Genomic DNA, 922,746 nt, shown 5'->3' on the forward strand with positions numbered 1-922,746 from the left:
GAGGTAAATCTGCTTGCGGCAGGTTGCCAGAAGGACCGGATGCTAACGCATGGCGGTTGATACCTCGATCTGAGAGCCGGATAGAGCTGCGGCTTTTTCATTGGGGGAGGCGTGCGTTGTAAAGCGCGGGGCGTTGCCCACGCGGTTAAACGATTTTTTTGGGGGGGGGAGCTAGGGATGCGTCAATTGCTGGATGGTGGGGCGGTGTCGGCTCGGGCGGCGAAGAAGACGCGGTCGAAACCGAGGCTGCGGGCGGTGTCGTAGACGCGGATCGCGTCGCCCATTGGGACCTCCGGATCGGGATCGACGATCACTGGCGGCAGGACTCCGACGTCGAGGATCGCTTGCAGTCGCTGTCGCAGGGCGTCCAACGATGGTAGCGGTTGATCGTTGAACAACAGCGTCGCCGCACCACTTGTCCACTGGATGCGGACGATGATTTCATCAAACGGTTCGCTGGCTGGTGGCGGTTGCAGCGTCGCTTCCGCGCCGGCGGCGAGAGGTGGATCGGCGATCGCTGAGGGCATCAGAAACTCGGGCTCTTCAAAACTGCTGGTCCAGAGAAAGAAGACCAGCAACAGGAAGACGACGTCGATCATCGGCGTCATCTTCAATTCCAACGGCTCGCGGCCATGACCACTGGGCAGACGCATCAGCGAGTCTCCTGGTAGACCGCAAACGAAGCGTTCCAGAGTCCGGCACCGCTGGCGGCGCGAAGCAGCGGTTCGACTTGACCGTACGCGACGCTGCGATCGGTGCGGATCCGAACCGCGGCGTCGGGGCCATGTTCACCGTGATGGGATTGCAGCAATCGGTCGAGCATCGCCCGATCGACCTCGGTGCCGCTGACCTGCCAAGCCCCGTCGGGGAGAACGTTGATCGTGAAGACATCGTTTAGCGGCGGTTGGTCGACGGAGGCATCGGCGACGGGAAGATCCAACGGAATCCGAGACTCCTGCCGCGCCAAGTGACTCGAGACGAGGAAGAAGATGATCAGCAGGAAGACGACGTCGATCATCGGCGTCATGTTGGCTGAGCCATCGGAGCGACCGGTTCGTGATGGAGTTCGCATCGCAGTTTATTGAACTGGAGGAATCGGCGTGCCGGGAACAGGGCGTTTGACGCTGCGTCGTTTCAGTCCACTCATCGCATGTTGCGCCAGGTAAGCGACTTCGGCCACCAGACCATCGACTCGATTTCGCAGCACGGCAAACGCGCCCAACGCGGGGATGGCGACGATCAGCCCACCGACGGTTGTCACAAGCGCTTGATAGATCCCTTCGGCCAAGTCGCCTGCACCCGCGCCGCCTTGCGAGATCGCGACGCGTTGGAAGGCGAAGATCATCCCGGTGACCGTTCCTAACAAGCCGACCATCGGGGCGATGTTGCCGATCACCGAAAGGTATTCGATCCGTCGCATCATCCGCGCCGACTGTTCGGCCAACGCTTCCTCCATCGCCTTTTCGACGCTCGGCCAACCAAAATCGACTTCCGCCAGACCGCTCATCATCACAAAGGTCAATAGACTTGGCTTCTGGCGGCAGATGGCGTCGGCTTCTTTGACGCGTCGCTCGGCGAGCAACTTTTGGATCGGTTCGACGACTCCTTCTGGGATCACCTCCGCCCGCCGTAGCGCCATGAATTGGTCGAAGATCAAAAACGCGGCGATCAGACTCAGCGAGAACAGCAGCAGGATGATCAGCAGGCCGACGATCCCGCCGCTGAACAGGATCTGCCAAAACGAACCACCGCCGGCGTCCGCATCGACGGTTTGAGCTAGCAGGCCGGCCATGGCGAGCGAACTGTTGAGCATTCGGATTCTCTTGGGCTGCGGACGCGGATCGAAGCGAAGGGGATAAGGGAACGAAGCGTAACAGTGTAGCGATTGTTGGGCGAGGCATTAAGAACCCCGCCAGATTCGGGGGAGGTGGGATGGTTGTTCCGGATGGGTAAGCTGTGCGGTTGATTTGCATTACTACAGGCATGCCTGCCATGATTGGCGGCGGCAAATGAACGTAAGCAAACTGTCAAATAAACCTTTGCCCCTTGCGACGGCCGTAAATAGACTCGAATTCCGTCATCCGATGACGCGTTACCTGAGTGGTGTGCCGTTTCCTTGAGAGGAACTGGTGCGTAGGATTCAGCGATCGCGACGGTGGCGATCCGGCATACCAGCTGTGGCCAATATAAAATGGCGTTAACGAAGGATAGAATAGAAACGTGTCTCAACCTGCTACCCGCACCTCCCGGATCGTCAACCAATACCGACGCTACCTCGATGCGTCGGATTCACTCGACTTTTTCCGCACGGTCAACGAGTCCTACACGGTCGACACGCTGCTGACGCTGCTGCGCCGCGGCGACAGCGAATCGCGTCGGGCATCGGCGCTGGCGTTGAGCATGGTCGGCGACGTCCGTGCGACCGAGGCGTTGGGGCATCGATTGAGCGACCGCGATCGCGGCGTCCGATTGATCGCCGACGATGCCTTTCGAGCGATCTTGGTCCGCGATGCGGCACCATCGCACCATCAGAACCTATTGCAGGTGATGCATCTGAACGACGGCGGCGAATTCGCCGCCGCCCTGACTCCCGCGATGATCCTTGTTCAGCAAGCCCCCCGCTATGCCGAAGCCCATCACCAACTGGCGATCGCTTATTTGGGACTGCAAGAATACGCGAGCGCCGATTGTGCCTTTAGGAATTGTTTGTGGCATTGCCGATTCCATTATTTGGCTTGGTCGGGACTGGCCGATTGTCGCCGCGCGATCGGCGATCAACGCGAAGCCTTAAAACATCTGCACCGCGCGATCGCAATCTGTCCCGATTTTGAATCGGCCCGAATTCAAGCCCGCGCGATCCGCCGCTCGCTGAATCGCAACCCGCCGACTCACTAGAGCCGTCGACGAGAGGGCGTTCTTACACGGTCGACGTCAACAGGCGTCGACGTCGCGTATCCACGACCGAAGCGCGTCGGGAATCTATCCCCACGTGTCTGTTAATATTCGGTAATTCTTGGTCCTGCTGGGCTGCTCCCGAAGAGCTTCGCGAAGGCACTCAAAAGCTTGCGTCTCAAACACGAACGCTTTGACGCCGCGGTAGGAAACAGCGATCGAAAGGCGAGGCGATCTGTCTTGCGGTCGCAAAAGTCATCGAAGCCGCCCGAGAAGACGTGCGGGTTGGTGACGTTGCCATCGTGGTCTTTGATCACCAAACCAACAGTTTCCCAAGTCTTGGGATCGTGGACGATCGCGTCTCCCCACTGATCGACCGGTTCAATTCGGAAGGAACACCAGAACATCTCTTCAACCCGCGGATCGGCCAGTGTCGCGACACATCGCGATTCGACAAAGAGGAAGTAGATCGGTGGCTTCATTTCATCGGCTGCAAAGAAATTTTGACCTTCGGGTGAGCCTGCTGAAATGCACCGGAACTCGCTTAGGATTAGGGGCTCGCAATTGCGAAGCTTCTTCTTGCATCGGTCTCTCCGAGTATTCGCAGGATCGAGAATCGGCAATCAAACCGCCAACTAGAAGTCCTAAAGCATACACGCATCTCTACGAAAAAAGAGCGATCCCGCGGTCATACCGTGGAATCGCCCATCTCGTTTGCTTTTCGATCGGACTGCTACGCAGCGAGCGAAGTTACGGGATCAACCAGAACCCGCCGGCGACAACCGCCGCTTGGCTCAACGTTCCGCGGAGGCTCAGAGGAATCGGTGGCAACATGTAAGGAGCACAGTTGCCCGGTCGGTAATAGCCCAGGGCATATTGGCATTCGTCCGGTGCGTGGATGCCCATCTTGTACGGCAACACGGCGATGTTGACGAAGAAGTGAGCTGTCGAGATCAAAGGTTGCTTCAGCGGTCCGGCACTGTGACCGTAACGTTCCAGTTGAACCTCTTCGAAGTACAACGGGTTGTGGCACAGGTTGGAGGCCTTCCAGGTCATCGTCGAAGGAACCCAGTTACGCGGTTGGTAAGCAACCTGAGCGATGCGGCATACGCGTGGCAAGCCCCATTCCTTCGACAGGAAGGCCAAATCGGCTTCGCTCAGTCGCGAGATGTCGATCTTTTGGGTGCCGCCCGATTCGGTGTGCAAGACAACATCTTGGTAGCTCAAATCGTACAGCGTTCCACGGCCCAACAACGATCCGTCGACGCCTCGCCAATCACGAGGCTTTTGATTCTTCTCGAAGTCCGAACGCAGCTCGGCAAATTTTTTGTCGTCCAACACGTCGGGGCGATAGGCTGGCGAAATGTCCAACGAAATCCGGCTGATCGTGCGGCTGGCAACTTCCTGACGAAGGTCTTCGCAGGAGAGGTTGGTTCGCGGTTGAGGAGGCGTGATGCCAAATCCACGACGCGGCACAAAATCGGGTTCGGATTCAGGTTCGGTCGGTTGGGAATCTTCCTGGCGGTCCGAAGGACTGTCAGTCTCGCCGGCAGGGCCCCGCTTGAACGGGTTGTTATCCAGCATATCGAGCTTCGATTCATCGAGGTTGTCGCGCTGATCATTGGTCGGCGGCAACAACGGACTCGGTTGTTCGGGCTGCGGCGCGGGAGCAACAGCGGGTGGCAATTCCGGCGCCGCTTCGTTTGGCTGGCTCAGCTCGGGCATCCGCAACGCATCGGGGGCGTTGCCGCCAGCGGGAGGCGAAACCGGAGCGGGAGTCGCCGCTGGTGGTGCCTGAAATGGATTGCCGAAGACATCGTTGTCGAACGGGTCGGCATCGCTGCCGGGAGCTTGCCGGTTGGAGCCGGGTTGCTCGCCGAACAGATCGTCCGGGACCGCCCCTTCCTGTTGATAGGCAACACGCATCACGGGACCGTTGTCGGCGGACAAGTTGGTCTTGCTGCCCGAAGCAAAGGTGCGTGGCGCGACGCGATCCGAAGAACGCCATTGCAGCTTGTTTGGCTGGCTCGATGCCGGCTGCGGTTGGCTGGGCCGGCGGGCGACAACCGAAGTGTCGGATGTCGCGTTAGAAAAACTGGCATCAAACCGCGAAGCGGTTGTGGTGCGTGGAGCGGCTTGCGTTTGGGCCGCTCGGGGCGTGTCCCAAGTTACTTGAGCCTGGGCCGGGAGCGTCTCTAGAGCTGCCAGCGGCATGGCTGCCGCCAACGACATCCATCGACTAATTCGAATCGCCCGAGTGATGAACTTCGGGGCTGTAATTCGGTGCTTCCTGCGTAATCGCGATATCATGCGGATGGTTCTCCCGGACGGTTGCAGCCGAGACTTTGATGAAGCGTGCGCGAGTCCGCAGCTCCTCAATCGTCTGTGTGCCGATGTAACCCATCCCTGCCCGCAAACCGCCAACCAATTGGAAGACGTATTCGCTAAGCGGTCCCTTAAACGGAACGCGGCCCTCGACTCCTTCGGGGACCAGCTTTCCACTCTCGGTCGCGCTCTGACGATATCGCTCGCTCGAACCCTGAGCCATTGCACCGATCGATCCCATGCCACGGTACGCTTTAAACGTCCGCCCTTGGTACAGGATCATCTTTCCGGGGCTTTCGGTCAGACCGGCAAACAAGCTGCCAATCATCACGACTTTTGCACCCGCTGCAATCGCCTTGGTTATGTCTCCGCTGAATCGAATACCGCCATCGGCAATGATGGGAATGTTTCTTTCATTTGCAACGCGAGCAGCTTCCATGATCGCTGTCACTTGAGGGACACCAACGCCACTGATCACGCGAGTCGTGCAGATCGAACCAGGTCCGATCCCCACCTTAATCGCGTCGACGCCAGCATCGATCAAATCGCGAGCTCCGTCGGCCGTAGCCACGTTGCCTGCGATCAAGTCGATCTGCCATTGTTGCTTAAGTTTCTTGACGGTCTCGATAACGTTCTTCGAATGTCCATGAGCACTATCAACCGTGAGGATGTCGACCCCTTGGTTGATCAGGCTTTCGGCACGCTCGTAATCGTGCACACCGATCGCCGCCCCGACCCGCAATCGGCCTTGGCCGTCTTTGCTGGCGCTGGGGAAACGCTGCATCATGTCGATGTCTTTGATCGTTATAAGTCCCGTCAGTATCCTTTCTTCGTCAACCAGCAAAAGCTTCTCTACTCTTTTTTCCGTTAATATCCGCTCAGCTTCCTCAAGCGTTACATTCCCTACAGCCGTCACTAAGTTCTCATGAGTCATGACTTCGCTGATTAGGCGGTCTGGCGACTCTAGGAAACGAAGATCTCGCCGGGTCAAGATCCCCGCCAGCTTGCCGTCGGCGTAGACGATCGGGATCCCCGAGACGTTTTTCTGGTCCATCAGCTCTTGTGCGCGGCTGACCTTTTCGTCGGGGTGGAGCGTGACGGGATCAAAAATGATTCCGTTGGCGCTCCGTTTCACCTTCAACACCTCTTCGGTCTGCGCTTCGATCGAGAGGTTCTTGTGGATAACTCCGAGCCCCCCAACCTTGGCCAATGCGATCGCCATCTCGCTCTCGGTGACCGTGTCCATCGGCGAACTGATAAGCGGAATTTGCAGCCGAATATTGGACGTAAGGTGTGTGCTGGTATCGACTTCCGACGGAACAACGGCGCTGTATTGGGGCGTCAGCAGCACGTCGTCGAACGTAAAGCCTTCTTGGATCAGTTTCTCTTGGGACATCGCATCAAAGATCGGTTTGGGGGGATCGGGCAACAATCATGGTCGATTATGGAGCCACCTGCCCAAAGTGGCAACGCCCAACAAACACAAACACGTTTGCTGCAAAGAGGAATCCGCAGCGTTCACCCGCCCCCGACGGGGAGGTCCGAATGCCGATCCAGACATTGCCAGCAGAGCCGTTTCCGGGCGATCGAACGACAGCCGCCGCATCAGCATCGCCCGCGAGACTCAGAAAGCCTGGGCCTTTCCCAAACCGGTCTCAGGCCGCTGGTGGCTGAAAACGCGACGCCGACTGACCACCAATTTCGGTGATCGCTATCCGCAAGGTTGCGGGTTGCGAGGCGGGTTTGCGCCTATTGTTTATGCCCCCCCTAACCGAATCAAGTATCCACACATGGGAATGACAAACGATGCAATTTTTACCGCTGATCATTCAGCTTGTGACCGGAGCGGTTGGTGGCAATCTAACCGGATCCCTCTTTAAAAAGCTTGATCTAGGCCTGATCGGCAATTCGATCGCCGGGATTCTCGGCGGCGGCTTGGGAGGCCAATTGTTGGGGATGCTTGGAATCGCAGCGGCGCCCGGCGGATCGCTCGATATCGGCACGGTCCTCGGCAGCATTGCCTCCGGCGGCGTTGGTGGGGGAGTGCTGATGGTGATCGTCGGCTTGATCAAATCGGTACTGCTGAAAGGCAAGTAGCTTTCCAACGCTGTTTTTCCGCGGCGTAATTGGAACCACGTTCCGGCGTCGATGATTACCTGGCGGTCCCTCGAGCCGGTTCAAAATCGCTGACACGATATTGGCTGACCTCTTCGGATTGCAACAGCGTGCCGGTGGCGCGATGTAGGTTTCCGATACTCAGATTGTAGGTCAGCTGACTCTGCAAATATTCGAACTCCGCTTGTGCAACGCGTTCCTGGGCATCGAGCAGATTTTCCAAGGCAAAGCTTCCAGTGACGGCATCGTTCATATTGCGTTGCCAGCGCTGCATGAGAGTCTCCAGTTGCCGCGTTCGCGCCTGTTGCGCCTCGAACTTTGCAGTCATCTCGCGCTGCGAGGTTTGCAATTCGCGGACCGCGATTTCGACTTCCAACTGAACCGTCGAAAGCGTCGATTTGTATTGGTACTGCAATTGGCTCAGCTCCAACATTCGGCGGCGGTTGCGAAATTTCGCGCCGCGATTTCCGACTGGTAATTCGTATTCGAATCCCACTCCATAGCTGCCCGCTCCGGTATCGAACTGGCGTGCCAGCGAAGCGGCGACGTCGCCATCGCCTTGCAAACCACTGACATACGCTTCGGTGACGAGGTTCAGCACCGGCAGCAGTTCGTGTTTGGACATATTCAATCGCACGCTGGCCGATTTGATCTGTTTGATCGCTTGCGAGATCTCGGGGCGGTTCTGAACCGCGAGTGCCCGCTGGAGTTCCATGTCGACCAGATAGGTTTCGATCGATGGTGGTTCGGCAGGGATCAGCTCGCAGGCGTCCGAAGTGTCGAGCGCCGGATCGTTGACCAAAGCGCGGATCTTGCTCTCCGCATTGACGACTGCCGATTGAGCCCGGAACAAATCCGAACGACGTTGCGCGAGCGTTGCTTGGGCCGAAACAAGTTGACTCTCCGATGCGTCCAGTTGAGCCCGCAATTCCAACTGTCGCGCGATCTCGGCGGCTCGCTGATACGATTGCAGCTTCTGAAGCAACACGCCTCGTTCCAGGTAGAGTTCCCAGTAGCTGCGCATAACTTCCAGAAGGTGTCCCTGCAGCTGGCGTTGAAATTCGTCGTCGGCTTGTCGGCGGTCGATCTGAGCCAACACGGTGATCGAGTTGTTGTAGACGGTGCCGCGGCCACGCATCAACGGCTGGCTCATCCGCAATGTCAACTGCGATGTTCCCTGCGGTGCGGGGACAAAAAAGTTGGAGTTGTTATCTTGCCAGCCGAGCCGCTGGGACATTTCAACTTGTGCACCGCTGTGAGTCTGACGGCGCAATCCGGCGGCTCCCGACAGATTATGGTCGTTGAATCGCGTGGCGTTACCGCCAACTGTTAGAGTGCTGCCAACGGGATCGCTGATGTCGTCCCAGCGGTTGCTGAGGAACGAATTCCAATCGAAGGCGGCATCAGCTTCGCCGACGGTTGTTGCACGAATCAACGGCAACTTTGAAAAGACCTTGATTTGATTCGAGTGATTCAACGCACCGACGATCAATTGTTCCAGCGTCACCGACAGCGGCGACGTATCGGGCCGCAGCGGTCGAGCCACAAGCGCTTCCCACCAAGGCGTATCGATGGGGACCAACAGCAGTTCATCGGTTGCAGCGGGGGCCGCCTCGGGATTCCCCGGGGGCAACGGCACTGCCGCTTGCTGCCCCTGGGGACTCACCGACCGTAACGGTGGCAGGAGCTCTGCCGGTAATTGAGGTTCGGTATTTTGTGGCGCCACGACCGGCGGGTGAAGCTGCGACCGGGGAGCCATCGAGACCTGAGTCGCCGTTGGCGCAGGTTGCACAGGCGACGCCGTCGGCGCCTGAAATGTGTGCAGCGAAGCGACTCGCGGTTCGGGAAACAGTCGCTCCGGAAGCGGTTCAGGTGTCGGTTCGGGTTTGATATTGCGCGACGCTACCCGATCAGGTTCGCGTTGAACCAGCACGATCACCGCCGTGTCGTCGTCTGGATTTTCAGGCTTCGGACATGGCGAAGAATCGGGATAAATGCGATGCCGCACTGGCGGGTAATCGGTGGGGAGATTCTTTACCGGTTCGATGGCGGGATCGCGGAACAGACTTGGATCGACCTTCTTCACATCGGGACGATCTGCCGACGCGGGCGAAGCGTTTTGTGCAACGGTGACAACATCGTTCTCGGGACGGTATTCCAACTGACGGCTGCGGGTCGATAACCCCTTGGGCGACCAGAGTTCTGAGGGCTGCGCGGTCGACTGTTGAATCGATTCACTTCCTTCGGAGGCGATCGGTTGCGTGGAGCGGTCGATACGTTGGGCGCATAGCTCTCCGCTGATTCCGATCGCGATCGCGATGGCGCTCAGAAGGCTACGGTACCGTTGCATTGGAGTGTCCGAAATATTGGGAGTGGCTAAGTGACCTTGGCAACATATCGGTTTACTAGGCAAGCAATCGCCAGCCCTAGCAAAACTCCCTGAACAACGGCTGCAGATGCGAAAACCGCTATAGACCGCAGCCTCACCCCGATTGGAGTGTTTGCCGCCGCCTGGCGTCCCATTTGCAAACCAGATCCCACAGCACTGCGGCGACAGTACCGCGGTGCGAGCGAAAGCCAACCCAACCGGTTGCCCCGAGCTGATTCTGCAGCATGCTTTGATCGACCCGCACAGTCGCTGCAAAGTAGGTCTCGGTCGCTTCAAAGCCGCGAGATTCGGGATCGTCCGACGCGTCGACCGCGATCCCTTTCTCGGATCGGCCGTCCCCTGGATCGTTGGTGGAGGTCGCGATCGCGCCCCCCGCCGCTGCGCTTAACGCGTCGTGGGATAGATGTGTGTCGCCGCGCGGATCGACGTGTTCCAAGCAACCTTCGCTCCCCGGGCTGCCATCGATTTGGACGCGGACATCCTGACCGACTCGCGAGACGAAATATTCGAGTTCTCGCTGCGGCACGAGCGCGCGAACTCGCCGCCGGCCCGCAGGCCCCAGCGTCATCAAGGATTCGCCGGTCGCAACGTAGGTTCCCTGCAACGATTCGATCGCGTCGCCGATCACAATTCCGGAATCGGACGCCCGGATCACCAGGTTCGCTAGCATCTGCCTGCGATCTTCCAGTTGAGCTTCGATCGCGGCAAGCTGTTGCAGTTCCACTTCGCATGCCGCCGTCCGATGCGATGCAGCATAGACGCGAGCGCGGACCTGTGATTGTTCGGCTTGCGCGGCCAGCTCGGCTGTCTTCCATTGCAGCGGCTGGTTTTCAAGTTCCACCAGCACCTGGCCGGCGCGAACGTATTGACCGCTGCGGACAGCGACACGTTTGACAAAGCCCTTTGTCGGGGCGCGAACTTGAACCATCGGTTCATAGTCGACAATCGCAGGGACTCGCGAGTGGCCGTACCACGGCAGCGACAGAATGCTAGCAACAAGAAGCGACACGATCGCAATCGCTTTGCCAAACTGTCGGCGGTCCGGCTGGCAACTGCTGGTGCCCCAAATCAGAAAATGGATCGCCTTGGCCAACGGCAAGACAAACCAAAGCACCGCGGCAAACATTGCCAACACCAGCCCCGCGCCCCACAGCATCCGTTCGGCAGCGATCAACAAAGCAACACACATCGCGATCCGCCAGATCAAAGCGGCAACGCCATAGCCGGCGACGAACCACGGCCAACGTAGCTGTCCGTGTGGCATGCTGCCATCGATTCCGAAAAAGAACTTCCGCGCCGCGGTACGCAACATCTGACTGGCGTGCGTGGCGAGGTTCGGCATTCCCAGCCAGTCGGTCAGGATGTAGTAGGCATCGAACCGCATCAATGGATTGGCGTTGAACAACAATGTGATCAAGCTGCCCGAAAGCATGACGTTAAACGCGTGTTGCGTCACCAGCGGCGAAGACGATCGGCTCCACAAAATCGCCGCCAACGCAGCTATCATCAATTCAGCCATCACGCCAGCGGCCGATGTCAGAATCCGGTGCAATCGCGAGCGGAATCGCCAAGCCGACGTAACGTCTACGTAGGGGAGCGGAATCAGCATGAATAAGATGATGCCAAACTCGCGAATCGATCCGCCAAACCGTTTGCAGGCCAACCCGTGCGCCGATTCGTGAACCAGTTTCAATAGAAACCAAGTCGCTGCGAGCCAGATCCAATTGTTCCGGTCGATCACAGTTTGGGCCGATTGGTCGATCCGATCCGCAGCACCCAACAGCGACATCAGGCCGAATCCAAGGACCAGCATCCAGACTAAAAATCCGAACGGCGAAAACCACCATCCTAACAGTGGAGCGATCGCCCCGATTGCCCGATCGGGATTGCCCAGCCGCAGTTTCGGACTGATCGGACTCAGACTGGCCAATCGTTTCCGCAACCGCTCCCGCCCTCCCTGCTGTGCCATTCGGCAGGAGGATAGTGATGCGGGAGTCGACGCCAATTGATTTTCGACTAACCACCGACACAGTCCCGCCATCTCGTGATCGGCGAGTGCTTCAGCAGCCAACGCCGAGGAGGCCAATCCATGGGCTTCGGCGATGGAAACGTAGCCATCGAGCAGCGAGATGAACGTGAACTCCGAGATTCCCACGCGATAGAACTTCGTCCGCACGGGATCTTCGATCAAATACGTATCGGCAGATCCATCGTGTTGCAACGTAAACCGCAGATCGTCGCGCAGCGTCAGCACGACGCCGCCCAGATCGACGCAACTGTGCTGCGCGTCAGGCGAGAGCGAATCGGATGTTGCCGTCAAGGATCCCATACCGGCGTCTACCTTCTTGTTTGTTATTTCGCTGAGCGTCTAAAAACGAAGCGTCTACGGGAGCGCTGGTCTATGCGAGAGCCAACGACCACCAAGCGACAAAACGCTGCCACGGTTTGTGGAACCAATTCCAAGCAAGCGTGTGGCGGGCGGTTACGATCCGAGCGTCTCCTTCCATTCCCGGACGCAGCTTGCCATCGGGATTGGGGACGCTGAGCTCCGCGATAAAGACATTGCGTTGCTGGCGGACGACCGCGCGCGGCCGAATCGATTCCAGTTTGCCAACGATCGGTTGCAGCCGTTCGGAGTGCAGGCGAATCTGCACCTGCATTCCGACCTTTACATGCGCAATGTCTTCGGCGGGGATTCCCACTTCGACCCGCAACGGCGAGATCTCGGCGATCTCATACAGTTTTTCGCCGATGCCGACGGGAAAGTGTTCGCGCCGCTGGTGACTGCCCGAAAGGACCAAGCCCGCGACGGGCGATCGAATCTCCATGTTGTCGCGTTGGTATTCGAGCAATTGGCGGCGAGCGGCCAGTTCGGCCAGTTCGGCTTCACTGATCATCGCCTTGGGCGTTTCGTGATTCGCCATGTGGCTATCGAGCGTCTTCCGGACACGCTCCTGCTGTGCGACGACACCGGCCAGTTCCCATTTGATCTCGCGTTGTTCCATCCTGGCCAAAACATCGCCGACCTCGACGCGGTCTCCCGGTCGCACGAACGTCGTTTCAAGCGTCCCATCGTACGGAGCGACTGCAAAACGTTTGGCTTCGGGTTCCAAACGACAGCGGCAAGCGATGCGATAGGGCCAGGGAAGACAGAGCGTGAAGAGGATCGCGGCAGCCAAGGCAAGCAACAGATTCCGCTGCGTCGCCATCGATTGGGCCGCCAATTGACTCAGGAATCGGCGGATGCCCGACGGTTGGGCGCGGCGGCTGATCGACAGCACCGATGCGATCGGCAGCGACAGCGCGGTCAATAGATTCTGCGTTCCGGGACTTCCGACCGAAAGCAACGCACCGGCCACGCTGAGGACGCCGACGACCTGACCGTCGTGGTTTCGCAGCGGAGTCGAAACGATCAGCTCCACGCCGACGGAGTCGACGATCTGGCGGTGAGCAATCGACAGCTCGCGACGGTTGGGAGCCAGTGGCGGCCAACTGGTCACGCTATCGCGCAAGCCGCATTCATCGTGAGCTGCTTCGATCGTCTGTGCCAAAGTCGAATTGGGATCGAAGTGCTCCAGACCGGAAATCGTCGCCAACCGCAGCGGTTTGGATCGTCCCTTCGCAGATTGACCCTTCCCCGGCAGCAGGCTGAGGGCGACGAACTTGCAATCCAAATGTCGCTTCAACTGGCCGACGACCGACCGACACGCCTCGTCCAACGTGGGACACGTTTGAACCGTTGCAACCAGATCGACGAGCGCGGCGGTGATGCGAAGATCATCGTGGGATGCAATCGCTTCGCGACAAAAGTGCCACGCGGTTGTAACGATCGGCAGCAACTGGATCGCCCGCCGGAGCTCTTCCACCGTGGAGGCGATTGCAAGCAATGTGACCACGTAACGCTGGTCCCCTAGAGTCGACTCAATACACGCGGCATGAAGGCCTTGGATTTGCGGCGATGCGAAGACTTGCGCTTCGGCATCGTTTTGCAGTGCCATCCGACATTCGTGCAACCACTGCTGCGTCGCTTCTTCCGCAAGAGCTTCATTGGGGATCTGCGAGGCAATCGGTTCGGCAACGGCGGCTGGATCTTCGGTGGGCGAATGGAGATGCCAGGTTCCGCCGATCGCGATCCCAGAACGACAGAGTTCAACCAGCGTCGCTTCGGCAAACTGATGCAAGTTCTTTGCGTCATGGACATGCCGAGTGAGCGCACGCAGTAGTTGATCGAGACGAAGCTCGCTGAGATCGGATACTCCCTGCGCTTCGGGCGACGATGCTTGCGCCGGCGGTCGGCTGGCGTCGCGGGCGACAACCGTGGCAGCGGACCATGAGGAAGCGGTTGCGGACTCGGCGGGCGATGAAATCGGAGGGCTGGTCATGGCGATGTATCAGTAGTCGTTGGGCGATTGAGCGAAGTTTAATTTGGCGTTGGAGAGACAGAGTGGTGCGATCCATCCAGTCGACATCGGAGGCCACTGCGGTACCGATTGTTGGGATTCGCGATGATCACCTCGACCCCGACGCGGCCGCTTTCGGCGTTGGTTACCGGATCGATATGGCGGATCGTAGACTTCACCGTCTCGTCCGAATCGGTGAACTGGAGCGTGAGTGTTTGATCGATCTGCATCTGCGTGGCGAGCGATGTTGGCAGATAGAAGACGGCTCGCAGTGCGCTGAGATCGACCACGCGAACGGTGGTCGGTTCGGAACCGGCGACGTATTCGCCGACATCCTGAACGACTTCGGTGACGATCCCGGCAATCGGGCTGCGAATCTCTTTCATTGCGATCCGAGCATCGATCTCGGCGATCTCCAGCTCGGCGATCCGCTGCCGGTCGCGAGCCGTCTGCACACGCAGCTGAGCGATCTTGGCGTCCGTTTCGGCGTGCAGCACTTCGTCCGGACTGCCAGCTCCCTGAGACCGCAATTCCAACAAACGTTGGTAGCGGTGTTCGAGCCGCTTGTGCTCGATCCGCAGCGAATCGACTTCCGCCGTCGTTTCCGCCTGCACGACAGCGATCGCTCGGGTCGCACGAAGCACCTGAGTATCGAGCGTCATCAACAGCGCGTCGGCTTCGACACGAGCCCCTGGCTTGACGAACACCTGGGCGATCCGGCCCGGTTCCGCCGCGGCGACATCGATGCTTTGAAGAGGTTCGGTAAACGCATCGTAGCCGCCGTTGGCAGCTTGGTTGGTCAGCGGATCGGCAGCCACCACGGGGGCGATCGCCAGGATCACCCCGGCCAGCGAGACGTTTACGATTCGCGAGGCGAACCATTTCCTGAGCTTCCACATATTAAACAGCCTCCTTGGCGACGGTTTCGAGGACGCGATCGAGCCATTGGTCGGCGCGGTTCAATTGCGCCCGCCGCTGATACGCTTGGTGTTCCAGATCGTTCTGCAGTCGCGTGATTTGGGAAGAGAAGTCGTGCTGGGCGTCGGGAGCCCCTTCGCATCGCGCGGCGATCGATTCGGCCAGCTGGGGTGTCTGATCAAACAATTCGTCTTCGGCGGAAACGAAAAACTGGTACGAACCGGGATCGCCTTGTCGCGCCCCGCGGCCGATCAATTGACGATCGACGCGGGAACAGGGATGGTGTTCGGTCGCGATCACATGCAGCCCGCCGCGGCGGCGCGAAGCATCGCTCAATCCGATATCGGTACCGCGGCCGGCCATGTTGGTAGCGATCGTGACAGATCCGGGCTGGCCGGCGAGAGCGATCAGATCGGCTTCGGATTCATCTTGAACGCCGTTGAGCGTGCGATGCGGAACGCCACAGGAGTGCAATGCCGCGGAGATCGATCGGCTTTCCGCGATCGTTCGCGTGCCAACCAGCATCGGTGCACCATGGGCATGCCGCGCCCGAATCTCCGCGACAATCGATGCCTGCTTCGATCGCAGGTTGGAAAAATAGCGACTCGGCAGTCCGATCCGGTGACAGGGTCGATGCGTCGGAATGCTGACGACACTTAAACGATAGAAGTCTTTCAATTCATCAGCGGCCGCTTGTGCGGTTCCCGTCAATCCGCAAATCGCATCGTATTGCGAGATAAATCGTTGTCGTGTGATCCGAGCTTGCGTTTGTTGTTCGGCCACAACCGCCACTCGCTCCTTCACCTGAACCGCTTGGTGCAAACCGTTTCGCCAACTGCGATCGGGATGGATGCGGCCCGTGTTCTGATCGACGATCTCCACGCTTCCGTTGCGGACGACATAGTCGACGTCGCGGCATAAGATCTGACGCGCACGCAGCGCGTTATCGACGTAACACGACCAAGCTCGAGCTAGCCGCAGCTGTGGTGATTGGGCGAAGTGTTGATGGATTCGGAACCAACCTGTGGGAGTCAGTTCGATGCTGCGATCGACCGACGCGACGCGGTAGTCTTCGCCCGATTGCAGTTGCTGCGCAATCCGGTCGGCGGCGAAATAGGCTTCGATTTGGGAACCGCCAACGCGTGGCGAAGTCTCTTGACCACTCAGGATCAGTGGAGTTGTCGCTTCGTCGATCAAGACGCTGTCGGCTTCGTCGATCACTGCAAAGGCGAGTCGGCGGCCGATCAAGGCGTTCTTTTGTTCGACCGACTCGCCGCGCAAATGAGCCAGATATTCCATTCCTAGTTTTCGACGCGGCGCCGACCGAAGAGCGATCTGATCGCGAAGGAAATCGAAACCAAATTCATAACCAGGACCATAGGTGATATCGCAACGATAGGCCTGCTGTTTTTCGACAACTCCCATCTTGGAGTTGATGTGTCCGACAGTCAGCCCCAACAGATCGAAGCTCGGTTGCAGCGTTTCGAAGTCGCGGCGAGCCAGGTATTCGTTGACGGTACTAACATGACAACCGCGTCCAGCCAAGGCCTGCCAAAAAACGGGAAGTCCGGTCGTCAGCGTCTTGCCTTCCCCCGTCTGCATTTCGGCGATCGAACCGGACGAAAGAATCCAGCCGGCTTGCAGCTGAACGTCGTAAAACAGCTTGCCCGTCGTCCGCCGCACGGCTTCTGCCATCAACCCGTGCGCTTCGATCATCGCATCGGATGCTGTCGGTTGCCACCAACGCTGCCAGAAACGCGAGTTCGCTGGCGGACGGGCGTGTCGTTGTTCCGATTTGATTTTGGTTCGCAGCTGTTCGGTCCGCGACTGCAACAAAGCATCGGGCCACCGCATGAAGCGCTGTTGCTGATCGCGCACTGCAGCGACGGTTCGATCGGGCGTGATCGGCAATGGTTTCATAACAAGACTCTGCGTCGCTGGTCCGAAATGGAGCGCCTGCACGCTCACCCAGACAAGCTTTGCATACAGAACGCGAAATGAGATTTCCGTCCCCGTTAAGAACCTCCCTATCGTCAAATTGCCAGCTTGCAACTTGTGCGATCGGTGCAATCGCTACAGCCCCGACTCAGGTTACCAAGGCATCCCGATGTCCCCGACGAATCCACTTACCTAGTTTAGCTGCGTCGTAGAGTTCAGTAGTGAAGCTGCCTTCTGTGCCAATCGCCGCGCGAATCCGATTCGATACCAAGCCGTTTCCCGGATCCTCTCCCCCGATCACCATCACATGAAAACCAACACGCCATCAACCTCGACGACTTCGGTTCGCAGTGCATTCAACCGCGACAGATCGCTTCGCAAACGGGAACGGTTGATGGAGGTGTTGGAGGATCGCGTGATGTTCGACGGTGTTCCGGACGGTACGCTCGACCCAGCGGCGATTTCGCAAGACGAGCCTCTGTTTGAAGCGACCGCCGACGGCCCGCAAACCGGCGACCAAAGTCCGGAAAGCCCGACCTCAGCCAAGCAGATCGTGTTTGTCGACAAACGTGTTGCCGGTTACGAGCCTTTGGTAGCCGACCTAACGAGCAACCGAGAGAGCGACGTCGTTTTCCTGAACAAGCAGATCGACACGTTGTCGCAGATCGCCGACGCGTTGGCCGATCGCAATCAAGTTGATGGGACGATCTACGACGCGGTGCACCTGATCGAAACCGCCGCTGAGGGAAATGCCGCCGCGGATGTCGTCACGATAGATCCAGCAACGATCACCGCAGCCGCGGCCGTTCACTCAGGGGAAACCAACGATCCGTCAGCCCCTAATCCAGCGAGCGGCGTATTGGTAGCAACTGTGCGAACCGAAGTCGTCGTGATCGACAGCGCCGTCCAAGATGCAGCGACGATGTTAGCGGGACTTCAGGGTTCGGCAGATCCGTCGACTAACTGGATCGTCGTCCGGATCGATCCGTCGACCGATGGGATCCAGCAGATCAGCGACACCTTGGCACGGCAGAGTTCAGTCGACGCGTTGCACTTGATCGGTCACGGTGATGGACGTGGGATCGATCTCGGCGACACCTTTCTGGACGTCGATTCGCTTTCCGGATATGCGAGCGACATCGCGCTGTGGGGCGACGCGTTATCCCACGATGCTGACATACTGATCTACGGTTGCGACCTCGCCAGCACCGCGGATGGACGAACGTTGGTCGAAGCGATCGCCGCGTTAACTGCTGCTGATGTAGCGGCTAGCGACGACGCGACCGGCCACGAATTGCTCGGCGGCGACTGGCAACTGGAATACGTGTTGGGAACAATCGACACGACAATCCTTGCCACCTCCTGGAGCTTCGACGTCAGCTGGTACGGCACCCTGGCAACAATTACCGGAACTGCCGGGGCCGATATTTTGGAAGGGACTGCGGCCGGCGATACAATCCACGGCAACGGCGGCAACGACATCTTATTGGGCGGAATCGACTTAATCGACGAAGGCAACTTCAACAGCTCCGCTACGACAACCCAGATGTCCGTCAGCGGATCCAACAGCGGTTGGACAATATCCGCCGGCAACGTCGATTTCCTCGCCTCCGATTCGGGGATCGCTCTACCAAACGATCCCAACGACGCAACATTACGAGCTGTCGATCTGAACGACGCAACGATCAGCAGAACCGTCGCGGGACTGACGATCGGCAAGACGTACAACCTTGCATTTTTCATGGCAGCCGATGGTGAAAGCTCTCAGACGCTCGAAGTGGGAGTGGTCGGACAAGCGATGGAAACGATGCAGGTTTCGATGCCGCCTGGCAACACGCTGGCCAACATCGATTGGCAAGTCAAGCTGCACACGTTCACAGCAACCGCCACGTCACACACGATTCAGTTCGCAGCGACCAGCGGCACCGTAACCGCTGGTGCGATCATCGCAGGAGTGCGAATGGTCGACAGCGCAGCGAGTGATGGAAACGACACGATTTACGGTGGCGACGGCGTCGACCTGATCCTAGCGGGTGGCGGCAGCGATTCGATCTATGCCGACGACGACAACCAGCAAGACCTGATCGATGGAGGTGACGGCGCGGACACGTACTACATCGAGAGCGACAACACAGCTGATCTCTATCGCGACTCGGGCAAAACTGGCGTCGACCAACTGCACCTCACCTCGAACGCAGACTCCACGTATCACATCACCGATGAATTCTCGCAAGCGCTGAGCGGAATCGACACAATCTACGACGCTTACACGACAAGCTATACGACAACCCTAGGCAGCAGCACTCACGCGAGTTCGGTGAACTGGGATTTCACCGGAATAACACTTCAATATGTCGAAGAGATCCACGGCGGAATGCAAGATGACACGATCACCTTTGATTACGCAGGCGTAGGTTCTCCGACCACTATCCATGGCAACGAAGGAAACGACACCATAACAACCGGCGATGGCAACGAAACCATTTACGGAGGATCTGGCCATGACATCATCGACGCAGGGAATGGTGACAACACAGTCAATGGAGACGACGGCAACGACCGCCTGACAACCGGCAGTGGGCGTGACACGATCTGCGGTGGCAATGGAGTCGACACAGTTTTGGCAGGTGCCGGCAATGACAACCTGTGCGTCGCGGACGACAGTGAAACCGACATCGTCGATGGCGGTGATGGAGCCGACATCTACTTTCTCTACAAGAACAACACTCCCGACATCTATTGCGACAGCGGGACCGATGGCGCTATCGACGCCCTGTATCTCTACAGCACCGGCGAATCTACCTATTATCTTCCCGATACATTTTCCTTGGAAAAAACAGGGATCGATTCCATCTACGACGTGTTTTCGTATTCCACCACCTACCTAGGAAGCGAACTGCACGCGACTGCACTCAACTGGGATTTCCGAGGCATACTGTTTTTTGGCGTCGAAAACATCCGCGGTGGTACTCAAGACGATACGATCCAAACCGATTATGCCGGCAGCGACGGACCGACCACGATCTATGGATATGGCGGCAACGACACAATCATGGACGGCAATGCCAGCACAACGATCTATGGCGGGGATGGCGATGATCTGATCGATGCAGGGGGTGGCACTGATACCGTATACGGTGAAGCTGGCAACGACATACTTTGGGGAGGTGATAACAACGATACAATTTGGGGTGGCGATGGTGACGATGCGATCTACGGTGGACGTGGCGGCGACACGATGTATGGCGATGCTGGCAATGACTACATCGAAGGTGGCACCAGCAACGACACGATGTATGGCGGGGATGGCGATGACACTTTTGATGGCGGAACGGGAACGGGAGTCGACATCACTCATGGCGAAGCTGGGATCGACACGGTTCGGTATAGCGATCCGGTGGCAAACTACACATTAGACTACGCGAATTACAACGGAACAGATCCAAGCGGTTACGTTCGAGTCAGCGACAACAGCGTGATTGGCCAAGATGAAGGTGACAACAACGATTATGGCACGGTTGAATTTGCGAGGTTTTACGATGGCACTGTCGCTTTTTTAGATGATTCGTTCTCGGCAGACTTGCTGACGACATTTGATTTACCCGTTACACAAACACTCTACGAAAACAGTTCCCTGCTGTTTAACGCAGCCAACGGTAATCTGATCGCTGTGGCGGATGATCCGGGCGAGCAACTTGCAATCACGCTGGCGGTCAGTCACGGCGTGTTGTCGCTGGGTGCGCGACCTCCCGGAATCAGTTTCACCGAAAACGACGGGATCTTGGACCAATCGATGACCTTCAGCGGCAGTTTGGAAGATATCAACATCGCTCTGGATGGTCTTCAATTTGTGCCAACTACCAACTTCAATGGCGACACGACGTTGACGCTGACGGCGGTTAACACGACGACGTCCGAACGCGAGACCAACCGCTTAACTCTGACGGTCCTCCCGGTCAACTCCGCGCCTGCTTTTGGCGATGGGACGACGGTATTTGACAACCACGTCGTCGCGTCCAACGCAGTGGGTGCTTCGACGGTCACAACCGCAGATGTCGACGGTGACGGTGACCTGGACATCATTTCCGGAGCGACGACGGCAAACGAAGTCGCTTGGTTTGAAAACGACGGACACGGTTCTTTTGTTGCCCATTCAATCTCAACGTCGGTCGCGGGTGTCCGATCGGTTGCGGCGGCTGATCTCGATAACGACGGCGATATCGATATCCTCGCCGCTGCGTATGATGACGGCGAGATCATCTGGTTCGAAAATGATGGGAACCAAAGCTTCTCACAAAGGACTGTCTCCACTCTCGCCAGCACAGCAACCTCTATTTTTGTAGTCGATCTCGATGCCGATGGAGATCTGGATGTGCTTTCCACCGCGGAGAGTCTCGATGAAGTCGCGTGGTACGAAAACGATGGGAACGAGAACTTCAGCAAGCATGTGATCGCAAACGATGCCGACGGCGCAGCGGCGGTCAGTTCCGTCGATCTCGACCAAGACGGCGACCTGGACATTCTTTCGGCAAGCGCCAACGACAACACGATCGCGTGGTACGAAAACGATGGCGGCCAATCTTTCACCAAGCGGATTGTTTCGACCGCGTCCGTTGCCGCTCGAGCGGTAGCGTTTGCCGACCTCGACGGTGACGGCGATATCGACCTGCTATCCACTTCGGCGGCATCTCAAGCGTTGGTTTGGCATGAAAATGATGGCGATGAAAATTTCATCGCGCATACGATCACAACCAACGTCGATGGGGCGGTTTCGGTTTCAACGGCGGATATCGACGGTGATGGTGACATCGACGTCTTCTCTGCGTCGTTAGCCGACAACAAGATCGCTTGGTTTCAGAACGATGGCAACCAGAACTTCACCGAGTTTTCGATCAGCGAGACGGCTTCGGCAGCAAAGGCGGTCACCGCAGCCGACATCGACGGCGATGGTGACATCGATATCGTCTCGGCAGCCTCTGGCAACGATACGATCGCATGGCATGAAAACCACATCCACAAAGGACTCGGACGCTCGGTCGGCTACATCGAAGGGGAACCAGCGGTACGCTTGGCCCCTGACCTCGAGGTCCGCGACCCCGAACTCGAAGAGACCGATTGTGGATGTGGGAACTTCAGCGGTGCGACGGTGACACTTGCCCGCGACATCGAACCTAAAAGCGAGGATCTGTTTTCGTTTGTCGATGGCAACGGTATCACGCGCGATGGCACAATGCTGCTCAAACGCGGACAATCGATCGCATCGTTTGATCTCACCACGCCCGGGCAACTTGTCATCACCTTCACCGATGCAAACGGAGAAGTCCCCAGTTTGAAAGATGTCAACTTTATCCTGTCTCAGATCGCGTACGAAATCACCGGCAACGAAATGCCCGAGCATGTCGACATGCGTTGGACGTTTGATGATGGGAACTCGGGAGGCCAGGGAGACGGTGGGTCATTGTTTACAACGGGACTGACCACCGTCGTATTCACAGAAGTCAACGACGAACAGATTTTGGCTGTCAAAACCGGAGCAACGATCGCCGAAGGTTCCATTGGTAACACGATCACCACGGCGATGTTGCAGACCACCGACCTCGACAACACGGCAGCGGAGATTGTCTACACCATCGATGGCGCTCCGACCAACGGAACACTCTTTCGCGACGGAGTTGCGCTGTCGGCAAACGATACGTTCACTCAGTCTGACATCGATGCAGGCCTGATTCGATTCGATCACAACGGCAGCGAAGACTTCTCCGACAGCTTTGACTTCACCGTTGACGATGGCGAGGGAGCCACAACATCGGCAGGATTCACATGGTTGGTAACAAGCGTTAACGATCCACCGGTTGCAGCGGACATCGAATCCGCTCCACTCAGCTACACCGAAAATCAAGGAGCCGTTGCGATCTCATCGACCCTGACGGTTGCGGATGTCGATGACACACAGCTCGAATCCGCAGTGGTAGCGATCACTGCGGGATACGATGCTGGCCAAGACCAATTGGACTTTGTCGACCAGAACGGAATCGTTGGTGCGTGGGATTCGGGGACCGGAACGCTGACGCTGACCGGAACGGCAACGGTCGCCCAATATCAATCCGCTTTGCGGAGCGTCACCTATACGAACACCAGCGAACAACCTTCGACGGCGAATCGAACGGTCAGCGTTCACGTTAACGATGGCGACCGTGATGGCAACCCGCAAAGCCGAGAGATTGCGATCACGGCTGTCAACGACCTGCCGACGTTTGTAGCTCCTGGCACGCCAATCTTCACCCGGCATAACATCACAACCAATGCCGACGGCGCAACCTCTGTCTCGACAGCTGACGTCGACGGGGACGGCGACATCGACGTCCTCACCACATCCCATGGCGACAACACGGTCGCTTGGTACGAAAACGACGGCAGCGGAAACTTCACCAGACATGCTGTCTCGACGACAGCCGGCGGTCCCACCTCCATCTCGACTGCCGACATCGATGGAGACGGTGATCTCGATATCCTCGCCTCCTCTCACCTCAGCGACAGGATCACATGGTATGAGAACAACGGTAGCCAAGGCTTTACAGCTCGCGTGATCACATCGTCGACCGATTTCGCAACCTCGGTGTCCACCGCTGACATCGATGGTGACGGCGACATCGACGTCCTCTCGTCATCGCGCAATGACGACAAGATCGCATGGTACGAAAACGACGGCAACGGAAACTTCACAACACATGTGATTACCAAAACCGCTGACGGCGTGCGATCTGCGACCACGGCAGACGTCGACGGCGATGGCGATATCGACATCGTCTACGGATCTCGGGACAACAACACGGTGGCTTGGCACGAAAACGACGGCAACCAAAACTTCACCAAGCACGTGATCACTACCGAAGCGATAGGAGTCTACAACATCGCGGTGGCGGACGTCGACAGCGATGGCGACATCGACGTCCTCTCGGCCTTGTTCAACGGCAAGGCAGTAGTATGGCACGAAAACGACGGCAGCGGAAATTTCACCACACACGTGATTACCACGACCACTGACTCAGCGTCATCGGTGACGGCGGCGGACCTCGACGGTGACGGTGACATCGACGTCCTTTCCACGTCGTATTTCGACAACACGGTGGCATGGTACGAAAACAACGGCACCGAAAACTTTACCAAGCACGCGATCACGACCAACGCCAGGGGAGCCATTTCTGTCACGACCGCCGACGTCAACGGCGACGGCGACATCGATATTCTTTACGCGTCGTCCATCGACAATACGATAGCGTGGTACGGGAGCGATCCAGGTCCGCTGGTCAACACGCTCGACGGCAACCCGACCTTCACCGAAGATGGCCCGCCCGTCGTGCTCGACGCGAATGTCAAAATCTTCGATGCGGAACTGACTGTGTTGAACGACTTCGGCGGCGCATCGCTGACACTCGCCAGCAACGGTGGTGCCAGTCCAGACGACCTGTTTAGTGCGACGGGCAATTTGGCTTTCGTCGGAACGACCACTGGCAACATCGAATTTTCCTCGGCCGTCATCGGCACCTACAGCAACACCGCTGGAACGCTGACGCTCACCTTCGCCGCGGGCGTCACTAACGCTCAGGTCAACGCGGCGATTCAGTCGATCGCCTACGCCAACAGCAGCGACACGCCGCCCGCAAGCGTTCAGATCGATTGGACCTTCGACGATGGCAACATGGGAGACCAGGGAACTGGCGGACCGCAGCAGGCAATCGGCAGCACGACCATCGATATCATCGCCACCAACGATGATCCAGCCAACACCGGATCGCTACCGAACCAGATTAGCGTCACCGAGGATCTCAGCGGCGAAGTCGATCTGTCGCTGATCGACTTAAGCGACTCCGATGCGGGCAGCAGCAGCCTGACGGTGACACTCACAACCAGTACCGGCGGCAACTTGTCAGCTGCCGCTGCTGCGGGCATTACAGTCGGCGGAACAAGCACTGTGAGAACGTTGACTGGCAGCCTGACAGATCTAAACAGCTATCTGAACACCTCAAGCAACATCACCTACCTGCACGGCACGCCCGACACAAATGGCGATGCTGCCGACACGATCCAGATCCACGTGACCGACAACGGCAATTCCGGATCAGGGGGCGGTGGGATCGTCGACCTCGGAACGTTTGACGTCGACATCACCGCGGTCAATGACGAACAAGTCCTGGCCGTCAACACAGGAACAACAGTCGCCGAGGGATCGACCGGCAACACGATCACCACGGCGATGTTGCAGACGACCGATGTCGACAACACCAACGTGCAACTCGTCTACACAGTCGATTCGATTGCCGTCAACGGAACACTCTATCGCAACGCCGTCGCCCTCTCGGCAAGTGATACGTTCTCGCAAGCCGACATCGCGGCGGGGCTAATCACTTATGATCACAACGGTAGCCAGACAGCATCGGACAGTTTTACGTTTACAGTTGACGACGGAACGGGAACCACGACTTCGGCATCGTTCAACTGGACGATCACCAACGTCAACGATGCCCCGGTGCTTGCGTCGATCGAAGGAACTTCGCTCGCCCACACAGAAAACGACGGTGCGGCGGCGATCACGTCGACGCTGACGCTCGCCGACGACGATGATACAAACATCGAATCGGCACTCGTCACAATTTCTGCTGGATATGTTAACGGCCAAGACCTACTTGCTTTTGTCGATCAGAATGGAATCAACGGCTCATGGAACGTGGGTACCGGAACGCTGACGATGACCGGAACGGCGACGCTGGCGCAATACCAATCGGCACTTCGCAGCATCACCTACTCCAATTCCAGCGAACTGCCCGACACGACATCGCGCACGGTTAGCTTCACTGTCAACGATGGCGATAACAACAGCAACACGGTCTCGCGGAACATCGCGGTCGCCAGCATCAACGACGATCCGACCAATGCGGGCAGTTTGCCTAGCGACGTCACGGTGACCGAAGACGTTTTGAGTTCGATCGATTTGTCAGCGATCGATCTTTCGGACGTCGATCACAATGGCGGCTACTTGACATTGACTCTGACAACATCCACCGGCGGCAAGCTAACGGCGACGACCTCGGGTGGCGTAACGGTTGCCGACAGCGGATCAATGACCCTATCGTTGACCGGTACACTCGCCAACCTAAACACGTACCTCAACACAACAACCGCGATCAAGTATCAGCACGCCACGACAGACCTGAACGGCAACGATGCCGATACAATCTCAGTGGCGATCACCGACAACGGCAACACTGGCAATGGCGGCGGTGGAACGATCGACTTAGGAACGTTTAACGTCGACATCACCGCGGTCAATGACGAACAAGTCCTGGCCGTCAACACAGGCGCGACCGTCGCCGAGGGATCGACCGGCAACACGATCACCACGGCGATGTTGCAGACGACCGATGTCGACAACACCAACGTGCAACTCGTCTACACAGTCGATTCGCTTCCAGTTTACGGAACACTCTATCGCAACGCCGTCGCGTTGTCGGCCAATGATACGTTTACGCAAGCTGACATCGCTGCGGGGCTAATCACTTATGATCACAACAGCAGCCAAACAGCATCCGATAGTTTTACGTTTACTGTCGACGACGGAACGGGAACCACGACTTCGGCATCGTTCAACTGGGCGATCACCAACGTCAACGATGCCCCGGTGCTTGCGTCGATCGAGTCCGCTGTAATCGCCTACACGGAAAACGACGGAGCGGTGGCGATCACGTCGACACTGACGCTGTCCGACGACGATCTCGAAAACCTTGAATCGGCAGTAGTCCAAGTCACTGCGGGCTATAATTCGGACCAAGACATCCTTAGTCTTGCCGATCAGAATGGAATCAGCAGCTCATGGAACGCGGGGACCGGCACGTTGACGTTGACCGGTTCGGCAACCATTGCTCAATACCAGGCCGCACTTCGCAGCGTCACCTACACCAATTCCAGCGAACGCCCCGACACGGCGACTCGGACCGTTAGCATTACCGTTAATGACGGCGAACATGAAAGCAACACGTTAACGCGGCACATCACGGTTGCCAGCGTCAACGATGATCCAAGCAACACTGGCAGCTTTCCGACTACCGGTACGGTGACGGAAGACGTTTCCAGTACTATCGACCTCTCGTCGATCGACCTCAGCGATCTCGACCACAACGGTGGCGATCTAGTGCTGACAATCAGCACATCCAACGGTGGAACGCTTACAGATGGCGGGACGCCGGGACTTGTGCGCGCCCCATTGGATCCCACAATTGCTTTGTTTCAGGGCTCTCTCAATGCGCTCAACGCGTTTTTGGACAACGTTGGCGCGCTCAAATACAAACACCCGACTCAACACATCAGCGGCACCACTGCCGACGCGATCACCGTGACAATCCGCGACCTTGGCAATACAGGCACCGGTGGTGGCGGGACGATCCTGCTTGGAACGTTTGACGTCGACATCACCACCGTCAATGACGAACAAATATTAGCGGTCAATACGGGAACAACGGTCGCTGAAGGTTCGACCGGCAACACGATCACCACAGCGATGTTGCAGACGACCGATGTCGACAACACCAATGCGCAACTGGTCTACACCGTCGACTCGATTCCCGTCAACGGAACGCTCTATCGCAACGCGGTCGCCCTTTCGGCAAGTGATACGTTTACGCAAGCCGACATCGCAGCGGGTTTGATCACTTATGATCACAACGATAGCCAAACAGCAACCGATGGCTTTGCGTTTACTGTCGACGACGGAACGGGAACCACGACTTCGGCAGCGTTCCACTGGACGGTCACCAACGTCAACGATGCACCCGTGGCGGTATCCGATCCAGTGGTTCCCACGAACCCTGCGTTTATCACCAACGAAACAACATCGCTCGCGCGCGTCGACATTTTGTCGAACGACATCGATGCCGATCACGATCCATTGACGATCGTTCGGATCAACGGGAACACGTTCTCCGTTGGCGTGCCGATCACGCTTCCCAGCGGAGCACTGGTCACCGTGAACGGTGATGGCACGATCGATTTTGATCCCAACGGCCGTTTCGACGACTTGGCAGTTGGTCAATCGGCGCTCGATGGGTTTGCCTACACGATCAGCGATGGCCAAGGAGGCACCGACACCGGACAGGTGATCGTGACGATCAACGGAGAAAACGAACCACCACAGATTGGCGACAGCAAGATCACGATCGATCCCAACACACCGACCGTGATTCCCGTGTTGGAAAACGCATACGACTCCAATGGAGATCCATTAAGCGTGATCGTGATTTCGCAGCCCGACAACGCCAGCGTGGTCGTCAACTCCGACGGCACGCTGACCTTTACGCCGCACAAGGATTATGTCGGAACGGTCAGCTTCCGCTATCTTGTCGAAGATCCCTACGGCGGCAGCGCAACCGCGACGCTGCAAGTCGAGGTGCGGGCACAGTTCGTTTTCGACAATCTACACCAACCGAAAAACGGGTTTGACCGCGACGACAGCGGCCGATTTGCAGCCGGCGGAATAAACCGCTACGGAAGCCAAGGTGGCGACAGCGTCTACGCCGGTGGCAGCGTCGATTTCCGGCAACCGTTAAGCCAGCAGATCTATACGTTGGCTCCCGAACCGATCCTTTCGGGACAAGCCCGCTACGGCAGTCATATCGTCGGTCGGATCTACGATTCCAGCGGGCGTTTGATCGCCGAGAGCTTCACGATCGCCGACATCAGCGGAACTTGGTTGCTCCAGTTCCAAGGCGTGCGAAGCTTTGACTATTATCGTGTCGAAATCGAACTGACAGACAATTACGGACACGATAGCTCACGCCTTAGCATCGGCCCGAGCAATTCGTCCTACCAGAGCTTGCAACCGCTGACGCAAACCAGCGAACCATTGACCGTGCAACGCGTAACCCGAGACACTCCGTCGCTTTCGTTGCAACAAGCGCATCGCGCGCTCAACAATCCGTTGGGTTTGGGGACCTAGCCGCAGCAAGAGCGTGCCGCGGGATTCAGGCGTTCGATCGCAAGCGATGAAACGTGGGTTCGCAGGGACGCGTTTTGTTCAGATTTTGCGAGTCGATCAACTGCAAGCGTCCATCGGGCCATTCGACGATCGCGCTGCAGTGCTCGATCCAATCGCCGGTGTTCAGATACGTGATCTCTTCGATCTGAGTGATCTCCGGCTTATGGATATGGCCGCAGACAACCCCTTCGCACTCTTGATCGCGAGCAAAGTCACACAACTGCTGATGGAAGCCGCTCTTTTTTTGGACACAGCTTTTCGCCCACAGCTTCAAACTGCGACTGATCAGAATCCCGCGGCCGCCAAACAAGCGAAGCACTGCATTGATGCTGCGATCGATCGCCAGCAACCCCTCGTAAGCAAACGATCCGACAAATGAAAGCCACTTCATTTGGCTCTCGACCATATCGAATTGATCGCCGTGCAAAACGGCCAACCGCTTTCCATCGGCGCACTGATGGATGAACGAGTCGCGGATTTGCACCAGTCGGTAATCTTCGACAAAACTACGCAAGAAGGTGTCGTGGTTACCCGGTGTGTAATAGATTTCGGTTCCCGATACGCCGAGATCGAATAATCGTGCGACCAAACGATTGTAAGCCGGTGTCCAACGGAGCTTGCGGCTCATGCGGCGATTGTCGACCACGTCGCCAACCAAATAAATCTTTTGGGGCCAGCAACGTTCGAGCAGCTGCAACAGCGGTTCGACCTGGCAGAACCGACTGCCCAGATGGATATCCGAAAGAAACAGCGTTCGCGCGTCGGACAATTCCCAAGTTGCGGACGACGCGTTTCGATTTGAAACGATCGTTTGTTCTGTGCTTGTCACGCAGTGCGACCTCTCTTATGCCCACGGATCGGGGTACAAAACGCCAGCTTTTGGAGACGTCTCGCGAATGTCGTTCCCTCGTATCAGCTGCCATCGTCCGTGAACATGCAGATCGGAAAGTGTGGCCGCAGTGTACCAAGAATGAAATAGGGGGCGAAGTACAAAAAATGGGAAACATGCCCAACCGGGGATGGTTCGAAACCGGATGAGCCAACCCTTTTTCTGGCATGGAGCCCGAGGCTCGCTCACGCATCCGGCCGGTTTGGGCTACAATTCCCCCTTTTGCCCCCCAACAACGTCCCTTCCAAATGAATTGGAATGCCATGCAATCTCGGAATTCAAGGATCGGCCTGATCCTTTTCTTTTGCTATCTGCTGCTTTACAGCGGATTCGTATTTATCAATGCTCTCTCCCCCGACTCGATGGATATGCAGCCGATCGAAGGCATCAACCTCGCTATCGTCTATGGGTTTGTTCTGATCGTCGGCGCGTTTGCGATGGCGCTGCTGTACGGTTTGCTTTGTAAAAATGAAGCTCCAAGCGACAACGATGGGGAGGCGAAATAATGATTTACGAACCCTCCACGATCGCCGTCGTGATCTTTTTGGCATTTGTTGGTCTGACGCTCGGCTTCAGCTTTTACCTTGGACGGCAAGCCAAATCGTCCGCCGGATTTTTTACCGCCCACGGACAGATCCCCTGGTTTGTCAACGGCGTCGCGTTTGCTGGCGATTATCTGTCAGCCGCTTCGTTCCTCGGAATCTGTGGGATGATCGCCTTTAGCGGTTACGATGGCTTTCTCTATTCGATCGGTTACCTAGCCGGTTGGATCGTCGCGCTGTTTGTCGTCGCCGAACCGATGAAGCGCCTGGGCAAATTTACCTTCGCCGATGCTCTTAATTCAACGTTCAACTCGCGCGGCATCAAACTGGTTGTCGGCATCAGTACGCTGGTCGTCAGCATCTTCTATCTGATCCCGCAGATGGTTGGTGCGGGCGTGTTGATTCAACCGCTGCTCGGCTTCCCGCACTGGGTTGGCGTCGTCTTGGTTGGTGCCACGGTGATCTGCATCGTCACCTCCGCTGGCATGTTGTCGACGACCTGGGTTCAGTTCCTAAAAGGTTCGCTGCTGGTGATTTTCAGCGGCGTCCTGACATACATGATCTTGCAACGTGGCTTCACCGCGCAAGAGGGCGGAATCGACGGGCACGTCTTTCAAACCGTGGGCCCGCTGAGCTTGGAGAACATGGAATCCGAACTGCTCGCCACGCCGATGTTGGCAGGCGGCAAGATCGTTCCCGCGACGGGCGATTGGGAAGGCAAAGACTTTATCCGTACCCGCGACAGCGAAGGTGCGATGATCGTTTGGCGCATCGAAGAGGCTGGCGATGACAAAGTCAAACTGCTTGAAGGGCAAATCCTTACCGAAACGGCCGATGGCGAGACCTTAGTCAACGGCTTGGTCAAGGGAACCGAAAAGGGCGGCGCCGAACTGCATCCGATCGGCTACATCAATAAGCTCAGCGGAGACCGCAAAGAGACCGGACCGCTCGGCTTTTTGTCGTTCTTCCGCGAACTGGGCGAAAGCGAAGTCACGCTATGGAGCGAGCAGAAGATCGCCGACAGCGACGGCGCCAAATCGACGGTCTATTATCCGACATCGGTCTCCGGGTCGGAAGTCCTTCGCCCAGGCCGCAAGTTCACGGGCATTCGCAGCGACAACCCGCTCGATCGCCTGAATTTCTTGTCGCTGATGTTGGCTCTGTTCTGCGGAACCGCATCGCTGCCCCATATTTTGATCCGCTACTACACGGTTAAAGATGAAGCGGCGGCGCGAAAGAGTACGATCGTTGGAATCGCGGCGATCGGATTCTTTTATGTCCTAACGCTCTACATGGGACTCGGTGCGATGGCCAGCGGTGCGTTGGACGTCACGACTAGCAACATGTCGGCACCATTGTTGGCGAAGAGCATCAACGAGTGGTTGTTTGCGATCATTTCGGCGATCGCGTTTACGACGGTTCTGGGAACGGTCAGCGGATTGATCATCGCATCGGCGGGTGCCGTCACCCACGATCTGCTCGTCTCGTCGCTCGGTTTCAAGTTGACGGGTGACGAAGAGGTTCGCGTCGCCAAACTAGCATCGATAACCGTCGGCGTGATCGCGATCGTGCTGGGGATTCTGTTCAAAGACCTGAACGTTAGCTTCTTGGTCGGGTGGGCATTCAGCATCGCAGCGTCGGCAAACCTGCCCGCGTTGATCATGTTGTTATTCTGGCGTGGCACGACGCATCAAGGAATCATCGCTGCGGTCACCGTGGGAATGGTTTCGTCGCTTGGCTGGATCCTGTTGAGTGGCGATACCTACGCGAAGGTCTACGGTCTCGATGCCGCCGACGCGATCGTTCCGTTCAGCCAACCGGGAATCGTCACGATCCCGCTGGGCTTCATTACGCTTGTCGTCGTCTCTTTGATGACGCGGCGCGATACGCCGAAATAAGCTTGCGTCGGCGATACGCTAATGCATCCGCGCGGCCTTGATTGGTTCAATCCCATCAAGGCCGCCGGCTTTCTGTGGCGAAGCGATTCGGCCGTGAGCGCGTCTCGTGGCTCGCGTCCCTCTTACACCGCATCCATCTGCCGCCGGTGCGCCCGCGGTGTCTCTACAACCAGCGGTTTACCGAGCGCCACCGCGGCATCTGTCACCGGGTATCTTGGGGTGGGATTGGACAATGCCACGGGAAAAAGCGGCGATCCCATCGTCCAGTCGCCTGCCCGACGCGCAGGCAATCCGTGATTGGTTTATAATCACGCAGACTGTTGTTCAAACAACCTCCAGAACGGACAGAGAACAATTTTAGAGGGAATTGTTGGTCCAAAGATCGATGTTTTTCGGGATTCAATCGATACCGCACGCGGCTCCGATTCAATTGGCACGTCAATTGCTATCGTTATCGCTGCAAGGCGAGCCATGCCGGGACTCAGCGCGAGCGATGGCGGTTGCTCGCGCACCCCACCGACTGAAAACGGAATCTGCTGCGAATCGGAGCCAAATACTTTGCGAGGGTTTGGATCTCAAGTGGCTTTGAAAATAAGGGCGGAAGCAAGCGATGACTGCAATCATTCAAACCGGACACGAATTTTCACTCTCAACAACGCATCAGGACGATATGAGTCTGCTCGAGAAAGAGAACAATCTAAAAGTAACTCTCATCAGCTTACATGGGCTGATCCGCGTCAAAGATCCCGAACTGGGCCGCGATGCGGACACCGGCGGACAAATTAAATACGTGTTGGAAATGGCCCGCGAACTGGCGGCACAGCCCCACGTTCGAGAGGTAGAACTTCTGACCCGCCAGATCCTCGACCCTAAGATCGATCCCTGCTACGGGCAGCTCGAAGAACAGATCTGCGAAAATGCAAAGCTGATCCGGATTCCGTTTGGCCCCAAACGCTATCTGCGGAAAGAAGGCCTGTGGCCCTACTTGGAACTGTTCATCGATCAGACGCTTGTCCACTTCCGGCGCCACGGATTGCCCGACATCATTCACGGCCACTACGCCGATGCCGGGATGGCCGGCGCCCAACTGGCTCGCTTGCTGCACGTCCCCTTTGTCTTCACGGGGCACTCCCTGGGACGGGTGAAGCGGCAGCGTTTGGCATTAGGCAAAGCGAGCGAAGAGACACTCGAACGCCGCTACAAATTTGGACTCCGCACCGAAGCGGAAGAGATGGCTCTCGAGACGGCGGCAATGGTTGTCACCAGCACCAGCCAAGAGGTGGAGCAGCAGTATTCGCTGTATCACCACTACGTTCCCGAACGGATGGAGGTGATTCCGCCGGGCGTTGATCTGGATCTCTTCACCCCAGCCACCGACGACTGGCAACCGCCTGCGATTGCCGACGAACTGGGGCGTTTTCTGCGCGATCCCGACAAACCGATGATCCTTACGTTGGCGCGGCCCGACGAACGCAAGAACCTCGAAAAATTGGTCGAGGTGTACGGCCAAAGCGAGGAACTGCAGAAGACAGCGAACCTCGTGCTGCTGATGGGCACCCGCGACGACCTGGGCGAATTGCCTCGCGGACAACGCCAGGTGATCGAAAACGTATTGCACCTGATCGACCACTACGATCTCTACGGCAAGGTGGCTTATCCCAAGACGCATGCACCGGGGGACGTCCCGGAACTGTATCGCCTGGCGACTGTCGGTAAGGGAGTCTTCATCAACCCCGCGCTGACTGAACCGTTTGGACTGACGCTGCTGGAAGCGGGAGCAACCGGACTGCCGATCGTGGCTACAAACGACGGTGGCCCACGCGACATCATCGCAAATTGTGAAAACGGCCTGCTGATCGATCCAATGGATGGCGATGCGATCGAAAAGGCGCTGCTGCGAGTTCTCACCGATCCCGAACAATGGCACGCTTGGTCGCAGGCGGGAATCGACGGAACGCGGAAACATTATTCCTGGAGCAATCACGCGCGACGCTACCTGCGCGACTTGAGCGACATCCTGGAACACTCAGCCAAGCCAGCTCTACTGTCTCGACCGCGAGCACGTCGAATCCCCGAGTTCGATCGACTGCTGATCACCGACCTCGACAACTCGTTGACCGGCGACGACGAATCGCTACGCGAACTGATCGACGTCATCCAGCAACACGAAAACATCGGCTTCGGAATCGCCACCGGGCGACACCTTAACAGCGCGATGGAGCTGATCGAGGAACTGGGGCTGCCGCGTCCCGACCTGATCGATACCGATGTCGGCACGCAGCTGCACTACGGCGCCGAACTGACCCCCGACCGAACTTGGCAAAAACAGATCGGATATGCCTGGCAGCCGCTGGAAATCCATAAAGCGTTGGATGATCTGCCCGGATTTTACCGGCAGACCGACGACCATCAATCGGAATACAAGGTTAGCTACGAGATCGATCCGGATACTTCTCCGTCGGTGACCGAAATCAAAAAGAAGCTTCGTGAAGCAGGCCTTCGTGCTAAGGTTGTGCTGTCGTTGGGAATGTATTTAGACATCATCCCAGTCCGCGGCGGCAGCGACCTTTCGATGCGTCACCTGCTTTGGAAGTGGGGATTTTCGCCCGAAAATGTACTGGTCGCCGGCGACTCGGGGAACGACGCGGGAATGCTGCTGGGCCGAACGCTTGGCGTTGTCGTGGGCAATCACGGCCCCGAACTGGAGCGTTTGCGAAACCGTCCGCGAATCTATTTCGCCGAGGGTGAACACGCTCGGGGAATCCTTGAAGGCATCGAATATTACAACTTCCTAGAGAACATCGTCATCCCGAATGATCGTATCGAATCCTAACGGAGTCAACTCGCGAGCCAGAGGTTCCGCCGCAGAGACCTATCAATTCGAAGCCGATCTGTCGCTGAAGCGTCTTCGCGACGTGCTGGATGCAACGTGGCAGCGTTTGGATGTCGAACCGGATGTCGTTCACGAGTTCGAGGTCCGACTGGAACAGCATTGGCGTCCGCTGTTCCGGTTGTTGATGCATCTGTACGGATCACGCTACGATTTCTTCTACCACCTGCAGCAGATCGTGATCACTGCGGCGGAGGCTTGGGCTGCGCGGTCTCCCATCTTGCGGGCCCAAGATTACCACCGGATCAACGAACCCGATTGGTTTACCTCGCAGAAGGTGGTCGGTGGCGCGTTGTATGTCGATCTGTTCAGCGAAAACCTGGGTAAGCTGCGGCAACACATTGGCTATTTCAAAGAGCTTGGCCTCACCTACCTGCACCTGATGCCGCTGTTTGCCGTTCGCCCGGGCGACAATGACGGTGGGTATGCGATCAGCAACTATCGCAGCGTCGACCCTCGCCTTGGAACTGTCGAGGACCTGCGTCTGCTAGCGGATGAACTGCGCGAAGCTGGCATCGTGCTGGTGCTCGACTTTGTCTTCAACCACACCTCCGAAGACCACGAATGGGCGCTGCAAGCGCAAGCCGGCGACGTCGAATACCAGAACTTCTACTACATCTTTCCCGATCGCGAGATCCCCGATCAATACGAACGGACGCTGCGGGAGATCTTCCCCACGGTCCGGCGTGGCAACTTCACGTGGCACGACGGGATGCAGCAGTGGGTCTGGACCACATTTAACAACTTCCAGTGGGACCTGAACTACAGTAACCCCGCGGTCTTCCGGGCGATGCTGGAGGAACTGTTCTTCATCGCCAATACCGGCGTCGATATCCTGCGGCTCGATGCGGTCGCGTTCATCTGGAAGCAGATGGGGACGGGGTGCGAGAACCTGCCCGAAGCCCACATGCTGATCCAGGCCTTCAATCGACTGTGCAGCATCGCGACGCCGGGGCTGCTGTTCAAATCCGAAGCGATCGTACACCCCGATGATGTCGTCAAATACATCGGCGAACGCGAGTGTCAAATCTCGTACAACCCGACTCTAATGGCGTTGCTTTGGGAATCGCTTGCGACGCGGCGCGTGAGCTTGCTTGCTCAATCGCTGAGCCATCGTCACCAACTGCCTCCACGGACCGCGTGGGTCAACTACCTGCGGTGCCACGACGACATCGGTTGGACATTCGACGACGCCGATGCCGCGGCGGTCGGCATCAATGGTTACGACCACCGAAATTTCCTGAACCGGTTCTACACCGGACAGTTCGAAGGCTCATTCGCACGTGGAGTTCCGTTCCAGGAAAACGTGCAGACAGGCGACATGCGGATCTCCGGCACGATGGCCTCACTGGCTGGACTGGAACAAGCGATCGAAGAGGACTCCGAGGAGCTGAAGGAACTCGCGATCCGGCGGATGCTTTTGCTGCAGGGCATCACGCTCAGCATCGGCGGGATCCCGCTGCTTTATCTCGGCGAAGAGTGGGGGATGCTGAACGATTACGACTTCGTCAAAGACCCCGCCAAAGCTGGCGACACGCGATGGATCCACCGACCGAAGATGCAGTGGCATTATCTCGATGAACTCGATGACCACATCGCTTCGGACAGCCAATCGATCCGGTCGCGGATCTTTTTGTCTCTGCAGCGATTGATCGCGTTGCGGGAATCACTGCCCGCCCTTGCGGGCCAGCAGATGCAGCTTGTCGATCTGGGGAATTCCCACGTATTGTGTTTCGTGCGAATGCACGAGGCGCACCGCCTGATCGTGATCGCCAACTTCTGCGAATCCCCGCAAACGATCGCTGGCAACCTGTTGCGGACGACCGGGCTGGGACGCTTTTTTGAAGACGCGATCTCCGGGGAAACAATTTCAACAAGCGAGCCGTTCGAACTGGATTCGTATCAGATCATGTGGCTGGAACGCTGCTAATTCGGCCCCGACATGGAAGCCGGCTGCCCTCTACGGAACAATGGAAATGCAGGAAACGAAACCACAGCTATCGTCCCCCAACGTCTTGGCAACCGACCTCGATGGCACGCTGATCCCGCTGAACAACGACGCCACCAATCGCCGCGACCTCGCTCGATTGCGATCGCACTTCGAATCGAGCGACCGCACGTTGGTCTTCGTAACGGGCCGCCATCTGCAATCGGCGCAACAAGCGATCGCTGATTTCGATCTCCCCGTCCCCGATTGGATCATCTGCGACGTCGGCACCACGATCTGCAAGTCCGATGGCAGCGGCGACTTCCTGTCGGTGAAAGGCTACGAAGCGCGACTGGCACAACTGACCGAAGGCTTGTCCCAGGAAGCGGTCCGCACAGCCCTAACACCGCTTACCGGATTGAGGCTGCAGGAACCGGAGAAACAGGGGCGGTTTAAGTTGAGCTATTACGCGGACCAATCCGAACTCGCGTCGCTAACGCAACAGGTAGCCGACCGAATCGCAACCCTTCCCTACTCGATGATCTCCAGCGTCGACCCATTCAACGGGGACGGGCTGATCGACTTGTTACCTCAAGGGGCGTCAAAGGCTTATGCGCTGCAGTGGTGGACGGCGGAAACCGGTCGCTCGGCGACTGATCTCGTCTTCGCAGGCGACTCGGGCAACGACTTGGCTGCCCTGACGGCGGGCTACCGCACGATCGTTGTCGGTAACGCCGACGCAAGTGTTGTCGACGCGGCGCGACTAGCGCACCACAAAGCAGGCTGGACAGATCGACTGCATCTAGCAAAAGCTTGCGCTACCAGCGGGGTACTCGAAGGGTGCCGTTTCCACGGCTTGATCGCCGACGCGTAACGAGCCGCGGTGCCAGAGAAAGAGCCTGGCAAGAAACGCTAAAACTTATGTCGGCGCATAAAAACGCCCGCTCAGGCGGGGCAGGTACCCGAGCGGGCCTAAATCCGGTGAGAACGGGGCAGTAATCTCACCGGAAAGCTTCAAAAGCTTGCGTTGTTTCGATGACCTCATTCTAAAGTCGATCCTTATAGTGTCAACGGCTCCGTCAGAAAAATCAGCAAGAAAATCGCCAGATCGTGCAGTTTCCTTCAAGAGTTTGCGCAGGCTTGTTATTCCCCCCACAACTGCTGGCGTTTCCCGCGTGACTCAGCGACGCCGCAGCGAATCGGCAGAGACGCCGATTAGTCGATAAAGGCTGGGAAAACGCCAAGTGCAGGTCGCTCGGACGATGCTATCCGGCGGTGGATAGAGATCGCGGAAACGCACGTTTGTCGAAATCCAAGGGCGTGTTATGATTGCCAAAATGAATGAGTCAGCAGCCACATCTCAAGAAGAATTTTCGGACCTGATCGACAATTTGTCGGTTTTGGTTGTCGACAACGATCGCGCCCATGCCAGAGCGATGACCGAGAGCCTGGAGAAAGTCGGATACCGATGCCAGGTCGCCGTCAGCGGCCCCGAGGGTTCGAAGCTGATCGAATCGGAACATTTTGACATCGTGATCACCGACATGGTGATGAATGATATCGATGGGATGGAAATCCTGCGTCTGACCCGCCAGCGGCTTCCCGATTGCGAAGTTGTCATGGTCACCGGGCACGCGACGGTCCCGACGGCTGTCGAAGCGATGCAGCATGGCGCGTTCAACTTCCTGGAAAAACCGATCACGCCCAATCGCTTGCGAGCGATCACGGCGAAGGCTGTCGAAGCGATCAGCCTGCGACGCAAGAACACCGAACTGCACCAGCGTCTGGACGAAAAGTTCGGCTTCGAAGGGATCGTCTTTGCCAGCGCCGAGATGCAGGCGGTGATCGATCGTTTAAAACGAATCGCCCCCACCGATGCAACCGTATTGATCACCGGCGAAAACGGAACCGGCAAGGAGCTTGTCGCACAAGCGATCCACCAAAACAGCCCACGCAAAGCGAAGCGGATCGTGGCGCTGAATACGGGAGCGATCGCCGAGAACCTTGTCGAGAGCGAACTGTTCGGGCACGTCAAAGGTTCGTTTACCGATGCGATCGGCGATCGCGTTGGAGCGTTCGAATATGCCAACGGAGGTTCGCTGTTCCTGGACGAAGTCGGCGACATGCCGATGAGCACGCAAATCAAGCTGCTGCGTGTTTTGGAGGAGCACCGAATCACGCGTGTCGGCGACAACAAACCGATCAAAGTGAATGTTCGCCTGGTCAGCGCGACAAACCGACCGCTGGACGAGATGGTCAATGCAGGAACCTTCCGCAGCGATCTCTATTTCCGATTGAAGGTCGTCACCGTCCGGATCCCGCCGCTTCGCGAGCGTCGCGACGATATCATTCCCTTGATGGATCATTTCCGCAAGCAATTCCTGAAGCGGCACGGCAAGCCGAGCGCCGCCTTCTCCCCGGCGGTTACGAAGCGGTTCTTTGCCTACGACTGGCCAGGCAACGTTCGCGAACTGCGAAACTTTGTCGACACGATGGTCGTCCTGGATACCGACGAAGTCCTCGACATCGACGACCTGCCGCCGGAACTCGCTGATGTCGATGACACTACCGTCGCCGGACAACTCGGCGGCGACATGAGCCTGCTCGGCAAACCGCTCGCCGAAATCGAGCGCTGGGCGATCGAAGAGACGCTGAAATTGACCGGCGGCAATCGCGAAGAGGCGGCGCGGATTCTAGAGATTGGTGCCCGCACTCTGTACCGTCGACTGGACCAATACCGGGGGAAAGAGGAGAACGCGTCGGAGTCGGAATGATTTAACCTTAAAATTTTACTCCTATCGCGTTTGTCCGACTTGCGGTAAACTGCCTGCCATCATCGAGCCTCAAAGAACTGCACGGCTTTGATGGGTCAAGCGAAAGTAGACGTTGACCCCCGCGAATCCTAGGCAATGACCCTAGAATTCCAATCGCGGCTCGATAGCGACGAGGTCTTCCATCATGTTGCCAACGCCACTCGATTGGCCACAGCAGCAATTGCGAACGACAGATTGTATGACGCGCCACGCACCGGCATGACGGGTATAACCCGCAATCCATTGGCGAATTTGAGTCAACTCTGTATCTATCGCACCATCAAGGTGAAGCAGTGTCGCTTGCGTCTAACCCGACTCCGTTGCGACAACTGATTCCTGCCTCATTCCACTCATATCCGGCAGGATCCGATCCCTTCATGGAATCCCTATGCCTGAATCTATGCAATCTAAAGACAACCAAGACCAAAATCTCCCATCGTACGACGAAGCGACCGCCGCACTGAACGACACTTACGTCTTCGAAGCTACCCCGCTGGATCCCGCCGTCGAATTGCTGCTCGCCCAATACTCGCAGCCCATCTCCGATTCGATCGGCGTCGAAGCGGTAGCTTACGACCAACAGCCCGCCACGATCGAACAACCCGAAGTTGCTCAAGAGATCGCTGAGCTGATCGCACCAGCTGAGCAAAACTCAGGCGAGGAAGCCGCTGCTCAAGAAGTCGCTGCACAAGAAGCCGCTGCTCAAGAAGCCGCTGCTCAAGAAGCTGCTGCTCAAGAAGCTGCTGCTCAAGAAGCTGCTGCTCAAGAAGCCGCTGCTAAAGAAGCTACCGCTAAAGAAGCTGCCGCTAAAGAAGCTGCCGCTAAAGAAGCCGCTGCACAAGAAGTCGCTGCACAAGAAGCTGCTGCTCAAGAAGCTGCTGCTCAAGAAGCTGCTGCTCAAGAAGCCGCTGCTAAAGAAGCTGCCGCTAAAGAAGCCGCTGCACAAGAAGTCGCTGCACAAGAAGTCGCTGCACAAGAAGTCGCTGCACAAGAAGCTGCTGCACAAGAAGCTGCTGCACAAGAAGCTGCTGCACAAGAAGCTGCTGCACAAGAAGCTGCTGCACAAGAAGCTGCTGCACAAGAAGCTGCTGCACAAGAAGCTGCTGCACAAGAAGCTGCTGCACAAGAAGCTGCTGCACAAGAAGCTGCTGCACAAGAAGCTGCTGCACAAGAAGCTGCTGCACAAGAAGCTGCTGCACAAGAAGCTGCTGCACAAGAAGCTGCTGCACAAGAAGCTGCTGCACAAGAAGCCGCTGCTAAAGAAGCTGCCGCACTAGAAGTCGCCACTCAAGAAGTCGCCACTCAAGAAGTTGCTACTCAAGAAGTTGCTACTCAAGAAGTCGCTACTCAAGAAGTCGCTACTCAAGAAGTCGCTACTCAAGAAGTCGCTACTCAAGAAGTCGCTACTCAAGAAGTCGCTACTCAAGAAGTCGCTACTCAAGAAGTCGCTACTCAAGAAGTCGCTACTCAAGAAGTTGCTACTCAAGAAGTTGCTACTCAAGAAGTTGCTGCCAAAGAAGTTGCCGCTCAAGAAGTTGCTGCCAAAGAAGTTGCCGCTCAAGCGACACCTGCAGCAACTGCAAAGAGCGATCCACAGCCTGCAGCAGAGCCAGCAAAACCGGCGAAGCCAGCCGATCCGCTGTTCTCCGAACTGGAGCTGAGCCAAGAGGTTCAGCAAGCGGTAGCCAAGTCTGGATACGACAAACCGACTCCGGTTCAGGCTCAAATCATCCCACACATGTTGCAGCGTCGCGACCTGCTGGCACAATCGCAGACCGGAACCGGCAAGACAGCCGCCTTTGCATTGCCGATCCTATCGCAGATCGATCTCCGCGCTCCGACACCACAGGTTCTTGTCCTGGCACCGACGCGCGAACTGGCGATCCAAGTCGCCAAATCGTTCTCGACTTACGGAGCGTTTATCCCCGGCTTTGGCGTCTGTGCAATCTACGGCGGACAAGACTACGAACCACAGTTGCGACAATTGCGACGCGGTGTCCAGGTTGTTGTCGGCACGCCCGGCCGCGTGATCGACCACATCAATCGCGGCACCCTGAAGCTCGACGGCATCCGTTGTTTGGTCCTGGACGAAGCCGACGAGATGCTGAACATGGGCTTTCTGGAAGATGTTGAGTTTGTACTCAAACATGCTCCCGACGAGCGACAGATTGCACTCTTCTCGGCAACCATGCCAACTCCGATCCGAATGATCGCCGACCGTTACTTGAACGATCCGGCAAAGATCACGATCAAGAAGCGGACGATGACCGCGGAATCGATTCGGCAGCGGGCCGTATTTGTTGCTCAACGCGACAAAGTCGATGCATTGACGCGGATCTTGGAAGTGGAAGAGACCGACGGCGTGATCGTCTTCACTAAGACTCGCGACGCGACGATCACGGTTGCCGAAGAACTGACACGCCAAGGCCTGGCAGCATCGCCGATCAACGGCGACATGCCACAGAAAGTCCGCGAACGAACGATCGAACAACTGAAGTCGGGGCAGCTCGACATCTTGGTAGCGACCGACGTTGCAGCTCGCGGACTGGATGTGCAACGCATCAGCCACGTCTTCAACTTCGACCTGCCTCACGACAGCGAATCGTACGTGCACCGAATCGGCCGCACCGGGCGAGCGGGCCGCAGCGGCGAAGCGATTATCTTCTTGTCGGGCAATCAGCGTGGCAAGTTGCGAATGATCGAACGCGCGACAAAGCAGCAGATCGAAGTCATCGATCTGCCAAGCACGGCCGACATCAACGCGGCGCGGGTCAAACGGTTCAAGGACCAAATCACGGCGATGACCGCTGATCACGACCTGACGATGTTCAAAGACCTGTTGACCGAATACGCCGAAGAGACCAACAAGTCGATGGACCAGATCGCAGCCGCTCTGGCGCAACTGGCACAACAAGGACGCCCCTTCCTTGTGAAGGATCGTCCTAGAAAAGAACGAGCCCCCCGAGGCGAAGAGCGCGGACGCGGCCGACGCGATCGTTTTGACGACGATTCGTTCGATCGCTCCGAACGACCACGACGCAGCGGCAAACCGGGCCGCCAACTTGGCGCTCCCGAGCCAGGCATGACACGTTACCGCATCCAAGTTGGATGGCAGGATGGCGTCAAACCAGGCAACATCGTCGGCGCGGTAGCCAATGAGGCTGGAATCGCTGGCGACTGCATCGGTGCGATCCAGATCAACGACCGCTTCAGCACGATCGACCTGCCCGAGGGAATGCCCAGCGATATCTACCACACGCTGTCGAACACTTGGGTCTCGGGAAAGCAGTTGCGTCTGCGTTTGGATAGCGATGGCGACTTCGAAGGTGGCGGCGGTCCACGCAAAGACTTTGGAAAAGGGAAGTTCAAAGGGAAACGCAACGGCCAAGGCTTCTCCGGCGGCGGCAAACCCGGCTTCTCCAAATCGCACTCGGGCAAACCGTTTGCTGGCGGCAAGAGCAAGAAGCGCAAAGCCAAAGCGTAAGCTGAATGCTGTGAATGAATAAACAAAAAGGATGCGTCGGCGATCGCCGACGCATCCTTTTTTCGTTTCGAGATAACCGATTGCCTAATCGGTTTCAAATCGCCAGCGGATCAAACGCCGCTAGGTTGTCGCTGCCGCTTCATCGGCCTCTTTTCTACGCGCAATCGCCACGCTGCAATGGGCGTAACGAAGCACGTAACGCGAGACGCTGCCCAATAGGATGCGATTCAAGATATTGCGGTGATGATCCCCAGCGATGATCAGATCGCATTGATGGCGATCCGCATATTTGACCAACGCTTCGCCGGTGTGCCCATCGACAAGAATGGCCGTCTGGATATTTTCGATCGTCCCTTCGGCAAGCTTAAGGATCTCGTCGGCGTGCTGCTGGCTAGTATCGCGTTCCTGCTGCCAGTGCTGGTCCATATGTTCGATCAGATCCTGCCGGTAGAGGGTCAGGTCTTCGATCACATGTACTAGATGCAACTCAGCGTCCGCGGGCCACTGGATCGCACGCAGAAGATCGATCAATTGCGTGTCGTCTTTTGAACCATCCAATGCCACCATGATGCGTCGCGGCGGTTGCTCGGCAGCCTCGGGCTTCGGAGGGCGAACAACCAACACACTGCTAGCGGTATGCGTTGCGACAAAGTCGGAAACGCTCCCCAACACGACGCGTTCCATCATCGATTTCCCGACCGCTCCCATCACGATCAGATCGGCGTTCCATTTGTCGGCTTCGCTACGAATTTCATAGCCCGGGGGCCCGACGACGAGATTGGAAACTGTCGAAGCGGTGCGATTTTCAAATCGACTGCAGACCGCATCGAGGTGCTTGCGAAGCGCGACCTCTTCTTCTTGCATCACCGACTGAACAACCGCCGGCAACCCTGAAAAACCGACCGATGCGGTGACCGGAACGCTGCTCAATACATTCAGTTCGATCGGCTCGGAAAATTGCAACTGATGCAAATAATCAGCGGCCGCATCAGACGATTCCGATCGGTCGCTTGCCAGTAAAACACGCATTGCTTCATGCCTCTATGCAGGTGGGAGACTCTAGGTTTCGTCATTGTCGCACGTTCTAAACTGCGCGGCTAGCGGCGCAGCCGATCGACGAGGCGATTCGTTCGCACACCGCTTCTCGCCTCGCAGCCCCGACGACTCACCCCAGTCGCGATGGTCGCACCACCGAACTGCCGCAGCTAGGATCGGTAAAGGCTCACGAACACGCTCGGCGGGTGTTGGTTTTCTGCTGGAAGCGGGGAACTCGATTGTTCACCCCCGGTTAAGTTCTGTTACAATCGGACAAGCGGCGGTGCGCTCATTCGACGCAGCACTGGCGAATGATCAGAACATCTTTCTGTGGCTTGAGAGACGAGGCATTTTTATATGAGTAACACCCAGCAGTTCGGCACGACGACGGTAGAAGACGACGCGGCCGAGAGCCTGCCAGTCGCGACGGGGTTTCGCGGCATGCTGCACGGCTTTGGAGCGACGGGTGTTTCGATGCTGATTCACATGCTGATCCTGCTATCGCTGGCGTTGATCACATTTGACAATCCGGTGCAGGTGATCTCTCAGATCTTGGTAGTCCCCACGCCCACAATCGAAGATCCGCCGGTGGAGATCGAACTCGAACCCGAAGTCGAAATCGTACAACCCGAAAACGTCGCCCTGTTTACCGCGGCACCGGCGATGGGGATGACCAGCAACACGCCCGAAGCGATCAGCAAACCCAAGCTAGACCAGACATTGGTTGCCAAGGCGAACACCTCCAAAATTTCGATCGATGCGCCCACCGTGGCGATGCCCAGCAGCATGTCGCTGATCGCTGCGGTCCCCGATGGCGAAGTAAAAGGGGAATCTCGAGACATCGTCGACAGCTACCAGCAAGCGATCGACCGGATGTCGCAAGAATTGATCTGGATGGTCGACAAGGGTCCCGTCTTGGCGATCTGGTGTTTCGATCAATCCGAAAGTATGAAAGACGATCAAAAGGAGATCCGCGATCGGATCGACAACGTCTATGAACAACTCGGGTTGGACGATCGCGTCGGATCGGGCAGCGATGCCCTGCTGACCGCGGTAACCAGCTACGGCGAACGGTTTATCGATCACACGCAGCACAAACCGACTCACGACCGCGCCAAGATCCGCGGCGCTATCGATGCGGTGCCGATCGACCGAAGCGGTAAAGAGATGATGTGCGCGGCTGTTGGAACCGCGATCACGACCTATCGCGATCTCACGCGTCGCGGTCGTCAGATGGCGCTGATTTTGGTCACCGACGAGAGTGGCGACACCGGGAACAACGACGTCTACATGGAAAAAGCGATCGAGGTCGCCAAGGCGGCGAAGTGCAAAATTTTTGTCCTCGGTCGCGAGTCGGTGTTTGGGTATCCCTATGCCTACATCCGCTGGAATCATCCGCAAACAAAACGAACTCACTGGTTGCAGGTCGATCGTGGCCCCGAGACCGCGTTTCCCGAACAACTGCAGACCGATGGGTTCCGACGCCGCCACGATGCGTTCAGCAGCGGATTCGGGCCGTACGAACAGTCTCGTATGGCGCGGGAGACGAACGGTATCTTCTTTATGTTGCCAAGCGTCGAAACGAACCTCGTCGGTGCGCACAAAGAAAAATACGAACTCGACGCCTTACGTCCCTATCGCCCCGATTTGCGAGCTCGCGTCGAAGCGTTTGCTGATCGCAAGCAGTTCCCACTGCGGACGCTGATTTGGCAGGTGATCCAAGACCTCAATCCGCACCAGAAAGGCGCGCAACAGGCTGTCGAATTGCGAGTGGAGTTCTCGACGAAACCGCCGGAATTTGTTCAACAGGTCCGGCAGGAACAGGCCAAAGCAAAGATGCATCTGCAGTACATGGCCAGAGCCGAGAAGACGATGCTTGAGGGGAAGAAACTTCGCGAACAGGAAGCCGATCCGCGTTGGCAGGCGAACTATGACCTGACGCTCGCCCAGTTGATCGCCTACCAAGCTCGAGTCTACGAATATGGCGTTGCGCTGGAAGAATTCCTTAAAAACCCCAAGACAGCCGCTCCAATGAAAGGCGGCAAGGTCTTTGTGCACTGGGATATCTACACCAACAACAAAGTCAGAACCGAAGACGCGAAGCCGTACATCGAGCGAGCCAAGACGTTATTTAACGAAGTCGTCTCCACACATCCCGGATCGCCTTGGGCGGCGCGGGCAAAATGGGAACTCGCACGCGGTTTTGGCGTCGATTTACGGGCGGACTACCACACGCCAGTCGTCGATGTGAAAAACCCAACCCCGATCCCCAAACTATAGATCGACGGTGGTCGTCAAGGTTGATTGCACAGGAAGCCTTGGTCGGGATATCATGGGCTGATCATTCCGCAGATTCGGTCGGTCGATGGATTCAGGAGACAGGTTAGATGCCGTTGTTCGAAATAGAAACCAATGCCCATATCATCATCACATGGGCAGCAGATGAAGATGCCGCCCACGCGGTGGTGGTCGACGCCTATCCGACCGATACGGTGATTCGGATGACCAAGCGTCCCCGCGACAGTTGGGTCATTTCCAAGGGCGCTCTGGGGCTGACGACGACCCCATCTCTGGATCCATGTGTCACGGCTCGCGATTGCCTGGCCAAATCCTCGGGAGACAAAGTCCACGCGATTCGACTGTATATGAACCAAACCGGCACCGATTTGGACGCCGCCCGGAAAGTCATCGAATCGAACATGGTCATGGGCTGGTAGATCGGCTGTTAAAAGCTAGTACACCGCATCTTCCGCTGCGATGAGGATTCCGAGTTGTCGATCATCTTATCGCGACAGCCATCTGGCCCGCCGAACTCGTCTCCACTCCGGTTGTTGCTGCTGTTATTGTGTTGCTTGCCGCTGGTTGGTTGCGATGGCTGCCGGCGAACAGACGATCCGGACGTTACCGACAAGCCTCCGGAGCCTGAAATCGCTGTTGGCATCTTGCGAACGATGCCCGCTCACGCCGAATCGCCAGTCAGTTACGTAAAGCCAGGGCATTGGGCCGCCGCTTACCAAGATCTCAAAGCGACACGCCAAGACCATCGCGGGGCGTTGCAAACCGAATCGCTCGCGACCGACGGCCGCAGACTGCCGGTCGGCAAAACCGAATACAGCTTTCTCTTCTCTCGCCCCGCGGCATTGGTCAAAGGCCAACAAAAGCGATTTGATCTGCAACTCTACGTGCCGCACCACAGCGAGCAAACGCAGCGGGGGACGCTGTTGCAAAGTTCCTTTGCGTCGCGTCAAGGAAGCCTCTTCGATGGCATCCAGTCGCGGCTCAACACGATGCCCGCCTACCAATACTACTTTGTTGTCCTCACCTCCAGGCCTGCCGACTTCGCCTATATCGGCGACGACGACTGGCAGCGAATGCGGTCGGATGAACTATCCGATAGCGAACAGAACATCCACTATCGGTTGGTTGCTCCAAGCACCGAAGGAGTCGTTCCAATCCCCAATAGCTTTCTGCAATGGACATCGATCGCTTACGTCTTGTGGGACGATTTAAGCCCCGAAACGTTAACCTCCGACCAACAGCAGGCGCTGCTCGACTGGGTCGCTTGGGGCGGGCGAGTGATCGTCAACGGCCCCGCATCAGCCGCCAGCTTCCGCGGAACTCCTCTGCAGACTCTGCTGCCGATCGAAGCAGCCGACAGCAGTGAATTGAGCGGTGAGCAGATCGCGCCGCTGCTGCAGGCTTGGCAAGTTCCCGACGACTCTGCAAACGCATCCAACGGCGATACGACAGCGACGGTTGTCAACCAATTGGCGTCCGTCGACTCGATGCCAGGAGCAGGTGGCGCGAAACGCGATGGCGCACGCGAAGTCGACGGGACCAACGACCTCGTGCTCGAAAGGAACACTGGTCGAGGCAACGTGGTGATCACGAGGTTCGATCTGACGGCCGGCTGGTTGCGGAAATGGCCAGCCGCGTCGGGGTTCTACAACGGCGCGTTGCTGCGGCGGCCGCCCCGCGATTTCGAACGGTTGAATTTTGGAGTGCAGACTGTTTTTGCCGACGGTTTGCAGAAACAGACGCGCAATCCACAGCTCGTCTCGGGGCTGCGAATCCTCAGCCGCGACATGTCGTTTGCTGGCGGGACCGCTGCCGCCATCGAAGACTCGCGTCCGACGAAGACGCAGGAATCTAGCTGGATCAGCAGCCGGTTCGATCCCGATGTCGCCGGAGGTGTCGCCGCCTGGAACGAAAAGAGCGGCGTGTCGTCGGTCGCCCGCAACGCCTTACAAAAAGCTGCGGGGATTTCGATCCCTCCCGCTCGCTTTGTCGCCCGCAGCCTAATCTGGTACCTCGCTATTCTGGTCCCCCTGAACTACATCATCTTCCGCCTGCTGGGGCGGCTCGAGTGGGCCTGGATCGCGGTCCCCGTAATCGCTGCTGGCGGAGCGATCTGGATCGCGAGGCAAGCGCAACTGGACATCGGCTTCGCCCGCAGCCGCAGCGAGCTCGCGCTGCTTGAAATCCAAGGCGGCCACGACCGCGGCCACCTGACCCGGTACATGGCTTTGTATAATTCATTGAGCACAACCTACGAAGCCGACTTCGACACCCGCGAAGCTCTGCTCGCGCCGGTCTCGATGAGCAGCAACCCAACCGAGGCTCAACAACAGATCCAATTCCGCACCGGATTCAGCTCCGGTGTCCAGGTCCAAGGGCTCAACGTCCCTTCGAACAAGACTCAGTTGCTGCATGCGGAACAGATGGTTTCGCTGGGCGGCGTGCTCTCGATTTCCGATGACGAAACCACGCTTCACAACGACACGGTGTTCGAATTCGATGACGTATCGGTGGTCCGTCGCAACGACGCCAACGAACTCGAATCCGCTCCGCTGGGGCCGCTGCAAGCTGGCGAATCGGTCCGACTGAACTTTCAATCAGCCGGTGCTGCGGTGGCCTTGGGAACCGACATCCCCGAGGACTCCGCCGACCTGATGCGGATCGTCTTATCTGAACACCAATTGCCGGCGGGTGAGATCCGCCTGATCGGCCGAATCGCAAGCGAACTGCCAGGCTGCCAAATTACGCCTCAGGCCTCCCAGACGCAGGCACAAACCGTCGTCCACGCAACGCTCCGCTATCCGCCCCTGCCGACCGCCCGCCCCGATCTGCGAATGCGGCCCGAGGTGCAGGTGGAAGGGGAAGATTTTGGCCTGCCAGCGGAACAGTAGCATTTGGGTTTTCGATCGATTATAAACGCCAGTGCTTCTCCCCCATTCCTGGAACCCTCTGACGCCTAGGCGGATGTGATGAATCGTGCTGCGTTTTCGATCTTCTCGCAATTTTGTTTGCTCTGCGGCCTCGCTTCGATCGCCGTCGCACAACCTGGCAGCGATGGCCGGATGTCCAAAGAGTTCATCCCTGGCGAAGCGATCGCGATGATCCAAATCCATCCGCGAGCGATCCTGCAAGATCCCGCGATGCGTTTGGCACCGATCGAAGTCGCATCGGCGGCTGGCATAAACTACGTCGGAATCGACCCGATCGATGTACAGTCGGTTCGTCTTGTATTTGGCATGCCGGGCCCTGGCGGTCCTGAGTTTGGTGTCGTGGCGACGCTCGACAAACCGATCGCGATCGAAAGCCTGAATCCCAATGTGATCGACCGCGAGAACAAACGCGACGTCGACGGAAAGACATTTTATGCGATCCCCAACTCGCCGCCCAACGCCGTCCTGCATCAAATCAGTCCAACGCAATTGATCTTTGGTACCGAATATTTCGTCACGCAGATGGTGTCGGATCGGATCACCGGCGGCCCGCTAGCTCACCTGGCCAGCCAGACCGTCGACAACGGACAGGCTCAGGCGCTGATCGTGGTCGAACCGATCCGCCCGATCTTGTCGGGATTCGTGAATCAGGCGTTGCTGCAAGCGCCCGAGGAGCTGCAAGATTTGAGCCGATTGCCCGAACTGCTCGATTCGATCGAACTGCGGTATGCGGCTAAAACCGGTTTCGCTGGCGACATGACACTCAACGCCAGCGACGATGTTTCAGCCGAAGAGATGGAATTGGTGATCGAGCGGACGCGTCTATACGGTCGCGATACGCTACTGCAATCGATTCCACAACTGTTGAATGAAGAAGGCCCCGTGGCCGATTCGATGCGAGCTTATGGCGTCCGCCTGACCAACACGCTGTTCGACATGATCCGCCCCAAAGCCAAGGGCCGCAGTATCGTGATCAACACCTCCGACATTCAGGTCGACGTCGCATCGGCTGGCATGCTGGTCGGGCTGCTGCTGCCCGCGGTCCAAGCGGCTCGCGAAGCGGCCCGGCGAATGTCCTGTTCAAACAATCTGAAGCAGCTTGCGTTAGCGGTTCACAACTATCACAGCGTGTATAAAAAGCTGCCTTCGAACATCGTCGACAAACAGGGAAAACCGCTGCTCAGCTGGCGCGTGGCGTTGCTGCCGTATCTGGAAGAGAACGAATTGTATTCGCTATTCCGGCTCGACGAGCCATGGAACAGTGCCCACAATCTCCCCTTGGCCGAGCGAATGCCCGCCTTGTTTGCTTGCCCTAGCGGTCCTCAGCTTCCGGGCAAAACAGCCTACCAAGTCCCGCTGGGCGAGAACCTTTCGATGTTGTCCGATACCCCACTCCTATTCCGCGACATCATCGATGGAACCAGTAACACCGTGATGATGGTCGAGACATCGCCGGAGTTGGCTGTCGATTGGACCGCTCCGGAGGATTGGACCTACGACGCCAACGATCCGCTGGGCGGTTTGGGAGGCCATCATCCCGGCGGCTTTCATGTTTCGATGCTCGATGGATCGGTACGGTTTGTGACTTTGGAAATCGATCCCGAACTGTGGTACAAACTGCTCACGCGGAACGGCCGGGAAGTTGTCGAGCCTTTCTAATTTGAACTCAATAGTGAACCGAACCAGCGCGGTTCGGATTTTTACGGCAAGCTCACCATGCTCATTCGCGATGCGGTCCAATCGGATTTGGATGCCATCTTCGAGATTTTGAATCACGAAATCCTTACCGGCGTCAACACCTTCAAATTGGATCCGCTGTCGCCCGCGCAACAGCAAGCGTGGTGGCAACTGCACACCGCCGATGCGTTTCCCGTCTTGGCAGCGGAAGACTCGGCGGCGGCGTTGATGGGCTGGGCGTCGCTCTCGCCCTGGTCGCTGACCGCCGGCGGATACCACCGGACCAGCGAAGTGTCGGTCTGGATCGGTGAACCTTTTCGCGGCCAGGGCGTCGGGAAAGCACTGTTTGCCGCGTTGATCGACCGAGCCCATCGGATCGGACACCGCGTGCTGCTGTCGAAAGTCGAAGCCTCCAATCAAGCCAGTCTCGCGTTGCATCACAGGTTTGGGTTCCGCGATGTTGGTATCATGCATGGTGTGGGAGACAAGTTCGACCGCGAATTGGACGTCGCTATTTTGGAACTCGACTTGCGACGCTCGAACTAACTTGTCTCTAAACTACGTCCCAACCTTCCCACCCGCCTACTCACAGGAACTCTAGCGCTCGTGACTTCAATCATCCCCACCCCGCTTACCGGAACGCCTCTGCCGCGTCGACTCTTCTCAACACTTGCCCTTGGACTCTGCTGTCTCCTGACGAGCGCGGCTCCTTCATTAGGCGAAGATCCCGCATCGGATAAGGCGACGCCCGCGGCTGTTGTCCCCAAAGATCCACAGCAGTTCCATCTGTTCCTGCTAGTCGGACAATCGAACATGGCCGGGCGAGGCAAGGTAACCGCTGAGGACCAAAAGACGGACCCGCGAGTTTTGATGTTCGACAAAGCCAACCAGTGGGTTCCGGCCAAAGACCCGCTGCATTTTGATAAGCCTGGAATCGCGGGCGTTGGGCTCGGGAAGACCTTTGCGTTGGACTACGCCGCCGATCACCCCGGCGTCACCGTCGGCCTGATCCCTTGCGCCGTCGGCGGATCGTCGATCAACGTCTGGAAACCGGGCGGCTTCCACAAACAGACAAAGTCGCATCCGTGGGACGATTGCCAAGCGCGAACGCAACTGGCGCTTCCAGCGGGAAGCTTAAAAGGAATTCTGTGGCACCAGGGAGAATCGGATGCGGGAAAATCATCCGCCCCCGGCTACCAAGAAAAACTTCACGATCTTGTCGCTCGGTTTCGCGCCGACCTGAAAGCTCCCGAGGTTCCCTTCCTGGTTGGCCAACTCGCCCAGTTTCCCAATCGGCCCTGGAGCGATTCAAAGCGGTTGGTCGACGCCGCGCATCGCAGTCTGCTCGAATCGGTCCCCTTCACTGCCTTTGTGCCCAGCGATGGCCTGACACCGAAAAGCGACAACGTCCACTTCGACGCCGCTTCGATGCGCGAATTCGGGCATCGTTATTACAAGGCGTACCAAGGGTTGCAAGTAAAATAGAAACCGCCGCGGCGCGAGATGCACTCCGATACGGCTGCCCGATCGAAACCGAACAATCGGTGATGATGGGCAAGCCGTATTGGGATACGTCCGATACCTGAAACTGAAAAAAAACGAACTGCCCCGAGGGGCGAAGATCGGCGAGCGGTGATCGTTCACAGCTTGCGTTACACTGAAAGATGGGATGCAAGCGCCGCCCCATCACATTTCCTTGAAGGATACAAACAACACGTGCGAGACGAGCAACGAATTGAAAGTTTAGCCAGCGAACGGAGTGTGCTGGTGCGTCTGCTGCTGCCAAGTCATAAATCGGAGGTCGACCCGCTGGCTGAGCTGACGGGATTGGCCACCACCGCGGGAACCGACGTGGTCGGAGGCCTCGTGCAGCGACGCGACAAACCCGACCAGAAGACGTTCATCGGAAAGGGAAAGGTCAACGAACTCAAAGGCCTGATCGATCAATTCGAAGCCGACGTGGTGATCTTCGACAACGATCTCTATCCCGGGCAGACACGCAATTTGGAGCAGGCGCTGCATACCAAAGTGATCGACCGAACCGAGTTGATCTTGGATATCTTCGCCTCCAATGCCCAGACCTATGAAGCTCGGCTGTCGGTCGAACTGGCTCAGCTGGAATATTCGCTGCCGCGGCTGAAACGGATGTGGACTCACCTGTCGCGTCAATCGATGGGCGTCGGCATGCGTGGCCCGGGTGAAACGCAGTTGGAAGTCGACCGCCGATTGGTCGAAACCCGGATCCATGAACTGCGGGAATCGCTGCAGAAGGTCGAACGCCGACGCGAGCGTCAGGTAGCCGCCCGCAGCGACAACGCCACGGTTTCGTTGGTCGGTTACACCAACGCCGGCAAGAGCACGTTGATGAATGCGTTGACGGGAGCGGATGTCGAAGCGGCCGACAAATTGTTTGCGACGCTCGACACGCGGACCCGACGCTGGCAATTGATCGGATGGGGCCCGGTTTTGTTGAGCGACACGGTAGGCTTCATCCGCGACCTGCCTCACCGCTTGATCGCCAGTTTTAAAGCGACGCTGGAAGAGGCCCGGCAGGCGGAGTTGTTGTTGCACGTGGCCGATGCCAGCAACCCAGCGGTGCTGGATCAAATCCACGCCGTTTACAAGGTGCTCGAAGAGATCGGCATCGAAGAAAAAGATACGCTGCTGGTCCTGAACAAGATCGATGCGATCGAATCGCGACAGCTGTTGGAACGGATCGTCGATCGGTATCCCAACGCCCTGACCTGTAGTGCCAAAGCGGGGATCGGTTTGAAAGAACTCTCGCTGGCCGTCGGCGACGCCCTCAGCCGCGAATTCTTGGATTTGCATGTCGACATCGATCCGGCCAACGGCAAACTGCAAGCTTATCTAAGCGCCAAGGGAGAGGTGTTGTCGCGCGAGATGACATCGGAGGTGATCACGGTTCATTGCCGCATGCCGCGGAAGACCTTGGGTGAGATTCGACGCACCGCGTTGCAGGTTCGCAGCGGCGACAGTCGCCCGCTGCCGCCGGAGCCTACCGAAGACGACTTTCGCCCGAGGAAAAAGAACGAGACAATCGAGTCTGAATAAAGCGATCGCTGCAGCGCTGGAGCAATTAAAATTGCCGCGCCGCTGCGTCACCCGCTCTCCCGATTCCATCCCAACCCTACAAATTGCTGATGAATTACCAAACAACCGCGCGGCAAGCCTGCCGAGTTCCCTTTTGTCTCACCGCTGCTCTGATGATCCTGACCTGCGTCGCTTGCGCCGGTCCGTCGTCGGGTCCGGGGCCGCGCGATCCCGATGCCCCCACCGATTTCACGAAAACCGAAAGCGGTCTGAGGTATCGGATCTTGCGCGCTGGCGACGGAGCGAAGCCGGTCACAACCGATGAAGTGACAGTCCACTACCGAGGCTGGTTGGACGACCAAACGATCTTCGACAGCTCCTACAAACGCGGCGCCCCGGCAACCTTCCGCTTGGATCAAGTTGTTCCCGGTTGGACCGAGGGGCTGCAGTTGGTCGACGAAGGAGGAATGATCGAATTGACAATTCCTTCGCACCTGGGCTACGGCGAAGCGGGAGCCGGCGGAACAATTCCCGGCGGTGCGACGCTGCACTTCATCGTCGAACTGATCAAAATCAATTGATCTAGCAAACGCGAAACAGCTCGCGGAGTCGTGATTCGGCGGAGATCGATTCGCCGCCATCGGCTTCGTGAGCCGCGAGCTTGTCCAACACGACGTCGAGAGCTTCGGCGGGCGAAAGCTCCGCAGCCTTGGCGGCCAACAATCCGGCAAAATCAGCGACGGTGCGGAGTTGTTCCAACTCGGGATCGTCGAATTCGACCATCCATTGCAGCTCCAATTCGACGGCGATGACAGCGATCTTGCTGCACGCGTGCGAAACGTTCAGCGTTTGCTGGATCGAACGGCCGAGCGATTTCAGGGAAAATCCGCAGGCGGAGCACTGAGAGTTCAGCGAGACCAGTTCGCTGATCGGGTAATGTCCTCGATGACCACACTGGCAATCGAAGGGCATCGGATCTTCAAAATACATCGCTCGACCAAGTTCCCAGGGTTTCAATTCGGGCGTTTCCGCGGCTGCTCGTTTCGTGAGCTCACGCTTCGCCGGTTTTCAGTTTTGCGGCCATCAACGTGTTTTGCAACAACATCGCGATCGTCAGCGGACCGACGCCACCGGGAACCGGAGTGATTGCGCTGGCGACGGCGCTCGCTTCTTCGAAGTGGACGTCACCGACTAAGCGATCGCCGACGCGATTGATGCCGACATCGATCACGACCGCGCCGGGCTTGAGCCACGATCCGCGAACCATTTCAGGTCGACCGACGGCAGCGACGATGATGTCGCCGCTGCGGACGATTCCTTCCAAATCATCGCTCTGCGAATGGGCGATCGTCACCGTTGCGTTGGCAGCTTCGGGGCCACAGCTTCCGTCGCGAGCGGCCAACAGCAGCGCCATCGGTTTGCCGACGATATCGCTGCGACCGATCACGACGACATGTTTGCCGGGAACCGGAATCTCGCAACGCTTCAGCAACTGCACGACGCCGTGCGGTGTGCAGGGCAAAAATCGAGGGCGTCCTTGGACCAGCAAACCGACATTTTCAGGACTGAAGGCGTCGACATCTTTCATCGGGGCGACGACGTCGAGAACCTCGCGCTCGTCCAACCCAGCTGGCAGCGGCAATTGGACAAGGATTCCATCGACGTGGGGATCGTTGTTCAAACGCTCGACCACCGCAATCAGTTCGGCTTGCGACGTCGACGCATCCAATCGATGCAATTGGCTGTCGATACCGGCTCGCTCACACGCCCGCTGCTTGTTCCGAACATAGACCTCGCTAGCGGGGTCTGATCCAACCAAGACGGCGGCCAGACAGGGCTGCTTCCCGCCCTTAGCGATCCAGTCTGCGGTCTGTTGAGCCGTCTCGCCGCGAATCTCCGCAGCGATTGCTTTGCCATCGAGAATTCTTGCTGTCACGGGAGTTTGCTCGCTCGAAAAAATGGATGATTGGAAGGGCTGCAGGCCCTCAGCGCCCAGCAAATCAAAGGGGCTGCGGGTACGCAGTGGCAGCTTAAAGGATGCAACGCACGATCGTCTACTACACTATCGAGATCCTTCTACGCCAACGGTGGGGCCACGAACCGGCGTGGTCAAAAAATGTCTAAATCGTTATAGTTGACTTAAGTGACACAGTGTCACTTTGAACTCAATCTGAAATCGCTGCCACTTTTGGCATGCAATGAACTGTTATTAAGGATCTCCGCTCAATGTCCACCGATGCTCCCAAGCTGAGCCCCGTCGAAGGTTTCAAGGACGAATCTCGTTATCTTCGCGGCACGATCCCAGACGAACTACAAGCGGACACCGACCACTTTGGCAAAGGCGATTTGCAGCTGTTGAAGTTCCACGGCACGTACCAACAGGACGATCGCGATTCCCGCAAATCGCCGGGCGGGAAAACCTATTCGTTCATGATTCGCACCCGCATCCCGTCGGGCGTGCTCACTTCGGACCAGTTCCTGGCTCACTTGGATCTCTGTGACGAATTCGGCAATTCGACGATGAAGCTGACCACGCGTCAGGCGATTCAGTTGCACGGCGTCCCGAAAACCGATCTGAAGACAACGATTGCGCGGATCAACGAGTGTGGTCTGTCGACTCTTGCTGCTTGCGGCGACGTCAATCGCAACGTGATGTGTTGCCCAGCCAAACGCAGCGACAGCATCCACGATCAGATCCAATCGGCCGCGATGGACCTGGCGATGCACTTGGCACCACGCACGATCTCTTACCGCCAATGCTGGTTGGTCGACGATGAGACGGGCGAGAAGCAGTTGCTGCAGGACGAGAAGTCGCCCGAAGAAGTCGAACCGATCTACGGCAAGACCTATCTGCCGCGGAAGTTCAAGATCGGGATCGCACTGCCCGAGGACAACTGTATCGACGTCTATACCCAGGACCTGGGGATGATCGCTGTCGTTCGCGATGGCAAGGTGATCGGATACAACTTCACCGTCGGTGGCGGCATGGGCACAACTCCATCGGCCGCGAAGACCTTCCCGGCGTTGGGAAAACGGATGGCATTTGTCAAAGCCGAAGATGTCCTGAAGGTCGCCGAAGCGGTTGTGATCGTCCAACGCGACAACGGCAACCGGGCCGACCGCAAGGTCGCTCGCCTGAAGTACTTGATCGCCGAGTGGGGAATCGAAAAATTCCGCGACGCTGTCGAGAAGCATCTTGGTGCTCCACTGGACGATTGCACCGAAGACGATGTTTACGGCTTCGACGATCACATCGGCTGGCAAGACCAAGGCGATGGCAAGTGGTCCTATGGATTGAACGTCGAAAACGGACGTCTGTCCGATGGCCCCGAACGCCAATGGAAGGCTTGCTTCCGCGAAATCTGCAGCGAACTGAAGCCCGAAATTCGATTGACTTCGCACCAGAGCGCGATCCTCTGCGACATCGCTCCCGAAGACAAACCGAAGCTGACCGAGATCCTCAAGAAGCACGGGATTCCGGTTTCCGAAGAGGTCAGCACGGTTCGCCGCTGGTCGATGGCCTGTGTCGGTCTGCCGACTTGTGGGTTGTCGATCACCGAAAGCGAACGAGCTTTGCCACAAATGATCGACGAACTCGAAGCTCCGTTGGCCAAACTGGGACTCGACAAAGACGCCTTCACGATCCGAATGACCGGATGCCCCAACGGATGTGCTCGCCCGTATAACGCCGACATCGGATTGGTCGGTAAAGCGAAAGGTAAGTACACCGTGTTTGTGGGAGGTGCGTTGTTGGGGAACCGATTGAACTTCATCTTCCGCGATTTGGTCCCTACCGAAGAAGTCCCATCGACTTTGGTCAGCGTCTTCACGGCGTACAAGAACTACCGACAAGAGAGCGAAACGCTCGGCGACTTCTGCGCCCGCGTCGGTAAAGACGAGCTCGAGAAGCTGTGCTCGACGCCCGCTTAAACGCGAGCGCCTTGCCCTCTCGATGAACCACATTGCCCAACGTGTCCGCCGCGGATACGTTGGGTTTTTCAATTCCGCAGCCCGATCATCCGATCTCGCTTTTGGCAGTCGGTAGCGCCAACGCCGGCATCGCACTCCCAGCATCTGTTTCTCCTTTTTCCGCCCCTGCTTCTGGACCGCCCAACCTATGGATCGCCCCGCAAACCAAATCCGCGAAGTTTCGATCGAACGCCATTACTTGAAGTCGTCCCCCGGGAGCGTCTTGTATCGCTGCGGAGAAACGGTGGTGCTGTGCACCGCGTCGGTCTCGACATCGCTGCCGAAGTGGCGCGAAGGATCGGGCAAGGGCTGGGTGACTGCCGAATACAACATGTTGCCTCACAGCACCTCGGCGCGCAAGCAACGCGATCGGGGTGGCAAAGTCGACGGGCGGACGACCGAGATCCAACGACTGATCGGGCGCAGCCTGCGAGCTGTCGTCGACCTCGAAGCGCTCGGCGAATTGGCGGTGAACATCGATTGTGATGTCTTGCAAGCCGATGGTGGAACGCGAACCGCGTCGATCACCGGCGGATTCATCGCGTTGGTCGATGCCGTCGAATCGGCTCTGCCGGGCTCTAAAATCGGCGACGGTCCGATCCGCGATTACGTCGCGGCGATCAGCTCCGGCGTGATCGACAACACGGTCTACCTGGACCTCGATTACCGCCTGGATTCCGCTGCCGATGTCGACATGAACATCGTGATGACAGGTGCCGGGCGATTTGTTGAACTGCAGGGGACCGGCGAAGAGGCGACCTTCGATAACGACCAACTGACACAGTTGCTGGGGTTGGGAAAACAAGGGATCGATCAGTTGATCGGTCTGCAAAAACAGGCTCTGCAGCGGTAACCCCGCGTCCCGGTTTGCGGTCACGCTAGGACCGCACCACTTCTTTGAATTGCCTTCGGTCGACGCAGCAGCCAGCTCTGCGTCGATCACTCCAGCTAGCTCTTCTCTCTCGCCCTCTGGCGAGCCGCCGCGATCGCGGACGATCCTCATAATCGGATCAATCCGCACCCCGGGCACATGTCCTTAAGTGACCGTCGACCGACGGGACCACGATTCCAAGAATCTTGCCGAAAAGCAAAGCTTACCTACGCGTAGGCGTCCTATGCTTTCGTGTAGCATCGAACGATTCGACGTTAACGGGGCAGATCGATGGAGACTTCTAGATCGGGTAATTGGTGACGGGTAAGCGATACAAAACTTGCCAACCGACAAATCCACAACGACACGATACATGTGAACACATTGAGGGGCAAACGATGCGAGTGATGTTTGTAGACGACGAACCGCAGATTCTGCGAGCGATCAGTCGGATGCTGGACTGCGCCGATATCGATTGGGATTTTGAGACCGCCAGCGGTGGACGCGAGGCGATCGGAGCGTTGCAACAGGAAGACGTCGACATCCTGGTGACCGACATGCGGATGCCGGGAATGGATGGCGCGGCCCTGCTGGATCACGTCAGCCACGAACATCCGGCGACATCGCGCATCATCCTGTCGGGCCAAGCCGATCGCGACACGATGTACCGGGCCGTATTGCCGATGCATCAATTCCTGTCGAAGCCCTGCGACGCGCAAACCCTCCGCGACGTGTTGACGCGGACGTATTCGATCCGCAGCCTGTTCGGGAACGATGAAACGCATCGAATCGTCTGTGGGATCTCCTCGTTACCAACGACGCCCGGGCTGCTGGAACGCGTGGTGGCAGAAGCGAATTCGCGCAACGGATCGATCCAAAAACTGGGCGGCTTGATCGCATGCGACCCCGGCCTGACGGCAAAGACATTGCAACTGGCCAACTCCGCGATGTTCGGATACAACGGCGGCGAATACAGCGCCACGCAGGCGGCTCGCGCCCTCGGCATCGAAGCGATGCAGGCGTTGGTCGCAATGCTGGAGCACTCCTCATCGATCGAATCCGCTCCCCTGCCCGACTTCTCTTTCGATAGCTACGTCGCTCATGCCCAGCGGGTGGCGCGAGTGGCTTGCAAAATCGCGATCAAAGAAGGCTGGTCGCTGCAGTTGCAGCGCGAGGTTTATACCGCGGGTCTGCTGCACGATATCGGTCGCTTGGTTTCCAGCAACCATGCCCACACCAAGTCTCCGCTGGTCGCGGCGGGCCCAGCATCGGGGAACGATCACTTCTGGGAATCCGAACCGGCGATCGACGAAATCAGCGATCAGAAACTGGGAGCGTACCTGCTGGGACTGTGGGGACTTCCCGAAGAGATCGTGCAAGCTGTCGCGCTGCACCGCCAACCGACCGCCTGCCCCTCCGACCGGACATCGGCTGCCGCCGTGGTGTGCGCGGCCGACTGCATCGCGCACGAAGAAACCGATCCTTGGGACGATGGCGAGATCCAAGATTGTGAAAACTTATTTTCGAAGTTAGGCCTTCCCGGAAGGCTGGAAACTTGGCGTACTGCCGTCACCGAAGAGGAATAATGCGATGACCTTGAGAGTTCTGTTTGTTGATGATAACCAGAAGGTGTTGAACAGTATCGCACGCCAATTCGAAGGAGTGCTCGACTACGAAACCGCCAATGGTCCCCACGAAGCGATCGAGCTGTTGGACCCTGAGAATCCGTTTGCAGTCGTCGTTTCGGACATGCGGATGCCCAAGATGAATGGTGCCGAACTGCTGACGCACGTCCGCAAGGTGAGCCCCGAAACGGTCCGGATCATGTTGTCGGGATATGCCGACCTGCAGGCGACGATCCAGGCAGTTAACGAAGGGAACATCGCCCGGTTTCTGTCAAAACCCTGCCCACGCGAACTGCTCGAACGCGCGATCCGCGAAGGCTTGGACCAATACCAATTAGTAACCGGGCAACGCGAACTGCTGGAAGGAACGCTGCAGGGGAGCGTCACGGTGCTGTGCGCGATCCTGTCGCTGGTCCATCCGTTGGCGTTTGGGCGAGTCAGCCAGGTGCAGCGGATCGCGCTGGCGATCGGCGACCAAATGCAGCTCGAGAGTATCTGGGATTTGAAGATCGCATCGATGCTGTTCCCGCTAGGCTGCGTTTCGCTCTCCGAACGGGCGCTCGAATGCATGCTCGAAGGAATCCCGGTGCCGAGCGAAGAGCGGTCCGCGTACGAACAGCACCCATCGGTCGCCCGAGCGATGTTGCAAGAGATCCCGCGGCTGGATAACGTCGCTGCGATCGTCGCCTATCAAGAGAAGGGATTCGACGGCAGCGGGCTGCCGATCGACGAGATCGCAGGGACCGACATCCCTATCGGTGCGCGAGTCCTCAAGGCGGCTCTCGATTTTGAAATCGCGATGAAACAGACTTCCGACGCGACGACAGCGCTGGAAAAGTTGCTGCAGAGTCCCGCAGGTTACGATCCGGAGGTTCTCGACGCGCTCCGCCTACAAATCGAAGCCGGCTTCTGCCAACGCTCGCAGCGAACCGTCCCCTTAGCTGAACTGCGGACGGGAATGGTCCTGGCCGCGGACGTCCGACTCGAAGGTGGTAAATTGGTCGCCGCGAGTGGGCAGGAGGTGACCGATTCGATCCGCCGCAACCTGGAGACATTCTGCGAGTTTGGCCAGATCGAGGGGAGCTTCGAAATCGAATCGGTCGGCGGAGCTGAAAACGCCGAATGCGAAGCTGTCTGCTAATCAGACCGCAGGGCAGAATCCTCGATGCGCTCGCGTCGAACGACTTTTGTTCCCCGGTCGCAGACGGCGCGAGCGCATTGTTTATCCGGCCCCAAACGGCCAAACGCCCGCGGTGAAGCATCGCTGCGGGTCCTCGTTGTCCGATTTCACTTGGCTTTCTATACTCAGTGGCTCAAACACTGAGTACTGAAATCGGAAGGGATTGCCATGCCCAGCTCGGCTCCGGCCACGACGCTCGACGACGCGACCAAGCCCCTGTTCTGGGGCATCGACATCGGCGGCACAAACATCAAGATAGGCTTGGTCGATGATGCGGGGAAAACTCTGCATTTTGATCATATTCCCACGCAGGAATCCGAAGGCCCCCAGTCGGCGGTCGACCGGACAGCCGCTTTTTGGGCTAAAATCGAGCAGGAATTGGGATTGAGCCACGAGGATGTCCCCGTGATCGGGCTGGGAAGTCCCGGTTCGATGGATATCCCCCGCGGCTACCTCTTGGACCCGCCAAACCTCCCCCACTGGTGGAACTTCCCGATCCGCGATGCCTTTGCCGAGGCGACGGGCCGCCCGGTCGCCTTTATCAACGACGCCAACGCTGCGGCATACGGCGAATTCTGGGTCGGCACCGGTCAGCGGCAAGACAACATGGTCCTGCTGACGCTGGGGACGGGCGTCGGAGGCGGCATCGTCGTTGCCGATGAATTGGTCGACGGCGAGAACAGCTTTGGTGGCGAATGCGGCCACATGATCGTCGATCCTTCGCCGACGGCAAGGTTATGCGTGTGGGGCGGTGGTCGAGGACAACTGGAAGCCTACGCGAGCGCCAGCGCGGTCGTCGATCGAACTCGCGAACGATTGACCGCCGGCGGTGAGAGCAGCCTTTCGGGATTGCTCGGCGGCAGCAATACTGAACTGTCGGCCAAAGCCGTTTATTTGGCGGCGGAAGAGGGAGACGCGTTGGCGTTGGAAATCGTCGACGAGACCGCGTTTTGGCTGGGAATTGGAATCACGACGATCATCCACATGATCGACCCGGGACTGGTCGTGTTGGGCGGAGCGATGGATTTCGGCGGCGAAGCTTCCCAGGTCGGGCAACGATTCCTGGAAGGCATCCGCAAGGAATTCCACGCTCGCACGTTTGCCCACGTCGCCAAAGGAACAAAAATTGGCTTCGCCTCACTCGGGGGCGACGCTGGTTATTTAGGAGCCGCAGGATACGCCCGGAAGGCCTATCGCAAGCGGATGCAGTAGCAGCGGATCCTCGCATCGCGATCATTTCGGTCGGCGAGCGTCAAACGAAATCATTGAGAACAAGCCACCCGTGGAAATCAGAAACTTTTGTATCATTGCGCACATCGATCACGGCAAAAGCACGCTGGCCGATCGGTTGTTGGAATTCACCGGCACGGTGACGCGTCGCGAGATGAAAGAACAATTGCTGGACGATCTCGCCCTGGAACGCCAGCGTGGGATCACCATCAAAGCGCGGTCGGTCTCGATGCGGTACGTCCATAAAGGGACCCCGTACGAGGTGAACTTGATCGATACGCCCGGGCACGTCGACTTCCAATATGAAGTCTCCCGGTCCTTGACCTGTTGCGAAGGGGCGCTGCTGCTGGTCGATGCCTTCCAAGGGGTCGAAGCCCAGACGGTCGCCAACGCCTACAACGCGATGGAGCACGATCTGAAGATCATTCCGGTGATCAATAAGATCGATCTGACGCACGCTCGCCCCGATGAAGTGACCGAGGAGATGGAGCAGTCGTTGGGGATCGATCCCGACGACGTCGTGCGGTGTAGCGCCAAAGCGGGCATCGGAATCGAAGAGCTGATGACGGCGATCGTCGAAAAAATCCCGGCGCCTACCGGCGACGTGGACGCACCGCTGCAGGCGATGGTTTTCGATTCGAACTACGACGATTTCCGCGGCGCGATCACCTACGTCCGGATGATGAACGGAACGGTCAAGAAAGGCCAGAAGATCAAATTCTTGCGAGCCGGCACGGTCCACGACGTCGTCGAATTGGGCCAGTTTGTACCGCAGCGTAAAGCGTGCGACCAGCTTTCCGCCGGCCAAGTTGGCTACCTGATTTGCAATATCAAATCTCTCGCCGACGTCCACATCGGCGACACGGTCAGCACCGCCGGGAACGAACCAGCCGAAGCGTTGGAAGGTTACGAGCGTCCCAAGCGGATGGTCTACTGTGGCTTGTACCCAAGCGATGGCCAGGAGTTCAGCGATCTCCGCGACGCGTTGGAACGATTGGCGATCAACGACCCCAGCTTCGAGTTCGAACCGGAAACCAGCGACGCCCTTGGGTTTGGTTTCCGCTGCGGCTTCCTGGGCCTGCTGCACATGGAGATCGTGCAACAGCGTCTGGAAAGCGAATCGGATATCGATCTCGTCCAGACCGCTCCCAACGTAACATATGAGATCGTCGACACCCGCGGCAACACGCGTGAGATCCACAAGCCGCAGGATGTTCCCGATCCCAACGATATCGCGGAGTTCCGCCAGCCGATCGTCCGCTGCAATATCGTCGTGCCGTCGGAGTGCATCGGCATCGTGATGAAGCTGTGCCAGGACCGCCGCGGTATCCTGCGAGGCAACGAATATCTCAGCCCCACGCGGTCGATGATCAGTTACGACATCCCGCTGGCCGAAGTGATTTACGACCTGCACGATAAGATCAAAAGTGGCACCCGAGGCTACGGAACGCTCGACTACGAATTGATCGGATACGAAGCTGCCAACCTGGTCCGGATGGACATCCTGGTCAACGGCAATCGCGTCGATGCGTTGAGCATCATCTGCGACCGAGGCGATGCCGATCGCCGCGGACGGGCAGTGGCAAAGAAGTTGAAAGCGGAGATCGAACGGCACATGTTCGAGGTCGCGGTGCAAGCCGCTGTCGGCAGCCGCGTGATTGCACGCGAGACCGTTCCGGCGATGCGGAAGAACGTCACCGCCAAGTGTTACGGCGGCGATATCTCGCGAAAGCGAAAGCTGTTGCAGAAACAGAAGGAAGGTAAAAAGCGGATGAAGGCGATCGGCAGCGTCGAGATCAGCCAGAAGGCCTTCATGAGTGTGCTCAGCAGCGGCGAAGAGCACTAGCTGCGGAATGCCATCGGCGCGGCGTGCGACCATCGCCGCCGCGTCCTATTGGAAACGGATCCGCTTCAGGACGCGATGCTCTCCCTGAGTTTCAATCCGATGCGTCTTGCCCCGATCGCCATCCCCGCCGGCGATCCGGTTCGCATCGACCAACGCCTTCAGCTGCATCGCAGCTTCCGCCGCGTCCAGTTCCGTAACCGGAGGTTGATCGACAGCCGCGATCTTTCCCTCACCATCCAACCGGACGTCGAACTGCACCGGAACATAGACGCTGACACCGTCGCAGTCCCCCAACGCAGGATCGTTGACCGGGTGCAAACGGTTCCCCGCAGCCGACACTCGATTCCCCGGCAACCGCTGCAGAATCGCCACGTCGGAAAGTTGTAGATCCTGCTCTAACGCAGCAGCCAGGATCGCGTCGCTATTTGTATCCCCTGTGGCTCCCAATCGCAGCGCGACGAGATCGGGAGCGTCGGACCAGTCGCTAAAGTCGACGCCAGCAGCGTCTGCCGAATCGCCAAACCGGAGCGTATCAATCCCCTGCGATTTGCAGGCGGCGATGCAGGAGGCAGCTTTCGCGATCATCAGACAGTCGCTCGGCGATGCTTCGATCTCCAATCGATCGATCGCATCGTGAAACCACCTCGCGTTGGGCTCAGAAAGTTCCTGGCGTGACACAAACACAACACGTTGTTCCACCGGCTCAAAAAATTGCCGCAGTCCTAGTTCGCCCAACCGTTCAAAAAAATCGGCTTCCGATTCGCCTGCATACTGCGGCGTCTCGGCAGGATCGGCGATCAAACAGATCTCCAACGGATCGCCATCGGCGGTGACAAACGACCGCAACGCGTTTAGCGCTGCCGGAACGTGCGGCAGCACATGGTCGTCGCGGACAAGCGTGCCAACAAAGTCGAGCATTACGATGCGGATCATCCAACCGTCCTCCAATGAACTGGAACACGGTCATTATACTGCTGGCCGGGGTCGATAAAGAGACTCGCCGATCCAGCAAGAAAACCGACGCGCCGAACTGCCGGTTTGCGGCGTTTTGATCCACAACCGTTGTCGGCGGACCGCGGGAGAGCCCCGTCCTACAACAAGCTTTCGAGTCGCGAGAGTGCAACCATCAACTGGTTCCATTCGCTGACCACATCGTAGGTGTTGATCACTTGGGCGTCGGAGCGGTCGAACCCAACCTCGCTGATCGAGATCTTTTGGTCCAGAACCATCATCCCCTCGCTAGTCGCCATCTCACACTTGTCGCTCGCGGTGACGTTTTGGTCGTCGTACATCGGCACGACTTGTTGCATCGCACGGTGGACAGCCCAGAGAGCCGCCTTGTGCGAATCGTCTGCCGAAACAACTGCCTTCATGGTTCCCGATTCAATGTAGTACTTGGCCATCGTTGATCTCTCCGTCGCAGGGGGTGCAAGGTTCCGGTCAGCGGTTCCTCCCGCCGACATCAGAACTATCGCACCCAGGACGGACAAGTTAGGTCAGACCTCTTCGTGCATCGCCTCACTGAACCGGTATCCAACGCCGCGAACGGTTTCAATCACGTCGGCGTAGGCCCCAAGTTTCTTCCGCAACGCACGGATGTGCACGTCGATCGTACGCTCCAAAACCATCGTATCCTCGCCCAAAGCCGCGTCGATCAGTTCGGCCCGATCGAAAACCCGGCCGGGTTGGCGAATCAAAGTGTCCAGCAAACGGAATTCGCTGCGGGTCAGATCCAACGGTTCTTCGCCGACCGCCGCTTTATAGCGTCGCCGGTCGACACTTACCGATTTGTAGCTGACGATATCCTGGTTCTTGATCGCCGCCGCCTGTTCGCGACGTCGCAGCAACGCCTTCACCCGCTGCAACAGCACCGCCACGCTGAACGGTTTGCAGACGTAGTCGTCCGCACCGATCGAAAACCCAGCGATCTGATCGGAGTCTTCCGATTTTGCCGTCAGCATCAGAATCGAGATATTCTTCGTATCTTCGCTAGCTCGCAAAGTCCGACAGACTTCCAGCCCGTTGAGCGATGGCAACATCACATCGAGGATCACCAGATCGGGCAGCTTCAGCCGAGCCTGGTTGAGCGCATCGCGGCCATCAAGCGCTCGCGAGACCTCAAAACCCTCTTTCTTCAGGTTGTAAACCAAAACCTCAGCGACGCTCAGATCGTCCTCGACAACGAGAACTTTGATATTCGGCATGCGTGTGAAGACCTTCGTATTGCCTGTTGAATAATTCTGCTTCTCGGAATGCGCGATCGGCAATTTCGCACAGGGCAGTCATTGCTGTTATCGTCGACGACAGCACCCGAATTGGCTACCCCGATCCGGTTAGTGTCAAATGAAGATCCCGTGAAGCTCACGTTAAGCCAACGCCGCGAAACATCCCACTAACGCCACGCAAGGGAAGATAATACCGCAAAGCCAATTCGCGACGCAAATCGGTTGGCACAAACCTCAGCCAATTCCCAGCCCGGCCCGAAACGGACAGCCCCAAACATTGCACGCCGATCAAGCATCTTGGTCCAGGCAATCCGCCGCGATCCAACCGCTCATCATCACCATCGGCATCCCCGGTCCCGGATGAGCCGCCCCGCCGGCGAGATACAGACCGCGAATGTCTTTGCGTCGATTCGCCGGTTTAAACGCTCCGGTGAACTTCCCGTGACTCGCCAATCCGTAGATCGCTCCATTGAGGACGCGGTAGCGATTGTGAATGTCTTGCGGCGTCAGCACCTGTTCGAATTTGATATGGCTCTCCAAGTCGTCCAACTCCGCCGTCTCCTGCAACTTCTCGATGATTCGCCGCCGGTAATCGGGCAGCATCACCGACCAATCCTGCCCGGGACGCAGGTACGGCGTATGGACCAGTACGTACAACGCTTCTCCACCTTCGGGAGCGACCTGAGGTTCGGTGACCGCCGGCGCACAGACGTAACAGGTCGGCTCGGGAGCCAGTTGGCCCCGGCGGTAGATGTAATCGAACTCCTCTTCGGGATCGCGAGAGAAGACGAAGTTATGATGCAGGAGTTGCTCGTAGCGGCGATCCAATCCCAGATACAACACGACGCCGCTGCAAGCCGGCTCCGGATCGCGGAGCTTCAGCCGCGCGTGAGGGCAATCCTTCAGCAGTTCGCGATAGGTCCGCACCGAATCGCAATTGCTGATCACAGCATCGGCCGGGATCACCTCGCCAGTTGTCGTTTGTACTCCCGTCGCTCGACGCGACTCGACATTGATTCTCGCCACGTCGACGCCGACGCGGATATCGACGCCCAGTTCGATCGCCAACCGCGATAGCCCTTCGACAACCGCGCGCGTTCCGCCGATCGGATACCAGATCCCCTCGTCGGTCTGCATATGAGCGATGCCACACAATACCGCCGGCGACGCTTCGGGAGACGACCCGACGTACTGAGTGAAGTGATCGATCATCTGCGCCGCGCGGTCGTCGGGGACATGCTGCCGAACCACCTTCGAAACGCTTTTCCCCATCCGCAAGCTCATCACATCCTTGAGCACCGACGGCGAAAACGCGCCGCTGGCATCCATCGTGTCGCGGATCGATCCGATGCTGCGCCAGAAGAAGAACTTTTCGGAGACCTCGTGCAGCTGCTTGGAGACTTCCATGAACCGGCCGTACCCCTCGCCACTCTCCGGGCCGCCGGTGAATTCATCCAGCCGCTGCTGCATCTGCTGAAGATCGCTCACCAGATCTAAGACACCGCCGCCATCGAAAAAGCAACGCCACTGAGGATCCAGCGGCACCAGTTCCATGTAGTCCCGCAGATCGCGCCCCGCTTCGCTGAAGATTCGCTTCAGCACCGATGGCAGCGTCAAGATCGTCGGCCCCATGTCGAATCGGAAGCCACCAGATTCGAGCACAGCCGCCTTGCCGCCGACCCATTCGTTCTTATCCAGAAGGATTACGCGGTGGCCGCGAGCCGCTGCGGTGCAAGCTGCGGCGAGGCCGGCCAGCCCGCCGCCGACCACGACCACGCGTTGAGACACTTCGGTTCCTTTGTGCATTGCTTCGTTCTGACTTTATCGTGAATCGTTGTTTCGGCTCTGGCGAATGCCCCGAACCATCTGCCCCAGGCCGCGCAAACGCAGACGCCAGCCGGCGGCAAATTTGAGTTGCAACAGCCCGGCGAGAATCGCTTCGTCGCCGGCCGTCGGCGCCGCCAAATGCTTCGGATGACGCAACCTCTGCGTGGCGATCACCCGCGGACAGGTCATCGCCAACAGCCCCTCGGCACCACGCGTCGTCCCGAACCCGCTCGCGCGACGCCCCCCAAAGGGTATCCGAGGATCGGCGGTTGGCACAATAAGGTCATTGATCGTGACCGTTCCGACATCCAACAGATCAGCCAGCTGCCGCGCCTCTTTTTGTGGCCCAAAGATCGACGCTGCCAACGCATAGGGAGCTCTCGCCACGAGATCGACTAAATCGTCGGGGGATGCATAATCGCAAACCGCCGCTAACGGAGCAAACAGATCGGCCGACATGATAGGCCAATCGGGCTGAGCACCAAACAGAACCAACGGCGGCGTGGCACCGGTCCTTTCGAAAGCTTCCCGATCCCATAAGCCGCCGACGACGCGAGCCCCACGCGCGATCGCATCTTCGACAGCCTCGATCATCCGCGTTTGAACCGCTGGATGGACAGGGATCGAAGGCATTTGAACCAGCCGCTGTTTCAACAGCTTGCGATAGTGATCCGATTGTCGCTGGCAGAGAAAGATACGGCGGGGGGCGATGCAGGTTGCTCCGCTGTTGAAGCTCAAACCGAACAGCAGCGATTCGACCACGCGGGCGCGATCCGCCTCGGGCAACACGACCATCGCATCGCATCCGCTCAGCTCCATCGTCGCGGGAGTCAACGCGTCGGCGGCCACCGAACCGACCCGCCGCCCGGTCGTCGACGATCCGGTCAACACCACCTTTTCGACTCCTGCCTGAATCAACCGCGTGGCGACTTCGGGGTCGCTGCCAACCTGCCGGATCAGATCGGTTCCGACAGCGGCTTGAAAACAATCGACAAGCGTCGCCGTGGCAGCTTCACAGCCCGGAGCCGGTTTCAATAGAACAGCATTCCCAGCCACCAACGCCTGCGCCGCTTGAACGCCCGCCAAAAAGAGCGGATAGTTCCAAGGAGCGATGATCAACACGCGGCCCAAAGCGACGCGTTGCACTTCGGCTCGCGTCCCCCATAACCACAGCGGTCGCCCGGACAACGGCAGCTTGCGCGTTGCCAACACCTTGGCGGCGTCGCGTTGCAGATACCGCAACGCCTCGCACAGCGGGATCAGCTCCGCCGAAAGCGTTTCGGTCTTCGACCTCCGCTGTGGCAGAGTGACCAAGTCGCACAAATCGTCGGCGACTTGAGCGATCCGAGTCTGCACGGCATGCATTCGCAAACCGCGCTGTCGCACGGACAGTCGAGCCCATTGCTTCTGAGCCGCAGCGGCACTGTCCAACGCCGCCCGACAATTCGATCCATCGACCAGCGTCACAGCGTCGACTTCAAGTAGGCTTCCGCCTCGTCCAACGTATTGGCGACCTCTGGCGGCACGCCGATGCCGTACCAATCACCGCCTAACAACCGGTAGTATCCATGTCCTAAGATCCGTGGATTCGCCGGATTGCGACTGCAAAACCGAATCAGAACTTGGTGCTGATCGTCGCTCGTCTCCAACAACGACGGCTCGGCGTGCTGCCGGTAATACTCGCGTGGCTCCATCGCAACGACCAACGGAATCCCAAAATAGAAGTACAACGCCTCCTGCAGCGAACAGGGAGCGTTGGTCCGTTTGTAGGCAAAGGTCCGCGGGGTTTTCTGCACGACTTCGGGAACCTTTTTCGCTGAATTGCGGAGGACTTGGTCGATCCCTCCCAAGGCATGGAAGGTGCCTAGCGTGTCGTTGCACAGCAGTTTAACGATCCGGCTGGGCGTCCCTTGGCCGTACAACACCCACCCCGAATCACCTTCGGATTCCAATGCAAATGCGGGGCTCTCTTTCATCGGCGTGATGCGTGCCAAAGGAATGGCAGTGCCACCGTAATCGAATTCGAGAAAGAAGTGCGAACCGCGTTGAGCAACAACGATCCCCAACTCGACCAACAACGGCGACAACGCAACACTCTCTTGCAGACGCCGCATCGCCAAGTTCCGCTGCGCACTCGTGATGCTTCGAGATTTCACCTTCTCAGGAACGATCGGTTTCTTTTTTGGCACTAAACGGACTCCCTTGCGCTGGCCCCTCGAACTGCCCCAAAAAAAAGAACGGAAGAGGCGGCGACTGACCGTGCATCCGCATCGCCGTCACACGCGTGGATTAGCCCTCTCTAACATTTCATCGTACCCACTTTCTTCCGGCTTGTCTGCCCAAGAAATAATGCATTTCGCAACGAGTTTCACTGGGCTCCGAGCAACGGCAACAGTCCATTGCAATAGACACGCATCAACCACCAAACTGGTGGAGCATGTAAATCTCGCTGCTACTGCGATTCGTCACCCAACAGTTGCTGTAGCAAAGGCCCCCAAGCCAGTTGCCCCACAGATCCCCTCTCGAGATTTACATCGATGGCGTGTGCGAGGCAGCGATCGGCTAAAGCTCGCCATCGCAGCCCCCCGTCATTCGATACGCTCTCCTGCGTCGAGAGCTCTTCCGCCGGCAACCGCCAGGCTGCCGCGAGGTCGACGAGCCCAAGATGATACGCGTTTGCCGCCCGATCCGGTTGCCCCAACTGCTGCTGCAATTGCCCCCAACGAATGAGGGTCCAGGCCCTGAGAGAAAGCCAATCGGAACGCCCGGGTGCGACCTGCAGCGCTTCGCTGATCCGATCATTCAGCTCTCCCAGCGTACCGGCAGCCTGGACGTCCTGGCCAGCCAGACGATAGGCGTCCGCCAAGGCAATCTGCAACTCGGCCATCAATTGCAGCGGAGTCGTTGGTTCCTGGCGAGCCAGCTGACTCGCCCACCTCACGCCATGTTGCAACGCCAGCACCGCGTTATCGGCGGCGGCGCGAGTCAGAGCACGGCCAAGTTCAAGCTGCCCGCGAGCCAGAGCATCGAGCGATTCCGATTCCACCACCGGATCAACCTCCGATTGGCTCGATGGTTCGGCTAACGAATCCAACGCAGCTTGCAGCGCCACAACGTTTTCATCCGCCGCAACGCCGGCCCCCTTCGCCGCATCATCGCGCAAATCAAATCGCACCAGCCCCGACGCAATCCGCACGCGTTCGCGTTGAATCCGCGGCTGCGAGGAATTGGCGACGGAAATCGCGGCGAGCGTATCGCGAGCCATCAGATAGTTCTGCTGAGCTGCGATCGGATCGTTCGACAGCCACTTCAAATTGGCGATTTGGATCAGGCAGCGGACAGCTTCGACCTGTTGCTGTGGTTGATCAGCCAGTTGATAGTAGAGCGATTGATAGTGGTGGATCGCTTGCCGCAGCAGGTCGCTACGAAGAGGCGAGGCGTCGGGATAATATTCCAATGCGACGTTCCATTGGTTCAACCAGATGTCTGCCGCCCCCTGCACTTGCCGCAGATGCTTGTGCGCCCAGCGACGTTCGCGCTCGGCGCGTTTACGCATACCAGATTCTTTTGCATGCGCCGCCCAAGCCTCTTCCTTGGCGAACCGTTCGGCGCGATGGGCACGCGTTACGACGACGCTGGTGACCGACGCAGAGATCGCCAAAATCGTCGCTCCCACAACCGTTGCGGCTACGAGTGCCGGGCGGCGGCGACTGGCGCGGCCGACCGATTCGATCAACGTTTCGCGGTGCGAACTGACTTTGTCGCCCGCCAGAAACCGACTGATATCATCGGAGATCTGTTGTGCCGTTACGTAGCGGTCCTCCGGACGCCGCGCTATCGCTTTGTTGCAGATCGAATCCAGCGGCCCAGGAATTCTGCGATCCAGAGTTCGCGGAGCCTTACAGTCTCCCGAGATTACTTTAGCGATCATCGTCTGTGCGTCGTCGGCTTGAAACGGCGTTCGCCCTGTCAGCAGTTCATACAACATGACTCCCAACGCATAGATATCGCTAGCCGGTCCGATTCTGTCGGTCTCGCCACGCGCCTGCTCGGGCGCCATGTAGGCGGGCGTTCCGATGATCGTCCCCATCCTGGTCTCGACGGGATCGAGCGACGCGGAATCGAGCGGTCCGGTCGCTGAAACCAGCGGCGTCCCCGCGGCGAGCGTCGCCATCGCACTGTCGCACTGCTGTTCTGAATCGTCGGCGTCGGTACCGATTCGCTTCGCCAATCCCCAATCGACGACTACCGTTTCACCGAACTGCCCCACGATCACGTTGGCTGGTTTCAAGTCGCGGTGGATGACCTGTTGTTGATGCGCATAAGCGATCGCATCGCAGATATCGACGAAACATCGCAGCAGCTTGTGCAACTGGACCTGCTTTTTCGGCCCCGGTGACATGCAATGGTAGTCGCGAATCTTGTGTTCCAGCGTGACGCCATCCAACAACTTCATCGCATAAAACGGCTGACCGTCCTCGCGACGAACGCCCCGCTCATAAACCGGCACGATCCCGGGGTGCTGCAGTTGCGCCGTGATCATCCCTTCGTGGATGAAACGCTGCACCAAGTTGTCGTCGCCGCTCGCGTGAGCTCCCAAGACTTTGACTGCGACATCGCGTTCCAACTGACGATCGCTGGCGCGGATCACAACGCCCCAACCACCGCGGCCCAGTTCTTGATCGCCGGCGTACCGGTCAGCCCCCAACGGCAAGGCCTCGTGCTGTAGTGCTTCGGCCAACGACGCACTCCCCGAAGCGATGGTGGTCGTATCGAAACCGCTGGAAGCATTCATGAACAAAAACTCAGTAGACGATCGAGTGGAGTGACGTCGGCAAATTCGCCGCGGCGTGTAAACATAGAATTCTCTGACCGACAAGCGTTGCTAAACCGAGCCGGCGACAGGCGGCCTACGCTCCGAGCAATCGGGACAGCCCGAACACCTGCTACAACGCGCCCGATGCCGCTGAGGATCGCTTCAAATTTTTCCGCATCGATCCCGATCGCGGGCCAGCGGCGAAAAACGTGGCTCACCATTTTCTGAAGAGGGACTGCAGTTCCTCTCGATCAAGTTGCCGCTCTTTCCTTCTCTTCTGCCGCTGGAAATGCCAGATGTCAATGCTCCAGGAACCTACTCTATTGGTCGATCCAGCAACCCAAGATGCTGTCGGATCGCAGCGATGGTTGGTGCAGATCCATCCGCTGGATCTGGATCGCGGGCCGATAGAGATCATGGAAACGATCCAGATTGGCCGCGATTCGCACTGCAGCCTGCGACTGCCCGACCATTCGGTGTCGCGGCGGCATGCGGAGATCGTCAAACAGGGGGACCACTACACAATCCGCGATCTCGACAGCACCAACGGCGTGATCATCAACGGCCAAGCGGTGCAGTCCCACGAACTGCAGACCGGCGACCGCATCCAATTGGGCAGCCGGATCTTTCGCTTTCTGGCCGACCACGACCTCGAGGCGCAGTACCACGAGACCGTTTATTCGATGATGACCCGCGACGGGCTGACCGGCGTTTTTAATAAACGCTACCTGCTGGAAAGCCTCGACCGCGAGGTCGCCCGGTGCCGTCGATACAAGCGGCCGATCGCGGTGATATTGTTAGACATCGACCACTTCAAATCGATCAACGACACCCACGGGCACCTGGCAGGTGACGAAGTCCTTCAGCAAATCTCGTCGCGGTTGGGCGATGTACTCCGCAGCGACGAAATCCTGGCGAGGTTTGGCGGCGAAGAGTTTGCGATCGTGATCGTCGAATCGAATCGCAAGAACGCTCTGGATGTCGCCGAGCGTTGCCGCAAGGCTTGCGCTAAAGAAGCCTTCAAAACATCGGCCGGCTTGCTCGAAGTAACGATCAGTCTCGGCGTAGCCGCTCCCGCGGTCGACGAAATCGAAACCCGAGCGGCACTGCTCGACGCGGCCGACAAGTACTTGTACCAAGCCAAGCACGCCGGCCGCAATCAAGTCGTCGGATAGAGTTCGTAGGCGGCGTCGAGCGTCGCCGACTGTCGATTTCACGGTAACTTAATGTCCCTAGATGTCACCTCGGATCGCCCGCGACGGGGATCGATCGGGCGTTAGCAGACGTTACCTACGCATGCTTGGCACGCAGAGAAATTCAATTGGCGCAGTTTGCGCAGTCGCTTACGCTATCGGTCCAGTGCCTGCGGGGGACACGTTTCCCCCGAAGGCGAATAGGTTCCAATAGAAGCGAGGTAGCGCCGTTATGCCGATCGAATTTCCCTGTGATGGGTGCCAACAGAAACTCCGAGTGCCCGACAACAGCGCTGGCAAGCAAGCCAAGTGCCCCAACTGCGCTCGGATTCTGACAATCCCTGCCTCACAAACGGAGGAGCCGGCACCCGCTGCGCCTACTCCCTCAAACGATCCCTTCGACTTCGGCGGGCCAACCGGTGATCAGCCCGCCGGTGACAATCTTGGCGCGGGCGGATTTGGCGGGGGCAACTTCGGCGGGGCCGCGGCGTCCCACCAAAATCCATACGCCTCGCCAGCTGCGGCTTCACAACCGATGGGATCTGGCGGCTCGGGAACGCTTTCGGTTCAGCCGATGGATCCTATCGGAGCGGTTTCGCTCGGATGGGAGTTATTCAAAAGGAATGCTGGCCTTCTGATTGGATCGGTGCTGGTTATCGTGGGTGTATCTGGTGGTCTGATGCTCGCAACCATGGCCTTAACAGTTGCCATGGTCAAGGTGACAGGAGATCCGAATTCTCCGGTGAATTCCGTTGTGAATATCGCGACGTCATTAATAAGCCAACTAATTCAGCTCTGGATTGGGATCGGAGCGATACGTCTTGGCATCGCAGTGGCGCGAGGGCAAGCGGTAGAGCTCGGGATGCTCTTCAGCGGAGGGCCATTTGTGCTGCGATATATAGGAGTATCGATTCTATTTACACTGGGAATGTATCTAGGACTTCTTCTGCTAATAGTCCCAGGAATCTACTTCAGCCTGACATACTGTTGGTGTTTCTACTTTTTGGTCGATCGTGATTGCGGAGTGATGGAAGCGTTCCGACTCTCGGGGCAACATGCGAAAGGAAATCGCCTCAACACTTTTGTTTTGGGGATTGTCTCGTCCGTACTGAATATCCTTGGCTTTCTGATGTGCATCGCTGGCGCGTTAGTCACGATTCCCGTGGGGATGCTGGCGATGTCCATCTGCTACTTAATGATGACTGGACAGCGGTACTGGCAACCGCATCCGTCAGGACAGTGAACTAACGGACGCCGACTACAGTCGCAACCACTCGCGGAATCCAGAGACGATCTCCTGGGGCTGCATCGCGATCTGCATCCCCACGAACCCGAGGATCACCAGCGCCAACAGCAACAGCCCCACTCCTCTGAACCGGGAAGCGTTTTCGACTTGGCCCAGTTCGCGACGCGTTGCTTGCACCAAGCGTCGCCAGAAAACAGGGGAGATCGTTTGCAAAGGGGGAACGATTTGAGGTGTGTCCTGCGGCGAAAAGACCTCCAACCGGACCGCTGTCCCGACGGCGGGGAACCAGATCTGCTGGCCTTCGAGACGAGCACCGGGATCGATCGACTGAGCCGCTCGCAACAACGGGCCACGCACGTCATCGGCGGTCGCACCGTAGATCACCATCCGGGGCCGCATCGTCAGAATAATCAACAGCAGCGAAAGCAAGAAAAACACCGCCAACATCATCCATACGATCCAGCCCAACATGCCGTAGGCCATCGTCGGAAAGAAGAGCACCAAGGGGCCGGCAAGCACAAACCCACCAACACCGATCGCCAATGCGATGGTGTCTTGCGCACCTGTCGTTACGGTCGGGCGACGAGCCGACTGAAGATAACCGATCACCATCAGGTAGATCGCCAAGGGGCCAAGCGCCAGCGCGATAGAGAATGAGTCAATCATAGCGTTTATCGTAGACCGGTCGTCGAGTGAATAACAGTCGCAAAACGCTGAGACAGAACTGCTCGGCGTCAGACGTCCTGCGTGACAGGCGTCCAAATCTGACGCTGCTGATCCAGGAAAGTTGAATAGGTACCCGCTTGAATATGAGCTCGTGCTTCCCGAACCAACCGCTGGTAGAACGTCAGGTTGTGGATCGACAACAGGATCGGCCCCAGCATCTCTCCGGCGACAAACAGGTGGCGAATGTAGGCGCGGCTGTGCCGGCAAGCCGGACAAGGGCAATCCTCCTCCAGCGGACGAGCGTCTTCACGAAACTTTGCGTTTCGCAACTTCATCGATCCGGTGGCGGTAAAGGCCAATGCATTGCGGCCGTTTCGCGTCGGCATCACACAATCAAACATATCGACACCGCGAGCGATCGCTTCGACAAGATCGATCGGTGTCCCGACGCCCATCAGATACCGCGGCTTGGCCTTCGGCAGATACGGAACCGTCGCCTCGATCGTCTTGTACATCTCCGCCGGCGGTTCGCCAACACTGAGGCCGCCGATCGCGAAGCCCTCGAAGTCCTCTTTGCTCATCTCCTGAGCACACTGCCGTCGCAGTTCGGGATCCAATCCACCTTGCACGATCGCAAACCGAGCTTGGTCTTCCCGCGAGGCATGTTCCAGGCAACGCTTCGCCCAACGGATCGATCGCTCCATGGCATCTTCGATCACGGCGGGTTCGTTTGGCAGCGCGATTACATGATCCAGAACCATCGCGACGTCGCTGCCGAGCGATTCTTGAATGTCGATAGACAGCTCGGGCGTCAGCTCGATCGCCCGGCCATCGATGTGCGACTTGAACGTCGCGCCGTGTTCGGTGATCTTCGTCAGCTGGGCGAGGCTGAAGATTTGGAAGCCGCCCGAATCGGTTAAGATCGGGCCGTCCCAGCCGCTGAAGCGATGCAGGCCTCCGAGCGAACGGATCAGTTCATGCCCGGGGCGAAGACCAAGATGGTAGGTATTGCCGAGGATCATCGAAGCACCCAACTGCTTCAATTGATCGACCGTCACCCCTTTAACCGTCGCCTGCGTTCCCACAGGCATGAAGGCTGGCGTGGGAACTTCGCCGTGAGGCGTCGTCAACAAACCAGCGCGGGCCTGAGTGTTTGGATCTTCGGCGATCAACTGGATCGTGACGGCAGGCAAAATCGACTACCTTACTCGCCGCGGAGCGTCAGGTTGTGCTGTTCGAGCTTCTCGCGAATCTCAACCAAGCTGGTCACGCCGAAGTTCTTGCATTCGAGCAGTTCGTCGGCGGTCTTGCGAAGCAGTTCGCCGATCGTGTTCAGTCCCAAGCGGACCATGCACTTACGAGCACGAACCGACAGGTTCAGATCGGAGATCGGACGGTCCAACAACGCTTGTTCCGCAGGCGACAGGTGCGAGGTGTCGACGGGCGGATCGGCGGTCTTCTTTTCGTGAGCGAACTGGCCGAGGGTCAGCCCCTTGCTGCTCAAGATCTCACGGATTTCGTAGAGGCTGGTTTCACCAAAGTTCTTACTGGCCAGCAGTTCCGCTTCGCTGGTGCGAGTCAAATCGCCGAGCGTATCGATGCCCATCTTGGTCAAGCAGTTGCGGCTGCGGACGGACAATTCGAAGTTCGAGACCGAGATGTTCAACACCTGGGCCAGGCGATCGTTGCGACGCTGTGTCTCTTCGTCGTACAAAACGTTGCCCGATGCCGACGCGTCCTTCATGTACAGGCGAGCCTGAGGATGGTCGGGATAGCAATCGAGAATCCGCTTGTAGCAAAGCTGAGCCTTGCCGAAATCGTTGCGGTCTTCGCTCATCAAGCCCAAGTTGATCAGAACACCGACGCCGGTCGGGAAGGCTTTCGAAGCGCGTTCGTAAAGTTCCAGAGCGGTATCGTCGTTACCGTGGCGATCGTTTTCGACAGCCAGACCAAACAGAGCTCCCGCGTGCTGCGGATTCGCTTGGATCGCTCGCTCGTACAACGCAACGGCTTCGGGCAGATTGCCACCCAACACTGCGACGGTTGCACCGCGCTGATAGAGGTATTCAGCCGATTGCTCGACGGGACCAAACATGTTGTCCAACGTTGCCAACGCTTGCTCGGCATTGCCCATGTAGCGGTGAACCGCTGCGATCGCCAGGTTGCATTCGTCGGCGTTGTAGCCAGCGGTCTTGGCGGCTTCGAACGAAGCCATCGCTTCGGCGTAATCGCAGTGCTCGAAGTGGCAGCGTCCGATGTAGAACTGCGCCAACGCACCACCGTCAGCCGACTGCAGCGTCTGCTTTGCGTCTTGGAAACGCCCCAGCAAAAACTGACCGATGCCCAATCGCGTTTGCGACGCGGGAGTCCGATCGGTGTCTTGCTCCAACAACCCAACGCCTTCCTTGAGCTCCGTGAAGTGCGTGAAATCGTCGGAAATAGCCTGACGGATCACATAGATTTCCTGTGGTCCAAAAGACGCGTTGGAAAGCAACGTCTCCTTCAGATCGAGCATGTGAGCTTCAGCCATGGAGTGGGGTTCCTACAGAAGGGCAAGCGGGCCTTGCGAAGGCGTGAAGAGCCGATGGTGGGACTTGAACCCGCAACCTATTCATTACGAATGAATCGCTCTGCCAGTTGAGCTACATCGGCCTGAGATTTGCACTGAGCTGAAGTAGTAAGATAAAAGAATTTCCCTTATTTCGTCAAGAGGACGGTTGGGGGAGAATTGATATACAATTAATAAATTGTGCCTTCTACGGAGATCGATCGCCATGATCCATACACGCGCCCAATCGCTTCTCCTTGAATTTGGGATTTCTGAAGAGCCAAAAGGACTTGCCATCGGCAGTCGCTGGTCGGCCGGACAGGGAGCCGACGTGAGCGTTCATTCGCCAATCGACGGCGCTCAACTCGCTTCTTTTGCGATGGCAACGCCGGAACAAGTCGGCCAGGCGACCTCGGCAGCTCGGACCGCTTTTGCTTCGTGGCGCGTTGTCCCCGCACCGGTCCGCGGCGAATTGGTCCGCCGAATCGGCGACCGACTGCGGCATCATAAATCGGATTTAGCCGAACTGGTCAGTTGGGAAACGGGCAAGATCACCCAGGAATCCTTGGGCGAAGTCCAAGAGATGATCGACGTCTGCGATTTTGCTGTAGGGCTCAGCCGCCAACTTTATGGCAAAACGATCGCCAGCGAGCGACCGCTCCACCGACTGACCGAGCAATGGCATCCGCTGGGCCCCATCGGCGTGATCAGCGCTTTCAACTTCCCCGTCGCCGTCTGGGCCTGGAATGCGATGGTCGCCCTGGTCTGCGGCGATCCCGTAGTCTGGAAACCCTCGGAAAAAGCTGCCTTGTGCGGGATCGCCTGCCACGCCATCGCCGCGGGAGTTGCCGCGGAGATGCCCGAAGCTCCTCCGGGCCTGCTGAGTCTGGTGATCGGGAATGCGGAGACTGGCAAAGCGATCGCCGATTCGCCCCAGCTCCCACTGGTTTCGGCGACCGGTTCGGTCCCGATGGGACGCGACGTCGCCGTACGTGTCGCCGGGCGACTGGGGCGTTCGCTGCTGGAACTCGGCGGAAACAACGGCATGATCGTCGCGCCGTCGGCCGACCTAGAACTGGCGACGCGTTCGATTCTGTTTGCCGCCGTCGGCACCTGCGGCCAGCGATGCACCTCGCTGCGACGGCTGTATGTGCACGAATCGATTGCCGATTCGCTCGCCGACCAACTGCGAAAACTGTACGCCCGCCTGCCGATCGGCGATCCGAAAAGCGACGCGACGCTGGTCGGACCGCTGATCGACGAGAATGCGATGATCGCGATGCAGACCGCCCTGGCAGCGGCTCGCCAACAGGGAGGGACTGTTTTTGCAGGCGAACAGGTTACCGAAGGGGTCCCCGCCGGCGGCTTTTACGTCCGCCCGGCGATCGTCGAGATCGCGGCCGACGCGGCGATCGTGCAGCAGGAGACCTTTGCTCCGATCCTGTATCTGATGCGATATCGCGACTTCGACGAAGCGATTGCGATGCACAACGGGGTGCCGCAGGGGCTGGCTTCGGCCATCCTGACCAACGATGTTCGCGAAGCGGAGCTGTTCTGCTCGCCAGCGGGATCGGATTGCGGAATCGTCAACGTCAACATCGGGACCAGCGGCGCCGAGATCGGCGGAGCATTTGGCGGCGAAAAAGAGACCGGCGGCGGACGCGAATCGGGGAGCGATTCATGGAAGGCGTACATGCGGCGGGCGACCAATACCGTCAACTACAGCCCCGAACTCCCTCTGGCTCAAGGGATTCGTTTCGACCTCGATTGAACCGAGCCGAAAAATTGACACAAAAAAACACCCGATCGAATTCGACCGAGTGTTTTTGTTGACCTATAGTTGGGGACCGCAGCGAGGCATCCCCTCCAATGGCAAACGGCTTATTCGCGTGGGCGGATCGCACCGGTCAGACCGCTGTAATCGACGCGGTCCGAACCGTGCCACAGAGGTTGCCCGAGTTCGACGCGTTTACGCAGGACTTCGATCTTTTCCGAAGAGCCAGCGGGAGCGTCGGTCTCTTTGAAGTCGTTCCAGTCTTGTGGAACGAAGTCTTCGTCGTGGCCGTAACGCAGGATGGCTTCAAACACGTTCTTGCAAACAGTCATTAAATAATGTCCTCTCACCGGATCCAGTTTGCTTCTCCGAAGTTGGATCGCGGCATGTGATGCCTTATCGCACCGTTCATCCGTGGGCGCGGTAGAAATCTGCCTCCCACAGGCAGATAAATGTGTCAATGGGAGTTGGGGGCTGACCGTTGATTATCGATCGAAGCTTGATGCATTATTCATAATTCAAATGCAGAGTCAAGTTTTTTGTTTGGGGGACTATCCGCCCCAAGGCCCATTTTCAGCCACTCCCCCTTGTATTCTGTTAAGCTCGGCAAATATTAAGTAAATCGCGTCGGAATCCGCTAGAAAAACGACGCAGCTGGGGGAGTTTCACCGCCATAGATGGGGTCAACTGTAGGGGCTGTTCCCCACCCGAAGCATCGCCACCAGGGGACCATCGCCCCCCTTGGGCGAAATCTATGCGTCAAGTGGGCTTGGCGCACGACAAACGGCCGGGGTTGGAATGCTTCCCTTGGGTAAAATGCTGCGGTTCTTCGACTTGCAGCGCGAGGCAAAGAAAATAGTCGAAAAATAGTTTCCGACAGTTGCCACTCCAAATACCCCACGCGTTTAAATCGCTGAAGCGGGCACATCTTCGCGCTGATGAACTTCCACCGCCGCGTGGGCGATCGAAAGATCGTCGGGAAGCATCTTTTTAAAGTCGCCAGGGGAGACGGGATTCGACGAGACGATGATGATCTCGGTCGCGTATAACCCCGGACCAATCGACCAGACATGCAGGTCGACGACGTCGTGGTCATCGTCTTCGATCGCGTCGCGAATTCGATCCAAAACCAGGTCGGTCGCCTGCCGATCCAACAGCACATCGCTCGTCGATCGAAGCAGTCCGACCGACCACTTCGCAACCACGATGGCACCGACGATACCGATGATCGGGTCGAGGATCGCCCACCCCCAAAACTTGCCCGCCAAAAGAGCAACGATCGCCAGCACGCTGGTCAACGCATCGGCTAACACATGCATGTAGGCAGCTTTTAAGTTGTGATCGTGCCCATGACTGCAACTCGATCCATCGCCGTGATCGTGCGTGTGACCGAGGACCGTGGCGCAGATCGCGTTGACGACCAGACCGATCGCGGCGACCAGGATCGCTTGATTAAAAGAAATTTCCGCCGGGTCGAGGATTCGATGGACACTTTCCCAAACCATCATCAGCGAAAAGATGCCCAACAGCAGAGCGCCGGCAAATCCGCCCAACGCGTTGACCTTCCCCGTCCCAAAGCTGTAGCAGGCGTCATGGGCATAGCGGCGGGCGTAGATGTAAGCGAAGACCGATATCGTGAGCGCCGCAGCGTGCGACGCCATGTGCAATCCGTCGGCCAACAGCGCCATCGACTCGTAGACTCGCCCGGCCACGATCTCGATCACCATCATCGCCACGGTGATCGCGATCACCACAATCGTCCGCGACTCCCCAGGTTTCTTCTGGTCCTGGCCAAAGGAGTGATCCTCGTGCCAGGCAGCCAATTCTCGATTGCTCATCGCTTTGCAGGCTTCCCCTGATTCTTGATTCGTCCACGATTAACGCCTGCCCCTATCATAGAACCTTCCCCGCAAGGGCGATGCAAAAGTGAAGCCGCCCCCCGCTGATCGCTGGCGTTTTTTCATCCGGCCTGCGTGCCCAAGTCCACTCCCCCGCAGAGACGACACTATTCAGGTCGTTTTTTGAGGAATTGATTGATTTTTCACCTCGCTTGAAATAGCCTCGACTGTAATGCCAAAACTCCGCAGACCACCCAAAGTATTGCACAACGAGTCGCAAGGGATCTCTATCGATGACTAACTCCAGACTATTCACTTGCTTGCTCGTGGTTGCGTGCACCTCGATCGCAAGCGCCCAGAACGATGCAGCCTCGCCATTTAGCGGCAGCGATTCGGCGATCGCACAGCAATGGGTGCAGGTCGATTCGGCGGGAACGCTGCACGGACGCGTCGACGTGCCCGTCGCCGGAGGCCTCCGCCGCGCAGACCTCGTCCGCATCGCGCTGCTTCCTTTAGGTGGCGGCGAAGCCGCGACGACCGTCTACGGCAAGACGACTCTCGAAGGCAGCTTTACGATCCCACAAGTCTCCAAGGGGACTTACGCGATGCTCGTCCACAGCACCGACGTCCTCGCCTGCTACACCGTGCATGTCCTTCCCGCCAACGGTTCGGAGACTCCAGACCACTTGCATGTGCTTGCCGCGCGAACCAATTCGGATTTCGTAATGCAACGCATCCGCAGCTACATCCCGATGCAGCCTTCGCTCCCTTACGCGATCAAACAGTTCGACACCGATCCGGTTAGCGATCGCAAGCCGAGCAGCGAAGGCCAAGTCTTCGCCGATTCGACCGGTGCGATCAACGGCCGGCTTTCGCTTCCCGCGGGCAGCGACGGCAAATCGCCTGCGATCCGAAACATGAACGTGATCGTGGTTCAAGGCGACAAGTCGGTCGCGATGGCAGCTGTCGACGGCGACGGCAACTTCTCGGTCCCCAAGCTGACTCCCGGATCGTACGGCCTGATCGCTGCGGGCGAGAGCGGTTTTGCGGCTGTCGGATTTGAGCTGACCGCTCCAACAACCACTTCGCATTCGACACGCACCACTCGCTTTGTATCGTTCAACGCGGCGGCCGCCGGCGAGACCGAATTGAACGTCGAAGTCGTCCCCGGCTTTGCCGTCGAATCGATTCAAAAAGAACTGCAACCCTCCGAAAATGGCGACCAGGAAGTGATCGGCGAAGGCGTTGCCTTGGACGAATTCGGTTGGCCCGTCGACCCTAACGCAGTCCCAAGAGGTCCGACGGCAAGCAGCATGGGATCGGCTCAAGCCGGTTCGAGCGGCGGTGGCGGCGGCGGTTCGGGTGGCGGCGGCGGCCTGGGTGGCCTCGGCGCGATCGGCCTGGCCGCAGCAGCATTGGCTGCTCAAGACAACAACAGCGTGGCGAGCCCCGCGAATCCTTAAGATCGCAGCACGCTCTCGCTCGCTGCGATGCAAAGCCGCCCCGCACATGGGGCGGCACAAATTGCCCGATCCGAACGTCTCCCACAGCGGCCACCATGTTGGCCGCTTTTTTTGTTTACCAGTCGTGCAATAATCCTTCGGAACTTGCGGGCGCCGGTCGGCTGAGTTAACTTCGGGGATCGCCCTCGCCAAGCAACCTTTTGCGCCAGCGATCCGTAGCCCCGCGGTTGAGCCTGCCCCGCATTCTTGCTCGCTCGCTACAGTTCATCTGCCAACTCCCGTTGCTTGCCCACCAGATCACACTTACGACCCTCTCTCACCTGTCCCTTCTTCACGGATTTGATCGAACATGAGTTTAGATACAGCCATTGCAGAGGCCAAAGCGACGCTGGACGCTCACACGCACGAGATCGTTCAGTGGCACTTCCACGAATCGACGGGAAGCCCTTTCTGGTTGCAGAAGAAAAGCGAACTGAAGTTCGATCCGTTGACCGAAGTCAAATGCTTCGACGACCTGAAGAAGTTCCCGCTGTTCGAAGACGATTGGTTGCGTGGCGGGCCGGTTCGCCGTTGGGTTCCCAAGGGCTACGAAAACGAACCGGTCTACGTCTTCGAGACCGGCGGAACGACCGGTGTCCCCAAGAGTCGTGTTGTGATGCGCGATCACTGGATCGATTACGAGATGTTCAGCGACACGCTGCCCGAGGAGCACTTTCCCAAGGGAGCGAACTGGTTGATGCTGGGCCCAAGCGGTCCGCGACGCTTGCGATTGGCTGTCGAACACCTGGCGCAACACCGCGGCGGGATCTGCTTCTGCGTCGATCTCGATCCACGCTGGGTTGTCAAGCTGATCAAAAAAGGCTGGATGGAGCACCTGGAAGAATACAAGAAGCACTGCATCGACCAAGCGATCACGATCCTGACCGCGGGTCACGACATCCAATGCATGTTCACGACGCCCAAGTTGTTGGAATCGTTAGGCGATGCCTTGGAAGAACGCGGCAGCAGCATCCAAGAGATGGGCATCAAGGGGATCTTCTCTGGCGGCACCGAGTTCACGCCTCAGTGGACGCGGTACGCGGTCGAGGAATTGTTAGGCGGTTCGCCCGAAGAGGGTGGCGTTTACATGACGCCAACCTACGGTAACACGCTGATGGGACTGGCGTGCAGCAAACCGATCACCGCCGCCGAACAGTACAAGATCAGCTACTACGCCCCGCAACCGCGAGCGGCGACCGAAGTGGTTGAGTTTGAAGATCACACGCAGGTCGTCAGCATGGGCGGCACCGGACGCGTGAAGTTGTATACATTGACGAAAGAGTTCTTTGTTCCCGGCTTCCTGGAACGCGATGAGGGAGAACGCGAAGCTCCGTTCGACAAGTTCCCATGGGACGGTGTCAGCGGCGTTCGACCGTTCCACGAACTGGCTTCGGCCACGACCGTCGGCGTCTACTAAACCTAGAACCCTTCCATCTCTTGATCGCCGAAGTGTCGCCGCCGAACTATCGATGCGACGACGGTCGGCGTCTTCATGAACCGAGAACCTTTCTATCTCCTTACGTCTCCGATTTGCGGAGGCGATCGAATCGGCAGCCCGCGAGAAAACCATGTTACAATTGCCCGCTCTGCGTTGGGGAAAACCTTACGAATCGCTCGAAAAGCAAGAAGTCGTCCACTTCAACACCGGCGAACCGATCGCGATGGTCAACCAGGTCGGTGGCGGAATCGTGCAACGCGATTTGCGAAAATCGCAGAACGCTCGCGACGCGCTGCGAAAAATCCCCACCGATGAATTGATGGGGATGTGCAAGAAAGCGGCTGAGTTGTTCGAGAACGCCGAGTTGCCGATGGGCGATTCGACGCAGACCGTCGACCAGTTCGTGCACCAGCAATCGGCATCGACCGGCCTGCCGGAGCACATGTGTCGCGCTAACCTGAAGAAAAATTCGTTCTGCTTGGCCAACATGGATAAGATCCTCGACGCGCTCACCCGCGGACTGGATCGCAACATCTTTACCCGCGGCTACGGCGAAGAAGGTCGCGGCGTGATCGTCAGCTACCAAGCAACAACTCCAATCCTCGGGGCCGTGTTGCCAAACAATTCGCCCGGCGTGCACACGTTGTGGTTGCCTGCGGTCGCGCTGCAGGTCGGATTGGCACTGAAACCGGGTTCGCAAGAACCGTGGACTCCGTACCGCATGGTCGCCGCATTTATCGAAGCGGGAATTCCAGCCGAAGCGTTTTCGCTGTACCCCGGCGGACACGACGCCGGCGGCGCGCTGTTGGCGAAATGCTCGCGATCGATGGTCTTCGGCAGCGCTCAAACGCTTGCTCAATACGCCGACAACCCTCGCGTCCAAGCTCACGGTCCAGGATTCTCAAAGATCATCCTGGGAGACGATGTCGTCGACCAATGGGAAGATTACCTGGACATGATGGTCGAAAGCGTCGCGATCAACTCCGGCCGCAGCTGCATCAACTGCTCGGGCATCTGGGCCAGTCGCCACACCCGCGAGATCGGCGAAGCGATCGCCAAGCGGATCGGCCCAATCGACGTCAAACCGCCGACCGACCCGACCGCCGAACTGGCTGCGTTCACGATGAAGCAGATGGCGCTGGGCACCTGGGGGATGGTCGAAACCGACCTGCAGGAAGAAGGTGTGACCGATTTGACAGCCGAATACGGCGACAAATTGATCGAAAAAGAGCGCTGTGCCTACCTGCGACCGATGGTCGTGCACGCCGATTCGCCCGATCGCGGCGTCGCGGCAAAGGAGTACATGTTCCCCTTCGTCAGCGTCGTCCAGTGCCCTCAAGCCGACATGCTGCGACGAATCGGCCCAACTCTGGTTGGCACCGTGATCACCAATAACGAGGAGCTGATTCGCCAAGCGGGTGACAGCACCGATATCGATCGCTTGAACATCGGCCCGATCGCCACAAACCGTCTGAATTGGCTGCAACCGCACGAAGGGAACATCATCGATTTCCTTTACCGATCGCGTGCGTACCAGGTCGCCGAGACGCCGGTTGCCGCTGCCGGGGGCTGATTTGGCCACCTGATGTAGCGTCTCGCTGCATCACAAATCAGGAAAGATTGTCGCAGGTCGGGTTCGATTTCGCCCGAACCTGCGACGCGTTTGCGCGTCCCATAGATTGCTGGGGCGTCCTCTCTACGTTCCCTTCGGGGAGCGAATCGGCTTAAAAAATCGCAACCGGCAACTCTTACCCATTTGCCGGAAACTGTGCGGCCAGCATAGAATATGACGGCTTTCCGCGGGCGACTGCTGGATCAAGTCGGCGATTTCTGAAATTTGCTTTACTTCGGCCCGCCCTTTTTTTCGATACAACCCCTACAGACCCACCTTTTGCATCCACGCAGGACGATAGGCTCACATGTCGGTACAACCTGAAGGTCAGCTGATTGCTGACAAGGAAATTTCCGAAGTCGATGGAATCACAGTCCGCTTGGCTGGCGATTCGGGTGACGGCATGCAGTTGCTGGGCACTCAATTGACCAACACCAGCGCGCTGCTTGGCAACGATGTCGCGACGTTCCCCGATTTCCCAGCGGAAATTCGCGCCCCGCGCGGTACACGTGCCGGCGTCAGCGGGTTCCAGGTGCAATTCGCCAACTCCGAAATCTTCACTCCCGGCGACACGCTCGATGCGTTGGTGGTGATGAACCCGGCGGCGATGGTCACCAACATCACCGACCTACGTCGCGGCGGGCTGTTGATCGTCAACGAGGACGGCTTCGACGCCAAAGCTTTGAAACTGGCGGCGCTCACCGAGGATCCGGTCACCGAAGAGATCGAAGATCGCTACCGCGTCTTCAAGGTCCCGATGACCAAGCTGACTCGCGATGCCGTCAAAGAACTTGGCCTGGGCATGAAGGAAGCCGATCGCTGCAAGAACTTCTTCGCAATGGGATTGGTCTACTGGTTGTTCGGTCGTTCGCTGGAACCAACCCTGCGTTTCATCGACAACAAGTTTGGCAAGAAGTTGCCCGACGTAGCGGCCGCCAATGAGAAGGCGCTTCGCGCTGGATGGGCGTTCGGTGAAACGACCGAAACCTTCGGGATCACCTACCGCGTCGCACCGGCCAAACTGAAGCCGGGCACCTACAAAAACATGATGGGCAACCAAGCTTTGGCTTGGGGTCTGCTGGCTGCTGCAAAGCGCAGCGGCAAAGAGGTCTTCTACAGCGGCTATCCGATCACGCCGGCTAGCGACATCTTGCACGAACTGAGCCGTTACAAACATTTTGGCACGCGAACGTTCCAAGCCGAAGATGAAATCTCCGCTTGCTGTGCAGCGATCGGTGCTGCCTTTGGCGGTGCGATGGCAGTCACCGCCAGCAGCGGACCGGGTATCGCGCTGAAGGCCGAAGCGATGGGCTTGGGCTTCATTTTGGAACTGCCGTTGATCGTGATCAACGTGCAACGCGGCGGCCCAAGCACCGGCCTGCCAACCAAGACCGAACAGAGCGATCTGTTGCAAGCGATGTTCAACCGCAACGGCGAAGCACCGCTGCCGATCATCGCCGCGCAAAGCCCCGGCGACTGCTTCGACGCCGCTCAAGAAGCTTGGCGGATCGCCGTCAAGTTCATGACGCCCGTGATCCTGTTGTCCGATGGATACATCGCCAACGGTAGCGAACCGTGGAAGGTTCCCGACGTTAACGAAATGGAACCGATCGTCGTCACCCATCCGCCCGACGCGGCTGAAGGCGATGCGCCCTTCATGCCATACGCTCGCGACGAAAACCTGGCCCGACCATGGGCAATCCCCGGCACCGCCGGGTTGATGCACCGCGTCGGCGGTCTGGAGAAAGCGGACGGCAGCGGCAACGTCAGCTACGATCCCGATAACCATCAATTGATGACCGACAAGCGTGCTGCGAAGATCGAAGGTATCGCCAACGACATTCCAGCTCAAGAAGTCTTCGGCGAGGAATCGGGCGACGTGTTGGTGATCAGCTGGGGCGGAACCTACGGTGCCTGCCACACCGCGATCGAACGCTGCCAACGCGAAGGGCTCAGCGTCTCGCACGCTCACATCCGCTACATGAATCCAATGCCAGCGAACCTTGGCGATCTGATGCGATCGTTCCGCAAGGTGCTGGTCCCCGAATTGAACTCGGGACAATTGCGAATGCTGCTGCGAGCGAAGTACCTGGTCGACTGCATCGGCTTCAACAAGGTCAAAGGCAAGCCGTTCAGCGTTTCGGAACTGATGGATCAAATCCATGAAATCGCTGATCAACCTACCCCCAATGACCAGCACTTCGGCTAACGGATTCGCTGTCCGACCGTGGTGGTGACACCCAACAATCTACGTCCTCGAACTCTATAGATCCCATGAACTTACCTGTTCTAAAAGCCGCCGATTTTGCCAGCGACCAAGACATCCGATGGTGCCCCGGATGTGGCGATTATTCGATCCTGGCCCAGATGAAGAAGGTCCTTCCCGAGCTGGGAATTCCCCGCGAGAAGACAGTCTTCGTCAGCGGCATCGGCTGCAGCAGCCGGTTTCCGTATTACATGAACACCTACGGCATGCACAGCATCCACGGCCGTGCACCAACGTTCGCAACGGGCCTGAAGGCGACTCGCCCCGACCTTTCGGTCTGGGTGATCACCGGCGACGGCGACGCGTTGTCGATCGGCGGTAACCACTTCATCCACGTGCTGCGGCGGAACTTGGACATCAACGTCGTCCTGTTCAACAACCGCATCTACGGTCTGACCAAGGGGCAATATTCGCCAACCAGCGAAGAGGGCCAGGTCACCAAGAGCACGCCGATGGGATCGATCGATCACCCATTGAACCCGTTGAGTGTAGCGATCGCCGCCGAAGCGACCTTCGTCGCCCGGTCGCTCGACGCGCACGTCAAACACTTGGCTGAGACCCTCAAGCGTGCCGCGGCACACAAGGGAACCTCGCTGGTCGAGGTTTATCAGAACTGCAACGTCTTCAACGACGGTGCGATGGCGTACGCTCAAGAGAAGAGCCAGCGTTTGGAGAACACGATCGAGCTGGAGCACGGCAAGCCGTTGATCTTCGGTACCAATCGCGACAAGGGAATCCGTCAGGTTGGCACTCAATTGGAAGTCGTCAACTTGAAGGATGTCGCGGAAGACGATCTGTTGTTCCACGACGAAAAGGCGATGGATCCGTCGCTGCACTTCCTGCTCAGCCGCATGCGTCACCCGGTGATGCCCGAACCGATCGGCGTCTTCCGCGACGTCGAAGGCGTGGCGACCTACGACGAACAGATCAACGACCAAGTCGCCGCGGCGAAAGCCAAACATGGCGAAGCGGATCTGAACGCTCTGTTCAATTCGGGCGACACCTGGGAAGTCGCGTCGTAGTCGAGACGCTTTTGGGCCGTTCATGATGCACCCGCCCGGCAAAGCCGGGAGGTTCGGAAAACCAGCGTTTAGCGAGTTTTTCGGAGAGGGCATTCGCCCAGATCAAGGCGGCCCCGATACCTCGTGACGCCCGCTCCCCGAACAACGCTTCGCTCGTTCGACCCTCCCCCGCAAACTTCGTTTGGGGAGGGTGAAGTATCTCCGAAAGCATCGACAAGACGACAATGCAATTCACCCGCCCGGCAGATGCCGGGAGGTCGGAAAACAAGTGTCAAGTGTGTTTTCAGGGAGGGGCTTTCCTCCGGATCAAGGCGTGCTCGATACCTTGTGACGTCCCTCCCCGAACAACGCTTCGCTCGTTCGACCCTCCCCCGCAAACTTCGTTTGGGGAGGGTGTATTCCGACGGGCTAACAGTCACAATTCGAACGAACGAGTTCTACCGGCCGTCCGCTCTGTCGAACAGGGACACCGGTGCTGGCGGAAATCGCAATCTACATACTCCAAGCAGGAAGATCTTTTGGACGCAGCGACCTCGACGCCAAGCCAACCGACGCGAATGATCCATCTGTTTACCGATGGCGCGTGCAGCGGTAATCCGGGACCGGGCGGATGGGCGTATGTTTTGCGTGACCTGCAGAGCGGCACGGAGAAGGAATGTTCGGGGGGCTTGGTTGAAACGACCAACAACCAGATGGAGATGTTGGCGGTGATCCGCGGTTTGGAGGCGCTCAAGCGTCCCTGTAAAGTGACGCTCTATTCGGACAGCAGTTACGTCGGGCAGGGACTCAGCAAATGGATGGCCGGTTGGAAACGCAACGGTTGGCGACGCAAGGTCGGCACCAAGTTTGCCGAGCTGAAAAACGCCGAGCTCTGGAAAGAACTCGACCGCCAATTGCAGATCCATGCCGTGACGTTTGAGCATGTCAAAGGTCACAGTGGGCACGAGGAGAACGAACGCTGCGATCAACTAGCTGTCGCCGCGTACCAACGATTCCTGTAATCGCCGCCGGCTCTAGTGCTTCGGCCGGATCGCTTCGACCTGGCGACGCAAACGACTCTGGCGTTGGCGGAACTTTTGCGTCAGCCAGCGAACTTCACTCTCCAGCCGCTGTTGAGCGACGGCGGACAACAGCGGTTGCGAATCGGCAACACCTTCGCTTTGAGATGGCTCTTTGCTACGCCGCGATAACGAGCGATGGACGCCCAATTTCCCGGTCACAAACGCCTCTTGCAATTTGCTGCGATCGGCGGGCCGTCCAACAGCGAGCGCCAACGGGCTGGACCACTGCAGTTGGCAGCGTTCCAGCAGCATATCGCCGGTTTGCGAACGGGCTCGATCGATCGCTACGATTCGCTGCTCCGCTTCGCCGATGTTGCTGTCAAACAACATCACCCACTGGTCCTCCTGCAGCTGGTAGACCAATTCGTGGATCTCGCAATGACTCTGCAGAAACCTGTCGAGATCTCGCATCGGTTCGGTGGGCAACAACTCCGAAACAGTCACCCCAACCATCGCGACGCTTCGGCGATATCGTGGTGGCGCCGTTTCGACTGGCAGCGTTTGCCGATTGGCGGCGAGGTCAACGCGTCGACGAACCGGCCGGATCCGCTCGCCTGCACAATGCGCCGCTGACGCTTCGCTTGCCGCTGCGGGCGAGATCGTTTCGCGCCAACGCGCAAAACTATCGACAACCGCCGCGGGGCCTCCGGTCGGCAGTTCGATGCTGAATCGAGCTCCCTTGCCCGGCTCGCTGCTGACTTCCAACTGGCCGAAATGGAGCGCCGCGATCTGTCGACAGATCGACAATCCCAGACCATGGCCGTCCAATTGGCTGACGCCTCGTTTGGCCAGCTGCGACCACTGTTGCGGTGCGATCCCGGCTCCGGTGTCTTCGACCGACAATCGGATCCGGTCGCCGGTGCGAGCCAATTCGGTGCGTACGGTGATCGTTCCCGATTCGGGAGTTACACGAATCGCGTTGTCGATCAGGTTGACCAACAGCCGCTTGATCTTGTCACCATCAGCAAACATCGGCGGCAGCTTGTTTTCAAAACCGATCCATTGCAGCCCGACCCCGCGGCTGCGGCGAGACGACTCGATCAACGGCTGAACTTGAGCTGGCAGCCCGCTGGCCGGCAACCAATTTTTGGCGATACGCGGGCTGCCGGTCCGAACGCACTCGAAGTGCAACATATCGTCGATCAACCGCTGCATGTCGTTACAACGCGCGACCACCGCCTGAAGATGCTCTTTCTGTTCCTCGGAGACCGGTCCTTCGACGCCATCGGCGACCAATTGCGTCAGCTCGCGAGCCGCGGCCAGGGGAGACCTTAGATCGTGCGCGGTGTCGGTTAACAGATGTCCAGCGAAATCCAACGCGACCCGCGGGTCCTCTTTTGGCGTGATGGAATTGTTGGTCAGGCCGGTCTGAAACATTGACAACTTCGGCATCGAATTCATCCCTGATCGATTTTTTAGGTGGGCTGGTCTGATATCAGCTTCGGCAAAACTTGGGGTCGGATTGCGGTCGAAAGTATGGAGAATTCAATCCATTCGATGGGTCTGTTGAAGCGTAGCGGATGTAGCGGTTATGCGACCGGCAATTGCGGCGCCCCGCAGCTAGCAACCGCGGAAATGAATGCGGGTTCCCTTGGTCGGGCGTTTCTGAGAAACTGTCGGTTTGCATTACCCTTCCTGACCGATCGAGTTGGAGGATGGCCGCGTGCCGCCGGAAATACGTCGAGCGTTCCCTTGGTTCCTGGTTGGTGTTTGTGGCTGCGCCGTCATCTGGGCGCTCTCCTTTACCACGCTGCCACCCGCCGATTTCGCCTTCCAAAACGGCGATGATGTCAAAACGCTCGACCCCGCGCGAGCCACTGGCGAACCCGAACACAAGATTCTGCAGGCGCTCTTTGAGGGCCTATTGCGATCGGTCCCCGACGGTCCGGTCGACGAAAACGGCCTGCAGGATGTGACGCTTGTCCCGGGGATGGCCGACTTACCAGAGATCTCCGAGGATGGCCGAACGTACACGTTCCGGATGCGTGACGGCATGAAGTGGTCCGATGGCACTCCCGTCACCTCGCGCGATTTCGCTTGGTCTTGGCAACGCGTGCTGCACCCCGAGACCGCGTCGGAGTATTCGTCTCAGCTGTATTACGTCGTCGGCGGCAAGGAATACAACACGGCGGAAGTCGCCGTGGGCGATCGCGTCGAAGCGGAACTCCGCGACCGACCGGGGAGTCCCGATCCGCTGCAACCCTTTCCTCGCGGAACCGTCCTGCACGGCATTCTCGAATCGATCGAGAAACCCGAGCGGCCCGAGATCGAAGACGAGACGAGCGACGAGGGGAAAAAGCTGCTGGCCGACTGGCAGAACGACTGGGTCTATGCGATCGACGTCAAACCACAGACCGACGCGGGGATCGACTGGGATGCCAAGGGGCAACTTCGATACTTCACCAAGCAGACCGAAGGCGGTGAATTTGACGGCAAGAAGCTTGAACCGGTCCATCAGGTCCTGATCGACTTTGCCCACTTCGGCGGTGTGGAAACGCCAGACGACCAAACTCTGATCGTCAAGCTAAACGAACCAACTCCGTTTTTCTCCTACCTGACGGGCTTCTACACGCTGTTCGCCGTGAACCGCGAGTGCGTGGAGAAATACGGAGCGCCGGCTTGGACCAAGTCGGAGAACATGGTTTGCAACGGTCCCTACGAACTGGAATTCCGCCGGATCCGCGATCGGATCCGGTTGCGAAAGAACCCGTATTATTGGAACACCGACGCCGTCGATCTCGACCGAATCGACGCCTACAGCGTCAAGTCGCAAACGACCGCGCTGAACATGTATCTGAAGGATCAATTGCACTGGGCTTCGGATGTTCCGCTGTCGGTGATCGAAGAGATTCAAGAGCGCGACGATGCGAAGGTCGGCGTTTCGCTGGCCGTCTATTTCTATCGACTCAATACGACTCGCAAACCGTTGGACGACGTGCGGGTCCGCCGCGCGTTGAATCTGGCGATCGACAAACAGCAGATCGTCAACGAGGTCACGCGGGCGGGGCAGATCCCGGCCGAAAGCATCGTCCCGCCCTATCTGAGCGAATACCAGAGCCCCAGCGGCGAGAGCTACGATCCCGAACTAGCGCGACAGTTGTTGGCCGATGCCGGATTCCCCGGCGGCCGCGGAATGCCAACGCTCTCCATTTTGTACAACACCAGCGAATCGCATCGCGCGATCGCCGAAGTCATCCAACAGCAGTGGCAGAACAATCTGAACGTCAAGGCATCGCTGGAGAACATGGAGTGGGGAACCTACCTCGACAAAGTCTTCACCATGGACTTCACGATCGCCCGCGGCGGTTGGAACGGCGATTACCCCGATCCAAACACGTTCTTGGAGATGTGGACGACGGGCAACTCGCATAACAGCACCGGATGGAGCAGTCCGGAATACGACAAATTGATCGCCCAATCGCAAGCCGCCAGCGGGCAGGAGCGGATGGATCTGCTGCGTCAGGCGGAGTCGATCTTCCTGAAGGATCTGCCCGTCATTCCGCTCTATTTTTACACGCGGACCAACCTGTTCAGCCCCGATTACGCCGGGTTTGAACCCAACGTGATGGACCAACATCCGTTGCACCTGATTCGTAGACGCGACAGCAACGATGAATGACAGCGTTCCCCATCCCTCGGACCGCGAAGACGGATTGTTAGCCAGTTACGCGATGCACAGCAATGATTCGCTGGGCCGCAAGCACCCCGAGTCGACACATGCCTATCGCGGCCCGTTCCAACGCGACCGCGATCGGATCTTGCACTGTTCGGCCTTCCGTCGATTGGCCGGTAAGATGCAGGTCTTCACCGGCGACATGGGCGATTACCATCGAACGCGTTTGACGCATACGTTCGAGGTCGCTTCGATCGCGCGAACGATCGGCCGGGTGTTACGATTGAACGAAGATCTGATCGAAGCCTTGGCGTTGATGCACGACATCGGTCACCCGCCCTACGGTCACTGCGGGGAAGACGTTCTACACGACTGCATGCGGCAGGCTGGCGGATTTTCACACAACCAGTTTGCCTTGACGATCGTCGAAGACCTCGAGCAACGCTTCAATCGCTTTAGCGGCTTAAATCTATCGGCCGAGGTTTTGGCGGGGCAGACCGCGCGAGCGAACAAGCACCAACCAGCCAACGTGACCGCGCCGCTGTTGGAAGTGCAAGTCGTCGACGCCGCCGATTCGATGGCTTACGACGCGCACGATATCGACGACGCGGTGCAGTTGGGACTGCTGACGATCGAGGAGCTCGCCCGAGTCCCGTTGGTCGAGCGGGCGCTGCGATCGATCGAAGCGAAGTATCGCAACCTGCCGCCGAAACAACTGCGACCGGCGTTGGTTCATGAGTTGGTCGATTTGCAGGTCAGCAATTTTCTCGAGTTCAACATCCCCCGGATTCACGCCGCCCAGGGGAAGACGGCGGCGGAGGTTCGCGAGGAAGGCTTGCGAGTCGAGGAGGATGAATCGTTCCGCAGCGAGCGGCGCGAGTTAGAGAAGTTCCTGTTCGACAACATCTATCGCCATTCGCGACTGCTGGAGATTCGTCGCTCCGCGGGGCAACGACTGGAACAACTCCATTCGCGACTTGTCGATCAACCCGATCGGCTGCCGCTGCGGTTCCGGCAACGCGCGTCGAGCGTGGGACCGATCCGAGCGGTGGGAGAATACATCGCCGGGATGACCGACCGGTTCTGCGACCTGCAGCACGAATACCTCTTCTCTGGCGCCGGCCCATTGGCCGACTGGTAACCCCCGCAGTAGCAGCGTTATTCGCTGTCGGCAGCTGGCCGTTTGTTCGTCCGCGATGAGTCCGCCGGAGCAATCCGAGCGAAAAATGAACAAAGTCGCCCAGCACACCCGTACAGTAGCTGTCGTGAATCTAATGCAAAAATCTTCTGTTTTGCATCGGACCCCAAGGATGTTTTGGGATCCATGATTTATGATTGGATGCGAAGATATCGCTTCCGATGAATCTTCAAATCGATTTGGTATCGGCCATTTTTTTGCTGGCCACGGGCAACTACCAATCCCCCACCCATGCGATCCGTCTGATCGCTTTACCGAATTTAAGGTTCCGGAAGCTGGCGAGCATTTTAGCGGTGGACTCGCCCCACCTCCAGAAACACTTATATAACAACAAGGTGAATACGCGATGGGCCTGCTCCTACTACGCGCGGTCTTCCTGCTGGTCGCAGGCGGAATCTCCGCACTAATCAATTACGCCGTGCAAGCGGCCAACTCATCGCTGCAAGTGACCACGCCCGCGTGGGTGCCATGGGCCAACTTGGCGATCGTGATGGGGCTGGCTCTGGCGGTGATCGCAATCGATGTCTTTGTTCCCAATAAACGGATCGACGCGATTTCATCGATCTACTTCGGCTTGCTGGTCGGCGTGCTGCTGACTTATGTGTTAACGATCGCGCTGGCGCCGCTGTTGGCTGAACACCTCCAGACTCCGGTTCGCTTGGTGACTGGAATGGTGCTCTGTTACATCTGCATCAGCCTCTTATTACAAACCAAAGACGACTTCCGATTCATCATCCCGTACGTCGAATTTGTCCGCGAGGTCAAAGGCTTTAAGCCGTTGATCTTGGACACCAGCGTCGTGATCGATGGCCGGATCGAAGACTTGGTCAGCACCGGGATCTTCGATAATCAATTGATCATGCCGCGGTTTGCGTTGAGCGAACTGCAAGGCATCGCCGACAGCAGCGACAAATTGCGCCGCGCCCGCGGCCGCCGAGGGCTGGACGTTCTCAACCGTCTGCGCGCCAACGATGCTGTCGATCTGCAGATCTTCGATCGCGACCTTCCCGAGTTCGCCGGGCAGGCTGTCGATCTGAAGTTGGTGCTGCTGGCGAAGCATCTCGAAGGCAAAGTTGTCACGGGCGACTTCAACTTGAACAAAGTCGCCAAGATTCACAACGTGCCGGTGATCAACCTAAACGAAATTGCGAACTCTCTGAAGCCGATGTATTTGCCCGGGGAGCAGTTCCAATTGAAAGTGATCAAGGCGGGCGAGGGACAGGATCAAGGGATCGGGTACCTGGAAGATGGCACGATGGTTGTCGTCGAAGGGGGCCGCGACAAAATATCCAAAGATCTGATGGTGACCGTCACCAGCACCTTGCAAACCAGCGCCGGGCGAATGATCTTCACCCGGCACGATGTCTGATCACGCCTTGATTCGCAGTCCTCGTATGGCAATCGTTGCGCCGTGCGAGGGGACGCGATCGGGCGGCGGCTGGATTGCCTGTTCGGCGTAAGCGGCCGAATTGCCCCCTTGGACTGGGAAGTTTGGATGCGAACTATTGGTTTTCGCTTAACCGAATTGTCGCGATGCTATCGCGCGGGTAAGATGCGAAGCGAATCGTTTGGAGTTATGTTTCGAAATATGGTGCCTGGAGACACCCCTTGATGAGTACGGCGACTAACGGCGAAGCAACAACAACCGGAACGGCTCGATTGAGCGTTGGCGATACTCAAATCGACATGCCAGTGATCGAAGGTACCGAACACGAGCGGGCTATCGATATCAGCAAGCTGCGTGCTGAGACCGGCCTGATCACGATCGACGAAGGCTTTGTAAATACCGGCAGCACGACCAGTTCGATCTGCTACCTTGACGGTGAGAACGGGATCCTGCGGTACCGCGGCTATCCGATCGAGACCTTGGCTGAGAACTGCGACTTTGTCGAGACCAGCTATCTGCTGATCTACGGCGAACTGCCAACCGCTGATCAATTGAACGAGTTCCGATCGTCGATCCGCAAGCACACGATGATCCACGAGGACATGCGTTCGTTCTACAACGGATTCCCTCGCGACGCCCATCCGATGGCGATCCTTTCGAGTGTTGTCGGCGCGCTATCGACCTTCTACCAAGATTCGTTGGACCCGCACGATGCGAAAGAGGTCGAAATTTCGATCCATCGCTTGCTGGCGAAACTGCCAACGATCGCAGCCTACAGCTACAAGAAATCGGTCGGCCAACCGTTCCCTTATCCGAACAACGCGTTGTCCTATTGCGAGAACTTCTTGGAGATGATGTTCGGCACCCCAGCCGAAGATTACCACCCCGATCCCGATTTCGTGAAAGCGCTCAACCTGTTGCTGATCGTTCACGCGGATCACGAACAAAACTGCAGTACGTCGACCGTCCGGATCGTCGGCAGCAGCAACGCCAACCTGTTTGCATCGATCTCCGCTGGCATCTGCGCCCTGTGGGGACCTCTGCACGGCGGTGCTAACGAAGCTTGCGTGAACATGTTGCAACAGATCGCCGACGATGGTGGCGACGTCGAGAAATACGTTCGGATGGCCAAAGACAAGCAAGACGGCTTCCGTCTGATGGGCTTTGGACACCGCGTTTACAAGAACCGCGATCCACGAGCGATCATCATCAAAGAAGCGTGCGACACGCTGTTGGCGAAGATGGACATCAAGGATCCGTTGTTCGACGTCGCCCAGCGTTTGGAAGAGGTTGCGTTGCAAGATCCTTATTTTGTTGAACGCAAGCTCTACCCGAACGTCGATTTCTATTCCGGCGTGATCTATCGTGCGATCGGCATTCCAGTGCAGATGTTTACCGTGTTGTTTGCGATGGGACGTCTGCCCGGTTGGATCGCTCACTGGGTCGAGATGCACAACTCGCCAGGCACCCGGATCGGGCGACCACGCCAGGTCTACACCGGTCCTACGAAGCGTGATTTCGTCCCAATCGAAAACCGCTAATCGCTAGCGACCGCGTTTGCTAGCGGGCAGAAGTTCGGCGAAATCGACACTTTTATAAACTTTGGCTAAAGTCGGCGTTGACGAGTGCGGGATTTTTTTCCCACACTCCCGTCCCTGATGTGATGTCGTCCCATTGCGAATCGATGCGATGGGTGCGGCGTCTGGCAGGTTCCGACTGAACCGTTTCCAAAGTTTTCGTGATCGCCCTCATGATTCCATACTTCGCCCCGCGTTGCCCAACGGTTTCGCCCGACACATGCACCGGCGAGCGGATGCGTGTCGGTTGGATCGTGTTTCTGGTCAGCTGTTGGTTCGGTGCCGCCGCGTTCGCTGAGCCGCCGACGTCAGCCGATAAAGCGGCTGAGATGTGGCGTCCCTATCGCAAACCGGGGACTGCGGTTCCCAATCGCGACAGCCAAACCGCGCCGCCGTCGAAGTCGCCTGCCTCTCAGCAAGCGACGCCGGATGAACTGCCCCGTCGCGCGGTGACCGATCCCTTTGCCGACGATCTCACCGACGAAGACTTTGGTCCCCCCGTCACCACCGGCGACAGCAACAACCCCGCTTCGCTCGACGATTCAAAGATCGCATTGGCTGGGCACGCCCAACCGCAAACGCCTCAAGAGCCGGCTCCGTTTCAGTTTCCACCCGGCCTGAATGTTCCCACGGTTCCCAGTCCCGCTGGCGATGCCCCATCGATCGCCCGCGCCAGTTTCGATCCGGTTCTGCTGGGACCGATCGAAGGGGAATACATTGAGGGCGAATATATCGAAGGGGAATACGTCGAAGGAGATTATGTCGGAGCCGAATATGGCGGCGAATACATCGAATCGGGTGGCGAACTTGTCGGCGGATGTCCCAACTGTGGCGGCAATTGCGGTGCCGCGGGAATCAATTTCTGCCAAGCGACATGGACGTTCAACGCGGAATACCTGCTGTGGTCGATCTCCGGGTTCGACGTTCCCGCGTTGGTCACCAACAGCCCCGCCGGAACGCCTCGCAGCCAGGCTGGCATTTTGGGAGAGCCCGAAACGCGCGTCCTGTTTGGCGACCAGACCTTGGTCGACGGTTCGCGATCGGGTGGACGATTCTCATTGAGCCGCGTGCTGGAACCGAGCGGCATGAAGACTGTCGAACTGAGCTACTTCTTCCTCGGACAAACGAACGATACATTCTCCGCCAGCAGCGATGGTTCGGGAATTTTGGCCCGTCCGTTTTTCAGCGTCGAACCGGGCGCAACGGGTCCGAACGCGGAACTTGTCGCATTTCCTGGCGTGCTGGAAGGCAACATTTCCGTCACCGCCAGTTCGGAGATGCAAGGTGGCGGAATCGTCGCCTACCAAGTGATCGACCGCAGCGATTGCCGCCAGATCCGATTGTTCGCCGGATACAACTACCACGAACTCGAGGAATCGCTCGAGATCCGCGACTTTAAACGGACCCTCGACTCCTCGCTGGGTCTCGCCGTTGGAACGACGATCGCCGAACAGGACCAATTCAGCACCGACAATCAATTGAACAGCTTTGTCCTAGGTGCCGACCTCAAAGCTCGACATCGCCGGGTGAGCGTCGGGTTGATGATGAAACTGGGACTGGGAAATACAAACACGACCGCGACCCTAGCAGGTCGCACGACAACGACGGTGCCGCTGGCTGGTGGCGACGATATCAATTCCGTCAACACCGGACTGCTGGTGCTGGACACCAACCGCGGGATCTACGAAGGGAACGAGTTTACGATGATGCCGCAGTTGGGCATCGATCTCGGCTTTCAAATCAACCGCGGATGGTCGGCCCACGTCGGATACGACTTTATTTATTGGAGCCGCGTGCTGCGTCCCGGCGATCAAGTCGACACAAATTTGAACCTCGGCCAACTGGCTGCCGGTGGGCTGAATGGCATTCCCGCCCCGGAAATGCCTTGGAAAGTCAGCGACCTGAGGATCCATGCAATCGATTTCGGATTGCAGCTGGCCTACTAAAAAAGAATTCGTCGTCATTCTATTGACCCCGCGGTCCCAATATCGCTAACGTCACCGCATGAAGTGGATCGCCCCCCCTATCGAATCGTCGCTCATTCTAAGTTTGGTGCTTAGTGCGGTTGCTGTCGTCGTATTGCCAGGCGATCTGCTGGCCGAGGACCAGGCACCCGAACAAGCCGCCGTGCTGTTGACCAACGACCAAGTTTTGTTTGGTAGCGCTCAACAGGAAGGCGATCGGATCGTGATCGAACAATCCGATGGTGCGATCATCCGGATGCCCGTCGAACGCGTCCTCTGTTGGGGCCCGGACCTCCAATCGCTCTACCAATTCCGACTCGACCAACGCGAGCGTCCAAGCGTTCGCACCCACTTGGCCGATGCGCGGTGGTGTCTCAACAACGGCTTGTACCGCGAGTCGGCAAACGAATTGCTTCAGGTGCATCAACTGGCGCCAGGCAATTCCGAGGCGAAGCGGCTGGAACATCAACTGCGGATGTTTACCGAAACCGTAAAAACCGTCAGTGCCGAGGAACCGCTGGATGTGGAACCGGTCGTCGATCACGTACATATCTCGCCACTTGCGACGCAACAGTTCACTCGCGTGATCCAACCGATTTTGATGAATCGCTGTGGAGCGTGCCACGGGCATTCGGACGACAGCAAGTTTTCGCTGCTCCGGCTACCCGGTGTCAGTCGCGTTTCAGCAACGATGACTCATCGCAACCTCCAACACGTTGTCACTTGGATCGATACCAACGATCCGATGAAGAGTCCGCTGCTGGATTATGCACAGCGTGGTCACGGCGGTTCGGAAACGGCGCCGCTGGGAAAATCGCAAGCTCAAGCGTTTGAGAACCTCGCCTATTGGTGCAGCCAGTTCGCCACCGCTCCGGTAACACCGCCAAACGCCGCGATGCCGATCCCAACCAGCGCGACGATCAGTCCATTTGAACAACAGTCGAGCGATTCGCTGGTGATTGCCGACAACGGATCTGCGGTTCAAGCTTCGCCACAGCAGCCGCTGCAACCCGAGGGCGAATCTCAGCCGAAGCGGTTGCCCACCGTGGTCGATCCTTTTGATCCGGAAGTCTTCAACCGCAAGCATCATGCACAGCTGAGACGCTAGTTTCCGCTTGCCTCACGCCGCAGCGAGGACTCACTCGACTGCGGACGGATCGGATGCGAGCGTCGGCTCGCCACTCAACTCTTTAGAACGCGATGTTCATACGAGCCCCGGCGACAAACGCGTCGTCGACATTTTCGCGGGCTTGCGACAGGTATTGCAGGTCCGGGGTGAGAGTGATCGCACGATTGAGAGCCACGTTGTAGAACATCTCGATTCCCTGGCCATCGCCGATCGGCCCGGCGACGGTTTCCAGCAGAGCCCCCACTTTGTCGCTGGTTCCCGAATAGTAGTAGCCGACACCAAACGAATCGGCTTTGCGGCACGCGATCGGGCTCGATCCACCGAGGCCCGCCGACAGGAAGTATCCGATCGGGTTGGCGCCCTGGTCAGCGATCCCTGCGCGAGCAAAATATCCCCAGCCGCGTTTTGGATTCTGCGAATCGGCGACGAGATATTGATCGCAGTTCCAATAGAGCGACCACGATCCGTCCTGCTTAGCCACAGGAATGTTGGGCAGAACGATACGCGGGTCTTGGCCAAACGAAACATATTTGCGACTGCTCCACGAGCCGCCGATCAACTGGTGCCCGGGCAGGCCGAAAAAGTTGGTCGGCAGACGCAGTTCGCTCGACAGCGTGACGCCGTTGGCAAACAGTTCGCTGAAGCCCGAAGAGTTTGCTGTGTCGGTCGCGTTAAGCACCAAGAAGGACAACAACGGACTCCCTTCGTGAAGGAAGGCGAATCCAGCACCCAGCGTCGAATAGGGAACCGTTCGCAGTGCGATCGCCGCACTGACAAACGCCATGTTCGAAAACTGGCGGATGCCGCGACCGTGGGCGAAGGCATTCATGTCGCCATCCAGCGTGTCCATCTTGCCAGCGAACATGATGAAGTTTTCGGACAACGCTTGGGTCAACAGAACGTTGGTCAGATAGACGTGTTCGCTATCGCTAACCGGCAGATCGGCGGCCACCGTCGCAGGCATAAGAGCACCGGTATTCTGCGAAACCGAATCGCCCATTCGATGTTCGGCGCGAAGCTTCAGGAACAGCCCTTCCTGAATTCCCATCTTGCCGAAATCGAAGTTCATCACATAGTCGCCGTGGCGAGCGTATCCCCAGTCATTGTTCAGGCCGCCGCTGGGCGTTCCCATGTAGAACTGAGTCACGTTGTTTTCCATCGTGATGCCGCAGTCGGCAAACGACTTGCGAATCCGAGCCAACGATTGGCAGAGTTCACATTTTTCGAGTCCCTCGCACGACAGGCACCCACACGACGTATCGCAGCCGCCGATCCCATTGCAGCCGCCGATTCCATCGCACCCCGAATCGCAACAACTGTCGCATCCGGCGGCCAAGTGGCAATCGCAGTCCGCGCACTCCGCGCCGGCTTGCGACGGTCCAACCACAAGTGCCGAAAACGACACAACCAGAAAGCCTAAGACAAAACGTGTGGTGGTCGATTTGAACGCGAACATCCATGTTCGTTTCTTCATTGCAGTCGCCTGTAAGGTTCTCGATAGGAGCGCATGATCGCGCCGCGAAGGAACACCAATCGATGCTGGGTATTGGCCTGGCCGCAGTTGGCAGCAGGCGAAGATCTCTATCGGAGCGACAAGGCGATGCGTTCCCCAAATGGTGTTTAGTTCGCGTGAATTAGTCCCAGCCGACTCGGGCCGAGATCGGGATCTGCCGGTTGTAGGAATCCTGAGACGATTACGCCGCATGCGCAAGCAAAACCAGGCATAGATAGCAATCGTTTCGATTGTGACGATTTCCCGCTTCACCTCCCCCATTCCAGTTGCAGTGGTGGTGCAGGTTCTGCCGGTTGCAGGGGGTTCAAGCACAGATGCCGACTATTTGTTCAGTTCGGCGATTTCGGAATTTGACTTCCGAAAAGGTCGTAAACAGACTCGGCATCAACGGCTCGGTTTCCTTCACTCGCGAGAGGCGGTTGCGATGGGGCGAAGAACGACCGTCCGTGGGAGGAAAACCGGCGTGGTTTCGCGATGCTCGATGCACTCGAAACGATCGCCAGCCCTCCATATTGAAACAACTTCGTCTACCCACAAATCAATTAATGACCACCCTGCTGCTTTCTCATACGGCAACCGCACAACGAACGCCCGAATTGCAACTGGACCGCGATGTCGCGGTCCATCTCGGCAAACGACTGCTGATGCAACGGCTTGCCACCTGCCTGCCATTATTAGTGGTCGATGCGGCGGTGATTGCTGGCCTGATCGCCACCGCGATCTTTCTTTGCGGTGCACCGGCGGCGATCTCAGCGAGTCCGCTGGGGATCGTGACCGCGGCCAGTCTCGGTTGGGTTCTCGTGCTGGTCTCGTACCAGTTGTACCCGGCGTTTGGATTGAACCCCGCTCTCGAGCTGAAACGTTTTACCAGCGCGTCGACGATTGCAACGTCTCTGTTGGCGATCGCGATCTTCGGTTTTACTCCCTTCGAATTCCGCAGTGTGTTGATGCTGGGAATGTTGTGGTTGGGGAGTGTCGTCCTTTTGCCATCGGCCCGTTATCTGGCCCGCCGGCAATTGGGCCGCAGCGCGTGGTGGGGCATCCGCTGTATCGTCGTTGGCGATTCGGCGATCGAATATTTCAACAGCCAAAGCCCGCGACAGTTGGCTCAATTGGGATGCCGCGTCATCGGATACGTCCGCTGTCCCAACCTTTATTGGGAAGAACACGAAGCCGACGACGAGGGTCTCGAATACCTGGGCCCCACATCGGAATTGCACGACATCTGCCGCGGCGTCGACGCTCCAAGCCTGTTGGTTGCAGACGACCAAAGCGAATTCTCCGAAGAGGCGATGGGGCAAATCGGATTGCACATCCCACGCATCGAGCGATTGGAATTCAGCAGCGCAGGGTACGGCCAAGACCGCTGCCCCGGTCTCGCTCCCGCATCGCACATCGAAAACGGATTGCTGCAACCGGGAAACATGTTGTTAAAGCGAGCCCTCGACGTGCTGGCCGTCGTCGCGATGTTCCCCGTGCTGTTGCCATTGATGGCGGCGATTGCCGCATCGATCAAACTGACATCAGCCGGTCCGGTCTTCTATCGACATCGACGGATCGGACGCTATGGCCGCGAAATCGCAGTCTGGAAGTTCCGCACGATGGTCCAGAATGCCGACGAGGTGCTGCAGGACTACCTGGCGGAAAATCCACAACTGCGTCACGAATGGGAACGCGATCACAAACTCAAGCGAGATCCACGTGTAACCCGTGTCGGCGTCTTCTTGCGGAAGACCAGCCTCGACGAACTGCCTCAACTGATCAACGTCCTCGTCGGCGACATGAGCTTGGTAGGCCCAAGGCCGATCGTGACCGCCGAAATCGAAAAATATGCCGAGGCCTATCCGCTGTACGTCGCCGTCCAACCGGGGCTGACCGGGCTGTGGCAGGTCAGCGGTCGCAACAACACGACCTACGAACGCCGCATCCAATTGGACCGTCGCTACGTCAGCACCTGGTCGGTCTGGCTGGACTGCTACATCCTGACGCGAACCATCAAAACCGTCGCGTTCTGCGAAGGGGCCTATTAGAGCGACCGGCAGCCGAGTGTTAGCTGGCGGTTTTCTGTGGCCCTTCGCACTCTTGCAAGACCATCTGTTAACTCCCCACTGGAAACACGGATTCCATCCCGGGGAGCGGCGGCGGCAACTGGAGTCCCGGCGTTTGAAACGCTAGGATGCTCGGTGCCACCGCAAATTTGCTGCCGAACCGATCTCCCGGCGGTAGCGGCCCATGAAATCCACCATCCCAAGTCAACGGAGCGACGCGGATCGATGTCCACACGTATTGAGAAACTGCGCAGCCTGCTAGCCGACGAAGCTGTCGATTGTTTGTTGGTGACCGGCGAGACCGACGTCCGCTACCTATCGGGGTTCACCGGCGACAGCAGCTATCTGCTGGTCTCCGCCGATCGTTGTGCGATCCTCACCGACCGCCGCTACGAGACGCAAATCGAAGCCGAATGCGGTGGGATCGAGTCGTTTGTTCGCGGCCCCGAACGGACGATGACTCAATTGGTCGCCGAAGCTGTCGACGACTTCTCCGCCGCCACGATCGGTCTGGATGCCAACGATGTCAGTTGGGCGCTGTTAGAAGGTCTACGATCCGCGCTGCCGCAACAGACCTTTGCCGCCACCAACGGGCTCGTTCTTAAGCTGCGTCAGATTAAAGACCCCGAAGAAATCGAAACGATCCGCCGGGCAGTCCGCATCGCCGAACAGACCTTTCAAGCGATCCGGGCAACGCTGCGGCGAGGGCAGACCGAGCTAGAGATCGCTCACGATGTCGAGAAATGGATCCGCTACTTCGGCGGCGAAGGCTGTGGATTTGCGACGATCGCTGCGATTGGCCCCAATGCAGCGCTGCCGCACGCCCAACCGGGCGAGCGACGCGTCGGCGACGATCCCGCACTACTACTCGACTGGGGGGCTCGTTACAACGGATACACCAGCGATTTAACGAGGATGACGGCTATCGGGGCCCCCTCGCCGGAAATGGCTGAAATTTATCCTGTCGTTCTGGAGGCTCAACTGGCGGCGATTGCGGCGATTCGGCCCGGCGCAGAACTGAAAGCTGTCGACGCAGCGGCTCGCAACGTGATCCGCGACGCCGGCTTTGGCGACTACTTCGGGCACGGTTTGGGGCACGGAATTGGTTTACAAGTGCACGAATCGCCACGAATGTCAGCAATTACCGAAGGGACGTTGCAGGCGGGGATGGTCGTCACGGTGGAACCTGGAATCTATCTGCCGGGTAAACTAGGTGTCCGGATCGAAGACGATGTGTTGGTGACCGAGAAGGGGCACGAAGTCTTGTCGAGTTTGCCAAAGGGTCTCGATGACTGCACCGTAATCCTGTAAAAAGTGACCCGGCGTAAAACGCTGGGCTTTTCCTAGCCGTGGCAACGACCACGCCCCTAAAAAAAGACAACGCAACGAAACGCGATGCCAATCGCGGCAACAAACGCTTTTAGAATCGTTGTACAACCAATTGCCGGAGTGAACATGTCAGGCGACGTTTTTGATATCGAACAGATCCGCAAGCTCGTCGAGCTGATGGAAGAACACAATCTTGCTGAAGTCGATTTGAAGCAGGACCAAAAGACGATCAAGTTGTGTCGCGGCGGGTTCGCTGCGGCTCCCGCACCAATGATGGTACCTCAAGCTGTCGCTCCGGCGGCCCCAGCAGCGGCTCCCGCTGCGGCGGCTCCCGCGGCTGACGGTGCAAACATCGCGATCATCAAGGCACCGATGGTTGGCACGTTTTATACCCGTGCAAATCCCGAAGCGTCTCCTTTCGTCAGCGTTGGCGATTCGGTCAACGCCGACACAACGATCTGCATCGTCGAAGCGATGAAGGTCTTCAACGAAATTCCTGCGGAAATTTCGGGGAAGGTCGTCGCGATCTTGGCTAAGGATGGCGAAGCTGTCGATTTCGGCAAACCGCTGTTCAAGATCGACACCTCGGCGTAACGCCTCGCCGATCCGACAACTTGCTAGCACCACAGCCGTCAGTTCGCCAGCGCCAGCCTACAAGCAGCTTTCGCTCGCTGGCGGCCGATTCCGCGATGAGCCGTCGCCGCTCACGCAATCGCTCCTCCTCTGACCTTGGAAACCATCAATCGGATGTATAACCGGATCCTTATTGCCAACCGTGGTGAAATCGCGCTGCGGATTATCCGCGCCTGTCGCGAAATGGGCATCGAATCGGTCGCTGTGTTCAGCGAAGCGGATCGCGAATCGGCACACGTTCGCCTAGCCGACGCGGCGTATTGCATCGGACCAGCTCGCAGCGCCGAAAGCTACCTGCGGATCGACCAAGTGATCAGCGCCGCCGAGGTGAGTGGTGCCGAAGCGATCCACCCGGGATACGGCTTCCTCGCCGAAAACGCCGACTTCAACGAAGTCTGCCGCAGCTGCAACATCGATTTCATCGGCCCGATGCCCGAATCGATGGAGATGCTTGGCGATAAAAACTCAGCCCGCGCGTTGGCTCAATCCGCTGGCGTCCCCGTCGTCCCCGGAAGCGACGGCTTGCTGACCGATACCGAGGAAGCGCTGGCTGTCGCCAAGACGATCGGATACCCCGTGCTGATCAAAGCGACAGCAGGTGGTGGCGGTAAGGGAATGCGTGTCGCCGAGACGCCCGAGGTTCTCGAGACCGCGCTGCAACAGGCTCGCCAAGAAGCGGAAGCCGCCTTCGGAAACGGCGGCGTCTACCTAGAGAAATTCATCGAACAACCGCGACACATCGAAGTCCAGATCATCGCCGATCAACAGGGCAACGTGGTCCACCTTCACGAACGCGACTGTTCGGTCCAACGCCGTCACCAAAAACTGATCGAAGAGGCTCCGTCGCCGCTGCTGCCCGCAGAACGACGCAAAGAGATCTGCGACGCGGCGGTCCGTTTGATCCAAAACGCCAACTATTACAACGCCGGTACTGTCGAATTTATCGTCGACAAAAACGACGACTTCTACTTTATCGAAGTGAATGCTCGCATTCAGGTCGAACACCCGGTAACCGAAATGGTGACCGGCGTCGATCTGATCAAGCAACAGATCTCGGTCGCCGCTGGACAACCGCTGCCGTTCACCCAAGCGGACATCAAGAGCCAAGGGTCGGCGATCGAATGCCGCATCAACGCCGAAAACCCCGATAAAAACTTCATGCCCAATCCGGGCAAGATCGAAACGCTGTTTTCACCAGGCGGACTTGGCGTTCGATTCGATTCGCACGTCTACGCCGGATACACCGTACCGCCGTATTACGATTCGATGATCGGCAAGTTGATCGTCCATCGTCCGACGCGTGAAGAAGCGATCGCTTGCATGTTGCGGGCTCTGTACGAACTCGAAGTCGGCGGGATCGCAACGACCGCATCGCTGCACCGCAAGATCCTGCAGCACCCCGAATTCATCGAAGGTCGCCACGATACGACCTTTATCGCCCGGGAATTCAGTAGCTGATCCCCAGGTTGAGGTTTACGCCAGTGCGCGGCGACGTCTATACTCCGCCGCCGCTGGTCCAGGATGGGTCCAGCGTTTCCCTCAGTCAACCTTGGGACGACGTATGTACCGCTGGGTTCTTTGCTTTCGCTATCTGCGAACTCGTTACATCGCACTCGCTTCGATCATTAGCGTCACCCTCGGGGTGGCAACGCTAATCGTCGTCAACAGCGTGATGGCAGGCTTTTCTGCCGAGATGCACAAACGGATGAACGAATTGCTGTCGGACGTCGTTATCGACTGTCACAGCAGCGGCGGAATGCCCGATCAAGAAAAGCACCTGGAGCGGATTCGCCGCATCACCGGTGACAAATTGGTCGGTGCGACGTGCAGCGTTCACGTCCCGGCGATGTTGGGAATCGAGCACAACGGTCAACTGATCACCAAACAGATCAATCTGATTGGCGTCGATCCGAAGACCTACGGCGACGTCAGCGATTTTGGCCGTTGCCTGCTGCACCCGGGCAATCGTGAAACCGCGTCGTTCGAACTCTACGACAACGGCTACGGCAGCGATCGCAAGAACTTTCCCGAATCGGGATGGGTCTACCGACGCGCCTGGGCCGCATATCAAAAGGCTTACCAAAACGAGATCCGCGAAGCCGAAGCGGCCCGCAAAGCTGCTGGCAATGCGACCGGTGCATCGGCTGGCCCAAGCATCGATTCGTTTGGATCCGACGGACTGTTTTCGCAAGTTGCCGAAGAGACACGGAGCCGCGAATTCGATCCGCAGGAAGAACAGCACTGCGGGATCATCCTCGGTATCACCACCTGCAGTTCACGTTTCCGCGACCCCGATGGCGACGTAGGCGATTACTTTTACTGCCGTCCGGGCGACGACGTTCGCGTCATCTTCCCCAACGCCGGCGAGGACACCAAAGCGCTCAACCAGCACTTCACCGTCGTCGATCTGTACGAGAGCGGGATGAGCGAGTACGACTCGACGTTTGCGTTTGTACCGTTGGACCGATTGCAAGAGTTCCGCGGGATGGTCGATCCGACAACAGGCGTTCGCAGCATCACAACGATCCAGTTGAAGCTTGCCGAAGGGACCAACCTCGGTGAGGTTCGCGATGCGTTGCGACGCGAATTCCCGCCAGACATCTACGCTTACAACATTCAAACATGGCGCGACATGCAAGGTCCTCTGCTGGCCGCGGTACGCCTGGAAACAACGATCCTAAACGTTTTGTTGTTCCTGATTATCGCCGTCGCCGGCTTCGGCATCCTGGCAACCTTCTTCATGATCGTCGTCGAAAAGACGCGCGACATCGGGATCCTCAAAGCACTTGGTGCCTCCAACGCCGGCGTGATGAGCATCTTCCTCAGCTACGGCTTGCTGTTAGGCATCGCCGGATCGGGAGTTGGCCTGCTGGGCGGGCTCGCTTTTGTGCATTACATCAACGACATCGCGGGGCTGATCGAAAAGATCACCGGGCAGGAAGTCTTTGATCCAACGGTCTATTACTTCAACACCATCCCAACGATCATTCATCCGATCACGATCGTGTGGGTGATGATCGGCGCTGTGGCGATCGCGGTGATGGCAAGTGTTCTTCCTGCATTGCGTGCGGCGCGAATGCATCCCGTAATGGCGCTACGTTATGAGTAATCCAATGATTAACCCAGCCGTCGATCCGACGCAAAGTGCTTCCAACCAATCCTCCGGGACGCAGCCGATCGCGGCTGCCGACGGGACGATCCTCGCGGTTCGTGGATTGGTCAAAAGCTACCACAAGAATCGTATCGAAGTCCCCGTGCTGCGTGGCGTCGACTTCGATATCGAAGTCGGCAGCATGACGTCACTGGTCGGTCGCAGCGGCAGCGGCAAGAGCACGCTGATGCACTTGATGGCGACGTTGGATCAACCCGACGCCGGCGAAGTCAGCTTCGAAGGCAGCCGTATCGATAACGCCTCGGCTCGCCAACGCGATTATTACCGGAACCATCAGATCGGGATGATCTTTCAGTTCTACCACCTGTTGCCCGAACTGACAGCGTTGGAAAACGTGATGGTCCCCACGATGATCTCGCGGCGATTGTTTTCGTTTTTGCGAGTCAAAAAGACAGCCAGACAGCGAGCCGAACAACTGCTGGAAATGGTTGGCCTAACCCACCGCACGCATCACCGCCCCAGTGAAATGAGTGGTGGTGAAATGCAGCGAGCGGCGATCGCTCGCGCCTTGATGAACAATCCAACGCTGTTGCTGGCCGACGAACCTACGGGCAACTTGGACAGCGAAACCGGGCACGGGATCCTCGAACTGCTGAGGAAACTGAACGACGAAAACAACTTGACGATCGTGATGATCACCCACGACGACGCGATCGCTCGACAAGCCGATCGCATGGTTCGCTTGGAAAACGGCTTGGTCGTCGACCAGGGCGAAGCCTTCCGCGTGATTCGTTAAAGAACCCTGTAGACGCTCTCTCAAAAGCCGGCGGTTCGCTGCCGAGCTGCAAACGACGCAGCCGCTCCGAGAGCAGACCGGCCGACAATAAAGCAATCGTATGAACCGGGCGACTCTCCAGCTGATAGCGCTGCTCTTGCTAGGGTCGCTGTCGGGCTGCGCCCAGTGGAAAGACGCCAACGATACAGTATCGGCCCTCGCGACACCGAAACCCTCGCCGTCGGCATCGGTAATCGATATCGGCTTTGTCCCGCTGCCGATCCGCGACGATCAGATCGATTGGCGGTTGTGGAACGATGTCGACGAACAGATCCTCTCGGACGATCTGCGGAAACAACTGGCCGCCAACGGTTTGCGAGCCGGTCGAATCGCTGGCCGGATGCCCAAACTGGTCGCCGATGAATTGGAAGTCGCCCCGCAGCAGGATTCGCTCCAGTTTCTCGAACAGGCGAATCTACTCTCGGAAGTCGCCCATGGTGGCCGCCGCGTCTTTTGCCGCAATGCGATGCGTTACGAATTGCCCGTCAGGTCGCAGATGCGGGGCGAGGTTTCAGTCCTGATCAAAAAAGGCGAAAGCCTGACTGGCCGCCGCTTGATCGACCCGCTGTTCCAGTTCTCGATGGAAACGCGACGCGGCGACAACGGCGAGATCATCTTGCGATTGGTTCCCGAAATCAAATCGGGCGACATGAAACAAGCCTGGATCAGCAACGAGCAAGCGCTGCGACTGGAATCGCGACGCGACGTGCAAGCGTTGGAACATCTAGCGATCGAGATCCCGCTGGAAGTTGGACATGCAGTGCTGATTTCACCAACCGCCACCCCGCGTGGCATCGGCGAAAAGATGCTGATGGGGCAACGCGTCGACGAACTGCAAGAGGTCGTCGCCGTCGTCCTCCGACTCTCCCAATCTCCATCGATCACGCCTCAGGGCAACTGATCGCTTCGTTTTGCAGCAAGCGATATCAGCACAGCCCGCTCGATCTGCGACCGCCATCGCGACAAAGCACTCGAACCGTTGCATGACGCGACGAAACGGTTCACGCAGCGGATCGCATTCTCTCTGCGCCACAGAGTTTAGATATCAGCCGCCACGTCCTGGCGTCAGGTTCCTACAAGCAGCATCGCTAGCGCGTGCCGACGATTCGCCCAATACAAATACGGTGATTTGGCCGGCCTGCAATGCAGACCGGTTTGCTTCGCCGAGGATCAGGAGACCGAACCGCCTCGCGACTTGAGAGCGTTTGCGTTTTGGCGTCCCGAGACGTGAGGATTGTCGATCCGCCCCGCACCGCCGCTGTGACCGGCCACCTGAGGCTCCGAATCGGTTGGCGTCTCCCCTTCGCCGGACAGCAAATCGGGATCGCGGTTGCCATCTTGATTGGCTTGCGCGATCAGATCTTCGTCGCGAGGTCGGAAGACCTTGCCCAACGGGCTGATCAAGATCGCCGGCAGGAAGATCAGATCGCCGACCAGGGCGGCAACCAGCAGCAGCAACATCATGATCCCGAAGCTCTGCGTCGGAGTAAACGAACTCAACGCAAAGACAAACAGCCCCAAACCGCCCAGAATCGTCGTCTGAGTCATCGCGGGGCCAACGCGGCGATAGGCTTCCAAAACAGCTCCGCGGCGTGTCATGCCTTGAGCCAAGCCCTGCCGGAACCATTCCAAAAAGTGAATCGTATCATCGACAGCGACGCCCATCGCGACGCTGGCGGTCATCATCTTGCCGAGATCGACGATCGAACCGGTATGCCCCAGGAATCCGAAGATCACGATCACGGGGAACAGGTTCGGCAGCATCGACACGGCTCCTGCAGCGACCCCATAAAAGATGTTCCGCGGTTTGAATTTGCCCAACATCGATCCCGGATTCAGCAAACCGGACATCACCAATCCGATCAACACGAAGGCCAGGAAGGTGCTTTCGATCAGACTGAACAACAACGTCCGCTGAGCCTTGTAGACCAGCGGGACAATTCCCGTATAAACCGCCTGCAACGGACCGGCGTTGGCGACATCGGGGACGCCTTCGCGAAGCACCGCCGCCGTGGCGACCCATTGATCGGGACGGGCATCGACAACCGCCGCGGCATGCTCGCGGATAAAGTCGACATCGAAGTCGTCTTGATCCTCGGCGATGATCACACAATCCGCTTTGGCAAAGTTCCGCGCCCAGACCTCCAACTTGTCCGGTTGATCCTTGATCTTCGCGGGCGGAATCCACATCACCGTTCGGATCTTGCTTTCGTTGTGCAGCAGATCGTCCAAGGTCGCTTCGAAGATCAGCCGCTGATTGACGTTGCTGGCACCGCTGTCGGTGCGATTGACGTCGACGCCCTCGTCGTTGGCCAGCACATCCTCCCAAGAGTTTTCATCGGGACGGTCGGCGCCGAGAACAAAGACGATTCCCTTCTCCTCGTCGGCCAGACTTTCAAGCACATCTTCGCGATAGCGATACGCCTGCAATACGGGTTCGACGGCATCGCGAAGATCGCCGACAAACTGTCCGTAATCGACGTCGCTGAGCGCGCCGACGCGGAGACTGATCCGCCACAGCTCGCTATCCTTCCACGGCCCAGTTCGCTCGTGCTGGACGTAATCGCTGCCCAACAACTGCGTCTGCGCCGAAGCCAACGCGCTGTTGAAAGCCAACCGCGTCGCATTGGTTGGCGAATTTGTCGGTTTGGGCAATTCGGGCATCAGCGTCACGGCTGACATCGCGTTTCCGACAACGCCCGTTCCATGTTCGCCAAACGCGCTCTCGACGGCTCGTTGGATGTGATCGACAGCCTGCAAACGCTCCAGCTGCGACAGCGCGGTCGGTTCGGGCGAATCGCTCGCCGCACTCAGTTCCCGCTGCATTCCTGGCGGAACGCGCAACACCAATTCCATCGGGACCAATTTGCCAAAATGGCTCTCGATCCAACCGTAGTCACGGATGATTCGCGATTCGCTGCCAAACAGCTTCAGCAGCTGCACCGAGGTCTCGATTTTCGAGAGCCCCATCGCCGCGGTGATCATCACCAAAACGCCGCAGATGCCGACGATCCGGTAGTGACCGGTCACCCACGTGCCGACAGCGATCCACTGGCGGGTGAGCCAATCGGGTTCGTCGTCGCCACGCCGTTTGGCAGCCGACGCTTTCGTTTCCGCTGGCGGTTCGGGACGGAAGACGTGTAGCGCCGCCGGCAGATAAGCGAACAACAGCGCCAGCGTCGCCACGACGCCAATCGCCGAATAGAAGCCGAACTTTTTGATCGGGATGATGTTGCTGGTGTTCAGGCTCAACAGCCCGATCGCCGTCGTGATCGCCGCCAGCGTACAAGGCATAAAGGCGTGCGAAACAGCTCGTTCCGCCGCTCCTTCGACACCCCGCGCGGCAGTCTCTTCACGGTAGTAGTTGATGATGTGGATCGCGCCGGAGAGCCCCAGGATGTAGACCAGCGATGGCATACTCATCAGGATCGCGTCGATCTGTTCGCCGGTCATCTGGACAAACGCAAGGCTGCTGACGGCAGCCAGCACGCCGACGACAAAGATCATCGACGTCAGCTTAAAGCTGCGGAACGCGAGCATCGACAGCGTCAGCCCGATCAGAACGCAATAACCGATCAAGCGGATCAGCGTGATCTGCCCCTCTTCGTCGATCGATACATTGTCGACTGGCGGTCCGCCCATTCGCATCGCCGGCTCGACCAGCGTCGCGTGCCGCTCTGCATAGTTGAACGGCGGCGGGACAGCCGATGGCGGAGCCGCAGCGTTGATGCCACTCTCCTCGGCCAGCTTCAACAATCGACCGCGTGGGCCGCCCAACAGACCGCGTCCGACGACGTAGGGCAAGTTATCCAGAGCGGTCGGCGTCAGCGTGACCAACACACAGCTCTGCCGCGGCGGCGGATCGACCCGCATCGCGTCAAAGATGTCGTACCAATGTTTGTCGCGGACATCGGTCGCCGCATGTTTCAGTCGATCCAGCTGGCCATCGAACTCTTCGTCGACAATCTTCTTAATCGACGCCGCGCAGATCAGCTGCCAATCCTCGGGCAGCGTCGCATCGGGAACCTGTTCGGCAAACGCTTCTGGTGTCCATGCAAAATCGATCGGTACCGCCGGAGCAAACAGCGTCCCGGTCAACCGCTTTTCAGCCAACCGCCGAGCGATGATCTTCTTGTCTTTTTTGTTGATCGCCGCGACCGGCCACAGCGGACCGTTCTCTTCAGCCAATTGCTGTGCGATCTCCGGACCGGTTTGAATCGTGCGGAACAACGCCGCGGTCAGCAGATGCGGATCGTTGTAGTAGGGGTTCAATTTGTCCGAATCGGGCTGGCCAGCCGTCTCGCCAAAGGATGCGATGAATTGGCCTTCGACCGTCCCGCCGCGGATGAACTTGCGGACCGATCGGATCAGCGCCGGCAGCGGTCCCTCTTTGCCAGCCCAGCGAAACAGGCGGCCATCGGGAGTGATGTAGTAGAGCGTCCCATCGGGGCTGTTGAGCCACTTTTCATTGCGACCGCCCCAGTTGGTGTTGAAGTCGCTGGGAGCCAACAACTGCAACTCTTCGGCCAACTTGCGTGCCCGCTCCCAATCGGCCAGCGGCTCCAACGGCTCTCCGCCGACAGCCTCGCTGCGCAGCTTCTCCGTCAACAGCTTCAGCTTCTGGTCCTCTTCGGTGCACCCGGGCCAGGTCGCGATGACAAACCGCTCTCCCGAAAAGTATTCGCCGAACCACTCCAGCTCCGTCGTCTCAGGGAAATCCGACGGCAACCAATCCTTGACGTTGTTGTTGTTGCTCTGCAGACTCTGCCGCGCACCGCGGATCCCGATCGGAGCCAAGAAGCAAACAACCAGCAGGATCAGAAGGGCATTGTTGATACCAAAAATCGAGCGGCGGGCGAGGAACGTTGGTTTCATGAACAGATATTCAGTAGAACCGGTGTGAGATCCTCATCGCGCCGTTGGATGCCCACGACGGGATCGTTGGTGTATGCGCAAAACGAGCGCTGTTAAATTAATTGCAATGCACGATTCGATCCATGGCAATTGCGATTGGACGTGTCGATCGCAACCGCCTACCGCCACGCTTTCGCTCCGGTTTTTCGGCCGCCATCGCACTCGATAGCATTGTACGCTGCCAAGCTGAAAAGCGTCAGGAGGGCGTACAGTCCCCCAAGACTACTCAGTTTATCCGTTGCTCTGGAACAGCCGCCGAACATTCAACCACCGGTTCCCCGCACGACGCCCATCGCCACGGCGATCAGGAGCCCGATTTTGCCTCGGGCTTCGCGTCGCTGCCCTGCTTTTCGCTCGCCTCGGCACCAGCCACTTCCGGCTTTTCAATGACGCCAAACATGTGGCCGCCATGTTCATCGTGCGACCACGTCCCCGCATAACGTCCCTTGGAGATCACGATCTTTGCAGAGAAGGTTCCCATCCCGGGGATCGTGAAATCGTCAAGCGAGATCATCGGCGTATCGCCAGCCCAGACGATCGGGATCGGCAGCGGCACCTCCACGTCTTTGTCGCCGTATTTGATCCGAGCGGTGATCAGAAACAGATCGCCCCCAGGAATCTTCTCAACCTTTTTGAGCGTGTACTCTTCGGTCGGCAACTTCTCCTCGGACTTGCCCAACACCGTAAACTGCCCGACAAACTTCGATCCGCTGAGATAGGCAGCCAGCTTTTGGTCCCGCTGGGAAACCTCTTCAGCAGTCGACAGGCTCGACAACATCAGACAAACGATCGCAACGGCGGATAACGTTCTCATCACTCGGGATCTCCTTCTCGACAAAAACAGAGAGGCTTGCACTTCGAAACCAGATAACATCAGCGCGGCGTCGACGTCGACCGGCGGCTTACAGATACATCCCCAGAAAGCCTTCGGCAGCATCGCTTTCCGCTTGGATCTGTTCCAGCCGCTGTTGGGTTTTGGAAAGATCGCCGGCTTGGATGTAGCGATCGAATTCGACGACCAGAGCATGCCGCACCGATTCAGCCAACCATCGCACGACAGCTTCGTTCAACCAATCGCAAGTCTCGCCGTCGGGCTGGACGTCCAAATGGCAGCTGATCGTCGAGGTGTCGGTCGAGTCGGTGAAGACGGTCCCTTCGAATTTGAATTGCACCATTCCACGATTGGGATCGTTGGTGAAGTGAAACGTGCAGCGAGCGTTGTGAAGATAGTAGGTGTTCATCACCCCATGTTCTTGGATCGCTTGTTTGACCCGCAACACAAACGCTTCGAATCGGGGCGACGCGTCCAACGGCACGTCCAGGCGTTGCACAGTTCGCAGCGGCAGACAATCGAATTCGATCTCGACCCACCGCTGGGCTGGCTGTTGATTTTCATCCATGGGGAAGCTCCGTAACCTGTGTTCCTATCGCATCCCCAGCGACAGCCAGCCCTGTTGAGCTGAGATCTCTTGGACGCGAATTCCGCTTTCGGGCAGTTGTTTGACGGGCACCCGGATCGGTTTGTCGAGCAGTTGCATTGGCAACGAGCGATCGAACACACGCTCCATCTTCTTTCGCGTGGCGATCTGCCCAATCGAAAGCCGCTGGGTGCCGGGAAAGTCGATCTCGACTTCCCCCTGTCTTTGTAACACAAAACCATGTCCCTGGACAAACGTCGGCAGATACTCCGCTCGCACGCGGAGCGGCATTTTCAGCGACTGGTCACCCTGCTGAAACCGCGTTCCCCGCAACCCGATCCAAACCTTGCCCTGCCGCGCTTCGAAGATGATCGGTCGGGTCCGCGAGAAGGTGATGATCGGTTCCTCCGCCTCATCGGATTGATCCGCCGCAAACTGCAGTTCCGGCAGCAGCGATTTCCCCAGCTGCCGCAACTGCGAACCGGTCATCGTCCGTCCGGCGAGGATCCGCGTCATCACGTTGTTGATCAACGATTCGTGAATTTGAACCGATAGGTCGTGCGATCCGGCGACCGACGGCGGTGGGACTGCCGCGGCGAGATCATCGTCGGTCCGTTGCCGCAGCGTCGTCAGAAGATAACGGGTTTCGGAGCTCCACACGCGACTCGGTTCGTCGACTCCCAAGCGTCCCAAGACATCGACGAGATCGCGCAACGGCGTCGATTTGCCATCGCCCAGCGGTGCGGTCTGATCGGTCTGGCGATCGAAGTTCTCCGCCACTCGGCGCTCCATCCGCCGGCTTCCCTCCGCATTTGTCGCCCCCTTCTGCTCCAGCGCCTTCTTCATCGCGATCCGCCGAACGATCTTCAACGGATGATTGACGCGTTGGATTTTCGAAGACAATTGCGCCGACGCGACCGCCGGTTCCGCGTGGATCCCCGCATCGTTTAGGTTCAAGACTTTGGTCGCGGTTACGTGCCCATAGCCCACCGCGTCGACGGTCACCGGTTTTCGATAGCCCCGGTTCTGGCTGGTCAGGTCGCCGCTGAGTATCAATTGAATCTTGGCCACGCCCTCCGAGGGGAGCAGGCAGGTCGTCACCGTTCCCGTCAGCGTCGCGCGGCCGCGGATGAAGGTCCCCAACAAGCATTCGTTGATCGCCGTGGGTTCCTGAAACGGCCGCGTGGCGATCCGCGAGATCAAGTTGCTGCCGACTCCGATCCGCAAATTCGAATTCACAAACCGGCCGCGGATGTCAGCGACCAGCAGCGGAGCCTGCCGAGTTTCGATCAACAGTCGTGTCAGTTCATCCAATTGATAGAAGACGTCCGCCGCAGTCGTCGTGTCTGCAGCCCGGAGCGTTTTTGATGCGTCAGCCATCTGCGTGGCGACGTATTCGATCGACCGCTGCGGATCGCGATGCCGCAACATCGCATCGAGCTGCCGGACGGCGGTTCGCAAACGCGGGATCTGGGCCCGTTCCAAACCGGGGTAATTGATCGTCAGCCGCAACCGCATGTCTCCAAGAACCTTGTCTAACTGGGCCAACGCCAGCATCTGAGTTCGCGCTTCGTCGCGAGACGTCGGATCGCTGGGAGCTTGTTGGACGGCAGCCAACGCGTCGGACAGTTCGTTCAACTTCAGATACCCCAACCACGCCGAGGTGTTGGCCGTATCGCCGGCGATTCGCAGCTCCTGCTGAACCGTTGCGATCGCTGCTTGCACCTGATCCACAAACTCATCCAGCGATGGCACCGTCGCCACATCCAACTGATCGGCGGCGGTGTCGATTCGATCGGCGAAATACTCGACGTCCGATTGCGACAATTGAGCGCAACAGCATGCCGCGTCCAATACGAGAACGGAAAACAGAGCGACGGCGGAAAAGCGACGCATCGCGGGGAGGGCAAGGTGAATGATCAAAGCTGTTCTTCGAAGTTTCTTGGTGTAGAACGATGCAAACGTTTGCTAGGGTAAGACAGTTCATTGGGGCATGCAATTCGGCCACCAGCAAGTTTGCCCCGCCGAAGCGTTGATACGCCGCGATCCGGCCGCTGGCGAGCGACCGTTCCGCTGGCATTCTGCCGCGCCGGAAGGGAGAGAAAAGCAGCAATTCGCGGACGCTGACGCCACAGAATCGGCGACGCCGAGTTCGCGACAACCGTCGACCGCAGGGGCTCTTCTCCAGGGAACGATTTTAGTCGCCCCAGCTTGCCAAAGTACCGGCCTTCTGCCACCCCAAAGCGAAATTTCGTATGCTTTTGAATCGATGTAGCCCGCCAATGGGGATTCGCTCTCCCGTGGCGGCGGAGGCCGCAAACAGTCCGCGGCCACTCTCCCAACCACCGTTGTCAGCTCAGGACGTCCGTTTTATGAAAGTCTTCGTTACCCGGCAGATCCCCGACGCGGGACTCGATCGCATCCGCACCACTTGCGATTGCGACGTCTGGCCCCAACCGTTGCCTCCATCCCGCGATCAACTGCTGGAAAAATCGGCCGGCTGCGATGGCGTGCTGACGCTGTTGAGCGACCGGATCGACGCGGAATTTTTCGATCGCGTTGGGCCACAACTGAAAGTCGTCAGCAATTTTGCAGTCGGTTACAACAACATCGACGTCGCCGAAGCCGCCCGCCGCGGGATCGCCGTCGGCAATACGCCCGGAGTTCTGACCGACGCGACAGCCGATATCGCCGTCGGCCTGCTGTTGGCCGCCGCTCGGCGAATGCGAGAGGGGATCGACAACGTGACCAACCAGCAGTGGAAAACCTGGGAACCGATGGGCTTCATCGGGCAGGATCTGGTTGGCAAAACGATCGGGATCGTTGGGATGGGCCGGATCGGCGCAGCGGTCGCTCGACGACTTCACTTCGGCTGGGGCATGTCGGTTGTCTATACGTCGCGCAGCGATAAACCGGAGATCGACAGCCAGTTGAACGCTCGCCGAGTCGAGTTTTCTCAGCTGCTCAGCGAAAGCGATTTCGTCTCGATCCACACCGACCTGAACCCCGCAACCGAAAAGCTGTTCAACGATTCGGCGTTTGCCCAAATGAAACCGACAAGCGTGCTGATCAATACAGCTCGCGGCGGGATCGTCGATCAAGACGCTCTCCACCGGGCGCTGCAAGCGGGAACCATCTTCTCCGCCGGGCTCGATGTGACCGAGCCCGAACCGCTGCCGGAATCGAGCCCGCTGCGATCGCTTGGCAATTGTGTGATCCTGCCCCATATCGGCAGCGGCACCGTCGCCAGCCGCGATGCGATGGCGACGATCGCTGCGGACAATCTGCTGGCCGGGCTCGCCGGCAAACCGCTCCCCCACCGCGTCGATCCCGCTTGATCTGCGACGCCGTCGCCGCGGCCGGCTGACCACTGCGGAAGCAGGCTGAAAAAGCTTGCTTTCGCTATCGTGACCGCTTAGAACTGCGATCGCTTTCTTCCACAACGCCCCTCGCTTTCGACGTGGTCCACCGATGAAACTGCTGCTGCGAACCGGTCTCGCCCTGTTGCTGATGCTCCCCTTGCACCAAGCTGACGGCGAACAGTGGCCCGGTTGGCGCGGACCTCGCGGCGATGGCAGCAGCCAGGAGACGGCACCGCCAACCGACTGGGACGGTGCGACGGGGAAGAACATTCTTTGGACAAAGGACTTGCCCGGCACGGGGCACGGATCGCCGATCGTCTGGAACGACAAACTCTTTCTTGTCACCTGCATCGAGGACCAACACGATCGCCAACTGTTGTGCATCAGCACCGCGACGGGCGAGACGCTTTGGAAGTCGACAGTCTTTAACGCACCGTTGGAGACCAAGCATTCACTGAACAGCTTCGCCAGCACCACTCCGGCGACCGACGGCGAGCAAGTCGTTGCGGTTTTCTTAGAGGTCGATGGCCGCAAGGCTCCAGCCAAAAACGTAGGCAAGGCGCGGAACCTCACCCCCGGCAAGATCGTCGTCGCGGCGTACGATCTGGAGGGCAGACAGCGTTGGTTGGCGCGGCCGGGAGTCTTCAGCAGCGTCCATGGATTCTGCAGCAATCCCGTTCTATTTGGCGATCTGGTGATCATCAACGGCGATCACGATGGCGATTCATTCCTCGTGGCGTTGGATCGCAACACGGGGAAAACGGCATGGAAGGTTCCGCGTCGGCATCAAACACGCAGTTATGCAACGCCGCTGATCCGCGAGGTCGACGGCGCGGACCAGCTTGTGTTGCCGGGAAGCATGGCGGTTACAAGTTTTAACCCGCGCGATGGTTCGACGCTTTGGACCGTCGAAGGGCCGACCGAACAGTTTGTCGCCTCACCGGTCTACGACGGCAAACACTTCTTCGTCACCGCCGGATACCCGACGCATCACGTCGTCGCAATCCGCCCCGACGGACACGATGATGTTAGCGATTCGCATGTCACCTGGCACAGCACCGACGTTCGCAGCTATGTCCCTTCGCCGATCCTGGCGGGTCAGTTTTTAGTGGTAGCCGACGACCGTGGCACAGCAAATTGTTACGACACCGCGACGGGAGAACGCTTCTGGAATGTGCGACTGGGACGCAAGTTCAGCGCCTCGCCAGTGCTGGCTGCTGGGAAGGTCTTCCTGTTAGCCGAAGATGGCACGATGCACATCGTGCAACCGGGGAAAGAGTTCCAACAGATCGCCGAACCGCAACTGGGCGAGCGAGCGTTTGCATCGCCTGCGATCGCCGACGGACGAATCTACATCCGCGGGGAACAGCGATTGTTTGCGATCGGAGCAAAGTAGCAGACGGCCCAACCATGCGACGCCACCAACGTCGCTCAACCGCAGCGGCAACGCCCCGCGCGTCTGCGACTCTACGCTCCAACACGCGGCCCGCTGGGCACGCGGTTAAACAAATGCGAACGCACCCCTGAAACGGCCCTCCATACCAGCACGAAGCGCAAGCGAGTGATTCAATTCGCGTGAGTGATTCGACTCGCGCAATCACTCGCTTGCGCGTCGTGCTAGTATGACCAATCGTTTAACCGCGGTGGCAACGCCCCGCGCGTCTACGACTCTACGCGTGAACGCGCGGCCCGATGGGCACGCGGTTAAACAAATGCGAACGCACCCCTGAAACGGCCCCCATACCAGCACGAAGCGCAAGCGAGTGATTCGCTTCGCGTGAGTGATTCGATTCGCGTGAGTGATTCGATTCGCGTGAGTGATTCGACTTGCGTGAGTGATTCGATTCGCACAATCACTCGCTTGCGCTTCGTGCTGGTATGACCAATCGTTTAACCGCGGTGGCAACGCCCCGCGCGTCCGAGGCTCTACGCGTGAACGCGCGGCCCGATGGGACGCGGTTAAACGAACTACACCGCCGACACTGACGACGGCCCTAGTGGTAACGTCCGCGGCCGAACTGTGGATGGACTTTCCGCAACACGCGTTTAGACCACTCTTTGCCGGGCAATGCCTTGAGCGTTTGCATCACGCCGCCGCGTAACCGCCGTGCGTGCCAAGCGGCGTGGGAGACGCAGATCGCGCCGTGCGGCACGCTATCGATCACATTGTTGAGCGTCCATTTATAGGGGAGCTCTCCGTAGCCGAAGTCGATCTTGTCGATCCGATTCGCCTCAGCTTGGCGAACGATCTCCAGGAACAATGCGGTCCCCGGCGATGCATATCCGAAAGCCTGATCGTAGACCGGGAACCAATAGTGCAACAGCTTCCCCTCCTGCATCCCCATGTGCATCGCAACTAATTTGTCGCCGGCGTAAAGCGCCGACAGACGTCCTTGTAGAGCGCCGTCGCGGGTGAGCATTAGATGCAGCAGGTTGCGGATCCAATCGACCGAGAAGATGTCGAAGATCCGAGTCCGTTGGTATTGCTCGCGTTTGAGTTGGATCAAACGATCGAGTACCGCCGGATCGGTCGACGCATACTCCAACCGCAGCGGGCCTTCGTCTCGGATCAGCTTCTTCGTCTTCCGACGCTGCTTAAAGATCGTTTTCCGATTCTGTTCCAACCACAGATCGTAGCGGAGATCCGACGCCGTCAGGTCGCACAAAAAAGCTTTGGTCCACCCAAACGCATGCTCCCCAGCGTCGTCGTTGGACGAAAAGAGAGCGTGGTATTCGTAACCGGTGGCATCCAATTGCTGCAGCAACCAGTGCCAATCGATTGTCGTATCGTGAGCGCAGATCAGGCCGTGAGCATCGTTGATCGTCCGCCCGATCGGAAACAGCGATCGCCCGCTGCGATGGAACGGCAAAAACGCGATTGGTTCGCCCGATCGTTCGACGATCGCGATCTGCCCGTCGTCGCGCACCTCGTCGACCGCCAGGGTGAACTCGGGCGAAAAGAAGGGACTGTAGAGTGCGGGATTGTCGGCTCGCAGGGCTTTCCAAGCGGCGACCAGCCCGTCGTCCAGTTCGCGAACGGGGATCGTCCGGCACGTCGATGGACGCTGCGAACCGCAACCGCCAGCACCCGACGCCGCTCCACCGCGATCGCCCCGTCGCGTCTCTGGCACCTCGGTTGGTTGGTTTGCAGAATCGGCCAGCGGCATAGGTTGAATCAACGGCAGGGTTGAGACCGGGAAAACATGCTCGTACGTACAGCCCAACTAGGTTAATTGAGAATCGGCAGTCTTCAAGTCCGCAGCTGCCAGCAAATCACCAGATTTCAGCGAACACACGACCGCTAAACTGAGGGGCCTGCGGTGCCGCGAGCGGTCCGAGACTCAAAAAGAAAGGGGCCGGATTCCCTTGGAAACCCCGCCCCTTTTTGCAGTTTAACTAGCGAATCGCCAGAGCTTAATTGCTGACCAAGCGGACAACCGGTGCGTTGATCGACTTGGCGATCTGGCCTACGTAGTCGGCGTCGACTGGGCTGAGCCGTCGCATTGGGACGGTGCAGGTGCGACCATTGGTCTTCATCAGCTTGACGAAATCGGTTCCGATCACGATCAAACGTCCCTTGGTTTCGAAGGTGCTGGTGTTGTCCTTCCAAACTCGCATGGAAAGATCGCCAAACGGATCGTCCGCCGCTTCCTTCTCCTCCTCTGCTGGCTTCGGTTCGCCAAACAGATCGTCGAAGTCTTCAGCCGGTTTTGCTTCGTCTGCAGGAGCCGCGTCGGCCGCGGGAGGTGTTCCGAACAAGTCGTCAGCTGCTGCGGGTTCGGCCGCGGGCGGCGTTCCAAACAAGTCGTCGGTAGCCGCTGGTTCGGCTGCAGGAGGCGTACCGAACAGATCGTCGGTAGCCGCTGGAGCGTCGGCAGGTGCGTCCGTGGCTGGAGCGCTAAACAGATCGTCGGCAGCCGCAGGAGCTGGTTCGGCTGGAGCGTCGAACAGATCGTCAGCGGGAGCGTCGGTCGCCGGTTCGGCGGGAGCCGCACCGAAAGGATCGTCAGCTGCAGGAGCAGGTTCAGCGGGACCACCAAACGGATCGTCGGCTGCTGGAGCTGGAGCGTCGAACAGGTCGTCCGCGGGAGCATCCGTCATCGGTTCAGCCGGAGCCGCACCAAAGGGATCGTCTGCAGGCGCGGGAGCTGGTTCAACAGGAGCACCAAACGGATCGTCGGCTGCTGGCTTCGGATCAGCTGCAGGAGCTGGAGCGTCGAACAGGTCGTCCGCGGGAGCATCCGTCATCGGTTCGGCGGGAGCCGCACCAAAGGGGTCGTCTGCTGGAGCGGGAGCTGGTTCAACTGGAGCACCAAACGGATCGTCGGCTGCTGGCTTCGGATCGGCTGCGGGAGCTGGAGCGTCGAACAGGTCGTCCGCAGGAGCATCCGTCATCGGTTCGGCGGGAGCCGCACCAAAGGGATCGTCTGCTGGCGCGGGAGCTGGTTCAACTGGAGCACCAAACGGATCGTCGGCTGCTGGCTTCGGATCGGCTGCGGGAGCCGGTTCGGCTGGAGCCGCACCAAAGGGATCGTCAGCAGGAGCGGGCGCTGGTTCAGCGGGAGCACCAAACGGATCGTCCGCTGCTGGCTTCGGATCGGCCGTGGGAGCTGGCTCGGCTGGAGCCGCACCAAAGGGATCGTCGGCAGGAGCCGGAGCTGGTTCTACTGGAGCGTCAAACGGATCATCCGCCGCAGGCTTCGGATCCGCAGGAGCTTCTTTCATCGGTTCGGCAGGAGCCGCACCGAAGGGATCATCTTCTGCAGGAGCTGGCTCGGCTGGTGTTGGTTCAGCTGGAGCTGGTGTCGGCTCGGCAGGAGTTGGTGTTGGCTCGGCAGGAGCGGGCTCAGCGGGAGTTGGTTCGGCTGGTGCTGGCTCAGCAGGTGCTGCTTCGGCCGGAGTCGGCTCTGCAGGTGCTGGTTCAGCAGGAGTCGGCTCCGCGGGAGCTGGCTCGGGTTCCTGTTCCTTAAAAGGATTCGGAGTTTCCGTCGGCATCGGCTCGGGATTGACGGGTTCCGGTGCAGGCATCGGTTCCGCTGGCATCGGTTCCAATGCAGTCGCGGGTTGGATCGACTGCTCTTCCTTCTCCTCAGCCGCCTCTGCTTCGACAACCGCTTCGGGAGCGGGAGGTGCGTCTTCGGCCTCGACTGCCGCAGGAGGAATGATCAGAACTTCTTGTTCTTCCGTCGCGGCGTGGCTGCCGTAAGATCCGGTCTTGCAGATCGGGCAGTTGTCAGCGGGGTAGGTCGGAAGTTCCGACGAACCAGCGGGTGCGGCGACGCTACCACCGCACGATGGCGACGAAACGATCGCTGGAGCACAGCTGACCGATCGCGATACGACCGGTGCCGGCTGGCAGCTCGGGGCGCAGTAGACGGGAGCACACGAGGCGGGGCACGGGCAGCAGCAATTGGCTGCCTTGGGTGCAAAGCAACCGGCAATCGCATACGGTGGCACGGCCATGATAACGGTCAGCGTCGTGACGATCATCACGCTCAACTGACGGCGAATTCGTCGGTTCATTATCTACAGTCTCCAGGGAAAGCGACTCTAACTTGTGGTGTTTGCGACGGTCGACCAGATGCCAGTCGGGGAGGTTGGGTCGGCTGCCGTGCCGCGCGCGGTGGCGGTGGGTTTGTGACCTTATGCTAGTTGTCGATTCGGGCAGCAGCAAGCAATCGGGGCCGATGGGAAGCAGAAAATCCGGTTGATTCCGATCATTGCAACCTCAGGGTAACTATGCTTGACGCGGACGATTCCGATTATTTGGTCACGGGGTCAGCCGGTCAGAAGCGACCGTGGGAACGCGAATTGGGATCCTCAGCAGTCGCGGTGGCTGCAATCCTCTATACAAAAAGCGGTTTCCAAACCTATCCTCTAAATATAGGACACAAACTGGGTGTGTCAGATTTTCGAGCCCACTTGATCGACAGCGACGATGAACACCACACCCAGTAAAACGACGTCTCTCAAGACGGTGCTGCTGACGGTCGCCAAGTTTGCTGTGCCCGTTGGGATCGTCTGGTACCTCGTTTCCCAGATCCAACCGCAGCAGTGGTTGGCGCTGCAGAATTCGCCAAAGCAATATTCTCTGCTCGCGATGGCGCTGCTGATCGGGCTCAGCGCAACGCTGCTCAGCTATGTTCGCTGGTGGATGTTGGTTCGCTCCCACAACATCCCGCTGACTCCGACCGAAGGGATCCGTTTGGCAGCGATCGGATTTCTGTTGAACTTTGTTTCGATCGGAGCCGTCGGGGGCGATCTCTTCAAAGCCTACTTTCTGGCCCGCCGCACGCCGGGCAAGAAGATCGAGGTCTTTGCAACGGCGCTGGTCGATCGCGTTGTTGGACTTTACGGTTTGCTAGTGGTCGCGTCGGTCGCTTTATGGATGATCGGAGACTCGTTAGCCGGAGACGACGTGACGATGATCCGCGCCGTCGTCTACACGCTAACCTTGGCGGGAGCTGCTTTTATGCTGGGCGTTGTCCTGGGCGGGTCCCTGATCGACCGAGCGCTTGACCGCATCTTAAACGTCCCGATGGTCGGCCCATTTGTGCACCGCATTGCCGATCCGCTGCGAGCGTTCCGCCATCACACCGCCGCCTTTATGGTGACGATCGGGATGTCGGTGGTCGTGCACATACTGTTAGGCGTGGCGATCTATTTCATCGCCGCGGGCCTCTACGAACATCCTCCCACGCTCGCCGAACATATGGTGATCGTACCGATCGCCAATGCAGTCGCCGGGCTGCCGATCTCGCTGGCTGGGATCGGAGTCTTCGAAGGCGCTTTGGACCACCTTTATGCCAAGCTGCCGACAACGCCGACCGACGCGTCGGGAACGATCGTCGGCCTGGTCTACGAAATCGTCAAGATCGCGATCGCGATGATCGGTATCGTTTTCTATTGGACCGGCCAACGGGAGGTTCGCGAATCGTTCCAAGCCGTCGCCGCTTCCGACGACGAAACCTAATCAGTCGCGGCGACAGACAGCCACAAATCCGCCGGCTCGCACGCGAGGCAACACCCGTCGCAGCGGAAGCACTCCACTGGCGGTCAGGTTCAGCGGAAAGATCTGTTCGACCTGAAACCCTGCCTGCCGCAAGTCGGCTTTCAGTTCACTCAAGCCGAAGTTGTGCAGGAACATGTTCGGCAGACCGCGATATTGATAGACCCGATCGCCAAATTCTTGATCGCCTCGCTTGCGGCCGGACCACCACGAACGGCACAACCACCGGAGGCCGGCGGGATCGTAAAGCGACGACCAGATATTGTGAACGTGCAGCACAAACTTGCCGCCCGGCTTGAGGATCCGCCGCGTGTGGCCAAGCGCCGCGATTCGGTTCGCCCGGCCGCGGATCATCCCCAACGTGCTAAACAAAGAAACCGCGTGCTCGACACAACTGTCAGCGATCCCGTTCAGGTCGACAAGATTCGCCCGGACCGAAGCGATCGGCAACGCCTGAGTTTGCGTTTTCTGCTGCACCACTTCCAACATGTGCTGACTCAGATCGATCGCCAGCCCGCGATAACCGCTCGCTGCCAATGCGACCAGCGCTCGCCCGGTGCCGCAGCCCAGGTCGGCAACGGTCGCTCGCCCCTGCGAATCGGGGGGAGGAAGATGCCGCAAAACCAACTGCTGATCTAGCGCGAACAGCGGATGATCGGCGAAGTATTGGTCATACTCTGTTGCGATCGCCGGTCGCGCGGCATAATCCCAGGTTCCTGGGCTCACGCCCGCAGGCAACTGCCACGAAGGAATCGATTCAATTTGCACGCACAGCTCAAACGGTTAGAGACAACAAGGGTTCCGGTTGACACACAACCGGCCTACTAGGGAACGATGAACATCTTTGGCCACAACAAGGCCTAGAGATTGCTTCGTTCAAGAGAGTCGATCTAACCGCAAAATGCTACTAGGGGACTGGCTGGGGGGCGTTTTCTACCGCTATAATCCGTGCGACATTGAGCTCACCCTTTGTTGGTCGCCCTCAACACGATTCAATTTTTACTTCTTACAGGAGCATTCTGTGGCAATTCGAGTAGCAATCAATGGCTTTGGCCGCATCGGACGTTTGACGTTTCGCAATCTGATGGAACGCAGCGACGAATTCGAAGTTGTGGCGATCAATGACCTGACCGACAACAAAACCCTGCGAACGCTGTTGAAGTATGACAGCATCCACGGTCGCTATCCAGGCGAGGTCACATACGACGACAAGTCGATCATCGTCGACGGCAAGCCGATCGCCGCATTGGCCGAACGCGACCCAGCCAAGTTGCCTTGGGGCGAAATGAACGTCGACGTAGTTATCGAGAGCACCGGTTTCTTCACCGCACGTGCTACCGACACCAAGCCAGGTTACGATTCGCACTTGGCCGCCGGAGCCAAGAAGGTCGTTTTGAGCGCACCAGCGAAAGATGGCGCCGACCTGACCTGCGTGATGGGCGTCAACGATGACAAACTGACCGCCGACATGAAGTGCGTTTCGAACGCCAGCTGCACCACCAACTGCTTGGCTCCTGTCGCCAAGGTCCTCAACGACACCTTCGGTATCGAATCGGGCCTGATGACAACCGTTCACGCTTACACCAACGACCAGAAGGTGCAAGATCAACCGCACGGCGACCTGTATCGTTCGCGTGCCGCTGGCCAGAACATCATCCCAACCAGCACCGGCGCCGCCAAGGCTGTCGGTTTGGTGATCCCAGAACTCAAGGGCAAGCTGACCGGTATCGCGATGCGAGTTCCTGTGCCAACCGGAAGCGTCGTCGACCTGACCTGCAACTTGAGCAAAGAAGCATCGGTTGAATCGATCAACGCCGCGATCAAGGAAGCTGCTGAAGGACCTCTGAAGGGCATCCTGATGTACACCGAAGACGCGATCGTCAGCAGCGACATCGTTCACGATCCACACAGCAGCGTTTTCGCTGCCGACTTCACTCAAGTCCTGGGCGACAACGGCAAGTTCGTTAAGGTAATCAGCTGGTACGACAACGAATGGGGCTACAGCAGCCGCACCGCCGACTTGATCGCCAAGTTCGGCCCTATGTAATCCAACCGATTACGTAGCCAAACGCAAATAGCGCAAAACTGCGAATTGCCAGAAAAACCCTCGTTCCCAAAGAACGAGGGTTTTTTATTTGCCCCAACAACAATCCCAACCGACCAACAAATCCACAGGCCCAACGGGTCGGCACCACGTCAGCCCAGGGCAACGCCCTGGGAAAACGCGGCCAAACAAACACCCACAAATTCCCAAGGCCCAACAGGGCCGCCCCCACGCCATCCCAGGGCAACGCCCAGGGAAAACGCCGCCAAACAAACACCCACAAATTCCCAAGGCCCAACGGGCCGGCACCACGTCAGCCCAGGGCAACGCCCTGGGTAAACCGCGGCCAAACAAACACCCACAAATTCCCAAGGCCCAACGGGCCGGCCCCACGCCAGCCCAGGGCAACGCCCTGGGTAAACGGCGGCCAAACAAACACCCACAAATTCCCAAGGCCCAACAGGGCCGGCCCCATGTCAGCCCAGGGCAACGCCCTGGGTAAACGGCGGCCAAACAAAAGATCCCAGCCCCAACGGGGCGGCCCCAACTCGATCGCGCCACACATTACCAAACGTCACGTAGATCCGCCCCGTTGGGGCTCCGCCGTGAATGGGCGCGTTCAAAAACCCAGGGCGTTGCCCTGGGCTGGCCTACCGCTGCCCACTTCGGGGCGTCAAACCGACCGATTCTCCCCGAACCACGCACACGTTTCATCACCGCACACGCCACGAAACAAAACACACGCCCATTCCTCGGACACAAACGGCATTCCCACTAATCCCAAACATAACGTTCGTCGATCTTCAGCCCATGGCGACGACACAACTCGCGAAACTCCTCCTTGAACGTCATCTTTCGATGGTGTTCCTGTTGGTTGGCGATATACCGCTTCACATCGTCGATGTTCGATTCGCTGACGGAGAATGCTCCGTAACCCGACTGCCACGAAAATGACTTCAGCCCCGTCGCTTGCTTCTTTAACCACTTGCTGGTTTCCGTCTTCATCTCCTGAGCGACATCTGCGAGCGCAAACTTTCGGCTCAGTAAAAGCAACGCATGAACATGGTCCTCGACCCCACCAATCTTTATGGCCGGGGAATCAACATTGTCGCGAAGGATTGTCGCCATATAGGCATACAACTGCTCGCGAAGTTCCAACGGATCCAACAACGGTTTACGGTGTTTCGTCGAAAACACGAAATGGATCGCAACCTTGGCTAGCGACTGAGACATTGATCAGCTCACGAATAGGAGTCCGCAGCGCGTGGGATCCAATCATTGTAGCCAACACCAACTGCCCGAACAAACAAATCGCAGAACAGGCACCACATTAAAACGTCACATAGAACCGCCCCGTTGGGGCTCCGCCGTGGATGGGTCCGCCCCGAAACCCAGGGCGTTGCCCTGGGCTGACATAGCGCTGCCCCCGTTGGGGCGTCAAACCGCCGATTCCCAACACCCATCATCAACACCCATCATCAACACCCATCATCAACACCCATCATCAACACCCATCATCAACACCCATCATCAACACCCATCATCAACACCCATCATCAACACCCATCATCAACACCCATCATCAACACCCATCATCAACGCCACGCATACACACCGCATCACGCGCGCGGTTTAATCACCCCACACACGGATCTCAATCACCGTACGCGAAACCGAACAACACACCCGCCCATTCTCCAGGCCCAACAGGGCCGGCCCCACGCCAGCCCAGGGCAACGCCCTGGGTAAACCACGGCCAAACAAACACCCACAAATTCCCCAGGCCCAACAGGGCCGGCACCACGTCAGCCCAGGGCAACGCCCTGGGTAAACGGCGGCCAAACAAAAGATCGCAGCCCCAACGGGGCGGCCCTAACACGATCGCGCCACACATTACCAAACGTCACGTAGAACCGCCCCGTTGGGGCTCCGCCGTGGATGGGCCCGCCCCGAAACCCAGGGCGTTGCCCTGGGCTGGCCTACCGCTGCCCACTTCGGGGCGTGAAACCGACCGATTCCCGACCGATTCCCGACCGATTCCCGACCGATTCCCGACCGATTCCCGACCGATTCCCGTCGGGACAACTTGCTTTGGAAAAACGGTACGCCCAAACAACAATCGCGTTCGACGGAACCGTTGGCAAAATCAGTCGCTGGCTTTTTCTTGCAACGCCTTGGTGCCGGCGTCCAAGGTGGCGATGATCTTTTCGACGTCGTAGACGCATCCGCTCCACGTCCCACCGCCGACTTGTTGCAGCGCGGCCCAGAGTCGTGAATCGTCGGGCATCTTGGCGTCGACAGCTAATTGCGGATGAGGAGACCGCGAGGCGAGCAGCGTTTCGGCTTCCACTGGTGTCAGCGATTTGTCGGCGGTCCCGACGAGATTAACGCTGCCATGCAATCCGATCCGATCGACGACGACTTCGATCTGATCGCCGTCTTGGACCCGGCCGATCGGTCCTCCCGCCAACGCCTCCGGTCCGACATGGCCGATGCACGCGCCGGTGCTGACGCCCGAGAACCGGGCGTCGGTGACGAGCGCTACATGTTTGCCCCAAGGCAAGAACTTCAAGGCCGACGTGATTTGATAGGTCTCCTCCATGCCGCTCCCCAGCGGTCCGCGGCCGATCAACACCACAACATCTCCCGCCTGAACCGGACGGGGATGGTTCCCCTTGATCGCTGCGATCGCATCGCGTTCGCTGACAAAGACCCGCGCCGGGCCAGCCTTGCGATAGACGCCATCCTCACCAACGACACTCGGGTCGATCGATGTCGATTTAATCACCGATCCCTCGGGACACAGATTCCCTTGCGGGAAGCAGACGGTGCTGGTCAGCCCACGTTTTTTGGCGGTCGCCGGAGGAATGATCACATCGTCGGGATCGACGCGATCCGACTCGATCAAACGCTGCCGCAACGCATCCCGACGAGCCGACTGCGGCCAGGCGTCGAGGATCTCGTTCCAGCTGGCGCCCGCGACAGTCATCGCATCACCACGCAACAGTCCCAACTCGCGGAGATGCCACATGATTTCCGGAACGCCACCAGCCAAGAACAATCGGACCGTCGGATGCCCGACAGGACCGTTGGGCAAGACGTCGACGAACCGAGCGACCAGTTTGTTGACTTGGTGCCAATCATCGACGGTCGGTGACCGCAGCCCCGCAGCCTGAGCGACCGCTGGAATGTGCAGCAACAGATTCGTCGAACCGCCACAGGCGGCATGAACCAACATCGCGTTGTAGATCGAATCGTCGGTAACGATATCGGCTAGCGTCAGTCCTCGCGCATCCAAGGCCATCAGACTGCGAGCGCTCTGCCGCGCGATGTCCAACCAAATCGGCTGGCCGCTGGGGGCAAGGGCCGCATGCGGTACGGTCAGCCCCATCGCCTCGGCGACAACTTGACTGGTCGCCGCGGTTCCCAGGAACTGGCAACCGCCCCCTGGCGATCCGCACGCCCGGCAACCTTCCAAACCAGCCTGTTCCAGCGAGATTTCGCCTTGCGAATACCGAGCCCCAATCGTTTGCACTTTGCCAGCATCCTCGCCGACCGTTGGGGGCAACGTCACGCCGCCGGGAACGATCACGCTGGGCAAATGCTTTGTTCCGCAGACCGCCAGCATCATCGCCGGCAGACCTTTATCGCAGGTCGCGACACCCAACACGCCGCGGCGGCGTGGCAACGAACGGATCAACCGACGCATCACGATCGCCGCATCGTTGCGATAGGGCAGACTGTCGAACATCCCGTTGGTTCCCTGCGATCGGCCATCGCAAGGGTCGCTGCAGAAAGCGGCAAACGGCACGCCGCCGGCCTCGGAAAACTGTTCGGCTGCCGCTTGAACCAACAGCCCAACTTCCCAGTGCCCGGTGTGATACCCCAGAGCGATCGGCGTTCCATCGTGATCGCGAACGCCCCCCTGCGTGCTGAGACACAGATACTGAGGTCCCATCATGCGAGCTGGATCCCAGCCCATGCCGGCGTTTTGCGTCAGCCCAAACAGATCACCGCTGCTCCACGAGCGAAGGATCTCGTCGGTCAACGGCAACTGACCACTTGGTCCCGACGCCGATGTGATCACCGACGCCGCGACGTCGCCGCCACCAAGATGTTGATCGAGCGAAAACAGACTGTCGTCGGGATAGTTAAAGGCAGGAGGCAATGGATCACTCGCAATAAAGGCAAAACGTCGTTGGGGAAACGGATCGTCTTATTTAATAGATGGGGCACAACGTATTCCGGCCGCCTGACCGACTACTCGTAAATCGGGCAAAACGTATTCCGTCCCACGCATCGACTACTCATAGATCGGGCAAAACGTATTCCGTCCTACGCATCGACTACTCATAGATCGGGCAAAACGTATTAAAGGCAGCTTGGCAGAAGACGCCGGGGTCATTGTAGCGTTGATTCCGATTCAGCCCGTCGATCGTCGCCATCTCTGCATCGCTGAGGCTGAAGTCGAAGAGGCTGAAGTTTTCGGCCAGCCGCTCCGTTTTTGTGGTTTTCGGAATCACCGCGGTGCCGCGTTGCACGCCCCAACGCAGTAGCACTTGAGCTGGCGAGCGGTCGTGGGCCGCGGCGATCGCCCGGATCGGTTCGATCTGCAACAGCGAATCGGATCCGTCGGCCATGCCGATCTCGTGATAGGAGAGCGCTCCCAGGGGCGAGAAAGCGGTGTAGGCGATCTGTTCTTCCCGGCAGAACTGGAACAGTTTTTCCTGCGTCAGGTAGGGATGCGTTTCGACTTGCAAGACCGCGGGCGGATCGTTGGCGTAGGCGAGCATGTCGCGGAGCAGGGCGATGTTGAAATTGCAGACGCCGATCTCTTTGACCAGACCGGATTGCTTCAGTTGTTCCATCGCGGCCCAGGTTTCGGCGACCGAAACGCGATCGATCTCCATCTTCGGCTCGGCCGCTTCGGGATCGAAGAACCAGCCCGGCGGATACCGCTGTTCGGGCGAGACGTATCGCAGCGGGATCGGGAAGTGGATCAGATAGAGATCGAGATAATCGAGCTGCAAATCGTCGAGCGTCTTGCGGCAGGCGGCTTCGACATGTTCGCTGCGATGGAACGTGTTCCACAGCTTCGACGTCACCCACAGATCCTCGCGGCGGCAGACTCCGCTGTCGATCACTCCTCGCAGCCCGTCGCCGACTTCGCGTTCGTTCCCATAATCGCAAGCGCTATCAAAATGGCGGTATCCCACTTCGGCCGCCGCTTGAACTAAAGAAGCACATTGGTCGTTGGGGATTTTCCACATTCCGAGACCAAGAACGGGCAACTGGGCTCCAGAGCGAAGCGATAGCGAGGGAATCATAACAAGCGATCCGTGGCGGGAAGGAAACGGGCAATATCGAATTGGCAGCTGGATAGCTTGGCAAATCGCTAGTCGATTGCAAGGCCTTCGCCGGCGCGGTCCTTATGACGGCTGAGTTTGCCCGCCCAGAGCGACGATTGGGCGAGGAAAACACATTGGCGAAGATGCGGTTGATTTTAGAGAAGTTCTTCACCTACTATCCGCAACGGATGCCAGACCGCTGGTAAGATAGAGAAAAGGGACCGCTACGGCTGCGTTGTCAGCCACAGGAGAGCTTACAAATGACGCTGCCCATCGATGTTGATGCGATTGTTCAATTACAGGCCGAAACCGTTGCTCAATGGCATTGCGGTCCGATCGTCAACCGATACTCCGATTTTATGCAGTTGGTCTGCCAGCAGCACGAACACAATTATCGTTTGTGGCACCAGGAAGATATCGCCCGCGCGAAAGACGTCTCCGATGCCGAGATCGCTCAAGTCAAGCGGAACATCGACGGACTGAACCAGAAACGGAACGACTGGATCGAAAAATTGGACGATTCGATCACCTTGTTGCTGGCTCAACAGGGTGTCGAAACCGCCGAAGATGCCCCGATCAACACCGAAACCTCCGGCAGCGCGATCGACCGACTGTCGATCATGTCGCTGCGGTTGTACCACTACGAAGAGCAACTCGAACGCGACGACGCATCCGATGCGCACCGCGAATTGGTCACCCAGCGGATCGCATTGTGCCAGCAACAACAAGCCGATCTTTCCAATTCGCTGAAAGAATTGTTGGTCGATCTGTTCGCCGGACGCAAGGCGCACCGAACCTATCGCCAGATGAAGATGTATAATGATCCTACGCTAAACCCGTATTTGTACGCCGCCAAACAGCTGCGTGCTGGTTGAACCGAAGTCCATTCCGCGGAGCCGCAACGGTAGGTCGATTTGTTATGAGGCTGAAACTCTACACGTGCTCCACGCTTTTATTTTCGATCGTCGCTGCGGTCTCGGTCTGCCGCGGCGACGAAGCCGACAGCGCGACTGTCGATCCTGCCGAAAGTTCACAGCCCGCCGCGGATAAAGACGCGGCGGAGCAGATGCAGCGGTGGGTCTCTCAACTCTCATCGCCCCAATACCGTCTGCGAGAACTCGCCACGACGCGTCTGCGACTGGCTGGTCTAGCCGCTGTGCCGGCGCTCGAAGCCGGATTGCAGGACGGCGATCTCGAGACGACTTCGCAGATCCTGTCGGTGTTGCGTCAGCTGTCGCTCCAGTTTGATCCCCAGCATCAAGACCGCGACCTCGCATGGGAATCGCTGCAACGAGTCGCCACCGCCGGTGCGTCGTCAGCTGCCACGCGAGCCCAGTTGGCGATGGACGAAGTTCGCGACGACCGCAAACGACGAGCGGTGGAAGTACTGACCGCCGCCGGAGTCTTTATCGGGTTTGGCGAGTTCCATCTGGCCTCGTCGGTTCGCAACGGATACCACATGCGAATCCCCAAAGACTGGCAGGGGAACGTCGCTGCATTCTCGTGGTTGAAGTGGCTGCACGGCGTCGAGACAGTCATTTTAAGTGGCGACAAAATCACCGCTGATGTGGTCCGGCAAGTTGCCAGCGTTCCCGACCTGAAAAACTTGGACATTCGCGACACCACCGTCGATGTCGAAGACCTTCAGGGCCTGACCGATCTGAAGCGACTGGACCTCTTCCAACTGGTCAACGTCCCGGCGGGAGACGAACTGATCGACACCCTTGCTCAACTTCCGTTGCGGCGAGAATTGATCCTGTTTGGCACCGACATCTCGCTCGAGGGATCCGAACGGCTGAAAACGCTCTTCCCAAATCTGAACATTCAATGCCGCGGTGGATTCCTCGGCGTCCGCTGCAGCCCGCTGAATCCGAACTGCGAGGTGGGAACTGTCGAACCAAACACAGCTGCCGCCGAGGCGGGCGTCCAATCGGGAGACGTGATCATCAAGTTCGGCCAATACGACGTCAAATCGTTTGCCGATCTGCAATCCGCGATCGCCAAGCATACCGCCGCCGAGAAATCGATCCCGATGCAGATCAACCGGATCGTGGAAGAACAGGTCGAAGTCGAACTGCCCCAAGAAGAAGGTGAACCGACGCCGAAGTTGATTCGCACCATCCGGCGTCAAAAAACCTTCACCTTAACGGTCAAACTGAAGCGTCAGTTTCCGTAGTTTCCGCCCCCGCAGTCGCTGCGGCGATCGGAATCGCTTCATCCGGAATCAGCGTCGGGATGTCGGCCCAAACCGGATAGATCAGCGTTCCGTCGGCGTTGACCAATCCCGAATCGAGCGGTCGCTGCACCGGGCGGTCGATCCGATTGCGAGCCTCTCCAGCAGCAACCCGCTGGTTGATCTGTTGGATCAAATCGTCGGCGGCTACCACCAGCGTCGACTGAGTGACGGGGCAGCGAATGTATTCGAACAGGCTTGGGTCGATCACGGTGGGATTTCCATAGAGGGATTCAAACGCTCCTCGTTTGGACAGATTATAGCTGAAGCACGCTCGGATGTCCCTAAGCCCTCTACCGTTGAACTGGGCAAAACCGGATTTCGACAGCCGCCCGCAGCGGCGAGTGCCAGCGATAGGCAATCCCAGCGACCGACGACGCCGATCGACCGAAACGGTCTACCGAGACGCGAAATCGGCGGCGTCAGAGCGGTTGCAAAGTCGAAATTTTTCTTTGCCAAGCGTCAAATCTGACCTAGAGTTTCCATTGGGCAAATCAACCGTTATCGGGGGATTTGTCTTCTGCGTTTGTGTTTCGGGACGACGCTTCGCCGACCTGCGATTGTGCGATCGCGGGCCGGCGAAGCCATTTTTCCCGCAGCCTCACTGCGCCCCCCTCCAACGACACACCGGCATCCCCAACCTCGTCGTTCGTTGGGGGTTCCCAGTCGCATCGGCGCTCCGATCTCCACGCTCGACTGAATTGACAAATCAGGCGCGACAGGGAATTATGAGTCGCACTGGATTGGGACGCTGCAGTGGCGACTCAGCCACTCGCCCTACAAAGCAAACGACGCGATCGTGAACCGAAACATCATGAGGAAGAGGATGGGAATTGCGATCGGAGCGATTGTTCTGCTGGTCACCGGGTGGATCTTTTGGCAAGTCGACGACTGGAGCCGCGATTTCACGACGAATCACGCTCAGCTCGATCCGGCGGCGGACGATCCGCTGCTGCGACCGGTTTTGGCAGCCGAATCGGTGGGCCAGCTGGCCGCCCGCGTTCTGTCGTTTGTTGAAACGACACCCCACTGGCAAGTGGAACGACAGCGTGGCGGCCCCGACGGAACCGAACTGCATCTGACGCGCACGACCTCGCTGTTCCGCTACGTCGATGACATTCAGGTCCGCATTTCTCCGATCGACGGCGGGGCGCAACTGGATGCCGAGAGCCAATCGAGGCTGGGCAAAGGGGACCTCGGCCAGAACCCGCGGAACCTGAAAGAGCTGGTTAGGGGCATCGACGGCTTTCCAAGTCTGCAGGAGCCGCGATAATCGGGGGATCATCAAACCGCACCAATGATTGAAAAGGATGTTCCATTGTCCCGCCTCGACCAACTCAATCCCGCTGCCGACGCTTTTCTGAAATCCGCCATCGAAACCCCCAGCCCCTCGGGTTACGAAGAACGGATCCAAGCCCTGGTCCGCGAATACATTCAGCCCGCTGCCGATGAAGTGCGCACCGACGTCCACGGCAACGTGATGGCGATCGTCAACCCGGACGCCGACACGCGGCTGATGTTCGCCGGGCACTGCGATCAGATCGGGATGCTTGTCACGTATATCGATGAGTTAGGTTTTCTGTACGCCCAGACGATCGGCGGCTGGGACCCGCAACAACTGATCGGCCAGCGGATGATCGTCTGGACGAAAACCGGCCCGATCCCCGGTTCGATCGCCCGGAAACCGATCCACCTGCTGAACGATGCCGAGCGGAAGAAGGTTGTGAACCTGAACGAGCTGTGGATCGATATCGGTGCCAAGGACCAACAATCGGCGTCGGAATTGGTTCGCATCGGCGATCCGGTCACACTGAAACTGGAAATGACTCAACTGCAGGAAGGGCTGATCTCGGGTCCAGGAATGGACAATAAGACCGGCATGTGGGTCGTCATCGAAGCGCTCCGCCGAGCCGCTGGAATGGCTCCCACCTGCGGCATCTACAGCGTCTCGACCGTTCAAGAAGAGATCGGTCTGCGTGGCGCGACGACAGCCGCCGCCAGCATCAAGCCGCACGTGGGGATCGCCGTCGACGTCACTCACGCGACCGATTGCCCCACGATCGACAAGACGCAGCAGGGAGACATCAAGCTTGGTGGCGGACCGGTAATTTTCCGCGGCCCCAACATGAATCCGAAAGTCGTGCAGCGGTTGGTGCAGATCGCCGACGAACTGCGGATCCCGTATCAGATGGCTGCGGCGGGGCGAGCGACGCCCAACGATGCCAACGCGTTGCAGATCAGCAGCGGCGGCGTGGCGACCGGCTTGGTTGCGATTCCCAACCGCTACATGCACAGCGCCGTCGAAACGGTTTCGATGAATGACCTCGACAGCGCGGCCGAACTGTTGGCCAACTTCGCAGCTCGCCTGACCGCCGAAGACGACTTCACCCCCAGCGTTTGATCTTTTCGCTTTTCATAAGACTGCCGGTCCAAGCGATCCCTTGGGCCGGCCAACCGCCTCCATCACAAACGCTCAACATGTCACAACAACACACGCTCACGATCCGCGTCAACTATCACGAGACCGATGGCCAGGGGCGTGTTCATCACGCCAACTATCTCAATTATTTCGAGCGTGGCCGCGTCGAACTGATGCGCAGTCTGGGCTCCAGCTACAAACAGTTCGAAGCCGATGGGCTGATGCTGGTCGTCGCCGAGATGAACGTCAAATATCACCAACTGGCCGAATTCGACGACCTGCTGACGCTGAAAACAACCGTCTTGGAAGCTCACGGTGCGAGGATCCGCCATCGGTACGAGATCTTCCGCGAGGACCAAATACTCGTATACGCCGAATCGGTGATCGCATGCGTTCGCCCCGATGGAAGGGCCACTCGCCTGCCGGTGGAACTTCAGCAGGGCCGACGCCGATCCTAGCCTCTCTCCTATAATGAAAGTAGGCCGTTGAGTAGGCTCAGCCGGTCGGCTCCTATCGGCTGTCCGGTCCAGTCAATAAACTGACAGTGGCGGGAACGGTCTCTCGCCGACCGCCCTTTGACCCCGCGGATCACTCGCCCAACCGAACCTCTACAGCCGCCACCATGTCGAATTCTTATGGAGCGATCGATCAGACGTTGATCGATCATTTTGAGGATCCCTACCACCGTGGCGATTGCGAAGCGGCGACGCACGTGGCCGAGGGAGAAAATTCGTTGTGCGGCGACACGATGCAGGTTCAACTGAGAATCAGCCCCAGCGATGGCCAGATCGAAGAGGCTTGGTTCGACGGTGACGGATGTGTGGTCAGCCAAGCCGCTGCATCGATGTTGATGGAAACGATCGAAGCGATGACGCCCGATGCGATCCGCGACTTCGACACCCGGGCGATGTTGGAACGGTTAGGTCCTTCGATCGCGGTCAGCCAACAAAAATGTGGCCTGTTGGCCTGGCGGGTGCTGCAATTGGCGCTGCAATCGCCGCTGGATGAATTCGGCGACGGACCGACCTTTGGCGGCCCACATCTCGGCGAGGAAAACTGACAACCATCATTGGAACCAAATTGAATACGACAGAACGCTCTCCGCTGGCGATCGATGCTGCGGCCTATCGCCAAGACTTTCCCATCCTTTCGCGCCAACTGCGCGAGGGCGTGCCGTTGGTCTATCTCGACAACGCCGCCAGCACCCAGCGGCCGCAAGCGGTCATCGATGCGATGGATGCCTGTTATGAGGGCTATTACGCAAACGTCCATCGCGGCATCCATACGCTCAGCGAAGAATCGACGCAGAAATACGAAGACGCTCGGCTGCGGATCGCCCAGTTTCTGTCGGTTGCAAACGAGTGCGAACTGATCTTCACCGCCGGCACGACCGCCGCGATCAATCTCGTCGCTCGCAGCTGGGGCGATGCCAACATCAAATCGGGCGATGTGATCCTGACGACGATGATGGAACACCACGCCAACATCGTCCCCTGGCAACAGCTTGCCCAGCGGACCGGTTGCCGCGTCGAATTCGCTCCGTTGACCGAAGACGGCCGGCTGTGCATCGAATCATTCGACAAACGGTTATCCGACCTGCAACCGAAGCTGGTCGCCCTGACAGCCGCCAGCAACGTGCTTGGGACGATCAATCCGGTCGCGGAATTAGTCACCAAAGCCCGCGATGCTGGCGCGGTGACGTTGGTCGATGCCGCCCAAGCCGTCCCGCATTCGCAAGTCGATGTGAATCAATGGAACGCCGATTTCGTGACGTTCAGTGGACACAAGGTCTGCGGTCCCACGGGCATCGGCGTCTTGCACGGCAAGCAACAACTGCTCGACGCGATGCCTCCTTTTCTCGGTGGCGGTGCGATGATCCACCGCGTGACCACCTCTGGTTTTGAACCGGCGGGCTTGCCCGAAAAGTTCGAAGCGGGAACGCCTGCGATTGCCGAAGCGATCGGTCTGGCCGCAGCGATCGATTACGTCGACTCCGTCGGGCTCGATCGAATCCACGCTTACGAGCTGCAACTGTGCACCCTCGCACACGAAGCACTCCAAGAAATCGAAGGGTTGCACATCTTGGGCCCCGACCCAAAACACAAAGCGGGCATCGTAAGCTTTACGATCGACGGTGTGCATCCGCACGACATTTCGCAATGGCTCGATCGACGCGGAATCGCCGTCCGCGCGGGGCACCACTGTGCCATGCCACTGCATGAACTGCTGCAGATCTCGGCTTCGACTCGGGCCAGTTTCTACTTCTATAACACTCCCGAAGAAGTGCTCCAGTTTGCCGACGCGGTGCGCAGTGCGCGGGACAAATTCAACCGTCCGCGAAAACGGACGTAGACTCGCGACGGGGATCGCCCCACGCGATTACCTCCACCACCGGCGCGGTACGCAGTGGAAAAACTGCGTTTTGCGCCAGGTAGAAGAGCGACGCCGATCAATACTTCAACGTCGCCGCCATCTTCGCTCGGACCGGCATATCGCTAGCCGGTGCTGCGTGGATCCGGCCGCCATGGATGATCGTCTGCACCATCGCCGATTCGATCAAATCGCGGCACTCCTCGCGCGGTCGACCCTGCGGTGGTTGACCACTTTCCTGCAACACATTCCGCTCGCGATGGAAACTTCCGTAGAGCGTCGCGTCGCGATCGAAAAAGAGTGTGTCAATTCGTCCCACCTGTGCGGCACACAAGATCTCGCGTGCATCGAGCGTGACCGGGCGTTGCCGCTCACGGAACTCCCGGGCGTCGGAATCTCGCTGTTGTTGCAATTGATCGACGGCCAGCGGCATCGCTTCTCGAAGCAGCTTTTCGGGGGAATATTGATCGATATTGCCAGTCAGCACCTTCCCAACACGTTGCGTACAGACACTGTGCTCGCGATACAGATCGGTCTCGGCTTCGGAACCGGCAAGGATCAAGAAACCGGAACGATCGTGCAAATATGCACACACCGCTTCATCGACTTGTTGGATATATTCGATAAACGCAGGTGCCAGCGGGTCGATCCCCTCTTCGATTTCATCGATATCCACAGCTGCGGTCCGCGTCAGATCCTCGAAACCTGTGTGCACAAGCATCGGTTCTCGAGCGGCGCTTCGGACCGCATTTTCGAAGCTCACGGGGAACCCAGCATTTTGAATCTGGGTAATTTCCGAAAGCGTGGCGCGGTAGAAAGCCAGCTTCTGTTTGCTGATCGTCAGCAGATAGAAATCGGCGAATTGGTTCTCGGTCAACAGCATCGGACGCAGGCAAAAAGTCCCCGCGACGATGGCTCGCGAATCGGATTCCTCATACCCCGGGACGATCTCAAAAACGTCTTCGGACAAGTAAATTGCTACTCCACCGCTACGCGCCGCCAGGAATTGCGGATCCTCTTGCAGGTCGAACAGCGGCCGTAAGAAGTCGTTTGCATCGGTCGATGACATCCAGAACTGCGCCAGCTGTTGATGCGACTTTTCGATCAACTGCCCCAGCCCGATGCTGCCGTCCGAAGCCAACGCGTGCTCCGGCGAGGCCGGCAAGAAAAGAGTAACGTGTGGTGTTCCCGGCAGGCCCGACAGACGCTTCACTTGGTCGCGATTGAATGATTGAATCATTTATTCCTCCATGAGTAAAAGACTTTCCATGACTTGGACATTGGGGGATGCTCCGCAAAGGTTGTTCCGAACAGCTAAAAATGTTTTGAATAAACACAAATTCGTTTCTTGCCAGCATCCGATGCGTTATGCTCATGGTGGTCGCGACCGACCGCGCCGCTGCAGCTTCTCTCCTTTACCGATCTCGATTGCGGTGAGCGGTCCACCGGCGGGATCGAAACGCTAAAATTGCGTCTTACGGCAACGCGAATTTAGGCAATGTGGTCCGCACACAACATCTGGATTAACAAGGTCCAAGCTCGCAGGGCCCTTCCGTTCCCAGCCACATCGATCAGGCCCACTCCCCGATGGCGACTCCCAAACCTATCGCTCCCGAACAACTCGGTCGCTGGCGTTTGATCCTCGGAGCAAGCTCGCAGGATCAGCTGAATGAATACGGCGGAGGCAACCTCTCCCTCGACGCCGATCAGCAATTGATGGACGAAGCCTTGGCGGCGATCTACGACCAGACGCAGGAAGGTTCCGATTCGAGCGGCAAGCGTTCAGCCGGTTCGGGCGGATCCTCACCTCGCTTGGCAAAATGGCTCGGCGACATCCGCACCTACTTTTCCGAAGACGTCGTCGCCGTGATCCAACAGGATGCGATCGACCGCAAAGGGATGCGGGAACTGCTGCTGGAACCGGAACTACTCAAAAACGTTCAGCCCAACGTGCAACTGGTCGGGACGTTGTTGAGTCTTGGCGGTCAGATTCCCGAGCGAACCAAAGAGACGGCGCGGATGGTCGTCCGAGCCGTCGCCGACAAGATCAAACTCACGCTGGAACAACGGATCCGACAAGCGGTCCAAGGGGCGCTCAATCGGAACGAACACTCTCCGATTCCGCACGCCAACAGCATCGATTGGAAGTGGACGATCGGGCGGAATCTGAAAAACTACAACGCCCAATTGGGACGCTTGATTCCCGAACGGGTCTATTTCTATTCGCGGGCCCAACGGACGAACAACTGGACCGTGATCGTCGATATGGATCAGAGCGGTTCAATGGCCGATTCGGTTGTCTACGGCGCGGTCACCGGTTCGATCTTCGCCAGCCTGCCCGCCCTGAAGACACACGTCGTCGCCTTTGACACCGAAGTCGTCGACCTGACCGAGACCTGCGGCGACGATCCGGTCGACATGTTGTTTGGCGTTCAATTGGGCGGCGGCACCGACATCAACAAATCGGTCGCCTACTGCGAACAATTTATCACCGAACCGAGCGAGACGCTGTTCATCCTGCTGGCCGATCTGTTTGAAGGAGGCAACCAAGCCCAATTGGTCCGCCGATTGGGCGAGATGGTCGAATCGGGCGTTCGCGTGTTGTGCTTGCTGGCCCTCTCCGACAGCGGAACTCCCTGTTTCGACGAAGCGCTTGCACGGCGACTGTCCGCCCTCGGAATCCCCTGTTTCGCCTGCACTCCCGATCGTTTGCCCGAGCTGGTCGAAGGAGCTCTCCGCGGTCAAGACTTGCAATCGCTGGCGACTCGAATTAAGTCTGATGACTCGCATTAACATGCCAGTCGACAACACCAATCCTTGCGACTGGCACCGGCAAACAGATTCAGGGCAGGTTTATCATGCAGGTCTTCATTGGTGAATACACGATCGGCGGCGGTCTCGCTTCGACTCCTTTAGCCTCGCTTCCGCAGAGCCTGCTGGCCGAAGGAACCGCCATGCATCACGCGATCTGCGACGACGCAAGCCGATGTGCCCGCGTGGTCACGACGATCGACTCCCGTTTGCCTCATCGTATGGATCCGGCGATCCAAACGATCCCCGTCGATGCCTCCGCCGAATTGATCCCTCAATGGCTCGCCGCTTCGGCAGGTTGCGACGCCGCGATACTGATCGCACCGGAATCCGATCGGCTGCTCTATAAATTAGTCGCCGCGTTTCGAGGCTTCGGCCGCAACGTGATCGCGGCGGATGCCAACTTCATCGATGCCACAACCGACAAACTGCAACTGAGCGAACGTTTGCTGGCTGCGAACGTTCCCCATCCGATCCCCTTCGGCCCGCGGCAGACGCCGCAAGAGTCCAGTGCAACGGAGTGGATTTTGAAACCGAACGACGGCTGCGGATCGATCGAAGTCCAACGCTTCGGCTCCTTCACCCAAGCCGACAACCAACGCCGACGCCGCACCGGCGACTGGATTATCCAAGCCTATCACCCCGGGCAAACGGTCAGCATCGCCGCGATCGTGACTGCCGGCGGGATCCATTGGTTGCCGGCGTGTTTGCAAAAAATGGAGCCGCCCCATTTCAGTTATCACGGCGGACAAAGCCCGCTGTCCGACGCGCTCGCCAATCGTGCCGAGCGGTTAGCTGCCGCGGCGCTTGATGCCGTGTTCGACAGATCGTCGCGGTTCAACGACTCTTCCAGCCAAGTCGGCTACGTTGGCGTCGATCTAGTTCTCGCCGACGACCCGCGCGATGATGTGGTGATCGAGATCAATCCTCGCTTGACGACCTCTTATGTCGGGGTTCGCCATTTGATGAAAAGCAATCTTGCTGCAACAATGCTCGGCCTCGACGCGGCGCCGCCGATCCTTGATCCCTCCGTTTCCGCAGTCCGCTGGGACGCGGCGGGGCGTGCCGACATATCGCCAGGCAACTCCGCCCCCTGCCACCGCACACAATCCGAAGTTTCGCGATCGCAATGAACGACCCCACGTTGGCTAACGATGCCGCCTCGCAATCCGAACCGCCCGAAACGCATTGGATTGGAATCGACGTCGGCGGCGCCAACATCAAAGCTGCCGATACCGCGGGCTGGACGTCCGCCGAACCGTTTGCGTTGTGGAAGCATCCCGAACGTTTAGCGGATCAATTGAAACAGCAACTGCCAGCACCAACCGCGGCGACGCGGTACGCCCTGACGATGACCGGCGAACTGGCCGACTGTTTCGCCGATCGCCCGCAAGGTGTCCGCCAGATCGTCGACGCCGTCGCTGAGGCCACGCAAACGGAGGCGTCCGCCGGCGTCGATCCACTGTGGGTTTACAGCTTGGATGGCCAGTGGCTGCGAGCCGATGAGGCGAAGTCGAATCCCGACGACGTTGCAGCGGCGAACTGGCACGCGATGGCCAGCTACGCCGCACGATATCTCGGCGACAACGAAACCGGATTGATGATCGACATCGGATCGACGACAACCGATCTGATCGCGATCGATTCCCACGGCGTGCAAACACGTTCGCGGACCGACGTCGACCGTCTGGAAGGTTCCGAATTACTCTACCTTGGCGTTGGTCGGACTCCGCTGTGCGGTCTGACTTCGTCCCTGCCGTTTCGCGGCCGCGAGGTTCCTGTGATGGCGGAGTTCTTCGCGACGACCGACGACTGTTTTTTGGTCCTCGGTCGAACCACGGCGATGCCCGAGGATTGCGATTCGGCCGATGGGAAACCGCGGACTGTCGAGAACAGCGTCAATCGGATCGCCCGCATGATCGCCCTGGATCACCGCAGCTTCACTCTCGACGACGCGGTCGCCGCGTCCGAACATATCGAAGCGATTTTGAAAGCTCGCATCGCCACCGGGATCGCGAAAGTTGCAAGCGATGCGTCCGCGTGGGTCATCGCCGGGCATGGCGAATGGTTGTTACCCACGACGGTGGCGCGACAGATTTCGCTGGCTCAAGAACTTGGGGCGGAACGGTCCCGCGTTGGTCCGGCTTACGCACTTGCCTGTCTCGCCGAAGCGAGGTTCGCATGACCGACAAGAGGCCTGCCATGCGAGTCGTCAAGTTTGGCGGCAGTCTATTGATCAACCCCGATCTCGCGGTGGCGGTCCGCCGCTGGCTAACAGCTCAGACGCAGCGGAAGACGGCGATCATCGTTGGCGGCGGCGAACTGGTCGATGTAATGCGAGCGATGGATCGACGCTTTGAACTCGATCTCACAGCGATGCACTGGCGGTGTATTCGATTGCTGCGGCACACATTCGAGATCGTTTCGGAGCTGATGCCCGAGCTTGTTCCGATCGGCGACGCGACAGCTTTGGAGCGCTGGTGCCACGACCGCGGAGACCGTTCGGCGGCGCTGGTTGCTGTCGATGCGTTCTACGCTGCGAACACTCGCGGCCCGATCAGCCTGCCCACCAACTGGGCGACGACGACCGATTCGATCGCGGCTCTGCTGGCTCGACAATTGGAAGCAACGGAGCTGGTGTTGTTGAAGAGCTGCTCCGTCGCGGAGACTATCGACTGGCAGGAAGCAGCGCGACGCGGGATCGTCGACGCCGCTTTCCCGCAATTCATCGAAGGCATCCCCGACGTGCGACTGGTGAATCTAAAGGATCACCTGCCGGGGACGACTCTGCAACAAGAGGACTAGCCCATCGACATCGCCGATTGCCCGGCATAAGCCTCGAAATTGCATTCGCTAACCTGTGCGTTAAGTGTCCACATATCGTACAGATATCCAAGCATGAACAGCCCGCCGGTACAGAGCCACAACAGGCCGGTCAGCCACTTGCCCATGTAGAAGCGGTGGATCCCAAACACCCCAAGAAACGTCAGCAGAATCCAAGCGACGTTAAAGTCAAATGGACCGCTGTTGTAACGCAGGTTCGCCGTGCGGCTCATGCTTGGGATCAGGAACAGGTCGATGATCCAACCGATGAAGAAGAAGCCAAGGGTAAACGCCCAGATCGTGCCACTGATCGGGCGACCGAAGTAGAATCGGTGGGCTCCAAAAAATCCGAAGATCCAACAGATGTAGCCGATCGTGGTCGAGTGCGTTTGCGGTTGATAGGTATTCATATTGGTTCACCTTGGCAGCTTGCGAGCGTTGAGTCGTAAAGGAATTCGTTCCAGGTTGTCGATCTTGGCGTAATTCGCCGCGTTGTTTTGCATTGTCGCAAAACTCATGCCAAAAATCGACATGCGTTTCGGCTGTACTCGGCTTCGGTTCCCATCGATAATAGCCGCTGGAGTAGAGGCTTCAGCCGATCGATGCTCCGATTCATCGCAGAAGAGTTCGCCTGAAGGCTCGACTCCAACGGCCAATCCGTCTTCAAATTCTCTCCGTCCTTTAGCCCCAGTTTTTTAAAGTTGCCGATGTCGCACGCAGGCTCGCAAACCGCAGTTTTCCGAGCTGTCGACGTCGCGAAGATCTATCGCATGGGAGAAGTCCAGGTGCACGCGCTGCGAGGCGTTTCGTTGGACCTGTTCGACGGTGAGTTCATCGTTTTGCTGGGGGCCTCCGGAAGCGGCAAGTCGACGCTATTAAACATCCTCGGCGGGCTCGATACGCCGACCTCCGGAACGGTTCATTATTTGGACCGCGAGCTGACTGCAAGCGACGATGCCGAACTCACCCAATACCGGCGGCAGAGCGTCGGATTTGTCTTCCAGTTCTACAATCTGATCCCCAGCCTGACGGCACGAGAAAATGTCGAACTGATCACCGAGATCGCCAGTTCGCCGATGGATCCGTTGGAAGCCTTGGAACTGGTGCAATTGCGTGACCGAGCGAATCACTTTCCAGCTCAATTGTCCGGCGGCGAACAACAGCGAGTGGCGATCGCGCGGGCGATCGCTAAGAAACCGAAGGTCTTGTTGTGCGATGAACCAACCGGCGCGTTAGACGTTCACACCGGGATCGTCGTCCTCGAAGCGATCGCCAGGATCAATCGCGAACTGGGAACCACGACCGCTGTGATCACGCACAATGCCGTGATCGCGCAGATGGCCGATCGTGTGATCTCGTTGTCCGATGGGCAGATCGCGGGGGTGCAGACCAACACCGACAAACGATCGGCTCAGGCGTTGCAATGGTGATCCCAAGCGACGCCCGACGACGCGAGTTCCCCGATACGAATCGGCGGCCCGCATGTTAAAGCTCGATCGCAAATTGATTCGCGACCTGATGCAGATGAAAGGTCAGGTGGTCGCGATCGTGCTGGTGATCGCTGCCGGAGTGGCGACGTTTGTGATGTCGATGTGTTCTTACGCTTCGCTGGCGACGAGCAAAGATTCGTTCTATCGCGAGTTCCGATTTGCGGATGTCTTTTCGTCGGCCCGTCGCGTCCCCGACACGATGCTGCCGCGGATCGCACAGATCTCGGGCGTCGCGTCGGTCGAAGCTCGGATCGTCGACGACGTGCTGCTGGACGTTCCGGAGATGGCCGATCCGGCAACCGCTCGGCTGATCTCGGTCCCCGAACGCGGCGACGCGGTGCTGAACAAGCTGTACATCGCACGCGGCCGGATGCTCGAAGCGGGCCGAACGGGAGAGGTCGTCGTTTCCGAAGTCTTCGCCGACGCCCACGGCTTCGTTGCCGGCGACACCGTCGATGCGATCATCAATGGTCGGCGGCAGACGCTGAAAATCGTCGGCGTCGCCCTCTCTCCCGAATACGTGATCCAGGTGCAACCGGGCAGCATCATGCCCGACAACAAGCGGTTTGGCGTTTTCTGGATCAACCAACGCGATCTCGAAGCGGCACTGGACATGACCGGTGCGTTTAACAGTGTCACGCTGAAGCTCGCCTACGACAGCAACGTCGACGAGGTGATCGACCAGTTAGATCGATTGCTCAAACCGTTTGGCAGCGTCGGCGCGTACGATCGCGATCAACAGATCTCGCATCAATTCCTGTCCGACGAAATGGCGCAATTGCGTTCGACGGCAATCATGGCTCCCGCAATCTTCCTCTCAGTCGCCGCGTTTCTGCTGAACATCGTGATCTCGCGGATCATCGCTCAACAGCGAGAACAGATCGCCGCGTTAAAGGCGTTTGGATACACGCACGTCGAAGTCGGCCTGCACTATCTGCACATGGTGTTGGTGATCTCGTTGACCGGCACGGTGATCGGGGCGGGGCTAGGCTTTTGGATGGCGGCGAACATCGTTCATCTGTACGAAGAGTTCTACAAATTCCCGCAGCTTGAATTCCAAGTCGATTGGTTAGCGATCGCACTTGCGTTTCTGTTGACGACCGCCGCGGCATTGATCGGCACTTGGTTGAGTGTTCGCGAAGTGATCGCGCTGCCGCCGGCCGAAGCGATGCGTCCGGCACCGCCGGCAAACTATCGTCCCACGCTGATCGAACGGATTGTCCCCTCCGGATCGCTGCCGTCGGAGGTTCGGATGGTGATTCGCAATGTGGCTCGAAAGCCTTTGAAGGCGAGCCTCTCAATTTTGGGGATCGCGATGGCCGTCGCGGTGATGATCGTCGGCAACTTTTCGCTCGATTCGATCAACTACATGATGGACTTCCAATTCCGCTTGGCGCAGCGACAGGACATCTCAGTCACTTTTGTCGAACCGGCCACAGCATCGGTCGTCTACGAAGTCTCTCGTTTGCCGGGTGTGCAAGAGAGTGAAACGATGCGCTCGGTCGCCGCGGAGGTGAAGTTTCAGAACCGCTCGCGACGCGTTGGGATCTTGGGACTACAACACCATCCTCAGCTGTATCGTTTGCTCGACAGCCGCGAACAAGTGGTCCAGGTTCCCGACTTTGGGATCATGCTCAACAGCAAGCTCGCCGATCTGCTGAGCGCCCGGCCAGGCAGTCTTGTCACGCTGGAGATCCTGGAAGACAAACGCCCCACGGTGGAGATCGAAGTCACCGCGATCGTCGAGGAATACACAGGCGTCAACGCATATATGAACAAACAACAACTGCACAAGTTGTTGAAAGAATCGGAGGTTGCATCGGGGGCTTATCTAAAAGTCGATTCGAGCCGCTTGCAGGATGTTTTTCGCGAGTTGGAGCAACGACCGGGCGTCGGCAGCGTGGCGATTAAGTTGGCGGTGTTGGAGAGTTTCAACGAGACGGTCGCCAAAAACATCCTGGTGATGCGTTCGTTTATCATTATGTTTGCCGCAGTGATCGCGATTGGCGTGGTCTACAATAGTGCAAGGATTTCGCTGTCCGAACGCAGCCGCGATCTGGCCACGATGCGCGTCGTCGGCTTCACCCGCCGAGAGGTCTCGATCGTGTTGTTGGGTGAGATCGGCCTGTTCACTGTGTGCGCGATTCCGATAGGCTGTTTGTTGGGCTACGGCCTGGCCGGCGTGATGGCGGCGGGACTCGATACCGACAACTACCGGATCCCATTGGTCGTCAGCCGCGAGACTTTCGCCCTGGCTGCGATGGTTGTTGTCGTCGCGACGTTCCTGTCGGGCTTGATCGTGCAACGGCGAATCAACGAACTGGATCTTGTCGCGGTGTTGAAGATGCGTGAGTAACTCCCTATAGATATTCCCCGGTCATGAAGTTCTCACTCAAAACATTCATCTGGTTGACGATGTTCGTTGCCCTGGCATTGGCCAGCGCGTTCACATTGATCCCCAAACCAATCGCCGTTGAATTTGCGACCGCCACGATCGGCCCGCTGCGCGTGACAGTGCAGGAGGACGGCAAGACGCGGATCCGCGAAAAGTACATCATTTCGGCTCCCGTCTCCGGACGAATCTCTCGGATCGAACTGGACGCGGGGGACTATTGCGATGAAAAAACACTGCTGGCAGTGATCCTGCCGAGCGATCCGGCGATCCTCGATTCGCGTGCGCGAGCCGAAGCAAATGCGAGAGTCTTGGCTTCCGAAGCCGCGCTGCAACGAGCCAACTCCAGCGCCGAACAGGCTCGGATCAACCATGAACTGAGCCAATCGAAACTGGAACGAGCCGAGACGCTGTTGGCCAGTCGAGCGATTTCGCAGGAACAGTACGACGTCGTGCGAGCCGAAAGTTTGGCAGCAGCTCAAGCGATCAAGACCGCCAGCTTCGATACCGAGATCGCCCGCTTTGAATTGGAGATGGCCGAAGCCGCCGTCGATCAGTTCTCCGATAAACAGAAGGAATCGTCGGCGGAGCCGTTTGAAATCTATGCGCCGATCTCAGGGCGCGTGTTGCGAGTTTTTGAAGAGAGTTCTACGGTCGTTGCCGTGGGGACGCCGCTGTTGGAATTGGGCGATCCCAGTAATCTGGAGATCGAAATCGATGTCCTCTCCACCGACGCGGTCCGGATCAAACCGGGAGCCGAATTGATGGTCGAACACTGGGGTGGCGACACGCCGCTGTCGGGCAACGTCCGCGTGATCGAACCGGGGGCGTTCACCAAGATCTCATCGCTGGGGGTCGAGGAGCAACGCGTCAACATTATCGCCGACTTCAACGAACCGGTGGAAAGGATCGCTTCGCTGGGGGACGGTTATCGGATCGAAGCTCGGATTACCGTCAAGGAACTCAGCAAAGCGCTGCAGATCCCCAACAGTGCGTTATTTCGTCACCAGCGGAAATGGCATGTGCTTTCGATCGTCGATGGGAAAGCCAACCTGCAACCGGTGCAAATCGGATTGCAGAGCGAATCAGAGACCGAGATCACCGACGGGTTGACCGGCGGCGATCGAGTGATCGTTTACCCCAGCGACGCGATCCGCCCCGGAACCGCAGTCAAACCGGTCCCACGCGTCCCGTGATCGCCCCAAGTCGTACGACGCGTGCTTTCGCGGAGCGAAAGACGACACTCGCAGCGTTGGTCGCCTTTCGCTCCGCGAAAGTGCGTTCGGCACGGTCTACTAGCACGACGCGCAAGTTTTGATGTTGCGCGTTGATGGGGTTGCTAGCGAAAATTGGTATTGCAGAAAGAGGTGAGACATCCTGAGTTTGTGAGTTACCACACAAACAAAGCCCAGGAGCTCACCGATGGCAATCATGGAAGATTCCCTCCCCGCGATCAAGTCGTTTCTGCCGAACACGCAGGGTTCTGCTCACTTTCGAAGCATGCTGCTGCGATTCTTGATCGCTATTCTTACGCGGCACGGTCGAAACTCGTGCATGTTTGCAGCCTCCGCCATCGAGGGAAAACCGCGGCATCGGGCACAACCCGGACGCTTCCTTAAACGGTACCGGCAGGCTATCGCCGATTTGCTCGCGGCGATCACCCTAAAGATGCTTCGTGATCAGGATTGGAACGGCCGCTATCTCCTGCTGCTCGATTCAACGCTCGTCGCCACTGCCGGCCAGACCATCGAAAACACCTTCAGCACCGGTAACTCCAAACGTCGACCGGCCAAGAATCGCCGCTACACCAAGTACAAATATCAACGAAAGAGTTGCCACTGTTTCGTGTTCGCATTGCTGCTGACTCCTGACGGATTGCGAGTACCGATGTGGCTGCCGTACTACACCAAGCCTTATGCGAAGGTCCACAAGATCAAACATCGGACGCAGGCGCAGCTTGCGGCGCAGTTGATTTGCGACGCGCAGGTACCGGCCGGCACCGAACTGATTGTTGTGCTCGGAGACACCGCATTTGACGCCAAATGCGTGCGTGCGGCTTGCCAGGAGCGAGGCTATTTCTGGATCGTTCCGGTCAACACCAATCGCGTCTTCTCTGCAAAGAAGCACGGCAAGCGGCCTCGTGTGAGTTTGCGAATCGAACAACTTCCTGCATCACGTTTCCAAACCATTCGTCTTTCGATCGGTGCGGGGCCTTACGCTGCTCAGCGTCGAGCCTCCTGCCATCGAACGGCACTCCGCCGCCGCGACGGGACGAAGTCAACTCGGACGTATCACGTCCACAGCGAGAGAAGCGAGGTCCACAATGTGGGCATGGTCATGCTCGTCTTTTCCTCGAGTAAGCCGATTGGCAAAAAGATTCAACGTGAAGGGACGAAGTTGTTGATGACCAATGCAAAGCACTTGTCGGCTCGGCAGGTTTGTGAGCTGTACAGTCTACGTTGGCAGATCGAGTTGTTCTTCAAAGAACTCAAGAGCACGCTGGGAATGAACCAGTACAGCTTCAAAGATTTCGAGGCGGTCGAGAGCTGGATGGGGATCGTCTTGATCACGTTCTGCTATCTGGAATGGACTCGTCGCCGCAAGCTGGCTGATCGCCGAATCGACGATCGGCAGCGCAAATGCTGGAAGCACGCTCGCAGCTACACCGTCCGCGAGGCGTTGTTGGTAGGCATTCGCTATCGCGAGCACCAGTGGCACCTGCGACGGCTAAAAACCAACCACGGACTCCGCACACTGAGGAAACGCTACACTGAGCTTTTATCCCAGGAATACCGGTGCGTCGCCTGACTAAAGCATCCAACGGCGCAACATCAAAACGCGCAAGCGAGTGCTCCCCAGACATTTGCGTCCTGCTTTGATTTCACTCGCTTGCGCTTCGTGCTAGGCACTGTTTATTAAAGCAGTTTGAGCACTCGCCGCATGGCGGCGAGTTGAACGAAAGCAAGGTACGAACAGGCAAGTTTATCGTATCGCGTCGCCACTCGGCGAGATTCTTTTAGCCAGCCGATCAGTCGTTCGATGATATTGCGGCGGCGGTAAGCTTCGCGATCAAAATTCGCATCCCGTGATTCGTTAGCCTTCGATCCGATGACCGGTTTGATCTGGCGGTCGCGGATGAACTGGCGAATCGCGTTACTGCTGTATCCCTTGTCTCCTGCGATCACTTCAGGACGACTGTCGTAGCGATGAAGACTTAGTTCACAGCTTGCGATGAGATTCTCAAGTTCCGTCGACTCGTGGCGTTGACCGCCAGTCGCCGTGATTCCGAGCAACGTTCCCTCGCCATCGCATAGCACATGAATTTTCGTCGAGTATCCGCCTCGAGAACGTCCCAGAGCCACTAATTCATCGTTCTTTTCGCTCTGCGGAATCATACCCGAAGCGCTGCGGTGAGCCCGAATGACGCTACCGTCAACGCACCAAAGCGACCGGTCAATCTTCTCCAGTGCGTCCAGTCGCTTCAGTAGTGTTTGATAAATTCTGGCCCAGAGCCCTTCCTTGGTCCATCGTCGAAATCTGGCGTAGACCGTTTGCCATTTCCCCAGTTGCTCAGGTAGATCTCGCCAGGGGCTTCCAGTCTTCGTGATCCAGAGTATCCCATCTATTACCGTGCGATGGTTGCTCCACTGTCGTCCCGGCTTACCGAGCCGCTGCTTGGGCAGCAGATGACGGATTGCATTGAACTCCCGATCTGTGAGACGATGGCGTGGCATTTGGCTTCCTCCTTGGAGCACTTTGGTAGGTACTCCGGGAGGTTGCCGAATGCGTTTCTGTTTGACCAGATCAGTTTGTTAAACAGTGCCTAGTATGGTTAAACGAAGCGTTACGTCCCGGCTTCCTGTTTCCGCGGGCCGAGGGCGGCGACGATTTCGTCGACTGCTGATTCGGGGAGCGTGGGCAAGATCGCTTCGATTTTTGGGATCTCTGCTGCGGGAAGGTCCCCCGCCAGCTGCGTTATCCAATACATGCCGTATCCGCTACTCTTGCTGCCAAGTTTTTCGATCGCCGCGATCCAGCTGTCGGTCGCTTCGGCGTGACCGATGCGGATCATTACCGCCACGACGTTGCGAAGCTCATAGACGCGGGCGCTTCGTTTCAAAAGAGCGGCAAACTTGGTCGACAGATATTCGTCCAGCGGCGGCGTCGAAACGGTCGCCAGTTCGGTCACCGCCTCCAGATCATCTTGAGCAATCGCCTCGTCGAGCCATGCGGGATCCCAGACCCGCGGTCGGGATGGGTCGGCTTCGTCGCCATCGCTGTCGCGGTGCGCCGCGGCGACGCGCGAGTGCATGTACCAGAGATCGCGATCGCCACCGTAGACGATGAAACGCTGGACCGCCTCGTGCCGCTGTTTCGCTTTTCCTCGCGACTTGCTGCCAACTTGATAGTAGGGGGAGAAGACCTTGTAGACTTCGTGCGGCGTCAACGACTCGACTCCCGCTCGCAAACAGTTCACGAAAATGTCATCGGGCAATTCATCGCGACTCTCGACAAGCAATTGATGCATCGATGCCGCGCCGGTGCTGAGCATCACCTGCGTCAACTGTTGGACCACGTCGGCACCGGAGACCGGCGTTCCCTTCAGCGCCGTCAACGCTGCGTGCTGCGAAAACAGCCACTGCAACAATTCCAACGTCGGCTCATCGCTGCGCTCCTGCAACGCCAACAACAAGGTGTGGAAGCGGACAAGCGCCGGGCCTAGCTTGGTACGCGTTTTCGATTCGAGCAAATCGGTCGCTTGTTGCCGGACCGTCTCCCGCGCGACTTCGGCCAACGTGGCGCTTGCGTTCTGACTGACCGGGATCGCGGCCAGTTCGAGATCCTTCGATTTCAACGCCGCGGAGTAGATCGCGATGGTTTTGTCGTCGTCGAATCGGGCCAGTCGTTCCAGCGCGACGCGGCGGACTTCTTTGGAACGCGCCTTGGCTTGGTCGTGAAGATGCGGCAGGTCGTCGTCGGAATCGCCAAGGCATCCGAGCGCCGCGATCTTCATCTCTTTCGAACCGTTTTCGAACGCTTCCAAGACCAGCGGGCGAGCGGCTTGCGGATCCAAGCGGTAGAGCGTTCGCAATCGCCGCACGTTCCCAGCCCGTCCCTTGATGTCGATCTCTTCGGCGATCAACGGCACGATCGCGCGGCCATAACCGGGCAGGAGCCGATCGGCGACAAAATCGGCCAGTTCGGGATAGGTATCGTCCAACGCGGCGACTGCCAAATTGATGATCCGCAAATCGGCAAACGCTCCCTGATCGTAGGCTTCGCGAATCGTTTCCATCCGCCCCGAACCGGTCGAGGTAAGGGCTTCGACTAACGGCTTCATCAACTTGGCCGAAACCTGCGTCGTCTGGGTGCCGAGGCTCGACGTCGCGATCGGTTCCAGATCGCCCTGGATCGTCGTTTGCCCCTGTGTATAAAGGATGGCCGAGACGAGAGAGCTGAGGTCCAACAGCGCCTGTGCCGATTCGTCGGCCGGCGCGTCAACAAGCCGTTGGATCGACGCGGCGACCTGTCCGAATACGGGAGCCTTGGCAGCCGACTTCTCCAACGGCTCCACTAATTTGGTCAAGCGAAAGTCCCCGGCGGCGAGATTACTGCCAGCGATCGCGAGCCGCCGCGTTTCGTCATAGACTTGATTTAAGACCGCTAGACTCATCGGGCGTTTCCTGGGAGCGATGGTTTCTCGAAAAGCGTGAGCTAAGTCACATAGGGTATCTGGCCGCAGCGGTACAATTGTAGGCCTGCCCGGTCGCGCCGAGCAACTGTTCTCATCTTCTCTTATCTCCGCTTGCCGGATCCTGCTCATGAGCAATCGCATGAAATCCTTCTTCGCCATCGCGATGGTTGGCGTCGCCGTTGCGACCGTCGCTCGCGCCGACGATTCCCCCACGGCGGCTGCCGACGATTTGGTGCCCCGCTATTTTTTGGCGATGGTACATGCTCCCGAGGTCCACACCGAACTGGAGCTCTCCGAAGCGCAGATCGCAGATTTGGAAAACGTCTTCCAGAGTGTCGATTCGACTTGGTTTCAATCGCGTCTGCTGCCCGCCGACCAACAGAACAAGATCATCGATCAGACCGAACTGCCGGTTCGCAAGTGGTTCGCCGACAACACGTCAGCGAAACAACAGCAACGACTGAAGCAACTGGAATGTTATTCGCAAGGCGTGCGGATGCTGTTGACCGATGAGATGGCGACGCAGTTGGATATCGATCGCGGCCAACAAACCAAACTGATCGCGTTGGCAAAGACCTGCCGCGATCTGGAGCAACGTCTTCAGAAGGCTGTCGCCGCCAAACAGCCGACCGACGACCTGACCGAGAAATTGCAAAAGGCAGTCGCTGCGGAACGCGAGGGCTACAAACAGGTGCTCAAGCCACAGCAGATCCAAAAACTGGGGCAGGTTTTGGGAGAGCCCTTCGATACCGGCAAGCTGAAGCGGACCTATCCAATGGCTCCCGAATTCGTCCCCGTCGAACACTGGCTCAATTCGCCGCCGCTGCAGATCCGCGAGCTGAAAGGGAAGGTGGTGCTGGTCCATTTTTATGCTTTCCAATGCCACAACTGCCACGCCAACTTTGCTCATTACCAACGCTGGCACCGCGAACTGCGCGACAAGGGCGTCGTCGTGGTCGGTATCCAGACGCCGGAGACCTCGCGGGAACGCGATCCCAAGGCGGTGCAGGCGGCGGCGGTCGACCGCCAGTTGGAGTTTCCGATCCTTGTCGACCTCGGCTCGCAAAACTGGCGTGCCTGGGGAAACACGATGTGGCCAACCGTTTACGTCGTCGACAAACAGGGGTACATCCGGCACTGGTGGCAAGGCGAATTGAATTGGCAGGGTGCGACGGGGGACAAGACGATCGAGGATCTGGTCGAACAACTGCTCCAAGAAGGCTAAGCCGCCCCGATCGGCTGGTGACTCTGCAGAAATCGGCTTCACCGACGGTTGCCGGTTGGTGCCCGCGGTCGCTTTGTGCGACAATATGACCTCGGATCTTTCGATTTGACGTCGGTCAGCGAGCCACAGTTTTGTCCCAATCCACCACTCAATTTCTGCTCGATCGGGCCCGCGAAGGGGACGCCGACGCCTTTGGCGAGCTGCTGGAACAGTATCGCAGCTATCTGTGGATTTTGGCTCACCGCTATCTCGACGATCGGTTGCGGCAACGGATCGATCCGGCCGATCTGGTTCAGATCACGTTCATGGAAGCCCAACGCGATCTGCCTGCGTTTCGCGGCCAGGAACCGGCGGCGTTTGTCGTTTGGATCCGCAACATCCTGCGGAACAACCTCGCCTCTGCGGTCGCTCGGCACGTGATCACTCAAAAGCGCTCGGTCGCTCACGAAGTTCGGCTGGCCAACGATTCATCGCGCGGTCCGGGACTGGCGGGACAATTGGCGGGCAGCACGACCAGCCCCAGCCAACAGATCATGCGGGCGGAGACTTCGCAGGCGCTGTTGGACGCGCTGGATCAATTGCCCGAGATGCAGGCGGCGGCGATCAAGCTGCGGTACATGGAGGGGCTGAACATGAAAGAGATCAGCGAAGCGGTCGGGAAGACGGAGATGGCTGTTGGCGGGCTGTTGAAGCGGGGGCTGAAGCGGCTGCGGGAAATTCTGTTGGACGAGAGCCAATAGTCTGGTCCACAATACGAACACTTAAATGAAGCAATTCGTGAATTGAGAGCGGTAAAACGGGGATGCCTGATCCAACAAGTTCCAATCAGCCGGAGGAGTCCGATCTTCCCGATCCGATCGACGAGGCGTTTGTCGCGTATTTAAAAGCGCGCGATGCGGGCGGGTCGGACAGTCGAGCCGACTTTATCGAGCGATTTCCCGATCTGAAATCGCAGCTCTCCGAACTGTTGGATGCCGCCGATCTGATCGAACAGTTGGCCGGATCGAATGTCGCCAGCGAAAACGCCGATCCAGCAGCCGACACGCGAGCGGGCGTGCGGATCGACAGCATCGGCGACGATCTCGAAGCCACGCTGGCGATCACGCCGGTCCCAGGGGAAGGTGCCGGTCCGCAATTGCCCTTCGAAATGGGGGACTACGTTCTCGAGAGCGTGCTCGGACGCGGCGGGATGGGAGTCGTCTACCTTGGTCATCAGAAGAATCTCGATCGTCCGGTCGCCGTGAAGATGATCCGGTCGGGCGTGTTGGCTGGCCGCGATGAGATCAAGCGTTTCTGCTCCGAAGCCAAAGCGGCGGCAAAGCTGAAGCATCCCAATATCGTTGCGGTGCATCATTTTGGGCTCGAAGGGGGACATTACTATTTTTCGATGGACTACGTCGAAGGCTTCGATCTGTCGAAGAAGGTCGACGACGGACCGCAGGACTGTCGCGAGGCGGCGCGGTATGTCCGCGATGTCGCCGCGGCGATTCACCATGCCCACCAACGCGGGCTGCTGCATCGCGATCTGAAGCCGGGCAACGTCTTGATCGATGCATGCGACCAAGTCCACGTGACCGATTTTGGATTGGCCAAACATGTCGATGCCGAGAGCAGTCTGACGAACAGCGGCGCGGCGATCGGGACGCCAAATTACATGGCTCCCGAACAGGCTAGCGGCGACCACGAAGCGACCTGCCCGCAATCGGACGTCTATTCTTTGGGGGCGATCCTGTTTGCATTGATCACCGGTCGGCCGCCGTTTGTCACCGATTCGGTGATGCAAACATTGATGCAGGTGATCCATCGACCGGCGCCGGAACTCCGCTCGCTGTGCGATGCGCCCGAAGATCTCGATACGATCGTCGAGAAGTGTTTGCAGAAAGAGCCCCAGCAGCGTTACGCGTCGGCCGAAGCGTTGGCGGAAGATCTCGACCGCTTCTTAAATGATCAACCGATCAAGGCCCGGGCTCGCACGTCGCTGCAACGCGGTCTCGATTGGCTGTCGGAAGTTCCGATCTTCGCCGCGTTGATCGGTCGCCGGTTGATGCATACGTCCGACAGCCATCGACGCTTTCAATCGATGATCTTGCTGCTGGTGTTGTCGATGCCGATGATCCTGGCCGCCGTTCTGTTTGGCGCTCGAATGCTGCACGATCGATTGCCGTCGGAGCCGAAGATCGCCGGCGGTCCGGCGGGAGACGTCTACGCGCAGGTCGCTGGTGAACTGGCGGATCGACTGCATCAAGCTGTCGATCGCCCGGTCGTTGCGATGCCAACGGAAGGATCGGTCGAAAATCTGGAACACCTGCTCGCCGGCGATGTCGACCTGGCGATCCTGCAGGCCAGCGCGGTCCGCGGCGAACAGGTTAGCGTGATCGCGCCGCTGTATTACGAAGCAGTCCATTTGCTCGCTCGCCGCGATGCCGGAATCGCTCGGTTCGCCGAAATTGCGGGACACCGCGTTGCGATCGGCGGGCAGGGGAGTGGATCACAACTGGCGGCGCACATGTTGTTCGATTCGCTGGGGCTAGCCGAAAGCGATATCGAGATCGTCTACCAACCGTTTCAGCAATCGCAAGGCGACGCGACGATTCCGTTGTCGATCGCTTGCGTCGCTCGCGGCAGTAAGATCATGGCCGCTGCACTGCAGAGCCAACAATTCCAGTTGCTTGCGGTCGAAGATCCTTTAAATATCTCGTTGGATCATCCGACACTGCGACCGCTACAGATCTTGCCGGCCGATTATCCAGCGGCCGATTTGCCAGCCGACGGGATCGCGACCGTTGGCACGACAGCGTTCCTGGCGACGCGTCGCAACGCACCGGCGGTGCTGGTGACCGCAACGCTCGAAGCACTCTACCGGAGTGAAATCTCCGTGCCGCGAATGATCACACGTCAACAAGCCGCAGAATGGCAAGGCTTGGCCCTACATCCTGCGGCTCGCGCGTTTTACGAATCCGAGTGAGATTCGTCTTAGATTCGGAAGATGGCGTCGATTCCCAGCATGAACTGGTTGTCGTCGTTGCCATCGTCAAACGGTTGGCTGGCGGCGGTGCCGTCGAACCAATCGGCTCGCAATTCGGGGCGGATCGTTAGGTTCTTGGAAACCGCCATATTGAATCCAGCCGACAGGCTGTAGAAGTCGCCAACAAATGGCGGATTGTTGGGATTGCTGGGTCGGTTCAGCCCGACGCGTGTTCCCTCTTCGTCGCGGAACCATTCAAACCGCACGGCTCCCTTCAATCGATCGGTGAAGCAGTAGGTCAGGTACTGATCGATGCCGTACCAATCGGCGCGACCGCCGTCGGGTGCACCTTCCTCCTGGAAGCCCAACCAGTGATGGAAGACGTAGTCCAAGCGTTTGGTTACTGGCAACGCCACCAACCAACTGTAGCGGGTGCGATTGGTGAAGTCGGGATTCAGTGCGACGCCCGCCAGGTCGTTGCTTGAATCGCCAGTCGTGATGGCAAACGAAGTCCATGCCTTGCTCGACTGCGAATCGTAGCGGACCTTCCCGATGAAGCCAGGTTTGTCGCTTTCGCGGTCCAACGAATCCCAGCCGTTGTGAATTCCCAGGTTAAAGCTCAACGCGTCGGTTGGGCGGACGTTCAACTGGGCGCCCCAGTGAGTGAACGGGCCGGCGAATTGGTAGCTGTAGGATTTGCTGTAGAAGAAGTTATCGGGGGCCATGACTCCTTCATAACCGACGACCGAATAGAAGTGACCGACCTGCAGCGAGACATCTTCGTTTCCCATCGAAACATAAGCTTGTGGCAATGCCAAGCCATAATATTCGCCGTTCCAGCGAGCCGCCCCATCGTCGCGGCGTTCCAAACCGTTGGACTGAGCCAACAAGTAATCTTCGCCGTAGAGAATATCGACGCGACCGCCGATGCCAGCGCCGTAACGGGGCAGGCGTTTCTCGACGATCATGTACAGCTGGTTCAACATCCCTTCGTTGCTACGATCGACAGCGTTGTAGGGACCGTTGAACTTACTGTTGGGGCTGGACGTGTTTCCGATGAAGCCGGCATCAACCCAGCCCGAAACGTTCCAACCGCTACTGGCCTGGCCCAATAGTCCGAGCCCAAACAGCCCACCGTCGCAACAACTGTCCATACCGGCGTCACAGCCAAATCCGCCGTGGTCGCAGCTTGCGCCGCAGAGGTCGCTGCAGCCTGCCGAGCAACCTCCGAGGCAACCATCATTGCACTCATCGCCGCAGATCATGCGAGCGTCGCAGTCGGAACCGCCGCGATAGTGTGCTGCGCTATCGCACAACATTCCGTCATCGCACCGAAGGCTCGACAGGCAAGACGGACTGCCCGCCAACAAGACACTCTGCTGTGTGGCGATCGCCAATGCGATCGACAACGCACCCAATATATTTTTCCGCATCGTAATAGTTTCCCATCCTTGGAAGAACTTACATGAAACACAGTACACCTTTGTTATCTACAAAAGCGTATGTCAGAGATCGTCTGGCTCCATCCAAGGGGAACAAGCAATACGCGTCGCGACGCTAATTAAAAAAAATCCCAATCGCGAATCGGGAGTATTCGGCAGGCATTGCCAAGAATGCCTATCCCAACATTACCCACGTGTACATACTACTGATCACCCAAAATGGCGACAGCACAGGAGCTCCCGATAGCGTTCTCTTTCCATGCTGAACAGGCTCGCCAACGGGGTCGCACACTGTTGGTAGAACTCCGATCCGAATCGCTGTGGCGCTGCGTTCGCACAACACGGACGCCAGGCCCGGCCCCTTCACGACAAAAGTATTGAGAATCAGTATCAACATGCTCTTGCGTTGCGCTTGTATTTTCACAACAATGGCAGTGAAAATGTTCAGCCTCTCCGCCACGTGCTCCCACGGCGTGAAAGCTATCAAAGCAATCAAGCCTCCCCGCCGCCGATCGGACCCACTGTTATGGACTCGCCCTCGGACCTCGCTCACCTCGGTGAGACCCCGATCCTCCCCAAGGTGTTTGAGTTTGCCGCGTTATCGGGCGACCGGCCGGAGGTTTGGATCGAGCTGGACGGGATCACGTACCGTTTACGCAAGACTCGCCAAGGCAAACTAATCCTTACGAAATGAGATCCGGTCGATGGCTAAAGAACTCTGCAAACTAAAAAAATCATTGCGTGGCGAGATCGGGATGTACGTTCGTTTGATCAGCGAACCGACGCATGTCTGTCTAAAATGCGGCCGCGCCGCGAACGATAAAAAGCTGCTGTGCAAACCGCAAAGCATCGCCTCGGCAATGCAGAAGGCCTAATCGGCGAGTGCTAGTCGCGCGCGGCCGATCGCTGGCCCGCGACGTCGAAATTTTCGTTCTCTCAACCGCAGCAAGCTCTCCTCCTGCCGCCGGTTTACGTTGGACAGGTGCCGCAAGTCGGCCTCAAGCGTTATAAACAAACCTCGCCGGACATCCGTCCGGCGGTCGCCCGGTTTGTTGCGCTCGCGACGATCGCCACCCGCGAACCGGCTCTCTACGCATACCTTTCAACCCAAACAAATGACAATGAAGTACGACGTATACGGCGTTGGAAACGCCTTGGTAGATATTCAAGCCCGCGTCAGCGACCAAGTCTTGGCCGCGACAGGATTTGACAAAGGGATCATGACGCTGGTCGACGACATCCAACAGCAAAGCGTGCTGTCGAGTTTGGGCGACGTTTCGTTGAACCGCTGTGCCGGCGGATCGGCAGCCAACACGATCGTCGGAATCGCCGACTTTGGCGGCAAGGTCGCCTACGCGGGGAAGGTCAGCGGCGATGAGGTCGGCGACTTCTTTTTGAAGGACATGCGCGATCTGGGCATCACGATCGAAGTTGCCCCCGCGGCATCGGGACCGACCGGAACCTGTGCGGTCTTGATCAGCGAAGACGCACAGCGAACGATGCTAACCAATCTCGGCGTCTCGATCACGCTCAGCGAAGCCGATATCGATGAAGCCGAAATCGCACAGGCCAAGTACCTGTACGTCGAAGGTTATCTATTGACCGGCGAATCGACCAAGGCGGCTGCTTACAAGGCGATCGATTGTGCCAAGCGGAACAACGTCAAAGTTGCCTTCACCGCATCGGATCCCTTTTTGGTGAACACGATGCGAGACGAGATCTGGAGCCTGATCGAAGGTCCCGTCGACCTGTTCTTCTGCAACGAAGAAGAAGCGAAGAGCCTGACCAAACTAACCGATCCAATCGCCTGTGCCGCAGAGATTCACAAGCACTGCGAAAACGTTGCGATGACCTTAGGGGCCAACGGATCGATCATCATGCACGGCGGTGAATCGTTCCCGATCGAAGGTGTCGCGACCGACGCGATCGACACCACGGGAGCTGGCGACATGTATGCCGGCGGCGTGTTGTACGGCATCACCAACGGCATGTCGTGGAAACAAGCCGGGCACTTGGGGTCGCATGCGGCCAGCCGAATCGTGTCGCAGTTGGGCGCCCGCATGGAAAAGAAGTTCAGCCCCGAAGAGATCAAGCAACTGATGGCCTAGTCGCCACGCTGTTGCTCGACCAATGCTCTGGCAGGCGAATCCCTGCCAGAGTCGTTGATGGCGTGTTTGCGGCCGCCTGATTCGGCGGGCCGACGGCCTTTCTTATTGGAAGCGTTCCAGCAGCTTCTTGGTCAATCGAATACCTTCGTATTCATCCGGCGTTCCGCCTTCCCATTCGATTCCGACCCAACCGTCGTAACCGGTGTCCAGGACGATCTTCATCAAGCGAGCGTAGTCCAGATTGGCTTCGTTCCCCTGGTCGTCGAACTTGTGTGCCTTGGCGCTGACAGCCTTTGCGAAAGGCATCAACTCCTCGGTCCCGAGGTAGTTGTCGTATTTTTCGCCGGTTCCGCGATTGATGTAGAAGTTGCCGAAGTCGGGCAGGGTGCCGCAGTTATCCAAGCCGACCATCTCGATCGTGCCCGCGAGCCATTTGCCGTTGGACGACAGGCCACCGTGGTTTTCCACGATCACGTTCAAGCCGTGCGGCTTGGCAAATTCGCTCAAACGGCGAAGACCATCGGATGCCAATTTCTGCTGTTCTTTGTATTCGCCCGAACTGCCGGCGTTGACGCGAACGCTGTGGCAGCCGAGTTCCTTGGCCGCTTCGACCCACTTGTAATGGTTCTCGACAGCTTGCGTTCGCTTCTTGTCGTCGGGATCGCCCAATCGGCCTTCGCCGTCGATCATGATCAACAGTTGCGTGACGCCATTGTCCGCCGCTCGCTTGTTCAATTCGGCAAGATACGCCGCGTCTTTCGCTTTGTCCTTGAAGAACTGGTTTACATATTCGATCCCCTCGATGCCAAATTCATTTTTGGCAGTCTCAGCGAATTGCAAGTTGTCCAGCTTGCCGCCGCGGATCGTGCGATGCAGCGACCATTCGGCCAGCGAGATCTTAAACTTAGGCTTCGTCGCCGCCTGGGCCAAAGCTGTCCGCCCGAGGCTGCCCAGCGATAGCGCCGCAGCGCCAGCGGCGATACCGGTGCGCAGAAATCCGCGTCGATCTTGTGCTTGAATCATGGAAGGATGGTTCCTTGAGAAAAAATGGGAATGGTCTGGTCCGCGTATTCTAGGGGCGCAGGTTCGATCGAAGATCAATTTTCTGCGCGTCCTGGGGTTTCAGGTAGTGTAGTCAAAAACGAGACGATCGTGTTGACCTTGCCAATACGAAGAAAGACAATGTAAGGCATCCCGCCCGCGACCTCTGTTCAGGAACTCCCCATGCCTTCGATCGTCGATCCAGGATTCTCGCGCGACACCCGCTCCCGCGCGACTAAATCGCAGCTGTGCACGCTGATATCTTGCAAGAGTCTGTTGGCCGCAGTGGCGATGCTGTGGGTAACGGCTTCGCTCGCCGCAGCCGATGCGCCAACGCCACCCAACGTTGTCTTTATCCTCGCCGACGACCTCGGCTATCGCGAACTAGGCAGCTTTGGGCAAGAATTGATCAAGACGCCGCACCTAGACAAACTCGCGAAACAAGGGATGCGACTGACTCAGCACTACTCGGGCAACGCCGTCTGCGCCCCGTCGCGATGCGTGTTGATGACCGGAAAACATCCCGGTCATGCCGAGGTGCGAAGCAACAAATCAACGCCGCCCGAAGGGCAATGGCCGATTCCCGACAGCGACATCACGCTCGCCGAATTGCTTTCGGGCGAAGGCTACGCCACCGGAGCGTTTGGGAAATGGGGACTCGGCGGTCCCGATTCCTCTGGAGAGCCGCTGCGTCAGGGAGTCCAACGCTTCTTCGGTTACAACTGCCAATCGCACGCCCACAGCTACTATCCGTCTTACCTTTGGGACGACAACCAACATGTCAAACTGAACAACGATCCTCCGGTCTCCGGCCACATCGGGTTTGCCGATGGCGACGACCCCAGCGATCCGGCCAGCTACGCTCGTTTCAAGGGACAGGATTACGCGCCCGACCGCATCAACGCGCAGGCACTACAATTCGTTAAGGACAACAAAAACAAACCGTTCTTCTTGTATTACCCGACAGTGATTCCGCACGTCGCGTTGCACGTTCCCGATGAAGAGCTGAAACAGTATCACGATTTGGGCTGGCAGGATCCGCCGTTTGTCCGCGATGGCGGATATGGGTACACGCCCCACTTCACGCCGCGAGCGGCTTATGCGGCGATGATCACTCGGATGGATCGCTACATCGGCAACATCTTGAACCTGTTGGACGAACTGCAGCTGAGCGACAACACGATCGTCGTCTTCAGCAGCGACAACGGCACGACTCATCTGGGCAAAGAGGTCGATTACACGTTCTTCCGCAGCGTTGGTGAACTGCGCGGCTTGAAGGGCTCGCTGTACGAAGGAGGCGTTCGCGTGCCGACGCTTGTCCGTTGGCCCGGTAAGATCGCGGCGGGATCGCAGAGCGATTATGTCAGCGGATTCGAAGACTGGATCCCAACGCTGATGGATCTGATCGGCAAATCGGAAGACGTTCCAGAGGGCTTGGATGGGATCAGCATCGCCCCGACGCTGCTGGGAAAATCGCAGGAAGAACGTCCCTATTTGTATCGCGAATTCCCTAGCTACGGCGGTCAGCAGACGATCCGCGTCGGCGACTTTAAAGCGGTTCGGCAGAACATGAGCAAAGGAAATTTGGAGATCGAGCTTTACAACATTCGCGAAGACATCGGCGAACAGAACAACATCGCCGCGGAGCATCCCGAATTGGTTGCCCAATTAGCACAGCAGATGGAAGCGGTCCGAACGCCTTCGAAGATCTTCCCTTTGATCCCGTTGGACGCCCCTGCACGGAAGGCGAAGAAGCGTTAGAATTCAGCCCCACTCGGGCTCCCAACGACTGCTTCGCCTCCACAATCAGCGTTCCATCACATGGTCACGATCCTTTCGTTTTTGTTCTTCACCGGACTTGTCGGTCTGATCACCTGGTGGATCACGCATCGCGACGACCACGCCTCCAGCAGCGGTTACTTTTTGGGTGGCCGCACGCTGACCTTCCCGCTGATCGCCGGATCGCTGCTGCTGACCAACCTGTCGACCGAACAGATGGTCGGACTCAACGGCGCTGCGTTTAACGACGGCCTCTGCGTGATGGTTTGGGAAGTCGTCTGCGTCGTGGCGTTGGTCTTCATGGCTTGGTTCTTCCTGCCGCGATTTTTGAAGAGCGGTGTCGCCACGGTCCCGCAGTACCTCGAGATCCGCTTCGATCACCAAACCCAAGTGATCACGAACCTGATCTTCTTGGTCGCCTATGTCGGCATCCTGCTGCCGATCATTTTGTACAGCGGAGCGACGGGGATGATCGGGATCCTGGACGTTCCGTCGATGTTAGGCGATCTGCCCGAACGGGTCGGGATGTCGACCGATTCGTTTGCGTTGTGGTTGATCGTTTGGGCAGTCGGAATCATCGGTTCGATCTACGCACTGTTCGGCGGTCTGCGAACCGTCGCGGTCTCCGACACGATCAACGGCATCGGATTGCTGATCGGCGGCTTTATGATCACCGGATACGCGTTGGCTCAGATCGGCGATGGCGACGGAGTCGCCAAAGGGGCTGAATTGCTGCTGGATCAACAGCGCGAGCGTTTCAACTCGGTCGGCGGCCCCGAATCCTCGGTCCCCTTTAGCACGATCTTCTCCGGGATCTTCCTGCTGAATCTGTTCTACTGGACCACCAACCAACAGATCATCCAGCGAACGTTTGGTGCCAGCAGCCTCGCCGAAGGACAAAAGGGGGTGCTGTTGACCGGTGCCCTGAAGTTGCTCGGCCCGCTCTATTTGGTCATCCCCGGCATGATCGCCTACCACATTTTCAGTGGCGAAGATATCAAAGCCGACCAAGCGTACGGGATGTTGGTCAACCGCGTCTTGCCGGCGCACCTGACTGGATTTTTTGCTGCCGCGATGATCGGCGCGATCTTGTCGAGCTTCAACTCTGCGCTCAACAGCTCTTGCACGCTGTTCAGTCTGGGACTGTACAAGAGCGTCCTTCGCAAGGATGCCACCGAAGCCCAAGTCGTTCGTTCGGGCAAGATCTTCGGCTGGATCGTGGCTGTGATTGCGATGGCGATCGCACCGCTGTTGGCTCAAACCGACAGCATCTTCGGCTTCCTGCAGAAGATGAACGGGATGTATTTCATTCCGATCTTTGCCGTCGTGTTGGTAGGGATGCTCTCCCGCCGCGTCCCCGCGTCAGCCGCGAAGCTCGCTCTGCTGGCGGGCTTCGGCATCATTGCGATCGGCTACTTTGTCGAACCGTTCGACAAGATCGTCGCGTCGATGCACGAGTTCCATTTCCTGGGATGCGTCTTCGCTTGGTTGGTGATCCTGATGCTGGTGATCGGCGAAATCTGGCCGCGTGAAACGGAGTTTGTGCAAGAGGATGTGGGTGCCGTCGACATGACCCCATGGCGTTTTGCGGTCCCCGCCGGCTTGGTGCTGATCGCGATCGTGCTGCTGATCTATCAACGCTTCGCCGACTTCTCGGTGCTTGTACCTTAGAAAGAGACCGGTGGAGCGACGATGGACGTTATCTGGGAAGACAATTACGCGCTGGTGGTGAACAAGCCCAATGGGCTGCTGACGACCGCCGCTCGAGGCGTCGAATCGCTGGAGATCCAGCTGCTGGAGTTTTTCAAGCAGCGGAGCGGCGAAGAGTCGCCGTACGTGGGGATGCCTCATCGCATCGACCGCCCGGTCAGCGGAGCGGTCCTGATCGGCAAGACGCGATCGGCAACGAAACAGTTCTGCGCTCAATTCCAATCGCGGAAGATCGAAAAGACTTACGTCGCGATCGTCTCTGGAACGCCCACCGAACCGACGGGGACGTGGCGCGATTGGATGCGGAAAATTTCGGACCGCGCCGAGGCGGAGATCGTCGACGCGGAGCATCCCGAAGCGAAACAAGCGATCTTGAATTATGAGCTGGTGGCCAGCGTGGGCGAACTCTCCTGCTTGCGGATCGGGCTGGAAACCGGTCGCACGCACCAGATCCGACTGCAGGCGGCGCACCGTGGATTTCCGATCGTCGGCGATAGCCTGTATGGCAGTCAAATCGATTTTGGGCCACAATCAACGGAGCCACGCAAACGCCCGATCGCTTTGCATGCCCGCCAAATCGTCTTCCGCCACCCCAAGAATGGCAAAGCCACGTCGGTGCTGGTCGACGTTCCCGAAGTCTGGCGGACGCTCGGCTTCCACGAAGTGTTAAAGGAAGGCGAGCTGTGCGGTTAATGTGATGTCGGGCTGGAGCATTGCAGCGGCTTGCGGCCGCGCGATCCGCCGTCGTCACGATCCCATCCCCACGCTTGCCTTACCCAAAACTGACGCTTCCATGGACAAACTTCGCATCGGTGCGGTCTCTTATCTGAACACCAAGCCGTTGGTCTATGGAATCCAGCAGCGGTTGCCGGGAGCGGAGGTTGTCTTCGATCTCCCCAGCCGCTTGGCCGATCAATTGCACGCCGGTCAGTTGGATGTCGCCCTGATTCCGTCGGTTGAATATTTCCGTCACGCCGACGATTACGAGATCGTTTCGGACGCCTGCATTGCTTGTCGCGGCCCCGTTTGGAGCGTGCGACTGTTGAGCCGCGTGCCGGTCCCCGAGATCAAGACGCTCGCTTTGGATGAAGGGAGTCGCACCAGCGCGGCTCTGGTCCAGGTGCTGCTGAAGCAACAGTATGGGCTGACCCCCGAACTGCATCCGCTGCCGATCGATGCCAGCCCCGATGCGCTTTCGACCGACGCCGTGTTATTGATCGGCGATCGAGCGATGCACCCGACGACGGGACTGTATCAAGAGATCTGGGACCTGGGCGATCGCTGGTGCAGTTGGAGCAAGTTGCCGTTTGTGTTTGCGATGTGGATCGGCCGCCGCGGCGCGGATCATCGCGAACTTGCCGACGCGTTGCAGCACTGCCGCGATGCCGGGATGGAGCACTTGCAACAACTGGCGACCGAACACGCGGGGACGCATGGGCTGACAGTCAGCGACTGTTTCGCGTATCTTTCCCGTTACCTCCACTTCACCCTCGGCGACGAAGAACGCCAAGGATTGGAGCTGTATCGCACCAAAGCGACCGAACTGGGGCTGATCGCTTCTTAGGCGAGAACTCAGCCGACGGCGCGGCCGCCGAATGAACGAATAACCCGATAAAATCCATTTCCTTCAACGCAACGACCAACGCAGAAGAAAGGTTCCCATGTCCAGCGGATCGACGACGCAACCTCAAACCAACACGCAAGCGATCCTCGACAAAGCGGTCGCGGGCGATCGGATTAGCTTCGAGGAAGGATTGCATCTGTTGCAGACCGACGACCTGTCGCTGGCCAAACTGGGTGCGGCTGCCGATGCGATCACTCGACGCCTGCATCCCGAGCCGTATCGAACCTACAACATCGATCGCAACATCAACTACACCAACGTCTGCACCGCGGTCTGCGATTTCTGCGCGTTCTACCGGGGCCCCAAGAGCGACGAAGGTTACGTGCTGCCCCGCGAGGAACTGCTGCAAAAAGTGGCCGAGACAGTGCAACTGGGGGGCAATCAGATCCTGATGCAAGGCGGCCTGCACCCGAAGTACAAACTGGATTGGTACGAGGAACTGCTGCAGGACATCGTCACGAACTACCCCAGCATCAACGTCCATGGATTTAGCCCTCCCGAGATCCATCACTTCACGAAGGTCAACAACCTATCGTTGCGAGAGGTCTTGAGTCGGTTGAAGGCAGCCGGACTGGGAAGCTTGCCCGGCGGCGGCGCCGAGATTTTGGTCGACCGCGTCCGGTCGGAGATCACGCGTGGCAAGGTGATGACCGACGACTGGTTGAACGTGATGCGAGTGTGGCACGAACTGGGGGGAATCAGTTCGGCCACAATGATGTTTGGGCATGTCGAAACGCTCGCCGAACGGATCGAACACCTCGACCGATTGCGGCAGGTTCAGGACGAAACGGGGGGATTCACCGCGTTCATCTGTTGGACCTTCCAACCCGAACATACCGAGATGGCTCACATCGCGCCGGCGGGATCGTTCGAATATCTGAAGATGCAAGCGGTGGCGCGGCTGTTCCTGGACAACATCCCCAACATTCAAAGCAGTTGGGTGACACAGGGTTCGAAGATCGGCCAGCTGGCGTTGCTGTACGGTGCAAACGACATGGGCAGCTTGATGATCGAAGAGAACGTCGTCGCCGAAGCGGGGACGGTTCACTACCAATCGCTGCGTCGGATTCGCGAATCGATTGAAGAGATTGGGTACCAGGCACGCCAACGCGATGTGCACTACAATCTGGTCGATCCAGAATTGGAACGCCGTGCTATCGAGGCAAACGGCGACCTTGGCCCGAAGGAACTGGTTCAATTGAGCGCATTGCAGTGAAGCGATGCGGAAACGTCGCCGCCAGCGATTTGACCGGCTGGCGCGCGACATCGGTCGATCGCAGCAAGACCGCTGCGATTGCGACCGCCGATTGATCGGGCGACATATACCTTATTCACCCCCGATCTCCCGATGATGTTCTCTTGCCCGAAATCGGCCATGCTGCCTGGCGGTGTGATTGTCGCTGCCTTGGTTGGTGCTGGCTGTTCTTCCGCTGGCCTCGAAGCCCCGGCATGCTGGTGTGCCGCGACGGCAACGCTGTGCGCGATGTGGTGGATCTTCGAAGTCCTGCCGATCGCCGCAACCGCTCTGCTGCCATTTATCGTCTTTCCCTTGACCGGCGTGCTGGATCATCGATCCGTCGCGACAGCGTATGGGCACACGATGATCCTGTTGCTGATGGGCGGTTTTCTGTTGTCGGCGGCGATGGAACGCAGCGGAGCTCACCGGCGACTGGCGATGATCATGGTCCGGGCGGTAGGAGGCCGCGGCGAGCGGCGGATCGTGCTCGGCTTCATGCTGGCCACGGCGATGCTGTCGATGTGGATCAGCAACACCGCCACGACGCTGATGATGCTGCCAATCGCGATGGCGGTGCTGGAACGTCACGCCTGCAACGGCTTGCGAGTTCCCCTGCTGTTGGGAATCGCTTATTCCGCATCGGTCGGCGGCATGGGAACGCCCGTCGGGACTCCGCCCAACGCGATGTTCATGGGCTTCTATGAAGAGAAGCTCGGCCGCTCGCTGGCCTTTGTCGACTGGATGGTCATCGCGGTGCCGATCGTCGCGATTTTGTTGCCGATCATCTGGCTGTGGCTGACCCGCAATCTGAAGTCCGACGCCATCTTCGAGATGCCCGACGTCGGCGCTTGGCGAAGTGCGGAGGTCCGTGTCCTGATCGTCTTCAGCCTGACCGCCTTGGCTTGGATCACGCGGACGACGCCGTTTGACGGTTGGTCGTATTGGATCGGAGCGACGACTCCCAACGACGCCGGTGGAATCACATCGCTGGTCGGTGATTCGACCGTCGCATTGGCGGCGACGCTGGCTCTGTTCATCATCCCTTCAGGCGGCGAGGCGAAGGGCCCGCTGTTGGACTGGGAGACGGCGGAGCGGATCCCGTGGGGCATCCTGCTGTTGTTCGGCGGCGGGCTTGCGTTGGCCAAAGGCTTCGACGCCTCGGGGCTCTCCACCGTGATCGGCGACTCGCTGGCCGGACTCGCCTCGCTGCCACCGATCCTCGTGATCGGCGGCGTCTGCTTGCTGGTCACCTTCCTGACCGAGATCACCAGCGGCACGGCGACGACAGCGCTGTTGCTGCCGATCCTGGCCAGCACGGCGATCGCCGCCGATGTGCCGGCGGAAATGATCATGATCCCGGGAACGATCAGTGCCAGTTGCGCCTTCATGCTGCCGGTCGCAACCGCTCCCAATACGATCGTCTACGGTGCCGGTGGGCTTTCGACTGGCGTGATGGCTCGCACGGGATTGGTGCTGAACCTGATCGCCGTCTGTGTCATTACAACCTTTTGTTGGTTGATGCTGTCGTAAGAGCGATCGGCGTCAGTGGCTGGGGTCGAAAATCCGCAAGACGGCTTCGCGGCTGAGCACCTGCACGCCGGGAAAGTTGCTCTCGCGCGGCCCGGCGATATTCAGCGACAGAGGTTGATACTGGTACAGCCAGCGGCGGACGCTTTCGAGCGACCAATCGACATCGATTGCGACCGCCAGCAGCGGCTTGCCCGCATCGATCGCGTAACGCTGCGTCAGCCGAGTGCCACCGCGCAGCGTGTCGCAGTAGAGGATCAGAGTGGCATCGCTGTCGAGGACGTTCTGCAGCGTGCGGTCTTTGTAACGCGGGGATGCGTGTTCGGTCAGATCGTAGCGAGCCGGGATCTGGCCGTCCTCTGACAACCGGCCGCGCGGACACCATCCGCCGTGCGGGATTCCGAGCGCGATCGCCGAATCCAACGCTCCGCGGTCCACTCCCGTTTGCCCGCCCGAAACGATGCGTTGCGGAACGTGGGAGAAGACGGCTTGGGTCATGCTTGGTACGCGGGGAAATCGAGGAAGACCTTCATCGCTCCCTCGCGTCGCGTAGCAAACATGTCGTACGCTTCTTGGATCTGATCGATTGGCATCCGATGCGATACCAACGGTTCGACATCGATCGTCCGCTCTGCAACCATCTTCATCGCCAGCGAGAAATCGATCTCAAAGCTGGGGCCGACGCTGGTGTACATCCGCAGATTCTTCCAGAACATCTCCTTCAGCTTGATCCCGTTCGCTTCGATCGGCGGCACGCCAAAAAACAGGATCTCGCCTTCGGGGCGGCATGCGGCGATGCATTCGTTGAGTACTTGTTGACGATGCCCAACCGCTTCGATCACTAGATCGGGACCGCCACCGGGCATCGAGGCCGCTTCGGCAGCCGCCTGGGCCGCGGTGCCATGGATCACCTGAGTCGCACCGCCGGCCAACGCGAGATCCAAGCGATCGCGTACCGGATCGACAACGATGATCTCCGCGGCACCAAACAACTTCAAAACGCGAACGAACAACTGTCCCATCGGTCCGGCGCCAAACAGCATCACGCGGCGGGCGAGCACCGACGGAATCCGGCGGAGCGCAAACAGAACCGTACCCAGCGGCTGAGCCAGCACGGCGGCGGCATCGCTGCAACGCGGATCGACGGCGACCGCACGGGCTTGATCGACCCAGTAGCGGCCATAGAAACCGTAGTGTTCGATCGGCACAGCGAGCACCCGATCGCCGACGGCAAACTTGTCGCCAGTCGTCTCGACGACGCGACCGATCATCTCGTGCAGCGATTGGCCGACGTGAGGCATGTAGCCGGGATTGTCGGCCTCGTAATACAGAAGGTCGCTGCCACACAGGCAGGCCAACTGAGGCTCAAACAGAATTTGACCCGCTGGGACATCCGAAGCTGTCGCGGCAGCGGGCACATCGATCAAACGAATCGAATTGGGTTGGTAGATTTCACCGGCGAGCATGCTGAGTTCCGATAGCGTTAGCGTTACCACGTTGGTAATTCAGAACGACCAGCTCGCGCGATCGAAAGCTGTCGCAATGAAAGCTCCAGCCGATCTACGGAACCAAGCGGTCAGACGGTGCTGACCACCCAACCCCAATCAAATATTGGAGCGTTGCCCAGGTACTAGGAGACCAGGCTCAAACGTTCGATCAAAATTTCGGCACCAGGGGTCAGGCGACGCAGTTTGCGAGCGATTTCCAGCTTTTCAGCGGGGCTCGCCTTTCCAGCCTTAACCGTCAGCTTGCCAACTTGCTTTCTGCGATGACGACGACGACGCAGTTCGCGTCTTCTTTCGGATCCTGACATTCTCGGAAGTCCTTGATACACATGACGTGGTTGGAGTTGCAAAAACAATGCCACAGCGTACAGGCAACAGCGTTTTAGGTCAAGAACGTCCCCTTCTCAACCTTAGCTTGAGCGGGTGAAGCTGCACCACTTCCCCCTCCGCCAAACGCAGTTTGAAGGGGAGGGTCGAACGAGCGAAGCAAAGTTCGGGGAGGTGCAGCGGTGCGAGACGCGAACCTGTCCGATACCTAGATAGTCCCTTGGATGTAGACGATGCGGGCGAAGTAGAGCAGCAGAATCGCACCGCAGAACAGCCAGATCGTTCGGCGTTGGCGACTGCGAAATTTCGCGTCGCGTGGGGACGTCGAGAAGAGCAGAGCAACCGACGTGTAAAACGGGTCGGAGCGTTTCGAGCCCGTTGCGTCGTCGAGCCGCTTGAGCGAATTGAGCGATCGCACGCCGGCGATGAACACTCCGACAGCGATCAAGGTAACGATGACTGAAATCACGATTCAACAAGTACCTGACTTTAAGAAGGTTCCGCCACCCGGGGACCGAAGCAAGCGAAGGTGGCTTGGCTGACGATTCTACACTCCCTTCGAGCGTTGCCAAACGGAACAACTTTCAAGGCGATCCCCAGCCTCCGCTCGGTTGCCTCCAACGCGCCGGGATCTATTCGGACTCCATCTCGCGGGCTTGGGCGAGTGCCGATGCGACTAATCCAGCGGGAACCGAAACCACGCCGAGGCCAATCAACAGAATGGCGAAGGTGAAGATTCGCCCGCCAGCCGTGATCGGGTAGACGTCTCCGTAGCCAACCGTTGTCAGCGTGACGACGGCCCACCAAAGGCAATGGAACACCGATGCAAAGGCCTCCGGTTGGGCAGCGTGTTCAAAGTGATAGATTCCCACCGATGCGAGATACAGCAAGATCACCGTCACGAAGAAGAACAGGATAATTTCCTCGCGCGAGATCAAGAACGCGCGGTGAAACCGTTGGATGGCTCGACTGTAGCGAACCAGTTTCAACATCCAGAACAGTCGCAGCAGCCGGAGCGCTCGAATCGAACGCAGGTCGACGCCAAACGAAAGGTAGAACGGTAAGATCGCAAGCAGGTCGACCACGCCAAAAAAGCTGGTCACGAAAGCGATCTTACGATCGGCAACCAGCAGCCGGACGAGGTATTCCACCGAAAAAACCGTGATCGATGCGATCTCGAAGAAGTGGAGCAAACGCGCCCATCCGGGGTCGAGCCCCGGCAGCGTTTCCACGCTAAAAGCAATCAGCGAGAGGATGATGAAGAACTGAATGGATAGATCGAACACGCGACCGATCGGCGTGTTGGAACGTTCGACGATGTCTTTAAGAGTGGGCACGGAAACGAGGGAGTCCTGTCGAGTGGCTTTAGTTCGAACGGAAGGTTTCGCCGACGACGTTCGTCAACATTGCCGTAAGCATGATAAGAGAAATTGATTCTACCGGCGGGACAAATCGTTGCCAGTCGAAGCAACCTTCCGAAGGGGCAAATTGCAACTTGTCGCGAACGACACGCCAGTGCTTGCAACTGATTCAGGACGTCCACAGAGGTAGGTCGCAGCCTTCACGCATGATGCGGAGCGGCGGCGACCTATATATCGGAATCACTTTTAGGGCGAGCGAAAGCCGCTCCGCATTGCATGCAGTTGGAGACCGACGCGCCGACAGTTCGAATCGCGTGACCACACTCGGGACAGACAAGTGTCTGCAGACTGAAGTACAGCGATGCGAGAAACAGCGGCCCACCAACGCCCATCGTCAGCCAAAGGTTCCCGGTGCTGATACCGTATCCTGCGACGGGAAGCCAAACGAGCCAGCCGCTGTACCACAGCAGGCGTCGCAACCACGGCGATCGACCGCTTGATCGACCCGATAATCGTTCGTCGGGGAAAGAATGGTTGGGCATTGCGGTAGTTGACGGAAAGTTATGTGGCGTTGCATCGACATCGCGAAGAGCAACCTTCTTTGTCCGTACACGGTTTAACGCGAACGCTGGTTGTACTTCTTGCGATATTTGTCAGCCAACGTTTTGTGTTTGCTCCCCAAATCAACTTTTGCACCACCGATGTAGGCGTCGGTGACATTGGATTCCGTCTGCAAGATGTCGCCGTCAACGACGATCAGCGTCGCGTCTTTGCCGACGGTGATCGAACCAACGCGATCGGCGACGCCCATGATTTCGGCGGGAGCCAAGGTGATCGCGTGGATCGCCTGATCCGCGGGCAGTCCGTAAGAGACTGCAACGGCTGCATGGTAGGGCAAATTGCGAGCGGCCGCGCCGCCGCCAGGACTTCCCGAACCAGGGCCACCGATTGCGAACCGGATCCCTGCTTTGCTGATTCGGCTGGGCAGAGTGTACGGATGATCGTAGGGATCATCGCGTCGCAGCGGCAGCCGATAGGTCGAGTGAACGATAACCGGAACGTCGTACTTCTTTAACAGCGGCGCACATTCGGGCGCATCGTAGCCACCGTAGATGATGGGGCGAATTCCACGCGCCACACAGAACGCAACGGCGGCTTCGATTTCACGGCGATCATCGGCGTCGATGATCATCGGCGACTCACCTTCCAGCACGGGAATCAGAGCTTCGAAGCGCAGATCGACAGGCGTCCAATCGGGTCTCGCAGCGCGAGCGATCGCATACCGCGCGGCGGTCTCCAAACGATCCGACAATCCTTTCAAACGCTCGTCGCGTTCTTTGGCGCGATCGGTCGAACTGCCTCTGCGGGAATCGTAGGAACGCCAGGAAACCAACATCCCCGTGTCGCCACGAAGCAACATGTCTTTGTAGGTCCATCCGTCCAACTGAATCACAGCCGATTGCCCTCGAATATTGCCTCGCTTCGGCGCGATCGACGCAAGTAGCACTCCGCCAGCCCTGGCGACAGGAATCAGCTCGCTGTCGGCGTTCACAGCAACCCACGGGCGAAGGTTCGGGTTTTCGTCACCCACTTCGTCGGTGTCGACAGTCGCTCTCACAGAACCAATTTCTGACAGCCCCACGTTCGACATCGACTCCATCAACCCCGGGTAGATGTGTTTTCCAGTGACATCGATCGATCGACACTTCGCAGGCAAAACGACTTTCTTCCCGACTTGGGTGATCTTCCCCTTCTCAAAGACCACCGTGGCATTGTTCAACGTCCCCGCGTCGACAGTATGGACCACGCCACCGACCAATGCGATCGGCGTCGTTTGAGCCGCTCCGGGAATCTGATCGTTTGCGTCGACGTTTGTCCCAGCAACCACCGCACAACCGAAGCAAGTCGCCAGCACGGATCGGATCAAAAATGAGCGTCGACAGTTATTGGACTGACTCGCACGCTCGCTGGCCTTCTTTTCAGAGTTCTTGGTCGCCGCAGGGAAGAGTGAACGGATAAGGTTTTGGTATTGCTTGCTCATCGTCGTGCCTCCGCGTGGCGGTGTACGGACTCGTTATGGTTGTGATTGTGGTGAGCGTGATCATGGTCGTCGTGACCATGACAATATTCGTCGTATCGCAACCAACGGTCTTCCTCCTCGATCTCCTTCTTGTCGGAACCGCCGCTGCCATAGTTTTTATCCAAGATCCTGGCGATCAACATCGACCGCCACTCGGCATCGCGCTTCCGAAGTCGTTGGTCGCTTTCGAGCGTAAACATCGGGCGTCCATCGACCCAGGTTTGTTCACAGCGAGATAGAGTCGACAGCGGCGGGCCGCTCCACAACACGAGATCCGCATCTTTTCCAGGCGTTATCGACCCCACGCGGTCATCGATGCGGAGCTGCTTGGCAGGATTAAGCGTGACGAATTTGAGTGCCTCTTCCTCCGAAACGCCACCATATTTGACCGCTTTGGCAGCTTCGGTATTGAGATGGCGAGCCAGCTCGCGATCGTCGCTGTTGAACGACACGACGATACCTTCATCGTGCATAATCGCTCCGTTGTAAGGAACCGCATCGTAGACCTCGAACTTGTAGGCCCACCAATCCGAAAACGCCGAAGCCATGGCGCCATGCTCACGCAATCGATCCGCAACCTTGTAGCCTTCCAGCACATGTTGCAACGTTCCGATCGTGATATCGAATTGATCCAGCAAGTCGAGGAATGCCACGATTTCATCTTGGCGATAACTGTGGCAATGAATCCACCGCTGACCGTTCAAGATTTCCACGATCGCTTCCAGCTCGAAATCGCGACGCAGAGGTAATCCGTCGCGTTGCCCGGCCTGCCACCGCCGCTGTTGTTCACTGTATTCCTTGGCAGCTTGGAATCGATCGCGGAACAACTGCTCCACCCCCATCCGGCTCGACGGGTATCGGGTTTGAGCCGCGGAGCGATTGCTCTGCTTGACGTTTTCACCCAATGCGAATTTGATCCCGGCAGGTGCGGAAGCCATCTTCATCGCCTGCATCGAATCGCCCCAACGCAGTTTGATGACTTGGTTTTGCCCGCCGATCGGATTCGCCGATCCGTGCAAGATGTTGCTGCTAGTCACTCCGCCAGCAAGCTGTCGATAGATATTGATGTCGGAATTGTCGATAAAGTCGGCGACTCGTACTTCGGCCGTCACCGCTTGTCCCGACTCGTTGATTCCACCATCGGTTCCCATGTGCGAGTGGCAATCGATCAAACCGGGCGACAGGTGCTTGCCCGTTGCATCGACCACGCGGCAACCCTCGGGGACCTCGAGAGCGTTCCCCACCGAATCGATTTTGCCATCGATGACCAACACGTCGGCATGGTTCAACACGCCTTGATCGCCACACGTCCAAACGGTCGCATTTCGAAACAGCACCATCGGTTCCACCGGGACCGCGCCCGTCACTCCAAAGCCGCCCAGCGGGTAATTGACAGTAATTGCGTCGAGAGGACTGGCGTCATCGGATACCGGTTCGGATCCGTTGTCGCTCTTCTCGCCATCATCTCCTTCGTCGTCGGCGGTCTTGGTGTCAGGCGTTGTTTTCTTTTGCTTGGCACGCTTCCACTTCAAGTCTTGCGTTTCGCCATCGGGCAGCGAAAGCGTGGAGAATACGGAAATCAAATCCTCCTCCTCAACGGTGATCATGGTGATTCGAGAAGGTCCCGCGGGCAGCTTGCTGTCCGCTTGAGAAAGGTCGACCCAGGCAGTCATCCGATCGACAGCGCGAGCGATTTTTTTGAGCTCCGCCGTCGCGTTCTCCTTCTTGGATTGGTCGGCCGCCGGTTTATCATCCGATTCTTCGACTTCCGCATCCGATGGTTTCGACTTGCTGCGATGTGAAATGTTCCCCGACCATTTGCCCTTCTTCCTCGCCAAGTGCAACTCGACAGGCACTCCCTTGCGGCCGATCTTAATCTTCGTCGTCCAATCTCCGATCAAAAGATCCGGTGTATTCGGTCCATTGGCGGAGAACTCGAAACGCTCCCCTGCGACCCACGTTTCAAGCACACGCGTTTCGTCTTCGAACAGTTCGCCATCGGTCACGATCAGATTGGCGAGTCCGCCGACTTGAATCGCTCCACACGTTTCGTCGATGCCCAGCCACTTGGCTGGCGTGGTTGTCAGCGACGCCAGCGCCACTTCGGGCGAAAGCCCGCGACGGACTGCCACGCGTATGTTCTTCAGAAACGACTTGGGATCGCTCAAACCATCGGACGTCAAACAAAACGTTGCACCGGCCTGTTCCAGACGCAGCGGATTCTCCGGTGCAAAGTGCCAGTGCAGCAGGTCACGCAGTTCGATGTCAGCAGCTTGGGCTTCGGAAGAGACATCGGGAGCAGTGGGGAAATTGACAGGAACCAGCAACATTCTTCCGCTGGCCGCTATCGCATCGAGATCGCGATATTCACGCCCCGAACCTCGCAGCGTCATATTTAATGCAAACTCGTTGGCCAACTCTTCAGCCCGCACCGCCATGCGTTCGTTGGGAGCGTCGACGATAAATCGGCCACCACGCATTTCATCAGCTAACGTTGCGAGTGCATCGTTGCGCTCCGGGCGGGGAAGCGTCGGTTTGGACCGATACGCTTCCCAAGCCTTGGTGTACCAATCGGCATCGGAAAACGTCTGTCGCAAAAGCGCGACGGCTCCCATCGGTGAATTTGGATAGCTGTCGCGACGGCGATCTCTTGGGACAGTTAGTTGCAGATGTTGTGCGACGGCGTCGTCGATCAGGGTCGCCCCCGATTTTTTGTCGAGCATCACCAAACTGCTGCGGCCTTTGACGATCGCTCCTCTGGGAGCGAGCAACCGCATCGCCACGCCTTGAGAACGGTACTCGGAGATATTGGAAATCTCATCGATCCCATCGGCCGCCGATCGACGCGGCAGGACGTAGCCATTCCAGTGGCCGGTGCCGTTGGATTGCGGCGGAGCGACAGCGATCTCGCCAAACGCGTCGATCAAACCGGCGTAGATCGATTTGTCGGAACAGTCGATCACATGCGCGCCGGGCGGCGGTTGGATGTCGCTTCCGACCGCAACGATCGACTTGCCACGGATCAAGATCGACGCCGAAGGAATCACCTGGCCTGGGCGGATTACAACACGGCCATCTTTCAGGAACACGGTGTCGGGCGGATTCTCGCGCAAACCGACAACCGGGCGTGTATCCGCCGGATCCTGTGCGAGGCATAGCGACTGACCGGCAAGCACCAGCAAGAAAACGACACATCGGGCGACGCGGAGCGTCCTCGTTTCGCAAAGCAACATGATTCTTTCAGCGTGGCGAATTTTGGTTGGACTACGAACCTAACAGAATACTTGATCGAGGACCGGACGTCAGAAAGAAGCTTGGGGTTTCCCGTGCCGAGACAACTTGCCACAACAAAACCTGCAGCAAGAGACGGGCACAATGAGAGAGTCGCCTTGGCTCAAATGAATGGGCTGGCGGCTAAGCAAACCCTTTTTGGGAAGCGCTAAATCCGCGGGATTTGCTGGCCGCAGGACGAATACCTTGCCGGAGGAACGAAACTTAGGACTCTAAGCGTGGTTCATAGATTGGCGAGCCAAAGGTTCCAGCTTCCAGAGTGCTTTTCAGGCGGGGGAGCAAGGAATCGGCGGCCAGGCGAGGCCGGAGGCATTCGAATTCCCACGGTACACAACCCAAAAGGCTTCCGCGATGAGATTCGCATTTGGATTAGGACTGATCCTGCTTACGACAATTTCTTCCGCATCGGGAGAAACGCGTTCCAGCAGAGACGAAAAAAAATAGCAAAGCCTTACGGAGTGTTTTCGTCGAAAGTCACTCCAAAGTCAGCAATTCATCCGTTGTGCAAAGGCCTGCTGCTCAGGACGTCGTGGAGCAAGCTGGAACCACAGCAGGGACGCTATGACTTTTCTGACATCGATCGCCAGATCGAAATGGCCACTCGAGGAAACAGGAATGCAGAGTCCTTAGCGTTCAGCCTTGCCATCTCTGCGGGGCTCGGTGGAAGCGCGCAAGGCCCCAATTATCCCGCCTGGCTGATCGACGAGGGGGTTGAAACGATGCCGATCCAGTTCCGCGGGAAAGAGGGGCTTGTTCCCAAAATGTGGGACCCTCGGTTTCAAAAGAGGCTAAAAGAACTGGCCGATGCGGTGAGCCAAAAATTTGCGAACGACAACCGGCTCCAACTTGTCTACGTCCCTCAAGCGACAGCCAACGGAGTGGAAGGGCATTTCAACGGCACCTCCTATGCCGTACTAACAAGAAGCGGTCTTACCGCCGATGTCTGGGTAGGTGCTGTGAAACAAGCGGCGATGGCATTTGCCGACGCGTTTGACACGTGTGCCATTGCGGTCGAGGTGCATGAAGTTCTGGGATCGCCCGAAATCCCCATGCGGATCTTAACCGAGCTAAACCAAGACCCAAGATATGGAGACCAAATCGGCGCCGGGATGTGGTGGATCTCGGGTGGAACAAGGTATCAGCCCGCTCTGGTTCGGGCGTTGAAGAACTATCCGGGAGATATCTACGGACAGATTATAGGCAACTCATCTCAACCCTATCGTTTTGGAGACAAATCGGGAGACTTCACCACCGTCTACCGCCAAGCAATCGAATTGGAGGTCAGGTATCTGGAGGCCTGGAACTTTGAGTTTGACTTCAATACTCAAGATCAAAACATCGAGAACTTCAACAAATACGCGCATGAAAAGTATGCCATGGGGATCGCCAATCCACGCACCCCGTCGTTCGTCAAGCCGAAGGTCACGACACAAGGATTCCGAAGGCTACGCCAACGACCGCAGCGATGAGCCTCGCGCGGAATCCTTTCCCTCACCGTCGTCGGAACAAGCCTAGCCGGCTATCGCGAAACAGTTTGCAACAAACCGCTCGACGCGCGAGCGTGGGCGGCCACACATTGTTGGCGGTCAATCGGTTTTCAATCGCTCCTTCCAAAATCCGGGCTTCCGCCTGCCGTGAGCAACGGCCAAGATTTCTATCCGATCCGTTGCCACACGATAGACAATGACGTACGGGAAGCGTTTCATCAGGTAGCGATGCATTCCCAGCAAATAGCTTTCCCAGCGATCGGGATTATCCTCAATCGCACGCCCCGCATTTTGGAGCTCATCGTGAAACGTGTGGGCGACCCGTTGGCTGCGCTCAGCGTACCAGTCGTATGCTTCCAGAGCTTCCAGACGAGCATCTGGATGAAATTCCAGTGGTAGTTTAGCCATGCCGCCGGTCACGCATTTCACGCATCACGTCATCCCAGGGGATGAGATTCACCTGACCATTGTCAATCGACTCGACACGGCGTTGTATCTCCGCAGCCCACGCGGCGTCGGCATCCTCGTCGCTTTCCGCATCAAGGCTGTGGATGAGTGACGCAGCGATTTCGGCGCGATCAGATTCCGGCAACGACAAAGCGGATTCCAAGAGCTGCTGAGATTGAGTGTTCATATCTAAAGTATCACAGAGAAGCGGGGAATCGACAAGCTTGAACCTCTAACGGCATGGTTGTGCGACACCGCCCTGAACTAAGCGAGCGATGTGTGAAAGTACGAGAGATTGTACCAATGCGATGGCCCATTGCCAAAGAGCCCTGGTGTGCCGAAGGCCCAGCGCAAAAAACATGTTGTCCGCTGATCTCACATCGACGCGGCTTTGACGTCGCGGAGAATTGCATCGCGTTGAGGCAGGCAGGCGATCAATGCCAAGACCAGCATGGCCACCGGGGCAATGACGATCCACGATCGGTGGTGATCCACAAATACGTGGGACAGCTCCACGGTAAATGACACGAAGCCGATCACGGAAAGGATGATGCCGAGCATGCCCGTGCGAATACGGCCTCTGCGAGATGCCATCGTAAAACCGATGCCCCCAAATGCAAACGCAATGAGGTAGGTTAGCGCTACGGCCGTCGAGTAGTCCGAAACATAGGGCGTTCCAAAACCGGAGCGAAACGAGTAGCTGTAGAATGACCACTGAAGAGAGTTGCCCCCAAGCGGTGCCGTGATAGCGGTGAAAGCAGTCGAAGCGAGCAGGATTAATGCGGCATGGATCGCGAGGACTATTCGCATCAAGAAGGTTCCAGTGGTTAGTTATTCAGGTGTAATTCGGACTATTGGTGCTGATCTAGGGAGGGTTCTTGTCGATAACGGAATGGTTTTGCGACACCGGCGCAACCGTAGCGAAGTTGGATTGATTTAGATTGCATTGTATAATGGCTGCGAGGTCAGCACCACGTCGAAGGTGTGCCCGAAGGGCCTCTGTGTAAAAAGCATGTTATGTGTCCCGGCCCATTGGAGTGAAGTCATGAATCTCAATCTGCCGAGCGAAGTCAACGATTTCGTGAAAGGTCTTGTCGCCGAAGGAAGATTCACCTCAGAGGAGGATGCCATTGTCGAGGGCGTAAAGCTGCTGATGGGACGCGAACAATTGCGCGGTGAGATTCAAAAGGGTATCAAGCAACTGGATGCCGGTGAATTCTACGATGAAGAAACCGTGTTCAATGAGGTCGAAGCGGAGATTGCTAAGGTAGAAGCCGAACAGCAAGGAAGCTGAAAACATGCCGAGACTTCGGTATTCTGCGGAATCGAAAGAAGACCTCAAGCTGATCGCTCGATTCATCGCACGCGACAAACCGGTAGCCGCCCGACAATGGGTGCAGAAGCTGCGCGAGAAATGTCGTTTGATAGCCAAACATCCTGATGTGGGCGACGCGCGTCCGGAATTCGGCGATGACATTCGATCCACGTACGTTGGCAGCTACGTGATAGTCTTTCGGCGAGTCGAAGGATTCTTGGAGATTGTCCGCGTCATTCGAGGCGATGTTGACGAACCGCAAATCTAGGGGCACACAACGGGAGGTTTGGGCGACGCCTTGTTTGCCGGATAAACACGCTTTGCGTCGAATCTAGATCAATGATACATCCGTATGGCATTGCACTACAAAGGCGTCCACCGATTGCGTGCTGGGCGGTCGATGCGGTTGACGACCGTGAGTGGCTTTGTGCGAATGCAAAGTATTCCAGTCAGGCGGCCCTTCGGAAAAAAACATGTTAGCCACCGCTACGCTGCGTTGATCCACCATTCCGCTGGATGAGATTCAGGCACTGAAGCAACGTTGTCCGCGTGGAATTCAGTTAGCGCGATCAAATAGTCGAGGTGAAAAGAAACCATCCGCTTCAGGCCACCATCTGGCTTGCCACGACCGATGTAGCTGACGCGGGCGTTGTGCTGGGATGGCGGATAGTGAGTGATGTTAACGTGTGGAGCGTATTGATGCGCATAGCCGCATCGAAGCCAACCGTAGATCAATGTAGCGTAGGAGCACGACTTGCAGTCGCGAATGGAAACATTCGGGTAGCTGGAACGGCACGCAGCCAAATCGAGGTCGATTTCGTCGCCGCGAAAGATGCGTGTGGACTGGCCTCCCGGGCCATATGGAGTGTCAGATTCGTCAACGTGCCCATTAACGATCAAGGCTGGAACGCAAATCCAGTCGGCATGCATGTCCACTGGAGAACACCGAACTAGAAGTTCGATGAAGCGAGCACGATCAATACCACGACCGGGCCACCGTTCTGCGGCGCAAGCGGAAAGGACAGAGCAAAGGATCAGGCCGATATCTGCGTGTGCAATTTCAATGTCAGATTGAAGAAGCTCTCGAACGAGCCGAATGCGATCGAGCAGAAATTCACGCATAGGTTCTACGGCGAGCGGCTAACGGTTGGCATGGCCGTCACTGACCGTGCCGAAGGAGAAAACGGTTGAACTACGATTGATTGTATTACGCCGCCGCCCGTTGCACTACGCCGAAGGTGACTCCGATCTGAGGTCGTGCCTTGTTGCGCGTGAACGTCATTGCAAGTAGCGCTCGATATCCATCGCGCCGTGGAAGATGCCGAGAATCTCGACGCGTTGTTCATTGACAATCAGGTAAGCAATGCGGTAGTGCCCGTAGAGTGTTTCGCGGACTTCCCGATCGACAATTGGCTCGTAGCGTTGCCCCCAAACGTGGATGGGCCCGCAGCAGTTGGATCTTCTCATAGATGCCGGACACGACCTTGTGGGCGGCAGTTGGATTGTCGGGCGCAATGTAGTCGTGGATGTCTTCAACGCAATTGGAGGCCTCGAGCGTCCAGACTATTTCTGCCACGAGTCAATTCTCCGCTTGATCTCATCGTCGGTTACGGTTCGCCCAGCATCTGAGTCGTCGAGGCCGCGCTGAACCATGCGAGCAAAGGCAAGTTCACGAAGGATCTCGTCGTAAGTGCTGTCTTCGGGCTGCCGTCCAATGATGTCAATCATGGCTTCTTTTGCAGAGGACATGGAAAGCTCCAGGGTCTTGTTCGCTCAACGGAAGGAGTTTACGACACCGCCCTAAACGAAGCGAACGATATCTGAACCACGAGAAATTGTACCAATGCCGGCTCGCGTGACCAACCAAGGAAGGTGTGCCGAAGGCCTAGCGTAAAAACCATGTTAGGAGGCGGTTTGCTGAGCCTACTGGCTAAACGCGAGCGACATCGCGGCTCCCATCCGATACTCAGTTGGGGCTTTGCCTGATTTGTTCTTCGAGTTTGGGTCAGCACCATGTGCTAACAACGACTGGACAATTGAAACAGCCACATCCGCTTTTCCTGCGGTCGCAGGCGCACCTGAGTTTGTGACGGCCCGATGGAGTGGCGTTGACTGAGACCTTCGGTCGGCTGCGTTGACATCCGCCCCCGCAGCTATGAGGAGTTCAACTGCGTTAAGGCTGCGAAACCGAACGGCACGATGCAGAGGTGTTACCCCATTCTTGTCGGTTTCGTTTACGGAAATGCCAGAAGCAATCAAGAACTGAATCACCGCAGTTTGCGTCTCCGGCGAAGGGTCATGGGCTGAGCAAGCAGCCAGCATGCACCCAGATAGATCGTGGTTTTTGGACGCGGATTTTCGCAAATCATCAAGCCGCAACTCAAACGCGTGTTTTTGCACATCATTCACTAGCGTCGCCGAACGGGTTTATGTGCGACGGACTGTCGCATATGCAGGTTGCATATGCGACAGGTTAGACGGCACGTTGGTGGGGTGCAAGGGTTTGAGGGGATGGCTCGGTGTGCGCTGCACTGGGACGCGCGAGATCGTTCGGCGGTTGCTGTCGATGACTACTCGGTCGCCGAGGACTTGGGCTGTCGAGGGTGCTGGATCAAAAAGTCCCAAACGAGTTCCGTTCCCTGAGCATCCTGATTGGGGCGTCCGATGACTTTGACAGGATAATACTGCCGGCTGCCGGGAAGCGTGTGTCCTCCACCGACCACTTTGTAGAGTCCGACCACGGTGCCACGCTCCCCGCCGGCCCACTGGTAGTACTCGATGTGCGATCCGTCTTCTTGATTCTCGTCAGCCAGTTTCTTCACGGTTGGTTCCGCTGCAGTCTTGTTTCGATCAACCCACAGTTCGACGGCGTTGTCGGTGCCGATCGCGCGACCTCGCGGGGCGATCGGGTTCCCTTCGACCCGATTGAGCCGAGGCCCTAGCCCCTTGCCGACAGGTCCGCCGTCGTAAGGGACCAAAGGGTCTTCGGTGCCGTTGAGATAGAGGACCGAAACCGGCAACGCGGGGTCGAATCGCTTGCTGATCGCTTCTCCCATCGTGGCGATGCAAACCGCGACGGCGGAGAAGGTCTCCGTTTTTTCCATCGCCAAGCGTTGAGTCATGAAACCGCCGTTGGATACCCCCGCAGCGAAAATTTGGTTGGCATCGATGGGATGTTTTTGGCAGACTCGATCGACGACCTGCATGATGAAGTCGACATCGTCCACCTTGTTGTCTTGGTCGGCGAACATCGGTGAATCGCGGCCGTCGTTCCAGTGCTTATCGATCGCGTTGGGGTAGACGACAATAAATTTTTCGCGATCGGCCAGCTTCGAAAATCCCATCACCGATGCGAGCCTCGCGTTCCCGCCTCCACCATGCAAGAAGACCAGCTGCGGCACCGGATCTCCCGACTCGAGCGACTCGGGAACGTGCAGCCGATACTCTCGCGTTTGCCCCTGGTGTTCGAACGTTACGTTGACGCCGGTCTGAGCGGCTAGCAGTCGAAACTGGGCATAGCTGGCAATTCCACCGATCGCCACGACGACCAGGGCAGCTCCGATGATTGCGAAGCGAAGCATGCGTTTCATTTCTTTCTCTAACGGTTATCGACGAGACGTAGGAACTTGGTGTGTCACGTGATTCGACGGGGGCAGAGAATTCTTGGCAACCGAATTTTTAATTCACGAGAACGGAACGCTTGCCCTCGGAGTGCGGAGTTATCCGGGCCGCGTTCCCTGGACGATGGCCTGGAATATGCAAGTCACCGGCCCTTCGGTCCTCGAACCATTGCGCGAATCGGCCGGATCGCGGTCCGGCGGGTCGTGCAGGACAAATCCAAGTTCCGGACGGGCCAAAGGTTCACCAATTTGCATAGCCCCGCCCGCAGGGCTGGGGAAGCCTATTTATTTGCGACGATGCTGTGTTGAACGCTGACTACGCTTCAACGTAGTCAGCGACACAGGATGGCGCCTGAATCGGTTCACCGTCTTCTTGCATGCCGTCGAGATGCATGCGGATCGCTTCACGCATCCGCACTTCGACTTCGGCCCGCGTAGCACCGGTAGCCACACACCCGGGAAGGTCTGGGCAGAACGCCGATAGATTGTTAGGCGTTTGCTCGATGACGATCAGGTACTTGGTCTGCATCGGGTTAATCCTTGAGGCCAGCTTGCCGGAGAATGCTGTTGAGAGTGCCGGGAGCGATGTCGTCCTTGGGGTGTCCGGCGACCGTGACACGTCCCGTCTTGGTTGGATGTTTGAATTGCCGGTGGCTGCCCTTCTGCGCGACCATTACCCAACCATCACCTTCTATTATATGCACGACTTCGCGAACCGTCATCGAACACCTTGGGATCAATTCGCCCAACGGAAGGTTTATGCACGACAACCTTTCGAAAACGCAGGTTGGTATACGAAAGGTTAGAAGCCCCATTGGCAGGATGCAAACGCGGGCGGGCAAAAGGCCCGGTGGGGCTGCGACAATTGGGCTGATGCGGGGCGTTGCGTTCGGCCTGGGCAGCTGGCCGAGTCTGGATAGAATGAAGCGGATGGATGCTGAAAAACGTAGAAAGATTGCCCTTGGCATCGCCTTGCTGGCGCTGCTGATTCTCCCAGGCTGCGGTACCGAGCCGCCCGATTTCCGCATGAATCGGGTCTTCGCGCACAAGATGGAGATCCACGGCGCGGAATTGGACACTGCGATCGACGATACCCAGATCGCGATCACTCAGTTGTTCGGAACGCCGGACGAGCCGCTGATGCCGGCCGTGCTGACCGAGAATCCCGATTTCCAATCGCTGATCCAGCTCGAAAATCTGCAACGGGCCGCCGGAGCGGTTGCCAGCGATCGCGACGGGACCGATCGTGGGCTGTACCGCAAACATTGTTCGCAGTGCCATGGGATCAGCGGCGATGGGAACGGACCGGCCTCCAATCTGTTGAATCCCTATCCTCGCGATTTCCGGATGGGCGTGTTCAAGTTCAAATCGACCCAGTACGGCGCCAAACCGACGGTCGATGATCTGGTTCGGACGCTGCGGCAGGGGATGCCCGGCACGTCGATGCCTTCCTTCCATCTCTATCCCGACGAAGATCTGACCGCGTTGGCTCAATACGTGATCTATTTAACGCTTCGTGGCGAAGTCGAACGGGCGATGTATCGCGACGCGGCCAACGAACTCGGCTACGGCGATCCCGACCAAACGCCGCAGGATCGGCTGCTGGCAATGGAGCTGAAGGAGAGCGATCCGGAAGCCTATCAGGAACAATGGGATGCGATCGAGGATTACGTCGTCGCGGCGGCGAGCCGATGGATCGATGCTCCCGAACAAGTTGTCGCGATCGCCCCGCCGCCTGAAAAGATTCCGGCCTGGCCGTTGGCAGCCGATGCGAGCGCCGACCAGAAAGCGGAGATGACCGCGTCGATCGCTCGCGGCAGAGCGTTGTTTGGCGGCAAAGTCGCCAACTGTGCCATCTGCCATGGAGCCGATGGACGGGGTGACGGTCAGGTTAACGACTACGACGATTGGACCAAAGAGTGGACGATGCGGAACGGGCTGGATCCCAAGGACCCTGAAAAGAAGCAGGTCGTTCGGGAATATTTGGCTCTAGGAGCTCACAAGCCGCGGAACATCTTGCCTCGCGATATGCATGCCGGAGCGTTTCGCGGCGGCGACCAGCCGCAGGACATCTATCGCCGCATCGTGCAGGGGATCGATGGAACGCCGATGCCCGCGATCAATCTGGTCGACCAACCGAGCGGCAGCGGGCTGACGACCGGCGACGTCTGGGATATCGTCCATTATGTGCTTTCGCTTTCGCAAACCGGGCGAGGCGAAGCACTATGAATCGCGAACAGGAACCGATCTTGGACGAACTGAAAAACGAAACACCCGCGACCGACGAAGCGGGTTCGCCGTGGCGATCCCCGTGGGTTCATCGCTGGGCAGTGCTGTTGGTCTGCCTGACCTGGCCGCTGATCTGGGTCGGCGGGCTGGTGACGACTTACGACGCTGGAATGGCGGTCCCCGATTGGCCGGCAACCTACGGATATAATATGTTCCTGTATCCGTGGACCACTTGGTTGTTGGGCCCCTTCGATTTGTTGATCGAACACGGCCACCGCCTGCTGGCGTCGCTGGTCGGCCTGATCACGATCGCGATGTTAGTCGCCGCCGTCTGGTCGCGGCAGCCTCGCTGGATCGTGCGGCTGTGCATCCTCGCTCTAGTCGGCGTGATCTTACAAGGCGCACTCGGCGGCGCTCGCGTCGTGATGGACGCGCGGACTGTGGCGATGATCCACGGCTGCTTTGGCCCCGCCTTTTTTGTCCTCTGCTGGATGATCGCCGGAGTCAGTTCGCGATGGTGGCAAGCGACCGACGCCCCAAGTGTTCCCAGGACGGCAGTCCGCTGGGGGGCGGCGTTGGCGATCAGCAGCTACGTTCAATTAATTCTGGGAGCTCAACTGCGGCACATGCCCGTCGACGCCGGTGACTCGTTTTTCCGGCATATCGTCTTTTCCCACCTTACCGGAGCCGCCCTGGTTGCGGTTTTGTCCGTCATTACCGCCTGGAAGTTGCGTCGCTGCGGCGATTTGACGCTATCCAGAATCGGGTTGGGGCTGATAGGATTGCTGATCTTGCAGTGGTCGTTGGGACTGGGGACGTGGTTTGTAAACTACGGATCGCCGTGGGCCCTGAGTCAATGGCCGTCGCTGGCGCGGTATGTGATCGTAGCCAAAGGATGGACCGAATCGATGATCGTGACAGGGCATATGGCGACGGGATCGTTGATCCTGGCGCTGGCCTGTTGGACTTGGTTGCGAGCATCGCGACGCTGCGAAAACTCCTCATTTGCGAAACCCGCGTTCGATTGAGAACGCTCACAATACAAAGGCTAACTTCATGAGTGGCGATCTTGTCGTATTGGATCGACCGGAACGACTTAGCACCGTCGTGCGACCAACTCGTGTGCCGATCGCATCGGAAGGCAATTCGATCGACGCCGCCGATTCGCCGCATCGCGGACGTCACGGCGGCACCGCCGCAGCGTCGCTCAAGGCGTCGATTCGTGGGCTGTACGATCTGACCAAGCCGCGGATCGTGATGATGATCCTGATCACGACCGGCATGTCGGCGATGTTCTTGGCTGGCACCGATCTTTCGATGTGGATGATGATGCATCTGATGATCGGCACCGCCGCGGTCGCCGGCAGCGCCAGCGTGATGAACCAGTTTATCGAGCGTGAAGCCGACGCGAAGATGATGCGGACGATGAAGCGTCCGTTGCCAAGCGGGCTCGTTTCCCCGGGAGCTGCGTTGATTTTCGGAATCACGATCGGCCTGCTGGGAACCGCTTACTTGGCGATCAACGTCGGCCAGAGCACCGCGTTTGTTGGTGTCGCGACTTGGGTCGGTTATGTAATGCTGTACACTCCGTTGAAACAGAAGACCGCCTGGAACACGACCGTCGGCGCGATCGCCGGCGCGTTGCCGATGATGATGGGCTTCGCAGCCGCTGGCGGCAGCCTGACCGATCCTCGCGGATGGTTGTTGGTCGCCGTGTTGTTCCTGTGGCAATACCCGCACTTCATGGCGATCGCTTGGATGTACCGCGGCCAATACGCCGATGCGGGCTTTAAGATGACGCCGGTTGTCGAACCGACGGGCAAGAGTGCCGGATGGCAAGCGATCGCCGGCGCGTTGGCTTTGCCAGCCGTTTTGATCACGCTGGTCCTTCCCTACAACTACGCTCCGCTGTTTGCGGTCCTCGCCGTGGCAGCCTCGTTCGGGATGATTCGCAGTTCGTTCCGCTTCTGCGGTAGCCCCAACGACGTCACCGCGCGACAACTGTTGATGTCGTCGCTGGTCCAATTGCCCGCCTCGCTGGCCGTTCTTATCGCCGCGCGACTGCTCGGTTAATCCGCCGCCGCTGCCCTATCCCTCCTCCGCTGGTTTCGCCCGCCGCCTCGCTTCGCTGGCGTGGCGGCCGACCGCCGCAGCCCAACGACCTTCCCATCGATCGCCGACTGAAACAGGTCGGAGCCGTGAAAATGACCTCCGCAGATCCCCACCATCCGACAACCCAATACGCTGTCGAAGCTGTCGATGTGCACCATCGCTACGATGACCACGTCGCTTTGGACGGCGTCAACCTGCAGATTCCGCAAGGCAAGATCTTCGCGCTGCTGGGCCCCAACGGCAGCGGGAAAACGACGCTGTTCCGTCTGCTGGCGACGCTGATGCCGCTGCAACGCGGGCAATTGAGCGTCTCGGGGGCGAGCGTCGAATCGGTGATGGAAGTCCGCCGCCGGATCGGGATCGTCTTTCAATCGCCTAGCTTGGACAAGAAGCTGACCGTTCAGGAGAACATCCGCTGCCAAGCCGCGTTGTACGGAATCCATGGCGCCGCACTGCGACAGCGGGAAGAAGAAGTCCTGCAGCGTTTGAGGCTCGCCGACCGCCGCAATGATTATTGCGAAAAGCTTTCCGGCGGCCTGAAGCGACGCGTCGAACTGGCCAAGGGAATGCTGCATCAACCTCAGGTGCTGCTGTTGGATGAACCGAGCACCGGCTTGGACCCAGGGGCTCGATTGGACCTGTGGGAAGCGCTCAAAGAGTTTTCGCAGCAGGGACTGTCGGTCGTGTTGACGACGCATCTGTTGGAAGAAGCCGAAAAAGCGGATCAGATCGCGATCCTGAGCGAAGGCAAAGTGATCGCCGAAGGAGCACCGGATCGCTTGCGATCGCAGATGGGTTCGGGCTTGATCACGATCACCACCGACCAACCCGAAGCGGTTTGCCAAAAGCTGCAACAGCAGATGGGAATCGAAGGGCAAGCGTTACACAATCAAGTTCGCATCCAGAGCGATCAGCCCGGTCCGATGGTGCCTGAGTTGCTGACGACGCTGGGCGACCAAGCGACTTCGATCTCGATCGGCCGGCCGAGTCTAGAAGATGTCTTTATCGCAAAGACCGGTTATCAATTCTGGTCGGGCGAATAACAGAAACTGAATTCATCATGAGTACACTTACCTCGGAATCCTCCGAATCGAAAACCCCAGTCGCATCTGGCGGCTCGCTTGGCGCAGGGGCGTCGCTCGACATCCGCCCCAGCGGAATCGCCGCGGCTTGGATGCTGGCTCGCCGCGAATGGACACGCTTCTTCCGGCAGAAGAACCGCGTCGTATCCGCTGTCGTTCAACCGCTGCTGTTCTGGTTGATGTTTGGCGCCGGAATGCGTGGTTCGTTCTCCTGGACGACCAGCGGACAAGAAGGCTTTTTCGAATACTTCCTCCCCGGCACGATCGGTTTGATCGTACTGTTCACCGCGATCTTCGCCACCATTTCAGTGATCGAAGATCGCCGCGAAGGGTTCATGCAAGGCGTGCTCGTTTCGCCGGTGGGACGCTGGCCGGTGTTGGTCGGCAAAGTTGTCGGTGGTGGCGGAATCGCCTGGGCTCAAGCCGTTATGTTCCTCGGCCTGGTGTTGCTGTTTGGCATGGCCAGCCCCGGGATCAACACGGTCTATGCGCTTGTGCTGTTGGCCGTGATGTCGATCACGTTGTGTTCGGTCGGCATGATCGTCGCCTGGCCGATGACCAGCACGCAAGGCTTTCACGCGGTGATGATGCTGTTCCTGATGCCGATGTGGCTGTTGAGCGGTGCGTTTTTCCCAATCCCCGCGATCAGCGATGCGACGTCGATCGGCCAGTCGATCCTGCACTGGATCATGCGCTGCAATCCGCTCAGCTATTCGATGGTCGAACTCCGTCGGCTGCTCTACCCCGAGGTTGTCTTGGCCGACAACGTCTGGGGCCCGTCGTCGCTGATCACCTGGACGGTCTCGCTGCTGTTCATGATCGGAGCGTTGGTCCTAGCGGGCTGGTTGATGCGAGGCAGCCGTCGCGCCGATCTGGTTTAGAGCGAACTGGCCAGCCCCCTTCCCTTTTGCTGGCGAATCCTTCATCCTGAGCCAGCTGGATAATCTCTGGAAGCGGCTCTGGGCGGCTTCCCCCAACACCCGACGAATCGTAAGAAGCTATGGCCGTTCCACGCGTTTTGATCCTTCGTGCTCCGGGAACTAATTGCGACGAAGAGACCGCGTTTGCGTTTGAAGCTGCCGGTGCGGTCACCGAACGCGTTCATGTGAACCGGTTGATCGAAAATCCCAAACTGGCCGAGGACTTCCAAGTTCTCTGCCTGCCGGGCGGATTCAGCTACGGCGACGACATCGCTGCCGGGCGGATTCTGGCCAGCCAATTGGACCGCCACCTGGGCGATATGGTCCGCCAGTTCTGCGACCAAGACCGCTTGGTCCTTGGCATCTGCAACGGCTTCCAAGTTCTGATGCGACTGGGCGTGTTGACCTCGGGCGTCCGCGAGACCCAGCCGGCGACGCTGACCTGGAACGATCACGGCCGTTTCGAAGACCGCTGGGTTCACTTGTCTGTCGACGAGACGCCATGCGTCTTCTTGAAGGGGATCGACAAGATGTATTTGCCGATCGCACATGCCGAGGGCAAGTTCGTGACCGCCGACGCCGAGGCGTTAAAAGCGTTCCGCGACGCGGGACGGTTGGCGCTGCGATACACAACCGCCGATGCGGGACAAACCAGCGACGAAGTCCTGCCGTTCCCATCGAACCCCAACGGGTCCGAAGCGAACGTGGCCGGAATCTGCGACGCGACCGGCCGTTTGTTTGGCCTGATGCCTCACCCCGAACGACACATCGATCCAACGCATCACCCACAATGGACCCGCCGCACCGAGCAGCCGCAGTGGGGCGAAGGGTTTGCCATCTTCAAAAACGCAGTCGATTACTTTGGTGAATAATAACGAGCCTTCGTTTGTCGGACGATTGAAGAAAATCGCAGGACCTGTCTTCGGGCTGATCCTGTTCTCCGTTGCCGCTTCGTTTCTGTACAAGAAGACGCAAGAGATCACCTGGGACGAATTCGCCGCGGGCGTCGCCAACATTCCTCTGGCGTATCATCTGCTGGCCTGCCTGTTGGTCGCACTCAACTATTTTGTCCTGACCGGCAACGACGTGTTGGCGGTTCAGTTTGTTGGGGCGGGCAGTTCGGGGGCCGAAGAGGGCCGCCCTAGGCTGAGCTATCGCAAAGTCGGCTTGGTCTCGTTCCTCGCCTACGCCTTCAGCAACAACATAGGCGCCGTGGCAGCCGGGATTCCGATCCGCGTTCGGTTCTATAGCGGTTGGGGACTGGGGACCGCTCAAATCGTGGCCCTGCTGGCCTTCACGAGCCTCTCGTTTTGGGTCGGTGTCTGCATGGTCGGCGGCGTGGTGCTGTCGATTGCGGAAATTCCGATGCCACCGAAGATCGATCTGCCGGTCAGTTCGCGGATCCTCGGTTTTACGCTGCTGGCGGCGATTGCTCTCTACGCGGCGCTCTGCACTTGGTGGCGTCGTCCGTTGCCGCTGGCGGGACTGAAGCTGTTGCCCCCTGGACCGGCATTGATGCGGAAGCAGATCGTTGTCGCTTCGATGGACCTGATTCTGGTGGCGACGACGCTGTACGTTTTGTTGCCGAGCGGGATTTCAGCCAGTTACCTGCAAGTGGTCGGCGTCTATCTGCTGGCACTCGCCGCCGCGATGCTGACTCAGGTCCCCGGCGGACTGGGCGTCTTGGAAGCGATCCTGCTGACGCTGTTGGCCAGCAGTGATGAAGCGGTCATCTTAGGCGCGCTGCTGATCTTCCGAATCTATTATTACGTCGTGCCACTGTTGGTCGCGTCCGTGGTGTTGGCGACCGTGGAGGTGCGATCGACGCGTGCCGCTCGCAAGCTATTGAGCGGCTGAGTCTTCTTCGTCGTCGGTGCTGGGCGCGGCGTCGAGGCTGGCTAGCGGAGCGGCTAGGCGGACTCGCAGGCTGACGATGCGGGGACCTTCGACGCGCAGGATCTCGATCTTCGCTCCGTCGATCTGAATCACGTCTCCCTGCTCGGCGACTCTTCCCAGTTGTTGCATCACAAATCCGCCCAGCGAGTCGGAATCGTGCGACTGCAGCGTCAGCCCCATCATTTTGTTGATGTCATCCAGCGGCGTCTGCCCGAGGACGCGGAAGGTTTGATCGTCTTCGCGAACGATGTCGCGGACCTGTTCGTCGAACTCGTCCTCCAGTTCGCCCACCAACTCTTCGAGCACATCTTCCAGCGTGACGACGCCGACGACGGTACCGTGTTCATCGACGACAAAAGCCAACAGCGATTGCGACGACTTAAAATGCTGCAGCAGCGTTTTGATCGGGATCGTTTCGGGAACGAAGTTTGGCGGCTGAAGCAGGGCGGCGCGGTCCAGCGGTTGCGAAAGATCGAGCCCCACCAGGTGCTGGATGTGCAGCACGCCAACGGCTTTCTCGAGCGATTGCTCGACGACCGGATAGCGACTGAAGCGGTATTTGCGGATCGTCGTGATCCAGTCTTCGATCGGCGCGTCCATCGACAGCGTGACCACATCGGTTCGCGGGGTCATGATTTGATGGGCCGATTGATCGTCGAACTCCAACACCGCGTTGATCAATTGGGCTTCGCTGCGAGTCAATTCGCCATGCACGTGCGATTGAGCGACAAGGTTCCGCAGCTCCTCTTCGGTGTGCGGCGTGCCGTGCTCGTCGACAGCATCGACACCGATCGATCGCAACAGCAGCGACGTGATCCAGTTCAGGGCGACCAGCAACGGATAGGCGACGTAATAGAAACCGGCCAGCGGCAGAGCGCACCAAACGGCCATCGGTTCGGGTTTGCGGATCGCAAAGATCTTGGGTGCCTGTTCTCCGATGACCAGGTGCAGTGCCGTGATCGTGGTGAAGGCGAAGACCAGGGAAACGACATGCAGCACGTCGGGGTTGGAGATCCCGATCCAGGCGAAGACCGGTTCGATCAGATGATGGAACGCCGGTTCGCCGACCCAACCCAAGGCGAGCGAGGCGAGCGTGATTCCAAGTTGGCAAGCCGATAGCGACGCATCCAACCGCCTGGCGAGCCAGCTGGCAACTTTGGCAAACAGATTGCCGCCGAGTGCCATCTGTTCCAGCCGGCTAGGCCGAGCCTTGACGAGAGCGAACTCCGCCGCAACAAAAAAGCCGTTGATCACCACCAGCAGCAGGGCGATTCCAAAGTTGATCCAATTTTCCATAGTATCGATAGCGGCCGGTGTTAAGATCCCAACAAACGAAACAATTCAAGCGAACTTGCGATCCCAGCAAGCGACACCAATGATAGACGCTATTGCAGCATGTGCCGAGGATAGCGATAGGTTCTGTTTTTCTGGTCGCCCCAAGATGCCGGCTCGGCGGTACTTGGGGAGGCATGGCGACGGACAATAAATCTTGTGGAAACGAACCGATCCGATAACAAATCGACGACGGAACCTGCCGATGACACGGCCGCGAAAAATCGTGAAACCGATGCCATCGAGGAGGCGTATCGCACGCACAGCCGCGCGGTGTTCGCCACGCTGGTCCGGTTGATCGGCGATTTTGATCTCGCCGAAGAAGCATTGCACGAAGCGTTTATCGCGGCGCTCGAAAAGTGGCAGCAACAGGGAATCCCGGCCGATCCGCGATCGTGGCTGGTGTCGTCTGGACGGTTTAAAGCGATCGATGTGATTCGCCGCCGCGCTCGATTCCATCGCGCGGCCGACGAACTGGCCCAACGCATCGAAGAGATCGCCGCGGCCAACGCAAGTGTCAGCGAGCGGGAGATCCAAGACGATCGCTTGCGGCTGATCTTCACTTGCTGCCACCCGGCGATCGATCCCAAGGTCCAGGTACCGCTGACGTTGCGGGAGGTCTGCGGGCTGACGACCGAAGAGATCGCAAGCGCCTTCCTCGCCTCGCCGTCGACGATGGCTCAACGGATTGTTCGCGGCAAAGCAAAGATTCGCGACGCCAAGATCCCGTTTGTCGTCCCCTCGCTGACCGAATTGCCCGAGCGACTCGACGCGGTGCTGTCGGTCGTCTATCTGGTCTTCAACGAAGGCTATTCGGCGTCGACTGGGGAGAGCCTCACGCGCCCCGATCTTTCGCAAGAGGCGATCCGACTGAGTCGGTTGATCGTGGAGTTGTTGCCCGATCCCGAGGCGATGGGGCTGCTGGCAATGATGCTGCTGCACGAATCGCGGCGGCAAGCTCGACTGACGCCCGACGGCGACTTGGTGCTGTTGGAAGATCAGGATCGCAGTTTATGGGATCGCGATTTGATCGACGAAGGAAAGCTGTGGGTGCAGCGTTCGTTGGAATCTCGCCGCGTGGGCGGTTACGCGATTCAAGCGGCGATCTCGGCGGTTCACGCCGACGCGGTGACTGCCGATGCCACCGATTGGCCTCAGATCGTCGCCCTGTATGGCGTTCTGATGCAAGCGACGCCATCGCCCGTGATCGAACTGAATCGAGCCGTTGCGGTGGCGATGGCCGATGGTCCCGCGGCGGGGCTGGAGATCATCGATGCGATCTTGCAGCGTGGCGAATTGCAGGGATATCGGCTGGCTCACGCCGCCCGCGGCGAACTGCTCCGCCGCCAGGGACAGATCGATGCGGCGCGAGCCGCATTCCGGCGGGCTCTCGAACTGGCGACCCAAGAACCCGAGCGGCGGTTCTTAACGCGAAAGCTCGACGCGCTCGATCAGGTCGAGTAGTCGGAGTTGAAGGTCACGTAGTCGGTCGTCAGGTCGCTGGTCCAGAAGACCGAAGTTCCCGGCCCGTCGCCGACGGTCACTTCCAGAACCACCGTCTTATCGGCCGCCATGCTTTCGCTGATCGCTTTTTCATCGAAGTCGATCGGCTGGCCTTTGTCGAAAACCATCGAACCGTTGATCTTCAGCTGGCACAGTTCGGGGCGAACCAAGACGCCCGCATATCCCGCGGCCGACATGATCCGTCCCCAATTGGGATCGTTCCCAGTCACCGCCGTTTTGACCAGCGGGCTGTCGGCGATCGATTTGGCGATCTGCTTGGCATCGGCATCGCAATCGGCACCACCGACACGGATCTCGATCACATGATGCGCCCCTTCGCCGTCGGCGGGGATCTGTTTGGCCAACTCGATACAGAAATCGGTCAGCACTTCGGTGAAGCGAGCCAAATGTTCTTCGGCCAGCGGCGTCGCCGACGCGGTGCCACTACACAACAGGTTGACCGTGTCGTTGGTGCTCGTGTGCCCATCGACGCTGATGCTGTTAAAGCTTGCATCGGCGGCGACACGCAGCGCCCGTTGCGCGTCGATCTTGCTAAGGTTCGCATCGCACAAAACCAGCCCCAGCATCGTCGCCATGTTCGGGCCGATCATGCCGGCTCCCTTGGCCATCGCGGCAAAGGTGATCTTCTGGTCGCCGATCTGTTCGCAGCGGAAGGCCAGCTTGCGACCTTGGTCGGTCGTTAGGATGCCATCGGCGGCGGCGAGGAAATTGTCGGAAGAATCGTTCAACTGCTCGGCAGCCGACTGGATCCCCTGCTCGATGCGATCCATCGGCAGCTTGTGTCCGATGATCCCGGTGCTCATCACCAGCACGCTGCTGGGATCGAGCTCGCACGCCTTGGCGACAAGGTTCGTCATCGCCAACGCGTCGCGGTCACCTTGCTGGCCGGTACAAGCGTTGGCGTTGCCGCTGTTGATCACGACGGCGCGAACTGCCGACGAAGGGGTGCGGCTGCGGCTGAGCACGACTGGGGCAGCGACGATCTTGTTTTGGGTGTAGACGCCCGCGGCGACGAGGTCGCGGTCACCGACAACCAGCGTCAGGTCCTTGCGGTCGGCTTTGGCTTTGATGCCGCAACGCACGCCGGCAAATCGAAATCCTTGAGGAAGCTGCATCGTTCCCTTTCATGGTCTGGCGAAAAAAAGTTGGGCGGCACAAAATAAATTATCGTATTGGGCGGATGCCGGGCGTTGATTTTATGCAGACGGAGGTTTGTTGAGTAGGCCGGTCGCCGTTGTTATCGGGACGACGCACGATCGGTTACAGCCTACACTACACGCTTCGATCGCCTCTCCGCTGCTCCCTCTCGCTCTCCGAATCCAAGCCTATGTCGATTGTTGAAACGCGCGCGTTGACGAAACGTTTTGGGGACTTTGTTGCCTTGGACCACTGCTCGTTGACTGTCCAACCGGGTGACGTGTTTGGGTTGCTGGGGCCCAATGGAGCGGGGAAGACGACGCTGCTGCGAACCCTGCTCGGTTTCCTGCGACCGACTTCGGGAACCGCGTCGATCTGCGGTCACGATGTGTTCACCGAAAGCCTGGCGGTTCGCCAAAACGTCGCCTACCTGCCGGGCGACGCACGATTGCCGCGGCATATGCGAGGCCGCAGCGTGCTGCGATTCTTCAGCGATCTGCATCCGTTGGGTTCCACCGAGCGCAGCTTGGCGCTTGCCGACCGCTTCGAATTGGACCTGCAACGCCGCGTTGGATTTATGTCGACAGGAATGCGACAGAAGTTGGCGCTCTGCGTCGTGCTGGCGACTCAATCGCCGATCGTGATCCTCGACGAACCGACAGCCAACCTGGACCCTTCGGTTCGCAAGGCGGTGTTAGAACAAGTCGAACAGATCCGCGACGCCGGCCGCACGGTGATCCTTTCATCGCATGTGCTCTCGGAAATCGAACAGGTCTGCAACCGAGTCGTCTTCTTGCGACGAGGCCAATTGGTGTTGGAGCAATCGATCGCGGCGCTCAAGGATCAGCACCGGATCGTGATCTGGATCGACGAAGACCTGTTCGACATCCCCGAGTCGCTGCAGCAGCGCGTGACGCAAACATCTCGCGACGGAGACCGGATCGTGCTGGAGACCGATGGCGATCTGGTCCCCTTGCTCAGCTGGTTGGCGACGCTCGCCCCGCGCGAACTGCGGTTGGAACCGTTGGGAATCGAAGCGATCTACGACCGCGTGCATCATGCCGAAACCGAGGCGGTTGGCACAATGAACGACGCGGCGCAGGAGGTGGCATGATGACACGTGTATTGATTCGAAAGTTTATCGGTGAAGCGATCCTATTGTGGGCGGCTTGCGCTCTGGCGTTGGTCGCGTTCAATGTCTTGCGAGTTTGGTTGGTTAGCCAAATGGAGATGGAACGCTTCAAGGCGATCATCGAACAGTTCCGCGACTACGAACGATTTTCGCCGATTCCGTTCGATCAACTGTTCAGCTACGTCGGCCGGATCGGGATGACGTTTGACGAACCGATCGTGATCTTATGTGTTGTCGTCTGGGTGATCGCTCGCGGGTCCGACGTGGTCAGCGGCGAACTGGGACGCGGCACGCTGGAGATGCTGCTGGCCCAACCGGTCACGCGAACTCAAGTGATGCGGGCGCATGGGATCGTCGCCGTGACCGGCTTGGCGGGGCTGACGCTGTGCGTTTGGCTGGGGATATGGATTGGGATCATGTGTTTCACTGTCAAACAGACTCCGCCGACGCCAACGTTCTACATCCCGCTGATCGGATTGCATCTACCGATCCTGACAGGCCCGATCGAACCGATCGACACGCCGATGCGCGAACTCGTGTCGGCACAGGTGTTTGGTGTCGGCGTTTTGAATCTGTTTGCGTTTGGATTTGCACTGCTGGGAATCAGCACTTGGATCAGCAGCATCGATCGTTATCGCTGGCGAGCGGTCGGCGTGACGATCGGCTTTTATGTGGTCAATGTGATCCTGATGATCGCCTCGCAAGCGACCGAGCGACTCGACTGGCTGAAATATTTCACTTATTTCACCGCCTACATGCCGCAGGAGATTATCCAGCACCAGATGAATCTCGAGACGGGATCGCCGTGGCAGATCCTGATCTCCGACGCCACAGGAGCGCGGCAACCGGGCCCATTTGCGGCGACTTTGTTCCTATTACTGATTGGCGTCGCCGGCTACTCGCTAGCATTTCGTCGATTTAATCGCCGCGATCTCCCCGCACCGGTCTAGCCTGCGGTCAACCCATCAGCGAAAATGCAGGCACCACACGAGTAATGCCATTTTGTTTAGCGTTGCTCGCATTGCCCGAATTCGATAACTTTATGCATTGTTACTAAGTTCCCTAACACTCTGCGTCGCGAGATTCCTCCATGCTTCGTTCCCTAATCACGCTAACACTCGTCATGTGCGGCGTTTTGCAGTTGTCGGCAGACGATGCAAACAAATCGCTTCGCGTGAAGACAGCAAGCACCACATCGCTCGCCGCAGCGAGCAACGCATTCCCTGAAGGCTTGATCGCCAACCTGGACCGCGACGGTCGCATCCAGGTTCAACTGCTGGATCTGACCGCTGGCAAAGCTGGCGCGGCGGGCAACCTTGCGGTTACGCTGGTAGGCGTCGACGGCGGCGTTGGTCATGCAGTTGCCGGAGCCAACGGAATCGCTTCGCTGCAAGCTCCTGGTGCTGGCTGGTATTCGTTGGTTGTTGCCGACGCCGACCAACAAAAGCATGGCGTGTTGTTCATCTACGCAAACGCCACCGGCGAAGCGAAGACAGCACCACTTGCTTTCCCAATCGTCTCGGTTGGCGAGGGAGCAGTGCTGCAGAACATCCGCGGTTACCTGGGTGACGTTTCGGGACCGTTTGCACCGCTGGCTGGCATCAACGCCTACCAAATCGCAAGCGGCGATTTCTACCGCGTCCAACTCGCCTCCAACGGAACCTTGAACGGACAGGTTATCGCTCCCCTGCGTGCTGATGGCCAAAGCATCGGTTCGCTGGAATCAACCAACATCACGATCATCCAAAATGGCGCAGCGCTTAAGCGTACGACCGTCAACTCTTCGGGAAGCTTCTCGGTCGCGGGACTGAAACCAGGTGCCTACGGCGTAATCGCTGCCGGACAACTCGGCTACACCGCGTTTTCGATCGAAGCCCTTGCGACTCCAACCGTTCAACCGGTCAGCACACGAGCCAACCTGCAAGGTGGCGGCCTGATCTGCTGCTTGGTTCCCGCTTCGATGATGGGCCCAACGATGGAAGCCGTTAGCGAATCGTTCGGAGAGAGCGGCGGATTTGCAAACGCAGGTCCTGGAGCTCCAGGCCCAGCGGCTGGTGGCGGTGGAATGACCGGCGGCGGTGGTGGTGGAGGTGGCGGTGGCGACATCGCAGCTCTGGCTGCTCTTGGAGCGGCCGCAGCCGTCTTGGCAGCCAACGACGATGACGACGACAACTTCGTCGCCAGCCCCGCAGCTCCCTAGTCGAGCCAAAGTGTCCCTCGCGGGGAACATTAAATTTAAGTGAAAATACGAACAGGCCTTCGATTATCGAAGGCCTGTTTTTTTATGCAGCCACCTTCGCTCCGACGCCCCAGCTGGACCGCAGCTGGGTCGCGGTAGCAATACAATCGATGCCCCTTGGCATCAAACCGGGGCTAGCGATGCCAAGAACTTGGAGCGCGGGCGAATGCTGCAGCCCAGCCCCGATGGCAACCTTCTTAAGAGAACCGCAAGGACTGCGGATTGAGAAGCACTCGGATCGCGGAACGATGATCCGCCAAGGTTCGCATGCCGCAACGCCCCACAGGCGCCCGGCACTGCACACCGCAGTGCTGCTGCGATGGCTTATCGATCGCGTGAGGGTTTAGAAGTCGATCGTAGAGTCGCTCGCTTGGCGACGATGCTGCTCGCGCAACTGTTCCATCGTTGCGATGATCGCTTCGGATTGGAAGTGAACAGCTTCGCGCGACTTACCACTCTGCTGAGCCTGTTTCGCCTTGAACTCCAACGCGTTGATCTCGCTCCAATCGACAGTCCACTTCTTTTCGTTCGACGCGTCGCGGAGAGCGTTAACGGTGCCGATCAAGTTCTTGATCAATGCACGACTGTCGGAGCAATCGTAGCGGCGATAGGGACTTGTGGTACTGCGCGGCGTGTTGGATGTCGTCGAGGCGAGCGGCGTCGACTTGCCGCCAACAATGATCGCCACACCAGCGGCGACCAAACTGACGGCTCCCGCCACCGCGGCGGCGACATGGCTGCCGAGCAACAGGAACACGATCGCGGCCAACAGACACGTTCCGGCAACCATCGCAAACGGCATCGACACCTGCGGCGGATTCCGCGGCAGATGTTGGCCAGCCACCGAAGCCGCTCCGCCAACGTCCGCATCGTCGACGCGAACGACAACGATCGTGATGTTGTCGGGACCGCCACGAAGATTGGCCAGATCGACCATCACGCGACAGGCATCTTTGGGCGGCAAGCAGTCCAACAGAACGCCGATCTCGACGTCGTCGACCTGCCCGGTCAACCCATCGCTGCAAAGCAGAAAGGTATCCCCGGACTGCAGCGGCCAAGGGCCTTCGACATCGACCATCACTTGTGCGTTGGGGCCCAATGAACGCGTGATCACGTTCTTCGGGATGTTGCGGCTGAGCTTCTTATCGATCGGCCCTGCGGCCTCCATCTCCCAGACCAAACTGTGGTCGAAGGTCAACTGCTCGAGCGACTGGTTGCGAAGTCTATAGACGCGGCTATCACCGACATGCCCCACCCAAGCCCCCTCGGGAGCAAGCACCAGCGAACTGCCGGTCGTTCCCATGTTGTGGAACTCGGGATTCTTCTGGCCTCGCTGATAGATCTCTTGATTGGCTTCTTGGATCGCTTTGCGAAGCGCTTCGGCGACCGGAGCGTCAGAAGGGCGGAAGTAGTGGTGCGGGATCTGTTCGACAGCTAATTTGCTAGCCAATTCCCCAGCCGCGTGAGCTCCCATGCCGTCGGCGACGACAAAGAGATGACCGCGACGCTGCCATCGGTCGGAGGAATCCGAAATCTGGACAACTGCAGAATCCTGGTTGTTCGCGCGACGCATGCCTACGTCGGACAAGATTGCGTGTTCGATGGGATCAGCCCTGTTTTCGGTGGGTTTCGATTGCTAGCCCCGCGTCGCGGACGAGATCTATTGTATTTAGTTCAGCGGTTCAGACCTACCCGGCAATCGGTCTGGCGACCAAGGCGGTCTTGTCATTACACTGCCACCGATTTCTGCGGAAACGGCGACGCAGGCAGTAATATGATAAGGCAAGCAATGAACGGTCTGGGGCCTCGATATTATCTTTCGATCAACCTTTTGGTGCTAGGCATCGTCCTGGCTTGCTCGGGGTGCGTCCGCCGCCGGCTGATGGTCCGCACCGACCCTCCGGGTGCGCTTGTATCGGTCGACAACCAAGTGATCGGAAATTCGCCCGCCGCGAGTCCGTTTGTCTATTACGGAACGCGCGAGATCCGCGTCGAACGCGATGGTTACGAAACGCAGACGCTGCGACATAAGATCAACGCTCCCTGGTACCAGTTGCCCGGAATCGATTTCATCGCCGAAACCCTCTGGCCGTTTGAGATCCGCGACGAACGAGTGATCGACACCAAACTGGTCCCGCGAGTCAGCGAGCCAGCCGATGTGATCGCCGGCCGAGCCGACCAATTGCGCGAACAATCGCGAACCGGTGTCGCGACACCGCTGCCGCCAACCGCGATGCCACCAACTGCCGTCCCGTTGCCGCCAAACTCCCAAACGCTTCCCTTCGGTGGCGTGCCGGCTCAAGTCTCGCAATAGCCGTTACGTTTTGTCGTTGTCGCCAAACGACCGCGTCTTGATTTCCGGCGGCTCGCTGCCGATCACCTGCCGCCATAACGCGGCTGCGTATTGCAGCGTCCGATGCTTGCCGTAGATCCCCTTGCCAACCGTGATCGGCTTGCGATTGCGCGCCTGAAAATAGACCTCGTGATACGTCTTCTCATTCACCCGGGTCGTCTGCCGGATCGACAAGCGATCGAAGTCATCCAAGGGGATGTTCTTCCAGCGAGCCAGCGGAATCATGCCGCTGCGAATCCGTACCATCCCCGATGCTGTCTCGATCCGGCATCGCCACAGCATCGTGTGGATGAAGCCGAGTGTCAGCGGGAATCCGATCAAACCCAAGATAACTCCGATGAACCACGGCCCCTCGTATCGGAAGACCAGGAAGGCGGCGAGGTCGAACCCGCCAGCAAAGACCAACAGTGTCAGGATCCCCGAAAGCGTCTTCTGTCCCGTGATCCACCATCGCTTTCGGACTCCACCATCGACCGCGCGAACCCCCAATTCCAACAGGATGTCGTCGGGCTGATCGGGTCCACTGAAATCGGCGACAAGACTCTCCGGACGCTTCAAATCTTCACTACTATCGACTGTCCTATAGACCGGCACCTCGCACGTGATGTCCAGCGGCGAACCGACCGCCAACCCTTTCGCCGTTAAGATCCAATCGACTTTTTCGTCCTCCAACGGCGCCGAATCGGGAAGGTCGAAGGGAGCCACGAAATCGAATGGCACCGCCGATTCATTGGCATCGGATTGCTTCAGGTCGATGAGGATCGTTTGCTCGTCCTGCCAGCAAGTTTCCGTGATAGCGATCGACCGTGTCTCGCTGGAATCTCGCGTCGCGCGATCGCAGCGGAGCGTAACGCGCACGCCGGCCGGCATGTTCAACTTCCGCGAACTGTGGATGATCCCGGTCACCGGACCGCCGATCACTCCCGGCACGGTCGCCAGCTGAATGCGGGTGACGCCTCGTCTGATCTGATGCCAGACCGCCGTGAACACTTTGACCGCCGTGATCGCAATCGCAAACGGGCCGATCAGCCCCAGGTAGGCCCACCGACTTTCACGCTGGAATTCTTGAGGCAGCAGCAGAATGGTCGGCAGCGCCAGGATGCTCAGCAGCACCAGGCAGGGCAATAAATATCGCAATCGCTTCAGCGGCGCGAGCCGGATCTCCCCCGCTTCCCAATCGCTGCGCACGCGCCACATCTGGCCGGAAGCTTGCGCCATCTGCAACCGCTTCTCCTGCCATCCCGGATTGCGATCGAGCGTCAGCATCGCGATCCCGGCGCCACCAAAGGCGAGCCCAAAGACCGACACTAGCAGCATCAGCGAAAATCGCGCCCCGCGTTCCAAGACTGCGTTTTCCGGCGCCGCGGGATCGACGAAACAGGGATACGGCGTCTTGTCGCTGGCGTGTTTCTTCAACCGCCGGACCATCGCGCGGTGCCAGTTGCGATCGCCATCGGAAGTGAAGGGGCTGAAACTGACCCGATCGCTGTGATACGTTTTTCCCTCAAAATCGTAACGATAGCGAGTCTCGACGCTGTAGGTCGTGCTGTCGCCGCCGCGGTGCGTCTTCACGCTGGCACTGAGAATCGTCGCGGGAACCTCCACCCACGACTGCGCTTGACAGGCCCGGTAGGTGCTCCAGTACAGGAACCCCGTCGCAGCCACCCCAACCAGCACAAACGGCATCGCAAAGCCGACCATACAGCCGCGAGGTAAACTGTTGTATGATTGACCAGCCATGATTTCCTTCCTCTTGTGTCGCGAGATCTACGCAGCCAGCGGGCACTGTCGCGCGAGCCCCTCCCGCTGCTTGCGGCAGTTTAATGAAACAATACGCCGCTTTACCCCCTTTGTCGTGCGAGAAATCGGCGACGTCCAATATCCCACCTCGACGAGAACTCACCAATGAAACCTTGGATCCCTCTGTTCCTGATCGCCCTTTCAGCCAACTCGCTGGCAGCTGAGGAGCGTCAGCCGCCAGCAAGCATCGCCCGCTACTTTACTCCGCCGACGCAGTGGCAGAACGATCTGGGCAGCTTCCGGTCGCCGCTAGAGTTTAACGACGGCACGCTGGTTGAAAACCAAACCGACTGGAAACGCCGCCGCGCGGAGATCTACCAGCAATGGCAAGACTTGATGGGGCAGTGGCCGGCGTTAATCGAAGACCAAGACCTCGAAGTCCTCGGTTCGGAACGGAGAGAGAATTTTGTGCAGCACAAGGTCCGCTTCCGCTGGTTGCCCGAAGAGTCGACCGAAGGCTACTTGCTGATTCCCGATGGCGAGGGAGAGCGGCCCGCGGTGATCACTGTCTTTTACGAACCCGAGACCGCGATCGGGAAGGGGAGGGAAGGCCGGGACTTTGCGCTACAGCTGGCGCGGCGAGGTTTCGTTGTCCTATCGATCGGAACAACCGACGCCACCGCGGCGAAGACATACGGCTTATATTACCCCAGTTTGGACGATGCGCAAGTCCAGCCGCTGTCGATGCTCGGCTACGCGGCGGCCAATGCGTGGCACGCGCTAGCGCGACGCCCCGAAGTCGACTCCGACCGGATCGGGATCGTCGGCCATTCGTTTGGCGGCAAGTGGGCGATGTTTGCGTCGTGCCTGTTCGATCGCTTCGCCTGTGCAGCCTGGTCCGATCCGGGGATCGTTTTCGATAACGCCCGGAACAGCGTGAACTACTGGGAACCGTGGTACCTCGGCTACCATCCGCGCCCCTGGCGGAAACGGGGACTGATCACCGACAGCAATCCCGCCTACGGCCTGTACCCGAAATTGATGCAGCAGGGACGCGACCTGCATGAACTGCACGCCTTGATGGCGCCGCGACCGTTCCTGGTTTCGGGCGGTTCAGAAGATCCACCCCAGCGATGGCAGGCGCTCAACCACACGATCGCCGTCAATCGTTTGTTGGGTTACGAGAACCGCGTGGCGATGACCAACCGCCCCGAGCATTCGCCCAACGCCGAATCGAACGCAGTGATCTACACGTTCTTCGAACACTTCCTCATGAACAAGTGAGCGATGCGAAATCGGCTAAAGCGGCCGACGCTACCACTTGAGATTCCACTGCTCGGCGGGCTGGTCGAGATCGAACCAGCCGCCGAAGTTTGAATCCTGATCGACGCGATTGGCTTCATCGATTTCGGCGGCCTGCATCCGGACCACGATCAGACCAACGTCATCGCTGGTCTGAATGTTCCATTGCTTCAGCACATTGGCCCCTTCGCCACCAAACTCATCGACCGCCAGTTCCAACAGGATCCGGCACAACCCCTCTCCGGAAACCTTGCCCGACTGCTGAGCCGCGGCGTCGCGGAGCGCATGCTTGATCGCGTGGTGAACAAAATGAACCGCGTCGATCGGATGCTTCCGCTCCGAATCGGGCGTTGGGGAATTTGGCGATGAGGAGATTGGTTCGGACATAGTGCTTGGGATGCGGGATACCTATCGGACGACGCGACCGCTGGCGCTTCCCTTGGCCAACGCGTCGATTTCCTCGCGGCTGGAAAAGTTCAAATCGCCGATGATCGAATGCGCCAAACAGGAAGCGGCGACTGCAAATTGTAACGCCGCTTGCGGAGTTGGGTAATCGTCGTTCAGCAGACCGAAGATCAGCCCAGCCGCAAACGAATCGCCGCCACCGACGCGGTCGACGATATTGCGGATCGAATAGGGTTCGTATTCTCCGTCGGACCGCGGCGCAAAGCTGGCCGATTCGGCAGCCGCATCGTACAGCATCGCGCCCCAGTTGTTGTGCGACGCCGAGATGCTCTCGCGCAATGTCGTTGCGACATAGCGAAGGTTGGGGAACTCTTGGACCACGCGACGGGCGACTTCGGGATAACGCTCGGCGCTCAATTTCCCAGAAGCCACGTCGGTCTCGGCGGCGCGGATCTGAAGCACGTCGCCACAGTCCTCCTCGTTGGCGATCAAGACGTCGACCAGCGGCAGCAGTTGTCGCATCGTCCGACCAGCCAGTTCGTGCGGCGAAGCGGACGAATCCCAGCGCCACAACTTGCCTCGGAAATTCAAGTCGCACGAGACGGTCAGCCCTCGCTGCTTGGCAGCCTTGGCCGCATGCAGAGTCGCTTCGGCGGCGACTTGCGAAACCGCAGGAGTGATCCCGGTGACATGAAACCAGTCGGCGCCGGCGAAGATTTTGTCCCAGTCGTACGCATCGGCGGGCGTTTGCCCGATCGTCGATCCGTCGCGATCGTAGATCACGCGGCTTGGACGTTGGTTAGCGCCGGTTTCCAGAAAGTAGAGGCCCAGCCGCCCGATGTCGCTGCGAAGGATCGACGACGTGTCGATCCCGATCGATCGCAACGAATTGACGCAGGCGTCGGCGATCGGATTATTCGGCAGCGCGGTGACAAAGTGGGCATCGAGCCCCAGGATCGACAGCGACGCGGCAACGTTCGCTTCGGCACCGGCAAAGGTGACATCCAGAGATCCCGGCATCGCTTGCGGCAGCCGCAGGAATCCCGGAGGGGCCAACCGGCCCATGATTTCACCAAACGTTACGACCTTGCTCATGCGATTTCCTTGTTTTGGGTAGCGGCGACGATGCGGCTCGCTTCGGTTGCGTTTTGGGTGATCTCGGCCCAGGCCTGCTGTTGAATCAATTTTCGCGGAGCGATCCACGATCCGCCGATCGCCGGAACCAACGGGCTACCTAAATAAGAAGCCATGTTGCCAGCATCCAATCCGCCCAGCGGAATGAACCGAAGGCCTAGGTGGGCATAGGGAGCGGCCATGCTTTTCAGATAGCTCATCCCGCCGCTCGGTTCGGCGGGGAAGAATTTCAGCTCGCGACACCCCAGTTCGACAGCCAGCTCGATATCCGAGGGCGTCACGATTCCGGGAGCAAACGGGAGGCCGCGACTTTGGCAGCGCTCGACCACTCGGCGGTTCAGACCGGGAGCCACGGCAAAGGCGGCTCCGGCATCGACCACCTCGTCGACCTGCTCGGGGGTCAACACGGTTCCGGCACCGACCAGGACTTCGGGGACCTCGGCGGCAATCGCTCGGATCGCCTCGATCGCGGCGGGGGTGCGGAGCGTCAGTTCGATTGCCTGGATGCCTCCAGCCAGGAGAGCCTGGGCCAGAGGAACGGCATCTTGCGGATTGTCGATCACGATCACCGCGACGACGCCGCAGGATTGGATCCGCTGCAACATCTCATCGGGAAATTGAGACTTCATAATAGGTGGAGGTGGGCTCGGCTGGAGAGTGTATGTGGGGGCGGCAGTTCTGCCGACCGCCGGATCGGAACTGCGGCACCAAACGCAACGCCAGGCAGGACCTGCAGCAGCGATGGCGCACCACAGATTAACCAGCCGACCGACCGAAGGGAAGCCGCACGACAGACCACAACAAGGGATCTCCCTCAGCAAGGGCAGGCCACCAACCTGCCCTTAAGGCGTTTTCGCCCAAGCCAAACGAAACCACTCTTAACCAAAGTGGGGGCGTTGTGGTGGCTGCTGATAAGAGTTCGGTTGCGGCGAGCGAAGCGGCTGCGAACTGTAAGGAGTTTGGCTGCCGTAAGGAGCGTGATTGCCGTAAGGAGTCTGGCTGCCATAGGGCTGTTGCGCCGGTTGCTGAGTCGCAACTTCCTCTTCCTTCTTCTTGCGAGGTCCCTGTGGACCGGGGCGGCGACCGCGGCGTCCACCACGCTCTTCGGGAACCATCTTTTCGTCGATCGTCTGCAGCAGCTTACTGATACACAGCTTGTTGATGCTCAGCTCCAACTCCTCGGCTTGGACCCGCAGGAACTCGTGCAAGCTTTTTGGCAAACGGACGGTAATCATCCGTTGCGGTTCCAGGGTATCTCCCTTGCCGGTGTCCTGGCTGCGGAGTGCGGTCAGCATTTCTTGGATCTGGCCATGCTCGTGCGACTCTTCGAAATATCGCATCTCGTCGACGGTTGGGAACAGCTTGCGAACGAAGCCTTCGACACCCAGAGTCTCGCGGAAGAACTCGATCCAGTTGGAGGTTTGGGTAAAGACCTCTTGAGCCAATCGCATCGCTTCGGCGGGACGCTCTTGAAGCGACAGGGCGTCATTCATAGGTGGCAGGGTCAAGCGGCTGTTGGTCGCAGGGGCCGGCGTCGACTCGTTGCCAGCAAAGCGATTCTCGTTGCTAGTGTTATTGATCGTTTGAGTCGGGTTACTGAAGTTTTCGTGGCTTACCATCAATCCGTCGCTCCGTGGCTGTAGACGGCGTCCTTTCAAGAAGGTCGCTCTGTTGTGGTCCTGCGTGGCCGGGCATCACCTTCGCCTCGACGCTCCCGCAGACTCGCCACCATATTCAGATGCAGTCAAACGCTATCACGTAAACCCTTTTGCATGCACGACTTAGGTGCTTGCATTGTTTCCGTGCACCAATTCCGTGCAGGGGTGCACAGAACTGGGCACCCGACCCCGTGCCTGTTTTTTAAGCACGACCTTTTTGTGCAAAACCCAAGTGTCCACCTGGGAGTCTTTTGGGGAATCAGCCAATTTCTGAATTTATCAGACTTTTTCAGAGCGGCCTTTGCAGACGGGAAAGCGACGCTTCCCTAGAAATGCCAGCGGTGAACCGCACCATGACCCCCAGACAAAGGGCGAACAAGAATTGGCCAAAAAACGAATTTCGCCATGCCAACGGTTCATCGCGGCGGAGAACCCGTCAAGCGATAAAGAGCTACGGCAAGATGTCGATCTGCAGAACCGAAACGGCCCCCTCTTCCGGCGAACCACTCACCGGCCCGGGAGTATCCATGGTCGCACGATTTGCGATCGTTTTCAAAATTTGCTCGGCCAACCGCTGAAGCGTCTCCGAGGAACCGGAGACTACCAATTGGATCGGCTGATTCGCGGTTTTCGCCAAATCGCGTAACGGGGCATAACTTTCCATTACGTCTTGCCGCTCCACGTCCTCCCCGGCAGCGGGCTGACGCGGCTGAGAGACGATCTTTTCAGCCGCTAGCAAATCGCGAATCTGAGCCAACTGAACAGCCAGCAAATCGGGAGACGATTGAATTCGAATCCGCCGGACGTCACGAGGCGGCCCGGCAGAGCCAGCTTCCAAAAGAGGGGAGCCTCCGCGATCGTCAAGGGCCAATCCAGGCGCGGCGGCTCGGTCGACGTCCTCCGATTCGGCTGCCATCGCACGCTTCGCTCCTCGCGCCGCCTGCTGGCTCGGAGCCGGCTCGACGCTTCCCAAAGCCGCCCCACCTCGACCAAGACCTTCCAAACGGGGGGCCTCTGCTAATGGCAACGAATCTTCCTTATCTGATTCCGCAGCTCGGAAGAAGTATCGCGTGGGCGACTGCACGGCAGCTCGCGATCGGTTCGCCATCGAACCGCCCATGCCACCTCCCATTCGGTTTGCTTGGTCTGCGGAGTCGGCCGGCCGCAGGGAAGGAGCCGCCCGAGAATAGGATTGCCCGTTGGAGCGAGTCGGCGCCTGCGGGGCCCTCCGGTTTTGTCGCACAGTGTTGTCGGCGAAAGGAGCCGCCGGTGGCTGAGCTTTCATCATCGGAACGGCTTGCACCTCGGCCTGCGACGAATAAACATCGCTCTGAATCTCGGGCAACGGGGAAGATTCATAGGCGAGACTCTCCCGCAATTCGACCGAATCGGCGGCGGGAGCATCGACGACCTGCGGATCCGATGGCGGCTTGCTGTCGGCGATCGATCCGGCGGTCGGCTGGCTTTCCGGCGCAAGCTCGGGCCGCAGAAGGTAGCTGCCAATCGCTAGCATCAGACAGGCAGCGGTGGCGAGCAGAGCCAACCGGCTCCAAGTTTGTGCCCGTTGCTCTCGCGCCAACGCCACGTCGGATTGGGCGGCGATCCGCTGCCGGACGGCGGCGACGGGATCGGCCGATGGATAGATCGGAGGCAACTGGGCGACAGCATCGCGGACCTCTCGCAACTCTTCCAGCAGCTTGGCGCACGACGGTTCGGCGTCGATCGTCTGTTGAACGATCGCCCGTTCGTCGCTGGACAATTCGTCGTCCAGGTAAGCGGTCAGCATTTCCTCGTTAAACTGCATGGTCATCTATCCGTTGCTCGTCGCGAGCTACTCTACTTCAATCTTCGTCGATCGTTTCGTCGCGCGATAGCAAATCCCGCAGGTCGAGCCGCGCTCGGTGCAAACGGCTGCGGACTGTTCCTTTTGGGATCGCCAATATCTCGGCGATCTCGCCGTAATCGAGGCCGTCGATGTCTCGCAACACCAAGACCGTCCGGCGGTTGGGTTCCAGCCGCTCGATCGCGGATCGCAGGCGAGCGATTTGTTCGGCGTCGGCCATCCGCTGATCGACCGCCACCGCAGGGTCTTCGGGCGTGGGAGCTGTTTCGATGTTCGTTCGGGTGTGAGTGCTTTCCAGCCTGCGTTTCCGCCGCTTGGTGATCGTTAAATTGAAGGCGATCCGGTACATCCAGGTGAAAAAGCTGCTTTTGCCAGCAAATGTGTCCAACTTAAAATATGCCTGAGCCAGCGTTTCCTGCATCAGATCCTCGGCATCGTCGCGGTTTCCCACCTGGGCGCGGATCATCGTCAACAACCGACCTGCATGCCGCCGGACCAATGAATCATAGGCAGCCGGCTCCCCCGCCAAGGCCCTGCCAATCAGGGCGTCGTCGGAAGCCTCCACTGCTTCATCCGCCGGTTTGCTATGATTCTGGACGTTCATCTGGGTGGGGCGGTTCCCGGAAATGCATCGATCGTTTGTCGATTTGGCATGTTTTACATCTTCTATTTTAAGCAGAGCGCGGTGCGGCGTCGCTGCTTTCCCGCTGCCGCGTCGCGTCCAGTGGCATGTTATACCGCCTGCCGCCGGCAAATGGCACCGTCGCTGCGCCGAACCGCAACTTCGCAGGGCGGGTGATGAACGGCCCCCCCCGATGCGCAGCCGCTCCCGCGACGCCACGCCATCGCAACAGCGAGTCCTTATATAGGACCACGCTGGCGAGACCGCAAGCAACCGCGCGCCGCGTTCCACTCGCTAGCAGAAGCCCGATACCTTAAACTGCCGATGCGGAGCTACTTCCAGCCACCGGGGTACCATCTTGGATGAATGAATCGAGTCTTGTGGCCGATGTCGCCGAACACGACGATGACCTCGGCGGCGACAACCGTCAGTTCAGAGCAGAGCAGTTGCGTTGCGCGGAACCTACCGGCAGAGTCCAGAAACTCAGGGCGATCTGTTTACGGCGGGGCTCCGAACCTGAAAAGCCGATGCTGTGAGCGCCCCGCTGCCGCGCGAGGAGGCGGAAAATTCGACGACAGTTCAGCAACAACTGCGACTGCGCACGTTGGCATGGATTGTGGTCGGGATGTTGGTGGCAACCTCGCCGGTGCTGCTGTACGCGATGTTGAATCTGCACAGCAACACCACGGACATGCACCAGTGGTTGCCCGAGGGACGCCCCGAGGTGCAGCGCTACCAAGAATTCATCCAAAGGTTCGGCGGCGACGAGATTGTTATTGTCAGCTGGCCCGGCTGCACCTTCAACGATCCGCGACTACCGCAACTGGCCGATGCCTTGCGCGATGCGATGGCGAAAGATCCGCAACCGATCTGGCACAGCGTGATCACGGGCCCCGACGCGATGCGCGAACTGATTCAAGGTCCCGCCAAGCTGCGGCCGGGGCAAGCGGCCGGGCGAATCGATAGGTTGTTGATCGGTCCCGACCGAAAGACGACAGCTGCGTTGATCGCGCTGACGCCCGCCGGCGGCGAACATCCACATCGAGTGATCGATTCGATCACTCAAATCGCCCGACAAACCTGCGATCTGTCGCGCGATCAATTGCGGATCACCGGCGGAGTCTACAAGGCATCGGTGATCGATCACGCCACCGATCGATCGGTCCAACGCTGCATCCTGCCATCGGCACTGCTGACACTGATCGTCGTTTCGCTCCTGTTGCGAAGCGTGCGGCTGACCCTCGTCGTGCTGGTTGCGGCGGTCTTCTGCGCGATGATTGGTATCGCGATGATCCATTTCACCAGCAATGGGATCAACGCGATCTTGGTCGCCGTCCCCACGCTGCTATATGTATTGACGGTCTCCGGCGCGGTTCACCTTGCGAACTACTACCGCGACGGACTGCACGAAGTCGGCCCCGACCAAGCTGGATTTCGCGCGGTCCAGGTTGGCTGGAGACCTTGCGCGCTCGCTTCGATTTCGACCGCGATCGGGATGGCCAGTCTCGTCGTCTCCGATCTATCGCCGATCCGGCACTTTGGCATCTATTCGGCGCTGGCCGTCGTGATCGGCTTCTTCGTATTGATGTCCGTCTTTGCGGCGACGCTTACGTTAAGCCCCTGCGTGAAGTCGCGACAACCAACAGCCAACATGGTCGAGGTGAATCCTTGGTTGGACCTCGTGATCGCCAAAGTCTTAAAGCATCACAACCTACTGTTAGCCTGTGGGTTGATCGGACTGGCAACCGCCGGGTGGGGATTGAGTCGGACGACGACAACGGTCGACCTATTAAAAAGCTTCCGGCCGCACAGCGAATTGGTCCGCAACTATCGCTGGATCAACGACAACTTAGGACCGCAGGGTTCGCTGGAAATCGTGTTGCACTATGCCCCCGAGTCGACGCAGCGGACGATCGATCGGTTGCGGCAAGTTCACGTCATCGAACAAGAAGCGATGAACGTCGATGGCGTCGCCGCGACAATCTCGGCACTCACCTTCGCACCGACGCTCCCCCGCCCCACCGGGATGCGTGGCATCGCAGCTCAAATTGCTTACGAATCGCAGTTCGTAGCGGCGAGGCAAAAAATCATTACCGAAGGCTGGTTGGCCGATTCCGCCGGCGGCGAATCTTGGCGAATCCACGCGAAGGTCTCCGACATCGATGGGCGGCCCTATGCGGAGGTGATCAACGATTTACGCCACCGAATCGAACCGCTGCTCCCACCCCAGCCCAACAATGTACGGCTGGAATTTACCGGCGGATCGCCACTGATCGACGAAGCGCAGGACGAACTGCTAGGCGACTTAACCAACAGCTTCCTGCTGGCCTTCGCAATTCTTGCCCCCGTGATGATGCTGATGCTACGCAGTTTCTGGGCCGGGCTGTTTGCGATGCTCCCCAACGTAGTCCCCGTCGTGACGGTGTTTGGCATGTTGGGATGGCTGCAGATCCCGATCGGGCTGGGGACGATGCTGACCGCCAGCGTCGCATTGGGAATCGCTGTCGACGACACATTACATTTCCTCACCTGGTATGGCCGCGCGATCCGCCAGGGCAGTTCGCGAAACGAAGCGATCCGCACCGCGTTCCATCGCTGCGCAACCGCGATGGTTCAAACGACGCTGATCTGTTGCGTTGGAATGCTGGTGCTCGTCCCCGCCGAATTTGTTCCGACCAGCATGTTTGCCGTGATGATGATCATCCTGCTGCCCACGGCATTGGTTGGCGATTTGATTCTCTTGCCAGCTCTACTGGCCAGCCGATTAGGCAGCGTCTTCTTCCGACCATCCTCCGCCTCGCCGGAAACCAGCTTGCCCGCCGCAGGAAAACGGACCGACGGAACCGTTAAACAAAATGTTGACTCCCCGCAAAAGTAACCTATGTTACATAGGGAACGGCCGTGCCGGCGCGTTCAACCAGTCGTACCGAAGGGGCAACCATGTGCAAAACGCTACCGATACTTCGCCGCACAAATTCAGCCGGTCGTTTGACCAGCTCTAACAAACGAATGCGTAGTTTTTTGCGGCAGAACTGCATTGCCGAGCATCCGGCAATCACGTGACAAGACTTCTGCTGACACCACTGTACTGCAGGTTACCAACGCGAGACGCGCGGCGCCGGGCAACGACAAGTTTCCCGTCAAAGCTTGCGATTCGCAGGCTCCAATCCAGCTGCCGTTGCGTCCGGTCTACAGGATCGTTACGTGTCGGCTCAACGGTTTACTATGCCGTCGGAAAGTCGCCTGATTCGATTCCCCAAAGTCCCGAAAAAGCAGTCCTTACCCATACGATTGTTCGCGGTGTTGTGATGACGTCGTTTTCCAGAAAGACCGAACTTTCGTTTCGCTAGATTCGTGCTAGGAATACCAAAAATGATTTCCGTGTTAGTTGTCGATGACAGTAAATTTATGGCCAAGGTGCTGCAGACGGTACTGACGGACATCGGCTTCGACGTCGTCGGCTTGGGAAGCGATGGCGACGAAGGTGTCAAGTTGTTCAAAGAACTCTCGCCCGACGTCACCTTGTTAGATGTCACCATGCCGAACATGGATGGACTGGAGTGCCTGACGGAAATCCGCGCGCACAGCCCCGAGGCGAATGTGATCATGCTGTCGGCATTGAAGGACGAAGAGATCGTTCGCAAATGCTTGGAAGCGGGAGCTGGTGCGTTTTTGGAGAAACCGATCCGCCGCCACTGCACCGAAGATCAGCAGCGTCTAATTTCCGCAGTCGAAAAAACTATGGGGCACACGGTGTGAACGACACAAAACATCTATCCGACCATGCGCAAACATATGAAGAGATTGCCGAACGCGTCTTCTTCGAGATGTTTGGTATTTCAACGCTCGACCGTTCCGACGTCATCGAATCCAACTCGCTAAAAACGACGAAGAACTTCATCGTTTCGATCTACTACACGGGGACCGTGTTTGGTGAATATGTCATCGCGATGGACGAATCGACGGCGCAGCGAGTTATCGGTTTGGAGGGGTCGCTGTTCGAACAGACGCAGGACGAAGTTCGCGAGATGATCTGCGATGCGATTTCGGAAACGTTGAACACGATCGTCGGCGAAGCGATTGTGCAACTGCAGGAAACGCATGCAAAACTGACCGTCACCGCACCTCGCGTCTACTTCGGTGAGATTCGTTACCCGCAGTTCCGTACGCGCAGCGTCACGATGCAGACTCAGGTGGGCGAAATCGAGTGCTACTTCTGCTTGGATTCGATGCGATTGGACCTCGCTACTTCCTACGATGAAGCGATGGAGAGCTTGGTCGAGATCAACAGCAAATTGAAAGCTGCCAATCGTCATCTGGCAGAACAACAAGCGCAGTTGGTCCATTCCGAGAAGATGGCGTCGATCGGAATCTTGGCCTCGGGCGTAGCCCACGAAATCAATAACCCCTTGTTTTTTGTCGACACCAATTTGAATGCGTTGTGTGAATATGTGCATGTCATCGAATCGACAATCTCCGATTACGAACGGTTGTGCGCAACGCTGTTGGATTGCAATGCGCCGGTGATTGGTTCGGATGGGAATGAGTTGAGTCTTCTCGATGGCAAAGCTCCCACCAGCAAGCAGCACCGCGACATCCGATACGTACTGAACGATACCAAGGTGTTGGTCAGCGAATCGCGTGACGGCGTGATTCGCATCAAAGACATTGTCAAAAGCCTAAAAGACTTTTCGAATCTCGATCGGGGTGGCATCGTCGATGCAGACCTCAACGCGATCGTGATGAACGCTGTCAAAATGCTTCAAACGACGTTGGGCGATACCGACAAGATCGAATTTCAGCTGGGTGAACTAGCAACGATGGCTTGCAACGTCGGCGAGATCGCTCAAGTTTGTTCGATCGTGATTCTCAACGCGGTACAAGCGACGCCCAACGACGGCAAGGTCTTTGTCTCGACCAACGGCGACGAGGACGAATCGTGCCTAATCGTCAACGACACCGGATCGGGCATCTCTGCGGAAGACTTGGCTCAGATCTTCGATCCATTCTTCACGACGAAGGCCGAGGGCGAGGGAACCGGATTGGGATTGTCGATCGCGTACGGCATCGTTCGCACCCACGGCGGTACGATCAACGTCGAAAGCGAACTCGGCGTGGGAACCAAGGTGATCGTCCGCTTGCCGAACGAAAGCGTTCAGGAAGAACTGGACGAAGCCGAATGCGATGCCTTCATCTGACATCGCCTTGACGTTTCGTGAGCGACCCGTGGTGCAATTCCGTTAGTGGCTGTGCCGCAGCGGTTCGTCGCCCAGGTTGCGGTAGGCGGTTGCGAAATCGAGGCACGCCCCGTCGGACAATTGCCCGGTGTAGGTTCGGGAAAGTTCCTCCCACGGCGATCCGTTGATCAATTCAGGCGGCTGGTAAGCGTCTCGCCGGGCATGCAGTTCGTGTTCGCTGATCAATAGCTCGACGCGGCTGTTGTTCAAATCGAACCGGATCATGTCGCCGGTTTCCAATAACGCCAGGTTTCCACCGGCCAAAGATTCCGGCGAAGCATTCAAGATCGATGGACTCGACGAAGTTCCGCTCTGGCGGCCATCGCCCATCGTTGGCAATTCGGAAATCCCCGCCGCGATCATCTCGTCCGGCGGCTGCATGTTGACGACTTCCGCCGATCCGGGATACCCGATCGGTCCGCATCCGCGGATCACCAGGATGCATGAGTCGTCGATCATCAGAGCAGCATCGTTGATCCGGTCGTGATAATCTTCGGGCCCTTCGAAAACGATCGCTCGCGCGTCGAAGCAGTTTTCATTACCGGGTTCGCACAGATAACGCTTGCGGAACTTGGCGCTGATACCACTGGTCTTCATCAATGCCGCGTCGAACAGATTCCCCGACAAGACCATGAACCCGGCCTGAGGCATCAACGGACTTTCGAACGGCATGATCACTTGGCGGTCCAGCGATTCACGCCCCGAAATGTTTTTGGCGACCGATTTTCCGGAGACTGTTTTGCAGTCGCCATGAATCCGGCCAGCCTGCAGCAGTTCATGCATCACGGCAGGAACGGCGCCGGCGCGATGAAAGCCTTCGCCCAAGAAGTCGCCTGTCGGTTGGCAGTTGACCAGCAGCGGGATCTCATATCCGATCTCTTGCCAGTCTTCGACGACCATCTCCACACCCATGTGCTTGGCGATCGCTTGGATGTGCGGCGGCGCATTGGTCGAACCGCCGATCGCCGAATTGACGACGACGACGTTCTCAAACGCTTCGCGCGTCATGATCTCGCTGGGCCGCAGATCTTCATGAACCATTTCGACGATTCTTCTGCCGGTCTGATACGCCATCTGGCCGCGCTGCCGAAACGGAGCGGGGATTCCCGCGCATCCGGGCAACGACATGCCAAGGGCTTCGGCGAGACAGTTCATCGTCAACGCGGTCCCCATCGTATTGCAGTGCCCCGGGCTGAGCGTGGTCGATTCGAGCATCATCATGAAGCCGTCGTAATCGATCTCGCCAGCGGCCAATCGCTTCCGCGCTTCCCAGATCACCGTGCCGGCGCCGGCCAGTCGACCGTCCAGATAGCTGTCGACCATCGGTCCGCCGGAGAGGACGATCGACGGAAGGTTGACGGTCGCAGCGGCCATCAATGCGGCGGGAGTCGTCTTGTCGCAACCGGTCGTCAAAACGATGCCGTCGAAGGGATAGCCGCGCATGATTTCAACCAAGCCGAGGTAGGCGAGGTTGCGATCGAGTCCCGACGTCGGACGTCGGCAACTCTCTTGAATCGGATGCATCGGAAAGACAAACGGGATTCCTCCGGCATCGCGGATTCCGTCGCGAGCGCGTTCGGCGGTCTGCAGATGGATCCGATTGCAGGGAGAGATGTCGCTGCCGGTTTGAGCGATTCCGATCAACGGACGACCGGATTGCAGTTCGTCGCGAGTCAGCCCGTAATTGAGATAACGCTCCAGATAAAGCGCCGTAATTTTGGGATCGCTGAGGTTGTTGAACCAGTCTTCGCTGCGCAAACGCTTCTTGTCGTCCATCGTCGGTCCGCCGTTGAGTTGTGGAACGCCGGCCCGAAATCACGAGGCCGACGCATCGGCCTCAATATACAAGAAATCGCCCCCGCTCGCTCCGTCCGAAATACCAGCACGAAGCGCAAGCGAGTGATTCCAGAAATGTCGGTGGATCACTCGCTTGCGCTTCGTGCTAGTAAGCCATGCCGAGCGCACTTTCGCGGAGCGAAAGGCGACCAACGCCGCGAGTGTCGTCTTTCGCTCCGCGAAAGAACGCTTCATAATTAGGGGCGAGAAATACCAGCACGAAGCGCACGCGAGTGATTCCAGAAATGTCGGGGGAATCACTCGCTTGCGCTTCGTGCTAGTAAATGACGAAGGGAACCGGGCTGCTAACCTACGCGGTTCAGGACAACTTCCAAGGTTTTGCGAAGCGCCGCACCGCTGGCTCGCAGACCTTGAACTTCCTTTGGCCACAGATCGATCTCGTGGCGATCGACCACGCCGCAACGGCCGACAACCGTCGGGACGCTCAGGGCGACGTCGCGGATTCCGTAACATCCCTCTTGGATGCTACTGACCGGCAGAACCTTTTGCGAGTTCAAGGCGATCGATTCGATCACGTCGCGAATCGCGATGCCGACGGCAAAGCCAGCTCCGCCCTTGCGCTTGATCACTTCGGCGCCGCTTCCCTTGGTTCGCGTGAACAATTGGTTCGCCAGGTTTGGATTCCAACCTGGGTATTTGTCCAATGGCAGGCCGGCGATCGTGGCACTCGACCAGATCGGCACCATGCTGTCGCCATGCTCTCCCAAAATCAACGCCTTCGTCTGCGTTGGCGGTGCTTTCAGTTCTGACGAGATCAGGCAGCAGAAACGGATCGTATCGAGCTGAGTTCCCAGACCGATCACTTTCTGCTTCGGCAAGCCCAAGCGATGAGCCGCGACGTAGGTCAGGATGTCGACGGGATTCGAGACGACGACGACGATCGCGCCCTCCTTCAATCCGGCCGCTTTGATCTGGTCCAAGATCGAAACAAACAGGTCGGTGTTGCGGTTGATCAAGTCCAACCGCGATTCGTCGGGCTTGCGACGCAGGCCGGCGGTGATGCAGATCACATCGCTCGACGGAATGTGTTCGTAGCCGCCACCAACGATCACTTGATCGGCGACGCTAGGAGCACCGTGAGCCATGTCAAGTGCTTGGCCAACGGCCAGTTCGGCGTTGACATCCAGCAAGGCGATCTCGCGGACGATGCCGCCGCACTGCAGCGCGTAGCCCGCACAGGATCCAACCAAACCGCCGCCGCCAATAATCGATACTTTCATAATTCTTTCACCGTTCTGCGGGACGCAAGGTTTGCGTCCGTTGGAGTTTCTGTTGTGTCGTTCTTGTCGTGTTAAGTGTCTCGGTTCGTCGCTGCGTCGCGATTAGGCTTTGCCCATCTGACGCATGACTTCGGCGGTGATCAGTTTCACCAATTGTTCTTCGTCGACGTTCTTGCCAGCGGCTGCCGCAGGGGCTGCACCACCGGCCATGCTGCCAGCTGCGGGTGGGGCGTCGAAGGCGCGACGCGCCACGCCGTTGGCTTCCCAGCTGTCGCGGAAGACATCGTTGGCGCAGATGTCACAGTTTTCGAACTCCTTGGTCAAACGCGGGTCGGTGAACCCCCATTTGTCTTTCAGTTCCAACAGTTCGCGCGACTTGTCGCCACTGAGGTATTGCACGTGTCCCAGCTGACGCGACAGCAACAGGATGCGGCAGTAGGCGTCCAAGATCTCGCTCCACCAGTAAGCGCGTTCGACGTTTTCGCCGAAGCTGACGGTGCCGTGGTTGGCCAGGATGATCACGTTACTTTTGTGGATGTACGGGATCACGGTATCGGCAAACGCTTGACCGCCGGGAGTCTCGTATTTGGTGATCGGCACGTCGCCCAAGAAGACTTCGACTTCGGGCAGCACGCATTGTGGGATCGGTTCGCGAGCGACGGCAAACGCGGTGGCGTGTGGCGGATGGCAATGCACCACGCTCTTCAGTTCGGGGCGTTGCTTGTAGATCTCCAAGTGCAACAGGGCCTCGCTGCTGCGCTTCTTGTTGCCGCTCAACTGCTTGCCGGTCATGTCGACAACGCTGATGTCCTCGGGCTTCAAATAACCTTTGCAATGCATGGTCGGCGTGCACAGGACTTCGTTTTCGCTGACGCGGACGGTGATGTTCCCGTCGTTTGCAGCGGCGAAACCCTTGGCGTAAATCCGCTTTCCAATTTCGCAGATGTCTTGTTTGATTTTGTGAATGTTTTGCATGCTGGTCTTTGAAGGTTGCAGGGTGTGAGTGCTTGGCTTCGGAGAAGTCACGCTATTGGAGGTCGATATGGTCTAGGATCGCCGCGTTGTAAGCGTCGATGCATTTGATTTGCGGTTGGAAGGGTTGAGCCGCTTCGGGGCCCTCGGCCAAAGCGATTAGATCGCCATTGCCCGCTCCCAATTCGTCCCAGGTCACCAACAGTTCGGAGCCGCTGAAGTCGTCGCTGTCGATCTGCGCGATGTCGTCGACTGGCAACACGCATCGCAGCCGCGAACCGGCCATGGCCGGATGACATCGGCTGAGCGTTACGCTTCCAATCACTTTGGCGATTCGCATCGGTCTTCCGTGGACGGGGTTTCTATTTTGTTAGTCGCGTGGCGAGGTTGGTCGCCGCGATCACGTTCAGTCGCGTCATGTCCAGTACCCAAACATCGGGCTGCATCGCAGCGGCGACCGCTTGGAATTCGCTGAGCGATCCGACTTGAACCGCTTCGGCGCCACTGCGACATAGGTCGCAGACCACGCGTTGCGGCAGATCGGCCAGGACAATTCGAGCTTCTTCGGCGACAACGATCTGCACTCCGCGGCGTGTTCGGATGCCCAGTTGCTTGGCAAACGCGGCACAGCGGTTGGAGCAATCGACGTCGGCGACCAGTATCGCCGCCGGGGCAGCGACTGGAGTTCGCATCGTGTTCTGTTTTTCTTCGCGAACGATCGCGATCGACTGCGCTCGCAGCAGATCTTTGACCGCCGGAGTGATCACGGCGCGAGGAGCAACGGCGATTTCGGACTTTCCGTCGAGCCGTTGTTCCACGTCGGCCAAAGCGATCACGGGGCGATCGATCAGGCACAGCCGCGTGTTGGCGCTGGCGACCGGTTGCGACTTTGGCGCCACGGCACCGGCGACCACTTCGCCGACAATGCGGCGAACGATGGCTTCCAGGTCGAGTGGCGTTGAAGTCATGTTGAGTTGTTGTCTTTTGTCGATCTATCGTTGGTCGATGATGCCCATCGTGGTCCAGCGGGCGGGCGTGTTTTTGTCTTTGCCGATCAGGTCTTCCATACAGCTGGAATCGCTAGTCAGCAGGACGGTATCGCCACGACTGGCACCCCAGCCGTCCAAGGTCAGCAACGGCGGGCCATCCGCCGAACCGTCGGCCATCAACGGTTGAACGATCAACAGCTTCTGCCCGACAAAGCTGGCGTGCTTGATCGTGGCGCGTGTCGTTCCGAGGACTTTGGCGGTTTGCAATGGACGAGCTTTGGAGTGTTTTCTTTTTCGATTTCGATCGGATTCAGTATCGCAGCCGTCGCTTAGACGTTTTTCGGGCTGCCGACGACGTACAAGTTTTCGATGATGCTGCAGCGGCGTTCGCGAGTGAACGTTTGCGGCGTGGTCACCCCTTCGCCGGTCGGTCCCGCGATCGAGAAGCTCAAATAGCCTTCGCCGCCAAGTCCCAAACCGGCCATGCTGGCACCATTCTTCACGTACAGCGTGGTGTCCATCGCGCGGCCCATCTTGGTCATGTTCCGGACGTCGCGGCTGTGGATCATGCTGGTGTGGCGGAAGCCGTGTTCGCTCTCCTTGGCCATCGCAATCGCGTGGTCGACATCGCGAGCGCGGACGAAAGGAATGAATGGCATCATCTGTTCGACGCCAACAAACGGATGCGAATAATCGGTTTCGCCAAACGCCAGTTCGACGTCGGCGGCAACGTTCTTGCCCGCCGCGGCACACAAGACGGCAGCGTCTTTGCCGATGAAGTCCTTGGCAGCGACTTTGTGTCGGTGTTCGCCTTCGCCAACAACTGCGATCGCTTGGGAGGTCAGTCGATCGATCTCGCTCGAATTCAGCCGCGCCGCGCCGGCGCGTTCCATGGCGGACATCATCGCGTCGAAGACCTGTTCGACGACGAAGACTTGCTTTTCTGCGATGCACAGCAGATTGTTGTCGAACGCTCCACCTTCGATGATGCAGCGAGCGGCACGATCCAAATCAGCGGTCTCGTCGACGACGACGGGAGGATTTCCAGGCCCCGCAACAACAGCTCGCTTGCCGCTTTTCAGGGCCGCTCGAGCGACAGCGGGTCCGCCGGTGACGCAGATCAGTCGGACATCGCGATGCGAGAAGATCGCGTCGGCGGTTTCGAGAGTCGGTTCGGCGATCACGCAGATCAGATTGTCGATCCCCAGGTCGTTGTAGATCGCTTCGTTGAAGCGGCGAACGCCTTCGGCAGCGACTCGCTTGCCGCTGGGGTGTGGGTTGACGACAACCGTGTTTCCGCCAGCGATCATGCTGACCGCGTTGCCGGTGATCGTGGGCAGCGAGTGGGTGACGGGGGTGATCGCACCGATCACACCGAAGGGGGCGCGTTCGATGATCGCCAGACCTTTGTCGCCGCTGAAGGCTTCGGTCTTGATCATCTCGATCCCGGGAGCGCGTTGGCCCAAGGTCAACAGCTTGGCGATCTTGTGTTCCAGGCGACCGATCTTGGTCTCGTTCATCTCCATCGTCCCCAGCTCTTCGCTCTGGTCGATCGAGATTCGACGGATGTGGTCGATGATCCGGCCACGCTCTTCGATGGTCCGTTCGGTCAGCTGCAGGAACGCCTCTTGCGCCGCGGCGACCGCTTCGTTGGCATCATGAAAAACGCCGTGCCGTCCGCTGTAGCCGCCGCTGCCATTGTGGATCGGCGGTGGCGAACCCACTTCGGCCAATACCTGGGAGACGACTGAGCGGATGAGGTTTTCGTCGTATTGCATAAGAGCGTCGTGGGATTGTGGGGTGTCGTTTCAAGTGGTTCGTTCGTCGGGAGAACGAAGCCTGTTGTATGTCGTGAGGCGCACATTCGCGGGGCGAAAGGCGACCTGCTATTCGTCTCGCTTGTAGACGTTTTGCTTTTCAATGTGGACCGAATCGACGATGCCGATGATCACGCAATCGATCGGCAAATGTTTCGTTTCGGGAGTCAATCGAGCGCTGCTGCCTTGGACAATCAGCACGTAATCCCCTTCACCCGCCCCCAAGGTATCGCAGGCGATGAAGGTCCGTCCGGTGGTCGACAACGACTTCCGCTGGTCGGGTTCCAATCGATAGGGTTCGACGATCAACAGCTTGTGTCCGGTCATCGAAGCGACCTTCTGCGTGCTGACGACGGAACCGGTAACTCGTGCGATAAACATGGGTAAACTTCGTTCGGGTCACAGGCGGGTGCCTGTGTTTTGCGTTGTGCCGGGATCGTTCGTTTAATTCTTGTCCGATGTTCGCTGCGTCGATTGCGGTTGCTTATTTGCCTAGCAATTCGACACACTTGCGAGCGACCACCAGTTCTTCGTTGGTTGGGATTCTCCAGATCTGCGTGCGGCTGGTTTCGCTGTGGACCGCCATTTCACCTTCGGCGACGCCGTTTTTGACGCGGTCGATGGCAATCCCCAGGTCTTCCAAACCTTCACAAACTTTGGCGCGGATCTCCGCTCCCTTCTCTCCAATTCCGCCGGTGAAGACGATCGCGTCGGCTCCTCCTAACAGAACCAACAGCCCGCCCATCATGCGGCGAACTTCCGAAACGTAAACATCCAACGCCAATTGGCAATCGGCATCTCCTTCGGCGGCACCCGCTTCCAGATCACGCATATCGCCACTCTTGCCGCTCAATCCCAACAGGCCGCCTTCGTTAGCCAGCTTGTTCAGGACTTCGGTCAGCGACAGCCCGGTCTTTTCCATGATCAAGGGGATCGCAAATGGGTCGAAATCGCCGACGCGGTTGTTCTGCGGTAAACCGGTCTGCGGGCTCATGCCCATCGTCGTCCCGATGCTCTTGCCATCGCGGATTGCACACAAACTGCTACTGCCACCCAAGTGACACGAGATCACGCGGCTAGCACCAGGAATCAATTCCGCCGTTCGCATGGCGATGTATCGATGACTGTTGCCGTGGAACCCAAAGCGACGGATGTGGAAATCATCCGACCATTGTTTTGGGATCGCGTAATAACGCTGGGCGTCGGGAGTCGTTTGGTGGAAATCGGTTTCAAAGGCCGCGATCAACGGAATGTTTCCGCCGGACGAAGCCAGTTGTCGCATGGCGGCAACGTAAGGCGGGTTGTGCGCCGGAGCGACGTCCCGCATCTCTTCCATCGCTGCCAATACTTCTTCGTCGATCCGATAGACGCCGCTGAACCGTCCGCCATGTACCGCTTTGAACCCAATCGCATCCACTTCGTCGGCCGATTTGATGCAGCCGTGTTCGGGATCGGTCAACTGTTGCAAGCAGGCTTCGACAGCGACTCCGTGGTGCGGAACCGACATCGTGCGTTGATCTTTCCAGTCGCCGATTTCGACCGTGCAGGACGATTCGGGCGAACCGATCCGATCGACCGCGCCGCGAGCGAGCGTGGTTTCATCGGACATTTCGATCAACTGATACTTGAAACTCGTAGATCCGAGATTTGCGACTAAAACCTTCATGGCAACAGGGTCGTCCGTGGTCGTGGGTACTGGTTGTTAGGAACGGGTGGGAGTCATCGGGTCGCGGCAGCGATCGCCGGTCGACTACTTGTTGATGAACGCTTCGACCAAGCCTTCGCTGGGACGAGCGATCACGTGGCTGCCGACCAATTCGCCGACTTGAGCTGCCGCGGCAGCACCCGCTTCGACGGCTGCGCGAACGCTGCCGACATCGCCGGTGACGACGGTCGTGCAGAACGCACCACCGATGTCGATGCGTTTGGTGATTTCGACGTTTGCCGCTTTGGCCATCGCGTCGGTAGCTTCGATCAGGGCCAACAAACCCTTTGTTTCAACAAGGCCAAGTGCTTGATTCATCTTATTTTCCAAGAAAGTTTTTTGTGAAGGAGCGGTTGCGGATGCAGTTTTGGTTACGGCGGTGCTTGTCGTTGCAGCCGTCGTTCGTCGAGCGGGCTGCTTGGCAGCAGTGCCGCCAGCCGGTTTGGATTCGGTCGCGGGAGTGCGAGTCGAAGTCGTTTTCTTTTTTGCCATGGGAAGCTTGTCCGGTGGTTAGCGTAGTTGTGCGGCAGACCTTAACGGTCGACGCAACGCTCGTCAGGCGAGGTCGCCCAAACGAACGGCTCAGCCACCAACCTTGAGAACCTTGCCCAAGTCGTCGTGTGGACGTGGGATCACCTGAACGGCAACCACTTCACCCACGCGACCGCCCGCTGCGGCACCCGCATCGGTTGCGGCTTTCACTGCGGCAACATCGCCGGTGACAAACGCGGTAACCAAGCCGCTGCCGACTTTGTCCCAACCGAGGAAAGTGACGTTGGCGGATTTCAACATCGCGTCGGTCGCTTCCATCATGGTGATAAAACCCTTCGTCTCGATCATACCGAGCGCTTCGTTAATCTTTGCCATCTAATTGGTCTCTGGAGGGAGGGAGGGAATTTGAAATCGAAAATTCGAAATTTGAAATCGGGTGTTGTCGGAACGGCGGTGCCGCCGAACCGGGTGGACGGAATTTAGTGAGCCTTGCAGCCACATCCGCCGCCGCTGGGGATCAATTCGATCTTGGTAGCGCTGTCGAGGTTGCAAGCGTTTCCTTCATCGGTGTCGATGTGAACTTCCAGCTTGCTGGTATCGTCGGCGCGAACCAACACGTCGCTCATCGTGACGGTGCACTGCGGGCTGGTGATCTTCAGATCCATGAAGTCACCCTTTTTGACGCCGTAGAATTGGGCGTCGCTTTGATTCATGTGAACGTGGCGGGCGGCGCGGATCACACCTTTGTCCAATTGGACTGTACCAGCGGGGCCGACCATGACGCATCCTGGAGTCCCTTCGATGTCGCCGCTGTGACGGATCGGAATATCCAGTCCCAACGAGATCGAATCGGTGAAGGCCAGTTCGACTTGGCTGTACGGGCGCGTCGGGCCCAGCACGCGGACACTTGGCAACATCCGCTTCTTGGGGCCGATGATCATGACCGTCTGTTCCGCGGCGAAGAAGCCGTCTTGGTACAGGTCCTTCATCGGCGTCAGCGTTGCGCCGGGGCCAAACAGCGTTTCGACGTGTTCATCCGACAGGTGGACGTGCCGCGCCGAGATGCTAACGCGAAGGTTCGGTTTGCCATCGACCCAACCGGGAGGTTGAGCAGCCGATGTCGAATCGTTGTTGACGATCGCGCGAACGGCGCGGCGAACCAAGGCTTCGATCTGTGCGTTGTCTAAAGATTGTGTCATGGGCAGTTAGGTTGCAGGTCGGTGGGGGCTGCGGATTGTGGGGGACGGTCGTCTTGATTTATGGATGAAGCGCCGGGGCGATGATCAATTGGACGCCGGCGTCGGTCAGTCGTTGTTGCCACTGGGGCGATAGTTCGTCGTCGGTCACGACCGTCGCGACATCGCCCAATTGGCAGGTTCGCGAAAGGCTCGCGTGGCCAAACTTGGTGCTGTCGGCGACGATGATCGTTTCGTCGGCGCTGCGCAACATCTCCTTCTCCGTTCCGACAAGAAGCATGTTGCTGTTGTAGTAACCTCGCTCATCCGCCCCGGCGATACTAATCACCGCGTGGCGGACATTCAAACTTTCTAACATCGTATTTGCGAACGGCCCCAACGTGACGCCGGTGCGGTTGTGAACGTAACCGCCGACGAGGACCAAATCCGACTTGTCGCTGCTGGCAAACAGGTTCGCGACGGGCAGCGAATTCGTCACGACTTGCAGTGGCCGTCTGACCAACAGACGGGCCAGTTCGTAAGTCGTGCTGCCACCGTCGAGGATGATCGTGTCGCTGTCGCCGATCAATTGGCTAGCGGCCTGGGCAATCGCTCGCTTCTGTTCCCAACGGTTGTCTCGGCGACCTTCGAACAGTCGCATGTTGGTCGGTGACCCGGTCCAAAACACGCCGCCGTGAGTTCGTCTCGCCTCGCCAAGTTCCTCCAAATAGTCCAAGTCGCGGCGAATCGTCGATTCGCTGACCTGCAGTTCCGCCGCCAATTCCAACAGCGACGCAAATCCGGTCGCTTGAATCTGCCGTCGCAGATTTTCACGCCGTGCTTCCGTGGGAGAGCCGTTGGACAAGATCGATTTCTTCCGGTATCTGCGAGAAAACTCGTTGCTCGTGATAGATTATTGTCACCACGTGAAAGAAATCAATCACCGCCGACCAGAGAATCCGCCTAATTTACCTGTTTTGCTATCATAGCGTACTATCGTTCTCGACTTCTTGCAGGCCCGAATCGCGAACGAAACGGGTTCCTCGCCAAGGTTTCACAATTTGCGACAGGCTGTGGCAAATTTGACGCCTATGAGAGAAGAAGCAGCCGACCTCGCCCCGTCGCGGACCTGAGTTAGCGGCCCCCGCAGCGGCTCCCGTCGAGAGTTTCGAGAGGTGAGGTATCCGCCGTAAATCGATAGTCTTGACGGCCTGTTGATTTAATCGCGTGCGAACTTCTTGAATTAGCCGTTTGGGCGTTAGCCCCGGTTTAGCGGTGCTTGAACCGGGGCTAACGCCCAAACGGCTGATCAAATCGACAGGCCGTTGACGACTTCCACTGCGAGTGGTGTGATGGGCTGCGCTATCTTCGACGCGTATATTAAGAGCGTCTCTTGCCGTTGCGCCTCAACGGCAACCTACTGGAATCCATCATTTGGCTGCAGGACGAAACCAATGGAACTTGAAGCGAAGTTGTTCACGATGATGCGCGGCGTGTTGACCGAGATGGTCGACGGAATCTCCGACGCCGACTTTCAGAGCCTGCCGGCCGGCGGTGGCAATTCGCCGAACTGGATCTTGGGACACTTGGCTCTTTGCAACGAGTTCGGGCTGATGACGATGGGGCTGCCCGTCGAGCGAGCCGAGCAGATGATGCCGATCTACGGCCCAGGCAGCCAACCGACCGAAGCGGCCGACAACTTGATGAGCAAAGCCGACTTGGTCACCTTCTTTAATGAATCGGCCGACCGCTTCTTGATGGCTGTCGCCAACGCGAGCGATGAAGATCTTGCCGCAGAGCGAAGCAGCCCGATCCTGAAAGCTCACCTGCCGACAGTCGGCGACATGGTGGGACACCTTCTGACGACTCACTTTGGAATGCACATCGGCCAACTAAGCGCCTGGCGTCGCAGCCGCGGCATGGGCTCCGTCTTGAAAATCTAGTCGCCTCGGGACAACCAGAATATCGAAAAACGGCAAGATCGGAGCGTTCCAACCCTAGCGATAGCCGGGGTCTGCGTTAGCCAGCGTCCCACCGACATCAACGTCCCCCGGTGGCAAGCAATTCGCGCTCGGTGAACTTTGCAGTGGTTTCCAACAAGTCGATAGGCAGGATGTCGATTGCGGCCCAGCCTCCCAGGCGCTGGAGTGTCAGACTTTCGCCGGACACTTTCTCCAGTCAATTTCTACCCGTGGTTTAGGCCGCTTTGTCTTCGGCGATCGGATCGGTCTGCGTTTCGTAGACACCGGCTTCGCTGGTGCCATCGCCGTCCCAGTCACCTGCAACGGGCTGGCCGTTGGGCGAATGCGGCTGATCGAAACGCTTATCGTCCGCAGTCAGCTGCCGATCGGAATTGCTGTCGATGATCCAAGTGTCGCCGCGGACGACGCCGATCTGATCGATCCCGTCGCCGTTCCAATCGCCAACAACTGGCAGATCGCCAGGTTCACCAAACTGAACGGTTTCGTCCCGCGTGGTCCAGCGGCCGTCGCCATCGCTGTCCAACATCCAACGCCCGGCGCGGAAGACAGCGATCGTATCGATGCCATCGCCATTCCAATCGCCCACCAGTGGCGTATCGGCGTTGTGCCCATATCGGAAGACGTGATCGATCAAGTCGCTGCGCAGTTGGCCCCGTTCGCGAAGCTGCAAGACGCGGATACCATCGGTCGCTTCGGGCTGCATCGGCGGTTGGTTCTTAGGACGCAGACGGCGAATGTTGTCGGGATCGGGCAAACCGGGATCGCGGACGATCGCTTCGGGATCGCGATCCCATTCGGGACCGAAGATTCCGATATCGTCTTTGCCGTCACCGTCCCAGTCGCCGACGACCGGACGATCCATCTCGGTTCCCAGTTTGACCCACAAGTCGTTACCGTCCCACTTGCCATTTCCGTTGACATCGATGAACCAATTTCCCTCGATGAAGAGAGCCAGTTCGTCGCGGCCGTCGCCGTTGAAGTCGCCAGCCAACGGGATGGCATCGGCATCGCCGAGCGTGATCGCCGACGATTCGGACAACACATTCCCATCGCGGTCCATCAGCAACCAGTTGCCTTTGTCGCGAAGATTGGTACTCCAAGCAGCCGTGTCCAACACGATGCCGGCGTTTTGGATCACCTTGCCACCGGAGCTTTCGAACGCAGTTTCGCCGCGTGGGAAGCCACCATCGATGACACTCAAGTGCCACGTCACGCCGGGATCATCGTTGGCCCAGATCGGATTATTGATCTCCACCGCGTCGGCAAAATTGATCAACAGCGGAGCGTTGATGAACGTTTCGATCGGCGGCGGAGTGAATTCGACGGGCGGCGGATCCCATTCGACTGGCGGAATCGGTGGCTGTTCGCGGATCAACACTTCGCTGAAGTTGTTCTCGACCGACGATCCACCGACGGGCAGGTCGATCAAAATGATTCCGTCGTTGTTTGGATTCGTCGCACTGTCCAACGTCAACGTTTGCAACTGGAACGTCGTCGTCGAGTCCTCGGGGACATCGGCGGCGTTGACGGCGAAACCGCCCAAGCTGCCCGCGGTGTCCAAGCCGTCGATGTAGCCATCGGGTTGAATCTGGTAGATGTGATAGGTACCAGATCGCAGACCGGTGAACTCGTAGAAGCCGTTGGCATCGGTAACGACGCGAATCGGCCCATCGGCGTAGGTCCCTGGGAGTGCGTTCTCGCCGAGGAAAGCTTGCCCCAAGACGTTGCGAAGTTCCAGCGTCACACCGGCCAAAGGCGTATCGTCGCCGGTCCGCAGACCGTCGGAGATCCCTCGCAAATCCTCCGGTTCGGGAACTTGCGAAAGCAGTCGCACGTCGCCGTCCTGGAAGACGTAACCGCTGATCATCGCCGGTGGCAGTTCGCAGAAGTCGTTGTTCAGCGAGTTCTGGTTGGCCAGCAGACCGATCGAAACGATGCTGTTCAGCCCCGAATCATCGCCGCCGGTTGTACCAGCGTGTTGATCGCCGTCAAAGTAACCGTTCGGTTGAACCTGGATCACCGAGTAGGAGCCCGGCGCGAGGTCGGTGAATTCGTAGAAGCCGTTGGTGTTGGTCAGCGTGGTTGCGATCAACGTGCCGTCGGCGTCGTACAACTGCATCTCGACGTTCGCAAGCAGTTCTTCCTCGGGATCGAGGACGCAATCGCCATCGCTGTCGACATGCACGCGGCCAGAGATCGTACCGGGTGGCAGTTCGCAGAAGTCGTTCGATTCGCTGGCCTGCCCCGCTGCCAACGGAATCTGCGAGATTCGATTGATCACCGAATCGTCGCCGCCGGTCGTGCCAGCGTGCTGATCGCCGTCGTAATAGCCGGTCGGTTGCAGTTCGACGACGGTGTAGTCGCCGGGAGCCAGGTCGGTGAATTCGTAGCGACCGTTGATATCGGTGGTCGTCGTCGTGATCAGCGTGCCATTATTGTCGTACAGTTCGATCGTGACGCCCGACAGAAGCAGTTCATCGGGATCGCGGACGCAGTCGCCATCGGTGTCGACGTGAACGTATCCGGAGATCGAACCGGGTGGCAGTTCGCAGAAGTCGTTTGCTTCGCTGTCCTGTCCCGCCGCCAATGGGATCCGCGAAATCCGATTGACTACCGAATCGTCGCCGCCAGTCGTACCGGCGTGTTGGTCGCCGTCAAAATATCCCGCCGGTTGCAGTTCGACGACGGTATATTCACCGGGAGCCAGATCGGTGAACTCGTAGCGTCCCAACGTGTCGGTTGTTGTCGTTGCGATCAGCGTACCGGATTCGTCGTACAGTTCGATCGTGACGCCCGACAGACGCAGTTCGTCGGGATCGCGAATGCAATCGCCGTCGGTATCGACGTGAACGTAACCGGAGATCGTGCCTGGTGGAAGTTCACAGAAATCGTTGAACTGCGAGTCCTGGCCCGAGCTGAGTGGGATCTGCGAGATTCGATCGGTCACCGAATCGTCGCCGCCGGTGGTGCCAGCGTGTTGGTCGCCGTTGTAATATCCGACGGGTTGGATTTCGACGACGGTGTAATTACCCGGCGCGAGGTTGATGAACTCGTATTCGCCTTGGCTGTTCGTCGTCGTCTGCATCAGGAAATTCCCGGCATCGTCGTACAGTTCGACGACAACGCCTTCCAGCCGCAGTTCATCGGGATCGATCTCGCAGTCGCCATCGGTGTCGACATGGATCCGCCCCGAGATCGTCCCCGGCTTCAGTTCGCCGAAGTTGTATTCGACACCGACCTGTCCCTGCCGCAGGTTGATCGCGAGGATTCGGTCGCCAGGATTGTCGGCGCGGCCGACGGTTGACCCCGCGACGGTTCCGGCGGTGTCGAGCCCGTCGAGGTAGCCGGCGGGAGTCGTTTCACGCAGGGTGTATTCGCCCGGCAGAAGGTTATCGAATTGGTAGAATCCGTTGGCGTCGGTCTGCCGCGAGGCGACGACAGCGCCGGTCGAATCGATTAGTTCGACAAGAGCTCCAGGGATCGCCTCTTCGCCCGAATCGCGGATTCCGTCGTTCGATTGATCGTGGTAGACGTAACCCGAAATTTTGGCGGGGGCGGCTTCGCAGAAATCGTAATGCGTTCCCTCGCCGCCAGCGCTGAGGGTGATCGTCGTGATCCGGCTGCCGCCGTCGATACTGCCGACCATTTGGCCGTCGATCATACCGACATGTGCGGCGCCTTCGAGCAGTCCCACAGGCGTGTATTCGATGATTCGGTAGTTGCCTTTGACCAAGCGATCGAATTCATATTCGCCCAGTGAATTGGTCCGCGTCTCGGCGATGAAGTTGCCTGCGGAGTCCTCTAAGACGATCCGAACATCTTCCAGTGGGACGTCGCCGCTTTCGTCGTGCGGGCCAAAGCAATCTTCGCCGGGAGCGACCAGGTAGACCGCTCCAGCCAATGAACCAAGCGGCAGTTCGCCGAAGTTGTAATCGATACCGACCGATCCGCCTTGCAGATCGATCGCGTTGATCTCATCGCCGGGATTGACCGCGATACCGACCAAGATCCCGTCGACGGTACCGGCGGTATCCAAACCGTCGGACAGATCGTGAGGCATCACGGTTTCGACGACTCGGTAGCGACCTGGGGCCAGGTCGGTGAAGCTGTACGAACCGTCGGCGGCGGTGGTCGTCTCGACGATCTCTTCGGGAGCGATCGTGTCGACGGGGATCAGACGGACGGTGACACCGCCCAGACCGATTTCGCCCGGATCTTTGATGCCGTCGTCGCTATCGTCGCGGTAGACATAACCGCTGATCTTGGCCGGATCGGCTTCAGCGAAATCGTAGTCGACCGCGTGCAGATCGCCCAATGGAATCTCGATGCCGGTCAAGACATCCGCATTGAGCACGGTTCCGCTGATGCTGTTGTCGACGGTACCGGGAACCGCGCCGACGCTGAACAATCCCGTCGGCTGCGTCTCTTCGATGTGGTAGGTGCCCGGCATCAGATCGAGATCGGTGCCGAAGTGGTAGTCGCCGTTGGCATCGGTCTGCGTCGAATGCCCGGTGTACTGGAACTGACCGCTCGCTTCATCCAGCATGTACAGCCGCAGTTCGACGCCGGGGATCCCCTTTTCCGACGCGCTTTGAACGAGGTTCAGATCGTTGTCCAGATAGACGGTACCGCCGATCGAGATCGGTTTGGGCGCTTGTTGCAGCGTCACCAAAGCGGCAGCGGTCCGGTCGGCGTGGCTGCGGACATCGTTGCCCGCATCGGGAGGCAGATCGATACCGTAAATCGCTTGAGGATCGCCGTAATCGTTTACGAAGATATCCGACGTGGTGACATCGAAATAGTGTGGCGCCTCGAAGCTTGCGGTGAGGATCGTATCGTGGAACTCCTGTCCCGATTTGATCACGTCCAAGCGACTATTGAAGATGGCGACATCATCGCTGACCTTCAAGATTTCGTCGACATCGAGGCTGAAGATCAGCTTGTCGCCCGCTTGGAAGTTGTTGAACTCCAGCTCCAACAGCATGCCGCCATCGGAAACGGTTGCCGACACCGATGCGGCGGGATTGGCCGACAACAGGCTGACGACTTTGAAGTCGTGGTAGCCGGCTTTGCCGAGGCCGCCAGCTTTGGTGTCGAAGATCGCGTCGCCAACGCTCAAGCCATCGCCATCTTTATCCAGATCGATCGACAACTTGGTCAACGACGTCCCATCGGCACCGCCGACAAACGACAGTTGGAATTGATCGGGATGCGAGTCATCCCCCTCGTCGACCTGATTGTCGCCGAAACTGGTTTCCAGGTAATCGGTTTCGATATAGACCAGACCGACGTGGATTGGCATCGCCGCGGCGTCCATCACGCATCGCGCTTCGAGTCGCTCGACCGAACGAATTCGTCGGACGGCGGCAACGGGCTGAGTCTTGGGTCGCAAAAATTTATTAAACGCTCGTTGAAACACCATTATCGCTCCGTTGCCAATGTCGAAGTTGTGTCTGTCGATTCCATGCCAGGGATCCCAGCGACCGTCTCGTGTTGTTGGATCTGCGACAGTCGCCAGAACCGAATCGACGTGTCGTAGCTGCCCGAGATCAAGTGCTCGACGTTTGCCTTAAGCACCGCGACGGTCCCTTGATGGCCGGTCAGCTTCTTCGTGACTTCACCGCTGTTGACGTTCAATACACGAATCAAGTTGTCCGAACCGCCGACGGCGACATGTTGCGAATCGATCGCTGCGACCGACAACAACTTGCAGCCCGGGATCGTGACCTCGCGAAGCATCTTCATTTGCACGGTATCGACGATCGCACAGCGGCCGTCTTCGCCGACCGACACGATCATGTTGGCACCGCGGACCAACGTGCTGTCTCGCAGACGCCCGACGTGCAAAGAGATCGCCGCCAACGTCTCACCGGTATCGGGATCGATGAAGTGCATCTCCCCCGATCGACCGCCGACGGCCAGGATGTCGTCGACGTCGGTGAACAATGCAGTCCGCAGATCGCGGCACTTGCAGGTCAGTTTTGCTGCGGGGATCGTCTTGGATTGCATCAAAAAGATCTGCGGGTCGAAGCCGACAGCTGCGATCCGCTTTCCGTCGTCGTTGAATCGAACGCAGGCCAGAGCCGGTCCGCCGCCGATATCGCGTGGGTTTTCCCAGTTGCTCTCGCGTAGCCAAACCTGAATTCGGCCGTCGTTGCCAGCCGACAGCAACATCGAACCATCGGGGGCAAAATCGAGCGAGCGAACCCAATCGGTGTGCTGACCAATGATCTGCTGTTTGGAGAAGTTCTCCCCGGAGAGAAGACGAATCGCGTGATCATCGCCCGCTGCGGCGAGCAGTTCGCCACCGGGGCTGATCGCCAAAGCTGTAACCACAGGGGGATAGTCCCGCCCCGCTACAGGCTCTAAACGAATCGAAAGGTTATTGGGGATCGTTTCGATAGCATGGCAATTTGCCAGTTCGAAGCAGGCCATCGCAAGCGACAGCAGAATAAAAGCAAAGCGAAATACCACCGTGAATCCCTCCTGGATTTGACAGGTCAACGCAGCTCAAGCAGCGATCGACGCGCAGAACTCCAGTAGGCGATATCGGCGTTCCCGACCGTCGGCAATGAACGTTTTGAAGTCCAAGTTGTCTTTTATCGCCGTCAAAGTCGAATGCTATCAACGCGCCGCTCCCTCGATGAATCGCCCCTCTTTGGCCGACTGAGGGGCGGCTGGCGGCGCGTTGCGGGACTGTCGAATCGCGCGGCCCTGTGTTTTGCGGGAGCGGCGGGCAGCGGGGCGAGAAAGCCTGCCGAATGTAGCGATTTTGACAGGAATGCCTAAAGAAATTCAGAGCCACCGCGACCGGTAGCGGCCCAAGTTGCTTGACCCCAAGTGGTCGGATTCCTACAAATAGATCGACGCCCAACGGTTGCTCGCTCCCCTGGAACGAGCGGCCTTCTTTCTCGCGGGATGCGTGTGAAGGAAGCGGATCAGTTTGGCTCGGAACAATTCCGAAACGCCCACGGGCGGGGATTGCCTGAGCCGTTCGACTGTTGCAATCGGATCAGCAAATTCAGCTGGTGACGATTGCGGCGGTTATTTCTCCCCAAAACTGATCCACTTTTTTTGACCGGGCACTAAGCGTGACCTATATTCTCGTGGTTGCTAGCTGCATGCCAGTTCCAGCGGCCACCAGTGGTGCCCTTCCCCACCGCTGCCTCCCGCGCTCCGATGGATTCTACATGTTACGAGAACAAACGGGCTGGCGACCCTCCCTCGCTTTCCTGGCTTGCTTGATCGCTGGCCCATCGATTGCATTAGCGCAGCCTGCGTCAAACCCGGCTGCCGTCGATCCGATATCCGCTCAATATGAAGCGGGCATAGCTCTGGAACGTGCCGGCAAATGGCCCGAAGCGATCCGGCACTACGAATCGGCTGTCCGGCAATATCCCGAACAACAAGCATTTAAAGATCGCTTGACGATCAGCCGGATGCACTTCGATGTCCGCCGTCGCTACCAGGACACAAGCTTTTTGCGTTCGGTCGATACGATGAGTTCGCCGCAGGTGTTGGACATGTACGACGAGATTCTCAAGAATCTCGAGCGGAACTATGTCGATTCCCCTGCCTGGACCGAAGTCATGCGTCACGGGACCGCATCATTAGAAGTCGCATTGATCGAACCTTCGTTTGTCCAACGGCATCTGCCCAACGTGCCAGCCGATAAGATCGAAGCCTTCCGCCAAACGGTGCGGTTCTATGTTCAGGACCGTCCGCAGGGAACTCGGTTCGATCTGCGAGCCAACGCGTCGTTTGTCGCGGGTGTCGCCAAGCAGCAACTGGGACTGTCGCCTGCCGCTACGGTTTGGGAATACGTTTGTGGTGCCGTCGCCACGCTGGATCCCTACTCGCGGTTCCTGACCGGCAATCAACTCGACGAAACCTTCGCCAACATCGAAGGCAACTTCGTCGGCTTGGGAGTCGAACTAAAAGCTGAAAGCGACCGTTTGCGGATCGTCAGCGTGATCGCTGGTGGCCCAGCCGAACAGGCGGGACTGAAAGCTGGCGATGCGATCGTTGCCGTCGAAGACAACTGGACCAACAAGGTAACTCCCGACTATGCCGCCGACCTGTTGCGTGGCAGCGAAGGAACCTATGTCAGCGTGGTTGTCGACAGCATCGGACAGGCTCAACGCACGATGCGAGTTCAACGCCGCCGCGTCGAAGTCCCGAGCGTTGAAAACGTTCACATTCAAGACAAGACCGACGGCATCGGTTACCTGCGGTTGACCAGCTTCCAAAAGACGACGATCCGCGATATCGACCAAGCCTTGTGGCAGTTGCACCGCGAAGGGATGCAGACGCTGATCCTGGATCTGCGTGGAAACCCGGGGGGACTGCTGACGGCGGGCGTCGACTTGGCCGATCGCTTCCTTAGCGACGGGCGGATCGTGCAGACTCGCGGTCGCAACAGCAACGAGAACTTCGACTACGTCGCTCACCGATCGGGCACCTGGAGCGTTCCGTTGGTCGTGCTGGTCGACGAAGACAGTGCCAGTGCCAGCGAGATTTTCGCCGCAGCGATCTACGATCACGGCCGCGGCACAATCGTCGGCAGCCGCACCTACGGCAAGGGGACCGTGCAGGGAATCTTCCGCATGAAGAGTGCTCACGCCGGACTGTGCCTGACGACCGCCAAGTTCTACTCGCCCAATGGTCGCCCGATCAGCGGTAGCGGAGTAACGCCTCACATTCCTGTCGAAGAACAAACGATCGCGATGCGACCGGTTGTCGATCAACAGGGTGTGGCGCGACAACCGGCTCCAAACGATATGGTCCTCGAAACCGCAGTCGAGTTTGTTCGCGGCAACGCACGCGTCAGCCTACGGCCTCAACCTTAACAGCTGGCAGAGATCGATCCGGCAGCGGCCGGATCGGTTGAGACAGTTCACGAACCCGCGGCGCGCGAAGGAGTCTCGCGACGCTTGCAAAAACCTTCGCTCGCGCCACGGGGGTTCGTGATCTTCAAGCGTTAAAGTTTGCCGACAGCTATCGCCCCAATCTCTGACAATGGGGCGATGCAGCAAGTCCAGAAGGCCAGCCCACAAATCGGCTCGCTCAGCCAATCGACTGACGCCAAGCGATCGGCTTGGAAGCGAGCGGGCAATCGACGCGATACGGGGAGAACCGTCGGCGGATCGCGGGAAACTGAAGAGCAGCGTTTCGATCACTCTAAAAAAAGGCGTGGCCCGCGCGGGGACCACGCCACTTCACTTTGTCAACGGATCGACGTGTTTCATCTTCCACGCCGATCTCTTTCTATCGGAAACGTCCGAGTCGAGAAAACTCAGTCGATCTGCAGGGCTTCGCCACCGTAAGTCGTGCTGCTGGCTCGCCATGCATTCAGATCGACAGTCTCGGCAACAAATCGAACCGAACCGTCACATTTCCCGACCTGAACACCACCGGGATGACGACTGCGCGATGCAAACATCGTTGGATTGGTTGTCGTCGACACGGCACAGGGAAGTCCGGCAACCTCGAGATTTTGGCAATAGCTCGAAGAGTAAATCCGATCGGGAAGTGCAGTGTTGGGCCCCAAAAACGTTGTGAATCCGGTTGCATCAGCCCACCATGTGAAGCCTCGCAGATCGCCCCCCTTGCCCTGCAGTACCTCGGCAATCATCAAGGTGTTGCTGAGCCCATCTAGTACGTCGCGAAACTTGTATTGTTTCAGGTTGGTCGAACTCGCTGTGCCGTACGGAGCGCCCTCGAACAAGACACCGTTAACTGTCTGTTGAGCGTTACCGGTGTTGCCGTAATTGGCAGCGTAGTTGTGGCTGGTGATCGTCGAGATCGGAGTGTTGGGCATATCGCTAGGACACGAATGCGCGTCCAAGCGGATGCTTGTTGCGGCGATGTTCTTCGCTCCCGAATAGCGAAAGCTGCTGTCGGGAATATCAAATTTGCCGTTTTGATTGTACATCTCGTAGATCGCGTCCTGTTCCATGAATGATTGGATCGCGATCTGCCACGTTCCCCAACAGCATCCATACGCCCCGACGGGCAATGCGTTGTAGGTGTCGTGATAGTTGTGGGTTGCCAACGTAATCTGCTTGACGTTGTTGCCACACTGCATCCGTCGAGCCGCCTCGCGAGCCGCTTGAACAGCGGGCAATAACAGGCCGACAAGAATACCGATGATCGCGATCACGACTAACAACTCAACAAGCGTGAACGCCTTCCTCAATGATTTCGCACGTAACATGAAAGTCTCCTTTTTCAGAACAAAAGTAAGCGGTGCGCAGCACGTAAGTGTTCGCATTGCGCACGCGATAACGAAGCAAATAACGAGTAGATATTTTTTGGGGCAGCAGAGATCGAAAGGCAGGCTTCGTCTGCAGGCCGCAAACGAAGGGCTTCTAAAGGTCGGGATAGGCTAAGGAATATCGAAGCTTAAAACGTTGTCGGAAGCTTCAATTTTTGCTGTCAGCGTACTCTCGACATTATACTCCGGCGGAATCCGCTCTTTGGAAACCGGCGCCGCACTGGAGTCGCCAGGAGCAGCTTCGACGGCAGCGACGGTCTCGTCGCCAGCAAAGATCTTGACGATGTAATCGCCCGGTTTCAGGCCTCTTTCGGCGGGGATCGAGAACTCACCGTTGGTGATCGTCGCTCCGGATTGACTGCTGCCATCCGCTGCCAGGATTTCGATAGTGCCACTCTCTAAAGGCGCTCCACCCAAGGTTACTTTGCCCGATACATCAACTCGGCCACCGGTGTCGCTGCCACAACCTAGCGTCGTGAGCGTCACAAGAAGGGCCATCATCCAAGTTACATTGGCGCAGCATCGCGCAGCGGTATTTCGCATCGGCTGGACTCGAGGGGGCTGGTGTACTGATCTCATGATTCGAGATCGGCATAAGGTGGTAGGAGTTGATAAGGCAGGGAGCAAGAAAGAGTTATATCGGTCTCCCCCGTTAAACACAAGAAAAATTTTAAACAAAGCACCAATTTTGAGTTGACGCCCCTCCACGAACTTTGACAAACCCGCCGGTTTAGCCAGCAACACCCCAATTGCCTATGCGACCAATGCTTCCGAATGGAAGACGGACGAACGGTCGCCTCAACTTTTAATGGTGCGGCATCGCAACAGCCTTCTCGCCCGGAGGACGATGCACCTGCGATGCAGCCCCTGCAACAGCGCTGCCGCCCCCGCCAATACTCGTTCCCACCGGCAGAGTATCGTCGCGACCAATCCCCAGGACTAAGCAGTGCTTCAATGTGATTTCTCAACCGGCACGTGCTGGCGTCCGGTCCCCTTGGCTGCCGCCGCGGTGGCTGATTCGCCGAAGCACAATCCTTCACTTGCCCTAGCGACCGAGAAGAGCATCAGCCAGTTATCTTCTTGCAGGGGACGGGTGTTAATCAATCAGGCCTGCTTCGGCACTACAGTACATCGCCGGTGCGGGCTTCTTGCCGCCCGGATCTTCCAAATCTGAAGCGTGATCCATCTGAACGCGCATGTGCAATATTTCACGAGCACACACCGCAAAAAACGTCGAAGAAATCCGAACGATTTAAAGTCTGTCTAGCAAGCGATTTGCGACCGAAAACCAGTCGCCAACATTGACCATTCCGCGGTCGATCCTACGATTAAGGCATCGGACCTAACGCAAACAGGGTTTGGTGGATTCATTGTTTTGTGATTCATTGCCTTGCCTTTATTCTCATCGACCCTCGCAACCGTCGGCCCGATCGCGGCCTCTTATCAGGCGTAGCGAATTCTTATATCCGGTCATTATGCCGTGTCGGCATTTATTAAAAGTTAAACCGACACACACAGGTTGATTGCATTGGTGCCGAGCGACGTCGCAAGACGTGTGTCCTAAGTTGGCGAACGATGTCCGTCGCGGAGATTCCTCCGTAGGCTGCCCGATGCGGGCGGTGGACGTCGACTTCGTATGCTGACTTAGGATCGCTTGGCCCGCATCAAGAGCCGTCGAGCTCACCAACAACACAACTGGAATCGCCGTCCCACTGGGGATCGCGACGCGGCAAGGAAGCAATCGACTTCTCGCTTGTGTTGAGGTGTACCATGGCTTCGGTCTCTTCAGATTTGCAACGCAACGAACGATCGACAACCTCCGATCCGCTCTTCGCGCTCCCTCCGCGCAAGCTTCAATACCCGACCTTCCCAGCTTGGGGTTTGTTGCACCGCGCGGCGGGGCTGATGCCCGATCGCGATGCGTGCATCTATTACGAGACCCGCTGGCAATACCGACAACTCAACCGCGATGCGATGCGGTTGGCGGCTGTCCTGCAAGACCTGGGAGTCCGCCCGGGGGACCGCGTTGGATTGCTGCTGCCCAACGTTCCCGAATACATCATCGCGGTCAACGGCATCTGGCGCGTCGGCGGTATCGCGGTTGCGATCAGCCCGTTGATGGTCTCCGAAGAGGTCGACAGCTTGTTGGCGGAAACCGATTGCCAGGTGGTGATCAGTTTAGACATGCTCTCGCATACACTCTGCGGATCGCACCGGCCCCGCAAAACATTGCTGGTGTCGGTGCGTCCGCAACTCGGACCGCTCGAACAGATCGGCTATCTATATATGCGGCACAGGCGGACGGGGCAGTGGTGGATGCCGGGCAACGACAGCGCCGCTTGGTTTTGGGATGAACTGAATCGCGCCGAACCTCTCTTCGATACCGCTCACTGCGATCCGGCGACCGACGCTGCCTATATCCTGCCAACGGGCGGGACAACCGGACAACCCAAAGCCGTCACGCTCAGCCACCGCAACTTGGTCGCCAACGCGTGGCAGCAATATTATTGGGCCGGTGCCCAAATCGGCCGTGAGCGGCTGACCGGCGTCCTCCCCTTCTTTCACAGCTACGGTTTGTCGACGACGGTGCTTGGCGGAGCGGCGATGATCGCCACGATCGTGTTGCACCATCGCTTCAACACGTATCGCACGATCGAGTTGATGCAGCGTCATCGCCCGACGGTCTTTCACGCGGTGCCAGCGATGCTGGTCGCGATGAACGAACAACTCCGCAAGCGCCCGGCGCGGCTGGATTCGATCAAGTGGGTGATCTCCGGCGGGGCGCCGCTGCCTCCAGAAGTCGCTAGCGAATTCGCCGAACACACCGGCGCGCTGGTTGTCGAGGGCTACGGATTGAGCGAGGCATCGCCGGTGACTCATGTCGGTCCGCTGAACGCCACCGCGAGGCACGGCACGATCGGGTTGCCGCTACCCGACACCGATGCCCGGATCGTCGATCCCGAGACTGGCACGATCGATTTGCCGCAGGGCGAGATCGGCGAATTGGTGGTCCGCGGACCGCAGGTGATGCTCGGCTATTGGAACGATCCGGTCGAGACTCAGCGAACGATCCGCGACGGGTGGCTGTTCACCGGCGATCTGGCTCGAATCCGCAACGATGGGCTGTTCGAAATCCAAGAGCGGAAAAAGGACCTGATCATCACGTCGGGATTTAACGTCTTTCCTCGCGAGGTGGAACGCAAGCTGCGCGGCTTCCCCGGCGTGCACGACGCCGCGGTCGTCGGTGTCCCCGACGCTCAGCGAGGCGAAACCGTCAAGGCGTTTCTCGTCATGGAGAAGGGAGCGCCGTGGGACGAAGCGGCGTTGGATGCGTATTGCAACGAACATCTTTCGGCGCACAAACGCCCCCGAATTTTTGAACGCTGCGAACACGACCTGCCTCGGAATTTCCTGGGCAAGGTGTTGCGTCGTCACTTGCGCGAAGGAGAGATGAAATGAACCAGTCGATGCAACCGATTGCGATCCTGGCCGGCCAACGCACACCGTTTGCCAAAGCCTACGGAGCGATGAACGATGTCTCGGCAGCGGCGTTGGGGCAAGCTGCTGTCACCGCTGCGTTGGCCAAAGCCAATCTGATCCCCGATCAGGTCGACGAGCTTGTGTTTGGCAACGTCGCTGGCCCCGCCGATTCGGCCAACATCGCTCGCGTCGTCTCATTAAAGGCGGGCATCCCCACCGATCGGATCGCCCACACCGTCAATCGCAACTGCGGATCGGGAATGGAATCGATTCTGTCGGGCTGGCAGATCGTTCGCGAAGCGAGAGCTCGCATCGTAGTCGCCGGCGGGACCGAGTCGATGTCGGGAATTCCGCTGTTGGTTCCTCCATCGGCTGCAAAGTTGTTGATGCAACTGAACCGCAGCAAGCGGATTGGGGCGAAACTGGCGATCCTTGCCAAACTGCGGCCAAAACATTTCAAACCGGTAGCGGGAGTCATGTTGGGGCTGACCGATCCGGTCAGCGGTCTGAATATGGGAGAGACCGCCGAGGTGTTGGCGAAAGAGTTTGCGATCAGCCGCGACGACCAAGACAGCTTCGCTTTGCAAAGTCATCAAAAAGCGGTGGCGGCGCGCGAGCAATGCTTCCTCTCCGGGGAGATCACGCCGATCGAAGTCGCGGGACGAACCGTCGAGAAAGACGATGGACCGCGAGCGAATCAATCGATTGAACAACTGCGAAAGCTGAAACCGATCTTCGATCCCGCCGGAACGGTGACCGCAGGAAACAGTTGCCCCTTAACCGACGGGGCGGCGGCGGTGGTCTTGGTCGACGCCGACGATGAACTGGCAAAATCGCAGCCTCCGCTGGGACGGATCACCGCCTACGCGATCGCCGGTTGCGATCCGCGGCGGATGGGGCTCGGTCCGGTTTACGCAACGGCAAAACTGTTAAACCAAACGGGGCTGACGCTCGCCGATTTCGATCTGTTCGAGATCAACGAAGCCTTCGCCGCTCAAGTGCTGGCCTGCTTGGCAGCGATGCAGTCGACCGCGTTTGCGCGGCAGGAACTCGGACTCAGCAGCCCGCTGGGCGAAATCCCGATCGACCGCTTAAACGTCCACGGTGGTGCGATCGCGTTGGGACATCCGGTCGGCACGACTGGCACGCGGATGGTGATCACTCTGTTGCGGTCGCTTCGCGAGCGGGGATTGCAACGTGGATTGGCGACGCTTTGTATCGGCGGCGGCCAAGGATTTGCAATGGTTGTGGAAACTTAGATCGTTCGCCGGGCGTTGCTTTCGACGCTTGCCGGACAAAGGGAGAAAACGCAATGAACACCGATTACAAAAACTTTCATGTGTACCGCGACGATCGCGATGTCGTCACCGTATGGATCCAGCACGCCACGCGATCGATCAACGTCTTCGACGACGACGTGATCTCCGAACTGTGGCAGATCGTCAGCGATCTCGAAGACGACAAAGTAGCCAAGCTGGTGATCTTTCGCAGCGCCCACGAGAGTGGCTTTATGGCGGGAGCGGACGTCGCAAAAATCGCCCAACTAACAGCCAGCGAGGTCGCCGAAGCGTTAGGGACCGGGCAAAGCTTGTTCACCCGAATCGCCAACTTGGAGATTCCTACCCTTGCCGTGATCGCGGGCCCATGCCTGGGCGGCGGCTTGGAATTTGCTCTCGCCTGTCGTTACCGAATTGCCCAGGACAGCGTCTCGACGCGACTGGGGTTGCCCGAGGTCCAGCTGGGCGTAATCCCCGGCTGGGGCGGAACGCAGCGGCTGCCGCAACGCGTCGGTTTGATCCAATCGCTGCCGATGATCCTGCAGGGCAAGAAACTGACGGCGAGCAAAGCGCTGCAGGTCGGGCTTGTCGACCGGATCGCCGACGAACCGAATTGGAAAAACTCTGTCGACCAGTTCGTCCGCGACCTGCTGCAGCGACCTCTACTCCTTCACCAACCAATTCACAAAAGCTTGCTCGCGCGGTTCCTGGATCACACCTCGATCGGCCGCCGGATCACACTGCACACCGCTCGCAATCGAACAGCGCGAGAAGCGGCTCACTATCCCGCGATCCCCGCAGCGATTCGCGCTATCGAAGCCGGGCTTCGACGCCGCGCCGACGGTTTCGCTACCGAGCGTCTGGAATTCAGCCGGCTGATCGAAACGCCCACCTGCCGCAATCTATTGGAACTGTTCTTCCGCCGCGAGCGAGCGCGGTCGCTCGCCACCTGGCGTTCCGCCAACAGTCATCCGTCGCCGGATCACCCGACCGCCGACCATTCGACGATTCACAAAGTAGGAATCGTCGGCGCGGGAGTGATGGGAGCCGGGATCGCCCAACTTGCGGCTTTAAAAAGGTATCACGTCGTGCTCAAAGAGGTCAGCGAAGAATTGGCAACGTCGGGGATGAAGCGGATCGAAGCACTGCTGACCGGCATGTCCGACAGTGGCCGCCTGCCCGCCGCCGACGCCCAAGCTGCGATGGGACGCGTGTCGGCGACCTGCGAATGGGGGCCGCTCGAGAGTGCCGATCTTGTGATCGAAGCTGTCGTCGAACGCGACGACGTCAAGGCGAAGGTATTTCGCGAGCTCAGCAAGGTCGTCGACCCGCACGGCTTGTTGACCTCCAATACCTCGTCGCTGTCGATCGCTCATATGGCCGACGCTTCGAATCGACCTCAACAGGTTGCCGGGCTGCACTTCTTCAATCCGGTTCATCGAATGGAATTGGTGGAAGTTGTTCGTGCGTCGGAGACCAGCGACGCGGTCATCGACGAACTGGTTCAGTTTGTCCGCTCGCTGGGCAAGACGCCGATCGTCACCACCGACACTCCCGGCTTTCTCGTCAATCGCATTCTGTTCCCCTACATCGGCGAAGCGATTCAGATGATTTGCGATGGCGTGGCGACCGAAACGATCGATCGCGAGGCGCGCAGATTTGGGATGCCGATGGGGCCGTTGGAGCTGTTGGACCAAGTTGGCCTCGACGTCGCCTACCATGTCTCCGGCGCGCTCGACTCGGTGCTCCGCGATAACGAACGCGTCGTCAAGCTGTTTGGCGAGATGGTGACGCGTGGTTGGATCGGCCGCAAAAGCGGACAAGGCTTCTATCGGTACGACGGCCAGCGACGCGCCGCTCCCACGCCGATGCAACCGATCATCGACGGCGTGCCAACGACGATGGTGCCTCACCTGGACATGGCACACGATGGCCTCAACGACGCGCAACGTCGGCTGATCTATCCGCTGATCAACGAATCGGTCAAGTGTTTGCAGCAACGTGTCGTTGCCGAGGCGTGGATGGTCGATCTGGCAATGGTCTTGGGAACCGGGTTTGCACCGTTTCGTGGCGGTCCGTTGAGCCTGGGCGAACAGATCGGATGGAAGACCGTCGCCCGAAACATGAAAGCCTTGGAGGTCATGTACGGAATTCGATTTGAACCTGCGACACGTTTGGACGAACTAGCCGCCACCGGCGGAACGTTGTTTGTCAACACGGAGGATCGTTCGGGATTTGGAACTCAGCGTCTGACACGGCACTGATTCCGCCCCCCCCTGTTTCTATTGTCGGCAGCGATCCAGATCGCCCTGCCGACAACCGAGTTTTGCTCGACTTGTTATTTGGAGGATCGATCGATGAGCCTTGGTATTCACAATAAAAGCTACGACGAACTGCTAGAAGAAATCGATCGCAAGGAGAACCTGTCGCGACTGGCGCAGGAGGTTCAATCCGATAACCACGCGGCACCTGCGGCGGAAACGGCAGCGGTATCCGATTCGCCAGAAAACGATCGCCCGCTGACTCAGCCGGACGCGGGATCTTCGTTTGCGGAAACCGCGCTCCGTTTGGGCGGCAAGAGCGACGACGAAGCCCGACGCACGGGAGTCCTCGATACGGCGGACGATCAGGTCGAAGCGCTCTTTGCACCGCAATACCAGACGTCCAACAGCCCGATCCATCAAAGCGTTTGGAAGCGGGATGTTCGCACCGATCTGTACTGCCTGCACGCAAGCGAGGTTCCAACGGCAGCCAGAAAGATCATGGATCGCTGCCTGGATGTCGTCCGATCCGCGATCGCCGATCGGACCATTTACGACGACCAGGGAAAAATCTCCGAAGCGACACTGGCGAGGCTCGGTGAGGCAGGATATTGGGGAATGCTTGTCGATCCGGCGTATGGCGGCAGCGGGTTGCGCTTCCAACACTTCGCCAAGTTCGTTACCAAGATGGCGACGATCGAACCGACGGTCGCAGGTCTCGCGTCGGTTCATGGTTGCATCGGTGCTGTCGATCCGCTGCGGACGTTTGGCGATCCAGCACAGAAGAAGCGGTTCCTGCCTGGGCTGGCCGATGGATCGCGATTGTCCGCGTTTGCTTTGACCGAACCGGGAGCGGGCAGCGACCTGACGGCGCTGCGAACGACGGCGGTTCTGGATGGCGACGCTTACGTCGTCAACGGCGAGAAGTTGTTCATCACCAACGCGATCCCTGGACGCACGATTGGACTGGTCTGCCGAATCGATGACCAACCGGCGGTGCTGATCGCGGAACTACCGCAACAGGAGGATGAACACTTTCAAATGAAGCGGTACGGTCTGTATGCACTCCGCCGTGCCCACAACAACGGCTTGGTCTTCCGCGACTTCCGCGTCCCCGCCGCGAACCTGCTGCGTCCCGCGACGGGCGACGGACTAACAATCGCTTACCACGGGCTGAACCTAGGCCGCGTTTCGTTGTGCGCCAACGCGGCTGGAACGATGCGGTCGATGTTGGCTAGCATGCTGCCATGGGCTGCCTACCGCTGCACCTACGGGCAATCGATCGACCGCCGCGAACTGGTTCAGCGACGAATTGGACACATGGCCGGGTTGATCGTCGGCTGCGACGCGCTTGTGCATTGGTGCAGTGGATTGATCGACATGGGCTATCGCGGCGAGATGGAGTGTATCGTCGCCAAGATCTTCGGCAGCGAAGCGTTGAAAGAGGCGGCGATCGAGTTGTACATGAAGACTCATGGCGGGCGATCGTTTCTGCATGGGCACACTTTCGGCGACAACGTCCACGAATTCCTAGCTCCCTGCATCTACGAAGGCGAGGGAGAGATGCTGGGGATGGCGTTCTTTAAATCGTTGGTCAAACAGCACGGCAAAGATTACTTCGAACCGATCGGGCGGGCCTTGCAAGCCGCCGGGATCAAACGCCCCAACCCTGCCAATCCGGTACACGCTTGGCAGTTGAAGGGCCCGTTGATGCGATACGCTCGCTGGTACATCGGACAGCGCCGGGCTGGACGAACTCTCGATACGCTCGACCAGATGCCACCGGAATTGCGACACCATGCCAGTTTCGCTCAGCAGTATCTTGCCGACGCATGTTTCGAAATCTCGGCAACGATGCGGACCTATCAACTGAAACTTGCGGACCGTCAGTGCGCGATGGCCGGACTTTCCCAACGGCTGCAGGACGCCGTCGTGATTCTGTGCACAAGCCTCTACGGATCGCAGCAGACCGATCCGATCAGCCACGCTGCCGCCGATGTGGTTTGCTGGCATTTGCGTCATCGCTTGCTGGGCACGCGGCCCGGTCCTGCCGACTTCCGCCGCGTGACCGAATTGGGCGAAGCGATAGCTGACGAGGGATGGTCGGAGATTTCGCAGATCGCCGAGGATCCGATCTTGATGCGGTACTAATCTGCAGCCCAATCCGCCGCGATAAAAGCTTGCCGCGGCAGGAAAAAACCTCTTCGCGGCGAGTTCCTGGGCACTCGACGAAAGCGATTCGGCGCTCTCGATCTGCGGCCCGCCGCGACCTGTTTGCTATCAAACCGTCACCGTCACGACCGGTTGGTTAGTGAAAATTCGGAAGGCGGAGATCCCTACCTACCGAAAAACATAATGGGAGTTACCCGTACAGAGCGAATAACCCAAGACAAGGAAAGACCATGCAGTTAAGAAATCGAACGGCGGTGTTGGCACTTGGCGGTGGCGGTGCTCGAGGTCTGGCTCATATCGGAGCGATCGAAGTCCTACGGTCGCTGGACCTGCGGATCGAACGCTACGTCGGTGTCAGCATCGGTTCGCTGGTCGGCGCGCTCTGTGCGATTGAACCCGACAGCGAAAAACTGCATGCGAAAGTAAACGACTACCTTCACAGCGAAGGCTTTCTGAAGATGCAGGCCAAGCTGTTTGCTGTCGCTCCTAAATCCGAAGCGAGTTCTAGTTCGGGAATCTTCTCTTGGTACGAGACGGTTAAGCAGTTCGTCGGCACCCGTCGGAAACTAATCCACATCCTCAGCCGCCCCTCGCTGCTGGCTCGCGACGTGATGCAGCACGTCGTTGAAGGGCTGTTGCCCGACGCGAATATCGAAGACTTGGATCAACCGCTGAACATCGTGACTGTCGACCTGCGAACGGGCAGTCCAGTCGTCCTCGACCGCGGCCCGCTTCGCGAAGCGGTAATCGCATCGACTGCGATCCCTGGAATTTTCCCCGCCGTCCCTTGGGACGACATGCTGTTGTGCGACATCGGCGTGCTCGATCCGGTTCCCTCGCGGATGGCGCAACGGTACGCCAGCGATCTCACGATCGCGATCGATGTCTGCGCGGGGATCAAACATAAACCGAAGGTCAAGAATGCCTTTGAGACTTTCATTCGGATGAACGAAATCGCGCAGGGCCTGATGCGTCAAACGGCGCACGAATCGGCCGACCTGATGATCCGCCCCGACGTCGCGCGGGTTCCGTGGTTCGATTTCACCGATTCGGAACTGTTGATCGGCGAGGGTCGCAAAGCGGCTCAGTCGATGATCCAGAAGATGTGGCAAAACGCAGCCTAGTGCCTCGGGTTCGGCTACGGTTCGGCGGCAGAAATTGAGCCGCCTTGCTGGATAGGGCAAATCGGCGAACAATGGTCGGAAAACCCAAAGACCGCTTCCATCGCATTGCTTTCAGGAATTCCGCCGGTGCCCCGTCAACAGCTTCGCACGCCCAGTACTTCAATCGATCTGTCGCAGCACTTTCGGATGGTCGATGCATTGCCGCAACAGGTAACCAGCCAGACGCTGTTCCAAAACGACGCGGGGCTGCAGATCGAAGTCGGTTCGGGCAAAGGGCTGTTCCTCTTAAACGCCTCGGGAGAGCAACCCGATCAAAATTTCTTAGGGATTGAGATCGCCCACAAGTACGCCAAACACGCGGCGACTAAACTGAAGAATGCCGGTCGCACCAACGCCATCATGGCTTCGGGAGACGCGTTGCCGATCTTCGAAAAACAGATCCCCGATGCTTCCTTGGCTGCGGTCCACGTCTATTTCCCCGATCCATGGTGGAAGAAGAAGCACAAGAAACGCCGAGTATTGAACGAACCTTTCCTGCGTAGTGCCAGTCGTACTTTGGCCCCGGGAGGACGGTTCTACTTCTGGACCGATGTGCTCGACTACTTCGAATCGACGCTCGAATTGATGGCGATGGTGGTGCCCGAACTTGGCCCGCCGCTGCCAGATGTCGTCTCTGAAGCGGAGCACGACCTCGATTACCGCACCCACTTTGAACGTCGCAGCCGAAAGAATGAAATACCGGTCTATCGGGTTCATTTTGACAAACCAGCGTAGCCCGATCGGCCCGATGACGGGTAAACACTGCAAAATTCAGTCCGTTTCGACTTGCCGCATTGCTTGCCAGGGGAATACAATGCAATCGCCTGACAAATTAACCACTTCCCTTTCCAACTAGAGGTTCTTGATGCCTATTCAATTATCCGAACGAGCTGCGGAGGAAGTAAAACGCTTTCGTACAGAGCATAACTTTGAAGACGCAATGTTTCTGCGAATCGGCGTTGCCGGGGGTGGATGCAGCGGATTTAACTATACCCTGAACTTTGACGACAATTTTGACGACAAAGCCGATTCGAAGTACGAATCGCACGGCGTTGCCGTGGTTGTCGACAAAAAGAGCGCTTTGTACCTGGACGGAACCACTGTCGATTGGTTCGAGAGCCTGGAAAAGCAAGGTTTTACTTTTGAGAACCCCAACGCGACCAAGTCCTGCGGTTGCGGTAGCTCCTTCCAAGCCTAGGTTCGTTCCGACGGCTGCTCGATCGGTGCGGGTGGCTGTCCAGATGCGATCTGAATGTTTATGATCCGCGTCCTGCATCGTTTGATGTGTGACGCGGTTTTTTCGTAGGTGGACAATGAACAAGATCCAGATTGTTGGTGTTGGTGACGACGGCGTCGAAGGTCTAACCAACCATGCCCGTGCCTTGATCGAAGCGGCGGACGTTTTAGTAGGTCCCGCCAACCTGCTTCCAAAGGTTGCGATCGGCCCTAGCGAGCGAATCGAATCGGGCAGCGACCTGCAGCGGCTCGGCGAAATGCTCAACGAGATGTCGTCGCGAAACGTTGTCCTGTTGGCCGGCGGCGATCCGCTTTTCTACGGAACCGCTCGCTTCCTTTGCGATTCGCTGGGCAAGGACCTATTCGAAGTCGTCCCGCACGTCAGCAGCATGCAACTGGCGTTCGCGCGAGTCAAAGAGAGCTGGGACGATGCCTATCTGACCAACCTCGCGACCCAGCCGTTGGACCGAGTGGTCGAGCGGATTCGCACGGCCGACCGCGTCGGCCTGTTCACGACCGAAGAGATCACTCCCGCGGCACTGGCCGCCGCTCTTTTGGATCGCCGCATCGACTACTTTAACGTCTACGTCTGCGAGAACCTCGGATCGCCCGACGAACGCGTCACCCAAGGCGATTTGAATTCGCTGCAAGGGCAGACCTTTGGACCGCTGAACGTGATGGTCTTGGTACGTCGGCAAGGCGTGGCCGATCGGCCGCAGCAGATGGAAGGCAAGCGGTTGTTCGGAAATCCGGACGACCAGTTCCTGCAATCGAAACCCAAACGCGGCCTGCTGACACCGATGGAGGTTCGTTGCATCGCGTTGGCGCTGATGGACCTTGGCCCCACCAGCATCGTCTGGGATGTCGGTGCGGGAAGCGGTTCGCTGGCGATCGAAGCGAGTCAGATTGTCACCGGCGGACAGGTCTACGCGATCGAAATGGACGCCGAAGACTTTGGCCTGATGACCGACAATGCCGAGCGATACGGGTGCAGCACGCTGATCCCAGTCCATGGTCAAGCGCCCGAAGCGCTCGCAGCACTCCCGGATCCCGACGTGATCTTTGTCGGCGGCACCGGCCGCGCGGTAGGCGAACTGGTCGACACGATCTTCGATCGACTGCGTCCAGGCGGGCGGTTTGTCGTGAACGTCGCCAGCCCCGACAACTTGGTCGGCGTCCAGGCGGCATTCCAACGTCGCAACATCGAACCGAGCGTTCGGATGGCGAACATCGCCCGCGGCAACTACCAATTGGATCGCCTACGATTCGAAGCGGTGAACCCATCGTTTCTGATCTGCGGCACCAAGCCGTAGCGAACCAGAGAAGAGATTGCGACGGTCAAGGTCGGCGGCATCGACAACAAGCGACAACTTTGTTGGCTTGTTGTAGGTTCTCGATGCAATCGTAACTTGCCCGATGCCAATATGCGCGTTAAAGTTTGACGTGTTGTTATTGCAACCTGTCAGCAATTCTCCTTCCCTGACGCTCGCATCTCTCGGAACGCCAAAGTATGGCAAGCCAACGGTTCACGAAACACTCCGGCGCCGTGCTTGGCGTAGCCGTTAACATGGCCGAAGTTTTGTCGGCCGATGCGATCTTAATTCTGCTGGATGGATCGACCGACTGGAAACGGTTGCGGTCGGAGACCAAAGAAACCAAAACACCAATTCTGGTTGCCGCCGACACCGCGGAAGACCTGGAAGGGGCGAGCGAATTTGGGCTCATCCCGTTGGTCCTGAACAAAGAAAAGGCGCCGTTGCTGGAACGCCTGCAGCACGCTTTGCTGGAAGCGGCGACCGACGAACTGATCCGCACCAACGGCGATGTGATCGCGATCTACAGCGGTTTCCAACAGGGACGGATGGATTCGATCAGCCACCTGCAGCTGGATGAACGGATGCGACGGCTGACCGTTCGCGATCTGCAACGGCTCGAAAGCAGCGTGCCACTGAAGACGATCAAGGCGGTTGTCGACCTGGCGGTTCAAATCGGCCGCGAGGGACGCGAAGGCAAAGCTGTCGGAACGCTGTTTGTCGTCGGACACTCCCGCCGCGTGATGGAACACTGCAACGACGGCGGACTGGATCCGTTTCGCGGTGCCAATCGCAAAGCCCGCAATCTGTACGATCGCCGCGTCCAAGAGGATGTCAAAGAGATCGCGCAGATGGACGGCGCTTTTGTCGTCAATTCCGACGGCAACATCGAACGCTCGCGACAGATGTTGGAAGTCGCTCACCAAGACCTGACGATGTCCAAAGGACTCGGCGCCAGGCACTGGGCTGCGGCGGCCATCTCCGCCAAAACCAAAGCCGTCGCCGTCGTGGTCAGCCAGTCGACCGGAACCGTTCGCTTGTACCAAAACGGCGAACTGGTGATGCGGATCGAACCGATGGACAAAGCGGTCAAGTGGCAGGAGTTCAATTACGAACCGCCCGCCCCGACCCCGGAAGCTTAGCCCTCGGCTGCGTTCCTGCAGCACTCTGTCCGGCCAGCCGCTCAGCCCAAGAGAAGCATGCCCACCGCCAACTCAAACCAACCGCTGGCGATCGTTTCGGCGTTTGGCAGCCGTGGCGACGTCAACCCGATGCTGGCTCTCGCCCGCGAACTCCACCGCCGCGGCTGGCGGATCCTGTTCCTGACGAGTGCGCCCTATCAAGCGCTCGCCGAAGCTGCCGGCTTCGATTCGCAATCGCTTGTCTCGCAAGAGGAGTTCGATGCGTTTATCACCAAGCCGGGATTGTGGCAACCGATTCAAGGGCTGCGCGTTGTCCTGGGCGAGACGGCGACGATGCTGCTGGAACCAACATTTGAGTTATTGCGGGACCGTGTCGAACCGGGCAACACGATCCTAGTGACTCATCCGTTGGACTTCGCGTCACGCATCTATCGCGATCTGCATCCGGACCTCCCGCTGATCGGAACCGTCCTGGCACCGATGGCGATTCGCACGCCGCGCGACCCGGCAAAACTGACAGGCTGGCCGTTTGAGATCAGCCGGCCGGCATGGCTTGTCGAAGCCTCCTACCATGCCGCCGACTGGTTATTCATTCGCAAGTGGTTGGGGCGACCGGTCAATCGCTTTCGCAAACATCAGGGTCTGCCGCCGATCGATCGCGTGTTGAAGTCGTGGTACCTATCGCCCGACCTCGTCTTGGGATTATTTCCCGACTGGTTTGCACCGCGTCCCGACCAACGGCCACCGCAGCTGCAATGCACGGGATTTCCATTGGAAGATGCCGCCGGAGAGATGGCGGCGGAGAACATCGCGGCGGTGCAAGCGATTCGCGATCAGCACGGCCAGCCACCGGTTGTCTTTGCTCCCGGAACGGCAAACCGCCAGGCAGCCGACTATTTCCAGATCGCGACCGATGTGTGCCAGGCGTTGGAGATTCCGGCGATCCTACAGACCGAGTTCCCCCAACAACTCCCTAAACGGTTACCACCTAACGTCGTCCATAAGTCCTACCTGCCGTTTCGCGCGTTGCTGCCGCACTGCCGCGCGATAGTTCACCACGGCGGGATCGGAACAACCTCCCAATCGCTGGCCGCTGGGACGCCGCAGTTGGTTGTCCCGATGGCGTTTGATCAGTTCGATAACGCTCGCCGCGTCGAGCGTTTGGGATGCGGCAAATCGTTGCTGCATCGCAAGTTATCGCAGCGGCGACTAACACAGCAACTGGCCGACCTGTTGGCCGATGATACGATCCGCACCCGATGCCGCGAACTTCGCGACCGCATGAAAACCAACGACACCGTCGGACAAAGCGTCGACGCGATCGAAAGACTAGCCATCGCCAAGGGCGTGTTGCCACATCCCACCGGTGACAATTAACAGGCCTGGACGCGCACCGAAACGACTTAGATTCGGCCTGTCTCTTCGGTCACCTGCCGCAACCAATCGCTGACGTGTTGGTCCAAACCATCGGGCGGACAACGCCAAGTCCAATTGCCCGCCGCTTGACCGGGGACGTTCATGCGGGCATCGCTACCAAGCCCCAAGACATCCTGCATCGGCAGGATTGCAGTGTCGGAGCGCGATGCCAAAACAGCCCGGATCAACGCATGGTGCGGATTGGGATCATCGCGGTGAACCACTTCGTCTAACAGCGGATCCTCGTGCCGCTCCTGCCGACGCTGGTGATACCACCCCATGACGGTATCGTTGTCGTGGGTCCCGGTATAAGCAACGCTCTGCTCGGGATAAGCGACCGGACGATGATAGGGATCGTCGTAGCTGTCGAAGCCAAACTGGAACACTCGCATCCCCGGAAACTCCAGCTGGTCGCGCAGCTGATGGACTTCGTCGGTGATCATGCCCAGGTCCTCCGCGATAATCGCAAGCGGCCCTAGCGCGGCGCGGGCGGCGCGGAACGGGCCATCCATTGGTCCAGGCATCCAGACACCATCGACCGCAGTCTCGGCATCGGCGGGAACTTCCCAATAGGCCTCGAAGGCGCGGAAGTGATCGATCCGTAACAAATCGAAATAACAGAACGCCGACTGCAAGCGATCGATCCACCATTCGTAGCCGTGATCTTTCATCGCGTCCCATCGGTACAGCGGATTGCCCCACAACTGTCCCGTAGCCGAGAAATAATCGGGCGGAACACCAGCGACGACGTAACGCTTGCCCGCTTCGTCCAAGTGGAATAGATCCTGGTGCGCCCAGACATCGGCGCTATCGTAGGCGACAAAAATCGGCATGTCGCCAAAAATGCGGACACCATGTTCGCCGGCGTAGCTCTTCAAAGCCTGCCACTGCAGCATGAACAAGAACTGCAGATACTTTGCAAATTCGATTGGCTGGGCCAGTTCGCGATCCCAGTGCTCCAACGCACCCTCGCGCCGCAGCACCAGATCTCGATCGGGCCATTGGCTCCAATCGCCGATCCCAAAATGATCGGTCAGCGCTTTGTAGCGAGCAAAATCGACCAACCAAGCTTGGTTCATCGCGCAGAACGAAGCGAAGCCATCGCGAAGCGAATCGCCGACCGGCGACTGGAAACGCTCGAACGAAGTCTTCAGCAATTCCATCCGTCGATTGTTCACCGCCCCGTAATCGATCGGACCTTTCGCAGCATGCAGCGATTGCACCTCTTCGGCTGTCAACAAACCGCGACGCTGCAGATCGGTTGGGCTGATCAACAGCGGATTGGCGGCGAAAGCGGAATAGCAGCTGTAGGGAGAGTTCTCGGCAGCCGACGGGCCCAACGGCAGCAACTGCCACAACGTCTGCCCCGATCGCTGCAGGAAATCGATGAAGCGATACGCCCCCTCGCCGAGATCGCCGATGCCAAATTCATTGTCCAGGCTGGTGATGTGCAGCAGGATTCCGGAAGAGCGAGGTAGTTGCATGAGAACTTAGGGGGCATGCGTATTATTGGCAAATATCAATCCATTGCGACTTGCAGTTGTCGCCGCCCGGCGAACTCAAAAGCTGGTGGTTTACAGCGTTCAAGTTTGCCGACAATCAGCAATGTAGCGATTAATCCTACCGAGAATCTTGCTCTTCCACTATGGGCGATCCGCTATCACTGAAAAAAGCCAATGGCAATTTCCACGCCCATGAACATAGGGGCTTTGGGTCGGGTTTGCGGGCCCCAAAGCGGCGACTTCGGCTCCCCGTTGCAGTGGATTTCAGCGGAGGGCGGCCACAGAAGAGCGTTCCCGGGGCGAGATTGGAAGCAAACCGTAACGCGATGAAAATCAGACAGCCGGCGTGACACAGCGGATCACAAAACCGACACCTCGCATCGCTTGGGTACTTAGAGTCCGCGGGCTTCGTTCCAAGCGTTCTTTTGATTTTCAACGTCCGCCGATTCGCTGATCTTCTGCCAATCCGCCTTGGTCTGGGCGAGCGCTTCCTCTGCGGTCATCGATCCATCGAGAGCCTTTAATACCGCAGCGTTCAGCGCCGCCAGATATTCATCGGCGTGGGGAATCCGCAGCGGCGGATGCGCCAAGGTGCTCGAGAGGCTTGTTTGCGCAAGCCGATCGTATTGACCGGTGGCTGCCGATTGCATCCCGCTGTTTTCGATCGAGCCCAGTTCATCCCGAGCGACCGAAACGTGTGGACTGACACGTCGCAGCACCGAATGCCCTTCGGTTGTCATCCAGGTCGCCAGGTTCCGCGCGGCCGATGATTGCCGGCAAGCCGAAGAGATGGCGACGACCAATCCCGATCCCGACAACAGCGACCGCGGCGGAATCGACCCGTCGTTGGGATGCCATTTTCCCAAGTAGACCTCCGCCGCGACCGGGGCATCGAAAATCCGCACCGACGCGTCGTCGCCAGCTTCTACCGATGCGATCGGCCAACCGATCGCTAGCTTCAAATCGCCAGCGACGATCTGCTGCCAAACCTCTTCTGCCGTCAACAGCTTCTCGGGATAGTGCTTTCGCGCGTCGACCAACTGTTGTAACGCGCGGACATACGGTGGCTGATCGATCACCGGTTCAAAGCTGTCCCCTTCGAACAACCATGGCGTCACCGCTGCCGCGGCGGCGCGTCGCAGAAAGGCGGTTGCCGCCGCGCCGTCGGCCAACGCTTCGGCCGCTTGCGGCTTGTCGCCACCAAGCGTCTCAACGAGCGCACCGTATTGTTCATAGGTCAGCGTCTGGTCCGATTCCACCTCCGCCACGTCATCGCGCACCAACGTCATGGCGACGGGAGATCCGAGCGACAATCCGTAGATCGAATCGCCCCAACGCGTTTGCGTTTCTCGCAACTGAGGCAGGAAGTGCTGGTACTGCAGCGATTCGTCGGTGAGATATTTCTCTGGCAACGAAGTGATCAAGCCGGCTTTGACCGCCGTCCCCAACATCCGCGCCGGCATCACGATCAAGTCGTTGTTGGCTGCCACGTCGGCGAGTTCCTGTTCGCCGACAACGGTCGCCTGCAGCGGTTGCTCGGAAACGCCCTGCCATCCGGTCTCGATCCGGCGGGCAAACTCTTCGGATTCGTAGATCGCCACCCGCAACGGGACTGTCGACGCCGCCTTAGGCTGGCTGTCGGATTCAACCTCCGCAGGCTTGGAATCACATCCCCACAACAACAGGGTCGGCAGCAGGCATAAAACGGAGCAAAGGAATCGCATGAGGACTGGTCTTGGGGTTCGTAAACGAAACGCAAAACGCGACGCGACCCCAGCGGGCCTGTCGCACGGGAAAACGGCAACCTGTCGTGGCAGGTACAACGTAACAAAGCTACGCATTATAGTATCGCTCGGTTCACTGCCGTCGATCGGGCATTACGGGAACCCCAGACAACCTTTCCTCACCCACAGCGGGACAATGTGATGGCTTATTATCTCGGGATCGATGTCGGCACCAGCGGGACAAAGTCTTTGTTAATCGATGCGGCGGGGAAGGTGCTGGCTGAAGCGGTCGCCGAATACCCGATGCATCAGCCCAAGCCGGGCTGGACCGAACAGGATCCCGAGGATTGGTGGCAGGCGACGGTGGCGACGGTTCGCAAAGTCGTTCGCAAAGCGAAGGCGAAACCGGCCGACGTGCGAGCGATCGGGCTGAGCGGCCAGATGCACGGATCGGTCTTCTTGGACGCAAAAAACAAAGTCGTCCGGCCGGCGCTGCTGTGGAACGATCAACGGACCGTCGCCGAATGCGATGAGATCACTCAACGTGCCGGCGGCCGCAAGGCGCTCATTAAGATGGTCGCCAATCCCGCGTTGACCGGCTTCACCGCTCCGAAGATTTTGTGGCTGCGAAATAACGAACCGCGGAAATTCGACAAGGTCCGCAAAGTCCTGTTGCCCAAGGACGAGATCCGCCGACGACTGACAGGCGAATTCGCCGGCGACATGAGCGATTCGAGCGGCACATTGTTGTTGGACGTTGTGAAACGCCAATGGAGCAAGAAGCTGCTCTCCAAACTGGAACTCGATCCCGATCTGTTGCCACCGGTTTTTGAATCCGAACAGGTCACCGGTCAACTGACCGCGGCGGTCGCCGAGGAATTGGGGCTGAGCACCGATTGCAAAGTTGTCGCCGGAGCGGGGGACTGCGCCGCCGGAGCGATCGGCAACGGGGTCGTCGAGCGCGGCGTCTTGAGCACGTCGATCGGAACCTCGGGCGTGATGTTCGTTCACAGCGACCAACCCGAATACGATGCCGATGGACGACTGCACACCTTCTGCCACGCCGTCCATGGCCAATGGCACATGATGGGCGTGAATCTGACCAGCGGCGGATCGCTGCAATGGTGGATCGACAACGTCGTCCAAGGACTGGCGGGAATTCCGAAAGGGAAACGCTACGAAGCGGCAACAGCCGAAGCGGCCGAGATCGCTGCGGGAAGCGGCGGCTTGAGTTTCTTGCCTTACCTGAACGGCGAGCGAACGCCGCACGCCGATCCCTCGGCGCGGGGCGCCTTCGTCGGACTGAACCTCACCCACACGCGAGCTCACATGACGCGCGCGGTCATGGAAGGGGTCGTCTTTGCGATGCGAGACAGTCTCGAAATCATCCGCTCGCTGAACGTTCCGGTCGATCAAATCCGAGTCAGCGGCGGCGGGTCGAAGAATCCGCTGTGGAAACAGATGCAGGCGGACATCTTCGGCCAGAACGTCGTCACGCTCAACGCGGAACAAGGGCCGGCCTACGGCGTCGCGCTGTTGGCCGCAGTCGGCGATGGGGCTTACGATTCGATCGGCGAAGCTTGCAAAGCGACGATCCAGGTGAAGGAGCAGACCAAGGTCGATCGCAAAGCAGCGGCGACGATGGACGCTCTGTTCCCGATCTACCAGGATCTCTACGTCGCATTAAAAGACTCCTTTCAGAAGATCGCATCGTTGCAGTAGATTGAACGTCGACGATCGACGGCGATCGTCAAACGCCCCAATCGCCAACGGATACGATCCGCCAATGCCCCCATCCAGCAGCCACTTTGACGACGCGGGCAACGCGAGGATGGTCGACATCACCGACAAAGCGATCACGGTTCGGACCGCGGTCGCGGAGGTCAGCGTGCGGATGCAGCCCGAAACGCTGCAACAAGTTCGCGAGCGAAGTTTGAAAAAGGGAGACGTGTTGGCCGTCGCCCGGTTGGCGGCGATTAGCGGCAGCAAGGTGACGTCGACGCTGATCCCTCTTTGCCATGCGATTCCGATCGAAGCTGTCGCTGTCGATTTTCAGTTTGAAGATTCGGCGACGCTCGTCTGCCGATCGACGGTCAAAACGACAGCTCGAACCGGCGTCGAGATGGAAGCGATGACCGCCTGTAGCGTGGCGGCGCTGACCGTCTACGACATGTGCAAATCGATCGACCGTGGGATCGAGATCGACGGCTTAAAGTTGCTTCATAAGTCGGGCGGAAAAAGCGGCGACTTCGATCGCGACACGCGCGAAGACAGCCGATAAGTCGATGTCTTGGATCTGGTTAAGCATCCTGTCGGCCCTCTTCTTGGGACTCTACGAGATCGCAAAAAAATCGGCGGTGCGCGGCAATGCCGTTCCGCCAGTGCTGCTGCTCAGCACATCGACCGCCGCGATTCTGTGGCTCCCTTGGATCGTGCTGTCGCAAGTTGCTCCCGACGCGATCCCTAACGAAGCGTTTCGCGTGACGACGCTTGGCCTGCACGAGCACCTGTATCTGTTTTGCAAATCGGTGCTGGCCGGCACCTCTTGGATCTTTGCCTTCTTTGCGCTGAAGCACCTCCCGTTGTCGATCGCGTCGCCGATCCGGGCGACCAGCCCGTTGTGGACGATTGCGATTGCGACGCTGTGGATGGGCGAAAGGCCCAGCGTGCAGCAGTGGGTTGGCGTGGCGATCGTGCTGGCCGCCTTCTACGCCTTCTCGTTCGTAGGCCTTCGCGAAGGGATCCGCTTCGATCGCAATCGCTGGGTCGGATGCATGATCGTGGCGACGCTGTTGGGTGCGTTGAGCGCGTTGTACGACAAATATCTGCTACAGCGCGTCGGATTCGATCCGTCGACGGTGCAGGCTTGGTTTTCGATCTACTTGGTCGCCGTGATGACGCCGCTGTGCCTGTATTGGTGGTTTCGGGAGCGAACGAAGTCGCCGTTCCATTGGCGGTGGCAGATCCCCGCAATCGCGATCGGTTTGCTGATCGCCGACTTCTTGTATTTCACCGCGATCGCCCAGCCGGACGCTCTGATTTCGGTGATCTCACCGCTCCGCCGATCCTCGATCTTGATCGCCTTTGCCGCCGGAATCTTGATGTTTGGCGAGGTGAATTGGCGCGCCAAAGCGGTTTGCATCGGCGGTCTGCTGGCGGGCGTCTTCCTACTCAGTTGGTGAACCGGCTGGCTCGAGCGAAGCTTTTCCGAGCAAAACGCCCCGAATGTCCAACAAGTTTCACAACGAATTCTTTGTTAGCCGTTTTACGATCTCCCCCGCCTTGCCTAGAATAGACCAACCTCCGCATCCTCGACGAAGGGGGGTTGCGCGAACGATTTCCCACCTCACCTCCCATTCAAATAACATCCTTTCGTGGCGGCGTAGCTTGTTTATGAAGACCCGATCCAATCGAACAAGTGCATCCGGGCGGCGGCGAAACCGGCGTTTGCTGATCGAAAGCTTGACGCAACGGCAACTGCTGGCCGTCGATCTGGCGCCCCTTGAATTGGAAACGCCACTGCACGACAACCAACTCGTCAGCCAGCCGCTGCATTCCGAAACATACGCCGAAGGAGAAGCGGCTCCCGATCTTGTCGCGTTTGCCAAAGCACTCTCCGACGACGGAGTCGAGTTCTTCGGAGCGGCATGGTGCGATCTCTGCACCGAGCAGAGGAATCTGTTCGAAGACGGGCAGAACTATCTGCCGTTCATCGAAGTGACCACCCCCGATCACAGCCTCAACGCGACCGGCACCGACGAAGAGATCTCCATTTTCCCGACTTGGCGATTCCAAGACGGCACCGAAGTCGAAGGCATGCTGTCGCTGGCCGACATCTCTCAACACAGTGGAATCGCAATTCCGCAGGGAGAAACTCCCAGCTTTGTTCCCGTTGGGAATCAAATTGTCGGCGTGGGATCACCGCTACATATCCCGATCGACGCTTACGATCCCGATGGGCAACCGCTTACCGTGACGGTGACCAGTTCGGATCCGAGCCTGTTGGAGGCGTCGGTGATCAGCGGCAACCGCAGCTTGCGGCTGCAGATCGCCGACTACGGCGAGATGGTCTTCGAGTTGTACCAGCAGCGGGCCGAGCGGCCGACGTCGCGGATCATCGAGTTGACCGAAGCCGGATTTTACGACGGGCTCACGTTCCATCGGATCTTGGACGATTTTGTCTTGCAGGCTGGTGATCCCACAGCGACGGGGATAGGCGGTTCGCACCTAGGCGCTTTCGACGATCAATTCCACGAGGAACTACAGCACAACGCGACGGGCGTGCTGTCCTACGCCAAGTCGAGCGATGACACCAACGACTCGCAGTTCTTTATCACCGAACGGGACTCGCGACACCTCGATTTCAACCACTCCGTCTTCGGTCAGTTGGTCGAAGGAGAAGCGGTTCGCGAAGCGATCAGTGAGGTGCCGACCGACGGCAACGGCCGCCTGACCACTGAGTTCGCCAACGCTTTTGGACAGATCACAATCGAAACGGCGTCGATCTTCACGGACGACGAAAACTCGGTGATCATGCTCAAGCCGACCGGCAGCGGCACCGGGCCTGTAGATGTCACGATCACGGTCACCGACAGCGACGGCAATCAAACGACGCAAGTGATCTCGACAACGGTTACTGCCGACAACCAATTGAACTCAAATGCGAAACCGTTTTTGGGCGAATTGAATGGCGTCGCGACAACCTCCGGGCAACCGGTGTCGATTCAATTGACCAGCAGCGATATCGAAGGGGATGCGGTCGCTTACAACGCGTTTAACATCGGCATTGTTGAATACGCGATGACGGTGAACCAATCGTCGGGCGAGGTCACGGTGACGCCACCCGCAGATTTTGTCGGTACGTTTGAAGTTCAAGTGGGCGTCAAAGCAGCCAGCAGCCCAGCGCTGTATGCCGATTCGACAGCCTTCGACCTGCAGCGAATCCTTGTGACCGTGTTGCCGCCTTACTTACAGGGGCTTGAGTTGGACGCGGCCAGCGACACCGGTGCCAGCAGCACCGACGACGTGACAGCCGCCACATCGGCATCATTCACCGTCACGGGAACCGAACCGGGCGCAACGGTCGAACTGATGATCGGCGAGGACGTGATCGGCAGCACCGTTGCCGAGGGAGCAAGCGTTTCATTTGCAGATGTCGATCTGTCGGGACAAGCCGACGGCGAGGTTTCGCTGCAAGTGCGTCAGACGTTTGATACCGTTGTCACGACACTCGAATCTCCGCTGGTGATCACTTTGGATCGCAGCGTTCCTTCGCAATCGAACCAGGTGCTCAGCGCGGGTGCTCTGGCCACGCGGCCGTTTGTGCTGGACATCGATCACGCCGAAGAAGGAAACGGTTTGGCGTACAGTCTGATCGCCGCGCCGGCAGGCACGACGCTCGATCCCACAACCGGCCGGCTTCAATGGACACCTGGCTCCACCGATGTCGGAACCCAAGCGGTCGACATCCGTTACACCGACTTGGCCGGGAACACGTTTGATGAAACGCTGTCGATCGATGTCGCAGGCACACCGCAAGCGATCTTCCATCTGGGTGTCACCGACATCGCAGGAACTCCGATCGACCAAGTCGTTGTGGGGGATGAATTCCTGATAACCGTTCACGTTGCCGACAATCGAGTGTTCACCTCACGGCACGTTTTCTCCGCTTATCTCGATCTGATTTTCGATTCGTCGCACGCGGTCCCGGTCGGTGGCGATGCGATCGCGTTTGGGCCGACGTTTAACTATTCGACCGACGGATCGATCAGTGGCAACTTGGTCGACGAACTCGGCGGTGTGGCGGACGTCTTCGATATTCGCAACGCTTTGGTGGCGACGATCCGGATGCAAGCTGTCACGCCCGGTTTGTTCACTGCCGTCGGAAGTGCCCCCGAGGGAATCGGTCACGAGCTGTTGATGGTCGATTCCCCCATCCCAGTCCCTGTCGAAGCTATCGATTTCGGGCGTGTGGAGATCGTGGTCGCCAAGCAGCCGCAACCGATGCAGGTCGACTTCTCCAGCAGCATCGTCGCCGATCCGGCGCGAGACAATGTATCGAACCTAACGATCACCACCGACACGACGGGACTTGTCGATATCTGGGCCGACTTCAACCGCAACGGCAGCTTCAACGATCCGGGCGAACTGATCGTCAGCGATTTCTCTATCGCCAATCGAACGGCGATGGTGCCATTCACGATCCCTGCGGGGACGCTCGGTGGCGATATCGATGTTGTTTACGGAATCTCCGCCGATGGAAACCTTTCGCTTTCCGATGGCGACCGATTGAGCGGCATTTCCGTTGTCGATGGCGCGACAGCCAGTCCGTTTGTCGTTCATCTGGACGGTCAAACAATCGCTGTCACCGCGACACCCGACGGCGAATTGTTAGTCGAACAGGATGGCGTTACGCTGTTCCGAGCTACGGGAGCATCGTCGCTGGCATTGGTTCACGGCGACGGGGACAGCCAATGGACGATCGGCGATCTCTCGTCGACGCTCCCCGGTGATGCGGCGCTGGCGATCTCAGCTGGCGGCGGCATCGATACGCTGACCACCGCAGGACTCGACCGCGCGCTCGACCTCTCCGGCAGCGAGCACCTGTTTTCGGGTATCGAAGCGATATCGATCGAGGATGCCAGCCAATTGACGCTCGATCTCGACGGCTTTACGAAACTTGGTCCCAGCGACGACCGATTGGATATCACGATTCCCGACCTCGATGCACTGCGTCTGCTGGGCCAATGGGAGATCGAATCGACCGAAACGCTTCCTGCCGGGCTGCTCCGCAATTTGATCTCCGGCGATGCCACGATCGGTTTAATGGGCGGTCACTTCTGGACCAACCCATCGGATCCGCTGGACGTCAACGGATCGGGAACTGTCGAACCGATCGACGCGTTAAATATTTTGAATGAGTTGACGCTGCGGCGATACATCGACGAAGAGACCAACATCTTGCCGGAACTAGCAGCGTTGACAGCCTTCCCAGGCCGATTCTACGACACCAATCGCGACGGGCGACTGACGCCGATCGACGCATTGCGAGTCATCAACCGGCTTTCGATCATCTCGCTGGCGGGCGAGCAATTCAGCCAACCGACCGATGCGGCTGCCTTTGCGATTCCACCGACGTTTGCAATTGATCACTCGGGGCACGACGACGAAGACGACGAACTGGAAGCTCAACAGGTCGACGCCTACTTCTCATGACAGTCTCCCCCAACATGCGATCGGTCGCTGTAACCGATCGAGCGATCGAAGCGGCATGTGAATTCCTAGCCGCAGGCGAACTCGTCGGCGTGCCGACGGAGACTGTCTATGGATTGGCGGCCAATGCGTTAGACGAATCGGCGGTTCGCAAGATCTTCGCCGCCAAAGGGCGTCCAGACAACAATCCGTTAATCGTCCATCTACCCGATGTCGCGGCGATGCGACAAGTCGTCCGCTGGCCGCTGGATCCGGTCGTGATGGATCAATTCGAAGCGATCGCCGATCTCTGGCCAGGGCCGCTGACGATTGTGCTGCCCCGATCCGAACGCTTGCCCGATGTGGTCACTGCGGGGCAATCGACGGTGGCGGTTCGGATTCCCAGCCATCCCGTGATGCAGCAATTGCTTCGGCGCAGCGGTCTGCCGCTGGCCGCTCCCAGTGCGAACCGATCGAAATACGTCAGCCCCACGACGGCGCAACACGTTGTCGACGGATTGGGCGATCGCGTCTCGATGGTCTTGGATGGCGGAGCTTGCACGATTGGATTGGAATCGACGATCGTGGCGTTGGGGGAACAACCGCGGTTGCTGCGACCGGGGGCGATCACAGCGGAGACGCTTGCCACGCGATGGCACGTTCCCGTCGAATCGCTACTGCCGGTCGACCAGCGTCCCGTCGTCCTGGAAGCGCCTGGCATGATGCTTCAGCACTATTCGCCTCGAACGCCGCTGTTGTTTGCCGATCCATCCGCCTCGGTTCCCGCTGGCCGCGTGGGCCGGATCGCCTTCGCGCCGTTAGCGCCCGACGAAAGTAAAATCTTTGCCATCGTCCGAGTACTCAGCGACACGGGGGATTTGAATCGCGTCGGCCAACACTTGTTTGCCGCGATGCGGGAACTCGACGCGATGGGGCTCGATGCGATCGTGACCGATACCTGTGCGGCTGAAGGAGTTGGCCGCGCGATCATGGATCGGCTGAAACGGGCCGCTTGTCGCGAATAACCTCCGCCACCGGTTTGCATTAGAATATCGGCGAGGTCTCTGCTTTTTATGGTTCAACGACGCGACAAGACGACGATCGATTACATCGTGATCGCACTCAACCCTGCGTTGATCGTGTCGATGATCGCCAGCCTCGTTTACTTCCTCACGCTGTGCATGTATCGCGGCGATTTTATCGCCCGGATCAACTACATCCTGTTCCTGTTTATCGTGGCAGCCGTCGGGATCGCGCGGATCGCGATCGAAGAGGGACGAGGCAGAGCGATGGCGTTTGCGTTGGGTCTGGGCGCCGCGACGCTGCTGTCGACGATGCGTTTCGTCGGCGAAGGGATGCTGATGGTCGTGGGCCTGCTGACCGTGATCTGGTACCTGGCCGATCGAATCACGATCGATTGCACGTTGATCGACGAACAATCCGATGCCAGCGGCGAGGGGCTGATGCAGGGCGGGCTGTTCGGCGGTGCCGCCAAACAGGAGAGCGACGTCTCGTTGGATGGCACGACACAAAGCCTGACCGAGCACCGCGATAACGATCAAGCCGCCACCGGCACCAACGATCCGCAGCGGCCCCGCGGCAAGAAGCGCGGCCACCGACCTGGGATGTGGATTTTGTACCTGGCGTTCGCGGCAATCCCGCTGTACGGACTTGGCCAAGTTCTGTTGCCCGGCGACACCGCAACGCGCGATTCGGCGCTGAGAAGCTTGGCGATCTATCTTGCCAGCTCGCTGTTGCTGTTGGTCACAACCAGCTTCTTGGGGATGCGTCGCTATCTGCGGCAGCGTGGAGTCGACATGCCGGCCGGGATCAGCATCCGCTGGCTAGGATTTGGAGCCGCCTTGGTCGCCGGCCTGCTGATGCTCTGCTTCCTACTGCCAAAACCCGGCCAACTGCTGGCATCCCTGGAACTCCCCTCCTCGGTCAGCTCGCCCGAAGGACTGCAATCGAACAAGCAGGGCTGGGGCGACGAAGGAGTCGAGAAGGGAAAGCCGGAAGATGCGAGAGGAGGCGAAGGAGAGCAGGGAAGCGGCGGTGAGAAGTCGGGCGGCGAGAAGTCCGGAGGTGAGAAGTCCGGAGGTGAGAAGTCCGGAGGCGAGAAGTCCGGAGGCGAGAAGTCCGGAGGCGAGAAGTCCGGAGGCGAGAAGTCTGGTGGCGAGAAGTCCGGTGGTGAAAAGTCTGGCGGTGAGAAGTCCGGTGGCGAGAAGTCAGACTCCGGCGGCGAGTCGGCCGACGATTCGCAGGCGGCTTCCGATGGCAGCGATCCGAAATCGGAATCGGACGCTGGCGAGCCTCGCGATCAGCAAGGGAACTCCGCTTCGGAACCTCCTCCCCCACCGCCAAGCGATGGTTGGAAGATGCCCAACTTTTTGTCGAAGCTCTCGGAACTGCTGCGGTTCCTCATCTTTGCCCTCCTCGCCGGGATCGTCGCCTTTTACGCAATGCGTCACTGGGACGAGATCGTCGGCTGGCTGCGGGAGCTATTTAACGGTTGGGGAGGAAACGATGCGACCGAACCACCACCGGAAACGGCAAAAGCGATTGCTCCTCCGGCTCCGCCGCGTCCCTTTTCGGCTTACGCCAACCCATTGGACGATGCCTCGATCTCGATGGAGCGAGCCGTTGTGGTCTCCTTCAATGCGTTAAACGCTTGGGCTCGAGAGCACGATTGTCCGCGGCCCGATCAGTTGACTCCGACCGAGTTCACGCAGTTGTTAGGAGGGCGTTTCCCGGAACAAGCCCGCAACATCATGCTGACGGCAGAGATGTACAACGTGGTCGTCTACGGGAATCGGAACGTCAACCCGGCGCATCGCAAGACGCTGCAATCGCTCTGGTCGTTTATGCAGCAACCAGCGTCACGCCCAGCGGCGCGGCCCGGGCCTCCAAAAGTTAATCGATAATTAACCTGCGATCCGACTCGAAAAAGCCCCGTCCCGCACGACGCCAGCCGCCAAACGGTTCCGAAAGCCCCAAGTGTTCCTCAGCGAACCGTTTGTCTACATTAGAAGGACAATAGGCCCGCCGCGGTCGCGTTGGCGGAAGCGGTGGGACTCATGGTGATTTTCAAGATCGCCGCCGGACCAACAGTCGTGGGAACGTGATGAATCAACAATCGAGAGCCGGAAGCAAGTAGGGTTGCAATCTTGGGTATGCTGCGTGCGCTGTGGAAGGCATTGTTGATTGCCGGGCTGATCGGTTTGCTGCTGGGCGGAATCACGATCGCATCGGTACCGCTGGAGTATCGCAGCCAGCTGGCGATCCGCTTTGCTGTCGCTTATGGCGTGATCGCTACCTTGGTTTCGATCTGGCTGGTTCAGCGGTCGACGCGTCACACGAAAGCCGAAAGCGATCTGATGTGGTGGGCCAACGATTTGGCCAACGGAGACCTAGCGTCGCGCGTGCGGACTCCCATGTTCAGCGGCGAACAAGCTCAACTGCTGCAACACCTCAATCGACTGCAAGAGTCGACGCGCGGCCAGATCGAACAATTGCAAGCCGATCGTCGCCGCAGTTTTATGGTGTTGGCTCACATGGTCGAAGGGATCGTCGCGATCGACGACGAACGCCGTGTCCTGCTGGTCAACGAAGCCGCCTGCCGTTTCTTGAAACTGAACAAAGAAACCACCGTCGGCCGCAAGTTGCTGGAAGTGATCCGGGTGCCGGAAGTCACCAATCTGGTCAACCAGACATTAAGCACCAACGAAGATTCCGAGGTCGAACTTCAATCGACCGACATGCGACAACTGTTGGTTAAATCGAGCACACTTCCATCGGAATCGCGGCGTGGCGTCCTGTTGACGATTCACGACCAAACCCAGCTGAAGCAGCTCGAAGCGATGCGGCGCGAGTTCGTCGCCAACGTATCGCATGAACTGAAGACTCCTTTGGCGGCGGTAAAAGGTTACGCCGAGACGTTGCAATTAGGTGCGATCGACGACAAAGAAATCGCGCCTCATTTCGTCGACCAAATCCTCTCGCAAGCCGATCGACTGGAACGCTTGATCGCCGACATGATGCACCTGGCCCGAGCTCAAGACCGCTCGCAACCCGCCGCCCCCGTCGACGTGCTGGTCTTCCCGGTGATCCAGGAATGCTGCGAAACCTACCAACCGGTTGCCGCTCAGAAGGAGATCGAACTGATTTTGGAACCGTTCGATGAAGCGTGCACGATCTTGGGCGAACGCGAAGCGCTGCTTACGGTCGTCAACAATTTGGTCGGCAACGCCCTGCGATACACTCAGGTTGGCGGGCACGTTCGCGTCAGCTGTCAGCCCGGCGAGGAACAGGTTTCGATCGCGGTGACCGATGATGGCCTGGGAATTCCCCACGAGGATCAGGAACGGATTTTCGAGCGGTTCTATCGCGTCGAAAAGGCTCGCGACCAGCAATACGGCGGCACCGGGCTCGGTTTGGCGATCGTCAAGAACATCGTTCAGTCGTTTGGCGGTTCGATGCGGCTGCAAAGCGAACCGGGAAAAGGTTCGACTTTCGAAGCCGTCCTCCCCTGCTCTCCCGCGACCGTCCCGTTGCAGACCGCGAAGTCCGTCTAAGCCTGCTCAATTCGCGACAAACGACTTCTATGTTGAATCGGGCGACGTTATCATCGTGTGAAGAGAGGGCCTCACGCCCCTTGTGAGGATCCAATTCAACGAAGATTATCTGCTTGGAGACTGTCGATGCGCTCGCGTTTTACTACCGGTGGCTTGTGCTTTCTATTGGGGCTGTGCTGTTCATTGTCGACAGCAAACGAGACGCCCGACCTGCCGGTGCTGGGCAAACGCGACGGTGCCAAACCTCGCAACGTCGTATTCATCCTGACCGACGACCATCGCTACGACGCGATGGGTTTCATGGGGCATCCGTTTCTCGAGACGCCGCATCTGGATTCGATTGCATCCCAAGGCGTCCATCTAAAAAATGCGTTTGTGACGACCTCGCTGTGCTCACCAAGCCGAGCTTCGATCCTGACCGGCTTGTACACGCACAAGCATCGCGTGATCGACAACAACCGAACCGTCCCGGCGGGAACGCGATTCTTCCCGCAATATCTACAGCAAGCCGATTATTCGACAGCCTTTGTCGGCAAGTGGCACATGGGTGGCGAACACGATGATCCGCGACCAGGTTTCGATCATTGGATCAGCTTTCGCGGTCAAGGAAACTACCTGTCCCCCAATCCCAAATACACGCTGAACGTCAACGGCAAACGGGTCAAACAGAAGGGCTACATCACCGACGAACTTACCGATTACGCGGTCGATTGGCTGAAGCAACAACAGGGTTCCGAAAAGCCCTTCTTTTTGTATCTGTCGCATAAAGCAGTCCATTCGAACTTCACGCCGGCGGAACGACATGCGGGGCGATATGCCGATGCAGACCTGAGTTTCCTGCCTCGTGGCAAGGAGATTTCGGCGGCGAACAACGCGCCGCGTTGGGTCCGCGATCAACGCAACAGCTGGCACGGAATCGACTTCTCCTACCACAGCGACAACGGATTGGATTACCTGTACCGACGCTATTGCGAATCGGTCCTGGCAGTCGACGACAGCGTCGGCCGCGTGATGGATCAACTGAAGGCGATGGGACTGTACGATTCAACGCTGGTGATCTACATGGGCGACAACGGTTTCATGTGGGGCGAACACGGTCTAATCGACAAACGCGTCGCCTATGAAGAATCGATCCGCGTCCCGATGGTGATGCAATGTCCCGATCTCTATGAAGGTGGGAAGGTCGTCGATTCGGTGATCGGCAACATCGATGTCGGGCCGACGATCCTGCATGCCGCCGGACTGGAGACGCCGGAATACATGGACGGCCAGAGTTTCCTCGAACTGCCGAACAAGCCCGAGATGGATTGGCGAAAGTACTTCTTGTACGTCTACTACTGGGAAAAGAACTTTCCCCAATCGCCGACTCAATTTGCGTTGCGGGGCGACCAATACAAATACATCACCTACTACGGACTGTGGGATGTCGACGAACTGTACGATCTGAAAGCCGATCCGGGGGAAACGAAGAACCTGATCAACGATCCCGCGCTAAAATCGGTTGCCAAGGCGATGGAGAATCGCCTGTATGAGATGCTGGGCGATGCTGGCGGGATGGACATCCCGATGAACCAGCCGCGTGGCCGCTCGCAAAACAAACGCTGGGCGGAACGGGGTGGTCACGAAGCTGCCGATTTCCCCGCGGCGATCGTCGTCGACCAGCCGCTCAATCGCGAAGCGAAGTGATCCGCGTGAAGCGTTAGCACGGGACACGTCCCAATGAAGTTAGTGCCGCGGCGCCGGATTACGGCGTCGCTTTCTTTTGCGCCGCACGCGTCGGCGCCACCGCCCATTCGCATGTTGCGTTTTTCCGACACACGTTCCGCAAAGACATCGTGCCGGGCTGCTCTTTGGCAACGCGGGCCCGCTTGCGAATCCAAGAAACCGAGGTTTGATGGGTGAAAACCGTGGTGTGGCCAACTTTGGCCCCCCTTTTGCTTACCGAGTGCAACACCGCTGAGGTCGTTCGATTGCGTCCTCACGCCACCACCACTTCGGACACAGGCTTAGCATCGTGATGCAAAAATCTCCAACCGCCACGGCGAAACAGCGTTCATGGATTAAGCGCGCCGCCGCGCTGCTCCCTCGATCCACCCGCCCCGGCAAACACGATAACCTCGCTCGCGACCGACACGACTTTTCTGTCGAGACGATGGAACCGTTGATCGTGCTTTCGGCCAGCAGCATCTGCGGAGCAGCGATTTCCGAATTAGTTCACCCCGCCGAACCGCAGGGCTACGAATGCCAACCGGTTGCAGATTTTGCGGATTGCAAACCAACCGCTGCCAGTTGCGACGTGGATCTTTCACCGCACAACCCGACTGACTTCACAGACAGTTGCGGCGACACACAAGACGATCTGTTCGATCCGCTGCCGCCGGACGCAAGCGAAGATCAAACGCCGCGTGAGGACCACGCCTCCGGCAGCCAGCTGGCAAGCCGGTTAGTGCAAGATATCGAAGCGTTGCTGCGAGATTTCAAACATGAGCTGAGCGACTCGGGGACCACAAACGACATCCAACTGGTGCTGGCGCCAACGATCAACATCAACGGCAACAACAACCACTTTACGCTCAACCTGACCGTTGATCTTTCGGGCGTGCAGATAACGCAAACCGACGGCCAGTATGGCAACCCGGCGATGCCAACAACTCCATCGGATCCGCCGATCGTCGATGATCCGATCGTCGAATTCAACGACGACTTCCGCACGATCGATGGGACTCAAAACAATCTGCAACACGACAGCGGCTTTGGAGCGACAGGCAGCCAACTGCTTCGGCTCGCCCCGGCCGATTACGGCGACGACTACAACACTCCCGCCGGATCGGATCGTCCCAGCGCACGAACGATCAGCAATCTGGTGAACGACCAGGTGACGGATCTGCCCAACGATCGTGACATCACCGACTTTCTGTGGGTTTGGGGCCAGTTCATCGATCACGACATCGACCTGAGCGAAGCGGACTCGGGGGAAACGCTCCCAATTGCGATCCCGCAAGGCGATCCGTTTTTTGATCCCGATGGCAGCGGAACGGCGATGATGCCTCTTGATCGTTCCGGATATCTACTGGATGCCGATGGCGTACGCCAACAATACAACGCGATCACATCGTACATCGACGCGTCGCAGATCTACGGTTCCGATGCGGAAACCGAAACGCGATTGCGATCCTTTGCCGGTGGCCAGTTGACCATGCCCGACCAGTTGTTGCAGATGGAAGCCGACGCGCATGGCCAGTTGGGGTTTTATTCGGGCGACGTTCGTGTCGGTGAGAACATCGCACTGACCTCGATGCATACGCTGTTCTCTCGCGAACACAACCGGATCGCAACGGAACTGGCGGCCAGCGAATACCAAGGTCACGACCTGAGCGATGCGGCGGTCGACGAGGAGATCTTCCAACGAGCCCGCGCGATCGTGGGGGCTGAACTGCAACACATCACGTATGACGAGTTCCTTCCCACGCTGCTTGGCGAAAACGCCTTAGACGCCTACGCGGGATACGACGCGATGGTCGATCCATCGATCGCCACCGAGTTCTCGACTGCCGCGTTCCGGTTTGGACACACGACACTATCCCCCGAACTGCTGCGTTTGGATCCGGACGGAAATGAGATCGCCGCCGGGAACGTCTCTCTGCGAGACGCTTTCTTCTCTGCCGACACGCTGCTGGAAAGCGGCATCGCCCCCATCCTGCAAGGCGCCGCGGCTCAGGTAAGCCAGACGATCGATCCGTATGTGATCGACGACGTCCGCAACTTCCTATTTAGCGCTCCAGGCCAAGGCGGCTTGGACTTGGCTTCGCTGAACATCCAACGCGGCCGCGATCATGGACTGTCCAGCTACAACGACACGCGGGAAGCGCTGGGGCTAGGACGGATCGACTGTTTCGAACAGATCAGCAGCGACGACGAAGTGATCGCTCGACTTCAATCGGCTTACGAAAGCGTCGACGACATCGATCTGTGGGTTGGTGGGCTGTCGGAAGATCACGTCGCCGACGGGAACCTCGGCGAGACCTTCCGCACCATCATCGTCGACCAATTCGAACGCTTACGTGACGGTGATCGCTATTGGTATGAAAACGCACTGTCGGCAACTGATCTGGCGATGGTGAAAGATACACAGTTGAGCGACATTATCCGCCGCAACACCACCGCCGACACGGTGCAGGACAACGTCTTTGTATTGCCCTCGAGCGGCACCACCTATGCGTAGCACCCACCGCCGGCGGTGCTAGCGAACAACAAAAAAAGCCAGGCGAACCGCACGGTTCGCCTGGCTTGCTGAATTTCAAAGTGTTCGAAATCGAACTCGTCGTCACGGGGTTACTTGTGAACCGAATGGCAGGCTTTGCAGTTTGCCGCCTTCTTCAACATACCCGCTGCGTTTGCATCGCCTTCGACAGCAGCCTTGGAAGCTTTGACCAACGCTTCGGTCTTGGTCTTCCAACTCTCGGCATCACCCTTCTTTGGTGTCGCCTTCGCCATCGCAACCATCATCTCGTGCAACTTGGCTTTCTCTTCGTCGGTTGCTTCACCGCCAGCAACCTTCTTGATCAAAGGACCTTTGAAGCAGGTCTTCATACATTCCTTGATCGAATGCTTGGGCTCGGCATCTTCGGCAACGGCCGACAACGACAAAGCCGCGCTGATTCCAACAAGTCCCAATACGGCAATCATTCGCATCTGTTTTTCTCCAAAGACGATCGTCAATTTGAAACGAGGAAGGGAGTATTCTAGTAGCGGCCAGAGCGCAACGGAATCGAGACCGCCACAAAATCCGCGAATCGCGAGAGCACCTCGCCACACCTCGCTTAACAACGTGTACCTACGACAAGCAGCGACGCGTTTCGCGCCAAGACATTATTGTCGCACCGCCACATCTACTAGCGAGTTTGGCACAAGAAACACCCATCTGACCTAGTACCGAGCAAAAAAACATGCAAGTTTTTTTAGCTACTGATGACGCACCATGCTAGCGGCGTGAGACTCCTCAAAAGCCTTACGCCCTGAGTTTTCGGCAGTTTTGGAGAAACCGACCCGGCGCAATATTTCGCCTCAGAGGTCGGGATGGACTCAATTCACTGAGCGGCATTACCGAAATGTTTGACAGTCTCGTGTCGGCTGTGTTACATTATTCGATTGTATAGCCAGAAGACCTAGACCTGCCGCTATCCCACCTAAAAATACCAACCGCAAGTTTGACAGATGTTAGGCGGTGGTATCACACCTTAAATCGGCAACGTGTTGGACCACATCCAGCGTGGAACTGGCCAACACTCAACGTAACCAAACTACTCGCTCGATATGGAATCAGCAGTGGTTTGTAATGCTCGATCGTACCAAATCGCCAGGAGTTTCTTGAGATGTTTAAGTGTCAAGGTAACGCAATCAGTCGACGTGGATTTGTTGCCGCTGGAGCCCTGGGTGGCTTAGGGCTTAGCCTTCCTCAACTGCTGTCGATGCAGCAAGCTCGCGCCGACATGAAGCACTACGACTTCATCGAAGCCAAAGCGCAAAGCGTGATCCACATCTTCTTGCCTGGTGGTATCGCCCAACAAGAGTCGTTCGATCCCAAGCCATACAGCCCGATCGAATTTCGCGGCGAGATGAAGACCGTGAAGACCAACACGGGCGAAGTCTTCTCCGAATCGATGAAGGAAGTCGCTGGCATCGCGGACAAGGTCTGCGTGATCCGATCGATGACTCACGGCGAAGCGGCTCACGAACGTGGCACGCACAACATGTTCACCGGATACAAGCCCAGCCCAGCGTTGGTCTTCCCAAGCTTCGGCAGCGTGGTCAGCCATGAATATGGCCCCCGCAACAACTTGCCACCCTACGTTTGCATTCCCAACCAACCGAACGAATTCGCTGGCAGCGGCTACCTGAGCAGCTCGTACGGCCCGTTTGCACTGGGTGCCGATCCTGCCAGCAAGAACTTCAAGGTTCGCGATCTGGATCTTTATAAGGGTGCTGATGGGGAACGCTTCGCACGTCGCCAATCGGCGTTGGAAGTTGTCAACCAGAAGTTCGGATCGCTAACCAGCGCCGACAACGTCGGAGCGATGAGCACCTTCTACGACCGTGCTTACAGCCTGCTGGGCAGCGAAGAAGCCAAGACTGCTTTTGACTTGGACAAAGAAGATGCCAAGATGAAAGCGGCCTACGGCGAGAACACCGCTGGCATGCGGATGCTGATGGCTCGTCGCCTGGTCGAAGCGGGTTGCCGCTTGGTCACGCTGACATACGGCGGTTGGGACATGCACTCCAACCTCACTGCCGGCATGAAACGATCGACACCGCCGTTGGATCACGCGTTGACACAATTGATCAAGGACCTGGAACAACGTGGCATGCTCGATTCGACGCTTGTCATGGTGACCACCGAATTCGGTCGTACGCCTAAGATCAACAAGGATGCTGGCCGCGATCACTATCCAAAGGTCTTCAGCGTGATGCTGGCCGGCGGTGGAATCAAGGGCGGCACGGTCTACGGAGCGTCCAACGCAACCGCGTCGGAACCTGAGTTTGATCCCGTGACTCCCGAAGACTTGGCGACCACGATGTATCACCAATTGGGAATCGTCGCTGACAAGGAATTGATGGCACCCGGCGACCGTCCGATGGAAATCGTCGATGGTGGCAAGGTCATCAAGGATATTTTGGCTTAGCCCAACGGCCCGCAGCGATTATGATTGAGAATCGCTGCTGCCAAGAACATTCGCTCGCCCGTCGGGGAAACCTGCGGGCGAGCCCTTCCAGCTCCGCGTAACTCTCCCTCCCACCTTTCGCCCGAGCAACCGATTGCCATGCATCGCACCCGCTATCAGACTGCTGCTGAACGTCGAATGAGCTCTTCCCTTTTGGCCCCGCGACGGCTCGCGCTGTCGACTCTGGTGCTGTTCCTCCTCGCCAGTGTTGCCACCGCCGCTCAACCCCGTCTGACCGGATCGATCCCGCGCGGTATCCAACGCGGCACAACACAAAAGGTCATCTTCACTGGCGCCCGGATCAAAGACGGTCGCCAGTTGTTGTTCGACATCCCCGGGATCAACGTCCTGTCGGTGACTCCGGTCGACAACAGCAAGGTCGAAGCGGAACTCGAGGTTCCAGCCGACACGCCTCCCGGCCTGTATCCCGTTCGCCTGGTGACCGAAACCGACGTCAGCGACATGATCATGTTTGCTGTTGGTGCGATGCCCAACGTCGATGAAGTCGAACCGAACAGCGAATTCGAAACGCCTCAGGTGATCGAAAAGAACGTCACCATCGAGGGCAAGATCGCCACCGAAGACGTCGACTACTTTGCCGTCGACCTGAAAAAGGGAGACCGCCTGACAGCCGAAGTCGAAGGGACTCGTCTGCGTCGGGGCCGTGGCGACCCCTTCTTCGATCCGTACGTTGCGATTCTCAACAGCGAACGATTTGAACTCGCCTTCAGCGACGATGCACCACTGTTGCAACAAGACAGCGTCTGTTCGATCACTGCTCCCGAAGACGGCCGCTACATCGTGATGGTCCGCGACAGCTCGTTCGGCGGACGCAACGATCCCTATCGCCTGCACATCGGCGGTTACCCAAGACCTATCGCCGTTGTACCGGCCGGTGGTGCTCCGGGTGAACTGATCGACGCGACCTTCATCGCGATCGACGGCCAACAATGGACCGAATCGATCCAATTGCCAAGCGAACCGATGGAGTCTTATCCATTGGTGGTTACCAACGAACACGGCACCAGCCCTTCGCCAAACTATGTCCGCGTCCAACCGCAGGGCAACGTTGTCGAACAAGAACCAAACAACTCGTTTAAAGAGTCGACGCCCGGTGCTTTGCCAGCTGCGTTTTGTGGCATCCTGGCAGAACCAGGCGACAACGATTACTTCAGCTTTGAAGCCAAGAAGGACCAAACCGTCAGCATTCGATTGTTCTCGCGCAACGTCTTGCGTTCGGAACTCGATGGCGTGATCAACATCTACAACGCCAAGGGCGGCCGTGTCGGTGGCAACGATGATTCCGGAGGCCCCGACAGTTTCTTGGAATACAAGATCCCAGCCGATGGCGTTTACCACGTTCGCGTCAGCGATCACCTAGGTGGCGGCGGCCCCGGTTATGCCTACCGTGTGGAAACACGTCTGGCTGCTGCCGAACTAACTTTGACGCTTCCCGATCGCAAGCGATACGAAGCGACGATGATCGCAGTACCGCAAGGCAACCGATCCGCAGTAATGCTGAACGCAACTCGCAAAGGCTTCGGCGGCGCGATCGACATCGAAGCGTTGAACCTGCCGGCCGGAGTCACCGCGACGCCAATTCAAATGCCAGCCAACCGGACCACCGTTCCGTTGCTGCTGACCGCCACCGCGGACGCCCCAATGGACGGCCGTTTGGTCAACTTGGTCGGCAAAGTTGACGGCCGCGATGACGTCGTGTCGCGGTTCGATCAACAACATCAAATCGTGGGTGGTCGAAACAACGCAGTCCCCTTCGAATACCGCTCCGATCGCGCGGCGATCGCCGTCACGAAAAAGTCGCCCTGCACGATCGCAATCGTCCAACCGCAGGTTCCCGTCGTTCGAAACGGATCGATGGAACTGACCGTCACGATCGACCGCGGCGGATACGACGCCGATGTCGCCGTACGCCTGCTGTACAACCCGCCGGGAATTGGATCCAGCGGAAGCATCAAGATCCCCAAGGGGAGCAACGAAGCCAAAATTCCGATCACTGCCAACTCATCGGCTGCGATCGGCGACTGGCCAGTCATCGCCTATGCAATCATCAGCGATGGAAACGGTTCGTACGAAATCGCTTCGGAACCGATCACGCTGACCATCGAAGACAAAATCTTCACCTTTGGGTTCCCCAAGACATCGGCTGAACTTGGCGCTGATGCCAACGTATTGGTCGACGTCGAAATCGGGCGTCCTTTCGAAGGCAAGTGCGAAGTCGAACTGGTCGGCATCCCCGCCGGTGTCAGCTGTGAAAAAACGAAACTTGAAATCACCAACGACACCGAACAAGTCGTCTACTCCGTGAAGGTCGACGAAAAGGCTCGCGTTGGCCAGCACAAGTCGCTTGTCGCTCGTGCGAGGATCGTCAGCGATAAGGGTGTGATCACGCAGACTCAAGGAACTGGGAGTCTGCAGGTCGACAAACCGCTGCCAGCACCGGTTGCCAAACCGGCGGCGAAAAAGGAAGCGGCTCCAGCCAAAAAACCGGCAGCACCGAAACCAGCGGCAGCCAAGCCACTGAGCCGTTTGGAACAATTGCGATTGATGCGTGAGGAAGCTCGAGCGGGCAACTAAGTTAACCCGTTTGCCAACCGATTCGCTTCGATTGGTTTATGGCAGATCAGGACGATCGCCACAGGAACAAACGAAGGGCTTGGATGCCCAGCGACCGTAAAAAGCAACGATAACGACCCTAAGGTAATGATGATGCGTCGACTATCTCTGACACTCTCGGCAGTATTGTTGTCCAGTGCGATTGCGTTGGCGGCTGAACCAGCGGCCCCCGCAGCAGCCACTTCCGGCGGCCCCGCGCCAACGGCAGAGGTCAACTTGTCGGTCTATCCCGAAGAGATCTCGCTGGATACCGCTCGCGATTACCAGAACTTCATCGCCGTCGTCCGCCGCGACGACGACGTCACCTTGGATGTCACCGAAACCGCCAAGTGGACGCTTGCCGACGACAAGGTGGCCAAGCTCGACGGCACCAAAGTCACGCCGCTGGCCGAAGGGGCAACCGAGCTGGTTTGCAACTACGGATCGAGCGAAATTCGCATTCCCGTCAAAGTCACCCGGCCGGGCGAGAAGCTGCCGATCAGCTTCGAAAAGGACATCGTTCCGATCATGACTCGCAGCGGTTGCAACACCGGCAGCTGCCACGGAGCGAAGATCGGTAAAGATGGATTCATGATCAGCCTGTTCGGGTACGATCCCGCTGGCGATTACAGCCGCATCACCCGCGAAATCGGAATGCGTCGGATCAACCTAGCCGTTCCCGCCGACAGCCTGTTCCTGACGAAAGCGACTGGCGCCGTAACTCACACCGGCGGCAAGCTGTTCGACAAAGACAGCGTCTATTACGCCACGATCTTAGAATGGTTGGAGAACGGAGCTCCCAACGATGCCACGCCGCCACCAGCGGTTTCGAAGTTGGAGATCTATCCTCCACAAGCGGTTATCGAAGGTGCTGGCAGCAAGCAGAAGTTCATCGCAGTGGCACACTACGACGACGGCACCACGCGTGACGTTTCGAATCTCGCTGCGTTCATGACGAACAATGAAACATCGGCTGCCATCGATAGCGAAGGCAACGTGACCGCGGGTGCTCGCGGCGAAGCCTTCATCATGGCCCGCTTCGAAACGAAAACCGAAGGTCGCCAAGTGATCGTCCTTCCGGAAAACCTGAAGTACGAAGCACCACAAATCACCGGCAACTACATCGATCAATCGGTTGGCAAGAAGTTGAACCAACTGCGAATCCTGCCGAGCGGTTTGTGCACCGACGAAGAGTTCTTGCGTCGCATCACGTTGGACATCACCGGCCAGATGCCAACCGAAGAAGAATACCAAACATTCATGAACGACACCGCTCCGCAAAAGCGTAGCGAACTGATCGATCGACTGCTGGAACGCAAAGAATTCAGCGAAATCTGGGCGATGAAATTCGCTCAACTGCTGATGATCAAGAGCTCCAATCAAGTCAGCTACAAGTCGGCGTTTCTATACAACCAATGGTTGACCGACAAATTCGCTCGCAATGTTCCGATCGACCAGATGGTCCGCGAACTGCTTGGTGCGACCGGCGGTACGTTCAGCAGCCCCGCAACGAACTACTACCAGATCGAAACCGATACGCTCAAACGTGCCGAGAACGTGGCCCAAGTCTTTATGGGAATTCGCACCCAGTGCGCCCAGTGCCACAACCATCCGTTTGATCGCTGGACCCAAAACGATTACTACAGCTTCGCTGCGTTCTTCTGCCAAGTGGGCAGCAAGGGAGCAGAGGACTATCGCGAACGCATCATCTACAACCGTGGCAGCGGCGAAGTCAAACACGTCGTCACCAATAAGGTCAGCCCACCCAAGTTCTTGGGCGGTGAATTCGCTGACACCAAGGGCAAAGACCGTCGCGTCGTATTGGCCGAATGGTTGACCAGCCCCGAGAACCCGTACTTCGCGACAAGCATCGCCAACCGCGTCTGGGCTCACTTCATGGGCGTCGGAATCGTCGAACCTGTCGATGACGTGCGAATCAGTAACCCCGCTTCGAACCAAGAACTCTTCGAGTTGCTCGGTACCAAGCTGGCCGAATACAAGTTCGACTTCCGCCAACTGGTTCGCGACATCTGCAACAGCGAAGCGTACCAACGCAGTGCAACGTCCAACGAGAGCAACAAGACCGACACTCGCAACTTTGCTTACGCAACCGTTCGACGTATCCCGGCCGAAATGCTGCTCGACTGCATCAGCCAGGTAACCAATACCAAAGAGAAGTTCCGCGGCTTGCCGCTGGGAGCTCGCGCGGTTCAGATCGCCGACGGCCGCACATCGACCTTCTTCCTGACAACCTTTGGTCGCGCTCCCCGCGATACGGTTTGCGATTGTGAAGCGTCGACCGATCCTTCGCTGTCGCAAGCGTTGCACCTGCTGAACAGCAACACCACCAACGGTAAGATCACGCAGGGCAAGGTTGTCGACGAATTGCTAGCGGGAGATGCGACTCCTGAACAAGCACTCGAACGACTCTACATCCGCTGCCTGGCTCGCAAACCGACCGATGCGGAGAAAACCGAACTGCTGGCGACAGTCGCAAAAGCGCCATCTCCCAAGGAAGGACTCGAAGATATTTTCTGGGCTTTGCTAAACAGCCGAGAATTTGTTTTCAACCACTGATATGCGTGTAGAATAGATCGATACAACGCTGCCGCTGGCGGCGTTTTCGTTTGCGTCGCATTCAGTTTGCTAAGCCGCGTTCCGAATATCGGATGATTCCTGCGGGTTGCGGGCAACTGCTGCGCCGCGAAAACAGATCGATATCACCGACCGCTCCCTCCCAGTGAACCGCGGTCTCGCTGGTGGAATCCGATCGGTAGAATCCCTCCCCCACCTCAATGCATTCGCTGCCATGAAACGTATCACCTTTCTCCTGTTGGTTGCCTCGTCGTTTGGTACTTTGCACGCGGCCGATGAAAAGCCGACCGACAAGCCAAAGTTGAACTACATCGATCACGTTCTGCCGATCTTCCGGCAAAACTGTTTGAAGTGTCACAACGCAAACGATGCCAAGGGTGGTCTGGCAATCGACAGCTACGCCGCATTGATGGAAGGTGGCGGTAGTGGCGAAGTCGTCTTCGAAGGCGATTCGGGCAGCAGTCGTCTGTACCAAGTGATGACGCACGAGGACACTCCGGTGATGCCTCCGAATTCGGAGCCGTTGCCCAAGGAACAGCTCGACATCATCAAGAACTGGATCGATGGCGGCGTGCTGGAAAACAGCGGCAGTAAGGTCAAGAAAAAGAAGGGCCCTTCGCTTTCGTTCACCGCGATGGATGCCGGCGGAAAACCCGAAGTCATCTCGATGCCCGAATCAGTGTGGCGAGTCCCCGTGATCACGACTCAACGCAACGCGGCATCGTCGGCGATTGCGACTAGCCCTTGGGCACCGCTGATGGCTGTTGGCGGACAACGTCAGGTATCGCTTTACAACACCGACACCGCTCAACTGGAAGGCATCCTACCATTCCCCGAAGGCGTTCCGCAAACCATCCGCTTCAGTGCCGATGGTGCCTACCTGTTGGTATCGGGCGGTACCCATGCCTCGTTGGGCGTCGCCGCTCTTTACGACGTGAAGACGGGAGAACGTATGTTCCGCGTCGGCGACGAACTGGACACCGCGTTTGGAGCCGACATGAACGACAATATGTCGCGCGTCGCGCTTGGCGGTCCAGAAAAGATGCTGCGGATCTTCGACACGTCGACTGGCGAAAAGCTGTTCGATCTCAAGAAACACACCGATTGGATCTACTGTGTCGACTACAGCCCCGATGGAATTTTGGTTGCATCGGGTGACCGCTCTGGCGGACTTCACGTTTGGGAAGCCGATACCGGGCGACTGTACATGGATCTGATCGGCCACACCGCCGCGGTTCGGGGAATCTCCTGGCGTGCCGACTCCAACGTATTGGCCAGCTGCAGCGAAGACGGCACCGTCAAATTGTGGGAGATGACCGAAGGGAAGCAATTGAAAAGCTTCCGCGCACATGGCGGCGGAGCTACCGGAATCATGATGGCCAAAGACGGCCGAATTGCGACCTGCGGCAAGGACCGAACGATCAAGTTGTGGGACGCCAATGGCGGTGCGATCGCTACGCTTCCTGCGTTTGGCGAACCAGCATTGGAAGTCGCACTCACGCACGATGGATCGAAGATTGTCGGCGGCGATTGGTCGGGACGCACCGTTTTGTGGAGCGTAGCCGATCCTAAACTGGCTCAGGAAATCGATCCCAATCCACCGACACTGGAAGAACAACAAGCCGCTCAAGCGAAACAAGTCGCCGAGTTGCAGAAGGCATTGGCAGCAGCCGACGCCGCTCAAGCAGCAGCTCAAAAGGCAGCCGACACATCCAAGGCAGCTCACGATGCCGCAGTCGCGAAACTGGCGGCAACTCAAGCTGCGATCAAGAAAGCCAACGAAGACAAGGCGGCTGCAGAGAAGTTGCTGGCCGACCTGACTGCACAGAAGGATGCCGAGACCAAACGGCTGAGCAAAGCGAAACAGAAAGTTGCGACGCTGACAAAGCAGAGCCAAGATGCCAGCACTCAAATGGCTGCGATGACCAAAGCCGCGACTGAAGCGTTGGCGCGACGCGACGCAGCTCGCAAGGAAAAGACGACCGTCGCAGCGGCGATCGCCAAACTTGCCACCGAGATGACCGCCCCTACCCAGGCGAAAGCGGCTGCCGAAGCCAAGCTGCAGGAACTGGCGAAGGTCCAAACGACAACCACCGCAAGCGAGAAGACAGCTGCCGAAGCGTTGACCGCCGCGGAAAATGTGCTCAAGGCTGCTCAAACCAAGCTGGCGACAGTCACCAAGCAATTGGCTGACCTCGAACCTGCATTGGCAACCGCGTCGCAGAAGATGACCGCAGCGACTGCCGAACAGAAGAAGGGCACCGACCGCATCGCCGAACTCGGTCCCATGATCGCCAGTGCCGAAGCGGCGCTCACCGAAAAGAACGCTGCGGTTGCTGCGTTGCAAAAGCAGGTCGACGAAGCGAGCGACGAAGCTCAAAAGAAGACCTTGACCGAACAATTGGCGGCGGCTCAAGCAGAAGCGAAAACTGCGACCGACGCCAAGGCAACTCTCGACCAACAGTTGGCCGAAGCGAACGCAGCCAAGGCGAAGGCCGACGAACAGCTGGCCTTCCTGACCGCCGCCAACGCGGCGATGGGCAAGCAGAAGACCGATGCATCCGCTTCACTGGCAGCGACGCAAAAAGAGGTTGCCGACCTGACTGCGAAACGCGATGCAGCCAAGAAGGCTCGCGAGGCGTTGGTCGCTCAACTGGCTACCTACGCAAGCGAGATCGCAGCGGTCACCAAGAGCCGCCAAGAAGCTGAAACGCAACTGGCGGCGATGGCGAAGCAGAACGCTGACCTGACGGCCAAGCAAACCGCGTTGACGGCGACCGACAGCAAAGAAGAAGCTGCCCGCGCGGCGGCCGAAGCGAAAGCTGCAGAGCTAAAGAAAACCGTCGACGCTGTCGCTCCGATGCTCGCCGCAGCAGAAGGCGAAGCCAAAACCGTCGCTGCGAAACTTGCCGAGGTCACCGCCAAGATGACCGCTCAACCAGCGGAGATCGCAAAACTGGCGACTGTGGTTGAAAAGACGACTGCTCAAATCCCTGTCGTCGAAAAACAGATCGCCGACGCCAAAGCGGGCTTGGACAAAGCTGTCGCCGGAGTCGCAAAAGCGAAAGCTGACGCCGATGCTTCGCGAGCCAACGTCGCCGCGGCTCAACAGCGTTTGGATGGCTTGAAAACCGAACTGGTTGCGTTCCAAGGGATGGCTGCCAAGTTGGCCCAGGAGCAAGCGGCTGCCGAAGCGGAAGCCGAAGCGAAACGCAAAGCGATGGAAGCCGAAGCGGCTGCCGCCGAAAAGGTCGCGGCATCGATGGCTGCTCGCGAAGCGCAACTGAAGCAGATCGAAGAGAACATGAAAAAGCTGCAAGCTCAGCTGGCTGAGATGCAAAAAGCTCAAGCGGCTGAACAGCAGAGCCTGTCGGGCATCCAAGCCAAGGTTGCCGAATTGGAAGCTGCGACCGACGACGCGTTGTCCGAAGCCGAGGCCAAGAAGGAGAAGGCTGAATTCTTCCAATCGGCCTACGGCACCTAAGTCGGTTCGTCCTACGTAGCGTCGCTGGCCCTTGGACCGGCGACGGTAGATCGTACCGTTGCGGAGATCGATCCGCGGATCAACCGCAACGGAGCAGCGATGAGCTCAAACGACGATTATGGGCTCAGCAAACCCAAGGCGGTTGTCGCGATCGATCCGCCAGCGATCGATTACCGCCCGCCGACGCCACGCAATTCCGATCGCAAGATCGCACTGATTGGTGCCGGCGGGATCAGCCAATCGCATCTAGCCGCCTACCGCCGGGCGGGTTTCAACGTCGCAGCGATTGTCGATCGCACGCTCTCCAAAGCGGAAGCGATGCGGGACCAATACTTCCCGGACGCCGAAACGCTTACCGATTATCGAGCGTTACTGACGCGCGACGATCTGGAAGTCTTCGACGTGACGCCGCATCCCGCCGACCGATTGCCGATCCTTGAAGATGCGATCGCCGCCGGCAAACATGTGCTGAGCCAAAAGCCGCTGGTGCTCGATCTCGACGACGGCCAGCGCTTAGCCTCGCTGGCAGCGCAGCATCGCGTGCAGCTTGCGGTCAACCAAAACGGCCGCTGGGCACCTCACTTCCGCTACATGTTGCAAGCGGTCCGATCGGGCTTGATCGGCGACGTCGTTTCGATCGACTTTGCGTTGCAGTGGGATCAGACCTGGATCGCGGGATTCGAAGCGTTGGAGCAGATCGACCATCTGATCCTGTTCGATTTTGGGATCCATTGGTTCGACATCACGACCTGCCTGATGGCGGGCCAGACACCGCGAAACGTCTGGGCCTTGGCGACTAAACAACGCGAGCAAAAGTACCGCCCTGCAGCATTGGCCACCGCGGTCGTCGAATACCCTGGCGCTCAAGTGCGGATCGCGTTTAACGGTCACGTCACGCGCGGGGAATCGGACGTCACGACGATCGTTGGCACCCATGGCACGCTGCGATCGCAGGGCCCTGGACTGAACGACCAACCTCGGATCGACGGTTTCCTGCCCGACGGGACGTTCCACGCAGCGCTCGAAGGCTGTTGGTTCGAACAAGGATTTCAAGGAGCGATGGCAGAGCTGTTGTGCGCAATCGAAGACGATCGAGTGCCGGAGCACAATGCCACGCAGAACCTCGAATCGTTAGCACTCTGTTTTGCCGCGGTCGAAAGCGCCAATTCGGGACGCGTGGTTCCCGTCGGTAGCGTCCGGCGAATCGAGAATCAACGCGGTTGATGCTTGGGCAGCGTCGGCTATCGGACCAACGCTTGGCGGATTCTCGCCGCGACCGCCGGATCCTGTTCGGTCGACAGCAACGACCGTAACTCTTTCGCCACGTTGGGGTCGCGCATCGTGCCCAATGCAGCCAAGGCTCTCAAACGCACGCTCCGCTCCGCGTCTTCGGCTAACCACAGCAACCACCGACGCGGATCGACATCGGATCGGTTCGTGATGTCATCGATCAAACTGTTGCGAACGTCAGCGTTGGTGGAAGCCAACCGGATCGCCAGACTAAGATCGACCGGCTGAAAACCGCGTTGAATCAATTCACTGCGTGCCGCTGAAGCCAACGGTTTGCGGATGCTCGACAACAGATCGATCACAGCCCGCGTCGAATAGGCTTCCAACGCGCCGTCGGTCGAATAACCCCCAGCCGACAGGATCGGTGCGGAACCACCCATCGGAAGCGTCACGGGAGCTTCGGTAGCCGCCGGCCCACTGGTCAACATCTCCGGTTCTAACGAACTCGTCTCCACCAACTCGGCAGCCGGCGTGGGCGGAGGTCGCCGCGTCGGATCGACCCACAGGTTTTCATCGAGCACGTTTTGCGAAGCTGGTGACTGCGTTGCAGGAGCGACCGCTAACGGCTGCAGATTGGGCAGGAACTCCGCCTCGTTGGTGAGATTCGTCGGCAGCGACTGAGGCGTTGCAGGGGCTGCGGTCGCCAAAAGCGGAGCGTTTGCACTCGCGTCGACTGGCAGAACTAATTGCGACAGCAGCGACGTGGCGGTGCGGTAGCTGGTCTTGGCGCGTTGCAGTTCGATATCCAAGGTATCGAGCAGCGTTTGATTCAAAAGTTCACCGACCCAGGGATGGCGATCCTGCGGGATCTGCGGCAGCTGGTCGGCCAGTTGGCGGGTCAGCTCGAAATGGCAAGCGGCTCCCTCGGCGTCCCCCTTCTGCATCATCTGGTCCTGCATCGACTTGAGCACCTGCAGCGAACTGCGGGCGACGCCGCGATCGCGATGGCCCAGCGATTTGACCAAGACCGGAATCCCCGGAACTCCCAAATGCCCGATCGCTTGCAATCTTTCGGTCTGGGTTCCCAATGGAAGATCTTCGATCCCTTGGGTAAGCTGGTTCAACAAAAACCAATTGCAGACGCGTGGCACGACAAACACCGTCAGCACGATCACCACGCCGATCGCCGCCCACCAGGGCCAACCGGCGAAACGCCGTTGACGCCGATAGGCGAACGGGTTGCTTGATTGGTCGTGGTTCATGCGATGATAGCTCCGGTGCGGTTGACGGGGTGAATTCTTCTGTGATGTGTTAAATAAGACAATAGCAGTATTGGGATTGGTTGCCGTTTGCGGCCGCTAGCACCTACAGATCGACAAGCGTTGACGGTACACAATCCAAGTTAGAAAAGTGGTAGAAGGGCTCGGTTAAGCAAATATGTTTGCGACTCAGGAAACGATCGCCGCGATAGCATCTCCGCCCGGCGGAGCGATCCGCGGCATCGTGCGGATCAGCGGCCCCGATACGACGCGTATTTTGCAGACGCTGTGCCCGGCCGACTGTTGTTTTCCCAAAACAGCCTCGCGGATCGGCACCTCGATCGACCTGGGCGATCCGCTGGGGAACGTCGATGCTAGCGTGCTGTTATGGCCCAACGAGCGCTGCTACACGGGAATGCCCAGCGCCGAGATCCACCTGCCGGGCGCCGCACCGATCTTGAATGCAGCCTTAGAGCGTTTGTTGCATCACGGGGCGCGGATGGCCGAACCGGGCGAGTTTACGATGCGCGCTTTCCTGGCTGGCCGTTTGGACCTGACCGAAGCCGAAGCGGTCTTGGGCGTGATCGATGCCGACGACAAGCGGACTCTCGATGCGGCGCTGCGGCAGCTGTCCGGCGGCCTCTCGGGACCGCTGAACCAATTGCGAACCGAGCTGCTGAATTTGCTAGCTCATCTCGAAGCGGGACTCGATTTTGTCGAAGAGGATATCGAGTTCATCACGCAGGCGGAACTTTCGTCGAACGTCCAACGGATCGCTGATCAGATCCAAGCGATCAACGACCAGATGACAACTCGCAGCGGAACCACGGGGCCGCCTCAGGTCGTGATGCGAGGCGATCCGAATGCTGGCAAAAGCAGCCTGATCAACGCGTTGGGAGGCGAGGAGGTAGCGATCGTTTCGGAGCTCGCTGGCACGACGCGCGATTGTGTCGAACGGACGCTCGATTGCGACGGGCTGACGGTTCGTTTGATCGATACCGCAGGAATCGAAGAGGTCGACGACGCGATCAATCAACAAGCCCAAGCGTTGGGAGACCAAGCGCACCGTGAAGCCGATCTGTTGCTGGTCTGCGTCGACCTGACACAACCCGCGCTGCGGCCGTGGCAATTAGAATTGCAATCCACCACCACGGAACAGCCGAAAAACGGGCAACACATTTTGTTTGTCGGGACCAAACGGGATCGCTGCGACGAGCTACCACCGTGGGCAGGCGACGACTGGGTGCTGACCAGCAGCTTGACCGATCAAGGGATCGACCAGCTGCGAACTCGGATCGGGCAACAGCTGCAAAGCGCCGACGCCGTCGAATCGACGACGGTATCCTCGACAGCGGTCCGCTGCCGCGAAACGCTCACCCAAGCGACCGAAGCGCTCACCAACGCCCTGCAGGTGATCGAGCACCAATTGGGCGAAGAACTTGTCGCCGCGGAACTCCGCTTTGCCCTCGATGCGATCGGTCGGGTGACGGGTGTCGTCTACACCGACGACATTTTGGATCGCATCTTCAGCGAATTCTGCATCGGCAAATAACAACTTGCTAGCAACATCGGCTACCCGGCCGCTAGGACTTCGATCAACCCGCGGCAGAAATCGGGCAGATCGTCGGGGCGGCGACTGGTGACATGATGGCGATCGATCACGACGGCAGCATCTTCCCAAATCGCACCGGCGTTGATCAGATCGTCTTTGATCCCGGGCGATCCGGTCACGCGGATCCCCTTGTAAACGCCGGCGGAAATCGGAATCCAACCGCCGTGGCAGATCGCGCCGATCGGTTTACCCGCCTCATGAAAATCGCGGACGATCTGCAGGACCTTCGGATCGCGGCGAAGCTTGTCGGGCATGAAGCCGCCGGGGACGACAAGGCCGGTGAAATCGGCAGCATCCATGTCATCGATCGCGGTATCGGAAACGCAGGGATAGCCGTTTTTACCAGCATAGTTCGTGTTGGCGGCGGGGCCGGCGACGACCACCTCGGCTCCCGCTTCGATCAGGCGGAGCTTGGGGTACCACAGTTCCAAGTCCTCGTAGATATCTCCGACAAAGACCAAGATTTTGTGGCCAGTTAATGAGGGCATGGGATTCCTTTCAAACGACGCCACCGCTAGAAAAACAAGGCGAAGGCTGCAAACGAGGCGAAAATTCTGAGCGTGGCATCGTACCAAGGCCCCGCGGTTGCCGCAAATTGACATTCCAACAACGGTAACGCTTCGTTTATGGTTCCCCAGAGTGGCCGTAATCGATCTTCGGAATCGCGGATCGATCTGCTAGTGTTCCGCTTTGATATCTGCACAAAACAAAATCCTTCCAACATTCAAAGGGCGTCACGGATGATGCGTTTGATTCGATCGATTGGCCTCTTGGGCCTCCTGTTTGCGGCAACGTGTCCGGCGCAACAGCCTGCCACGGGACAGCCAGCTCGTCCCGGTACCTCTAACGCAGCGGCCGGTGCTCCAGCAGCACAGCCCTTCCCCGCGCTGACTGCCGAGCAACAAAATCGATTGGACCAGCTGCTCAAAGCTTGGGAATCATCGAGCAATTCGACGAAGCGGTTGTCGGCTAGTTTTAAGCGATGGCAGTTCCGCCCGTTGCAAGCGCCCAAAGAAATCCATGCCAGCTGGGCTCGTGGCGAAGTCAAATACCAAGCTCCCGCGCAAGGCATGTACCGGGTCGAGGAGATGTTGTTCTTCACCGGCTTCGACGAACAAAAAGCACCGATTTACAAAAAACAAGCGAATCAACCGGGCGATTGGTGGGTTTGTACAGGCAAGGAGCTGCTGGAATTTGATCGCGCCAACAAGAAGTGCGAGATCTTAGAACTGCCCCCCGAAATGCAAGGGACTCAGATCGTTTCCAGCCCGCTGCCGTTTGTCTTCAACCTGAACGCTCAAGAGATGAAGGACCGGTATTGGCTCCAAGAATTGCCCCCAAAAGAACAGGGGGAGTATTGGTTGGAAGCGTGGCCCAAACATCAAAAGGACCGCGCTGAATTCTTGAAGGTGATGATCATTATCGATGCAAAACAATTCCTTCCCAAAGCCTTGGTGCTGTTCCCACCGAACTTTGACCAACGCAACAATCCCGAACGCGACGTCTATGAATTCACCGACGTGCAGCGAAACGGGAACCTGTTCTCCAAAGCGATGGAGGGCATTTTTGGCCAGAACTTCATCGATGTTACTCCTCCCTCGGATTGGAAGATCATTCGCAACAAGTTCAACCCTGGACCGCCGCCGAAGATGGCGCAAGAGCAGGGAAACATGCAGCCCGGGCAAGCTCCACAAAGCCGCTAGGACGCTGCGTTTCGAGAGCTTCCGCAAGGCGGCGGTCGTCGACTGCTGCCTTCGCAAAACCAATGCAAGCCGCTTGAATCGTTTCCCGACTACGCGACCTGAAACCAACTTCCGCCTACCTTCCCCTGCCTCGAATGCCTCGTTGATCCTACCTTCGATGTCAGCTCGCCTCGAATCTCGCTGTCGTGTCGCAACGCTGTTCTGGGCGTTGGCGATTTCGTTGTTAATTGGATGTGGAACCACCAAGTCGCGGACTGCGACCGATCAATTGTTGTTGTCCGACGCCGTCGACCGCAGCGTATCAGCAATCGACTTCCGCCCGCTGACGGGAAAAAAAGTCTATCTCGATACGACTTATCTCTCGGCGGTCAAGGGAACGTTGTTCGTCAACTCCGACTACATCATCAGTTCGTTGCGGCAGCAGATCATCGCCGCGGGCTGTCTGTTGGAAGAAGATCGCAAAACGGCGGAACTGATCATCGAAGCTCGAGTCGGGACGCTCGGTGCCGATGGACATATGGTCAGCTACGGGATCCCGGCCAGCAACGCGTTGGCGACCGCTGCGTCTTTGGTTGCCGAAGCGGCTCCGGTCCCCACGATTCCGGAGATCTCTTTTGCGAAGCGCGAATCGAACGAAGCCTCCGCAAAAATCGCCGCGTTCGCCTACGACCGCGAAACCCGTCAAGCCGTCTGGCAGTCGGGGATTTCGCGCAGCGAATCGAATTCCCGCGAAACATGGATCTTGGGTGCCGGTCCGTTTGAAAGCGGCAGCGTTCGCGAAAACACGCGTTTGGCCGGGCGTGAGCTGCCGTTCGACGGCACTGAAGACAGCCTCCAAAGCAGCGATTCCCAGCCTGTGCGTCCCCCGGTCGACCTCAACATGCAAGCTCGATTCGAAGACGGATATCCGATCGTCCCCGGTGCGCCACCGCAACCCGATCTGATGAACGAATCGAGCGAAGCGGTCGTTTTGGACGCATCCCAAGGGGGAGAACTGAAGACGGTCTCCTTTGAAGAGGCGGCCAAAGCCGCCGAATCCGCCAATGCTTCCGACGCGGCCAAGCCGGGCGATGGCCCCAAAGATAAACCAAAGAAGAAATAGCCAACTCCTCTCATCACGATCCACTTTTCCAGCAGGCAACTCCATGTCAGACAAACCCTACAATCTTTTGATCACGCGTTTGTCGGCGATCGGCGACTGCATCGCGACTCTGCCGATGGCCGCGGCGATCAAGGCGGCGATGCCTAACGCTAGGATCACGTGGGCGGTTTCCTGCGCGGCCCGGCAACTACTCGAGATCTGCCCCGATGTCGATCGCGTGGTCTCCGTCCCCAAACGCTATCTCCGCACCCCAAGCGATCTGATGGCGATGCGTCGACAGCTGCGCGAGCAACCGCTGGACTGCGTTCTCGATCCGCAAAGCCTTACCAAAAGCGCCGCCTTGGGCTGGATGAGCAATGCGCCGCTGCGGATCGGATTCGCAAAACCACGAGGCCGCGAACTGGCCCCTTGGATGAACACCGTCTCCGTCGACAGCGATCCCGAACTTCACGTGATCGACGCCCAAGCCGAACTGCTGCGACCGCTGGACATCGTGCCGGGCAAGCCGCAGTTCAACCTGAACATTCCCAACGACGTCAGCCAATGGGCCCAACAGCATGTAATGGAATCCGTCGGCGATCCCAATCCTGTAATCATGAATCCTGGAGCCGGATGGGACAGCAAGATGTGGCCGGCGGAACGGTTTGGCCAGGTCGCGGCGTGGCTCCGCAACGAACACAAAATTCCGACCCTGATCGTTTGGGCGGGCCAACGCGAACGCGAATTGGCCGAACAGATCCGCCAGGTTTCCGGTGACGCCGCGGTATTGGCAGCCGACACGTCGCTGGTCCAGTTGGCGGCGGTATTGAAACAGGCGAAGCTGTTTCTCAGCAGCGACACCGGGCCGATGCATCTTGCTGTCGCCGTCGGCACACGCTGTGTCACGCTGCACGGTCCGACGCGGCCGGAGTTGTCGGGACCTTACGGCCCCGAACATATTTCGATCCAAAAGGCTCGCTTCGACGGCACCAGTCGGCAACGGCGATCGGCCGACAACTGGTCGATGCGTGCGATCGAAGTCGTCGACGTCTGCGCCGGCTTGACGCAAATGCTCAGCCGCTCGTCCCGCGCGGCTGCATGAGACCTCCGTCGGCGGTGACCAATGCGTTGAAACCTCGCCTCTGCTAGGTTCCCGACCGCCCCATCGGACGTTACGCTGATCGTGGGCCACGCGTTGCGCGTCTGCTGGCTCACCGATCACCTATCACCGATCGTGTCATTCCTCCAATAGGCTCACCATCATGAACTGGAAAAACATCGAAGGCCTCGACGGCGTGGAATCTCCGGGGCTGCTTGTCGATTCCGAAAAGATCCAACAGAACATCGATCGGATGATCGAAATCGTCGGCGGGGCAGAGCACGTCGACCGTCTGTTTCCGCACGTCAAAACGCACAAGATGCCCGAAGTGACGCGGATGCAAGTCGACGCGGGGATCACGAAATTCAAAGCGGCCACGTTGTCCGAAGCCCAAATGGCCGCCGGCGCTGGTGCCAGCGAGGTCCTGATCGCTCATCAATTGGTCGGCCCCAAGCTCGATCGCTTGGCAACCTTGATCGAAGACTTCCCGAACACAAAGTTCGCGGTCCTCACCGACGATCCGCAAGCCGCCGACGCGATCAACGAAAAGTGTGGCGACGCCGATTCCCCTTTGGATGTCTATATCGATATCGATTGTGGAATGCATCGCACAGGGATCCCGTTGGGAGCTCGAAGCGATGCGTTGCGAGCGCACATCGATTCGCTGTCGGGACTGAATTTTGCCGGCCTGCACGTTTATGACGGCCATCTTCACGATCCCGACTTGCAACAGCGGACCGACAAAGTCAAAGAGATCCTCGGCAAAGTCGCCTTGCACGAGAATGAACATCCGTCGCCGCGGATCATCGTCGGCGGGTCGCCGACGTTTGGCATCTGGGCTGCGGAAACTCCCTGGCATCTCAGCCCCGGGACCACGCTGCTGTGGGATTTTGGATACGGAGACGCCCACCCCGATCTTCCGATGACCATCGCCGCTGCGTTGATCTCGCGCGTGATCAGCAAACCGGGTGAAGGCAAGATCTGCATCGATCTGGGACACAAATCGATCGCCGCTGAAATGCCGTTGGAAAAACGATTCCAGTTCCCCGACCTTCCCGATGCTCAACCGATCGGCCAAAGCGAGGAACACCTCGTCTTGCAAACAGCCAATGCCGCCTCGCTGCATGTCGGCGATATCGTGCTCGCCATCCCTCGACACATCTGCCCGACCGTCGCTTTGCATTCGCATGCTACCGTTGTCAGCGGAGGCCGAGTGACGGGCGAGCGGTGGCAAGTGACCGCTCGCGATCGGTAAACCTTCGACGAGACTGACCAGTGAAAAAGCAAACGCGTCCGGTCGAGGTGACGATCCCCGCCTGTGGCGTGTTTGTTTTGGAAAGCCATCACGCCGCCGACTTCCAGATGGAACCGTCGCGTCATCCCTTCCTGGAGATCTTCCATGTGATGCAGGGGCGTGGGACGATTCAAATCGGCAAACACCGGGTCGCCTGCCAAGCCGACGACACGGTGATCATCCCGCCCGGCGATGAACATTCGATCGTCGACGATCCCCAGGATCCGCTTTCGATCTACGGCGTCTGCATCGCGACGCAGCTTTACGCCTGGCACGACGCAGCGCCGCAGTGGTGCAAGCCGGGGCTGCGATCAGTCAATAAACTCGCCCTGCCGGGAATCCGCGACGACCTGCGACGGATGCTGTACGAACAATCGGTTCCGCGTCGCGGCAGCGAACTGACGATCGCGGGTCTTGCGATCCAACTGTTAGGCACCTTGGCGGGCGACCGCGGTCCGGGCTCGTTGTCAGCCCCTGAAAGCCCGTCGATGCAAGGGCATGCCCAAGCAGTCGCTCAATATATCGAACAACTGCGCGCCCACTTCTTCGACGCGTCGGATATCGATTCCGCCGCGCAACAACTTGGAATCAGCCGCCGCCGCTTTACGGAACTGTTTCGTCAAGCGACGGGCCAAACCTGGCTGCAATTCCTTACCGACCAACGCGTCCAACACGCTTGCCATCTGCTGAAACAGACCGATCGGACGGTCGTATCGATCGCATTTGAATGCGGATTCGAAGATCTGTCGAGCTTCTATCGCGCCTTCAACCGGCGGATGCACGTCGCGCCAAACAAATGGCGACAGAGCTGAAACTGCGCGCTTTGTAGGCAGGCATTGCCAGCGACACAGGCGATCCCAATAGCGGATATTGGCACACCAATTTGGCGACGTTGAGTTAAGACGCATTGCGGTGGCACAAGGGGACCGGAATCCCCCTCCCGCTGCAAATTTGCAGAATAGTCGATGTGGCACAGACATTGCGTTGTCATCGGTGCACAAGTCTCGTTCGCAGAGCACCGCAGCGTTGAACCTTTTCGTTATCGACTCGCGTCACTTCGCGTGGCCCCCGGGTCCCCGAATGGCAAGTTCTATCCGCTCACTCTCTCAATACCTGAACTTGTGACGTTGTTCATGTTTGCAGTCTGGATCATTTCAATGCACGTTCGTGTAGCCAGACCCGCATCGCAATAAGGATGGTTGGAATTATTTATTCGGGAGCCTTTGTACAGATGAGATCGCAAAGAAAAAAGACCGCGTTCACCTTAGTCGAATTGTTAGTCGTGATCGCCATTATCGGAATTCTGGTTGGACTGTTGCTACCCGCGGTACAAGCCGCTCGCGAAGCTGCCCGCCGCATGCAGTGCAGCAACAACCTGAAACAATTGGGACTCGCACTGCACAACTACCACGACACGTTCAAGACATTTCCACCGGCACTGTTGGGATCCGGACGCTACAATAACGCCAGCTACCACGCGTCGAACGGCGGGATCAAAAACACGACGGGATGGGCATTGCTGTTGCCCTTCTTCGAGCAATCGGCGATCGCTGACCAGTACGATTACAACGTCTGTTCCAGCAGCTCCAGCCCCTACGGCGGCGTTGTCGCTGGAGACGATACGATCAACGATGGACTGTACAACATCCCATTGGATGTGCTGGCATGTCCCTCGGATCCAAGCTCCGGCTTGGTCGTTAGCACCTCCGCTGGTAGCACCAGCATGTACTCGCGACGCGAAGCGATTCGCACCAGCTATGTGTTCTCGGTCGGCAGCTTTACCGACTACAGCGGGCCGTGGAGAAGTTACTCGGGCGACATTCGCCAAGGCGTCTTCGGAAACGACGGAGCCGCAAACTTTGCCGCCATGACCGACGGCACATCGACGACGATCGCAATCGGTGAAGCAACCGGCGGCGCGTTCAAGACCTCGGCCGACTACGGGCCTTGGGGTATGACCGGCACGCACACCTGCTGCCATGGCTACCTTCCTGGCGGCAGCACGACCGAGGTTTCTACAACCTACGCAGCGGCGTATACGCAAAACTACAGCATCAACGGTGCCTACAACAACGATGCGTTGGGTCGCACGTATGCGTGGGTCTTCAGTAGCAAGCATCCCGGCGGAGCCAACTTTGTCTTTGCCGACGGGTCGGTCCATCTGCTGACCGAAACGATGAACTATCTGACCCTGCAACAACTGGGCTACATCCACGATGGCCTGCCCGTTCCGTCGGACTACTAAACCCAATACCGTTCAACGAAAGAACCTCGGACCGTCGAAAGAGCCTCGGCCGTTCGAAAGAGTCTCGGACCGTCGAAGGAACTAGCGGCGGGATGTAGTGGACGAGGTTACGAGTCCCAGCGATTTGGTCTGATGCAAAAGGACTCGTACCCTCGTCCATTACGCTTCGTTGAACGGTATTGCTATTAAACCGATCGAGACTTCAACGTCTGATTTTGTGGGGGCCAGCCGGCAACGTCGACTGCCCCCACCTCGGGCAGCACTATTGAAAAAGGAATTCTATCCATGCGTTACAACGTCATTATGATGCTCGTCGCGGCCGCCTGTGCCGGCTGCGGTTCTCCGTCGACAGGTCCCTCGACCGTCAGTGTGCAGGGGACCGTGACTCTCGATGGCAAGCCCGTCGAGGGAGCGGATGTCTACTTTATCAGCGGACAGTTCAGCAGTTCGGCCAAAACCGACGCCGCCGGAGTCTATGACCTTACCGGCGGAGCGATCCCCGGGCCCAACACCGTCTACGTCAGCAAGCTGTCGATTCCCGCGGGAGCGATGGCGGGGATGGAGGGAGCGATCGACGAGGGGCAGATGATGGCGATGGCGGGCGATCCGGCACTCGCCCGATCAAAGTCGGGCCCTAAACAGCTGCTGCCGCCGCGCTACAGCGATCCCGGCAAGACGGAGTTAAACGTTTCGGTCCCCGATGAGGGGGGCGAAGCCATCGACTTTGCCTTGAAATCGAAATAAGAATCGCCTCGTTTCCGTACGATTCCGACGATTCTGCCGCCGCGAAACGCGAGGGACTCGCTTTTTCCTTGAATTCTCGTTTCGCAACGCCCCGCAGGCTGGCTACAATGAAGTCATTCGTTTACGCGATCTCCGGTCGCGCATGCGGGGTCAGCGGTTCGGCTGTGCGCGAACCTCCCCCGGCTGCGTTCGATCGCTTTTCTGCTCCCGAAGCTTCGTCCACTTCCCGATGCTCGAACCTTCTTCGAGGCTCTCCATGAACTTTTCGTATCGAAAACCGGCGCTGCCATGCCTGGCGTTTCTGCTGCTCACCTCGCTCGCCAGCGCGGCCGATCCCTCGATTTTGTCGCCGACCGAGGCGACTCACCTGGGACTCGAACAAGCCTGGGGCAAGACGCTGCAAGCGGGCTCGGGAATCGGCCGCTTGGTCGATATCGAACTGCACGTCGACGAGACCCGATCGCGGAAGTACATCGACATTTTCAATGGCGATAAACTCGTTTGGCGGAAAGCAACCGATCAACTCGATCCGGTCCGCGGGCTGCCGATGGGCGAAGAGGCGGTTCGCAAGGCAGCCGAACGCGAGCTGCTGTTTATGAAGGCGCGAGGAGCCAAGGGAGAGATCCGCGAAAAGATCGTTCCGCAGATTTGGTTGTACGCCTTGGGAGCCGATGGAACCGTTCAAGCAATCGACGCCGAGACCGGCGAAACCGCCTGGGTTCAACGCGCTGGAGACCCGCAACAACCGAAGTTCTCGATGGGAATCGACGACCGTTTTGTCAGCTTCCTGTGCGGCGCGACAATCGTTCAACTCGATGCGACCAACGGCAACATCGTCAACACCGAACCGTGCAAAACCGTTCCCATGGGAGGCGCGACGATCGTCGGCGACTACGTGATGAACCCTTCGACCTCGGGAATCGAAGGGCACTTCTTAGACGACATCACCGAACCGCCCTACCTCTCGATGACCGCCGGGCACGCGATCGGCAAACCGCGTCGGTTCCCTAAATCGCTGCGGATGGCTTGGCCGACCAGCCAGGAACTCGTCTACTGCATGGAAGTCACCGGATCGCCATCGGAACTGTTTCGGATTCAGACGACCGGAAACGTCAACGGACGGATCGAAACCGTCGGTGAAGATCTGATGTTCTTCAGTTCGGCTGGAGGCATGGTTTACGGATTTCAAGTTGCTCGGATCGCCACGCCGCTGTGGCAATACAGCACCGGTGAACCGATGGTTGGCGACGTCGTCGCACTCGATAAACAGGTCTATGCGACCAGTTCCTACGGCAATCTATACGCTTTCGATATGACCAACGGCCAACCGGCCTGGCAGGCTCCCGCATCGCGCGTCGAGGAAGTCCTCGGATCGATCGGCGACGCGTTGATCGTTCGCGACTCATCAAATCATCTGGCAGTCATCAATGCGTTGAACGGCTCGCGAGCTGCAACGGCGATGCAAAACATCTTGCACCGTGCCGTCGTCAACCGCGGAACCGATCGCATCTATCTCGTCAGCGACACGGGGTATGTTCAGTGTCTGCGACCGATCGGACGCGAACTGCCAGAGGTTAAGATCGCGATCGAATTCAAGCCGGAAACCGAAAGCACCGAGACGGACAAGTCGACTCAGCCGAAACCGAAGAGCGACGATCCGTTTGCCCCGGCCGCTCCTGGTGGTGCCGATCCGTTTGCGGCTCCCGCCGGCGGAGATCCGTTTGCGGCACCGGCTGGTGGCGACCCGTTTGGCGCTCCAGCGGGCGGAGCGATGGATAACGCCGATCCGTTTGGTGCGGCCAATCCGTTTTAGCAAAGCGGCAGTTAATCGCAAAACTGCCAGCCGAAGTGAAGTCTAATGCCGCTGCATTCGCAGTGGCACTGCCTCCATACGATTCAACGGCATCGCGCAAAGAACAACCGCCGCTGGCCAAAGGCCTGCGGCGGCGGAGCGTTGTTTTTCGGAAGCCTGGTTTCGTCGGCTACCGCTGATCGTCGCAGAGTTTCGGATTGTTGACGTGACGGTCCTTGTCGCGCACCGTCTTCTTAACCAGATTCCGTTCGAAGGCGTCGCTCAAGTCGATCCCCATTTGGTTTGCCAAACAGATGGTGACAAACAGGATATCGGCCAATTCATCTCCGGCATCCCCCGGGCTCTCGCCCGGTTTCGCCACTTGATCGCCAAACTGACGCGAGAGGATTCGAGCCAGTTCGCCCACTTCTTCGGTCAGCTGAGCGAGATTGGTCAGTTCGCTGAAGTAGCGAACTCCCAACGTTTGAATCCAATCGTCCACCAACTTCTGCGCATCGGCAATCGTGATTTCAGCCATCGTTGACCGTCGGTCCTTTACTTAGCAACATTCGTTAGCAGATGGGTTCCGCTTTTCCCGGCAACCGCGATGTCGTTGCGACCATCCTGGTTGAAGTCGGCGACAACGATTTGCAATCCGGTTCCAACCTGCCCTTCATCGATCGTGTGTCGCTGGAACTTAGCTTGTTTAGGATCGACGGTATAGTAGTACATGCATGGCACTTCTTGCCCTCCAGGATCGTTGCCGTTGTGGGCGTAGTAGCGTTTCCCGGTGATCAATTCGGGCTTCCCGTCGCCGGTCAGATCGGCCCACGCCAAGGAGTGCGGTTGGCTGAATTCGCGATCGATTAAGTGCTCTTTAAATTCGATCTCGCCATCGGCGTCGACGCCGGTGTTCTGCCACCACAGCAATCCGTAATCGTGCCCTTTGCCGAAGATGATGTCGTTGCGACCATCTTCGTCGACATCGACGATCAACATCGGCAGGCTCGCGTGCAGGTCCCAAACCTTGTGGAACTTCCACTCGCCCGACCAAGGATTCTCGGCTGGCTGTTCATACCAACCCTGGCCGACCAGGATATCGGTCTTGCCATCACCGTTGAGGTCTCCGACGCCAACACCGTGTCCGTTTCCCGACTTGCCGATCATGGTTGGCACCAGCGAAAAGGCGGCTTCCGATTTTTGATCCTTCTTCTCCGCCTGTTCCCCCGCCGCTTCCGATTTGGGTTTCAGCAGACCGACGTACATCGGCACATCTTTGGCCCAACTGTTAGCAATCCATTCGGGGCGACCGTCGCCGTCGAGATCCTCGAACAATACGCCTTCGTTTCGCGATTGCCCGGTATCGACCAGCAGATGTTTGTTCCACATCTTCCCAAGCTTCAGGCTCGGGTCGCCGGGATTCTCGAACCAAAAGACCTCGCTGGGGATGAACGATCCGGCGACCACATCGGGTCGACCATCTTGGTTGACGTCGAAGATATAGTCGCCGTTGCTCTGAACATAACCGTTCCAATCCTCGATCATCCGCAGCGGCCGCGGCGTCCACTCGGGATTCTTGTACCAGAATCGCCCGGCGACAAGATCCAACTTGCCATCGCCGTCGACGTCGGCTGTGGCGATCCCTTCGTTGGCATCGACCGCCAATTGCCGCACCTGGAACGATGCGGGAGATTCCGCCATCGCCATCTGGGGCACTGTCGCCACCACCGATCCGATGGAAGCAAAAAAGGCGATCATCCGACTTGTAATTCTCATGGGGGGTAAAACCTAAGGGTGTGAGGAAGATCATCAGGTGGGAGCTGCGGTTATGCGGCTGACGCAAGTATAACAAACGTCGTCGGGAACGGTTTAGCAACGAATTCCAATGAATTCGCCGCCGACATCGTTTTTGGCCTGCAGAACCGGCAGCATCGGACTATTGTTGAAATCCAGAGCGGGAAGTGTCGAAAACCTAGGCCTTGTCCTGATTTTCGGCGTTCCCAAAGCTGTGGCCGGTCGATCCACTACTTGGAAGGAGATACTCCGACGTGGAAACATCCCCTTCCTTTCGAGCCTTCGAGGCACTCGTGTACTGAGGGACATTTTGATCGAAAAACTTTATCTGGAAGATCTCTGCAAAGGGGATCATTGGGTCAGCCCCAGTCAAACGATCACGCGCGAGCATGTGATCCGGTTTGCCGACCTGACCGGTGACCACGATCCTCTGCACGTCGACGAAGAATTTGCCAGCAAGTCGGCCTTTCGCCAACCGATCGCCCACGGTCTGCTGGGGCTTTCGATCATGGCGGGGCTGTCATCGAAGCATCCTATGGTCCATACGATCGCTTTCACCGAACTCGACGACTGGCAGTTCAAGCATCCCATCTTCTTTGGCGATACGGTCCACGTGGAGACCGAAATCGTGGCGATTCAGCCTTACGGGCGTCGCGCCGGAAAGGTGACTTGGTTTCGCCAGCTGGTTAATCAGAGCGGACAAGTCGTCCAACAGGGGAGTCTCGACACGATCGTCGCCGCTCGCCAACCCCGCAAAACGAAACGCACCGATCGGACGACGACCAAGATTCAAGAATCGGTCTGATCCGACAGGGGGCGATTCACATCGATCGCGCGAACCGTCGCAGTCGGTTTTACCGGCACGGATGCGACCACTGGAATGTTGGTAATCTCGTCAACCTTGGTCTATCGTAGAACGGATAGATCTCGCGTCGCGGAACCCGCAGCCTCCAGAAACCGCCCCCATGTTTTCATTGCCGATCCGCCCGACGCCCTCCCGCCAACTGGCGCGGATCGATCGCCAATTGCGAACACTCTCGGGCGCTTCGGATCGACAGCTGCGTGAGCGCTCGGCGTCGCTGCGATATCGCGCCGCTGCGGGTGAATCGCTGCACCGCCTGTTGCCCGAGGCATACGCTCTGGTCGTCGAAGCGGCTGACCGCACCCTCGGTATTCGCCACTACGACGTGCAATTGCTGGGCGGAATTCATCTGGCCAACCGCTGCGTTATCGAGATGGAGACCGGGCAGGGGAAGACGTTGACTGCCACTCTGCCGCTGTTTCTGCATGCGTTGCGAGGCCAAGGCGTTCACTTGGCAACCAGCAACGACTATCTCGCCCAACGCGACGCCGACACGATGCGTCCCCTGTTCTCGATGTTAGGACTCACCTGTGGCGTAGTGGTCGATGGCATGGACGACTCGCAGCGGCGGCAGAGCTATCGATGCGACATCACCTACGCCACCGCTGCCGAATTGGGATTCGACTTCCTCCGCGATCGGTTGAAACGCCGCGCCGCAGCAGGAGCCTCCACGGCGGACCGATCGGAACTGCAGCCGGTCGGTCGCGAGCTCGATTTCCTGCTGGCCGATGAAGCCGATGCGTTGATGATCGACGAAGCGAATACGCCGATGATCATTGGGGCTCCGTCGCGGATCAGCGAGCAGAAACAAGCGCTCTACCAATGGGCGGCTCAAACGGCTCCTCACGCGATCGAAAAACAACACTATCGATACAACCTCCGCGAGCGTTCGGTGGAACTATTGCCCGCCGGCCGGCAATGGGCGCGACAGCAATTGAGTGCGGGCTTGATGGACGGAAACAGCATCTTGGATCTGTTCGAAAAGCTGGAGCGGGCGATCACCGTCGATCGTGACTTCCATCGCGACCAACACTACATTGTCCGCGACGGTGAGATCGTGCTGATCAATGAAGCGACGGGGCGACTGGGCGAAGGGCGACAATGGCAGGACGGAATCCAGCAAGCGATTCAAGCTGTCGAGCGGTTGCCGATCACCGCTCCAACAACCCACGCGGCGAAGCTGACGGTGCAGGGGCTGTTCCTTTCCTACCGTCACCTCGCGGGGATGACAGGCACGGCGGTCGCTGCGGCATCGGAACTGAGGAAAGTCTACAAAACGAACGTCGTCCGAATCCCGCCTCTGCACAAATCGCGGCGGCAAGCGCTCTCGACCCGCTACTTCGCCGATGATACCGAAAAGTATCAAGCGATCGTCGACGAGATCATCGCCATCGGGCATGCGGGCCGGCCGGTGCTGATTGGGACGCGGAGTGTCGAAAATTCGCAGCGTCTGAGCAAACTGTTGCGCGACGCCAACGTACCGCATCAAGTGCTCAACGCTCACCAGCACGCATCGGAAGCAAAAATCATCGCCCTCGCCGGCCGCGCGGGGCAAGTCACGGTGGCGACCAGCATGGCGGGCCGCGGAACCGATATCCGCGTCGAGGACGATGTCGTTGAACGCGGCGGGCTGCACGTGATCCTTTCCGAGCTGCACGATTCGCCCCGCCAAGACCAACAGTTGTGGGGACGCTGTGGTCGGCAGGGACAACCGGGAACCTACCGGCAATTCTTATCCTTGGACGATGCGATCTTGGACCAAGCCTATGGTGACCAGGCCGCTGCCGGTTATCGCACGCATCGCCGCGGCAACCAAGCCGCATTGTTGTCGACAGCCCAACAGACGCTGGAACAACGGCGACGGCAAAACCGCCTGACGGCCCTCTACTATGAAAAACGTCGGCTCCGCGCGGTCTGGGAAATGGGTCGCGATCCGCTGTTGGATGTCATGTAACACCAGACAAATTTGAACATCATGTACGCCACCGGCAGCCCCACCAATCCGATTCCACTGCGCATGCGAGACGATCTCCGCGTGGTCGAGCACGTCTACCGTGGGGAAGCGACGTTTGTGATCGGCGACATGTTGGCGCTCCAGTACTTCCGACTCAACCCACAGGAATACGCCCTACTGGCCGCGTTAAATGGACAGAACAGCGCCAGTGATATCAAGGAACAATTCGAAGCGAAGTTCGCGCCCCACCGGATCAGCTATCAAGAACTGCAAGCCTACCTGATCGACTTTCACAAAAAGGGCCTACTAGCCGGCGCGGTCTCCGATTCCGGAAGGCACCTGCACCGGCTGGGACGAACCCGCAAGATCAAGCAACGGTTCAGCGAATCGAAAAACGTCTTGGCCTTCCGTTGGCGAGGGATCAATCCCGACCGAGCGTTTCAAACCGCAACGGCCCTCTTCGGCTGGTTCTTCAGCAAACCGATGGTGCTCCTCAACGCCGCGCTGATGCTTTTTGCAGTCGCCTGGCTCGGGGCGCACGCCGATGAATTTGCCGCTCGCCTGCCCAGCATGCAGGCCTTCTTCTCGGGCAAGAACTGGCTGATGTTAGGCCTTGTGCTGGCCGGAATGAAAGTGCTGCACGAATTTGGCCATGGGATCGTGCTGACGAAATACGGCGGCCGCTGCCACGAACTGGGCGTGATGCTGTTGGTTTTCATGCCCACGCTCTACGTCAACACCTCCGATTCTTGGCGGATCAGCGACAAGTGGAAGCGAGCCGCGATCGCGGCAGCGGGCGTCTATGTCGAACTCTTTCTGGCGGCGCTGGCGACGTTTGGTTGGTGGCACAGCCGCCCTGGTGGATTTCAATACGTCTGTCTGAACGTGATGTTCCTAGGATCGGTCAGCGCGTTTTTGTTTAACGGCAATCCGCTGCTGAAGTTCGATGGCTATTACCTGTTGTGCGATCTGATCGAGATCCCCAACTTGCAGAAGCGTTCGCAAACACTTGTTCGCAATCTGTTCCTACGGCATGCGATGGGCGTTCGCGAGGGAGACGAAGATCTGCTGCCGACGCGAACCAAAATCTGGTTGGCCGGATATCTCGTCGCGTCGACGCTCTACCGTCTGTTCCTGATCTACGTGATCGCATTTCTGATCGTCCGTTTGTTCCAGCCTGCGGGCTTGCAGGAGTTCGCCAAAATGTTCAGCTTCCTTCTGATCGGCCTGATGTTCGTGGTCCCCATCTTCGCCCTGGCCCGATACTTTTGGGTTCCCGGTCGCGTTCACAAGGTGCACCCCACGCGTGCCATCATCACCACCGTTCTGTTTGCCGCGGCGGCTGGGTTTGTTGTCGCAGTCCCGTTGCCCGACCATATCGTCTGCGATTTTGTCGTCCAACCGCGCGATTCACAAACCGTCTATGTTCAGCACAACGCGGTGCTGCACGAGATCCACGTCGCGCCGAAACAACAGGTCCAACGAGGAGACAAGATCGCGACGATGCGGAACCTGGACATCGAATTGGAGATCGCGGAACTCTCCGGTCGACTGATCGAATTGGACAGCGAGCAACGGATGCTGCGGTTGGCTCGCTATCAGTCGCCCAGCGGCGCCGACGAATTGAGCAACATCCGCCAACAACGACTGACGATCGAACAACGGCTTGCCCAACTGCGGCAGATCCAACAGCAAATGGTTTTACGCGCCCCACAATCGGGAACGGTGCTCCCGATGTGGTTGGACCAAATGCCGCACGCCGATCCCGATACGCTCGACCGATGGGACGGTTGGACACTGCATTCCGAAAACGTGGGGACCTCGTATTCACGGGGCCAGCCGATTTGCAAGATCGGCGACCTGGGGACTCCCGACGCGCGGTTGACGATCGACCAAAGCGACATCGAATTTGTAGAGCGTGGCCAAACGGTTCAACTGCTGCTGGATTCCCAGTCGGGTCGCGCGCTGACCAGCCGCATCGAATCGATCTCCGAATCGGATACCGACAAGATTCGCGCCAACGTCACCCGGCAGTTCGGCGGCGCGGTGGAGACCAAGCAGGAGCAAGCGGCTTGGAACGGGGAGATCGAAGATCCGCAAAACGTCCGCGTCGCGGGAGCCGTCTATCAAGCGATCGCCCGGCTTCCGGAGACCGACCAGCCGCTGGAGGATGGGCTGCGTGGGACCGCTCGCATTGCTATCGGCAAGCGAACCCTGGCCGGCCGGCTGCAGCGGTTCGTCCAAAAAACATTCCGGATCGATCTCTAAATTTTTGATTTCGCGACGCTTCGATTGCCGCGAATCGCGAAATTTGTTGGAAATCCAGTTGGCAATCGCATGCGCCGAAGATCGGTCGGCTGCGGAGAACGATCTTGACCAATTTGCCGTGCTTGGCATATCGTCAGTATAGCGAGGGGTCTGGGACGACCCCGCTCAAAATATATGCAAGCCAAGGAAGGCAAATGCCATGGCCGATGAACCAAATGTGCCACTGCTGGATGTAGGACGAGGGAACGCCCCATTGCGTCAGGAGATGCTGGCGGCGATTGGAGACGTAATCGATAGCGGTCGTTTTCTCTACGGCCCCGACGTCTCGGCACTCGAAAACGAGATCGCCACGCTCAGCCAAGTGGATCACGCGATTGGATGTGCATCGGGAAGCGATGCGCTGTTGCTGGCACTGATGGCTCTCGAGATCGGCCCCGGGGACGAAGTGATCGTTCCCAGCTTCACCTTCTTCGCAAGCGTCAGCTGCATCGAACGACTCGGCGCGACGCCGGTCTTCGTCGACATTCTCCCCGACACCTTTAATATCGATCACACCGCAATCGAAGCGGCGATCACGCCTGCAACGCGTGCGATCATTCCGGTCCATCTGTTTGGCCAATGTGCGGCGATCGATAAGATCTGCCAGATCGGCGAAAAGCATGGCATCGCGATCATCGAAGACGCAGCTCAAGCGATCGCATCGGCTTACCACAGCCGCCCCGCTGGCAGCTGGGGACGGATCGGTTGCTTCAGCTTCTACCCAACCAAGAACCTTGGCGGGATGGGCGATGGCGGCATGATGACCACCAACGACCCGCAAGTCGCTGATCGTCTGCGATTGTTGTCCGCGCATGGTATGCGACCTCGCTACCACCATCGTGCCCTGGGCATCAACAGCCGCCTGGACACTTTCCAAGCCGCTGTGTTGCGAATCAAGCTGAAGCATTTGCCAGAAGCGACGGCCAGTCGTCAAAAGAACGCCACGCGTTACCGCGACATGTTGCAAGCCGCTGACCTGCACAAACAGTTCACGCTACCGACACTCGATCCAAACGCGTATCACGTTTGGAATCAGTATTCGATCCGTGTTCCCGATGGTCAACGCGACGCGCTCCGCGAACATTTGGCCAGCAACGGCGTGGGATCGGAAATCTATTACCCCGTGCCGATGCACCAACAGGAATGTTTCGCTCACGTCACGGTCGAACCTGGCTCGCTGCCCGAAACCGAACGAGCGGCGGCGGAGATCTTGAATCTGCCGATCTTCCCCGAACTGGAAGAATCCGAACAGGAACGCGTCGTCAGCGTCTTGCGTGGGTTCTACGAAGGCCGCCAAAAAGCGGCTGCGTAACGCATCGACAGATTGCAAACCGCGTGGACGCTCACACCACGCGGTGATCGAAAATGATCACGCGAACTCCGATTGAGCTTGCGACAACGCGAGACGGTTGTCGTGGTCGGTGAGACCACGGCATCGCGCTCGGCTTCTGCACCACAGCGGCGCCGCCAACTTTTCAACCGCCCGATGTCTCTTCTCCGCGGCACACTCGACGCACAACGTCCATCGCTGCGCGGTATCGATCTTCGCCATCGGATTGCCCGCGAATGTCGCAACGGAAGTTCCATTAAAGTACAAACACAAGCGTTCAAAACCCGATACGCGTCGATTTGCGGGATTCGGCTCCTCATCTCAGTCCCCGCAGGGGCGGAAGCGCGCGTGCCTCCCTTCTGCGTCAACGCTTGCAATGAGCCGGCAGGAGAATCATCACGCCGAACCGGTTTCGAAAAAGGACGTGTGCTCGCCGCACGTTCGAAACATCGGTACGACGAGGTTATGATAGCCGCTATGAAATACCTTCTCGCAATCATCGGCTTTCTACTGGCCTCACCCTTTGTAGCGGTGGCCGATCAACCGAACTTGGTCTTGATCTTGGCCGACGACTTGGGATTCGGCGACGTCGGATACCAGGGGGCACCGGATATCAAGACGCCCCACATCGACCGCTTGGCAGCGCAAGGGATCACGTTCACCAACATGCGAGCCAACTGCACCGTCTGTTCGCCAACGCGGGCGGCGTTGATGACGGGGCGATATGCAGATCGGGTAGGGGTTCCTGGAGTCATCCGAACCGAACCCGAAAACTCCTGGGGTTATTTCACTCCCGGCGTACCCACGATCGCCGATCGACTCAGCGCTGTGGGCTATCACACTGCGATCGTAGGCAAATGGCATCTGGGATTGCAGTCGCCCAACACGCCCAATGACCGCGGCTTTGATTTCTTTCACGGATTCTTGGGCGACATGATGGACGACTACTACCATCATCGCCGTGGAGGGATCAATTTCATGCGGCGCGATCGGGAAGTGATCGATCCCGAAGGGCATGCGACGGACTTATTCACCGATTGGGCGATCGATTACATCCGACAAAGTCAAGCCGATTCGAAGACTCCCTTCTTCCTTTACTTGCCCTACAACGCACCTCATTTCCCGATCCAACCTCCGGCGGAGTGGTTGGAACAGACGAAGACGCGGTTTCCCGAATTGGATGCGAAACGTGCCCAGAATGTGGCTTTTGTAGAGCATCTGGATCACAACGTGGGCCGTTTTTTGGACGCGCTCGATGAAGCCGGTTTTCGCGAGAAAACCGTGGTCGCCTTCTCATCGGACAATGGCGGTTCACTGCCGCATGGACAACGCAATCTTCCCTGGCGCGATGGAAAACAAAGTCACTACGACGGCGGCCTTCGAGTTCCCTTCCTGATCCGGCCAACCGATGCAGAACTTGCCGGAACGCAATGCGACTATTCGGGGCTGACCTTTGACCTGGCGGCCACATTTGTTGATCTGGCGGGAGCGGAGCCGGACTCCGAATCCGATGCGGTCAGTTTGAAACCGGTGCTAGACGGAAAGCCGATGCAAGAGGAGGCACGCGAGCTGTATTTTGTGCGTCGCGAAGGCAACAATCGCTATGCAGGATGCGCCTACCATGCTGTTATACGGGGACATTGGAAGTTGCTGCAAAACGATCCGTTTTCGCCGTTGGAACTGTATGATCTGCAATTGGATCCTCACGAAACGAACAACGTGATCGGCAAGCATCCCAAAATCGCAAACCAACTTAAGGCCTCCCTGCGGCGGCACATCCAACAAGGTGGTCGCGTCGCTTGGCAACCGTAGCCGGCTTGCGTCATTTCGTGGTGCCGTTGCACGGCGTCCTGTCGGGAGCAATTGGCAGGAAGCAATTGCGGACAGGCACAAAATGCAATCGAACGCCAACAAATCGCCGGACCGTTGGTCTTCGGTCGGGTCTCCCTTTTGGTGACAGCCAAACTCTTGGTCGCCACCCATGCAATTCTGGAAAACGCCCCTCCGATCGAGGCAATCTTTTCCGGGTGTCCCCTTCGGTATTTCTGCGATCCGCATCGGCAATGCGGTCTCTGATCGACTCTCCCGTCGACGGGTATTCGAATCGAGTCGTGGTACCGCGGAGTTAGCGACACTCGTCGCACCAAGCTGGCAATCGCCACCACCAAGCCGAACCGTTGCAACGCAGCCCCGCCTACCAGGCCGAAATGAAAAAGGTTCGGCAGGGACGCCCCCCAGAAAAATTTCGCTCGCATCGCACTGGCAAAGCCAGTGGCACCCAAAAACAAACCGGCCCTTTCGAGGCCCCCTTTGGGAACAGCTCCCCTTGGTTCCCGCCGATCCAACTCTAGAAAATACGCCTTTGATCGAGGCATGCATTATGCGGATGTCGCCTACGGATTCTCCCATGGGTTACTTTCTGGAGGGCCTACTGGAGAAACGGCGTCGCTTCGCGTACGCTATCAACAGCCTTGCCGCTCCCCCTAATGGTGCAGGTCCGCGTGGCGGCAGCGCGGTGCTCGTGCGACGCCCTCTATAACTAAGGCAATCCACGAAGCTTGCCACCCCAGTTTGCGATCAACCTGGTTCATGACCAACAACCTTCCAGCACCGGCGTCCGACGACGGAGGAGAGTTTCTGCTCTATCGGACCGATGACGGCTCCACCCGCATCGAGGTCCGGATGGCAGACGAGAACGTCTGGCTGTCCCAGAAAGACATGGCCGAGCTGTTTCGGACGACGCCACAAAACATAACTCAACACCTGTCAACGATTTACGAAGAAGGTGAACTGACCGAATCGGCAACATGTAAGGAATACTTACAAGTTCGATCCGAGGGCAAACGCCAGGTCCAACGGTCGCTCAAACACTACAATCTCGACGCCATCATCTCGGTCGGCTATCGCGTCCGCTCCCATCGTGGGACGCAGTTTCGCATCTGGGCCACCCAGCGGCTCCGCGAATACCTGATCAAAGGTTTTGCGATGGACGATCTGCGGCTGAAGCAGTCTGGTGGCGGCAACTACTTTGAAGAACTGCTCGCCCGGATTCGCGACATCCGTTCCAGCGAACGGGTCTTCTGGCGAAAGGTGCTCGACATCTACTCGACGAGCATCGACTACGATCCCAGCAACGAAACTTCGCTGCTATTCTTCAAGACGGTGCAGAACAAGATGCACTGGGCCGCGCACGGGCAGACCGCTGCCGAAGTGGTTCACTCTCGCGCCGATGCCTCGCTGCCCAACATGGGACTGTCAACGTTCGACGGCGACCGTCCCCGCAAGGCCGACGTCTCGATTGCTAAGAACTACCTCGAGGAAGAAGAGATCGAGGCACTCAACCGCATCGTCACCGCCTATCTCGAATTCGCCGAGTTGCAGGCCATGAATCGCAAGCCGATGCATATGGCCGACTGGATCAGCAAGCTGGACGACTTCTTACGATTGTCGGATCGTGAGATCCTGACTCACGCCGGAAAGATTTCGCACGACTCTGCCAAAGAGAAAGCGGTAGCGGAATTTGCCCAGTTCAAAGAACAGCAACGCAACCTGCCCCAGCCGGTCGACCGACACTTCGACGACTCATTGGCCGAACTCAAGAAAGTCGAAGGGGAAGCCAAACAGGTTCAGAAAAAGAAACCAACGAAGACGGCGGCTTCTAAGAAGAAGCCAAGCAAGAAGTCTCCCCGCAAGAAAAAGAGGAAGGGTGAATAACTTAAGTTTGGGGAACAGCCACGGCCTCGACTCCGCCCCACTCTGGTCTTGGCGTCGAAGCATCGCCTCGCCCCAACGATCGTCACCTCAGCCGCTTGCGTTTCACCGATCCACCGCGGATCCCGAAGGGATTCACAGCGATTAGCCGTAGGTAAGCGCAAGCGTCACCTACGGTCGATGCGTCGCTCGCCACGCTGACCGCGAAGCCGGTCGCAGAACCGCACGCAACTCCGCCGCGACGCACGAGCCAAGAATATGGCTGTCCCCAATTTGCCCCCCTTCAAGGCAACCTATTCAGCGTCATTAAACACGGAAATCATTGAATGAAGACAATTGAGGCTACGAAGCTTTGGAAAGCTGCGTTTGAAATGGATTACCCCAAAGGCACGCTTGAAGAAACATTTCAATCAAAACTCGAAAGTTCATTTCGTTCTTTTCGATATCTCACGTCGATGCTGCTTGGCGAGATCGACCGTTCGTTTCGCGATCTAACAGTCCACGACATAACGCACACGGATGCGCTTTGGCAAAGTGCAGACTTACTATGCGGAGGAGCACACGGCGTTACACTAAATCCGTCTGAGACCTTCGTGCTCGGAGGAGCGTTGCTGTTGCATGATGCCGGTTTGGCACTGTCAAGCTATGACGAGGATATTCTATCCATTCGCACGAACGCGGCCTGGCGTGACGCGGCTAGTTTTTTCTTTCGGCGCATTTTCGATCGTCGACCACGGGGCGATGAGATTGAGGCTTCGGACCCAGAATTTCTTCAAAAGATTGACGAGCATTTCCTGAGATCGCGGCACGCGAAGCAGGCAGAGGTTCTCACAAATCGCAGTTTCGGCGATAACTCCATCTTTCTGATCGAGGATCACGATCTTCGGGAATCGTTTGGATACTCTATCGGGCAAGTTGCTTACAGCCATTGGTGGCCGGCCGATAAAACTGCAGCGAAGCTGGATCGGCATTTGGGGGCTTGTCCGCTCGGTCCGGCTGAATGGACCGTCGATCTATTAAAGATTGCCTTCCTGGTTCGTTGTGCCGACTCTATTCAAATTGATTCACGGCGTGCGCCTGCGTTGCTGAGAGCGTTAAGAAAGCCTTCAGGTCTTTCCAGTCGTCACTGGAAAGTACAAGAGAAATTGCAACAACCGTACGTGAGGAACGGTGCGGTTGAGTTTTCCAGTAAGTCGCCGTTCCCGTTGAGCGATTCTGACTCTTGGTGGATAGGGCATGATTTGCTCTCGCTGGCAGATCGAGAATTGAAGTCCGCGGAAGTCCATTTGCTGGAACGACGGAGACGGCCACTCGCCGCGAATCGAGTCGCCGGCATCGGTGACGCAATCGGACTTCAACACTTCGTTCAAACAGATGCTTGGACCCCCGTCATGGCGCGCGTTCATGTTTCTGACGCCTCCAACCTTGCATCAACGCTTGGTGGTGAACGGCTTTACGGGCCAAAAAAGATCGTGGCTCTGCGCGAACTACTGCAAAACGCTCGAGACGCAACGGTTGCACGTCGCGCTTTGGAGGGTCGTGACCAGAAATGGGGCAACGTCGAGATTAGCCTCTCCCTCGAAGATCAAACGCACGTACTCCGTGTGAAGGATGAAGGGATCGGGATGTCAGGCGAAGTCCTGACCGGATCTCTAATCGATTTTGGCGGAAGCTATTGGCGATCGGACGATGTGCTTTCCGACCATCCATCACTGATGGCATCCGAGTTTGAACCAAATGGAAAATTTGGAATCGGCTTTTTCTCATGCTTCATGGTAGCCGACCATGTTCGAGTGATTTCACGCCCCTTAGATTCGGCTAAGAACGAAACGCAGGTGCTCGAATTTCGAGATGGACTTGGTGGGCGTATTCACATCAGGCCCGCAAACTCGGACGAGCAATTGATCGACTCGGGAACAACAGTTGAGCTGAGATTGCGTTCGAACCCAAGAAATCAAGAAGGAATGCTTGCACCCTGGCATTACCGAAGCCTTACGCTGCCTCGAGATGAGAGTCACAAAAGGTCAGATTATTGGACTCTCAATGAGTTGTGCCAATGGCTTGCACCGGCGATAGATGTCAATCTGAACGTCGCAGAGTATGGGCTGAAATCACAGGCTGTCATCGCAAACGACTGGGTTGACATTGCACCCGAGCATTTACTCGCTCGAGCCCTTATGTACAGAGACGCGGATGACCGACGAGAGATTCTTGAGTCCGAAAATGCCAAGGATCGAATGCGTCAAATGACCATTGTTCGAGACGATGAAGGCAAGGCGATCGGGAGAGCAGCCATATGCAAGACACTCCCGTTTAAAAGTGACCTCCCGATTGGGCAACTCTCCTTGTTTGCACCAAATGTCGTTACGGCAGGACGGTTTCGTTCCCATGAAACACTCTACATTTGCGGACTTTTTCTTGGCTGTCCGAGCATTGCATCAAGAAACGCCGGTAACCCACTTGCGCAAATTGACGGTGCTCTACTTGCAAATTGGGCATCTGGACAAGGTGACATGATCGCGGAACTTGAGTGCCACCATACCATCCAAGCTGATCTGGCTGGTTTTGTTCGAGTGCTAGGTGGAAATGCTCGGCATTTAGCATGTTTTCGTACAAAGGACGGGATGAAAACATTTGCCGAACTCTGTTCGATGCGTCTCCCTGATCAGGTCGATCTTCTTCAGGATTTCTGGGGAACGGGAGAAAGACAGGCAGAGTTGAAACCGAACCAAATCAGTGTCGTCTCTGGAAAGATGAAGTCAATCCATGACTGGGCGTTGGATAGCGACCCGTTTGCGAGGGCGGATCATAAAATCTGGAATCGTTTCTGGATGAGTCTTTGGGGCGCGGCGATTGAAGCGGTTTCTGAATCCTGGGGGTGCGATCTGCAAGATGTGCTACAGAATATGATCTCCCGAAAAAACGAAAGTTTGCCCAATGGTGGAATTCGGATGTCATACGATACGCTGATTCGCCCTTAAGCTTCAGGGCACCGATTTGGGGACAGTTGCATTTTGGGCTCCGCGTGCGGGGCGATGCGGCTGGCGCATCGCAATCCGCAATCGCGGTAGCGGCATACCAACCAGGGTGCTGCGTCCCTTGTGGGGTCGAGAAATCGTTTGACGCACCCTACCGGTGGTATCGCTTCCGCTCAACCACCGGCTAATCGCTGCCACGCCTTTGGCGTGGTAATAACCGGCGCAGGCCCCTCCATCTTTCGATTGCACTGCGGTGCGCTTAGATGTCCTGAGCTGCCTTCCAATGGGTGATTGCAATAGCCAATTTGCAATTTGCAATCGCCCCATTCGACACCGATTTGGGGACAGGCCAACGTTTAGGAATGATTTATGGAAAACCAAAAGCCAAACGGTAATCACTTCGAGCGCATCAGGGCTGTAAGCTCGACCGTTTGCCTAGCCCAGGCTGCAGGCCTGGGAAGCGACGACGGCCTCACATCTACTCAATCTCTCAGGGCCGCAGGCCCGACGGTTTGTAGCGACTAACAAATTGCCGGGCCTGCGGCCCTGACGCGATCGGCGGCTGGCTGGGTCCCAGGCCGATGGCCTGGGCTGGGCAAATTACCGTGCCTGCGGCCCTGATGCGCGAGGACTCCCGGTGGCGGTAACCTTTAATGGGTGTCCCCTTTCGGTATTCACGCGTGCCGGATTGTTTGCCTCGGCACACGCAGAGATCAGCCCTGAACGTCGGCCGCAACGCGACGATCTTCCGATTCGAAGTGTGATATCATCGTCGCCGATACGAATCCCCCCACATTTCGAAACATTTGACGATCACCGGAAACCACGATGAGCCGATTCAATAGCCGAATTGAAGATCAAGTCATCACGTCCACCAGCGCACGTACGATCTGCCAAGCATTGTTTGGGCTGTGGGTCGTGCTTGGCACACTGAATGCCACACCGCTGTTTGCCCAAACGGATCCGAACAACGCCACCACAACTTTTCTTGTCGTTCGGCACGCCGAGCGAGATGGCAACTTGGACAAGCTCACGAAGACTGGCCTGCAACGTTCACAAATTCTTGCTTCGCTAGGCATTGCACTGAATGTACAAGTGATTTACTCGACCGATACGCAACGGACGAAAGGTACAGTGCAACCGCTCGCAACAGCTGTCGGTACCGAGATCCGAATCTATGAAACACCGAGTGAAGATTGGATCGCTTCGCTTGCGCACAAGCATGCAGGGGAAGTCGTTTTGATTGTTGGCCACTCCAACACGGCGGGCGTGATCGCGGGCATGCTTGCGAAGGGAAAACACCTTGAGCTCGCCCACGACGAATACGACGCCCTGTTTGTCATTCGAGTATCCGCTTCCGAAACGCAATCCTTACGGCTGCGATACGGAAGTTCGTCTGACGGGGCTTCGTCAGCCGATCCAGACAAGATGGGAACGCTCGTACCAGCTCGCTGATCGACAATTAAGTCCGTAACAACGACAGATCGGTTGTTGTCGTCGTTTGAAGTCTTGCGTCGACCTCCGCTTTCGCGCTCCGCTGCGTCGCTGGCTTTTCAACCGCCAAGTTGTATTTCCCCGGCGGGACGCTGAATGCGTAGCTGCCATCGTCAGCGGTCTCGATCTTCGCTACCGGTTTTCCCTTGGCATCGGTCAGCGAGACGGTCAAACCGGGCTGGGCGATCGATCCTTCCAGAACACGCCCCGCAATCCGGCCGATCGGCTGGATTACTTGCACCGGCAACGCGACGACGCATTCATCGCTCTTCCCAGCATTGGTCAGAATCGTCAGTTCCAGCTGTTCGGGAACGGGCAACGCTTTGGGCCAATCCAACTGCCAAGCGGAATCGCCCGAATCGCTGCGCTGCGCCTGCATCGGTTTGACCTTCGCGTCGGTCGTCGCTGAGACGGGGACGACGCTCACGCTCGCCACGCCGCTCGGATTGGGCTGCATCTGAATCCTGACGGTCGTTTTGTCGGCGATCGATTCACCGCGTGCGTAGACCTCGTCGGGAACCGCATCGTCCAACAGGAACGGGTGCTCGCCGGTAACGCCTTGATTTCCGATCGTGTCGACGGTCACCACCCGCAAGCGATGCTCACCGGTCCCGAAATGAGTCGGGATGGCGAGTTCCCAATCGGCGCGTTTCGCGACCACTTGCAACGTCGCCTGTTTGCCACCCGATGCGAAGTCGGTTTCGATAGCTCGCGAAGTCGGCAGCATCGACTGCCACAAGACCTCTTCGTTCCGATGATCCCCCGCCAACACTTGCACCATCAATCGGTCGCGGTCGGCCAATCGCCGAGCTTTCACGACCGCAGACAGCGGCGTGCCGGGAACGATCGATGCCGCAGCGTCGATCTCGATCGAAGGTGCCTGTTGCCAGTCGAGCCTGACGCGGCTAGCTTGACGCGGGAATCGGCCGGACAAGACGAAGTAGCCGGGATCTCCGTTGACGCTGACGGGGATCTGCACATGTGGCGCACTCCCCTCTACGAATCGCAGATTCTTGGCGAACAACGGGCTTCGATCTTCGCCGTCGGCCAATTGAACCTGCAACCGGCTGACACCAAAATCGATCAACGGCTGGATCGATGCCGGATCGAGATCGAGCCGAAAGTTGACTTCCGGTGCAGCCGATTCGCTCGACTGCAGGCGGACTTCCGAGCGTTGCACTTGCAGCGAAAGTTCGTTGTTTCCATTGGGATGCACGACAAATTCAGCATTCCCGAGTTCGAAGACCTCGCGTGGATCGAGCACCTCGGCGGCGACTTGCCATCGCCCCAACGGCTTCCCCTTGCTCGCTTCGCTGACGGTGACGATCAACGTCGGATCGGCATCGGTCGGTTGTTTTCCCCCTGCTTTTCCTTTTCCATCGGCATTGGCCGGCTGTGGCTTGGGCGCTGGAAAGCGAATCGGCGCGGCGGTTCCCGGTCGACATGCGATCGGTGGCGAGGTCAGCGTCCCGAGACTGTCGGAGCTGACCGACACGACCACCGCGGCGATCGATGGATCGTTACACTTCAGGTTCCAGTCGAGCGTTTGAGGCTGGTTGTCGGGCCACATCGGCAACGTCACCTCGCGACCGATGGCGACCGCTGTGCTGCCAAAGTCGATATCGACGGCGGGACGTGTTGGTTGTTGTGGCATCGCCAAGGGGATCAATTCCGATTGGTCGCCGCGTTTCAAACGCAACCAGATCCCCCGCACAAACGACTCGGTCGATCCGCTTGCCTCGGCTGACAACGCGAACCGGATCTCGCTGGCTTGGTCCGGCTTCAATGTCCCGCGACGCGGCTGGACATCGATGCAGTTGGCCGACGATGCCAGAAACTCGAATTCGACGGGGACCGCGTCCATCAAGTCGACTTGATAGTGCAGGTTGATCTTTGCGTTGGGATCATCCCAATCGAGCGAGTTCAAATCGCCACCGAGTGCAACGGGCAACATCGCATCGCTGGGAGCGATCGATAGCTGTTGAGCGATCTTTCGATAGATAGGGATCGCGTTAACGGTGGCCGTTTGCGCAACATAGTCGTTCAACCAACTGCGGTATCGAACCGACGCGACCTGCGCGATCGCTTTGGCTTGTTGAGTCAGGTTTTGCAAACAGACAGTCGGTTCGGTGGCGTCCATCTGCTGTCCCGACATCGCGCCGGACATCATCATCGAATTCGAAACAAGCTTCTCGCTTGAATCGAGCGTTAACTCGGTCGGGTGACTGAGAATCCGAGACCGAACCGCGGCGGGGACCGTTGCCGAAATCAAACCGGCCGTCGCCGCTTGGCTGCTGGAGATCTTATCGCTGTGGTTTTGGATCATCTGTTGCAGTTGCAGTTCTAACGCTTCGGAGGCCTGTCGCAACAAAGCCAACTCTCCCGTTAAGATCCCGGAATTGGTGGCGGTTCCGAGCCGGATCTTGCTGATCGCGGCGATCAAATCGGCGGCGCGACGTTGGGCGATCAGATAGTCGCGATCGTGATCCCAGTGAATTCCTACCGCGGCGTCGGTGGAGATCGTCTGGCTTGCGACTTTCAATCGCCGGATCGCCAGACTCACCGATTCCTCGGCCGCCAGCGCGGCGGACGATTCCACCAACGAAGTCTCCAATTGGCGAGTGACCTCGGCATCGGATGTCATGCCGGGATTCCAAGCCAAGCGTTGAGCCAACACAAACTGTTCGGTCGCCGTGTCGATGCGTGGACTCAAGATCGCGATCGCCGATGGATCCGAACCCAGCCGACCGTGGATGCGGAACAACCGCACCGCTTCGGCGATCCGTTGATCGGAAGCGTCAGACGCCAACAACCTGTCGATCGCTTGTGTGATCGGAAACGTCGGCGGGTTCTTCCACGCTTTCCGAACCGCGACGATCAATTCCAGCGATTCGCGATCGACGCGAACGTTGCGATCGAATTGCCGGATCAGTGCCGCCAGCGACAGCGTGGCTTGGTCTTCCGAAAACGCGCCGACGTATTTTGCAACCGCCTTGCCGATCAATGCGGGTTGATCGCCAGGAGCCGACTTGGCCAGGATCTCTTGTTGCGCGGCCAACAACTCTTTCGCCAGTTGATCGACGTCGATGCCATCGTGGTCGCGGATCATCCGCGCCGCGGCCATCCGCAGCGAATCGCGACGTTGTTGAGCCCAGCGAGCCAGTTCGGCATCGATCTCTGCTAAACAGGTCGCTTCCAATTGAGCGACCGACGCTTCGACCGTGGCATCGGTGTCGCCGCGACGCCAGCCCGATTCGATCCGGCTGAGCCCTACCGCCCAACCGCTAGCGGTCTTGGGGAGCCAAGGGATCTGAGTGTCGGCGAGGTAGATTTCGCGTTGCCGCCAACCGGCGACAAGCGACGCGGGATAGGGGCGTTCCAGGTGCGTCGACGTTCGAGCGATGGGAGCAAAGAAGAGATTGGCGCCGCCACGAATCCATTGGATCCGCTGTTCGGGACCGATCTGCGACGAGACCTCTTCGATCCGCGGCGCCGCCCATGCGATCGCTTCCTTCATCGAAATCCGTCCGTCGTGATCGGCATCGGCCGCGGCATCGCACAGCCCTTGAGTCAGCCAATAACACATCAAACTCTGCGGCGTCGCTCGCATCCCGCGAGCCGGCCCCTTATCCGAAGCGGACAACAGCAGATCGATTCCAGCCGCCTCGTTCAGCTTGTATTGTTCTTTGATCGCAAGATTCAACTGCTTCAACCGCTCCGCCGAATCGCCATCGTCGGCGACGGTCGGCCAATGCACCTCCAAGACCAGCAGCTTGTTTTCCGCGGGAGCTTTGTTCAGTTGCCCGAGCAGATCGGCCAGAGAGATCGCCGTCTCGCGACGACTGGTCGGATCGTAGCCATAGAAATAGACCTGCCCCTGATCGATGCGAGCCATCGTGCTGACGTGCAACACAATCTGCTGTCGCGATGTGGTCTTAATCAGTGCATCGTGCCAAGACGGTGCGGGCGGCGTGGAGCTCGTTTCGACTTCCGCTTCGCTTTTTGCAGACGCCGCGTCGGGCGTCTTTCCTGCGGTGCCAGACTTCGTCGTCGCAGCAGCCTCCGGCTTCGCAGCGGGCTTCGATTCCGAAGGCGAGTCCTTTGTTTTCGATTTCGATTTTCCAGCGTCCGACTTGGTCTTGGATTCCGCAGCAGGTGTCGCAAGCTGCGGCTGAGTGTTCGCGGGGACCAGTCCCAAAAAAGGAGCGGCCAATGGCGGATGCGGCGCATCGACGCCGAAGGCTTCGTCGCCAGGCTGCAGGTACAGCGAGACCAGGACGGTGCGATGATTCGGCGACGGCAGCGAGGCAAACGCCAGAATCGTCCCTGCTAACGTCGCTAACAGACAGCTGCCGATGGCCAGTTTGCGATAGCGAGACGGCCCAGCTTGCGGCGGCCCGTTTCGCCAACGCGCGCTGCTCGCCGTCTGTTCGGTCGATGTCGGTTCGCTTGCTTCGGGTGACGTTTCGCTCATCGATCCACTCCAGAAAACGCAACGCGTGCGGCGCCCGGCGATCGGTGCTGGGTGACGCTGTTGGGCGTTGGTTTGTCGTCAAAGATCACCTTGCCGCCGGCCCGCTCGGCGTTGCTGTTCACGCGATCGACAAGAATCAATTCGACCGATTGCAGCGTTCGTTCGACATCCTCGCTGGTGACCGGCCACTGCCGCAGCGTGAATTCACCCAACTCGGTAAAGCACTGTTCGTCTTGTCCCTCGAACGCGAGGCCGCTGGTTCGCACTCGGAATGCCATTCGCCGCGGGCCGCTGCCTCGCAGCACCAAGCAGGGTTGCGGGTGAAGTGCCCCGCTGCGGTCGGCGACATCGTGCGTTTCGATCGTCGCCGATTTCAGTCGGACTTCCCCTTCGCTCAACTGCCAACTCGCGGGAGCCAAGTCTTTCAGATGCCAGAAGTCTTGGTTCCGCACCAACGCTCCCACGGAATTCGCTTTGCGATCGCTGGTCCAGACCTGGAACTGAGGCTTGCCGGCGCCGGTGGCTTGGACCGCGATGTCATAGCTGTCGCAAGAGAGATCGTGATTCTGCTGCCAGCGGATCGGCAGTTTTTTACCGCCGTCGCGAGCTTCGATCCATAGTTCGCTGGGCCGTTGGATCGCCAACTTGCCGTCGGATGCTGGAGCCCACAGCAGCAATCGACGCGCGGCGATTCCCGTCGCGGAGATCGGTTGCGGTGTCAGCGCGATCGTCCAGCGACCGCTCTGCCGCTGCGGCGTCCCAATAAATTGCTTATCGATCGTCGGCCATAAGTGAAGCGATCCGCTGGCGGTTCGATCCAACACCAATTGATCGCCATCGGTCAGTTCGATCATCGATCCGCTGCCAGAACGATCCGTCGACGCGGTGTATAGACCAGCGTCCAACTGAGGTGTCCAACTGGCGGCCGCATGTTCGGGGCTGATCGGCACCGTGGCCAGAGTCGCCTTGTCGGCGGAAGGCTCCGCGGCGGCGTGTCGAATCGAGATCGGCGTTTCGACAGTCAACATCTTCGACATCGCTGCGGCGAGCTCGGAGGCTTGGTCGGCGGTCACAAAACGGCCCGCCGGAAGCAGGTGTTCCACGGTGGCTAGTTGTTTTTCAGTCGCCGTTTTTTCGGCGTCGTCGACACGGAAACCAATCACGTTGACAGTGATTCCGGTCCCGTTGAACTGCTTGCGGATCCACTGTTCGGGCGTCAGTTTTAATGGATTGGCAACGGCATCGTTTGCGATCCGGTTGTCGGCTCCATCGGTGACCACGACCAAACTGCGAACCCCTTCGAGATCGCGAAGATCGTTCGACGCGGCGAGCATCGCGGCTAGCAGCGGCGATTCGTTCCAAGGTTCCACGTGCGGATAACTGATCGCGTCGATCAGGTTCTGCCGCAGCGAACGATCGTGCGGGTTCCAAACGACCGGTGCTTGGATCCGGCGGATCGAACGTTCGGCGGGGGTGACCGTTTTGGCTTCTCCCACCGCGGCTCCAAAAGTCCAGACGCTCAACTTGATTCCGCTGGGCAGATCATCCAACAGCGTTTCGACGGCGGTGACCGCGTGTGCGTATTTTGTGTTGGGACCAAACGCTTCGCCGCGAGCCGCTCCCATGCTGCCAGAGCAATCCAACACCAACGCGATCGCGCCGGCCGATGCATGATCGGCGTGCGTCGCCGATCGGATTGCGATTCGCCCGCCCAGAGGCTTCGGATTTTGGACGACATGGACGTCGGGAGTCGATGCGATCGTGGCGGCGAGAGTTTCCGTCAGCTGTCGGCCGCGGAAGTAGCCGTGGACCTGGATCTTAGCGCGGGGCTCTTTCGAACCTGGCACGCGTTCCAGGTGCACGATCAAGTTGTCCGTTGCGGTGGACTTCCCCGAACCGGTCGATTTAGTCGGCTGGATCAGCGGTCGGCAGACGCGACTTCCGGCGGTCGGTTGCGTCGCTTGCAAGCACCCCTCGGCTTCGACCCAGATCGTAACAAAGCCTTCGGCGCCCCGTTTCATCGTGCGAACGCCCGCGGTGAATTGATCCTGCCGCTGCGTCGTCCAGATCAATTCGCTGGGCAAGTGGATCGAGACGGCGGATTGCGGATTGTGGACCAGAGGTGAACTGGGAACCGTCACGCGTGGACTGAGCGAAGCGATGTCACCCGCCAACAGCTCGGCGACTCGCGCGAAATAGGCAGGTCCCTCGGCGCGTAACGACCAATAGCCGTCGGCGACAAAGCGGTTCGTCTGCCAAGCGAGGAAGTTTGCGAACAGGTACTTCTGTTGTACGGTGACAAACTGGCGACTGTCGAACGGCGCGATCGCGGCCATCCGATCCAACAACGCCAACCGGCGTTGCAGTTGTTCCTGTTCGTCGGCGGTCTGGCGTTTGATCGGCGTCGTGATCAGCCGCAGGGCTTCGGTTTCGCGGATCCCGATTTGATATCCGGCAATCGCCAACGCGTCCCACCACTTCGAATCGGTAGCGAAGACTTGCAAGCGATGATCGACTTCCGCCCAGGTTTCGAATTCCCCGGCGACCAGCGAATCAAACATTGGTGCGGACCAACCGCAGAGAGCCAAGTGGCCTCGACGTGCCGCAGCCGATTGGATCGAAGCCACGGCGATCGACAGATCCTCCGCGACCGGCGTGTGCATCGTCGCATCGGCACCGGCCGACAATCGGCACAAACTCTCCCACGCCGATCGCCGCGTGGCGGCATCGCTCCCCACGACGTCCAGCGCCGCAAGCATCGGGGGCATCGATTGCGCAGGTTGCGACAAGACGTTGGTTTGCCAAGCGTTGATCCGTTTTCCGAGCGTATCGAATCGGTCGTGATACTGTTGAGTCAACGATTGCAGTTTCGACAACGTTGCCGTCCGCTGCGTCGAGTTCGCCGGAACCTCTTTTTTCAGAATCGCATCGATTTGATCGACGGTTTGATACAGCGAGGCGACGTCGCGAAGATCGCGGCTGTTGTCGCTGTCGATGCTGGCGATCAATTCGCACAGTCGCGCCAGTTGTTGACCGCCCCGATGGACGATCGATTGAGCGGTGTTGACGACGCGACCGATTTGATCGACGCGAGCGTATCCCTTTTCGGCGGCGTCCAAAGATCGCTGGGCGCGTTGCCTCGCCTCCTGTTCACCAAACAACAGATCTCCAGCGAATCGGCGTTGTTGATCGCTCGACGCAATCTCCGCTTCGACCCAAGAAACCAATTCGGGCGACCACCACAAACCGTCGTTGGCGACACGATCACTGCGGGTGCTCAACTCCAGAAACCGAGCGATCCGCGTCGCGTCACTCGATCCAAGCGGTTCGGATGGCAGATCGCGAGCGAGAAACTGCAACACGCGTCCCAGTTGAGGAATCGGTTGCAACGGATCGGTGACCGCAGCGACGAGAGCCGATGCGGATTGTAAGCGTTTGCGATCGACCGATACCTCCGCGCGGAAGGCGGCTACGGTTTGTTCGGACAATCGTTGGATGACAGTTCGCCGCAGGAAGGCGACGTCGGCCGCACTCGACTGCGACGAAGCGATGCTCAACCAATGGTCGGTCGCGTCGTCCAGGGACATTCCCGACAAGACCGCGGCCAATTGATCGGCGTTCTGTTGCCGCTCGGACGTGACTTCGAAACCGATCATCTCGGGCGATAAGACACCGGCCCGACAGGCGATCGAATCGAACCGCGTTGGTTTTTGCAACGTTTTGGCGAGATCGCCCAGATGCTCGTTCAGCATCCCCGCCGCACTGCTGCATCCAGCGCGTTCGAAGTGCTCGTAACGCAACAGCGTCCGTTCGAACCGACGCCACGTCGCGGGCGATTTGGCAGCCGGATGCAATTGTTGCTTGACCATTTCATCGTAACGCGACCACCACTTATCGATCCGGTCGTTGTTCGTTGGAGAGACGAAAGCGGGGATGTCGATCGCTGGCGTCTTGTCGGGGAACAGACCAAGGTTACGCGTGCGGTTCTCTCCCTCTTTCCCCAGCGGCAGCAAAACGGGATGTTGTGGTTGTTGGCAGACTTTGGCGGACCAAGCAGTCGCTCGATCGGCGGCGCAACGATGAACTTCCAACAGATCGATCCAACCATCGCGATCGAGATCTTTCGCCAAACCGTTCAACGCATCGACCAGAGCGTCGCCCCAGTTCGTGATGCCGGCAGCAGGATTGATCCACGATTGTTGATGGATATCGCTGGACATCACGACAACTAGATTGGGAATCGCTTGGATCACAGAATCGAGGTCGCGCATCTGGCGAGCGAAGTCGTTCAACAGGATCCCCAACGACTCGTGCGATTGGAAGTGGACACAGTCCAACAGCAGCACTTTCTTTTGGCTCGCGGGAAACTTCGCAATCTGATCCAGCAGGTCTTTGACCGGATAGGCGTCATCAGACGATTGAGCGTCGGCGGCCAACAGCGCAGGCCCCTGCGGCGTATGGATCCCGTGGGCCGACAGATAGATCAGCGAAATGGCGGCATCGCGATCGGTGCTGATTCGATCGAAGGCGCTGCGATTAGAAAGTTCCAACGGCGGCCGAGCCAGTTGGATATCGCGGCGGAGCCCCACATCGCCTCCGGTCACCCAGGCGGACAGTCGCCCGATCGCGCGGTCTCCCATCGCATTGGGAGGCAGATCGAGATTGGCGTGATAATCGGTGCTGGCCAACATCACGCAGACCTGTGGCGCCCGACCGATACTAGTGGTCGCCCAGGTCAGCACCGCGGTCAGCGCGGTGGCCGCGAAGACACCGCCGATCAACAGATTCCAACGACTGGACCATTGCCAGCCGCGGCGACCGCTGCGACTGGAGTGCCATGATGCGATCGGATCGATCGGAGCCGTGCGTCGGGTTGGTGGCAACAACGGCGCATCGGATGATCCTTCGGCGCTAGACGACATACAGGGCCCCAAGAGTATTTAAGTTGGAAAGACAGGCGAGACGTATCGGTGGGATCGCAAACAGTCGTGCAGCCCGACTCCGTCGCAAAACCTGTTCGCGCATCGTGCGGCCACGTTTCATTGCCCACTGGCCATACGATGCCGCACAAACATAACCTCGAAAAACGTGCCATAAAAAATTCTTGCCTGATTCGGCAGCTTTTCCCAACCGCCGCGCGCCGCACAACCGGCAACCTTCGCGCAGCAGGAACGGTCGAGTCAAATTCCGCACACAACGACGAGATTGAGCTGACCCTGGCAAGCCCCAGCCGCCGATGCGCCCCATCGGGCAATGTATCGACACTGTCCACTTCGGCCTAAGGAGAGGCTGGATGTTTGTGGCAGGGATTGCCGATCGAGCACAACAATTCGATCTCAGGTAGCCCAGCAATGCCCTTCGATTCGCCGCTCACTCCAGTGCAGACTCGCATCCATCTGCACTCTAGCCTCGGAGTGGACCGATTTCGCTTGACCGAAATTCGCGGTCGCGAGCGGATCAGTGGGCTCTACAGTTTCCGGCTGAAACTGCGTACGCATCGCCACGACCCGGTGACGTTAGACCAATTCACCGGGCTGGCTGCGATGGCCAGTTTCCAGTTGCCCGATCCTCACTGGTTGTCGGTCGTCGCCGCCGACGGTGCCCCCGCAACACGCGACTTCTGCGGGATCCTGTCGCACGTCTCCTACGACCACAGCGACGATCGCGACCGCTACTTCACAGCGATCCTTCGTCCGCGACTGTGGCAACTGGGACTCAACCGTCGCTTCCGGATGTTCAGCCAACAGACGACTCGCACAATCGTCAGCACGGTCCTGGGCAGCATGAACGTTCAGTGGCGATTGGCGAACGACACCAAGCTGCACAATTACTGCGTGCAGTACGGCGAAAGCGATTTTGCTTTCGTCAGCCGCTTGCTCGAAGCGGACGGCTTGTTCTACTTCTTCGAACACCAATACAAAGGTCAAGCTGTCGATCCCAAAGAGCGTACCGAACGCCTGGTGATCACCGACAGCATCGACGCAGCCAATTCGCCGCCGCCTTCCTCCTCTGGCGATTCCGCGAGCGAAGCATCATCGGACACGTCGGCCCCGGCCACTCCCATCTACCGATTCGACAACGTCGGTGGAGGTGTTCGCGATTCGATGCGGGTGCGGCGTTGGGTCGCCACGCGTCAGTTGGTTCCCGAGACAAGCCGTTCGTTGGACCGACACTTCCAACGCCCCAGTTCGCTGGCCGACAGCTCTCATACGATCGACGGCGCGACGGCCTCGGACGCGAGCACTTGGATGTGTTATCCATCGGGCATCGCCCCTCGAGTCGACAACATCACTCCATCTGGTGACGACCGCGATCAATTAAAGGATCTCGACCCGTGGGCCGAATCGGATGCCAAGATTCGTGCGGCGCGACTGCACTACCAGGTCGATCGGTTCCGCGGCGCGGGCGATATCGCGACGATGAGCCCGGGCAAGAAGTTTCAACTGGTACGCGATCGAGTTCCCGATTCGAGCGAGTATTACTTGACGCAAGTCGAACATCTGGTGCGGTTGGCGACGGGACAACACAGTGGTCCCCACAGTGCCGAATTGACCTATAAGAACCGCTTCCGCTGCAGTTCGGTTGCGGTTCCCTACCGTCCGGCGCTGAAGACCGCTAAACCGAGGATCGACGGTGTGGTTCCGGCGACGGTTGTCGCTGACAATTCGCAAAAAGACGATCAGGTTTGCGTCGACAAATATGGCCGCGTGAAGGTTGTCTTCCCCTGGCAAACCGGCACATCGGATCCGAGTTGTTGGGTACGTGTCGGCCAATTTTGGGCCGGGCCGCGTTGGGGTGCATTTTTCTGGCCGCGAGTGGATCATGAAGTGATCGTCGCTTTTGAGCATGGCGATCCCGATCGGCCGATCATCGTAGGGAGCGTCTACAACGCCAACAACATGCCGCCGCTAACGCTCCCTTCGCTGAAGCTCTCGTGCGGCATTCACTCCTGTTCGCACAAGGGAAACCCGGTCAACAACACCAGCACCGTCGTATTCCATGACAAACAGGGAGCCGAATATTTGGAACTGCATTCGGAGACCTATCACAGCATCAGCAGCGAGACGACCGAAGTGAAATGGTCGGCGGGCAAGGAGATCCAATTCAAGGGACACCATTGGTTGTTCGACGCGATCGGCGGCAGCGGCGGCGGCGGCAACAACATGAGTGGCGATGACGACGGAGCCGATGCGGTATTTAAGGACAGTGGTGGAGATTCGGACTCGGGGTTCAGCGCTACCGAGATGCTCCAGAGCATTTTCATGGCCGACGATAAGGGCGAGATCGACTTTACCGTGGGCGATTCGTTTTCGAAGACCTTTGGCGGATCTTACGCGAGCAAATATGGTTGCAACATTTCGATGGTCTGCGACCCCATGGATTTCTTCGAGTTCCTGGCCGACAAGATTGGTGAGCGTGCTCCCACCGCTGGCATGCTTCTCAACCCTCTGCTCCCTCTGCTGTTTGGTGCTGGAGGACAGGGGCTGACGACATTTGGAGGCAAAAGCAATCTGCATTACGGTACGGCTGTCGAATCTCATCGCGGATACAAAATCACCAAGATGCTACCGACTCCGAAGGAACCTGCAGTGAGGTTTTCCAAAGGAAATGAAACACCCGTCGACGCTCCTGCAACGACAGCATGTGAAATCGCCGTAGCGTTGCTGTTGATCATGGACCTGTTGGTAATGTTGTTAACCAAAGCGGCTGTCTCCCACCAGGGAAGTCACTGGCAAGGGTTCGTCAAGTTCAGCGAGATCTGGACGTTTAATCTCCTGCCACGATTGCAGGGCCTGCTGATCTTTGTCGAATCGACCGAGGCGAAGGTGGACGATGCAAGTTCCTCCGTGCAGGATAGCGTCGACGATAGCCAACGGGCGGTGGAACGATCCGCGCGCGTTCTCGAAACGACTGATTCGTCGTCGACCGAAAGCAATGAGGCAGCGGGCGGTGAAATCGAAAACGCGGAATCGTCGGTGGTTAACAGCGAACGAAAACTCGAACGGGTTGTTTCCGATGACGAAGACGATGATGACGAAGAGGATGGCGGCGCATCCGATGGTGGCGAATCCGATGGCGGTTAATCCGATGGTGGCTCATGATCGGGTGCTGCTGCAACCTAGAAACATTCGAGTGCCAGCGAACCTACAGAAGATTCTGATTCAAATTACGCGGCAAAACACAAAGGGTTAACATTGGATAACGCAATTCATCTAATGGGCGAACACGCCACGACATGCGCCGACTTTTCGGTGCGAGCCCAGGTTCAAAGCACGCCGACCGACCCGACGGATCCCTTGATGGGGCGGGTAAGCCTGACGGCAGAAGGGCCCAACGACGACGGCAACGTCTGCCTCCAAGCCAATGGGCGAGTGACTTCGCAAGTCGATGAGTGCCGGATCGATGTCCTTTCCGACGGGATCGTCGTCGATTCGGGGAACACCGGAAACATCGGGTTGCGGGCTGGTGCCGCCCCTTGCATGCAGCAGGTGGACCTCGAAGGCAACGGCGGCAGCATCGTGCTTGAAAACGGTCAGATCGATGGCTCCCCCAAGATCGACATCGGCGAGGATTCGATCACGCTTTCGGTGGGGACCAACAAAATCACGATCAGCGCGACCGGGATCAAGGTCGAAGGACTCGAAATCACCATCGAAGGAACCACCTCCGCAGAGATGAAAGCGCCAAGCGTTTCGGTCGATGCCAGCGCCGACGCGACGATCAAGGGAGCTGCATCGACCGAGGTCAGTTCCTCGGGATCGATGGTGGTCAAAGGAACCGCGTCGACCGAAGTCAGCGCATCGGGAACGATGACACTCAAGGGTGCGATGGTGATGATCAATTAGGATCGCGCCACCGACACCTTGGATTCCAACCTTTAAAAAACGAAAGCTGAACGATGCCCTGTGCCGCCCGCGTTGCCGATCTCCACACCTGCCCGATGGTTACCGGATTGGTGCCTCATGTCGGTGGACCGATCTCCGGCCCTGGAGCCCCAACCGTCCTGATCGGCAGCCTGCCCGCATCGGTCGTCGGCGATATGTGCGTCTGTGTCGGACCGCCCGATTCGATTGTGATGGGAAGCGCAACCGTGATGATCGGCGGCAAACCGGCGGCGCGGATGGGCGACCTGACCGCGCATGGCGGCACCATCACCTTGGGCTGCCCGACCGTCATGATCGGCGGTTGAATTCCGTTGCCACCGTCGCCACGCTCCGCGAACCGTGTTCTATCAAAAGCATAAAGTCATGAATCTAAACCAGTTGGACGAATTCCTAGCCGCTCAAATCGAGGCACGCACGCCCAGCGAAGGGATCGATGCGATGTGCAAGCATGCACCGGCAAATCGCTTGGTCTGGTGGGGATGCCTGTCTGCTTGGTCGATCTGGCGGCCAACGCCTCCGCCGCATGAAGATGCAGCGCTGGCGATCGCAGCCCGTTGGGTCTTCCAACCGAGCGACGAGCTGCGCCGCGCCGCGGCGTTGCAAGCCAAAGCCGATACCGTCGGATTGTGCAAATGGCTGTTGCAAGCTGTCCAGTACAGCGGCGGCCAACTGAAGATCGACGACGCCGGAATCGACCTCCCGACGCCCGACGTATCGGGCGCCTACACCAAAGGTTTCATGCACCATCTGCTGGCGACCAGCCCACCAGTCGAACGAGCCACCGCATCTCAGAACTTCTTGCAACTGGCGCGTCAGGCGATCACTCGACCGATGCCGACCGCAGAGCCTACGCAACCAACACCGCAACTTGTTTAACGGGACCCGACGATGAAAACACCAGAAAATGTCGAAGCCCTGTGGGACGACCTGGATAATATGCAGAGCCAAATGCGTATCGGGATCACTGCCTTGCCACCGTCGAAGGCGAAGGACTTGATGAACCGGTTGATGGAAGTCGCCCAGCCGCTGGTTGGAAAAATGCGAACCAAGTATCCCGAAGCGATCGATGCGTTTGAGAAGCAGCACGCGGAACTCGAGGAGAAACTCGATCGCGCCCGCCAGAACATCGCCAAGGCGAAAGAGAACCTAGCGAACGTGCCGCCGGTCGAAGAGATTCGCAAGAATTTGGTTCCGCTTGCCGCCACGCTGCCGAGCGGACTGTCGCTGCAATTCGCCGATGAAATGCGCGACCGCTACGTTCCGCCAGCCCCCGATCCAACACTCGACGACGGCCCCGGCGCGGCTTGGCAAGATTGGTCGATCTCCTAACCATGGCGCCCACAACTCCATCGGCCCCGACAACTGCCGCCAAAAACAACGCGCTGCCGCGCACTTGCGGACCGATTTCGCTAGTCGCTGCGCTCCGCCGGTTTGGCATCGAGCAATCGGTCGATGCGATCTGGCCCGCCGTCACGCGAAAGGATCCATTTGGCACCCGCGCCGCCCGGTCCTACCTGTTGGCCGCCTTGGCCCGCACATGTCAGTTGGATGCAGCCGTTTTGCAGTGCCAGCCCGAACGAGCGTGGCAGGCGATTCGAACTTGCCACGACGCCGACCTCACGGTCGTCCTGAACCATCGCGCCTACCGCGCCCCCGACGAAGGACATTTCACATTATTGGCCGCGATCGACGATGCAACGATCACAGTCGACGATCCCTTCCTAGGGAAAAACAAACAGATCGACCGACAAAGCTTCTTGAAACTCTGGCAGCCCAATCGCGAGACGTCGGGACATATTCTGATCGCCATCGATACCCCCAAGACAGACCGAACCGAAGCAACTCCACAATCCATCACAACATGTCCACGCTGCGCTGCGCCGATCACACTGGCACCGAATCGTTTGTTTGAACCAACCGACTGGAATCCCAACGGACTCTGGCGGCGGTTCTTTTGCCTCGGCTGTGACGCGTCGTTTTCCTCGCGTTAGGCGACCGCCGTTGCAATGCGGAAGAGAGGTCTCTCCGTCAGACGCGCCTACGACGCCCGCGCCAAGGGTTTCAAACGTTCCAACGGAACGTAGAACCGTTTGTAGCGTTGCCCGTCGTCGAACATCTGCCCTTTGCCATCGGGGACCAAGACGGTCGCGCGTCGCGTGATTCGATTCACTTTACCTCGCAACACTTTTCCTTCGTGTTGGAATTCGACGGGGCTGCCGACACTGACCTGAAAGCGTTTGGCGGCGCGTTCGTCTTGGGTGATCAATTGGTGTTGGTAATCGGTGTGGCCAAAAAACCGACGGGTGATCCCGTGGAATTGCCGCTTGGCACAATTGCTGTCGTTGAAGCAGAGCATCTCGACGAGATGGACCAGTTCGTGTTCGCAGACACGTTGAGCGGCTTGCAGACGGTTATTGCAAACACATCCGCTGACGATCACTTGGCGATCGAGATCGTGAAACGTTTGGAACAACAGCGTCGTCGAAAGGATCACCTCAAACGTACGCTTCCTACCGCCGGGAACCTGCGGATCGCGGACTCTCGAATCGTAGGTGGTGACTGTTTTGCCAGCCGCCCGCGTCATCCGACTGGAGAGATTAAAATCGATCCCCTCGCGACGAGCCAACCACAACAAACGACCTTCAAAGAAGTGGTCGTCGTAGAGCATGCACATCCGTCGCAGATCGGCAGCTGCCATCCGCGTGAAGTTCACACCATCGAGCGTCGACGACAAAGCGAGCGTCGTCCGCAAGATTTCTTGTTGCTTGGTTGCGATTTGTTGGGACGTCCAGCGTCGCTCTAACGCATACCGCCCCAATCGTTTGAAGTCCGTCTCTTTCATGGACGATATTGTGACGACTTCGGGCAACCGCTGCCAGAGCGGAAAGAGCTGGCAGCGGGTTTGCTAGCAATGGAATCGCCGCTCACGCGGCGCTCCCTTACGGACGCGAAGCGACTCGCGTTTCGTTAGCAAAATACAACATCGGATCGTCGACGATCACACCGGTGCTCCACGTGCGGCCATCGTCGCGGCTCATCGTGTTGAAGAAAAAGCTCCGCAGCCGTTCGGTCTTGTAGCTGTAGGGGAACTGCGACGTGACGTAATCGTCTTGAGTCAGATCGTCGACACCTTCGGAAATGTAGTAGTGAACCATTCCGTCGGTCGTGCACGACATCCCCAAAGTCCACCACCCCGTGGTCGTGATCGCCGGTCCTTGGAAGTCTCGTCCGCGGGAGTCACAACGGATCCGCCAATAGGCGTAGTCGTAGTCCTGTTTTGTATTCTCTTTGCACTTCAGTTCGACAAACATCCCAGGCCAGTAGACCTCGTTCTCGGGGCCTTTGCTCTTGAACATCAAGAATCCTTCGGACTCTTTGACCGCTGTCGTTTCGAGAGCCAGGCGGAAGCCAAAATGGGGGCCGGTTCGGCGCTCCCAGTCTTTGACTTTTGGCAACCAGACTCGCGTCACCACGTTGGGCTGACTCTCGACCTGAACACGTCCGTTCAAGCGGTATTGGACGTTGCAGATGAAATCGTCCTGATTGTGCGGTTCGCTGCTGCCACGTCCGGGAACTCCCGTGTACATCGACTTCAACAGCAGAGAGCCTCCGCTTCCGGACAATCCGCCCGGGGGAGTCGGAACGCGGCGGACGATATCGGGATGGCCGCGTTTAATCCCTTCGTACCAGCGTCCATTGACCGACTTTCCCGTCGGCCCGCGTTGGTTCTCGTCGATGTCCTCGGTGCTCTTGGGATTCCGAGGAACGTATCGCCAATTGGGATCCTCGAAGTCGTCACCGACTGCCGTGATCAGCTTTCCGGTGCCGGGAACGATCGGTCGTGGCCGCTGAGCGGTGGCTGTGGTTACAACCAAAATGCCAGCAAACGCCATGACGTGGGCAAGCCGGATGCGCACGTTCATATTATTTTCCTTCCTATTACCTGCGAAGAACCCCTGGGACATACGTTCGCAACTTGCGTGCGAACCGCCACATTCGGATTTATCGGCATATCTTTCCAGCGACTTTGCCCTATCGCCGCCAGCTGGATTCTTTTTGCCGATGGTCAACGCCCAACCTGCATCGCAACACTTTGCTAGCCAAGGCTGATCTGGACAGCAATATGTTGCGGCGACTATCCTTGCTGAGCCGTTTTGGCCATTTCGTGGATTCCCAACGATCCCAGGGCAGGGAGCCCCATGCACCATCTTTCCTCCAAACACGACAGTGTGGTGATCACAGGCGTTGGCGTCTTGAGCCCGCTGGGCTCGGGGTTCGACTCGCTGCGGTCGGCTCTCGCCGATCCTCCCGCCTCGCCTCCATCTGCCCCTACGACCGGCTTGCTCGCCAGCTATTCCGGTTCGATCGACGATTTCGGCAAGCTGCCGCTCGACCGCAAACGCAGCCTTCGCAAATCGATGAAGCTGATGAATCGGGAAACCCAACTTGGCGTCGCCGCCGCCTTTCAAGCGATCCAGGATTCCGATCTCGATGCCGCGGCGTACGCTCCCGATCGCGTAGGCGTTTGTTTTGGGGCGGGCAATGTCGAAGTACGCCCCGAGGATTTTGTTGCCGGCGTGCAAGCCTGTGGCGAATCGTCCGCTGAAATGATCGAAGCCGCTTGGGGTTCGCTAGGCATCCCGCACGTCGATCCGCTGTGGGTGCTGCGAGTTTTGCCGAACATGCCAGCTTGCCATATCGCGATCAGTTACGATTACCGCGGCCCCAACAACACGATCACCCAAGCAGAAGCCTCAGCCAATCTCGCCATCCAGGAAGCCAAGTACCATCTGTTGGACGGCGAAGCCGATGCGATGATCGTCGGCAGCACGGGAACCACGATCCGCATCGACGGTACCGGTGAAACCGACGGTTCGGCAAGCGACCACGGTTCCGAAGGGGCTGCAGCGTTTGTGATCGAACGACTCGAAAGAGCTCAACAACGTGGAGCGACGATCTATGGTGAGGTGTTAGGGATCGGCAGCAGTTGTGTGATCGACGCGACGATGGTCCCCAAGCCAGACGAGGCGGCTAACAACGCGATTCGCGCGTCGTTGGCCCAGTCGCATCTGGCGGGCGATGACAACGTTCAATTCACAGTCATCAACGACCAATGTGATGCCCCCGCAATCAAGCGCCTGCTCAAATCGCAGCCGACCGATTTGCTGAACCTCTCCGATTGGATCGGCCATGTCGACGCCGGCAGCGGCGCGATCGGCCTCGCCGTTGCGCTGCAGCGATTGGCTGCCGCGGACACCTCCGCCACGCGGTCGGCGATCAACATTGGCATTACTCACAATGGTCTGGCAAGCTGCTTGACCGTCCGCAATCTTCAACCGTCGCGAGCCGCATGATGTACCGACGTGTAGTGATCACAGGACTGGGCGTCGTCACGCCGTTGGGCCATCAACTGGACAACTTCTGGCAAAACCTGACATCGGGCCGCTCGGGCGTCGGCCCGATTTCGACGTTTGATGCTTCCAACTTCCCCGTTCGCATCGCGGCGGAAGTTCCGTCGTCGTGGTCGTTGGAAAGTGTTGGCGAAAACCCGCGACAATGGGCTGGCGCCCCGCGTCAATCGAGCTTTGCGTTGGCGGCGGGCATTTCCGCAGTACGCGATTCGGGGATCGAACTCGACCGTTTCGATCCGCTACTGTCGGGAGTCTATCTCGGCTGCGGCGAGCCGTTTACGCCGTTCGCTCCACTTGTCGGTTCGATCTCGAAAGCGATGGCCGACCAAAAGTTCAACTCCGCTGCATTCACCGACACTGCACTGCGCCTGTTCGATCCCAAATCGCAGCGTCAATTCGATCCCAAGATGCCGGCGATCTCGCTCGCCGCACGATTCAATCTGCAAGGTCCCAGCGTTAACTGCATCGCGGCATGTGTCTCGTCATCGCAGGCGATCGGCCAAGCGGTTCGCATGATCCGCCGAGGCGAGGTCAACACGATGTTGTGCGGCGGAGCTCACAGCTGCGTCAACGAATTGGGCGTAACGGGGTTCAGCCGACTCTCCGCACTCAGCCAACAAAACGACTCTCCGACGCAAGCTTCTCGCCCCTTTGATCGCAACCGCGATGGGTTTGTGATCGGTGAAGGAGGCGCCGTGTTTGTCGCCGAAGAATACGAACAAGCTCGCCGCCGCGGAGCTAACATCTACGCCGAGGTCACCGGGTACGGATCGGCTCAAGATGCATTTCGTGTTACCGACACACATCCCCAAGGGCGTGGCAGCGTCCAAGCGATCAGCCGAGCGTTAAAAGATGCCGGCATCGACGGCGGGGACCTCAGCTATATCAACGCTCACGGTACCGGAACAGTTTTGAACGACAAGGTCGAAACTCATTCGATCAAGACCGCACTGGGGTCGGCTGCCTATGACGTACCGGTCTCCAGCAGCAAGAGCATGCTGGGCCATGCGACGACCGCGTGCGGGGCGATCGAATTAGCTGTCGCGCTGCTGGCGATGCAGTCCAACACGTTGCCGCCGACGATCAATTTCGACGATCCCGATCCAGCGTGCGATCTCGACTACGTCCCCAACGTGGCTCGCGACGTCCAATGTCAACATATCCTCAGCAACAACATCGGTTTTGGCGGCCAAAACGCCGCGTTGATCGTATCGCGGGTGAGCGAACCGCGAACGTGTTGCCAACACGCCGCCTGAAGGGATTGATGGCGGCAAACGGTGCGTTTATCCGACAGGTTCTACGCTCTGCCACGCTTCCCAAGCCTGTTCCAAGCGATTGGTGAACTTCTTCGACGAAGTGGCGTACAGTCGCTTGCCCAGTTTGCGAGCCTGTTTCTGCAACTTCGCACGACGACGATCGATCGACTGCATCAGCTTTCCAAACGCCTTCGCACCGCGCAGCTTTTCAAAATCGGGATGCTGCGTAAGCAATTGGTGCAACACGACCAAGTCGTGGTCGTCCCCCAACAAATCGGTCAAGCGTTTTAATTGTTTGGCCCGGATGCTCAACTTCGATTTGCTGAGATCGCGAAGCATCAGGACTTGATACCACTGATACTTGGCATGCTTCCGCCAATCGTGCAGATGCTCGTCGGTCGGCTCTCTGCGAGCCGCCTGCATCGCTCTCGCGCCACGTCGATAAGTCTTGGCGAATCCCGGTCCGATGGCTGCGAAACCCTCGTCCGCACAAGTCCATTGAGGTACTCGGTCGAGAGCAGCTTGCATTTCTTGAATCGCTTCGGTGAAGAACGGCTGCCAATCCAACGGCCCCGTGCTGGCGACTTCACTCCGTTTCGCTAACACCTTGTTTACGCGGTCCATGAACTTCCGCGGCAGCGAATGAGCGGAGTGCTGGCGGAGGAGATCGAACGCCTCGAGCGTCGCATCGGCATCGCGCAGGCCCGACAGTTTGCGCGACGCATCGCGAAACCAAACGTTCTCCAGATCGTAGGCGTCCCCGATCGCGGGCCTGACCATCCGCAGCATCCCGCGAATCATCTTGCACCGTTTGCGTACATCGTGAACGACTTCGGTTCGGTCGAGCCGCGGATCGGACAAGTCGTCGATCGATCGCTGAATATAAGTCTTGGCGATTCGCTGAATCCCCTCCTCCACCGACTCGTCGACACGCAACCGAATCTTCATGTTCCAAATCCTTGAGCGCGAACAGCGTTACGAGAAACTCTCGCAACCCTCTTGATTTCATAATACCAACGGTGAGCCACAAGTGCCGTCGGTCCAGCGACAAGCAAAGCTAGCTCATCTGTGGCCAGTAGCAATCAATGTGCCAACCGAAGCTAGCGTGAATCGGCGACGCAACGGATGCGAAACGTAATCCTGGCTCGCCGCTAGCGTCTGAAATGTGCTTGCAAATTCACTTTCGTGCAAATTTTGACAAGACATCGGCAAACTACCCACACCCCCAGTTTACACAGGCCGAATATCTGTACAATTGTCCCCGTCTTCGGGGTTGTCCGCTTGTTACGCGACACCCTGAGTGCGGGGCAACGTCAACCAACAGTTACGGAAATACTCTTGCCTGTGAATGGATTCGCCACCGCAGCACACTGGAACTCGTACCATTTCACCTCGGGATTTAAGAGGCATCTGTAGTCATGGAACAATTCTATTTCCACGAGAATTGTAAGGTTTGTGGGCGTCCAATGATCGTTTCGCTTGAGCTACTCAATGCGGCGATTCGTTGCGGGCACTGTGGAGCGATATGCGATGCCCCACGACTCGATCAACCAAAGTGGCATCCGCAGCGGCGCCCCCCCCCCGGCGTTGCTGCCGGGACGTCGAACCGTCCCGAGCAAGTCGGCCGCGTCGCCGCATTATTGCGGACGATCGCCCCGCCGCGCTCATGCGACACGCCGTTGATGCGTTGACGGGCATGACCTGCGGGCTTCTGCGACGCTCTGTTAATTCTTTGCGTATTCCTCAGCTCACGAGCCACGACGAGCGACCGTGGCGGTTCCTAAACACCGAACAGTTGTGCGGTTTGTAGCCGTTTCAGGGGGGGTTGCAGCAGCGTCTGGGCAGCTCCGAAGCGCTGGCGGAAAACCGACGTCGGTGTATAATGACCAATGCCCTCCGAAATCCCGTGAGCGTAAGAATGGACGCCTTCACAACCTGAGAAGGCAACTTACGCCCCCGCCAACTTGCTCGCCCAGCACTTCATGCATACACGCCCCCCAATACAGTTTCAGATCGCACTTTTGGTAGCGTTTTTGGCCACCAACGCAGCTCGTGGCGAGGATACTGCCGCCGCCGAGACCTTCTTCGAAAGTAAGGTCCGGCCGCTGTTGATCGAGCGCTGCTACGAGTGCCATTCGCGTGAGTTCGACGAGGCGCAGGGCGGCTTGCGCGTCGATTCGGCTGCGGCGTTGGCCAAGGGCGGTTCGCGAGGGGCTGCGATCGTTGCCGGCGATCCGGCGAAAGGCCTGTTAGTCAAAGCGGTTCTGTACGACGATGATTCGATGCAGATGCCTCCCGAAGGCAAGTTGAAGGACGAAGAAATCGAGATCCTTCGCAAATGGGTCGCCAACGGAGCTTACGATCCACGCGTCGACGACACGCCCGACGTAGAAGAACCTCAGATCGATTGGCGTCAGCACTGGGCATTCCAACCACCGCAACAAGCTGTCGCGGTCGACAAGATCGATCCTCGCAGCGACGATCCGATCGATGCAGTCGCCCTCGACAGGATGGCTCGCGAAGGAATCGAATCGAGCGGCCCGACCGATCGCGAAACCTGGCTGCGACGCGTCTATTTCGACTTGATCGGTCTGCCACCGACGCGCGACGAGATCGACAGTTTTCTTGCCTCGGAACGTCCCGACGCCGCGCGCCGCGTCGTCGATAACCTGTTGGCCCGCCCCGAATATGGCGAGCGATGGGGGCGGCATTGGATGGACGTCGCCCGTTATGCCGACACCGTTGGCTACGCGCCGGCGAAGCGGGAACCGCGGTTGTTGGAGAGCGAAAATTATCGCGACTGGCTGATCCGCGTTTACAACGACGATATGCCGTTCGATCGCCAGGTCACGTTGCAGCTGGCTGCCGATACGATCGACCCCAAAAACGAACAGGGCGATCTCGACGCGATGGGCTTCCTGACAATCGGTCGCCGCTTTTTGAGCAACGAAGACATCGTCGACGACCGCATCGATGTCGTCACCCGCGGCCTACTGGGCCTGACGGTTCAGTGCGCTCGTTGCCACGACCATAAATTCGATCCAATTCCAACGATGGACTACTACTCGTTGGTGGGCGTGATGAAAAGCAGCGAATATCGCGACGACCTGCCATCGAAACTGGCGTTGTTCGACAAAAAGAAGACGACCGACCATCCGGTCTGGGTTCGCGGCCAGCGTGGAAATCGCGGCCCGATCGCACCGCGGCGTTTCTTGACCGCGCTGCACGGCGACGAACCTCCCAAATTTACGCACGGCAGCGGCCGCTTGGATCTCGCCCAAGCGATCGTCGACCACAACAACCCGCTCACACGACGCGTGCTCGTCAACCGTGTCTGGATGCATCTGATGGGCAAACCGATCGTCGGCACGCCCAGCGATTACGGTGTGCGTACCGAACAGCCAGTGCAAGTTGCGGTCTTGGACGATCTGGCCGTCGATTTTGCTGAGCAGGGCGACAGCATCAAACACTTGGTCCGGCGGATTGCCAATTCCTATCTCTACCGACAATCGAGCCAGGTTGCTCCCGAGGTCGTCCAACGCGATCCCGACAACTGGTACTTCGCTCGCGGTATCGCGCGACGTCGCGACTTCGAATCGCTCCGCGACACAATCCTCGCCTCCGCCGGTCAACTTGATTTACAAAAGGGGGGCGCACCGGTCGTAATCAGCGATGGCTCACCTCAATCGCGACGAACGGTTTACGCCTTCATCGATCGACAGAAATTGCCCGCCTTGTTCCGCGTCTTCGATGTCGCCAGCCCCGATGCGCACGAACCACAGCGGTATTACACCACCGTGCCCCAACAATCGCTGTATCTGATGAACAGCCCGTTCATCCTGGATGCCAGCATCAAAGTCGCCGACGTGTCGACGCGTGGCCTGCCCGCCGATTCGCTCGACGAAAAAATCAACGCCTTGTTCCTGCGAGTGCTGAAACGCCAACCGACCGCCGAAGAGCTGCAGTTTGCAATAAAGTTCTGCCAATCTCCGATCGATCCAGCCACGGTTCCCGTCTCCCCCGCCTCGGCGTGGGACTACGGATACGGCAACTTTGACGAAACCCGAACGCACATCCCCGATTTCAAACGCCTGCCGCACTTCCAAAAGGGACGTTGGGCCGGCGGACCGAAAATCCCCGACGAGCACCTGCAATACACTTCGCTGACGCCAACCGGAGGCCATCCCGGCGACGTGATCGCTTCGGTCCGGCGGTGGACCGCGCCGCAAACCGGCGAGGTCACAATTTCATGTGAGATGAAGCATCCCAGCGACAAAGGGGATGGCGTGCGGATGTCGATCGCCTCCGCTGGCAAAGTGCTGTTCGAAGAGCTGTTGATGAATTCCGAACAATCGGTGCGGGAGCTTGTTATCCAAGTAAAGGAAGGCCAAGTGATCGACTTCGTCGCCGAAGACAACATCTCGACGGCGTTTGATTCGTATCAATGGACCATTCAAATCCGCTTCCAAAGCGATCGCGGCGTGATCGCCGATTTCGATTCGAAAACCGACTTCAGCGGCAATCCCGATGGCAAGCAGTCGCGACTGCTGACTCGATTCGAACAACTCGCCCACGCCTTGCTGATTAGCAACGAACTAACTTTTATTGACTGAGTGATCGCAACGATGAATGCATATAACAACTGTGGACTCTCGCGTCGCGAACTGCTTTGCCGCAGCGGAATGGGCTTCGCATCGTTGGCTCTTGCCGACCTGATGCATGGCGAAGCGGTCGCCGATTCGGTTGCCAATCCGCTGCTGCCCAAGCCGCCTCAGTTTCCGGCGAAGGCGAAACGGGTGATCCATCTGTTCATGAACGGTGGGCCCAGCCATGTCGATACGTTCGACCCGAAACCCGAGCTGCAAAAACGCTCCGGCCAACCATTGGACGGCGGCAACCTGAAGACCGAACGCCCGACCGGTGCCCTGATGGGATCACCCTTCAAATTCCAGCGGTATGGCGAGAGTGGGATCGAGGTCAGCGAGCTCTTCAAGGAGACGGCAAAGTCGATCGACGACATCGCCGTCATCCGTTCGATGCACGCCAATGTGCCGAACCATGAACCGTCGTTGATGCTGATGAACACAGGCGAATCGCGTTTGATTCGCCCCAGCGTCGGATCGTGGATGACCTACGGATTGGGCACGGAAAACCAGAACCTGCCAGCCTTTGTTTCGATGTGCCCCGGCGGCTATCCGATCAAAGGGGCCCAGAACTGGCAGTCGGGCTTCCTCCCCGGCATCTATCAAGGCACCTACGTCGATTCGAACAATACGCGGATCGAAAAACTGATCGAAAACATCAACAACTTCCGCGTCTCCCGCGATGACCAACGGCAACAGCTCGATCTGCTGAACCAACTCAACGGCATCCATCGATCGACACGGCCGGGCGAACCGAAGTTGGAAAGCCGTATCCAGTCGTTCGAACTCGCCTATCGGATGCAAGCCGATGCGGCCGAAGCGTTCGACATCAATCGCGAACCGCAACACATCCTGGACATGTACGGCAAGGGTGTCCACGCGCGGCAGACACTGATCGCCCGGCGACTTGTCGAACGCGGCGTTCGCTACGTTCAACTATGGCATGGTGCGGGACAACCGTGGGACAACCACGATGACTTGGAAACTCGCCACCGCGCATTGGCCGGCCAGTGCGACCAAGCCATCGGCGCACTGTTACGCGATCTGAAACAGCGTGACATGCTCAAGGACACTCTCGTCATCTGGGGCGGTGAATTCGGACGGACTCCCGTCGTGGAGATGCCCAAGGAAGGAACGAACCAAGGCAAGATGAACGGTCGCGACCACAACCACCACGGGTTTACCGTCTGGATGGCTGGCGGCGGCGTCAAAGGGGGCTACGTCCACGGCAGCACCGATGAATTTGGCTTCAAAGCCGTGGAAAACCGCGTTCACGTCCACGACCTGCACGCCACCATGTTGCACTTGTTAGGTTTCGATCACAAAAAACTGACCTATCGCTACGCTGGCCGCGACTTCCGGCTGACCGATGTCCACGGCCGCGTCGTCGACGAACTGATCGCATAACGACGGGTCTTGACGCCACCTTTGCTATCCAAGCGAAGATGGTTTGAAGCAACCTTTGATCGTATAATGTAGGCTCGGCCGGAACCACGCCGAAGTTGTCCCCGAAGGGACTTCGCGTAAAAACCATGTTGTCGGTCGTGAACCATCACTGAGAAAGCGAGAGCTGCGATGTCCAGCATCCCGGTTGAATTGCCAGAGCATTTAATGTCGTTTGTCTCCCGAGGAGCGGAGCAAGCCGGTTATTCTACGGGTGGTGAATACATCGCGGCGTTAGTTGCCGCAGCAAGTGAGAAGCAAGGCGAAACCGAACAAGCACTGATGGCAGGAATTTCGAGCGGCGATGCCAAACCATGGACCGACGCCGAGTGGAAGGCAATCAAAGAACGAGTGATCGCCAAAAGCGTCAAATAAGTGGCGAAGTTGAAACCTATCATCCGACGGCCCAAAGCCAGCGAGGATGTCGAATCGCACGCGATGTATATTGCCGATGGCAGCATGGATGCTGCGTTGCGATTTATTGAGAGAGCTGAGCAAACCATTAAAGGCTTGGCGTTGTTTCCCCAAATACGTCGAGCGAGAAGATTCCATCGAGATAGTTAGGGTTCTGCGCGGCGGGCAGGACATGAATACAGAAGCAACCAAAATCTAGCGATCGACAAGACGATAGGGTACGGAGACTCGATGAACGCATTGCCCCCTTGGCCGCAGCCCGTGACGCTTCGCGGCCCCCTCGCGACGTTGGAACCGCTGTCGCGCGAGCACCACGATCCGTTGGCCGCCGCAGTCGAGGATGGCCAGCTCTGGAAGCTGTGGTACACCAACGTTCCCACGCCCGAAGGGATGATGGCCGAGATCGAGCGACGGCTGAATCTGCAGGCCTCCGGTTCGATGTTGCCCTTCGTCGTCCGCGATGCCAACGACAACATCGTCGGCATGACGACGTATATGCACATCGACGCCGCAAACAAACGTCTCGAGATCGGATCGACCTGGTACGCACAGCGCGTGCAGCGGACGGGCCTCAACACGCAGTGCAAGCTGCTGCTGATGAGCCATGCGTTTGAGACGCTGCAGTGTATTGCTGTCGAGTATCGCACCTCCAGTCTGAACCTTGCCAGCCGTCGAGCGATCGAGCGGTTGGGAGCCAAACTCGACGGCGTTCTTCGCAGCCATCAACGCCACCGCGACGGCACGCTCCGCGATACCTGCGTCTATTCGATCCTGCAGCACGAATGGCCCGCGGTGAAGAGCCACTTGGCATTCAAGCTGCAAGCCGGCGGTTAACTCACCTCCGAGATACGCTCTATAATCTCGCCACCGCGATCGCCAATGCCACTTCTTTTCGCTCCCCACCGTCCGATGGATTCCGATGAAATCTCAGCCTCTGATGCTCCTGCTCGCTTGCAGCCTGTTCGCCTGCGATCTGGCAGGCGAAGAAGCACAAGAACCCAAACACTGGGATAAGGTCGTTGCGATTCAGACCAAACAGAAGACGACCAACAAGCATGCGACGGCCTTTTTCATTCGCAAAGGCGATGCATATTTCATGGTAACCGCCAATCATGCCGCGGACGAAACCAAAGGGGACACGCGTATCCTGTACGTCCGCGAGGATGGCGACTCGCGCTGGATGCAGCTGCGCGGGATCGTCCCCGCCGACACCAACCCTTGGACTCAGTTCAAGAACAACGATCTGGCGGTCGCGCGGCTTCAGTTCCCGCGGGCGTCGAAGTCCGACATCGCCGATTTCAACTACCTCGCCCTTCCCTACGAGGCGCTGCTGACCTCAACGCCGCCGCGAGCCAGCGAAATTGTCTTCGCCGGCTTTCCAATGGCCTATGGCACCACCCCACCGATCAGATCGCTGGTCGTTCGCGGGCACATCGCTTCGCGCGAGCTTAAATCCAAAGGTGACTGGGGCGTCGTTCCGATCATCTATGCCACTCCGACCGTCGCTTCGGGAACCAGCGGCAGCCCCGTCTTCAGCTTCATGCAGTCGCCCGACGAGATCGCGATCGTTGGTATGTACATCGCCGTTGCCGTCGATGAGACGGGAGCGAAGTTGGCGAAGCTGGTGCCGGCTCGGCTGATCCGCGAAGCGATCGATGCGGCGTCGGAAGCTCCAGCCGGGCAGGACGCTGAAAAAGAATCCGACGAAGAGTCGTCCGAAGCAGTCGAACCGCAGGAAGCAGCACTCCAAGCGGAATAGCCGCTAACCGACTGCGTGCCCAACGACCTGTCCGTCGGCGGACCGCGTTAACCGGACGGCTGGAGTGACCGGGTCGTGCGAAAACAACAGCAATCGATCGTGCTGGATGACGTTATCGAACAAGCTCGCTTTCAGTCGCCGAACCGTCAACGGAAACTGATCGTAGGAAAGCGTCCAGAAGGTCGGCAGATGCGCCGCCGTCGGACAGATATCCCCCGCAAAGATCGCCGACGCTTCTCCCGACTGCAGCGCGATCGATTGATGACCGCGCGTATGCCCTCCGGTCAACGTGACCGTCACGCCGGAGACGATCTCGGTCGTGCCGTCGACCTGTTCGACCAACCCCGCATCGGCTAAAGGCACAATATCGTCGGCAAAATACGAACCGACCAATTCGGGAATCTTTCCCGTCGCGTCGGCCCACTCGGTCTGCTGGATGATATGCCGAGCGCGGCGGAAGACCGGTTCCAACCGACCGCTGGCATTGCGGGCGACACAGCCGCCGACGTGATCGAAGTGCAGATGCGATAGGATCACCCAATCGATTTGGTCGGGAACGATCCCATGTTCGGCGAGATTTCGCACCAGCGGCATCCCATCCTCCATGCTCATCCGCTTGCGAACTTTTGGCCCCGCCTTGCCGCCATATCCGCTGTCGATGATTCCCAACGAAGTCGGCGTCCGCACGACGAAGCAGTTCGTTTCGACGAGCACCCGGTGCTGCGAATCGGGCTCGGCGAACCGTTGCCACATCATTCGCGGCACCATGCCAAACATGCTTCCACCGTCGATCCACAATTGCCCGCCGCTGACCGGTAGCAATTGCAGCTCTCCAACGGGAATCCACGAACGTTTCATTCAGATCACCTTGCTGGCGAACCATCCAACGGTTCGCTTGAAATCATTAAGTAGTTGCTCAAATTCAAATCTCTCGGTCGACAAGCAGCGCCACCGCGTTGCCCCCTCCCAAGCAGAGCGCCACAACGCCAAGTCGCTTCTCGTGACGCTGCAACGCATTCAGCAATGTCACCAGCACACGCGTGCCGCTTGCACCGATCGGATGCCCCAACGCGATCGCTCCGCCGTGAATGTTGACACGGCTGTGAGGAATGTCAAGTTGATCGATGCAGGCGATCATCTGAACGGCAAAAGCTTCATTGATCTCGAACAGATCGATCTCCTGTAGCGAATGTCCCGCCTTGCGAACGACCTCGCGAATCGCAGCAACCGGCGCGGTAAACAAATCTTCGGGAGCACTTCCGACAGTCGCCGTCGCCACGATCCGGAACAGCGGGCGAACAACGCTGCGCTCCGCGACCGACGCATCTACCACCACAACCGCCGCCGCGCCGTCGCTGATCATCGAAGCGTTCCCGGCGGTCACGCTTCCCTCCTTGCCAAACACCGGCCTCAGTTCCGCCAGCTGCTCCAAAGTCGTCTCCCGCCGCGGGCCAGAGTCGCTCGAAATTTCAATCGCTCCGTTTTTGTTGTTCACCGCAACGGGAACGATCTCCTCGGCGAAGGCCCCGGCATCGATCGCCTCGATCGCCCGACGATGACTCTCCAAAGCAAAGCGGTCTTGCGTCGGGCGAGAGATCTTCGCGCGAGCGGCCAACTGGTCGGCGATCGCTCCCATCGAATGCCCCGTCATCGCGCACGTCAACCCATCGTGCAACATCCAATCAGTCAACTGCTGATCACCCAACGTCCGCTGCCCGCGTTGCAACAGCCAACCGCAGCGACTCATGCTCTCCATCCCTCCGGCTACAACAAGCTTCGCATCGCCCGACCGGATCGCTTGGTCGGCCAGCATCACCGCCTTCAGTCCCGAACCGCATACCTTATTAACACTGCAAGCCGCAACGGTCGCGGGCAGCCCGGCTCGCAGCGCCGCCTGACGCGCTGGCGCTTGGCCAACGCCCGCCGACAAGACGTGGCCGAGAATCACTTCGTCGACCTCTGCGTCCAACAATCCCGTCCGCCGGATCGCTTCACGAATTGCGACAGCCGCCAGGTCGGGAGCCGCCACGGAGGCGAAATCGCCTTGAAAACGACCAATTGGCGTGCGACACGCCGACAAAATATAAGCTGTCGACATCGAATGACCTTTCGCAAGAACAGCCTTCGTTTAATTGCATTTTAGGCGATTCCGAGATCTCGCCGGCCGAATATTCCTGAAGCTTTTGATCGCCTCGCTCTCACCGAATTCCCTAGAATGAAGGAGTACACGCGGACGGGAGTTCACAAATGAGTACTGCTCAATTGCCAATTGCTCCGCCGACACCCTGGGTCGACGGGCTGACGATCGGACAAGTGTTGCGAGAGACCGCACGGCAATACCCGGATGACGACGCGTTTGTCTTCTGCGGTCCGGGCGTTCGGGTCAGTTGGTCCGAACTGGATCGCGAAGTCGATCTGGTCGCTCGCGGCCTGTTGGCGTTGGGCTTTGTCCCCGGCAACCACTTCGGCGTCTGGGCGACCAACGTTCCCGAGTGGGTTCTGCTGCAATTCGCCACCGCTCGGGTCGGGGTCGTGTTGGTCAACATCAACCCATCGTACCGGGCGGGCGAACTGAAGTTTGTCCTCAAACAAGCCGATGTCCGCGGATTGGCATTGATCGATCATTATAAGACGACTCACTTTCAGGAAACGCTGCTCGAAGCGGCTCCCGATCTCGCCACATCGACGCCCGGCCATCTGCACAGCCCAACGTTCCCACGGCTGCGGTGGATCGTCGAAATGCGTGGCCGTCAGCCGTCGTTTGGATTGTCGTGGTACGATCTGATGTCCGGCGCCGTCTCGGTTCCGCAAACCTGTGTCGACGAAGTTTCCGAACGCTTGGATCCAAACCGCGCGATCAATATCCAGTTCACTTCCGGTACGACCGGTCATCCCAAAGGGGCGACGCTGTCGCATCGAAACGTCCTGTTAAACGCTTTCTACGCCGGCCAATCGCAGCGGTTGGGGCCGCGAGACCGCGTCTGTCTGCCGGTGCCTCTCTACCATTGTTTTGGTTGCGTCTTGGGGACAATGTGCTGCATCGTGCACGGATCGGCAATGATCTTCCCGTCGGAGTGCTTTCATGCCGGGGAGACGTTGGCCGCGATCGATTCGCAGCGTTGCACTGCGATCTATGGCGTGCCGACGATGTTCATCGCTCAACTGGAAAATCCTGCGTTCTCCAAACACGATCTCTCTTCCTTGCGGACAGGGATCATGGCGGGCAGTCCCTGTCCGATCGAATTGATGCGGCGGGTCACGCAGGACATGGGAGCCAGCGAGATCACGATCGGATACGGTCAGACCGAAGCCTCGCCGTTGATCACGCAGACTCGTACCGACGACCCGATCGAATTGAGAGTCGGCACGGTCGGAAAACCACTGCCTGGATTTGAAGCCAAGATTGTCGATCCCGATACCGGCGCCGAACTTGGCGATGGTCAGCAGGGTGAATTCTGCGGCCGCGGCCACGGGGTGATGATCGGTTATTACCACCAACCCGATAAAACCGCCGCCGCAATCGATCGCGATGGCTGGCTGCACACCGGCGATCTCGGCATGCGACAACCCAATGGCTACTACCGAATCACCGGTCGATTGAACGACATGATCATTCGCGGCGGCGAAAACATCTATCCCCGCGAGATCGAAGAGCGGCTGTACGAACACCCGGCGGTGGAAGACGTGCAGATCGTTGGCGTTCCCGATCATCGCTTCGGCGAAGAGATCCTCGCCTGGATCAAATTCAAACGCGATCAACAGGCAACCGAAGCAGAGCTTCGCGAATTCTGTCGCCTCGGTTTGGCGCACTTCAAAGTCCCGCGGTACTGGAAGTTTGTCGACGCGTTCCCGACCACGGTCACCGGCAAGATCCAGAAGTTCAAGATCCGCGAACAAGCGATCGAGGAACTGGGCCTGCAAGTCGAAGCGAATATCGAAACCGCGTAGTCGCCCAGAAAATTCGCGTCGCAGGCGGTCGATAGTGGGCGTCCTAGAGATTCCGCATGTCGCGGCTTCCGTGAATCACGCGCGAGACCTCGATGCCACCCTCCCTCGCACGGAAGAACACAACATACTGCCCAACGCTATAAGACCGGCACCCCGTAACACCAAAACCATTGCGATCTTCCCCTACCCCCGGTTGGTTCGCAAGCATTTCACACGTCTTAAGAATTTCCAAAAGCCATTGGCGGGCGGCCATCGGCTTGTCCCGTGCAATGTAGTCAACGATTGCTTCGAGATCGTCATCCGCTTCCGGGGTGCGAAGACGACCTGGGCCACTATCGTTCTGAGCGTTCGATTTCCGCGATTCGTTGTTCAGCCCTTGCAAACACTTGATCCGCTGGCACCCCTTGCCCCGCGTCGAGGCTTGCAAACCCTTTGGCAACTTCGTCACGAAGGGTCTCGCGAGCCTGAAGCAAACGCAATCCTTCGGTAACCACATCTTGTTCACTCAAAAACCTACGCCCAGCGACCATTCGCTGAACGAATGGCTCCATGTCTTGTGGAATGCCCGTACCCATCTCGTTGTTCCTGCTCGATTCCGAATTGCCGTCGGTCGCTCAACATGGTTTTGCCGCTAGGCCGCAGGTTTCACAATGGAAACTCTACCCCAATATACTTTGCTTGCTTCCCCGGCGTCCACTGACAACTTTATCTCGTGGACGCCCAAGGCTAATTCGCTGCAAGCTTCAGCAGGTCGTCGTCATTGCAACGCATCGCTCGCTGCAATCCTTCGATGCGGCGATGTGAATCAGCCAAACACCATCGTGCGACGGCGTCGTGCGTGTGATCGTTGGCGACAAGATCGCTGTCCAATCGGCTCAGCGTCGACGCCGCGGCGAACAACTCCATCGCCATCCATGCGATCCGCTCCAACACCAACTGGCGTTCGAGCACCTCTTCGCGATGCGTGACCAATGTCTTTTGCACCGTCGCCCCAAAACGGCGGATCTGTTTTCCCAGCTGCTTTCCGTACCGTCGCAGTTCCGGCGATCGCAGCGAGACCGCGGGAGAACAGCACCGCAAGCGAGCTCCATCGGTTGCAAACCGGCACACCAACCCGGCGTCGCGCAACGGATGTTTCCACGCCGACGCGACAGCTTGCATCTGCAAGCCCGGACCTCGCATCCCCGTCAACGCGATGAACGACATCAGCACTTCATTGGCCCCTTCGCCGATTTGATTGATGCGGTGGTCGCGGAGCATCCGTTCCAGAGACAGGTCGGTGAAGTAGGCAGCGCCGCCGTGAATTTGAAACGCGTCGTTGACGATCGTCCACAACCGCTCGGTGCTCCAAACCTTCAACATCGCGGTCTCCAACATGTAGTCCTCCAAACCGCGATCGATCAGGCCGGCCGTGACCGTTGTCATCGCTTCCATCGCGTAGGTCCATGCCGCCATCCGCACCAGTTTCTGTTGCACCAGTTCGAACTCCGCCAACGAGCGGCCAAACTGCCGTCGACGATGCGCGTGGTCGGTCGCCAGTTGCACACATGTCTTCGCCGCTCCGGTGCAACAGGCTCCGAACGTGGTGCGGCCAAAATCGAGTACCGTCAGGGCGACCTTCAGTCCCTTGCCGATCGGCCCCAAGATGTTTTCTCGCGGCACGTGCATGTTGTCGAAGGCCAGCCGAGACGTCGCGGTCCCGCGAATCCCCAGCTTTTCCATCCGCGGCTCGGTCACCTGGAATCCCGGCATATCGGGCGTAACGAGAAACGCAGTGATCGCCGTCTTGTCGCTCTCGGCAACCGGAGTCCGCGCCATCACCGTCAAGACATCCGCGATCGCTCCATTGGTGATGTATCGCTTCTGTCCATTGAGTACAAAATGTTGGCCGTCCGCGGTCGGAACCGCCATCGTTTGCACGTTCGATGCATCCGAACCGGCTTCGGGTTCCGTCAACGCAAACGCAGCTAGCTTCTTTCCGCTGACCAGATCGGGCAGCCAATGCCGCCGCTGCGCATCGCTGCCGAACAGCAACAGCCCCCGCATCCCAATCGAATGATGCGCGTTGACGAAGATCGCCGTCGAACTACATCGGCTGCCGATCACTTCCAACAATTGACAATAGGCCATTTGGGAATACCCGCGGCCGCCAAACTCCTCGGGCGCTGTCATCCCCAGCAATCCAAACTGCCCCAATCCATCGATCAATTCGCGCGGGATGTCCGCTTCGCGATCGATCCGCACCGGATCGAGATTCCGATCACAGAACGCCTCCAATTCGGCAACCGCCGCGTCGGTGTCGGCTTTCTGATTGATCGACAGTTGCGGGTAGGGAAAGACCCAATCGGCGATCAATCGCCCGGCAAACAAACCCTTGGCCAATCCGATTGTTTGCGGCAGCGAGCCCAGCAGTTCTTCGGCTTGGCGGATCTGTTCGGCTCGCTGCTGCAGACGCTCCGCCGACGGTTCGGTTACGTGGCTTCCCATCTTGGATCTCGCTTTTCAATAAACGCGGCCAGCCCTTCATGCGCCTCGGCGCTGTGACGAGCTGCCAGATGTTTTTTGATGCTGTCTCCCGCATCATTCGTTTTAGGAACGGCAAAAGTCTCGTTGATCAACCGCTTCGTTTGGCGAATCGTCTGGGGACCGCCAGCGATCACGGCCTCAGCTGCTGCAACCGCAGCGACACGCAACTGATCTGCCGCAACAATCCGCTGCACCAGCCCAACCTGCTGCGCTCGCGCGGCGTCGACTGGTTCGCCCAACAGAAACAGTTCCCGCAGATCCCCTTCGCGTACTTTGTGACGCAGCACATCGCAGATCAATGCGGGCAACAGACCACGCCGCGCTTCGGGAAACCCAAACTTGGCATCCTCTGCTGCGATCACTAGATCGCAAGCCGCCATCAATCCCGCTCCGCCGGCAAATGCTCCGCCTTGAACCGCCGCGATCACGATCAACGATGTCTCGCGCAACTGTCGCAGCGCCCGTTCGACCGCCGCCGCCGATCGTTCGACCAACGCGTGATCGGCAGCTTCACGCAGATCGAGCCCCGCGGAGAAGACCGGCCCGGCGGCTCGCAAGATCACCACGCGATTGCCGCGATCCGATTCGATCCGTTTCAACGCGGCAGACAATTGATCCAACAGTTCGATGCTCAGCGCATTGCGGCGACCGGGGCGGTTCAGCACGATCGACTCGATTCCCGGTTGGATCGATTCGACAAGGATCCATTCTTCCATCACAGTTTTCACCTTTGTTCAGTTTCAATTGTACGCCCACGTTCGGTGGGCAACGGCATTTCCAACAGCAATTGCCCCAGTGTTTTCCCTTGTGCGTCGCTGCGCAATCGGTTCTGCAAGATACCGCGGATGACAAAATTCAGCGCGGCGAGATTCTTCAGTTCATAGCGTTCGACGGATTGGACACCTAGCGGCTGCAAAAACGCTGCCACGCGATCCGTGGTTAACCAAGCTTGCAGAAAATCCCAATCGTCATCGGATCGCAACAAGACTCCGATATTGGCCGATGTCCCCTTGTCGCCGCTACGTGCAAACGCGATCGCCCCCAATCGCGAAGCGTATGTTGTTAGTGCGTCCATGCCGGTTGTCATTCCCGATTCCGATTCCTCTTCGCAATACTGACTGGCGATTCCACCTTGTACCAAAAGCGTCTTCGTCTGCGTTTCGGAAGCACTCGGCGACCGGTCGTCCGATGAGGTGTCATCGGTTTGGATCGTGTCGACACGTGGCGTGACGCGATCTCGATCGATCAAACAGGGCCAATACCGGATCACCGGTCGCACGCGAGGCCGTCCCTCGGCGTAGCCCGTCGTCCCTTGTGGCCCCGCGGTGATCAAGGGCATCAATTCGCGAGCGAACCGCTCAGCCGCGGCTTGCGTTTCCGACTCGACAGCGATCCGCAGAACGACTTCGCCAAAGACATCCGGATCGCCATCGCTGTCTTGGCATAAAACGCTTCCGGAACAAGCACCGCTCCCCAGACATTCGATCAGGCTATCGCGAATTTGGAATCCCGCTTCGCAGACGCGTTGCAAAACCATCTCGCCACATCGATTCGCTTTGCGGACCACATCGCGGCCAACGATCACCAATGTTCCCGCCGACCGGTAGCCATCGCGGAGCGTTGCGCTGACCTTATAACGTTCGGGGCGTGGATGACCAACCGCACCGGAGACTCGCACCCGATTGGATCCCAAATCTTCGACCTGTAGCAAATCGAACGAAACACAAACATCGGGACTTCGGTAGTCGCGGGGATCGCCGATTTCGTAGACCAATTGCTCGCGAACCGTCGTCGCCGTCACGCGTCCTCCCGTGCCGTGCGGTTTGCTGACGATACAGTTTCCCGAGTCGGCGACCTCGACGATCGGGAATCCGATGTTGGCGGGGTCGGGAACATTTAGCCAATCGGTGCTGATCCCACCGGTCACTTGAGTTCCGCATTCGATCAGATGGCCCGCCACCGTCGCGCCGGCCAAGCGATCCAGTTCGCTCTCTTGCCAGCCGAAATGATGCAGACAAGCCGCCACGACCAGCGATGGGTCAGCGACGCGGCCCGTGATAACGATCTGGGCTCCATCGGCCAGCGCTTGGGCGATCGGACCGGCTCCCAGATACGCGTTGGCCGTCACGATGCGCTCGACGTTGCCGGCCAGCGATTCGCCGTCGTCCAAGTTCTTGAATTCCGCCGCGGCAGCGGACGACCGGAGTTCGTCCAAGACGTCGTCACCGCTGACGATCCCGATCCGCAGCGCAGGACACCCTGCTTGTTCCAATGCCCTGCGACACGCCTCGGCACACGCCGCCGGATTTAGTCCGCCTGCGTTGGCGAGCACTCGGCAGCTGCCTCCCGCCGCCCAATAGGGAGCCAACGAACGGATGACATCGACAAAATCGCGAGCGTATCCCAATTCTGGATTCAGTTGTCGCTGCATCGCCAAGATCGACATCGAGACCTCGGCCAGATAGTCCAGCGTGAGGTAATCCAGCTCGGGTTCCAGATTCAACATCTCCGCCGCCGCTGCGCTGCGATCCCCCCAAAAGGCTTGAGCATTTCCGATTCGAATCGAACGCGACATGATGGGTTATTGCCTCGTGGTTGTCTTCCGGTTTGCCTCTTGTCCTGGGGCCTGACGGCCCCGGCGGGTCTTGTGTCGGCCTGCCGGCCTTGTCGATCTGTTGCTCTTTCTTTCCGGGGCCTTACGACCCCGGCAGTTGTTGTGTCGGCCTACCGGCCTGGTGTGCAGTTGACTGATTTCCCCATCTCTCTTCAGCCCGATAGGGCGACAAATATAATGCCGGTGGTGTAAACCACCGGGAACTGGCAGTGCCCTATGCCCCAAAGCCCGGAGGGCGACATAGGGACCGAACCATGTGTCGGCCTACCGGCCTTTTCGATCTGTTGTTCTTTCTTTCCGGGGCCTTACGACCCCGGCAGTTGTTGTGTCGGCCTACCGGCCTGGTGTGCAGTTGACTGATTTCCCCACTCTCACCTGAGCCCGATAGGGCCGCATATCCAATGCCGGTGTTGTAAGCCACCGGAACCTGGCAATGCCCTAAGCCCGGAGGGCGGCATAGGGATCGAACCTTATGTCGGCCTATCGGCCTTGTCGATCTGTTGTTCTTTCTTTCCGGGGCCTTACGACCCCGGCAGTTGTTGTGTCGGCCTACCGGCCTGGTGTGCAGTTGACTGATTTCCCCACTCTCTTCAGCCCGATAGGGCGGCAAATCTAATGCCGGTGGTGTAAGCCACCGGGAACCGGCACAGCCGTAAACCATCAAGCCCGGAGGGCGACACACTTCTCATTGAGTCCAACAACATTCCTCCCCTAAACCTGCAACACTCCCGCTCTGAAATTTTGTTGCTCGGTGGCTGGCAACAGATCGAGCGCCGCCAGAAACCAGAGTCGCGTTTCGTGCGGCGGGATGATCGCGTCGACCCAACTGCGCGCTGCACCGTAGCGAATGTCGGTCTGTTCTTGATATCGCTGGCGGATCGAATCGCGCAGCGCATCGACTTCTCCATCGGCCAACGTGCGTCCGCTGCGTTGGGCTTCGCGCAACTGCAATTGCAACAGCGTGTCGGCCGCTTGGTTGCCGCCCATCACCGCGTACTTCGCCGAGGGCCAGGCGAGGATCAGCGCGGGGTCGTACGCTTTTCCGCACATCGCATAATGCCCCGCACCAAACGATCCGCCGATGATCACTGTCAACTTCGGCACGATCGAATTGCTGATTACATTGACTAACTTGGCTCCGGCGCGGATGATCCCCGCTTGCTCCGCCTGTTTGCCAACCATAAAGCCTTGCACGTCCTGAACGAAGACGATGGGAACCCGCATCTGATTACAGTCCATCACAAACCGAGCAGCTTTGTCGGCGGCGTCGGGATAGATCACGCCGCCGACTTGAAGCTCACCGTCGGCCGCCCGGCATCGCCGTTTTTGATTAGCGACGATTCCGATGGGATGTCGGCCGATCCGAGCGAATGCCGTTACAATCGTCTGCCCAAATTCCGCTTTGTATTCCTGCAACGAGTCTCCATCGACGATGCTTCGCAACACGTCGCGGATGTCGTACTCCTGCCGCCCGTCCGCCGAAACGATGTCGTAAACCGAATCGCAATCTCGCTCTGGCCCCACGTCACAAATGTCGCTCGACCGCGACCGATCGATCGGCAATAGATCGACCAGCGAACGCAAGCGGTTTAAACAAGCGGGATCGTCCGGTTCGTGAAAGTCGACGGTGCCGCTGATCGATGCGTGCATCGACGCCCCGCCGAGTTGTTCGGGATCGGCGGTTTGACCGATCGCCGCTTTCACAAGCGCCGGCCCCGCCAGGCACATCTGGCTGCCATCGGTCATCAGCAGCTTGTCGCACAAGACGGGAAGGTACGATCCGCCGGCGACGCAGTTTCCCATCACCGCCGCGTATTGGATCACTCCCGCAGCCGAGAGGACTGCGTTGTTGCGGAAGATTCGTCCGAAGTCGTCTTCGTCGGGAAAGATCTCGTCCTGCAGCGGCAAAAAGACGCCGGCTGAATCGACAAGGTAGATCACCGGCATCCGGAATTGGTAGGCGATCTTCTGTGCTCGCAGCAGCTTCTTGACCGATTGCGGAAACATCGCTCCCGCTTTGACCGTTGCATCGTTGGCGGCGATCAGACAACCGTGACCTTGAACAAAACCAATCCCCGTGACGATTCCAGCCGCCGGAACGCCGCCCCATTCTTGGTACATCCCATCCGCCGCCCAGAGCCCCAGTTCCAAGAAGGGACGTCCGTGGTCCAACAACAATTCCAACCGCTGACGCACCGGCAATCGGCCGTGCCGCAACTGTCGCTGCTGCCCCTCGGCACCGCCTCCTTCGCGGAGCGTCAGCTCTTGGCAAGTGATTTGTTCGGTGAGCTCTCTCAAGCTGGTCATCCGAGGTCTCTCACGAGGTTTCCACAAAACGATCGATGAATCGATCGATCGACATTGCATCCAATCCGTCATCGTCAAAACAGCGCTGCAATAACTCAACTCGCTGGGGACTGAAGCGCGTTGCCACGTTGCTTATAAACTTTTCCCGCAGCAGTGGTTTCGCTTCGTCGCGTCGACGCCGATGCCCTAGCGGGTATTCGATGGCAATCCGCTGGCTGGCCGAACCATCGTCATAAAACAACTGGACCGCATTGGCGATCGAACGCTTGTCGGGATTCAGATAGTCGCGCGAGTACTGCCGATCTTCGACGACTTCCATCAACGATCGCAGCCGATCGATCCGCGGATCGGAGGCGGCTTCGGCGCCGTAGTCCTCCGCCGTTAGGCGTCCTTTCAGCAGCGCGACCGCCACGATGTACTGCAAACAATGATCGCGATCGGCCGGATTGTGCAGCGGCCCCGTCTTGTCGATGATCCGGATCGCCGACTCCTGCGTCTCGATCCGAATCCGTTGAATGGAATCCGCCCGCGATCCAAGTTGTCGCGACAATGCGATTGCCGCTTCGGCAGCCGTCTGCGCATGGAACTCCGCCGGAAACGCGACTTTAAGCAACACGTTCTCGATCACGTAACATCCCAGCGGTCGCGGCAATGCGATCGATTGTCCGCCGAACAAGACGTCTTCAAATCCCCACTGCGGCGCCGACAATGCGCTGGCATAACCGCTCTCGCCGGCGACGCTCAAGAGGGCTAACTGTACGCCACGCCGCGTCGCATCCCCAGCCGCCCAACTCTTTCGCGAACCGGTATTCGGCGTGTGGCGGTAGCATCGCAGGGCGCCGCCGTCGACCCAAGCGTTGCTGACCGCATCGATCACCTGTTGCCGCGTGCCTCCCAACAGATGAGTCGCCACGGCGGCGGTCGCAATCCGGACCAACAGCACATGATCCAAGCCGACTCGATTGAAGGAGTTTTCCAGCGCCAAGATCCCCTGGATTTCATACGCCTTGATCGCAGCGGCCAAGACGTCGCGGACCGTCAGCGGATTGCCGTGACGCGTTCGATAGTCCGCGACCGCCAAGATGCCGCCAAAATTGTCGGACGGATGGCCCCATTCCGCCGCCAGCCAAGTGTCGTTGAAGTCGAGCCAACGGATCATACATCCGATGTTCCAAGCCGCCGCGACAGGATCCAAACGATAAGCCGTCCCCGGCACTCGCGCTCCGTTTTCCAATGTTGCTCCGGGAACAACGGGCCCCAACAACCGGGTGCACTGCGGATGGTTGAGTGCTAACAAACCGCAACCGAGGCTATCGAACAGGCACAGCCTGGCAGTGGCCCAGGCTTCGTCGCTGAAGTCCGCCGGGGCGCAGACATAATCGGCGATCTGTTGCAACAACGGATCGGTCTGACTTGCATCGCCCGCAGCGAGCGCACGCGGTTTCGCAGCGGGTGCGTACATTGATCGAACGTCGCGGCGCGATCGCAACGCGGTGTCGATCGCTGCGCAAAGCGTTTCGATCCCTGTGCGATCCGCGACCGACGTCTGCACGATCGCTACCGATTGTGATTCGGCGCTCGTCAATTGATGTCGCAGTTCGGCGACTGTCGCATCGGATCCAGGCAGGTCCGATTTATTGACGACCACTACGTCGGCGACTTCCAAGAGGCCGGCTTTCTCCCATTGCAAATCGTCACCGGTCTGCGGTTGCAGCGTCAGGACGACGACGTCGACCAGATCGCGGATCGCAACATCCCCTTGCCCGACGCCAACGGTCTCCACGAAGATCCGATCGAACCCGAAGGCCTTCATGATTCGCAGTGATAGCGCTACCGACGAGGCCACGCCTTGCTGCCCCGACATCGTGGACAGACTGCGAACGAACAACCGCTCGGTCGCCGATCCGGTCGCTATCCGGCAACGGTCTCCCAACACCGCCCCGCCGCTGATCGGACTCTCCGGATCACAAGCTAACACACCGACCGTGGCTCCACGATCGACATAATCGCTGACCAACAATCCCAACAGACTGCTCTTGCCCACACCGCCGCTGCCGGTCAACGCGATCACCTCCGCATCGCGCGGCGACGCGCTCGCATCCTGCCCGCGTATCGCCGCCGCAATGGTCGATCGATGCTCCTGTTTACAGGCCAAAGACAACAACCTCGCCAGTGCCACTCGATTGCCGCGGCCCAATCGTTGGGCAAGCGATGGAATCTGGTTACGAGAGCTATCGTGCGGCATGGGAGAATCTCAGCTGTTGCAAAACTCGACGATCGAAGGAAGAGGCGTCCCGGGGCCGAAACAGCCACGAACTCCGAGTTCGATCAGTTTCGCCTGGTCGGCTGGCGGAATGATCCCGCCGACGATCACGCCGATTTGGGAGAGCTCACGCTGGCGAAGCGATTCCAAAAGCGCGGGAACCAGAGTCATATGAGCACCATTGAGAATACTGACGCCCAGCCAGTCGACATCTTCGTCAGCCGCGGCTTGGACGACGGCATCGATCGATTGCCACAGGCCGCTGTAGATGACGTGGAACCCCGCGTCGCGCAAGCCTCGGGCGACGACCTTGATCCCGCGGTCGTGACCGTCGAGGCCAACTTTGGCTAACAAAATTCGTTGAGCAAGTGGAGGTTGGTTCATATCACCATGCCGCCGAAGGTCGGAAGCGGCCATAGACATCGGCCAAGGCGTCGACACATTCCTGCACCGTCGCCCGGTCGTCGGCCGCTTGCAGCAGACTGGACATCACGTTGTCACGATGTTCGGCAGCGTGCCGCAGCGCGTCGAGCGAACGCGTCACATCGGCACCGCTGCGGTTTTGTTTGACGGCGCGTAGGGTACCGATTTGGCCGGGTTCCGTCGCCGGGTCGATCTCCATCACTGCGATCGGATCGCGATCGGGCTGTTGAAATGCGTTGACGCCAACGACCAGCTTCTCGCTGCGATCAACAGCGGTTTGATATTCGAAAGCGGCATCGGCAATCTGGCGGCGGAAATAGCCATTCTCCACGGCGGCGATCATGCCGCCTTGATCGGCGATCGCCCGAAAGCAAGCGTCGGCGTCCTGCTTCATCTTGTGCGTGAAGCTTTCCACAAAATAGCTGCCACCCAACGGATCGACAGTATTGGTAACGCCGGTCTCGTGCGCCAGCACCTGCTGAGTTCGCAGTGCCAACGTGACCGCTTGTTCGCTGGGCAAGGCAAACGTTTCGTCCATCGAATTGGTATGCAACGACTGACAGCCGCCAAGCACTGCGGCCATCGCTTGATAGGCGACTCGCACAACATTCACTTCCGGCTGCGCCGCTTGCAGCGAACAACCAGCCGTCTGCGCATGGAACCGCAGCTTCCACGAAGCTTCCGATTTCGCACCATAATCATCGCGGATCATCTCTGCCCACAACGCTCGCGCCGCCCGATACTTGGCGACCTCTTCAAACAGATCGTTGTGCGCGTTGAAGAAGAAGCTGAGCCGCGGCGCGAACGCGTCGATACTGAGTCCCCGTTCGAGACACTTTTGCACATAATGCTGTCCATCGGCCAGCGTAAACGCCAGCTCCTGCTGCGCCGTCGAACCGGCTTCACGGATGTGGTATCCGCTGATCGATACCGGATTCCACTGCGGGACATAGCGGGTGCAAAACGCGATCAAATCGACCACCAACCGAACCGAAGGCTCCGGCGGAAAGACAAATTCGTTCTGCGCATGGAACTCTTTTAAGATGTCGTTCTGAATCGTCCCTCTCAGCTGACGCCAATCGCAGCCGCGCTGCCGAGCTGCTGCCAGATAGAAGGCCATCACTACGATCGCCGGAGCGTTGATCGTCATCGAGACGGAAACCTTCTGCAGATCGACGCCATCGAAAAGTGCCAAGATATCGTCGATGGTGTCGACGGCGACGCCCAAGCGGCCGACTTCGCCAACCGATCGCGGGTCGTCGCTGTCCAATCCCATCAACGTCGGCAGATCAAAGGCGGTGCTGAGGCCCGTCTGCCCCTGATCCAAGAGAAAGCGGAAGCGGCGATTTGTATCGCGAGGTCGCCCAAAGCCGGCGAACTGGCGGATCGTCCACAACCGTCCGCAATACATCGATTCGTGGATGCCACGGGTGTAGGGGAACTGTCCAGGCCGACCAATCTCCGCCTGCGCCGAAAAGTCCGCCAGGTCGGCGGGACCGTACAACGGCTTTATCGGAACGCCGCTGAGCGATGTTCGGAAAGCGGGTGATTCGGCGGCAACGAAATTCATCGCGACACTCCCTCGAGATGGGTACAATGCATTATATGCACCATCGGCCGCAACAAATCAAAACTGGCGTCGCCGCAATCCGCACCCGCCGTGAAGTTTCGCCACCAATGGCGGCAGGGTTTAGGTAATTTCGGCAACGCCCAACGGAATGCTAATCCGGGGCCAGTCGAATCGGACACTCTGTTGCGAATCGATCGTTGGGCATTTTTCGTTTCTCAGAAACAACCATGTCGCCTTCGCAACCTGTCACCGCCGGGGAACGTTTGTGGTCCGCCGTCGACCATGAGCGACCGTTGCAGATCGCTGGAGCTGTCAACGCGATCTCGGCAATGTTAGCCGAGCAAGCCGGTTTTCGAGCGATCTATTTGTCGGGGTCCGGTGTCGCCAGCGCGTCGCACGGGCTGCCCGATTTGGGCGTGACGACTTTGCACGATGTATTAGAGGATGCACGGCGCATCGCTTCGGCGACTGAATTGCCGCTGTTGGTCGATGCCGATACGGGCTGGGGCGATTCACGGATGATCGGCCGCGCGACACGTGAACTGATCCGCTCTGGTGCAGCCGGGCTGCACTTGGAAGATCAGATCGCGGAGAAACGCTGCGGCCATCGCCCCGGTAAACGACTGGTCTCGACAATCGAGATGCAGGATCGTTTGAAAGCCGCCTTGGACAGCCGAACCAATGACAGGTTCGCGATCATGGCTCGGACCGATGCCGTGGACGTCGAAGGGATCGATGCGGCGATCGATCGGGCGGCGCGATACGTCGAGACCGGGGCGGAGATGATCTTTGCCGAAGCGGTTGCGTTGCTGGACGATTACAAACGCTTCACCGCCGCGGTCGAAGTGCCTGTGTTGGCGAACATCACCGAATTCGGGAAGACGCCGATGTTCACGGTCGACGAATTGCGGTCGGCCGGAGTGCGGTTGATCTTATATCCGTTGACAGCGTTCCGCTGCATGAATGCCGCCGCTCGGAACGCCTACGAAACACTACGCCGCGACGGAACGCAGGCAGAATTGATTGCCGCGATGCAAACTCGCGAGGAATTGTACGACGTGTTGGATTATCACGCCCAAGAACCGGATTAAGGATAACGCACCGCAAATCAACCGCAGAGGACTGTCATGATTCTCACGAATTCAACGGGTTTGGCCGGCGTAGTCGCTGGCGAGACGGCGATCAGCACCGTGGGCAAGCAAGGCGTCGGTCTAACCTACCGCGGTTACACCATCGAAGACTTGGCGGAGCATTCGACGTTTGAAGAGGTGGCGTGGCTGCTGCTGCACGGCGAGCTGCCAACTCCCGCCCAGCGCGATCAATTCCTCGCCGACCGGATCGCCCAGCAACGGCTATCGGACGAGATGCTCACCTTTCTGGAGCAACTGCCCGAGACGTCGCATCCGATGGACGTGTTGCGCAGCGGGACGTCGCTGCTGGGATGTTGGGAGCCCGATCATTCGGTCGACCAACAGCAACGGATCGCCGCGCGGCTGCTGGCTGTCTACCCATCGATGATCTGTTATTGGTACCGGTTCGCAAACGATCGGTTCCGGATCGAAATCGAATCCGAACAGACGACCTTGGCGGGACACTTCCTGCAGCTGTTGCACAGCGGTGCGCCGTCGGAAGTCGATCGCCGGGCGTTGGATGTCGCATTGATCCTGTACGCCGAACATGAATTCAACGCGTCGACCTTCGCCGCGCGGGTGACCGCTTCGACCGGATCGGATCTCTATTCGGCGGTCTGCACCGGAATCGGAACGCTGCGAGGGCCGCTGCACGGCGGTGCCAACGAAGCGTCGATGCGGTTGATCTCCAGCTTCACCGAGCCCGACGAGGCGGAACAGGGCGTTCTACGCAAGCTCGCCCGGCGCGAGAAGATCATGGGATTTGGACACCGCGTTTACAAGTCGACCGATCCGAGGTCGGAGATCATGAAACGCTGGGCACTGACGCTGTGCAAACAGACACGTCAGTTGAAAACCTATGCGGTTGCCGAGCGGATCGAAACGGTGATGCAACGTGAGAAGGGGCTGTTCCCCAACCTCGACTTCTACAGCGCCGTGGCATTCCATTGTTTGGGAATCCCCACCGCGCTGTTTACGCCCTTGTTCGTGATGGCTCGAACCGCGGGCTGGTGCGCTCATATCTTTGAACAACGGGCCAACAACCGCTTGATCCGACCGACCGCAAACTACATCGGCCCCAGCCAACGGCCGCTGGTGCGGCCCGTCCAGAGAATGTGAGCGGATCTGACTCACTGTGCTTGCGTCCCTCTCCGGCGCCCATCCTACCAATTGTTGCAAGCGTCACAGGTTGCCTGTCGGCGCTAGAATCCCCGACAATTACGCCTGCCCCACACGCCAAGCTTGCCTAGAGGTGCAACGTTTCACATGTTCACCATTAGAAACTGGCGCATCGAGTAGCGACGCAGCCAAACCACAAAACAATCATGCACTTAACGGGGCAAAGCAATGGGGCGTTATTTCGGACTGAGCCGTCTTCGTCGATTCAAAACCAATCGCAAGCAATCCGCGAAAACAAATAGCCGCCGAAAACGGCGTCTACTATTACTTTCGTTGTTGTTTGGTTCTCTGTCGGGAGGCTCGATCTACGGCCAAATGCCCGAGGGAGGCAACATCACCGCAGGTGTCGGCACCATCGCGACCGAAGGTTTGACGACCAATATCACCACGGCTACCGATCGCGCCATCATCGACTGGAATAATTTCTCGGTCGGTCAGGGATCGACTGTCAATTTCAACCAGCCCGGCGTCGACTCGGCCGTCCTCAATCGCGTGCTCAGCAGCGGAACGCCGTCGTTGATCAACGGAGCGATCAACTCCAACGGCAACGTCTTTCTGGTCAACCCCAGCGGAATCGTTGTCGGTTCGACGGGTGTTATCAACACCAACGGCTTTGTTGGTTCGACGTTGGACATCTCCAACTCCAAATTCATGGAAGGTGAGGACCTGCAGTTCTCTGGCGATTCGACGGCGGCGATCATCAACCAAGGGACGATCGCGACGGGGTCTGGCGGCGCTCACCTGCTTGCCCACGAGATCCACAACTCGGGGACGATCACGTCCAATGGCGGATCGATCAATTTGGCGACCGGCGGCACGATTCAGCTGCCCAACGGCAACAGCTACATCCAAGCCGACATCCAATCGATCGCCAACGGGATCAGCGAAACGGCTTCGCTGATCAAGAACAGCGGCACGGTACGCGTGACCGGCGCGTTGCGTGTTGGTGGCGAGGTCTATTTGGTTAATCCCAACGGTAACGTCGTCAATGAAGGTACGATTGCCGCTCAGTTGACTCAATCCGATTCGCAACTGGCGGGCGGCAGCGTACGGATCGACGCGTCGGGCGGAAGTGCCGAGATCGGTGGCACGATCGACGTATCGGGGACCGAGGGCGGATTTGTCGCTGTGTCGGGTGATTCAGTTCACTTGGACGATGCCATGATCGACGCATCGGGAACTCAAGGCGGAGGTGAAGTCTTGGTTGGCGGCGGCCATCGTGGCGGCGACTCACGGATCGCTAACGCTGCCAACACATTCGTCTCTGCCGACACGGTGATCGACGTCAGCGCTACCGAAGCGGGCGATGCGGGAACCGCAATCGTCTGGTCGGACGTCGCGACGGAGTTCTGGGGAACGATCGTTGGTCGCGCCAACGGCGCCACGGGCAACGGCGGATTTGCAGAGGTTTCGGGAAGCGAATTGATATTCCGCGGCTTGGCGGACCTGTCCGCAGCAGCGGGCGAGTTTGGAACTCTGTTGTTAGACCCCGCGATCTTCACTGTCGATGGTGCCTCCGCACCCGCGCTGCGGCGGCAATGGGGGCTGAGCAATCTGATCATCGAAGCAAGCACTCGAATCGATGTCGTTGCGGATTTGTTTCCAACCGATTTGAGCGATGTTCCGCTTACGACAGGAACACCAACCTCGTTGACGATGCGCGACGAATTGGGAGGCGTTAACTCCATCGATATCGTTGTCGCGGCCGATATCACAGAAACGCGGACAGGTGATGACGCTGCGGTTACCTCGTCATTCCTCGCCAATAGCGGAACGTTTGCGATCGAGCCAGGCGGGTCGGTGTCGATGAAAGGCAAAACGGTCATCACCGCTGCCAACATCGACTTGGATGGAACGCTCTCGTCGGCACGCGGCTTGACCTTCAACGCATTCGACGACATCACGAAGACATACACTGAAAATGTCGGGATGGGAGATGGAGCAACTGGCACGTTCAGCCTGTCCGATTCCGATCTCGGAAACATTCGCAGCCGATTGACGATCCTAGGGGGCGATTTTGACCTCGACTTTGACGGGGCGGCTGGCTTCCAACAGCGGCTGGAGATCCAAGGAGAGGCATTAAACATCGACAGCTATTCTGGCAGCGGTCTGAAACTGACAGGAACAAGTCTCGATGTTAACGGTCCGATCACTGGCAGCACCGCCACCGGTTCGACATCAACATCAGTTGCCGACACGTTCGAGTACATTGGCCCGACGTTCCAAACGATCGGTCTGGGGTCGGGAGCTGGCGCGGTGACGCTGGACGCGGCGGATCTCGCGGGGATTACTGGTTTCAGCCAGTTCATCATCGGAAACACTCACACCGCGTCATCGGCCTTATCGGCGGTCGGTGCCGACCTGAGTGCGTTTGCCAATGTGGTCCTGAGAGGATCTCAAATCAGTTTCGACAACGTCTCGATTAAAGAAAATCTAGCTCTCCAGACGCAGAACCTGGTAATCACAAATCCCGTCACCAAAACTAACAACACGGGATCGCTGGAGATTACTCCGTTGAACACATCGATCTCGATTGGGATCGGCGATGGCACCAGCGGCGGCTTTCAGATCCGCACGGAGGAACTGGACTATCTGGGGCGATACGACGATCTTTCGGTTTCAACCAGCTTCGGCGATCTAGATATCAACGTTGATTTTCAGACGGCGTCACAGTATCCCAATTCGCTTTCGTTTTCGACGACCAGCGGAACAATCTACGTCGACAACTTGAAGACCGCATCGGATCACATCCGGCTCTCGTCGTCTGATTTGGTCATCGCCACCGATGCCGACGCGCTGCACCAGACCTTCAACAACGCGGGGGGCGGAACGCTGGAACTTGTCAAACCGACTGGCGGGTTCGGGGCGACGATGAAGATTGGTGCCGGCGCTTCTGGCAACTGGACCTTGACCAACGCGGAAATCGATGAGATCACCGGATTCACTGACATCGACTTCCACAACCAAGTCGCCGGCGGAACGATCTCGCTGCAAGACGCCGATCTGACGGGGATCACCGCGGTCGATGGCGCGACAACCTTCACAGCGGACAACTTTATCGTTTCCGGCACCGAAGGTCTCAAAATCGATGGATCGTTGGAGCTCAACATCGCTTCATCGTTTGGTGGCACAGGTCCTATCGAGACGCTATCGGCGCAGCCTCAGACCCTCGACATCAACGTCTCTTCATCCTTAGGCATCGGCAACGGTACCGCGGGAAGCGTCAACATCAATCAATCCGAACTGGATCGATTCATCGGATTTGACAAATTCGATTTCTCGGGTCAAGCGACTCACGTCAATGCAACCTTCGACAAAGACGTGTCGATCGATTCGGGAGCATTCAACACGACGATCACTCAGTTGACTCACACAGTATCTGGAAAGTCGACCGACATCACGGCAAACAACATCGTGGGTGGAACGATCACAAGCGATGGTGATGTAAATCTATCGGCGACCCAAGATATCGATGGAGCGCCGCGGTTGACGCTGAACCGCGGTGACATCGGCGGTTCCAATGCCGATGGCGACGTCAATTTTGAATCGGCCAACGGTGACATTGCAGTCGCCATCATCAATCCGAACGACGGTCTTGTCACGGGAGTTGCTCACGACGGGAGCATGGACATTCTCACCTCGGGAACCACTCGCTTTGGTACGCTGACGATTACCGACGATGACAATCCATTCAGCGGTCCTTCGACTTATGAAACGCTGAAGGTCCAGTCGTCTGCTGGCGATTTGATCTTCACCGACTCGGTTTATGCCGACGGCAAACTGGAAATCACAGCGGCGGGAAAACTCCAAACAACCGAAGACGGCATTCTGGAGACCGAATACGCACACCACGATGAGAATTCGAATATCAAGTTGGTCTTGTCGGCGGGAGATGGCATCGAGCACATCAACGGCCTGATGGAATCGAGCGGGCTGCGTGTCGCGGGCACGCAATATGTCGAAGCTTCGACCAGCAACCCCGACGCAGATATCTGGATCGACGCAACCGCGGGTGGCGGCACCCTCCGACTAGGCGACTTTAGTTCGAGCGGTGATATCGCTGTCGACGCCGACAATCTGATCGTTCTCGATTCGATGTCGACAACCGGCAACGACAACATCACGCTCCGCAGCTTGAACGACATGACGGTGAATGCCGATGTGAAAGCCAACGGCACCGGAGACGTCAATTTGGTCGCCGGTTGGGACGGAACGACTCAGAAACTGACGCCCTTCGACACGGAGACTTTCAAAGACGAAGCCTACGGCACGACGCTCTTCGGCACGGGAACGGGGGTTGTCCAGATCGGCGATGGAACTCAAGCCGCAAACGTTTCGGTCGGCAGCCGCTTGGGCGAAACCAATGTGTTCGCCAAAGACCTGAACATCACCGCCGATCCAATCAACCATCGCTCGGCACAGCTTGGCTACCGGTTGGACGCCACAACATCGGCAACAGGATCGATCGACACCTACCTGATGGGATCGGCGACGCTGACCGGTGGCACGCATCCACTGGACTATGCGACGATCGGCCATGGCGATTACCTGGGCAACACCGACTTAGGTAAAACAGTCGGGGGCGATATTTATGTTCGCGCTGCCGACCAGATCACGCTGAATGCGGGAACCATCGGTCATCAGATCGATTACTACGGCGTCTATGCTTCGGGCGACACCTACCTCGCTGTGACCGAAGACAGTTTAAGCGTGGGGCAGCCCCGAATCACGATCGGTAACAACAGTAAGTTGATCAGCGACAGCCGGGCGGATGGTGGCGAATTGCGACTGTACGTCCCCAGCGAGGAACGGGTTGTGATCGCCGATAACGCGAACTTGAATGGTGTATACGGATTAACCTTCAACAGCGCCGATCCCTATCCGAAGCAAACCTATGCGGATCTGTTTGAAGGAGACTACATCGGTAGCGCTTCGCAGAACTGGTCGATCTTCGTCGGGATCATCGATATCATCGTCCGGGCACTCGACGGCCAATCGATCTATGGCGACGTCCCTGTTAATCCGGGCATGCAACTGGTCGACGGTAACTTGGTTACCGTCGACCAGTTGTCGTCGATCGGTTTACAAACCACCTTTGCGATCACTCCGACAACCAACGCGGGGACCTACACGCTGTCGGTCGACGACAGCACATTGTCGCCGAAGTACCGTTTGCAGAATTCGTTCAACGGCACGTTTATCGTCGACAAAGCACCGCTGGCAATTCTTAGTGAAAACGTGTTGAAGGACTTCCGCGACACCGCCCACTTCGATTCCACAAGCTGGCGGGCCGACGGCCTCAAGAATGGCGAGACCGTTGGAACCGTCGAGTTTCAAAGCGATGGGGCACACGAAGACGCGTTGTCCGGCCCCTATCTGTTGAATGTCTCCGACGCTTCGGGCGGAACGTTCAACCCGGCGAACTACGACATCAGCTACCACAGCGGTAACCTGCTCGTCTCGCCAAACAGTGGATATTACAGCCACGATCTGTTTACGCGAGCTCAAGCGATGGCGACTTCGCTGTACCAGTTGTTCGACAAGAGCGAAGCGACGATCGACGTCAACGTTCCGAGTCGCTCGGGAGTTTCGCCGCTGATCGACGCGTCGAATCCGTAACAGGATTGTCATTCAGCGGGGAAGAGTCGGCCGCGCTTCGGCGCGGCCGACTCTACTGGTTGAAAGGGTAACGACGGGGTCGAGCGGTGAAATGCTAGCACGCGATCGAGCCCGCTTCCGCCGTTCCAGCAAGCACAATTCATACAAGAGGACGTTCTCACGCAGCGAAAACATACCAAGCTATCCTTTACGTAGCCCCGGCACACCAATGTAAACGATGTATCCATCGTGCAGGATGTCAACCAGGACGGTGCTCCCTGCAAAGCCCAACGAGGGTTCTCGAGGACGCATTGCATGTTTGCAAATGCAACTTCGCGAAAGCTACACACGATTTCTATAAGGCTGCGAAAGCATGGATGCACGTCATACGACGCTACGTTTTATCGTAGCGGCAACGCTACTATTTTCGATCGGAAAGGTCGGTACGGCGCAGAACTTTGAACGCTACAAACCTCTGTCGCTCGATGCACGGCCGCTGGATGCGAGGCTTCCCGAACCGAAGGATCTGCCGGAGAAAGGGAGCGACGAGGTGCTTGTCGCTTCGCTCGACGCGTTGATCGTTCTGGACGATCCTTCCAAAGTCGACACCCACAACGCCTTTCCCGATGCCACCGGTATCAGCATCGATTTCGAATCGCAACGCTCACTTGTCCACGACAGCGGGATCCGCTCGATTCTCGAATCGCATCTGCACCAACCAATCACTCTGCGAAAATTGAATCAACTGTCTCGGGAGATCATTCTCTTTTACCGTCGCTGCGGGCAACCGATCGTCGACGTTCAGATCCCCGAGCAAAAGATCACCGCCGGAACGGTTCAGATCGTGGTCATCGAAAGCCGGATCGGCAAGATCTGGGTCTCGGGTTCGAGATTCAGCGACGCACAGCGTCTGCGCGACCAGGTTCGATACAACCAAGTCGGTTCGAGGATCCACGAATCGCGACTCGAAGAGGATCTCTACTGGTTGAACCGCAGCCCGTTCCGTCACGTCGATCTCGCATTGGATGCGGGAGAGCAGGATGGCACGACGGATGTTCGCTTTCAAGTCACCGATGTTCTTCCGGTCCGCGCTTATGCAGGGTATGAGGACACCGGTGTGCGGACGCTTGGTCTGGAGCGATTGTATGCGGGTTTGATTCTTGGAAATCCGTTTGGCTACGACGGCACGCTCGGCTACCAGTACACCTCGGACTTAAATTTCTCAGCTCTACACGCCCACGCCGCAAGCTACAACGTCGACTTCAACCGCGACTATTCGCTGTTGACCTACGGCAGTTGGTCCTCGGTAGCACCTTCGTTGCCACCACCGTTGGATCAGTCGGGCGAAGGCTGGCAAACCGGAATTTACCTCTCGCGATTCTTCCAGCGGACATCGATGCGAGAGCAAGCCTTTTCGATCGGCCTCGACTTCAAAAGCACAAACAACAACCTGGAGTTCGGCGGAACCAACGTACAAAACAGCCTCGCCGATCTGGTCCAAATCAACGTCGGTTACGATCGTTTGTTGCGAGCTCGAAACGACAACTACTTAATCGTCAATCACGATCTCTACATCGGTCCCGGCAGCGGATTCACATCGCACAGTTCGGCCGTCGATTTCAACACGATTCGCGCCAACACCGATCCTTCTTACGTCTACTATCGCGGACATATCAACGGACGCTACGAATTGCCTCGCAACCTCGAGTTCCGCGGCGGGCTGACCGGCCAAATCTCCAGCGACCGTCTGCTGTTCAGCGAAACGCTTGGACTGGGTGGCTACGACACGATTCGCGGCTACGATCAACGCACGCTCAACGGCGACGGAGGCTGGATTGCGAATCTCGAACTCGGATTTCAACCATGGATCAAACGAACTAGCAGAGGCACCAGCGTCCTGCGTAGCTTTGTCTTCGCGGATCTCGGCGAAGCATATACCCGCAGCCCCGTACCGGGTGAGATAGGCGACCAGTTCATCTCCAGTGCCGGTGTTGGAATGCGTTATGCGATCTCCAACCGGGTCAACCTGCGACTCGATTACGGACACGGATTCAACGACGTGCCTGGGACACCGAAACAGGATCGGATCCACTTGGGATTGGTCTCCCTGTTTGGCCCCGTCCCACGTTAACGTCGGGTTGTCGAAAACCGTAGCTCTGCGGTTCAACCGGGGTGGTCATCGCCATCAGCCATGAGAATCGCAGAGCCTTGCAGGGAGTCGAAAATGCATACTGCAAATTCAGTGAAGTACCCGAACAACAGTGCGTGGCAGCAAGAGAAGCGTTGCGTCGTGCCTTACGTGCGTCGCTTCGATCGGCGCGACGCACGTGTTCCGAATCAGCAATCGGATCTAAAAGACAAACTCAAGCGATCCGTTGAAGATATAAGCGCTATCGGTCGCCAAAGTCGTCGGCGAGTTGCTGGGTCGTTGAGGGTGAACGATCTGAGCCATATCGTCGAAGTACTTGAACCCAATCGACGGTCGAACCCACCAACCGGCAATGCAGACATCGGTCCGAACCGCCAGGTCGACAGTGGTCGTCGTTTGTTTCAACCCCGCACTGACTTGCGATTCACTGAACAAGGCCCCCGTCCCGAGGTAAATCCTGCTGGTGCCGTGGTAGTCGGCATCCATTTCGTAGATGCCGTAACGGGCGTCGAAGTAGCAGACTTGGCCAAAGATCGACTGTCGCAGCGTGCCGCGAAACTCACCGCCGAGGTAGTTCGTGTCGAGATCTTCGATGTATTGCCCGCGAGGGCCAATCTCGAGCCGGGCGTCGGTTTGAAAGTCTTGATCGAACGACATCCAACTGAAACCGCAACCGATCGTAATGTCGCCCAAACCGATCCAATCGAGGCTAAAGTGATCGCGCAAACCGACATATTTATGCAGATGAAAAACATCGCTGTCGACATTGACCGCCATCGAGGTAGATGAACCGACAGCGATGGCACCGAGCCCATCGAGGCTAGGGAACCAGTAGTTTTCGCCCGGCACGGCGTCCGAGAATGTCTGACTCGAACCAATCGATCCGGCTCCCGCAATCTGCAAGTCGGATTCGAACATCGTTCGCGTTTCGCCGAAGCGGTAAAAGCCGCCGAGGGTCAACTGGGCTCCAACACCGGTCTGGTCATCGACAAAGACGTCGTTGACTGGCGTGGCAGAGGTTTTAGTAACCGCTTTGTAATCGGGCAGAACAGGAACCCAAGCACCTGTTGAAAGGAACCACTGGGCTTCGGCTTTGGCTTCTCGACTAGTCGAGGCGCTGGCCAATGCGATCGTTAAGGAAAATACCCAACATGTGTAGGAATGCCATCTACGCACAGGTAAGACCTCGCGGGTTGGAGAAACAGATTCGTGTACGTTTCTGTTTCGGGCCATATGCGAGAGCCTGGCTATCAATACCCCCCACAGTCACTGAGAACACGCGACCGATGTCCGCTTGGTTGCTCCAGCCAAACCTGCCCGGCTTGGCAAAGATTTCGGGTCGCATCGATTTTGCAGATTGGCAAACTTTGCAGCTGCGAAGCACATCAACATGAAGTTTTTCGTTTAACCGCGGGCCCCTCTGGACGGGCTGGCGCTAAAAACGCGGGGCGATGCCCACGCGGTTAAACGAAAAAGACGACTTGCTGATTGCTTGGCGACAAATCCACGGGCACGTTCAATGGAGATTGCCATCGGAAAGAAAAGACATCGGCCCGGGATGGGCCACGCGCGTCGAGATACTTTCAACACACGTGAGCCCTTGATTGCGGAGAGTTCTAGAAGGAGAACTCGATCGATCCGTTGAAGATATAGGCGTTGTCGGTCGTCAGCGACGTACCTACCCCACCCGGCGAACGCTCGATCTGAGCCATGTCGTCGAAGTACTTCACCCCGATCATTGGGCGAACCAGCCATCCGCCAACGCAAACGTCGGTTCGCAAGGCGAGTTCCGCCGTTGTCGTCGTCTGCTTCAGGCTCGTGCTGAGCTGCGATCGATCCATCAGCGCACCGACCGCATTATGGTAGGTGCTGGTACCATAGTAGTCGGCGTCCATCTCGTAGATGCCGTAGCGGGCGTCGAGGTAACAGATCTGACCGAAGATCGATTGCCGCAACGTGCCGCGAAATTCACCGCCGAGGTAGTTGGTGTCGAGGTCTTCGAGATATTGTCCGCGACGGCCATCGCCGAATCGGGCATCGGACTGGAAGTCTTGATCGAACAACATCCAGCTGAAACCGCAGCCGATCGTGATGTCACCCAAACCGATCCAATCGAGGCTAAAGCGATCGCGCAAACCGACATATTTGTGCAGATGGAAGATATCGCTGTCCACATTCATCGACAACGTTTCGCCAGCGCCCGTCACCCCCAAGGAACTACCACTGAGGCTGTCGAAACTACCTTCGCTCGCCGCCCCTGGGTCGGTGAACGTTCCGCTCGACCCCATCGATCCGATTCCGGCGATCTGCAGGTCGGATTCAATCATCGTTCGCGTAGGGGCGAAGTGGTAGAATCCGCCAAGGGTCAATTGGGCTCCGGCATCGGTCTGATCGTCGGAGAACAGATCGGTACTCGAGACGCCGTCCAAAATCGAACCGGCTTTATATTCGGGTAGGACGGGCACCCAAGCACCCGCCGAAAGGAAAAACTGTGGCTGCGCACAGGCATCTCGATCGATCAAAGCGCCAGCTAAAGCGATTGCCAATGAGAATGCCATACGCGCGGAGGAGTGCAGTTTACGCACGGGGAGGACCTCCCGGTTTGAGAAACAGAGTTGTGTAAAGAGTTCTTTCGACTCCGTTTCGGTGGCATCGCTAGCATTTTGATTTGGCGGCCGTGGAGATTCCCAAACCGCAGACCGCTTGAACGCTCCAGCCAAACCTGGACGGCTTGGCAAAGCTGACACGTTGGATTGATTCTGCCAGCGGCAATGTCTAGGCTGAGCGGCCGATGCGACTGGAATCTCAAGGATCTTGGTTCTAGGCTTAACCTATGTAATTTGTTCCCAATCCGTTCGCGCCGCGGTCGCGAACTTTGCTGGAGATATCCGATGCGTGGTTTTCCTTTATTTCAACGCCTGCTTTTGATCGCCGCGGTTTGCCCGGCGACGATCCAGAGCGTCAATGCAGTAGACAACGGAGTCGAACAACCGATGAGTGCGATGCTGGAACCATGGACTGGCCCTTTTGGCGGCGTCCCCCCTTGGAACTTGGTCCGCCAAGAAGAGTTTGTCGCCGCTTTCGATCGAGCGATCGACCAGGCGCAACAGGAGATCGATGCGATCGCCAACAATCCCGAACCGCCCACCTTCGAGAACACGATCGTGGCGTTGGAACAGGCGGGGCGCACGTTGGAGCGGCTCGATACTCTGTTCAGCGTTCACTCGTCGAATCTGAATCTCGGTCCGATCCCCGACATCGAACGAGCCGTCTCGCCCAAGCTGGCTGAACATGCCGATAAGATCACGCAAAACGAAAAGTTGTTCGCGCGGATCGAAGCCGTTTTCCAAAGCGATGAGAAATCGAAACTGACGCTCGCCCAACAGCGTCTACTCGACGACCGCTACCGCAACTTCGTTCGCAAGGGAGCCAAGCTGGACTCCGCCGCGAAGAAGAAGCTGTCGCAGATCAACATGCGGCTGGCCAGTCTGTTCACCGACTTCAGCCAAAACGTATTGCACGACGAACAGAGCTACGTCACCTGGATCGATGACGCCGCGCGACTCAAGGGCCTACCCGAATCCGTCGTCGCCGCGATGGCGTCAGCCGCGAAAGAACGAGGCAAGCCGGGGCAATGGGCGGTCACCAACACGCGTTCGTCGATGGATCCCGTCCTCACCTACGCCGACGATCGCCCACTGCGCGAAGAGGTTTGGCGTACCTATTACAACCGTGGCGACAACGGCGACGCACACGACAACAACACGCTGATCGCGGAGATCCTGAAGCTGCGTCGGACGCGAGCGAACATGTTGGGCTATCCAACGCACGCCGACTGGCGGCTGGAAGGAACGATGGCCAAGACGCCCCAAGCGACGATGGATCTGATGATGCAGGTCTGGCCCAAGGCGGTCGCTCGGGTTCAAGAAGAAGTTGCCGACATGCAAAAAATCGCCGACGAAGAAGGGGCGAAGATCAAGATCGAACCTTGGGATTATCGCTATTACGCCGAGAAGGTCCGCAAAGCGAAATACGATCTCGATTTCAACGAAGTCAAACCGTACCTGCAACTGGAGAAGCTGCGGGAAGGGATGATGTGGGCCGCGGGCGAACTGTTTGGCCTGCAGTTCAAAGAGACGACCGATCTGCCCGTCTTCCATCCCGACGTCCGCGTCTGGGAAGTGAACGATGCCGATGGCAACCACGTCGGTCTGTGGTACTTCGATCCGTATGCTCGCGAAGGGAAGCGCAGCGGAGCGTGGATGAGCGCCTATCGTGCTCAAGAGAATATCGATCAACCGATCACGACGATCGTTTCGAACAACTCCAACTTTGTCAAAGGTGCTCCCGGCGAACCGGTCCTGATTTCGTGGGACGATGCGGTCACGCTGTTCCACGAATTTGGACACGCACTGCACGGCTTGTGCAGCAACGTCCAATACCCTTCGCAATCGGGCACCTCCGTCGCCCGCGACTATGTCGAATTCCCCAGCCAATTGTTGGAACACTGGCTCGACACGCCCGAGGTGCTCAGCCGCTACTGTGTCCATCATCAGACCGGCCAACCGATGCCACAGGAACTGGCGGACAAGATCGCCAACGCGGCGACGTTCAACCAAGGCTTTGGAACCGTCGAATATTTGGCCAGTGCGTTGATCGACATGAAGCTGCACACGTCGGATCGCGACGAGATCGATCCCGATGCGTTCGAACGCGAAACGCTGAAGGAGATCGGAATGCCGGACGAACTGCCGATGCGACACCGCACGCCGCACTTCCAGCACATCTTTGCCAGCGACAGTTATTCGGCCGGCTACTACAGCTATCTGTGGAGCGACGCGTTGACTGCGGATGCGGCGGAGGTGTTCGACGAAGCAGGCAGCTACTACGACGAAGCGACAGCCAAACGGTTGTACGATTCGGTGCTGAGCGTTGGCGACACGATCGACCCAGCCGACGGATTCCGCGCCTTCCGCGGACGCGATGTCGACACCAGCGCCCTGCTCCGCAAGCGTGGCTTCCCAACGAAGTAGCAGCGGAGGCAGCAAGCCGCCATGTTCGATCGTCTCGCGGGACGATCTAGCTCGATCGTCTCGTTTAACCGCGTGGGCAACGCCCCGCGCGTTCCCACTGCGGCACAAACGAACAGGCACGCGCCAAACCACCTCGCTACGGAGCGCGGCCCGGTGGGCACGCGGTTAAACGACTGAGCCAACCGACCTCATTGTGCGCTCGCTCCAGCCCCTCTCGTTTAACCGCGTGGGCAACGCCCCGCGCGTTCCCACTGCGGCACAAACGAACAGGCACGCGCCCAACCACCTCGCTACGGAGCGCGGCCCGATGGGCACGCGGTTAAACGACTGAGCCAACCGACCTCCTCGCAAGCTCGCTCCAGCCCCTCTCGTTTAACCGTGCGGGCAACGCCCCGCGCGTTCTCCATGCGGCACAAGCTAACAGGCACGCGCCGAACCACTCCGGTGCGACGCGCGGCCCGATGGGCACGCGGTTAAACGACTGAGCCAACCGACCTCATTGTGCGCTCGCTCCAGCCCCTCTCGTATAACCGCGCGGGCAACGCCCCGCGCGTCCCCACTGCGGCACAAACGAACAGGCACGCGCCCAACCACCTCGCTACGGAGCGCAGCCCGATGGGCACGCGGTTAAACGACTGAGCCAACCGACCTCCTCGCAAGCTCGCTCCAGCCCCTCTCGTTTAACCGCGCGGGCAACGCCCCGCGCGTTCTCCATGCGGCACAAGCTAACAGGCACGCGCCGAACCACTCCGGTGCGACGCGCGGCCCGATGGGCACGCGGTTAAACGACTGAGCCAACCGACCTCATTGTGCGCTCGCTCCAGCCCCTCTCGTATAACCGCGCGGGCAACGCCCCGCGCGTCCTCAATGCGGCACAAGCGAACAGGCACGCGACAAACCACCTCACTACGGAGCGCGGACCGGTGGGCACGCGGTTAAACTACTGGGGCAACGCCGCTCGGGGCTTGGGAGATGATTGATCCCATCTGTCTGATCCGACCTGGCTCCGGGCAAATTCAGTTCTCCGAGGTGTTCCCAGCGGAATACTCCTCACCGAACTTCTCCTCCCAGGCGACAAATGCAGCGAAAAGAGTGGCTGCGTTTTTGCTTTCGCAAGGGGATATCCTACGTTTGAATCGCACAGAACCTCCCCTTCGATTCGAATTTAGGCAACCACCAACGATGACAACTGCGACCGCAACGACCAAGTTAAGCGAAGTTTTAACCGCCGCTCAACTGCCGGCGTTGCCGCAAAGTGCGATCACGTTGTTGCAACTTTCGCAAGATCCCAACAACGGTCCCGCGGAATTCGCTCGCCCGATCGAAGCCGATCCCGGGCTGCTGGGACAGGTTCTCAAGTTCGTCAACTCCGCCTACTTCGGCTTCTCCCGTGAGATCGCCAGCGTTCAACAAGCCCTAACGCTTGTCGGGGTCCGAGCGATCACCAACTTTGCACTTTGGAGTGCTGTCTTCAGCCTGGTCCCGAATCCAAAGTTTGGTGCTTTCGATCTAAAGGGGCTTTGGCAGGATTCGCTGCGTCGCGGGCTGTTCGCACGCCTGTTGGGACGCCAACTGAAACTGCGTGAAGCGGAGGATCTGTTTGCCGGAGCATTGCTGCAAGACATGGCGATCCCGTTGCTGTTGAAAGAATTACCCGAACAATACGCTCCGCTGCTGGAGCGTCGCATAAGCGAAAACGCTCGGCTCAGCAGCCTCGAGAAAGAATTCTTCGGCTGGGATCATGCCGAAGCCGCCGGCGTGTTGGCTCGCAAGTGGAACCTGCCCGAAGAGTTTGCCGGGCTGATGGAAAACCACACGCAATTGGATCAACTGCTCGCCGGCGGAGAAACACTCCGCGGCCGCGCGTGCGTCGCCTTGGCGTCGCTGTTGCCCAGCTGCAACGATCCGAACTGGAACGAAAAGGACTTGTTCGTCGCTGGCTACCGACAGCTCGTCGGATCGACCGACGACCTCAAATCGCTGCTGCAAGACGTCGATGAGAGCGCCGAAAAATTCGCGCCGCTGCTGAAGCTGCCCGTGCCGCAAGTCAAACTGACCAATCTGGTCTAGTTCGGCCAAACCGGACCGCGATCGATCAAGCACCTAGAAAATAGAGACTCGCTTGATAGGTGATCAACGCGCCGACGTAAGCGACCAGCGTCATATAGACCAACTGGAACGCGGGCCACTTCCAACCCTTCAGCTCGCGTTTCACGACGACCAACGTCGGGAAGCACTGCATCGCAAAGATGTAGAAGATCAACAAGCTCAGGCAGGTCGGCGTCGTAAAGACCAGACCGCCGCTGGCGTCGCGAGCCTGCCGCAGCGAACCGAGCAAGCCCTCCTCCTCGTCTCCCGCACCGTACAAAACGGCCAAGGTCGAGACCATCACTTCGCGGGCGGCAAACGAATTGATCACTCCCACGCTCAATCGCCAATCGTAGCCCAGCGGTGCAAACGCCGGCTGGATGAATTTGCCCATCCGACCCGCGATCGAATATTCGCTCTGCGCCTGAGCCAACATCGTGTCGTAAGCCTCGGTATCACCGCTCGCCTCGACTTGGCTCAATTGATTCTGCCAGCTGGTCGGCAGCATGTCAGGGGTCGCTTTCGGATAGGTGGCCAACACCCACAGGACCAACGAGAAGACTAAGATCGTCGTTCCCGCCTTGCGAACAAACAGACGCGATTGGTCCAGGCTGGTCGTCAACGCGTTCCGCAGCGACGGCAGGCGATAGGGTGGCAGTTCGATCACCAACGGTTTCGTTTTGCCCGGCAAAATCGTGCGTCGGAAGACGAAACTGATCGCCAACGCGCCGATGATGGCGATCGCATATGCCGCGGCAAACGTGAGCCCCGCCAAGACGGCGTTGTCGGGGAACATCAACGCCACGACCATCGCAAAGACGGGCAGACGAGCCGAACAGGTCATCAAAGGAATGATCAGGATCGTGTTCAATCGGTCGCGGCGATCGTCGATCACGCGGCTGGACATGATCGCGGGAATCGCACACGCGTGAGCGGCCAAGAAGGGGACAAACGCTTTGCCTGGCAGACCGACACGATGCATCAAGCGGTCCATCACAAACGCCGCTCGCGCCAGGTAACCCGAATCTTCCAACAGCGTGATCATAAAGAACAGGATGAAGATCTGCGGCAGGAAGACCAACATTCCCCCCACGCCACCGATCAATCCTTCGGTGATCAGATCGCGAAAATCGCCTTCGGGCAAAAAGCCGCCGACCAGTTCCGACGTGGAGGCGAACATGCCATCCAACCAATCCATCGGGAACGAGGCTAACCAAAAGATCAACATGAACACGACAGCCATCAACGTGGCAAAGCAGGCGAGCCCTACCCAGCGATGCGTGACGATCCGGTCGATCTTTTCATTAGTGTAGGTCCGCCCCGTCTGTTCCCCTTGTACGCTGCGGCGAGTCAGATCGGTTGCCCAGCGGAAGCGACTGGAATATTGGCATCCGCTGCATCCGGCGCACGCGGCCGAACTGCCGCACGTGCCGGTAACCGGTTGTTTCACCAACGCCGTCAATTTGTTCAACAGCTCGTCGAGGTTGCGACCATGCCGAGCCGCAATCGGGACGACTTCGCATCCCAGTTCTTCGCTCAATTGATCGACGCTAATCTCCAGCCCATTGGCTTCGGCTTCGTCGATCATATTGAGCGCGACGATCGTCGGTCGGCCCAGTTCCAGGATCTGGCTGCCGAAGACGAGGTTGCGAGTCAGCTGTGTTGCATCGAGGACCAACACGATCACATCGGGGATCGCTTTGTCCCCCAATTTTCCCATCAACGCGTCGCGCGTCACCTCTTCCTCGGGACTGATCCCTTCGAGACTGTAAGCTCCCGGCAGATCGACCAATTGGTGAACTTCGCCATCCAACACGATGGTCGCTTGGCGATGATCGACCGTCGTACCGGGGAAGTTCGCCGTCTTGGCGCGCAGCCCCGTCAGCGAATTAAAGAGCGTTGTCTTCCCGGCGTTGGGGTTTCCGACCAAAGCGATCGACATGGACGCTTGGGATGACTGCCCCAGGACGGGCAACGGAATCGAAGTCGCTTCAGACACGTGGCAGTCCAAATCGAAGGGTTTTGATGGTGGGGGCAAATACTGGAGCAAGCATCGCGATGGTCGCTAAGACGCGGCGCCTGCGGCGACCGGTTCGTCTTCGATCATCACTTGCGCAGCGATCCGCCGCGAGATACCGATCCGCGTTCCGGCGGAAGCCAAAATCAGCGGGTCGCCATTTTGGACGACTTCAACCGTCATCCCCGGGCAGATCCCCAGCGTCCGAATCCGAATCGAATCCTCATCCGATAGATTGAATCGCAGAACCATCCCCGATGAATTGGCTGGTAAATCAGCCAGCGAACGTGCATGCATTGCGTATCTCAACGAAAGAAGGAGTGCCAAGTCGGTGAACGGCTGCTCGCCGCGATGGCTTCTCGAAACTTAAGGTAGGTCGCCCAAACGACCGGCATCTATACCAGACGCCGCAGACAGAATGGGTATCGAACGCACTCGAGCAAGCCAGCCTCAACGCCGCCACGCTAGATGAGAATCGATATCAATATGCTATCCGCCTCGAGGCCGATGTTCAAGTCCTCGCGGGAGTGATCGCGGGCTTCGGATCTCCGGTGGTTGCGGATTTCCGGGCGATTGCGACAATGAAGGATCGTTGTTTTATCTGCCGAACTTGAACGCTGGAAGCTGTCTCTATGTCGTCTGCCGTCGGAAAAGGATCAAGCTTAATTGATCCGACCTTTCTTTTTGAGTTTTCCGTCGCACTCAAACGAGCGCCGTTGAAGTGGGGCAAGACCGGCGTTCGGCTGGATGAAAGCTATCGCATTCCCGCCTTTGGCACGCTTGCCGGCCGGCCGCACTATGCCGATCTCCGCATGGGATGGAACGAAAACGGGATCGGTTTTCGCGTCGAAGTTGTCGGCAAAGCCCAGATGCCTTGGTGCCGCGAAGCCCGCGTCGAAGAGAGCGATGGGCTGCATCTGTATATCGACACGCGCAACTCACCCGGCATCCACCGCGCCAATCGCTACTGCCACCAGTTCGCCTTTTTGCCGATTGGTGCGAGCGTGAAGCGGGACCAACCCGTCGCCCGAATGCTCAATATCCATCGAGCTCGCGAACTGCCCACGCCGGTCGATTCCGATGCGTTGCAGGTTCACAGCACGCTGAAAAAGCACGGCTACGAAATGAGCGGCTTGATCCCAGCCAAGGGACTCACCGGATACGACCCCAGCGAATACCCGCGGATCAGTTTGTGGTACGCGATCGTCGACCGCGAGATCGGCTGGCAAACGCTCTCTCTTGGCCCCGAATACCCCTGCCAAGAAGATCCCACCCTGTGGGCGACCGTCGAGCTGGCGAAAGACTAACAACGCGAGTCCGCCGAATCGGGCTTCAGCTCCGTCAACGATTTCCAAGATTGTCCGCAGTTCACCGGGTACGTACAATGTACTCACAGGGCAATGCGAACCGAGGGAGAGCGATGACAGACGTCAGCAATAACAAACCGACCCGTTTGAACATTCGTGTCAGCGAACACGAAAAAGATGTGATCACGCGGGCGGCCCAGTCGGTGAACGCAACGGTCAGCCGTTTCGTGCTCGAAAAAGCCTATGCGGAAGCCGAAGCGATTCTCGCCGACCAGAGTCAGTTCCGGTTGGACGAGAGGCAATGGAAGAGGTTCTGCCAAGCGCTCGACGCACCTCCCAAAACCATCCCCGCGCTGAATAAATTGCTTTCAGAACCGGGCGTGTTTGATGCTTGAACCACAGCTATCCGCCCCCGTACCGTTAGCGAAAAAGCACCAACTCGATAGTTTTTCCTGCGGCGACGCAGCGTTCGACGAATACCTAGTCCGATTTGCTTTTACCAACCATCGCTCCGGTGCTGCCAGAACCTATGTTGCGTGCCGCGGCCGAAAAGTTGTCGGCTTCCATTCGCTGGCCTTCGGCAGTGTCGACATCCAAACCGCTACGCCGCGAGTAGCCAAAGGGCTCCCGCAACATCCGATTCCAATCATGCTGCTGGCCCGCTTGGCAGTCGATCAATCCGAACAAGGGACCGGAATCGGCAAGGGCTTACTCAAAGACGCGATCATGCGGACCCTGCAAGCTGCCGAAATCGGTGGCCTACGAGCAATATTAGTTCATGCCAAAGAAAAGCAAGCTCAAGCGTTCTACAAGAAGTTCGGATTTGAACCCTGTCCAACCAACGAACTCCATCTGATGATGTTGCTGAAGGACATGCGGAAATCGGTTGGTGCGATTTGGTTTCCAATCGTTACCGCTCAAGGCACATCGAACGCATGTCGCTGAAACCTTCCAATCGGTAGCTCTTCAAGTCGCAACCTTGCTCAGTCACCGCGGCTACAGAATCGTCAGCGGGTTGCGGCGTTCTTCCAGGGTGCCGCGGGTGACGCCGACGCGGTTGCTGGCTCGCAATTGCGTCCAGACCTCTTTGCCCGTCACCTCGCCGCGCAACAGCTGTTGATACAGTTCGATCGTCCGCGCGATCTCGGGGCCGGTCTCTTCCAACAGCTCGATCCGCATCGCCGCCACGCCAGCGGAGATCAGTGACGGGACGATCTCTGCGGCACTCTGAGCCGCCGCATTGAAGAGCGTATTGCGACAAGCAACGTCGGCTTGCAGCGGATGTTCCATCCCTGCTCGATCGCGCAAGTGAACGACATGCCGGTCGCAGGGCCTGCCGCAGTTGGTTTTGTTGGTTCCGGGAGAAAGCACGCTGCAGAAGACACAATGCTCCATGTGGAACATCGGCATGTGTTGATGCACGACGATCTCCAGCCATCCGCTCGGAACCGCTTCGATCAGTTCGGTCAATTGCTGCCGATTCAGATCGTACGACGGAGTGATCCGCGTCGCTCCTTGTGCGATCAAATGATCGGCGGAGATTTCGTTGGTCGCGTTCAACGAAAAGTCGGCGATCACGGGGAAGCCTTCGTTGCGGTAGTATCGCAGGCCGGCCAAGTTGCGAACCAGGTAGCCGTCGGGCTGATGGCGTCGCATCGCGCGGAACAGCCCGTATTCGTCGGGCTTCTGAATCCGCGGCGTCGCCAGCACGATCCTGGCTTCGGCCTGCCGCGCCATCGCCACCGCACCGCGATACTCGCGGATGTCGTGGAAATCGGCATACAGATCCCGCATCCCGGCGTCGATCGCCGACTGCATTTGTTCCATCGTGCGACACAAAATGTGCAGCGTCGGCACGCGGCCAGCTTCGCTCGCTGCTGCGGCTTGCGTTTTCGAAACACTCTGCTGCAGATCCGCCAGCGCCGATTCGCAGTACCGCCGCGGCGGCCGCGCGATCGCTTGAGCTTCCAGCGCCGCGACCAGTTCGCGTCGCAACCGTCCCAACACGCTCAGCGGCAACATCGGACGGCCGACGATCTTGGCCGAGAGCGCCGCCAATTCAAACGCGGTCCCGCCCATCCGCCCCAGCTGGGCGTGAAGCGTTGCTTCGTCGATCGGGTGCTTGCGTGCTTCCTGCATCACTTGGTCCGATTCGATTTCGACAGCCGCCATGCCAGCCGCTTCGGCAACGACGCGCAGCGGTTGATCGACCGCGGCGGTCACGCGCATCCGCAGCGGACGGCGGCGGATCGGGTCGGTTTGCGAATAGCTTCGCTTCAGCTTCTGGTTCAGCTTCGGATCATCGGTCTTCCACATCCCTTGGCCCGGTTCCAGCAGATCAAAATCGATCGCCCCGGTTCCGAACTGCAGTTCAACTCGCGAAGGATCCTCGCGATCCAACGCGCGGACATCGAACAGCCGTCCGCCCTGTTCGGCTTGCTGATCCCGATCGCCATCGAAGACGACCCCATCGCCTCGATTCAGAGGGATCTCGGAATCGACGATTACGCCGCGGCGATTCGTTGCGATCACCGTTCCCGCCCGGACGCCACGCTTAGCGGAACTCTGCCCGGGGACCAAACGCTTGTGCTCGCAACCCTCCAGCCAGCCCGGCGAGAAGCCACGCGAAAAGGAAAGCTCCATCTCGCGGACTTCGGTCTCGGTCAGATGGACCGCGCGGCCGGCCATCGCGTCGTCGATCGCCTTGCGATAATGCCGAACGATGTTGGCGACATATTCGGGCGTCTTCAAACGCCCTTCGATCTTCAGCGAACAGACTCCAGCATCGATCAGATCGGGGATCAGCGCATATCCGGCCAGATCCTGAGGACTCAACAGATACTTCTGGTCGCCGAGATCGCGGTCCTGGCCATCGACGATCAGCTCGTACGGCAGACGACAGGCTTGCGCGCACTGGCCGCGATTGGCGCTGCGGCCCCCCAGCGATTCGCTGGTCAGACATTGGCCAGAATAGGCGACGCATAACGCGCCGTGAATGAAACACTCCAACGGCATCGTCGTCTTCTGCGCGATCGCTTTGATCTCGCGGACCGACAATTCGCGGCCGACGACCACGCGTTCGATCCCCAGCGATTCGATCTCGTCGATGCATTGGGCGCTGGTCATCGTCATCTGCGTCGACGCGTGGATCGGCAGATCGGGAACCAGTTGCCGGACCAAGCGAACCAAGCCGAGGTCTTGCACGAGGACGGCGTCGACGTTGGCGTCGGAGATCTGTCGCAACAGGTCGGCGATCGCCGGCAGCTCGCTAGGGAAAATCAGCGTGTTCAGGGTGACGTAGCCCGCCAGGCCACGGCTGTGCAGCAGATCCATCACCTCAGGCAAATCGGCGGGGCCGAAATTGTGAGCCCGAGCTCGGGCGTTGAATCCACAGTCGAGGCCGAAGTAGACAGCATCGGCGCCGTTTTCGATCGCCGCGCGAACGCAATCGATGTCGCCTGCCGGAGCAAGCAGTTCGGGAGGCAGGGGCGATGGGCGATCGAGCGATGAGGTGGACAAGGTAGATTTTTGCGGTTGGGGAACAGAGGCGTGGGAGGCTCGACAAACGCAGCCTCATCGCACTCTCGCATTGTAGCGTACGTTCAACTTTTTAGCCCGACCGCACTTCGCTCGTTTTGACACCGCCGGGCTGGAAACCTGCCTGCACGTGGTATCATCACTCGCACGAAAACGAATTGTTCCCCACCGGACCGCAACCGATGAAAACGGCCACTCGCCATCGACTGCTCTATTGGTACCTGCTGCTGTTTGGCGGCGTCGTCTTTTCCGCCTTTTTCGCTGCCGCGATGCCGAAAGCGTGGATGATCGCGACCGCGGAGTTCTTCGAAATCGACAGCTTCCCCGACCACCGGCTCACCTGGTACCTGGCTCGGCACCTGTCGGTGGTCTACGGAATGCTAGGCGTCGCGGTCCTGGAACTGGCCCGCGACTTGCCGCGATACCGAGCGTTGGTGCTGAAGCTCGGTTGGGGGATCGTTGTCCTGGGCGTTCTGCAATGGTGGGTCGATCTAGCGACCGGCATGCCCGCGATCTGGACTTATGGAGAAGCGATCAGCACCGCCGCCGGCGGCGCTGTCATTGTCTATCTGGCTCGCGGCTCCGAAGAGCCGCCCGCCGACGTCGACTACTGATTGACCAACTCGGAAACGTAGATCATCAGCCCTTTATAGGACAGGTCGATCGCTTGACCGCTGACCGGCACGGGACCGTCCAGATCGGGATAGATATCCGCTGGCGAAGGCGCCGTCGTGTCGACAAACAGATTCCACTTCATCCCACGGCCGTGCAATGGCATGTTGAAGGTCTTCCGCTCTCCGGTCGAATTGAAGAACATCACGACATCGCGTCCCATCCCGTCGGGATCGTCGGCTTTCAACGGTGCGGCCAAATAAGCCGACATCGCCAATTCGGGTTGATGCCAATCGAGCGCGTCGCCGTTGGCGTTGAACCACGAAACGTCAGGGATCTTGCGACCGTTTTCAGGCCGACCGGTGAGGAACTTCTTGCGGCGCATCGTCGGTTGGTCGCGGCGGAATTTGATCAGCCCCTGGACAAACCGAACCATCGATTCGTTCTTCTCGACCAATCGCCAATCGAACCAACTGATGTCGTTGTCTTGGCAGTAGGCGTTGTTGTTTCCCTTTTGCGTGCGTCGAGCTTCATCGCCCGAGACCAGCATCGGAACGCCTTGGCTGAGTAACAGCGTCGACAGCATGTTCTTGATCTGACGTTCACGAACCGATTGGATCCCGCGTCGCCGCGTCGGTCCTTCGATTCCGTAGTTGTCGCTGATGTTGTGGTTGTCGCCGTCGCGATTGTCTTCGCCGTTGGCCATGTTGTGCTTGTCACGATACGACACCAGGTCGTTCATCGTGAAGCCATCATGCGACGTGACAAAGTTGATGCTGCAGAACGGAGCCCGACCGGCGTGTTGGTACAGATCGCTGCTGCCCGCCAGGCGAGTTGCCACGGCGCCGAGCGTTCCGCCATCGCCACGCCAGAAACCGCGAACGTCATCGCGGAAGCGACCGTTCCATTCGGCCCAACGCAGGTCGCCAAACGAGCCGACTTGGTAAGCTCCCGCGGCGTCCCAGGCTTCGGCGATGATCTTGGTGTCAGCCAACATCGGATCTTCGGCGATCAATTCGACCATCGGCGGGTTGGGGACCAAGTTGCCGTGCCGATCGCGACTCAAGATGCTCGCCAGATCGAACCGGAAACCGTCGACGTGGTAGTTGTGCACCCAGTGTCGCAGGCAATGGAAGATCATCTCGCGGACAACCGGATGGTTTCCGTTGACCGTGTTTCCACAACCGCTGTAGTTCGTGTAGTGCTCTTGTTCGGAAAGGATGTAGTAGACCGAATTCTCGAGCCCCTTGAAGCTCAACGTCGGTCCCTGTTCGTTCCCTTCACAGGTGTGGTTGAAGACGACGTCCAGGATCACTTCGATCCCGGCGGCGTGCAACGCCTTGACCATCTCTTTGAATTCGTTGACCTGCGCCCCCGGCTGCTTGCCGGCCGCATAGCCCCGGTGCGGCGCGAAGAAGGCCATCGGGTCGTAGCCCCAATAGTTCGGCCGTTCCAGTTTTTCGCCGTTGGTCGCTTCGATCGGGAACTCGTGAACCGGCATCAACTCGACCGCCGTCACGCCCAACGCCTTCAGGTACGGAATCTTTTCGATCACGCCCAGGTAGGTGCCGGGATTTTTGATCTTCGCCGTCTTGCTTTTGGTAAAGCCGCGGACGTGCATCTCATAGATCACCGAATCGGAAAGATCGTGCCGCAAGTGGCGATCGCCTTCCCAATCGAAGCTGTCGTCGACGACAACGCACTTCGGCGGACGGGTGATCCCGTCTTCGTTCGATTGGAACTTCCCTGCCAATGCCTTGGCGTAGGGATCGATCAATCGCGCCGAGGCGTCAAACCGCTGGCCGCGTTCGGGATCGAAAGGTCCGCTGGCTTGGAAGTGATACAGCTGGCCCGGCTTGAGATTCGGAACCTGAATGCTCCAGATGTCCCCCCAGCGGTCGACGTCGCGATCGAACTCGATCACCTTCGACGGATCGCGGTCGTTGACATTCTTGTAAAGCAGCAAACGCATCGAGGTTGCAGAACGGCTGTAAACAGAGAACTGAACGCCATTGGGCTTCACGACCGCCCCGTAAGGCAGTTGGTAAGCGAATTGCAACTCGGGGTGCGGGTGACGCATGAGCATATTTCGGAGATCCTTCTGGAGCATGACTCAAGGGGTAGTTCATCGACAGGCTTCAAATTGCCTATGTAAAAACAATACCCCCCGGTCTCGACTTCGGCCGGATTCTTCATGCACCTTCGCCCATTTTTATTTGAGCGATGGCCGGACGAATCAGCTAGCAAGCCGCTACCAGAAGCACCTTCATTGTCGGTCAGCGAAGAAAGAACGGACATTCCGGTAGGGTTAGACGCACTTTCGCCTTAACACCTTCCAGACCCAGACCACAAGATACCTTGCAATCCCCCGCTTGACTGCCCCGGCACTCGTATTATCCCCTCGCCACCGACCGGTAGCGATCGCTCCCACGCACAGCCTACTGGGGAAGTTAACCCGCCTTCAACGCCACCAGAGACGCCCTAAGGACGAAATGATGGAAATAAACCGCGGAGTTTTCCGGTTGATCCGATCGTATGCCCAATACCGGGGGAGGAACATTGCCGACTATTTGCCAGCTGCCGACGCCGGATTGCCCCGGAGATAACGTCGGTAGACACGGAAGTCTACCGAACCGCTCTCCCGGCCACACCGATCACTCCGATGCAGCAAGCCCCTTGGACATTCCGTCCAGCTCCGCCAGCTTCAATCGCACGCTGAGGATGTAAGGGTCGAGCCCTTCGTCCCAGTGACCGTAAGAGGTGGCGACAAAAGTACCGTCACCCAGCAGTTCAACGCCCGAATAACCAGTGTCGTAACCCTTCGTATTTTCCTTCAGGCGGACGTTGTATTGGCCCTGCTTTCCGTTGGCGATATCGTCCCAGGTGCCAACCCAAGCGACCCAGCTGCCTTCGAAAGGACGAGTATTCGCGGAGCGATAAGGTGACCGGCAACGGAAACTGACCATCAAACGGCCGTCGGAGTCGTATCGAGCGACATGCCGCTCGCCGGTCAGTGCCAGCGGAAGCTCACGCGGCTGGGTCCACGTCTTCCCTTCGTCGTCGCTAAACATCACGTGCGAGTTCTTACGCAAGCGGCTCTCTTGCAACAAAACCGCCAACCGCTTGCCATCGGGCGATCGAATGCAGGCCGGTTCGGCAAGATGAATCTCGTCGGAACGGAAAACCGCTTCGGGACGCGACCAAGTCAAACCGCCATCGGTCGACAGGCTCTTGTAAACCGTCACCGTTTCGGTGCTCCCACCACGTTCGGTGAAGTAGCGGCCGTCGTCGTGGAACATCGCCAAATAATGCCCCTTGGTGTTCAAGGCTTCGACACACCCCATCACCATGCTGCCGCCCCAATCGCCGGCCGGCTTCAATTCGCTCCACTGCTTTCCTTCGTCTTCGGAAACCGCCGTTCGCGCCGGATACATCCCCGCCCACAACAAGTTGCGACGCTTCCCCTCGGCATCGATGACACGATGCAGATTGGGAACTCCTTTGGAAGTCGACCAGTTCTCGGGAGTATCCAGTCGCGGGCCCCAAGTCTTTCCGCCATCTTCGCTGCGTTTATAGAGAAGCGCCCCGCGGCCGCGTCCCTTGGCATAGATGCACAGCATCGATTGGCCATCGTCTAACAAAGCGGTCGTGGGATAGCCGAGATAGAGTCCCGTTTCGCGGTCGACCACGACTTGGCGACGCAGTTGGTCGGTCAGATCGATCGTTTCCAGAGTCACCGCGGTCAGCGGATCATCCGCTCCCACACGTGAAGCGGTCGCGGCAAAGGCAAGCAGAACGGCCAGCGGAAAGGCTACAACTTTCATTTGTCATCGGTCCTTGATGAACGATCGATCCGTACGGTGCAACGGCAGCGCCGTCCCGATCTATGCCGTGCATGGTCTCTGAAAACAAACCCTGCCTGCGAAAAAGCAAGTTCTGTCGCCCGGGCCACGCGAATTGAAAATGAACTGAAACGGGAGCTAAATACGTCTTCTCTTATAAGCCAAGCGAACGACTAAGCGAGCTGAAAAACTTGCGGGCCAAGGTGCTTCGTATGGACGGTGCCAATCAGCGTGTGGCACAACGCTTCGCGAACGACGATGTCCATCATCTGTCCCGCTTGACGGCGATTTCCATCGAACACAACGATCCGGTCGCAATGCGTCCGCCCGGTCATCTGCACCACGGGGCCATCGTCGCCGTTTTTGATCGCCTTCTTGCTCGGCCCTTCGACCAGCACCTGAACCGTCTCGCCGACAAAGCGTTGATTGTCTTCCAGACAGATCTCGTTCTGCAGGTTTAACAAATCGTTGTTGCGACGCTTCTTGACATCCAACGGGATGTCGTCCTCCAATCGCTGGTTGGCGACGGTTCCCTCGCGAACGCTGTATTGGAAGATGAAGCTGTTTTTGTAGCGGTACTCGCGAACCAGATCCATCGTCATCTGGAACTGCTCTTCGGTCTCGCCGCAGAAGCCGACGATAAAGTCGCTGCTAACCGACGCTTCGGGCAGGAACTTGTGGATCCGTTCCATCATCGCTCGGTAATCGGCGATCGTATAACCGCGCTTCATCCGCTTCAGGACCTCATCCGATCCGCTCTGCGCTGGAACGTGAAGATAGGGCGAACACTTCGGCAATTCGTGAACCGTTCGCAGCAGATCTTCGGTCATATCCTTGGGATAGTTTGTCACGAACTTCAACCGCTCGATGCCGTCGATCTCGTGCAGCGATCGCAGCAGATCGGCCAACCGCGTCGTCGTGCCATCTTCGCTGTACTTGTAACTGTTGACAGTCTGTCCCAACAGCGTGATCTCTTTGCAGCCCTGGTCGGCCAACGTTTGAGCTTCCAACAAGATGTCGGCCGGACGGCGTCCCTGTTCCGGACCGCGAGTCATCGGCACGACGCAATAGGTGCAGAATTTGTCGCAACCGATCTGGATTCGCAGATAGGCTTGAAACGGAGTCGGCCGCATCGACGGATCGCGCAACGGATCAAACGTCTCGTGGCTGCGGCGGATGTCGGCTTGCGAACCTTCTTTACGCCCGAGGCTGACCATCACCTGAGGCCCGGCGCCAGCGCGAACCTGTTGGATCAAGTCGGGAATCTGATGCAGCTGGCCCGGGCCGATCACCAGATCGACATGCGGGGCGCGATCAAAAATCTTCGCCTGATCCTTCTGAGCCATACAGCCCATGATGCCGACCACGCGATCCGGGTGCGCTTCCTTGATCCGTTTGACCTCGCCGACGGCACTGTAGATTTTCTCTTCAGCCATCTGGCGAACGCTGCAACTGTTGTACAGCAGCACGTCGGCATCTTCGGTCGATTGCACGACCTCGTAGCCGTGTTGCCGCAAATTGGCAACGACCATCTCGCTGTCCAAGACGTTCATCTGGCAGCCGACAGTTTCGATATAAAGTCGTTTCGTCATGTTTTACTTTTAGCTTCGCTCTTTGGCGATTTGTCGGTCGAACGCTCTCGCTCGACATGTTCCCGAAGTTCTTGGACCAATTGATCGCGCCGACGACGCATCAAGCCCATCAAGATCCCCACAGCCAGAATCGACCCGACCACCCAGAGGATCATATTTATGTAGTCAGCACCCACGCGGCATAAGCTTCCAGATAGCGATTCCCGATTCGTTACCGCGTCCGGGATCCCGAACACGCACCCCCACTTAAGCCCTGATGGGTGTAGATGTTACCAGCGGAAGTGCCTGAAAGGCTAGTGCTTTGTGACAGCAAGCCGCTGCGGATAGACTGGACCTTCCGCTGCAAGGGGCCCGCGTCTACCCAACCAGCCCCCCTTCTCGCCGCTCCACCCGACAAATCGCTATCAACCCCAGGATCGCTCGATGTCGATATCCGCTATCAAAACCCATTCACTGGCTAGTTTTTGCCTTCTCATCAGCCTCGCCGTCGGTCTCCCCGCCGCCGCAGTCGACCAGCCTCAGCAGCCCGCGACCGCCACGCCGGCGCAGCGGTACGCGGCGCGCAGCCTCTCCGGCTGGACGATCCAAATCCGCCGCGAACTGCTCGAACCGGAAAACCGCGCCGCGACCGATCAGGCTTTGGAACTGCTGACCGTTCAATTGAACGAGATCTGCCGCGCCGTTCCTTCGGCGGCGCTGAAACAGCTGCAACAGGTAACGCTTTGGTTTTCGCCGCAGTACCCTGGCATCCCGCCTCGCGCCGAATACCATCCCAGCGGCGATTGGTTGCGAGCCAACGGGCGCGATCCGGCGATGGCCCGCGGAATCGAATTCACCAACATCCGCATCTTCGCCGCCGAGACGCGTCGGATGCCAAACTTTGCGTTGCACGAACTCGCCCACGCCTACCACCATCGCGAACTTCCCGATGGCTTCCAAAACGAACCGCTGCGATCGGCTTTCGAAAAAGCCAAAGCGAGCGGCGGCTATGATCGCGTGGAGCGGCAAGATTCCGAAGGGAACAAACGCTTCGATCGCGCCTATGCGCTGACCAACCCGCAAGAATATTTCGCCGAGACAACCGAAGCCTTTTTCACGCGGAACGACTTCTTCCCCTTCGACCGCAAAGAACTGCAACAGCACGATCCCGAAGTCTGCCAGTTGTTGACCAAACTCTGGGGCGTGCAACCAACGCCGTAGCGTCGGGCACCAAACCACCGCCCCGCAACAGAAACGCATCCGCAACACCAGCAAGAACGATGTGGGTTGAGGCCGCAAAACGAGATTCGGTTCGTTGCCAATGCACTTTTCGAATACCCGTTAACGTTTCGCGTTCGCTTTTGCTTGACGTAATCGCTCGGTGTATGAGAGGGCTTCGGGAGCATCGTCGCTGCCGAGAGTTGGGGGCTTCTTTTGAACGGTTGGCGTTTCAGAAGCAGCGGGCGGTGCCGAGGGTTCGGGCTCCTGCATCGCGTTGCCAGCCGCTTGCTGTTTGATCGAGCGAAGCGTTTGCAGTCGCTGGAGCTTGCTCGCGTCGGCGTCCTGCAATTTCGTGGATCGCTTGGCAGCTAGACGTTTCACGCCGCTGAAGTCCCATCGAATGCGGCGGACCGCAATGTCGCCGACAAACAAACAGCAGCCGATCAGAACGAAGATCGGCCAAAAATCTTGGATCGAACGGATCGCATCCAAACCGCCACGAAACGGGTTCAAAGCCGCCGGATCTGCGTCGCCGCTCGCCATCGATGGAGCCAACGTTCCCGCCGCGCCGCCGCGTGGCTCCGCTGCGGCCAATTGTTCCAACAGCCCGCGATTCACTTCGCGGATCCGGTACTCGGCGCTAAACGGCACGCTGACGCCGGTGGTCAGCGGAGCGGAGCCTGCTTCAGGGACGACGTGAACAAAATAGTTCCCCGCGCGATCGACGGGAAACGAACCGACGTAACGTCCCGGCGCGGTCTGCCGCATCCGCAAGTCGATAGGTTCGAGATCGGGGTCGAGCACCGACGCTCCCATCTCCAGAAAGTTCAAATACTGATCGCTCTCATCCAACGCGTTCACAACAACTTGCACCTGTCCATCGTCAACGACGGTCGCCAACGTGAACTTCCCCGCGTCGCCAGCGGGCCGATTCAGCCATCGCATCAATTGAGCGATCAATTTCTTACGGTCGTCCCAGGTCCGCCAATCGCTCGCCCAACGCTGGCCGCCATCGGTCGTTAAGACAGCGGTTCGGCCCAGTCCATACTGCCAAACGGCCAGCACCGGTTGTTGGCTGTTCTGAGGTCCCGCCGCGGACAGCAAGACCTGAGCCAACGGGCTATCCTTGGCCGTCGTCATCACATAGCCGCGGATCGGTGGCGGACTGCCAACGCCTTGGATCAGCGGATGGTCTTGCGCGATCTGCGGCCGCACGCCTGCTGGCTGTTCGAAAATCAAGGGCCGCGAAACCCGACGCGTCTCCCGCATCACGATCCGCGGAATCCCACGCGGCGAATGGACGTGGTACATCTTTCCGCTGCCAATCGACGCGATCTCCCGCATCAAAGCGAGATCGGCATCTTTACCGATCGCTACCGATGAAACGGTGATCCCTTGCTGCTTCATCCGCCGCGTCAGCGGGCCAAAATCGTTGGGCGTCGTATGGCCATCGGTCAGCACGATCATATGTTTCACGGCAGCTTCGGTTTGCGACAGCCCGATAAACGCTCGCTCCATCGCCGGATACATCACCGTGCCGCCGCCAGCTGTGATCCGCGAGACCATCGGCAACATGTGCGTCCGCCCCGCAACCGGCTGCATCGGAATCACTTCGCGCGTCGCGCCGTCGAAGGTCCAGATTCCCAAGTGATCGCTCGGGCCAAGCATCTTAATCGCCTCGGACGCCGCGGCTTTGCACAGCTGCATTTTTTGGCCATCCATCGATCCGCTGCTGTCGATAACAAGTGCCAACGCCCCGACCGCGGCGACTTTCAAATTCTTGATTTCAAAGTCGACAGGCATCGCTTTTTCGAGAGCCGTCCCGGTCCAACCGCCGGCACCCAACGCATCGGGACCACCGATCATCAGCAAGCCCGCTCCCAGTTGTTGCGTGTTGCGCACCAAGATCTCGATCTGATCATCGTTGAACCATTGCAGCGAATCGGCAGCATCCCCGCCGACGCGCGGCACGTTGGCCAAGATCACTGAATCGTAAGCTTGCAGTTGAGCCAGCGAACTGAAAGTCGCATCGCTCGGCTCGACAACGACTTCGATATTCTCTTCCCGCAACCGATCGGCAAACTCGCCCCACGCCCCAGCTTCGGTCGCCGGTTCGATCAGCAGCACGCGACTCTGCCCCCGCACATTCGCAAACGCCACGGCGCGATTGTTCTGCGATCGCGCGTCGTCCGCCGGATCGTCCGGGACGAAGGTCGCCGTGTACGTATAAGGAGCGGCTCGATCGATCGTGTGTCGCAATGGAAAGACGTTTTTGCCGGGCGTCAGCTGGATCGGTTGATTCAAGATCATCTGGTCGTCGTGTCCGCTGCGCCGCGTGACCTGCAGTCGTCCCGAAACGGGAGCGTCCGCATTTTCGGCGGCAAAATTGGTCATCACGACGCGGGCTTCGATCGGTTGTCCGCGGCGAATCTGCGCCGGCATGTCGAGCTTTTCGACTAACACGTCGCTGCCCGACTGCGTCGGAACGGGAACGATATCGATTCCAATCCCATCGGCCGCGATCCGATCGGCGATCCGCGCAGCCTGTCCCAGCGTCTGATTCCCATCGGTGAGGATCACGATCCGGCGGCGGACATCGGTCGGCATCGCGGTCCGAGCCAACTGCAACGCCTGTTCGAGATTCGTGGCGTCGGTGCGAAGTGATCCGTCGCTGAACTGCGACCGCTGCGGGAGGTCGTCGCTGAATGGAGGGACTTCGATCGTCGCCTCTCTGCCAAACAGTATCACTCCCGCCAGATCGTCGCGCGACGCGTGGCGATGCTCGCGCACGTTGGCAGCGACGAAATCGAACATCTCCCGGCGCCGGGCGGCATCGATACTCTCGGATTGGTCCAACAGATACATCACCGCGACGCGGTCGCTGTGCCAACGAATCTGCACTCCCGCGATCGCCGCAACGATCGCCAACAGGACCAGCGAACGCAAACCGATCGCAACCGTCGCATGCACGACGCCCAATCCGCGACGCCGGTACGCGGCTACCCAGAACAGAGGCAACAGGCACAGCAGCCACAAAAATTCGGGGGCATCAAAACCGATTCGCATCCAAGATTCCTAGTCCTACGCATCCATCAATCGAACCAACGCTATAAGCTACATCGCTACATGCGAGAAGTAAAACTGGTCACCGAGACCCGCGGGAGCTATTGGTGCCCGGCTGATAGATCCAATTTGAAGCACGGCTTCGCCACAGAGAAACCTAGCCGCGATTCGTGGGCCTCGGTGAACTCGGAGATCTCTGTGGCTTCGACTGCATTGCTTCGATGCTATAAGGATAACATCGGGGCTTCGAATTAGACCACGCGACGGAGTGGTATAGCCACCAACTAATAGACGTCGCGGCGGTAGCGGCCGTCGGCGAGCATTTGGTCGACCAGCTTGTTGCCAAGCGTTTCGCGGATCACGGCATCGACTGCGGGAGCCATCCCGGCGAGGCTGCCGCAGACGTAGATCGCCGCGTCGCGTGCGACCCAGGCTTTCAATTCGTCAGCCGCTTCACTCAGTCGATCCTGAACGTAGGTCCGCTGTTCGCCGTCGCGGGAGAAGGCGAGGTCCAAACGTTTCAGCAGCCCTTGCTGTTGCAATTTCGAGAGTTCATCGCGAAAGAAGAAATCGCGATCGGCGGAGCGTTCGCCAAACAGCAGCCAGTTCTCGGCATGCCCCGCGGCAACGCGTTGCTTCAGATGGCCTCGCAGTCCCGCGATCCCGGTCCCGTTGCCGATCAAGATCATCGGCCGATCGACCGATTGGGGATGGAAGCTCGGGTTGCTGCGAATCCGCAACCGCACCGACTGCTGCAATTCCAAGTGTTCGCACAGCCAACCGCTACAAATTCCGAGCGTCCCATCGGTCCGCACGACGCGGCGGAGGACAAATTCCAGATTGCCATCGCTTGGCAACGACGCGATCGAATACTCGCGAGGCTTCAGCGGCTTCAATCCATCGGCCAGCGTTTGCGGATTCCGATCTTCGACGCCATCGAGATCCGGCAGCTCACACCGCGCCAACCGCTGGGCAAACGTCGTGCTCTCGTGACCGACTTCGATCGTCGTCTCGCCATCGCATCCCGCTTGCTGCAGCCAACGTTCAACCGAGGCTCGCGAATTCCGGGGCTCGACTTCGGCGATGTCTCCCGCCTGCCAAGCCACCGGGCTCGCCTCGTGGCTTGTTTGTTGCAATTTCAGATGATAGACGCCGCCACCGAGACTGCCTGGATTCAATTCCTGGCGTGCGACCAGTTGCCAGTCTTCCAGTTTCGGCGGTTGCCAAGGCGTTGCCGCAACCGTTTCAAAGGTCTCGGCAACTTTGGTTTGCCAAGTTTGCAGCGCCGCCGGATCGCCGTTGTCGACTTCGACGATATCGAACAGCGGCCGCGCCTTGTGCCGCCGCAACCATTGATCGACCTGCCGCCCAAACGCACAGAACTGGGTGTAGGTGCGATCGCCCAAGGCGAGCACCGCATATTCCAATGCCTGCAGATCAGCCGCCTGCCCCATCACCTCTTCGAGAAATCCATAGGCGTGATCGGGCGGATCGCCTTCTCCCGTCGTGCTGGCGACAAACAACAAACGTCCGCCACGGACCAATCGCTCGCGATCGATCTGTTCGATCCCCGCCAGGTGCGCTAACTTGCCCGCTTCGTTCAGCGACGCGGTTGTCTGTTGAGCCAGTTCGTAAGCGAAGCCCGTTTGGCTGGCGTAGACCACGGCGATCGAAGAGGGATCGACCGCGGCTTCCCCCGTCGCAGCAGCGGTTGCCGCACCGAGGGATTTGCTGGCTTGCAAATGTTTCGCCGGACGACGGAGCATCCGCAGGCAAAACAGCAGATAAAATGTCAACGCCCCACCGGCAATCCACCACCGCGATGAGGGTGGATTTGCGATCCACCAAACGCCGCGAGTGAGCCGCAGAAACAGCAACGCAACAATCACCAACAGCAGCATGACGACTGCGTTGCCGATCACTTCAGCGAATCTGCGGCGGGGTGGTTGGTTTGCCATGGGACCTAATCAATCAAAGGGATTTACTGGGGCAAAACTTCAAGCGTCGCGGCGTAGCTGAGACGACGGTTTTTCGCTTGCGCGGTCTTCCCTTTTTCGTCCTGCGAAGAAGTCGACAACCAATACATGCCGGGCTTCTCAAACGCGACAGTGAACTCTCCGTTCTCGTCGGTCGTTGCGATGATCTCTTCCTGCGAATCGCGATAACGCGTTCCGCCGCGGATGATCTCGATCTCCAATCCCGCCGCGGGCTTGCCTTCGACGAGCAATTGGAACTGACTCTTCTCTCCCGCATACAAATCGTTGGGATGCGTCGCGGCAACCAATTCGATTCCAACGCCCGTCAGCTTCAACGCTTCTTTGCTCGGAGCCCCATTGGTGACGAAGGTCTCGATCCGTCCAACGCTTTCGGTAACCTTCAGGTTTTCGGCATCGGTCGGCACCTCGGTCGCAAACGATGCAGCCGATCCACGCCAGCGTTTGCGTGCGCCATCTTCGACCCAACTGGCAAAAAAGCCTTGGTTCATCAACGCGATGCGGTAGGTTCCCTCTTGCTCCAACTGAACATCAAAGACGCTGCGATACTTGCCGGTCGCGGGATTCTGAGCTTCCGCCGAACCGCCATCGGGAGCGGTGATCACGAGGTTATCGAGACGCAGTGGAAAGTGGTTGAAGTAGAACAGGTCGTTCGACACCGCGGCGTCGACGGTGACCCAAGGATCGTTCCCCGAAAGGGACGTCTGCGATGGCAGCAACCACACCTTGTGAGCGGATGCAATCTGCGACAGCGTGAGAACGAGGGCAACAGCCAGGAAGGACGAAATTTTCATCGTGAGACTCTCTTGAGGTTAGCGAAGGGAAATGACAGGGAACCGAAATCGAACATGGAATCGTGTGATGGCTAGGGTTTGACCGACAGGGTCACCTCACCCAGTTCTTTTTTGCCTTTGGCGTCGAGCATCTGCGGCGACGTGGCAGGCCATGTGAACGGGATCTTCACCAATTCACGGCCTCCGACTTCGCGCGATGCTTCGACGATCAGGGTGTATTCCCCCGCCGGCAGATCGGCCAATTGAGGCTGCTTGTCGGTGAAGGTCAGCGAGTGCTTGCCGACCGGCCGGGTCGCTCCGGTGACGCCATCGACCGGCACGTCCAATGAACGGCCAGAGATCCGCCACCACTGCCGCAGGTCGGGCAACCATTTAGTGCCGTGCCCTTCGTTCGTGTCGCGCATCTGATACCAAACCGTCAGGTTGCGAATCTGTTTGCGGTCGGCGGTTTGAATCCAGGCGGCGACATACGGGCGGTGATATTCCGAAACGTTCAGTCGCGGAATTTCGATACTCAGTTCGATCTCCGCGGCCGTCGCCGGCGCGGCTGGCACGGCAAGCGCCAAGGCGAACGAAGCGGCAAGAAGGGGAAAGCGTTTCAACATGCGTCGACTCTTGTTGTTCAAGGAAACAGTCATGGAGAGGATGGTGAAAATTGGAAGCGTGGCGGTCAGTGGATCAACAGCAGCGCGAGCAAAAACGGAACGATCAGCCCCAGTCCGACCAGCGGCCACGTCATCCGCCGGTTTCTTGCGTGCAGGAACAATAGCCCCAAACCGGTAAAGCAAAACACGAGCGTTGCGATCGCAAAGATGTCGATGAACCAACTCCACGCCGGCCCCGTGTTGCGGCCTTTGTGCAGGTCGTTGAAATACGAGATCCAGCCGCGCTGCGTCCGTTCGAATTCGACTTCGCCAGCAAACCGATCGATGCTCACCCACGCATCGCTCCCCGGGCCCGGCATCGATAGATAGATCTCGTCCTCGCTCCATTCGGCGTCGCGCGATCCGATCGCGATCCCCGTTTGATCGCTCAACCAAGTCGCGACCGCTGGTGGCAGCGGAGCTTTCTCGGGAGGTGTCTGAGCGTCGATCGCGTCGGTTATCTCCTGCGGCAGCTCGATGATCTGGTGCTCGACGTCTGGAACCGTCTCGATCTGCGAAGCGTGATTCAGCGTGATCCCGGTGACCGAAAACAAGATCATCCCGATCAGACAGACGGCCGAGCTGATCCAGTGCCATTGGATCATCGTTCGCAACCAAAACCCGCGTCGCAGCGTCTGGCTGACCGACGGCAGATCCGATTCGATCGGTGGCGTGGTGGTGTCGGAAGGTCGATTGTTCAAACCGGACTCTCCATGGTGAGAGCGGGCAACATCGACGCACTTGGCCTGTCGAACAGTGCGGTAAGCGTTGGAGATTGCATATTGGTAGCCTTGAGTTTGCAGTACAAATCGGCGAGCACGACGCTGCCGTTGGATGCTGGCTACAAGGCAAAAATGCTTGGCGTCGATCGGTGCCCAGATGCGGCGGATGATCGTCGAAGCATTGCCATTTGCTGGCGGGAACAACCGGTTGCAAACAGTTTGCTGCCGGCTGAGACGACGCGTTATTGAGATCGCGTCGCAATAAGCGTAGTTGCCGCCGGCCTGGTTGGCAACCGGTGAAGTCGGAAATTCGTGGTCCTCTGCCAGAATTTCCCTAGCGTTTTCCTTGGCCAACGCCCGCCGGCGGTCGATTGATCGCCGGCGGTGAAACTTCCGCCACCGCCGCGGCAAGCCCCCCACTGTTGGGCGGCTCGTGCGGATCGGACGCAAATATTTGTTTCCAGGGCTTCGTTCGGGAGATTCGATCGGCTGACTCGGGAATCAGCTGACCGGAGTGGCAGGGAAGCGTCGGAACGAGCCGTGCGATCGCGCTTCGAAACGGAGACCGATCGACGGAGTTGGCATGCGGGTTGCTTGAGGGGAGGGGCAACGGAAATTGCGTTTGAAGTTGTTGCCGGCAGAGCGGCGTCACTAATGAAACGGCGTCACCACCTTTTTGATCCTTCATCCACAGAAAAGTTGCCAACCTATAAATGAGCCAAGAAAAGCTAGCCGCCCCGCTGTCGGTCCGAAACGCGACCAAAACGTTTCGCCAGGGAGAGCGTGCGATCGATGCGTTGAAGGATGTCGACCTGACTGTTGAGCACGGTTCGTTTGTCGCCGTGATGGGTGCCAGTGGATCGGGCAAAAGCACGCTGTTGCACTTGATGGCGGGACTGACGCGGCCGACCGATGGAGCCGTCTTCGTCGACGGCCAGGATCTTGCGACGCTTTCGGATCGCAAGCTGACCGAATATCGTCGCGACCATATCGGATTGGTCTTCCAATCGTTCAATTTAGTTCCAGCGCTCAGCGCCGCCGACAACATCCTGCTGCCGCTGTACGCCGCTGGGCTCAAACAGCCCCAGAAAAGTTCGTTGGACGCGTTGGCGGAACGCTTGGGAATCGCCGATCGCTTGACGCACCGCCCCGATGCGCTCAGCGGCGGCCAACAGCAACGCGTCGCGATCGCGCGGGCGTTGGCAACCGATCCGGCGATCGTGCTAGCCGACGAACCGACCGGAAGCCTCGATTCGGTCACCGGTCAATCGATCTGCAAACTGCTGCGTGAATTATGCGATCAACAGCAGCGGACGATCATCGTCGTGACGCATGAACCAAGCGTGGCGATCTGGTCGGATCGCGTGGTGATCCTGAAAGATGGTCAGATCGTTGAATCGCTATCGACCCATGAATACAACGACGCCCAAGCGCTGGCAGCCCACTACCAAGAGATCTTGGGAGCGGGTGAACCAGCGATGGCGTCATCCCATTAATCGCCTCGGCGAAAAAACTGTTTCCATTCGTCGTGAAGTCGATTCCGATTTCAATCGGCGTCTGGAAAGATGAGCTGCCAATTTTGGAAGTTCAGAAAAGCGAAAACCTACGCACGCAATGGCTTGTTCCGTTTGGCGATACCACGCCAGCTCCGATCGCACCGATCGGCGGGAACAACCGCGGCCAGCAAGCAACAGAGTCTCTATCTCTTAGCCAGCCAAACTCGGTTTTCCATGTCGCGGTCCGCGTTGGACCGCAAGCAACCGTTCCCGTTTGACTGCTTAACCAAGGAGATCTCTATGATGGCATCGAGCCAACTTCTGCTTCCCTCTTCCCAAACTCCCGCCACATGTTCGTCCAGTGATCCCAGCGAGAAACGACGACGCGGGTTCACGCTTGTCGAACTGTTAGTTGTGATCGCAATCATCGGGATCCTGGTCGGATTATTGTTGCCCGCCGTGCAAGCGGCTCGCGAAGCAGCGCGACGGATGCAATGCGGCAACAACATGAAGCAGCTCGGGTTGGCGCTTCACAACTACGCTTCGACCTATAACGAAGCCTTCCCCAACAACGGCTGGTCCTATCCCGGCGGATACCCCAACGACTTCTCACCCTTTGCGAAACTGCTCCCCTTCATTGAGCAGGAAAACCTGCAAGACCTGATCGATTTCGACCTCTACATGGGACACCCGGCACTGGCCGACTTGCCGTTGGCGCTGCAAGCCGCCGCGGGAACGCGGGTTCCGACGTTCGAATGCCCCAGCGATGTTGGAGCCGATGTGCACCCATTGACCATGCCCTCGGGAACAACGATCCAAATCGCGGGGACAAGTTATGCGATGAATCAAGGGAGTGGACTCGACGGCGTGTTCCATCCTGGCAACGGCACGCCGTCGGACGGGTTGTGCTGGATCGGTGCGAAGATTCGCTTTCGCGACATCGTCGATGGAACTAGCAACACGATCGTGTTTGCCGAGACGACGATCGGGACGGGGATCGACATCGCATCGCCTACGCCCGTGCAGGATCCGCGTGCCTATCGCGCCTCGGCAACGTCGGGCGTCAACGCTGCGATGGCAGATGCCGCCGATGCCGGAGGACTAGCGGGGGTTCAGTCATTTATCGCATCGTGGAAGGGAGATCGGAATCACTATTGGTTGCGTGGCAGCGTCCCCAATGGCCCGGTGATGAACGGACGCTTGACGCCGAACAGCGAAGTTCCCGACATGACCTACGGCTCTTCAAAAATGACAGCCGCCCGCAGCTACCATCCCGGCATCGCTGTGCTCAGCCTAGCCGATGGCAGCGTCCGCAATGCCAGCGATACGATCGATCGCGCCGTCTGGCACGCCAGCTGGACGCGTCACGGCGGCGAAGTGAAGACCGTTGCGTCGCAATAGAATCGCCCCACAGGTTCTTTTTATGATGCAACGTCTGCGAGGCTCCAAGCTGTGATTGCAACGGCTTGGAGTTTTCGTATCGCCTTCGTCCGTCTGCTGCTTCGAATCGCAGATCCACTCCATTCCACTCTTGCCGAAGATCTCCATTGTTCAACACAAGTTCAACGCTTACGTGCCGCTTGCTAATTGCCTTGGTCGTGGTCGCCTGCAACTCATCCGCAAAATTGCGGGCCTCAGAAAATGCTTCACCACCGGCAGCGGCAACGCTTACGCTCGGCGAACCGCTAAACGATTCGCTCGACGCTCAAGGCAATTCGCCAACGATCGTCATTCCCGCATCCGCTGGGGACTTCATTCGTGGCGCAATCGATGGCGAACAACTGGTCCTGTCGCTCGTCGGTTCCGCTGGAAACCACATCCGTCAACTCACCGCCGGCCACGGGAAAACCCAAACCTTCATGTTTGTCGTCGGCAGCGAAGGCCCCTACGCGTTTTCGATCTCCGGTCCCGCGAAGGGAGAGTTTTCGTTGACGCTACGCAGCAGCATCCCGCTGGCCAAACAAAAGGCTCCGCAACCTGAACTGCAGAGCCCTCGTCTGCGTCAGCTGCAGCAAGAACTTTTAAAGGATCTAAGCACCGAGCGATTCTGGAGCGAAATCGGGGCAGCCGGAGCGCCGTTGGTCGAATCCGAAGGGGTGATGCCACCGCTGCCGGAGTCCGACGCTTTAGTGACCTTTCTCTGGCGGGGCGATCATCACAACGTGCGGTTGTTTGGCGCGCCGTCGGGGGACCACGACGAACTGCATCGCCTCGGCGATTCCGATGTTTGGTATCGCAGCTACCGCGTCCCTCGCGACGCCCGGATCGACTACCGATTCGCTCCCGACGTGCCAGTCTTCGACGGAACGCCATGGGAGCGACGCCGAGCGATCCTCGCCACGGCACAGCGTGATCCCTTAAACAAGCTTTGCTTCCCCGCCGATCCGGTCGACAACTACGACGGCAGCTCGGTCGTCGAACTGCCCGACGCACCGCAACCGATCTGGATCGAATCCAACCCCGAAACACCCCGAGGCGTCGTCACGCGACATCAATTGACCAGCGAGACGCTTGGCAACACGCGCGACATCCATCTCTATCGACCCGATGGCTATCGACCAGGCGATCCAGAAAACGGATTGTTACTCGTCTTTGATGGCGACAAATATCTGCAACAGATCGACGCAGCAACGATTCTCGACAATCTGATCGCAGCAAAAGCGATCCGTAGCACCACAGCGATCTTCGTCAGCAATCCGAGTCCCGAGAGCCGTTCGCTCGAATTGCCATGCAATCCCGACTTCGCCAACTTCATCGCCGGCGAACTGATTCCTTGGGCGAGAACTCAAGAGATTACTGCCTCGCCAGCCAACAGCGTGATCGCCGGAGCAAGCTACGGCGGACTCGCCGCCGCATATATAGGTCACGCACACCCCGAGCTCTTCGGCAACGTCTACTGCCAATCGGGATCGTTCTGGTGGTCGTCGGGAAGTCGACCGACGCTACCGGCATCGGAACCCGAGTGGCTGGCACGCCAGATCGCCGACGCTCCGCGGCAACCGATCCGGTTCCATTTAGAGGCTGGCAAATTTGAAGTCGACATCCTCAATTCGACACGCCATCTGCGAGACGTGCTAACCGCCAAAGGCTACGCATTCACCTACCGCCAGTACGCCAGCAGCCACGGATATTTCTACTGGCGTTACACGTTTGCCAATGGATTGATCGACTTACTGCAGCCATAAAAGCTCAGCCGAAAAGAAACCTGGCCGAACTGAAGGCGAAGTGTCTAAGGAACAGTTTGCCGGCGGTCTATTCGCCTAGATTTTGCGGCTCGGGGACCAAAGCGCTGACCGAGTCGGCGAACTTCTGCAGGCTATCGGCAGGTTTCTCGCCGGCTTGCAGTTCCGACTGCAGCGTTTTGGCCGCGTCGCGCAGTTCAACCAACTTGCCGCCGGAAGCTGCTGCTTGGGCATCAAGCGATTCCAACATGATGCTCAACTTGCTTTGGATCACATCCGCTTTGCGTTCCTTCTTCGCTTCATCGATGAAGGTCCACACGACGCGGCCTGAATCCTGCAACATTTGGTCTTCCGTTGGAACGGGAGCTCCGCCGGTGCAACCAGCCAAAGTCAGCAAAGAGAGGCAGACACAAACAAGGGTTTTCGAAACAGACGACATCATCGGTACAAGATCCAGATTGCAATGGGAGGAACGTGAAGAGAGGCGAACCGTCGAAGCGACTAACGCAGCGAAGTCCAAGCGATCGCTTGGACTTCGGAATGCTTTGAGAGCCGGCAATTAACCTGCTCCGCAAGGCTTCTTCATTCTTAATACTGGCCGATCGGTTGGCCGTCCTGAATACGCAACAGGTTTTCGTAGATCGCTTCGTCGATCGTCTCACCGATGAAGGTCACGCTACCGTCACAGAAAACCGTTTGCACGCCGCCGGGATGATAACTGCGTAGCGCCATCCCCTGCGTCGTGGTGCAATCCGGGTTGTTGCGTTGGTTGAAGTTAACGTTGGTGTTGTCGTTGCTCGCGTAAGCGGTGCAGTCGGTTTGCCGCGAATCGTTTGGAGTCAGAAGACCATTGGCAAACGCCTGCGCTCGCAGACCGAAGAGCACACCGCTAGGCCAGCCCCATGCACCACGATCATCGCCGGTGTTGCCGGGCGTAGCGACGATGTCACCGGCAGCAATAACGTGCGATGTACCATCGGTCATGTCGCGAAACTTTGCACCGTACTGACCGGCCAACGAGAAGGGGCCCTTGTAGGTGCTGCTATTAAAGTTGGCGATGTCCTGGGTGTAATGCGTGCCGCCATTGGCTGCGTAGTTCCCCTTCGCAAAACCGTCATAGTCCTGGGTCAACCGAGACGCGACTCCGACATGCGAGGGGCAGATGTAAGCGTCCATCGGCTGGCCAGTGATGGCCGAGTTAACAGCGGAACGAGCCCGCTGGGTGAAATCCATCTGGTTGTATGCGGCTTGCTGTTCGATGAACGGCAAGATCATCACCATCCAAGTTGCACCCCAGTTTGCATCGCGGCCGTTGCAGCGGTTGCTGCCGTCCAAAGGCGGACTCTGCTTAGGTGCGGTGCCGGTGTAGATCGCCGCGCTCGGAAAACTCTTGAACGTGTCGTGGTAGTTGTGCAACGCCAAGCCGATCTGCTTCAGATTGTTGCTGCACTGCATCCGCCGAGCCGCTTCGCGAGCCGACTGGACCGCGGGCAACAACAGCCCAACCAAAATGCCGATGATCGCAATCACGACCAACAATTCAACCAGCGTAAAACCCCGTCTCGCGTTTCGGACCATGTTCAGTAAAACCTCAAAGTACTCGTAGACTATTCAATCGAAAAAAATGGGAACTCTGGGGGGGATTTTGCTGCCATTCTGAAACTTGTCAATGCGCCGCCGTGCAATTACCGGACCCTATAGACAACCAATGGCCCCCGCAGCCCCGTTAATGCACACATCCACCGCTGCTTGGTGGCAAACACGTCATTCATTTTCTTTGTTTTCGTCAGCGATTTACGGGGCCCTACCAGACACTTTTGCCGGAAAACGCTACCGCACTGCGCCACAAGCAACCATTACAGGCACGCAAACCAAGCCACCCAGGTGGCACAGAGAGAGTGTGGGGACTGGCTTGCCCAGCGGGCCGAGTCGGGGCAAGAATGGAGCCTTTCAGCGGAAAGCCCGCGAGAACCCATCAGCGCAAGAGGAAGCTTTGGCATGGAACCCAAGATTGTCAGCAGATTGGAACGGGAGATCGAAGCCGTTCTGGCGGAGCTCTTCGCCCGAACGGAAACTCAAGAATTTCCGCTGCAGCCGTCTCCCCAAACGCTCCACTTGATGGCCAAAGCTGCAACCACCGTCTACGAAACAGCTATCGAGAATCGCCAGCGCGAGAAAGACCAGCGTTCCAACTGATCTCTCTTCCACATCGCGTTTCGCGTGCAGCTAGAATGGCAACACCAAGTCCCCCAACATCAAGCGAGTTTGTCGATGTTCCGATCGATTCTATTTGCCGCGATCGCCGGCTTCTGTCTGTTCCGCTGCGAGATCAGCCCTGCCGCGACTCCCAACTTCGTAATCATTTTCGCCGACGACCAGGGTTACGGTGACCTCGGCTGCTTCGGCTCCGAAAAGATCAAAACGCCCAACATCGACCGGATGGCGAAGGAAGGGCGACGGATGACGAACTTCATGGTCGCTTCGCCCGTCTGCACTCCGTCGCGGGCCGCTTTGCTGACCGGATGTTATCCCAAGCGTGTCGGCCTTCACAGACACGTCCTCTTTCCGCAATCGACCAAGGGGCTGAATCCAGCCGAGCATACGCTCGCCGACCATTTGAAAGGGCTCGGATATGCGACGGCATGTTTTGGCAAGTGGCACCTCGGTCATCACCCCGAAACACTTCCCCGCCAGCACGGGTTTGACACCTACCTCGGGATCCCATACTCCAACGACATGAATCACCCGGACAACAAACGCAAGTCGCGAGTGGCTTCGGACGACCTGTGGCGAGATCCCGGCAGCGCGGTGAGTTACTGGAATACGCCGCTGGTCGAAAACGAAACGATCGTCGAACTGCCCGTCGACCAGCGGACTATCACGCGTCGCTACACCGACCGGGCAATCGAGTTCATCCGCGAGAATCGCGAAAAGCCATTCTTCGTCTACCTACCTCACAGCATGCCGCACATTCCGCTGTACGTTCCCGAGGATGCCTACGACGCCGATCCACAAAACGCCTACACCTGCGTGATCGAGCATATCGATGCGGAAGTCGGCCGGTTGATGGATACCATTCGCGATTTGGAGCTGTCGGAAAACACATACGTGATCTATACGTCGGACAACGGCCCTTGGCTGCAGTTCAAGAATCATGGCGGTTCGGCGGGGCCGCTTCGCGCCGGTAAAGGGACCACGTTCGAAGGAGGCCAACGTGTTCCGTGTGTCGTCTGGGGACCAGGCCGGATCCCCGCGGGGACCCAGTGCGACGAATTGATGGGAACGATCGACCTGTTGCCATCGATCGCCGCCCTGACCGACAGCGAATTGCCCAGCGATCGCAAGATCGACGGGATGAATCTCGCCCACCTGCTGACCGGAGAAGCCGGAGAAGCCTCACGCGACGAATTTGTCTATTACACGTCCCACGGCGTGCTGGAAGGGCTGCGTCAGGGGAAATGGAAGCTGTTGGTCAAAGCGCCGCCGCAAAAGAAACCGTCGGCGAAGCTGAAGACCGACTCTAAACGGCCGCAGCGGATGTTGTTCGATCTGCAGGCTGATGTTGGCGAGCAGACGAACCTGGCCGATGCCCATCCCGATCGAGTTGCGGCGATGGAAGCACGCATGAAAGCGCTGGACGCCGAGATCACGGCAAACGCTCGCCCTACGTGGAACAAGTAGCGTCGCGGAGCTCAACGAACGTAAAAGCTGCGGCAGTCCAAGCTAATCCAAAATGAGCGTCAGCGATCCGACGCACGCGACGACTGCCGCAGATCGAATCGACAGAACAACCGTAGCTTTCCGCAGCCGATGTCGATCAAAATTCCGATAAACGTTGAGCCGTGGCGACGCGTTTCACGGCCCACGCGGCATCGATTGGATCAGTCGAGCATGCGTCCATCGCGATAGCGAAACGCCCCATCGACCGGCAAGACGGATCCCGTGATGTAGTCGGCATTGGGCGACATCAAAAATGCGGCCGCACGACCGATATCCTGAGCTGATCCCAGCCTTCCCCAAGGCAGCTTGGGCGCTTCCTCCTCGAAGAACTTCGGCGTGAACGCCTCTCTCTCCCCGGGCGTATCGATCCAGCCAGGCTCGATCACATTGACATTAATGTGGCGACTGGCCAGTTCGACAGCAATTGTTTTAGCCAATTGATTCAGCCCCGCTTTGGCTGCGCAGTAGGCACTTTTCTGAGCCATAGGCCGCTGAGCGAGTACGCTTGAGATAAAAACAAGCTTCCCGGAAATCCCTTCGTCGACCATCTGGCGTGCCACCAATTGGCTCATGTGAAAACCGCTGAACAGTGTTCCCTGAATCACCCTTTCAAAGTCGTCCGGGCATAGGTCGAGAAACGGAGAGACCTTCTGATAAGCGGGACAACTGACAAGTCCATGCACCGGCCCCGATTGTTCGACGGCTTCGCGAAGCAAGTCTTCGCAGCCTGCCCGCGTGAACACATCGGCTTCGACACCTTTCACATTGGCCCCCTGGTCGCGAAGCTCCTGGACGGTCGGCTTCAGATCTTGGCTTCCGGGCCGATCATTAATGATCAGAGTTGCACCGGCGCGAGCTAGTTCGACGGCGCACCCCTTCCCGATCCCTCTGCCTGCTGCCGTGACAATAATCGTCTTGTCTTTGAGTTTCATAATCTTTGCTTGGGTTCGGTGGAACGGTCGTTGGGCGTGGGAAAATCCTCGTCGAATTTGTCAAACCATTCCTCCAGGCACCGTTCGGAAATGATCTCGTCGTTCGAGTATTGCAACATCTCACGCGAGTGAAGTGTTTCCTCCGTAGTGGACGAGATCACGAGTCCCGTCGTGCCTCGAAGGAGCCGGGACTCGTTGCCTCGTCCAATACCTTAGCAATCCGCAGGCAGCTCGGTCGCTTGAATTAACGCTCGGATATATCCAAAAGAAAAGTAGCGGGCCAGCATGGTATATCCGGGCTGGCCTTGTTCTTCGCCGGCCAACTGGGGCACGTGGTCGGGACGTATCGGCCCGGTGAATCCGATATCGCGGTAGGCTTTCATCGCAGCCACCATATCGGTCGGGCCGTTGTCGTGGAATGTCTCGATGAAGTCGTCGGCGGTCCCTTGGACGTCTCGAAAATGAACATAGCGAATCCGCTTTCCCCACCGCCGGATGGTGTCTGGAATGTCGACTCCCATTGCGGCGAAGTTGCCTTGGCAAAAGCAGATCCCGTTGCTGGGCGAGGCGGAAATCTCCAACAGCCGGTCGAAGTCCTCCAGCCGATTCATGATGCGAGCATGTTTGCCAAACGATGCCAGCGGAGGATCATCGGGATGCATCGCCAAGGCGACACCAGCCGCTTCGGCAGCAGGCAACAGCTCTTCCAGAAACCGCTGAAGGTTGCGCCACAATTGGTTGGAGGAAATCGGCGAAATCGAATCGCTCAGAGAGATGGAATGCAGCGAAGCGGCCGATTCCGCATCCGAACTGCGAAAGGCTGTCGTGAGCGATCCACCCCGTTCTCGAACCTTCGTGTCGGTTCGAGCCCAATCGGTTGCTGGCATAAAGTTGTAGCAACAGATCGGTACCTCGGCTTCTCCCATGATGGCAAACAACTGCTTCATGCGGCTGAAATCATCCGCCCGATTCGCGGTGCCTAAGATGGCATTTTGAATCGGCAGTTCTCCCTCGATCGCAGCGATCTTGAGGCCATGGCGGCTCAACCGCTCGCGGGTTTCCAAAAGGTCTCGAAGCTCCAGCCCCGGATAGCGGATGGCGACAGCGCTGACGCCCAACTGGGCGACGCGCGCCAGGTTCTCGTTATCAAAAGGAGTCACCACGGATGCCAACTGCATATCAGACTTTTCTTGAAAAGGTGGATCGAATTCAACGGTCGCTACGAAGAAATACACGCCAAGTTCCCAAGACCACAATGGCGATGTCGGCTTAACCTTCTACTGTGACGATCAGGAGAACAGTTGGCATCCTAGCAAGAATGCGGTCGACTGGTATGCCTCGTCAAAAATGGAGGTCCAAGAATCGGATATCGTCGACATTAGAAGACGGCCAACTGTTGCTGTTCGCTCGCACGAACAGCGAGCCCCGGTGAAAACCTATCTCGAAGACCGAGGCGAAACCTGGTTGACGCCCCTACCAACGACTTGGGATATCAGTGCATTGAATTCCTCAAAGATGGAACCGCGTTGATCGTCTATCACAGCAACGATGGCTTGCATATGTCTCGCCTGAACGTCGATTGGTTCTACGGCAAGTAGAACAATAGTGCGACTTCCTGCGAAGCTTTGCTTGAGACCTGGTTTCACCGTTAGTTAGACTCAACACAACGTTGGTTCAACGACCTTCGAGCTTGACGCTAAAGTTGTTGCAAGGCGACGCCTCCGGTCGCCTTAGCTAACTCGATTAGATCGTCGTTGACTTCTTCGACGATAAACGCATGCAGGATGATCCCGTTGAGCTCTTCTGGCTTGACGTTGATCCCGTGATCTCCATCGGTCACGATGATCAACTCTGGTCGTTCGGCCTGAGTGTCGGCGACAACGGCCTCGATCCGCGTTATCCCCTCGCGAATCGCGAGGTTGATGTCGGTATCATCGCCTAGGAAAAAGCTGGAGTGCAAATTTTGCATCGCCTGGCGGGCCTGAGACACTTCGTCGACAAGCACCTGTTCGTGAACGACCGAATCGAAAAAGCTGAATCCCAAAATAGCTTCGCGCCGTAGCACCGCTCGCAAACGGTTCATCAGGATGGCGATCAGCTTGTAGATCCGTTCTCCCTGCTGCATCGATTTCGAGCGATCCAACATCGCGTAGAACAGCTGCTTCTTGTCGCTCCTCTTAATCTTCTCGCGAACCATGAAGCTTTTTGTCGCCACGCGGTAGCGAAAATATTTGGGCGACGCGACTTTCAGCGCCCACGCTGCCGGCACCATCCGCGACAGTTCGTCGAACGATTGCATCATCCGCATCCGCGTCTGGTCCCCATCGGCCGCGGGCAACATTTTCTTTTCAAAGCGAGGCTGAAAGCCGACGTATTCGTTGGCGATCCGCGCGATCCGCACCAACGCTTCGAGCCCCGGTTCGCTGAGCATCCGCGACGCGATATCCAACCGCCGGACCGACAGTGGATGGATCTCCTTGTGCTCGGTCTCGCGACGGACGCCACCGAAACAGTCGCTCAGCAGCGACGCGATCTTATCGCGCGTCTCCAGGTTTTCGACCAATTGAATCTGGCTGATCCCACGATCCAAGGCCATCCGTTCCAGGTCGAGCGAATCGGTCGATTGCAGCGAGTCCTCGTCGGGCAGACACTCCAACAATTCGATCTCATCGGCTGTCAGCCCGCCCACTTCGCCGAGCGCCCAATTGACTTGCGCGGCGACCACGTCGGACGCCAGCCCGATCGCAAGGGCTTGTTTGACGGTCGATATCAAGGCGACGTTAGCGATCGCGCGATCGATGTCGGTGCGTCCCTCCAGCCGATCGAACTGGATCTCGCGAAGCGCAGATGCCAAGGCATGGTAGATCGCGGTGTCGCGCTGCGACCAAGAAAAGATGTCGTCGAGGAAACGTTTGATCCGCCCCATCCGCATCCGGTACGTCAGCCCGATCCGCCGCTCGATCTCCAACGATCCCGCCAAGCGCCCGTCGTCGACCAAGTGCACGCCGTCCCAGATCGTTGGAATCGGAATGTGCTGCATTCCGATCGCGTCGAGCCGCCGGATCACCTCGGCGGTGTTGATTTGCTGACGCCGCTCGCTCTCGTCCGGGTAGGTCACATGCGTGTGAAAGCGGATGAAATTTCGATAGCGTCGCGGCAGATCAGCGGCATCCATGATCGGCCCCTCGTGCGGCAATTGAGGTCAAGCGACTCACAAGCCAAACCGCTGCTTGGCGGCCTGTTCGATTTCCTGCCGCGTTAAAATCGAATCTCCGTCGCGATCGAACTTGCGAAATCCGTAGCGGCTGAAGGCCATCGGCGTCTCTTCGCGAGCGACCTTGCCGTCACCATCGGTGTCCATCTGCTGAAAGAAGTCGCTGACGAAATCGTTCACGCGTTGTGTCGCTGCGTCGGCGGCGACGCTATTGCCACTGGATGCCTTTGATTTCGCCTGCTTCTTCGCTCCGCCATCCAACGGTTGGCAGACTTCGAAGAACGCCAAGGCCATCTCCTCCCAAGTCTGATCGCCCCAGCTGACGTATTGCGATGGGTCGGGATTGACCAGATTGTCTTTAGAGTTGTCGAACCAAACGGTCCCCGTCAGATCATCGACCGTCGACAGATCGATCGGATTGGCGAAGGCGTAGGAGTGCTGCCAATTGAAGTCGTACGCTGGCACGTCCAACAACGTCTTCTGCTGGCCCGCGATGCGTCCCTCCAAACGGAACGCTTTACCGCGCAGATGCATGTGCGGCGCAACGGCTAACAATTGCCCGGTTTTCGGCAATCCGCCCGGCTTGATTTTGACGGGATGATTCGCCGCCCGCGGTGGGATCTCGAACTCTTGATCGATCGCCGCAACGGTGAAGACTTCATTGGTTACCGTTGCGGGATCGGCCAACTTGATGCCGACCTTCGTCAGATCGTCAACCTCCGAACCGTTGGGCGTGTAGTGCATCTGGAAGACAAACTTGGAACCGGCGGGAACGCGGCGGGCCAGCCCAGGCGGGTACTCCGCGATGCGTTGGCCCGGAACGTAGGCGGTCAACCAATTGACGCCGCGTTGGCGTTGGCCATCGGGCGGGCGGACAAAGATGATCGCGTGATGGACGACGCTGCGGTCGCCGGGGATCACCTCGGCCGCTTGAATCCACTGATCCTCGGTAAAGCCACTGTCGACGACAAAATACTGGTACTCCACCGTCCCCTCGGCCGGCACGCGATACGGCTTGTCGTTCATCGAGAAGACGAGATCGGGAGTTCCCAGCCCCCAATCGCCTCGCGGCGGCAGCGGCTCGGGAAGGTCGTTGGCATTGCCATAGGGCATCCCTTGATCGACCCAATCTCGCAAGATCTGCTTGTCCCCCGCCGGCATCTGCCGGGCTCCTAAGAAGTCGCCATATTCGGGGTTCGCGTGCCAGGGAGGCATCCGTCCCTGGTCGATCACTTCCAGCGACATATCGGCCCAACCGACGACTTCATCGTAATCGGTCAGGGCAAACGGTCCGATCTCGCCGGCGCGATGGCATTCGACGCAGTGCTGCTGCAAAACGCGTGAGACCTGTTTGCAGAAGGTGATCGAACCCTCATCGGCCAACGGTCGCGACTGGCCGATGATGCAACCGACCGCCGTGGTCCGTGGCATCGCCACGGGGCGATCGGCCAGCAGGTCGTCGATCGCTTCGCGCAGTTCACTGCGTGTGGCGACGGGACGCGAAATACCAGGGCGATACTGATCATCGATCCGGCCTTGGTAGCGAATCTTGCCAGATGAATCGAGCACAAAGACCTCGGGCGTTCGCGTCGCTCCCAACAGCGTCGCCGCAGCCCCGTCGTAGTCCTTCGCCATCGGGAACGAAATCGCATACCGGTCGACATACTCGCGGACCTCTTGCAGCGAATCCTGGCGGTTGCTGTTGACTCCCAAGACTCGCACCCCGCGATCGCGCAGTTCGGCATCCAACGCCGACAACCGCGGCCCATACAACCGGGCTAATGGACACTCAGTCCCCAGGAAGCAGATCACATGCAGCTTGCCCGCATCGGGATCTAACAAGCGAACCGATTGGTTCTCCACCGCCGAAGGCAACTGCAGCGACTGGACCGATTCGGCAGCCACAGCGGGCAACGCGCTGGCACAGCAAAGTAACAGACAACCGCAAAATCGCCACAGTTTCGCTAGCCCGCGGCGTCGAACGCAACACTCGGTCAAGTCGCGCGTGTTCATGCAAGACCTATTTGTCTGGTGTAGAAAAAGTGCGGATCCCATAAACCGACGTCACTGCAAACGGTGTTGCCAGCGAACAGATAGCGGCCCGGCGTGAGTTCCACACCGCGCCGACACGTGGCGGCAGGGATCAAAGGGCAGGATCGCTGGAATGGGAGAAACCAGCCGCCCACTTCGAAAGCTCGTCTGCCGAATAATATCCAGTCCGCTCGTCGATCCTCTGTCCATCGCGGAACATGATCATGTGCGGGATCCCCGAGATCCGGTAACGCGCACTCAGTTCGGGATTGTTGTCGACGTTGATCGATACGATCTCGACATCACCGGTGACGTTTGGCAATTCTTCGTCGAGCATCCGGCACGGACCGCACCACGGAGCCCCAAACTTGATCAAGGTCAGCGGCGACTTTGCGACTAATTCGTCGAACTGCTGTTCGCTGTAGTGCGGATCGTCGCTGGCTGAACCGCTGCTGGCGGGGAAGCGATCGCATCCGACGACCAACAAAGCAACGATCAGAATCGATCCCAACACCGCGGGTGTCCTGGTGAGCATCATATTTTCCAAAACAAAATCTTTTGATTATCCTGTCCGACCGGATTCCAAATTCCCTGTATAACAGATCGACCTGGATCCCGTCGGTTCCAATTCGGACTTCGCCCGCAAAAAGCGACGGAGAGCCGACACGATAGTGGAAAACCACCAACCACAGTAACTGCGGAGTTCGGAGGCATCCGACGCGTAGAGAGAGGGGGGTAACGCCCATTATCTTCTCAAGCAAGAACCGTCGACGTCGGCGGCTCCAGCGGGAGAACTCTCGTCTACCGAATTCATTTTATGTCGATGCCATTAATGGGCAACAACCTCGAAAACTTTGAACAGACAGTCCAGCGGGTCACCGAAGCGGTTCTCGGCTGCATACGGCAGCGCGAAGGGTTCAAAGAAGTCATCGTAAGCGAACCCGATTGCATCTACGTCAAGTCGGCCAATGGCGTCATCCAACAGGTCAACACAGCGTACCACGGCCGCTTTTCGGCGGGGGCCGACCCGGCGGGTAAATCGGGCGTCTCCTACCTGCATCCGTCGGTGGTCGACGCCTCGCACCGCAGCGACAAGATGATCCTTGGCGGCTGTTCGTCGGTGCTGTTCAACCATCAGGGAGAAGATCAGCAGGGGCGGTCGCTGCGATACCGCACCTACAAACGATCGCTGCAGGAGGCGGGCGATCCGCGCTACGCAATCCTCGGCATCACGCGGGTGATGGGGATCGTCGGCACCAAAGTCAACGCAGCGTCGATGCTTTCAGAAAAGTGGCAGCGTTTTGAACAACTGTCCCCGGAGGATCGCCAGATTGCGATCGCGATGGCCAGCAGCGATCCCGCCGCCGCGTTGGCAGAAAGAGGAGACGTGCCCCACGGGCGTCTGAAAAGCCGACGCGAGGCGATTCTAAAGACGCTGCAGATCGAGTCGGAGGTCGAACTGATCAAGCTGTTGGTCCGATTGCAGGACAACGGCTTTGGCAACCTAGGAATCTGACGTCGCTGCGTTAACTGAATTCGCCGCGAATGTACTGCTTGGTGTACTCTTCCTGCGGATCGGCGAACATCGCTTCGGTCTTGCTGTATTCGACCAGATAGCCGGTTCGCGCGCCTTGCGAGGTGTCGACATACATGAACGCCGTCATATCGGCGACACGCTGAGCTTGCTGCAGATTGTGCGTAACCACAGCGATGGTGTATTGCTTCTTCAGTTCAGTCATCAGTTCTTCGATCCGTCGCGTGGCGATCGGATCCAACGCCGAACAAGGTTCATCCATCAACAGCACCTCGGGTTCGGTTGCGATCGCCCGAGCGATACACAGTCGTTGCTGCTGTCCGCCGGACAGCGATAATCCGCTGTTCTTCAGTTTGTCCTTAACTTCATCCCACAGCGCCGCCCCACGCAGCGCCTTCTCGACACGCTCGGGCACATCCCCTTTGACGCGGTTCAAACGCAGTCCAAACGCAACGTTATTGTAGATGCTCATCGCAAACGGATTGGGCTGTTGAAAGACCATCCCGATGTAGCGACGGACCGCCACGGGATCGACGCTGCGATGGTAGATATCGCGGCCGCGAAAATGAACATGTCCTTCGAAGCGGAAGCCGCGGACCAGATCGTTCATCCGGTTCAGACATCGCAGCGCGGTGCTCTTGCCGCAGCCCGAGGGGCCGATAAAAGCGGTGATCTGCCCCTGCTGGACCGGAATGTGGCTATCGCGAACAGCGCGAAACTTGCCGTAATAAAGGTTGTCGATCTTGCAATCGATCACGACATTCTCGGCAGCCCCGTTGTCGCGACCGTTGACGGCACTTCCCGCCTTCGTATTTTTCGACGGTACCGCTGAAGTTGCTTGGACCATTGGAATACCTGCTCAGCTTGTGACTTTGTTGCGTGATAGGATTTGCCCACCGATGTTGATCACTAACACAATCATCACCAGCACGAGAGCGGCTGCCCAAGCGAGTTCGATTTGATTCTCGAAAGGAACGCCAGAGAAATTGAAGATCAGCACTGCCAGAGAAGCCGTCGGATCCATCAACGCCAACTCGCCATCTTGTACGATCCAGTAGTTGCTGTTGAGCGCCGTGAACAGCAGCGGAGCGGTTTCGCCAGCGGCACGCGCCACGGCCAACATCACTCCGGTTAACAGCCCCGGCAGCGCCGTGGGCAGAATCACTTTCCAAACGACTTGAGTTTGCGTCGCCCCCATCCCAATCGCCGCTTCTTTCATGCGGTGCGGGACCATCTTGATCGCCTCTTCCGCGGTCAGCATCACGATCGGCAGCATTAGAATCGAAAGGGCGATGCCGCCGGCGGGAGCCGAATAAGTCCCCGTGACCAAAACGACGGCCGCATAAGCGAACACGCCAGCCAAAATCGACGGGAATCCAGTCAACAACTTGGCACAGAACCGGACTGCCGATGCCGTCTTGCTGTCGCTGCCAAATTCCGCCAGGAACAGAGCGGCCAAAACGCCAAAGGGAACGCTGATCAGGACCGAGATCCCAACCATCAACAACGTCCCCACGATCGCGTTGCCAAACCCACCTCCGCTTTCAAAAGCCGAAGGAGGTGTTTCGGTCAGCAAGCTCAGACTCAACCGCTTCCCACCGCGCCAGATCAGCATGAACAGCACGGAGAACAAAGGGATGCAAGCGACAACCGTCACGACCCCGGTGAGGATGCTGAGAGCCGAACTGAAAAAGGTGCGCGGGTGACGCAGCGAGCGTTCCAAAGTTGGAAAGTCGATGCCTTCAAAGGCGTCGGTGATCTCTTGACTCACTTCGTCGCTCCCTTCATATGCGCCGAAGCTCGTCGCATGATCGCGGCACCAAAGATGTTGACGCCCAAAGTAATCGCCATCAGCAGCAGCGCGGCGTACATCAACACCTGCTCCTCCTGTTTGCCAGCTTCGGGAAAGTTATTCGCCAGCAGCGCCGCAAGCGTGTTGGCTGGTGAGAAGAGCGAAACCGTCAACTGGTTGGAGTTTCCAACAAGCATCGCAAGCGCCATCGTCTCTCCCAGAGCGCGACCAAAACCAAGCACCAGCGAACCGAAGATGCCAGTCGCCGAGGCGGGAATGATCACGCCAAAGATCGCTTCCCAGCGAGTCGCACCCAGGCCAAACGCAGCTTCTTTCAGCTTATGCGGGACCGAGCTGATCGCATCGCGGGAGATCGCCGAAACCGTCGGCAAGATCATGATCGCCAAGACCAGCGACGCGGGAAGCATCCCGGGACCGCTGAGCGATGTTTTGAAGAACGGAATCCATTCGAAGTGCTCGTGCACCCAATTAGCCGCCGGCCGAATCGCGGGGATCACGACATAGATTCCCCACAAACCGTAAACCACGCTGGGGATCGCAGCCAACAGTTCGACGATGTTCTTGAAGACGACTTCCAGGTACGCCGGCAGGAAGTCTTGGGTCAGGAAGATCGCGATCGAGACGCCGAAGAAGCCGGCGATCGCAAGGGCCAACAGCGAACTGTAAAGCGTCCCCCAGATTTCCGGCAGCACGCCGAACTCGCCTTTATTGGCATCCCAAGTGGTTCCCGTGATAAACGAGAAGCCAAATTCTTGAACCGCTGGAATCGCTTTTCCACCGATCTCATACAAGATGTACAACACCAACAGAATAGTCATCCAAGAGAAGACGTGAGTCATCGCTCGGAACGCCCGGTCCCACGCAACATCCCAGGTCGTGGGAGGCGATGCGACCGAATCAATCGACTCGTTTGGCTCGATAGATGTTGCCATATAGTTCGCTTACCATTTCGTAATCGTTAGGAAAGCCGGTAGATCGACCGGTTATTGGATCGCATCCAACGCAGCGGTTACCTTGGCGACCACGTCCTCGGGCAAAGGAACGTATCCCATCTCGTCGCTGATCTTCTGCCCGTCGGTCAAGCAATATTTGACGACAGCTTTGAGAGCTTCGGCCTGCTTGGGATCTTCGTATTTCTTGTAGCACAACAACCAGGTGTAGCTGACGATCGGGAAGGCTTGTTCGCCGGGAGGATCGGGCAACCAAGCTCGCAGATCGGCTGGCATTTCGACGTTCGACAACGCAGCTTGGCCACTCTCCAACGACGGCATGACGAAGTTGCCCGCCTTGTTTTCAAGACTCGCCATCGCCAACTTGGTCAGCTTGGCATATCCGTATTCGATGTATCCGATGGCACCAGGAGTTTGCGTGATCGTCGCGGTGACGCCGTCGTTCTTTGGCGAGGCGACGATCTTGTCGCTGTCGGGCCACACGACCGTCTTGCCGGTACCGGGGCCGTTTGCCCAAGCTTCGCTGATCGCACTCAAGTGCTGCGTGAAGACAAACGTCGTTCCGCTGCTGTCGGCGCGTCGCACGACGGTGATATCTTCATCGGGCAGCTTCGCGCCGGGGTTGGCGTCGGCGATCAGCGGATCGGTCCAGTTGGTGACTTTGCCCAAGAAGATTCCGGTGTACGCTTCGCGGGAAAGCTTCAGCCCTTCGACGCCGGGCAGATTGTAGGCCAGCACCACTTCGCCAGCGGTCATCGGCAGCAATTGAACGCCAGCGCCGACCGCCGCGATCTCTTCGTCGGACATCGCAGCATCGCTGGCGCCAAAGTCGACGGTGCCGTTGGTGAAGTCCTTGATACCGGCTCCACTCCCCTTGGCTTGGTAGTCGATTTGCACGCCGTAGTGGGCGCGGCTGTATTCCTTAAACCAGCGATCGTACAGCGGAAAAGGGAAGCTTGCTCCCGATCCGGTCAGTTTAACGTTATCCGCAGCATCGGCTCCGCCGCTCGAATCGGAGCTCCGCGACGAGCAACCGCTGAACAACAGGCAAGCGGTCAGTCCCGCCACGAAAAGGCTTGAGTTTCGCCAACGCACGATGATTTCCCAATGAGGAGGGGGTTAGATTGTTGAATCCGGAACCACGGTATTGGCCGCAGAAGGGACGCTCAAGTCGCAAAACGTGGCAGCCAGCCAATTTCACTGGCTCTTCACACTTCCTTAACTTCCCGCCGGAGCCGCCCGGCCGATCGATCGCGTTGTAACGGTTGCACCGGTTACAGCGAGGGGGATTGTTAAGATTCATCCGATTGAGACTGCTGCATCGGATGCACGGGGCAAACGGCGACGATGCTACCCCCAAGAACGGTCTGTCTAGGACGATATTGATTAATAGGAGAGCGATCCAACCAAGGATGGGCGGGTCACAACTCCTCTTAAACGCCCAGCCGTACCACATTGGCTATTGTTTGAAAACGAACTGGAAAGGACTCCAGATGTTCAAGGCTCAAAAACGAAGTTGGCTGCGTCGACTGCTAGGTTTGGCAGTTGCATGCCAATTTGGGGCGTCGATCGGTGTCGCTCAATTCCCGGCCGAAGATGCCGATTTGGAAGCCGCTGCATTCAGCCCCATTCTTTTGGGTAAGTCAGACGACGCGTCGATCGCTCCCGTTGTCTACAACGAACCGGCCGCAGCCTTTCACTTGGCAGCCCCCGCTGGGGATGACTTAGGCGACTCGGTCAAAGCGGCTGACGAATCGACAGACAAGTCAGACAACGCGGGACAGGAGAAGGATTCGCGAGACGAACTGATCGAAGATCTGACCAAACGTCTGGACGACATGGAAGAGTCGTGGGGCCAGTACCAAGGCAAGATCACCAAAGAAGCCGAAGCCAAGAAGAAGAAATCGTCCTACAAAATGGGCGGTCGTCTTCACATGGACTATTGGAACTTCATGGATAACTCTCCTGGGATCGGATATTTCGAGCACGACGACCCAGCCAACGCGAACTACGGAACCGACCCCGAAGATCGCTTCCTGTTCCGTCGCTTGCGACTGGAAATCGAGGGGAATGTTCCCCAGAACATGGTCTTCCGGATCCAAATGGATTTCAACAATCCTTCGACTCCGGAATACAAAGACGCCTACATCGGTTGGACGAATCTTCCGTACAACCAAGTCCTGTTGTTAGGAAACCAGAAGCGTCCGATGGGCTTGGACCACTTGAACAGCAGTCGCCACAACGTCTTCATGGAACGACCGTTTGCAGTCGAAGCGTTCAACGAAGACGCTCGGCGGATCGGTTTGGCAATGTACGGCCACAACGATGCCGAATCGACCTTCTGGGCCTACGGCATCTATAACCTTGAGAACACCAGCACGACCGGCCGTTTCATCGGCGACAGCATGCAAATGGGCGGTTACGGTCGCGTCGGCGGCAGCCCTTGGTACGACGAGGTCAGTGGTGGTCGCGGCTACTGGCACGTGGCGATGTCCGGTGCGGTCGCCAAACCCGATGGCGACGCCAGCGGTGCCGATTCCAACAACAACGAAGCTCGCTTCCGCACCCGCCCCGAAGCTCGCAGCGATTCGCGATGGCTCAACACCGGTCGAATCGTAGGTGCCGACTGGTTTGAAACGATCGGCTTGGAATCGATGCTGAACATCGGATCGCTGCAGATCACCAGCGAATATTTGTTCAACTGGGTCCAACGCGACGACCAGATCGCGGGATCGGGTCCCGATACCCACTTCCACGGCGGTTACATCTTCGCATCGTACTTCCTGACCGGGGAACACATTCCCTACAAACGAACCCATGGCACGATCGATCGCGTCAAGCCGTTTGAGAATTTCTTCCTGGTCGATCGCCTGTGCGGAAATCGCGGACGAAAGATGGGCATGGGAGCTCTCGCGTTGGCTCTGCGATACGACTATATCGACCTTACCGACGGCGACATCCAAGGCGGCGTGGGGCATTCGGTCACCGGTGGCCTGAACTGGTACTGGACTGCGTATTCGAAACTGCAGACCAACCTGATCTACGGCGAGATCGACGACCACAGCCCCGTTGGCCCCACGGGAACCGAATACACCTCGGGTGACTACGCGATCCTTGGTATGCGATTTATGCTCGATTTCTAATCGACGCTCACATCCCAACGATTCAGATCCGAAGACTCCATTCCCAAACTACATTCTCTAAATTGATTGCCACACGGACGTGGCGATTCGGAGCGATACGATGAAAAACATCCACAAACTGATTATCGGTGCGATGCTATTCGGTGGCCTGATTACGATCCAGTTCACCGGCACCGCGCGAGCTGCCAATTGCCAATGCGGGCTGTGCGCTGACGACTGTGCGTGCTGCACATTGAAGGTAGACAAAGTCGACGAAAAGAAGACAGCTTGGGAAGTCGAATGCAAACAAGTCTGCATTCCCAAAGTTGTCTTCCCTTGGCAAAAACGCTGTAACCCTTGTGCCAACAACGGTGCCCGCGTGCGGACCGTTCGCGTGCTGAAGAAGAAGGAATACACGTGCCCTAAACTTGAATTCACCTGGACGCCGAAGATGATCGGCGGCTGCGGATGCTGCCGCGGCGGAAACAACTGCTGCGACGATGGCAGTTGTGGCAGCTGCGACAACGGCGGATATCTGTTGGGTGCAAACGACCTGCAACCCGCACCAACGCCATCGATACCGACACCCGCGATCGACAACGGCGTACTGCAAACGACAGCGACCGATACGATGATCGAACGCCAAGTTCCAACGGTTCATGTCGCTCGCCCCGTTGGACTGAAGTCGCTTCAGTTGAACCGATAAACAGCGACAGATCGGGGACGACGCAGGCGAGAGATCCCAACGACGCGAGTTTAAGGCCGGCCTGGCATCAGGTCGGCCTTCGGTGTTTCTGCAGCCAGCGTCTTGTCGGACAACAGCTTCGACAACCAATCGCTCATCGAAAACCGCAGCGATTCCTCCTTCCGAGCGATCTGGCGATTCATCCGCTCCACCAGCTTGACCTGTTGCTTCGATATGATCTCGTCGCGCAAGATCCCTTCCAACGCGTCGCCGATCCCTTCAGCAAAATCGCCGCCGACATCGCTGATCCGGTTCACCTCGAACCGCGGCACCGCGATCTGTGCCGATTCGATCACCGGCTTCACCACGACATCCGGCGGGATGTTGACGTAATCCAACCCAACGCCGATGCTGCCGACAATGGTGATCTCGATGTCGGCATCCGCGTCGACGTTGAAGCTCCACAGTTGGACGCCGTAATTCCAGCGGCTGCGACGGGCGAAACAATTTAATCGCCCGGCAAGGGTCAACTGAAACGTCGCCGTTCCATCGGGCAACCAACGCAGATCGTGCAGATCGGCTTTCATATGTTGGTCGGGATCGATCAAGCGGATCTCGTACCGCGTCCACGCGCCGTGATTCACCTCGCGCCAGCGACGCTTGGTATCGATCTTCCATCCGTCGCGGCGGACCTTCACTCCCGCATAGATTCGTTTCTGATGCCCCCAGTCCTTTTCGTTCTGGTAGGTTTCGGGAATGCTGCTGCGGATCAGGTCGCCCACGATCTGACGCAGCCGCCCCGCCTCTGCATCGGGCATTCCGGCCAACGGATCGGCGTCGATTCCCGCGACAACCGCCGTCGGTTCGATCGGCTCGACAGCTTGCGCCGGAACAACCGCCAGCGAGAGCATGCAGATCAGCAAGGCTCGAAACTCTTTACGAGTTCCGCAACGTAGTTTTGGAGTAGCGGAGCTCCTCAAGAGTTTCGTGCCATCGATGCGTCGGCTATTCGGTTCGTTCATCCGCATCGGCTCGGTTGCGTGTCATATAAATGCGGCACAACGACTACCGCCTCTCTACGTCGATCCATAGGCCGATATACCGCGCCACGAGTTTTCAAGTCCATGGCGAATCGCCAGCTCCCGGGCCATCGACGCCACGGACGATTTCCCTGCAAATCAGCCGCCCCGTTAGCGTCCGGTTCTCCTGCCAACCGGACACTAACGCGTGGCAGCTGATACTCGCGTCGAAAAATTGATTTGCCCTGCGATCCACCGAGAGTAACCAGCAGCGGGACCGCGGGTCAGTTATGCTGACAATACTTCGAGCGCAGCGTATTCGCCGAACTCGACTCCCACCTTTACGAGCGAACCAAAGATGCCAACGATCCCAACTGTTGCTCGCCCCGAGCAACACAATCTCTCCTCCACTAATCCCCTTCGCAGTCTCTGCCAACCATTTGCATGCGGGCTGATTCCAATCCTCCTATTTGCGATCACCGCGATCGCGCCGAGCGAATCGATCGCCGAAAACAACCGGATCGTCGCTGAAAACCAGCGGACCGGAACGACCGATTGGCAACTGACCCGCGTCCGGCCCAACGCCGGTAGGTATCGAACTTCGCTTGTCGAAGGCTACTGTTCGGAGCAATCGCTTGCGGTGGGCGAGGAACTGAAAGTCTTCATCAGTTCCGATCCGGCGGTCCCCGTGAATTTGGACATCTATCGGATGGGCTACTACGGCGGCACCGGCGGCCGGCTGGTTAAAACGTTGTCCAACATCGACACGATCACGCAACCGGTTCCCGACGCGGGGAAGGACCGCGTGCGGCAGTGCAAGTGGGAACCGAGTGTCAGCTTCACGATTCCCGAGGATTGGGTCAGTGGAGTCTATCTGGGAAAACTGACCACGGTCCCCGAAGCCGACCAACCTTATTGGCAGAGCTACGTGATCTTCATTGTGAAAGACGATCGCCCCGCCGATTTTGTCTTCCAATGTTCTGACAACACTTGGCAAGCGTATAACCGCTGGCCCGTGAACGACTCGCTGTACACCCATCCCGACGGTCCGCAGAAGCCGGGCGTCGCGGTCAGCTTCGACCGCCCCTACGGCATGTATTGCCAGATCTTTGAACATCCGCTGTCGCTCGGTTCGGGTGAATTCCTGCTGTGGGAATTCCCGCTGTGCTTCTGGATGGAGCAACAGGGATACGACGTCACCTACGTCAGCAACAGCGACCTACTAAACCCCGGCGAGATCGACCGCTGCAAAACGTTCCTGAGCGTCGGGCACGACGAATACTGGGACACGCGGCAATACGATACCGTCGCGGCGGCGATCGATCGCGGCGTCAATGTGCTGTGGCTGAGTGCCAACAGCGTCTATATGGTCAGCCCGTTCAGCCCCAGCGAAAGCGGCCAGCCCAACCGAATCATCACTCGCACCGGCAGCTTCGGTCCGTTGCGGGAGGAGGAGACGCAGACCTACGGCAAGATCATGGGCCCGTTCGAAACGCATGGCCCCGACGAACGAAAGATCATCGGGGCGCGGACGGTCGTTCCATTTAACGGCGGCGGCGACTGGGTTTGCACTCAGCCCAAGCACTGGATTTACGAAGGAACTCAAATGCGCCGCGGCGACCGCATCGAAGGGCTGATCGGCTGGGAGCATCACGGCGATCCCGATCTGCAGCGACCGGGACTGCAGGTCGTCGCCGAGGGGACGACCTGGGCCGGCGGCACGAATCCGGGACACTGGACCGCGACGATCTTCCCCGGCCCGAAAGGTAACTTTGTCTTCAACGCAGCGACGATCTACTGGGCTCAAGGCCTTGCGACCCCGCCGGGACACATCATCCCCTGGTCGCATTACAGCCGTCCGCACGGTCCCGATCGCCGCGTTCAACAGATCACTAAAAATCTGTTTGAACGCTCGCTGCAGAAGACTCAGGACTGATCCGCCGTTCAGTGATCGGTCGCGCGGCGGACGACGTCTTGATCGAAATAATTGATCTCCATGCCGGCATCGACGATCAATTGCTGAGCGCAGATTCCCGACGACCGTGGGCTCAACAGGAACGCCGCGGTGTCGGCGACTTCGCTAGTCGATACCGCTTTGCCACGCGGGATCACCGATTCGGCGAATAGATACGAATCGACATAGCCCGGGATCCCCGCCGATGCGCTGGTCTTCAACAGTCCGGCCGCGACCGAATTGAATCGAACCTGCGAGAACTTGCTGAACGACTTCGTCAGAAACGCCAACGACGAAGCCAACGCAGCTTTGATCGGAGCCATGTATCCGTAGCTCTCGCTCGCCATCCGCGTCGTGCTGATTCCAATCGTGACGACGCTGGCGTCGTCGGAAAAACAGCCTCGGAGCGCGTTGCAGATCGCCACCAACGAAAAGCAGGAGATGTCGACAGCTTGCAGGAACTGAGCTCGCGTCGTTTCGTGAAACGGCTTGATCCCATCGCTGTAATCGGCGAAGGCGATCGAGTGCAGAAGGCCATCGATCGTCCAGCCGTTGTCGCTGATGTAGGCGGCCAAAGCATCGATCTCCACCTGCTGCGAGACGTCGCAGATCACGATCTCGCGGCCCGGCAACAACTTCGCCAACGAAGCGCGGCGCTGCTCGCTACGCACCGAATAGATCACGTTTGCCCCGACCTCTTCCAGCGTCTTGGCGACGTGATAGGCGACGCTCTTCTTGTTGGCAACGCCCATCACCAAGATGTTGCGGCCACTGAGTTTCAGAAAATCGGTCATTCCTAGCCCTCCTCAGGCGTCGCAACGCTGCATGCAAAGTCCAACCGAGCCGCCAGTTTGCCGTCCAACATCACCTTGCCCGTCATATAGAAGGCGTTGGAGAGTTGTTCGTTCAGCGTGACGTGGATCTCGACGGTGTCACCCGGACGAACCATCTTCTTGAATTTGACGTTGTCCATCCGCGTCGCCACGGGAACGACCGAACCGTCCTGCGGCGTCTGCTTGCTCAACAGGATCGCCCCGGCCTGCAAACAGCATTCGCATTGAATCACCCCCGGCACGATCGGGTAGCCGGGAAAATGCCCCTGCACGAAAAATTCGTCGCTGTGAAAACTCTTCTTGCAAACGATCGTCTGCTCGGTCTGTTCGACGATTTCGTCCAACAGACGCATCGGCAAGCGGTGAGGGATGGCGGCTTCAATCTTTTCAGCAGTCATTGGTGGGGACTAGGGTTCGAAGGTTGGGCTCATTGGCGAATCGATCGCAAACGGTTGAAAACGCTATGCTACCGGACTGCCCAAAGCTTGTCATGCCGCTTATCTTAAACACTACCGGCCCCGCCTGACGCGGTCTTTCGACTTCTCCGACTCCTACCCGACCATCCGCCCATGACCACCTACTTTGCCCGTGGCTCTGAAACCGCCGAACTCTCGACCGCCGATCTGCGAGAGGGCTTGGAAAAGCTGTTCACCGACCGCGGCCGCCCCAGCAAAGCCCTGGCGATTCCTCCCGACTACAGCCGCCTGCCCAGCCGCGCCGGCGAAATCACCTGCCTCTGCCACGAACTGCTCGGCGACGCGATGGTCGATGTGATGCCCGCCTTGGGAACACACAAACCGATGTCGCCGGAACAGTTGGCGCACATGTTCCCCAGCCTGCCAACCGATCTGATCCGCGAACACAATTGGCGAAACGATGTCGTCACCCTGGGCGATGTCGATGCCGATTTCGTCAGCCAAGCGACCGAGGGAATTTATTCGGAGCCGTGGCCGGCGCAGGTCAACCGCCTGCTGCTTGAAGGAGGCCACGACATGATCCTCTCGATCGGGCAAGTCGTTCCGCACGAAGTGATCGGAATGGCCAACTACAACAAGAACATCTTTGTTGGCACCGGCGGCGTGAAGGGAATCAACGAGAGCCACTTCCTGAGCGCAGCCTACGGCATGGAACGGACGATGGGACGTGCCGACACGCCGCTGCGCAAGATCCTCAATCGCGCTCAAGATCTGTTCTGCAAAGAGATGCCGCTGGTCTACATCCTGACCGTCATCGGCCAACAACCCGATGGATCGCTGGTCACTCGCGGGCTGTACATCGGCGACGATCACGACACGTTCTTTGAGGCGGCGGAGCTGGCCCTAAAAGTCAACTTCACCGTTTTGGAACGCGCCCCGAAAAAGATGGTCTGTTATCTCGACCCGTCCGAATTCCACAGCACCTGGATCGGCAACAAGTCGATCTACCGAACGCGACTGGCGATCGAAGACGAAGGAGAACTGATCGTCTTGGGTCCCGCCGTCCGGATGTTTGGCGAAGACGAAGCGATCGACGGGCTGATCCGCAAATACGGTTACCAACCGAGTGCCCGCGTGATGGAGTTGGTCCAACAGAACGAAGACCTTCGCAACAACCTCTCCGCCGCGGCTCACCTGATCCACGGCAGCAGCGAGAACCGCTTCAGTGTCACCTACGCTCCCGGCGAACTGTCGCAGCAGGAGATCGAAAGCGTCGGCTACAACTACGGCGACGTGAAAAGCCTGATGGAAAAGTACCCGCCGGAAAAACTGAACGACGGCTGGCACACCGACAGCGACGGCGAAGAGTTCTACTTCATCAAGAACCCAGCCCTCGGCCTCTGGGCCTCCCCCGGCCGCGTTTAAGACGTTGGAGTCAAAGGCGGCAGCCGATGGGATTTTTTGCAGTCGGTTGGCATAAAGACGTGTCGACCTATTGCCTTGTTGACTGGAGCGTCCACAGGCCTAGTGGCTTACACCACCGGCAATTCTTGTGTCGGCCTCCGGCCTTGGACGGTTTGAGCATGCGGGCATTAGGCCGGAGGCCGGCATATCCTCTGCCGGTGGTGTAAGCCACCGGAACCGAAACCGAGACGGAAACTAAAAGGCCGGAGGCCGACACAAGCCAAACTGCGATGTCAGGCCCCCAACCGAGCCCATCTCCAACGCCTCAAACCAGACGCAAGCAGCCACACCCCAAATCCCCAACCGAACAGCGAGATCGCTGACGCGGAGACTAGCCAGGTTGGGCGATAGCGGAATTCGACTTGCCAGTTGCCTGCAGGGAGCTCAAATCCTTGGCTGACAAAGTCGACGGGATGGCTGGTCGCTTGATGCCATATGGAGCCGCCGGTCGCGCGGTACCGGGCTGTCCAGTTCCCGTCTTGCATCTGAAAAAACTTCACGAGCATCGGACGAGAAGCCTCGACGTGGGCGAACGTTCGTTCGGGTTGGTGCGCTTCGATTTGACACTCGGAAGCCGCGGGAATCTGCTGCGAATCCGTGCGCAGCGAATCGCCCTCCGATTCAAGAATGCTCGCTTCCGTTGCCCCCGCCAGATAGTCGCGAACGTGCTCGGGCCAAACCGCGACGATCTCCGACGGAGCGACGACGCGCCAATCGTCGACCAATTGGATCGGCGCCGCACCGGGGTTGCGGATCCGCGCGTCCAAGCTGACCTGCATCGGAGCTTCGGTGCTCGCCGTCGGCCCTAACTCGCGCTGAGCGACTCGCGGCTGTAGCGTCGCATCGGATCCTAACAGTTGGCACAGCCGCCTCAGACGTTCCGATGTTTGTTCGGGTGGGCTGTCGGCTAAAACTGGTCGAACCGCGTCCCAGAAGATCGGCCCGCGCCAGTGACTGATCGACGCAGCTGAATTGAGCTTGGCGATCCCCGCATCCAAATGCCAGCGCATGAACAACGATAACTGTTGCCCATGTTCGACTTGTTCGATCCGTCGATTCTGCGGATCGGGAGTCACCGACGGACTCGCCGTTCCCCAACGCTCGGGCCAACGCAGCGCGGTCGCCAGCGAAACGACGCGCCGCAGCGGCGCTGTTGTCTGCTGCATCTCGGCAAGCTTTAATTCGGGCGGAGCTGATGCGGTTGCGATCAAGCCGCGACCATGAAGCGTCAAGTCGACCAAGGTCAACGCGAACAGTGCTATCGGCAGCAGGGAAGAGCCGGGTGTGCAGCGTCGACAAAGAACCAAGATGATCGCGGCAAATAGGCCTGCATGCACGGCGGCCCCGAACGCTTGAAGCTGCCACAACGAAAGGTTTAGTGGACCGAAGAATCGATCAGCTGCGGGGCGGAGATCGATGTCCAAGCTGCCGATCGGTAGAAGGCTTACCACCAGCGTTAGCGCAGAGATTCCGATCAGCACGGCCGATGCACGGATCGATCCGTCGCGCGATGTACGCGACCAGCGGTCGATCGTATGCGCTGTCAGCAGCGCGAGCCCGAGGCTGAAAAAGACGAGCCACTTCGCAGGAAAGCGGAAGTTGCTGTAGCCGGGAACAAAACTCACAAGGAACCAATACGGACCGCCCACCGCAGCGTTGCAGTCGTTCAAGATCATCGCGCCGCCGAACAGATAGGCTAGTTCGCGAACCGCCCAAACGAGCCCAAAGCCTCCTAAACTGAAGACCAGTCCGGCCAGGATCATTCCGTCCCAAATCCGCAGCGGATTTCCACCCCCTCGCTGCGATTGTCGGTTGACCAAACGACGCAGATAAATCGGCAGCCGGATCAACAGACAGATCGCCGGCAGCACGCCCAGGAACAGCGACGGCGTCCACGTCTTTCCCTCGCTGGGCAGCAATCGCGTGATCCGCGTGTTCTCGGGAAACATCTCTCCACACACGCCCGGCAACAGAGCCCCGATCCACTGCCACGGCCCAACGCTGAAATCGTAGACGTTGGCTTGATGGGTTCCGGCCGCCGGGGCTTGCCACCAAGCAGACGGCGCGGCGACATAAGGCTCAGCCGCGGTCAACTGCGCCACGCCCGGCGAAGGACAGTGCCGCCGCACACTCTGCTGCGACCACTGCCACGAAGGAATGATCTGCAGCGAAGCCGCTGCGCTGGCCAGACCGATCGCCAAACCGATCGTCATCAGACGTCGCGCCGTCCCGGTCATCAACATCGAATAGCCAAGCCGTAGGCTTCCGCTGCGCCGCGTTCGACGCCGGGCGATCCGAAGGCGACGGATCGCGCGAAACAAGACGTAGCCGACGAGGAAGACGATCACTTGAGCAGCCGACTGAACATCGCCACCAAGGATCATCATCGCCAGCGACAACGATCCGATCGCAAAGCTGGAGTGGTTCCAACGATGAACGGCTTCGATTAAGAAGCCGACCGCCATCGGCAACCATGCCGCACCGACCAGGAATGGCGGATTGGTGTACAAGAACAAGACGGGACCGCTGGCAGCGTAGACGATCCCGGCAAGTGCGCTGGCGGCAACCGAACCGTGATGCCGACGAGCGATCCAAAAGACGCTGATTCCCGCCAGGATCAGGTGCAGGTAAACGTAGATCGCCAGCGATTGCGGCGTATCGAAGCCGAGATGGAAGACCGCGCGAACGGGATAGAACAACGCCGTCGTCGTCTCTCCGGCAACCGGCAGACCAAACTGGTCCAAGGGATTCCAGAGCGGGAGATCACCAACGGAGATCCGCGCATCGATCGCTCGATAGAGCGGTTGGTAGAAATGGGAGACGTCGCGAAACGCGAGCCGTCGATCACCCGAGAGAGCTGGGTAGAGAATCGCCCCCAACGATAAGGTCAACAAGCCAAGCGGGATTAAAAACGCTTTCACATGGACCCTGTTGCCGGATGCGGCGTCGGCGGTTCAGCCACAGCCGCCCGCTTCCGCCTCGATTGCATACCAGGCACGTGGCCCGTCGCAAAGAAGCGACGGGCTCTAACCAAGCGATTTACTTGCGCGAGATACGCATCTGACCGCGTGCTCGCAGCGCCGACGCATCGCGGACCTGACGCTGCTCTTCGGTATTCGCAGGCAACTGCAACGCGGCTGCCAACTCTTTCTCCGCATCGGCGTAGACGATGTCGCTGACCGGCATCGCTCGACCGGTGAGGATCGAGACGACGTTGTTCTCGACTTGAGCAAACCCGCCGTCGACGAAATAGGTCTCGGTCGACGAACCATCGGTCAGTTCAAGCTGTCCAAACCCGAGGCGTCCGATCAACGGAGCGCGTCCGGGAAGTACGCCCATCGCACCGTCGTACAATGGCAGCACCAGACTGTCGACTTCGCGATCGATCTCGGTTTTCTCTGGCGTCACTACAACGCACTTTAACTTTGCCACGATCTATGCCTTTTTCCAGGTGCCGTTCTACTTCTTCGCCTTTTCTGCCATCTGCTTGGCTTGCTCTTCCGCCTGTTCGATCGAACCGACGTACATGAAGGCTTGCTCTGGCAGATGATCCCACTTGCCGTCGCAGATCTCTTCGAAGCTGCGAATGGTATCGCCGATCGAGGTGACTTCACCCGGCTTGCCGATGAACTTTTCGGCGACCAAAAACGGTTGCGACAAGAAGCGTTCGATACGACGAGCGCGGTGAACGATCATCTTGTCCGATTCGCTCAATTCGTCGACACCCAAAATCGCGATGATGTCTTGCAATTCGCGGTAGCGTTGCAGGATCGTTTGCACGCGACGAGCGATCGCATAGTGGCGTTCGCCGACGTATTGAGGATCGAGAATACGGCTGTTCGAAGCCAATGGATCGATCGCAGGGTAGATACCCTTTTCCGAGATCGAACGTTCCAGGTAGATGAACGCGTCCAACTGACCAAACGCCGTCGCGGGAGCCGGATCGGTCGGATCATCCGCAGGAACGTAAACCGCTTGTACCGATGTGATCGCACCCTTCTTGGTCGACGAAATTCGCTCTTGCAGAGCACCCATTTCGGTCGCCAGCGTAGGTTGGTAACCCACAGCCGAAGGCATACGTCCCAACAACGCCGATACTTCCGAACCGGCTTGCGAGAAGCGGAAGATGTTATCGACAAACAACAGCGTATCGACGCCGGTGGTGTCACGGAAATATTCCGCCATCGTCAGTGCCGACAACGCAACACGCAAACGAGCCCCTGGTGGTTCGTTCATCTGGCCGAAGACCATGCAGGTTTGCTCGATAACGTTACGACCGGTCGAACCGATCTCCGTCTCTTGCATTTCCAACCACAGGTCGGTTCCTTCACGAGTTCGTTCACCGACGCCCGCGAATACCGAATAACCACCGTGAGTCGAAGCGATACGAGCGATCAACTCGGTCAAGATAACGGTCTTGCCCAGTCCCGCACCACCAAACAGACCCGCTTTACCACCGCGAACAAACGGGGTCAGCAGATCGATTACCTTGATACCGGTCTCGAACAATTCGGTGTTCGTCGACAGCTCCGAAATCTGTGGAGCTTGACGATGGATCGGCCAACGTTCGTCCGATTCAACAGGACCGCGACCGTCGACGGGTTCACCCAAGACGTTAAAGACGCGAGCCAAAGCTCCCTTGCCCACAGGAACGGTGATCGGCGAACCGGTGTCGATGACTTCCATTCCGCGAATCATGCCGTCGGTGCTACCCAACGCGACGCAGCGGACGCGTCCGCCGCCGAGGTGCTGTTGCACTTCGCCGGTCAGATTGACTTTGACGCCCTTGTGCTCCGACGTGATCTTCAGCGCGTTGTAGATCTTCGGCAGAGCATCCTGCGGAAATTCAGCATCGAACGTCGATCCGATGATCTGGGTAACGCGGCCCGACTTGTTTTCAGTGACGGTTGACATTTTGATAGATCCCTCGCTTTAGCGTCGGGTTGATTGTTGATGAATGAATTGGATTAATTGGCCAAGGCTTCGACGCCACCGATGATTTCCATGATCTCGCCGGTAATCTGCGATTGGCGAGCACGGTTGTAGGTCATCGACAGTTGCTTGATGATCTCGCCGGCGTTTTCGGTCGCACTTTTCATTGCCACCATACGTGCCACCTGTTCGCTTACAGCAGCGTCCAGGAAGCATTTGAACAATCGAATCTTGAAGCTCGTCGGAACGACCTCTTCCAGAATGCTTTCCGCCGATGGCAGGAATTCATAATCGGCCGACAACCCAGTCGCTTCCTCGTCGTCGAGGTCGATCGCACCAAGTGGCAACAGCGTCTCAATCACCGCTTCCTGCTTAGCGACGCTGTGGAACTTGGTGTAAACAACGTCCAAACGATCGATCTCACCCGCAGCGTAAGCCGCCAGATATTTGTTGGCGATCTGTTCGACTTCGGCAAACTTCGGCTGGTCGTCGAACTGCTGGTAGGTGTCGTTCGTCTTGATCCCGCGGAACTTAAACGCACCGATTCCACGCTTGCCGCTGACATCGATGTTCAAGTGATCCATCGATTTGCGAAGCTCTTCGATCCGTGGCAATGCGCGACGGAAGATCGAGCTATTGTAGCCGCCGCACAGGCCGCGGTTGCTGGTCAGCACCAAACAGGAAGCCGCCCGTGGATCGGGACGTGCTTCGAGCAACGGGTGTTGAACTTCCAAACCGGCCGCCGCAAGGCTGGCGACGATCTGAGTAATACGTTCGGTGTAATCGGTCGCCGCAGCGGCTCGATCCATCGCTTTGCGAAACCGCGCCGTCGCGATCAATTCCATCGTCCGCGTGATCTTGCGGATGTTGCGAATCGATTTCCGGCGTTTATCAAGTGCTCTGGCGTTGGCCATGGATGATTCAGGTTGTTTTAGTTCAGAACGTTAAGCGGAACGCTGAATCCGCACGGATCGGATTCAGTAAACATCGGGATGTCTGATCGGTGCCGCTTGCGATCCGCCGCCGCGATCAGAAATCCGCTTACGCAGCGGGCTTCCAGCCTTGCTTGAAATCTTTGATCGCTGCTTCCAGCTTTTCAGTCACGTCGTCCGACATCTCGCCCGATTCCTTGATGCTCGATGCGATTCCGCTGTGCTTATCATTGATGAACTGCAACAACGCTTTCTCGAACTCTTGAACCTTGTCGACAGCAACATCATCCAGGAAGCCCTTGGTACCGGCGTACAAGCTGATCACCTGCAGCGATACATCCAACGGCGAGTACTGAGGCTGCTTCAGCAGTTCGACCATTCGGTAACCGCGATCCAACTCTTGTTGCGTTGCCGCATCGAGGTCGGTACCCAGTTGAGCGAACGCTTCGAGAGCACGGAAGGCTGCCAATTGCAGACGCAAACCACCGGCGACCTTCTTCATCGCTTTGATCTGAGCGGCACCACCCACGCGAGAAACCGAAATACCGGCGTTCATCGCGGGACGTACACCTGCGAAGAACAAGTCGGGTTGCAGGTAGATCTGGCCGTCGGTGATCGAAATCACGTTGGTTGGGATGTAAGCCGAAACTTCGCCTTCGAGCGTTTCGATGATCGGCAGGCTGGTCAACGATCCGCCACCAAGTTCATCGTTCAGCTTGCTGGATCGTTCCAACAAACGGCTGTGGCAATAGAAAACGTCACCGGGGAACGCTTCGCGGCCTGGAGGACGTCGCATCAGCAACGACATCTGGCGATAAGCGACAGCTTGCTTGCTGAGATCGTCATATACGATCAACGCGTGCTGGCCGTTGAACATGAAGTGTTCAGCCATCGCGGTACCGGCGTAAGGAGCGACATACTGCAGCGGTGCAGGAGCACTCGCACCGGCGACGATGATCGTGGTGTAGTCCATCGCGCCGTGTTTTTCCAACGCGTCGACGACGGTCGCAACCGCACTATCCTTCTGTCCGATCGCGACGTAGAAGCACTTAACGCCAGTTCCCTTTTGGTTGATGATCGCGTCGATCGCAACCGCGGTCTTACCGGTCTTACGGTCACCAATGATCAATTCGCGTTGTCCGCGACCGATCGGTGTCATCGCGTCGATCGCTTTGATACCGGTCTGCAGTGGCTCGTGAACCGGTTGACGTTCGGAAACGCCCGTCGCGATAACTTCGACGTCGCGGCGGATGTCCGATTGAACAGGCCCCTTGCCGTCCATTGGGTTGCCCAGCGGATCGAGCACGCGACCGGCAACGGCGTCGCCAGCGGGGACGCTCAACAGCTTGCCCAACGCCTTGACTTCGTCGCCTTCTTCGATGGTCAGGTAATCACCCAAGATGATCACACCGACGCTGCTTTCTTCCAAGTTAAAAGCCAACCCGATCGAACCGTTGGGAAATTCGACCATCTCGCCAGCCATTACGCCCGAAAGGCCGTAAACGCGAGCGATACCGTCGCCAACTTCCAAGACCGTTCCGACTTCGCGGACATCAACCTTGCTCTCGTACTGCTCGATCTCTTGTTGCAAGACCGAAGCAATCTCATCGGAGTTGAATTTCATCCGTATATTTCCTTGTTGTACCGTGCGGTGTTTGTGAACCGCTTGCGTCTAACTTTGTATTTGTAATCACAGCGACGGAGCGTCGCTTGGACGTTATCGTGCGGCGTTACGATCCGTTGGCGAACGAATCGGCATTGGCGATCAATTTACTTGCGAGACCATCGCGAGCCCGCTGCGACAGCGATTCCAATTGGCCCGCGACACTCGAATCGATCACGGTGTCGCCAATCCGAACGACCAAGCCGCCGATCAGCTGTGGGTCGACCGTTTCCTTCAAAACAACATCCTTGCCGAGCTTGTCTGCCAAGCGTTGCTGGACGCTCTGGCGCAGTTCGTCGGTCAACGGTAGCGCAGTTCGCACCTCCGCAACCACGCGTCCCATCATCTCGTTTTTCAGCTGATCCGCCGAATATCGGATCTCGTTCAGGTAGCCCAACCGACCGCGGCCAGCGACCACCTTCAAAAAGCGAAGCAACACGGGATGCACCTTGTCACCAAGCAGGCTGTCCAAGATCCGCGACTTCTCTTCTTGGCTAACCCGTGGCGAGGCGAAAACCGAGGCCAGCGTCGGATGCTGCGACAGAACATCGTCGACCAATTGGCCCAACTGCTCGATCGCGTCATCCGTCACGCCTTCTTTCATGGCCGCGCCGATTAACGCTTGAGCATAGACACGCCCAAGTTGCAAAGCTCCGGTGTCCAGCACCGTATCATGCTTGGCAGATTCGTTCATCGTTTCGCATCAATCCCGAAAGTTATGGTGACTTGTATCAGTGACGCCGCCGGATCGACGAAATCCGGCCGACGTTTCGGTGAGACCCAAAACGGATTGTTCTGAGTCTGCAATTTAACCTAATTCTCGATCGACAAGCGATCAGTTTTTGCTGGGCATATTGTCCAGCGACTTGCGAATCAAATCGGCGTGATCGCTTTCGTTCAACTCACGTCCAACCACTTGGCGGGCCAACTGCAGAGCAATCGCCGACGAGTGACTTGCCAATTCGCCGATCGCGACGGTCTTGGCGGATTGAATTTCAGCAACCGCACGATCGCGTTGGCGATCCGCTTCGGCTTTCGCTTCGTCGATGATGCCTTGCTTGGATTGCTCCGCATCGCGACGTGCTTCGGCCAACATCGATTGCACCTGAGTCTGCGCGTCGTCCAATTTCGTTTGATATTCGGACAACATCGCATTGGCGGTCGAACGAGCGCGTTCGGCGTCGGTCAGGTCGTCGTGAATCTTGGCTTCGCGAGCTTGCAGACCTTCGAGAATCGGAGGCCAGATAAACTTCGCCAACACCAAAAACACAACAGCAAAGATCGCCAAGTTCCAGAGCGCGGCCCCCGGATCGGCTTTCAACAAAAACGGCGTTTCCGCGTGTCCTTGTTCGTGACCGTCCGTTTCGTGATCCGACGCTGCTTCAGCCTTTGCCGCATGGTCGTCCGCCGCCTGGCAGGCAGCGGGCGCGACGATTGCCATCGCCAACGTTAGCCATAGTGCCGTCAGGCAACTCGAGCGAATTAACTTCATGAACATTCACCTTGGTGGGGAACCCTAGTTCAAGCGCGCGCCGCGAGGAATCACGATCGCACGCACAAAAAAGTTCGCCGAACTAATTGAGAATGTACTCAAGAATCAACGCGATCACGGTCACACCTTCGATCAGAGCACAAGCGATCAGCATGTTTGTACCGATCCGTCCGCCCGCTTCGGGTTGACGTGCGATCGCGTCGACAGCGTTGCCGCCGATGCGTCCGATGCCAAGGCTAGCGCCCAGGATCACAAGGCCCATGCCCAATCCAGCGCCCATCTTGCCCAATTCTGACGATTGTGCCAGCAACATCATGAAGTCCAACATCTTTGGATTACTCCTAACAATTCGTTAAGTGGAAACAGTTTCGTAATGCGAAATGCAATGGATGCCCTAAGCCGTCACTGGCCGAAGGTCTTGAGGTCGAATCATCTTATCTACATCCATCTGCGATTCGTCGCTCAGCGGATTCTCTTCGTGCTCCTCGTCGTGTTCGCCGACCGCACCAGCGGAGATGAACAAGACGGTCAAGAACGTGAAGATAAACGCCTGCAACGCACAGATGAATAATTCCAGCAACGTCAGCACCACACCGCCAAACAAGACGGCCAAGCCGACGCCATATCCCATCACCGCTCCGTTTGCAGCGGCGTCAAAGATCAAAGCAATAAACGCGGCGATCACCAAGTGACCTGCCATCATCGTCCCGAAAAGACGCATGGCAAGGACGGTGCACTTGATCATCAGCCCCATCCATTCGAGCACGAACATCATCAAGCCCATGCCGATCATCGGACTCTTCCAGTCCCAACCGACGGGGTTGAAGTGAGCCAGAAAGTGGACGACGCCCTGCTCGCGGATACCGATCACGATGATCGCGATAAACGATGCCATCGCAAGCACCAGGTTCAACCCCAAGTTACTGGTCGCCGTGCCGCCCCAATGTTCCCAACCGGGATCATTGGTCAACAATCGCAGGATCGGCCCAAATGGGATCAGCCCAAGGATGTTGGCAAACAGAATGAAGAAGAAGATCGTCCAGACATAGTAGATGTATTTGTCGGTCAGTCCCTTCAGGTTGGGACGGGCGACCTCATCGCGGATGAACGTGCACAGCAATTCAAACAGCTGAGCACCGCGACCGCGGGTCTGATATTTCGTCAATCCTGGTCCGACGGGGCGAACGCGTCGCGACACCCATGCGAACACCAAGATCACCAGCACAGCCGCGACGAGCGTCATCACCATATGATTGGTAATGTAAAACTCGTAGACGCCGTTCTGGATATTCAACCAGCGATTGTCGTAATCGGGGCCACCCACCTGCCACGTAAACAGCGGCTCGGAGTGCAGCGTGTGAGGGACGACATGATCAACAGGGCCGTGCCCCGCTGCGAGCATTGAAATATTTAGCATGATTGTGCCTCCTGTGTCGACGAGGTCGGGGACATCTGACGTACCAGCCAAACGACCTCTACGACCAAGAAGGTCAAGTACCAGTAAAGGATCCATCCGCCGACAACTTGCCGTTGGCCAAGCCCCGCGGAAACAAAAACAATCGCTCCGGCCATCGCCATCGCAACGCGAACCAACATTCCGGCGATGGCCCCCGCAACGATTCCATCAACGCTTGCCCGCGACATCGTCAGCGTGACAAACAGCGAGGCGATCGCGCCGGTAAAGCAGACCAATCCGCACGCGACGACAAGCGCCAGCGGCTGTTCGGTCAAGCGAGCCAAGATCACCGACGCGGCAAACGCGATCATGCCAGCACCGACCATGACTGGAATCCCAGTCCTCGCGGCGATCGGTTGGCGTGATGAGTACGTCATGTACGGGTCGTGATTCTTACGTTAGCCGACAGGGCTGATTTCCAAATCTTTCCAAACGCAATTCTATTGATTCAGCTTGTTCGCCAATCGGATGAAGTTGTACATCCCCGCGGAAAACCCGAGAATGCCCCCTATCAAAAAACCCCAAGGAGTTTGCCACATAAAATGGCTATCAATGAGGTAACCAATTGTCGCTGGAACGAACATCGCGCCGGCCAATTCGAGCCCCGCTCCTGCAAATCTCAAGTAGCTCGGCTTGTCATCGTCGGAGCCTGCCAATGTTTGCACCTCGGAGTGCCCAGCGGCACGATGTGATCCATTATTGATCAATGTGGGGCGAGTTTAGCCTGAAAATGATATCGCTCAACAGCAAGCGACCAAACGCCGCACCAAGCCTATCGCGAGGTCGAGTTTAGCGATTGCGCCAGATTGCCCACTTGGAGCGGAAAAAGGGAATGACTTTTTTCGGCACGCTATTCACCCTTTCAAAGCCAATTCGACGCAATAATGGCTATCACGCCCACATTGCCAATGTTCTGCGGAAACTCGAAAAGCTAGCCCCTAGAACAGGCTCGATTCCCTTGCAATAATGGTAGCGGGCCCCAACGTCCCCTTCACCACGTGACTCCAGACCGCACTCGATGGCAGCGAGGTTCGCCGCGCGCCGCCTTCAGTTGGATTCACTTGCGTGCTGCCCGCCATGTCCAAGCCCATTCAGATGCAATGCGATGAACCGTTGCAGCGACCAACACGGAGCTCTTAAATTGATCACAACCGCCGATTTGAAATCCCAGACGCGTCAAGACCTGGCAAATATGGCTCGTGAGTTAGGAGTTCAGGGTTGGCATGGAATGCGTAAAGACCAACTGATCGAAGAGCTGCGCAAGGTCCGCCGCCGCACCCAACAAAAGGCTGCGCGGGACAAAGCGAAAGGGAAGAGCGACACCAAGGTTGCTAGCAAACAAACCTCCGCCAAGAAGTCGGCGACTTCGAAAACTGCTAGCACCAGCAAGCGGCGTCAGCAGAAGTCGGCACCTACACCCGCGGCCCCTCGCGTGACCCGCGTCGGGCGAATGATCCAGAAACACCGCGCTGAACTCGAGAAACGCAAAGACCTCTCGGCGACAATGCTGGTCAAAGGCTCTAACGCCAAGAGCAGCAACGGGCAACCAGCGACCGACACCAAAGATCGCGTAGCCCTTTTGGTCCGCGACTCCTTCTGGTTGCAAGCGACTTGGGATGTCCAGCGCTCGAGTGTCGAACGAGCCCGCGCGGCGCTCGCCGAACAGTGGCATGCGGCGATTCCCGTCCTGCGTTTGATTCGCGTCGCCGACACGTCCAAGACAAACGCTTCGGAACAAACCGATCGCGATATCCCCGTCCACGGCGGCGTTAACAACTGGTATATCGACATCCTCGACCCACCGGGCCGCTATCAAGTCTTGTTGGGTTACCTGGTCGAATCGACCGACCGCTTCTTCGCGCTCTGCAAGAGCAACATCGTCGAACCGCCCGAACCTGGCGTGAGCGACCCGATCGATGCGCATTGGCAAGACATTGCCGAAGATTACGAGCGGATTTATTCGCTCAGCGGTGGCAAAGAAGACGGCGAGAACTCGGAACTCAAAGAGCTCTTCGAAGATCGGCTGCGTCGCCGAATCCGCGTCTCCAGCAGCGGAGGACTGACCAACGGAGCCGACCTTTCGCTCCGCCGTGAGCGTCGGTTCCCGTTTAAGGTCGACGCCGAACTGATTGTTTTTGGATCGACCTCTCCCGGCTCTTCGGTCACGATCGCTGGCGAACCCGTTCGCCTGCAACCCGACGGAACCTTTACCGTCCGGATGGAACTTCCCGATCGCCGACAAGTCCTTCCAGTCGTGGCCAGCTCGCCCGACGGAATGCAACAACGGACAACCGTTGTCGCCGTCGAACGCAACACCAAGGTGATGGAGCCGATCTCGCGCGATTCCGAATGCGAAGACTGATCCGTCTTCCTGTGACCAAACCGAAAACGGAACGCAGTATCGCGAACACGTCGATTCGCGAGAACGATTCCGACGAGCTCTCATTCATGCAACGGTCCTGCCAAATCGCGGGACCGTTTTTGCTAGAGGGGCGATCGCTTCTCTGACCACCAGATCGGCGGCGAGAACGACTGCCGCGATGAGACCGGCACCTGCACAGCCGCGGCGATCACAAGCTCAACAAAACCTAGCGAGCATCTTCGCGTTCGATCAATCCATCGCGGATATGAACCACGCGATCGGCTCGCTCGGCCACTTCGGGACTGTGCGTGATGATCACCAGCGTCTTGTTCTGCTGCTGATGCAAGCGATCGAACAGATCCAAGACATCGTTCCCCGTCTTCGAATCGAGATTCCCCGTCGGTTCATCCCCTAACAGCGCGACCGGATCGTTCGCCAGCGCGCGAGCCAGAGCGACGCGCTGCCGCTCGCCAACGGAGAGCTTCTGCGGAAAGTGATTCAGCCGATGCGACATGCCAACGGATTCCAACAGCTCGGTCGCCAGCGACGCCCGATGACTGGGCGACCAACCTTTGACGAACATCGGAATCTGCACGTTTTCCACCGCGGTCAGCGTCGGAATCAGATGGAACGATTGAAAGACAAACCCGATCTTGTCGGATCGCAATTTGTGCAGCGGATGGATCGAAGTGATCGGCTGGCCATCGAAGTAGATCTCGCCGGTCGTCGGCGTATCCAACGCGCCTAACAAGTTCAACAGCGTGCTCTTGCCGCTGCCACTGGGCCCCATGATCACGACATATTCGCCGCGGCGGATATCCAACGAAACGCCCCGCAGCGCCGGGACGTCGCCATCGGGATAGTTCTTCGTAACGTCTTCGGCTCGGATCAGAATCCCGCCGTCGGATGCTGCTTGCTGGTTCATGCTAAACCGCCACTCTTGGTCTCTACTGGATTGATTCGTTACTGCCGAAGTGCGACCGTCGGCGCCAAACGCGAAGCGCTGATCGCGGGTAACAGCCCACCCAGCAAACCGACGACGGCGGCGACGGCAAACGCCTGCATCAGGATCGCCGGGCTGATCTTCCCTTGGATCAAACCGTTGACCGCTGGCATTTGAGTCAGCAGTTTGACCAACAGCGTCGCTGCGATCGTGCCGACCACACCGCCCATCAAACTCAACAGGATCGATTCGCCCAGGATCATCGAAATGATTCGGTGCCGTTCCCAACCGATAGCTTTTAAGATCCCGATCTCGGGCGTCCTTTCTTGGATCGACATGAACATCGTGTTCAGTGTCCCCAGCGATCCGATCAAGATCGCCACGGTCGACGTCAGCCAGGCCATCGCCACAGCGACTTGGATCTCCGAGAGACTCTCGACATGATCGCGCGTCGTGCGAACGCTCAGCCCCGTATCCATCTTGTGAATCGCCTCGGTGATCGATTCTTTCTGCTGATCGGTCACGCCATCCTCCAACACGATGCTGACTCCAGAGATCTGCCCCTCGCGCCCCATGATTCGCTGCAATTGAGGCAGCGAAATGATCATCGAACCGTTTTCCAGGACGTTGTCCGATTCAAAGATCGCAACAATCTCAAACGGTTCCTCCTCGACCACCTCGAGCGACTCGCCGACCTTTTTCTCAAGCGTATCTGCCAGCGTGGTCCCTAGCATGACCTGCGGCTTTTCGCCGTTTTCGATCCGCTGGCCATCGAGCACATGGAAATGATCGAAGACCGTTGTATCGGTCGGCAGTCCCGAGACAGGGACGACATAAAGATTCACATCGGGGAATGAGACGACGTCGGCCAGTCCGCCGACAGCTTCTTTGACGCCTTGCAAAGCGGCGATCCGCTGTGCGAGCGATTCATCCAAGGTGCTTGTTAAGCGTCGTTGGCTGCCGCTGCGGACGACGACCATATCGATATCGACGCCCTGATAAAACTCCATGAACGTCTCTTTGAATCCGTTGGCGATACCAACCAACGAGACGACCGAACCGACGGCGATGGCGACCGCAAAGATCGTCAGACTGCTACGCAATTTCCGCCGCAAGACATTCCTGAAGATCAAAGAACCAAATCGCATCCGAATCTCCAGAGCGTCGTGTAATCCATTCTGAACCCCTGCCGTACCGCGCCCGACTGCCGAACGCGTCGCACTTGTTCTACGACAAGCAGCGCCGACCAGCAACAACCGAACAGATGGTTACCAACGGCAAGCCGCAGAGCTCGCTACAGCCACCCCTGTTCGGCATACCACTGGCGAGTCTGAGCGATCCGTTGCGACAGATCGAATGCGACGCGAAAGTCGAGTTCGTTCTCAGCTCGGCTGACATCACAAAACCAGGAACCGGCCCGTGCTTCGCGCATCTTATCGATGTTCAAATAGACCCGTTTACCCGTCACGCGGCTTGCCATATCGGAACAGAATGCCACACCCGAACAGATCGTGCTAGGCACCGTAAGATGAAAAGGTTTGCGCCGTTCCAACGAGTCCGCAATCAGATTGCCTAATGTCACAAACGAAACCGGATCGGGATCCGAGATGAAGTAGAACCCGTCGCGATCGCGATCCTCTGCGGATCTCACCCGCTTCCCCTTCTCGCTAACTCGCACCAATCCCTCGACAAGATCGTGAACATGCACGAACGAATACCGATAGTCACGGGAGATCCCAATCGCGTTGATCCCCCAACGAATCGATTCGTACATCGCCAGCAGGTTCCGATCCCAGGGACCGAAGATTCCTGGCGGTCGAACGATCGAGATCGGCAACCGATCGGCCAACTTCAACAACTCCGCTTCCGCCGCCAACTTGCTCTTGCCGTAGATCGAAACCGGATCGTCCGCATCGGTCTCGCGTCGCGGTTGATCGTTTTGACACGGCCCCGACGCCGACAGCGAAGAGACATAGATCAGTCGGCCCGGCGATTCCGCCGCGGCAATGCACTCGGCAAGCTGGCGCGTGCCGCCAACGTTCACCCGGTAGGCTCGCGACGCGTCCCGTGGTGCCACCACCGAAGCCAAGTGATAGACCTCGTCGGCCCGCTGCGCAACCGCGGCGTAGGTGTCGGTATCCAAGATATCGGAGACCAATACCTGAACGCCCGCATCGTGCAGATCGCTTTGGCTGCGCGGCGAATGGACCATCGCAACCACCTCGCGTCCGGTAGATCGCAGGGCCGCAACAAGATTGCGTCCCACAAAACCACCGGCTCCCGTAACCAAAGCAAGGGTCATTAGCCCCCTCCTAGCACTTTAACAATATCAACCATAAACCGAAGAACTTCAGCGGCAACCAACGATGGCATCGGATTTGTGGTTACGCCGCAACCCGCGTCCCTTTTCCACCTTTTTGGTAGGAAAAATCGACGTCACTACGGGAATTAGCGGTCATGCTTCACCGGACCTCCCCCAGCCCCTAGCCCTTATAACCACCATCCGAGCGTGGGGAGCGAATTGCCCAGCCGCAACGGCTTCGCTATCCTCACCAGATGAGCGAGTCTGATCGGCTTCGATTTCCATCAAAATTAACCTGACACAGTTTCCGTGCCTGCTGAAGTAAGTTGGCTTCCTTCGAGCTGTCCCCAGCGGAAACCGGAGACTGAGCAAAAGTTGGTTCCCCATTGATGAATGCTTCCCACCAAAGCCAAGCACGCACGTTTGCGGAGCTGTTGTCCGAACGAGCCGCGCGACATCCCGAGCGCCCAGCAATCAAGTTTCTTGCCGAGGGGACCGAGGTAACGCACCAGGTCTCTTATCAACAACTGCATGCCCGTGCTGCGGCGATTGGATCGTGGCTGTCGGATCGCGGTTTACGTGGCCGCCCGGTGCTGTTGGTCTTTCCACAAAGCATCGACTACGCCGCGGCCTTCTTCGGTTGCCTGTATGCCGGCGCAATTGCCGTTCCCGCCTATCCTCCGCGACGCAATCGCAATCTCGATCGGCTGCAAAGCATGGCCAGCGACAGCGGCGCCGATGTAATCCTGACCAACAATGAACTATTGGAATCCTTGAGCGCCTGGGTCGATGAAGACAATCCCCTTGGCCAGCGTTCTCTGCAATCGATCGATACCCTGGCCGACGACCCTCAGTTCAATCCGGCCTTCGGCGCCGATCCGCAAGCGGTTGCCTTCCTGCAATACACATCGGGATCGACCGGTGCCCCCAAGGGCGTGATCGTCACCAACCGGAATCTGATCGAAAACCAAATCATGATCACCGAGATCTTCGGGCAACGCGAAGATGAAGTGATCATGTGCGGTTGGCTGCCGATGTATCACGACATGGGGCTGATCGGCAACCTGCTGCATCCGCTCTACCTGGGCGGACATCTGGTATTAATGTCGCCCTTCACCTTCTTCCAAAAACCGCTCTGTTGGCTGCAAGCGATCTCCAATCATCGCGCCACGATCAGCGGCAGTCCGAACTTTGGCTACGACATGTGCGTCGAAGCACTCAGCCAACAAGAACGCGACAGCCTCGACCTCAGCAGTTGGAACCTGGCATTTAATGGCGCCGAACCGGTCCGCCACGCGACGCTGCAACGGTTTATCAAAACCTTCCAACCGCACGGTTTCTCCCCCGCCGCCTTCTCGCCCTGTTTTGGGATGGCGGAAACGACGCTGATTGTCAGCGGGACGCGGCGTCCCGATGAGGCCCAATCGATCGTTGTCGATGCAGAATCTTTGCATCAAGGAACCGTGGAACCTCCGTCCGAAAACCCCTCGGCACCACCGTTGACGATCGTTTCGTCGGGACGTCCCGGCAGCGATTTTGACGTCCGCATCGTCGATCCCGAAACGCGCGTTGAATTGCCTGAAAAACAAACGGGCGAGGTCTGGGTTCACGGCCCCAGCGTCACCGATGGTTACTGGAACAAGCCCACCGAAACCCAGCAGACGTTCCAGGGGATCATCGCCGCAGACGCCGCGCCAGCGAAACAGTTCCTTCGCACCGGCGACCTCGGATTCCTAAGCGATGGGGAACTGTACGTCACCGGACGACTGAAAGACACGATCATCGTTGCCGGTGCCAACCATTACCCTAGCGATATCGAAGAAACCGTCGTCGCCAGCCATTCGGCTTTGGCGATCGGTGGCGGCGTAGCCTTCTCGATCGACCGCGACGACCGCGAACAGGTCTTTGTCGCGCAGGAACTGAAGCGTTCCCAATGGCGTTCCTATGATAAAGACGAAGTCATCTCTGCGGTCTACGGTCGCGTCTTCCAAGACCATGGGCTCGCGCTCGCTGGCATCGTGCTGTTGCGTCCGGGGTCGATTCCCAAGACGACCAGCGGAAAACTACAGCGTCGCCTAACTGCCAAGATGTTTGTCGACGGCGACCTGAAGTCGTTGGTCGATTGGTCGCGCGACGATGCGATGACGCATCCGCACGCCAACGAATCGGAACCAGCACACGCCGAAGCGGCTCCGACGAACGAAGTTTCATCCGCCGCCCCCCCTTCGTCCGAATCGAGCGAACGACAAGACCAACTTGCCGAACTGCAAGCCTGGATGACGTCGCAACTGGCGACGCTGTTGCAGATCGCCCCTGGATCGATCTCCGCCAACGAACCGCTGGCATTATATGGACTCACTTCCGTTGCAGCCGTTCGCCTGGCCGGAATGCTGTCGCAACATGTCGGGCAACCGATCGACCCTACGTTGGCTTACAATTTCCCAACGATCGATTCGATCTGTCGGCACCTGGTGCTCGGCGAATCAGCCCGCAGTTTGCCAAGCCGCGATGTTTCGTCTGATCCTTCGGTTTCGAATGACGACCCCATTGCGATCATCGGCATGGCATGCCGTTTTCCCGGAGCGGCATCGATCGACGAATTCTGGGACCTGTTGACCTCCGGTGGCTGCGCGATCCAGTCGGCGCGTGACGGGCAACCGACGTCCCCCAGTGGTTCGGTCAACCCATCGGTGCCGACAGCGGCAGGTTACATCGATGCGGTCGACCAATTTGATCCCGCCTTCTTTTCGATCAGTCCGCGTGAAGCGGATGAGATGGACCCGCGGCAACGACTTGCGATGGAGGTCAGTTGGCGAGCGATCGAACACGCCAACATCGATCCACGCCGTCTGGCTGGTTCCAAGACCGGCGTCTTCTTCGGGGCCAGCGGGAACGATTACGAACGCCTGTGCAGCGCGGCGGGGCATCCGACCGGTGGGCATTCGGCGACCGGAGTCTCCCACGCGATCATCGCGAACCGAATTAGTTACTTCTTGGATCTCCAAGGGCCCAGTTTCTCGGTCGACACCGCCTGTTCGTCGTCGTTAGTCGCGGTGCATCAAGCGGCTGAAGCGATCCGCGGCGGGCAGTGCGACACGGCGATCGCCGGCGGAGTTAATCTGATTCTCGATCCGTCGGTCACCAACGCGTTCCACGAAGCGGGGATGCTGTCGCCGACCGGTCAATGCAAGACCTTTGCCGCCGGAGCCAATGGTTTTGTCCGCGGTGAAGGCTGCGGAGTCGTCGTATTAAAACGACTCTCCCAAGCGGTGGCCGACCGCGACAACGTGCTGTGTGTTCTGCGGGGATCGGCGATCAACCAAGACGGCCGTAGCAACGGCCTGACCGCTCCCAGCGGCCTTGCGCAACAGCAGGTCGTTCGCAGCGCATTGGCTAACGGCAACGTAGAGCCTGCGGAGGTTCAATACGTCGAAGCGCATGGCACCGGCACCGAGCTAGGCGATCCGATCGAGATCGGAGCTCTGACCGCTGTCTTTGGCGACCGCCCAAAGCCATTGTTGGTCGGGTCGGTCAAGACCAACATCGGTCACCTGGAAGCTGCCGCGGGAATCGCGGGCGTGATCAAAACCGCATTGGCGATCCGGCACCAAATCATCCCACCGCACCTTGGCTTCGATGCCCCAAGTCCTCATATCGATTGGACTCAGCCGATCGAAGTTGCCCCCTCCGGAGCGATCTGGAATTGTGACGAAGGCCAGTTGCACCGTGCGGGAGTCAGCAGTTTTGGGTTCGGTGGCACCAACGCTCACCTGATCCTCGAGGCACCCGCATCGTCGTCGCCCGCTGGATCCGAGGCCGACGACTCAACCGCGGAACGATCGAACTTCCATCTGGTTAAATTTTCCGCCAAGAGCGACGAAGCGCTCGACGCATTGGTCGCCACGTTTATGGAGAGCGCCCCAACCGCAGAGCTCTCCGCCATCGCGGCATCGGCCAACTTGGGCCGGACCGATTTCCCACATCGCTTGGTCGTGATTGCTTCGTCGACCGACGACCTCTGCCAGTGCCTTGGCAATCCCGACAACACATCGCGGGTTTTGCGAAGCCGCAGCGATTCACAGCGTCCTTCGGCCGAACAGGTGCGTCAATCGTTGCAGCAAGCGATTGCCAGCACGGCCACGCTCGACGACCTGCGGCAACTGGGGCAACACTACGTCGACGGCGCCGCGATCGATTGGCGTCAGGTCCACCCGAACGCCTCCCGACGGATCGACCTTCCCGGCCATCCGATGCTACGCCATCGCTGCTGGTTCCGAACGCAGCCGGCTGCTGACGCGGGGCATCCGCTTTCCGCCGACCTATCCTGCGAGCTTCCGTTGCTGGGGAACCGTTTCGATTTGGCGGGAGAGGCGATCGTTTTCGAGGCCGATCTTTCCACGGTCGATCTGTTGCACGATCATCGGCTGCGTGGTGAGATCATCTTCCCCACGACCGGTTACGTTGAACAAGCGCTCTCGGCGGCCCGAATCGCTAGCGGCAGCGCGGCTTGGGAAATCGAAGCTTTGCAAATCGCGCGACCGCTGGTGATTTCAGACGCGCGTCGCTGCCGAATTCAGATCCTTTTGGATCCGCAAGACAACGGGTACCATTGCCGCGTGCAACATCGCAGCGACAGCGGTTGGCAGCAGGTGGCGTCGTGTCAGATCGTCTCCAGCACGCCGCTGCTAACAACGCCACCGGCATGCGAACTCGCTTCGCCAGTACAGTGTTCCAGTGCGGATCACTACGCCCGCTGTGAAGCGTTAGGTTTGCAATACGGACCAGCGTTTCGTGGACTGATCGAAATTCAGTCCGATGCCGAGGTGGCGGTTGGTCGCGTCGCGTTGCCCCTTGGCACCGACGCTTTATCCTCCGCGGTGATCCATCCCGCCTTGTTGGACGCCTGCCTTCAAACCTTGGCGGTGCTGATCCCCGAAGAACTGGAGGGATTGTGGCTTCCCGTGGGTTTGCAGCGTTTTCGGTTCCTATCGGCAACGCCTTGCCGGGGCGAGCTCTCGGTCCGCAGCACACTCCGTTTCGACCAAGCGACCGCGTCGCTGATGGGCGATGTTTGGCTGTTGGATTCCCACGATCATGTGATTGCAGTTGTCGAAGGCTTGCGATTGGAAAACGGCCAGCCCGTCGCACCGGTCTCGCGATACGAAGAAGCTTGGCTGCCAAAGATTCGCCAGCACGAAGCGACGGCGCCGCCCGAGGTCACCGCCGTGGAGATCACTGCGGAGGTCTTGGCCAACCGCGGCGAACTGCTTGCCAAAACCGGATTTGTCGATTCGATAGAGGCCCGGCAAATGTTGGACGCGTCCTGCCAACGCTGGGTGATCCAATGCTTGGTCAGCCTGATGGGACCGCTTCCCGCGGGCAAGACGCTGGTGCGCGATGACCTCCTAGTGCAATTGGGTTTGCTGCCCGAGAAGCATCGATCGTTCGAACGAATGCTGGAGATGTTAGTCGAAGACGGTCTGTTGGCCCGCGTCGAAAGCGGCTGGCAAACACGCGTTGCCTTGGAACCGGCCGAGGGCATTCCCACTCTCGAGGTTCAAGCGACACCGTTGACTGCGGCAGTGGCGTCGGAATGGGCCCTGTTGCAGCGTTGCGGTAGCCAGTTGGCGGAAGTGCTTGTCGGCGAGGTCGACCCGTTGGATCTGTTGTTCCCCAGGCAAGGCGTGACGGCGGCAGATGTTTATAAGACGTCGCCGGGGGCTCGCACGATCAACGCGATGTTGGGGCAAGCGATCGAAGCCATCGTCGCCGAATTGCCCGACGGACGTGGGCTCCGCGTGTTAGAGATCGGTGGCGGGACCGGCGGCACCACTCACAATGTGATACGCAGTCTGCCGGCGGGTCGTTTCCATTACACGTTTACCGATATCGGTGCCAGTTTCCTTGCCGCGGCGCGGCAAACCTTTGCCAGTTGTGACGCGATCGATTTCAGAACGCTCGATATCGAACAGGCTCCCGAATCGCAGGGTTTCGATCCGGGCAGCTTTGATTTGGTGATCGCCGCCAACGTTTTGCACGCCACGCGCGATCTGAACCAGACCGTCGCCAACGCCCGTTCGTTGTTATCCGCCGGCGGCCAATTGCTGCTGCTGGAAGGTACTCGTCGCTGCCGCTGGATGGATCTGACGTTCGGATTAACCGATGGTTGGTGGCGGTTCGACGACACGATCCGCTGCGACTACCCAATGGCCAGCGAATCGGCTTGGCAAACCGTGTTGACGGAAAACCAATTCGACAGCACGACGATCGTCAGTCCGCTGCCGGACGATGATTCCCGCGCGGTCAACACCGCCGAAAACGTCCTGATCGTGGCGACCGCCGATCGCGTGAAATCGAATCCGACTCGTGACCATTGGACGATCGTTACCGACCGGATCTCGCGTTGCCAACGCCTCGGCAAGCGTTTGGTCAATGAAGGGTGTACGTTTGAATTGGTCGATGCGACCGCCGACGATTTCGCCGCTGACGTCCGCAGTGCGATGACCCATTATCCCGGCACGCAGCACATCGCGTTTGTCGCAAGTCGGTCCCATGGTGACACCAGCGAACATGCACGAACCGCGTCTTTGCGGTTTCTGCAAACGGTGCAAGAAATTTTGTCTAAGGCAACGGGGCCCATCGAATTGGCGTTGATCACGTCCGATGCCGCGACCGATCCGACCGCGTCGGCGCTGAAAGGAATGCTTCGCTCGATCGCGTTGGAACAGCCCGATTGGCGTGTTCGTTCGATCGATGCGGCCGGCAACAACGATAGATTCTCGCGACAGGTAGCCGCTGAAATGTTGAGCGGCGATGCCGAGCCTGAGGTCTCGCTTGCGACCGATCGCCGTGTCCGCCGACTGTTGCTGGCCCAAGCCGATCTGGTCGCCGACAGCGGACGCGTGTTGCGAGTCGCCGCGCGAGGCACGCTGGAAGGTGTTCGTTTGGAATCGGTCAAGCGGCGCGAACCGGGACGCCGCGAAGTCGAAATCGCCGTGCTGGCCAGCGGATTGAACTATCGGGACGTTTTGTTGGCGATGGGAATGTACCCTGGCGAAGCGCCGTTGGGAGCCGAATGCGTCGGACGCATTACGCGCCTGGGCCGCGACGTGCAATCGCATCAAGTGGGTGATCTGGTGATCGCCCTTGGCGAAGAGACGTTCGCCGACTATGTCACCGTTTCGGCGGCGCGGATCACCGAATTGCCCAAGGGGCTCGGATATGCAGAGGCCGCGACGGTTCCGGTCGCTTTCTTGACTGCGTCGTTCGCCTTGGAGACGCTCGGCAATTTGCAGCCTGGCCAACGCGTGCTGATCCATTCGGCCACGGGCGGCGTCGGTTTGGCGGCGATCCAAATCGCGAGAGCTTTGGGGGCGGAGATCTTTGCGACCGCAAGCACCAGCAAACACGCGGTCTTGCGTGAGCTGGGGATCTCACGTGTCTTCGATTCGCGATCGCCCGGCTTTGCCACCGCGATCGCCGCTGCGACTCAGGGGCACGGTGTCGATCTGATCCTCGATACGCTGCCCGAATCGATGTTCCAAGAGAATCTCGATTCGCTGGCCGATGGGGGCGTCTACATCGACATCACCAAACCGACCACCGACCGCGGCAGCAACTCACGTTTTGGCGCTCGGGAATCGACAACGACCTATCACTTGCTGGACCTGGTTCAAATCCTGCAGCAAGAACCAAGCACGGCGATCCGGCGGCTTCGCGCCGTCCTGGCTCGGTTTGCCGATGGCAGTTACCAGCCGCTGCCGATGGAAACGTTCCGATTGTCGCACGCCGTGGATGCGATGCGGCAGATGCAGCTGGCCCGTCAGATCGGCAAGCTGGTCGTCGTCGCCGACGATGCGCCGCGACTGGCGTCGCGCGGGGCACTCGATTTTCAAGAGCTCTCGATTCGCAAAGACGCCGCGTACGTGATCGCCGGTGGCCTGGGCGACTTGGGCCTGATGACTGCCGAATATTTGTCGCAGCGTGGGGCGGGCTTGATTGCCTTGGTCCAACGCAGTCGGCCGACCGCGGCGCAGCAGGCGGTGATCGGGCGGATCGAGAATGCGGGATCTCAAGTCCTAGTATGTGAGGCGGATGTCGCCGACGGCGATCAAGTGGCGTCGTCCCTGCGGCGCGTTCGCGGCGAAGGGTTTCCGATCGCCGGGGTCATCCATTCGGCGGGTATGTTGCGCGATGCATTTGTGGAAAATCAAAGCATTGAATCGTTTGCACAGGTATTCGATGTGAAAGCGGCGGGCGCGTGGCACCTGCACCAACTGACACTCGACGATCCAATAGATCTGTTTGTTGTCTATTCATCGCTGGCGTCGGTGATCGGCGCCCCCGGGCAAGCCAACCACGCTGCGGCCAACGCCTTTTTGGATGGCCTAGTTCGGCAGCGGATGGCTGCCGGATTGCCCGCGACCGACTTGAACTGGGGACCGTGGGGCACGATCGGCGAAGCGGCGCGCCGCGGTGCCGACACCCGCACCGACATGCAAGGCGTGGGCGTGATCCAACCGGCTGCCGGAGCGCTGACGATGCAGCGGATGTTGCAACGTAAATCAGCGATCGCTGCGATCGCGCAAATTAGTGGCGACGCGTTGCCGGATCGTTTGAAATCGCATCCTCTGTTGGAACAACTGCTGAACGAATCCGTGGCGGTTGCCGAGACGGAAGGTCGGATCGTCGACGAATTCCACAGGACCGAGGAATCCCAGCGGCCGGCGTTGATGTTGGATCATGTCCGGAAAACGCTGGCAGAAATCCTGGGAATGTCCGATTCGTCGCGAATTTCCGCATCGACAGTGATGACAGATATTGGGCTCGATTCGTTAACGGCGCTCGAATTGCGAGATTCCCTACAAACCGACTTGGCAGCCGCGCTACCTGCATCATTGGTCTATGACTATCCATCGGTGCGGGAGTTGTCCAATTTCTTGCTGTCGGCCATAACGACGTCGGGAAAATGTGCCGATGATAGCAAACAGGAAGCTATGGGTGCCGTTAATGATCGGGCAAACCTTGCGTCGGGCCGCGATACGCAATCCGAAGAAGCCGCTGAGACACAACGTTCCGCGTCGGTGGTCAGCGTCTCCAACTCCATCGAAGCTTCATTAGAACAATTGAACGCAGAACTGAATCACTGGGAATCATGACCGACTCGCTCCGCTTTTCGACCGAACAACAAGTTGTCGACGCCTTGACCAAGGCGTCCCAATTGTTGGCCGATGCGCGTCGCAAGCGGGACGAACCGATTGCGGTGATCGGAATGGGATGCCGGTTCCCCGGAGCGGTCGATCTGGACGCGTTCTGGAAATTGTTACACGACGGGGAGTGCGCGATCGGTCGTGTGCCTAGCGATCGTTGGGATGCCGCGGCGTTCACGTCGCCACAGCCCAAGGTGCCTGGCAAGATGATCACCGATCGGGCCGGTTTCATTGACGAGGTCGATCAATTTGATTCGCGATTTTTCGAGATCACCCGCCGCGAAGCGAGTTCGCTGGACCCGCAACAGCGACTGCTGTTAGAGACCGCTTGGCGAACGCTGGAACATGCCGGTGTTCCCCTCGAAAGTACCGCCGGCGGCCGACATGGGGTCTTTGTCGGGATCTGCAGCAGCGACTATTTGGCTTTGCTGAATAAGACTCACCAGTCGGCGATCGACGCCTATCGCGGAACGGGCAACGCCCACGGAACCGCCGCGGGCCGATTGAGCTACTTTATGAAGTGGCAGGGGCCCAGCGTCGCGATCGATACCGCCTGTTCATCATCGCTTGTCGCGTTGCACCACGCCATCGGCAGCCTCCGTGGCGAGGAGTGTGAGATGGCGTTGGTTGCGGGGGTGAATCTGATCCTGACGCCGGACTTGAGTATCAATCTGTCGCAAGCGGGCATGCTGTCGCCGCAAGGACTTTGCCAAGCGTTCGCCGCATCGGCCAACGGCTTTGTCCGTGGCGAAGGCTGTGGCGCGGTGCTGCTGAAACGACTCGGCGACGCGATCCGAGATGGCGATCGCATCGTTTGCTGCCTGAGCGGATCGGCCGTCAATCAAGACGGACGCAGCAATGGCCTGACCGCTCCCAACGGAATCGCCCAGCAGGACGTGATCCGCGCCGCGTTGCAACGCAGTCGCCTGAAGCCCGATGCGATCGACTACATCGAGGCCCATGGAACCGGCACACCGCTGGGAGACCCCATCGAAATGCGGGCGTTGGGCGAGGTCTTCGGCCAACGAACCCGCCCCTTGCTGGTCGGATCGGTGAAGACGAACATCGGCCACTTGGAAGGAGCCGCTGGCGTCGCCGGATTGATCAAGACCTGTCTGTCGCTGCAACACCAAACGTTGCCACGACACCTGCACTTTGATCAGCCGAGCGAGCACATCGATTGGTCGTTGCCGATCCAAGTCACCGATCAACGCCGCCCCTGGCAGCCGGCAGCGACGTCGAATGACGACAGTCCCCTGCGGCGGGCTGGGATCAGCAGCTTTGGGTTTGGCGGTACCAACGCGCATGTGATCGTCGAAGAGTATCTCGCGACCGAATCGATGCTCCCCGCCGCTTCACAGCAAGGTCCGACGATCATCAAACTGTCGGCGAAAACCGAAACCGCTTTGGAACGTTTGATCGATCTCTATGCGAGCGGGCTTCCCGATGCAGCCCTCTCGCAGATCGCGGCGACCGCCAACTTGGGACGCGACGACTTTCCGTTCCGCCGCTTCGTGGTCGCTCGCAACCGTGAAGAACTGCTCGCGGGCCTTCGCGGCCACGGATCGATCGCGGATCCCAACGATCCGTCTTTCGCCGACCTGATGCAGATCGGAAAGCGATACGTCGCGGGCGAAGCGATCGATTGGTCGGCGATCACCCCGGGCCGACGCGATCAAATGGTCGCGCTGCCAGGACATCCCTTCAATCGTCAACGCTGCTGGCTGCCGCAAAACAATGCAGTCGCTGCGGTCAATCCCATCGCCAGCGCGTCGCTCGCCAGCCGCCCCCGCGCCGAGCACCCGTTGCTGGGCAACCAATTGGACCTGGCGGGCAAGTCGATAATTTTTGAGAGCGATCTCGCTAAGGTCGATTACCTGGACGATCACCGCTTGCGGGGCGAAGCGATCTTCCCGGCGACTGGTTACGTCGAACAAGGGCTTGCCGCAGCCAAGCGTTTGGCTGGGCGAACGCTTAGCGTTCGCGAGCTGCAATTGCACCGCCCGCTCGTGATCGACAAGGACGCCTGCCGAGTGCAGATCGTGATGGAGCCCGACTTCAACGGCGGATACCGCTGCAGCATTCAACATCGCGGTGCCAGCCAGTGGCTTGAACACGCCTCGATGCACTTGCGCGAATCCGATCAAAACGAATTGCAGGTCGCCAGCTGGAACGAGATCGGTCCGAAGGAGAACTGCGAAGATCATATCGCCGTCGACGAACACTATGCAGCGATGGATGCGATGGGCATCCAATATGGTTCGGCGTTTCGTGGACTGCGTTGTCTGAGCACCCGCGGCGCGGCTGCCTATGGCCTGGTTCAACTGCCCGCCTCCGCGGGCGATCCGGCGCACTACTGCGTCCACCCGGCGCTGTTGGACTCTGCATTGCAGATCCTGGCAACCTTGGTCCCAACAGTTCAGCGGGCGATGTGGTTGCCGGTGTCGATCGATCGCGTTGATTTTGCCAATCTCGACGTCTCGCCCGATAACGTGTATGTCGGTGGGCGATTGTTGCGCGACCAAACGACCGATCAATGGATCGGCGATATCCAGATCTGCGATCAAACGCAAACCGTCATCGGAAATATCCGCGGCTTGCGACTGCAGCGACTGGCGGCTCCGCAGTCTCAATCGAGTCGAACCCCGTCGAGCAATTCAGCCTCGACGGCATCGATCGGCAAGCCGTCGGATTACGCCGACGGTGCCGCTTACGAAGCCAAGTTGTTGGATTTCGCGCAACAAAAGGTCGCCGAAATCGCGGAGATTGAATTGCATGAAGTTCTCCTAGATTCCCCGCTGACGTCGCTGGGACTCGATTCCATCATGGCGATCGAATTGCAGGACGTGCTTGAAAAAGAATTAGACATCCACGTCTCGATGGATCTGTTCTTGAAGGATCTGAGCCTGCGAGCCCTGCTGCACGAAGTGCTTTCCACGAGCCAATCAGGCGACGCACATCACGCGAGCTCGTCCTCCGACGACGCATGGGTTGAGGGGGCGTTATGATTTCGATTGATCCCGTTGTCGGCAACCTGGTCGCAGACCTGCGCCAGCGTGGCGTGAAGCTGTGGAATGACGGAGGCTTGCTCCGTTTCAGCGCCTCAAAAAGTGCGCTCTCGCCAGCGCTGATGCTGCAGATGCGAAAGCATAAAGCCGCAATTTTGGATTTGCTGCAGCAAGAATCTCCCGTCGAAGCCGACGACCAGCAAACCGGTCCGGTTTCCCTGGGGCAGGAATCGCTGTGGTTGCTGCACAAGCAATTCCCCGACAGTCCCGCCTATAACACGGCGGCTACGCTGCGATTTTTAGCCCCCGTCGATGTCGGCGCGCTCCGCGCCGCGTTTCAGAAACTGATCGCACGTCACGAACCGCTGCGAACCACCTTTGCCGCCGCAGGGCAGGATGTTCAGGCCATCGTGCATTCGAGCGCGACGCTTGATTTCCAGCAGGTTGGCGTCGCGAATATCGCCGACGACGCGGCACTGCATCAATGCGTACGATCCGAATACTTGCATCCGTTTCGCCTCGACCAAAGTCCGCTGATGCGAGTCCGATTGTTTACGCGATCGGCCAACGATCAGATCCTTTTAATCGTCGTCCACCATATCGTTTTCGACGCCTGGTCGTTGTGGGTGATGCAAGATGAACTGAAGCAGTTGTATGCCAGTGAAGTCGCTGGCACAGATTGTTTGTTGCCTACGTTGCCGGCCAAATACAGCGACTTTGTCCGCTGGCAACGCGAGTTTCCCGAGACCGCTGCGGGCAACAAACAATGGGATTACTGGAAACAGCAATTGGCGGGCGATCCGGTGCCTGCGGAACTGTTGTGGGACCGACCACGCCCGCGTCGCAGTGCAGCGCAGGGAGCGACGTTGCATTTCCCGATCGACAATCAATTATCGGCTGGCCTGCGACAGTTGGGGCGAGAGAACAACGCGACTCCACTGGCCACGGGGCTGGCGGTTTTTCAAACGCTGCTGTTTCGGCTGACTCACGTCGAGGACGCGGTCGTGGGGATGACAACCGCCGGGCGTTCCACACGTGAATACGGCAACGCGATCGGCTATTTCGTCAACACGCTGCCGATCCGCGGACGAATTCAGGGACAGCTGAAATTCGCGGAAGTTCTGGCGTCGGCGATGCAAACGACTGTCGAAGCGCGGCAATCGCAAGACTTTCCCTTTGCACTCCTTGTCCAGCGTCTGCAACCGGTCCGCGATTTGTCGGCACCGCCACTGTGCCGTGTCGTGTTTGGGCTGCAGAAGCCGATGGCCGGCGATGACGTGGCGGGCTTGTTGGCTGGTAGCGACCAGGCCGTCGAGTGGGGTGACACCCGCGTTGCCTGCTATCCGATGGATCAACAGGAAGGTCAGTTCGATCTGGTGCTGGAACTCTACCAGACACCCGACGGCTACACCGGCGTGTTGAAGTACGACGAAAACCTGCTGCAGCCGGCATCGGCGCAGCGATTCGCCAACCGCTTCGTCCATCTGTTGCGTCAGGTTGTCGCGGATCCCAATCGAGCGATCGATGATTATTCGATCGTTCCCAACGACGAACAATCGGAATTGATGCAGTTGTCGGTCGCACCCGCGATCGACGATCCACAACACCTTCGCTACGACCGCTGGTTTGAAGAACAAGCTGCCGCGACGCCGGGCAAGCTGGCCGCGGTCTTCGGCTCGACCCAGCTGACCTATGCCGAACTAGACGCCCAGGCGAATCGCGTCGCTCGGCTGCTGCAGCAACACGGCGCAACGGTCGACAGCCACGTGATCGTCGCTGGCAATCGCACGATTGAAGCCCCGATCATGATGTTGGCCTGTTTCAAAATCGGCGCCGCCTATGTGCCGATGGCGCCAGCGACACCCGAGGTCCGCGCTTGCCAAATCGTCAGCGACTGCAACCCAGCGATCGTCGTCGCCGAAGCCAAGTTAGCCGCATCGCTTGCCGAAGCCTTGCCGCAGCGGTGCGTGCTCGATGCGTCGACGCTGTTGGAATCAGCCAAAAATTTGGACGCTACACCGATCGACGTATCGTTTGACGAAGCGACAACGGCTTACATGATCTGCACCTCGGGATCGACCGGAACGCCCAAAGGGATCGCCGTCTCACATGCCGCTCTCTGTCGTCACACCGCCAGCATGCGTGAGGTCTTTGACACGACGGCCGACGATCGCATGTACCAGTTCAGCGACCTGACCTTTGATCCGTCGATCGAACAGATGGTTGTCCCATGGTCGGTTGGCGGAACCGTTGTTTTTCGCGACGACAACTTGCCGTCGGTCGAAGCGTTTTGGCAGACGATGCTGGATCAAAAGATCACGATCGCTAACCTGCCTCCCAAGTATTTCGAAGAGTGCAGTCGAGCGATCCCGTTTGGCGATGCCTGGCCGCGAAGCCTGCGGTTGATGATCGTTGGCGGCGACGTCTTCCCACGCGATGTGGCTAGCGACTGGATCGATCGCGGCGTCCGACTGCTCAACGCCTACGGTCCCACCGAGACCGTGATCACCGCGACGACCTGCGATGTGACAGCCGACTGGGCCCGCCAGAGATTACCGATTGGCAAACCGAAGCCCGGCTCGACAGCTTTCGTATTGGATCGGCAGCATAGACCAATGCCGATCGGTGTCGCGGGTGAACTCTTTTTGGGCGGGCCAATGCTGGCCGACGGATACGTCAATCTGCCCGAAGAGACGGCCCAGCGGTTTGTCGAAATCGAAGTCGCGGGGGTGTCTCGGCGGCTGTATCGATCGGGCGATCTGACGCGTTGGAACGCCGAGGGTCAGTTGGAGTTTTTGGGCCGCATCGATCGCCAAGTGAAGATCCGCGGTTTCCGGATCGAGCTGGGGGATATCGAAGCGGCGTTGGGATCCCATCCGGGCGTCAGCGCTGGGATCGTGAAGGCGTTTGAAGATGCTGGCGATACGTATCTGGCGGCGTTCCTGACAACCGAACCCACCGACGATGTGAGCGTCGAATCGATTACGTCACATCTTAAGGGGCGTCTGCCGATTTACATGGTTCCGCAGCGGGTCGTGATCCTGGATCAATTGCCCCTGTTGGCCAGTGGCAAGATCGATGTGAACCGACTGCACGCCGATCCTCCGTCGGCCGCCGCGATGCAGCGAGAATATGTCGCGCCGCGAACCGAGGTCGAAACTATCATGGCCGATGTTTGGGCGAGCGTCTTGAATTTGGAACGGGTTGGAATCGACGACGACTTCTACGACCTCGGCGGCGGATCGCTGCAAGCGCTTCGCATCGTATCGGAATTGGCAGCTCAAGACCTTGTTTCGCACAGCGACGACGACAGCGCTCCGTTAAGCCCACAGATGCTGTTTCAGTACACGACGATTTCAGAACTTTCACCCCACCTGGGGTTAGCGAGTAAAGAGACTGATGTTAATGAAGAATAACGATACCATGCTGCGTTCCGTCATTGAGAGCATTGGTGTTTACCTGCCTTCAAACGAAGTCACGACCGACGAGATTGTGAAGGGCTGCGAGCGGAAGGTTCGCGTGCCGTTAGCGAAATTGACCGGCATTCGCTCGCGCCGCCGCGCTGGAGTCGATGAATTTTCGATCGATCTGGCAGAGAAAGCTGTCGGCGATTGCCTGGACCATTCGTCGCTGGCGGCCGACCAAGTCGACGCGATCGTCTGCACCAACATCTCGCGCTGGGACGACAAAAATTCGGTCACCTTTGAACCGGCAACCAGCGTCCGACTGAAGTCGATGCTCGGGCTGGACAACGCCATCGCAATCGACATCTCCAACGCTTGCGCGGGGATGTGGACCGGCGTCTATATGGTCGACGCACTGATTCGCAGCGGTGCGATCCGCAGCGGGATGGTCGTCAGCGGCGAATACATCACACACCTGATCGATACCGCGCAGAAGGAGATCGTCGACTTCATGGATCCGCAACTGGCGTCGCTGACGTTGGGGGACGCGGGTGTCGCGTTGACCTTGACCGCCGCTGGTTCGGCGGGCAGCGGGTTTCACGATTTGGACATGTACACGCTCAGCAAATACAGCCAGTTTTGTGTCGCCAAGCCAACCGATAAGCCTCACGGCGGCGCGGCGATGTACACCGACGCGATCAAAGTTACCGAATCGGTGGTGCCTCACGCAGCGCGGCACGCCAAAGACATCCTGGATCGGAATGAATGGGGGTTTGATGCCGTTGGCCATGTAATCCCACATCAAACCAGTAAGCTCACGATGCAAGAAGGGATGCGGGAAATCAAGCGTCTGTTTGACTACGATCTTTCGCAATGCCTAATCAACAACTTGGAACAACGTGGCAACACGTCCAGCAACGCCCACTTCCTGGCTTTGCACGACGCGATGCGGCGGCGCGAGGTGAAAGGGGGCGATTCGATCATCTTCTGCATTTCGGGATCGGGGCAAACGACGGGGACCGCACTTTATGTGTGCGATGATTTGCCCGAACGGATCAACGCCGAAGACGCCAAAAGCGGCAAGCCACGGCGCGAGGTCGCGTCGAACGAATCAGCCTTGATGCCGATCCAATTGCAAGTCGAATCGATCGGCGTCGCGTATCCGCCAACGCGTGAGTCGGCTGATACGCTGACCATGCTGCAACAGGCCGGCGAGCAGTGCCTGGAACAATCCAGTTGTGAAAAACAGGACATCGATATCCTGATCGCCGCCTGCACCTACCGAACCGAATTTGTCATGGAACCGGCGATCGCGGCGCTGCTAGCTGGGCGGATGGAGATCAACTTCGATCGCGAACCCGATGCCGCCGACAAGACGTTTGCCTTCGATGTAATCAACGGTGAAGTGGGGATGATGAAGTCGCTATTCCTGGCTTCGGAGTTTATTCGCGCCGGACGTGGTCAGAAGGTGATGGTGGTCGGTTCGGAAGTCGACAACAACGCAGCGGATCGCCCCGAGCAATCGCTGGACGTTTCGCCGATGGCATCGGCGATGATCGTGCAAGAATCGGTCGATGCGACTAACGGATTCCTGTCGTTCCATTTCCAAGACTTCACGCAGTTCAAGGACCTCCGAAAAACAGAAGTCAACTGGAACGAACGAGGGCAAGCTTGTTTGCACTGCACCGACCAACCCGATGCGTTGCATGCGGCGTATCTGGAATGCATCGAGACAACGGTCGCGAATTTCTTAAAAAACAACGAGCTTTCGCTCGATGACATCGCCCGCATCGTTCCCTCCCCGATCTCCAGCGTCTTTGTCGCCGACGTTGCGGCGCGGTTGCAATTCCCCGCCGATAAAACGCTCGACATCTCCGACGCCAACGGTTCGCTGATGTCTTCAGCGATCCCGGTCGGGGTGAAGAACCTCGATGCCGCCCCCGGCGAGATGGTGCTCTTTATTAGCGTCAGCCCCGGTATCCAGATCGGATGTGCCCTCTACATTGCGTAGCGGACTACTCGATTTCGCACTCATTTGATCCGCATTTGGCGCAGACCGACGCCGGCTTGTTTCGCGCTTGAGTGATTTCGATCTGCAAGCGATTCCCATCGCCGGCCGACAACAGCCGCTGCTGCATCGCTTCGGCCGATTGCTGGTCGGGGCAAAACGCGAAAATCGTCGGTCCCCACGAACTCTGGCCGATGCCTTGGCATCCCGCATCGCGAAGCGTTGCGACAAGAGCTTCCAACTGCGGACCGTTGTAGGCTCCGCCCTGCACCGGAGCGAACAACATCCCCGAGGTGTGGTTGTATCGGGAGACCGATTCGCAAAACGCATCAAAATCGTGAGCGATGATCGCCGGCAGGATCTCGTCGTTCATGATCGCCAACAGCGCATCGCGTTCGGCTGGGGCGGCGGCGGCCAATTGAGCGAAGTGCGCCTGCTCCACGCCGCCATGAACGTGCGCTTTGAACTGGCGAGGCCGAACCAACAAGATCCGCCAGTGGCTCGGAAACGGCTGCGTCGCCGAGAGCCTTCCCAGCGTCTGTCCCTCGGGGATTCCCGATTCAACGACTAACCCGCCGTGCGCAAAACCATGCACTCCGATCGCCGAGCGTCTACCGCGAGCTGCGATCTCCGCCGCCAGTTGTTCCAACGAGATCGGCATTTGAAACAGCGTCGTCAACGCGGTGGCGACCGCTAGATTGATCTGAGTTCCCGAGCCCAAACCGGCGTGCGCGTCGGACGACTGCAGTAATTGCAGATCGCATGGTGGTAGGGCGGTCAAGCCAAAATGGTCGACAAACCGCTGGGCGACTTCTCGACACCGCGATTCGAACTCACCGGCAAATCGAAACCGATCCGAACGGACAGCGCGGACGTGAACGCTAGGTCGGCGAATCATCAGCCCGCAACCGCCATAACAAACGCGATCGACAGGCTGAGTCGATAACAGCCCAAAATGCAACCGGCTGCCCGTGACAACATCCACCCGCTGGCAAGCGACCGGATGGGTGGGCAGGTGCGACGCGCAAGTTGCTTCGGAGCTGGGATCATTGGCTGACATGCCCACAGTTTAAAGTCTCCGCATGTCCCAAAGCTACCCTAGCCAATGGCGAGAGGAACGATTCCCCCAGGTCTCTGCCGATCGATCTCACCACTGCACAGGAAACCGATGCGATCCCGATTCCAGCTGCGGCAATACGGTATGCCGGACGACAGCCTTCAACGGCAGCGGAGCGTACAGATGCGGGAAAAGATCGCCGCCGCGCGAGACCTCCCACCGCAACGCTTCGCCGAGCGAATCGGTGGCCACCTCGGCCAGGCTCAAGTCTCCCTGCCCGGCAAAATGCTTGGCGACCGTCTCTTCCACCTGATGCTCGGCGGAGAAGTGGATAAATCCATCGGCAAGATCGATCGGTGCCCCAAGAAACTGGCCGTCGTTTTGGAAGGCTTGCCACTGCGCCGGCGTCAGAATTTTGTAGATCAATGGATGTGGATCGTTCATCGCTTAAAGTTCTCCAAGAAGATTAGTTGGCTGTGCGTCCAGCAGCGTCTCCCACAGCGAAGCCTCTGTCCGCGCGGCAGTTTTTAATACGAATAATTGGCCATTGGATCCGGACTGCAAGCGACCATAGTTCGGCCGGCCCAACGCGTCAGCTCCCTGCAGCGTCGCCATCGCAACGACGTCACGCGGATCGAGATCCTGCCGATGCAGCAGGAGATGGCGGACCTCGTTCCACAGATCGAGATCGGGATTCGACGCTCGCGAATCGGTTCCCAGAGCGACTCGCACACCGGCGGCCATCAAGTCGGCTACGGGATGTGGTGCATGATCGAAGAAGGCGTGGGTGCGCGGGCAATAGACGACCGACAACCGCTGGCGATGGCTGGCGATCGATTGGATCTCGTCGGCCGAGAGGTAGTTCCCGTGGACCAGCAGCCCACGCGGAGCGGTTGCGACGCGTTGGATCATCTGGTCGATTGAGATCGCCAGCGGATACTGTTCCAGTCCGGGCAGCCCCAGCGATTCGAAGGTCTCCCGCAGCGGACCGTCTCCGCTTTCGATAAACCTTCGCTCTTCGAGCGATTCGGCCAGATGAATCGCCAACGGAATCGAGTGGTTTCGAGCCCTGTCAATGCACGATTCCAATAGCGCCGGTGGGACGGAATAAGGAGCGTGCGGGCTGATTCCAAATTCGATCCGGTCGTTCCCACCATCAGCGATTTGAGTGTCGGCCCAGTCGAGCATTTCCTTGGACCGGCCGGGCGAAAGCCCCAGCACTTCGCAGAAGCCGACGATCCGCAGGTCGCTGCCGCTGGCGAGGCTTTGCTGCGCAGCGACCGCTTCAAAAGGCCACGGCTTCGTTGCGATCTCTCCCAATAGCGCCGTGCCGCCACGGACGACTTCGTCGATCCCCTTGAGTATCGCCGCCGTCCGCTGGTCCTGCGTCAATTGCTGTTGCCGCCGCGCGCGGACGACTTCGGGCAACCAATCGGCGATCGACATCCCCGCGGTCCCGATCGGCGCTGCCAAGTCGGAGAACTCCAGGTGCGTGTGCGCGTTGACAAGTCCCGGCAGGATCGCGGCATCGCCGAGGTCGATCAAATCGGTTTGGCCTTGATAGGGTTCAACCGCCGCGACGCGCCCCTCGACGATCGAGATCACGCCATCGTGGACGACGGGAGAGCAGAGAGGTACGATCCAGCGAGCGCGATATTTTTTTGAGGTCGTGTGGCTTGATGTCATGGCAAGAAATGGGATTTGAAAAACAAACGACAAAGTGGCCGCGGCCGCTGGCCGAATCATTCTACCGCCGCCCGACCGCAATCGTCGCGAGGTCGTTGATCGGAAAGACGCTGTTGCATCGCAGCGACGATCGAATCGTTGGCGGTGTGATCGTGGAAACCGAAGCTTATCTGGCCGATGGCGATCCCGCCTGCCACGCAGCTCGCGGGATGACGCCACGCAACGCGACGATGTTTGGGCCGCCAGGGCGACTGTACGTCTACACGATCCACGCCAAGTATTGCCTGAATGCAGTGACACAGCGAGCGGGCGTCGGCAGCGCGGTTCTAATTCGAGCGATCCAACCGCGTTGGGGCGTGCCGCAGATGCAACAGCGGCGCGGCCAGCAAGCGACCGATCGACTGTGTCGCGGCCCGTCGATGTTGTGCCAAGCGTTGGCGATCGACTTGCAACACGATGGCGTCTGCCTGACCGAAGACTCTTCGATCTGGATCGGCCGCGCCGTGGAGCGGATCGCAACCGAGAGGATCATCGCCGTCCCGCGGATCGGGATCTCGCAAGCGAAGGACCTGCCGCTGCGTTTCCTGTTGCAAGACAGCCCGTTTGTCAGCGGCCCCAAATACTGGCACCGCACCGGCGCTCGATCCCAATCGCCAACAAAGGGTTAGCCATTCGCAACTCAGCAAATCTCAGCCCCCACGCATTTCGACGACGAGTTCCCCCCGAAGCCTGCGACAGGACAATTTGTACGGCATCTGCGCCGAGCAGCGTTGGTCGCCTTTCGCTCCGCGAAAGCGCGGGGCGCAACGCACTTTCGCGGAGCGAAAGGCGACAATCGGACTCATTCTAGCCCCCCAACCTCGTTTCGTTTATTTCGAACATTGCATTTACTGCGAATGCGATCTAAAGTGAACTAGAGGAACAATTTAAGAAGAACGAGGCTGCAACGCTTTGGGAGCCTAACATGAGTGTGCTTGATGAAACGTTTGTCCCATCGGAAACCGATATCGCAAACGCAAAAGAGTTTAGCCGTGCGGTGGCCCGCGACATCGACCCCACCTCGGTCATAACGATCCAATCAACCGGAGACGGCCGGTCGATCGAGGTGCCCAAAAACGTATTCGATGTTTTGGTGAAAACCCTTGCGATCATGGCGGAAGGAAAGGCGTTCTCCTTGATCCCGGTCGACAAGGAATTAACCACTCAACAGGCGGCGGATATCTTGAACGTTTCACGCCCCTTCCTGAGCAAGGTGCTCGACTTGGGCGAGATTCCGCATCGTAAGGTCGGTAGAAATCGCCGGGTCAAATTCTGCGATCTGATCGAATACAAAAAGAAGCAGGAACAGTCGAGCAAAGCGGCATTGCAGTCTCTGGCCGATGAAGCACAGGAACTTGGCATGGGGTACTAGATTTTGTCTGGATTCACTTCGGTGTTGGATGCCTGCGTCTTGTACCCGGCTCCACTTCGCGATTTGCTACTCAGCCTCGCAGCGTCGGGGATATATCGCGCGAAGTGGTCGCAGAAAATTCACGATGAATGGACGCACAATCTGCTGCTGAAACGCCCCGACCTGGATGCCGAAAGATTACGACGAACGTGCGTGCAAATGAATCTGGCAGTTCCCGACAGTTTGGTGACGGAATACGAAGCCTTAATCGATTCGCTCCACCTCAAAGATCCCGATGACCGGCATGTTCTTGCCGTTGCGATCCGCTGCAACGCCGATTCGATCGTCACCTTCAACCAGAAGGATTTTGATGAGGCGGAGCTAAAGAAATATGGTTTGTATACGGAGCACCCAGACGAATTCATTTCTAACATGCTCGAAGTCTACGCCCCCAACGTCCTTGCCGCAGTCCGCGAAATGCGCGCTCGCCTGAAGAACCCACCAGTCGAAGTGGCGGGATTTCTAGAAACACTCCGGCGCCAAGGCTTGCCACAAACCGTGCATATATTGTCTCGATACGCAAGCTCGCTTTAGCACAACGTTATCAAGTCACCACACACGTCCATCTCCTTCTGTCGACCTATGATGTCGAGGAACAGCAAGTTCACCAAAGCGTGTGACGGGATAATCCACGCAGGTCAGTGTTGGTCGCCTTTCGTTCCGCGAAAGTGCGGGGGCGCTACGCACTTTCGCGGAGCGAAAGGCGACCATCGGACAGTGCGGCTTGGCAGTGGCAGGGGGAACGGGGCGCTTATTTTGCGGCGATGCAATAGAGGCGGCGGTCGCTGCGGATCAGGAGCATTCCGGGAGCGGTGGTCGGTGAGGAGCGGAAGATCTCGTCGCTGCCCGAACCGACTCGATTGCGACTGACGATCTCCATCTTGCGGCCGATCTTCAAGACGTTCACCTCCCCCGTATCGCTGAGCATGTAGACCAATCCGCCAGCGAGAATCGGGGAACCCGAATAATTTCCTCCCAACCGTTGCTTGAACAATACGGTCCCATCGTGTGCGTCGTATCCGGTGACGACGCCCGCCATTCCAACTGCGACCAGCGTATCACCAACGAGAATCGGCGATGGGAGATCGCGTCCGCCGCGGCGAGGCGTATGCCACGCCATATGCGTTTCGGTGACATCCCCTCTGCCGCCCGAGCGGACTGCGTAAACGTCTCCCGCTTTTCCATTGACCACGTAAACCAGCCCGTTGCCCACGACAGGCATCGGCGTGCCGCGACCGTTGAACCCGCGACAGTTCCACAGTGGTTGGCCGGTTTGGGGATTGTAGGCATTGATTCCAAATTCACCGTTCAGCAGCAGTTCGGCCCCTTCGGGCGTGACCGACAGCAGCGGCGTACTCCAACCACCTCGAGGCGTATCGGCTCGCGGTTGCCGCCAGCGATCCTGCCCCGTCTGTTTGTCGACGGCTACAAGATAAGAGGCTCCCTGCGCATCGCAATTCTGAACGATGGTATCGCCGACAAAGATCGGCGAAGCACCAATTCCCCAAACGCCCGGAAAGCTGCCCAGTTCGCGCGACCAGAGCGGTTTGCCGTTCATGTCCAAGCAATGCAGACCGCCCGGACCAAAGAAGGCGGCGACGCAGGTGCCGTCGGTGGCACAACTAGGCGAGCCCCAGTTGTTCATCTTGTGAATCTGTTCCCCCGCACCAAGCGCGACGGGCGTGTCCCACAGCAGCTTCCCCGAACGGCGATCGACACACATCACATGTCGCTCGACCGCGCTGCCTTTCTGGACCGCACCGGTCAAGAAAATCTTGTCGTCCCACATCACGGGAGACGAATGGCCGAGAACGGGCAAATCGGTCTGCCACAGGATCGAACTGGCATCCCACTGGACCGGAACGTTGGCATCGGGACTGTGCCCGTCGCCGGTGGGGCCACGGAATTCGCTCCATTGGCGATCCGCAGACCGATCGGCAGCCGATCCAAGGGAGCTCAGGAACAGGCAACTGCTGAGAACCAGCAATGCAAGACAGCGGATATTTTTCATCGATGACTCCTGAATGGATGTCGGGCAGGCGTAGCAAAGGGCTTCCAGTATACAAATTTCAGGGCGAACGAAAGGGACGCCCGCCCCCATGGCCGGCCTCGCCCGTTGATCCGCGTCGGTCGATCCATCACAATACCTGCAAACCGACGGTTCAAATCGTTTGGCCCCCCAACTTATTAGTTAACAAGATTTCTTTCAGGAGCAGATGCATGGCCCGACCAGTCACTCTTTTCACAGGCCAATGGGCCGACCTTGGCATTCAAGACCTGGCTCGCATGTGCAGCGAGTTCGGATACGACGGCATCGAACTTGCCTGCTGGGGCGACCACTTCGAAGTCGACCGCGCCAACGCCGAGGACGACTACTGTGCGAAGAAACGCGAATTGCTGGACAGCCACGGCCTGCAATGCTTGGCGATCAGCGCTCACTTGGTCGGCCAAGCCGTTTGCGACATCATCGACCAACGCCACCAATTGATCCTGCCCAGCTATGTCTGGGGCGATGGCGATCCAGCCGGCGTCAACGAACGCGCGATCGAAGAACTGAAGCAGACCGCGCGGGCGGCGCAGAAGATGGGCGTCAGCGTCGTCAACGGATTCACCGGATCGAGCATCTGGCATCTGCTGTATTCGTTCCCTCCCGTGTCGGCTCAAATGATCGACGACGGTTTTAAGCTGTTCGCCGATCGCTTCAATCCGATCCTGGACGTCTTCGCCGAGTGTGGTGTTAAGTTTGCATTGGAGGTTCATCCGACCGAGATCGCATTCGACATCCACACCGCTCAGCGAGCCCTCGAAGCGTTGGATCACCGTCCCGAGTTCGGATTCAATTTCGATCCGAGCCACTTGATCTGGCAGGGCATGGATCCTGAAAAGTTCATCCGCGCGTTCCCCGACCGGATCTACCACGTTCACGTCAAAGACGCGATCGTCAAGCTGGACGGCACATCGGGCATCCTGTCGAGCCACATCAACTTTGGCGATCATCGTCGCGGTTGGGATTTCCGATCGCCAGGTCGCGGCGGCGTCAACTTCGAAGAGATCATCCGCGCGTTGAACGACATCGATTACCAAGGACCGCTGTCGATCGAATGGGAAGACAGCGGCATGGAACGCTGCTTCGGAGCGACCGAAGCTTGCAAGTTCACCAAAGAGTTGGACTTTGCTCCCAGCGGACGCGCGTTCGATCAAGCGTTTGAAGACGGCAACGCGTAGCCCTCGGGTAACACGCCCTCTTCACAGCGCTGTCCACCGGGGCAGCGCATCAGATAGCTGACCGATAACAACTGAACCCCCGCGATCAACGCGGGGTGCAGGCTGGCGACAAAGTCGACGCAGGCGGTCAGCGCCGGCAGCGACCGATTGTCCGGCGTCACCGCAGCGGTCTCGGCAAGCAGAGATCGATTCCAATAAGCGGTGTTCTCCCAGCCCCGATTCGTGCGACGCCAACCGTCGGCGACCACGCGATACGAATCTTCTCGCGCCATCGGCAACTGAGGTCCCGACGCTTCGGTCGGATGGCCGATCGCTAAGAGCAAGAAGATGAGGAAGGTCATTTCGGGATGCGAGGGTTGGAAGGGAGGGGAATGACGCATGGCTGAAGAAGCAGCCAGCGTGCCAACGCCGCCTCAACCTAATCCCCTTCGAAATGCAACCGGTTGCAGTGCAACGACTTACCGCATCCGGGCAGCTTGCCACGCCATCGCGGTCGTTGCATTCTGGCAACACTCTGCGGTCCACCTTGGTGCCGAAAAAGCAACGATGATGCGTTGGATCAACACCGCAAAGGTCGCCCGGCAATCGCGGTTCCATTGATTGGTGCGGGGGGCAAATTCTGGTAGGCTTGACGATCGCATTGCTGACAACTTCAACGAGGAATGAACGATTAAGACCTCTCATCCCGAACGCCGACCTCTGATCGTTGGCGAAGTGCTGTTTGATAACTTTCCCGATGGCCAGTCAATCTTGGGCGGGGCTCCGTTCAACGTGGCTTGGAATCTGCAAGGCTTTGGAATGGAGCCGGAGTTTGTCTCGGCGATCGGCGACGACGATGCGGGACGGCGGATTACCGAGCGGATGCAAGCGTGGCAGATGTCGACCACTGGGATGCAAACCAACGAGCACCCGACCGGCGAAGTTCAGGTGCAGTTTCAAGATGGCCAACCGTCGTATGAGATCGTCCCGGACCGGGCGTTCGATTTCTTGAAGATGCCCGAGTTTCCTGTCACCTCGTCCGGGTTTGCCCTGTTGTATCTCGGCAGCTTGGCCAGCCGGAATGCCGTCAGCCGCGACACGATCCGGCAGATCATCGCCGAAAGCGACCTGCCGCGGTTTGTCGACATCAACATCCGCCAGCCATGGTTCGAGAAGAAGTGGCTGCACACGCTGCTGCACGGAGCGCATTGGGTCAAGTTGAGCGATGAAGAGCTTTCGGAATTAACCGACACGCCCTGCAAGACCGCCGACGAAATCCGTGCGGGCGCGCAGCGTTTGGGTGTCGAATATGGCGGGGAGAACTTCTTTGTCACCTGCGGCTCGCGCGGCGCCTACGCTATCACCGGCGGTGAATTGATCGTCGCCGACGCCCCCACTCCCAATCCGATGCGTGACACCGTTGGTGCGGGAGACGCCTTTGCCGCGACGACCATTTACGGTCTATTGAGCGGATGGGATTTGCAACGCACAATCCGTACCGCAACGCGTTTCGCATCGCGTGTCTGTGGGCTCACTGGGGCAACCTCCGACGATGCGACCCTGTACCAATCGGTGAACGATGGACTGGCTACTTGAACCCGCCCGGATGCAGTTTTGTGAACGGACGCTCGACGGACCGATCAAACATCCGGCCGACACGTGGACCAACATCGGTCCGCTGGTCGCCGGCATCTTTATCCTGATCTACGCCAACCGCCCGTTGGAACGACTGCTGGGAGTCGCCGCGATCTGGACCGGCCTCGCGTCGGGCTACTTCCACGCATCCAACACGATCCTTGGCGAGACCTTGGATCTCAGCGGGATGTTCATGTTCATCTTGAGCATCGCCGCGCTGCAACAACACCGCAGCGATCCCAATCGGCCGGGGCAACGGCTGCTGATCGCGATCGTTCTGGTCGGCTCGCTTATCCTGACCGTTCTCTCTTCGTTTTCGACAGCCTTTGCCAGCCCGATGTTTGCCGTGATCGTGGTGATCGTGGTCGCTCGCGGCCTGTACGACAGCATGCTCACCCGCTGGGCCTACGCGATGGTGATCACGTTTCTGATCGCCTGGGGCTTCTGGTGGTTGGACTTTATGCACATCGTCTGCCATCCCGACAACCACATCCTGACCGGCCATGGACTCTGGCATCTGCTCAACGGTGTCGTCTTCTGGTGTGCCTTCCGACACTACCAAAGCACGATGCCAGATCCAGCGACCGAATTAGCGGAAGATCGGCAGCAAGGCGATTAGCTCATCAGTCGATTTCTGCAGCCAATTCGATCAGTGCCTGAGCCAACCGCGGGTCGGGCCCTAGTCGATCGACCGCAATCCAGCGTCGATCCCCATGCCGATCCGCAGCCGCATCGATCATCTGCACTACGCGTTGGTTCAGATCGCCCTGAAACAGCAGGTGCGGCTGGACCACGATCGTATCGATCTCGGGAAGCTGAGCGACTTCGTCCAACACCGAAGCGAGATCGGGCCGTGCCATCGCCACAAACCCTGTGCGAACAACTGCCGGCCGCAGCGATTGACCACGCAATTCGCTGAAGCGATACATCTCTGCCGTTGCGCCGTCGTCCAGACTGCCGCGGCCGACCATCACCAGCGCCGTCCGCGCCAGATCGACTCCGCCCGCTGCATCGATCGCCTGCTGAGCTCGGATCGCCGACAGCTCCAACAATTTGGGATGGCACTGCAACGGCGGCGTCTGCACAAACGGCAGCCCACGCCTCCCGCCGATTGCCGCATCGCAAGCCGCCTGCAACTCCTCGGGGATGTCCCGCTTGGCGTGCCCCGCAGCGAACAAGAGCAACGGCACCGCATAGATGCCGTCGACATTTGATGCGACCATCCGCTGCCACGCCTCGCCGATCGTCGGCTGCTGCAGCTCCAAGAAACAGGCTTCGACAGGTGCCGGAGCGAGCAGTTGCCCCAGCACCGCTCCCAGCTGTAAGAACTCCTTCGTCCCGTCGAGGTCCCGCGTTCCATGGCCTATCAACAGATACCCCGGCCGCGTGCAAGCTTGCATCGCGGCGGGTGAGGCATCATGAGAGACCTGTCGATGCGGGTCCGAGGATTCCGGCGTTTTCAATGTCTTGCCCTTTCGCGGCAATGCGGGGATGAAGAGCGAAAGGGCGGAAAACGAACCGACTATTCGCCCATCAGTTTGCTGACGCTCGGCTCGATCGATTCAGCCCAAATCGTGTAGCCCTGTTCGCTCAAGTGTAGCAGGTCGGGCATGATCTCCTTGGAAAGCGTACCGTCATCGGCGAGGAATTTGTCACCGATATCCAAGAAGAAAATGTTCTTGTTGTCAGCCAGCTTAGCGACGGTCGCGTTGCTGGTTTCGTTCGCTTGACGCTTCACATCGGCTGGCGTCGCACCGCGGGGGAAGGTCGCCAGCAACAGGATCTTCGTTTCGGGAGTCTTCTCACGCAATTGGTGAATGATCGCAGTGACGCCTTCGGCGATCTCTTCGGGCTTGTTGCGGCCGGAGTTGTTGGTGCCGATCATGACAACCGCCAACTTGGGCGAGATCCCTTCCAAGTTGCCATTGTCCAACCGCCACATGACGTGCTGCGTGCGATCGCCTCCGATGCCCAGATTGACAGCGTTTCGATCGCCGTAGAAGTCGGCCCAGACCTTCTTGCCGCGGCCTTCCCAGCCTTGAGTGATCGAGTCGCCGATGAAGACGAGGTCGACGTTCCCCTTGGCAACGCGAGCGTTCATCGATTCGTGACGCTTCACCCAATTCCCGCTGCGCGGCACGGGAGTGATCGCATCGTGCTTGGTTGCGGTGGCTTGAGCGCTCGCTACCGAAGTCAGCATCGCAGCGATCAGGAAACAGGAAACGGAGGTCATTCTTCGCAAGGACATGTTGGTTGGATCCGAGGTTTCGGGGGGAGGGGTAGGGGTCATAAAACGCCCATTTTAGTCGCTCGCGAGGGGCCGTGGAATCGAGTCCCCAAAAACGAACAGCTCACCGCCGCGACAACGTTCAGTTGCTATGCACGTCGTATCGATCCCCACGGCACAAGGAAGCTCGGCGGACGCAGCGCACCAATACAAACGCCATGCCGGACAGTATTGAGTTTGACCATTTGATGCGTTCCGTCTGCTAAGCACGTCCCAATGTATTATTCAGTGAAACCGCAAGCACTTCGGGCCGCGCAGGCATTAGAACGCGGGGCGATGCCCACGCGGTTAAACGCAATACCGTTCAACGAAGGAGCCTCGGACCGTGGAAAGAATTAGCGTCGGGACGTAGTGGACGAGGTTACGAGTCCCAGCGATTTGGTCTGATGCAAAAGGACTCGTAGCCTCGTCCACTACGCTTCGTTGAACGGTATTGCGGTTAAAAGAACAGACTCGTTGTTGGCTGCTTAGCGATACGAAGCATCCAGCTGTGTTGTCGACCAAGCAGCAGCCTTCTTTGCGAACGATGGAAAACTTGGGTAACTCCGAGGCGAGACGCCAGCCTGCCCGAGAGCACCTAAAAATCGGATAGAATGGGAGCCGAGTTTTCTGTTGAGAGTTCCTATGCGAAGGCGGATTATGAAGAGTTTTCAAACGGACTGCGGTGGGTGGACTTGGCTGGCGGTGGTGATGCTGGCAGCAATGTGCTCGCTTCCAGCCCGACATGCTCTGGCTGATACGCCTTTTCGTGTGCACACGCTCAGTTCTGACAGCGAGTTTAGTGCGGCCACGACGATTGACATCGATGGCGACGGCCGACTGGACGTGGTGTCGGGGGCATTTTGGTATCAAGCTCCCAATTGGGATAAGCACACGCTGCGTGACGTGGCGATGATCCGAGGCCGCTTTGACGACTATTCCAACTTGGCCATGGATGTCGACGGCGACGATGACTTGGATATCATCAGCGTCAATTACCGTAGCAAGAGCCTGTACTGGTGCCGCAATCCAGGTCCGGCGGCTATGCAAGAGAACCCGGATTTGCGTTGGGAACAGATTGAGATCGATCGACCAGGCAGTAGCGAGACGGGGCGGTTAGTCGATATCGACGGTGATGGGCACCTAGACATTTTGCCCAGCGGAACCACCTTTGCCGCTTGGTATCGCCTGCAGCCCGCCTCACAATCTGAATCGCAGACAGCCGCTGAAGATGTTAGGTGGCAGCGTTATGACTTGCCTACCGAGCTGATCGGGCACGGCGTGGGGGCGGGCGATATAAATGGTGACGGCCGCATCGACGTCGTGGGACCCGGCGGCTGGGCCCTGGCTCCGCCCGATCCGCTCACTGGCCGCTGGCGGTGGCAGCCCGAATTTAGCCTCGCCCAAGACTGCGGCTTGCCCATCTTAGTGCACGATGTCGATGCGGATGGCGACGCGGATCTGATCTGGTCCCGAGGGCACAATTACGGAGTCTACTGGACGGAGCAAGTTGGAGAGTCAGAATCTTCGTTGCAGGTTATGCCCGGGGTTGAACTGGCTGAACTGGAGCCGCTGATCAGTAGCCGCAAATGGATTACGCATGCAATTGATACGAGCTGGTCGTGTGCGCACACGCTGATACTGGCGGACATCGACGGCGATGGAAAAGATGACTTGGTGGCTGGCAAGCGGTTCCAAGGTCATGACGGGAAGGATCCAGGCGAGAATGATCCATTGCAAATCGCGTGGTATCGCTTTGATAGTAACTCCCGAACTTGGCAAAAACAGATTGCGAGCGTCGCCGCAGACGTTGGAATTGACTTGGATTCCGTCTGTGCGGATATCGACGGGGATGGTGACGTCGACATCCTGGCGCCCAGTCGCATTGGCCTGCATTGGTTAGAAAATTTGAGAGTTGGGCAGGGCTCGGCGGCCAAATTGCTGCAAGACAACGCGGCGCAAGTAGCCAATCCGCCGAGTGGCGAAATCTCGAAGCGGGATGCGAGCCCGACTGCGTTCAACGCAGCGAGCCAGACTCCGGAAGGGACGTTTGATTTGTTGCGGATCGATGCAGCCGATGGAGAAGTGAAGCGGGCTGAGACGCCTATCGCATTTGGGCCACGCCGTCAGCAGATTATTGCGGCGTTTGAATCGATCGCCGGACCGTTGCCCGGACCTCACCACCGCCGGGACTTGGATGTGCACATCTCCAGCGTGGAAAAGACGGATAAATACTGGAGGATCAAACTTTCATTCGCCAGCGACGATGTGAGTCGCGTACCGGCGTATCTCCTTGTTCCTATGCATATTAATGAGCGGATGCCAGCGATGCTCTGCCTGCATCCCACGCATGCGGAACTTGGCAAGTCACAGATCTGTGGCCAGGGAGGGCAGCCGAGTATGTTCTATGCGCATGAATTGGCCGAACGTGGGTTCGTGTGCCTGGCGCCGGATTATCCAAGTTTCGGCGAATACGAATTTGATTTCCAAGCCCATCGTGACTTGTATCCAAGCGGTACGATCAAAGCGGTGTGGGACAACGTGCGAGGTCTCGACTTTCTTGAGAGCTTGCCGTGCGTGGAACGCGATAAGATCGGCGTGATTGGGCATTCCCTGGGTGGACACAACGCATTATTCACGGCGGCTCTCGATGGCCGTGTGCGGGCGGTCGTAACCAGTTGTGGCTTCACCGCTTTGGAGGACTACCGTGGCGGCGATTTAAGTGGTTGGACGAGCGATCGATACATGCCAGCCATCGCAGGCTTTCAGAATGCTACTGAGCTACCCTTCGATTTCGCTGAGCTCCTGGCCACCATTGTGCCACGCCCATTGTTCGTTTCGGCCCCGTTGAGAGACGACAATTTTGATGTCGCAGGCGTACGCAAGTGCGAGGCGAGTTTAAAACCGGTCGTCGAACTGTATAGTCAAATTGAAAAGCCGGGCGATGTGCATTTCGTCTATCCGGAGGCCGGGCATGACTTTCCCCAAGCGGTGCGTGAAGAGGCGTATCAATGGCTCCGCGATGAGATGCGCGGCAAAGACTAAGTCAAGCAAAGCCGATCGCGACAGGGCACTCTTTGGATCTGCACTCGCCAGAGTGCAGTACCTGCTAAGGAGCAGCAGTGGTTGCGGGGGCAGCTCGGCTTGCCCCGTGCTGAACATCGAGTGATGTTACGGTCAGAACAACTCCACCAACACGGCAGGAACGACCTCTAGCCGGTCTTCATCGCCTCGGGTTGCGCTCGGCTCGCCAGCGCTCGATGCCGTACAACGGCGAACTCGCGGGCGATCAAGAAGAGCCTGTCCCCAAACTGCACTCCCACTTCTGCCCTGCAAATCGACGAACGGCATAAGCTTCGGCTTAGACCATGGCCTTTCTCTTCATGTGCCCCACAACCACGGGAAATACTGAAAAACACAATCCAATCGTGGGCATCCAGAACCCTGCAGCAGATTTGGTTTTGATTGACTTTCTGCCCCGAATAAGTCACTATGAAATCGGGCACATGGTGATTTAAGCAGAACCGTGCAGCCCGCTTCGGAGGAATAAGACATGACACTGAACATACCAAGCGAATACGCACACGTTCTCGACGAAGCCGTTGCCAGTGGTGCGTTTGCGTCTACCGACGAAGCCATTCGCCATGCGCTCAGCCTTCTCGCTGCGGAGCACCATATCGTTGACGGTGAACCGCCAACGGAAGACGATGAACAATGGGCGGCTCGATTTGAAGCATGGGCGGAGAGTCATACTCCGTCGAAACACTTTGTCGATTGCAGCCGCGATTCGATCTACGATGGTCGTGACAAGTGAGAAGCCTGATCGATACGAGTATTGTCGTTCGCACTTCTCAACCAACTTCAGACGCATTCCGGTTGGCCGTTGACGCAGTCAAACGGCTTCGCCCCAACGGTTTCCGGGGCTGCTTGGTTCCACAAGTCTTCTATGAGTATTGGGCCGTTGTCACGCGTCCCATCAACGTCAATGGCCTTGGATTCACTGCAGAGCAAGCGGCATTGGAACTGGCCCAGCTCACGTCCATGTTCGACTTCGTTCGTGACGAGAGAGCGATATTCGAACATTGGCAACGACTGGTTACGAGCTACAAGGTTTTAGGGAAGAACTCTCACGACGCGCGTTTAGTCGCCGCGATGTTACGGCATGGGATCACGCATATCCTGACGCTGAATCCAAAAGATTTCGCCCGATTCACGTCGATTAAGATCATGACACCTTCAGACCTTGTTACAAACAGCTAAGTCGAATTAGCCCGATGGTGTCTGGCGGAAGCTAAAACTCGAGTCTGCTCTCGATCGAACGACTCGCAACGGTCTCGAGTTGGACTTCACGATGAACCAACAAACTGAGACGCTGGTGCAAAGACTTCTCGCCAGGACCCCAGTGGTCTGGAAGTTGTTCAACGCAGTACACGGCAGCCGACGATGAAAGCTTGGATCACTGAAACCCTTCAGCCGATTGTGCACTGAATTATCAACACCGTTGGGGCTCGCTAACGCGGAGCATTCGACGGCAGAAGAGATTCGTTACAGGCATCCATCAAGAGCGCAAACTGCGATATCAATTCAGATTGAAGGGCAATTACATCGAGTCGCCATTTGACCTGCCTGTATAGCCATCCGAACCAAAAGTCGCCCCGCTCAGTACGCGGTGAGTTTCAATCCGATAATGGACACCATCAATAGGATGAGAAAAAAGATACGGCCGGCGTTCACGGGCTCGCCCAGAAAGGTCATGCCTAAGACAATTGCGCCGAAAGTGCCGATGCCAACCCAAACGGCGTAGGCTGTCCCAATCGGAAGGGTTCGAGCTGCAAGAGCAAGCAGATACATACTTGCCATGATGCCAGCGATGGTCAGAACGCTAGGAACGAGCTTGGTGAAGCCCTCGGTGTATTTCAGGCCAATCGCCCAGCCCGCTTCCAAGAGACCTGCAATAACGAGAATAACCCATGGCATGACAACGCTCCTTTTAGGGTGCGCGTCGTCTTATCTTAACCGGGTACGTCGCTCATCGTCCGGGCCTGAATGGCAATTACGATAGTAGATTGTTGGACCGACAGGTCCCATTGTCAAGGCAGATGCTCAGGACGTCGGCGCGTCTCGGCTTCCTGGGCTTCACCGCATTTGCGGCGATGTGCCTCTGCCGGCAACAACGTTTTGTTTTAGCGTGCCACCGGACTTACCAAAACTCTTTGGTTGCCGAGGCTAGGCTCAAACCACCGTACAGTTTCCAGAGCAACTTGCGATGTAGGATCTTCTTGCACAAGCGACTCGCGTTCTAGTCGCCCCATCGCAAGCATACCGATAGACTCCCCGAAAAAAGAACAGCTCGCCAACGCGAAGTGCGTTGGCGAGCTGTGACGTTATTCAATTCGAAGCGGCGGAGACCGCGAGAAAACCTACGCGGCGACCACTTGGTCGCGTTGGCCGGCCCAGGTGATCCAGTCGGTGACTTCGGCTAGGTCGGGAGCGGGAGCTCCGCGGAGGATGCGTTTTCCTTCGCTGCTGTGAGCGATCGGCGTGACTTCGTCCAACAACCATTTCGGATTGCATTGACTCAATTGCTTCGCGCTGGTGATCTCCGCAGCAACCAACAACTGGGCGTCGTGGCCACGTAGCATCGGCGAAGTGCACATCAGCTTCGATTGCAATTGCCATTGGCGAACCGTTTCGGCTGTGATCCGGCGGTGGTTCAATTTGTCCGCGACAAACGCGGGATCGGCATCCAACAGATCGGCAACCGTATAGACACCCGCTTTCTCCAATCGCTTCGCCATCGAAGGCCCGATCGAAGGAGCGTCGACGACATCGCTCTCGTTGCTCAAGTAATACCGCAGAGTCCGCGACTTGCTATCGCCATCGATCGGCACTGTCGAACGCTCCGATCGCTCGCCGCGACTGGTGCGTGTGACGCGTGTCCGCGTCGACCGTTGGCTTCGCCCGTTGGACGAACCTTCGCGGTCGCTCGATCCGTTGCTGGATCGGGATGACGAACGGCTGCTCGAACGAGAAGACGAATTGCTGCTTCCCGATCCGTTTCGCGAACTCGAACGCTTGGTGCTGCGGACGACACGATTGCCTTCGTGGTCGTATTCGTATTCGACTTCCAGATCGGCGATTCCATCGCCATCGTAGTCGTAGGTCTCGCGGTAGCTGTTCACCGAACCGGTACGCTGACGAACCGATTCGTGGTCGTACGGATTGGGGAACGAAGAGTGATCACTCGACAGTGGACGGCTGGTGCTTTCGCCGCTTTGCCCATCTCGCGACGAGGTGCGACGACGGCGAGTGACGCGAGTCGTGCGACCACCGCGCGACTCATCGGATCGTTCACCGCTGCGGCTGCGAGTCGATGTGCGCGTGGTTCGTGTCGATTGGCGATCGCCATCGCGATGACCTCGCAGAACAGCTCGGCTGGCCGAAGCGATCCAAGTCGTGATCCGCGACAATTCGTAACTGGTTCCGCTGCGGAGCGTCTCGCGTCCCAAGTCGGTCGCCAGGAAGCGTTCGACTTTGACCAACAGTTCGGTGGGATGCAGTTGAGCCAATTCCTTAGGCGTCGTGACGCCACAGCCGACGAGGATTCGTGCATCGAAGGGACGCAAGCCGGGAACGCGGCAGACCAGATCGGATTCGATCTGCCAGCGGCGGATCGTGCGATCACTGACGCCCGCCAATCCAATTCGCGAAGCGATGTTGGCGGCGTTGCTGGTCAACAGATCCCCCACCGATTCGACACCGATGCCACGCAAGCGGGCTGCGGCGACCGAATCGACCGACGGAGCCAAGTCGATGTGACTTTCCGGGGTCAAAAAGTGGCGACCGATCAGCGTTTCGCCGTCGATCGTTGTTCCGGTTCGCGATTCCTTGCGATGGTTCGGTTCGTATAAACCACGCATCGTGCGGCGTCGCGGATAGTTGTTCGCAGGACTCCAGCTGCGGCCGGGAGTGTGCGACGGATTGTCGTACAAACCGTTCGATTCCCGCCAAGCCATATCAAGGAAGCGGTTGACGTCGTACAGATCGCTGCCGGCCGCTCCGTTGTTCAAGTTGTTACGGGCAGGCAGTGCATCGGTCCATGCACCCTGTTCCGAGAGGTCGTCGACCAACGCTTGCGAACGTGTAAGCACAAGCACTTGGTTGCCGCCGGCGGCAAATTCAACCAACGTGCGAGCGACGCTACGGTGATCGTGATGATGCACGACGGGATCGTCGATGATCAACGGCATCCCAGTCCGATTTTCGTTCATCAGGCAACAAACCGCCATCCGCACGGCAAGCGCTGCGGTTCGGCGATCGTCCGACGAGATATCCGATTCGCGGCGACCATCGACACGAACTTGATCGGGGCCGACCAATTCGATCGTCCGCAATCGGCCCGCTGTCAAACGCGTCAACCAATGGTTTGCACAAGCGATCAACGGCGATTGCGTGGCATGACCGGCGGCTTCCATACGTCGCAGTTCGTCATCCAAACGGGCTCGTTCGCGACGCAATCCGTCCAACGAATCGAGCCATTCCAAACGACGTCGCACGTCGGCCAATTCATTTCGCAAGTGAGCCATGCGATCGGAATCGACAAACGGCCGTCGTTCGATCGGTTGGGACAACATGTCGCGTTGCAGGTTGTCGATGTCGCGAACAACTGTCGCCAATTGGTCGTCGGCGCGTTGCAGTTCGCTTCGCAATCCGGTCAATTCATCTTGCAACCGTTGGCGGCGGGCGGATGCGGCATCGCTCGATCCGACGCTTGGCGGGCAATGTTCGCTGACCAACCAATCGCGCAGATGAGGCGTATCGGTGTACGGATTCCAGTCGCCGTAAGCCGACGACAACTGATCCATTGGGATGCCATGTTCGCGAGATGCCAGTCGCATCAAGTCGCTGCGATCGGCGATCAAACGCTCGATCGCCGACATCAGTTCCTGTTCGCAGCGGCGCAGTTGCGCCAGTTCGTCATCGAACCGTGCGTGTGGTTGGTGCGCATCGCGGCGTCCCAATCCTTCGCGAATCGTATGCAATTCGTCACGCATCGCGTGCAGGTTGCGAGCCTGCGTCGAAGCGTCGTTGCCGTAGCGGTAGTAGCCGTCGGTATAACAACCGGCCAATGCATCGAGTTGGCGTTGAGCGTGATCGATGCGTCCTTCCAGACTGCTCAGATACTCATAAGGGTCGCTCGCCGCATCGGCACCGCTGCGATAAGCAGGCCGCGTGGCCGCGTCGCTGTAGTACGGTTTGTCGCTAGAATCCTGCAATCGCTCGCGCAGCGACCGGACCTCTTGCATCGTGCGACGCCAGCGAACCAATTGCGCGTCGAGTTCTTCCAACTGCAGACGATAGTCTTCGGCGATCGTCCAGCGTTGTGGTTCGTGTTGCGGCACGTGAGACAACCGATCCATTTCGTCTTGGATGTCGGTGATCGATTCACGCAGTTCGTCTTGGAAATGGCGCAGACGAGTCGCTTCCAGTTGAGCGGCTCGCAGACGCTGTTCGGCGTGGCTGCGGTCGGGGCGATCGAGCGACTTTTCGCTGACGACGCTTCCGCGTTCGAGCGTTTCCAGTTCCGTGGTCAAACGGCGGCGACGCATCTCCAGCTCATCGCGATTTTCGGTGCCGCGATAATCGCGTCCGATCTGAGCGTCGATGTCGACCAATCGCAACTTGATGCGTTCGATCTCTTCGGATGGACGATTGACCGCGCAAGCCAGCTCAAAGCCGACCGAAGCCGCAGCTTCGAAGACGCGAGCGATCGATGTCTCGTTGGTGTCGGGAGCGACAACCATATCGACAAGCGCCGGTGGAATCGCATCGGGACGCCGCGAGTGGTAGCCGTAATGTCGGTAGCGTTCGTCGGCGTAAGCTGCATCGCGAGGCGAGAAATCGATCAGCAAACGGCCGTCATGGGTGCCGTCGGATTCGCGTTGGCAATGATACAGCCCGCGATGGTCGGCCCAGGTGACGCGGCCAACGGTTGCACCGTGGCGGTCGTATTGGTTGCCCAGCATCACGCCGCGGATGAAATCGACGATCGCAGTCTTGCCCGAGCCCTCGGGGCCCCAGATCGCGTTGATTCCGTTTGAAAATGGCCCGATATTTTTCTTACCGAATGGGCCGTAGACGTCGATGTCTAAGCGTTCCAACAACATGGGTCTGGCTCCTCCTTGGCCACAATACAAACCGATTCCATCGATTTACGGGAACGATCAGAATAACGAGCGGTCGACAAGGGACAAAGAGCGGTTTGCCACAAAATCGACTTTCCCACCAGAATTGACTCAAGTTTCGCCCTGCCAATGCAGGGGAAATCGAAGAATCCGAATGCTATCAATCCGAATAGCCGTTACCGGGGGCCCCTGGAAGACGACTCGTGAGCCACGAATAGGATTGCGACCTCATTTACGCTGAATCGCCATTGGACAGACCTTGCGCGATCGCTAAGCTTTAACGTTGTTCGTTTTTTGTTCGACTTGTTGAAGGAATGTTATTGTGTTTGTGGCCGTCTCTTTGGAAAGCATGCCCGATTTGTCAATTGAAGACGCGGTGGAGATCGCGGACGATTTGGAATTTGCGGCCGTTGAAATCGACCTGCATGAGGATGGAGGCCACGTTCGTCCCAGCGAAGTCCTAACCAACCCCGATACCGCCTACCATCGCGTGCGTCTGTCGCATCGCTTGGATATCGCCAGCTTCAGCGTCCGCCTGCTCTCCACCGGCGATGAGCATTACGAGCAGTTTGCCGAGCTGTGCAAGTTCGCCAAGCTCTGCAAAGTCGTCACGCTGACGGTTCCATCCGCCGAACTCGGAACACCGTTTAACGAAGAGGTCGAACACCTGCAACGGTTGGTCGACATCGCCGAAACCGAAGGCTGCCGCGTCGCCGTGCGAACGCAGATCGGCCGATTGAGCGAAGATCCCGACACGTTGATGGTGCTGTGCGATAACGTTCACGGCCTGGGAATCACGCTCGACCCAAGCGTCTTCATGTGCGGTCCGTGCAGTAACAAGAGCCTCGACCGGATCATGAAGTACGTCTTCCACGTCCACCTGCGAGATTCGAAGCCCGATGCGTTTCAAGTCAGCGTCGGCCAGGGCGACCTCGATTACGCCAAGCTGATCGGCCAACTCTCGCACGAAAAATACGACCGCGCGTTCAGCATCCACATGTCCCCGATCGATGGCCTGGACCACCGCGTGGAACTGCGAAAGCTGCGCCGCTTGACCGAATCGCTGCTGTAATCGTTTCAGTCCTGCGACACTCGATCGAGCACCGGCCGCGAATCACTCAGCGGCCGACGAAGGTTCCTGAGGATCGGCAACCGAATCGATAAGTTCCCCCACGGCTGCATAAAACTCGGCCGTGGGAGAATCGAGATGCCCAAAGTTCTCCAGCTCCAGAAATTGCTTGTTCTGCGAGGGGCAAGCGTCGAACAACTGCTTGCCCGAGGTGAACGGTACGATCTCATCGACCGGCCCGTGGATCTGCAACAACGGGCCGCGATAGTTCTGGATCCTGTCGACCGATGGGTAGCGGTTTCGCATCAGCCAACGGATCGGCGCCCAAGGGTAGATCGACTGCGCCAGTTCGACGATCGAATGGAAGGTGCGATCGAGGATCAACGCCTTCGCACCTAGCTCCGACGCCAAGTGGACGGCGATACCGCCGCCTAGACTCAGCCCCCAAACGATGACTTCGTCGTCGGCAATCTCTGCCCGCTGGGCCAGCCACCGCTGCGCCGCCTCGCCATCCTGCAAAACTCCAGTCTCCGTCGGCTCCCCTTCGCTGCGACCGTAGCCGCGATAATCGAACACGAAGATCGAAATCTGGTAGAGATCGCGGAGCTCGGAAATCCAGTCCCCCAGATCGGCCACCTGTTGAGCATTACCGTGGCAAAACAGAAGCTGAGCCCTCGGCTGTGGATGCTCAAAATACCAACCGTGCAAAGCGGTTCCATCGGTCGACGTAAAGTTCACGTCTTCGAATTGCAGGTCGGGACGATTCCAATTGGCCGCCGCGACGGAGGGAGCGGGGTAGACCAACGAGGTTTCCAGCCAGGTCAACATCAGCAGCATCGCCAGGTAGAGTCCCACGACGACCGCAAGTGACATCCGGACACAGCGACGTGCCAGATTCCAATACGGCCGCCGGGCGGGAGCGGTTTCGTGTTGCGATTCGGATTCAAGTTGCGACGGGTTTACGATTTCTTCAGTTGGCATCTTGCACCACTCGGCGAACGTTTGCTTCATCGACCGGATCGATCACGCCGCGATCGGTGATGATCGCGGTGATCAGTTCCGCCGGCGCGACATCAAACGCCGGATTGTAGACCTCGACGCCTTCGGGCACCGTTCGTTTGCCAAACGCTTCGGCGATCTCGTAAGCGGCACGTTGTTCGATCGGAATCAAATCGCCGCTAGCCAGCGAGAGATCAAATGTGCTGCACGGTGCGGCAACGTAAAACGGAATGTTGTGATGTTTGGCGAGAACGGACAGTCCATAGGTCCCGATCTTGTTGCACGCATCGCCATTGGCAGCGATCCGATCGGCACCGACGATCACCGCGTCGACACGGCCTTCCTTCATCACACAAGCTGCCATCGAATCGCAGATCACCGTCACCGGAACGCCATGCTGCTGCAGCTCCCACGCCGTCAAACGCGCTCCCTGCAACAGAGGCCGGGTTTCATCGGCGAAGACGTGTAGCGTCTGCCCCGAATCGTGAGCGGAATAGATCACCGCCAAGGCCGTGCCGTATTCAGCGGTCGCAAGCGCACCGGCGTTGCAATGCGTTAGCACATTTTTTGCCGCAGCGATCAACGGAGCACCGTGCCGGCCGATCGCGTGACAAGTCTCGCGATCCTGTTGATGAATCGCGCGGGCTTCGGCCAACAGAGCTTCCAAGAACGCATCGGTCTTCCCGAAGCCGTCGCGGTCGATCACTTTCCGCATCCGGTCCAAGGCCCAGAATAAATTGACAGCTGTCGGCCGGCTGGTCGCCAAATAATCGGCCGCAGCGTGAGCCTGCTGCTTCGCTTGATCGACGCTCTGCCGCGTCGTTTCCGCAGCCCCAATGCAAACGCCATACGCCGCAGCGACTCCGATCGCGGGTGCTCCACGGACCGACAACCGCTTGATCGCCGTCCAAACCTGTTCGACCGACCGACAATCGATTTCGACAAGCTCGGTCGGCAAACGCGTTTGGTCGATCAAACGCAGATAGCCGCTGGTCTCCTGCTGCCAGGAAAGGGGTTCGATCTTGGCGGGGGTGCTCATCGTGCTGGTCTTCGAATTTCGAGTGACAAGAGGGGACGACCTGCCGAAACGTTTTATGCTCCGACTATTCCGAAAGGCTTCGCAATTGCAAAGCCTTCCCTGGCGCGGTCTTCGATCGTGGCATGATCGCCGCATTGGGGCCGCGATTCAAGCCTGCCCCCCGTCGTTTTACTTCTGATAGATCGGCAGGTAATGGTACTTCACCGACAGCGTCAGCATCGCCAGCGATGTCGAATAGACGTGGCCGATCCGCTTCTCATCGCCCCCTTCAGCCAACCACGATCCGTCTCCCTGCTGTCGTGGCAACAAGACTTTGGCCACCTGCTGCTCCGCCTCTTTCGCATGCTCGCCGCCGCGTTGATACATCCCTTGAGCGTAATAGTAGGTGCCGTAATGGAAGAAGCGGTCGTTGTGTTTGGGCGGATGCTGCATCAACCATTCGGAAGCTCCCGCGACCAGTGGCGAATCGTATTGACCGCAGACCTGCATCGCCAACAATCCGGCGGCGGTCATCGTGAAGCTGGCGTGGCGTTGTCCGGGAGTGTAGCTGAAGCCCGCCGGCTTCTGATCGTCGGGCAGGCCATTGCGATCCAGCTTGGCCGTATACGATCGCTTCAGATAGTCGACAGCATCGTCGATCGCGCTACCCGGGACCTTCAAGCCGTCGTTCTTCGCCGATCGCAGGGCCATCAATTGCCAAACCGAAACCGAAAGATCGGCATCGCTGGAGGTCGGGGTGTAGCGCCATCCGCCTTGATTCTCTTGGCTCTTCTGATGCCTCTGCGACTTCAAAATCAGATCGATCGCCGCCTGACAGCGGTCGTGAATCAATTGGTCTTGCGCCGGGTCGGTTCCCATCCCCAGCATCTCGGTCAGCATCAGCGTCGTGATCCCGTGACCATACATCCGCGATCCATCGTGCCGCCCGTAGTAGCCTTCATCGTCTTGGCGACCGTCAGCAAGAACGTAAGCCAGCCCCTTGGCTGCCGCTTCGCCAGCAGGAGTTGGATCGCCAGGCAGATGCCCGACCGAAGCCAACGCCATGATCGCCAAAGATGTCATCGTGGTGTCGTGGCTGCGATCGACGATCGCTCCATCGGCTCGCTGCTTGCCGACTAGAAACAGAACCGCCTTGTCGACAGCGCGGTCGATTTCGTCTCGCTCAAAACGGGACTCTTCCGCCAGCGATGGAGTTGCGATTGCAAACAGCAACGCCAACAGGGCAAGTGACGATCGACAACACATGCAACGGAACCGAGTTGTGAGGAAGTGAACGGAAGACCGGACCAATCATCCGCAACCGATTCGCGTTTTGACTTCGTTTCCGCCGGACGATTGACTAGTTCAAATCGTCCGCCTTGGCGTCGGCCAGGCTGCGGTCGTGTCGCAGAATGAAGCGTTGATCATCGCTTTCGAAAACCGCAAAGCGATCGGTCACTTCCACGATTGTACCCTCGATCGAACCGACTTTGAACGTATCGCCGACTTTCAGTTTCAGCAGCTTGTTCTGCGTCCGAACGCGAATCCACGCACTCCATTGACCGCGGCTTTGCACCAGCCCGGTCAGAACCGCTTGCTGCGATTCGTCGAACGGGGGCGGGCCTTCGGCGACGACAGGCTCCGGCGGCGGATCGCCGACCTTAAATACAAGCATCGTTTCGATCTCGCGACTCGGCAAACCGTTGTCCCAAGCCCGCACCTTGATGTCGAATTCGCCCTTCTCCTTCGGGCGGCCGATCAATTCGCCACGGCTGAACTGCATTCCCGCTGGAAGATCGCCGACGACTTCGTATTCGACACGGTGATCCTTGTCGGGATCATCGAACTTCAACCGCTTCGAGAAATCGGTATCGATCGATGCCGTCAACGTCTTTTCGCCACTGTAACGCGGTGGCTGGTTGGCGGGACTGAACATGTTGCGGTTGACGATCGCTTCGACCAACAGCGGCGCGACCCCGTCGACTCGCGGATCGGTCGTGTTAGGGGCGGGTTGATCTCGCGCCGCATCGGCAAGCGCGATCGCTTCAACATCGATGTTCATCAGCAGCTTGCCCTCTTCGCTAGAGGGCCGCAGGACCAACTTCTTGGCGCGTTGCAGATAGTTCTTCTCGTGGAAAGCCGTCAGGAATTCGCTGACCTTTTGAATGTTCCCCACGCCGCCGATTCGGAACGTGTAGACGCGATACAGTTTGTTCGAGCCCTGTTCGCCCACGTAATCGACAGCGCGATTCTGCAGTCCCGATTGGCTGACCAATTTCTCCAGCCATTCCTTGTATTCGGCCTGAGCCCGTTGAGGATCGCTGGGGAGCGAACGCCGGCGGTATTCGGCGATCTGAGTTTCTGCCTGCAGACCTGCAAACTCCTGCTCCTGCTGATCGATCAGCTTGTCTTCCAAATTACGCAGCTTGTTCGCACGCGTCTGCAGCCCCGATCGATACCCGCTGAGACTGAACTGCAGCCCCACAGCGACGACCAAACCGCCGACCAAATAGACAAGTAATTTTTCGCGTTGGTTCATGCGGACACCTCGTCGCTCTTGCTTTCGTCGCTCTCTGATGCGTCGCTATCGCTTGCGTCGGCTTTGGTTTCTTCAGTCTCCGATTCGTCGGCATTCGATTTGCCCGCGGCAGGATCTGCTTGCTCCGAATCGTTTGCCGGCATCGCGGCTTCGGTCGTGGTCGACTCTTCTTCGCCGGAACCCTCCGGCGTTGTATCCGCTTCGGCTGCCGAAGGCTCTTCGGTTTTCGCAGGCGTCTCTTTCACATCCGTCGGCGCGGCCTTGGGTTCAGCTGAATCAACAACTACTGGCGCCGCGAGTCGTTGCTCACGAACGCTTGCCGCTGGGATGCGGATCGTATCGTTGAACTGGAACTTAAAGGTCTCGTTCCGCGGATCGCTCTTCACCCCGTCGCCAGTCACCGCGTGGTCGGCGTCTCGCAATTGGCTCTCCATCGCAATCACCGCTGCCGGTTCGCGAGCGACGCCTTTGATCGCCATCGTCGCACCGCCGCGAGGATCGGCAGCAACCGTCAACTGCTCGATTCGCATCTGTTCAGCCGGCCCAAGGTTTTCACTCAGATAAGCCAGCTCGCCCAGCATGAAGACATCGCCGTCGAGGAACTGGTCGATGCGAGCCAGGTTCGCTTTGCTGATTTGCGCCGCGGCAACGGCATCGTTCAAATCGTTGCTGGCAACCAATGTCTGTTGGTACTTGGCATCCAAGCGACTCAACTGACTCCACGCCAACCAACCGATCAACAAAACCAACGCAGCGGCCAGACCGCCATACAACGCGTAGCGATCGCGATTCGATTTCGGTTCGGGCGGACGACGTGGGTTCAGGAAGTCGATCAGCCCTTGGCCTTTCAGCACATCCCCTTCCAACAATCCCAACAGCGGTGCAAACCGGCCGACATGTTGCGGCATCCCGTTGGGAAGCTCCGCTGGCGTTTCGACCAGACTGAACGGATCGACCGATTTCGCTTCGATCCCCAGCTGTTCAGTCAACTGCTGACGCAATTCAGTATGAAACGCGGGGTTGCCCCAAACGATGATCTGTCGCTGGCTGGAATTGCTGCCGTCGCGGCGAACCGCCATCAAACTGCGACGTGTTTCGTTGACGATCGTCCGCAGCCGAGCTTGTTCGTCCGTCGGAACGCGAACCGAACGCAAGAAGGCGGGCGTCTTGCCGCGCATCACGATCAGGTCGACCTCGTCGGCCAACGTATCGATCAGAATCGTCTCGCCCGAATCGGGCTGCTTCAGCAATTGGAACAGCGCCGCCGCTGCGGTCGGACGCAGCACGATCCGCTGCAACTGCAATTCCGATGGCGCACAGACCCGGCGAATCTCGTCGATATGTTCGGGAGCCAAAGCGGCCGCGGCCACTTCGACTGCGGTGTCGCTGCGAGCGATCGGCAGGTAATCGATCGCCGCTCGTTCGCCCGCGGCGGCGAACTGCCGGACCGCTTGGAACCGCACCACATCGGGAAGCTCTTCATCCGGAATCGCCGGCAGACTCAATTGACGCAGCTCCGCCCGGCCTCGACCGATCGCAACCAGCGTCGGCAATTTCTGCAGTCCACGCTCTGCCAATGCGTCGGCCAACTGCTTGCCAATCGCATCGGACTTCGCTCCGCTGATATCGACGGTGAAGACATCGGTCACGACAAACCGGTTGCCACGCGGCCGCGCCGCTACCACGCGGATCTCGTTGTCGTCCCATTCGATTGCTAACTGCTTTGCCATATTTCTTTGCCGTATGCTTCCGCGGAATTCTCTCGCTGCACTACTCTGCGATGCTTAATGTTTGCATCCCGTCCTCGCCTCGCACGCCCAACGTGCCGACGTCAAACCCGCGTCCCAAGTGACTCAGGCTTCGCCAATAAACGATATCGGGATTGATCGTCGTCGCGTCGATCACGACTTCCACCCGAGCCGATTGATTGGCTCCTTCGAAATAGCCGACAACTTGAGCCCGAAAGACATCGCCCCCGGCGGTGACCAACGGCAGCAGTTGTCGCATCTGTTCCAACGTCAGGATCCCTTCGACCAACGGCCAGGTCTCGAAGCGTCGGTTCTCGCTCTCGGACTGTTCGCCGCGAGCTTCGACCAACGCCAGCGCCGTCTCTTCCTCCAAGATGGGCAGACCGTAGATCAGTTCCGCCGGACACTCATTCAGATTAATCCGTCCCGGCATCGAATCGTAGTCTTTCGATGTCAACAAGCCCATTAAATAAGGCATGTAAGTCGCCATCGATAACGGTTCGTTGGCAAACGGCGACTGGTAGACCGTTTGGTCGTTCCCCTCGCCGACGACCACGGTCGCTCCGACCAAGTCCAACAGTTGCGAGACCTCGACTTTCCCTTCGGAAAGATCCAGAGTGCTCAAGACCGACGAAGACCACGCTTGCCCACCGCTCGCCTGCGACACCGCCTCGGCAGCATCCGAATCGCCACCTGTTGACGCCGTAGCACCCGATTGTCCGGCGACGCGGTAGGCGACGATAAAACTGGCCCAATCCTCGTTGCCCAACACGTCGGTCAGATCGGCTTGCAATTGTTCCAGATCTTCGGCGTTGACATCCACGCGGTCCGCTCCATCGGCGGTCTTGTTCCCTTCGCGGCTGTAGACCGTCAGAAATGCGGACCAGCCGAGCGAGGCCGTCGATTGATCGCCCGTCGTAATGTAGGTCTGTTCGATCGGATCGATGATGCCGTTGCGATTAGTGTCGGCGCCAAACAACAGTTCCGGCGTCACGCCGCGAACCAACAACAACTCCTCCACGCTATCTAACGGACCGTTCTTGGGACCGTACGGCGTCGGCAGGGCGTTGTAATAATCGTATTCTGCGCCGAAGTCGCGCTGCTCGTCGTCTTCATCCAACCAATCCAAGATCGAATCGGCAACGTCTTCGGTCATGTTGGGCAGCGACATCAGCAGTTCGCGAGCGATGTTGTCGCTGACCACCGCCTGATCGGTATCCGCCAACCCCAGATCGGCCGCCGCCTGCAACGCTTCGTCGCCGACGGTATAGTTCTCTTCGATCACCGTTAACACGTTTAGATTCAGCCGCGCCGATTCGTTCTGCAATCCATATCGGATTCCCGAAAACTCTCCCATCGCGTCGATCGACGGCGCGATCACCGTGACGTTGCCGCGACGCTGCGGATCGAGATCGGGGACGACGTTGATCGCCTGGAACATCGCCGGATTGTTGTCGACGCCTCCCATCTCCTCGCGGCCGGTCGGCGATTGAGCGAGCATCAACCGCGCCAACTCCGTCCCCGATTCAACGAGCATGTCGGCTTGCGTTTTGCGCCCGCTCAAGATCGTCGATTCGTCGTACGCCAACATCAAGTCGGTAAACGAATAAGCAGCCATCGTGCTCACCGCGATCACAACAAGTGCGATCAGCAGAAAGATCCCGCGACGGGCGCGACGAGGAACGCGTTGTTTTGTCGTCGTTGTTTCATCGCTAACCGCCACCAACGCGGGCTCGCGGTCGACAGGGCATCGCACGTTATTAGCTTGTGCCATCGGTTAGAGCCCCGCTGCGGAAAGGTCGGTCGCGGTCGCTTCCTCTTCGGACACCAGCTGTGCCATCGGCAGGCGGACCATCAAATCATAGACGTCTCCGGTTGCCGCATCGCCGGCGGTCGCGAGTCCTGCATTCATCGGATCCTCCACTGAACCGGGCGGCTTGCCGAGAGTCAGCCGAATCTGAACGGCGATCGGCAGTCCTTGCGATTCGTCGGAATTCCATTCGTAGATCCACTGCGTGCCATCAAAATAGGCGAACTCGATCTGCAGCACCTCGGGCGCCAACACGTCGCCGGTCTGATTCAACCGCATCACATCGCCCGATTCGGACGCGTAAGTTGTCAGTTCGCGGGAGAGCGCTCGTCGCACCAGACCGCTGCTCGATTGCAGGTTCGTTGCACCGCCGCTGCTCAACTGTCCGATGCTGTCGCCAACGCCCGACAGATTCGCTTGCTGGACAAAGTAGGCGACCGTCTTCACGTCGCTGGGCATGTCCTGAATTCCGACGTCGGTCGGATTGGTCAGCATCGGCAGATACTCTTCCATCCGCGGCAGCCGACTGACGTCGAACTGGATCTGATACTGATTGCCGATCAGACCGGGGCGAACCGTCGAAGCCAACGAATCGGAGATCGCTGTCGCTTCCATTTCTTCCCCCTCCTCCACGGTCACCGCATCGGATTCGGAACTCGACGACGAACCACTCGAACCGCCCGCGGCAGCTCCCGTCGCCGACGACGCCAGGACTTCGGCGAGCGCCCCGGCATCAAACTCTTGCGGATAGATACAGGCCTGCAGATCCTCGGCGATCATTCGCAGGATCGCTCGCGCCAGTTGAGTTCGGCGGGCTTCGGAATCGCGGTCGTTCAACTGTGCCGCGTAAAACTGCATCGCAAACCCGATCATCCCCATCAACACGACGCTCAAGCCCAACGCGACGACAACTTCAAACAGCGTGAAGCCGCGGCGAGTCGCTTCGCGGCGGCAAGCCCCTGTCGTGGATCGGTGGTGGAAGTTTCCGCGGATCATGCTCCAGCTCCCTCGCTTGTCGCCATCGCATCTGCTTCCGCCGCCAACGCCGCCGCTTCGTCCTCTAGCCCTTGCAGGTCCATCGCCGGATCGATGATCCATCGCGTTAACGTGAACTCGACAGGAACCACCGATGCATCCTGCGACACCGACTGAACTTTGACTTGAACGGCAACCATCCCCGACATCGGGGCCGGTTCGGTCAGCACCGAATACTCCCATTGCCGCAGCGTGTCATTCGATTCCAACGATACGTTGGAGATCGGTTGCGGTCCGGCAGTGTTCAACATGACTTCGGCCATCTTCGATTCGCACATGATCTGAGCGCGAGCCAGGTCGCGAGCTTCGATCGCAGCTTTTGCTCCGTTGGAAACGATGTTCCCCAACATCGCCATCGCGACGCCAAAAATCGCCAACGCCAGGATGATCTCAAACAGCGAGAACCCCGTGCGAAGGAACGCTTTCCGGGGCGTCGCCGATCGATCGATTTGAGTTTTGCGTGACCGGAAGGGATTAGCTTTCATCGCTCGTCACCTCCGAAACCATCGCTTCGCCAGTGAGTCCGCGCAACTGGACTTTGACGACGCTGCCATCTTCGGATTTCACTCGCAGCACGGCCGTGCTGGTCGTCCCATCGGCGTACAGCAGAATCGGTTGGGACCATCCCGCTTCGGCAGCCATCGCGGCTTGTTGCAGAATGAACATGCTGCGCTGCGACGATTCGACTTGTTCGTCGGCAAAGACGATGTTCTCGGGCAGTTCCAAGATATCCGCAGCCGTTGGTTCGGGCGGCGTGTAGCTGGCGACGGCGGCTTGAGTTCCCGCGGTTCCGGGCAACGTCTGACCCGACATGTCGGCAGCTTCGGTCATGTCGCTGGCATCGTTCCACGGCTGGACGCTGTACCGGCTGGTGCCGATCTCGCAGCGGAACATGTGCGTCCGTCCGGTTCGCATCGCTTTGAGCCGCGACTGGGCCAAGACGATGCGAATTTCATCGCCGGCCCGTTTGATCCGCCCATCGGCCATCAGCACGCTGATCGCCGGAACGGCCATCGCCGACAGCGCGGCGATCAGAACCAAGACCAACAGCAGTTCCAACAGCGTGAACCCTCGGCGATCTGCCTGCGGGCAGCGACGAAATCGTGTTGGAATCGAGGTTGGCTGCATGATGTTGTCCGTCAGACCTAAACGGTACCGCTGGTCACAACGACATCATCTTCGGATCCTTCCTGACCATCGGCGCCGGCGCTACGCAATTCAAAGCCGGTGCCGCTGGGAGCGTATTTGTAGTCATTCCCCCAAGGATCCGCGGGGATATCTTCGTCGAAGTACGGCCCCTTCCAGCGGGTGGGGTCGGCGATGTCGTTTGGCTTCTCGCGAAGGCCTTCCAAGCTGCTCGGCAGGGTGCCGACTTGCAACTGATACAACTTGATACCGCTCTTAATATTGTTCAGCTGGGTCCGAGCGGTGTCATCTTGGGCCCCCTTTTGGATGCCGACGAAATTCACTGTCACAATTCCACCGATGATCACCAGGATGATCAAAACCAGCAGAACTTCCAACAACGTAAACGCCGCGCGACGGCGCGATCGCTGCTTACGCATTCTTCATACTCCCTTGGACAAAACGGATCGAATCGCGTGGATTCATTCAGATTCAAGCGATTTGTTGCATCGCCCGACGCGTTGCACAATTTTTGACATTGTATTCAACCCTGGCGGGCAAACATAGTTCCGGCGAATTTCCCGACGGGTGCAACCGTCAGAAACAGTCGCCTAGAAATCGAGGCACGGAACTTGCGGAAGATCTGGAAAAACCAGCATTCACCGGGATTTTTCGCGATCGCCCAGCAAATCGCAGTCCCAGTGACGCTTGACGCCCGATCGATTCCGTGTTAATTTTCGCCAACCAAACGAGGCCCACGCGCCTCGAACCCAAATCCGGGGGATTAGCTCAGTTGGGAGAGCGCCTGCATGGCATGCAGGAGGTCATCGGTTCAAGTCCGTTATCCTCCACTTAAAACGATAGAAGCCGCTGATCAAATGCGATCGGCGGCTTTTTTCGTGCGATTTCCGGTGCAATCGCTGGTCCTTAAAAAGTTCAATCAGTTCGTGCAATTTGGGGCATGAACTAGTAAGTGGTTTTCAACCAACGACTTGCGGGGTTTCACTGTCCACTATCCTCGCCTCGTGAATAGCTTGGTTCGAGTACGCCTCGGGGAGCTATGAAAAACCGAATCACGATCCGAACCATAAACCCTCGATCGCAAGTCCTTTTGTGATCGAGGGTTTCGTCGTTCACGGGATCTGCATTGGCTGTGTGGTTCGAGTGCTCTGTCGGGGGGCCGTTGGCCGGTTATCCGAACCGGATTTCCGATGCCTTCAGTTAGCGAAGGCCCGCTGTGTAAAGCGACTGGATTTCCTTGGCTGTCAGCGCTTTGCTGAAGAGGGTTAGTTCGTCGATTTGGCCGTTGAAGTTTCGGATTTTCTGAGGACTGTATTCCATGGGAGTTCCCCAGTTCCCGATTTCCGTCTCGCCGAATCGGAGTTTGAAGTTGTCTGTGGTAATAGGCGACGCGCCGACATTCTCGCCGTTGATATAATGGGTGACTTGAGCGGACTTGCTGTCGTAGACCGTGGCCAAATGTGTCCAACGACCGAGATGCTTAATGTTTAACACGGGCTCGGAATCATAGGCGACGTGGCCGCTGGGAGTCTGGATTCCAAGCAATAGGCGGCCGTCGTCTCGCAATTGCCAGTGCGGTTCACCCACGTCGTAACCGTTGGTCAGCATCAGGGCGATGAAAGGTCGGTCAATTCCATCGATGCGCACCCAGGCAGACCAGGTCAGTGAGTCGAACTCGCCGGGGATTTGAAGCCGTACACGATCCCCCGGATGTTTGAATTCCAAGGCGTCTTTTCCAGACCATCGGCCCTCGGTCCACCGACATCCAACGATCGCTCCGTTGGATTGGTCATTGTTGGTTGATCGATTCCGCAGCAATCGACTGGAGGAGGCATCCTTCTCGAACGTATAAAGAAGCACGGCTTGTGGGTTGGCGGCCAGTGATTGCTGCTCCATTTTCCATTGCTCCAGCCGTGCCGTATTTCGCGTTGATGTTAATTGCAGCAACTGCGATGACGAGACAAATTCGACGGGTTTCGTACTGGACGGTGCAATCTTTCCGGCTGCGGAAACCGATGCACTTTCGCTTTCGTTGAATTCTTGACGCGTCTCCGCGGACCGATCCGTCCCGGACTCGTAAAGCTCCACTTTGCCATCGAACACATGCACCGATGCGCTACCGTCACCAGAGACATCCATCCCAAACTCGGTGCCAAGATCCACCAGTTCGACATTTGGGGAGACCACCACGAAACCTTCTGCTTGGGGAGGAACATGTGCTCGCAGGCGACCGCGATGACAGATCATGCGATCCGCATTCACGAACTCCAGCACTGCTGGGCCTTCAACGACCACAACCGCACCACGATAGAACTCCAGTTGGATAAGGCCGGACTGCAACTCGACCTTCCCCGGTGAAACGCTCGAACCAACATGCAGTCGAGTCTCGCCTGCCCATTGGGGGTCGTAGCTTTGTGTGACGACCGCAACACCTTCGTCGAACAGCTCAGCGAGCGATTCGTTCGGGACGCGTTGAGGTCTCGCCCACAGCAATGCGAAAAGAATCGTAGCGGAAGTTGCCAGCAAGATTGTCGCTTTTACTCGAAAGCGGCGTGTGCCAGCCGCAGTATCGCTCGTCGACTTTAGGCTTGCAGTCTTAGGCTCATGGGCCTGAACACCGTCGCTGAGCATAGCCGATAGGTGCATCGACTCAGCGAAGCGTCGACGCGCGCCGGGCTGGGCCTTCAGAATGTTCTGTAAATCGACCGATTGTTCGTCGGAGAGGCTGTCATCGCGCATTGCCGTGACAAGCTCGTCCAACCGTGTTTCCCAGATTTCTGATGACTGATTCATAAAACGCCCTCGCGTACTTTTTCGTTGATGCAATCCAACAGCAACGACTGAATCCGATTTAATCGCTTGTAGATCGCCACTCGACTGCGTCCCAGTTGCTCGGCGATCGACGCAACGCTTTGCCCCATCTCGAATCGCGACGCGAGCAGTTCTCGCCCCGACGCGTCGATCTTTTCGAGGCATTCGTTGAGCGCAACTCGCCGGGCTTCATGCTGGCAACTCACCGCGACCGCTTCGTCGGCCAGCAACGCAAACTGCTGGTCATCCAGTGGCAAGGGAACCTTCTTTTGCTTTCGGCGCCAGTTAAGAATCGTCAATCGAGAAACAGCCATCGCCCATGCGGCAAAGTCGGTTCCGATTTCGAATGTGTCGAATTTCTGCCACAGCACCGCGCTCACGTCCTGTTGAATGTCTTCGGCCGCGGTGCGGTCGTGGACCAGCGTCAGGATGAACCCGTAGATGCGGCGGTGATTGGCCACCAGCAGCGCCGAAAACCGCTGAACCTTTTCGTCGTTGTCGCTGGATTGTGTCACTAGTTCTCCACTGTCGCCGCGTTGAACGATATTGCAGTATCGGATGAGGCCGTGTGCTTCCGGCCCGTGGCGACGATACGCAAACGGTGGAAGTCAGGTTTCAGGTCACTCTTCGCAAACCCCGTTACGTCGAACCGATCCTGTGCGCTGTACAGATCGAACTCACCCATTGGTTTGCCGTCGAGCTCAATCCCTACAATGCCAAGGTCGTCGGACGTCACGCATTTGTACTCGATCGCGGTGCCGTAAAAACTAATCTCAACAGCAGATCCTTGCGGCATGCGAAACTTATAGTACGAAGCCAAATACGCCCGTGGATCCTTCACTTTCTGGACCGAACCTGGAATTGTCCGAAATATTTCCGAGCCGACTTCCTCGTCGTACATATTGTACCGTTTCATTTCCACAGGAACGTTGAATGTCAGTGGCACCTCATGGCCGGTGGGATCACGCAGGACCAACTGGGGTTCCTTTGGAAGGTACTCGGTTCGGTTCAGGATATTCTTCCACGTGGCACCGTCATCGGTTGAACGAAAGACGCCGTCGATTGCGGGAGCGAACAGCGTCTTGTCGTCTGTGTAGTTCGATGAAAACGTTGGCCCGCTGAAAAGGAGCTTTCCCTTCAGGCCAAGATTGCTCCATGACTTGCCAGCATCTTGCGATCGGAAAACGCCTTCGCCAAACGTGTTGACGTACAATGTCTGATCGTTCGCAAAGTCAGGCGAAAACGTCAAGTTGCCGATGTACTTACCGTCGAGATTCAGGTCGGCCGGTCGGAACGTCGCACCAAAATCGCTCGTGACGCGCAGACTGCCGCTTTTGTCCATCAGATACAGCAGGCCATCATTCTCGTAGTTGGGCGAGACAATGATCTTCTCCGCCCCGCGTCCGGGAGTCAAGTTTTTCCAGGACGGGCCTTCGTCGGCAGAAACAAACGCACCACGTGCTGTCGCGGCGAACACCTTTTTCTGCTGCGTCCCCTTGGGAGTGAACGAGAAACCATTGATGTAGTTTTTGTCTCCGCCGATCGACAGCAGCGTGAGTTCTTTGGTTTTGTCATTGAACTTCCACGAATGCTTCTCCGTCACTCCGAGAATCTTACGTGGCACAGAAAAGAAATAGATCAGCCCATCGTCTTTGAACTCCGGCGAGATGCCGAGCTTGCGATACAACACCGGCTTGCCAACGACCTTCGCCGTGTCGGTCTCCTTCACGTTCGCCCACGAGCGGCCTCCGTCGCTGGACCGGTACAGCCCGGTGGCGATGTCCAGCACAAAGATGGACTTGTCTTGCTCATAGTTGGGCGACAACAGCATGCCATTTGCGAAAGCAGACGTGATGCCGATGTTCGCACTATGCCAGGTATCTCCATGATCGCTGGAACGCGAAATGCCGCTATTGTACGTCGCGGTGAAAATGTCCTGCGAATCTGTGCCCGGAGCGGCGTACACGAAGTAACTCCACTTGGTGTTCCAAACGTTGATGTGTCGCCAGTACTTTCCGGAATCGGTAGTCTTGTAGAAGCCTGTTGTCTTGCCAAGAAAGATTGTCTTGTCGCTGGCGTAGCTGGGTGAGAACACGATCTTGTTGATAAGAATATTGACGTGATGAACCCATCGACTCAGCCCGTTTGATCGCGTCTCCCATTTCTGACCGCCGTCGCTGGACAGAAAAAAGTAGCCTTTGGCCGAACCGCAGGCGATCGTTTGATCTTCCCCGTAATTCGGAGAGAGTTTCACTTTGCAGAAGAAGTCGCCGTTGCGTTCGAAGGCTTCCTTCCAAGATTGCCCGCGGTCGTTGCTGAGATGAATGGAGCCACCTTTCAGCGACACAACCACGTTTTTTCCGTCCGTAGACGCATCGAAGTCTGCAATCACGCCCGAGTTGAATTGGCCAGCCAGAGTCGACCACGTGTTGGTCGCAAGATCCAGCACGTCGACTGTTCCCGCGGCGTAGTCGACCAATTCCATGCCGTTCTTCTTTTTCGGCGTGTCATAGAAAACACGATGAACGAACAGTCGATCGCCGGCAATTTGCAACTTGCCAAACGTGGTCTTGTCGAAGTCCTTTAGCGTCCTGGCGTTTGTTGCATCGCCAACTCGCTGAACCCCACTCTTCGTCAGCACATAGATCGTTCCAGTTTCCGAGTAGTCTGCGGCGCTGCAGATCGACAACACTTCTTCGTCCGCGAACAGCGATTGCTTCTTCCAGCTGCGACCTCGATCGGTTGACTTGTAGTAACCGGTCTGCGTCGCCATGAAGATCGTGCCGTCGCGATCGAAGTATGGCGAAAACGTGTGTCCGGTGACGAGAGTCCGATGCATACCCGCATGCGATTCTGAAAACGTCTCGCCATAATTCGACGAACGTAAATGAGCCGCACCGAACTGAGTTGACGAAGAAAACACCAAACCGTCGCTGGCAAACATCGGGCTAACGTCCAACGAATAGATGATGTCGTGAGGCACGTGTGCCCGGACATTGCCGACGGAAAGCAACACAATTGCTGAGCAGATTGCGATTGATCGGAGTTTTTTCATGGATCGAGTTGAGCCAATTCCTGAAGCATAAGACGAAGTTACGTATGGGAAATGTCGCAATCAGAGGTTGTGTAAACCCAGGGAACGGAGATGAGGCCAAAATGTTCACAATTCTCGCCGCCGTGGTTTACAAACGGTCCACATCTGACATTTCCAACTCATGCAGACAAAGATACGGCTTCACACTCAGAGTCACGATGCGATTGCACGACAATTCGTAGGCACTCTACTGATCGCTCTCAGCCCTGTGTCATTGGCAACAGCCGGTGACTCGCTCGAAAAGTCGGTCTCACCGCTGGTCAACTCGTCTTGCATTGCTTGCCACGATGCGGACACGGACACGCGATTGAACTTCGAGAACCTCAGCAATGACTTGACGGATCCGGCGGTCTTCCGGCAATGGGAACAAGTCTTTGATTACGTGACAACGGGAGAGATGCCTCCGAAATCTGAACCACGTCCAGATTCGGACCATTTGACGGAAGCGCTGGCGAAATTGAAAGACTCATTGAAAGCCGAAAGCCTTGCTCAGCAACAAGCGAATGGCCGAGTTCCATCGCGTCGGCTAACACGCCTTGAATACGCATACACTGTCCGCGATCTACTCGAAATCGACGAAGGTGGATTTGCGGACGACCTGGCAGAGATGTTGCCACCTGAAAGCGACAGCGGAGGCTTCGATACGGTTGGCACAACGCAACGGACATCGCCACTGCACATTGAATCGTGGTTGCGAGCCGCAGATTACGCGTTGAACACGGCGATCAATCTCGGGCCCCGTCCGGTGAGCACGCGCCGCGTCGTCGATTTCCGGAACGCTCCGTATTTGAGCACCTTCAACAAACGCTCGCTTACGAATGGCGGAAGCAATCTGAAAAAGCTGGACGATGCGGTCGCGATGTTTCTTGATCTCGACTATGTCCTGCGGTCGGACCATTGCGGCCTCACCATCGAGACAGCAGGCTACTACCGAATCACGTTTGACGCCTACGCCTACCAGGCGGATCGTCCGATGACCCTGAAGCTGGTTCAGGCAAACCCAAAAAAGGTCGGGCCAGACCTGCTTGGTGCATTCGACCTTGTACCCTACCAACCTCGGACGATCAAGGTGACCACCTTCATGCGACCCGGCGATTATCTTTATCCAACGGTTCACGTCGCGAACGGGAACACGTGGTCTGGTCTTTCTGCTGCTGGCGGCGCTGACAATTACAAGGGCGAAGGTATTGCAGTCAAGAAGATGTTTGTGGAAGGTCCATTGGTTGATCAGTGGCCTCCCGCCAGCACGGAGGTGTTGCTGTCTGAAGTAGACTCATCGCAGTCGCCGCTCAAACGTGTTACCGATGTCGTCACACGAATCGCCCCCCGAGCGTTTGGCCGCCCGTTGCATGCAAACGAGCTGGAATCGTTTGTTAATTTGGCTCGACCGGGAATTGATGAGGGACGTGAATTATCGGATGTGATCCGTTCCCCTATTCGGTCGGTACTCAGTTCTCCCCAATTCCTGTTCTTTGGCGGTGAGCCAGGCAAATTGGATGACTTTGCGTTGGCCAATCGATTGTCGTACTTCCTGTGGAAAAGCATGCCTGACGAAGAGCTTTTCCAACTCGCACAGGATGGCCAACTCTCTGACCAGCGAGTCATGGGGCAGCAAGTGGAACGAATGCTCGATGACCCGCAATCGACCCGATTCGTGCGAGACTTTGTTGGTCAGTGGCTGCGGCTCTACGACATCAACGCGACCACGCCGGACATGAAGCTCTACCCGGAATTTGATGGTCTGCTGAGCGATTCGATCTCCAAAGAAACGGAGCTGTTCTTTGCCGAACTGATTCAGGAGGACCTCAGTGCAGCCAACCTGATCGACTCCAACTTCACGTTCGCCAATCGTCGGTTGGCAGAACATTACAGGCTCCCGAGCGTTCAGGGGCAGGAAATGCGTAAAGTCAGCCTGCCACCGGGCAGTGTGCGGGGGGGCATCCTTGGGCAAGCCAGCATTCTGAAACTCACGTCCAATGGCACGTTTACCTCGCCGGTAAAACGCGGTGCATACGTCTTGACTCGTCTTCTCGGCGACGTTCCCAATCCTCCGCCGCCCAATGTCGGTTCCATCGAACCCGACACACGGGGAGCGACGACAATTCGCGAAACGCTGAGCAAACACAAGGACTTGGAAACCTGTGCACGGTGTCATCGCAAAATCGACCCGCCGGGTTTTGCGTTGGAGGGCTTTGATGCAATCGGAGGGTTTCGTACACATTACCGCGTTGCCAGCGACAAGCCATTCGCTCGTTACAAACAGGGACCGGTTGTTGACTCCAGCGGCGTGACCGCAGAGGGCGAAAACTTTCCCGGTATACGTGGATACAAACAAGTTTTGCTCAAACATACCGAGCAAGTCGCCCGGCAACTGACCGAGCAGTTGATTGTTTATGCAACAGGCGGCGAAATTCAGTTTGCCGACCACGACGAAATCTCTCGCATCGTTAATGAAACGCGAGCAAATGGATATCCGGTGCGGTCGATTATCCATCAGGTTGTTCAAAGCTCAATCATGAGGAATAAGTAATGAGCAATTTGAATCGACGGACCATGCTGAAGGCGTCTGGTATCTCGTTGGCATTGCCGCTCTTGGAGTCAATGACACAGGGGCACGCGAGTGAAGTTGCCGAACCACCATCGCGGATGGTCTTCGTCTGCACGGCACTAGGACTGCACGCACCTGCGTTGTGGCCGAAGACGGCAGGCTCCGGGTACGAGTCGACCGAATATCTCGATTTATTGCAGGATCATCGTGAGGATTTCACGTTGTTTTCAGGCTTGGCACATGAGTCTCAGTCGGGTAGGAATCCGCACAACTGTGAAATGACATGGCTGACCGCCGCGCAGGGGCCGGGACTGGACGGCTTCCGAAATTCAATCTCTGTAGACCAATTTGCAGCGAGTCAGATTGGCAACGCGACTCGCTTTCCTTCCATCACGCTCGGTAGCAGTAGTCCGCAGAGTCAATCCTACACCAGCAGCGGAGTGATGATTCCCGCCGAGACGAGTCCAGCGAACCTTTTCGCAAAGATGTTCTTGAAAGGAAACGCCTACGAAGTCGCAATGCAAAAGCGCAAGCTGAGCGAAGGCATCAGCATCCTCGACCAACTTGCGTCCCAGCGGAGTCGACTGCTTCGGTCATCCAGTTCGGCGGAGAATCGCCAAATCGAAGAATACTTTGAATCGATTCGCCAATCTGAAGTCAATCTCGCAGAGAGTAAGGCGTGGCTGGATCGACCGAAGCCGGATCCCGACGAACAACCGCCAACCGACATCGCAGATCGCGCCGACTTGGTTGGCCGAGTACAACTGCTGATGGATTTGATTCCGTTGATCATCCAAACCGATTCAACCCGAGTCATCACTGTCATGATTCAGGATCACAAGGTCGTGCCAAAACTGGATGGAGTCAGTGGCGAACATCACAACTTGTCGCACCATGGTCAGGAACCAGCGAAGATCGCACAGTTGAAGCGGATTGAGAGCGAGTTAGTGAAATGCTTTGGCAGCTTGCTGGCGAAACTGAAAAACAAAACAGAACGCGGCGGACAACTACTTGATCACACCTCGGTGTTGTTCGGGAGCAATCTTGGCAACGCAAACGCACACGACCCAAGCAATCTCCCAATTTTCCTTGCTGGCGGCGGCTTCAAACACGGGAGCTATGTCGCGACTGCAAAGCAGGACGTTAAGCCACTCAGTAATCTCTTTGTCACGATGTTGCAAAACGCAGCGGTCGAAACCGATCGCTTCGCGGCAAGCACAGGAACGCTGGATTGGTAAAAAGCGGAATTCTATCCCACCCACTGACAGCCCCTTCGACAATCAAATATGAAACCAGTGCAACACCTCGGGCTAATGCTCTTCGCGTTATCGCCGCTATTCGCTAAGGCGAATGAACAACGACCCAACGTCATTGTCGTCATGGCGGATGATATCAGTGCCCGCGATTTCCCTATCTACGAATCGACCAGTTGCTACGGCCAACGAGCTTCCACCCCGGTGATTGATCGTTTGGCCAGAGAAGGTTGCTACCTGTCGACGGTGTGGTCGTCGACCGTTTGCATGCCGACGCGAGCGATGGTGATGAGCGGCCGGTACGCACACCTGACAAAATGGTGGGACAACGGCGAATTTGGAAAAGCTCGGCACGGTATCTATGAAGTCGCCGTTAGCTCTCCGCTAACGATTGGGCATGTCGCCAAACAAGCGGGCTATCGCAACATCTGGGTCGGGAAGACTCACGTCACGACGGGTTCGAGCTACACAAAGTTTGCGTTCGATGAGGGCGTCTTTACACCCGGAGAACCCGATGTCCGCGGCACGAGTCCCTACGACCATTTCAAAAACGTCAAGAACAAAGAGTTCTGGAATTCAGATTCGTTTTTGTGGTGGCCGGAAATACAGGTCGCCAATCATCCCAGCCATCCGGACAAGCCACACGCTTGGCAGGAAACGGAAATCAGCGACTACGGCCCCGACATTGAGATGGAACGCATCTTCGATTTCATGGAACGATCGAAGAAGCAGGACAAACCATTCTTTGTTTACCACACCTCACACCTCGGTCACCAGGCCGTGGACATGGCAAGCCCTCGGCACAACATGACGTGGCCCGGCACTCCGAAGCTCACCTGGGATGCCGACTCGCAAACTTACACACGACACGAGCCGAAAATCACGCCGAATGGCCCAGTCAATACGCTTAGCACCACCTACGAAAAAGAGAACATCACGCCCGACGAATTGAAGTATCAAGTCGAATATCTCGACTATCACATGTGGCAGTACATCAACAAACTCAAGGAGATGGGAGAGTTGGAAAACACCGTCGTCATCTTCACCTCGGACAACGGGACCCATGGATGGAAGGCATCCGTCGAAAAACAGCGAGGTGTGCATGTCCCGTTTGTCGTCTACGCACCGGGGCAGCCAAAATTTGTTCAAGGCAAACAGAACATCATTTCCGACCTGTCTGATTTACTGCCAACTCTAGCCGACATCATGGGAACAGAGTTGCCTCAGCAGGATGAATACGAACTCAACGGCAAGAGCCTGTGGCCTTACCTGACGAAGCAAGCGGACAAGCATCGCAAATGGATTTACGGTTACAAAGGCAACCGCCAGATGGTCCGGGGGCGTCACCTGCTGCGAGACGGCAAAGGCGTGTGGTGGGACGCCAGCGAAACTCCGGCAGACATGGATTCATTCCCGCCGATCACGGACTTCACCTCTCTTTCCGCCGATCAACAGCAGGAAAAGGCGATGATCGAAGAAGTAATCAAACGCTTCGCCCGCGAAGATGTCGGCGGCCCGCATTCGTATCATGCGGATCCTTCACGAAAGCTCACCGAGCAGGAGATCGAGAAAATGCGACTGAAGAGACAGCGTCTGGAAGAACACCTGGAACAGTTCGAATAGGAAGATTCGCACCACATTCGGTGAAGAAGATGCAATGCAACACATCAATATCCATTTCCTCGGCTCGGCAGAGCGAACCACAACTATACCTCTCTGGAGATTCTTCATGCAGTCTTTCCGTTCCCCAGCCATCGGCGCATTGTTGATTGGCCTCGTGCTACCCCAATTCGCGGGCATGTCATCCGCTGCTGAACTGGACAAATACGGCGGTACCACGGCCGTCAAGGGCAAGGCGACAGGCTTCTTTCATGTGGAGGAGATCGACGGTCGCAACTGGTTCATCACTCCGGAGGGCAACGCGTTCTTTGCCGTTGGACTTAGCCACATGCTTTCGGGCGAAAGTGATCTGGCATGCCAAAACGTCTACGGCGGCGACGCAGATGCGTGGCTGAAAGGTTCGTTCGAGAAGGCCCGTGAGATGGGCTTCAACTGTGCGCTGGGTAGTGCGACTAGTCCAGAACGTAATCTGAACGGCTTTGTTGATGTGCAAGAAGCCGAGAAGCTATTTCGCGAGGCCAACTTCCCATTCGCAGTGGGAGTCATTTTGCTCAAACACCCGTGGGAGTTCGTGGATGGCGAAACGTTGCCGGATATTTTTCATCCCGACTATGAGCAACTCATCAGAGAGCGAGCAGCCTTAGTCTGCGATCAGTACAAAGACGATCCGCTGTGCATGGGTTACTACTATGGTTTCGGAGCGTTCAATCAATCCGACCAGTGGGTAAACCATCACTTCTCGTTGCCTGCTGGAAGTCCCGGTCGCGAGGTCTTGTCGGACTTGCTCATCAAGCGGTACAGCAACGACGTGAAGAGATTCAATTCGGTCTACGGCACAACATTGAAGGACATGTCTGAACTGAAGTCGACCTTTGAGCTGACTTATGAGAAGGAGTACGAACGCCGCAACTATCCTCGTGTTGGTGCGTCCCTGGACAAACAGAAGCTTGCCGACTTTGAGGCGATCGTCTCTCACATGTGCGTGACACTGTATCGGACCGGTCACGATTCAATTCGTCGCTGGGACAAGAACCACTTGATTCTCGGTTCGTTCATCAAGGAATGGGCGTTGTCGATTGATTCCTGGAAGAAAGTTGCGCCCTTCGTGGACATGATCGCGCCGCAGCATGTCAACGAGTTCATTTCGGTAAGCGACTTCGCGGACGCGACCAATCTGCCGATCATCTTTTCCGACGAATACTTTGGATTTCACTATCCGGGCAAGAAGGGCAGTCTGCACGCGGGGTTGATTTCACACGAGGCTCGTGGCGAGGTGTACCACGCGAACTTAATGCGGCACTTCAAAGATCCGCAAGTGATCGGCGTGACATATTGCGCCTGCATGTACGATCAGGGCGGCAACACGTTGGCGAAGAACAACCAAAACGGTTTCTATTCGCTCGACGGCGAGCCCCGTGAGGAGTTAATTGAAGTGGTGACGGAGCTGAACGGAGCGGTCTACCAGCACGCAAAGAAACCAGCATCCCCGGAGGAGTTGGAAGGGCTGCATACAGAGTTGTTTGGCAAGTGGAAAGAACACAGCGTTCGGCGCGGACGTTAGTGAGAGTCGTGGATCGCTCCGCCGATCCAACGTCCGCCAACTGATCAGTACTTGAGAGAAAACATGAATAGCGCCGTATATGAAACAAGCAACTGGAAATTGCCAGTCTGTAAAGCTGTGCGTTGGATCGCGGATCGATCCACGACATTTTTGTTCACCATCGCTTTGCTGGCTGGCACCGCGCAGGCTGAGGATGCAACGGGATTCATCCACGTTAAACAAATTGATGGCGTTTGGTGGTTCATAAACGCGGATGGCGAGAAGTTTGTCAGCATAGGTGTGAACCACATCGAGCCGCACCTGTGGCTGGCTCCGTACAACAAAGCGGCGACGCTCAAGAAGTACGGAAGCGATATGGTCGGCCCGGACGGGCACTTCAACACCAGCGGTGACGCTGCCAAAAAGTGGATCGAAGCGCAAGTCAAAACCACTCGTGAACTTGGCTTCAACACCTTCGGCAAGCACACGCACCCCGCAATTGATCCGGCGCTCTACCAGGAACAGATTTATTACATCGCGTCGCTCGACACTGCTCCGCTCGCTGGGTGGCAGGAACGACGTGGTCGTGGTCCAATGCCTGATGTATTTTCAGTTGACTTCGAGAATCATGTCGCAGCGCGAGTTCGCCAATTAGCCGACTTGCACAAGGATCAAAAGAACTTGATCGGCTATCTGTACACCGATGTGCCCAGTTGGGTGATGGGTCGCGCCGAACAGGCGGAGCGGAATGACACGACAATGATCTACCCGTGGATCAATGCGATCCTGCCGCTTGGCGAATCGTCACCGGGCAAGCTGCGATGGCTGGAGCACTTGAAGCAGCGTTATCCAAATGCGGAAGCAGCCGCCAAAGTGTGGGGCCTGCCGGTCAGCCCGACATACGGGATTTCGTGGACTGAGATGGCTCGGCAAACGGATTGGTCAAACGCGTCCGACATCGCCTCGGCGAAGAAAGACATGCTGGCGTTCATGCCAATCATTGCGGAACAGTGGTACTCGCTGAACGCAAGACTCATTCGGAAACATGACCCGAACCACCTGATTCTTGGCGACAAGAACATGGTGATGTGGCACTATGACTTCATGCTGCCAGCAATCAAGAAGCACGTTGACGTCGTCTGCGTTCAGGCATACGGCCCGTGGGAAAAGGACAAGAAGCTGTGCGACATGATCTACGAAGAAACCGGGAAACCAATCTTCAACGGTGATGGTTGCTTCGGTCTTGCGGGACCAAAGCAGCAGGAGTGGGGCGTGAAGGGATTCCGCACCGGCGCAAAGTCGCTCGAAGAAGTCGCCACGATGTACGAAGAGATGCTTCGCGGCATGATGTCAACACCGTACTACATCGGCTGGCATCACTGCGGCTACATGGAGCAATGGGACGAGGCAGAACGAGGCGACGCGCCCCGCAACGAAAACGGATTCCTTGACCCGCTGGAGAACCACCGGACGCAATGGACCGGTGTTCTGAGGGATATCAATCCCAAGGCCGCCATGCTGCACGATGGTGCGAAGTAAGACTGGTTGTAGTCGAGCTTGACGACGGTATATACAAGAGCACGGAAAATCTTGTGATAGCCTCGGGGGCCGGACGTTGTCGAAACTGGTCAGTCACTCTGTCCTCCCAACCCCTACCCGGCTTTCCAACGGCTCAATACTTGAGTTACGCGAGCCGGACTCACTCCAAGGTAATGGGCTAATGCCGCCCGCGATTCAAACTCCCCAGTATCCCAAAATGCTTGGTAATGACGGTCCAATCGCATCCGGTCACGCGTTGGTTTTGCTGACTCGGTTTCAGCACGAATTCGGCCCAAAAGGAGTTCCATTTGAATAATTCGATCTTGGGCAATCGACGTAACCTGTTGGTACGAAAGGCCCCTAGTTTGCCCCCCCTAGTTCGGATTGAGACCGCCTCAGGGAGCCTTTTACGAGCGAGACAAAAGCCTTGTCGGTTTACAAATCAGCTGGATAGAGACGCCGCTAAGCTTGCTGTTTCCAGATTCCATGTGGCGATCTCCACTGCATAAAGTTCAACTGGTGCCCTCGATCCTCCACTCGGAACCAAAAAGCCCGTTTTGACCAAGCGTCAAAGCGGGCTTTTTTCGTAGGCGATCCGATCGGATCCGCCAACTTGCCCAACGTTCCACCGGCCCGACATGGCGGTTGGACATCAGCCCCGGGCGCACGCCCTGAGGAGACTCTAAAGTCGCCCGCGCTTCGAATCAGGTCATCACTCTTCTTTACGATACACCATTTCGTAAACACCGTTGACTTAAAGATTGCGAGTATTAGAATCGGGATCTCGGTACATCTGGAAGAAAACATTCTCTAATGTAGCCAGGGCGATTCCATTGAGATGGCGAAAACTGCTGCTGGTGTTTGCAATTGCTCCATTTGCTTCCGGTCCGACCGCTGCAAACGAAGCGAATTTCGAAACGGAAGTTGCACCGTTGCTGATCAAACGGTGTGTCGAATGCCACCACGGACGCGATCCGTCGGGCAATCTACTGCTGACCACTGCCGAGGGCTTCCACCAAGGAGGCGATTCCGGCCCAGTGATCGATCTCGAGAATCTCGGCGCGAGTTATTTTCTGCACCGCGTTGCCGATGGAGAGATGCCGCCCGAATCGAAAGGCCAGTCGCAGAAGTTGCCCGACGAAGAGATCGAAGTCCTGCGGCGTTGGATCGTCGGTGGCGCGGAGTGGCCCGAGGGGCGAGTTCTCGATTTGTTCGAACGCACCAGCGACGTGCGTGGTGGTCGCGATCTCTGGTCATTGCAACCGGTTGAACGTCCCGCGGTTCCACAACTGGAATCGCTGCAGCAGCCAACGAACCCGATCGACGCTTTTATCCTCGCTCGCCTGGAACAGGAGCAGATGCAGCCCGCTCCCACAGCGAGCAAACGCGAACTGCTGCGGCGTCTGTACTTCGACTTGATTGGGCTGCCGCCGACACTGGCTCAAATCGAAGCCTTTGAGCAGGACGATTCCCCGCAGGCGTTCGATCAGGTCGTCGATCAACTGCTCGACATGCCGCAGTATGGCGAACGCTGGGGCCGCTATTGGCTGGACCTTGTTCGTTATGCCGACACCAGCGGTTACGAACGCGATCAAGAAAAACCGTTCGCCTGGAAGTATCGCGACTGGGTCGTTGCCGCTCTGAATGCCGACATACCGTACGATCGCTTTGTGATTGAACAACTGGCCGGCGACGAACTGCCCCAACGGACCGAAGCCTCCGTCATCGCCACCGGTTTTCTGAGGCTGGGAACTTGGAACGACGAACCCAACGATCCGCTGGATTACCAATACGATCGTCTGGAGGATTTGGTGCACACGACATCCTCCACCTTCTTGGCGATGACCGTCAAGTGCGCTCGCTGCCATGACCACAAGTTCGATGCCATCACCCACGAAGACTACTATCGCATGGCATCGGCGTTTTGGGCGGGCCCAATTGCGACTCGCACTCGAAGTTTGTTGGGGGGCCCAAAGCCGGACGAACTTGGCGTAACCGAAGTACTTGGGTGGACGGACCTTGGGCCAACGCCACCACCACTGCATGTGTTAAAGAATGGCGAGCGTGAAGTCCCGTTGGGCGAGGTCGTCCCCGCCTCGCTATCGATGATTCCTGCATTGGAAAAGACGTTTGATGCGGCCCCCGAAGGATCGAAAACTTCGCACCGGCGACTGCAACTGGCGAACTGGATCGCCACTGCGGAGAATCCTTTAACGGCCCGCGTGTTGGTGAATCGAATTTGGCAACATCACTTCGGCCAGGGAATCGTTCGCTCTCCAAACAACTTCGGCTTCCTCGCGGATCCTCCCACGCATCCGAGGTTGTTGGATTGGTTGGCGGATGAGTTTGTGCAAGGCGGATGGAAGATCAAACGCCTGCACAAGCTGATTTTGACATCGAAGACATGGCAACAAGCATCGACGCACCCGGCGGTCGCAGAATATTCCCAGAAGGATTCGACCAACCGATTGTGGTGGAAGAGCGAGCGGCGTCGCTTGGACGCCGAAGCGCTGCGAGATGCGATGCTTACTGTCTCGGGGGAATTGGATCTGCAAGTCGGTGGGCCCGGTTTCCGACCTACGATTGCCGCCGCTGCGTTGGAAGGACTTTCCAAGAAGTCAGCCGCCTGGAACCCATCGCCTGCCGACGCGCAAACGCGCCGCAGCCTGTATATGTTTTCGAAACGCGGCCTGCTGCCGCCCATGATGACAACGTTCAACTTCTCCGATGCAACTCAGTCGTGCGGCCAGCGAGACGTAACAACCGTTCCGACCCAGGCACTCGTCTTGATGAACAATCCGTTTGTGCATGACCGCAGCAGCAAGCTTGCAAAGTCGATCATCGCGAACGCGAAACATCCGCAGGATCAAGTCGCTCAATTGTGGTCGATAGTCTACGGACGAAAACCAACAGCCGCGGAAACTCAACTCGCGCAGCAACACCTTGAAACACAATGGAACCGTTTCGAAAAACTGGCCACGACGTCGTCGCAGGAAACGCCTGCACCTTCAGCGGAAACTCGGGCGATGGCCTCCTTGGCTCATGTCCTGCTGAATTCCAACGAGTTCATCTATATCGATTGAGGCACCTCATGTTGAAACCATCGTTGTACCCCTGCGGCAAGTCGCGTCGTGAATTTGTCTGGGAGATGGGTGCTGGCTTTGCCGGAGTGGCGTTGGCCAGTCTGCTTGGCCGGGATGGCATTTCGATGGGAACCGCGGCGGCGAAAGAGGGCCAACAACGTTCCCAGCCGCGCGCGAAGGCATGTATTTTCCTGATGATGAATGGAGCGCCGTCGCAGGTCGATACTTTCGACTTCAAACCGGAGCTGGAAAAGTACAGCGGAAAACAACTTCCGGCGGACAAGAAGTTCATCAATTCCGGCGGTCGAAAAATGGGGTTCCTGACGCCCGCCTGGCGGCCGTTCCGACCGGGAGGTGAATCCGGCCTGCTGGTTTCGGACTACTTCCCCAACGTTCGAAAGCACGCCGACAAACTGTGCGTGATCAAATCGTGCCACACCGACAGCCACGCCCATGGTTCTGCGTTGGTGGCGATGAATACCGGCAAGACATTGATCGGGCGACCTTCGTTGGGCAGCTGGTGCGTCTACGGGATGGGATCGGGAAACGAAAATCTGCCTGGCTATGTCGTGATGCTGGACAAGCGCGGCGGGCCGATCAGCGGACAACCAAACTGGTCCAGCGGTTTCATGCCGGCCACCTATGCAGGCACATTATTTCGTCCCACCGGCGAACCGATTCTCGACTTGAAGGGACCAGCTCATGTGTCCCAGGCGGTCCAGCGAGAACAACTCGATCTGTTGGCCCAGCTCAACCAACAGCATCTCGATCTTCGCCCGGGAAGTCAGGATTTAGCGGATCGAATTCGCAGTTATGAGCTCGCCTATCGAATGCAGTCGGCCACGCCCGAAGCGGTCGACCTGTCCGATGAAAGTCAGCAGACGCTGGATGCTTACGGCGTTGGCAAACAACCGACCGACGAATACGGTCGCAACTGTTTGATCGCTCGGCGATTGGTGGAACGCGGCGTACGGTTCATTCAACTCTATTCCGGCGGAGGTCACCTGGAAGAGACCTGGGATGCACATGAGAGTATTGAAAAGAACCATGGCCAACATGCCGCCGAAGTCGACCAACCGATCGCTGCATTGCTGGCCGATCTGGAACAACGGGGACTTCTGGATGACACACTGGTTGTCTGGGGCGGAGAATTCGGACGCATGCCGTTCAGTGAAGGGCAGGGGGCTCCCGGCCGCAATCACAACCCGTATGGATTCTGCATGTGGATGGCGGGCGGTGGCATCCGAGGTGGACAGTCTTATGGCGAGACCGATGAATTCGGATTTGAAGCGGTGCAAGACAAAGTCCATCTGCACGACCTGCACGCCACGATTCTTCATGCAATGGGGCAGGACCACGAACTGCTTTCATGGTTTCATCAGGGGCGTGAAGAAACACTGACCGATGTCGGCGGCCGGGTTGTTCACGAACTATTTGTCTAAGCGACGGAGCCTATCTGCGATCGATGAACGTATCCCATTCCACCCAACCCAAGCTTCTCAGCCAGTTGAATGAACGCGCTGTCTTGCGTGTGCTGCAGACCAACGGACCAAGCTCTCGTGCAGAAGTCACGCGACTTGCGGGCGTTACGCGTCCGACGGTATCGAAGGCGGTTTCGTCGCTGTTGAAGTCGGGGTTTCTCGAAGAATTCGACGCTCCCGAAAACAACCGCGGCCGTCCGGCAAAGCTGCTGCGATTGGGCGGTGCAACGTCGCAAGTCGTTGGGCTGGTCATCGACAGCCCAGTTTGTCGGATTGTTACCGCGGGATTGGATGGATCGCTGCGCAGCGATGTCTACCGTGAATTTAAAACTCCGGAAACCTACGACGAATTGATCGCCATCATCACCGATCAGATCGAAAGGCTCAGCTCCGCAAGAGATCTCCGCACGCTCGGCGTAGGGGTCAGCTTGCCTGGCCTGTACGACTACAAGGAAGGCTGTTCGATCCTGTCACCCAATGTGCCGCTGACAAATGGTCACTGCCTGGGCCGAGATCTTTCCCAGCGTTTGAATCTGGAAGTCACCGTGCTGCAGGAATCCGACGCGTTATGCCTGGCGGAACGACACTTCGGTCTCGCCAGCAGAATGACCGATTTTGCGATGCTCGACGCCAGCACCGGGATTGGACTGGGAATTCTGAACGACGGCCGACTGCTGAAGGGAAGCTGCGGGTTGGCCGGAGAACTTGGCCACCTGCCGATGGTCCGCGATGGGATCCAGTGCGGATGTGGCCGCACTGGATGTCTGGAAACCTTGGCTAGCGATACAGCGTTCACTCGCCGGGTGTCGCAAAAACAGAGCCGCGATCTCACGTTCACTCAAATCGCCGAACGAGTTGCCGCGGGCGAACTTTGCGTCGCGGAGGAATTAGAACAGGTTTTGGAACATCTAGTTTTTGCACTCGTGACCACGATCAATCTATTTAATCCTCAAACCCTTTTTGTTCACAGTCGCATGTTCGACCTCGACGATCGATTGCTCGAACGACTGATTCGACAGACCGAGTCGCGGGCGCTTCAGCCATCGTTTCGGCAATGTCGCATCCAGCGCGCCCGTGGCAGCAAACGCGAAGGCGCAGTGGCCGGGATCATCGAATACCTAACACACTCCCGCGTCTCGCCCCTGGCGCCGGTAGGAGTGTAGACACGATCCGCCTAGCCCAAGACAAAACTCATCCCAGCCCCAAAGATCGTAAGCGACACGGACCAGAGCGGTCGGCGACATCCCAAAAGTGATTGCCACAACGGGGCGGTTGCCCTGGAATTACCCAAAATACGGGGCGGCGAGAAACGCGGGCGCCAAGGTGTTTTCTTTTGCTTTCGGTTGACCGCCGAAAGGCTTTGCAACGGCTCGGAAATCGCGGGGTGAGGTGATCGATCCGGACCGAGTGGCTGGCCAGTACGACTCTTGCCTTCTACGGCGACGAGGCTGCGAGTAGTTGCCAGCAGGTGAGCTGCATGCGTGGCATGTGAAATGGACCTTTCCAGAGGCCCCCTTTTAATTGCGAGCTGATGCGGCCGTCGCGGTGTAGATACCCGAACCACTCTCCGAATTCGGGGTCGGGGAAATGGGAGTAGGTCCAGTCGTGGATGCTTTTGTGCCAGTCGGCGTATTTTGAATCTCCGGTGAATTCATGAGCCATCAGCGTTGCGATGATGGCTTCGTTTTGAGGCCACCAGAATTTCATGTCGTGCCAATATTCCTGAACCGGCCGACCGTCGACATCGACGAAGTACAAGATGCCGCCATGCTCCTGGTCCCAGCCTCGCTGCCACATCCAATCGAGCATCCGGCAACCGGTTTGGATCAGCGGCGCGTCGCCGCGAAGCTTCCCTTCGAGCATGATGAACCATGCCCCTTCGATCGCATGACCGGGGTTGAGCTGCCGGCCGTCGAAGTGGTCGATGATCTCGCCGCCGGGACTCACCGTCTCCATCACACACTGAATCTCTTCCTTGAGATGGAACCGGCGGATGTCGTCGATACTTCGATCGATCCAGTCGTCGGCGTCGGGCAATCCGATCGATTCGCGCAGCTCTTGCGCGGTCGCGATCGTGATCATCGGAAACCCGATGCCTCGCGACGGCCGCGTCGACGTGAACTTTGGTTCCACGCCCCGAGGGTTCAGATTGTGATCGATGAAGCGTTGGAACGTTTGTTTCGCTTTCTGTGCATACTGCTCGTCCCCCGTCGCCCTAAAAAGCTCTCCGTACGCGATCGCTGCAAAACTCTCCGAAAACGCGTAGCGGCGTTTGCGAATCGGCTGGCCCTCTCTTGTCACATGAAACCACATCCGACCGTCGGACGGATCGAAACAATGGGCATCGAGAAACCGAGCGCCATGCTTCGCCAGTTCCAGCCATTCTTCACGCGGTTCGACGTTGTTATAAAGCTCGCCCAACAGCCACGTGAAGCGACCCTGCTGCCAGACACCTTTGTCGGTATCGATGACGCTGCCATCGCGATCCAACGACATCATGAACCCACCGTGCTGGCGATCGACGCAATGCTCGATCCAAAACGGCAGCGTGTCGTTTAATAATCCGTCGCGATAGGTCGCGAGGAGTTCGTGTCGGCGAATGGCATCCATCAAGAACATCTACCTTAGTGCAGGCGGCCAAGCTGCTGAGGGAAGTGACGATTCACAGGTTGGCGGCCCGAGTTCAACAGTTTGACTGGTCTCTTCTACAATGTATAAAGGTTTGGTCCAGCGAGATCGCCAGCTGGATTTTGCACGGCGAGAGTTATGGTGCAACCGACGACAAAACAGGTTGCGACTCTACTTATCATCTACAACCAGCCGTTGCTTGCGGCGACCTTCCAGAACCAGCCCCACAGCGCCGCGCGACCAACGCACCGGACCTGGCCAAGTCCGTCAGCGAAGCCACAACCGCCATCCGCAGGCGATGGAACAGGACTAAGCCGACACCAACCCTCGACGCGAGACAGCCAAAGAAAACGGCGTAGTTAGCAAGTTCCAATCAGGGCTTCGCTCGCTTCACAGCGACGCGATACACCTTGGGCGTGCGTGTTCGCGGCCGGACTTCGCCCGTCGGAACGATGATATCATCGCCCCACTGGATTGCCGTGGTCGTGACTTGGTTGATTGCAGTCTCCCCGGCGGACGCCCAGGTATCGGTGGTTGTGTGATAAACGGTCGCCTGATTGCCAAATCCGGGATGGTTGTCCTTCAGGACGTCTCCCTGGAAGAACAGTTCCCCCGTCGCTCCGCCGAGCACAAGAATCTGACTCTTCCCATATTTGATACTGGTACCAGCCATCGAGCATCGCGGTGCGTCGCTCCGCTGCCGCCACTCTCCCTTGCTCGGATTGAACTCCCAAACATCGCGAAGAAACTCATAACTAGAGGGTTCATCGGCCGGTCCCACCTGACGCCGTCCGCTGATCACATACACACAATCGTTGTCGCCATTGTGCTGGCTGACCGTCAGGTTCAGCGCCCGCGAGGGACCTGGCCATGCGGGCAACTCCTTCCAAACAAATTCGTCGCGGCTCTCCTTCTTCGCTAAGTCCAGCGACCAGAAATTCGTCATCGCGGTCTCCAACGACGGACCGCTCTGGCCGCCGGCGAGATAGATCACATCGCCGATGATCGTTGCGGCAGTGAACGCGCACGGCTTCGGCAGCGAAGGGTAATCGGTCGTCGCAACACGTTTGGACTCAGCATCCCAGCTCAACAGAAACACGTCGTCAAAGGTCTCTTCGGAATCGTTCCCGCCGATACAGACGACACCATCTTCGGTCGAGACCGACGCACCATAGGCGACGGGTCGCTTCAGAGTGCCACTCTCTTTCCAATGGTATTTTTTCCCATCTCTCGTCATCACAAAGATGCCGTCATGCCAGACCTTATCGTTTTCCCAAACCGGCCTGGGGAAGTTTGCACCGCCGGCGACGATCACCACATCGTTGTGTACACCAGCAAACGGTCCCGCAAAACCGAGCGGATCCGGAATCGGCGGCAGTTCAGTCCAGGACAACAAATCTTTGTCCGCCGCGCGGGTGGAGGAGGCGAGCACCGCAAACAACAGCATCAGATACAGGAAGCGTTTCATCATTCATTGTCCCAATTGCGCGACATTGGCAAGCGTCGCCGGACGAACGAAACGACTTGCCTTGCATGTTATCCAACGTTATAACATATCGACACTAATCCCTCGTTGGAAGTCTTCAGCGAACGAAAAATGGAACAAACACTTGCCGAACGATCGTACGACTACATTCGCAACAAGCTTGCGTGTGGCGATCTAGCCCCCGGCATGCGGTTGGTCAATCGCGTTCTCGCCAGCGAAATCGGCGTCAGCGTGATTCCAGTTCGGGAGGCGATCCATCGCCTGGCGAGCGAGGGTCTCATCGAACATGTCCCCGGCTCCGGCGCGTTCGTTCGCAAGTCCGACCCGCAAGCGATCGACGATCTGTACGTGTTGCGCGATGCATTGGAGAGTTGTGCAGCGGGGGAAGCGGCGTTGCACATCACCGAATTTCAAATCGATGAACTGGTTTCGATCCTCGACGAGGCGTTGGAACTGGCCGAGCAAATCACGAAGAGCCGCAAACAACACGCCACTAAGACACAGATGATCGCATGGCTGGCAACCGAACAGCGATTCCATGAGCTTGTGTTTGAGGCGGCTCGCAATCAACTCCTAGCTAAGGTGGCGCAGGAGCATCGAGCGATCGGCCAGATCTTCGACGCCCAACGCGACAACCCTCAACTCCTCACATCGGATGTCGCCAACCAGACCTGCGTCGGAAAGTCGGAACTGATCAAAGCCTTCCGGCAACGCGACCAACGCAAAGCCCGGGAACTGATGAGCGAACAGATCCAACGCGGTCGCAAAGAAGTCATGCGACACATCCGCGCCGCAACAAAGCGATAGCGCCGAGGAACGGTTCCGCCATCGAAAAGGCCTGACCGCCGAAGGCTCGCCTTACTCATCGCCCGAGTTCGTTGTGCTGCCGATCGGCGAGACGATATCGCTCAACGGAATGCGTTGGAATGTCAGCTGAGCCTGGCTTCCCTCGTACAGGATGCCGACTGTCTTTTCGTCGATCATCGTCATACACGAATACCCTGCGCCATTCCCTTCATCGAGCAGAACCTGGTGCTGCTTGGGCCACGTCGATCCACGATCCGCGGAGGCTTTGATCGTGATGTGATTGCGGCCACGCAGACTATTGGGATTCGAGAACAGCAGCCAACCGCCGACATCTCTTCCCACTTCCCTGTCTGCATCGATCAGACTGGCCATGCACGCTTGGGGCTCGATCAACGCCAGTTCCGACGTTGGGTGCTTTTGCCACGTTTTCCCCATGTCGTGTGTCGTCATCACAACCCGCGCCGAATCGCGGTTGTAGCGGCAGTTCAGCATCAAGACTCCCGGTTCGACTTCGACAACTTGAGCCTCGGTCGTATCGTCGAACGCTCCCGTTCCCACGTGCCATGTCTCGCCGTGATCCTTGGAATAGATGATTGTTGAATGCGGAAGCCGTTGCTGTTCGGGAGGGTCCTGGTACTGAGCCGCAAAGACGATCGTTCCGTCTCGCATCGTGATCCCCTTGCCTGGCCCCTGCAGGATGAAGCACCACTGCGGGCGTTTGATCTGTTCGGTGATATTGATCGGCAGCGACCACGTGAGCCCGTCGTCGTCGCTGCGGACAAGCATCAATTGGCCCGTCTCTTCCGGAGCCAAACCTTGCCCCGATCCCCGCCATGCCCGATCGCCGTGGCTCCATGTCCCCGCCACCCAGATCGTGCCCGTGTTGCGATCGACCAGCACCGCCGGGTCGCCAACGCCATCGTACTTCCACTTCGGATCGTCCCCCATGTCGATGATCGTTTTCATCGGCTCCCACGTCCGTCCGCCATCGGTCGAACGCGACATCCCAACATCGATATCGCCTGGCAGATCCCGGCCACTGCGATGACGAATATCGTAGACGCCGATCAACGTTCCTCGATTGGTCGTTGCCAGCCCCGGAATGCGATAGGTGTGGACGTCGTCATCCCCGTGTTGCCGCATCGCAACTCCCATCCGCTGCCGCTGTATCGGCGAATCGAGCTCGACCGTTTCGCCGTTGGAAAATTTTACCTGTTCAATCGTGGCACCGACCTGTCGATCGATGTTGGCATCTTCCCGAAGTCGACAACGAAGCCAGACGATGTTCTCTCCCTGCTCCAACGGCTGAGACGTTTGCAGCGTCGTGGCGGCGTTGTCAGCCAGCTCGACCGGCTCGCCATCGCCGACCTGCAGCGACTCGATCTGCTGCACGCCAACCACCCTCGCCCGCAACTCCACAATCGAGATCGGGTCCAGGATCCCCGTCACTTCGACCTTCAGCTTGACCAGCGAACTGGACTGCGTACCGACAAGAGCGGGAAGCGAAAATGGCACCAATTCGACGTTGGTCACCTTCTGCGGTTCAGCCGGTCCGATAGTGAGATCGTCGATCAGAATCCCCGCGTCAGCCGGACTCGTACATGTGAACCGCAACTGCTCCACACTGTCGTCGTTGATCGGGACGATCACGTGACTCAAAAACGACCGTCCGACGCGGACGACATCATCACCGCGAAAGATCTCCGCCCAATCGTCCCCCGCTTTCTTCTCAACCCGAAACGTAAAGGGAGCTCTTTGAGTCCAGCGTTCGGCTCGGAACGAGAGCGTACCGGAGGTGTCGACGGCATCGGGCAGTCGAAGTCTGACGACGGTCTTTTCACCTCCCGCTAGATGCAACGCCTGGCGTCCCGAGTGAGCATGTCTCGCACTGACCGACGCGACTCCGGAATCGGATGTCCAATTCCCCAGGTTGGTATCGAGCTTTTCAAACCGCCCCGATTTCACTTCCTCGAAACTCGTTGTCCTCGATCCGGAATCCGCTCCCGAATCGCGAGCCGCTTCGTCGGCCGAAACGCTCCCAACCAGAGACAGGATGCAGAGGATGGCCCAAAACCATCGAGAGGGGAACGCACATGAAGTCGTCATTTTTACGGCTTTCTGAATCGAATGCGAAAGGGCGAGGCCTTACTCCAGCCCATTGTTATCTCACGTTATAACATAAAGATCCAACATGCGATCGGCAAGCAAAACTCGATAAAAACCGACGAAACACCAGCGGCGATCACCAGACCAGCGAAGCGCGAGGGAGGGATGCAGCCCAATACTCCGGCGTCCGAACGATGGGTGCGATGGTCTCCTCAAGCAATCAAAAGACGCGACATCAAGCTGATCGTTTGCAGAATGACGGCGATGGTCGAAGCGAGCGTTCACAGATGGTTCCAACGCGCCGATGATGCTTGTAGTGTTTCCATCGCTCTTGGCTGCCTGGGATTCTCCTATAGCGGTGGTAGCCTCAGCTTGCGCACGACTTGCATGGGCAGAAACAGATGAGAAGGATTATCTTGAAGAGGCGTAAACCCGTACTTGAGATAGAACTGTTTCGCTCGGTCATTGATCGCATCCACTTCGACCGCTTGGATACCAATTTTGGCTGCAAGATATTCGACTCGCCGCAGCGCATCGAGCAATAAGAATTCTCCAAGACCTTGCCCACGCACCGTGGTATCGACGGCGAGCCTCCCGATGAGCACCACTGGTAAGTCGATTTGAGGTAACCCTCTGGCTTGATCTTTGGCCAACGCTTCGTAGACAACCGTGTGATTCGATAGGGCGTAATATCCCTTGACCGCATTCCCCCCATCGCCAACAAGTACATACGTCCGGGCAAGATCGCGTTTTTCATACTGGCTAATCTTCGTGGCAAGCCAATCGTTCAGAACGGCGACGCCACAGTCGAATCCGGTACGGACATGCTTTTTCCGCTCAAACGGCTCGATGCCCCACACATTACCCATCTAACCAATTCGCTTCTTGTAACGGCGAGCCGCGGCTTTTAATGCATCATTCGGCTTTGCATCCGCCGCACGGAGGGCTCCGAGAAATGCATCCCGATCCCGAGTGGATAGCCTTGTAAACTGAGCTTCTTGAATGACCTGACGCGCTTCTCGCACAACGGTCGAAACAGTGAACTCGCTGACCGTCTGACCGAGCGCGGTGGCCGCCTCTTCGATAACCTGCTTCAACTCGCTCGCCAAGCGAACATTGATTCGCGCATCATTTTTTGTAGTCGCCATGTGTTCCCTCGAAGCTAACAATCACAAGTGGCAAATTGCCACCTCAACATAAACCACTCCCCGCCGTACGTCAATATGCCACACAGTGTTCAGGTTGTCTGTTCGAGCAAGGCTCGCTCACTCGTCAGTAGTGACGTCCATTGCAGGTTGCGTCTGCCGCGACACAGGGCAACGTCGATGCTGAAGCGCGGGACGTGCACCGGATCGAATCGCATGCGCCCCGCCTGGAACACGGATTCAACCGCGGCTCGGCCTGCTACAGCAGACTGATCACCAACATGACCACCGCCGAAGCGGAGGCGATCGTGCGGACGTGGTTCCATCGTGTCCAGAGGCTTTGGTAGGTGCGCCAATACTCGATCGCTCGCGGCGAAGGCTCCGAAAATTGCTCCAGCTGGTTGTTCATGGGCACGTTGCGTGTTGCCGTTACGACGAAACCGCCGACCAGATAGGTGCTTGCTCCCGCAATTGCCCACTGCCATCCCGGTTGACGCTGTCCAAGTGAGCAAACGATGAGCCCCAAGCAGACGATCGCGGTTCCGAAAAATACAGTCAGAAACACCGAGTTCAAAATGGTCCGGTTGATCGACTGCATCGCATTGAGGCCTTCGGCCGACGACAGCTGGGACAGCGCTTGCATCACCGCAACCGAAAAGACAAAAAACAATCCCGCCATCAGGCCACAGCCCGCGATGGCAAGGATCGTGAGCGATTCAAGAAACGAGAATGGCGACATGCGGGAGCCTGGGTTCGAGTCTCAAAAAACAATATCGCGATTATCCGTCGCGACTCTCGTACTGGGATAGTTTAGTTTCCAGTTCGCGGATGCGGTTTTCCAATCGCTCCATCACCGGAGACACGTCGCGCTAGAGGAAACCTTTTGTGAATATGTTAAGGGCAGTTCACGTCCCACGCCTCGACGGTGAACAAGATCGCTCGTTCGATTTGAAACGCTGCAGCCTGCGCCGCGGAGAGGCATCTGCTGTCCGGCGGCAAGTTCATCTACAATCCCAGATCTAACGATCCCCACTGCCATGGACAACTCCCATGCGATGCAACCGATGGCTCCAACGCAAAGTGCTCTCCAAGACGGAAGGAAGTCGCGATGTCCGCGGATAGTTCGCAAACCGACGCACCGCTCGACGAAGGCCAGCCGCCCGATGAAGCCAAGCGGCCGATGCGTTTCGGCAAGGTAGCGATGACGTTTTTTGTCTGCCTGGGTCTGCTGGCGGGTGTCGGGACGTTTACGTTTGGATACGGCAAAGGGGCCAGCTATCTGAGCAACAATCCGGAAACCTGCATCAATTGTCACGTAATGCAGGACCACATGGATTCCTGGCAACAGAGCAGCCATCATCACGTCGCCGTCTGCAACGACTGTCACTTGCCCCACGACTTCGTTGGCAAATGGGTCACCAAAGCCGACAATGGCTTCTTCCATTCGCTCGCCTTCACGATGGGAGGCTACAAAGATCCGATCCAGATCAAGCCGCGAAACCAACGCGTGACGCAGAGCACCTGCATATCGTGTCATAAGGATTTTGTTCATCCTCTGCTGCCAGCGACCGCCGGGCACGACATGTTATCGTGCGTCCATTGCCACGCCGATGTCGGCCATGCCGGTCGTTAGATCGATCGCCCGACGCGGGATCGATTTCCCCGCCAGGCCGCGACGCCCGATCCGACACGTCGACTTTACTCGCCACACAAACTTCCACTTCGATTCGCCTTCAACCGATCGCCTCTCATGACAACTTCAGACAACCGATCACGCAGCCTTGGCTGGTTGGCATTGCTAACCGGCACCGTCGCCGCAACCACTTTTGGTGTCGTCGCGATTCTGGTGAACATCTTCGAACGCAAGCAGGAAGCGCGGACGCCGTTTGTCCGCGTCGTGGAGGTCGATGAGGTCAGCACCGATCCCAAACCGTGGGGACTGAATTTCCCGCAGCAATACGAAGACTATCTGAAGACAGTCGACGACGAATACACCGACTACGGCGGCAACCACGCGCTCCCCCCCAGCAAACTGGAAGAGTATCCGTGGCTGAAACGATTGTTCGCGGGGTACGCGTTCAGCATCGAGTACCGCGAAGCGCGCGGGCACGCGCACATGCTGGCCGACCAAGAGGTGACCCGGCGCGTGACCGAGGTCCAGCAAGCGGGAGCCTGTTTGCACTGCCACGCATCGATCATCCCGACCTATCGCCGTATCGGCATGGAAGAACTGGGGCAGGAAGTCACCGCGGCGAAGCTGGCCGAGTCGTTCAACCAAGAGGCGGTAATGGCCGGCTTTAAAGCGGTCAGCCAGCGGACGTATGAAGAGGTGCACGCGGAACTGGAAAAGACTCCCGACGGCGTGGTCGAAGCGGCCGCGGGCGATCCGCATCTCGGCAACGCGCATCCCGTCTCCTGCATCGACTGCCACGATCCCAAAACGATGGCACTCCGCGTCACACGTCCGGGCTTTTTGATCGGCATCGACAAACTCGCCAAGAGCGACGATCCGGTGCCGCATCTGCCCAGCATCGCCAAGTGGCGCAAAGCGGGCTCCAAAGGGACGTACGATCCGAACACCGACGCGACGCGGCAGGAACTGCGGTCGTTTGTCTGCGGCCAGTGCCACGTCGAATACTACTGTGCCAACAAGATGACGTTGACCTTCCCATGGAGCCACGGGCTGAAAGTCGAAGACCTGGAAGCCGAATGGGACAGCACGACCTTTCCGAGCGAGGAAGCGGATGAGACGGGCGAGCCGTTCTATGACTACGTTCATAAAGAGACGGGGACCAAGGTCTACAAGGCCCAACATCCGGAGTTCGAATTGTGGAGCCAAGGGATTCACGCTCGTGCCGGCGTCAGCTGCGCCGATTGCCACATGCCTTACGAAAAAGTAGGAGCGACGAAGGTCAGCAGCCACTGGGTTCGCAGCCCGATGGCGAACATCAACAAGGCCTGCCAGACGTGCCACAAGGTTTCCGAACAGGAGATCAAAGACCGCGTCGACCTGATCCAACATCGCACGAGCGACCTGATCGACCGTGCGGCCGCGGCGGTGACGGAGATGTTCGACGCGATCATCGCAGCCCGCGAGGCGGGAGCCAGCGACGAACAACTGAAACCGATCCGCGACCTGCAACGCAAAGCGATGTGGCGACTCGACTTCATCGCCAGTGAAAACAGCAAGGGTTTCCACGCCAGCCAAGAGTCGGCTCGGATCCTCGCCGAATCGATCGATTACAGCCGCCAAGCGATCGCTGGCTGCTACCAACTGGAAAGCGAGCCGGCGGCAGAGCCGGCTGAGAGCGACGCGTCCTAAATAAGCGACGCCGACGCGCGTGCATTCCTTTCGATCGCCAAGGGCAATTCTGCGGCGATCGGAAGCGATTTGGATGGTCCGATCATGCGGATTCTGCCGCAATTCGCCTTCGTTTCCCCGCGACTCGCCCACAAAATGGGACCAGCCAACGGCAGCGTCTCAGCTTGCCCTGCGTTCTCGATTAAGATGGCACAGCGTCGCATTGGCTGCCGCAGTTTTGTCGCTGCCCCAGCAAATGCGACCGCAACTGATTTCATCGCCTGTTCAAATCGCATGGAAACCCACCTAATGACAAAGTCGTTCTATACGTCCCTTCTTTCGCTGGCCCTGCTGGCCGCCTCTACCACCGCAGCGCTGGGCCAGTCGTCGCCGAGCGCGTTGACTTTTAACGATCCCAACCCGCAGCGGTACCAATTCAAGGCGCGAGCCAGCGAGCTGGATCCGCGAGTCCAAGCGCATCCGGAGATCGGTTTCTTGATCGACAACAAGGATGGCAAACCGGCTGATTTCCAACAAGCAGCGGTCGACACCCGCGTCGCGCCCAAGGGAAAACTGGTGATTTGGTTGATGGGGCACAACCAAGGTCTGTTCGATCGCTGGAACAGCTACGGCTTGCACGCGATCCGTGTCCACTACGCCAACAAATGGTTTTCGATCTGCTGCCGCGAAAATCCGGTCGGCGAGGAATGCCGCGGCAACATCCGCTTGGAAGCGGCCACCGGCGAAGACTTCAGCAGCGATGTCGACATTCCCAAACCGGACGGCATGATGGAGCGGGCGCTCAAATTTGTGCAGTGGCTGGCGAAAGAGAATCCTCAAGGGGGCTGGGATTACTTCTTAACCGAAGATGGCAATGGCCTCCGCTGGGAGGACGTGATCATGTCGGGCAGCTCGCACGGTTCGACGACGGCGGCGCGGTTCGCCAAGCATCAGAAGGTCAGTCGAGTCGTCGCGTTGTGCGGACCTCGCGACAACTATCAAACCTGGCAATCGCTCCCGTCTGCAACTCCCGAGAACCGATACTTCGGCTTCTCTCACGTGCTCGACGGCGGTTGGACGGCAGATCACTATTGCCGCAGCTGGGAGATGCTGGGGATGAACAAATTTGGTCCGATCGTGAACGTCGACAAGATCGGACCGCCCTACCAAAACACCCGTCGATTGATCACCGACTTTGATGTCGACGGCAACGCTCGCCGAGCTCACAGCAGCGTTCAACCAGGCGGCAGCGCGGGCAAAGACGCCGATGGCAAATACATCCACGAAGCGGTCTGGAAATATTTGTATACCCATCCGGTCGACGTGGTTGGTGAAGCCACGCCGCCGGATGCAAGCTGTATCAAGAACCAACGCTAAAGTATCTTGCCCGCTTACAAATCGGGTGCATGCGCCCGATGGTCTAAGCACGAAATGCTTATCTGCTCCAACAATTGCGGGGAGCAAGGACATGCTGAATTGGTTTTATCCGTTCGGCGCCGTAGAATACGGTGAAACGGAACCAAGCTGGCATGAGTTCACCACCGCAACCGACCGTTTACGTTATTGCTGGGCCTAACGGAGCCGGTAAGACGACATTCGCAAGTCGCTATTTGCCGAATTTCGCGGGTTGCCAGGAATTTGTAAACGCTGATTTGATTGCCTCTGGGCTGTCACCGTTCAACCCCGAGTCACAATCGGTTGCTGCCGGTCGCTTGATGCTAAACCGTATCGAAAGTTTGACGAGAAAAGGAACATCGTTCGGATTTGAAACAACGCTTGCTGGTCGTGGACATGTTAAACGGCTGCGTATGATGAAAAAACTTGGGTACCGAGTGTCCTTGTTTTTTATCTGGCTTCCCTCCGTCGATCTCGCCGTAGCTCGAGTTGCAACGCGGGTCAGAGAAGGTGGGCACAATATTCCAGAACCGCATATCCGGCGTCGTTACCAACTTGGCATCAACAACTTTGCGTCGCTATATAAGCCAGTTCTCGACGAATGGGTTATCTACGACGGATCGAGCCGCCCCGGTGAGATCATTGTCGGAGAGCAGGACAACGTTCGCCGAGTCTATGACGATGCGCGGTTTGCTGAACTCAAACAATTGTCCCCGGAGCTAATGCGATGATTCGAGACAACACACCCGAGCTAGTACGTAAGGCGAACGCCGCAATGCAGCAAGCAGCCGATGACGTTCTTGTTCGCGCCCGCCAGCACAACACCCCGATCGTCCTTTGGCGTGATGGCAAGGTCGTTGAAGTCGATCCGTTTTCAGAGGAATTTGACCCGCCGTCGAAAGAGCCACCAGCAGCAGGAACGGAATAGACGACGCGTATCGACACGTGTATCGATTCGTTTCCGTAACAATCGGCCACCATCCGGTCGACGTGGGTGGTGAATCCACGCCGCCGGATGCAAGCTGTATCAAAAAACAACGCCAATAATCATCGCGTTGCCGCGGTGGTTATTGAACCTCCAACAGCAGACTCTCCGAATGACTGTTGAACTCCGGTGCGTACATGCACTGGATGTTGGCGAATCCCGATTGATACCTGCCTCGCAATTGAACGCGCGTCGAATATTCGAAGACGTACGTTCCCTTGGGCAGGTAATCGATGAAGAAGTGGCTGGCCGTATCGCGAGTCGATTCGTAGTAGGCCAGTCCATCTTGGTACTTGTAACGCGATAGCACATTCACCGGTTCGGTGCCGCTGCCGCGCTGATCCTTCAGATGCAGATACTCCATGTCGCGGTCGGTCTTCAAAACGATCCGTACGACCAATTCATCGCCGACCGCAATCGGCCCGTCGACAGGTTTCAGAACCGGTCCATCTTTGGTCGTCTCTTTCACGAACAGCTGCTTGGTTAGCGTCAGCGGCGTTCCATCGTGAGGCGTGATCTTGGCGATCTCCTCCATGTATTGCCACGTCACGCTTCCCCACGCAACGCCTTCGTCGACCTTAGTGACCGTGATCTTTCCTTGTTGCGGCGTCACCTCCGCACCGGAAAACCGCTGCTCATAAAAGCCGGTTCCCGCTTCGACATCTTTCGGCTCGACCGTCTGGCCGCCCAGATCGACGCGGACCAATTCGCTGGACGCCAACAGGTCGGTTCCTCGCAACAACAACGCATAGACCGCGTCGGCTGTCGCTTTACTCGTCTTCCAGTCCTGCGTTTGTTTTTGTTTCAGCAGCCAAACTTTGCAGTCTTCGACAGCCGCCGCATCGTCCATCACTTCGTCAAACGCTTCGATCATCATCGCTTGCGTTTCGATCGGAGCTCGGTACCACCACCACGATTCTTCGGTATCGCGCCAGAACATTCCCATTTCTTCGTCACTTACCGATCGCTCTTTGATCGACGCCATGATGCCGACCGGCGTCTTCAAATCGCCGAAGCGTTTCAAGGCCACGGCAAGATGGGCTTGCGACTGGCGGTTGTTCAATTTCAACCAATACTGCTTGGCTTGTTGCAACCAATACAGGACAGCGGTTCGATGTTCCGCGGCGACAGGTTGATCTTCCAGGAAGAAGCTGCGGCCATACAGATACAACGCGATCGTCGCGGTCAGATGATTATCGTCACGGTTGCTTTCCGCGATATTGGTGTACTGCTTGGTAACCCACGCATCCAATCGGGTCAGCGACTTCACCGCCGCCGAGGTATCAACGTCGACGCCCAAGTGACGCATTCGACCAAAACCAGTGGTGATGTAAAGCGTGATGTAATCGTTTGCAGGACCGCCGGGGAACCAAGGCCACGCGCCGTCGTCGAGCTGTTGATCGGCCAGCTTCTTCAGCAGCCGAGCGGTCTCGTCGTTCAAGCGGTTATCGTCGAACAAGATCCCCACGTTGCGTCGAGCTTCCGATTCGGATTCCGCTTGTCGCAGCCAAGGCGTCTCTTCGATCATCACCGCTTTGAGGTCCTGGTTCTTCATCAGCGGACTCTCCAGCGCCGGAGTCCCACGCCATTGTTCAAAGACGCGATGGATCTTCGGATCGCTGCCGGCGATGTGCCGCGCCAATGCGTTGGCATATAGTCGACTGAACGTCTGCTCGCTGCACTGGTGCGGGTATTCCATCAGATAGGGCAACGCCATCACAGCGTACCACGACGGGTTGGAAACCATTTGAACGTCCAACGATTGATGACGCAGCGAATCGGAGTCGCCCGATTTCAGCAGCTTTTCAAAATCGAACTCCACTGTTTGTGGACCGCGAATCGGCAGCGTTTGCGATTCGGTCACCAGCACACGTTGCGACAAGACGGGCAGATACCCTTCTTCTCCGTCGGACAATCGTCCCGTCGAACCGACCGCTTTGTAGGTCAAGAACCCGATTCCGTCGGGAATCTGAATCCGCCAAGCCAACGACTTCGATTGCCCCGCAGCGATCTCGAACGCTTGATCGCGTTGGTCGTTGCCGATCGCCGCGTCGACGCTGTCGCCGGTTCGCGCTTCGGCAAAGCTCAAGCGCACCGTACCGGTCTGACGCGTCGGCGATTGGTTGCTGACTTTGACAGTGAATTCCAACACGTCCCCCTCGCGAACGAATCGCGGCGGATTGGGTTGAACCATCAAGTCTTTTGCCGTCACCACGGTATCGGTCAACAGTCCGGATCGCAGTTCGTTGTCGTGAGCGAAGCCCATGAACCGCCACTTCGTTAATGCCTCGGGCATCGTGAACTCCATCCGCACCGTGCCGTCGTCGCCGGCGATCAAATGCGGAAAGAAGAAGGCGGTTTCGTTGAGGTTCTTCCGTGCCGAAACGTTTTCCAGATCGACCTCAGCCGCTGGCGGCTGGTCGTCGGCGGGTGCCCCTTCGGCAGCGGGAGCACTCGCGACCTGCGCGTTGGAATCCTTTGCCATTCCCTTGGCCATCGCCATCGGCGCTGGAGCGGCACCGGCAAACGAATCGGCTTCCATCATCCCGAGGCCACCAGCAATGCCTCCGCCTCTTCGACTACGGAACTGAACATTGCCCCGCATGCCGTAGATCGCGTTGATGATCTCGCCGGGGAACGATCGGTAGATGAGCGACGCATCGCGGGCATCGACGTTCCAATTGAAGAGCAGACCTTGCAGCTGCTTTTGTTGGTTTTCAAATTGCGAATAAACGTTGCTGCGGTTGTGCCGGAAGACATGGAATCCATCGGCCCAATGGTGCGGCAGATAAGCATCCAGCGACGCGTCGTACATCCCCGCGACCATCTCGGCGGCGGCTCGCTTTGCATCGGGAGCGTCGATCACCGCGGTCCAGGTTTGCTTTTCCGCCGGTTCCAGTTTGGAGACAAAGTGCTCCCAGCGAACCGTCAGTTGCTTGTTGGTCCAAGGGACTCTGATCTGCCACGATTCCAGATAGGCTCGGTTTTCGCGAACCATCGTCGTCCGCAGCGTCAGCCCGCCGCGCATCCCTTCTTCGATCGGTTGTTTGATCTGAACCTGAGTCACTCCGGGGGCGGTCCAGAAACTCTGCAACACCCCGCCCCGATGTTCGATCTCGACGAACGCGCGAGCGGTGTCGTATCCGCTTCCCCAGACGCCCTCGAATTCGCTGCCCGGTTGGACCGACCAAGCGGCGGAAGCCAACAGGTTGGGGATCTTGATCGACAATTGCTTTGCATTGGGATCGAGCACTTGGATTGGCAACAACGCGGTCACCGACTTGCTGAATCGATCCTTCGTTTCGAAGACCGCTCGATAGATGCCAGCTTTCAATTGAACCTCAGCTTCCGCTTGCCCGCTGGCGTCGATCTGAATCGCTTTCTCAAACGCGACCTCCCCTAGCGCCCACGAATTGGGATTGGCGGGATCGGGTTTCGGAGCGTCTGCCAAATCGATTGGGCTTCCCGCTCGGCCGTACATCGGCCGCGGTTGGTTCGACAATCTGCCGCGAGCTGGCCGTTCGGGCTGCTGCAGCGCATAGACCTTCAGCACGCCGTCGGCCGCGATCGCTTCGCCATCCAGAGTGGTAGTGCTTAGTTGGATTTTCGTCGGTGCGTCGGTCGTCTGCCAATCGTCGCTGGAAACCGACGCTCGCAAAGCGACAAAGCCGACGTTGACTTGGCGGCTGCCCGAACGCGTTTCGCCCGTCGTGTCGACGACATCGGCGTAGATCGTGAACTGGAATGAGGCTTCGCTTTCGGGCGATACCGACGGATCGGGACGGGCGTCGAAGCGGATGTCGAAGCTGCCGTCGGCGGCGGTTGTCGTCGTTCCGTGAGCGATCTCCTGCCCGGCATCGGGAACTTGCGGGATCCACCAACAACGCCACGACCACCAGATCGGATAGCGGACTTCACGGACGACGCGCCAGCGAACCTCGGCAGCATCGATCGCCGCGCCGGTATACGCCTTAGCCGATCCCTGCAGATTGACTTCACCGCCAAGCCGAGCGGCTTCCTTAGGTGCGTCCAGCGAAACCAGAAACTTGGGTCGCTTGTACTCTTCGACAGTGACTTGCGTTGCTCCATTCGGTTCGCCAGCGACATGGATCGACATTCGCCCCATCAAACGATCGCGCGGCGCGTTGAAGCTGCCGCTGAAACTTCCGTAATCGTTGGTGCGATGTTTCTGCCGCTGGATCTCTTTTCCATTGACGTCGTTGAAGACCACTGTCAATTCGCGACCGGCGATCGTCGCGTAATCGTCCTTCTGCTGGTCGACTCGCAAACAGATCCCCTTGTATTGGATCGTCTGCCCCGGGCGGTAGATCGATCGGTCGGTGAAGAACCGTGTCTGTTCATCGGGTCGAGGTTGTCGGTTGTTCTGGTAACTGTCGACGTTGTGTATCGAAGAGAGTGCGTTGTCGCCATCGACGACGTGAAAGACCATTCCTCGCAGTCGTTGGCCACGGAATTCAAACCGCCCGTTTTCGTCGGTCTTCGTCGACGGAAGCGGTTGGCGGCGGTTGCCGTGGTTCGTTCGCTGCCACGCTCGCACGTTGGCATTGGCCAGCGGATCGCCGCTGCGGGCATCCAAGACAAAGCCGTCGACGAATCCATCGCCGTTGTGATTTCGCAATACGAGAGCCAGATCGCTAACCCAAATCTCCGTGAACGACACTTGGTTGTCGGCGCGGACAAATTCGGGATGGTGGCTGGCGATCAGATAATAAGCTCCCGGTTTCAAATCGTCGGGCGTCGGCAATTCTTCGACGCGTTCTTGGTAATCGGTTGTCGCTGGCAGATCGGCATTCCAAGCGGTAACCGGCGTGCGAGCCAGTAGTTCCTGTTGCTGACGCTGATCCAATTGCTCTGAATTCCAGCGTTCGGATTGGACAAAGGCTTCGAAATCAAACGGGACCAAGCGGAAGTAGATCTTGGTGACGTTGCGGTATTGAACGTCGATCGTCGACAGTGGTTCGTTCCAGACTCGTTCGGTCGAAACCTGCGCCGAACGGGCTTCGATCTGCTGGATCAAGTTGAAACAGAGAGCTCCGCCAACGCTCTTGGGAAAATTCTCAAGCCCTTCGCTGGCGATCTTATGCGCCTCGACCAAGTCCCCTTCGTCGCGAATCGTTTGCGCCAGTTGCGCGTTGCCTCGAGCAGAGATCTCGTGCCCGGCGGTCGCTTCGATGAATCGTTTCAGCGACGCCTTAAATCGCGAACTCTTCTCTTCGCCAAACGCCTTGTTGTTGCCAAACACCAAACGGGACAGATCGGCATCGTAGAACGCCGACTTGTCATCATCGTCTTGATGGAAGACCAGCAGATCTTGGTACAGCGTGATCGCTCGCAGCGTTGGCGATTTCGCGTCGTCGGTCGGAGGTTCCCAAGCGATGAAGTCGGCAGCCGATGCGAAGATCGGGCTGTCGGCTTGCAGATCAAAAGCATCCTGCGAACGGGCACCGGCTTGCTCGCCCGCGGCATAGAAATCGATCGCGTCGAAAACCAGGAAATCGTAAAGCGTCGGGCGGTAGGCGTCCGGTGCGGTCCCCTTGTTTAATAGCGCATCGTATTGATCGATCGGCGTCTTTTGCAGCGCTTCGGGAGCGGCGAGGGCCAGCCGGAAATGCTTGTCGATTTCAGCCAGGATCTGCGGCAACGCCCAGGTGGTAAAGTCGTCGCTGGGGGAGGTGGCGGTTTCGGTGCGCTGCATGAACCGCCAGCGATTCTGCTGGAAATATTGCCAGTACCAATTCGCCAGGATCGCCTGCATCACAGGCCGCATCGGCTCGGGAGCCTTCTCGATCTCGGCGGTCATCCGAGTGACTTTTTCCTCGGGCTTATCCCCTTGGATCGCCCCTTCCAAAGCGATCCGTTGGCTTATCGCTTTGACAGCTTCGGCGTACGCCTTGTCTTGCAACGCGCCATCGATAATCGGCTGCAACGCCTCGATCGCGGTCTTGGGCAAACCTTTGTTCATCGCGTCTTCGACAGCCTTCCATTGAGTGTCTCGAGGTCCCACCGCCGAGGCGACCGCAAATGCGATCAGCATGGAAAGGCAGGGGGCGATTAGCCGTAAATGAGTCAAGAGTCTGATCCTTCCTACGTGTTGAATAGCTTCGGTGCAGAGCACGGAACGTGAAATCATAGGCATGGACGCCAAATCCGACCAATGCGCACCCGAGAAAGTCGACGAATTTTGAAATCTATTCGGCCTCCACTCCAACGATTTACGTTCATCCCCGCAGCAGGACCGCCCCGTTGGGGCTACGTCGTCGTTTGTGTCGCTCCCCAACCCCAGGGCGTTGCCCTGGGCTGGCATACCGCCGGCCACGTTGGGCCTGTCGAACAAGAACGATGTTGGGCGCGATCGTTTAAACGCGGCGGCAACGCCCCGCGCGTCCACACCCACCGCCGCGCTGGCGCACCGCCGCCCACACGCACCGTCGCCCACACGTACCGTCGCGTCGCCGTGACGTGACGGAACCGCGGCGCAGGGCCGCCGTCGTTTGTGCCGCTCCCAAACCCAGGGCGTTGCCCTGGGCTGACGTACCGCCGGCCACGTTGGGCCTGTCGAACGAGAACGATGTTGGGCGCGATCGTTTAACCGCGGCGGCAACGCCCCGCGCGTCCACACGCACCGCCGCGCTGGCGTACCGCCGCCCACACGTACCGCCGCCCACACGTACCGCCGCGTCGCCGTGACGTGACGGGACCGTGGCGTAGGGCCGCCGTCGTTTGTGTCGCTCCCCAAACCCAGGGCGTTGCCCTGGGCTGGCGTAGAGCTACCCCGTTGGGGCGGTGCACGAACGGTTACAACGCACCGAATCGGATGGCAAAGCGTTTGGCGTATGCGTCGGTTCATCGCCGCGGACATTCAGCCAACCTCCCACGGGACCAACGGACCGGACGTTCAGACAACGTCCCACACGCCCAACCGGGCCGACATGCAATCAACATGCGTCACGCTCTACGAGTCCGCCATCCAAGCAAAATCAGGCCCAACGGGGCCGGCCGTATGCCAGCCCAGGGCAACGCCCTGGGAAAACCGATGCCCACAAAACCGTTTCAGGCCCAACGGGCCGGCCGTACGACCATGCGAGCAGTAGCGGAAGTCGTCCCCGCAAAACCGAAGCCGCTGCAATTGCCCGCCTCGCACGACACCTTGAATTATTCTGCCATGTCCCATGTCGAACCACGGATCGATCGATGCGGATCGTTTGGCAGAATAATGGGGGCAGAATGATAAGAGGGAATAGCGAACAACCAACCTCATCTTCCGCCGGCACATCACACCAAAATTATTCTGCCTCCATCATTCTGCCACTTCCCATGCTGGACTACGGATCGATCGAGGCGACTCGTTTGGCAGAACAATCGGGTCAGAATGACAAGAGGGAATAGCAAACAACCAACGTCAACTCCCGCCGGCACACACAAAAATCATTCTGCCTCCATCATTCTGCCACTTCCCATGCCGGACTACAGATCGATCGATGCAGCTCACTTGGCAGAATAATGGGGGCAGAATGATAAGAGGGAATAGCGAACAACCAACCTCATCTTCCGCCGGCACATCACACCAAAATTATTCTGCCTGCATCATTCTGCCACCATCATTCTGCCACTTTCCATTCGGGGACCACGGACCCGTTAGCACACAGCCAAGTCTCGCTGCCGTCTGCCGCCCAAGATTCTTCGGCTAACAAGATCATTCCTGCGATGCAGTTGGCGTGATGAATCGATCGTCGAAGACGCGGGCGGCCGAGACCTTGTCGGCATCGACAAGTTCGATTTCGACCATTTGATCGATCAACGTCTGCCATCGCGCGGCGGTCATCTGGCCCAGCGGCGCGGCGGGATCTTCGCGATCGCATAACGGGCGAATCTGCTCTGCCCCAAAAGCGAGCGCGCCGGCATCCATGTCGGGATTGATCGAATCGATCACAGCGTTGGTTTCCGCCGGGTCGTCGAGATACTTCTGCCAACCGCGAGCGCTCGCCCGCACGATTCGCTGGGCCAGGTCGCTCTGCGTATCCAACGTCTTGCGGCTCGCAACCAGCACGCTGGCGTACGGGTTGTATCCGATCTCGGAGACCATCAGCGTGACCGGATCGGCTCCCTGCTGTTTGGCGACATAGGGCTCGCTGAAGATGTAAGCCTGTTGGGCGAACCGTTTGTTCGCCAAGAAGGGGCCGATGCTGCCGGGATAGGCGATCGTTTCGACGCCGGTCAGCGGCAGATGCTTCTGCATGTATTGAAAGAACGCCGGGCCAGTTCCGATCGCCAACGTGACGTCTCGCAAATCGGCCAGCTTCGAAATCCCCGATTCGCGATGGACCATGATGCATCGCGGCGTGTTCTGGATCGGTGCGAACAGCGCGACAACCTCCGCACCGGCTTGATGGCCAAACAGGACGCGATCGGCATTGGTCACAGCAAATGCGGCTCGCCCCGCCGCAACCGACTGGACGACCGGGACGTTTGGCCCGCCGGGCAACAACGTCACCTCGAGCCCTTCGTCGGCGAAGAAGCCATGCACGTCGGCCGCGTAATAGCCGCCATGTTCGGCTTCGGGGAACCAGTTCAATTGCAGCGACACCTGCTGCAATCCGGACGCTTCGGAGGTCGATCCGCCGGCCGAAGAATCGCTGCTGGACGAACAGCCCGACAACAGCAACGCGATGCAAATCATCAGCGACACGGATTTCAATCGCGCAGCGGTTATTGGCGACAACGTTCGATTCATACTCAAGATTCCAAGATGTGAACTATTGGCCAGCGGCGAGATTCCATGTCCCCTCGCCGATCAGAACCGCTTGATTTTGTAGGGTCAGCTGGGTCGGCGAATCGCGATGAACGGACGACTGCATCAACACGTCGCCGTCGATTTGCAGCGACAGCGGAGGCAAATCATCCGCGGGAGCGGAAAATCGCGAAACGACAAACTTCGGTCGGCCGGTGGGAGCTTGATATTGTAGCGCGAACAACGACCGCGTGGGATCGCAGAGGACCGACAGATTTTTCCAATCCAACAACGACTCCCGCTGCCATGTTTTCCGCAGCGCGATCAAGTCGCGATACCACTGCCAGATCGCGGCGTCTTTGATCTGAATCGACTTGGATTTCGCAAACGCATCGCCGTGGCTCGGCGCGATCGCACCTTTCCATTGGTGATGCGGGTATTCGTTGCGACGACCGCGGTCGACGGCGCGTCGCAATCGCGGATCGCCGAAGTCGACAAAAAACATGAAGGGTGCGTCGCACGCGTACTCCTCTCCCATGAAGATCATCGGGATCGATGGATAGAGCATCAGCAACGGGATCGCGGCGCGTTGGGTTTCGGTCGAGGTGAGTTGATGGAAGCGGGAGCCATGCGGATGGTTGCCAACACAATCGTGCGTCTGCAAACCGCAGATCAGCGATGGCAAAAACGAGAAGTCTCCCTCGGCGTGCATCTGACGGCGGACTTCGCTATCGATCCGCGTGACCTTGGGCCCGGTGTGCAGGTAGCCGTGCTGCAACGCTTCTTCGATGTCGCTCGCTCCAGCGTAATGGCGATGCGCGAGATTGATCTCCGGAACGGTGTGGGAATAAATCGCGTGCATGATATCGTCGGCCCAGATCGCATCGTAGGCGGTCCCGTCGGTCGGCGAGACGAGCGCGTGATCGTAGATGTTCGCTTCACCGATCAAATGAATCGGGCGATCGACGGTGCCAGCAAAATCGGTGACCGCGTGACGGATGCTGCGGAGGATCGGCTGGTCGCTGTCGTCGAACATGAAATGGACCGCATCCAAACGCAAACCGTCCAGATGGTATTCGCGCAGCCAATAGATGGCGTTCTCGATCACAAACCGCCGCGCCGCTTCGCTATTCTCGCCGTCGTAGTTAAACGCGTCGCCCCAAGGCGTGTGGTGTCGCTTGGAGAAATAGGGACCGAAGTCGTGCAGGTAGTTCCCCTCGGGCCCCAGATGGTTGTAGACGACGTCCAAGATCACCGCGATTCCGGCGGCGTGACAGGCGTCGACGAAGCGTTTGAAATCGTCGGGCGTCCCGTAATTTTCAGTGGCTGCGTACAGTTGGACTCCGTCGTAACCCCAGTTGCGCGAGCCCGCACACTGGGCCAACGGTAACACTTCGACAGCGGTAATCCCTAGCGAGACAAGCTCTTCGATCCGATCGATCGCCGCCAGATAAGATCCCTCGCTTGTAAAGGTTCCGAAGTGCATTTCGTAGATCACCAGGTCGCTTTTCGCGACGCCGCGATAGTCCGCATCGTGCCACGGATATTTGCGATGATCGACGACCATCGAAGGGCCGTGAACGCCTTGCGGCTGGAATCGCGAAGCGGGATCGGGCCGGCTGACACGATCGTCCAACGAGATCTGATACCGATCGCCGCCACCGATTCCGCGGACCGTGCGATGGAAGTATCCATCCTCGTCGGGCTGGATGCGGAAGCGTTGGACTTCGTCGCCGTTCTGCTTTTCGATCGCCAGTCGCCCCGCGTAGGGAGCCCAGATATTGAAGTGGGTCGCGTTGCAGGAGACCGGGACTGCGCCCAGCGGATCGCTGGAACGAGACTCTTGTTTTTCGGGCGGCACGAGTTCGAACCAACGACATCCTTCCAAGACACCCGACGTCGCTCGAGCCTCCGACAGATAGAATCGATCCAACGTATTGCCGGTGCGGTGCGCTGCATAAACTGTCGACGCGATCTCCGGTTCGGCATTGCCAACGACGATCGTGCGATATCCCGCGAGGAAGACCTCCAAATCGTTGCCACCGTCGCCAGCGAAGACAACTTGATCGCGATCATTGCCGCTGCGATCCAACCACCACTGCAAGGCGTAGGCTTTGGAAAGTCCTGCCGGCAGGATGTCGACCAGCCCTTCGCCCCAATGGAGATTGAAACCCGAGATCACATCGCAATCGATCCCCGAGTCGCGCAGACGGCTTTGAATCGTGGCAACCGTCGCTTGCAGCGTCTTTGCTTCGGCGAAGTAGCTGATCTTGAACTGGTTCTGTTTTTCGGTGGCGCGGAACCGCAGGTCGACGAGATCTCGCAACAGGTAGGAGACGTCGTCGGTCGCAAAGCTGGCGAAGTTCGCTTCCAGATGCGTTTGGAAGTCGGGCAGGTAGTCGAAGCCACCGTCGTCGTTGCGGACAACGATCGTCGTGCCGCCATCGCAGATCGCGACTTCGGGTGCCGGAATCTGAAACGCCTGCAACGCTTCGATCATCGCCGCTCGATCGCGCCCCGTGACGGGAATCACTTGCACGTCGTTGTCTCGCAGATTTTCGAGCAAGGTTTGCAGGTCGGCGATGTGAGTCGGATCGTCTTGCAGCGGCAGCAGCGTACCGTCCAGATCGGTCGCGAGGATCGAGCGGGGGCGAATGGGCATAGGTGGGAAAAATCAAATGCGAGTAGGGAGGAGCATGGTTTGCGAAGCGGTCTACCTGACCGTAGCATATTCCTCTCGCGGCGAGTAGCGCAGGGGAGCGTCGGATCATCGCAGCGGTTGGCAGCGACTTAGGCTCCGCGGTTGAGATGCTCCAACATCGCTTCGACCTCGTCCTGCAATTCGTCCAACAGCGCTCGGCACTCAGCCAATTTGTTGGCACGCGCGAGTTCTTCGAGTCGAATCGAAACCGCCACCACGCGACTGGCGGCAAAGACGTCGGCGGATCCTTTTAAGGTATGGGCTGCACGCGCCAACGATTTGCAGTCTCCCATCTGCAAGGCGTGATGGATCTGATCGATCAGGATCGGGCCTTCCTGACGCATCGCGCTGGTCAGCGGTTCCAACAGTTCCCAGCCGCCGTCGATTCGTTCGATCGCATGCCGCAGGTCGACGATCTGAGTCGGATTTGCCAGCTCCAATGGCGGCAGAAAGCGTTCGGGAGCCGCGGCGGCAGTGGGAGGTTCGCGGTCGAAAACCCCAGCGATCACAGCTTGCAATTGCGATGGATTGATCGGTTTGGAAATGTAATCGTCCATGCCGGCGTTGAGACAACGCTCGCGATCACCATCCATCGCCGCGGCGGTCATGGCGATGATCGGTGTATGAATTCCCAGATGGCGATCGCGGACTCGGATCTCCAGCGTCGCTTCGACGCCATCCATCTCCGGCATCTGCAGGTCCATCAGGACAAGGTCAAAGGGTTGGCGAGCGACCTCCATGACGGCTTCGATCCCGTTCCGGGCCAACGTGACATTGTGCCCCTCGCGGCTCAAGAACCCGATCGCCACGCGTTGGTTCACCAATCCATCTTCCGCCAACAGAATGTTCAATGGACGCTGATTGCCGCCGGGTTCTAGCGAAGGAGTCGACGCGGCGTGGTGGCTGCGAATGTCCATCGCGTCGAGAATCGAATCGAACAGATCCGACTGCAGCACCGGCTTGGTAAGATAACGCTGAATTCCCATTTCGCGGCACCGCTGCGAATCGTCGGCTCGCGCGGCCGAGGAGATCATGATAATCGGCAGCCCCTTCAACAGCGGCGACTGACGAATACACTCGGCTAACGCAAATCCATCCATGTGCGGCATCATGCAGTCGAGCAGCACCAATCGATAGGGATCCTCGGTCGACGCGGCCCGTTGCAGTTCGGCCAATGCCGCCGGAGCGCTGGCGACCAGCGTGGGGTTCAACTGCCAAGCATCCAGCATCTCGCCGAAGATCTGACGATTCGTGTTGTTGTCGTCGACGACGATCGTCGGGAGGCCACGTAGGCTGTCGAGATTTTCGGTCGGAGCCACGGCCGCATCGGCCAACAGGAACTCCGCCGTAAAATAGAAGGTCGTGCCGACGCCCACCTGACTGTCGAGCCAGATGTTGCCGTGCATCAGATCGACAAGGCGAGCGGAGATCGCCAATCCCAAACCGGTGCCGCCGAACTGCCGCGTGGTCGAGACGTCGGCCTGGGCAAACTCTTCGAAAACCGTCTGCACCTTTTCGCTGGGAATCCCGATCCCGGTATCGCGAACGGCAAACTGCAACCGAATCGCACCGGCGTCGAGGGCTTCGAGCGGCAGATGCGATTGACCGTTCGCCAGCGGATTGGTGATCGCGATCACTTTGGGATCGTCGGCGTTGGTGACTTCGACAACCACCTCGCCCTGCTGCGTAAACTTGATCGCGTTGCCGACCAGATTCACGACGATCTGTCGCAAGCGGACCGGATCGCCGGCGACTTGGTTGGGGAGATGGGGATCGATTCGGCAGGCGAGTTCCAAGCCTTTTTCGGCAGCTTTGACGGCAAGCGTTTGCACCGTGCGGCCGACGCAATCGCGAAGGTTGAACGAGGTCTCTTCGAGTTCGAGTTTGCCCGCTTCGATTTTGGAGAAGTCGAGGATGTCGTTGATGATCCGCAGCAGCGAATCGGCGGAATCCTTGATCGTCCGCAAGTAATCGCGCTGCTCGATCGAAAGGTTGGTGTGAGCCATCAGGTCGGCCATCCCGATGATCCCATTCATCGGCGTGCGAATTTCGTGGCTCATGTTCGCCAGGAAATCACTCTTCGCCTGGTTCGCCGCGTCGGCCGCCTCCTTGGCTGTTTTCAACTCCTGTTCGGTCCGTTTCAGATCGGTGACATCGCGAGTGATCCCGAAGGTCCCGACGATTCGGCCGGCATCGTCGCGGAGCGGCATCTTGGTCGACGAGCACCAACTGTCGGGGCGATCGGCCCAGGTTTCGCGTTCGATCTCGGCGACCATCGGCACGCCGGTCTCCATGATCTCCAGCTCGCTGGCCCGGGCGTTGGCCGCGTGTTCGCTGGTGAAGATATCGGCATCGGTCTTGCCGACGGCGATCTCCGCGTTTTTCCACTGAAACTTCTTCGCCATGCTGCGGCTGATCCGGATGAACCGACTGTCACGATCTTTGAAATAGATGCTGTCGGGGATATTGTTCAGCAGTGTATTCAGCAGATAGCGAGCTTTCTCCAGGTCTTGGTCCAAATGCTTCCGCTCGGTGACGTCCCAGAACAGCAACTGCACGCCGGTAATTTTTCCCTGTGCGTCGCGGACGGGAGCTTTGACCCGTTCGATCCAACACTCGTTCCCATCTTTCGCCAGATAGGGTTCGGTGTCGTGCAGAACGATCCCTTCGCGGATCACCTGTTGATCGTCCAGCTGGTACGCCTTGGCGAGATGTTCCGGGAAGATATCAAAGTCGGTCTTGCCGCGGAGTTCCTGCAACGTCATCTGATGCAGTTGAAGGTAGCGTTCGTTGGCGAACACTCGGCGGCCGTGCAAATCCTTTAAGACCAAATTGATCGGCAAGTTGTCGACCAGCGTGTGGTACAGAATCCGCGTCTCTCCCAGCGCCGAACTCGGATCTTGGGAGTCGATAAAAATTTCGCTCGGTTGCTGCGGCGGCAGCTGAGAAAACGTCGATTCAGCCGCTTCGGCGCGGCGAGCAATCTGATCCCAGGCTGCCAGCAATTCTTCTTCATCGGCAAAACCGTCGGTTTGTGCGACGAGTCGAGAGCGCACCTTTTGCAGTGCGGATTGCAGATCGAAAGGGCCGGTGGGATCGGTCATGGAAGATCTATCGCGCTGGCAGGATACTTCGCTTGGAATCTTTGCCGCAGTGTACCATCTGCGGTGCCGCTTGTACTCATCATCTGTATTACAAATCGGGGCGGAGCAGTGTTTCAATTTGAGCTATCAGCTGGCACGCGATAGCGTCCGGTTCTCTGGCCAACGCCGCGCTGCCGCGGGCTGGCGAATTCGCCCGAGCTGAAACACTAAATTGCCCTGCATTTCAAATATAGGACAGAGTCTCGCAGGTGACAGCAAAACCATCGGCGATCGGTTTGCGCCGCCGCGATCTCTCGCCCGCGGAAGTCGCCCAGCTCAGGTGCCCTTCTATTTGACTCCGCTTCGGGCGAATCGTTCACTCAAAAAGGCTTCTCGCCCTATTTACCATACCAGCCCCCGTCGCCGAGGGGGCCTGATTGTTATTGCCTCGCGATTCCCGTTCCTGCTACACTCCGCCCCCCAATTGTCTCGTCTATGCGGAGGGTCGCGCGTGCTCCGAAACTACAAAATCCGAACCAAACTGCTGATCGCCCTCGGATTGCTATGCGCGATTGTGTTGACAATTTCGCTCGGCGGTTTTCAGTCGATCTATGCCTATCGGCAACTCGCCAGCAGCATCAGCGATCGGGCGGCGGAGCTGCCGCTGACCAGTTCGCTGACTCGCGACGTCGAGCTGCTGCGGAACACCTACCACCGCATCCACGACCATTCGAGCAGCGAAAATCCGCTGGCTCGAATCTCGTTGACCAACGAACGCGATCAATTTCGGACCTGCGTTGCCGACGTTCGCTCTTCAGCCAACGCCTACCGTGGCGAACTGGACGCTGGAGACGATGAAGCGACAGTCCTTTCGGATCGGTCGCGCGAACGACACACCATCGATGCGATGTTGCGTGGGCTCGAACGCATCGACGACATCGTCCGCGCCGAAAACTGGGCGCTCAAAGAGATCGATTACGCCCGCTTGGAGATCGAGCTGGATAGCTTGGCCGATTCGGCGCAACAGCTGCCAACGTTTTTGCAGCAACACATGCTCAGCCTACGCGACGACGTTCGCGGCTTTTACCGCACGGCGATCGCCGTGATGTGGGGCAGTTCGCTGCTGGCGTTGGGAATGTTCGCCGCCTTGATCTTCCTGTTCCATCTCGTCGTCGTTAAACCGTTTGGGTCGCTGCTGCAGGGCAGCCGCACGATCAGCGAAGGAGTCTTCGCCCATCGGATCGAACTGGGGACCGGCGACGAACTGGCGGAACTGGCAAATTCGATGAACGACATGACCGCTCGGTTCTTGAGCACCGAATCGGAATTGAAGGATGTGATCGCGGGCAAAGAGGAAGAGATCCGCAATCGAACCAACGAAGCGATCCGCAACGAACAACTGGCCAGCGTCGGGTTCCTCGCCGCGGGGGTCGCTCACGAGATCAACAATCCGTTGGCGTCGATCGCGTGGAGTGCCGAAGCGCTCGAATCGCGACTGCACGATCAACTCTACGACACCGATTCCGACGGACCATCGCAACCGCTGAACAACGACCAATTGTCGACGCTGCGAACCAACCTGCGTCGAATTCAAGACGAGGCGTTCCGTTGCAAAGGAATCACCGAACACCTGCTGGACTTCAGCCGCTTGGGGAACGTCAAACGCGAACCGACCGACCTGAAGCACTTGGTCGAAGACGTTGTTGCGATGGTTGGCACGCTGGGCCAATACCGCTGCAAGACGATCCGTTTGGACTGTCCCGATGAAGTCAATGCGGCGATCAACGGCCAGGAGATCAAACAAGTTGTCCTGAACCTGCTGACCAACGCGTTGGAGAGCGTCGACACCGACGGAGCGATCGACGTCCGGCTGCGGCAACGCGGCGATGTCGCCGTGCTGACTGTCGAAGACGACGGCTGCGGGATGGATGAACACGTTCAGAACCATCTGTTCGAACCCTTTTTCACCAGCGGTAAAGAAGGGCAGGGAACCGGTTTGGGGCTGAGCATTTCCTATCGTATCGTCCAACAGCATGGCGGCCGGATGTCGGCGCAGAGCGAAGGACGGGGCCGGGGCGCCCGTTTAGATGTCACACTACCTCTTGAACACACCATGGAAGCCGATGTCCAAAAAAACGCAGCCTAACGCCGGTTTGTCGATCATGTTCGCCGACGATGAGCCCGGCCTGCAGGAGTTGATGGCAGCCGAATTGCCCCGCTTGGGACACACCGTCACCGTCTGCCCCGATGGGCTGACCGCGTTGGCGGCTGTCGAAAAGCAGGCTTACGATTGCATCATCGTCGATCTCGACATGCCTGGCATGAACGGGATCGAAGTCTTGCAGCGAACCAAAGAACTGCAACCGCTGTGCGAAGCGATCGTGCTGACCGGTAAATCGACTACCGAATCGGCGATCATCGCTGTGAAGTGCGGCGCCTTCGACTATCTGACTAAACCGTCGCGGCTGGCCGATCTCGCCACGCTCTTGGGACGCGTTGCCGAGCGCCGCCAGATCAGCAAGCAGATGTCGGCGCTTCAGTTGCGGCTGCGCCGCGCCGAGGGAGACCCTCAATTGATCGGCAAGCATCCGTCGATGGAGCGGGTTGCGAAATTGATCGCCAAGGTCGCGCCGACCGAAAGCACCGTCTTGATCCGCGGCGAAACCGGATGCGGTAAAGAGCTAGTCGCTCGCGCGGTCCACGACCAGAGCCGACGGGCGGCAGAATCGTTTGTCGCGATCAACTGTGGCGCACTTCCCGAAAACCTGATCGAAAGCGAACTGTTCGGTCACTGCCGCGGCGCCTTCACCGGCGCCGATGCGGCTCGCACCGGCATGTTCCAAGTTGCCGATGGCGGAACGATTTTCCTGGACGAGATCGGCGAGCTGCCGCTGTCGATGCAAGCCAAGTTGTTGCGCGTGCTCGAATCGCGCGAGATCCGCCGCGTCGGCGACAACCAAGTCGAAAAGATCGATGTTCGCGTCGTCTGTGCGACGCACCGAAATCTCGAACAGATGGTCGAACAGGGTGAATTCCGCGAGGACTTGATGTTCCGCATCAACACCTTTGAGATCGAAGTTCCGTCGCTCCGCGAGAGGGCGAGCGACATTCCGGAACTGGCCGCGCATCTACTGCGTCGCTTCAACAACGAACAACTGAGCGATGCGGAGCTGTTCACGCCCGAAACGATGAGCGCTCTGACGGCCCACGTCTGGCCGGGCAACGTTCGCGAACTGGCTAACGTGATCGAACACGCAGTCATTTTGTGCGACGCGTTGCCGATTCGCCCCGAACACCTGCCGCGTCACTTTGGCGATCGTCAGCTGCGAAAAGAGTTACGCAGCAGCGGCCCGATGAGTCTGCGAGAGATGGAGCACGTGGCGATCGAACAGGCGTTGGAACGGCACGACGGCAACAAATCAGCTGTCGCGGCGGAACTGGGCATTAGCCTTAAAACCCTGTATAACAAGCTGAACACGGTTGCTGCCGAAAAGCAATCGGCGTAATCCTCACCGTCGCCACTGCGCCGGTTTTCGCTTGTGCAGATCTTCTTTTATGAACACCGATTCCGCATCGCTTCGATCCAGCGACATCGAACTGGTGGAACCGACGCCGCAATTGCGGATCGTTTCCGATAGCGAAGCTGCGGAACTGGCTGCGGAGATTCCGACGGGATCTCCCTTCGCCCCCGGGACCGCGTTGCCGTTGGATCTGGTTGGACAACCGATCAGCTTCGAAGCGGGCGTATGGCGCGAGACGATGTTAGGCGGGCTGCTCGCCTCGCTCATCATGATCGCCTTCGGAATCGGATCGCTGCCGATCTTCCCCGTCGGATCGATGTTGATCGCCGGCGGCGGGTGCTTGTTGGGAGCGATGGCCTTAGTGACGCGGCGTCCGATGCTGGCGATGGCTGCGACGATCGGGAATCTTGCCGTGTTGGCGTTGGGTTTCGTGAGATCGTTCTGGTAACGGACCACGCTATCGCAACGGGATGAACCGCTGTTCATCCCCTTTCGCCCAAGCCGCTATTCGCTGTCGGTCAATTCACGGACAAACGTGACATCGGGTTTGGACCGCGCTTTGACTTTGCAGAACTCCGCGACGTACCGCTGCAACGCTTTTTGTTCGGGGACTTTGAAGCGATCCCCTTTCTGCAGGATCGGCTTGTATTCGTCCATCTCGCCAAATTGCCGCGTTCCCGCTGCTTGGCAGGGAAACCAATGCGGAACGCCTTCGGGATCGTGCAGCATAAATTCCGGGTAACAGTGACCGGGAATCCAGACCATCCGCGCCGGGATCTTTTTAGCGCGGCACAACGCGACAAACAGACTGGTGAGTTCCTCGCAGTCGCCGTGCCCGTCGTCGAGCGCTTCGACAGCCGATTTGATATCCCCTTCGCGATATTCGACGTGCTCGCGGACCCAATCATAGATCTGTTCGACCTGCTGCCAGGGCGTCTGGTCGGGAGTCGATTCGAATTCGGCAGCGATCTTGCGGATCTTCCCATGCCGCGGATCGATATAAGGGCTGCTGCCTAGGAAGACGCGTTCCTCGCGTTCGACCTTTTGCGGGACCACTAGATCGCTAGTCTCTCCGACACCTTGAATTCGCGTCTTGGTGACCTCAAAGGTGAACAGCGCGTCCGATGCGGTATTGGCCGGAACGTTGACCATCCGCACCCGCACTTGTTTGGCGCCGCCAAACAGATCGCGCGTATCCCATCGGTCGACGTAGCGGCTGATCTGCTGGTCGACAAGTTGAACGGTTTGTTCGGGCCAATCGGTTGGCACCGGAAACGTCGCGAAGATCTCTTCGCACGACGATCCGGCGGTCATGACTTTGACGCCCACTTGCCACAATTGTTTTTCGGGGCCGACATATTCCAGTCGCGTGTCGGCAACGGGACTTGAAGAGTCTTGAGCGAGAAGAGGCGAAGCGCAACATGCGGCACCGCTCAACAGCATCGTCCGCCGCGTGATCGAGAGCGGAGCGATTGGAAACGAGCGCCGATCGTCGCGCGCCATCGAGCGACGCGCGTCGGATTGGCGACGAGGATCGATAGAAGATTTCATCGGGCGTGGCCTGATTCGGGTAGGAACAAAACGTATCTCGGCGGCAGCGGTTGGTCGACGACCGCTACGCTCCGAACACGCAGCACAATCCATTTTGGTGGCACGGCCAAGCTGACCGGCTTTCTCTATAGTGATTTGAAGAGAGGCGGTTGTCGAGTCCGATGACAACCGTACTGCATTGCAGAAGCGTCGCGTGGATCGCGATTGCGGTCCGAGCAAGCTTTATTGATTGTTTGGCTGTGGCAATGTTGGTGCAGGAGCCATGTTGGTCCCGGGACCGTTGGGAACGACGTAACCACCATCGGAATACTGACCGGGTTGTGGAACCCCTTGAGACGATTGCCATCCACCTTGGTAGCTCGGCTCGGAATACGATCCCATTCCCTCGTAGTACCCACCTGTGCTGTACCCCGAATAGGCGTCGGTTCCGCATCCGCAGCCCGGCTCTGGTGTCGGAGCGTAGTCGTATGCGGGATTGACGGCAGCAGCGCATCCCGCACCACAAGGAGCACCGAGATTACCACCACAGAAACCATTACCAATACCGGTGCAGCCAGTCAAAGCGGCCAACGATACAGCGGCTACAAGCGTTACAAATCGTGCATTCATTGTTCTCACCTAATCCCATATTTTGAGTCAAAAACCGTGCAGCTTCTTTAAGCCGCACAACTCTAGGTTGTGGGATTGAGCGTGCAAGCAAGAATGAGGTTTTTTTGCAACATCATTGTTAGGTTTGATGCAACGGAGAAAGGTGCGGTGCGTTTTGTAAACATCCCGCGATCATCGAACGTTGTCGATGCAATGCATTCGATGAGTTCCCGATCGATCGCGACCCTTGGGGTCGTACTACTATTGACCGTGCTAAGTTCATCGGTCAGCCACGCCGCGCTGCTCCGCGAGGGGGACGAATATTGGGTCCTCAATTCGCGATGTATCAGCAGCGTTGCCTGCCGCGCGAACCTCGAAAATCCTAACCTCAAAGTCTATAGGTATCACCAAGGTCAAGGGCTGCAACACGACAGTGTGAATGGACTGTATACCCGCGTCGACGAAGATCACTCCTTCTTAAACGTGATCTACGTTCATGGAAATCGCTTCACATCGCAAGAGGCGATCGATCGATCGTTGAAGATCTACCGCAGCGTTAACCGGCGGTGCCACGATCAGACGAGAATCCGTTGGATTTTGTGGAGCTGGCCGAGCGATCCGATCTTTAATCCGTTGACCGATGTGCGGACCAAAGCGCAGCGAGCCGATACCCAAGCATTATATGTCGGCTGGCTGCTGCAGCACTTCCCCGCCCCCGACCGCTTGGAAATGATCGGCTACAGTTTTGGAGGCCGGATCGTCACCGGCGCACTCCACACCGCCGCCGGTGGCGAGATGAAGGGACGGACGTTATCGGGTCCTCCCCTCCGCGGCTCGCGAATCGGTATCCATCTGGTCGCCCCGGCGTTGGATCGGCATTGGCTGGCAAGCGGTTCCCGCCATGGATTGGCTGCGGAGAATATCGGCAGCATGAATCTATTCTACAACAGCCGGGATCGCGTCCTGAAACTGTATTCCATGGTCAGCAAATATTACAATCCGGTGGCGTTAGGATTTGCCGGATTAGGACAATTAGCGGCGAGATCGGATCACTTGCCGATCCAGATCCGCGCTCGAGATTGCGGCGGGGCGGTGGGACTGCTGCACGATGAACTGAAATATTTTGAACCTTGTTGCAACGTTGCCGAGACGATCGCAACAACACTTGATGCCAGCGACTCCGAAGTCATTCAACTGACGGCGGCGGATTAGTGGTACGTGGCTGCCGACACCAACTGTCGCGGCGGGCCGGTCACCGCGTTGGCCAGCCGTCTTGACGAACGCATCCCGGCAACCGATCCTGTTTATAAAGCCTTTCCCTTCGATCGACGGTTAATTTCTAATGTCTGATGCCCCGCATAAAATCTCGCACTCGACGATCAGCACGCTGCATCATATCCATAAGAAGTTGACCGAACTCAACAGCCAGATCGGCCGCGGGCCGCGACAATTGAAAGCTGGCATCGCCGCAATCGAATCTTTAAAGCAGGCGGAACTGCAGGCGCAAGAGACGCTGAAACAAGCCAAACTGGCGTGCGACAGCAAGCAGTTGCAGTTGAAAGAACGCGAGCAGCGCGTTGTCGATATACAAAATAAACTGAACACCGCGGCCAGCAATCGCGAATTCCAGACCTTCAAAGAACAGATCGCCGCCGACCAACAGGCCAACGGCGTACTGGCCGACGAGATTCTCGAAGCGATGGAAAAGATCGATCGTCTGGGCGAAGAACTTCGCCAGCGAACCGCCGAACTAAAACAGCGGTCCGACGATCACGCCAAGCTGCAGAGCGAAGTCGACGCCCGCGTCGCCACCGCAAGCAGCGAACGCGACCGGGTACTGGAGGAACTGGCGACCGCCGAAGAGCAGTTGCCCGAAGATGCTGTCGATATCTACCAGCGTTTGATCCGCAGCCAAGGCGAAGATGGCCTGGCGCCGGTCGAGGGACAATCGTGCGGCAACTGTGGCGCTACGTTTGCCCCACAGGTTCTCAATCGACTGATGCTGTCGCACTTCATCTGTTGCCCGACCTGCGGTGCGATTCTTTACATGACCGCCGATTCGGTTCCCGAATAACGCTTTCTCCAATCGCTAGACGGTCGATCTCATGAATTCCCAACTTGGAAACCGCCACAACACGCTTCCGTCGACGCTCAGCAAAGCCGTCCTTACGATGCAGATCATCTCGATCGCGTTGTTGTTTGGCGCGATCAACATCGCGGTGATCCTTGTCGTCATGACGATGATGCGCGACGACGCGGTCCTCAAAACCAATCTCGATCCGCTGGTGATCGTCGTCCTGGGCGTAGCGGTGATGAGTACCGTCGTCTCGGTCGTCCTACCGTCGATGTTGCGAAGGTCGGCGGAACAACACGCGTCGGAGGCCCGCAAATTACGCGACGACGCGAACCATCCGACGATCGATCCCTTGGCTCCGTTAACCGAACCCGAAGCGTTGATGTTGACCCGTTATCAAACCGCGCACATCGTTGGTGCGGCGTTGCTGGAAGGCCCCGCCATGCTGGCCGCTGTGGTCTTTTTCATAACATCCAACGCGATCTGCTTGGGGATCGCCGTCTTCATGATCCTGTTGTTAGCGACGCGAGTCGCGACGCAAAGCAAGGTGGTCACTTGGATGGAACACACGATTCGGCACGCCGCTTAATTCGATAGCAACGCGTCGCGCAAAATCTGCACCGGATGTTCCGCCTTGCGACCGGTGCCGTCGGCGATCTGATGACGACAACTGGTCCCCGGCGCGGCGATCAGGTTCTCCTCGGGCTCCTTGCGGACCGTCGGAAACAGCACCAGTTCCCCGATCTGCATCGATAGATCGTAGTGCTCGGTCTCGTAACCAAACGAGCCCGCCATCCCGCAGCACCCCGATGGGATCAATCGCACGGTGTAGTTCCGCGGCAATTGAAGCATCCGCACCGTCGGTGCCAGGGATGTCAACGCCTTTTGATGACAGTGACCGTGCAGACGAATCGTCCGCTTGTCGTCGCGGAAAGCATCCGATTTGATCCGCCCGGCATCCATCTGCTGAGCCAAAAACTCATCGATCATCAGACAGTGTTCGCTCATCTTTGCGGCGGCATCCCGCAATTCGCCGCGAACCAATTCGGGATATTCGTCGCGGAAGCTGAGCAGCGCCGACGGTTCGACCCCGACCAGCGGAAGGTCTGCGCTGACGCGATCTTTCAGCAGGCGAACGTTCTCTTCGGCGACGTCGCGAGCCTGCCGCAACAGTCCCTTCGACAACGCCGCGCGTCCGCTCTCGCGATGCTCGGGGATCTCGACAGCAAAACCGAGACGCTCCAGCAGTTCGATCGCCGCGATTCCGACAGGCGTATCGTTGTAGTTGGTGAATTCGTCGCAGAAAAACAGCACGCGACCGTTTTGTCCGGCGGATGGGTGCGGCGTGTGCGTGGCAAACCAGCGACTCAGGGTCGTGCGATGCATCGTCGGCAGCGAACGCTTGGGAGCAAAACCGGCGAAGCGTTTGAAGATCCGAGAGGTCACGCGGTTGCGAACGATGAAGTTGAACATCCACGGGGCGTAGGCTGCCAGTTGGCTGTTGCGAGCGAAGTTGGCGATCAGTTTCGCCCGTCGCGGAACCCCGTGAGCATCGTAATAGCCTTGCTGGAACTCCGCCTTCAGCTTCGCCACGTCGACGTTCGACGGACACTCTCGCTTGCAGCCCTTGCACGACAGACAAAGATCCATCACCTCGCGGACCTCTTCGCTGTCGAACGGGAACCGCTTGCCATCGGCTGCCGTCAGGACGTGCCGCAGCATGTTCGCCCGCGCCCGCGTCGTATCCTGTTCGTTGCGAGTCGCCATGTAGCTGGGGCACATCGTTCCGCCGGACAGCTGTGTCTTGCGGCAGTCTCCCGCACCATTGCACAGCTCCGCCGCTCGCAAGACACCCTCGACACCGCTGAAGTCCAACACGGTTGGAACGTCGGGAGTCGCTTGGCCCGGCTTGTATCGCAGGCTCGAATTCATCGGCGGCGTGTCGACGATCTTGTTCGGGTTGAAGATGTTCTGCGGATCCCACAACCGTTTGACCTGCCGGATCACTTCGTAGTTCTTCGGCCCGATCATCTGCTGCAGAAACTCGCCGCGGAGCCGGCCATCGCCATGCTCTCCACTGAGCGAACCGCGGTACTCTTTCACCAAATCGGCGATCTCTTGCGCGACGTCGCGGAACTGTTGGTTGCCGGCGTCGGTCTTCAAGTTGATGATCGGTCGCAGATGGATCTCGCCCGATCCGGCGTGCGCATAATGCACACACTCCAGACCATGTTTGGTTTTCAATCGTCGATTGAACTCGGCGATAAACTCTGGCAGATCCTCGATCGCAACCGCGGTATCTTCGATCACGGCCAGCGGTTTGGCATCGCCGACGACGTTGCTAAGGATTCCCAATCCCGCTTTCCGCAGATCCCAGACCTTGTTTGTGTCGTCGCCGGTCAAGATGGGAAAGTGGTATCCCAAACCGGCAGCTTTCATTTCAGCCACCAATTTATCAGCCGCCGCGACGGCTTGTTCGTCGGTCTCGGCGCGGAACTCGATCGCTAGAATCGCTCCCGGTGTTCCGTCGACAAAACTCATGTTGGCGCGTTGTTCTATATTCCGCGCCGCACCGCTCAACACAAAGTGATCGACGAGTTCGCACGCGAAGATCGAATGTTTGACGGCCAGCAACGTCGCCCGCAGCGATTCGTCGACCGTTTCGAAATGGGGGCACAACAGCGCCGATGCCGGTGGCGGCAACGGCGTGCAGCGAACCTTGATCTCGGTAGCGAAGAAGAGCGTCCCCTCGGAACCGGCCAACAGTTTGCAGAAGTCGAACTGTTTGTCGGACGCCGCATCGGCAGGGGCCAACGGGGCAGCATCCATCAACAGATCGACAGCGTATCCCGTGTTGCGTCGCGGAATCTGCGGCTTGGGAAATTCGCGTTGGATCTCTTCGCGCACCTCCGCTTGGCTCAACAGATCGCGAATCCCGCGATAGATCTGCGATTCCAACGAATCGTTTTCGGGGGCGCACTTCGCCTGGAACTCTTCGTCGCTGAGCGCGGTAAAGGTCGCTTCGCTGCCATCGCTCAAGAAGCCACGGACTTCCAACACATGTTCGCGGGTGCTGCCGTAGACGATCGAATTCGATCCACACGAATTGTTGCCAAACATCCCGCCCAACATCGCTCGATTCTGCGTCGATGTCTCGGGACCAAACAGCACGCCGTGCGGTCGCAGCGCCATGTTCAATTCGTTGCGAATCACTCCCGGTTGCACGCGAGCCCAGCCCGCATCCGCATCGATCTCCAGGATCTTCGTGAAGTGGCGGGAGATGTCGACGACGATTCCCGCCCCGACAACCTGGCCAGCCAGCGAGGTCCCGGCGGCGCGAGGGATCAGCCCGATCTTGTGTTTTCCGGCGAACAGGATCAAGCGACGGATGTCGGCTTCGGTCGTTGGGATCGCAACGGCCAGCGGCGTTTCCTGATACAGCGACGCGTCGGTCGAATAGACAGTCCGCGCGACCGCGTCGATCCGCAGCTCTCCGTCCATCTGCGACTGAAGTTCTACTAGCGATGACTGAAGATTATCGTGCATAGATTCTCGATCGTCTCTCGCAGGACATCTGCCGCCCTGCATAAATCAGAGGTGTTGTTCCAGTTGCCCTATCAAACAGTCGCGGCGACACAGATTTCGGTCCGACCGGTCGCCAATTGACGTGCCCGAACGTTGCTGTATCCCCAAGACCGGATCTGATCCAACCAAATCGGGATATCGGCAGCCCGTTCGTACGAACTCAGCTTAAGCGTCAGCAGCATGCCGACGATCGAAGTATCCCGATGCTGCACGATGTTCTCGACCGTCGTCAGCGTCTTTTCCGGCTTGACGTTCGAATCGACCAACAACCACCGCGCCTTGGAATAATGATGACGCTTGATGTCGCCGCCACGGGCGCGGAAGTGGCGGTAGTTTTTGTGTTCCATGATCGATTCGTCCATCTCGGCGGGATCGATTCCGGACACCTGCATACCAAGTTCCAACAGTCGTTGGACCGATCCGCCGGGAGCACTACCGATCTCGATCACCTGGTCGCCCTCATGCAACTGAAATCCGCTCCAGGCGATTGCTTCGGAGGTCTTGTAGTAGGCACGCGAGATGACTTCGCGGTCGCGATTCATCGGGAACGTTCCGCCGGGCCAGCGGTCGACGGCGCTGACGACCTCGTGCCAACCGATCCACCACTGGTTCGATTCGACCATCACCACGTCCAACACGCGATCGCCGGGACGAGCGATTTGATTCGCCATTGGCGAAGCGATCAGTTCCTGTTGGTGCAGATTGGCCGCCAGAAAATCGGCGACAGCTTCGGTCAACGGTTCGTTGCCCGGCATAAAACCACGCTCGCCAACGGGCAAGCGGTCGCGGCCCCACAGATGCAACAGATCGGGTTTGGGGAGATTCGACGAACGCAGCAGTTCGGATAACTGGCTGGCCAACTGATCGGATTCCTCGCCGGCGATCTTACCGATCGACCACGACGCGGTGCGGATGAAGATCCCCTCGGGAAGGGCATCGTCGGACGCGGCCGCCGAGTTGGCGGCGGGGACCTTTTTGAGCGTTACAAAACCGGGACGCGAAAACGCCAGCCGCCACTTTCGATCATCGAGTTCCGCTTTGAGAGCCGGTTCGGAACCTTGTTGGCAACAGAGAAAACAGAACGAATTGGGGGCGGGAGGCTGATTGGTCATTCATTTTGCGCAACCCGAGGGGTGCGGAATTGTTCGGCGGGTACATCTTGGAAACTTACAAGCATACCACCGATTTGCGATATCAGCGCCCGGTCTTGCACCGACAACATCGGACTAAATTGATGTTCCGACCGCAGCGTCTCCGTCTGATCGCCGACGGTCGCGCGAACCGTAATTTTGCTAGGCAAAACGTTGCTCTCCGACATCTGCTCGTTCAGAGCCAGTCGAGCGAAGGGGGCCCCGCGGGGATTTTGGTACATATTCAGCCGCGTCGCCCAGCCGGTGAACTCGTTGTAGATCTGCGAAAGCTGCGGCTGGACGGCGGGTTGCGTTTCCGCGGTGTACAAAAATCCTGGGAATCCGGCCTGAAAGACCCCCGACTGGGGATCGCCGATCGGCTGCGTGCTGACTCCAATCGCTGCGGCTTTCCCCGTCTCCTGCGCCTGCTGGCGGAGCGCCGTCATATAACGAACCAGTTCGTCGCAGTTGATCGTGGTCCGCCGCTGGGTCGTCGTATCGATCAGCACGATCTTCGATCGGGGGATATCGAAGACGGTGATCTGCGATTTTGCTGGCAATTGAACGTCGTAAGCGACCCCAGCGTCAAACAGGGTCAACGTTTCGCCAACCAACGACGGCTTGCGGCCATCCGAATATATTTGGGTTTCCGCACGCAGGGTCGGATGTTCGCTCGATTGGGCAGCTAGTGGACCAGCCAAAAGCAGGCCGCTCAAACAGGCGAACATCAACACCATCGCGGCGTTGCGATGCATGGGTTTTATGGCAAACATTGCAATCCCTTTGAAAAAAGTCCCAGTTTTGCCACTCCGCGCCACTCCCCCGATGGATCGAAGCAACATCGGCTGCGGAGCGTGTAGGCTAGCGGAGGCTAGCAGGAACGCTGGTCGGATACCAGATCGAAGTCGATTTGATCCTCGCGGGAGACTGGAAAAAACAGCCGGCTTGCGAGAGGGGAGCTGATGCAAAACAGGCAGCTTTCGTATTTAACATGACCTTGACCGACCGATAGACGAACGATAGAGGTTGAATTGCTCAGATGTTATTACAACATTGAGAGACCGCCCTGCCACCGAATATCTGAGCACCACGAAGGTTTGTTGCAACCGCAACTTGCTCACGGAGGAAATTCATGAGTGGCATGGCTCTACTATTGTTCGCCGGCGTCGTTGTCGCAGGCATCCCCGGCACTCAGTCGGCGGACGAACAAGTCGATCTGATCGAACTGAATCACTTTTTTGACGAGCACGGTCGGCACGTGTTCGACCAGGTGATCTTCTACGAGTGGTCGCAGACGCACCATCGCTTTCACGTCAAGGCTTGGCGTCTGGTCAAAGACCCGCAACAACTGCCCCAGAAATCGTGGAAGCCGATCGGTTACCGATGCGTCTGGCACGACGATGGCGTGCTGCGAAAGGTTCGCTCCCCCGCCTATCGCGAGACCTGGTCGCAGGTCGACCCCGAGCGGACCAACCGACAACTGCTGCCGCAGGATCAGCGAATTGGTCTGCTGAAACCGGTGATCGGCGAGCCGATTAAACGGCCTGCACCGACGGAGATTGCAATCGCCGAAGAGCGACCAACGCAGCCCTGAGCCGCACGAAGACGGCGGCGTTGGCGACGATGTTGGTGACGCGGAATGCGTTCGGAGGTTGCTGGCGAAGCGGAGGCTGAGGTACGATCCTTCACAGAATCGTACAGCCCCAACTTTCCGCAGCAGGCCCCGAACATGCAGCACGCGTCTATCCATCAATTGATCCGTCAGCGGCGAACCATCAAGCCCGCTCAGATGGACTCGCGACCGATCCAACGCGACGTGATCCAGACGCTGTTGGAAGATGCCAACTGGGCACCGACCCACGGCCTGACCGAACCGTGGCGATTCACTCTCTTTACGGGAGATTCACGCCAGCGATTGGCGAAACTGCTGTCGGAAACCTATCGCGAGATCACACCGCCGGCGGAGTTCAAGCAGAACAAATTCGATAAATTTGCCATCAACCCGACGCTCGCGCCGCTGGTCGTTGCGATCGGTATGAAGCGGCAACCGAGCAAGAAGATCTCCGAGATCGATGAGATCGCCGCTGTCGCCTGTGCGGTCCAGAACATCCATCTTTCGGCGACGGCGTTTGGGCTGGGCGGCTTCTGGTCATCCAACGCCGCCGCATGCAGCGATGCGCTCCGCGATTTTGTCGGCTTGGGCGACGAGGATCGCATGCTCGGTCTGTTTTATCTCGGTTATCCCGCCGCGGATTGGCCGGCGGGAACTCGCAATCCGATCGCCGACAAAGTCCGCTGGGAAACCGAATAACAGCTGCCGGATCTAGGCCGCGCGGTTCTCGAGAACGCGCGGTCCTCGAGAAACTCAGTGCCCGACGATCGCGACGTTGCCCAATCGAATCTTCTCGAGCGTTTAAAGAACGCACCGCTCGGTGCGGCGGGCTAGCTGGACAGCAAGCCGCCAAAGCGACGCTGGCGGCCCGAGAAATCGTGCAACGCTTGCATCAGATCCTCTTCGCGGAAGTCGGGCCAAGAGCGATCGGTCACCCAGAGTTCGGCGTAACTGATCTGCCACAACAGATAGTTGCTGATCCGCATGTCGCCGCCGGTGCGAATCAACAGATCGGGGTCGGGCAAACCAGCTGTATAGAGATGTTCGGAAACCATCGCTTCGTCGATCGCATCGGGCTGCAATTCACCCTGCCGCGCCTTGGCGGCCAGCTGGCGCACGGCTTCAACGATTTCAGCTCGCCCGCCGTAATCGACGGCCAGCACCAACTGCATCCCCGTATGCTCGGCACACAATTGTTGCGTGATTTCCAGTTCGCGTAGCACTCCGGCGGGCAGACGATCGCGGCGGCCGATCATTTTCAATCGCAGCCCGTTATCGATCAGCGTCCGCCGCTCCTCGACCAGATATTGCTCCAACAGATGCATTAAAAAATCGAGCTCGACCGGCGGCCGTTTCCAATTTTCGCTGCTGAAGCAATACAGCGTGAGCGCTTCGATTCCAAGCGCCGCACATTTTTCAGTCGTACGCCGAACCGTGTCGACCCCATGCCGATGCCCTTCGATCCGTGGCAGCCCACGCCGCTGCGCCCAACGACCATTGCCATCCATGATGATGGCGACGTGCCGTGGAAGCGAGCTGCCGGTTTCGGCATCGGCGTCGGGCGATGAGGAGGGTTCGGCCTGAGACATCACGGGTTAGGCGATCGCCAAGTCCAGCTTTGTTTGCTCTGTAAAGATCGTTTGCGCACGATCGGGACCGACCGAGATGATTCCGACGGGGAATCCGATCAGCTCTTCGACGCGACGGATATAACGATGTGCTCCCTCGGGGAGATCTTCCAACGACCGCGCGTCGTCGACAGGAATCTTCCAGCCGGGGATCGTTTCGTAAACCGGCTTGCAGCGGCGAACTTCTTCCGCGTGGCAAGGGAAGTGTTTGGTCTGCTTGCCATCGATCTCGTAAGCGACGCAGATCTTGATCTCGTCCAGATGGCTCAACACGTCCATCATCATCAACGACAATCGCGACACGCCGCTCAACCGCGCCGTGTAACGCAGCGCGACAGCGTCCAACCAACCGCAGCGTCGTGGTCGCCCGGTGGTCGTGCCGAACTCGTTCCCCAGCTTGCGAATTTTCTCACCGACCTCGTCGTGCAATTCGGTCGGGAATGGTCCGCCGCCGACGCGTGTGCTGTAGGCTTTGCAAACGCCGACAACTTCGTGAATCCAACGCGGCGGAACACCCGCACCGGCACAGACTCCAACGCCCGAAGCGTTGCTGCTGGTAACAAACGGATAGGTCCCGTGGTCGATGTCCAACAGCGCCCCCTGGGCTCCTTCGAACAAGACCTTGCGGTTGGCTTCGCAGGCAGCCAAGACAGGCTCGGTCGTGTCGCCAGTCAACTCGCGGAGCCGGTCGGCCCAACCGCCAGCGATCGCGGCAACTTTGCTTGGTTCGACGCTAGCCAGTTCATCAGCCGACGCGCCGAGGCCTTCCAACAGACGGTACTTCTGCGCGGCAACCGCGGCGATTCGCTCGTCGCGATCGGCTTGCATCAGATCGGTCATCCGAACCGCATGCGTCCGGCCGACCTTGTCGCGATAACAGGGCCCGATACCACGATTTGTGGTGCCGATCGATTCGTTGCCGACACCGCGATGTTCGTTGATGATCCGGTCTTCGATCATGTGCCATGGCATGACCAAGTGGGCTCGTTCGCTGATCCGCATATTGTCGGCACAACGGACGCCGCGACCGGCCAGTCCATCGATCTCTTCCAACAGCGTCGTTGGATTGATCACCACCCCGGGCGTGATCATGTTCTGGACCGCAGGATGCAGGATGCCGCTGGGAATATGATGCAGTTTGTACGTTTCATCGCCGCAAACGACGGTGTGGCCCGCATTGGCCCCGCCGGCGTACCGCACGACCATTTCGTAATCTTTGGCCAGCAGATCGACAAGCTTACCCTTGGCTTCATCGCCCCACTGCAGCCCTATTACACAAGTTCCTGGCACCGAATCGGTCCTTTCCAAAATACAAGTCACCCCGGCGGGCGACGTCAAAATTGCCAAAGCCCACTAGTGTATTGCCAGACCGACGCAATCACAACGGGCTGCGTCGTGGCGAACGCCAATTCCAGCATCTGCCCCCCATGGGACGCCCTCTAACCGCCAAGAAGCTCGCTACCGGCTCTTCTTACCCAAACTGGTGGGTCAGCCCCCAAGCGTTGGCGAGGCAGCCCCCCCCGAATCGCCTCCGATTGCGGAAGCCGAAATCTGGGCGCACGGGGACGTGTGCGCACGAGTTCATCCAATCGGTCGCTGCGGTCGCCAGTCGGCCGAGACGCGTCGGCTAGAGGATGAATTTGCTGAGGTCTTCGTCTTCGGCGATCTCGTTGAGTCGCTGTTCAACATAAGCAGCGTCGATCTTGACGGAGCTCTTCCCCAACTCGGGCGCTTCGAAGCTGAGTTCTTCCAGCAAGCGTTCCATGATCGTGTACAGCCGGCGAGCCCCGATGTTCTGCGTCGATTGGTTGACCTTAAACGCGTAACGAGCCAGTTGAGCCAGAGCGTCCTGCTGGAATTCGATCGTTACCTGTTCGGTCGCCAGGAGCGCTTCGTATTGCCGCGTCAGCGAATTCTTCGGCTCGGTCAAGATCTGCAGGAAATCGTGTTCGGTCAATTCATCCAGTTCGACACGGATCGGAAACCGGCCCTGCAGTTCGGGCATCAATTCGCTCGGCTTGCCGCGATGGAACGCTCCGGCGGCGATGAACAGGATGTGATCGGTGCGAACGTAACCGTATCGGGTCTGCACGCTGGTCCCTTCGACGATCGGCAACAGATCGCGCTGCACACCCTGCCGCGAGACGTCAGCGTTTTTGCCGTCGGTCGCGATCACTTTGTCGATCTCGTCGACAAAGATGATCCCCAGTTCTTCGGCCAACCGAATCGCTTCGGCATTCATCGCCTCGGGGTCCAACAGCGCTTCGGTCTCTTGCTCCATCAACACCTGACGGGCTTCGTTGACCTTCATCTCGCGACTCTGCGAGCCGCGTGGCATGATCTTTTCGAACATCCCCTGCAGGTCGATGTCCATGTTCTCCATGCCCATCCCGCCGACAACCATCGGCGCCGACTTGGACTGAGTCGTTACTTCGACCAAGCGTTCTTCCAGCTTTCCCGCTTGCAGCATCTTCCGCATCTTGTCGCGAGTTCGCTGCAGGCGTTGCTCGGCATCGTCGGCGGTTTCGGTTGCGGACTCCTCTAACGCCTGCGACAGGCTTGGCAGTTCAGTCGACCCCGGCACCAACAGATCGACCAACCGGTTCTCGACCCGCTGCTCCGCCTCTTCGCGGACCTGATCCTGGAACTTTTCGCGGACCAAGCCGAGGCCGTTTTCGACAAGCTCGCGAACCATGCTCTCGACATCGCGACCGTAATATCCGACCTCGGTATATTTCGTCGCTTCGACTTTGATAAACGGAGCGCCGGTCATCCGCGCCAAGCGGCGAGCGATCTCGGTCTTCCCGACTCCGGTCGGGCCGATCATCAAGATGTTCTTGGGAGCGATCTCGCCCTGCATCTCCTCGCTCAATTGCTGTCGTCGCCAGCGATTCCGCAGCGCCACCGCGACAGCTCGCTTGGCCTGCCGCTGGCCGACGATATAGCGATCCAATTGCTTGACGGTCTCCGCTGGCGTCAGCTTGCCCAAAGCATCGACTACGTTGTGCGAATCACTCACGATACGGCCTCCAGTTCTTCGACAACGATGTTGCGATTGGTATAGATATCGATATCCGCGGCGATCTCCATCGATCGGCGAACGATCTCTGCCGCCGACAGATCCGAATGAGCCAACAATGCGCGAGCGGCTGCGATTGCGTAGTGCCCTCCCGAACCGATCCCGATCACGCCGTCGGTCGGTTGGATCACGTCGCCGGTGCCGCTGATCAACAGCGAATGTTTTCCGTCGGCGACCGCCAACAAAGCCTCTAACCGACGCAGCGCCCGATCCATCCGCCAGTCCTTGGCCAGTTCGGTCGCCGCGCGTGGCACGTTGGCGGGATAGTCCCGCATCTTCTCTTCAAAGCGTTCCAACAGAGCAAAGGCATCCGCCGCACCGCCGGCGAAGCCACATAAGACGCGGCCTTCGTTCAACCGCCGCACCTTACAGGCATCCGACTTCATCACCGTCGTGCCTAAAGTTACTTGCCCATCGCCCCCCATCGCGACTTTGTTGCCTCGACGGACCGATAGGATCGTGGTTGCGTGGAGTTCCATGAGTGACGATTCGCTATCCGAGGGTGTTGTGATTTGCTTGCGACACGTATCCATTGTCGCAGTCGATGCCGTGGCTGGCCAGGCGCACTGTGCACCGCATCCTCGGTGCCAGCACTCGCCGTGCTGACACCATAAAAATCGCGTCGATCCGGCGGCTTACGCCAGAACTTTGAGGACTTCGTCGCCCATCGCTTCGGTGCCGATCGAAGCTTCGCCCGCGGCGATATCAGGAGTCCGATGCCCCGCAGCCAAAACCTTGCGAACCGCAGCTTCGATCGCCGCGGCTTCGTCTTCCAGTTTCAGCGAGTAACGCAGCAACATCGCACAGGCGAGGATCGTGGCCAATGGATTTGCGATTCCCTTGCCGGCGATGTCGGGAGCCGATCCGTGGATCGGTTCGTACAGGCCAGGTCCATCCGCACCGATCGATGCCGATGGCAACATGCCCAGCGATCCTGGCAGCATCGAAGCTTCGTCGGTCAAGATATCACCAAACATGTTGCTGGTGACGACAACGTCGAAGTCCTTCGGACGGCTGATCAAATGCATCGCCATCGCATCGACCAAAACGACATCGTACTTCACGTCGGGGAACTCTTCGCGGACAACGCGCTCGGCAACTTGACGCCACAGACGACTCGGCTCCAACACGTTGGCTTTGTCGACGCTTGTCAAACGACCATCGCGACCGCGAGCGGCTTCCGCAGCGAGGCGGACGACGCGTTCGACTTCAGGGACGCTGTAGACCATCGTCGCCATCGCATGTTCGACGCCATCGATCGTTTCGCGGCCGGAGGGGCCAAAGTAGATTCCGCCGGTCAGTTCGCGGAAGAACAGGATGTCGGTCCCTTCGACGATCTCGCGACGCAGCGGCGAAGCGCCAACCAATTCGGGAAACGTTTGGATCGGACGCAGGTTCGCGAACAACCCCAATTCTTTGCGGATCTTCAACAACCCAACCTCGGGCCGCGTCTTAGCCGATGGATCGTCCCACTTCGGTCCGCCGACGGCTCCCAACAAAACCGCGTCCGACGCGAGGCAGGCGTCGATCGTCGGCTGGGGCAGCGGGTCGCCGGTCTGATCGATAGCGATTCCGCCGATCAGGCAGGATTGATAGGTGAACTGGTGATTGAATTTTGTCGCGATCGCATCGAGAACGCGTTGGCCTTGCAGAACGATTTCGGGACCAATGCCGTCACCTGGCAACAGAACAATGTTGGCTTTCAAGACAATTCGCTTTCGGTTTGAAGGGGGCGGGGAGTTTTGATTCGGTTGGGCTAGCAATCTTAGCGTCTATCGCTGGAATTCCGAAGCCCCGCAGCCATCTGTTCAAGGGAAAGTCGGTTCATAGAGGTAGCGATTCCTCCCTACAATCCGAGACCCTCGAGCCGCTGGCGTCGCAAAAAGTGGAAACCTTTTAAATAAAGAACCGTTTGTTGGAACGAGCAGCTCGAATTTGGTAACATCAGCTACCCCATCCGGGTCGTTTTGGCACTGCCAACCACCTACCTGCCCCACGGAACGAATAGCCATGTTGTCGATCCACTCTGCGGCCAAGAAAGCGACTCAATTGTGCGACGGCATCTCGCGGCGAGAGGTCTTGAAAATCGGAGCCCTCGGGATGGGCGGGCTGACATTGCCGCAACTGCTGCAAGCCGAAGCTGCCGCGGGAATTCGCGGATCGCAAAAATCGATCATCATGATCTACATGGTCGGCGCGCCGCCGCACCAAGATATGTACGACCTGAAGATGGATGCGCCGTCGGAAATCCGAGGTGAATCGCGGCCGATGGCGACTAACGTGCCGGGGATCCAGATCAGCGAACTGATGCCGGGGATCGCCAAGATCATGGACAAGTGCGTTCCGCTGCGAAGCGTTTACGGTTCGCCCAACGGAGCTCACGATTCGTTCATCTGCTACACCGGCCGACCGACTCAGAATCAACCTCCCGGCGGCTGGCCCTCGATCGGATCGACGATCTCTCAACTGCAAGGCCCTGCAGATCCGTCGGTCCCGCCGTTTGTCGGCCTCTCCCCCGACGCGGGTCATCCTCCCTACGGATCGCCCGGCCTGCCCGGATTCCTAGGCGTCGGCAACGCAGCCTTCCGCCCCTCCGGACCAGCTGAGAAATCGATGGTCCTTTCGGATATCACGTTGGACCGGATGAACGACCGCAAGCAATTGCTGCAGTCGTTCGATCGCTTCCGCCGCGATGCCGATGCGTCGCGGACGATGGAAGGGATCGATCAAATGTACGGCCAAGCGATGGACATCTTGTCCTCGGGACGATTAGCCGATGCGTTGGATCTTTCGAAAGAAGATCCCGCGACGCGCGAGCGGTACGGCAAGGGAAGCCCTGCCAAATATGGCGACGGTGCGCCGCGGAACCTCGAACATTTCTTGATGGCTCGCCGTTTGGTCGAAGCGGGAGCCCGCGTGGTCACGCTGAACTTCGGCCGCTGGGATTTTCACAGCCGCAACTTCAGCGAGCTGCGCGACACCCATCTGCCATGGTTCGACCAAGGACTTTCCGCTCTGATCGAAGACCTGCACGATCGCGGCATGGCCGACGATGTCTCGGTCGTCGCTTGGGGCGAGTTCGGCCGGACGCCGAAGATCAACAAAGATGGCGGGCGCGATCACTGGCCGCGCGTCGGCGGTGGATTGTTAGCTGGCGGCGGCATGAAGACCGGGCAAGTGATCGGATCGACCGACCGCTTGGGAGGCGAGATCGATTCGCGACCGATCCACTTCGGCGAGGTTCACGCGACGCTGTATCAGAACATGGGGATCAACCCACACAGCACGATGGTTCGCGATTTCGCGGGCCGTCCGCACTTCCTGGTCGACAACCATCCGGCGATGCCCGAATTGATCGGTTAACCGCCACGCTGCCGCGATGGGCAGCGGAGACCGGACAGTTTATTGAGCCGCCTGCTGGTAGATCTCCAGCGTCTTGAGCATGTCCTCTTTGAACTTGCTGGGCATCTTAGTCGCTTTGACCTGCCACTCGATCGCCTCGGCCACATCTCCACGTTCGAAGTGGACCCGAGCGACTGTGTCCAGTGCGATCGGAGCCTTTTCATTTGTCAGTTCGACCGATCGGACAGCAGCTTTCAGCGCCAGATCGAGGTCGCGGTCATCCCCCTTGGTTTCCGCAGCGATCAACCAAGCCAGCTGAGCCAGCATGTTTGGATCGTCCCACTGACGCTGGACCAATTTGTCGATCACCGGATAGGTTTCCGAAAACATCTTGGCTTCGCGGAGTACTTCCAGCTTGATCATCAACGGTTCGTTTCGCTCGGGAAACTCAGTCGCCATCGCATCGAGAGCAGCGATCGCCGAGGCGTAGTCTTTGTCCTTGATCCATCCGCCCATGCGAGACCGCAGCGCCCCGAAAGCCAATTCGTAGCGTTTCGCCTTGTCTCGCGCGGTCCGCGCCGCAGCAACATCCCAATCACCTTCGAGGATCGCCGCCAGAGGGCGATCGATCTGAGCGGGATGCCCGATCCACTGAACGATTCCATCGCGGCCAACGATAAACGCACACGGAATCCCTCGCTCACCCGCGGCTTGCATGTAGCGCAGCTTAGTCGTTTTGTTACTGTCCGCGGCGATTGTGTATTGCAGAACGTCGCCCCAAGTTTTCCCCGGCGAAGCTTCGGCCTCGAAGAAGCTGGCGATCTTCGCTGCTGGTTCGTCGCTGACGCCGATGAACTGCACCTGGTCGCCCAACTGCTGCTGCAACTGGCTCAAGTGCGGCATGTTCACCTTGCAGGGACCACACCATGTCGCCCAAAACTCGACGACGTAGACTTTGGAATCCTCAAAGCTGCCAACTTCCGGGCCCTTGAACCAGGTATCGATCTCCAATTCCGGCGCGCGGTCGCCGATCGTTAACGAACCTGTATTGGCGGGAGCCGCAAACGACGGCGGCTCAGCAGCAGGCGGTTTAACAGCCACCGTCGGCTTCGCGACAGGTGCTGGCTTGGCAGCCGGCGCGGGCTTCGTCGCCGCCGGAGGCTTGATCGCAAGCGGCGGCTCAATGGTCGCGGGAGCCTGCGTCTCGGCAGGCGGAACGTTCAGTGCAGCTGGCTTGAGCGCGACGGTAGCTGCTGGAGCCGCCGGACTCAGAGCTGCCGGGGCGGGGCTGGAAGCCGGGCGGACCGATGCTGCGGGAGCGGGCGACTTGGGGCCCGATGCGGGACGCTGCGATTCGCGCGGTGCTAGCTGCACGTCGTAGGAATCGATCTGCCCCGGAGTCATCTCTCCGACAGCGACATCGGGAACAGCGATCTCCGCCAACTTGCTCGACGACGCCAAACCGTCGGTCTCATAGCTCGCCTTCTCCAACGCCGATCGACTCGGCCCACCGCAACCAACGGCTAAAAACGGGAGCACCATCAACAGCCGGCAATGACGGGGACGAAGAGTCAACATTTTCTGTAGCTCTCGAGTAGGCGAGGATCTGAAAGATTCTGAAATGCAAAAAGCGTGACCGATAACACCAATTTTCATCGGCAATCGGGTCACGCTTGGTCAGAAGTTGCAGCTCGGGCTGTGGCGATTTTAACAATCCGGCGACTTGGAAAGATCAAAGTCGCCCTAGCTTAACACACCATCTTCGCTAGCACATTAAAATTCGGGACGTCCTTTGCCCGCTTGCGCCGCCGCGCCGATGACTTGCAAAACGCCATCGTCGATCGAAAATCGCAAGCGTTGCCCGTTGGGTTCGATCGGCTGAACGATCCGAACCTTGTCGTGCTCGGGATTGTTTTGCATCGTCTTGAGCAGCATATCGGTGATCGAATTTTCGCTGACCCAATAAGCATATTGCAGTGCGGGCAGCAGCGAGATCGTTGCTTGCGAGAGAGCCTGCGATTGGTTCGCATCGGCATTGGCCGATCCGTCAATTGTCTCTTTCAGCAACCCATCGATATCTTTTCCAGCACCGATGTAGATCCGGTCTTCGCTGGTTGCGATCAACAACGGAATCGAAGAGCCGAACATTTTGCTCAGTTCATTGTTTCCCGCCGGCAGATCGACCGTGCCGTGATGCAATGTCAGGCCGGCGTAACTGCCGTCGTTGAATTTAAACTGCGGCGCGTCGGGGTTTCCATCGAATTCAGCCAGGATGTCCTTGGCCAGTTGTTCGATCTTCTTGCCTTCAGTCACCGCGCCGCCGACGAGCACGCGCAGTTCGTTCTGGTCGGTCATCACGACGGCACCGCCATTCAGCTTGCCCATCTTTACGTTTGCGGTCAGCAATTCTTTGGCGCGCGGCAGGTAGGCGTCGATCTTAGCATTGTCGCTATCGGACAACTCGACGTATTGGCCGATCACGGTCCGCAACTGCTTCAGCGATTGATCGATCGACTGCAGCGAGACCTCTTGTTCCTGAGATCCCATCGTGGCCGCGGCGTGCGTGTAAGCGGTTGCGGTCGGACGAATCAAACCGGCGAACTCCGTGGGAACCGACTTGCGATCGTTGTACATCTGTGCCAGCGAAGAACCTTCGAGCGCGGTTCCAGAGGCATCGACGGAGATTTGATTGCTTTCGGCATCGATCGAGATTCCGACCGTGATGTATTCCGAATCGCGCATCAACAGTTCCATCTGCTTGATGACAGCTTCGTTAGGTGGTGCGGGTTGGGCGTTCCCCTCTCCACGTTCCTGCATCCGTTTGACAGCGTCATCGAACGCTTGACGCATTTGAGCGACTAAGCCCATCCGCATCGGTTCGGGAATTTGTTGCAGGTTGGCACGGATTCCGATGTCGTGATCCAGGTGCATATCCTGCAGCAGCGACTTCGGATCAGCGGGCAAATCGGCGAGCGCGGCGCGGTCGTTAGCGACGTACGCCCAGTCACCTTGATCGCGGATGTAGATCAAGTTCGGGCCGGCTTGCATGACCATCGTGCCATCGTCCAACGAATCGGCGGGGCCAAACTGAGGCTCCAACCGCTTCAGAACGGCTTTGACGTCGGAGATCGCGAGGAACAACATCGGTGCAGGAACGCCATCGATCATTCGCACGATCACACCCAGCGGTTGGGACCGATCGATCCCCTGGCTGTAAGCGCCGACGTAGATGTTCAGCATCGCGCCAGCTTGTGGCATCCCCGAGATCGTCGAGAGATGGTTCACGTCGCGCAACAAGCCATCGAGACTGGCCAACGAGACGACGACAACCGGTTCCTCGCTGACTCCGCCTTGTCCCGGATCGGTTTGCGGAGCAACGGCGTCAGCCGACGCCACGGCGACTACCGACAACAGACCGACCAGGATCGTCCGGCGAGCGCACCCGATCCCGTGATTAAAGAGGCTGAACATCAATCTTATGTCCTTCACAAAATAAACTTCGAAGCAAGACTTCGGGGAACCTGCGCAGGCCAACCGTGGCCGCTTAGGGTGATATCCCCAGCAACGCAAATCGTCACACCACCCCCAAACGCCAGACGATCGGCAAACCGTGGCCGATTGCCAGTTGGCGTTTGGGGGAAGTGGGCGCAATCACAAACGACGGATGCGGATTTTCCAAGCGGTGGGCGGTGGGGAGGGGTTCGGGCGTCGCCTCCAGCGCCGCCGCGGAGGGGGGCCAGCGTTTAACGCTCGCGGTAGACGATTCTGCCCTTAGTCAGATCGTAAGGAGACAGCTCCACACGGACCTTGTCGCCCGGCACGATACGGATAAAGTGCTTTCGCATCCGTCCGGCGACGTGCGCAAGAACCTCGCTCCCAGTTTCCAGCTGAACGCGGAATCGCGTGTTTGCCAGGGCCTGAGTTACTGTACCTTCCACCTCAAATGCTTCTTCGTTCTTTGCCATAGACCTCTCAACAACCAAGCAGAACGTTTGCCTTGCAAGCCGCTCGCTCGTACTATTTCGATGATTCACAATGCGGCGGACGCCGCGGTATCGGATGGGTTTCTGCGTCGAGCTGATGATAAGCGCGACGCCAAATATTTGGTTTGTTCAGCATTTATATACCATCGACCCGGTTCCGGTCTACCGAAGCCGCCGTTTTGTTCGATATTGAATCCGACCAGCGGCCCGACTCAACGCCGCTGCAGCCAAAATCGCGGGGCTAGCATTCCCCTTGGCTACATTCACCCGATCGAATGGACGACAACTAACTTTATCGCCGCTGGGACATTCCCAAGGCCGTTTCGAAACCACCCTCGACGCCCTACATACGAGTTCTTCGCATGGCTGAACAACACAGCAGACATCAAGAAAAGATCATCAAAAATTATTACCGCAATCGCGACCAAATCGCGCTGCAGCGGTCTCAAGAACTTGTCACCGAACTCTATCTGACGACCGGAAAGAAACGCGAACAGGTTTGGAAGAACCTGGCGGGACACTTAGAGAAACTCGGTCTACCCGCCGCTCAGATCACGCACCTGCAGGAACAAGACGATCCCGCGGTGATCGCCGAAGTGATCCAGAAGTACGCCTAACGCGAACCGCCACGCTGATTCGGAACCAACCGAAACCGAGCGATCATCGAAGCGGCGAAGCACAACTGCGCCCCGTCGCTTCGCCCCTCATCAAAAGCAACTAAAACCGGGAAACGGCCCTCCGGCGAGTTTCCCGAGCAGCGACCGTACTGCGAATCCTCTCCATTGCGAGCTCCTTCGGCTCCTCCCTCCGCAGATTCCCACGCATCGTTGGAATCCGGTAGCGGCACTTGCTACGACAAAGGGGTTCGTTTGTATCCCTATTCGCCGTGAGGCAACGTCGATGTCAACTGCCACGTTCGACCGCGAAACGCTTGCCCATTGGTACGCGGCGGAGCATCTGCAAACCGATCCGGGCATCGCCAAAGTCATCTACCTTCCTCAAGGTGCCGGGCCGCGTGAGATCCGGTTTCTCGAAATCAACACCTCCATCGATGAAGGCCCATCGAATCGCCCGCTGTTGCCTATCGACTTTGGTGTCGACACGGGACAACAGAGCGCTCACAAACTCTACGTCGTCGACCTCACGCCTCAGCAATGGGACCAAGTGCTGAAGAAAGAAATAGCATTACCCGAGGGCTGGTCGTTGGATTCGAAAGAAGAGTTCCCATGTGAATGAGGCGCAGTCGCTTTGGTGGCAGCAGGCCAAGTCGGACCATGAAGTTTTCGAGCTTCTCCGCGGCGAAGGCGTACCTGCCTGCCACAGCCTGCACTATCTGCAAATGGCGACAGAGAAATTGGCGAAGGCATCGTTTTGGGCAAACAACGATCCCCCCGCAATGCGACACGTTGGCTTCGCACAGTTTCTCCGGCGATTCGGCAACACGCCTCGTCGTCATCGAAATCGAATCGCTCTGCTTTTTGGTTTCGGCCAATTCTCTGGCTTTCAAACATGGATTCGGTCGGCCATTCCACTCGCTCGCCAGATTGACCAGGTTTCGCCAGCAGTCATTCGCGACGGCCCAAACTCCGAATATCCCTGGCCACACGACGCTCCCATCGCTTGTCCTGCGCAATATCACTTTGCCGTTTGGGATGAATTAAAAAAGTCTCAGGGCCGCAAACTGATGCGTTTCACATCGACAGCAATCAAACGCTTCCCCGATTACGCGAGCGGCGGATAACTCTCTGCGGGCGATCGCGAGACAAGTATTCATTTGGCTATCAGCTTCCGTCATAATAGCGGCAAGCCCTGGGCTCTCTTCTTCAGGCAACGACCTCTATTTTCGCAAAGGCACCTCATGAATCGATCCCCATTGGCTGCGCCGCGGTTTCTTGCCATCGCCCTGATCCTATCGATCTTGCCAACGCTCGTCGTTGGAGCGGCGCGAGCCGACGATGCCAAGCATCCCAACATCGTCTTTATCCTGGCCGATGATATGGGCTGGAACCAACCGGGTTTTAACGGCGGCGATTCCGAACTGACGCCTCACCTGGACAGCTTGGCATCCCAGAGCGTTCGGCTGACGCAGTTCTACAGCCATTCGGTCTGCGCCCCAACACGCGGCGCACTGCTGACCGGTCGCTACGCGTTTCGCAACTGGATGGACTGGCGATCGGAAGATTTTGGCAAACCGAGCTATCTGAAAAAGCTTGGTTTGACGTTGGCTCACAACGATCGCGGCGAGCCGACACGGCGGATCCACGCGTTGGATACCAATGAGCGGACGGTGGCCGAAGCGTTGCAAGAAGCTGGCTATTTCACGGGGATCGTCGGCAAGTGGCACTGCGGCGAATGGCTCGACGAACACCTGCCGATGGCTCAAGGTTTCAACCACCAATACGGACACTACGCCTGGGGCGTCGATTACTACACCAAGACGATCGAGCACAACGCGCCGGCTCGGTTTGCCGTTTACGATTGGCATCGCAATCAGCAACCGATTCAAGAAGAGGGTTATACGACCGACTTGATCGCGGCCGAAGCACAGCGGGTGATCGCTAGCCAGTCGGCCGACAAGCCTTTCTTTTTGTACGTTCCGTTTAACGCGGTCCATGGTCCGCTGAACGATCCGCCGCGTTACACCGACAAACTCGACGTCCGCCAAGCGATGCTCAAGTGCCTCGACGACGCGGTTGGCAAGATTGTCGCAGCGGTCGATCAAAGCGACTTTGCCCAAAACACGCTTGTCGTTTTTGCGAACGACAACGGGCCGGTACTGGAAGAGATGAGCAAGCCGTACCGGGGCACGAAGAACACGACATTTGAAGGTGGCGTACGCGTTCCCTGCTTGGTCCGCTGGCCCGGGCATGGCGATGCCGGCAGCTCCAACGACGGCATGATGTTCATCGCCGATTGGTACACGACCTGTGTCGCGTTGGCCGGTGGATCGCACGAACAACCGTTGCCAGTCGATGGCCTCGACATGACCGGAATGCTCTTCGGCGGTGAACCAAGTCCTCGCGATGAGATCATCTTCGAGGTGACCGGCAGCGTTCGCCTGCCGACCATTCGCAGCGGCGATTGGAAGCTGATGGGAGATGTTCTTTACAACATCAAGACCGATCCGTACGAGACGACCGATGTGGCCGATCAGCATCCGCAGGTCGTCCGCCGACTCGCCGATCGTTTGGCGGAAGTTGGCCGCCAGCGTCCGCCGCTTGGGGACAAGCCGCTGCTGATGGATCCGCCGCTGCCCTACATCTACGGTCAGAAAGAGAGTCTCGCGCCGCCGGCTTGGCTCAAACAAGCTGTCGATGCGGTCCGCGCGAAACAGCCGCAGCAATGGGCTCCGGGAGAAACGCCCTGGCCGCAAGCTCCCGTCGGCGCCAACGCGGCCAAGCAATAGGGCGGCGCGGCTACAGCTGAACCCAACCCGGCCGCTGGGGCTTTTGCACATTCAAGTGATGGCCGCGAATCACATGGGGCACCCACAGCGATTGCTGAATCAGATCGATCAGCGTGTTGGGGTCCAGCGGCTTGAACAGGCAGCGAGCTGGCGAGATCGGGTCGAGCCGCGTCTCCAGCCCAGCCCAACAGCTTTCCGCGATCAGGATCACAGGGACGTCGGCCAACGATTCGGGATGCAGCTCGCGAAGCGCGTGGATTTGATCGATCGCAGCGGCCGCATCATCGGCGACATCCCACACAATCATATCGATCGGCCGTTGCTCGACCGCCTTGCAAGCCGCTTTGGCGTTGCGAGCGCAATAACATTCGTAACCTTGCGAATCGATCACCGCCGCAAGCGCGGTCAGGCTCACGGGGCGGGGGTCGACGACCAACAGGGTCGCGCCGCTGCGGTGCCGGTGGGTAATGTGAGACATGGCTTCGTTCCTCGTCATTTCAAAGACCGGGCGAACCACGTTGGCAACGGCAGGGGCATCCCGACGCTTGCCTTCGCGGGCCCATCTGGAACAAAATCGGCACTAAAATCGATCCGCTTGTAATCCGATTGGGTAATTCTTGACGATTTGTCAGGCAATGGCTCGGTTTGGTGCGGTTGCAGCAAATAACCGCAAGTCTACAATCGCCCCAGCGAGCCGATCGACTGCGGACGACCTGGGGCTGCGGATTCCGCCCCCCTCCGGTGTCAAAAGTCTGCAGCCGCCCTCGTTTTCTTCCCTCTTTCCGTTAACGCTTGATTCCACGATGAATAATTCTCCCGACGACGCTCTGAACGACGATGGCGATCACCAACGCGCGCGACGCGAAAAACTGGCGAAACTGAACGCCGCCGGAGTCGATCCGTGGGGCCAGCGATTCGACGACCGGTCGATGATCCACGAGGTGCGGCAACGGGCCGAAGAGGTCAAATTCAAGCTGGAAGATGGGACGCTGGTCGAACTGCCCGATTTCGATCAACCCGACCTTGAATACCGTCAATGGAAATCGGACCAGGGACCGGGGGCGGAGATCGGACCTCAGGTTCGCGTCGCCGGCCGGATCATCCTGATGCGACCGACGGGCAAGCTGGTCTTCCTGAACCTCCGCGACATGACCGGCGATATCCAGATCTTCATCGGCAAGAACCAGGTCGGCGAAGAGAACTTTGCGCTCTCCAAGCTGTTCGATCTGGGCGATCTGGTTGGCGTCGACGGGCGTCTGGGGCGAACCAATACCGGCGAACTGACTGTCTTTGCCGAACGCTTGCACTTCCATTGCAAGATGCTCGAGCCACCACCCGAGAAACATGCCGGCCTGGCCGACGTGGAACTGCGTCAACGGATGCGTTACCTCGACTTGGTTTACACCGATGGAGTCCGCGACACGTTCCTGAACCGCACTCGAATCGTGAAAAGCATTCGCGAGACGTTGGACCAAGAGAGCTTCTGGGAAGTCGAAGGGCCGACGCTGCACACGATCGCCGGTGGCGCCGCAGCTCGCCCTTTCACGACGCACCACAATGCGTTGAACATGGACCTGACGATGCGGATCGCGTTGGAATTGCATCTGAAGCGACTGTTGGTCGGCGGCATCGAACGCGTCTACGAACTGGGCCGCGTCTACCGTAACGAAGGGATCAGCCCACGGCACAATCCCGAGTTCACGATGCTGGAATGCTACCAAGCGTACGGCGATTACGAATCGATGATGGACCTGACCGAAAAGCTTGTCGTCAACGCGATCGACGCGATCGGCGGTGGTTACAAGCGAAAATTCGGCGACGTCGAAATCGATTTCACTCCGCCGTTTGCACGCCATAAATACGACGACCTCGTCGCCCAGCATACCGGGATCGATCCCCACGACGCCGAACAATTGACCGCGTATGCGAAAAGCGTCGGCCTCGATCCGACCGGCAAACACCCCGACGTGATCAAAAACGAAATCTTCGAAGAGAAGGTCGAAGACACGTTGGTCGGTCCCGTTTTTGTGATCGATTACCCCGCCAGCATCTGCCCGCTGACCAAACGCAAGACCGACAATCCCGCGATCGCTGAACGCTTTGAAATGTTCATCTGCGGGATGGAACTGGCCAACGCCTACACCGAACTAAACGACCCCGATCTTCAGGAACAACTGTTCAAGACTCAATTGGACGGTCAAGAGGAAGAGGATTCGATGGCCAAGATGGACAACGACTTCATCAAAGCCCTCCGTCACGGCATGCCTCCAGCAGGTGGTTTGGGCGTCGGAATCGATCGATTGGTGATGCTGTTGACCGATTCGAAGAGCATCCGCGACGTGATTTTGTTCCCGCTTTTGCGGCACATCGACTGATCGCTCGGCATATCGTTTGCACGCTAAAACTCCTGATTCTTTTTTGTGTCAGGAGGAGTGTGATGAACGACAAATTTGTAGCTCGAGAGTGGAACGATCTCTGCCACCGCGTAACGCGTACCGCCAGTCGACTTGGACGGCGGTTCGACCGAAGCGACCATTTCGGGCAGGAAGCTCACGATTTCTGTGCTCTCGCCCCGCCAGAGAGCTATCCCGAACTACTGCTACGGGTTCGGGAAGCGGCCGAGCTAGCTAAGGCTTGGCAGGCGCCGCTGCCATCTTGCGGCCGGTTGAGCGAAAATTCGATCGACGAGGCGTTGGACGAGTCGTTTCCAGCGAGCGATCCCCCCGCCTGGACCGCTTCGATGGTTTAGAACCCTCTGCAGCGCCGGACCTCTGGACGACTGGAAATCGCCCTCGCCAGCGATTAACCTACAGCTTACCCGAACGCCCGTAGATATACCTCTACGGGCGATCGCCCACCCTGTGCAACCATGCTTCGGTTGTCTCAATGATCGTCTACGGAAACCGACATCTCTGCCTTCCTCAAAACCCACGACAATATCTGATGGTTAACACTCGAATCACTGGCTGGCTTGCGATCACTTGCTTGATGCTTGGTACAACATTCGCCGACGACAAGGCCGCCGAACCGGCGAAGCCCGCTGCCGCGGCAGAAGCGAAACCCGAGGCGAAAAAGCCTGAAGAGAAGAAAGACGTAAAGCCGGAGGCGAAGAAAGAAGCGAAGCCTGAGGCGAAGGCCGAGCCTAAGAAAGAAGATAAACCGGAACCAAAGAAGGAAGCCAAGCCCGAGCCCAAAAAAGAAGCGAAGCCGGCGCCGAAAAAGGAAGCGAAGCCAGCGGCGAAGCCCAAGGAAATGAAGGCTGAAGCAAAGCCGGAAGAGAAAAAGCCGGAAGCCAAGCCAGCGCCGACCTTCCCCGACAAGGCGCTCGAAGCGGCTGTGCGAGCCGAGGTTTTCGCGAAGCGATACAACAACGAACCGATCACCGCCGAGGACGTAAAGAACATCTCGCGTGTTGTTGGCAAGGGAAAAGGGATCAAGAGTCTCGAAGGCCTGCAACACTGCAAAGCGATCATGCTGATCGATTTGGAAGACAACGAGATCTCCGACCTCGGGCCGATCAAGGACCTCACCCGCCTGCAATCGGTCACCTTGGCAGGGAACAAGATCAGCGACATCAAACCGCTGGCTGGATTGGTCAAGATGCAGCTGTTGGATCTGTCGCGGAACCAAGTCAGCGACCTGGCACCGCTGAAAGCGATGTCGAACCTGCGAACCTTGTACGTCGCCGACAACAAACTGGCGACGCTGGCACCGATCGCCGAACTGACCAAAATTTGGTCGCTTGACGCCGCGGGGAATCAGATCAGCGACCTCAGCCCGCTGTCGAACCTCGGTTGGCTGACGACGTTGGACATCCAACGCAACGCGGTTGCCGACCTCAGCCCGCTGAAGTCGCTGGACGATCTCGACTTCATGCTGCTTCAGGACAACAAGATCACCGACCTGAGCGTCTTGGTCGAGATGTGCAAGAAGGACTTCGAAGGGTCGAAGCGATTCGCCCCCTTCCTGAAGCTGTACGTGAAAGGGAATCCGCTTTCGGACGACGCGAAGAAGCAACAACTGGCCAAGCTGAAAGAGTTTGGAACACGCGTCCACGCAGAATAATCGCGGCCCTAAAATTTCGAGCGAGCGGGCCGATTTTGCCCGCCCGCTCGAACAGTTCTCTGCAGGCCGACTGCCCTTATTTCTCCGATCGCTTCCGCAGTTGCGGGGCCAAATATTTGGCCGTCTCATCAGCGATCACGTTGTACCCGGCAAGATTCGGATGCCGATCTCGCGTCCAGCCCGGCAGATGCCCCAGAATCGCATCCAATTCGTTCCCCATCACTTCGACGCTGGGGCCGTTCACAAACGGCTTGACCAGTTCGTGGTACTTGGCCGGAATCTTGGCGAGTGCATAGCGGCGATAGTTGAGCATGTTGTAGCCCTTCTCCAACTCCGCAGCGTAACGCGGATAGATGTCGAACACTTCCAACTGTTCCTCCTTGGCAACGCCGCGAATCAGATCGTTGATCTGCACGCTTGCCTCTTCTCCCGAAAACGGGATCACTGTCATCGGAATCAACACCGCGTCGGGATGGTCGACGCGAAGTCGAGCGATCAGTTTCTTAAAGTCGGCGGGAAAGTCGTCGACAAAATTGTCGAGCCGCGCCCGATCGTTGATGCCATAGCGGATGAAAATGTAATCGAGCCCCGGCAGCTTGGCGACGTCGCGGTCGTAGCGATTCGAATCGAACAGCCGGCGGATGTATTCGCCACTGAGACTCGAATTGATCACATCGCAAGCCGGCAGATCCCCTTCCGCCGCCAACAACTGTTCCAAGACCGTCTCCAGATGCGGTCCTTCGGGACGGATCCGTCGCGGCACGCTCCCTTCGGTCGTGCTGTCGCCGAGCAATAAGATCTGCACGCGACCTTCGTGTTCGGCGACGGCTTGGTTGGATGGGAACGGGTTGATCAGAAACGCGGTGAACAGAGCGATCGCGGCAAACGAGCGACTGAAACCACGACGGTCGATGGGAAGCATCATCGGTGGGAAGCCTTGCAGGTAGGAAAGTGGTGGGACGAGCAGGCCCCATGGTGGCTCAATCGAGAGCCGATTGCAAGTTTGCCGCGAGCGACGCGAAGACGAGTAAGTTACCGCGATCTAAGTGAATCAGCCGCCATGCGTTAGCGTCCGGTTGCCAGTAGAACCAGACGCTAACGCGTGGCGGTTTAGTCACAACCAGCTTCCTTGCATTAGCCGTTTGGGCGTTAGCCCCGGTTTAGTGGCAGCGGAACCGGGGCTAACGCCCAATCGGCTGATTAAACCGACAAGACGCTAACGCGTGGCGGCTGATACCTCTAACAGAAACGCTGATTTGACCTGTGGAAGCCTCACTGTGCAAACAAAAAAACGCCCTGTCGCGATGACAGGGCGTTTGGAGTTTTTACTAACCGCTTTCAAACAGTTGCCGATTAGGCGAATGGGTTGTACTTGCCGGGAACCGGATGTGGGTATTTGCCATCTTCGCCGGGCACGGTTGGTGGAACCGAATCGATCGTGTATTCATCGATGCCTGGGCAGATGTCCTTGCCTTCGGCCAGCAGTTGATCCCACTTGATCACCTTGCCCGAGTAGCAAGCTTCGCGGCCCAGGATCGCGGTGAAGGTGCTCTTCGCACCATATTCACCTTCGTTGTAGATCTCGCCCGCCATCAGAGCTTCGATCAAATCGTGTTGCTCTTGTTGATGACCGTTCAGGCGTTGTCCTTCGAACTTCCACGCGTTCGGACCGGTGATCGATCCCGATGGATCGGCGGTACCCTTGGAACCGTGAACCGCTTCGCCGACGTGAGTCCACGATCCGGCCAAATGGCGTCCTTGGCTGAACATCTTCGTGCCGTCGGCGAAGGTGTATTCGCAGAACGTGTGATCGAAGATCTGGCTCTTGGTGGCATCGCCTCCCATTCGCATCTCGCGACCGCCCATGCCGTTGCATTCGACAGGGTACGATCCCTTAACCCAGCAACCGACGTCGAGGTTGTGGATGTGTTGTTCGCAAATCTGATCGCCGCAAACCCAGTTGAAGTGGTACCAGTTGTTGCACTGGAACGCCATTTCCGACTGGCCTTCAGTCTTTGGGCGGTACCAGATTCCGCCGCCGTTCCAGTAGACGCGTTGTGCGATCACGTCGCCGATAGCGCCGTTGTGGATGCGGTCGATCGTTTCGATGTATTGTGGTTCGTGGCGGCGTTGCAGACCGATACCGACCATCAGGTTCTTCTTCTTCGATTCTTCGACCGACTTCAGCACGCGGCGAACGCCTGGTGCGTCGACGGCAACCGGCTTCTCCATGAAGATGTGGCGTCCCTTGTTAACCGCATATTCGAACTGTTGCGGCTTGAAACCAGGAGGAGTCGCGATCACAACCAGATCGCAATCGACGTCGATCGCTTGCTTGTAAGCGTCCAGACCGGTGAAGATCCGTTCCTTAGGAACGTCGACCTTGTCTTTGTGCTTGTTGGCCAAGCTCTTGATCGAACGTTCGGCCTTGTCGCCAAAAGCGTCAGCGACGGCAACCAGCTTGGTGTTCCCCTTGGTGTTCATGATCTGCATCGCGGCACCGGTACCACGACCACCACAACCGACGACAACAAATCGGATTTCGTCGCTGCCAGCAGCATGCGCGGTACGGGCGATCGAACTGGTCAAAGCCGCTCCCGTGGCGGCAATCGTCGACGTTTTCAAAAAGCCTCGACGTGTGGAGTCGTTCTGCATCATTGGGATCCTTGGTTCATTTATTAGGCGAAATTAAAGCTGCACGCGTTGCCCGATCCCGACCCTATTCTGGCAAAATAGGGGACGGCGACCAACTCACAGCGATCAGTGTCGTCTTCGCATTATATACGAATGATTTCCGCGAGGGGACGGCGATTACTCCCTTTTTCGCCGCCCAAGGGCTGCGAATCGCCCAACGATCGACTCGACCGTCGGAATCGTTCGCACAGCCCCTTTTTAGCGGGCCTGAACCTGCAACCGCGTCTCGTCGCCGACGCCATCGGGCGACTGGCGGCTGGTCGCTTCGGCCCGCACGGTCATCAATTGCGGCTGATTTCCCGTGATTAACACCGTGTAGCGAATCGCCTCACCCGCCCTCAACTGGCTGATCGGTTGCAGCCGGACGATCCCATCGGCGGAGATGTTTTCGACGGGATCCCCTTGGAACATCGTCGATTGCACCGCCTCCAGCCGCGTTCCGGCTGGCAACAGGATGCTCAGGATGACATCGTCCTCGGGAACGTTCCGATTGTTCGTCACGACCAAGTCGAGCGAGATTCGATCGCCGACGACAACCGGGTTGTCGCGAGATTCGATGTCGACCTGCAAGCCGCCGATTCCGCTGCCGACCGCACCGGGCGTTTGTGCCGGTGGCGTCGATGGACCCGGAATCGGAGTCGTGCTGCCGTTGATTGGCGGTGCACCAATCGGTGGCGGCTGGGGCGTCGGTTGTTGCGGCGGCTGAGCTGGCTGCGGCGTGACTGCCGGTCCCGTCGCAGGGGGCGGAGCCACAGTCCTTGCTAACACCTGCAACGTCGTATCGGCCGATGCGTTGGCACCTTGTTCCGACGAGACCGCTACATCCAATCGAGCCACGCCGGGGCGACCGTCGACGCGGAACTGTCCTTCGACCAACTGTTCTTCTCCAGGCTGAATGCTTGGCAGGATCCAGCTGACGGTGAAGATCCCAAGCTGGGACGACTCGTAACCGTTGGTGAATTGCAACGCAGTCAACGCGGGATCGTAGGTGGCCACGACGCGAACGTCGGTCAGCGGTACGGTCCCGTTGTTGTAGACGAAGTACTTCACCAACACTTCCTCACCCTGTTGCACCGACTGGCTGCCGGTCACGATGCGAGCCGAAACCATCGGGTTCGCGGGTGGCGGATTGACCGCGTTGACGCAGGCCGTTTCCGTCGCTCTCTGAGCGTTTCCGCCGGTTGCGGTCACTTGGACACACCGCTGCCCCGGTTCACGCACCTGGTAGGTCGCTTGAATCGTCCAAGGCTTATTAGGCAGCAAAGGCTCTTCCAAGACTTTCACCACATGCTGTTGCCACTGACCGGTGTCGGCGGCAAAGGCCAACAGCCCTTGATCCCCTTGAGCGTGCACTTGGACGCCCGAGATCGGTTGATCGCCGTTGTTGCGTACTTCAATATTGAACGTCGTCTCTTGCCCTACCTCGGCACGAGCGTTCGGATCGGCTGGCGTAATCGTCACGACCAGGTTCCGTTGGACGACGGTCACGTTAACGGTATCCTCGGCAAACGTGTTCTCCGCTCCACGAGCCTGCACCGGAATCTGGAAGCTCGCTTTGGCGCGAACGTTCAATTCGATGTCAAGTTGCGTCTGAGCGGGCAGGTTGTCGATGTCCCACAAAATCTGAGCTCCGACCAACGTATGTTGCGCGGGCACTCGGCTGCCATCAGCTTGGATCAACGAGGTGCTGACCAGTTCGACGCCAGGCGGCAGTTCGGTCAAAACGCGAACGTTTTCCGCAGTCAAATCGCCCGAGTTGGAGACGTTGATGCCGATCGCAAACTCTTCGTCGCGAGCGACAAACGGCGGGGCACCGGTTCGAACGACCAACCGTGGTGCCGACCAAGTGACCATCGTCTGACCAGCTCCCAACGTCATCCGCGGCAACGCTTCGTCGAGTCCCGCGGGACGGATCACTGTGGTTTGAATGAACGCGGTTCCGGCAACCGGTGCGATCGGACGCAGGATCGCGGTGGCATCACCATTTTCGTTGACGACCGCTTCGATCACCGCTTGCGGTTGCGATTGCCCATTGTCGAACAGTGCGACTTCAGGATTCATCACCTGATAGCGAACCTTCCAGCCCGATGCTGGCAGTTCACCCTCTTTGCGAGTCACATGTGTGGTCAGTTGAGCTTGTTCGCCAGCCCGCAGATTCAGCGGCGCAGGGAATTGCCAATGCGCATCGACCCAGTAGATCGTGGCGGTCGCTTTGCGTTGATCCCAGCAATCGCTTTCGGGGGCCATCACCGTGACGCGGCTGATCCCTTCGCTGGGCGAGCTGATCGACAACCAAGTCTCTCCCTTTTTCACGGGCACATCGTCGCCGCGGCGGAGGTTCCCACGCGTGATCAACGATGCGACGGTGCTGGTCCGCCCAAGCGCATAGCTGCCGGTTTTCTTTTCGACTGGGTTGCGAGCGACCAAGCGATGCAACGCTCCTTGTTTATCGTCGCCGACGTCGATGAAGGTGCCGACGCTATCGGGCGTCAACATCCATTCCAACGGTTCTCCGGTCATCAGGTAACCGTCGGTTCCACAAACACCGGAAAGCAAGACAACTTCGCCGCCGACCGGCGCGATGATCTTGCGATGGTTCAATAGGATCCGGCCGCGTTTGCCTCGATCGGGCAGATGCAACAACTTGCGCAGGTCGCAATGTTTGTCGAACAGAACCGCTTTGGGACCGTCGGCGCACTCGTCGACCACTTTGGCTGGTGGCGGGGGGGGAGCGGTCTGCGGAACGCCCGCACCTTGCAGGCAGGGGGGCGGCGGCGCGGGATCGGTGAATGCCGGTTCGGGCAGGCACCCAAACGGCCCACAGCCATTTTGCAATTTATCGGTGCAAGGCAGCGTGAGTGTCGTAGTATTCGGGCATGGCAGGAAAAAGCACTCGCCCGTCGGATCGATCGCCGGCAATTGCAATTGAGTGCAACCGGTGACGCATGGCATCAACAGAAAGCACGCCAAAAGCGCAGCGGTGAAGTGGTGGTGGGTCCTTGTAGCAAACATCGCTCTTGCAGTTTTTGCGGGTTCCACAAACGAATCCGTTCAGGCAGACCTTGCCCGCAGAAACCTAGCATTCACATGGCGCAATGATGCCTGGATGCAACATTTGGCGTTGATAATTCGCCACGTTTGCGTACCTTGCGCACGACCCTAACGACTGCAACGATTCTCGGGGCCCCAGCAGTGGCGGTAATCGTCGCGACATTCGGTCCAAAGGCCCGCCCGAAATTCGCGACGAGTCCTGTTATGTACCGCGTCGTAGGATCGCCCCGTTGGGGCTCCGCCGCCGTTTTTATCGCCCCCAAAACCCAGGGCGTTGCCCTGGGCTGGCGCAGCACCGGCCACGTTGGGCCTGTCGAACGAGAATATGTTGAGCGCTATCGTTTAACCGCGGCGGCAACGCCCCGCGCGTCCACACGCATCGCGACGCCGTCCCGTTGGAGCGCCGCCGTCGTTTGCGCCGCCACCAAACCCCAGGGCGATGCCCTGGGCTGGCGCGGCCCCGTTGGGCCTGCCGAACAAGAACATGCTTGAGCGCAATCGTTTAACCGCGGCGGCAACGCCCCGCGCGTCCAAACACATCGCCACGCCGTCCCATTGGGGCGCCGCCGTCGTTTGCGCCGCCAACAACCCCAGGGCGATGCCCTGGGCTGACATAGCGCCGGCCCCGTTGGGCCTGCCGCACAAGAACATTTTGAGCACAATCGTTTAACCGCGGCGGCAACGCCCCGCGCGTCCAAACACATCGCCACGCCGTCCCATTGGGGCGCTGCCGTCGTTTGCGCCGCCACCAAACCCAGGGCGATGCCCTGGGCTGACATAGCGCCGGCCCCGTTGGGCCTGCCGAACGAGAACATGTTGAGCGCAATCGTTTAACCGCGGCGGCAACGCCCCGCGCGTCCACACGCATCGCGACGCCGTCCCGTTGGAGCGCCGCCGTCGTTTGCGCCGCCACCAAACCCCAGGGCGATGCCCTGGGCTGGCGCGGCCCCGTTGGGCCTGCCGAACAAGAACATGCTTGAGCGCAATCGTTTAACCGCGGCGGCAACGCCCCTCGCGTCCAAACGCATCGCCACGCCGTCCCATTGGGGCGCCGCCGTCGTTTGCGCCGCCAACAACCCCAGGGCGATGCCCTGGGAAAACAATCGATCCACGCTCGCTGCACCGACTAATGCGCCAGCAGAAATTCGCTGCTGCTTAGAACACTCCAGACGAGATCCTCCAACGCTTGGCGTCGGTCCTCTTCTCCCTGCAGCGACGCGAGCAGCGCTTCCCGCTCTTGGGCGGTCGGTTGACGCGACAAGGCGGCTAGAAAGACTTGATCGATGATCGTGCCATCGTCCAGCCCGTCGGCGATCCAACGCGACAGGCGATTTTCTTTCGCGGCCAGTTTCTGATTGATCGTGTCTCCGTTGCTCAGATGCAACACTTGGACCACGCTCGGTTCGTCGCTGCGCTCGCATTCACACGTAATGTCGCGGGTGTTGCGACCAAACGTTTGCAGGAAATAACTGGCGACCGCGGAATCATATAACTGCAACGCCCGCGTCCCCTTGGGATACAGATCGGTCTGCTGCATGTCGGCACCGGGGAACGAGATCTGCGTAAATTCCGTCGGCGCATCGGTCACGTCGGAGATCGCATCCAACAACACCTCCGCCATCAAACGACGCGGGTAATAGTGCGAGTAGAACCGCTTTTCCGCAGCGTTTTCCGGCAGCGATTGACTGCTCCGCTGATAGGTCTCCGATTGCAGAATCGTTCGCATCAGCGACTTCAAATCGAATCCGCTGTCGATCAAATGCTTCGACGCTGCGGCCAACAAAGCTTCGTTCGACGCGGGGTTGCTGACACGCATGTCGTCGACCGATTCCACCAGCCCAACACCGAAGAAGTTGGCCCAGACGCGATTGGTGATCGAGCGGGCGAAGTAGGGGTTTTCGGGCGAGGTCAGCCAATCGGCTAGGTATTCGCGGCGGTCGGCCGGATCGTCGATCTCCATCGGCGGTGCGTCCAGCGGCGCCGGAGGTTGCGGTTTGCCGATTAATGGTTGGATCAGATCGCCCCGATCCAGCACGACCAGCGTTCGATTGCCGTCGCCGTTGCGGCTGTCTCCGCCCCAGCCTTTGGCACGCACGCGAGCGAACAGGTTCGCCATCGCATAATATTGATCGTTGGTCCACTTTTCCAACGGGTGATTGTGGCACTTGGCGCACGCGATCGACAAACCGAGGAACGCCTGACTGGCGTTTTCGGTCATCTCTTCAGGCGTCTGATGATTCGCAAAAAAGTTGGTCGCTCCGTTTTCAAACGACGACCCGCGGGAGGTCAAGATCTCGCGGACAAACACATCCCAAGGCGTTCCCGCTTCGACATGGCTGCGGATCCATTTGTAAAACGATTCGACAGCCTTGGGTCGCAATTTCGATCCGTTGACCAACAGGATGTCCGACCAACGGTAGCTCCAGTAATCGACGAATTCGGGCTGCACCAACAACTGCTCGATCAATTGATCTCGCTTGTCGGGCGAATCATCCGCCAGATACGACAGGGTCTCGTCGATCGACGGCAGCCGTCCGATCGTGTCCAAATAAGCGCGACGCAGAAATTCGCTCTCCCCCGCCCGATCGCTGGGCGGAATGTTCAACTGTTTCAGTTGTTTCAGCACCTCGCGATCAATGAAGTTCCGCGGCTGCAGCTTTGCAAACTGCGCGTCGCTCACCTCTTGAGCATACGGAACGGTCACGTTGGCGATCACGATCTGACTGGCAAACCAAGCGGTGATCGCTCCCACGCCCGGCCCCGTGACCGTGACCATGCCTTGGTCGTCGACGCGTGCCGCCGCGTCGTTGGTGCTCGACCAACGAACCCACTGCGTGACGTCTTTGATTCGACCGTTGCTGTAGTGCGCACGGACAACCAATTGCTGTGTGTCTCCTTTTGCCAACCGGACCGCTTTGGGCAGGACTTCGATCTTCGCAAGCGTGGGATCCTCGTCGGCTGGCCCCGGAGCTCCGGCAGAGATCCAATCGAGCAGCAGCTTGTAATCGGCGGACTCCTTCGGCAACCGGACGCCTCCCTTGTGCGGGATCATCCCGCTCGGCTTGGCAACGATTAGGCTGCGCGCGGGATCGGCTAGTTCGACCCGGCGACCGCGCAACTGCTGCGAGATATTGAAGTAGTCGCCTTGGCTGTCATACCCCAACAACGACAACCGAAAGCCACCTTTGCCCGCCAATGCGCCATGGCACGCGCCGCTGTTGCAAGACGCTTTGGCCAACACGGCTTGCACATCGCTGGCGAACCGAATCGTTTGCGGAACGTCGGCCAAGCGAACGATCACCATCGCCGTTGCCGTGTTGCCCGCCGCATCGGTCGCGATCAATTCGGTCTGCCCTTCCCCCACCGCGATGACTCGCCCATCGGCGACGCGGACGAGCCCATCGGTCTTCGGTTTCAGGTCGACTCCGCCAGTGATCTGCCCCGCGACGCGGCCGTCGACAACCTGTTGGACCAGGAAACGCTGCGATGCCTCCTGCCCGGTCAGTTCAATCTTTTCGGGCAGAATGCGAAGCGTGGTTTGAGCGAGAGCAGCCGGCGCGAACGCAAGTGCGGCGGTCAGCAGAAGAGCGATACGTTGCATGATGGTGAAGCGGAGCCGAAGGTGGGAAACGGAGAGGCGCTGTGGGCGTGGGGACGCAACGTTGGAAGGACGGGAGATCATGAAAACAGTTCGTGAATTTCTCGGGCCCCAAAATTCACCAGCGGGAAAGGCCGTCCCGCCGGACCGGGCAGTTCGGTATCCAAGTCCAACCCCAGGCTGTGGAAGATCGTCGCCACCACTTCGTCAGCCCCCGCGGGACGCTCCGCCGGCACCGCCCCATTGGGATCGCTGGCCCCGATCGCGCGGCCCCCTTGCACGCCGCCGCCGGCGAAATAGGTAGTGAAGCACTGCGGCCAGTGATCGCGGCCGCCGGCCGGATTCACTTTCGGTGTCCGTCCAAATTCGGCAAGGCACGCGACAAGGGTCGAATCGATCATCCCGCGGTCGGCCAGATCTTCGATCAACGCCGAATAACCTTGATCGTACATCGGGGCGACGATGTCGCGCATCCCTTCGATGCTCGTGAACGGCTTGCTGCCGTGGGTATCCCAAGTGATCTCGTTGAAGACGGTCAGGAAGGTGTTGATCGTGACAAACCGCACGCCCCCTTCGATCAATCGCCGCGCCAGCAGACAGCACTGGCCAAAGCGATTCATGCCGTACCGCTCGCGAACCTTCATCGGCTCTTTCGCCAGATCGAATGCGTTGCGAGCTTCGGGACTGGTCATCATCCGGTACGCCGATTCAAAGCTGCCGTCCAACAGCTGAGCCGTCTCGCTCGATTCGAAATTCGTCATCGTCTGTTCGACGATCTCGCGCATCTTGCGACGGCGATCGATCCGAGCTTGGCCGATCGAATCGGGAGGCAACAGGTCGGGAACCTGGAAGTTCGGCTGAGACGGATCGGCCATCAACGCAAACGGATCGTAGCGTTTGCCGAGAAAGCCGCCCGCTTGGCCGTTGGGCAGATTCCCACCGCCGCGGCCCATCGTTTCGGGCAGCACGACGTGAGCCGGCAGATCGCTGCGACGGCCGCGTAGATAATCGACGACGGCGCCGGCGTGCGGGTAGTTCACCCCGCCGGTGAACAATCGCCCGGTCTGCATCATCTGCCAACCGGCATCGTGCACCGCTGCGCCGCGGTGGAAACAGGAACGCACCAGCGAAAACTTGTCGGCGATCTTGGCGTGCTGCGGAAGGATCTCGGAGATCTGAAACTCGCCGCTCGCCGTCGAGATCGGCTTAAACGGACCGCGAACCTCCGCCGGCGCATCGGGCTTCATATCGAAGGTGTCCAATTGGCTGGGCGCTCCGAGGTTGAAGATCATGATGCAACTGTGATCATCTTTGGCGGGGTCGACTTTTCCCGCCTCGCGAGCCGCGACATAGCTGGGCAAGCCCAAGCCCAACATCCCGAGGGTGCCGACCTGCAGAAAATCTCGCCGTGTTGTTCCGTTGCAAGTCTGGGCTTTGCCCCGTCCGATCAGGTCTAACATCGTCGATGATTCCTCGTAAGCTCGCTGCCTGCGGTCGGCTGCTGCAAAAACTAGCCTAAGGCATACGGTCGCGCACAGCCTCGCTGGACTGGCAAATCAGCCCTAATATCTCGATGCATTTATGTTAGCCGATCCGCCAGAGCCCGCAAAGTTAATTGCCTCACACTTGCTCATTCGCGGCGAGATCCGCTTCGATCGCTCGCTTCAAAATCTGGCCGGTCGCCGATTCCGCAACCTCTTTGACCACCTCGGGTTCGCCCGCCGCGACCACGCGACCGCCATTGCCCGCCGCTCCGGGGCCCATATCGATGATATAGTCCGACGCCTTGATCAATCGCAGATTGTGTTCGACGACGATCAACGAATGCCCGTCGGCAAGCAGCGCGTCGAAGCAGCCCAACAGCTTGACGATGTCAGCCACATGCAGCCCCGTGGTCGGTTCGTCCATCAGGAACAGCGTCCGGCGGCGCTGAGCAGTACTCAAGAAGGCCGCCAGTTTCAGCCGCTGCGCCTCGCCGCTGCTGAGCGTATTGGCCGGCTGGCCCAACTGCAGATAATCGAGCCCCACATCGGTCAACCGCTTCAACTTCTCCTGCACCTTGTCGTAGCCGCGGAAGAACGAGACCGCTTGGCGAACCGTCATCTTCAACACGTCGGCGATGTTTCGATCGCGGTAGCGAATCTTCAAGATCTCGTCGCGATAACGCGTCCCTTTGCACTCGGGACACTGCATATAGATGTCGGCCAGGAACTGCATGTCGATCTGCAGCATCCCGTCCCCTTCGCACGCCTCGCAGCGGCCGGCGGCGGAATTAAAACTGAAGTGGCCGGCGCCAAAATTGCGAGTCCGCGCCTCCAACGTATCGGCGAACACTTTGCGAATCGAATCGAACGCTTTGACGTACGTCACCGGATTGCTGCGTGGGCTGCGGCTGATCGGCGATTGATCGACTAACAACACGTCTTCCAGCTGCCCATCGCCCACAAGATCCGTGTAAGGCAGACTGGTTGCGCCCGACTTCTTCTTGCGTCGGCAGATCGCTCCGTACAACGTATCGTGAACCAGACTACTCTTGCCGCTCCCCGACACGCCCGTCACCACGCACAGCACGCCCAGCGGGAAATCGACGTCGATCGATTGCAGATTGTTTCCGCTGGCCCCCGTCAGTTTCAGCCACCCGCGCGGCTGCAGCCGATCGCGTTGCAGCGACAACATCCCTCGGCGTCCCGACATATAATCGCCCGTCAGGCTTCCCTGCGTCTCGACCATCTCGTCGGCGGTCCCCTCGAAGACGATCTCGCCACCGGAAGCTCCCGCCCCTGGGCCGACTTCGATCAACCGATCCGCCGCCGTAAAGACCGCTTCATTATGTTCGACGACCGCCACCGTGTTGCCTCGATCGCGCAGCCGTAGGATCGATTCGATTAGGCTGGGAACGTCGGCCGGATGCAGGCCCGCTGTCGGTTCATCCAGAACATACAGCATGTTGACCAAGCTGGATCCGAGTGCGCTGGTCAACGCGACGCGTTGGGCTTCGCCGCCGGAGAGCGTTCGCAGCGTGCGATCCAGCTGCAGATAGCCCAGCCCGACCGATTGCAGATAGCCCAGCCGATTGCGGACCTGGTGCAAGACATCGTCCGCGATCTCCGCCTCCCGATCGGCAAGCTTCACGTCGGCGAAGAACTGCGCGATCGCATCGACTTCCATCGCGCAGACCTCGGCGATATTCTTGCCGCCGACGCGATAGGCGAGCACTTCATCCTTGAGCCGCTGACCGTTGCAAGTCGTGCACCGGCGATAGCTTCGCCAGCGGCTCAAGAAGACGCGGATATGCATCTTGTACTTTTTGCGTTCCAACCAGGCGAAGAAGCCGTTCAGCCCACCGAACTCCCGTTCGGGAACTCCTTCGTCGATCAGCCGCCGCTGTTTTTTGGTCAGCCGCGAAAAGGGAACGTCCACTGGCAGATCGTAATCATCGGCCAACGCCAACAACTCTTCCAACTCATGCTGATACGAAGGCGTGTTCCACGGTTGGATCGCCCCTTCGCGGAGCGTCTTGGACCGATCGGGAACGACCAAATCCATATCGACATCGACGATATCGCCGAACCCTTCGCACGCCGGACACGCTCCCAAAGGGTTATTGAAATTGAACAACCGCGGCTCGGGATCGGGATAGATGATCTGGCACGTTTCGCACTTCCGCTGGCGACTCCACTTCATCGCCCGCCACGACTTGCCGTCGACAACTGTCTCGCCCTCAGCGGATTCGATCAGCGCCACCGCTTGGCCCGCCCCTTCGGCAAACGCCGTCTCCATCGATTCGGTCAAACGCCCGGCGGCGTCCGCCGTTTTCAAGCGATCGACGATCACGATCGCTTCGGCTCCATCGCCGATCGCTTCGGCCAGTTCGCCGCGCGATTCATCGCCTAGATTGAACGTCCGATCGCCGACGATCAGTCGCAGGAAGCCCTGCTGCTGCAGATAGGAGAGCTCATCGACAGCATGCAGCTTCGACTCCAACAGCAATGGAAAACCGAGCATCGCACGGGCCGCCGGCTCGGTCGCTGCCAACTGGTTCGCCGCCGATTGCGGATCGTCGCTGCGAACCGGTTGGCCACAGTTCAGACACGTCAGATCGGCTACCTTAGCGAACAGCAACCGCAGGTAGTCGGCAGTTTCAGTAGCCGTTCCGATCGTGCTGCGGTTGGAACGCGAAGCCCCACCGCGAGTGACGGCGATCGCGGGAGGAATGCCTTCGATCGATTCGCAATCGGGTCGATCCAACCGCTGCAGGAACTGACGCGTATACGCCGAGAAGCTCTCGATGTAACGGCGCTGCCCCTCGGCATAAAGCGTATCGAGGGCCAAGCTGGTCTTGCCGCTGCCGCTGACGCCACAAAACACGACCAGCTGATGATGAGGCACGTCGACGTCGACATCGCGCAAGTTGTGAACGCGGACTCCGCGCAGCCGAATACTCCGTTGATTCAATTCCGCGTCCAGTGGTTCAAGATTCGAAGAGGCTTGTCAATTAGAGAGAGATGAACCTTCCACTGTAGCGTTCAACGAGCAGGATGAAAATCGCGGGGGTCGTGCAATTCCATCGCTGAATCGTTGGTTTCTAGCCGCGGTTACCGAGCAAAACACGATGCATGCGTGGAAACCGACTTACGCCCGCGCACGTCGACACACGCCCCAAAGCCACCCGCGTCAACGGAGCCAATGATTCCAACTTCACCCGCCCGGCAGCGCCGGGAAGGTCGGAAAACAAGCGTCGAGCGAGTTTTGCGGAGAGGGCCATCCGTGAGTCAAACTCGTAAAACCTACCTCACGCAAAGCCTCCCCGAACGTAGCTGCGCTCGTTCGACCCTCCATTCCAAACTGCGTTTGGTGGAGGGTGAAGAATGCCCAACTTCACCCGCCTGGCAACGCCGGGAGGGTCGAAAAACGAGCGTTTAGCGATGTTTTTCGGGGAGGGCCGTCCGCGAGTCAGTGCAACGCGGACCAAATAAAAGACTGCCGATTTACATCGATGCCAAGAGGGCGGGGTGCGGCAGGATGACTGGCTCCGAATCGTCGCTCGCTTCGACGCGTTCCAACGCCTGCTCAGCCAGTTTCGTGTCGGCATCGATCGCAGCTCGGATCGTTCGCGGCGAATCGGGACACCATCCGCCAAGGATCACGACCAGATCGTTTGGTGTCGCCTTGTTGATCGTCCACTGAATGGCAGCTTCACGATTGGCGATCAACTGAGGCTTCGCGGGGTCGACGACGCCGTCGAGCATCTCGTGCACGAGCGACAGAAATTCGTCGGTGCCCGACACGCCGGAGGTCAGCACCAAATGATCGCTGCATCGCTCGGTGATGTACCCCAAGTTGGCCGCATGGGTTGCGGTCCGACGATGATCGCAAGCGGCGATGCACCAGATCTTTCCGCGACGCGGCAGCTCTTTGCGAAGTGTGTTGATCGTCGCCATCACGCGTTCGGGACAATCGGCATCGTCCAACACGATTTGCGGACCGGTGTACGAAGCAACGCGTTGCATCCGGCCAGGAATTTTTTCCATCGCCGACAGTCCGGCGGCAACGGTCTCCAGCGGGAAATCCATCACCAGTGCCGTTGCGGCGGCAGCCAATTGATGATGGAACATCCAATCGCCCGTCATCCGCGATCGAACCGCAGCGGTGGTATCTCCGGCGGTGATCAAAAAAGTCGTTTCGCCAGCGTGTCGTTCCATGATCCGTCCGACCACATCGGCTTCTTGCGACGTGCCGTAGGTCAGGATCGAAAGGTCGGAAGATTCAGCCGCCTGAGCTGCGACGGCGTTGCTTTCATTAAGGATCACCAATCCCTTGGAGCGGACGTGGCTGATCGCTTCGTTGAACAGCGAACCGCCTTGAGCACTCTTCAGGTAGGCATGATCCGAATCGCCCGACAAGATCATGATGTCGAACGAAGTGCCATCGGCCGCATGGCTGCGAAGCATCGCTTCGGACAATTCGACAACGGCAACTTGGCATCCCGAATCGGACGCGTCGGCGTACCAGTCAGTCAGATCTTGGGCGTCGGACAGGGGGCGGCGGGGAACGTCTTGAACGATCCCGTCGCTGCGTCCCAAGTCGCAGTTGTAAGCAACTCGCAGCCCCGACTTCCGCAGCGCCGCGGCGACCATCAACGTCGTGCTGGTCTTGCCATCGATTCCGGCGACGCCGATCGAGAGCATTTGCTGGGAGGGTTTGCCGGCTAGTTCGGAAACTAAATGAGCGTAAGCCTCCCGTGCGTCGGCGACGATGCACTGCGGGACCGACACGGGCAACAATTGTTCGGTGATGATTCCGATCGCACCGCCGGCAACCGCTTCAGCCGCAGCTTCGTCGGCGGGGATATCGTCGATACCGACGACAAACACGTCGCCGGGAGAGCAGTCCGATGCGTCGGCCGAACACCGTCGCACGGTAATGTCTGGGGTCGAGATCATGCGTGCTGCGGGGAACAGCTGACGCAAACTGACATCTTGGGAACCGATTCGCTTCGCCACATCCATCGTCGGCCTCCTTGCCTAGATAAGTTGGACGTTTTGTGAAGATCGCGTTACCGGAAGTCAAACGATCCGTCGTTTGCGGGGCTTCCGATGTCCCGATCCAAAGTCCTGGGTCGAATTGATTCTTTACATCCGCACCGGTTCGTCAACCCGAATCGAGACGGTTCACTGGACAATAATTGTCGATCACACGACAATGCAACCCCAATCCCTCGACCGCGTAACGACTTACAGCGAAATGCTAGCAGATGTCTGAAGAAAATTTTGATGTAGCTGGACTGGCCGCTTACCTGCACCTGACGCCCGATCAAGTTAACAAGATGGCACAACGAGGCCGTCTACCGGGACGACGTGTGAGCGGAGGCTGGATCTTCTCCGAAGCCGAGGTCCATCATTGGCTCGAACAACAGATCGGGGCCAGCGATCTGGAACAATTGGACAAGGTCGACGCGGTGTTATCGCGGGCCGACAGTATCGATGAGGAGATCACGATCGCGAGCTTCTGTTCGCTGGATGTGATCGAAGTTCCCTTGCAGGCTCGCACCAAAGGCTCGGTAATCCGTTCGATGTCCGCCCTTGCAGCCCGCGGCGGAATGCTTTGGGATCCCGCCGCGATGGCCGAGGCTGTCAAAGCGCGTGAAGAGTTGCATCCGACGGCGCTCGACTGCGGCGTCGCGTTGTTGCACCCGCGGCGTCCGCAAACCTCGATCCTAGCCGATTCCGTCGTCGCCTTGGGCCGCACGTCGCAACCGCTTCCCTTCTCCGATACCGGCCAACTGACCGACGTCTTCTTCCTGCTGGCCTCCTACGACGATCGCGTCCACCTGCGAATCCTGTCTCGGATCAGTCGGATGATCACCGACGAGATCTTCCTCGGGCAATTGCGAGAAGCTCCCGATGCTGCTTCGGCGCGGCAAGCGATCCTCGACGTCGAAGAACGGATCGACGAAGTATGATGCTGTGGATCGGCGACAACCAACATCCCGAATTCCGAGATGCGTGGACCTGGGCCAGCCAGTCGGGCCAATGTCAACATCGCGATTCGATCGATGCTGCGGTAGAACAACCTGTTGCGCGATCGACACCGCGGATCGTGATCGCGCGACCCGACCGACAACCGCCTCCCGCCGCGGCGTTTAACGCCCTGCAACAACAATACCCGCTGGCCAGCTACGCCACGCTTCTGGGCAGTTTGTGCGAAGGGGAGCAACGGACCGGAACTCCCTGGCCCCATTGCCAACGCATCTACTGGCACCGCTGGAGTTTCCAATTGGTCGCGTGGAGCGGCCTGAATCCCCAAGCATCTACATCAGCACCGGCAACATCGGGTTGCATCGGGATCGTCAGCCGCAGCCGTTGGATTGGGTCGGGAGTTGTCGATTCGCTGCGTCACGCCAACATCCCCTGCGTCGCCGTCGCACCGCAGCAATTAGCGGTCGCAGGTCCGTACAGCGATCTGTTGTGGGACGATTCGGTGATCGCGACGCTCGACGACTGGCAAGCTCAAGCCGCCGCCGTTGCCGCTCACGCTGGAACCGCTCGACATCACTGGCTGGTCAGCAGCCCGCGCGTCGAGACGTGGCATGCGCTACAAGCGGCCGGCTTTGAATCGCTGCACAGCAAGCCATTGGATCTCGACAGCATCCTCGATAGCTTGAATCGCCGCACCGCAACGGCGTAAACACATTGAGGTCGCGAAGGGTGACGGCTTCGGTAGTCACGGACAACGAGAGTGGGGAGTCCAGTGCGGTCGCCGAGGAGGCGATGGGGAGTTATCATTTCGGCAGCAGCTGCGAAGCGCGGCCGCTCGACGACTCACCTCCATTCTTCAAGCAACGGACCGATCTGTTGGGAAACAATTCGCTGCAATTCGTAAAATCGTTCCTGCGTCAGCCGGGAGCGGTTGGCGCGATCGCCCCCAGTTCCGAACAACTCGCCCAAACCATGGTCGGCTGGTTCGATTGGGAATCGGCTCGCGGCGTCGTCGAATACGGACCGGGAACCGGCGTCTTCACGAAACATGTCGTCCAGAAACTGCATCCCGACGCCAAGTTCTTCGCGATCGAACGCGATCCCGAATTGGTCGCGATCGTCCAGCAGAAGTTGCCCGACGTGGACGTTGTCGAAGAGAGCGTGGCCAACGTCGTCGCGCTGTGCCAAGCTCGCGGCATCGAACAAGTCGATGCGATCGTCTGCGGACTGCCTTGGGCTTCGTTCCCCGATACGCTGCAGCGGGAATGCATCGACGCGATGATGCAGGTGCTGCGACCGGGTGGCCAATTCGCTACGTTCGCCTACTGGCAAGGTCTGCTGTTGCCCGCCGGCCAACGCTTCAAACGCCGCCTGGGCGATTATTTCTCGACAGTCGAATACAGCCCCACGGTCTGGCGCAACCTGCCTCCTGCGTTTGTCTATCGCTGCACGCGGTAGCGGATGGAAACGCGGCTGACACAGCAATTCATCCATGTGTCGACCTCCGGCCTGGGTTCCAGGGTGCCTTACTGGCCCCGGCGGCTTACACCGCCGGCAGTTCGTGTGTCGGCCTTCGGCCTGGGTTCCAGTGCGCCTTACTGGCCCCGGCGGTTTACACCGCCGGCAATTCGTGTGTCGGCCTTCGGCCTGGGGCGATTTGCGTCTTGGCAGCCCACCAGCGTCTGACATCGACCGCACTGCGTGACTGAATCGGCTGGGCTCAGGACGGCATTGGGATCAAGATTCCCCTCACGCCTACCTACGTTTTTTTTCAGGTCGGAGGCCGGCATACAACCTGCCGGAAGCGTACGCCTCCGGGCCGAATGCAGCGTCATCACCAAAAGGCCGGAGGCCGACACAGGCCGGTGGAAGTATGGAGGCTCCATCGCCATAATGCGGCCGTCAATTGAGTCGCAATTTTGAGACCATAACGTCGATCGAGAACCATGCCAGAACCGATGAGAGCGGCAGTACGCCACCGTTATGGACCGCCGGAGGTCTTGGAGATTTGTGCGATCGATCGCCCCGAGTGCGGGCCCGATCAAGTGCTGGTTCGCGTCCACGCGACAACGGTTAATCGCACCGATTGCGCCGTCTTGATGGCAAAGCCGTTTATCATGCGACCGATGACCGGATGGATCCATCCAAAGCGAGCGACAACCGGGACCGACTTTGCCGGCGAAGTCGTTGCCGTCGGAGCGGAGGTCGATGAATTTGAGATCGGCGACCGCGTCTGGGGTTTTCACGACGAAGGACTTAGTTCGCACGCGGAGTATCTGGTCGCCGGCCGACGCGAGAACGTCGCGAAGATGCCAGCGGGAGTTTCGTTCGTCGATGCGGCGGCGAGTCTCGAAGCGGCTCACTACGCAGCCAACTTCGTCAAACGCTTGCAGGTGCACCAAGGGGACCGCGTGCTGGTCAACGGAGCCTCCGGCGCGATCGGATCGGCGGTCGTCCAGCTGCTAAAGAACAAAGGCGTGATCGTCACCGCGGTCTGCGGCACCGCCAATATCCCGCGAGTCGAGACGCTCAATCCCGACGAGATCATCGATTATGAGCGCGAAGACTTCCGTCAAACCAGCACCCGATTTCACGCGGTCCTCGATGCGGTTGGCAAGAGTAGCTTCGGTCGCTGCCGACACCTACTGCTGCCCCGCGGCGTCTACATCTCTTCGGAACTCGGCTGGGGCTGCCAGAACCCGCTGCTCGCTCTGGTGACTCCGTGCCTGAGAGGCAAAGTCGTTCGCTTCCCATTGCCAACCAACATCGCTGCCAGCATGCAGCAGATGGGCGCATTGCTGACCGAGGGAAAGTTTGCCCCACTGATCGACCGCCAATATCCGCTGGAAGAAATCCGCGACGCCTTCGGTTACGTCCTGACCGGCGAAAAGTGCGGCAACGTCATGCTGACGTTTGATGTTGGAGTCGAGTCTTTAGCCGATTGAGTCCCCCGATTCAACGAAAAATCGGCTGAAGCCTTAACTCCAGCCGATCGCGTTATTAAACGAAAGCAAGTCGGCTGAAGCCTCGACTCCAGCCGCCTTTCCCACTGCGTCGGTTATTGTTCCAACTGACGCAGCGTTTCTTCCAACGTGTACTGCAACGCATCGTCGACGTCGTGGTTCAGTACTTCCAACGCCAGTTCGGCAGCTTCATCGCCGCTGAGGAAGCTGAGCGCTCGGACCGCTTCCAAGCGGACGCGTGGATGTTCGTCGTTGATCCGTGGGGTCAACAATTCGATCGGGCTGTCCAGATCGTCGGCCCAGAACGAAACGACGCGTGTCGCCGCGGCTCGCGCCCGGTGATCCTTGGCGTTCAAGACTTGGTCCAACAGTTCGGTCTGGATCGCGTGATGCGTTTGGCAAACCCACAACGCTTCGGTCAGATGGTGCTCATAATCGGCATCCGATGGATCCAAGTTTTCGGTCCATTGGTTCACCGCCGCAACAACTTCCGCGGGATCGCGCTCGGCCAGCTCGCGTCGCACGCGGTAGCGAGTTCGATCTTCGGGCAGCTTCAGCAGATCCAACAGCGCCGGAATCGGCTGACCCGCGATCTTCGCAGGCTCGACCAACGGACGCGTCTTGTGCGTGATACGCCAGATGCGGCCATGGCTGTGATCGCGGCTCGGATCGCGCAGATTGTGCTGCAGGTGTCCAATCAACGCGTTGTGCCAATCGACGACGTAAAGCGAGCCATCGGGGGCGATCTGCAAGTCGACGGGGCGGAAGTTGCCGTCTTTACCTTCGACGATTTTTTCGACTTCCACGCCAACGAAGCCCGAACCGTCTTCGGTGATCTTGTGATTCAAAACCGCCCGGTCGCCGATGCAGTTGGTAACCAGAAAGTTCCCTTGCCATTCATCGGGGAAGTGACGGCTGGAGATCATCGCGCATCCGCCCAACGGACGCGTTCGCTTTGGATACAGCGTCGGCAGCGCGAACTTGGGATCGCCACCGGCGGTTCCGCCACTGGTTTCCAGATTCGCCACGCGGCGATGCTGCGATCCGCCGGGGTGTTTCATCGGATATTGGATCTTGCCCGAAATCGGTGCAGCCCAGTAGCTGAAGCCGGGGGATGCATCGCCGATGAAGTTCTGGCCCCAGCGATCGAAGACGTGTCCCCAAGGGTTCGAGAAGGCAACGCTGACGTGCACGCCAAACCGTTCGGTCACGGGGTGATACTGCCAGATGCCCGCTTCGTGCAAGCGATTTAGGCCGTAGGGACTCTCGACCTGCGAGTACTTAAAGGTCCCCTCTTCGAAGTAGAGGTTCCCGCCGGGGCCCCATTCAAATGCGGAGATACCGTGGTGCGAGTCGGCGGAGCAGAAGCCAGCCAGCTTGCGGATCACGGTGTCAGCGGCGTCATCGCCATCGAGATCTTGAGCAAACAGAATGTCGGGCTGTTGGGCGATGAAAGCGCCTCCCTTGCCCAACTCGAACCCGGTCGGTTGGTGCAAGCCGCCGGCAAAGACCTTGCACTCGTCCGCCTTGCCATCGTTATCGACGTCTTCCAAGATCAGCAGCTTGTCGTCCAGTTTGCTCTTGGGTTGCCAGTGCGGATACGAAGCCATCGTCGAGACCCACAATCGCCCCTTGTTGTCGAACTGCAATGAGACGGGATTAGCAAGTTCGGGGAACTGTTCTTCGGACGCGAACAGTTCGATCTGCAGCCCATCAGCCAATTCGAACATCTTCTGCTGTTCGGCGGCGGTGTGGTAATCCAACGATCCCAACTTGCCCCGCTTCTTGTTTACATCGTCGGCGCCACCAACATTGGTCGTCACGTTGATAAACGGCAGCGTGTTGCTGTCGTCGACTTCCGCAGGCACGCTGCGGCCCTGAGCGATCGCCCAGATCCGAGCATCTCGGTTGGCGGTCATCTGATCCAGAATCGCCCGCTCGCGTTCCATAACGTCGCGATTGTTGTAGGTTCGCGTGCCGTCTTGGCCCGCCAAACCGCGGTCGCCGTAGATCGAAAAGCCGTTGACGGCGCGATAGCGGTGCCACCAATGAAAGTTCTTGTCGTCGACTTCCGCCTTCAGTTCGGGCTTGATCTCGGCGGCATCGCTGCCTCCCATCGCGCTGACAAACGCGGGAGCCAACGCTTGGTAGCCCTTTTCGTTCAGATGCGAACCGTTGAGCGTGAGCCTTTCGTCGTGCGATTCGAACAGCTTTTGCGACGGGTGAAACAGATCGACAAATCCCACCTCGGTCTGCTTCGCAACATCGGCAAGCGCCGCCGTGTACATCTCCAAGCGCGGATTGTGCTGGCTGCCGTCGGGAAGGTTCTTGTCGCCGGTCTTCTCGAACGCGATCGGCGAAACGAGGATGATCTTTGGCGCCCCGTTGCCGCTATAGTCCTTCGCCTTGGTTTCGTTCACTAATTGAGTCATCTGGTCGGTGAACTCCGCCAGTCCCTCTTCACCGGCAAACGATTCGTTGAAACCGAAGAACATCATCACGACCGACGCTTTGCTGTGGGTCAGATGCGAATCGGGATCGCCAAAGTTCTTCGAACGGATCCGATCCATCGGCTCATCGCCGGGGAAGCAGAGGTTGCGAACGGTCAGTTCGTGCTCGGGAAAGCTTTGGTGTAGCAGCGATTCCCAATAATTATGGTGCTGCATCCGCTCGCCCAACTCGTTACCGATCAGGCAGATGTGATCCCCCTTCTCCAGCTTGACCTCCGCCGCAGAGGCGGAGAGTGCGGACACCAAGACGATTATTAACAACGACAATCTCATGCGGGGGATCCTCTCGATCGACAGTACAGACAGGTGGGGGAAAGCTCACAGCGGTGAGGATTCCGGCAGAATCCACACATTTGCGAGCGGCTTATTATCCACAAACTTGTCGGCGACGTCTACGATCTGCCCGCCACTTGTCTACTAATTCATATAGGCTTTGACCAACTCCAATTCCCCTAACTGAGCCTTTTCGGACTGCGTCAGTTGTATGTCATCATACAGATGCACCTTCTGCAGCTTGTCCATCTCGGTCAACGCTTTGACGAGCGTTTTTCGCAGCTCGGCGCTGCGGTACATGCTGTCGGGGCTGATCGTTCGGTCGGGCCAACCGATCCACAACTCAACAACCGAATCCAACAAGTTCAACGACTCGACACCGTTTTTTGTCAGTGGGTTGTTCCCCAGACGCAGCCGCTTCAGGTCGACCATCGGTTGGATCACCGAAGCGTCCTGGATGCGGCAGTTGGAGAGGTCGAGGTATTCGACATTTTTGAAGTTCCGGTTGGCAAAACGCAAGACGTCGCCATCGGTAACCCCGGCGCCGACGCGGTTCACACCAAACGGTGCAAAGTGTAACTGCGTAATTCCCGGCAGCGTTCCGCCATACAAAATCGCCTGACGGACATCGCTGGCAGAGCGAATCGTGTAGAACCCCAGCCCTCGCAAAGCGGGCATCCCGACGGGGCTCAATTTGTCGCCGTCGCGTAGGACTTCACCTCCTAAAGAGACAAAACGATCGATCGCCCGCATCTCCATCTGTTGACGAATCGATTCATCACTCCGCGACACGGCAACTTTGGCAGATATGTAACCGCCCGCGAGCGCCCCCGCAAAACAAGCGACCACCATTTGGGCCCAAGCGGGCCAGGTGGGAATCGAAAAACGAGTGGGATTGTAAGCTTGAACCATTGGAAATCCTCGCATTCGTGGGGCGGAGACATCGCAGAATCATCTTCCGTTCGCGGCCCGCCCAGCTAACCTTAAGACGCAGAAAAAACAGGGATGAACGGGGGTGATACAGCTTTCCCCCGTTCGAAGTATCTAAATTAAGTCGACCGAAGATCGATGCGATGGAACACATAGCATTCCTTAGCAAAAAGAGAAGGTGCAACCAAATGTTGTACCAACGATCACGATTGTATTGCCTGTACCAAGAAAATCTCCCTGGACATCAAAACGCGTAACGCAAAGCCGATTCCCAATGTTTCTGCATTCCACAATTTTTCCGGTATTTCGCATGCATTGGGGCGGACTAACCGGTATGAATACAAGTCCCTAAAGGAGCACTACGCGCAGCAGAGAGCAACAGAAAGCGACTTCCCACGCCACAACAAGTCACAGCTTCTTCTGCCGCGCCCCTCTTCATCTCACGCAGGAGTCTTTGGCCATGAATTCAGCAACGATCGCCCCCCTGGCTGTCGCAGGTTTCCTGATCGCTTCGCTGCCGATCACGGGACTAGCTCAACCGGAATCTCCCACCCTAAACGCCAATCCGTTTGCGGCACGGCCGCCCCAGAATCAGGCCCCCTGTTCCAGGGACCATCCACGACAGAAGATCCAACACCGGGTGACCTTGAAAAATCGGCGAAGATGATCCAGCCAAAGAACTCGGCAAGCGACGTGGACCGCTTTTCGAGTGAGGCGATCGAAGAAGCGTTGCGACGCCCTGTCGAGGCAATGTTTAGCGACGAACCGCTTGAAAACATAATCGAGATACTTGCCGATAAAGCAGGGATCCCGATTCGAATCGATCGTCGAGGATTGGACGATCTGGGATTAACAACCGACATTCCGGTAACCACGGCGATCAAGCGGGCCAGCTTAGAAGCGGCCCTCTCGATCATTTTGAGCGAGCTCGACCTGACGCATACGATTGCAAACGAGCATCTTGTCATCACCAGCGTGGAGGCCGCCGAATCGCAGTTGATTACGCGGATCTATTGGTCGGGGGAGACCGGCCTGCAAGCGGATCGCAATGCGATCGATCTGATTACCGCGACCGTCACCCCCGACACATGGGAAGAACTCGGCGGCCCCAGCGTGATTCGGGGGATTGAAACCGAAAGCGGTTCGTCGAGTGGGTTAGTGGTCACAACAACGCATTTCACTCACCGAAAGCTGCAGCAACTGTTGGACATGATCGCCGCTGGCGCTAAGGAAAAAGTGATCGCGATGGAGATGAAATCTCCTGGACTGACACCCTAACTGACGAACTCCTCTTCCTCTTCGCCGGTGGGACGCGCGATCTCGCCGGCGTCTTCGAGCGTGCGGACCATGTCGACGATCCCCTGCTGAGCCGCTTCGACATCGGACAAACGAACCGCGCCGAGAAAGCCCATCTCTTCGCGAAGGTTGTCGGCCGCGCGAGAACTCATGTTCTTCATCACCTTGTTGACCAACGGCTCGCTGCAACCCTTCAACGCACAGGCCCACTTGCTCGCTTCGACATTCTTCAACAGCGACTGGATGTCCTTGTCGCCCATCTTGGCGATGTCTTCGAAGACGAACATCAGGTGCCGGATCTCGTCGACAAGTTCGGGTTCCTCTTCGGCCAGAGCTTCCATGATCGTCCGTTCGACCGAGCGTTCGGAGACGTTCAAGATTCCCGCCACATGTTCGACGCCGCCGACATGCAGGTTGGTTCCGTTGACCAAACTAGCCAACCGCATCTCCAAGCCGCGTTCCAGATCGGCCATCGCCAACGTGTCGGCGCTTCCAACAACAGCGATCCGTTGGATCACCTCCAACTGCTTCTCGGGATCCAACCCCGACAAGACTTCGGCGCAATAGCCTTCGGGCAGATGGCTCAGGATCAGCGCGATCGTCTGCGGATGTTCGTCTTGAACAAACTGGATCAGATTTCGCGGCTCGATCCGGCGGACAAAGGCGAACGGTTTCTGTTCGATCGATTGTTCGATCCGTTGGATTACCGGATCGGCGTCGGTCCCCATCGATTGGCGAATCAGTTCCTTGGCGAGATTCAAGCCGCCGCAGCTGACGTTCAGCGCGCTGGTCTTGGTTCCCATAAAGGCATGCATCACCTCCTCTTGCTCGGTCCCGCCGACCGATTCCATCCGCGCGATCTCCAGGCTGATCGCTTCGACCTGCGCGGTCGTCAACCGCGACATCACGATCGTAGCCGCCTTGGTCGACAGGCTCATCAACAACACAGCACAGCGTCGCAAACTGGTTTCGAACTTTGATTTTTCCAACGTCTTCCCCTTCGAAACAATCCGTTGCCCACGGGCGGTGAACCGATGCGTCTGGACGGCGATGAGCCTGGTCGACCGACCTCTCCGCTGCGCCTCAAATTTCGTGCAGCTACCGTACGCTCTATTATCGGATTGTTTTGTCGGAACAAATCAGAGAGGCTCGCAAGGTGAGGAACCTGTCGGTTCTGCAGGCAAGTCGGCTGGGAAACAATTCGGCAATCGTTAAGATCGGAACTTTTGCCATCCCCTGCCTACCGGCCTCTTGGGTCCCCGCGATGCTAGCCCCCGTCCAACCGAGCGATCGTCGACGTGCCATCGTCGCACTGGTGCTGGTCAACAGCATGTGGGGGCTTTCGTTTCCGATGATGAAGTGCTTGAACATGCAGGTCGATGAGCACTTCTCGGTAACACATCTGACCGCGTCGCCGATGCTGCGATCCTCTGCGGCCGCCTGGATGATCGGGATCCGGTTTACCGCCGCGATGCTTCTCTATTTGCTCTTCTTCCACCGCACGCTTCGCCAGGTGCAGATGCCGCATGTCCTGGCCGGCGCCGCGATCGGGGCGATGTTTGTGATGGGGCTGATCTTGCAAGTCATCGGACTCGGGACGATCCCCGCCTCGCGCAGCGGTTTCCTGACCAGCCTGGTGGTCGTGGTGACCCCGATCATTTCGGCGATCGCCCAGCGGCGGATGCCGCGGCCGACAGTGATCGCCGGAGCGATGTTGGCTCTGTTCGGGGTCGCCGTCCTGGCGGAAGTGATCCAATTGCGCGATGGGCGAATCGGTTTCGCTGCCGACATGCGGCAGACTTGGACCACCGGCGACTGGCTGACTCTGCTTTCAGTCTTCTTTTTCAGCGGCCAGATCCTGCTGTTGGATCAACTGGGCAAACGCTACCACTCGATCGCCTTTACCCCCAGCATGTTCGCCACCACGGCACTGCTCGCCTTTTGCACATTCGCGTGGCTGCAATTCCATGTTCCCGAATCAGCCGTCGGCGGTTGGACGTCGCTGGCCGTCAAACCCTCCTTCTATTTAATGCTGATCCTGCTCTGCTCGATCCCGTCGCTGATCGCTTTCGCTTGGATGAACAAGTACCAACCGATGATCTCGGCGGGGCAGGCCGCCGTGATCTACACCCTTGAGCCGGTCTTCGCCTCGTTGTGGGCGATGACGCTTCCCGCAGCGCTCAGCCTCTGCTGCACCGTCGCCTACGCTAACGAGACGTTCAGCACGCCCCTGGTAATCGGGGGGGCCCTGGTCCTAGCCGCCAACGCGTTGGCGCTGTGGCCCCAACGCCGGGCCGGCTCACGCTGATCGTCGCTGGCCACGAGCCGGATGCCCTCGCGACAACCCTGGTAATTTAGGGGCACTAGGCAGCACCATCCCTCAATAAAGTGCGATTAACTCACTTTAAGCTGCCATTTGTTTTCTTGACCCCCCCTTGGATCGGCGTACAATCCGTTCTTAGGTTTGCTGGCAACGCGCGGATAACTCCAGCTTGTATTCTCCTTATATCGGTCGCGCGTTGGTAACAGATCTCGGGCTTGCAACTGAACACCTTGTCCGCAGCCCCATCGTTATGTCGGTGGCATGAACATCATTGACGCTAGGTAGCAACTTGACATGCATGCGAACCAACCCCAAGCGGTTGAGATCAATACCCCCGCCAAGCTGAACCTGTTTCTCGAGCTGCTGGATCGCCGCGCCGACGGTTTCCATGAACTCGAAACGGTGATGGTTGCGATCAATCGCTTCGATCGCATCCGCGTAGCGTTATCCGATTCCGACGATGTGCGCGTCGAATGCGGTTGGCTGCCACATCAAGCCGCCGTTGTCGAGCGCTATCGAGGTTCCCAGGCTGTCGCCACGCTACCTCGCTCGCAAGACAATCTCGTGACCCGAGCTCTGGAACAATTCCGCCAGCGGTTTTCCATCGCCGACGGTTTTCGCGCGTCGATCGCCAAGACGATCCCGGCGGGAGCGGGGATGGGCGGTGCCAGCAGCGATGCAGCCGGCGCGTTGCGAGCCGCCGCTAAGTTGTGCCAGATCGACCAGCATGACCAACGCCTATTGCAGCTTGCGGGAGAACTGGGGAGCGACATTCCGTTCTTCTTTGGTTCGCCGCAGGGATCGATGTCTGCGGCGATCGCGACAGGACGTGGCGAACGGATCGATCCGGTTTCGATCGGCGGCAAGCTGCACTTTGTCGTCGTCCATCCGCCGGAAAGCGTTTCGACGGCGGAGGTCTATCGCCGCTGCCAAGTCCCCTCGCGGCCCAGCTCCGCCGCAGCGATGCTCGCCGCACTTGTCGGGGGCCGCGGCACTCAGATCGCATCCCAGTTATTGAATCGGTTGTCGGAGCCCGCTCGCGCGACCAGCGAGTGGATCGACCGCGTTCTTTCGGCGATCGCTCGAACGCCCGTATTGGGATATCAGGTGACCGGCAGCGGATCAGCATGTTTTGGCGTCTGCCCCAACGCAGCGGTCGCATCGAGAATCGCTCACAATCTACAAGCCGCCGGCATCGGCAGCGCATTTGCAGCGCATTCGGTTTGCATTGCCAGCCCCACGCGGGATATGGGATAATTTTAACAGCACTCGGTTAGGGAGGGTCGGACAGTGGATATCACCGAAGTACGCGTCAAGCTGATGGAAAACTCAGAGGATCGATTGCGAGCGTTTTGCTCGATCACCTTTGATTCCTGTTTCGTCATCCGCGACTTGAAAATCATCGACGGCACCAACGGGCCATTTGTCGCGATGCCCAGCCGTAAACTGACAGGTCACTGCAACCGATGTGGCCACAAGAATTATCTGCGCGCCCCGTTCTGCAATCAATGCGGAACCAAACAGCGTGGTGGCAATGGCGACAACGACGGGCCTCAGAAACTGTACGCCGACGTCGCTCATCCGATCAATTCGGAATGTCGCGAACAGATCCAACGACACGTGATCGAAGAGTTCGAACTGGAACTGCAACGCGCGCAACAGCCCGGTTACCGTTCACGTTACGACGACGATTTTGACAGCGAAGATGTCGCCGCGGCCGCCGCACCGCAAGCCTCTGAATTGCCCGCCAAGCTTCCGCCTCCGGCGCCGCATTTCCATCAACGTCCCAGCGGGGAAGCCAGCTCGCAGCGAGGCGGGAACGACAACGACGACAGCTTCGGCGCCGGCGTTTTCTAAAGCACGGCGCCCTACACCACAGGAACGCTCAACCACTAGTGCTTCATCCACTTTTGACTTTAGCGTGGTGGACGAGGTCACGAGTCCTTTCGCGCCAAAGATTATTGGGACTCGTAACCTCGTCCACCACCAACAGTCCTAAGATCGAAGTTTGACAAACCGCTAGTGTCGCGAGCGGCACTCATTGATCAAGATCACGAAGAAGTCGCGAATCGACTGCAGCGAAATCTCCGCATGTTTCATGTGGTCTTCCAGATGATCGATCTCCGAGTCCTGGGCAGCTTCCTCGCGATGGTGCAGCTCGGTTTTCAATTCATCGAGCGTTAATTCGGTTTTCGCAATCAGTTCGCGGAGACTCTTGATCGACATCCGAGGCAGGTCCGACATTTATAAATCCCTTCCTAAATGTGGGTTGGTAAATCGTTCGCCGCGCCCCCGGCGACCGCGGATAGAACAGGCCGCTCCCGACCATTGCAAAAGGCTACAGCATGCTGGTGACGCCCAAGAACATTCCTGGGATGACAAAGAAGACGCTTAAGATGTAAGCCAACGCGACCAGTTTGTTCTCCGACGCCGTTTCGCCCAGCCACTCCGCCGCCTTGACCGGTAGATACCGCAGCATCGGCACCCCAAAGATGAACAACACCCCGAGGACGTTGTAGGTTAAGTGAATGAAGGCGATCTGCAGCGCCGCCGCAGAGTTCCCATCGACCGCCGTAGCGGCTAACAGCGCAGTGATGCACGTTCCAATGTTGGCCCCCAGCGTAAACGGATAGATCTGCTTCAGCCCAAAGGCGCCCGATCCTGCCAGCGGCACCATCAGCGAAGTCGTCGTCGAGGAGGACTGCACCAGAACGGTCACCAGCGTCCCCGAACAGATTCCCGAAACCGGGCCCTTGCCGATCGCCGAATGCAACAGTTCCTTGGCCTTGCCAACCATCAACGTCTTCAAAAGCGTGCCGACAAAGTGAATCGAGAGAAAGATCAGCACGATCCCACATAGGATCAAGACGATCCCGCCCGCCGTCGTCCCCATCCCAGCGACGCCATCTTTAAAGAACACAACGACCGGCGTGGTCGCAGCTTTGACGAAGTTCAAGCCTCCCATCGAGGCGTCGCCAACGACGAAGATGCCAGCCAGCCCGCTGCCGATTTTCTCCAGGAACCCCGTCGCCATCTCGAGCGGCAGGAAGATCACCACGGCCAATAGATTGAAAAAATCGTGCACCGTCGCCGCTGAAAAGGCGCGGGCAAACTCCTTCTTCTCGCGGACATGCCCAAGCGACACGATCGTGTTGGTGATCGATGTTCCGATGTTCGCTCCCATCACCATCGGCACAGCGACCGATACGGGCAGGCCTCCGGCAACCAGACCAACGATGATCGAGGTCACCGTCGAGGAGGATTGGATCAACGCCGTGGCGACCGTACCGACCACCAAGCCCGCAAATGGGTTCGTGGCGAATTCGAACATCTGCTTCGCCTGGCTGCCCGTCGCGGTCTTAAACCCCGAGCCGATCAAGCCGACAGCGCAGATCAATAGATAGACAAGGCAAACGACCATCAGCCACTGACGCCAAACGCTTTGATTCGACGCCGCTTCGGCAGCTTCTTCCGGTACTGCAATGTCCATGCGATCCCGCATCTATATAAGAGGTATAGCGATACCAGGGGTGCGAGGCGGAGAGCCTTCAACCTCCCGCTGGGTGGCCGAGTTTAGTTCTTTTCCGAAAGCCAGCAATTACCCAAGACGGGGTACCTAACCACCTGAGCGTGTCCGCACGGAAAGAACCGCATCAACGATTCGCAAGGTTTCGCAAGAATCAGCCGCCCGAGAAACGCCTCTCACAGACCGATCCGTTTTGCCATTTATTCGCCAAAAACTTATCCAGTTCTCGCGGTCGGGAAGAGTTTGCATCCCCCCTCCAGCAGAGATACCGCCGCATAAGCTAGCATTTCGAGCAGGAATTTTCTTCCCTCGATTTCCGTTATGTCCCAAAACAGATATTGGTAAAGATTCCATATTTTCGTTAAACTCTGCGACTGATAATACCGACAGAGCGCGCCGCACGGCTGTGGCAGACGTGGTAGATTTGAAAACCGATCGGGCCAGGAGGGAACGATGACTGGCGAATCCTTTCGATTTATACATGCCAGCGACTTTCATCTGGAACGTCCTTTGGGCGACCTAGACGAAGTCCCGCAGCACTTGCGCGAAGCGATGGCGGGAGCGGCATGGAAGGCGGCAGCGACGGTCTTCGAAACCGCGGTTCTCGAAAACGTCGACTTTGTGTTGCTCTCGGGCGATCTGTTCCATCCGATCACCGCCGGGCCACGTGGGATGGCGATGCTGGTCGAACAGTTTGAACAGCTGCATCAACAGAACATTCAGGTCTTTTGGACGACAGGGCAAGTCGACGATCTCGCTAAGCTAGGCGATGGACTCGCGTTGCCTCCCAACGTGACTGTCTTCCCAAGAGACCGATCCGAACAAGCCTACGTCCGTCGCGCCGGCGATACGATCGCCGTTGTCGTCGGTCGCAGCAACGATGGGCGCAGCGGTCTGCACGTCCCTAGTTTCCGGCACGATCCCGTCGAAGAGTTCACGATCGCGTTGGGCTACGGCACCAGCGACGCAACCGCATTGGCGGAAGGCCGCTTCGATTATTGGGCACTCGGTGGCGAACATCAACGCCGCACCTTGGACGGTGCCGCGGGCGTCGGTGCAAGCTATTGTGGTTCGCCACAAGGGCGCAGCCTCAGCGAAACCGGAGCCCACGGGTTCCACTTGGTCGACATCGACGCCGATGGCAGCAGCCGCGTTCACTTCATCGAATCGGACAGCTTCCGTTACGTCAACGTCGAACTTGGCGGAGCCGACTTGGGCACCGCAAGCGATTTGCGCAGCCTGCTGTCGCAGCGAATCGCTCGCTTGCAACACGAACATGGCGACCGGCATCTGCTGGTCGGCTGGGAAATCCACTTGGGAGCCGATTCGCCGATGGGCGCTGGCGACCCGACAGAACTGCTGTCGTGGTTGCGTCGCGAATTCGGACACGGCAGCCCGGCAGCTTGGTCGGTGAAACTGGATGTGATTGCACCACCTCAGTTTCCCCAATCGTGGCTCGAAGAGGATACGATCTTAGGTGACTTTCTGCGTGCTGCGGGAACACACCGTAAAACAGGCGGGCGCGACCTACAATTGGCGTCATTGACCGAAGAACATCCGGGATTGGCACCCGCCATGGAAGCCGCGTTGGTCGAGGCAGATCCTGCCAGCCGCGCAGCGACTTTGGACCACGCAACGCTGTTGGGGGTGGAATTGCTGCGCGGCGGCAAACCACGGCTCGCGATGGTTGGTGACGGCAAAGAGTATCGATAGTTTCATCATGGCGAAATGATCGCGCCACCGGTCACAGGGAGGTCTACCGGTGAAGGTAAAAGATTTACAAATAGATGGTTTTGGCGTCTGGACGGGTTTAAGCGTCGACAGTCTGCCCGATGGCATGACGTTGTTCTACGGTCCCAACGAGGCTGGCAAGACAACGCTGATGCAGTTTCTGCGCGCGATGCTGTACGGCTTTACCAGCGAACGCCGCGAGCGTTACCTGCCACCGGTCTATGGTGGTTCGCCGGGTGGGGCGCTGCGCGTCACCGGTCCCGGCGGCGGTTACGAATTGCGGCGTCGCGCCCAATTGACCGATGCCGATGGCAACGGCAGCTTGACCGTCACCGGAACCGACGGGCTGGCCCAGGGAGAGCATCGTTTGAAGATGCTGCTGGGACAGATCGACGAACCGATCTTCAAAAACGTCTTTGCGATCGGGCTCCGCGAATTGCAGGAACTCGGCACGCTCGACGACACCTCCGCGGCCGACGAACTCTATAAACTGTCCAGCGGTCTGGACCGCGTTTCGTTGGTCGACGTCACGCGACAATTGCGCGATGCCCGCTCGCGAGTCCTCGGTAGCGAATCGTCCAATCGCAGCGGCCAGCAGCTGGCCGATCTGATCAGCCGTCGCGATCGACTTCGCGAAGAGGTCGATCAACTCACCCGCCGCGGTCGACGCTGGGCGGAACTCGCTACCCAACGACGCACGCAGATCCAAGAGATCGAACATCTGCGGAGCAAGCTGGGACAATGGGAACACGACGCTCGGGTTACCGAAGTCGGTTCGACAGCGCGGGAGACATGGGTCAAACGGCAGGAGCTGCGAGATCAGATCGAACGGACCGAACGCGGCCTCGATCTCCCCGAAGACGCTCCGATGCAATTGGTGCATATCGAAGCCCAGGTCGAAGAGCGAAAAGCGAAGTTGGAAGAGGTGAAACGCCAGCGTCGCGAGCTGCGCGACAAAGCCGCCGCGCTGCCGCTGAGCCAACGCTTGTTGGCCCTTCAATCGCGGATCGAAGCTGCATCGCAGCAAGCGACCTGGATCGAAGCCCTCCGCGACCAGATCGCCAAGCTCGACAAGCAGGTTGAAAAGGCGGAGCAACAACTCGATGCCGACGCGCACCGTTTGGGGCTGACCGACGAAGAACGCAAATCGTTGATCGAAGGCTCCAAATCGGAGATGCCCGATCTATCGCGAGCCACGTTGGCGACGCTGGGCGGCCCGGCGCGAACCGTCAAAGAATTCCTGTTCCAAGCCAAACAAGCTCGCGACGAGAGCTTGAAGGATCGCCAAGAGATCCAGGTCCAGGAGAAACAGCTGCGCGAGAAAATCGGCCACCTGCAGAGCGACGATCTGCACGAATCGATCAAACTGCAAGGCGCCGTGATCGCGCGGTTCCGCAAAGCGATCCAGACCGAGGAACACCTCGACAAGCTGCGTCGACACTACAAGGAACTCGAAAACGAAGCGATCAACCTAACCACCGCCGAAGCGCTTCCGGTCGATCGATCGATCTTCATGGCGGCACCGTTCCTGTTTGGTGGCGTCGGATTGATCTACGGCCTGGTTAAGACAACAGGCATCTGGAACGTCGCCGAACGCGACCCAACCTTCGGCATGTTCTCGATGCTGATCGGCATGGCCTGCTTGGCGATGTGGTACATGGGCCGGCAACTGTTCGACCGCGGTACCAGCAGCGACCTGCACGACACCGAACGTCAGATCGAAGTCGTTCGCAAACAGATCCGCGAAACCGAACGCGAGCACGAAGAGACTCAAAAGGATCTGCCCGCCGGATCCGGTCCGCTGGAATCGCGATTGCGTGAAGCGCTCGCGGAACTGCAAGCTCAAGAGGATGCACTGCCACTGTATCACGCCAACCAAGCGTTGGTGCAACGCTACAAGGCTGCCCGTAAGCGTGCCGAAGAAGCTGTCGAAGGACTGAAGCGAGCTCGTGCCGATTGGAAGCGCACGCTGTTGAAACTGGGGCTGTCCGAATCGCTCTCGCCAAAGAGCATTCGCGAGATGAGCGACGGTTACGAAACGCTGCAAGCTTCGCGTCGTCGCGTCGACGAATTGCGAGACGAGAAGGCGGAGCGGAAGCGAGAACTCGCGGCGCTCGGCAAACGCGTCGAATCGCTTTATCGCGAAGCGTTGGGCGAGGAAGAGCCTGAAAATGCGCTGGCCTCTGCGACGCAGCAGGACTTCAAAGATCCGATCCAAGCCGTCAAAGACTTCATCAACGATGAAGACGAGGCTGAAGATTACCGCCCCTCGCGGCGTGGCAACGATTCGCGTCGCCAATCCGATTCGGGACGATCCAGCGAACCGCGGGTCTCGCGACGCATTCCTAGCGATCCGTTGGAGCAATTGAATCAGATGATTCAAGAACTCGAACGCCAACAGCACTGGATCAAGAAGCGCCGCGAGCTCAAAGAGCACGACGCACAGTTCCGCAAGGCGAGCGCCAGCCACGCCCGAGCGATCGAACGCTACGAACAGAACCGTCGCTCGCTGTGGGCCCAATGTGGTGTCGCAACGCAGGAACAGTTCTACGCGTTGGTCGATCGCAAGACTTCGCTGCTGGAAATGCGGCAGAACTTGGAAGCGACGCAGACCAAGCTCGATTCGTTGATCGGCACCAAGATCGATTCCGGCGAAGTGATTCGTTTGCTGGAAGAGACCAAGGCGGAAGATCTCGATCGACGCTGGGAATCGTTGAACCAGAAGATCGAACAGACGAAGGAACGAATCGGCGGATTGCAAACTCGGCAGGGCGAATTGACCGCCGAGATGAAGCAATTGACCGAAGACCGCCGTCTGACCGAAGCCCAACTGGAACTCGGTTGCATCGAGCTGCAAATCCGCAAGTGCATCGAACAATGGCAAACGCTTGGCATGACCAGCAAGCTGTTGGACGAAGTCTGTGCAACGTTTGAAAAGGAACGCCAACCAGAAACGCTCCGCGAGGCGTCGTCGTTCCTCAAGCAGCTGACCGATGGTAAATACCTACGGATCTGGACTCCGCTTGGCACCAATCGCTTGAACGTCGACAATCGCGACGGCAAAGCGTTGCCGATCGAAGTTCTCAGCCGCGGTACTCGCGAAGCTGTCTTCATCGCGCTGCGATTGGCTCTAGCCGCCGCCTACGCTCGCCGTGGCGTGATGCTGCCGCTGGTCCTGGACGACGTGCTGGTGAACTTCGACCGTCGCCGCGCCGTGCACGCAGTCCGCACCCTGCAGCACTTCGCCGAACTCGGTCACCAAGTGATGATGTTCACCTGCCACGAACACATCGTCGAGATCTTCCACGAAGTTGCCGCCGAAGTGCGTCTGCTGCCGCCACAAGGTACGCCGGGAGTCGCCACAGTGCTGCTGCCCGAACCGCCAGAAGAGATCGTTGAAGAAGTGGTAGAAGAGGTCGTCGAAGAGACTCCTGAAGAGGAACCAGTCGCCGAAGTCGCTGAGGTGGTCGAAGAGACTGTCGAAGAGGAGACTTGGGAGGAACCCGAGGTCGAAGAGGTTGCCGAGGAAGAACCGGTCGAAGAGGAGATCGTGGAAGAAGTGATCGAAGAGATCATTTCGGAAACGCCCGAACCGGAGCCCGAGCCCGAGCCGGAAATCATCGACGAGATCGAGGAAGAGGTCGAAGAGTTCTACGAAGAACCCGAGCCGGTGATCGTGACCAAGGTGGAGCGTCATCGACGGCGTCCTACTCCCGTCATCGAAGACGATCTCGAACCTGTCGATCTCAATTGGGTCTGGTTCGACACCGATCCGCTTCCGCAAGACGATGACGAATCGGACGAAGAGCATTCCGGTCCACGGAACGCCTGGGAACACGAAGACGCATGGTGGGCCGGCAAACCGGCGGGCGTCGGGCAAGCCGACGACGAGGACCTGCGATAATCGATCCCCTTCGACCAGCGAACGCTCGCTGAGAACATGAAGTCCAAAACGCGAACAACCCGCGACATCCTCGATGGTGCCGCGGGTTGTTGCGTTGATTCAAGCGTCGGCTGATTCAAACATGCAGCTTCGATGGATAATCGAATCCGCCCGGCAACGCTTCACACGCGAAGCATGAAGCGTCGGCCGGTCGATGTTACTGCCTATTTCCGGTCGGCGGTAACACCCTTCCAATCGTCGGTGCGGAACGGAGTCAGTGGCAATCCGTTGCGAGCTGTTACGTTGGCAACCGGGTTGGTGGCCCAGGCGTAACGTACGGCAACCGGTTCGGAAACCTCATCGCTCCAGACAACAACTTTGTCCTTGCCAACCAGCTTCGCTTGGGCATCGACAAACTTTTGATCCTCGCCGGCGATCGTGAAGCCGATCGGATGCTTGACGTCGAAGGTATAAAGGCCTTGGGCGCCGACGTGATCAAACGTCAGCGTCATCTTGTTCCCTTCGGTTTCTACCGATTTGTAACGTGGACTTTGGTGTTCGATCTCCAGTCCGTAATCCTTCGCCAAAGCCCAGCGAGCCAACCGTTTGGCAACATCTTGTTTGTTGCGTGGATGGATGTCGCGGCCTTCGCCGATGTCGATGATCACCGCTTCGCCGGTGTTGGGCAAACGGTCCATCGTCATCGTTTGCGCTTCGCGCAATTCAGCCCAGTCGCTGTCGCCAGGCTCGCTGACTTCGTCGCGGAAGTCGGCCAATTGAACCCAGTAGAACGGGAAATCGCCCTGCTTCCATTCGTCCCGCCACGATTGAATCATCAACGGAAAGAGGTCGCGATATTGGTACGCGCGGCTAGCATTGGATTCGCCTTGGTACCAGATTGCACCGCGAATCCCGTATCCCAAGATCGGATGCAGCACGCCGCAGTAAAGGTTGCCGGGACGATGCTGCCCCGTCATCCGACTCTTAAGATTCGCCAACTGCTTCGCCTGTTTTTCGTCGTCCGAATCGGCGGCGCTCAATTCTTCAAACTTCGCTTCTTCGTTGCTCCAACGCTCCATCAAAGGCGCGTAAGCTTCGTCCGCCTCCAACAGATCGCGGTTCACCCAAGCTTCGCACGACGAACCGCCCCACGCGTTGTCGATCAGACCGATCGGCACACCCAGCGATTGGTGCAATTGACGGCCGAAGAAATACCCAACCGCCGAAAACGACCCGACGGTATCGGAGGTGCACTGCAGCCACTCGCCATTAAAGTTGTCCTGCGGTTCTTGCACGCCAACGCGTGGGACCGTGATCAGTCGAATGTGAGGGTAATTGGCCGTCATCTTCTCGAGGTCGGCGTCGTTCGACTGATCGACCGCCCACTGCATGTTCGATTGGCCGCTGCACAACCAAACTTCACCGATCAGGACATCGGTGAACTCCAGTCGGTTCTTGCCTTCGATGACCATCGTCTTGGCGTCGCCCAAAGTCAGCGGGTCCAACGTCACGCGCCATTTGCCTTGATCGTCGGCCTTCGTCTTTTTGGTTTGACCGGCAATCGTCACGACGACCTCTTCCCCCGGTTCAGCCCAGCCCCAGACGGGATTGGCTTGGTCGCGTTGCAACACCATGTTGCTGCCGAAGATCGCTGGCACGCGAACGTCAGCCATCGCGGAGGTGGCGATGGTTGCGGAAACGAGCAATCCGAAAATTGCCCGTCGAATACTCGGAAAGTCACTTGTCATTGTGGGTCCGTAGCTCTCTGAAGGTTGTGAAGGTGGGAAAAAACTGTCGCTGAAACGATAACGAATTCAAAACCGAAAAGAAACGGTCCCCCTGTTTTCGCGAGGCGTTTTTCGCAGTTCCCCCCCGTCGCGCCGGAACCTTGAAAACTGCCGTCCGGGCATCCGCAGATGTTATACTCAACCTAGCGTGCGCATCCGGCACGCCGACCTCGGCACAGGCTTTGTTTTTTCAGGCCGCGCGGGATATCGCACCATGAGTTCGCAGCACAGCCCCGGTTGCCCAGCGCGACTGGGGCGAGAGACGCGTTTGCTCAACGCTCCACGGCAACCGATGCTGATGATCGCCGTGGCCGGCTTGATCGGGATCCTGGCCGATCATCGCTTGGGGATTTCGTCGGACCATTGGCCGCTGCTGGTCGCCGTCGCGATCGCGGTGCTAACGATTGCTTGGGTCTGCCAGCCGCTCCGCATCGCAGCGATCCTGCTGGCAACCGCAGGCAGCTTCGGCTTCTATCACCATCAACAACTGTACCAATACGAACGCCAAACGTTGGCGGGTTTCTTGAGCGACGCTTGGCAACCGATCTGGGTCGAAGCGATCGTCCGCTCCCCGATCCAACGGCGGCCCGATGTGCTCGCCGAACAGCGATCCGAACATCCGGCGGAGGCGTGGCAATCGCTGATGAGGATCGAAGTGGTGGCCGTTCGCGATGGGGCCAGCTACCGCGCCGCCAGCGGCACAGCGCGAGTGATCGTCGATGGCGAGGTGACTGGCCTGCTGTACGGCGATCGAATTCGTTTTGCAGGCCACGCCCAACGCATTCCCGCCGCGTCTAATCCGGGCGAGGTCGATTTGCAACAGGCCTATCGTGCGCGTCGCCAACTGGTTCGCATGCACGTCGATTCGCCCGCGCAAATCGACGTCGTCGCTGCAGGCAATTGGTCGCTACGCCGCGCGATCGATGCGATTGGAAATCGTGGTCAACTGGCGCTTACGGCGAACCTGAAACCGGAGCAAGCTCCGCTCGCCGAGGCGCTGGTTTTAGGTCGCCGCGAAGCTGTCGACCGATCGATGCGAGATCGTTTACTGGAAACCGGCACGATCCATCTGTTGGCTGTCAGCGGTTTGCATGTCGGCATCGTGGCGATTGCAGCCTCCTGGCTGGCGATCTTTCTGGGCGGTTCGCGAACCACGAACCTGATGTTTGTGATCGGCGTCTGTTTGGCCTACATGCTTGTCACCGGAGCGCGACCGCCAGTCGTTCGGGCGGCGACGTTGATCAGCATCTTTCTGATCGGCCGCTTGATCGGCAAACGCTCCGATCCGTTGAACGCCTTGGCCAGCGCAGCGGTCTTGCTGATGTTGATCGATCCATTGTCGATCGGCCAGATCGGAACACACCTCTCGTTTCTCGCGGTCGCGACGATCGTATTGTGCAGCGGTCTGCCGGACCCGCGGCCTCAATTGGACCCGCTGGATGAACTGTTGCAAAGCCGCTGGGCGATGCTACTGGCCCTAGGGCAAACCGCGTGGCAGAGCATCCGCCAGCTGATCTCGATAAGTTTCTGGATTTGGATCATCGGACTGCCTATCGTCTGGCACCACTTCCACGTCATCACACCGATATCGGTCATCGCCAACGTTCTGTTGTGGATCCCGTTGACAGTGGCCCTCGTCTCGGGATTGGTGACCGCGGTGCTGGGCGGAATCTGGCTCCCACTGGGTGATGTGTCGGGAGAGATCTGCAGTAGGTCGCTGCAAATCATCGTTCGCCTGGTCGACGGATTGGCGAACATCGACGGCGCGTTCTTCTGGCTCCCCTCGCCACCGCACTGGATGTTGCCAGTCTTCTATCTTGCGATCGTCGCCACAGCGTTTCTGATCCCCCATCGATATAAGAGACCTGCAGTCATGGCCTGTGCCGCTCTCTGGTTTGCTGTCGCGATAGGGCTGGCAACTCGGCGAGCCGATCCCGACCGTATGATCGCGACCTTCATCGATGTCGGGCACGGAACAAGCGTCCTACTGGAGTTTCCCAACGGCGAAAACTGGTTGTACGACGCGGGCCGGTTAGGCGATCCGGCATTCGCTCGCTGGCCGATCGAAGCTGTCCTCTGGAGCGAAGGGATTCGGCATCTCGACGGCCTGATCGTCTCGCATGCCGATTCGGACCACTACAACGCGATCGCCGGATTAGCCGAACGATTTTCGATCGCACGCGTCGTGGGATCTCACGAATTGTTCGAGGACAAACAGCAAGGGATCGCAGAAGTCGGTCGGGTCTTAAAAGCCAAAGGGATCCCGATCGAAAGCCTAGCGGCCGGAGACCTGTTGTTGCAGCAACCTCATTGCCGTGTCACGGCGCTACATCCACCAGCCAAACATCTTCCGGGAAAGGACAACGCCAACAGCATCGTGCTGCGAATCGATTGTTTCGATCGCACGATCGTGCTGCCGGGCGATTTGGAACAACCGGGGACCGCGATGTTGTTGATCCAATCGCGACCGCGACCTGGCGGCGTGCTGATGGCACCGCATCACGGCAGCCTGTCGCAGGATATCTTTCCGATCCTGCAGTGGGCCGATCCCTCGGTCGTCATCGCCAGCGGCGGCAAGCGCGCCGCGGGACCGCGGGTGCGGAAGATACTGACCGAAACGGGAGCCCGCGGATTTGTGACTCACCGCGACGGAGCGATCCGGGTTAGCATCGCCCGAGATGGAATCGTGGTCCGCTCGTGGCGGCAGAACCCTTGGCCCAAGGGCGGATAAAACGAAGCGCCGACCGCCGCCAGTCGCAGCCTGCCATTAGCTTGCCGCTGGCCTGCGAGAACTTACTCCTCGCTGTCATCCGCGTCGGCTGGTTCTTTGACAAACCGATACCCAGCATCGCGGATCGTCAGCAGATGCCTTGGGTTCGACGGATCGACTTCAAACACTTTCCTCAACCGCACGATAAACTGATCGACGGCGCGGGTTTGCAGTTGCCCGGGCAGCTCCCAAACCTCGGTCAACAATTCCTGGCGGCTGATCACGCGGCCTTCGTTTTCGACGAAGTACTTCAGCAGGCGAAGCTCTTTGGGAGTCATCCGCGCCGGTTTGTCGTCAACTTCGACCTCGAAGGTTTCGAAGTTCACGAACGTCGTCGCAAAACGGACCTCTTTGACCGGCTCGGGTTTCGGTTTTCGCGGCGTTCGATTCGGCCGCGACAGCTGCAACAGGTTCTTCACGCGGCTGAGCAGTTCGTCCAGGTCAAACGGCTTCGCCAAATACTGATTCGCCCCGACATCGAAACCGCGGGTGCGATCTTCGGCCAAGGTGCGAGCCGACAGCATTAAGATCGGCAGAGTCAGCCCCCAGTCGCGGACGGTTTCGCAAACGGTGTAGCCACTCATTCCGGGCAGCATCAGATCCAGAACCATCAGGTCGATCGATTCGGGCATCTGTTCGATCAACTTCAGCGCCGTCGGCCCATCGGCGCACAGCGTCACACGATAACCTTCCTGTTCCAGGTTGTACTTGATGCCAACCCCCAGGTGTTCTTCGTCTTCGACGATCAATATATGAGTGGAACCTTTCATTGCCTTCTTTGTCTGCGCGGTTTCGGAGTCGCCATTGTGTTGGATTGAGTGCCGGGTCGATAGGGACCGTCGATGCGTTACAGCAGCGCCGTCGGTGCGACATGCGATTGTTCCGGCGGTTCGTTCTCGGGAGGTTCGATCCGCAGCCCCGGCAGGATCACTTCGAATTCGGTCCCCGTCGTCCCGCGACGATCTTCGACACGGATCGTGCCGCGCAGCGACTTCACCAACGTCCGGACCAGATACAGTCCCAGCCCAGTCCCCGGCTTGGCTCGTTCCAGTTCATTGCCGACGCGAATGAAGCGGCCAAAAATTCTCCGCCGCAGCTCCTTCGGAATCCCCGGCCCGTTGTCGGTGATCCGAATGCACAACTTGCCCGCGGACATCGGCCGCAAGCGAACGATCACCTCCGGCGGGGAACCGCTGTATTTGACCGCGTTGTCGATCAGATTCCGGAATAGAATTCCCAGATCGACCGGCGGGGCGGTGATCGTCGCCGGTTCGGCATGCACCGTCACCGTCTCCAACGGTTGCCGATATCGCAGACAGACCGCGTGTGCACATTGGTTCAGGATCTGATCGACGCGACAGTCCTCAGCCGGATTCGGTTCCGCTTCGCGATCCAACCGAGCCGCATCCAGCAGATGGTTGATCAGGTTATCCAAACGTTCGACATCCTCCATCATGAAACGATGGAAGTCCTGCCGCTGTTCTTCGGTCACCTGCCGTCGGCTGAGCGTCTGTAGATACAACTTCAAACTCGCGATCGGGCTCTTCAGCTCGTGCGTCACGCTATCAATGAAGTTCGATTGCCGTTGATTCAGTTTGATCGCTTTGACGGTTACCGTCAGGTAGACGATCACGCCGGCCAACATGCAGACCAACAGCACCGCCCCGATGCTCAAGCTGACCCAATAGATCGGCGCACTCTCAGGGTCTTTTAGTCCGCCGATAACTGTCAAAATCACCCAGCCAACGGTCAACGTGACCACCAACAGGATCATCACGACGCCCAGGATGACAGGCCATTTAATACTGCGACGCTCGAACATGCGGTGATTCGCGAGAGGGAAAGAGGCGGAAAACGGGACGATTTTTCAAAACCAAGCGTGACGTGAAAGAATCGCCTTCTCTATAATAGCGGGTCGGGGATCAGGTCTGGATCGACTCTCAGCATATTTCGTTGGCAGATCCTTGGAGGGACAGCCGATGCCATCACATGCCAGTAAACAACATTATTCCGAACAAACGCTTCGACAAGTAGCGGCGGATTGTCGCCGCTCGCTGCAGCGCGGGCAATTTGATGTGGAGCAGTCGCGTGTCGAGCGATTGCGTTGTGTTGACGACCAACTGGAGACGGAAGAGCAATTTGGTCGTCAATTGTGGTACTTCGAAGGACGAGCGTTTTCGAGCGACGATCGCCGCGTGCGAGTCTACGGCGTGATCGAATATTCGCTGCAATATGGGCTGCAAGAACTTGTCGAAGATGGTGTCTTCGATGCCCCCGATCAACGCGATCGTTTTCGCGAGATCTACCATCACACTCCCTCCCGTTTTTCCTGGCGTCACCCGTCGATCCGGATGCTGATCGCCGGAACCTTTGGCGTCGGAGCAGCCTACTTGGCATACGTCGCTTCGCGTTTGATCGGCTAGCTTCTCTCTCTCTTGATCTCACCGGGTATTAGGATGCAAACGTGAGCGAATCGCTCGGTGCATTTCTCAGAGCTTCGCAACACGCAGATATCGGCCGACCGTGCAATCGCATCACGCTATCGACATCCAAGACCTTCGCAAAACCTATCGCTCGGGGATCTTTCGCAGACGAGGGCAACAGGCGCTGCGCGGCGTTTCGTTAAACGTCCGCCCCGGCGAAGTCTTCGGTCTGCTGGGCCCCAACGGCGCGGGCAAGACGACACTGATCAAGATCCTGTTGGGAATCGTCCACAAGTCGGCGGGTTCCGCGACGATGCTGGGACACGCTGCCGGCAGCCAAGCCAGTCGCAGCCGAGTCGGTTACCTGCCCGAAAGCCTACGTGTCGCCAAGCATCACACCGCACGAACGGCGCTCAATTTCTACGGCCGGCTGAGTCGGATGTCCTCCCAACAGATCGCTCGCCGCAGCGATGAACTGTTGGATCTCGTCGGCCTGCGACAGCGCGATCGCGAATCGGTCCGCGGATTCAGCAAGGGGATGGGGCAGCGACTGGGACTCGCCCAAGCCCTGCTGCACGATCCCGACCTGTTGATCCTCGACGAACCGACCGATGGGCTCGACCCGCTGGGCCGTTCGCAGGTCCGCGACATCATTAATGAACTCAAAGGCCAGGGCAAAACGATCTTCCTGAACAGCCATATTTTGCAAGAGGTCGAAATGATCTGCGACCGGTTTGCGATCATGGCTCAGGGGGAACTCAAAGCGATCGGTTCGATCGATGATCTCCGCGGCACCAACGGCCGATCCTCGGCGACATTGATCGTCAGCCGCTTGTCTAGCGAAACGGTCGCGGCGCTGAACCAAGGCGAGGCCGCGGTCCGAACCGAAGCGATCGATCCCGATCTGCAACGCTTGCTTGTCGACGAATGCCCGCAAAGCGAACTGGATCGGATCGTCGACCTGTTGCGCGGCGCTGGTGCCAGCATCCATCAAATCCAACGCGGTTCATCGACGTTGGAACAAATCTTCCTCTCTCTGGTCCAGCCTCAACCGCTCGAGTCATTGTGAAACCGTACATCGCCGTTGTCACCGACGCGTTTCGCGAAGCGCTCGCCTCACGCGTTCTGTGGATCGTCTCGTTAGGCGTCTTCGTCTTCCTAGCCGTCCTTGCGCCGCTGGGACTTCGCGACGAAGTCACCACGCAATTCAAACGCTTCGACGTCACCAGCAGCCAGCGGCTGAAGTCGCTGCTGGAAAATTCGGCTCGCTCGACGCGTGATACGGCGGCATCGCAAGTCGTCAACGCGTTGGATCCCGACTTGCAAACGCGGCTCCGCGACGCTGGCAAACCGAATGTCAAACGCCTGCGAACGCATGAGGTTCTCGACGGGCTAAACAATCTTTTGGATGAACAGGATTGGTACGACGCGGAGCTTTGGAAATCGACGACACGGCTGAGCGAACTGCGAGAACTCGACCAAGCCGACGCGGAGAGTCTGAACGAGGTTCAACAGCGTCGGCGGAACCGCTTGCGATTGGAAGCGGCTCTGCCGGGAGCGTTCCATCCGCGATCGGGCGATTCGGTCCGACTGCGGTATGCGATGTTCGATTTCCCCGATGCGTTTGTGCTCACGCGAACTCAGTTCGTCGAAATCCTCAACAAGATCGCGCTCCCGTTGATCGTCAATCTGTTGCTTGGCGTGCTGGGTGTCTTTATCGCGATCCTGGTCACCGGATCGATCATCCCCGAAATGTTCCAAAGCGGTTCGCTGCAACTGCTGCTCAGCAAACCGATCGGCCGCTCGCTGTTGTTCCTCTCCAAATTCCTTGGCGGATGTTCGTTTGTATTCGTCAATATCACGTTGATGATCGTTGGACTTTGGTTGATCGTCGGCTTTCGCTTGCAGATCTGGAACCACAACCTGCTGCTCTGCATCCCGTTGTTCGTCTTTCTGTTTATCGTCTACTACAGCGTTTCCGCCGTGGCGGGATTGATCTGGCGAAACGCGATCGTATCGATCGCCGTGACAGTGATCTTCTGGATGGCCTGTTTTCTTGTCGAAGTCACCCACGAGATCTTCGACCAATTTGTCGCTCAACCCGCGACGATCCGACAGATCGCTGAGACCGACGGCGACCTGTTTGCCACGACGCAGAAGGGAGAAGTGATTCGGTACGGCCAATCCGATTCGCACTGGCAGACGGTTTTGGAAGCGGAGTTTGGCAGCGGTACGCGAGCGATGGGACCGCTGGTGATACCGCAAGCCCAGCAGGTTCTGGTCGCCCAGATCCGCGGCGGGCGATTCAATCCGTTTTCGGGAAGCAACGACACCTTGCAACTGTTGACCGAACAGGAGAACTGGAAACCGATCGACGGGATCTCACTGCCGCCGGGGACCCGCGAGATGTTCGCCGGTGCCGACGGATCGTTGATCGTGTACGGAACTCGAGGCATCTCCCGCGCCGGCAACACGCTCGAATCCGAATCGACCGAAGCTCCCGCCACCGGAATGCTCTCGGGTTTGTTGTCGATGCTGAAATCGGAAACCGCCGGCTTTACGGTGATCAGCCCGACCGATCTGAGTCTCGACACGCCGATGAGTGTCGCTGGTGTGCCGACGTCGCAGTCCTTTGTTGTCTACACTCGCGGCCGCCTGATCCGATTGGTCGCCGGCGACGATCAAAAACTGACGATCGATCGAGAGATCAACCTGTCTGGAGCGGCGAACCAACGCGCAGCGATCGCCGCAACCGCGCGGCAGCTTGTCATTGCAAGGGAGGACTCGGGCGTCGAGATCTACGATCTGCAATCGCTCGAAAAACTGCACGACGTTCCGCTCGACACCGTCGGAAAACCGACTCAACTGAATACGCCCGCCGACGGAGGCGATCGGGTTGCGATCCGATTTGCCGACAAGACAGTCCAATTGTTCGACACGTCGACCGGCAAACCACTGAGCGTCTCGGTTCCAAAGCAGGGATCGATCACCAGTCTCGATTGGATCGATTCGCAGCAGTTATTGATCGCATACGATCTCGACCGCGCACTGACGCTCGACGTCACCACCGGCGAGGTGATCCAGCAATGGCAACCCGGACGCGACGTCTGGCGGATCGTCCAGGACTGGATCGTACGACCGCTGCATGCTGTCTTCCCCAAGCCTGGCGAATTGGGAGAAACAGTCGAAGGGATCGTGATCGGCGAGCGTGAGATCGAAGCGGGGCCACCATCGGAAGTCGATTTGGCATACGACCGCCGGATATTAAAGATCTGGCAACCGCTGCTGAACTGCGGGGTCTTCACTCTGTTGATGCTCGGCTGTGGATGTTATTACGTCTCGCGACAAGACTTTTAGTGAGTTCCGAGGTCCCGGCGGAGCTTGATTTTTTGAAAGCCCACTTACGCGAATCAGCCGGCTCGAGCGATCGCGGTAGCGGCTGATAACTCAAATTGAAACACAGCTTAGCCCGTTTGAGGCGTCTCGATTCATCTGTTGTTTCCGCCGCGATGCGTTACGATAGATGAACGCCTACTCGGCACGCCAATTTCCCGAATCGTAACACTTGGTGATGTTTCCGATGATCCTGCGATTGCTGCACCCCAAACGAAGCTGGTTACCGGCCGCGGTTCTGATCCTGTGTTGGATGCCTGTAACGCCTGCGTTGGCTCAGTCGACGCGAGGTTCCGAGCCAGCCGAACCGCTGCAACAACAGCTATCCAGCGACGAATACTCCGACCGCCAGACAGCGATGCATCGGATGTGGGAAGAGGGGAATGAAGCCGCGGTCCAGGCGGCCGAACAGAGCGACGACCCCGAGGTAAGGTTGCGGGCGCGTTGGATTCAGGAGCAGTGGAAGCTGGGGATTCGTCAACAAACACCTGAGAGCTTGGCGAGCCTGCTGCGTGGAAACGGCTCCGACAACTCGCCCAGCTTGGCCGATCTGATCTCGGCGAAACAGTTGAGTCGCTTGAACGTTGCCCTTCGCGAATCGCAATCCAAAGCCTTCCAGCAACGCGTGCAGATCGATCTGTTAAAGAACTTCCCTGCGCTCTCCTACCAAGCTTTGCAGCACGGCCTGTCCGAAGCGTTCATCGAACTGTTAGGCGAGATGTCGCAGATGCCGATCGTGGCGCTTCGCCGCAGCCAAATGATGTTTCAAATGGGATACAGCCGCGACGAGTGCCTGGCGCTTCCCAGCACCGCCGACGCGATGCAACCCGCCACTCGTTTAAAGGTCGAAGTCTTTATTCACTGGACGATGGGCATGCACGCCGAAGCCATCCAGATTGCGGCGAAAGAGAATCCGGAACTGGCGGCGCGATTGCAATTGGCGGCGATGAATTGGAACGGCTTGGTCAAGTCGGCGCGGGTCTGGTCCGATACGATCGAACTGCCGGTGCCAACCGATCTGGACAACTCGCAAAACGCAGCGACCTACCTGCTTCAGTGTCGCAAAAAATCGGCAGCGTTGTCGTTGGAAGTGGTTGGACTGCATCGCAGCCAACAAGTCGAACAGTGCGACGCGGCGGTCAATCAGCTGATACAACTGGTTTCCTCGGCTGAATTTAATCGCGCGGTCGATACGCTGCAGCAGGAATCGCGGCGGTATCGCAGCGATCTGACGACGGCGGTGTTTGAAGCGGCGGAGATCTTGATTGCCGTCGACCGCTCCGACCGAGCGATCGAGATCCTGTCGCACCAATTGCCGTTGCAGGCAGCCGAACTGTTGGTGAATCAAACGCAATACGAGCGTGCCCTGAAAGTTCTCGGCGTCGATCCGGCGCGGCTCGAACCGGGCCTGTTGGAACTGGCTGACGAGGCGCGGCAACAGAGCGATTACGAACGGGACGACGATCTGCGGACGCCCGATACACAAGCCTTCGAACGCTGCCTGGCGGCGAGCTCACTGGCCTATCAATTGGGTTATGCCCCCGCCGCGCGACAAGCTCTGCGACGCGTTGCTGCTCTGACGCGTAACCAAGGGATTCAGCAGCGGTTGGAAGTGATTGAAACCGTGCTGCAACGCAACGATCCAAGGTTTGCGATCGAGCTTGCCGAGCCGCTGTTGATGATGCCATCGAGCGACGGGCGAGCGACCGCTACGCTGTTCGGGACGTCGGCCGGGAATGAACTTTGGCACGCCCTGGGCCAGCTGGAACCAAGCTGGACGGTACCACAGCGGGCTCGCGTTTTGATCGATCTGTCGCACGGAAAATTGCCGGCGGGCTGGAACCGCAGCATCGATCTGAATCGCTTGGCCACCTGGTTGTACGATCAACTGGACAGCGACGATGGTCAGTTCAACGCGGTGTTGTGCCGCGAGATTGCTCAGTTCTTCCAAACGTACGCTCGCGACGATTGGTCGACTACGTTTTTTGAACTCGCCGCGCAACATAACGACTACGATGCCGCGATCGCTCTCGCCTGGCGTCTGTTTCAACAGGGCAACGTCCGCGCCGCAGCCGACCTCTACCAAAACGTCTGGGAACGTTTCCCCAACCATCCCGAGACGCTTGTCGGTTTGTCGAAGTCGCGGCAACTGGTCGGCTGGGAGGATGAAGCTCAACAGATCGCCAAGAGGCTCGACATGCTGGCTCTCGATGCCGGCCAATACTTCGATATCGCGATCGCTTACAGCCAGTTCGACGACGTGGCCAATGCCAAGCGATTTGCCAACAAAGTCATTCGCGACACGCCAGAGAATTCTGCCGGTTCGTATCACTACCGCGCGATCCGATTCCTGTTGGGACTGGAAGACAACCAATCGCCTCAGGAGATCGCCAATCTCAACCTGCGTCTACTGGACCGTACGTTAAGCAACACGATGTTGCGTGACATGGGCTCCTACGAAGGGATCGTGTTCGATCACTACCAAGCTGCCGCCCGGCAAGCGATCCTGGATCAAGACATCGACAAAGCGAATCAACTGATGGATCAGGCGCTGCGAGCCAGCCCCGCGAACATCGATTTCGCCGAGCAACAGTTGCTGCAGCTGCGTGAACAAGGCCACATCCAATTCGCCGACCAAACCCTGGACAAGATTTTCACAAGAGCGGATGCTCATCTGACCCAATTCCCGCAGAACGCCAACATGGCGAACAACATCGCTTGGGTCGCGGCGATTCACAATCGCCACCTGGACCGCGCGTTGGAACTGTCGATGTCGGCGGTCTCCGAATTTCCAGAGTCTTATTCGTATCGCGACACGCTCGCCGAAGTCCTGTTTCGGATGGGCGAAGTCGAACAAGCGATCCAAATCGAAGAGAATTGCCTGATCGATGTGCCCGACGACTACCATCTGCACGAACAACTGAAACGTTTTCGCGGTGGCAATTAAGACAGCGGTGCACCCGTCGGACGAAACCAGCCAGGGTTGGAAGCTACGTTGAGCGAGCTTTCTGACGAGGGCACATCACAAGATCACACCGTCACAGTTTTACACCGTGGACTCTCCTCCCCGAACAACGCAGCGCTCGTTCGACCCTCCCCCGCAAACTGCGTTTGGGGAGGGTGAAGAACGCGCAACTTCACCCGCCCGGCAACGCCGCAAAGGTCGAAAAACGAGCGCCGAGCAAGTTTTTCGGGGAGGGCTGTCCGTGAGTCAAAGACGCAGAAGTCGATCTCACGCAAAGCCTCCCCGAACAACGCTGCGCTCGTCCGACCCTCTCCTTCAAACTGCGTTTGGGGAGGGTGAAGAACGCGCAACTTCACCCGTCCGGCAACGCCGGGAGGGTCGAAAAACGAGCGCCGAGCAAGTTTTTCGGGGAGGGCTGTCCGTGAGTCAAAGTCGCCGAAGTCGATCTCACGCAAAGCCTCCCCGATCAACGCTGCGCTCGTCCGACCCTCTCCTTCAAACTGCGTCTGGCGGAGGGTGAAGAACGCGCAACTTCACCCGCCTGGCAACGCCGGGAGGGTCGAAAAACGAGCGCCGAGCAAGTTTTTCGGGGAGGGCTGTCCGTGAGTCAAAGACGCCGAAGTCGATCCCACGCAAAGCCTCCCCGAACAACGCTGCGCTCGTTCGACCCTCTCCTTCAAACTGCGTCTGGCGGAGGGTGAAGAACGCGCAACTTCACCCGCCCGGCAACGCCGGGAGGGTCGAAAAACGAGCGCCGAGCAAGTTTTTCGGGGAGGGCTGTCCGTGAGTCAAAGACGCAGAAGTCGATCTCACGCAAAGCCTCCCCGAACAACGCTGCGCTCGTTCGACTCTCTCCTTCAAACTGCGTCTGGCGGAGGGTGAAGAACGACAAACTTCACTCGCCGGGCGCATCCACCGAGACGAAGTTCTTCAGCAACTTCATCCCGTTGCCTTGGCTCTTTTCCGGGTGGAACTGAGTCGCGTGCAGATTGTTACGCCAGATCGCTGCACAGAAGGGAGCCCCGTAGTCGGCTTCGATCGCAACGACGCTGCGATCGGTTGGTTTGACGTAATAGGAGTGAACGAAGTAGAAGTGCGTCCCTGGCTCGATCCCCTGCATCAGCGGCGTCGGTTGCGTGATCTGAACCTGGTTCCAGCCCATGTGCGGCACCTTCAACGCGGGGTCGGCGGGAAAGCGAACGACTTCTCCGGGAATGATTCCCAGCCCCTCGTGCTGTCCCCCTTCTTCGCTACTGTCGAACAGCATCTGCAGCCCCAGACAGATTCCGAGAAAGGGGCGTCCCGAATCGATGAAATCGCGGATCGGATTGGCTAGGTCGCGACGATTCAGTTCTGCGATCGCATCTTTAAAACCGCCGACGCCCGGCAGAATCAACTTCTCCGCCGACGCGATCTCGCCCGGGTCCGACGTGATCAGCGTCTCTTCCCCCACGCGTTGGATCGCCTTACTGACGCTGCGGAGGTTGCCCATTTGGTAATCGACAATCGTGATCATGATGACTTGGCCGGTGGAGTTTCGTTTGACGGATGCGTTGATTTCGGGCCTGTGCCGCGTTGCTCGGCGATTTTAACCCGATAGACGACATTCGCGAAGGGTTGGTTCGCGGTGGCCCAACGCTGCAAGCTCTCTCACCAACGGCACTGGTCGCTTTGCGATGGCGGCTGCGCTGTGGCGGGTATCCCATCCGACAGCGTCCAACAACGGACGAATTGTCACAGTTGACATCGTTCCCCAGAAGACCTACAAAAGCTGCACCAAACATGCATCTTTAGCGATCGATGCGAACCTTGCTCCCCTTTCTGCGAACAGGAGACTCTGGAATGAAACGAATCTCACTTAAAGTCCGTCTGGCGACACTGGCCGTCGCTGCGATTGGTAGTTTTCAGGTGATCACCTCCCCCACCGCACCGGCTCAGGACCCGGCACCCAACGCGAAAGCGGTTCAGCGGTCGCGGCAGACCGTGCAAACGCTCGACAACATCTTCAAGCAAACGATCGTTTTGGTGACCGACAAATACGTCAACGACGATGACGACTTTGCCGCCGGAAGCGCCGCAGTCCTGCTGTTCAAAAACATCTCCGAGGGGAGCGACAATACGATCCGCTTGATCGACGCCACCGGCGATCCCTACGATTCGGACAACGTCGCCAAAGACGACTTTGAAAAATCGGGTATCAAGAAATTGAAAGCGGGTGCGAAGACTGTCGATCAAGTGGTCGTCCGCGACGGCAAACATTATCTGCGCGCGTTGACTCCCGTCCCCGTGGTGATGCAAAAATGTGTAATGTGCCACGCGCATTACGCTGACGCCAAACCAGGCGAACCGATCGGAGCGATCAGCTACACCGTGCCGATCCAATAGTTCGGCAACCACTCAGGCAATGCCGCTTGCGATACCGCGACGCGGCAACAACCAGACGCTTCGTTTTCCCCGGAGCGTCTTTCCATCAACTCGACAACAACGAGACATTCCACCGCCACACCCACAACGAGGAACACGACACATGTCGGAACCGGAGCCAAAAAAATCAAAAGTCGAAGTGATCAAAGAGGCTAGTTGTGGGTTGCGTGGTTCGATCGCCGACGAATTGGCCGATGCCGCTACCGACCATGTTGCCGATGCCACAACCAAGCTGCTGAAATTTCACGGCACCTACCAACAGGACGACCGCGACCTGCGAACGCCTCGCCGAAAAGAAGGGCTTGGCAAAGCCTATTCCTTCATGGTTCGCAATCGCATCCCCGGCGGCAAGATCACCGCCGCACAGTTTCTCGGGGAACTGGACATCGCCGATGAACTGGGCAATGGAACGATCCGGATCACGACGCGACAGAGCATCCAGTTGCACGGGGTGGTGAAAGCCAATCTCTGGAGCACGATTCATCGCATCAATGAGATCAAGCTCTCCACGCAATCGGCTTGCGGCGACGTGACGCGCAACGTCTGCTGTTGCCCGGCACCGCTGCGCCACAACGGGCTCCGCGATCGCTTGCAGGAAATCGCCGACGAGATCGCTGTCCACGTGCGGCCAAAGACGCAAGCCTATCATGAAATCTGGATCAAGGATCCGCAGTCGGGTGAACGCCAGCAGGTCGTCGGCCCGCCGGATGAACCCGAACCCGATCCGATCTATGGCAAAGCCTATCTGCCGCGGAAATTTAAGATCGGCCTCGCCCTCAGCGATGACAACTGCATCGACGTCTACGACAACGACCTCGGCCTACTGGGCGTTACCAACGGGGACGAACTGGTGGGATTCAACGTTTTGGTTGGCGGCGGCATGGGGACGACTCCCAGCAAGAAGAACTGCTTCCCCGCGCTCGCGCATCGGTTGACTTTTGTCACGCCCGACCAATTGCTTCCGATCATCACCGCGATCATCCTGGTGCAACGCGACTTCGGCAACCGCGCCGACCGCAGCCAAGCCCGGATGAAATATCTGATCCACAACCTGGGTCTCGCGGCGTTTAAGGCGAAAGTCGAATCGTACCTTTCCACAGCCGAATCGATCTGCGGCGTCCCCGATGGCAGCTTGCCACGTCCGCTGCCCGCTCCCGATCCGGCCGACGTGACACGACACGATGATCACATGGGCTGGCACGCTCAAGGAGACGGTAAGTTCTTCTTGGGTCTGCCGATCGAAAACGGTCGAGTCAAAGACGATGGCCCGCTGCAACTGAAGACAGCTCTTCGCAAGCTGTTCACCGACCATGTCAGCAACGCTCGACTGACCGCTCAGCAAAACATCTTGTTGTGCGATCTCGAAGAAGATCAACGCGACACGATCCAACAACTGTTGGCCGAACACGGCGTTGTCACCGTCGATCAGATCAGCAACGCCCGGCGGTTTTCTTTCGCCTGTCCCGCGCTGCCAACCTGCGGCTTGGCGATTACCGAAAGCGAACGCGTGTTGCCGACTGTGATCGGCGCGGTCGAAGCCGAACTCAGCTCTCTTGGGTTGGCGGACGAACAGTTCACGATCCGGATGACCGGATGTCCCAACGGCTGTGCCCGACCTTATAACGCCGACATCGGTCTGGTTGGCCGTAGTGCCGACGGCAAGACGGGCGAAGGCCGCTACACGGTGTTCATCGGTGGCAACCTGCTGGGAACGCGAATGAACAAAGTCTTCAAGGATCAGGTTCCGATGAGCCGGATCGTCGACGAATTGCGTCCCGTGCTGGTTCATTTCAAACAGCACCGAACCGCGGGGGAGAGTCTTGGCGATTTCTGCAATCGCGTCGGCGTCGAAGCGTTGTTGCAGTTAGATCAAGAAACGTGAGCCCTCGAGAACTGAGTTAATGAAAACCGATTTGGACCTCGCCCAATTCGTTCAATGTGTTGGCGATGCCATCATCGCCGTCGATCGCCGCGGCGAGATCATCTTGTGGAATCCCGGAGCCGTTCGCTTGTTGGGGCACAGCGCCGACGAAGTCCTCGGCAAATCGATGGACTTCTTTATTCCCCACGCTTCGCGAAAACCACACTGGGACGGTTTTCATAGTGCGATCGCGTCGGGGCAGACGCATCTGGGGACCAACCTGATCCGCGTTCCAGCACTCCACAAGAACGGCCAGACGATCCGGATCGCGCTGACCGTTGGGATCTTGCGCGACGCGGAGGATCAAATCGAAGCGATCGGTGCGATCATCCGCGAAGACCTGCAAGCACCGAAACAAACGGATTAGTCCTGCCGGCTCTGGTCCCTCGCTACGCTTGATCATTCGCTGTGGGCGGAGGGGATTCGGCAGCATCGCCGGGAAAGATCGGATGCAACACGACCGGCAGCACCCGCAGGACAGGTTGCGGCGTGGGATCGATAGTGCTTGCCGCGGCATCCAATACATTCATGCTGTTCTGGCGCATCAACTGACACGAAAGCCCAAACTGCCACTCGCTGGAAAAGCTCCGATCGTCGGCAGCTTGCTGAAACAGCTCCGCCGCTCGCCGCGCGTGCCGGCGCACGCCAACCAGTTTCCCCTGCCGCGCTTTGACACCGGCCGCGGCGAGTTTGATCAGCCCCTTCAGAAACGTCGCCGCAGGGCCGACGCGGCCAGCAGCGATCCACAGCGACTCCCACGCTTCATGCGCTTCCCAGACGTAGCCGTGGTTAAACAGATCGACCGCCCAACAATAAACGTTGTGACATTCCGCCGCGTCGGCTGGATCGAGCGAATCGTCCGACGATCCCCAACTGTGCCCACGTGGATCCGAAATCGGATGAGGATGCATGCCGGGCACAAACGCATAACAAGGAAATGGCAGGGACGTTAACCGCGCTGGCAAGGGCGGCAACGCGGACGGTTCGGATTTGTTCATGTAGCTTTCTCGCGGTCAAAAAGCCCCACCGACCACACACCCCCACAACAGAAACAACCTGGCCGCCACTAGAGCGTAAACTCGTTGTTACTCGGATGCCTGAGTTCTAAGCAATACTCTGCTTACGGAGAAGGCAGAGGGCGACAACAGCTTGTTTTTTTACCTTTTGCGAATATAACTAATTAGTGAAGTGCAAACGATCAAACGGCTGACCGAACCACCCTAAACCGGCACACGGTAAACGATCGATCCAACGGCCAATTGCCAAGCACTCCCTCACCTCCCGCACGCTACAGTGCTCCCCTCCCCCACACGAACCAAACGCTGATTCTTTGGCATTCAACGTGCTTATTTCTTTTGGTTCCAGTCTACGCTTACTTCCCCCTATCCGTTAATCAGGAGCTGCCTTCATGAGAAAACTGTCTCATTCCCCCACCACCCCACGCCTGCAATCCCCCCACGCCCCTCGTCCCACCTTGGGTTTCACGCTTGTCGAACTTTTGGTCGTGATCGCGATCATCGGCATCTTGGTCGGACTGTTGCTGCCCGCCGTTCAAGCCGCTCGCGAAGCCGCCCGTCGGATGTCATGTTCCAATAACATGAAGCAGATCGGTCTGGCGCTGCACAACTATCACGACACGCATCAAGTCTTTCCCTACTCCACTTCGGGTGACGGTTCGGTCACCGCCGAAAGTGCCGCTCCCGCAGCAAACGGCGTTTTGAACCATCGCGGTTGGATGCTGTTGCTACCCTTTATCGAACTGCAAAACCTGCAGGATCAAATCGACATGAACCTCCCCACCGGCGGCTACGATCGTGGTGGCGTTGGATTCGCCGGCCCTAAACCAGGTGAAGCGGGCAACGCCAACGATGTCGTCGTCAGCACATCGGTCGAAGCCTTCTTGTGCCCATCGGATCCCAACCCAACCCACTACCCCTCCGACTCGTCGGCCTATTCGATTTCGGCCGGTACGACCAGCTTGTTGGGTGCCTACACGAACTACGACTTCAGCATGCGTCGGTTGTCCAGCACCGCCGAGAAGTGGAGCCGTGACACCGGGTTCACCAGCAAACGTCTGTTTGGACAAGATGAATCGTCGCGGTTTCGCGATATCACCGATGGAACCAGCAACACCGTTGCGGTAGCCGAAACGCTGCGTGCGGTCGTCGATGGATCGGTCCCAACTTGGGGCTATGCCAAATGGGCCGGCCAGGGAGCTGACCTGGGATGGTCCCGCGGTATCAACGACAACGAGTGCTGCAACTGGGATTCGCCTCCCAATTCGCGAACCCCTCGCTCTAGCCAATTGGGCGAATGGGGAACCGTTGGCAGCACGCATCCCGGTGGAGCCCAAGCGGTATTCGCCGATGGATCGGTCCATTTCTTGACCGAAACCACCGACCAAGTGATCCTAAACAACATCGCCGCTATCTCCGACGGAAACGTCGTGGGCGAATTTTAATCGCTTGCGATGCCCAATGACCTCGTCGAATTCCGCACCGGACTCGGCTTCTATTGTCATGAGCATATTTTTAACGTGCGTCGCCCCCAGTGATGCACTGGCATTGAGGATCGGCGGGAGCGCCGATCCTCACAGCACTTGGACCGCTAGACACACCTGCAACTAGCGGCCAAACCAATCCACTACATTTCTTCTTTGAACTTTGCCTTTAGGAGTCCCTATTCGATGGGCCTTGGTTGTAAAAATCGCTTCATGCGTGTCGCTTCTTTGTTTGTTATTGCTCTAGCAGTTGGATGTGGCGGCGAACCGCCGTTGCCTGACGCCTATCCCGCATCGGGCCGCGTTTTGCTTGATGGCAAGCCGATCGAAGGTGTCTCGGTCACACTGTTGCCTCAGGCAGGCGTCCCCGGACGCGGTGGTTATGGCGTTACCGATGCAAATGGCGCGTTCAGCATCACGTCGGTCGAAGGCCAAGACGGCGTCCAGCCTGGCAAATACAAAGTCGTCTTTCAAAAGCTGGCTCAACCCGATGGATCGCCGATTCCTCCGGGAGCTACCGCCGCCGATGTAGGCGCCGAAAACATCTTGCCCCCCGCTTACAACAGCCCGGAAATGTGCACGATGTTTGCCGACATCCAAGCCGGCACCAATCCCGAAATGGAATTTGATCTCGATTCCAAACGGAAGCGATAAGCCAACGCGATAGCGTTAAGCAAGCGGTCCCACGCCACGCGAATAGTCTGTCATCAGCCGGACTATCGACGTGGCTTTGGGGACCAGCGACGCGGTGTCGACCCATTCTTCGGGGTTGTGCAAATTGCCGCCGCGAGGGCCCAAAGTGTCCACGTTGGGCAGCCCATAAAAAGCGAGCTTGCTGCCGTCGCAAGCTCCGCCGGTCGACTGCCAACGGATCGCCGCTGCGGCAGGGTCCAACGAAGCCTCGACAGCGAGTTGAATCTTCCGCGTGCGATCGTCGACACTCTTTGGCGGCGCGTGAAAACCGCCGTGCAAGCGGACCTCAAATCCTTCGCGCTCATTGGCTTGGTCGACGATCTGCCCCAGCCGATTCTCAAAGTCCGCTAGGGCCGACGCATCCGAAACACGGACGTTCAAGCGACCGATCGCCAGGTCGGGAACACGGTTCAGCGGACCACCTCCTTCGATGCGGCCAACGTTGACCGTCGTGCCAGCTTGGGGATCGTTCAACCGATCGACCTCACCGATCACCTGCGACAACAACACGATCGCGTTGCGACCGTTTTCAGGATCGCGTCCGGAGTGTGCCGAGCGGCCGCGCACGACGATCGTAAAGTTGCCCGAGCCCTTTCGCTGTGAGACCATCGCGCCATCGGGCAGACAGGGTTCGAACAGCAGGCCAAAATCGTGCTGCCCCGCCTGTTGTTGGAACAGCGCCGCGCTGGCCGGAGAACCGATCTCTTCATCGGGATTCAGGATCGCAGTCCAACCGATCTCTGCCGCGAGATCAAACTTCTCGATCGCAGCCAAGGCCCACATCATCACCAACAGGCCTCCCTTGGCATCGACGACGCCCGGGCCGCGCAAGCGATCGGCATCGAGCCACTGGCACTTCCGGAAAGAGCTCTCCCGTTCATAGACGGTGTCGAAGTGGATCGCCAACAACACCCGACGGGCGGCTTCGGGACGCTGGCGAGCGACCAGCGCGTCGACTGTCTTCCAGCAGAGAATGTCGCCATGGGAATCGATCTCTTCGATCGACGGCAGCGAGGTCGGCTGCAAGATCAGCCCATGCTGTTGCCAATCGGATCGCAACCGATCGGCCATCTGCTGCAAGCCCTCGGTATCGTGCGACCCCGAAGCGATCTCGGCCCACTCGACCAATTGCTGCGTTATCACCGACTTCTGAGATTCCAACCAGCGACAGGCGTCGTTCAATCGATCGGCAGAACTGTTCACTGGCATGCCTCCGAACCGCTTGCCTTATCCGGCCGAGAAACTCCGCCGGTTGCAATTATCAAAAGAGGATCCGCGAGTCGCGGCCTGGGATCAACCGCTGTTGGATCCGCCTTGCGTACCGCTCTCACCGCCGGAACCAGTGTTGGCTGGCCGATCGCGACGGTTGCTGACCGTCCCGGGGACGACGCGTGGACCGGGCGAATGGGTTTCGATGATCTTCAGCAACTCGTCTCCATCCATCGACTCGATCTCCAGCAAACGCTGGGTGATCGCTTCGAGCGCGTCGCGGCGAATCGCCAAGATCTCGTTGGTCGCTCGCAACGCTTCGTTGATGATCCGCTTCACCTCTTCATCGATTTCCCGAGCCGTCTGCTCGCTGTGCATCCGGGCGTAGCTGCCTTCGCCGCCAGTCGCCAGAAACGCCGACTGATTGCTCTGCCGGAAATTGATCCGCCCCAACCGACTCATGCCATAATCCATGACCATCGATCGGGCGGTCTGGGTGGCGCGTTCGAGGTCGTTCTGAGCGCCGGTACTGATGTCCGAGAAGACCATCTCTTCGGTCAGCGTGCCTCCCAACAAGACCTTGATCTGACTCTCCAGTTCACCCTGCGTCATCAGATAGCGATCCCCTTCGGGCCGCTGCATCGTGTAGCCCAACGCAGCCAGACCGCGCGGGATGATCGAGACCTTATGCACGCGATGCGTGTTGGGCAGACTGCACGCGACCAACGCATGGCCGGCTTCGTGATAGGCGACGCGGACCTTTTCGTCCTGATCCATCACGCGGTTCTTCTTTTCCAAACCGGCGGTGACTCGTTCAACCCCTTCGTTGAATTCGAACATCCCGACCGATTTCTTCCCTGCTCGAGCGGCCAACAAGGCGGCTTCATTCACAAGGTTGGCGAGGTCCGCACCAACAAAACCGCTGGTGATCGAAGCGACGCCCTTCAGGTCGACGTCTTCGTCCAGCTTGACGTTTTTGACGTGAACCTTAAGGATCTCTTCGCGGCCACCGATGTCGGGACGGTCGACCAGCACGTGGCGATCGAATCGGCCCGGTCGCAACAACGCGGGGTCGAGCGTTTCGGGACGGTTGGTCGCTGCGATCACGATCACGCTGGTGTTGCTGTCGAAACCATCCATCTCGACCAGCAGAGCGTTCAGCGTTTGCTCACGCTCATCGTGTCCACCCATCATGTTGTTGCCGCGGCTTTTGCCTAACGCATCCATCTCATCGATAAAGATGATGCATGGAGCGCGACTGGCCGCTTGCTGGAACATATCGCGAACACGAGCCGCTCCGACACCGACAAACATCTCGACGAAATCGCTTCCCGAAAGCCCAAAAAACGGGACTCCCGCTTCGCCGGCGATCGCTTTGGCCAGCATCGTCTTGCCGGTACCCGGAGGCCCGACCAACAAAACTCCCTTGGGAATCCGGCCGCCCAATTTCTGATACTTGTCGCTGTGCTTTAAGAAGTCGACAACTTCGCTCACCTCTTCGACAGCTTCCTCGATCCCAGCGACGTCTTTAAACGTGATCGCGAGATCCTCTTGAGCGTACAACTTGCCTTTGCTGCGGCCGAACGACATCGGCGAACCGACGCCGCCGATCTTGCGGAACATAAAGACAGTCAAGGCGATGATCACGGCGATCATCAACAGCGGCGGGCCCCAATCGGAAACCAAGTCGGACCGCTCGCTGTGCCCCCAGGAGATGTTGGCATCGTTGAACATCGCCGTCAGCCGCTGTTCTTCGTCGGAATTCAGAGCCGATCGAATCGTCTTGAAGCTGACTTCTTTGGGTTCGCCAACCGGTTTGCCATCTTTCATCGGGCGATAGAAGACTTCGCCGGTGATCACGTTTTGGGCGAGACTGATATTGTGCGGTTTGCTGTATTCGCCACGCTCCTTCGGATCGCGGACCAACGCGACGACCAACCGACTCTGTTTGTCGGGGGCGTCGACGAGCGCCAACGAGTTCTTTTCGACGTATTGCGTCGATTGAACCAATTCGACGAAGTCGGAATAGCGGATCGCGTATTGGGTGCTGTTGACCAGATAGGCGCACGCGACGACCGTTGCCGTCACGGCAAGCAGCAACCACAGGACCGCTCCGCCACCGCGGTTTTCTTCGTCTTTGTTCTCTTTACGATTGTCGCTCATCGAATTTCTGATGCACCTTTGCGTGTGGTGGACGTATCTCGTTTCAAGGGTTTGGGTTGCGGCGGAACCGCTGCAATCCTAGAATCCCTTCGAAGCGGGCGTGTCTTCAATCAACGATTGATTGTTTGGCCCCAAGTGGCAATCGGCAACCCCTGTATCGTTCATACTACATAGGTAGGGAAGTTTCCTACCTCTCAGCGACATTTCTTTTCCCTATTGAACGCATTGATGGCCGTATCAACTCGGAATGTCGCTATCCTTGGCGCAACCGGCAGCATCGGGAGAGCGACCCTCGACGTGGTCGCTTCGCTTGGAGACTCTTGGAACGTCTGGGGCGTATCGGGACATTCGCGTTCCGAAGAGCTCAGCCAGATCGCGCGGCAGACGACTCCCGAGATGGCTGTCCTCACCGGCGATGCCGATCCCAAATCGCTCGACCTGCCTGGCAAAACTCGTTTATTGACCGGCGCCGATGCCTTGGTCGAACTGGCCACAGCCCCCGAAGTCGATGTCGTGATGGCGGCGATCGTCGGTCGCGCCGGGTTGGAAAGCACTCTGGCGGCGCTGCAAGCTGGCAAACGCGTGGCGCTAGCAAATAAAGAAGCTCTCGTCGTCGGCGGCCCTTTGGTTCACGCGATGCGGCAAAACGGCGGCGAACTGCTGCCTGTCGACAGCGAACATTCCGCGATCTTCCAATGCTTGACCAGCGGTGGCGGTTCACTCGCCGAAGGGAAGAAGAGCGTCCGCAAGTTAATTCTGACCAGCAGTGGCGGGCCGTTTCGAACCTGGACAACCGCTCAGATGCGCGACGCATCGATCGAGGATGCGCTGAAGCACCCGACTTGGAACATGGGGCGTAAAATCTCCATCGATTCGGCTACGATGATGAATAAGGGGCTGGAAGTCATCGAAGCCCGCTGGCTCTTCGACATCCCAGCCGATCGGATCGAGGTGGTTGTGCATCCGCAATCGATCATCCACTCGATGGTCGAATTCGAAGACGGATCGATCCTGGCTCAATTGAGTCCCCCCGATATGCGTTTGCCAATCCAATACGCGTTGACGTATCCTGAACGCTTGCCCTGCATCGCCCCGCCGTTGGATCGGTCGCGGGCTTGGGATCTCTCGCTGGAACCTGTCGATCACGACCGCTTCCCAGCACTAAATCTTGCGTTTGAGGTCGCCCGCGTCGGGGGAACCGCCGGAGCGGTCGTTAACGCAGCAAATGAACAAGCCGTTGCCCTGTTTCTCGACGGGCAGATCCGGTTTACTGATATTGTGCCAGCATGTCGTATGGCACTCGAAAATCATCAACATGAAAGTGAGCCTTCGCTACAGCGGCTGTTGCAGCTGGATCGATGGGCTCGCGCGGAGGTGCAGCGGTGGAGCTGTGGAATGCAGGCATAATCGAACTTCTGGCGGATACCGACCCGTCTTTGCTTATGGCCATCCTGACAAAGGTTGGTCTGTGGGCAAAGGTCGCCATCGGCATCGGCTTAGTCATTTTCGTCCACGAACTGGGGCACTTCGTTGCCGCCAAAAGTTGTGGCGTGAAGTGCGAGAAGTTCTACGTCGGATTTGACGTGCCTATCAACATTGGCCCGATCAAGCTGCCCCGGACGCTGGGGAAGTTCACCTGGGGGGAGACCGAATACGGACTCGGCATCATCCCGCTGGGGGGCTACGTCAAAATGCTCGGCCAGGACGACGATCCGCGCAAAGCGGCCGAGGAGAACGAGCGGATCAAGCTCGCCAATAAAGATGCGACTCCCGGCGACGAGACCGCCCCAACCTACACGTTGGATCCTCGCAGCTTCCAAGCCAAAAGCGTTTTGCAGCGGATGTTCATCATCAGCGCCGGTGTGATCGTCAACGTGATCACCGCAGTGATGTTCGCCGCGGCGGCATTCTGGTACGGCGTGCCGTATACGCCCGCGATCGTCGGATCGACTCAGCCAGGCGATCCCGCTTGGTTGGCTGGCATTCAGCCCGGTTCGCAAGTCGTTTCGGTAGGATCGATCGAAAATAACGATCAACTGCAGTTCCGCGACATGCGGTCGGAGATCCTCGAACACGGGCTCGACGACAAGACCAAACCGGTTTCCTTCACAGTCCGCAAGAACGGCGAAGACACCGCATACCAATTGATCCCCACGCTCCGTTACGACCCTAAAAAGGTAGCCGTTGCGATCGGCGTCGTTCCACAGCTCTCGACCACGCTCGATTCCGAAATTGCGGTTTATCCGAACAGCGCCGCCGCCGAAGTTGTCGACAGCAGCTTTCGCGGTGCTACAGCGATCGCGATGGACGGAACCGAGCTGCCCAAAAACGGCGACGAGATCTATCTGACTCCGATCACCCAACAGATGCGTCTGAAGGCTTCCGAGCCGATCGAGCTGACGTTTCTGCTGACCGATAAGTCGGAGAAGACGGTGAGCCTGCCGCCGCAGCAACTGAAATCGCTCGGAGGCACCTTTGCCGTCGGTCCGATCACCGGCTTGGTTCAGGGTGGCAACGCGGAAAAGGCGGGGCTGAAACCGGGCGACCAGATCATCCGCTTTGACGGCCAGGACCAACTGTCCGCCTTCGCGCTTCGCGACCTCGCGTATGAACGCGACAGCGAAGTCAAGATCGTCGTCCAGCGAGCCAAAGAGGATGGCGAATCGGAAGAACTCACCTTTACCGTCGCTCCCGACGCCGTCAGTTCGACGCCCGAAGCCAGCGGCATCGACCTAGCGCTTGATCGCTACGGGATCGCCTACACCGCTTCGAATCGCTTAGCCAGCGTTGACGAAGGGGGCCAGTTGGCCGCGGCGTTTGAACCGGGAGATCTGATCACCCGCGTGACAGTTTCCTGGGCCGACGACGCCCAAAAGAAGGAACTCAGCGGGTTCATTCCTCCCAAAATGCTGAACGATTCCTGGGACATCGACGACTTTTACACCGTCCCAATGTTGGTCGCGAACCTGCAGATGCTGCCGACTGGAACCGAGATCCGCGTGCTGGGCGCTAAAGGAGCCGCCGCCGATGGCAAAGTCATCGACACCGTAGTCAAACTGAAGGCCGAATCGGACCAGTACTGGCCCGAACGAGGGCTGCGGTTTGAAACGGTTAAGCGGATCCATCGCGCCGAATCGCTGGCCGCCGCCTTCAGCCTGGGCTACAACGAAGCGGTCCATCGCGGCAAAGGCGTGCTCCGGTTCTTGAAGATGTTAGTCACCGGACGACTGAAAGCCGATCTGCTGGGCGGCCCGGTAGCGATCTTCACCATCGCCGGCTCGCACGCCGCCGAAGGAATTCCTCGCCTGCTGATGTTCCTGACCTTCTTGAGCATCAACCTGGCGATCCTCAACTTCCTGCCGATTCCAGCTTTGGACGGTGGACACATGGTCTTTTTGATCGCTGAAGCTGTCCTCGGCCGCCCGGTCGACGAGGAATGGCAAGCCCGCCTGACAATGGTTGGCGTGCTGATGCTGCTGGGACTGATGGCGTTTGCGTTCTACAACGACATCGCCCGCCTGGTCGGCTGATCCCTCAGGCTTTTCTATCGATGTTCACGCGGCAACAGCCCCCACAGAGCGGCTGTTGCCACGGCGTAGGGCTCCACGAAATGGAGCCCCATCCCGCCGGAGTCCAACGCGACGTCGGCCCTCTCTTCCGCTTCGATCTTCTGCGTCGAAGGGCTCGCTTAGAAACAGCCAAATGCGCTCGGCGATGCGACTTCGCGCGGCGGCGACACCATTATGGGCGAAACCGCTCGCTCAAATCGGCTGGTTTTCTTCAGTCCTCAACTTTTTCGAAGCGTTAATTCTCGTTGAACTTTGCTAGCGGTAGCGTTTGCGCCGGATCGACCGAACGGGCATTTGAAGCACTGCTTCGGGGGACGTCTTCGCCGTCACAAGCTCCTAGGAGTTCAGGATTTGCGGATTGTCGCGGCGACCGTTGCGGGAGATCAGATGGCGAGGAATCAGCTTCCTCGACGGGGCCGCTGGCGGTGGTCAGAGCCTTGGACGCGAATAAATTTGCTGGCTCGATCCACTGAATTCCGGCCGACATACCGTCGCATCACGCATCTTAGTCCGATATGATGGCCGGTTGGCGGCAATTCACCGGGACGCTTTTGTTTCGGGATGTGCTGCAGACTTAAATACTTGGTACAGGAATCGACTGATGGCTGAAGGCACAATCAAACGCGTAACCGACAAAGGGTTCGGATTTATCGACACTGGAGGTGCAAAGGATTTGTTTTTCCATTCCTCCGCATTGGAAGGTGTAAGATTCGACGACCTACGCGAAGGCCAACGCGTTTCGTTTGAAGAAGGCCGCGGCCCTAAGGGTCCTTGCGCCGAGAACGTAAAGGTTCTCTAAATCGGATATCCGATTTGAGGTCTCACGGTGAATGACACCGCTGGCTGGATCGATCTCGTGCCACGAGATCTGCAAGGAGGACTCGCCAGCGGAAACCGGTTCACCGAGAAACCGGACAACCCGCGTTCAGGATCGATCATGACGAACGATCGATGAACGCCTCTTCTCGCCTGGCCGCGCCAAGCGATGTTGCAAAACGGTTCGGCGGCGGCGCTTCGCACCGCCGTCAAACCCTGCTCGGCGACACAGACTGCTTGCCCCGCAGATCCCTCCGCGACGGCACATCTTCCGGCTCGCCCACCGCAGCATCGGGTGCATCTTACCCAGGTTAGAAAGGCCGCTCATGCGGCGCTGTCGGGCTATCTTTCGGCAGCTTTATCTCGCGGCGATGACAGAATCGTTGTTGACAAGTTATCCACATCGCGATGATAGTGGTTCAGCCGCCGAAATGAGTTTTGCAAACGGGGAAAAGTCCGTTTCTGACTGGGTTTTGGCGGAGGATCGCGGAACGTTCGGAAAAGCAGTGCGTAAGACTTGAAGAGAATGCTAGCTATCCTACAATCGGCCCATCAAAGCGAAACCGATGGAAATCGCGTAGGCTCGCATCCAGCGGACGGATGCCATCAAGGATGGCGATCTGCCCAGGTTGTTCGACCTGTTAGGCTTACGCAAGGTGAAGCATCGGACAGGGTTGTTTATTTGGCTATCCATGATGGAGAGTAAGTCCTCGGAATGTCGGTAACGGAAACGGCAGGTGCGAAGGATCTCACCGGTGAATTACAGGATGCACTGATAAATCGTGTGGGACGAGATCGTTTCCGAATGTGGTTCGGCCAGATCACCCAATGCCACCGCGTCGGTCGTGACGTCGTGGTCGATGTCGCAGCGCAATTTGCGTTGGATCGGATCGGCTCGCGATACATGATCGATCTGCGGCAAGCGGTTGTGGATGTCTGTGGTGAAGGCGTAAGCGTCTCGCTGCAATTGGCACCCGACAAGCCTGCCCAGCCGGTCGAAGCAGACGATGCGCAAGCAGATTCGCAAACCGAATCGGCGGCGACGCTTCGCAGCGATAAACCAAGCGAAACAGCGACGCCCGCGGCGGCCGCTCCTTCGCGACGTCGATCTCGCGGCGAAGCACCTCGCGACAACGTACAACCGTTGCTGCAGGTCTCGTCGTTTCAATCCGCCAGCAGCGACGATCCGGTACCGCCACGGCGGCGGCGCGTCGCTTCTTGGGATCAGATTGTCGTCGGCAAATCGAACAAACTCGCTGCCACCGCGGCGCGAATGATCTGCGATACACCCGGATCCGCCTCGCCACTGTTCCTGTGGGGCACTCACGGAACCGGCAAGACGCAACTGATGGATGTCGTTGCGACCGAACTGCGCCGCCGCCATCGCTTGCGACGCGTGATCTCGATGACCGCCGAAGAATTCACCAACGACTTTATCGGATCGGTCACCGGCAGCGGCCTGCCCGGCTTCCGGCGACGTTATCGCGACGTCGATGCGTTGCTGATCGATGAGGTTCAATTCCTGCCGGGCAAGCGGGCGACGTCGCGTGAAATGTTGTACACGATCGATTCGATCGTGCGAGCTGGCAAGCAGTTGGTCTTCGCAGCCGACCGTCCGCCGATGGAGATCCCCGGTTTGGGGCAAGATCTCGCTGGCCGGATGGCTGGCGGAATGGTCTGTTCGCTGAGCCCGCTGGATCACGAGATGCGAACGCAGATGCTGCAGCAGTTGTGCGACGCCGAAGACCTGGGAATCGATCACCAAATGCTCGCGGATATCGCTGGCAACGTCTGTGGCGATGGCCGCGTCGTATCGGGAATCGCCTGTCGCTTAAAAGCGTTGGTGAGCATGCACGACGAACCTGTCACCTACGACCAGATCACGGAGATCCTGAGCGATCTGATCTCGATCGGCAGTTCGTCGTACGGATTTGCCGATATCCAAACCGCGGTCTGCAACACGATGGGGTTGCCCAAAGACGCGTTGCAGTCGAAGGGGCAAAGCCGCAATGTCAGCCAGGCGAGGATGTTGGCGATGTATTTGGCTCGCGAACACACCGGAGCGACTTACGGCGACATCGGCAAATATTTTGGCCAACGCAGCCACAGCGCGGTGATTGCGGCGACCCGTCGGATCGCTGGCGACGTACAGGATGGGAAGACCTTTGCGATCGGTAATCGCAGCATTCCAGCGAAGCAGGTACTAGAGTCGGTGCAAAATATGTTACGCTCGGGTTGAGTTTGAAGATCGAACCCCTAGGATCTCCTGCGTGGCAGAACAAGTTTGGCATCTGAAGTCGTGCGAGCTATTTGCCAATCTGGCCACCGACCAGATCCGTCGGCTGGAAATGCACAGCCGTGTTCGTTCGTTCACCGCACGCAGTCTGGTCTATCTGCCGTATCAAGCCGCCGACAGCGTCTTCCTGCTGACTCGCGGAATGGTCAAAGTCTGCCACTCGACGCCCGATGGGAAACAGTCGACGCTGGCATTTATCGAACCCGGTGAGCTCTTTGGCGAACTGGCGTTGTTCGATCCCTCCCAACGCGATGAATTTGTCGAAGTCGTCACCGCAGCGACCGTTGTGATGATTCCCGCCGACCAACTGATACAATTAATGTCCGAAGCCAACGCGTTTGCCGTTGGGATCACCAAGTTGGTTGGGCTCCGACGACAGCGGATCCAGCGACGATTGCGGAACCTGTTGTTCCAGTCCAATCGCGATCGCTTAACGCATCTGCTGTTGGAACTGGCCGAACAGTTTGGCGTCCCGGCGGAGCAGGGCGTGCGATTGCGGATCAAACTGTCACACCAAGAGCTAGCCAATTTGATCGGCAGCACGCGCGAATCGGTTACGATCGTACTAGGGCAATTAAAAGCGGAGGGCTTGATCGAATCGGGACGACGCCAGATCGTTCTGCTGCGCCCACAACAGATGGCCGAAGGTGTCGGTCAATCCTACCGTCAAACACCGCCACAAGGATTACCAACTCGATGAATACAATCATGCGATGGACAACATTGCTGGTATTTTGTTGCGTCCTCTCCTCCTGGGCAGTGGCTCAGCCGACTAACCGTTCGCGCGGCGGAGGCATGCAGCGGTTCTTTAACAGCGGGATCATGTCGCTGTTCCGGATCCCCGACGTACAAGCCGAACTGGCCCTGTCGCGCGACACCGCCGAACTGATCTTCGCGCTGCAAGCCGATCTGTTTTCAGAATATCGCAACGCCCGCCGCGACAAGTCGCCCAGCGAGGAATTGCCTTCGGCCGACGACGTCGCAGCCCAATCGGGACCGGTCGCCGAGCGGTTGCTTTCGACTATCCTGGATCCCAATCAATATAAACGGCTGCAGGAACTGTGGCTGCAACGCCGCGGGCTCCGCGCGATCGCGATGGACGACCTCGCCGACGCATTGCAGTTGGACGAATCGCAGCGGGAGACGACCGGAAAGTTGGTCCAACAGCTCAGCCGCAATTACGGCCGCGGTAAGATCAGCGACGAGGATGCCGAGATCGCAAAAGAGATCACCGCCACGCTGACTCCGGAACAGCAAAAGCAATGGGAAAAGATGCTCGGCCGGCCATTCAATTTCTAACCAGCCCTAGCTTTCCACTTCGCGTCCGACAACACCTTCTCAGGTTGTACAGTCTGCAAAGATTTGGAAAATGGAGCGGCAAGCACCCACTGCCCCGCTCCACAAATCGGTGACTCCGCCCAATGAAAGTCCTGCAACTCAATCACATCGCGCTGCATGTCGCCGACGTCGATACAAGCGTCGCGTTTTATCGAGACGTCTTGCAATTGGAACCGTTGCCGCGGCCGGCGTTCGATTTCCCAGGAGCTTGGTTTCGCCTGGGTATCGATCAGGAACTGCATCTGATCGGCAACCGCGACAGCGCCGTGCATTCGGCAAGCCGCGGGAATCACCTGGCGCTGAAGGTCGACGATCTCGACGCTTGGGAGAGTCACCTGCAACGACTGGGCGCTCGGCACAACCCGCGCCAGGTTCGCCCCGATGGTGGGCTGCAAGTCTTTTTACCCGATCCCGACGGACACTGGATCGAATTGTTAGGGACCAGCGACGGGGCGTAGATCGCCAATCGATAGTTTGCGTGCCAAACCGGTCCCGCTGGCAGCGATTTGCTATCGCCAACGCCACTCGGTGTAGGCCTGTTGATGCCCAAAGCTGCGGTAGGGATGCTGACGCGGCTTGGCTCCGAAATACCCATACGCATACGGCTCTTTCCAAACCGGAACGGCGGTTGCGCCCGGAATGATCGCCGAATTGTGGTGCAGGTGAGACGATTTTTGCGGCGATCGGATCACCAGGTGCGGCGCAGGAGGCGCGGCCCACATCCCGAGCCCCACGGGATCGATGGCATAATTGGAAGAGTAACCTGCCGCCGGGCCTTGCGCTACCGCGGGAACAGCCCAGCCGCAAAAGCCAATGCTAGCAAGTGGAAGCAATTTCAACCATTTCACGGGACGGTCCCTCTTCATTCCACAAGCCATTCAAAAAGCGAAGGGCTTGCGACGCGCCGGCGACTCGCTTCAGCCCACCTCTCTGGTATCGGGTGGGCAAGCCTATTAATCCAGGCCAAATTTAACGGTTGTAGGAATCGGGATAGGCGAGCGTCGGCAGGGACGTTAGGATCGGTGGGACATTGCGATCGACTGGCTACACGCTGCGCTGCTGCTTCGCTGAGGAATATGCAACGCAGCGCTAATCTAACGTCTATACTGGCTGTGCTTCGCCCAAAGAAGAAGATGGATCGGCGAGTATCGAAGGGCGATATTGATAGCACGTAAGCTAATCAACGGACGTCGGCCTAACACGGAGGATGGCCTTCCATGAATCATTCACGACGACAAATCTTATCGATGCTCGCCGCAGCTACTGCTGGCGCAACCAGTTCCGCGTTCGCACAAGCTCCGCAGAGCAAGTTTCAAGAGCCGGTCTTTCGGATCGCAGCCAACAACAGCTTGACGCCCGCGACTCATCCGTTGGATGAAGCGTTGCGGATCGCGCATGAAGGCCTGCAAGAGATCCGCACCAACATCAGCGACTACACCGCCACGCTGGTGAAACGCGAATTGGTTGGCAACACGGTCGGGGAATACGAATACATGTTCATCAAGGTCCGCAATCGCCGGGTCGAAGATGGACGCGTTGTCGTTCCCTTTAGCGTCTACCTGGCCTTCTTGAAGCCAGCGACCGTCAAAGGCCGCGAAGTCATCTATGTCGAGCAGCAGAACGACAACAAGATGGTCGCTCACGAAGGCGGCTTCAAAGGACGCTTCCTGCCGACGGTCTGGTTGAAGCCCGAAGGTGCGTTTGCGATGCGTGGCCAGAAGTATCCGCTGACCGAGATCGGAATCGAGAACCTGGTCTTGAAGTTGATCGAGCGCGGCGAGCAGGATCGGCAGCACAAAGACGTCAAAGTAGAGTTCCGCAAGAACGCCAAGATCAACGGCCGCGATTGCAGCGTGATCCAAGTCACGCATCCCGAGTACCGGCCCGAGTTCGATTTCAGTCTGGGACAGATCTTCATCGACGACCAGATGAATATCCCGGTCCGCTACGTCGCTTACGGCTGGCCCAAAACGCCGGGCCAAAAGCCTGAGATCAACGAGGAGTACACCTACCTTAACGTCAAGTTAAACGTGGGCCTAACCGACGCCGACTTCGATCCCAACAACCCGAACTACTCGTTCTATTCGAAGTAACCCCGCAGCGACACGTCGGATCAATGGAACTGATCCAACGGTCGTAGGACCAACGTCCTGGCAGTCGTCGCCAGGGCGTTTTGTGGCAGCCGAGCGAAATCCGTTCTGGCATGTCGCGAAACCTCGATCTGTTTTCCAGGAGTCTTTAAAAGACTTGGAACCTGTCGCGTCGAACGATTGCGACCATTCTAAATCAGGTCGCGAATGACGTGGCCGTGGACGTCGGTCAGGCGGCGGTCGACGCCGTCGTGGCGGACCGTTAGCCGTTTGTGATCGATCCCCAATTGGTGCAGGATCGTGGCGTGAATGTCGTAGACCTGTGTCGGATGCATCCGGTCCAGCGGCTTGTAGCCCCATTGATCCGATTCGCCGTAGCTGACGCCGCCGCGGATCCCGCCGCCACACATCCAGTTGGTGAAGACGTAGGGATTGTGGTCGCGTCCCTTGCTCCCTTGCGTGCTTGGCATCCGGCCAAATTCCGTGGTCCAAAGCACGATTGTGTCTTCTAGCATGCCGGTTCGTTTGAGGTCTTTCAGCAGCGCCGCCGTCCCGACCGCCATCCCGCGAGCCAGCGGACCGTGATCTCGCTCGATATCTTCATGGGAGTCCCAGTTGCGTCGAGGGAATCCGTTGTCGTTCCCCGACCAGATCTGCACGAAACGTACGCCCCGTTCCAACAATCGCCGGGCGATCAGGCACTTGCGACCAAAATACTCCGCCTCTTCCGCCGGATTGATCGCATCGGGATACGTCGCCCCAATCCGATCCAATCCGTACATCTTCATCGTCTCTGCCGTCTCGCCTGAGATGTCCAACGCTTCAGGAGCGCTCAACTGCATCGCAGCCGCCAATTCATAAGAACGTATTCGAGCTTCCAGTCGCGAATCGCCGGCGTGTTGCTGTAGATGGCGACGGTTCATGCGATCGAGTACCGCCAACCCGTCGCGGTCTCCTGCTGCGGTCACAAAATCAGCTTGAGCGGTCAGGTCATCGATCGGATTTTCGCGTTGCGGAAAGATCGTGGTCCCTTGAGCACTGGCGGGCAGGAATGCGGAGCCCCAGTTCTTCGGTCCGTTACTGGCAAATCCGCGGTGGTCGGGAAGAACGACAAAAGTCGGCAGGTTCTCGTTGATCGCCCCCAAGCCATAGCTGACCCAAGCTCCCATTCCTGGGAACCCGGGGCGTTGGAAACCTGTGGCCTGCAGATACGTCGCCTGTGAATGGACTCCCGTTTTGCCAACCATGTTGTGGACGAAGGCGATGTCATCGACGCATTCTCCAAGCGGCGCAACAACTTCGCTCAACTGCTTTCCCGATTTGCCATAACGGGCAAACTTGAAAGGGGATTTCATCCACGGCCCCAAGCCGTTTTGAAACGCTTCGACCGGTTCGCCGAAGTCCGATTCCTGACCGTGGAATTTTTCCAGCAGTGGTTTGTGATCAAACAGATCGATGTGACTGGCGGCACCGGCCATGAACAACTGCACCACGCGTTTGGCTTTGAGTGGATGGTGCAGCACTTCGACCGCGCCGCCGCTGGCCGATTGCGCATCGCGGTGCAGCATTGCCGCCATCGCCAACGCACCAAAATTTGTGCCTGCTTGGCGGACGAATTCTCTTCGGTTTTGCATTTTCACTTCAGTCCACAAACACGAATTCACTTAGGTTAAACAAAAACCGACACAAGTTTTCCAAGCCGTAAGCATTGGCGTAGGCGATCAGATCGTTCCGTTCCTCCACAGTCGCAGGCCGCTGGACCAGCAACTGGAGCGCCCGGTCGACCTGTTCTGGCAGCCCATCCCGTTCGTTTTGAAGCCGCCCCACAAATGCTTCCGCCATCACGAGATTGAACTTGTTATTCATCAAGGACAACGCTTGCAACGAGGTCAGCGTTTCGTTCCGCCGTGGAGTGCTCTGCGATGAATCGGCACAATCGAGCGTCGTCAGGAAGGGATTTGGCTGCGATCGAGCGATGAAACGGTAGATGCTGCGGCGATGCGATCGCTTGTCGGCCGGATCGAATTTGTGATATTGAAAGTGAGGCGAATGAGCTGTCTTTTCCAATTCGAACAGATAGTACCCGGGACCGCCCATCGTCGGATCCAGCGTGCCGCTGACCGCTAGGATCGAATCCCGCAGCTCTTCGGCCGACAGACGCCGCCGTTCGGAACGCCATCGATATTGGTTGCTGCCATCGATCGCCGCGTTTGCCGCGTTATCTGCCGAGGACTGTTTGTAGACATTGCTGTGGACGATCATTCGATGCAGCGATTTCATCGATTGCCCGCCGTCGCGAAACTCGACGGCTAACCAATCGAGCAATTCGGGATGCGTCGGTTCGGCTCCCATCCGACCGAAGTCGTTTGGCGTGGCAACAATTCCTTGGCCGAAGTGGTACTGCCAAACGCGATTGACGATCGACCGCCAGACCAAAGGGTGTTCGCGGTCGGTCAACCATGCGGCCAATTGAGCTCGTCGCTCCGATTCGTTTAACGTCGCGTCGAACTGCCACTGCGCATCACCGCTCAGCGGGATCACGCCTGGCACGGCGGGATCGCCCGGCAGCGAGACCTCTCCGCGATGCAGCACAAACACCTCGCGCGGCTTGCCGCCGGTCGGCTTAAAATTTCCTTGCCGGGTAAAGTTGGTCGCCGCTGCGTAAACGGTTTGCTGCGGTGGCAAGGCAGCGATCGCTGCCTCGGTCTCGGCGATCTTCCGTTTCGCTTCATCGCGACGCTGCGCCATATCGGGTGTGGTCACATTTGCGAGGATCGCATCTCGCTGCTCGGTTGCTTCGGCGATCTGCCGCTTCGTGTCGGGCTCTCCAATTTGCGGCCACTTATCATCGATCAGATTCTGGCGACGCCAGCGAGGTGCTGCTTCGATGGAATCGAGCGAATGGACGGTTGCCCCGAGCGCCACGTTTTGATCCGCCGCGAAGACTTGCAATTCAGCCAATGCAAAAATGAAGTCATCCTTCCGCTCCGCCAATCGTGTTGCGGTCACGCGAACGCGACGGACCAGATGATCGTCCAAGGCGATTTCGACGGGCATCAAGCCTGGATTGGCAAAGTCCTCCATCGTCGCATCGCGAACCGTCGTCCAGTTGCCCGCGTCGTCAGCGACAGCCACTTTGAATCGCATCGGGAATCCAAAGCCGGCGCCGATGTTGTTGTAGCTGTCTTTGCACGCATGCAAAACGATGCGAGATGCCGACACCTCCTCCTTCAACTCAACCTCGACCCACTTTTCAGTATCTTGGGCAGCGACGATCGCACTGTGGTATCCATACTCGGGAAACTCGACAGGTTTTAATTCTTTGTTCAGCTTCGCCAACAACGCCGTGAGCTCGGCCAGTCGTTTTCCGCCAGCGGTGGCGATCTGGTCGTCGATCGCTTTCAGGATGGCGCTGCCGTCTTCCAACCGATCGTTCAATTCGCTCCGCTTTTCGGCAACCTGGGGATCGAGGTCGAACTTTCGATCGGCTCGATCGACTGCCGCGAAGATCGCTTGCAAGCCGTAATACTGCCGTTGCGTGATCGGATCAAATTTGTGGTTGTGGCATCGCGCGCACTGTACCGTCACACTGCAGAATGTATTTAGTGCGCCGGAAACCATGTCGTCGCGATCGAGATTACGAGCGACTTTGCCATCCAGCTTCGCTTCAGAAACCTCGACGTGACCGATGAAGTCCCAGGGACCGGCGGCGATAAAACCTAAACCGAGTGTGCCGTCAGCCGTTCCGGGAAACAACACGTCTCCCGCGATCTGCTCCTGAACAAAGCGGGCGTACGGTTTGTCTTCATTGAACGATCGAATCACATAGTCGCGGTAGGGCCATGCGTTGGGACGCAATTTGTCTTTGTCGTAGCCGTTCGAATCGGCATACTTGGCGACGTCCAACCAGTGCCGCGCCCATCGCTCGCCGTAATGCTTCGATTCCAGCAAACGATCGACAAGTTTTTCGTAAGCCTTGGGATCGGGATCGGCGACAAAATCAGCGACCTCTGCTGGCGTTGGCGGCAGCCCGATCAGATCGTACGTCAGACGGCGGATCAGCGTCCTTCGATCGGCTGGCGGCGAATAGGTCAGCCCTTTCTGGTTCAACTTTTCCAAAACAAATCGGTCGATGGGATCCTTCGCCCACGGATCGTTCAGCTCGGGAACCGGCGGTCGCGACAGCGGCTGGAACGACCACCAATCGAAATCATCGACCAACGCTTCCTGCACAACAAACCCTTCGGGCCACCGGGCTCCGGCGTCGATCCAGCTTGCGATCGTTGCGATCTCCGCGGCCGATAGCGGGTCGGCATCCTTGGGCATCGCAGCTTTGCCGTCGACCGGAGTGATCAACTCGATCAAATGGCTCGCCGCCGAATCGCCCGGTTCGATGTATCCGTCGGCAAAAAAGGCTGCGGAGTCTTCAATCGAAAAGCCGCCTTCGGGCGAACCGCCCGCATGGCAGGAGAAACAGCGTTGGGCAAGCAGCGGCGCCACGTGAGCCTCGAACTGAGAATCGTCGGCCAATAGTTCGGCGACGCCAAGCGAAAGAGAGATCGCGCCCCAAAGAGCCAACCGAATCGCAAATCGTTCTGCTGCTGCCAACAACAATCTCTCAACCCTCGTTCGAGTCACAAATGCAAGTCTACTGTTATAGATCGAGTGACCCGGCGGATGCGGATTTGGTACCCGAACTTCGAAATTTTTGTTTTGCGGGAGGTACCAAATCGCCACGCCGCGCGCCATTCTTTGATACAGGCCACGTGCCCGGACATTAATTCCAACTGCTGCAACAGAGATCCTGCGGGATGGACGACAAACCAAGCGATCCCGACGACTACGAACTCTTTCTACGCTTGTTTGCGCGAGACCAATTGCGGGTTCTCGCTTATATACGGTCGTTGATCTATCAACCCTGCGCCGTCGACGATGTGTATCAGGAGACGTGTTTAGAGTTGTGGCGCAGCTTTTCCACGTTCCGCCGCGATCAAGATTTCGCCGCTTGGGCGTTGGGAGTGACTCGGCATCAAGTGCTCAAGCATTGGCGGACCCGCGACCGCGACCGGCACGTCTTCAGCGAAGCGTTGATCGATGAACTCTCGGCGACGGCACTAAAGCTTGGCCCGGAGATCAACGTCCGCCAGGAAGCGATCGACCAATGCGTGCAGTTGCTGAGCGAACGGCAGCGGGAATTGGTGCAACTGTTTTACGGCGAGAACCATTCGGCGGCGACGATCGCCCAACGATGGCAGCGGTCGGTGCACGCGGTCTACAAATCGCTGAAGGTGATGCGTCGCTCGCTAGCCGATTGTGTCGAATCGAAACTGCAGAACGAACCAGTCTAAAATCGCTTGCTCCAGAGAAACTACAAGCCCATGCAACCTGATGACGAAGCACCCGATCGGCAAGCTCTTTTGGACCTGGCCGACTTGCAGATCCAAGGGACGGCGACTGTCGACCAGACGGCTCAATTGGAAGCGATGCTGACCAACGATCCCGAAGCACAGCGGGAGTATCTGCGGTACACGTTGGTTCACGGTCAATTGGGGCTGACGGTCCCGGCGATGCCCGACATCTCGGCCTGTCTGCCACCGGCAACGCAAAGTGGTAAAGCAGTTTCCCTCAAGTCGACCGACGATCGTCGATCGACTTGGCCCGCGCTGGTTGCCTTTGCTGTAGCGGCTTCGGTGCTTGTTATCGTTGGAATCCGGTTGGCTCGCGAGCCGATCGAACCACGACAACCGATCGCGGCGACAGCGCCAAAGCTGCAGACGCAGCCGATGGCTTTCAGTTACGACCACCGCAAACCGCCACTGGGAATGGTTGGCACGATTGGAAATCGACGGGACGCCACCGGGCCGCTGACCTTGACCGTCGAGCAAGGAGCAACCGACTTTCAAACCCAAAGTGGTGCGAGCTTACGTGTTCAGGGGCCGGCATTATTTGGGATCAACGCAAGGGACAGCGGCGTGCTTTTCCGAGGTTTGGTGCATGCCAAGCTGAGTGACCCGGCGTCCCGATTTTCGGTGACGACAGCCAACTTGAGGATTCTCGACTTGGGAACCGAATTCGAAGTCGACGTGATCGATGATCAACATATCGCCGTCCATGTGATCGATGGTCAAGTCGACGTGCAGAGACGTATCCGATCACCGCTGTTCTATTGGAACTTCGATTCCCCCACGACGACGACGGCGGACCTCGCGAAGGCAGGTTCTCGCTTGTCGTATGGCAGTCGAGCGACGCGAACCGGCGGGATTGTGGGTGATGGCGCGGTCCAGTTCGACAACTCTCCCGACGCCTTTATCGATATCGACGACGGCTTGGGAAGCACTGCCGGAACGGGAGCGATGGCCTGCAGCAGCGGGATTTCGATCGAAGCAATGTTCATCTCCGCGTGGAGCGGAAACTTCAAAGACTACGACGAGATCTTTCGCAAAGAGGATGGCGAATATCGCTTTCTGTTGAGCTTTCAAAACGACGCCAACGTCGGCAACTATGCGATGCCGCCAGTTCCCGACGGGCCATGCCTCTCGTTTGGCCTACACCTGGAAGAATTTGGCTACAGCGAACTCGACATGCCGCTGGATGGCCGCGAGGGGCGGCCGTCTAAAGCCGATTTGACCGATGGCAAACCACACCATGTCGTGGCGACCTACGATAGCTTCAGTGGGAAGAAGAGCCTCTATATCGATGGCCGATTATGTTTTGAGCACCAGTTTCCCGTTGGCGTTCTGGCGATCAGCGGCGGGTCGGCTCAAGCTTGCATCGGCAACAACGGCTGGGTCAAGAGCGAAGCCTTCCAAGGCACGCTCGATGAAGTCGCCTTCTACGACTTTGCCTTGACCGCCGATGAAATCGCTGCTCACCATAGTCGCGCCGCTCGCGGCGAATCCTATTTCGCTCCGAGCACGACTCCACAATCGGACCAGCGATGGCGATCGATCACTCCCGTCAGCGCTGGCACCCGACAGGTGTTGAACGTTCAAACAGGGCTGCCGACCGATCAATGATCGCTCGACGTACTGGTTTCCGAAGCCATCCAACACCGATGCATCAAAGGCTGGTGATGCGATGTTGACCCTGGCCGCTTTGGAACAGTTCGGGTTGCCAAGCGGCTCCGATTCCAGCTCGCTCGGGAACGGTGATCCTTCCCTTTTCGATCGTGACTTCCGTATCGATCAACTTCGGATACAGCATTCGCACATGGGCTCGCACGCTTTCCTGCCAAGCCACGTTGTTCGATGTCGCGGCAACTTGTACGCCCGACAACAACGTCAGCGGCCCGGTGCAATCGTGCATCACGACCGGCACGTTGTAGAACTGGGCCAGGCGAGTGATGTTGCGCGTTTGCGAGATCCCACCAACCCAAGTCGGATCGATCATCACATAATCCGCGGCACGCTTTTCCAGCGTCAATCGGAAATCATCGGGGCCGCTGAACATCTCGCTCACGGCCAACGGGATTCCGGCTTTGTCGCGGAAGTCGGCTAAGGTGTCGATCGAATCGACACGCAACAGATCCTCGGCCCACAGCAGGTCGAATTCACGCAGGTGTTGGGCGAGTCGAAGCGCCATCGGCAGCTGGAAGAAACCATGCCCATCGAGAATCAGCTCGATCTTGTTTCCCAACGCTTCGCGAATCTTGCGGAACGGCTCGACAGCCTTCTCCACATCCATCAGCGAAACGTGCAGCGGACCGTTGGTTTTGTGAGCAGCGAAGTCGGTCGACCAGGTCTTCAGCGCCGTGTAACCTTCGCTGATCAACTCCTCCGCCAATTGAACCGGTTCATGAACGATCGACCAATAATCGTTCAGTGGCCCCTGGTTCCCCATCGGTCCATGGCCGGGCCAAATATGGCCGGAACTATCCTCTGTTTTGCCACCATACGAAGGACCGCCACAGCTGTTGTAAGTCGGGATCGAATCCTGGACACGGCCGCCCAACAGTTGCCAGACCGGCATTTTGGTGACTTGCCCAAGGATGTCCCAGAGGGCGAGATCGATCGCCGAGATGGCTCGCAGTTCGGCACCGCGCGATCCAAAGTTAGTCGTCCGTTCGTACAGAAACCGCCAGTGCCGTTCGATATCCAACGGGTTCTCGCCCAGCAGATGATGGTGCATCCAATCGTGCAACATGCTGGCGACCGATTCGGGAGCGTAATAGGTCTCGCCGCAACCGACGATCCCATCGCTGGTATGGATTCGCAACAACAGCAAGCCCGGCATGATCTGGTCGGGAATTGCGGTTTCGATTTTTGTTATCTGCATGTCGTTTCCATCGATTTGGATCGCGTCGTTGAATTGGATATTGAGAGCGCCAGCGGCGATCCCCAAGACTATGCGATGATGTTATGAACCACTTCACCATGCACATCGGTCAACCGGAAGTCTCGCCCGGAATAGTGATAGGTTAGCTTCTGATGGTCAATGCCCATCAGATGCATAATGGTTGCGTGCAGATCATGCACATGCACCTTATCTTGGACTGCACGGAAACCGAAATCATCGGTGGCTCCATGTATCGTCCCACCCTTGATTCCACCTCCGGCCATCCACATCGAAAATCCATACGGATTGTGATCGCGTCCGCTGCCACCCTCGACAGTCGGCGTGCGGCCAAATTCGCCACCCCATACGACCAGCGTTTCGTCTAACAAGTCGCGTTGCTTGAGATCGGTCAGCAGTTGTGCGATCGGTCCATCGATATCTTTGCACAGTTTGCCGTTGAGTTTCTGGTGGTTGGAATGCGTATCCCAAGGCTGACGGTTGCCATAATAAACCTGCACCATCCGCACACCATGTTCGCTGAGCCGTCGGGCGAGCAGGCACGATTCGGCAAATTCACTGCTTCCATAGGCATCCCGCGTCGCCTGAGTTTCCCGCGAGATATCGAAGGCTTCCATCGCTTCGAACTGCATCCGATAGGCCAGCTCCATCGAGGAGATCCGCGTCTCCAGATCGACCGCATCGGTTCGCTGTTCCATGTGTTGGCGATTGATCGCAGCCACCAAGTCCAATTGTTCCTTCTGTAACTTCGGCGACAGTTCGGTGTTCCGCAGATGAGGAATCATCGCTTCGGGCGACGTCTTTTTTGTATGGATGTAGGTGCCCTGAAACTCACCGGGAAGAAACGCATTTCCCCACAGCTTGGGACCGACGACGGGCAAGCCAGGACAAAGCGCAAGGTACCCAGGCAAGTCTTGGTTTTCGCTTCCCAATCCATACGTCAACCACGATCCGACGCTTGGCCGCGTCGGCGTCATCGCCCCCAGATTCATCAGACAAAGGGCGGGAGCGTGGTTTGGATTATCGGTGTACATCGACCGGATAATTGCCATCTCATCGGCATGTTTGGCCAACCGAGGAAAGTACTCGGGGAACGGGATCCCCGACTCACCCGCCGGCGTGAACTTGACGGGCGACGCCGACAGTCCCGATGTCGGTCGCTCTGTCCGGATATCGACAGCTGCCGGGCGCTGTCCTTCGTATTTGTGTAGATCCGGTTTGGGATCGAAGGTGTCCAACTGCGATGGTCCACCGCTCATGAACAAAAAGATCACGCGTTTAGCTTTAGCAGGAAAGTGCGGCAGCCCAAGCTTCTCCGCATTGCTGCTGGCACTCGCATCTTGGGACAACAAATCGGTTAGTCCCAACATTCCAAACCCGCCGCCGGCGGAGCGTAAAATGGAGCGTCGTGAGAGCAACGAAGTTGTTGGATCGAACGGGGAATTCATAATATGCTCAACTTGGCGTTCAAAAATCGGAACTCGACAATCGGGTCAGGGCCTCGATTAGTCCACGTACAGCAATTCGTTACTACACAACAACGCATGGCAATAATAGATCCAGCGATTCGGAACCGCATAAGCGTTTTTCGTCGCTGCTTCATAGGTTGCATCATGCATTCCGGTCGCAACATCGCGAATCACTTGCGGCAGTCGCTTTGATTCGTACAGCGGCCAATAAGCGGCGGGCTGGCCATCGAGGATGGCATGCGAATAATCCGCAAACCTGACGTCTTCGTTTTCAAACTCTGCCGCTTGAAAATGGTGCCCGATCTCCGCTCCCGAAAGCACGCGGTTGTAGACAGCAACGCTGGCGATCTGGCCTTGGAAATTTGCAAAGTTATCGGACCGACCTGCGATGAACATCTGCCCCACCGCAGCATCGAACACGGGACTAGCGTTTCCGACGAGTTCGGGTTCGGCGTTCCCATTCAAATAGACACGCACGTTGGCTCCCTCGCGAACCATCACAACATGATGCCACTGGTGCGGTGCCAGGACGCTCCGACCCAGGATCGAAACTCGAGCGCCGTTGCCATTAAAGAACAGCAACCGACCGGGGCTGTTGGGCGTGTTCGAGCCTCCGATTCCCAAATGGTCCCCGTCGACATACGGCGAATCGGCATTGCCACGCGAGAAAAAATAGCCTGTCACGGGGCGTTTATCGTTCGGCAATTCGTTTTTGATCCACATCTCCACCGAATAGGTCTCACCCAACTGCGGCATCTTCGCCGAAATCCGACGGCCGGCGAAGCGAGGTGGATGATGTAACTGTGGCGTGGAGTGGTCGGTGCCAGCGGCAAGATAAGCTTTCCCCAGTCGCAATTCCTCGGCTGTTGGATCGCGAGCAAACAGCAAACGATGAACTTCACGAACCCGCGTTTCGGGATCTTCCGAATCGATCCGCTGCGCAAGCCGAACCGCTTGAGCTTTGGCAAACTCGGAATTCATCACAAACAACTGTTGCAAGGCAGTCGTTGTTTCGCCGCGTCGTTCGGCGTGGATCGTCGGGTCGGGGAAATCAAAAACCTGCAGATACTGGCTGGGGCTTTGGCGAGAAATCTTGGCGTAGATCGCACGCCGAAGAAACTTGGCGCTATCGATCTCAGCGGACGGACCGCCCAGCTTGAGGTCGTACGAATCGCCAGCGAACAACAGCGTATCATGGAACGCTTCGGCATCGATCCGGAGACGATTGAACCGACTCAGCAATCGATTCTCGGGATCGACCTTATCGGCTTCCGCTATCGAGCTGACGCTGGAGGCCTGTTGGTAAGTCGCCGAAAGAACGATCTCTCGATGCAGCCACTTCAGCGACCAGCCCGCGTCCATAAAGCGGACAGCCAGATCGTCCAGCAGCTCGGGGTGACTTGGCAGCGAGCCCATCGATCCAAAGTTGCTCGGCGAATCGACGATCCCTTCTCCGAAGTGCCACAGCCAAACGCGGTTCACAATCACGCGAGCAGCCAGCGGATTATCGCGCGACACGATCGCATCGGCCAGTTCCAAACGTCCACTCCCTTGTTGGAACGCTTGCGAAGCGTCGGACGAAAGGACTTCCAAGAATCCTCGCGGCGCGGGATCCCCGGGCGTTGCAACATTGCCGCGGATGAATACCGGTAAGTCGCGTGGCTTCTCGGGATAGAAGACGATCTTCTGATGCGATTCGCTTAACGGTTCGATTCGCACCTGTTCCTCGGTCACGGCATCGGCGACAGGAACTTCGAAGTTGGGCGTCGTCGATTTAATCCGATCGATCGTCAATCGCTTTTGCGTGATTTGCTCGCGGAGCTTTTTAGCTTCCGCATCGAGAGTAGCTCGCTCGGACTGAGCAGCTTTCTTGATCTTCGCCTCGAGCGGCTTCAACTCCTTTTGAATCTTTTTGGTTTCCGCTTCGAGCGCAGCAACTTGGTCGCGGGCAGGTTGAGAAGCAGCGATCGCTTCATCGGAAATCAGAGGCCGAGTCGTTTGCCGAATCGAAGCAAAGACGCCAGCCAAAGCGTAGTAGTCTTTTGCCGAGATCGGATCGTATTTGTGGTCGTGACAGCGGGCACACGCAACCGTCAATCCCAGCAGACCGCGGCTGATTACATCGACGCGATCTTCCCATTCGTCGGCGTATTGTGATTCCAACGTCAGCTGGGACAGCTTCAACTCTTTGTGATACTGAGGCGACATTCCCAGCAGCCCCAGGGCTGGCAGATCTTCGCGACCGGTCTGCTCCAAGAAATCGGTCGCCAATTGACGCCGAATGAATTCGTCGTAGGGGACGTCGTCGTTGATCGCCGCGACCACCCAATCCCGATAGCGGTAAGCGTTTGGATAGGGACCGTTGTGTTCGCCCATGTTCACATTGTCTTCGGCGTAACGCACGACATCTAACCAATGTCGGCCCCAGCGTTCGCCGTAGTGCTGCGATGCCAAAAGATCATCGACCAGATTTTTGTACGCTTGCGGATCGGGATCGGCAACGAAGCGTTCAGTCTGTTCGTACGTCGGTGGGATGCCAGTCAGATCGAGACTAACGCGGCGAATCAGCGTGCGACGATCCGCTGGCGGAGCGGGTGTGAGCCCGGCCGCTTCGATCTTCGCCAAGATAAAGTGATCCAGCGTTTGCTGTGGCCAATCCGAATCCCTAATTTCGGGGAGCGCTGCTCGTTGGGGCACGACAAAAGACCAAAACTCGCGGCGCGAATCGATATCAAATTCTTTCCGCAGCTGCCCCATCTCTTCGGTGCGTGGGTCGGGTGCGCCCATCGCGACCCATTTCTCGAAATCAGCGATCACCGAATCGGCGAGCTTTCCCTTAGGAGGCATCTGATAAGTCGAGTCATCGTATCGCAGCGTCTCGATCAACAGACTCTCATCCGGTTTCCCCGGCACGATCGCTTCGCCGGAGTCACCGCCCAGCAGCAAGCCGGCTTTGGAGTCGACTTGCAGCCCCGCTTGCAGCGGATTGGAGTCGGCCGCGTGGCAGGAATAGCAGTGCTCGACAAGCACGGGACGGATCTTCTGTTCGAAGAATCGAATCCCCGCCTCCTCGTTCTCCTCGGCTGAAAGTTCTTGGATCGAAGCCGAACCAGCCAACAGAACAGCGGCCCAGACGGTCGACCAGAAGAAACAACAGGTGCTTGCTTTTCTCATTCAATACGTTTTCGGTAGGAGACGGATCGACGCGACGATTGGCCGCGTCGGATCGCTTGCGTGTCGAAGCAAAAGGCGGGATGTCGAATGGACGATATGAGAAACCGACCGCGATCGCAACTTCGATCGCGGCTCTCAAATATCACCGTTGATGAGTCTACATCTCTTGCAAACTGAATTGCAGCGTGTCGGTTCCGGGAACAACGATCTCGGTTGTGAGTTCCGACTCCGAGTTGTATTTCGCTGGAATATACGCCTCGGTCAACGGCACCTGTTCTCCCGAAGGCCCGACGCCAAACTTGCCCGGGACTTCGCGCATCGCAGTCACCTCGACTGTCTTTTTGCCGGGCTGAATCTTGACGACAAACTTCCCATCTGTGATCGGCGCGGCGACGTTCCGCTCACTTGGATCCGAACCGCGGAAGATGATCATACCATCCTGAACCGGTTCGCCATTCCAAGTCACTTCGCCTGGCAATTGGACAAACCCTTCGGCATCCGTTCCACCACTGCATCCCGAAAGCAACATCATCAAAACTACAGTTCCAGCGGCCAACTTACTATTCAACGTTTTACTCATGAAGAAAATGACAAAAAATCAGACAGGTACAATTCACATTCGGACCGGTGCCGCTTCATCGAACGAGAGGAAGCGACACATCGATTTCCCGGTTCGATCACCACTCGCCAATGACTTGCGAGTCGGCTTTATCGCCGAGGTTCTGATAGATCTGTTGGTCGATCGTCTCCGCTGCAAACCGCACCGAACCATCAGCCAACGTGACCTGGATACCACCGGGATGATAGCTGCGTGAGAAGTTGAACTGCTCGCCTCGCGTCGACGTCGTGCCCAAACAAGGCGCTTCCAGGACCGTCGTCGATTTGCAGCTGAGCGGTCGGTCGGGAAGCGAGGTGTTCGGCGGTTCCGCAGTCGTAAACCCAGCGGCTCCCCACGTTGCACCACCCCAGTACTGTCCTAAGTCGCCGTGTGCGCCGACGTTGTCCATCGGCCGTGCGATCCCTTCGCCCACCATGATCGTATTCGTCGTGCCGTCGAGGATGTCGCGGAACTTGGTCTTCGACGCGTTGTAGAACATTCCCTTGCCGTTGGTTGTGATCGTAATGCCTAGCGTCTCCGAACCGCTCATGCAGACACCGTAGGTTCCTTGGAAACCGTTGGCTTGATTGGCGGCACCGCCACCGTATCCAGGATTTGTTGGACAGACAAATGCGGGGACAACCGTTTCGATCAGCAATTTGAGATTCGCTTGATTGATAAACTGCGAATGATCCGCCTCGTAGGAATCGTAGAGCGCACGTTGTTCGACCATTGGCAGCAAGCGATGAAACCAAGTGTCACGGGCATGAGTACTTCCGGCGGGAACCCCCGTTGGGCCTGGTGGATTGTCAAACGTCCGATAGGCATACGGAAAACGCTGATGCGTATCGTGATAGTTGTGCATCGCCAATCCGATTTGTTTCAGATTGTTCGAGCAACTCATTCGACGCGCCGCTTCGCGAGCTGCTTGGACTGCGGGCAAAAGCAAGCCGACCAAAATTCCAATGATCGCGATCACGACTAACAACTCAACAAGCGTAAACCCGGCACGCAAGCGTTTCGAACGAACCGAACCTTTACAACAAAACATAACGACACCTATACGAGGCAAGAGGAAAGACAAAAACGAACGATAGAGGCAACGGCCAATTCGACGGTTGCTTCAAAGTCTCAACGGACCATGCCAAGGAGAGAGATCGGCCCCCGCAAAGGGCGATACAACAAACTTCATCAAAGACTTCATTGCGGAAGGCGACATTGCGGCTCTAAATGCCCAGTCTGGCAGTCAATATCTCACCAGACCGTTAGACGGCAGAGCACGTACAACTTGGGGTGGGTAGGGGATTTGGCAGGGACCACGTACAGTATTGCAAGACATAAGACATGTCAACAAACATCGCGGGGCACTTTCTGGGAATTATTAAGAATTGACGAAACTCTGACGGTTACGCCGAGATATCCCAAAATGCGAGAACGCCCTCCCCCCAAACAGATTCACCGTACCGTAGCAGAGGTCATCGAGACGTTCGATCGACGACTAAAACCGAAGCAAATCGTTTACCCGCGGCGGCAACGCCCCGCGCGTTTGAGGCGAGCGTTTGGGGGGCGCGAACACGTGGCCCGTTGGGCACGCGGTTAAACGACGCAGTAGATACACCTCACGTTGAAACTCTTGACGTGTTCCGCTGCGGAGGTTGGCGGTAGAGCGCAATGCTTTACGGACGCGGGAACTTGGGGATCTCGCGAGCCGATGAGACGGGAGTTCCGGCTGGTACGGAACAACGATCGGCACGATAAGGTTCCGCTCCGAGCGAGCGAACTAAGAAAAAAAAGAAGGGGTGGATAAGGGGACTTGAACCCCCGATCTCCGGAACCACAATCCGGCGCTTTAACCAACTAAGCTATATCCACCGTCATATCGCTTGGCGATCTCAATAATTTAGCGACGGGCTGCAGAGTGGTCAACGGGTTTTCCGCCATCGGCGAGATCGTTAAGCAATTGTAGGACCTGATCGGCCATACGATCGACAGTACGCTCACCAACTACCGATCGATAACCCCGCTCGGCCAGCTTTTCTCGGCTCGCCGCGTCGCCTGCCAGCGTCCGGATCGCTTCGGCAAGAGCCGCCGCGTCGCCGGGAGGAACCAAATGGACCGCTGAATTTTCTCCCGCCAACTCGGGAAAGACGCCGTGCCGCGGAAGGATCACGGGCAATCGCGTCGCCATCGCTTCGAGAGCGTACAGTCCCTTGGGCTCTTCATATTCTGTCGGAACGCAAAACAGATCCAAGCGACGCAGAAAATCCAACTTGCCGGCGTGATCGGGACTTCCGTGATAGGTGTACCGCCCGGCCAACCCGGCTCGATCGAGCCGCGCCCACTGCTCCGCCGCATACGCATGATGCTGTTCGCCCAACCAACCGGCGACATCCAGATGGATCGCCCGATCCGACGGCTGACGCGTCCTTTCGAATTCGATCATCGCGTCGACCAGACGATGCAATCCCTTGGCCGGATCGATTCGGGCCAGGTAACCGATCCGTAGCGGAGACGCCGCGTCCGCAACCGGGTATCGCGGCGCATCGGAGTCACCGGACAAGAAGCCGGTCGTATCGATCCCCAGCGGAATCACATGCATCTTCTCTTCGGGCAGCCCCAGCAGCGCCGCCATCTTCTCGCCATAAAAGCGGCTGTTGACGATAAAGCCATCGACGTCGGCCGCCAGGGCACGCATCCGATCGATCGCCATCGCTCGATACTTGGCTGGCAGGAAGTCGAGAAAGATATCGTCTCCCTGCAACGTAACAACCACCGGAACGCCGAGCCGCCGTTTGAGTTCGGTCACGCAGCCGCCGATCAAAAAATTACTGAGCACGATCGCATCGGGAGCTGCGTGCGTCTGCAACCAACGACACAGTCGATCGACTTCGGTTCGCTGACGTCCCTGCATCCCCTGCAACATCGAAACGGTAAGCGCTCCCAAAAGATGCGGGCTGGTCGAACCGGTCTTGCGCGTCGCCAACCGCAGCAGGCCGGGGCGGTCCAACCAAGCGGTCAGCCAATGGGGCAAGCGACCCCAGAGCGGAAGCTTCTGTTCCAGGAAGATATTGATTCCGCCAAAGAAGACGACATCGTCGCTGATGTCTTTTTCATCGGTCCGAATCGGCGTGTAGGTGGGGACCAACAGACAGTCCGCGCCGCGGGCGATCATCGCCCGGGCGAGGGTGTTGTCGTGCATGCAGCTGCCGCAGTACATGCCTGCGGCACCGGCCGTCAAATATGCGATTCGCATGGCGTCTGTTGCGTCCCAAAGAACGGTGAATCAACGCCGCGGATAACCGGCTGGCTACAGGGCCAACAGCAGGCGGCTTGGCGCTTCGAGGTAGCCGATCACGTCGTTCAGGAACCGAGCGGCGGTGCCACCATCGACCAAACGGTGATCGTAACTGAGGCTCAACGGCATCATCAGCCGCGGCTTGATCGAATCGTCGGGCATCACGCATGGCAACTTGCGGCTGCGTCCAACCAACAGAATCGCGACCTCGGGAATGTTGACGATCGGCGTGCTGTACTGACCACCGATCGCACCGAGGTTGCTGATCGTGAAGGTTCCGCCGCGAAGATCGCTAACGGCAAACTGACCGCTTCGCACCTTAGCCGCCATCTCGGCGAGCGAGCGGGCGATGTCGGGGATTCCCATCCGGTCGGCGTTTTTCATCACGGGGACAACCAAACCACGCTCGGTGTCGACAGCGATTCCGATGTTGACGTAATCCTTGTAGATCAGTTGGCCGTTGGCTTCGTCGATGACCGCGTTGACTTCCGGGTTGTGCTTGAGCGCCGTCGCGATCGCTTTGATCAAGAACGGCATCGTCGTCAGCTTCAGCCCTTGCGCGGCATAGTCGTCTTTGCTCGATTGACGCAGGTGTTCCAGATCGCTGATGTCGGCGTCGTCAAAGTTGGTCACGCGAGGAACCGTCGACCAGCTCTCGTGCATCTGCGACGCGATCGTCTTGCGGATCTTGCTCATTCGCTCGACGCGAATCGGGCCGTATTCATCCTGTTCTGCTCCCGCGTCGACAGGTGCCGCTGCAGTCTTGCTCGGTGCAGCCGCGGTTCCAGTCGCTGCGCCGCCGCGAGATTGACTCGCCGAGCGAACGATCGCCAATACGTCTTCTCGCGTGATCCGTCCACCTTCGCCCGTGCCTTGAACACCTTGCAAATCGACGCCGACTTCGCGAGCGAAGCGGCGGACAGCAGGCCCTGCGGCGACGATCGCGTCGCTGCTGGCCGGTGCCGGTGCGGGCGGTGCGGCAGGAGCAGGAGCCGCCGGTGCTGGTTTGGGAGCTTCCGCAGCAGCGGGTGCTGGTGCGGCAGGTGCTGGCTTTTCGGGAGCCGCTGCAGGAGCTGGCGTTTCAGGAGCTTTCGCCTCCGGTTCAGGAGCTTTCGCCTCCGGTTCGGGAGCCTTCGCGGGCGCTTCGGCTGCCGGTTCCGCTGGAGTGCTCGCGGCGGGCGTTTCCGCAGCGGCAGCGGCTTCGATCTCCAGGATCACTCCGCCAACGGCGACGGTGTCACCTTCGGCGACAAGGATCTTGGTGACGGTCCCGGCCGCGTTGCTGGAGACGGGAACGGTCGCCTTGTCGGTTTCCATTTCAACGACGTCTTGCCCAGCCGTGATAACGTCGCCGACGGATACAAAGATCTCCAGTACGTCGCCTGATTCGATGCCATCGCCGAGTTCAGGAAGTTTTACTTCGGTAGCCATAGAGTGTATCGGAGGTTCGATGAGGATGTGGTTGTTTTGTGATTGTCAGAAGTTCACGCGCGACATGGTTCGATCGGTCCGCCCGCCACCTGCGGCGGGCGGTCCCCACGCAACCTAAGCGAAATAAGGGTTCACTTTGTCGGCGTCGTAATCGAGGTCTTTGATCGCGTCGGCGACGTCTTGAGGCGTAACAACACCCGCTTTAGACAGTCGGCTGAGCGCGGCGATCGCGATCGATTCAGCATCGACTTCGAAGTGTCGACGAAGCGCTGGACGCGTCTCGCTGCGTCCCATGCCGTCGGTTCCCAGGACATAGTAGTCGCCTGGAATCCATGGCGTCAGTTGTTCGCCGAGTGCTTTGACGTAATCGCTGGACGAGATGAACGGCCCCTCGACGCCTTCGAGCACTTCTTCGACGTAGCTCTTCCGCGGCGTTTCGGTCGGGTGCAACATGTTCCAACGCTGACACGCGTCGGCGTCGCGGCGGAGTTGCGTGTAACTGGTAACGCTCCACACGTCGCTGGCGATGTTGAACTTCTCGGCCAACAGTTTTTGGGCGTCGAGAGCACAGTTCAGGATGGCACCGCTGCCGAACAACTGGACGCGAGCCTTTGCTCCTTCGACTTCGTTGCTGCGGAACTTGTACATCCCCTTGATGATTCCCTCGGCACAACCTTCGGGCATCGAAGGGTGATCGTAGGCATCGTTTTCGGCGGTGATGTAGTAGATGCATTCTTCGCCATCCTGGAACATCCGCTTCAGACCTTCCTGGATGATCACGATCACTTCGTAGGCGAACGCGGGGTCATAAGACCGCACGGTCGGGAAGGCGATCGCGTTGAGCAGGCTGTGACCGTCCTGGTGCTGCAGACCTTCGCCGTTAAGCGAAGTTCGGCCCGCGGTACCACCGACCAAGAAGCCTTTGGCTCGCATGTCGGCCGCGGCCCAGATCGAATCGCCGACCCGTTGGAAACCGAACATGCTGTAGTAGATGTAGAACGGAATCATGTTGACGCCGTGACAGCTGTACGCGGTACCGGCCGCGTTAAAGCTGCTCATCGAACCGCACTCGGTGATCCCTTCTTCAAGGATCTGGCCGTCTTGAGCTTCTTTGTACGAAGCGACGATCTCGGAATCCATCGGTTCGTACAACTGGCCCGCGTGGGCGTAGATGCCGAACTGCTTGAACATCCCTTCCATGCCGAAGGTTCGCGATTCATCGGGAACGATCGGGACCATGTATTTGCCGATCTTCTTGTCGCGGCAGAGCGCGATCAAGGTCTGCACGACGGCAAACGTGGTGCTGCAGTTTTTGCCATCGCCGAGCCGCTTGATCAGCTTGGAGAAGTCTTCCAGCGTGGGAACTTCCATCGTCGGATGTTCGGTCGGACGGCTTGGCAGCGAGCCTCCCAGAGCAGCCCGACGCTCTTTCATGTACTTGATTTCGACGCTGTTTTCCGACGGCTTGTAGAACGGAGCGCTACCGACTTCGGCGTCGCTGATCGGAATCCCGAACCGCGTACGGAACTCCAGCAGCTCCTCTTCGTTCATCTTCTTCTGGTTGTGAGCGATGTTGCGACCTTCGCCAGCTTCGCCCAGTCCGTAACCCTTGACGGTTTTCGCCAGGATGACGGTCGGTTTGCCGTTGGTCGACGAAGTCGCTTGCGCGTACGCAGCGTAGACCTTTTCCGGATCGTGCCCGCCGCGACGGATCTTCTCCAGCTTCTCGTCGCTCATGTTCTCGACAAGCTTCCGCGTCTCGGGGTACTTGCCGAAGAAGTGTTCGCGAATGTAGCTGCCCGGCATCGTGGTGTACTTCTGGTACTGACCGTCGACGACCTCGTTCATTCGTTGAGCCAGCATGCCGGAGGTGTCTTTGGCCAGCAGTTCATCCCACTCGCCGCCCCAGACGACCTTGATCACGTTCCAGCCGGCACCGTGGAAGATGCTTTCCAGTTCTTGGATGATCTTGCCGTTGCCGCGGACCGGACCATCGAGCCGCTGCAGGTTGCAGTTGACGACGAAGATCAGGTTGTCCAGTTTCTCGCGGCCAGCCAGTCCGATCGCGCCGAGAGTCTCGGGTTCGTCGCATTCGCCGTCACCCAAGAAGGCCCAAACGCGTTGGCCGGATGTGTCTTTGATTCCGCGATCGCGGAGGTATTCGTTGAACCGAGCTTGATAGATCGCCATGATCGGGCCCAGCCCCATCGAGACGGTTGGGTATTCCCAGAAGCTTGGCATCAACCAAGGGTGCGGATAGCTGGAAAGGCCGCCGCCGGGGGAGAGTTCGTGGCGGAAGTTCTCGAGGTTCTCTTCGGTCAGCCGACCTTCCAGGAACGCGCGGCTGTACATACCGGGCGACGCATGGCCTTGGAAATAGACCGAGTCGCCACCGTAGCCGTCTTCTCCGCGGCCGTGGAAGAAGTGGTTGAAAGCGATTTCGTACAGCGTCGCACTCGATGCGAATGTACTGATGTGACCACCGACACCACCGGGACGACGGTTGGCACGCACTACCATCGCCATCGCGTTCCAGCGAACGATCGATTTGATCCGGCGTTCCAGCTCGCGGTTGCCCGGAAACGGAGGCTGGTCCTTGGCAGGGATCGTGTTGATGTAGGGAGTGATCGTTTGCGAATCCAACGCGACGCCCTCTTGGGCCGCACGTTCGCGTAGCTTTTCCAACAGGAACCGAGCTCGCTCTGGTCCCTTGCTCTGCAGCACGTAATCCAGCGACCCCAACCACTCCGCAGTTTCCGCAGCGTCGACATCCGCCAAGACTTCGTTACGCAATTCGCCGTCGTTCATCGATTCTTCCATCGCTTGCCGAATGGCCACGGTCTCAGAATTATCCATGCCGGACGCATCCTATATAAGAGAAATATATTGTTATCTTAGGGGTGGTCTCGCGGACCGTTGTCGTGTTTGTTGCAGGTTATCGTTTCTATCGACCTTAATGGCAAACCCCACTGCTGGGCAAGATGGTGTCGCATTTGCCAGGTCAGCCGCGGTTCAAAACGAGCCCGGTAACAGTTTAGGTAACCTGGGGCTTTTTTTCCAGCGACTGCAATGGACATCTGCCCCTTGCAGCCCCCACATCTGCGGGAGAGCGAAGATCCCGCCCCTTAACCGCAACGTAACGCCGCCGACTACTTCTTTTTCGGCGGGTTGCGAGGACGATTCTTCTGCTTCGGAGCCGACTTCAGCGGCCCCGATGTCTCCAAACCGTCGTCGCCGCCCACACCTTCGAGCGCCAAGGATCCGCCCCCCGCAGCCGGCTTGATCGTCTTCTTAACCAAAATTCGTTCCGCCATGCCCCACAAGCTACTGGTGATAAAGTAGATGCACAGACCGGCAGCGACCTTGAAGAAGAAGATGCCCATGATGAACGTCATGAAGAACATCACCTTCTGCGTGATCTCTTGCTGTTCGTCGGTTGGCGGCGGCATGAACATCTTCTGCTGCGCCATGAACAGGACCATCACGATCAACGGAAGGATGTTGAAGTAAGGGCCAAACCATCCGGTGCCACGACCGGCGAAGTATTCGATCATCCAAGGCGACCAGTTATAGAACATGTCCGGTGCTGCCAGGTTGGAGCACCACTGGATGCCTGGAATAAAGGCGGCTTGCCGCAGTTCGATATCGCACGACAGGCTGCGATACAAACCGAGGAAGATCGGCAACTGGACAAACATCGGCAGGCAACCGCTGAGCGGATTGAAGCCGTGTTTCTTTTGAAGGTCTTGTTGGGCCTTGAGCCGCTTCTCCATGTCGTCTTTGTATTTTTCAGCGATCTTCTTGAACTCGGGTGCAAGCTCTTGCATCTTCTGAGCGTTCTGAGCCGCTTTCCGAGACAGCGGGAACATCGCACCGCGAACGCAGACGGTCAGCAGGATGATCGCCAAGCCGTAGTTGCCCAAGATCATATAGAAGAAGTGCAGGAAGCCCGACAACAGCTTGGAGACTGCGCCAAACAGACCGTATTCGATCAAGCGGCTGAGCCCACGTTCTTCCAGCATTTCGGGACGCTTGGGACCAGCAAACAGTCGCAGCGTATCGGTCAGGCTTTCGCCGGGAGCGATCTTGCGGGGCGTGCTGTCGACGTAAAAACTGACGTTGGCAGCTTGCGTTTGGTGTGGATTGAGCACCTTCAGATCGGCCAACAACATCGAACTGCCGCGGCTGAACACATCGGTTTGCGATTCGCCTTCGAGCGGAATGTAGCTGGCGGTGAAATATTGCCCGTCGATGCCGATGTAACGCAATTGATTCGTTTTCGGATCGCCCGACGAAGCAAACAACGTCTCGTTGACATCCTCGTCTTTGTCGACGCCATCCTCGGTCCGCTGCCGAACCTGTTTGACGATCTTCGGCAGCCCCATCAAGCGATGAAATTCAGAGGCGGTGTTGTAGACGACGTCGCGAGCACCCGCACCGCCGGTCCAGTTAGGACTGATCTTGGCGCTGTACCACCAACCTTCAAGGGTTAAGCCGTTGGGGCCTTCCAAGCGGTAGGCGATCTCTTGCTCGACATCGGATTTGTTGATGATTTCGGTCTGCAGGTCGATGTCGTATCCCGAACCGGCGGCCGGCACGGTGTAGCGGCGGACGATTTCCAAGCCGCCCGATCCCTTGGCGACCTGTTCGGCTTCGCTGGCGGAGATCGGGAACCGGAACTCAAAACCTGGGTTTTCGGAATCTTCGATCGGCGTGACGTTCCAAAGCCCGTCGAAGAGGCTAGGCAACTTCGTCAGCTCTTTCTGCCCGACGCGAAGGTTGGTGGTGTTCAGTTTCGCCAAAGTCAACAAGCAGGACAGGCGAGAGATGTTCCCCGGCACCTGGTCGGGACCGCCCGACTTGGCCAATCGGATCAAGTCCAACGGATGCTGCGTCAGCTTCGCTTCGACAGTTACCGTCTCGCGGTTCTCTCCTGTTCCACGCAGCACTTCCAACGTGATCGTTTGCCCTGGAGTGGTCTCTTCGAGCCAACGTTGAAAATCGCTTGGGGAGACGATCACGCCGGTGCCGTTGGCGACGATGATGTCGCCGACTTTCAGCCCAGCCAGATCGGCGGGCGTTCCCGGGCCGATCACGTTGATTTTGCAGCCGTCGATTTCGCTGGGAGCCGACGGAGCGAGATAGCCCAGGTAACCGCTGCGCGTATCGACGCGGCGATAGCGAAAGCGGCCATTGGGATTGCGTTCGATCAATTCGATCCGCTCGATCCCCGCCCCGCGATTGCTCAGCGTGATCAGGGCCTTATCGCCCAGCGTGGGATCTTCGGGATCGACAGTCAGCGATCCGATCGTGAACCATTTCGCCTCGCGAGGCCGATCGGCTGGCGCCGCGTCGTCGGCGGTTTTCGCGTCGCCATCGGCCGCCGAATCGGAATCCTCAGCCGGCTTGTCCGCGTCGACCGGCTCGTCAGCTTCGGCATCCTGTTGAGCGACCGCATCGGGCGCATTGGGATCCTCAACTGGCGGTTGCTTAGGCCGCATCGTCAACATGACGAACATGAAAAAGGCGGAGACGAATAGATAAGCGAGAACGCGTCGTTCCACGAGTGGCGGTATCCGTTGCGAATGAAAGATGGAGCGGGGTGATTCAATTCGCCCCATAAACGGTTCGTGCGATGCAGAGAGCGTCCGCGAGGAGACGCACAGGTTGTTGCGACACGAACCCGCTGCAATACCGCCTTATTCTGTCGCACCGAGCCGAGATTGGAAACCCGTAACGCTTTTGCCTGAAAAAACAAGCGTTTTGCGGGGCGAAGGCCGGAAAACCACAGCGATTGCAGCCCGCCAGAGGCGGAGAGCCGAGCAGCCGGACGGGAGAGCCCGGCATGTCTCGATGCCGTTGTGTCGGGCCCGCGAGCCCGACACACGTTGAGATCGCCAGGCGGATGAGCCTGGCCAGCGGCAAGGATTAAACCTTGTCGGCGGTTGGGCAAACGAAGGGAGCCCGATACTCGCGAGTACACATCGCCGTTGCGACTTCGTTCTCGGGGAAGATTTCCTTCTCGGGATCGAACTTCAACAACGGGCCCATCGCGATCGGGTACTTCTCCAGATCGACGCCGTTTTTCTCCAAGTGCTTGATCGTTCGTTGCAGCGTCGCATCGTTGTCGTCCAAGCTCTTGATCTTGCTCAAGTGTTCGGTCGCTTCTTTGACCGACATCTTCTTTTGTTCGCCGATCGCCAGCGAGATGTTGCCCAAGTGGCTCAGCGACGCCGACAAGTGACCTTCGCGAACGTCGGCGGTCAGATCCTTGTAGTTGCGGCTTTCGACAGCGTCCAAGAAGTTGGCGAAGTGATCCTTCGCTCCCTTGAACTCTTTGATCACGTTCATGTCGGCATCGTAGGCGATCGAATGGCCGTAGCTGACTTGCACGCAATAACCGTTGCTGCCGTAGAAGACGACGCCGATCTTGTTCCCCTTGGTGCTCTTGAACAGCTTGTTCAATTCGGCATCATCGGAATTGTCGACGCCCAGACCGCGGGTCTCGAAGACCATGCACTTGTCGCCGTAATCGTAGATCGAAACCTGCGTGTTCGGCGTGTCGCCCGCATCGACGTAGTTGTCGTCTTTGCGTTCTGCCTGATAACCCAATCGCCCGCCGTACGAGATCACGCTGATCGGATGGGTATCGATTCCCAAGCCCCAACGCGCGACGTCGGTTTGGTGAGGGCCCTGGTTGCCCGAATCGCCGTTGCCGTACAGACGTTGCCAGTGCCAATCGTAGTGGAAACGCGGACGCGTGACCTTCGGATCGGTGTAGGCGGCTGGACCGCTCCAGAGGTTGAAGTCGACGTTGTCGGGAACGGCGTAGTCGCCCAAAGCGCCGATCGATTTACGTCGCTTGTAGCACAAACCGCGAGCGAAGTTGACTTCGCCGATTCCGCCGGCTTGGATGAAATCGACCATCTCTTGTTGAGCGGTTGCCGAACGGCACTGCGTTCCGACTTGGCAGATGCGATCGTACTTGCGAGCCGCTGCGATCAGCGCGGTTCCCTCGTGGATGTTGTGCGAAACAGGCTTTTCGATATACGCGTCTTTGCCCGCTTGCATCGCCCAGATGCCGCACAAGGCATGCCAGTGGTTAGGCGTTGCGGTGCTGATCACGTCGATCGATTTGTCGTCGAAGACTTCCCGCATGTCGGTAACGATCTTAGGGCGGAAGCCTTGAGCCTTCTCTGCTGCGTCGGCGCGAGATGCCGCAGCCTTTTCGTCGACGTCGACGATCGTCAGCAGATCGGTTCGCTTGTCACCGAGCCACGCGTTGAGATGTGATCCACCACGTCCACCGGCACCGATCAGGGCAACGCCGATCTTTTCGTTCGATTGCACGGCGTGCGCAAGTCGTCCTGAAACAGCCAACCCCGCGCCCGCGGCGGCGGAGGTGTGAACAAATTGGCGTCGGGAGAGTTTCGACATATTTCAATCCTTGCTTAAATGTATAGATGCAAATGCAATTGGGGCCAAATGCAGATGCGGTTGGTGGGAATCACGGAGAACTCAAAGTCTACCTGATTTGCCCAATAAATGCGAATTCTTTCAACCATCGGCAAAGCCAACATGAATTACCGAATCGGAATTGTTGCCCTGCTTCATGAATCGAATACATTCATCACGCAAAATACGACTCTTGCGCATTTCCAGCAGGACACGCTCTTAACTGGCGAAGCGATTCGCGAGCGATTTGCCGACGCGCCGCACGAAGTGGGTGGGTTCTTCGCCGGCCTCGGCGCAGCGGATAATGTCGAAATCGTGCCGATCTTCGCCGCTCGCGCGATCCCCTACGGCCCCATTGAGGCCAGCACATTTGATCAGTTAATCGAAACGATGGTGCAGCAGTGCGAAGCCGCTGGCCCACTCGACGGGATCCTCGCCGCCCCCCACGGCGCGACCGTTGCCGAAGGCCGACCAGACGCCGACGGTTACATGTTGTCCCGATTGCGCGAATTGCTGGGGCCCGACAGGACGCTGATCGCGACGATCGATGCGCACGCAAATGTCTCCCCCGCGATGGCCGATGCGACCGACGCCTTGGTCTCCTACCGCACCAACCCCCACTTGGATCAGCGCCAGCGCGGCGTCGAAGCGGCTCAGCTGATGGTCAAAACCTTGACCAGCGGTCGACGACTGCATCAATTGGCCGCTTTCCCACCGGTGGCGATCAACATCCAAAACCAGAACACCTCGGCGCTGCCGCTGTGTCCGCGATGGGAAGCCGCCGACGCGCTGCGCGAACTTCCCGAAGTCGCCAGCCTGAGCCTGGTCCTCGGTTTCCCTTACTCCGACGTCGCCGAGATGGGATGTTCGGCGATCCTCGTATCTTATGAAGACGTTCCGGCGGCGCGGCGTCAAGAACTGTTGGACCAGCTGACGACGATCCTGACCGAGAACCCCGATTGCTTCGAGCCAGAGTTCACCTCACCCGCCGAAGCGGTCCAACAAGCGGGACAGCAGCCCGGACTGACCTGCATGTTGGACATGGGGGACAACGCCGGCGGAGGCTCGCCCGCCGACAGCACCATCCTGGCGCATGAACTGCACCGTCAGAAGATCGGCCCGTCGCTGGCTGTCATCTTCGATCCCGAAGCGGTTGCTCAAGTCACCGCGGCCGACTTCCAAAACGGCAGCGAGGTTTCGATCGGCGGAAAAACCGATTCTTTGCATGGCGAACCGCTGCAAGTCGCCGTCGAACTGCTGAGCACAGGGGATGGAAAGTTCCGCGAATCCGAAGCCCGACACGGCGGGTTCTCCAAGTTCGACCAAGGAGCCACGGCGATCGTCCGGACGCTCGATTCGGACCTGACGCTGATGCTAACCTCGCAGCGCGTGCCCCCCTTCAGCTTGAGCCAATTGACGACGTTCGGAATCGAGCCGAAAGAGTACCGTGCGATCGTGGCCAAAGGCGTGATCGCTCCGATGGCCGCCTACCAACCGGTCGCCGACCGGTTCATCCACGTGAACACACAAGGTTCCACCTGCGCCGATATGCTGCAAATGACTTACCATCATCGGCGCCAGCCGATGTTTCCATTTGAGCGATAGGCCAGGCGTTACGCAGGCTGCACTGCCGCCTCGGCGACCTTCTCCGCTTGAGTGCGGTGGTGTCGCGAGATCCAAACGCTGCAGTGAGCGTGACGCAGCACGTATTTAGTCGTGCTGCCCAGCAACAGCTCGCCGATCAGACCATGCCCGTTGTCGCCCAGGACGATCAACTGGCTTTGGTTTTCGTCAGCGGCCCGCACGATTGCGTCTCCGACATGGTCTCCCATGACGGTCTGCGAATCGACGTTTTTGATGCTACGCGAAAGCGAACTGATCACCTTCTCGCACAACGCTTGAACTCGCTGATGCTCCTCTTTGCCATGCGGTTCGACCATCAAACCGTACTCCTGGCCGTAGAAGTCGAACGTCGGGATCACACTTAAGATGCTCACCTCGGTCTCTGCCGGCCACTGGAACCGCATCAGTTCATTGACCGCCTCTTTCGAACTCGCCGAACCATCGTAGGCCAGTTCGATCTTGCGAACCGGAATCTCGTCGGCGGCGGGCTCAGGGCAGGGAGCGCTTCCAGCCGCCACACCGTGCAATTCCGGCGGCCGCACGATCAACACCGAACAATCGGCGTGAGTTGCCACGGAATCCGAGAGGCTGCCCAACAGCAACCGCTCCAACGTCGAGTGCCCACGGGCGCCCATCACGATCAAGTCGGTATCCAACTCGCGAGCCCGCTCCAAGATACACCGCGCCGCGTTCCCCTCGGCAAGTTCCATCGTCACCTTACCGTTGATCGACTTCAGCGTCTCCCGCAACTCCGCGTGATGCTGGTCGATCCGTTCATGCTCGCGGCGACGCCACTCCGGCAACCACGGCTGAACCGACGGGCTCGATGTATTTTCGGGAGTATAGCTGACCGTCAGGACCGTCAATTCCATCGGGTCTTTCGACTGCAAATGACGCACAAATCGAGCGGCACCGGCGGCGTAACACGACCCGTCGGTCGCAAACAAAATTTTCATGACCCTACCTCACTTCTGCGGTTCTCAGCATCCCAAAGCTCCAATGCCTTGCTCAGCCCGTATTGTAATGCAATCGCGGCCCGATCGGTTATGCCCTGGGCCGCAAAGTGTCGCCGCAATCAGCTGAAAATGCGGCCAATTCCCTGGCGATCCAGGCGACGCCCGAAACGCGATCCCAGCATCGGATGATCGGAATTATCACGAGCGGAAAACAGGCGTGACGCGTGCGGCGAAAGATCGCAGTGGAGGTGCCAAACGCACCACGGCCCCCACTGCAGGGCGACTGCGGCGGCCAATTCTCCGTTGCCACTGGCGGCCGATGGGGTATGATGATTTCCAGCGAAACGTTCCGCACACGCCCAACCGTTCCATTTCGAGGGAGACCCTCCGATGTCCGTTCTTACCGAAGCGTCAGTTGCTGCGAAAGTGAAGCACACCAAGTGTTTTATCGATGGGCAGTGGGTGCCGGCCGAGAGCGGAAGAACCTTCGCGACAGTGAACCCGGCGACCGAAGAAGTGATCGCACAAGTAGCCGAAGGGGACGCGGCGGACATCGACAAAGCGGCTTTGGCGGCGCGACGCGCGTTCGAGAGCGGCGACTGGCCCAAGATGGACGCTCGCGACCGCGGCAAGTTAATGATGCGGCTGGCCGATCTGATCGAAGAGGAGATCGATTCGCTGGCGGCGCTCGAATCGCTGGACAACGGCAAACCGATCTCCGAATCGCGGCACGCCGACTTGCCGCTGGTGATCGATTGCCTGCGCTACTACGCCGGGTTCGCTGATAAGATTCACGGCCAAACGATTCCGATCCGGGGCAACTATCTGTGTTACACGCGCCGCGAACCGGTCGGCGTCGCGGGACAGATCATCCCCTGGAACTTTCCGATGCTGATGACCGCATGGAAATGGGGCCCCGCACTGGCCGCCGGCTGCACGATCGTGATGAAGCCCGCCGAACAGACGCCGCTAACCTGCCTGCGGATGGCGCAACTGGCTGCCGAAGCCGGCTTCCCCAAAGGCGTGATCAATGTCGTCCCCGGATTTGGACCAACCGCCGGTTCCGCCGTCACCAAGAACCCCAACATCGACAAAGTCGCGTTCACCGGCGAGCACCGCACGGCGCAGATCATCATGCGAGAGGCGGCCGAATCGCTGAAGCGGCTGACCTTCGAGCTCGGCGGCAAGAGCCCCAACGTCGTCTTTGCCGATGCGGACATGGACGCCGCCGTACGCGGAGCTTATGTCGGGCTGTACCTGAACCAAGGGCAATGCTGCTGCGCCGGCAGCCGGCTGTTCGTCGAAGAACGGGCGCACGACGAGTTCCTGGAGAAGTTGACCGAACTGACGACCAATCGCCGCGTCGGCAACCCTCTGGACCCACAGACCGAACAGGGTCCGCAAGTCGATCGGGCTCAGTTCGACAAGATCATGGGCTTCATCGACAAGGGACAGGAAGAAGGGGCACGATGCATCTCCGGCGGCAAGCGAGTCGGCGAGAAAGGCTACTTCATCGAACCGACAGTCTTCGACGGCGTGACCGACGACATGGCGATCGCCCAGCACGAGATCTTCGGTCCGGTGCTGAGCGTGTTGAAGTTCAAGGACCGCGAAGAGATGATCCGACGAGCCAACAACACCTATTTTGGGCTTGCGGCAGCCGTCTGGACCAGCGATATCAAAAAGGCGCACGATTACGCGGCACGCGTCCGCGCGGGAACGATCTGGGTCAACTGCTACGACGTCTTCGACGCAGCGGCTCCGTTCGGCGGATTCAAGATGAGCGGTCACGGCCGCGAGCTAGGGGAGGAGGGTTTGCGAGCTTATCTCGAGAACAAAACGGTGACGATTGCACTTTAGACTCACCGAAACAGCCAGCTCGACAGAACTGGGCCGCACGCCCCCCAAACGGCAAGCTGCAGTTCCACAAACTCCACTGCGAGGCCGATTGCGACTTCTTTACCAGACTGTCGATCGAGCGGGAAACGTTGAATTTTAGGGAAATTCCGTCGAATTCTGGATTGGTGTAGCAATCGCTGCGCCAAATCTTCGGATGGGGTTACGCAGCAACTTCGATTTTGCTAAAACTTGACATCGTGGAATTCCCGTTTCGCTGCCGTTATCTCCCCCAACACCCGCTGCGCCCTCTGCCGTGCATTTCCATGTGCCAGCGTTCCAGACTCGCGCCTCCTCCGCCGCGAAGGCGTTGCGCGCCGAGATAGCGACCCCAGTGCAATCCGTTCAATCCCTTTCGATATTTGCTTGAAGGAGCGATCTCGCGTATGGCTACCACCACCGAGCGCCGATTGGAACCTGAGAATGTCCGTTATTTTGGCTCGGGCCGCGAAGCATTCGCGACTCCCGACCTGACGGCTCTGCAGACCGCTAGCTATGCGGCATTTTTGCAGGCCGACGCGGATTCCGATAAACGCAAGGTTCAAGGCCTTGAGGCTGTTCTGAAGGAAGTTTTCCCCGTCGAAAGCTACGATGGCAACATCTCGCTGGAATATCTTCGCTACGAACTTGGCAAGCCACGCTACACATCGGCCGAATGCCGCCAATTGCGACTCTCCTACGGTCGTCCTTTGCGAGTTTGGTTGCGTCTGAACCGCGACGAACCGATCGAAGAAGAGGTATTCCTGGGCGACCTGCCGATCATGATGGGCGGTGGTGAATTCATCATCAACGGTGCCGAGCGTGTTGTCGTCAGCCAGATGCACCGCTCCCCCGGTATCGACTTTGTGATGGAAGCCGAAGGGACCAGCGACCGCAAGCTGCCGAGCTGCCGCGTGATCCCCGAACGCGGAAGCTGGGTCGAAGTCAATATCACGAAGAAGGAAACGCTGAGCGTTCGGATCGATCAGAGCGGTAAGTTCAGCGCACTGACGCTGCTCCGCGCTATGACTCCCGAACTCTCCTCGGATTCGGACCTGCTGCGAGCGTTCTACAAAACCGAAACACTGAAGACCGCCGATGGTCGCTCGGCAGCCAAGCTTGTCGATAAGATCGCCGTCGACGACATCATCTACCCAAGTGGCACCGCCCGAGCTGGCGAGATCATCGTCGAAGCCGGTAACAAGATCAGCAAAGAAGCGGCAGAGACGATCAGCGCCAGCGGCTGCAAGTCGGTCGAACTGATGGACGCGCCGAAGGTCCCATTGATCGTCAACTCGCTCAGCGAAGACAACACCAGCAGTCACGAAGAAGCGTTGCTGCGAATCTACCAACGTCTGCGTCCGGGCAACCCGCCGCAGCTGGAGAAGGCTCGCACGCTGTTCGCCGAAAAGTTCTACGACTCCAACCGCTACCGTCTAGGCCGCGTCGGACGTTTCCGTATCAACCGCAAATTAAATCTGAACGTCTCCGAAGACGAGATGACGTTGCGTCCGGACGACGTGATCGCATCGATCTCGTACCTGATCGCATTGTTCGATCCAGACAGCGGAGCCGAGATCGACGATATCGATCACCTGGGCAACCGACGTCTGCGAACGATCGACGAATTGGCGTCGGAAGAACTCCGCAAGGGCTTCCTGAAGCTGCGTCGTACGGTTCAAGAGCGAATGAGCCTGAAGGACGCCGAGGACATGACGCCTCGCTCGTTGGTTAACCCCAAGAGCGTCAGCGCTGCGATCGATTACTTCTTCGGCCGCGGTGAACTCTCGCAGGTCGTCGATCAAACGAACCCGTTGAGCCAGTTGACGCACGAACGCCGTCTGTCCGCTCTGGGCCCCGGTGGTTTGAATCGTAAACGTGCGGGCTTTGAAGTTCGCGATGTTCACATTTCGCACTACGGCCGGATCTGCCCGATCGAGACTCCTGAAGGTACAAACATTGGTCTGATCAGCTCGTTGGCGATCTACGCCGGTGTGGATGACTACGGATTTTTGGTGACGCCGTACCGCAAGGTGAAAGACGGTAAGCTGACCGAAGATTTTGTCTGGCTGCGAGCCGACGAGGAGAACGAATCCTTTGTCGCTCCCGCCGATACCGAAGTCAAAGACTTGGCACTGGTTCCCGGTCCCAACTTGATCGCTCGTTTCCGCAGCGACTTTGAGATCGTCCAACCCGAGCAGGTCCACTACATGGACGTTGCACCGAGCCAGATGGTCGGTGTTTCGGCCGGTTTGATTCCGTTCCTCGAGCACGATGATGCGAACCGCGCGTTGATGGGTTCGAATATGCAGCGGCAAGCTGTGCCGCTGTTGGTCGCCGAACCGCCGATCGTCGGTACCGGCATGGAGCGCGAAGTTGCACAGAACAGTGCGATGTTGGTTCGCGCCCGCCGCTCGGGTAAGGTCACCTACGTCGACTCGATGCGAATCGAAATCGGCTCTGACCACTACGTATTAAAGAAGTACCAAGGTCTGAACGAACGAACCTGCTTGAACCAGCGACCGATCGTCAAGCTGGGCGAGCGTGTCGAGAAGGACCAGATCATCGCCGATGGTGCTGCGACCCATAAGGGTCAATTGGCTCTCGGACGTAACGTGTTGGTCGGCTTTATGTCGTTCGACGGGTTCAATTACGAAGATGCGATCATCATCTCCGAGAACTTGGTCAAAGCCGACACGTACACTTCGATCCACATCGAAGACTTCGACGTCGAGATTCGCGAGACCAAACTGGGACGCGAAGAATTCACTCGCGACATTCCCAACGTCTCCGAGAAGGCGTTGCGCAACTTGGACGAAAACGGGATCGTACAAGTCGGAACGTATGTCAAACCGGGCGACATCCTGGTCGGTAAAGTCTCGCCCAAGAGCAAGACCGAACTGACTCCGGAAGAAAAACTGTTGCACGCGATCTTCGGTCGTGCCGGTGAAGACGTGAAGAACGATTCGCTGGAAGTCTCCTCGGGCGTCGAAGGTATCGTGATCGATACCCAGAAGTTCAGCCGCCGGATGAGTCTGTCCGAAGACGAGCGAAAGCTTTTTGAACAAGAGCTCAAGCAGGTCGAAAGCGAAGGCAATGCGGAGATTTCGCACACCTTTACGCAGATGATCGAAGAGATGCAGGCCGCGATCAAGACGAAGTTCAAGGATACCGACGGTTCACCTTTGGTGGGCGATCAGGATCCGAAGTACATCGCCGAACGCGCCAGTTCGTTCAGCGTGATCCGCTTGCTGGAACAGGTCAAAGACCCGGAACAGCAAAACGAAATCCGTACGATCTACAAATCGCAATGGTCCAACGTGGAAGCCGCGATCGACGACCGCGACCGCAAGCTGAACAGCATGAAGCGTGGCGATGAACTTCGCAGCGGCGTGTTGCAGATGGTCAAGGTCTACGTCGCCACCAAGCGAGTGATCAGCGTCGGCGATAAGATGGCTGGTCGCCACGGTAACAAGGGTGTGATCTCCAAGATCTTGCCTCAAGAGGATATGCCGTTCCTGCCCGATGGAACTCCGATCCAGATCATGCTCAATCCGCTGGGTGTACCTAGCCGTATGAACGTGGGACAGATTTTGGAAACCCACCTCGGTTGGGCGGGTGCGAAGCTCGGCTTCCAAGCGATCACGCCCGTCTTCGACGGTGCGAGCGAAGAGGACATCAACGACTGCTTGGAAGAAGCGGGATTGCCACGGCACGGTAAGATTCGGCTTCGCGATGGACGTACCGGCGATCTGCTGTCGCAGGAAACGACTGTCGGTTACATCTACATGCTGAAACTGCACCACTTGGTCGACGACAAGGTCCACGCTCGCAGCACCGGTCCTTATTCGTTGATCACACAGCAACCGTTGGGTGGTAAAGCACGGTTCGGTGGCCAGCGTTTCGGAGAGATGGAAGTTTGGGCGTTGGAAGCTTATGGCGCCGCTTACATCCTGCAGGAATTGCTGACGGTTAAGAGCGACGATGTCGAAGGTCGAACCAAGATCTACGAATCGATGGTCAAGGGTGAAAACACCCTGGAAGCGGGCACGCCAGCCAGTTTCGACGTTTTGACCAACGAGATTCGCGGCTTGGCCCTCAACATGCAGCTTGAGAAGCGTCCGGTCTAATCACTTGTTCGTAACGCGACATGGGATTCCCCCGTCGCCGGTCTACCTGCAAATCTATCGCTGCGGCTGGGAAGCCACAGCGATTCAAATAACACCTCAGCCAATCACCAGCTCGTCAGTCGCGTCGGCCGCCATGCCGACGCCGCTGCGAGCGTGCTACCACTAGGAGCATCGTCCATGTCCAACGGCGAAAGCACCACTTACGACCGCATCAATGATTACGCCTCGGTCAAGATCAACCTGGCCCGCCCGCAAGACATCCGCGGCTGGTCGTTTGGTGAGGTCAAGAAGCCAGAGACGATCAACTACCGTACCTACCGTCCCGAGAAGGATGGTCTGTTTTGCGAGCGGATCTTTGGCCCTGAAAAGGACTGGGAGTGCGCATGCGGTAAATACCGCGGCATGAAATACAAGGGAATGATCTGCGATCGCTGCGGTGTGAAAGTCACGCACAGCCGCGTTCGTCGTAAGCGCATGGGCCACATCGAATTGGCTGCGCCGATCGTTCACATCTGGTTCTTCAAAGCGATGCCTAGCCGCTTGGGCAACCTCTTGAGCATGAAGACGACCAGCCTGGAAAAGGTGATCTACTTCCAGGACTACGTCGTTGTCGATCCAGGTCAAACCGACCTCGAACTGCAACAGATGCTGACCGAAGAAGAGTATCGCGCCGCCAAGGCTCAGTGGGGCGACAACGCCTTCGAAGCCGATATGGGCGCCGAAGCTGTCCGCAAGCTGTTGGGCAAACTCGATCTGGTCGCGCTGTCGGAAAAACTGCGCGTCGATCTCGAAGAGACCGGCAGCAAGCAGAAAGCCAAAGACCTGATCAACCGCTTGAAGATCGTCGAATCGATCCGCGACAGCGACAACCGTCCCGAATGGATGGTCCTGGACGTGATCCCCGTGATCCCGCCCGACCTGCGTCCTCTGGTTCTGTTGGACAGCGGCAACTTCGCGACCAGCGACTTGAACGACCTCTATCGCCGGATCATCAACCGCAACAACCGGTTGCGTAAGTTGGTCGATCTGAACGCGCCTGAAGTGATCATTCGCAACGAAAAGCGGATGTTGCAACAATCGGTCGACGCGCTGTTCGACAACAACCGTTGCAAGCGTCCAGTCCTGGGCAGCAGCAATCGTCCGCTGAAATCCTTGACCGACATGATCAAGGGTAAACAGGGTCGTTTCCGTGAAAACCTGCTGGGTAAACGCGTCGATTATTCCGCTCGTTCGGTAATCGTCGTCGGTCCTCGTCTGAAGTTGCACCAATGCGGACTTCCCAAGAAGATCGCGTTGGAACTGTACCAACCGTTCATCATTCGCAAGCTGAAAGAGCTGGGTCACGCCGACACGATCAAATCGGCGAAGAAGATGCTCGAGCGAAAAGACGAAGAGGTTTGGGATATCCTGGAAACCGTCATCCGCAACCACCCGGTGATGTTGAACCGGGCTCCTACGTTGCACCGGATGGGTATCCAGGCGTTCGAACCAACCTTGGTCGAAGGTAACGCGATCAACCTGCACCCGCTGGTTTGCAAAGGCTTCAACGCCGACTTCGACGGCGATCAGATGGCGGTCCACTTGCCGCTTTCGATCGAGGCACAAGTCGAAGCGCACACGTTGATGTTGAGCACAAACAACATTTTCGCGCCGTCCAATGGTAAGCCGATCATGAGTCCGTCGCAGGACATGGTCATGGGTTGCTACTTCATCACGGTCGAGCTGCCCGATCAAAAGGGCGAAGGCATGACCTTCAGCTGTGCCGAAGAAGCCGAGATGGCTTATCGCGAAGGCGTTATCGCGCTGCACGCGAAGATTCGCGTACGGTTGCCGAAGTATCGCAAGATCAAGACGGCTGACGATTCCGCCAAGGGTGGTCAGATCATCGACACCACCTACGGTCGCATCATGTTCAATGAGATGCTGCCGCTGGGCATGGACTACTACAACCAAGCCATGCGTTCGGGCGATCTCGCCTCGGCGATTAGCGATACCTACCAACGTCTGGGTCGTAAAGCGACGATCCAAGTGTTGGATGATATGATGCAGCTCGGCTTCCGTGAATCGACTCGTAGTGGTTTGTCGTTTGCGACCGATGATCTGGTAACTCCCGATTCGAAGGTCAAGTTCATCGCCGAAGCTGAAAAAGAGGTGATGAAGCAACGCAAGAACTACGATCGCGGTTTGATCACCGGCGACGAGCGGTACAAGAAGGTACTCGATACCTGGACCGGTGCTCGTGAAAAGATCACGACCGACATGATGCACGCGATGGAACACGATTTCCGTCCCGGCGGTTGGTATGTGAACCCTGTATATTTGATGGCCCACTCCGGTGCTCGTGGTGGTATTGAACAGATTCGTCAGCTGGGCGGTATGCGTGGTCTGATGGCGAAGCCGTCGGGTGAGATCATCGAGACGCCGATTAAGGCGAACTTCCGTGAAGGTCTGACGGTACTGGAATACTTCAGTTCGACGCACGGTGCTCGTAAGGGTCTGGCCGATACGGCGTTGAAGACAGCTGACTCGGGTTACCTGACACGTAAGCTGGCCGACGTCGCCCAAAACGTGGTCATCACGATGGAAGACTGCGGCACGACCCAAGGTATCACCAAAAACGTGATTTACCGTGGTGAAAAGGTCGAAGTACGCTTGGCCGACAGCATCAACGGTCGCGTCAGTCGCCAGAACATCGTCGATCCGATCACCGACGAAGTAATCGTCCGCGAAAGCGAAATGATCACTCCGGAGATCGCTCGCAAGATCGAAGAGATGGGTCTGGAGAAGATCCAAGTCCGCAGCCCGATGACCTGCGATGCACCGCTGGGTATCTGCCGCCGTTGTTACGGTATGGATATGGCGACCGGATCGTTGGTCGAAGAAGGCATGGCCGTCGGTATCATCGCTGCTCAATCGATCGGTGAACCTGGTACACAGTTGACGATGCGTACGTTCCACATCGGTGGTTCGGTCGACGTCGCGATGGAAGATAGCGACATCCGCGCTCAGAAGGGTGGATTCGTTCGCTTGACTCGCTTGCGTGCGGTCATCAACGAAGACGGCCAGTTGGTCGCGTTGACACGTAACGGTGAAATCGCGGTTGTCGATGATCGCGGTCGCGAGATCGAAAAGCACGAAGTACCAACCGGTGCAACGCTGCCTGTGAAGGATGGCGAAGAGGTCAAAGCCGGTGCGATCCTTTGCGAATGGAACCCGCACAGCGTGCCGATTCTCGCCGAGGTCGACGGTAAGGTTCGCTTCGACGATATCGTCGAAGGCGAAACGATGAAGCTGGAACGCGAAGCCAGCGGTAACATGCGTATGACGATCATGGAACACAAGGGTGAACTTCACCCGCAGATCGTGATCGAAGACGCCACCGGCGCGACGCTGAACGTTCAATATCTGCCCGAACGTGCTGTGATCAAGATCAAGGAAGGTACTCAGATCAAAACCGGTTCGGCTCTGGCGGAAATGCCGCGTGAGTCGGGCGGTGTATCGGACATCACCGGTGGTCTGCCTCGGATTACCGAGATCTTCGAAGCTCGTAAACCGAAGGAACCCGCGGTTATCGCCGAGGTCGACGGTACCGTCGAAATCCTGGCTGAGAAGAAACGCGGTAAGCGAACGATCGTCGTCCGCAGCGAAAGCGGTATCGAACGCGAGCACTTGGTGCCTCACGGTAAGCGATTCTTGGTCCACACCGGCGACATCGTCCGCGCTGGTCAGGCCCTGATCGACGGTCCGTTGGTTCCGCACGATATCCTTCGCGTCTCGGGTGAAGAAGCGGTTCAACAGTACCTGCTGCACGAAGTCCAACAGGTCTATCGTTCGCAGCGTGTGGAGATCAACGATAAGCACGTCGAGATCATCATCGCACGGATGTTGCGTAAGGTGAAAATCGAATCGTCCGGTAACACCAGCATCCTGCCTGGCTTGGTAATGGACCGCTTCGAATTCCGTCGCGCCAACCAATCGATGGCCAAGTGCGTCAAGATCAGCGATAAGGGCGATAGCGATTTCGCCGAATCGTCGATCATTCCGAAGGAGACGTTCGAACAGACCAACGCGGAAATCGAAGCTCTGGGCGGTTCGCCGGCCCGAGGCAAGAAGCCGCGTGGTGCAACCGCGAGTACTCAGTTGTTGGGTATCACGAAGGCATCGGTCCAATCGAGCAGCTTTATCTCGGCGGCGTCGTTCCAAGAAACGACCAAGGTTCTGACCGAAGCGGCTTTGGCCGGCAAGGTCGACCGCTTGGTTGGTTTGAAGGAAAACGTGATCCTGGGTCACTTGATCCCCGCTGGTACCGGTTTCCGCATTTTCCAAGATTCGGAAGTCAGTTACCGCCGCGAAGCGATGGAAGAACTGGCCGGAACCGCACCGCAACAATTGGAAGAGAGCTTCCCATTGTTGGCCGATGGAGCTCCGCCCGCCGACGACAGCGGATCCCAAGCGACCCCTCCAGCGAGCGTCCAAACCTTGGACAGCCTGTTGGGCGGCGGCAAAACGGACGAATAGTCCGCGAGTTCGTGGTTGGCTCGGCAATCTCGCCGAGCCGACTGTCGACAAGGTTAATGTCGAATTGCCGGAAGGCCTCGACATCATGGTCGTGGCGGTTGCCGGTTGGAATCTATCCCCATCCTGAAAACCGGCGCGGCCGCTCTGGGTCGCGTCACCAACACGCGTTACGCCCATGAGTACCACATCTGTTCCCGCTCAATCGATCTTAAACGTCGCGGCTTATAAGTTTGTCGCGCTTTCGGATCTCCCCGATTTGCGAGCCACGTTGCTGGCCGCTCTGAAATCGCTGGGCCTCAAAGGGACGATTCTGCTGAGCCCCGAAGGGATCAATCTATTCCTGGCGGGCGAACCCGACGCGGTCCGCGCGATGATCGATCGGCTGCACAGCTTCCCCGAATTCGCAGATCTGGAATTCAAAGAGAGCCTCAGCGACCACCAGCCGTTCAACCGAGCGCTCGTCCGCCTGAAACGCGAGATCATCGCGTTTGGTGTCGATGGGATCGACCCAGCCCATCGGACCAGTCCCAAGCTGCCGGCGCAGCAATTGCGTGAGTGGTTGGATCAGGGACGCGAGGTGACTCTGCTGGATGTTCGCAACGATTACGAAGTCGCTCTGGGAACGTTCGAGAACGCTACGCCGATCGGCGTCGATCACTTTCGCGATTTCCCCGACGCGGTAGCTAAGCTGCCCGAAGAGGCCAAGGACCGTCCGTTGGTGATGTTCTGCACCGGCGGAATTCGCTGCGAAAAAGCGGGTCCGCTGATGCAACGCGAGGGTTTCAAAGAGGTTTACCAATTGGAAGGTGGAATTCTTAAATACTTCGAAGAGGTCGGCGGAGCTCATTACCAAGGCGACTGTTTCGTCTTCGACCAACGCGTCGCCGTCGACCCCAACTTGGAAGAGACCGACACCGAACTCTGTTACGCCTGCCAAGCCACGCTGACTCTCGAAGAACAGCAATCGCCGCACTACGTCCCCAGTGTCTCGTGTCCGCATTGTTACAAGCCCGAAGATCAACAGATTGTCGACCAGTGCCAGAAACGCAATCGAGCGATCTTGGCCGCGACCGATCCGCTGCCAGGCAGCACGCCGCAAGATAACATCCGCCCGATCTGCGTTTCCGAAAAGTGTAACGGTCTGGCATTGATCGACCTGTTGGATCGAGCCCATCCGCACGTGGGACGCGATGTCTGGCAAGCGCGCTGCGACGCGGGACTGCTGCGTTTGGAAGGCGAACCTGTCGACGGACAACAGATCGTCGCCGCCGGTCAGCGGTACCAACACGTGATCCCGGCGGAAATCGAACCCGATGTGAACCCAGCGATCGAGATCTTGTACGAAGACGCAGCGATCGTCGTCGCCAACAAACCGGCTCCGCTGCCGATGCACCCATCGGGACGATTCAATCGCAACACGCTGACATCGATCTTGAAGACGGTCTACCATCCGGAGCAACTGCGGATCGCACACCGCTTGGACGCCAACACCAGTGGCGTCGTGGTTCTCTCGCGATCCAAAGCTGCCGCCCGGCAGATTCAACCTCAGTTCGAATCGGGGAAAGTCAAGAAGACCTACCTGGCTCGCGTGCACGGCCATCCCGCCGAAGATTCGTTCGAGTGCAACGCAGCGATCTCTGCAGTCCCAACGCAAGCTGGTCTGCGAACGATCGATGAAGCCGGCCAAGCCTCGGCGACGCGGTTCGAAGTCCTAAAGCGACTGGACGACGGCACGACACTGCTGCAAGTCACTCCGCTGACAGGCCGCACCAATCAGATCCGCGTTCACCTGTGGCACCTCGGATTCCCGATCGTCGGCGACCCGGCCTATCTCACCGACGGCAAACTAGGCGAGACGCAAACGCTCGCCGTCGACGCCCCCACGATGTGCCTGCACGCATGGAAGCTGCAGTTCTCGCCCGCCGGGAACGACGAAACCGTCGAAATGACAGCCCCCCAACCAGCCTGGGCAAACTAGATCCGAACCGCGTCAGTCTTCAAGGCCGGAGGCCGACATACGAACTTGTGCCGGCCTCCGGCCTTGTGTTTGTGAGGTCCTTGATTCCGGTGGCTCACACCACCGGCAAAGTATGTGCCGGCCTGCGGCCTAAACAGGTCCCAACTTTATGGTTGCCCTCAGCCCAAAACTCACCACAAGAACTGCCAGCGGCACAAGCCATCAACACTCGGCCCGAACAAGCTTCCAAGGCCGGAGGCCGACAAATCTAATGCCGGTGGTGTAAGCCACCGGTACGGCACAGCCGCCACCCCATCAAGGCCGGAGGCCGACACAACTTTGTGCCGGCCTCCGGCCTTGTGTTTTCATGATGGCCTTAGTTCCGGTGGCTCACACCACCGGCAGAGAATGTGCCGGCCTACGGCCTAAATAGGCCCCAACTTTTTGGTTGCCCTCAGCCCCAAACGCGCACGAAGAACTGCCGGTGGAGTAAGCCACCAGCACTCGGCCCGAACAACCTCCTCAGGCCGGAGGCCGACAAATCTAATGCCGGTGGTGTAAGCCACCGGTACGGCACAGCCGCCACCCCATCAAGGCCGGAGGCCGACACAACTTTGTGCCGGCCTCCGGCCTTGTGTTTTCATGAGGCCCTTAGTTCCGGTGGCTCACACCACCGGCAAAGTATGTGCCGGCCTACGGCCTAAATAGGTCCTAATTTTTTTAGTTGCCCTCAGCCTAAAACGCGTCAGAAGAAACGCCAGACCAGTACTCCTCCCGAACAACCTCCCAAGGCCGGAGGCCGACACATCTAATATCGGTGGTGTAAACCACCGGTACAACAGCCCGCCCCCCCCTCAGGCCGGAGGCCGACAAATCTAATGCCGGTGGTGTAAGCCACCGGTGCGGCACAGCCGCCAGTCTTTCAAGGCCGGAGGCCGACACAACTTTGTGCCGGCCTCCGGCCTTGTGTTTTCATGAGGCCCTTAGTTCCGGTGGCTCACACCGAGCCCTTCCAAGCTAGCATTTCGGGGCTCTTTGGTCGAGGATTCTAGCTGTCGATTCATGGTTACCACGATTTCCGCTTTTCCTTTTCGGTGGTGGCTTCTTGGGGCCTCGGTGACTCTTTCGGTATTGACTGAAATCGAGTTTCCGAGCGACGTCGACCAACTCCTTGGCGAGCTGTTTGAGGGTTAGGTTGCCATAGACTGAATCAAACTCCTTTTCAGTCACAGCCGTCATGAACCCCTTCCACGATTCAGAGACGTCGTTGGCTGCATAGTAACTGGAAACCTCGTCGGCTAAATCCGCGTCATCTGCTGCACAGCCAATCGATGTTTTCATCACGCTTATTAGGTTGTACATCATCATCGACATGCAAAAACTGAACAGGGCCGCTTGAGGATATCCAAGCGTATTTATCTCACTGTTCAGTGTCGTGGCAAGATGCTGGAATGCGGTTTCGATATTCCATCGCTTGCGATAAGCATTCGCCACGCTTTTCGCACTAACCCGTGAGGGAAGATTGGTCAAAACGTGAACAGCGGTGTCGCCTTTGCGGGTTGGTGTGTCGAGTTCGATCGTGACCCGCCGCGGGCAAATCGTACGCCCTTTATAGGTAAACGCAATCGTCTGTTCGTACAGTGTTCCGCCGTCACAACGCCCGATTTCCCGGCGTTCTCCTTGCGATTCCCAATTTGGTAACAAGCCCTTTGAATGACGAAAAACAAAGAAGGCTTTCTTGTCCAAGGCAATCGTGGTCATCATCTTCTGTGAAGCAAAATGACGGTCGCCGATCCAGACATCCCCCTTTTCAACAAGCTCAAGAATCTCCGGATGTAGCGTGGCTTCGTTGGCATGCCCATCGCGACTAAGAATCACATCGACAAGCAATTTCTTGTCGGGATCTAAGATAGGGATAGTGGTGCCAGGCAAGGCGGCTGCGCCGAGGGTCCGAAGCTCTTTGATTCGATGCTCGGTCCCAGCGAGATGGTTGCCGTCGATGATCCGTGTCTTGTAACCGCTCAACACAGGCGGTGGTTTGGGACCTTCGAGATGGTCCCACAACTGCGAAAGCTCGGCCGCCGTTTCACTTACCAAGGCGCGGCTCACTTGGGTCTCGATACCTTGCAGCTTGTTGTAAACGGATGTGACAGAGACTTTCAGTTTTTCTTTGTGCTTTTTGTAAGCCGCATTGACCGAAGGTTTGATGTTCAAGGCAACACAGGCCATGATGTCAGCGACCGATGAGAACAGGAGTTCACCGCATCTTTGAGAGCCTGCGTGAGTGGCAAATAGAGTGTCCATTCGCTCGTCGCTGAGCAGATGATTGAGCACCAGTCGAGTGCCCATCGCCACAGGGCACTCATTTTTGAAGCGATCAAGCAGTTCATCAACAGTCATCATTCCACCTCGTTTCGCGTAACTTCCGATACATAAGCTACTTAGATATCAGTGCAAAACGGATGCCGAAGCATGCCCATGCTAGCTTGAAAGGGCTCGGCTCACACCACCGGCAAAGTATGTGCCGGCCTACGGCCTAAACAGGTCCAACTTTATTAGTTGCTCTCAGCCCAAAACGCGCCAGAAGAAACGCCAGACCAGTACTCGTCCCGAACAACCTCCCAAGGCCGGAGGCCGACACATCTAATGCCGGTGGTGTAAACCACCGGTACGGCACAGCTACATGTATTTCAAGGCCGGAGGCCGGCACATCTAATGCCGGTGGTGTAAGCCACCGGTGCGGCACAGCTGCCATCCCATCAAGGCCGGAGGCCGACACAAACTTGTGCTGGCCTCCGGCCTTGTGTTTTTATGAGGCCCTAAGTTCCGGTGGCTCACACCACCGGCAAAGTATGTGCCGGCCTACGGCCTAAATTAGGTCCCAACTTTTTTAGTTGCCCTCAGCCCCAAACGCGTCACAAGAAACGCCAGCGGCACAAGCCACCAACACTCAGCCCGAACAACCTCCCAAGGCCGGAGGCCGACACAGGAACTGCCGGTGGTGTAAGCCACCGGTGCGGCACAGCTACATGTATTTCAAGGCCGGAGGCCGGCACATCTAATGCCGGTGGTGTAAGCCACCGGTACGGCACAGCCGCCACCCCATCAAGGCCGGAGGCCGGCACAAACTTGTGCCGGCCTCCGGCCTTGTGTTTTTATGAGGCCCTAAGTTCCGGTGGCTCACACCACCGGCAAAGTATGTGCCGGCCTGCGGCCTAAACAGGCCCCAACTTTTTGGTTGCCCTCAGCCCCAAACGCGTCACAATAAACGCCAACCGCACAAGCCACCAGCACTCGTCCCGAACAACCTCCCAAGGCCGGAGGCCGACACACGAACTGCCGGTGGTGTAAGCCACCGGTGCGGCACAGCCGCCAGTCTTTCAAGGCCGGAGGCCGGCACAAACTTGTGCCGGCCTCCGGCCTTGTGTTTTCATGAGGTCCTTGATTCCGGTGGCTCACACCACCGGCAAAGTATGTGCCGGCCTGCGGCCTAAATAGGTCCCAACTTTATTAGTTGCCCTCAGCCTAAAACGCGTCAGAAGAAACGCCAGCGGCAAAAGCCACCAGCACTCGGCCCGAACATTCTCCGCCTCAGGCCGGAGGCCGACACACGAACTGCCGGTGGTGTGAGCCACCGGAACACAGCCCAAACAACCTCCTCCTCAGCCCGGAGGGCGGCACAAGAACTGCCGGTGGTGTAAGCCACCGGTGCGGCACAGCGGCTATCCCATCAAGGCCGGAGGCCGGCACACGAACTGCCGGTGGTGTAAACCACCGGAACACAGCCCAAACAACCTCCTCCTCAGCCCGGAGGGCGGCACAAGAACTGCCGGTGGCATAAACCACCGGTGCGGCGCTCAAACGCAACGGGCTACTACGGCTTTTTCCGCTCGGCTTGCAACGCTTCGATCGCTGCTTCGACCTGTTCCAACTGTTCGTGAACCGACAGCGAAAGATCGACGAACAGGATTCGTTTGCCTCCCAGTTCGCACCATCCGGTGGCCGATCCGCCTAGCCATTCGCTGCGGACGACGAAGCCCAGTCGCTTAGCCGTCGCGATGGCTTTGCCTAACCGATCCAGGGCGAATTGAGTCGTCGATTGGGGCGACTGGTTCGTTGCGTTTGTCATCCGTGCTCTCGTTAAGCTATCCCGTCCTTGGAAGATGTAGGGATTGTAGACGTCGGTCGTACAGTTTTCCAAGAGAGTTTGACGATAAATCCAAACATGCCGTCGCCAGTACCCGCTTTTAAGCCAGTCGCGCCTGCCCAAAATTTGACCCACAAGGACGTTGATGTGACTTCGACTCAAACGGACCACGCACTCTCCGACCAAGAAAAAATCGCTTATCTAACGCACCAGTTGCAACAGTCGCAAGCACTTGCGTCGCTGGGTGAATTGACGGGCACCGCCACCCACGAATTCAACAACGTGCTGATGACGATCCTGAACTATGCCAAGTTGGGGATCCGGCACAAAGACGAAGCGACTCGCGACAAGGCGCTCACCAAGATCTTGGCCGCCGCCGAACGGGCTGCAAAAATCTCGCAGACCATCCTGGCGACCGCTCGCAACCGCAGCGACGATTTTGAACCGACCGATCTGGCCAGCATCATCGAAGATTCGCTGATGCTGCTGGAACGCGAACTGCGACAATACCGCGTCTCGGTCGAAACCGATCTGCAGGACGTGCCAGCCGCTCGAGCCAACGGCAACCAGATCCAACGCGTCCTGTTGAACCTGGTCATCAACGCCCGCCAGGCGATGCCCGAAGGGGGCACGGTCAGCATCGGGCTGAAGACCAACGCCGAAGCCAACGAGGTCCTGCTGACGGTGCGCGACAGCGGTTCAGGCATCCCGCAGGACCAGCTGCCAAATATCTTTGAGCCCTTCTTCTCGACCAAGTCGGGGCCCGATGCGTCGGGCAAGGGCGGGACCGGGCTGGGGCTGTCCGCATGCCGCGATATCATTCAAGAGCATGGTGGCCGGATTCGCGTCGAGAGTACCGTCGGCCGCGGCACCGCGTTTATCATCCGCTTGCCAGTCGCTAGCAAAAGCGAAAGCGCGGCGGCTTAACCGCGGCGAATTGCGGAATCACGCAGCCCGTGCGGCGGCAGGAGCCGATTCGGCCATCTGCCGCAGTTCTTCGGCAATCGGTCCGGCCAACATCGCTTCGATCTGTTGCAAGCAGATCCCGGCCCGATAGCCATCGATCACGCGATGGTCGCAGATCAGCGTGACAAGGCAGTTGCCGTCGTCGTCGATCGGGCCGTAGCTGAGGCTGCTGGAGAGGACCGTGGGATGGAACCGGTTGTAGGTGCCCAGCCCAGCCACCGACGACATCGAAAACGTGCCAACCTCTTTGGCTCGCGAGCGGCCGCTGAAATTCAGAGCCAACCCCCACACCAACCGCCGAATCGGCATCGGCATCCGCGACAAACGGTGTTGGGATCGGAAGGCGACCTCGATCGGCTGGCTCTTAAAATCGTCCAACTGTCTCTGGATCTCGGCCAGCGTCTGCTCTTCGACCCGGCGAATCCGAGCCCAGCACAGCCGATCCTCTTCGCCGTCGAAGCGGTGCATCGCGATCGAAGCGACCGAATGGTTGTGTTCGTATAGATGCGGCCAGGGGAGCCGATAATAGGTCTGCCGCAGCTGAGGCTGATCGGCAGCGGCCAGAGCAAACGCTTTGGTGAAGATCGCAGCCCAAGAGACCCGCGATGGCGATTCGCTGCGAGCCTGGGCGACTTGGGAAAGATCGACATTCCGTTCCGCCGGAAACAATGGCATCCGCCGCGAGATCGCGCAGACATCGAGAACCAACCGACGGTTTTTGCTCAAACTGCGCCAATGTCCCTTCTTCATCTTCGCCACCGACTTCCTTGCCCCATCGATCAGAATCATCCCGCAACCGGCGGCGATTCTGTCAAAACCGAGCGTTCAGAGCAAACCCGATCTGGCAATCTCGCAGGGTGAATCACTTTCCCAACTGGAACGCCAGAGGGAACAGTCCCCCGACGCCTCAGCGAGGAATTCACGCGGCCCCTCGCTTATGCGTCGGGTTACCATTAAGCCCCAGACTCTGGCAGTAAATTGCCCTGGAAAAATCTCGGCCGCCCCAGCTAACCTTTGCACGGCGGCGGATCGGCGATATTAGACGCCGTGATCGGGCTGGACCGACATCGCCCGCTCGACATCGACGGGGAATTTCAGCTGATTTTTCTGCTCTTCTTCGTTCAGCGACTCCCACAGCTGGCGGAGATTGGCATCGATCGGCGCCTGGTCGATCGTCTGCTCGTAGCTGCCTGGCGGGACCATCGGCCGCCCCTGCGGCGGGGTACGTTCCTCGGCGATCGCGGGCCAACCGGGGCGCAGCCCGATCGTGCGGTCGATCGCCAGAGAGATCAGCAGCGTCGCGGTCGCAAGCAGCATCGATGCGAGGGCGAGCGAAATAATACTGCGGGTCAATTCGCGGTTCATGGATATCTGCAAAATGATCGCCCGGGATCGGGGCGGTATCGGGTGGATGTTTCTCTCCACAGCATACCCCATCATTCCAGTCGACGCCTGGGGCGATCCCACAACCGACAGAGCGATCTACGCGTTTCCCTCCCTCTAACACCGCACACACCGACCAGCCGCCAGGGGAAGTCACTGTTTGAGTCCAGGCACGATCGGTCACCCAACGCGCCAGCGAGGCACCCCGTAAGTTCCTCGCTTACGCGTCGGGTTACCAATTTCCTCGGGCGCTCCCACTTGAAAAAACGATTCGCCCGGCGCGATCCGCGGTTTCCAGGTGGTGGAAACGGCGCAGCGACCTATAATGTGTCCGCCTTATTGGATCAGAGATTCTAGGACTGAACATTTCCCACTGCACGGAGTACCCCCTTGGTGTCGGACACGATTGAAAAAACCGTAATTATCGGCAGCGGCCCCGCTGGATGGTCAGCAGCAATTTACGCAGCCCGCGCCAATTTGAATCCTGTCGTTTACGAAGGAACCGTCCGTCCGGAAATGATTCCGTTGGGACAACTGGCCTTTACCACCGAAGTCGAAAATTTTGCAGGCTTCCCAGCCGGTAACATCCGCGCCTTTGTCGAATCAGCTGTCGACAAGTCGCGGCACTGGAACCTGCCACCAGCTCCCGAGGGGCACGAAAAAGATGGCCAACCGCACTACGCGGTCCAAGGCGTCGAATTGATGGAGCTGATGAAGCAGCAAGCCCTCAACTTCGGCACCCGCGTCGTCAGCGACGATATCGCCAGCGTCGATTTCTCCGGCGACGTCCACACCCTGACCGCTGGCAATGGCGACACCGTCAAAGCCCACACGGTAATCATCGCGACCGGTGCCCGAGCCAACTACATCGGCCTCGAATCCGAGGACGCTTACAAGAACAAGGGAGTCAGCGCGTGTGCGGTCTGCGACGGCGCTCTGCCGCTGTACCGCAGCAAACCACTGGCCGTTGTCGGCGGTGGCGATTCGGCTGTCGAAGAAGCGACCTATCTGGCCAACCTCAAAGGCGCCGACAAGATCTATCTGATCGTCCGCCGCGATGAGATGCGCGCGTCGAAGGTGATGCAAGAGCGTGCTCTGAATCATCCTAACATCGAGATGTGCTGGAACACCGTCGTCGACGAAGTCCTCGGCGACGGCAAACTCGTCAACGCCCTGCGACTGCGTAGCACCGTCGACGATTCGACGCGCGAGCTGAAGGTGGGCGGGATGTTTGTCGCGATTGGGCACACGCCCAACACCGCCTTCCTCGGCGGCGCGGTCACGATGAACGACAAGGGCTACATCCAGTGGACCAAGCCGTTCCGCACCAACACCAACGTCGAAGGTGTGTTTGCCGCCGGCGACGTCGCCGACGACTACTACCGCCAAGCGATCACCTCGGCCGGCACCGGCTGCATGGCCGCCCTGGACGCCGAGCGTTACCTGGCCGAAAAGTAGCCACCGCCCGCTTTCAAGCGAAACAAGAACAACTGCAAACCGGTCCGCGCAAGCGACCGGTTTTTTTATGCGCCCAACCACCAACCGCCCCCCTCGTTTCCCCCGCCCCGATCAGCCGCCACGCGTTAGCGTCCGGTTCTTTCCCATAACACCAACGCAACCGCGTCACCATTCTGCATCCCGCCCCAACGAAAAAACATCCGTGCCATCGCCGCTGCCACGCCATATAATGGGTCGAGAGAGGGAGGTACCAACGCGATGAAATCAAACCACGATCCTGGCCGTTCGTTTTTTCGTCACGAAAACATCTTCTGGATAGTCACGATATCCGTCGCCATCGCGATCGCCCTGCTAATCGTCCGCCGCGTGCTGTAGCCAATGGAACGACGCTTGCCCCACAGCGCGGACGTTCGCCACCGATCGTTGAAACACATCGCCCCACGCTGCGGGGCTCCCTTGCTGCAACTGCCCCCCTGTCACCGTGCTTGCATTACCACGAACGACGGGTAGAATTCCATCCAGCTGGTAACGAGAGGGAACACATTGCTCGGCGTCTGAAATATGGCCCCAAGCACCAAAGCCCGCCGCAGTCGATCGAATTGGCCAAAGGTAAGTCGTTCCACGCGAGTTCGTCGCAGAGATGCCTACACAGCATGCAAACTCCCGAGGACGATCCAAAGCCACCAATTCTCACTAGCAACACGGGTGAGAAACAGAGTTAGGGCTTCGAAACCGCATGAAGTACATTGCACCAAAAGCACTTGAAACGAAGTACACATGCCCTCATTGCAGTGCGATCGCTCAGCATCGATGGGCAACATGTTCGCCGAAGCTTGAAAACTACGTCGATCATCAATGCGCGATTCGCATCGGTCACTGCACGAACTGTGGTGAATACACAATTTGGCATTGGGAGGATTTGATTTACCCCAATCACGGCACCGCGCCACCACCGAACCCGGATATGCCAGAGCCCGTCACCAAATGCTATCAGGAGGCCGCAGGAATATGTTCTGTTTCACCGCGTGGTGCTGCGGCGTTGCTTCGTTTGGCACTTCAAGTACTTTGCGGCGAACTTGGAGAGAAGGGCAAAAACATCAACGACGACATTGCGGCGCTGGTAAAACGTGGCCTTCCCCCACAAGTGCAGCAATCGCTTGACATTGTTCGCGTTACCGGAAACAGCGCTGTCCATCCGGGCCAAATCGACACTGACTCACAAGATGCTGTCACGACACTATTCACTTTACTGAACGTAGTTGTTGACTACATGATTACACTCCCAAAGCAGATCAGCGATACGTACGGGAAACTACCCCAACCGGCAAGGGATGCAATTGCAAAACGCGACAAATAGGCCCTAACAATGGGATGAACGGGAGGGCTCAGCGCAGTCGGTTCTGAAGTCAAGTCTTCTCCTCGCCCCCCCGTTATCCCGAACGTTCTATTGCTCAATTCCCTAGATAATTGTGTATGCCCAAAGCCCCCATCACGGAACGAATCAATCGCCGCGGTGTCGCCGTTGCGATGGAAACATTCGAATCCCTCGGATTCGCATTTCGCGAGCAACAAGAGTGCGACTACGGCATTGACGCTCACGCAGAACTAATCGAATCCAGTACACCAACAGGCCGTTTACTCGGGATTCAACTCAAGACCGGCGAAAGCTACGCCGCCGAGTTGAAAGACGATTTCATCGTATTCCGTGTTGATGCAGAACACGTGGACTATTGGTTGGGCCATTCACTGCCGGCAATTGTTTGCATCTGTGATCTGGAATCACGCAAGATTCTCTGGCAAGCAATCACCGACGATACGGCGATTTCTACTGGGAAGCACTACAAGTTTCATATCCCTACCTCTCAGGTGGTTGAAACCAGGACCGTTCCAGCGTTTCGCGATCTGTTGACGCCGATCGTGTCCGCCGATCGCTATACCATCTTTAAAACGGACGATACTAGCCATGGCACGGCAAAACGGTATTCGTTCGACATTGTTATCAATGGTACGGCATCGAAATCGGAAATCGCCTCGATTGTTCGACGAGTTACAACCGATGGCGCCCAGCGGCGATATCATCGCAATCACCTTGTCGAGGGTCGTTGGGGGGACTCGGACGCACACGTAGTCTGGGCTTTCGTTTACCCCAGCGCTGAGGATCAGGCACGCCGCAATCATTTCTGTCGAAGCATCTGGATCAACGAATCGCTAGACCAGTCCGCACGTCCAATGGGGTTTGATGGGGAAAATGTTGGTGGCAACGTTGTTATAGATTGGAGCGCGAACTACGACCTCTTGGCGAAACATACATCAGAGAACACGCTGAACAAAGAAAACTATCTGAAGCAAGTGATGGGTCCGTTCGACAAGTTGAAACAGTTGCTCCCGCAGCTTGAATCCAGCCTACAGAAGCTGAAGGCCAAGACGATCTCCGAAGACGTATTCCTCACTACAACTGCTGACGCGCGCAAACGGACTAGTGAACTATGCACTGAGCTACTTGATGTTGCATTGGCTCCATTTGAATGCAAAGCATTCGACGAAAAGCTCGAATGTTTCGTTGTCAATATGGACAACATCGTTCTTCATTACTCAGATCGAGGACTGAAGACTTGGACGGAAGACAACCGCCTGTACCTCGCCTTAAAGCAATGCTCTTACGCAACGGAGCACTTGGGCGAAATGGCATACGAATTGAAAAAGATCACGTAGACCGCGACAGAACAATGGCATGAACACGGAGCCGCCGACAGCGAGTTTTCAAATGGAGCTTCAACCGCGATGGCCCGGTCATTCTTGACGTTATGTCACCAATCAAGCTGAGCGGCAGCCCACCGGACCAGAAAAGTTCCAGGACTCAAATTCGTGATTCGTTAAACCTTCTCTGCTTCAAGACCGTTTCTGTCCCCCGGCTAAAAACTCGCTCTGAACCTGGACAACTTCCATGGATATCAAAATCATTCCTTCGTTGCAGCTTCGGTTGCGCGACATACCGGCGGATGAAGCGGAGATGGTTGTTATCGAAGAGTTTGCGTTGACGTTCGACGGCTACGCGTTCTGGGATGAGCAGGGAGAATCGTGCTTCGATGAAGCCAAATCGGACTGCCAGTGCCTCGACCACCTCCGCACTCGATTGTTCTTCGCTCAACGCGCCGGCCGCCACAGCGCCGGGCTAGAACGCGAAAGAGCGGTCCCCATCCTCCGCGCCCTCCGAACCGAACTCTCCGCCCCCACTGCAACCATCTGCCGCCACGAAGCCAAACCTCACCAGCCACCTGCTGAGTAGGCTGATAGGCAAAGAAGACGGTGGTCCCTCGCCCATCTGCCCCCGTAGTGGACGAGGTCACGAGTCCCGCATGCCGTAGTGGACGAGGTCACGAGCTGTCGATTACCCACAAGTCATTGGTCTGGTCCGAAGGCTTGCCAGCAGAGGGCGAAGTCGAGCATTCGCCGCGTGCCTCGCCAGATCACTTCGGCTCCCGGCGGACCGTCGCCTTCGCGGTGATTGTAGCCGCCAAGGGTCGCAAGGACCGGGATGAATTGTGACAGCTCAGGAGCTTGCTTTGGGGGAGCCGTCTTTTCCACCACTTTCCAGACCGACTTCCATTCCGCTTCGCTGAAGACGACATCACAGGGAAGCTCTGGACACTCGCGGCCTAAGAAGGTCACAAACATGATCCGCCATGCGATCACTTTGTAAAACATCAACGCGCGGATCAGTCGGTCTCTCGCTTCGAGTTGAATCTCTTCGACCCGACAGCCAGTTTTGAAAACTCGAAAGAATACTTCGATTGGCCAACGAGCCACATACAAATCCACAATCCGCAGCGTCTGGGCAATCGTGTCGACCGGCAGAGAACTCAGTAACAGCCAGTCGACTTCGGTTCCGTCGCCTGGGCCATCGATCTCGCTCACCCAAACGACACTGATCTCGACCGGCGGCATCGAAGACTGCTTGTTGTGTGGCGCACGAAGAGTCATCCGTTTCGCTCGAATTTCTAACTTCGCAGTGCGTGCTTCACGGCCGGGGTGTTGTTTGTTTCCTGATCCTTTGGTTCGCTTGGGCGTTTGGGGAAGCTGGACTTCGCGGTAAGCGACCGGCTGGGCGGATGCGATTTCGGCACGCATTTTCTTATAAGCCGCAGGCCCGCCATCGGGGTCTTTCTCCGGCAACGAGCGTTTTCGCTGCGAGCGAATGACGAACTGAGCCGGTGTTTCATGCTGATCGGCTTCGACGAAAATGTCGTAGATGTCTCCTTCGCGATCGGCCAGCGAAACGATCTGAGTTTCAGGACATTTTCCGGCGATCTCGCAGGCCTTGCGATAACCATCGAGCCATCGTTGCCCTTCGCCGGTGTGTAGGGGTTGGCCTTCTCGCTTCTTGCTGGTGCCGAGCGTTTCTTTGTCGCGATCGTAGAACTTAACACCGACCACCCCGAGACAAAGTTTCTCCGGCGTGAAGGCGATGTGGGAATGATCGTAAAGTCCGCGGCGGCCTAAGCGATCGAGATTGCGGACGCCTTCGGGCGGATGCGCGGTGTAGTCCAGTTCGGTGGTATCTTGTGCGATGCAAACGGTGTCTTGGGCTTTGATTCGTTGGAGTGTCTTTTCAGCGTGAGCCCCGAGAATGGCTTCGGGATCGACGTTGGGGTTATCGAATAGACGGTAGGCGGCTTTGGTTTCGTCCCAGCCACTGCAAGCTTCGTTGATACTGGCCGAAGGGTTGGCCGCCAGCGAGGCGAGCAACGCTTCGGCTCGATCGTTGAGACGTTTGTCTCCAAGTTGAATATCTTGAAATTCGTATGCGATACTGGTCGGTTGCATGGTTTCACCTTGAGATTCCATTGTGCAAAATGAAATACTACAAGCGCAAATACCGTGCCAAAACGAGCTGTTTTTGCGGCGACTTGTGGGTAATCAACAGGAGGTCACGAGTCCCGCATGCCGTAGTGGACGAGGCTACGAGTCCCGCATGCCATCGCCCCAAACCCCGTGTCCGAAGGAATATTTCGCTCAAGGACTCGTTGCCTCGTCCACTACCGATCCGGCGGCAGCCTCAGAGGTCACAGAGTCTCGCCTGCATTTCTCGGTGATCTCGGTGGCTGATGCGTCGAACCGGATCGTTTAACCGCGGTGGCAACGCCCCGCGCGTCCATGAGGCTCGACGCGCGGCCCGTTGGGCACGCGGTTAAACGATTTGCGGTGGCTGCGGAATCACAAACATCCCGCAGGGATGCAAGATGGTAGCCGGAGGTCGTCGCGCAGCGGCGCACCTCCGGATCGCGAGCCCCGATCGCGCCGCGCAATCCCAACGGGATTGCAGACCGGTCTGCGCCCCCGTCGGGGGCGGCGATCCATTGCATTACCGTTTCCGGTGGCATTCGCTACGCTCAGACCACCGGCTACCTTCTGCGATCCCTGCGCGATCCGGTTTTGTGGCTAACGCGTCGAACCGGATCGTTTAACCGCGGTGGCAACGCCCCGCGCGTCCATGAGGCTCGACGCGCGGCCCGCTGGGCACGCGGTTAAACGATTTGCGGTGGCAGCGGATTCTCACGATCCCGCAGGGATGCTAGACGATAGCCGGTGGTCGTCGCGCAGCGGCGCACCTCCGGTATGCAAGCCCGATCGCGCAGCACAATCCCAACGGGATTGCAGACCGGTCTGCGCCCCCGCCGAGGACGACCAGCGATTGCGTTGTCGTTTCCGGTGGTATTCGCTACGCTTACACCACCGGCTACCTTCTGCGATCCCCTCTGCGGGGCCGGATTTGTTGCTGGCCCGGTAAGCTGCTCGTATTCGCCGCGATCGACTTCCTCTGGATGCTGTTTGGCAATACCGCCAACCACAACAAGGTCGCGGATGACGGCGTCCAAATAGTCGACGCCGGGTATGGAAGTGAGCAAAGAATTGGAATCGGTTGACGAACAACAGCGAGAGATCGCACGCGTTGGTTCGAAGGATAAGGGGGAGATCGAAATGATTAGTCGACGCAGGAGTGGGGCGTTTGTTTGTTGCGCCGCAATCATCGCCTATGGCTTGCTTGCCGCCTCACCGGCGTCGGCGATTGAAATCGATTTGCAGCCGCCGGGGGAGCGTGAATTTGTCCGCGACCTGGCGGGGATGCTCGACCCTGGCGCCAAGGAACAGATCCAAGAACTGTGCGACAGCCTGCTGACCGACAAAGCGACGCCGATCATCGTGATCACGATCGAATCGATGGCTCAATACGGCGGCGAAGGGCTGCGGATCGAGACGTTTGCCACCTTGTTGTTTGATCAGTGGGGAATCGGGCAGGCGACGTTGGGAGACCAGGAATGGAATACGGGGATCCTGTTGCTGGTTTCCCGCGACGATCGGAAAGCGAGAATCGAGCTAGGAGGCGGATGGGGTCGACGCGAAGATGCCCTCTGCCGGCAGATCATGGACGACTACATCGTTTCGGAATTTAAACAGGGGCGATTTTCGGAAGGGATCGTGGCCGGCGTCGAAGCACTCGACACGATGGCTCGCAAATTGCAACTCCCCACACGACCGCGTCCCTGGTGGCATTATGCGTTGGGAGTCGGCTTTGTCGGACTGGCGATCTTCACCATCGTCTCGCTGGTCCGCAACGGATCCAGCGGCTGGGCTTGGCTTTTCTGGGGTGCCATCTTTACCGTCCTCGGAGTGATCCTCTACCAGATGATGACAAGTCGTGGCAGTGGCGGTGGTGGCTTCAGCGGTGGGTCGTTTGGCGGCGGCTCTTCCGGTGGTGGCGGTGCAACGGGATCTTGGTAAACAGAGGCGATCATGAAAAGTGCAACGGAATTGATCAACGACGAACAACGCAAACGCGTCGAAGCGGCGGTCGTGGCAGCTGAAGCCAAGACGTCGTGCGAAATCGTGCCAGTCGTGGCGACATCGTCGGGCCGCTACGACCGACCGGAGGACATGATCGGACTCTGGCTGGCGATTATTGCCGCGATCACGGTTTGGGTGATGCTCCCACGGCAACTCGACGAAACGGGCAGCTGGAGTGGCCTGCCGATCTACGTCGGTCTGTTGACGATGGTTGCCAGCGTCGTGGTTGCATTCATCGCAGGTGCTTCGATTGGGAGTCGGATCGGATGGCTCCGGCGTTTGTTCACTCCTCGCCAGCAGATGCAGGAGGAGGTTTACGCGCGAGCTCGCCAGACCTTCTTCGACAAACGGATCCACCACACAACGGGTTCGACCGGTCTACTGATCTATGTCTCTCTGTTTGAACACATCGCCGTCGTCCTCGGCGACCAAGAGATCATCGATAAACTGGGGCAGAGCTTCCTCGATCAACTCTGCGAACAACTGACCGACGGCCTTCGCCAAGGCGACGCGAGCGAAGCGATCTGCAACGTGATTTCCGCGGCGGGAGAAAAGCTCGCCGGCCCGCTTCCTCGAGCCACCGACGACGTCAACGAACTGCACGACGCCCTGGTGTTGATCGATTGAATGGGATCGGAGCTGCGTCGTATCTCGAGATGTAACGATTAGCCACAGAGGACGCCGAGGTCACAGAGGCTCTTCAGAATTCCTCGGTGGCTAACGCGTCGTACCATTTCGTTTAACCGCGGCGGCAACGCCCCGCGCGTCCATGAGGCTCGGACGCGCGGCCCGTTGGGCACGCGGTTAAACGATTTGCAGCCGACTCGAGGCTTCCCGCAGGGATACAAGACGGTAGCCGGAGGTCGTCGCGCAGCGGCGCACCTCCGGTTCGCGAGCCCCGATCGCGCGACACAATCCCAACGGGATTGCAGACGGTTCTGCGCCCCCGTCGGGGGCGGCGATCGATTGCGTGATCGTTTCCGGTGGCATTCGCTCCGCTCCGGCCACCGGCTACCTTCTGCGAGCCCTGCGGGAACCGGTTTTGCGGCAAACGCGTCGAACCGCTTCGTTCAACCGCGGTGGCAACGCCCCGCGCGTCCATGAGGCTCGGAGCGCGGCCCGCTGGGCACGCGGTTAGACGATTCGGATTCGACACGATCCCGAACGGATACGGCTACGATGGGAAAACTTTCAGCTAAATTTCCATTTCGTCGCGCGAATTGGTAGGTTTCGGAAGAACTACTGATGAGGACCTAGGGGATCGCCAGTGACGAGATGCCATGAGAAAGAGGAATTTGCTCGCGTTTTTGCGCGGGTGGAGTGCAAGTTGCGGCGATACGTCCAGTCCATGGTGCCAACCGCCAGCGATGCCGACGACGTGATGCAAGAGACCGCTATTTCATTGATGCGTAAGTTTGACCAATACGATCCCGAACTCCCCTTCTTCAATTGGGCGTGCCGGTTCGCTCAATTTGCGGCAAAGAAACATCACAGTCGCACGCAGGCCAACCGCCGTCAATTTTCCGATGCCGCGATCGATGCGATCGCGGACGATTACCCTCGCCATCAGCAGCTAGCCGTCGAACGTCGCAAAGCACTCAGCGATTGCATCAAGCATCTGAGCGACGCAGACCGTCGACTTGTCGAACTGCGTTACTTCAGCGACGAAACCGTGGACACGTTATCTCAGCGGATCGAAGAACCTGTCGCCCGACTCTATCGATCGCTTTCGCGAATCCGTAAAGCGTTAGCAAATTGTGTTCTCAAGAAAATGGGGACGGAGGAAATTGTATGAATTCCGACCAAGCCCCGATCGACAACAACGCGGTTCGCCAACAGATCGACGCTCTGCTGGACGGGACGATCGATGACGAATCCTTTGCCCAACTGGACCATTTGATCGCGACGAACCCCGACGCGCGACAGCTGTATCTGGACTATCTGCAAATCCATCAAGAGCTTCCCGATCTGCTCCGCGATGCCGACACCGATCATCTGGATAGTGTCACATGCGTGCCGAGTCATCTGTGCGATGACCTGGGGTTCTCTCCACAAACGACAGCCGGATCGGGACGGATGCCAGCGGTTCTCGCTGCCGCGATCCTCGTTCCGATTTCGCTAGTGGTTGGAATCTACGTCGGCGCGTTTACATCGATGCCAGCGGCAACAAATGACGTCGCCTCCGCTCAAGCCCCAGTTGCCAGTGAAGCTCATTTCACGAGTCTCGCTCACGCTAAGTTCTTTGGAGAGCTACCGCCGCAGATCGGTGCCTCCCCCACGCTCAACCGCGACTATCTGTTGATTCAAGGGATGGTCGAACTTGGATTTCCCAACGGTGCCACAGCAGTCATCCAAAGCCCCGCTTCATTCCGCGTCGAGGGGAACGAACTGTTAGCGCTCGACATCGGACAATGCAGCGTGCATGCCCCGCCGGGAGCTGAAGGTTTTAAGGTAGAAACTCCTGGCCTGAGCATCGTCGACCGCGGGACTCGGTTTTCGGTAAATGTTTCCCAGGCTAGCGAAACCGATGTGCAGGTGCTGGAAGGAGCTGCAGACGTCTACCAAAAAGCCGACTCCACACGCATTCAAGAATCCGCCTCCTCATCGCCACTCCGTTTGCGAGAGAAACAGGCGATGCGTTTTGCTACATCGAAGCTAGAAGATTCCGCGGCCGTTCCCTTCGATCGCAATCGCTACCAATACGGACTTCCCGATCGCGTCGTCTCGTACCAGGCAACGACATCGGACACCGGGCTCGCGCGGGGATTGACCAGTATTACGGTACAGCGCGACCAGCAGATCGAAACGATTCCGATAGATCGATTGATCCCGTCCCACGTGACCTGGTTCCACGCTCTTCCCAACCACGGCTATTTGGCGGGGGACGCCAAGCTGCCCAATCAGCGTGCGACCTTTGCTTCGGATCGATTCCTTCACACGGGAGTCATCAACATTGGAGGAAGCAGGGAACCGCTGACCTCCGATCCGGTGATGACGATCGATGAAGATGCGGAAAACTTTGGGACTCCTGGGATGGCGATTCAGTTCGACCGCCCGGTGCACAACGGTCCCGGCCCCGATGTTGTCCTGTTCGAGTTACAATTGCTGATGAATCCGCTGGAAGGAGACGCGTTTCACGTTAGTCCGCTGAAGTTCGAACAAGGATTACATTCTCACACCATCACCGGATTTGATCTAACGATGGAATCTCCCGAAGCGTTGGTGTTGGACAAAGTTCACTTGTTCAAGTTCAAACAGGTTCCACGTTCATTAGAACAATTAGAAACGCTTCCCTGCACGTCGCTTTTCCAAGGATTCAGAACACAGGCGATCGCTGTTGGAATCGATCTCTCCGATCTGGGTTATCCCGAGGGAGCGACAGTCGACGGACTGTTCCTACAAGATGATCTCGCGGACGAATATTATCTCGACCCTGTCTTCATCGCCGGACTTCCCGAAAAGATCCCACGGCAAGCGAGTCTCAAAAAAACAGCCCCCGTGCAAATCGACGACTGATGCGAATCGCATGCCTCCGATGTGATCACCATTTCAATCGAAAAGTTGATCCGTTGATGTCGACTCGAACGCAACAGTTTCCCGCCAACGCCCACCACGCCATCCCTAAGACTTTCGACTATGAACTCCATCCATCATTGCTTGTGTGTAATTGCGATATCGGTAGCGAGTGGTAGCGTCGTGCCGGCGATTGTCCACGCAGACGACGGCCCGGCTGCCTTTTGGGAATTTGGCCCCGAAGAAGCGACTCCGATTCGTCCCTTCGGCGGCATCCACCGCGACGTTCCTGGGCCTCGGCCGCCGACGTTCCCCGACTTCCCCGTCAACAACTCGGCTGTCAACTTCGATGGCAAAGGCTCTCGATTTGTCTTCGACGATCCGGGCGACGACAGTCCGTTCGACTTCGACAACGGAGATGAGATCACGCTGGAAGCATGGATCAACATTCGCGATCTCTCCGAAGGGGACCACGCCTACATCATCGGGAAAGGGCGGACCGGCAACCCCGGATTCTCGCGCGACAACCAAAACTGGGCGCTGCGAATTCGCGGCCTGCAGGGTGAAGCGAGGGTCAGTTTTTTGTTTGCCACCGTCCCGGTTGAACCGCAGCAACGGAACTGGCATCGCTACACGAGCCTGCAGGGGTTTCGGCCGCAAACGGGCTGGCATCACATTGCCGTCACGTATCGCTTTGGCGAACCGAAAACGATGCAAACGTGGATCGATGGCAAACAGGTTCCCGGGGTGTGGGATGCGGGGGGCCCGACCCGCAAAACGCCAGCGATCGACAACGATCAAATCTGGATTGGTTCGGCGCTGTCAGGCGCTGCGGGCAACAGCTTCCGCGGGGGACTCGATTCGGTCGGCATCCACCGAGTGATGCTCGACGAAAAGACGATGCAATCGCGTTACCGTCGTGTTGGCAAAGCGCCCGAGATGGAGTCGATCTCGACGGAGATGCCCGAGCTTGGCGAGTTGGAATCGGGCAAAGTGACAGTCACCTTTCACGAGGGTCTCCCCACGCACGATCGCTGGCTGTATCCCGAAGAAACACTCCCCGCAGCCGCTTCGACTTGGTCGGGGCGTGCCTTTTTGCTCGACCAGATTCCACTGAAGTACGACGACTGGGGAATCCGCACCGGCTGGAAAGCTCCCGTTCTTGTTCGCATGGCGGCCGACGTCACTCTGCCGCCGGGAGAGCACACGATTCTGATGCGTGCTCGCGGCATGGCCCGCGCCTGGGTCGACGGTCAACTGGTCACGATGTCCAAACCGCTGGTCGGCGCACCTCACGGCGAAGAACCGATGACTCCTGTCTCGCCACCGCCAGCGCCGGGCCATCGTCCGGCGTGGCATCGCTGCCAGGAAGCGACGGGGCAGGTGGAGATCACCGCGTCGAAACCGGTCCGCGTCGTGTTCGATGCGATGGCTGGCGGCAAGCGTTTCCGGCCCGAACCGGGGGAACTGACTCTGGCGGTTCGGCTGGAAGGGGACGAATCGTTTTCCGTCTTGCGCCCCGCCGGCCTCTCTGAATTTACATTTCCACTCACCGACACTGCGATCGAAGACGAACGGCGTCGGATCGAGCGGACGATGACCGCGCTGAACGATACGACGCGGCGGCAAGCTGCCGGCAACCAAGACACTTATTGGACCAAGCGGCATCAGGCGGCTCGCGACTGGCTCGCTGCGAATCCATCTCCCCCGGTTCCTCCCACGGATCAACCGACGCCGAATCCGATCGATGCATTTCTACAAGCGTCGATGCAGCGGGGCGATTCGACTCAGCAGAGTCCCACGGCGACGAAGCAGCACGCATTCTTCACAACCGTCCTGCCGATCCTGAAGAGCGAATGTTTTCGCTGCCATGGCGAGAAAGATAAAGGAGGGCTGTCGCTGGGGTCGCGGGAGTTGGCCGTTCGGGGCGGTGACTCGGGAGAACCGGCGATCAAACCAGGAGATCCGCACGCGAGCGAGTTGATCGTTCGGCTGCGCAGCAACGATGACGACATGCGGATGCCGCCGTCGGGCAAACCGCTCTCCGAAGAGAAGATCAAGGTTCTGGAAAAATGGATCAGCGACGGCGCCAAGTGGCCCGAACTGCAACCCGATACGGTCGCCATGGAATCAGCCGCATTGATCGGCGACTCCGCGTTCATCCGCCGCGCGTTCCTGGACACGGTGGGAGTTGTTCCCAGCGAAAACGACGTGAAGCAATTTTTGTCCGATACGTCACCCGACAAGCGAGAACGATTGATCGATCGACTGCTGAACGATCCCCGTTGGGCCGACAACTGGATGGGATACTGGTTGGATGTGCTGGCGGAGAATCCCACGATGATCAACGCCAGTCTCAACAGCACGGGGCCGTTTCGCTGGTATCTGTACGATTCGCTGCGAGACAACAAACCGATCGACCGGATGGTCTCGGAACTGTTGATGATGCGTGGCGGAGCCCACGACGGGGGAAGTGCTGGGTTCGCGCTAGCCGCTCAAAACGATTCCCCCTTCGCCGCAAAAGGGCACATCGTTGGGAACGCGTTTCTGGGAATCGAGATGCAATGTGCCCGCTGTCACGATTCTCCCTATCACTCGACAACGCAGCGCGACCTCTATTCGTTAGCCGCCATGTTTGCTCGCAAGTCACTGAGCGTGCCCAAGTCGAGCACGGTTCCCGCCGGATTTTTTGAGAAGTCCGACCGCAACTCGTTGATCAAAGTTACGCTCAAGCCGGGTGAGAAGGTAACGCCCGCGTGGCCGTTCGCCGACGTCACGGGAGCCAAGGACGACGAATCGCTGCAAGCGTTGATGCAGCGATCCGATGATCCTCGCGAAAAATTGGCGACGCTGATCACCGCTCCACAAAACCAACGCTTCGCTCAAGTCATCGCCAATCGCATTTGGCGTCGCTACATCGGAGCTGGCATCGTGGAACCGCCGCAAGATTGGGAAGGCAATCCCGCCAGTCACCCCGAACTGCTGGAATGGCTCGGCAAGGAATTGGTCGGACAAAACTACGACATCAAACAATTGACGCGTACGATCATGACGTCCCAGTTGTATCAACGCGAAGCGATCGGGCAGAACCGAGATACTGCGCCGGAACAACGCAGATTCGCGGCGCCCGATCGGCGACGTTTGACCGCCGAACAAATTGCGGATTCATTTTTCGAAGCGACAGGTCGCGAGATGGATGTCGAACCGATGACGCTCGATCCCGATGGCCGCGCCGCCTCGAATACTCGCAATTCGTATGGCAAGCCGCACCGCTGTTGGATGTTCGTCAGCAATTCCAACGAACGCGATCGACCAAGCCTGACACTGCCCCGTGCGGAGGCGGTGATCGAAATGTTGACAGCCTTCGGTTGGACAGCCGACCGCCAGGCCCCCAAGACCGACCGCGAGACCGAGCCCAACGTTTTGCAACCCGCGGTGATGGCGAACAGCACTCTGACGATCTCGTTGACCAAAGCTGCTGATGCGAGCCCGCTGGCCGATCTGGCGGTCGAGGCGCAGTCGCCGCGTGAGCTGCTGGATTCGCTGTTCTTGCGTTTTGTCAGCCGCCGGCCGACCGCGGCGGAGACTGAAATCTTCCTGGCTCCGCTGCGTGAAGGCTTCGCCGATCGGCTGGTTCCTCAAGACGAGATCGTTCCGCCTGAAGCACCGCCGCGATTGCCGCAGGTCACGTGGTGGAATCACGTTCGCAACGATGCCAACACCATCCAACAAGAACTCGCCAGCCGCGTGCTGCAAGGTCCGCCCGCCGATCCGCGGCTGCAGACTGCGTGGCGGCAGCGGTATGAGGATGTCGTCTGGAGCATCGTGAATCTGCGTGAATTTGTCTGGATGCCCTAACACACGTCCGCCAACCTTTCCTCTGCATCAATTGTTACCGAACTTACGGAAATATGAACATGGCCAAATCACCGACTTCCCCGTTGGGACGCCGACAGTTCCTCGCGACGGGAGCGACAGTTGCTGGGCTCTCAGCAGCCCCCGCGCTCGCCGCCGCGGGCCAGCAGGATCGCTTGCAAGGACAAGCCGAACATGTGATTTCGATCTGGCTGGGAGGCGGGATGAGTCAGATCGATACGTTTGATCCGAAGAGGAAGGGAGATCCCAAAAAGCAGACGCCGGGATCCTATTACGACTCGATCCCCACAGCGGTTGACGACGTCAGCGTTTGCGAACATCTGCCCAAAGTCGCCGCGATCATGGATCGTGTTACCGCGGTTCGCACGGTGCACCATTCCGTGATCGACGAACATGCCGCCGCGACCAATTGGATGCACGTCGGGCGGCCCGTCAGTGGAACTGTTGTCTACCCATCGCTGGGATCGATCGTCTCGCACGAGCGTGGCGCCATCTCCGAATCCGCACCTCCTTACGTTCTTATCGGTTATCCCAACAGCTCGCGAGGCCCGGGGTTCCTCGGTGCTCAACACAGTTACTTATACCTGACCGACACCGGCCGCGGCCCCACCGGTCTGGCCCGGCACTTGACGGTTTCTCGCGAACGCCAACAGCGTCGAGAGCAGTTGCTAGTTCAAGCCCGTCGCGCGCAACCGGAACTGGCAGACAGAGCGTTGCGAGATTATGACGCCGCAGCCGAACTTGGGCTGCGACTCAGCGGCCCCGATTTCATGCGCAGCTTTCAACTGGAGAGTGAACCGGCGGCGCTTCGGGAAGATTATGGAGGCGAGTTTGGGCAACGCTGTCTGTTAGCGCGGCGGCTGGTCGAACGGGGAGTTCGATTCATCGAAGTCTCTCACAATTTGAACTTCCTCAACGGCGCCGGCTGGGACGTTCACAACCGTGGAATTCTCGACCAGCACAAATTGATCCATGAACTCGACGACGCCCTTGCGACGCTTGTTCTCGATCTGGAAAACCATGGTCTGCTGGACAAGACGCTTGTGATGGTGAGCACCGAATTCGGGCGGCCACCTCAATTCGATAGCGGCGGCGGCCGCGGACACCAAGGTTCTGCGTTCACGTGCGTGCTTGCCGGCGGCGGTTTGAAACACTGCGGTGCCTATGGACAGACGAATGAGCTGTCGCAGGCAATTGCTGCCGATCCGGTTTCAGTCCCCGACCTGTTCGCGACAGTCCATGCCGCGCTAGGGATCGATTACTCCAAATATCTCTACAATGGCGATCGCCCGGTCCCAATCACCGACCAAGGGAATCCAATCGCCAAATTGTTTGGTTGATACACCGCCCCCATCGATGAACCCTCCTTGAAACGTTGACCACCATCCCCGAACGGAATCTGACAGTGCCTAGCTCGCCCACCACACAACCGTCCTCCCGTTTTCAAGGGATCGTCCCACCGATCGTCACTCCTTTGGCAGACGATGATCGCCTCGACGACTCCGGTTGTGAACGGCTGCTGGAACATCAGATTGAAGGAGGCGTTGATGCCATCTTTCTACTCGGTTCGTCGGGTGAAATCGTCAGCCAGAGTCACCAGTTGCGGGCGGACTTTGTTCGCAAGGCGTGTCGAATCGTCAACCAACGCGTCCCGGTCTTGGTCGGCATCACCGACAACTCGGTCGTGGAGACGAAACGCTTGGCTCAAGTGGCGGCCGACGCGGGAGCTGATGCCGTCGTCCTCACGACTCCGTTCTACTATCCCGTCGATCAAGCGGAGCTGAAAACGTTTGTCCAATCCGTCCTGCAAGGGATCGATCTCCCGTTGTTGTTGTACAACATGCCCGCCATGACGAAGCTCTGGTTTGCTCCCGAGACAGTTGCCGAGCTCGCTCAGATCGATCAGATCGTGGGGATCAAGGATAGCAGTCAGAACCTCGATTATTTCCGCCAACTGACGAGCCTGAAGTCCATTCGCCCCGACTGGACATTTTTGATTGGTCACGAAACGCTGTTGGCCGATTCGCTCCGCGTCGGTGGAACCGGCGGTGTGAACTTGGGAACCAATCTATTCCCCAAACTGTTCTCAAGCCTGATGCAAGCGCATCGGAAGAACGACGACGCCGCAGTGCAAGGTTTCCAAACAAAGATCGACGCTTTGGCCCCCATTTATAAAGTCGCAAACAGCTCCGCGCCGCTTCTGCCACTGATCGGGATCACCAAGACAGCCCTCTCGATTTTGGGGATTTGCAACGATCACCTGGCGCCGCCACATCGTCCCTGCACGCCCGAACAGCGACAGCAGCTGACCGTGGTGCTCGAGCAACTGAAGTCAACGCTTGGCGTCTAGCATGCACGACTTAGGAAACAGAGATCACAGAGTCTCCTCTGCATTTCTCTGCGAACTCGGTGATCTCGGTGGCTAACACGTCGAATCGCTTCGTTTAACCGCGGCGGCAACGCCCCGCGCGTTGGTGACGCTCGAAGCGCGGCCCGTTGGGCACGCGGTTAAACGATTTGCAGCCGACTCGAGGCTTCCCGAAGGGATTCAAGACGGTAGCCGGAGGTCGTCGCGAAGCGGCGCACCTCCGGATCGCGAGCCTCATTACGCAACACAATCCCAACGGGATTGCAGACGGTTCTGCGCCCTCGTCGGGGGCGACCAGCGATTGCGTGATCGTTTCCGGTGGCATTCGCTACGCTCAGACCACCGGCTACCTTCTGCGAGCCCTGCGGGATCTGGTTTTGCGGCAAACGCGTCGAACCGTATCGTTTAACCGCGTGCCCAACGCCCCGCGCGTCCATGAGGTTCGAAGCGCGGCCCGTTGGGCACGCGGTTAAACGATGCGTTTTCTTCTCGCGAAGAGTTTCCGTGCACCGGGCTACCGACCTCGTTCGCTATCGATGCCGCTGCGTTGCTGACGCGGTTCGACGGCATGTCGCCGAGAGATGAAAAATCGATGAAGACGCGGGCTCCCCTGGTCGTTGCGACGAGGAGCTTCGGATATTTTCAGCCCCCACATCTCCTCCTGTTGCGGCCCACCAGATTCCTCTCACTCGAAGGCGACTGAAAATAGTGGTGCCGAAGATCCGAAGACGCTAAACTCACCTCCACCACCTCGGGCAGCTCCGTAATTCCGCCAGAGGGAGAGAGATAGAGTTAGTGACAAAAACCACCGGAGTTCCCTAATGGCAAGCACGTTTGATGATCCGATCAGCTCTCCCACCCGTTCACCCGGTACGTTTGCGGCGCCGCGAGTGAAACCGAAGGAGCACGTGGCACGTGGCACCGGTTTCCATGCGATGGTCGGTTGGATTTTGTTTGGAATCGTCGGCCCGATCCTCGTTCTGCTGACCATCGTGGGGACGTATGGAATCGCCCTGATCGCTTGGTTGATCGCGTTGGTCAAATACAACCAACGAGCGAAGAAGGCCGAGGCGGTGTTGATGGGGAACGGAGTCAAAGTTGCTCCCGATCAGTTTCCCGCGATTTACGAATCGGTGGCGCGGATGGCGGGCCAGTTGGAACTCAAAACACTCCCAGATGTGTACATCATCGAATCGAATCAACAGAACGCTTTTGCGCTGAAGATCGGATCGAAACAGAACATCGTCTTAATCGATGACATCGTTTACGGAGCGTTGGACAACAACAATCCGGAGATTTTGGACTTCATCATCGGCCACGAACTGGCGCACCACGCGCTCGGACACACCGGACTGTTCCGCGGCATGATCTCCTCGCATTACAAAACATTGTCGCGTCTGGACGAATTCTCCTGCGATGCGGTCTCGGTTGCGATGCAGCAAAACCCTCAACCGGGACTCGACGCGATGACTTTGTTAGCCGTTGGCCCACGACTATACCCTCGCGTCGACAAGGCGAGTTTCGCCAAACAGGCTCAGCAAGTGGTGAGCAACAAATACAGCAAAAAAGCGGAATCGGCGATGTCCCACCCGCTACTGTTGCGCCGCTACGGAGCGATCGAAGCCAAGAGCTAACGACAAGACAAGCCCTGCGTCTCACGGTCGGGAGCAACGACCGGAAACGGCATCGGCTCCGGTCGTGTTCAATGTGCGTACACCGGCGGCGTATTTTCGATTCGCGGGAACAGCCTGTACGAAACTCTCGACGACGCCCGATACGGCTTCGTTTAACCGCGGTGGCAACGCCCCGCGCGTCCATGAGGTTCGAAGCGCGGCCCGATGGGCACGCGGTTAAACGATTTGCAGTTCCAGGGAACAGCCTGTACGAAACTCTTGACGACGCCCGATACGGCTTCGTTTAACCGCGGTGGCAACGCCCCGCGCGTTGTTTACGATCGACCGACGACCGACTTACGCGCTGCCGCTCCACGATCGTTCGAACCTTTCGATCGATATCGCTTTGCCGGTCTCTGGATCGATCTCGATCACCGCGCCGCATAACCGGACGTCTTTGCTGGCGACGTGGAAGAAGGTCGGGTTGAATGAGAGTGTCGTCTGCATCACCGGGTCGATCTCGCGGCCGATGATACTCTCGTACGCGCCACTCATCCCCACGTCACACATAAACGCGGTGCCGCCGGGCAGGATGCGAGCGTCCGCGGTGGGGACATGCGTGTGCGTGCCGAGAGCTGCGCTGACGCGGCCGTCCAGATAACGACCGAGCAGTTGTTTGTCGCTGGTCGCTTCGGCGTGCAGGTCGACAAAACGGACTTTCACGTTCTCGGGAATCTCCGCCAACACGCGGTCCGCAGCGGCGAAGGGGCAATCGACAGGACGCATATAGACGCGGCCCATCAGCGAGACGATGGCGACTTGGATCCCCGACGCCGTCTCCACGATAGCGAAGGTTTTGCCGGGAGCGGAGGCGGGGTAGTTGGCCGGTTTGACGATCCGCGGATCTTTCTGCAGCACCGGAATGATCTCGCGTTTGCGATAGATATGGTCACCCATCGTAAACGCATCGATCCCGTGGGCAGCCAACTTTTGGAATTGCTTGGTCGTCAGCCCCGATCCGTCGGCGGAGTTTTCCGCGTTGACGATCACTAAATCGGTCTGCAATTCGTCGCGTAGACCTGGCACCATCGCAACGCAAGCCTGCACGCCAGGCTTGCCGACGATGTCTCCTAAAAACAATAAACGCAAGGAAAGATCCTTCTCAATTCAAAAATGCCGGTCATTGGTCCAAGGCGTGGCTTTTTAGTCGCCGCCGCCGATATCTTGCATCAGACCGTCGTGCATCAATTGCGTTTCGGCCGATTCGTGCTTCTGTAACTTATCGGCAAACCGGTCGAACGCGACAGGGATAATGGTCGTCAAAGCGGCCAAATCGCGAACACTCAACAATTGTTCCGCTCTTTCGGCGATCGAATCGATCTCCATGTACAGGTCGCGATGCTGTTGCAGCAATTCGCCTGACCGACGCGCAAACGTCGGGCAGCAGAAGGCGGGGTCATCGAAATAACCGTAAGCCTCTTCGACCGAAAACTGGAACGCCAGCTTGTCGCGCAAGTCGGACAATCGACCAATAAACTCGAAACACTTTCCTTCCAGCGAGATCGGCAGGGAACACATCTCCTGCAACGCATGCAGCCCGTCCCAGAGTTCTTGATGCAAATCCTTCACGTCGGCCAAAAATGCCGGGTTGATGGTGACAGTCTTTGCTTTGTTAGAAACGCTCATACTAGAAGCTCCTGCGATCGAGAAAAGAATGGTGTCGGGCTACACTTCGAAGGTCCTGCGTCCACTGAATATCGCGACCATACGACCGGTCGCTTTCCATATGAAGTCTACCGAATTTTCGACCGTGATGCGAAGCAAATCCGCACGCGAAGCGAGGTAAAACGTTCATCTCAAGCGGCTTAACCGACCTACCGCACAACTGCTCAAACCGTTGCAAAAGAAACCTAATGGCAAAGAAAAAGCCCGCATCGGTCAGATCGACCGTGCGGGCAGCGATTAATGGGGTTCGGAAAGCTCGTCCTGAAAACAGCTGAAGGGGCCAGCGCCCGCCGTTATTTGATATCAATCCGCTCGATGTCGGTGAATTTTCCGATCGACATGTTCGCTCCGCCGATAAGGATTAACGAGCGTTTGTCTAGCGGAAGCATGACGTGGAAGAAGCGGCCCGGATCGCACTTGCCGACGATCTCCCACTGCTTGCCGTCGCTGCGGAGTCGTTGGATCGAGCCGTCGATCGCGGTGACATACAGTTGTCCCGCCAGCGAATAGGCGGCGTTGCCGAATCCGGTCATCGGTTTTCCGATCAGACTTGGCCCCTCGGTCCAGGTGTCGGTCTTGGGATCGTAGATGTCGGTCCGGGTACTCGTTTTCCCCTCGTGCCCCATGCCGCCGATCACGTAGATCTTTCCATCGTGTGCACTGACGCTGACAGCCCGGCGCTGGAACGGCGGAGTCGCAATCGGTTGCCAAGTCGCGGGGGATTTGCTGAGATCCATTTTCCAGGCGGTCTGATGCCACACGTTCTCTTCGGCATCTCCCATCGCCCAACCACCAGCGACGTAGACGACGTCTCCCATGATCGCTGCGCCGAGCGACGACCGCGGCTCGGGCAACGGCGCCAGGTCGGTCCACTTGTTTGTCGCCGGATCGAACTGGCTGACAGTCGCTTGCGAATGCAGATCGTGATCCTCGCCTTCCGCATTCATCGCGGTGAAGCCGCCGACGCGGATCAGTTTGTCGCCGTGAGCAACCATCGCCAAGCCTTGCATCCGCGGTCCGGCGGACAATTTTTTCCACTCGCTCGGTTGTTGTAGATCCAACGCCCACAACCGGTTCGATTGTTCGGCTGTCGAATACGAGTGAGCCGTGCCGGTGTGGCCGCCGTAGACGTACAGCTTGCCGCCAGCGATCGCTCCGCCGAAACTCGTCAGCTCCTCGGGCAAGTCGGCCATCTTGGTTGGGCTTACTGAAACCTGATCCTTCGCGGAAGTCGCTTCGCCAGCCAGCTGCCATGGAAAGGCAACCGTCAGATAGTGGGCGGCCCCTTCGAAGGCTTCGTCCTTCCATTTGCCCGTCTCCTGCTTGTCGGTGAAGCCAATTCGCAAGGCGTTGTATCCCAATTCCAGCTGCTCACCGGCAAAGACGACAGCGCCTTGATCGTCGGTCGTCGCCGAACCCTCTTCATCGCCGTCGTCGCAATAAAGTTTTACGTCGACCTCGGGCAACGGCTTGCCTTTAAATGTGACCACGACGCGGATCCCGTCTTCGTTCGGAATCAGGCTGGCGGCGAGATCGATTCCGGCGGGCGCGGATTTTGACCACTTGGCAGGATCGGTGTCGAGTATTTGTTGTGTGTAGTAGACCAGCTTGCTGCCACGCATCAGACCGTAGGTTTGCGAACCGACGATGCTGCCGCTGGCAGGAACTGCCGCTTCGGCTCGCAGACCGATCAGATCGTCGTTCTCGATCGGCTGCATCGACAACGCGGTTCGCTTGCCGTCGGCATCGAGATGTGCCAGCGGATATTCGGCGAGCGATTCGGGCAGATGGTACTGGCGGTCGGTGACATCTTCACCGAAGAACAGGATCGGATGTCGATCGTCGTCGATGGCGAGCCAAGGAAAGTGGGCCATCGCTTGTCCGCTCAAGATCACAAGCGAGACGAAGCTCAATTGAAGCAAACGCGAGAGGTTGATGTTCATTCTCTTCTCTTTCTTCCACGGTAGAGAGGTATCGGTTGATGTGTGCGGGGCGACGCGGCGTCGACCACAGTTGCGCCGCGACGATGGCGTCGCGGCAGTTTACTTGCACACCAGAGGGGAATCTGTGCCGGCTCCTCCATTGGAGACCGGAATCGGACCGAGCGTGGCTGGCTAGGGAGCAGAGCCCGCCAGAAGGGGGCCTGTATCTATCGCTTGCTGCGTCGTCGGATAGCCAAACGCTATTGAGAATCAGTTTCAATTGAATATACTGAGCCTCTGATTTGCGATCAAGGATTGCTCGCGAACATTTTCAAATTAGCGCAACACAAGCACCTGACGGTGGTTACGACGATGACAAACGATTCCGCCCCGCAAGATGATGCCGCCGCCAAAGAACAAGAACTGGCGGCGGCAGCTCTGAATCTTCCCAAAGTCATTCAGTTCAACGATCTCCCTCGCTGTGGCGACGAAGTTTGGATCACCAGCGATGGGCAACTCTATCGGCTGCGAAAAACCCGCCAAGGTAAACTGATCCTAACGAAATGATCCGTTCCTCCCGCACCAACCGGCCCTCTGCGGCCTGGATTTTCCCGTTCGTGGTGGCAGTCGAACGAGCGGGCGATTAGCTTATATCAGTCCCCATGCGCGCTTGATTCGCAGCCGGATCGCGCGATCCTTCCGGAACTGAAATTCTGCTTCCTCGAGACTGCCCCCAATGCCTTCGACCGACCTTTCAACCGCCCTTCCCCGTCTGCTCCTTTTCCTCGGATTGAGCCTGTCGCTGATCGCGACCGCCACAGCTCAAGATGCCGCCGACAAACCAGCGGCAGCGGCTACCGAAGTGAAGGAAAAAGCGGAAGCGTCCAAACCGCCAGCCGAAGCTGCGGAAAAGGAATCCAAACCGGCGGATTCGAAGCCAGCCGAAGCGAAGCCTCAAGAAAAAACGGAAGCGAAACCGGAAGACAAGCCCGAGGCGAAGCAGGAGAAGAAGGCTGACGAAAAGCCAGCCAAGCCGAAGAAGGAAGCTGAGCCGGCCAAGCCTGCGGCGGAGGAACCCAAAGTCGAAGCGAAGCCCGAACCGAAAAAAATCACGTCGTTGGGCTACAGCAACACACCCTTTATTCGCGGCCAACGCTGGAAGGTTCACGACATGAACCGCCCCCGCCCGCGAGCGATTGTGCCGGGGAACGCTTCGACTTATGACAAGCCAGGTACCGCGCCAAGCGACGCGATCGTGCTGTTCGATGGCAACAATCTCGACAACTGGGGCCAACTGTTGCCCGAAGATCCCGGATCGATCTATCAACCTCTGTGGTCGGTCGCAGATGGTGCGGTGACCGTCGTCCCCGAAACCGGGCACCTGCGTACGCTCGATACGTTTGCCGATTGCCAACTGCACATCGAATGGGCGTCGCCCGAAGTCGTTCAAGGTGCCAGCCAAGAGCGTGGCGACAGCGGCGTGTTGTTGATGGGCAAATACGAAGTACAGATTCTCGATTCGTTCAACAATCGCACCTTCGCCGACGGACAAGCGGGCGCGATCTTTGGCCAGCACCCGCCGATGGTCAACGCCTCGCGTCCCAGCGGCCAATGGCAGGTCTACGACATCGTCTTCGAAGCACCGACCTTCAAGGATGGCAAACTGGAATCACCCGCTTATATGACGGTGATCCATAACGGCATCCTCCTGCACCACCGCCGCGAACTTGTCGGAAGCGTGAAAGATAAAGAGCTGCAGCCTTATAGCGAAGATCAACCGGCCGGGCCGATCGTGTTGCAGAACCACGGCACTCCCGTCCGCTACCGCAACATCTGGATTCGTCCGCTGAACTGATCGGCGTCGACGCCGCGAAGAACATCTGCGGTCATCGCCACGATGGATGACCGATGATTCCCTTCCGCCGCTGTTCCTCGTCGAAGACGCGTTGCGGCACGATCCGGCGGAAATCTTTGGCATCGCCGCGGATCCCGGCGTTGATCAACAGCAGGCCCAGGCGGACGCTGTCCTTGGGAATCAGCGGCAACTCGGCGACGCCTTGGCCCAGCGAACCGATCCGGCCGCGAATGAAGATCATCGCGTCCATCATCGCTTCGCCAAGATTCATCCCCGCATCGCCGCCGATCACCAGCGTCCCGTGCAGGGCTCCGTGAGCCGCGTTGTGGCCGACGTCGCCACGGACAAAGACCTCGCCGCCACGCAGTGCCGCGGCGCATCCGTCCCCCGCGTTCCCGTAAACAGCTAGCGTTCCGCCGGTCATCGCCACGCCGACTCCAACGCCTGCATTGCCGTGAACGCGAACCGCCCCAGAGACCATGCTCTCGCCCAAACCGTCGCCCACCGAACCGGTCACGCGGACATGAGCCAAGCGATTGAAAGCCAACGCATAATCGCCCAGCGTTCCGCGGACGTTGATCCGCCACGGTTTGTCCAACCCCATCAATAGATTGTCGCCACCACGGGCGCGGCGGAGTTCGATCGATGGCGTTTCGTGATCGATCGTTTCGGGCATTTCGACAGCACGCAACCGCTCGAGAACCTCGCCGGCGTCCAATTCAGAAATGTCGATCGTCGCCAACGATTCGCTCTTTGCCTCATCCGACACGACTGAATTCCTTTGAAGAGTTTGATTGCTCACCTATTGTTGCTGATCGGCAACCACAAGGGTATCCCAACTGCAAAGCCCCGCCGATTCAAACCGACAAACGGAATTGGCCCGGCCGCTGCAAAACGGCTACAATAAAGCTCCTTCCTGCCTTTACGAAAGCCAGCCGCTCGATCGGGGTTCGCCCGGCTGCCGGTTTTCGCCTGCCTCCCCCCCTCCGCACTGGTATCGAGATGCAAGCTTCCAAGCTCTTGCTGGCGCTGACGTTTGTCGCACTCTGCGGCCAACCTGCGGCTGCTGTCGATTATCTGACCGACATCAAACCGATGTTGGAAACCAAATGTTACTCCTGCCACGGAGTGCTGAAACAGGAAGCCGATCTGCGGCTGGAAACGCGGGCGTTGATGCTGGAAAGCGATTCGATCGTTCCCGGCAACGCGGCGGAAAGCCTGCTGTTTGAACGCGTCTGTTCGCCAGATGACGACCGCATGCCGCCGCCCGAAGATGGAGCGGCTTTGAAACCGGCAGAGCTTGCGTTGCTGAAAGCTTGGATCGATGCCGGGGCGATCGCACCGGACGAACCGACGCCGGTCGCTCCCGATCAACATTGGTCGTTCTTAACTGTCGAGAAGCCGCCGACTCCCAAACTCTCCGGCACCGTATCGGACATGGCGATCGCAAATCCAATCGACAGCTTCCTGCAAGCTCGTCGCGAGGCGTTGCAGTTGAAGGTTCAACCGCCGGCTGACCGTCCGCTGGCGCTGCGACGATTGTATCTGGACCTGATCGGTTTGCCGCCGACGAGCGAACAGCTGGCCGACGAGCGTCCCTGGGATCAGATCGTCGACGAATTGTTGGCTAGCCCCGAACACGCACAACGTTGGGCTCGGCACTGGATGGACATCTGGCGTTACAGCGATTGGTACGGGCTGGGAGTTCAGCTGCGCAACAGCCAAAAGCATATCTGGCACTGGCGCGACTGGATCGTTGAAGCGCTGCAAGCCGACAAGGGCTACGACCAGATGGTGATGGAGATGTTGGCCGGGGACGAACTGGCCCCGAGCGATCCCGACGTCCTTCGGGCCACAGGATTCCTGGCGCGGAATTATTATCTGTTCAATCGCACGACTTGGCTCGACAGCACGATCGAACATACCGGCAAAGCGTTCTTGGGGCTGACGCTCAATTGTGCCAAGTGCCACGACCATAAATACGATCCGATCACGCACGTCGATTATTACCGGATGCGAGCGATCTTCGAACCGCATCAAGTGCGGCTGGATCCCGTCCCAGGCGAAACCGATTTTGAAAAGGACGGTCTGCCGCGCGTCTTCGACGACCACCTGCAAGCCGAAACCTTCCTGCACCTGCGAGGCGACCCGACGAAGCCCGATCCCGATACCGAGATCACGCCGGGCGTGCCCGCGTTGTTGGCCAGTTTTGCGCCACCGGTCGAGCCCGTCGAACTGCCAGCCTGGGCTTACGCTCCCGGTTCCCGCGACTATGTCGCCCGCGATCAGCTAGCCGATGCGAAGCAGCGGATCGTTGCTGCCGAAGCCGAATTGCAGGCCGCTGAACAGAAAGCGGCTCAATTGCCCAAGACTCCCGAACCAACCAGCGAGGCCGACGACGAAACCGAAGTCGCGGCGATTGAAGAGTCGTTCGATGCGCTCGATCCCAAGCGATGGGAACTTGTCGGCGAGGGCTGGCGATTCGAAGAGGGGAAGCTGCTGCAGACGATCAGCGGCCGCGACAGCCACTTCCTGCATTTGCAGACGCCGCACCCGCGCGACTTTGATCTGACCTGCCAATACACAACCACCGGCGGCGACACCTACAAATCGGTGATGTTCCGATTCGATGATTCAGCCGACGGCAAGTTCAATAATTATGTCTACAGCAGCGCCCACGAACCGGGGCCGAAAGTCCAAGTCGCTTACGCGCGGGAGGGGAAGAGCAACTATCCCGGCGCGGGACGCGTGTCGCGACAGATCGCTGTCGGCAAAGAATACAAGCTGCGAATCGCCGTTCGCGATACGCTGATCAACGTCTGGCTGGACGATGAATTCCTGTTGGCGACTCATCTGCCCGAGCGGCGAGAGTCCGGCCGGTTTTCGATCTCGGGTTTTGATGCCACGCTGGCCCTGAATCACCTGACCCTGGCACCGTTGGCGGCCGACACAAAGCTTCAAGCAGCGAAGGGGAAAGCCCCCGCAACGCCTGCCACGATCAAGCAGGCTGTCGAAATCGCCGCCGCCAAATTGCAGGCCGCTCGCGCTGCCGAAGCTTCGCTGACCGCAACGATCGCCGCCGATCGACTGCGATTCGCCGAGGATGCCGACGAAGCCGCAACGACCGCGGCGGCGTCGATCGCAGCGCTGCGTCAGGCGCAGAATTTGCAAGCCACCGCGGAATACGAACTGCTGCTCGCTGGCGAGGATGCGAATAAACGCAAGGCCGCGGAAGCGAAGCGAACGAAGGCGGAAAAACAACGACTGGCGGCCGAAGCTGGCAAAGGAAAATACAAATCGGTCCGGGCGTCCAAGAAAGCTTTAGAGACTCCCGCGCACAACGATTCGTATTACGGGGCAACCTACCCTTCGCAAAGCACCGGCCGGCGGCTGGCACTTGCTCGCTGGATCACCGATCGCAAGAATCCGTTGACCGCGCGGGTGGCGGTCAATCATCTCTGGGCTCGGCATTTCGGGACGCCGCTGGTCGAATCGGTCTTCGATTTTGGTCTGCGTGCGAAACCGCCGGAGCATCTCGCGCTGCTCGATTACCTGGCGGCTGAACTGATGGAATCGGGCTGGAGCATGCGGCATCTGCATCGCATGATGGTGACGTCGCAGACTTACCAATTGTCGGCGTCGACAGTCGATGCCGATGCGACGACGCTGGCGGCCGATCCGACCAACGCCTTCTATTGGCGGATGAACACGCGGCGGATGCAATCGCAAACCGTTCGCGACAGCTTGCTGCATCTGGCGGGCGAATTGGACCTGACCGCGGGCGGGCCGTCAGTCGATCCGGGTCCGAAGAGTCGACGTCGCAGCCTGTATTTCAAACACTCGCGCGACCAGCAAGACAAATTCCTGTCGATGTTCGACGATGCCGATCTGCTGCAATGTTATCTCCGCAACGAGAGCATCGTGCCACAGCAGGCGTTGGCGATGGCCAACAGCGAACTGTCGCTGACGATGTCCGAAAAGATCGCTCAACGGATTGGTGATGCGACCTCCGATCCGTCGCTCGCCAGTTTCATCGATCAAGCGTTCCTGACGCTGCTGGCGCGGTTGCCGGCCGATTCGGAGCGACAGGCGTGCGCCGATTTCTGTCGCCAATTGGTCGATCGATCGACGCTCGAATCCGCGGCGGAGCGCGATGTCCGTGCGCGACAGCGATTGATCCACGCGCTGCTGAACCACAACGATTACATTTCGATTCGGTGAGAAAAATGGCTGCCAATAAATCGCAATTCGATTCACAAATGAACGATCCACACAACCGTCGCCGCTTCCTGTCCGGAGCCGGCTTGGGACTCGGGTCGATCGCCCTCTCATCGATGCTGGCCGACGAAAGGCGAGCCAACGCGGCGGGGCTGCATCTGCCCGACGGCCGTCCGCATTTCGCTCCCAAAGCCAAAAACGTGATCTGGTTGTTCATGCGTGGCGGTGTCAGCCACATGGAGAGCTTCGATCCCAAGCCGATGTTGAACAAGTTCGCCGGCAAGTCGATCGATGAAACGCCGTACGCCAACGTTAGCGATCCCGAATTGCTGAAACGGGTGCGGGTCGTTGTCGTCAACGATGCCAACGGCCAGCAACGCAAGCAACTCTATCCGTTGCAGGTCGGTTACAAGGCGTACGGGCAGAGCGGGATCGAGGTCAGCGATTGGTTCCCGCACATCGGTTCGTGCATCGACGATATCGCCGTCGTCCGTTCGATGTGGACGACCGACGATAATCATGGCGCTCAGGTTCAATTCCATTCCGGACGCCACATGCTCGACCCTCGCGTGCCGACGATTGGGGCCTGGATCAATTACGGCTTGGGAACGTTGAACCAGAACCTGCCGCAATTCATCAGCATGGGGCCGCGGTTCTTCGACCGTCGCGATGGGCATTACCTGGGGCCGGCTTACGATGCAGTCGAATTGAAGGTCGACCCGAGCAATCCGCTCGACTACGCCTCGCCGCAACGAGCGGTGACGCCGACGGAGCAGCAGATGGGGTTTGATCTCGTCAGCCAGCTAAATCGGCTGAGCGATTCTCGATACCCACGCGACGCGGCGATGGAAGCGCGAACCAAGTCGTATGAACTGGCGTTCCGGATGCAGACCGCGGTTCCCGATGTGATCCGTTTCGACCAAGAGACGCAAGCGACCAAGAACCTGTACGGCTTGGACCAACCCGAGACGCGGGCCTTTGGCGAGCAACTGCTTGCCGCCCGGCGATTCAGCGAACAGGGCGTCCGATTTATTCAGATCATGCACGGCGGCGGAGCGGCCGGCGCGTGGGATCAGCATTCGAATCTGAAGGCGAAGCACAGCCAGTTGTCGATGCAGGTCGATCGGCCGATCGCGGGACTGTTGAAGGATCTGAAGCAACGCGGAATGCTAGATGAAACGCTCGTTGTGTTTGCCACCGAATTCGGCCGCACTCCCGGTTCGCAAGGGAGCGACGGACGCGATCACCATCCCTACGGCTTCAGCGTTTGGATGGCGGGAGGCGGAATCAAGGGAGGCGTTGCCCACGGGGCGACCGACGAGATCGGATTCCATGCGACCGAAAACCCGCACTACGTGACCGACATCCACGCCACGATCATGCACCAATTGGGCTTGGATTCGCACCGCATGGAAGTCGCCGGGCACAAGCGGCTGGAGCAGGACTTTGGCCACGTGATACACGACATCTTGGCGTAACGCGTGCCACGCTTGACGGGCCTAGACCGGAAACGATTTGCCTTCGAGTTTTTCAACCGCTTCGCGAATCGCGTCGGGAACGGGGACCGGTTTTTGTTGAGCGAAGTTGTAGAGCACGACGTCGCAGGTCGCCTGAGCCGCCGGGACGCCGGTCGCTTCATCGACGATCAAACACTCCAGCGACACGCTGCCGATCGAAACGCGACAGACGCGGACGCCAACGGCCACGTCGCCGGGAAAGTTCAGCTGGCGAAGGTACTTGCACTGGACCGAGGCGACGATCGCTCCGGTGCCGCTATCGCGCGAGACGACCTCCACGCCAACCCGCTCGCCGTAGAGACAGCGAACGTGTTCGAACCACTTCATGTAGACCACGTTGTTGACATGCCCATAGGCATCCAGATCGCCCCATTGGATCGGAATCCGGACGACGATGGGAAAGTCTTGTAGCGCTGTCGGTCGTTGAAATTCGGTGGAGCTCAATCGTCTACTCTTCTTCCCGCGGCATCGGTTCGCCACATTGGTTGCAGTATCGCGCGTCGGACGGTTGATCATCGCGACCGCAGCGTTGGCATGTTTTCAGTTCGTCATCTTCATTTTCATCGGCGAGGGCTCGATTCCCCAATCGGTCGCGAGCATGCACCGTCTCGCTCAACCGAGCGGTGACGAAACCTGTCGGCACGATGATCAAACTGTACCCCAACAAAATCAAGACGGCACTGATAATCTTGCCCGCGGTCGTCTTGGGAACGACATCGCCATAACCGACGGTGGTCATCGTCACGATCGCCCAATACATCGATTGCGGGATCGAATCGAAACTGGAACTGGGGGCGCGATTGTTCAAGTGGTCGTCGAAGTTTTCGACTTGGTACATCAACGTTCCGCTGAGCGTGACGGCGATCACGACGGTGAACAGAAAGACGACGATCTTGCCGCGAGAGTCCCAGATGCTGCGGTACAAGACGTCCGCTTCGCTCATCAAACGCAGCAGCTTCAGAACCCGAAACACCCGCAGCAATCGGATCGATCGGACCATCGCAACCGAAGCGAAATGGCTGCCCGCCAGATAGAAGATGTAGGTCGGCAGGATCGAACAGAGATCGATCAGCCCCCAAAAACTGAACATGTAGCGTTGCGGTTTCCGCACGCAGCTCAGCCGGACCAAATACTCGGCGGTGAACAGGATCGTGAACGACCACTCCAACGCCTGGAAGTACCATGAGTATCGATCGGCCACGCTGCTGACCGTTTCCATGCTGACAACGGCCACGCTGACCAGAATCGCGATCAACAGCCCGATATCGAACAGCTTGCCCGTCGGCGTGTCCGATTCGAAGATGATGATGTAGAGTTCGCGTCGCCAGCCCGACGCCGGGCATTGCAAACGGCGTTCTTGGCGAGTGAAATGATCGTGAACGTTCATGCAGGCCAAAGCTTCTTCGGTTCGGCGCCTATGTTGGTTTTTCGATGCAACGGTTTCCGGTATCATCGAATCGCGGAACGACCACTTTACAAACTCCCGATGTCGCCTCAAACCACGTGATTGCGCGAATGGCCCGATTAAAGCTGATTCTTGTTGTTTCGTTCCTGCTGCTGCTGGTGATTATCGCCTACCTGAACCGCGGCAAAGTTGCCCTGAATCTGCTGTTTTCCGAGTTTGAAGTCCCCGTCACGATCCTGATCTGCGTCACGGCGCTGATCGGATTTGCGGTGGGAGTCGTGTTTGGGGCGAGAATCCCGCGAAAGTTGAAAGTCACCGGCGTGCCAGCCGATTCCAAAAACTCGGCCAAAGCGAAGTAGCAGCTCTCCCGACCGGCCAGCAGAGCCTCGATTCACGAACAATCGCGTTTCCCCAGAGATCGATCCGCCGGCGAGTTATCGGGCGTCGGCGGGGCTGACGACATAACAGCAGCTTGGCACCCAGCGCCGCGTCGATCGCTGAACCAGTTGGTATTTGCAATCTTCGATCACTTGCAAAACGACGTCGTCGGGGACAAACAGATTCTGCACGCCAAACACGACGCGGCCGTGAGGCGACAGAAAAGCGGGTGCCTGGTTCAAGAACTCGCGAAGTACCTGGGTCCCGTCGTGGCCGCCGTCCCAAACCTGATCGCCGTCGACTCCCAGACGCTTGGTCAATTGAAGGTCTTGCCCCTGCTGCGACGGAACGTAGGGAACGTTGAAGAAGATCACATCGTACCGACTCTCGGCATCGACACCCGAGAAGAGGTCGCTGACGACAAACCGCGTCGACACATCATTTGCTTCAGCCACCAGCTGCGATGATTCCACTCGCGCTGTCGAGCAATCGGCGCCATGCAATTCGACGTGACATTGTTTGGCGACCGACAGTCCGACCAATGCCGCTTGCCCGATCCCCATCTCAAAAACGGCGGTGTCATCGGGAGTGAGCGTGTCGCAAACGGCTTGCCGCAGCGCCACGGTCGTCGGATCGAAACTGACATCCACCTCGGCGGGAACCTTCACGCCAAACAACTGCTTGATCAGCCAGTGGTTCGAACGAACCATCGCCAAGATCGGATGGGTGACTTCGTAAACCATTGACTTCAAATCCATCGATCACCCTTTCCGCAGACGACACATCCCCAAGTGGGGACTAAAAACAGCTGATAATAGTCGGTTCGCACAACCAGCACAGCGCCTGACGCTATCGATCAGCAATGCAGCGCCTCGGGCCGTTTTAAGCACACGCAACGACACCAGATCCTCGCAGGCCAGGCAACGCCCTCTCGGGAACGAGATCTGCTTGATTCGAGTTCAACAATTTTGGAATTTTCTCGTTTCCAACTGGGGCTTAGCGTCGTCGCGAGCGTCACAGAACGGCTGCCTGGGGGCGTTATCTTCCACAGCGAAACCGGGATTGGCACGGCACCATCAGTTAACTTGATCTTCACCAAACGAAAGCCCGTTCCTCACAGTCGCAAGGTACTTTGCCCGTGCTTTTTGAAGTTGTACCCATCGAGATGCGGTACCCGCGTCGGCCGCTGTCGCCACGCAGACTTCGATCCATTTGATACAAAACCGGAGCAAACCCCAGTGTGCTGTTTACAACAGACTTCAACCCTCTCAGTTCGTTCGAACCGCCGTGGCTTCACGTTGGTCGAACTGTTGGTCGTGATCGCGATCATCGGAATCCTTGTCGGCTTGCTGCTGCCAGCGGTTCAAGCGGCGCGTGAAGCGGCAAGACGAATGCAGTGCCAGAACAACATGAAGCAACTCGGTTTGGCGTTGCACAATCACATGGACACCTACGGCTCGCTGCCACCGGGACACGTCAACTTCGACACGACCGACAATCGTTTTAAGACCGGTGGCTGGCAGCACGGACAACAACAACTGGGCTGGCACTGGCTAGCGCTGTTGTTACCCTATGTCGAACAACCCGCTCTGTGGGAACAAGTTAAGGTCTGCGACGAAGCGATGGCGAGCACGTCCAACCCGTGCGATCACTGCGAATACATGTCCAGCAACGCTCACTTCGGACGCGAGCAACTGCCTGCGTTCTCGCGCTGCCCATCGGCGGTCAAACTTTCGAAGCAATTCAGCGATGGTGGCTACGGACTCGAAGCTCTCGGCAAAGGGAGCAACTATGCCGCCAGTTGGGGCTCGGGGAACATGCTCTCCTGGGAATCTCCCAGCACTCGCGGTGCCTTTGGGACCGTTTACCTGCCACAAAGCAAAGTCTATTCCGCCAGTGGCACGTCGAACAAATTCCAACACAACAAGGGAATGGGCAGCCGCGACTTCACCGATGGAATGAGCAACACCGTTGCACTCAGCGAGATCATCGGCAGCGATGGGCTGAGCGGAACGTCGAGCCCCGACATTCGCGGCGTCTGGATGTCGCCAGCGATGGGAGCAACCGTCTTCTCCGCTTTTCTGAATCCCAACTCGCGTGAGCGGGATGTGATCGCAGCGTGCGACGAAGCGATTCCAGATAACAAGTTCCCGCTGTTGGCTTGCACCGAAGAACGCGATACCGAAAACGTTTACGCTGCGGCAAGAAGCTACCACGCGGGCGGCGTCAACACCGCGATGGCTGATGGATCGGTTCGCTTCTTCTCCGAAACGATCGACAACGTCGGCGTTTGGCGTCCGCTGAACACCGCTCAGAACGGCGAAGTCGTCAACCAATAAACGATCGACCGCGAACGTTAAACCAATCGATAAGCTCGCCTTTCCCGATCGAGGAGAGGCGAGCTTTTTTCGTGTTCCGGTTCGCCCGTATGTCGAGCCGCCGATTCAACCCGATCGACTCGCGCCGAATGATCGACGCGAGCAGAACTTCTCACAACGCGAACCGCGTCTACTGGCAAGCCTTCAGCGGTTCGGATTCGTTCACCGAACCATGGATGTCGAGGAACTCGATCCTTCCCGATTTGACATCGTACAAGGCGCCAACCAACTTGACAGTTCCTCCGTTGACAGCGTTGCGGATCACATCGCTGCGGCTCAGGATCTCTTCCCCCGTCCGTCGGACGTTCTGCTTGGCGACCTCATCGACATACGCCTCCAAGGCTTCCTCGCTCATCTGATCCAGAGCCTTGGGATCGGCTCCGTCGACGCTGTAAGCAATCTCATCGACGATCGACTGCAGATGCTGGCATCCTGTCACCGACATCGCGTCTTGCCCGTTGGCGACCAAATTGACCGCGGCAGTCACCGCACCACAGCGAGTGTGGCCCAGGACCGCAACCAACTTAACCCCCGCCACGCCCACGGCGTATTCGAGGCTGCCGAGCGATTTGGTACCAACAACATTTCCCGCCACGCGGACGCTGAAGATATCTCCCACGCCGAGATCGAAGACAAGTTCGGTGGGAACCCGCGAATCGATACAGGACAAAATCGCCGCCAGCGGGTTCTGGCCTCCCGAGGTCGCATTGACCTGTCGTCCCAAATCGCGATTCAACCGCGTGCCATCGACAAAGCGACGATTCCCTTCGCGGAGAAGTTCGATCACTTGATCCGATGCAACTCGGTCTTGCAATTCGCGGCTGGAATAATCGGCGAACTGAACCTCGTCCTGCAGTTGATACTTCGCCCGAAAGCCCTTCAAGCTGACCGTGATACCTCGCGCCGGACCGACGTTCTCTTTGAAGTCGCGGATCAAACTCAAGACATCCGGATCGATGTAATCCGAATCCGATGCGTCGATCAACAGATTGGTTCCACGTTTGGATTCGTTCAAGATCCGTTCGATCGCCGCGCGGTTCAAGAAGCTGACCTGGTTTGCCAATTCGATATGCGTGATATCGCCGGCCAGATGCGTTTCGACGATCCGGCGGATCGGGCTGCGAAGGTTACTGTTCAAAATAAACAGCACGCTGACCGCCAAGCCGATCAAGATTCCGACCAACAGATCGGTAAAGACGATCGCAACGACGGTGATGATAAACGGCAGGAACTGGTAGCGTCCCTCGTCCCACATCTGCTTGAACAGTTTAGGGCTGGCCAATTTAAAACCGGTCACCAACAGAATCGCAGCCAATGCCGACAGCGGAATCATGTTCATGTAACGCGGCAACAGTGCAACGCTCAACAACAGCAACACGCCATGGAAAATAGCGGAGAGTTTTGTCTTCGACCCTGCACCAACATTGACCGAACCGCGAACGACAACCGACGTGACCGGCAGACCACCGATCAAACCACAGGTCAAGTTACCGCAACCCTGCGCGATCAACTCGCGACTGGAGGGCGAATTGCGTTTTTCGGGATCCAGTTTGTCGACGGCTTCCAGATTCAAAAGCGTTTCCAACGAAGCCACCACGGCAATCGTGATCGCTGCGATATAAACCGCCGGGTTCACAACCTGGGTGAAATCGGGCAGTCGCAAAAAGCCAACGAACTCCGAAAAACTACCGGCGATCGGAATCTGAACCAAGTGGCTTGCGGTGATCGACCATTCCTCACCCATCCCCTGGAACCACATGCTCAAACCAACGCCCAGAAAGACGACGATCAGCGGGGCGGGAACAAGTGAGTTTTTCAGCTTGGGGATCCGGTCCCACACGACCAACAACGCAACAGACAATAGACCGACGACCATTGCGCCGATGTGGATCTCGCCAGCGACAAGCGTCAACAATTCGGAGAAGGTGTTCTCTTGATCGGGCTGTTGAAACGACATCTCCCCCTCGGGATCGGTGTCGTGACCAAAGACGTGAGGAATCTGTTTCAGGATCAGAATGATACCGATCGCAACCAACAGCCCCTTAATGACGCTGGAGGGGAAAAACGCCGACAGCGCGCCCCCTTTGGCGATACCAAATCCGATCTGGATCAAACCGGCGATCGCAACGGCCAACAGGAAAGCTTCGAACGAACCGAGGACCGCGATCTGAGCGGCAACAATCGCTGTCAAACCGGCGGCCGGTCCGCTGACACTGGTGTGAGAACCGCTGATCACAGCGACCACTATCCCACCCACGATTCCCGACAACAGACCTGAAAACAGATCGGCTCCCGAAGCCAACGCGATGCCCAAACACAATGGCAAGGCAACCAAAAAGACGACCAGCCCGGCGACGAGGTCACGGGCAACTGTAGAAGGTGAAAACAAGTTAGTATTCTGAGGCATCGACGTACCGTTTCTGTAATGAATTCTTTTAGCAACAATCGTTGCGGAGCCCGAGCGAGAGCCGAGCGCACCGCGATAAACAGTGCGCCCACGCTAGCGACAAGCGCAGCAATTCTTTGGACAAAGCCATCCCAACCATTCACCCGATACCTATCAACGGAACGGTAGCGTGAATCGATTATCGCGATTGCACGAAGGGGGTTCAGACGACGTGAGAACAAACAGAAAGCGGAGCTAACACCGCATCGGTGCTAAGAGGCCATTGGCAATTCGATGTCCGTCAATCGGCATAGGACGAGCGATTGCACGGAGCGTTGACCAGCGGGCGGGAATCGACAAAACCGCCGCTGTCACGCGTTGAAGCGGGCGCGACGCTCGCTCGCGACGCTGCGAAGAACAAGCGACTCGCTCTTCGACCTCTTCGGTTTCGACCGGCCGCTCTTTGCCAAACAGCGAACGCGACGTCGACATGGTCAGTCCCAAGCTTGGCAATGCAAGCAGGACCAACATGATGCACGGCATCATTCCGTCAAGTCGTCCGAGGCGGAAACGGTTTGGCATGGGAATCAAAATGCAGGTGCAGCAGACAGGTGACACGAAGAGGAACTTCGCGCTCTCCGCTCATTTTAGCGGGCCGGCAAGTGTTGACAAGTTCTCTTCCGGCGTCGCGGCAAGCGTCAGGCTTGGTATTTCGTCGACCACGACACTCCATTTCGTGAACTTTTCCTAAGCATTAAGCCCGATTGGACCGCCCTGTCGACGGCTGCAAGCAACAATCGTTTTCCCACCAGATTTCACCAAGACTTCACCATATAAACCAGCATCGCCCTGCCTCAGCTCCTTCCAATCTGAATATCCCGGCTGCGTCCTTCCATCGACAATCGATGCCATCTCTGAAATCCAACGAATCCGACCGAGCAAAACTACGGATACGTGGACTCCCTTAAATCAGGGTTACAGTTTCCGCAGGCCCCATCTAGAATTGGGGAGCACATTTCCCGGTCCCTTTGGTTGGACGATGTGCAACTCGATTTTGCTAGCTTGCCTACCCCTAAGCCCTCATACCGATCCGGCACCGTCCGCCGCTTGCGAGCACATCGCAACGCCGTAAACCGTGCCGGTCTCCCGCTACACAGTTGCCACCACACATGAAACCACACGACGCGCAACCCGATCGACGCAATTTCCTCCAGCATTCACTGTTAGGCACCGCGGGAGCCGGGATGGCGTTGGCATCGACCTCACACGTCACCGTCGCTGCCGAAACGCAAGGGGAAGAGAGCCCCGACGCCACGATCACCAACCGTGTCGATGTGCTTGTTGTTGGGGGCGGAACCGCTGGAACGATCGCAGCGATCCAAGCCGGCCGCGCCGGCGCGAAGACGATGCTTGTCGAACGTGGCAGCCAATTGGGCGGAACGATGACAACCGGCGGCGTCGCGTTTCCGGGACTGTTCGACGCCTGGGGCAAACAGGTGATCGCGGGGATCGGTTGGGAATTGGTCCGCGAGAGTGTCGAGCTCGACGGCGGCCAACTGCCTAATTTTGCCAAAGTGCCGCAGCGACACTGGCAGAACCAGGTCTACACCAATCAATTCCTGTACGCGATTCTTGCGGAAGAGAAGTGCCACGAGGCGGGCGTCGAACTGGCGTATTACGAATTCCCACAAGCCGCCAAACGCGTCGCCGATGGCTGGCAAGTCGATTGCGTCGGCTTCGGCACCCAACGCCGGATCCTCTGTAAACAGATCATCGATTGCACCGGCGGCGCCGAAGTTGTCGGCATGCTCGGATTCGACCGACTGCGGGAAGAGGTGCGGCAGCCCGGTTCGATGCTCTTTAAAATCGGCGAAGAACATCAACCCGGACGCGAACAAGTCCATCGCCTGTACGTCCACGGAGCCGATTCGAGCAACTCGCGGACCGTCACCCAAGCGAACCTAACGGGCCGCCGATCGGTCCTCGCCAAGGTCCGTGCCGAGAAGAAACGGCTGATGCATCTGCAGCCCGAGACCGGGTTCCGCGAGAGCTACCGGATCGTTGGCGAGACGATGGTCACCGTCAACGACTACACCTCCGGCCGCCAGTTCGACGACGCGATTTCGAACGCCTTTTATCCAGTCGATCTGCACACCAAGACGGGCGTCCGCCCTAAACCGCTGAAGCCGGGGACGGTGCCAACGATCCCGCTGGGTGCTCTGATTCCGAAGGGAAGTCGCGATCTGATCGTTGCTGGCCGCTGTCTGTGCAGCGATCAATTGGCCAACTCCGGCCTGCGAGTTCAAGCCTCTTGCATGGGGATGGGACAAGCCGCGGGTGTCGCCGCGTCGTTGGCCGCCCAAACCGGAACGACGCCGATGGAAGTTCCGCTGGCCGAGATCCACAAAGTGCTGCGCGAGCATGGTGCCATCATCCCCGGCAAGGCCTAACCGCGATGCGCCGCAGCTTTGTATCGTTGATGACCGCGATGACCTTCCTGGTGATTGCGGTGACCGGTGTGCTGGCGTTTGTGCGTCCCTTCTCGATGACGATCGTCGGGCTGCATGCGCTGATGGGTTTCGTGTTCATCGGCGTTGTCGGCTTTCATCTAGCGAACAACCTGCGGCCGCTGAAACGCTACCTGCGCAGCAAGTGGATGTGGATCAATCTGGCCGTCACCGCTGCGCTCACCACCGCGATCGCGCTGCAACCGCAACCGGTGAAGGCGCTCCTTGGGCTGAGCGGAAACCTGGGACCTGCACTGGACCGGTTCGAGCTTCACGACGAGGGGCTGACCTACCAATACACTCCCGCGCCGCACTACAAGCTGACGCTGTCGGTTCGAATGGGCGACGCGTTTGATCCAGCCGATCCGCCGGAGTTTGCGATCTGGATCGAAAACTCTTCGTTCTACCACATCAAAACACTCCACCGACCCGAGGCCGCCGACAACGAAGCATCGCTGCCGTACTGGTCCTTCAAAGTGAAGGAGTATGAAAAAGCGAAGCTTGCCGCCGCCGCAGGAGTCGACGTCGACGCGATCTCCGGCGCGACAAAAAACAGTTCCTTTGATCCAGCCGACTACATGCTGCCGGTCGATCCGGAAGAGCCGATGCCGTATCGGATCCTTGTCGAGATCAACCAACCGGGCGATGCCAGCGAAGCGGTCGACGACCAGCCTTCGCTGATCTACAGCGTCGAAGTCGACAACTCCGATCCGCACGCCTTCCAATTGCTCGACCTGATCGGCTACCCACAGCTTGAAGAGGACGAACAACCGCCGCAGTGGGCGATCTATTATGTCGACCAGCGGTTCGATTCCGCCCTGGAACTGATCGACAGCGCTCTGCTGACGATCGATCGCGACAAGCCCGCGGACTGATCGCAGAAGCGTCCGCTACCGAGATGGCTTCAGAGATTCGAGCGGCCAACCGGGCAGCTTGCCGCACGACTGAAGCGCCAGCACCGCCAACGCGGTTCCGGTGTTGGAGATCAGGTTTCCCGCGTCGTTGACCGGCGAACGGGTGAACCACTTTCCGCTCTCGCGTTGGTTCGTCAACAGCCACTGAATCCCTCGCTGCAATCGCGGATCGTCGGCGGGAACGCCCAACTCGCGGCTGATCACGATCACCAAGCCGGTGCCGTAAGAATCGCTCGTCTCGGTATCCAACGGCGGAGCGTCGGGGTGCAGCAGATCCTTCCAATCGGTCAGGAAACCGGAGGTCGACCAACCTCCGTCGGGCAATTGATTTCCTAACAATTGCTCCAGCGTAGTCGCTCGCTGCTCGTCGCTGACGATGCCGTCGATCCGCACCGAACACCAAGCCAACATGGCGCGGTGATGCAACGATTTTGGCGGGCTGTTTTCGAAATAGCCGCGCAGCTTTTCCAGCCCCGCCACCGCCTGTTCCGTCTGTGAGTATCCGTCGGGAGCGATCCCGATCGCTAGCGCCGCGACCGTCGCGCCATAGTGGTCGTCGATCTCCATCGGAGCGTAATCGCAATCGGGCCAGGCCCAACCACCGTCTTCACGCTGCACGGTCCACAAAATATCCAGCACGTCCCGCGCGACCGGACTCAAATGCCCCGTCGTCTGCAGATCGTTAAACGTAAGCCCCGCCGCGACGACGATCGGCCAGAAGCCGTTGTTCACGTTGGGCCCCTTCTCCTTCCAGCGGACCGTGCGGTACTCCTCAAAGAACTGACGCACTTCGCCCGAATCCTTCTGCACCGACGCAAGGGCCGGGCGAGCGAACATGTACGGCATGTTGGTGTGGCAGGTCACGCAGTTCTTTTCCTTCTGCCAAGTCAACGCGGCGCGATCCATATAGATCGCCGCTTGTTTTGCAGAGAACTCAGCAGCCATCGGCTCGTCGGCCGTGATCGGTTCGCGTTCCTCGGGAACCGATTCGAACGTGACCACCTCCTGAGCCGTCGCTCCATCGAACCAACAGCAGACCAAGATCCAGAGAACAACGTTGCCCAAGGGCCGAACAGCTTCGCGAACACGCATTTCAAATTCCCTGTCGGTGGGGAGGGAGGCGGGATGTTGGTTCGATTCTAGTCGCGCCGACAGGGCTTGTCAGCAATTGCCGCAGAGAGCGGTCTGCGGTTGGCTGACCGCTGCGCAGACTTAAGCTGGCACGTGGAGGCTAAAGGTCTCGTGAACCGTCGTGTCGATCGTGGCGCACAGCGACTCGAGATCCAGATCGTCCTCGTCGTACCCAAACGGCGTCTCCACATGTTCGGCGACGGTCTCCAGCCCCAGCATGAAGTAGGCGGTGATGATCGTGATAAACAGCGTCCAAATTCGGAAGTCGTGCACGATCGCCCAAGGCAACGAAACGAGAAAGATGCCGACGCACTGTCGCGCGAAAACGCGATAGGATTTGACGATCCGGGTTTTCAGAATCCGTTCGCATCCGCCGCAGATATCCATCAATCGCAGCAGTTCCGCATCGAGCACCCGCAGCTCGTCCCCATCGATTCGCCCGCTCCGCTTGGCATCCCACACGATCTGGTACAACTGAGCCGCGATCGCCTGAGGAATATGCTTCGCGCGACCCACCAACAGCTCCAGCGATTCCCGCGTCTCGTCGTCGATCTCTTCGCGCAGATGGCACCGCAGCGCGACCGGGAACGCGACGATCAACTGCAAGGCCCGCGATCGCGTCTCGTCGGTCAGCCCGTCGCTGCTTGTCAACTTGATCCCAAGATTGCGACATGCGTTGACCAACCCGCCCCACAAAATACGAGCTTCCCACCAGCGGCTGTAAGCGGTGTTGGTACGGAAGACCAACAGCAATCCGAGCACGAACGAGAGCACGCCATGAAACTGGGAAGGCGTGTTGATCGCGTCGTGGTAGCGAGAGTACTCCAGCCAGATCGGCAACAGCGAATAGCAGCCTACCAGCAGCGCGAGCCCGCCAACGTAGGCGAGTGTTTTGCTGGTCGCCAGCGGTCGAATCATTCCGGTAAACATAGAGCGGCTTGGGGAAGTTGGCGGAGCGGACGTTTGAACGCCATGTTAGATCAGCCTCCACCGCATTTGTAGGCAACTGAATCAGAAAACATCGCCCCAGCTGCCGCCGGTCGCCGCAAGGCCCGCCACCGACGCAGCGTATCGGATCAGCTCACTTCACGCGGACGCCGCGTTGGCTGCAGAAGACTTAGATATGCAGCGAACCAGCGAGCCCCCCGCCACAAGCCAGTCGTGAACTCTCGTCCCGGTCGGCGCATAAAAAAACCCAACGTTTCCGGCTGTGGACAGCTCAGAAACGCTGGGAAAATGCTTTTATTTCGCTAGGCGAATCAAACCGTTTTGCATCGAGCGAAACTCGATGATGGCGGTTGAAGCCAAGCGAAAAATAGTGCCCCCGCAAGGGCTCGAACCTTGGACCCGCTGATTAAGAGTCAGCTGCTCTACCGACTGAGCTACAGGGGCATTTTTTTCGTGTGGTGAGTTTACCAATTTGTCCCGGGTCTGCAAAGGCGTGTTTTGGCAATGTCAAAATGTTTGCTTCACGCCGATTTCGCAGCCGGTTATTCCATGTGTGGCAGCCGACGCCCCTGGCGATTGGCCAGCTCAAGCTGTTCGATCAACTCCTCCGCACTCGGGAAGGTGGCGGCGATCGAGATCAGTTTCCGATCGTCGACTTCATCCGATTCGCGTTGGGCGATCACGTTATCGACCTCCTCTTCCAACGAGGCCAACCAGACAGGCAGGTCGAGCCCCGAGCCGGCAGGATTGCGAGTCATCAGTTCGGCTTCCTGGTCCAACAGATCGAAGGCGTGCGAATATTGTTGCTTGTCGGCATCGTTCATCGCCAATTTGATCAACGCTCGCATCCGATCGATCGTCATCGGTTGGATAAAGCGTTCGCTGATCCGATCGGCAACCGTCGGCATCCGCATCGCATATTTGTTTTGCAGTTCCTGCAACTTCTGCAGATACAGTTCGGCTTCGGCACCGATCCGTTCGGCCAACGAGCGTCGCCAGGCGGCCGCCGCGGAATCGAAGCCGCTGCGGACAAGGATCTCATGCGCCCACATCACCGGTCGCAAATTCCAAGCGATCCGATCGTAACGGACTCGCAATCGCAGGAAGTCCAAGAACATATAGATCAGGTCGCCGCGATCGCTTTGCGTTGTCGTGCTGTTGTAATCGCGATATTCGCTGTGGTGATCGAGGATCGATTCGAAGACGATCTCCAGATGCTGTTCCGCTTTTTTCAGCGGCAACGTATCTCCCAACGCTTCGACCAGCGGAGTCCCCGCCAACGCATCGGGATCTTCCATCAACCGCTGCAACCAATTGTCGACGCCTTGATGCAAGATCGCCCGAATGTTCCCCAGTTTGAGAAACGATTGAGTGAAGATCGGGTCGCCGTAGGCGCGAATGAACTGCACGAGTTCCATCCACGATTTGCCGTCCGAGGCGGTTTCCAGAACCGACAACCGCAGCGTTCGGCTGTGCGCCAACCAACTGCCCAACAGCGTTTCGGTCAGTTTTTCCAACAGCGAGATCAATTCGCCCGAATCATCGTGCTCCGATTTTTCCCATGTGCGAACCGTGTCGACAAGCGACTGCACCATGCTGCGAAAACCAAAACCGAACAGCGAGTCGAACTCGGTGACCGCTCCGGGACCAACCGGATTGTGATGCTCCATCAACCGCGCCGTCTCGACCAATTGGCAAGCGAGCGCAAGGTGCCCCTGCCGCGGCAACCACTGCAGCAAATGAGTCAGCAAGCGGCGGCGCAAACGCGTCGTGAAAATCTTGACGGGGTCGCCACCACGAGCCAATGGAATGTACAGCAGGCTCTTGGTTTGGATCGCTCGCAGCACATCGGGGAACTGTTTTTTGACATCCTCACCGCGGCCATCGATCAGCGCGGAGAACATCTGGATCACCTGTTGATCGTCGTCGCTCATCGACTCCATCAACAGCGCCGCCACCGAAGCTCCGCCCGGTTCGGCGCCAAGCGATCCGGTTAAGACGCGTCGCGCATCGGAGGTTTCGACTGCGGTGCCGATGATCCGTTCGATCAACGAATCGCGGACCATCCGTCGGCGATCGTAAGTGCTCATCGAATCGTCGTCGGCTCCACCGGTCGGAATCCGGTAGTGCTGAACAGCTTCCAACAACTCCAACAACCCGGCTCGATTATGAGCCGCCTGTTGCGTCCATTGGGCCATCAAGTCGATCCGGCGACGGACCAGTTCACGATCCTTCTGCTCTTCGGCTTCGGCGTGTGCGATGCTGCGGAAATCGGCGGCGATCACCCACAAGCGTGCCAACGAGGTGAGGAAGCTGAGGTGTTCGACCAGGCGACGCGATTCGGCTTCGAGTTCATCTTGGCTGCCGTCTCCCTCATCGAAGACCGCCCCTTCAAATCCGTCGTTGGTGGTGTCTTGATAGGTGACGTTTTCGTACGCGGCATCAAAAAGATCTTCGCTCTCATCGTCATCCTCGCCCCCCTGCTCGACCGCTTCGAGTTCGCGATCCCAGTCGCGTTTGCGTGTCGAATGTTCGCCCAACGCAAAATGAGGTGGATGCCAAAACTCTTCGGCGTTCGCTTCCAAGAAGTCGAAAAATTTGTGGACCAGTTCCCAAGGACGCTCCGCTCCCGGCTTGGATCGATCGCCGCGGCGAGCTGTCTGCCGCAAACTAGCCAACCAGCGTTCGGCAATTCGAGGAAAGGAGCTGTTGCCGCGTTCGAGTCCAACTTCGGCGGCGTTGCCCAACCAATGCATCAACAGAGCCATCGAGGCGACGAAGTCCTCGCGTTCCAACAATGCACCGATCACCAACGCGTAAGCTCGCGGCGAATCAAACGCTTGCGCGTGGGGAGCCCAGAATTTGACATCCCCCGCCGACGCGCCACCGCGATGCCAGATCCGCAACGCTCCGGCGACAAGCTTTGCCGATTCGTAGGTCTCCAGCGGATCGGTCGCTTCCAAATCGGCGACTTCGTGAGCTGCGAACTGCCGCCACCACATCGCCGCTTCGCGGAACTGATGGTCCAAGATCGCAAAGCACTTCTCGTCGTCGACCGCTGCCGCTTCGCTCCAAACGCGAGCGGTGTAGCCGAACAATTGCTCCATCAACGCGATCAATTCGTCGACGCGATGATCGTGAACCGCGCTGTCGGGACCGTGGAACCGGGAAAAGTTCCCCGCGAATCCGATGATGTTCCAGGGGTCGACCATCGCACCACAGTCGATCCCGCGGTGGACCAGATCCATCACCTGGGCAGGGACTTCAGCCGCCGTTGCCAGATCGCCTTTGTGCAGCGCTCGCAAGCCTTCGGTCATCGCGCAATCGATCCGGCTCTGCATCCGCGCGTTCGTCACGTGGACGACATCGGTCTGCCGCTTGGCCGCATCGGGAAAGCCCATTCGTGCGTAGAGCTTCGCCAGGTGAACGTGTTGCAATTGCTTGGCTCGCTGCTGCGCAAGCGATGCGTTGAGATGCTGTCGCGCGGCGCCAAAGGCTTGATGTCGAACGAGTGCTTCGGCATGCAACCGCTCGCCATGCGGCCCGCTCATATTGTTCAACAGATAGTCGTAAAACTCGTCGCGAAACTGGGCGATCTCTGGACACAGTGTCGCCAGCGTGGTCGTCGATCCGTGGGCTGAAGGTCCCCAACCGCTGATCCCCGACGCCATCAAGATCGTGCCAGCCAAGACCGCGGCGGCTTCTTCGGCCAACTGGTCCGGCGGCACATCGCTCGCCTCGCTAACACGACTCTGCAACGCGTCGAGCGTGACCTGTTGAACCAGGAAGCGGCGGTAGCGTCCCTGGCTGTCGATCGCGTGCGGGTCCCAGGTGCCGAAGTGATAATTCGGTCGTCGATTGACCGGGTGATCGAAATCGTAGGCTCGCGGATCGTAAGCGAGTTCCGAGAGCAGGTCGACGTCAAAATGAGCCGCCCGCAGGATCGATTCATCGGTCCCGCGAAGGATCTCCAACGCGCGGACGACAACGTCGTGATAACGCCCCGACGCTACGCCAACCCCTTCGATATAAAGCGGGATCGGAGCGACCCATTCGTGCGGATAGGGATGGCAGCGGCGGTTTTCCAGCGTCGCTACGGGACGGTATCCGACACAATTGTTCAGACTGGCGATCGCACCGCTGACGATCCGATCGGTCTCCTCCCAAGGGCCGCCCTGCTGCAGGACAGCCTCGATGCAACGCCCTAGGAAAAAGCTGTTGATCAAGACTTCGGGAGGCTGATGAAACAGTAGATCGCGATGGAAATCGATGTACGCCGGCAGCAGATCGCTCCAGACCAAACGGACAACCATCCGCGCCTGTTCGACGCTGGCAAACGCACTGCTGGTCCCTTCCAACTCGCCCAATGCTGTCTTGATTCGATCGCCCAAGTTGATCCAAGCCGCCTGGCTGAACAACGGGTCGGTGACCAGCGACGGCTGACACAACAGGTCGATATTCGCCAGCGTGCGAGGATCGCTTGCGCCCGACGAAAAATTCAGGTATCCCGCGATCTGGCGGATCGCGTCGTCGGCATTCGATGGAGGCGGGTTCTGGAGGGGCATGAAGAACAGTCCGTTGGTCGTCGCAGCAAACATTGCACCAAGCAATGCCAGCAGCTAAGAAAACGCAGCGCGACCCCAATCCTAGGATAAAAGTGGGGTCGAGGTCTAGGCGGGGAGCGATCCGCCGTCCACCCACCTGCGGCACCAGCGGCCCCTTGACACGCTTAGAACGCGACACAACGGCAGAATAGACGCAGTTCGGGCTCGTTCGAGCTAGCCTCAGCTGCGGGGGACTTCGACCGAACGGATCAACGCCGTCAACTCTTCGTCGACCCGCCGCCCCTCGACCTCCGCCTCGGCTGTCAATTGAACGCGGTGCCGCAGCGCCGGCAGCACGACTTCGACGACGTCGTCGGGGGTCGCATAGTCGCGGCCGCCAAAAGCCGCCAGCGTGCGAGCCGACTGCATCAACGCGATCCCCGCCCGCGGCGAAGCTCCGATATGCAGCGACGGCCAATTGCGTGTCAGGCGGACGAGATTGTTGATGTAATCGACAAGCGAATCGTCGATCCGAACGGTGCCACACAGAGCTATCATTTCACGAATCTCCTGCGGCGACGTGACGGTCGCAACTTCGTCGTGCAGGCGCTGATTTAAATCGATCTGCAGGCTGTGCATGCGGAGGATCTCCGCTTCCTGCTGGCTGTCGGGGTAATCGATGATCAGTTTAAACATGAACCGATCCAATTGAGCTTCGGGAAGGTTGTAGGTCCCTTCGCTCTCCAGCGGATTCTGCGTCGCCATGACCAGAAAAGGGCGCGGCACTTCGTGGCTGACGCCGTCGATCGTGACGCGGTATTCCTGCATGATCTCCAACAACGCCGCATGGGTTTTGGCGGGCGAGCGGTTGATCTCGTCGGCCAGCAACAACTGTGTGAAGACCGGTCCCGGATGAAACCGGAATTCCGATTCCTTCATGTCGAAGACCGGTGCCCCGGTGATATCCGACGGCATCAGATCGGCGGTGAATTGAATCCGTCCGAATTGGCAACCGAGGACTTTGCCGAGCGTTCGCACGAACAGCGTCTTACCCAACCCGGGGACGCTCTCGATCAATACATGCCCATGGCTGAACAATGCCGTCAGCGTCCCCAACACCAATTCGTCCTGGCCGACATAAAGCTTGCCGATCTCTTGGGTCAGGCGTTGATAGATCTCGCGGGCGCGTTCAAAGCGTTCTGGCGACGGCGGAGTGGTCTCGATCAAGGTGCTTCTCCTCTTCCATTTGGTTTATCGTTTGCGGTGCTCGCTGAAGGCAACACCCAAGGGCCCGATTCCTCGCCGCGAACCTGCACGAAGTATTCGGAAATTCGTTGCCGCGCATAGTCGGTGTCTCCGCTGCGTTGCAGCAGTTCAGCAACCGCGGCGACATGTTCACCAAAGTCGCCCGTCGGCGGCGGTGGCAGACGGCGGGGCCGCCCAAAGATCGGCAACAGTGCCAGGATCGCGACAAATCCCAACAGCACGACGTGCATCGTCGTCATACTCAACGGCCACTGCGTCAGCAGTTCCATCCCTGCTGCCAGGTCGTCGTCGGAATCGCTGCCGACGCGAGCGCCCATCAGATCGGTCCGCAGAAAACCAATCTCTCCCGGCGAACCACTCAGCTGGACCAAATGATCCGCAAAAACGCGATTCACCGAATTGGACAACGGAAGGTTCATCAGACACTCGCCGCTGCACAGCACCAGGACTTGCGAATCGGGCCACATCTCGGATGTCAATCGCGCCGCCACGATATCGTCATCCGCCGATCGCAGCAGCGGTTCCAGTTCGACCGACGGCGGATCGTCTTCGTCGACGGTCTCGCTGCGAAACGTCCCCGTCGAAAACTGGCTGTCGGTATCGATATCGAAGGGACGAATCGTGGCCCGCGTCGTCAAACGCTGCGGCAGCGGATCGATCTGATCGGCCCAGGGACCGCTGAAATCCTTGGCTGTCGTGTAATGCGGATGGAAATCGGCAGTGAACCAACCATTGCTGTACGATGTCACCGCGGGCGCCGCAACGGTTCCAAACGTCGGTTCCGCAGCGGTAGTCAACGCTCGAACCTGCCGCCGCCGATACTCCAACCGCTGGTCGGGCGCGGCATCGGAAAGCGCTTGCTGCCAATACCTCGATTCGGTCGACTGCAATCCGCGGACGACATAGACCAGCGTTCGCGGAGCTTCAGCCAACCACTGGTCCAGCCAGCGGGTAGCTTCCATGCTGGGAACTTGATCGGCGTCGGGAAACCAGACGATTGCATCGAGCCGCCCCGCCGACCGCGACAAGCGTTTGAGCGTCCGCGATTCCCAACCGCGGAGATCGTACATCTTGCGGAACGCGGCAACGCCGTTGATGCTTTTGGTCCCTTGATGCGAATAGGAATAACCATAAGGCGTGGTCAGTTTGTGCGGGCTCGACAGCATCACATAGATCGCGTAAACGATCGCGACCAGCACCAGCAATCCCCAGGGTCCCCAAGAGCGTCTCATACCGAGGCTCCTTTACCGGCGGTTTGCTCCACGGCCGCGTGGAAGCGATCGAGCTGTTCCCAACAACTTTGAAAGCGCTGCCGCGTGAGCGTGTGATCGCCGAAAAAAGCGTCTTCGAAAGCGTGGATCGTGTTGTGCAGAATCTCTTGCAGATCGTACGACTGGCGGATCTCGCGGAGATACTGCCGGTTGGTCTTGCCGCGAGCCAACCGCAGCAATTGATGGCGGTCCAGTTGCACCAATTCGTGGCTGAACAGATAGACGATCGCTTCGTTGTAACGGCCGGCTTCCATCAACCGCCGGGCTTCGCTCAACAGATTCGATGCCGGTTGGTCGATCTGGACCGGCAGACGCTGCAACCGTTCGGCAGTTTCGCTCTCCCGGTCGCCACGCTCGGCCGTGGCGGCACGCCGCGGCGCGCGGTCGCGTTCATGCAACATAAACGCGTACGCAATCGCCGCCACGATCAACAGCACCAAGACCGCCAAGATCGACCATGAGATCACTTGGCCAATCATTTCGAGGATCGATTGATAGTTACCGGTCCCCTGCGTATTTGGCTTCTTCGCTGCCTCGTATCCCACCGTTCGCGCCGCCACATCGTCGTCGGCCGCGTCGGTCTCTTCGACCGGGACAGCTATGACACGATCCTCGTCGCGATCAAACCAGGGGACGTTCCCCAACGACTCGAGGGCACTGCGACCGATCGCGTCGGACGAATCGGATGCCTCCGCGGCCGCGGGCGAAGCTGGCGTATCGGCTAGCGTGGGCGATGGTAGAGCGATCAGCCACAGCAGCTGGCAAAGCAACATCAAGCTGCAACGGATTGCGGCGCGGCAATCTCCACGACGGTCTTCAAATTGCGTCGCTGCAAACCGGCAGCTCGCAGTGCGATCGATCACGGAGTCTCGATGACGCATCATGAGCCAACTCCCGGCGCAATCGCCTCCGACTCGGGAACGCCAAACTGTCGCTGCACCTCAGCTCGCAAGCCCAACTCAACATCCCAGCCTTCCAACCGGATGCGGTTATCCAAATAGCAGAGGAAGCGAAACAGCACGCTATACCCGGCCACGATCCACATCGCGACGGGGACGTAGACCAATTGCGCCACGAGATTAAAGGACCAACGCTGAGCAAAGACGCCCTGCAGAAAGATCATTGCAAAAAAGAGCGACACGGTCAGCAGGACCGACAACAACATCATCGTCACAAAACGGTTGACCGAATCGCCAACCACCGGGGTGTGAAACAGATGGCTGCGGCGAGCGAAGGTCACCGCCCCCGATTTCTCGCTGCGCAACGGACAGCGTTCCAACAACAGGATCTCTGGCGCGTGCGGCCGGAACGCGCGAAAACTGCCGACAAAGATCAGAATCAGCATCATAAAAAGTACAGCCAGGCCGTCGGCGTCGCCCAACCACCAACACCACATCAGGATCAGTAGGGCGGGGAGCGGGCCGCGGAGGATCCCCAAGATCCAAACCCATCGGCGGCAGGTGGCCCACGCATCTTGAGCGACCTGACGCCAAGTAGGCCGCTGTTCGAAGACAGCTTGGCCGATGTACAGCGTCGCAAAGATGCCCGCCAAAGGCGCCTCGAGAAAGATCAACGAAGCCATCAGGACGACGTACTCCGTTCGCCAAGCCAAGGTCTCGTCGTCGGCGAGCCCTTCGAATTCCGATTCGATCGGCAGCCAGCCGATCAAAAGTGCGTTGAGCAGAGCGAAGGGAAGCACGCCGACAAAAAACGCCACGCACAACGGAAAGAAGTACTGACGCATCAACAGCAGCGCCAGATCGCAAAGTTCGCTACTGGATCGAGGCCGAACGACGACGTGCGTGCGATCAAGTTGCATCGATGCCCGCCCTCGGAAATCCCAGTACCACGAAATAGAAAGTCATTGCGCCGCTGGACATGATCGCCCACATCGCCTTGAACGTATACGGTAGCGGACTGGGGGACAAAAAGCCTTCGGTGATCGCCGCTAGGAAAAACAAGACTGCTGCGGCGGCGATCACGGGGATCGCCCGGATCGCATTCACTTTTAAGGAATCGCCGCGACACAACCCCGTCGTCGATATCAGGCCCAGCCCCAATCGCAACCCCGCCGCGGCGGAGAGGACGATGGCGGTCAATTCAAACGGTCCGTGAGCGGTGACAAATTCGAAGAAGTTCTCGCCGCCGATCGTCGAATCGCGAGCCATATATCCAAAACTGGTCCCCAACGCGACGGCGTTATAGGCCAAGGTAAAAATACAGGGAATGATCAAGATCCCGTAAGCAAAACACTTCAATCCGATCCCGGTGTTATGCCGGATGTAGAAGCTGGCCATCATCACGTAATGTTCAAACCCGGCGTTGAGTTCGGCTTCGAAATTCGATTCCATCTGCTCCAACTGCGCCTGGCCAACCACTTGCGCCGGGAAATCGGGCAGTCGTTGTTCGGACATTCCCAACAACATCGAAAGCCAGAACAGCCCAAAAAACAACAGCGCACAAACATGCACGCAGGGATCGGCGAAGATCCGCTGCGGTGCTTGGCGGACAAGCATATCGACCGATCGGGCGAGCGAAAAATTGCGGCTGCGATACAGTTGGTTGTGCGCCCGGCCAACCAACCGATGCAGATACTCCACCGTCGCCGGCGGCAATTGGTAGGCTTCGGCCAACGCCAAGTCGGCGCAGGCCGATCGATACAGCGAAGCAAACCGGGCCGCCCCGGCAGCCTTCGCTCGCGTCCGACCGCGATTCTGCATCTGATTGCACAACAGCTCCAATTCCTCCCAGCCGTGGCGACGTTGTTCCAACAGGGAAACGATGTTCATGGCTTGGTTTCCGAAGAGGGATCGGTCGGGGAATCGGGCGGCGGTTGATCGCCGGCGACAACTGCGGTGACAAATTCGCTGGGCTCCGACGGAACCGCTTCGACCGCCACCAAGGCAGCGTCTTTCTGCAACGGACTGTATCCGTTTAAAGGCTGCAGATCGACATCCTGATCGCGGGCGTCGGCCAAATAAGTTCGCCAGTACAACGCATACAATAACAGATCGGGATCGAGGTCCTCGCGAAACTCGAACCGCTCCGAGAGCCCAGCGGCTAGATTTTTTGCCAGCTCGCGCCGCCGCGGCGGCGACAGAAACAACCGTCGTTCAGCGTATAACGCTAAGACTTTTGCTAACGAGGGACTGACGCGATAGTCGGGCGGAATATAGCTGGCCAGAGCGGGAATCCGCGCATCCTCGACCTGCGCCACCGGAAGCGTCCAGCCTCGTTCATCGATCACGACCATCGTCCCGGCCGCCAAATCGCCCAACCGCTGCATCCGCCGCGTGCACGTCATCACGACCAAGCCGGCGATGCCTGTTGGGATCAGATAGACCGGCGGCGCGTCGGCGGCAAAAAACTGCAGCGAGATGGGAGGAGCCAAATCGGCGATGCAAACCAAGTTCCTCAACATCGCCTGCACCCCGCCGATCGGATGTCCCGACACGGTGACGACTCGGATTCGCATCGCCATCTTGCCGAGCGTACGACCGTTGAACCAGGTCTCCATCGCAACGCCGTAAAACCACCAGACCAGAAACCAGCCGACGTTGATCGCAGCAAATCCGACCACGCCAGCCAACTGGCTGCCGGTCACGCCAGCAAACAATGCGACAGCAAGAACCGCGATCATGATGAGCACGGCCTTGACCACCAGGTCGATCAGAAAGGCGGGCAAGCGGCGAAAGGGACCAGCCAATTGATACTTAAACGCGATGTTTTCCGGCGTCACCACTTCGATCGTCGTATCAAGTGGGGCGGTCGGAAACATGGGCGATGCGATCAAGTGGTGCTCGGGAAGTCGACACAAAGGTGCCTCATTCTAGCAATTTTCACCCTGCCGCAACCAGCTTGCCAACGGACAAACTCAAACGCAAACCTGAACCAGCCGCCGGGCAATTCTGGTAACCCGACGCGTAAGAGAGAGTCAGAAGATAGATCGCTCGCTCACGCGCCGGGTTACCGTTTCCAGTGGACGGTTCGGTTTTGATTAGCGATTTGCCCTGCGGACAAACCAAGGACCAATCGATTGCCTTCTAAAAGGTTCCGACCGGCTCGCGCTCGCGGACCAATTGCACCAGCTTGGCCCGAGTGACTCGAGCGGGTTCGGACATCGCGGCGCGATGACGACGAGGGGACGCAGGCCTGCGGCCCGAAGCGACATGCAACGACCGGATCACCGAACGGCTCGACCGAAACTGAATCGATGGGACCGCGGGTTCGAAGACCTTCGGTGCCACGGGCAGGCACGGTGGCGGACAACTGCGCGGCTCGCCCAACCTGACGGGACGATTTAGATCCTGCCCCCAAACGCCGCCAAACTTTTCCACATCGAGATCGCCATGCACCAGAACTTTGCAGGCCAATCGCAAGCCGGCTTCAGCGGTATGAGGCGGCAAGCGCAAACGAGCAGCTTCGATCTTCGTTGGCCACGACGCGCTACCACGCAGCTTCACAGCGCAGGTACCACAAGCGCCAAGCCCTCGGCAATTCGTGACCCGCGCGACCGGATTGTACAGCGGCAGTTTGGCGTTTAAGAGAACACGGCGCAGATTGGCCCCTAGCTCACATTCGATTTGGACGCCGCCGAAAGTGACGATGGGCATTAGAAGAGGTTTCCTGACCGACAAGTTTCCTAGAGGGTGGTACTCTCTATTCTTGGTTGCGACGGCACGAATGCAAGCCGCGATTGCGATTGCTGCACGTTATGACGCCTTTAACGCGTGAGAAACCTAGAGGCACGAGGCTTACAAGCCCCCGAACCAACACCTATGGCCAATCGCCCTATTCCACAATAGCGTCAACTGTACTGCGGACCTTGCCGTCGGCGAGAACCGTCTGAATCGACTGCCCCACCTCCAACTGGTCGATCGACTGGACCAGTTTGCCCGAGTCGGCGGTTTGCGTGACGCTGTAGCCGCGGGCGAGGACCTTCAACGGACCAACAGCATCCAACAGTTCGGCAGCCGAAGCGAGTTGTTGCCGCATCTTGGTCACAACCTGTTGAATGCCGCGATTGAATCGCATTTCCGCCTCATCGAACCAGAGCGCCTGTTGCGTGATGCGATCGAAGGGGCGAGTGAAGGCAGGCCGACGCGACAGCTGTTCCAACTGGGCCTGTTGATTGGCGTGCTTTTGAAAGATCCGCACCCTCAGATCGTCGGCGAGTTTTGTTAATTCAGCGGAGAGGTCGTCGCGAGACCGGACGACCAATTCGCCAGCTTCCGAAGGAGTCAGCGCCCGCCGGTCGCTGGCCAAGTCGCTCAACGTGACATCGATTTCATGACCGATCGCCGAGACCAGCGGGATCTTCGACGCGACGATCGCGCGGACGACGCGTTCGTCGTTGAAGCACCACAAGTCTTCGACGCTGCCGCCGCCGCGAGCGACAACCAGGACATCCAACGGCGGATCGATCCGATGCGCGGCATCGATCCCGGCGACGATCTCCCCGGCCGCTTCGGCCCCCTGCACCTTGGTCGGAATAATCAGCACGTTCAGATCGGGCCAACGCCGCTGAGCGACCTCCAGAAAATCGTGCACCGCCGCGCTCGTCGGACTGGTCACCAAACCGATTCGCCGCGGGAAGCGTGGCAGCGGCCGCTTCCGCGCCGGATCGAACAGCCCTTCGGCTTGCAGCTTCTGCTGCAACTGGCGGAGCGCATATTGCAAGTCGCCGACGCCGCGCAGCTCGACTCGCCGGATCACCAACTGGTACGTCCCGCGAGCGCCGTACACATCGACATCGCCCTGGCACAGGACCGACTGGCCATCCTGCAGATCGAATCGCAACCGTTCGGCAGCGCTTCGCCAGATCACGCCACGCACCTGACTCTTCTGGTCCTTCAGCGTCAGATAGACGTGGCCACTGTGAGGCCGCGCGATATCGGTGATCTCGCCGGCGACCCAGATGTTGCGGAACTGCCCCTCCAGCGTCTGCTTGACCTGATTGTTCAACTGAGTCACCGACAGGGCAGTCGGCTTGGCGGTCGGCGTGCTCGAATTCGATGTGCTCAACGGTTCGCTCAAACGGGGAAATTGCTACTTTGCCTGGCTTTTGCCAAACTTCCGCCCGGCTTTCACCCAGCGAATGCCCGGGCCGGACCTGCCCGCAGGCTATGACAGCGACCGAAAAGAGTCAATCGCGACGGGCGGTTTCCGTGGGGAAGGGCGGTGCCGAGGGGTGAGCGAATAAGGAAATCTGCGATGCAGCGACGAACCGCCGACGGCCGAGCGTGTCTTGTTGAATTCCACGGCGGGGCCGCTGGCGCCGAATCGCGGCGACGGTCGGTCAGCCGCAGAAGGATCGATGCCCGCCTGGGGCCCCTTGGACGTCGCGGCTGGGTTGCTTTATCCTGCTGTGGTAGAAGACTGGACTTCTGAAGATTGCTCACCGCAACGAGATCGATACAAACACTCGGTTATAAGCTTAGGATTGACGCGCAAGATGACTCAACGCAAAGGTTCCGATTACGCAGGGCTATCGGTAGCGATCGTGACCCCGTTCCGCGACGGCGAGGTCGATTATTCGCTGCTGCGAAACCAGATCGAATTCCAGATCGATGCCGGCACCAACTGTATTGTCCCCGTCGGGACCACCGGTGAATCGCCGACGCTCACGCACGACGAGCACGAACGTGTGATCAGCGAAGTGATCCAAGCGGTCGCCGGTCGCTGCAAAGTGATGGCGGGAACGGGCAGCAACAGCACCGCCGAAGCCCTGCGATTGACTCAGCGAGCCGAACGCGAAGGTGCCGACGCGACGCTGCAAGTCGCTCCTTATTACAACAAGCCGATGCAGGAAGGTTTCTACCAGCACTTCAAGGCGGTTGCCGAAGCCGTCTCGATTCCGGTCTGCGTCTACAACATCCCCGGCCGCACCGGCAAGGTGATCGAAGCCGAAACGATCGCGCGACTGGGCGAACTGCCCGGAATCACGATGGTCAAGGAAGCCACCGGCTCCCTGGACATGTGCTCGCAAATTCTTAACCAGACCAACCTGACAGTCCTCAGCGGCGACGACAGCCTGACCCTGCCGATGCTGGCCGTGGGTGCCGAAGGCGTCGTTTCGGTCGCTGGAAATATCGTCCCCAAAGACATGCGAGCGATGGTCGAAGCGTTCGCCAACGGTTCGGCAGAAGAGGCGTTGCGGTTGCACCACCAATTGTTCCCACTCTGCAAGAACATGCTCGGACTGGCGACCAACCCGATTCCGTTGAAGGCGGCGATGCGGCTGTTGGGTCGCGATTCGGGCGAGATGCGGTTGCCGATGACCCCCTTGGATCCTGCGTCGGAATCCCAATTGGTGCAGACGCTGACCGCCTACGGACTCCTCTAAGGGTCCGCCGAGCGAGCTATTGGTGGTTTATGCCCCCCCTGTTTAACGCAGGGTGTTGCATCGGAGCATCATGTGTTGAGGTGTTGCGCCGCCGCGTCGACTAAAGCCTGTTTTTTGGTTGACACGCCGCCCGCCGAGTTTTCCCTATCGTAGGATTTTGCGTGGAACCTGGAGTCACATCAAACGATGCGACGTCGATCGGCTCCGCGGATCATGGGCGCACTCACTACTCAGCTCGGATTACAAGATGACTTGTCACGAATTGGCCAAACGGCTGCTCGCACTACAGCCGGAACTCACGCCTCAGAGCGTCGCGCAACTCGCCCTCCTGATCTTGAACGGGGTCAGCGATGCGGACGAACTGACTGACGACCAGACCCTGCTCCGCCATTGGCACAGCGCCAGCTTCCGCCTTCAAGCCGCCGCGGACCAACACGCTGCGATGACCGACGAACTCGAACAGTTGGCGGGCGATGGTCCCGTCAAGTTTGAACCCGACCAGATCTGGACGCTGTTGCGGGCAATCAAAGTGCAAAGCCAGTTGTTGGAACTGTACACCGACGAACCCGCCATGGTGTAGCGACGCCCTACGATTGAGTGGTCGACGCAGGCAAGCTACATTAATCGCCAATGAACCCAAGAAATGGTTCGCTGCGGCGAACTGTTGCTAGAGCCCTGGGCCCCACCATCGAAAAGGAAGATCCGCATGAGCGACGACCAGACGAACAGCGAGCAGCCTACCGAACCGAAGAAGGCGCAAAGGATCTACTTAATCCCGTTTCCGAAGTTCATCTTCATGTACCCCACGCTGCTGATCTCCCTGTTGGCCTGGGCGATCTTGGCAATCAAGGGCTACAGCACCGTCGAACCAGACGATTCGCTGCCGGTGATGATGACCGGCATCTTCCTTGGCGTGCTCGCTTTGAACACGTTTGTGATCGTCTTCGATTTCCCACGCGCAACCTCGCTGACGCTGATCTTTATCCTCACCACCGCGGCCCTCGGCGGCTGGATGGCGGTCAGCATGAAACCCGACCTGCTGCCGGCGGTTGAAAGCTGGGTGATGGCGCTGCGACCGGCAGCCAATTCGACCTTCTTCGGCTGCGTTAGCATCGGGATGTTGCTGATGTTTATCGCCGTCTTCGTCAGCGTGCGGATGAACTACTGGGAACTGTCCAACAACGAACTGCTGCACCACCACGGCATCTTGAGCGATCTAAAGCGATACCCAGCACCACAGTTGAGAGTCGACAAGGAGATCAACGATGTGTTCGAGTTCATCCTGTTGGGAGCCGGACGCCTGATCCTGCATCCCGCTGGCGAATCCCGCGCGATCGTGCTCGATAACGTCCTGTTTGTCGGCAACAAAGAACGGCTGCTGACCCAAGCCCTCGGATCGATCAAAGTTAAGATCGGCAACGACTCGCACTAATCGAAGTCGCACGGGGCGGCCGGCGAGCCGCCAGCGGCTCGAGCAAAAAAAGAGGCGACGGCACAAAGTGTCGTCGCCACAGCTGGCATTTCTTACTTGTTTTAAAATGACGCATCAGAGCGTCGTTGCCACAGCCACTGCCTGTTGTTCTTAATAGACGACGCCACGGCGTCTGTACGGTTGCCTGCTCTCGTGCTTGATAGACGACGCCACGAAAGTGTCGTCTCCACAGAGCGGCTTCTTCAGAGAAGTAACTTCGTTACAGAAGTGGTCGCCGCGAGCTTGCCGGCGAAGCGATTAGAACGGCACGTCGCCTTCGTCGTACGAGACTTCGGAGAAGGCATCGTTGGCCGATGCAGCATTTCCGCCGCCCGCTGGCGGAGCGCTACCAACCGCTTTGAAGCCCATCGCTTCGGCGCTCAGGAAGTACTTCACTTCGCTGTTGGCGTCCTTTTGCCACTTGCGACCGTTCAAACGATAATTGACTTCGATCTCGTCACCGACGTTCAGATCGTTGGCCAATTCGCAATTGTCGCGAGTGAACTCCAGAGGCACGTAGTTCGTAAAGCTGCCGAAATCTTGGCTCAGTACCACCATCCGCTTGCGGAACCCCTTGGCTCCGTACGTCTTGGTTTCCTCGACTAGGTGGACAATGCCTTTTACTTTTGCTTCACTCATAACACGGCTTCCATCACGGACGTTGCGAAATCTTCAACGCGCTCAGTAACACTGACGCTTCCTGTTATCGTAGCGATTTTCTCAGCCGATTTGAACCGGTTGCGGCCGCGTCCCCCGCCGAGAAGTCTCTTTACTTTGGCAAATGCGAGCCGCTAAGATCGATTAGGCGTTGCTTGCTCATTACACGGCTCAGGCAATGTTTACTCGCCCCCCGGCGAGCGAATCCCCCAACCGATAACTCTTCGATAAAGGCAAAACATGCTCTTGCGAACGCTCCTGGGACTGCTCGCGCTGACGCTTGTTTCGACCGCCACCGCCCGCGACGTCCTAGTCGTCTGCGCGACCGATCTCCGGCCGGCGATCGCGCCGTGGGTCGAATACCGGCAGAGCCAAGGGATTTCGGTCCACGTGCTCGACAGCAAACCGATGGCGGGCGATCTGGTCGCCGACCTGCAAGCCGCTGTCGCCACCAGCAATATCCGTCCCGAAGCGATCGTGATTTTTGGCGACTGCCGAATCCAAGGCCCTCGCTGGCCGGTCGATCCTCGCCAGCATGTTCCCACCCACCACCTGCCCAGCCCCGTCGCCGCCTCGCTCGGTTCGCTGCCGACCCTGGCAACCGACAGCCCCTACGGCGACCTCGACGGCGACGGCGCGATGGACGTCCCCGTCGGCAGGATCCCGGCAGCTCGCCCCGATCAGATCGCCGCGTTTGTCGATCGACTGAAACGCTATGAAGCGAGCCGACAATATGGTCCGTGGCGACATCAAGTCGACCTGTGTGCGGGGGTCGGCGGATTTGGCCTGCTGATCGATGCGGCGATGGAATCGGTTGTCCGCGGGATCCTGACGTCGCAACTGCCGGCCAGCATGCAAACACGCGTCACCTATGCGAGTCCGACCAGCCCGTTTTTTCCCGGCGCGAAGAATTTTTGCCGGACCGTGATCGACGGCTTTAATGGCGGCGGCCTGTTTTGGGTCTACGCCGGGCACGGCCACGTAACGCAGCTGGACCGCGTTCCGGCGACCGCTGCGGGGACGCCGATCTTAGACGCCACGACCGTTGGGCAATTGAAGCGCCCCGCGGAACGATCGCCGATCGCACTCCTGTTGGCCTGTTACACCGGCGCCTTCGACGCCAAAGACGATTGCTTGGCGGAGCAGATGTTGTTGGAACCGGGAGGCCCGATCGCGGTCTTTGCCGGATCGCGGATGACGCTCCCCTACGGCAACGCGATCATCGCGACCTCGATGATCCAGTCATGGTTTGAATCGCAGCCCGACACGCTGGGAGAGGTCTGGCTGGAAACGGTCCAACGCGCGACGCGCGATCCCGCCCAAGCCGACGCCGCCGCGCCAAGCATGCTCGACGCGATGGCGGCCATGATCAGCCCGACCTCGGATCGGCTGCCCCAGGAACGCAGCGAGCATACTCAACTGTACAACCTGCTTGGCGATCCTTTAATGCAGCTGGCTCACCCCGAGTCGGTGTCGCTTGAATGTCCCGTCAGCGCGTCACCGGGATCGCAGATCACCGTCAAGGGAACCGCGCCGCACGGCGGCAAACTGACGCTGGAACTGCATCGCCGAGGCGAACCGAGTCGCGACACACTGCGGGATCTAAGCGAAGCGGATCGGCACCGCGCGGCAAGCGATTCGCTGCTAGAACGGACAGTATGCGAAGTCGAACCGGGAGAATTTGCAGTCGAGTTGGCGCTGCCAGCCACGCTGACCAAAAGCTCTTTGGTATTGGCCCGAATCGAATCGGCCGATCGCTATTCGCTGGGGACCGATCGGATCTTGATCGATCTGCCAAAGCGTCAGACGCCCGCGGCCCAAGCCGCTGCGACGCGATAGGATCAGTCTGCCTTTTCGGCGACCTTTTCCAAGATCTCCAACAGCACGCGATCCGGCTCGATACCTTCGGCCTGCGCTTCGAAGTTCAACAACACGCGGTGTCGCATCGCCGGCAGATAGACTCGCCGCACATCTTCAAAGCTAACGTTAAACCGTCCTTCCAAGAGGGCTCTCACCTTGGCGGCCAATGCCAGCGTCTGCGCCCCACGCGGGCTGCTGCCCCAGCGAACGTATTGGTTCGTGATCGGCGTCGCCAGCGGGCCATCGGGATGTGTCGCCAGGACCAAGCGAACGATGTAATCCTGAACGTGCGACGCCAGGATCACCTCGCGAACCAGATGCTGCCAGCGAACGATCTCCGCTCCATCCATCACCTTGGTCGGTTGGACCGTTTCGCCGCTGGTCGTTCGCGCGATGATCGTCGCCAATTGCTCGCGGGAACTGTACCCGACGACTAACTTGAACATAAACCGGTCCAGCTGAGCTTCGGGCAGCGGATAGGTCCCTTCCTGTTCGATCGGGTTTTGCGTGGCCAGCACAAAATAAGGCTTGTCCATCGTGTACCGCGTCCCGCCGGCGGTCACGGTTCCCTCCTGCATCGTTTCCAACAACGCCGACTGAGTCTTCGGCGTGGCGCGGTTGATCTCGTCGGCCAGCAGGATCTGCGTGAAGATCGGCCCGCGTTGGAACTCGAAATTCTTCTGCCCGTCGCGTTCGACGATCATGTTGGTGCCCAGGATATCGGCGGGCATCAGGTCGGGAGTGAACTGGATTCGGCTGAACTGCAGGTCCAACGTTTCGGCAAGCGTTCGCACCAACATCGTCTTGCCCAACCCGGGGACGCCTTCCAACAAGCAGTGCCCGCCGATCAGCATCGACGTCAACACGCCGTGCACGATGTCGTCGTGTCCCACGATTACGCGGCCGATCTGTTCTCGCACCGCGGCGTACCGCTGTTGAAATTCTTCGGCCTGTTGTTGCATCGAATCTGCCAAAGTGCTCATGCGACATCGTTCCTGGTGACGGGGCGAAAAGAAGGGTTTCCGAGCCGGGCGGTCGAACGCCGCGTCGCTGGATGATTGATGCAGTGATCCACGCTCGGCGGGTTCAGTCCCAGCGATGCGTCGGGCGTTCGATGATCTCGCGAAGCAAAAACGCTTGCTGCACCCCGTTTGATGTTTGCAGCATGTCGATCAACGCCTTGGCGATTTCACCGTCGGCTAGCGCCTGCGATTGCGACGACACGTCGGCCGGTTCGCTCGCCAACTTGCTGACCTGATGGTCGAACACCTGTTGGATGTGAGCATCCATCTTGTCGTCGGCCTGGCCAACGCTACCGGCAAAATGCTCGGCCTGCAAATGGCGGCTCGACAACTGGCTGAACCCATCAGCCTCCTCGATGATCTCCGGCTCTACGATCTCTTCGACTTGCTGCTCTCGGATCTTCCGCTCGGCGCGACTGTCGGTGTACTGCGGACGCGGCTTGGCAGCCGGCGCTGCCTTGCGGGCCGCTTGTTCCTTGCGGCGTTGGGCGGCGCGGCGCAGAAACGCTTCGATGTCGTCGGACATGATTCAGCTCGGGGGTTCGCGTGACGTGGGTTAGCTCTGGGCCTGAGCTCGTTGCTGTTTCTGGATCGCCAATTCGCTGGCGTCGCGTGTCGATCGCGAGATCGCTTTCCGCATGTCGGTATCGGCGTTGATGTTCTGCAGTTTGTAGTAGTCGAGAATCCCCAGCTTGCCGCTGCGGAACGCTTCGGCCATCGCCAACGGCACCTCGGCTTGAGCGGCGACCAACATCGCTTGGCTGTTTTCGATCTCCGCCAACTTCTCCTGCTCTTCCGCCACCGCCATCGCACGGCGTCCTTCCGCCCGAGCGCGAGCGACTCGCGTGTCGGCTTCGGCTTGGTCAGCCTGCAAGCGAGCACCGACGTTGACTCCAACATCGATGTCGGCGATATCGATCGACACGATTTCAAATGCGGTTTGCGAATCCAATCGCTTCGACAAAACCCACTTGGAGATCAGGTCGGGATTCTCGAGCACATTCTTATGCCCGTCGGCGCTACCGATCGCGCTAACGATTCCTTCGCCGACGCGAGCGATGATCGTTTCTTCGGTCGCACCACCGATCAATTGCTGCAGATTTGCACGCACCGTGACGCGAGCTTTGACCTTCAACTGAATCCCGTCCTTGGCGACTGCGTCTAACGAAGGTTTAACCGATCCTCGCGGCGGGCAATCGATGACTTTTGGATAGACGCTCGTCTGCACCGATTCGAGCACATCGCGGCCGGCTAGATCGATCGCGGTCGCCTCGCGAAAAGTCAGACTGATCGTCTTCGCCTTTTTGGCGGCGATCAAGGCGCGGATCACTTGCGGCACGTTGCCACCAGCCAGGTAGTGGGCTTCCAAGGCTTTGCTGGTCAGTTCGGGATCTTCGATGCCAGCCTGCGTCGACATGATCTTGCCACGCACGATCGTCCGCGCGTTGACGTTACGAAACGTCATCCCCAAGAGGTCGCCTAACGTGACCTTCGCGCCAGTCAAAAGCGACTGAATCCACAGCCCAAAATAACTAAAGAAGACCATCGCAAAGACCATCATTCCGATGACCATTACAACGATGACCGCTAGCCAAAGGACGTTTGCGTCTTTGCCCTGAGCCAACAACATCAGTGAATTCAACGCCGCCATGGTGTGATCCTTACTTGAAGCAATTAATTCTATGGTTCAGGTGTTACCCCACGACCGCGGTAAAGTCAAGCGATCGCGGCGTTTGTGCCAATGGATGTTACGCCAATGGATCTTCTAAACTGTCGATTCCCAACTGTTCGATCGGTTGATCCAACGGCGACCCGGGCGGCTCGATCCGACCTCGGTTTTCTTCGACCGGTCGCGATGTCGCGCGGACGTGCAGTTTGCCCGAATCGACGCGAAAGACTTCGACATTCTGCCCGCGATCGATCACTCCGCCGGAACTGACCGCATCGAACTTCTCTCCATCGATTTTAATCGTTCCGTTGGGCAACATGTCGCTGGCAGCCACTCCCACGCGACCTTGCAGCGATTTAATCTTGCGATGGAAGTCGTCGTCGGGCAGCACATCGGGCAGAGGGTCTCCCGGCTGGCGAGCCATAATGCTGCGTCCCATCGGCGTCCGCGGCCATAACCGCACCGTCATCCCAAGGACGACTGGCACGATCACCGCAACCAAGACGACCATGATCATGCCCCATCGCGGGCTGACGGAAAATCCAACGACGATGCTACCGACCAGCGTCAGACCGCTGGCGATCGCCAGAACGCCACCGCTGGGAACAAAAAATTCGACGATGATCAACAACAATCCCGCCGCTAACAACGCGAAGGACCAAAACAAAGGGCCATCCATCAGATCCACTCAATTCGCAATAGATTTTCACCAAATGAGGGCAATCACACCAAGGCTCGCCCAGCCCCGCGGGAAGGTGCTTGGCGAACGGGTGCCGCCGGAGGCAACGCCTTAAGATTTTTTGGCAGTCGAACTGCACGCCGATGCGACGACACAGACCGCGCATCCGCCGGAGCAACCGCCTCCCTCTTTGGTCCCACAATCGGGACCGCAACCCTCGCGCAGCAGCTTGGCAAAATGGCGGCTGCGCACATGTTGTTCGTAAGCGTCGGCCAGTTCATTGGTGATCGCTTCGACATCGGAGTCGGTTTCGCCCAAAAAATGGAAGTACAGCGTACGGCCGTCAAACAACTGTTCGACTTCCAACAAAACGGCGTCGATTTTCGCCGCGACCAATTTATCGCGACACTCTTGGACCGCTTTCCGCTTGTATCGCTCTAATCGCTGTTGCAGCAATTCGTCCTGATCGGTCATCCGTCGCAGGATTCGGCCGCCACTGGCCTCGGCGTCGACATCGGCAACCACCTCGCCGATTTCCAAACCGCGCGAGGTTTCGCAGATCACGCGGTCGCCGCGTCGATAGCTGCCGCCATCGACGGGCCGATGCTGTGAAATGTCGCCCCAGGCACCTGTGCGAACCAGATAATGGCTGATCAAGTCGGATGAATCCGTTGGTGGAATTTGGAAAGCCCGTCGTCGACGGTCGCCGCAAGCGCAGCTCCATCGCTTCGCGCCCGCTTTGCTAGTCCATTTTCTCGGGATTCAGAGCCGAGTGCAACCCGCGGGGTGAACGGTTCTCGGTCGGGGCGAGGCGATCCGTCGCAGCCTCGCTGGCCGCAAGGCAACGACCGCGTCGCTGGAAACGCGTCGCGGCGAACCGCACAAACCAGGGTGGGCTTGCAGCGTCTGGTCCTGTACGATTTCAGCACGTCGCTGGCAGCGCCGCCGCGGCCAACGGGTTGTTGCCTCCATGAGAAAACTGTCGTGCAGGATCTGATCACCTTTCTGATACGTCGACTCGGCTGGATGCTGCTGACGCTGTGGATCGTATTTACGGTCTCGTTCTTCCTGATGCGGTTCGTGCCCGGTGGGCCGTTCAGCAGCGAGAAAAACGTTCCCGAGGCGATCAAACGCAACATCGAAGCGCGGTACGGATTAAACGATCCGCTGCCGACGCAGTACTTCCGCGAACTGGGCCGCGACCTGACCGGCGACTTTGGCCCCAGCTTCCGCCTGGAAGACTTTTCGGTCAACGAAGTCATCGCCCAAGGTTTTCCGATCTCCGCTTCGCTGGCGATCCTGGCGCTTTCCTTCGCGCTGCTGCTGGGTGTCACCGCGGGCGTCGTTAGCGCTCTGAAACCGGGATCGCTCGGCGACCTGACGCTGATGATCCTGGCGACGCTAGGAATTGCGATCCCCAACTTTGTCCTCGCCAGCATCCTGATCATCGTATTTGTGTTCGGATTAAATCTGTTCCCAACAGCCGGCTGGGGCAGCGCATGGCATCTGGTCTTGCCCGCGCTCTGCCTGGGTGCGCCGGTCGCCGCTTATATCGCTCGACTGACGCGAGCGGGTTTGCTGGAGACGATCGGGCAGGACTACATCCGCACAGCCAAAGCGAAGGGGCTGCCGATGTACAAGGTGATCGGCAAACATGCGTTGCGCGGAGCGTTGCTGCCGGTGGTCTCTTATTTAGGTCCCGCCGCAGCGCGCGTGCTGACCGGTTCGATTGTGCTGGAGCAGATTTTTGCGATCCCTGGAATGGGCAGCCACTTTGTCGAAGCGGCGTTGCAACGCGATTATTCGTTGGCGATGGGCTTGGTTTTGGTTTACACAGCGCTGCTGTTCTTGATGAATACGCTGGTCGACCTGTCGTATTCGATCATCGATCCACGTGTCAAGCTGGAGTAGGTTCACAGAAGATGGCTGATCCTGAGATCGCAACCGAACAGATGACCGACCAGCAGCGGGAGCATTACCGCCAGCTGTTGGCCGATGCGCAGCGGATCCAAGGGGTCTCGCTGTGGCAGGATGCTTGGCGACGCTTGCGTCGGCGACGCGCGTCGATGTTGTCGCTCTATTTCTTGATAGCGCTGGCGGTGCTCGCTTTCCTGACGCCCGCCCTGCCGCTGCAAAGTCCCCTCGATAAAGACCTCGACAATCGCCGCGGCATGGCTCCCAACCTGCAGTCCTATCGAATGGGACAGCGGCAGGATCTGCAATTCACCGACAACAGCTTGGCCGCCGAGGTCGCGCGGGTCAACGAATCGATCGCGACCTTGCAAGCCGAACGCGACAGCGCGACCGATCCGGAACAGCGCGAAGCGTTGACCGCCAAGCTGGAACAACTTAACACCACCGCCCATCCGTTCAGCCAGATGTGGAACCAATTGGATCCGCTGGCTTGGCAGCTGACGCGGCTGCGAGTCGCGATCTTCGGCGACTGGGCCGTCCCCAGCATCTGCGGCACCGACGACCTCGGCCGCGACATGTTGGCGCGACTGTTCTGGGGCGCTCGGGTGTCGTTGGTTGTCGGCGTGGTGGCCACGATTGTCAGCCTGGTGATCGGCGTCTCCTACGGTGCCACGTCGGGCTACTTTGGCGGCCGCGTCGATTCGATCATGATGCGGATCGTCGACGTTCTGTATTCGGTGCCGTTCATCTTCGTGGTGATCTTCCTGATGACCTTCCTGAGCGAAGAATCGATCGCCGCATCGCTGCAGTCGTTTGGCATCGACCAGATTACGATCTTCTACATCGTGATCGGAGCGATCTACTGGCTGACGATGTCACGGGTTGTTCGCGGCCAGGTGCTGTCGCTGAAACACGAACAATTTGTCGACGCAGCGCGAACCGTCGGCGCGTCGCAGCAACGGATTATCTTTCGCCATCTGGTCCCCAATGTGTTGGGCATCGTGATCGTCTACCTGACGCTCACGATCCCCGCGGTGATGTTGTTTGAAGCCTTCCTCTCATTCCTGGGACTAGGCGTTTCACCACCAGACGTTTCCTGGGGGCTGTTGGTCAACGATGGCGTCCAAGCGATCACGCCCCTGAAATCGCGATGGTGGTTGGTCGTCTTCCCCGGTAGTGCGTTGGCGGGAACCTTGTTTGCGTTGAACTTCCTGGGCGACGGACTCCGCGACGCGTTGGACCCAAGGATGAAGAACCAATCATGAACAAGCCGTTATTGTCTGTCGAAAATCTGGGCGTTGGTTTCGGAACCGACGACGGAATGTTGGATGCGGTTCGCGGCGTGTCGTTTGATGTCGCCGCGGGCGAGACCGTTGGGATCGTGGGCGAATCGGGCTCGGGCAAAAGCGTGACGAATCTGGCGATGATGGGATTGATCCCGATGCCGCCGGGGAAGATCACCAGTGGCCGGGCGATGTTCGACAACCAAGATCTGTTGGCGATGTCGCAGGAGCAATTGAGCGCAGTCCGCGGCCGTCGGATCGCGATGATCTTTCAAGATCCGATGACAGCCCTGAATCCGTTCCTGACGGTCGAAGATCAATTGACCGAAGTCACGCGATTGCACCTGGGTTTGAATCGCCGCCAAGCAACCGAACACGCGATCGAGATGTTGACCCAAGTTGGAATCAGCGCTCCCGAAAAGCGACTGCACGATTACCCGCACCAGTTCAGCGGCGGGATGCGGCAACGCGTGATGATCGCGATGGCGCTGTCGTGCAATCCCGAGATCTTGATCGCCGACGAACCGACCACGGCTCTCGACGTGACGATCCAAGCGCAGATTCTGGATCTGCTGAAAAAACTACAGCGTGAACACAACACCGCGATCGTGATGATCACGCACGATCTGGGAGTTGTCGCCAACATCTGCCACCGCGTGCTGGTGATGTACGCGGGCCGGATCGTCGAAAGGGCTCCCGTCGATCAGCTGTTCGCCAACCCGCAACATCCCTACACCCAAGGTCTACTGCATTCGATCCCACGCTGGGACCAACACGGCAGCGAACTGCTGAAAGCGATCGAAGGGCAGCCGCCTCACCTGGCCGAACTGCCCAGCGGATGCGCCTTCCATCCCCGCTGCCCTCACAAAATCGATCGCTGCTTGAGCGAGGATCCGCGCCTGGAGAACACTTCGGCAGAGCGGCAAAAGGCCTGTTTTGTCGACTTAAACCTCAGCTGACGCAGCCAGCGGCAGGGTGGTGAGGGGCGATGCAGCCGAGCGAAAAAGTCGTTTCGCCCCCCACAACGTGCTATCATGGGGCGAGATCGTTACACTAACGGTTTCGGAACGCGAGGGTCTCGTCTGCGGGACGTTGCGCGTTGGAGCAGATTTCATTCCCCATCCAGCAAGCACTTATCCTGATGAGCAATCAAAATCGTCGCGACTTCTTGCGCACCTCGGCCGTGGCCGGCGCCAGCGTTTCGGTCCCCTACTTCTTTTCGCGCAGCCAGACGTTGGCCGATGAAACAAAAGCCAAAAACGATCGGATTCCGATCGGCTTGATCGGCGCCGGCGGAATGGGGATGGGGAACATGCGAGCGGCGGCTGACTATCTCGACGTGGTCGCGATTGCTGATGCGGACAAGTCGCGGCAAGAGGCAGCCAACAAGAAGCTCAGCAACGGCAAGGCGGATGTCTACGACGACTATCGCAAAATCTTAGAGCGCGACGACATCAAGATCGTTCATGTCGCTACGCCCGATCATTGGCATACCAAACCAGTGATCGAAGCGATGCTGGCCGGCAAAGACATCTACTGTGAAAAGCCGCTGACGCTGACGATCGATGAGGGCAAACAGATCCGCAAGGTGCAACGCGAGACCGGGCGGATCGTGCAAGTCGGCACGCAACAGCGGAGCACGTTCCCGCTGTTCACCAAAGCGATCGCGATGGTCCAACAGGGGCGGTTGGGAAAGATCTTGCGAGTTCAAGCTGCGATCGGTGGCGCACCGACCAGCCCAGCGATCCCCGTTGCCGAAACACCTGCGGGACTCGATTGGGAACGTTGGCTCGGACCGGCTCCCAAAACCGACTACCGCTTTTTGGCCGATGACAAACGCGGAAAGACCAACGGCCACTATGAGTTCCGTTGGTGGTACGAATACTCCGGCGGCAAACTGACCGACTGGGGTGCTCATCACGTCGACATCGCGACCTGGGCGTTAAGCGTCAACGGGCAACCGACTTCCCCCGTATCGATCGGCGGCACCGCCAGCCATCCCGTCGAATATAAGGATGGCGTGCCACAGCAGAACGATCGCTACAACACCGCGACCGCTTTTAACTTTGTCGCCAAATACGCCGACGGCACCGAGATGGTGATCCGCAATGACACCGACAACGGCGTACTGATCGAAGGCGAGAAGGGGCGGATCTTTGTCAATCGTCGCAAACTGGTCGGCGCCCCGGTCGAAGAGCTCAAGGACAACCCGTTGCCCGAAGACGCGATCCAGAAGGCATACAAAGGTCTGCCGATGGAAGAGAACGAACGGAAAGCCCACTGGGCCAACTTCCTGAACTGCACGCAAACTCGCGACGAACCGATTTCCGACGTCCATTCGCACATGAAGATGCTGAACGTCTGCCACTTGGCAGGGATCTCGGCTCGACTGGGACGGACGTTGAACTGGGACGGAGAGAACGAGCAGATCACTGGCGACAGCGAAGCCAATGCGATGCTCGCGCGTCCGTATCGCGAAGGTTACGAAATCGAAATGTAATCGATCGAATAGCAGAAGCTTCGCACCACAAACAAAAACAGCACAGCCGATCGATCGGCTGTGCTGTTGTATTTTCATAAGCCTGACCGCCGTCGGGCGCGGTGCAAGCTTCGATGGAAGGTTGTTGCTTGGGCGTAAAGCTGCCGCTCTCTTAACGCGGCGGGAACTCTTTAAACGTCCCCATGAACTTCGCAACAAGGTCTTTCAGCGGAACCATCCCCTGCTTATGGCGGATGAACCAATCGTCGTAATAACGCGACTCATCCGGCGACATTTCAATCGGATCGGCTGGCAGATCGATGCCTTGCGAGGCGACCATGATCCAATCCCGTCGCGGTTCTGCGCCGAGAACGGGAACTTAAACTCTTTGCCCCACCGCTTTGCCAGCTTTGAGCAGCTCTGACCAGCTTCGATTAGTCCTCCGCATCGCCAGCGACGGACACCCAAATTGGGCGACAGCCTTCCTCTGGAACGAGGCCCCCGTGGGCTACTCACTCACCTGCGATCTGTTCTTGTCAGCGGATCGGTAACCGGCGATTCAGCACACCTTGTGAAGTCGACGCCTATTCACCGCGGAACGGATCAGTACCGCTCTCGCGACTGAGACAAAAGCAAATCCGCAAATCGGCGACTGCGATATCAATGCCAGCACCACACCGGAATCTCAGATTGTTCGCCTCGACTTCGCCTCGCCACAAACGAACAACCAACGGTCAACTGGGCCCGTGATACGTGGCCCGCAAGGCGTAACGAACCAATTAATTGATTTTGATTTGGAACTTCGCTGGTTTCGTTTAGCCCATTGTGGTCGTTAGCCCGATGACGAAGAGGTAGTGAAAAAAACATCTTGATTTTCTCAGCAATTCACACGAATTCGCTTCGGACAAAGCGGACTTCAGGTTATTGTTCCTGCTGATAAACCAACCAAGCTATCCATGCTCGAAGTGAAAGGCGATCCTGTGACCGAACCATTGGAAAACGAAGAGATGGAAGCATTGCGCAATCAAATCTGGGACTTCGTTTATCGTGCGGGGAATCCGCAAACGATCAATTCGATCGTCGACGATCTGCACCTGTCGGACGATTCGGTGCGTGAAGCCGTCCATCACGCTTGGTTTGTCTGTGAGGGCGACACCGTCGCTATCGCTTAATTCGCCTGCGATTACTGCCTGCCAGGGCTGGCTGATTTGCCAGCAAAGCACTAATCTTTTCCTCTAGCCACGACGGCATCTCACTGCGTGTGATGGAGGAACCTTCCCTTGTTGAATTCTGAAACTTCGCCGACCACCGATTGCGAATCGGATCCGGCAGTCAACGTTCAATCGACCCCGATCGGTAAAGGGGTCTTTGCCGATCGCGAGTTTCGAGCTCACGACGTCATCGGCTGGATCACGGGAAAGATCCACGACGATCCCGAGTACGGTTCGGAGTACTGCATCGACATTGGCGGAACTGCCACGCTCGAACCCGATGCTCCCTTCCGGTTCCTGAACCACTGCTGCGAACCAAACAGCCAGTTCACTTGGGACGAGCTCGAGGAAGACTCCGATGCGATCCCCGAAGTCTATCTGTTGGCGCTTCGCGATATCGAAGCGGGCGAACAGCTGACGATCGATTACAACTGGGCTGCCGATTGTGCGATCCCCTGCCACTGTGGCGCCGAGACCTGTCGCGGCTGGATCGTGACTCTCGATGAGATCGACCAATTGCCAGCGAAGAAACAGCAGGCTCGCTGATCCGATCGGCCGGAGCCCCGCTCACCAACGTTCAATCGCCGTTGGATGTGTCCATGTTATAAGCGCGCAACCGATCGCGGAGCGTGCCGCGATGGATCCCCAACATCTCCGCCGCCTTGGCGCGGTTGCCACCGGTATGCTCGATGGCGATCCTCAATAGCGCAGGTTCGCTGGCCGCCAAGAACCTTGCATGCAGATCGTGCAGCGGTTCGCTGGCGTCGGCGATCGCATCGGTCGCCCAAGCGGCAACGCTCTCCGCCATCGAACCGGCAAGCGATTGAGGCGGTTCCCCGCTGGCAGGTTTTGCCGGCGGAAAATCGGTAGCTTCCAACGATCGGCCGCGAGCGATAACCGCCGCGTGCTGAACCGCATTCTTCAACTCGCGAACGTTACCCGCCCACGGTCGCGACTGCAGTTCGGCCAGCAATTCGGCATCGATCGCTGCGTCGATCGCAGGATAGTCCATCGCTTTCAAAAAGTGCTGGCACAACAACAAGATATCCTCTGGCCGCTGGCGGAGCGGCGGAAGATGGATCTGCACGCCGGTCAAGCGATAATACAAATCCTCGCGGAACGTCCCCTGCCGAACGCCCTGGTGAAGATCGCAATTGGTCGCCGCGATGATCCGCACGTTGGCATGCCGCACGCGCAAGTCGCCGACGCGGCTGTATTCCCCCTGCTCCAGCACTCGCAACAGTTTGACCTGAGCGGCCAGTGGCAGGTCGCCGATTTCGTCCAACAGGATGGTCCCGCCCTGCGCTTGTTCAAACAGTCCCGCCCGATCCTCCGTCGCCCCGGTAAACGCTCCCTTGGCGTGACCAAACAATTCGCTTTCGATCAGGTCGGGATTCAGAGCCACCGGCGCGATCGGTATGTAGGGTTGGTCGGCACGTTGGCTGTTGCGGTGAATTGCGGCGGCGACAAGCTCCTTGCCGGTTCCCGTTTCCCCCGTGATCAGCACCGACAAATCGCTGGCGGCTACCAAGGCGATCTGCCGGAACGCCTGTTGCATCGCAGGCGACTGACCGACCAGCACCTGTTGCCCGCTGGGCATCGGTTGCGGAGTCGCGGGTTGATTGCGGCGGTCGGCCGCCGCTCGCAACGCCTGTCGGCAAGTCCGCTGCGCATCGGCCAAGCGAAACGGTTTGATCAGATAATCGCTCGCTCCGCGGCGAATCGCGCTGACGGCGGTATCCAAATCGCCAAACGCCGTCATCACGATCACCGGCGCATTGTCTGTCGCCGCCAAGAACTTCGGCAACGCCGAGATCCCATCCTCGTTGGGCAATCGGACGTCCAACAGCACCATCGCAGGCGAATGCTCTTCGGCCAATCGCAGGCCCTCTTCCGCCGACGACGCCGTCACGACGCGATGCCCCTGCTGAGTCAACATTTTTTCGAACGCCCAACAGATCGACGGTTCGTCATCGACAACCAGGACGACTGCACTGTTCGCGTCGGGCTGCCGTTTCGTCGCGGCATCGGTTTCGGTTTCTTTTTGCATGGTTCGTTTATGACACAATTCGGGCATAGAAGTCAAACACGGTCCGATCCCCGCGCCGCATCCAGACGACGCGGCCATCCAAATGCTCCGCCGCGCGGCTAACCACCGGCAGCCCCAGCCCAAGTCCTTCGGGCTTCGACGTCACAAACGGCTCGAACAACTGATCGATCATCTCCTCTGCAACGCCTGGCCCGTTGTCGCTTACCGAAACGTGCAGCCACTGCTGATTGCGGATCGTCGCCAGCACCTGAACATCGTCGGCGGTTTGCATCGCGTTGAGCACGAGGTTGGAGACCGCCGCCGATAACGTCGCGCCATCTTTGACACGATGGGTCGCGATCTGCGATTCCAAGTCCCAACCGACGTTCACGTTCAGATGCCGAGCGATCGGCGACAAGCTTGTGCGAACATCCTGCAGACAAGTCATCGCGTCGACGGGCTGATCCTTGTCCTGCCGCCCCGACGCAACCATCAACAATCGCCGCACATAGTCCTCGGCTTGTTCGATCTGACCGATCGCAACCTGCACTCCCTCGTCGTTCGATTGGCCACATTCGTCGGCGTGCAATTCGATAGCCATCCGAGCTCCGGTCAAACTGTTCCGCAATTGATGCGCCATCCCGCCGGCGATCTGATGCAGCAGCTTCTGTCCCTCCTGGCGATGGACTGTGGCCCACAACTGCTTCAGCTGCCGAGCCATGGTTTCGACGGCGGCTCCCAAGCGGCCCAGTTCGTCGCCGTTATTATCCGATACGCTCGATTCAAAGTCGCCCGCCGCAACCAGTTCGACTCGTCTCTGCAGCGCCGCGATCCGGCGCACCATCCGCTCGGTCACCACCAACGTGATCGACGCCAACGCAACGATCGTCGACAGTCCCGTCGCCAATGGCAGGATCGCCGCGCGGCGGCGAGCATCTCGCAGCAGCGACTCGTCGAACAGAATCAACACCGAACCGACGCGATCCGATCGCAGCGAAGGATTCCGCGTCTCAAACCGATAAGCCAAATAACGCCGATCGGGCAGCTTGAGCGTCTGCACAACAGCCGCTTCGCTGGCGCTATCGGATGCGGCCAGATCTTGCTGCAAATCAACAAGCGTCGCCGCCGGCGCGTCGATCGTCTGCTGCAGCACCTCGCCATCGGACGCAAAGGTCACCAATTCGGACTGCGTCAGTTCGGCCAGCAAGCGCAGAACCGCCGAGTTCAACGGGAAGTTCGACTGAGAAAGAGTCCGTTGAATTCCAACCCAGCGAGCCTGTAGGTCGCGAGTCGCCCAGCGTTCAGCCAATCCGTAGGAGGCCGCTGCGACGCCGACTGCAGCCAACAGCGAGCAGACGACCAACGGTGCTAACAATCGGATTCTTAGCGAACGGAAAGACACGACAGAACGAACCGCCAGAGCGAATGAGGATGAAAGTAAAATCAAGCCCGCGGCGCCGCGGGAACTCTTGCAACGGTAAACCCTCTTGTTACATGCACGAACTATTTCAACTGTGTTGCCAAGTGCTGGCAAACCATCGCGTAGAGCGTCATCGCGAGGGCGGGATCGTAGCGATGCCCTTCATCGCGCATAAACGCATGCTCGCCGTTGAATTCGTGCCAGGTAAATCGCGTCTCCGCAGCGGTCAGAGCATCGTAGATGATCCGCCGGCCTTCGAGTGGGATATGAGGATCCTGCCGTCCCCAGATCATCATCAATTCACCATGGATCTCGGGGATCCTTGCCAACGAATCGTCAGCCATTCCCTTCCCTAAGCTCCCCTTGTGGATATCGGTCGCGTAGAAACAGACGCCGGTCTCGACCTCGGGATTCATCGCCGCACGGAAGGCAAGATGGCCTCCTAAACAGATCCCAATCGCGCCGATGCGGCCGCTGCAGCCTGGATCGCTTTTCAAGAAATCGATCACCGCCCGGGTATCGGCGTCGTAGCTGGCCAGCTCCTTAGTCGTCTTTAGCGCGTTGCCACGATCGGTTCCCTCTTTGTCGTATGCAAACGCTTCGCCCAACTCGGTGTATTCGTGGTAGACGTCGGGGACCGCGACGACAAAGCCGTGCCCGGCGATCAGCGCCGCCGTCCGAGCGATCGGAGCGGTCATCTGATAGATCTCGGAATACAAGATCACAGCGGGGAATTTCCCCTCGGCGGCGGGACGAAACAAGTGGGTTCGCATCGCGCCGCTGGGCGTCTGCACGTCGACATGGCTGGTCGGTTCGATTCGCATGAGCTCCCTCTTTCCAGGACAATAGAATTGGTCCCCTGAAAGATACCAGAGTGCCAACGGTTTTACTCTGGGGAGCCCCGATCGATCCAGGCCTGTTAAGTGTTTGAGCTTAGGCAAATTAGCCGCCACGCGTTAGCGTCCGGTTCCATTGGACAACCGGACGCTAACGCGTGGCGGCTGATACCTCAGCTTGAAACAGTGATTTGCCGTGCCGATCGTTCTGCCGCTAGTTGATCGAACCCGCATGCGATGGAACCAACATTCCTTGATCGATCGGCAGTGGAGCGAGAGGAGCCGAGTTGATCGCAGCCCGTTTGGGCAGGTTGGCTTTGGGAGTGCGTCGACAACCGAAGAACCCACGCTGTTGGATCAGTTCCGCCACGGCGGGTGGAACGTGCTGAACCCATTCGGGATTGTTGTCCTGAATCTGCTGCAACACCTCTCGCGAGAACGTCGACAGATGAGCGGGGTCGAAGGTATCGAGCTGTTCGATGCAGCCTTTGTCGACGAGATATCGGTACAACGTCCGCAGTTCGCTGGCGACCTTCAAGTTGTCGATCGTCGTCAGCTCTCCCGAGGTACGATCCAACAGCGGATAGATGTACAGCTTGAGATCGTTCTTAAACAGCCGACCAAACGATTCGAGGATTCCACCTTCGAGCTTGGTGTAATACTTGTCGTCGAACAGCTCGATCAGACTGGCGGCTCCCATCGTGATCCCGATCTTCTTTTTGGTGTACCGAGCCAGATAGGCGGCCAGCCGGTAGTATTCGAAGTAATCGGATATCAGGACAGTCATCCCACAGGCTGCCAAGACGTCGACGCGGGCCAGGAAGTCGCGGAGATCGATGTTGCCGTTGGCTTGCAGGTTCCGCATCGTGATCTCTGCCAGCGTGACAACTTCGTCGGGATCGATATCCTCTTGAAGATGGAACTTCTGTTGTGCGGCTTGCAGCATGTCGACGTTGACGTTGGTCAGCGGTCGGAAGCTGCCGCGTTCGACCAGAATCGGCTTCTTGTAAAGCACTTCCGATGGCTGCAAGACTTCGCCGTCCGCGGAGAACATCGCGGCACTGCTGAGCCCCAGTTGCACCAACCGCAAACTCATCACGCGGTTGTCGACGTGCCGGAACGCGATCCCCGAGAACTCGATCATATCGATTTCGATCCGCCGGGTACTGAGATTATCCAGCAGCGATTCGATCAATTGATCCGGTTCGTGATTTAAGAAAAACGCACCATACAGCAGATTCACGCCGACGATCCCGAGCGCTTCTTGTTGCAGAGCGTTTTCGGTGTCGAGCATCCGGACGTGGATGATAATCTGGCTGTCTTGGTCGCGGGGATGGGCTTGGAATCGGATCCCCATCCAGCCGTGGCAATCGTTGGTGCCGTGAAAATTGCGAGCCGATACGGTGTCAGCAAAGGCAAAGAAAGCTGTCGTGTCGCCGCGACTCTCGCGCAACCGTTCCAGGTTCAGCGAGTGCTCGTGATCGAGCATATCTTCCAAACGCTTGCGGCAGACGTAGCGTTCGCACTGCCCGTAGATCGCGTCGCTAACCGACATGTCGTAGGCCGACATACTCTTGGCAATCGTGCCAGCCGCAGCTCCGACGCGGAAGAACCAGCGGACAACTTCTTGGCCGGCACCGATCTCCGCGAACGACCCGTAGCGGCGGGCATCGAGATTGACGTCGAGCGCTTTTCGTTCTGTGTTTGGTCGTTCCAGTCCCATGCCTGCCGTTCCTTATAATTTTGCGAAAGTATCAACTCACCGCAAAGCTTATAGAACACGCAGACAGGCCCCGCCCGACAAATCCGCTCGAATCGGGCGATCGATCGAGCCGTAAGCTGCTACGTTTGACGCAGTCGGAATAACGCTGCGCCAAACGTGCTTTCAGATTTCAGTCGGATTACAACTGGCCGCCGCCGCCAACGCCGCCGCCGCCAAACGCGTCGCCACCACCGCCGGTTCCAGTTCCTTCATCGCCGGTCACGAAGTTAAACGTGGTCACGTCGCCGATCTGCGAGAAGAACGGGCCGGGAGTGATCCGAACGTAACGTCGGTCGGCAGAGATGATTCCCAACACCTGCAGCGACGCACCTTCGGGCAACAGCGTGATGTCGGGTCGGAAACCGACAGCCCCGTTGCGCAGGAAGGGGTTACGACCGCGATTACCACCGCTGAGGGCGAGGTCGCGATAATAATCGGCAGCCGAACGCAGATCGACCGGTGCACCAGCCGACTGTTGAGCCAGGATGTTGCGGTTGATCTTGGCTTGTTGTTCGCGAAGATCGACAAGTTTCGCTTCGGCAACAGGTTGCTTGCGGCGTCCGTCTTGAACCTGGAACGTGATCAACGCGTTCTGTTCGGTCAACGGGATCTGACGACGGAAGTAATGTTGTTCGGGACGTCCGACGTCGGTGATCACGTCGACGGTCACGTGCCCGGTCGAAACGTTGCCCCAAACGCGACGCAACAAGATCCGGTATTCGCCGCTGAAGCCCTCGGGACAGACGTACGATTCGGAGTAGCCAGCGACCGAAGGTTCATCGCCACTGAAGCTGTCGCCCAACAGGACACCACCACCGGCCGAACGAGGCGATTGCAAAGAGCATACGGTTCCCGAAGGCTCTTCCACCAACAGATCGATGTCGGCTTGGCCGGTCCACGAAACGCGGACCACACAATCGCGGACGACCGAGTCGGAGACGCTGTTCTCGAATTGTTTGGCTTCCATCACACGTCCCTCTTCCAACAGGCGTTGGTAAGTCGAACGAGCCGTCAGCCGCGCTTTGTCTTCGATATGCTGCAGCGATTCGGGCCAAGCCTGACGAAGCACGCCAGCACAAGCCCAAGAGATCCCCGCCAGGTCGTCGGTCTGCCGAGCGATCCCGAGGCCCATCAAATACGCTTCACTCTTATAAGGATCCAACTGAGCGGCTTTCTTGCACAGCTCGATCGCACGAGCTTGCATGTCCATCTGATTCATGTGCCGCGCGACGTTCAGCAGGTCGTCGGTCGTTTCCGCAAAATCGGCTGCCGACAATACCGCCCGCTCGACTTCGCTTTGATCGGCACCGGTTCCCTGCAACGCAAGGGCCAGTCCGTGATACATCCACGACTGGGCATGTCCCTGACGCAGTGCGGCACCAACGATATCGCAGATCCGCTGGAATTCCAGCTTCGTCTTTTCAGCGTCACCCGCTTCGTCAGCCTTCTCGGCGCGACGCAAGCCTTGGCGGATCGTCATTCGCAGACGCGAATCATGGATCGCTCGCTGACGATCGTCGGCGAACGAAAGATCAGCAAAATACTGGTCCCACGCTTCCGCTTCGGTCTGCCCTTCGCTCGGTTCCACCTTGATCAACTGGTTCAATTCGACAACCAACGGAGTGTTTTCCGATTCGGTTTCGGCAGTCGCAGGAGTCGCAGCAGTTTGAGTCGACGTGGCCTTTTCGGACAGACGCACTTCGTCGGGAACAGCAAACATGCCGCCGCCGCCCATGCCGCCCATGCCGCCGCCCATGCCGCCGCCCATACCGCCGCCCATGCCGCCGCCCATACCGCCGCCCATGCCGCCACCGCCCATGCCGCCACCGAAGCCGCCGCCGCCGCCCATGCCGCCGCCCATACCGCCGCCACCGAGTTGGATCACGGGAACGACGAGGTCGCCCACGGGATACACCTTGGTCACGAGATTGGTTTCGGCTGCATCAGGAGTCGTGATCTGCAGCACTTCGTCTTTGATCATGTAGGTCAGGTCGAGGTCTTGCAGCAACAGCCGCAGGCCCGAACGCAACGAGACGCTCTCCAGGTTCTTGGTCACAGGAATATCGGGAGTCAGTCCCAGATCATCCAACGCCCGCAGATCGATAACGATCGGGATACTGTGTTTTTGCTTCAGGATGTCGACAACGTTTTCCAACGGCTCGTCGATGAACTTCAGCTCGGTATCGTCATTAAGCGCCTTGTAGATTCGTCGCTCCGCAGCATTGTTGCCTGTCAATTCGATCGCGCCGTAGCGATCCAAACGACGACGGCTCATACGCTGCCAAGTTTCCGCATCGGTGTATTGCAAGGGTGGATCATCGACAAACGGAACAAACGCTTCTTCGTTCAGCAACAACGAATCGACAAAGTTACGCTGACGCATCGACTGGGCTTTTTTCCAGCGACGATAATTGTGAACCATGTGGCCCTGAGTCTTCATCGCGTTGGAGATCACCGTGTCGGGCTCCAGTTCTTCCACTTGAGGTGCGACCTCGAAGACAGCTTCGGAGGTGCGGTTCTCTCGCATCAACGATGAAAACTGATCGACCAACGTCTTCACACGAGCTTCGTGCCGGAACGTCTCCTGCAACAATCGCTCGGTCGTTGCCGCTTGGGCTTTGATCTCTTGCTGACGCTCTTGCGTTTCCGAATATCGAACTTCCGATCGCCCGGCGACTTGGATCGCGCTGACGATCTGAGCGGCCAGTTCGTCGCGAACGCGAACGTCCAGATCGGGTTCGGCTTGCACCGAATCGAGTAGGATCTTCAGCGACGCAGCGACGCCGGTTGGATCTTGGGAGAGTCGTTGGCGAGCCGCCTTCAATTGGGCTCGCACCTCGGCTCGCGTGCGGCCAACCGCTTGAGCTCGCTCGGCCTCGACAACGTCCATCAAAACGCTGGGCGCTTCCAACGGGTCGGGCCTGATTCCTGGAGCTTGAGGATCCAGCAAACCGCTCCCTTCGGCATCAACAATCTGTGCTGTCAATTTAGTCTGGTCCGAGGCCAGGTTCGAAACCGTCAACGCTTGTGGGTTGTTGGGATCGATGCTGAGTGCCATCTCGGCTACCGCCGCGGCTCCCTTGAGTTCGCCACGCTTCAGCGCCAATGCTCCCGCTTTCGCCAACTGGTCGGCGTTTTCAGTCATCACGCGAGCTGTCTCACGCAGGTAGCCCGAACCGGCAGTCGCCAGGTACAGCCCATTGGTATCGTTGCTCTGCGTAACAAGCGAAGGCAGGAAGGCAAAGTCGGGGTTGCTCGGTTCGGCTTCCAGATCCCAAGTCAGATCGACCTGCTGGTCGCCAGCGACAGTGCGGACCACCAACGGTCCGGCGGTATCGCCTTCGAAGCGACCGATCAAAACCGAATCGCGATCGGTTCGCAGCGGCGGCAAGCGATCGCCATGAGCGCTGATAAAACCTTCGGGGAGCGTAGCCGATTGAATCCACAGCGGCGAATGGCTGGCAGCGTCTGCCAACATCGTCCCCATCTGTTGCGGCGTCGCTTTGGAATCGTCGGATTGGATCAACGTGACGCCACCGGTTTGGTTGGCGATCGAAGCGAGCAGTTGAACGTTTGTGGTCGGACCAATCGCCAGCGAATGTACCGCGATCTGATTGCTTCGCAGCGAGTCGGCGATCTTTCCAAACGCCTCGGCGTCGAGAACGTCGCCAATCGAACTGCCGTCGCCGACGTAGACCATCGAACGATGGCCGCTCTGCGGTGCCAGCATCGCATCAGCGGTTCGCAAGGCAGCCGCCAAATCGGTGTTGCCCAGAGGCAAGCGATTGGAAAGGTTCTTGATCGCCTTGGTCGTTGTTTCCGAACCCGGCTTGGCGAATCGATCGCTCAACGGAGTCGCTTTCACGTCGACGGCGACGATGCTGACGGCGACTTCCGGATCCAATCCAGCCAGGACCGAACGGACCGCGTCGAGCGTTTGGTTGCGATAATAGCCGGATTGGCTAGCCGAGGTGTCGACCACCACGACCACGCTGCGCGGCCCCTTAGTGACCGAGTCGAGCTGTTGCTGATTCAGTTGAGGAGTGACGCTGATCGCGAAATAACCGTCTCCGGCTGGAGTCTGGTAGGTCGCTAGACGACTGTTGGGCTCTGGCGATTCAGCCGAAGCGAGCCCGCTGGTCAACGTGATCGCCAGCATCAACATCCCCAGTCGCGCCAGCTTGGGGTGGCGAAGGATTCGTTGGATTGGGCAGAGGATTTCCATGCGCGGGGTCTCCCGATGACCTTGCAGAAGAGAGGTGGTGTCGAAGTGTTTTTTCGTGGCATCGCCGATCGGTGCTAATGCGACCAATCGGTTTAGATAAGCTTGAGGGGAGGCAGCGGATATCCGCGCCCCGTTCGATTCTATTCTGACCATTGCCACACTTCCAAGAAAAAAGCCAACTTGTCGCAATCTGTAGCGCTGCATTTCGCTGCAACAACGGTTGTTGCAAGTTGCAACAGTTGTAGCGGTGCAGCGGAAAAGTGGCCGCATTTTCGCTGCCGACTCTCCATAGAGTAGTTAAAGCAAATGGAATGCCAAACGGATTTCCGCCCGCGGTCATCCGCTGACGCCGCAGTTTGGGCCCGCGACAGGGGAAACCACACTCACGCCAGATAGTTGATAAAGCGATCGATTCCTCCGTTTTGTATCTGATATAATGTGCGACTCCACGCCTCCCCCCGCCGACTTGGGGACATCCCCACCGTCGGCTAGGTCGATCGAAATCCTCCGCCCTCAACAAAGGATGACTGATGCTGTCGATTAAAGGTGCCGCTGGCAAAGACCTCTGCGATCCCAGCTTGAAGCGATCGCGACGCGACGTCCTTCGGATCGGCGGATCGGGAATGCTGGGCCTCTCCCTCGGGTCGATGTTGAACCTGCAGGCGCAAGCTTCGGAAACGCCGCTCGGTGGCGGACCGGGGTGGGGCAAAGCGAAGTCGGTGATTCTGGTCTACCTGCAAGGAGGGCCCAGCCAACTGGACCTGTGGGACCCGAAAGAGAACGTTCCCGACAACGTTCGCAGCGTTTTTAAGCCGATCAGCACCAAGATTCCCGGGATCCAATTCACCGAGAACCTGCCGAGATTAGCTCAATTGAACGATCGTTTTACGATGATTCGTTCGATGAGCTACACGCCTAACGGTTTGTTCAACCATACCGCCGCGATCTATCAAATGATGACCGGCTACACGACCGATAAGGTCAGCCCGTCGGGGCAGCTGGAACCGCCGAGCCCGAAGGACTTCCCCAACTTTGGGTCGAATCTAATCCGCCTGCGGCCCGTCGACGAACCGATGCTGCCGTTTGTCATGTTGCCTCGCCCACTGCAGGAATCAAACGTCGTCGGCAAAGGCGGATCGGCCGGCTTCCTCGGCAAATCGTACGATCCCTACACGCTGTATCCATCGGGGGACGACATGGATATGGAGAAGATGAGCCGGATCAAAATCGACGACCTGATGTTGCGGCCGGAGGTCTTTAGCGTTCGCTTGCAGCGGCGAGCTCGATTGCGCGATCTGATCAATCAACAGATGCCAACGATCAACAAAGCTGTCGAGTCTTACGAATTGGACGAATATTACGATCGTGCCCTCTCGTTGATCGTGTCGGGGCGGGCTCGCGAGGCGTTCGATCTGGCCTCCGAACCCGTTGCCCTTCGAGAACGCTACGGCCAAAACACGTTTGGGCAGAGCTGCCTGCTGGCGCGGCGATTGGTCGAAGCGGGGACCCGCGTCGTGGAGGTCATCTGGCCCAAAGTCGCCAACAGCGACAACCACTCCTGGGATCAACACAGCGGACTTTCGAAACGCATGAAAGACCAGTCGGCACCGATGTTTGACGCCGGTTTTTCCTCGCTGATCGAAGATCTCGACGATCGCGGCCTGCTCGACGAAACGCTTGTCGTGGGCGTTGGCGAATTCGGCCGCAGCCCGCAGCGAGGCGTTAGCACCAGCGGCAACAACAACAGCGCCGACGGACGCGATCACTGGCCTTATTGCTACACCTGCGTCCTCGCTGGAGCGGGGATTCGCCGCGGCTACGTTCACGGCAAAAGCGACAAGACGGCGTCCGCTCCACTGGAAGATCCCGTCCATCCGGGCGAACTACTGGCGAGCATCTATCACAGCTTCGCCATCCACCCCGAAACGATGGTCTACAACCACCTGAATCAGCCCCGCGAACTGGTCAAAGCTCAAGCGGTAACCAAGCTGTATTCGTAGACCTCTTGGCGTCTGGTGGTGACGCGGTTCGGGCCGCGTCCTCATTAAGTTAAGCAACGGCACGTGGGCCGCGCCGCGTTGCCACCGCCATCAACACCACTGCCGGGCGGCTATTTGTCCGACCAGACCGCCAACTCATTCCCGCTCGGTTCGGTGAACTGGAAGCGGCGGCCTCCGGGGAAGCTGAAAATCGGCTTGACCACGGTCCCTCCCGCCTGCTCCACCTTCGCCTGCGTCGCCTCCAACGAATCGCTGTAAAACACGATCAAAGCCGAACCAAGCTCCGCATTCGCTGCCAACTCGGCTTGATAGAAGCCGCCATCGAGACCTTGATCGGAGAAGGCCGTATATTGGGGGCCGTAATCGACAAACGTCCACCCAAAGGCGGCGGTGAAAAACGCTTTTGTCGCCGCGAGATCGCGGGAGGGGAACTCTACGTAGTTGATTTTTTCGTGCCGGTTCATCGCAGTCCTTCGAAAACAGGGATTCATGAATCGGCTGAATTCTAAACCGAGCGGCGGGATTGCGAAGCTGCCGAGCGAACCTTCTGGGCAGCAGCCCCCCCTCTTTTGATTGCTGGCAAACGTTTTTCACTCGATGCCAACAAAAAAACGGGCCGTCAAAAATGACAACCCGTTTACGTTGTTTGATAATCTGCGCCGCGTCGATCGACTCGGCAGCAAACTGCGTCTGCGAAGACGCTTGCAGCAAAACTAGTTGCAGCAAACTGGTGCTGGGCAGCAAACTGGCTTGCAAGCCTTCTTAGCAGCGATCTTAGCACGGATGCGTGCGAACAGACCTGGCTTCTTGCAAGGATCGCAGCAAGGAGCTGGTTCGCAGCAAACTGGTGCTGGCTCGCAGCAAACTGGTGCTGGCTCGCAGCAAACTGGAGCTGGTTCGCAGCAAACTGGTGCTGGAGCGCAGCATACTGGAGCTGGTTCGCAGCAAACTGGTGCTGGTTCGCAGCAAACTGGAGCTGTTTCGCAGCAAACTGGTGCTGGAGCGCAGCACTTCTTAGCCTTCAGGCGGCCGAACAGGCCAGCTTCAGCTTCAGTAGCGGTGAACGAGATCAAAGTCGCAACAACACATACAGCAAGAATTGAACGCATCGTAAGTCTCTCCATGGAGTTTTTTAAAGGAAGGTGGGTTCACGCAGAGTTTACCGCTTGCAAACACAAGGTCAACTAGGTGGCATGCGTAGTTTTAGATAAATATGGACTTTAGGTTGGTCCTAAGCATTCAAACGATTCCAACCAATGCCCCGATTTTGCGACTTGCGGCGAACCATTACTATTAGAAAGCTGGCAGAATGCGTCATTGCCGGGGCCAGCGATCGCGGTTGACCCCAATTCTGCAAATCCGTAACTTTAGGATATGTCGATATTTACGGTCCACGTCTCCCTAAAAGACGTCGGGCACCCGTGGTGTCGTAATTCGTTGCAGCGGTGGTTTGCAGCCAGAGTCACGCTCGATCGGTAGCAACTCCACCGCCAAATGTACACGTTTGAGCGGACGCGTACGAATCAAACAAAAAAATTAATACTAGAGATAGTTGTAGTCGCTTCCTTGCGGTGAAATAGGTTCCGCGATTCCGTTGGATTGGGATGTCCATTAAGAAGTAGCGAGAGGAATCGCCTGCAACCGCCTGCCGCACGACGGCAAGCGCAGGGATGATTGACACGACTGGATTAGGAATACGATGGCAATATTGGAACGCATCTGGGAATTACTCGGCGTTATCTTCGGCGGCCTATTGGGCATGGTCGAGCGTGGTGCGACGGCGGTATTCGGATCGCAGAACGCCCGTCAGCTGAAAAAGCTGACTGCTCGCGTCGAACAGATAAATGCGTTGGAACCGAAATACCAGTCGATGAGCGACGAGGAGCTGCGCGAACAGACTCAACTGTTCCGCAACCGCTTGCGCGCTGGCGAAACTCTCGACGACATTCTGGAAGAAGCGTTTGCGGTCTGCCGCGAAGGGGGCAAGCGCTGGTTGAACATGCGTCACTACGACGTACAGATGATCGGTGGTATGGTGCTGCACTCCGGTGCGATCGCCGAAATGGTCACCGGTGAAGGAAAGACTCTCGTCGCCACGCTCCCGTGTTACCTCAACGCCTTGGAGGGCAAAGGGGTCCACGTGATCACAGTCAACGATTATCTGGCTCGCCGCGATATGGAGTGGATGGCTCCGCTGTACATGGGCTTGGGGCTGACGATCGGTACGATCCAAGGCGGGATGAGCACCAGCGCTCGCCAGGCAGCTTACGCGTGTGACATCACTTACGGCACGAACAACGAATTTGGCTTCGATTACCTCCGCGACAACATGCGTCCGGCGGCGCGCGGCGACGATCGCTTCCCGAAAGAGATGCAGCAGAGCCAGGGCCCACTGAACTATGCGATCATCGATGAGGTCGACAATATCTTGATCGACGAGGCGCGAACGCCGTTGATCATCTCCGGCCCAGCGCACACCGATCCGCAGAAATACGCCGAAGCGAATCGGATCGCCAAGCAATTGCAGAAGGAATTGCACTTCACGGTCAACGAGAAGGATCACTCCGTCACGCTCAGCGACGAAGGCGTTCGCGAAGCGGAGAAACTGGCTGGCGTGGAAAGCTTCTACACCGCTGGCAACATGGAATGGCCGCACTTGATCGACAATTCGCTCAAGGCGCTGCACCTCTATAAACGCGACGTCAACTACGTCGTCAAAGATGGTCAGATCGTGATCGTCGATGAATTCACCGGTCGTCTGATGGAAGGCCGTCAGTGGTCCGACGGATTGCACCAATCGGTCGAAGCCAAAGAGGGTGTGCGAATCAAAGAAGAAACGCAGACGATGGCGACCATCACGCTGCAAAACTTCTTCAAGCTGTACAACAAACTCTCGGGTATGACCGGTACGGCGATGACCGAAGCCAACGAGTTCTGGAAGATCTACCACTTGGACGTGGTCGAGATTCCAACAAACCGTGTGCTCAAGCGAATCGAAAATCCCGACGTGATCTACATGTCCGAACGCGAGAAGTACGAAGCGGTTGCCCAAGAGATCGAACGCGCCGCCAAGTGGGACATCCTTGAAATGAAGGATGGCTCGGAAGTTTGGGGCACGATCCAGTCTGAGAACGACTCCGAAATCAGCATCATCGTCAAGGGCGAGAAGAACAAACAGAGCGTGCCGCGCGAGAAGATCGAATCGATCGAACGCTCCGGCCGCCCCGTCCTGGTTGGCACCGTGTCGATCGAAAAGAGCGAGCGACTGGGCAGCCTGCTCGAACGCCGTGGCATCAAGCACGAAGTCTTGAACGCTAAACAGCACAAGCGCGAAGCTGAGATCGTCGCTCAAGCGGGTCGATTGGGAGCCGTCACGATCGCGACCAACATGGCGGGTCGTGGTACCGACATCATCCTCGGTGGTAACCCCGAGACGATGGCATGGGCTCAACTGCAAGACAAATACCCGACACGCCTGGAAGTCCCCAAAGAAGAATGGGATGCGTTGGTCGGTGAGATTCAAGAACGCGAGAAGATGAAGGAAGCGGCCGAAGAGGTGCGGACGCGTGGCGGACTGATGGTGATCGGTACCGAACGACACGAATCCCGCCGGATCGATCTCCAGTTGCGTGGTCGTTGCGGTCGTCAAGGCGACTTTGGCTCCAGCCGCTTCTTCCTGTCGCTTGAAGACGACCTGATGCGGATCTTCGCTGGCGATTGGGTCAAGAGCGTGATGGTCAAGCTTGGCATGACCGAAGGCGAAGCGATCGAAAGCGCGATGGTTTCCCGCCGGATCGCTTCGGCGCAGAAGAAGGTCGAAGAACGCAACTTTGAAATTCGTAAAAGCCTGCTCGAATACGACGAAGTCATGGATGAGCAGCGGAAGCGGGTCTACACCTACCGCCAACAAATCCTCGATGGCGTCAGCTGCAGTGAATTGATCCTCTCGCAGATCAAGGGACAGGTCGATCATTACGTCGACATCCTGGCGTCGGAGCACTACGGTGCGGAATCGTTTGCGGCCTGGAGCGGTAGCCAATTGGGATGTCAGCTGGAACCAAAAGACTTCCGCAACATGGACTACCAGGCAGCCGAGCAGTACGCCAAGGATCAGGCCGAACGAGCCGCCGAAGCGATGGTGCTCGAAGCGGTCGAAGAGAACCTGCCTTACGAAGAGGACGAAGCCGACTGGAACTGGAACGCGTTGGTCAATTGGTGCAACACCAAATACGGAACCAACTATCGCGACAAGGATCTCAAGCAACTTGAACGCCGCGAGCTGGAAGAACAGCTGACCGATGCTGGTTGCAAAGCGATCGCGAAGGTCGACCTGTCGCCGGGCGAAATGTTCCTGGCCGCCGACTTTGGCCTGCAAACGATTGCCAACTGGGTCCGCGATAAGTTTGGCATCGAGGTCACCGTCGACGAGATGCGAGACCTGGAATCCAAAGACATCAAAGCGTTATTGGTTCAACGCGCTCAACAAGCCTATTCGGTCAAAGAGGCTGAATACCCAATCCTGGCTGGGCTGTCGCGGTTCTGCGATAACTCCGGAGGCCAAAACCGAATCGATCGCGAAGGACTTGCGCTCTGGGCTCAAGACCGCTTTGGCGTCGAAGTGGCCGTCGAGGACCTGCGAAGCCTGCAGCGTGATGAACTGAAGCAATTGCTGGTCGATATCAGCAGCCGATCGAACGACCAAGCGGGATCGCTACATTCGGATGCTCGCAAACGAGTCGAGGATCTGTTTGCCGGAGCCGACGCGGGAACAACAGCCACGATCGCCGCTGGCAGCGACGAATCGCTCGATGCGTTGACGCAGTGGATGCACGAAGAACTGCGAGTGCGCCTGCCCAAGGACGAGATCGCACGGATGGACCGCGCAACGATGCTGCGGACCGTCGATGGCGCAGTCGACGAACGCTATCATCCCGAAATGCGACGGATGGAACGCCAGGTGTTGCTGAACATTGTCGACACCGCCTGGAAGGACCATCTGCTGGCGATGGATCATCTGCGCAGCAGCGTGTCGTTGAAAAGCTACGCCCAAATGGACCCCAAGGTCGAATACAAACGCGAAGGCATGCGATTGTTCGAAACCATGTGGACCTCGATTGGCGAACGAACAACCGACCTGATCTTCCGCATGGAGAGCCTGAACGAAGATTTTGTTCGCAGTACGTTCATGGGAGCCCAGGAACGCCACGACGATACGCCCAGCGGGATCGACGCGGGAGCCGACCAGGCAAACGAAGCGGCCAGCGCCAGCCAAGATGGCGACGCGAAGATCGAACCGGTTCGCAACCGTGGCGAAAAAATCCGCCCGAACGATAAGTGCCCCTGTGGCAGCGGCAAGAAATATAAGGCTTGCTGCAAGCGACATGGCACTTACGCCTAGGTTGGGTATTGCGTTGCCGCAGCATTCCGTGGTTGAATCGTAGCGTCTTGGGGAACGCAGGAAGCGTTCACAATCCCTCTGACGCATGGCGGAACCTCGCAAGGATGCTGAGATGACTTATCTTTTAAACATCGCCTACCTGTTGGCCGCCGTTGCCATCTCGCCGTTCCTGGTTTGGCGATCGTTGCGAACTGGCAAGTACCGAGCGGGCTGGTCAGCAAAATTGCTGGGCAACGTCCCGCATCGCGAGGGCAATCAGCCATGTGCTTGGCTGCACGCGGTCAGTGTGGGCGAAGTCAATCTGCTCTCCAACGTCGTCCAACGTCTGCAGCAATCGCGTCCCGACATGCAGATCGTGATCAGCACGACAACCGCGACGGGCATGCAGTTAGCTCGCACGCGATTCCCCGAACACACGGTCTTCTATTGCCCGCTGGACTTCAGTTGGGCCGTGCGGCGTGCCTTCCGGCGAATTCGCCCCGATGTCCTCGTCCTCAGCGAATTAGAACTCTGGCCGAACCTGATTGCGATCACGAGGCAAAAGGGAGCGGAAGTTGTTGTGATAAACGCCCGGCTCAGCGAACGGAGCTTCCGCGGTTACCGCCGCTTTGCCTCGCTGCTGCGGCCAACGTTTCGCCGCCTCTCGCTGGTCCTCGCTCAAGACGAAACCTACGCCCGCCGCTTCTTGCAATTAGGAGTTGATCCCAGCCGCGTCCGCGTGACGGGATCGATCAAGTTCGACGGCGCGCGGACCGATCGACATGCTCCCGAAGTCGTCGCGCTGCGAAAGTTATCGGCCGCCAGCAAGGAACAGATCGTTTGGATCGCTGGTAGCACCCAGGCGCCGGAGGAACGGATCGCACTCGACATCTATCGTCGCTTGGCAGATCGGTTCCCTCAACTGCGACTGATCCTCGTCCCGCGGCACCCCGAACGCTTTAAGGCCGTTGCCGACCAAGTGGTAGGTGCGGGGCTCAAGCTACGCCGTCGCAGCGAATTGCAGACGCCAGCCGAATCGTGGCCTGGCGATACCGTATTATTAGTCGACACCGTTGGCGAACTGGGATGTTGGTGGGGCCTTTCCGACATAGCCTTTGTCGGCGGCAGCATGGGCTCGCGCGGCGGCCAGAACATGCTCGAACCTGCCGGTTTTGGAGCGGCGGTTTCGTTTGGCCCCAACACCAGGAACTTTCGCGACATCGTCGCTCAATTGCTTGCTGCCGATGCTGCGACCGTCGTCCGCGATCGCGGTGCGTTGGAGCAGTTCGTCGTCAACTGTGTCGAAGACCCCGCTGCGCGTCGCCAGCAGGGTCGACGAGCGCAAGTTCTGGTCGTCGGTGGACAGGGAGCGATCGATCGCACGATCGCCGCCGTCGAACAGCTCCTGCCTGCAGCCTCGCCAAGCTCATCCCGCCAAGCCGCCTAACGCGACTTTCAAAAACTGACGTAGTAGCGGAAGTCGTCAAGACTTTCGATCCACCGTCAACACCTCCCACGAAACTCTTGACGAGTTCCGCTACGAAGCCCAGTCGCGACGAAAGTCGTCAAGACTTTTGCGGATATGCGTAGCGGAAGTCGTCAAGACTCTCGATCCGCTCCGCTCTCGGTTACACTGCATGAATGTGTTAGACATCGCATTCAGCTCGTGTTACAAAGGTTCTCATGGGCGGAGACGAATCGCTACCGAATCCGCACGATCGGTTCATCCGACACTTCTTGGCGGAGATCGATCATGTGCGTGAACTCATCACGTGGCAGTTGCCTGCAGCGGTGGTCGACGAGCTCGACTTAACGTCGATCCAACCAGCCAAGCAATCGTTTGTAAACAAGACGCTCCGCGAGAACTTGTCCGATCTCGTCTTCAACGTGCGGCTGGCTCACGATGCGGGGGAGGCGATGGTTGTGTTGCTGTTTGAACACAAATCCGCTCCCGATGAAATGACGCCCTTTCAGGTGTTGCGTTACATGGTCGAGATCAGCCAGGAACGGCATCGCAACGGACAACCGCTCTGCTGCGTAATCCCGATCATCGTGTACCACGGACCGCAACCGTGGCACGTTGCCCGATCGATTCAGGAATTGATCGATGTTCCCGCCCCCTTAAAACCGTACATTCCCCAGTTTTCACTGCCGTTGATCGACCTGAGTCAGTGCAGCGACGAAGAATTGCGAGGGAAATCGATCTTCCTCGCGACGATGACGCTGCTAAAATATATCAAGCGGGACGAGCTTGCCGAACAGCTTCCCGGCGTCCTCAGCCTGTACCGCCAGTTGCTCCCGCCAGCGACGGCTTTGGAGAGCCTGGAAGTCGTCCTGCGTTACCTGGTCAACGGAACTGATCGAATCACCCGGGAAGACCTAAGTACGCTGGTCGCCAAAACCCTTCAGCACCAAGGAACCTCACTAATGCCAACGATTGCCGAACAATGGCTCAAAGAAGGAATGGAGCAAGGAATCGAGCGTGGCCGAGAGCAGGGCGAGCTGATCGGGAAGATCCAAGCATTCCAAGCCGTTCTCGGCCGCGAGACATCGCAGCGCGATGAATTGACCAAACTATCAACCGCTGAACTCAAGCGGATCGTCGACGAATTGACCAGTGCGATCGAAGAAAATCGCTCCCGCTAAATCCTCTCAGCGGCGCGAATCAACGAAGATTCGCGGCCGCCTCTTCCGCCACCAAGCAACAGTCGTCGCCTACGATACCGGTAGCGTTTCGCCGATTGACCAGTTCGAAAAATCGTTGGGGTCGCGGATCACTTCTTGATAGATCGTGTTGCGTTCCACCGGCACTCGGCCCGCTTCGATGATCAGTTCTCGGATCCTGTCGACGCTCAGGAATTCGGGAGTCGTTGCTCCGGCATCGTGATAGATCAACTCGTGCCGCACGGTGCCGTCGATGTCATCGGCACCGTAGGAGAGGGCGGTTTGAGCGGTCCCGATTCCCAACATGATCCAGTACGCCTTGATGTGCTGGATGTTGTCCAACAGCAATCGGCTGACCGCAACGTTCCGCAGATCGTCCAATGCCGAAGGCTTCTTCAGATGGCTCAGCTTGGTGTTTTCAGGATGGAACGCCAGCGGGATGAAGACCTGAAATCCGCCGGTTTCATCCTGCAGTTCCCGCAGTCGCAACAGATGGTCGACGCGGTGATACGCTTTTTCGATGTGTCCATACAACATCGTGCAGTTCGATCGGATCCCCAGTTGATGAGCGGTCCGATGAGTGTGGAACCAAGCGTGCGTGTTCGCTTTGTGTTCGCAAATCTGGTCTCGAACCTCGGGATGGAAAATCTCAGCTCCCCCGCCGGGCAAGCTACCCAGTCCCGCTTCCCGCATGTCGTTCATGACCCACTCGGTCGAGTTCTTCGTCTGAAACTCAAACCAATTGATTTCGACGGGCGTCCAAGCCTTCAGATGCAGCTTGGGGAAATTCTCCGACAGCGTCGACAGCACGCCGCGATACCATTCGTAGGGACGCTGATGGTGCAGTCCGCCGACGATGTGCATCTCGGTGCAGCCGTTGTCGGTCGCTTCCTGCCCGCGAGCGATGACCTGTTCGTCGTCCATCGCGTAGCCTTTGGGGTCGCGGAGATCGGCGCGAAAGGCACAAAAGCGACAGCGGTAGACGCAGACATTGGTCGGATTTAGATGCGTGTTGATGTTGTAATACGCAACGTTCCCGTTCATCCGCTGGCGCACCAGATCGGCCAATTCGCCGACTTCGTGCAGCGGCACGTCGGGTTGATACAAGAACAATCCATCATCCATCGTCAATCGCTCTTGCGATTCAACCTTGTCGCGGATCGTTCGAAGCCGGGCGTTGATTTCCGTTGCAATCATCTGATTTGTGTTGGGGTTAACTTTGAATGTTATTGACTTGCGACCGTCCGATGGCGGCTCGTTCGTGTTGAGCACCGATTCCATCGACGGCAATCACAGGCCAGCGAGGATTGTACTTCGACTTCGCAATTGCGTGAACCTGAAGCAAACGCGGTTCGCCCGCCAGTTCATGTCCCACGGTAAGGCCGATCCTTCGGCCCTCTTCCTTCCCTCATCCCATCCAACAATCGATCCCCGCGGCGACCAATAGGCCTACGCTGACGATCGAGTTGACTTGGAAGAAGGCTTGGTTGATTCGGTCCAGGTCGTCGGGACGGACCAAACAGTGTTCGTAAATCAGCAGCGCGGCGATGCTTCCGACCGCGGCGTAATAGATCCAGCCAAGGCCTAGGGCGGGCACGACGCTTGGCAGCACCAACAGCACCAAAACCATTCCGGCATGGCAAGCGGCGGCGATCCGAAACGCTCCCTTGGCACCAAACCGAGCGGGCACGCTCTGCAGCCCCTCGCTGCGATCAAAGGCTTCGTCTTGGCAGGCATAAATAATGTCGAACCCCGTCACCCACAGCGCCACCGCCGCGGCTAGGATCACTGGCGGTAACAGGTCGCTCGGATCGGCAAGGACCGCCGAACCGCGAAGTGCCGCCCAAACGCAAATCGGTGCCAGGCTAAGAGCAACGCCCAGCCACAGGTGTGCCGCGGCAGTAAATCTTTTTGCCAAGCTGTAGCCGCACAGGAACATCAGCACCGGGATCGACGCAGCCAGCGGCAGCCAGTTGGGCAGGAATAACGCACACCCGACCAGGAATCCGACGGCACACAGGATCGCAAAAATCGTCACCTCATGCCGGCCCAGCAAGCCCGCCGGCAGATGCCGTCCTGCGGTTCGCGGGTTCCCCGCATCGATCGCTTGATCGGCCAAGCGGTTGAACGCCATCGCGACGCTGCGCGCGGCGACCATGCAGATCAAGATCGCGACCAGATCAAGTGGTCGAACGCGCACCGCGGCCCCATCGGGCAACGGCAATTTGATCGCCATCACCGTCGCCAAGGCGGCGAACGGCAACGCGAAGATCGTGTGGCTAAAGCGAATCATCTCCAGCATCATCCGCAGCTTGCTCGGCTGCGCCATGGTGTCGCTCATGCTTCACCCCAACGTTGCATCAAGTGGTTTTCGATTCCCAATTGGTCCAGGATCCGGGCGACGACAAAGTCGACCAGATCGTCCAGGCCACGCACCCCGTGGTACCAGCCAGGCATGGCGGGCAACAGCGTCGCACCCGCTTTTGCGGCCAGCGTCATGTTCTCCAGTGCGATCACCGACAGCGGAGTCTCTCGCGTCACCAAAACCAGCGATCGGCGTTCCTTCAAATGCACCTCGGCCGCCCGATGGACCAGATTGCTGCTCGCCGCCCGCGCGATGCTGCTCAACGTGCTGCCGCTGCAAGGACAGACGACCATCCCGTCGGTCAGGAACGATCCGCTGGCGATCGGCGAGAAATAATCGTCGATCGCTTCGTACGTCAATCGCTCGCGCCAGTCGTCGGGCAACTCGGGAACCGATTCGCTCCACGGCGATCGATACGTCACCAACGGTTCGGCATCAAAGCCGGCAACGGAAAGGTTTAGCTCCAGCTTCAATTCCTGCCGGATCACGTCGGCGCCGCTGCGGCTGAGCATCAGAAAGACCTCGCGCCCGCCGGCCAGCAAAACTTGCAACAACCGAACCGCGTAGACCGCTCCGCTGCCACCGGTGATCGCAACCACCAAGGGACGCGTCATTTGATCCCCTCGTAGATCGTGGCAACGCCAAACGTCAGCGGAGTGAACTTCACATCGTGCAGCCCGTTCTGCTGCATCCGGTTTGCCAACGCTTGGCCACAGGGAAAGCTGCCGACCGATTCGGGCAGGTACTGGTAGGCACTCTTGTCGTTGCGAGCCAGCATTTGGCCGATCCGCGGCAGGGCATGTTTGAAATAAAACTGATACGCCTGTTTCAGTCCCGGCGCGGTCGGCTGAGAGAATTCCAGCACAACAACTTGTCCACCCGGGCGGCAAACGCGAACCATCTCCTGCAGACCGCGATCGGTATCGGCGACATTCCGCAATCCAAAGGCGACCGTGACAACTTGGAATTGGTTGTCGTCGAAGGGGAGATGTTGCGCGTCGGCTTCCAGGAAATTAACGTTTGCCTCGGGCTGCTGCTTGCGTTTCTGATCGCCGATGGCGAGCATCGCGTGGCAAAAATCGGAACCGACGACGGGCGTCTCCGCTCCGGCGCGGCGGCTGATCGCCAGCGCCAGGTCTCCTGTTCCGGTGCAGACATCCAAAATCGGGGCGTTCCCTTCGATCCGCAGCCGGCTGACGGTCTGGTTGCGCCAACGCTTGTCGATATTCAACGACAGCAGATGGTTCATCAGATCGTAGCGAGGCGCAATCTGGCGAAACATCTCCCGCACCCGCGCGTTCGATTTGTCCAATTCCTTCGTGTTGGTTGCGTCCACAGTCGCCATCAGAGTTGTTTCACATAAAATAAAGGCAAGAATCTCGTACCTTTATGACCGCAAGGGAGCCCCCTGCACAACCGGGCTGTGAATAACCGGCGTATGGTATGTTACAAGCGGCCGCGAAATTGCGGTTTGTCTGCTGTCACGCCCTCGTTTTTACTGAGCTTTTCCCGTGTTTAAGTCGCCCGATCTCGCCGATCCCGATTCGCGACCCGATGCCGATGTGGTCATCTTCGATGGCCAGTGCAATTTTTGCCGCGGCGGGGTGGAGCGATTGAACTGGTTGGATCGGCGAAACCGACTAGCGTTCATCTCGCTGCACGACGAACGAGTCGCCGAGCGCTATCCCGATCTTTCGCACGACGACCTGATGCAGGAGATGTTTGTCGTCGACGGGCAGGGCAAACGGCATGGGGGCAGCGATGCGGTTCGTTATCTCAGCCGCCAACTCGCTTTACTTTGGCCGATCATGCCGGTGCTGCACCTTCCCGGATCGGCGGGCGTGTGGCGATGGATGTACAAGCAAGTCGCCAAGCGTCGCTATCGCCTGGCAGGAAAAAACTGTGATTCGGGCAGCTGTAAGATCCATCTGAATTCCTAGATCCCCGTCTGCCGCGTGCCGTCGGCGGCTATCCACTCGCCGAAGGTAGTGCCCAATTCCGCCAGCTGCCTGATCAGGGGGAATGCGAGTTCTGGGCAAACAATCGGCGGTCAAGAGTTCCTATAAAGAAACTGTCGGCGTACTTGACAAGCACAAGGTTGGCATATTAAGGATTTTGCCGAGGGTCTTATGCCATCAATCTTCCGATCGCAGACATTATTGCTGCCTGTCGCTTAGGTTGGGTCATATATAACGTAGACCGTTCGTAAACTCCGCCCCCGTCGAGATGTGACGAAACCGCATGGCTAAACGCTCCGCTAAGAAATACGCATTTGATCCGAAAGAGGTCACCGGGAAACACCTGGTGATTGTCGAATCGCCGACCAAGGCGAAGACGATCAATAAATACTTGGGCAACGATTATTTCGTGATGGCCTCGGTGGGCCATGTCCGCGATCTGCCCAAGAGTGCTCCCAAGGGAGCCAAGCGGAAGGACCATCCCGTTCCAGGGGTCGATCTGCAGAACAACTTCTCGCCGACCTACGAGGTGATGCCCGATAAAAAGCCGACGGTCACCAATCTGCAAAAAGCTGCCAAACAGGCCCAAGACGTCTGGTTCGCGACCGACCTCGACCGTGAGGGAGAGGCGATCGCTTGGCATCTTGCCGAAGCGTTAGGCGTCCCCACCGCGCAAGCTAAACGCGTTGTCTTCAACGCGATCACCAAGGGCGATATCGCCCGAGCGTTCCAGAACCCGCGAACGATCGCGACCAACGTCGTCAATGCGCAACAGGCCCGCCGGATCGTCGATCGGATCGTCGGCTACCAGGTCTCGCCGCTGCTGTGGCGGAAGGTCGCGGGCGGCCTGAGCGCCGGCCGCGTTCAATCGGTCGCCGTCCGTTTGGTCGTCGAACGCGAACGGGAGATCGAAGCTTTCATTCCGGACGAGTTCTGGAAGATCAACGCGCTGTTCGCCACCGACCTGGCGAAAACCGGGGAGATCGCTGGCAAATGGAGCAGCTGGAGCGGCGAGGAAGAGCGAACGCTGAAGCAGCAAAACGAATGGCTCAGCCAACAGAAGTGCCTCCGCGCCGAACTGGTCCGTTTCGGCGGAGCCAAGTTTGAACCAAGCGACCGCGCCGTCGCACTCGAGGCGGCTCAACAGCTTGGTTTCTCGCTCGACGAAGCGATCGAAACCGAAGATCCCAAAGGCAAGGGCCCGGCGAAGAACCGCGTCACTTTTGTCGGCAAAGTCGGCGATGCTCCCGAATACAAGATCACGTCGATCGAAACGCGGCGAACGACCAGCCGCCCGTCGCCGCCGTTTATCACTTCGACGATGCAGCAGGCTGCGGCCAACCGGCTCGGTTTCCAACTGCAGCGAACGATGCGTACGGCGCAACAGCTGTATGAAGGTATCGATCTGAAGGGGACTCGCGGTCAGACCGGTCTGATCACCTACATGCGTACCGATTCGACTCACTTGTCGGGCGAAGCGCTCGACATGTCGCGGACTTTCATCGAGCAGAACTACGGCAAGGACTACCTGCCCGAAAAACCGAACTTCTACAAATCGTCGAACAAAGACGCGCAGGAAGCTCACGAAGCGATCCGGCCGACCGACGCCACGCTGACTCCCGCGATCGTCAAATCGCACGTCAGCGACGAGCAATACAAACTGTACAAACTGATTTGGGAACGGTTCATCTCGTGCCAGATGTTGCCAGCTCAATGGGATTCGACATCGATCGAGATCCAACCGACCGGCGTCGATGCGACGCTTAAGGCGAGCGGCCGAACGCTTGTCTTCGACGGCTTCTACCGCGCGTCGGGCGTTCCAACCAGCGACGACATCGTGTTGCCAAAGTTGAACGAAGGGGAACAACTGGGGCCGATGGAAATCGATCCACAACAGAAGTTCACCAGCCCACCGCCACGGTTCACCGAAGCCAGCTTGCAGAAGCGACTGGAAGAGGAAGGGATCGGCCGGCCGTCGACTTACGCGGCGATCATCAGCACGATTCAGGACCGCAAATACGTCGAACCGGTCGCCCAACGCGATCGCCGTCTGAAGGCGACCGATATCGGCAAAGTTGTCACCGACAAGCTTGTCGAAGCGTTCCCCGAGATCATGGATGTCGGTTACACGCGGCGGATGGAAGCCGGACTCGACGAGATCGAAACCGGCCAGGAAGAGTGGCAGAAACTGCTGCACCGCTTCTACGATCCGTTCAAAGACGCCTTGGAACAGGCGATGGAGAACACCAGCCACGCGAAGGCGGAGTTTGAACCGGCACCGGATCATCTGAAGTGCCCCAAATGCGGAGCCCCAACCTGCTACCGATTTGGCCGCAACGGACGCTTCCTCGGCTGTACCAAGTTCATGGTCGAACCTGTCGAAGTGCAAGCCGAAGGGCACGACGGAACCTATCTGTTGCAGAAGGCCCGCGGAAAAGCGCGGCCACAATTGCTGCACAAGGAAACGTCGGCCAAGTTGGGTTGGATGAAGCTGACCAAAGACGACAAGGCGAAGTTTCAAAAGATCTCCGACGAGATGCCCGAGCGATGCGATTACGCCGCGCCGATCGACAGCGAAGGCAACCCGATGCTACCCGAGGAGACCGACGTGTTGTGCCCCGAAGATGGCACGCCGTTGATCAAACGGACCGGTCGTTTTGGGCCCTTCCTGGCTAGCCAAAACTACCCCGAGGTGAAGTTCATCTTGAAGCTGGACCCGAAGAAGGGAACCGTCGTCCTGCCGAAGACCGAACCGATGGTCAGCGAATTGACGTGCCCCAAATGCGAAGAGCATCCGCTGTACATCCGCGACAGCAAACGTGGGCTGTGGCTCTCCTGTTCCAGTTTTCCCAAGTGCCGTGGCCGCGTCGCCTATTCGTCGCTGGAAGAGGAACAACAGAAGAAGATCGAAGCCGATTGGGCCGCGTGGGTCGAAGCCCATCCGCTGCCGGTGATCAAGACGATCGAGGGCCAAGTTGTCGAAGATGGCTACGAGCCGAAGCTGCACACGATCGCACCAGCCTAAGCGAATCGCTGCATGCTCACGCACCGATTGGTTGTGGTACGATGTTGGCATGTCGCACGCACCTACCTCCCGATCGGTTGTCTTTCGCCCCTTCCCTGCCGCGATGTTTTGCATCGGGGTGCTGATCGCAATCGTCCTGCCGGGACGACCGGCCGGGGCCGATGAGCCGCCGGGCAAGCAGCATCCGCCAAATCGTTTAGCTGCCGAAACCAGTCCCTATCTGTTGCAGCACGCTCGCAATCCGGTCGACTGGTATCCGTGGGGCGACGAAGCGTTTGCCAAAGCCAAGGCGGAGAACAAACCGATCTTTCTGTCGGTCGGATACAGCAGCTGTCACTGGTGCCACGTGATGGAACGCGAATCGTTCGCCGATGCGGAGATTGCGAAATACCTGAACGAGCACTTCGTTTGCATCAAGGTCGATCGCGAGGAACGCCCCGACGTCGATGCGATCTACATGCAAGCGGTCCAGTTGTTGACGCAGCGGGGCGGATGGCCGATGTCGGTCTTCATGACGACCGACGCAAAACCGTTTTACGGCGGCAGCTACTTCCCCGCCCGCGATGGCGATCGCGAAGGAGCCCCCGGCTTTCTCTCGTTGATTCAAGCGATCCAAACCGCCTGGGAACGCGACCACGATCAGATCCTTGCCAGCGGCGACCAGATGACCGATGCGCTGCAGAAGCAGATGGACCTGGCATCGGTCCTTCCCGCAGCAGAACCTTCTTTAGGTCTGGTCACACGCGTCGGGCAGCGACTGGCCGAAGAATATGATGCCGAACACGGCGGCTTTGGATTTGTCGAAAACCAATCGAATCGCCCGAAGTTCCCCGAGCCATCAAATCTCTTCTACCTGCTGCACCGGGCAACCGACGAATCGCTCGACGAACCGGTTCGCGATCAAGCGCTTGCGATGCTCACCCGTACGCTCGACAAGATGGCTGCTGGCGGGATCCAGGATCATCTGGGCGGCGGTTTCCATCGCTACAGCGTCGATCGATTCTGGTATGTCCCACACTTTGAGAAGATGCTCTACGACAACGGCCAACTGGCCAGCGTCTACGCTCGGGCGTTCGCATTGACTGGAAATCCCGAATACCGCTGGGTGGTCGAAGATCTACTGGCTTGGTCGTCGCGCGAGATGCTGTCGCCCGAAGGTGGCTTCTATTCGGCGATCGATGCCGACAGTGAAGGGGAGGAGGGAGCGTTCTATCGTTGGACGAAAGACGATCTCAAAGCGTTTGCTGGCGATCCAAACTACGCCCGTTTTGCCGCGACCTATCACCTGGATGGCGAGCCAAATTTTGAAGGCGAATATTTTGTCCCGCGGACCGACGAACCATTGGCTGCGATTGCGGAACCTTTGAATAGCGATGCCGCCGCGTTGCGAGAGACGCTCGCGCCGCTGCGAGCTACGATGCTGGCGGCTCGTGCGAAACGAACCGCTCCGATCACCGACACCAAGATCTTGACATCATGGAACGGTTTGATGATCCGTGGCTACGCCGATGCCGGTCGTCTGCTGCAGCAGCCCGAATACGTGGAGGTCGCTAAACGAGCGGCCACGTTTGTTTTGAAATCGTTGCGGCAACCCGACGGCACGCTCTTCCGAACCTATTCGGCGGGCCAGGCCAAGCTGAACGGCTACGTCGATGATTACGCATTTTTCGTCGACGGATTGATCGCGATCCACGAAGCGACCGGCGAACCGCAGTGGCTCGACGCCGCGCGAACTCTGACCGACATTCAGATTGCCCAGTTCTGGGACGAAAAACGCGACGGATTCTATTTCACCTCACAGGATCATCAATCGTTGATCGCGCGGGCGAAAGATCCCGTCGACAGTGCGATCCCGTCGGGGAACAGCGTTGCCGCCGAGAACCTGTTGTATCTCGATGAACACATCGAATCGCCGACACAATACCGCGACTATGCTCAGCGAACGATTTCAAATGTCGCTGGTCTACTGAAACGCTCTCCCACATCGGCGCCTCGCGCGGCGGTCTCGATGGCCAAGATCCTTGCTGAAACCAAACCATGAATGATCCGATCCTGATCCTCGGCGGCGGCATCAACGGCGTCGCGATCGCGCGGCAACTGTTGATCAATGGCCAATCGGTCGTGCTGGTCGATTCGGCCGACATCGCCTCGGGGGCGACCGCCTATTCCAGTCGCCTGATCCACGGCGGGCTGCGATATTTGGAATACGCCGAAGTGAGCTTGGTCCGCGAATCGTTGGACGAACGCTCGCGGTTGCTGAAGCTGGCGCCGCAGTTTGTCAAACCGTTGGAGCTGTTTATTCCTAGCCAGTCGCGATTGGGCGGAGCGGTCGCGGCGACGCGGAACTTCTTTGGGATACCGGCCAAACGCTCCACTCCCAAACCGCGTGGCGCTTGGTTGGTCGGGGTCGGATTGACGATGTACGATCTGTTTGCGCGCGCCAGCACGTTGCCCAAACATCGCCGCCGCAAATTGACAGCTCCCGACGTGCCCCCTGTCGATCCGAAGCGTTACGGTTGGCTCAGCTCCTACTACGACGCTCAGATTCGTTTTCCCGAACGGTTTGTCGTCGGCATGATCGCCGATTGCGAAGCGTTGGCAAAACAACACGGCGTCACGTTTGAACTACTGACCTACCACATGACGCATCGCGATGACGCGACGCTGCGACTGGAGCCTCAACTCGCCTATCCTCCCGCCGCGGCGCGGACGCTTCGACCACGAGCTGTCGTGAACGCGACGGGATCCTATGTCGATCGCGCGTTGAAAAGGATCGACGTCGATTCGAAGCGATTGATGGGCGGGACTAAGGGAAGTCATCTGATCACGTTCCATCCACAACTGCGTGAGATGCTCGCTGGCGGCGGCGTTTATGCGGAAGCGGACGACGGCCGGCCCGTCTTTTTGCTCCCCTTCGGCGACTGCTGCTTGATCGGCACGACCGACATCTTCTTCGACGAAAACCCTGCCAAAGCGAAAGCTTCCGACGAGGAGCTCGACTACCTGGTCGCCGTCGTCAATTCGCTCTTTCCGCAAACGAATTTCAGTCGCCAAGACATCGAATGCTTTTACTGTGGCGTGCGACCGCTGCCGTATCGCGAGAGTGGCAAGTCGGCCGCTTCGGTGACGCGGAACCATATCCTTCACGATCATCCCGACCAACCGTGGCCGATGCTGTCGATCATCGGTGGGAAACTGACCACCTGCCGCAGCTTGGCCGAAGAGACGGCCGAGTGGTTGGCCGAGCGAGTCGGTTTTGAGGCGAAAGATCTTGGCCGCGATCGCCCCTTCCCCGGTCACGAGGATTGCCGTCAAGCGACGACAGCGGCTGATGATGGCGAAATGCTTGTCGGCACCCAAATCCCGCTGGCCGTGGTCGATGCGATCATCGCCGACGAACACGTTCGCCGATTGGGCGACTTGGTGGAGCGTCGGTTGATGTTGCTGTATCATCCACGGCTGTCGCGAGCCACGTTGGACCAACTGGCAGCGCGGATGGTGGCGGCTGGAATTCTGGAAGCCACAAGTGTGGGGCAGGAAGTTGCGGAGTGTGAGCAGCGGTTGTTAACGATGTTTGGAAAGCAGGTGGCGAGTTGAAGACGACAAAATTCATCCTGGCGTTGGACCAAGGAACGACCTCCAGTCGAGCGATTCTGTTCGATCATTCGGGACAGATTCGTGGCGTGGCGCAACAGGAATTCCGGCAGATCCTGCCGCAACCAGGGCACGTCGAACACGATCCCGAAGAGATCTGGAGCAGCCAACTGGCAGTCGCTCGCCAGGTGATGGAGGAAGCGAAGCTGACGCACGACGACATCGCTGCGATTGGGATCACCAACCAACGCGAAACGGTTGTCGTCTGGGACCGCGAGACGGGCAAACCGATTCAAAACGCAATCGTTTGGCAGTCCCGAATCACCGCCGACCTGTGCGACCAATTGACGCGCGACGGGATGGCGGACACCTTCCGCAACAAGACAGGACTTTTGATCGATCCCTATTTTTCGGGGACCAAAATAAAGTACATCCTCGATCGTCACCCCGGATTACGAGCGCGAGCCCAACGGGGCGAGGTCCTGTTTGGTACCGTCGATTCGTTTTTGTTGTGGCGGTTGACCGGCGGAAAACATGTAACCGATTACAGCAACGCCAGCCGAACGCTGCTGTACAACATCCACGATCTCGATTGGGACGACGAACTGCTGACGGCGCTCGACATTCCGCGAGCGATGTTGCCCGAAGTGCTCCCTTCGAGCGGCAGTTTTGGCGAAACGAAAGCGGAGTTTCTCGGCGGCGCGATCCCGATCGCAGGCGTTGCCGGCGACCAACAGGCGGCGACGTTTGGGCAGGGTTGTTTCGAAGAGGGGAGCGCCAAGAACACCTACGGCACCGGATGCTTCATGCTGATGAATATCGGCGAAACACCCAAGCTTTCCGAGAATCGATTGCTCACCACGATCGGATGGGGAATCGATGGCAAGGTGACCTATTGCTTGGAGGGTTCGGTTTTTGTCGCCGGAGCGATCGTGCAGTGGTTGCGCGATGGGCTGGGAATTATCGCGGAATCGAGCGACGTCGAATCGCTGGCGGCAAAGGTCGACGGTGCGGACGACGTGATCGTTGTGCCGGCCTTGGTTGGGCTGGGCGCCCCGCACTGGGACCCGCACGCCCGCGGAGCGATCATGGGAATCTCGCGCGGCACCACGGCGGCTCATATCGCTCGCGCGTCGATCGAATCGATGGCCTTTCAAACGCGCGATGTGCTCGACGCGATGCAGCAGGACGCCGGGACTAAGCTGAAAATCTTGAAGGTCGATGGCGGAGCTTGCTGCAACGATGCGTTGATGCAGTTCCAAGCCGACATCTTAGATACGGCGGTCCAACGTCCGAAGGTCAGCGAGACGACCGCTTTGGGAGCCGCGTATCTGGCGGGACTTGCCGTCGGCTATTGGAAAAATCTGAAAGCCGTCAAAGAGAACTGGGCGCTTGATCGCGAGTTCACGCCCGCGATGGATCCCGAAATTCGCGAATCGCGGTATCACAAGTGGCAGACGGCTGTCGAACGCTCCAAAGGTTGGGCGAACTCGTAAGCCGAATCAGCCCTGCTTGATCCCCAACATCCGGTCCAGCGAATCGGCCGTCTGGTAGACCAACGCTTCGGGGAAGTGTTGGTAGGGATGGAAGTATTCAAACGTGAGATAGCTGTCGTAGCCGATCTGGTCGAAGGCGGCCAGCACGGCGGGCCAGTTCGTGGTCCCATCCAACAGCGGGCGGAAGGCCTCCAGCGAATGGTCGCTTCCCTTTTTGGTGAACTCTTTCAGGTGAACGTTCTTGATCCGTTTGCCCAGGATCGGAATCCAGTGCTCGGGGAACTGGTACTCCATGATGTTGCCGGTGTCGAAATGAACTTTCACATGTTCGCTGGAGAAGCTGTCGACAAAGTCGGCCATCTCCATTGGCGACATCAGAAAACCATTGAAGAAGATGTTTTCCATGTTCAGCGAAACGTTGAGCTTTTCGGCTTGAGGCAGCAGTTCCCCGATCGCTTCGCGGGCCCGGCGATCGCAAACATCGTTGGGAGTCGGATCGTGATCGGCTCGCCACGGCATGTGGACCGCTCCGGGAACGACCAACAAATTCTCCGTCCCCAAATCGTGAGCGGCCTGCGTCATCTTGCCTGCCAGCTCCATCCCGCGGGTCCGCTCTGCAGGGTCGTTGCTGGTCAGCGGAAACGGCCAGAACAGGAACGAACAGACGCCGCTGATCTCAATCCCGATCTCATCGGCCATCCGGCGGATCGCATGGAATTCTTTGGTCCCCGATTTGGGCGATAGTTCGCTGTCGAGATCGTAATTCAGCTCGATGCCGTCGAAGCCAGCAGCCTTGGCGAGTTCCATGCACTGCCGCAGCGACATCTTGTCGGGGTAGGGGAAGGCCCACAAATTGATCGACTTCTTCATCGCATAACGAGGCCGCGGCGGAGCGGTCGATTCTCCCTGAACCGCTGTCGAGCCGGCTCCCTCGGCCTGACTGGCGACAGCCCAGGCGGCGCTGCCAAAAGCTGCGTAGGTCAACAGATCGCGTCGTTTCAGAGAGGATTCGGGTTGCATCGGCATCGCCTATCGAGATCGAGAATTCGGGGCCCCCAAAGCAGATCGGTTGCGATATGATACCACAACGGGAACCGCAGCGTCGCGACAAATGAGCGGTGCAGCACACGCTTGCTGCGCGATGGCCTTCCGCTTAGTCTATAGACTTACGGCAATCGACGCTCCGCAAAGGCTTCGCTGTGGTCTTCTACTCATCCTCATTTTCTGTCGCGAGAGAATCTACCGATGGCAGTCGAAACCAACGCAGGCCGCGCCTATCGCCATCTCCGCAGCAAGTTGCTGGCGGGCGAATTCGAACCGGGAACGCGGTTGTTGTACGGACCGATTGGCAAGGAATTAGGGATCAGCGCAACGCCGGTTCGCGAAGCGGTCGGCCAATTGGTGAACGAGGGTCTTGTCGATCTAGTGCCTCAGCTCGGCGCGATCGTCCGCAAGATCGACCGCGATGAATTGATCGAACTGTATGAGGTTCGCGAAGCGATCGAACCGTACGCTGCAGCTCGGGCGGCAGAGCGGGCGGCGACGAAGCAGTTGAATCAGATTAAAGCACAAGTCGACCGGATGCTCGCGCTGACCGATCAACTGGCAAATTCCAGTTCCGAATTCGCCAACAAACGGATGACCGCCCAGTTTGAGAAAGCCGACTTTGCCTTCCACATGTTGATCATCGAAGCGACGGGCAACCAAGCGCTCGCGCGAACGGCGGTCCGCTCGCATGTTCTGACTCGCGTGTTTGGAATCCGCCGCCACCGCTACGATGTCGCCACGATGCGCAGCACCTGCGACGACCATCTCCAGATCCTGACGGCAATCCAAGCGGGCGATGTCAAAAAATCACGCTCTGCCTCGGCGACGCATATCAGCCGCGGGCTCAAAGCCTCACTCAAAGCAATCGACGAAAGTTAAACCATGCAAGCGCAATTCACGATCATCGATTGGTCGGTACTAATCCTGTACTTTGTCGGCGTGATCGGCATCGGACTCTACTTCTCCGGAAACAGCCGTTCGTCGGACAACTTCACCACCGGCGGCCGTTCGCTTCCCGGATGGCTGTGCGGTCTGTCGATCTTCGCGACCTTTTTGAGCAGTATCAGCTATCTAGCGTTGCCGGGCAAATCGTTTGTCGACAACTGGAATCCGTTTGTCTTCTCGCTGGCCCTGCCGCTCGCCGCGCTGATCGCGGTGCGGTACTTCGTTCCGTTATACCGATCGACCGGCGAGGTCTCAGCGTATGCGCTGCTAGAGCGTCGCTTCGGTGCCTGGGCACGCGTCTATGCCAGCGCGTTCTATCTGCTGTATCAGATCGCTCGGATCGGGGTCGTCATGTATCTGATGGCGCTGCCGATGGCGGTGATCTTCGGTTGGGATATCCGTTGGATTATCGTTTGCACCGGAATCGTCGTGACCGTCTACGCGTTCATCGGCGGGATCGTGGCGGTGATCTGGGCCGATGCGATCCAGGCGATCGTTCTGTTGGCCGGTGCGTTGATCGCCGTGGCGGTGATCTTAGTCGGCTTGCCCGAAGGGCCTGGGCAGGTCTTTCAGATCGCAAACGATTCCGAAAAGTTCTCGCTCGGCAGCAGCGAGATCTGGACCGTTTCGCAGCCGACGATTTGGATCGTGCTGCTGTTTGGGCTGTTCGAAAACTTGAAGAACTTCGGTATCGATCAGAGCTACATCCAACGCTACATCGCGGCGAAGAGCGATCGCGATGCGGCTCGCAGTCTGTGGATCAGCGCCGGACTGTACGTTCCCGTCAGTGCATTGTTCTTCTTCATCGGAACCTCGCTGTTCGCTTGGTACTCCAGCTATCCCGAAGACCTCGACCAAGTCCGGCAGATCGTCGCTCGCCAGCGGTTGATGCAGCAAGGCGTCGACCCGGAGTTCACCCTGTCGGCCGACAACGTCGAAATCTACTCGCCCAGCTATCAGGAACAACTCGACACGACAGCGGCTTCGCTGACGCCGCGCGATCTGGGCGACCGCGTCTTCCCGCACTTCATCTCGGCTCACCTTCCACAGGGGCTCTCGGGACTGTTGATCGCCGCGGTCTTTGCCGCCGCGATGAGCACCGTTTCCACCTCGCTGAACTCTTCGGCCACGTTGGTGATGAGCGACTTCTACCAGCGATTTGTTCGCCCCGAAGCGACCGATCGGCAACGGATGCGGGTGCTGCACGTCGCGACCGTCGTCTGGGGCCTGCTGGGAACCGGGATGGCGATTGCGTTGGTCCGGTTAACCGAAAGTGCGCTGGACGTCTGGTGGACGCTGTCGAGCGTTTTAGGAAGCGGGATCGTGGGACTGTTCCTGCTGGGCTTGATCAGCCAGCGGGCGAACAGCCGAGCCGCGATCGCAGCGGTCGGCAGCGGTTCGCTTGTGATCGCTTGGATGGTGCTGTCGACAAGCGGTCTGTGGCCGGAAGAGCTGGCCGAATTGCAGAGCCCGTTTCACCAGTTCTTGGTGATCGTTGTGGGGACGGTAAGCATCGTCGTGATCGGATGCATTGCCGGGCTGGCGACGAGCGGCATGCGGCCGCCGGCGAAGGATGCTTAACGGCCTTCGCGGAGCCGATAGCCAAGAAAGTTATCGAGGTCGGCTTCGGCTTCGATCATCCGAACCGTCTTTTCGATATCGTATTCGACGCGGCGGAATTCCAGCCGGCGATCTTCAACGATCACGTAACAGCTGCGTGGGTCGCCGTCGCGCGGCTGCCCGACGCTGCCGACATTTACCATCGCCTTCTTCCCCGACAGTTCGTAGACGTGTCCGGTTTCATCGGGGCGAACGAACTGATTCTCGTGCGTGAAGACACCCGGGACGTGGGTGTGCCCTTGGAAACAGACCTCGGGAACCATCGAGAAGATTTTTTCCATCTTGCGAGGATTGTAGGTGTCCTCGGGAAAGACGTATTCGGTCGTTGGTCCCCGCGCCGAACCGTGGACATATAACATGCCGCCGCGGCGATAGGTTCGTGGCAGATTGCACAGCAAGTCCAAGCGTCGGCGGCTGGCTTCTTTGTCGGTGCCGTTTTCCAGCTGACGCCGGGTCCAGAAGATCGCTTGTTCGGCGGCGGCGTTGAAGCCTTCGGGGTCGAACAGAGCGCTGAGATCGTGATTGCCGAGGATCGTGAACTCGAATCCCGCCACGACGTCCAAGCACTCACACGGTTGCGGACCGTAGCCCACAACATCTCCAAGGCAGGCGATGGAGTCGACGTTTTGCTCGGCGATGTCGGCGAGCACGGCTTGAAGCGCGACAAGGTTTCCGTGGATGTCGCTAACGATCGCCTGACGCGGCATGGAGTATTCCTAGTTTCAATCAGCCGCGACGGCGGCTGGTGTTGCAGCAGGGGGCTAGCCCCGGCAGATTATTCAAATCGAGCATCGGCTGGAGTCTCGCAGTTCCAAGCCGTGTCGTCTTACCGCCCCAGTTTAATACGATCACCCAACATGTTGGCAAGATCGGGTTCGTCGTAAATTTTCTGAGCCGTTTTTTCGACGTCGTATTCGATCCGCCGAAACTCGATCTTCATCGATTCGTCGTCCAAGACGACGTAGCAGGAGCGGCGATCTTCATCGCGTGGCTGTCCAACGCTGCCCACGTTGACCATCATCTTCTCGGGGCCCAGCTGGTATTCGTAATTGCATTCCTCAGGCGTCAGGAACTCGCACTGCGTCGTGAAAACACCTGGAAGGTGAGTGTGGCCTTGGAAGCTGTAATGTTCGATACGAGCGAACAAGATTTCCATCTTCCGCTGATCGTAGACATATTCGGGGAAGACGTATTCGTTGGTTGGATCGCGGCTGCTGCCGTGCACGAACATAAAAGGTTCGGCTTTGTGCAAACGGGGCAGCGTGCCAAGAAAGTCCCAGCGGCGGTTCGATTCGCTGGCCGGGCCGCTGTCCAATTTGTCGCGAGTCCAATAGATCGCTTGCAGGGCGACGGGATTAAAACCGTCGGGATCAAACAGCGCCGCCTGATCGTGGTTGCCCAAGATCGTGATGGCACAGCGTTTCATCACGAGATCCAGGCATTCGCATGGATTGGGACCGTAGCCGATAATGTCCCCTAAACAGACAATTTCGCTGATGTCTTGCGAATCGATATCGGCAAGGACAGCGCGCAGCGCTTCCAGATTTCCATGGATATCGCTAATCAGAGCTCGCTTCACGCTAATGCACCTCGTGGCTGGAACGCTTGTTCAAGGGGAAACTATAGCCCGTCGTTGTAGAGAGTTCCACCACATGCTATTCCTCTTGTCCCTCGTTACGGGAAACAAGCTATTGTAAATTCTACGTTTTTCCGGGCACAATCCCACAATGATCTGGCATTTGGCAATTGAAACAAGCGGGCGTGAAGCCTCGATCGCCTTGTTACAAGGCAATCACCTGGTCCGCGAACTGAATTTGACGGTCGAGCAGCGTACAACGGCCAGCTTTGCCCCCGCGATCCAGACCTTACTGCAGTCGATTCCGGCCGGCGATCCGCCGCTGGGCCTGGTCAGCGTTTCGGTGGGACCGGGATCGTTCACCGGGCTGCGGATCGGAGTGACCGCGGCAAAAACGCTCTGTTTTGCCTTGAAAGCCGACCTTGTCGCCGTCGATTCGCTGGCGATCATCTGCCAGCAGCAGCGGGAAGCTTGGCTGGCGAACCCCGATCAATTCCCCGCGGCGGCGCGACGGATCGCCGTCTGCACCAACGCTTATCGTGGCCAGTTGTTCATCCGCACCGAGCACTTGGACGAAAAAATCGACCCGGCCGATGTCGCGACTGAAATTGTCGATCGAAGTCGATGGGATGATTTACAGGCGGCGATGGACATTTACGCGGTAGGACGCCGCGTTGCGGAACCGCTGCCGAATCGGGACGCTTCGGCAACGGAACCTTCCGCCGCCAGCGAGGTCGAATATGGGACGACCTTTGATGGCTGGCCGCGGCCGATGGCGGCGACGCTCGGACGCCTTGCTTGGAAGATGTATCAATCAGGCAAGCGGGACGATTACTGGTCGTTGGTGCCGCGTTACCTTCGTAAGAGTGCTGCCGAAGAAATGGCGGACGAAAAAGACAATCGCCAAAATTCGGCTGGCACGTATTCGCAAGCAAAGAAAATTTGACACAATTGATGCGGCTCGATTGTCCCCTTTCCACCCAAGGCCGATCCCTTGCTCGCATCCAGCTCCAGTTCTACCGCTCCCGACCACAGCCGCTTTGTCGACGGAACCGCCGTCACCACGCTCGCCTTTGATCGCAGTGGCGATCTCGCCGCGTACGCCGCCGCCGCGATCGCTGAATCGATTCAATCGCACAATCAAGCTGGCAAGCAGACCGTCTTGGGATTGGTGACCGGTTCGACCCCCACAGGCACGTACCGCGAATTGATCCGGTTGCACCGCGAGCAAAAGCTCGACTTCTCCAACGTCAAGATCTATCTGTTGGGCGAATACATCGGGCTGAATCCCGAGAGTCCGCAGAGCCATCTGACTTCGATTCGCCACCATCTGACCAACCACGTCAACATTCCCGCCGAAAACGTGTTGGTCCCCGACACGACCGTCAGCGTCGATCGGATCGAGGCGGTCTGCAACGCTTACGAAAAAGCGATCCAGGACGACGGCGGATTGGACATCGTCGTCTGCGGAATCGGTCGCAACGGCCACGTCGTGTTCAACGAACCGTTCAGCATTCGCAACAGCCATACGCGGATGTGTACGCTCGATCCGGTCACCCGCCGTGCCGCCGCGAGCGACTTCTTCGGCGAGGAGTACGTTCCGACGCACGCAGTCACCGCCGGCTTGGAAACGATCCTCAACGCTCGCAAGATCCTCTGCCTGGCGTTGGGTGAACACAAAGCCGGTCTGGTCCGCGAAGCATTCGAAGGAGGGATCACCGATCGCGTTCCCGCCAGTTTCCTGCAAGAACATGGCAACCTCGAATTGTTGCTCGACCAACCCGCCGCGGGGCTGCTGACCGGCATCGCGACCCCATGGTTGTTGGGCAACATGTCGTGGGACGAACCGATGATCAAGCGGGCGGTCCTGTGGCTCAGCGAAGTCGCTGGCAAGGCGCTGCTGAAACTGGACGACAACGATTTTCGCGTCAACGACCTGCACCAGTTGCTGCGTCATTACGGTCCCGCCGAACGATTGGCTCATCGCGTCTTTCGGATGATGATGGACACGATCGATTACCATCCGGCCGGTCGCGACGATCAGGTCTGCTTGTGCTTCAGTCCCCATCCGGACGACGACGTGATCAGCATGGGCGGCACTTTGATCCGCTTGGTCGAAGACGGCCATCAGACGCATGTCGCTTATATGACCAGCGGCAACATCGCCGTCTTCGATCACGACGCGCTCCGCGTCGCCGATCTGGTGACCGAATACAACCGGCTGTTCAACATCGATTTGGATCGGTCGGCGGAAGTTGAAAAACAGGTCCGCCGCGGTCTCGATTCCAAGCAACCGGGACAACCCGATTGCGAAGAGATCCAACGAATCAAAGGCCTGATCCGCTGGAGCGAAGCCCGCGCGGCAGCTGTCAAAGCAGGCTGCCAAGAAGAGAACTTGCACTTCTTGGACCTTCCCTTCTACCGCACCGGAACGGTCACAAAAAATCCGGTCGGCGAAGACGACGTGCAGATCATTTACGATCTGTTGCTGAAAGTGAAACCACACGTCGTCTTTGTCGCTGGCGATCTGGCTGACCCTCACGGCACGCACCGCGTCTGCGCCGAAGCGATCTTCCTGGCACTGGGACGATTGAAGGAAAAGAATCAACCGGTTCCCGAGGTGCTGCTGTACCGCGGGGCTTGGCAGGAATACGCGTTGCACGAGATCGAGATCGCGGTGCCGTTGAGTCCCGACGATTTGGAGCTGAAGCGCAAAGCGATCTTCATGCACGAGAGCCAGAAGGACGAAGCCTTGTTCCCCGGCAGCGATCCACGCGAATTTTGGCAGCGTGCCGAGGACCGCAACCGTGGCACCGCCGACGCTTACAACCAATGTGGGCTGCCAGAATATTACGCGTTGGAAGCCTTCACTCGCTGGAACGGCGAACCGATCTAACGCGTTGGCACCATCGCGCGGCGGGGCCAGCGAACCATCGACCGCTTGCGAAATGCAACCATCAGCAGCGCAGGCAACAGAATCAGATCGCCGATCAACGCGGCGATCATCGTGATGCAACAAAGCGCTGAGAACAACTTGATCGCGGGCATTGGATTCAACAGCATCGATCCAAATCCAGCGACCAAGATTCCAGTCGTCAGCAGCAGCGCTGGCCCGACGCGAAGCATCGTGATGCGAACCGATTCGGCGACCGATCGTGTCGGTCTGCGATCCTGTTGAAAGTGCGTGATCACATGGATCGTGTCGTCGACCGCCAGGCCAAGGCACAGCGAAAACGTCAGTGCCGAAGTGATCTGCAGCGGATAGCCCAAGATCGATAATCCGGCGGCGGTGATCAACAGCGGCAACATGTTGGGGATGAAGCTGATCAAGCCGATCAACAGCGATCGAAACTGAATCGACATCACCGCGAAGATCAAGACGCTGGCCACCGATAGGCTGCGAGCCAGATCGCCGATCACCGCTCGCATGTTCTGCGCCGCCGCAACGACGGTGCCGGTGACTTCGATTTCGAAATCGGGATGCGTCGCCACGATCGGTTCCAGCTTGGCGTCCAACCGCAACAGACGCTCCTCCAACGCGATCGCTCCGTCGTTGGGAACCCGCGTGCTGACAAGCATCTGCCGCTGATCGGGGTTGAAGATCCGATCGACAGCGCCACGGCGACCTTCGATCAATTGATACTTCTCCTCCCACGAACGCCCTGGGAATCCGGCCAACGTGTTGTAGATCGATGCTGGCGGAGCGAAGCCTGTCGTCTCTTTGACCGCTTTGGAAACCCGCCCGGCAACGACGTTGATCTCCGACGCCGGGAACGACAACGTCTCGGGCCAGCGGATGATGATCAGCACCGGCAGCGCGCCGCCAAGTTCCGCGTCGGCAAGCCGCAGCGCTTCGTTGGTCTCATCCGCCTCGGGGATCGCTTCGGTCCAGCGGATATCGACTTTCTGATCGATCGCAAAGGGCAACATCGCAAAAAAGGCAACGATTCCCAGCAGCGAAACGCGAATCGGAATCCGCAGCGGCATCTGTGAAACTGCCGCCATCATCCCTTCCATCCACGGGACGCTGCTGCCGCGGCGGCTGTGCAAATGCGATTCGGGCAGGAAGCGAATCGCCAATGGCAACACGCACAGATCAGCGATCAATGCCGCCGCCGCACCGATCCCGGCCCACAAACCAAACTCCGCGACCGCATCCAACCGCGACAATTGCAGCGAACCGAAGCCAATCATCGTCGTCAACGAAGTCAACAGACACGCCGGGCCGACTCGCAACAACGATGCATAGATCGCGCGGCGTCGCGTATGCCCGGCGGCCAAGCGGCGATTCGCTGCCAACAGCAGATGGATCGCATCGGTCAGGCCGATCACGAAGATCAGCGAAGGGAGCGAACTGGTCAGCCCGCCGACGGCCACTCCGCACCAGCCCATCAAGCCAAACGTCCAGATCGAACCGAGCGTCGGCCCCAACATGCAGACGCCAACCGGAGCCAGGCCGCGGAACAATAGCAACGATGCGGTCATGCCGGCGATCATGGCAAAGGCCGATCCGTAGAACAGCGATCCTTGGATCGAAGACAACACGCCGTCGCGAATCGCCGGATGGCCCGCTTTCCAAACGCGCAGACCGCTGTCGGTTTCAAAGCCTTCGATCACGGTGTCGATCGGTGCGATCGCCGATCCGATTTGCGACTGCGTTAGATCGCGTCCTTTTAACAGTACCCAGAAGACCATCAGTTCGCCGCTGTCGCTGATCAATTGCCCCGCGGCCGATGGATGCGATGTCAGGTCGTGGCGGATCTTTTCCGCATCCCAGCCCGGCGGGATCGCTTCGGGCAGCACGGGCAACATCGCCCCGCCGCGGCGCAAATCGAAGACGCTTGCGACGCCGGCGACATCGTCGAGCGATTGCAATTGATCGCGGAGAGCTCGCAAGCTATCGATCGATTGCGGGTCTAGAAGACGATCCCCTTCGATCATCAACAACAGATCGTTGTCATCGGGACCGAAGACCTCGTGCAGGTCGCTCAGCTGATGACTGGAGCGGTCGTTGCTCGAAAAGACGGCGTTGGGAGAGGTGTCGAAGCGAAGTCGCAGCAGGCCCATGCCACAGCCGACGGTCACCGCCAGCACGATGCACAAGAACAAGACCGGCCGGCCTACAGTCAATCGCGCCCAGATTCGCATCCGTCGTGTTCTCCCTAACCGACTTCAAGCTTCACCAAACGCGGGTGCTACAGGTCGGTTTGGTTGCGAGATTCGGGAGTCGAGACATCCAGAGAACCATCCGAACCGCGGTCGACTCGCACCCTCGGCGTGTCGACTTCGACGTCGCCATCGTGATTCGCTTTGACCTTCACGTTGGGCGTCTTCACATCGACGCCGCGTCCCGATTCGTGATTGACTTCGACGCCACCGGCTTTCACGTCGACACGCTGCCCCGGTTTCACATCGACATCGACGCCCGGTGCATCGACCTGGACGCCGTTCTCCGCATCGTAAGAGAAACCGCCTCCAGGCCATTTGATATCGATGCCATCGGATTTCTCCGACTTTTGCGACTGCTGGTCTTCGCAACCGGTTAGCAAAACAGCGAGACCGATCAACGCGACAGAGAAAGCTTTCATGGCAGTTGCCGTATGGGAGGTGAATGGGCGTAAACGCAAATTAGCCGACGAATTCAACGTACCGGATTGGGGTGCAGCTGAACAGATCGGATCAGCCCTGGATCGCGGCCCCAATCACCCCGCAACGCTCGCTCTATTCGCTCTTCAGCCCAAAGCTGGCCATGTGTAGACCGCTGGTATCGTCGTAGGCGAACGAACCGGCCGGGGCCATATATTGAGTGAAAACCGAAAGCGGCGGCAGGTCGTTGTCCTCCAACGCTTGGTGGAACATCTTGGCGACCGGATTGTTTTCGGCCAGTCGACGCAGCCCCTCACGCATCGGCGGTGCCTTCAGCATCTCGTAAACCGCCCGGAACGATTCATCGGGACGGGTGAAGGAGAACATGAATGGCGGGCGACCGTCCAATTGGCCCGACAGTTCCCCGGCGATCAAATCGTATTCGATCAGATTCGAGATCGAGCCCGGCCCGTTCCCCGTTTCAGTCTTGATCGCCTGTTCCAGGAACTGGCGACTGTCGGTGTAAACCAAATGGTCTCCCACGATCGCAATGTGCGGCTGCCCGCTGCGCATGTATTCTTGCATCGCCTCGGGAATCTTCGCCTCGCGTCCGGCGTACAGCGTCACGCCGGCGAACTTTTCCGCATTCCAGTCGGGCAGGTTTGCCATCGCTTTGCCGAGCGTCTCTTCCGCGGCAACGGGATCTTTTAATTGAGCGCCGAACAAGTTGACTTGGCTTCCAAATCGGGCTGGCGTTTCGAGCCAGTTCGACGTGGTAAATCGACCGGTCAGTTGCGAGATCAAGTCGGTCTGCAGATCGATTTTCAGCTGTCGGTTCGCTTTCCCGAAGATGTCTTCGTTAAAGCTGCCCGCGCCACGGATCTGATCGTAGACACGTCGCGCACCATCGAGTGACTTTTCGACTTCCCAGTTGAGCGCCATGAATCCAGTAGCATCGGCGGGGACAAAGCTAGGCGGTCCAACGGGGCCCTGTTGCGGTCGTACGACCGACAGCACACCGCCACGACGCGGATCCAGCAATAGATGCACGTGCGAGATCGTTTCGAAGCGTTTTCCCCCGGTGAAAATGCTGCCGCCGATTCCCTTGATTCCCTCGAGCCCCAGGTTCTGGATGATGAACAGGACCATACCCGCCCCGCCGCCGGCAGCCGTCGCTTTGTCGAGGATCCCGTAAGGATCGACGTAGAAAGTCAGCTGAGGACGCGTCTCTTCCGTTCCCACACAGTGGCTCATCACTGTCGTAAAGTTCGAGTTGGCCGACAGGCGGTCGTCGTTGAGCGAGCCCTTCCAACGCATCAGGATGTCGCGGACCGAATCGAGATCGCTGCCGATGACCAAAGTGTCCTCGTGGATTAAGTAGTGCATCGATTGCGGGCGATTACCGCGCTGCAGCGAAACGATCTCGACGTCCTGTTCGGTTGCCACGGTCCGGCGGAATCCATTTTTTGTCATCTGCCCTTCGGCGGTCTCCAACAATCGACGCAGCACGGGCGTTTGGTCTCCCGATTCGATGATCGCAACGACGCCAAAGGAGAGTCGCGTCGTCAGCCGCTGTTCCCGGCTTTTTTGTTGCAACCGCTCGCGGATCGCTTCGGGCGACTCATCGTCGGCCCCGGGCTTGGTTTCCGTCGCATCGCCATCGGCCGGCGTCTGTTTCATCCGCTGAATCCGCGCCTCGGCATCGCTCGGCACCAACGCAACCGAAAGCTCCCCCTGGGAGATCGCCAGCAATTCATCCAGCGTCACGCCAAGCTGCTCGCTCAGATTGGCGAACAAATCCTGAGCCCCTGTATAGACTTGGGATACCAACGGTCGGACCTGCGGATCGGCAGCCATTCGCCCGGCGGATGATTCTCGCAAGACCTGACGGTAACCGGCGGTATCGTCGATCCGGAAATAGGCCAGAGAATCGCTCGGCAGCAAACGCGGGGCGGTCGGCCGCGGATCGGATTGGCCCATCGAAACCGATACGGTCAACAGCGATAGCAGGCATGCGGAGATCCCGCAGCGGAAGGAGGAGAACATTCGTGGGCCACCTGTTGTAAGGATTGAGTTGTCGAGTGGCGCGGGCTCAATTTGGGGGGAGTGCTCGCGTGGATCCATTGTATTCGTGGGTTTATTGCCGCACTTGGCCGACATAAGAATAATTTTTGGCATCTTTGCGATAATCGATACAATCGGTTACTGAGGCCGTAAGTTTGTGCGGCATGTTCGTTACAGCCGAAATCATGAGTACGATGGTTGTATAAGTTTCAAACCGCATTTCGAGCCAACCCGATGAAGCATCTGATCACCATCAGCATCCTGCTGACAGCACCTGGATTGGTCGCGAACGTCCACGCTCAAGGGAACGCCGGCGGAAACGCGGGCACCACCGGGCAAACCGCCAATGGCGAACTGGCGACGATCGACGTCGATACGGCGTTTGCCGGGGGCGTGCAGCGCGATGGCACGATCGGTGCCTCCGGCAGCACCGTCCCAGCGTTCAGCACTCAGGGCCAAGCGGCTGCCGGCAGCACCGGGGCGCGATCGACCGCGTTGGGTGGCGGTGCGATGGGTGGAGCCTTTGGCGGAGCGTTCAATCAATTGTTTGGTGCCGGTGGTCAAGGCCAGTCGCAATCGAACCAGAAAACCTTCCGCACGCGTCTCCGCGGCGACATCGAAGTCGACCGTCCGAGTGTCGCTTCGCGGCAATCGGCGATTCAAAATCGCTTAGTCAATCTGCCCGTCGCTGCTCGCATGACGGGAGTCCGTTTGCAGATGAACGATCGCACCGCCGTGCTATCGGGAAGCGTCAAGACGGAGAAAGATCGTCGCATGGCCGAGATGCTGATGCGGCTGGAACCGGGCGTCTCGAAAGTCGACAACCGCTTGATCGTCGAAGGCATGGGCGAACTGATCCCACCCGGTTCGGCTGAGTAGGCGACGCTGCGATGATTTTTAGCTGGATTGCACAGCGGCGGCGCGACCGCATCCGTCGGCAACCGATGCGCAGCGATTGGTCGCAGATCATCGATCGCAACGTTGCATATGTGCATCGATTAAACCGCGACGAGCGAGCCAAGCTCGAATCGGACGCTCTCGTTTTCATCGCGGAAAAAAACTGGGAAGGCTGCCAGGGCCTTACCATGAACGATGAGATTCGGGTCACGATCGCAGCCCAGATCAGCCTGCTGTGCCTCGGTTTCACCGATCAATTCTTCGACATGGTTCAATCGATCCTTGTCTACCCCGACGTCTACACGGCGAAGAGTCACACGTCGATCGGATCGGGAGTCCTGATGGAAGGCGTCTCGCATCGCGAGGGAGAAGCCTGGTATCGCGGGCCGGTAATCCTTTCCTGGGCCGATGTTCTAGAAGATGGCGACCGCGACAATGATGGCAACAATCTGGTGCTGCATGAATTTGCACATCAATTGGATATGCTCAACGGACGCGTCGTCGATGGAACGCCGCCGATGGAAACGCAAGCTCAGTTCGACCGCTGGCAGACGCTCATCGAGCGCGAGTACGAGCAATTGGTATCCGATTGCCAATACGGACGCTCTCACGTGATCAACAGCTACGGCGCCGAACACATCAGCGAATTCTTCGCCGTCGCTACCGAAACCTTCTTCGAACGCCCGCTATCGTTCCGCGCCCGACATCCGGAACTGTACGAGATCTTCTCGCAGTACTATCGCCAAAATCCCGCCGCGCGTTTCGACGGCTAGCCCGCTCTCTCCGGCACCGAGTATTCCGTCGCCTTAATGGGAACAGGTTCGATCCGCAGGTTCGCACGGCTGGAATCGGCTCTTCAAGAATTCGCGTCGTCGCGTCACTGACCTGCTTGATTCGCGCTATCCGATTTGGGATCAGACGATTCAGGGATAGCCACACTTTGCCCATCAATTTGTGGCTGTCCCCTTCCGGATCTGCACCCGTTCCGGATCGGTCACCTCACCCCGCAATTGCCGAGCCATCACAAAGCCCTCCAGTGGTCAACCGAAAGCAAAAGAAGATACCGCGACGTAGGCGTTTCTCGCAGTGCCGTATTTACGTAATTCAGGGCATCCGCCCCTGCAACGGCAATCATTTTGTGGTTGTCCCCTTCGGGACTTCCCAAATTTGCCTGTCCCCAAAATCACAAATTTCAATTCAATCAATTTGTCTCTGCGACAAAGCTAGAACCGGGAAAGCTGATTGAAACACTCGTGTTCGTTGAGGTGTTCTTCGACAAAGAAACGCATGTCCTCATGTGTTGCTCTGCCAACGAACGATTTCAGGTGCGAAAAGGTCATAATCTCCAAGTGGCCGAATCGGAATTCGGGACCAGCGATCGAAATGCCGGATGGTGTGTAGTCGACGAAAAACGATGTTCGATCCACTGGCGCCGGAGGTTACGTCTGAACACCGCTGTCATCGAAGTCGACGACGAAGAGCCGATCGTCCGGAACTACCAAGATCGGGACGATCCAATTGATGACGATCGCTTTTTCATCGGAGTAGCCGTTCACTACTTCGGGCAGCATTGCGGTTGCGGACTGCAAAGCCTGTGTCCAACGCGGATAAATTTCCTTGTCTCCGCCTCTGATGTTTCCGTTGCGGTCCTTGGTAATGCACTCGGCCGACTTGCCCACAAATTCTCCAGACGAATACATGCTGCGGCTCGGCTGAAATTCCAACGTGCAAGCCTTAGGAAGGCTGACCTGTCTCGCTCGAGAGAATTGGCAATGGTTGTTCATGCTGGATTGCTTCCCGGACGGCGTTTCGATCGCCGCAAGTTCTAGCGACAACACAGTGTCCGGCTTCATACGCGGACCGTGGCGAACGGTAAACCAGCATGGGCGCGAACTCACTCAGGCACTTGCACTCAATCGCCATGCGAAGCCTGACAGGAAGGTAGCCATCGACAAGGTTAAGATCGGCGGTTAAGTCAAACTGACGTGGCTTGCGCTCGATTGGGTCGTCGTACGTTCCACCATGGCGGTAGCGAAGTCGTTTAGCGGCAAAGAGCTTACGTACTTGCATCTCGAAGGCAAACGAGGAATCCTTTTCAAGAAACTTGACGATGTCGGCCTGCGATGTCGGCGTGATTTCTCGTGTCATTTGGATTGCTGTTGGTCAAGTAGTTTTGAGAAGCGGAATCGGGCTTTGATTGCGAGAAGCCTGAACACGCCTATGCAATGTTGTTTTCATTTTTTCAAGAGCCCCAAGACCTGTTCGATATAGAAAACCATCGAATGGTCGGCGATGTAGGGTGAACTGCCTTGCAATAGCACTTCGCCGCGGTCGTTGACTTGCGGGGCGGGTTGCTGTTGATCCGTCAGCCATTGCTGTAGCTCGACGTCGCTCGCCGGAGTGATCTCCGCAATGTCGGCAGGCTCTTCGGTATCACTGGGGGCTCCGAACGCGACACGCTTTCGAGGCGATCGCTTCAATCCATCGGGCGTGAACCAAACCAAACGACCGCAGGGGCGGTAACTCGGTGGGATCCGTGCAACGAAGTCGTCGTTATTGACGAACCTCGCATATCGCCCAATCAGTTGATCGTCGATGTGGTCGGCTAGCGACTGGCGTGCGATCATCGGTTGCCCGAAAGTCATCACACCAGCAACTTGCCGACCATTGGCATCGAAATCATGGGCGCAGCAAAGGGCAAGAGCACCGCCGAGGCTGTGACCGGTCACCCACAAATGCTGCACGTCGTGACCTCTCAGTGCCGTCTCGATTTGCCGCTTCAGCGTTTGGTATCGCGACCAGAATCCGGAGTGGACGTCGCCATCGGCGATGCGTGTTGGTGCTCGCGAAATGTTGGTTAGCCAATCGCCGGTTTGGTTCTCGCTGCCACGAAATGCGATGACGGCAACATCGTCCTGAATGGCCACGTAGCCAAGCATCGTGTTCGACTCGACCGTCTCCACGGTATCGAAACCTAATCCACGCAGCGATCGACTCGCATCAACCGGCGTCTCGTAGGCGACGTCGCTGATCTCCGCCAGGACTTCGGAAGCTGGCCAATTGGCTGTCCCTTCGCTGTCCCACCACTGCCGCAGTTTCTCAACATCGGAGTCGGCGATGACGGGCGGCACGGGATCAATGTCCCACGGATCGTCGTCGATGACGTCGATCCCACCTGGTGTCGAGTTAGCGACGATCGCTCCTGCGACCAGCAACAGCCCACCCAAAAATGTAGCGAAAGCGAACCAATTACGGGGCGACTCGCCTTTCGTCAAACGGTAGAGCCCACCGCAACCGGCAATCGAAAACAAGACCCAGATGGGCCACAGGTTTGATGTCAGAAGATTCATAATGCAACTCGATGGCTAAAAACAGAAGGAAAAGGCTTCATCTTGGATACAGAGCACACGCCTTGCTTCGTGTGCGTTCGCATTCGGCCTCGTCCGGTTTGGGCGATCCATGGCCACCACCGCACCATTCACCGGTCCCAAGCCAAGTTTCGTAAAAGTAGAGCCATTCACTTGCCCACGGGATGATCGTGTCAGCCATGAGCATTCCACGGTCCCACTCACCGGTTCCTGGCAAGTAGAGGCACAACGAACCGTCGCCGTACCGGTGGGGAATTGGATCGTCGGCGGGTTGAATCAAATCAGGTGATCGTACAAATACCTTTGGAACTCGCTCCAGCGAGTAGAGCAATCGAATGTCGTAAACATCACTCAGTGTTGTCGGTTGAATTTGCATATCCCAACGAAGCCGGTTCCGCTTGACGCTGCCGACTCCATCAGGGAATTGACGCTTCAGCGCGCCCCACTGGGTCACTGCCGTGACGTTATTTGTTGCGTTTAGAGTCGCCATAGAACGTGTGTCCTCGAACGGGGGTCGTGTTCAGCATCGGTGCCGTGCCGGTGATGAGCGTTGCTGTGGAAGACGTCACCGCAAGTTTTCCGGACGACGAAGCCCGTTGAACGTCATAGCCGAGTGACTTCGCCGATGCTTCGACAACCTTTCGGCCCAAGGATTCCCCGAGAAGGTCGAGCACCCGATGAATCCCGCCGCCCTTGAGCGCTTCCTCCAACTCAACACCAACTTGCTTAAGCCAATCGCGAAAATAAGTTTCACGATCGGGGTAGTCTTCGGCCTGCCAGCGGTCGGCAAAGTTCTCTGACGGATTGATTGGGTTCTCGACCCAGGCGACGCGTTGGCCGTTGACCTTACGTTCTTTGATGTGGTCTGGCATCCGGTGAACCAAGCTGAGCAAGGCGTCAAGAAGGCTGGCTTCGTTGTCGTACGCTTTGGCGGCGAGGGTTGTAATCAAGATCGAGGCGGGGCGATTTTCAGGGTCACCTTCAAAACGACAGTCGCGATGGCGTTTCAGAATTTGGATCGCCCGCTGCAAAGGAGTCTTGACTTCATACTCGGGGATGCTTTCGGCGGCTTGTTTGATTCGCCGCTCGTTGACCACCAAACCATCTCGATGAAGTGACGCTTCAGCCATGCTCTTCTTGATTGCCTCAAGACGAACCTCCATCGTGGATCGAAACCAATCAGCGAACTGCCGCGGGTTGCTCGGTAACCAGCAACGGACCTTCTTGTCGGTGATTAAGATGTGCTTGGCTGCATCAGTTGCAACGATCTCGCGTTGTTCAGCGTCGGGAATCGCCGGCAAAACGTCCATGTGAAATTGATCGGGGAAGTTGAGGCACCAACATCGCGACCCTTCGCTTAGCTCTGGAACGGTTTGACCGGTCTGCCGTCTGTGCTCGACGTATTCCTTGAGGTTTTTGCCGGCTTCGTCCTTGAGTTGCTGCTGCGTCTTCCCTTCCTTTTTCAGCATCCGCTCGTAGACCAAGTCGACGTCGTATTCGTCATCGGATTTGACGGGCTGCGTTGCGGTTCCGAGCGCAAACGAACCTTGCGAATAAATCTCGGGTGGTCGCCTGCCGGCGGCTTCGTCAAGTTCTTCCAGGAAAAACGCAAGCTGCTCGTACTCAAGCACGGCGGCCTCGTGAAGTTCCTCGGGAACGTCGAGTGATTTCGCGACTTGTTCTAGCAGTGAGTTCAGGGTGTCTTGAGGGCGCAGAATCATGCGTGGGTTTCTCCTATCTGAAGTGCTTGAACAAAACCACCGAGTCGATTGTTTTGGTCATAGATGATCCAAGGCTGGTGGGCTTTGGGCATGCGGACTCGTCCAAGCTCAACGTTGCACGAGACTGATGCGACCGGGAACACATGTAGTGGCGTTCCCTGCCCGTAGATCATTTTCAGTTGGTCGATCAACGGACGAACGGTCGCTCGGAATGCCGATAGGTCGGCGGGCGACTTGATTAAGTCGTTGTGAGGCTGGTCGACGGTGATTTCCCAAAGATCCAAATCATCACCAATGACTGATGAGATGCGTTGGGCATCAATCGGGGCAGAGAGCGAGAGCAGCAGCACGGGAGTTCGGCTCGCGTCTGGCTTATCCGGGGATCGAACAACAAAGTCGACATTGTTTGCGGTGTCGGGCCAGGACCAGGACAGTGACGGTTCTCGGTGCCGCTGATAAACATCGACATCGACTAGATCGACCAACAATGATCCAAGCAAAATCAGCAGGGGTTGCGGGGCGATTGCGAAGACGGATAAGTGACCAATGTCGTTGTCTTCGATTCTCTCGGCGACCCGTTGCCGAAATCGTTTCTCAAGATGACCTCTGTGAACGGACCAGAAATTTGGTTCATGATCTCGGTCGGCGAAATTGATGTTGCCTAGCTCAAGAGGCTCACGCCGCGCTGGAAAACGACGGGGAAACAGTGCTGAAGCTGCTTCTTGGAAGTCGACCGAAGTCTCAACTTTACCAATTGCGGCACCGTACAAAAGCACATGACTGGTTTTGTCAGGCTTAATCCCGGTAACGAGCTCCACGCGGGACTCGTGTTCCCGCTTCCAGGACTGCAACAGCTCAATGCTGTAGCGAGTTTCCTTGGGGGTGTTGTCGATCGTTTTGTGGCACCGACGGCATGCCAGCAATAGGTTGTCAGCACTGTTGATCTTTTCCGCATCAATCCCCTCATTTCCGCGCGCGCCGCCAAAATTGAAGGAGTAGATATGGGCGGCTTCCGCCAGGTTGACGTCTTCCTGGGTAAGGTTCGACTTCCACACCGATTCGTTGCAGCCATCGAATTGACACCGGCCAGCGCTTCGGCCCCATAGCGTATAACGCACCGAGTCTTTGATGTTGCGATCCGCGACTTTGGTCAATTCCGACGTATTTTCCGCCGATTTTGCTATACTCACTGCCAGCTCCGTGACAAACGTTTTTCCGAGGATCGGCTACCAAAGCCGCTTGTTTCACTGTAGGATGACTGTTCGACTCTCGCAATTCTAGCGATGTTCGCTATCAATGCAACACTGAAAATAATTGGGTACCTAAATATGCCAAGAGGCATGTTCGACGCGGAAGGATTCTTCGCCGTTCTGGATGGACATCGCATTCAACGAAACGTGACTTGGCGACAGATCGCGAAGGAATCGGGGGTAAGCCCGTCGACGCTGACGCGGATGGCACAGGGCAAGCGGCCCGATGTTGATAGCTTGGTTTCGTTGTTGGCTTGGTCGGGGGAATCGGCAGATAGCTTCATGGTTGTCGACGGCGAGAAACCAGTTACCTCGGATGCACTTGCCAACGTGACCGCCCAGTTTCGAAAAGATCCAAGGCTTCCGCCTGAAGCAAAGGCGGCGATCGAGGCAACGGTGAAAGCGCTCTACGAACAGTTCACGAAAACACGGAAGGCGAAATAGCTATGGCGTTTCGGTTTAGGCGAGGCTTCAAAACCGAAGCCGAAAGCCATGCACTTGAGCTTCGAGAGGAACTCAAATTGGCAGATCACGCACCAATCTGCCCATGGAAGGTGGCCGAACATCTAGAGATTCCAGTTCACACGCTTCGCTCGATTCGTGATGTCGAACCCAAGGCATACGCTTATCTTTCTGGTGTTGGGCACGAGTACTTCTCGGCCGTGACTCTGTTCGGGGGAACTCATGGCTGCACTCGGATGATCTGCCACAACGATTCCCACGCTAAGACGCGGCAGCGAGCCAATCTTGCTCACGAGCTTGCACACGCGATCCTTCTTCATCCACCAACCGAGATGTTTGAGTGTGATCCTGATGCGGAAGAAGAAGCCAAATGGCTCGGCCCTGCGTTACTCGTTCCGCACCCTGCGGCGATCAAGATTGCATTCACGTCCGCCCCGATTGAGGTAGCGGCAGAAAGCTATGGCGTAAGTAAGGTGCTGATGCGAATGCGGCTCAACGTCACCGGCGCGAACAACATTGCTCGCCGAAGTCGGGCGAAAACTGGATCGCGAAAATAACTGTAGGCTGCACTTTGCTCGACACCAACAGCATATTCGTAATTTTTTATTGCCCCACTCAGCGACTTGCGACCACTCCAGTACTTCAACCGTCCAGATCAAACAATGGCTGTCCCCCAGTAACGTTTCCGATTGCCAATACGGACGCTCTCACGTGATCAACAGCTACGGCGCCGAACACATCAGCGAATTCTTCGCCGTCGCTACCGAAACCTTCTTCGAACGCCCGCTATCGTTCCGCGCCCGACATCCGGAACTGTACGAGATCTTCTCGCAGTACTATCGCCAAAATCCCGCCGCGCGTTTCGACGGCTAGATCGCTCTCTCCGGCACCGAGTATTCCGTCGCCTTAATGGGAACAGGTTCGATCCGCAGGTTCGCACGACGGGAATCGGCTCTTCAAGAATTCGCGTCGTCGCGTCACTGACCTGCTTGATTCGCGCTATCCGCTCCGGACACAATGCATCCTTTCGGTTATTGCGCTCAGCCTAAACGCTGTGGCCTGCAGTCCTGCAGTTGTCTCGAAGGATCGTCCCCATGATTTCAATCGACCAAGCGTTTGTAGATTCGGAGGCGCCCAACAGTAACGCGATCAGCAACGGACGCGGTCTGTTGGTCAAAGGAAAGTTCGTCGCGCTGCATAAAAGCGATGACGATACGATCCTGTTTGGCGAGTGTAGTGGCAGCGGACGGACGAACTATCACTGCTCGTGCGACTTCATCACGCCGGGCAAAGTCACCTACCGCTGCTCCTGTCCCAGCCGCCAGTTTCCCTGTAAGCATTGCATCGGGCTGATGTATGCCTTTACCGACGGCAAGCCATTCGCTGTCGCTTCGGTTCCCGAAGACCTTGCCGCCAAGCGAGAGAAGCTGGAACAGCGGGTGGAGAAAAAGAAGGCCGATGCGACCAAGCCTCGGAAAGTCAACAAGTCGGCTTTAAAAAAGAAGATCCAAGCCCAATTGGACGGCCTGACGCTGCTGGAACAATTGACTCACGAATTGATTCGCACGGGGATGGGGAACACCAACGCCAAGACCGCGAAGAACATCGAACAACAAGCCAAACAACTGGGGAACGCCTACCTACCGGGTGCCCAATCGGCGCTGCACGCTTACACGAAACTGTTCTCTGGCGACGACGGCGGCTTTGATTCCTCGGTCGCACCACAGCAGCGCGAAGCGATCTACAGCCAAGCGCTTGATCAATTGACTCAGTTGAACGCGTTGATCAAAAACGGCCGCAGCTATTTAAACGATCGACTGGCCGATCCCGAACTCGCCGCGGAGACGCAGTCGACGATTGCGGCTTGGCTGGGGCATGCGTGGCAGTTGCGTGAGTTAAAAGAGGCGGGGCTGGTTCAAGAAAATGCCGAACTGATTCAGCTCGCCTTCAACTCCTACGACGACATCGCGCGGCGGGAACTTGTCGACACCGGAATCTGGATGAATCTAGGGGACGGCCGGATCGGACTGACTCAAAATTTCCGGCCTTACAAAGCCTTAAAGTATGTCAAAGCCGAGGACAGCTTTTTTCGGATCGCTCAAGTTCCCGAACTCTGCCTTTATCCGGGGGACATCAATCCCCGAATCCGTTGGGACGCGCTCACGCCACGCCCCGTCGAGGCGTCCGATTTGCAAGCCGTCCGCCAGCACGCGCACAGCGATTTCGCCACCATCTTGAAGACGATCAAGACGCATCTGAAGTCGCCGTTGGCCGACCGGCGACCGATCGTGGCACTGAACTATGCTCAGATCGGCAAGGTCGACGACGATCTGGTCGTCGAAGATGCCGCCAAGACGCGGATCGTGTTCACCGAAACGGGACAGGCGGAAGAGCCGGCCAGTTGCCATTTGTTGCAGTTGCTGCCGCCGGAGATGTTCCAAAACCAGACCTTGATCGGCCGCTTCCATCACGACCTGCAAGCCCGCACGCTGCGAGTGAAACCACTGAGTATCGTGACCGACAGCCAAGTCTTCCGGCTGACGTTTTGAGAGGTATCAGCCGGTACGCGTTAGCAGCTTGTCGGTTTAATCAGCCGATTGGGCGTTAGCCCCGGTTCCACTGCCACTAAACCGGGGCTAACGCCCAAACGGCTAATGCAAGGAAGCTCGTTGTGACTAAACCGACAAGCCGTTAGCGTCCGGTTTGTCTGGACACCGCCGCACTAGCTTGTGCCGGCAATTCGCTCAAACACAAACGCTCAATGCCCTTCGCTGCCCGAGCGAATTCCAAGTAGAACCGAGCTTGGCGAGGCGTTATCATAGATCCTCCCCCTACGGTGCCTCCCCAACTCCATCCCGCCAGCGTTTCCATGATGCTTCGCCTGCCCATCGCTCTGTTGCTCATTGTTGCTGCCGGTTCGCTGCCTGCTCAGTCGCCAGAGTTTGCTGTCGATGTGATGTCGGTGTTGTCCAAAGCGGGCTGCAATCTGGGGACCTGCCACGGCAATCTCAATGGCAAAGGTGGCCTGAAGTTGTCGCTGCGGGGCCAGAGTCCACGCAATGATTTCCGCACCTTGGTCGAAGAAGCGCGCGGTCGGCGCGTCAACGTGTTGGCTCCCGATGCGAGTTTGATCCTGCAGAAGGCGACGGGGGCTGCGGCGCATCGCGGCGGGATTCGCTTCGACGCCGATTCGCAAGAGTACCGCGTAATCAAGGAGTGGTTGCAACAGGGAGCTCCGGCACCATCGCCCGATGCCGCTCATGTGGTCCAGTTGGATGTGACGCCACCGGAAGCTGTCGTCGCCGCGCCGCAGACCGATCTGCAATTGAAGGTTATCGCTCAGCTGTCCGACGGCACGTCGCGCGATGTCACCGATCGCGCCTGCTATGAATTGTCGAACTTGATCGCGGAGATCAGCCCCGGCGGCCGAGTCACTCGACTCGCCCAAGGCGAAACCACGTTGATCGTTCGCTATTTGAACATGCAAGTTCCGGTCTCGATCGCGTTCATCGATGCCCGTCCCGAATTCGTCTGGGACGCGCCGCCGATCAATAATTCGATCGATCGTTTCGTCTGGGACAAACTGAAACGTCTGCGGATCAATCCGTCGCCGCTGTGCGATGACAACGTCTTCATCCGCCGGGCGTTTTTGGATGCGATCGGACGAGCCCCCACGGCGACCGAGGCGCAACAGTTTGCAAGCGACACGCGGTTGGACAAACGTGAGCGTCTGATCGACGAGTTGTTGTCGCGGACTGAATTTGCAGACTACTGGGCACTCAAGTGGGCCGACGTTCTGCGGACCGAAGAAAAGGTTCTCGATGTAAACGGTGTCGAGATTTTTCACGGCTGGATTCGCGATGCGATCGCATCGGGACGTCCGTGGACTGAATTTGTCAGCGACCTGGTGACGGGAGTCGGCAGCACGTACGACCAGCCCGCAGCAAACTACTACCGGGCCAATCGCGATCCCGCGACGCGTGGCGAGACGACGGCACGGTTGTTCTTGGGAACGCGACTGCAGTGTGCCAAGTGCCACAACCATCCGTTTGATCATTGGACGCAGAGCGATTATTACCAGTGGTCGAGTCTGTTTTCGCAGCTCGATTACGAACTGGGCGATAACAAACGCAAAGACAGGTTGGACAAGAACGAGTTTGTCGGCGAACAGGTCGTGCTGGTCTCGAAGCAGGCGGAAGTCAAGAATCCCACGACCGGCAAGGTCGCTCCACCGAAGTTCTTGGGCGGGCCGACCTTGGATGAAAAGGCTCGCAAGGATCGCTTGCAATCGGTCGCGGATTGGTTGACGACGGAGGATAACGAACTGTTCGCCCAGTCGCAGGTCAACTTCATCTGGTATCACCTGATGGGGATCGGGCTTGTCGATCCGATCGACGATTTCCGACTGACCAATCCTGCCAGCAACCCGCCGTTGATGCGGTATCTTGCCGATCACTTCGTGCAACAGAACTTCGATCTCCGCGCGGTGGTCCGCGAGATCATGAACTCGCAGACATATCAGCTGTCGGCGCTTCCCAACGCCACCAACGCGCACGATCAAACCAGTTACTCCCACGCGATCGTGCGACGCTTGCCGGCGGAGGTGCTGCTCGATTTGCAGAGCGATGTGTTGGACGATCCCGCGGCGTTTGATGGGTACCCGAAAGGAATCCGCGCGACGCAGATTCCGGGTGTGCAGAAGCGGCGCAAACGCGACGCCCGGCTTCAGTTGGGGGATCGGTTCTTGAAAACGTTTGGCAAACCAGAGCGGATTCTGGCCTGCGATTGCGAGCGTTCCAACGAAACGACGCTTAAGCAAGTCTTCATGTTGATCGGCGAGGGATTAAATCAACGACTGGCGTCGCGCAGCAACCGGATCGCCCGGCTGGCGGCATCGGAACTTAGCGGAGCCGAGATCGCCGATGAACTCTACTGGACGGCGCTGACGCGTCCGCCGAGCGACGCCGAACGCAGGCGGGCGGCGAAGCTGATCGACAACGCTTCGGATCGTCGCACCGCCGTCGAAGATCTCGCCTGGGCTCTGCTGAACGCCAAAGAGTTTTTGTTCCGGCGATAGGGAACGAGGCGATTGTCGTTCGCATTGAGGAGTTTCTTCGCGACGACGATTACGCTTCGGTCAACGCTTTGATGGCGTCGATCACATGCTGATCGTGACCGTCGACTTTGACACGCTTCCAAACTTTGGCGACTTTGCCTTCGGCATCGATCACAAAAGTCGAGCGTTGGATTCCCATGCTCTTTTTGCCGTACATGTTCTTTTCTCGCCACGCTCCATACGCTTCGGCGACCTTGTGGTCGGGATCGGCTAACAGCGGGAAGTTCAGTTCGTATTTGCTGCGGAACTTTGCGTGCGACTCGGTATCATCGGGACTCACGCCCAACACGGTCGCTCCCAATGCTTTGATCTCTTCGCTGCGATCGCGGAAGGCGCAGGCTTCTTTGGTGCAACCGGGCGTGTCGTCTTTGGGATAGAAGTAGAGGACAACGGGGCTGCCCTTCAAGCTGGACAAACGGACCTTGCCCCCTTCGTCGCTAGCCAAGTTAAACGCGGGTGCCTTCTGACCTGCTTCGATCCAGTCTGACATGAGTGATGTTCCTGTGAGCTGTTAGTCGATGCAACGCGTGCTGACGATCTACGCGCAGGGCGAGCGATTGCATTCGAGTTAGTTTGAATGTTGACGGCGAGGCCTACCGGCTTCGCTGCACGCCCATATTAGGCGTGTTCGGGCGATCCGAAAAGCAGGAGGGCGACGAGCCCAGGCGATGGGCGTGTGCACAGAAAAGCAGAGCGGGCGTGAAAGCTTGGCTCGTCGATACGGCGTGGGCTACAGCGGAATGATTGGAACAATCGTTGCGACCGTTTGTCGAACCGCCGCGTGGCATCAGATCTTGGCGAGCGTGGCTTCGCTTTCTAGCAAATTTCCCTGCCTCTGGTTTGTTCCGACAACACCCGTAACGTAGGGTTCCTTGGCATTTCTGCCCATTCCATCGAATCCATTCATGACGTTGTAGCGGGAGTCGTTCGTGTTGTTTGCCAGTCTTTGCCACAAGCGTGTTGTGTTTGTTGGGGTGATCGTGTTGTCCGTTGTTGCCGGAGCTGTCTTTGGCACAACGCGTGGTGATCAGACCGGACATGTTCCACCAGCGATCACGCCGATGGATCCGAACCTGGTGCTCGGTTACTCCACGTGCGCGAAGTGCCATCCCAACGAGATCGAAGTTTGGAAGGGAACGCCTCACTACGCAACGTTCGAAGAACTGCATCGTCGTCCCGAAGCCAAACAGATCGCGCAGAAGCTGGGCGTTTCGTCGATCAAATACGACGGTCGTTGCATCTCATGTCACTACACGCAGAAAACGGAGAACGGCGAAGTCTCAGCGATCTCCGGGATCTCTTGCGAATCGTGCCACGGTCCGGCAAAGAACTGGATCGACCTGCATTACAACTATGGCGGTGCGGGGATCACTCGTGAAAGTGAATCCAAAGAGCACCGCGAGAAACGGATCGCCGACAGTATTGCCGCCGGGATGCGGAATCCACACAACATCTACACGATGGCGCAGAGCTGTATGAAGTGCCACACCGTTCCCGATGAGGAACTGGTCAACGTCGGCGGACACAGCAGCGGCAGCCTCGATTTCGAAATGGTTTCGTGGTCCGAGGGGATGGTCCGACATCGCTTCTTGGCCGGCGGCGGAACGCACAACGCCAAGCACACGGCCGAGGAATTGAACCTGTTGTTTGTTAGCGGGATGATCGCCGATCTCGAATTCAGTCTGCGAGCGACCAGCAATGCGACCTCCAAGAGCACCTACGGTTACACCGTTGCAAAGCGAGCCTCCGCAGTCGCCAAACGCCTCGCCTCGGTCTACAAAAAGACACAGATTCCTCTGTTGCGAGAGATCATCGAAACCTACATGGCGGTGCCACTGAGTATCAACAATGCCGACGCGCTGAACGATGCGGCTGACAAGATCGCGAAGCTTGGTTATCAGTTTGCCGAAGAACATACCGGCGCCGAACTAACAGCGATCCAGCCCTACGTACCGGGCGAAGAACGTTGGCTGCAGCAGCAATAGCGGCTAACCACCAACCAAGTGTCGAACAGAGCACGGCCGTCGTCCCACCAAGGACTCCGCCGTGCTTTTTTCGTTGGCTTCTGGGCTGAAGCAACTGAAAGAATTCGCGTAACAGCAAGGGTGTTTGCTAAATCGCATCGCGATGGGCTGGAGCATTTGCAAGGCAACAGTCGGTCAACGGCGAATTGACTTTGCAATCGGCCGCCCCATCCGTGTTACGATAGAGAGAGCAAGAATCTTTGGATCAAAGGCTGCGAAGAGGGAGTGAAGACGCCATGAGTGAAAGCCAAGAGAGCCACGCATCTCAACTGGATAAAGAGCCAAGCCAAACAAAAGCTCTCGTCGAAGGGGCGACGGACGAACCGAATTGGATCGTCAAAACGGCGGGTGCATTCCGCGGCGACCCCGTATTTGCAGAAGTCGTCAAGCTCGGGAAAGAGATTCGCAACGCGGAGCAACCTGAACTGGATAGCTAGATGTTGCTACTCGATTCGGATCATCTCTCGGTGCTCTGGTACAGCGACGGTGCCGAGTTTGAGAGATTATATAGCCGCCTGGCAACACACACTGCAGCCGACGTGTTCGTGTCGATCGTCACCATCGACGAACAACTTCGTGGCTGGTTGGCATTCGTGAAAAAGGCCTCCAGAATTGATGGCGTCGTAAAAGGTTACGCGATGTTCCAACAAGTGCTCGAACGTTTTGTTGAAACTCAAGTCGTTGGATTCGATGATGCGGCAGCCGATGTCTTCACCGACCTGAGGTCCCAAAAGATTCGCATTGGAACGATGGACCTGCGGATCGCATCGATCGCGATCGCCAACGATCTGACCCTGCTGACTCGCAACACCGTCGATTTTGTTCGGGTTCCGAGCCTGCGATTCGAAGATTGGACGGCTGCCTGAATTCGCTTATTGCCAATCACCCGACAGACGTAAGATGAAGTCGAGTGCTTGGCGATCGGCTTGGTCGCTTCCGCCGCTGGAGATCGCTTCGACAAACTCGTTCGCGATCGATTCGATCCGCAAGTTTGCCGTCTCCAAGATCGCTTGATCCGCCGCGGCGGAAAGTCGATCGTTGCCGGCGGTGTCGCGGAAGATCACGTCATCGTCCCCACCGCCCCCTTCGATCCGGATCACGCTGACATCGCTCGCGTTTATCGATTGCGTTGCTCCATTGATCGTCAGGATGTGCTGCCCCGATGCGCTCGACGCTGGCGTGACCTCGATGATGTCGCGATCGTCGCTTCCCAGAATGGTTAAGGTCGCACCGGATCGCTGCAACTGAACGCCCTGAACTTCCGATGTCGAGACGGTGTCGCGCTGGATCGGTCGCGAGAGGATACGTCCCGAGTTGACGTATTGGGCTTTCTTTCCCGCTTCCATGAAGCTGTTGTTTTGCGAAACGCCAGCCGGTTCCAGAACGATACCGGTGATTTGGTTCTCCAAAACCGTCCCGCCCGTGCTGCCAGCAACCGCGTTGCCGTCGTGGTAATCGGTCGGTTGCTGTTGCGTGACGATGTAGGTTCCCGCGGGCAGGTTGGTGAATTGGTAGCGCCCCAACGCGTCGGTTGCTGTCGCGGCGGTAATCGATTGTCCTTGGAGATCGGTTCCCGACAGTCGGACAGTGATCCCGCTGAGCATCATTTCGCCGGCATCGGCGGACGTGTTCTGGTTCGCATCGACCCACACGCTGCCGGAAATCACGGCGGTTCGTGGATCGTCTTGAATTTCGACGGTGTGCGTGCTCGGGGAACCAACGCTGACCGCCCCATCGACCGCATCTCCCGCGACGGCGACCTGGAAGACCGCGGTTTCAAAAGGCTCTTGTAGATTGTCGTCGGTCAATTGCAATTGCACCGGCAACGTCGTTCCCGTTGCGCTTCCGGCGGGGAAGGTGATCGAGGTCGTCGTCAGCGTGTAATCATCGCTCGATGCTGTCCCTGTTCCGGTGGCGGTGATATTCACCGTGACCGCTTCGCCGATCGATCCGCCAGCTCCCGCATCCAAGCGGACGTTAAACGAATGCGAACCGGCGGCTTCTTGGACTGTACTGTTGGCGGAGGTGAAAGCGAACTGGGCCGTATCGTCGTTGGTGATCGTCGCCGTGGCGGAATTGTCGGCAAGCGTCACGCGATCGCTGATTCCGGCCGGCAGCCCCGTCAGCGCCGCGAGTATCAACTGGAACGTTTCATTGCGTTCGACTTTGGCATCACTGCCGATTTGCACGACGACGCTGCGTTGGGTGACGCCATCAAACGTGAGCGTTCCGTTGGTGTTCACATAGTCGTTGTCGGCGAGGGTTGCGGCGCCATCGGACAGCGAATATCCGATCGAGAAGCCCCCCTGCACGATCGCACTGGCTGTCACATCGAAGGTCAACGCGCCGGCCGATTCGGAACCGCTGACATCGGCAACGGTGATCGTTGCGGTGTCGTCGTCGACGATCGACGCCGTGACCGAAGTAAAGTCGACGGTCACGCGATCAGCCAATTCGTTGGGAACGCCGATCAGATTGCCAAACGCAACCGAAAACGATTCGTTCGCTTCGACGATGTTGTCCGCCGCGACGACGATCCGGACGGTCTGCGTTTCACCAGCGGTGCCACCGAAGTCGAGCGTCGAATCGACCGCCATGAAGTCGCCGTCGGCCGCTCGCGCGGTGCCATCGACTGTTGCGTAAGGCAAGCTGAACGGCGTTTGTATCGGATTCGATAGCGTCACGGTGTAAAAGAATTCGGTGCCGGTGGCCGAGGTTCCTTCGTTCTGCGTGACACTCGTTTGATCGATCGACAGGGTGGTCGTATCGTCGTCGACGATCGTCACGATCGCGCGGCTGTCCGGAATGTCGACGCGTTGGCCCGAAGCGAGTTGCTGCAGCTGGCCCAGGTTCAGTTCAAACGTCTCGTCCCCTTCGACGCGGCTGTCCTTGACGATCGAGACGGTGATCACCCGTGTCTCACCCGCGTCGCCGTTAAACGTGAGCGTGCCATCGTTGTCGATGTAGTCGCTTCCCGCGAACGCCGTCCCATCATCGGTCGTGTAGGGCAACACAAAGCCGCCAGGAACGGCATCGGTCAACTGGACCATGAACGAGAGGACCGTCGCGTCGTCGCCGGTACCTTCGGTCTCGCTGGGGGCCAGAGGCGAAAGGATCAGCCGCGGGAAGTCATCGTTCTGAATCGTTGCTGTGGCGGGCGAGCCGTCGATGTTGAGTTCGGTGAGTATCGAAGCCGCAGGCCCCGTCGGCGTCCCCAGCGAAACGGAGAAGGTCTCCGACGCTTCGACGCGATCGTCCTGGTTCACATCGATCGTGATCACCTTGGGCGTCGTCGAGCCGTCGAAAAAGACGAGCGTTCCGGTTCGCGCGACGTAATCGTTGTCGGCGACGGTGGCGGTCCCATCGACTGTGCTAAACGGAATCCGCAACTCGCCTTGGACCGGCGCCGATAATTCGACACGGAAATCGAACGGCGTGGTTGTCTGCGCAGACCCTTCGTCGGTCGCGGCTGGCGGAATTAAACGCAGCATCGCCGAATCGTCGTTAACCAAGGTGGTCGTGATCGACGGATCGACCAGCGTCAACTGGCTCAAGATCTCGGCGGATACGTCGGTGATCGGACCGATCGCCAACTGGAAGGTCTCATCGGTTTCGACCTTATTGTCGCGTGTGATCTGCACGCTGATCGTTTTTGTCAGCTCGGTCTCGGAAAAAGTCAACGTTCCCGAATTGGCGACATAGTCATCCCCGGCGGTCGCGGTGCCGTTGGAAGTTGCGTAGTCGAGAGAGAGTCCATCTTGAACGGGGTTGGAGAGCGTGACGGTGTAGTCGATCGTATCGTTTCCACTGGCCGTTCCCTCGTCGCGACTTGTCTGACCCGTGAGCGTGATGGTTGCCGTGTCGTCGTTGACGATCGTCAGAGTGATCGGGCTGCCGTTGGTCGTGATCCGTTCGCGAATCGAATCGGTGGTGGCGGTCAACGCGCCCAACGCGAATTGAAACTGTTCGTTCAGTTCAACGATGTTGTCGTGATTGACCAACACGGTCACCTGATGCGTTTCTCCATCGGTGCCAACAAATGAGAGCGAACCGTCGTTGTCGACATAGTCGCCGCTGGCCGCGGTGGCTGTTCCATCGTTGGTGGTGTATTCGATATCGAAACCGCCGGTGACATTGCCGGTCAGGGCGAGATCAAACGTGAACGCGGTGGTCCCGCCCACGGTCCCTTCGTCCTGAGACGCCGAAACCGCGGTTACCCGCAACCTCGCCGTATCATTGTCGCGATTGATGATCGTCAGGTCGCGTGGGTTGAAGCCACTGAAGCGGACGTCGTCGCTGACAACGGGCGACGTGACGATCGTGGTCGCGATGTCGCCGTCGACACTTGCGTCGTCGACGCCGATGGCCGTCACTCGCTGCGGAACGTCCCAATTATCGGGCGTGAAGATCAGCTGGCTGTGCGAAATCGTGACTTCGCCGCTGTCGTTGGTTGCCAGGTCGAAGCGAACTTCACCCGTCGGTTGCTTGGTCAGGACGGCATCAAAAAAGGTAGGCGTCCCGTTTTCGGAGGTTTCCAGATCGCCGGCGGGCGTGAAGCGGACGCCTACCTCGTCGTCGATGTTCGATGCAGTGATCGCGGGAATCACAACGGCCGTATATTTCGCGTCGTCGCTGCTGATCGTTGCGTCGACGGTATAGTCGACTTGGTCATCTTCCAAGCTGTCATCGACGCCGCTGACCGTGACCGTTTGTGCGATGTTCCAATTGGCGGGAGTGAAGGTCAGCGTTTGCGGATCGACAGTTCCTTCGGTTGTGTCGGACGAGACAAGCGTCACCGTCACGTCGCTGGTCGGTTCGCTGTTCAAGACGACGACAAATTGATCGGAGGTCCCGTCCTCGCCGGTCGTTAGATTCCCAGGAGGCGTGACCGTGACACCGGCGGTATCGTCGTTGAGGTTTTGGAACGATTGAGCTGGCAGCGTGAGAGCTGCGTATTTTGCATCGTCGCTGCTGACACTGAACTGAATCTGGTAATCGATATCCCCGTCGTCGACGTCGTCGTTCACGCCGCTGACGGTGACGCTCTGAGCCACATTCCAATTGTCGGCGGTGAAAACCAACGAACTCGCGGAGACGGTCCCTTCGGTCGTGTCGGTCGATGTGATCGCGATCGTGACGTCCGATGTCGGTTGGCTGTCGAGAACGAATTGCATCGTCGCAGCCGTTCCGGTCCCCGCTTCGCTCGTCTGCGTAGTCGTCGATGGCGTGAGCGTGATCCCGGCGGTATCGCCATCGTCTTGGTTGGTCAGCAAAATGTCGCGGGGATCGAATCCGGAGAATAGCGGATCGTCGCTTTGCACGACCGACGTGGTCACTCGGAAATCGACATCGCCATCGTCAATGTCGTCGTCGACGCCGCGAACGGTGATCGTTTGCGGAACGTTCCAATTGTCCGAAGTGAAGAGGACTGAATCGATGTCGATCGTCGCTTCGGTTGTGTCGCTGGAGGATAGCCCGATGGTGACGTCGCTGCTGGGCTGTTCGTCCAAGACAATCGTAAACGTCACCTCGGTACCGGTCTCGCTGGTTGTGGCAGCCGACGGCGCTGAGATCGTGATCGGGACTTCGTCATCTTGATTAGTTACAGTAACCGATGCGATCGGGATCGCGTTGTAGACCGGATCGGTCGACGTGGCAGTCAGTTGAATCGAGTAGTCGACGTCGCCGTCCTTTTCCGCATCGTCGACGCCTGTGGCGGTGACCGTTTGCGGCACGTTCCAGTTCAACGTGGTGAAGGTTAACGTTTGCGGAGCGACAGTTCCCTCGGCGGTGTTGTCCGACGCAAGGGCGATCGTGACGTCGGCTGTCGGTTGCGAATCCAACTGCACCGTGAAGATCGCCACGCCTCCATCTTCGCTTGTCGACAACGGCCCATCGGATTCGATACGAACCCCGGCGACATCGTCGTCCAAATTCGAAACGACAAGGTCCGCGGTCTCGATCGCGTTGTATTTCGGATCGGCACTCAGGGCATTAAAACGGATCGAATAATCGACCGGACCGTCGTCGATGAAATCATCGACTCCCGTCAGCGTGACGGTCTGTGGCGTATCCCAGTTGGTGGCGTCGAAGATCAATTGAGTCGGAGCGACGGTTCCTTCGCCGGTATCGCTCGAGATCAGCTCGATAATCACCGACGCTGTCGGTTCAGAGTTCAGCGTGACGGTAACCTCGGTCGAACCGTCGGCCGCCGTTTCGCTGGTGGTAACGTCGACACGTGGGCTGACGTTGATCCCCGCGACGTCGCCGTTGTCGTTATTGGTCAGCAACACATCGGCCGGCTTGAGCCCTGAAAAATCGGGGTCGTTGCTGACGACAGGCGAAGTGATGATGCGGTAGTCGACGTTGCCATCGTCGATGAAATCATCGACTCCCGTGACCGTAACGGTTTGTGGTGTGTCCCAGTTTTGGCTGGTGAACGTTAACGAAGTCAGGTCGATCGTCGCTTCGCCAAGGTCGCTCGACGAGAGATCGATCCTGACATTGTCGGTCGGTTGCTGATCCAAGACGACGGTGAACGTAACGCTTGTTCCATCCTCGCTGGTCGCGCTCGACGACGGCGCGGAGATCGTGACCGGAATCTCGTTGTCTTCGTTCGTGATTTGGACGGTTCCGACTGCCAAGTCGTTGTATTTGGGATCGGTCGAGGTCAACGCGAAGCCAACGGTATAGTCGACGCTGCCATCTTTCACGTCGTCGTTCTGGCCGACCACGGTGACGGTTTGCGGTTGGTTCCAATTGGTCGATGTGAATGTCAACGGTTGCGAGCTGACGAGCCCTTCGCTGCCGTCGCCGGATTGCGGAGTGACGGTGACGTTTTGCAGCGGTTGAGAAGTCAATTGAACGGTGAACGTTGCCACCGCCGCGTCTTCGCTGGTGACAAGGCCCGTGGCAGGCGTTAGGGTCAGCCCGGCAACATCGTTGTTGGTGTTTCGTATCGCCTGATCGCTGACTGGCAGATCGTTGTACTTTCCGTCTGCGCTTAGCACGTCAAACCGGACCGAATACGATGCGTCGCCGTCGTCGACGAGATCATCGACTCCGGTCACCGTGACGGTCCGGGGCGTGTTCCAATTGCTCGTCGTAAACGTCAACTGGATTGGACTGACAGTTCCCTCGGAGGTGTTGCTGGACGTTAGATCGATCGTCACTGGCGCGACGGGCTGTGTCGCCAACGCGACGGTAAAGGTCGCGGTGCCTCCCGCTTCGGTCGTGGTTAAGTCGGGATCGGCGTTAACGACAACGGCGGCTTGATCGCCAACACTTTGGTTGACAACGGTCACGTCGGCAGGGTTGACGCCACTGTAGTTTGGATCGCTGCTTTGAATCGCCGACGTAATGATCGTGTAGCTGACGTCGCCATCGTCGATGTTGTCGTCGACGCCGGTCACCGTGAAGGTCTTCGGCTGGTTCCAGTTCTGTGGTGTGAAGACGACCGACGCGGGCGATACCGTTCCCTCGGTGAGATCGCTCGACGAGAGGGCGATCGTCACGTTAGAGGTCGGTTCTTTGTCGATGCTGACGCTGAAGGTCGCCTGTCGTCCGGTTTCGTCGGTGATCGCATCGCCGACCGGTTGAATCGTAACGTTGACTTCGTTATCAGCATTGGTTGCCGAGATCGATGGAGCTTGCAGGCCATCGTAAGCGAGATCGTTCGATGCGAGTGAGAGGCTGATCGTGTAACCGATATCGCCGTCCTGGACCGGATCGTCGACGCCGGTGAGCGTCACCGTCTGGGCGACATTCCAGTTGGTTGTCGAAAACGTAATCGGGCTCGGCGCGACGGTTCCCTCGGTGGTGTCGCTCGATGTGAAGCTGACGACCACATTGCCCGTCGGTTGCGAATCCAAACGGATATTAAAGCTGTCGGTCCCGCCTCCTTCGGTCGTTCGCAGCCCGGAGGTGCGGCTGATCGTAACCCCGGCCGGATCGTCATCGACATTCGTGACGGGAAGGCTCTGGTTCAGCACGTATTTGGGATCGGTCGATGTCGATGAAACCTGGACTGCGTAGTCGATGTTGCCATCGGAAAGCGCATCGTTGACGCCGCTGATCGTGATCGTTCGCGGCGAGTTCCAGTTACTGGTCGTAAAGGTCTGGCTCGCGGGTGATACCGTCCCTTCGCTCGAATCGGACGAAGCAAACGAGACGACAACCGTCGCTGTCGGCTGGCTGCTCAATCGGATCGTGAAGCTCGTATTTTGTTGGGCTCCACTCTCGGCAGTCGTCAGGCCCGTTGTTGGCGAAATCGTAAAACCTGCCGTGTCGGCATCGTCGGCGTTGGTGAGCGATACGTTGGGGACTTCGCTGGCACTCAGTTGATACTTCGGGTCGGCCGAAGACGTTGCCGTCGTGATCACGCTGTAAACGATGTCGCCATCGTCGACGTTGTCGTTCAGGCCGGCAACGGTCACGGTTTGGGGCGTGTTCCAATTGGTGACGTTGAAGCTGAGCGACGACGTCGACAACGTTCCTTCCGTCGTGTCGGACGACACCAAACCGACAGTCACATTGCCCAATGGACGCGATTGCAAGCGGACGGTAAAGGTTGCGGTGCTGCCATCCTCTCCCGTGACCAGACCACTGGTCGGCGTGACGACAACTCCCGCGGTGTCGTCATCGACGTTCGTCACCGTGACCTCATTGGCACTTAGCGCCGTGTAGGCGGCATCCGATCCGGTCGGCTTGGCCAAGACGATCTTGTACGATTGATCGCCATCGTCGATATCGTCGTTCTGTCCGGTCACCGTAACGGTTTGCGGGACGTTCCAGTTACTGGTCGTGAAGACCAACTGGCTCGGCGAAACAGTCCCTTCCAACGCGTTGTTGCTGGACAATGGGATCGTCACCGTCGCGGTCGGCTGGCTGTTCAGCACGACGCGGAACGTATCGGTTCGCGTTCCCGATTCACGCGTTGTCAAACCGGTGGCATCCAGGATCGTGATCCCCGCGGCGTCGCCATCGTCAAGATTGGTGACCGAGATGTCCGACGGATTGACGCCGTTGAACTTGCTGTCGGTGCTGGTGATCGCAGAGGTGATGATTTGAAACGGAACGTTTCCGTCGGCGATGCTGTCGTTGACGCCGGTCACCGTGACCGTTTGGGGCGTGTTCCAATTCGTCGATGTGAAGCTCAGACTGCTCTTGTCGATCGTCCCTTCGGTGGTGTCGCTCGACGATAGGTTAAACGACACGCTGCCGGTCGGCTGTTCGCCCAGGCGAACTGTAAAGCTGGAACTGCCGCCGGCTTCACTTGTCTGCAGACCGGTCGTTGGCGTGACGATGACGTTCGATGCGATTTCGATCGATGCCCCAACAACCGTCACTTCCGACGCAGGGATCTGACGTAGGTCCCACATTTGAATCGAACGCGTTGGGCCATCGGCGTCGTCGATCGAAAGGTTCAACGTGCCGGGAGCCGATGGGGTGATTGTCGTCGAGAACAGCAAATACTCAGCCGTCCGCTGAGTGTCGTTCGACGGTGGTGTCGCGTCGGAATCGCTACCGCCAACTTCATCGATCACCCCGACGGTGTTCAAGTCGCCACCGGTCGACATGCTGTAGCCGGGACCATGGGTGATCGAACCCGATGCGGTAGCCAAGCTGCTGTTGTAGTTCACATCGAGGTAGGCGCGGAAGATTCCGTCCGGTCCGGTGGTCTGGACGTCCTGGACATACGCGCGCAGCGTGTAGTCCTGCCCTACCGATAGCGACGTCACGGCACTATCCGCCGCATCGACGAACTCAAAACGCAACTGCACGTCGCCGGCAAGCAGTTGCCGCTGCTCGAGTCGTTCCGACTGCAGCACCCGCCGCCGCAGCGCACGACGCCGCGAAGATGTCGATTTTCGTAACAGTTTTCGCAGGGAAAGTGGGGTTCGCATCAAATCTGGCGAGGGTAAAAGAGACGGGACGGGGAAGCGATGGGGCACGCAGCGACAAACCGTTGGATACTACTTGGGCCCAAAAAATTCCGCAATTTATTCCATCGCGGGATCGGTTTGTATTACAGGCATGCTAACGATCCGCACGATTGTGCCGATTACATCCCCTGAATTGCAAACGGGGGGAGTCGCCAACGTTGGAACCTCGAATGCCTCGGGTGAGTTTGCCTGCCGATGTTTCACGCTTTTTTTGAGGCGATGGATTTTGTCGGCTACCAACAAAAAAGCGTGTGACGAGAACGCCACACGCTTTGCAGACCGTTTCAAGAAGCAACCGGTTGGTCGCTACGGAATGAAGATGTCGAAATTGATGAATGGGATCAACACGTTGTCGACATGATAGAAGTCGGCACCCGCACCGCCATCGACAAGGATGGTGCCGAGCAGACCGCCGGGGAAGTCGACATCGGTGCGTAGTTCCAGCGTATCGACGCCCGTCAAGAAGAGGACGCGGACCATCGATTTAACTTCGGCGTTCTCCATGAACAGCATGTCATCGCCGGCGCCGAAATCGATATCGAGCATGTCGATTTCGATCTGGCTGGTGGCACCCATGAACTGAACCGAGTCTTCGCCGTCGCCGAACGTCAGCATGACCATACCGTCAAAGGTCGATCCGCCCGCGGAATCGCTGACGTTAAACACATCGTCGCCGTCGTCGCCGATAAAGATGATCGACGCGTCGACGCCCAACGATCCGGTGTCGCGTCCGCCGATCTCGCTGTCCCGAATGTCGGTTTGGCTACCCCAACTGCCCGTTCCATTATTCAGGCTCAAACCATACTGCATGGTCGAATTCTGAGACAAGAAGAGATCGAATCCATCGCCATTGGCGATCTCGACAGCATCGCCATACCCACCGTTGACTGGAACAACGGTATCGCGGGCTTTGGTGTCGGTGCCAATATTGCTATCGACGATGACGGTTTCGGTGTGTCCATCGAAGTTCTCGATGTCCAGATGGCCCAAAACATCAGCCTGATTAAAGACAACGATGTCGACAGCCACGCTCAAACTAGTCGGCGTTGCGCCGCCAGCGGTCGGCGGAGCGACGATCAGCCCCGGTGGCAATTGATCGCCATTGACGATGTTAATGCCACCGAAGATCGTTGGCCGGGCGAGCGTTCCGGTCGGCAAGAACCCCGTGGTGTCGGGATCGTTCGCCGACGTGAACGATGTCAAACTGCTGCCGTCACCGTTGACGATGCTGACCACAGGATCCGCAGGCGATCCAGGACCGCCGGGACGGAAGAACTGTTCCGCACCGATCGATGTCGCATCGATGACAACGACATCATCGCCATTGCCATTGACAATAAACAGCGTCCCTTCGATCTCGCTGCCGCTGATATCCGTCTTCGTATCACCGTTGTTGTTGTCGATATCAACGTTATGACGGATGATCGAACCTTCGATCTGAAGTTCGCTGTACGCGATATCCGTACGCGAAATCAACAAGTCTTCCCCGATATCGACATTCAAGAGGATATTGGTGTCATCGTCGCGATTGGTGATGATCAGATTCTCACCGATCTCGGTCGGGTTGGAGTTGTCACCCAACGTGAAGATGTCATCGCCATTTCCGAGTTCGACGATGATATCGTCGGTGATCCCGTTGATCGTCAGCGATGCAAAGGTCTGAGCCCCGCCATCAAGCGTCAGCAGAGTGCCGTTTTCGCCCTGCACGACAAACTGCCCCGGAACCGCGGTCCCATGAACGGCGATCCGATTGCTCGAAACGTCGCCATCGAGCGTCAGATCGCCGACGACTGTCGTATCGACGTTGACAACACCGGCTAGCAGCCGGCGGTCTTCCAAACATTCAGCCCTCAGACGTCGACGTGCCTGCTGTTTTCGACGCAGCGATTGAGCAGGCTTTTTCGACTTTCGAAATAGCGACAACATTCAAGATCTCCCCGTAAGTAGCACTCGATGGCAACTTGGAAAATGAGAAAGAGACATGCCATCCCTGGCCGCACGCAATCAACTTAGATCGGGTGCCGCAACGACCGCGCCTAATTTTGGCGATTGAAAGGATTCTTCCAATGCCACCGTTTGACAGGTTCGTGCCACTTATCTCACTTATACTCACGGCGCCGATTACCGACAAGCAAATCGTTTTCGAATGCACAAATCTTTACCTAAGTATTTGATATCGAGGTGGCACAGATTAAGTGTCCGGTAAACTCGCGGTCATCGCGAGGCTCTCGCCAATCGGCAAAGTCTGCCGTTTCGTGCTCGCATCCGAACAATTCCTTCGGCGAACACAATTTTCCGATCTAGAACGGGCCGCAAGCGCGGAATATAGTAGATCCAACGATTGCACCGCATCTCCAGGCGGTAACACGTTGGGCCAACCGGGGCGTTGGCACGGTGCAATCATCACGGCAGGGAGCCCAGGCAAGGTCAGGAGCTTCAGGCGTGTTTGGTTCTCATCTTTTTCGTTCCCATTCCAAAAACGTTGCTGCGGGGCAGAGCGAACCGTCGCAGCGGAGTTCGCGTCTGGAACGCAAACGCGATACAAAGCGACGTCGACGCAACCGCTTGGGACGGCAGATCGAACGACTCGAAACGCGCCAATTGTTAGCTGCCGATATCGGCGTCGCCTACGGTGGAGTCGCCGACGCCTCGATCAGCGAAACCAACAGCGGGCTGATCCTCGCCCTGGACACGTCCGCACCGATCGCTGCACCGCTCCACAACGACAACCTGACTAACGACAGCGGTATCAATGGAGCCGCGTTTACCGCCGACGGACGCCTGTTTGTCGCGATCAACGATGCCGCCGGTGGCACTTCGGCGTTGCAACGGATCGATCCACGGTCGGGTACCGCGATCGGAGCGCCGATCGATCTGGCGATTCGCATCGACGACATGGCGACCGATCTGGCAAGCGACACGATTTATGCACTGGGCAGCAGCGGCGGAGCGATCGCCAGTCAGATGTCGCTGTACACGGTCGACATTTCCAACGGATCGATCACGCTTGCTGGACACGTGGATGCTTCGATGCCCGGTGGACTAGCGATCGACGCGTCGGGCAAAGCCTTTGTTACCGCACGAAACGCAACGACGGAAGCGGCTCTTCTGCTGGAGATCGATCCAGGCGACGGCAGCATTCTGACGTCGACAGCTCTCGGCGGTGCCGCTCAGTTTTCTGGTAACTTCGCCGGCCTGGGCTATCGCGACGATGGTGTTCTGGTCGGCAGTGATGCAGCCAATGGAAAGCTGTTCCAAATCGATTCGGCCAGTGGAGCGATGTCGCTTGTTCCCCTGCAAGATCCCATCCACGGCGTCTTGGGCGATCTCGCATTTTCGCCGCAGCAACGTGTAACCGATCAGATCTATAGTGAAAACTTTAGTCTCGGCGATGGTGATTTCACGATCGACAACACCGGCGGTACGATCAACGGACTGTGGCACCGTTCCCCCGGTCGACGCTTCGATGGATTGTTGAACCACACGCCGATCCAATCGTTCTACTATGGAGCGTTTGAAACCGCGTTCGGTGAGGGGCACTATGTTTTGACCGAGTCGCACCGCGGCACGATCACATCACCGTTGATCTCGCTTCCCGATAAAGGGACGACGATCGTCAGCTTCTCGTATCTGTTGGACACTCGTCCCGAATTGGACACCGATTTTGTTAGCGTTTCGATTCTCGTCGATGGTGTGGCGACGCAGATCCTGTCGCGACAAGATGGTTCGTTGCCGCAGACGACGGTCCATCAATGGTTGTCTGCAACCCATGACATCAGCCAGTTCAACGGCCAAGAGATTCAGATCCAGTTTCTATTCGACACGGGTGAAATTCCTCGGATCGATCCCGAGGGTTGGTACGTCGACGATATCGAGATCATCAACACGCCGCCTCCTGCGATCTCCGGCTACAAATGGAACGACCTGAACGCCGATGGCATCTGGGACGATGACGAACCGGGGCTCAACGGTTGGCAGATCTATCTCGATGCCAACGCCAACGGTCGCTACGACGTGGGCACGGAAAAGCTGTTCGAAACCCGCAACGACGGCACGCATGATGGCGCCTATTGGTTCGACGACTTGGATGCGGGAACCTACATCGTTCGTGAGCTTGTGCCCGAGGGATGGAAGCAGAGTTACGCAGGTGCCGCGGCAGACTTCCAGCACGTGGTGACAATCGATCCGGCGGCTGGAATTTGTGTCAACGGCATGTTTGGCGAAGAGCAGCTTCCCAACTTTGGCAACTACCAGGCCGACATCTCGGGCTACAAATGGCACGACGTCAATTTTGACGGTGTCTGGGACGCTGGCGAACTCGGGCTCAACGGTTGGGAAATCTATCTCGATCTCAATAACGACGGAGATTTTGATCAGGGCGTCGACCAAAAAACGACAACGGCGTTTGATGGAACCCATGATGGCGCGTACAGCTTCACCGGCTTGGCTGCGGGAACCTATACCGTTCGCGAAATTGTCCCCGAGGGTTGGAAGCAGAGCTACCCCGGTGCGGCATCCAATTTCCAACACGTCGTCACGATCGATCCGCCCAATGGACTGCGACACATTAGTCGTTTTGAAGTGACCGAGTCGGCGAACTTCGGAAATTGGCGACCACAGGTGATCGGATACAAGTGGGATGACATCGATGGCGATGGCGTCTGGGACGACAACGAACCAGGACTCAACGACTGGATCATCTACGTCGATCACAACAACGACGGTTTGCTGGACGCCGATGAACCACGGTTCACAACGCAGAACGATGGCGAACATGATGGCGCGTTCTGGTTCGATGGACTGGCGGTCGGCCAGCACACGTTGCGCGAGGTGCTGCCGCCCGATTCGTTGCAAACCTATCCCGGCGCCGCGACCGATTGGGGCCATGAGATTACGATCTCGTCGGATCCGAACGCACAGATCGTCGGCCGTTTTGGTGAAGAAGAAGTTCCCAATTTTGGCAATAGCCAGATCGACATCTTGGGGCATAAGTGGAACGACGTCGATGGCGATGGCGATTGGGACGATGATGAATCGGGACTCAACGGCTGGACGATTTATCTGGACCTCAATAACGACGGCGATTTCGATGCCGGCGGTCCGACCCCCGAACCAAGCTTTGTGACGACGAACTATCGCGGCCAGGATGGCGTCTATTATTTCAGCGGACTTGAGCCGGGCGAATACACGGTGCGCGAACTGGATCGCGACGGCTGGCAACAGACCTATCCCGAGCCAATCGATTCGGTAGCCCCAGGACATGTGGTCACGATCGATCCGCCCGCGGGCATCCGCGTGATCAGCGATGCGGGTGTTGCAGCGGTCGCCAATTTTGGCAACACCCAGGTCGCTGATCTAAAGATCACGAAAACCGCGTTGGAGACGATGGTCACCGAAGGGGACTTTGTGATCTTCGAAGTCACCGCGGAGAACGTGGTTCCCGAAGGGGCTAACCCCGACGATTACGCGACGGCGTCCGGAATTGTGGTGACCGATCGATTGCCCGATGGGCTCGAGCCAGTCCGCGATAGCACTGGCGCGATCGTTCAGCCATCGACAAGCATTGGCAACGCGGCGGTCTCTGCCGTTGCCGGAGTCGCGACGATCACCTGGAGCGGCTTCGAGCTCGCCCCTGGCGAATCCGCGACGATGCAATTTGCTGTTCGGGTGAAAAGCGACGTCGGATCGACACAAATCGAAAACATCGCCACGGGCACTTCGGATCAGCGCGATCCCGATCCAACAAACAACGACGACACCAACCCAGACGGCAAAGCAACGCTAGATGTCGCCGCACTGGTCCAGTTCATTTTGCCGATCGGAACGCTACGCGAGGGCAATTTTGAATTTATCGCCCCCCAAGCCACCACCGGTCCGATCATCAGTGGATTCAAATGGAACGACGTCGACGCGGATGGGATCTGGGACACTGCCGAACCCGCGTTGCCAGGGTTTGCGTTTCTACTTGAAAAAATCAGCAATGGAACCATCGATCCAAGTTTTGCCGTTGCAGTCGCGGTGACCGATTCCGAAGGAAAGTTCACGTTCACGCTCGATGGAGACGGAAACCCGTTGAGCGATGGAACTTATCGCATCCGGGAATCGTTGGCTGTTGGCGCCGCAACCATTGTTCACTACACCAACACGGTGATCGAGGGAAGTGATTTTCAAGAAGTCACCGTTGAGAATGGTGGTTCGGTTATCGGCATCGTATCTTCGGACGATGCTCCGAATTTTGGCAGCTACCAATATGTGCCTTACCTGCGTCCTTCCGATGACCTACCGGGGCATCTCGCGGTCTGGGAATCAGAGCTTCAACGGGACGCTGTCGACCAAGTTCTAGCACAAGCCGACTTGTTGGACACGACGATTGATACGCTTCGACCATGGCAAGCATTTACGGTGAAGAATACCTCTGCCGGTACAGTGACCATCGATGGTGTGCGGTTCGATGGAAATGGCAATGGGCAAGCCAGCGATTATGTCACGGTCATGTTGATCGATGATGCTGGAAACTTAACGACGCCAGACTTCGCGACAGGCGTTCCAATCCCTGCGGGCGACTCTGTCGCGTTCATGGCAATGTACGATCCGGCGGTTCGATCGACCAACGGAAGCCAAACGTTTTCACAAAGCCCCGAATGGAGTGGCGAGACCCACACAGCCGCGCACACGTTTTCTGCAACCGACACCTTGGTCTTAACGACAGCCGGTGACACGCCAGACTACCGCATTCGCTTGGTGGGCGGATCGACCTTCGATGGCGATATCTTCCATTCGGGATCCGTGAACTTTGATGACTATGAACGTTATCGCACGCTTGTCGGAGCGAATAACGAGGTAATATCGGCTGACGATGAACGTTTCGACTTTACAAGCGACATCAACACCCATTGCCCCAACGGTGCCGACGAAACCATCGGAACTTGCACTTGGGCTCTCAGACCTGATCCATCGAGGACGATCGGTATGGAGAATCCGCTGCGGGAAATTGGACTGGGTGATTTTGGGCCGCTCAATTGGGAGCAAAATTTTGTGCGTCCCGTCTGGATCGATTTAGATTCAGGTACATCCAGCGACAGCATGGGGACGGGGCACCAAAGCGTTTACACCGGCGGACAGCTATTGGTCGCTTCGTCTGAAGCGTTCATTGGCGCTGACGACAACCTGATTTTGGAGTCGATGAGGATCTCCCTCGAGGATGCTCTCTCCGCTGACGAAATCATGCTGAACGGCTCGTTGGATGTGGCGGGACGGGAACTGAAGGTGACAATCACCGACGGCAAGATCATCGAAATTGAATCTCTTGGAAACGATCAGAACTTCTTGGTGAGAGATGCCCTATCCGCCCTCCAAGCACTCGAATTTTCAACGAGCGGTTTGGCTGTCCTTCGAGACGTGCGCGTCCATGTGGAGATCGTAGTTGCCGAGGTAACGGCCGGAAATGTCAGTCAGCAGTTTGCCGTCACCAATCAAGCGGGCAGGACATCGTCGACCGATGCAACGATCCTCATCGTTCCCACCATCTGAGAACGCCAAACCGTCCATTGGTCATTGCAAGCATTCACGCGTTGCGTGCGGCAATCCGCATCGCAAATAGAAATGCACAATTTCCGAAGATTTGCTAAAGTCTCGGGATTGACCTGCACTCAAAGAATATCCGACAGTTCGCTGCGACGGGAGTTCTCGCGTGTTCGTTCCAAGGATGGAATCGATCTGGAACTCTTGAGGTGTCACAGGATGACGATCAGATGCGCAGACCGAACGGAATTCGAAAGCGACATAGCTCACTGACATTCGAGTCACTGGAAGCGCGGCGTCAGTTGGCGTTTGTTGCCTTTGAAATGCAGGTTCTCGAAGACATCGACGGAGTTCCTGGTGCTGTTTTGGAGCGTCCATTGGATGCGGGAGAAACCTTCTTTTTGGCAATTGATGCCATCGAAACCGCTCCTCACTACGATGGGTTTGCTGGCATCGCGTTGGATGTTCGCTGGGATTCGGAAAACATTAAAACTCTTGAAACGATGGACACGTTGACCGACACCGTGTCGGATGCTTTGACCTTGTTCCGAAACGGGTTTATCGAAGCGGAACGTGGCCGAATTACCAACCTCGCTGGTGCCAATCCAAATTACGGTGGATTCGGTGATGGTGAGCTGGCGAGATTTGCGACGATCCACTTTGAGGCGATTGCGGCAACGGAAGCAACGAGCTTTACTCTTGAGGAAGGCGTCTCGCAAACAGCTGCGTACCACGGTGCAGGGTTGCGGCACGAAGATTTTGATTTCGACGTGGAAACGTTGTCGATCGTAGCGTCTTCGGCAGACGTCGACCTGGACAACGGCGGCGAACCGGAATTGCCGCCAGCCGAAATTGTTCCACCATCGGAGCCGTCGCCTTCACTTCCGCCAACGATTGACCCTACCGACGAGATAACGTTCCCGACCACTGATGAGTCGAACACGACGGATGATGTTGCAGCGTCAACGGATGCCAACTCGGATGTCACGCTGTCGCTAGTCTCCGACGCGACCGGAGAGGTGCAGATTGGTGATTTGATCACGATCGACGTCCAGGTTTCGGAATCCGATCCCGATGCCCATGGCGTCGGTGGAATTTCGATCGATGTCGACTGGGATCCTAGTGAGTTGCAGTTGGTGAATTCGGGTTCGATTACCGACGCGATCACCGAAAACTTTCCTGGCTTTCAGGGCGGAAGCGTCGACACGGTGGCTGGGTTTATCGATGAACTGACCGGTGCGTCGTTTGAATCGGCGGGGATCGGGCGGGCGATCGGCGATGGAGTCGCCGAGACGTTTGTCACGTTGACTTTTGTAGCTCTTAAGCCCACCGACGGTTCTGCGGTTACTGTCTCCTTGGGAGATGGCGGCGTCGGTCTGGTCGGCGACACCTCGGGCGCACCGATCGATGTCGCAGATGCCGAAACAAATGTAGAAATCGCCACCGCCGCATTGCCTCCGTTGATTCAAATTTCCACTTCGGGAACCGATGGCGGTTTGGAGTTTGTTGCGCCGGCGAACAACGGCGTTCAATCGACGCTGCTGCGTCCTGGAAGCGTCGATTCCTTGCAGTACATCGAGATTGCCAACGTCGGTGAAACGATCCTGGAAGTCTATGAGCTCCAGTTTGGAGTCGCGGGACTATCGATCGCCGCAAGCGACTTGGCATTGGCAGATGGTTTCACTGTAGCACCGGGCCAGTCGCAACGGATCGCCGTCCAGTTCACCGCAACAGAGGCGGGAAGCGTTAACGAATCCGAAGGGATTGTTGTCGTTAGCAACGCCGGCAATCGCGGCCGGTATGCGATCAGCACAACCGCCGAAACCACTTTCGCAGCCGATTTGAATCTCGATGGCCGCGTGAATATCGCCGACGTCGTACTGCTGGACAGCGTGTTTGGACAAACCCGCGGCGACGGAATGTACAGTGAAAGCCACGACCCAAACCTCGATGGCAGCATCGACTTGGGAGACTTTGGGCTGTTGAACGCTCAGTTCGGAATGCAGCAGAGTAGCGAATCATTTGCCGTCGACTTCGACGACGAGGACGACGATCCATTCGATTCGACACTCGATCTTCTCGCCTTGGACGCGCTAGCCAACACGAATGGCGTCAGCTGAAACACCGCGTCCCTCGTGGCGACTTAGGGGCAGAGAACGCGTTGTTGGCGTGAACGGAATGCCAAACAAACGCTCCTGGCGTTCCGAAGTTGTCGAAATGTGACGCGACGAACCGTTGGTGATATTGTCAAAGCGGGGTTTCCAAGAGAGTATGGTGAACCGACGAATTGTCGTCTTTTCCCACCTCCCTTCCTCGCAAGAAAAAGTCCTTCCCGATGCGAACGATGATCGATGGCCACCTCGACTTGGCCTGGAACGCTACTTCTTTTGATCGCGATCTACGACTCTCCCTCGATGAGATCCGGACGCGTGAGCAGTCGATGACCGATCTGAAGTCGCGAACGCGCGGCACCACCTGCTTTCCCGAACTCCAAGCCAGCAAGATCCAAGTCTGTATCGCAACCCTGCTGGCTCGCAGCGGGCCCGCGACCGATCGGCAAACAGGATATGCGCGGACCGATCTCGATTTTGCGCATCACATCGGCGCCTATGCCGCCGCGCATGCGCAACTGGCTTGTTATCAATTGTGGGAACAACAGGGAGCGATCCGATGGATCCGGACGCTGACGGACCTGGAGGATCATTGGAGCAAGTGCAACGGTGAATCCGAACCGCCGCTGGGAATGATCTTATCGATGGAAGGTGCCGATCCGATTTCGGATCCCGATGAACTGCCCTACTGGTTTGGCGCTGGCCTGCGGGCGATCGGATTGTCTCACTATGGACACGGCCAATATGCGGCGGGAACTGCTGTCGAAGGTGGACTGACCGAAAAGGGAGAACAGCTGTTAGACGCGATGGCGAAACTCGGCATGGGGTTGGATGTAACACATCTGGCCGATCGTGCGATGGAACAAGCCTTCGATCGATTCACAGGAGTCCTGTGGGCGAGTCATCATAATTCGCGAACGTTGGTTCCCGGACAGCGTCAATTGTCGGATCAACAGATGAAAAGCGTCATCGAGCACGACGGAGTGGTCGGCGTGGCGTTTGATGCTTGGATGATGTACCCCGGTTGGGCGCGTGGTGAAACCGATCCCAACGTTGTGAGTATTGAAGCTGCGGCCGACCACATCGATTATGTATGTCAGATGGCAGGCAGTACAAAACATAGCGCGATCGGCAGCGATCTGGACGGCGGATTTGGAACCGAACAGACTCCTGGCGATTTGAATTCCATCGTCGACATGCAGCAGTTGGATGGAATCCTCTCGCGCCGTGGCTACAGCGATGATGATCTCAACGCAATTTTCCACGGCAATTGGATGCGAACCTTCCGGAAGTTGTTTGGCGGTTGCGCCCAATAGTGTCGGTGGCTCGATTCGCGATTAGCTTCCGTGAATCTCCACAGCGTGGCGACGCATCTTCATCATGTTGCTCCGGCCATCGATCGTTCGATCGGCCGGAGCTTTCTCTCTAACATGACGCATCTCTCATCGCCATCGCTCTGCAGAATGGCTCTCGCCGCGTGTCGGTTATCCGATTCGCGGTTCCTCGTGATTCGTAAACGGGGGGGATGCGACCGACTTAAGCTTCCTAACCGCCACTCGGCAGCCCCCCATGTTGGGACTTGACCGTTTTCTATACCCAGCAGTACCAAATGGTGGTGTATAAGTATAGAAACCGCATCGAGGTGGTAATCACCTCCATAGGTCGATGCGTTCTACAGTCAGCCCGATGACGGTGAGCGGATCCTACGGAGAAGAAAGTGTTCTGTAGTGGATCTTTTATCACACCCCAGGCTTTCTGAATTACGTAAACTGACTAGAATGTGGCCGGGCATTACATTAAAAAAAACGAGAGAGGAAATTAGCCGTGGCAAAACGAGCGAACTCGATGGCAAGCACCATCACCGAATACCTGAAAGAAAATCCAGAGATCACTTGGAAGGCAGCAGCGGAGACGTTGGAACCTAAAGGGATCAGCGAGAGCTACTTCAGCAACCAAAAATCGAAGCTCCGCAAAGAAGGCATTCTGCCAAGCTCCGGTCGCAAGAAGGCTGGCCGCAAGCCAGCGGCTGCGAAGTCGGCGACCGCTAAGAAGCCCGTTGCGAAGAAGTCGGCAGTTGTCGGTGGCGAACTGGCATCGGCCGCTGAATTCGCCCGGACTGCGGGTGGACTGGACGAAGCACGACGCCTGTTGGACCAACTGAGCGAAGTCCAAATCTAGAGCTGTTCCATCAGCCACAGCCCCGCCGAGGGCTGTCGATTGAAACGAAGCCCCCTGCTTCCTGCCGCGGGATCCCAGGGGCTTCGATCGATTATCACGCCCAACGATTCCTTAGAGATCGTTGGGTTGGGGGACGAAAAGGGGCTGTTTTCTGCGGCCCGTCGCCCAAATCGCTCTTCCCAATGCTCTGGGAACTTCGATACGCTAGGGGAATCGATTTCTATAGTTCGATTCACGCCCCTGGGACTTCGTAACGATGCACCGCCAGCTTCTGCTAATCGCGACCTGCATTTTGGGCTGGGCCGGAACCGCTGCGGCTCAGCAACCGACCACCGCTGCTTCGCTGAAGACAGCTTATTCGATCTCGAAGAACGCAACTTCCGAATCCGAATACACGCAGATCATCGACCAGATTCAACAGTCCGATCTGGCAGCTGCCGACGAAGAGGTTCGCAGTTATGGCAACCAGTTGCTCGCTTGGGCGCTTAATCGCCGCGGTGAACTTCGCTGGGATCAAATCCAAGCTCCCGACGATGAGTTTGCGACGGCGGCGATCGAAGACTTTCGCAACGCGCTGCGACTGGATCCCAATCGCTGGCGAGCGAAGCAGAACATGGCGTTTGTCTACGCCACGCGCGGTCAGATGAAAGAGGCCGAGGCGCTGTTCGACGATGTGATCCAAACCAAACCCGATCACGCCAACGCGTTTTTCAATCGCGGTGAGCTCCGCTACGAGATGGGAAAATTGCCGGCAGCGATCTCCGACTACGATCGCGCGATCGCGCTTCAGCCAGGCGAAGCCGACTTTTATACGGGCCGCGGCCATGCTCGGTTCCAACATGGCGATATCGGTCCCGCAATCGAAGACTATCGCCGCGCGTTCCAGCTAGATAAAGCAAACGCAACCCGCGCGATCGATCTCGCCGATGCATTGCAGAACGCCGGGCAATGGCGATCGGCGGCGGAAAGCTACCGAAACGCATTGCGGTTGGACTCTCAAAATCTTCGCACGCTGTTGAACCTCGCTTGGTTGTTGGCTACCTGTCCCGATGGCAGCCTTCGCGACGGGCAACAGGCGCTCGAGATCACTCAGGAACTGCGCGATATTCCCGCCAACGAAGAGTTCCGTTATATCGATACCTACGCTGCGGCGTTGGCCGAAACGGGGCAGTTCGAAAAAGCGACCCGTGTTGCCCAGACAGGGCTGAACTTGGTCCCCGCGTCGGAGCGGAGTGGATTCGAGGCGCGGGTGGCAAACTACAAATCGAATCAACGTTATCGCCAATCTCCGATCCGACAGGTCGGCGGGCAATAAAGACAAGACTTGCAGTGCTGCCAGGAAGGGAGTGCCGCATTACCAACCGAGCAAGGAAGCTCTCATGTCCGCCAATCGATCCCGCCCCACGCTGGCTCTCGCCGCAACCGCCGCATTGCTATTCTCGCTCAGCGGTTGCAATTCAAAGCCTCAGTTGTCGAATCTGATGGATTCGTTTGGCAAAGCCGAGGTGCAAGCCAGCCCTGAAGTCTGGGACGAACATACCGTTGGTCTGCCGTTCGTGTTCGGATACGACGAAGGCTTGGCAAAGGCCAAAGCGGAAGGGCGTCCGGCGATGGTTTTCTTGACGACGACATGGTGCAAATGGTGCAAGCGGATGTCGGCCACGTGCCTGCAAGATCCCGAGATCCGCACGCTTCTGGAACAGAACTTTGTTTTGGTCCTTGTCGATGGCGATCAAGAATCGGCGGTCAAACGGAAGCTGAAGAACACTGGATATCCACACATCGTTTTCATCTCGCCCGACGAACAGATCCTTGCTTCGCAGAACGGCTTTGCCGAACCGGATGCCTTCAAGCAGGTGATCGTTCAGGCGCTTAGCACTTCATAATTTCAAGTCTTTTGAGAGCGAACGTCGATGCGCAACTTCATTGCCAAATGGTTTCGAAAGCCCGATCAATCCGTTGCTCCGCAGCGAGCCGAGGCTGCACCGATCCAACGCTCCAAACCGCGGACCGCGCGGCAGCGCCGGATGGAGGCTTCGCTTGCGTCGCTCCGTTTGCTGCCGCCATCGCTGGTGCGGCAACTGGAATCCCAGGGCTTGGTCAGCGTCAAAGATCTACTGAACTTGAACCTGACTGAGTGGGCGTCGGAGCGAGGATTAAGCAAATCGCATCAGAGTCAATTACGGACCGTTCGGCGAGCAATTCGGATGGCGATGTCGCTGCGAGTGATGCATCCGCGCGACGCCTACCTGTTGATCGCGATCCATCGTCGCAGTCCCGAGGACGTTGCCTCCGATTCGCCCAGACACCTGTTTCGCGATCTCGAGCGGTTCGCATTGTCCAGTCGCGGCCGAGCGCTGATGCGACGGATCGAGTTCCCGTCGATCGATCGCGTGTCGACTTGGATCGCAGCGGCTCAAGACCACCAGTTCTCGCACTTGGCGACGTCCCAACCCAGCGGCTCTTCGGATCTGCAAACGACATCGCATTCGCGGTCAGCTCGGTAATCGCAAATTTGGCTCGCGCGGTGCGGCTGACGACGATCGTCGCCCAAGCACTTTGAGTGAGCACCAGACAACAAAACAACGGAGAGACGCATGTCGCAGATTATGACGATCCTGCGAGCTGCACACTGTCGTAGCACGCATCACTATTTCGCACTCGATGCATTGCGGTGCATCAACACCGAACGTGGCGGCCGCTTGGCCGACCTGCTGTTGAAGCACTACGACCAATATCTCAAAGGGGCCAAAGATCCCGACAGCAAGTTCCGCGACTTTCAGAATCACGTGCTGCACGTCGGCGATGGCAACTGGGGCGGTGCGCCGCGAGCATGCGAAAAGTGGTTGAAGACCGCCATCAATCATCTCGATAGCGAGGAATGGGAATACGCCGCGTACGACCTGGGCGTGCTGAGCCACTACTTCACCGATCCGATCATGCCGCTGCATACCGCGTCGAGCGATCCTGAAGGGATCGTGCACCGGCCGCTGGAATGGAGCGTCTGCCAGAGTTACGAAGAGATCTACGAACGCTGGGCCCGCGGCAAAGTGCGAGTCACGTTTCAGCTGCCCGATGGGAATAACTGGATCACGCAAGCGGTCACAGCCGGGGCCGAACGTTCCCACGCCTATTACCATCGGATCATCGAGATCTACGATCTGGAACGAGGTGTCAAGCGACCGCCCGAGGGACTCAACGGAGAGTCGCGGGATATCCTGGCCGAAATGTTTGGGATCGCGATCACCGGCTGGGCGCGGATCTTGGAACGGGTCGCCGAACAATCGATCTGCAAAATGCCCAACGCCGGTCTGACAGCGGCAACTCTGGTCGCGGCGATCGACATGCCGGTCGCATGGATCTTGAAAAAGATCTCCTCGGCAAAAGAGAAGTCGGCGGTCGCGGCGATCTTCAATGAATACAAAACGACCGGCACCGTGCGAGTCAATTTGCCGCCGGAGGTGCGCAGCGTGCGAACCGAGATGGCGATGACCGTCAATCGGAACACGCCGATCAATCCTCCCGTGTCGACCACGCCAGCACCGCGCCCGGTCACAAACACCACAACTGCGGCGCCGGCTTGGGCACCAACGTCAATTCAATCGCCGGCCCCCGCGTCGATCGCGACACCACAAGAAACGCAATCACAGCCCGACACACCAACACCGGCAAACGAACCGGCAACGCCATCTTGGTTGCCAGCGGCGGCGAGTGTCAGCGAACCGGTCGCACTAGAGCCTGTCGATTCATTTGAGCCAGCTGCAACGGCAGACCAGCAACCGGCGGTCGAATCGGTTCCGTTTACGAGCAACCGTGTCGCCGATTCGCGATATACAGAAAGGGAGCCAAGCGTTTCTGAGCAGAGCGATTTGGTCGACGCTCCATCGATCGGCCCCAAGACGGCTCAGCGATTTACCAAGATCGGGATCGATACGATCGGTCAATTCCTCGCGGCGCAGCCCGAAGTGCTGGCGGTCAAGCTGGAGACGCGTTGGATCAACGCCGATCTGCTGTCCGACTGGCAGGCACAGGCCCGACTGGTCTGCGGCGTCGCGTCGCTGTGCGGATACAAATCGCAATTGCTGGTCGCCGTCGATTGCCGATCGGTCGAACAACTGGCAGCTCAAGACGCAACGGCACTAACGAGCCGAATCGCCGACTACTGCGACACCAAAGCGGGAGAGCGGATTTTGCGAAGCAGCTCGCGTCCCGATGCCGAAGACGTCGCCCAGTGGATCGCCGACGCACAGCGCGGCGCAGCGAGTCGGGCAGCGTAAACGAAACCGATCAGATCGATCCGGCGTTTGCCGAGTGTTACTTTTCGATATCGAAGTCGGCGATCTTGCGATAGGCTGTCGCGCGGCTGATCCCCAACCGCTTCGCCGCTTCGGGAATGTTGCCGCCGCAGCGGTCCAACGCTTCACGGATCAGCTTCTCTTCCCAGACATCCAACCGCAGCGTATCGGTCACCTCGACACCGGCGTCGCGCAAACCGAGGTCATCCGCTTCGATCGTGTTGCCATCGAACATCACGATCGCGCTGTCGATCACGTTTCTCAGCTGCCGCACATTGCCCGGCCAAGCATACGAAAGCATCCGCTTCCTGGCCGCTTCGGAGAACTGGATGGATGGACGAGCATGCTGCCGGGAAAAGTGTTCCAGGAAGTGATCCATCAACAGTTCGATATCTTTGCCACGATCTCGCAGTGGCGGAACGTGCAATTCGAATACGCTCAGGCGGTAATAAAGATCTTCGCGGAAGCGTTTCTCGCGGACAAATTCGGCGAGATCGCGATTGGTCGCGGCGATGATCCGCACATCGACGCGGATTTCATCGACACCGCCGACCGGTAGGAAGGGATGTCCTTCCATGATCCGCAACAGCTTGGCTTGGCCTTCGAGTGTCAGTTCGCCGATCTCGTCTAGGAACAGCGTTCCGGTGTGGGCCTGTTGAAACCAACCGATGTGATCGCGATCGGCTCCGGTGAACGAGCCCTTCTTGTGACCAAACAACTGACTCTCGATCAGATCGCGGGGGATCGCCGCGCAGTTGACACTCAACAGCGGTCGTTCCCGCCGCCCGCTGTGGAAGTGGACATCGCGAGCGACCAGCTCTTTTCCGGCACCGCTCTCGCCACGGATCAGCACGCAACCATTTGCTCTGCCGACACGTTCGATCTTCGATTTCAAACGCATCATCGGTGGACTCTCACCGATCAGGTCGTTTGTCTCCGCATTCCTCGAGAACAATCGGTCGCGTTCGACTTGCAACGCCGCCGTTCGTCGGGCGCTCGCCAACGCGACGCCCAACAACTGCCCCGAGTTCAGAGCCAATTCGAAGTGTCGTTCGGTGAAGCGATGGTCGTTGCGATAAAGATGCAGCACGCCAGCCACGTCTTCGCCATGCTGCAACGGGACACAGATCGCATCGGTCCACTGGGTCTTCTGTCCCGGCGAGGTCGATTCCTCTTTGAACCAAAACGCTTCGCCATCGTTGGTGACGCGGCGGGTCAGGTCGGCGCTCAGCTTGATCTTTTCAGCAGCTTCGGACGGGAAGACGTATTCGGGTTGCAGCTTGCCATCTTCGCCCAACCACATGAAACCGATCACATCGGCTTGCGTGCGATCCTTCAATAGTTCGGTGGCGATCTGGATGATCGATTCGGGATCGCCGCTGCCGATCAACTGTAGACTCAATTGATAAAGATCGACCAGGTAGCCGACGTCGGCGATTTTGCGGAGCGGATCCAACGGGCCAAAGTTACTGGACGACAGGCCACCGGAAATCGGCCGATCCAGCACGATCGTCTGCTCGCGGTTGTTGGCATCCCCCGATTCGCCGTTGCCATCGAAGAACTGCAGCTCCGACGTTCCAACCAGAATCGTGTTGCTGTCTTGCAGAGTGGCATGGTCGGTCTTTTGCCCATTAACCAACAGACCGTTGCGGCTGTTGGTGTCGCGGACCTGCCAGTGCGAATCCTCGTGAAACAGCACCGCGTGATACCGCGAACTGACCGGATCGGTTAACATGATTTCGCAATTGGCATCGCGTCCGACGTGCAATGTATGCAGCGGATCGAGTCGAAATCGGCGTCCGGTATCGGGACCAGAACAAACTTTGAGATACGCCACCATAGAAATCGCGAATGGGTTCTGAACGGGGAAAACTGTCGTTAATTGTACCGCGATTGCCCGACGACGGGGACGCCATGTTTAAACTCATCCAAATACAAACCCCGCGGTGGGGTGCGTTATCTGCCCGAACGCCCCAACAAATCAGCATCCGCCAACAAGGCTTTGGTATCCTTCATGAATGAATCGTCCTCCAATCAACGTCCCGAAGTCGTCTGGCACGACCAATCGGTCAGCCGTGAAGATCGCGAACGCCAGCTGGCACAGCGTGGTTGTGTCGTCTGGTTTACGGGGTTGAGTGGTTGCGGCAAAAGCACGATCGCCAACGCCGTCGACCGCAAGTTAAGCGAACTGGGAGCGGTCACGACGCTGTTGGATGGCGATAACATCCGACATCATCTGTGCGCAGGACCGGATCGCTTGACCGCGGAACATGGCCCCGAGTTTGCCGAACGCTTCGGGCTGGGGTTTGGAGCGATCGATCGCGAAGAAAACATTCGCCGAATCGGCGCCGTTGCCGAGCTGTTCGCATCGACGGGAATCATCACGCTGACCGCGTTTGTCAGTCCCTACGCACGCGACCGGCAAAGGGTTCGTCAGCTGATCGAATCAGTCGGCCGCGGCGGCGACTTTGTCGAGGTCTTCGTCGATACGCCGCTGGAAACGTGTGAGCAACGCGACCCCAAGGGACTCTATAAAAAGGCCCGCGCCGGTGAGATCCAGAACTTCACCGGAATCAGCGATCCCTACGAAGCTCCTCCCTCGCCCGAAATCCATCTGCACACCGCCGACAAGTCTCCCGAAGCATTGGCCGACGAGATCGTGAACTATCTGAAGCAGAACGGGATGTTGATCCGTACCTAGTGCTTCATCCACATTTGACTTTAGGGTGGTGGACGAGGTCACGAGTCCAATCGCGCCAAAGATTAGGGGACTCGTAACCTCGTCCACTACCATCAGGCCTAAAATCAAAGTTTGACAAACCACTAGGAGAGCAAACGATGAAAATTGACAGCCACCACCATCTGTGGAACTACGATCCCGCACAATACGGTTGGATCAGCGAGCAGATGTCGGTCCTGCGACGCGATTTCACGCCCGCCGATTTGCAGACCGAGCTGACCGGGGCGGGGATCGATGCAGCCGTCGCCGTTCAAGCGCAGCAGACGGTTGCCGAAACGCAGTGGCTGATCGAACAAGCCGAACAGAATCGCTCGATCGTGGGAGTTGTCGGCTGGTTGCCGCTGGCCGACGACGGGGTCGATAGCGAACTGGATCGCTTGCATCAGCACGAGGTGCTCAAAGGAATCCGCCACGTCGTCCAAGACGAACCGCAGGACGATTTTATCCTCGGCGATGCCTTCAACCGTGGCGTGGCAAAGCTGCAGGGATTTGGGCTGGTCTACGACATCCTGATCTATGGCAAGCACCTGGGACCGACGATCGAGTTTGTCGACCGGCACCCGAGCCAGCCGTTTGTGCTGGACCATATCGCCAAGCCGACGATTCGCGGCGAGCAGTTCGATAAAGACTGGGCGACGCAGCTGCGCGAACTGGGGCGACGCCGGAACGTCGTCTGCAAGTTCTCCGGCGTCGCGACCGAAGTCCGCGACGAGGGAGCGGCGATCGAGACGATTCGCCCGTACTGGGATGCCGCGTTGGAAGCGTTTGGCCCCAATCGGCTGATGTTTGGCAGCGATTGGCCCGTCTGTCTGCTGAAACTCTCCTATCGCCAATGGGTCGAAATGGTCGCCGAATTAGCTAGCGGACTGACCGCCGCGGAGCAGAAGCAATTCTGGGGGCTGACCGCGGCCACAACGTATGGGTTGAGCTTTCCCAGCCGCCGATAGCATAAGCTGCGTAAACCAGGCGAGATATTCATCGGAGGAGTTCTCCGTCTTGGTTCGGTTTTGACGATTCTTTCAATGTCATCGCTAACGCGGGTCGATCCCTGAGAGCAAGGAATACGGTTTGCTGAATAACCGTCTGCGTTTGATCAGGGAAGGATTCGCGATGAAACAGCTATTGGTCGTTGCCGGTTTGTTATGCTTGTTGTCGAGTACCGGCGGATGCGCGAAAGCGTGGACTCGAGGTGGCTGCAGTTCCGCCTCCTGCCAATGTGGACAAGGACAATGCAACAATGACGGATGCCAAAGTTGCCAGGGCCAGGGACAATGCTCCAGTGGCCAATGTGGCAATGGAGCCCGCGGAATGGGATCTTGCTGCCGCGGCGGAGTCAGCACCGGCTGCCGTCCGGCACCTCTCTCTTGGCAGCAGGGTGGAACCGACTACGGTCACAACCTGACTTACCCCAATGTGAAGAATGGCCAGATGCAGCAGAATCCGGGACCTCCGGCTGCTTCGACTGCTTACCCGTACTACACGACTCGCGGCCCGCGTGACTTCCTGAACGCCAATCCGCCGTCGATCGGGTACTAGTTAAACGCAATACCGTTCAATGAAGCGTAGTGGACGAGGTTACGAGTCCTTTTGCATCAGCCCAAATCGCTGGGACTCGTAACCTCGTCCACTACATCCCGCCGCTAATTCTTTCGACGGTCCGAGGCTCCTTCGTAGAACGGTATTGTAATTAAACGCTCGGCCCTCACGCCGATCGCATGGAACAAAAGGGAGCCGTTTACTCAAACCTCTCCCTATGTTCCCTAAAAAGCCCGAACCCCGATACAATAAGGGTTCCGCTGTCATTGCCGCGAAACGCATCTCGCCGCAGGGCGGATGCCCCGAACGCGGATTTCGCAGTCCGCTGATCTGAACAGGAAGATCTCGATGGCTTCTGACTTTCGCCTCAAAGAACAACTGCCCGAACTGACCGATCAGATCGTCGCGACTTACACCGCCGACGACAAAATCAATCATCTGGGACACTGCCCGCTGCCCAGCTATGACGCGGTCCTCTCGATCGTCGAAGACATCAAAGAGATCATCTATCCGGGCTACCGTCGCCGCACCGGGCTACACCGCGGCAACATCGGGTATCACGTCGGCAGCCTTGTCGACCGCTTGCACGACACGATGACAACTCAGATCGGTCGCGCACTACAGCACGAAGATCGCGTACGGCACAACCACGGCGATTGCGAATCGCAAGTCGATTACGAAGCCAAGGGACAAGCGATGGCAGTGGAGATGCTGAAACGCATCCCCGACCTGCGAAGGATTCTCGCCACCGATGCCCAAGCCGCCTTCGATGGCGATCCGGCTTGCCAAACGACCGACGAGATCATCTTCTGCTATCCTGGCCTCGAAGCGGTGTCGGTCTTTCGCATTGCGAACCAGTTGCTGCAATTGGGCGTTCCATTCATCCCACGGATGATGACCGAACAGGCTCACATGAACACCGGTATCGACATCCATCCGGGTGCAACGATCGGCGATCACTTTTTCATCGACCACGGCACCGGCGTGGTGATTGGTGAGACCTGCAACATCGGCAATCATGTGAAGCTGTACCAGGGCGTAACGCTGGGTGCCTTGAGCTTCCCAACCGACAGCGATGGCCATCTGATTCGCGGCCAGAAACGGCACCCAACCATCGAGGATCGCGTTGTCGTTTATGCCAACGCGACGATCTTAGGTGGCAAGACGGTGATCGGTCACGATACCGTGATCGGTTCGAGCGTCTGGGTGACCAGCAGCGTTGCTCCTCGCAGCACGGTCGTGCTCGAAAAACCGAAGCTTCGGGTGCGAGCCGAGATGCCCGACGACATGGCTCCCGAACTGAACTACCAAATTTAGTCGTCCCGCTCGGAATCGAGACTTCGCGCCGACAACGGCTCGAAGCCGGCTGCCGCGACGCCGCGTGAGCTCACAGATTCAGTCGGCGAGAACATCGCTGCTGAAGCCATCGAGCGATATCGGTTGCTGACCGATCCGGCCCAGTTCATCTTGGGAGCGACGGCTGCCCATGCTCGGCCATCCAGTGACTTCGGTCAGCTCGGGCATCAGTTCCAGCATTTGCTCGCGGAGCATCGTGACCAGCCGCTGCGTCCGCTCGTCGCCGCCGTGCTCGCACAGTGTCAGAATCGTCTTCATCATCCGGACCAACTTGGCCCGATGAGCGATCGATTGACTGAGCCGCATATCGGGCTCGACCAGTAGCTCAGCTAGCGGCACCTCCAACGCGTCGCGCCAACACATCAGCACCGACATCGGCACATCGGTCGATGGCTTTTCCTGTTCGCGGAGATCGCGCATCGGAACTCCGCTGCGTCGCGAGACCGTCCGAATCGTGACGTTCTGCTGCTCCCGAACCTTTCGAATCCGGTGGAACGGCCCCTTCGGACGACTCGGCGTTGAACTCGATCCCGAGCCACAATAGCCATCGTCGTCGCTCCACGGAGCGCTACCCATGTTGATATGCCCGAGAGGGAGAATAGTAATCGCTCAACACCACGGGCAGATACCGACCATGCCACGTGCTGGCTAAAAGACGTTAGCCAGTCTTTGGATGATCGCTGAGGGGAAAGAGTTCCCCCCCGGCAGCAATTTTTTGCCAAGCCCAAGCATTCGCTTAGGCAGCATTCACGATTTGCTATCGCAGCGGCGGGCAGGATTGCCGCTTTGCTAAGCTTGCGGAGCGTGAGCCGGCTGAAGCAACTTGCCGCCGACAGCGACGTATTGCTTGGCCACTTCTTCGACCGTGTCGTGGATCTGTTGCTCGGTATGCTCCGACGTGATGAAGAATCGCAGCCGCGCCGCAGCTTCTTCGACCGCAGGATAGAGGATCGGTTGCACATTGATCCCCGCTTCGAACAACGCGTGCGACAGCTTGAGTGCCAACAGCGAATTGCCGGTGATCACGGGGACGACTGGCGTGCCACAGCTTTGACCGGTGTTCAATCCATGAGCCTGAGCCTCGCGGACGAACTGGTTGCTGCGTTCCTTCAGCCTTGCAACACGCTGCGGTTCGGCTTTCAGCACTCGCAGCGAAGCCAGCGCCGCCGCTGTCGATGCCGGTGGCAGACCGACGCTGTAGACAAAACCGGGAGCTGTGTACTGCAGGTATTCGACCAATTCAGCACAGCCGGCGATGTAGCCGCCGCAGCTGCCAAACGATTTGCTGAGCGTTCCCATCCAGATGTCGACCGATTTTGGATCGACACCAAAATGTTCAGCCATCCCGCGACCGGTCGCTCCCATCGTACCGATGCTGTGCGCTTCATCGACCATCAGCAGGCACTTATGTCGCTGTTTGATTTCGACAAACTTGGGCAGGTCGGGGAAGTCGCCGTCCATGCTGTAAACGCCCTCGATGACCACCAACACGCGGCGATATTGCCCGCGGACCTCGGTCAGTGCTCGATCGAGCGCTTCGAAATCGTTGTGCTCAAACGGACGCCGGCGGGCTCCCGACAGGAGCGCTCCCTGGATGATACTGTTGTGCGACAGAGCGTCGTGCAAAATCAGATCGCCCGGCCCGACCAGGTGTCCGATCGTCGTCTCGTTAGTGCTATGACCGCCGACAAAAACGACCGAAGCTTCGACGCCAACCCAGTCGGCAATTTCGCGTTCCAGTTCGCCGTGGATCGTCTTGTTTCCCGAAACCAGTCGGCTGGCGCTGACGCTGGTTCCGAACCGCTCCACCGCCTCAGTCGATGCCCGCGTGACCTCAGGATCGCCCGACATGCCCAGATAGTTGTAACTGGCGAAGCTGATCAGATCGCGGCCGTCGATTCGCGTCGTATCGCGAGTCAGCCCTTCGTGGACGGTGAAGTATGGGTTGGGCAACCCGGTGATCATCAACGTCTGCTCGGTCTGCTTCAACCGCTTGTATTCGGGGAACAGAGCAAACGTGTAGTCTTCGGGTTTGACCTCCCGCAACGGAAGATCGGCTTGTTCCGAAGCCGCCGCGAGGATGTCGATCGGATTGCAATCCAGGTGCTCGCGAATCGCAAGCGCCACCTCGGCAATCGTCTCCATTTCCTGGAGCGCTTCGTCGGGGAAACGCCCGCCAAAAATCTTCTCCAGCGAATGCGCAATCTCGAGCCGTTCGAGGCTATCGAGTCCCAGATCGATCGCGATGTTGGTATCCTCGGACAGCTCGCCCGCTCGCTCTCGCGCGATCGCTTTGACTTCGCGAATCACAACCGAGACGATCTCTGGCGAAACCTGTTCGCTAGCCAATCGTGGACGCTTCGGCTGAGCGTGGCTCGTGCTACCTTGCAGCGGTTCGTGCGATTCCCATCGCGACCAACTGCCGACGATCTTCAGTTCGTTCGCCCGGATCATGTCGAGACATGCGTGTCGCTGGATCTTGCCGCTACTGGTCTTGGGAACCGAACCGGCGCGGACCATATAGATCGCGTCCGGCGGCAACTCGTGTTCGGCCGTAACCGCTTTGCGAATGCGATCGATCTCGGCGTTCCAATCGTGGTTTCGGATCCGCACGGTTTCGGCAACGATCATCAACTGCTCGCGCCCCATGAAGTCCATCGCCATCGCCGCAACCGCACCGCTCTGCACGACATCCGATGCCTGCTCGCAGGTCAATTCGATATCTTGCGGGTAGCGATTGACGCCTCGCACGATGATCATGTCTTTCAGCCGGCCGGTGACATACAGTTGGCCTTCGTGCATGAAACCGAGATCGCCCGTTCGCAGGAAGGGCCCCTGCCCATCGGCGGTCGAGGCACCGAAGACGGCCCGCGTCTTAGCGTCGTCGTTCCAATAACCTTTGCCCACACTGGGGCTCTGCACCCAGACCTCGCCAATTTTCGCCGGTTCCAGAAGTTGGAAGGAATCGGGATCGACGATCTCGACGCGTTCCCCAGGGATCACTTCGCCACATCCGACCAACGCTCGCGCGTCGTCATCGTCGGCAGTGACCTGCTTGACTTGTAAGTTGTTCAATCCATCGGCGGAGAAATGGCTGACGACCGGCTGCCCCTTTGGACCACCGGTGACGATCAACGTCGTTTCGGCCATTCCATAACAGGGTAGAAACGCATCGCGGCGGAAGCCAGCGCTGGCAAACTTCTCTGCAAACGCATCGATCGTGGTCGGACGGACCGGTTCGGCACCGTTGAAGGCGACTTCCCAACCCGACAGATCCAAGGTGGCAATCTCTTCGGGCGTCACTTTTTCAACGCACAACTGATAGGCAAAGTTGGGGCCGCCCGAGATGGAGACCTTGTATTTGCTGATCATCTGCAACCAGCGAACTGGTTTTTGCAGGAACGCCATCGGGCTCATCAAGACGTTCGGGCGACCGTAGAACAGCGGCTTCAGCACGCCTCCGACCAAGCCCATGTCGTGATAGGTCGGCAGCCACGATGCACCCGATCCGGCGCGGGTTGGGGTGAAGGCGTGAACGATGTATTCGCAGTTGGCGATCAGATTGCCATGCGTCAGCATCACACCCTTGGGATCACCGGTCGACCCCGACGTGTATTGCAGCATCGCGATGTCGTTCGCCGCGATCGTCGGCATCTTCCAAGCATCGATGGCGGCATTGGAAGGGTCGTCGCTGGCAATCATCTCGATCGCCGAAAGGTCGGCGGCTTGATCTTTGTTGCTGTAGATCTGTTCGATCACCGAAGCGATCGATAGCGCAAACCCGGCTCCAGAATCTTTGGAGATCGAATGGATTCGCGTCGCCTTGCGGTTGCGACGCGGCGGATAGGCGGGAACCGCGGTCGCACCGGCTGCGTGGCAGGCGAAAAACCCGACGACAAACTCCAGCCCCGGAGGATACAGCAGCAGCACGCGGCCGCCCGTCGCACCTCGCTGTTGCAGGTGACCGGCCAGCGCGCGGACCCGCTCCCACAACTGGGCATAGGTCAACATCGCATCGTCATCTTCACCGTCGGTATAATAGAAGGCCGGCGCATCGGGTTGCTGCTCGGTCCAATAGCGAAGGATCTCGACAAAATTTGAACGGGGCGGATCGTAGGGGGCGAAAAAGCTTTCCAGATTCACAGTGCAGGATTCCGTTACGCTTTGATGTTCATTGGGAGCAGCCGCGTGCCGACCTCGAGGTCAACAAATTAACGTCTCAGACGCGTGGGGCTGTGCTGCGTAAAAAGGGGTCGTGTTTTGGGATAATGACAATTATGTCTCGCAATCCAAAACCACGGGAGGGCAGTGAATTCAATTCAACTCACGTGACAGCACGTTTGGGGGTATCAACGCACCGCAGTTGCCGTATAGGAGATTCGCTTGGTCGGGAAAACTCGACCGCTACGGACCATCTAAAGATACACCATTTATCGGCAGCGAGGAGCAGTTTCTGCGGGCTGCAGCCTGTTTACCCCCGCTGCAATGCGAAACCTAGGCCTGATAAATCGCCTCGACAGCCCACTTCATCGTCACGATAGCCGGCTTACTTTGCCTGTTTCAGCTTTTCGCGAATCTTCACCAACCGCTCAGCCAATTCCTGCTCAAATCCTCGCCCCGAGGGCTCATAAAATTCGCGGTCGATCCCCAAATAGTCCATCGCGGCAACACCATCAGCATGATTATGGGCGTACAAATAGCCCTCGCCATGCCCCAAATCTTTTGCTCCCTGGTAGTGCTTGTCCCGCAGCGCCACCGGGACGGGAACCAAGTCTCCCTGCCGGACCTCGGTTCGAGCGTTGCCGATCGCCGTGGTTGCCGAGTTACTCTTGGGAGCCAACGCGAGATAGATCACGGTTTGGCTGAGCGTTAGTTGACACTCGGGCAGCCCGATAAATTCGCAAGCCTGCATCGCAGCGACCGCCAGCGGCAGCGCCTGCGGATCGGCATTGCCGACGTCTTCGCTTGCCAAGATGACCAACCGACGACATAAAAAGCGAACGTCTTCGCCCCCTTCGAGCATCCGAGCCAACCAATACAGCGACGCATCGGGATCGCTGCCGCGGAGACTTTTGATCAGCGCGCTCGCCATATCGTAATGCTCGTCTCCGGTGCCATCGTACCGAATCGATTTCTGTTGCAGCGATTCGCTCGCCAACTTCAGATCGAATCGGACCGGCCGATCGGAACTGCTCAGCACCCCGATCTCCAAAGCCCCCAGCGCTTTCCGAGCGTCCCCTTCGACCATCGTGGCGATATATTGCAACGCCTCGTCGTCCGCCTCGATCGGAATATCCCCTAGGCCGCGCTGTGGCGTTCGGATCGCCCGCTGCAGCAGATCGACGATCTCCGCGTTGCTTAGCGGTTCGAACTGGAAGACTTGCGAACGGCTGATCAACGCCGCGTTGATCGCAAAATAGGGATTGCTGGTCGTCGCCCCAACAAGCGTCACAATCCCCGCTTCGACGTCGGGCAACAGCGCGTCCTGCTGCGATTTGTTGAAGCGATGGATCTCATCGATAAACAGAATCGGCCGCGGCGCACCTGCCGATACGTCGTCGCGAGCCTGCGCCAAGACCTCGCGGAGCTCTTTCACTCCCGACAGTACAGCGCTTAACGAATGGAAGCGACCACCGGTTTCGTGAGCCAACAGTTCGGCAAGCGTCGTCTTCCCCGTACCCGGCGGGCCAAAGAACAAGATCGAACCGAGCTGCCGCGCGTCGATCATCCGACGTAGCAACTTACCCTCTCCAAGCAACTGCTCCTGGCCGGCGAATTCGGTCAGCTGACGCGGACGCATCCGCGCCGCAAGCGGTTTGTTGGCTTCCAAATGGTCCGCTTCGGCTTCATCAAACAGCGACATCAGATCGTTTCATAGAGGGTTCGAGGAACGCGAACTCACCGCCGCCGGGGAACACGCTGGCCAGCAAGCAACTTGCACAGCAAACGCGCCGTGCCTGGGCGACGGATCGCACCCTCAAGTATCTCAGATGTCGGCGGGCAAAGTAACTGCACCCGACCGCGCAAATCGCGTTTACGTAGCGCCACATCCAAATCGATCCGACGCGCGGCCCGATGGGCACGCGGCTAAACGAAGCAACAGCTGCAGCCCACTCGTTTAACCGCGTGGGCAACGCCCCGCGCGTCTCGAGCACAAGTCAAACCAACCCGCCCGCCAGGCGTCACAGCGTCGCATCCACACAACAAACAACGCGCGGCCCGGTGGGCACGCGGCTAAACGAAGCAACAGCAGCAGCCCACCCGTTTAACCGCGCGGGCAACGCCTCGCGCGTCTCGAGCACAAATCAAACCAACCCGCCCGCCAGTCGTCGCAGCGTCGCATCCACACAACAAACAACGCGCGGCCCGATGGGCACGCGGTTATACGAAGCAACAGCTGCAGCACACTCGTTTAACCGCGTGGGCAACGCCCCGCGCGTCTCGAGCACGAGTCAAACCAAGCCGCAGGCCAGTCATCGCAGCGTCGCATCCACACAACAAACAACGCGCGGCCCGATGGGCACGCGGCTAAACGAAGCGCCAGCTGCAGCCCACTCGTTTAACCGCGTGGGCAACGCCCCGCGCGTCTCGAGCACGAGTCAAACCAAGCCGCAGGCCAGTCATCGCAGCGTCGCATCCACACAACAAACAACGCGCGGCCCGGTGGGCACGCGGTTAAACGACGATTGGAAATTAGAAGCTGAAGTTGGCTGCGTCTTCGGCGGGGGCGGCGTGGTAGCCGTGAGGTTCCATGCTGGCACCGGCGCGGCCTTGGCTCAGGCTGCGGATCGCCGACGAATAACCAAACAGTTCCTTCAGCGGTGCGTGAGCGATGATCGTTGTCATCATGCCTCGCGATTCGGTCTTGGCGATGATCGCCCGACGCTGTTGCAAGTCGCCGACGATGTCGCCCATGTAATCGTCCGGAGTGGTGATCTCCAGTCGCATCAACGGCTCCAACAATACCGGACCAGCCTGTTTCAGCCCCTGTTCAAAAGCATCGCTGGCAGCGATTCGGAACGCGACGTCGTCGCTCCCCTCCTCCGCAGCTTCGGCTCCCAAAACGCGAACTCGCAAACCGCTCAACGGGAAGCCGGCGATGTGCCCACCTCCTTCCAAACGGTTCTTCAGTTCGTCGATCACGATCGGGCGGAACTGATCGGGCAGCCCGCCGTCGGGCGGACAATTGTCCAACACGATCGCCGTCGCCGAGGGATCTTCCAGCGGTTCGATACTAACCTTCACCCGAGCAAACATCTGCGTAGCGCCGAGCTGACGATTGCAGACACCCACGACTTCGGCTTTGCCACCGATTGTCTCGCGGTAGTTGACGCGCGGCTTATAGAATTTGACCTTCAATCCAAAGTCGCGAGTCAGGCGGTGTTGAATGACTTCCAGATGCAGCTCGCCCATCCCGCTGATCAACGTCTGGCCGGTCTCTTCATTTTCCTTGGCGTCGAACGTTGGATCCTGACGTTTGAACATCTCCAACGTCTCGCTCAACTTCTTCTTTTCCGCCGTGTTCTCCGGCTCGATCGCCATCGAAATCACCGTGTCTGCAAATGTGATGCTCGGCAATTCGATGATCTCACGCGTGTCGCAGATCGTATCGCCGGTGATTGCAAACCGTGGCCCGATCACGCACACGATGTCCCCGGCGCCGACCGATTCGATCTGTCCGTCGCGTTCCTTTTTCGAAGCGTGCAACTGCCACAACTGGGCGATGTTCTCTTTCTTATCGCGGTTGGGAACGTAGCCGCGGGAGTTCTGTTTCAGCGAACCACTGTACAGGCGGATCCAGTAGTTATCGCCGGTCTTGGCAGGCAGGATTTTGAAGACCAGTCCGCACATCGGCTCGGAAACATCGGGCTTCCGCGAGATGATCACGTCCGGTTTCTTAGGATCGACGCCGGTGACCGGCGGACGATCCAAGGGACTTGGCAGGAAGTGCCCCACGGCATCCAAGACTGGCTGGACGCCGATCCCATGCAAAGCCGAACCGCACAACACCGGCTGGATCTCGCCACGGATACACGATTCCCGGATCGCCGCCCGGATCATGTCGGGCGTGATCTCCTGCTCGTTCATCGCCCGTTCCATCAGATCGTTGCTGAAGCCGTACAGCGTTTCGAGCATCTGTTCGCGATATACTTCCATATCGTCGACCATATCCTCGGGGACCTCTTGGACCTGAACCTGCTTCCCTTCGGATTGCGGATCGAACTGCAAGAACTTGCGTTCAACCAGATCGATGGTACCGCGAAACGGGTTGTTGGTATGAGCCGGTCCGATGCCGACGGGGATCTGAATCGCTACAGGCAGCGCATCCAAGCGCGGCCCGATGTCGTCGAGGACCGCGTAGAAATCGGCTCCCTCGCGATCGAGCTTGTTGATGAAGACGATCCGCGGCACGCCATATTTATTTGCTTGACGCCAAACGGTTTCGCTCTGAGCCTCCACTCCTTCGCGAGCGCTAAAAACAACCACCGCGCCGTCGAGCACCCGCAAGCAGCGTTCGACTTCGGCGGTGAAGTCGACGTGGCCGGGTGTATCCAGCAGGTTGATGTCGTAATTGCCCCACTTCAGCTTGACGCAAGCCGAATAGATCGTGATCCCACGCTCCTGCTCTTCGGCGTCGTCGTCGGTGTCGGTCGTCCCCGAATCGACGCGGCCCACGCGATGTTTCGTCCCACTGACATACAGCATCCGTTCGGTCACGGTCGTCTTGCCGGCATCGATGTGGGCGATGATGCCGATATTGCGAATTTGAGCAAGCTTGGACATGACGTGATCTGATCGGGGTTACTGGGGAGCGAGGAATGGTTCACACGAAAAAAGCCGCAGACCAACGAAGGCGTGCGGCTTTGTCGAATAGGTTTGCTGTAGCGAGACTACCAAGCAAAGTGAGCGAACGCCTTATTAGCGTCAGCCATACGGTGCGTGTTTTCACGCTTGGTGTAGGCGGTGCCTTCTTTGTTGTACGCTGCCAAGAATTCGTCGGCCAACTTCATGTGAGTCGGACGTCCCTTCTTGTCGCGAATCGCGCCCAAGATCCAACGGAACGCCAACGCTTGCTGACGCGAGCGGTTGACTTGCATTGGGACCTGATACGACGCACCACCAACCCGCTTGCTACGGACTTCGATGTGCGGCTTGACGTTTTCGATCGCCTGTTCGAAAACCTCGAAAGGCTCCAGGTCCGCCTTGCGTCGCTTGATCTCTTCGAGCGAGTTGTAGAACACGTTCAGAGCGACAGTCTTTTTGCCGTCATGCATCAGATTGTTGACGAACTTGCTGACAAGCACCGAGTTGAACCGGGGGTCAGGCTTTAACTGCGAACGGCTGGCGGTAATACGTCCCATGGAGGTCTCTAAACTGGATTCGGTGAACTGCGGTATAAAAATTAGGCACAAACGATTCGCTGCCCGAGCGAATCGCCGGGCAATCGCATCGTCTTCGCAAAACTAGCTCTTCTTCGCACCATAACGGCTGCGAGCTTGCTTTCGTCCGTCAACACCCAAAGTATCGCGTGCACCGCGAACAACTTGGTAGCGAACACCCGGAAGATCGCGTACACGACCGCCGCGAACCAGCACGATCGAGTGCTCTTGCAGGTTGTGGCCTTCGCCGGGGATGTAAACAGTGACTTCTTTGCCATTGCTCAAGCGAACACGGGTGATCTTACGAAGAGCCGAGTTTGGCTTCTTAGGCGTCATCGTACGCACTTGCAAGCAAACGCCCTGGCGTTGTGGACATTTTTCCAAAACGGGAGCCTTGCTGACTTTCTTCGCCAGCTTGCGACGCTTTCGTACTAATTGGTTGATCGTTGGCATTCGTTATATTTCCGCGAGCCGAGCGCAATAGCAATGAGTTAAATGGTGAATTTTGATCGCTTAGTATCCATCTTCGGGTCGGTTCGTCAAGGGCTTTCAGTGGCAAAAACATTGCCGAAGTCGACGAATCGAAATTTTTCGATCCCCCGCCCCCAAACGATCTCCGCCGCGCCAAACCGCAGAAAAGGAACTTTTCCGGTTAGCCCAGCCGATGCCCGCGCCGCGACCAGAAGCCTAAAAACGCTGCGAAGTCGCGTCCTAGTGGACTGCCGACGACGGCGATCTCGCAATTTCCGGCGAATAAACTAACGGTCCGATCGTGCGTGTTGCGCCACGCATTTCTGCAAATCGCCAGTCGCTGGCCGAAAGCAACGTTTTTCCGTTTTATCGAAGCCAGCATGTGCGTTAGGCTTAAACTATATCGTCGGTTGATCGCGATCCCCTTAATGATAAGGCGATGATCGCGAGATTAGAGGCTTTCGCGCTGATTTGCGACTGGCTGCGGTTTTGCCACAGGAGATTTTTGATGAATCGATGGACCATCCTATTAATGGTTGCCACGCTGGCGAACGCCTGCGACGCCGATGTCGTCTACCTTCGTGGCGGCGGCAGCCTCTCGGGATCCGTTAAATCGCTCGAAATGGGCAAGCAGAAGGTGATCGTCGTCGATACCGGCAACGGAATCCAAATCTCGCTGACGCAAGGCGAAGTCGCACGCGTCGACCGCGAGAACGATCTGATCGCACAATATCAGGCGCATCGTGCCACCGCCGGCGAAGACGCCGACGCCCACTGGGAACTCGCGCGATGGTGCAAAGCCAATTCATTGCTGCCGCAGTACGACCGGCAGGTTCGGCACGTGATCCGGCTGAACCCGCAGCACCCAACCGCTCGAGCCTCGCTCGGCTACACGTCGGTCAACGGCAAGTGGGTTCTGCACGACGAATTGCAACGCGCCCACGGTTTGGTCCGCCACCTGGGGAAATGGAAAGTTCCCGCCGACGTGGAGATGACGGAGGCTGAAGCCGAACTGGAGATCCAACAGAAACAGTGGATCCAAACGGTCAAGCGTCTCCGCGGTCGCGTGCTTAAAGGTGGCAAGGCGGCGGACGAATCGCTGGTCGAACTCACTGCGATCGAAGACCCGCTGGCCTCCGGTGCGATCGGCAAACTGTTGGTCCAACGCGAAGACCCCGATTCGCTGCGGATGCTGTGGGTCAAACTGCTCTCGAAATGGGAGACCGCCGAAGCTGCCGACGCCCTGATCATGGCCAGTCTGTTCGATCCCGAACCGATGATTCGCGAAGCCTGCTTGGATCGGCTGGAGCAATTCGCCAAGACGCGTGCGGTCAACACTTACATCGCGATGCTCCGCGACAACGACAACAAAAAGGTCCGCATCGCCGCCAATGCCTTGATGGCGATGAAAGATCCGCGATCGATCCTACCGCTGACCGACGCCTTAGTGACGACGCATAAGTCGAAAACCGGCGGCGGGCCGAGCATGAGTTCCAGCTTCGACCGCAATGGTGGCGGTGGAGGCGGTTTTTCGTTTGGCGGCGGGAAAGAGAAGATTATCGAACAGAAGGTTCGCAACCCGCCGGTGCTGTCGGCGCTGATGACGCTCGCCCCCGACGCCGATTACCAATACGACGCAGAGCGTTGGCGCCAGCACTTCTCGCGGCAGATGGCCGAGGTCTCCTACGACCTCCGCCGCGATCTCTGATTACCGATCCTGATCTCTGCACTCGGTAGCACCGCGACTAGGGAGTCTCTTGTTTCCAGTCGCGCCACAGCCAACGGAGCGATTCGGGCAGGATCGCGCCGCCATGTTTGCCGTTGTGTCCGCCGCTGCCGTATTCAAATTTGTAGTCATAGTTTTTGTAGGCCAGCGATTTCGCCAACTCCTGATTCGCCAACGGCCAGTTCCCGTGATCGTTATCGAGATCGCCCGAACCGTCTTGCAGGAAGACGCGAATCGGTTTGACGGGCGTCTTGCGAATCAACGCTTCACAGTTGTGACCGCCGCGAATGTTGACAAAGCTGCCGACGTGGCTCAGCACCTTGCCAAACGCATCGGGCCGCTCCCACGCCGCGGTGAAGGCGCAGATCCCGCCGGAGCTGATCCCGCCGATCGCTCGCAGTTTTGGGTTGTCGGTGATTTTGTATTGCTTGCCCACTTCCGGCAGGATCTCTTCCAACAGCAGCCGCGAATAATCGGCCGACAGCGTGTCGTATTCAAAGCTGCGATTCGAAGGAGTTGGTTTCCAACCACGCTTCTCGGGCAGCTCCTTCTTCGTCCCCGGATCGATCATCACAGCGATCGTGATCGGCATCGATCCGTCGTGAATCAAGTTGTCGAAAACCGTCGGCACTCGGAAATCGCCCTTCAATGATTCGTAGGCGTGACCGTCCTGAAAGACCATCAACGCCGCTGGCTGGCTGCCGTCGTATTGCGCTGGAACGTAAACGCTGTAGCGACGCTTCGTCCCTTCAAAAACCTTGCTCTTATCCCAGACGTGTTGAGTTACCTTGCCTTGGGGCACGCCCTCGCGAGGCTTCGAATCGGGGCCGTGCTTGTATTGCGAATCGTCGCCGCGGGCGGTCCCCACGATGCAAAGGCTGAACAACAGGAGAGCAAAGCTGCGGTACTTCATGATGGTGAAACCTGTAGAAGGGAGATCGGGAATGGGCCGACGCAAATCGGCCCCGCGAATCGAAACGTCCGCTGGGCGGATGGCAAATTATAGCTACTCCGATGCCAACATTTGCTCGACAAATGGGCGAACATCTTTGGCATAAGTGAACCCAGCGTCGTCCCCCGCGTCGACAAACCGCTTCGTCAGCGTCCCATCGGCAGCGTAGATAAAGACCGCCGGGATCGAATCGAGTTCCAGCGTTTCGTAGATATCGCTGTCAGCCGTCGTCGACAGGAAATTTGTCGTCGTCGCCTTCTGCGATTTCAAAAACGCAGCGACCGCGTCGCTATAGGTTTCCGGCGGCTTCGATTTGATCCCGATGTAATCGATGCAGACCGAGATGCAGCGAATCTTCTCGCCGTGTGCATCGTGCAGTTCGACCAAACCGTGGAACTCCTGCATGCAGGGCGCACAGGCGGTGCTCCAGATGTCGACCACGACCGGCTTGCCCGCCGCAGCGATCTCTTTCTCGATCGCCGGCCAATCGGCAAGCGTCAATTCGACGGCAGCTTCGCCAGCCGCAGCCGCTTCATCGCCGGCGGCCTGCGACGCCTGGTCCTGCGAAGTCGCCGCGGAATCGGTCCCATCCGACTTTCCCGCGATCTTCGAATCGCATCCCGACAGGATCAAGAGACTACAGCTAACAGCACACAACAGCATTCGCAAATTCATCGATCGATAGTTCCTGAAGGAGGGGCAAAACGGAAGGCGTGAACTCTGCAGGTGGCGTCCATCACCACCCGCTAGAGGTTCATCGATTGTCATCCTTTCCGCATCCGGCTGCAACAACGCAGAGCGGCAAGCCAACCGGCCTTACCATCCTCTCGAGGCTTGCCCGGCGGCTCAAGCCCCGCGACTGCAAACGAATAATCACCAGAATGATTCATTGACATGTCGCAACATTACGATATATATTAGTAGTAGCCACCGGGGAGATGAAATGACAGCAGCCAAAAAACAAACGAAGCCGCGCGGCAGCGTGCAAGATTTTTCTGCGGCAGCGGAATGCCTGAAGACCCTCGCCCATCCGGTTCGCCTGCGGATTGTGCAGATGTTATTGCATGGCCGTTATACCGTGGGCGAATTGGCCGCGGATTGCGAAATCCCCGACAACGTCGGTTCGGAACACCTGCGACTGCTGCAGCGGTGCGGCTTCCTAGACAGTCAACGCGAAGGACGCCGCGTCTACTACAGCGTCGCCGAACCGCACCTGTCACAATTGATGGCCTGTATCGAAGGGCGTTTCCTGAGCGAATAGCCAACGGAAGAAACGAGAATCGATACGCGTCTCTTATTTAGCTAAAAACATCGTCAACTTGCGACATCACGAACAATAGCCCAACTGTCCACCTCTCGGGAGATCTTGAAATGAAATCGATCGAAGTCACTCAACTGTCCGAACTGCAAAAGAACGGCGACGTCGAATTGATCGACGTCCGGATGCCCAGCGAATTCCGCAGCGTGCACGCGGCGGGAGCTCGCAACGTGCCACTGGATTCATTGGATCCAAGCTCCGTTTTCGCCGACCGCAACGGATCGAAAGACCAGCCGCTGTATGTGATCTGCCAAGGGGGCAATCGCTCGACGAAAGCCTGCCAGAAGTTCGTCGACGCCGGTTTCGAAAACATCGTCAATGTCGAAGGAGGGACCACGGCTTGGGACAAGGCGGGACTGCCCGTCGTCCGCGGCAAGCAGACGATGCCGTTGATGCAGCAGGTGCAACTGACCGCCGGTTCCCTGGTGCTTCTTGGGGCTGTGCTTGGCTACTTTGTGCATCCCTACTTCATCGGGCTTTCCGCCTTCGTCGGCGCAGGTTTGATGTTCGCCGGCGCGACAGGCACCTGTGGCATGGCGTCGATGCTCGGCAAGATGCCTTGGAATCAGTGCGCCGGTGGTGGTGGATCGTGTTCGGTATGATCACCGGCGCCCTGCGAGTGGCTTAAATGCAATACCGTTCAAGAAAGCGTAGTGGACGAGGCTACGAGTCCATTTGCATGCATCAGACCAAATCGCTGGGACTCGTAACCGCGTCCACTACATCCCGCCGCTAATTCTTGCGACGGTCCGAGGCTCCTTCGTTGAACGGTATTGGGTTTAAATGGACAGGCATCTGCTTTGGGCAGGTGCTTGAGGGCAGAGCATCGAATCGTTAAGGCTGTCGAAGCATTGGAGAAGTTGATGAAGATCGTGATCATTGGTGGTGTCGCCGGTGGCGCATCGGCTGCGGCCCGCGCCCGCCGACTGGATGAAAACGCAGAGATCGTCGTGCTGGAGCGCGGGGAGCATCCGTCGTTTGCAAACTGCGGCCTTCCCTATTACGTCGGCGGCAAGATTCAGTCGCGCGACAAACTGTTGGTCGCTCCGGTGAAGATGCTCCGCGATCGGCTGCGTCTGGACGTCCGCACTCGCAGCGAAGCGATCCGCATCGATCGCGAGGCGCACCAAGTTCAGGTTCGCAATCTCGACACCGGGCAGGAAACCAGCGAGTCGTACGACAAACTGATCATCGCCACGGGAGCTTCACCGTTCCGGCCGCCGATCCCAGGCGTCGATGGTTCGCGAGTCCTCGAATTGCGCGACTTGAAAGATGCCGATCGGATGCACGCGATGGCGACGTCGGGATCGAAGCGAGCGGTGATCCTCGGCGCGGGATTTATTGGCATCGAGATCGCAGAGAATTTGGTCCGTCGCGGGATCGCCGTCACGATCCTCGAACTGGCCGATCAAATCCTGCCTCCTTGGGATCGCGAGATGATCGGGCCGATCGACGCCCACATGCGGCAGCAAGGTGTCGACATCCGGCTGGGCCTTTCGGTGGAGAGCTTTGAAGAGACGCCAACCGGCCTGCGAGTGCAACTGACCTCGGGCGAAACCTTGGACGCCGACTTCGCCGCCGTTTGCATCGGCGTTCGTCCCGAGAGCAAACTGGCTGCCGAAGCGGGCATCGTCTGCGGAGCTCGCGGTGGAATCCAAACGTCAGCCCACATGCAGACCAACGATCCGGACATCTACGCCGTGGGAGACGTTGTCGAAGTCGAGTGCTTCGTTTCCAAGACGCCGGTGCAGATTCCGCTTGCCGGCCCGGCAAACCGGCAGGGTCGGATCGCTGCGGATCACATCTTCGGTCGTGATTCGAAGTACCGCGGAACGCAAGGGACAGCGATCGTCGGGGTCTTTGAAAAGACAGCGGCGATGACGGGACTGAGCGAAAAAGTTCTGCAGCGGATCGGGACGCCCTACGAAAAGGTCTACATTCACCCCGCCGATCACGCGGGCTATTATCCCGGTGCCGAAGGGATGACGTTAAAACTGATCTTCGATCCCAGCACGGGTAAGGTCTTAGGAGCTCAAGCCGTTGGCAGCAGCGGCGTCGACAAACGGATCGATATCGTCGCGATGGCGATTCAAGCCGGGATGACGGTCGACGATCTGGAAGAGGTCGAACTCTGTTACGCGCCGCAGTACGGACACGCCAAAGATCCGATCAACATGGCCGGCTTTGTCGCCGCCGGAGTCGTCCGTGGCGACCAACCGATCGTCCACGCCGACGCGTCGCTCGCCGAATCGCAGGCGAGTCACTTCCTGCTGGATGTTCGCAGCGAAGCCGAGTTTGCGTCGGGCCACATTCCGGCGGCGACCAATGTCCCGCTGGAATCGCTGCGCGAGCGAATCGCCGAACTGCCGCGCGAACGCCGGATCATCGCTTATTGCAAAGTTGGCCAACGAGGCTACTTGGCGACGCGGATCTTGATGCAACATGGATTCGACGTCGCCAACTTAAGCGGCGGGTATACTTCATGGTTGGCCGCGAATCCATCGCCAACGACCTGACCGTACACGCGATCGTGACATTTAATTTCGCACCCCCATCACGCCGTAAGATTCTCATGTATCGAAACTTCATGCCTCTTCTAATCGCCTCGCTGATGTTACTTGCGTTCGTCGCGCAACCGGCACCAGCTCAACTGGGCAGCCTGTTTGGGTTCGGCCCCAAGGTCCCGACGATCAGCACCGCCGACCTGAACAAACAATTGACGACACAACGCGACGCGGAAGCTCAGGCGAAAGCTGCCGGAACGGAGGCCCCGGTTGCTGATTTCGTATTGGTCGATGTCCGCACCGATGCCGAAGTGAAGGTCTCAGTGCTCCCTGGCGCGATCACCAAGGCCCAATACGAAAAGAACCAGCAACAATATCAAGGCCGAACCGTGATCGCCTACTGCACCGTCGGCGGCCGCAGCGGAAAATACGCGGCACAGCTGGCGAAGGATGGCGTCGACGTGAAGAACTACAAGGGTAGCATCCTGAAGTGGGTCGACGCCAAGCTGCCGCTGGTCACGTTGGAAGGTCTACCGACCAACCGCGTCCACACCTACAGCGACCGATACAGTGTCCCCGCGGAATACGAACAGGTGACCAAGTGAGCCCGAAGGTCGACGAAGCGTCAACTAAGAACATCGTGCTGCTGGGGATGGGGCATACGAATGCCGATATCGCCCATCGCTGGCAGGAGGATCCGATCCCGGGCTGCCGTTTGACCTGCATCAGCAAATTCCCGACGGCGACCTATTCGGGCATGCTGCCGGGAACGCTGGGCCAGCAATTCCGCGACGATGAGATGCGGATCGATCTTGCCAGCCTGGCCGATCGCGCCGGGGCCGACTTTATCCTGGCCGACACCAGCGGGCTCGATCTCAATGCCGGCCAGATCCACTTTCACGATCACCCGTCGATTCCTTTCGACCTGCTCTCGATCGGCGTCGGTTCGATGCCGGCCGGCTGGGCTGAATATTCCGATTCGCCCCTGATGGTCCCGATCAAACCGATGCAGACGTTCCTGCAGCGTCTCGACGCGCGACTGCAGACCGCCTCGCGATCCGCCGGCGGGCCGATGCGCGTTGCCATCGTGGGCGGCGGCGTCGCCAGCGTCGAGATCGCGTGCTGTCTGCAGGCGCGGGCTGGCAAGAGCGACAACAACCGCCCTTTGGCGATCGAGATCTTCACCAGCAGCGAACATGTCGCTGATGGGATGACGACGCGCAGCATCGACCGCATCGAGCGACTGTTGGAACGACGCGGGATCAACGTTCAACGGTCACGTCGCGTCGTCGAGGTCGGCGAGACCGATCTGGCGACCGACGACGGCCAACGCCACGTTGCCGATTGCGTGATCTGGGCGACCGGCGCTGCTGCCCCGCCGGTTTTGCAGCAGCTCGGCTTGCAGACCGACGACCGCGGCTTCATCGCCACCGCGGCGACCCTCCAGTCGTTAACCGATCCGCGAATCTTTGCCGTCGGCGACGCGGGGACGATCGTCGCTTCACCGTCTCCCAAAGCGGGAGTTTATGCGGTTCGGCAGTGCCCCGTGTTATGGGACAACTTAAATGCGTCGATCGCTGGTCAACCGCTGGATGAATTCGATCCACAATCCGATTTCCTGAAGATCCTCAATACCGGTGACGGCAAGGCGCTGTTGGAGTTCGGTCGCTGGACAGCCCACAGCCGTTGGTGTTGGTGGTTGAAGACATGGATCGATCGGCGGTTCGTGCAAAAATTCCAACGCCCCGATTAACGATTACGCGTGTTGGTTAGGAATCGCTTGGCGGCGTGGCCCTTTCAACTTCATGCGCGACGAATTCACAAGCTGCGAAGCCTTGGGTCCGCCCCGGCGATCGCATATGCTAAACCTATTGGCAATCCACAGACTTTTTCCCTTAATCTATCGCAACGAAGGTTACCCAAAATGACTCGAGTCGAAACGTTGAAGAATCTGCAGACAGCTCTTTCGATGGAACTGACGGCGACGCATCAGTACCAATTACACGCGGGCGTCCTGGACGACTGGGGCATGGATCGATTGGCGACGAAGATGCGTCAAGAGATGCAAGAAGAGATCGGGCATTCGGACGAATACCTGGCCCGAATCCTGTTCTTAAACGGGGAACCCGAACTGGCGCTGCAGAAGACACCCGTCGTTGCCCATTCGCTCAAAGAGATGTTTGAATTGGACCTGGCCGATGAGCGTGAGGCGATCGGTTTTTATTCGGCTGCGGCCCAGAAAGCTGCCGAAGAAGGAGACCTCGGATCGCGGATGCTGTTCGAACGGATCGCGATCGATGAAGAGGGGCACATCGGCTGGCTGGAACTGCAACTGAGCCTGCTGGACCGAATGGGCGAACCGGCTTACATCGCGAAGCACATGTCGGTCGAAGGCGAAGACGAAAACCACTGATCCCGCACGCCGCGTCGGCGGCAAGCGATGCAAATTGCCATCAGTGCTTGATTTGAAACGGGGCCAATTGCCCCGTGGCAGATTGCCAAGCGACCGACTTGTCGCGGATGTTTCCCGACATCGATTGATCGATTCGGCGAAGCAGTTCCTTTAAGTCGCCAATGCTTCCTTCGGCGACCATCTGCACTCGGCGGTCGGGCAAGTTTTGCACCCAACCGGTCACGGCCAGCCCATCGGCTTGCTCGCAGGCGTTGTAGCGAAAGCCAACGCCTTGGACGTGACCGCGGTAAAAGACTTCGATACGTTCCATCGTGGGACTCGATCCGGAGACCGGCTAGGCTCTACGTTTTGTTGCGTCCTAAGATCACGATACACATATCGTCGAACTGGGGCGCATTGCCAGCAAAATCGGAGATCTCCGACAGAATCCGCTCGCCGATCACCTCGGGCTTTCCGCCAGCAAGGACCGCCGCGCGGACGCGTTCCATCCCAAATTCCTCGTCGTTGATGTCCATCGCTTCGTTGATCCCGTCGGTATACATCACCGCCAGGTCGCCCGGTTGGATGGGAATCGTGATACGTTCGTATTCGAACCCGTCCATCACAGCAATTGGAACCCCCGACTCCTCTTCCCCCGGCTCGCTCAACTTGCCATCGGGAGACAACACGATCGGCGGCATGTGCCCCGCGTTAACGATCGTCATCGTGTGCGATTTCGGATCCAACACGACCAACAGGAACGTGACGAACTGCTCGACCGGCAGCGAGCACATTCGCTCGTTCAGTTTATCGATGGCTTTCGCGGGATCGGGTTCGCTAGCCAAACAGAACCGCGTTTCGGCTGACAGCTTGGCCATGTACATCGCCGCAGCGACGCCGTGGCCAACGACATCGGCAACGATGATCCCAACGCGTCCCTCGCCGAGGTCGACGTAATCGAAGTAGTCGCCGCCGATGTGATGCGCGGCGCGATAGAAGCTGTGAAATTCGTAGCCCTCGACATCGGGCGGCGACATCGGCAGGAAGGCGTGCTGGACATCGTTGGCCAACCGCAGATCCTGTTCTACAGCCTGCTGTTGGAGCGCGTTTTCATGCATCTTGGCATTATGGATCGCCACGCCGGCTTGGGTTGCGACCGACGAGAGCAGATCGATATCGATCGCGTTGAATCGATTCTTCTGATCCATCGTGTCGATCTGCAACGCGCCAAAGGCCTTGCCATTGCTGTCGATCAACGGAGCGCAGATCATCGATCGGATGCGGAAGTCGGCGATCGATTCGCTCATCTCAAAGCGTTCGTCGCTGGCGGCGTCCAAGGAGATCATCGGCGTCCCCTCGTTCATCACCTGGCGGATGATCGTGCGACTGATCCGCACGGTTCCCTCTTCTCCCTTGCTGCGATTTTGGGCCCACCGGGGCACCAATTTGCCATCGGGTGTTTCCAACACGATGAAGCCGCGGTCGGCTTGCGGGAAGATCCGGAACAAACTCTCCAGCGTTGCCGGCAGAACCTCGTCCAACACCAATTGCCCGCCCAAGGATCGCGAGATGTCGAGCAACGCGCGCAGCTTGGCATCGGTCCCTGCATCGAGCCGGACGACGCCGCTGCTGTCCTTCTGGACTTCGACCTGGCCGCTGGAAGATTCGAGATCAGCGTCGGCCCCGTCGTCGTCGACAAGGACCACGCCAAAACCGCTGCCGCTGGAATCGTTCAACAGGCCGGTCGACGATTCGGGCCCCATGAAGCCGGGCTGTTCGCCAGTATGAAAACTGAACTCCACCTCGCAGATCCGGATCTGATCTCCCTCGCGGAGCGTATGCAGGCCGCTGATCAGTTGTCCATTAACGAACGTCCCGTTGCGGCTCTTGAGATCCTCCAGCTGGATCAAATCGTCCGACCGCACGATCTTCGCGTGATGACGGCTGACCGCCCCGACTTCGACAACCACTTTGCATTCGGGATGGCGACCGATGATGATTTCGCCTGGCGGAATCTCGTGTCGTGCCCCTTTGGAGGGCCCCGAAATTGTACTTAAGAACGCCATGAATGCTCCGACGCTGATATGCGAACTAAAACGACAGCATTTTAGTCGTTGGCGTTACGCGACGCACCAGGGGAAAGAAGAATCGGCCGCCGCGGCTCAAGATTCTGCAGGCGTGCGGACCAGAGCGTTCAAAGCTTGGAACGAATGCTCCAACATCTGGTCGTAATCGAGATGCTCGATCGACTCGCCGATCAACTCAAGTTCGAAGCTGCCGTCGTAGCCGGCGTCTTCAAAGCATTCGACGATCGCAGCCAAATCCTGCTTGCCTTGGCCCAACAGCAGACGATCCTGTTCGCCCATCGGGACGTGAGCGGCATCGCCCAGTTGAACCAACCGCACCAAAGGCGCGACGTCGGGCAACCATTGGAACAAGTTGGGGTCGTGCCCCAGATGATACGAATCGAAGACCAATCCCAAACCGGGCCAGCTGATCTCGCCGATCGCATCGATCGTGTTTTGGATGTTGTTCAGGAAACAGCCCTGGGTTCCGGCACCGAGATGCATCGGTTCGAGAGCCACGTCCAAGTGCAACGCCGCGGCCGCTTCGCAGACTTCCGTCAGTGCTTGACGCAGCAGACGTCGCGAGTGTGATCCGGTGTGGTTGTTGCGATCGCCCGAGACGACGATCAAACATTCGGCACCCAATTGAGCCGCGAGATCGACGGCATCCAACGCGTCGTGGATGCTGTCGTTGAAACTTCGCCCGTCGCCGCCGGTGAAGCCGCCGGCCCAACCGACCGAAGAGACGCGGAGCCCGTTTTCTTGAATCAGCTCGGCCCCTTTTTCGGTGCCGTATTCAGCCAACTTGGCCCGCCAGATGCCGATCGAATCGAAGCCGTGCTTCGCATATGCGAAGACATCTTCTTCAAACGACCAACGGTAGGTCGACAACTCATTGACGGAAAGTTTAGGCATAATTTCGTCGTGTCGCTGAGGCGGCGTATGTGTTGTGAAGTTCCGAAGATCTTTACATTCGTGCGGCGGACAGTATGCCGGGGAATGAATATCTTGTAAAGAAACATCTGGCATTGAATCGGACAACGACGAAAAATAACGACTTCGTTGATTCGATGATATTGCAATTTGCAGGACGCCTTGAAATTGCTATCGCTCGAAAAACTTCGAGTTTGTTTTCCCGACGTCGGGGACGCGTTTGCAAGCTCTAAACCAACCTCGGAACCGAAAGTCAGATCGCCGATGAGACTCTTCGCAGGCACACAATTCGACATCCCGCCGACATGCGATCGCTGCGGCGCACTCGAACAAGATTGCAAGTGCCCACCGTTGCCGCCGCCCAAACTCGATCCGCAAAAACAGACAGCGCGGCTGATGACCGAAAAGCGAAAACGCGGCAAAGTGGTCACGTTGATCAAAGGTCTGCCCGCCGAAGGAAACGATCTTCCCGCGCTGCTAACAAAACTGAAGTCGCGGTGCGGCGCTGGCGGCACGATCAAAGAGGACCAGCTGGAAATCCAAGGCGATCACCTGGAGACCGCCCGCAGTGTGCTGAGCGAAATTGGCTTCCGCACCAAAGGCTAAACCAGCGAAGAATCCGCAAGGCGATCGAGCGACGGAAACCTTGTGCTAAGCGACACTCATCAACTTCGGTACGGGCAGCGTTCCAACCCTCCTCGCCAGCGCAGTAGACCAACAGGAAACATTGCCCCGCGACAGCGATTCCGAAACAGCCAACCGATCCACGCGGCTGATGACGTGGCAATGGAGACTTTGACAGTCGCATTCCGTGTCGCCACATCGTGCGGTTATGCGCAGTGACGGGAGGTAAACACTCCCCCGTTGTCCGAACCTGAGTTTGCGACGGCCGGATTTGCTTGAGAGCAGTAGCGTCTGCTGCATTGCTATCAATTCCGATCGGACGTCGCGGAGCGGAACGGCTGCAACTGAACCGGCTCGATCGCTTGGGAATCGGCCAAATCGATTGGCGAACAAATGCCGACATTGCCGGTTTCGCTGAATTCTTTGGTTTTGCAAGTCCGATTAATGACTGTTAAGCCGTGCGGCGGAGGTGCTGGACGCGGCTGCAATCCATTAATCTTCGGGACTTGAAATGAGTTTGCTGCCGGTTTCCACGCCACGAACAGCCGATGGGCTGACGCAGCAACGCTTGATTCGTCAGCTGAATACCGACAGCTTGGCGCTGGAAGACCTGTACACGCAGCTGAGCACCGGGCAGCGCGTCAATACGCTCAGCGACGATCCCGCCGCGGCGATCACGGCGATCTCTTTACAAGCATCGCAGGAATATTCGGCAACGATGCTGCGCAACGCGCAATCGGCCGAGGGATATCTGAACGTCACCGATACGGTTTCAGCGACGATCGACAACGCCCTGATCGAAGCTCAAGGGACGATCATCGCCGGTGCTCAGGAACCGCTTGGGGAAGAGGAGCGGGATGCGTATGCGGAGAGTCTGGCGCTAACCATCGATCGCTTGATCACCGCGGCAAATCAGAACTACCGCGGTCACTACGTCTTGGGTGGAGCGATCGACCAATCGCCCCCGCTGGCTCGCGAGGAAGACTTTGTCGTCTGGTCGGGAACTACCGCTTTGCAATCGACGCAAATCAGCAAGGATTGGCTGCTCGATACCGGTATCAACGCGCAAGAGTCGCTGGGAGTCGGGGCGACGATCGCATCGAGCAACGATCTTAATGCAGCGATCACGCGCGACACGCCACTGAGTACGCTGTATGGCGGTGGAGGTGTTACGCCGAGTGTGATCCGAGCCAGCGGCGGCGATGGCTGGACCGATATCGATCTCCGCGCGGCGAAGACGATTGGCGATCTACAAGACGCGCTCAACAACGTCGCCTTGGAGGGACGTCAGCTGGACGTAACGGTGACGTCGACGGGAATCTCGATCGACTATGCCGATGGGCTTGGCGGCACGCTTTCGATCGATGACGTCGGCGAAGGCAAGACGGCAGACCGACTGGGAATCCGGAATCCACTTGGCTTCAGCGGCCTACCGCTGGTTTCTCACAACCTGAATCCCGCGATAACCAAGTCGGTAAATCTGGCGGATACAAATGGTGGAGCGGGGATCGACGTTTCCGCCGGATTTAAGATCAGCCAAGGGAATCGCGAGTTCACCGTCGACCTCAGCCAAGCGGAGACGGTGGAAGACGTGGTTGTGGCGATCAATCTTTCGGGAGCCGACGTGAAGGCGTCGATCGATTCGAAGTCGGGGCAGATTGAAATCGCGGGCCTTGCCGACGGGGTCGATTATTCGATCGGTGAAAACGGCGGTAATGCAGCGGAACTGTTGGGGCTGCGAACCTCTAGCGCCGCGACGAAACTCAGCGAACTCAATCGCGGTCTGGGTTATCAAACCACCGGCGGCACCGACCTCACGATCCAGCGAACCGACGGCAGCATGCTGGAGATCGACGTCGATGGAGCGGAGACGATCGGCGATGTGGTCGATCGAATCAACAACCATGTCGACAACATTGGCCCCAACGCGGTGACCGCCAGTTTGCGAACCGACGGCAATGGGATTCAGTTGCAGAGTATCGCAGGCACTTCGACGTTGACGATTGGTCAGCCCTCGGGCAGCAGCGTCGGAGAGGCGTTGGGATTGATCGCCGCGGGAGATTCGCAAACCGAAGCGGTCGACGAAGCGGGTAACGCCGTGATCCGTGGCGACGACTACAAGCCGGTCGAGACCGGCAGTACGTTGGACACGTTGCTGCGGTTGCAGGTGGCGATTCGAGCTGGTGACATTCCGGAAATCACACGCCTTGCGCCGCAGATGGATCAACATCTTCAGCAATCGGTTCAGATGCGAGCCGATGTGGGTTCGCGGGTGCAGAACTTGAACAACGTCCGCCAGCAGACCGAAGAACTGTCGATCGAACTGTCTGCCCAGCTATCGAATCAGATCGACGCCGACTTTGCCTCGGTGATCAGCGAAATGACGGCGCGGCAACAGGCGATGCAAGCCAGTTTGCAAGTGATCGCGCAGATATCGCAGTTAACCGTATTGAACTTCCTTTAACAGAATTTCCAATGTTGGCGGCGGAAATTGCCGAAAACTAGAAACGGCGACCCTTGGGATTCAGCCGAAAACGAGACTGCGAACTTGCTCTTCGGAGCACGGAAGTGTTAGCCGCGCAGCGTTTACGGTTCAGGCAATTTTGCGAGTCGCTTCCCGCACACCACAAACCTCACGTTTTGGGAATCGCAGTCATGCGTATCAACACCAGCCGCTTCGGAACGCTCGACCTGGCAGAAAACGAACTGTTCAACTTCCCTCAAGGATTGATCGGTCTCGAATCGCTAAAGGTATGGTGCTTGGTTCCCGATCCGACCAGCCCCGCCGTCGCTTGGCTGCAATCGGTATCGCGAGCGACTCAAGCCGTGGCGGTGATCAGCCCACGAGCGTTTGTCGAAAACTATCGAGCCTGCGTCTCGTCGCGCGATCTGGGAACGCTGCAGATTCGCCCCCAAGATCGAACCTACATCGTGACAACTGTCGCCGGTCACGTCGGTCGCCTGACCACCAACTTGCAAGCTCCGATCGTGATCAACCTCGATCGCCAACTCGGTTGCCAAGTCGTCGCGACCGACGATCAACCGCTCCGATTTGCACTGCACATCGCGTTTGAACACCGCGCCGCGGCGTAACGCGTCTATTAAGGATACGGATGCGATCCGCCGAGGTCGCACTCTGACGGCGACAGCAAGGCATCGATCTGCTGTCGCCTTGCGTTCCAACGCTCCGCGGGCTCTCCAGCAAGTCTCGCACTCCTGGCATCGGACCGATCCGGTCCCTCTACCGTGCCACGAGGAAAGCATTCCCCACCAGGCAAACAACAGCCAGCGACGGAATGGGCTGCTGCGGAATGGATGCTTCTATCGGCTGTCGACACTCGATCGAACCAGAATCCCGAGAACCCTCCGCCAGCCTCTTCGGTGGCGCGAGCTGCATTGCCAATCCGCAAAGCAGCTCTCTTCTAATACTTCACTTGGTTGAGCTCTCACCGAGGACCGCATCAACGGCCGTCGGGTGCAGCAAGCACCTGCGGAATGTGCATCGCGAGTCGATTCTCCCGCCAGGCTAGCCCAAAATTCGTGCCAGCAGGACAGCTTCCCACCGCCCGCATCGACATCGCAGAAAATGGCAGCAGCCCCAAGCAAGGGATAAGAATGTTGCAATATGACCGGCATTCTGTGATAATTGAAGCCCCACCCGCACGACGCCCCCCACCGCTCCGATCGAGGCTGTCAAATTGTTTCGAATCCTTCCCTTGCTCTGCCTCAGCCTATTCGCAGTCATCGATCTGCAGTTCGCGGTTGCCCAGCCGGAGATCTCGGCGCAAGAGCGAAGGTTTTTCGAGACCAAGATCCGGCCGGTTTTGGTCGAGCATTGTTACGGTTGCCACAGCGTCGAAGCCGACGAAATTGGCGGTAAGCTGCTGCTCGATAGCCAGGCAGCGATGATGAAAGGGGGAGAGTCGGGACCAGCCTTGCTGCCCAGCGATCCCGAGAACAGCCTGATCATTCAAGCCTTGCGATACGACGAGGGCGCATCGGCGATGCCTCCCGATGCTCCGTTGCCCGAGACGGTCGTCGGCGATTTTGTCCGTTGGGTTTCCCGTGGCGCAGCCGATCCGCGGATCGAAGCGACGACACATCCCACCGATGATGAACTCGATCGCGAATCGCTGTGGTCGTTTCAACCACGCCGTTCACCTCTGCCGCCGCAGATTGCCGACGCCTCGTGGGCTCTCGATCCATTGGACCATTTTGTCGGTGCGCGGCTGGAATCCGAAGGGCTGCATCCGACGACAGATGCTCCACCCGAAACTCTCGTTCGGCGTCTGTATGTCGACTTGATTGGACTACCACCAACCAACGATCAAGCTGCTGCCTTTATCGCCGATTGCGAGCATGATCGCAGCGGTGCAATTCGTCGCTTGGTCGATCGCCTGCTCTCCTCGCCACAGTTCGGGATTCGCTGGGGACGCCATTGGTTGGACGTCGCGCGTTATGGAGAATCCAACGGCAACGATGGACTGGGACGCAACGCGAGCATGCCCAATGCGTGGCGTTACCGCGACTATGTCATCGACGCGATGAACCGCGACACGCCCTACGACCGCTTCTTAACCGAACAGATCGCCGGTGACCTGTTGCCCGCCGAGACGGCTGACCAGCGGAATCGGAATCTCATCGCGACCGGATTCCTCGCTATCGGTTCGAAGCCAGCCGTCGCGATGAACAAAAATTTCGCGATGGACATCGTCGACGATCAGATCAACGCGGTCTGCACGGCGACGATTGGATTGAGTGTCGCATGTGCGCGTTGCCACGATCACAAACACGATCCGATCCCCACCCGCGATTACTACGCCTTGGCGGGAATCTTCTCCAGCACCGAAACGCTCTACGGCTTAGCGGGGAATGAACCGCTGACCGCTCCGCCAACACCGCTCCATCCGCTCCGTGACCAATGGATGACGGAGAGCGAGGATCGGGATGCCCGCAGCACTTCGCCGATTTTCCCCGCCAGCTATCCGCAAGCGATCGAGAGCCTCGATCCGTTGATCTACAGCTCTTTGGAATCGGTTCCGGAGAAATTGAAAGCCGAAGATGTCGGAGGTTTTTCACCGAAGAACTTTGCCGCACTCAAGGGGAGTCGCTTGATTGGGAAACTGCCCACCGCGGACGTCTCCTACAGCGTCGCGTTTTGGTTCAAAAACGAATCACCCAACGGAAGTCGCCCGATCACGGCGTATCTGTTTTCCCGTGGCATGCTGAACGACAAAAACAACCCTGGCGATCATCTAGGAATTGGCGGTACCCACAAGAAGTCGCGGATGGGCAAGTTGTTCGTTTTCAATGGGAACGCTGGGAAGAAAAGTGTTGCCGGATCGACGGTGATTCAGCCGCAGACGTGGAACCATATTGCGATGGTCCGCCGAGACGCGGAGGTCCAAGTCTTCCTCAACGGACGATTGGAAATCGAAGCAACGATTCCAGCCACGTTTGGTGATTCGCTCGATTTCTGCTTCGCCGCTCGCAGCGAAAAGTTTGCTCCACTGAACGGCAACATGGCGCATCTCGCTCTGTTTCAAAGAGCTCTCTCAACTAAAGAAGCGAACGATTTATACCTCGCGGCGGACCAGCCCGAACCGCCACGAACCTTGGGTTGGGCGATGGGCGTGCGCGAACGCAAACCGGAAAAAATCGTCGACAGCAAAGTCCATATCGATGGGCAGACGGGCAAATATGGCCCGCAGGTCCCTCGAGGCACTCTGACCGCTTATCGCCAATTCGTCGACGCGGATGATCCGACCATTGGACTCAGTGCCAACATCGCAGAGGAATTGCAGATCGCTCCGGAGCGCAGCGGACGATTGGAGCTGGCGCGATGGCTGACCGATCCCTCCCATCCCCAAACCGCTCGCGTGATGGTGAATCGGATCTGGCTGCATTTGATGGGGCGCGGGATTGTGTCGACGCCCGACGATTTCGGTGTTTATGGCGGCCGACCATCGCACCCCGAATTACTCGACCACCTGGCGAACCGATTCGTCGATTCCGGTTGGTCGATCAAGCAACTGATCCGAGCAATCGTTCTCAGCCGGACCTACCAATTGCACAGCGCCTGCGAACCATCGCTGGCCGCCGCGGATCCCGAGAACCTTCTGTACGGGCGACACCTGTCGCGGCGGCTCGATGCCGAATCGATCCGAGACAGCATGTTATTGGCTAGCGGAGAACTCGATTTTGCTCAAGGACAAGGTTCCGCGATCGAGGAGACGGTTGCGTTGATCAATTGGCCGCTGGGCGCATCATCGAACCTCCATCGCCCCAGCAATCATCGCAGCGTCTATCTGTGCATGTTGCGACACGCGCCCCCCGCAGAACTGTCCGCCTTCGATCTGCCCGACGGGATTGGCGTGATGGGCCAGCGGAACGTGACGACGTTACCGACACAGTCGTTGTTCTTCATGAACAGCCCGTTTGTCGTGGCTCAGTCCGAACGACTTGCCGAACGATTGATGGCCAGTGGAGGAGACGACGACTCCAAAGTTCGGCTGCTATTCCAGACCACCCTCCAACGCCCACCTTCCCCACTTGAATTGAAACAAGCGGTGGCGTTGGTGCTGCAAACCGAGACCTCGTTCCCATCGGAAATCGATTTGCCGCACCGACAGCAGAAGGCGTGGGCCAGCCTCTGCCAAGCCTTGTTCACCTCCAACGAGTTTCGCTATGTCGACTAACAACAACTCCGTTGCCATCGCTACGCGGCGGCAGATGCTGCAAACCACATCCTTCGGCTTTGGGTTTCTGGCGTTGCAATCGCTGTGCCAGCAAGCCGTCGCTGCAGCTCCGGCAGCATCCGCCACAGCTGGCATCACCACTAGCGTCCCGCGGGCGCGTCGCGTGATCTTTTTGTGCATGAGCGGCGGGCCGGCGCAGATGGACACGTTCGACTACAAACCGCAAACGGGAAAGAAGAAACACGCCGGGTCGGTCTTCGATTTTAGCCAGCATGGCGAAAATGGAATCTGGGTCTCGGAGCTGTTGCCCGAAACGGCCCGGCATATCGATCGGATGTGTATCATCAACGGGATGCATGCCGATACGGGAAACCACGCCCAATCGTTTCTCCAACTGCACACCGGCGAACGACTCCGCAAACGTCCCAGCATGGGATCTTGGATCTCTTACGGGTTGGGGACCGAAAACGAAAACCTGCCAGGCTTTATCAGCCTCAACGCATCGAAGCCCTCGGTCTATTCCAGCAGCTTCCTGCCGACAGAGTTCGAAGGGACGCCGATCGGCACCAATGGCGAGGACATGTCCCAAGCGACGATCCGCGATATCGCCAGCCAGCACCTGCCCCACTCGGCCCGGCGGCAGCAGATCGATTTTGTCCAAGCGATGAACCGTCAGCATGCCACCGGGCGCGTCGATCAGTCCAATCTGAACGGCGTGATCGAATCGATGGAACTCGCTTTCCGGATGCAAAGTAGCGCTCCCGATCTGTTGGACCTTTCCAACGAAACCGAAGCGACGCTACAGCGTTACCGCGTTGGCAAAAAGTTGTCCGTCGGCACCTGTCGTCCCACCGACTTCGGGCGGCAGTGTCTGCTGGCCCGACGCTTTGCCGAAGCGGGAGTGCGATTCATCGAGGTGAATCATGGCGGCTGGGATCAACATAAGAATCATCGTCGCGACCTGAAAGCCAATTGTGAAACCATCGACGCGCCGATCGCTGCGTTGTTGGAAGATCTCGCCGCGCGAGGAATGTTGGAAGACACGCTGTTGGTTTGGGGAGGCGAATTTGGCCGGCCGGGTCTGGTTCCCGACAACGGTAAAGACGAAACCGGTCACAATCATCGTGGGTTCACATTTTGGTTGGCCGGCGGTGGCGTCAAGGCTGGATACGTTCACGGCCGAACCGACGACACCGGTTCCCGAGCCGTAGAAGGCAAGGTTCACTTCCGCGACCTACACGCAACGGTCCTGCACGCATTGGGGCTCGATGCCAATCAAATGACCTACCAACACGCCGGCCGCGCCCACCGACTGACCGGCCCCGAAGGTGGCCAAGTCATCCACGATCTGTTTGCTTGAAACGCGATGGCGTTCTAAACGCCAAACTTCCGGAGTTTGCCCCAGTCGAGCGCCCGGTCCGTCGAAGCATGGCCACAAGGGGCGGGCCCACTTTTATCGATCGACAACGGTATCATAATCCCTCCGCGTCTCACGGCGACCGATCGAGGGTCCTTTGCAACGCCGAATTCAGCCCGGGATCGTCGAGCTTCGCAAGGGCTGCTTGCAGAACGCTGTGTGTGGTGGAAGGCTGAAATACGGAGTGGGTCATATCTTTGTCCGTGGGAGCGCCCAAGGCGTAACGACCGATGAGCCGTCCATTCTCACGAAAGGTGAAACCACAGGGTGCAGGACGCGTCGGGCAGAGGACATCGAACAACTCCGGTCCGTTCATGTTGCTGCCATAGATTGAGCTACCAACACTCCGTACCGTTTGCGATTGCCAATCGATCGGCGACGCAAAGTTCGCGATCGGATGGCGCGAGCGATCGACCGTGAAACAGCCCGACAAGACTGGCTGGAAGATCTGTGGCCGATAGTCGACGGGAGCCAATTGAACAGCGACCAAGCCGCGAGCACCGCGAATGTGATAGATCGCAGAGCCGGTCTCATAGGCATCCAACGGCTCGGTCACCGACTTCGGGTAATCCGTCGATTCCAACGTGATCTCTCGCGTTTGACCGTCACCCAATGTGAGCGTCGCGCTGACCGCCGGCTTCGCCTTATTGTCCACCTGCCCGATCAATTTCACAGGACCGATCTGCAGGACATCCAGCGGCACCTGCTTCGACTTCCCCGATTCATCTCGCACCCTTGCCACACATGCATATCCTTTTTCGATGTACCCAGCAATGCTATCCGGTCCAAGCAGTAACGCCTGATCTTCGTGGACGGCAACAACCGCAGTCGTCAGCGGATAGATTCCACCATGTTGGCTGCCGATGTTGTCTTTGCCTGGATTGATGTAGCAGTCGATCCGCACCAACGAAGCCGGATCAACTCCTGTACTGTTCGGCGTGAGCCAAGTTTTCGCTAGCTCGACGAAGTCCGCAAGCCGCTTCTGTGTGAGCAAGCCCGTTCGCGCACCAATCAACTGGCGGTCCTTCATCAACACAAAATGTGTCGCGGCGGGCGCAGTAACCTTCCGCCACTTCCGCTGCGGTAGTTCGACAAACACCACCGATGCGGCTTCGGTCACCGATTTCGCGACGGGCAACATTTGAACGCTGATGTCGGAATCGTTGCTGAACATCACCAGCGCCGTGCCGACCTCGGGCAACTGTTCCAGGAAATCGTTCCAGTCTGGGAGTTTCTCCTCGGCAACAATCTGCGTTTTCTGTTCAGCCAGATGCCGTTTCGTTTCCCATTTGTCCGACAGCGTCGAAGTTTTGTCGGGCTGCACGCGACTGCATTCCAACAGCGTGACACGTTTGCCGGGGACAAACGTTTGAGGCCGAAAGTCTTTGTCGGCGATGGCAGAGCCGGAGTTCGCCATGCAGATTCTCAGGCTGGATTCGTCGACCTGTAGGAGACCGTGTTGCGTCTCTGCATCCCCGTTGGGGTCGACAACAAGTTCCACCTGCCAAACGGGACTTGCATCGTTTTTTATGCGAATTTGAATCGGACTGCCTACCTCCTCCGATCTCGAGACGCAACGCAATATTTGTCCATCGATCACCAGCTCAAGTTGAGGTTCGGTATCCGCCTGGTCTTCCCCGGCAATGTTATGAACATCGACGTGCCACCGTCCTTGAAGCATCCGCAGCGCCTGCTGATTACTTTCCGCAGGCGGGACCGAAGCATACGGCATCGATGGCAATCCGTTGCCGTTTGCCTGCGGGCTTGAAGGCAGGACGCTTGGACTGTTGCTGGGTGCGATGGGGGATGGTTGCGAAGGTTGGAGCGTTGTTGCACCAGCGAACTCCATCAGCTCCGCGTCGGATCCAATTTGCGAGATCTTCCACCGCCCATCCTCTAAGTGCAATTCAACTGATTCCGTTTTGCAAACCGTTTGAACGATGGGCGAAGATTTCTGAGTTGCTGTCGCACGAACTCCGTCGATCACAAGCTTCCATTCGGAGGCAACCGTTTGCTGGTTGTCATTTTCGTTGGCATCCATTGCACTCACGGCATCGAGTATTGCGGCACAGAACACTCTGGGATCGGCCAGCATCCCACTCGATTGGCGCAACACCTGAGCATACTCACCGGGTGCGAATTGAGGTGGTTTCACGGGCGTTCCATCCGGCCCGATCGCCCCCAATTGAAAAAGGACCGGATGCAACATACTGGCCAGCTTTCCCATTGCGGCAACCGATTCGGATGATGGATTGGAACGCATGAAGCCGTTGCAACTTTCAACGATCGATTTGATCTGTTGCGTCTCCTCGGGCGACTGCCCCGTGGCTTCCATTAATCCCAGCATGTTGCCCATTATTGTCACCGACTGCAGCAGCATTCCGGCCAGCAATTCCGCCCCCTCGTCAGAGAACAGCCCGACGTAGGCTTCGTAATCCTTCTCTTTCAAACAACGCTCCATTGCCTCCAGAACAGTCTGGGGAGTTCGAAATTGCTCGGGAACGTCCAGTAACATCTTGACGCGGTGCGCGATGATATCTTCTGAATTCGATTGCCGCATTTTGATCTGAGCGCGGCTTGCAGCAATCTTCGCCTCAGCTTCGGCCAGTTGCGCTTTGTGCAGTTTCTGTTGCAGATCAAACGATTCCTGAACCGCGTCGATCAATTGCTGCGTGAGTGCTTCGAATTCCGCAAGCTGTGTATCATCGGCCTGTCGTGCCACCACCAACTGTCCGGCAATTTGATTTGCCAGCGCGTTGGAGGCAGCAACTTGCGTTTGCAAAGCACCGATGGATCCAGGCTGCTTCGAGTCCTGAGGCGAATCCGATTGGGCAAAGCAAACTGTTGCACCGATCAATATCAGCAGAGAGGTTAATGTGATGTTTCGCATGTTCTACTCGTCCGTTTGATGGCTGAAGGTCGGTTCCATCGACTCGATGCGATCGGAGAGATCGTTCACTTGCATGAGAATCGCACTGGGCGCAAGTTCAACTGGAAATTCCCAGTCGACTTTGGCATCGATGATCGGCGAAGGTTGAATCGAAAAGTCATCGCCAGCGACATTTCCAGATTCATCCGGCGACTCGCCAGCTTCTGCGGCGTTGCCCCATGGTTCGTGCAGCAACCATGTATCGCCGAATCGCTTGAGTCCCATGCGGGTATTGTCTTCGATGTTCACCGACCATACGGAATCGCCTTCGTATTCGATGCGATACCGTCGTTTTTTCGGCGGCGTCTTGCTTTGCTCGTCTTCGTTTGTCTCCGACCACCGTGCAAAGTCTTTCACAAATTGACGTGGGTTCTTTAGCATCGTGGGAGACGTCGCGATCAGTGTCACTTGGTCGTTGGTCAACGCATCACGCTTCACGGGATCATTGTCGCTGTAGTATGACGCAGCAGCTTGTGACAACGCTGCCGATGCGATCGCAGGCGGATTGTCAATCGTTGCGGCTTGCAACATCGTCAGTAATTCATCCATCGATTGTTGCTGCTTAGGGTCTCGCATGAGTAGCTTTCCCTCCGGTTCGCCCGGAAAAATATCACCTTGCAACATCATGGCTGTCATCAGATAGGAGGCGGCTAATCCATTGATCACTTCGTCGGAATAGCAGTCGATGCAGCCCATCGAATCGCCGCGCAACTGACAGTCCGCAAAGTGTTGCATCAGGATTTCGGGCGTAGCGAACTTTGGACGTTCCGGCGCGATTGAACCGCCGGCCCCGGCTTCACTCTCTCTCGCTTCGTCAGCTCGAGACACATCGTTCGCCGCAGACGGGAAGAACTGCTGTGATACGCCATCCGTCGCGCGATCACGTTGGGCTGAAGCACTGCTTACCGAATCGTAGTCATCAAAAATGACGCCACGTAGGTTTTCGGATCTCTCGGTTCGGTGGATCATGACAGTTTCCGCCACGCCACGTTTCAGAGATACCGATTCCCTATCAATCTGAATCATCGGGAAGTCGCCATCCAATTGAACCACGTACTCGCCCGCCGCGATGCGAGTCGAAGTACCCGACCGGGAAACCGTCAACGAATCGACGATCTTGTCGCCTCGCATGACCCGAATGGGCACGTCGTCCGCATTCGATTCGATCGTCAGCGTCCCCTTGTTCATTTCCAGCACGATGAGCACGCCGGCAACGACCAGCGAAAATGCGGCGAATCCGATGAAGGCCAGTTTGCTCAGCGGAGTTCTGCCCTTGCCGCAGTTATGCGTTGACGGGCGCCGTCGTGAAAACTGCGCTACAATTTCTGGAAGCGGCGTTGTTGTAGGATGCTGGACATGTGCAAGACAGTCTTCGAGCAATCCTGCGACTTCCGCGGCGGAATCGAATCGATCTTCGCGCGACTTCGAAAGCAGCTTTAACACAAACTGATCCAACCACTCGGGAATGTTGGAATTGAGTTCGCGAATGGGGCGAGCTGTATCGTCGGTAATCCGGCGGAGGACCGCGTAGCTGGTTTCTGCGCGAAACGGCGGATGCCCGGTGCAGAGTGCGTAGAGCACACAGCCGAGACTGAACAAGTCGCTGCGACCATCGATCGCTTCGCCTCGCACTTGTTCGGGAGACATATAGTGCGGCGTGCCAGGATGAAAACCGCTGCGTGTCAAACAGGCATCGTCCTCGGCGCGGGCCAAACCAAAATCGGTCAACAGCGCTCGATCAACCCCTTCGTCGAGCAGGATGTTCGATGGTTTTACATCGCGATGAATCAAACCTTGAGCATGCGCGGCGGCGAGCCCCTTGGCGGTCTGCATGCCGATGCGAAGAACTTCGCAAACGTCCAGCGGGCCGTCGCGATCGAGTCGTTGTTGCAGCGAACCGCCCGCGATGTACTTCATCACGAGAAATGGCGGCTGTTGGGGAGTATCACCCGATTCAACATTATGAATTGCAACGACATGTTCATCCACGACCGCTGCCGCCGCACGCGATTCGCGAGCGAAGCGTTTCCTCGCCGATCCATTTTCCGCCAGATAAGGAGCCAGTAACTTGACCGCCACGGGGCGATTCAATTCGGTATCGTAAGCTTTGAAGACAACGCCCATCCCGCCGCTGCCAATCAAGCGTTCCACGTCGTAGCGGCCAATACGACCCAGCATTTCGGGATGCGATGGAGGCGAAAGGAGCGTCTTGAGCATCGATTCGTTCCAGGCGATCGGGCTGCGATCCCAAGGCATTCCAACTTGGACCATGTCGGCGCAATCATCGCTGTCCGCGAGAACCTCGCGAACCTCCTGCCACAATCCCGCTCCGGCTGCTGTCTGTTCCAGACGCGTCTGACAGGCCGGACAGGTTTCGACGTGTTGTAGCGCCGCCAGATATTCTCGACTGGATTCATGGCCTTTGATCAGGCACTCCAACCCAGCATCGCTGCACTGGTTTTCACTCAGCACCATTGCGTCACCTCGTGTTGCTTAACGACTTCTTTCAGTCGACTCATCACTCGCGATCGGCCGACATAGATGGTGCCAACGCTGACTTCCAGTCGCCTCGCCGTCTCTGCGACCGACATGCCTTCAACCTGAGTCATCCAAAACGCTGACCACGTCGTTTCCGCCACCTGACACTTGACTTGTGCGGCGGCCCAACGAAAGACCTCTCGGCGATACTCCTGATCAAACTGGCTTGAGACTTCCGATGCCGGTGCCGGAACCTCGGCCAACATCGCGGCTGCGTCTTCGTCACCGGTCGCCAATGTCCGTGTCCCCCGACGCGTTAAATAATTTACGGCTGCATTGCGAGCGATCGTCAGCAGCCAGGCACGAAATCCGCCGCGATCGCTTCGATCGAGCCACTGGGAGACCGACCGCGCGATCGCAGAGAAGACCTCCTGCACCAAGTCATCCGCGTCGGCCGGTTGCATTCCCTGGGCGAAGGCTAATCGCCGGATCAGCGGAGTGTAGATAGCAACCACTTCATCCCAAGCCGCCACGTCCGCCGCGTCGGGCAGACGCAGGATCAAGCTTGCGCGCGTTTCGGGTGGACTCGAATGCATGCAAAGTGACTCGCGAACTTTGGACTTTGTGCCAACTATTTAAAGCTGTTGTGGACCTCTCAACAGGTAGACACTGCCGATCGAAGAATCTTGCACGTTCGGCGTAAATTATCGCAACACGCGGTGTTGCGATGCGGCAAGTCTCTGTCTCAAACGGGCCTGTCACAGGAAATCGTAACACATCGCATGCAGATGGGATTCACGCTGCCCACCTCTCGCGGAAACGCCGCGTTAACCACAACGAAGTCTGAAATCGCGTCCCGCTTCGATCTCACATCGACTTCGTTTGGCGGGCATCGACGTTTTTGGGTAAACTGCTTGCCAACCGAGAGAGACGGAAGCGTTTACGGCGGAGATACAATTTCTGTGTTGCGCAATCGTGTAACGACGCGAACATGGTGAGTTGCTTGGGGTGCTGTTGCCAGCAACGTCTGCGTGTGGCTGCCAAGTTTGTTTGCGTCGCCTTCGGTGTTTGGTAGAGCATCTTTAAAGAGGACATCAAATCATGAAGCGTCGGACCTTCTTCGGACTCGGTACTGCGGCGGCGGGGCTACCGCTAATCAACGCAAGCGAAACGCGCGCTGCACAGCCCGTGGGCAAAAGCACTCGAGGCTCGTTCTCGGTCGACGGCAACTTGGTTCGTTTCTACTCAGCCGACATCCGCAAGCCGCTCCGCGTCCTTGTCGCTGCCGACACGCATCTGTTTCTAGACGACGAGCGTGGGAAACCGTTCCACGAATTCAGCGGCCGGATGGCTGGGGCTTACAACACAACGCGGCATTTCAAAACCGGTGAAGCAACCAACCCACAAAACAGCTTCACTCAGATTATCGAACGGGCACAGGAACGGAACGTCGATCTACTGGCATTGGTAGGCGACATCTTCAGTTTCCCATCCGAAGCTGCCATCGAATGGGTTGCAGATCAACTCGCCGCGTCAAAGCTCCGCTACTGTTACGTCGCCGGAAATCACGACTGGCACTACGAAGGCATGCCGGGATCAATCGATGAACTGCGTGCGACATGGATTGAGAGGCGATTGAAACCGCTCTATCAAGGAAACAATCCGTTGATGTCGGCTTACGATATCGGCGACGTCCGTTTTCTGGCGATCGACAATTCGACTTACGAGATTCTTCCGGAGCAGTTGGATTTCTTCCGCGCGCAGGCCGAAACAGGCAAACCATTGGTTCTAACGGTTCACATTCCGATGTTTGCCCCCGGTCGCCCGGTCGGATTTGGCTGTGGACATCCCGACTGGGGAGCGAACTCCGATCGAAATCACAAAATCGAACGGCGGCCTCAATGGCCAACGACGGGCCACACCCAAGCGACACTCGATTTCCACCGAGACGTCTTCGCGACACCCAATCTACTGGGGATCTTCGCGGGTCACACCCATCGCAGCTCCGTGGATGTCATCAACGGCATCCCGCAATTTGTCACCGATGACAATGCAAGTGGAGCTTTTATGGACGTCGAACTATTGCCTGCGTAAGCCGCGTCGGTCGGCAGTTAGAGAGTGCAGGCAAACGGGCAGAATGAAACCGCTGGCGACGCACTCAGCCAGTCGCAAGCAGCGAACCGAAGATCGAGTGTTTCAACGTTTACGCAAGCTTTTGCTGGGGCTTCCGCCAACCGCCCTATACCGCTTTGGTATGCTGGCTGCGGAACGAGATCGCCCCCCGAAGGCGCTGAGATATCAGCCGCCTATTCACCTCTTGGTGTTTACCCACACGAGCGTGGAACTAGCCTGCCATCCGACCGATGCGATTTCCCTTGGGAACCGACATCTCTTGTTGGCTAGGTTGGTACCGGTACTGCATGACGTATGCGTCTTCGCAGGTATCGTCGTAGAAATCGCGAAGCACTGAAACCGCTTTGAAGCCACTGTTGCGAAAGAACAGTTGAGCATCGAGATTGGTTTCGCGAACTTCCAACATGATCCGATTGCGACGATCGTGCGACAGCTTGCCAACCAACTTACCGATCATCGCTTGGCCAACGCCACGATGACGGACCTCCGGATTGACGGCAAAGTTGAGGATGTGCAAACGGTTCTTGTGCAGTTCGTAAATCATGAAGCCGACGACCTGGTCGTCTTCTTCCGCAACCATGCCGATGCAGTTCCGCTGACGCAGGCAGCGGATAAACTCATCTTCCGACCATGGGAATTCGAAGCTTGCCGCTTCGATGTCGAGCACCGACGGCATATCGCGACGAATCATCCAACGAATATGTACCGTGGTGGCTGAACTTTGAGAATGTTCCATTACCGACTCCTTCCTCGGGCGGAGGCTGTGACGCCTTAGTATACATCAACGTAAGACGCGAATCCTTCGACGTCTCAAGTCCCATTCGTTGACGGGGGGAGATTATCAGAAGGAGCCCAGAACGCCAAGAGAAATCAGGTCAGTTTTTACCCCTAGTTTTCAATACAATTTGTTCGTTTTTACTCGCATCTACAGCGATATTGCTGTTGCGTTGAAAGCCGCTTTCGGCATCACTCGCCGATCGGCACAAACGTTTCGCCCGCGGTTGCGTCACCGCGACCACCGACCCTATCGCTCCGCTTCGACTGGCGGATCCACAGGTGCTGTTTCGGCGATCTCCTCCGGAACGCTTCCCCCGCCGCGCTCGAGACTCGACAGAATAAGTCCGGCGACTAAGAGGATTGCACCGAGCACGCGGATGCCACTCGCCGACCGCTGGTGAAAGCCAGCCAAGCCGTAGTGATCCAACAGCAACGATGCAATCGCTTGGCCGGTCACGATCAACGCGATCCATTGCAACGCCCCGATCCGCGGTGCAAAGATCATCGACATCGTTACTAGGAACGCACCGATCGATCCTCCCAACCAAGCCCACCACGGGAGCGATGCGACCGAATCGGTGAAGCGAGGCGGAAAGCGACCGCTGAAGATCGCAATTACCACCAGCACCAACAGGCCGGTTCCGAAAGAGACGATGGCCGCATGCAACGGATGCCCCATCTTCCGCGACAGCGTTGAATTGACGCCCGGCTGTGCCGCCAAGCCCGCACCGCCGATCAGCGCCGTACATACGATCAACAAATACATCCAACGCGACAACGAAGACTCCGAGTTTTAGTAGGCTTAGCCAGCCCCGCCGTCAGCACACTCCGCCGCCCTCGCGTGGCCGCCTTATCATCGACCAGCCGCCGCGGCGGGTCAACGTGCCAGCAAACCCCGATCTGACAGCAAAACCAATCTGGCTTGACCTTGTCGACGCGACGGGGGTAATGTGCCGCTGGTAACTAGCATTTTGTCTCGCCATCTCGGCAGCGTTTGAATTCCTGGGTAAGGATGCCCGCCATGATTAATACCTGCATCGCCCGTATCGCACGACTTGGGCAATCCGCGTTTTGGGGATTGCTGATCGTCGCATGTTGTGGCTGTCTGAGCCCCTGGTTGGGAAGCAAGGACGACCAAAGCGAAAACGAAGTGGCGGCAGTTGAAGAGCTTTTCCAAAGCGAAGACCGCCCCAAATTGGTTCGCGACGCAACGGTGTCGATGGGCATGCATCCGGTGAAATTGGAAGCGATTGCGATCGTTAATGGTTTAGCCGGCACCGGCGGAATCCCCGAGCCTTCGCCGCAACGCGATGCGATCCTGTCGGAATTGAAGACCCGCAACGTCAACGATCCCAACCAGTTCCTCGATTCCAACCAATCGGCGATGGTTTCGGTCGAAGCCTTTTTGCCCGCGGGCGTCCAGAAAGACGACCCGATCGATCTGTACGTTCGGATCAGCACCCGATCGACCGCCACAAGTATTCGTGGCGGTTGGTTGATGCCCGCTCGTTTGCAAGAGGTTCGCCTGTTGAACAATCAATTGCGCAGCAGCGACATGTTGGCGATGGGGACCGGCCCAATTCTGATCCGCAGCGCCTACGAAGCGGGTGACGAAACGGCGTTGATTCGCGAAGGCGTGATCCCATCGGGCGGCCGCAGCACCAAATCGCGCAGCATCGGATTGATCATCCGCCCCGCGTTCCAGCACGCCTTCATCTCCGCACAGATCGCTAACGATATCAATCGCCGGTTCTTCTTTTTCGATGGCACCAGCCGCCGCGGCATCGCCAACGCCAAAGAAGACGATTTCATCGAACTCTCAATTCACCCAACCTACCGCCGCAACATCCCGCGTTTGATGTCGGTCGTCCAATCGATCGCTATCAAAGACACGATGGATGCCCGGCATGAGCGGATCAAAGATCTGACGGCGCGTTTGACCGAACCATCGACAGCGGCCGCCGCCGCGTTGCAACTCGAAGCGATCGGCGATGATGGAGCGGTACCACTGAAGGTCGCCGCCACCGTTGCCGATCCCGAAATCCGGTTTTATGCCGCCGAAGCACTCGCCTACTTAGACCAAGTCGATGCGATCGACCCGTTGGTCGAACTGGTTAAAACCGAGCCGGCGTTCCGGTACCGCGCCCTGTTGGCGTTGAGCATCCTGGAACATCGATTGGCCGCCGAAGGACTCCGCGAACTGATGGACGAATCGAGTGTCGAGACGCGTTACGGCGCGTTTCGCAACTTGCGTGAACGTCCCGATCGCGAACTGCTGGTGCCGGGAACCGAGATGGCCGAAGGCTACTCCTTTTTCCACGTCGCTTCGAAAGCCGAACCACTTGTCGTCGTCAGCACACTCCGCTTTGCCGAAATCGTCGTCTTTGGCGGCCCGGTGCCGATCCGACCGCCAAAATATCTGATGGCTGGTTCGGGAATCATGGTTCGCGGCGACGATCAGGGCAAGCTGCGGATCAGCCGATTCCAACCTGGCAAACCCGATACCCGCAGTGTTTCGCAGGCGACCGTCGGCGGTTTGATCAAGGGAATCGCCGACGTCGGCGGCAACTACAGCGACGTCGTCGAAGTGCTGCGACTCGCCAAAGAACAGGGAGACCTAGAGGCTCGTTTCGCCATCGATCCGCTCCCCAAAACCCTCCGCACCTACCACCGCGAGACGGAGTCGGAGAGCGAAGACGGCAACTTCGAAGAACTGGGCCCCAGCGACATCGATCCCCCTGTCGGAAGTGGCAAAAAGGAATCGTGGTGGAAGTTTTAGTGCGTCGCGGAGCTGAAAAACGCTACAAATCGCCCGAAAAATGGCCATTTGAGGCCGACAGACTCCACCCCGCGCTAACATAATAACTATGAACTGAGAGGTGCCTTACCCCTTTCCGCCCGACGCGCCAACGATACCCCCCGCATGCTCAAAGCCCTTGAACTGGCAGGCTTCAAAAGCTTTGCCGACCGAACCCGATTCGACTTCCCCGACGGCATTACTGTCGTCGTGGGTCCGAACGGTTCTGGCAAGTCGAACATCGTCGACGGCATCAAATGGGTGCTCGGGTCGCAATCGGCCAAAAGCCTACGCGGCAAGGACATGTCCGATGTGATCTTCAAAGGATCGCAAAGTCGCAAAGCTGCCGCGTCGGCCGAAGCGACAATCGTCTTCGACAACGCCGCCGGCACGCTGCCAGTCGACGCTCCCGAAGTTCACGTCACCCGCCGCGTCTTCCGCAGCGGCGAGGGAGAGTATCTGATCAACGGCGAACCGTGCCGCTTAAAGGATGTCAAAAATCTGGTCCGCGGTACCGGGATCGGAATCGATGCCTACAGTCTGATCGAACAGGGCAAAGTCGATCGGATGCTCAACGCCAGCGCTAAGGATCGTCGCGCGATCTTTGAAGAGGCGGCCGGTATCAGCCGCTTCAAAGCGAAAAAAGTCGAAGCCGCACGGCGGTTGGCTCGCGTCGATCAGAACTTGGTTCGATTGGGCGACATCGTCGACGAGGTCGCCGCGCGACTCAAAAGCATCAAGAGCCAAGCGACCAAAGCGGAACGCTATCGGATTCAAAGCACCCGGCTAAAAGAACTGCGGATGCAGGTCGCGTGGACCGATTGGCAAGAGTTCTCCAATTGTCTGGAGCAGACCGATTCGGAGCTGGCCGAAGCCGAGGCGACGCGTGAAGCGGTGCAAGCCGAACTGGCCGGCGTGAGCGAATCGCGTCAGCAGTTGGAGATGAGCCTGCAAGCCGTGGCGATGAAGGCTCAATCGGTCGAATCCAGCCGCACCGAAGCGTCGCGGCGGATCGCATCGCTTGTCGGTCGCCGCGATGCCGACACCACAGCTCGCCAAGACATCGAACAATCATCCGCTTCGCAGCGCCGGCGACTGCAGGTCCTGCAAGCCCAAGCGGGAACGGCGACGGCCGAACTGCGGCGTTTGGAATCGCGGCTCGCCGATGCGGTTGAAATGGGAGCCAAGGCGAAGGCGATCGCGGAGGCGGCTGAGGCGGAGAACACACGAGTCGGTCAGCATGTCGACCACGTCCGCCGCAGCAGCTTGGAAGCCGAGCAACAGCATCTCAACGCGCTCCGCGAAGCGAGCGAACTCGATGGCCAGATGCAGCGGCTGAATCAACAGATCTCCGAAGCTCAACGCAGCGAAAAGGTCCTCGAGCAACGGATCTCCGCTCAACAAGCCGTCGTTAAACGGTTGACCGATGATGCGGAGCGATGCCAAAAAGTCGTGGCCGATCTCGATACGCAGATCGAAGCGTATGCGGTCCAGATCGATACGATGGAAAACGAATTGGCCGACCGCCGCCGCGTCCTCAATCGCCGCCGCGAAGAGATCGCGGCGTTGCAGAGCCGTTTGCACGGGGTCAGCGAACGGCTGAACGTTCTGGAGGATTTGCAGCAGCGCCACGAAGGTGTCGAAAACGGTGTCCGCGATGTCTTGGACGCCGCCGCCCGCGACGACTCCGGACCGCTTGCCAGTTGCCACGGGATCGTCGCCGATCTGTTCGAAGCCGATGTCCATGTCGCTCCGCTGATCGATGTCGCTCTCGGTGGCAAGTCGCAGTTTCTAGTCGTCAGCGGCGATGAGATCCAGCGGGCTGTCGCTGCGGGAGCTGTCAAATTGAGCGGCCGCGTTGGTCTGATCCGAATGGATGAACTGCCCAGCGTCCGTCCCGGTGAACGGATCCGCTTGGATGGCCTCGCGGGAATCATCGGCCGCGCCGATCGGATGGTCAAAGCGGGCGAGAAGATCGAACCGTTGGTCCGGCATCTTTTGTGCACGACCTGGTTGGTCGAATCGCTAGAGATCGCGTTGGGACTGAGCCGGTTGAGCGGAGCGGGTTTGCGGTTTGTGACCCGCAACTGCGAACTGCTGGAACGCGACGGCAGCGTCGTGATCGGCCCGGCTCGAGCGGCCGCCGGTTTGGTCAGCCGCCGCAGCGAACTCGCCTCGGCTCGCAAAGAACAACAAACCTACCGCTACCAGCTGGAAGAATCGGACAAGGAAGCGTCGCGGTTGGCTGCCAACGTCGAACAGCGCGACGCCGAATTGCACCAGATCATCACCAAGCACCGCGACGCGGTCACCCAGCGAGCCGCTTCGGGCGCGACGCTGACCGCGGCGACCGATGCCTTGGACGCGCAAGTCCATGCGTTGCGATCGTTGACCGAAGAAGCCGAATCGATCCACCGGACTCACAACGAAAGCCAGGTCGAACTGGTCGAGGTGCGGCAGGCTCTGGCCGGGTGTCGCCAGCGTGCAGAGCGATACGAGAACCAACAGGAAGAGTTCAAGCAGACTCTACAGTTGGCTCAGGACGAAGAACGCCAGGCCTCCGATGCGTTGATGAAAGCCAACGTCGAACTGGCTCGCAGCGAACAACGCAGCGAGGCTTTGGAGACCGCGATCGAACAGGTCCGTCGCGATCAAGGCGAACGGCGAGAAGCTGTCGACGAAGTCCGTCAGCGGTTGAATACCGAACTGCAGCGTTTGCAAGATCTCGATCGCCGAATGCTCGACGCTTCCTCGGAACTGAACGAACTGTACCTTTCCGAACAGGCCGACGGCGACGCGTTGAAGGCGTTGGCGGCGGAGGTCAGCCGAGTGCGAGTCGACATTTCGGCGAAGCAAAAAGAGATCGACGCGGTTCAAAAGCGGGTCAACAAGGCTGCCGAACAGGTCCACGCGATCCAACGCCGACGCGACACCGCCGATGTCCAGCGGGCGAACCTCGCCCAACGGTTGCTGGACGACTACGAGATCAATCTTGCCGAAGTGCCGATTCCCGAAGACTTCGAACCGCCCGAAGATCGCCAAGCGGTGGAAAAAGAGATTACCGATCTGCGGCAACAGGTGCAGAAATCGGGATCGGTCAACATGGAAGCGCTCGAAGAACTGGAAGAGTTGCAAGAGCGTTACGACATGCTGCACGGTCAGTATCAAGACTTGACCGCCGCCAAGGCGTCGCTAGAACGGATCGTTAACAAGATCAACGCCGATTCGCGGCGGCTGTTCCTCGACACGTTGGAAGCGATTCGGACCAACTTCCAAACGCTCTACCGTCGCTCGTTTGGTGGCGGTAGCGCCGACCTGATCCTCGAAGAAGGTGCCGATCCGTTGGAAGCCGGTGTCGAGATCATCGCAACTCCGCCGGGTAAGCCGACGTTCAGCAACACGCTGCTGTCCGGTGGTGAAAAAGCGCTGACAGCCGTTGCGCTGCTGATGTCGATCTTCAAATATCGCCCCAGCCCGTTCTGCGTACTGGACGAAGTCGACGCACCGTTTGACGAAGCGAACATCGGCCGGTTTGTCAGCGTGTTGCAGGAGTTTCTCGAGCACAGCAAGTTTGTCGTCGTCACCCACTCCAAAAAAACGATGACCGCCGCCCACACGCTGTACGGCGTCACGATGCAGGAATCGGGCGTTTCGACACGCGTCTCGGTTCGCTTCGAAGATGTCAGCGAGGACGGGCACATCAGCGAAGAGGCGGTTAAGCGATCGAAAAACGACGAAGCTGCTTAACCGAGTTCGCAATCATGGTCCAACCTCACCACCCGATCCGCTAAGCTGGCACGGCATCGCAACCAACACGCCAGCAACACCGATTCACCAGTTCGGCCGAACATCGTCTTTATGGGATTCCTCAACGTCACGCTGTTGTTCGGACTCGCCGCAGCCGCGATTCCGATCGCCCTGCACCTGCTGGGACGACGCGAACCGCAGCGGCTGGAATTTCCCGCTCTCCGCTTTCTCACCCAGCGGATCGAAACCAATCGCCGCCGGATGCGGGTCCGCCATTGGTCGCTGCTGCTGCTTCGCGTGCTAGCTCTAGCCGGGCTCGCGTTGGCTCTCGCCCAACCGCACGTCCCCAGTGCTCGCGGCGGCACATGGCTTTCGGTCGGCATCATCGCCGTTTTGGGAATGGCCACCGCCGCGATGGCCGCTTGGGCATTTGCTCAGCAGAAATCGTTGCGATTTGTGCTCCCGCTAGCGGTCGCCGGCGGCCTGTTATTACTCGGAGCGACCGTCTGGGGCACTGCGGTCGCGGCGACTGAAAAGACTCCCATCGTCAACAGCCAGCGCCCCTCGGCGGTTGCGATCGTGGTCGACAATTCGGTGCGGATGACCTACCAAACCGATGACGGATCTCGGCTGGAAATCGCTCGCCAATGGGCCGGCTGGATCGTCGATCACTACACCGACACGAGCACCCTGGCGGTTCTCGACCGCAGCGTCAAACCAACGGTTGCTGCGATCGATCTCGCGGCGGCGCGGCGGTCGATCCGGCGGCTGGAACCGCTGCAAGTGGTACAGCCTTTGGAACAACAGATCGAAGCCGCCGCGGCGCTTGTCGCCAACAGCCCCTTCGAGCAGCGCGTCGTCTATGTGATCACCGACCGAACCGCCGCCAGCTGGAACCGATCGGCGACGCTCTCGCTGCCCGAAGGCGTCGACCTACAAGTGATCGATGTCGGTTCGGATGTCGTCCAAAATCGTACCCTCGGCGACGTGCAGGTCGCTTCGGAATCGGTAGCTCGCGGGATCCCGGTGCCGGTGCAAACCCAGGTCGCCAGCGTCGGTGATTTCCCGTCGGGCCAGGTCTCGGTCGAACTGCGGTTGTACGATCGCGATCCGACCCTCCCCGTCATGCGCGATGGAAAAACAGTTTTCCCCGAGGCGCAAGTGATCGATCGCCAGCGAGCCACGATCGCCGATCCGGCTCGCAGCGACATCACGCTGTCGCTGCCGCCGCTGGAACCGGGAGTCCATCATGCCGAGATCGCGCTCAGCGAAACCGATGCATTGCCGATCGACAACACGCGTTATCTGACGATCGCCGTGAATCAACCGCCGCGTGCCCTGCTGGTTTCCAACAATTCCAATGAGCGACGCGTCATCGAACAGGCGTTGGCGCTGCCGGGTGTCAGTGGCAGCGGCAGCGTCGACTACGACGTCGATGGAATCCCGATGTCCGAATTGCAGCAGACGACACTTTCCGATTACCGCGTGATCGGCCTGTTGGATCCTCCGCGGCTGTCGACAGCTCAACAAGACCTGCTGACGGCGTGGACTCAGCAAGGTGGCAAGCTGTGGATCAGCTTGGGCCCCGCTTGGGAAGAGCAGGAAGAACAAACCGATGACGATCCGTTGATCGGTCGCGTGGTCCGGCAGTGGCGAGTCCCCGAACCGGGACACTGGATCGATACGCAGCGGAGCGGCCATCCGGCGCTGCGACCGTTTGCCGCCGTCGCGGGCAACGTTCCCTGGCAACTGTACCCGATCTATCGCTACTGGCAGATCGATCGCCAAGAGAGTGACGTCGTGATCGCTCGATACACCGATACTCAGCACCCCGCGATGATCGATCGAGCCATCGGGGCGGGGCGGTTGTTGATGTTCACGACTCCGCTGCCCGGAATCGACGGCCCGGGGCGGCGTTGGAACGAACTGTTCAGCACCAGCGAAGAGTATTGGCCGGCGTTTCTGTTGGTTCGTGGCGCGTTTGACTATTTGGCCGATCGCGACCCGGGAACGCTCAACGTTCGCGTCGGCCAGCCCGTCGGACTGAAGACAGCCGATGGAGCGCCGCATCGGTATCAGTTGTTCGCTGGTTCCGCAGCCCCCGTCGTCGTCGAATCCAGTGGCAGCCAAGTTGCCCCCGGTCCGGCCGCCGTCGCCGGAAACTATTGGTTGCGCAGCAGCGGCGAGACGCTCGGCTACAGCGTCAATCTGGCTCCCGCCGAAACCGACCTGCAGCGGATCTCGACCGACGACCTGACCGCGATCCTCGGCGCCGACCGCTACAAATTGGTCACCGAGCGGGAACAGATCGATTGGTCGGCGACAACGGGATCCAACGCCCAACCCTTCTACGCCCAGATGATGTTGTTGGTCTGCGGCGTGTTTGTCTTGGAGCAGATTCTGGCCAACCGCTTCTACGCGGCCAAATAGCTAGAAAAACCGGACCTCTACACCACACCGGGGGGTTCTGCCAACTTTTTGCTTGGTCGATGCGAGGTTCGTGTTTAGCATGAATCGAATCCATCCGTTCTGGCAGGGGCAGCAATGAGACATCCACAACAACACAAGTTCAAACGCCGTCGTCGTCTGTTGGCTGAATCGCTCGAATCGCGAGCCCTGCTGGCGACATTGGGTTTGGGAGTGGAATTCTATGAACCGGGTAACCCTACGCCGGTTAGTTCGTTACAGGCTGGCGAAGTCTACGAAGCCAGAGTGGTCGTCGACGTCCCCGATTCGACCTCCGGCGTGATTTCATTGCCACTCAACTACTCATGGGATCCGGCTGTTTTAGAACTGGATGAACCTGCGTTCCAGCCGAACTCCGATGGTGACCTACCAAACTACCCATTGGTCAATGGCGATGTTCCCAACAACTTGGTCACGTCCAACTTCACCTTGCAACGGGCCATTGAAGGCTACAACGCGGGGGCTTTCAAATTTGACGCCAACGATCCGGCAAACTTCGATTCGTTCTACAATATTTCTGGAATTCGCGGTGGCGCGTTACCCAACGCAAACAATGGAGCGGCGATTGCAGCGGGAACCGCGACCGATCCCTTTACCACGGAGCTTAAATTTCGCGTCAAGTCGGATCTGAACGCCTTCGCTTCGACAACCTTCACGATCGCGCTGGATGGATCGATGGCGTTCGAAAATGGCGAGGCGCTAGATGCGGTGACAGGGATTTCGGGGGCCGTCGGTCTCGATCTTCCTTCCGCCACCCAAAATCAAATCGTTCAGGCGACGCTTCCGATTGCGATCGGTGGCAACAAGCAAGAGATCGATGCGGACAATGCCAGCGGTCCTCCCGCGTCGCCGGTCACGATGTTGCTCGACTTTGGCAACGACGGCATCTTCGACGGCCCCAACGACCAAACGGTCACGACCGAGGCCGACGGCAGCTATCAGTTTGTGCTTCCCCCCGAAACCGCGGTCGGCACCTATTCGCTCCAAGAGGTGTTGCAAGACGGCAGGATCCAGTTGGCACCTGCCAACGGCGCGTTTAACTTTTCCGTCGATGCCGATGGAGTGATCACCCCCACCGATTCGACTGACCCTCCACTGCCACCGTTCGACTTTGTGAACCAAGTGGTCGCGATCGGTGGCACCAAGTTCCAAGATCGCAACGACAGCGGAACGATCGGCGTCCGCGATGCCACCGATCCGCCGATGGCTGGCGTGACGATCACGCTGGACATCAATAACGACGGCCCCACGACGCCCGACCAATCGGTGGTAACCGCCGCCGACGGCAGCTACCAATTTGTCGAGGTCCCGGCCGGAACGCACCGCGTTTACGAACCCAACGACACCGACCAAACCTTTCCCGCCGCTGGCAGCTATCTGGTCACGATCGATGATACAAGCGTTGCCGTCGTCCCCAGCGTCCCCTTAGACGAACTCGATTTTGGCAATCGGGAACCTGTTGCCCCACCGCTCGTGTCGATCACAGGCATCAAACGGATCGACACCAATCAGAACGGCGCGATCGATCCCGGAGTCGACACGCCGCAAGCGGGAGTGACGTTCCATTTGGACATCGGCAACGACGGCTCGACAGCTAACGACACGCTCGACGATGCGGTTACCAATGCCGCCGGGGAATATCAGTTCGATGACGTGCCGGTCGGAACACATGCGCTCCGTGAAGTTGTACCTGTGGGATTCGAACAGGTTCTGCCGGTCACACCGCACGTCGTCACGGTCAATGCGGACGGCAGCGTCACGTCGCCAACGGGCCTCGATTTCTTGAACGCTGAACTCGAAGGACTCTCTAGCATCGCCGGATACGTCTACACCGATAACGACCGCGACGGGCTGCTGGATGCCAACGAGATCGGTCTGCCGGGCGTCACGGTTCGTCTGATCAGCAACACTCCCGGCGTGCCGACGGTGACGACGGTGACAGGTCCCGATGGATGGTACAACTTCGAAAACGTGCCATCGGGCACCTACAGTATCGAAGAGATCCAACCGGATCGTTTCGGAGACGCTTCGATTTCGCTGGGCCAGGTTCTGCCGGGGACCGCCGCCGTAGGTACGACATCGGGATTCAATCGCTTCGACGGCGTGACGGTTGGCAACGGCCAAAACGCCATCAACTTCAACTTCGGCGAAACGCTCAGCATCATCTCCAAACGGATGCTGTTGGCGCGATCGAGCGTGCGCGAGGAACTGTTCTCCAACCTGGGCGTCGATGCAACCACCGTTTCGGGAACCGCGGGAGACGACGTCGTCAGGATCGAACAGACCAACACTCAGTGGCGGATCACGATCAACGGGCAAACGACATTTGTTCCGCTTGCGGAGATGTTGATCGTCGATGCGTTGGGCGGAAACGATCGCGTCGAAGTGATCGGCACCAGCAACGACGAAGAGGCACATGTCGAGCAAAACCAATTGGCGCTGGTCACCGATCCAAGCAACGGCGATGGCCTGCTGGTCCTTGGCGCCGAAGAACTCACCGTCGACGGGCGACTTGGCGACGACTTGCTGGTCGTCGAGGGATCGACCGCCGCGGATCAACTGACCGGCAGCGGCGACGAGGTCTCGCTCACCTACGGCACCGGCTCGACGACCGCTACCGGGCTGAGCTTCGATCGCGTGCGGGCGATCAATCCCGTGGGTTCGCCGACGAACCAATCGACAGCCGCCGCAACCGACTACGTGTTGCAACTGGTCGGCGACTGGAACGCCTAACCGCCTCTTCTTTTATGACAGGCGATCCCCGCTGGCTCCCCTTCGATCTGCCTCGCCTCATATTTCCGCAGCGAGTGCCTACGCTGCAGGCACACCGCAAGCTTCCGAGGTCGATCTATGCCGGTGCTGACGATGGCGCCGCTTTTCTTCGGATTTTAAGCCCCCGAAACTCGCCACTCTCACGGGGAACCAGACAGCCCTAAAACGCAACAAACACCGGCAGATCCTGCCACAACGCAATCACCCCCTCATTACGGCCACCATCAACCGGCCCTCCAGACGCCACGCTTTGCTTTGCGATCTTTGCGATTTGGCATCCCCGTTGCTTTAGCTTCCCGTACTCCTCTTCTTGTCCGAGTTTTCTCTTGGGAGAGAGGACCCTTTTTCGTCACGGTTAGTGACTTGCATTTCTGCATCTCTTCAAAGGAATCGTTCGGTATGAATCTCTTGGTTCAAAAGAAGCGTGGACGCTCTGGCTTTACGTTGGTTGAATTGTTGGTCGTGATTGCGATCATCGGAATCTTGGTCGGCCTGTTGCTGCCAGCCGTTCAAGCCGCTCGCGAAGCCGCCCGGCGGATGTCATGTTCCAACAACATGAAACAGGTCGGTTTGGCGTTGCACAACTACCACGACACGCACCGTGTCTTCCCCTATTCGGTGTCGGGCAGTGGTGCAGTGACTTCGGGATCCGCGATCCCAGCGGCCAACGGCGTTTTAAACCACCGCGGTTGGATGCTGTTGTTGCCATTCATCGAACTGCAGAACCTGCAAGACCAGATCGACATGAACCTGCCCACCGGTTCGTATGATCGTGGCGGTGTCGGCCTTGCAGGTCCAGCACCGGGTGCCGCAGGAAATGCAAACGACATCGTTGTCAGCACGGCGATCGACGCGTTCCTTTGCCCATCGGATCCGAATCCGACCAACTACTCGACTGCTACTAGCACCTCCTACTCGATCTCCGCCGGTAACACCGACCTGCTGGGAGCCTTCACAAATTACGACTTCAGCGTTCGTCGCACCTCGTCGACCGTGGAGAAATGGAGCCGCGATTCGTTTGCGACCAAGCGGATGTTTGGTAACGACGAATCGTCGCGGATGCGTGACATCACCGATGGTACAAGCAACACCGCAGCGGTCTGCGAAACCTTGCGAGCCACGATCGATGGCGTCTCGCAAACCTGGGGGTACGTCAAATGGGTTGGCCACGGCGTCGATCTCGCCTACTCCCGCGGCATCAACGACAACGAATGCTGCGGTTGGGACTCGACTCCCTATGCACGTGCTTCGCGTCCGAGCCAGTTGGGCGAATGGTCGACTGTCGGCAGCACACATCCCGGCGGTGCTCAAGTCACCTTCGCCGATGGATCGGTCCACTTCCTCAGCGATACGACCAACCAAATCGTCTTGAACAACATCGCTTATGTCTCCGACGGAAACCCACTGGGTGAATATTGATCGGTAACTCAACAGTCGGCGCTCGACCGCGCTGCATTACTATCCGGGATGGGGCGTTTCGCCCCGTCCCACTTTCGATCATCCCGCATTAAAACCTCTTTACATTTCGGAGTTCTGAAAAGATGAAGTTTGGCCGTCTCCTTAGCGTCGTATTTGTTGCATCGATAGTCGCGACGTTCACCATCGGTTGCGATGGCGGAACACCTCTGGCCGATGTCTATCCCGCCTCGGGACGTGTCTTAGTCGATGGCAAGCCGGTCGAAGGTATCTCGGTCGCCTTGTTGCCCGAAGCGGGCGTGGCCGGCCGTGGTGGATTTGGAGTCACGGACGCCTCGGGCGCATTCAGCCTGACTTCGGTCGAAGGCCAAGAGGGCGTCCGCGAGGGAAAATACAAGGTTATCTTTACCAAGCTCGCCCTGCCCGATGGCTCCCCGATTCCCGAAGGTGCCAGTGCAGCCGATGTGGGAGCTGAAAACATATTGCCGCCCGCCTACGGCAATCCCGATATGAGCACGATGTACACGACCATCACCGCTGGGACCAATCCAGAGATGGAATTCGAATTGGACTCAAAACGCAAACGCTAAAGCGTTCTGAGATCCTTCAAATTTCCAAACAACCGGGACCGCCTGACACGGTTACCGGTTGTTTTGCAAAGATGCTGCAAGCTTTGCCCCCCCTTTCTCTCGTCGTCGATCGACGACGCCCCATTTTCGCATCGGCCATCCTGGCGGCGAGTTTCTAAGTGACCGGCACTCCACCAAGCGACTCTTCCGTCCGCCGCAACCTGGAAATCCTGGTTGCGTGCACCCCGACCGCCTGCCAGAGCCCTCCCAGAATAATGTTAGGGACCGCGGCAGCCTCCTCTCCGCCTTAGCCTGGAAAACGCAGCTATCCAGCCAGCGGCCGGTTGCCAAATTCTTCGAGCCCATCAGCGCCGAGACTTCGCTAAGTCCAATCGTCATCGGACGTTAGGCTCTCTCCTCCGGCGCGCGTCGCGTTCTCTCACGCGACCGCATGCTCGGTTTCCGGGGAAGGTGAGCGCGTACTGCCTGCCCCCTCCCACGAGGCATCGAATAGGCACCATAGGTTTCCCAAGATACCCAGACACACCTGCAGCGCACCGTCCCCCAACAAACTAGCGGAATTTTCTTTGACACAACCACCGTGATAGTGCTACAAACAACACCACTGAGCCAACGTCATGATGTCTGACAGGCGCCTGTCTAATTTCTTTTCCACTCTTATTGGAGTCCGCTGACATGAACAAAGTAAGGACTGGTTTTACCCTCGTCGAACTGCTGGTGGTCATTGCGATCATCGGTATTCTTGTTGGATTGTTGCTACCAGCTGTCCAGGCTGCGCGGGAGGCGGCGCGGCGTATGTCGTGCTCCAACAACATGAAGCAGATTGGTTTAGCGCTGCACAACTATCACGACACCCATTCGGCTTTCCCGTATTCTGTATCGGCGAGTGGTTCGGTCGAATCGGGTTCGGCTACGCCAGCGACCGGTGGCGTGCTGAACCACCGCGGTTGGATGCTGTTGCTCCCCTTCATCGAATTGCAAAACCTGCAAGACCAGATCGATATGAACCTGCCGACCGGCGGTTATGATCGCGCTTCGAAGGGGTTGGCTGGGCCGGCTCCGGGAGCTGCTGGGAATCCCAACGATGTAGCCGTCAGCACCGTTGTCGACGCCTTCCTATGCCCTTCGGATCCAAACCCGACGCAATATACGTCGACTTCCAGTGCCCATTATTCGATCGCCCCCGGCAGTACAAACTTGCTGGGAGCATACACCAATTACGATTTCAGCGTGCGTCGCGCTTCGAACTGGTCTAACAAATGGACTCGCGACACGTTTGAATCGCGTCGTATGTTCGGCTACGACGAATCGTCCAAGATGCGTGATTTGACCGATGGCACCAGCAACACCGCAGCGGTCTGTGAAACGCTGCGAGCCACCATCGATGGCGTCTCGCAAACGTGGGGTTATTCAAAGTGGGTTGGCCATGGCGTCGACCTGGCTTGGTCCCGCGGGATCAACGACAACGAATGCTGCGGCTGGGACTCCCCCCCCTACCAACGCGACACGCGCCGCAGCAAACTCGGTGAATGGGCAACCGTCGGCAGCACGCATCCAGGCGGTGCGCAAGTCACCTTTGGCGACGGTTCGGTCCATTTCCTCAGCGAAACGACCGACCAAGTTGTCCTGAATCGCATCTCGTACGTATCCGACGGTCAACCGGTCGGAGATTTCTAATCGATTGCCGGATCCGTTCGACAAACAAACAGCGGGATGAGCAGTAACTGCTCGTCCCGCTCCTTTTTTACTATCTCAATTGTTCTTGAATCTGTTGCTCCGTGGAGTTCTCTTCGATGAAACTTGTCCGTAACTGTGGCGCAGTCGTCGCTACATTGTGTGTTGGAATGTTGGTTGTTGGCTGCGGTAGCACCGAGCAATTGCTCGATGTCGTGCCAGCATCCGGGAAGGTGACGGTCGATGGCAAACCGGTCGAAGGCATTTCGGTATCTTTGCTGCCGCAAGATGGAGTTCCCGGGCGGGGAGGTTACGGCGTCACCGATGCAACGGGCGCGTTTACTGTTACATCGGTAGAAGGCCAAGACGGTGTCGCGGAAGGGAAATACAAGGTTGTCTTCCAAAAGCTAACTCAGCCAGATGGATCTCCGATTCCTCCGGGCTCCAATGCTGCCGATGTTGGCGCCGTGAATTCGTTGCCAGCCGCCTACAACGATCCCGATTTGTCGACGATGTTCGCCATCATCAAAGCCGATGGCACTTCGGAGATGGAATTCGACCTGAATTCAAAACGCAAACGCTAACCAAGCGTTGAGCATACTCGATTGAAACGAAAAGCTTCCTCGGCACGCTAACACCTGCCGGGGAAGCGCCCCCCAAAGCCCGCCCTCAATGGTCGATTGACCATTGCTCAGTCCCACCCCACCCCACACCTCTTTCCCGACGTCGCAAACAGCGCAACACATACCAACGGTTTGCTGGTTTGTTTCAGATCGTTGGCGATGCGCAAAAGTCCGAATCCCCACCGCCCGTTCGCTTTCCCATTCCACCTTTTAAAGGATGCGGTATGCGCCGTGGCGACCGTAACACAGGCAGGATCTTGCATCCGGCTTGAAGCTTCCGCAGTCTCGTCGTCTGGCATTGGGCTAGACGCGTTTTTTGTTCTTATTTGGAGATGGATGTTGTGAAACGAATACGTACAGGTTTTACCCTCGTCGAACTGTTGGTGGTCATTGCGATCATCGGAATCTTGGTTGGCCTGCTGCTGCCCGCAGTACAAGCCGCTCGCGAAGCGGCTCGCCGGATGTCGTGTTCCAATAACATGAAACAGATCGGTTTGGCATTACATAATTACCACGACACTCACCAAGCGTTCCCCTATTCCGTCTCGGCGAGTGGTGCAATTGCAACCGGATCCGCGACGCCTGCGGCCGGCGGAGTGTTGAACCATCGCGGATGGATGTTGTTGCTACCTTTTATCGAACTGCAAAACCTGCAGGATCAAATCGATATGAACCTGCCGACCGGTGGGCACAACAGCAACGGGAAGGGCCTCGCCGGACCGGCTCCCGGCGCTGCGGGGAATGCTAACGATGTGGCTGTCAGCACGGTCATTGATGCCTTCTTGTGCCCTTCGGACCCTAATCCCAACCAATACACAAACACTGGCAGCACTCACTATTCGATTTCGGTTGGTACGACCTCGCTGCTAGGAGCATTTACCAATTACGATTTCAATTCTGCGCGGACCTACTCCAGTGCCGAAAAATGGAGCCGCACCACCTTTGAAACTCGGCGGATGTTTGGCCACGACGAGTCCTCGAAGATGCGCGACGTGACCGACGGCACCAGCAACTCCGCTGCGGTCTGTGAAACCTTGCGTGCCACGATCGACGGCGAGTCGCAGACATGGGGCTTCACCAAGTGGGTCGGACACGGCGTCGACCTCGCTTATGGCCGCGGCATTAACGACAACGAGTGCTGTGGCTGGACCACGCCTCCGTACGCGCAAGTTCCTCGCAAGAGTCGGCTTGGTGCTTGGTCGACCGTTGGCAGCACGCACCCCGGCGGAGCGCAAGTCACTTTCGCCGATGGTTCGGTCCATTTCATCAGCGAAACGACCGACCAAATCGTACTGAATCGGATCTCCTACATTTCCGACGGCCAACCGATCGGCGACTACTAATCGCCCTGCGAATCGAACGACCAAACGCAAACAAACCGCAACCGGGTTTCCTGGTTGCGGTTTGTGTTTTTGGCGGCTTAGACCTCGAAGGTCTTGCCGTCCTCTTCGTAGGTCACTCGATAGAGATCCTTGCGGCGGTCGTTCCAGTTTTGCACGCTCCCCGATTCGCGGTGCTTCCGCAGAATTTCTAGATCGACGTCATCCATGACAACGGTTTCGATGTTCGGATTGCATTCCGCACCCACCGAATCGCGAGAGAAGCCGACGTCGGCGGGAGTCAGAATCGCCGATTGGGCATAGTGAATGTCGGCGTTTTCGACAAACGGCAGGTTCCCCGTACATCCTGCGATCGCAACGTAGACATGGTTCTCCACACACCGCGCTTGGGCGCAGTGTCGGATCCGCAGATACCCTTCGACCGTGTCGGTGTTAAACGGCACGAAGATGATCTGTGCACCTTTCGCCGCGGCGATCCGAACCAGTTCGGGGAATTCGATGTCGTAACAGATCAACATCGCGACGCGTCCCGAATCGGTATCGAAGACGTTGACATAATCACCGGGACTGACGCCCCACCACTTCCGTTCGCTGGGAGTGATGTGAATCTTATATTGCTTGTGGATCGTACCATCGCGACCAAAGCAGTAGGCGACGTTGTAGAGCTTTTCGTTTTCGACAACAAACTGCGATCCACCGATCACGTTCACATTATATTTGACGGCGCACTCGGTGAAAAACTCGAGGTACTGCGGCGTGAACTCGGCCAACCGACGCGCGGCGAGTCCGGGGCGAGCCGATTCGACACACGACAGCAATTGCGTCGTGAACAACTCGGGAAACATGATGAAGTCGCACTTATAATCCGCGGCGACGTCGACGAAGAACTCGCTCTGCTGCGTGAACTCACCGAAGTTGTTAATACGTCGCAGTTCATATTGCACGACCGCCAGGCGAACCGGTTCAAAAGCCGCGTGATACCGACGTGTCCGAGAGGCTTGATATTCCAGGTTCCTCCATTCCAGAAAGGTCGCGTAGCCGCGCGATGCCTGATCGCTGGGGAAGTAATTGGGGATCAAGCCTTGCAGCGCGAAGCCGTTGGCAATTTGAGCGGTCAACACGGGATCGTGGATCGCTTTGGCAACCACTCGCTCGACATATTCGCTGGCCGACATCTCCTCGGCTCGCTCGCCGTAGCCCGGAATCCGTCCGCCGATGATGATCCGTTCGATATTGCGTTCGCGGCACAGTTGCTTCCGCGCGTCGTACAGCCGCCGCGACAACTTCATCCCGCGATACTCTGGATCGACCATGATCTCGATCCCGTACAGCGTATCGCCTTCGGGAGAGTGATTGCGAATGTAACCGTTGTCGGCAACCTGGGTCCAATCGTGCCAGGCGGTCGTGCGATCGTAACGCAAAACTAAACTCGACGACGACGCCGCGACCTCGCCATCGATCTCGACCACCAACTGCCCTTCGGGAAAGACTTTGATTTGGCTTTCAATCTGGTCGCGGGTCCACGGCGACATGCCCGGAAAACAGCGCTGTTGCATTTTCACCAACGCACCGTAGTCGTCGATCGACAGCTGACGAACTTTGACTTTCCATTCAAATTCTTTGAGATCGAGTGGATCCATCAGAGACTACCCTATTATCCAATGTTAGCGTTTTCCGCTGCTGTTTCGCGGGCCGCGATCTCGGCAGACGAGCACCTGTATTCTCGCGTGCCGACCGCTCAGCCGGGAAGTGGGCGCCGGGCAATTCTGCACGCAATTGAGCTTAAACCGGCTTCGCCGTTCGGGCATACCTCCCGTCGCATTCTCTGTCTAACAATCCGACCCGATTCCAGGGAGCGATCGCCTGCCGCAACCAGTCTTCGAATCGCTCGCAAGCTTCCGGTCCGCGACCGGCATCGATCGCCCGCTGCAGCTCCCCGCGTGCTTCGCCCACAACCGTTCGAAACCGCGGGGCGTCAGCATGCAGAAATGCCGCAACGCCTCCCCCTGACGACTGTTCCATCGACGTCACCGCAGCGAAATAGAGCATGCACCAAGCCGACCATAAGCGAAAGCTGGGCAGCCCCGCATAACAACCTTCGACCAGTTGATCGACAAGACGCAGTTCATCGATCAACGTCGACGAGTAGTTTTCCAGTTCAGCAAGGAGCTGATTCGATGTGCCTGCCTGCAGCAGAATCTCCGCCAGCCGGCGAACGCCAAACATCGTATGTGCAAGGCCGGTGCTGTGCAGCGGATCGATGAAGCCCGCGGTGTTGGGCAGCGCCGCCCAGCCCGAACCAGCCGCCAGCGAGGTCAGCCGCTGCATTCGCGATGTCGTCTGCAAACCGCTGGCCGGCGCAACGATCTTTGCCGCGGCAAATTGCTGTCTCAGGAACGGAAAACGATCCAAACGCTGCCGCCAGATTGCATCCGCATTCGGCTTGGGCGCATCCGCCGGCTGGCCGATCGCGACCCCTGCGCTCACGCGGTCGTCGCAGAAACGCAGCTGCCACATCCACCCGTCGTCTAACACATGATGAACCGCAGCGGCATCGCAAGCGAAGGGATGGCGGCGTCGATCGATCTGCCGGCGGTCCAGCATCTCAGCGACCGACGCGACGTTTTCAAAGTGTCCGTAAACGGCCCAGCTGTTCGTTTTCAATCGGTGAGTTTGCGAGGCGATCTTCAGGTAACGCAACACTTCCCCCGACGCCCCCGTTGCGTCGACAATCATCGGCGATCGGATCGAGAATGCTGCACCGGAAGCCTCGCCAGCAACCAGCCACTGCGAATCCTCGCGGCTCAGCCGATAGCTTGCCCCTTCGAATTGCATCGAGCCCCGTTCGGCAGCTCGTTCGAACAACCAAGCGTCGACGTCGCTCCGCAGCCAGTGCGTGTCGGAGTGTTCGTCGTCGCTGCTGGCCGCGACAAGCAATTGATCAGCTGGCGAAAACTCCGCTCCGCTGGAGTGTCCGAAATAACTGAAGCCCCGTTTCAGGCCACACATCAAATCGGGATGCCTTCGTCGCCAGGGACCATACGCGGTCAGAGGTATCAGCTCGGGCAAATCGTACCGCTCCGCGAGTTCTTTCAGCGTCGCATCGGCCAGGGGCGTCGAAGACTCTCCGATCGTAAACCGGGGATGGACCGCGCGATCGATCACAGCGACGCGAAGTCCCTGGCGGGCCATCAGTAGACTCAACAGACTGCCACCAAAACCGGAGCCGAGGACCAACAGATCGACTTCTTCATTCAAAGCGGCCGCCTCCATCCGAATCGCAGGCCGGGCAGGTCACCGGCGGCGGAACCGTTTGCGTCATATTCATCCTCTGCAAGCGATCGATCCGCTGCCGGGCACAGACGGGGCATGATGCAAACTGTTCCGCGTCCCACAGATCAGCCAGGACGATGCCCGATTGCCAACGCAAGGTCTCGTCGAGGACGGTTTCCAACGAGGTTAACCGCGGCGGCGTGAAGAGTCCTTCGCGCTGCAACCGTTCCATGATGCCATTGCCCGAGCGAGTCGGAATGACCGCGCAACAATCGACTCCCGAATTAAAGGCGAACCGGACCGATTCGATCGCTCGCTCGATGCCTTCCCCTTCGGTCGTCCACGGCGGACGCAGCAGGATAAACGCGCGAACGCGGATTCCGTTGGAGGTCAGGAACTCCGCAGCGCGGGCAAAGTCGTCGCGGGTGATCTGTTTGTTCAATCGCTGCAGCGTCGGCGGATGCGAAGTTTCCAGCCCGATCGCGACTTCCAGATCGGTGCCACACTGATCTCGAAAACGCAACGCCCGGTCGTCGCACAGCTTGGGATGATTTTCGATGATCACCGATCGATGGCCGCCAACGATTTTTGCGATCCGCGGCAGGTCTTCGCGCGGGACCGCGGCGGCGTCAAAAAAATTGCCGCTGTTGTAGAGCTTGATCCGCGGCGCGGCGGGCAGCGACGCCAGCGCGTGCTCGATCTGCTGGACGATCGCGCCCGGCGGAACACGATCGTCGGTCGTGTTCTTCCACAGATCGCACATCAGACAGCGGAACGGACACTCGCGATTGGTCAGGAAGATCGTGGCGACATCTTCGACAATCCGGTCAACCGAAAATTCGGGCTCGACAAACGCTTGATACGCCCGCCGCGGATCGACTCGATTTTTGGGACCACGCGCGGCCAGGATCTGCCGATCGTTGATCGCTTCCGCCAACTCGCGCGGCGCCGGATCTTCGATTGGCCGATCGCGATCGATCATTCCAGCACCTGGCGAAACGCGTTGCGATAGCTCTGCTCATCGGCGGGGAACAAATTTGCAAAGACCTCTTCGGTCGAAGCCCCATGCTGAAAGCGGCATTTTTCAAACGTCGGCATCGTCAGCCCCGTCACCTGCTCCACTCCGCGGCGGACGATTTCGCCTTTCAAAGCGTACAGTTTGTCGTGCTGCCAATCGGTAAGCTCGATGAACGGGATCCCCTCGGCGACTTCAATCACGCGCGGCACGGCAAATGGGCTGAAACCTTTGAATCCAGTCTGACGAACCGGAGCAAACGATCGCACATGCCCTCGACTCTGCCCACCGCTGTAGGTCAGCGAATGTTTGATCGCGTCGACGCCCCAGCCCTCTTGATAGAGCATCAGATTATTCAGCACGCTGCGGATCGTCAGCTCGCGATTCTCTTCGATCGGATAGTCCTTCAGGTTCTCGTCCCCGCCGTCGCCATCCAACAGATACTTCCAATCGGGATAGCGGCGGCGAATTCCGCGGCACAGCGCCAAGCCCATCGTCGCCGCTTGAACGTCCAGCGGTTTGTAGTCTTCGATCACGCGGATCGCTTCGCGGTAGTCGACTTCCCCGACCGGACAATCGATGACTTCGAGGAACATTCCCAAATCGAGGTCGCTCAAAAAGCGATGAGCCTGATCGGCGTCGCGTCCCTGGCCGTCGATCGAGAGCGTAAACGCCTTCAACCGCGCCGGCGAATCACCTCGTTTCAACAGGCAATCGTACGTGGTGCAGAAGACAGCTCCACTGTCGATCCCGCCACTGAATAACACGCCGATCGGTTCGGCTGGGTCGATCTGGTCGATCCACTGAGCGATCGACGCTTGCAGTGCCCCGATATATTGACCGCCGATCTCATCCAGATTTGCGGGCAAGCGATTCCGCTGGGGCGTGAAGAACCGCGTGTATTGCGGATTCGGATCGGGACAGCCCAACAAAGCGATCTCGACGATATGGTGAGCGGGCACCATCCGCGTATAGGACGGATGGAACTGGCCATCGAGTCCCTCGGCGATCAACCAATCGCGAATCTCATCCATCCGCTCGGCGACGACTAGGCAGGGCCCATCGACCTGCTTGGCCAAGAAATATCGCATCGGACGCCCGATCGATCGCGCCATCCGCACGATGTGGCCGTTGCGATGGACGAGCGCGAATTGCCCCTCGATGTTTTTGAGCGCCTCGGCATCCCCGCTGCCCAGCAACTCAACCGCCTCGTCAACCGTGGCATTCAATAAGATGTTGGCATCGGGATCGAGAAGACTAACAAAACGTTCCACGTATTGATGATTGTGCACCGGTGACCGCCCTTCCAAGAAAAAATGCCTGAGTTGTTCGCAGTATACGCAATCCGATGCGTATTTGCAGAGGCACCGTTTCGAGAGTTTCAATCGGGCAATTCGCCCCCGAGTTCGCGACGCAGCCAGGCCCGCAACATCGTCCATTCGGCTTCGACGGTCCGTTTGGAAACGCCCAGTACGTTGGCGACCTCTTCGACCGTCAGGCCGCCATAAAACCTCAGCTCGACAATCTGAGCCTGGCGGGGATCGAGCGTCGCCAGTTTGGCCAAGGCGTCTTCGATGGCCAACACATCTTCGTCCTTTTGTTTGGTGACACGCATACCATCGGAAAGCGGAATACGTTGACTCTGGCCGCCACGTTTAT

Annotated in this window: 658 protein-coding genes, 4 tRNA genes, 1 pseudogene and 1 riboswitch (1 of these 664 only partly in view); of the genes and pseudogenes, 347 read left to right on the plus strand and 316 right to left on the minus strand. The window is 58.2% G+C overall.

Features of this window, described 5'->3' with window-relative positions:
* Nucleotides 1-182 precede the first annotated feature (182 nt).
* From CA51_RS16480 to CA51_RS16490, 3 genes are read right to left on the minus strand one after another with little or no spacing between them, the layout of a single operon-like run.
* Entirely contained in the window at nucleotides 183-653 is a 471-nt protein-coding gene (locus CA51_RS16480; RefSeq protein ID WP_145122331.1) for an ExbD/TolR family protein, read from the minus strand.
* Nucleotides 653-1,072 carry an ExbD/TolR family protein gene (locus CA51_RS16485; protein ID WP_145122332.1) on the minus strand — a complete coding sequence of 140 codons (420 nt, stop codon included), beginning with the start codon at nucleotides 1,070-1,072 and terminating at the stop codon, nucleotides 653-655. Before CA51_RS16485 ends, CA51_RS16480 begins: the two co-directional genes overlap by 1 nt.
* 6 nt (nucleotides 1,073-1,078) lie before the next feature.
* Nucleotides 1,079-1,813 (minus strand): MotA/TolQ/ExbB proton channel family protein, encoded by a 735-nt coding sequence (locus CA51_RS16490; RefSeq protein WP_145122333.1) that lies wholly within the window; start codon nucleotides 1,811-1,813, stop codon nucleotides 1,079-1,081.
* 407 nt (nucleotides 1,814-2,220) lie between these two features.
* Here CA51_RS16490 and CA51_RS16495 point away from each other — a divergent pair, with 407 nt between their 5' ends.
* Complete coding sequence (locus CA51_RS16495; protein WP_145122334.1) at nucleotides 2,221-2,895, plus strand: HEAT repeat domain-containing protein; 675 nt, start codon at nucleotides 2,221-2,223, stop codon at nucleotides 2,893-2,895.
* 101 nt (nucleotides 2,896-2,996) lie between these two features.
* On the opposite strand, the gene CA51_RS16500 is transcribed toward CA51_RS16495, so the two are convergent.
* The 3 genes from CA51_RS16500 to guaB form a co-directional block, all read right to left on the minus strand.
* A complete protein-coding gene (locus CA51_RS16500) occupies nucleotides 2,997-3,374 on the minus strand; it encodes a hypothetical protein (RefSeq protein WP_145122335.1) in 378 nt (125 codons plus the stop codon).
* Nucleotides 3,375-3,642: 268 nt separating this feature from the next.
* Complete coding sequence (locus CA51_RS16505; RefSeq protein WP_197451242.1) at nucleotides 3,643-5,106, minus strand: hypothetical protein; 1,464 nt, start codon at nucleotides 5,104-5,106, stop codon at nucleotides 3,643-3,645.
* Nucleotides 5,107-5,131: 25 nt separating this feature from the next.
* Complete coding sequence (gene guaB / locus CA51_RS16510) at nucleotides 5,132-6,613, minus strand: IMP dehydrogenase (protein ID WP_145124212.1); 1,482 nt, start codon at nucleotides 6,611-6,613, stop codon at nucleotides 5,132-5,134.
* Between the two features lie 410 nt (nucleotides 6,614-7,023).
* Here guaB and CA51_RS16515 point away from each other — a divergent pair, with 410 nt between their 5' ends.
* Nucleotides 7,024-7,314: a hypothetical protein gene (locus tag CA51_RS16515; RefSeq protein WP_145122337.1), complete on the plus strand. Its 291-nt coding sequence runs from the start codon at nucleotides 7,024-7,026 to the stop codon at nucleotides 7,312-7,314.
* 55 nt (nucleotides 7,315-7,369) lie between these two features.
* Here the strand turns inward: CA51_RS16515 and CA51_RS16520 are convergent, their stop codons facing one another.
* The 5 genes from CA51_RS16520 to CA51_RS16540 form a co-directional block, all read right to left on the minus strand.
* Nucleotides 7,370-9,682 carry a TolC family protein gene (locus tag CA51_RS16520; protein ID WP_145122338.1) on the minus strand — a complete coding sequence of 771 codons (2,313 nt, stop codon included), beginning with the start codon at nucleotides 9,680-9,682 and terminating at the stop codon, nucleotides 7,370-7,372.
* 133 nt (nucleotides 9,683-9,815) lie between these two features.
* Nucleotides 9,816-12,050 (minus strand): efflux RND transporter periplasmic adaptor subunit, encoded by a 2,235-nt coding sequence (locus tag CA51_RS16525; RefSeq protein ID WP_145122339.1) that lies wholly within the window; start codon nucleotides 12,048-12,050, stop codon nucleotides 9,816-9,818.
* A gap of 70 nt (nucleotides 12,051-12,120) precedes the next feature.
* Nucleotides 12,121-14,103 carry an efflux RND transporter periplasmic adaptor subunit gene (locus CA51_RS16530; protein ID WP_145122340.1) on the minus strand — a complete coding sequence of 661 codons (1,983 nt, stop codon included), beginning with the start codon at nucleotides 14,101-14,103 and terminating at the stop codon, nucleotides 12,121-12,123.
* A gap of 38 nt (nucleotides 14,104-14,141) precedes the next feature.
* Nucleotides 14,142-15,020: an efflux RND transporter periplasmic adaptor subunit gene (locus CA51_RS16535; RefSeq protein ID WP_145122341.1), complete on the minus strand. Its 879-nt coding sequence runs from the start codon at nucleotides 15,018-15,020 to the stop codon at nucleotides 14,142-14,144.
* 1 nt (nucleotide 15,021) lies between these two features.
* Nucleotides 15,022-16,959, minus strand: coding sequence for a preprotein translocase subunit SecA (locus CA51_RS16540; protein WP_145122342.1), 1,938 nt, complete (start codon nucleotides 16,957-16,959; stop codon nucleotides 15,022-15,024).
* Between the two features lie 325 nt (nucleotides 16,960-17,284).
* On the opposite strand from CA51_RS16540, the gene CA51_RS16545 reads away from it, so the two are divergent.
* Nucleotides 17,285-28,963 carry an FG-GAP-like repeat-containing protein gene (locus tag CA51_RS16545; RefSeq protein ID WP_145122343.1) on the plus strand — a complete coding sequence of 3,893 codons (11,679 nt, stop codon included), beginning with the start codon at nucleotides 17,285-17,287 and terminating at the stop codon, nucleotides 28,961-28,963.
* Between the two features lie 25 nt (nucleotides 28,964-28,988).
* Here the strand turns inward: CA51_RS16545 and CA51_RS16550 are convergent, their stop codons facing one another.
* Nucleotides 28,989-29,831: a UDP-2,3-diacylglucosamine diphosphatase gene (locus tag CA51_RS16550; protein WP_145122344.1), complete on the minus strand. Its 843-nt coding sequence runs from the start codon at nucleotides 29,829-29,831 to the stop codon at nucleotides 28,989-28,991.
* A gap of 308 nt (nucleotides 29,832-30,139) precedes the next feature.
* Here CA51_RS16550 and CA51_RS16555 point away from each other — a divergent pair, with 308 nt between their 5' ends.
* The 8 genes from CA51_RS16555 (at nucleotide 30,140) to CA51_RS16590 (ending at nucleotide 43,445) form a co-directional block, all read left to right on the plus strand.
* Nucleotides 30,140-30,397, plus strand: a complete 258-nt coding sequence (locus CA51_RS16555; RefSeq protein WP_145122345.1) for a DUF485 domain-containing protein — start codon at nucleotides 30,140-30,142, stop codon at nucleotides 30,395-30,397.
* Entirely contained in the window at nucleotides 30,397-32,331 is a 1,935-nt protein-coding gene (locus CA51_RS16560; protein WP_145122346.1) for a sodium/solute symporter, read from the plus strand. Before CA51_RS16555 ends, CA51_RS16560 begins: the two co-directional genes overlap by 1 nt.
* Before the next feature lie 610 nt (nucleotides 32,332-32,941).
* Entirely contained in the window at nucleotides 32,942-35,164 is a 2,223-nt protein-coding gene (locus tag CA51_RS16565; protein ID WP_231745741.1) for an HAD-IIB family hydrolase, read from the plus strand.
* Nucleotides 35,145-37,151 (plus strand): amylosucrase, encoded by a 2,007-nt coding sequence (locus CA51_RS16570; protein WP_145122347.1) that lies wholly within the window; start codon nucleotides 35,145-35,147, stop codon nucleotides 37,149-37,151. Before CA51_RS16565 ends, CA51_RS16570 begins: the two co-directional genes overlap by 20 nt.
* A gap of 46 nt (nucleotides 37,152-37,197) precedes the next feature.
* Nucleotides 37,198-38,022, plus strand: a complete 825-nt coding sequence (locus CA51_RS16575) for an HAD-IIB family hydrolase (protein WP_197451243.1) — start codon at nucleotides 37,198-37,200, stop codon at nucleotides 38,020-38,022.
* A 463-nt stretch (nucleotides 38,023-38,485) separates the two neighbouring features.
* The gene (locus CA51_RS16580; protein ID WP_231745742.1) at nucleotides 38,486-39,922 is read left to right on the plus strand and encodes a sigma-54-dependent transcriptional regulator; all 1,437 of its coding nucleotides are present in this window, start codon (nucleotides 38,486-38,488) and stop codon (nucleotides 39,920-39,922) included.
* Between the two features lie 737 nt (nucleotides 39,923-40,659).
* The gene (locus tag CA51_RS26525) at nucleotides 40,660-41,238 is read left to right on the plus strand and encodes a histone H1-like repetitive region-containing protein (RefSeq protein WP_420821483.1); all 579 of its coding nucleotides are present in this window, start codon (nucleotides 40,660-40,662) and stop codon (nucleotides 41,236-41,238) included.
* 380 nt (nucleotides 41,239-41,618) lie between these two features.
* Nucleotides 41,619-43,445, plus strand: a complete 1,827-nt coding sequence (locus tag CA51_RS16590; RefSeq protein ID WP_476705542.1) for a DEAD/DEAH box helicase — start codon at nucleotides 41,619-41,621, stop codon at nucleotides 43,443-43,445.
* 120 nt (nucleotides 43,446-43,565) lie between these two features.
* Here CA51_RS16590 and CA51_RS16595 read toward each other — a convergent pair whose 3' ends face one another.
* Nucleotides 43,566-44,474 (minus strand): universal stress protein, encoded by a 909-nt coding sequence (locus CA51_RS16595; RefSeq protein WP_145122350.1) that lies wholly within the window; start codon nucleotides 44,472-44,474, stop codon nucleotides 43,566-43,568.
* A gap of 363 nt (nucleotides 44,475-44,837) precedes the next feature.
* On the opposite strand from CA51_RS16595, the gene CA51_RS16600 reads away from it, so the two are divergent.
* From CA51_RS16600 to CA51_RS16635, 8 genes are all read left to right on the plus strand, one after another.
* Nucleotides 44,838-46,760, plus strand: coding sequence for a vWA domain-containing protein (locus tag CA51_RS16600; protein WP_145122351.1), 1,923 nt, complete (start codon nucleotides 44,838-44,840; stop codon nucleotides 46,758-46,760).
* A gap of 107 nt (nucleotides 46,761-46,867) precedes the next feature.
* The gene (locus CA51_RS16605; RefSeq protein ID WP_145122352.1) at nucleotides 46,868-47,197 is read left to right on the plus strand and encodes a DUF6793 family protein; all 330 of its coding nucleotides are present in this window, start codon (nucleotides 46,868-46,870) and stop codon (nucleotides 47,195-47,197) included.
* 234 nt (nucleotides 47,198-47,431) lie between these two features.
* Nucleotides 47,432-49,669, plus strand: coding sequence for a hypothetical protein (locus CA51_RS16610; RefSeq protein ID WP_145122353.1), 2,238 nt, complete (start codon nucleotides 47,432-47,434; stop codon nucleotides 49,667-49,669).
* Nucleotides 49,670-49,747: 78 nt separating this feature from the next.
* Entirely contained in the window at nucleotides 49,748-51,367 is a 1,620-nt protein-coding gene (locus tag CA51_RS16615) for a DUF1559 domain-containing protein (RefSeq protein WP_145122354.1), read from the plus strand.
* Nucleotides 51,368-51,424: 57 nt separating this feature from the next.
* The gene (locus tag CA51_RS16620; RefSeq protein WP_145122355.1) at nucleotides 51,425-51,931 is read left to right on the plus strand and encodes a GNAT family N-acetyltransferase; all 507 of its coding nucleotides are present in this window, start codon (nucleotides 51,425-51,427) and stop codon (nucleotides 51,929-51,931) included.
* Between the two features lie 60 nt (nucleotides 51,932-51,991).
* A complete protein-coding gene (locus tag CA51_RS16625; protein WP_231745744.1) occupies nucleotides 51,992-52,870 on the plus strand; it encodes a sialate O-acetylesterase in 879 nt (292 codons plus the stop codon).
* A gap of 231 nt (nucleotides 52,871-53,101) precedes the next feature.
* The gene (hflX, locus tag CA51_RS16630) at nucleotides 53,102-54,457 is read left to right on the plus strand and encodes a GTPase HflX (RefSeq protein WP_145122356.1); all 1,356 of its coding nucleotides are present in this window, start codon (nucleotides 53,102-53,104) and stop codon (nucleotides 54,455-54,457) included.
* Nucleotides 54,458-54,609: 152 nt separating this feature from the next.
* Complete coding sequence (locus CA51_RS16635; protein WP_231746200.1) at nucleotides 54,610-55,017, plus strand: FKBP-type peptidyl-prolyl cis-trans isomerase; 408 nt, start codon at nucleotides 54,610-54,612, stop codon at nucleotides 55,015-55,017.
* Between the two features lies 1 nt (nucleotide 55,018).
* On the opposite strand, the gene CA51_RS16640 is transcribed toward CA51_RS16635, so the two are convergent.
* Together CA51_RS16640 and folD are read right to left on the minus strand one after the other, a co-directional pair.
* A complete protein-coding gene (locus CA51_RS16640; protein WP_145122358.1) occupies nucleotides 55,019-55,426 on the minus strand; it encodes a hypothetical protein in 408 nt (135 codons plus the stop codon).
* Between the two features lie 61 nt (nucleotides 55,427-55,487).
* A complete protein-coding gene (gene folD / locus CA51_RS16645) occupies nucleotides 55,488-56,372 on the minus strand; it encodes a bifunctional methylenetetrahydrofolate dehydrogenase/methenyltetrahydrofolate cyclohydrolase FolD (RefSeq protein ID WP_145122359.1) in 885 nt (294 codons plus the stop codon).
* Nucleotides 56,373-56,662: 290 nt separating this feature from the next.
* Between folD and CA51_RS16650 the strand changes: the two genes are divergently transcribed.
* The 6 genes from CA51_RS16650 to lepA all read left to right on the plus strand — a co-directional run bounded on the left by CA51_RS16650 (nucleotide 56,663) and on the right by lepA (nucleotide 65,157).
* Complete coding sequence (locus CA51_RS16650) at nucleotides 56,663-58,366, plus strand: NADPH-dependent assimilatory sulfite reductase hemoprotein subunit (protein ID WP_145122360.1); 1,704 nt, start codon at nucleotides 56,663-56,665, stop codon at nucleotides 58,364-58,366.
* Nucleotides 58,367-58,553: 187 nt separating this feature from the next.
* The gene (gene rph, locus CA51_RS16655; protein WP_145122361.1) at nucleotides 58,554-59,258 is read left to right on the plus strand and encodes a ribonuclease PH; all 705 of its coding nucleotides are present in this window, start codon (nucleotides 58,554-58,556) and stop codon (nucleotides 59,256-59,258) included.
* A gap of 416 nt (nucleotides 59,259-59,674) precedes the next feature.
* Nucleotides 59,675-60,862, plus strand: a complete 1,188-nt coding sequence (locus CA51_RS16660; protein WP_145122362.1) for an HDOD domain-containing protein — start codon at nucleotides 59,675-59,677, stop codon at nucleotides 60,860-60,862.
* A 4-nt stretch (nucleotides 60,863-60,866) separates the two neighbouring features.
* A complete protein-coding gene (locus CA51_RS16665) occupies nucleotides 60,867-62,042 on the plus strand; it encodes an HD domain-containing phosphohydrolase (protein ID WP_145122363.1) in 1,176 nt (391 codons plus the stop codon).
* Between the two features lie 207 nt (nucleotides 62,043-62,249).
* Complete coding sequence (locus CA51_RS16670) at nucleotides 62,250-63,293, plus strand: ROK family protein (RefSeq protein WP_145122364.1); 1,044 nt, start codon at nucleotides 62,250-62,252, stop codon at nucleotides 63,291-63,293.
* Between the two features lie 49 nt (nucleotides 63,294-63,342).
* The gene (gene lepA, locus CA51_RS16675; protein WP_145122365.1) at nucleotides 63,343-65,157 is read left to right on the plus strand and encodes a translation elongation factor 4; all 1,815 of its coding nucleotides are present in this window, start codon (nucleotides 63,343-63,345) and stop codon (nucleotides 65,155-65,157) included.
* Nucleotides 65,158-65,202: 45 nt separating this feature from the next.
* On the opposite strand, the gene CA51_RS16680 is transcribed toward lepA, so the two are convergent.
* From CA51_RS16680 to CA51_RS16710, 7 genes are all read right to left on the minus strand, one after another.
* Nucleotides 65,203-66,090 carry an HAD family hydrolase gene (locus tag CA51_RS16680; protein WP_145122366.1) on the minus strand — a complete coding sequence of 296 codons (888 nt, stop codon included), beginning with the start codon at nucleotides 66,088-66,090 and terminating at the stop codon, nucleotides 65,203-65,205.
* A 158-nt stretch (nucleotides 66,091-66,248) separates the two neighbouring features.
* Nucleotides 66,249-66,560 (minus strand): hypothetical protein, encoded by a 312-nt coding sequence (locus CA51_RS16685; RefSeq protein WP_145122367.1) that lies wholly within the window; start codon nucleotides 66,558-66,560, stop codon nucleotides 66,249-66,251.
* Between the two features lie 93 nt (nucleotides 66,561-66,653).
* Nucleotides 66,654-67,361, minus strand: coding sequence for a response regulator (locus tag CA51_RS16690; protein WP_145122368.1), 708 nt, complete (start codon nucleotides 67,359-67,361; stop codon nucleotides 66,654-66,656).
* Nucleotides 67,362-67,670: 309 nt separating this feature from the next.
* Nucleotides 67,671-69,188, minus strand: coding sequence for a phytoene desaturase family protein (locus tag CA51_RS16695; protein ID WP_145122369.1), 1,518 nt, complete (start codon nucleotides 69,186-69,188; stop codon nucleotides 67,671-67,673).
* A gap of 15 nt (nucleotides 69,189-69,203) precedes the next feature.
* Nucleotides 69,204-70,676: an aldehyde dehydrogenase family protein gene (locus CA51_RS16700; RefSeq protein ID WP_197451244.1), complete on the minus strand. Its 1,473-nt coding sequence runs from the start codon at nucleotides 70,674-70,676 to the stop codon at nucleotides 69,204-69,206.
* On the minus strand, nucleotides 70,673-71,398 hold the full coding sequence (locus tag CA51_RS16705; RefSeq protein WP_145122371.1) for a hypothetical protein: 726 nt from the start codon (nucleotides 71,396-71,398) through the stop codon (nucleotides 70,673-70,675). The genes CA51_RS16700 and CA51_RS16705 overlap by 4 nt, the downstream gene beginning before the upstream one ends.
* Before the next feature lie 263 nt (nucleotides 71,399-71,661).
* The gene (locus tag CA51_RS16710) at nucleotides 71,662-74,004 is read right to left on the minus strand and encodes a protein kinase domain-containing protein (protein ID WP_145122372.1); all 2,343 of its coding nucleotides are present in this window, start codon (nucleotides 74,002-74,004) and stop codon (nucleotides 71,662-71,664) included.
* Between the two features lie 317 nt (nucleotides 74,005-74,321).
* Here CA51_RS16710 and CA51_RS16715 point away from each other — a divergent pair, with 317 nt between their 5' ends.
* Complete coding sequence (locus CA51_RS16715; RefSeq protein WP_145122373.1) at nucleotides 74,322-75,200, plus strand: diguanylate cyclase; 879 nt, start codon at nucleotides 74,322-74,324, stop codon at nucleotides 75,198-75,200.
* Between the two features lie 592 nt (nucleotides 75,201-75,792).
* Entirely contained in the window at nucleotides 75,793-76,461 is a 669-nt protein-coding gene (locus CA51_RS16720; protein ID WP_145122374.1) for a hypothetical protein, read from the plus strand.
* 15 nt (nucleotides 76,462-76,476) lie between these two features.
* Here the strand turns inward: CA51_RS16720 and CA51_RS16725 are convergent, their stop codons facing one another.
* The 4 genes from CA51_RS16725 to CA51_RS16740 form a co-directional block, all read right to left on the minus strand.
* The gene (locus CA51_RS16725) at nucleotides 76,477-77,130 is read right to left on the minus strand and encodes a hypothetical protein (protein ID WP_145122375.1); all 654 of its coding nucleotides are present in this window, start codon (nucleotides 77,128-77,130) and stop codon (nucleotides 76,477-76,479) included.
* Nucleotides 77,131-77,198: 68 nt separating this feature from the next.
* Nucleotides 77,199-78,326: a tRNA guanosine(34) transglycosylase Tgt gene (tgt, locus tag CA51_RS16730; protein ID WP_417729943.1), complete on the minus strand. Its 1,128-nt coding sequence runs from the start codon at nucleotides 78,324-78,326 to the stop codon at nucleotides 77,199-77,201.
* Between the two features lie 8 nt (nucleotides 78,327-78,334).
* Nucleotides 78,335-79,660, minus strand: coding sequence for a DNA-directed RNA polymerase subunit alpha C-terminal domain-containing protein (locus CA51_RS16735; protein ID WP_145122376.1), 1,326 nt, complete (start codon nucleotides 79,658-79,660; stop codon nucleotides 78,335-78,337).
* Nucleotides 79,661-79,709: 49 nt separating this feature from the next.
* A tRNA-Thr gene (locus tag CA51_RS16740) sits at nucleotides 79,710-79,782 on the minus strand.
* A 122-nt stretch (nucleotides 79,783-79,904) separates the two neighbouring features.
* Between CA51_RS16740 and amaB the strand changes: the two genes are divergently transcribed.
* A complete protein-coding gene (amaB, locus tag CA51_RS16745) occupies nucleotides 79,905-81,449 on the plus strand; it encodes an L-piperidine-6-carboxylate dehydrogenase (RefSeq protein ID WP_145122377.1) in 1,545 nt (514 codons plus the stop codon).
* Between the two features lie 110 nt (nucleotides 81,450-81,559).
* Here the strand turns inward: amaB and CA51_RS16750 are convergent, their stop codons facing one another.
* Together CA51_RS16750 and dmeF are read right to left on the minus strand one after the other, a co-directional pair.
* Nucleotides 81,560-81,784, minus strand: coding sequence for a hypothetical protein (locus CA51_RS16750; protein ID WP_145098045.1), 225 nt, complete (start codon nucleotides 81,782-81,784; stop codon nucleotides 81,560-81,562).
* A 573-nt stretch (nucleotides 81,785-82,357) separates the two neighbouring features.
* Entirely contained in the window at nucleotides 82,358-83,290 is a 933-nt protein-coding gene (dmeF, locus tag CA51_RS16755; RefSeq protein WP_145122378.1) for a CDF family Co(II)/Ni(II) efflux transporter DmeF, read from the minus strand.
* 293 nt (nucleotides 83,291-83,583) lie between these two features.
* Here dmeF and CA51_RS16760 point away from each other — a divergent pair, with 293 nt between their 5' ends.
* From CA51_RS16760 to rnhA, 6 genes are all read left to right on the plus strand, one after another.
* Nucleotides 83,584-84,753 (plus strand): hypothetical protein, encoded by a 1,170-nt coding sequence (locus tag CA51_RS16760; protein WP_145122379.1) that lies wholly within the window; start codon nucleotides 83,584-83,586, stop codon nucleotides 84,751-84,753.
* 349 nt (nucleotides 84,754-85,102) lie between these two features.
* Entirely contained in the window at nucleotides 85,103-86,209 is a 1,107-nt protein-coding gene (locus CA51_RS16765) for an acyl-CoA synthetase family protein (RefSeq protein WP_145122380.1), read from the plus strand.
* 151 nt (nucleotides 86,210-86,360) lie between these two features.
* Nucleotides 86,361-87,803, plus strand: a complete 1,443-nt coding sequence (locus CA51_RS16770; protein ID WP_145122381.1) for an aldehyde dehydrogenase family protein — start codon at nucleotides 86,361-86,363, stop codon at nucleotides 87,801-87,803.
* 346 nt (nucleotides 87,804-88,149) lie between these two features.
* Nucleotides 88,150-90,051: a 2-oxoacid:acceptor oxidoreductase subunit alpha gene (locus CA51_RS16775; protein WP_145122382.1), complete on the plus strand. Its 1,902-nt coding sequence runs from the start codon at nucleotides 88,150-88,152 to the stop codon at nucleotides 90,049-90,051.
* Nucleotides 90,052-90,116: 65 nt separating this feature from the next.
* Nucleotides 90,117-91,130 carry a 2-oxoacid:ferredoxin oxidoreductase subunit beta gene (locus tag CA51_RS16780; protein ID WP_145122383.1) on the plus strand — a complete coding sequence of 338 codons (1,014 nt, stop codon included), beginning with the start codon at nucleotides 90,117-90,119 and terminating at the stop codon, nucleotides 91,128-91,130.
* A 518-nt stretch (nucleotides 91,131-91,648) separates the two neighbouring features.
* A complete protein-coding gene (gene rnhA, locus CA51_RS16785; protein ID WP_231745748.1) occupies nucleotides 91,649-92,131 on the plus strand; it encodes a ribonuclease HI in 483 nt (160 codons plus the stop codon).
* A gap of 12 nt (nucleotides 92,132-92,143) precedes the next feature.
* Here rnhA and CA51_RS16790 read toward each other — a convergent pair whose 3' ends face one another.
* Complete coding sequence (locus CA51_RS16790; protein ID WP_197451245.1) at nucleotides 92,144-93,583, minus strand: sensor histidine kinase; 1,440 nt, start codon at nucleotides 93,581-93,583, stop codon at nucleotides 92,144-92,146.
* A 271-nt stretch (nucleotides 93,584-93,854) separates the two neighbouring features.
* On the opposite strand from CA51_RS16790, the gene CA51_RS16795 reads away from it, so the two are divergent.
* From CA51_RS16795 to CA51_RS16820, 6 genes are all read left to right on the plus strand, one after another.
* Nucleotides 93,855-95,810, plus strand: coding sequence for a peptide ABC transporter substrate-binding protein (locus tag CA51_RS16795; RefSeq protein ID WP_145122385.1), 1,956 nt, complete (start codon nucleotides 93,855-93,857; stop codon nucleotides 95,808-95,810).
* A complete protein-coding gene (dgt, locus tag CA51_RS16800) occupies nucleotides 95,803-96,945 on the plus strand; it encodes a dGTP triphosphohydrolase (RefSeq protein WP_145122386.1) in 1,143 nt (380 codons plus the stop codon). Before CA51_RS16795 ends, dgt begins: the two co-directional genes overlap by 8 nt.
* Before the next feature lie 403 nt (nucleotides 96,946-97,348).
* Nucleotides 97,349-98,371 (plus strand): PIN/TRAM domain-containing protein, encoded by a 1,023-nt coding sequence (locus tag CA51_RS16805; RefSeq protein ID WP_145122387.1) that lies wholly within the window; start codon nucleotides 97,349-97,351, stop codon nucleotides 98,369-98,371.
* A gap of 242 nt (nucleotides 98,372-98,613) precedes the next feature.
* Complete coding sequence (locus tag CA51_RS16810) at nucleotides 98,614-99,930, plus strand: citrate synthase (RefSeq protein WP_145122388.1); 1,317 nt, start codon at nucleotides 98,614-98,616, stop codon at nucleotides 99,928-99,930.
* A gap of 209 nt (nucleotides 99,931-100,139) precedes the next feature.
* The gene (locus CA51_RS16815) at nucleotides 100,140-101,912 is read left to right on the plus strand and encodes a BBP7 family outer membrane beta-barrel protein (protein WP_145122389.1); all 1,773 of its coding nucleotides are present in this window, start codon (nucleotides 100,140-100,142) and stop codon (nucleotides 101,910-101,912) included.
* A 58-nt stretch (nucleotides 101,913-101,970) separates the two neighbouring features.
* Complete coding sequence (locus tag CA51_RS16820; RefSeq protein ID WP_145122390.1) at nucleotides 101,971-103,038, plus strand: hypothetical protein; 1,068 nt, start codon at nucleotides 101,971-101,973, stop codon at nucleotides 103,036-103,038.
* A gap of 82 nt (nucleotides 103,039-103,120) precedes the next feature.
* On the opposite strand, the gene CA51_RS16825 is transcribed toward CA51_RS16820, so the two are convergent.
* Nucleotides 103,121-104,533 (minus strand): carbohydrate porin, encoded by a 1,413-nt coding sequence (locus CA51_RS16825; RefSeq protein ID WP_145122391.1) that lies wholly within the window; start codon nucleotides 104,531-104,533, stop codon nucleotides 103,121-103,123.
* Between the two features lie 584 nt (nucleotides 104,534-105,117).
* Here CA51_RS16825 and CA51_RS16830 point away from each other — a divergent pair.
* The 7 genes from CA51_RS16830 (at nucleotide 105,118) to CA51_RS16860 (ending at nucleotide 113,430) form a co-directional block, all read left to right on the plus strand.
* Nucleotides 105,118-106,602, plus strand: coding sequence for an exopolysaccharide biosynthesis polyprenyl glycosylphosphotransferase (locus tag CA51_RS16830; protein WP_197451246.1), 1,485 nt, complete (start codon nucleotides 105,118-105,120; stop codon nucleotides 106,600-106,602).
* Between the two features lie 243 nt (nucleotides 106,603-106,845).
* Complete coding sequence (locus CA51_RS16835) at nucleotides 106,846-107,931, plus strand: M24 family metallopeptidase (protein WP_145122393.1); 1,086 nt, start codon at nucleotides 106,846-106,848, stop codon at nucleotides 107,929-107,931.
* 144 nt (nucleotides 107,932-108,075) lie between these two features.
* Nucleotides 108,076-108,543: an acetyl-CoA carboxylase biotin carboxyl carrier protein gene (gene accB, locus CA51_RS16840; protein ID WP_145122394.1), complete on the plus strand. Its 468-nt coding sequence runs from the start codon at nucleotides 108,076-108,078 to the stop codon at nucleotides 108,541-108,543.
* 153 nt (nucleotides 108,544-108,696) lie between these two features.
* Nucleotides 108,697-110,040 (plus strand): acetyl-CoA carboxylase biotin carboxylase subunit, encoded by a 1,344-nt coding sequence (accC, locus tag CA51_RS16845; protein WP_145122395.1) that lies wholly within the window; start codon nucleotides 108,697-108,699, stop codon nucleotides 110,038-110,040.
* 103 nt (nucleotides 110,041-110,143) lie between these two features.
* On the plus strand, nucleotides 110,144-111,691 hold the full coding sequence (locus CA51_RS16850) for an ABC transporter permease (protein WP_145122396.1): 1,548 nt from the start codon (nucleotides 110,144-110,146) through the stop codon (nucleotides 111,689-111,691).
* Nucleotides 111,692-111,695: 4 nt separating this feature from the next.
* Nucleotides 111,696-112,490 (plus strand): ABC transporter ATP-binding protein, encoded by a 795-nt coding sequence (locus tag CA51_RS16855; protein ID WP_145122397.1) that lies wholly within the window; start codon nucleotides 111,696-111,698, stop codon nucleotides 112,488-112,490.
* 100 nt (nucleotides 112,491-112,590) lie between these two features.
* On the plus strand, nucleotides 112,591-113,430 hold the full coding sequence (locus CA51_RS16860) for a hypothetical protein (protein ID WP_145122398.1): 840 nt from the start codon (nucleotides 112,591-112,593) through the stop codon (nucleotides 113,428-113,430).
* A 269-nt stretch (nucleotides 113,431-113,699) separates the two neighbouring features.
* Here CA51_RS16860 and CA51_RS16865 read toward each other — a convergent pair whose 3' ends face one another.
* From CA51_RS16865 to CA51_RS16880, 4 genes are all read right to left on the minus strand, one after another.
* Nucleotides 113,700-117,404 carry an efflux RND transporter permease subunit gene (locus CA51_RS16865; protein ID WP_145122399.1) on the minus strand — a complete coding sequence of 1,235 codons (3,705 nt, stop codon included), beginning with the start codon at nucleotides 117,402-117,404 and terminating at the stop codon, nucleotides 113,700-113,702.
* A 343-nt stretch (nucleotides 117,405-117,747) separates the two neighbouring features.
* Complete coding sequence (locus tag CA51_RS16870) at nucleotides 117,748-118,257, minus strand: NADPH-dependent FMN reductase family protein (protein WP_145122400.1); 510 nt, start codon at nucleotides 118,255-118,257, stop codon at nucleotides 117,748-117,750.
* 88 nt (nucleotides 118,258-118,345) lie between these two features.
* Complete coding sequence (locus CA51_RS16875) at nucleotides 118,346-118,843, minus strand: hypothetical protein (RefSeq protein WP_145122401.1); 498 nt, start codon at nucleotides 118,841-118,843, stop codon at nucleotides 118,346-118,348.
* A 24-nt stretch (nucleotides 118,844-118,867) separates the two neighbouring features.
* Complete coding sequence (locus CA51_RS16880) at nucleotides 118,868-120,784, minus strand: hypothetical protein (protein ID WP_145122402.1); 1,917 nt, start codon at nucleotides 120,782-120,784, stop codon at nucleotides 118,868-118,870.
* Nucleotides 120,785-121,233: 449 nt separating this feature from the next.
* Between CA51_RS16880 and CA51_RS16885 the strand changes: the two genes are divergently transcribed.
* The gene (locus CA51_RS16885) at nucleotides 121,234-122,199 is read left to right on the plus strand and encodes a 2-hydroxyacid dehydrogenase (protein WP_145124217.1); all 966 of its coding nucleotides are present in this window, start codon (nucleotides 121,234-121,236) and stop codon (nucleotides 122,197-122,199) included.
* Nucleotides 122,200-122,332: 133 nt separating this feature from the next.
* Complete coding sequence (locus tag CA51_RS16890) at nucleotides 122,333-123,619, plus strand: outer membrane protein assembly factor BamB family protein (RefSeq protein WP_145122403.1); 1,287 nt, start codon at nucleotides 122,333-122,335, stop codon at nucleotides 123,617-123,619.
* Between the two features lie 598 nt (nucleotides 123,620-124,217).
* Here CA51_RS16890 and CA51_RS16895 read toward each other — a convergent pair.
* Both CA51_RS16895 and CA51_RS16900 read right to left on the minus strand, forming a co-directional pair.
* Complete coding sequence (locus CA51_RS16895; RefSeq protein ID WP_145122404.1) at nucleotides 124,218-125,402, minus strand: GNAT family N-acetyltransferase; 1,185 nt, start codon at nucleotides 125,400-125,402, stop codon at nucleotides 124,218-124,220.
* 235 nt (nucleotides 125,403-125,637) lie between these two features.
* Nucleotides 125,638-127,746 (minus strand): nucleoporin, encoded by a 2,109-nt coding sequence (locus tag CA51_RS16900; RefSeq protein WP_145122405.1) that lies wholly within the window; start codon nucleotides 127,744-127,746, stop codon nucleotides 125,638-125,640.
* Between the two features lie 415 nt (nucleotides 127,747-128,161).
* Between CA51_RS16900 and CA51_RS16905 the strand changes: the two genes are divergently transcribed.
* Entirely contained in the window at nucleotides 128,162-129,196 is a 1,035-nt protein-coding gene (locus CA51_RS16905; RefSeq protein ID WP_145122406.1) for a lysylphosphatidylglycerol synthase transmembrane domain-containing protein, read from the plus strand.
* Here CA51_RS16905 and CA51_RS16910 read toward each other — a convergent pair whose 3' ends face one another.
* Nucleotides 129,197-130,000 (minus strand): class I SAM-dependent methyltransferase, encoded by an 804-nt coding sequence (locus tag CA51_RS16910; protein ID WP_197451247.1) that lies wholly within the window; start codon nucleotides 129,998-130,000, stop codon nucleotides 129,197-129,199. It abuts the gene before it with no gap.
* A gap of 253 nt (nucleotides 130,001-130,253) precedes the next feature.
* Here CA51_RS16910 and gap point away from each other — a divergent pair, with 253 nt between their 5' ends.
* Complete coding sequence (gap, locus tag CA51_RS16915; RefSeq protein WP_145122408.1) at nucleotides 130,254-131,279, plus strand: type I glyceraldehyde-3-phosphate dehydrogenase; 1,026 nt, start codon at nucleotides 130,254-130,256, stop codon at nucleotides 131,277-131,279.
* Nucleotides 131,280-132,050: 771 nt separating this feature from the next.
* Here the strand turns inward: gap and tnpA are convergent.
* From tnpA to CA51_RS16935, 3 genes are all read right to left on the minus strand, one after another.
* Nucleotides 132,051-132,509, minus strand: a complete 459-nt coding sequence (gene tnpA, locus CA51_RS16920; protein ID WP_145122409.1) for an IS200/IS605 family transposase — start codon at nucleotides 132,507-132,509, stop codon at nucleotides 132,051-132,053.
* Between the two features lie 913 nt (nucleotides 132,510-133,422).
* On the minus strand, nucleotides 133,423-135,411 hold the full coding sequence (locus tag CA51_RS16930; RefSeq protein ID WP_197451848.1) for a YjhG/YagF family D-xylonate dehydratase: 1,989 nt from the start codon (nucleotides 135,409-135,411) through the stop codon (nucleotides 133,423-133,425).
* Between the two features lie 211 nt (nucleotides 135,412-135,622).
* The gene (locus CA51_RS16935) at nucleotides 135,623-136,546 is read right to left on the minus strand and encodes an aldo/keto reductase (protein WP_231745750.1); all 924 of its coding nucleotides are present in this window, start codon (nucleotides 136,544-136,546) and stop codon (nucleotides 135,623-135,625) included.
* Nucleotides 136,547-136,884: 338 nt separating this feature from the next.
* Here CA51_RS16935 and CA51_RS16940 point away from each other — a divergent pair, with 338 nt between their 5' ends.
* Nucleotides 136,885-137,499, plus strand: coding sequence for a DUF4254 domain-containing protein (locus CA51_RS16940; RefSeq protein WP_145122412.1), 615 nt, complete (start codon nucleotides 136,885-136,887; stop codon nucleotides 137,497-137,499).
* Nucleotides 137,500-137,543: 44 nt separating this feature from the next.
* On the plus strand, nucleotides 137,544-138,800 hold the full coding sequence (locus CA51_RS16945) for a PDZ domain-containing protein (protein ID WP_145122413.1): 1,257 nt from the start codon (nucleotides 137,544-137,546) through the stop codon (nucleotides 138,798-138,800).
* On the opposite strand, the gene CA51_RS16950 is transcribed toward CA51_RS16945, so the two are convergent.
* Nucleotides 138,775-139,068, minus strand: coding sequence for a Trm112 family protein (locus CA51_RS16950; RefSeq protein ID WP_145122414.1), 294 nt, complete (start codon nucleotides 139,066-139,068; stop codon nucleotides 138,775-138,777). The two genes, CA51_RS16945 and CA51_RS16950, sit on opposite strands and share 26 nt — an antisense overlap.
* Nucleotides 139,069-139,683: 615 nt before the next feature.
* On the opposite strand from CA51_RS16950, the gene CA51_RS16955 reads away from it, so the two are divergent.
* From CA51_RS16955 to CA51_RS16975, 5 genes are all read left to right on the plus strand, one after another.
* A complete protein-coding gene (locus CA51_RS16955; protein WP_145122415.1) occupies nucleotides 139,684-140,130 on the plus strand; it encodes a DUF1499 domain-containing protein in 447 nt (148 codons plus the stop codon).
* Between the two features lie 45 nt (nucleotides 140,131-140,175).
* Nucleotides 140,176-141,258: a M42 family metallopeptidase gene (locus CA51_RS16960; protein WP_231745751.1), complete on the plus strand. Its 1,083-nt coding sequence runs from the start codon at nucleotides 140,176-140,178 to the stop codon at nucleotides 141,256-141,258.
* 77 nt (nucleotides 141,259-141,335) lie between these two features.
* Entirely contained in the window at nucleotides 141,336-141,734 is a 399-nt protein-coding gene (locus CA51_RS16965) for an acyl-CoA thioesterase (protein WP_145122417.1), read from the plus strand.
* Between the two features lie 164 nt (nucleotides 141,735-141,898).
* Nucleotides 141,899-142,336, plus strand: coding sequence for an iron-sulfur cluster assembly scaffold protein (locus CA51_RS16970; RefSeq protein ID WP_145122418.1), 438 nt, complete (start codon nucleotides 141,899-141,901; stop codon nucleotides 142,334-142,336).
* Between the two features lie 20 nt (nucleotides 142,337-142,356).
* The gene (locus tag CA51_RS16975; protein ID WP_145122419.1) at nucleotides 142,357-143,628 is read left to right on the plus strand and encodes an aminotransferase class V-fold PLP-dependent enzyme; all 1,272 of its coding nucleotides are present in this window, start codon (nucleotides 142,357-142,359) and stop codon (nucleotides 143,626-143,628) included.
* A gap of 97 nt (nucleotides 143,629-143,725) precedes the next feature.
* Here the strand turns inward: CA51_RS16975 and CA51_RS16980 are convergent, their stop codons facing one another.
* A complete protein-coding gene (locus CA51_RS16980) occupies nucleotides 143,726-144,886 on the minus strand; it encodes a baeRF3 domain-containing protein (protein WP_145122420.1) in 1,161 nt (386 codons plus the stop codon).
* A gap of 347 nt (nucleotides 144,887-145,233) precedes the next feature.
* Between CA51_RS16980 and CA51_RS16985 the strand changes: the two genes are divergently transcribed.
* The 4 genes from CA51_RS16985 to CA51_RS17000 all read left to right on the plus strand — a co-directional run bounded on the left by CA51_RS16985 (nucleotide 145,234) and on the right by CA51_RS17000 (nucleotide 149,262).
* Nucleotides 145,234-146,439: a VWA domain-containing protein gene (locus CA51_RS16985; protein ID WP_145122421.1), complete on the plus strand. Its 1,206-nt coding sequence runs from the start codon at nucleotides 145,234-145,236 to the stop codon at nucleotides 146,437-146,439.
* 65 nt (nucleotides 146,440-146,504) lie between these two features.
* Nucleotides 146,505-147,590, plus strand: a complete 1,086-nt coding sequence (locus CA51_RS16990; protein ID WP_145122422.1) for an ATP-grasp domain-containing protein — start codon at nucleotides 146,505-146,507, stop codon at nucleotides 147,588-147,590.
* Nucleotides 147,587-148,642: a hydantoinase/oxoprolinase family protein gene (locus CA51_RS16995; protein ID WP_145122423.1), complete on the plus strand. Its 1,056-nt coding sequence runs from the start codon at nucleotides 147,587-147,589 to the stop codon at nucleotides 148,640-148,642. Before CA51_RS16990 ends, CA51_RS16995 begins: the two co-directional genes overlap by 4 nt.
* A gap of 17 nt (nucleotides 148,643-148,659) precedes the next feature.
* Nucleotides 148,660-149,262, plus strand: coding sequence for an amino acid kinase family protein (locus tag CA51_RS17000; protein ID WP_145122424.1), 603 nt, complete (start codon nucleotides 148,660-148,662; stop codon nucleotides 149,260-149,262).
* On the opposite strand, the gene CA51_RS17005 is transcribed toward CA51_RS17000, so the two are convergent.
* The gene (locus CA51_RS17005) at nucleotides 149,259-149,690 is read right to left on the minus strand and encodes a TM2 domain-containing protein (RefSeq protein WP_145122425.1); all 432 of its coding nucleotides are present in this window, start codon (nucleotides 149,688-149,690) and stop codon (nucleotides 149,259-149,261) included. The two genes, CA51_RS17000 and CA51_RS17005, sit on opposite strands and share 4 nt — an antisense overlap.
* A 297-nt stretch (nucleotides 149,691-149,987) precedes the next feature.
* Here CA51_RS17005 and CA51_RS17010 point away from each other — a divergent pair, with 297 nt between their 5' ends.
* The 4 genes from CA51_RS17010 (at nucleotide 149,988) to CA51_RS17025 (ending at nucleotide 155,970) form a co-directional block, all read left to right on the plus strand.
* On the plus strand, nucleotides 149,988-150,710 hold the full coding sequence (locus CA51_RS17010) for an ABC transporter ATP-binding protein (RefSeq protein WP_145099195.1): 723 nt from the start codon (nucleotides 149,988-149,990) through the stop codon (nucleotides 150,708-150,710).
* Between the two features lie 52 nt (nucleotides 150,711-150,762).
* Nucleotides 150,763-153,126, plus strand: coding sequence for an ABC transporter permease (locus CA51_RS17015; RefSeq protein WP_145122426.1), 2,364 nt, complete (start codon nucleotides 150,763-150,765; stop codon nucleotides 153,124-153,126).
* Nucleotides 153,127-153,149: 23 nt separating this feature from the next.
* The gene (locus tag CA51_RS17020) at nucleotides 153,150-154,358 is read left to right on the plus strand and encodes an efflux RND transporter periplasmic adaptor subunit (RefSeq protein WP_145122427.1); all 1,209 of its coding nucleotides are present in this window, start codon (nucleotides 153,150-153,152) and stop codon (nucleotides 154,356-154,358) included.
* A 472-nt stretch (nucleotides 154,359-154,830) separates the two neighbouring features.
* The gene (locus tag CA51_RS17025; RefSeq protein ID WP_197451248.1) at nucleotides 154,831-155,970 is read left to right on the plus strand and encodes a transposase; all 1,140 of its coding nucleotides are present in this window, start codon (nucleotides 154,831-154,833) and stop codon (nucleotides 155,968-155,970) included.
* A gap of 107 nt (nucleotides 155,971-156,077) precedes the next feature.
* On the opposite strand, the gene CA51_RS17030 is transcribed toward CA51_RS17025, so the two are convergent.
* A complete protein-coding gene (locus CA51_RS17030) occupies nucleotides 156,078-156,896 on the minus strand; it encodes an IS5 family transposase (protein ID WP_145122429.1) in 819 nt (272 codons plus the stop codon).
* Between the two features lie 110 nt (nucleotides 156,897-157,006).
* Nucleotides 157,007-158,836, minus strand: a complete 1,830-nt coding sequence (locus CA51_RS17035; RefSeq protein WP_145122430.1) for a hypothetical protein — start codon at nucleotides 158,834-158,836, stop codon at nucleotides 157,007-157,009.
* A gap of 160 nt (nucleotides 158,837-158,996) precedes the next feature.
* Here CA51_RS17035 and CA51_RS17040 point away from each other — a divergent pair, with 160 nt between their 5' ends.
* The 3 genes from CA51_RS17040 (at nucleotide 158,997) to CA51_RS17050 (ending at nucleotide 163,047) form a co-directional block, all read left to right on the plus strand.
* The gene (locus tag CA51_RS17040; protein ID WP_197451249.1) at nucleotides 158,997-160,082 is read left to right on the plus strand and encodes a redoxin domain-containing protein; all 1,086 of its coding nucleotides are present in this window, start codon (nucleotides 158,997-158,999) and stop codon (nucleotides 160,080-160,082) included.
* 131 nt (nucleotides 160,083-160,213) lie between these two features.
* Nucleotides 160,214-160,822 carry a sigma-70 family RNA polymerase sigma factor gene (locus CA51_RS17045; RefSeq protein ID WP_145099210.1) on the plus strand — a complete coding sequence of 203 codons (609 nt, stop codon included), beginning with the start codon at nucleotides 160,214-160,216 and terminating at the stop codon, nucleotides 160,820-160,822.
* A gap of 62 nt (nucleotides 160,823-160,884) precedes the next feature.
* Nucleotides 160,885-163,047 carry a serine/threonine-protein kinase gene (locus CA51_RS17050; protein ID WP_145122432.1) on the plus strand — a complete coding sequence of 721 codons (2,163 nt, stop codon included), beginning with the start codon at nucleotides 160,885-160,887 and terminating at the stop codon, nucleotides 163,045-163,047.
* Nucleotides 163,048-163,055: 8 nt separating this feature from the next.
* Here CA51_RS17050 and CA51_RS17055 read toward each other — a convergent pair whose 3' ends face one another.
* Nucleotides 163,056-164,480, minus strand: a complete 1,425-nt coding sequence (locus tag CA51_RS17055; protein WP_145122433.1) for an outer membrane beta-barrel protein — start codon at nucleotides 164,478-164,480, stop codon at nucleotides 163,056-163,058.
* 535 nt (nucleotides 164,481-165,015) lie between these two features.
* Here CA51_RS17055 and hemP (CA51_RS17060) point away from each other — a divergent pair.
* The 3 genes from hemP (CA51_RS17060) (at nucleotide 165,016) to CA51_RS17065 (ending at nucleotide 166,597) form a co-directional block, all read left to right on the plus strand.
* The gene (gene hemP / locus CA51_RS17060; RefSeq protein ID WP_145122434.1) at nucleotides 165,016-165,183 is read left to right on the plus strand and encodes a hemin uptake protein HemP; all 168 of its coding nucleotides are present in this window, start codon (nucleotides 165,016-165,018) and stop codon (nucleotides 165,181-165,183) included.
* A 10-nt stretch (nucleotides 165,184-165,193) separates the two neighbouring features.
* On the plus strand, nucleotides 165,194-165,364 hold the full coding sequence (locus tag CA51_RS25920; RefSeq protein ID WP_197451250.1) for a hypothetical protein: 171 nt from the start codon (nucleotides 165,194-165,196) through the stop codon (nucleotides 165,362-165,364).
* 246 nt (nucleotides 165,365-165,610) lie between these two features.
* Nucleotides 165,611-166,597, plus strand: coding sequence for an adenosine kinase (locus CA51_RS17065; protein ID WP_145122435.1), 987 nt, complete (start codon nucleotides 165,611-165,613; stop codon nucleotides 166,595-166,597).
* Nucleotides 166,598-166,699: 102 nt separating this feature from the next.
* Here the strand turns inward: CA51_RS17065 and CA51_RS17070 are convergent, their stop codons facing one another.
* Complete coding sequence (locus tag CA51_RS17070; RefSeq protein ID WP_145122436.1) at nucleotides 166,700-167,620, minus strand: sugar phosphate isomerase/epimerase family protein; 921 nt, start codon at nucleotides 167,618-167,620, stop codon at nucleotides 166,700-166,702.
* Nucleotides 167,621-167,821: 201 nt separating this feature from the next.
* Here CA51_RS17070 and CA51_RS17075 point away from each other — a divergent pair, with 201 nt between their 5' ends.
* The 6 genes from CA51_RS17075 (at nucleotide 167,822) to CA51_RS17100 (ending at nucleotide 175,518) form a co-directional block, all read left to right on the plus strand.
* Entirely contained in the window at nucleotides 167,822-169,399 is a 1,578-nt protein-coding gene (locus CA51_RS17075) for an arylsulfatase (protein ID WP_145122437.1), read from the plus strand.
* A gap of 60 nt (nucleotides 169,400-169,459) precedes the next feature.
* Nucleotides 169,460-171,088, plus strand: coding sequence for a solute:sodium symporter family transporter (locus tag CA51_RS17080; protein ID WP_145122438.1), 1,629 nt, complete (start codon nucleotides 169,460-169,462; stop codon nucleotides 171,086-171,088).
* A 21-nt stretch (nucleotides 171,089-171,109) separates the two neighbouring features.
* Nucleotides 171,110-171,820: an RluA family pseudouridine synthase gene (locus CA51_RS17085; RefSeq protein ID WP_145122439.1), complete on the plus strand. Its 711-nt coding sequence runs from the start codon at nucleotides 171,110-171,112 to the stop codon at nucleotides 171,818-171,820.
* A 100-nt stretch (nucleotides 171,821-171,920) separates the two neighbouring features.
* Nucleotides 171,921-172,691, plus strand: coding sequence for a menaquinone biosynthetic enzyme MqnA/MqnD family protein (locus CA51_RS17090; protein WP_145122440.1), 771 nt, complete (start codon nucleotides 171,921-171,923; stop codon nucleotides 172,689-172,691).
* A 97-nt stretch (nucleotides 172,692-172,788) separates the two neighbouring features.
* The gene (gene mqnC / locus CA51_RS17095) at nucleotides 172,789-173,967 is read left to right on the plus strand and encodes a cyclic dehypoxanthinyl futalosine synthase (protein ID WP_145122441.1); all 1,179 of its coding nucleotides are present in this window, start codon (nucleotides 172,789-172,791) and stop codon (nucleotides 173,965-173,967) included.
* A gap of 132 nt (nucleotides 173,968-174,099) precedes the next feature.
* Nucleotides 174,100-175,518, plus strand: a complete 1,419-nt coding sequence (locus CA51_RS17100; RefSeq protein ID WP_231745752.1) for an SLC13 family permease — start codon at nucleotides 174,100-174,102, stop codon at nucleotides 175,516-175,518.
* Nucleotides 175,519-175,530: 12 nt separating this feature from the next.
* Here CA51_RS17100 and CA51_RS17105 read toward each other — a convergent pair whose 3' ends face one another.
* From CA51_RS17105 to CA51_RS17140, 8 genes are all read right to left on the minus strand, one after another.
* Nucleotides 175,531-176,013 (minus strand): putative molybdenum carrier protein, encoded by a 483-nt coding sequence (locus tag CA51_RS17105; protein WP_145122442.1) that lies wholly within the window; start codon nucleotides 176,011-176,013, stop codon nucleotides 175,531-175,533.
* Complete coding sequence (locus tag CA51_RS17110; protein WP_145122443.1) at nucleotides 176,010-177,011, minus strand: zinc-dependent alcohol dehydrogenase; 1,002 nt, start codon at nucleotides 177,009-177,011, stop codon at nucleotides 176,010-176,012. Before CA51_RS17110 ends, CA51_RS17105 begins: the two co-directional genes overlap by 4 nt.
* Before the next feature lie 134 nt (nucleotides 177,012-177,145).
* The gene (locus tag CA51_RS17115; protein WP_145122444.1) at nucleotides 177,146-177,328 is read right to left on the minus strand and encodes a DUF6800 family protein; all 183 of its coding nucleotides are present in this window, start codon (nucleotides 177,326-177,328) and stop codon (nucleotides 177,146-177,148) included.
* A gap of 227 nt (nucleotides 177,329-177,555) precedes the next feature.
* Nucleotides 177,556-177,816, minus strand: coding sequence for a hypothetical protein (locus tag CA51_RS17120; RefSeq protein WP_145122445.1), 261 nt, complete (start codon nucleotides 177,814-177,816; stop codon nucleotides 177,556-177,558).
* Between the two features lie 163 nt (nucleotides 177,817-177,979).
* Entirely contained in the window at nucleotides 177,980-178,684 is a 705-nt protein-coding gene (locus CA51_RS17125) for an ion transporter (RefSeq protein ID WP_145122446.1), read from the minus strand.
* 251 nt (nucleotides 178,685-178,935) lie between these two features.
* Nucleotides 178,936-179,187: a hypothetical protein gene (locus CA51_RS17130; RefSeq protein WP_231745753.1), complete on the minus strand. Its 252-nt coding sequence runs from the start codon at nucleotides 179,185-179,187 to the stop codon at nucleotides 178,936-178,938.
* A gap of 137 nt (nucleotides 179,188-179,324) precedes the next feature.
* Nucleotides 179,325-180,749: an amidohydrolase family protein gene (locus CA51_RS17135; protein ID WP_145122448.1), complete on the minus strand. Its 1,425-nt coding sequence runs from the start codon at nucleotides 180,747-180,749 to the stop codon at nucleotides 179,325-179,327.
* Complete coding sequence (locus CA51_RS17140) at nucleotides 180,746-184,021, minus strand: amidohydrolase family protein (RefSeq protein ID WP_145122449.1); 3,276 nt, start codon at nucleotides 184,019-184,021, stop codon at nucleotides 180,746-180,748. Before CA51_RS17140 ends, CA51_RS17135 begins: the two co-directional genes overlap by 4 nt.
* Nucleotides 184,022-184,297: 276 nt before the next feature.
* Here CA51_RS17140 and CA51_RS17145 point away from each other — a divergent pair, with 276 nt between their 5' ends.
* Nucleotides 184,298-185,548 carry a beta-galactosidase gene (locus CA51_RS17145; RefSeq protein WP_197451251.1) on the plus strand — a complete coding sequence of 417 codons (1,251 nt, stop codon included), beginning with the start codon at nucleotides 184,298-184,300 and terminating at the stop codon, nucleotides 185,546-185,548.
* A 117-nt stretch (nucleotides 185,549-185,665) separates the two neighbouring features.
* Here CA51_RS17145 and CA51_RS17150 read toward each other — a convergent pair whose 3' ends face one another.
* The 3 genes from CA51_RS17150 to CA51_RS17160 all read right to left on the minus strand — a co-directional run bounded on the left by CA51_RS17150 (nucleotide 185,666) and on the right by CA51_RS17160 (nucleotide 186,823).
* Nucleotides 185,666-185,995, minus strand: a complete 330-nt coding sequence (locus CA51_RS17150; protein ID WP_197451252.1) for a type II toxin-antitoxin system RelE/ParE family toxin — start codon at nucleotides 185,993-185,995, stop codon at nucleotides 185,666-185,668.
* Complete coding sequence (locus CA51_RS17155) at nucleotides 185,967-186,200, minus strand: addiction module protein (protein ID WP_145122452.1); 234 nt, start codon at nucleotides 186,198-186,200, stop codon at nucleotides 185,967-185,969. The genes CA51_RS17150 and CA51_RS17155 overlap by 29 nt, the downstream gene beginning before the upstream one ends.
* A 188-nt stretch (nucleotides 186,201-186,388) precedes the next feature.
* Nucleotides 186,389-186,823 (minus strand): hypothetical protein, encoded by a 435-nt coding sequence (locus CA51_RS17160; protein ID WP_145122453.1) that lies wholly within the window; start codon nucleotides 186,821-186,823, stop codon nucleotides 186,389-186,391.
* Between the two features lie 235 nt (nucleotides 186,824-187,058).
* On the opposite strand from CA51_RS17160, the gene CA51_RS17165 reads away from it, so the two are divergent.
* Together CA51_RS17165 and CA51_RS17170 are read left to right on the plus strand one after the other, a co-directional pair.
* The gene (locus tag CA51_RS17165; RefSeq protein WP_145122454.1) at nucleotides 187,059-187,307 is read left to right on the plus strand and encodes a ribbon-helix-helix domain-containing protein; all 249 of its coding nucleotides are present in this window, start codon (nucleotides 187,059-187,061) and stop codon (nucleotides 187,305-187,307) included.
* A 4-nt stretch (nucleotides 187,308-187,311) separates the two neighbouring features.
* Nucleotides 187,312-187,596, plus strand: coding sequence for a type II toxin-antitoxin system RelE/ParE family toxin (locus CA51_RS17170; protein WP_145122455.1), 285 nt, complete (start codon nucleotides 187,312-187,314; stop codon nucleotides 187,594-187,596).
* A gap of 218 nt (nucleotides 187,597-187,814) precedes the next feature.
* Here CA51_RS17170 and CA51_RS17175 read toward each other — a convergent pair whose 3' ends face one another.
* The 8 genes and pseudogenes from CA51_RS17175 to CA51_RS17205 all read right to left on the minus strand — a co-directional run bounded on the left by CA51_RS17175 (nucleotide 187,815) and on the right by CA51_RS17205 (nucleotide 191,670).
* On the minus strand, nucleotides 187,815-188,450 hold the full coding sequence (locus CA51_RS17175; protein ID WP_145122456.1) for a hypothetical protein: 636 nt from the start codon (nucleotides 188,448-188,450) through the stop codon (nucleotides 187,815-187,817).
* Between the two features lie 156 nt (nucleotides 188,451-188,606).
* Nucleotides 188,607-188,795, minus strand: coding sequence for a type II toxin-antitoxin system RelE/ParE family toxin (locus tag CA51_RS17180; protein ID WP_231745754.1), 189 nt, complete (start codon nucleotides 188,793-188,795; stop codon nucleotides 188,607-188,609).
* A gap of 7 nt (nucleotides 188,796-188,802) precedes the next feature.
* Nucleotides 188,803-188,904, minus strand: a pseudogene (locus tag CA51_RS26530) (hypothetical protein); the annotation flags it as partial.
* Nucleotides 188,892-189,077 carry a hypothetical protein gene (locus tag CA51_RS17185; RefSeq protein ID WP_145122457.1) on the minus strand — a complete coding sequence of 62 codons (186 nt, stop codon included), beginning with the start codon at nucleotides 189,075-189,077 and terminating at the stop codon, nucleotides 188,892-188,894. The pseudogene CA51_RS26530 and the gene CA51_RS17185, both read right to left, overlap by 13 nt.
* A gap of 174 nt (nucleotides 189,078-189,251) precedes the next feature.
* Nucleotides 189,252-189,737 (minus strand): ankyrin repeat domain-containing protein, encoded by a 486-nt coding sequence (locus CA51_RS17190; protein WP_145122458.1) that lies wholly within the window; start codon nucleotides 189,735-189,737, stop codon nucleotides 189,252-189,254.
* A 161-nt stretch (nucleotides 189,738-189,898) separates the two neighbouring features.
* Nucleotides 189,899-190,918 carry a CE1 family esterase gene (locus tag CA51_RS17195; RefSeq protein ID WP_145122459.1) on the minus strand — a complete coding sequence of 340 codons (1,020 nt, stop codon included), beginning with the start codon at nucleotides 190,916-190,918 and terminating at the stop codon, nucleotides 189,899-189,901.
* A 346-nt stretch (nucleotides 190,919-191,264) separates the two neighbouring features.
* Nucleotides 191,265-191,477 carry a type II toxin-antitoxin system HicB family antitoxin gene (locus tag CA51_RS17200; protein ID WP_145122460.1) on the minus strand — a complete coding sequence of 71 codons (213 nt, stop codon included), beginning with the start codon at nucleotides 191,475-191,477 and terminating at the stop codon, nucleotides 191,265-191,267.
* A 4-nt stretch (nucleotides 191,478-191,481) separates the two neighbouring features.
* The gene (locus CA51_RS17205; RefSeq protein WP_145122461.1) at nucleotides 191,482-191,670 is read right to left on the minus strand and encodes a type II toxin-antitoxin system HicA family toxin; all 189 of its coding nucleotides are present in this window, start codon (nucleotides 191,668-191,670) and stop codon (nucleotides 191,482-191,484) included.
* A gap of 208 nt (nucleotides 191,671-191,878) precedes the next feature.
* Here CA51_RS17205 and CA51_RS17210 point away from each other — a divergent pair, with 208 nt between their 5' ends.
* The 7 genes from CA51_RS17210 to CA51_RS17240 all read left to right on the plus strand — a co-directional run bounded on the left by CA51_RS17210 (nucleotide 191,879) and on the right by CA51_RS17240 (nucleotide 199,148).
* Nucleotides 191,879-193,177: a c-type cytochrome gene (locus CA51_RS17210; RefSeq protein ID WP_197451255.1), complete on the plus strand. Its 1,299-nt coding sequence runs from the start codon at nucleotides 191,879-191,881 to the stop codon at nucleotides 193,175-193,177.
* Nucleotides 193,174-194,205: a COX15/CtaA family protein gene (locus CA51_RS17215; protein WP_145122463.1), complete on the plus strand. Its 1,032-nt coding sequence runs from the start codon at nucleotides 193,174-193,176 to the stop codon at nucleotides 194,203-194,205. Before CA51_RS17210 ends, CA51_RS17215 begins: the two co-directional genes overlap by 4 nt.
* A 28-nt stretch (nucleotides 194,206-194,233) precedes the next feature.
* Nucleotides 194,234-195,250 (plus strand): heme o synthase, encoded by a 1,017-nt coding sequence (gene cyoE, locus CA51_RS17220; protein ID WP_145122464.1) that lies wholly within the window; start codon nucleotides 194,234-194,236, stop codon nucleotides 195,248-195,250.
* A 131-nt stretch (nucleotides 195,251-195,381) separates the two neighbouring features.
* Nucleotides 195,382-196,332 carry an ABC transporter ATP-binding protein gene (locus tag CA51_RS17225; RefSeq protein ID WP_145122465.1) on the plus strand — a complete coding sequence of 317 codons (951 nt, stop codon included), beginning with the start codon at nucleotides 195,382-195,384 and terminating at the stop codon, nucleotides 196,330-196,332.
* 17 nt (nucleotides 196,333-196,349) lie between these two features.
* Nucleotides 196,350-197,252 (plus strand): ABC transporter permease, encoded by a 903-nt coding sequence (locus CA51_RS17230; RefSeq protein ID WP_145122466.1) that lies wholly within the window; start codon nucleotides 196,350-196,352, stop codon nucleotides 197,250-197,252.
* Between the two features lie 119 nt (nucleotides 197,253-197,371).
* Nucleotides 197,372-198,163: a phosphoribosylformylglycinamidine synthase I gene (gene purQ / locus CA51_RS17235; protein ID WP_145122467.1), complete on the plus strand. Its 792-nt coding sequence runs from the start codon at nucleotides 197,372-197,374 to the stop codon at nucleotides 198,161-198,163.
* Nucleotides 198,156-199,148, plus strand: a complete 993-nt coding sequence (locus tag CA51_RS17240) for a lysylphosphatidylglycerol synthase domain-containing protein (RefSeq protein WP_197451256.1) — start codon at nucleotides 198,156-198,158, stop codon at nucleotides 199,146-199,148. Before purQ ends, CA51_RS17240 begins: the two co-directional genes overlap by 8 nt.
* On the opposite strand, the gene CA51_RS17245 is transcribed toward CA51_RS17240, so the two are convergent.
* Nucleotides 199,134-200,483: a hemolysin family protein gene (locus tag CA51_RS17245; RefSeq protein WP_145122469.1), complete on the minus strand. Its 1,350-nt coding sequence runs from the start codon at nucleotides 200,481-200,483 to the stop codon at nucleotides 199,134-199,136. The genes CA51_RS17240 and CA51_RS17245 overlap by 15 nt on opposite strands.
* Nucleotides 200,484-200,759: 276 nt before the next feature.
* Between CA51_RS17245 and CA51_RS17250 the strand changes: the two genes are divergently transcribed.
* Nucleotides 200,760-201,983 carry an RNA polymerase sigma factor gene (locus CA51_RS17250; RefSeq protein ID WP_145124219.1) on the plus strand — a complete coding sequence of 408 codons (1,224 nt, stop codon included), beginning with the start codon at nucleotides 200,760-200,762 and terminating at the stop codon, nucleotides 201,981-201,983.
* On the opposite strand, the gene argJ is transcribed toward CA51_RS17250, so the two are convergent.
* Nucleotides 201,971-203,158: a bifunctional glutamate N-acetyltransferase/amino-acid acetyltransferase ArgJ gene (argJ, locus tag CA51_RS17255; protein ID WP_145122470.1), complete on the minus strand. Its 1,188-nt coding sequence runs from the start codon at nucleotides 203,156-203,158 to the stop codon at nucleotides 201,971-201,973. The genes CA51_RS17250 and argJ overlap by 13 nt on opposite strands.
* A gap of 212 nt (nucleotides 203,159-203,370) precedes the next feature.
* Here argJ and CA51_RS17260 point away from each other — a divergent pair, with 212 nt between their 5' ends.
* The 3 genes from CA51_RS17260 (at nucleotide 203,371) to CA51_RS17270 (ending at nucleotide 206,512) form a co-directional block, all read left to right on the plus strand.
* The gene (locus CA51_RS17260; protein WP_145122471.1) at nucleotides 203,371-204,294 is read left to right on the plus strand and encodes an ABC transporter ATP-binding protein; all 924 of its coding nucleotides are present in this window, start codon (nucleotides 203,371-203,373) and stop codon (nucleotides 204,292-204,294) included.
* Nucleotides 204,294-205,262, plus strand: a complete 969-nt coding sequence (locus tag CA51_RS17265) for an ABC transporter permease subunit (RefSeq protein WP_197451257.1) — start codon at nucleotides 204,294-204,296, stop codon at nucleotides 205,260-205,262. The genes CA51_RS17260 and CA51_RS17265 overlap by 1 nt, the downstream gene beginning before the upstream one ends.
* Nucleotides 205,263-205,402: 140 nt before the next feature.
* Nucleotides 205,403-206,512, plus strand: a complete 1,110-nt coding sequence (locus CA51_RS17270; protein WP_145122473.1) for a hypothetical protein — start codon at nucleotides 205,403-205,405, stop codon at nucleotides 206,510-206,512.
* Nucleotides 206,513-206,894: 382 nt separating this feature from the next.
* Here the strand turns inward: CA51_RS17270 and CA51_RS17275 are convergent, their stop codons facing one another.
* Nucleotides 206,895-208,139, minus strand: a complete 1,245-nt coding sequence (locus tag CA51_RS17275; protein ID WP_231745755.1) for a PP2C family protein-serine/threonine phosphatase — start codon at nucleotides 208,137-208,139, stop codon at nucleotides 206,895-206,897.
* 186 nt (nucleotides 208,140-208,325) lie between these two features.
* Between CA51_RS17275 and CA51_RS17280 the strand changes: the two genes are divergently transcribed.
* Complete coding sequence (locus CA51_RS17280; RefSeq protein ID WP_197451258.1) at nucleotides 208,326-208,865, plus strand: PEGA domain-containing protein; 540 nt, start codon at nucleotides 208,326-208,328, stop codon at nucleotides 208,863-208,865.
* Between the two features lie 3 nt (nucleotides 208,866-208,868).
* Here the strand turns inward: CA51_RS17280 and CA51_RS17285 are convergent, their stop codons facing one another.
* Nucleotides 208,869-210,644 carry a DUF3592 domain-containing protein gene (locus tag CA51_RS17285; RefSeq protein ID WP_145122474.1) on the minus strand — a complete coding sequence of 592 codons (1,776 nt, stop codon included), beginning with the start codon at nucleotides 210,642-210,644 and terminating at the stop codon, nucleotides 208,869-208,871.
* A gap of 165 nt (nucleotides 210,645-210,809) precedes the next feature.
* Here CA51_RS17285 and CA51_RS17290 point away from each other — a divergent pair, with 165 nt between their 5' ends.
* A complete protein-coding gene (locus CA51_RS17290; protein ID WP_145122475.1) occupies nucleotides 210,810-211,928 on the plus strand; it encodes a prolyl oligopeptidase family serine peptidase in 1,119 nt (372 codons plus the stop codon).
* A gap of 30 nt (nucleotides 211,929-211,958) precedes the next feature.
* On the opposite strand, the gene CA51_RS17295 is transcribed toward CA51_RS17290, so the two are convergent.
* From CA51_RS17295 to CA51_RS17320, 6 genes are all read right to left on the minus strand, one after another.
* A complete protein-coding gene (locus CA51_RS17295; RefSeq protein ID WP_145122476.1) occupies nucleotides 211,959-212,333 on the minus strand; it encodes a hypothetical protein in 375 nt (124 codons plus the stop codon).
* A 21-nt stretch (nucleotides 212,334-212,354) separates the two neighbouring features.
* Nucleotides 212,355-213,446 (minus strand): sugar kinase, encoded by a 1,092-nt coding sequence (locus CA51_RS17300; RefSeq protein ID WP_145122477.1) that lies wholly within the window; start codon nucleotides 213,444-213,446, stop codon nucleotides 212,355-212,357.
* A complete protein-coding gene (locus CA51_RS17305; RefSeq protein ID WP_145122478.1) occupies nucleotides 213,443-214,114 on the minus strand; it encodes a bifunctional 4-hydroxy-2-oxoglutarate aldolase/2-dehydro-3-deoxy-phosphogluconate aldolase in 672 nt (223 codons plus the stop codon). Before CA51_RS17305 ends, CA51_RS17300 begins: the two co-directional genes overlap by 4 nt.
* 249 nt (nucleotides 214,115-214,363) lie before the next feature.
* The gene (locus CA51_RS17310; protein ID WP_145122479.1) at nucleotides 214,364-214,978 is read right to left on the minus strand and encodes a toxin-antitoxin system HicB family antitoxin; all 615 of its coding nucleotides are present in this window, start codon (nucleotides 214,976-214,978) and stop codon (nucleotides 214,364-214,366) included.
* Nucleotides 214,979-215,594: 616 nt separating this feature from the next.
* Entirely contained in the window at nucleotides 215,595-216,947 is a 1,353-nt protein-coding gene (locus tag CA51_RS17315; protein WP_145122480.1) for a hypothetical protein, read from the minus strand.
* A gap of 37 nt (nucleotides 216,948-216,984) precedes the next feature.
* Complete coding sequence (locus tag CA51_RS17320; RefSeq protein WP_145122481.1) at nucleotides 216,985-217,590, minus strand: RNA polymerase sigma factor; 606 nt, start codon at nucleotides 217,588-217,590, stop codon at nucleotides 216,985-216,987.
* Between the two features lie 550 nt (nucleotides 217,591-218,140).
* Between CA51_RS17320 and CA51_RS17325 the strand changes: the two genes are divergently transcribed.
* The 3 genes from CA51_RS17325 (at nucleotide 218,141) to CA51_RS17335 (ending at nucleotide 222,806) form a co-directional block, all read left to right on the plus strand.
* Nucleotides 218,141-220,486 (plus strand): efflux RND transporter permease subunit, encoded by a 2,346-nt coding sequence (locus CA51_RS17325; protein WP_145122482.1) that lies wholly within the window; start codon nucleotides 218,141-218,143, stop codon nucleotides 220,484-220,486.
* 494 nt (nucleotides 220,487-220,980) lie between these two features.
* The gene (locus tag CA51_RS17330) at nucleotides 220,981-221,367 is read left to right on the plus strand and encodes a response regulator (RefSeq protein ID WP_145122483.1); all 387 of its coding nucleotides are present in this window, start codon (nucleotides 220,981-220,983) and stop codon (nucleotides 221,365-221,367) included.
* Nucleotides 221,364-222,806 (plus strand): sensor histidine kinase, encoded by a 1,443-nt coding sequence (locus CA51_RS17335; protein WP_197451259.1) that lies wholly within the window; start codon nucleotides 221,364-221,366, stop codon nucleotides 222,804-222,806. The genes CA51_RS17330 and CA51_RS17335 overlap by 4 nt, the downstream gene beginning before the upstream one ends.
* A gap of 42 nt (nucleotides 222,807-222,848) precedes the next feature.
* Here CA51_RS17335 and CA51_RS17340 read toward each other — a convergent pair whose 3' ends face one another.
* The 13 genes from CA51_RS17340 to CA51_RS17400 form a co-directional block, all read right to left on the minus strand.
* On the minus strand, nucleotides 222,849-224,621 hold the full coding sequence (locus CA51_RS17340) for an IlvD/Edd family dehydratase (RefSeq protein WP_145122485.1): 1,773 nt from the start codon (nucleotides 224,619-224,621) through the stop codon (nucleotides 222,849-222,851).
* A 365-nt stretch (nucleotides 224,622-224,986) separates the two neighbouring features.
* Nucleotides 224,987-225,922 carry a lactate/malate dehydrogenase family protein gene (locus tag CA51_RS17345; protein WP_145098594.1) on the minus strand — a complete coding sequence of 312 codons (936 nt, stop codon included), beginning with the start codon at nucleotides 225,920-225,922 and terminating at the stop codon, nucleotides 224,987-224,989.
* Between the two features lie 102 nt (nucleotides 225,923-226,024).
* A complete protein-coding gene (locus CA51_RS17350) occupies nucleotides 226,025-226,897 on the minus strand; it encodes a class II aldolase/adducin family protein (RefSeq protein ID WP_145122486.1) in 873 nt (290 codons plus the stop codon).
* Between the two features lie 52 nt (nucleotides 226,898-226,949).
* On the minus strand, nucleotides 226,950-227,234 hold the full coding sequence (locus CA51_RS17355; protein WP_145122487.1) for a EutN/CcmL family microcompartment protein: 285 nt from the start codon (nucleotides 227,232-227,234) through the stop codon (nucleotides 226,950-226,952).
* A 22-nt stretch (nucleotides 227,235-227,256) separates the two neighbouring features.
* Nucleotides 227,257-227,862, minus strand: a complete 606-nt coding sequence (locus tag CA51_RS17360; protein WP_145122488.1) for a hypothetical protein — start codon at nucleotides 227,860-227,862, stop codon at nucleotides 227,257-227,259.
* A 24-nt stretch (nucleotides 227,863-227,886) separates the two neighbouring features.
* Entirely contained in the window at nucleotides 227,887-228,150 is a 264-nt protein-coding gene (locus tag CA51_RS17365; protein ID WP_145098582.1) for a EutN/CcmL family microcompartment protein, read from the minus strand.
* A 62-nt stretch (nucleotides 228,151-228,212) separates the two neighbouring features.
* Nucleotides 228,213-229,661, minus strand: coding sequence for an aldehyde dehydrogenase family protein (locus tag CA51_RS17370; protein ID WP_145122489.1), 1,449 nt, complete (start codon nucleotides 229,659-229,661; stop codon nucleotides 228,213-228,215).
* 108 nt (nucleotides 229,662-229,769) lie between these two features.
* Entirely contained in the window at nucleotides 229,770-230,081 is a 312-nt protein-coding gene (locus tag CA51_RS17375) for a EutN/CcmL family microcompartment protein (protein WP_145122490.1), read from the minus strand.
* A 103-nt stretch (nucleotides 230,082-230,184) separates the two neighbouring features.
* Nucleotides 230,185-231,366 (minus strand): acetate/propionate family kinase, encoded by a 1,182-nt coding sequence (locus CA51_RS17380; RefSeq protein ID WP_145122491.1) that lies wholly within the window; start codon nucleotides 231,364-231,366, stop codon nucleotides 230,185-230,187.
* 84 nt (nucleotides 231,367-231,450) lie between these two features.
* On the minus strand, nucleotides 231,451-231,723 hold the full coding sequence (locus tag CA51_RS17385; protein WP_145098568.1) for a BMC domain-containing protein: 273 nt from the start codon (nucleotides 231,721-231,723) through the stop codon (nucleotides 231,451-231,453).
* A gap of 264 nt (nucleotides 231,724-231,987) precedes the next feature.
* Nucleotides 231,988-232,272, minus strand: coding sequence for a BMC domain-containing protein (locus CA51_RS17390; RefSeq protein ID WP_145122492.1), 285 nt, complete (start codon nucleotides 232,270-232,272; stop codon nucleotides 231,988-231,990).
* Between the two features lie 104 nt (nucleotides 232,273-232,376).
* On the minus strand, nucleotides 232,377-233,096 hold the full coding sequence (pduL, locus tag CA51_RS17395; RefSeq protein WP_145122493.1) for a phosphate propanoyltransferase: 720 nt from the start codon (nucleotides 233,094-233,096) through the stop codon (nucleotides 232,377-232,379).
* A 58-nt stretch (nucleotides 233,097-233,154) separates the two neighbouring features.
* The gene (locus CA51_RS17400) at nucleotides 233,155-233,937 is read right to left on the minus strand and encodes a DeoR/GlpR family DNA-binding transcription regulator (RefSeq protein WP_145122494.1); all 783 of its coding nucleotides are present in this window, start codon (nucleotides 233,935-233,937) and stop codon (nucleotides 233,155-233,157) included.
* A 589-nt stretch (nucleotides 233,938-234,526) separates the two neighbouring features.
* Here CA51_RS17400 and CA51_RS17405 point away from each other — a divergent pair.
* Nucleotides 234,527-235,015, plus strand: coding sequence for a DinB family protein (locus CA51_RS17405; protein ID WP_197451260.1), 489 nt, complete (start codon nucleotides 234,527-234,529; stop codon nucleotides 235,013-235,015).
* Nucleotides 235,016-235,268: 253 nt separating this feature from the next.
* Here CA51_RS17405 and CA51_RS17410 read toward each other — a convergent pair whose 3' ends face one another.
* Both CA51_RS17410 and CA51_RS17415 read right to left on the minus strand, forming a co-directional pair.
* Nucleotides 235,269-240,476 (minus strand): MSCRAMM family protein, encoded by a 5,208-nt coding sequence (locus CA51_RS17410; RefSeq protein ID WP_145122496.1) that lies wholly within the window; start codon nucleotides 240,474-240,476, stop codon nucleotides 235,269-235,271.
* Nucleotides 240,476-241,528 carry a WD40 repeat domain-containing protein gene (locus tag CA51_RS17415; RefSeq protein WP_145122497.1) on the minus strand — a complete coding sequence of 351 codons (1,053 nt, stop codon included), beginning with the start codon at nucleotides 241,526-241,528 and terminating at the stop codon, nucleotides 240,476-240,478. The genes CA51_RS17410 and CA51_RS17415 overlap by 1 nt, the downstream gene beginning before the upstream one ends.
* Before the next feature lie 716 nt (nucleotides 241,529-242,244).
* Here CA51_RS17415 and CA51_RS17420 point away from each other — a divergent pair.
* Complete coding sequence (locus CA51_RS17420; RefSeq protein ID WP_197451261.1) at nucleotides 242,245-243,903, plus strand: S41 family peptidase; 1,659 nt, start codon at nucleotides 242,245-242,247, stop codon at nucleotides 243,901-243,903.
* 446 nt (nucleotides 243,904-244,349) lie between these two features.
* Here CA51_RS17420 and CA51_RS17425 read toward each other — a convergent pair whose 3' ends face one another.
* Nucleotides 244,350-245,270 (minus strand): DUF1559 domain-containing protein, encoded by a 921-nt coding sequence (locus CA51_RS17425; protein WP_145122499.1) that lies wholly within the window; start codon nucleotides 245,268-245,270, stop codon nucleotides 244,350-244,352.
* A gap of 171 nt (nucleotides 245,271-245,441) precedes the next feature.
* Nucleotides 245,442-245,873: a hypothetical protein gene (locus tag CA51_RS17430; protein ID WP_145122500.1), complete on the minus strand. Its 432-nt coding sequence runs from the start codon at nucleotides 245,871-245,873 to the stop codon at nucleotides 245,442-245,444.
* Nucleotides 245,874-247,100: 1,227 nt separating this feature from the next.
* Here CA51_RS17430 and CA51_RS17435 point away from each other — a divergent pair.
* The 10 genes from CA51_RS17435 to CA51_RS17480 all read left to right on the plus strand — a co-directional run bounded on the left by CA51_RS17435 (nucleotide 247,101) and on the right by CA51_RS17480 (nucleotide 260,751).
* Entirely contained in the window at nucleotides 247,101-248,789 is a 1,689-nt protein-coding gene (locus CA51_RS17435) for an AMP-binding protein (RefSeq protein WP_145122501.1), read from the plus strand.
* The gene (locus CA51_RS17440; RefSeq protein ID WP_231745756.1) at nucleotides 248,786-250,069 is read left to right on the plus strand and encodes a thiolase family protein; all 1,284 of its coding nucleotides are present in this window, start codon (nucleotides 248,786-248,788) and stop codon (nucleotides 250,067-250,069) included. The genes CA51_RS17435 and CA51_RS17440 overlap by 4 nt, the downstream gene beginning before the upstream one ends.
* 53 nt (nucleotides 250,070-250,122) lie before the next feature.
* Nucleotides 250,123-252,351: a 3-hydroxyacyl-CoA dehydrogenase NAD-binding domain-containing protein gene (locus tag CA51_RS17445; protein ID WP_145122502.1), complete on the plus strand. Its 2,229-nt coding sequence runs from the start codon at nucleotides 250,123-250,125 to the stop codon at nucleotides 252,349-252,351.
* Between the two features lie 93 nt (nucleotides 252,352-252,444).
* On the plus strand, nucleotides 252,445-254,499 hold the full coding sequence (locus CA51_RS17450; RefSeq protein WP_145122503.1) for an acyl-CoA dehydrogenase family protein: 2,055 nt from the start codon (nucleotides 252,445-252,447) through the stop codon (nucleotides 254,497-254,499).
* A 251-nt stretch (nucleotides 254,500-254,750) separates the two neighbouring features.
* The gene (locus tag CA51_RS17455) at nucleotides 254,751-255,644 is read left to right on the plus strand and encodes a patatin-like phospholipase family protein (protein ID WP_145122504.1); all 894 of its coding nucleotides are present in this window, start codon (nucleotides 254,751-254,753) and stop codon (nucleotides 255,642-255,644) included.
* 126 nt (nucleotides 255,645-255,770) lie between these two features.
* Nucleotides 255,771-256,418, plus strand: coding sequence for a tRNA (guanosine(46)-N7)-methyltransferase TrmB (gene trmB / locus CA51_RS17460; RefSeq protein ID WP_145122505.1), 648 nt, complete (start codon nucleotides 255,771-255,773; stop codon nucleotides 256,416-256,418).
* A gap of 130 nt (nucleotides 256,419-256,548) precedes the next feature.
* Nucleotides 256,549-256,881 (plus strand): HesB/IscA family protein, encoded by a 333-nt coding sequence (locus CA51_RS17465; RefSeq protein ID WP_145122506.1) that lies wholly within the window; start codon nucleotides 256,549-256,551, stop codon nucleotides 256,879-256,881.
* A 115-nt stretch (nucleotides 256,882-256,996) separates the two neighbouring features.
* Nucleotides 256,997-258,232, plus strand: a complete 1,236-nt coding sequence (cbiE, locus tag CA51_RS17470; protein ID WP_145122507.1) for a precorrin-6y C5,15-methyltransferase (decarboxylating) subunit CbiE — start codon at nucleotides 256,997-256,999, stop codon at nucleotides 258,230-258,232.
* A gap of 197 nt (nucleotides 258,233-258,429) precedes the next feature.
* Nucleotides 258,430-259,374, plus strand: a complete 945-nt coding sequence (locus CA51_RS17475; RefSeq protein ID WP_145122508.1) for a DNA integrity scanning protein DisA nucleotide-binding domain protein — start codon at nucleotides 258,430-258,432, stop codon at nucleotides 259,372-259,374.
* Nucleotides 259,375-259,431: 57 nt separating this feature from the next.
* Entirely contained in the window at nucleotides 259,432-260,751 is a 1,320-nt protein-coding gene (locus CA51_RS17480; RefSeq protein ID WP_145122509.1) for a glycosyltransferase, read from the plus strand.
* Between the two features lie 26 nt (nucleotides 260,752-260,777).
* Here the strand turns inward: CA51_RS17480 and malQ are convergent, their stop codons facing one another.
* Together malQ and CA51_RS17490 are read right to left on the minus strand one after the other, a co-directional pair.
* Nucleotides 260,778-262,274, minus strand: coding sequence for a 4-alpha-glucanotransferase (gene malQ / locus CA51_RS17485; protein WP_145122510.1), 1,497 nt, complete (start codon nucleotides 262,272-262,274; stop codon nucleotides 260,778-260,780).
* A gap of 410 nt (nucleotides 262,275-262,684) precedes the next feature.
* Nucleotides 262,685-264,016 (minus strand): type 2 periplasmic-binding domain-containing protein, encoded by a 1,332-nt coding sequence (locus CA51_RS17490; protein WP_145122511.1) that lies wholly within the window; start codon nucleotides 264,014-264,016, stop codon nucleotides 262,685-262,687.
* 201 nt (nucleotides 264,017-264,217) lie between these two features.
* Between CA51_RS17490 and xylB the strand changes: the two genes are divergently transcribed.
* From xylB to CA51_RS17535, 9 genes are all read left to right on the plus strand, one after another.
* Nucleotides 264,218-265,738 carry a xylulokinase gene (xylB, locus tag CA51_RS17495; protein ID WP_145122512.1) on the plus strand — a complete coding sequence of 507 codons (1,521 nt, stop codon included), beginning with the start codon at nucleotides 264,218-264,220 and terminating at the stop codon, nucleotides 265,736-265,738.
* A 64-nt stretch (nucleotides 265,739-265,802) separates the two neighbouring features.
* On the plus strand, nucleotides 265,803-266,297 hold the full coding sequence (gene moaC, locus CA51_RS17500) for a cyclic pyranopterin monophosphate synthase MoaC (protein WP_145122513.1): 495 nt from the start codon (nucleotides 265,803-265,805) through the stop codon (nucleotides 266,295-266,297).
* A gap of 4 nt (nucleotides 266,298-266,301) precedes the next feature.
* On the plus strand, nucleotides 266,302-267,198 hold the full coding sequence (locus CA51_RS17505) for a DMT family transporter (protein ID WP_145122514.1): 897 nt from the start codon (nucleotides 266,302-266,304) through the stop codon (nucleotides 267,196-267,198).
* Nucleotides 267,199-267,478: 280 nt separating this feature from the next.
* Complete coding sequence (locus tag CA51_RS17510; protein WP_197451262.1) at nucleotides 267,479-271,231, plus strand: peptidylprolyl isomerase; 3,753 nt, start codon at nucleotides 267,479-267,481, stop codon at nucleotides 271,229-271,231.
* A complete protein-coding gene (locus CA51_RS17515) occupies nucleotides 271,228-272,232 on the plus strand; it encodes an L-threonylcarbamoyladenylate synthase (RefSeq protein WP_145122516.1) in 1,005 nt (334 codons plus the stop codon). The genes CA51_RS17510 and CA51_RS17515 overlap by 4 nt, the downstream gene beginning before the upstream one ends.
* A gap of 48 nt (nucleotides 272,233-272,280) precedes the next feature.
* Complete coding sequence (locus tag CA51_RS17520; RefSeq protein ID WP_145122517.1) at nucleotides 272,281-274,131, plus strand: DUF4129 domain-containing protein; 1,851 nt, start codon at nucleotides 272,281-272,283, stop codon at nucleotides 274,129-274,131.
* Nucleotides 274,132-274,380: 249 nt separating this feature from the next.
* Nucleotides 274,381-275,781: a sensor histidine kinase gene (locus CA51_RS17525; RefSeq protein WP_145122518.1), complete on the plus strand. Its 1,401-nt coding sequence runs from the start codon at nucleotides 274,381-274,383 to the stop codon at nucleotides 275,779-275,781.
* A 126-nt stretch (nucleotides 275,782-275,907) separates the two neighbouring features.
* The gene (locus CA51_RS17530) at nucleotides 275,908-277,467 is read left to right on the plus strand and encodes a sulfatase family protein (protein ID WP_145122519.1); all 1,560 of its coding nucleotides are present in this window, start codon (nucleotides 275,908-275,910) and stop codon (nucleotides 277,465-277,467) included.
* A 331-nt stretch (nucleotides 277,468-277,798) separates the two neighbouring features.
* Nucleotides 277,799-280,003 (plus strand): peroxidase family protein, encoded by a 2,205-nt coding sequence (locus CA51_RS17535; RefSeq protein WP_145122520.1) that lies wholly within the window; start codon nucleotides 277,799-277,801, stop codon nucleotides 280,001-280,003.
* A 110-nt stretch (nucleotides 280,004-280,113) separates the two neighbouring features.
* On the opposite strand, the gene CA51_RS17540 is transcribed toward CA51_RS17535, so the two are convergent.
* Nucleotides 280,114-280,473 (minus strand): hypothetical protein, encoded by a 360-nt coding sequence (locus CA51_RS17540; RefSeq protein WP_145122521.1) that lies wholly within the window; start codon nucleotides 280,471-280,473, stop codon nucleotides 280,114-280,116.
* Nucleotides 280,474-281,153: 680 nt separating this feature from the next.
* On the opposite strand from CA51_RS17540, the gene CA51_RS17545 reads away from it, so the two are divergent.
* From CA51_RS17545 to CA51_RS17565, 5 genes are all read left to right on the plus strand, one after another.
* Entirely contained in the window at nucleotides 281,154-282,461 is a 1,308-nt protein-coding gene (locus CA51_RS17545; protein WP_145122522.1) for a DUF1501 domain-containing protein, read from the plus strand.
* A 177-nt stretch (nucleotides 282,462-282,638) separates the two neighbouring features.
* A complete protein-coding gene (locus tag CA51_RS17550) occupies nucleotides 282,639-285,095 on the plus strand; it encodes a PPC domain-containing protein (protein WP_197451263.1) in 2,457 nt (818 codons plus the stop codon).
* Nucleotides 285,096-285,227: 132 nt separating this feature from the next.
* Nucleotides 285,228-287,690: a DUF1549 and DUF1553 domain-containing protein gene (locus CA51_RS17555; RefSeq protein ID WP_420821469.1), complete on the plus strand. Its 2,463-nt coding sequence runs from the start codon at nucleotides 285,228-285,230 to the stop codon at nucleotides 287,688-287,690.
* Nucleotides 287,691-287,922: 232 nt separating this feature from the next.
* Nucleotides 287,923-291,192 carry a c-type cytochrome domain-containing protein gene (locus tag CA51_RS17560; RefSeq protein WP_145122525.1) on the plus strand — a complete coding sequence of 1,090 codons (3,270 nt, stop codon included), beginning with the start codon at nucleotides 287,923-287,925 and terminating at the stop codon, nucleotides 291,190-291,192.
* A 99-nt stretch (nucleotides 291,193-291,291) separates the two neighbouring features.
* Entirely contained in the window at nucleotides 291,292-292,416 is a 1,125-nt protein-coding gene (locus CA51_RS17565; RefSeq protein ID WP_145122526.1) for a Gfo/Idh/MocA family protein, read from the plus strand.
* 17 nt (nucleotides 292,417-292,433) lie between these two features.
* On the opposite strand, the gene CA51_RS17570 is transcribed toward CA51_RS17565, so the two are convergent.
* Entirely contained in the window at nucleotides 292,434-293,684 is a 1,251-nt protein-coding gene (locus CA51_RS17570) for a HEAT repeat domain-containing protein (RefSeq protein WP_145122527.1), read from the minus strand.
* Between the two features lie 175 nt (nucleotides 293,685-293,859).
* On the opposite strand from CA51_RS17570, the gene mnmE reads away from it, so the two are divergent.
* Nucleotides 293,860-295,233 carry a tRNA uridine-5-carboxymethylaminomethyl(34) synthesis GTPase MnmE gene (gene mnmE / locus CA51_RS17575; RefSeq protein ID WP_145122528.1) on the plus strand — a complete coding sequence of 458 codons (1,374 nt, stop codon included), beginning with the start codon at nucleotides 293,860-293,862 and terminating at the stop codon, nucleotides 295,231-295,233.
* Between the two features lie 20 nt (nucleotides 295,234-295,253).
* Here mnmE and CA51_RS17580 read toward each other — a convergent pair whose 3' ends face one another.
* Nucleotides 295,254-295,781 carry a type 1 glutamine amidotransferase domain-containing protein gene (locus tag CA51_RS17580; RefSeq protein WP_145122529.1) on the minus strand — a complete coding sequence of 176 codons (528 nt, stop codon included), beginning with the start codon at nucleotides 295,779-295,781 and terminating at the stop codon, nucleotides 295,254-295,256.
* A gap of 252 nt (nucleotides 295,782-296,033) precedes the next feature.
* On the opposite strand from CA51_RS17580, the gene CA51_RS17585 reads away from it, so the two are divergent.
* The 8 genes from CA51_RS17585 to CA51_RS17620 all read left to right on the plus strand — a co-directional run bounded on the left by CA51_RS17585 (nucleotide 296,034) and on the right by CA51_RS17620 (nucleotide 305,272).
* Nucleotides 296,034-296,996, plus strand: coding sequence for a TIGR03009 domain-containing protein (locus CA51_RS17585; protein ID WP_197451264.1), 963 nt, complete (start codon nucleotides 296,034-296,036; stop codon nucleotides 296,994-296,996).
* 157 nt (nucleotides 296,997-297,153) lie between these two features.
* Complete coding sequence (locus tag CA51_RS17590; RefSeq protein WP_145122531.1) at nucleotides 297,154-298,098, plus strand: DUF6655 family protein; 945 nt, start codon at nucleotides 297,154-297,156, stop codon at nucleotides 298,096-298,098.
* 43 nt (nucleotides 298,099-298,141) lie between these two features.
* The gene (locus tag CA51_RS17595) at nucleotides 298,142-299,179 is read left to right on the plus strand and encodes a glycosyltransferase family 9 protein (RefSeq protein ID WP_197451265.1); all 1,038 of its coding nucleotides are present in this window, start codon (nucleotides 298,142-298,144) and stop codon (nucleotides 299,177-299,179) included.
* A gap of 160 nt (nucleotides 299,180-299,339) precedes the next feature.
* Nucleotides 299,340-300,431 carry a D-TA family PLP-dependent enzyme gene (locus CA51_RS17600; RefSeq protein WP_145122533.1) on the plus strand — a complete coding sequence of 364 codons (1,092 nt, stop codon included), beginning with the start codon at nucleotides 299,340-299,342 and terminating at the stop codon, nucleotides 300,429-300,431.
* Nucleotides 300,432-300,451: 20 nt separating this feature from the next.
* Nucleotides 300,452-301,282, plus strand: coding sequence for an AraC family transcriptional regulator (locus CA51_RS17605; RefSeq protein WP_145122534.1), 831 nt, complete (start codon nucleotides 300,452-300,454; stop codon nucleotides 301,280-301,282).
* A gap of 419 nt (nucleotides 301,283-301,701) precedes the next feature.
* Nucleotides 301,702-302,715 carry a DUF1559 domain-containing protein gene (locus CA51_RS17610; RefSeq protein ID WP_197451266.1) on the plus strand — a complete coding sequence of 338 codons (1,014 nt, stop codon included), beginning with the start codon at nucleotides 301,702-301,704 and terminating at the stop codon, nucleotides 302,713-302,715.
* Between the two features lie 285 nt (nucleotides 302,716-303,000).
* The gene (locus CA51_RS17615; RefSeq protein WP_145122536.1) at nucleotides 303,001-303,459 is read left to right on the plus strand and encodes a carboxypeptidase-like regulatory domain-containing protein; all 459 of its coding nucleotides are present in this window, start codon (nucleotides 303,001-303,003) and stop codon (nucleotides 303,457-303,459) included.
* 256 nt (nucleotides 303,460-303,715) lie between these two features.
* A complete protein-coding gene (locus CA51_RS17620) occupies nucleotides 303,716-305,272 on the plus strand; it encodes an outer membrane protein assembly factor BamB family protein (RefSeq protein WP_197451267.1) in 1,557 nt (518 codons plus the stop codon).
* 169 nt (nucleotides 305,273-305,441) lie between these two features.
* Here the strand turns inward: CA51_RS17620 and CA51_RS17625 are convergent, their stop codons facing one another.
* Both CA51_RS17625 and CA51_RS17630 read right to left on the minus strand, forming a co-directional pair.
* Nucleotides 305,442-305,789, minus strand: a complete 348-nt coding sequence (locus CA51_RS17625) for a nucleotide pyrophosphohydrolase (protein WP_197451268.1) — start codon at nucleotides 305,787-305,789, stop codon at nucleotides 305,442-305,444.
* Nucleotides 305,790-305,806: 17 nt separating this feature from the next.
* A complete protein-coding gene (locus tag CA51_RS17630) occupies nucleotides 305,807-306,952 on the minus strand; it encodes an FG-GAP repeat domain-containing protein (RefSeq protein ID WP_145124224.1) in 1,146 nt (381 codons plus the stop codon).
* Nucleotides 306,953-307,355: 403 nt separating this feature from the next.
* Here CA51_RS17630 and CA51_RS17635 point away from each other — a divergent pair, with 403 nt between their 5' ends.
* From CA51_RS17635 to CA51_RS17670, 8 genes are all read left to right on the plus strand, one after another.
* Nucleotides 307,356-307,850 carry a MaoC family dehydratase gene (locus CA51_RS17635; RefSeq protein ID WP_197451269.1) on the plus strand — a complete coding sequence of 165 codons (495 nt, stop codon included), beginning with the start codon at nucleotides 307,356-307,358 and terminating at the stop codon, nucleotides 307,848-307,850.
* 160 nt (nucleotides 307,851-308,010) lie between these two features.
* Entirely contained in the window at nucleotides 308,011-309,861 is a 1,851-nt protein-coding gene (locus CA51_RS17640) for a preprotein translocase subunit SecA (RefSeq protein ID WP_145122540.1), read from the plus strand.
* A 21-nt stretch (nucleotides 309,862-309,882) separates the two neighbouring features.
* Entirely contained in the window at nucleotides 309,883-312,129 is a 2,247-nt protein-coding gene (locus CA51_RS17645; protein WP_231745758.1) for an HlyD family efflux transporter periplasmic adaptor subunit, read from the plus strand.
* A 199-nt stretch (nucleotides 312,130-312,328) separates the two neighbouring features.
* The gene (locus CA51_RS17650; protein WP_145122542.1) at nucleotides 312,329-313,480 is read left to right on the plus strand and encodes a DegT/DnrJ/EryC1/StrS family aminotransferase; all 1,152 of its coding nucleotides are present in this window, start codon (nucleotides 312,329-312,331) and stop codon (nucleotides 313,478-313,480) included.
* Between the two features lie 495 nt (nucleotides 313,481-313,975).
* On the plus strand, nucleotides 313,976-315,310 hold the full coding sequence (locus CA51_RS17655) for a sulfatase family protein (RefSeq protein WP_145122543.1): 1,335 nt from the start codon (nucleotides 313,976-313,978) through the stop codon (nucleotides 315,308-315,310).
* Between the two features lie 777 nt (nucleotides 315,311-316,087).
* Entirely contained in the window at nucleotides 316,088-317,212 is a 1,125-nt protein-coding gene (locus CA51_RS17660) for a virulence RhuM family protein (RefSeq protein WP_145122545.1), read from the plus strand.
* Nucleotides 317,213-317,535: 323 nt separating this feature from the next.
* The gene (locus CA51_RS17665; RefSeq protein ID WP_145122546.1) at nucleotides 317,536-320,190 is read left to right on the plus strand and encodes an HD domain-containing protein; all 2,655 of its coding nucleotides are present in this window, start codon (nucleotides 317,536-317,538) and stop codon (nucleotides 320,188-320,190) included.
* 825 nt (nucleotides 320,191-321,015) lie between these two features.
* Nucleotides 321,016-321,642, plus strand: a complete 627-nt coding sequence (locus tag CA51_RS17670; RefSeq protein WP_145122548.1) for a phosphoglycerate mutase family protein — start codon at nucleotides 321,016-321,018, stop codon at nucleotides 321,640-321,642.
* Nucleotides 321,643-321,649: 7 nt separating this feature from the next.
* Here the strand turns inward: CA51_RS17670 and CA51_RS17675 are convergent, their stop codons facing one another.
* Nucleotides 321,650-326,155: a carboxypeptidase-like regulatory domain-containing protein gene (locus tag CA51_RS17675; protein WP_145122549.1), complete on the minus strand. Its 4,506-nt coding sequence runs from the start codon at nucleotides 326,153-326,155 to the stop codon at nucleotides 321,650-321,652.
* Nucleotides 326,152-331,077 carry a vWA domain-containing protein gene (locus tag CA51_RS17680; RefSeq protein WP_145122551.1) on the minus strand — a complete coding sequence of 1,642 codons (4,926 nt, stop codon included), beginning with the start codon at nucleotides 331,075-331,077 and terminating at the stop codon, nucleotides 326,152-326,154. The genes CA51_RS17675 and CA51_RS17680 overlap by 4 nt, the downstream gene beginning before the upstream one ends.
* Before the next feature lie 429 nt (nucleotides 331,078-331,506).
* Between CA51_RS17680 and CA51_RS17685 the strand changes: the two genes are divergently transcribed.
* The 6 genes from CA51_RS17685 (at nucleotide 331,507) to CA51_RS17710 (ending at nucleotide 337,031) form a co-directional block, all read left to right on the plus strand.
* Nucleotides 331,507-334,239 carry a type VI secretion system Vgr family protein gene (locus CA51_RS17685; protein ID WP_145122552.1) on the plus strand — a complete coding sequence of 911 codons (2,733 nt, stop codon included), beginning with the start codon at nucleotides 331,507-331,509 and terminating at the stop codon, nucleotides 334,237-334,239.
* Between the two features lie 111 nt (nucleotides 334,240-334,350).
* Nucleotides 334,351-335,001 carry a hypothetical protein gene (locus CA51_RS17690; RefSeq protein WP_145122553.1) on the plus strand — a complete coding sequence of 217 codons (651 nt, stop codon included), beginning with the start codon at nucleotides 334,351-334,353 and terminating at the stop codon, nucleotides 334,999-335,001.
* Between the two features lie 53 nt (nucleotides 335,002-335,054).
* Nucleotides 335,055-335,345: a PAAR domain-containing protein gene (locus tag CA51_RS17695; RefSeq protein ID WP_145122555.1), complete on the plus strand. Its 291-nt coding sequence runs from the start codon at nucleotides 335,055-335,057 to the stop codon at nucleotides 335,343-335,345.
* 58 nt (nucleotides 335,346-335,403) lie between these two features.
* The gene (locus tag CA51_RS17700) at nucleotides 335,404-335,916 is read left to right on the plus strand and encodes a DUF6931 family protein (RefSeq protein ID WP_145122557.1); all 513 of its coding nucleotides are present in this window, start codon (nucleotides 335,404-335,406) and stop codon (nucleotides 335,914-335,916) included.
* Between the two features lie 12 nt (nucleotides 335,917-335,928).
* Nucleotides 335,929-336,369, plus strand: a complete 441-nt coding sequence (locus tag CA51_RS17705) for a hypothetical protein (RefSeq protein WP_145122558.1) — start codon at nucleotides 335,929-335,931, stop codon at nucleotides 336,367-336,369.
* A 2-nt stretch (nucleotides 336,370-336,371) separates the two neighbouring features.
* Nucleotides 336,372-337,031 carry a cysteine peptidase family C39 domain-containing protein gene (locus tag CA51_RS17710; RefSeq protein WP_145122559.1) on the plus strand — a complete coding sequence of 220 codons (660 nt, stop codon included), beginning with the start codon at nucleotides 336,372-336,374 and terminating at the stop codon, nucleotides 337,029-337,031.
* A 47-nt stretch (nucleotides 337,032-337,078) separates the two neighbouring features.
* Here the strand turns inward: CA51_RS17710 and CA51_RS17715 are convergent, their stop codons facing one another.
* Together CA51_RS17715 and CA51_RS17720 are read right to left on the minus strand one after the other, a co-directional pair.
* Nucleotides 337,079-337,882, minus strand: a complete 804-nt coding sequence (locus tag CA51_RS17715; protein WP_231745759.1) for a hypothetical protein — start codon at nucleotides 337,880-337,882, stop codon at nucleotides 337,079-337,081.
* Nucleotides 337,883-337,979: 97 nt separating this feature from the next.
* A complete protein-coding gene (locus CA51_RS17720) occupies nucleotides 337,980-338,963 on the minus strand; it encodes a hypothetical protein (protein ID WP_231745760.1) in 984 nt (327 codons plus the stop codon).
* Between the two features lie 276 nt (nucleotides 338,964-339,239).
* Here CA51_RS17720 and CA51_RS17725 point away from each other — a divergent pair, with 276 nt between their 5' ends.
* Nucleotides 339,240-340,394 (plus strand): beta-ketoacyl synthase N-terminal-like domain-containing protein, encoded by a 1,155-nt coding sequence (locus CA51_RS17725; protein WP_145122560.1) that lies wholly within the window; start codon nucleotides 339,240-339,242, stop codon nucleotides 340,392-340,394.
* Nucleotides 340,391-341,707: a beta-ketoacyl-[acyl-carrier-protein] synthase family protein gene (locus tag CA51_RS17730; RefSeq protein ID WP_231745761.1), complete on the plus strand. Its 1,317-nt coding sequence runs from the start codon at nucleotides 340,391-340,393 to the stop codon at nucleotides 341,705-341,707. The genes CA51_RS17725 and CA51_RS17730 overlap by 4 nt, the downstream gene beginning before the upstream one ends.
* A gap of 27 nt (nucleotides 341,708-341,734) precedes the next feature.
* Here CA51_RS17730 and CA51_RS17735 read toward each other — a convergent pair whose 3' ends face one another.
* Nucleotides 341,735-342,655: a CHAD domain-containing protein gene (locus tag CA51_RS17735; protein WP_145122561.1), complete on the minus strand. Its 921-nt coding sequence runs from the start codon at nucleotides 342,653-342,655 to the stop codon at nucleotides 341,735-341,737.
* A 1,085-nt stretch (nucleotides 342,656-343,740) separates the two neighbouring features.
* On the opposite strand from CA51_RS17735, the gene CA51_RS17740 reads away from it, so the two are divergent.
* The 6 genes from CA51_RS17740 (at nucleotide 343,741) to CA51_RS17765 (ending at nucleotide 349,966) form a co-directional block, all read left to right on the plus strand.
* Nucleotides 343,741-346,320 carry a PSD1 and planctomycete cytochrome C domain-containing protein gene (locus tag CA51_RS17740; RefSeq protein WP_197451272.1) on the plus strand — a complete coding sequence of 860 codons (2,580 nt, stop codon included), beginning with the start codon at nucleotides 343,741-343,743 and terminating at the stop codon, nucleotides 346,318-346,320.
* A gap of 12 nt (nucleotides 346,321-346,332) precedes the next feature.
* Nucleotides 346,333-347,757, plus strand: coding sequence for a DUF1501 domain-containing protein (locus CA51_RS17745; RefSeq protein ID WP_145122563.1), 1,425 nt, complete (start codon nucleotides 346,333-346,335; stop codon nucleotides 347,755-347,757).
* 168 nt (nucleotides 347,758-347,925) lie between these two features.
* A complete protein-coding gene (locus tag CA51_RS17750) occupies nucleotides 347,926-348,168 on the plus strand; it encodes a ribbon-helix-helix domain-containing protein (protein ID WP_145122564.1) in 243 nt (80 codons plus the stop codon).
* On the plus strand, nucleotides 348,169-348,357 hold the full coding sequence (locus tag CA51_RS26535; protein ID WP_420821470.1) for a type II toxin-antitoxin system RelE/ParE family toxin: 189 nt from the start codon (nucleotides 348,169-348,171) through the stop codon (nucleotides 348,355-348,357). It begins immediately after the preceding gene.
* Nucleotides 348,358-348,438: 81 nt separating this feature from the next.
* A complete protein-coding gene (locus CA51_RS17760) occupies nucleotides 348,439-349,041 on the plus strand; it encodes a GNAT family N-acetyltransferase (RefSeq protein ID WP_145122566.1) in 603 nt (200 codons plus the stop codon).
* Between the two features lie 85 nt (nucleotides 349,042-349,126).
* Complete coding sequence (locus CA51_RS17765) at nucleotides 349,127-349,966, plus strand: S1 family peptidase (RefSeq protein WP_145122567.1); 840 nt, start codon at nucleotides 349,127-349,129, stop codon at nucleotides 349,964-349,966.
* Nucleotides 349,967-349,969: 3 nt separating this feature from the next.
* Here the strand turns inward: CA51_RS17765 and CA51_RS17770 are convergent, their stop codons facing one another.
* A complete protein-coding gene (locus tag CA51_RS17770) occupies nucleotides 349,970-350,824 on the minus strand; it encodes an MBL fold metallo-hydrolase (RefSeq protein ID WP_145122568.1) in 855 nt (284 codons plus the stop codon).
* Between the two features lie 64 nt (nucleotides 350,825-350,888).
* Nucleotides 350,889-352,064 (minus strand): thiolase family protein, encoded by a 1,176-nt coding sequence (locus CA51_RS17775; RefSeq protein WP_145122569.1) that lies wholly within the window; start codon nucleotides 352,062-352,064, stop codon nucleotides 350,889-350,891.
* A gap of 149 nt (nucleotides 352,065-352,213) precedes the next feature.
* On the opposite strand from CA51_RS17775, the gene CA51_RS17780 reads away from it, so the two are divergent.
* Nucleotides 352,214-353,914 (plus strand): AMP-binding protein, encoded by a 1,701-nt coding sequence (locus CA51_RS17780; RefSeq protein ID WP_145122570.1) that lies wholly within the window; start codon nucleotides 352,214-352,216, stop codon nucleotides 353,912-353,914.
* A 43-nt stretch (nucleotides 353,915-353,957) separates the two neighbouring features.
* Here CA51_RS17780 and CA51_RS26405 read toward each other — a convergent pair whose 3' ends face one another.
* From CA51_RS26405 to CA51_RS17825, 8 genes are all read right to left on the minus strand, one after another.
* Complete coding sequence (locus tag CA51_RS26405; RefSeq protein WP_145124227.1) at nucleotides 353,958-354,410, minus strand: type II toxin-antitoxin system RelE/ParE family toxin; 453 nt, start codon at nucleotides 354,408-354,410, stop codon at nucleotides 353,958-353,960.
* 230 nt (nucleotides 354,411-354,640) lie between these two features.
* Nucleotides 354,641-356,401 (minus strand): acyl-CoA dehydrogenase family protein, encoded by a 1,761-nt coding sequence (locus CA51_RS17795; protein ID WP_145122572.1) that lies wholly within the window; start codon nucleotides 356,399-356,401, stop codon nucleotides 354,641-354,643.
* On the minus strand, nucleotides 356,386-357,156 hold the full coding sequence (locus CA51_RS17800; protein ID WP_145122573.1) for an enoyl-CoA hydratase/isomerase family protein: 771 nt from the start codon (nucleotides 357,154-357,156) through the stop codon (nucleotides 356,386-356,388). The genes CA51_RS17795 and CA51_RS17800 overlap by 16 nt, the downstream gene beginning before the upstream one ends.
* Nucleotides 357,157-357,164: 8 nt before the next feature.
* Nucleotides 357,165-359,015 carry an acyclic terpene utilization AtuA family protein gene (locus CA51_RS17805; RefSeq protein ID WP_145122574.1) on the minus strand — a complete coding sequence of 617 codons (1,851 nt, stop codon included), beginning with the start codon at nucleotides 359,013-359,015 and terminating at the stop codon, nucleotides 357,165-357,167.
* Nucleotides 359,016-359,765: 750 nt separating this feature from the next.
* Entirely contained in the window at nucleotides 359,766-361,361 is a 1,596-nt protein-coding gene (locus tag CA51_RS17810) for an acyl-CoA carboxylase subunit beta (protein WP_145122575.1), read from the minus strand.
* Between the two features lie 10 nt (nucleotides 361,362-361,371).
* Nucleotides 361,372-363,606: a bifunctional 2-methylcitrate dehydratase/aconitate hydratase gene (locus CA51_RS17815; RefSeq protein ID WP_145122576.1), complete on the minus strand. Its 2,235-nt coding sequence runs from the start codon at nucleotides 363,604-363,606 to the stop codon at nucleotides 361,372-361,374.
* A gap of 9 nt (nucleotides 363,607-363,615) precedes the next feature.
* Entirely contained in the window at nucleotides 363,616-364,008 is a 393-nt protein-coding gene (locus tag CA51_RS17820) for a cobalamin B12-binding domain-containing protein (RefSeq protein WP_145122577.1), read from the minus strand.
* A gap of 1 nt (nucleotide 364,009) precedes the next feature.
* Nucleotides 364,010-365,617, minus strand: coding sequence for an acyl-CoA mutase large subunit family protein (locus CA51_RS17825; RefSeq protein WP_145122578.1), 1,608 nt, complete (start codon nucleotides 365,615-365,617; stop codon nucleotides 364,010-364,012).
* Nucleotides 365,618-365,844: 227 nt separating this feature from the next.
* Between CA51_RS17825 and prpB the strand changes: the two genes are divergently transcribed.
* The 4 genes from prpB to CA51_RS17845 all read left to right on the plus strand — a co-directional run bounded on the left by prpB (nucleotide 365,845) and on the right by CA51_RS17845 (nucleotide 375,655).
* Nucleotides 365,845-366,708, plus strand: a complete 864-nt coding sequence (gene prpB, locus CA51_RS17830) for a methylisocitrate lyase (RefSeq protein ID WP_145122579.1) — start codon at nucleotides 365,845-365,847, stop codon at nucleotides 366,706-366,708.
* 36 nt (nucleotides 366,709-366,744) lie between these two features.
* Nucleotides 366,745-367,866 (plus strand): citrate/2-methylcitrate synthase, encoded by a 1,122-nt coding sequence (locus tag CA51_RS17835; RefSeq protein WP_145122580.1) that lies wholly within the window; start codon nucleotides 366,745-366,747, stop codon nucleotides 367,864-367,866.
* 333 nt (nucleotides 367,867-368,199) lie between these two features.
* Entirely contained in the window at nucleotides 368,200-373,545 is a 5,346-nt protein-coding gene (locus tag CA51_RS17840) for a beta strand repeat-containing protein (protein ID WP_197451273.1), read from the plus strand.
* A gap of 352 nt (nucleotides 373,546-373,897) precedes the next feature.
* Nucleotides 373,898-375,655, plus strand: a complete 1,758-nt coding sequence (locus CA51_RS17845; protein ID WP_145122582.1) for a ShlB/FhaC/HecB family hemolysin secretion/activation protein — start codon at nucleotides 373,898-373,900, stop codon at nucleotides 375,653-375,655.
* Between the two features lie 219 nt (nucleotides 375,656-375,874).
* Here CA51_RS17845 and CA51_RS17850 read toward each other — a convergent pair whose 3' ends face one another.
* Together CA51_RS17850 and CA51_RS17855 are read right to left on the minus strand one after the other, a co-directional pair.
* On the minus strand, nucleotides 375,875-376,849 hold the full coding sequence (locus tag CA51_RS17850) for a hypothetical protein (RefSeq protein ID WP_145122583.1): 975 nt from the start codon (nucleotides 376,847-376,849) through the stop codon (nucleotides 375,875-375,877).
* 440 nt (nucleotides 376,850-377,289) lie between these two features.
* Nucleotides 377,290-378,138 (minus strand): hypothetical protein, encoded by an 849-nt coding sequence (locus CA51_RS17855; RefSeq protein WP_145122584.1) that lies wholly within the window; start codon nucleotides 378,136-378,138, stop codon nucleotides 377,290-377,292.
* Nucleotides 378,139-378,564: 426 nt separating this feature from the next.
* Between CA51_RS17855 and CA51_RS17860 the strand changes: the two genes are divergently transcribed.
* Both CA51_RS17860 and CA51_RS17865 read left to right on the plus strand, forming a co-directional pair.
* On the plus strand, nucleotides 378,565-380,706 hold the full coding sequence (locus tag CA51_RS17860; RefSeq protein WP_145122585.1) for a M3 family metallopeptidase: 2,142 nt from the start codon (nucleotides 378,565-378,567) through the stop codon (nucleotides 380,704-380,706).
* A gap of 1,182 nt (nucleotides 380,707-381,888) precedes the next feature.
* Nucleotides 381,889-382,776 carry an HDOD domain-containing protein gene (locus tag CA51_RS17865; RefSeq protein ID WP_145122586.1) on the plus strand — a complete coding sequence of 296 codons (888 nt, stop codon included), beginning with the start codon at nucleotides 381,889-381,891 and terminating at the stop codon, nucleotides 382,774-382,776.
* A gap of 25 nt (nucleotides 382,777-382,801) precedes the next feature.
* Here CA51_RS17865 and feoB read toward each other — a convergent pair whose 3' ends face one another.
* Both feoB and CA51_RS17875 read right to left on the minus strand, forming a co-directional pair.
* Nucleotides 382,802-384,793, minus strand: a complete 1,992-nt coding sequence (gene feoB, locus CA51_RS17870) for a ferrous iron transporter B (protein ID WP_145122587.1) — start codon at nucleotides 384,791-384,793, stop codon at nucleotides 382,802-382,804.
* A 66-nt stretch (nucleotides 384,794-384,859) separates the two neighbouring features.
* On the minus strand, nucleotides 384,860-385,108 hold the full coding sequence (locus CA51_RS17875) for a FeoA family protein (RefSeq protein ID WP_145122588.1): 249 nt from the start codon (nucleotides 385,106-385,108) through the stop codon (nucleotides 384,860-384,862).
* 335 nt (nucleotides 385,109-385,443) lie between these two features.
* On the opposite strand from CA51_RS17875, the gene CA51_RS17880 reads away from it, so the two are divergent.
* The 3 genes from CA51_RS17880 to CA51_RS17890 all read left to right on the plus strand — a co-directional run bounded on the left by CA51_RS17880 (nucleotide 385,444) and on the right by CA51_RS17890 (nucleotide 387,063).
* Nucleotides 385,444-386,118 carry a DOMON domain-containing protein gene (locus tag CA51_RS17880; protein WP_231745762.1) on the plus strand — a complete coding sequence of 225 codons (675 nt, stop codon included), beginning with the start codon at nucleotides 385,444-385,446 and terminating at the stop codon, nucleotides 386,116-386,118.
* A 113-nt stretch (nucleotides 386,119-386,231) separates the two neighbouring features.
* Nucleotides 386,232-386,513: a type II toxin-antitoxin system TacA family antitoxin gene (locus CA51_RS17885; protein ID WP_145122589.1), complete on the plus strand. Its 282-nt coding sequence runs from the start codon at nucleotides 386,232-386,234 to the stop codon at nucleotides 386,511-386,513.
* Complete coding sequence (locus tag CA51_RS17890) at nucleotides 386,506-387,063, plus strand: GNAT family N-acetyltransferase (protein WP_145122590.1); 558 nt, start codon at nucleotides 386,506-386,508, stop codon at nucleotides 387,061-387,063. Before CA51_RS17885 ends, CA51_RS17890 begins: the two co-directional genes overlap by 8 nt.
* Before the next feature lie 51 nt (nucleotides 387,064-387,114).
* Here the strand turns inward: CA51_RS17890 and CA51_RS17895 are convergent, their stop codons facing one another.
* Nucleotides 387,115-389,637, minus strand: a complete 2,523-nt coding sequence (locus CA51_RS17895) for a U32 family peptidase (protein ID WP_145122591.1) — start codon at nucleotides 389,635-389,637, stop codon at nucleotides 387,115-387,117.
* A 200-nt stretch (nucleotides 389,638-389,837) separates the two neighbouring features.
* Here CA51_RS17895 and CA51_RS17900 point away from each other — a divergent pair, with 200 nt between their 5' ends.
* A complete protein-coding gene (locus CA51_RS17900; RefSeq protein ID WP_145122592.1) occupies nucleotides 389,838-390,269 on the plus strand; it encodes a hypothetical protein in 432 nt (143 codons plus the stop codon).
* Here the strand turns inward: CA51_RS17900 and glgX are convergent.
* From glgX to miaB, 3 genes are all read right to left on the minus strand, one after another.
* Nucleotides 390,263-392,353, minus strand: a complete 2,091-nt coding sequence (glgX, locus tag CA51_RS17905; protein WP_145122593.1) for a glycogen debranching protein GlgX — start codon at nucleotides 392,351-392,353, stop codon at nucleotides 390,263-390,265. The two genes, CA51_RS17900 and glgX, sit on opposite strands and share 7 nt — an antisense overlap.
* Nucleotides 392,354-392,921: 568 nt before the next feature.
* On the minus strand, nucleotides 392,922-394,091 hold the full coding sequence (locus tag CA51_RS17910; protein ID WP_145122594.1) for a sialidase family protein: 1,170 nt from the start codon (nucleotides 394,089-394,091) through the stop codon (nucleotides 392,922-392,924).
* 191 nt (nucleotides 394,092-394,282) lie between these two features.
* On the minus strand, nucleotides 394,283-395,701 hold the full coding sequence (gene miaB / locus CA51_RS17915) for a tRNA (N6-isopentenyl adenosine(37)-C2)-methylthiotransferase MiaB (RefSeq protein WP_145122595.1): 1,419 nt from the start codon (nucleotides 395,699-395,701) through the stop codon (nucleotides 394,283-394,285).
* A gap of 423 nt (nucleotides 395,702-396,124) precedes the next feature.
* Between miaB and CA51_RS17920 the strand changes: the two genes are divergently transcribed.
* Nucleotides 396,125-396,901, plus strand: coding sequence for a zinc-dependent peptidase (locus CA51_RS17920; protein WP_145122596.1), 777 nt, complete (start codon nucleotides 396,125-396,127; stop codon nucleotides 396,899-396,901).
* 120 nt (nucleotides 396,902-397,021) lie between these two features.
* Here CA51_RS17920 and CA51_RS17925 read toward each other — a convergent pair whose 3' ends face one another.
* The 5 genes from CA51_RS17925 to CA51_RS17945 all read right to left on the minus strand — a co-directional run bounded on the left by CA51_RS17925 (nucleotide 397,022) and on the right by CA51_RS17945 (nucleotide 404,061).
* Nucleotides 397,022-399,967: a VWA domain-containing protein gene (locus CA51_RS17925; protein ID WP_231745763.1), complete on the minus strand. Its 2,946-nt coding sequence runs from the start codon at nucleotides 399,965-399,967 to the stop codon at nucleotides 397,022-397,024.
* 281 nt (nucleotides 399,968-400,248) lie between these two features.
* Nucleotides 400,249-401,922 (minus strand): sulfite reductase subunit alpha, encoded by a 1,674-nt coding sequence (locus CA51_RS17930; RefSeq protein ID WP_145122597.1) that lies wholly within the window; start codon nucleotides 401,920-401,922, stop codon nucleotides 400,249-400,251.
* A 23-nt stretch (nucleotides 401,923-401,945) separates the two neighbouring features.
* A complete protein-coding gene (locus tag CA51_RS17935; RefSeq protein ID WP_145122598.1) occupies nucleotides 401,946-402,752 on the minus strand; it encodes a DUF4198 domain-containing protein in 807 nt (268 codons plus the stop codon).
* Between the two features lie 71 nt (nucleotides 402,753-402,823).
* Nucleotides 402,824-403,357 carry a DUF2271 domain-containing protein gene (locus tag CA51_RS17940; protein ID WP_145124230.1) on the minus strand — a complete coding sequence of 178 codons (534 nt, stop codon included), beginning with the start codon at nucleotides 403,355-403,357 and terminating at the stop codon, nucleotides 402,824-402,826.
* Between the two features lie 65 nt (nucleotides 403,358-403,422).
* Nucleotides 403,423-404,061, minus strand: coding sequence for a PepSY-associated TM helix domain-containing protein (locus CA51_RS17945; RefSeq protein WP_145124231.1), 639 nt, complete (start codon nucleotides 404,059-404,061; stop codon nucleotides 403,423-403,425).
* Between the two features lie 770 nt (nucleotides 404,062-404,831).
* On the opposite strand from CA51_RS17945, the gene CA51_RS17950 reads away from it, so the two are divergent.
* From CA51_RS17950 to CA51_RS17960, 3 genes are all read left to right on the plus strand, one after another.
* On the plus strand, nucleotides 404,832-405,614 hold the full coding sequence (locus CA51_RS17950) for an ABC transporter ATP-binding protein (RefSeq protein WP_145122599.1): 783 nt from the start codon (nucleotides 404,832-404,834) through the stop codon (nucleotides 405,612-405,614).
* A gap of 300 nt (nucleotides 405,615-405,914) precedes the next feature.
* On the plus strand, nucleotides 405,915-407,015 hold the full coding sequence (locus tag CA51_RS17955) for a DUF1559 domain-containing protein (RefSeq protein WP_231745765.1): 1,101 nt from the start codon (nucleotides 405,915-405,917) through the stop codon (nucleotides 407,013-407,015).
* A 179-nt stretch (nucleotides 407,016-407,194) separates the two neighbouring features.
* Entirely contained in the window at nucleotides 407,195-408,799 is a 1,605-nt protein-coding gene (locus CA51_RS17960; RefSeq protein ID WP_231745766.1) for an enterochelin esterase domain-containing protein, read from the plus strand.
* A 67-nt stretch (nucleotides 408,800-408,866) separates the two neighbouring features.
* Here the strand turns inward: CA51_RS17960 and CA51_RS17965 are convergent, their stop codons facing one another.
* Both CA51_RS17965 and CA51_RS17970 read right to left on the minus strand, forming a co-directional pair.
* Nucleotides 408,867-409,139, minus strand: coding sequence for a hypothetical protein (locus CA51_RS17965; RefSeq protein WP_145122601.1), 273 nt, complete (start codon nucleotides 409,137-409,139; stop codon nucleotides 408,867-408,869).
* A 245-nt stretch (nucleotides 409,140-409,384) separates the two neighbouring features.
* Complete coding sequence (locus tag CA51_RS17970; RefSeq protein WP_145122602.1) at nucleotides 409,385-410,374, minus strand: DUF1559 domain-containing protein; 990 nt, start codon at nucleotides 410,372-410,374, stop codon at nucleotides 409,385-409,387.
* 420 nt (nucleotides 410,375-410,794) lie between these two features.
* On the opposite strand from CA51_RS17970, the gene CA51_RS17975 reads away from it, so the two are divergent.
* Together CA51_RS17975 and CA51_RS17980 are read left to right on the plus strand one after the other, a co-directional pair.
* The gene (locus CA51_RS17975; protein ID WP_145122603.1) at nucleotides 410,795-410,992 is read left to right on the plus strand and encodes a hypothetical protein; all 198 of its coding nucleotides are present in this window, start codon (nucleotides 410,795-410,797) and stop codon (nucleotides 410,990-410,992) included.
* A gap of 75 nt (nucleotides 410,993-411,067) precedes the next feature.
* Nucleotides 411,068-412,477 (plus strand): sulfatase family protein, encoded by a 1,410-nt coding sequence (locus tag CA51_RS17980; RefSeq protein ID WP_145122604.1) that lies wholly within the window; start codon nucleotides 411,068-411,070, stop codon nucleotides 412,475-412,477.
* A gap of 200 nt (nucleotides 412,478-412,677) precedes the next feature.
* On the opposite strand, the gene CA51_RS17985 is transcribed toward CA51_RS17980, so the two are convergent.
* From CA51_RS17985 to CA51_RS18005, 5 genes are all read right to left on the minus strand, one after another.
* Complete coding sequence (locus CA51_RS17985; protein ID WP_145122605.1) at nucleotides 412,678-413,448, minus strand: SDR family NAD(P)-dependent oxidoreductase; 771 nt, start codon at nucleotides 413,446-413,448, stop codon at nucleotides 412,678-412,680.
* 212 nt (nucleotides 413,449-413,660) lie between these two features.
* Nucleotides 413,661-414,626, minus strand: a complete 966-nt coding sequence (locus CA51_RS17990; RefSeq protein WP_145122606.1) for a mannonate dehydratase — start codon at nucleotides 414,624-414,626, stop codon at nucleotides 413,661-413,663.
* Between the two features lie 518 nt (nucleotides 414,627-415,144).
* Nucleotides 415,145-416,623, minus strand: a complete 1,479-nt coding sequence (locus CA51_RS17995) for a hypothetical protein (protein ID WP_145122607.1) — start codon at nucleotides 416,621-416,623, stop codon at nucleotides 415,145-415,147.
* A gap of 36 nt (nucleotides 416,624-416,659) precedes the next feature.
* The gene (locus CA51_RS18000; protein ID WP_197451275.1) at nucleotides 416,660-418,675 is read right to left on the minus strand and encodes a redoxin domain-containing protein; all 2,016 of its coding nucleotides are present in this window, start codon (nucleotides 418,673-418,675) and stop codon (nucleotides 416,660-416,662) included.
* Nucleotides 418,676-418,805: 130 nt separating this feature from the next.
* The gene (locus tag CA51_RS18005) at nucleotides 418,806-419,228 is read right to left on the minus strand and encodes a thioredoxin family protein (protein WP_197451276.1); all 423 of its coding nucleotides are present in this window, start codon (nucleotides 419,226-419,228) and stop codon (nucleotides 418,806-418,808) included.
* 282 nt (nucleotides 419,229-419,510) lie between these two features.
* On the opposite strand from CA51_RS18005, the gene CA51_RS18010 reads away from it, so the two are divergent.
* Entirely contained in the window at nucleotides 419,511-420,209 is a 699-nt protein-coding gene (locus tag CA51_RS18010) for a hypothetical protein (RefSeq protein WP_145122610.1), read from the plus strand.
* Between the two features lie 10 nt (nucleotides 420,210-420,219).
* Here CA51_RS18010 and pstB read toward each other — a convergent pair whose 3' ends face one another.
* Genes pstB through pstS form a run of 4 tightly spaced genes read right to left on the minus strand, consistent with a single transcriptional unit; the run spans nucleotide 420,220 to nucleotide 424,085 of the window.
* Nucleotides 420,220-421,074: a phosphate ABC transporter ATP-binding protein PstB gene (gene pstB, locus CA51_RS18015; protein ID WP_231745767.1), complete on the minus strand. Its 855-nt coding sequence runs from the start codon at nucleotides 421,072-421,074 to the stop codon at nucleotides 420,220-420,222.
* 12 nt (nucleotides 421,075-421,086) lie between these two features.
* Entirely contained in the window at nucleotides 421,087-421,998 is a 912-nt protein-coding gene (pstA, locus tag CA51_RS18020; RefSeq protein WP_197451277.1) for a phosphate ABC transporter permease PstA, read from the minus strand.
* A complete protein-coding gene (gene pstC / locus CA51_RS18025) occupies nucleotides 421,995-422,972 on the minus strand; it encodes a phosphate ABC transporter permease subunit PstC (protein WP_145122611.1) in 978 nt (325 codons plus the stop codon). The genes pstA and pstC overlap by 4 nt, the downstream gene beginning before the upstream one ends.
* A gap of 51 nt (nucleotides 422,973-423,023) precedes the next feature.
* On the minus strand, nucleotides 423,024-424,085 hold the full coding sequence (pstS, locus tag CA51_RS18030; RefSeq protein WP_197451278.1) for a phosphate ABC transporter substrate-binding protein PstS: 1,062 nt from the start codon (nucleotides 424,083-424,085) through the stop codon (nucleotides 423,024-423,026).
* A 398-nt stretch (nucleotides 424,086-424,483) separates the two neighbouring features.
* Between pstS and CA51_RS18035 the strand changes: the two genes are divergently transcribed.
* Together CA51_RS18035 and CA51_RS18040 are read left to right on the plus strand one after the other, a co-directional pair.
* Nucleotides 424,484-426,133 carry an OprO/OprP family phosphate-selective porin gene (locus CA51_RS18035; protein WP_145122612.1) on the plus strand — a complete coding sequence of 550 codons (1,650 nt, stop codon included), beginning with the start codon at nucleotides 424,484-424,486 and terminating at the stop codon, nucleotides 426,131-426,133.
* Between the two features lie 100 nt (nucleotides 426,134-426,233).
* The gene (locus CA51_RS18040; protein ID WP_145122613.1) at nucleotides 426,234-426,818 is read left to right on the plus strand and encodes a hypothetical protein; all 585 of its coding nucleotides are present in this window, start codon (nucleotides 426,234-426,236) and stop codon (nucleotides 426,816-426,818) included.
* 50 nt (nucleotides 426,819-426,868) lie between these two features.
* On the opposite strand, the gene CA51_RS18045 is transcribed toward CA51_RS18040, so the two are convergent.
* Complete coding sequence (locus tag CA51_RS18045; protein ID WP_145122614.1) at nucleotides 426,869-427,720, minus strand: hypothetical protein; 852 nt, start codon at nucleotides 427,718-427,720, stop codon at nucleotides 426,869-426,871.
* 454 nt (nucleotides 427,721-428,174) lie between these two features.
* Here CA51_RS18045 and CA51_RS18050 point away from each other — a divergent pair, with 454 nt between their 5' ends.
* The gene (locus CA51_RS18050) at nucleotides 428,175-429,752 is read left to right on the plus strand and encodes a N,N-dimethylformamidase beta subunit family domain-containing protein (protein ID WP_145122615.1); all 1,578 of its coding nucleotides are present in this window, start codon (nucleotides 428,175-428,177) and stop codon (nucleotides 429,750-429,752) included.
* Nucleotides 429,753-429,760: 8 nt separating this feature from the next.
* Here CA51_RS18050 and CA51_RS18055 read toward each other — a convergent pair whose 3' ends face one another.
* Together CA51_RS18055 and CA51_RS18060 are read right to left on the minus strand one after the other, a co-directional pair.
* Complete coding sequence (locus CA51_RS18055; RefSeq protein ID WP_145122616.1) at nucleotides 429,761-430,564, minus strand: enoyl-ACP reductase FabI; 804 nt, start codon at nucleotides 430,562-430,564, stop codon at nucleotides 429,761-429,763.
* 2 nt (nucleotides 430,565-430,566) lie between these two features.
* Nucleotides 430,567-431,001 carry a 3-hydroxyacyl-ACP dehydratase FabZ family protein gene (locus CA51_RS18060; RefSeq protein WP_145122617.1) on the minus strand — a complete coding sequence of 145 codons (435 nt, stop codon included), beginning with the start codon at nucleotides 430,999-431,001 and terminating at the stop codon, nucleotides 430,567-430,569.
* 171 nt (nucleotides 431,002-431,172) lie between these two features.
* Here CA51_RS18060 and CA51_RS18065 point away from each other — a divergent pair, with 171 nt between their 5' ends.
* On the plus strand, nucleotides 431,173-432,444 hold the full coding sequence (locus CA51_RS18065) for a nickel-dependent putative hexonate epimerase (protein WP_145122618.1): 1,272 nt from the start codon (nucleotides 431,173-431,175) through the stop codon (nucleotides 432,442-432,444).
* Nucleotides 432,445-432,716: 272 nt separating this feature from the next.
* On the opposite strand, the gene CA51_RS18070 is transcribed toward CA51_RS18065, so the two are convergent.
* The 11 genes from CA51_RS18070 to CA51_RS18120 all read right to left on the minus strand — a co-directional run bounded on the left by CA51_RS18070 (nucleotide 432,717) and on the right by CA51_RS18120 (nucleotide 443,614).
* The gene (locus CA51_RS18070; protein WP_231745768.1) at nucleotides 432,717-435,377 is read right to left on the minus strand and encodes a hypothetical protein; all 2,661 of its coding nucleotides are present in this window, start codon (nucleotides 435,375-435,377) and stop codon (nucleotides 432,717-432,719) included.
* Nucleotides 435,378-435,522: 145 nt separating this feature from the next.
* A complete protein-coding gene (atpC, locus tag CA51_RS18075; protein ID WP_145122620.1) occupies nucleotides 435,523-435,915 on the minus strand; it encodes an ATP synthase F1 subunit epsilon in 393 nt (130 codons plus the stop codon).
* Nucleotides 435,916-435,942: 27 nt separating this feature from the next.
* Nucleotides 435,943-437,397 (minus strand): F0F1 ATP synthase subunit beta, encoded by a 1,455-nt coding sequence (atpD, locus tag CA51_RS18080; RefSeq protein ID WP_145122621.1) that lies wholly within the window; start codon nucleotides 437,395-437,397, stop codon nucleotides 435,943-435,945.
* 53 nt (nucleotides 437,398-437,450) lie between these two features.
* A complete protein-coding gene (gene atpG, locus CA51_RS18085) occupies nucleotides 437,451-438,329 on the minus strand; it encodes an ATP synthase F1 subunit gamma (protein ID WP_145122622.1) in 879 nt (292 codons plus the stop codon).
* A 127-nt stretch (nucleotides 438,330-438,456) separates the two neighbouring features.
* Nucleotides 438,457-439,971 (minus strand): F0F1 ATP synthase subunit alpha, encoded by a 1,515-nt coding sequence (gene atpA / locus CA51_RS18090; RefSeq protein WP_145122623.1) that lies wholly within the window; start codon nucleotides 439,969-439,971, stop codon nucleotides 438,457-438,459.
* A 106-nt stretch (nucleotides 439,972-440,077) separates the two neighbouring features.
* Nucleotides 440,078-440,704 (minus strand): F0F1 ATP synthase subunit delta, encoded by a 627-nt coding sequence (locus CA51_RS18095; protein ID WP_145122624.1) that lies wholly within the window; start codon nucleotides 440,702-440,704, stop codon nucleotides 440,078-440,080.
* A 141-nt stretch (nucleotides 440,705-440,845) separates the two neighbouring features.
* Complete coding sequence (gene atpF, locus CA51_RS18100; protein WP_145122625.1) at nucleotides 440,846-441,502, minus strand: F0F1 ATP synthase subunit B; 657 nt, start codon at nucleotides 441,500-441,502, stop codon at nucleotides 440,846-440,848.
* Between the two features lie 82 nt (nucleotides 441,503-441,584).
* On the minus strand, nucleotides 441,585-441,830 hold the full coding sequence (gene atpE, locus CA51_RS18105; protein WP_145122626.1) for an ATP synthase F0 subunit C: 246 nt from the start codon (nucleotides 441,828-441,830) through the stop codon (nucleotides 441,585-441,587).
* A gap of 66 nt (nucleotides 441,831-441,896) precedes the next feature.
* Entirely contained in the window at nucleotides 441,897-442,919 is a 1,023-nt protein-coding gene (gene atpB / locus CA51_RS18110) for a F0F1 ATP synthase subunit A (protein ID WP_145122627.1), read from the minus strand.
* Nucleotides 442,913-443,335 carry a hypothetical protein gene (locus tag CA51_RS18115; RefSeq protein ID WP_145122628.1) on the minus strand — a complete coding sequence of 141 codons (423 nt, stop codon included), beginning with the start codon at nucleotides 443,333-443,335 and terminating at the stop codon, nucleotides 442,913-442,915. The genes atpB and CA51_RS18115 overlap by 7 nt, the downstream gene beginning before the upstream one ends.
* A 63-nt stretch (nucleotides 443,336-443,398) precedes the next feature.
* Complete coding sequence (locus tag CA51_RS18120; protein WP_145122629.1) at nucleotides 443,399-443,614, minus strand: AtpZ/AtpI family protein; 216 nt, start codon at nucleotides 443,612-443,614, stop codon at nucleotides 443,399-443,401.
* Nucleotides 443,615-444,063: 449 nt separating this feature from the next.
* Between CA51_RS18120 and CA51_RS18125 the strand changes: the two genes are divergently transcribed.
* Nucleotides 444,064-445,320, plus strand: coding sequence for a DUF4912 domain-containing protein (locus tag CA51_RS18125; RefSeq protein ID WP_232529738.1), 1,257 nt, complete (start codon nucleotides 444,064-444,066; stop codon nucleotides 445,318-445,320).
* Nucleotides 445,321-445,546: 226 nt separating this feature from the next.
* On the opposite strand, the gene CA51_RS18130 is transcribed toward CA51_RS18125, so the two are convergent.
* From CA51_RS18130 to CA51_RS18140, 3 genes are all read right to left on the minus strand, one after another.
* Entirely contained in the window at nucleotides 445,547-446,245 is a 699-nt protein-coding gene (locus tag CA51_RS18130) for an ABC transporter ATP-binding protein (protein ID WP_145122630.1), read from the minus strand.
* Nucleotides 446,246-446,283: 38 nt separating this feature from the next.
* The gene (locus CA51_RS18135; RefSeq protein WP_145122631.1) at nucleotides 446,284-447,411 is read right to left on the minus strand and encodes an ABC transporter permease; all 1,128 of its coding nucleotides are present in this window, start codon (nucleotides 447,409-447,411) and stop codon (nucleotides 446,284-446,286) included.
* Between the two features lie 146 nt (nucleotides 447,412-447,557).
* Nucleotides 447,558-448,565, minus strand: a complete 1,008-nt coding sequence (locus tag CA51_RS18140) for an NAD-dependent epimerase/dehydratase family protein (protein WP_145122632.1) — start codon at nucleotides 448,563-448,565, stop codon at nucleotides 447,558-447,560.
* A gap of 389 nt (nucleotides 448,566-448,954) precedes the next feature.
* On the opposite strand from CA51_RS18140, the gene CA51_RS18145 reads away from it, so the two are divergent.
* The 4 genes from CA51_RS18145 to CA51_RS18160 are packed head-to-tail and all read left to right on the plus strand — an operon-like array spanning nucleotide 448,955 to nucleotide 466,197.
* Complete coding sequence (locus tag CA51_RS18145) at nucleotides 448,955-457,723, plus strand: SDR family NAD(P)-dependent oxidoreductase (RefSeq protein WP_145122633.1); 8,769 nt, start codon at nucleotides 448,955-448,957, stop codon at nucleotides 457,721-457,723.
* Nucleotides 457,720-460,782 carry a beta-ketoacyl synthase N-terminal-like domain-containing protein gene (locus CA51_RS18150; RefSeq protein WP_145122634.1) on the plus strand — a complete coding sequence of 1,021 codons (3,063 nt, stop codon included), beginning with the start codon at nucleotides 457,720-457,722 and terminating at the stop codon, nucleotides 460,780-460,782. The genes CA51_RS18145 and CA51_RS18150 overlap by 4 nt, the downstream gene beginning before the upstream one ends.
* Entirely contained in the window at nucleotides 460,779-464,198 is a 3,420-nt protein-coding gene (locus CA51_RS18155) for a non-ribosomal peptide synthetase (RefSeq protein ID WP_145122635.1), read from the plus strand. The genes CA51_RS18150 and CA51_RS18155 overlap by 4 nt, the downstream gene beginning before the upstream one ends.
* Before the next feature lie 7 nt (nucleotides 464,199-464,205).
* Entirely contained in the window at nucleotides 464,206-466,197 is a 1,992-nt protein-coding gene (locus CA51_RS18160) for a 3-oxoacyl-[acyl-carrier-protein] synthase III C-terminal domain-containing protein (protein WP_197451279.1), read from the plus strand.
* Nucleotides 466,198-466,201: 4 nt separating this feature from the next.
* Here CA51_RS18160 and CA51_RS18165 read toward each other — a convergent pair whose 3' ends face one another.
* The 3 genes from CA51_RS18165 to CA51_RS18175 form a co-directional block, all read right to left on the minus strand.
* Entirely contained in the window at nucleotides 466,202-467,254 is a 1,053-nt protein-coding gene (locus tag CA51_RS18165; RefSeq protein ID WP_145122637.1) for a GHMP family kinase ATP-binding protein, read from the minus strand.
* Between the two features lie 87 nt (nucleotides 467,255-467,341).
* Complete coding sequence (locus CA51_RS18170; protein ID WP_145122638.1) at nucleotides 467,342-467,695, minus strand: DUF952 domain-containing protein; 354 nt, start codon at nucleotides 467,693-467,695, stop codon at nucleotides 467,342-467,344.
* A 3-nt stretch (nucleotides 467,696-467,698) separates the two neighbouring features.
* Entirely contained in the window at nucleotides 467,699-468,937 is a 1,239-nt protein-coding gene (locus tag CA51_RS18175) for an amidohydrolase family protein (RefSeq protein WP_197451280.1), read from the minus strand.
* Here CA51_RS18175 and CA51_RS18180 point away from each other — a divergent pair.
* The 3 genes from CA51_RS18180 to CA51_RS18190 all read left to right on the plus strand — a co-directional run bounded on the left by CA51_RS18180 (nucleotide 468,931) and on the right by CA51_RS18190 (nucleotide 470,921).
* The gene (locus CA51_RS18180; RefSeq protein WP_231745769.1) at nucleotides 468,931-469,605 is read left to right on the plus strand and encodes a DNA-3-methyladenine glycosylase; all 675 of its coding nucleotides are present in this window, start codon (nucleotides 468,931-468,933) and stop codon (nucleotides 469,603-469,605) included. The genes CA51_RS18175 and CA51_RS18180 overlap by 7 nt on opposite strands.
* A gap of 368 nt (nucleotides 469,606-469,973) precedes the next feature.
* Nucleotides 469,974-470,348, plus strand: coding sequence for an excisionase family DNA-binding protein (locus tag CA51_RS18185; RefSeq protein ID WP_197451281.1), 375 nt, complete (start codon nucleotides 469,974-469,976; stop codon nucleotides 470,346-470,348).
* A gap of 21 nt (nucleotides 470,349-470,369) precedes the next feature.
* Nucleotides 470,370-470,921 carry a PIN domain-containing protein gene (locus tag CA51_RS18190; protein WP_231746205.1) on the plus strand — a complete coding sequence of 184 codons (552 nt, stop codon included), beginning with the start codon at nucleotides 470,370-470,372 and terminating at the stop codon, nucleotides 470,919-470,921.
* Between the two features lie 217 nt (nucleotides 470,922-471,138).
* Here CA51_RS18190 and CA51_RS18195 read toward each other — a convergent pair whose 3' ends face one another.
* Nucleotides 471,139-472,398, minus strand: a complete 1,260-nt coding sequence (locus tag CA51_RS18195) for an outer membrane protein assembly factor BamB family protein (protein WP_197451282.1) — start codon at nucleotides 472,396-472,398, stop codon at nucleotides 471,139-471,141.
* Between the two features lie 209 nt (nucleotides 472,399-472,607).
* Between CA51_RS18195 and CA51_RS18200 the strand changes: the two genes are divergently transcribed.
* Nucleotides 472,608-473,612 carry a sugar phosphate isomerase/epimerase family protein gene (locus CA51_RS18200; RefSeq protein ID WP_145099078.1) on the plus strand — a complete coding sequence of 335 codons (1,005 nt, stop codon included), beginning with the start codon at nucleotides 472,608-472,610 and terminating at the stop codon, nucleotides 473,610-473,612.
* Here the strand turns inward: CA51_RS18200 and CA51_RS18205 are convergent.
* Nucleotides 473,585-473,992, minus strand: a complete 408-nt coding sequence (locus CA51_RS18205; RefSeq protein WP_145122641.1) for a hypothetical protein — start codon at nucleotides 473,990-473,992, stop codon at nucleotides 473,585-473,587. The two genes, CA51_RS18200 and CA51_RS18205, sit on opposite strands and share 28 nt — an antisense overlap.
* Here CA51_RS18205 and CA51_RS25930 point away from each other — a divergent pair.
* The 3 genes from CA51_RS25930 to CA51_RS18215 all read left to right on the plus strand — a co-directional run bounded on the left by CA51_RS25930 (nucleotide 473,991) and on the right by CA51_RS18215 (nucleotide 475,845).
* Nucleotides 473,991-474,212: a hypothetical protein gene (locus tag CA51_RS25930; protein WP_197451283.1), complete on the plus strand. Its 222-nt coding sequence runs from the start codon at nucleotides 473,991-473,993 to the stop codon at nucleotides 474,210-474,212. The two genes, CA51_RS18205 and CA51_RS25930, sit on opposite strands and share 2 nt — an antisense overlap.
* A 114-nt stretch (nucleotides 474,213-474,326) precedes the next feature.
* Complete coding sequence (locus CA51_RS18210) at nucleotides 474,327-475,187, plus strand: PfkB family carbohydrate kinase (protein ID WP_197451284.1); 861 nt, start codon at nucleotides 474,327-474,329, stop codon at nucleotides 475,185-475,187.
* Entirely contained in the window at nucleotides 475,171-475,845 is a 675-nt protein-coding gene (locus CA51_RS18215; RefSeq protein WP_145122643.1) for a ceramidase domain-containing protein, read from the plus strand. The genes CA51_RS18210 and CA51_RS18215 overlap by 17 nt, the downstream gene beginning before the upstream one ends.
* A 4-nt stretch (nucleotides 475,846-475,849) precedes the next feature.
* On the opposite strand, the gene CA51_RS18220 is transcribed toward CA51_RS18215, so the two are convergent.
* Both CA51_RS18220 and CA51_RS18225 read right to left on the minus strand, forming a co-directional pair.
* Nucleotides 475,850-476,626 carry a sirohydrochlorin chelatase gene (locus CA51_RS18220; RefSeq protein ID WP_197451285.1) on the minus strand — a complete coding sequence of 259 codons (777 nt, stop codon included), beginning with the start codon at nucleotides 476,624-476,626 and terminating at the stop codon, nucleotides 475,850-475,852.
* Between the two features lie 122 nt (nucleotides 476,627-476,748).
* Complete coding sequence (locus CA51_RS18225; protein ID WP_145122645.1) at nucleotides 476,749-477,474, minus strand: platelet-activating factor acetylhydrolase IB subunit; 726 nt, start codon at nucleotides 477,472-477,474, stop codon at nucleotides 476,749-476,751.
* 678 nt (nucleotides 477,475-478,152) lie between these two features.
* Here CA51_RS18225 and CA51_RS18230 point away from each other — a divergent pair.
* From CA51_RS18230 to CA51_RS18240, 3 genes are all read left to right on the plus strand, one after another.
* Nucleotides 478,153-480,537, plus strand: coding sequence for an alpha/beta fold hydrolase (locus CA51_RS18230; protein WP_197451286.1), 2,385 nt, complete (start codon nucleotides 478,153-478,155; stop codon nucleotides 480,535-480,537).
* A 508-nt stretch (nucleotides 480,538-481,045) separates the two neighbouring features.
* Nucleotides 481,046-481,306 carry a ribbon-helix-helix domain-containing protein gene (locus tag CA51_RS18235; protein WP_145122647.1) on the plus strand — a complete coding sequence of 87 codons (261 nt, stop codon included), beginning with the start codon at nucleotides 481,046-481,048 and terminating at the stop codon, nucleotides 481,304-481,306.
* Nucleotides 481,303-481,752: a type II toxin-antitoxin system VapC family toxin gene (locus CA51_RS18240; protein WP_145122648.1), complete on the plus strand. Its 450-nt coding sequence runs from the start codon at nucleotides 481,303-481,305 to the stop codon at nucleotides 481,750-481,752. The genes CA51_RS18235 and CA51_RS18240 overlap by 4 nt, the downstream gene beginning before the upstream one ends.
* 399 nt (nucleotides 481,753-482,151) lie before the next feature.
* Here the strand turns inward: CA51_RS18240 and CA51_RS18245 are convergent, their stop codons facing one another.
* Entirely contained in the window at nucleotides 482,152-482,469 is a 318-nt protein-coding gene (locus CA51_RS18245) for a DMT family transporter (protein ID WP_145122649.1), read from the minus strand.
* Nucleotides 482,470-482,488: 19 nt separating this feature from the next.
* Nucleotides 482,489-482,548: riboswitch (guanidine-III (ykkC-III) riboswitch) on the minus strand.
* A 364-nt stretch (nucleotides 482,549-482,912) separates the two neighbouring features.
* A complete protein-coding gene (locus CA51_RS18250; protein ID WP_145122650.1) occupies nucleotides 482,913-486,659 on the minus strand; it encodes a DUF4332 domain-containing protein in 3,747 nt (1,248 codons plus the stop codon).
* A 367-nt stretch (nucleotides 486,660-487,026) separates the two neighbouring features.
* On the opposite strand from CA51_RS18250, the gene CA51_RS18255 reads away from it, so the two are divergent.
* Entirely contained in the window at nucleotides 487,027-487,749 is a 723-nt protein-coding gene (locus CA51_RS18255; protein ID WP_338052302.1) for a sugar phosphate isomerase/epimerase family protein, read from the plus strand.
* Between the two features lie 42 nt (nucleotides 487,750-487,791).
* Here the strand turns inward: CA51_RS18255 and CA51_RS18260 are convergent, their stop codons facing one another.
* The 10 genes from CA51_RS18260 to gspG form a co-directional block, all read right to left on the minus strand.
* On the minus strand, nucleotides 487,792-488,727 hold the full coding sequence (locus tag CA51_RS18260) for an alpha/beta hydrolase (protein WP_197451287.1): 936 nt from the start codon (nucleotides 488,725-488,727) through the stop codon (nucleotides 487,792-487,794).
* Nucleotides 488,717-489,784, minus strand: coding sequence for an S-methyl-5-thioribose-1-phosphate isomerase (mtnA, locus tag CA51_RS18265; RefSeq protein ID WP_145122653.1), 1,068 nt, complete (start codon nucleotides 489,782-489,784; stop codon nucleotides 488,717-488,719). Before mtnA ends, CA51_RS18260 begins: the two co-directional genes overlap by 11 nt.
* Before the next feature lie 168 nt (nucleotides 489,785-489,952).
* Nucleotides 489,953-491,029, minus strand: coding sequence for a prenyltransferase/squalene oxidase repeat-containing protein (locus tag CA51_RS18270; RefSeq protein WP_145122654.1), 1,077 nt, complete (start codon nucleotides 491,027-491,029; stop codon nucleotides 489,953-489,955).
* 94 nt (nucleotides 491,030-491,123) lie between these two features.
* Nucleotides 491,124-492,302, minus strand: a complete 1,179-nt coding sequence (locus CA51_RS18275; protein WP_145122655.1) for a hypothetical protein — start codon at nucleotides 492,300-492,302, stop codon at nucleotides 491,124-491,126.
* Nucleotides 492,299-494,032: a hypothetical protein gene (locus tag CA51_RS18280; RefSeq protein ID WP_145122656.1), complete on the minus strand. Its 1,734-nt coding sequence runs from the start codon at nucleotides 494,030-494,032 to the stop codon at nucleotides 492,299-492,301. The genes CA51_RS18275 and CA51_RS18280 overlap by 4 nt, the downstream gene beginning before the upstream one ends.
* A gap of 40 nt (nucleotides 494,033-494,072) precedes the next feature.
* Nucleotides 494,073-495,824 (minus strand): type II secretion system minor pseudopilin, encoded by a 1,752-nt coding sequence (locus CA51_RS18285; RefSeq protein ID WP_145122657.1) that lies wholly within the window; start codon nucleotides 495,822-495,824, stop codon nucleotides 494,073-494,075.
* 3 nt (nucleotides 495,825-495,827) lie between these two features.
* Nucleotides 495,828-496,856 (minus strand): hypothetical protein, encoded by a 1,029-nt coding sequence (locus tag CA51_RS18290; RefSeq protein WP_145122658.1) that lies wholly within the window; start codon nucleotides 496,854-496,856, stop codon nucleotides 495,828-495,830.
* Nucleotides 496,853-497,380, minus strand: a complete 528-nt coding sequence (locus CA51_RS18295) for a type II secretion system protein (protein WP_145122659.1) — start codon at nucleotides 497,378-497,380, stop codon at nucleotides 496,853-496,855. Before CA51_RS18295 ends, CA51_RS18290 begins: the two co-directional genes overlap by 4 nt.
* Entirely contained in the window at nucleotides 497,370-498,023 is a 654-nt protein-coding gene (locus tag CA51_RS18300; protein ID WP_145122660.1) for a prepilin-type N-terminal cleavage/methylation domain-containing protein, read from the minus strand. Before CA51_RS18300 ends, CA51_RS18295 begins: the two co-directional genes overlap by 11 nt.
* 17 nt (nucleotides 498,024-498,040) lie before the next feature.
* Entirely contained in the window at nucleotides 498,041-498,460 is a 420-nt protein-coding gene (gene gspG, locus CA51_RS18305; RefSeq protein ID WP_145122661.1) for a type II secretion system major pseudopilin GspG, read from the minus strand.
* Nucleotides 498,461-498,798: 338 nt separating this feature from the next.
* On the opposite strand from gspG, the gene CA51_RS18310 reads away from it, so the two are divergent.
* A tRNA-Ala gene (locus tag CA51_RS18310) sits at nucleotides 498,799-498,871 on the plus strand.
* A gap of 370 nt (nucleotides 498,872-499,241) precedes the next feature.
* On the opposite strand, the gene CA51_RS18315 is transcribed toward CA51_RS18310, so the two are convergent.
* Genes CA51_RS18315 through CA51_RS18325 form a run of 3 tightly spaced genes read right to left on the minus strand, consistent with a single transcriptional unit; the run spans nucleotide 499,242 to nucleotide 503,796 of the window.
* A complete protein-coding gene (locus tag CA51_RS18315; RefSeq protein ID WP_145122662.1) occupies nucleotides 499,242-500,834 on the minus strand; it encodes a LamG-like jellyroll fold domain-containing protein in 1,593 nt (530 codons plus the stop codon).
* Nucleotides 500,831-501,367: a sigma-70 family RNA polymerase sigma factor gene (locus tag CA51_RS18320; protein ID WP_197451288.1), complete on the minus strand. Its 537-nt coding sequence runs from the start codon at nucleotides 501,365-501,367 to the stop codon at nucleotides 500,831-500,833. The genes CA51_RS18315 and CA51_RS18320 overlap by 4 nt, the downstream gene beginning before the upstream one ends.
* Nucleotides 501,367-503,796, minus strand: a complete 2,430-nt coding sequence (locus CA51_RS18325; protein ID WP_145122664.1) for a sialidase family protein — start codon at nucleotides 503,794-503,796, stop codon at nucleotides 501,367-501,369. The genes CA51_RS18320 and CA51_RS18325 overlap by 1 nt, the downstream gene beginning before the upstream one ends.
* Nucleotides 503,797-504,154: 358 nt before the next feature.
* On the opposite strand from CA51_RS18325, the gene CA51_RS18330 reads away from it, so the two are divergent.
* The 8 genes from CA51_RS18330 to CA51_RS18365 all read left to right on the plus strand — a co-directional run bounded on the left by CA51_RS18330 (nucleotide 504,155) and on the right by CA51_RS18365 (nucleotide 518,173).
* Nucleotides 504,155-506,476, plus strand: coding sequence for a DUF1592 domain-containing protein (locus CA51_RS18330; RefSeq protein WP_197451289.1), 2,322 nt, complete (start codon nucleotides 504,155-504,157; stop codon nucleotides 506,474-506,476).
* The gene (locus CA51_RS18335) at nucleotides 506,476-507,732 is read left to right on the plus strand and encodes a DUF1552 domain-containing protein (RefSeq protein WP_145122666.1); all 1,257 of its coding nucleotides are present in this window, start codon (nucleotides 506,476-506,478) and stop codon (nucleotides 507,730-507,732) included. Before CA51_RS18330 ends, CA51_RS18335 begins: the two co-directional genes overlap by 1 nt.
* Nucleotides 507,733-507,807: 75 nt before the next feature.
* The gene (locus CA51_RS18340; protein WP_261343088.1) at nucleotides 507,808-509,370 is read left to right on the plus strand and encodes a sulfatase-like hydrolase/transferase; all 1,563 of its coding nucleotides are present in this window, start codon (nucleotides 507,808-507,810) and stop codon (nucleotides 509,368-509,370) included.
* A 106-nt stretch (nucleotides 509,371-509,476) separates the two neighbouring features.
* The gene (locus tag CA51_RS18345) at nucleotides 509,477-510,928 is read left to right on the plus strand and encodes a hypothetical protein (protein ID WP_145122668.1); all 1,452 of its coding nucleotides are present in this window, start codon (nucleotides 509,477-509,479) and stop codon (nucleotides 510,926-510,928) included.
* A 63-nt stretch (nucleotides 510,929-510,991) separates the two neighbouring features.
* Nucleotides 510,992-512,446 carry a beta-agarase gene (locus tag CA51_RS18350; RefSeq protein ID WP_145122669.1) on the plus strand — a complete coding sequence of 485 codons (1,455 nt, stop codon included), beginning with the start codon at nucleotides 510,992-510,994 and terminating at the stop codon, nucleotides 512,444-512,446.
* A 932-nt stretch (nucleotides 512,447-513,378) separates the two neighbouring features.
* On the plus strand, nucleotides 513,379-515,529 hold the full coding sequence (locus CA51_RS18355) for a PSD1 and planctomycete cytochrome C domain-containing protein (protein WP_197451292.1): 2,151 nt from the start codon (nucleotides 513,379-513,381) through the stop codon (nucleotides 515,527-515,529).
* A gap of 8 nt (nucleotides 515,530-515,537) precedes the next feature.
* Nucleotides 515,538-516,971 carry a DUF1501 domain-containing protein gene (locus CA51_RS18360; RefSeq protein WP_145122670.1) on the plus strand — a complete coding sequence of 478 codons (1,434 nt, stop codon included), beginning with the start codon at nucleotides 515,538-515,540 and terminating at the stop codon, nucleotides 516,969-516,971.
* Between the two features lie 65 nt (nucleotides 516,972-517,036).
* Entirely contained in the window at nucleotides 517,037-518,173 is a 1,137-nt protein-coding gene (locus tag CA51_RS18365) for an ROK family transcriptional regulator (RefSeq protein WP_197451293.1), read from the plus strand.
* Nucleotides 518,174-518,444: 271 nt separating this feature from the next.
* On the opposite strand, the gene CA51_RS18370 is transcribed toward CA51_RS18365, so the two are convergent.
* Together CA51_RS18370 and CA51_RS18375 are read right to left on the minus strand one after the other, a co-directional pair.
* A complete protein-coding gene (locus tag CA51_RS18370; protein WP_145122672.1) occupies nucleotides 518,445-519,620 on the minus strand; it encodes an AGE family epimerase/isomerase in 1,176 nt (391 codons plus the stop codon).
* Nucleotides 519,621-520,011: 391 nt separating this feature from the next.
* Nucleotides 520,012-521,106: a galactose oxidase gene (locus tag CA51_RS18375; RefSeq protein ID WP_145122673.1), complete on the minus strand. Its 1,095-nt coding sequence runs from the start codon at nucleotides 521,104-521,106 to the stop codon at nucleotides 520,012-520,014.
* Nucleotides 521,107-521,235: 129 nt separating this feature from the next.
* Here CA51_RS18375 and CA51_RS18380 point away from each other — a divergent pair, with 129 nt between their 5' ends.
* A complete protein-coding gene (locus tag CA51_RS18380) occupies nucleotides 521,236-521,931 on the plus strand; it encodes a GntR family transcriptional regulator (RefSeq protein WP_145122674.1) in 696 nt (231 codons plus the stop codon).
* Nucleotides 521,932-521,982: 51 nt separating this feature from the next.
* Here the strand turns inward: CA51_RS18380 and CA51_RS18385 are convergent, their stop codons facing one another.
* From CA51_RS18385 to CA51_RS18400, 4 genes are all read right to left on the minus strand, one after another.
* The gene (locus CA51_RS18385) at nucleotides 521,983-524,037 is read right to left on the minus strand and encodes a sialidase family protein (RefSeq protein ID WP_145122675.1); all 2,055 of its coding nucleotides are present in this window, start codon (nucleotides 524,035-524,037) and stop codon (nucleotides 521,983-521,985) included.
* Between the two features lie 350 nt (nucleotides 524,038-524,387).
* Nucleotides 524,388-524,906: a GNAT family N-acetyltransferase gene (locus tag CA51_RS18390; protein WP_145122676.1), complete on the minus strand. Its 519-nt coding sequence runs from the start codon at nucleotides 524,904-524,906 to the stop codon at nucleotides 524,388-524,390.
* A complete protein-coding gene (locus CA51_RS18395) occupies nucleotides 524,907-525,185 on the minus strand; it encodes a type II toxin-antitoxin system TacA family antitoxin (protein WP_145122677.1) in 279 nt (92 codons plus the stop codon).
* A 256-nt stretch (nucleotides 525,186-525,441) separates the two neighbouring features.
* A complete protein-coding gene (locus CA51_RS18400; protein WP_145122678.1) occupies nucleotides 525,442-525,921 on the minus strand; it encodes an anthrone oxygenase family protein in 480 nt (159 codons plus the stop codon).
* Between the two features lie 441 nt (nucleotides 525,922-526,362).
* On the opposite strand from CA51_RS18400, the gene nrfH reads away from it, so the two are divergent.
* The 5 genes from nrfH (at nucleotide 526,363) to CA51_RS18425 (ending at nucleotide 530,806) form a co-directional block, all read left to right on the plus strand.
* Nucleotides 526,363-526,815, plus strand: a complete 453-nt coding sequence (nrfH, locus tag CA51_RS18405; protein ID WP_145124239.1) for a cytochrome c nitrite reductase small subunit — start codon at nucleotides 526,363-526,365, stop codon at nucleotides 526,813-526,815.
* 117 nt (nucleotides 526,816-526,932) lie between these two features.
* On the plus strand, nucleotides 526,933-528,504 hold the full coding sequence (locus tag CA51_RS18410; RefSeq protein ID WP_145122679.1) for an ammonia-forming cytochrome c nitrite reductase subunit c552: 1,572 nt from the start codon (nucleotides 526,933-526,935) through the stop codon (nucleotides 528,502-528,504).
* A 288-nt stretch (nucleotides 528,505-528,792) separates the two neighbouring features.
* Nucleotides 528,793-529,860, plus strand: coding sequence for a BPSS1187 family protein (locus tag CA51_RS18415; RefSeq protein WP_231745770.1), 1,068 nt, complete (start codon nucleotides 528,793-528,795; stop codon nucleotides 529,858-529,860).
* A gap of 131 nt (nucleotides 529,861-529,991) precedes the next feature.
* Complete coding sequence (locus tag CA51_RS18420; protein WP_338052303.1) at nucleotides 529,992-530,609, plus strand: ATPase; 618 nt, start codon at nucleotides 529,992-529,994, stop codon at nucleotides 530,607-530,609.
* On the plus strand, nucleotides 530,606-530,806 hold the full coding sequence (locus tag CA51_RS18425; RefSeq protein WP_145122681.1) for a hypothetical protein: 201 nt from the start codon (nucleotides 530,606-530,608) through the stop codon (nucleotides 530,804-530,806). Before CA51_RS18420 ends, CA51_RS18425 begins: the two co-directional genes overlap by 4 nt.
* Nucleotides 530,807-530,945: 139 nt before the next feature.
* Here CA51_RS18425 and CA51_RS18430 read toward each other — a convergent pair whose 3' ends face one another.
* The 4 genes from CA51_RS18430 to CA51_RS18445 form a co-directional block, all read right to left on the minus strand.
* Nucleotides 530,946-536,918, minus strand: coding sequence for an alpha-2-macroglobulin family protein (locus CA51_RS18430; RefSeq protein WP_231745771.1), 5,973 nt, complete (start codon nucleotides 536,916-536,918; stop codon nucleotides 530,946-530,948).
* 1,659 nt (nucleotides 536,919-538,577) lie between these two features.
* Nucleotides 538,578-539,561, minus strand: coding sequence for an ABC transporter substrate-binding protein (locus tag CA51_RS18435; RefSeq protein WP_231746206.1), 984 nt, complete (start codon nucleotides 539,559-539,561; stop codon nucleotides 538,578-538,580).
* A 76-nt stretch (nucleotides 539,562-539,637) separates the two neighbouring features.
* On the minus strand, nucleotides 539,638-542,274 hold the full coding sequence (gene treZ / locus CA51_RS18440; RefSeq protein WP_145122683.1) for a malto-oligosyltrehalose trehalohydrolase: 2,637 nt from the start codon (nucleotides 542,272-542,274) through the stop codon (nucleotides 539,638-539,640).
* Nucleotides 542,275-542,402: 128 nt separating this feature from the next.
* Nucleotides 542,403-545,417: a response regulator gene (locus CA51_RS18445; protein ID WP_145122684.1), complete on the minus strand. Its 3,015-nt coding sequence runs from the start codon at nucleotides 545,415-545,417 to the stop codon at nucleotides 542,403-542,405.
* Nucleotides 545,418-545,907: 490 nt separating this feature from the next.
* Between CA51_RS18445 and CA51_RS18450 the strand changes: the two genes are divergently transcribed.
* Genes CA51_RS18450 through CA51_RS18460 form a run of 3 tightly spaced genes read left to right on the plus strand, consistent with a single transcriptional unit; the run spans nucleotide 545,908 to nucleotide 549,365 of the window.
* Complete coding sequence (locus CA51_RS18450; protein ID WP_145122685.1) at nucleotides 545,908-547,542, plus strand: sensor histidine kinase; 1,635 nt, start codon at nucleotides 545,908-545,910, stop codon at nucleotides 547,540-547,542.
* Nucleotides 547,543-547,549: 7 nt separating this feature from the next.
* Nucleotides 547,550-548,902: a sigma-54-dependent transcriptional regulator gene (locus tag CA51_RS18455; protein WP_145124242.1), complete on the plus strand. Its 1,353-nt coding sequence runs from the start codon at nucleotides 547,550-547,552 to the stop codon at nucleotides 548,900-548,902.
* 49 nt (nucleotides 548,903-548,951) lie between these two features.
* Complete coding sequence (locus tag CA51_RS18460; protein ID WP_145122686.1) at nucleotides 548,952-549,365, plus strand: hypothetical protein; 414 nt, start codon at nucleotides 548,952-548,954, stop codon at nucleotides 549,363-549,365.
* Nucleotides 549,366-549,421: 56 nt separating this feature from the next.
* On the opposite strand, the gene CA51_RS18465 is transcribed toward CA51_RS18460, so the two are convergent.
* Together CA51_RS18465 and CA51_RS18470 are read right to left on the minus strand one after the other, a co-directional pair.
* Nucleotides 549,422-550,468 (minus strand): transglutaminase-like domain-containing protein, encoded by a 1,047-nt coding sequence (locus CA51_RS18465; RefSeq protein ID WP_197451296.1) that lies wholly within the window; start codon nucleotides 550,466-550,468, stop codon nucleotides 549,422-549,424.
* Nucleotides 550,469-550,690: 222 nt separating this feature from the next.
* Nucleotides 550,691-551,077, minus strand: a complete 387-nt coding sequence (locus tag CA51_RS18470; RefSeq protein WP_145122688.1) for a hypothetical protein — start codon at nucleotides 551,075-551,077, stop codon at nucleotides 550,691-550,693.
* A gap of 201 nt (nucleotides 551,078-551,278) precedes the next feature.
* On the opposite strand from CA51_RS18470, the gene CA51_RS18475 reads away from it, so the two are divergent.
* The 3 genes from CA51_RS18475 (at nucleotide 551,279) to CA51_RS18485 (ending at nucleotide 553,719) form a co-directional block, all read left to right on the plus strand.
* Nucleotides 551,279-552,268 carry an alpha/beta hydrolase gene (locus CA51_RS18475; RefSeq protein ID WP_197451297.1) on the plus strand — a complete coding sequence of 330 codons (990 nt, stop codon included), beginning with the start codon at nucleotides 551,279-551,281 and terminating at the stop codon, nucleotides 552,266-552,268.
* A gap of 130 nt (nucleotides 552,269-552,398) precedes the next feature.
* On the plus strand, nucleotides 552,399-553,130 hold the full coding sequence (locus tag CA51_RS18480) for a zinc ribbon domain-containing protein (RefSeq protein ID WP_145122690.1): 732 nt from the start codon (nucleotides 552,399-552,401) through the stop codon (nucleotides 553,128-553,130).
* Between the two features lie 31 nt (nucleotides 553,131-553,161).
* Nucleotides 553,162-553,719, plus strand: a complete 558-nt coding sequence (locus CA51_RS18485) for a hypothetical protein (protein ID WP_145122691.1) — start codon at nucleotides 553,162-553,164, stop codon at nucleotides 553,717-553,719.
* Here the strand turns inward: CA51_RS18485 and CA51_RS18490 are convergent.
* The 3 genes from CA51_RS18490 to CA51_RS18500 form a co-directional block, all read right to left on the minus strand.
* Nucleotides 553,716-556,676: an FAD-binding and (Fe-S)-binding domain-containing protein gene (locus tag CA51_RS18490; RefSeq protein WP_145122692.1), complete on the minus strand. Its 2,961-nt coding sequence runs from the start codon at nucleotides 556,674-556,676 to the stop codon at nucleotides 553,716-553,718. The genes CA51_RS18485 and CA51_RS18490 overlap by 4 nt on opposite strands.
* 71 nt (nucleotides 556,677-556,747) lie before the next feature.
* Nucleotides 556,748-557,827 (minus strand): SAM-dependent methyltransferase, encoded by a 1,080-nt coding sequence (locus CA51_RS18495; protein WP_197451298.1) that lies wholly within the window; start codon nucleotides 557,825-557,827, stop codon nucleotides 556,748-556,750.
* Nucleotides 557,824-558,618 (minus strand): hypothetical protein, encoded by a 795-nt coding sequence (locus CA51_RS18500; RefSeq protein ID WP_145122693.1) that lies wholly within the window; start codon nucleotides 558,616-558,618, stop codon nucleotides 557,824-557,826. The genes CA51_RS18495 and CA51_RS18500 overlap by 4 nt, the downstream gene beginning before the upstream one ends.
* 359 nt (nucleotides 558,619-558,977) lie before the next feature.
* Between CA51_RS18500 and CA51_RS18505 the strand changes: the two genes are divergently transcribed.
* Both CA51_RS18505 and CA51_RS18510 read left to right on the plus strand, forming a co-directional pair.
* Complete coding sequence (locus CA51_RS18505) at nucleotides 558,978-559,439, plus strand: hypothetical protein (protein WP_197451299.1); 462 nt, start codon at nucleotides 558,978-558,980, stop codon at nucleotides 559,437-559,439.
* Nucleotides 559,440-559,484: 45 nt separating this feature from the next.
* Nucleotides 559,485-560,156, plus strand: a complete 672-nt coding sequence (locus CA51_RS18510) for a nitroreductase family protein (RefSeq protein ID WP_231745772.1) — start codon at nucleotides 559,485-559,487, stop codon at nucleotides 560,154-560,156.
* Between the two features lie 131 nt (nucleotides 560,157-560,287).
* On the opposite strand, the gene CA51_RS18515 is transcribed toward CA51_RS18510, so the two are convergent.
* The 5 genes from CA51_RS18515 to leuB form a co-directional block, all read right to left on the minus strand.
* Nucleotides 560,288-561,046, minus strand: a complete 759-nt coding sequence (locus tag CA51_RS18515) for an isoprenyl transferase (protein ID WP_145122694.1) — start codon at nucleotides 561,044-561,046, stop codon at nucleotides 560,288-560,290.
* 6 nt (nucleotides 561,047-561,052) lie between these two features.
* Nucleotides 561,053-562,375: an adenylosuccinate synthase gene (locus CA51_RS18520; protein WP_197451300.1), complete on the minus strand. Its 1,323-nt coding sequence runs from the start codon at nucleotides 562,373-562,375 to the stop codon at nucleotides 561,053-561,055.
* A 337-nt stretch (nucleotides 562,376-562,712) separates the two neighbouring features.
* A complete protein-coding gene (gene hslU, locus CA51_RS18525; RefSeq protein WP_231745773.1) occupies nucleotides 562,713-564,104 on the minus strand; it encodes an ATP-dependent protease ATPase subunit HslU in 1,392 nt (463 codons plus the stop codon).
* The gene (gene hslV / locus CA51_RS18530) at nucleotides 564,101-564,643 is read right to left on the minus strand and encodes an ATP-dependent protease subunit HslV (RefSeq protein ID WP_145122695.1); all 543 of its coding nucleotides are present in this window, start codon (nucleotides 564,641-564,643) and stop codon (nucleotides 564,101-564,103) included. The genes hslU and hslV overlap by 4 nt, the downstream gene beginning before the upstream one ends.
* A gap of 156 nt (nucleotides 564,644-564,799) precedes the next feature.
* Nucleotides 564,800-565,870, minus strand: a complete 1,071-nt coding sequence (gene leuB / locus CA51_RS18535) for a 3-isopropylmalate dehydrogenase (protein WP_145122696.1) — start codon at nucleotides 565,868-565,870, stop codon at nucleotides 564,800-564,802.
* 304 nt (nucleotides 565,871-566,174) lie between these two features.
* Between leuB and CA51_RS18540 the strand changes: the two genes are divergently transcribed.
* Nucleotides 566,175-567,527: a DUF1501 domain-containing protein gene (locus tag CA51_RS18540; protein ID WP_145122697.1), complete on the plus strand. Its 1,353-nt coding sequence runs from the start codon at nucleotides 566,175-566,177 to the stop codon at nucleotides 567,525-567,527.
* Nucleotides 567,528-567,566: 39 nt separating this feature from the next.
* On the opposite strand, the gene CA51_RS18545 is transcribed toward CA51_RS18540, so the two are convergent.
* The 3 genes from CA51_RS18545 to infA form a co-directional block, all read right to left on the minus strand.
* Nucleotides 567,567-569,084, minus strand: a complete 1,518-nt coding sequence (locus CA51_RS18545) for a redoxin domain-containing protein (RefSeq protein WP_197451301.1) — start codon at nucleotides 569,082-569,084, stop codon at nucleotides 567,567-567,569.
* A gap of 195 nt (nucleotides 569,085-569,279) precedes the next feature.
* Nucleotides 569,280-570,977, minus strand: a complete 1,698-nt coding sequence (locus tag CA51_RS18550; protein ID WP_145122699.1) for a hypothetical protein — start codon at nucleotides 570,975-570,977, stop codon at nucleotides 569,280-569,282.
* A gap of 272 nt (nucleotides 570,978-571,249) precedes the next feature.
* Complete coding sequence (infA, locus tag CA51_RS18555; RefSeq protein ID WP_145098705.1) at nucleotides 571,250-571,471, minus strand: translation initiation factor IF-1; 222 nt, start codon at nucleotides 571,469-571,471, stop codon at nucleotides 571,250-571,252.
* A 380-nt stretch (nucleotides 571,472-571,851) separates the two neighbouring features.
* On the opposite strand from infA, the gene CA51_RS18560 reads away from it, so the two are divergent.
* From CA51_RS18560 to CA51_RS18570, 3 genes are all read left to right on the plus strand, one after another.
* On the plus strand, nucleotides 571,852-572,106 hold the full coding sequence (locus CA51_RS18560) for a hypothetical protein (protein ID WP_145122700.1): 255 nt from the start codon (nucleotides 571,852-571,854) through the stop codon (nucleotides 572,104-572,106).
* A gap of 283 nt (nucleotides 572,107-572,389) precedes the next feature.
* Nucleotides 572,390-572,725, plus strand: coding sequence for a hypothetical protein (locus tag CA51_RS18565; RefSeq protein ID WP_145122701.1), 336 nt, complete (start codon nucleotides 572,390-572,392; stop codon nucleotides 572,723-572,725).
* 622 nt (nucleotides 572,726-573,347) lie between these two features.
* The gene (locus CA51_RS18570; protein WP_145122702.1) at nucleotides 573,348-574,895 is read left to right on the plus strand and encodes an arylsulfatase B; all 1,548 of its coding nucleotides are present in this window, start codon (nucleotides 573,348-573,350) and stop codon (nucleotides 574,893-574,895) included.
* Between the two features lie 10 nt (nucleotides 574,896-574,905).
* Here CA51_RS18570 and CA51_RS18575 read toward each other — a convergent pair whose 3' ends face one another.
* Nucleotides 574,906-575,373, minus strand: a complete 468-nt coding sequence (locus CA51_RS18575) for a response regulator (RefSeq protein WP_197451302.1) — start codon at nucleotides 575,371-575,373, stop codon at nucleotides 574,906-574,908.
* A gap of 325 nt (nucleotides 575,374-575,698) precedes the next feature.
* Here CA51_RS18575 and lysS point away from each other — a divergent pair, with 325 nt between their 5' ends.
* The 3 genes from lysS to CA51_RS18595 all read left to right on the plus strand — a co-directional run bounded on the left by lysS (nucleotide 575,699) and on the right by CA51_RS18595 (nucleotide 578,960).
* Nucleotides 575,699-577,270, plus strand: a complete 1,572-nt coding sequence (gene lysS / locus CA51_RS18580) for a lysine--tRNA ligase (protein WP_145122704.1) — start codon at nucleotides 575,699-575,701, stop codon at nucleotides 577,268-577,270.
* 62 nt (nucleotides 577,271-577,332) lie between these two features.
* Nucleotides 577,333-577,644 (plus strand): hypothetical protein, encoded by a 312-nt coding sequence (locus tag CA51_RS18585; RefSeq protein ID WP_145122705.1) that lies wholly within the window; start codon nucleotides 577,333-577,335, stop codon nucleotides 577,642-577,644.
* A 194-nt stretch (nucleotides 577,645-577,838) separates the two neighbouring features.
* Nucleotides 577,839-578,960 carry a leucine-rich repeat domain-containing protein gene (locus CA51_RS18595; protein WP_197451303.1) on the plus strand — a complete coding sequence of 374 codons (1,122 nt, stop codon included), beginning with the start codon at nucleotides 577,839-577,841 and terminating at the stop codon, nucleotides 578,958-578,960.
* A 76-nt stretch (nucleotides 578,961-579,036) separates the two neighbouring features.
* Here CA51_RS18595 and CA51_RS18600 read toward each other — a convergent pair whose 3' ends face one another.
* The 7 genes from CA51_RS18600 to CA51_RS18630 form a co-directional block, all read right to left on the minus strand.
* The gene (locus CA51_RS18600) at nucleotides 579,037-579,885 is read right to left on the minus strand and encodes an SGNH/GDSL hydrolase family protein (protein ID WP_197451304.1); all 849 of its coding nucleotides are present in this window, start codon (nucleotides 579,883-579,885) and stop codon (nucleotides 579,037-579,039) included.
* A 428-nt stretch (nucleotides 579,886-580,313) separates the two neighbouring features.
* On the minus strand, nucleotides 580,314-581,615 hold the full coding sequence (locus CA51_RS18605; RefSeq protein ID WP_145122708.1) for a Gfo/Idh/MocA family oxidoreductase: 1,302 nt from the start codon (nucleotides 581,613-581,615) through the stop codon (nucleotides 580,314-580,316).
* Between the two features lie 237 nt (nucleotides 581,616-581,852).
* The gene (locus CA51_RS18610) at nucleotides 581,853-584,666 is read right to left on the minus strand and encodes a COG1361 family protein (protein ID WP_145122709.1); all 2,814 of its coding nucleotides are present in this window, start codon (nucleotides 584,664-584,666) and stop codon (nucleotides 581,853-581,855) included.
* 1,165 nt (nucleotides 584,667-585,831) lie between these two features.
* Nucleotides 585,832-588,306, minus strand: coding sequence for a DUF1553 domain-containing protein (locus CA51_RS18615; protein WP_145122710.1), 2,475 nt, complete (start codon nucleotides 588,304-588,306; stop codon nucleotides 585,832-585,834).
* Between the two features lie 77 nt (nucleotides 588,307-588,383).
* Entirely contained in the window at nucleotides 588,384-589,763 is a 1,380-nt protein-coding gene (locus tag CA51_RS18620) for a DUF1501 domain-containing protein (RefSeq protein WP_145122711.1), read from the minus strand.
* A 160-nt stretch (nucleotides 589,764-589,923) separates the two neighbouring features.
* Entirely contained in the window at nucleotides 589,924-592,758 is a 2,835-nt protein-coding gene (gene uvrA / locus CA51_RS18625) for an excinuclease ABC subunit UvrA (protein WP_145122712.1), read from the minus strand.
* Between the two features lie 533 nt (nucleotides 592,759-593,291).
* Nucleotides 593,292-594,812, minus strand: a complete 1,521-nt coding sequence (locus CA51_RS18630) for a glutamate ligase domain-containing protein (RefSeq protein WP_145122713.1) — start codon at nucleotides 594,810-594,812, stop codon at nucleotides 593,292-593,294.
* 245 nt (nucleotides 594,813-595,057) lie between these two features.
* Here CA51_RS18630 and CA51_RS18635 point away from each other — a divergent pair, with 245 nt between their 5' ends.
* The 4 genes from CA51_RS18635 (at nucleotide 595,058) to CA51_RS18650 (ending at nucleotide 598,726) form a co-directional block, all read left to right on the plus strand.
* The gene (locus tag CA51_RS18635) at nucleotides 595,058-595,765 is read left to right on the plus strand and encodes a PTS sugar transporter subunit IIA (RefSeq protein ID WP_145122714.1); all 708 of its coding nucleotides are present in this window, start codon (nucleotides 595,058-595,060) and stop codon (nucleotides 595,763-595,765) included.
* Nucleotides 595,762-596,490, plus strand: coding sequence for a hypothetical protein (locus CA51_RS18640; RefSeq protein ID WP_145122715.1), 729 nt, complete (start codon nucleotides 595,762-595,764; stop codon nucleotides 596,488-596,490). Before CA51_RS18635 ends, CA51_RS18640 begins: the two co-directional genes overlap by 4 nt.
* A gap of 20 nt (nucleotides 596,491-596,510) precedes the next feature.
* A complete protein-coding gene (locus CA51_RS18645; protein ID WP_231745774.1) occupies nucleotides 596,511-597,239 on the plus strand; it encodes a class I SAM-dependent methyltransferase in 729 nt (242 codons plus the stop codon).
* 500 nt (nucleotides 597,240-597,739) lie between these two features.
* A complete protein-coding gene (locus CA51_RS18650) occupies nucleotides 597,740-598,726 on the plus strand; it encodes an NAD(P)-dependent alcohol dehydrogenase (protein WP_145122716.1) in 987 nt (328 codons plus the stop codon).
* A 113-nt stretch (nucleotides 598,727-598,839) separates the two neighbouring features.
* Here CA51_RS18650 and CA51_RS18655 read toward each other — a convergent pair whose 3' ends face one another.
* Complete coding sequence (locus CA51_RS18655; RefSeq protein ID WP_145122717.1) at nucleotides 598,840-601,527, minus strand: PVC-type heme-binding CxxCH protein; 2,688 nt, start codon at nucleotides 601,525-601,527, stop codon at nucleotides 598,840-598,842.
* A 144-nt stretch (nucleotides 601,528-601,671) separates the two neighbouring features.
* Complete coding sequence (locus CA51_RS18660; protein ID WP_145122718.1) at nucleotides 601,672-602,439, minus strand: leucine-rich repeat domain-containing protein; 768 nt, start codon at nucleotides 602,437-602,439, stop codon at nucleotides 601,672-601,674.
* Nucleotides 602,440-602,772: 333 nt separating this feature from the next.
* On the opposite strand from CA51_RS18660, the gene CA51_RS18665 reads away from it, so the two are divergent.
* Nucleotides 602,773-603,735 carry a DUF4974 domain-containing protein gene (locus tag CA51_RS18665; protein ID WP_145122719.1) on the plus strand — a complete coding sequence of 321 codons (963 nt, stop codon included), beginning with the start codon at nucleotides 602,773-602,775 and terminating at the stop codon, nucleotides 603,733-603,735.
* On the opposite strand, the gene fliG is transcribed toward CA51_RS18665, so the two are convergent.
* Nucleotides 603,732-604,742 (minus strand): flagellar motor switch protein FliG, encoded by a 1,011-nt coding sequence (fliG, locus tag CA51_RS18670; protein WP_231745775.1) that lies wholly within the window; start codon nucleotides 604,740-604,742, stop codon nucleotides 603,732-603,734. The two genes, CA51_RS18665 and fliG, sit on opposite strands and share 4 nt — an antisense overlap.
* A 275-nt stretch (nucleotides 604,743-605,017) precedes the next feature.
* Between fliG and CA51_RS18675 the strand changes: the two genes are divergently transcribed.
* From CA51_RS18675 to CA51_RS18685, 3 genes are all read left to right on the plus strand, one after another.
* On the plus strand, nucleotides 605,018-606,061 hold the full coding sequence (locus CA51_RS18675) for a DMT family transporter (protein ID WP_145122720.1): 1,044 nt from the start codon (nucleotides 605,018-605,020) through the stop codon (nucleotides 606,059-606,061).
* Nucleotides 606,062-606,370: 309 nt separating this feature from the next.
* Complete coding sequence (ispE, locus tag CA51_RS18680) at nucleotides 606,371-607,333, plus strand: 4-(cytidine 5'-diphospho)-2-C-methyl-D-erythritol kinase (RefSeq protein ID WP_145122721.1); 963 nt, start codon at nucleotides 606,371-606,373, stop codon at nucleotides 607,331-607,333.
* A 33-nt stretch (nucleotides 607,334-607,366) separates the two neighbouring features.
* On the plus strand, nucleotides 607,367-607,933 hold the full coding sequence (locus tag CA51_RS18685) for a SpoVG family protein (protein WP_145122722.1): 567 nt from the start codon (nucleotides 607,367-607,369) through the stop codon (nucleotides 607,931-607,933).
* 162 nt (nucleotides 607,934-608,095) lie between these two features.
* On the opposite strand, the gene CA51_RS18690 is transcribed toward CA51_RS18685, so the two are convergent.
* Nucleotides 608,096-608,320: a hypothetical protein gene (locus tag CA51_RS18690; RefSeq protein WP_145122723.1), complete on the minus strand. Its 225-nt coding sequence runs from the start codon at nucleotides 608,318-608,320 to the stop codon at nucleotides 608,096-608,098.
* A gap of 94 nt (nucleotides 608,321-608,414) precedes the next feature.
* On the minus strand, nucleotides 608,415-609,566 hold the full coding sequence (locus CA51_RS18695; RefSeq protein WP_231745776.1) for a Na/Pi symporter: 1,152 nt from the start codon (nucleotides 609,564-609,566) through the stop codon (nucleotides 608,415-608,417).
* A gap of 489 nt (nucleotides 609,567-610,055) precedes the next feature.
* On the opposite strand from CA51_RS18695, the gene CA51_RS18700 reads away from it, so the two are divergent.
* A complete protein-coding gene (locus CA51_RS18700; protein WP_145122725.1) occupies nucleotides 610,056-611,315 on the plus strand; it encodes a metallophosphoesterase family protein in 1,260 nt (419 codons plus the stop codon).
* A 49-nt stretch (nucleotides 611,316-611,364) separates the two neighbouring features.
* The gene (locus CA51_RS18705) at nucleotides 611,365-615,237 is read left to right on the plus strand and encodes an ATP-binding protein (protein WP_145122726.1); all 3,873 of its coding nucleotides are present in this window, start codon (nucleotides 611,365-611,367) and stop codon (nucleotides 615,235-615,237) included.
* A gap of 203 nt (nucleotides 615,238-615,440) precedes the next feature.
* Here the strand turns inward: CA51_RS18705 and CA51_RS18710 are convergent, their stop codons facing one another.
* Nucleotides 615,441-616,889, minus strand: a complete 1,449-nt coding sequence (locus CA51_RS18710) for a sialate O-acetylesterase (protein WP_231745777.1) — start codon at nucleotides 616,887-616,889, stop codon at nucleotides 615,441-615,443.
* 328 nt (nucleotides 616,890-617,217) lie between these two features.
* Between CA51_RS18710 and CA51_RS18715 the strand changes: the two genes are divergently transcribed.
* The gene (locus CA51_RS18715; protein WP_145122728.1) at nucleotides 617,218-619,734 is read left to right on the plus strand and encodes a DNA internalization-related competence protein ComEC/Rec2; all 2,517 of its coding nucleotides are present in this window, start codon (nucleotides 617,218-617,220) and stop codon (nucleotides 619,732-619,734) included.
* A gap of 62 nt (nucleotides 619,735-619,796) precedes the next feature.
* On the opposite strand, the gene CA51_RS18720 is transcribed toward CA51_RS18715, so the two are convergent.
* Nucleotides 619,797-620,543, minus strand: a complete 747-nt coding sequence (locus tag CA51_RS18720; RefSeq protein ID WP_145122729.1) for a response regulator transcription factor — start codon at nucleotides 620,541-620,543, stop codon at nucleotides 619,797-619,799.
* Between the two features lie 77 nt (nucleotides 620,544-620,620).
* Nucleotides 620,621-621,595 carry a sensor histidine kinase gene (locus CA51_RS18725; RefSeq protein WP_197451305.1) on the minus strand — a complete coding sequence of 325 codons (975 nt, stop codon included), beginning with the start codon at nucleotides 621,593-621,595 and terminating at the stop codon, nucleotides 620,621-620,623.
* A 157-nt stretch (nucleotides 621,596-621,752) separates the two neighbouring features.
* Here CA51_RS18725 and CA51_RS18730 point away from each other — a divergent pair, with 157 nt between their 5' ends.
* The 4 genes from CA51_RS18730 (at nucleotide 621,753) to CA51_RS18745 (ending at nucleotide 628,536) form a co-directional block, all read left to right on the plus strand.
* Nucleotides 621,753-622,196, plus strand: coding sequence for a hypothetical protein (locus CA51_RS18730; RefSeq protein WP_231745778.1), 444 nt, complete (start codon nucleotides 621,753-621,755; stop codon nucleotides 622,194-622,196).
* Between the two features lie 100 nt (nucleotides 622,197-622,296).
* Nucleotides 622,297-623,265 (plus strand): ABC transporter ATP-binding protein, encoded by a 969-nt coding sequence (locus CA51_RS18735; RefSeq protein ID WP_145122730.1) that lies wholly within the window; start codon nucleotides 622,297-622,299, stop codon nucleotides 623,263-623,265.
* The gene (locus CA51_RS18740; RefSeq protein WP_197451306.1) at nucleotides 623,262-625,553 is read left to right on the plus strand and encodes an ABC transporter permease; all 2,292 of its coding nucleotides are present in this window, start codon (nucleotides 623,262-623,264) and stop codon (nucleotides 625,551-625,553) included. Before CA51_RS18735 ends, CA51_RS18740 begins: the two co-directional genes overlap by 4 nt.
* Before the next feature lie 223 nt (nucleotides 625,554-625,776).
* Complete coding sequence (locus tag CA51_RS18745) at nucleotides 625,777-628,536, plus strand: tetratricopeptide repeat protein (protein ID WP_145122732.1); 2,760 nt, start codon at nucleotides 625,777-625,779, stop codon at nucleotides 628,534-628,536.
* A gap of 913 nt (nucleotides 628,537-629,449) precedes the next feature.
* On the opposite strand, the gene hisH is transcribed toward CA51_RS18745, so the two are convergent.
* Nucleotides 629,450-630,070: an imidazole glycerol phosphate synthase subunit HisH gene (gene hisH / locus CA51_RS18750; RefSeq protein ID WP_145122733.1), complete on the minus strand. Its 621-nt coding sequence runs from the start codon at nucleotides 630,068-630,070 to the stop codon at nucleotides 629,450-629,452.
* 326 nt (nucleotides 630,071-630,396) lie between these two features.
* Here hisH and CA51_RS18755 point away from each other — a divergent pair, with 326 nt between their 5' ends.
* The 3 genes from CA51_RS18755 to CA51_RS18765 all read left to right on the plus strand — a co-directional run bounded on the left by CA51_RS18755 (nucleotide 630,397) and on the right by CA51_RS18765 (nucleotide 633,266).
* Complete coding sequence (locus CA51_RS18755) at nucleotides 630,397-630,939, plus strand: c-type heme family protein (protein WP_197451307.1); 543 nt, start codon at nucleotides 630,397-630,399, stop codon at nucleotides 630,937-630,939.
* Nucleotides 630,940-631,081: 142 nt separating this feature from the next.
* Entirely contained in the window at nucleotides 631,082-632,860 is a 1,779-nt protein-coding gene (locus CA51_RS18760) for an NADPH-dependent assimilatory sulfite reductase hemoprotein subunit (protein WP_145122735.1), read from the plus strand.
* Nucleotides 632,861-632,879: 19 nt separating this feature from the next.
* Nucleotides 632,880-633,266, plus strand: coding sequence for a PAS domain-containing protein (locus CA51_RS18765; protein ID WP_145122736.1), 387 nt, complete (start codon nucleotides 632,880-632,882; stop codon nucleotides 633,264-633,266).
* 22 nt (nucleotides 633,267-633,288) lie between these two features.
* Here the strand turns inward: CA51_RS18765 and CA51_RS18770 are convergent, their stop codons facing one another.
* The gene (locus tag CA51_RS18770) at nucleotides 633,289-633,810 is read right to left on the minus strand and encodes a DUF309 domain-containing protein (RefSeq protein ID WP_145122737.1); all 522 of its coding nucleotides are present in this window, start codon (nucleotides 633,808-633,810) and stop codon (nucleotides 633,289-633,291) included.
* A 497-nt stretch (nucleotides 633,811-634,307) separates the two neighbouring features.
* On the opposite strand from CA51_RS18770, the gene CA51_RS18775 reads away from it, so the two are divergent.
* Both CA51_RS18775 and CA51_RS18780 read left to right on the plus strand, forming a co-directional pair.
* Nucleotides 634,308-635,360: a DUF1559 domain-containing protein gene (locus CA51_RS18775; protein WP_145122738.1), complete on the plus strand. Its 1,053-nt coding sequence runs from the start codon at nucleotides 634,308-634,310 to the stop codon at nucleotides 635,358-635,360.
* A gap of 252 nt (nucleotides 635,361-635,612) precedes the next feature.
* Complete coding sequence (locus tag CA51_RS18780) at nucleotides 635,613-636,053, plus strand: carboxypeptidase-like regulatory domain-containing protein (protein ID WP_145122739.1); 441 nt, start codon at nucleotides 635,613-635,615, stop codon at nucleotides 636,051-636,053.
* A 15-nt stretch (nucleotides 636,054-636,068) separates the two neighbouring features.
* Here CA51_RS18780 and CA51_RS18785 read toward each other — a convergent pair whose 3' ends face one another.
* Complete coding sequence (locus CA51_RS18785; protein ID WP_197451308.1) at nucleotides 636,069-637,295, minus strand: hydrolase; 1,227 nt, start codon at nucleotides 637,293-637,295, stop codon at nucleotides 636,069-636,071.
* A 90-nt stretch (nucleotides 637,296-637,385) separates the two neighbouring features.
* Nucleotides 637,386-639,464: an ATP-dependent zinc metalloprotease FtsH gene (ftsH, locus tag CA51_RS18790; protein WP_145122741.1), complete on the minus strand. Its 2,079-nt coding sequence runs from the start codon at nucleotides 639,462-639,464 to the stop codon at nucleotides 637,386-637,388.
* Nucleotides 639,465-639,692: 228 nt separating this feature from the next.
* On the opposite strand from ftsH, the gene dxr reads away from it, so the two are divergent.
* The 8 genes from dxr (at nucleotide 639,693) to CA51_RS18825 (ending at nucleotide 647,941) form a co-directional block, all read left to right on the plus strand.
* Nucleotides 639,693-640,871 carry a 1-deoxy-D-xylulose-5-phosphate reductoisomerase gene (gene dxr, locus CA51_RS18795; RefSeq protein WP_145122742.1) on the plus strand — a complete coding sequence of 393 codons (1,179 nt, stop codon included), beginning with the start codon at nucleotides 639,693-639,695 and terminating at the stop codon, nucleotides 640,869-640,871.
* Between the two features lie 35 nt (nucleotides 640,872-640,906).
* Nucleotides 640,907-642,994, plus strand: a complete 2,088-nt coding sequence (locus CA51_RS18800; RefSeq protein WP_197451309.1) for a site-2 protease family protein — start codon at nucleotides 640,907-640,909, stop codon at nucleotides 642,992-642,994.
* Between the two features lie 640 nt (nucleotides 642,995-643,634).
* Nucleotides 643,635-643,832 (plus strand): cold-shock protein, encoded by a 198-nt coding sequence (locus tag CA51_RS18805; protein ID WP_145103140.1) that lies wholly within the window; start codon nucleotides 643,635-643,637, stop codon nucleotides 643,830-643,832.
* Nucleotides 643,833-643,859: 27 nt separating this feature from the next.
* Nucleotides 643,860-643,988, plus strand: a complete 129-nt coding sequence (locus CA51_RS26410) for a hypothetical protein (RefSeq protein ID WP_261342999.1) — start codon at nucleotides 643,860-643,862, stop codon at nucleotides 643,986-643,988.
* Between the two features lie 576 nt (nucleotides 643,989-644,564).
* Nucleotides 644,565-646,088: a DnaA/Hda family protein gene (locus tag CA51_RS18810; RefSeq protein ID WP_145122744.1), complete on the plus strand. Its 1,524-nt coding sequence runs from the start codon at nucleotides 644,565-644,567 to the stop codon at nucleotides 646,086-646,088.
* A 31-nt stretch (nucleotides 646,089-646,119) separates the two neighbouring features.
* Entirely contained in the window at nucleotides 646,120-646,845 is a 726-nt protein-coding gene (locus CA51_RS18815; RefSeq protein ID WP_145122745.1) for a Crp/Fnr family transcriptional regulator, read from the plus strand.
* Nucleotides 646,842-647,444 carry a hypothetical protein gene (locus CA51_RS18820; protein WP_145122746.1) on the plus strand — a complete coding sequence of 201 codons (603 nt, stop codon included), beginning with the start codon at nucleotides 646,842-646,844 and terminating at the stop codon, nucleotides 647,442-647,444. Before CA51_RS18815 ends, CA51_RS18820 begins: the two co-directional genes overlap by 4 nt.
* A gap of 122 nt (nucleotides 647,445-647,566) precedes the next feature.
* Nucleotides 647,567-647,941 carry a VOC family protein gene (locus CA51_RS18825; RefSeq protein ID WP_145122747.1) on the plus strand — a complete coding sequence of 125 codons (375 nt, stop codon included), beginning with the start codon at nucleotides 647,567-647,569 and terminating at the stop codon, nucleotides 647,939-647,941.
* A gap of 51 nt (nucleotides 647,942-647,992) precedes the next feature.
* Here the strand turns inward: CA51_RS18825 and CA51_RS18830 are convergent, their stop codons facing one another.
* Nucleotides 647,993-648,331, minus strand: coding sequence for a hypothetical protein (locus CA51_RS18830; protein ID WP_145122748.1), 339 nt, complete (start codon nucleotides 648,329-648,331; stop codon nucleotides 647,993-647,995).
* Nucleotides 648,332-648,700: 369 nt separating this feature from the next.
* Between CA51_RS18830 and CA51_RS18835 the strand changes: the two genes are divergently transcribed.
* A complete protein-coding gene (locus CA51_RS18835) occupies nucleotides 648,701-649,576 on the plus strand; it encodes a DUF1571 domain-containing protein (RefSeq protein WP_145122749.1) in 876 nt (291 codons plus the stop codon).
* A gap of 188 nt (nucleotides 649,577-649,764) precedes the next feature.
* On the opposite strand, the gene CA51_RS18840 is transcribed toward CA51_RS18835, so the two are convergent.
* Nucleotides 649,765-651,207: a DUF1501 domain-containing protein gene (locus CA51_RS18840; protein WP_145122750.1), complete on the minus strand. Its 1,443-nt coding sequence runs from the start codon at nucleotides 651,205-651,207 to the stop codon at nucleotides 649,765-649,767.
* 7 nt (nucleotides 651,208-651,214) lie between these two features.
* Nucleotides 651,215-654,181 (minus strand): DUF1553 domain-containing protein, encoded by a 2,967-nt coding sequence (locus tag CA51_RS18845; protein WP_231745779.1) that lies wholly within the window; start codon nucleotides 654,179-654,181, stop codon nucleotides 651,215-651,217.
* A gap of 203 nt (nucleotides 654,182-654,384) precedes the next feature.
* On the opposite strand from CA51_RS18845, the gene CA51_RS18850 reads away from it, so the two are divergent.
* Nucleotides 654,385-654,921 (plus strand): sigma-70 family RNA polymerase sigma factor, encoded by a 537-nt coding sequence (locus CA51_RS18850; RefSeq protein ID WP_145122752.1) that lies wholly within the window; start codon nucleotides 654,385-654,387, stop codon nucleotides 654,919-654,921.
* A 30-nt stretch (nucleotides 654,922-654,951) separates the two neighbouring features.
* A complete protein-coding gene (locus tag CA51_RS18855; RefSeq protein ID WP_145122753.1) occupies nucleotides 654,952-656,589 on the plus strand; it encodes a LamG-like jellyroll fold domain-containing protein in 1,638 nt (545 codons plus the stop codon).
* A gap of 43 nt (nucleotides 656,590-656,632) precedes the next feature.
* On the opposite strand, the gene CA51_RS18860 is transcribed toward CA51_RS18855, so the two are convergent.
* From CA51_RS18860 to CA51_RS18910, 11 genes are all read right to left on the minus strand, one after another.
* Entirely contained in the window at nucleotides 656,633-657,847 is a 1,215-nt protein-coding gene (locus CA51_RS18860; protein WP_145122754.1) for a mandelate racemase/muconate lactonizing enzyme family protein, read from the minus strand.
* Between the two features lie 68 nt (nucleotides 657,848-657,915).
* Nucleotides 657,916-659,313 (minus strand): DUF1501 domain-containing protein, encoded by a 1,398-nt coding sequence (locus CA51_RS18865; RefSeq protein WP_145122755.1) that lies wholly within the window; start codon nucleotides 659,311-659,313, stop codon nucleotides 657,916-657,918.
* A gap of 57 nt (nucleotides 659,314-659,370) precedes the next feature.
* Nucleotides 659,371-662,508 carry a DUF1553 domain-containing protein gene (locus CA51_RS18870; protein ID WP_145122756.1) on the minus strand — a complete coding sequence of 1,046 codons (3,138 nt, stop codon included), beginning with the start codon at nucleotides 662,506-662,508 and terminating at the stop codon, nucleotides 659,371-659,373.
* A gap of 157 nt (nucleotides 662,509-662,665) precedes the next feature.
* Nucleotides 662,666-663,076: a hypothetical protein gene (locus CA51_RS18875; protein WP_145122757.1), complete on the minus strand. Its 411-nt coding sequence runs from the start codon at nucleotides 663,074-663,076 to the stop codon at nucleotides 662,666-662,668.
* A 109-nt stretch (nucleotides 663,077-663,185) separates the two neighbouring features.
* Complete coding sequence (locus tag CA51_RS18880; RefSeq protein WP_145122758.1) at nucleotides 663,186-664,157, minus strand: DUF1559 domain-containing protein; 972 nt, start codon at nucleotides 664,155-664,157, stop codon at nucleotides 663,186-663,188.
* Between the two features lie 747 nt (nucleotides 664,158-664,904).
* Nucleotides 664,905-664,978, minus strand: a tRNA-His gene (locus CA51_RS18885).
* Nucleotides 664,979-665,006: 28 nt separating this feature from the next.
* Complete coding sequence (locus CA51_RS18890) at nucleotides 665,007-666,359, minus strand: glycosyltransferase family 4 protein (protein ID WP_145122759.1); 1,353 nt, start codon at nucleotides 666,357-666,359, stop codon at nucleotides 665,007-665,009.
* 54 nt (nucleotides 666,360-666,413) lie between these two features.
* Nucleotides 666,414-667,832: a 2-oxo acid dehydrogenase subunit E2 gene (locus CA51_RS18895; RefSeq protein WP_145122760.1), complete on the minus strand. Its 1,419-nt coding sequence runs from the start codon at nucleotides 667,830-667,832 to the stop codon at nucleotides 666,414-666,416.
* A 114-nt stretch (nucleotides 667,833-667,946) separates the two neighbouring features.
* Nucleotides 667,947-670,688: a pyruvate dehydrogenase (acetyl-transferring), homodimeric type gene (gene aceE / locus CA51_RS18900; protein ID WP_145122761.1), complete on the minus strand. Its 2,742-nt coding sequence runs from the start codon at nucleotides 670,686-670,688 to the stop codon at nucleotides 667,947-667,949.
* A 293-nt stretch (nucleotides 670,689-670,981) separates the two neighbouring features.
* The gene (locus CA51_RS18905) at nucleotides 670,982-673,396 is read right to left on the minus strand and encodes a YidC/Oxa1 family insertase periplasmic-domain containing protein (protein WP_145122762.1); all 2,415 of its coding nucleotides are present in this window, start codon (nucleotides 673,394-673,396) and stop codon (nucleotides 670,982-670,984) included.
* 364 nt (nucleotides 673,397-673,760) lie between these two features.
* On the minus strand, nucleotides 673,761-675,269 hold the full coding sequence (locus CA51_RS18910) for a Gfo/Idh/MocA family oxidoreductase (RefSeq protein WP_145122763.1): 1,509 nt from the start codon (nucleotides 675,267-675,269) through the stop codon (nucleotides 673,761-673,763).
* 141 nt (nucleotides 675,270-675,410) lie between these two features.
* Between CA51_RS18910 and CA51_RS18915 the strand changes: the two genes are divergently transcribed.
* Nucleotides 675,411-676,892 carry a M81 family metallopeptidase gene (locus CA51_RS18915; protein ID WP_197451310.1) on the plus strand — a complete coding sequence of 494 codons (1,482 nt, stop codon included), beginning with the start codon at nucleotides 675,411-675,413 and terminating at the stop codon, nucleotides 676,890-676,892.
* An 8-nt stretch (nucleotides 676,893-676,900) separates the two neighbouring features.
* Here the strand turns inward: CA51_RS18915 and CA51_RS18920 are convergent, their stop codons facing one another.
* A complete protein-coding gene (locus CA51_RS18920) occupies nucleotides 676,901-677,866 on the minus strand; it encodes a universal stress protein (RefSeq protein ID WP_145122765.1) in 966 nt (321 codons plus the stop codon).
* 390 nt (nucleotides 677,867-678,256) lie between these two features.
* Between CA51_RS18920 and CA51_RS18925 the strand changes: the two genes are divergently transcribed.
* From CA51_RS18925 to CA51_RS18940, 4 genes are all read left to right on the plus strand, one after another.
* Entirely contained in the window at nucleotides 678,257-679,726 is a 1,470-nt protein-coding gene (locus CA51_RS18925) for an aldehyde dehydrogenase family protein (RefSeq protein WP_145122766.1), read from the plus strand.
* A 422-nt stretch (nucleotides 679,727-680,148) separates the two neighbouring features.
* On the plus strand, nucleotides 680,149-683,871 hold the full coding sequence (rpoB, locus tag CA51_RS18930) for a DNA-directed RNA polymerase subunit beta (protein WP_145122767.1): 3,723 nt from the start codon (nucleotides 680,149-680,151) through the stop codon (nucleotides 683,869-683,871).
* Nucleotides 683,872-684,048: 177 nt separating this feature from the next.
* Nucleotides 684,049-688,389, plus strand: a complete 4,341-nt coding sequence (gene rpoC, locus CA51_RS18935) for a DNA-directed RNA polymerase subunit beta' (RefSeq protein ID WP_145122768.1) — start codon at nucleotides 684,049-684,051, stop codon at nucleotides 688,387-688,389.
* A gap of 175 nt (nucleotides 688,390-688,564) precedes the next feature.
* A complete protein-coding gene (locus tag CA51_RS18940) occupies nucleotides 688,565-690,367 on the plus strand; it encodes a sulfurtransferase (RefSeq protein WP_145122769.1) in 1,803 nt (600 codons plus the stop codon).
* A gap of 996 nt (nucleotides 690,368-691,363) precedes the next feature.
* Here CA51_RS18940 and CA51_RS18945 read toward each other — a convergent pair.
* Nucleotides 691,364-692,746 (minus strand): transposase, encoded by a 1,383-nt coding sequence (locus CA51_RS18945; protein ID WP_231745780.1) that lies wholly within the window; start codon nucleotides 692,744-692,746, stop codon nucleotides 691,364-691,366.
* Nucleotides 692,747-694,220: 1,474 nt separating this feature from the next.
* The gene (locus CA51_RS18950) at nucleotides 694,221-694,475 is read right to left on the minus strand and encodes a hypothetical protein (RefSeq protein WP_145122771.1); all 255 of its coding nucleotides are present in this window, start codon (nucleotides 694,473-694,475) and stop codon (nucleotides 694,221-694,223) included.
* Nucleotides 694,476-694,640: 165 nt separating this feature from the next.
* On the opposite strand from CA51_RS18950, the gene CA51_RS18955 reads away from it, so the two are divergent.
* Nucleotides 694,641-695,420 carry a sensor histidine kinase gene (locus tag CA51_RS18955; protein WP_420821471.1) on the plus strand — a complete coding sequence of 260 codons (780 nt, stop codon included), beginning with the start codon at nucleotides 694,641-694,643 and terminating at the stop codon, nucleotides 695,418-695,420.
* 18 nt (nucleotides 695,421-695,438) lie between these two features.
* Here CA51_RS18955 and CA51_RS18960 read toward each other — a convergent pair whose 3' ends face one another.
* The gene (locus tag CA51_RS18960; protein WP_145122773.1) at nucleotides 695,439-696,248 is read right to left on the minus strand and encodes a hypothetical protein; all 810 of its coding nucleotides are present in this window, start codon (nucleotides 696,246-696,248) and stop codon (nucleotides 695,439-695,441) included.
* A 249-nt stretch (nucleotides 696,249-696,497) separates the two neighbouring features.
* On the minus strand, nucleotides 696,498-696,824 hold the full coding sequence (locus CA51_RS18965; protein ID WP_145122774.1) for a hypothetical protein: 327 nt from the start codon (nucleotides 696,822-696,824) through the stop codon (nucleotides 696,498-696,500).
* A 411-nt stretch (nucleotides 696,825-697,235) separates the two neighbouring features.
* Here CA51_RS18965 and CA51_RS18970 point away from each other — a divergent pair, with 411 nt between their 5' ends.
* The 4 genes from CA51_RS18970 to CA51_RS18985 all read left to right on the plus strand — a co-directional run bounded on the left by CA51_RS18970 (nucleotide 697,236) and on the right by CA51_RS18985 (nucleotide 701,586).
* Nucleotides 697,236-698,300: an FAD-dependent oxidoreductase gene (locus tag CA51_RS18970; protein WP_145122775.1), complete on the plus strand. Its 1,065-nt coding sequence runs from the start codon at nucleotides 697,236-697,238 to the stop codon at nucleotides 698,298-698,300.
* Between the two features lie 736 nt (nucleotides 698,301-699,036).
* Nucleotides 699,037-699,657 (plus strand): DUF4145 domain-containing protein, encoded by a 621-nt coding sequence (locus CA51_RS18975; RefSeq protein WP_145122776.1) that lies wholly within the window; start codon nucleotides 699,037-699,039, stop codon nucleotides 699,655-699,657.
* A 116-nt stretch (nucleotides 699,658-699,773) separates the two neighbouring features.
* On the plus strand, nucleotides 699,774-701,012 hold the full coding sequence (locus CA51_RS18980; RefSeq protein ID WP_145122777.1) for a DUF4365 domain-containing protein: 1,239 nt from the start codon (nucleotides 699,774-699,776) through the stop codon (nucleotides 701,010-701,012).
* 232 nt (nucleotides 701,013-701,244) lie between these two features.
* The gene (locus CA51_RS18985; protein ID WP_145122778.1) at nucleotides 701,245-701,586 is read left to right on the plus strand and encodes a hypothetical protein; all 342 of its coding nucleotides are present in this window, start codon (nucleotides 701,245-701,247) and stop codon (nucleotides 701,584-701,586) included.
* A gap of 113 nt (nucleotides 701,587-701,699) precedes the next feature.
* On the opposite strand, the gene CA51_RS18990 is transcribed toward CA51_RS18985, so the two are convergent.
* Nucleotides 701,700-703,124 (minus strand): IS4 family transposase, encoded by a 1,425-nt coding sequence (locus tag CA51_RS18990; RefSeq protein ID WP_197451311.1) that lies wholly within the window; start codon nucleotides 703,122-703,124, stop codon nucleotides 701,700-701,702.
* A 1,155-nt stretch (nucleotides 703,125-704,279) separates the two neighbouring features.
* On the opposite strand from CA51_RS18990, the gene CA51_RS18995 reads away from it, so the two are divergent.
* The 8 genes from CA51_RS18995 (at nucleotide 704,280) to CA51_RS19030 (ending at nucleotide 716,534) form a co-directional block, all read left to right on the plus strand.
* On the plus strand, nucleotides 704,280-705,080 hold the full coding sequence (locus CA51_RS18995; RefSeq protein ID WP_197451312.1) for a TPM domain-containing protein: 801 nt from the start codon (nucleotides 704,280-704,282) through the stop codon (nucleotides 705,078-705,080).
* 12 nt (nucleotides 705,081-705,092) lie between these two features.
* Nucleotides 705,093-705,770 (plus strand): TPM domain-containing protein, encoded by a 678-nt coding sequence (locus CA51_RS19000; protein ID WP_145122781.1) that lies wholly within the window; start codon nucleotides 705,093-705,095, stop codon nucleotides 705,768-705,770.
* Between the two features lie 640 nt (nucleotides 705,771-706,410).
* Nucleotides 706,411-706,938, plus strand: a complete 528-nt coding sequence (locus tag CA51_RS19005; RefSeq protein ID WP_145122782.1) for a sigma-70 family RNA polymerase sigma factor — start codon at nucleotides 706,411-706,413, stop codon at nucleotides 706,936-706,938.
* Entirely contained in the window at nucleotides 706,935-708,659 is a 1,725-nt protein-coding gene (locus CA51_RS19010; RefSeq protein WP_145122783.1) for a FecR domain-containing protein, read from the plus strand. The genes CA51_RS19005 and CA51_RS19010 overlap by 4 nt, the downstream gene beginning before the upstream one ends.
* A 120-nt stretch (nucleotides 708,660-708,779) precedes the next feature.
* Nucleotides 708,780-712,514 (plus strand): DUF1553 domain-containing protein, encoded by a 3,735-nt coding sequence (locus tag CA51_RS19015; protein ID WP_145122784.1) that lies wholly within the window; start codon nucleotides 708,780-708,782, stop codon nucleotides 712,512-712,514.
* Nucleotides 712,515-712,573: 59 nt separating this feature from the next.
* Complete coding sequence (locus tag CA51_RS19020; RefSeq protein ID WP_145122785.1) at nucleotides 712,574-713,872, plus strand: DUF1501 domain-containing protein; 1,299 nt, start codon at nucleotides 712,574-712,576, stop codon at nucleotides 713,870-713,872.
* 65 nt (nucleotides 713,873-713,937) lie between these two features.
* Complete coding sequence (locus CA51_RS19025; protein WP_197451313.1) at nucleotides 713,938-714,882, plus strand: dihydrodipicolinate synthase family protein; 945 nt, start codon at nucleotides 713,938-713,940, stop codon at nucleotides 714,880-714,882.
* Between the two features lie 839 nt (nucleotides 714,883-715,721).
* Nucleotides 715,722-716,534, plus strand: a complete 813-nt coding sequence (locus CA51_RS19030) for a M48 family metallopeptidase (RefSeq protein ID WP_145122787.1) — start codon at nucleotides 715,722-715,724, stop codon at nucleotides 716,532-716,534.
* Nucleotides 716,535-716,870: 336 nt separating this feature from the next.
* On the opposite strand, the gene CA51_RS19035 is transcribed toward CA51_RS19030, so the two are convergent.
* From CA51_RS19035 to CA51_RS19045, 3 genes are all read right to left on the minus strand, one after another.
* The gene (locus tag CA51_RS19035; protein ID WP_145122788.1) at nucleotides 716,871-717,662 is read right to left on the minus strand and encodes a TIGR00282 family metallophosphoesterase; all 792 of its coding nucleotides are present in this window, start codon (nucleotides 717,660-717,662) and stop codon (nucleotides 716,871-716,873) included.
* A 54-nt stretch (nucleotides 717,663-717,716) separates the two neighbouring features.
* Nucleotides 717,717-718,199 (minus strand): hypothetical protein, encoded by a 483-nt coding sequence (locus CA51_RS19040; RefSeq protein WP_145122789.1) that lies wholly within the window; start codon nucleotides 718,197-718,199, stop codon nucleotides 717,717-717,719.
* A gap of 332 nt (nucleotides 718,200-718,531) precedes the next feature.
* A complete protein-coding gene (locus tag CA51_RS19045) occupies nucleotides 718,532-720,181 on the minus strand; it encodes a Kelch repeat-containing protein (RefSeq protein WP_145122790.1) in 1,650 nt (549 codons plus the stop codon).
* A gap of 351 nt (nucleotides 720,182-720,532) precedes the next feature.
* Between CA51_RS19045 and hemP (CA51_RS19050) the strand changes: the two genes are divergently transcribed.
* Together hemP (CA51_RS19050) and CA51_RS19055 are read left to right on the plus strand one after the other, a co-directional pair.
* Nucleotides 720,533-720,727, plus strand: a complete 195-nt coding sequence (gene hemP / locus CA51_RS19050; RefSeq protein ID WP_145122791.1) for a hemin uptake protein HemP — start codon at nucleotides 720,533-720,535, stop codon at nucleotides 720,725-720,727.
* Nucleotides 720,728-720,896: 169 nt separating this feature from the next.
* Nucleotides 720,897-722,015, plus strand: a complete 1,119-nt coding sequence (locus CA51_RS19055; RefSeq protein WP_145122792.1) for a 3-keto-disaccharide hydrolase — start codon at nucleotides 720,897-720,899, stop codon at nucleotides 722,013-722,015.
* Between the two features lie 31 nt (nucleotides 722,016-722,046).
* Here CA51_RS19055 and CA51_RS26225 read toward each other — a convergent pair whose 3' ends face one another.
* Nucleotides 722,047-722,784, minus strand: a complete 738-nt coding sequence (locus CA51_RS26225) for a tributyrin esterase (protein WP_145287424.1) — start codon at nucleotides 722,782-722,784, stop codon at nucleotides 722,047-722,049.
* Nucleotides 722,785-723,017: 233 nt separating this feature from the next.
* Between CA51_RS26225 and CA51_RS19065 the strand changes: the two genes are divergently transcribed.
* On the plus strand, nucleotides 723,018-726,236 hold the full coding sequence (locus tag CA51_RS19065; protein ID WP_197451314.1) for a PSD1 and planctomycete cytochrome C domain-containing protein: 3,219 nt from the start codon (nucleotides 723,018-723,020) through the stop codon (nucleotides 726,234-726,236).
* A 38-nt stretch (nucleotides 726,237-726,274) separates the two neighbouring features.
* Nucleotides 726,275-727,711, plus strand: coding sequence for a DUF1501 domain-containing protein (locus CA51_RS19070; RefSeq protein WP_145122795.1), 1,437 nt, complete (start codon nucleotides 726,275-726,277; stop codon nucleotides 727,709-727,711).
* 21 nt (nucleotides 727,712-727,732) lie between these two features.
* Here the strand turns inward: CA51_RS19070 and CA51_RS19075 are convergent, their stop codons facing one another.
* A complete protein-coding gene (locus CA51_RS19075; RefSeq protein WP_197451315.1) occupies nucleotides 727,733-728,194 on the minus strand; it encodes an acyl-CoA thioesterase in 462 nt (153 codons plus the stop codon).
* A 4-nt stretch (nucleotides 728,195-728,198) separates the two neighbouring features.
* On the minus strand, nucleotides 728,199-729,137 hold the full coding sequence (locus tag CA51_RS19080) for an ion transporter (protein WP_145122797.1): 939 nt from the start codon (nucleotides 729,135-729,137) through the stop codon (nucleotides 728,199-728,201).
* A gap of 128 nt (nucleotides 729,138-729,265) precedes the next feature.
* Here CA51_RS19080 and CA51_RS19085 point away from each other — a divergent pair, with 128 nt between their 5' ends.
* Nucleotides 729,266-729,514, plus strand: a complete 249-nt coding sequence (locus CA51_RS19085; protein ID WP_197451316.1) for a LapA family protein — start codon at nucleotides 729,266-729,268, stop codon at nucleotides 729,512-729,514.
* A gap of 75 nt (nucleotides 729,515-729,589) precedes the next feature.
* Here CA51_RS19085 and CA51_RS19090 read toward each other — a convergent pair whose 3' ends face one another.
* Nucleotides 729,590-730,291, minus strand: coding sequence for a methyltransferase (locus tag CA51_RS19090; protein ID WP_145122799.1), 702 nt, complete (start codon nucleotides 730,289-730,291; stop codon nucleotides 729,590-729,592).
* A 540-nt stretch (nucleotides 730,292-730,831) separates the two neighbouring features.
* Here CA51_RS19090 and CA51_RS19095 point away from each other — a divergent pair.
* On the plus strand, nucleotides 730,832-731,872 hold the full coding sequence (locus CA51_RS19095) for a DUF1559 family PulG-like putative transporter (RefSeq protein ID WP_231745782.1): 1,041 nt from the start codon (nucleotides 730,832-730,834) through the stop codon (nucleotides 731,870-731,872).
* A 169-nt stretch (nucleotides 731,873-732,041) separates the two neighbouring features.
* Here CA51_RS19095 and CA51_RS19100 read toward each other — a convergent pair whose 3' ends face one another.
* Together CA51_RS19100 and CA51_RS19105 are read right to left on the minus strand one after the other, a co-directional pair.
* A complete protein-coding gene (locus CA51_RS19100; protein WP_145122801.1) occupies nucleotides 732,042-734,318 on the minus strand; it encodes a SulP family inorganic anion transporter in 2,277 nt (758 codons plus the stop codon).
* A gap of 234 nt (nucleotides 734,319-734,552) precedes the next feature.
* Nucleotides 734,553-734,843 carry a hypothetical protein gene (locus CA51_RS19105; protein WP_145122802.1) on the minus strand — a complete coding sequence of 97 codons (291 nt, stop codon included), beginning with the start codon at nucleotides 734,841-734,843 and terminating at the stop codon, nucleotides 734,553-734,555.
* Nucleotides 734,844-735,466: 623 nt separating this feature from the next.
* Here CA51_RS19105 and CA51_RS19110 point away from each other — a divergent pair.
* Both CA51_RS19110 and CA51_RS19115 read left to right on the plus strand, forming a co-directional pair.
* Nucleotides 735,467-736,747, plus strand: coding sequence for an FAD-dependent oxidoreductase (locus CA51_RS19110; RefSeq protein ID WP_145122803.1), 1,281 nt, complete (start codon nucleotides 735,467-735,469; stop codon nucleotides 736,745-736,747).
* Between the two features lie 5 nt (nucleotides 736,748-736,752).
* Nucleotides 736,753-737,679: a DUF4405 domain-containing protein gene (locus tag CA51_RS19115; protein WP_145122804.1), complete on the plus strand. Its 927-nt coding sequence runs from the start codon at nucleotides 736,753-736,755 to the stop codon at nucleotides 737,677-737,679.
* A gap of 15 nt (nucleotides 737,680-737,694) precedes the next feature.
* Here CA51_RS19115 and CA51_RS19120 read toward each other — a convergent pair whose 3' ends face one another.
* The 12 genes from CA51_RS19120 to xseA form a co-directional block, all read right to left on the minus strand.
* Entirely contained in the window at nucleotides 737,695-738,810 is a 1,116-nt protein-coding gene (locus CA51_RS19120; RefSeq protein WP_231745783.1) for a prenyltransferase/squalene oxidase repeat-containing protein, read from the minus strand.
* Nucleotides 738,811-738,930: 120 nt separating this feature from the next.
* Nucleotides 738,931-739,767, minus strand: coding sequence for a bestrophin family protein (locus CA51_RS19125; protein WP_197451317.1), 837 nt, complete (start codon nucleotides 739,765-739,767; stop codon nucleotides 738,931-738,933).
* A gap of 401 nt (nucleotides 739,768-740,168) precedes the next feature.
* Nucleotides 740,169-740,241: transfer RNA gene (locus CA51_RS19130), tRNA-Lys, on the minus strand.
* A 98-nt stretch (nucleotides 740,242-740,339) separates the two neighbouring features.
* Entirely contained in the window at nucleotides 740,340-744,362 is a 4,023-nt protein-coding gene (locus CA51_RS19135; protein WP_145122806.1) for a hypothetical protein, read from the minus strand.
* A gap of 219 nt (nucleotides 744,363-744,581) precedes the next feature.
* Nucleotides 744,582-745,517, minus strand: coding sequence for an AAA family ATPase (locus CA51_RS19140; RefSeq protein WP_420821484.1), 936 nt, complete (start codon nucleotides 745,515-745,517; stop codon nucleotides 744,582-744,584).
* A 47-nt stretch (nucleotides 745,518-745,564) separates the two neighbouring features.
* The gene (locus CA51_RS19145) at nucleotides 745,565-746,839 is read right to left on the minus strand and encodes a hypothetical protein (RefSeq protein WP_145122808.1); all 1,275 of its coding nucleotides are present in this window, start codon (nucleotides 746,837-746,839) and stop codon (nucleotides 745,565-745,567) included.
* Nucleotides 746,836-747,762 carry a DUF4129 domain-containing protein gene (locus CA51_RS19150; RefSeq protein ID WP_145122809.1) on the minus strand — a complete coding sequence of 309 codons (927 nt, stop codon included), beginning with the start codon at nucleotides 747,760-747,762 and terminating at the stop codon, nucleotides 746,836-746,838. The genes CA51_RS19145 and CA51_RS19150 overlap by 4 nt, the downstream gene beginning before the upstream one ends.
* Complete coding sequence (locus CA51_RS19155; RefSeq protein WP_145122810.1) at nucleotides 747,759-748,697, minus strand: hypothetical protein; 939 nt, start codon at nucleotides 748,695-748,697, stop codon at nucleotides 747,759-747,761. Before CA51_RS19155 ends, CA51_RS19150 begins: the two co-directional genes overlap by 4 nt.
* On the minus strand, nucleotides 748,687-749,667 hold the full coding sequence (locus CA51_RS19160; RefSeq protein WP_145122811.1) for a stage II sporulation protein M: 981 nt from the start codon (nucleotides 749,665-749,667) through the stop codon (nucleotides 748,687-748,689). Before CA51_RS19160 ends, CA51_RS19155 begins: the two co-directional genes overlap by 11 nt.
* Nucleotides 749,664-750,656: an RDD family protein gene (locus CA51_RS19165; protein ID WP_145122812.1), complete on the minus strand. Its 993-nt coding sequence runs from the start codon at nucleotides 750,654-750,656 to the stop codon at nucleotides 749,664-749,666. The genes CA51_RS19160 and CA51_RS19165 overlap by 4 nt, the downstream gene beginning before the upstream one ends.
* A 265-nt stretch (nucleotides 750,657-750,921) precedes the next feature.
* Entirely contained in the window at nucleotides 750,922-751,491 is a 570-nt protein-coding gene (locus CA51_RS19170) for a 2Fe-2S iron-sulfur cluster-binding protein (RefSeq protein WP_145122813.1), read from the minus strand.
* Between the two features lie 178 nt (nucleotides 751,492-751,669).
* Nucleotides 751,670-752,902: an exodeoxyribonuclease VII large subunit gene (gene xseA, locus CA51_RS19175; protein WP_145122814.1), complete on the minus strand. Its 1,233-nt coding sequence runs from the start codon at nucleotides 752,900-752,902 to the stop codon at nucleotides 751,670-751,672.
* A gap of 430 nt (nucleotides 752,903-753,332) precedes the next feature.
* On the opposite strand from xseA, the gene dapA reads away from it, so the two are divergent.
* From dapA to CA51_RS19190, 3 genes are all read left to right on the plus strand, one after another.
* Nucleotides 753,333-754,223, plus strand: a complete 891-nt coding sequence (gene dapA, locus CA51_RS19180; protein WP_145122815.1) for a 4-hydroxy-tetrahydrodipicolinate synthase — start codon at nucleotides 753,333-753,335, stop codon at nucleotides 754,221-754,223.
* A gap of 247 nt (nucleotides 754,224-754,470) precedes the next feature.
* The gene (locus tag CA51_RS19185) at nucleotides 754,471-754,803 is read left to right on the plus strand and encodes a hypothetical protein (RefSeq protein ID WP_145122816.1); all 333 of its coding nucleotides are present in this window, start codon (nucleotides 754,471-754,473) and stop codon (nucleotides 754,801-754,803) included.
* 126 nt (nucleotides 754,804-754,929) lie between these two features.
* Nucleotides 754,930-755,655 (plus strand): hypothetical protein, encoded by a 726-nt coding sequence (locus CA51_RS19190; RefSeq protein ID WP_145122817.1) that lies wholly within the window; start codon nucleotides 754,930-754,932, stop codon nucleotides 755,653-755,655.
* 297 nt (nucleotides 755,656-755,952) lie between these two features.
* On the opposite strand, the gene CA51_RS19195 is transcribed toward CA51_RS19190, so the two are convergent.
* Nucleotides 755,953-756,333 carry a DUF3127 domain-containing protein gene (locus tag CA51_RS19195; RefSeq protein WP_145122818.1) on the minus strand — a complete coding sequence of 127 codons (381 nt, stop codon included), beginning with the start codon at nucleotides 756,331-756,333 and terminating at the stop codon, nucleotides 755,953-755,955.
* Between the two features lie 258 nt (nucleotides 756,334-756,591).
* On the opposite strand from CA51_RS19195, the gene CA51_RS19200 reads away from it, so the two are divergent.
* Nucleotides 756,592-758,190: a C25 family cysteine peptidase gene (locus tag CA51_RS19200; RefSeq protein WP_145122819.1), complete on the plus strand. Its 1,599-nt coding sequence runs from the start codon at nucleotides 756,592-756,594 to the stop codon at nucleotides 758,188-758,190.
* 2 nt (nucleotides 758,191-758,192) lie between these two features.
* Here the strand turns inward: CA51_RS19200 and CA51_RS19205 are convergent, their stop codons facing one another.
* The 5 genes from CA51_RS19205 to CA51_RS19225 all read right to left on the minus strand — a co-directional run bounded on the left by CA51_RS19205 (nucleotide 758,193) and on the right by CA51_RS19225 (nucleotide 762,238).
* The gene (locus CA51_RS19205) at nucleotides 758,193-759,194 is read right to left on the minus strand and encodes an AAA family ATPase (protein WP_145122820.1); all 1,002 of its coding nucleotides are present in this window, start codon (nucleotides 759,192-759,194) and stop codon (nucleotides 758,193-758,195) included.
* A 103-nt stretch (nucleotides 759,195-759,297) separates the two neighbouring features.
* A complete protein-coding gene (locus tag CA51_RS19210) occupies nucleotides 759,298-759,759 on the minus strand; it encodes a hypothetical protein (protein WP_145122821.1) in 462 nt (153 codons plus the stop codon).
* A gap of 30 nt (nucleotides 759,760-759,789) precedes the next feature.
* Nucleotides 759,790-760,884, minus strand: coding sequence for a flotillin-like protein FloA (gene floA, locus CA51_RS19215; RefSeq protein ID WP_145122822.1), 1,095 nt, complete (start codon nucleotides 760,882-760,884; stop codon nucleotides 759,790-759,792).
* A 97-nt stretch (nucleotides 760,885-760,981) separates the two neighbouring features.
* Complete coding sequence (locus CA51_RS19220; RefSeq protein ID WP_145122823.1) at nucleotides 760,982-761,581, minus strand: NfeD family protein; 600 nt, start codon at nucleotides 761,579-761,581, stop codon at nucleotides 760,982-760,984.
* A gap of 111 nt (nucleotides 761,582-761,692) precedes the next feature.
* On the minus strand, nucleotides 761,693-762,238 hold the full coding sequence (locus CA51_RS19225; RefSeq protein ID WP_231745784.1) for a PSP1 domain-containing protein: 546 nt from the start codon (nucleotides 762,236-762,238) through the stop codon (nucleotides 761,693-761,695).
* A 327-nt stretch (nucleotides 762,239-762,565) separates the two neighbouring features.
* Between CA51_RS19225 and CA51_RS19230 the strand changes: the two genes are divergently transcribed.
* The 4 genes from CA51_RS19230 (at nucleotide 762,566) to CA51_RS19245 (ending at nucleotide 767,278) form a co-directional block, all read left to right on the plus strand.
* Entirely contained in the window at nucleotides 762,566-763,492 is a 927-nt protein-coding gene (locus tag CA51_RS19230) for an ABC transporter permease (RefSeq protein ID WP_145124253.1), read from the plus strand.
* A gap of 41 nt (nucleotides 763,493-763,533) precedes the next feature.
* Nucleotides 763,534-764,760 (plus strand): ABC transporter permease subunit, encoded by a 1,227-nt coding sequence (locus CA51_RS19235; protein ID WP_197451857.1) that lies wholly within the window; start codon nucleotides 763,534-763,536, stop codon nucleotides 764,758-764,760.
* Complete coding sequence (locus CA51_RS19240) at nucleotides 764,757-765,737, plus strand: ABC transporter ATP-binding protein (protein ID WP_145122825.1); 981 nt, start codon at nucleotides 764,757-764,759, stop codon at nucleotides 765,735-765,737. The genes CA51_RS19235 and CA51_RS19240 overlap by 4 nt, the downstream gene beginning before the upstream one ends.
* A 182-nt stretch (nucleotides 765,738-765,919) precedes the next feature.
* A complete protein-coding gene (locus tag CA51_RS19245) occupies nucleotides 765,920-767,278 on the plus strand; it encodes a Gfo/Idh/MocA family protein (RefSeq protein WP_145122826.1) in 1,359 nt (452 codons plus the stop codon).
* A 151-nt stretch (nucleotides 767,279-767,429) separates the two neighbouring features.
* Here the strand turns inward: CA51_RS19245 and CA51_RS25940 are convergent, their stop codons facing one another.
* The gene (locus CA51_RS25940) at nucleotides 767,430-767,597 is read right to left on the minus strand and encodes a hypothetical protein (RefSeq protein ID WP_197451319.1); all 168 of its coding nucleotides are present in this window, start codon (nucleotides 767,595-767,597) and stop codon (nucleotides 767,430-767,432) included.
* Between the two features lie 616 nt (nucleotides 767,598-768,213).
* On the opposite strand from CA51_RS25940, the gene CA51_RS19250 reads away from it, so the two are divergent.
* Both CA51_RS19250 and CA51_RS19255 read left to right on the plus strand, forming a co-directional pair.
* Nucleotides 768,214-768,429 (plus strand): hypothetical protein, encoded by a 216-nt coding sequence (locus CA51_RS19250; protein WP_145122827.1) that lies wholly within the window; start codon nucleotides 768,214-768,216, stop codon nucleotides 768,427-768,429.
* 108 nt (nucleotides 768,430-768,537) lie between these two features.
* Entirely contained in the window at nucleotides 768,538-769,014 is a 477-nt protein-coding gene (locus CA51_RS19255; RefSeq protein WP_197451320.1) for an SET domain-containing protein, read from the plus strand.
* 31 nt (nucleotides 769,015-769,045) lie between these two features.
* On the opposite strand, the gene CA51_RS19260 is transcribed toward CA51_RS19255, so the two are convergent.
* The 5 genes from CA51_RS19260 to CA51_RS26415 form a co-directional block, all read right to left on the minus strand.
* A complete protein-coding gene (locus CA51_RS19260; protein ID WP_417736239.1) occupies nucleotides 769,046-770,407 on the minus strand; it encodes a sigma 54-interacting transcriptional regulator in 1,362 nt (453 codons plus the stop codon).
* A 118-nt stretch (nucleotides 770,408-770,525) separates the two neighbouring features.
* Nucleotides 770,526-771,872, minus strand: coding sequence for a sensor histidine kinase (locus CA51_RS19265; protein ID WP_231745785.1), 1,347 nt, complete (start codon nucleotides 771,870-771,872; stop codon nucleotides 770,526-770,528).
* Nucleotides 771,873-772,000: 128 nt separating this feature from the next.
* Complete coding sequence (locus CA51_RS19270) at nucleotides 772,001-772,741, minus strand: dienelactone hydrolase family protein (RefSeq protein WP_145122829.1); 741 nt, start codon at nucleotides 772,739-772,741, stop codon at nucleotides 772,001-772,003.
* Nucleotides 772,742-772,967: 226 nt separating this feature from the next.
* Nucleotides 772,968-774,476 carry a TonB-dependent receptor gene (locus CA51_RS19275; RefSeq protein ID WP_231745786.1) on the minus strand — a complete coding sequence of 503 codons (1,509 nt, stop codon included), beginning with the start codon at nucleotides 774,474-774,476 and terminating at the stop codon, nucleotides 772,968-772,970.
* Between the two features lie 178 nt (nucleotides 774,477-774,654).
* Nucleotides 774,655-778,740, minus strand: coding sequence for a VWA domain-containing protein (locus tag CA51_RS26415; RefSeq protein WP_197451321.1), 4,086 nt, complete (start codon nucleotides 778,738-778,740; stop codon nucleotides 774,655-774,657).
* A gap of 530 nt (nucleotides 778,741-779,270) precedes the next feature.
* On the opposite strand from CA51_RS26415, the gene CA51_RS19285 reads away from it, so the two are divergent.
* Nucleotides 779,271-780,740, plus strand: coding sequence for a DUF1501 domain-containing protein (locus CA51_RS19285; protein ID WP_145122831.1), 1,470 nt, complete (start codon nucleotides 779,271-779,273; stop codon nucleotides 780,738-780,740).
* Nucleotides 780,741-780,850: 110 nt separating this feature from the next.
* On the opposite strand, the gene CA51_RS19290 is transcribed toward CA51_RS19285, so the two are convergent.
* Complete coding sequence (locus tag CA51_RS19290) at nucleotides 780,851-781,204, minus strand: VOC family protein (protein ID WP_145122832.1); 354 nt, start codon at nucleotides 781,202-781,204, stop codon at nucleotides 780,851-780,853.
* Between the two features lie 323 nt (nucleotides 781,205-781,527).
* Here CA51_RS19290 and CA51_RS25945 point away from each other — a divergent pair, with 323 nt between their 5' ends.
* The 4 genes from CA51_RS25945 to CA51_RS19310 all read left to right on the plus strand — a co-directional run bounded on the left by CA51_RS25945 (nucleotide 781,528) and on the right by CA51_RS19310 (nucleotide 788,763).
* Complete coding sequence (locus tag CA51_RS25945) at nucleotides 781,528-781,758, plus strand: hypothetical protein (protein ID WP_197451322.1); 231 nt, start codon at nucleotides 781,528-781,530, stop codon at nucleotides 781,756-781,758.
* Between the two features lie 681 nt (nucleotides 781,759-782,439).
* Complete coding sequence (secA, locus tag CA51_RS19300) at nucleotides 782,440-786,138, plus strand: preprotein translocase subunit SecA (RefSeq protein WP_145122833.1); 3,699 nt, start codon at nucleotides 782,440-782,442, stop codon at nucleotides 786,136-786,138.
* A gap of 112 nt (nucleotides 786,139-786,250) precedes the next feature.
* Nucleotides 786,251-787,564, plus strand: coding sequence for a 3-deoxy-D-manno-octulosonic acid transferase (locus CA51_RS19305; protein WP_145122834.1), 1,314 nt, complete (start codon nucleotides 786,251-786,253; stop codon nucleotides 787,562-787,564).
* A 236-nt stretch (nucleotides 787,565-787,800) separates the two neighbouring features.
* The gene (locus tag CA51_RS19310; RefSeq protein WP_145122835.1) at nucleotides 787,801-788,763 is read left to right on the plus strand and encodes an Rpn family recombination-promoting nuclease/putative transposase; all 963 of its coding nucleotides are present in this window, start codon (nucleotides 787,801-787,803) and stop codon (nucleotides 788,761-788,763) included.
* A gap of 69 nt (nucleotides 788,764-788,832) precedes the next feature.
* On the opposite strand, the gene mqnE is transcribed toward CA51_RS19310, so the two are convergent.
* The 4 genes from mqnE to ubiE all read right to left on the minus strand — a co-directional run bounded on the left by mqnE (nucleotide 788,833) and on the right by ubiE (nucleotide 792,491).
* Nucleotides 788,833-789,978 (minus strand): aminofutalosine synthase MqnE, encoded by a 1,146-nt coding sequence (gene mqnE / locus CA51_RS19315; protein ID WP_145122836.1) that lies wholly within the window; start codon nucleotides 789,976-789,978, stop codon nucleotides 788,833-788,835.
* Nucleotides 789,979-790,189: 211 nt separating this feature from the next.
* Nucleotides 790,190-791,122, minus strand: coding sequence for a UbiA-like polyprenyltransferase (locus tag CA51_RS19320; RefSeq protein WP_231745787.1), 933 nt, complete (start codon nucleotides 791,120-791,122; stop codon nucleotides 790,190-790,192).
* Nucleotides 791,119-791,760, minus strand: coding sequence for a UbiX family flavin prenyltransferase (locus CA51_RS19325; RefSeq protein ID WP_145122837.1), 642 nt, complete (start codon nucleotides 791,758-791,760; stop codon nucleotides 791,119-791,121). Before CA51_RS19325 ends, CA51_RS19320 begins: the two co-directional genes overlap by 4 nt.
* The gene (gene ubiE, locus CA51_RS19330) at nucleotides 791,757-792,491 is read right to left on the minus strand and encodes a bifunctional demethylmenaquinone methyltransferase/2-methoxy-6-polyprenyl-1,4-benzoquinol methylase UbiE (RefSeq protein WP_145122838.1); all 735 of its coding nucleotides are present in this window, start codon (nucleotides 792,489-792,491) and stop codon (nucleotides 791,757-791,759) included. Before ubiE ends, CA51_RS19325 begins: the two co-directional genes overlap by 4 nt.
* 166 nt (nucleotides 792,492-792,657) lie before the next feature.
* On the opposite strand from ubiE, the gene CA51_RS19335 reads away from it, so the two are divergent.
* The 5 genes from CA51_RS19335 (at nucleotide 792,658) to glpK (ending at nucleotide 801,219) form a co-directional block, all read left to right on the plus strand.
* On the plus strand, nucleotides 792,658-793,086 hold the full coding sequence (locus tag CA51_RS19335; RefSeq protein WP_145122839.1) for a thiol-disulfide oxidoreductase DCC family protein: 429 nt from the start codon (nucleotides 792,658-792,660) through the stop codon (nucleotides 793,084-793,086).
* Between the two features lie 301 nt (nucleotides 793,087-793,387).
* Nucleotides 793,388-796,129 carry a type I DNA topoisomerase gene (gene topA / locus CA51_RS19340; protein WP_145122840.1) on the plus strand — a complete coding sequence of 914 codons (2,742 nt, stop codon included), beginning with the start codon at nucleotides 793,388-793,390 and terminating at the stop codon, nucleotides 796,127-796,129.
* A 49-nt stretch (nucleotides 796,130-796,178) separates the two neighbouring features.
* Entirely contained in the window at nucleotides 796,179-798,170 is a 1,992-nt protein-coding gene (locus CA51_RS19345) for a thioredoxin domain-containing protein (RefSeq protein WP_231745788.1), read from the plus strand.
* A complete protein-coding gene (locus CA51_RS19350; protein WP_145122841.1) occupies nucleotides 798,167-799,726 on the plus strand; it encodes a glycerol-3-phosphate dehydrogenase/oxidase in 1,560 nt (519 codons plus the stop codon). The genes CA51_RS19345 and CA51_RS19350 overlap by 4 nt, the downstream gene beginning before the upstream one ends.
* Entirely contained in the window at nucleotides 799,723-801,219 is a 1,497-nt protein-coding gene (gene glpK, locus CA51_RS19355) for a glycerol kinase GlpK (RefSeq protein ID WP_145122842.1), read from the plus strand. Before CA51_RS19350 ends, glpK begins: the two co-directional genes overlap by 4 nt.
* A gap of 6 nt (nucleotides 801,220-801,225) precedes the next feature.
* Here glpK and CA51_RS19360 read toward each other — a convergent pair whose 3' ends face one another.
* A complete protein-coding gene (locus tag CA51_RS19360) occupies nucleotides 801,226-802,239 on the minus strand; it encodes a sugar phosphate isomerase/epimerase family protein (protein ID WP_145122843.1) in 1,014 nt (337 codons plus the stop codon).
* A gap of 225 nt (nucleotides 802,240-802,464) precedes the next feature.
* Here CA51_RS19360 and CA51_RS19365 point away from each other — a divergent pair, with 225 nt between their 5' ends.
* Both CA51_RS19365 and CA51_RS19370 read left to right on the plus strand, forming a co-directional pair.
* Nucleotides 802,465-803,145: a GntR family transcriptional regulator gene (locus tag CA51_RS19365; RefSeq protein ID WP_145099440.1), complete on the plus strand. Its 681-nt coding sequence runs from the start codon at nucleotides 802,465-802,467 to the stop codon at nucleotides 803,143-803,145.
* A 3-nt stretch (nucleotides 803,146-803,148) separates the two neighbouring features.
* Nucleotides 803,149-804,792 (plus strand): sodium:solute symporter family protein, encoded by a 1,644-nt coding sequence (locus CA51_RS19370; RefSeq protein ID WP_145122844.1) that lies wholly within the window; start codon nucleotides 803,149-803,151, stop codon nucleotides 804,790-804,792.
* Here the strand turns inward: CA51_RS19370 and CA51_RS19375 are convergent.
* Nucleotides 804,789-805,538, minus strand: coding sequence for a metallophosphoesterase family protein (locus CA51_RS19375; protein ID WP_145099434.1), 750 nt, complete (start codon nucleotides 805,536-805,538; stop codon nucleotides 804,789-804,791). The two genes, CA51_RS19370 and CA51_RS19375, sit on opposite strands and share 4 nt — an antisense overlap.
* Nucleotides 805,539-805,657: 119 nt before the next feature.
* Complete coding sequence (locus tag CA51_RS19380) at nucleotides 805,658-806,410, minus strand: metallophosphoesterase family protein (RefSeq protein ID WP_145122845.1); 753 nt, start codon at nucleotides 806,408-806,410, stop codon at nucleotides 805,658-805,660.
* 160 nt (nucleotides 806,411-806,570) lie between these two features.
* Here CA51_RS19380 and tsaB point away from each other — a divergent pair, with 160 nt between their 5' ends.
* Complete coding sequence (tsaB, locus tag CA51_RS19385; RefSeq protein ID WP_197451323.1) at nucleotides 806,571-807,353, plus strand: tRNA (adenosine(37)-N6)-threonylcarbamoyltransferase complex dimerization subunit type 1 TsaB; 783 nt, start codon at nucleotides 806,571-806,573, stop codon at nucleotides 807,351-807,353.
* 48 nt (nucleotides 807,354-807,401) lie between these two features.
* Nucleotides 807,402-809,303: a 6-phosphogluconolactonase gene (locus CA51_RS19390; protein WP_145122847.1), complete on the plus strand. Its 1,902-nt coding sequence runs from the start codon at nucleotides 807,402-807,404 to the stop codon at nucleotides 809,301-809,303.
* On the opposite strand, the gene CA51_RS19395 is transcribed toward CA51_RS19390, so the two are convergent.
* From CA51_RS19395 to CA51_RS19405, 3 genes are all read right to left on the minus strand, one after another.
* Nucleotides 809,300-811,555, minus strand: coding sequence for an efflux RND transporter permease subunit (locus CA51_RS19395; protein WP_145122848.1), 2,256 nt, complete (start codon nucleotides 811,553-811,555; stop codon nucleotides 809,300-809,302). The genes CA51_RS19390 and CA51_RS19395 overlap by 4 nt on opposite strands.
* Before the next feature lie 47 nt (nucleotides 811,556-811,602).
* Nucleotides 811,603-811,995 (minus strand): hypothetical protein, encoded by a 393-nt coding sequence (locus CA51_RS19400; RefSeq protein ID WP_145122849.1) that lies wholly within the window; start codon nucleotides 811,993-811,995, stop codon nucleotides 811,603-811,605.
* A 133-nt stretch (nucleotides 811,996-812,128) separates the two neighbouring features.
* On the minus strand, nucleotides 812,129-814,039 hold the full coding sequence (locus CA51_RS19405) for a hypothetical protein (RefSeq protein WP_145122850.1): 1,911 nt from the start codon (nucleotides 814,037-814,039) through the stop codon (nucleotides 812,129-812,131).
* Between the two features lie 252 nt (nucleotides 814,040-814,291).
* Here CA51_RS19405 and CA51_RS19410 point away from each other — a divergent pair, with 252 nt between their 5' ends.
* Both CA51_RS19410 and CA51_RS19415 read left to right on the plus strand, forming a co-directional pair.
* Nucleotides 814,292-814,936 (plus strand): BON domain-containing protein, encoded by a 645-nt coding sequence (locus tag CA51_RS19410; protein WP_145122851.1) that lies wholly within the window; start codon nucleotides 814,292-814,294, stop codon nucleotides 814,934-814,936.
* A gap of 11 nt (nucleotides 814,937-814,947) precedes the next feature.
* Nucleotides 814,948-815,727 (plus strand): M90 family metallopeptidase, encoded by a 780-nt coding sequence (locus CA51_RS19415; protein ID WP_145122852.1) that lies wholly within the window; start codon nucleotides 814,948-814,950, stop codon nucleotides 815,725-815,727.
* 666 nt (nucleotides 815,728-816,393) lie between these two features.
* On the opposite strand, the gene CA51_RS19420 is transcribed toward CA51_RS19415, so the two are convergent.
* From CA51_RS19420 to CA51_RS19450, 6 genes are all read right to left on the minus strand, one after another.
* The gene (locus tag CA51_RS19420; protein ID WP_145122853.1) at nucleotides 816,394-816,633 is read right to left on the minus strand and encodes a hypothetical protein; all 240 of its coding nucleotides are present in this window, start codon (nucleotides 816,631-816,633) and stop codon (nucleotides 816,394-816,396) included.
* 55 nt (nucleotides 816,634-816,688) lie between these two features.
* A complete protein-coding gene (locus CA51_RS19425; protein WP_145122854.1) occupies nucleotides 816,689-817,102 on the minus strand; it encodes a hypothetical protein in 414 nt (137 codons plus the stop codon).
* 86 nt (nucleotides 817,103-817,188) lie between these two features.
* The gene (locus tag CA51_RS19430) at nucleotides 817,189-818,304 is read right to left on the minus strand and encodes a lipase family protein (protein ID WP_145122855.1); all 1,116 of its coding nucleotides are present in this window, start codon (nucleotides 818,302-818,304) and stop codon (nucleotides 817,189-817,191) included.
* Nucleotides 818,305-818,341: 37 nt separating this feature from the next.
* Nucleotides 818,342-818,812 carry a type II CBASS E2 protein gene (locus CA51_RS19435; protein WP_145122856.1) on the minus strand — a complete coding sequence of 157 codons (471 nt, stop codon included), beginning with the start codon at nucleotides 818,810-818,812 and terminating at the stop codon, nucleotides 818,342-818,344.
* Nucleotides 818,787-820,043: a nucleotidyltransferase domain-containing protein gene (locus tag CA51_RS19440; RefSeq protein ID WP_197451324.1), complete on the minus strand. Its 1,257-nt coding sequence runs from the start codon at nucleotides 820,041-820,043 to the stop codon at nucleotides 818,787-818,789. The genes CA51_RS19435 and CA51_RS19440 overlap by 26 nt, the downstream gene beginning before the upstream one ends.
* Nucleotides 820,040-821,233, minus strand: coding sequence for an SAVED domain-containing protein (locus tag CA51_RS19450; RefSeq protein WP_145122859.1), 1,194 nt, complete (start codon nucleotides 821,231-821,233; stop codon nucleotides 820,040-820,042). The genes CA51_RS19440 and CA51_RS19450 overlap by 4 nt, the downstream gene beginning before the upstream one ends.
* Before the next feature lie 93 nt (nucleotides 821,234-821,326).
* Between CA51_RS19450 and CA51_RS19455 the strand changes: the two genes are divergently transcribed.
* From CA51_RS19455 to CA51_RS19475, 5 genes are all read left to right on the plus strand, one after another.
* Nucleotides 821,327-821,737, plus strand: coding sequence for a helix-turn-helix domain-containing protein (locus CA51_RS19455; RefSeq protein ID WP_231745789.1), 411 nt, complete (start codon nucleotides 821,327-821,329; stop codon nucleotides 821,735-821,737).
* Between the two features lie 2 nt (nucleotides 821,738-821,739).
* Entirely contained in the window at nucleotides 821,740-822,312 is a 573-nt protein-coding gene (locus tag CA51_RS19460) for an ImmA/IrrE family metallo-endopeptidase (RefSeq protein WP_145122860.1), read from the plus strand.
* 49 nt (nucleotides 822,313-822,361) lie between these two features.
* Nucleotides 822,362-822,628: a zinc-dependent peptidase gene (locus CA51_RS26245; protein ID WP_231745790.1), complete on the plus strand. Its 267-nt coding sequence runs from the start codon at nucleotides 822,362-822,364 to the stop codon at nucleotides 822,626-822,628.
* 221 nt (nucleotides 822,629-822,849) lie between these two features.
* Entirely contained in the window at nucleotides 822,850-824,304 is a 1,455-nt protein-coding gene (locus CA51_RS19470) for an SWIM zinc finger family protein (RefSeq protein WP_231745791.1), read from the plus strand.
* 323 nt (nucleotides 824,305-824,627) lie between these two features.
* Nucleotides 824,628-826,832 (plus strand): DUF1549 and DUF1553 domain-containing protein, encoded by a 2,205-nt coding sequence (locus CA51_RS19475; RefSeq protein ID WP_231745792.1) that lies wholly within the window; start codon nucleotides 824,628-824,630, stop codon nucleotides 826,830-826,832.
* Between the two features lie 49 nt (nucleotides 826,833-826,881).
* On the opposite strand, the gene bcp is transcribed toward CA51_RS19475, so the two are convergent.
* The gene (gene bcp, locus CA51_RS19480) at nucleotides 826,882-827,361 is read right to left on the minus strand and encodes a thioredoxin-dependent thiol peroxidase (RefSeq protein WP_145122863.1); all 480 of its coding nucleotides are present in this window, start codon (nucleotides 827,359-827,361) and stop codon (nucleotides 826,882-826,884) included.
* Between the two features lie 439 nt (nucleotides 827,362-827,800).
* Between bcp and CA51_RS19485 the strand changes: the two genes are divergently transcribed.
* From CA51_RS19485 to CA51_RS19495, 3 genes are all read left to right on the plus strand, one after another.
* Nucleotides 827,801-828,856 carry a cytochrome c family protein gene (locus CA51_RS19485; protein ID WP_145122864.1) on the plus strand — a complete coding sequence of 352 codons (1,056 nt, stop codon included), beginning with the start codon at nucleotides 827,801-827,803 and terminating at the stop codon, nucleotides 828,854-828,856.
* Between the two features lie 275 nt (nucleotides 828,857-829,131).
* A complete protein-coding gene (locus CA51_RS19490) occupies nucleotides 829,132-829,332 on the plus strand; it encodes a hypothetical protein (RefSeq protein ID WP_145122865.1) in 201 nt (66 codons plus the stop codon).
* Nucleotides 829,333-829,761, plus strand: a complete 429-nt coding sequence (locus CA51_RS19495) for a type II toxin-antitoxin system VapC family toxin (protein WP_145122866.1) — start codon at nucleotides 829,333-829,335, stop codon at nucleotides 829,759-829,761. It begins immediately after the preceding gene.
* A 6-nt stretch (nucleotides 829,762-829,767) separates the two neighbouring features.
* Here the strand turns inward: CA51_RS19495 and CA51_RS19500 are convergent, their stop codons facing one another.
* Nucleotides 829,768-838,800 (minus strand): Calx-beta domain-containing protein, encoded by a 9,033-nt coding sequence (locus tag CA51_RS19500; protein ID WP_145122867.1) that lies wholly within the window; start codon nucleotides 838,798-838,800, stop codon nucleotides 829,768-829,770.
* 345 nt (nucleotides 838,801-839,145) lie between these two features.
* On the minus strand, nucleotides 839,146-840,765 hold the full coding sequence (locus tag CA51_RS19505) for a hypothetical protein (RefSeq protein ID WP_145122868.1): 1,620 nt from the start codon (nucleotides 840,763-840,765) through the stop codon (nucleotides 839,146-839,148).
* A 516-nt stretch (nucleotides 840,766-841,281) separates the two neighbouring features.
* On the opposite strand from CA51_RS19505, the gene CA51_RS19510 reads away from it, so the two are divergent.
* The 8 genes from CA51_RS19510 to CA51_RS19545 all read left to right on the plus strand — a co-directional run bounded on the left by CA51_RS19510 (nucleotide 841,282) and on the right by CA51_RS19545 (nucleotide 854,926).
* Nucleotides 841,282-846,369 (plus strand): DUF11 domain-containing protein, encoded by a 5,088-nt coding sequence (locus tag CA51_RS19510; protein ID WP_145122869.1) that lies wholly within the window; start codon nucleotides 841,282-841,284, stop codon nucleotides 846,367-846,369.
* 221 nt (nucleotides 846,370-846,590) lie between these two features.
* Complete coding sequence (locus CA51_RS19515) at nucleotides 846,591-848,480, plus strand: hypothetical protein (protein WP_145122870.1); 1,890 nt, start codon at nucleotides 846,591-846,593, stop codon at nucleotides 848,478-848,480.
* A gap of 215 nt (nucleotides 848,481-848,695) precedes the next feature.
* The gene (locus CA51_RS19520; protein WP_145122871.1) at nucleotides 848,696-849,787 is read left to right on the plus strand and encodes a dipeptidase; all 1,092 of its coding nucleotides are present in this window, start codon (nucleotides 848,696-848,698) and stop codon (nucleotides 849,785-849,787) included.
* A 529-nt stretch (nucleotides 849,788-850,316) separates the two neighbouring features.
* Nucleotides 850,317-850,649, plus strand: coding sequence for a hypothetical protein (locus CA51_RS19525; protein ID WP_145122872.1), 333 nt, complete (start codon nucleotides 850,317-850,319; stop codon nucleotides 850,647-850,649).
* 256 nt (nucleotides 850,650-850,905) lie between these two features.
* Nucleotides 850,906-851,964 carry a tetratricopeptide repeat protein gene (locus CA51_RS19530; RefSeq protein ID WP_145122873.1) on the plus strand — a complete coding sequence of 353 codons (1,059 nt, stop codon included), beginning with the start codon at nucleotides 850,906-850,908 and terminating at the stop codon, nucleotides 851,962-851,964.
* 64 nt (nucleotides 851,965-852,028) lie between these two features.
* Nucleotides 852,029-852,535: a thioredoxin family protein gene (locus tag CA51_RS19535; protein ID WP_145122874.1), complete on the plus strand. Its 507-nt coding sequence runs from the start codon at nucleotides 852,029-852,031 to the stop codon at nucleotides 852,533-852,535.
* Between the two features lie 27 nt (nucleotides 852,536-852,562).
* Nucleotides 852,563-853,156 carry a DUF4332 domain-containing protein gene (locus tag CA51_RS19540; RefSeq protein WP_145122875.1) on the plus strand — a complete coding sequence of 198 codons (594 nt, stop codon included), beginning with the start codon at nucleotides 852,563-852,565 and terminating at the stop codon, nucleotides 853,154-853,156.
* Nucleotides 853,157-853,246: 90 nt separating this feature from the next.
* Complete coding sequence (locus CA51_RS19545) at nucleotides 853,247-854,926, plus strand: DUF4332 domain-containing protein (RefSeq protein WP_145122876.1); 1,680 nt, start codon at nucleotides 853,247-853,249, stop codon at nucleotides 854,924-854,926.
* Between the two features lie 37 nt (nucleotides 854,927-854,963).
* Here the strand turns inward: CA51_RS19545 and CA51_RS19550 are convergent, their stop codons facing one another.
* Entirely contained in the window at nucleotides 854,964-856,784 is a 1,821-nt protein-coding gene (locus tag CA51_RS19550) for a sigma 54-interacting transcriptional regulator (protein WP_145122877.1), read from the minus strand.
* Nucleotides 856,785-856,958: 174 nt separating this feature from the next.
* Between CA51_RS19550 and cysC the strand changes: the two genes are divergently transcribed.
* The 4 genes from cysC (at nucleotide 856,959) to CA51_RS19570 (ending at nucleotide 860,537) form a co-directional block, all read left to right on the plus strand.
* Nucleotides 856,959-857,645 (plus strand): adenylyl-sulfate kinase, encoded by a 687-nt coding sequence (gene cysC / locus CA51_RS19555; protein WP_145122878.1) that lies wholly within the window; start codon nucleotides 856,959-856,961, stop codon nucleotides 857,643-857,645.
* Between the two features lie 137 nt (nucleotides 857,646-857,782).
* Complete coding sequence (locus CA51_RS19560) at nucleotides 857,783-858,631, plus strand: amidohydrolase family protein (RefSeq protein ID WP_145122879.1); 849 nt, start codon at nucleotides 857,783-857,785, stop codon at nucleotides 858,629-858,631.
* 361 nt (nucleotides 858,632-858,992) lie between these two features.
* On the plus strand, nucleotides 858,993-859,220 hold the full coding sequence (locus CA51_RS26250) for a hypothetical protein (RefSeq protein WP_231745793.1): 228 nt from the start codon (nucleotides 858,993-858,995) through the stop codon (nucleotides 859,218-859,220).
* 348 nt (nucleotides 859,221-859,568) lie between these two features.
* The gene (locus CA51_RS19570; protein WP_145122881.1) at nucleotides 859,569-860,537 is read left to right on the plus strand and encodes a serine O-acetyltransferase; all 969 of its coding nucleotides are present in this window, start codon (nucleotides 859,569-859,571) and stop codon (nucleotides 860,535-860,537) included.
* 78 nt (nucleotides 860,538-860,615) lie between these two features.
* Here the strand turns inward: CA51_RS19570 and CA51_RS19575 are convergent, their stop codons facing one another.
* The 6 genes from CA51_RS19575 to rpsL all read right to left on the minus strand — a co-directional run bounded on the left by CA51_RS19575 (nucleotide 860,616) and on the right by rpsL (nucleotide 870,409).
* Nucleotides 860,616-861,152, minus strand: coding sequence for a helix-turn-helix domain-containing protein (locus tag CA51_RS19575; protein ID WP_145122882.1), 537 nt, complete (start codon nucleotides 861,150-861,152; stop codon nucleotides 860,616-860,618).
* Nucleotides 861,153-861,365: 213 nt separating this feature from the next.
* Nucleotides 861,366-864,719, minus strand: coding sequence for an aminotransferase class I/II-fold pyridoxal phosphate-dependent enzyme (locus CA51_RS19580; protein WP_145122883.1), 3,354 nt, complete (start codon nucleotides 864,717-864,719; stop codon nucleotides 861,366-861,368).
* Nucleotides 864,720-865,122: 403 nt separating this feature from the next.
* Nucleotides 865,123-866,439 (minus strand): replication-associated recombination protein A, encoded by a 1,317-nt coding sequence (locus CA51_RS19585; protein ID WP_145122884.1) that lies wholly within the window; start codon nucleotides 866,437-866,439, stop codon nucleotides 865,123-865,125.
* 830 nt (nucleotides 866,440-867,269) lie between these two features.
* On the minus strand, nucleotides 867,270-869,360 hold the full coding sequence (gene fusA, locus CA51_RS19590; RefSeq protein WP_145122885.1) for an elongation factor G: 2,091 nt from the start codon (nucleotides 869,358-869,360) through the stop codon (nucleotides 867,270-867,272).
* 107 nt (nucleotides 869,361-869,467) lie between these two features.
* Nucleotides 869,468-869,938, minus strand: a complete 471-nt coding sequence (gene rpsG, locus CA51_RS19595; protein ID WP_145122886.1) for a 30S ribosomal protein S7 — start codon at nucleotides 869,936-869,938, stop codon at nucleotides 869,468-869,470.
* A 102-nt stretch (nucleotides 869,939-870,040) separates the two neighbouring features.
* Nucleotides 870,041-870,409, minus strand: coding sequence for a 30S ribosomal protein S12 (gene rpsL / locus CA51_RS19600; protein ID WP_145122887.1), 369 nt, complete (start codon nucleotides 870,407-870,409; stop codon nucleotides 870,041-870,043).
* A gap of 526 nt (nucleotides 870,410-870,935) precedes the next feature.
* Here rpsL and CA51_RS19605 point away from each other — a divergent pair.
* Nucleotides 870,936-872,135 carry a HEAT repeat domain-containing protein gene (locus CA51_RS19605; RefSeq protein WP_145122888.1) on the plus strand — a complete coding sequence of 400 codons (1,200 nt, stop codon included), beginning with the start codon at nucleotides 870,936-870,938 and terminating at the stop codon, nucleotides 872,133-872,135.
* 37 nt (nucleotides 872,136-872,172) lie between these two features.
* Here the strand turns inward: CA51_RS19605 and CA51_RS19610 are convergent, their stop codons facing one another.
* Together CA51_RS19610 and CA51_RS19615 are read right to left on the minus strand one after the other, a co-directional pair.
* Entirely contained in the window at nucleotides 872,173-873,066 is an 894-nt protein-coding gene (locus tag CA51_RS19610; protein ID WP_145122889.1) for an alpha/beta hydrolase, read from the minus strand.
* 93 nt (nucleotides 873,067-873,159) lie between these two features.
* Complete coding sequence (locus CA51_RS19615; protein WP_145122890.1) at nucleotides 873,160-873,780, minus strand: TlpA family protein disulfide reductase; 621 nt, start codon at nucleotides 873,778-873,780, stop codon at nucleotides 873,160-873,162.
* A 268-nt stretch (nucleotides 873,781-874,048) separates the two neighbouring features.
* On the opposite strand from CA51_RS19615, the gene CA51_RS19620 reads away from it, so the two are divergent.
* The 6 genes from CA51_RS19620 (at nucleotide 874,049) to CA51_RS19645 (ending at nucleotide 879,340) form a co-directional block, all read left to right on the plus strand.
* Nucleotides 874,049-874,366, plus strand: coding sequence for an ArsR/SmtB family transcription factor (locus CA51_RS19620; RefSeq protein WP_145122891.1), 318 nt, complete (start codon nucleotides 874,049-874,051; stop codon nucleotides 874,364-874,366).
* A gap of 110 nt (nucleotides 874,367-874,476) precedes the next feature.
* Nucleotides 874,477-875,025: a rhodanese-like domain-containing protein gene (locus tag CA51_RS19625; protein WP_145122892.1), complete on the plus strand. Its 549-nt coding sequence runs from the start codon at nucleotides 874,477-874,479 to the stop codon at nucleotides 875,023-875,025.
* 261 nt (nucleotides 875,026-875,286) lie between these two features.
* A complete protein-coding gene (locus CA51_RS19630) occupies nucleotides 875,287-876,939 on the plus strand; it encodes an FAD-dependent oxidoreductase (protein WP_145122893.1) in 1,653 nt (550 codons plus the stop codon).
* Between the two features lie 71 nt (nucleotides 876,940-877,010).
* Nucleotides 877,011-877,532 carry a rhodanese-like domain-containing protein gene (locus tag CA51_RS19635; protein WP_231745794.1) on the plus strand — a complete coding sequence of 174 codons (522 nt, stop codon included), beginning with the start codon at nucleotides 877,011-877,013 and terminating at the stop codon, nucleotides 877,530-877,532.
* Nucleotides 877,529-878,680: an FAD-dependent oxidoreductase gene (locus tag CA51_RS19640; RefSeq protein ID WP_231745795.1), complete on the plus strand. Its 1,152-nt coding sequence runs from the start codon at nucleotides 877,529-877,531 to the stop codon at nucleotides 878,678-878,680. The genes CA51_RS19635 and CA51_RS19640 overlap by 4 nt, the downstream gene beginning before the upstream one ends.
* A gap of 171 nt (nucleotides 878,681-878,851) precedes the next feature.
* A complete protein-coding gene (locus tag CA51_RS19645; protein ID WP_145122895.1) occupies nucleotides 878,852-879,340 on the plus strand; it encodes a bacterioferritin in 489 nt (162 codons plus the stop codon).
* 40 nt (nucleotides 879,341-879,380) lie between these two features.
* Here CA51_RS19645 and CA51_RS19650 read toward each other — a convergent pair whose 3' ends face one another.
* From CA51_RS19650 to CA51_RS19660, 3 genes are all read right to left on the minus strand, one after another.
* The gene (locus CA51_RS19650; protein WP_145122896.1) at nucleotides 879,381-879,650 is read right to left on the minus strand and encodes an acylphosphatase; all 270 of its coding nucleotides are present in this window, start codon (nucleotides 879,648-879,650) and stop codon (nucleotides 879,381-879,383) included.
* A gap of 31 nt (nucleotides 879,651-879,681) precedes the next feature.
* Nucleotides 879,682-881,385 carry a SpoIIE family protein phosphatase gene (locus CA51_RS19655; protein WP_145122897.1) on the minus strand — a complete coding sequence of 568 codons (1,704 nt, stop codon included), beginning with the start codon at nucleotides 881,383-881,385 and terminating at the stop codon, nucleotides 879,682-879,684.
* 96 nt (nucleotides 881,386-881,481) lie between these two features.
* Nucleotides 881,482-882,300 (minus strand): sugar phosphate isomerase/epimerase family protein, encoded by an 819-nt coding sequence (locus tag CA51_RS19660; protein WP_197451326.1) that lies wholly within the window; start codon nucleotides 882,298-882,300, stop codon nucleotides 881,482-881,484.
* Between the two features lie 282 nt (nucleotides 882,301-882,582).
* Between CA51_RS19660 and CA51_RS19665 the strand changes: the two genes are divergently transcribed.
* From CA51_RS19665 to CA51_RS19685, 5 genes are all read left to right on the plus strand, one after another.
* Nucleotides 882,583-882,924, plus strand: a complete 342-nt coding sequence (locus CA51_RS19665; RefSeq protein ID WP_145122899.1) for a translation initiation factor — start codon at nucleotides 882,583-882,585, stop codon at nucleotides 882,922-882,924.
* Nucleotides 882,925-883,453: 529 nt separating this feature from the next.
* Nucleotides 883,454-885,406, plus strand: a complete 1,953-nt coding sequence (locus CA51_RS19670; RefSeq protein WP_145122900.1) for a flagellin hook IN motif-containing protein — start codon at nucleotides 883,454-883,456, stop codon at nucleotides 885,404-885,406.
* Nucleotides 885,407-885,597: 191 nt separating this feature from the next.
* Nucleotides 885,598-886,035 carry a flagellar assembly protein FliW gene (fliW, locus tag CA51_RS19675; RefSeq protein WP_145122901.1) on the plus strand — a complete coding sequence of 146 codons (438 nt, stop codon included), beginning with the start codon at nucleotides 885,598-885,600 and terminating at the stop codon, nucleotides 886,033-886,035.
* Nucleotides 886,036-886,640: 605 nt separating this feature from the next.
* The gene (locus tag CA51_RS19680; protein WP_231745796.1) at nucleotides 886,641-889,640 is read left to right on the plus strand and encodes a DUF1553 domain-containing protein; all 3,000 of its coding nucleotides are present in this window, start codon (nucleotides 886,641-886,643) and stop codon (nucleotides 889,638-889,640) included.
* Nucleotides 889,630-891,000, plus strand: a complete 1,371-nt coding sequence (locus tag CA51_RS19685) for a DUF1501 domain-containing protein (protein ID WP_145122902.1) — start codon at nucleotides 889,630-889,632, stop codon at nucleotides 890,998-891,000. The genes CA51_RS19680 and CA51_RS19685 overlap by 11 nt, the downstream gene beginning before the upstream one ends.
* 130 nt (nucleotides 891,001-891,130) lie before the next feature.
* On the opposite strand, the gene CA51_RS19690 is transcribed toward CA51_RS19685, so the two are convergent.
* From CA51_RS19690 to CA51_RS19700, 3 genes are read right to left on the minus strand one after another with little or no spacing between them, the layout of a single operon-like run.
* Nucleotides 891,131-893,947, minus strand: coding sequence for a hypothetical protein (locus tag CA51_RS19690; RefSeq protein ID WP_145122903.1), 2,817 nt, complete (start codon nucleotides 893,945-893,947; stop codon nucleotides 891,131-891,133).
* Between the two features lie 3 nt (nucleotides 893,948-893,950).
* Entirely contained in the window at nucleotides 893,951-896,461 is a 2,511-nt protein-coding gene (locus tag CA51_RS19695; RefSeq protein ID WP_145122904.1) for a serine/threonine-protein kinase, read from the minus strand.
* Entirely contained in the window at nucleotides 896,452-897,060 is a 609-nt protein-coding gene (locus CA51_RS19700; protein WP_145122905.1) for an RNA polymerase sigma factor, read from the minus strand. Before CA51_RS19700 ends, CA51_RS19695 begins: the two co-directional genes overlap by 10 nt.
* Before the next feature lie 505 nt (nucleotides 897,061-897,565).
* On the opposite strand from CA51_RS19700, the gene CA51_RS19705 reads away from it, so the two are divergent.
* Entirely contained in the window at nucleotides 897,566-898,558 is a 993-nt protein-coding gene (locus CA51_RS19705) for a metallophosphoesterase family protein (RefSeq protein WP_145122906.1), read from the plus strand.
* A 250-nt stretch (nucleotides 898,559-898,808) separates the two neighbouring features.
* Here the strand turns inward: CA51_RS19705 and rimI are convergent, their stop codons facing one another.
* Together rimI and CA51_RS19715 are read right to left on the minus strand one after the other, a co-directional pair.
* On the minus strand, nucleotides 898,809-899,333 hold the full coding sequence (gene rimI / locus CA51_RS19710) for a ribosomal protein S18-alanine N-acetyltransferase (protein WP_145122907.1): 525 nt from the start codon (nucleotides 899,331-899,333) through the stop codon (nucleotides 898,809-898,811).
* A 288-nt stretch (nucleotides 899,334-899,621) separates the two neighbouring features.
* Nucleotides 899,622-900,152, minus strand: coding sequence for a DMT family transporter (locus tag CA51_RS19715; protein ID WP_197451327.1), 531 nt, complete (start codon nucleotides 900,150-900,152; stop codon nucleotides 899,622-899,624).
* A 243-nt stretch (nucleotides 900,153-900,395) separates the two neighbouring features.
* On the opposite strand from CA51_RS19715, the gene CA51_RS19720 reads away from it, so the two are divergent.
* The 9 genes from CA51_RS19720 to CA51_RS19760 all read left to right on the plus strand — a co-directional run bounded on the left by CA51_RS19720 (nucleotide 900,396) and on the right by CA51_RS19760 (nucleotide 916,802).
* Nucleotides 900,396-902,153 carry a flagellar basal body P-ring protein FlgI gene (locus CA51_RS19720; protein WP_197451328.1) on the plus strand — a complete coding sequence of 586 codons (1,758 nt, stop codon included), beginning with the start codon at nucleotides 900,396-900,398 and terminating at the stop codon, nucleotides 902,151-902,153.
* A gap of 144 nt (nucleotides 902,154-902,297) precedes the next feature.
* Nucleotides 902,298-905,918 (plus strand): chromosome segregation protein SMC, encoded by a 3,621-nt coding sequence (smc, locus tag CA51_RS19725; RefSeq protein WP_145122909.1) that lies wholly within the window; start codon nucleotides 902,298-902,300, stop codon nucleotides 905,916-905,918.
* A 111-nt stretch (nucleotides 905,919-906,029) separates the two neighbouring features.
* Nucleotides 906,030-908,348 (plus strand): BatA domain-containing protein, encoded by a 2,319-nt coding sequence (locus CA51_RS19730; protein ID WP_145122910.1) that lies wholly within the window; start codon nucleotides 906,030-906,032, stop codon nucleotides 908,346-908,348.
* A gap of 114 nt (nucleotides 908,349-908,462) precedes the next feature.
* Nucleotides 908,463-911,117 carry an SdrD B-like domain-containing protein gene (locus CA51_RS19735; RefSeq protein ID WP_145122911.1) on the plus strand — a complete coding sequence of 885 codons (2,655 nt, stop codon included), beginning with the start codon at nucleotides 908,463-908,465 and terminating at the stop codon, nucleotides 911,115-911,117.
* 438 nt (nucleotides 911,118-911,555) lie between these two features.
* Nucleotides 911,556-912,575: a DUF1559 domain-containing protein gene (locus tag CA51_RS19740; protein ID WP_145124263.1), complete on the plus strand. Its 1,020-nt coding sequence runs from the start codon at nucleotides 911,556-911,558 to the stop codon at nucleotides 912,573-912,575.
* Nucleotides 912,576-912,697: 122 nt separating this feature from the next.
* Entirely contained in the window at nucleotides 912,698-913,162 is a 465-nt protein-coding gene (locus CA51_RS19745; RefSeq protein ID WP_145122912.1) for a carboxypeptidase regulatory-like domain-containing protein, read from the plus strand.
* A gap of 675 nt (nucleotides 913,163-913,837) precedes the next feature.
* Nucleotides 913,838-914,839 carry a DUF1559 domain-containing protein gene (locus CA51_RS19750; RefSeq protein WP_145124264.1) on the plus strand — a complete coding sequence of 334 codons (1,002 nt, stop codon included), beginning with the start codon at nucleotides 913,838-913,840 and terminating at the stop codon, nucleotides 914,837-914,839.
* A 116-nt stretch (nucleotides 914,840-914,955) separates the two neighbouring features.
* Entirely contained in the window at nucleotides 914,956-915,420 is a 465-nt protein-coding gene (locus CA51_RS19755) for a carboxypeptidase-like regulatory domain-containing protein (protein ID WP_145122913.1), read from the plus strand.
* 380 nt (nucleotides 915,421-915,800) lie between these two features.
* Complete coding sequence (locus tag CA51_RS19760; RefSeq protein ID WP_197451329.1) at nucleotides 915,801-916,802, plus strand: DUF1559 domain-containing protein; 1,002 nt, start codon at nucleotides 915,801-915,803, stop codon at nucleotides 916,800-916,802.
* Between the two features lie 77 nt (nucleotides 916,803-916,879).
* On the opposite strand, the gene CA51_RS19765 is transcribed toward CA51_RS19760, so the two are convergent.
* The 5 genes from CA51_RS19765 to CA51_RS19785 form a co-directional block, all read right to left on the minus strand.
* On the minus strand, nucleotides 916,880-918,439 hold the full coding sequence (locus CA51_RS19765; RefSeq protein WP_145122914.1) for a carbon-nitrogen hydrolase family protein: 1,560 nt from the start codon (nucleotides 918,437-918,439) through the stop codon (nucleotides 916,880-916,882).
* 142 nt (nucleotides 918,440-918,581) lie between these two features.
* Complete coding sequence (locus CA51_RS19770) at nucleotides 918,582-920,057, minus strand: NAD(P)/FAD-dependent oxidoreductase (RefSeq protein WP_197451330.1); 1,476 nt, start codon at nucleotides 920,055-920,057, stop codon at nucleotides 918,582-918,584.
* Nucleotides 920,050-921,054, minus strand: a complete 1,005-nt coding sequence (locus tag CA51_RS19775) for an archaeosine biosynthesis radical SAM protein RaSEA (protein ID WP_145122916.1) — start codon at nucleotides 921,052-921,054, stop codon at nucleotides 920,050-920,052. Before CA51_RS19775 ends, CA51_RS19770 begins: the two co-directional genes overlap by 8 nt.
* Nucleotides 921,051-922,379 (minus strand): asparagine synthase-related protein, encoded by a 1,329-nt coding sequence (locus CA51_RS19780; RefSeq protein ID WP_231745797.1) that lies wholly within the window; start codon nucleotides 922,377-922,379, stop codon nucleotides 921,051-921,053. The genes CA51_RS19775 and CA51_RS19780 overlap by 4 nt, the downstream gene beginning before the upstream one ends.
* Before the next feature lie 89 nt (nucleotides 922,380-922,468).
* A protein-coding gene (locus CA51_RS19785) for a sigma-70 family RNA polymerase sigma factor (RefSeq protein ID WP_145122918.1) crosses the window boundary here: on the minus strand, nucleotides 922,469-922,746 show its 3' portion. It continues 298 nt past the right edge of the window; only the last 278 of its 576 coding nucleotides appear in the window; its start codon lies beyond the right edge, outside the window; the stop codon is at nucleotides 922,469-922,471.

This window comes from Rosistilla oblonga (genome assembly GCF_007751715.1).
GTDB lineage: Bacteria > Planctomycetota > Planctomycetia > Pirellulales > Pirellulaceae > Rosistilla > Rosistilla oblonga.

Coding starts and splice junctions, on each gene's coding strand:
- CA51_RS16480 (WP_145122331.1), bottom strand. CDS start 653: ATGCGTCTGCCCAGTGGTCATGGCCGCGAGCCGTTGGAATTGAAGATG.
- CA51_RS16485 (WP_145122332.1), bottom strand. CDS start 1,072: ATGCGAACTCCATCACGAACCGGTCGCTCCGATGGCTCAGCCAACATG.
- CA51_RS16490 (WP_145122333.1), bottom strand. CDS start 1,813: ATGCTCAACAGTTCGCTCGCCATGGCCGGCCTGCTAGCTCAAACCGTC.
- CA51_RS16500 (WP_145122335.1), bottom strand. CDS start 3,374: ATGAAGCCACCGATCTACTTCCTCTTTGTCGAATCGCGATGTGTCGCG.
- CA51_RS16505 (WP_197451242.1), bottom strand. CDS start 5,106: ATGCCGCTGGCAGCTCTAGAGACGCTCCCGGCCCAGGCTCAAGTAACT.
- guaB (WP_145124212.1), bottom strand. CDS start 6,613: ATGTCCCAAGAGAAACTGATCCAAGAAGGCTTTACGTTCGACGACGTG.
- CA51_RS16515 (WP_145122337.1), top strand. CDS start 7,024: ATGCAATTTTTACCGCTGATCATTCAGCTTGTGACCGGAGCGGTTGGT.
- CA51_RS16520 (WP_145122338.1), bottom strand. CDS start 9,682: ATGCAACGGTACCGTAGCCTTCTGAGCGCCATCGCGATCGCGATCGGA.
- CA51_RS16525 (WP_145122339.1), bottom strand. CDS start 12,050: ATGGGATCCTTGACGGCAACATCCGATTCGCTCTCGCCTGACGCGCAG.
- CA51_RS16530 (WP_145122340.1), bottom strand. CDS start 14,103: ATGACCAGCCCTCCGATTTCATCGCCCGCCGAGTCCGCAACCGCTTCC.
- CA51_RS16535 (WP_145122341.1), bottom strand. CDS start 15,020: ATGTGGAAGCTCAGGAAATGGTTCGCCTCGCGAATCGTAAACGTCTCG.
- CA51_RS16540 (WP_145122342.1), bottom strand. CDS start 16,959: ATGAAACCATTGCCGATCACGCCCGATCGAACCGTCGCTGCAGTGCGC.
- CA51_RS16545 (WP_145122343.1), top strand. CDS start 17,285: ATGAAAACCAACACGCCATCAACCTCGACGACTTCGGTTCGCAGTGCA.
- CA51_RS16555 (WP_145122345.1), top strand. CDS start 30,140: ATGAATTGGAATGCCATGCAATCTCGGAATTCAAGGATCGGCCTGATC.
- CA51_RS16560 (WP_145122346.1), top strand. CDS start 30,397: ATGATTTACGAACCCTCCACGATCGCCGTCGTGATCTTTTTGGCATTT.
- CA51_RS16565 (WP_231745741.1), top strand. CDS start 32,942: ATGACTGCAATCATTCAAACCGGACACGAATTTTCACTCTCAACAACG.
- CA51_RS16570 (WP_145122347.1), top strand. CDS start 35,145: ATGATCGTATCGAATCCTAACGGAGTCAACTCGCGAGCCAGAGGTTCC.
- CA51_RS16575 (WP_197451243.1), top strand. CDS start 37,198: ATGCAGGAAACGAAACCACAGCTATCGTCCCCCAACGTCTTGGCAACC.
- CA51_RS16580 (WP_231745742.1), top strand. CDS start 38,486: ATGAATGAGTCAGCAGCCACATCTCAAGAAGAATTTTCGGACCTGATC.
- CA51_RS16595 (WP_145122350.1), bottom strand. CDS start 44,474: ATGCGTGTTTTACTGGCAAGCGACCGATCGGAATCGTCTGATGCGGCC.
- CA51_RS16600 (WP_145122351.1), top strand. CDS start 44,838: ATGAGTAACACCCAGCAGTTCGGCACGACGACGGTAGAAGACGACGCG.
- CA51_RS16605 (WP_145122352.1), top strand. CDS start 46,868: ATGCCGTTGTTCGAAATAGAAACCAATGCCCATATCATCATCACATGG.
- CA51_RS16610 (WP_145122353.1), top strand. CDS start 47,432: ATGCCCGCTCACGCCGAATCGCCAGTCAGTTACGTAAAGCCAGGGCAT.
- CA51_RS16615 (WP_145122354.1), top strand. CDS start 49,748: ATGAATCGTGCTGCGTTTTCGATCTTCTCGCAATTTTGTTTGCTCTGC.
- CA51_RS16620 (WP_145122355.1), top strand. CDS start 51,425: ATGCTCATTCGCGATGCGGTCCAATCGGATTTGGATGCCATCTTCGAG.
- CA51_RS16635 (WP_231746200.1), top strand. CDS start 54,610: ATGATCCTGACCTGCGTCGCTTGCGCCGGTCCGTCGTCGGGTCCGGGG.
- CA51_RS16640 (WP_145122358.1), bottom strand. CDS start 55,426: ATGTATTTTGAAGATCCGATGCCCTTCGATTGCCAGTGTGGTCATCGA.
- CA51_RS16650 (WP_145122360.1), top strand. CDS start 56,663: ATGTCCACCGATGCTCCCAAGCTGAGCCCCGTCGAAGGTTTCAAGGAC.
- rph (WP_145122361.1), top strand. CDS start 58,554: ATGGATCGCCCCGCAAACCAAATCCGCGAAGTTTCGATCGAACGCCAT.
- CA51_RS16660 (WP_145122362.1), top strand. CDS start 59,675: ATGCGAGTGATGTTTGTAGACGACGAACCGCAGATTCTGCGAGCGATC.
- CA51_RS16665 (WP_145122363.1), top strand. CDS start 60,867: ATGACCTTGAGAGTTCTGTTTGTTGATGATAACCAGAAGGTGTTGAAC.
- CA51_RS16670 (WP_145122364.1), top strand. CDS start 62,250: ATGCCCAGCTCGGCTCCGGCCACGACGCTCGACGACGCGACCAAGCCC.
- CA51_RS16680 (WP_145122366.1), bottom strand. CDS start 66,090: ATGATCCGCATCGTAATGCTCGACTTTGTTGGCACGCTTGTCCGCGAC.
- CA51_RS16685 (WP_145122367.1), bottom strand. CDS start 66,560: ATGGCCAAGTACTACATTGAATCGGGAACCATGAAGGCAGTTGTTTCG.
- CA51_RS16690 (WP_145122368.1), bottom strand. CDS start 67,361: ATGCCGAATATCAAAGTTCTCGTTGTCGAGGACGATCTGAGCGTCGCT.
- CA51_RS16695 (WP_145122369.1), bottom strand. CDS start 69,188: ATGCACAAAGGAACCGAAGTGTCTCAACGCGTGGTCGTGGTCGGCGGC.
- CA51_RS16710 (WP_145122372.1), bottom strand. CDS start 74,004: ATGAATGCTTCCAGCGGTTTCGATACGACCACCATCGCTTCGGGGAGT.
- CA51_RS16715 (WP_145122373.1), top strand. CDS start 74,322: ATGTCAATGCTCCAGGAACCTACTCTATTGGTCGATCCAGCAACCCAA.
- CA51_RS16720 (WP_145122374.1), top strand. CDS start 75,793: ATGGATCCTATCGGAGCGGTTTCGCTCGGATGGGAGTTATTCAAAAGG.
- CA51_RS16725 (WP_145122375.1), bottom strand. CDS start 77,130: ATGATTGACTCATTCTCTATCGCGCTGGCGCTTGGCCCCTTGGCGATC.
- CA51_RS16735 (WP_145122376.1), bottom strand. CDS start 79,660: ATGGCTGAAGCTCACATGCTCGATCTGAAGGAGACGTTGCTTTCCAAC.
- amaB (WP_145122377.1), top strand. CDS start 79,905: ATGATCCATACACGCGCCCAATCGCTTCTCCTTGAATTTGGGATTTCT.
- CA51_RS16750 (WP_145098045.1), bottom strand. CDS start 81,784: ATGACTGTTTGCAAGAACGTGTTTGAAGCCATCCTGCGTTACGGCCAC.
- dmeF (WP_145122378.1), bottom strand. CDS start 83,290: ATGAGCAATCGAGAATTGGCTGCCTGGCACGAGGATCACTCCTTTGGC.
- CA51_RS16760 (WP_145122379.1), top strand. CDS start 83,584: ATGACTAACTCCAGACTATTCACTTGCTTGCTCGTGGTTGCGTGCACC.
- CA51_RS16765 (WP_145122380.1), top strand. CDS start 85,103: ATGAGTTTAGATACAGCCATTGCAGAGGCCAAAGCGACGCTGGACGCT.
- CA51_RS16770 (WP_145122381.1), top strand. CDS start 86,361: ATGTTACAATTGCCCGCTCTGCGTTGGGGAAAACCTTACGAATCGCTC.
- CA51_RS16775 (WP_145122382.1), top strand. CDS start 88,150: ATGTCGGTACAACCTGAAGGTCAGCTGATTGCTGACAAGGAAATTTCC.
- CA51_RS16780 (WP_145122383.1), top strand. CDS start 90,117: ATGAACTTACCTGTTCTAAAAGCCGCCGATTTTGCCAGCGACCAAGAC.
- CA51_RS16790 (WP_197451245.1), bottom strand. CDS start 93,583: ATGCCGAAGTTGTCAATGTTTCAGACCGGCCTGACCAACAATTCCATC.
- dgt (WP_145122386.1), top strand. CDS start 95,803: ATGAATGACAGCGTTCCCCATCCCTCGGACCGCGAAGACGGATTGTTA.
- CA51_RS16805 (WP_145122387.1), top strand. CDS start 97,349: ATGGGCCTGCTCCTACTACGCGCGGTCTTCCTGCTGGTCGCAGGCGGA.
- CA51_RS16810 (WP_145122388.1), top strand. CDS start 98,614: ATGAGTACGGCGACTAACGGCGAAGCAACAACAACCGGAACGGCTCGA.
- CA51_RS16815 (WP_145122389.1), top strand. CDS start 100,140: ATGATTCCATACTTCGCCCCGCGTTGCCCAACGGTTTCGCCCGACACA.
- CA51_RS16820 (WP_145122390.1), top strand. CDS start 101,971: ATGAAGTGGATCGCCCCCCCTATCGAATCGTCGCTCATTCTAAGTTTG.
- CA51_RS16825 (WP_145122391.1), bottom strand. CDS start 104,533: ATGAAGAAACGAACATGGATGTTCGCGTTCAAATCGACCACCACACGT.
- CA51_RS16830 (WP_197451246.1), top strand. CDS start 105,118: ATGACCACCCTGCTGCTTTCTCATACGGCAACCGCACAACGAACGCCC.
- CA51_RS16835 (WP_145122393.1), top strand. CDS start 106,846: ATGTCCACACGTATTGAGAAACTGCGCAGCCTGCTAGCCGACGAAGCT.
- accB (WP_145122394.1), top strand. CDS start 108,076: ATGTCAGGCGACGTTTTTGATATCGAACAGATCCGCAAGCTCGTCGAG.
- accC (WP_145122395.1), top strand. CDS start 108,697: ATGTATAACCGGATCCTTATTGCCAACCGTGGTGAAATCGCGCTGCGG.
- CA51_RS16850 (WP_145122396.1), top strand. CDS start 110,144: ATGTACCGCTGGGTTCTTTGCTTTCGCTATCTGCGAACTCGTTACATC.
- CA51_RS16855 (WP_145122397.1), top strand. CDS start 111,696: ATGATTAACCCAGCCGTCGATCCGACGCAAAGTGCTTCCAACCAATCC.
- CA51_RS16860 (WP_145122398.1), top strand. CDS start 112,591: ATGAACCGGGCGACTCTCCAGCTGATAGCGCTGCTCTTGCTAGGGTCG.
- CA51_RS16865 (WP_145122399.1), bottom strand. CDS start 117,404: ATGAAACCAACGTTCCTCGCCCGCCGCTCGATTTTTGGTATCAACAAT.
- CA51_RS16870 (WP_145122400.1), bottom strand. CDS start 118,257: ATGAGAACGTTATCCGCCGTTGCGATCGTTTGTCTGATGTTGTCGAGC.
- CA51_RS16875 (WP_145122401.1), bottom strand. CDS start 118,843: ATGGATGAAAATCAACAGCCAGCCCAGCGGTGGGTCGAGATCGAATTC.
- CA51_RS16885 (WP_145124217.1), top strand. CDS start 121,234: ATGAAAGTCTTCGTTACCCGGCAGATCCCCGACGCGGGACTCGATCGC.
- CA51_RS16890 (WP_145122403.1), top strand. CDS start 122,333: ATGAAACTGCTGCTGCGAACCGGTCTCGCCCTGTTGCTGATGCTCCCC.
- CA51_RS16900 (WP_145122405.1), bottom strand. CDS start 127,746: ATGAACCGACGAATTCGCCGTCAGTTGAGCGTGATGATCGTCACGACG.
- CA51_RS16905 (WP_145122406.1), top strand. CDS start 128,162: ATGAACACCACACCCAGTAAAACGACGTCTCTCAAGACGGTGCTGCTG.
- tnpA (WP_145122409.1), bottom strand. CDS start 132,509: ATGTCTCAGTCGCTAGCCAAGGTTGCGATCCATTTCGTGTTTTCGACG.
- CA51_RS16935 (WP_231745750.1), bottom strand. CDS start 136,546: ATGTGGAAAATCCCCAACGACCAATGTGCTTCTTTAGTTCAAGCGGCG.
- CA51_RS16940 (WP_145122412.1), top strand. CDS start 136,885: ATGACGCTGCCCATCGATGTTGATGCGATTGTTCAATTACAGGCCGAA.
- CA51_RS16945 (WP_145122413.1), top strand. CDS start 137,544: ATGAGGCTGAAACTCTACACGTGCTCCACGCTTTTATTTTCGATCGTC.
- CA51_RS16955 (WP_145122415.1), top strand. CDS start 139,684: ATGGGAATTGCGATCGGAGCGATTGTTCTGCTGGTCACCGGGTGGATC.
- CA51_RS16965 (WP_145122417.1), top strand. CDS start 141,336: ATGTCACAACAACACACGCTCACGATCCGCGTCAACTATCACGAGACC.
- CA51_RS16970 (WP_145122418.1), top strand. CDS start 141,899: ATGTCGAATTCTTATGGAGCGATCGATCAGACGTTGATCGATCATTTT.
- CA51_RS16980 (WP_145122420.1), bottom strand. CDS start 144,886: ATGATTCAATCATTCAATCGCGACCAAGTGAAGCGTCTGTCGGGCCTG.
- CA51_RS16985 (WP_145122421.1), top strand. CDS start 145,234: ATGGCGACTCCCAAACCTATCGCTCCCGAACAACTCGGTCGCTGGCGT.
- CA51_RS16990 (WP_145122422.1), top strand. CDS start 146,505: ATGCAGGTCTTCATTGGTGAATACACGATCGGCGGCGGTCTCGCTTCG.
- CA51_RS16995 (WP_145122423.1), top strand. CDS start 147,587: ATGAACGACCCCACGTTGGCTAACGATGCCGCCTCGCAATCCGAACCG.
- CA51_RS17000 (WP_145122424.1), top strand. CDS start 148,660: ATGCGAGTCGTCAAGTTTGGCGGCAGTCTATTGATCAACCCCGATCTC.
- CA51_RS17005 (WP_145122425.1), bottom strand. CDS start 149,690: ATGAATACCTATCAACCGCAAACGCACTCGACCACGATCGGCTACATC.
- CA51_RS17010 (WP_145099195.1), top strand. CDS start 149,988: ATGTCGCACGCAGGCTCGCAAACCGCAGTTTTCCGAGCTGTCGACGTC.
- CA51_RS17015 (WP_145122426.1), top strand. CDS start 150,763: ATGTTAAAGCTCGATCGCAAATTGATTCGCGACCTGATGCAGATGAAA.
- CA51_RS17020 (WP_145122427.1), top strand. CDS start 153,150: ATGAAGTTCTCACTCAAAACATTCATCTGGTTGACGATGTTCGTTGCC.
- CA51_RS17025 (WP_197451248.1), top strand. CDS start 154,831: ATGCTTCGTGATCAGGATTGGAACGGCCGCTATCTCCTGCTGCTCGAT.
- CA51_RS17030 (WP_145122429.1), bottom strand. CDS start 156,896: ATGCCACGCCATCGTCTCACAGATCGGGAGTTCAATGCAATCCGTCAT.
- CA51_RS17035 (WP_145122430.1), bottom strand. CDS start 158,836: ATGAGTCTAGCGGTCTTAAATCAAGTCTATGACGAAACGCGGCGGCTC.
- CA51_RS17040 (WP_197451249.1), top strand. CDS start 158,997: ATGAAATCCTTCTTCGCCATCGCGATGGTTGGCGTCGCCGTTGCGACC.
- CA51_RS17050 (WP_145122432.1), top strand. CDS start 160,885: ATGCCTGATCCAACAAGTTCCAATCAGCCGGAGGAGTCCGATCTTCCC.
- CA51_RS17055 (WP_145122433.1), bottom strand. CDS start 164,480: ATGCGGAAAAATATATTGGGTGCGTTGTCGATCGCATTGGCGATCGCC.
- hemP (WP_145122434.1), top strand. CDS start 165,016: ATGGACTCGCCCTCGGACCTCGCTCACCTCGGTGAGACCCCGATCCTC.
- CA51_RS25920 (WP_197451250.1), top strand. CDS start 165,194: ATGGCTAAAGAACTCTGCAAACTAAAAAAATCATTGCGTGGCGAGATC.
- CA51_RS17065 (WP_145122435.1), top strand. CDS start 165,611: ATGAAGTACGACGTATACGGCGTTGGAAACGCCTTGGTAGATATTCAA.
- CA51_RS17070 (WP_145122436.1), bottom strand. CDS start 167,620: ATGATTCAAGCACAAGATCGACGCGGATTTCTGCGCACCGGTATCGCC.
- CA51_RS17075 (WP_145122437.1), top strand. CDS start 167,822: ATGCCTTCGATCGTCGATCCAGGATTCTCGCGCGACACCCGCTCCCGC.
- CA51_RS17080 (WP_145122438.1), top strand. CDS start 169,460: ATGGTCACGATCCTTTCGTTTTTGTTCTTCACCGGACTTGTCGGTCTG.
- CA51_RS17085 (WP_145122439.1), top strand. CDS start 171,110: ATGGACGTTATCTGGGAAGACAATTACGCGCTGGTGGTGAACAAGCCC.
- CA51_RS17090 (WP_145122440.1), top strand. CDS start 171,921: ATGGACAAACTTCGCATCGGTGCGGTCTCTTATCTGAACACCAAGCCG.
- mqnC (WP_145122441.1), top strand. CDS start 172,789: ATGTCCAGCGGATCGACGACGCAACCTCAAACCAACACGCAAGCGATC.
- CA51_RS17100 (WP_231745752.1), top strand. CDS start 174,100: ATGATGTTCTCTTGCCCGAAATCGGCCATGCTGCCTGGCGGTGTGATT.
- CA51_RS17105 (WP_145122442.1), bottom strand. CDS start 176,013: ATGACCCAAGCCGTCTTCTCCCACGTTCCGCAACGCATCGTTTCGGGC.
- CA51_RS17115 (WP_145122444.1), bottom strand. CDS start 177,328: ATGTCAGGATCCGAAAGAAGACGCGAACTGCGTCGTCGTCGTCATCGC.
- CA51_RS17135 (WP_145122448.1), bottom strand. CDS start 180,749: ATGAGCAAGCAATACCAAAACCTTATCCGTTCACTCTTCCCTGCGGCG.
- CA51_RS17140 (WP_145122449.1), bottom strand. CDS start 184,021: ATGTTGCTTTGCGAAACGAGGACGCTCCGCGTCGCCCGATGTGTCGTT.
- CA51_RS17155 (WP_145122452.1), bottom strand. CDS start 186,200: ATGAACACTCAATCTCAGCAGCTCTTGGAATCCGCTTTGTCGTTGCCG.
- CA51_RS17160 (WP_145122453.1), bottom strand. CDS start 186,823: ATGCGAATAGTCCTCGCGATCCATGCCGCATTAATCCTGCTCGCTTCG.
- CA51_RS17165 (WP_145122454.1), top strand. CDS start 187,059: ATGAATCTCAATCTGCCGAGCGAAGTCAACGATTTCGTGAAAGGTCTT.
- CA51_RS17170 (WP_145122455.1), top strand. CDS start 187,312: ATGCCGAGACTTCGGTATTCTGCGGAATCGAAAGAAGACCTCAAGCTG.
- CA51_RS17175 (WP_145122456.1), bottom strand. CDS start 188,450: ATGCGTGAATTTCTGCTCGATCGCATTCGGCTCGTTCGAGAGCTTCTT.
- CA51_RS17180 (WP_231745754.1), bottom strand. CDS start 188,795: ATGAGAAGATCCAACTGCTGCGGGCCCATCCACGTTTGGGGGCAACGC.
- CA51_RS17185 (WP_145122457.1), bottom strand. CDS start 189,077: ATGTCCTCTGCAAAAGAAGCCATGATTGACATCATTGGACGGCAGCCC.
- CA51_RS17195 (WP_145122459.1), bottom strand. CDS start 190,918: ATGAAACGCATGCTTCGCTTCGCAATCATCGGAGCTGCCCTGGTCGTC.
- CA51_RS17200 (WP_145122460.1), bottom strand. CDS start 191,477: ATGCAGACCAAGTACCTGATCGTCATCGAGCAAACGCCTAACAATCTA.
- CA51_RS17205 (WP_145122461.1), bottom strand. CDS start 191,670: ATGACGGTTCGCGAAGTCGTGCATATAATAGAAGGTGATGGTTGGGTA.
- CA51_RS17210 (WP_197451255.1), top strand. CDS start 191,879: ATGGATGCTGAAAAACGTAGAAAGATTGCCCTTGGCATCGCCTTGCTG.
- CA51_RS17215 (WP_145122463.1), top strand. CDS start 193,174: ATGAATCGCGAACAGGAACCGATCTTGGACGAACTGAAAAACGAAACA.
- cyoE (WP_145122464.1), top strand. CDS start 194,234: ATGAGTGGCGATCTTGTCGTATTGGATCGACCGGAACGACTTAGCACC.
- CA51_RS17225 (WP_145122465.1), top strand. CDS start 195,382: ATGACCTCCGCAGATCCCCACCATCCGACAACCCAATACGCTGTCGAA.
- CA51_RS17230 (WP_145122466.1), top strand. CDS start 196,350: ATGAGTACACTTACCTCGGAATCCTCCGAATCGAAAACCCCAGTCGCA.
- purQ (WP_145122467.1), top strand. CDS start 197,372: ATGGCCGTTCCACGCGTTTTGATCCTTCGTGCTCCGGGAACTAATTGC.
- CA51_RS17245 (WP_145122469.1), bottom strand. CDS start 200,483: ATGGAAAATTGGATCAACTTTGGAATCGCCCTGCTGCTGGTGGTGATC.
- argJ (WP_145122470.1), bottom strand. CDS start 203,158: ATGCAGCTTCCTCAAGGATTTCGATTTGCCGGCGTGCGTTGCGGCATC.
- CA51_RS17260 (WP_145122471.1), top strand. CDS start 203,371: ATGTCGATTGTTGAAACGCGCGCGTTGACGAAACGTTTTGGGGACTTT.
- CA51_RS17265 (WP_197451257.1), top strand. CDS start 204,294: ATGACACGTGTATTGATTCGAAAGTTTATCGGTGAAGCGATCCTATTG.
- CA51_RS17270 (WP_145122473.1), top strand. CDS start 205,403: ATGCTTCGTTCCCTAATCACGCTAACACTCGTCATGTGCGGCGTTTTG.
- CA51_RS17280 (WP_197451258.1), top strand. CDS start 208,326: ATGATAAGGCAAGCAATGAACGGTCTGGGGCCTCGATATTATCTTTCG.
- CA51_RS17285 (WP_145122474.1), bottom strand. CDS start 210,644: ATGGCTGGTCAATCATACAACAGTTTACCTCGCGGCTGTATGGTCGGC.
- CA51_RS17290 (WP_145122475.1), top strand. CDS start 210,810: ATGAAACCTTGGATCCCTCTGTTCCTGATCGCCCTTTCAGCCAACTCG.
- CA51_RS17295 (WP_145122476.1), bottom strand. CDS start 212,333: ATGTCCGAACCAATCTCCTCATCGCCAAATTCCCCAACGCCCGATTCG.
- CA51_RS17300 (WP_145122477.1), bottom strand. CDS start 213,446: ATGAGCAAGGTCGTAACGTTTGGTGAAATCATGGGCCGGTTGGCCCCT.
- CA51_RS17305 (WP_145122478.1), bottom strand. CDS start 214,114: ATGAAGTCTCAATTTCCCGATGAGATGTTGCAGCGGATCCAATCCTGC.
- CA51_RS17310 (WP_145122479.1), bottom strand. CDS start 214,978: ATGAATGACGCCCTGTCGCTTCAAGAGCGTCCCGCCGAAGCGATGCGA.
- CA51_RS17315 (WP_145122480.1), bottom strand. CDS start 216,947: ATGCAGTTTAACGAGGAAATGCTGACCGCTTACCTGGACGACGAATTG.
- CA51_RS17320 (WP_145122481.1), bottom strand. CDS start 217,590: ATGAACGTCCAGAATCATAGCAAACCGGCGGATGAAGCAGTGGAGGCT.
- CA51_RS17330 (WP_145122483.1), top strand. CDS start 220,981: ATGATTTCCGTGTTAGTTGTCGATGACAGTAAATTTATGGCCAAGGTG.
- CA51_RS17340 (WP_145122485.1), bottom strand. CDS start 224,621: ATGGACGACAAGAAGCGTTTGCGCAGCGAAGACTGGTTCAACAACCTC.
- CA51_RS17345 (WP_145098594.1), bottom strand. CDS start 225,922: ATGAAAGTATCGATTATTGGCGGCGGCGGTTTGGTTGGATCCTGTGCG.
- CA51_RS17350 (WP_145122486.1), bottom strand. CDS start 226,897: ATGCAAAACATTCACAAAATCAAACAAGACATCTGCGAAATTGGAAAG.
- CA51_RS17355 (WP_145122487.1), bottom strand. CDS start 227,234: ATGCGAATCGCCAAAGTGATTGGAAGCGTAACGCTCAGCCGATGTCAT.
- CA51_RS17360 (WP_145122488.1), bottom strand. CDS start 227,862: ATGACTTCAACGCCACTCGACCTGGAAGCCATCGTTCGCCGCATTGTC.
- CA51_RS17370 (WP_145122489.1), bottom strand. CDS start 229,661: ATGCAATACGACGAAAACCTCATCCGCTCAGTCGTCTCCCAGGTATTG.
- CA51_RS17375 (WP_145122490.1), bottom strand. CDS start 230,081: ATGTTTATCGCACGAGTTACCGGTTCCGTCGTCAGCACGCAGAAGGTC.
- CA51_RS17380 (WP_145122491.1), bottom strand. CDS start 231,366: ATGAAGGTTTTAGTCGCAAATCTCGGATCTACGAGTTTCAAGTATCAG.
- CA51_RS17385 (WP_145098568.1), bottom strand. CDS start 231,723: ATGAATCAAGCACTTGGCCTTGTTGAAACAAAGGGTTTGTTGGCCCTG.
- CA51_RS17390 (WP_145122492.1), bottom strand. CDS start 232,272: ATGGCAAAGATTAACGAAGCGCTCGGTATGATCGAGACGAAGGGTTTT.
- pduL (WP_145122493.1), bottom strand. CDS start 233,096: ATGACACAATCTTTAGACAACGCACAGATCGAAGCCTTGGTTCGCCGC.
- CA51_RS17405 (WP_197451260.1), top strand. CDS start 234,527: ATGGAACTTGAAGCGAAGTTGTTCACGATGATGCGCGGCGTGTTGACC.
- CA51_RS17410 (WP_145122496.1), bottom strand. CDS start 240,476: ATGGTGTTTCAACGAGCGTTTAATAAATTTTTGCGACCCAAGACTCAG.
- CA51_RS17420 (WP_197451261.1), top strand. CDS start 242,245: ATGTTACGAGAACAAACGGGCTGGCGACCCTCCCTCGCTTTCCTGGCT.
- CA51_RS17425 (WP_145122499.1), bottom strand. CDS start 245,270: ATGTTACGTGCGAAATCATTGAGGAAGGCGTTCACGCTTGTTGAGTTG.
- CA51_RS17430 (WP_145122500.1), bottom strand. CDS start 245,873: ATGCGAAATACCGCTGCGCGATGCTGCGCCAATGTAACTTGGATGATG.
- CA51_RS17435 (WP_145122501.1), top strand. CDS start 247,101: ATGGCTTCGGTCTCTTCAGATTTGCAACGCAACGAACGATCGACAACC.
- CA51_RS17440 (WP_231745756.1), top strand. CDS start 248,786: ATGAACCAGTCGATGCAACCGATTGCGATCCTGGCCGGCCAACGCACA.
- CA51_RS17445 (WP_145122502.1), top strand. CDS start 250,123: ATGAACACCGATTACAAAAACTTTCATGTGTACCGCGACGATCGCGAT.
- CA51_RS17450 (WP_145122503.1), top strand. CDS start 252,445: ATGAGCCTTGGTATTCACAATAAAAGCTACGACGAACTGCTAGAAGAA.
- CA51_RS17455 (WP_145122504.1), top strand. CDS start 254,751: ATGCAGTTAAGAAATCGAACGGCGGTGTTGGCACTTGGCGGTGGCGGT.
- CA51_RS17465 (WP_145122506.1), top strand. CDS start 256,549: ATGCCTATTCAATTATCCGAACGAGCTGCGGAGGAAGTAAAACGCTTT.
- cbiE (WP_145122507.1), top strand. CDS start 256,997: ATGAACAAGATCCAGATTGTTGGTGTTGGTGACGACGGCGTCGAAGGT.
- CA51_RS17475 (WP_145122508.1), top strand. CDS start 258,430: ATGGCAAGCCAACGGTTCACGAAACACTCCGGCGCCGTGCTTGGCGTA.
- CA51_RS17480 (WP_145122509.1), top strand. CDS start 259,432: ATGCCCACCGCCAACTCAAACCAACCGCTGGCGATCGTTTCGGCGTTT.
- malQ (WP_145122510.1), bottom strand. CDS start 262,274: ATGCAACTACCTCGCTCTTCCGGAATCCTGCTGCACATCACCAGCCTG.
- CA51_RS17490 (WP_145122511.1), bottom strand. CDS start 264,016: ATGCGATTCCTTTGCTCCGTTTTATGCCTGCTGCCGACCCTGTTGTTG.
- xylB (WP_145122512.1), top strand. CDS start 264,218: ATGGCTTATTATCTCGGGATCGATGTCGGCACCAGCGGGACAAAGTCT.
- moaC (WP_145122513.1), top strand. CDS start 265,803: ATGCCCCCATCCAGCAGCCACTTTGACGACGCGGGCAACGCGAGGATG.
- CA51_RS17505 (WP_145122514.1), top strand. CDS start 266,302: ATGTCTTGGATCTGGTTAAGCATCCTGTCGGCCCTCTTCTTGGGACTC.
- CA51_RS17515 (WP_145122516.1), top strand. CDS start 271,228: ATGACAGTCTCCCCCAACATGCGATCGGTCGCTGTAACCGATCGAGCG.
- CA51_RS17520 (WP_145122517.1), top strand. CDS start 272,281: ATGGTTCAACGACGCGACAAGACGACGATCGATTACATCGTGATCGCA.
- CA51_RS17525 (WP_145122518.1), top strand. CDS start 274,381: ATGCTGCGTGCGCTGTGGAAGGCATTGTTGATTGCCGGGCTGATCGGT.
- CA51_RS17530 (WP_145122519.1), top strand. CDS start 275,908: ATGCGCTCGCGTTTTACTACCGGTGGCTTGTGCTTTCTATTGGGGCTG.
- CA51_RS17535 (WP_145122520.1), top strand. CDS start 277,799: ATGCAAAAATCTCCAACCGCCACGGCGAAACAGCGTTCATGGATTAAG.
- CA51_RS17540 (WP_145122521.1), bottom strand. CDS start 280,473: ATGCGAATGATTGCCGTATTGGGACTTGTTGGAATCAGCGCGGCTTTG.
- CA51_RS17545 (WP_145122522.1), top strand. CDS start 281,154: ATGTTTAAGTGTCAAGGTAACGCAATCAGTCGACGTGGATTTGTTGCC.
- CA51_RS17550 (WP_197451263.1), top strand. CDS start 282,639: ATGAGCTCTTCCCTTTTGGCCCCGCGACGGCTCGCGCTGTCGACTCTG.
- CA51_RS17555 (WP_420821469.1), top strand. CDS start 285,228: ATGCGTCGACTATCTCTGACACTCTCGGCAGTATTGTTGTCCAGTGCG.
- CA51_RS17560 (WP_145122525.1), top strand. CDS start 287,923: ATGAAACGTATCACCTTTCTCCTGTTGGTTGCCTCGTCGTTTGGTACT.
- CA51_RS17565 (WP_145122526.1), top strand. CDS start 291,292: ATGAGCTCAAACGACGATTATGGGCTCAGCAAACCCAAGGCGGTTGTC.
- CA51_RS17570 (WP_145122527.1), bottom strand. CDS start 293,684: ATGAACCACGACCAATCAAGCAACCCGTTCGCCTATCGGCGTCAACGG.
- mnmE (WP_145122528.1), top strand. CDS start 293,860: ATGTTTGCGACTCAGGAAACGATCGCCGCGATAGCATCTCCGCCCGGC.
- CA51_RS17580 (WP_145122529.1), bottom strand. CDS start 295,781: ATGCCCTCATTAACTGGCCACAAAATCTTGGTCTTTGTCGGAGATATC.
- CA51_RS17585 (WP_197451264.1), top strand. CDS start 296,034: ATGATGCGTTTGATTCGATCGATTGGCCTCTTGGGCCTCCTGTTTGCG.
- CA51_RS17590 (WP_145122531.1), top strand. CDS start 297,154: ATGTCAGCTCGCCTCGAATCTCGCTGTCGTGTCGCAACGCTGTTCTGG.
- CA51_RS17595 (WP_197451265.1), top strand. CDS start 298,142: ATGTCAGACAAACCCTACAATCTTTTGATCACGCGTTTGTCGGCGATC.
- CA51_RS17600 (WP_145122533.1), top strand. CDS start 299,340: ATGAACTGGAAAAACATCGAAGGCCTCGACGGCGTGGAATCTCCGGGG.
- CA51_RS17610 (WP_197451266.1), top strand. CDS start 301,702: ATGAGATCGCAAAGAAAAAAGACCGCGTTCACCTTAGTCGAATTGTTA.
- CA51_RS17615 (WP_145122536.1), top strand. CDS start 303,001: ATGCGTTACAACGTCATTATGATGCTCGTCGCGGCCGCCTGTGCCGGC.
- CA51_RS17620 (WP_197451267.1), top strand. CDS start 303,716: ATGAACTTTTCGTATCGAAAACCGGCGCTGCCATGCCTGGCGTTTCTG.
- CA51_RS17625 (WP_197451268.1), bottom strand. CDS start 305,789: ATGGCTGAAATCACGATTGCCGATGCGCAGAAGTTGGTGGACGATTGG.
- CA51_RS17630 (WP_145124224.1), bottom strand. CDS start 306,952: ATGGCGGAATCTCCCGCATCGTTCCAGGTGCGGCAATTGGCGGTCGAT.
- CA51_RS17640 (WP_145122540.1), top strand. CDS start 308,011: ATGTTTTCATTGCCGATCCGCCCGACGCCCTCCCGCCAACTGGCGCGG.
- CA51_RS17645 (WP_231745758.1), top strand. CDS start 309,883: ATGTACGCCACCGGCAGCCCCACCAATCCGATTCCACTGCGCATGCGA.
- CA51_RS17650 (WP_145122542.1), top strand. CDS start 312,329: ATGGCCGATGAACCAAATGTGCCACTGCTGGATGTAGGACGAGGGAAC.
- CA51_RS17655 (WP_145122543.1), top strand. CDS start 313,976: ATGAAATACCTTCTCGCAATCATCGGCTTTCTACTGGCCTCACCCTTT.
- CA51_RS17660 (WP_145122545.1), top strand. CDS start 316,088: ATGACCAACAACCTTCCAGCACCGGCGTCCGACGACGGAGGAGAGTTT.
- CA51_RS17665 (WP_145122546.1), top strand. CDS start 317,536: ATGAAGACAATTGAGGCTACGAAGCTTTGGAAAGCTGCGTTTGAAATG.
- CA51_RS17670 (WP_145122548.1), top strand. CDS start 321,016: ATGAGCCGATTCAATAGCCGAATTGAAGATCAAGTCATCACGTCCACC.
- CA51_RS17675 (WP_145122549.1), bottom strand. CDS start 326,155: ATGAGCGAAACGTCACCCGAAGCAAGCGAACCGACATCGACCGAACAG.
- CA51_RS17680 (WP_145122551.1), bottom strand. CDS start 331,077: ATGTCGTCTAGCGCCGAAGGATCATCCGATGCGCCGTTGTTGCCACCA.
- CA51_RS17685 (WP_145122552.1), top strand. CDS start 331,507: ATGCCCTTCGATTCGCCGCTCACTCCAGTGCAGACTCGCATCCATCTG.
- CA51_RS17695 (WP_145122555.1), top strand. CDS start 335,055: ATGCCCTGTGCCGCCCGCGTTGCCGATCTCCACACCTGCCCGATGGTT.
- CA51_RS17700 (WP_145122557.1), top strand. CDS start 335,404: ATGAATCTAAACCAGTTGGACGAATTCCTAGCCGCTCAAATCGAGGCA.
- CA51_RS17705 (WP_145122558.1), top strand. CDS start 335,929: ATGAAAACACCAGAAAATGTCGAAGCCCTGTGGGACGACCTGGATAAT.
- CA51_RS17710 (WP_145122559.1), top strand. CDS start 336,372: ATGGCGCCCACAACTCCATCGGCCCCGACAACTGCCGCCAAAAACAAC.
- CA51_RS17715 (WP_231745759.1), bottom strand. CDS start 337,882: ATGAAAGAGACGGACTTCAAACGATTGGGGCGGTATGCGTTAGAGCGA.
- CA51_RS17720 (WP_231745760.1), bottom strand. CDS start 338,963: ATGAACGTGCGCATCCGGCTTGCCCACGTCATGGCGTTTGCTGGCATT.
- CA51_RS17725 (WP_145122560.1), top strand. CDS start 339,240: ATGCACCATCTTTCCTCCAAACACGACAGTGTGGTGATCACAGGCGTT.
- CA51_RS17730 (WP_231745761.1), top strand. CDS start 340,391: ATGATGTACCGACGTGTAGTGATCACAGGACTGGGCGTCGTCACGCCG.
- CA51_RS17735 (WP_145122561.1), bottom strand. CDS start 342,655: ATGAAGATTCGGTTGCGTGTCGACGAGTCGGTGGAGGAGGGGATTCAG.
- CA51_RS17745 (WP_145122563.1), top strand. CDS start 346,333: ATGAATGCATATAACAACTGTGGACTCTCGCGTCGCGAACTGCTTTGC.
- CA51_RS17750 (WP_145122564.1), top strand. CDS start 347,926: ATGTCCAGCATCCCGGTTGAATTGCCAGAGCATTTAATGTCGTTTGTC.
- CA51_RS17760 (WP_145122566.1), top strand. CDS start 348,439: ATGAACGCATTGCCCCCTTGGCCGCAGCCCGTGACGCTTCGCGGCCCC.
- CA51_RS17765 (WP_145122567.1), top strand. CDS start 349,127: ATGAAATCTCAGCCTCTGATGCTCCTGCTCGCTTGCAGCCTGTTCGCC.
- CA51_RS17770 (WP_145122568.1), bottom strand. CDS start 350,824: ATGAAACGTTCGTGGATTCCCGTTGGAGAGCTGCAATTGCTACCGGTC.
- CA51_RS17775 (WP_145122569.1), bottom strand. CDS start 352,064: ATGTCGACAGCTTATATTTTGTCGGCGTGTCGCACGCCAATTGGTCGT.
- CA51_RS17780 (WP_145122570.1), top strand. CDS start 352,214: ATGAGTACTGCTCAATTGCCAATTGCTCCGCCGACACCCTGGGTCGAC.
- CA51_RS26405 (WP_145124227.1), bottom strand. CDS start 354,410: ATGTGGTTACCGAAGGATTGCGTTTGCTTCAGGCTCGCGAGACCCTTC.
- CA51_RS17795 (WP_145122572.1), bottom strand. CDS start 356,401: ATGGGAAGCCACGTAACCGAACCGTCGGCGGAGCGTCTGCAGCAGCGA.
- CA51_RS17800 (WP_145122573.1), bottom strand. CDS start 357,156: ATGGAAGAATGGATCCTTGTCGAATCGATCCAACCGGGAATCGAGTCG.
- CA51_RS17805 (WP_145122574.1), bottom strand. CDS start 359,015: ATGTCGCGTTCGATTCGAATCGGAAATGCTCAAGCCTTTTGGGGGGAT.
- CA51_RS17810 (WP_145122575.1), bottom strand. CDS start 361,361: ATGACCAGCTTGAGAGAGCTCACCGAACAAATCACTTGCCAAGAGCTG.
- CA51_RS17815 (WP_145122576.1), bottom strand. CDS start 363,606: ATGCCGCACGATAGCTCTCGTAACCAGATTCCATCGCTTGCCCAACGA.
- CA51_RS17820 (WP_145122577.1), bottom strand. CDS start 364,008: ATGAACCAACCTCCACTTGCTCAACGAATTTTGTTAGCCAAAGTTGGC.
- CA51_RS17825 (WP_145122578.1), bottom strand. CDS start 365,617: ATGAATTTCGTTGCCGCCGAATCACCCGCTTTCCGAACATCGCTCAGC.
- prpB (WP_145122579.1), top strand. CDS start 365,845: ATGTCGCCTTCGCAACCTGTCACCGCCGGGGAACGTTTGTGGTCCGCC.
- CA51_RS17835 (WP_145122580.1), top strand. CDS start 366,745: ATGATTCTCACGAATTCAACGGGTTTGGCCGGCGTAGTCGCTGGCGAG.
- CA51_RS17845 (WP_145122582.1), top strand. CDS start 373,898: ATGGATGCACGTCATACGACGCTACGTTTTATCGTAGCGGCAACGCTA.
- CA51_RS17860 (WP_145122585.1), top strand. CDS start 378,565: ATGCGTGGTTTTCCTTTATTTCAACGCCTGCTTTTGATCGCCGCGGTT.
- CA51_RS17865 (WP_145122586.1), top strand. CDS start 381,889: ATGACAACTGCGACCGCAACGACCAAGTTAAGCGAAGTTTTAACCGCC.
- CA51_RS17875 (WP_145122588.1), bottom strand. CDS start 385,108: ATGCATGCACGTTCGCTGGCTGATTTACCAGCCAATTCATCGGGGATG.
- CA51_RS17880 (WP_231745762.1), top strand. CDS start 385,444: ATGTCGTCTGCCGTCGGAAAAGGATCAAGCTTAATTGATCCGACCTTT.
- CA51_RS17885 (WP_145122589.1), top strand. CDS start 386,232: ATGACAGACGTCAGCAATAACAAACCGACCCGTTTGAACATTCGTGTC.
- CA51_RS17890 (WP_145122590.1), top strand. CDS start 386,506: ATGCTTGAACCACAGCTATCCGCCCCCGTACCGTTAGCGAAAAAGCAC.
- CA51_RS17900 (WP_145122592.1), top strand. CDS start 389,838: ATGAAAACGGCCACTCGCCATCGACTGCTCTATTGGTACCTGCTGCTG.
- glgX (WP_145122593.1), bottom strand. CDS start 392,353: ATGCTCATGCGTCACCCGCACCCCGAGTTGCAATTCGCTTACCAACTG.
- CA51_RS17910 (WP_145122594.1), bottom strand. CDS start 394,091: ATGAAAGTTGTAGCCTTTCCGCTGGCCGTTCTGCTTGCCTTTGCCGCG.
- miaB (WP_145122595.1), bottom strand. CDS start 395,701: ATGACGAAACGACTTTATATCGAAACTGTCGGCTGCCAGATGAACGTC.
- CA51_RS17920 (WP_145122596.1), top strand. CDS start 396,125: ATGTCGATATCCGCTATCAAAACCCATTCACTGGCTAGTTTTTGCCTT.
- CA51_RS17925 (WP_231745763.1), bottom strand. CDS start 399,967: ATGCGAATCGGTTTTGATGCCCCCGAATTTTTGTGGCTGCTGTGCCTG.
- CA51_RS17930 (WP_145122597.1), bottom strand. CDS start 401,922: ATGGCAAACCAACCACCCCGCCGCAGATTCGCTGAAGTGATCGGCAAC.
- CA51_RS17935 (WP_145122598.1), bottom strand. CDS start 402,752: ATGAAAATTTCGTCCTTCCTGGCTGTTGCCCTCGTTCTCACGCTGTCG.
- CA51_RS17940 (WP_145124230.1), bottom strand. CDS start 403,357: ATGTTGAAACGCTTTCCCCTTCTTGCCGCTTCGTTCGCCTTGGCGCTT.
- CA51_RS17950 (WP_145122599.1), top strand. CDS start 404,832: ATGAGCCAAGAAAAGCTAGCCGCCCCGCTGTCGGTCCGAAACGCGACC.
- CA51_RS17955 (WP_231745765.1), top strand. CDS start 405,915: ATGATGGCATCGAGCCAACTTCTGCTTCCCTCTTCCCAAACTCCCGCC.
- CA51_RS17965 (WP_145122601.1), bottom strand. CDS start 409,139: ATGTTGCAGGATTCAGGCCGCGTCGTGTGGACCTTCATCGATGAAGCG.
- CA51_RS17970 (WP_145122602.1), bottom strand. CDS start 410,374: ATGGTCCGAAACGCGAGACGGGGTTTTACGCTGGTTGAATTGTTGGTC.
- CA51_RS17975 (WP_145122603.1), top strand. CDS start 410,795: ATGGAACCCAAGATTGTCAGCAGATTGGAACGGGAGATCGAAGCCGTT.
- CA51_RS17980 (WP_145122604.1), top strand. CDS start 411,068: ATGTTCCGATCGATTCTATTTGCCGCGATCGCCGGCTTCTGTCTGTTC.
- CA51_RS17985 (WP_145122605.1), bottom strand. CDS start 413,448: ATGAAACTCAAAGACAAGACGATTATTGTCACGGCAGCAGGCAGAGGG.
- CA51_RS17990 (WP_145122606.1), bottom strand. CDS start 414,626: ATGCAGTTGGCATCCGTGGTGACTCCTTTTGATAACGAGAACCTGGCG.
- CA51_RS17995 (WP_145122607.1), bottom strand. CDS start 416,623: ATGGATGCCGCTGATCTGCCGCGACGCTATCGAAATTTCATCCGCTTT.
- CA51_RS18000 (WP_197451275.1), bottom strand. CDS start 418,675: ATGAACACGCGCGACTTGACCGAGTGTTGCGTTCGACGCCGCGGGCTA.
- CA51_RS18005 (WP_197451276.1), bottom strand. CDS start 419,228: ATGCTCACCAGGACACCCGCGGTGTTGGGATCGATTCTGATCGTTGCT.
- CA51_RS18010 (WP_145122610.1), top strand. CDS start 419,511: ATGTCGATGCCATTAATGGGCAACAACCTCGAAAACTTTGAACAGACA.
- pstB (WP_231745767.1), bottom strand. CDS start 421,074: ATGGTCCAAGCAACTTCAGCGGTACCGTCGAAAAATACGAAGGCGGGA.
- pstC (WP_145122611.1), bottom strand. CDS start 422,972: ATGGCAACATCTATCGAGCCAAACGAGTCGATTGATTCGGTCGCATCG.
- CA51_RS18035 (WP_145122612.1), top strand. CDS start 424,484: ATGTTCAAGGCTCAAAAACGAAGTTGGCTGCGTCGACTGCTAGGTTTG.
- CA51_RS18040 (WP_145122613.1), top strand. CDS start 426,234: ATGAAAAACATCCACAAACTGATTATCGGTGCGATGCTATTCGGTGGC.
- CA51_RS18050 (WP_145122615.1), top strand. CDS start 428,175: ATGCCAACGATCCCAACTGTTGCTCGCCCCGAGCAACACAATCTCTCC.
- CA51_RS18055 (WP_145122616.1), bottom strand. CDS start 430,564: ATGACCGATTTTCTGAAACTCAGTGGCCGCAACATCTTGGTGATGGGC.
- CA51_RS18060 (WP_145122617.1), bottom strand. CDS start 431,001: ATGACTGCTGAAAAGATTGAAGCCGCCATCCCTCACCGCTTGCCGATG.
- CA51_RS18065 (WP_145122618.1), top strand. CDS start 431,173: ATGACCACCTACTTTGCCCGTGGCTCTGAAACCGCCGAACTCTCGACC.
- atpD (WP_145122621.1), bottom strand. CDS start 437,397: ATGTCAACCGTCACTGAAAACAAGTCGGGCCGCGTTACCCAGATCATC.
- atpG (WP_145122622.1), bottom strand. CDS start 438,329: ATGGCCAACGCCAGAGCACTTGATAAACGCCGGAAATCGATTCGCAAC.
- atpA (WP_145122623.1), bottom strand. CDS start 439,971: ATGAAATTCAACTCCGATGAGATTGCTTCGGTCTTGCAACAAGAGATC.
- CA51_RS18095 (WP_145122624.1), bottom strand. CDS start 440,704: ATGAACGAATCTGCCAAGCATGATACGGTGCTGGACACCGGAGCTTTG.
- atpF (WP_145122625.1), bottom strand. CDS start 441,502: ATGAAGTTAATTCGCTCGAGTTGCCTGACGGCACTATGGCTAACGTTG.
- atpE (WP_145122626.1), bottom strand. CDS start 441,830: ATGTTGGACTTCATGATGTTGCTGGCACAATCGTCAGAATTGGGCAAG.
- atpB (WP_145122627.1), bottom strand. CDS start 442,919: ATGCTAAATATTTCAATGCTCGCAGCGGGGCACGGCCCTGTTGATCAT.
- CA51_RS18115 (WP_145122628.1), bottom strand. CDS start 443,335: ATGACGTACTCATCACGCCAACCGATCGCCGCGAGGACTGGGATTCCA.
- CA51_RS18125 (WP_232529738.1), top strand. CDS start 444,064: ATGAACCGTTGCAGCGACCAACACGGAGCTCTTAAATTGATCACAACC.
- CA51_RS18130 (WP_145122630.1), bottom strand. CDS start 446,245: ATGAACCAGCAAGCAGCATCCGACGGCGGGATTCTGATCCGAGCCGAA.
- CA51_RS18135 (WP_145122631.1), bottom strand. CDS start 447,411: ATGCGATTTGGTTCTTTGATCTTCAGGAATGTCTTGCGGCGGAAATTG.
- CA51_RS18140 (WP_145122632.1), bottom strand. CDS start 448,565: ATGACCCTTGCTTTGGTTACGGGAGCCGGTGGTTTTGTGGGACGCAAT.
- CA51_RS18145 (WP_145122633.1), top strand. CDS start 448,955: ATGAATGCTTCCCACCAAAGCCAAGCACGCACGTTTGCGGAGCTGTTG.
- CA51_RS18150 (WP_145122634.1), top strand. CDS start 457,720: ATGACCGACTCGCTCCGCTTTTCGACCGAACAACAAGTTGTCGACGCC.
- CA51_RS18155 (WP_145122635.1), top strand. CDS start 460,779: ATGATTTCGATTGATCCCGTTGTCGGCAACCTGGTCGCAGACCTGCGC.
- CA51_RS18160 (WP_197451279.1), top strand. CDS start 464,206: ATGCTGCGTTCCGTCATTGAGAGCATTGGTGTTTACCTGCCTTCAAAC.
- CA51_RS18165 (WP_145122637.1), bottom strand. CDS start 467,254: ATGTCAGCCAATGATCCCAGCTCCGAAGCAACTTGCGCGTCGCACCTG.
- CA51_RS18170 (WP_145122638.1), bottom strand. CDS start 467,695: ATGAACGATCCACATCCATTGATCTACAAAATTCTGACGCCGGCGCAG.
- CA51_RS18180 (WP_231745769.1), top strand. CDS start 468,931: ATGTCATGGCAAGAAATGGGATTTGAAAAACAAACGACAAAGTGGCCG.
- CA51_RS18175 (WP_197451280.1), bottom strand. CDS start 468,937: ATGACATCAAGCCACACGACCTCAAAAAAATATCGCGCTCGCTGGATC.
- CA51_RS18195 (WP_197451282.1), bottom strand. CDS start 472,398: ATGAAAAATATCCGCTGTCTTGCATTGCTGGTTCTCAGCAGTTGCCTG.
- CA51_RS18200 (WP_145099078.1), top strand. CDS start 472,608: ATGGCCCGACCAGTCACTCTTTTCACAGGCCAATGGGCCGACCTTGGC.
- CA51_RS25930 (WP_197451283.1), top strand. CDS start 473,991: ATGGCTGAAGAAGCAGCCAGCGTGCCAACGCCGCCTCAACCTAATCCC.
- CA51_RS18205 (WP_145122641.1), bottom strand. CDS start 473,992: ATGCGTCATTCCCCTCCCTTCCAACCCTCGCATCCCGAAATGACCTTC.
- CA51_RS18215 (WP_145122643.1), top strand. CDS start 475,171: ATGGACTGGCTACTTGAACCCGCCCGGATGCAGTTTTGTGAACGGACG.
- CA51_RS18220 (WP_197451285.1), bottom strand. CDS start 476,626: ATGCAAGCTTGCACGCGGCCGGGGTATCTGTTGATAGGCCATGGAACG.
- CA51_RS18225 (WP_145122645.1), bottom strand. CDS start 477,474: ATGTCCTTGCGAAGAATGACCTCCGTTTCCTGTTTCCTGATCGCTGCG.
- CA51_RS18230 (WP_197451286.1), top strand. CDS start 478,153: ATGAAGAGTTTTCAAACGGACTGCGGTGGGTGGACTTGGCTGGCGGTG.
- CA51_RS18235 (WP_145122647.1), top strand. CDS start 481,046: ATGACACTGAACATACCAAGCGAATACGCACACGTTCTCGACGAAGCC.
- CA51_RS18245 (WP_145122649.1), bottom strand. CDS start 482,469: ATGCCATGGGTTATTCTCGTTATTGCAGGTCTCTTGGAAGCGGGCTGG.
- CA51_RS18250 (WP_145122650.1), bottom strand. CDS start 486,659: ATGTTGTTGGAACGCTTAGACATCGACGTCTACGGCCCATTCGGTAAG.
- CA51_RS18255 (WP_338052302.1), top strand. CDS start 487,027: ATGCCCGATTTGTCAATTGAAGACGCGGTGGAGATCGCGGACGATTTG.
- CA51_RS18260 (WP_197451287.1), bottom strand. CDS start 488,727: ATGCCAACTGAAGAAATCGTAAACCCGTCGCAACTTGAATCCGAATCG.
- mtnA (WP_145122653.1), bottom strand. CDS start 489,784: ATGAGCACCCCCGCCAAGATCGAACCCCTTTCCTGGCAGCAGGAGACC.
- CA51_RS18270 (WP_145122654.1), bottom strand. CDS start 491,029: ATGTGTTGTCGATCGTCACTTGCCCTGTTGGCGTTGCTGTTTGCAATC.
- CA51_RS18275 (WP_145122655.1), bottom strand. CDS start 492,302: ATGAACCAACGCGAAAAATTACTTGTCTATTTGGTCGGCGGTTTGGTC.
- CA51_RS18280 (WP_145122656.1), bottom strand. CDS start 494,032: ATGGCAAAGCAGTTAGCAATCGAATGGGACGACAACGAGATCCGCGTG.
- CA51_RS18285 (WP_145122657.1), bottom strand. CDS start 495,824: ATGGCACAAGCTAATAACGTGCGATGCCCTGTCGACCGCGAGCCCGCG.
- CA51_RS18290 (WP_145122658.1), bottom strand. CDS start 496,856: ATGATCCGCGGAAACTTCCACCACCGATCCACGACAGGGGCTTGCCGC.
- CA51_RS18295 (WP_145122659.1), bottom strand. CDS start 497,380: ATGAAAGCTAATCCCTTCCGGTCACGCAAAACTCAAATCGATCGATCG.
- CA51_RS18300 (WP_145122660.1), bottom strand. CDS start 498,023: ATGCAGCCAACCTCGATTCCAACACGATTTCGTCGCTGCCCGCAGGCA.
- gspG (WP_145122661.1), bottom strand. CDS start 498,460: ATGCGTAAGCAGCGATCGCGCCGTCGCGCGGCGTTTACGTTGTTGGAA.
- CA51_RS18315 (WP_145122662.1), bottom strand. CDS start 500,834: ATGAATCAGTCATCAGAAATCTGGGAAACACGGTTGGACGAGCTTGTC.
- CA51_RS18325 (WP_145122664.1), bottom strand. CDS start 503,796: ATGTTTGCCAGCGACGGTTTGGTGTTTTCTTCGTCAACTCAGTTCGGT.
- CA51_RS18335 (WP_145122666.1), top strand. CDS start 506,476: ATGAGCAATTTGAATCGACGGACCATGCTGAAGGCGTCTGGTATCTCG.
- CA51_RS18340 (WP_261343088.1), top strand. CDS start 507,808: ATGCTCTTCGCGTTATCGCCGCTATTCGCTAAGGCGAATGAACAACGA.
- CA51_RS18345 (WP_145122668.1), top strand. CDS start 509,477: ATGCAGTCTTTCCGTTCCCCAGCCATCGGCGCATTGTTGATTGGCCTC.
- CA51_RS18350 (WP_145122669.1), top strand. CDS start 510,992: ATGAATAGCGCCGTATATGAAACAAGCAACTGGAAATTGCCAGTCTGT.
- CA51_RS18360 (WP_145122670.1), top strand. CDS start 515,538: ATGTTGAAACCATCGTTGTACCCCTGCGGCAAGTCGCGTCGTGAATTT.
- CA51_RS18370 (WP_145122672.1), bottom strand. CDS start 519,620: ATGGATGCCATTCGCCGACACGAACTCCTCGCGACCTATCGCGACGGA.
- CA51_RS18375 (WP_145122673.1), bottom strand. CDS start 521,106: ATGAAACGCTTCCTGTATCTGATGCTGTTGTTTGCGGTGCTCGCCTCC.
- CA51_RS18380 (WP_145122674.1), top strand. CDS start 521,236: ATGGAACAAACACTTGCCGAACGATCGTACGACTACATTCGCAACAAG.
- CA51_RS18385 (WP_145122675.1), bottom strand. CDS start 524,037: ATGACGACTTCATGTGCGTTCCCCTCTCGATGGTTTTGGGCCATCCTC.
- CA51_RS18390 (WP_145122676.1), bottom strand. CDS start 524,906: ATGGGTAATGTGTGGGGCATCGAGCCGTTTGAGCGGAAAAAGCATGTC.
- CA51_RS18395 (WP_145122677.1), bottom strand. CDS start 525,185: ATGGCGACTACAAAAAATGATGCGCGAATCAATGTTCGCTTGGCGAGC.
- CA51_RS18400 (WP_145122678.1), bottom strand. CDS start 525,921: ATGTCGCCATTCTCGTTTCTTGAATCGCTCACGATCCTTGCCATCGCG.
- nrfH (WP_145124239.1), top strand. CDS start 526,363: ATGCGTTTCGGCAAGGTAGCGATGACGTTTTTTGTCTGCCTGGGTCTG.
- CA51_RS18410 (WP_145122679.1), top strand. CDS start 526,933: ATGACAACTTCAGACAACCGATCACGCAGCCTTGGCTGGTTGGCATTG.
- CA51_RS18415 (WP_231745770.1), top strand. CDS start 528,793: ATGACAAAGTCGTTCTATACGTCCCTTCTTTCGCTGGCCCTGCTGGCC.
- CA51_RS18425 (WP_145122681.1), top strand. CDS start 530,606: ATGATTCGAGACAACACACCCGAGCTAGTACGTAAGGCGAACGCCGCA.
- CA51_RS18430 (WP_231745771.1), bottom strand. CDS start 536,918: ATGCTGATCGCATTTGCGGTCGCCTCGGCGGTGGGACCTCGAGACACT.
- CA51_RS18435 (WP_231746206.1), bottom strand. CDS start 539,561: ATGATTTGCATCGCGTTGCTGTTGTCGGGCTGTTCGTCCAGCAGCGAT.
- treZ (WP_145122683.1), bottom strand. CDS start 542,274: ATGCCCATTCGCCCCCGCTCGATCCTCGCGACCGATCTGGACGGTACG.
- CA51_RS18445 (WP_145122684.1), bottom strand. CDS start 545,417: ATGACCGATCCCACCGGCCCTTTCGATCTGCAATCCGCACTGCAAAAG.
- CA51_RS18460 (WP_145122686.1), top strand. CDS start 548,952: ATGAACACCGATTCCGCATCGCTTCGATCCAGCGACATCGAACTGGTG.
- CA51_RS18465 (WP_197451296.1), bottom strand. CDS start 550,468: ATGAAATCTTCTATCGATCCTCGTCGCCAATCCGACGCGCGTCGCTCG.
- CA51_RS18470 (WP_145122688.1), bottom strand. CDS start 551,077: ATGAATGCACGATTTGTAACGCTTGTAGCCGCTGTATCGTTGGCCGCT.
- CA51_RS18475 (WP_197451297.1), top strand. CDS start 551,279: ATGAGTTCCCGATCGATCGCGACCCTTGGGGTCGTACTACTATTGACC.
- CA51_RS18480 (WP_145122690.1), top strand. CDS start 552,399: ATGTCTGATGCCCCGCATAAAATCTCGCACTCGACGATCAGCACGCTG.
- CA51_RS18485 (WP_145122691.1), top strand. CDS start 553,162: ATGAATTCCCAACTTGGAAACCGCCACAACACGCTTCCGTCGACGCTC.
- CA51_RS18490 (WP_145122692.1), bottom strand. CDS start 556,676: ATGCACGATAATCTTCAGTCATCGCTAGTAGAACTTCAGTCGCAGATG.
- CA51_RS18495 (WP_197451298.1), bottom strand. CDS start 557,827: ATGACCAATCAGCCTCCCGCCCCCAATTCGTTCTGTTTTCTCTGTTGC.
- CA51_RS18500 (WP_145122693.1), bottom strand. CDS start 558,618: ATGTTTGCCATAAAACCCATGCATCGCAACGCCGCGATGGTGTTGATG.
- CA51_RS18505 (WP_197451299.1), top strand. CDS start 558,978: ATGAGTGGCATGGCTCTACTATTGTTCGCCGGCGTCGTTGTCGCAGGC.
- CA51_RS18510 (WP_231745772.1), top strand. CDS start 559,485: ATGCGTTCGGAGGTTGCTGGCGAAGCGGAGGCTGAGGTACGATCCTTC.
- CA51_RS18515 (WP_145122694.1), bottom strand. CDS start 561,046: ATGTCTCAGGCCGAACCCTCCTCATCGCCCGACGCCGATGCCGAAACC.
- hslV (WP_145122695.1), bottom strand. CDS start 564,643: ATGGAACTCCACGCAACCACGATCCTATCGGTCCGTCGAGGCAACAAA.
- CA51_RS18540 (WP_145122697.1), top strand. CDS start 566,175: ATGTTGTCGATCCACTCTGCGGCCAAGAAAGCGACTCAATTGTGCGAC.
- CA51_RS18545 (WP_197451301.1), bottom strand. CDS start 569,084: ATGTTGACTCTTCGTCCCCGTCATTGCCGGCTGTTGATGGTGCTCCCG.
- CA51_RS18550 (WP_145122699.1), bottom strand. CDS start 570,977: ATGTTCAGCCTCTTTAATCACGGGATCGGGTGCGCTCGCCGGACGATC.
- infA (WP_145098705.1), bottom strand. CDS start 571,471: ATGGCAAAGAACGAAGAAGCATTTGAGGTGGAAGGTACAGTAACTCAG.
- CA51_RS18560 (WP_145122700.1), top strand. CDS start 571,852: ATGGCTGAACAACACAGCAGACATCAAGAAAAGATCATCAAAAATTAT.
- CA51_RS18565 (WP_145122701.1), top strand. CDS start 572,390: ATGTCAACTGCCACGTTCGACCGCGAAACGCTTGCCCATTGGTACGCG.
- CA51_RS18570 (WP_145122702.1), top strand. CDS start 573,348: ATGAATCGATCCCCATTGGCTGCGCCGCGGTTTCTTGCCATCGCCCTG.
- CA51_RS18575 (WP_197451302.1), bottom strand. CDS start 575,373: ATGTCTCACATTACCCACCGGCACCGCAGCGGCGCGACCCTGTTGGTC.
- lysS (WP_145122704.1), top strand. CDS start 575,699: ATGAATAATTCTCCCGACGACGCTCTGAACGACGATGGCGATCACCAA.
- CA51_RS18585 (WP_145122705.1), top strand. CDS start 577,333: ATGAACGACAAATTTGTAGCTCGAGAGTGGAACGATCTCTGCCACCGC.
- CA51_RS18595 (WP_197451303.1), top strand. CDS start 577,839: ATGGTTAACACTCGAATCACTGGCTGGCTTGCGATCACTTGCTTGATG.
- CA51_RS18600 (WP_197451304.1), bottom strand. CDS start 579,885: ATGATGCTTCCCATCGACCGTCGTGGTTTCAGTCGCTCGTTTGCCGCG.
- CA51_RS18605 (WP_145122708.1), bottom strand. CDS start 581,615: ATGCAGAACGACTCCACACGTCGAGGCTTTTTGAAAACGTCGACGATT.
- CA51_RS18610 (WP_145122709.1), bottom strand. CDS start 584,666: ATGTTTGCTACAAGGACCCACCACCACTTCACCGCTGCGCTTTTGGCG.
- CA51_RS18615 (WP_145122710.1), bottom strand. CDS start 588,306: ATGCAACGTATCGCTCTTCTGCTGACCGCCGCACTTGCGTTCGCGCCG.
- CA51_RS18620 (WP_145122711.1), bottom strand. CDS start 589,763: ATGTTAGACCTGATCGGACGGGGCAAAGCCCAGACTTGCAACGGAACA.
- CA51_RS18630 (WP_145122713.1), bottom strand. CDS start 594,812: ATGGATGTGGCGAAGCGAATCGGTTCCCAAGATGTCAGTTTGCGTCAG.
- CA51_RS18635 (WP_145122714.1), top strand. CDS start 595,058: ATGTCTGAAGAAAATTTTGATGTAGCTGGACTGGCCGCTTACCTGCAC.
- CA51_RS18640 (WP_145122715.1), top strand. CDS start 595,762: ATGATGCTGTGGATCGGCGACAACCAACATCCCGAATTCCGAGATGCG.
- CA51_RS18650 (WP_145122716.1), top strand. CDS start 597,740: ATGAGAGCGGCAGTACGCCACCGTTATGGACCGCCGGAGGTCTTGGAG.
- CA51_RS18655 (WP_145122717.1), bottom strand. CDS start 601,527: ATGAGATTGTCGTTGTTAATAATCGTCTTGGTGTCCGCACTCTCCGCC.
- CA51_RS18660 (WP_145122718.1), bottom strand. CDS start 602,439: ATGGTTCAAGCTTACAATCCCACTCGTTTTTCGATTCCCACCTGGCCC.
- CA51_RS18675 (WP_145122720.1), top strand. CDS start 605,018: ATGCTAGCCCCCGTCCAACCGAGCGATCGTCGACGTGCCATCGTCGCA.
- ispE (WP_145122721.1), top strand. CDS start 606,371: ATGCATGCGAACCAACCCCAAGCGGTTGAGATCAATACCCCCGCCAAG.
- CA51_RS18690 (WP_145122723.1), bottom strand. CDS start 608,320: ATGTCGGACCTGCCTCGGATGTCGATCAAGAGTCTCCGCGAACTGATT.
- CA51_RS18695 (WP_231745776.1), bottom strand. CDS start 609,566: ATGGACATTGCAGTACCGGAAGAAGCTGCCGAAGCGGCGTCGAATCAA.
- CA51_RS18700 (WP_145122725.1), top strand. CDS start 610,056: ATGACTGGCGAATCCTTTCGATTTATACATGCCAGCGACTTTCATCTG.
- CA51_RS18710 (WP_231745777.1), bottom strand. CDS start 616,889: ATGGCTGACGTTCGCGTGCCAGCGATCTTCGGCAGCAACATGGTGTTG.
- CA51_RS18715 (WP_145122728.1), top strand. CDS start 617,218: ATGAGTTCGCAGCACAGCCCCGGTTGCCCAGCGCGACTGGGGCGAGAG.
- CA51_RS18720 (WP_145122729.1), bottom strand. CDS start 620,543: ATGAAAGGTTCCACTCATATATTGATCGTCGAAGACGAAGAACACCTG.
- CA51_RS18725 (WP_197451305.1), bottom strand. CDS start 621,595: ATGTTCGAGCGTCGCAGTATTAAATGGCCTGTCATCCTGGGCGTCGTG.
- CA51_RS18730 (WP_231745778.1), top strand. CDS start 621,753: ATGCCATCACATGCCAGTAAACAACATTATTCCGAACAAACGCTTCGA.
- CA51_RS18745 (WP_145122732.1), top strand. CDS start 625,777: ATGATCCTGCGATTGCTGCACCCCAAACGAAGCTGGTTACCGGCCGCG.
- hisH (WP_145122733.1), bottom strand. CDS start 630,070: ATGATCACGATTGTCGATTACCAAATGGGCAACCTCCGCAGCGTCAGT.
- CA51_RS18755 (WP_197451307.1), top strand. CDS start 630,397: ATGAAACGAATCTCACTTAAAGTCCGTCTGGCGACACTGGCCGTCGCT.
- CA51_RS18760 (WP_145122735.1), top strand. CDS start 631,082: ATGTCGGAACCGGAGCCAAAAAAATCAAAAGTCGAAGTGATCAAAGAG.
- CA51_RS18765 (WP_145122736.1), top strand. CDS start 632,880: ATGAAAACCGATTTGGACCTCGCCCAATTCGTTCAATGTGTTGGCGAT.
- CA51_RS18770 (WP_145122737.1), bottom strand. CDS start 633,810: ATGCATCCTCATCCGATTTCGGATCCACGTGGGCACAGTTGGGGATCG.
- CA51_RS18775 (WP_145122738.1), top strand. CDS start 634,308: ATGAGAAAACTGTCTCATTCCCCCACCACCCCACGCCTGCAATCCCCC.
- CA51_RS18780 (WP_145122739.1), top strand. CDS start 635,613: ATGCGTGTCGCTTCTTTGTTTGTTATTGCTCTAGCAGTTGGATGTGGC.
- ftsH (WP_145122741.1), bottom strand. CDS start 639,464: ATGAGCGACAATCGTAAAGAGAACAAAGACGAAGAAAACCGCGGTGGC.
- dxr (WP_145122742.1), top strand. CDS start 639,693: ATGGCCGTATCAACTCGGAATGTCGCTATCCTTGGCGCAACCGGCAGC.
- CA51_RS18800 (WP_197451309.1), top strand. CDS start 640,907: ATGGCCATCCTGACAAAGGTTGGTCTGTGGGCAAAGGTCGCCATCGGC.
- CA51_RS18805 (WP_145103140.1), top strand. CDS start 643,635: ATGGCTGAAGGCACAATCAAACGCGTAACCGACAAAGGGTTCGGATTT.
- CA51_RS18810 (WP_145122744.1), top strand. CDS start 644,565: ATGTCGGTAACGGAAACGGCAGGTGCGAAGGATCTCACCGGTGAATTA.
- CA51_RS18820 (WP_145122746.1), top strand. CDS start 646,842: ATGAATACAATCATGCGATGGACAACATTGCTGGTATTTTGTTGCGTC.
- CA51_RS18825 (WP_145122747.1), top strand. CDS start 647,567: ATGAAAGTCCTGCAACTCAATCACATCGCGCTGCATGTCGCCGACGTC.
- CA51_RS18835 (WP_145122749.1), top strand. CDS start 648,701: ATGAATCATTCACGACGACAAATCTTATCGATGCTCGCCGCAGCTACT.
- CA51_RS18840 (WP_145122750.1), bottom strand. CDS start 651,207: ATGCAAAACCGAAGAGAATTCGTCCGCCAAGCAGGCACAAATTTTGGT.
- CA51_RS18850 (WP_145122752.1), top strand. CDS start 654,385: ATGGACGACAAACCAAGCGATCCCGACGACTACGAACTCTTTCTACGC.
- CA51_RS18855 (WP_145122753.1), top strand. CDS start 654,952: ATGCAACCTGATGACGAAGCACCCGATCGGCAAGCTCTTTTGGACCTG.
- CA51_RS18860 (WP_145122754.1), bottom strand. CDS start 657,847: ATGCAGATAACAAAAATCGAAACCGCAATTCCCGACCAGATCATGCCG.
- CA51_RS18865 (WP_145122755.1), bottom strand. CDS start 659,313: ATGAATTCCCCGTTCGATCCAACAACTTCGTTGCTCTCACGACGCTCC.
- CA51_RS18870 (WP_145122756.1), bottom strand. CDS start 662,508: ATGAGAAAAGCAAGCACCTGTTGTTTCTTCTGGTCGACCGTCTGGGCC.
- CA51_RS18880 (WP_145122758.1), bottom strand. CDS start 664,157: ATGTTTTGTTGTAAAGGTTCGGTTCGTTCGAAACGCTTGCGTGCCGGG.
- CA51_RS18890 (WP_145122759.1), bottom strand. CDS start 666,359: ATGCGAATCGCATATTTGACGGCCGGTGCCGCAGGCATGTACTGCGGC.
- CA51_RS18895 (WP_145122760.1), bottom strand. CDS start 667,832: ATGGCTACCGAAGTAAAACTTCCTGAACTCGGCGATGGCATCGAATCA.
- aceE (WP_145122761.1), bottom strand. CDS start 670,688: ATGGATAATTCTGAGACCGTGGCCATTCGGCAAGCGATGGAAGAATCG.
- CA51_RS18910 (WP_145122763.1), bottom strand. CDS start 675,269: ATGTCGAAACTCTCCCGACGCCAATTTGTTCACACCTCCGCCGCCGCG.
- CA51_RS18915 (WP_197451310.1), top strand. CDS start 675,411: ATGAATTACCGAATCGGAATTGTTGCCCTGCTTCATGAATCGAATACA.
- CA51_RS18920 (WP_145122765.1), bottom strand. CDS start 677,866: ATGAAAATTTTGTTTGCGACCGACGGGTCGTGTTACGCCGCCGGTGCC.
- CA51_RS18925 (WP_145122766.1), top strand. CDS start 678,257: ATGTCCGTTCTTACCGAAGCGTCAGTTGCTGCGAAAGTGAAGCACACC.
- rpoB (WP_145122767.1), top strand. CDS start 680,149: ATGGCTACCACCACCGAGCGCCGATTGGAACCTGAGAATGTCCGTTAT.
- rpoC (WP_145122768.1), top strand. CDS start 684,049: ATGTCCAACGGCGAAAGCACCACTTACGACCGCATCAATGATTACGCC.
- CA51_RS18940 (WP_145122769.1), top strand. CDS start 688,565: ATGAGTACCACATCTGTTCCCGCTCAATCGATCTTAAACGTCGCGGCT.
- CA51_RS18945 (WP_231745780.1), bottom strand. CDS start 692,746: ATGACTGTTGATGAACTGCTTGATCGCTTCAAAAATGAGTGCCCTGTG.
- CA51_RS18950 (WP_145122771.1), bottom strand. CDS start 694,475: ATGACAAACGCAACGAACCAGTCGCCCCAATCGACGACTCAATTCGCC.
- CA51_RS18960 (WP_145122773.1), bottom strand. CDS start 696,248: ATGATTCTGATCGATGGGGCAAGGAAGTCGGTGGCGAAGATGAAGAAG.
- CA51_RS18965 (WP_145122774.1), bottom strand. CDS start 696,824: ATGAACCGCGAATTGACCCGCAGTATTATTTCGCTCGCCCTCGCATCG.
- CA51_RS18975 (WP_145122776.1), top strand. CDS start 699,037: ATGAAGTACATTGCACCAAAAGCACTTGAAACGAAGTACACATGCCCT.
- CA51_RS18980 (WP_145122777.1), top strand. CDS start 699,774: ATGCCCAAAGCCCCCATCACGGAACGAATCAATCGCCGCGGTGTCGCC.
- CA51_RS18985 (WP_145122778.1), top strand. CDS start 701,245: ATGGATATCAAAATCATTCCTTCGTTGCAGCTTCGGTTGCGCGACATA.
- CA51_RS18990 (WP_197451311.1), bottom strand. CDS start 703,124: ATGCAACCGACCAGTATCGCATACGAATTTCAAGATATTCAACTTGGA.
- CA51_RS18995 (WP_197451312.1), top strand. CDS start 704,280: ATGATTAGTCGACGCAGGAGTGGGGCGTTTGTTTGTTGCGCCGCAATC.
- CA51_RS19000 (WP_145122781.1), top strand. CDS start 705,093: ATGAAAAGTGCAACGGAATTGATCAACGACGAACAACGCAAACGCGTC.
- CA51_RS19010 (WP_145122783.1), top strand. CDS start 706,935: ATGAATTCCGACCAAGCCCCGATCGACAACAACGCGGTTCGCCAACAG.
- CA51_RS19015 (WP_145122784.1), top strand. CDS start 708,780: ATGAACTCCATCCATCATTGCTTGTGTGTAATTGCGATATCGGTAGCG.
- CA51_RS19020 (WP_145122785.1), top strand. CDS start 712,574: ATGGCCAAATCACCGACTTCCCCGTTGGGACGCCGACAGTTCCTCGCG.
- CA51_RS19030 (WP_145122787.1), top strand. CDS start 715,722: ATGGCAAGCACGTTTGATGATCCGATCAGCTCTCCCACCCGTTCACCC.
- CA51_RS19040 (WP_145122789.1), bottom strand. CDS start 718,199: ATGAGCGTTTCTAACAAAGCAAAGACTGTCACCATCAACCCGGCATTT.
- CA51_RS19045 (WP_145122790.1), bottom strand. CDS start 720,181: ATGAACATCAACCTCTCGCGTTTGCTTCAATTGAGCTTCGTCTCGCTT.
- hemP (WP_145122791.1), top strand. CDS start 720,533: ATGACAAACGATTCCGCCCCGCAAGATGATGCCGCCGCCAAAGAACAA.
- CA51_RS19055 (WP_145122792.1), top strand. CDS start 720,897: ATGCCTTCGACCGACCTTTCAACCGCCCTTCCCCGTCTGCTCCTTTTC.
- CA51_RS19065 (WP_197451314.1), top strand. CDS start 723,018: ATGCAAGCTTCCAAGCTCTTGCTGGCGCTGACGTTTGTCGCACTCTGC.
- CA51_RS19070 (WP_145122795.1), top strand. CDS start 726,275: ATGAACGATCCACACAACCGTCGCCGCTTCCTGTCCGGAGCCGGCTTG.
- CA51_RS19080 (WP_145122797.1), bottom strand. CDS start 729,137: ATGAACGTTCACGATCATTTCACTCGCCAAGAACGCCGTTTGCAATGC.
- CA51_RS19085 (WP_197451316.1), top strand. CDS start 729,266: ATGGCCCGATTAAAGCTGATTCTTGTTGTTTCGTTCCTGCTGCTGCTG.
- CA51_RS19090 (WP_145122799.1), bottom strand. CDS start 730,291: ATGGATTTGAAGTCAATGGTTTACGAAGTCACCCATCCGATCTTGGCG.
- CA51_RS19100 (WP_145122801.1), bottom strand. CDS start 734,318: ATGCCTCAGAATACTAACTTGTTTTCACCTTCTACAGTTGCCCGTGAC.
- CA51_RS19105 (WP_145122802.1), bottom strand. CDS start 734,843: ATGATGCCGTGCATCATGTTGGTCCTGCTTGCATTGCCAAGCTTGGGA.
- CA51_RS19110 (WP_145122803.1), top strand. CDS start 735,467: ATGAAACCACACGACGCGCAACCCGATCGACGCAATTTCCTCCAGCAT.
- CA51_RS19115 (WP_145122804.1), top strand. CDS start 736,753: ATGCGCCGCAGCTTTGTATCGTTGATGACCGCGATGACCTTCCTGGTG.
- CA51_RS19120 (WP_231745783.1), bottom strand. CDS start 738,810: ATGCGTGTTCGCGAAGCTGTTCGGCCCTTGGGCAACGTTGTTCTCTGG.
- CA51_RS19125 (WP_197451317.1), bottom strand. CDS start 739,767: ATGATTCGACCGCTGGCGACCAGCAAAACACTCGCCTACGTTGGCGGG.
- CA51_RS19135 (WP_145122806.1), bottom strand. CDS start 744,362: ATGCCCCTCCAGAACCCGCCTCCATCGAATGCCGACGACGCGATCCGC.
- CA51_RS19145 (WP_145122808.1), bottom strand. CDS start 746,839: ATGAGACGCTCTTGGGGACCCTGGGGATTGCTGGTGCTGGTCGCGATC.
- CA51_RS19150 (WP_145122809.1), bottom strand. CDS start 747,762: ATGATGCGTCATCGAGACTCCGTGATCGATCGCACTGCGAGCTGCCGG.
- CA51_RS19155 (WP_145122810.1), bottom strand. CDS start 748,697: ATGCAACTTGATCGCACGCACGTCGTCGTTCGGCCTCGATCCAGTAGC.
- CA51_RS19160 (WP_145122811.1), bottom strand. CDS start 749,667: ATGAACATCGTTTCCCTGTTGGAACAACGTCGCCACGGCTGGGAGGAA.
- CA51_RS19165 (WP_145122812.1), bottom strand. CDS start 750,656: ATGTTTCCGACCGCCCCACTTGATACGACGATCGAAGTGGTGACGCCG.
- CA51_RS19170 (WP_145122813.1), bottom strand. CDS start 751,491: ATGCCCATCGTCACTTTCGGCGGCGTCCAAATCGAATGTGAGCTAGGG.
- dapA (WP_145122815.1), top strand. CDS start 753,333: ATGACTCAACGCAAAGGTTCCGATTACGCAGGGCTATCGGTAGCGATC.
- CA51_RS19185 (WP_145122816.1), top strand. CDS start 754,471: ATGACTTGTCACGAATTGGCCAAACGGCTGCTCGCACTACAGCCGGAA.
- CA51_RS19190 (WP_145122817.1), top strand. CDS start 754,930: ATGAGCGACGACCAGACGAACAGCGAGCAGCCTACCGAACCGAAGAAG.
- CA51_RS19195 (WP_145122818.1), bottom strand. CDS start 756,333: ATGAGTGAAGCAAAAGTAAAAGGCATTGTCCACCTAGTCGAGGAAACC.
- CA51_RS19200 (WP_145122819.1), top strand. CDS start 756,592: ATGCTCTTGCGAACGCTCCTGGGACTGCTCGCGCTGACGCTTGTTTCG.
- CA51_RS19205 (WP_145122820.1), bottom strand. CDS start 759,194: ATGAGCACTTTGGCAGATTCGATGCAACAACAGGCCGAAGAATTTCAA.
- CA51_RS19210 (WP_145122821.1), bottom strand. CDS start 759,759: ATGTCCGACGACATCGAAGCGTTTCTGCGCCGCGCCGCCCAACGCCGC.
- floA (WP_145122822.1), bottom strand. CDS start 760,884: ATGGCGGCGTTGAATTCACTGATGTTGTTGGCTCAGGGCAAAGACGCA.
- CA51_RS19220 (WP_145122823.1), bottom strand. CDS start 761,581: ATGGATGGCCCTTTGTTTTGGTCCTTCGCGTTGTTAGCGGCGGGATTG.
- CA51_RS19235 (WP_197451857.1), top strand. CDS start 763,534: ATGACCGACCAGCAGCGGGAGCATTACCGCCAGCTGTTGGCCGATGCG.
- CA51_RS19240 (WP_145122825.1), top strand. CDS start 764,757: ATGAACAAGCCGTTATTGTCTGTCGAAAATCTGGGCGTTGGTTTCGGA.
- CA51_RS19245 (WP_145122826.1), top strand. CDS start 765,920: ATGAGCAATCAAAATCGTCGCGACTTCTTGCGCACCTCGGCCGTGGCC.
- CA51_RS25940 (WP_197451319.1), bottom strand. CDS start 767,597: ATGGTCGCCTCGCAAGGCATCGATCTGCCAGCCGATCCGATTGAAATG.
- CA51_RS19250 (WP_145122827.1), top strand. CDS start 768,214: ATGCTCGAAGTGAAAGGCGATCCTGTGACCGAACCATTGGAAAACGAA.
- CA51_RS19260 (WP_417736239.1), bottom strand. CDS start 770,407: ATGTTGACTCAGCAGGGGCATCGCGTCGTGACGGCGTCGTCGGCGGAA.
- CA51_RS19270 (WP_145122829.1), bottom strand. CDS start 772,741: ATGCGAATCGAACCGACCAGCCATGTCGACGTGCAGACGCCCAGCGGC.
- CA51_RS19275 (WP_231745786.1), bottom strand. CDS start 774,476: ATGGGACTGGAACGACCAAACACAGAACGAAAAGCGCTCGACGTCAAT.
- CA51_RS26415 (WP_197451321.1), bottom strand. CDS start 778,740: ATGGAAATCCTCTGCCCAATCCAACGAATCCTTCGCCACCCCAAGCTG.
- CA51_RS19285 (WP_145122831.1), top strand. CDS start 779,271: ATGCTGTCGATTAAAGGTGCCGCTGGCAAAGACCTCTGCGATCCCAGC.
- CA51_RS19290 (WP_145122832.1), bottom strand. CDS start 781,204: ATGAACCGGCACGAAAAAATCAACTACGTAGAGTTCCCCTCCCGCGAT.
- secA (WP_145122833.1), top strand. CDS start 782,440: ATGGCAATATTGGAACGCATCTGGGAATTACTCGGCGTTATCTTCGGC.
- CA51_RS19305 (WP_145122834.1), top strand. CDS start 786,251: ATGACTTATCTTTTAAACATCGCCTACCTGTTGGCCGCCGTTGCCATC.
- CA51_RS19310 (WP_145122835.1), top strand. CDS start 787,801: ATGGGCGGAGACGAATCGCTACCGAATCCGCACGATCGGTTCATCCGA.
- mqnE (WP_145122836.1), bottom strand. CDS start 789,978: ATGATTGCAACGGAAATCAACGCCCGGCTTCGAACGATCCGCGACAAG.
- CA51_RS19320 (WP_231745787.1), bottom strand. CDS start 791,122: ATGAGCGACACCATGGCGCAGCCGAGCAAGCTGCGGATGATGCTGGAG.
- CA51_RS19325 (WP_145122837.1), bottom strand. CDS start 791,760: ATGACGCGTCCCTTGGTGGTTGCGATCACCGGTGGCAGCGGAGCGGTC.
- ubiE (WP_145122838.1), bottom strand. CDS start 792,491: ATGGCGACTGTGGACGCAACCAACACGAAGGAATTGGACAAATCGAAC.
- topA (WP_145122840.1), top strand. CDS start 793,388: ATGGCTAAACGCTCCGCTAAGAAATACGCATTTGATCCGAAAGAGGTC.
- CA51_RS19345 (WP_231745788.1), top strand. CDS start 796,179: ATGTCGCACGCACCTACCTCCCGATCGGTTGTCTTTCGCCCCTTCCCT.
- CA51_RS19350 (WP_145122841.1), top strand. CDS start 798,167: ATGAATGATCCGATCCTGATCCTCGGCGGCGGCATCAACGGCGTCGCG.
- CA51_RS19360 (WP_145122843.1), bottom strand. CDS start 802,239: ATGCAACCCGAATCCTCTCTGAAACGACGCGATCTGTTGACCTACGCA.
- CA51_RS19365 (WP_145099440.1), top strand. CDS start 802,465: ATGGCAGTCGAAACCAACGCAGGCCGCGCCTATCGCCATCTCCGCAGC.
- CA51_RS19370 (WP_145122844.1), top strand. CDS start 803,149: ATGCAAGCGCAATTCACGATCATCGATTGGTCGGTACTAATCCTGTAC.
- CA51_RS19375 (WP_145099434.1), bottom strand. CDS start 805,538: ATGCCGCGTCAGGCGATCGTTAGCGACATCCACGGAAACCTTGTCGCG.
- CA51_RS19395 (WP_145122848.1), bottom strand. CDS start 811,555: ATGCGAATCTGGGCGCGATTGACTGTAGGCCGGCCGGTCTTGTTCTTG.
- CA51_RS19400 (WP_145122849.1), bottom strand. CDS start 811,995: ATGAAAGCTTTCTCTGTCGCGTTGATCGGTCTCGCTGTTTTGCTAACC.
- CA51_RS19405 (WP_145122850.1), bottom strand. CDS start 814,039: ATGTTCTCCTCCTTCCGCTGCGGGATCTCCGCATGCCTGCTATCGCTG.
- CA51_RS19410 (WP_145122851.1), top strand. CDS start 814,292: ATGAAGCATCTGATCACCATCAGCATCCTGCTGACAGCACCTGGATTG.
- CA51_RS19415 (WP_145122852.1), top strand. CDS start 814,948: ATGATTTTTAGCTGGATTGCACAGCGGCGGCGCGACCGCATCCGTCGG.
- CA51_RS19425 (WP_145122854.1), bottom strand. CDS start 817,102: ATGACACGAGAAATCACGCCGACATCGCAGGCCGACATCGTCAAGTTT.
- CA51_RS19430 (WP_145122855.1), bottom strand. CDS start 818,304: ATGAATCTTCTGACATCAAACCTGTGGCCCATCTGGGTCTTGTTTTCG.
- CA51_RS19435 (WP_145122856.1), bottom strand. CDS start 818,812: ATGGCGACTCTAAACGCAACAAATAACGTCACGGCAGTGACCCAGTGG.
- CA51_RS19440 (WP_197451324.1), bottom strand. CDS start 820,043: ATGATTCTGCGCCCTCAAGACACCCTGAACTCACTGCTAGAACAAGTC.
- CA51_RS19455 (WP_231745789.1), top strand. CDS start 821,327: ATGTTCGCTATCAATGCAACACTGAAAATAATTGGGTACCTAAATATG.
- CA51_RS19460 (WP_145122860.1), top strand. CDS start 821,740: ATGGCGTTTCGGTTTAGGCGAGGCTTCAAAACCGAAGCCGAAAGCCAT.
- CA51_RS19470 (WP_231745791.1), top strand. CDS start 822,850: ATGATTTCAATCGACCAAGCGTTTGTAGATTCGGAGGCGCCCAACAGT.
- CA51_RS19475 (WP_231745792.1), top strand. CDS start 824,628: ATGCTTCGCCTGCCCATCGCTCTGTTGCTCATTGTTGCTGCCGGTTCG.
- bcp (WP_145122863.1), bottom strand. CDS start 827,361: ATGTCAGACTGGATCGAAGCAGGTCAGAAGGCACCCGCGTTTAACTTG.
- CA51_RS19490 (WP_145122865.1), top strand. CDS start 829,132: ATGAGTGAAAGCCAAGAGAGCCACGCATCTCAACTGGATAAAGAGCCA.
- CA51_RS19495 (WP_145122866.1), top strand. CDS start 829,333: ATGTTGCTACTCGATTCGGATCATCTCTCGGTGCTCTGGTACAGCGAC.
- CA51_RS19500 (WP_145122867.1), bottom strand. CDS start 838,800: ATGCGAACCCCACTTTCCCTGCGAAAACTGTTACGAAAATCGACATCT.
- CA51_RS19505 (WP_145122868.1), bottom strand. CDS start 840,765: ATGTTGTCGCTATTTCGAAAGTCGAAAAAGCCTGCTCAATCGCTGCGT.
- CA51_RS19515 (WP_145122870.1), top strand. CDS start 846,591: ATGCGCAGACCGAACGGAATTCGAAAGCGACATAGCTCACTGACATTC.
- CA51_RS19520 (WP_145122871.1), top strand. CDS start 848,696: ATGCGAACGATGATCGATGGCCACCTCGACTTGGCCTGGAACGCTACT.
- CA51_RS19525 (WP_145122872.1), top strand. CDS start 850,317: ATGGCAAGCACCATCACCGAATACCTGAAAGAAAATCCAGAGATCACT.
- CA51_RS19530 (WP_145122873.1), top strand. CDS start 850,906: ATGCACCGCCAGCTTCTGCTAATCGCGACCTGCATTTTGGGCTGGGCC.
- CA51_RS19535 (WP_145122874.1), top strand. CDS start 852,029: ATGTCCGCCAATCGATCCCGCCCCACGCTGGCTCTCGCCGCAACCGCC.
- CA51_RS19540 (WP_145122875.1), top strand. CDS start 852,563: ATGCGCAACTTCATTGCCAAATGGTTTCGAAAGCCCGATCAATCCGTT.
- CA51_RS19545 (WP_145122876.1), top strand. CDS start 853,247: ATGTCGCAGATTATGACGATCCTGCGAGCTGCACACTGTCGTAGCACG.
- CA51_RS19550 (WP_145122877.1), bottom strand. CDS start 856,784: ATGGTGGCGTATCTCAAAGTTTGTTCTGGTCCCGATACCGGACGCCGA.
- cysC (WP_145122878.1), top strand. CDS start 856,959: ATGAATGAATCGTCCTCCAATCAACGTCCCGAAGTCGTCTGGCACGAC.
- CA51_RS19560 (WP_145122879.1), top strand. CDS start 857,783: ATGAAAATTGACAGCCACCACCATCTGTGGAACTACGATCCCGCACAA.
- CA51_RS26250 (WP_231745793.1), top strand. CDS start 858,993: ATGGGATCTTGCTGCCGCGGCGGAGTCAGCACCGGCTGCCGTCCGGCA.
- CA51_RS19570 (WP_145122881.1), top strand. CDS start 859,569: ATGGCTTCTGACTTTCGCCTCAAAGAACAACTGCCCGAACTGACCGAT.
- CA51_RS19575 (WP_145122882.1), bottom strand. CDS start 861,152: ATGGGTAGCGCTCCGTGGAGCGACGACGATGGCTATTGTGGCTCGGGA.
- CA51_RS19585 (WP_145122884.1), bottom strand. CDS start 866,439: ATGTCGCTGTTTGATGAAGCCGAAGCGGACCATTTGGAAGCCAACAAA.
- fusA (WP_145122885.1), bottom strand. CDS start 869,360: ATGTCCAAGCTTGCTCAAATTCGCAATATCGGCATCATCGCCCACATC.
- rpsG (WP_145122886.1), bottom strand. CDS start 869,938: ATGGGACGTATTACCGCCAGCCGTTCGCAGTTAAAGCCTGACCCCCGG.
- rpsL (WP_145122887.1), bottom strand. CDS start 870,409: ATGCCAACGATCAACCAATTAGTACGAAAGCGTCGCAAGCTGGCGAAG.
- CA51_RS19605 (WP_145122888.1), top strand. CDS start 870,936: ATGAATCGATGGACCATCCTATTAATGGTTGCCACGCTGGCGAACGCC.
- CA51_RS19610 (WP_145122889.1), bottom strand. CDS start 873,066: ATGAAGTACCGCAGCTTTGCTCTCCTGTTGTTCAGCCTTTGCATCGTG.
- CA51_RS19615 (WP_145122890.1), bottom strand. CDS start 873,780: ATGAATTTGCGAATGCTGTTGTGTGCTGTTAGCTGTAGTCTCTTGATC.
- CA51_RS19620 (WP_145122891.1), top strand. CDS start 874,049: ATGACAGCAGCCAAAAAACAAACGAAGCCGCGCGGCAGCGTGCAAGAT.
- CA51_RS19625 (WP_145122892.1), top strand. CDS start 874,477: ATGAAATCGATCGAAGTCACTCAACTGTCCGAACTGCAAAAGAACGGC.
- CA51_RS19630 (WP_145122893.1), top strand. CDS start 875,287: ATGAAGATCGTGATCATTGGTGGTGTCGCCGGTGGCGCATCGGCTGCG.
- CA51_RS19635 (WP_231745794.1), top strand. CDS start 877,011: ATGCCTCTTCTAATCGCCTCGCTGATGTTACTTGCGTTCGTCGCGCAA.
- CA51_RS19645 (WP_145122895.1), top strand. CDS start 878,852: ATGACTCGAGTCGAAACGTTGAAGAATCTGCAGACAGCTCTTTCGATG.
- CA51_RS19650 (WP_145122896.1), bottom strand. CDS start 879,650: ATGGAACGTATCGAAGTCTTTTACCGCGGTCACGTCCAAGGCGTTGGC.
- CA51_RS19655 (WP_145122897.1), bottom strand. CDS start 881,385: ATGGCGTTCTTAAGTACAATTTCGGGGCCCTCCAAAGGGGCACGACAC.
- CA51_RS19660 (WP_197451326.1), bottom strand. CDS start 882,300: ATGCCTAAACTTTCCGTCAATGAGTTGTCGACCTACCGTTGGTCGTTT.
- CA51_RS19665 (WP_145122899.1), top strand. CDS start 882,583: ATGAGACTCTTCGCAGGCACACAATTCGACATCCCGCCGACATGCGAT.
- CA51_RS19670 (WP_145122900.1), top strand. CDS start 883,454: ATGAGTTTGCTGCCGGTTTCCACGCCACGAACAGCCGATGGGCTGACG.
- fliW (WP_145122901.1), top strand. CDS start 885,598: ATGCGTATCAACACCAGCCGCTTCGGAACGCTCGACCTGGCAGAAAAC.
- CA51_RS19685 (WP_145122902.1), top strand. CDS start 889,630: ATGTCGACTAACAACAACTCCGTTGCCATCGCTACGCGGCGGCAGATG.
- CA51_RS19690 (WP_145122903.1), bottom strand. CDS start 893,947: ATGCGAAACATCACATTAACCTCTCTGCTGATATTGATCGGTGCAACA.
- CA51_RS19695 (WP_145122904.1), bottom strand. CDS start 896,461: ATGGTGCTGAGTGAAAACCAGTGCAGCGATGCTGGGTTGGAGTGCCTG.
- CA51_RS19700 (WP_145122905.1), bottom strand. CDS start 897,060: ATGCATTCGAGTCCACCCGAAACGCGCGCAAGCTTGATCCTGCGTCTG.
- CA51_RS19705 (WP_145122906.1), top strand. CDS start 897,566: ATGAAGCGTCGGACCTTCTTCGGACTCGGTACTGCGGCGGCGGGGCTA.
- rimI (WP_145122907.1), bottom strand. CDS start 899,333: ATGGAACATTCTCAAAGTTCAGCCACCACGGTACATATTCGTTGGATG.
- CA51_RS19720 (WP_197451328.1), top strand. CDS start 900,396: ATGATTAATACCTGCATCGCCCGTATCGCACGACTTGGGCAATCCGCG.
- smc (WP_145122909.1), top strand. CDS start 902,298: ATGCTCAAAGCCCTTGAACTGGCAGGCTTCAAAAGCTTTGCCGACCGA.
- CA51_RS19730 (WP_145122910.1), top strand. CDS start 906,030: ATGGGATTCCTCAACGTCACGCTGTTGTTCGGACTCGCCGCAGCCGCG.
- CA51_RS19735 (WP_145122911.1), top strand. CDS start 908,463: ATGAGACATCCACAACAACACAAGTTCAAACGCCGTCGTCGTCTGTTG.
- CA51_RS19740 (WP_145124263.1), top strand. CDS start 911,556: ATGAATCTCTTGGTTCAAAAGAAGCGTGGACGCTCTGGCTTTACGTTG.
- CA51_RS19745 (WP_145122912.1), top strand. CDS start 912,698: ATGAAGTTTGGCCGTCTCCTTAGCGTCGTATTTGTTGCATCGATAGTC.
- CA51_RS19750 (WP_145124264.1), top strand. CDS start 913,838: ATGAACAAAGTAAGGACTGGTTTTACCCTCGTCGAACTGCTGGTGGTC.
- CA51_RS19755 (WP_145122913.1), top strand. CDS start 914,956: ATGAAACTTGTCCGTAACTGTGGCGCAGTCGTCGCTACATTGTGTGTT.
- CA51_RS19765 (WP_145122914.1), bottom strand. CDS start 918,439: ATGGATCCACTCGATCTCAAAGAATTTGAATGGAAAGTCAAAGTTCGT.
- CA51_RS19775 (WP_145122916.1), bottom strand. CDS start 921,054: ATGATCGATCGCGATCGGCCAATCGAAGATCCGGCGCCGCGCGAGTTG.